The sequence below is a fragment of the Paenibacillus hunanensis genome (assembly GCF_034055775.1).
Lineage (GTDB): Bacteria > Bacillota > Bacilli > Paenibacillales > Paenibacillaceae > Saccharibacillus > Saccharibacillus hunanensis.
Genome location: NZ_CP139194.1, coordinates 1,916,200 through 2,838,945 on the forward strand (window position 1 = coordinate 1,916,200; position 922,746 = coordinate 2,838,945).

At 46.1% G+C, this 922,746-nt stretch carries 744 protein-coding genes, 4 tRNA genes, 7 pseudogenes, 2 riboswitches and 7 other annotated features (2 of these 764 cut by a window edge); of the genes and pseudogenes, 599 read left to right on the plus strand and 156 right to left on the minus strand.

Going from position 1 to position 922,746, the window contains the following annotated elements; translation table 11 throughout:
- Positions 1 to 1,112 carry the 3' portion of a PhoH family protein gene (locus SK066_RS07750; RefSeq protein ID WP_188776375.1) on the plus strand. The gene continues 226 nt to the left of window position 1, outside the view, so only the last 1,112 of its 1,338 coding nucleotides appear in the window; its start codon lies off the left edge, out of view; it ends in the stop codon at positions 1,110 to 1,112.
- Between the two features lie 376 nt (positions 1,113 to 1,488).
- Here the strand turns inward: SK066_RS07750 and SK066_RS07755 are convergent, their stop codons facing one another.
- Entirely contained in the window at positions 1,489 to 2,625 is a 1,137-nt protein-coding gene (locus SK066_RS07755) for a hypothetical protein (protein ID WP_320544254.1), read from the minus strand.
- 128 nt (positions 2,626 to 2,753) lie between these two features.
- On the opposite strand from SK066_RS07755, the gene SK066_RS07760 reads away from it, so the two are divergent.
- The 39 genes from SK066_RS07760 (at position 2,754) to SK066_RS07950 (ending at position 51,247) form a co-directional block, all read left to right on the plus strand.
- The gene (locus SK066_RS07760) at positions 2,754 to 3,803 is read left to right on the plus strand and encodes a 2-dehydropantoate 2-reductase (protein ID WP_320544255.1); all 1,050 of its coding nucleotides are present in this window, start codon (positions 2,754 to 2,756) and stop codon (positions 3,801 to 3,803) included.
- On the plus strand, positions 3,803 to 4,195 hold the full coding sequence (locus SK066_RS07765) for a DUF3397 domain-containing protein (protein WP_250343617.1): 393 nt from the start codon (positions 3,803 to 3,805) through the stop codon (positions 4,193 to 4,195). Before SK066_RS07760 ends, SK066_RS07765 begins: the two co-directional genes overlap by 1 nt.
- A 199-nt stretch (positions 4,196 to 4,394) precedes the next feature.
- Positions 4,395 to 6,062, plus strand: coding sequence for a peptide ABC transporter substrate-binding protein (locus SK066_RS07770; RefSeq protein ID WP_320544256.1), 1,668 nt, complete (start codon positions 4,395 to 4,397; stop codon positions 6,060 to 6,062).
- A 366-nt stretch (positions 6,063 to 6,428) separates the two neighbouring features.
- A complete protein-coding gene (locus tag SK066_RS07775) occupies positions 6,429 to 7,361 on the plus strand; it encodes an ABC transporter permease (RefSeq protein WP_250343615.1) in 933 nt (310 codons plus the stop codon).
- A 48-nt stretch (positions 7,362 to 7,409) separates the two neighbouring features.
- On the plus strand, positions 7,410 to 8,282 hold the full coding sequence (locus tag SK066_RS07780) for an ABC transporter permease (protein ID WP_320544826.1): 873 nt from the start codon (positions 7,410 to 7,412) through the stop codon (positions 8,280 to 8,282).
- A gap of 21 nt (positions 8,283 to 8,303) precedes the next feature.
- On the plus strand, positions 8,304 to 10,073 hold the full coding sequence (locus SK066_RS07785) for an ABC transporter ATP-binding protein (RefSeq protein ID WP_320544257.1): 1,770 nt from the start codon (positions 8,304 to 8,306) through the stop codon (positions 10,071 to 10,073).
- A 246-nt stretch (positions 10,074 to 10,319) separates the two neighbouring features.
- On the plus strand, positions 10,320 to 11,966 hold the full coding sequence (gene bshC, locus SK066_RS07790; protein WP_320544258.1) for a bacillithiol biosynthesis cysteine-adding enzyme BshC: 1,647 nt from the start codon (positions 10,320 to 10,322) through the stop codon (positions 11,964 to 11,966).
- 196 nt (positions 11,967 to 12,162) lie between these two features.
- Positions 12,163 to 13,425 carry an adenosylhomocysteinase gene (locus SK066_RS07795; protein ID WP_188776384.1) on the plus strand — a complete coding sequence of 421 codons (1,263 nt, stop codon included), beginning with the start codon at positions 12,163 to 12,165 and terminating at the stop codon, positions 13,423 to 13,425.
- Between the two features lie 284 nt (positions 13,426 to 13,709).
- Positions 13,710 to 14,534: a DUF2785 domain-containing protein gene (locus SK066_RS07800; protein WP_320544259.1), complete on the plus strand. Its 825-nt coding sequence runs from the start codon at positions 13,710 to 13,712 to the stop codon at positions 14,532 to 14,534.
- Between the two features lie 352 nt (positions 14,535 to 14,886).
- The gene (mraZ, locus tag SK066_RS07805) at positions 14,887 to 15,324 is read left to right on the plus strand and encodes a division/cell wall cluster transcriptional repressor MraZ (protein WP_188776386.1); all 438 of its coding nucleotides are present in this window, start codon (positions 14,887 to 14,889) and stop codon (positions 15,322 to 15,324) included.
- A 21-nt stretch (positions 15,325 to 15,345) separates the two neighbouring features.
- On the plus strand, positions 15,346 to 16,311 hold the full coding sequence (rsmH, locus tag SK066_RS07810; protein ID WP_320544260.1) for a 16S rRNA (cytosine(1402)-N(4))-methyltransferase RsmH: 966 nt from the start codon (positions 15,346 to 15,348) through the stop codon (positions 16,309 to 16,311).
- A gap of 19 nt (positions 16,312 to 16,330) precedes the next feature.
- The gene (locus tag SK066_RS07815) at positions 16,331 to 16,741 is read left to right on the plus strand and encodes a hypothetical protein (protein WP_188776388.1); all 411 of its coding nucleotides are present in this window, start codon (positions 16,331 to 16,333) and stop codon (positions 16,739 to 16,741) included.
- A gap of 17 nt (positions 16,742 to 16,758) precedes the next feature.
- Entirely contained in the window at positions 16,759 to 19,203 is a 2,445-nt protein-coding gene (locus SK066_RS07820; protein ID WP_407673761.1) for a penicillin-binding transpeptidase domain-containing protein, read from the plus strand.
- Positions 19,204 to 19,372: 169 nt separating this feature from the next.
- Positions 19,373 to 20,857, plus strand: coding sequence for a UDP-N-acetylmuramoyl-L-alanyl-D-glutamate--2,6-diaminopimelate ligase (locus tag SK066_RS07825; RefSeq protein WP_320544262.1), 1,485 nt, complete (start codon positions 19,373 to 19,375; stop codon positions 20,855 to 20,857).
- Positions 20,857 to 22,266, plus strand: a complete 1,410-nt coding sequence (locus SK066_RS07830) for a UDP-N-acetylmuramoyl-tripeptide--D-alanyl-D-alanine ligase (protein WP_320544827.1) — start codon at positions 20,857 to 20,859, stop codon at positions 22,264 to 22,266. Before SK066_RS07825 ends, SK066_RS07830 begins: the two co-directional genes overlap by 1 nt.
- A 4-nt stretch (positions 22,267 to 22,270) precedes the next feature.
- Positions 22,271 to 23,242 (plus strand): phospho-N-acetylmuramoyl-pentapeptide-transferase, encoded by a 972-nt coding sequence (gene mraY / locus SK066_RS07835; RefSeq protein ID WP_250343609.1) that lies wholly within the window; start codon positions 22,271 to 22,273, stop codon positions 23,240 to 23,242.
- Positions 23,242 to 24,714, plus strand: a complete 1,473-nt coding sequence (gene murD / locus SK066_RS07840) for a UDP-N-acetylmuramoyl-L-alanine--D-glutamate ligase (RefSeq protein ID WP_320544263.1) — start codon at positions 23,242 to 23,244, stop codon at positions 24,712 to 24,714. Before mraY ends, murD begins: the two co-directional genes overlap by 1 nt.
- Positions 24,715 to 24,860: 146 nt before the next feature.
- Positions 24,861 to 25,988, plus strand: coding sequence for an undecaprenyldiphospho-muramoylpentapeptide beta-N-acetylglucosaminyltransferase (gene murG, locus SK066_RS07845; RefSeq protein ID WP_320544264.1), 1,128 nt, complete (start codon positions 24,861 to 24,863; stop codon positions 25,986 to 25,988).
- Positions 25,989 to 26,088: 100 nt separating this feature from the next.
- A complete protein-coding gene (locus SK066_RS07850) occupies positions 26,089 to 26,889 on the plus strand; it encodes a cell division protein FtsQ/DivIB (RefSeq protein ID WP_320544265.1) in 801 nt (266 codons plus the stop codon).
- Between the two features lie 412 nt (positions 26,890 to 27,301).
- Positions 27,302 to 28,558 (plus strand): cell division protein FtsA, encoded by a 1,257-nt coding sequence (gene ftsA, locus SK066_RS07855; protein ID WP_188776396.1) that lies wholly within the window; start codon positions 27,302 to 27,304, stop codon positions 28,556 to 28,558.
- 59 nt (positions 28,559 to 28,617) lie between these two features.
- Complete coding sequence (gene ftsZ / locus SK066_RS07860; RefSeq protein ID WP_188776397.1) at positions 28,618 to 29,757, plus strand: cell division protein FtsZ; 1,140 nt, start codon at positions 28,618 to 28,620, stop codon at positions 29,755 to 29,757.
- A 259-nt stretch (positions 29,758 to 30,016) separates the two neighbouring features.
- The gene (gene pgeF / locus SK066_RS07865) at positions 30,017 to 30,874 is read left to right on the plus strand and encodes a peptidoglycan editing factor PgeF (RefSeq protein WP_320544266.1); all 858 of its coding nucleotides are present in this window, start codon (positions 30,017 to 30,019) and stop codon (positions 30,872 to 30,874) included.
- A 7-nt stretch (positions 30,875 to 30,881) separates the two neighbouring features.
- Positions 30,882 to 31,571 (plus strand): YggS family pyridoxal phosphate-dependent enzyme, encoded by a 690-nt coding sequence (locus SK066_RS07870; RefSeq protein ID WP_320544267.1) that lies wholly within the window; start codon positions 30,882 to 30,884, stop codon positions 31,569 to 31,571.
- Positions 31,572 to 31,573: 2 nt separating this feature from the next.
- Positions 31,574 to 32,023, plus strand: a complete 450-nt coding sequence (locus SK066_RS07875) for a cell division protein SepF (protein WP_188776400.1) — start codon at positions 31,574 to 31,576, stop codon at positions 32,021 to 32,023.
- Between the two features lie 52 nt (positions 32,024 to 32,075).
- Entirely contained in the window at positions 32,076 to 32,300 is a 225-nt protein-coding gene (locus SK066_RS07880; protein WP_188776454.1) for a YggT family protein, read from the plus strand.
- 369 nt (positions 32,301 to 32,669) lie between these two features.
- Positions 32,670 to 33,452: a YlmH family RNA-binding protein gene (locus tag SK066_RS07885; protein ID WP_320544268.1), complete on the plus strand. Its 783-nt coding sequence runs from the start codon at positions 32,670 to 32,672 to the stop codon at positions 33,450 to 33,452.
- A gap of 317 nt (positions 33,453 to 33,769) precedes the next feature.
- Positions 33,770 to 34,363 (plus strand): DivIVA domain-containing protein, encoded by a 594-nt coding sequence (locus SK066_RS07890; RefSeq protein WP_188776402.1) that lies wholly within the window; start codon positions 33,770 to 33,772, stop codon positions 34,361 to 34,363.
- A 230-nt stretch (positions 34,364 to 34,593) separates the two neighbouring features.
- Positions 34,594 to 34,874: a binding site (T-box leader), on the plus strand.
- A 132-nt stretch (positions 34,875 to 35,006) separates the two neighbouring features.
- The gene (gene ileS / locus SK066_RS07895) at positions 35,007 to 38,102 is read left to right on the plus strand and encodes an isoleucine--tRNA ligase (RefSeq protein WP_320544269.1); all 3,096 of its coding nucleotides are present in this window, start codon (positions 35,007 to 35,009) and stop codon (positions 38,100 to 38,102) included.
- Between the two features lie 420 nt (positions 38,103 to 38,522).
- On the plus strand, positions 38,523 to 39,086 hold the full coding sequence (locus SK066_RS07900; protein WP_320544270.1) for a pentapeptide repeat-containing protein: 564 nt from the start codon (positions 38,523 to 38,525) through the stop codon (positions 39,084 to 39,086).
- Positions 39,087 to 39,270: 184 nt separating this feature from the next.
- The gene (gene lspA / locus SK066_RS07905) at positions 39,271 to 39,732 is read left to right on the plus strand and encodes a signal peptidase II (protein ID WP_188776404.1); all 462 of its coding nucleotides are present in this window, start codon (positions 39,271 to 39,273) and stop codon (positions 39,730 to 39,732) included.
- 89 nt (positions 39,733 to 39,821) lie between these two features.
- Entirely contained in the window at positions 39,822 to 40,793 is a 972-nt protein-coding gene (locus SK066_RS07910) for an RluA family pseudouridine synthase (RefSeq protein ID WP_407673812.1), read from the plus strand.
- Between the two features lie 804 nt (positions 40,794 to 41,597).
- Complete coding sequence (gene pyrR / locus SK066_RS07915) at positions 41,598 to 42,161, plus strand: bifunctional pyr operon transcriptional regulator/uracil phosphoribosyltransferase PyrR (RefSeq protein ID WP_407673813.1); 564 nt, start codon at positions 41,598 to 41,600, stop codon at positions 42,159 to 42,161.
- Positions 42,158 to 43,069, plus strand: a complete 912-nt coding sequence (locus SK066_RS07920; RefSeq protein ID WP_320544271.1) for an aspartate carbamoyltransferase catalytic subunit — start codon at positions 42,158 to 42,160, stop codon at positions 43,067 to 43,069. The genes pyrR and SK066_RS07920 overlap by 4 nt, the downstream gene beginning before the upstream one ends.
- Before the next feature lie 126 nt (positions 43,070 to 43,195).
- Entirely contained in the window at positions 43,196 to 44,521 is a 1,326-nt protein-coding gene (locus SK066_RS07925) for a dihydroorotase (RefSeq protein WP_320544272.1), read from the plus strand.
- A 105-nt stretch (positions 44,522 to 44,626) separates the two neighbouring features.
- Positions 44,627 to 45,757, plus strand: a complete 1,131-nt coding sequence (gene carA, locus SK066_RS07930; protein WP_320544273.1) for a glutamine-hydrolyzing carbamoyl-phosphate synthase small subunit — start codon at positions 44,627 to 44,629, stop codon at positions 45,755 to 45,757.
- Positions 45,758 to 45,759: 2 nt separating this feature from the next.
- A complete protein-coding gene (carB, locus tag SK066_RS07935; protein WP_320544274.1) occupies positions 45,760 to 49,056 on the plus strand; it encodes a carbamoyl-phosphate synthase large subunit in 3,297 nt (1,098 codons plus the stop codon).
- A 194-nt stretch (positions 49,057 to 49,250) separates the two neighbouring features.
- Entirely contained in the window at positions 49,251 to 50,000 is a 750-nt protein-coding gene (gene pyrF, locus SK066_RS07940) for an orotidine-5'-phosphate decarboxylase (RefSeq protein WP_320544275.1), read from the plus strand.
- On the plus strand, positions 49,987 to 50,628 hold the full coding sequence (gene pyrE / locus SK066_RS07945) for an orotate phosphoribosyltransferase (protein ID WP_320544276.1): 642 nt from the start codon (positions 49,987 to 49,989) through the stop codon (positions 50,626 to 50,628). The genes pyrF and pyrE overlap by 14 nt, the downstream gene beginning before the upstream one ends.
- A 545-nt stretch (positions 50,629 to 51,173) precedes the next feature.
- Positions 51,174 to 51,247 (plus strand) — tRNA-Ile (locus SK066_RS07950).
- A gap of 135 nt (positions 51,248 to 51,382) precedes the next feature.
- Here the strand turns inward: SK066_RS07950 and SK066_RS07955 are convergent.
- Positions 51,383 to 51,598, minus strand: coding sequence for a hypothetical protein (locus SK066_RS07955; protein ID WP_188776412.1), 216 nt, complete (start codon positions 51,596 to 51,598; stop codon positions 51,383 to 51,385).
- Between the two features lie 364 nt (positions 51,599 to 51,962).
- Entirely contained in the window at positions 51,963 to 52,712 is a 750-nt protein-coding gene (gene deoC, locus SK066_RS07960; protein WP_320544277.1) for a deoxyribose-phosphate aldolase, read from the minus strand.
- Between the two features lie 336 nt (positions 52,713 to 53,048).
- Here deoC and SK066_RS07965 point away from each other — a divergent pair, with 336 nt between their 5' ends.
- Together SK066_RS07965 and SK066_RS07970 are read left to right on the plus strand one after the other, a co-directional pair.
- A complete protein-coding gene (locus SK066_RS07965; RefSeq protein ID WP_320544278.1) occupies positions 53,049 to 54,611 on the plus strand; it encodes a xylulokinase in 1,563 nt (520 codons plus the stop codon).
- Positions 54,612 to 54,613: 2 nt separating this feature from the next.
- Positions 54,614 to 55,378: a GolD/DthD family dehydrogenase gene (locus SK066_RS07970; protein WP_320544279.1), complete on the plus strand. Its 765-nt coding sequence runs from the start codon at positions 54,614 to 54,616 to the stop codon at positions 55,376 to 55,378.
- 204 nt (positions 55,379 to 55,582) lie between these two features.
- Here the strand turns inward: SK066_RS07970 and SK066_RS07975 are convergent, their stop codons facing one another.
- Positions 55,583 to 56,299, minus strand: coding sequence for a GntR family transcriptional regulator (locus SK066_RS07975; RefSeq protein WP_188776416.1), 717 nt, complete (start codon positions 56,297 to 56,299; stop codon positions 55,583 to 55,585).
- 493 nt (positions 56,300 to 56,792) lie between these two features.
- Positions 56,793 to 58,325 (minus strand): glycoside hydrolase family 30 protein, encoded by a 1,533-nt coding sequence (locus SK066_RS07980; protein ID WP_320544280.1) that lies wholly within the window; start codon positions 58,323 to 58,325, stop codon positions 56,793 to 56,795.
- Positions 58,326 to 58,628: 303 nt separating this feature from the next.
- On the opposite strand from SK066_RS07980, the gene SK066_RS07985 reads away from it, so the two are divergent.
- The 7 genes from SK066_RS07985 (at position 58,629) to SK066_RS08015 (ending at position 67,496) form a co-directional block, all read left to right on the plus strand.
- Entirely contained in the window at positions 58,629 to 59,621 is a 993-nt protein-coding gene (locus SK066_RS07985) for a LacI family DNA-binding transcriptional regulator (protein ID WP_320544281.1), read from the plus strand.
- Positions 59,622 to 60,331: 710 nt separating this feature from the next.
- Positions 60,332 to 61,636 carry an ABC transporter substrate-binding protein gene (locus SK066_RS07990; RefSeq protein ID WP_320544282.1) on the plus strand — a complete coding sequence of 435 codons (1,305 nt, stop codon included), beginning with the start codon at positions 60,332 to 60,334 and terminating at the stop codon, positions 61,634 to 61,636.
- Positions 61,637 to 61,720: 84 nt separating this feature from the next.
- Positions 61,721 to 62,605: a carbohydrate ABC transporter permease gene (locus SK066_RS07995; protein WP_320544829.1), complete on the plus strand. Its 885-nt coding sequence runs from the start codon at positions 61,721 to 61,723 to the stop codon at positions 62,603 to 62,605.
- A complete protein-coding gene (locus SK066_RS08000) occupies positions 62,605 to 63,441 on the plus strand; it encodes a carbohydrate ABC transporter permease (RefSeq protein WP_320544283.1) in 837 nt (278 codons plus the stop codon). Before SK066_RS07995 ends, SK066_RS08000 begins: the two co-directional genes overlap by 1 nt.
- Positions 63,442 to 63,835: 394 nt before the next feature.
- A complete protein-coding gene (locus SK066_RS08005) occupies positions 63,836 to 65,500 on the plus strand; it encodes a glycoside hydrolase family 13 protein (RefSeq protein ID WP_407673814.1) in 1,665 nt (554 codons plus the stop codon).
- A 61-nt stretch (positions 65,501 to 65,561) separates the two neighbouring features.
- Positions 65,562 to 67,004, plus strand: coding sequence for a sucrose phosphorylase (gene gtfA, locus SK066_RS08010; RefSeq protein ID WP_188776457.1), 1,443 nt, complete (start codon positions 65,562 to 65,564; stop codon positions 67,002 to 67,004).
- A gap of 406 nt (positions 67,005 to 67,410) precedes the next feature.
- Positions 67,411 to 67,496 (plus strand) — tRNA-Leu (locus SK066_RS08015).
- Positions 67,497 to 67,627: 131 nt separating this feature from the next.
- Here SK066_RS08015 and SK066_RS08020 read toward each other — a convergent pair.
- Positions 67,628 to 67,756, minus strand: a complete 129-nt coding sequence (locus SK066_RS08020) for a hypothetical protein (RefSeq protein ID WP_284446249.1) — start codon at positions 67,754 to 67,756, stop codon at positions 67,628 to 67,630.
- A 215-nt stretch (positions 67,757 to 67,971) separates the two neighbouring features.
- Between SK066_RS08020 and SK066_RS08025 the strand changes: the two genes are divergently transcribed.
- Both SK066_RS08025 and SK066_RS08030 read left to right on the plus strand, forming a co-directional pair.
- Entirely contained in the window at positions 67,972 to 70,359 is a 2,388-nt protein-coding gene (locus tag SK066_RS08025; RefSeq protein ID WP_320544285.1) for an alpha-glucuronidase family glycosyl hydrolase, read from the plus strand.
- A gap of 180 nt (positions 70,360 to 70,539) precedes the next feature.
- Complete coding sequence (locus tag SK066_RS08030) at positions 70,540 to 71,397, plus strand: Nif3-like dinuclear metal center hexameric protein (protein ID WP_320544286.1); 858 nt, start codon at positions 70,540 to 70,542, stop codon at positions 71,395 to 71,397.
- A 141-nt stretch (positions 71,398 to 71,538) separates the two neighbouring features.
- Here the strand turns inward: SK066_RS08030 and SK066_RS08035 are convergent, their stop codons facing one another.
- Entirely contained in the window at positions 71,539 to 72,384 is an 846-nt protein-coding gene (locus SK066_RS08035) for a helix-turn-helix transcriptional regulator (RefSeq protein WP_320544287.1), read from the minus strand.
- Positions 72,385 to 72,600: 216 nt separating this feature from the next.
- Between SK066_RS08035 and SK066_RS08040 the strand changes: the two genes are divergently transcribed.
- From SK066_RS08040 to SK066_RS08070, 7 genes are all read left to right on the plus strand, one after another.
- Positions 72,601 to 73,260, plus strand: coding sequence for a ThuA domain-containing protein (locus tag SK066_RS08040; protein ID WP_320544288.1), 660 nt, complete (start codon positions 72,601 to 72,603; stop codon positions 73,258 to 73,260).
- 198 nt (positions 73,261 to 73,458) lie between these two features.
- Positions 73,459 to 74,562 carry a Gfo/Idh/MocA family protein gene (locus SK066_RS08045; protein WP_320544289.1) on the plus strand — a complete coding sequence of 368 codons (1,104 nt, stop codon included), beginning with the start codon at positions 73,459 to 73,461 and terminating at the stop codon, positions 74,560 to 74,562.
- 853 nt (positions 74,563 to 75,415) lie between these two features.
- Positions 75,416 to 76,096: a uracil-DNA glycosylase gene (locus SK066_RS08050; protein WP_320544290.1), complete on the plus strand. Its 681-nt coding sequence runs from the start codon at positions 75,416 to 75,418 to the stop codon at positions 76,094 to 76,096.
- A gap of 23 nt (positions 76,097 to 76,119) precedes the next feature.
- Positions 76,120 to 76,536 carry a hypothetical protein gene (locus SK066_RS08055; RefSeq protein WP_320544291.1) on the plus strand — a complete coding sequence of 139 codons (417 nt, stop codon included), beginning with the start codon at positions 76,120 to 76,122 and terminating at the stop codon, positions 76,534 to 76,536.
- 218 nt (positions 76,537 to 76,754) lie between these two features.
- Positions 76,755 to 78,635 carry an Ig-like domain-containing protein gene (locus tag SK066_RS08060; protein WP_320544292.1) on the plus strand — a complete coding sequence of 627 codons (1,881 nt, stop codon included), beginning with the start codon at positions 76,755 to 76,757 and terminating at the stop codon, positions 78,633 to 78,635.
- A gap of 397 nt (positions 78,636 to 79,032) precedes the next feature.
- Entirely contained in the window at positions 79,033 to 79,320 is a 288-nt protein-coding gene (locus tag SK066_RS08065; RefSeq protein ID WP_320544293.1) for a hypothetical protein, read from the plus strand.
- 283 nt (positions 79,321 to 79,603) lie between these two features.
- Positions 79,604 to 80,368 (plus strand): stalk domain-containing protein, encoded by a 765-nt coding sequence (locus SK066_RS08070; protein ID WP_320544294.1) that lies wholly within the window; start codon positions 79,604 to 79,606, stop codon positions 80,366 to 80,368.
- Between the two features lie 90 nt (positions 80,369 to 80,458).
- On the opposite strand, the gene SK066_RS08075 is transcribed toward SK066_RS08070, so the two are convergent.
- The gene (locus tag SK066_RS08075; RefSeq protein WP_320544295.1) at positions 80,459 to 80,998 is read right to left on the minus strand and encodes a VanZ family protein; all 540 of its coding nucleotides are present in this window, start codon (positions 80,996 to 80,998) and stop codon (positions 80,459 to 80,461) included.
- A 261-nt stretch (positions 80,999 to 81,259) separates the two neighbouring features.
- On the opposite strand from SK066_RS08075, the gene SK066_RS08080 reads away from it, so the two are divergent.
- From SK066_RS08080 to SK066_RS08115, 8 genes are all read left to right on the plus strand, one after another.
- Positions 81,260 to 81,331, plus strand: a tRNA-Val gene (locus SK066_RS08080).
- A gap of 349 nt (positions 81,332 to 81,680) precedes the next feature.
- Complete coding sequence (locus tag SK066_RS08085; RefSeq protein ID WP_320544296.1) at positions 81,681 to 81,887, plus strand: hypothetical protein; 207 nt, start codon at positions 81,681 to 81,683, stop codon at positions 81,885 to 81,887.
- A gap of 117 nt (positions 81,888 to 82,004) precedes the next feature.
- On the plus strand, positions 82,005 to 82,247 hold the full coding sequence (locus SK066_RS08090) for a hypothetical protein (RefSeq protein ID WP_320544297.1): 243 nt from the start codon (positions 82,005 to 82,007) through the stop codon (positions 82,245 to 82,247).
- Between the two features lie 223 nt (positions 82,248 to 82,470).
- Positions 82,471 to 82,779 carry a hypothetical protein gene (locus tag SK066_RS08095; RefSeq protein WP_320544830.1) on the plus strand — a complete coding sequence of 103 codons (309 nt, stop codon included), beginning with the start codon at positions 82,471 to 82,473 and terminating at the stop codon, positions 82,777 to 82,779.
- 233 nt (positions 82,780 to 83,012) lie between these two features.
- The gene (locus SK066_RS08100; protein WP_320544298.1) at positions 83,013 to 83,639 is read left to right on the plus strand and encodes a hypothetical protein; all 627 of its coding nucleotides are present in this window, start codon (positions 83,013 to 83,015) and stop codon (positions 83,637 to 83,639) included.
- A complete protein-coding gene (locus SK066_RS08105; RefSeq protein WP_250343573.1) occupies positions 83,632 to 84,144 on the plus strand; it encodes an accessory gene regulator ArgB-like protein in 513 nt (170 codons plus the stop codon). Before SK066_RS08100 ends, SK066_RS08105 begins: the two co-directional genes overlap by 8 nt.
- A 4-nt stretch (positions 84,145 to 84,148) precedes the next feature.
- Positions 84,149 to 84,280 carry an AgrD family cyclic lactone autoinducer peptide gene (locus tag SK066_RS08110; RefSeq protein WP_250343572.1) on the plus strand — a complete coding sequence of 44 codons (132 nt, stop codon included), beginning with the start codon at positions 84,149 to 84,151 and terminating at the stop codon, positions 84,278 to 84,280.
- A 19-nt stretch (positions 84,281 to 84,299) separates the two neighbouring features.
- Entirely contained in the window at positions 84,300 to 84,683 is a 384-nt protein-coding gene (locus SK066_RS08115; RefSeq protein ID WP_320544299.1) for a LytTR family transcriptional regulator DNA-binding domain-containing protein, read from the plus strand.
- A 38-nt stretch (positions 84,684 to 84,721) separates the two neighbouring features.
- On the opposite strand, the gene SK066_RS08120 is transcribed toward SK066_RS08115, so the two are convergent.
- Together SK066_RS08120 and SK066_RS08125 are read right to left on the minus strand one after the other, a co-directional pair.
- Positions 84,722 to 85,933: a HupE/UreJ family protein gene (locus tag SK066_RS08120; protein ID WP_320544300.1), complete on the minus strand. Its 1,212-nt coding sequence runs from the start codon at positions 85,931 to 85,933 to the stop codon at positions 84,722 to 84,724.
- Position 85,934: 1 nt separating this feature from the next.
- The gene (locus SK066_RS08125; RefSeq protein ID WP_320544301.1) at positions 85,935 to 87,284 is read right to left on the minus strand and encodes a murein hydrolase activator EnvC family protein; all 1,350 of its coding nucleotides are present in this window, start codon (positions 87,282 to 87,284) and stop codon (positions 85,935 to 85,937) included.
- Positions 87,285 to 88,148: 864 nt separating this feature from the next.
- Here SK066_RS08125 and SK066_RS08130 point away from each other — a divergent pair.
- From SK066_RS08130 to murI, 4 genes are all read left to right on the plus strand, one after another.
- Positions 88,149 to 88,307, plus strand: coding sequence for a hypothetical protein (locus SK066_RS08130; protein WP_188775080.1), 159 nt, complete (start codon positions 88,149 to 88,151; stop codon positions 88,305 to 88,307).
- A 184-nt stretch (positions 88,308 to 88,491) separates the two neighbouring features.
- Positions 88,492 to 89,058 carry a DUF3841 domain-containing protein gene (locus SK066_RS08135; protein WP_320544302.1) on the plus strand — a complete coding sequence of 189 codons (567 nt, stop codon included), beginning with the start codon at positions 88,492 to 88,494 and terminating at the stop codon, positions 89,056 to 89,058.
- A gap of 177 nt (positions 89,059 to 89,235) precedes the next feature.
- Positions 89,236 to 90,294 carry an alpha/beta fold hydrolase gene (locus SK066_RS08140; protein ID WP_320544303.1) on the plus strand — a complete coding sequence of 353 codons (1,059 nt, stop codon included), beginning with the start codon at positions 89,236 to 89,238 and terminating at the stop codon, positions 90,292 to 90,294.
- Positions 90,295 to 90,422: 128 nt separating this feature from the next.
- Positions 90,423 to 91,193 (plus strand): glutamate racemase, encoded by a 771-nt coding sequence (murI, locus tag SK066_RS08145; RefSeq protein ID WP_320544304.1) that lies wholly within the window; start codon positions 90,423 to 90,425, stop codon positions 91,191 to 91,193.
- Positions 91,194 to 91,407: 214 nt separating this feature from the next.
- Here the strand turns inward: murI and SK066_RS08150 are convergent, their stop codons facing one another.
- Positions 91,408 to 91,869, minus strand: a complete 462-nt coding sequence (locus SK066_RS08150; protein WP_320544305.1) for a hypothetical protein — start codon at positions 91,867 to 91,869, stop codon at positions 91,408 to 91,410.
- A gap of 292 nt (positions 91,870 to 92,161) precedes the next feature.
- Between SK066_RS08150 and SK066_RS08155 the strand changes: the two genes are divergently transcribed.
- On the plus strand, positions 92,162 to 94,486 hold the full coding sequence (locus tag SK066_RS08155; protein WP_320544306.1) for a glycoside hydrolase family 3 C-terminal domain-containing protein: 2,325 nt from the start codon (positions 92,162 to 92,164) through the stop codon (positions 94,484 to 94,486).
- 347 nt (positions 94,487 to 94,833) lie between these two features.
- Here SK066_RS08155 and SK066_RS08160 read toward each other — a convergent pair whose 3' ends face one another.
- From SK066_RS08160 to SK066_RS08170, 3 genes are all read right to left on the minus strand, one after another.
- Positions 94,834 to 95,907 (minus strand): leucine-rich repeat domain-containing protein, encoded by a 1,074-nt coding sequence (locus SK066_RS08160; protein WP_320544307.1) that lies wholly within the window; start codon positions 95,905 to 95,907, stop codon positions 94,834 to 94,836.
- 198 nt (positions 95,908 to 96,105) lie between these two features.
- Entirely contained in the window at positions 96,106 to 96,846 is a 741-nt protein-coding gene (locus tag SK066_RS08165; RefSeq protein ID WP_320544308.1) for an MBL fold metallo-hydrolase, read from the minus strand.
- A 73-nt stretch (positions 96,847 to 96,919) separates the two neighbouring features.
- Positions 96,920 to 97,744: a copper amine oxidase N-terminal domain-containing protein gene (locus tag SK066_RS08170; RefSeq protein WP_320544309.1), complete on the minus strand. Its 825-nt coding sequence runs from the start codon at positions 97,742 to 97,744 to the stop codon at positions 96,920 to 96,922.
- A 318-nt stretch (positions 97,745 to 98,062) separates the two neighbouring features.
- On the opposite strand from SK066_RS08170, the gene SK066_RS08175 reads away from it, so the two are divergent.
- Together SK066_RS08175 and SK066_RS08180 are read left to right on the plus strand one after the other, a co-directional pair.
- Positions 98,063 to 98,614, plus strand: a complete 552-nt coding sequence (locus SK066_RS08175; RefSeq protein WP_188775592.1) for a stalk domain-containing protein — start codon at positions 98,063 to 98,065, stop codon at positions 98,612 to 98,614.
- A 443-nt stretch (positions 98,615 to 99,057) separates the two neighbouring features.
- The gene (locus SK066_RS08180; RefSeq protein ID WP_188775087.1) at positions 99,058 to 99,363 is read left to right on the plus strand and encodes a DUF1292 domain-containing protein; all 306 of its coding nucleotides are present in this window, start codon (positions 99,058 to 99,060) and stop codon (positions 99,361 to 99,363) included.
- A 200-nt stretch (positions 99,364 to 99,563) separates the two neighbouring features.
- Here SK066_RS08180 and SK066_RS08185 read toward each other — a convergent pair whose 3' ends face one another.
- Positions 99,564 to 101,042, minus strand: coding sequence for an aminotransferase class I/II-fold pyridoxal phosphate-dependent enzyme (locus SK066_RS08185; protein ID WP_188775088.1), 1,479 nt, complete (start codon positions 101,040 to 101,042; stop codon positions 99,564 to 99,566).
- A 351-nt stretch (positions 101,043 to 101,393) separates the two neighbouring features.
- On the opposite strand from SK066_RS08185, the gene SK066_RS08190 reads away from it, so the two are divergent.
- Positions 101,394 to 102,596 (plus strand): MFS transporter, encoded by a 1,203-nt coding sequence (locus SK066_RS08190; protein WP_320544310.1) that lies wholly within the window; start codon positions 101,394 to 101,396, stop codon positions 102,594 to 102,596.
- A 184-nt stretch (positions 102,597 to 102,780) separates the two neighbouring features.
- Here the strand turns inward: SK066_RS08190 and SK066_RS08195 are convergent, their stop codons facing one another.
- Positions 102,781 to 103,425: a YktB family protein gene (locus tag SK066_RS08195; RefSeq protein WP_320544831.1), complete on the minus strand. Its 645-nt coding sequence runs from the start codon at positions 103,423 to 103,425 to the stop codon at positions 102,781 to 102,783.
- 360 nt (positions 103,426 to 103,785) lie between these two features.
- Here SK066_RS08195 and SK066_RS08200 point away from each other — a divergent pair, with 360 nt between their 5' ends.
- The 5 genes from SK066_RS08200 to SK066_RS08220 all read left to right on the plus strand — a co-directional run bounded on the left by SK066_RS08200 (position 103,786) and on the right by SK066_RS08220 (position 108,727).
- Positions 103,786 to 104,382, plus strand: coding sequence for a hypothetical protein (locus tag SK066_RS08200; protein WP_188775090.1), 597 nt, complete (start codon positions 103,786 to 103,788; stop codon positions 104,380 to 104,382).
- Between the two features lie 200 nt (positions 104,383 to 104,582).
- The gene (gene gndA / locus SK066_RS08205; RefSeq protein WP_320544311.1) at positions 104,583 to 105,992 is read left to right on the plus strand and encodes an NADP-dependent phosphogluconate dehydrogenase; all 1,410 of its coding nucleotides are present in this window, start codon (positions 104,583 to 104,585) and stop codon (positions 105,990 to 105,992) included.
- Positions 105,993 to 106,316: 324 nt separating this feature from the next.
- A complete protein-coding gene (locus SK066_RS08210; RefSeq protein ID WP_320544312.1) occupies positions 106,317 to 107,018 on the plus strand; it encodes a DUF2262 domain-containing protein in 702 nt (233 codons plus the stop codon).
- Positions 107,019 to 107,349: 331 nt separating this feature from the next.
- Positions 107,350 to 107,883 (plus strand): shikimate kinase, encoded by a 534-nt coding sequence (locus SK066_RS08215; RefSeq protein WP_320544313.1) that lies wholly within the window; start codon positions 107,350 to 107,352, stop codon positions 107,881 to 107,883.
- Between the two features lie 31 nt (positions 107,884 to 107,914).
- Positions 107,915 to 108,727 carry a DUF2262 domain-containing protein gene (locus SK066_RS08220; RefSeq protein WP_320544314.1) on the plus strand — a complete coding sequence of 271 codons (813 nt, stop codon included), beginning with the start codon at positions 107,915 to 107,917 and terminating at the stop codon, positions 108,725 to 108,727.
- Between the two features lie 121 nt (positions 108,728 to 108,848).
- Here SK066_RS08220 and SK066_RS08225 read toward each other — a convergent pair whose 3' ends face one another.
- The gene (locus SK066_RS08225) at positions 108,849 to 109,154 is read right to left on the minus strand and encodes a rhodanese-like domain-containing protein (RefSeq protein WP_320544315.1); all 306 of its coding nucleotides are present in this window, start codon (positions 109,152 to 109,154) and stop codon (positions 108,849 to 108,851) included.
- A 101-nt stretch (positions 109,155 to 109,255) separates the two neighbouring features.
- Here SK066_RS08225 and aroA point away from each other — a divergent pair, with 101 nt between their 5' ends.
- The 4 genes from aroA to ptsP all read left to right on the plus strand — a co-directional run bounded on the left by aroA (position 109,256) and on the right by ptsP (position 115,012).
- Positions 109,256 to 110,545 (plus strand): 3-phosphoshikimate 1-carboxyvinyltransferase, encoded by a 1,290-nt coding sequence (gene aroA / locus SK066_RS08230; RefSeq protein WP_188775096.1) that lies wholly within the window; start codon positions 109,256 to 109,258, stop codon positions 110,543 to 110,545.
- A gap of 80 nt (positions 110,546 to 110,625) precedes the next feature.
- The gene (locus SK066_RS08235; protein WP_188775097.1) at positions 110,626 to 111,057 is read left to right on the plus strand and encodes a CoA-binding protein; all 432 of its coding nucleotides are present in this window, start codon (positions 110,626 to 110,628) and stop codon (positions 111,055 to 111,057) included.
- 299 nt (positions 111,058 to 111,356) lie between these two features.
- Entirely contained in the window at positions 111,357 to 113,237 is a 1,881-nt protein-coding gene (locus SK066_RS08240) for a glucose PTS transporter subunit IIA (protein ID WP_188775098.1), read from the plus strand.
- Positions 113,234 to 115,012, plus strand: coding sequence for a phosphoenolpyruvate--protein phosphotransferase (gene ptsP / locus SK066_RS08245; protein ID WP_320544316.1), 1,779 nt, complete (start codon positions 113,234 to 113,236; stop codon positions 115,010 to 115,012). The genes SK066_RS08240 and ptsP overlap by 4 nt, the downstream gene beginning before the upstream one ends.
- A 128-nt stretch (positions 115,013 to 115,140) precedes the next feature.
- On the opposite strand, the gene SK066_RS08250 is transcribed toward ptsP, so the two are convergent.
- Positions 115,141 to 115,668, minus strand: a complete 528-nt coding sequence (locus SK066_RS08250; RefSeq protein WP_320544317.1) for a type 1 glutamine amidotransferase domain-containing protein — start codon at positions 115,666 to 115,668, stop codon at positions 115,141 to 115,143.
- A gap of 299 nt (positions 115,669 to 115,967) precedes the next feature.
- Between SK066_RS08250 and ytxJ the strand changes: the two genes are divergently transcribed.
- Complete coding sequence (gene ytxJ / locus SK066_RS08255) at positions 115,968 to 116,309, plus strand: bacillithiol system redox-active protein YtxJ (protein ID WP_188775101.1); 342 nt, start codon at positions 115,968 to 115,970, stop codon at positions 116,307 to 116,309.
- A gap of 116 nt (positions 116,310 to 116,425) precedes the next feature.
- Positions 116,426 to 117,430 (plus strand): catabolite control protein A, encoded by a 1,005-nt coding sequence (gene ccpA / locus SK066_RS08260; protein ID WP_188775102.1) that lies wholly within the window; start codon positions 116,426 to 116,428, stop codon positions 117,428 to 117,430.
- A 232-nt stretch (positions 117,431 to 117,662) separates the two neighbouring features.
- Here ccpA and SK066_RS08265 read toward each other — a convergent pair whose 3' ends face one another.
- Entirely contained in the window at positions 117,663 to 120,758 is a 3,096-nt protein-coding gene (locus SK066_RS08265) for a transglycosylase domain-containing protein (RefSeq protein ID WP_320544318.1), read from the minus strand.
- A gap of 663 nt (positions 120,759 to 121,421) precedes the next feature.
- On the opposite strand from SK066_RS08265, the gene tyrS reads away from it, so the two are divergent.
- The 3 genes from tyrS to SK066_RS08280 all read left to right on the plus strand — a co-directional run bounded on the left by tyrS (position 121,422) and on the right by SK066_RS08280 (position 127,743).
- Complete coding sequence (gene tyrS, locus SK066_RS08270) at positions 121,422 to 122,678, plus strand: tyrosine--tRNA ligase (RefSeq protein WP_320544319.1); 1,257 nt, start codon at positions 121,422 to 121,424, stop codon at positions 122,676 to 122,678.
- Positions 122,679 to 122,837: 159 nt separating this feature from the next.
- A complete protein-coding gene (locus tag SK066_RS08275) occupies positions 122,838 to 124,892 on the plus strand; it encodes a methyl-accepting chemotaxis protein (protein ID WP_320544320.1) in 2,055 nt (684 codons plus the stop codon).
- Positions 124,893 to 125,499: 607 nt separating this feature from the next.
- Positions 125,500 to 127,743: a methyl-accepting chemotaxis protein gene (locus SK066_RS08280; protein ID WP_320544321.1), complete on the plus strand. Its 2,244-nt coding sequence runs from the start codon at positions 125,500 to 125,502 to the stop codon at positions 127,741 to 127,743.
- A 948-nt stretch (positions 127,744 to 128,691) separates the two neighbouring features.
- Here SK066_RS08280 and rpsD read toward each other — a convergent pair.
- Positions 128,692 to 129,291, minus strand: coding sequence for a 30S ribosomal protein S4 (rpsD, locus tag SK066_RS08285; RefSeq protein WP_188775107.1), 600 nt, complete (start codon positions 129,289 to 129,291; stop codon positions 128,692 to 128,694).
- A gap of 524 nt (positions 129,292 to 129,815) precedes the next feature.
- On the opposite strand from rpsD, the gene SK066_RS08290 reads away from it, so the two are divergent.
- The 4 genes from SK066_RS08290 (at position 129,816) to SK066_RS08305 (ending at position 134,151) form a co-directional block, all read left to right on the plus strand.
- Complete coding sequence (locus tag SK066_RS08290; protein WP_320544322.1) at positions 129,816 to 131,804, plus strand: sensor domain-containing diguanylate cyclase; 1,989 nt, start codon at positions 129,816 to 129,818, stop codon at positions 131,802 to 131,804.
- Between the two features lie 254 nt (positions 131,805 to 132,058).
- Positions 132,059 to 133,174, plus strand: coding sequence for an aminopeptidase (locus tag SK066_RS08295; RefSeq protein ID WP_320544323.1), 1,116 nt, complete (start codon positions 132,059 to 132,061; stop codon positions 133,172 to 133,174).
- Between the two features lie 213 nt (positions 133,175 to 133,387).
- Positions 133,388 to 133,645 carry an HPr family phosphocarrier protein gene (locus SK066_RS08300; protein ID WP_188775110.1) on the plus strand — a complete coding sequence of 86 codons (258 nt, stop codon included), beginning with the start codon at positions 133,388 to 133,390 and terminating at the stop codon, positions 133,643 to 133,645.
- 206 nt (positions 133,646 to 133,851) lie between these two features.
- On the plus strand, positions 133,852 to 134,151 hold the full coding sequence (locus SK066_RS08305; protein ID WP_188775111.1) for an Fpa/YlaN family protein: 300 nt from the start codon (positions 133,852 to 133,854) through the stop codon (positions 134,149 to 134,151).
- Positions 134,152 to 134,318: 167 nt separating this feature from the next.
- Here SK066_RS08305 and SK066_RS08310 read toward each other — a convergent pair whose 3' ends face one another.
- On the minus strand, positions 134,319 to 135,500 hold the full coding sequence (locus SK066_RS08310; RefSeq protein WP_320544324.1) for a calcium:cation antiporter: 1,182 nt from the start codon (positions 135,498 to 135,500) through the stop codon (positions 134,319 to 134,321).
- Between the two features lie 199 nt (positions 135,501 to 135,699).
- On the opposite strand from SK066_RS08310, the gene SK066_RS08315 reads away from it, so the two are divergent.
- Positions 135,700 to 136,107 (plus strand): Asp23/Gls24 family envelope stress response protein, encoded by a 408-nt coding sequence (locus tag SK066_RS08315; RefSeq protein ID WP_188775113.1) that lies wholly within the window; start codon positions 135,700 to 135,702, stop codon positions 136,105 to 136,107.
- Between the two features lie 176 nt (positions 136,108 to 136,283).
- On the opposite strand, the gene ftsW is transcribed toward SK066_RS08315, so the two are convergent.
- Positions 136,284 to 137,627, minus strand: a complete 1,344-nt coding sequence (gene ftsW, locus SK066_RS08320) for a putative lipid II flippase FtsW (protein WP_320544325.1) — start codon at positions 137,625 to 137,627, stop codon at positions 136,284 to 136,286.
- A 593-nt stretch (positions 137,628 to 138,220) separates the two neighbouring features.
- On the opposite strand from ftsW, the gene SK066_RS08325 reads away from it, so the two are divergent.
- The 7 genes from SK066_RS08325 to SK066_RS08355 all read left to right on the plus strand — a co-directional run bounded on the left by SK066_RS08325 (position 138,221) and on the right by SK066_RS08355 (position 144,220).
- The gene (locus SK066_RS08325) at positions 138,221 to 139,420 is read left to right on the plus strand and encodes a M20 metallopeptidase family protein (protein ID WP_320544326.1); all 1,200 of its coding nucleotides are present in this window, start codon (positions 138,221 to 138,223) and stop codon (positions 139,418 to 139,420) included.
- Between the two features lie 178 nt (positions 139,421 to 139,598).
- Entirely contained in the window at positions 139,599 to 140,039 is a 441-nt protein-coding gene (locus tag SK066_RS08330; RefSeq protein WP_188775116.1) for a YlbF/YmcA family competence regulator, read from the plus strand.
- Complete coding sequence (locus SK066_RS08335; RefSeq protein ID WP_229685727.1) at positions 140,014 to 140,340, plus strand: YlbG family protein; 327 nt, start codon at positions 140,014 to 140,016, stop codon at positions 140,338 to 140,340. Before SK066_RS08330 ends, SK066_RS08335 begins: the two co-directional genes overlap by 26 nt.
- A 525-nt stretch (positions 140,341 to 140,865) precedes the next feature.
- On the plus strand, positions 140,866 to 141,303 hold the full coding sequence (locus SK066_RS08340; protein WP_188775118.1) for a hypothetical protein: 438 nt from the start codon (positions 140,866 to 140,868) through the stop codon (positions 141,301 to 141,303).
- Between the two features lie 257 nt (positions 141,304 to 141,560).
- Positions 141,561 to 142,463, plus strand: coding sequence for a selenium metabolism-associated LysR family transcriptional regulator (locus tag SK066_RS08345; protein WP_250343547.1), 903 nt, complete (start codon positions 141,561 to 141,563; stop codon positions 142,461 to 142,463).
- A 96-nt stretch (positions 142,464 to 142,559) separates the two neighbouring features.
- On the plus strand, positions 142,560 to 143,429 hold the full coding sequence (locus SK066_RS08350) for a PHP domain-containing protein (RefSeq protein WP_320544327.1): 870 nt from the start codon (positions 142,560 to 142,562) through the stop codon (positions 143,427 to 143,429).
- 344 nt (positions 143,430 to 143,773) lie between these two features.
- The gene (locus SK066_RS08355; RefSeq protein WP_320544328.1) at positions 143,774 to 144,220 is read left to right on the plus strand and encodes an acetyltransferase; all 447 of its coding nucleotides are present in this window, start codon (positions 143,774 to 143,776) and stop codon (positions 144,218 to 144,220) included.
- 895 nt (positions 144,221 to 145,115) lie between these two features.
- On the opposite strand, the gene SK066_RS08360 is transcribed toward SK066_RS08355, so the two are convergent.
- Positions 145,116 to 146,915: an Rqc2 family fibronectin-binding protein gene (locus SK066_RS08360; RefSeq protein ID WP_320544329.1), complete on the minus strand. Its 1,800-nt coding sequence runs from the start codon at positions 146,913 to 146,915 to the stop codon at positions 145,116 to 145,118.
- A 165-nt stretch (positions 146,916 to 147,080) separates the two neighbouring features.
- Between SK066_RS08360 and dapF the strand changes: the two genes are divergently transcribed.
- The 16 genes from dapF (at position 147,081) to rpe (ending at position 166,198) form a co-directional block, all read left to right on the plus strand.
- On the plus strand, positions 147,081 to 147,917 hold the full coding sequence (gene dapF, locus SK066_RS08365) for a diaminopimelate epimerase (protein ID WP_320544330.1): 837 nt from the start codon (positions 147,081 to 147,083) through the stop codon (positions 147,915 to 147,917).
- Between the two features lie 721 nt (positions 147,918 to 148,638).
- Complete coding sequence (locus tag SK066_RS08370) at positions 148,639 to 150,531, plus strand: bifunctional homocysteine S-methyltransferase/methylenetetrahydrofolate reductase (RefSeq protein ID WP_188775124.1); 1,893 nt, start codon at positions 148,639 to 148,641, stop codon at positions 150,529 to 150,531.
- A 32-nt stretch (positions 150,532 to 150,563) separates the two neighbouring features.
- Positions 150,564 to 151,454: a YicC/YloC family endoribonuclease gene (locus tag SK066_RS08375; protein ID WP_320544331.1), complete on the plus strand. Its 891-nt coding sequence runs from the start codon at positions 150,564 to 150,566 to the stop codon at positions 151,452 to 151,454.
- Between the two features lie 63 nt (positions 151,455 to 151,517).
- Entirely contained in the window at positions 151,518 to 151,778 is a 261-nt protein-coding gene (gene remA / locus SK066_RS08380; protein ID WP_017814687.1) for an extracellular matrix/biofilm regulator RemA, read from the plus strand.
- A 60-nt stretch (positions 151,779 to 151,838) separates the two neighbouring features.
- Positions 151,839 to 152,411 (plus strand): guanylate kinase, encoded by a 573-nt coding sequence (gene gmk / locus SK066_RS08385; RefSeq protein WP_250343541.1) that lies wholly within the window; start codon positions 151,839 to 151,841, stop codon positions 152,409 to 152,411.
- Between the two features lie 44 nt (positions 152,412 to 152,455).
- Positions 152,456 to 152,686 (plus strand): DNA-directed RNA polymerase subunit omega, encoded by a 231-nt coding sequence (gene rpoZ / locus SK066_RS08390; RefSeq protein ID WP_188775127.1) that lies wholly within the window; start codon positions 152,456 to 152,458, stop codon positions 152,684 to 152,686.
- Positions 152,687 to 153,302: 616 nt separating this feature from the next.
- Entirely contained in the window at positions 153,303 to 154,532 is a 1,230-nt protein-coding gene (gene coaBC / locus SK066_RS08395) for a bifunctional phosphopantothenoylcysteine decarboxylase/phosphopantothenate--cysteine ligase CoaBC (RefSeq protein WP_320544332.1), read from the plus strand.
- The gene (priA, locus tag SK066_RS08400) at positions 154,529 to 157,081 is read left to right on the plus strand and encodes a primosomal protein N' (RefSeq protein WP_320544333.1); all 2,553 of its coding nucleotides are present in this window, start codon (positions 154,529 to 154,531) and stop codon (positions 157,079 to 157,081) included. The genes coaBC and priA overlap by 4 nt, the downstream gene beginning before the upstream one ends.
- Before the next feature lie 162 nt (positions 157,082 to 157,243).
- Positions 157,244 to 157,723 (plus strand): peptide deformylase, encoded by a 480-nt coding sequence (gene def, locus SK066_RS08405; protein WP_250343538.1) that lies wholly within the window; start codon positions 157,244 to 157,246, stop codon positions 157,721 to 157,723.
- Positions 157,724 to 157,744: 21 nt separating this feature from the next.
- On the plus strand, positions 157,745 to 158,680 hold the full coding sequence (fmt, locus tag SK066_RS08410) for a methionyl-tRNA formyltransferase (RefSeq protein ID WP_320544832.1): 936 nt from the start codon (positions 157,745 to 157,747) through the stop codon (positions 158,678 to 158,680).
- The gene (gene rsmB / locus SK066_RS08415; RefSeq protein WP_320544334.1) at positions 158,677 to 160,173 is read left to right on the plus strand and encodes a 16S rRNA (cytosine(967)-C(5))-methyltransferase RsmB; all 1,497 of its coding nucleotides are present in this window, start codon (positions 158,677 to 158,679) and stop codon (positions 160,171 to 160,173) included. The genes fmt and rsmB overlap by 4 nt, the downstream gene beginning before the upstream one ends.
- Before the next feature lie 249 nt (positions 160,174 to 160,422).
- Positions 160,423 to 161,469: a dual-specificity RNA methyltransferase RlmN gene (gene rlmN / locus SK066_RS08420; RefSeq protein ID WP_188775132.1), complete on the plus strand. Its 1,047-nt coding sequence runs from the start codon at positions 160,423 to 160,425 to the stop codon at positions 161,467 to 161,469.
- 6 nt (positions 161,470 to 161,475) lie between these two features.
- Complete coding sequence (locus SK066_RS08425; protein ID WP_320544335.1) at positions 161,476 to 162,249, plus strand: Stp1/IreP family PP2C-type Ser/Thr phosphatase; 774 nt, start codon at positions 161,476 to 161,478, stop codon at positions 162,247 to 162,249.
- Positions 162,246 to 164,459: a Stk1 family PASTA domain-containing Ser/Thr kinase gene (pknB, locus tag SK066_RS08430; protein WP_320544336.1), complete on the plus strand. Its 2,214-nt coding sequence runs from the start codon at positions 162,246 to 162,248 to the stop codon at positions 164,457 to 164,459. The genes SK066_RS08425 and pknB overlap by 4 nt, the downstream gene beginning before the upstream one ends.
- A 150-nt stretch (positions 164,460 to 164,609) precedes the next feature.
- Positions 164,610 to 165,533 (plus strand): ribosome small subunit-dependent GTPase A, encoded by a 924-nt coding sequence (gene rsgA / locus SK066_RS08435; RefSeq protein ID WP_320544337.1) that lies wholly within the window; start codon positions 164,610 to 164,612, stop codon positions 165,531 to 165,533.
- A 2-nt stretch (positions 165,534 to 165,535) separates the two neighbouring features.
- On the plus strand, positions 165,536 to 166,198 hold the full coding sequence (gene rpe / locus SK066_RS08440) for a ribulose-phosphate 3-epimerase (RefSeq protein WP_320544338.1): 663 nt from the start codon (positions 165,536 to 165,538) through the stop codon (positions 166,196 to 166,198).
- 882 nt (positions 166,199 to 167,080) lie between these two features.
- On the opposite strand, the gene rpmB is transcribed toward rpe, so the two are convergent.
- The gene (gene rpmB / locus SK066_RS08445) at positions 167,081 to 167,269 is read right to left on the minus strand and encodes a 50S ribosomal protein L28 (RefSeq protein WP_082472268.1); all 189 of its coding nucleotides are present in this window, start codon (positions 167,267 to 167,269) and stop codon (positions 167,081 to 167,083) included.
- A gap of 553 nt (positions 167,270 to 167,822) precedes the next feature.
- On the opposite strand from rpmB, the gene SK066_RS08450 reads away from it, so the two are divergent.
- From SK066_RS08450 to recG, 3 genes are read left to right on the plus strand one after another with little or no spacing between them, the layout of a single operon-like run.
- The gene (locus SK066_RS08450; protein WP_320544339.1) at positions 167,823 to 169,592 is read left to right on the plus strand and encodes a DAK2 domain-containing protein; all 1,770 of its coding nucleotides are present in this window, start codon (positions 167,823 to 167,825) and stop codon (positions 169,590 to 169,592) included.
- Positions 169,593 to 169,646: 54 nt separating this feature from the next.
- Complete coding sequence (locus SK066_RS08455) at positions 169,647 to 170,507, plus strand: DegV family protein (RefSeq protein ID WP_320544340.1); 861 nt, start codon at positions 169,647 to 169,649, stop codon at positions 170,505 to 170,507.
- A 14-nt stretch (positions 170,508 to 170,521) separates the two neighbouring features.
- On the plus strand, positions 170,522 to 172,573 hold the full coding sequence (gene recG, locus SK066_RS08460; RefSeq protein ID WP_320544341.1) for an ATP-dependent DNA helicase RecG: 2,052 nt from the start codon (positions 170,522 to 170,524) through the stop codon (positions 172,571 to 172,573).
- 114 nt (positions 172,574 to 172,687) lie between these two features.
- On the opposite strand, the gene SK066_RS08465 is transcribed toward recG, so the two are convergent.
- Positions 172,688 to 173,263: a hypothetical protein gene (locus tag SK066_RS08465; RefSeq protein WP_320544342.1), complete on the minus strand. Its 576-nt coding sequence runs from the start codon at positions 173,261 to 173,263 to the stop codon at positions 172,688 to 172,690.
- 255 nt (positions 173,264 to 173,518) lie between these two features.
- Here SK066_RS08465 and SK066_RS08470 point away from each other — a divergent pair, with 255 nt between their 5' ends.
- The 30 genes and pseudogenes from SK066_RS08470 to SK066_RS08615 all read left to right on the plus strand — a co-directional run bounded on the left by SK066_RS08470 (position 173,519) and on the right by SK066_RS08615 (position 207,904).
- Positions 173,519 to 175,192: a sensor histidine kinase gene (locus SK066_RS08470; protein ID WP_320544343.1), complete on the plus strand. Its 1,674-nt coding sequence runs from the start codon at positions 173,519 to 173,521 to the stop codon at positions 175,190 to 175,192.
- On the plus strand, positions 175,189 to 176,028 hold the full coding sequence (locus SK066_RS08475; protein WP_320544344.1) for a LytR/AlgR family response regulator transcription factor: 840 nt from the start codon (positions 175,189 to 175,191) through the stop codon (positions 176,026 to 176,028). Before SK066_RS08470 ends, SK066_RS08475 begins: the two co-directional genes overlap by 4 nt.
- Positions 176,029 to 176,263: 235 nt before the next feature.
- A complete protein-coding gene (locus tag SK066_RS08480; protein ID WP_320544833.1) occupies positions 176,264 to 177,505 on the plus strand; it encodes an L-lactate MFS transporter in 1,242 nt (413 codons plus the stop codon).
- Between the two features lie 451 nt (positions 177,506 to 177,956).
- Complete coding sequence (locus SK066_RS08485; RefSeq protein WP_320544345.1) at positions 177,957 to 178,559, plus strand: HEAT repeat domain-containing protein; 603 nt, start codon at positions 177,957 to 177,959, stop codon at positions 178,557 to 178,559.
- A 263-nt stretch (positions 178,560 to 178,822) separates the two neighbouring features.
- Positions 178,823 to 179,845 carry a serine/threonine protein kinase gene (locus tag SK066_RS08490; RefSeq protein WP_320544346.1) on the plus strand — a complete coding sequence of 341 codons (1,023 nt, stop codon included), beginning with the start codon at positions 178,823 to 178,825 and terminating at the stop codon, positions 179,843 to 179,845.
- A gap of 797 nt (positions 179,846 to 180,642) precedes the next feature.
- Positions 180,643 to 182,838, plus strand: coding sequence for a transcriptional regulator (locus tag SK066_RS08495; RefSeq protein ID WP_229685700.1), 2,196 nt, complete (start codon positions 180,643 to 180,645; stop codon positions 182,836 to 182,838).
- A gap of 396 nt (positions 182,839 to 183,234) precedes the next feature.
- Positions 183,235 to 183,660: a membrane-associated protease 1 gene (locus tag SK066_RS08500; protein ID WP_188775146.1), complete on the plus strand. Its 426-nt coding sequence runs from the start codon at positions 183,235 to 183,237 to the stop codon at positions 183,658 to 183,660.
- Between the two features lie 70 nt (positions 183,661 to 183,730).
- The gene (locus tag SK066_RS08505) at positions 183,731 to 184,165 is read left to right on the plus strand and encodes a J domain-containing protein (protein WP_188775147.1); all 435 of its coding nucleotides are present in this window, start codon (positions 183,731 to 183,733) and stop codon (positions 184,163 to 184,165) included.
- Positions 184,166 to 184,196: 31 nt separating this feature from the next.
- Complete coding sequence (locus SK066_RS08510; RefSeq protein WP_188775148.1) at positions 184,197 to 184,733, plus strand: FHA domain-containing protein; 537 nt, start codon at positions 184,197 to 184,199, stop codon at positions 184,731 to 184,733.
- Positions 184,734 to 184,751: 18 nt separating this feature from the next.
- Positions 184,752 to 185,288: an FHA domain-containing protein gene (locus SK066_RS08515; RefSeq protein WP_188775149.1), complete on the plus strand. Its 537-nt coding sequence runs from the start codon at positions 184,752 to 184,754 to the stop codon at positions 185,286 to 185,288.
- A gap of 12 nt (positions 185,289 to 185,300) precedes the next feature.
- Entirely contained in the window at positions 185,301 to 186,185 is an 885-nt protein-coding gene (locus SK066_RS08520) for a PP2C family protein-serine/threonine phosphatase (RefSeq protein ID WP_250343525.1), read from the plus strand.
- Between the two features lie 3 nt (positions 186,186 to 186,188).
- A complete protein-coding gene (locus SK066_RS08525) occupies positions 186,189 to 187,943 on the plus strand; it encodes a serine/threonine protein phosphatase (protein ID WP_320544347.1) in 1,755 nt (584 codons plus the stop codon).
- Between the two features lie 339 nt (positions 187,944 to 188,282).
- Positions 188,283 to 189,623, plus strand: a complete 1,341-nt coding sequence (locus SK066_RS08530) for a hypothetical protein (RefSeq protein WP_320544348.1) — start codon at positions 188,283 to 188,285, stop codon at positions 189,621 to 189,623.
- Positions 189,620 to 190,309: an iron-dependent peroxidase gene (locus tag SK066_RS08535; protein WP_320544349.1), complete on the plus strand. Its 690-nt coding sequence runs from the start codon at positions 189,620 to 189,622 to the stop codon at positions 190,307 to 190,309. Before SK066_RS08530 ends, SK066_RS08535 begins: the two co-directional genes overlap by 4 nt.
- 62 nt (positions 190,310 to 190,371) lie before the next feature.
- A complete protein-coding gene (locus SK066_RS08540) occupies positions 190,372 to 193,059 on the plus strand; it encodes a molecular chaperone (protein WP_188775153.1) in 2,688 nt (895 codons plus the stop codon).
- 169 nt (positions 193,060 to 193,228) lie between these two features.
- Positions 193,229 to 194,005 (plus strand): DNA and RNA helicase, encoded by a 777-nt coding sequence (locus tag SK066_RS08545; protein WP_320544350.1) that lies wholly within the window; start codon positions 193,229 to 193,231, stop codon positions 194,003 to 194,005.
- Positions 194,006 to 194,046: 41 nt separating this feature from the next.
- Positions 194,047 to 194,643 (plus strand): hypothetical protein, encoded by a 597-nt coding sequence (locus SK066_RS08550; RefSeq protein WP_320544351.1) that lies wholly within the window; start codon positions 194,047 to 194,049, stop codon positions 194,641 to 194,643.
- A complete protein-coding gene (locus SK066_RS08555; protein WP_320544352.1) occupies positions 194,640 to 196,136 on the plus strand; it encodes a phage baseplate assembly protein V in 1,497 nt (498 codons plus the stop codon). Before SK066_RS08550 ends, SK066_RS08555 begins: the two co-directional genes overlap by 4 nt.
- Positions 196,133 to 196,756: a hypothetical protein gene (locus SK066_RS08560; RefSeq protein ID WP_320544353.1), complete on the plus strand. Its 624-nt coding sequence runs from the start codon at positions 196,133 to 196,135 to the stop codon at positions 196,754 to 196,756. The genes SK066_RS08555 and SK066_RS08560 overlap by 4 nt, the downstream gene beginning before the upstream one ends.
- Before the next feature lie 130 nt (positions 196,757 to 196,886).
- Positions 196,887 to 197,453 carry a hypothetical protein gene (locus SK066_RS08565; RefSeq protein WP_320544354.1) on the plus strand — a complete coding sequence of 189 codons (567 nt, stop codon included), beginning with the start codon at positions 196,887 to 196,889 and terminating at the stop codon, positions 197,451 to 197,453.
- Between the two features lie 224 nt (positions 197,454 to 197,677).
- Entirely contained in the window at positions 197,678 to 198,061 is a 384-nt protein-coding gene (locus SK066_RS08570) for a DUF4280 domain-containing protein (RefSeq protein WP_188775158.1), read from the plus strand.
- Positions 198,062 to 198,148: 87 nt separating this feature from the next.
- On the plus strand, positions 198,149 to 200,779 hold the full coding sequence (locus tag SK066_RS08575) for a hypothetical protein (RefSeq protein ID WP_320544355.1): 2,631 nt from the start codon (positions 198,149 to 198,151) through the stop codon (positions 200,777 to 200,779).
- Between the two features lie 15 nt (positions 200,780 to 200,794).
- Positions 200,795 to 201,700: an ankyrin repeat domain-containing protein gene (locus SK066_RS08580; RefSeq protein WP_320544356.1), complete on the plus strand. Its 906-nt coding sequence runs from the start codon at positions 200,795 to 200,797 to the stop codon at positions 201,698 to 201,700.
- Positions 201,701 to 202,282: 582 nt separating this feature from the next.
- The gene (locus SK066_RS08585; RefSeq protein ID WP_320544357.1) at positions 202,283 to 202,756 is read left to right on the plus strand and encodes an Imm30 family immunity protein; all 474 of its coding nucleotides are present in this window, start codon (positions 202,283 to 202,285) and stop codon (positions 202,754 to 202,756) included.
- Between the two features lie 252 nt (positions 202,757 to 203,008).
- Positions 203,009 to 203,782, plus strand: a complete 774-nt coding sequence (locus SK066_RS08590) for a hypothetical protein (RefSeq protein WP_320544358.1) — start codon at positions 203,009 to 203,011, stop codon at positions 203,780 to 203,782.
- A gap of 29 nt (positions 203,783 to 203,811) precedes the next feature.
- A complete protein-coding gene (locus tag SK066_RS08595) occupies positions 203,812 to 204,525 on the plus strand; it encodes a pentapeptide repeat-containing protein (protein ID WP_320544359.1) in 714 nt (237 codons plus the stop codon).
- Positions 204,526 to 204,766: 241 nt separating this feature from the next.
- Positions 204,767 to 206,047, plus strand: a complete 1,281-nt coding sequence (locus SK066_RS08600) for a suppressor of fused domain protein (RefSeq protein ID WP_320544360.1) — start codon at positions 204,767 to 204,769, stop codon at positions 206,045 to 206,047.
- 83 nt (positions 206,048 to 206,130) lie between these two features.
- Positions 206,131 to 206,598: pseudogene (locus SK066_RS08605) on the plus strand (DUF6985 domain-containing protein).
- A 47-nt stretch (positions 206,599 to 206,645) separates the two neighbouring features.
- On the plus strand, positions 206,646 to 207,134 hold the full coding sequence (locus tag SK066_RS08610; RefSeq protein WP_320544361.1) for a hypothetical protein: 489 nt from the start codon (positions 206,646 to 206,648) through the stop codon (positions 207,132 to 207,134).
- A gap of 302 nt (positions 207,135 to 207,436) precedes the next feature.
- On the plus strand, positions 207,437 to 207,904 hold the full coding sequence (locus tag SK066_RS08615; protein ID WP_188775164.1) for a toxin-antitoxin system YwqK family antitoxin: 468 nt from the start codon (positions 207,437 to 207,439) through the stop codon (positions 207,902 to 207,904).
- A 159-nt stretch (positions 207,905 to 208,063) separates the two neighbouring features.
- On the opposite strand, the gene nfi is transcribed toward SK066_RS08615, so the two are convergent.
- Positions 208,064 to 208,735: a deoxyribonuclease V gene (gene nfi / locus SK066_RS08620; protein WP_188775165.1), complete on the minus strand. Its 672-nt coding sequence runs from the start codon at positions 208,733 to 208,735 to the stop codon at positions 208,064 to 208,066.
- A 145-nt stretch (positions 208,736 to 208,880) separates the two neighbouring features.
- Between nfi and SK066_RS08625 the strand changes: the two genes are divergently transcribed.
- From SK066_RS08625 to SK066_RS08645, 5 genes are all read left to right on the plus strand, one after another.
- Entirely contained in the window at positions 208,881 to 209,537 is a 657-nt protein-coding gene (locus tag SK066_RS08625) for a hypothetical protein (protein ID WP_320544362.1), read from the plus strand.
- 299 nt (positions 209,538 to 209,836) lie between these two features.
- Entirely contained in the window at positions 209,837 to 211,117 is a 1,281-nt protein-coding gene (locus SK066_RS08630; protein WP_320544363.1) for a suppressor of fused domain protein, read from the plus strand.
- Positions 211,118 to 211,253: 136 nt separating this feature from the next.
- Positions 211,254 to 211,469, plus strand: a complete 216-nt coding sequence (locus SK066_RS08635; protein ID WP_320544364.1) for a DUF6985 domain-containing protein — start codon at positions 211,254 to 211,256, stop codon at positions 211,467 to 211,469.
- Between the two features lie 359 nt (positions 211,470 to 211,828).
- Positions 211,829 to 214,135: a putative bifunctional diguanylate cyclase/phosphodiesterase gene (locus SK066_RS08640; RefSeq protein WP_320544365.1), complete on the plus strand. Its 2,307-nt coding sequence runs from the start codon at positions 211,829 to 211,831 to the stop codon at positions 214,133 to 214,135.
- A 608-nt stretch (positions 214,136 to 214,743) separates the two neighbouring features.
- Complete coding sequence (locus SK066_RS08645; protein ID WP_320544366.1) at positions 214,744 to 215,439, plus strand: YitT family protein; 696 nt, start codon at positions 214,744 to 214,746, stop codon at positions 215,437 to 215,439.
- 393 nt (positions 215,440 to 215,832) lie between these two features.
- Here the strand turns inward: SK066_RS08645 and SK066_RS08650 are convergent, their stop codons facing one another.
- Entirely contained in the window at positions 215,833 to 217,038 is a 1,206-nt protein-coding gene (locus SK066_RS08650; protein WP_320544367.1) for an MFS transporter, read from the minus strand.
- 152 nt (positions 217,039 to 217,190) lie between these two features.
- Here SK066_RS08650 and SK066_RS08655 point away from each other — a divergent pair, with 152 nt between their 5' ends.
- Complete coding sequence (locus SK066_RS08655; RefSeq protein WP_320544368.1) at positions 217,191 to 217,748, plus strand: RNA 2'-phosphotransferase; 558 nt, start codon at positions 217,191 to 217,193, stop codon at positions 217,746 to 217,748.
- A gap of 180 nt (positions 217,749 to 217,928) precedes the next feature.
- On the opposite strand, the gene SK066_RS08660 is transcribed toward SK066_RS08655, so the two are convergent.
- The 3 genes from SK066_RS08660 to hxlA form a co-directional block, all read right to left on the minus strand.
- Positions 217,929 to 218,963 (minus strand): LLM class flavin-dependent oxidoreductase, encoded by a 1,035-nt coding sequence (locus SK066_RS08660; protein WP_188775174.1) that lies wholly within the window; start codon positions 218,961 to 218,963, stop codon positions 217,929 to 217,931.
- A 290-nt stretch (positions 218,964 to 219,253) separates the two neighbouring features.
- On the minus strand, positions 219,254 to 219,838 hold the full coding sequence (gene hxlB, locus SK066_RS08665; protein ID WP_320544834.1) for a 6-phospho-3-hexuloisomerase: 585 nt from the start codon (positions 219,836 to 219,838) through the stop codon (positions 219,254 to 219,256).
- Positions 219,839 to 219,842: 4 nt separating this feature from the next.
- Positions 219,843 to 220,475 (minus strand): 3-hexulose-6-phosphate synthase, encoded by a 633-nt coding sequence (hxlA, locus tag SK066_RS08670; protein ID WP_188775175.1) that lies wholly within the window; start codon positions 220,473 to 220,475, stop codon positions 219,843 to 219,845.
- Between the two features lie 252 nt (positions 220,476 to 220,727).
- Between hxlA and SK066_RS08675 the strand changes: the two genes are divergently transcribed.
- From SK066_RS08675 to SK066_RS08685, 3 genes are all read left to right on the plus strand, one after another.
- Positions 220,728 to 221,087 (plus strand): transcriptional activator HxlR, encoded by a 360-nt coding sequence (locus SK066_RS08675; RefSeq protein ID WP_188775176.1) that lies wholly within the window; start codon positions 220,728 to 220,730, stop codon positions 221,085 to 221,087.
- Between the two features lie 138 nt (positions 221,088 to 221,225).
- Positions 221,226 to 221,873: an SDR family oxidoreductase gene (locus SK066_RS08680; protein ID WP_320544835.1), complete on the plus strand. Its 648-nt coding sequence runs from the start codon at positions 221,226 to 221,228 to the stop codon at positions 221,871 to 221,873.
- Between the two features lie 272 nt (positions 221,874 to 222,145).
- A complete protein-coding gene (locus tag SK066_RS08685) occupies positions 222,146 to 224,368 on the plus strand; it encodes a septation ring formation regulator EzrA (RefSeq protein ID WP_320544369.1) in 2,223 nt (740 codons plus the stop codon).
- 124 nt (positions 224,369 to 224,492) lie between these two features.
- Here the strand turns inward: SK066_RS08685 and SK066_RS08690 are convergent, their stop codons facing one another.
- On the minus strand, positions 224,493 to 224,681 hold the full coding sequence (locus SK066_RS08690; RefSeq protein ID WP_188775178.1) for a DUF2188 domain-containing protein: 189 nt from the start codon (positions 224,679 to 224,681) through the stop codon (positions 224,493 to 224,495).
- Between the two features lie 219 nt (positions 224,682 to 224,900).
- Entirely contained in the window at positions 224,901 to 225,860 is a 960-nt protein-coding gene (msrA, locus tag SK066_RS08695; RefSeq protein ID WP_320544370.1) for a peptide-methionine (S)-S-oxide reductase MsrA, read from the minus strand.
- 559 nt (positions 225,861 to 226,419) lie between these two features.
- Between msrA and SK066_RS08700 the strand changes: the two genes are divergently transcribed.
- The 5 genes from SK066_RS08700 to SK066_RS08720 all read left to right on the plus strand — a co-directional run bounded on the left by SK066_RS08700 (position 226,420) and on the right by SK066_RS08720 (position 230,485).
- On the plus strand, positions 226,420 to 227,112 hold the full coding sequence (locus SK066_RS08700; RefSeq protein ID WP_320544371.1) for a TerC family protein: 693 nt from the start codon (positions 226,420 to 226,422) through the stop codon (positions 227,110 to 227,112).
- 282 nt (positions 227,113 to 227,394) lie between these two features.
- Positions 227,395 to 228,348 (plus strand): Gfo/Idh/MocA family protein, encoded by a 954-nt coding sequence (locus SK066_RS08705; protein WP_320544372.1) that lies wholly within the window; start codon positions 227,395 to 227,397, stop codon positions 228,346 to 228,348.
- Positions 228,349 to 228,384: 36 nt separating this feature from the next.
- A complete protein-coding gene (locus SK066_RS08710) occupies positions 228,385 to 228,750 on the plus strand; it encodes a hypothetical protein (RefSeq protein WP_229685704.1) in 366 nt (121 codons plus the stop codon).
- Positions 228,751 to 228,949: 199 nt separating this feature from the next.
- Entirely contained in the window at positions 228,950 to 229,627 is a 678-nt protein-coding gene (locus SK066_RS08715; protein WP_250343506.1) for a TIGR00266 family protein, read from the plus strand.
- Positions 229,628 to 230,224: 597 nt separating this feature from the next.
- Entirely contained in the window at positions 230,225 to 230,485 is a 261-nt protein-coding gene (locus SK066_RS08720) for an AbrB/MazE/SpoVT family DNA-binding domain-containing protein (protein WP_308422638.1), read from the plus strand.
- A 228-nt stretch (positions 230,486 to 230,713) separates the two neighbouring features.
- Here SK066_RS08720 and SK066_RS08725 read toward each other — a convergent pair whose 3' ends face one another.
- Complete coding sequence (locus SK066_RS08725; protein ID WP_320544373.1) at positions 230,714 to 231,544, minus strand: AraC family transcriptional regulator; 831 nt, start codon at positions 231,542 to 231,544, stop codon at positions 230,714 to 230,716.
- Positions 231,545 to 231,810: 266 nt separating this feature from the next.
- Between SK066_RS08725 and SK066_RS08730 the strand changes: the two genes are divergently transcribed.
- The 7 genes from SK066_RS08730 to SK066_RS08760 all read left to right on the plus strand — a co-directional run bounded on the left by SK066_RS08730 (position 231,811) and on the right by SK066_RS08760 (position 238,665).
- Positions 231,811 to 232,893 (plus strand): Gfo/Idh/MocA family protein, encoded by a 1,083-nt coding sequence (locus SK066_RS08730; protein ID WP_188775184.1) that lies wholly within the window; start codon positions 231,811 to 231,813, stop codon positions 232,891 to 232,893.
- A 153-nt stretch (positions 232,894 to 233,046) separates the two neighbouring features.
- The gene (locus SK066_RS08735; protein ID WP_188775185.1) at positions 233,047 to 233,814 is read left to right on the plus strand and encodes a sugar phosphate isomerase/epimerase family protein; all 768 of its coding nucleotides are present in this window, start codon (positions 233,047 to 233,049) and stop codon (positions 233,812 to 233,814) included.
- A complete protein-coding gene (locus SK066_RS08740) occupies positions 233,807 to 234,910 on the plus strand; it encodes a Gfo/Idh/MocA family protein (RefSeq protein ID WP_188775186.1) in 1,104 nt (367 codons plus the stop codon). The genes SK066_RS08735 and SK066_RS08740 overlap by 8 nt, the downstream gene beginning before the upstream one ends.
- A 333-nt stretch (positions 234,911 to 235,243) precedes the next feature.
- Entirely contained in the window at positions 235,244 to 236,212 is a 969-nt protein-coding gene (locus SK066_RS08745; protein ID WP_320544374.1) for a sugar phosphate isomerase/epimerase family protein, read from the plus strand.
- A gap of 21 nt (positions 236,213 to 236,233) precedes the next feature.
- Entirely contained in the window at positions 236,234 to 236,965 is a 732-nt protein-coding gene (locus SK066_RS08750; protein WP_320544375.1) for a ThuA domain-containing protein, read from the plus strand.
- Between the two features lie 358 nt (positions 236,966 to 237,323).
- Complete coding sequence (locus SK066_RS08755; protein ID WP_320544376.1) at positions 237,324 to 238,073, plus strand: uracil-DNA glycosylase; 750 nt, start codon at positions 237,324 to 237,326, stop codon at positions 238,071 to 238,073.
- 274 nt (positions 238,074 to 238,347) lie between these two features.
- Positions 238,348 to 238,665: a winged helix-turn-helix transcriptional regulator gene (locus SK066_RS08760; RefSeq protein ID WP_188775603.1), complete on the plus strand. Its 318-nt coding sequence runs from the start codon at positions 238,348 to 238,350 to the stop codon at positions 238,663 to 238,665.
- A gap of 141 nt (positions 238,666 to 238,806) precedes the next feature.
- Here SK066_RS08760 and SK066_RS08765 read toward each other — a convergent pair whose 3' ends face one another.
- Positions 238,807 to 239,535 (minus strand): Crp/Fnr family transcriptional regulator, encoded by a 729-nt coding sequence (locus SK066_RS08765; RefSeq protein ID WP_407673815.1) that lies wholly within the window; start codon positions 239,533 to 239,535, stop codon positions 238,807 to 238,809.
- 331 nt (positions 239,536 to 239,866) lie between these two features.
- Between SK066_RS08765 and adhE the strand changes: the two genes are divergently transcribed.
- Positions 239,867 to 242,479, plus strand: a complete 2,613-nt coding sequence (gene adhE, locus SK066_RS08770) for a bifunctional acetaldehyde-CoA/alcohol dehydrogenase (RefSeq protein ID WP_320544377.1) — start codon at positions 239,867 to 239,869, stop codon at positions 242,477 to 242,479.
- Positions 242,480 to 244,044: 1,565 nt separating this feature from the next.
- Here adhE and SK066_RS08775 read toward each other — a convergent pair.
- On the minus strand, positions 244,045 to 244,287 hold the full coding sequence (locus tag SK066_RS08775) for a hypothetical protein (protein WP_320544378.1): 243 nt from the start codon (positions 244,285 to 244,287) through the stop codon (positions 244,045 to 244,047).
- A 155-nt stretch (positions 244,288 to 244,442) separates the two neighbouring features.
- On the opposite strand from SK066_RS08775, the gene pflB reads away from it, so the two are divergent.
- From pflB to SK066_RS08820, 9 genes are all read left to right on the plus strand, one after another.
- Positions 244,443 to 246,707, plus strand: a complete 2,265-nt coding sequence (gene pflB, locus SK066_RS08780; protein ID WP_188775191.1) for a formate C-acetyltransferase — start codon at positions 244,443 to 244,445, stop codon at positions 246,705 to 246,707.
- 311 nt (positions 246,708 to 247,018) lie between these two features.
- Complete coding sequence (gene pflA / locus SK066_RS08785; protein WP_320544379.1) at positions 247,019 to 247,759, plus strand: pyruvate formate-lyase-activating protein; 741 nt, start codon at positions 247,019 to 247,021, stop codon at positions 247,757 to 247,759.
- A 300-nt stretch (positions 247,760 to 248,059) separates the two neighbouring features.
- Complete coding sequence (nagZ, locus tag SK066_RS08790) at positions 248,060 to 249,688, plus strand: beta-N-acetylhexosaminidase (protein WP_320544380.1); 1,629 nt, start codon at positions 248,060 to 248,062, stop codon at positions 249,686 to 249,688.
- Between the two features lie 354 nt (positions 249,689 to 250,042).
- Complete coding sequence (locus SK066_RS08795) at positions 250,043 to 252,244, plus strand: stalk domain-containing protein (RefSeq protein ID WP_320544381.1); 2,202 nt, start codon at positions 250,043 to 250,045, stop codon at positions 252,242 to 252,244.
- Positions 252,245 to 252,586: 342 nt separating this feature from the next.
- Positions 252,587 to 253,132, plus strand: coding sequence for a Fur family transcriptional regulator (locus SK066_RS08800; protein ID WP_320544382.1), 546 nt, complete (start codon positions 252,587 to 252,589; stop codon positions 253,130 to 253,132).
- Positions 253,129 to 253,407 (plus strand): membrane protein insertion efficiency factor YidD, encoded by a 279-nt coding sequence (yidD, locus tag SK066_RS08805; RefSeq protein WP_320544383.1) that lies wholly within the window; start codon positions 253,129 to 253,131, stop codon positions 253,405 to 253,407. The genes SK066_RS08800 and yidD overlap by 4 nt, the downstream gene beginning before the upstream one ends.
- A 27-nt stretch (positions 253,408 to 253,434) precedes the next feature.
- Positions 253,435 to 253,686: a binding site (T-box leader), on the plus strand.
- A 70-nt stretch (positions 253,687 to 253,756) separates the two neighbouring features.
- The gene (metG, locus tag SK066_RS08810; protein ID WP_320544384.1) at positions 253,757 to 255,778 is read left to right on the plus strand and encodes a methionine--tRNA ligase; all 2,022 of its coding nucleotides are present in this window, start codon (positions 253,757 to 253,759) and stop codon (positions 255,776 to 255,778) included.
- 324 nt (positions 255,779 to 256,102) lie between these two features.
- Positions 256,103 to 256,528: a transcriptional regulator MntR gene (gene mntR, locus SK066_RS08815; RefSeq protein ID WP_250343496.1), complete on the plus strand. Its 426-nt coding sequence runs from the start codon at positions 256,103 to 256,105 to the stop codon at positions 256,526 to 256,528.
- A gap of 179 nt (positions 256,529 to 256,707) precedes the next feature.
- Positions 256,708 to 258,354 (plus strand): family 10 glycosylhydrolase, encoded by a 1,647-nt coding sequence (locus tag SK066_RS08820; RefSeq protein WP_320544385.1) that lies wholly within the window; start codon positions 256,708 to 256,710, stop codon positions 258,352 to 258,354.
- Positions 258,355 to 258,693: 339 nt separating this feature from the next.
- On the opposite strand, the gene SK066_RS08825 is transcribed toward SK066_RS08820, so the two are convergent.
- From SK066_RS08825 to SK066_RS08835, 3 genes are all read right to left on the minus strand, one after another.
- On the minus strand, positions 258,694 to 259,614 hold the full coding sequence (locus SK066_RS08825; protein WP_320544386.1) for a hypothetical protein: 921 nt from the start codon (positions 259,612 to 259,614) through the stop codon (positions 258,694 to 258,696).
- Between the two features lie 160 nt (positions 259,615 to 259,774).
- Positions 259,775 to 260,194, minus strand: coding sequence for a hypothetical protein (locus tag SK066_RS08830; protein WP_320544387.1), 420 nt, complete (start codon positions 260,192 to 260,194; stop codon positions 259,775 to 259,777).
- A gap of 3 nt (positions 260,195 to 260,197) precedes the next feature.
- On the minus strand, positions 260,198 to 261,190 hold the full coding sequence (locus SK066_RS08835) for a DUF1385 domain-containing protein (protein WP_188775201.1): 993 nt from the start codon (positions 261,188 to 261,190) through the stop codon (positions 260,198 to 260,200).
- A gap of 257 nt (positions 261,191 to 261,447) precedes the next feature.
- On the opposite strand from SK066_RS08835, the gene SK066_RS08840 reads away from it, so the two are divergent.
- From SK066_RS08840 to SK066_RS08940, 21 genes are all read left to right on the plus strand, one after another.
- Positions 261,448 to 262,524 carry a M24 family metallopeptidase gene (locus SK066_RS08840; RefSeq protein WP_320544388.1) on the plus strand — a complete coding sequence of 359 codons (1,077 nt, stop codon included), beginning with the start codon at positions 261,448 to 261,450 and terminating at the stop codon, positions 262,522 to 262,524.
- A gap of 292 nt (positions 262,525 to 262,816) precedes the next feature.
- On the plus strand, positions 262,817 to 263,374 hold the full coding sequence (gene efp, locus SK066_RS08845; protein ID WP_188775203.1) for an elongation factor P: 558 nt from the start codon (positions 262,817 to 262,819) through the stop codon (positions 263,372 to 263,374).
- Between the two features lie 359 nt (positions 263,375 to 263,733).
- Entirely contained in the window at positions 263,734 to 264,987 is a 1,254-nt protein-coding gene (locus tag SK066_RS08850) for an aspartate kinase (protein ID WP_250343493.1), read from the plus strand.
- 124 nt (positions 264,988 to 265,111) lie between these two features.
- Positions 265,112 to 265,462: a VOC family protein gene (locus SK066_RS08855; protein ID WP_320544389.1), complete on the plus strand. Its 351-nt coding sequence runs from the start codon at positions 265,112 to 265,114 to the stop codon at positions 265,460 to 265,462.
- A gap of 622 nt (positions 265,463 to 266,084) precedes the next feature.
- Positions 266,085 to 266,570 carry an acetyl-CoA carboxylase biotin carboxyl carrier protein gene (gene accB / locus SK066_RS08860; RefSeq protein WP_320544390.1) on the plus strand — a complete coding sequence of 162 codons (486 nt, stop codon included), beginning with the start codon at positions 266,085 to 266,087 and terminating at the stop codon, positions 266,568 to 266,570.
- 40 nt (positions 266,571 to 266,610) lie between these two features.
- On the plus strand, positions 266,611 to 267,954 hold the full coding sequence (accC, locus tag SK066_RS08865) for an acetyl-CoA carboxylase biotin carboxylase subunit (RefSeq protein ID WP_320544391.1): 1,344 nt from the start codon (positions 266,611 to 266,613) through the stop codon (positions 267,952 to 267,954).
- Positions 267,955 to 268,029: 75 nt separating this feature from the next.
- The gene (locus SK066_RS08870; RefSeq protein WP_188775208.1) at positions 268,030 to 268,437 is read left to right on the plus strand and encodes an Asp23/Gls24 family envelope stress response protein; all 408 of its coding nucleotides are present in this window, start codon (positions 268,030 to 268,032) and stop codon (positions 268,435 to 268,437) included.
- 185 nt (positions 268,438 to 268,622) lie between these two features.
- Complete coding sequence (gene amaP, locus SK066_RS08875; RefSeq protein ID WP_250343491.1) at positions 268,623 to 269,162, plus strand: alkaline shock response membrane anchor protein AmaP; 540 nt, start codon at positions 268,623 to 268,625, stop codon at positions 269,160 to 269,162.
- 15 nt (positions 269,163 to 269,177) lie between these two features.
- Positions 269,178 to 269,411, plus strand: a complete 234-nt coding sequence (locus SK066_RS08880) for a DUF2273 domain-containing protein (RefSeq protein ID WP_188775210.1) — start codon at positions 269,178 to 269,180, stop codon at positions 269,409 to 269,411.
- A gap of 365 nt (positions 269,412 to 269,776) precedes the next feature.
- Positions 269,777 to 270,226, plus strand: a complete 450-nt coding sequence (nusB, locus tag SK066_RS08885; RefSeq protein WP_188775211.1) for a transcription antitermination factor NusB — start codon at positions 269,777 to 269,779, stop codon at positions 270,224 to 270,226.
- A 117-nt stretch (positions 270,227 to 270,343) separates the two neighbouring features.
- On the plus strand, positions 270,344 to 271,201 hold the full coding sequence (gene folD, locus SK066_RS08890) for a bifunctional methylenetetrahydrofolate dehydrogenase/methenyltetrahydrofolate cyclohydrolase FolD (RefSeq protein ID WP_188775212.1): 858 nt from the start codon (positions 270,344 to 270,346) through the stop codon (positions 271,199 to 271,201).
- A 14-nt stretch (positions 271,202 to 271,215) separates the two neighbouring features.
- Positions 271,216 to 272,601, plus strand: a complete 1,386-nt coding sequence (gene xseA, locus SK066_RS08895) for an exodeoxyribonuclease VII large subunit (RefSeq protein ID WP_320544392.1) — start codon at positions 271,216 to 271,218, stop codon at positions 272,599 to 272,601.
- Positions 272,570 to 272,830, plus strand: coding sequence for an exodeoxyribonuclease VII small subunit (xseB, locus tag SK066_RS08900; RefSeq protein ID WP_188775214.1), 261 nt, complete (start codon positions 272,570 to 272,572; stop codon positions 272,828 to 272,830). Before xseA ends, xseB begins: the two co-directional genes overlap by 32 nt.
- The gene (locus SK066_RS08905; RefSeq protein ID WP_373289120.1) at positions 272,805 to 273,725 is read left to right on the plus strand and encodes a polyprenyl synthetase family protein; all 921 of its coding nucleotides are present in this window, start codon (positions 272,805 to 272,807) and stop codon (positions 273,723 to 273,725) included. The genes xseB and SK066_RS08905 overlap by 26 nt, the downstream gene beginning before the upstream one ends.
- A 406-nt stretch (positions 273,726 to 274,131) precedes the next feature.
- Positions 274,132 to 276,033, plus strand: coding sequence for a 1-deoxy-D-xylulose-5-phosphate synthase (gene dxs / locus SK066_RS08910; RefSeq protein WP_320544393.1), 1,902 nt, complete (start codon positions 274,132 to 274,134; stop codon positions 276,031 to 276,033).
- 155 nt (positions 276,034 to 276,188) lie between these two features.
- A complete protein-coding gene (locus SK066_RS08915) occupies positions 276,189 to 277,040 on the plus strand; it encodes a TlyA family RNA methyltransferase (RefSeq protein ID WP_320544394.1) in 852 nt (283 codons plus the stop codon).
- Positions 277,041 to 277,643: 603 nt separating this feature from the next.
- The gene (ahrC, locus tag SK066_RS08920) at positions 277,644 to 278,093 is read left to right on the plus strand and encodes a transcriptional regulator AhrC/ArgR (protein ID WP_188775217.1); all 450 of its coding nucleotides are present in this window, start codon (positions 277,644 to 277,646) and stop codon (positions 278,091 to 278,093) included.
- A 142-nt stretch (positions 278,094 to 278,235) separates the two neighbouring features.
- On the plus strand, positions 278,236 to 279,978 hold the full coding sequence (gene recN, locus SK066_RS08925; protein ID WP_320544395.1) for a DNA repair protein RecN: 1,743 nt from the start codon (positions 278,236 to 278,238) through the stop codon (positions 279,976 to 279,978).
- 671 nt (positions 279,979 to 280,649) lie between these two features.
- Complete coding sequence (gene spo0A, locus SK066_RS08930) at positions 280,650 to 281,474, plus strand: sporulation transcription factor Spo0A (protein ID WP_320544396.1); 825 nt, start codon at positions 280,650 to 280,652, stop codon at positions 281,472 to 281,474.
- A 411-nt stretch (positions 281,475 to 281,885) separates the two neighbouring features.
- Positions 281,886 to 282,497, plus strand: a complete 612-nt coding sequence (locus tag SK066_RS08935) for a hypothetical protein (RefSeq protein WP_320544397.1) — start codon at positions 281,886 to 281,888, stop codon at positions 282,495 to 282,497.
- 133 nt (positions 282,498 to 282,630) lie between these two features.
- Positions 282,631 to 283,845, plus strand: a complete 1,215-nt coding sequence (locus SK066_RS08940) for a DUF2167 domain-containing protein (RefSeq protein ID WP_320544398.1) — start codon at positions 282,631 to 282,633, stop codon at positions 283,843 to 283,845.
- Positions 283,846 to 284,625: 780 nt separating this feature from the next.
- Here the strand turns inward: SK066_RS08940 and SK066_RS08945 are convergent.
- Positions 284,626 to 285,492, minus strand: a complete 867-nt coding sequence (locus tag SK066_RS08945; protein WP_250343484.1) for an AraC family transcriptional regulator — start codon at positions 285,490 to 285,492, stop codon at positions 284,626 to 284,628.
- A gap of 962 nt (positions 285,493 to 286,454) precedes the next feature.
- On the opposite strand from SK066_RS08945, the gene SK066_RS08950 reads away from it, so the two are divergent.
- From SK066_RS08950 to lipB, 15 genes are all read left to right on the plus strand, one after another.
- Complete coding sequence (locus SK066_RS08950; RefSeq protein WP_320544399.1) at positions 286,455 to 286,808, plus strand: hypothetical protein; 354 nt, start codon at positions 286,455 to 286,457, stop codon at positions 286,806 to 286,808.
- 369 nt (positions 286,809 to 287,177) lie between these two features.
- Complete coding sequence (locus tag SK066_RS08955) at positions 287,178 to 287,666, plus strand: hypothetical protein (protein WP_188775224.1); 489 nt, start codon at positions 287,178 to 287,180, stop codon at positions 287,664 to 287,666.
- A gap of 385 nt (positions 287,667 to 288,051) precedes the next feature.
- Positions 288,052 to 288,582 (plus strand): VanZ family protein, encoded by a 531-nt coding sequence (locus SK066_RS08960; protein ID WP_320544400.1) that lies wholly within the window; start codon positions 288,052 to 288,054, stop codon positions 288,580 to 288,582.
- Positions 288,583 to 289,248: 666 nt separating this feature from the next.
- Positions 289,249 to 291,312: a heparinase II/III family protein gene (locus tag SK066_RS08965; RefSeq protein WP_320544401.1), complete on the plus strand. Its 2,064-nt coding sequence runs from the start codon at positions 289,249 to 289,251 to the stop codon at positions 291,310 to 291,312.
- Positions 291,313 to 291,351: 39 nt separating this feature from the next.
- Entirely contained in the window at positions 291,352 to 293,331 is a 1,980-nt protein-coding gene (locus SK066_RS08970; protein ID WP_320544402.1) for a glycosyl hydrolase, read from the plus strand.
- 453 nt (positions 293,332 to 293,784) lie between these two features.
- On the plus strand, positions 293,785 to 294,237 hold the full coding sequence (locus SK066_RS08975) for a MarR family winged helix-turn-helix transcriptional regulator (protein ID WP_229685706.1): 453 nt from the start codon (positions 293,785 to 293,787) through the stop codon (positions 294,235 to 294,237).
- On the plus strand, positions 294,224 to 295,285 hold the full coding sequence (locus SK066_RS08980) for a threonine aldolase family protein (RefSeq protein WP_320544403.1): 1,062 nt from the start codon (positions 294,224 to 294,226) through the stop codon (positions 295,283 to 295,285). Before SK066_RS08975 ends, SK066_RS08980 begins: the two co-directional genes overlap by 14 nt.
- A gap of 74 nt (positions 295,286 to 295,359) precedes the next feature.
- Positions 295,360 to 295,869 carry a GNAT family N-acetyltransferase gene (locus tag SK066_RS08985; protein WP_320544404.1) on the plus strand — a complete coding sequence of 170 codons (510 nt, stop codon included), beginning with the start codon at positions 295,360 to 295,362 and terminating at the stop codon, positions 295,867 to 295,869.
- Between the two features lie 365 nt (positions 295,870 to 296,234).
- The gene (locus SK066_RS08990) at positions 296,235 to 297,410 is read left to right on the plus strand and encodes a glycoside hydrolase family 88 protein (RefSeq protein ID WP_320544405.1); all 1,176 of its coding nucleotides are present in this window, start codon (positions 296,235 to 296,237) and stop codon (positions 297,408 to 297,410) included.
- 556 nt (positions 297,411 to 297,966) lie between these two features.
- Positions 297,967 to 298,179, plus strand: a complete 213-nt coding sequence (locus SK066_RS08995) for a hypothetical protein (RefSeq protein ID WP_320544406.1) — start codon at positions 297,967 to 297,969, stop codon at positions 298,177 to 298,179.
- Between the two features lie 313 nt (positions 298,180 to 298,492).
- A complete protein-coding gene (lpdA, locus tag SK066_RS09000) occupies positions 298,493 to 299,911 on the plus strand; it encodes a dihydrolipoyl dehydrogenase (RefSeq protein ID WP_320544836.1) in 1,419 nt (472 codons plus the stop codon).
- Positions 299,912 to 300,384: 473 nt separating this feature from the next.
- Positions 300,385 to 301,413, plus strand: coding sequence for a thiamine pyrophosphate-dependent dehydrogenase E1 component subunit alpha (locus SK066_RS09005; RefSeq protein ID WP_250343476.1), 1,029 nt, complete (start codon positions 300,385 to 300,387; stop codon positions 301,411 to 301,413).
- Positions 301,413 to 302,396, plus strand: coding sequence for an alpha-ketoacid dehydrogenase subunit beta (locus SK066_RS09010; RefSeq protein ID WP_188775233.1), 984 nt, complete (start codon positions 301,413 to 301,415; stop codon positions 302,394 to 302,396). Before SK066_RS09005 ends, SK066_RS09010 begins: the two co-directional genes overlap by 1 nt.
- 114 nt (positions 302,397 to 302,510) lie before the next feature.
- The gene (locus tag SK066_RS09015) at positions 302,511 to 303,923 is read left to right on the plus strand and encodes a dihydrolipoamide acetyltransferase family protein (RefSeq protein ID WP_320544407.1); all 1,413 of its coding nucleotides are present in this window, start codon (positions 302,511 to 302,513) and stop codon (positions 303,921 to 303,923) included.
- A 197-nt stretch (positions 303,924 to 304,120) separates the two neighbouring features.
- The gene (gene lipB, locus SK066_RS09020) at positions 304,121 to 304,834 is read left to right on the plus strand and encodes a lipoyl(octanoyl) transferase LipB (RefSeq protein ID WP_320544408.1); all 714 of its coding nucleotides are present in this window, start codon (positions 304,121 to 304,123) and stop codon (positions 304,832 to 304,834) included.
- Here lipB and prli42 read toward each other — a convergent pair.
- Positions 304,809 to 304,904 carry a stressosome-associated protein Prli42 gene (gene prli42, locus SK066_RS09025; RefSeq protein WP_188775236.1) on the minus strand — a complete coding sequence of 32 codons (96 nt, stop codon included), beginning with the start codon at positions 304,902 to 304,904 and terminating at the stop codon, positions 304,809 to 304,811. The two genes, lipB and prli42, sit on opposite strands and share 26 nt — an antisense overlap.
- A gap of 207 nt (positions 304,905 to 305,111) precedes the next feature.
- On the opposite strand from prli42, the gene SK066_RS09030 reads away from it, so the two are divergent.
- From SK066_RS09030 to SK066_RS09060, 7 genes are all read left to right on the plus strand, one after another.
- Positions 305,112 to 306,245 carry a M20/M25/M40 family metallo-hydrolase gene (locus SK066_RS09030; RefSeq protein WP_320544409.1) on the plus strand — a complete coding sequence of 378 codons (1,134 nt, stop codon included), beginning with the start codon at positions 305,112 to 305,114 and terminating at the stop codon, positions 306,243 to 306,245.
- 120 nt (positions 306,246 to 306,365) lie between these two features.
- Entirely contained in the window at positions 306,366 to 306,959 is a 594-nt protein-coding gene (locus SK066_RS09035) for an NUDIX hydrolase (protein WP_320544410.1), read from the plus strand.
- 11 nt (positions 306,960 to 306,970) lie between these two features.
- On the plus strand, positions 306,971 to 308,203 hold the full coding sequence (locus SK066_RS09040; RefSeq protein WP_407673816.1) for an endonuclease Q family protein: 1,233 nt from the start codon (positions 306,971 to 306,973) through the stop codon (positions 308,201 to 308,203).
- 216 nt (positions 308,204 to 308,419) lie between these two features.
- Positions 308,420 to 308,890, plus strand: coding sequence for a ferric iron uptake transcriptional regulator (gene fur, locus SK066_RS09045; protein ID WP_188775239.1), 471 nt, complete (start codon positions 308,420 to 308,422; stop codon positions 308,888 to 308,890).
- A gap of 382 nt (positions 308,891 to 309,272) precedes the next feature.
- Complete coding sequence (gene xerD, locus SK066_RS09050; RefSeq protein WP_188775240.1) at positions 309,273 to 310,172, plus strand: site-specific tyrosine recombinase XerD; 900 nt, start codon at positions 309,273 to 309,275, stop codon at positions 310,170 to 310,172.
- A gap of 59 nt (positions 310,173 to 310,231) precedes the next feature.
- Complete coding sequence (locus SK066_RS09055) at positions 310,232 to 310,666, plus strand: Imm26 family immunity protein (RefSeq protein ID WP_320544412.1); 435 nt, start codon at positions 310,232 to 310,234, stop codon at positions 310,664 to 310,666.
- A gap of 178 nt (positions 310,667 to 310,844) precedes the next feature.
- Positions 310,845 to 311,669, plus strand: a complete 825-nt coding sequence (locus SK066_RS09060) for a purine-nucleoside phosphorylase (RefSeq protein WP_320544413.1) — start codon at positions 310,845 to 310,847, stop codon at positions 311,667 to 311,669.
- A gap of 597 nt (positions 311,670 to 312,266) precedes the next feature.
- Here SK066_RS09060 and SK066_RS09065 read toward each other — a convergent pair.
- A complete protein-coding gene (locus SK066_RS09065) occupies positions 312,267 to 313,625 on the minus strand; it encodes a PFL family protein (RefSeq protein ID WP_320544414.1) in 1,359 nt (452 codons plus the stop codon).
- A 233-nt stretch (positions 313,626 to 313,858) separates the two neighbouring features.
- Positions 313,859 to 314,128 (minus strand): ACT domain-containing protein, encoded by a 270-nt coding sequence (locus tag SK066_RS09070; RefSeq protein WP_188775244.1) that lies wholly within the window; start codon positions 314,126 to 314,128, stop codon positions 313,859 to 313,861.
- A gap of 329 nt (positions 314,129 to 314,457) precedes the next feature.
- Between SK066_RS09070 and SK066_RS09075 the strand changes: the two genes are divergently transcribed.
- Entirely contained in the window at positions 314,458 to 314,970 is a 513-nt protein-coding gene (locus SK066_RS09075; protein WP_320544415.1) for a YbaK/EbsC family protein, read from the plus strand.
- Between the two features lie 110 nt (positions 314,971 to 315,080).
- Here the strand turns inward: SK066_RS09075 and SK066_RS09080 are convergent, their stop codons facing one another.
- A complete protein-coding gene (locus SK066_RS09080; protein WP_320544416.1) occupies positions 315,081 to 316,592 on the minus strand; it encodes a M14 family zinc carboxypeptidase in 1,512 nt (503 codons plus the stop codon).
- 256 nt (positions 316,593 to 316,848) lie between these two features.
- Here SK066_RS09080 and SK066_RS09085 point away from each other — a divergent pair, with 256 nt between their 5' ends.
- The 5 genes from SK066_RS09085 (at position 316,849) to SK066_RS09105 (ending at position 321,135) form a co-directional block, all read left to right on the plus strand.
- Positions 316,849 to 317,163, plus strand: a complete 315-nt coding sequence (locus SK066_RS09085; protein ID WP_188775247.1) for an ArsR/SmtB family transcription factor — start codon at positions 316,849 to 316,851, stop codon at positions 317,161 to 317,163.
- Between the two features lie 70 nt (positions 317,164 to 317,233).
- Positions 317,234 to 317,665, plus strand: coding sequence for a DMT family transporter (locus tag SK066_RS09090; RefSeq protein ID WP_320544417.1), 432 nt, complete (start codon positions 317,234 to 317,236; stop codon positions 317,663 to 317,665).
- A gap of 20 nt (positions 317,666 to 317,685) precedes the next feature.
- Positions 317,686 to 318,159: a DMT family transporter gene (locus tag SK066_RS09095; protein ID WP_320544418.1), complete on the plus strand. Its 474-nt coding sequence runs from the start codon at positions 317,686 to 317,688 to the stop codon at positions 318,157 to 318,159.
- A gap of 240 nt (positions 318,160 to 318,399) precedes the next feature.
- Positions 318,400 to 319,788 (plus strand): TldD/PmbA family protein, encoded by a 1,389-nt coding sequence (locus SK066_RS09100; RefSeq protein ID WP_320544419.1) that lies wholly within the window; start codon positions 318,400 to 318,402, stop codon positions 319,786 to 319,788.
- 3 nt (positions 319,789 to 319,791) lie between these two features.
- On the plus strand, positions 319,792 to 321,135 hold the full coding sequence (locus SK066_RS09105) for a TldD/PmbA family protein (RefSeq protein ID WP_320544420.1): 1,344 nt from the start codon (positions 319,792 to 319,794) through the stop codon (positions 321,133 to 321,135).
- A 219-nt stretch (positions 321,136 to 321,354) separates the two neighbouring features.
- On the opposite strand, the gene SK066_RS09110 is transcribed toward SK066_RS09105, so the two are convergent.
- On the minus strand, positions 321,355 to 323,319 hold the full coding sequence (locus SK066_RS09110) for an ABC1 kinase family protein (RefSeq protein WP_320544421.1): 1,965 nt from the start codon (positions 323,317 to 323,319) through the stop codon (positions 321,355 to 321,357).
- Positions 323,320 to 324,317: 998 nt separating this feature from the next.
- Here SK066_RS09110 and lysA point away from each other — a divergent pair.
- The 3 genes from lysA (at position 324,318) to SK066_RS09125 (ending at position 328,389) form a co-directional block, all read left to right on the plus strand.
- Positions 324,318 to 325,652 (plus strand): diaminopimelate decarboxylase, encoded by a 1,335-nt coding sequence (gene lysA / locus SK066_RS09115; RefSeq protein WP_320544422.1) that lies wholly within the window; start codon positions 324,318 to 324,320, stop codon positions 325,650 to 325,652.
- Between the two features lie 270 nt (positions 325,653 to 325,922).
- Complete coding sequence (locus tag SK066_RS09120; protein ID WP_320544423.1) at positions 325,923 to 326,354, plus strand: peptidylprolyl isomerase; 432 nt, start codon at positions 325,923 to 325,925, stop codon at positions 326,352 to 326,354.
- Positions 326,355 to 326,784: 430 nt separating this feature from the next.
- A complete protein-coding gene (locus SK066_RS09125; protein WP_320544424.1) occupies positions 326,785 to 328,389 on the plus strand; it encodes an amidohydrolase in 1,605 nt (534 codons plus the stop codon).
- 315 nt (positions 328,390 to 328,704) lie between these two features.
- On the opposite strand, the gene SK066_RS09130 is transcribed toward SK066_RS09125, so the two are convergent.
- The 3 genes from SK066_RS09130 to SK066_RS09140 all read right to left on the minus strand — a co-directional run bounded on the left by SK066_RS09130 (position 328,705) and on the right by SK066_RS09140 (position 333,546).
- Positions 328,705 to 329,673 (minus strand): hypothetical protein, encoded by a 969-nt coding sequence (locus SK066_RS09130; protein WP_320544425.1) that lies wholly within the window; start codon positions 329,671 to 329,673, stop codon positions 328,705 to 328,707.
- 967 nt (positions 329,674 to 330,640) lie between these two features.
- Positions 330,641 to 331,867, minus strand: coding sequence for a replication initiation protein (locus SK066_RS09135; RefSeq protein ID WP_320544426.1), 1,227 nt, complete (start codon positions 331,865 to 331,867; stop codon positions 330,641 to 330,643).
- Positions 331,868 to 332,547: 680 nt separating this feature from the next.
- Positions 332,548 to 333,546: a zinc-binding dehydrogenase gene (locus SK066_RS09140; RefSeq protein WP_320544427.1), complete on the minus strand. Its 999-nt coding sequence runs from the start codon at positions 333,544 to 333,546 to the stop codon at positions 332,548 to 332,550.
- A gap of 125 nt (positions 333,547 to 333,671) precedes the next feature.
- Between SK066_RS09140 and SK066_RS09145 the strand changes: the two genes are divergently transcribed.
- From SK066_RS09145 to scpB, 7 genes and pseudogenes are all read left to right on the plus strand, one after another.
- Positions 333,672 to 334,025, plus strand: a complete 354-nt coding sequence (locus tag SK066_RS09145) for a winged helix-turn-helix transcriptional regulator (RefSeq protein WP_320544428.1) — start codon at positions 333,672 to 333,674, stop codon at positions 334,023 to 334,025.
- 90 nt (positions 334,026 to 334,115) lie between these two features.
- A riboswitch (FMN riboswitch) is annotated at positions 334,116 to 334,287 on the plus strand.
- Between the two features lie 510 nt (positions 334,288 to 334,797).
- Positions 334,798 to 335,898 (plus strand): bifunctional diaminohydroxyphosphoribosylaminopyrimidine deaminase/5-amino-6-(5-phosphoribosylamino)uracil reductase RibD, encoded by a 1,101-nt coding sequence (ribD, locus tag SK066_RS09150; protein WP_320544429.1) that lies wholly within the window; start codon positions 334,798 to 334,800, stop codon positions 335,896 to 335,898.
- Between the two features lie 25 nt (positions 335,899 to 335,923).
- Positions 335,924 to 336,595 (plus strand): riboflavin synthase, encoded by a 672-nt coding sequence (ribE, locus tag SK066_RS09155; protein ID WP_320544430.1) that lies wholly within the window; start codon positions 335,924 to 335,926, stop codon positions 336,593 to 336,595.
- A 49-nt stretch (positions 336,596 to 336,644) separates the two neighbouring features.
- Positions 336,645 to 337,277, plus strand: a pseudogene (ribB, locus tag SK066_RS09160) (3,4-dihydroxy-2-butanone-4-phosphate synthase); the annotation flags it as partial.
- A 64-nt stretch (positions 337,278 to 337,341) separates the two neighbouring features.
- Positions 337,342 to 337,812 carry a 6,7-dimethyl-8-ribityllumazine synthase gene (ribH, locus tag SK066_RS09165; protein WP_320544431.1) on the plus strand — a complete coding sequence of 157 codons (471 nt, stop codon included), beginning with the start codon at positions 337,342 to 337,344 and terminating at the stop codon, positions 337,810 to 337,812.
- Between the two features lie 193 nt (positions 337,813 to 338,005).
- A complete protein-coding gene (locus tag SK066_RS09170) occupies positions 338,006 to 338,797 on the plus strand; it encodes a segregation and condensation protein A (RefSeq protein WP_188775265.1) in 792 nt (263 codons plus the stop codon).
- Complete coding sequence (gene scpB / locus SK066_RS09175; protein ID WP_407673769.1) at positions 338,766 to 339,548, plus strand: SMC-Scp complex subunit ScpB; 783 nt, start codon at positions 338,766 to 338,768, stop codon at positions 339,546 to 339,548. The genes SK066_RS09170 and scpB overlap by 32 nt, the downstream gene beginning before the upstream one ends.
- A gap of 521 nt (positions 339,549 to 340,069) precedes the next feature.
- Here scpB and SK066_RS09180 read toward each other — a convergent pair.
- The 4 genes from SK066_RS09180 to SK066_RS09195 form a co-directional block, all read right to left on the minus strand.
- Complete coding sequence (locus SK066_RS09180; RefSeq protein WP_320544432.1) at positions 340,070 to 340,966, minus strand: AraC family transcriptional regulator; 897 nt, start codon at positions 340,964 to 340,966, stop codon at positions 340,070 to 340,072.
- 281 nt (positions 340,967 to 341,247) lie between these two features.
- Complete coding sequence (locus SK066_RS09185; protein ID WP_320544433.1) at positions 341,248 to 342,258, minus strand: FecCD family ABC transporter permease; 1,011 nt, start codon at positions 342,256 to 342,258, stop codon at positions 341,248 to 341,250.
- Entirely contained in the window at positions 342,255 to 343,271 is a 1,017-nt protein-coding gene (locus SK066_RS09190) for a FecCD family ABC transporter permease (RefSeq protein ID WP_320544434.1), read from the minus strand. Before SK066_RS09190 ends, SK066_RS09185 begins: the two co-directional genes overlap by 4 nt.
- Before the next feature lie 94 nt (positions 343,272 to 343,365).
- Positions 343,366 to 344,322 (minus strand): iron-hydroxamate ABC transporter substrate-binding protein, encoded by a 957-nt coding sequence (locus SK066_RS09195; RefSeq protein WP_320544435.1) that lies wholly within the window; start codon positions 344,320 to 344,322, stop codon positions 343,366 to 343,368.
- A gap of 165 nt (positions 344,323 to 344,487) precedes the next feature.
- Between SK066_RS09195 and SK066_RS09200 the strand changes: the two genes are divergently transcribed.
- The 5 genes from SK066_RS09200 to SK066_RS09220 all read left to right on the plus strand — a co-directional run bounded on the left by SK066_RS09200 (position 344,488) and on the right by SK066_RS09220 (position 351,421).
- Positions 344,488 to 347,103, plus strand: a complete 2,616-nt coding sequence (locus SK066_RS09200; RefSeq protein WP_320544436.1) for a beta-mannosidase — start codon at positions 344,488 to 344,490, stop codon at positions 347,101 to 347,103.
- A 359-nt stretch (positions 347,104 to 347,462) separates the two neighbouring features.
- Entirely contained in the window at positions 347,463 to 348,068 is a 606-nt protein-coding gene (locus tag SK066_RS09205) for a hypothetical protein (protein WP_320544437.1), read from the plus strand.
- A gap of 249 nt (positions 348,069 to 348,317) precedes the next feature.
- Positions 348,318 to 349,040, plus strand: a complete 723-nt coding sequence (locus tag SK066_RS09210; protein WP_188775272.1) for a pseudouridine synthase — start codon at positions 348,318 to 348,320, stop codon at positions 349,038 to 349,040.
- 226 nt (positions 349,041 to 349,266) lie between these two features.
- Entirely contained in the window at positions 349,267 to 349,983 is a 717-nt protein-coding gene (locus tag SK066_RS09215) for a response regulator transcription factor (protein WP_188775273.1), read from the plus strand.
- Between the two features lies 1 nt (position 349,984).
- Complete coding sequence (locus tag SK066_RS09220; RefSeq protein WP_320544438.1) at positions 349,985 to 351,421, plus strand: HAMP domain-containing sensor histidine kinase; 1,437 nt, start codon at positions 349,985 to 349,987, stop codon at positions 351,419 to 351,421.
- Positions 351,422 to 351,672: 251 nt separating this feature from the next.
- Here SK066_RS09220 and SK066_RS09225 read toward each other — a convergent pair whose 3' ends face one another.
- Together SK066_RS09225 and serA are read right to left on the minus strand one after the other, a co-directional pair.
- Complete coding sequence (locus SK066_RS09225) at positions 351,673 to 352,044, minus strand: DUF3592 domain-containing protein (protein ID WP_320544439.1); 372 nt, start codon at positions 352,042 to 352,044, stop codon at positions 351,673 to 351,675.
- A 369-nt stretch (positions 352,045 to 352,413) separates the two neighbouring features.
- A complete protein-coding gene (serA, locus tag SK066_RS09230; protein ID WP_320544440.1) occupies positions 352,414 to 354,006 on the minus strand; it encodes a phosphoglycerate dehydrogenase in 1,593 nt (530 codons plus the stop codon).
- 298 nt (positions 354,007 to 354,304) lie between these two features.
- Positions 354,305 to 354,540, minus strand: a binding site (T-box leader).
- 442 nt (positions 354,541 to 354,982) lie between these two features.
- On the opposite strand from serA, the gene SK066_RS09235 reads away from it, so the two are divergent.
- Together SK066_RS09235 and SK066_RS09240 are read left to right on the plus strand one after the other, a co-directional pair.
- Positions 354,983 to 355,576, plus strand: coding sequence for a CPBP family intramembrane glutamic endopeptidase (locus SK066_RS09235; protein WP_250343447.1), 594 nt, complete (start codon positions 354,983 to 354,985; stop codon positions 355,574 to 355,576).
- Positions 355,573 to 355,947, plus strand: a complete 375-nt coding sequence (locus SK066_RS09240; RefSeq protein WP_320544441.1) for a hypothetical protein — start codon at positions 355,573 to 355,575, stop codon at positions 355,945 to 355,947. Before SK066_RS09235 ends, SK066_RS09240 begins: the two co-directional genes overlap by 4 nt.
- Positions 355,948 to 356,085: 138 nt before the next feature.
- Here SK066_RS09240 and SK066_RS09245 read toward each other — a convergent pair whose 3' ends face one another.
- Positions 356,086 to 357,018 carry a polysaccharide deacetylase family protein gene (locus SK066_RS09245; protein WP_320544442.1) on the minus strand — a complete coding sequence of 311 codons (933 nt, stop codon included), beginning with the start codon at positions 357,016 to 357,018 and terminating at the stop codon, positions 356,086 to 356,088.
- Between the two features lie 358 nt (positions 357,019 to 357,376).
- Between SK066_RS09245 and SK066_RS09250 the strand changes: the two genes are divergently transcribed.
- From SK066_RS09250 to SK066_RS09455, 42 genes are all read left to right on the plus strand, one after another.
- Positions 357,377 to 357,988, plus strand: a complete 612-nt coding sequence (locus SK066_RS09250; protein WP_188775278.1) for a genetic competence negative regulator — start codon at positions 357,377 to 357,379, stop codon at positions 357,986 to 357,988.
- 124 nt (positions 357,989 to 358,112) lie between these two features.
- Positions 358,113 to 358,811 (plus strand): glutamic-type intramembrane protease PrsW, encoded by a 699-nt coding sequence (gene prsW / locus SK066_RS09255; RefSeq protein ID WP_188775279.1) that lies wholly within the window; start codon positions 358,113 to 358,115, stop codon positions 358,809 to 358,811.
- Between the two features lie 120 nt (positions 358,812 to 358,931).
- Positions 358,932 to 359,576, plus strand: a complete 645-nt coding sequence (locus SK066_RS09260; RefSeq protein ID WP_320544443.1) for a flagellar brake protein — start codon at positions 358,932 to 358,934, stop codon at positions 359,574 to 359,576.
- A gap of 109 nt (positions 359,577 to 359,685) precedes the next feature.
- Entirely contained in the window at positions 359,686 to 360,390 is a 705-nt protein-coding gene (gene cmk / locus SK066_RS09265; RefSeq protein WP_320544444.1) for a (d)CMP kinase, read from the plus strand.
- Positions 360,387 to 360,968: a lysophospholipid acyltransferase family protein gene (locus SK066_RS09270; protein ID WP_320544445.1), complete on the plus strand. Its 582-nt coding sequence runs from the start codon at positions 360,387 to 360,389 to the stop codon at positions 360,966 to 360,968. The genes cmk and SK066_RS09270 overlap by 4 nt, the downstream gene beginning before the upstream one ends.
- A gap of 95 nt (positions 360,969 to 361,063) precedes the next feature.
- The gene (gene rpsA, locus SK066_RS09275; RefSeq protein ID WP_188775283.1) at positions 361,064 to 362,293 is read left to right on the plus strand and encodes a 30S ribosomal protein S1; all 1,230 of its coding nucleotides are present in this window, start codon (positions 361,064 to 361,066) and stop codon (positions 362,291 to 362,293) included.
- 428 nt (positions 362,294 to 362,721) lie between these two features.
- Positions 362,722 to 364,044 (plus strand): ribosome biogenesis GTPase Der, encoded by a 1,323-nt coding sequence (der, locus tag SK066_RS09280; RefSeq protein WP_188775284.1) that lies wholly within the window; start codon positions 362,722 to 362,724, stop codon positions 364,042 to 364,044.
- A gap of 12 nt (positions 364,045 to 364,056) precedes the next feature.
- Positions 364,057 to 364,680, plus strand: a complete 624-nt coding sequence (gene plsY, locus SK066_RS09285; protein WP_320544446.1) for a glycerol-3-phosphate 1-O-acyltransferase PlsY — start codon at positions 364,057 to 364,059, stop codon at positions 364,678 to 364,680.
- Positions 364,673 to 365,716, plus strand: a complete 1,044-nt coding sequence (locus SK066_RS09290) for an NAD(P)H-dependent glycerol-3-phosphate dehydrogenase (RefSeq protein WP_320544447.1) — start codon at positions 364,673 to 364,675, stop codon at positions 365,714 to 365,716. Before plsY ends, SK066_RS09290 begins: the two co-directional genes overlap by 8 nt.
- 39 nt (positions 365,717 to 365,755) lie before the next feature.
- Positions 365,756 to 366,370, plus strand: coding sequence for a hypothetical protein (locus tag SK066_RS09295; RefSeq protein WP_320544448.1), 615 nt, complete (start codon positions 365,756 to 365,758; stop codon positions 366,368 to 366,370).
- A gap of 9 nt (positions 366,371 to 366,379) precedes the next feature.
- Positions 366,380 to 366,751 (plus strand): 2Fe-2S iron-sulfur cluster-binding protein, encoded by a 372-nt coding sequence (locus SK066_RS09300; protein WP_320544449.1) that lies wholly within the window; start codon positions 366,380 to 366,382, stop codon positions 366,749 to 366,751.
- A 206-nt stretch (positions 366,752 to 366,957) separates the two neighbouring features.
- Complete coding sequence (locus tag SK066_RS09305; RefSeq protein WP_188775289.1) at positions 366,958 to 367,230, plus strand: HU family DNA-binding protein; 273 nt, start codon at positions 366,958 to 366,960, stop codon at positions 367,228 to 367,230.
- A gap of 174 nt (positions 367,231 to 367,404) precedes the next feature.
- Positions 367,405 to 367,638, plus strand: coding sequence for a trp RNA-binding attenuation protein MtrB (mtrB, locus tag SK066_RS09310; protein WP_188775290.1), 234 nt, complete (start codon positions 367,405 to 367,407; stop codon positions 367,636 to 367,638).
- Positions 367,639 to 368,270: 632 nt separating this feature from the next.
- A complete protein-coding gene (locus SK066_RS09315) occupies positions 368,271 to 369,131 on the plus strand; it encodes a heptaprenyl diphosphate synthase component 1 (RefSeq protein ID WP_320544450.1) in 861 nt (286 codons plus the stop codon).
- A gap of 26 nt (positions 369,132 to 369,157) precedes the next feature.
- Positions 369,158 to 369,904, plus strand: coding sequence for a demethylmenaquinone methyltransferase (locus SK066_RS09320; RefSeq protein ID WP_188775292.1), 747 nt, complete (start codon positions 369,158 to 369,160; stop codon positions 369,902 to 369,904).
- Positions 369,897 to 370,772, plus strand: a complete 876-nt coding sequence (locus SK066_RS09325) for a UbiA-like polyprenyltransferase (RefSeq protein WP_188775293.1) — start codon at positions 369,897 to 369,899, stop codon at positions 370,770 to 370,772. The genes SK066_RS09320 and SK066_RS09325 overlap by 8 nt, the downstream gene beginning before the upstream one ends.
- Complete coding sequence (locus SK066_RS09330; RefSeq protein WP_188775294.1) at positions 370,763 to 371,446, plus strand: UbiX family flavin prenyltransferase; 684 nt, start codon at positions 370,763 to 370,765, stop codon at positions 371,444 to 371,446. The genes SK066_RS09325 and SK066_RS09330 overlap by 10 nt, the downstream gene beginning before the upstream one ends.
- Entirely contained in the window at positions 371,433 to 372,296 is an 864-nt protein-coding gene (locus tag SK066_RS09335) for a menaquinone biosynthesis protein (RefSeq protein WP_320544451.1), read from the plus strand. The genes SK066_RS09330 and SK066_RS09335 overlap by 14 nt, the downstream gene beginning before the upstream one ends.
- Positions 372,293 to 373,267: a heptaprenyl diphosphate synthase component II gene (gene hepT, locus SK066_RS09340; protein ID WP_320544452.1), complete on the plus strand. Its 975-nt coding sequence runs from the start codon at positions 372,293 to 372,295 to the stop codon at positions 373,265 to 373,267. Before SK066_RS09335 ends, hepT begins: the two co-directional genes overlap by 4 nt.
- A 415-nt stretch (positions 373,268 to 373,682) precedes the next feature.
- The gene (ndk, locus tag SK066_RS09345; protein WP_320544453.1) at positions 373,683 to 374,126 is read left to right on the plus strand and encodes a nucleoside-diphosphate kinase; all 444 of its coding nucleotides are present in this window, start codon (positions 373,683 to 373,685) and stop codon (positions 374,124 to 374,126) included.
- A 52-nt stretch (positions 374,127 to 374,178) separates the two neighbouring features.
- Positions 374,179 to 374,979 carry a CheR family methyltransferase gene (locus SK066_RS09350; protein WP_188775298.1) on the plus strand — a complete coding sequence of 267 codons (801 nt, stop codon included), beginning with the start codon at positions 374,179 to 374,181 and terminating at the stop codon, positions 374,977 to 374,979.
- Positions 374,980 to 375,258: 279 nt separating this feature from the next.
- Positions 375,259 to 376,428 carry a chorismate synthase gene (gene aroC, locus SK066_RS09355; RefSeq protein ID WP_320544454.1) on the plus strand — a complete coding sequence of 390 codons (1,170 nt, stop codon included), beginning with the start codon at positions 375,259 to 375,261 and terminating at the stop codon, positions 376,426 to 376,428.
- A gap of 8 nt (positions 376,429 to 376,436) precedes the next feature.
- A complete protein-coding gene (gene aroB, locus SK066_RS09360) occupies positions 376,437 to 377,531 on the plus strand; it encodes a 3-dehydroquinate synthase (RefSeq protein WP_320544837.1) in 1,095 nt (364 codons plus the stop codon).
- Position 377,532: 1 nt separating this feature from the next.
- Entirely contained in the window at positions 377,533 to 377,901 is a 369-nt protein-coding gene (gene aroH / locus SK066_RS09365) for a chorismate mutase (protein WP_188775300.1), read from the plus strand.
- 575 nt (positions 377,902 to 378,476) lie between these two features.
- Positions 378,477 to 380,045, plus strand: a complete 1,569-nt coding sequence (trpE, locus tag SK066_RS09370) for an anthranilate synthase component I (protein WP_320544455.1) — start codon at positions 378,477 to 378,479, stop codon at positions 380,043 to 380,045.
- 79 nt (positions 380,046 to 380,124) lie between these two features.
- The gene (gene trpD, locus SK066_RS09375; RefSeq protein ID WP_250345326.1) at positions 380,125 to 381,165 is read left to right on the plus strand and encodes an anthranilate phosphoribosyltransferase; all 1,041 of its coding nucleotides are present in this window, start codon (positions 380,125 to 380,127) and stop codon (positions 381,163 to 381,165) included.
- A complete protein-coding gene (gene trpC, locus SK066_RS09380) occupies positions 381,155 to 381,979 on the plus strand; it encodes an indole-3-glycerol phosphate synthase TrpC (protein WP_320544456.1) in 825 nt (274 codons plus the stop codon). Before trpD ends, trpC begins: the two co-directional genes overlap by 11 nt.
- A 115-nt stretch (positions 381,980 to 382,094) precedes the next feature.
- On the plus strand, positions 382,095 to 382,766 hold the full coding sequence (locus SK066_RS09385) for a phosphoribosylanthranilate isomerase (protein ID WP_320544838.1): 672 nt from the start codon (positions 382,095 to 382,097) through the stop codon (positions 382,764 to 382,766).
- Positions 382,766 to 383,962 (plus strand): tryptophan synthase subunit beta, encoded by a 1,197-nt coding sequence (gene trpB / locus SK066_RS09390; protein WP_320544457.1) that lies wholly within the window; start codon positions 382,766 to 382,768, stop codon positions 383,960 to 383,962. The genes SK066_RS09385 and trpB overlap by 1 nt, the downstream gene beginning before the upstream one ends.
- Before the next feature lie 26 nt (positions 383,963 to 383,988).
- A complete protein-coding gene (gene trpA / locus SK066_RS09395; protein ID WP_188775613.1) occupies positions 383,989 to 384,792 on the plus strand; it encodes a tryptophan synthase subunit alpha in 804 nt (267 codons plus the stop codon).
- A 276-nt stretch (positions 384,793 to 385,068) separates the two neighbouring features.
- On the plus strand, positions 385,069 to 386,166 hold the full coding sequence (gene hisC / locus SK066_RS09400; RefSeq protein ID WP_320544458.1) for a histidinol-phosphate transaminase: 1,098 nt from the start codon (positions 385,069 to 385,071) through the stop codon (positions 386,164 to 386,166).
- Between the two features lie 45 nt (positions 386,167 to 386,211).
- Positions 386,212 to 386,406, plus strand: coding sequence for a hypothetical protein (locus SK066_RS09405; RefSeq protein ID WP_320544459.1), 195 nt, complete (start codon positions 386,212 to 386,214; stop codon positions 386,404 to 386,406).
- A gap of 137 nt (positions 386,407 to 386,543) precedes the next feature.
- Positions 386,544 to 387,650, plus strand: a complete 1,107-nt coding sequence (locus tag SK066_RS09410; RefSeq protein ID WP_188775307.1) for a prephenate dehydrogenase — start codon at positions 386,544 to 386,546, stop codon at positions 387,648 to 387,650.
- Between the two features lie 572 nt (positions 387,651 to 388,222).
- The gene (locus SK066_RS09415) at positions 388,223 to 388,741 is read left to right on the plus strand and encodes a sigma-70 family RNA polymerase sigma factor (protein ID WP_320544460.1); all 519 of its coding nucleotides are present in this window, start codon (positions 388,223 to 388,225) and stop codon (positions 388,739 to 388,741) included.
- Positions 388,738 to 389,601, plus strand: a complete 864-nt coding sequence (locus SK066_RS09420) for a DUF4179 domain-containing protein (RefSeq protein ID WP_320544461.1) — start codon at positions 388,738 to 388,740, stop codon at positions 389,599 to 389,601. The genes SK066_RS09415 and SK066_RS09420 overlap by 4 nt, the downstream gene beginning before the upstream one ends.
- A gap of 864 nt (positions 389,602 to 390,465) precedes the next feature.
- Positions 390,466 to 390,594: a hypothetical protein gene (locus SK066_RS09425; protein ID WP_320544462.1), complete on the plus strand. Its 129-nt coding sequence runs from the start codon at positions 390,466 to 390,468 to the stop codon at positions 390,592 to 390,594.
- Between the two features lie 100 nt (positions 390,595 to 390,694).
- Complete coding sequence (locus tag SK066_RS09430) at positions 390,695 to 391,291, plus strand: RNA polymerase sigma factor (RefSeq protein ID WP_188775420.1); 597 nt, start codon at positions 390,695 to 390,697, stop codon at positions 391,289 to 391,291.
- Positions 391,288 to 391,914: an anti-sigma factor family protein gene (locus SK066_RS09435; protein WP_320544463.1), complete on the plus strand. Its 627-nt coding sequence runs from the start codon at positions 391,288 to 391,290 to the stop codon at positions 391,912 to 391,914. The genes SK066_RS09430 and SK066_RS09435 overlap by 4 nt, the downstream gene beginning before the upstream one ends.
- Positions 391,915 to 392,174: 260 nt before the next feature.
- Positions 392,175 to 392,750 (plus strand): histidine phosphatase family protein, encoded by a 576-nt coding sequence (locus SK066_RS09440; protein ID WP_320544464.1) that lies wholly within the window; start codon positions 392,175 to 392,177, stop codon positions 392,748 to 392,750.
- A gap of 259 nt (positions 392,751 to 393,009) precedes the next feature.
- Entirely contained in the window at positions 393,010 to 393,516 is a 507-nt protein-coding gene (locus SK066_RS09445; protein ID WP_188775426.1) for a gamma carbonic anhydrase family protein, read from the plus strand.
- Between the two features lie 22 nt (positions 393,517 to 393,538).
- The gene (locus SK066_RS09450) at positions 393,539 to 393,778 is read left to right on the plus strand and encodes an IDEAL domain-containing protein (RefSeq protein WP_188775428.1); all 240 of its coding nucleotides are present in this window, start codon (positions 393,539 to 393,541) and stop codon (positions 393,776 to 393,778) included.
- A gap of 209 nt (positions 393,779 to 393,987) precedes the next feature.
- Positions 393,988 to 394,620 carry a DUF1405 domain-containing protein gene (locus SK066_RS09455; protein WP_320544465.1) on the plus strand — a complete coding sequence of 211 codons (633 nt, stop codon included), beginning with the start codon at positions 393,988 to 393,990 and terminating at the stop codon, positions 394,618 to 394,620.
- 795 nt (positions 394,621 to 395,415) lie between these two features.
- On the opposite strand, the gene SK066_RS09460 is transcribed toward SK066_RS09455, so the two are convergent.
- Positions 395,416 to 396,291, minus strand: coding sequence for a YitT family protein (locus SK066_RS09460; RefSeq protein WP_250345336.1), 876 nt, complete (start codon positions 396,289 to 396,291; stop codon positions 395,416 to 395,418).
- 340 nt (positions 396,292 to 396,631) lie between these two features.
- On the opposite strand from SK066_RS09460, the gene SK066_RS09465 reads away from it, so the two are divergent.
- The 10 genes from SK066_RS09465 to panD all read left to right on the plus strand — a co-directional run bounded on the left by SK066_RS09465 (position 396,632) and on the right by panD (position 405,912).
- Positions 396,632 to 397,000 carry a nucleotide pyrophosphohydrolase gene (locus tag SK066_RS09465; RefSeq protein WP_320544466.1) on the plus strand — a complete coding sequence of 123 codons (369 nt, stop codon included), beginning with the start codon at positions 396,632 to 396,634 and terminating at the stop codon, positions 396,998 to 397,000.
- 1 nt (position 397,001) lies between these two features.
- Positions 397,002 to 397,805: a 4-hydroxy-tetrahydrodipicolinate reductase gene (dapB, locus tag SK066_RS09470; protein ID WP_188775438.1), complete on the plus strand. Its 804-nt coding sequence runs from the start codon at positions 397,002 to 397,004 to the stop codon at positions 397,803 to 397,805.
- A gap of 49 nt (positions 397,806 to 397,854) precedes the next feature.
- Positions 397,855 to 398,283 carry a methylglyoxal synthase gene (locus tag SK066_RS09475; protein WP_188775440.1) on the plus strand — a complete coding sequence of 143 codons (429 nt, stop codon included), beginning with the start codon at positions 397,855 to 397,857 and terminating at the stop codon, positions 398,281 to 398,283.
- Complete coding sequence (gene bshB1, locus SK066_RS09480) at positions 398,280 to 398,978, plus strand: bacillithiol biosynthesis deacetylase BshB1 (RefSeq protein ID WP_320544467.1); 699 nt, start codon at positions 398,280 to 398,282, stop codon at positions 398,976 to 398,978. Before SK066_RS09475 ends, bshB1 begins: the two co-directional genes overlap by 4 nt.
- Positions 398,979 to 399,221: 243 nt before the next feature.
- Entirely contained in the window at positions 399,222 to 400,382 is a 1,161-nt protein-coding gene (gene bshA, locus SK066_RS09485) for an N-acetyl-alpha-D-glucosaminyl L-malate synthase BshA (RefSeq protein ID WP_188775443.1), read from the plus strand.
- Between the two features lie 8 nt (positions 400,383 to 400,390).
- Positions 400,391 to 401,722, plus strand: coding sequence for a CCA tRNA nucleotidyltransferase (locus tag SK066_RS09490; protein ID WP_320544468.1), 1,332 nt, complete (start codon positions 400,391 to 400,393; stop codon positions 401,720 to 401,722).
- Positions 401,715 to 402,686: a biotin--[acetyl-CoA-carboxylase] ligase gene (locus tag SK066_RS09495; RefSeq protein WP_320544469.1), complete on the plus strand. Its 972-nt coding sequence runs from the start codon at positions 401,715 to 401,717 to the stop codon at positions 402,684 to 402,686. The genes SK066_RS09490 and SK066_RS09495 overlap by 8 nt, the downstream gene beginning before the upstream one ends.
- Before the next feature lie 862 nt (positions 402,687 to 403,548).
- A complete protein-coding gene (panB, locus tag SK066_RS09500; RefSeq protein WP_320544470.1) occupies positions 403,549 to 404,421 on the plus strand; it encodes a 3-methyl-2-oxobutanoate hydroxymethyltransferase in 873 nt (290 codons plus the stop codon).
- On the plus strand, positions 404,418 to 405,332 hold the full coding sequence (gene panC / locus SK066_RS09505) for a pantoate--beta-alanine ligase (RefSeq protein ID WP_320544471.1): 915 nt from the start codon (positions 404,418 to 404,420) through the stop codon (positions 405,330 to 405,332). Before panB ends, panC begins: the two co-directional genes overlap by 4 nt.
- 196 nt (positions 405,333 to 405,528) lie before the next feature.
- Positions 405,529 to 405,912 carry an aspartate 1-decarboxylase gene (panD, locus tag SK066_RS09510; RefSeq protein WP_188775448.1) on the plus strand — a complete coding sequence of 128 codons (384 nt, stop codon included), beginning with the start codon at positions 405,529 to 405,531 and terminating at the stop codon, positions 405,910 to 405,912.
- A 106-nt stretch (positions 405,913 to 406,018) separates the two neighbouring features.
- On the opposite strand, the gene SK066_RS09515 is transcribed toward panD, so the two are convergent.
- On the minus strand, positions 406,019 to 407,740 hold the full coding sequence (locus tag SK066_RS09515; protein ID WP_320544472.1) for a methyl-accepting chemotaxis protein: 1,722 nt from the start codon (positions 407,738 to 407,740) through the stop codon (positions 406,019 to 406,021).
- A 375-nt stretch (positions 407,741 to 408,115) separates the two neighbouring features.
- Here SK066_RS09515 and dinG point away from each other — a divergent pair, with 375 nt between their 5' ends.
- From dinG to SK066_RS09535, 4 genes are read left to right on the plus strand one after another with little or no spacing between them, the layout of a single operon-like run.
- Positions 408,116 to 411,010, plus strand: coding sequence for an ATP-dependent DNA helicase DinG (gene dinG, locus SK066_RS09520; protein WP_320544473.1), 2,895 nt, complete (start codon positions 408,116 to 408,118; stop codon positions 411,008 to 411,010).
- A complete protein-coding gene (locus SK066_RS09525) occupies positions 411,007 to 411,666 on the plus strand; it encodes a redox-sensing transcriptional repressor Rex (RefSeq protein WP_188775454.1) in 660 nt (219 codons plus the stop codon). The genes dinG and SK066_RS09525 overlap by 4 nt, the downstream gene beginning before the upstream one ends.
- Positions 411,647 to 412,954, plus strand: a complete 1,308-nt coding sequence (locus SK066_RS09530; RefSeq protein ID WP_188775455.1) for an amidohydrolase — start codon at positions 411,647 to 411,649, stop codon at positions 412,952 to 412,954. The genes SK066_RS09525 and SK066_RS09530 overlap by 20 nt, the downstream gene beginning before the upstream one ends.
- A 30-nt stretch (positions 412,955 to 412,984) precedes the next feature.
- On the plus strand, positions 412,985 to 413,518 hold the full coding sequence (locus SK066_RS09535) for a cell wall elongation regulator TseB-like domain-containing protein (RefSeq protein WP_188775456.1): 534 nt from the start codon (positions 412,985 to 412,987) through the stop codon (positions 413,516 to 413,518).
- A gap of 496 nt (positions 413,519 to 414,014) precedes the next feature.
- Here SK066_RS09535 and SK066_RS09540 read toward each other — a convergent pair whose 3' ends face one another.
- On the minus strand, positions 414,015 to 415,565 hold the full coding sequence (locus tag SK066_RS09540; protein ID WP_320544474.1) for a 2-isopropylmalate synthase: 1,551 nt from the start codon (positions 415,563 to 415,565) through the stop codon (positions 414,015 to 414,017).
- 278 nt (positions 415,566 to 415,843) lie between these two features.
- Positions 415,844 to 416,075 (minus strand) — a binding site (T-box leader).
- Positions 416,076 to 416,204: 129 nt separating this feature from the next.
- On the opposite strand from SK066_RS09540, the gene SK066_RS09545 reads away from it, so the two are divergent.
- The 4 genes from SK066_RS09545 to SK066_RS09560 all read left to right on the plus strand — a co-directional run bounded on the left by SK066_RS09545 (position 416,205) and on the right by SK066_RS09560 (position 417,984).
- Entirely contained in the window at positions 416,205 to 416,621 is a 417-nt protein-coding gene (locus SK066_RS09545) for a hypothetical protein (RefSeq protein ID WP_320544475.1), read from the plus strand.
- Positions 416,622 to 416,670: 49 nt separating this feature from the next.
- Positions 416,671 to 417,087 carry a hypothetical protein gene (locus tag SK066_RS09550; protein WP_320544476.1) on the plus strand — a complete coding sequence of 139 codons (417 nt, stop codon included), beginning with the start codon at positions 416,671 to 416,673 and terminating at the stop codon, positions 417,085 to 417,087.
- A gap of 126 nt (positions 417,088 to 417,213) precedes the next feature.
- Positions 417,214 to 417,675 carry a hypothetical protein gene (locus SK066_RS09555; RefSeq protein WP_320544477.1) on the plus strand — a complete coding sequence of 154 codons (462 nt, stop codon included), beginning with the start codon at positions 417,214 to 417,216 and terminating at the stop codon, positions 417,673 to 417,675.
- 15 nt (positions 417,676 to 417,690) lie between these two features.
- Positions 417,691 to 417,984: a hypothetical protein gene (locus tag SK066_RS09560; RefSeq protein ID WP_320544478.1), complete on the plus strand. Its 294-nt coding sequence runs from the start codon at positions 417,691 to 417,693 to the stop codon at positions 417,982 to 417,984.
- A gap of 259 nt (positions 417,985 to 418,243) precedes the next feature.
- On the opposite strand, the gene SK066_RS09565 is transcribed toward SK066_RS09560, so the two are convergent.
- Positions 418,244 to 419,935, minus strand: coding sequence for a methyl-accepting chemotaxis protein (locus tag SK066_RS09565; RefSeq protein ID WP_320544479.1), 1,692 nt, complete (start codon positions 419,933 to 419,935; stop codon positions 418,244 to 418,246).
- 36 nt (positions 419,936 to 419,971) lie between these two features.
- Complete coding sequence (locus tag SK066_RS09570; RefSeq protein WP_320544480.1) at positions 419,972 to 420,964, minus strand: substrate-binding domain-containing protein; 993 nt, start codon at positions 420,962 to 420,964, stop codon at positions 419,972 to 419,974.
- Between the two features lie 607 nt (positions 420,965 to 421,571).
- Here SK066_RS09570 and SK066_RS09575 point away from each other — a divergent pair.
- The 7 genes from SK066_RS09575 to SK066_RS09605 all read left to right on the plus strand — a co-directional run bounded on the left by SK066_RS09575 (position 421,572) and on the right by SK066_RS09605 (position 430,494).
- Positions 421,572 to 422,099, plus strand: a complete 528-nt coding sequence (locus tag SK066_RS09575) for a hypothetical protein (RefSeq protein WP_320544481.1) — start codon at positions 421,572 to 421,574, stop codon at positions 422,097 to 422,099.
- Entirely contained in the window at positions 422,099 to 423,601 is a 1,503-nt protein-coding gene (locus tag SK066_RS09580; RefSeq protein WP_320544482.1) for an AAA family ATPase, read from the plus strand. The genes SK066_RS09575 and SK066_RS09580 overlap by 1 nt, the downstream gene beginning before the upstream one ends.
- 268 nt (positions 423,602 to 423,869) lie before the next feature.
- Positions 423,870 to 424,742 (plus strand): 3-hydroxyacyl-CoA dehydrogenase family protein, encoded by an 873-nt coding sequence (locus SK066_RS09585; protein WP_188775465.1) that lies wholly within the window; start codon positions 423,870 to 423,872, stop codon positions 424,740 to 424,742.
- Entirely contained in the window at positions 424,739 to 425,938 is a 1,200-nt protein-coding gene (locus tag SK066_RS09590; protein ID WP_320544483.1) for an acetate/propionate family kinase, read from the plus strand. The genes SK066_RS09585 and SK066_RS09590 overlap by 4 nt, the downstream gene beginning before the upstream one ends.
- A 38-nt stretch (positions 425,939 to 425,976) precedes the next feature.
- Positions 425,977 to 427,269 (plus strand): asparagine--tRNA ligase, encoded by a 1,293-nt coding sequence (gene asnS / locus SK066_RS09595; RefSeq protein ID WP_188775467.1) that lies wholly within the window; start codon positions 425,977 to 425,979, stop codon positions 427,267 to 427,269.
- Positions 427,270 to 427,576: 307 nt separating this feature from the next.
- A complete protein-coding gene (locus SK066_RS09600) occupies positions 427,577 to 428,272 on the plus strand; it encodes a DnaD domain-containing protein (protein WP_320544839.1) in 696 nt (231 codons plus the stop codon).
- 1,799 nt (positions 428,273 to 430,071) lie between these two features.
- Entirely contained in the window at positions 430,072 to 430,494 is a 423-nt protein-coding gene (locus SK066_RS09605) for a LysM peptidoglycan-binding domain-containing protein (RefSeq protein ID WP_320544484.1), read from the plus strand.
- 438 nt (positions 430,495 to 430,932) lie between these two features.
- On the opposite strand, the gene mtnB is transcribed toward SK066_RS09605, so the two are convergent.
- From mtnB to SK066_RS09640, 7 genes are all read right to left on the minus strand, one after another.
- Positions 430,933 to 431,577, minus strand: a complete 645-nt coding sequence (mtnB, locus tag SK066_RS09610) for a methylthioribulose 1-phosphate dehydratase (protein ID WP_320544485.1) — start codon at positions 431,575 to 431,577, stop codon at positions 430,933 to 430,935.
- A complete protein-coding gene (locus tag SK066_RS09615) occupies positions 431,574 to 432,248 on the minus strand; it encodes a 2-hydroxy-3-keto-5-methylthiopentenyl-1-phosphate phosphatase (protein ID WP_188775470.1) in 675 nt (224 codons plus the stop codon). The genes mtnB and SK066_RS09615 overlap by 4 nt, the downstream gene beginning before the upstream one ends.
- Entirely contained in the window at positions 432,245 to 433,459 is a 1,215-nt protein-coding gene (locus tag SK066_RS09620; RefSeq protein ID WP_320544486.1) for a 2,3-diketo-5-methylthiopentyl-1-phosphate enolase, read from the minus strand. The genes SK066_RS09615 and SK066_RS09620 overlap by 4 nt, the downstream gene beginning before the upstream one ends.
- Positions 433,456 to 434,325, minus strand: a complete 870-nt coding sequence (gene proC / locus SK066_RS09625; RefSeq protein ID WP_320544487.1) for a pyrroline-5-carboxylate reductase — start codon at positions 434,323 to 434,325, stop codon at positions 433,456 to 433,458. Before proC ends, SK066_RS09620 begins: the two co-directional genes overlap by 4 nt.
- 119 nt (positions 434,326 to 434,444) lie before the next feature.
- Positions 434,445 to 435,695: a glutamate-5-semialdehyde dehydrogenase gene (locus SK066_RS09630; protein WP_320544488.1), complete on the minus strand. Its 1,251-nt coding sequence runs from the start codon at positions 435,693 to 435,695 to the stop codon at positions 434,445 to 434,447.
- A 78-nt stretch (positions 435,696 to 435,773) separates the two neighbouring features.
- Positions 435,774 to 436,883 (minus strand): glutamate 5-kinase, encoded by a 1,110-nt coding sequence (gene proB / locus SK066_RS09635; protein WP_188775474.1) that lies wholly within the window; start codon positions 436,881 to 436,883, stop codon positions 435,774 to 435,776.
- A 61-nt stretch (positions 436,884 to 436,944) separates the two neighbouring features.
- Positions 436,945 to 437,164, minus strand: a binding site (T-box leader).
- Positions 437,165 to 437,381: 217 nt separating this feature from the next.
- The gene (locus SK066_RS09640) at positions 437,382 to 438,587 is read right to left on the minus strand and encodes a pyridoxal phosphate-dependent aminotransferase (protein WP_320544489.1); all 1,206 of its coding nucleotides are present in this window, start codon (positions 438,585 to 438,587) and stop codon (positions 437,382 to 437,384) included.
- 375 nt (positions 438,588 to 438,962) lie between these two features.
- Here SK066_RS09640 and SK066_RS09645 point away from each other — a divergent pair, with 375 nt between their 5' ends.
- The 3 genes from SK066_RS09645 to SK066_RS09655 all read left to right on the plus strand — a co-directional run bounded on the left by SK066_RS09645 (position 438,963) and on the right by SK066_RS09655 (position 442,099).
- The gene (locus SK066_RS09645; RefSeq protein WP_320544490.1) at positions 438,963 to 439,772 is read left to right on the plus strand and encodes a carbon-nitrogen family hydrolase; all 810 of its coding nucleotides are present in this window, start codon (positions 438,963 to 438,965) and stop codon (positions 439,770 to 439,772) included.
- A 679-nt stretch (positions 439,773 to 440,451) separates the two neighbouring features.
- A complete protein-coding gene (locus SK066_RS09650; protein ID WP_320544840.1) occupies positions 440,452 to 441,390 on the plus strand; it encodes a ring-cleaving dioxygenase in 939 nt (312 codons plus the stop codon).
- A 103-nt stretch (positions 441,391 to 441,493) separates the two neighbouring features.
- Entirely contained in the window at positions 441,494 to 442,099 is a 606-nt protein-coding gene (locus SK066_RS09655; protein ID WP_320544841.1) for an alpha/beta hydrolase, read from the plus strand.
- Between the two features lie 259 nt (positions 442,100 to 442,358).
- On the opposite strand, the gene SK066_RS09660 is transcribed toward SK066_RS09655, so the two are convergent.
- Positions 442,359 to 443,090 carry a DsbA family oxidoreductase gene (locus SK066_RS09660; protein WP_320544491.1) on the minus strand — a complete coding sequence of 244 codons (732 nt, stop codon included), beginning with the start codon at positions 443,088 to 443,090 and terminating at the stop codon, positions 442,359 to 442,361.
- A gap of 528 nt (positions 443,091 to 443,618) precedes the next feature.
- Positions 443,619 to 444,545 (minus strand): LysR family transcriptional regulator, encoded by a 927-nt coding sequence (locus SK066_RS09665; RefSeq protein WP_188775478.1) that lies wholly within the window; start codon positions 444,543 to 444,545, stop codon positions 443,619 to 443,621.
- Positions 444,546 to 444,890: 345 nt separating this feature from the next.
- Between SK066_RS09665 and leuC the strand changes: the two genes are divergently transcribed.
- From leuC to SK066_RS09735, 14 genes and pseudogenes are all read left to right on the plus strand, one after another.
- Complete coding sequence (leuC, locus tag SK066_RS09670) at positions 444,891 to 446,315, plus strand: 3-isopropylmalate dehydratase large subunit (RefSeq protein ID WP_188775622.1); 1,425 nt, start codon at positions 444,891 to 444,893, stop codon at positions 446,313 to 446,315.
- 24 nt (positions 446,316 to 446,339) lie between these two features.
- The gene (gene leuD / locus SK066_RS09675) at positions 446,340 to 446,942 is read left to right on the plus strand and encodes a 3-isopropylmalate dehydratase small subunit (RefSeq protein WP_320544492.1); all 603 of its coding nucleotides are present in this window, start codon (positions 446,340 to 446,342) and stop codon (positions 446,940 to 446,942) included.
- A 646-nt stretch (positions 446,943 to 447,588) separates the two neighbouring features.
- Positions 447,589 to 449,016 carry an N-acetylmuramoyl-L-alanine amidase family protein gene (locus SK066_RS09680; protein WP_320544493.1) on the plus strand — a complete coding sequence of 476 codons (1,428 nt, stop codon included), beginning with the start codon at positions 447,589 to 447,591 and terminating at the stop codon, positions 449,014 to 449,016.
- Between the two features lie 1,720 nt (positions 449,017 to 450,736).
- Entirely contained in the window at positions 450,737 to 451,423 is a 687-nt protein-coding gene (gene nth / locus SK066_RS09685; RefSeq protein WP_188775481.1) for an endonuclease III, read from the plus strand.
- 63 nt (positions 451,424 to 451,486) lie between these two features.
- Positions 451,487 to 451,765, plus strand: coding sequence for an NAD/NADP transhydrogenase alpha subunit (locus SK066_RS09690; protein WP_188775482.1), 279 nt, complete (start codon positions 451,487 to 451,489; stop codon positions 451,763 to 451,765).
- Between the two features lie 452 nt (positions 451,766 to 452,217).
- Positions 452,218 to 456,168, plus strand: a complete 3,951-nt coding sequence (locus SK066_RS09695; RefSeq protein ID WP_320544494.1) for a dynamin family protein — start codon at positions 452,218 to 452,220, stop codon at positions 456,166 to 456,168.
- A gap of 392 nt (positions 456,169 to 456,560) precedes the next feature.
- Positions 456,561 to 458,291 (plus strand): annotated as a pseudogene (locus SK066_RS09700) (ABC transporter ATP-binding protein); the annotation flags it as partial.
- Between the two features lie 190 nt (positions 458,292 to 458,481).
- A complete protein-coding gene (locus SK066_RS09705; RefSeq protein ID WP_250345384.1) occupies positions 458,482 to 460,332 on the plus strand; it encodes an ABC transporter ATP-binding protein in 1,851 nt (616 codons plus the stop codon).
- 407 nt (positions 460,333 to 460,739) lie between these two features.
- Positions 460,740 to 461,927: a formate-dependent phosphoribosylglycinamide formyltransferase gene (gene purT, locus SK066_RS09710; protein ID WP_320544495.1), complete on the plus strand. Its 1,188-nt coding sequence runs from the start codon at positions 460,740 to 460,742 to the stop codon at positions 461,925 to 461,927.
- Positions 461,917 to 462,372 carry a GNAT family N-acetyltransferase gene (locus SK066_RS09715; protein ID WP_188775486.1) on the plus strand — a complete coding sequence of 152 codons (456 nt, stop codon included), beginning with the start codon at positions 461,917 to 461,919 and terminating at the stop codon, positions 462,370 to 462,372. The genes purT and SK066_RS09715 overlap by 11 nt, the downstream gene beginning before the upstream one ends.
- A gap of 205 nt (positions 462,373 to 462,577) precedes the next feature.
- Positions 462,578 to 463,189 (plus strand): CAP domain-containing protein, encoded by a 612-nt coding sequence (locus tag SK066_RS09720; RefSeq protein ID WP_320544496.1) that lies wholly within the window; start codon positions 462,578 to 462,580, stop codon positions 463,187 to 463,189.
- A 207-nt stretch (positions 463,190 to 463,396) separates the two neighbouring features.
- Complete coding sequence (locus SK066_RS09725) at positions 463,397 to 464,164, plus strand: barstar family protein (protein WP_320544497.1); 768 nt, start codon at positions 463,397 to 463,399, stop codon at positions 464,162 to 464,164.
- Positions 464,165 to 464,334: 170 nt separating this feature from the next.
- Positions 464,335 to 464,895, plus strand: coding sequence for a CAP domain-containing protein (locus SK066_RS09730; protein WP_407673773.1), 561 nt, complete (start codon positions 464,335 to 464,337; stop codon positions 464,893 to 464,895).
- Positions 464,896 to 465,244: 349 nt separating this feature from the next.
- On the plus strand, positions 465,245 to 465,934 hold the full coding sequence (locus SK066_RS09735) for a DUF1450 domain-containing protein (protein ID WP_320544498.1): 690 nt from the start codon (positions 465,245 to 465,247) through the stop codon (positions 465,932 to 465,934).
- A gap of 46 nt (positions 465,935 to 465,980) precedes the next feature.
- On the opposite strand, the gene SK066_RS09740 is transcribed toward SK066_RS09735, so the two are convergent.
- A tRNA-Lys gene (locus SK066_RS09740) sits at positions 465,981 to 466,053 on the minus strand.
- A 254-nt stretch (positions 466,054 to 466,307) separates the two neighbouring features.
- Here SK066_RS09740 and SK066_RS09745 point away from each other — a divergent pair.
- Positions 466,308 to 468,047, plus strand: a pseudogene (locus SK066_RS09745) (glycoside hydrolase family 13 protein).
- A 303-nt stretch (positions 468,048 to 468,350) separates the two neighbouring features.
- On the opposite strand, the gene SK066_RS09750 reads toward SK066_RS09745, so the two are convergent.
- Positions 468,351 to 468,755 (minus strand): MerR family transcriptional regulator, encoded by a 405-nt coding sequence (locus SK066_RS09750; protein WP_320544499.1) that lies wholly within the window; start codon positions 468,753 to 468,755, stop codon positions 468,351 to 468,353.
- A gap of 101 nt (positions 468,756 to 468,856) precedes the next feature.
- Here SK066_RS09750 and SK066_RS09755 point away from each other — a divergent pair, with 101 nt between their 5' ends.
- The 6 genes from SK066_RS09755 to gyrA all read left to right on the plus strand — a co-directional run bounded on the left by SK066_RS09755 (position 468,857) and on the right by gyrA (position 478,307).
- Positions 468,857 to 469,741 carry an SDR family oxidoreductase gene (locus tag SK066_RS09755; protein WP_320544500.1) on the plus strand — a complete coding sequence of 295 codons (885 nt, stop codon included), beginning with the start codon at positions 468,857 to 468,859 and terminating at the stop codon, positions 469,739 to 469,741.
- Positions 469,742 to 470,255: 514 nt separating this feature from the next.
- A complete protein-coding gene (locus tag SK066_RS09760; protein WP_320544501.1) occupies positions 470,256 to 471,095 on the plus strand; it encodes a GDSL-type esterase/lipase family protein in 840 nt (279 codons plus the stop codon).
- Between the two features lie 66 nt (positions 471,096 to 471,161).
- On the plus strand, positions 471,162 to 472,196 hold the full coding sequence (locus tag SK066_RS09765; RefSeq protein WP_250345372.1) for an ABC transporter ATP-binding protein: 1,035 nt from the start codon (positions 471,162 to 471,164) through the stop codon (positions 472,194 to 472,196).
- Positions 472,189 to 473,178: an ABC transporter permease gene (locus SK066_RS09770; protein WP_188775496.1), complete on the plus strand. Its 990-nt coding sequence runs from the start codon at positions 472,189 to 472,191 to the stop codon at positions 473,176 to 473,178. Before SK066_RS09765 ends, SK066_RS09770 begins: the two co-directional genes overlap by 8 nt.
- 515 nt (positions 473,179 to 473,693) lie before the next feature.
- Entirely contained in the window at positions 473,694 to 475,676 is a 1,983-nt protein-coding gene (gene parE / locus SK066_RS09775) for a DNA topoisomerase IV subunit B (protein WP_320544502.1), read from the plus strand.
- A 168-nt stretch (positions 475,677 to 475,844) separates the two neighbouring features.
- Positions 475,845 to 478,307, plus strand: a complete 2,463-nt coding sequence (gene gyrA / locus SK066_RS09780; protein WP_320544503.1) for a DNA gyrase subunit A — start codon at positions 475,845 to 475,847, stop codon at positions 478,305 to 478,307.
- Positions 478,308 to 478,784: 477 nt separating this feature from the next.
- Here the strand turns inward: gyrA and SK066_RS09785 are convergent, their stop codons facing one another.
- A complete protein-coding gene (locus tag SK066_RS09785; RefSeq protein ID WP_320544504.1) occupies positions 478,785 to 479,426 on the minus strand; it encodes a DUF4865 family protein in 642 nt (213 codons plus the stop codon).
- Between the two features lie 316 nt (positions 479,427 to 479,742).
- Between SK066_RS09785 and SK066_RS09790 the strand changes: the two genes are divergently transcribed.
- On the plus strand, positions 479,743 to 480,876 hold the full coding sequence (locus SK066_RS09790) for a LysR family transcriptional regulator (RefSeq protein ID WP_320544505.1): 1,134 nt from the start codon (positions 479,743 to 479,745) through the stop codon (positions 480,874 to 480,876).
- A 456-nt stretch (positions 480,877 to 481,332) separates the two neighbouring features.
- Here SK066_RS09790 and SK066_RS09795 read toward each other — a convergent pair whose 3' ends face one another.
- Together SK066_RS09795 and SK066_RS09800 are read right to left on the minus strand one after the other, a co-directional pair.
- The gene (locus tag SK066_RS09795; RefSeq protein WP_320544842.1) at positions 481,333 to 482,097 is read right to left on the minus strand and encodes an RluA family pseudouridine synthase; all 765 of its coding nucleotides are present in this window, start codon (positions 482,095 to 482,097) and stop codon (positions 481,333 to 481,335) included.
- A gap of 423 nt (positions 482,098 to 482,520) precedes the next feature.
- The gene (locus SK066_RS09800; RefSeq protein WP_250345095.1) at positions 482,521 to 483,384 is read right to left on the minus strand and encodes a class I SAM-dependent methyltransferase; all 864 of its coding nucleotides are present in this window, start codon (positions 483,382 to 483,384) and stop codon (positions 482,521 to 482,523) included.
- Positions 483,385 to 483,742: 358 nt separating this feature from the next.
- On the opposite strand from SK066_RS09800, the gene SK066_RS09805 reads away from it, so the two are divergent.
- The 3 genes from SK066_RS09805 to SK066_RS09815 all read left to right on the plus strand — a co-directional run bounded on the left by SK066_RS09805 (position 483,743) and on the right by SK066_RS09815 (position 485,728).
- Complete coding sequence (locus SK066_RS09805) at positions 483,743 to 484,153, plus strand: hypothetical protein (RefSeq protein WP_320544506.1); 411 nt, start codon at positions 483,743 to 483,745, stop codon at positions 484,151 to 484,153.
- 309 nt (positions 484,154 to 484,462) lie between these two features.
- Positions 484,463 to 484,915, plus strand: coding sequence for a flavodoxin (locus tag SK066_RS09810; RefSeq protein ID WP_320544507.1), 453 nt, complete (start codon positions 484,463 to 484,465; stop codon positions 484,913 to 484,915).
- A 42-nt stretch (positions 484,916 to 484,957) separates the two neighbouring features.
- Complete coding sequence (locus SK066_RS09815; RefSeq protein WP_320544508.1) at positions 484,958 to 485,728, plus strand: hypothetical protein; 771 nt, start codon at positions 484,958 to 484,960, stop codon at positions 485,726 to 485,728.
- Between the two features lie 338 nt (positions 485,729 to 486,066).
- On the opposite strand, the gene SK066_RS09820 is transcribed toward SK066_RS09815, so the two are convergent.
- The 3 genes from SK066_RS09820 to modA all read right to left on the minus strand — a co-directional run bounded on the left by SK066_RS09820 (position 486,067) and on the right by modA (position 488,718).
- Positions 486,067 to 486,921 carry a GNAT family N-acetyltransferase gene (locus tag SK066_RS09820; RefSeq protein WP_320544509.1) on the minus strand — a complete coding sequence of 285 codons (855 nt, stop codon included), beginning with the start codon at positions 486,919 to 486,921 and terminating at the stop codon, positions 486,067 to 486,069.
- Positions 486,922 to 487,162: 241 nt separating this feature from the next.
- Positions 487,163 to 487,840 carry a molybdate ABC transporter permease subunit gene (gene modB / locus SK066_RS09825; RefSeq protein ID WP_320544510.1) on the minus strand — a complete coding sequence of 226 codons (678 nt, stop codon included), beginning with the start codon at positions 487,838 to 487,840 and terminating at the stop codon, positions 487,163 to 487,165.
- Positions 487,837 to 488,718 (minus strand): molybdate ABC transporter substrate-binding protein, encoded by an 882-nt coding sequence (gene modA, locus SK066_RS09830; RefSeq protein ID WP_407673778.1) that lies wholly within the window; start codon positions 488,716 to 488,718, stop codon positions 487,837 to 487,839. The genes modB and modA overlap by 4 nt, the downstream gene beginning before the upstream one ends.
- Before the next feature lie 294 nt (positions 488,719 to 489,012).
- Here modA and SK066_RS09835 point away from each other — a divergent pair, with 294 nt between their 5' ends.
- Both SK066_RS09835 and SK066_RS09840 read left to right on the plus strand, forming a co-directional pair.
- Positions 489,013 to 490,143: a helix-turn-helix transcriptional regulator gene (locus tag SK066_RS09835; RefSeq protein WP_320544511.1), complete on the plus strand. Its 1,131-nt coding sequence runs from the start codon at positions 489,013 to 489,015 to the stop codon at positions 490,141 to 490,143.
- Between the two features lie 361 nt (positions 490,144 to 490,504).
- Entirely contained in the window at positions 490,505 to 490,831 is a 327-nt protein-coding gene (locus SK066_RS09840; RefSeq protein WP_320544512.1) for an antibiotic biosynthesis monooxygenase family protein, read from the plus strand.
- Positions 490,832 to 491,144: 313 nt separating this feature from the next.
- Here SK066_RS09840 and SK066_RS09845 read toward each other — a convergent pair whose 3' ends face one another.
- Positions 491,145 to 491,516, minus strand: a complete 372-nt coding sequence (locus tag SK066_RS09845) for a hypothetical protein (protein WP_188775508.1) — start codon at positions 491,514 to 491,516, stop codon at positions 491,145 to 491,147.
- A 468-nt stretch (positions 491,517 to 491,984) separates the two neighbouring features.
- Here SK066_RS09845 and SK066_RS09850 point away from each other — a divergent pair, with 468 nt between their 5' ends.
- From SK066_RS09850 to SK066_RS09860, 3 genes are all read left to right on the plus strand, one after another.
- On the plus strand, positions 491,985 to 492,923 hold the full coding sequence (locus SK066_RS09850; RefSeq protein WP_320544513.1) for an NUDIX hydrolase: 939 nt from the start codon (positions 491,985 to 491,987) through the stop codon (positions 492,921 to 492,923).
- 805 nt (positions 492,924 to 493,728) lie between these two features.
- Positions 493,729 to 494,811, plus strand: a complete 1,083-nt coding sequence (locus SK066_RS09855; RefSeq protein WP_320544514.1) for a TIGR02452 family protein — start codon at positions 493,729 to 493,731, stop codon at positions 494,809 to 494,811.
- Positions 494,812 to 495,136: 325 nt separating this feature from the next.
- Positions 495,137 to 495,964: an AraC family transcriptional regulator gene (locus tag SK066_RS09860; RefSeq protein ID WP_320544515.1), complete on the plus strand. Its 828-nt coding sequence runs from the start codon at positions 495,137 to 495,139 to the stop codon at positions 495,962 to 495,964.
- 156 nt (positions 495,965 to 496,120) lie between these two features.
- On the opposite strand, the gene SK066_RS09865 is transcribed toward SK066_RS09860, so the two are convergent.
- Complete coding sequence (locus SK066_RS09865; RefSeq protein WP_320544516.1) at positions 496,121 to 497,611, minus strand: APC family permease; 1,491 nt, start codon at positions 497,609 to 497,611, stop codon at positions 496,121 to 496,123.
- 269 nt (positions 497,612 to 497,880) lie between these two features.
- Here SK066_RS09865 and SK066_RS09870 point away from each other — a divergent pair, with 269 nt between their 5' ends.
- From SK066_RS09870 to SK066_RS09880, 3 genes and pseudogenes are all read left to right on the plus strand, one after another.
- On the plus strand, positions 497,881 to 499,806 hold the full coding sequence (locus SK066_RS09870) for a primary-amine oxidase (protein WP_320544517.1): 1,926 nt from the start codon (positions 497,881 to 497,883) through the stop codon (positions 499,804 to 499,806).
- 12 nt (positions 499,807 to 499,818) lie between these two features.
- Positions 499,819 to 500,283 (plus strand): hypothetical protein, encoded by a 465-nt coding sequence (locus tag SK066_RS09875; RefSeq protein ID WP_320544518.1) that lies wholly within the window; start codon positions 499,819 to 499,821, stop codon positions 500,281 to 500,283.
- A gap of 852 nt (positions 500,284 to 501,135) precedes the next feature.
- Positions 501,136 to 501,255, plus strand: a pseudogene (locus tag SK066_RS09880) (excalibur calcium-binding domain-containing protein); the annotation flags it as partial.
- A gap of 287 nt (positions 501,256 to 501,542) precedes the next feature.
- Here SK066_RS09880 and SK066_RS09885 read toward each other — a convergent pair.
- Together SK066_RS09885 and SK066_RS09890 are read right to left on the minus strand one after the other, a co-directional pair.
- Positions 501,543 to 502,943 carry a HAMP domain-containing sensor histidine kinase gene (locus SK066_RS09885; protein ID WP_320544519.1) on the minus strand — a complete coding sequence of 467 codons (1,401 nt, stop codon included), beginning with the start codon at positions 502,941 to 502,943 and terminating at the stop codon, positions 501,543 to 501,545.
- Positions 502,928 to 503,611 (minus strand): response regulator transcription factor, encoded by a 684-nt coding sequence (locus SK066_RS09890; RefSeq protein WP_320544520.1) that lies wholly within the window; start codon positions 503,609 to 503,611, stop codon positions 502,928 to 502,930. Before SK066_RS09890 ends, SK066_RS09885 begins: the two co-directional genes overlap by 16 nt.
- Before the next feature lie 395 nt (positions 503,612 to 504,006).
- On the opposite strand from SK066_RS09890, the gene SK066_RS09895 reads away from it, so the two are divergent.
- From SK066_RS09895 to SK066_RS09905, 3 genes are all read left to right on the plus strand, one after another.
- A complete protein-coding gene (locus SK066_RS09895; RefSeq protein WP_320544521.1) occupies positions 504,007 to 504,720 on the plus strand; it encodes a YceI family protein in 714 nt (237 codons plus the stop codon).
- A gap of 774 nt (positions 504,721 to 505,494) precedes the next feature.
- The gene (locus SK066_RS09900) at positions 505,495 to 507,726 is read left to right on the plus strand and encodes a bifunctional alpha,alpha-trehalose-phosphate synthase (UDP-forming)/trehalose-phosphatase (protein ID WP_250345107.1); all 2,232 of its coding nucleotides are present in this window, start codon (positions 505,495 to 505,497) and stop codon (positions 507,724 to 507,726) included.
- Positions 507,727 to 508,406: 680 nt separating this feature from the next.
- Complete coding sequence (locus SK066_RS09905; RefSeq protein ID WP_320544522.1) at positions 508,407 to 509,699, plus strand: galactokinase; 1,293 nt, start codon at positions 508,407 to 508,409, stop codon at positions 509,697 to 509,699.
- A 219-nt stretch (positions 509,700 to 509,918) separates the two neighbouring features.
- Here SK066_RS09905 and SK066_RS09910 read toward each other — a convergent pair whose 3' ends face one another.
- The 3 genes from SK066_RS09910 to SK066_RS09920 all read right to left on the minus strand — a co-directional run bounded on the left by SK066_RS09910 (position 509,919) and on the right by SK066_RS09920 (position 512,606).
- Positions 509,919 to 510,455 (minus strand): O-acetyl-ADP-ribose deacetylase, encoded by a 537-nt coding sequence (locus SK066_RS09910; RefSeq protein WP_320544844.1) that lies wholly within the window; start codon positions 510,453 to 510,455, stop codon positions 509,919 to 509,921.
- A 351-nt stretch (positions 510,456 to 510,806) separates the two neighbouring features.
- A complete protein-coding gene (locus tag SK066_RS09915) occupies positions 510,807 to 511,781 on the minus strand; it encodes an aldo/keto reductase family protein (RefSeq protein WP_320544845.1) in 975 nt (324 codons plus the stop codon).
- Between the two features lie 258 nt (positions 511,782 to 512,039).
- Positions 512,040 to 512,606: a GbsR/MarR family transcriptional regulator gene (locus SK066_RS09920; protein WP_320544523.1), complete on the minus strand. Its 567-nt coding sequence runs from the start codon at positions 512,604 to 512,606 to the stop codon at positions 512,040 to 512,042.
- A gap of 209 nt (positions 512,607 to 512,815) precedes the next feature.
- Here SK066_RS09920 and SK066_RS09925 point away from each other — a divergent pair, with 209 nt between their 5' ends.
- The 8 genes from SK066_RS09925 to SK066_RS09960 all read left to right on the plus strand — a co-directional run bounded on the left by SK066_RS09925 (position 512,816) and on the right by SK066_RS09960 (position 520,372).
- A complete protein-coding gene (locus tag SK066_RS09925) occupies positions 512,816 to 513,676 on the plus strand; it encodes a carbohydrate ABC transporter permease (protein ID WP_407673817.1) in 861 nt (286 codons plus the stop codon).
- Positions 513,677 to 513,863: 187 nt separating this feature from the next.
- Positions 513,864 to 514,688, plus strand: a complete 825-nt coding sequence (locus SK066_RS09930) for a carbohydrate ABC transporter permease (RefSeq protein WP_320544846.1) — start codon at positions 513,864 to 513,866, stop codon at positions 514,686 to 514,688.
- 212 nt (positions 514,689 to 514,900) lie between these two features.
- On the plus strand, positions 514,901 to 516,274 hold the full coding sequence (locus SK066_RS09935; protein ID WP_320544847.1) for an ABC transporter substrate-binding protein: 1,374 nt from the start codon (positions 514,901 to 514,903) through the stop codon (positions 516,272 to 516,274).
- Between the two features lie 329 nt (positions 516,275 to 516,603).
- On the plus strand, positions 516,604 to 517,569 hold the full coding sequence (locus SK066_RS09940) for an HAD family hydrolase (RefSeq protein WP_320544525.1): 966 nt from the start codon (positions 516,604 to 516,606) through the stop codon (positions 517,567 to 517,569).
- Positions 517,566 to 517,898: a DMT family transporter gene (locus tag SK066_RS09945; protein ID WP_188775522.1), complete on the plus strand. Its 333-nt coding sequence runs from the start codon at positions 517,566 to 517,568 to the stop codon at positions 517,896 to 517,898. Before SK066_RS09940 ends, SK066_RS09945 begins: the two co-directional genes overlap by 4 nt.
- The gene (locus SK066_RS09950; RefSeq protein ID WP_320544526.1) at positions 517,895 to 518,956 is read left to right on the plus strand and encodes a metallophosphoesterase family protein; all 1,062 of its coding nucleotides are present in this window, start codon (positions 517,895 to 517,897) and stop codon (positions 518,954 to 518,956) included. The genes SK066_RS09945 and SK066_RS09950 overlap by 4 nt, the downstream gene beginning before the upstream one ends.
- Positions 518,957 to 519,295: 339 nt before the next feature.
- On the plus strand, positions 519,296 to 520,042 hold the full coding sequence (locus SK066_RS09955) for an alpha/beta hydrolase (RefSeq protein WP_320544527.1): 747 nt from the start codon (positions 519,296 to 519,298) through the stop codon (positions 520,040 to 520,042).
- Between the two features lie 159 nt (positions 520,043 to 520,201).
- Positions 520,202 to 520,372: a hypothetical protein gene (locus SK066_RS09960; protein WP_320544528.1), complete on the plus strand. Its 171-nt coding sequence runs from the start codon at positions 520,202 to 520,204 to the stop codon at positions 520,370 to 520,372.
- Between the two features lie 180 nt (positions 520,373 to 520,552).
- On the opposite strand, the gene SK066_RS09965 is transcribed toward SK066_RS09960, so the two are convergent.
- The 5 genes from SK066_RS09965 to SK066_RS09985 all read right to left on the minus strand — a co-directional run bounded on the left by SK066_RS09965 (position 520,553) and on the right by SK066_RS09985 (position 525,628).
- Entirely contained in the window at positions 520,553 to 521,071 is a 519-nt protein-coding gene (locus SK066_RS09965; protein WP_320544529.1) for a DedA family protein, read from the minus strand.
- A 6-nt stretch (positions 521,072 to 521,077) separates the two neighbouring features.
- Positions 521,078 to 521,602 (minus strand): CDP-diacylglycerol--serine O-phosphatidyltransferase, encoded by a 525-nt coding sequence (pssA, locus tag SK066_RS09970; protein ID WP_407673818.1) that lies wholly within the window; start codon positions 521,600 to 521,602, stop codon positions 521,078 to 521,080.
- 47 nt (positions 521,603 to 521,649) lie between these two features.
- Positions 521,650 to 522,324 (minus strand): response regulator transcription factor, encoded by a 675-nt coding sequence (locus tag SK066_RS09975; protein WP_320544531.1) that lies wholly within the window; start codon positions 522,322 to 522,324, stop codon positions 521,650 to 521,652.
- Between the two features lie 2 nt (positions 522,325 to 522,326).
- A complete protein-coding gene (locus tag SK066_RS09980) occupies positions 522,327 to 524,141 on the minus strand; it encodes a sensor histidine kinase (RefSeq protein WP_320544532.1) in 1,815 nt (604 codons plus the stop codon).
- A gap of 461 nt (positions 524,142 to 524,602) precedes the next feature.
- Positions 524,603 to 525,628, minus strand: a complete 1,026-nt coding sequence (locus tag SK066_RS09985) for a helix-turn-helix transcriptional regulator (RefSeq protein ID WP_320544533.1) — start codon at positions 525,626 to 525,628, stop codon at positions 524,603 to 524,605.
- A gap of 679 nt (positions 525,629 to 526,307) precedes the next feature.
- Here SK066_RS09985 and SK066_RS09990 point away from each other — a divergent pair.
- The 3 genes from SK066_RS09990 to SK066_RS10000 all read left to right on the plus strand — a co-directional run bounded on the left by SK066_RS09990 (position 526,308) and on the right by SK066_RS10000 (position 529,840).
- Positions 526,308 to 527,486: a class I SAM-dependent methyltransferase gene (locus tag SK066_RS09990; RefSeq protein WP_320544534.1), complete on the plus strand. Its 1,179-nt coding sequence runs from the start codon at positions 526,308 to 526,310 to the stop codon at positions 527,484 to 527,486.
- 4 nt (positions 527,487 to 527,490) lie between these two features.
- On the plus strand, positions 527,491 to 528,660 hold the full coding sequence (locus tag SK066_RS09995; protein WP_320544535.1) for a saccharopine dehydrogenase family protein: 1,170 nt from the start codon (positions 527,491 to 527,493) through the stop codon (positions 528,658 to 528,660).
- A 118-nt stretch (positions 528,661 to 528,778) separates the two neighbouring features.
- Positions 528,779 to 529,840, plus strand: coding sequence for a M42 family metallopeptidase (locus tag SK066_RS10000; protein WP_320544848.1), 1,062 nt, complete (start codon positions 528,779 to 528,781; stop codon positions 529,838 to 529,840).
- Positions 529,841 to 530,322: 482 nt separating this feature from the next.
- Here SK066_RS10000 and SK066_RS10005 read toward each other — a convergent pair whose 3' ends face one another.
- Both SK066_RS10005 and SK066_RS10010 read right to left on the minus strand, forming a co-directional pair.
- Complete coding sequence (locus SK066_RS10005; RefSeq protein WP_188775530.1) at positions 530,323 to 531,501, minus strand: aminotransferase class I/II-fold pyridoxal phosphate-dependent enzyme; 1,179 nt, start codon at positions 531,499 to 531,501, stop codon at positions 530,323 to 530,325.
- 101 nt (positions 531,502 to 531,602) lie between these two features.
- Positions 531,603 to 531,840, minus strand: a binding site (T-box leader).
- A gap of 341 nt (positions 531,841 to 532,181) precedes the next feature.
- Complete coding sequence (locus SK066_RS10010; RefSeq protein ID WP_320544536.1) at positions 532,182 to 532,700, minus strand: HPP family protein; 519 nt, start codon at positions 532,698 to 532,700, stop codon at positions 532,182 to 532,184.
- A gap of 137 nt (positions 532,701 to 532,837) precedes the next feature.
- Here SK066_RS10010 and SK066_RS10015 point away from each other — a divergent pair, with 137 nt between their 5' ends.
- The 13 genes from SK066_RS10015 (at position 532,838) to SK066_RS10075 (ending at position 555,840) form a co-directional block, all read left to right on the plus strand.
- Positions 532,838 to 533,728, plus strand: a complete 891-nt coding sequence (locus SK066_RS10015; RefSeq protein ID WP_320544537.1) for a LysR family transcriptional regulator — start codon at positions 532,838 to 532,840, stop codon at positions 533,726 to 533,728.
- A gap of 424 nt (positions 533,729 to 534,152) precedes the next feature.
- Positions 534,153 to 537,752, plus strand: coding sequence for a chitobiase/beta-hexosaminidase C-terminal domain-containing protein (locus tag SK066_RS10020; protein WP_320544538.1), 3,600 nt, complete (start codon positions 534,153 to 534,155; stop codon positions 537,750 to 537,752).
- A gap of 165 nt (positions 537,753 to 537,917) precedes the next feature.
- Complete coding sequence (locus SK066_RS10025; protein ID WP_320544539.1) at positions 537,918 to 540,791, plus strand: glycoside hydrolase family 2 protein; 2,874 nt, start codon at positions 537,918 to 537,920, stop codon at positions 540,789 to 540,791.
- A 2-nt stretch (positions 540,792 to 540,793) separates the two neighbouring features.
- On the plus strand, positions 540,794 to 544,402 hold the full coding sequence (locus SK066_RS10030; protein ID WP_320544540.1) for a glycosyl hydrolase: 3,609 nt from the start codon (positions 540,794 to 540,796) through the stop codon (positions 544,400 to 544,402).
- A 325-nt stretch (positions 544,403 to 544,727) separates the two neighbouring features.
- The gene (locus SK066_RS10035; RefSeq protein WP_320544541.1) at positions 544,728 to 546,110 is read left to right on the plus strand and encodes a glycoside hydrolase family 140 protein; all 1,383 of its coding nucleotides are present in this window, start codon (positions 544,728 to 544,730) and stop codon (positions 546,108 to 546,110) included.
- A 45-nt stretch (positions 546,111 to 546,155) separates the two neighbouring features.
- On the plus strand, positions 546,156 to 547,808 hold the full coding sequence (locus tag SK066_RS10040; protein WP_320544542.1) for a response regulator: 1,653 nt from the start codon (positions 546,156 to 546,158) through the stop codon (positions 547,806 to 547,808).
- On the plus strand, positions 547,805 to 549,931 hold the full coding sequence (locus SK066_RS10045) for a cache domain-containing sensor histidine kinase (protein WP_320544543.1): 2,127 nt from the start codon (positions 547,805 to 547,807) through the stop codon (positions 549,929 to 549,931). Before SK066_RS10040 ends, SK066_RS10045 begins: the two co-directional genes overlap by 4 nt.
- A gap of 166 nt (positions 549,932 to 550,097) precedes the next feature.
- A complete protein-coding gene (dat, locus tag SK066_RS10050; RefSeq protein WP_320544544.1) occupies positions 550,098 to 550,961 on the plus strand; it encodes a D-amino-acid transaminase in 864 nt (287 codons plus the stop codon).
- A gap of 308 nt (positions 550,962 to 551,269) precedes the next feature.
- Positions 551,270 to 552,304, plus strand: a complete 1,035-nt coding sequence (locus tag SK066_RS10055; protein WP_320544545.1) for an ABC transporter permease — start codon at positions 551,270 to 551,272, stop codon at positions 552,302 to 552,304.
- Positions 552,305 to 552,337: 33 nt separating this feature from the next.
- Positions 552,338 to 553,258: a carbohydrate ABC transporter permease gene (locus tag SK066_RS10060; protein ID WP_320544546.1), complete on the plus strand. Its 921-nt coding sequence runs from the start codon at positions 552,338 to 552,340 to the stop codon at positions 553,256 to 553,258.
- A 213-nt stretch (positions 553,259 to 553,471) separates the two neighbouring features.
- Positions 553,472 to 555,214 carry a type 2 periplasmic-binding domain-containing protein gene (locus tag SK066_RS10065; protein ID WP_320544547.1) on the plus strand — a complete coding sequence of 581 codons (1,743 nt, stop codon included), beginning with the start codon at positions 553,472 to 553,474 and terminating at the stop codon, positions 555,212 to 555,214.
- 130 nt (positions 555,215 to 555,344) lie between these two features.
- A complete protein-coding gene (locus SK066_RS10070; RefSeq protein ID WP_320544548.1) occupies positions 555,345 to 555,593 on the plus strand; it encodes a hypothetical protein in 249 nt (82 codons plus the stop codon).
- A gap of 73 nt (positions 555,594 to 555,666) precedes the next feature.
- Positions 555,667 to 555,840, plus strand: a complete 174-nt coding sequence (locus SK066_RS10075; RefSeq protein WP_250345132.1) for a hypothetical protein — start codon at positions 555,667 to 555,669, stop codon at positions 555,838 to 555,840.
- Between the two features lie 286 nt (positions 555,841 to 556,126).
- Here the strand turns inward: SK066_RS10075 and SK066_RS10080 are convergent, their stop codons facing one another.
- The 3 genes from SK066_RS10080 to SK066_RS10090 form a co-directional block, all read right to left on the minus strand.
- The gene (locus tag SK066_RS10080; protein ID WP_320544549.1) at positions 556,127 to 556,546 is read right to left on the minus strand and encodes a hypothetical protein; all 420 of its coding nucleotides are present in this window, start codon (positions 556,544 to 556,546) and stop codon (positions 556,127 to 556,129) included.
- A 770-nt stretch (positions 556,547 to 557,316) separates the two neighbouring features.
- Positions 557,317 to 557,700: a VOC family protein gene (locus tag SK066_RS10085; protein WP_320544550.1), complete on the minus strand. Its 384-nt coding sequence runs from the start codon at positions 557,698 to 557,700 to the stop codon at positions 557,317 to 557,319.
- Positions 557,701 to 557,862: 162 nt separating this feature from the next.
- The gene (locus SK066_RS10090; protein ID WP_320544551.1) at positions 557,863 to 558,762 is read right to left on the minus strand and encodes an AraC family transcriptional regulator; all 900 of its coding nucleotides are present in this window, start codon (positions 558,760 to 558,762) and stop codon (positions 557,863 to 557,865) included.
- Between the two features lie 178 nt (positions 558,763 to 558,940).
- Here SK066_RS10090 and SK066_RS10095 point away from each other — a divergent pair, with 178 nt between their 5' ends.
- A complete protein-coding gene (locus SK066_RS10095; protein ID WP_188775544.1) occupies positions 558,941 to 559,987 on the plus strand; it encodes an SPFH domain-containing protein in 1,047 nt (348 codons plus the stop codon).
- The gene (locus SK066_RS10100; protein WP_320544552.1) at positions 559,984 to 560,931 is read left to right on the plus strand and encodes a diacylglycerol kinase catalytic domain-containing protein; all 948 of its coding nucleotides are present in this window, start codon (positions 559,984 to 559,986) and stop codon (positions 560,929 to 560,931) included. The genes SK066_RS10095 and SK066_RS10100 overlap by 4 nt, the downstream gene beginning before the upstream one ends.
- Before the next feature lie 71 nt (positions 560,932 to 561,002).
- On the opposite strand, the gene SK066_RS10105 is transcribed toward SK066_RS10100, so the two are convergent.
- Positions 561,003 to 562,115 carry a DUF4179 domain-containing protein gene (locus SK066_RS10105; protein ID WP_320544553.1) on the minus strand — a complete coding sequence of 371 codons (1,113 nt, stop codon included), beginning with the start codon at positions 562,113 to 562,115 and terminating at the stop codon, positions 561,003 to 561,005.
- A gap of 219 nt (positions 562,116 to 562,334) precedes the next feature.
- A complete protein-coding gene (locus tag SK066_RS10110; RefSeq protein ID WP_320544554.1) occupies positions 562,335 to 564,035 on the minus strand; it encodes a methyl-accepting chemotaxis protein in 1,701 nt (566 codons plus the stop codon).
- A gap of 424 nt (positions 564,036 to 564,459) precedes the next feature.
- Here SK066_RS10110 and SK066_RS10115 point away from each other — a divergent pair, with 424 nt between their 5' ends.
- Positions 564,460 to 565,779: a glycoside hydrolase family 27 protein gene (locus SK066_RS10115; protein WP_320544555.1), complete on the plus strand. Its 1,320-nt coding sequence runs from the start codon at positions 564,460 to 564,462 to the stop codon at positions 565,777 to 565,779.
- Between the two features lie 149 nt (positions 565,780 to 565,928).
- Here the strand turns inward: SK066_RS10115 and SK066_RS10120 are convergent, their stop codons facing one another.
- Positions 565,929 to 566,816 carry a DegV family protein gene (locus tag SK066_RS10120; protein ID WP_320544556.1) on the minus strand — a complete coding sequence of 296 codons (888 nt, stop codon included), beginning with the start codon at positions 566,814 to 566,816 and terminating at the stop codon, positions 565,929 to 565,931.
- A 403-nt stretch (positions 566,817 to 567,219) separates the two neighbouring features.
- On the opposite strand from SK066_RS10120, the gene SK066_RS10125 reads away from it, so the two are divergent.
- On the plus strand, positions 567,220 to 567,825 hold the full coding sequence (locus tag SK066_RS10125) for a DUF1836 domain-containing protein (RefSeq protein ID WP_320544557.1): 606 nt from the start codon (positions 567,220 to 567,222) through the stop codon (positions 567,823 to 567,825).
- A gap of 85 nt (positions 567,826 to 567,910) precedes the next feature.
- Here SK066_RS10125 and SK066_RS10130 read toward each other — a convergent pair whose 3' ends face one another.
- Positions 567,911 to 568,183, minus strand: coding sequence for a DUF6809 family protein (locus SK066_RS10130; protein WP_320544558.1), 273 nt, complete (start codon positions 568,181 to 568,183; stop codon positions 567,911 to 567,913).
- A gap of 106 nt (positions 568,184 to 568,289) precedes the next feature.
- Between SK066_RS10130 and SK066_RS10135 the strand changes: the two genes are divergently transcribed.
- Positions 568,290 to 568,505 carry a helix-turn-helix domain-containing protein gene (locus SK066_RS10135; protein WP_320544559.1) on the plus strand — a complete coding sequence of 72 codons (216 nt, stop codon included), beginning with the start codon at positions 568,290 to 568,292 and terminating at the stop codon, positions 568,503 to 568,505.
- A gap of 219 nt (positions 568,506 to 568,724) precedes the next feature.
- Here SK066_RS10135 and SK066_RS10140 read toward each other — a convergent pair whose 3' ends face one another.
- Positions 568,725 to 570,197, minus strand: coding sequence for a VWA domain-containing protein (locus SK066_RS10140; RefSeq protein WP_320544560.1), 1,473 nt, complete (start codon positions 570,195 to 570,197; stop codon positions 568,725 to 568,727).
- 218 nt (positions 570,198 to 570,415) lie between these two features.
- Here SK066_RS10140 and SK066_RS10145 point away from each other — a divergent pair, with 218 nt between their 5' ends.
- Both SK066_RS10145 and SK066_RS10150 read left to right on the plus strand, forming a co-directional pair.
- Positions 570,416 to 572,068 (plus strand): right-handed parallel beta-helix repeat-containing protein, encoded by a 1,653-nt coding sequence (locus tag SK066_RS10145; RefSeq protein WP_320544561.1) that lies wholly within the window; start codon positions 570,416 to 570,418, stop codon positions 572,066 to 572,068.
- Positions 572,069 to 572,508: 440 nt separating this feature from the next.
- Positions 572,509 to 572,889 carry a DUF3139 domain-containing protein gene (locus SK066_RS10150; RefSeq protein WP_320544562.1) on the plus strand — a complete coding sequence of 127 codons (381 nt, stop codon included), beginning with the start codon at positions 572,509 to 572,511 and terminating at the stop codon, positions 572,887 to 572,889.
- Positions 572,890 to 573,324: 435 nt separating this feature from the next.
- On the opposite strand, the gene SK066_RS10155 is transcribed toward SK066_RS10150, so the two are convergent.
- Positions 573,325 to 573,927 carry a hypothetical protein gene (locus SK066_RS10155; RefSeq protein WP_320544563.1) on the minus strand — a complete coding sequence of 201 codons (603 nt, stop codon included), beginning with the start codon at positions 573,925 to 573,927 and terminating at the stop codon, positions 573,325 to 573,327.
- A 93-nt stretch (positions 573,928 to 574,020) separates the two neighbouring features.
- Between SK066_RS10155 and SK066_RS10160 the strand changes: the two genes are divergently transcribed.
- From SK066_RS10160 to SK066_RS10205, 10 genes are all read left to right on the plus strand, one after another.
- Positions 574,021 to 574,344 (plus strand): SMI1/KNR4 family protein, encoded by a 324-nt coding sequence (locus SK066_RS10160; protein WP_320544564.1) that lies wholly within the window; start codon positions 574,021 to 574,023, stop codon positions 574,342 to 574,344.
- Positions 574,341 to 574,496 carry a hypothetical protein gene (locus tag SK066_RS10165; protein ID WP_320544565.1) on the plus strand — a complete coding sequence of 52 codons (156 nt, stop codon included), beginning with the start codon at positions 574,341 to 574,343 and terminating at the stop codon, positions 574,494 to 574,496. Before SK066_RS10160 ends, SK066_RS10165 begins: the two co-directional genes overlap by 4 nt.
- 34 nt (positions 574,497 to 574,530) lie before the next feature.
- Entirely contained in the window at positions 574,531 to 574,770 is a 240-nt protein-coding gene (locus SK066_RS10170) for a hypothetical protein (protein ID WP_320544566.1), read from the plus strand.
- A gap of 23 nt (positions 574,771 to 574,793) precedes the next feature.
- A complete protein-coding gene (locus SK066_RS10175; protein ID WP_320544567.1) occupies positions 574,794 to 575,306 on the plus strand; it encodes a GNAT family N-acetyltransferase in 513 nt (170 codons plus the stop codon).
- A gap of 386 nt (positions 575,307 to 575,692) precedes the next feature.
- Positions 575,693 to 577,663, plus strand: a complete 1,971-nt coding sequence (locus tag SK066_RS10180; protein WP_320544568.1) for a 3'-5' exonuclease — start codon at positions 575,693 to 575,695, stop codon at positions 577,661 to 577,663.
- Positions 577,656 to 580,187 carry an ATP-binding protein gene (locus SK066_RS10185; protein WP_320544569.1) on the plus strand — a complete coding sequence of 844 codons (2,532 nt, stop codon included), beginning with the start codon at positions 577,656 to 577,658 and terminating at the stop codon, positions 580,185 to 580,187. Before SK066_RS10180 ends, SK066_RS10185 begins: the two co-directional genes overlap by 8 nt.
- 435 nt (positions 580,188 to 580,622) lie before the next feature.
- Positions 580,623 to 580,946: a hypothetical protein gene (locus SK066_RS10190; protein WP_188775565.1), complete on the plus strand. Its 324-nt coding sequence runs from the start codon at positions 580,623 to 580,625 to the stop codon at positions 580,944 to 580,946.
- 438 nt (positions 580,947 to 581,384) lie between these two features.
- Positions 581,385 to 582,035: a TetR/AcrR family transcriptional regulator gene (locus tag SK066_RS10195; RefSeq protein WP_320544570.1), complete on the plus strand. Its 651-nt coding sequence runs from the start codon at positions 581,385 to 581,387 to the stop codon at positions 582,033 to 582,035.
- Positions 582,036 to 582,129: 94 nt separating this feature from the next.
- Positions 582,130 to 583,608: an efflux RND transporter periplasmic adaptor subunit gene (locus SK066_RS10200; protein ID WP_320544571.1), complete on the plus strand. Its 1,479-nt coding sequence runs from the start codon at positions 582,130 to 582,132 to the stop codon at positions 583,606 to 583,608.
- Positions 583,605 to 586,724 carry an efflux RND transporter permease subunit gene (locus SK066_RS10205; RefSeq protein ID WP_320544572.1) on the plus strand — a complete coding sequence of 1,040 codons (3,120 nt, stop codon included), beginning with the start codon at positions 583,605 to 583,607 and terminating at the stop codon, positions 586,722 to 586,724. The genes SK066_RS10200 and SK066_RS10205 overlap by 4 nt, the downstream gene beginning before the upstream one ends.
- Positions 586,725 to 587,059: 335 nt before the next feature.
- On the opposite strand, the gene SK066_RS10210 is transcribed toward SK066_RS10205, so the two are convergent.
- Positions 587,060 to 588,163 carry a WD40 repeat domain-containing protein gene (locus SK066_RS10210; protein WP_320544573.1) on the minus strand — a complete coding sequence of 368 codons (1,104 nt, stop codon included), beginning with the start codon at positions 588,161 to 588,163 and terminating at the stop codon, positions 587,060 to 587,062.
- 400 nt (positions 588,164 to 588,563) lie between these two features.
- On the opposite strand from SK066_RS10210, the gene SK066_RS10215 reads away from it, so the two are divergent.
- Complete coding sequence (locus tag SK066_RS10215; protein WP_188775569.1) at positions 588,564 to 588,848, plus strand: hypothetical protein; 285 nt, start codon at positions 588,564 to 588,566, stop codon at positions 588,846 to 588,848.
- Positions 588,849 to 589,078: 230 nt separating this feature from the next.
- Here the strand turns inward: SK066_RS10215 and SK066_RS10220 are convergent, their stop codons facing one another.
- The 3 genes from SK066_RS10220 to SK066_RS10230 are packed head-to-tail and all read right to left on the minus strand — an operon-like array spanning position 589,079 to position 591,678.
- Positions 589,079 to 590,569 carry a sensor histidine kinase gene (locus tag SK066_RS10220; RefSeq protein ID WP_320544574.1) on the minus strand — a complete coding sequence of 497 codons (1,491 nt, stop codon included), beginning with the start codon at positions 590,567 to 590,569 and terminating at the stop codon, positions 589,079 to 589,081.
- Complete coding sequence (locus tag SK066_RS10225; RefSeq protein ID WP_320544575.1) at positions 590,566 to 591,252, minus strand: response regulator transcription factor; 687 nt, start codon at positions 591,250 to 591,252, stop codon at positions 590,566 to 590,568. The genes SK066_RS10220 and SK066_RS10225 overlap by 4 nt, the downstream gene beginning before the upstream one ends.
- A 21-nt stretch (positions 591,253 to 591,273) precedes the next feature.
- Positions 591,274 to 591,678, minus strand: coding sequence for a CBS domain-containing protein (locus SK066_RS10230; RefSeq protein WP_320544576.1), 405 nt, complete (start codon positions 591,676 to 591,678; stop codon positions 591,274 to 591,276).
- A 142-nt stretch (positions 591,679 to 591,820) separates the two neighbouring features.
- Between SK066_RS10230 and SK066_RS10235 the strand changes: the two genes are divergently transcribed.
- From SK066_RS10235 to SK066_RS10280, 10 genes are all read left to right on the plus strand, one after another.
- Positions 591,821 to 592,261 carry an Imm63 family immunity protein gene (locus SK066_RS10235; protein ID WP_320544577.1) on the plus strand — a complete coding sequence of 147 codons (441 nt, stop codon included), beginning with the start codon at positions 591,821 to 591,823 and terminating at the stop codon, positions 592,259 to 592,261.
- Between the two features lie 350 nt (positions 592,262 to 592,611).
- Positions 592,612 to 593,520, plus strand: a complete 909-nt coding sequence (locus SK066_RS10240) for a methyl-accepting chemotaxis protein (RefSeq protein WP_320544578.1) — start codon at positions 592,612 to 592,614, stop codon at positions 593,518 to 593,520.
- A 394-nt stretch (positions 593,521 to 593,914) separates the two neighbouring features.
- Positions 593,915 to 595,153 carry a glycoside hydrolase family 130 protein gene (locus tag SK066_RS10245; protein ID WP_320544579.1) on the plus strand — a complete coding sequence of 413 codons (1,239 nt, stop codon included), beginning with the start codon at positions 593,915 to 593,917 and terminating at the stop codon, positions 595,151 to 595,153.
- A 133-nt stretch (positions 595,154 to 595,286) separates the two neighbouring features.
- Positions 595,287 to 596,363: a LacI family DNA-binding transcriptional regulator gene (locus tag SK066_RS10250; protein ID WP_250345154.1), complete on the plus strand. Its 1,077-nt coding sequence runs from the start codon at positions 595,287 to 595,289 to the stop codon at positions 596,361 to 596,363.
- A 500-nt stretch (positions 596,364 to 596,863) separates the two neighbouring features.
- Positions 596,864 to 597,718, plus strand: coding sequence for a carbohydrate ABC transporter permease (locus SK066_RS10255; protein WP_188775637.1), 855 nt, complete (start codon positions 596,864 to 596,866; stop codon positions 597,716 to 597,718).
- Positions 597,718 to 598,551, plus strand: a complete 834-nt coding sequence (locus SK066_RS10260) for a carbohydrate ABC transporter permease (RefSeq protein ID WP_188775577.1) — start codon at positions 597,718 to 597,720, stop codon at positions 598,549 to 598,551. The genes SK066_RS10255 and SK066_RS10260 overlap by 1 nt, the downstream gene beginning before the upstream one ends.
- Positions 598,552 to 598,601: 50 nt before the next feature.
- Positions 598,602 to 599,795, plus strand: a complete 1,194-nt coding sequence (locus tag SK066_RS10265) for a glycoside hydrolase family 130 protein (protein ID WP_320544580.1) — start codon at positions 598,602 to 598,604, stop codon at positions 599,793 to 599,795.
- 1 nt (position 599,796) lies between these two features.
- The gene (locus SK066_RS10270) at positions 599,797 to 601,071 is read left to right on the plus strand and encodes an ABC transporter substrate-binding protein (RefSeq protein WP_320544581.1); all 1,275 of its coding nucleotides are present in this window, start codon (positions 599,797 to 599,799) and stop codon (positions 601,069 to 601,071) included.
- 125 nt (positions 601,072 to 601,196) lie between these two features.
- Positions 601,197 to 602,477 (plus strand): cellulase family glycosylhydrolase, encoded by a 1,281-nt coding sequence (locus SK066_RS10275; RefSeq protein WP_320544582.1) that lies wholly within the window; start codon positions 601,197 to 601,199, stop codon positions 602,475 to 602,477.
- Between the two features lie 62 nt (positions 602,478 to 602,539).
- Positions 602,540 to 603,487 carry a GDSL-type esterase/lipase family protein gene (locus SK066_RS10280; RefSeq protein WP_320544583.1) on the plus strand — a complete coding sequence of 316 codons (948 nt, stop codon included), beginning with the start codon at positions 602,540 to 602,542 and terminating at the stop codon, positions 603,485 to 603,487.
- Positions 603,488 to 603,591: 104 nt separating this feature from the next.
- Here the strand turns inward: SK066_RS10280 and SK066_RS10285 are convergent, their stop codons facing one another.
- Positions 603,592 to 604,971, minus strand: coding sequence for a glycosyl hydrolase (locus SK066_RS10285; protein ID WP_320544584.1), 1,380 nt, complete (start codon positions 604,969 to 604,971; stop codon positions 603,592 to 603,594).
- Positions 604,972 to 605,183: 212 nt separating this feature from the next.
- Positions 605,184 to 605,765 (minus strand): DMP19 family protein, encoded by a 582-nt coding sequence (locus SK066_RS10290; RefSeq protein WP_320544585.1) that lies wholly within the window; start codon positions 605,763 to 605,765, stop codon positions 605,184 to 605,186.
- A gap of 107 nt (positions 605,766 to 605,872) precedes the next feature.
- On the opposite strand from SK066_RS10290, the gene SK066_RS10295 reads away from it, so the two are divergent.
- The 7 genes from SK066_RS10295 to SK066_RS10325 all read left to right on the plus strand — a co-directional run bounded on the left by SK066_RS10295 (position 605,873) and on the right by SK066_RS10325 (position 615,390).
- Positions 605,873 to 606,034, plus strand: coding sequence for a DUF255 domain-containing protein (locus SK066_RS10295; RefSeq protein ID WP_188775582.1), 162 nt, complete (start codon positions 605,873 to 605,875; stop codon positions 606,032 to 606,034).
- 35 nt (positions 606,035 to 606,069) lie between these two features.
- The gene (locus tag SK066_RS10300; RefSeq protein WP_320544586.1) at positions 606,070 to 607,968 is read left to right on the plus strand and encodes a thioredoxin domain-containing protein; all 1,899 of its coding nucleotides are present in this window, start codon (positions 606,070 to 606,072) and stop codon (positions 607,966 to 607,968) included.
- Positions 607,969 to 608,247: 279 nt separating this feature from the next.
- Positions 608,248 to 609,381 carry a PP2C family protein-serine/threonine phosphatase gene (locus SK066_RS10305; protein WP_320544587.1) on the plus strand — a complete coding sequence of 378 codons (1,134 nt, stop codon included), beginning with the start codon at positions 608,248 to 608,250 and terminating at the stop codon, positions 609,379 to 609,381.
- A 28-nt stretch (positions 609,382 to 609,409) separates the two neighbouring features.
- Positions 609,410 to 611,557 (plus strand): FapA family protein, encoded by a 2,148-nt coding sequence (locus SK066_RS10310; RefSeq protein ID WP_320544588.1) that lies wholly within the window; start codon positions 609,410 to 609,412, stop codon positions 611,555 to 611,557.
- Positions 611,558 to 611,562: 5 nt separating this feature from the next.
- Positions 611,563 to 611,874 carry an STAS domain-containing protein gene (locus SK066_RS10315; protein WP_250345162.1) on the plus strand — a complete coding sequence of 104 codons (312 nt, stop codon included), beginning with the start codon at positions 611,563 to 611,565 and terminating at the stop codon, positions 611,872 to 611,874.
- Positions 611,875 to 613,956 (plus strand): HD domain-containing phosphohydrolase, encoded by a 2,082-nt coding sequence (locus SK066_RS10320; protein ID WP_320544589.1) that lies wholly within the window; start codon positions 611,875 to 611,877, stop codon positions 613,954 to 613,956.
- Positions 613,957 to 614,142: 186 nt separating this feature from the next.
- Positions 614,143 to 615,390, plus strand: coding sequence for a PP2C family protein-serine/threonine phosphatase (locus SK066_RS10325; protein WP_320544590.1), 1,248 nt, complete (start codon positions 614,143 to 614,145; stop codon positions 615,388 to 615,390).
- 313 nt (positions 615,391 to 615,703) lie between these two features.
- On the opposite strand, the gene SK066_RS10330 is transcribed toward SK066_RS10325, so the two are convergent.
- The 7 genes from SK066_RS10330 to SK066_RS10360 all read right to left on the minus strand — a co-directional run bounded on the left by SK066_RS10330 (position 615,704) and on the right by SK066_RS10360 (position 624,944).
- Positions 615,704 to 617,620: a beta-glucoside-specific PTS transporter subunit IIABC gene (locus tag SK066_RS10330; RefSeq protein ID WP_320544591.1), complete on the minus strand. Its 1,917-nt coding sequence runs from the start codon at positions 617,618 to 617,620 to the stop codon at positions 615,704 to 615,706.
- Positions 617,621 to 617,917: 297 nt separating this feature from the next.
- Positions 617,918 to 618,751 carry a BglG family transcription antiterminator LicT gene (licT, locus tag SK066_RS10335; protein ID WP_188775590.1) on the minus strand — a complete coding sequence of 278 codons (834 nt, stop codon included), beginning with the start codon at positions 618,749 to 618,751 and terminating at the stop codon, positions 617,918 to 617,920.
- A 780-nt stretch (positions 618,752 to 619,531) separates the two neighbouring features.
- Positions 619,532 to 620,971 (minus strand): 6-phospho-beta-glucosidase, encoded by a 1,440-nt coding sequence (locus SK066_RS10340; protein WP_320544592.1) that lies wholly within the window; start codon positions 620,969 to 620,971, stop codon positions 619,532 to 619,534.
- A 1,117-nt stretch (positions 620,972 to 622,088) separates the two neighbouring features.
- Positions 622,089 to 622,376, minus strand: a complete 288-nt coding sequence (locus SK066_RS10345; protein WP_320544849.1) for a YxcD family protein — start codon at positions 622,374 to 622,376, stop codon at positions 622,089 to 622,091.
- A 5-nt stretch (positions 622,377 to 622,381) separates the two neighbouring features.
- On the minus strand, positions 622,382 to 622,822 hold the full coding sequence (locus SK066_RS10350; RefSeq protein WP_250345387.1) for a hypothetical protein: 441 nt from the start codon (positions 622,820 to 622,822) through the stop codon (positions 622,382 to 622,384).
- Positions 622,823 to 623,201: 379 nt separating this feature from the next.
- Positions 623,202 to 623,765 carry a PadR family transcriptional regulator gene (locus SK066_RS10355; protein WP_188777831.1) on the minus strand — a complete coding sequence of 188 codons (564 nt, stop codon included), beginning with the start codon at positions 623,763 to 623,765 and terminating at the stop codon, positions 623,202 to 623,204.
- A 600-nt stretch (positions 623,766 to 624,365) separates the two neighbouring features.
- On the minus strand, positions 624,366 to 624,944 hold the full coding sequence (locus SK066_RS10360; protein WP_188777829.1) for a beta-class carbonic anhydrase: 579 nt from the start codon (positions 624,942 to 624,944) through the stop codon (positions 624,366 to 624,368).
- A 433-nt stretch (positions 624,945 to 625,377) separates the two neighbouring features.
- Between SK066_RS10360 and SK066_RS10365 the strand changes: the two genes are divergently transcribed.
- The gene (locus SK066_RS10365; protein ID WP_320544593.1) at positions 625,378 to 626,895 is read left to right on the plus strand and encodes a carboxypeptidase M32; all 1,518 of its coding nucleotides are present in this window, start codon (positions 625,378 to 625,380) and stop codon (positions 626,893 to 626,895) included.
- A 462-nt stretch (positions 626,896 to 627,357) separates the two neighbouring features.
- On the opposite strand, the gene SK066_RS10370 is transcribed toward SK066_RS10365, so the two are convergent.
- Positions 627,358 to 628,896, minus strand: coding sequence for a hypothetical protein (locus SK066_RS10370; RefSeq protein ID WP_320544594.1), 1,539 nt, complete (start codon positions 628,894 to 628,896; stop codon positions 627,358 to 627,360).
- 581 nt (positions 628,897 to 629,477) lie between these two features.
- Here SK066_RS10370 and SK066_RS10375 point away from each other — a divergent pair.
- The 20 genes from SK066_RS10375 to SK066_RS10470 all read left to right on the plus strand — a co-directional run bounded on the left by SK066_RS10375 (position 629,478) and on the right by SK066_RS10470 (position 658,943).
- Entirely contained in the window at positions 629,478 to 630,452 is a 975-nt protein-coding gene (locus SK066_RS10375) for an aromatic acid exporter family protein (RefSeq protein ID WP_320544595.1), read from the plus strand.
- Between the two features lie 192 nt (positions 630,453 to 630,644).
- Positions 630,645 to 631,676 (plus strand): ABC transporter ATP-binding protein, encoded by a 1,032-nt coding sequence (locus SK066_RS10380; RefSeq protein ID WP_320544596.1) that lies wholly within the window; start codon positions 630,645 to 630,647, stop codon positions 631,674 to 631,676.
- Positions 631,654 to 632,580, plus strand: a complete 927-nt coding sequence (locus SK066_RS10385; protein ID WP_320544597.1) for an ABC transporter ATP-binding protein — start codon at positions 631,654 to 631,656, stop codon at positions 632,578 to 632,580. The genes SK066_RS10380 and SK066_RS10385 overlap by 23 nt, the downstream gene beginning before the upstream one ends.
- An 18-nt stretch (positions 632,581 to 632,598) precedes the next feature.
- A complete protein-coding gene (gene opp4B, locus SK066_RS10390) occupies positions 632,599 to 633,567 on the plus strand; it encodes an oligopeptide ABC transporter permease (protein ID WP_188777816.1) in 969 nt (322 codons plus the stop codon).
- Between the two features lie 75 nt (positions 633,568 to 633,642).
- Complete coding sequence (locus SK066_RS10395; RefSeq protein ID WP_188777848.1) at positions 633,643 to 634,542, plus strand: ABC transporter permease; 900 nt, start codon at positions 633,643 to 633,645, stop codon at positions 634,540 to 634,542.
- 39 nt (positions 634,543 to 634,581) lie between these two features.
- A complete protein-coding gene (gene opp4A, locus SK066_RS10400; RefSeq protein WP_320544598.1) occupies positions 634,582 to 636,390 on the plus strand; it encodes an oligopeptide ABC transporter substrate-binding protein in 1,809 nt (602 codons plus the stop codon).
- A gap of 333 nt (positions 636,391 to 636,723) precedes the next feature.
- Positions 636,724 to 637,326: a non-canonical purine NTP pyrophosphatase gene (locus SK066_RS10405; protein WP_320544599.1), complete on the plus strand. Its 603-nt coding sequence runs from the start codon at positions 636,724 to 636,726 to the stop codon at positions 637,324 to 637,326.
- 25 nt (positions 637,327 to 637,351) lie between these two features.
- The gene (locus SK066_RS10410) at positions 637,352 to 638,545 is read left to right on the plus strand and encodes an MFS transporter (protein WP_320544600.1); all 1,194 of its coding nucleotides are present in this window, start codon (positions 637,352 to 637,354) and stop codon (positions 638,543 to 638,545) included.
- A gap of 523 nt (positions 638,546 to 639,068) precedes the next feature.
- The gene (mutS, locus tag SK066_RS10415; protein WP_188777846.1) at positions 639,069 to 641,894 is read left to right on the plus strand and encodes a DNA mismatch repair protein MutS; all 2,826 of its coding nucleotides are present in this window, start codon (positions 639,069 to 639,071) and stop codon (positions 641,892 to 641,894) included.
- 168 nt (positions 641,895 to 642,062) lie between these two features.
- The gene (gene mutL / locus SK066_RS10420; protein WP_320544601.1) at positions 642,063 to 644,465 is read left to right on the plus strand and encodes a DNA mismatch repair endonuclease MutL; all 2,403 of its coding nucleotides are present in this window, start codon (positions 642,063 to 642,065) and stop codon (positions 644,463 to 644,465) included.
- Positions 644,466 to 644,583: 118 nt separating this feature from the next.
- Complete coding sequence (locus SK066_RS10425; RefSeq protein WP_320544602.1) at positions 644,584 to 645,357, plus strand: class I SAM-dependent methyltransferase; 774 nt, start codon at positions 644,584 to 644,586, stop codon at positions 645,355 to 645,357.
- A complete protein-coding gene (miaA, locus tag SK066_RS10430; protein WP_320544603.1) occupies positions 645,354 to 646,358 on the plus strand; it encodes a tRNA (adenosine(37)-N6)-dimethylallyltransferase MiaA in 1,005 nt (334 codons plus the stop codon). Before SK066_RS10425 ends, miaA begins: the two co-directional genes overlap by 4 nt.
- Before the next feature lie 229 nt (positions 646,359 to 646,587).
- Positions 646,588 to 646,827: an RNA chaperone Hfq gene (gene hfq, locus SK066_RS10435; RefSeq protein ID WP_188777805.1), complete on the plus strand. Its 240-nt coding sequence runs from the start codon at positions 646,588 to 646,590 to the stop codon at positions 646,825 to 646,827.
- Positions 646,828 to 647,038: 211 nt separating this feature from the next.
- Entirely contained in the window at positions 647,039 to 649,732 is a 2,694-nt protein-coding gene (locus SK066_RS10440) for a PBP1A family penicillin-binding protein (protein WP_320544604.1), read from the plus strand.
- 121 nt (positions 649,733 to 649,853) lie between these two features.
- Positions 649,854 to 650,402: a ribonuclease FAU-1 family protein gene (locus SK066_RS10445; RefSeq protein WP_188777801.1), complete on the plus strand. Its 549-nt coding sequence runs from the start codon at positions 649,854 to 649,856 to the stop codon at positions 650,400 to 650,402.
- 120 nt (positions 650,403 to 650,522) lie between these two features.
- Positions 650,523 to 651,812 (plus strand): GTPase HflX, encoded by a 1,290-nt coding sequence (gene hflX / locus SK066_RS10450; protein ID WP_320544605.1) that lies wholly within the window; start codon positions 650,523 to 650,525, stop codon positions 651,810 to 651,812.
- Positions 651,813 to 652,281: 469 nt separating this feature from the next.
- Positions 652,282 to 653,535: a methionine gamma-lyase family protein gene (locus SK066_RS10455; RefSeq protein WP_320544606.1), complete on the plus strand. Its 1,254-nt coding sequence runs from the start codon at positions 652,282 to 652,284 to the stop codon at positions 653,533 to 653,535.
- 1,207 nt (positions 653,536 to 654,742) lie between these two features.
- Entirely contained in the window at positions 654,743 to 655,156 is a 414-nt protein-coding gene (locus SK066_RS10460) for a MerR family transcriptional regulator (protein ID WP_188777794.1), read from the plus strand.
- A 24-nt stretch (positions 655,157 to 655,180) separates the two neighbouring features.
- Positions 655,181 to 656,509 carry a type I glutamate--ammonia ligase gene (gene glnA, locus SK066_RS10465; protein WP_188777792.1) on the plus strand — a complete coding sequence of 443 codons (1,329 nt, stop codon included), beginning with the start codon at positions 655,181 to 655,183 and terminating at the stop codon, positions 656,507 to 656,509.
- A gap of 352 nt (positions 656,510 to 656,861) precedes the next feature.
- On the plus strand, positions 656,862 to 658,943 hold the full coding sequence (locus tag SK066_RS10470) for a CBM35 domain-containing protein (protein ID WP_320544607.1): 2,082 nt from the start codon (positions 656,862 to 656,864) through the stop codon (positions 658,941 to 658,943).
- A 363-nt stretch (positions 658,944 to 659,306) separates the two neighbouring features.
- Here the strand turns inward: SK066_RS10470 and SK066_RS10475 are convergent, their stop codons facing one another.
- Entirely contained in the window at positions 659,307 to 660,254 is a 948-nt protein-coding gene (locus SK066_RS10475) for an AraC family transcriptional regulator (RefSeq protein ID WP_320544608.1), read from the minus strand.
- A 307-nt stretch (positions 660,255 to 660,561) separates the two neighbouring features.
- Here SK066_RS10475 and SK066_RS10480 point away from each other — a divergent pair, with 307 nt between their 5' ends.
- The 3 genes from SK066_RS10480 to SK066_RS10490 are packed head-to-tail and all read left to right on the plus strand — an operon-like array spanning position 660,562 to position 664,223.
- Positions 660,562 to 661,953, plus strand: coding sequence for an MFS transporter (locus tag SK066_RS10480; RefSeq protein WP_320544609.1), 1,392 nt, complete (start codon positions 660,562 to 660,564; stop codon positions 661,951 to 661,953).
- A 35-nt stretch (positions 661,954 to 661,988) separates the two neighbouring features.
- Positions 661,989 to 663,965, plus strand: a complete 1,977-nt coding sequence (locus tag SK066_RS10485) for a glycoside hydrolase family 127 protein (RefSeq protein ID WP_320544610.1) — start codon at positions 661,989 to 661,991, stop codon at positions 663,963 to 663,965.
- A 24-nt stretch (positions 663,966 to 663,989) separates the two neighbouring features.
- Entirely contained in the window at positions 663,990 to 664,223 is a 234-nt protein-coding gene (locus SK066_RS10490) for a hypothetical protein (RefSeq protein ID WP_250345433.1), read from the plus strand.
- Between the two features lie 660 nt (positions 664,224 to 664,883).
- Here SK066_RS10490 and lexA read toward each other — a convergent pair.
- A complete protein-coding gene (gene lexA / locus SK066_RS10495) occupies positions 664,884 to 665,510 on the minus strand; it encodes a transcriptional repressor LexA (protein ID WP_188777777.1) in 627 nt (208 codons plus the stop codon).
- Between the two features lie 298 nt (positions 665,511 to 665,808).
- Here lexA and SK066_RS10500 point away from each other — a divergent pair, with 298 nt between their 5' ends.
- From SK066_RS10500 to SK066_RS10515, 4 genes are all read left to right on the plus strand, one after another.
- Complete coding sequence (locus SK066_RS10500; RefSeq protein ID WP_320544611.1) at positions 665,809 to 666,426, plus strand: LysM peptidoglycan-binding domain-containing protein; 618 nt, start codon at positions 665,809 to 665,811, stop codon at positions 666,424 to 666,426.
- Between the two features lie 252 nt (positions 666,427 to 666,678).
- Entirely contained in the window at positions 666,679 to 666,879 is a 201-nt protein-coding gene (locus SK066_RS10505) for a DUF896 domain-containing protein (RefSeq protein ID WP_188777775.1), read from the plus strand.
- 159 nt (positions 666,880 to 667,038) lie between these two features.
- A complete protein-coding gene (locus SK066_RS10510) occupies positions 667,039 to 667,560 on the plus strand; it encodes a methyltransferase (protein WP_320544612.1) in 522 nt (173 codons plus the stop codon).
- 132 nt (positions 667,561 to 667,692) lie between these two features.
- Positions 667,693 to 668,487, plus strand: a complete 795-nt coding sequence (locus tag SK066_RS10515) for an HAD family hydrolase (protein ID WP_320544613.1) — start codon at positions 667,693 to 667,695, stop codon at positions 668,485 to 668,487.
- Positions 668,488 to 668,701: 214 nt separating this feature from the next.
- On the opposite strand, the gene SK066_RS10520 is transcribed toward SK066_RS10515, so the two are convergent.
- Complete coding sequence (locus tag SK066_RS10520; RefSeq protein ID WP_188777768.1) at positions 668,702 to 669,241, minus strand: cupin domain-containing protein; 540 nt, start codon at positions 669,239 to 669,241, stop codon at positions 668,702 to 668,704.
- A gap of 432 nt (positions 669,242 to 669,673) precedes the next feature.
- Between SK066_RS10520 and SK066_RS10525 the strand changes: the two genes are divergently transcribed.
- From SK066_RS10525 to SK066_RS10595, 15 genes are all read left to right on the plus strand, one after another.
- Positions 669,674 to 670,228, plus strand: a complete 555-nt coding sequence (locus SK066_RS10525; RefSeq protein ID WP_188777766.1) for a riboflavin biosynthesis intermediates N-glycosidase — start codon at positions 669,674 to 669,676, stop codon at positions 670,226 to 670,228.
- Between the two features lie 420 nt (positions 670,229 to 670,648).
- The gene (gene rnz / locus SK066_RS10530; RefSeq protein WP_320544614.1) at positions 670,649 to 671,569 is read left to right on the plus strand and encodes a ribonuclease Z; all 921 of its coding nucleotides are present in this window, start codon (positions 670,649 to 670,651) and stop codon (positions 671,567 to 671,569) included.
- Positions 671,570 to 671,687: 118 nt separating this feature from the next.
- Positions 671,688 to 672,491, plus strand: coding sequence for a TIGR01457 family HAD-type hydrolase (locus SK066_RS10535; protein WP_320544615.1), 804 nt, complete (start codon positions 671,688 to 671,690; stop codon positions 672,489 to 672,491).
- A 170-nt stretch (positions 672,492 to 672,661) separates the two neighbouring features.
- Positions 672,662 to 673,486, plus strand: a complete 825-nt coding sequence (locus SK066_RS10540) for an Fpg/Nei family DNA glycosylase (protein ID WP_250344921.1) — start codon at positions 672,662 to 672,664, stop codon at positions 673,484 to 673,486.
- Positions 673,487 to 673,507: 21 nt separating this feature from the next.
- On the plus strand, positions 673,508 to 673,849 hold the full coding sequence (locus SK066_RS10545; protein ID WP_320544616.1) for a cyclic-phosphate processing receiver domain-containing protein: 342 nt from the start codon (positions 673,508 to 673,510) through the stop codon (positions 673,847 to 673,849).
- Positions 673,850 to 673,882: 33 nt separating this feature from the next.
- Positions 673,883 to 674,206, plus strand: coding sequence for a YbbN family protein (locus SK066_RS10550; protein WP_188777756.1), 324 nt, complete (start codon positions 673,883 to 673,885; stop codon positions 674,204 to 674,206).
- Positions 674,207 to 674,231: 25 nt separating this feature from the next.
- Positions 674,232 to 675,293 (plus strand): SAM-dependent methyltransferase, encoded by a 1,062-nt coding sequence (locus tag SK066_RS10555; RefSeq protein ID WP_320544617.1) that lies wholly within the window; start codon positions 674,232 to 674,234, stop codon positions 675,291 to 675,293.
- A 38-nt stretch (positions 675,294 to 675,331) separates the two neighbouring features.
- Positions 675,332 to 675,802 carry a DinB family protein gene (locus tag SK066_RS10560; protein WP_320544618.1) on the plus strand — a complete coding sequence of 157 codons (471 nt, stop codon included), beginning with the start codon at positions 675,332 to 675,334 and terminating at the stop codon, positions 675,800 to 675,802.
- 263 nt (positions 675,803 to 676,065) lie between these two features.
- A complete protein-coding gene (locus SK066_RS10565) occupies positions 676,066 to 677,565 on the plus strand; it encodes a serine/threonine protein kinase (protein ID WP_320544619.1) in 1,500 nt (499 codons plus the stop codon).
- Between the two features lie 387 nt (positions 677,566 to 677,952).
- On the plus strand, positions 677,953 to 678,879 hold the full coding sequence (locus SK066_RS10570; RefSeq protein ID WP_320544620.1) for a MinD/ParA family ATP-binding protein: 927 nt from the start codon (positions 677,953 to 677,955) through the stop codon (positions 678,877 to 678,879).
- 156 nt (positions 678,880 to 679,035) lie between these two features.
- Positions 679,036 to 679,140: riboswitch (TPP riboswitch) on the plus strand.
- 444 nt (positions 679,141 to 679,584) lie between these two features.
- On the plus strand, positions 679,585 to 680,235 hold the full coding sequence (locus SK066_RS10575) for a thiamine phosphate synthase (protein ID WP_320544621.1): 651 nt from the start codon (positions 679,585 to 679,587) through the stop codon (positions 680,233 to 680,235).
- Entirely contained in the window at positions 680,232 to 681,428 is a 1,197-nt protein-coding gene (gene thiO, locus SK066_RS10580; protein WP_320544622.1) for a glycine oxidase ThiO, read from the plus strand. The genes SK066_RS10575 and thiO overlap by 4 nt, the downstream gene beginning before the upstream one ends.
- A 2-nt stretch (positions 681,429 to 681,430) precedes the next feature.
- A complete protein-coding gene (gene thiS, locus SK066_RS10585) occupies positions 681,431 to 681,634 on the plus strand; it encodes a sulfur carrier protein ThiS (protein WP_320544623.1) in 204 nt (67 codons plus the stop codon).
- Between the two features lie 2 nt (positions 681,635 to 681,636).
- The gene (locus SK066_RS10590; protein WP_188777742.1) at positions 681,637 to 682,404 is read left to right on the plus strand and encodes a thiazole synthase; all 768 of its coding nucleotides are present in this window, start codon (positions 681,637 to 681,639) and stop codon (positions 682,402 to 682,404) included.
- Positions 682,405 to 682,436: 32 nt separating this feature from the next.
- Positions 682,437 to 683,495: a MoeB/ThiF family adenylyltransferase gene (locus tag SK066_RS10595; RefSeq protein WP_320544850.1), complete on the plus strand. Its 1,059-nt coding sequence runs from the start codon at positions 682,437 to 682,439 to the stop codon at positions 683,493 to 683,495.
- Positions 683,496 to 683,910: 415 nt separating this feature from the next.
- Here SK066_RS10595 and SK066_RS10600 read toward each other — a convergent pair whose 3' ends face one another.
- Both SK066_RS10600 and SK066_RS10605 read right to left on the minus strand, forming a co-directional pair.
- The gene (locus SK066_RS10600; RefSeq protein ID WP_188777740.1) at positions 683,911 to 684,558 is read right to left on the minus strand and encodes a thiamine diphosphokinase; all 648 of its coding nucleotides are present in this window, start codon (positions 684,556 to 684,558) and stop codon (positions 683,911 to 683,913) included.
- Positions 684,559 to 685,105: 547 nt separating this feature from the next.
- Positions 685,106 to 685,840 (minus strand): alpha/beta hydrolase, encoded by a 735-nt coding sequence (locus tag SK066_RS10605; protein WP_320544624.1) that lies wholly within the window; start codon positions 685,838 to 685,840, stop codon positions 685,106 to 685,108.
- Positions 685,841 to 686,092: 252 nt separating this feature from the next.
- Here SK066_RS10605 and pdhA point away from each other — a divergent pair, with 252 nt between their 5' ends.
- From pdhA to SK066_RS10650, 9 genes are all read left to right on the plus strand, one after another.
- Positions 686,093 to 687,160: a pyruvate dehydrogenase (acetyl-transferring) E1 component subunit alpha gene (pdhA, locus tag SK066_RS10610; protein WP_188777737.1), complete on the plus strand. Its 1,068-nt coding sequence runs from the start codon at positions 686,093 to 686,095 to the stop codon at positions 687,158 to 687,160.
- Positions 687,161 to 687,270: 110 nt separating this feature from the next.
- Positions 687,271 to 688,248 carry an alpha-ketoacid dehydrogenase subunit beta gene (locus SK066_RS10615; RefSeq protein ID WP_320544625.1) on the plus strand — a complete coding sequence of 326 codons (978 nt, stop codon included), beginning with the start codon at positions 687,271 to 687,273 and terminating at the stop codon, positions 688,246 to 688,248.
- A gap of 273 nt (positions 688,249 to 688,521) precedes the next feature.
- Positions 688,522 to 689,877: a dihydrolipoamide acetyltransferase family protein gene (locus SK066_RS10620; protein WP_320544626.1), complete on the plus strand. Its 1,356-nt coding sequence runs from the start codon at positions 688,522 to 688,524 to the stop codon at positions 689,875 to 689,877.
- A gap of 4 nt (positions 689,878 to 689,881) precedes the next feature.
- The gene (lpdA, locus tag SK066_RS10625) at positions 689,882 to 691,315 is read left to right on the plus strand and encodes a dihydrolipoyl dehydrogenase (protein ID WP_320544627.1); all 1,434 of its coding nucleotides are present in this window, start codon (positions 689,882 to 689,884) and stop codon (positions 691,313 to 691,315) included.
- A gap of 556 nt (positions 691,316 to 691,871) precedes the next feature.
- Positions 691,872 to 692,021 (plus strand): 50S ribosomal protein L33, encoded by a 150-nt coding sequence (gene rpmG / locus SK066_RS10630; protein WP_082472246.1) that lies wholly within the window; start codon positions 691,872 to 691,874, stop codon positions 692,019 to 692,021.
- A gap of 404 nt (positions 692,022 to 692,425) precedes the next feature.
- Positions 692,426 to 693,220, plus strand: coding sequence for a thymidylate synthase (gene thyA / locus SK066_RS10635; protein WP_320544628.1), 795 nt, complete (start codon positions 692,426 to 692,428; stop codon positions 693,218 to 693,220).
- Between the two features lie 830 nt (positions 693,221 to 694,050).
- Entirely contained in the window at positions 694,051 to 694,539 is a 489-nt protein-coding gene (locus SK066_RS10640) for a dihydrofolate reductase (RefSeq protein WP_320544629.1), read from the plus strand.
- A 503-nt stretch (positions 694,540 to 695,042) separates the two neighbouring features.
- A complete protein-coding gene (locus tag SK066_RS10645) occupies positions 695,043 to 696,530 on the plus strand; it encodes a glutamate synthase subunit beta (protein ID WP_320544630.1) in 1,488 nt (495 codons plus the stop codon).
- Between the two features lie 897 nt (positions 696,531 to 697,427).
- A complete protein-coding gene (locus SK066_RS10650; protein ID WP_320544631.1) occupies positions 697,428 to 699,920 on the plus strand; it encodes a type IA DNA topoisomerase in 2,493 nt (830 codons plus the stop codon).
- A 654-nt stretch (positions 699,921 to 700,574) separates the two neighbouring features.
- On the opposite strand, the gene SK066_RS10655 is transcribed toward SK066_RS10650, so the two are convergent.
- Together SK066_RS10655 and SK066_RS10660 are read right to left on the minus strand one after the other, a co-directional pair.
- The gene (locus SK066_RS10655; protein ID WP_320544632.1) at positions 700,575 to 701,342 is read right to left on the minus strand and encodes an HAD family hydrolase; all 768 of its coding nucleotides are present in this window, start codon (positions 701,340 to 701,342) and stop codon (positions 700,575 to 700,577) included.
- A 12-nt stretch (positions 701,343 to 701,354) separates the two neighbouring features.
- Positions 701,355 to 702,275 (minus strand): winged helix-turn-helix domain-containing protein, encoded by a 921-nt coding sequence (locus SK066_RS10660; protein WP_188777720.1) that lies wholly within the window; start codon positions 702,273 to 702,275, stop codon positions 701,355 to 701,357.
- A 342-nt stretch (positions 702,276 to 702,617) separates the two neighbouring features.
- Here SK066_RS10660 and SK066_RS10665 point away from each other — a divergent pair, with 342 nt between their 5' ends.
- From SK066_RS10665 to SK066_RS10690, 6 genes are all read left to right on the plus strand, one after another.
- Complete coding sequence (locus SK066_RS10665) at positions 702,618 to 703,763, plus strand: MFS transporter (RefSeq protein ID WP_320544851.1); 1,146 nt, start codon at positions 702,618 to 702,620, stop codon at positions 703,761 to 703,763.
- A 166-nt stretch (positions 703,764 to 703,929) separates the two neighbouring features.
- Positions 703,930 to 704,658 carry a phosphonate ABC transporter ATP-binding protein gene (locus tag SK066_RS10670; protein ID WP_320544852.1) on the plus strand — a complete coding sequence of 243 codons (729 nt, stop codon included), beginning with the start codon at positions 703,930 to 703,932 and terminating at the stop codon, positions 704,656 to 704,658.
- A 151-nt stretch (positions 704,659 to 704,809) separates the two neighbouring features.
- Entirely contained in the window at positions 704,810 to 706,066 is a 1,257-nt protein-coding gene (locus tag SK066_RS10675; protein ID WP_188777718.1) for a hypothetical protein, read from the plus strand.
- Positions 706,067 to 706,132: 66 nt separating this feature from the next.
- Entirely contained in the window at positions 706,133 to 706,831 is a 699-nt protein-coding gene (locus tag SK066_RS10680; RefSeq protein WP_188777716.1) for a response regulator transcription factor, read from the plus strand.
- A complete protein-coding gene (locus SK066_RS10685) occupies positions 706,831 to 708,228 on the plus strand; it encodes a sensor histidine kinase (RefSeq protein WP_320544633.1) in 1,398 nt (465 codons plus the stop codon). The genes SK066_RS10680 and SK066_RS10685 overlap by 1 nt, the downstream gene beginning before the upstream one ends.
- Before the next feature lie 181 nt (positions 708,229 to 708,409).
- Positions 708,410 to 709,495 (plus strand): GNAT family N-acetyltransferase, encoded by a 1,086-nt coding sequence (locus SK066_RS10690; protein ID WP_320544634.1) that lies wholly within the window; start codon positions 708,410 to 708,412, stop codon positions 709,493 to 709,495.
- A gap of 241 nt (positions 709,496 to 709,736) precedes the next feature.
- On the opposite strand, the gene SK066_RS10695 is transcribed toward SK066_RS10690, so the two are convergent.
- Positions 709,737 to 710,948: a glucose-1-phosphate adenylyltransferase gene (locus SK066_RS10695; protein WP_320544635.1), complete on the minus strand. Its 1,212-nt coding sequence runs from the start codon at positions 710,946 to 710,948 to the stop codon at positions 709,737 to 709,739.
- A gap of 430 nt (positions 710,949 to 711,378) precedes the next feature.
- On the opposite strand from SK066_RS10695, the gene glgB reads away from it, so the two are divergent.
- From glgB to SK066_RS10710, 3 genes are all read left to right on the plus strand, one after another.
- Positions 711,379 to 713,301, plus strand: a complete 1,923-nt coding sequence (glgB, locus tag SK066_RS10700; RefSeq protein WP_320544636.1) for a 1,4-alpha-glucan branching protein GlgB — start codon at positions 711,379 to 711,381, stop codon at positions 713,299 to 713,301.
- Positions 713,302 to 713,394: 93 nt separating this feature from the next.
- Complete coding sequence (gene glgA, locus SK066_RS10705; protein WP_188777704.1) at positions 713,395 to 714,828, plus strand: glycogen synthase GlgA; 1,434 nt, start codon at positions 713,395 to 713,397, stop codon at positions 714,826 to 714,828.
- Between the two features lie 293 nt (positions 714,829 to 715,121).
- A complete protein-coding gene (locus tag SK066_RS10710; protein ID WP_320544637.1) occupies positions 715,122 to 716,096 on the plus strand; it encodes an ABC transporter substrate-binding protein in 975 nt (324 codons plus the stop codon).
- A 351-nt stretch (positions 716,097 to 716,447) separates the two neighbouring features.
- On the opposite strand, the gene SK066_RS10715 is transcribed toward SK066_RS10710, so the two are convergent.
- Positions 716,448 to 717,680 (minus strand): MFS transporter, encoded by a 1,233-nt coding sequence (locus SK066_RS10715; RefSeq protein WP_320544638.1) that lies wholly within the window; start codon positions 717,678 to 717,680, stop codon positions 716,448 to 716,450.
- Positions 717,681 to 718,169: 489 nt separating this feature from the next.
- On the opposite strand from SK066_RS10715, the gene SK066_RS10720 reads away from it, so the two are divergent.
- The 9 genes from SK066_RS10720 to SK066_RS10760 all read left to right on the plus strand — a co-directional run bounded on the left by SK066_RS10720 (position 718,170) and on the right by SK066_RS10760 (position 726,085).
- The gene (locus tag SK066_RS10720; RefSeq protein WP_320544639.1) at positions 718,170 to 719,054 is read left to right on the plus strand and encodes a hypothetical protein; all 885 of its coding nucleotides are present in this window, start codon (positions 718,170 to 718,172) and stop codon (positions 719,052 to 719,054) included.
- 665 nt (positions 719,055 to 719,719) lie between these two features.
- Positions 719,720 to 720,187, plus strand: a complete 468-nt coding sequence (locus tag SK066_RS10725; RefSeq protein ID WP_320544640.1) for a copper amine oxidase N-terminal domain-containing protein — start codon at positions 719,720 to 719,722, stop codon at positions 720,185 to 720,187.
- Between the two features lie 109 nt (positions 720,188 to 720,296).
- Complete coding sequence (locus SK066_RS10730) at positions 720,297 to 720,596, plus strand: DUF7677 family protein (RefSeq protein ID WP_320544641.1); 300 nt, start codon at positions 720,297 to 720,299, stop codon at positions 720,594 to 720,596.
- 119 nt (positions 720,597 to 720,715) lie between these two features.
- Complete coding sequence (locus SK066_RS10735) at positions 720,716 to 722,050, plus strand: copper amine oxidase N-terminal domain-containing protein (protein ID WP_320544642.1); 1,335 nt, start codon at positions 720,716 to 720,718, stop codon at positions 722,048 to 722,050.
- A 228-nt stretch (positions 722,051 to 722,278) separates the two neighbouring features.
- On the plus strand, positions 722,279 to 723,349 hold the full coding sequence (locus tag SK066_RS10740) for a beta propeller repeat protein (protein WP_320544643.1): 1,071 nt from the start codon (positions 722,279 to 722,281) through the stop codon (positions 723,347 to 723,349).
- 101 nt (positions 723,350 to 723,450) lie between these two features.
- A complete protein-coding gene (locus SK066_RS10745) occupies positions 723,451 to 723,879 on the plus strand; it encodes a MarR family winged helix-turn-helix transcriptional regulator (RefSeq protein ID WP_188777693.1) in 429 nt (142 codons plus the stop codon).
- A gap of 41 nt (positions 723,880 to 723,920) precedes the next feature.
- The gene (locus tag SK066_RS10750; RefSeq protein ID WP_320544644.1) at positions 723,921 to 724,667 is read left to right on the plus strand and encodes an SDR family oxidoreductase; all 747 of its coding nucleotides are present in this window, start codon (positions 723,921 to 723,923) and stop codon (positions 724,665 to 724,667) included.
- A gap of 215 nt (positions 724,668 to 724,882) precedes the next feature.
- A complete protein-coding gene (locus SK066_RS10755) occupies positions 724,883 to 725,413 on the plus strand; it encodes a GNAT family N-acetyltransferase (RefSeq protein WP_320544645.1) in 531 nt (176 codons plus the stop codon).
- 18 nt (positions 725,414 to 725,431) lie between these two features.
- A complete protein-coding gene (locus tag SK066_RS10760; RefSeq protein ID WP_320544646.1) occupies positions 725,432 to 726,085 on the plus strand; it encodes a hypothetical protein in 654 nt (217 codons plus the stop codon).
- A 116-nt stretch (positions 726,086 to 726,201) separates the two neighbouring features.
- On the opposite strand, the gene cydC (SK066_RS10765) is transcribed toward SK066_RS10760, so the two are convergent.
- The 8 genes from cydC (SK066_RS10765) to SK066_RS10800 form a co-directional block, all read right to left on the minus strand.
- Positions 726,202 to 727,914 carry a thiol reductant ABC exporter subunit CydC gene (gene cydC / locus SK066_RS10765; protein ID WP_320544647.1) on the minus strand — a complete coding sequence of 571 codons (1,713 nt, stop codon included), beginning with the start codon at positions 727,912 to 727,914 and terminating at the stop codon, positions 726,202 to 726,204.
- Complete coding sequence (gene cydD, locus SK066_RS10770) at positions 727,911 to 729,782, minus strand: thiol reductant ABC exporter subunit CydD (protein ID WP_320544648.1); 1,872 nt, start codon at positions 729,780 to 729,782, stop codon at positions 727,911 to 727,913. The genes cydC (SK066_RS10765) and cydD (SK066_RS10770) overlap by 4 nt, the downstream gene beginning before the upstream one ends.
- 12 nt (positions 729,783 to 729,794) lie before the next feature.
- Positions 729,795 to 730,808, minus strand: a complete 1,014-nt coding sequence (locus tag SK066_RS10775; RefSeq protein ID WP_188777683.1) for a cytochrome d ubiquinol oxidase subunit II — start codon at positions 730,806 to 730,808, stop codon at positions 729,795 to 729,797.
- Positions 730,805 to 732,172, minus strand: a complete 1,368-nt coding sequence (locus tag SK066_RS10780) for a cytochrome ubiquinol oxidase subunit I (RefSeq protein WP_320544649.1) — start codon at positions 732,170 to 732,172, stop codon at positions 730,805 to 730,807. The genes SK066_RS10775 and SK066_RS10780 overlap by 4 nt, the downstream gene beginning before the upstream one ends.
- A 269-nt stretch (positions 732,173 to 732,441) precedes the next feature.
- Complete coding sequence (locus SK066_RS10785; protein ID WP_320544650.1) at positions 732,442 to 732,720, minus strand: hypothetical protein; 279 nt, start codon at positions 732,718 to 732,720, stop codon at positions 732,442 to 732,444.
- 59 nt (positions 732,721 to 732,779) lie between these two features.
- Positions 732,780 to 733,088 (minus strand): hypothetical protein, encoded by a 309-nt coding sequence (locus SK066_RS10790; protein ID WP_320544651.1) that lies wholly within the window; start codon positions 733,086 to 733,088, stop codon positions 732,780 to 732,782.
- Positions 733,089 to 733,234: 146 nt separating this feature from the next.
- Complete coding sequence (locus SK066_RS10795) at positions 733,235 to 734,326, minus strand: glycine-rich domain-containing protein (protein WP_320544652.1); 1,092 nt, start codon at positions 734,324 to 734,326, stop codon at positions 733,235 to 733,237.
- 66 nt (positions 734,327 to 734,392) lie between these two features.
- The gene (locus tag SK066_RS10800; protein WP_407673819.1) at positions 734,393 to 735,571 is read right to left on the minus strand and encodes a M20 family metallopeptidase; all 1,179 of its coding nucleotides are present in this window, start codon (positions 735,569 to 735,571) and stop codon (positions 734,393 to 734,395) included.
- A 290-nt stretch (positions 735,572 to 735,861) separates the two neighbouring features.
- On the opposite strand from SK066_RS10800, the gene SK066_RS10805 reads away from it, so the two are divergent.
- The 14 genes from SK066_RS10805 (at position 735,862) to SK066_RS10870 (ending at position 752,837) form a co-directional block, all read left to right on the plus strand.
- Complete coding sequence (locus tag SK066_RS10805) at positions 735,862 to 737,286, plus strand: ABC transporter substrate-binding protein/permease (RefSeq protein WP_456094089.1); 1,425 nt, start codon at positions 735,862 to 735,864, stop codon at positions 737,284 to 737,286.
- On the plus strand, positions 737,273 to 737,995 hold the full coding sequence (locus SK066_RS10810) for an amino acid ABC transporter ATP-binding protein (protein WP_188778675.1): 723 nt from the start codon (positions 737,273 to 737,275) through the stop codon (positions 737,993 to 737,995). The genes SK066_RS10805 and SK066_RS10810 overlap by 14 nt, the downstream gene beginning before the upstream one ends.
- A 479-nt stretch (positions 737,996 to 738,474) precedes the next feature.
- Positions 738,475 to 739,503, plus strand: a complete 1,029-nt coding sequence (locus SK066_RS10815; RefSeq protein ID WP_320544654.1) for an NADH:flavin oxidoreductase/NADH oxidase — start codon at positions 738,475 to 738,477, stop codon at positions 739,501 to 739,503.
- A 626-nt stretch (positions 739,504 to 740,129) separates the two neighbouring features.
- Positions 740,130 to 741,803: a copper amine oxidase N-terminal domain-containing protein gene (locus SK066_RS10820; protein ID WP_320544655.1), complete on the plus strand. Its 1,674-nt coding sequence runs from the start codon at positions 740,130 to 740,132 to the stop codon at positions 741,801 to 741,803.
- A gap of 377 nt (positions 741,804 to 742,180) precedes the next feature.
- Positions 742,181 to 742,732 carry a hypothetical protein gene (locus tag SK066_RS10825; RefSeq protein ID WP_320544656.1) on the plus strand — a complete coding sequence of 184 codons (552 nt, stop codon included), beginning with the start codon at positions 742,181 to 742,183 and terminating at the stop codon, positions 742,730 to 742,732.
- Positions 742,733 to 743,146: 414 nt separating this feature from the next.
- Positions 743,147 to 743,818, plus strand: coding sequence for a PspA/IM30 family protein (locus SK066_RS10830; protein ID WP_320544657.1), 672 nt, complete (start codon positions 743,147 to 743,149; stop codon positions 743,816 to 743,818).
- Positions 743,819 to 744,026: 208 nt separating this feature from the next.
- On the plus strand, positions 744,027 to 744,431 hold the full coding sequence (locus SK066_RS10835) for a DUF350 domain-containing protein (RefSeq protein ID WP_188778684.1): 405 nt from the start codon (positions 744,027 to 744,029) through the stop codon (positions 744,429 to 744,431).
- Between the two features lie 59 nt (positions 744,432 to 744,490).
- On the plus strand, positions 744,491 to 745,006 hold the full coding sequence (locus tag SK066_RS10840) for a DUF4178 domain-containing protein (protein WP_320544658.1): 516 nt from the start codon (positions 744,491 to 744,493) through the stop codon (positions 745,004 to 745,006).
- Between the two features lie 12 nt (positions 745,007 to 745,018).
- A complete protein-coding gene (locus SK066_RS10845; protein ID WP_188778689.1) occupies positions 745,019 to 745,777 on the plus strand; it encodes a DUF4247 domain-containing protein in 759 nt (252 codons plus the stop codon).
- Between the two features lie 629 nt (positions 745,778 to 746,406).
- Complete coding sequence (locus SK066_RS10850) at positions 746,407 to 749,169, plus strand: beta-mannosidase (protein ID WP_320544659.1); 2,763 nt, start codon at positions 746,407 to 746,409, stop codon at positions 749,167 to 749,169.
- Positions 749,170 to 749,285: 116 nt separating this feature from the next.
- On the plus strand, positions 749,286 to 749,720 hold the full coding sequence (locus SK066_RS10855) for a hypothetical protein (protein WP_188778693.1): 435 nt from the start codon (positions 749,286 to 749,288) through the stop codon (positions 749,718 to 749,720).
- A gap of 608 nt (positions 749,721 to 750,328) precedes the next feature.
- On the plus strand, positions 750,329 to 751,633 hold the full coding sequence (locus SK066_RS10860) for a molybdopterin molybdotransferase MoeA (RefSeq protein WP_320544660.1): 1,305 nt from the start codon (positions 750,329 to 750,331) through the stop codon (positions 751,631 to 751,633).
- Positions 751,630 to 752,220: a molybdopterin-guanine dinucleotide biosynthesis protein B gene (mobB, locus tag SK066_RS10865; RefSeq protein ID WP_320544661.1), complete on the plus strand. Its 591-nt coding sequence runs from the start codon at positions 751,630 to 751,632 to the stop codon at positions 752,218 to 752,220. The genes SK066_RS10860 and mobB overlap by 4 nt, the downstream gene beginning before the upstream one ends.
- A 74-nt stretch (positions 752,221 to 752,294) precedes the next feature.
- Entirely contained in the window at positions 752,295 to 752,837 is a 543-nt protein-coding gene (locus tag SK066_RS10870; RefSeq protein WP_188778697.1) for an NADPH-dependent FMN reductase, read from the plus strand.
- A 232-nt stretch (positions 752,838 to 753,069) separates the two neighbouring features.
- On the opposite strand, the gene xerS is transcribed toward SK066_RS10870, so the two are convergent.
- Positions 753,070 to 754,149: a tyrosine recombinase XerS gene (xerS, locus tag SK066_RS10875; RefSeq protein WP_320544662.1), complete on the minus strand. Its 1,080-nt coding sequence runs from the start codon at positions 754,147 to 754,149 to the stop codon at positions 753,070 to 753,072.
- A 164-nt stretch (positions 754,150 to 754,313) separates the two neighbouring features.
- Here xerS and SK066_RS10880 point away from each other — a divergent pair, with 164 nt between their 5' ends.
- The 5 genes from SK066_RS10880 (at position 754,314) to SK066_RS10900 (ending at position 761,098) form a co-directional block, all read left to right on the plus strand.
- A complete protein-coding gene (locus tag SK066_RS10880) occupies positions 754,314 to 754,802 on the plus strand; it encodes a GNAT family N-acetyltransferase (protein WP_320544663.1) in 489 nt (162 codons plus the stop codon).
- Between the two features lie 123 nt (positions 754,803 to 754,925).
- Positions 754,926 to 755,699, plus strand: a complete 774-nt coding sequence (locus SK066_RS10885; protein WP_320544664.1) for an SDR family NAD(P)-dependent oxidoreductase — start codon at positions 754,926 to 754,928, stop codon at positions 755,697 to 755,699.
- Between the two features lie 414 nt (positions 755,700 to 756,113).
- Entirely contained in the window at positions 756,114 to 756,548 is a 435-nt protein-coding gene (locus tag SK066_RS10890; RefSeq protein ID WP_320544665.1) for a MarR family winged helix-turn-helix transcriptional regulator, read from the plus strand.
- Positions 756,549 to 757,260: 712 nt separating this feature from the next.
- Positions 757,261 to 757,926 (plus strand): hypothetical protein, encoded by a 666-nt coding sequence (locus SK066_RS10895; protein WP_320544666.1) that lies wholly within the window; start codon positions 757,261 to 757,263, stop codon positions 757,924 to 757,926.
- A 271-nt stretch (positions 757,927 to 758,197) separates the two neighbouring features.
- Complete coding sequence (locus tag SK066_RS10900) at positions 758,198 to 761,098, plus strand: transglutaminase-like domain-containing protein (protein ID WP_320544667.1); 2,901 nt, start codon at positions 758,198 to 758,200, stop codon at positions 761,096 to 761,098.
- Positions 761,099 to 761,412: 314 nt separating this feature from the next.
- Here SK066_RS10900 and SK066_RS10905 read toward each other — a convergent pair whose 3' ends face one another.
- Positions 761,413 to 761,781, minus strand: coding sequence for an iron-sulfur cluster biosynthesis family protein (locus tag SK066_RS10905; protein ID WP_188778709.1), 369 nt, complete (start codon positions 761,779 to 761,781; stop codon positions 761,413 to 761,415).
- 896 nt (positions 761,782 to 762,677) lie between these two features.
- Here SK066_RS10905 and SK066_RS10910 point away from each other — a divergent pair.
- Together SK066_RS10910 and brnQ are read left to right on the plus strand one after the other, a co-directional pair.
- Positions 762,678 to 763,139 (plus strand): hypothetical protein, encoded by a 462-nt coding sequence (locus tag SK066_RS10910; protein ID WP_320544668.1) that lies wholly within the window; start codon positions 762,678 to 762,680, stop codon positions 763,137 to 763,139.
- A 374-nt stretch (positions 763,140 to 763,513) separates the two neighbouring features.
- Positions 763,514 to 764,857 carry a branched-chain amino acid transport system II carrier protein gene (gene brnQ / locus SK066_RS10915; protein WP_320544669.1) on the plus strand — a complete coding sequence of 448 codons (1,344 nt, stop codon included), beginning with the start codon at positions 763,514 to 763,516 and terminating at the stop codon, positions 764,855 to 764,857.
- A 274-nt stretch (positions 764,858 to 765,131) separates the two neighbouring features.
- Here the strand turns inward: brnQ and SK066_RS10920 are convergent, their stop codons facing one another.
- A complete protein-coding gene (locus SK066_RS10920; protein WP_320544670.1) occupies positions 765,132 to 766,190 on the minus strand; it encodes a YeiH family protein in 1,059 nt (352 codons plus the stop codon).
- Positions 766,191 to 766,704: 514 nt separating this feature from the next.
- Between SK066_RS10920 and SK066_RS10925 the strand changes: the two genes are divergently transcribed.
- From SK066_RS10925 to SK066_RS10965, 9 genes are all read left to right on the plus strand, one after another.
- A complete protein-coding gene (locus SK066_RS10925; RefSeq protein ID WP_320544671.1) occupies positions 766,705 to 767,592 on the plus strand; it encodes a LysR family transcriptional regulator in 888 nt (295 codons plus the stop codon).
- Between the two features lie 114 nt (positions 767,593 to 767,706).
- A complete protein-coding gene (locus tag SK066_RS10930; RefSeq protein WP_320544672.1) occupies positions 767,707 to 768,603 on the plus strand; it encodes an aldo/keto reductase in 897 nt (298 codons plus the stop codon).
- Positions 768,604 to 768,974: 371 nt separating this feature from the next.
- Positions 768,975 to 769,955, plus strand: coding sequence for a LacI family DNA-binding transcriptional regulator (locus SK066_RS10935; protein ID WP_320544673.1), 981 nt, complete (start codon positions 768,975 to 768,977; stop codon positions 769,953 to 769,955).
- Between the two features lie 112 nt (positions 769,956 to 770,067).
- Positions 770,068 to 770,964, plus strand: a complete 897-nt coding sequence (gene rbsK / locus SK066_RS10940) for a ribokinase (RefSeq protein WP_320544674.1) — start codon at positions 770,068 to 770,070, stop codon at positions 770,962 to 770,964.
- On the plus strand, positions 770,961 to 771,365 hold the full coding sequence (gene rbsD / locus SK066_RS10945; protein WP_320544675.1) for a D-ribose pyranase: 405 nt from the start codon (positions 770,961 to 770,963) through the stop codon (positions 771,363 to 771,365). Before rbsK ends, rbsD begins: the two co-directional genes overlap by 4 nt.
- A 38-nt stretch (positions 771,366 to 771,403) precedes the next feature.
- Positions 771,404 to 772,885: a sugar ABC transporter ATP-binding protein gene (locus SK066_RS10950; protein WP_320544676.1), complete on the plus strand. Its 1,482-nt coding sequence runs from the start codon at positions 771,404 to 771,406 to the stop codon at positions 772,883 to 772,885.
- Between the two features lies 1 nt (position 772,886).
- The gene (gene rbsC, locus SK066_RS10955) at positions 772,887 to 773,852 is read left to right on the plus strand and encodes a ribose ABC transporter permease RbsC (protein WP_188777617.1); all 966 of its coding nucleotides are present in this window, start codon (positions 772,887 to 772,889) and stop codon (positions 773,850 to 773,852) included.
- A gap of 157 nt (positions 773,853 to 774,009) precedes the next feature.
- Positions 774,010 to 774,939: a ribose ABC transporter substrate-binding protein RbsB gene (gene rbsB, locus SK066_RS10960; RefSeq protein ID WP_188777615.1), complete on the plus strand. Its 930-nt coding sequence runs from the start codon at positions 774,010 to 774,012 to the stop codon at positions 774,937 to 774,939.
- A gap of 425 nt (positions 774,940 to 775,364) precedes the next feature.
- Complete coding sequence (locus SK066_RS10965; RefSeq protein WP_320544677.1) at positions 775,365 to 776,495, plus strand: hypothetical protein; 1,131 nt, start codon at positions 775,365 to 775,367, stop codon at positions 776,493 to 776,495.
- A 163-nt stretch (positions 776,496 to 776,658) separates the two neighbouring features.
- Here the strand turns inward: SK066_RS10965 and SK066_RS10970 are convergent, their stop codons facing one another.
- A complete protein-coding gene (locus tag SK066_RS10970) occupies positions 776,659 to 777,603 on the minus strand; it encodes an AraC family transcriptional regulator (protein WP_320544678.1) in 945 nt (314 codons plus the stop codon).
- Positions 777,604 to 777,731: 128 nt separating this feature from the next.
- On the opposite strand from SK066_RS10970, the gene SK066_RS10975 reads away from it, so the two are divergent.
- From SK066_RS10975 to SK066_RS10990, 4 genes are all read left to right on the plus strand, one after another.
- Positions 777,732 to 780,449, plus strand: coding sequence for a glycosyl hydrolase family 95 catalytic domain-containing protein (locus SK066_RS10975; RefSeq protein WP_320544679.1), 2,718 nt, complete (start codon positions 777,732 to 777,734; stop codon positions 780,447 to 780,449).
- 459 nt (positions 780,450 to 780,908) lie between these two features.
- Entirely contained in the window at positions 780,909 to 781,379 is a 471-nt protein-coding gene (locus SK066_RS10980; RefSeq protein ID WP_320544680.1) for a hypothetical protein, read from the plus strand.
- Positions 781,376 to 783,796 (plus strand): molybdopterin-dependent oxidoreductase, encoded by a 2,421-nt coding sequence (locus tag SK066_RS10985; protein ID WP_320544681.1) that lies wholly within the window; start codon positions 781,376 to 781,378, stop codon positions 783,794 to 783,796. The genes SK066_RS10980 and SK066_RS10985 overlap by 4 nt, the downstream gene beginning before the upstream one ends.
- Before the next feature lie 111 nt (positions 783,797 to 783,907).
- Positions 783,908 to 784,996 carry a TDT family transporter gene (locus SK066_RS10990; RefSeq protein ID WP_320544682.1) on the plus strand — a complete coding sequence of 363 codons (1,089 nt, stop codon included), beginning with the start codon at positions 783,908 to 783,910 and terminating at the stop codon, positions 784,994 to 784,996.
- Positions 784,997 to 785,392: 396 nt separating this feature from the next.
- On the opposite strand, the gene SK066_RS10995 is transcribed toward SK066_RS10990, so the two are convergent.
- Complete coding sequence (locus SK066_RS10995; RefSeq protein WP_320544683.1) at positions 785,393 to 786,859, minus strand: glycoside hydrolase family 1 protein; 1,467 nt, start codon at positions 786,857 to 786,859, stop codon at positions 785,393 to 785,395.
- 613 nt (positions 786,860 to 787,472) lie between these two features.
- Here SK066_RS10995 and yidC point away from each other — a divergent pair.
- The 3 genes from yidC to SK066_RS11010 all read left to right on the plus strand — a co-directional run bounded on the left by yidC (position 787,473) and on the right by SK066_RS11010 (position 789,938).
- Positions 787,473 to 788,408 (plus strand): membrane protein insertase YidC, encoded by a 936-nt coding sequence (gene yidC, locus SK066_RS11000; protein WP_320544684.1) that lies wholly within the window; start codon positions 787,473 to 787,475, stop codon positions 788,406 to 788,408.
- A 283-nt stretch (positions 788,409 to 788,691) separates the two neighbouring features.
- Positions 788,692 to 789,252, plus strand: coding sequence for a CidA/LrgA family holin-like protein (locus SK066_RS11005; protein ID WP_320544685.1), 561 nt, complete (start codon positions 788,692 to 788,694; stop codon positions 789,250 to 789,252).
- The gene (locus SK066_RS11010; protein ID WP_407673799.1) at positions 789,249 to 789,938 is read left to right on the plus strand and encodes an LrgB family protein; all 690 of its coding nucleotides are present in this window, start codon (positions 789,249 to 789,251) and stop codon (positions 789,936 to 789,938) included. The genes SK066_RS11005 and SK066_RS11010 overlap by 4 nt, the downstream gene beginning before the upstream one ends.
- A gap of 985 nt (positions 789,939 to 790,923) precedes the next feature.
- On the opposite strand, the gene SK066_RS11015 is transcribed toward SK066_RS11010, so the two are convergent.
- A complete protein-coding gene (locus SK066_RS11015) occupies positions 790,924 to 791,754 on the minus strand; it encodes a ZIP family metal transporter (RefSeq protein ID WP_320544686.1) in 831 nt (276 codons plus the stop codon).
- Positions 791,755 to 792,285: 531 nt separating this feature from the next.
- Between SK066_RS11015 and SK066_RS11020 the strand changes: the two genes are divergently transcribed.
- The 5 genes from SK066_RS11020 to SK066_RS11040 all read left to right on the plus strand — a co-directional run bounded on the left by SK066_RS11020 (position 792,286) and on the right by SK066_RS11040 (position 799,904).
- Positions 792,286 to 793,701 carry a cytochrome ubiquinol oxidase subunit I gene (locus tag SK066_RS11020; protein WP_320544687.1) on the plus strand — a complete coding sequence of 472 codons (1,416 nt, stop codon included), beginning with the start codon at positions 792,286 to 792,288 and terminating at the stop codon, positions 793,699 to 793,701.
- The gene (gene cydB, locus SK066_RS11025; RefSeq protein ID WP_320544688.1) at positions 793,688 to 794,704 is read left to right on the plus strand and encodes a cytochrome d ubiquinol oxidase subunit II; all 1,017 of its coding nucleotides are present in this window, start codon (positions 793,688 to 793,690) and stop codon (positions 794,702 to 794,704) included. The genes SK066_RS11020 and cydB overlap by 14 nt, the downstream gene beginning before the upstream one ends.
- A 250-nt stretch (positions 794,705 to 794,954) precedes the next feature.
- Positions 794,955 to 796,889, plus strand: coding sequence for a thiol reductant ABC exporter subunit CydD (gene cydD, locus SK066_RS11030; protein WP_320544689.1), 1,935 nt, complete (start codon positions 794,955 to 794,957; stop codon positions 796,887 to 796,889).
- Positions 796,886 to 798,721 (plus strand): thiol reductant ABC exporter subunit CydC, encoded by a 1,836-nt coding sequence (gene cydC / locus SK066_RS11035; RefSeq protein ID WP_320544690.1) that lies wholly within the window; start codon positions 796,886 to 796,888, stop codon positions 798,719 to 798,721. Before cydD (SK066_RS11030) ends, cydC (SK066_RS11035) begins: the two co-directional genes overlap by 4 nt.
- A 517-nt stretch (positions 798,722 to 799,238) precedes the next feature.
- Positions 799,239 to 799,904, plus strand: coding sequence for a spermidine synthase (locus SK066_RS11040; protein ID WP_320544691.1), 666 nt, complete (start codon positions 799,239 to 799,241; stop codon positions 799,902 to 799,904).
- A gap of 412 nt (positions 799,905 to 800,316) precedes the next feature.
- On the opposite strand, the gene SK066_RS11045 is transcribed toward SK066_RS11040, so the two are convergent.
- Positions 800,317 to 800,781, minus strand: coding sequence for a hypothetical protein (locus tag SK066_RS11045; protein WP_320544692.1), 465 nt, complete (start codon positions 800,779 to 800,781; stop codon positions 800,317 to 800,319).
- Between the two features lie 409 nt (positions 800,782 to 801,190).
- On the opposite strand from SK066_RS11045, the gene SK066_RS11050 reads away from it, so the two are divergent.
- Together SK066_RS11050 and SK066_RS11055 are read left to right on the plus strand one after the other, a co-directional pair.
- Positions 801,191 to 801,517 (plus strand): hypothetical protein, encoded by a 327-nt coding sequence (locus SK066_RS11050; RefSeq protein WP_320544693.1) that lies wholly within the window; start codon positions 801,191 to 801,193, stop codon positions 801,515 to 801,517.
- 225 nt (positions 801,518 to 801,742) lie between these two features.
- Positions 801,743 to 802,759 (plus strand): cation diffusion facilitator family transporter, encoded by a 1,017-nt coding sequence (locus tag SK066_RS11055; RefSeq protein WP_320544855.1) that lies wholly within the window; start codon positions 801,743 to 801,745, stop codon positions 802,757 to 802,759.
- 111 nt (positions 802,760 to 802,870) lie between these two features.
- Here the strand turns inward: SK066_RS11055 and SK066_RS11060 are convergent, their stop codons facing one another.
- Positions 802,871 to 803,230, minus strand: coding sequence for an ArsR/SmtB family transcription factor (locus SK066_RS11060; RefSeq protein ID WP_373289170.1), 360 nt, complete (start codon positions 803,228 to 803,230; stop codon positions 802,871 to 802,873).
- 518 nt (positions 803,231 to 803,748) lie between these two features.
- Here SK066_RS11060 and SK066_RS11065 point away from each other — a divergent pair.
- The 6 genes from SK066_RS11065 (at position 803,749) to SK066_RS11090 (ending at position 813,490) form a co-directional block, all read left to right on the plus strand.
- On the plus strand, positions 803,749 to 804,105 hold the full coding sequence (locus SK066_RS11065) for an ArsR/SmtB family transcription factor (protein ID WP_320544856.1): 357 nt from the start codon (positions 803,749 to 803,751) through the stop codon (positions 804,103 to 804,105).
- 427 nt (positions 804,106 to 804,532) lie between these two features.
- The gene (locus tag SK066_RS11070) at positions 804,533 to 805,831 is read left to right on the plus strand and encodes an arsenic transporter (RefSeq protein ID WP_320544694.1); all 1,299 of its coding nucleotides are present in this window, start codon (positions 804,533 to 804,535) and stop codon (positions 805,829 to 805,831) included.
- Positions 805,832 to 805,976: 145 nt separating this feature from the next.
- Positions 805,977 to 806,255 (plus strand) — a binding site (T-box leader).
- Positions 806,256 to 806,358: 103 nt separating this feature from the next.
- On the plus strand, positions 806,359 to 808,089 hold the full coding sequence (locus SK066_RS11075; RefSeq protein WP_320544695.1) for a glutamine--tRNA ligase/YqeY domain fusion protein: 1,731 nt from the start codon (positions 806,359 to 806,361) through the stop codon (positions 808,087 to 808,089).
- Positions 808,090 to 808,896: 807 nt separating this feature from the next.
- Positions 808,897 to 811,254 carry a heavy metal translocating P-type ATPase gene (locus SK066_RS11080; RefSeq protein WP_320544696.1) on the plus strand — a complete coding sequence of 786 codons (2,358 nt, stop codon included), beginning with the start codon at positions 808,897 to 808,899 and terminating at the stop codon, positions 811,252 to 811,254.
- A gap of 642 nt (positions 811,255 to 811,896) precedes the next feature.
- Positions 811,897 to 812,553 (plus strand): flagellar brake protein, encoded by a 657-nt coding sequence (locus SK066_RS11085; RefSeq protein ID WP_320544697.1) that lies wholly within the window; start codon positions 811,897 to 811,899, stop codon positions 812,551 to 812,553.
- Between the two features lie 487 nt (positions 812,554 to 813,040).
- Positions 813,041 to 813,490, plus strand: a complete 450-nt coding sequence (locus SK066_RS11090) for a C40 family peptidase (RefSeq protein ID WP_320544698.1) — start codon at positions 813,041 to 813,043, stop codon at positions 813,488 to 813,490.
- A 260-nt stretch (positions 813,491 to 813,750) separates the two neighbouring features.
- Here the strand turns inward: SK066_RS11090 and SK066_RS11095 are convergent, their stop codons facing one another.
- Both SK066_RS11095 and SK066_RS11100 read right to left on the minus strand, forming a co-directional pair.
- The gene (locus SK066_RS11095) at positions 813,751 to 816,387 is read right to left on the minus strand and encodes an FAD-dependent oxidoreductase (RefSeq protein WP_320544699.1); all 2,637 of its coding nucleotides are present in this window, start codon (positions 816,385 to 816,387) and stop codon (positions 813,751 to 813,753) included.
- Entirely contained in the window at positions 816,380 to 816,676 is a 297-nt protein-coding gene (locus SK066_RS11100) for an ArsR/SmtB family transcription factor (RefSeq protein WP_320544857.1), read from the minus strand. The genes SK066_RS11095 and SK066_RS11100 overlap by 8 nt, the downstream gene beginning before the upstream one ends.
- Positions 816,677 to 816,950: 274 nt before the next feature.
- On the opposite strand from SK066_RS11100, the gene SK066_RS11105 reads away from it, so the two are divergent.
- The 10 genes from SK066_RS11105 to SK066_RS11150 all read left to right on the plus strand — a co-directional run bounded on the left by SK066_RS11105 (position 816,951) and on the right by SK066_RS11150 (position 827,144).
- Entirely contained in the window at positions 816,951 to 817,181 is a 231-nt protein-coding gene (locus tag SK066_RS11105; protein ID WP_188777650.1) for a DUF896 domain-containing protein, read from the plus strand.
- A gap of 262 nt (positions 817,182 to 817,443) precedes the next feature.
- Positions 817,444 to 818,076: a GNAT family N-acetyltransferase gene (locus tag SK066_RS11110; protein WP_320544700.1), complete on the plus strand. Its 633-nt coding sequence runs from the start codon at positions 817,444 to 817,446 to the stop codon at positions 818,074 to 818,076.
- Between the two features lie 107 nt (positions 818,077 to 818,183).
- Positions 818,184 to 819,233 carry an LLM class flavin-dependent oxidoreductase gene (locus tag SK066_RS11115; RefSeq protein WP_320544701.1) on the plus strand — a complete coding sequence of 350 codons (1,050 nt, stop codon included), beginning with the start codon at positions 818,184 to 818,186 and terminating at the stop codon, positions 819,231 to 819,233.
- A 144-nt stretch (positions 819,234 to 819,377) separates the two neighbouring features.
- Positions 819,378 to 819,680 (plus strand): B-box zinc finger protein, encoded by a 303-nt coding sequence (locus tag SK066_RS11120; RefSeq protein ID WP_320544702.1) that lies wholly within the window; start codon positions 819,378 to 819,380, stop codon positions 819,678 to 819,680.
- 77 nt (positions 819,681 to 819,757) lie between these two features.
- Positions 819,758 to 820,690 (plus strand): prolipoprotein diacylglyceryl transferase, encoded by a 933-nt coding sequence (locus SK066_RS11125; RefSeq protein WP_320544703.1) that lies wholly within the window; start codon positions 819,758 to 819,760, stop codon positions 820,688 to 820,690.
- Positions 820,691 to 820,806: 116 nt separating this feature from the next.
- Positions 820,807 to 822,219 carry a radical SAM protein gene (locus SK066_RS11130; protein ID WP_250344848.1) on the plus strand — a complete coding sequence of 471 codons (1,413 nt, stop codon included), beginning with the start codon at positions 820,807 to 820,809 and terminating at the stop codon, positions 822,217 to 822,219.
- Between the two features lie 739 nt (positions 822,220 to 822,958).
- Positions 822,959 to 823,486: an SMI1/KNR4 family protein gene (locus SK066_RS11135; protein WP_320544704.1), complete on the plus strand. Its 528-nt coding sequence runs from the start codon at positions 822,959 to 822,961 to the stop codon at positions 823,484 to 823,486.
- A gap of 222 nt (positions 823,487 to 823,708) precedes the next feature.
- The gene (locus tag SK066_RS11140; RefSeq protein WP_320544705.1) at positions 823,709 to 824,905 is read left to right on the plus strand and encodes a GTP-binding protein; all 1,197 of its coding nucleotides are present in this window, start codon (positions 823,709 to 823,711) and stop codon (positions 824,903 to 824,905) included.
- A 135-nt stretch (positions 824,906 to 825,040) separates the two neighbouring features.
- On the plus strand, positions 825,041 to 826,240 hold the full coding sequence (locus tag SK066_RS11145) for a GTP-binding protein (protein ID WP_320544706.1): 1,200 nt from the start codon (positions 825,041 to 825,043) through the stop codon (positions 826,238 to 826,240).
- A 76-nt stretch (positions 826,241 to 826,316) separates the two neighbouring features.
- The gene (locus SK066_RS11150) at positions 826,317 to 827,144 is read left to right on the plus strand and encodes an AAA family ATPase (RefSeq protein ID WP_320544707.1); all 828 of its coding nucleotides are present in this window, start codon (positions 826,317 to 826,319) and stop codon (positions 827,142 to 827,144) included.
- Between the two features lie 194 nt (positions 827,145 to 827,338).
- On the opposite strand, the gene SK066_RS11155 is transcribed toward SK066_RS11150, so the two are convergent.
- Positions 827,339 to 827,785 (minus strand): hypothetical protein, encoded by a 447-nt coding sequence (locus tag SK066_RS11155; protein ID WP_320544708.1) that lies wholly within the window; start codon positions 827,783 to 827,785, stop codon positions 827,339 to 827,341.
- A gap of 361 nt (positions 827,786 to 828,146) precedes the next feature.
- On the opposite strand from SK066_RS11155, the gene SK066_RS11160 reads away from it, so the two are divergent.
- On the plus strand, positions 828,147 to 828,614 hold the full coding sequence (locus SK066_RS11160; protein WP_320544709.1) for a DUF6678 family protein: 468 nt from the start codon (positions 828,147 to 828,149) through the stop codon (positions 828,612 to 828,614).
- Positions 828,615 to 829,115: 501 nt separating this feature from the next.
- Here the strand turns inward: SK066_RS11160 and SK066_RS11165 are convergent.
- Positions 829,116 to 830,837 (minus strand): annotated as a pseudogene (locus SK066_RS11165) (alpha-amylase family glycosyl hydrolase); the annotation flags it as partial.
- A 732-nt stretch (positions 830,838 to 831,569) separates the two neighbouring features.
- On the opposite strand from SK066_RS11165, the gene SK066_RS11170 reads away from it, so the two are divergent.
- The 7 genes from SK066_RS11170 (at position 831,570) to SK066_RS11200 (ending at position 841,378) form a co-directional block, all read left to right on the plus strand.
- Positions 831,570 to 832,490 carry a helix-turn-helix domain-containing protein gene (locus tag SK066_RS11170; RefSeq protein ID WP_320544710.1) on the plus strand — a complete coding sequence of 307 codons (921 nt, stop codon included), beginning with the start codon at positions 831,570 to 831,572 and terminating at the stop codon, positions 832,488 to 832,490.
- A gap of 114 nt (positions 832,491 to 832,604) precedes the next feature.
- Complete coding sequence (locus SK066_RS11175) at positions 832,605 to 833,489, plus strand: carbohydrate ABC transporter permease (protein ID WP_188777546.1); 885 nt, start codon at positions 832,605 to 832,607, stop codon at positions 833,487 to 833,489.
- Between the two features lie 21 nt (positions 833,490 to 833,510).
- Positions 833,511 to 834,344 carry a carbohydrate ABC transporter permease gene (locus SK066_RS11180; protein WP_188777544.1) on the plus strand — a complete coding sequence of 278 codons (834 nt, stop codon included), beginning with the start codon at positions 833,511 to 833,513 and terminating at the stop codon, positions 834,342 to 834,344.
- Positions 834,345 to 834,350: 6 nt separating this feature from the next.
- Positions 834,351 to 836,123 (plus strand): cache domain-containing sensor histidine kinase, encoded by a 1,773-nt coding sequence (locus tag SK066_RS11185; protein ID WP_320544711.1) that lies wholly within the window; start codon positions 834,351 to 834,353, stop codon positions 836,121 to 836,123.
- 2 nt (positions 836,124 to 836,125) lie between these two features.
- Complete coding sequence (locus SK066_RS11190; protein WP_320544858.1) at positions 836,126 to 837,727, plus strand: response regulator; 1,602 nt, start codon at positions 836,126 to 836,128, stop codon at positions 837,725 to 837,727.
- Positions 837,728 to 837,846: 119 nt separating this feature from the next.
- Complete coding sequence (locus SK066_RS11195; RefSeq protein ID WP_320544712.1) at positions 837,847 to 839,241, plus strand: ABC transporter substrate-binding protein; 1,395 nt, start codon at positions 837,847 to 837,849, stop codon at positions 839,239 to 839,241.
- A 121-nt stretch (positions 839,242 to 839,362) separates the two neighbouring features.
- Positions 839,363 to 841,378: an alginate lyase family protein gene (locus SK066_RS11200; RefSeq protein WP_320544713.1), complete on the plus strand. Its 2,016-nt coding sequence runs from the start codon at positions 839,363 to 839,365 to the stop codon at positions 841,376 to 841,378.
- Between the two features lie 179 nt (positions 841,379 to 841,557).
- On the opposite strand, the gene SK066_RS11205 is transcribed toward SK066_RS11200, so the two are convergent.
- Together SK066_RS11205 and SK066_RS11210 are read right to left on the minus strand one after the other, a co-directional pair.
- Entirely contained in the window at positions 841,558 to 842,004 is a 447-nt protein-coding gene (locus SK066_RS11205; protein ID WP_320544714.1) for a hypothetical protein, read from the minus strand.
- A 71-nt stretch (positions 842,005 to 842,075) separates the two neighbouring features.
- A complete protein-coding gene (locus SK066_RS11210) occupies positions 842,076 to 842,510 on the minus strand; it encodes a hypothetical protein (protein ID WP_188777532.1) in 435 nt (144 codons plus the stop codon).
- 565 nt (positions 842,511 to 843,075) lie between these two features.
- Between SK066_RS11210 and SK066_RS11215 the strand changes: the two genes are divergently transcribed.
- From SK066_RS11215 to SK066_RS11270, 12 genes are all read left to right on the plus strand, one after another.
- Positions 843,076 to 846,750 (plus strand): nitrate reductase subunit alpha, encoded by a 3,675-nt coding sequence (locus SK066_RS11215; protein WP_320544715.1) that lies wholly within the window; start codon positions 843,076 to 843,078, stop codon positions 846,748 to 846,750.
- Positions 846,740 to 848,320, plus strand: a complete 1,581-nt coding sequence (gene narH, locus SK066_RS11220; protein ID WP_320544716.1) for a nitrate reductase subunit beta — start codon at positions 846,740 to 846,742, stop codon at positions 848,318 to 848,320. The genes SK066_RS11215 and narH overlap by 11 nt, the downstream gene beginning before the upstream one ends.
- A complete protein-coding gene (gene narJ, locus SK066_RS11225) occupies positions 848,313 to 848,888 on the plus strand; it encodes a nitrate reductase molybdenum cofactor assembly chaperone (protein WP_320544859.1) in 576 nt (191 codons plus the stop codon). The genes narH and narJ overlap by 8 nt, the downstream gene beginning before the upstream one ends.
- Positions 848,881 to 849,561: a respiratory nitrate reductase subunit gamma gene (narI, locus tag SK066_RS11230; RefSeq protein WP_188777644.1), complete on the plus strand. Its 681-nt coding sequence runs from the start codon at positions 848,881 to 848,883 to the stop codon at positions 849,559 to 849,561. Before narJ ends, narI begins: the two co-directional genes overlap by 8 nt.
- Positions 849,562 to 849,610: 49 nt before the next feature.
- A complete protein-coding gene (locus SK066_RS11235) occupies positions 849,611 to 850,069 on the plus strand; it encodes a GAF domain-containing protein (RefSeq protein WP_320544717.1) in 459 nt (152 codons plus the stop codon).
- A gap of 5 nt (positions 850,070 to 850,074) precedes the next feature.
- Positions 850,075 to 851,139, plus strand: a complete 1,065-nt coding sequence (locus SK066_RS11240) for a sensor histidine kinase (protein WP_229685983.1) — start codon at positions 850,075 to 850,077, stop codon at positions 851,137 to 851,139.
- On the plus strand, positions 851,139 to 851,786 hold the full coding sequence (locus tag SK066_RS11245; protein WP_229685981.1) for a response regulator: 648 nt from the start codon (positions 851,139 to 851,141) through the stop codon (positions 851,784 to 851,786). Before SK066_RS11240 ends, SK066_RS11245 begins: the two co-directional genes overlap by 1 nt.
- A gap of 223 nt (positions 851,787 to 852,009) precedes the next feature.
- A complete protein-coding gene (locus tag SK066_RS11250) occupies positions 852,010 to 853,512 on the plus strand; it encodes an alpha/beta hydrolase family protein (RefSeq protein WP_320544718.1) in 1,503 nt (500 codons plus the stop codon).
- A gap of 447 nt (positions 853,513 to 853,959) precedes the next feature.
- Positions 853,960 to 855,465, plus strand: a complete 1,506-nt coding sequence (locus SK066_RS11255; protein ID WP_320544719.1) for a nitrate/nitrite transporter — start codon at positions 853,960 to 853,962, stop codon at positions 855,463 to 855,465.
- Positions 855,466 to 855,616: 151 nt separating this feature from the next.
- Positions 855,617 to 856,636, plus strand: a complete 1,020-nt coding sequence (gene moaA, locus SK066_RS11260) for a GTP 3',8-cyclase MoaA (protein WP_320544720.1) — start codon at positions 855,617 to 855,619, stop codon at positions 856,634 to 856,636.
- Between the two features lies 1 nt (position 856,637).
- Positions 856,638 to 857,357, plus strand: a complete 720-nt coding sequence (locus tag SK066_RS11265; protein ID WP_320544721.1) for a YwiC-like family protein — start codon at positions 856,638 to 856,640, stop codon at positions 857,355 to 857,357.
- A gap of 387 nt (positions 857,358 to 857,744) precedes the next feature.
- Positions 857,745 to 858,593, plus strand: a complete 849-nt coding sequence (locus SK066_RS11270) for an LD-carboxypeptidase (RefSeq protein WP_320544722.1) — start codon at positions 857,745 to 857,747, stop codon at positions 858,591 to 858,593.
- A gap of 182 nt (positions 858,594 to 858,775) precedes the next feature.
- Here the strand turns inward: SK066_RS11270 and SK066_RS11275 are convergent, their stop codons facing one another.
- The 3 genes from SK066_RS11275 to SK066_RS11285 form a co-directional block, all read right to left on the minus strand.
- Complete coding sequence (locus tag SK066_RS11275) at positions 858,776 to 859,018, minus strand: hypothetical protein (protein ID WP_250345232.1); 243 nt, start codon at positions 859,016 to 859,018, stop codon at positions 858,776 to 858,778.
- A gap of 238 nt (positions 859,019 to 859,256) precedes the next feature.
- The gene (gene hcp / locus SK066_RS11280) at positions 859,257 to 860,939 is read right to left on the minus strand and encodes a hydroxylamine reductase (protein ID WP_320544723.1); all 1,683 of its coding nucleotides are present in this window, start codon (positions 860,937 to 860,939) and stop codon (positions 859,257 to 859,259) included.
- 252 nt (positions 860,940 to 861,191) lie between these two features.
- Entirely contained in the window at positions 861,192 to 862,073 is an 882-nt protein-coding gene (locus SK066_RS11285; RefSeq protein WP_188777514.1) for a LysR family transcriptional regulator, read from the minus strand.
- Positions 862,074 to 862,409: 336 nt separating this feature from the next.
- On the opposite strand from SK066_RS11285, the gene SK066_RS11290 reads away from it, so the two are divergent.
- The 14 genes from SK066_RS11290 (at position 862,410) to SK066_RS11355 (ending at position 880,531) form a co-directional block, all read left to right on the plus strand.
- Positions 862,410 to 864,125, plus strand: a complete 1,716-nt coding sequence (locus SK066_RS11290; RefSeq protein WP_320544724.1) for an NAD-dependent malic enzyme — start codon at positions 862,410 to 862,412, stop codon at positions 864,123 to 864,125.
- Between the two features lie 306 nt (positions 864,126 to 864,431).
- The gene (locus tag SK066_RS11295; protein ID WP_320544725.1) at positions 864,432 to 865,397 is read left to right on the plus strand and encodes an AEC family transporter; all 966 of its coding nucleotides are present in this window, start codon (positions 864,432 to 864,434) and stop codon (positions 865,395 to 865,397) included.
- A gap of 476 nt (positions 865,398 to 865,873) precedes the next feature.
- Positions 865,874 to 866,359, plus strand: a complete 486-nt coding sequence (locus SK066_RS11300) for a GNAT family N-acetyltransferase (protein ID WP_320544860.1) — start codon at positions 865,874 to 865,876, stop codon at positions 866,357 to 866,359.
- 306 nt (positions 866,360 to 866,665) lie between these two features.
- Positions 866,666 to 867,796: an NAD(P)/FAD-dependent oxidoreductase gene (locus SK066_RS11305; protein WP_188777511.1), complete on the plus strand. Its 1,131-nt coding sequence runs from the start codon at positions 866,666 to 866,668 to the stop codon at positions 867,794 to 867,796.
- Positions 867,790 to 869,463 (plus strand): nucleoside recognition domain-containing protein, encoded by a 1,674-nt coding sequence (locus SK066_RS11310; RefSeq protein WP_320544726.1) that lies wholly within the window; start codon positions 867,790 to 867,792, stop codon positions 869,461 to 869,463. The genes SK066_RS11305 and SK066_RS11310 overlap by 7 nt, the downstream gene beginning before the upstream one ends.
- A gap of 58 nt (positions 869,464 to 869,521) precedes the next feature.
- On the plus strand, positions 869,522 to 869,914 hold the full coding sequence (locus SK066_RS11315) for a DUF3024 domain-containing protein (protein ID WP_188777509.1): 393 nt from the start codon (positions 869,522 to 869,524) through the stop codon (positions 869,912 to 869,914).
- Between the two features lie 53 nt (positions 869,915 to 869,967).
- Positions 869,968 to 870,981, plus strand: a complete 1,014-nt coding sequence (locus SK066_RS11320; protein ID WP_320544727.1) for a CobW family GTP-binding protein — start codon at positions 869,968 to 869,970, stop codon at positions 870,979 to 870,981.
- A 53-nt stretch (positions 870,982 to 871,034) separates the two neighbouring features.
- Positions 871,035 to 871,946, plus strand: coding sequence for a GTP cyclohydrolase FolE2 (folE2, locus tag SK066_RS11325; protein WP_320544728.1), 912 nt, complete (start codon positions 871,035 to 871,037; stop codon positions 871,944 to 871,946).
- Positions 871,947 to 871,981: 35 nt separating this feature from the next.
- Positions 871,982 to 872,719, plus strand: coding sequence for an MBL fold metallo-hydrolase (locus SK066_RS11330; RefSeq protein WP_320544729.1), 738 nt, complete (start codon positions 871,982 to 871,984; stop codon positions 872,717 to 872,719).
- Positions 872,720 to 873,064: 345 nt separating this feature from the next.
- Complete coding sequence (locus SK066_RS11335; protein WP_188777503.1) at positions 873,065 to 874,240, plus strand: sensor histidine kinase; 1,176 nt, start codon at positions 873,065 to 873,067, stop codon at positions 874,238 to 874,240.
- A 9-nt stretch (positions 874,241 to 874,249) separates the two neighbouring features.
- Positions 874,250 to 874,918, plus strand: a complete 669-nt coding sequence (locus SK066_RS11340; RefSeq protein WP_320544730.1) for a response regulator transcription factor — start codon at positions 874,250 to 874,252, stop codon at positions 874,916 to 874,918.
- A gap of 175 nt (positions 874,919 to 875,093) precedes the next feature.
- Entirely contained in the window at positions 875,094 to 876,644 is a 1,551-nt protein-coding gene (locus tag SK066_RS11345; RefSeq protein ID WP_188777499.1) for an efflux RND transporter periplasmic adaptor subunit, read from the plus strand.
- Positions 876,641 to 879,766 carry an efflux RND transporter permease subunit gene (locus SK066_RS11350; protein ID WP_320544731.1) on the plus strand — a complete coding sequence of 1,042 codons (3,126 nt, stop codon included), beginning with the start codon at positions 876,641 to 876,643 and terminating at the stop codon, positions 879,764 to 879,766. Before SK066_RS11345 ends, SK066_RS11350 begins: the two co-directional genes overlap by 4 nt.
- A gap of 72 nt (positions 879,767 to 879,838) precedes the next feature.
- Positions 879,839 to 880,531: a hypothetical protein gene (locus tag SK066_RS11355; RefSeq protein WP_320544732.1), complete on the plus strand. Its 693-nt coding sequence runs from the start codon at positions 879,839 to 879,841 to the stop codon at positions 880,529 to 880,531.
- Positions 880,532 to 880,782: 251 nt separating this feature from the next.
- Here the strand turns inward: SK066_RS11355 and cyoE are convergent, their stop codons facing one another.
- Together cyoE and SK066_RS11365 are read right to left on the minus strand one after the other, a co-directional pair.
- Complete coding sequence (gene cyoE, locus SK066_RS11360; RefSeq protein WP_188777493.1) at positions 880,783 to 881,715, minus strand: heme o synthase; 933 nt, start codon at positions 881,713 to 881,715, stop codon at positions 880,783 to 880,785.
- Positions 881,716 to 883,014: 1,299 nt separating this feature from the next.
- Positions 883,015 to 884,289, minus strand: a complete 1,275-nt coding sequence (locus SK066_RS11365; RefSeq protein ID WP_407673820.1) for an MDR family MFS transporter — start codon at positions 884,287 to 884,289, stop codon at positions 883,015 to 883,017.
- A gap of 228 nt (positions 884,290 to 884,517) precedes the next feature.
- Here SK066_RS11365 and SK066_RS11370 point away from each other — a divergent pair, with 228 nt between their 5' ends.
- On the plus strand, positions 884,518 to 886,302 hold the full coding sequence (locus tag SK066_RS11370) for an ABC transporter substrate-binding protein (protein ID WP_320544734.1): 1,785 nt from the start codon (positions 884,518 to 884,520) through the stop codon (positions 886,300 to 886,302).
- Positions 886,303 to 886,654: 352 nt separating this feature from the next.
- Entirely contained in the window at positions 886,655 to 887,170 is a 516-nt protein-coding gene (locus SK066_RS11375) for a hypothetical protein (protein WP_188777484.1), read from the plus strand.
- A 397-nt stretch (positions 887,171 to 887,567) separates the two neighbouring features.
- Here SK066_RS11375 and SK066_RS11380 read toward each other — a convergent pair whose 3' ends face one another.
- Entirely contained in the window at positions 887,568 to 888,620 is a 1,053-nt protein-coding gene (locus SK066_RS11380) for an NAD(P)-dependent alcohol dehydrogenase (RefSeq protein ID WP_188777482.1), read from the minus strand.
- 330 nt (positions 888,621 to 888,950) lie between these two features.
- Between SK066_RS11380 and SK066_RS11385 the strand changes: the two genes are divergently transcribed.
- The 5 genes from SK066_RS11385 (at position 888,951) to SK066_RS11405 (ending at position 894,991) form a co-directional block, all read left to right on the plus strand.
- On the plus strand, positions 888,951 to 891,368 hold the full coding sequence (locus SK066_RS11385; RefSeq protein ID WP_320544735.1) for a TerD family protein: 2,418 nt from the start codon (positions 888,951 to 888,953) through the stop codon (positions 891,366 to 891,368).
- A gap of 657 nt (positions 891,369 to 892,025) precedes the next feature.
- On the plus strand, positions 892,026 to 892,895 hold the full coding sequence (locus SK066_RS11390; protein WP_320544736.1) for an aldo/keto reductase: 870 nt from the start codon (positions 892,026 to 892,028) through the stop codon (positions 892,893 to 892,895).
- 140 nt (positions 892,896 to 893,035) lie between these two features.
- Positions 893,036 to 893,434: a hypothetical protein gene (locus SK066_RS11395; protein WP_320544737.1), complete on the plus strand. Its 399-nt coding sequence runs from the start codon at positions 893,036 to 893,038 to the stop codon at positions 893,432 to 893,434.
- 164 nt (positions 893,435 to 893,598) lie between these two features.
- Positions 893,599 to 894,192: a LysE family translocator gene (locus SK066_RS11400; RefSeq protein ID WP_320544738.1), complete on the plus strand. Its 594-nt coding sequence runs from the start codon at positions 893,599 to 893,601 to the stop codon at positions 894,190 to 894,192.
- Between the two features lie 13 nt (positions 894,193 to 894,205).
- A complete protein-coding gene (locus SK066_RS11405; protein ID WP_320544739.1) occupies positions 894,206 to 894,991 on the plus strand; it encodes an AraC family transcriptional regulator in 786 nt (261 codons plus the stop codon).
- A 124-nt stretch (positions 894,992 to 895,115) separates the two neighbouring features.
- Here SK066_RS11405 and SK066_RS11410 read toward each other — a convergent pair whose 3' ends face one another.
- Positions 895,116 to 896,039, minus strand: a complete 924-nt coding sequence (locus SK066_RS11410) for an AraC family transcriptional regulator (protein ID WP_320544740.1) — start codon at positions 896,037 to 896,039, stop codon at positions 895,116 to 895,118.
- 572 nt (positions 896,040 to 896,611) lie between these two features.
- Between SK066_RS11410 and SK066_RS11415 the strand changes: the two genes are divergently transcribed.
- The 3 genes from SK066_RS11415 (at position 896,612) to SK066_RS11425 (ending at position 902,477) form a co-directional block, all read left to right on the plus strand.
- A complete protein-coding gene (locus tag SK066_RS11415) occupies positions 896,612 to 897,592 on the plus strand; it encodes an aldo/keto reductase (protein ID WP_320544741.1) in 981 nt (326 codons plus the stop codon).
- 662 nt (positions 897,593 to 898,254) lie between these two features.
- On the plus strand, positions 898,255 to 901,497 hold the full coding sequence (locus SK066_RS11420; RefSeq protein WP_320544742.1) for a GNAT family N-acetyltransferase: 3,243 nt from the start codon (positions 898,255 to 898,257) through the stop codon (positions 901,495 to 901,497).
- A gap of 110 nt (positions 901,498 to 901,607) precedes the next feature.
- A complete protein-coding gene (locus SK066_RS11425; protein WP_320544743.1) occupies positions 901,608 to 902,477 on the plus strand; it encodes an amidohydrolase family protein in 870 nt (289 codons plus the stop codon).
- Between the two features lie 195 nt (positions 902,478 to 902,672).
- Here the strand turns inward: SK066_RS11425 and SK066_RS11430 are convergent, their stop codons facing one another.
- From SK066_RS11430 to SK066_RS11440, 3 genes are all read right to left on the minus strand, one after another.
- On the minus strand, positions 902,673 to 903,167 hold the full coding sequence (locus SK066_RS11430; RefSeq protein WP_320544744.1) for a hypothetical protein: 495 nt from the start codon (positions 903,165 to 903,167) through the stop codon (positions 902,673 to 902,675).
- Positions 903,168 to 903,464: 297 nt separating this feature from the next.
- Complete coding sequence (locus tag SK066_RS11435; protein ID WP_320544745.1) at positions 903,465 to 905,045, minus strand: DUF4179 domain-containing protein; 1,581 nt, start codon at positions 905,043 to 905,045, stop codon at positions 903,465 to 903,467.
- Positions 905,032 to 905,565: a sigma-70 family RNA polymerase sigma factor gene (locus tag SK066_RS11440; RefSeq protein WP_320544746.1), complete on the minus strand. Its 534-nt coding sequence runs from the start codon at positions 905,563 to 905,565 to the stop codon at positions 905,032 to 905,034. Before SK066_RS11440 ends, SK066_RS11435 begins: the two co-directional genes overlap by 14 nt.
- A gap of 268 nt (positions 905,566 to 905,833) precedes the next feature.
- Here SK066_RS11440 and SK066_RS23185 point away from each other — a divergent pair, with 268 nt between their 5' ends.
- Both SK066_RS23185 and SK066_RS11445 read left to right on the plus strand, forming a co-directional pair.
- Positions 905,834 to 905,935, plus strand: a complete 102-nt coding sequence (locus SK066_RS23185; RefSeq protein WP_456094092.1) for a family 1 glycosylhydrolase — start codon at positions 905,834 to 905,836, stop codon at positions 905,933 to 905,935.
- Positions 905,907 to 906,395 (plus strand): annotated as a pseudogene (locus tag SK066_RS11445) (family 1 glycosylhydrolase); the annotation flags it as partial. The gene SK066_RS23185 and the pseudogene SK066_RS11445, both read left to right, overlap by 29 nt.
- Positions 906,396 to 906,608: 213 nt before the next feature.
- On the opposite strand, the gene SK066_RS11450 reads toward SK066_RS11445, so the two are convergent.
- A complete protein-coding gene (locus SK066_RS11450; RefSeq protein ID WP_320544747.1) occupies positions 906,609 to 907,508 on the minus strand; it encodes an AraC family transcriptional regulator in 900 nt (299 codons plus the stop codon).
- 217 nt (positions 907,509 to 907,725) lie between these two features.
- Here SK066_RS11450 and SK066_RS11455 point away from each other — a divergent pair, with 217 nt between their 5' ends.
- The 9 genes from SK066_RS11455 to SK066_RS11495 all read left to right on the plus strand — a co-directional run bounded on the left by SK066_RS11455 (position 907,726) and on the right by SK066_RS11495 (position 918,117).
- On the plus strand, positions 907,726 to 908,445 hold the full coding sequence (locus tag SK066_RS11455) for an SDR family oxidoreductase (protein WP_320544748.1): 720 nt from the start codon (positions 907,726 to 907,728) through the stop codon (positions 908,443 to 908,445).
- Positions 908,446 to 908,774: 329 nt separating this feature from the next.
- Positions 908,775 to 909,473, plus strand: a complete 699-nt coding sequence (locus SK066_RS11460) for a response regulator transcription factor (protein ID WP_188774627.1) — start codon at positions 908,775 to 908,777, stop codon at positions 909,471 to 909,473.
- A gap of 2 nt (positions 909,474 to 909,475) precedes the next feature.
- Positions 909,476 to 910,942 carry a HAMP domain-containing sensor histidine kinase gene (locus tag SK066_RS11465; RefSeq protein WP_320544861.1) on the plus strand — a complete coding sequence of 489 codons (1,467 nt, stop codon included), beginning with the start codon at positions 909,476 to 909,478 and terminating at the stop codon, positions 910,940 to 910,942.
- Positions 910,939 to 912,075, plus strand: coding sequence for a TolB-like translocation protein (locus tag SK066_RS11470; RefSeq protein WP_320544749.1), 1,137 nt, complete (start codon positions 910,939 to 910,941; stop codon positions 912,073 to 912,075). The genes SK066_RS11465 and SK066_RS11470 overlap by 4 nt, the downstream gene beginning before the upstream one ends.
- Before the next feature lie 295 nt (positions 912,076 to 912,370).
- A complete protein-coding gene (locus tag SK066_RS11475) occupies positions 912,371 to 913,111 on the plus strand; it encodes an SGNH/GDSL hydrolase family protein (protein ID WP_320544750.1) in 741 nt (246 codons plus the stop codon).
- Positions 913,112 to 914,297: 1,186 nt separating this feature from the next.
- Positions 914,298 to 914,795 (plus strand): hypothetical protein, encoded by a 498-nt coding sequence (locus tag SK066_RS11480; protein ID WP_320544751.1) that lies wholly within the window; start codon positions 914,298 to 914,300, stop codon positions 914,793 to 914,795.
- 206 nt (positions 914,796 to 915,001) lie between these two features.
- Complete coding sequence (locus SK066_RS11485; protein WP_320544752.1) at positions 915,002 to 915,682, plus strand: response regulator transcription factor; 681 nt, start codon at positions 915,002 to 915,004, stop codon at positions 915,680 to 915,682.
- Between the two features lie 22 nt (positions 915,683 to 915,704).
- Complete coding sequence (locus SK066_RS11490) at positions 915,705 to 917,495, plus strand: sensor histidine kinase (protein WP_320544753.1); 1,791 nt, start codon at positions 915,705 to 915,707, stop codon at positions 917,493 to 917,495.
- Complete coding sequence (locus SK066_RS11495; RefSeq protein WP_320544754.1) at positions 917,488 to 918,117, plus strand: hypothetical protein; 630 nt, start codon at positions 917,488 to 917,490, stop codon at positions 918,115 to 918,117. Before SK066_RS11490 ends, SK066_RS11495 begins: the two co-directional genes overlap by 8 nt.
- A gap of 569 nt (positions 918,118 to 918,686) precedes the next feature.
- Here SK066_RS11495 and SK066_RS11500 read toward each other — a convergent pair.
- On the minus strand, positions 918,687 to 919,664 hold the full coding sequence (locus tag SK066_RS11500; protein ID WP_320544755.1) for an arsenic resistance protein: 978 nt from the start codon (positions 919,662 to 919,664) through the stop codon (positions 918,687 to 918,689).
- 385 nt (positions 919,665 to 920,049) lie between these two features.
- Between SK066_RS11500 and SK066_RS11505 the strand changes: the two genes are divergently transcribed.
- The 3 genes from SK066_RS11505 to SK066_RS11515 form a co-directional block, all read left to right on the plus strand.
- Entirely contained in the window at positions 920,050 to 921,030 is a 981-nt protein-coding gene (locus tag SK066_RS11505) for an ABC transporter substrate-binding protein (RefSeq protein WP_188774634.1), read from the plus strand.
- 350 nt (positions 921,031 to 921,380) lie between these two features.
- Positions 921,381 to 922,394: a FecCD family ABC transporter permease gene (locus tag SK066_RS11510; protein WP_188775027.1), complete on the plus strand. Its 1,014-nt coding sequence runs from the start codon at positions 921,381 to 921,383 to the stop codon at positions 922,392 to 922,394.
- A protein-coding gene (locus SK066_RS11515; protein WP_320544756.1) for a FecCD family ABC transporter permease crosses the window boundary here: on the plus strand, positions 922,391 to 922,746 show its start. Its footprint extends 688 nt past the window's final position; the window shows 356 of its 1,044 coding nt (coding positions 1-356); the start codon lies at positions 922,391 to 922,393; its stop codon lies off the right edge, out of view. Before SK066_RS11510 ends, SK066_RS11515 begins: the two co-directional genes overlap by 4 nt.

Below are 922,746 nucleotides of genomic sequence, written 5' to 3' on the forward strand. Positions count from 1 at the left end.
GAGGCACACTCCGTGTGGAGCTGAATCATCGTAGCTTTGCCCGTGTTCAAGAAATGTTTGGTGAGATTACAAACGATAACCGCATTCTGGCGGTTGCGCTGAATTATAAGCTGGAAGAGGAAGAAAAGCACAGTGATCGTAGCGTTATTCTTGTAAGTAAGGATGTGCTCGTTCGAGTTAAAGCCGATGTGCTGGGCGTGCAGACAGAGGATTATTTATCAGATCGTGCAGCTGAACCGAATGAGATGTACACCGGATATACGACAATAAAGGTACATCCATCGGTCATTGATGATTTTTATAATCATCGATATTTATCTGTACAGGCATTGCAGCTTCAACAGGGCTATTCGTTTTATCCTAATGAATTCGTCATTCTCAAGGATGAAATGGGTAGCGCCAAGTCTGCTTTACTGAAGGTAAATGCAGATGCGAATCGTCTGGAGCCGCTATTTCTTAGCAATGAGCCCGTCTGGGGCATTGCCGCTCGTAATGCTCAGCAGCGGATGGCGCTGGAGTTACTACTGAATGATGATATCCCACTGGTGACGATCACAGGTAAAGCAGGTACAGGTAAAACATTACTTGCGCTTGCTGCTTCTCTATCCAAAGTAGAAGACGAACAAAAATACAAAAAACTGTTGATCGCTCGTCCTGTCGTGCCAATGGGTAAGGATATCGGCTATCTACCGGGCGAAAAGGATGAAAAGCTTCGTCCATGGATGCAGCCAATCTATGATAATTTGGAGTACCTATTTGACACGAAAAAAGCAGGCGATATCGATAAAATTCTGATGGGGATGGGTAGCATTCAGGTCGAAGCGTTAACGTATATTCGGGGACGCTCGATTCCGGGGCAATTCATCATTATCGATGAAGCGCAAAACCTGTCGCGTCATGAAGTAAAAACGATCGTTTCTCGTGTCGGTGAAGGAAGTAAAATCGTCCTTGTCGGTGACCCTGATCAGATTGACCATCCGTATCTGGATTCGATCAGTAATGGTTTAACTCATGTGGTCGAGCATTTTAAGCAAGAGGGCATCAGTGGTCACATTACACTGGAAAAAGGCGAGCGCTCCAAGTTGGCTCAACTGGCTGCTGATCTACTATAGGAGAAGTATAAGATGTATGTTTTTCTTTAAATATAATCTAGGTGGTGTCTGAAAACTCGATTCAGGCTACCTTTAAATCGCATTATCCTTTTAATTCTTGTAAAAAGAAAAAGATGGAACTTTTTTAGCAAAAAGTATAGCAAAATGAAGTATAGTGTAGAGCTTTTAGACACGCCCTAATAAAAATCCCACTGTTTCGTATGAAGCGAAACAGTGGGATTTTTTGATACATAGATTTTTTGATGCACAGACTTTTTGATAGACAGACATTATAATCTATAATCTTGATTGAAGTGTATTCAGCAATCTCATTAATCTTACCAAGCTCACTAAGCCCATCAAACCACATATCTGATCCACATGTCTGAATATCCTGCTACAAAGACAATTCTAGCTCAATCTGCATTTGTCCAGCCGACATTTGCACACTTTTCGCCTTTAAATAAGAAATAATCTGCCCTGGATAAAAGCCAAGATCGAACTGATCCTCAAGCTCCTGTGCCGTTGTATCCGGTAGCTGAAGCCCATTGAACACCAGCTTGTCTACTTGAAACCGAATAGCATTTTGTGGCTCATTCTCTACAATATATCTTCCATCGATGACTAGCTTCAAATTACCCTCCTGACCATTCACTGTAATCCCCTGATCGGTAAAATGAAACTGAAAGCTGTCCGGTAATCTACCCTGATCATGAAGGAATTGATTGAGCTGTTGTTCAGTGATTGTAATCGTATAGCTGCGTCCACGAATCTGAATAGCATCTGGTTCCGATTTGAGAAAGCTTGGAAACTCATTCATCGATTGAGCCAGACTGTTAAAATACCCACGAACCTCATACAATCCGATATTTTCCCAGTAATTATTCATCTCCTGCATCAGTTGACGTACGATCGTCGGATTAGCGGAGGAAGCGACACTGGAATCAATCTGCTGGCGGAGCTGTGCTACGCGCTGCTTTTGCTGCTTGAGATTTACACCAATCTGCTGTAGCTCGTTTGATGTTCTTGTCAGCTCCTGCTGCTTACTTAGCATCTGGTTATATTGATCCTGATAGCTGGTCATAATATCATGATCATGGTCAATAATCATGCGATAATATTCGTAAAAGGTAAGCATACCTGATAAACTGCCGGTATTTAGCAGAGCTAGCCAGAGCTGATCCCGTTCGCCTGTATAGTAGGCGATCAGCACACGATCCGACTGTGCACGAGCAGAGTTTAGCTCTTTTTGCTGTACAATGAGCTCCTGTTGTAGCTGACTATACTGCTTGCGGGCTGTTTGTTCCTTTGCTCCGACGCGTGCAATCTCATGATCCAGCTCCTGAGCAGATAGACTATTTTCAAGCAATTGACGCGTCTGTTCATCAATATGATCAATAGAAGGCGCATTGGACGAAGCTGCTTGGCTACTATTCGCTGCGCTCACATGGAGCGGCTGTACTGTTTCGGCAAACAGAACAATACACGTCAGCAGAAGGCAGCCGATGCGTAGCTGTCGTTTAAATGGTTTCATGAATCGCCGCCTCCCTGTATAATAGATGATTAACTGCACTTTTTTTGCTGACCGATTATAACTAATGATACGAATTAACATATCCAGCATTCTTATTGTAGCGTAAGATTGGCAGGGAGGGAAACAACATGCGTATAGATATTGTGGGTGGAGGCTCACTGGGGCTTCTTTTTTTTAGTAAGCTGGCATTATCGTGGCAGACGGATTCAGAATATTCAGGAGCACAGTCTCACAAGCTACATTTATGGACAAGAACAAAAGCGCAGGCTGAGCATATTCGCGAGGAAGGTATCGCATTTCAAGAGGGGAAGGATCAGTTGGTACATTCACTGGTGCCCCATTCTATTCCAGGCTGCTCGGTAGCGGCAGTAGAGGAAAGCGTACTCACAGCTAATTCAGATCATAGCATCATCACCGAGAAGGCTGACCTCATTTTATTAACGGTGAAGCAGCAGCATATCCATTCAGAATTGATCCAATGGTTATCCGAAAGAATGCATAAAGATACTCTCATTATTACGATACAAAACGGATTAAGAACCGATTCAATATGGCCAGGCGCATGGCAGGTTTATGTTGCTGTTACGACAGAGGGAGCAAAGAAACTCTCACCTGTCTCTGTAGTGCACTCAGGACATGGACAAACGTATATAGGCAATGGAGCGACATTGTATGGTTCTTCGGCAGTATGCGGGCAAGCAACGACGATGGACGGTTATGAAGAAGGAACTATTGCTTTTTTATTAAAATCATTAACAAAAGCAGGATTTATAGCGACTTTGTTGAAAGATATAGAGATAGAGGTCTATCGGAAACTGACAATTAATGCGGTCATCAACCCGCTTACAGCGCTGTGGCGTGTCTCCAATGGAGAGCTTCTCGCAAGTGAAGCACGCATAGCGATCATGCGGCAGTTATTTGACGAAGCCATAGCAGTGTATGGCAAAAACGATATAGGATGGTCAGAAGCCTGGTGGAATGATATCTTACAGGTATGCCGTGCAACAGCAAGCAATACGTCATCTATGCTAGCTGATGTATTGAACAATCGTTCCACGGAGATCGATTGGATCAATGGAGCGATCGTTGGTTTGGCGCAGCATGTCCAGATAGAGGTCCCTGCGCATGAATGGATGTGTAAATTAATTGAATCATTGACAGTAGAGGAGGCCGACTGATGGGGGGACTTTTCGGGTGGTTACTAAATGGTGCTATATTTCTAAGCCTGGTGCCATTCATCCCGTTTGTAGCCGCATACCTGATCGCGATACTACGTAAAAAAACGAAGAAGCAGGCTGTTGCCATTGCTATGGATGTGACAACACCGTTTTTGTATATCTCGGTCGCTGCGCTATTCAATACGATTTTTAATAGTACGCTCGGCTTCTATATCTTTTTACTTATTTTGTTGCTGGCGTTAGGTCTGATTGGTAGTGCGCAAAACCGTTTAAAAGGAAAAGTTGATTTTCAGCGTTTATTCCGAGCTGTATGGCGATTATCGTTTCTCTTTTTGAGCTTAGGTTACATCGTGCTGCTAATTATTGCTATTTTGCAATACATAACACGATAATCGTGTCGAAAATTGGAATATTCTTGCTTCATGTCAGGTATTCGACCGTAGCATGAAGCATAATTTGCTGTATAATGTGACAAAAATGTTGAAAAAAACGAAAAAAAACGTTTTTTTTAAGTTTAAGATATAGATTTTTTTGACCACTGGTTGTATAATCTAAAAGCATATACCACATTTTTTAGGGGGAAACTGCTAGATGAAAAAGAAAAGTTGGTTAGTACTTATGGTACTCGTACTGGCTTTCGGGTCATTGCTCGCAGCTTGCGGCAGCTCCGGAAACAGCAGTACAGGTACAAGTGGAGAATCAGGAGAAGGAACAACAGCATCGCAGGATCTGCGTATTAACATGAGTGCTGAACCACCTACTTTTGATCCAGCTCAGGCAAAAGATAGCCAGACAAACACTGCTCTGAAGCTGATGTATGAAGGTCTGACACGTATGGGCGCCGATGGTAACCCGGTTCCTGGTGTCGCTGAGAAATGGGACGTTTCCGAAGACGGTTTGAAATATACTTTCCACCTTCGTGCAAATGCAACTTGGAACAATGGCGACCCTGTAACAGCAGAAGATTTTGCTTATGCTTGGGAGCGCGTACTGAGCCCTGAAACAACTCCAGCATCTGAATATGCTTACCAGCTTTACTACCTGAAAAATGGCGAAGCGTTCAACACTGGTAAAATCAAAGATTTCTCCCAGGTTGGCGTGAAGGTTGTTGACGACAAGACACTGGAAGTAACTCTGGCAGATCCAGCTCCTTACTGGCTCGGTCTGACATCCTTCTACACTTACTATCCTGTAAACAAGAAGAACGTTGAAGCTAATGCTCAGTGGGCTGCAAAAGCAGACACTATGGTAACTAACGGACCGTTCACTCTGACTACATGGACAACAGGTCAACAACTTGCTTGGACGAAAAACGACAAGTATTGGGATAAAGATAACATCAAGCTGAACACAATCACTGCTTCCCTGGTTAACTCCGGTGCTACTGAGTACTCCAGTTACCAAAGCGGACAGCTTGACTACGCTGGTGCACCAACTGGTGAAATTCCAACGGATCAAATCCCTGCTGCAAAACAACAATTCCCTGATCAATTCCAAGCTAAGGGTATTGCAAGTACGTACTACTATGAATTCAACAACAAAGAAAAACCTTTCGATAACGCGAAAATCCGTAAGGCATTTGCAATGTCTATCGATCGTCAAGCGATCGTTGACAACGTAACACTGGGTGGACAATTGCCAGCATTTGGCTTCGTACCTCCAGGTATCAAAGGCCAAAACGAAGAATATCGTACTGAGTTTAAAGATAGCTACTTCACAGAAGACGTTGCACAAGCAAAACAACTTCTTGCTGAAGGTATGAAAGAAGAAGGTATCACAACACTGCCTTCGATTACACTGATCTACAACTCCAGTGAAGCTCACCAAAAAATCGCTCTGGCGATTGCTGATATGTGGAAGAAAAACCTGGGCGTAGATATCAAAACCGAAAACCAAGAGTGGAGCGTATTCCTGGACAACCGTCAAAGCGGTAACTACCAAATCGCTCGTGCTGGTTGGTCTGCTGACTACAATGATCCGATGACATTCATGGATATGTGGTTGACTAACGGTGGTAACAACGATGCGAAGTACAGCAACCCAACTTATGACAAGCTGATCGCTGATGCAAAAGCATCTTCCGACAATGCAAAACGTATGACGGATATGTCTCAAGCTGAGAAATTGCTGATTCAAGACGATATGGCGATCCTGCCAATCTATTACTACACAAGCGTATCTCTGACAAAACCAAATCTGAAGGGCATTGTACTTGATTTCAGTGGTGCAATCGACTTCTCCAGAGCATATTTCCAATAATTCAATAACAAATTTGGCAGTTAGATGATTGCTGCGGGATATATATGGAGATTCAGAGCCATATATATCCCGCTTTTATGTGTGTTTTGCGTTTTACCATATATTGCTTTTTCTAACGTTGAATATTGCAGGTGCTACACTTGTTTCTTTTTTATATATAGTGAGCAAGCGTTCTTTTTGCTCCGGTAAATCAGATCAGTTGAATCGGATTTACTATTTTTAAAAAGCAAGCGTCTTCTTTGTTCACATAAGCCGATCAGGCTTATGCTTGTGCAACTTATCCTGTAGATGTAGATATCTGCAGAAGGAATAGCATCATGGTATAGCGTAAAATTTAATAATGAAACAAAGGAGGGCTCCAGAAAAATGGCTAGGTACATTGCCGGCAAGTTTTTCTTCATGTTGGTATCTCTATTCGTTCTGATCTCGCTGACATTTTTTCTGATGAAAATTATTCCGGGCGATCCTTTTATGTCCGAGAAAGCGGTACAGCCGCAAATTAAAGCTCGCCTGATGGCGCAGTATGGTCTGGATCAACCGATTCCTGTACAGTATGTACGTTATCTCGGTAATATCGTTCAAGGTGATCTTGGTATCTCGATGAAATACCAGAACCAGGATGTAAGTGGCCGTATTGCCCAAACATTCAAGCCTTCCCTGCAAATCGGTATCTTTGCAATCATTATTTCGATCGTTGTCGGAATTGTACTTGGTATGATTGCAGCTTTGTATCACCGGAAATTGATTGACCACGTAGCGATGATACTCGCTATTATAGGTATAGCTGTTCCAAGCTTTGTGCTTGCGACGTTAATGCAGTATGTATTTGCACTCAAGCTCGGCTGGTTCGATGTTATGGGCTTTAGTAAGCCAAGTGACTTTGTACTGCCGGTTGCAGCATTGTCTGTTCAACCGATTGCATTTATTGCTCGTCTGACTCGTTCTAGCATGTTGGAAGTACTTAATTCCGAATATATCAAAACAGCGAAAGCTAAAGGTCTGAACGGCTTTACGATTATGACTCGCCACGTATTGCGTAACGGCGTACTGCCTGTTGTTACTTATGTAGGTCCAATGACCGCAAACGTTATTACAGGTTCCGTTGTTATCGAGCAAATTTTCGGTATCGGCGGTATTGGTAAAGTGTTCGTAGAAAGTATTACAAACCGTGATTACACAATGATTATGGGTGTAACAATTTTCTATGGTGTCATTCTGATGCTGGCTCGTTTTGTGACAGATATTCTATATGTTCTGGTTGATCCTCGTATCAAACTGACAGGCAAAAAGGGGGCTTAAACATTGGCAGCGAACGAGAAGAAAAATCCAAATCCTAACACTGCTGATGTGACGATAGATCCAACTCAGTTTCAGAAGAGTGTTTCTCTGTTTCAAGATGCTATGTATCGTCTCGTAAGAAATCCCGTAGCGATGGTTAGTCTGGGTGTATTGCTTATTATTATTTTGATGTCAATTATTGGACCAGGCATGCTTCCTTATAGTTATTATGGTAATGATCTAATGAATACGAATAAAGGTATGTCGGCTGAACACTGGTTCGGTACAGATAACCTTGGACGTGATATGTGGGTACGTACCTGGATGGGTGCTCGTATTTCCCTGATCGTTGGTTTCTCAGCAGCATTGATTGACTTGATTATCGGTGTCATTTATGGTGCAATCATGGGGTACAAGGGTGGACGTACAGACGAGATCATGAACAAAATTTCTGAAATTTTGTACTCGATTCCTTACCTGCTCGTTGTTATCCTGCTTCTGGTTGTTATGCCAAAAGGCTTGGGAACGATTATTTTCGCCCTTGCTGTAACAGGCTGGATCACGATGTCATGGATTGTACGCGGTGAGATCATTCAATTGAAAAACCGCGATTTTATTTTGGCTGCACGTTCGATGGGTGCAAGTGGTACAAGACAATTGTTCCGTCACTTGCTGCCAAACGCACTCGGCCCGATTATCGTTACAGTAACACTTTCTGTTCCAAGTGCAATCTTTGCGGAAGCATTCTTGAGCTTCCTCGGTCTGGGTGTTCAGGCACCGATCGCTTCCCTTGGTTCAATGATTAACGATGCGCTTCAAGGCTGGAACCTGTATCCTTGGCGTATGTGGTTCCCTGCTGGTCTGATCTGCTTGACTATGCTGGCGTTTAACCTGCTTGGTGATGGCTTGCGTGATGCGCTTGACCCTAAACTGAAAAAATAATATCCATAGGAGGTGGGCTTAGTGGAGAAAATCTTAACAGTAAAAAACTTGAGCGTATCCTTCAATACTCGTGCTGGTGAATTTAAAGCCGTTAAAGATGTGAATTTCGAGATTGGAAAAGGGGAAACGGTCGGTATTGTAGGGGAGTCCGGTAGTGGTAAGAGTGTAACGGCTCAAACGATTATGCGGTTGATCCCTTCTCCGCCTTCTATTATTAAAAGTGGAGAAATCACATTTTTGGGCGAAAGCCTGTTGAAGAAAACCGATAAGCAAATGGAATCGATCCGTGGTAAAGATATCGGTATGATCTTCCAGGATCCGATGACATCGCTGAACCCAACGATTAAGGTAGGTAAGCAAATTACCGAAGTTCTTCGTAAGCACCAGAAAATGAATGCGAATGAAGCGAAAGCATCGGCGCTCGAAATGCTGAAGCTGGTTGGGATCAAAAATCCTGAAATTCGTTTCAATCATTATCCGCACCAATTTTCCGGTGGTATGCGTCAGCGCGCAATGATCGCGATCGCTCTGGCTTGTCGTCCATCGCTGCTGATTGCCGATGAGCCGACTACAGCGCTTGATGTAACGATCCAGGCACAGATTCTTGATCTGATGAAGGATATGCAGCAAAAGCTGGGCACCTCGATCATTCTGATTACGCATGACCTTGGTGTTGTAGCGGGTATGTGTGATCGTGTCGTTGTTATGAAGGAAGGGGATGTTGTCGAAACTGGCACAACCTCTGAAATCTTCAAAAATCCTCAGCATCCGTACACGAAGCGCTTGCTGAATGCATTGCCTCGTCTGGATGAGCCGAAAAAGCCAAAACTGGCTTCCGGCATGGCTGGTTTGGATCCAACACGTCCACTCGTTGAAGTAACCAACCTGCGCCAGCATTTCAATCTGGGTAAAGGCAATATTTTGAAAGCTGTTAATGATATCAGCTTCAAAATCTACGAAGGCGAAACGCTGGGCGTAGTTGGTGAGTCGGGTTGCGGTAAGTCGACAACGGGTCGTACGATGCTGCGTCTGTATGAGCCCACGGGTGGTAGTGTGAAATTTAACGGAACGGATATTTTCAGCCTGTCTCCACGCAAAATGAAAGCGATGCGTAAAGATATGCAGATGATTTTCCAGGATCCGTATGCATCGCTTAACCCGCGCTTTAACGTTATGGATATTATCGGCGAATCGCTAGATATCCACGGTCTGGCTGGTAGCCGTGCTGAGCGTAAAAAGCGTGTAGAAGAGCTGCTGGATATGGTTGGTTTGAACCCGAGCCATGCACTGCGTTATCCGCATGAATTCTCCGGCGGTCAAAGACAACGTATCGGTATTGCTCGTGCACTTGCAGTTAATCCAAAATTCATTATCTGTGATGAGCCATTGTCGGCACTCGACGTTTCGATTCAGGCACAGGTTGTTAAATTGCTGGAAGAGCTGCAACAGCGTCTCGGTCTGACGTATCTGTTCATCGCGCACGATCTGTCGATGGTGAAGCATATTAGTGACCGTGTAGCTGTTATGTACATGGGTAAAATTGTGGAGCTGGCAGAAAGTGAAGAACTGTATGCTAACCCACTGCATCCATATACAAAAACATTGCTGTCTGCAATCCCGATCCCTGATCCGGATGTAGAAGTGAACAAACGCCGTATTCTGTTGCCGGATGAGCAGCAAGCACCAGTAGAATCGGCAAATCCAGGTACTCCAAAAGATCCGTTCAACCTCGACAATTCCGAGCTGATCGAAGTATCTCCAGGACACTGGGTATCTCAGCCTGTTTCTTAATTGATATTATCAGCGAACCCGTATAACTGTGGCTCTGTTCTGAACGCGTGAATTCAGAAGGAGCCGCAGTGTACAGGTGTTTAGGTCTGATATGCAAAAACCGTCATACGATATGGCGGTTTTTTTGTTTCTTCCAAATTGCAAAAAAGTAATGGGTAGGCTTTGACTAAACGGATATACTTTCGTACAATCAAATAAGGTTTAGAAAGTTACAATAAGTAACAACGATGAGGAGGCCCTTACCCCATGAATGTAGTTCCGGAGAGGCTACCTGCGAATCAACCGCTAGCAGAGCGGTATATGAATGATTTTGCATCGGTAAGCAGCTTGTACAATATGAATGTAACTGATCCGCAGACCTGGATTCAGCGTGCCGCCTGGCTGGATCAGCAAGAGCACTCCCGGATTGAACGTGGAGCGTTGGTTGACTGCCTGACGCAGTACAACCTTACACATAATGAGCATGAGGCTGTACAGCAATCGCTTGAGCTATTGCGTCAGCCAAATACACTGACAATGGTAGGTGGACAGCAAAGTGGCTTGTTCACAGGGCCTTTGCTGGTGATTTATAAGGTCGTTACATTGATTCTGTCCGCGCGTCATGCAGCAGAGCAGTTGGATCGCCCAGTTGTACCTGTATTCTGGATTGCTGGTGAGGATCATGATTGGGATGAGGTCAACCATACGTATTTGCCAGACGAGGATGGTCAGGCTGTGCGGATTCGTATGGAGCATGAACGTGGTGGACATTCGCCAGTGAGTCGCACACTGATTACAGAGGAGCATATCGCTCCAGTGCTGCGTCAATTTGAAGGCTTGCTTCCGGATACGGAGCACAAAGGCGAATGGATCGCTGAGCTGGAACGATGTATGCGGCAGTCCGACAATCTCAGCAGTGCATTTGCACGTCAGCTAGGTCGTCTGTTTGGACGCTTCGGACTCGTTCTTCTGGATTCGGATGCGCCTCAGCTGCGTGAATTGGAAAAGCCTGTATTTCGCCGCATTATTGAACAGAATGACCGTTTGACAGAAGCATATCTTGCGGCTTCTCATGAAGTGCGTGAGGCTGGTTATGATGAACAGGCAACGGTTGCAGAGGACGGAGCCAATCTGTTTTATATCCATACAGATGAAGTCTATACGGCAGAACGTTTGCTGCTGTTCAAGCGTGATGGACATTTTACCGATCGCAAAGGTCTGGTTACTTTTACAAAGGAAGAGCTGCTGGAGCTTGTAGAGCAGCATCCTGAGCGTTTTAGCAATAATGTACTGACTCGTCCATTGATGCAGGAATCCCTGTTCCCTGTGCTGGGTACGATTCTGGGTACAGGTGAGATTGCTTACTGGGCATTAACGCGTCAGGCATTCCAAACACTGGGTATGCAAATGCCACCGATTGTACCGCGGATGTCCTTTACAGTTGTGGAAGATAAAATTCAACAGCTGCTGACTCGCTTTCAGATGTCCTTTGATGATGTGCGTGAACGCTTTGCCGACATTCGGCAGGAGTGGCTGGAAGCGCAGGAAGACTATAATCTGGATCAGCGCTTTGCGGAGCTGAAACGTCAATTTGCAGCATTGTATGCTCCATTTGTAGAAGGACTGGCAGAGGTGGATGCTTCGCTGCCACATATTGCCGATACGAATCAGCATAAAATTGAAGCACAGATTGATTACTTGCATCGCAAAAGTCTCAACGCTGTAGAAAAACAGCATGAGGTTGGCCTGCGCCGACTCGATCGCATCGCACATTCGCTGTATCCGTTCGGCAAGCCACAGGAGCGGACGATTAATAGCTACTATTATATTGGCCGCTATGGTGAGCGCTGGTTGGATCAGTTGCTATCGCTGGAGCCAGACTTGAACGGTGGGCATCGACTGTTGTACATGTGATCGGTGAAGTAACATTCTCCTGCATATCGATTGCTATCCACACATACTGGGGTATCCATTTGAAAGTCAGGTATCATAAACGAATCGAGCAACCGGTATGAATTATCGGTTGCTTTTCTATGCATTAAACGATTAAATGGAAGTATTGATTAAATAAAAGATGACTGGATCATCTGAATAGTGGAGGAACGAAAAGATGACATTGCCGTCCATTGAAAAAAGTATTGTAGCCGACATGGCGTTGGCTCCAGAGGGACACCGTAAAATTGAGTGGGTTTCTGCCCATATGCCTGTATTGAACCGCATTCGCGCAGAATTCGAGCGCGATCTGCCGTTTAAAGGACTAAAAGTAACGATCTGTCTGCATCTGGAAGCGAAAACAGCTTACCTGGCAAAGGTTGTACAAGCCGGTGGTGCGGAAGTAACGATTACAGGCAGTAACCCGCTGTCCACACAGGATGATGTGTGTGCTGCACTCGTTGAAGATGGAATTACTGTATTTGCGAAATACAATCCAGATCCTGTCGAGTACAAATCACTTGTACTGCATGCGCTGGAAACAAAGCCTGACCTGATTATCGATGATGGTGGCGATCTGATCACGCTGATGCATGGAGAGCGTCCAGACCTGCTGGAAACGATTCGCGGTGGAGCCGAGGAGACGACAACAGGTATCATTCGTCTGAAAGCATTGCAGAAGGAAGGTACGCTGACACTGCCGATGGTAGCGGTCAACGATGCCTATTGTAAGCATCTGTTTGATAACCGCTATGGTACAGGTCAGTCTGTATTCGATGGTATTATCCGTACGACAAATCTGATGATCGCAGGTACAACGGTCGTTGTTGTTGGCTACGGCTGGTGTGGTAAAGGTGTAGCGATGCGTGCAAAGGGTCTCGGTGCAAATGTAATCGTAACCGAAGTCGATGCGATCAAAGCAGTTGAAGCGCATATGGACGGCTTCCACGTGATGCCGATGAGCGAAGCTGCGAAGAAGGGTGATTTCTTCATTACGGTTACAGGTAACAAAGATGTGATCACAGGTGAGCACTACGATGTAATGAAGGACGGCGCAATCGTATGTAATGCGGGTCACTTTGATGTAGAGGCTAATAAGCCAGACCTGGCTGCTCGCGCTGTATCGATCCGTACGGCACGTAAAAACATTGAGGAATATAAAATGCAAGACGGACGCCGCATCTATCTGCTGGCAGAAGGTCGCCTTGTCAATCTGGGCGCAGCGGATGGTCATCCAGCGGAGATTATGGACATGACGTTCGCGCTGCAAGCTGTCGGACTGCGTTATGTGAACGAAAATTACGAGCAGCTTGGTGCTGGCGTAATCAATGTCCCTTACGAGCTAGACGAGCAGGTTGCACGTTATCGTCTGGAAAGCCTCGGTATCGGTATCGATTCGCTGAGCGATGCGCAGAAGAAGTATCTGGATAGCTGGTCTTAAGTTTCGTATAAGTTAATATTTCTTTTTAGTTAGAGAAATGATAATCATGAAATTACTTTGAAGCTGAAAAGAACGAGGTATTACAAATGTCTGGTGACGCAGCGCAAGTCGCACGTTACCAGACATTTGTTTCATGATTACTTATGTTATTTGTATAACGTAAAAGGTGCGCATTTGATTAGATACCATAGTATGTGTTAATAGGGGGATATATCTGCTTCTACAACTGCCTTCTATAGTAATCATTTAACTACATAAAACTAATTTAAAAATCGGAGTATAACATGAATACAAAAGAAACTCTTAACAAGCTTAAGCAGGATACCACTATGATTCAGCATGCTGATATTGATTGTATGTTAGCATTGATGTTTGCTGAAATAGGTTCAACTGATGCAGAACTTCGAGATAGTATCATATATAGCTTATTTTCAGAAATGATCGTATATCAACCATTAACTATTCAACAACTACATTGGATTAGAAAAAAGGCTTTAAGTCATGAGGGGATATTTTACAAAATAGGAGAACAAAACACTGACTCTGTATTTACCCGTTCCTTTTCAGTTTTACTTCTACCTCTAGTATTAGAGCGTAATAATCGCGAGTGTTTTCTAGTAGAAGACGAGATTCAAGAAATGAAGCAGGCTATTTTACGATATTTAAATGAAGAGAAGGATTTTAGAGGGTATATTCCTGAAAAAGGATGGGCACATGCATTAGCTCATATTTCGGACGCAATCGAATCTATATCAGAGCATAGATGGACAATGTTAGAAGCTTCAAGCATATTGGATCGACTGAAGACGATCTTGCAATCGGATGATACGGTATTGACCAATCAAGAAGAGGAAAGAATATTAATCGCCATTATGCCTATGATCATACATCAGTTTATCGATAAAAGTAGATTGGAAGGCTGGATTCAGTCATTAGCTGATTTTGAATCTACAAATGACACTGCAAAAGATTATGTAATTTTGCATAACACTAAAACTTTTTTGAGTGCACTATACTTTAGATTGAAAAAACATCCTTCTTTACATACTGCTACTCATCTCATAGAAAACGCATTCGATCGATTAAATCAAAGATTTTATTTGAGTTAGGCTGAATGTCATTCTAACGATATACATAAAAAGTAAATTTACCTGAGCAGTTGGCGTTAAACACGTACAATAACCGTCCCACAACCATGGCAATACGTCTCTTTACATGTTTTAAAACGCAAACTCTAAGCAAAAAGCCTGAGCCTTCCGATATAAAGGGTTCGGGCTTTTTGCGTATTTTTTTGCAAAGCAATATGCTGCATTACATAAATGATTAAAAAAGATTGCTTTTTTTCAAAAAAAATAGCAGGATGAGAAGGATTTTGATTTTATATGAAGAATCTATTATGCTAGATAGGTGGTGGAAAGTGGTGCAAAGTGGGGAACGATGGGTAAAAGGAGTGAGCCGCCAATGTTCATGGGAGAATTTCAGCATAACATTGACGACAAAGGTCGGATTATCATCCCGGCTAAATTCCGTGATTTGCTCGGTTCATCGTTCGTAATTACCCGAGGACTGGACCACTGTCTTTTCGTCTATCCAATGGAGGAGTGGTCTCTATTGGAACAAAAGCTCAAATCGCTTCCGCTCATGAAAGCGGATGCCCGCGCGTTTACCCGATTTTTCTTTTCCGGTGCAACAGAAGGCGAATGGGATAAGCAGGGTAGGGTGAATGTGCCCGTTAACCTGCGCCAATATGCCAGTCTGGATAAAGAATGTATTATCATCGGAGTATCAAGCAGGGTAGAGATATGGAGCCGCTCCGTTTGGGAGCAATATTATAACGAATCAGAACAATCATTTAACGAAATTGCTGAGAAGCTGGTTGATTTTGATCTTGATCTGTAATCGTCTAGGAGGTTTAACAACTTGTTTCATCACATCACTGTATTAAAAGAAGAAGCGACAAATGCACTGGAAATCAAGTCTGATGGCATTTATGTCGACTGTACGCTCGGGGGAGCGGGGCACAGCTCAGTTATTGCAGCTGCCCTGGGAGCAGGCGGCAGACTAATTGCATTTGATCAGGACGATACGGCCTTACGCAATGCTGAACATGTGCTTGCGCCTTATAAGGACCGTGTGACCTTGATTAAAAGCAATTTCCGTCATCTAGAGGAGAAGCTTTTGGAAGCGGGGGTTCCGACGGAAGACGGAGTTCCGCAGGTCGATGGCATCCTGTTTGATCTTGGCGTTTCTTCACCTCAATTTGACGATGCCGAGAGGGGATTCAGTTACAATCACGATGCCAAACTGGACATGCGGATGGATCAATCCATCGAATTGACAGCACGCACGATTGTGAACACATGGCCCGAAGAAGAAATCGCCCGCATCTTATATCGATATGGGGAAGAGAAGTTCTCGAAGCGCATCGCTTCTGTCATTGGCAAGCAGCGTGCCATCGCGCCGATCGAAACGACCGGGGAGCTGGCAGAGCTAGTCAAGGAAGGCATACCAGCCGCCGCGCGTAGAACGGGCGGTCATCCAGCGAAGCGTAGCTTCCAGGCACTGCGTATTGCGGTCAATGATGAATTGGGAGCCTTTGAAGATGCATTGCATCAATCTGTACGTTGTCTTGCACCAGGCGGACGAGTGTCTGTCATTACGTTTCACTCGTTAGAGGATCGTTTGTGTAAGCAAATATTAGCCGAGTATCTGGAAAAGAATGTAGCACCACCCGGATTTCCCGTTTATGTGAGTAATGGCGGCGTGCTAAAGCTTGTGAATCGCAAGCCGTTGCTTCCGTCCGATGAAGAGGTCACAACAAACAAGCGCGCAAGATCAGCCAAATTGCGAGTCGCGGAAAAGGTGGACAAAAACCAACAAATTTAATAGGCAAGGAGACGGGATTATGGCTTATACGAGAGGAAATCTGGCCGTTCAGGAAAAACCGGCTGACAAGGTTGTCCGAAAGTATCGGCAGACGACGAAGGTTGTTGTACGTCGTGCACAGCTTCCGGTGCAGGAAAAGATGCTTTATTTAGGAACGGTGCTATTTTGCATCGTAATCGCTGGTATCGTGTTGTGGCGCTATGCTTACATCTATGAAGTCAATAAAAACATACAGAATATGGCAAGTACCACGGCCACACTACAGAAGCAGATTACGCAAAACGATCTGCGCAAGCATCTGCTTGAAAATGAAGTGGTGGAGCGCGCAACCGCGCTGGGGTACATACAGCCTGTGGACACAGATCCAATTCAGGTATCCCGTCAAAAGGGAACATCAACCTCGTCAACCGGCACTCAGGATAGCAAGTAAAGCGAGGGATAATGGCAGTGAGTAAAAGAATACGACTTCGCACTTTGTTCGTAGGAGGGTGCATCGCCCTCTTTTTTGTTGTCCTTGTGATGCGCGTCTTCTGGCTTCAGGTCGTTCAAGGCTCGGAGTGGCATGAGCGTGCAGTCGAAAATTGGACAACCGATAATGTGATCAAAGCCAAACGGGGTACGATCACAGACCGGAATGGTAATGAGCTGGCGATTGATGCGCCAGCTTATAATGTTGTGTTGAATCCGAAGGTTATCGCTGAGCTGAATGTAAAGGATGATATCGTTAGCGGTCTGCATACGATCCTTGGCACCGATGAGAGCGAGCTTCAGAAGCAGGCGACGTCTGTGGATGATAAAGGTCAGCTTCGCATCTGGCGCGAACTTAACAAAGGTGGACGTCAAATTCCGCAAAATAAAGCGGATGAAGTCAATGCATTAATTGCCAAGCTTAAAGAAAAGACAGGCAAGCGCTATGATGTAGGGTTATCGCTATCTGAGGATTCCAAGCGATATTATCCGAAAAACGAGCTTGCTTCCCATGTACTCGGTTATACCGACAAGGAAGGCAAGGCAGTCGCTGGGATCGAAGCGTATTACGATCAGCAGCTAAGAGGGGTTAATGGCAAAATCTCGTATGAGAAGGATCGTCAGGGTGATAAGCTGCCAAATTCGAATGATGTGTACACGCCTGTCAAAAATGGCGACAATTTAAAGCTTACGATTGATGAGACGATCCAGTATTATACCGAGCAAGCGATGAAAGAAGCGTACAAGCAGCTGCAACCGAAAAGTATTACGGTCATTGCGGCTGATCCGAATACGATGAATATTCTAGCGATGGCGAACTTGCCGACCTTTGATCCGAATAAATACAACGAAGTAACAACAGAGGACTATGGAGAGTTTACCAACCTGGGCATCAAGGCAATCTATGAACCAGGTTCAACCTTCAAAATTGTCACTCTATCAGGTGCAGTACAGGAAAATCTGTTCAATCCTGAAGCCACCTACCAATCCGGTACGATTCGTGTGGGCAGTACAACGCTGCATGATATTAACCGTGTGGGCTGGGGACCGATTACGTACTTGGAAGGCTTGAAGCGCTCCAGTAACGTAGCTTTTGTTAAACTCGGCTATGAGATGCTGGGAGCAGAGCGATTGCGTAAATATATTGATGCGTTTGGGTTTGGTGTGAAAACAGGAATTGATCTGCCAGGTGAAGTATCCGGTGCGATTACATTCCGTCCGAATATCAAGACCGAGGTAGCAACAGCCGCGTATGGTCATGGACGCGTGCAGGTTACGCCATTACAGCAACTTTCCGCAGTAGCAGCGGTTGCGAATGGTGGGAAACTACTAACTCCGCATGTGGTGCAATCTATCACTGACCCGAATACTGGGGTCACAACCGATACACCCGTTCATGAGATTCGTCAGGCGATTACGCCAGAAGTGTCTGCCAAGGTACGTGGTTATCTGGAGCAGGTTGTATCTGACCAGCAGATTGGTACGGGTCGCCATGCTTATATTGAGGGCTACCGTGTTGCAGGTAAAACCGGTACTGCCGTTAAGGTTAAAACGGATGGCTCTGGACAGTATGACTATACGAAGCAAGTCGTATCGTTTATCGGCTTTGCGCCAGCCAATGATCCGAAAATTGCCATGATTGTTGTTGTTGACCAGCCATCGAACTCCAAGCTTGGTGGTGGTACCGCAGCAGCGCCAATTTTCAAACAAATCGTTAGCCAGGCTCTGCCTTATATGGGTGTACCAAAGGTGAGCGAGGATGATAGTAGCAAGGCCAAAACAACTGTACAGCAGACACAGACGATCTATACAGCACCTGTACTAACAGGCAAGCCGCTGGATCAAGCCAAGAAAAATCTGCTGGCAAAAGGCATTTCGTATAAAGTGGTCGGCTCTGGCAACAAGGTCGTGAAGCAATATCCAGCAGCAGGGGCAACGATGGGAAGCGGACAAAGCATTTACTTGATGACTGAAGAGCCTACTCAAATGGCGATTCCAGATCTGAAGGGTGAGTCGCTACGTGATGCGCTTGAAATCTTGAACCTGATGAAGGTAGAAGTGACGACGACAGGCGAAGGCTATGTGGCGGCTCAGGTGGAATCCGAATCAGGAGGTCGCCGTTCCATTACATTGACGTTGAAGTCAGCAAAGGCTACCATTACGGGTGTAGACGATGAGGACGAAAGCCAGTCCACCGATCAGAAGACAGATGATGCAACCAAGGATGAGACCGATCAGAATAAGGCTAACAATTCGTCCAATGCCAAATCGACGGATACGAAAACCGATAAAGGTTCATCTGGCAGCAGTCAGAACGAATCCCAGTCGGATCCGGAAGCCACATCCGATAGCTCATCTGATACAGATTCTGGCTCCAAACCAGCTTTGAATATTCCGGAGCCGGAAGGTGCACCAACGAACTAATGTATGGGTAAGACAGGATCAGGTGATATTTTGCCCGATACAAGGGTGTGAAGGCATCATATACATTTGATTGATGATAACCCGGCAGAATCAGTCATCGGAGGAATGTCTCCTGAATGGCTTGAGTTTTGCCGGGTATCGTTATTAATTTTGGAAAAGAGGAATGAATATGCTGTTATCGGAGGCGTCCAAGCTGTTGATAACGTCCCGGATTCAAGGTGATCCGGCAACACAATTTTCCGGAATGGAGGTGGATTCACGAGAAGTTCAGCCGGGTGATTTGTTTATTTGCTTGCCCGGGTTGACAGTAGATGGTCATGATTTTGCAGCACAGGCGATTGATAAGGGGGCTTGTGCACTCGTCGTTGAACGAGAGCTGCCTGTTGAAGTGCCTCAATTGATTGTGTCTAGCTGTCGTCATGCGATGGCTGTGCTGGGAGATGCCTTTTATCAGCATCCTAGCCGTAGACTACGAATGATCGGAATTACAGGAACGAACGGTAAGACCACAACTTCTTATCTGATTGAGCGTATTATGAATGACAATGGTGTGAATACCGGTCTGATCGGTACGATCGAGATGCGCTATAACGGTCAGGCTGTGCCTATGCCGCGTACGACTCCAGAGGCATTGCTATTACAGCGTATGCTGGGGCAAATGGCTGATTCGGGCGTAGAAGCCTGCGTGATGGAGGTATCGTCACATGCGCTGGAGCAAGGACGTGTGAAGGGGACAGATTATCGCACAGCTATTTTTACGAATATTAGTCAGGATCATCTGGATTACCATAATACGATGGCAGACTATATTGCCGCTAAAGGGTTATTTTTTAGCCGACTTGGCAACAACTATGCAGAACCAGAGCAGCGCAAATATGCTGTTCTCAACATAGATGATCCAGCTTCTGATTATTATCGCCGCATTACAGCTGCTGACGTTATTACATATGGAGTCGAACAGCCGGCGGATGTACGTGCAACCCATATTCGCATTACATCAACTGGAACCAGCTTCCATCTGACCACCTTCCGTGGAGAAACGGATGTCACGCTGAAGATGGTAGGCACATTCAATGTATACAATGCGCTAGCTGCGATTACGGCAGCTCTGATCGAAAATGTACCGTTGGAGCATATCCGTCAAAGTCTGGAAAATATCCCGGGTGTAGACGGACGAGTGGAACTGGTTGATGCAGGACAGCCCTTTGCTGTCATTGTAGACTATGCACACACACCGGATGGATTGGACAATGTATTATCCACGATCAAGGAGTTTGCTGAGCAGCGCATTCTGACTGTATTTGGGTGTGGTGGCGATCGGGATCGCACGAAGCGTCCACTGATGGGCAAGGTTGCCGCGAAGTACAGTGATTATACATTTATCACATCCGATAATCCGCGCACGGAAGATCCTGAATTTATTCTCACCGAAATTGAAGCAGGACTCAAAGAAGATCGTATTGAGATTGACCGCTATGAGCTGATTGTGGATCGCCGTACCGCAATTCAAAAAGCGGTTGAAATGGCGCAGCCAGGCGATGTACTATTGATTGCGGGCAAAGGCCATGAAACGTATCAGGTCATCGGAAAAGAAACGATTGATTTTGATGATAGGCTGGTAGCCAAAGAAGCGATAAGGGGTCTTTTGAAGTGATAAAAATGACGATTGGGCGCATTGCAGAGATGTGCGGCGGAGAGCTGAACGGAGCTGCCGAAGCGGTCTGCCACGGAGTAGTGATTGATTCACGTCAGGTGTACGAGAATTGCTTATTTATACCGATTATTGGCGAACGCGTTGATGGTCATGATTTTGTAGCCGATGTGCTGTCCAAAGGAGCATCAGCTGCACTGTGGCAGCGTGACCGTGGCGAAGCGCCAGCAGGCAATATTATTATTGTAGACAATACATTAGTTGCATTACAGCAGTTAGCTAAAGTGTACTTGCAGCAATGTCATCCTCAGGTAGTCGGTATTACGGGCTCCAATGGTAAAACAACGACTAAGGACATGGTAGCAGCGTTACTGGGACAGGCATACCGGGTGCATCGGACTGCCGGTAACTTTAACAGTCATATCGGACTGCCATTAACGATATTATCTATGCCTGCCGATACGGAAATGTTGATTTTGGAAATGGGAATGAGAGCTAGAGGTGAAATTGAATTTCTGTCTCAGCTTGCCGAGCCGGATACGGTCGTGATTACGAATATCGGTGAATCTCATCTCGAACAGCTGGGCAGCCGTGAGGAAATCGCCAGAGCCAAGCTGGAAATTACAGCGGGTCTGAAGCGGAATGGATTGTTTATTTATCCGGGAGATGAACCTCTACTGCAGCAAATATTGATAGAACCTGAATTTTTGAATCTATCCGATGTGACTTTTCAAACATTTGGTTTGGAGCAAAGTAATGATCTGCATCCAATCGGCATTATGAATCAAGGGCAACATACGATATTTACTACACCACGTTATCCTGACATCGTATGGACACTGCCATTACCAGGACTTCATAATGTTAGTAATGCGATGGCAGCGATGCTGGTAGCAGAGCATTACGGTGTCACGCCATCTCAGATTCAAAATGGATTTTCAGGCCTTCGTCTCACGGGTATGCGGATTGAGATGACACTCGGACTCGACGGAACGATGCTACTGAATGATGCTTATAATGCCAGTCCTTCTTCTATGAAAGCGGCAATTGATGTGCTGGATCAGATGAAAGGTTACTCGCGCAAGTTGGCGGTATTAGGCGATATGCTGGAGCTTGGACAGGATGAGGAACATTATCATCAGCAAATCGGTGACTATATCGCTGGCAAAGTCGATTGGTTGTTCACTTATGGACAGCGTAGTCTGGCAATGGCTAAAGCGGCAAGTATGAGAATGTCACAGGAACGGATTCGTTCTTATCAGTCCAAACAGGAATTAATCGACGATCTGCTGGAAGTGAAAGCAAGCGGAGACGTGATTTTGTTCAAAGGGTCCCGGGGAATGAGACTGGAAGAAGTTTTACAGGCGCTGATGCCTGATTCAATAAGCAACGCAGAAGCGCTGGAGGAATAACAAAATGGATTTTCAATTATTACTATTAGCGGCAGCCGCCTCATTTATTTTATCCGTCATTGCGATGCCGATTCTGATTCCGGTCTTGCGTCGGATCAAGTTTGGACAGCAGGTTCGTAATGATGGGCCGCAAAGTCATTTGAAAAAAGCGGGAACGCCAACGATGGGCGGGATCGTCATCATTTTGGCGGCAACAGTTGTATTTATCAAATTTTCGGTCATAGATACGAATTTCTGGGTGCTGCTTACAGCAACGGTCGGTTTCGGATTGATCGGATTTTTAGACGATTATATCAAAATTGGACTTAAGCGTTCGCTAGGTCTGACAGCAAGACAAAAGCTAGTGGGACAATTGCTGTTCTCAGCCATTATCTGCTTCCTGTTGATTCATAAGGGGCATAGCACAGCGCTGAGCATTCCAGGTATGGATGTTACCTTTGACTGGGGGCCCTGGTTCTACTATCCATTCATCGTGGTGATGCTGCTGGCGATCAGTAATGCAGTTAACTTTACCGATGGGGTAGATGGTCTGCTATCTGGTGTGAGCGCCATCGCATTTGCAGCGTATGCCGTAATCGCGATTCAGATGTCTTCACCAGCAGCGGCGGTATGTGCGGCGGCGATGATCGGTGCTGTACTGGGCTTTCTCGTGTTCAATGCGCATCCAGCAAAGGTGTTCATGGGGGATATGGGTTCGCTTGGTATCGGCGGCGCGATTGGCGGTATCGCTATCGTAACAAAAAATGAATTGTTGTTCCTGATCATTGGTCTCGTATTTGTCATCGAGCTGCTATCCGTTGTGATACAGGTCGTATCGTACAAAACACGTAATGGAAAGCGCGTCTTCAAGATGGCGCCGATTCACCATCACTTTGAACTATCCGGCTGGTCAGAGTGGCGCGTTGTAACGACATTCTGGGCAGTAAGCCTGATTCTGGCTGTGATCGGAATTTATATTAGCAAGGGGTTGTCGTAATGAATGCTCCTGAAACATATCAAGGTCTGCCGGTCGTTGTAATCGGATTAGCACGTAGTGGTGTGGAAGCAGCGAAGGCACTTCACCGTCTGGGTGCGATTGTTACTGTAAATGATCTCAAGCCAAGAGAACAATCGCCAGAAGCGGCAGAGCTGGAAGAACTGGGGATTGAGGTCATTTGTGGTGGACATCCTGATGGATTGATTCATGCGGACGTTGCACTTCTTGTGAAAAATCCAGGTATTCCTTACACTGCCCCGCCGATCAAGCAGGCGCTGGAGCTTGGACTGGAAATCATTACTGAGGTCGAGCTTGCGTATAAGCTGTCCGACATTCCAATGATCGGTATTACCGGATCGAATGGTAAAACGACAACCACTACCTGGGTTGGCAAAATGCTAGAAGCGAGCAATCTACATCCGATTGTTGGTGGGAATATCGGTATTCCGCTCTGTCAAGCGGTTGCCGAAGCTGATCCAGCTGTAAAGCCAACGATTGTTGCAGAGCTAAGCAGCTTTCAGCTGAAAGGCACACAGGACTTTAGACCACGCATCGCCTGTCTGCTAAATGTCGCCGAGACCCATCTTGATTATCATGGCTCGATGGATGATTATGTGGAATCCAAACGCAAAATTTTTGCCAATCAGACTACTGGCGATACAGCCGTTTTAAACTGGGATGACAGCTATTGCCGTAGCATTATTCCATATATGGAAGCCGAGCATATTGTTCCGTTTTCCATTTACGAGGAGCTGGGGGCAAGCATCACTGCCGCATCGGCTAGTGCAAAAGCTCCTGCTGCTGCACTGTATGTAACGCCTTCTTTTATCGAAGGTGTCGAAGATGAGCTAGAGCGTACAATCATGTATACCGATGGACAAACGGAAATTGCGATCATCCCTGTACATGAGCTGGGCATTCCTGGACGTTATAATGTAGCGAACGCACTGGCTGCTTGTGCGATGGCAATCGCCGCTGGCTGTAAGCCGGAAGCGCTGGCTGAGCCATTACGCGCATTCCGCGGTGTTGAGCATCGACTGGAATATGTGCGTCAGCATGATGGAGTAGATTACTATAACAATTCCAAAGCGACCAACGCGAGAGCAACGATAATGGCGCTATCAGCATTTCAGGATCAGGACATCGTCCTGATTGCAGGTGGATTGGATCGTGGCTCAGATTATATGGAGCTGATGCCTACCTTCCAGAGTGGAGTTAAAGGAATCGTGCTGCTTGGACAAACGCGCCATAAGCTAGCACAGGTTGCCGAGCTCGCTGGCATTGCGGATATTGCAGTAATCGATGAAGCTGAAGACACAGTCGCCGCCATCGAAGCCGCAGTCGTGGCTGCAAGCAAGATGGCAAGTAAGGGTGATATTGTGCTATTATCTCCAGCATGTGCAAGCTGGGACATGTTCACATCGTATGAAGTACGCGGTGACCAGTTTAAAGCCGCAGTGCACAAGCTGTAAGACACATTGGCAGACCAGGATGTATCAGGGCAAATAGGCATGTAATAAACGGCTTAGCTTCTCTCCTGATCCGTCTTATCTTATATACCATAGCTTCAGAGTTGTGATGAGGGATATACCATTCCATTTCGAAAGGGGGTTCGATTATGCGAATTATTTTAACCGGAGGCGGTACAGGTGGGCATATCTATCCTGCGCTGGCGATTGCTGAGCAATGCAGAGAGCAGGGCATCAAAGCTGAATTTCTGTATATCGGCGGTAAACGGGGATTGGAAACGAAAATTGTGCCTGAGGCCAAAATTCGTTTTGAATCCATCGACATTACCGGATTCCGAAGGAGTCTGTTTTCGCTTGAAAATATTAGAACGATTAATCGCTTCATTCAGGGTGTGAAAATTTCGAAAAAGCTCATCCGCGAATTTCGCCCTGATATTGTGATCGGTACAGGTGGTTATGTATGCGGGCCTGTCGTGTATGCGGCAGCCAAGCTAGGCATTCCTACTCTAGTGCATGAGCAAAATGCGATTCCAGGCTTAACGAATTTATTTTTAAGTGGTTATGCCAATACGGTAGCGGTAAGCTTTGAGGATGCATTGCCTCGCTTCAGGCGCGCCAAGCGTGTACTATTTACCGGTAATCCGCGTGCCACGATGGTTCAGCATGCTGACCGTGAACGTGGGCTTGCCTCACTAGGACTGCCTGCTGATGCACAGATTGTGCTGATGGTTGGCGGTAGCCGCGGTGCCAGAGCGCTCGTAGAGGCGATGGTACAGGCTGCACCACTGCTAGAGCAAAAGCCGGATGTTCATTACGTATTTGTGACCGGTGAAATTTATTATGATGAGATCTATGAGCGTATTGAGGAAGCGGTTGAGACCATTCCGACGAATCTGCACGTACTTCCCTATATTCCTAATATGCCGGAGGTGCTAGCAGCGACATCGCTGTTAATCGGTCGTGCAGGTGCCTCATCACTGGCGGAGATTACGTCGCTGGGCACACCGTCCATCTTGATTCCATCTCCCAATGTAACCAACAATCATCAGGAGGCGAATGCGCTAGCTTTGAAAAAAGCCGGTGCAGCCGAGATGCTGTTGGAGCGTGATCTGAGCGGACAATCGCTCGTCACTATTGTAGATCGCATCATGAATAATGAGCAGGAGCGCAAGCGAATGTCCGAAGCTTCATCGGCGCTAGGAACGCCACAATCTGCATTCCTGTTGCTAGAGGAAATGCAGCGTCTGATCGCTGAAAAGAAAGCAGACAAGCACTGAGCAGAGCCTCTACGGAGCATGATCGTGCTTACCGATGAACGGCAGCAAGGGGCTGCACATCTGTCGAGTGAACCGAAATACGAATTACTGGAGAACTGCCATGCCTAAGCAAAAATTGATTGTATTACCGAAAAATGAACCTTCTGCCCAGACCGGACCGTCCTCCAAACGTAGACGAGGCTTTAGCCCCCGCACCAGGTGGATTGTCATCCTGAGCATTTTGTTTGTTGTTGCGCTGGGTATCGTATTCTGGTTTTCGCCGATCGGCAAAATATCGCAGATTACGTTTACCGGCAATGCTTTTACCTCCAAAGAGGATTTGTTATCCGTGACACGGCTTGCCAAAGGGGATGCCTTTTATGGAACCTCGGCAGCGACGATCAAATCCAGATTAAAAACGATTCCTGCAATTGAGGATGCGACGATCACGAAGGAATTTCCGGGCAAAATCGATATTCATATTACCGAATATCCGGTTGTTGCCTATGAACTGGCTACATCTGGCGAGCTAACGGCTATTTTGCAGAACGGTTCCTCCGTACGTGCAGATGATCGCGGCGTCGCTGTAGAGAAGCCTGTGCTTACCCAGTGGGCGGATTACCAGAAAGAAAAGGTAGCGCTGTGCAAGGTGCTGGGCACGATTCCAAATGAGCTAACATCAGACATATCAGAAATTATGCCATCGCCAACCCCATCATTTCCCGATCGTATTATGATCTATACGCGTTCTCAGTTTGAGGTCATTACGAGCATTTCACTGCTGGCAGACAAGGTCGAGTATTTGAATCAGGTCATCGAGACACAGCCGCCGGGTATTATCACGATGCTAGAGGCTGATTCATACACACCATTTGTGCCACAGGACGCGGAAAGCGAAGCAGACGGTACAGGAACACAATGATAGGCATAGCGGTTCTGTTCGTGATGTAAATGCTGCTTGTAAGCATCAATTTGCCTGTAATCGCGCTGGATATGATGTCGGCACTTTCTGTGTAGCCGGAAAAATGCTAGAATAAGTTTGGCAGATATTAAAGTTTTGTAAACTTTGAATCCCATATGGTTCAGCCGTGAATGTGTAACGGTACAATCGTTCTTTTTTCTTTAAACTTTTACAGCTTCATAGGGAATCTAAAGTTAACAACAGATATTAAAAAGTTTGCAGAAAAAAGAGGGAAAGTATGGACCATGTTGAATACTACTGTAGAGAGCAATATTAAAAAATGTTTTTCGGAAATTGAATTTCCAGTTCGATTAAATAGGTCGAAATTAAGGAAATTCGCCATTTTATGGAATTTGCAGGAGGTGCCAGGGGCTTGAGCAACAATGACATCATTGTTAGTTTGGACATCGGTACATCCAAAGTTCGTGCTATTATCGGGGAAATTAACAATGGAACCTTTAATATTATTGGAGTTGGATCTGCCGACTCGGAAGGGATTCGCAAAGGTGCAATCGTGGATATTGACCAGACTGTGCAATCCATCCGAAATGCAGTTGATCATGCTGAGCGTATGGTCGGCATTCAAATATCTGAAGTAATCGTGGGTATTTCCGGAAATCATATCGGACTTCAAACGAGCCATGGAGTTGTAGCCGTATCCAACGAAGATCGTGAAATTGGCGAAGAGGATATCGAACGGGTGCTGAAGGCGGCAGAAGTAATTGCACTTCCTCCTGAACGTGAAATTATCGATGTTGTCGCCAAGCAGTATGTTGTGGATGGACTGGAAGGAATTCAGGACCCACGCGGAATGATCGGCGTACGACTGGAAGTAGAAGCTACCATCATCACTGGCGCTAAAACCTCTATTCACAATTTACTTCGCTGTGTGGAAAAAGCAGATCTGCATATTAAGGATCTGGTGTTAATCTCTCTTGGTGCAGGTCAGCTGGCTCTATCCAAGGATGAAAAGACGATGGGTGCTGTACTTGTAGATATCGGCGCAGGCTCATCCACAATCGCGGTATTCGAGGAAGGAGCGCTTAAAGCAACATCCACGTTGCCGATTGGCGGCGAGTTCGTCACGAATGATATCGCATACGGACTTCGTACTCTGACGGAGAATGCCGAAAAGGTGAAGCTGAAATATGGCTGTGCACTCGTTGAAGAAGCAGCGGCAGATGTCGTTTTCAAGGTACAGCGTATCGGTAGTAATGTCGATAAGGAGTTTACCCAGCAAGATCTGGCTGCTATTATTGAGCCGCGTGTACAGGAAATCTTCGAGCTGATTCGTCAGGAAGTTGTACGGCTCGGTTACCATGAGCTTCCTGGTGGTTATATACTCACAGGAGGTACAGTTTCGATGCCGGGCGTGCTTGAGATCGCTCGCGAGGAGCTGGCAGCTTCTGTACGGGTAGCAGTTCCTGATTATATCGGTGTACGCGATCCTGCTTATACAAGCGGAGTAGGCATTTTGTATAATGTAATCCGTAATATTCGCGGTGGCGGCAGTACGGCTGGTGCAAGCAAAAAAGCACCTGCACGCAACAAGGCCGCATCGACCCCGGAGAGCAGCGCAAAACCGGGCTTGATTGAACGGCTCAAAAACATGTTCAGTGAATTTATCTGATGAAGTTTATTCTAGCTGGAAAAGAGCCATTCATGGACATTGAGGGGGAGATGGGATAGATGTTGGAATTCGATTTTGAAATGGAAAGCCTGGCCCAGATTAAGGTCATCGGCGTAGGTGGCGGCGGAAGCAATGCCGTGAACCGTATGATCGAAAATGGTGTACAAGGCGTGGAATTTATAACGGTAAATACAGATGCACAGGCACTGCATCTGGCGAAATCCGAGCATAAGCTGCAAATCGGTGATAAGCTGACTCGTGGACTTGGCGCTGGCGCTAATCCTGAAGTGGGTAAAAAAGCAGCTGAGGAATCTCGCGATCTGATCAGCAACACACTGAAAGGTGCAGATATGGTATTCGTTACCGCTGGTATGGGTGGCGGTACAGGTACAGGGGCTGCTCCAGTGATTGCTGAGATTGCTAGAGAATGCGGCGCGCTGACTGTGGGCGTAGTAACTCGTCCATTTACCTTTGAAGGACGCAAACGCTTCTCCCATGCAGAGCAGGGCATCGAAGCATTGAAGGAAAAAGTAGACACACTGATCGTGATTCCAAACGATCGTTTGCTCGAAATCGTCGACAAAAAGACGCCGATGCTGGAAGCATTCCGTGAAGCGGATAATGTACTGCGTCAAGCGGTTCAGGGTATTTCTGACCTGATCGCTGTACCGGGACTAATCAACCTTGACTTTGCCGATGTAAAAACAATCATGACTGAGCGTGGCTCTGCATTGATGGGTATCGGTGAAGCAACAGGGGAGAACCGTGCAGCTGAAGCAGCACGTAAAGCGATTATGAGCCCACTGCTTGAAACCTCGATTGAGGGTGCACGCGGTGTGATCATGAACATCACAGGGGGTACGAACCTGTCCCTGTACGAAGTAAATGAAGCGGCTGAGATCGTAACAAGCGCTTCCGATCCAGAAGTGAATATGATCTTCGGTGCGATTATCGACGAGAACCTGAAGGAAGAAATTAAGGTAACCGTCATCGCCACTGGATTTGAGCATAAGCCTGCACAGCCGTTGCAGCCTGCACGCCGTCCAGCAGCAAGCCAGCAGCCACAAAGCTCCAGCGAGCCTGTTGAAGAAAAAGCGCCTAATCCGCGCCAATTCAACAACAATCAGCAGCAGCCAAGCGGCGATCAATTGGACATTCCGACCTTCCTGCGTAATCGTTCCCGTCATAAAAACGACTAGAACCTTGCCTGCGCAGGGCATTACAGGTTACGATAAAAGGACTTGTTTTCTGCGGAAAACAGGTCCTTTTTGTTTTGACATATAGGTGCAAGCTGGCAGAATATGCTACAGTAATAAATACAGCTATTAAAAAAGATGCGCAGCGTCATCGCATGATGACAATGCCAGGTTTAGTTGTATTTTGATGTACTAACAAGGAATGATGAGCGGACGGGCTCATTGAACATAACGATAGATCATCAGGATAGCGAGGTGTAAGATGGAGCCGTTTCAAAGTAATTGGCAAACAGGCGTAACGGAGCAGCGTCCAGAGCTGTTTCTGCTAAGCGGTAAGGAATGGAGCGATGGAATTAGTGCTGGCTTTACCGGAAGGCGTGGAGGCATCAGCAAGGCGCCATATGACTCCTTTAACCTTGCTTATCATGTAGAGGATCAGCCAGAGGATGTACTGGAGAATCGACGCTTGCTATGTCAGCAGCTTGGCTTTGATCCCAAAGGCTGGGTGTGCGGTGAGCAGGTACATAGCAACCATATTGCCTGTGTGACGGCAGAGGATGCAGGCAAGGGCTGGGCAGATCGAGCAAGTGCCTTTCAGGATACAGATGGCTTAATTACCGATGTACCGGGCATACTGCTGACTTCCTTTTACGCAGATTGTGTGCCATTATATTTTATAGACCCTGTTCGGCGTGTTGTTGGGCTTGCTCATGCAGGCTGGAAAGGCACAGTCGCTGATATTGCAGGTGAGATGATTCGCACGATGGAGCGTCAATATGGCAGTCAAGCTGCTGATCTGCGTGCAGCGATCGGGCCATCGATCGGGATGGGGCAATATGAAGTCGATAAGCGCGTCATGGAGCATGTCGATGTTTGGACAAGCAGGCTTGAGGGTAATGGACAATTGCCTACATATGCAAAATCCGGCGCTCCGGGCAAAACGTGGCTTGATTTAAAACAATTAAACCGTGAATTGATGATTTTTGCAGGAATACAGCCTCAGCATATCGAAGTTAGTCAGTGGTGTACGCACGAACGCCATGATCTATTCTTTTCTTATCGTGCAGATGGTGGTCGTACAGGCCGCATGGCAAGCTGGGCTGGTATAGAAACGGAGTGACTACAGATTGGGATTGCAGGAACGAATCGCTCAAGTAGAGCAGCGCATCCAAGCCGCTTGTGAGCGCAGTGGACGCCAGGTAAGTGACGTACAGATGGTAGCCGTAACGAAATATGTATCGACCGAGAAAACGGGTCAGGTGCTGGATGCGGGACTGATCCATCTGGGCGAAAATCGCTGGCAAAATGCGAAGGATAAATGGGAAGCGTTGCATGAACGTGGAGTATGGCATTTTATCGGACATTTGCAGACAAACAAGGTCAAGGATGTTATCGGCAAGTTTGAATATATTCATTCGTTGGATCGATTATCGTTAGCGAAGGAGCTGGAGAAAAAAGCAGCCGAGCTGGAGCTGATCGTGAAGGTGTTTGTACAGATTAATGTATCGGGTGAGGAATCCAAGTATGGTCTTGCGCCAGAAGCGGTAGAGGACTTTTTCCAAGCCTTACAGCAGATGCCGCATCTGAAGGTGGTTGGTCTGATGACGATGGCGCCTGAGGTGGACGAGCCAGAACAGACGCGTCCGGTATTCAGAGAGTTGCGCGAGCTGAGAGATCGGCTTAATACGTTTGGATTAACGGTAGAGCCGATCAAGCATCTGTCGATGGGCATGTCGGGTGATTTTGAGATTGCTGTTGAGGAAGGGGCGACATTTGTACGCCTCGGCTCGATCCTGGTTGGCAAAGAGGAGGATTAACGATGGGTGTAATGAATCGGTTTATGAATTTTCTCGGGCTTCAGGAGGAAGAGGAAGTTGTAGAACGCGAGCAGATTATCGAAGAAGAAGTCGATTCTCGTGAAACTTCTCCTGCGGATGCACGTAGAAACAGTAGAGCCAATAATGTCGTCAGTATTCATTCACAGAAAAATGTCAAAGTCATTTTGAACGAGCCGCGCAGCTATGATGAAGCTCAGGACATTGCAGATCATCTGCGTTCGCATCGCTCGGTGATCGTCAATTTGCAGCGTGTTCGTAATGATCAGGCGCTGCGTATTATCGATTTTATGAGCGGTACAGTCTATGCACTGGGTGGTAGCATTTCCAAGATCGGCGGCAACATTTTCCTGTGTACACCGGATACAGTCGAAATCGAGGGCACAATCGCTGAGATTATGAGCGACGATTTTGATTATAACAAGATGAGGTGATCGGAAGTTGAGCGTATTTTTCGAAATTCTCGGTATTGCATACCGAATCTACATGTACATGATTATTATCTATATCCTGATGTCCTGGCTGCCTAGTGCTCGTGAGAGCTCTTTTGGTCAATTGCTGGCGCGTCTGGTTGAACCTTATCTTGCGCCTTTCCGTCGCTTTATTCCGCCAATCGGAGGCGTACTGGATATTTCGCCAATCGTCGCTCTGTTTGTATTGCAGCTGGCGTTTAGCGGATTGATTTACCTGCTGCAAACGATTTTGTTCTAATCGGGTATTCATCGTTTGCACATGTATAGAATGTGTAAGGATTCAAAGCTGAAGCACCAAGCAGACAATAGCGGGACTGTTGCTCTGCTGCATGCTTCGGCTTTTTGCTTTGGATAGGCTTTGTTTTGGGTGGGCCTTGCTTGGAATAGATGATAGCTGGGTCAACAGAAGAGGGATAGGCTAATTCGCACTCAACCCATGGGCCACCTATTCAGTCATTCAAGCTTTATATAATGATTAATTTTATCAAAGAGACAGCTGCTGAATGGAATAGATGATATAGACCAGATATCAGAGTGAAAAGTATCAGCGTAAAAGGTCATTGTACATCATCTATACAGCGGTCTGGAGGAAAGGTAGTTAGCAGGTATGAACAAAACCATTTTTAGTCATTTTCATCCAGACGAGCGAGAATTTGTGGAACGGGCAGCCGAGTGGATTGAGAATGCCGCCCATTATCATGAACAGAAGCTGACGGATTTTCTTGATCCGCGTCAGGCGTATATATTGTCCACACTGGCGGCTCGTGAGCCCGATGTGCAGATCCGACTGGAGGGTGGATCGGAGCATGCAGAGCGTAGACGTGCATTAATTGCACCGGATTATGCGGATCTATCGCAGGAAGATATGCAGCTGACGGTGCTGGAGATTACACCAGAAGGGCAACGTTTTACCGAGCTGGAGCATGGCGATTATATGGGCTCGCTGCTTGGACTGGGAATGAAGCGCGACAAGATTGGCGATATTCATGTCCTGGATGATGGCTGTCATACCGTCGTTGCTACAGAGATTGCATCGTATCTTAATTTGAATATGAATCAGGTACACAGACTACATGTGATGACCAGTCTATTACCGATTGAGCAATTACGTGCCGCTAAGCAGGAGCTGCAAACGATGGAGCTATCTGTCGCTTCGATGCGACTGGATGGTATCGCCAGCGATGTGTATCGACTAAGTCGCAGTAAAATACTCGTACCGATCAAGGCTGGGCGTTGTAAGGTCAACTGGAAGCCAGAGGAAGATCCTTCTCATGCGCTCAAAGAAGGCGATGTAGTATCGGTACAGGGAATGGGACGCTTCAAGGTGCTGGAGCTGGAAGGTATTACAAAAAAAGGCCGTTACCGCGTGAAAATCGGGAAATTCGTGTAAGCGTCGGCAGGAATATAACGAGGCGATGCTGAATATATAAAAGAGCCCGTGTTGTTTCAATGGAACCACATATCGGTGTATATACAAAAGGATCGCGGCATGCGTCCAGCTGATTCCGTATGGTCGATACGATGTCGTTCAGGCACGGTCTGGCGGTATATATAGGAATACGGGCTTCACAATAGGCGGCATGCTGCCGATATCGTTATCATGTTATTCATTTCGGTAGTAAGCTAGTGTTCAACGATGCTGAAATACAGTATGATAACAATACAAAAGGCAATTCAACGGCCTAATATCATAGGAGGTGTCTATCCATGCCATTAACCCCGCTGGATATACATAATAAGGAATTTTCGCGTCGGCTGCGTGGTTATGACGAAGATGAAGTGAATGAGTTTCTCGATCAGGTAATCAAGGATTATGAGGGACTGATTCGCGAAAACAAGGATTTGCAAAATCAGCTGCTTGCTGTGCAGGAGCGTCTGGATCATTTTGCGAATCTGGAGGAGACACTGAGTAAAACGATCATCGTTGCTCAGGAAGCAGCGGATGAGGTGAAGAACAACGCCAAGAAGGAAGCGCAGCTCATTATTAAAGAATCCGAGAAAAATGCGGATCGTATTATTAATGAGTCGCTGTCGAAGGCGCGCAAGGTGTCGATGGAAGTGGAAGAGCTTAAAAAGCAGGCTTCGATCTATCGTACTCGTTTCCGGACACTGGTTGAGGCACAGCTGGAGCTGCTCAGTCAGGACGGCTGGGACGCATTGGAAAATCAAACTCGCGAGCTGGAGCGTACAAGCAGTGAGCGTCAGGAGCGCAATGAGCGCGACCGTGAGCAGTGGAATCGTGAACGTCAGGACGAGCGCGAGCCGGAAGAAAATCGTTCGGTAAGTGGCGATCTCTACTAAGCGGCTACATGATGCAGGATCACCTCGTTCCACGGTAGCTGATCCGGTGATGCCACGTTGGAGCTGAGGGATGAAGGATAGCGAATCTATTTATACAGCCCTATGGCAAATGGTTGACATTTTGCAGAGGAAGCGATATAAATATTTTATGACCATGACGTTTTTTTGGAAGGCGTCACTTCGAAACGACTCGGTAACAGGAGCTTGCTTCTGCACCGTAGTATAGTTGCATACATTCTGTGATGGGGCCAGTACAGGCTATGATCGTTTGTAGAGAGTTGGCGGTTGGTGCAAGCCAATAAACGACGAGCTATGGAAAATCTCCCCGGAGAAGCGCGGCTGAACCTATTCAGTAAGCCAAGCCGGATTGCCTGCCGTTATCAGGGCGCCGCATGAATCGTGCGGGCATAAGTGTCATTATGATAGGAAGAATACGTCTGTGTAGCAGAACGGAATTCTTAACCTATTGTGATGAAACAAGGGTGGTAACGCGAGCAACCTCGTCCCTTTCCAGGGACGGGGTTTTTTTGACGTTTTGGCTAGTGATCAGACAGCTGATGCATAAGGGGAATCGGATGGCGAAAGCGATCCTGCTGCACGGACAGATTCATCATGGTTCGAATTGGAGAAAGGATGGGGAAACATGCAAAGAGTAGATGTGAAAGAGAAAGCACGTGCACGCGATTTGCGCATGCTGAACAAATGGAAAGAGGAGCGTACATTCCAGCGCTCCATCGAGAGCCGCGAAGGCAAACCGAACTTTGTTTTTTATGAAGGCCCGCCAACAGCGAACGGAAAGCCGCATATCGGTCACGTACTGGGTCGTGTAATCAAAGACTTTATCGGTCGTTATAACACGATGAAGGGCTATCGCGTTGTACGTAAAGCAGGCTGGGATACACACGGTCTGCCTGTTGAGCTCGGTGTACAGAAAAAGCTCGGTATCTCGCACAAATGGGAGATCGAGGATTATGGCGTTGAGAAATTCATCAACGAATGCAAAGCAAGTGTATTTGAATATGAACAGCAGTGGCGCGATCTGACAGAAGCAATCGGCTACTGGACAGATATGGATCATCCGTATATCACACTGAACAATGGCTATATTGAGAGTGTATGGAACATCCTCGCAACGATTCATGATAAAGGGCTCATGTATCGCGGTCACCGCGTAAGCCCATATTGTCCTTCCTGCCAGACGACACTGAGCTCGCACGAAGTTGCACAGGGCTACAAAGACGTGAAAGACCTGAGTGCGACTGCAAAGTTCAAGCTGCATAGTAGCGGCGAATTCGTACTGGCATGGACGACGACTCCTTGGACATTGCCGTCTCACGTTGCACTGGCGGTGAACCCGGACATGGAATACGCACGTGTACGTCAAAATGGCGAAGTGTACATCGTTGCGAAAAACCTTGTTGAAAAAGTAATGGAGCCGATCAAAGCCGAGTATGAAGTGCTCAGCACACTGCCAGGTTCTGAGCTGGTAGGTCAAACTTATGATGCTCCATTCAACTATATCCAGGCAGAGAAAACCAATATCGTGCTGGGTGCAAGCTTCGTTACCGATGCAAGTGGTACAGGTATCGTTCACATGGCACCTGCACACGGTGAAGATGACTATCGTGTATGTCGTGAGAATGGCATCAGTTTCGTCAATCTGGTTGATCTGGAAGGTAAATTCGTACCGCAGGTCACTGATTTTGCTGGACGCTTTGTCAAAGACTGCGATGTAGACATCATCAAGTATCTGTCGGAGCATGGCACACTGTTCAGCAAAGAGCGTTATGAGCACAGCTATCCATTCTGCTGGCGTTGTGATACACCGCTGCTCTACTATGCAATGGACAGCTGGTTTATCCAGACTACAGCAATCAAGGATCAGCTGATTGCCAACAACAACGATGTTACCTGGTATCCAGGTCATGTTCGTGAAGGACGCTTCGGTAAATTCCTTGAGGATCTGGTCGACTGGAATATCAGCCGTGATCGTTACTGGGGTACACCGCTTAACGTATGGGTATGCGAAGAGACGGGCGAGCAATTCGCACCGCATAGCATTGCCGAGCTGCGTGAGCGCGCAATTGGTGACGTGCCAGAGGATCTGGAGCTGCACAAGCCTTATGTAGATGAAGTCAAAGTACGTAGCTCCTGCGGACAGTACGAAATGAAACGTACACCAGAGGTCATTGACGTCTGGTTCGATAGCGGCTCGATGCCTTTCGCTCAACAGCACTATCCATTTGAAAATGAAGATGTGTTCAAGCAGCAATACCCTGCTGATATGATCTGCGAAGGGATTGACCAGACGCGTGGCTGGTTCTACAGTCTGCTTGCGGTATCTACATTGCTGACAGGACAAGCGCCGTATAAAGCAGTTATGGCAACCGGACACGTACTCGACGAAAACGGTCAAAAAATGTCCAAATCCAAAGGGAATGTTATCGATCCGTGGGAAGTCATCGAAGAGTATGGCACCGATGCATTCCGCTGGGCGCTCCTGTCTGACAGCGCCCCTTGGAACAGCAAGCGTTTCTCCAAAGGGATTGTTGGTGAAGCGAAGTCCAAGCTTGTGGATACACTCGTGAACACACATGCGTTCCTGACGCTGTATGCGACGATCGATGGCTTTGACCCGGCGGAGCATCCATTCCAGCCATCTGAGCACAAGCTGGATCGCTGGATCGTTTCCCGTCTGAACAGCTTGATCATTGTTGTTGACAAGGCACTTGCGGTAAATGATTATCTGAACTCATCCAAAGCAATCGAAGCATTTGTTGATGAGCTGAGTAACTGGTATATCCGTCGTTCCCGTGATCGCTTCTGGGGTGCAGGCTTGACGGAAGACAAGCTGGATGCGTATCGTACGCTGACCGAGGTGCTGCTCACTACAGCGAAGCTGCTGGCACCATTTACACCAATGCTGGCAGAAGATATCTATCTGAACCTGAGCAATGGTGAGAGCGTGCATATGGATGATTATCCAGTTGCCAATGAAGCATTGATCGATGCGGAGCTGGAGCGCGATATGGAAACAGCTCGCCGTATCGTTGAGCTGGCACGTAACGTACGTAATGAAACAGGAATCAAAAACCGTCAGCCGCTGTCCGAGCTGATCGTATCGCTCGATAAAGACTTTGATCTGGCAAGCTATGAAGAGATCATCAAGGACGAGATCAATGTGAAGGGCATCCGTACTGAGCATGATGATGCGGGCTTTGTTGATTTTAGCTTCAAGCTGAACCTGAAAGTAGCGGGTAAAAAGTACGGCAAAAATGTCGGTTTCCTGCAAAACTTCTTCAAAGAGATGACAGCGGAAGAGACACGCCATGTTGTACAAGCAGGCGTGCTGAACGTAACTTCGCCAGAAGGTGAAGAACTGCATGTCACAAGCGAAGAGCTGCTGGTGGAGAAAAAGGCGAAATCCGGCTTTGCATCCGCATCCGGTTACGGTCTGACTGTAGCGCTGAATACCGATATCACACCAGAGCTGGAGCAAGAGGGCTGGGTGCGTGAGGTTGTCCGTACGGTACAGGATTATCGTAAAAAGCTGGATCTGCCAATCGAGAAATACGTTCATCTGACGCTGAATGTGAGCGATGAGCTGCGCGCAGCGATCGAGGCATTTGATAGCGTTCTGCGTGAAAATGTACTCGTTACCGATGTGACCTTCGGTGAAGTAGAAGGTATGGAGCAAGTCGAGCTGGTAGGTCAAAAAGCGGGTATTCACGTTTCTTGATTGAATTGTAGTAAGTGATATGGAAAGTGATAGAGCGCAGGGATTCAAAATGAAATGATTTAAAATGAAGTAAAGCAAGCTAAACCATGAGGTGGCTAGTTATTTCTAATGTAATCCATTGGATGATTTAGAAATAAATTAGCCAGCTGCTGCTGAGCCTGTCGTTGTCCTTGTATCCATCAAGTCGTATGGATGCTGGATGACGGCAGGTTTTTTATATATCTTATTCAGCTTGTGTAGAAGTACAGGGTATAATAAGACAAAGAGGATTTGATCTATACATAATTTTGCAGAGAAAGAGAAAGAGAAAGAGAAAGAGAAAGAGAAAGAGAACTATACAGACACAGAGATAGTGGTAGATATACAAATGAAATTCACCAAATAGCGTCATTATAAATTTTCCATAAGGAGGTTATAGTCATGGCTATTACATATCGAGAGACATGGGAATTAAAGCGTAGGATCGAGGGACTGACCATCGAAAAACAGGATTTTACGCTGATCGACCTGAATGCGCCGATTTGTACAGCGGTGCATTTCATCAATTGTATTTTTGATCGGACTCGTTTTGGAGATGCCCGTTTGTATGGATGTGATTTTACGAATTGTCAGTTTAAACGGGTCGATCTGACGGAGGCTACGATTGGTGCGCATGGAGGTGTCTTCACAAGCTGTATATTTGATACATGTAATTTTCGTAAAGGATATTTTTATCGACCTGAATTTGTGGAGTGCCGATTTCAACAGTGCAAGCTGAATCAGATTGACTTTAAAGCCAGCTCGTTTGCGCATTGCCAATTTATCGGCAAATTGAAGGACGTTACATTTCATGGGAAGTATAATAGTGATTTGACAGTGGGAGCTAAGCCTAACAGGATGCACAATGTTGATTTTTCGGAAGCGATTTTGCAGGAGGTAGATTTTCGAGATTGTCAGCTGGATACGTGTACTTTGCCTGATAATACAAAGCTTCATCATACATGAGGTATAGTGTGTAAGAAATATATTTTGGGAGTGGGAGTTCATCCTTAACATGCTTCGTTCAATAGACGCACTCTGCCCCCTATGCTACAATAAGAAAAGCTGTGTTTACGATGCAATCGGACAGAATGTAGTGCGCTCCGCTGCCGCCAGCACAGGGATTGAACAAACAGGGTGGAGGATGAACGTGATCTATTATGTAATTGCGCTCGTGGCTATTATTATCGACCAGATCAGTAAATATTTCGTGGCAACGCGGATGGAGCTGAGAGAGCAAATTCCGGTGATTGGCGACTTTTTTATGATTACATCGCACCGGAATCAGGGAGCAGCTTTTGGTATTTTGCAAAATCAGCGCTGGTTTTTCATTGTTATTACGATTGCAGTTGTTGTTGCGCTCGTATGGTACATTCAAAAGGTAAAATCTCGGCCGGATAAGCTGCTGCCTGTTGCATTATCGCTTGTGCTGGGTGGAGCGATCGGTAACTTTATAGATCGTGCACGTATGGGAGAGGTCGTTGATTTCTTTCAGTTTAATTTTGGCAGCTACACCTTCCCGATCTTCAACGTTGCAGATTCATGCATCGTGGTCGGGGTGGCATTAATCATTCTGGACGCGATCATCGATATGCGTCGTGAGAAGAAGTAGTATGCCCGCAGGAAAGAGGAGAAGAACAATTGAGTAATCATGAAAAAGAACAAGAACGTGCATCGCACGTAGAGGAACAGGAAAGCCAGCTGCTGGATTCGGCACTGGTAGATGATCTGTCCGATGAAGACGATACGGAGCTAGAGACACTGGAATGGACAGTGGATGCAGAGGATGCGAAGGCGCGTATTGATAAATACATTACCGATCGTATGCCAGAGGGCATTTCCCGTTCGCAGATTCAAGGCTGGATCGCCGATCAGCATGTGATGGTCAATGGACAACCCGTAAAGGCGAATCGCAAGCTTGCTGAGGGTGAGCAGGTAGTTGTGCGTGTTCCTGGCCCTTCCGCTACAGAGCTGCAACCTGAAAATATTCCACTCGATATCGTTTATGAGGATTCCGACTTGATCGTGATCAACAAGCCGAGTGGGATGGTCGTGCATCCAGCGGCTGGTCATTATTCCGGTACAATGGTCAACGCATTGATGTACCATTGCACCGATCTGTCAGGCATTAATGGCGAGCTACGTCCAGGTATCGTTCACCGTATCGATAAGGATACGAGCGGTCTGCTGATGGCAGCCAAAAACGATAAAGCCCATGCATCGCTGTCTGCTCAGCTGAAAGATCACTCGGTTACACGTAAATATATCGCGCTGGTCCACGGTAATGTCGAGCATGATCACGGTACGATTGATGCGCCGATCGGACGTGCATCGCAAAACCGTAAAATGTTTACCGTAACAGAGAAAAACGGCAAGCATGCAGTTACTCATTTTGCTGTAAACGAACGCTTTGGCGATTTTACTGTAGTGGAGCTGCGTCTGGAGACTGGACGTACCCACCAGATTCGTGTGCATATGAAGTTTATCGATCATCCGCTTGTTGGTGATCCGATGTATGGACGTGTGCGTGCGAAGGCTTCATTTGTCAAAGGTCAGGCATTGCATGCAGCGGTGCTCGGATTTGTGCATCCAACAACAGGGGAGTATTTGGAATTCCATGCTCCATTGCCAGATGATATGGAACAGGAATTGTTCGCCCTGCGTAATCGCTGATATTAGATCAATTTAATATAGCTATAATGGGAAAGACCGACGATCTCAAATGAGAGAAGTCGGTCTTTTTTTGCTGTGTTCGCTGTGTATGAAATCATACAATATTCTCTATACGGATGTGATGCTCGTTCTATATTCATAGCTTTCTGGTTGTTACTCTATATACCCTCAGTCCTTTTTTTATATAGTTATGTATGCCGCTTAGGTAACTAATCTGACTAGCTAGAGCATGGAAGCAAATTCGTATGTATCAAAAGCGCACATAACGAAGGGAAGGAAATAAGGGAAAGGACGACTTTTGAGCACAGGAATCTACATTTGCTCCCAGTTCGTAGATTCCTGTGCGAGACGGGAGTCTGTCCCTTATTCCTTCCCGAAGTGATTGATGCGATCCCTCATCATTCAAGTTAGCTTATCCATCTTCATACAAGAACCCTATATCGTCCTCTGCATTTACAAGGTTGACAACCCTGCCCGCTTCTGTCATAATTCAGTTCAGATGAATAAGCACCTTTAATTCAGTCCCGTGAGACTGGCAAGGTAACGTGAATGATGTTCACTGCAAGTACACCCTCCGCTGGAGTGGTGATGGTGCAGTGCGTCGAAGTATGACAGTCATAACCGCTGGTAGATGACTGCACACTCCTTGCCGTTCGGGGCAGGGAGTTTTTTTATGCCCTGTTTTCGAATGGTATCGCAATAACAGCACAGGAGCATGCAGCATAACCATACGACGGTATGCCTGTTAACCACGGGGCCTTAGGTGTAAGCAACATAAACCTGAGGAGGCTATAAATCATGACGATGGATATGCATGTGAACATTATCATGGATGAGACGGCAATTCGCCGGGCACTGACCCGTATTGCACACGAGATTTTGGAAAAGAATAAAGGGATCGAGGATTGCATCATCGTCGGTATTCGCACACGCGGTGTATATCTGGCACGACGGATTGCAGCACGTATTCAGGAAATTGAAGGCACACCGGTTCCTTACGGCGAGCTAGACATTACAGGCTATCGTGATGACCGTAGTGACGAGCCGAAGGCAGCATTGGGCGAGCAGGTTCGACTCACACCGGAAAATCTGAGTATCCGCGATAAGAAGATTATCCTGTGTGATGATGTACTTTATACGGGACGCACGATCCGCGCTGCAATGGATGCGCTGATGGACTGCGGACGTCCGAATCAGATTCAGCTGGCAGTACTGGCGGATCGCGGACATCGCGAGTTGCCGATTCGACCGGACTATATCGGTAAGAACGTACCAACCTCCAAGCTGGAAGAGATCGAGGTTCGATTGAGCGAAGTAGATGGGAATGATCAGGTTAATATCCTGCAACGTCGGGAGGTCACAGTATGATCATGACAACGACGAATCTGAAACAACGCAGCTTGCTTGGACTGAAGGGAATGGACGGGACGGAGCTGACTTCGATTCTGGATCGCGCGGCTTACTGGGATGCGCATACAGAGAAACAGGTTTCAGTACTACAAGGCAAATTTGTTGCCAATATGTTTTTCGAAAATAGCACACGTACTCGCTTCTCCTTCGAAATGGCGGAAAAGCGCCTGGGCGCAGAAGTACTGAACTTCACCGCTGCGGCATCAAGCGTAGAGAAGGGCGAGTCGATCTACGATACGGTACGTACACTGGAAAGTATGGGCATTGATGCGGGTATTATTCGCCTCAAGCCTGCGGGTGTACTACAAGAGCTGGCTGAGAAAGTGAACGTGCCGCTCATTAACGCAGGAGACGGTAACAACGAGCACCCGACACAGGCACTACTGGATCTGTACACGATGCGCCGCCACTTTGGTGAGGTACGTGGACTGAATGTAACGATTGTCGGCGATATTATGCACAGCCGTGTCGCTCGCTCGAACTTCTGGGCACTGCAAGCAATGGGCGCAAATGTAAGCTTCTGCGCACCGGACAATATGCGCGCAGGCGACATTCCGCAGATGCGCTATGTCTCGATGGAAGAAGCGCTGCAATCCGATGTGGTTATGATGCTGCGCGTACAGCTGGAGCGTCATGCGAGTGGGATGATCAAGTCCGCTGAAGACTATCGATTACACTACGGATTGACCGAAGAACGGGCTGCTCGGATGAAGGAACATGCAATCATTATGCATCCGGCTCCAGTGAATCGTAACGTCGAAATTGACGATGCACTGGTCGAAAGCTCCAAATCGAAAATTTTTACACAAATGCAAAATGGCGTGCCGATCCGCATGGCAGTCATCGAACGCGCACTGCGCAATTAAGCATATAGATACGAAACAATGAATAACCATTCAGGTATCCGTATCGTATGCAGTCATCATGCAACGCTGCGGATACCGAAAATTCATAACTGCGAGTATAGCGGTTAACACTTTCGGAGGTTAATAATGACACTTTTCATAAAGAACGCGAGCGTACTGAACGGACAAGGCGAGCTTCAAATGAGCCATGTATGGGTTGAGGATGGCATCATTAAGGAGATCTATACAGCAGAGACGACAGCAGATGAGATTTTGCGTCAGCATGGAAAGGGTCACGAAGTGACCGAGATTGATGGTGAAGGGAAGCTACTTGCTCCGGGCTTGATCGATATGCACGTGCATTTGCGTGAGCCGGGCTTTGAGCATAAGGAAACAATCGCAACCGGTACAGCGGCAGCAGCGAAGGGTGGCTACACAACGATCGCTTGCATGCCCAACACAAAGCCAGTAACCGACAAGGCAGAGGTTGTGAAGCTGATTCTGGACAAAGCAGAGGAAGCAAATGGTGTAAAGGTACTGCCTTATGCAGCGATCACATACAATGAGCTAGGCCGCGAACTGACGGACTTTGCAGCACTGAAAGCAGCAGGCGCAATCGGATTTACCGACGATGGTGTAGGCGTGCAAAATGCGCAGATGATGAAAGATGCGATGAAGCTTGCGGCTTCGATGGATATGCCGATCATCGCGCACTGTGAGGATGACTCGCTCGTTGTAGGCGCTGCGGTAACGGATGGTGAATTTGCCCGCAAGCATGGGCTGAAAGGCATTCCAAACGAGTCGGAAGCGATCCACGTTGGACGGGATATTTTACTGGCGGAAGCAACAGGCGTGCACTACCATGTATGCCATGTTAGCACAGAGCAATCGATTCGCCTCATTCGTATGGCAAAATCGATTGGAATCAATGTTACCGCTGAGGTATGTCCGCACCATTTGATCTTGTCGGATGAGGATATTCCGGGTATGGATGCGAACTGGAAAATGAACCCGCCACTGCGCTCACCACGTGATGTAGAGGCATGTATCGCTGCACTGGAGGATGGCACGCTGGATATGGTCGTAACGGATCATGCACCACATAGTGCAGAGGAAAAGGCAAAAGGTATGGAGCTGGCACCGTTTGGTATTACCGGCTTTGAGACCGCATTCCCACTGCTATATACAAAGTTTGTGAAAACAGGACGCTGGTCGCTCGAATTGCTTGTACAGCGCATGACAGCTGATCCGGCAAGAGTGTTCCGTCTGGATACAGGCAGACTGGAGCAGGGCGCTATCGCTGACCTCACCCTGATCGATTTGAATGAAGAACGCATAGTCGATCCGGATACATTTTTATCCAAAGGGAAGAATACGCCATTTACAGGATGGAAGCTACAGGGATGGCCCGTACTAACAATTGTAGACGGTCAAATCGTGTGGTCAGAAAAATCTACAACCACTAGTGCATAAATATACCAACTTGTGATATAATTATTCAGACCTTAATTACGAAGGACGCAGAAGCATCATCGTCCATCATTATAACTTTCAGGAAAGACAGAGGAGTGAAACGGAATGCAGGCAAAATTGTTATTGGAAGACGGAACATTATTCACAGGCCGCAGCTTCGGCGCGGAGGGTGAAACAACGGGAGAGGTTGTATTCAACACGGGGATTACCGGTTACCAGGAAGTACTGTCTGATCCATCGTACTGCGGACAGATCGTAACGATGACCTATCCGCTGATCGGAAACTACGGGATCAACCGTGATGACTTTGAATCGGTTCGTCCGTATATCAATGGATTCGTCGTCCGACGGCATGAGCCGGTTCCAAGTAACTGGCGCGCTCAATACTCTATCGATGAGCTGCTGCGCGAATACGGCATCATTGGTATTAGTGATATCGATACACGGATGCTGACACGCCGCATCCGTCACCAAGGTACGATGCGCGGGATTTTGACTACAGCAGCACTTGCTCCTGAGGAATTGATGGAGCGTCTGCAAGCATCCACACCTGTAATTAATCAAGTGAGCCACACCTCTACCAAGCATGTGTACAGCAGCCCGGGTGCGAAGGAACGCATCGTGCTGATCGACTACGGCGCGAAGAGCGGTATCGTACGCGAGCTGACACAGCGCGGCTGTGATGTAGTGGTTGTTCCACAGGATACAACGGCTGAACAGATTCGTCGTTTGCATCCAGATGGCATTCAGCTGTCTAACGGCCCTGGGGACCCGAAAGATGTGATGCACGCAGCTAACGTAATTGGCGAGCTGCTGGGCGAATATCCAATCTTCGGCATCTGCCTCGGACACCAGCTGTTCGCACTGGCATGTGGAGCAGATACAGAGAAGCTGAAGTTCGGTCATCGCGGTGGGAACCATCCGGTTAAAGACCTGAGCACAGGCCGCTGCTACATCACTTCCCAGAATCATGGCTATACGGTAAAAGAAGAATCGATCCAGGGTACAGAACTGGAAGTTACTCATATTAATAACAACGATAAAACGATCGAAGGCTTGAAGCATAGCAAATATCCGGCGTTCTCGGTACAGTATCACCCAGAAGCAGCACCAGGCCCATTTGATAATAGCTATCTGTTCGATCAATTCCTCACGATGATTCGTGAGCATAAGCAAAGCCAGCCTCAAACAACACGTCAGGCTGAAATGTTCGCCGCTGTGAAAGGAGCACGTTAATTATGCCTATCAATAAAGACCTCAAAAAAATCCTCGTTATCGGCTCAGGCCCGATCGTTATCGGTCAGGCTGCTGAGTTCGACTACGCTGGCACCCAGGCGTGTCAGGCGCTGAAAGAAGAAGGCGTTGAGGTAGTGCTGATCAACAGCAACCCGGCAACGATTATGACGGATACGAATATGGCAGATAAGGTGTATATTGAGCCCATTACACTGGAGTTCGTCACCCAGATCATCCGTCAGGAGCGTCCGGACGGATTGCTGCCAACACTGGGCGGACAAACCGGTCTGAACATGGCGGTTGAGCTGGCACGTGCTGGCGTACTGGAATCCGAAAATGTAAAGCTGCTCGGTACACAGCTGAACTCGATCGAGAAAGCGGAAGACCGTGACCTGTTCCGCGAGCTGATGAGAGAGCTGGAGCAACCGGTACCAGAGAGCGTTATCGTTACTACGCTTGAAGAATCACTGGAATTTGCTAACGAGATTGGCTATCCGATTATCGTGCGTCCAGCGTACACACTTGGTGGTACAGGCGGCGGTATCTGTGCAAATGAAGAAGAGCTGCGCGAGACGGTAGCAGCAGGTATCCGCTATAGCCCAATCGGACAATGTCTGGTAGAGAAGAGCATCGCGGGTATGAAAGAAGTCGAGTACGAGGTTATGCGTGATGCGAATGACAACTGTATCGTCGTATGTAATATGGAAAACTTCGATCCGGTTGGCGTACACACAGGAGACAGTATCGTCGTGGCTCCAAGCCAGACGCTGTCCGATCGTGAGTACCAAATGTTGCGCTCCGCATCGCTCAAAATCATTCGCGCTCTGAATATTGAAGGTGGCTGTAACGTACAATTCGCTCTGGACCCACAGAGCTACCAATACTATGTGATCGAGGTAAACCCACGTGTCAGCCGTTCCTCGGCACTCGCATCCAAAGCAACCGGCTATCCGATTGCAAAGATGGCAGCGAAGATTGCAATGGGCTACACACTGGACGAGATCGTGAACCCGGTTACCGGACAGACCTACGCTTGCTTCGAGCCAACACTGGATTACATCGTAGCAAAAATTCCACGCTGGCCGTTTGACAAATTCACCAGCGCGAACCGTAAACTCGGTACGCAGATGAAAGCAACCGGCGAAGTTATGGCAATCGGACGTACATTTGAAGAAGCGATTCACAAAGCAGTACGCTCGCTGGAGATCGGTGTACATCGCCTGTACTTGAAAGAAGCGGTGGAGCTGACGGATGAGAAGCTGACCGAGCGACTGATCAAGGCGGACGATGAGCGTCTGTTCCTGGTAGCAGAAGCATTCCGTCGCGGCTACACCCTGGAGTACATCCATGAGCTGAGCAATATCGACTGGTGGTTCCTGGATAAAATCGAGCGTATTGTCGCTTACGAATCGGTTATCGCCTTTGAAGAGAAGCTGTCTGACGAAACGTTGTACACAGCGAAGCGTCTGGGCTTCACAGATCGCGCTATCGCTGAGCTGCGTCAGCCGAATGATCCAAACGGCACATTCAGCAATGAGCAGTCGATCCGTACGTACCGTAAAGAGCTTGGACTCGTACCGGTATACAAAATGGTCGATACCTGTGCAGCTGAGTTTGAGGCAACAACGCCTTATTACTACTCCACTTACGAGACTGAAAATGAAGTGACACAAAGTGCGAAACAAAAAATTGTCGTGCTTGGCTCCGGTCCAATCCGTATTGGTCAGGGGATCGAGTTTGACTACTCTACTGTACACGCGGTATGGGCAATTCAAGAAGCAGGCTACGAAGCGGTTATTATCAATAACAACCCAGAAACGGTATCGACGGACTTTAACACATCGGATCGTCTGTACTTTGAACCATTGTTCTTCGAGGATGTTATGAACGTGATCGAGCAGGAGCAACCAATCGGCGTTATCGTACAGTTTGGTGGACAAACAGCGATCAACCTGGCGGCTCCACTGCAAAAAGCAGGCGTGAATATCATCGGTACAAGCCTCGACAGCATTGATGAAGCAGAGGATCGTAAGAAATTCGAAGCGCTGCTGTCCCGTCTGAATATTGCTCAGCCACAGGGTAGCACTGTTCAATCGGTAGACGAAGCAGTCGAAACCGCACAAAAGCTCGGCTATCCGGTGCTCGTACGTCCATCCTACGTACTTGGTGGACGCGCGATGGAGATCGTATACTCTGACGAAGAATTGCTGCGCTACATGGCAGAAGCGGTAAAAATCAATCCAGAGCATCCGGTTCTGATTGACCGCTACATGCTGGGTAAAGAGGTTGAGGTCGATGCGATCTGTGACGGCGACACGGTTGTCGTACCAGGGATTATGGAGCATATCGAGCGTGCAGGCGTTCACTCCGGCGACTCGATCGCAGTCTATCCGCCACAGCATCTGTCCGCAGAGCTCAAGGAGAAGATCGTTAACATCACGATCAAAATTGCCAAGGAACTGAAAACAATCGGTCTGGTCAACATCCAGTTCGTTATTTTCCAAAATGAAGTGTATGTAATCGAGGTGAACCCACGTTCCTCCCGTACCGTACCGTTCCTGAGCAAAGTAACGAATATCCCGATGGCGAATATCGCGACACAGGCGATTCTCGGACGCAAGCTAGCTGATCTGGGCTACACCGAAGGTCTGTGGCCAGAAAGCGATCATGTATCGGTGAAAGTACCAGTATTCTCGTTCGCAAAACTGCGCCGCGTAGAACCAACGCTCGGTCCAGAAATGAAATCGACAGGCGAGGTTATGGGACGCGACCTGCTGTACGCAAAAGCATTGTACAAAGGTCTGATCGGTGCAGGTATGAAAATTCCATCCACAGGCGCACTGATCGCAACCGTAGCGGATAAGGATAAAGAAGACGCGGTACGCCTGCTCAAAGGCTTCTACCGTCTCGGTTACAAAATCATCGCTACTGGCGGAACAGCCGAAGCACTGAAAGCAGCGAACATTCCAGTGACGGTTGTGAACAAGCTATCCGAAGGTACACCGAATATTCTTGATCTGATTCGCAGTGGACAGGCGAACTTCGTTGTCAACACATTGACGAAGGGCAAAACACCAGAGCGTGACGGCTTCCGTATCCGTCGTGAAGCGGTAGAGAACGGCGTCGTATGTATGACATCGCTTGATACAGTAGAAGCGCTGCTGACCATGCTCGATACGATCAACTTCTCTTCCTACTCTATGCCCGTGTTGAGTAAAGAAAAGCAAGCTGATCCAGAAAGCAAAGTCGTACAAGCAGCTGTAGGTCAATTACAGGATCAAGAAACGATTCTGAGCTAAATGTAGATAGAACCACCTATGCGGCGGACCATACACGTGTCCGCCGTCATTTGTGTGCGCATTTATGATCTGGTTTTAGATTTAACAGATGCAAAGTGCTGTGCTGAGGGAAGCTGTTATGATGGAACTGTTATGACGGAATAAGTATAGTCCGATTTGACCAAAATCAGAAATAGACAAGGAGATGGCAGGCGATGACCGAATATGTACATACCGCGGCTGCACAGCGACTGATCGTGGCGCTGGACTATCCAGACGTAGCGCAGGCACGCAAGCTAATCGATACGCTTCAGGGGATTCCATGCTACATCAAGGTGGGCATGCAGCTATTTTATGCGGCAGGGCCACAATTTGTACGTGAGCTAAAGGAAAAAGGCTACTCTGTTTTTTTGGATCTGAAAATGCATGATATTCCGAACACTGTCAAAGGCGGTGCGCATAGCATCACCCGACTTGGCGTGGATATGTTCAATGTGCATGCTGCGGGTGGTCGTGAGATGATGAAGGCAGCCGTAGCAGGTATGGAGCAGGCGCTCAGTGAGGATGCCACACTCAAGCGTCCGGTGCTCATCGCGGTCACACAATTAACAAGCACCTCTCAGCAGACGATGAACGAAGATATCGGCATTCCAGGCAGTGTAGAGGAGACGGTTGTGCGTTACGCTAGTCTGGCGCATGAATGCGGACTGGATGGAGTAGTATCATCGCCGCTGGAAGGCCCAGCGATCAAGGCAGCGTGTGGACGTTCCTTCGTCACCGTAACACCAGGCGTGCGTCCAGCCGGTGCCGATGTTGCCGATCAGACACGTATTATGACACCGGGGCGCGCCATTGAAGCCGGTAACGATTATCTTGTTGTCGGACGTCCAATTACAGCCGCTGCTGATCCGAGAGCGGCAGCCGAGCAGATTATAGAGGAGATGAACGAACATGTTAACCATTGAAGAGATTCCAGCACATATCGCAGCAGCCTTGCTTAAAATCGAAGCCGTCGCGCTTCGTCCACAGGAGCCATTCACATGGACGTCCGGTATCAAGTCGCCGATCTATTGCGATAACCGTCTGACGATGTCGTATCCATTTATTCGCGATCAAATTGCAGACGGATTCGCAACGATCATTCGTAATCAATATCCAGATGCAGATGTGATTGCAGGGACAGCGACCGCAGGGATTCCACATGCGGCATGGGTAGCAGAGAAGCTAGATTTGCCAATGGCATACGTGCGCGACAAAGCCAAAGGACATGGCAAGCAAAATCAGATCGAAGGACTAATCAAGCCAGGTCAACGCGTTGTAGTCATTGAAGACCTGATCTCAACAGGTGGAAGCTCGATCAAGGCAGCAGAAGCGATCCGCGAAGCAGGCGCAGAGCCACTCGTTGTACTGGCCATTTTCAGCTATCAGCTTGATAAAGCTATGCAAGCATTCGAAGATGCTAATCTGCCACTGCAAACTCTGTCTAACTACACAGCATTGATCGAAAAAGCGGTTGAGCTGGGTACAGTCAAAGAAGAGGATCTGGAGCTACTGCATTCCTGGCGCGCAAATCCAGAAGCATTTGGGAAATAAGTATTGGATGGTATAGGCTAACGTATAGCTGTGCATAATATTAACGACGCCGATATCGTCGTGTAGGTTCAGCGTAGTCAATTGCTTACGTAGGTGGATATGTAGCCTGTGCGAAGGACGATCTGATGTGCTGAACTGTATTGATAAATGATAAGAATAGTAAAATAATAAACGCTGTATATCATCCAATTGGAGCATACAGCGTTTTATTTACATTTATGATCCAAAATCTAAAATCTAAAATCTAAAATCTAAAATCTAAAATCTATAGCCTACAACCCATAGTCTACGATCTGTAGTCGTTATTTTTAGTTGTATGGTATATCAATTGCTCCTTACATCCATCATTGAATGTCATTAGAGCAAAAACCTGCATTCCTGAGCGAGATCGTTTAAAGTAAATGATTTGTTGGTTATAGAGACGCTAACGCCTGTATACAAGCAATCCACTGCAAAAATGATTGACAAATACTCGGAAATTGCGGTATATTAATTGAGTCGCTGTTTACTTGATACACTAAAAGAAAACGTTCTTTTGGTCATGCGGGCCTATAGCTCAGTTGGTTAGAGCTACCGGCTCATAACCGGTTGGTCGGGGGTTCGAGTCCCTCTGGGCCCATACGTAAAAGACGATTCATTCGCGAAAGGTGCGGATGAATCGTCTTTTTATTTTGGAACGGTATGCTTGATTGAAGTAGTATACTTGAAGTGGTATGTTCATACGAGATCACAAAATATTGCCGTATATTGCTTATTACTTTTTGTGTTTATCCTTATCACTCGTAAAATCATCCTCAAGCTTCTCTACGGATTCATCCACTGCTTCCTCTAGCAGATCGGCAGCGCGATGCTTGGCATGGGGATCTGGCTCTGGAATCGGATCGACGCCAGCACCTGTACCCTGTTCAAAGGCTTCATCATCATGCTTATGCTTGTTATCCGGAGTGTGGTCATTGTTAGGTGTATTCATCTGGATTCATCCTTTCTGAATGCGTTATAGGATAGCCGATAGGGGATCATCGGATATGCCGCTACCATCACGGTAAGAGCCAGCAACGTCACGGCATCTATGCTATCGAATAAACCATAACGTTATCGACTGAATCAGCATTCAGAGAGGCTGTGCTTCATACTAAGTCTAAAATTACTCTTTTGCTACGCATTAGATCGTCTATTCCTATCGATTCAACATTCATACTGCATCAGTATGAATGTCGTATTAGTACCAACAATGTATTAGCATCAACATTGCATTAGTACCAGCACTGCATTAGTACCAGCACTGCATTAGTACCAACACTATATTAGTATCAACACTGCATTTATATTCAATATTAATACCGATCATGCACTGCTCCATGTGAGCTTACTCCATCCACTTCAGGGATTGTTAACCCGGCGCGCGTATACGCATCCTCCAGAATCGTCAATGCGGAACGCACACCGATACCAAAACGATCACAACCCGCGGCGCGCATCGCCAGCAGGGTCTCCAGATCACGAATACCGCCTGCGGCTTTGATCTGCGCAGCATCGCCAATCGTAGAGCGAATAAGCTTGATCGTCTCGACAGTCGTTGGCTTCGGTCCCCAGCCCGTTCCCGTCTTCACAAATGCTGCGCCTGCGGAGACGACCAGCTCGCTTCCTCTGCGAATCTCATCATCGGTTAAATAAGCAATTTCCAGAATTGCTTTCACCGGAATACCCTCAGCAGCATCAACGACCGCCTGTATATCGTGTACTACACGCTTCCTATCTCCTGATTTGAGCGCTCCCACATTAATGACCATATCTAATTCAAGGCAACCAAGCCCAAGCATTTCACGCGCTGTATGAACCTTCATCGATACCGTATCTGCACCGGAAGGAAAACCGACCACACCCGTCACCACAGTATCTGGTGTATGCTTCAGCTCGCGAATCACATAGTCCGTCATATACGGCATTGGACTAGCACAGATGCAATGATAGGCCTTTACAATTCCAATTAATAGATCGACCTCGTCATGTGTCACATCTGTCCGTACCGCACTGACATCGACCCAGCGCCCAATGTTGGCAAGCTCTAACTCTGTATGTTCCATATTGTATCTCCTTTTAATAAAGATAATTATCTTTTATGTGATCAATATAGCGGATGGAATCCTGAAATACAAGCTCTATCTTTATAACAAGCGAACTGAAAAACCTTATTAATACTTTGATTAATACTATAATTAGCACTGTGTAATAAATAATTTTTCTACTTCAATCGATATTCTATCAAAACGCTCAAGAATGAAAGCGCTTGACAAAAGATAGTTATCTTTAATATATTCAATGCAAAGACACTATGCAAAAGTACCTCATGCTTAAAGCTAACTACAATTTTTCTATATATAGCTAATGATAGATAGCCAATCATAGAAGGAGGGAGCACGATGTCGTATCTAATCTCTTACGATCTAGGCACTGGTGGAGTGAAGGCTTCGCTATACGATCGTCATATGCAAACCGTTGCACGTTCGTTTACCGAATATGCGACCTATTATCCTCAGCCGAATTATCATCAGCAGCGTCCTGCGGATTGGTGGCAGGGAATTGCACAATCGACTCATTCATTGCTATCGACCGCTGGTGTGGATGCTACACAGATTGCTTGCATTAGTTTATCTGGGCATAGTCTGGTTAGCGTGCCCATTAGCCGTACCGAGGGTGCATTGCTGGAGCAGGTGCCGATTTGGTCAGACAAGCGTGCTGAAGCTGAGGCAGCATTATTTTTCCAAAAAGTAGACGAGCAGCAATGGTACCTGCGCACAGGTAATGGCTTCCCGGCAGCCTGCTATCCGTTATTCAAGCTGATGTGGATGCAAAAGTATCAGCCGGACATTTTCGCACGAACCGATGTGCTGCTCGGCTCGAAGGACTATATCAACTACAGGCTAACTGGAGCGATCTATACCGATCCATCGTATGCATCCGGGCTAGGCGCGTATGATCTCAAGCAGGGTGTACTAGTAGAGGAATGGCTGGATGTAGCAGGCATTGCACCTCATGTATTTCCGCCGATCGTTCCGTCACATGAGCTAATCGGACATGTCACAGCGGAGGCAGCGGCCTATACCGGCTTAGCAGAAGGAACGCCGGTCGCATGTGGTGGTGTAGATAATGCGTGTATGGCGCTGGGGGCTGTTGGCAGTGAGGAGGGACGTAGCTATGTGTCTCTTGGCTCATCCAGCTGGATACCTGTGAACTCATCAGAGCCTGTGCTGGATATAGCGACAAGGCCATATGTATTTGCCCATATTGCCGAAGGGATGTATACGAGTGCCTATTCTATTTTCGCCGGTGGAAGTTCTCTGCGCTGGGTACGAGACCAGCTATGCTCGGAGCTGGCGGAGCAGCCAGGCGCTTACGATAAGATGAATGAGCTGGCAGCAGCAGCGCCGCCTGGCTCGAATGGTGTACTTTTTGATCCGAGTCTGGCAGGTGGAACTTCGCAGGATGCAAGTGTCCATATTCAGGGAAGTTATATCGGCTTACAGCTAGCGACCACACGTAATGACCTGATTCGTGCAGCAATGGAAGGAATCGCTATGAATCTCAAGCTGTCGCTCGATCTACTACGTCAGCGCACACCGATTACGGGTGAATTGTTATTTTGCGGTGGAGGAAGTCGTAGTGCGTTATGGCGACAGATGTTTGCCGATGTGTTCGATATGAACATTGTCAAAACGAATATTGATCAGGATGCGGCTTCCCTGGGAGCGGCTGCGATTGCAGCGCGTGCAGTAGGCTGGTGGAACGATTACAGCGGGATTGCGGATGTACATATCGTCGAGCATACAAGCCAGCCTGAACCGTCCAGTCGTGAAATATATCAACACATATTACCTGTATTTCAGCATATTCATGAGCAAGTGGCAGCCCTTGGGGAGTATATGCATCATCATACACGGAAGCATCAGGCACAATCACCAATCACTAGCAGAATGGAGGAATGAGCATGCAGATCAATTCGATAGATACAAGCTTTTCTCTGGCAGGGAAAACAGCCATCATTACTGGTGCTGCATCCGGTATCGGACGAGCCGTGGCGCAGCTATTTGTAGAAAAAGGAGCTTCGGTTGCGTTACTCGATCTGAATCTGGAGCAAGCACAGGAGGTGGCGAGTAGCCTGGAGCGTGCAGCGGCATTCACAGTCGATGTGGGGGATCGTGCTTCGGTTGTGCAGGCGGTTAGCGCAGCGAAGGAACATTTTGGACGTTTGGATATTCTCGTTAATAGTGCAGGGATTGGACCGGTGGAGTGGGCAGAGGATTATCCAGAGGAAGACTGGCATCGGACGATGCGTGTGAATCTGAATGGTACATTTTTCATGTCACAGCAGGTAGGACGCGAGCTTATTGCTGCCAAACAGGGCGGCAAGATCATCAGCCTTGCCTCGCAGGCAGGCATTGTAGCCATCGATCGCCATGTGGCCTATAGTGCCAGCAAGGCAGCCGTTATTTCCGTTACCAAATCGCTTGCTTACGAATGGGGCAAATACGGCATTCAGGTCAATGCCATTTCTCCAACGGCAACGTATACACCACTAATCGAAGGCTACTGGGAAGGGGAGATCAAGGACGAGGCGATTCGCAATACACCTGCTGGTCGTTTTGCTGAGCCAGGCGAGATTGCTGCTGCCGCCTTATTCCTTGCAAGCCAGGCATCCAATATGGTGACAGGCGCGAATCTCGTTGTAGATGGAGGCTATACGATCCACTAATCTGACGTTATAGCAGAGGAGCCATTGTTTTAGTAGATGGGATAATCGATAGACTGAATGAAGCATTGATATCGCACAACTTGTGGAGCTATAGCCATATCGTCATCACCCTATCGATCATGGAATGAAGATCACAGCCACTTAACGAACCCTATCAGATTCAGTAGCCTGCTATTCCAGCACGGCTTACTTTCATCTCCCTTATCAGCGTCTGCCCTCCAGGTAGACGCTATATTCGTATTTGTCTGCTACCAGCTTGGTGATGCTGTATTCAAAAGGTCCTTGTTCGATAAAGGTTAACCGTTTACTGCATAATAGCGGAGCGCCAAGCGGCACCTGTAAAATCTGCGATTCTGTAAAATCAGCAGCCACCGCTGATAATCGCTCTGACGCATGTAGCAAAATCAATTGATACGTTTGCTCCAGAAAAGCATACAGGCTGTTAAATGTATTACTATACTGCTCCAGTCCGGGCACCTTGCTAGCACGCAAATAATTATTCATCAATGCAATCGGCTGTCCATCCGCATATTGCACCCGCTGAACCCAGTAGACCTGCTGTCCTGCGGGGAGTTGGAGCTCGTGGGCAATCGATTCCGGCGGTGAGATCAATTGAATCGACATACCGCGCGTTTGCACATCATAGCCTTTGGCGATGAGCGTTTCGGTAATGGAGGTGAGATGGTTTAGTCGCTGCGTTGTAGAGGTATCGAGCACCTCGGTGCCTTTGCCCTGCGTTTTGCGAACAAAGCCTTCGCTATGTAATTGTTCAATCGCTTTCCGAATGGTCGTGCGGCTAAAATGAAATCGTTCCTCCAGCTCGGATTCAGTTGGTAATAGCGTACCGGCTGGATAGACACCTTCTTTAATATCTTGCTTGAGCAGACTGTATACTTTGCGATAAGCGGGAATATTATTCATGGACTGGACTCCTTTGGCGATCGATCAGCAGGTCATGTGAGCAGAGCTAGCGGATGTACAGGTGCGTATACTATCGCTCCTACATCACGATGCTCCTGCTCTGCATGCCTGTATAAGCTGATCTTGCCATAAAAAGAATCTTTATTCAAGAAAAGATCATGATCTTTCAAATAAGTTAAAGCGCTTAAACTTTTAGGACAAATAAAAAGTATACAAGGCGACGAATCCAATCAGAATACATGGTAGAAAGTCCATAGCTTGCCTGTTCGGTGCAACGCTCCGGCTACCATGCTTCTACAGCGTAAAATGGAACGAAAGTATACACTACAGGTGAAAGACAGCCTTGCTCATGAACATCAATCAGATATAGCGCTGTTGGTTACGCTCGCATATAGAATATAGCTTCCTATCTAGCAGCGTGTATATACGATCTAAGCCACATATGCTCATACCTGGTTTAAACGTAGCTTGTCTGTTCACTCGTTCATTCCCATCACCATTTTAATGTCACAACCGATTTGGCAGGAACTGTGTAGTTCACCGACTGGTTGTTCCAATTGACTTTAACCGTCCGTGCACTATTTTGCGAGTTGTATAGCACGACTGCTTTGGAGCCGTCCGTGTTTTTGAACGCTACACTTTGCATGTCATTAAAGGTATTGGAGTCGATTCGATAAGCACCCGGACTGACAAATTTGCTAAAGTGACCGAGCAGATAATACTGCTTCGTGTATGTTACCTTATCCTCTGGATTACTGGAGTTATTATCCGAGTTCTGGATCGTGACCATGCCTTTATTAGTGTTATTATCACCAATCACACTTGGGCCATCCTTCTGATCCAGAGCCGCATTCCACAAAATAATCGATTTCGACCAGTTGCGAGTCATCCCGATAAACTCATTGATCATATTGTCAAAGCCCTGCGTGGTACCATTTACCGGATCGTTCCAATCACCAAAGCCACCCTCGGTGAACCAGATGTCTTTGTCTGGATGAGCATTATGCATATTCGTCATCGCTGTAAAATCGCCGCCATAATGATGGAAGGCACTACCAGCGATGTACTGAGATTTGCCATTGTCCTTCAAGCCCTGTACAACAGTACGCGGGAACGTCCAGTTATCATAGTTATGATCATAAGCGATCACCTTCGTATTCAGACCCGCAGCACGCAGCGCCGGGCCAAGATAGTCGCCGATCATACCAATCTGATCCTGCTCGTTCATGAGCATACCTGGATAACGCCCTGGCTCGAATAATGGCTCATTTTGCGGTGTGACCGCATAGATCGGAATCCCCTGCGCCTGATACGCTTGAATGAATTTGACAAAATAATTAGCATACACTGGATAATTCTCAGCCTTGAGCTTGCCTGTACCATTTTTGTCATTCGTTGTGTACTTCATCCATGCCGGTGCGCTCCACGGGGAGGCGATGATTTTAATCCCGGCATTTTTAGCCAGTGCGGCTTTAACGATCGGGATGATATAGGGTTGATCGCGCGCGATACTGAACTGATTCAGCGCTGTATCTCCATTTACATCATCATAAGTATAGGTGCTCCAGGCAAAGTCACTTGCGCCCATCGGCTGGCGCAGCATACTCATTGAGATACCGGAGCCGCTGAACAGATTGCTCATCACTTCATTGCGTTTTGTACTGCTGAGCTTGTAATTGAGCAGCCAGGCGGAAGCATCGGTAAGAGAGACGCCAAATCCGTCCATCTGCTGGTATGTCGTGCCTTCATTAATGTTAAATGTGTAATCTGCATTACCTGTTGTGCTGCTGAATGTCAGATCATTCTGTCGGGTCAGGCGTCGATCTGTGCTCAGCCCTACCTTGGGCTCCGTATTCGGATCAGCGGTTGTAAGCCACACCTGAGCTTTTTCATTAGCAGCATAGGCAGAGGATGGCGCTACAGAAATGAGCGGCGTAATGACCAGACTACTTAATAAAACGACATGAAGACTCTTTTTCAATATCGACATCACATACACCTCGGTTTGCAGTTGTAAGCGTTTCACCGAACATCGCTCATGTTATCAGCAGGCAGAAGGATTTACAACCTAATTTTTACATAATTATCTAGTTTTAGATCGCTTATATGATATGGGAATGGAATAAAAAAATCTAAGTATAGACTATTGAGTAGATATAAAAGACGATAGCAAAGAGCAACTGTGCTTGCATTATAGCTGCTATGTTACAGATGGAATTCGCTATTTTTATACGATGCTGATACGTATAAGGGTTAGCGCTTTCCCATTTATGAATTATACGCTAAAATAATTGAAACTGGTTTCAATAACAATATTGGAGTGTGACATATGGTTAATATTATTGATGTAGCCCGTCAAGCGGGGGTGTCCAAGACGACGGTATCACGTGTCATTAATAATTATCCCCATATTTCACCAGATAAACGACGTCAGGTATTGGAGGCGATGGAGCAGCTTGGTTTCGTTCCCAATCCTTCGGCGCGTAAGCTACGCGGGCAGGTGACGACAACGATTGCGGTTATCGTGCCAAAGATTGTGAACCCTTTCTTTGCTTATCTTGTAGATGCGATTGAGCAGGAGGGCTATCGTCAGGGCTATCAAACGTTGATCTGTCAAACGAATGAACACAAGTCCAAGGAGCTGGCTTATCTGGATTTGCTCAAAAATAAGCAGGCAGATGGCATTATTATGGCAGCGATTGAAAATGATTGGGCTGATATTGAGCCTTATACTGCATTTGGTCCAATCGTGCTATGCAACGAATACGTCAATCAGAGTGATGTGCCTACGATTCGCGTTGATCAGCATGAAGGTACGTATGCAGCGATTCGCCATCTTATCGAGCGTGGTCACCGTAAAATCATGTACTGCACCGGTGGGCTATTTAATGATTATGGCAAGGATAAGGATCGTAACCAGGCGTATCAGCGAGCGCTGGAGGAAGCAGGGATTACGATCAATCCAAACTGGATTCTTGTGGATCGTCATACGATTGAGGATGGCAAGAAGGTTATGGAGCTAATTCTAGAAATGAGTGATCGTCCAACCGCCGTGTTTACAGGCAGTGACGAGATTGCCAGTGGGCTTATGATGGCGGCGCGTAAGGCAGGATTACATATTCCTAACGATCTTGCCATTATCGGCTTTGATGATCAGCCTATTGCGGAAGTACTCAGCCCATCGCTCACGACCATTCGTCAGCCAATCTCCTTAATGGGTAAACAGGCGGTCGATATGCTTATTCAGCTAATGGATCAGCAGCCATTATCAGCATTACTATGCAAGCTTCCTGTAGAACTGGTTATACGCGAGTCTACCTGATGTCTACAGGAAAGGCTTCGTTTTCTTATTTTTGGGAACGTTCCCAATTGGGAGTGTAAAAGTAACTAGAGCTGCAGACACTGGTTTTGTTATTTTATTGTGAAAAATATGATCATAAATGAGCTGTAGCTAATAGATATACGGAAATCTTCGCTATTTCATTTGCTACGATACAAGAAAATTAAAAAAGGTTATTGAAACCGTTACCAATCGATGATATATTTATTCCACCAAGCTAATCGATCTACTGTCAGCAGGGTTTAAGCATAAGCTTAGATGATTGCTCAAGCTTCCTGAACATGTTTTTATTAGTGATGTAGCTGATTTTCAAGGTGATTACTTTATGAATGATCGAGATCGAAAGGCGAGTGATGAGAAGAGATAGACTATATTGTAAGCGCTTGATATGATAAAGCTTTTACGTATGTATTTTTGGTATCGTTCCCAAAAAAGATGATCTACATTCGGAATTCTTTATTTTGAAAATGGGTAGTCTATTCATTCGAAAGTATACATCTTAAAACAACGAACTGTAGCTACTACTTATTTGTATCAATAGATCATTTTAATCCTGTTGCTATTCCATACTCATTATCCGGTATGTCTGCTTTGCGCTTTAGTGCTTCATTCGGTTTCAACCCAACTACGCGCATCCATCGCAATATCGAAATAGATGCTAAACAATGTATTCATATTATGGAGGGATTTCTGTGAAAAAGACCTGGAAAAAAACAATGCTCTGGACAATGACTGGCGTACTCGCCTTCACGCTTGCTGGTTGTGGCAAGGCAAGCTCTCAAACGGATGATGCAGCAACAACGGCGGATGGCAAAGTGAATATTGTCATTACGAACGGAAAGGGTGAGATTGCTACTCAATGGGCACAGGCAGCTAAAGACTTTATGGCAGAAAATCCAGACATTCACGTCGAAGCGCTCTCCGGTGCAGTTGGAGATACGGTTAATCTGCTCGATAAGCTCACCGCATCTGGCAAAACGGTCACTATGGCGATGATGTCCCCTGATTCGATTACAAACAAATACAAAGATTTTGGCATTGATCTATCTCAGGAAAAATGGAATCAAGATACACCATACGGTGTGAAGGATACAAACGGTAAAATTGCCGGCTTCCCCTTCTCGATTGAAGGCTTCGGACTTGTGTACAACAAAAACGTAGTTGATAAGGCAATCGGTGGCTCCTTCGATCCATTTTCGATTAATACACGAGATAAGCTAAAAGAGCTACTGGATCAAATTAAAGCATCTGGCATCACCTATCCGGTTGCTTATCAAACGGAAAACTGGTCGGTTGCCAATCATTACAGCACGCAATTTCTCAATCAAGCGGCTGATCCAACTACAATTGTGAATCAGCTTAAAGCAGGTACCTTCGATCTAGCAAGCAATCCGGTGTGGAATGGTTACTACGATACTTTGGATCTGCTAACCTCGCCGGAATATAACAAATATGGCGAACGTCCGCTTGGCAAGTATTACGATGATGCACATGTAAGTGTAGGCAAAGGAGAGTCTGCCATTCTGTTCAACGGGAACTGGGCGTATGACTCGCTTAAAGCAGTGTCCGGTGAATCATTCGGCTTTATGCCTGTACCCGTCGATAATGATCCGTCTAATCCGCTAAATAACAAAATTGCTGTTGGCCCAACCAATATTCTCGTCATTAACAAAAATGCAACGCCAGAGCAGCAAGCAGCAGCGAAAAAGTTTCTCGATTGGATTGTGTATAACAAAAAGGGTCAGGACTTTCTAGTAAATCAGGCACAGATTATCTCTGCTTTCAAAAATAATCCGTATAAAGTCAGCAATCCGCTTGGCGCAGCGATCAGCGACGCCATCAAGGAAGACAAAACGATGCCATTCAGCTCTAACTATGTAAAGGTGGAGGACTGGGGCAATATTCTGGCACAGGACATCCAGAAGTATATTGCCAAAAAGGAAACCCGTGCTGAGCTGGCGCAGGCGATTGAAACGTACTACAAAAACCAGAAATAGGTTGTCAACACAGCAGCATGCAAGTTTCATCTTTAATATGGGTATTTCTGAATTCAAACCGTTTATAGACAGGTGGTAGGTATGATGATGTTAGATAAGAATCCAGTCCGGCGCTGGTTGATGCAATTCTTCTTTACTGGCCCGACCATTTTCTTTTTTGCGCTGGCGGTGCTTGTGCCGTTTGCGTATGGACTGTATATGACCTTTAATACGGTATCCTCTCCAATCGATCCGTTGCAATTTGCCGGACTGAGCAATTACCGTGAAGCCTTTCAAGATGAACGCTTCTGGGATGCGTTATGGCTGACCGTGAAGTTTGTGCTCGCGACTGTGATCTTGATTAATATGCTAGGGTTCCTGCTTGCCTTTCTCGTGACTTCAGGAGTACGACTACAAAACTTTTTCCGTACTGCGCTGTTTACACCGAATCTGATCGGTGGTCTGGTGCTTGGCTATATCTGGCAGTTCATCTTCGTTCAAACCTTGCCTGCGCTGGGGGATAAACTTGGAATCGAATCGTTGCGTCTTGGCTGGCTAGGTGATGAGACAATGGCGTTTTGGGCAATCGTGCTTGTATCGATCTGGCAATCTGCCGGCTATATGATGATTATTTTCGTAGCAGGACTGGTCAATGTGCCCAAAGATGTTCTGGAGGCAGCAACGATTGATGGAGCGAACGGCTGGCAGCGTCTGCGTGCGGTAACACTTCCGCTCATGGTGCCTTCATTCGTCGTCACTGTATTCCTGACCTTGAAAAATGCATTTATGGTATATGATCTGAACTACTCGCTTACTGCGGGCGGGCCTTATGGAAGTACGACGATGGTATCGATGCAGGTCGTACAAAAGGCATTTAATGAAAACAATTATGGTGTTGGACAGGCGGAAGCGTTTGTATTGTTCGTCATTGTAGCAGTAATTACCGGCTTGCAGGTGTATTTTAGCAAAAGACTTGAGGTGTCGGCATAATGATCGTGAACAAAAAAATAGCGTTACCACTCATCTATGCGCTGCTCGTCATCTTTTTCATTCTATTTGTATTTCCATTCATGCTGATTATTATTAACTCGTTTAAAAGCAATGGCGAAATTTTGGAAAGTCCATTTGCACTGCCAACGCGGTTGAGTCTGACAAATTTTGCAGAAGTAATTGAGAAAATGAACTTTTTCTCTTCGTTTAGCAATACGGTAATCGTGACCGTCGGCTCGGTCATTTGTATCGGCCTGCTGGCAGCTATGACGGCATATTATATGGTACGGCGTGGTGGTCGATTCAACAATGGATTGTTTGCACTTATGGTCGCGTCGATGATTATTCCCTTTCAATCGATTATGATTCCCCTTATTTACATCTATGGTGCGAAGCTGCACTGGATTGATGTATCGCCGCTTGGCTTTTTGATTGTATTGTATATCGGCTTCGGTGGCGCATTATCTGTATTCATGTATCACGGTTTTGTAAAGTCAATCCCTTACGAGCTGGAGGAGGCATCGTTGCTGGACGGCTGTACGCGTCCGCAAACCTTTTTCAAAATTGTATTGCCGATGTTGTCTCCGATATCTGCAACGATCGGTATTTTGAATGTGCTCTGGATATGGAACGACTACTTGTTGCCGTCGCTCGTATTGACGGATGAGCGTTATTTTACGATGCCTATCAAAATGAAGGCATTCAATGGAACGTATATGAACAACTGGGAGCTGCTTATTCCTGCACTGCTACTGACCATTTTGCCAATTCTAATCGCGTACCTGTTCGGGCAACGTTATATTATTCGCGGTGTAAGTCAGGGTGCGATCAAGTAAAGTCTATCCAATAGTAGAAGACAAAGAAGGGCTATGGAGCCGCTGCTTGTATCGATGCTGCGAATCAGGTAGAGGGGATACGTGATCGTTATTTCCATATGCGAGCTTCATATTCACCTGAGCAGATATGACCTCAGACAGAACAATCGAAATTCTGTATATAGATAGGAGCTGGATAGCTATGAATAAGCAGAACCAACTGCATTCAACGGATCAGCAAGGAAATGCAAAGCATATTGCACACATCGAAGATAGCAGCGCAGCCGCTCAAGCTGCTCATACTATGCACGGTACAAGTGAAATGAACGAATCTATTATAAAAAATACTGGCTCGGCAACAAAGAAAATAGTATCATCCACTATCAAAACTGGAACCGATTCTGAATCAATTGCTATGGACATACGTCCCGGTTGGTGGAAGGAAAGTGTCATTTACCAGATTTATCCGCGTAGCTTTCAGGATACGAATGGCGATGGCATAGGCGATCTGCGCGGTATTATGGAGCGGCTCGATTATATTCATGCACTGGGTATCGATGTGATCTGGATCTGTCCGGTATATGATTCACCCAATGATGATAATGGCTATGATATCCGCGATTATTATCGAATTCATGAAGAATTCGGCACAATGGATGATATGCGCGAGCTGATCAAGCGTGCAGCCGCATATGGCATTCGTATTATTATGGATCTAGTAGCGAATCATACGTCAGATGAGCACGCCTGGTTCGTAGAATCGCGAAGTTCTCTCGATAATGATAAGCGTGACTGGTATATCTGGCGACCGGGCGAAGATGGACAGCCACCGAATAACTGGACATCTTTTTTTGGTGGTTCTGCATGGCAGTACGATGAGGCAACAGGCGAATACTATCTTCACTGTTTCTCTCGCAAGCAGCCAGACCTGAACTGGGAAAATCCAGACGTTCGTCACGCATTGTATGACATGATGAAATGGTGGCTTGATCTCGGAATTGCCGGATTCCGCGTTGACGCGATCACAGTTATTAAGAAGGATCAGCATCTTTTATCCTCATCGTATGATGCCGATCAGGAGACAGTTCCGGTTGGTTCAGTCTGTCTGAACCGTCCAGGCATTACTGATTTTTTGCAGGAAATGAAACGGGAGGCGTTGTTGCCTCATGGCGCATTGACTGTCGCCGAAGCACCAGGTGTACCCGTTGCCGATATGGAGCATTATGTGGATGAAGAGCATGGTGCATTCAATATGATTTTCCATTTTGATCATGTCGATCTGGATCGGTCAATGTACGAGCGTGCGACCTATACTCCATGGAAGCTCAGTCGCTTCAAGCAGGCGCTGTCTGACTGGCAGACGGCTACAGCGAAGCGAAGCTGGATGGCCCTGTATATGGAAAATCATGATCATGTGCGCTCTGTATCCAAATTTGCCAATGATACGACCTATCGTGAGCGGTCTGCCAAAATGCTTGCAGCGTATTACTTTCTTATGCGCGGCACACCGTTCATTTATCAGGGGCAGGAGCTGGGTATGACGAATCATTATTTTACATCTATTGAGGATTATCGCGATGTGGACAGTATCAATCTGTACAATGAGCAGATCGAGTGCGGACGCTCCAAGCAGGAACTGCTCGATTATCTGTACAAGCGTAGCCGTGATCAGGGGCGAATGCCGATGCAGTGGGATAGCTCTGCAAATGCAGGCTTTACGATCGGACAGCCGTGGCTACAGGTGAATCCTAACTATACCGATATTAATGTCGCATCCCAGCTAGAAGACGACAAGTCGGTATTTCATTTCTATCGTCAGCTAGTTAACCTGCGTAAGCAGCATCCTGCGCTTATTTATGGAGATTATACGGCAATTCATACCGATTCTGAACAAATTGGTGCTTATACGCGTATATACAAGCAGGAATTTTGGGCAGTGTGGTGTAACTTTACAGAGAGCACTATTTCGCTGCCTGAGATGATTGGTTGCGAACGGATGCTTGGCAATATGGATGATCATGAAAGCGGTACACTTCGTCCATTTGAAGCTGTGATCTATCGTACACTTCAAGCCAATTGACCTTATTTTGCAATGAGCGTGTAGTACCAAGACCATGAAAAAGGGGAATCCGTACATGTCGATGTCTATTCAAAACAAGGCAATGCTCATTACGTATGCCGACAGCCTGGGCAGTCATATGGGCGAGCTGGCAGATATTCTGGATCAGCATCTGGAGGGTGTAATCAGTGGTGTGCATTTGCTGCCATTCTATCCTTCCTCCGGCGATCGCGGCTTTGCACCAATGGATTATACGAAGGTGGATCCAGAGCTAGGGAGCTGGGAGGACGTTCGCCGGATCAGCCAAAAATTTTACATGATGTACGACTTCATGATTAATCATATTTCACAGCAATCGGAGTATTTTCAAGACTTTTTGGAAAAGAAGGACGAGTCCGAATATGCAGACCTGTTCATCCGTTATAAGGATTTCTGGCCGGGTGGCGAGCCAACCGATGCCGACGTTGATCTGATCTATAAGCGTAAGCCGCGCGCTCCGTATGTTGAGGTGACGTTCAAGGATGGCACAAAGGAAAAAGTGTGGTGTACCTTTGACGAGCAGCAGATTGATCTGGATGTAACGACAGAGACGACGCGTCGCTTCATTCGGGACAACTTGAATTTCCTGGCGGAGCAGGGGGCATCTGTTATTCGTCTGGACGCATTCGCCTATGCCAACAAAAAAATCGGTACGAACTGCTTCTTCGTCGAGCCAGATATCTGGGAGATGCTCAAGTACGCTGCTGATCTGACCGAAGCTAAAGGTGTTGAAGTGCTGCCAGAAATTCACGAGCACTACAGCATTCAGCTCAAAATTGCAGAGCAGGGCTATTATGTTTATGACTTTGCGCTACCAATGCTCGTCCTGCACGCGCTGTATAGTGGTCAGACGAATCGCCTTGCACACTGGTTGAATATCTGTCCACGTAAGCAGTTCACCACGTTGGATACGCATGACGGTATTGGCGTAGTTGACGTTAAAGACCTGATGACCGACGAGGAAGCTGAAATGACACGCGAAAGCCTGTACAGCAAAGGCGCGAATGTGAAGAAAATCTACAGCAGCGAAGCGTACAACAATCTGGATATTTATCAGATTAACTGTACGTACTATTCTGCACTTGGTAACAATGATCAGGCATATCTGCTAGCGCGCGCGATCCAGTGCTTCGCACCAGGGATTCCGCAAATTTACTATGTTGGTCTGTTAGCTGGTGAGAATGATATCGACCTGCTGGAGCGCACGAAGGAAGGGCGTAATATTAACCGTCATTATTATAGTAAGGAAGAAGTGGCACAGGAAGTACAACGTCCGGTAGTCCAGAAGCTGTTCGATCTGCTGCGCTTCCGTAATACGAGTGCGGCATTTGACGGAGAGATTGCGGTGGAGGAAGCTGGCGATCATCTGTTGCATATCACGTGGACGAATGGCGGTACGGCTGCACGTCTGGAAGCTAATCTGAAAACGCATGAGTTTACGATTAGTGAGACGCAGGATGGAGCAGCGTGGAGTACGGTTTTTTAAAAAGGATAGCTTGAAGCAATCTGGACATGTATTAGATTAAATGTACGAAATGAAAAAAATGAACGAAATACGCCTATAAAAGAGAACGCAGTTAGATTGGAAAGAACATCTGGTTGAGGTTCTGATTCAGCACGGAGATACGATATGCAGATAAACACAGAAAAGGAGCGCGAATTGGCGCTCCTTTTTGCTTTTCTATGGAATATAAATCAGCAGTTTATGCGGTTTATCAACAGTTAGCTGGTAATGGGTAAATAGATTAAAAAAAATTGCTTTACAAGTTGCTGAATTCGTTATATGATATATTGGTGTTCGGCAATCACAGCAGATATCATCGAATGCAAGCATACATAGTATATCGTGGTAACTAAGGCAACATCTGTGACAGCATCGCACTTTACATCATGCCGGGGTGGCGGAATTGGCAGACGCACAGGACTTAAAATCCTGCGGTAGGTGACTACCGTACGGGTTCGACCCCCGTCCTCGGCATATAGGTTAACATGGAAAAGCCCTTGTGAATACAAGGGCTTTTTTGTTTTCTCAAAATGAATACAAGCTTGAGCAGCAGGAAGGCTCATTAGGCTTATTTCTCATAGTTGGGGACGAATTGGGGACGAACTTTATAAATCCATCCAACAAAAAGCATTGGATTGACTAGAACAACCAGCAGGTTCTGCGGCTGAAGCAATTGCACCGATCGATAAAGCTAGAATAGCACTCAATCCTAGAACAGTAATGAATTTCTTCATATGTATCACCTCTTTCGATAGATTTACGATAGTATAACAAATAAATTTGTGAAAAGGAATTAAATGTAATTTAATAATAATATTTCTTTTTATTGTTAGAGGAAATAAAGTATTTCACCTAAAAAATGAGGGGTAACAACCTATAATCTATAAATTGTAAGCGCCTCCAATAATGGTACGATAAATAGACCAGACTATACCACAGGAGGACGATCATGCAAAATCAAACTAACTCTCCCTCAGATACTGTGCCGCATCCATCTCATTCATCTCAAACGATTCATACCGAACGTGACCTACAACGCTACGAAACTGGCTACGATGCCTGGCTTTCCTACATACCTCTCCAGACCTTCCCAGCTACAGCGAGTGCAGAAGACTGGGCAGCTTGCTGTCGTCACATTCATGTAGCCGCCGAGCAGCAGCATCCTGTTATACAAACTGCCGCACAGGAGCTAGCTCGCGGCATCAGCTCCATGCTAGGACAAACTGTCCAATGCACAAGTAGTGAATTCAACCACGAGCCATCCCACTCCCATAGGCAGGAGACAGGAATCTGGCTTATTCCACTACATACCATTGTCACACCAGCCGACGCTCCTAACACATACGAGCTTCCAGAGTGGTTAACTTCTATGTATCCACAAGCCTATGATGATGTACAGCAATGTATGGCACAGGGTCAGGAAAGCTATGTTCTGCGCGCATTGCCAGCTGACACTGATGGTATCACGAATAGTAATGGTATTCATCCCCATTCTATGACTGCTGCATTAACATCGAATTCAAATAGTAATAATACTAGGAGTAATGACAGTAATAGTACCTCCAGTAAATTAAGTTCCACCAGCAACACGACCAGCAATGGAACAAGGATAATCATTCTCGCACCTTCTACAGCAGGTGTGCTTTACGGTGCGTTCCATCTACTTCGTCATATGGGCACCGGACAGCCGCTAGATCAGCTTACAGCGATCAGTCGTCCAGCTAATCGTCTACGTATGATCGACCATTGGGATAATGCAGACGGTAGTATTGAACGTGGATATGCAGGACAATCTTTTTTATATGAAAATAACGCTTTTACTCGCGATTGGGATAGACTGCATGATTATGCGCGTCTGCTCGCTTCGGCTGGCTTTAATGCGTTGTCGATCAATAATGTCAATGTACATGCGACAGAGACGCTATTCATTACCGACGCCTTTTTGCCAGATGTAGCTGAGATTGCGAATATATTGCGCAAGTATGCGATTCGTTTGTATTTGAGCGTCAACTTTGCCGCTCCAATGGAGGCAGGAGGGCTATCTACAGCCGATCCGCTGGATGAAGCGGTGCAGCGCTGGTGGCAGGAAGCGGCAGCGAATGTGTATCGTTATGTGCCTGATTTTGGTGGATTTCTCGTGAAGGCGGATTCGGAGAATCGTCCGGGGCCGTTTACGTATGAACGAGATCATGCAGATGGCGCGAATATGCTGGCGGCGGCACTGGAGCCCCATGGTGGACAGGTGATCTGGCGCTGCTTTGTATATAACTGCAAGCAGGATTGGCGTGATCGGACGACAGATCGAGCGCGTGCGGCATATGATCATTTTCAGCCGCTTGACGGCAAGTTTGCCGATAATGTGATGCTACAGATCAAAAATGGGCCGCTTGATTTTCAAGTACGTGAGCCGGTATCGCCGCTATTTGGAGCGATGCAGCAGACGCATCAGCTACTAGAATTCCAGATCACGCAGGAATATACCGGACAACAGCGCCATGTATGCTATCTGGTGCCACAGTGGAAGGAGATTCTCGATTTTGATACGGCGGTAAATGATCGCTTTGCTCCAGTAAAACAGATTGCCAGCGGCTCGATCTGGCAACGTGAATGGAATGGGATCGCAGCAGTCGGGAATGTCGGTGCAGATGGAAACTGGACGGGCCATTTATTAGCGCAGGCGAACTGGTATGGATTGGGACGACTGGCATGGGAGCCAGATACCCGTGCAGAGACAATTGCGCGCGAGTGGGCGACACTTGTATTTGGAATGGATACCGAAGTGGTTGAGACGATTACGACGATGCTGCTTGATTCCCTATCTATTTATGAAAATTATACATCACCGCTTGGCATCGGCTGGATGGTGAATCCGAATCATCATTATGGGCCGAATGTGGATGGCTATGAATATTCGCCGTGGGGCACGTACCATTATGCCGATCATGCGGGGATTGGTGTCGATCGTACAATAGCGACAGGAACGGGCTATACCGCTCAATATGCGCCAGTCAATCGAGATCGTTATGATTCGCTGGAGAGCTGTCCGGATGAACTGTTACTCTTTTTCCATCATGTGCCATATATGCATGTGCTTCATTCGGGGAAGACGGTGATCCAGCATATTTATGATACCCATTTTCAGGGAGCGGAGCAGGCAGCGGAATTGATCGCACGCTGGCAGACGCTGGAGGGACGGATGGCTCCAGGCTTGTATGCTCAGGTAGCAGAACGATTAGCAGAGCAAGCGGAGCATGCAAAGGAATGGCGAGATGTGATTAATAGCTATTTCCATCGTAAAAGTGGAATTGCAGATGTGCAGGGTCGGGTCATTTATTAAGTAGAGTGAGCAATCGATCTAGAATCGTCCTGCCCTGTTAATCCGCTAATATGCATAAACTACTAAAATTTAAAATTACTAAGGCAAGCGCGTGTTCCATCATGCGCTTGTGACATAATCTTGCACCATAATAAATGAAGCTCTTGTCCGTAACCTAGTGAGAGAAAGGAGCAAACTACGATGCAGATGGAACCTTCCCGTTACAGCCATACTCTAACAACCAGCTATACGGTACAGCAGGTGATGGAATATCTATTTCATGCCGACCAGCATACGATGAGTGAACGCCAGTCAACAGGCGCAACTGTAGATTGCTTGGAAACGGGAGTAGCCGATACGATCGTAAAGGGAATAGTGACTGCCTTTTCTGCCAGTCAGCGAGTGATTCAACAAGCAGCAGCACAGGGTGCAAACGTATTGGTAGTACATGAAGGGATATTTTATAGCCATCATGATCAGCGAGAACGGCTGCATGACGATCCAGTATATCAGGCAAAGCGCACGCTGATCGAGCAAACAGGTATGCACATCATTCGTCTCCATGATGCCATTCATCTGGAACGACCGGATGGGATTATGGAAGGCTTGCTGGGTCAATTGGGATGGCGACAGCAGGTAGTAGAGGAGACGGCGGTCTGGTCTATTGTAGAGCTTGAACAACCGTTACAGCTCCAACAGCTAGCCCAGTGGCTCAAGCAGCAGCTCGCCGTTTCCTATATACGCTTGTCGGGTGAATCCGAGCAGACTTGCCAGCGTATCGCTGTACTGGTCGGCTATCGTGGAGGTGCGATGCATGGTCTGCCCTTATTAGGACGCGATGATATAGACGTACTCATCGCAGGCGAAGGCCCGGAATGGGAGCTACCCGAATATGTACGTGATGCGATCGAACAGGGACGTAGTAAAGGTCTGATTATGCTGGGACACGCGGAAAGTGAGCAGCCGGGTATGCAATGGCTGGCGACTCGACTTGCAGCGCAATATGAAGGCTTGCCTGTTGCATATATTCCAAATGAGCCTGTATTTCGCGTGATATAGTAGCGCGGAATAGCGAAGCTTCAATGTTCCGATCACGCTTTATACAAGCGACGAGGCATGCAGCTACTTTTCCCGGGAAATAACAGCTGTCTGATGTACCGATAGAATCACATACCATCTAAACTAATATCATCCCATTAACTATCGACGCTCTGACGGACTACAGCCACGTAGCTGGCGAAACACGCGGTTAAAGGTACGCACATTGCCAAATCCACAGTCCAGCGCAATATCGATCAGCTTCCGCTCGCGAATCGCCATTTGCTGCTCGGCGCGCTGAATACGTAGCTCATTGATATAGGTATTGTAGCCGATCCCGGTCACATTTTTGAAAAATCGAGAAAAGTGGAATACACTCATCCCTGCCTCATCTGCACCATCCTGCAAGGTGAGCGGCTGCGTGCAATTTTGCTCCAGCCAATCGAGCAAGCCCTGCATAACCGTAAGATGAGCAGCGCTTGCTCTGCGACGAATAGCAGGGCCGTGTACTGGCATACAGCGTAGACATAGACCGCACAGCATATGAAGCAGTCCGGTAATGACCGTCTCCGCATGAGCCTGTTGCTGCTCATGCTCCAGCAGCAACTGTTCCATAATCGCTGCAAGCTGCTGTCTGATCTGTTCATTATCTATACTAGAGCTTATCGAAGCCGCATCAGAGCGCAAAATAAAGCCAGAATGCTGCCGCTGCTCAGTAGGCCATCCCGCAGGTGCGCCGATTAGCCGTGGATTGAAAATGATCATGATTAGCTCTGAATCCGAGCCAGTATGCTCATAATAATGAATATCTCCACTACCACAAAAGGCAAATTCACCAGCCTGTAGCATCTGCACCTCGGAATTGATGCCGACACGCAGTGATCCCTGACGTACATAGATGAATTCCAGATCATGATGCCAGTGCGCCAGAAAGCTCATATTATGAACGGTACCAATTTGTACAGGCCAGCCTTTGTTATAGGAACGCGTTTCATGGAAAGCTCGCATATTCATTCACCTCATTAAGAATGCATAGAGAGAATGCTGGACGGAATAGAGCAAGAGACACTTGGAACCCATCCAACGTTCTGCATCCGATATTAGCAAAAAATGTCCACTGAGACAATGAAATTGACGCGCAAATTGTATACGCTTGCATTACAATTTGGCTATACCTGCAATGATGCAGCTAGATATCTCAAAATAAGATGGGAGCGTATTTATATGAAAAAACAAGCTTTGCTCGTCAGCGGTGGCTGGGATGGACACCAACCGAAGGAAGTGGCTGATATTTTCGCAGATGTATTGCGCCAGGAAGGCTTTAATGCAGAGATTTCGTATACACTGGATGCTTTTCTCGATGAAGAACGTCTAAACAGCCTTAATTTGATCGTGCCGATCTGGACGATGGGTGAGATTAAGGATGAACAGCTACAGCCAGTGCTGCGTGCTGTTGCAGGCGGTGTGGGCATGGCAGGCTGTCACGGCGGGATGTGTGACTCGTTCCGTAATAGTGTCGATTGGCAATTTATGACCGGATCGCAGTGGGTCGCGCATCCGTTCAATGATGGAGTGGACTATGAAGTGAATATGGTGCGCACCTCATCCAGTCCGCTGATCGAGGGCATTCCAGATTTTCAGGTAAGCTCGGAGCAATATTATTTACATGTTGATCCCGTAGTCAATGTACTGGCAACGACCACATTTCGTAAAAGTGAAGGCCCACACTCCGCGAATGGCGAGATTGTAATGCCTGTAGTGTATACGAAGCGCTGGGGCGAAGGCAAAGTGTTCTACAATTCTCTCGGACATCAGGCGAATATTTTCGATATTCCAGAGGCAAAAGAACTCATGCGTCGTGGCATGCTATGGGCAGCGCGTTAAGCCAGTCGATATTTGCGATGCAAGGATTGATCATAATTACAGCCTATTTATGCTTATGGCCAGTACGCATAACTCCCACATAACAGCTGATGTGGATACATAGGCATTTACTGAAGCCTAAACCGAACCCAATTGTAAAGCGGAATTGAATCACAGCCTCCGACATCGGATACCTATACCTGAAAGGCGGAACTCATTATGCGTAAAGTAAAAATTGGCATCATCGGCTGCGGTAATATTAGCAGCATTTATATGCAGAATCTGACGCGCACCTTTGCTAATACCGAGGTGTATGCGTGTGCAGACCTGAATCCAGAAAAGATGGAGGCAGCGGCAAGCGAATATGGCATTCCGAATCAGTGGACAGCCGAGCAGATTATCACCAGCGATGAGATCGAAATCGTTGTCAATCTGACCACACCAAAGGATCATTTTGAATTATGCCGTCAGGCGCTGGAAGCAGGCAAGCATGTATACGTGGAAAAGCCGCTTTCCCTTTCATCAGAGCAGGGGAGAGAGCTCGTACGTCTGGCAAAGGAAAAAGGAGTATTGCTAGGCGGAGCGCCGGATACGTTTCTTGGAGCAGGCTTGCAGACATGTCGCAAGCTGATGGACGACGGCTTTATCGGCGAACCTGTTGCAGCCACTGCCTTTATGGTCAATCACGGACATGAGAGCTGGCACCCTAACCCATCGTTTTATTATAAAAAGGGCGGCGGCCCAATGTACGATATGGGGCCATATTACCTCACCGCACTCGTCTCCTTGCTGGGGCCAGCACAGACTGTAGCTGGTATGACCAAAAAGTCATTTGAACAGCGTACCATTACGAGCGAACCGCGCTTTGGGGAGGTGATCGATGTCGAAGTACCGACCCATATCGCTGGTACCGTGCGTTTCCATGGGGGCGCAGTGGCTACGCTTATTACCAGCTTCGATGTGTGGAGCAGCACATTGCCATGTATTGAGATCTATGGAACACAGGGCACGCTGATCGTTCCAGACCCGAATACATTTGGCGGCCCGATTCGCCTGCGTACAGCACATGGAGATACCTTTAGCGAAATTCCGTTACTGCACCAGTATGAAGAAAATAGCCGCGGGATCGGCATTGCCGATATGGCAGACTGCATCCTGCACGGCGGCACCCCACGCGCAGGCGGTGAACTCACCAGCCACGTGCTGGAAATTATGGATGCCTTCCATAGCAGCGCCGATTCCGGCCAATACGTGACCCTGCAAACAAGCTGCGAGCAACCCCGTTCGTTGCCAACCGGACTTGTCAAAGGGCAGGTAAGGTAAAAGAATCAGCATGTAAGCTAAACAAGCATCCCAATTCGCAGATAGGAGCTTCCCAAAGCTCATTCACATGCTGGATGTGAATAAGCCCAATTCAAGCTCCCCACCTGCACACCCTCAACGTATGAAAGAGCGTAAAAAATACAGTTCCCTCTAAGTTCACGTCCTGTGGTGTGGACAGGATAACCAAACGCTTTGCCTTCTCACAGCATCCCCCTCGAGAAGACAAAGCGTTTTTTATGCAATCTCACCTATATTACTCCCCATTTCCTTCCCATACATCACTCCTCAAAGAAATAAAAAATACATATAGTCCTAGTAAATAACCAATCTATAATTCCAAACTGCTACATTGAAGACGATAAAGCCAATACACTAAAGAATAAACTACACATTATTCTCCATTTCATAAAATCCCCAAATCACAAAATAAATTCAGCCATAAACCAATCATCGACACAGTTATACATCCTGAACAACATGTGATCTCCATCACCACTTGCTGCTCCCCGTTGGAGGCAGAATTATGTTGCAAGATGCAATGATGCAAAGCGCACGGAGCGAGGGCAAGGAAATAAGGGAAAAGGACTCCTTTGGAGGGGCGGGAATCTACATTCATTCCTAATCCAGTAGATTCCCGCGGCTCCACCCGAGTCCGTTCCCTTATTCCTTGCCCGAGCGGTGTGCCTCCCCCCACCATCTGCAAAAAAAAGCTGAAACCAAACCCAATATACATTATCATAAAAAGAGGGTAATAACAGAAAGGAGCCTGATGCATCACACCACTAGCACCAGATGATACTCAGCGCATTATGCAGCTACATATATCGATCATCTGGATGGAAACGAAGAAGGGATGTTGCTTATGTTTGGAAACGATTGGGATGATATATTAAAGGAAGAGATGGAACAGCCGTATTTTCAGGAGCTGATGAGCTGGCTGGATGAGGAGTACAAGGAGCATACCGTTTATCCGCCGCGTGATCTGCTGTTTCAGGCACTTCGTCTAACGCCATATCATGAAGTAAAAGCCGTTATTTTGGGACAGGACCCATATCATGGTGCTGGACAAGCAGAAGGTCTAAGCTTTTCCGTGCAGCCCGGAGTAAAGGTGCCACCTTCCCTGCGTAATATTTACATAGAATTAAAAGAAGATATGGGCGTGCCGACTCCATCGCATGGCTCGCTTGTAAGCTGGGGCAAGCATGGCGTATTGCTGCTTAACACTGCACTTACGGTACGCGAGGGCAAGCCAGCCTCGCATCGCGGTAAGGGATGGGAGCGTTTTACCGATATGATCATTCGTCTGCTGAATGAACGCGAGCAACCGATGGTATTTCTGCTGTGGGGCAATCATGCAGCAGAGAAGGAGGTGCTGATCAATACGGAGCATCATCTCGTTATTCGCTCAGCGCATCCAAGTCCATTTGCAGCACGTAAAGGCTTTTTTGGTAGCCGTCCGTTTTCACGAACAAATGCATTTTTGCAAGAGCATGGTCAGCAGCCAGTAGACTGGACAATTCCGGAGCTGAATTAAGCATGGGGCGTGGAGGTGGGATCATGAAACAGTGGGAAGGCAAAAAGGTGGTTATTACACGGGATGATGAATATCATTCCAGGCTCTACGGCACCATTCAGCATTGGGATGTGGAGAAGAATCGGCTTGTCCTGCAACCCGGCTCCATCCATATCCTGCTGAATGATATTTTGCATATCAAAGAGCTGGACATGCTGCCACAGGATTTGAATTCTGCGGCATGGGAGCTGAATTCGGTCGGTTATGTGATGAAGCAACCTGTGCAGTTCGATAATGCGATCCTGTTCGGCTCCAAGGTGATGATCTGGAAGGAAGATCAGCTGATCGAGCCATTCGCTCGACTGATCCGTCATAATCGGGAGCGTGTCATACTGGATGATCAGCGTATATTTACGAAGGCGGATCATGTATTTGTTGTTCGCTCGCGCCGTGGCTGCTAGGCCATGAACGACATAGCCACATGTTAATAAGTACAATAAGATAGGTTGGAAGCGAGCCAAAAGGCAAAGGAGGACTATCGTCGCCAATATGGGGCGATAGTCTTATTTTGGTAAAAAAACGAGGTTTTTTACAGCAGAAGCTTCAATTTTTTGGCTTTCTCTCCGATATTATTTAAGGACTGAACACAGACGAAACTATAACTCAAGGAGAGAAATGAATGACACATACTGTGAAATTAGGAAAATGGATGTTGTCGCTTCTGCTCATGAGTACACTGCTTTTTCCAAGCGGAGTATTCGCTGCTGATACAAGTGCCGTATCGCTGAAGTTTTCAGACGATAATGCACTGACAGTATCGCTTGACGATGATACGAAGGATCTGACGTTGTATGCGGTAGATGGTAATGGCGACACGACAGATGTAACGGATGAAGCAACATGGTCTTCAAGTACACCTACTGTAGCTACAGTGGATAAAGGAAGCGTAGATCCTGTAAGTGCGGGAACAGCAACGATCACTGCCAAGTATGGCGATCTGGCTGCAACCAAAAAAGTAACGGTCACCTCTCCGTACACTAAGCTGACGCTGTCTCCAGCAGAAGCTATGAATGTAACGATTGGCACGCCTTACGAATTTACAGCGACAGCTACCAAAACAGACGGCACTACAGTAGACGTTACCGATACGGTTACATGGTCTACATATGATAGTAAGGTAGCCAAAGTAGTAGAAGGACAGGTTACAGGTCTGTCTCAAGGTAGCACAGCGCTGACTGCCAAATATGCAGGTTTAACTGCAAGTACAACCCTGTATGTACGTTCTTCGTTCCAGGGTCTAATCCTGACACCTGAAGAAGATCAGGTGATGTTTATCGGACAAGCTCCATTGCAAATTAAAGGTGAAGTCGTAGATGCAAGCTCGATCAAGGATGTCACTTCGGATGTGACGTGGACATCTTCCAATGCGATGAACGCGACAGTTACTGGCGGTCTGCTTACTCCATGGGTAGAAGGAACAGCTACAATTAAGGCACAATATCAAGATTTTGCGAAAAGCTTTAAAGTCACTGTGTACAAAACGATGAAAAAGCTGGAGCCAAGTGTAACATCGATTGAGCTTGTAACTGGTCAATCGGTAGCTGTACCTAAAGTAAAAGGTACGGCAGTAGATGGTACAACCGTAGATCTGTCCAAAGCAATCGACTGGAGCATCGATAGCTCTGTAGCAACAATTAACAATAACAAGCTGACAGCTGAAGATGCAGGCGATGTTACACTGGTCGGTAAAGTCGGCAATATGCAGGTTAGCATTCCAGTTAGTGTAAAAACAAAAGTGATCAATCTGACGGCATCTGTCACCAATCTGAGTGTTGTTGTGGGCTCTTCCGCTGTACTGCCAAACGTAACGGCAATCACTGCAGACGGTACCACTGTGAATGTAACGGATGATGTGAAATGGACAGCTAGCACAGATAAGATTCTGGTTCAAGGCAGCAATGTAAAAGCGCTGGTTAAAGGTTCTGCCACACTGAAAGGCACGTATCTTAATGATTCTGTTCGCGTAAGTGTAAAAATGGAAAGCAAAATTCAGTCTCTGGATGTATCTCCACAGACATTAGATCTGGGCATTAAGAAGAGCAAAACGATCAAAGTCGTCGGTACGTATACAGATGGCAAAAAAGTTACACTGTCCAGCAAAATGGACTGGGTATCCTCGAATCCTTCTGTAGCAACGGTGAAGGGTGCAAGTGTAAAAGCTGTAGGTCCAGGTACAGCAACGCTGACAGGTTCGTATCAAGGACTGACAGCAACGGTGAAAGTATCTGTAACCGCACAGCTCAAAAAAGTAACACTGTCTGAAAAGACGCTCAAGCTGACTACAGGCTCCACCACAGTCGTAACACTGACAGCAGAATACGACACAGGCAATATGGTGGACGTAACAAAGGATGCAGCATGGACATCCACGAAAACAACGGTTGCTACTGTATCTGCTGGTCGAGTGAACGCTGTAGCCAAAGGCAGCTCCTCCATTAAGGCTGAGTATGGTGGCAAACGTGCGACACTGAGCGTTTCGGTTAAAGATCCAGCTAAATAATCATACTCCTTTTGAATAGCTACCGGTTCAGTCTGACAAACAGTACGATCGACTGCTTGCCCGATCGACTGCTTGCCGGTAGTCAGCACATGTGTCCCATGTGACTGACAGCGATTCTCGCTATAGGTTGTATAGGTACCGCCTGCAACATCCAGATGGATGCGGCAGGCGGTTTTTTTCGTGGATGGGAATTAGAGGAAAGACCAATAAAGCAACTTTATCCAGATTATGCTATTGCCAAAAAGCAATACCTGGTATATTCTTTGTAGGAACATATGTTCCATTAGTTTAAATATTGTAATTGATATGGAGATGTACATAACAATGACTGGTATTTCTTTTCAAAATAAAACAGGTCGAATCCAAACTGTACCATCCATTAAGGAGGCAGATTGCCATGCTGGAGGATGCCGAACGGAAGCTATTGCGCGTGCTGTTTAACTTTTTTGCCAAAAATCGCCGAATGCCTGTATGGCAGGAGCTAACTGCAATAACAGGCAAGCATCGGGCAGACCTAACTCGTACGTTACTATCGCTAGAGCGCCAACAATACATTGTGTGGGCACGCAGAGAAAATCCTCATACCATTTTGCTAATCGAGGGCTGGGAGAGACGAGAACGCCTTCCAGCGCGTCATCGCGCTACGAGCGGATCAGCTGGTATCTCCTATTGGACACAGTATTAATTGAGAAGGGATGGATTAGTGAAGAAGCATACCATGCATTTGCGGAGTTGTATGGATCAGCTGACATTGCTTCATAGCGTTAGAAGTAAGGCATTTTAGGTAATGAGTAGCATGCATTTTATAGGAATGTCTTTATTTCTCGAAATGTTTACAAGTTGGATACAAGCGCGAGCCTGGAATGATACATTTGCGGTGTAATCTGTTTACAGATAAGAGAGATTCACACGGTGAGCAGATGAGCCACATCGCTTGCCGAATATGACACCGCAAAGGAGATCTAATAATGAAAACTAAAAAATGGGTAGCAGCAGCAATGACAGTAGGCATGGTAATGACAGGCTCCGCAGGCGTATATGCCGGCACACAGCTGGAAGCGATCAAAGCGTACATGAATCACGGTATCAAAATTGAAGTCGATGGCAAAGCCTATACACCAAAAGGTGCTAACGGTGCAGAACTCGCACCAATCACATACAATGGTTCCACCTATCTGCCAGTTCGCTCACTTGCCGATGCACTGGATGTTCCGGTCAACTATAATGCATCTCAGGGTAAAGTATCGATCGGTAACGGAAGCTCATCCACAGGCTCGACTTCTGGCAGTGGAAGCACATCTACAGGCAACACATCGAATAGCAGCGTAAAAGCTGTTTCTTATACAGCAGCTCAGATCCAGCAAATGAAAGAAGCGCGTAGCGGCTTCGGTGTACCAAGCTTTACAACCCCATATGCTCCGACCAAAATCGGTAGCCAAGATCAATTCGTAAAAGTAGCAGCCGCTGACGGCGCAGACAGCGTCAACCTGCTCTACAAGCATATGATCGTATCCGCAGCAGCCCGCGACAATAGCGGCGGTGACTTCGGCAACGGTGGTACCAAGGTACAGCTGGCTAACGGCGCAGCAGGTACGTATTATGCATCTACAGCAACAGAGACAGCTTCGCTAGCATTTGAGCTGGATGGCAACTACTTCACACTGCGCGCACTGGACGGTTTGCTGACAAAGGATCAGCTGGTTGCAGTGGCTGGTTCGGTGAGTAAGCTGTAAGCACGAGATCGGGTGTGCTGGTGAATAGTAGGTGTAATTGTAATAGCTGAATGAGACGCTAAAAGCGGCAGGGAACGATCCCTGCCGCTTTTAATGGTTAACTCTTTTGACGAACAGAGTTAATTCAGGCAAGAAAGGTATATCCCAATTCAGCTTGACCCGAATCAGCTGTAACATACATGCCAGCGCATATCCAATATGACAACCGATCATATTGATCATCACATCATCGAGATCAGCGATACCGAGCATCGATACGAATTGAAATGCTTCTATCCCTGTAATAATCAGCAGGCAAATGCCTATCGTTTGAACATAATTAAAATTTCTCCGCACAAAAGGTAATAAAAAGCCTAATGGAATCAATAAATAGATATTCGCAAACAGCACTCTGACAGGAGCGCCTGCATAATCACCCTCACGTATATAAAAGCGATAGGTCGTATATAAATCATCAAAAGGAGTCAAATTCACATTCCAAAACCCAGCTTGCCTGGCATAATAATGACCTTTGATCGTAGTAATCATAGCGCCTACATGTCCAAAGAATTTTAAGCAGATGATATCGAATAGGATGATAAGATATAAAATAAAAATATGCTTTAGCCGTATTTTTCTAAGTCTATACATAATCGTTCATCCTTTGGTTTTTGTAATAAAGGTTTAGATGATATAGAAGTAGCAAGCGGATATTGGCTACTGCGCTATTGTAGCATTATTTATTGAAACGCGATCCCAGCTTCTTTTCGCTAAGATTGAATAGGTACATGTGATCAGCGAAGAGGATTGCTTTATAAAAGCCGCCTATTACGTCGCTGCAATAAAAGCGAGTTATTTATTACTTGACGCACCTTACAGGATTTGATATATTAAGTTTTGTTATTATAATATGACCTGTTAGCTCAGCGGGAGAGCACTATCTTGACAGGGTAGGGGTCAGTGGTTCGATCCCACTACAGGTCATCAGAAATTATCGAAAAAAGTCCTTGAGAAATCAAGGGCTTTTTTGTTTATATACAGATGCTTATTTAATCAACATATACGTTAAGGGACATATTGGGGACAAGCTTCGATTCTAATGTATCTACAAGTATATGTTCCGTACACCATTGCTAAATAATTTAATTTATCTGCTTACATATAGAAGGAAAAGATACATAAACAGCGAATTAAACATGAATCGTATAAAATTCAACTCCAGACGCATTGGCCTGATCTTAAATACATGAATGATAACTAGCTTTAAACGTGCAGGATAATGCTGTATTTATTATCCTATCGCCGCGTATTCAAATCGAAAGGAGGCGCCTTCATGAGACGGATTCTATCGCTTATTCTGTTCCCATTGATCTTTGTATGCGTCATTTTGTTTCCGCTGATTACACTGGCACAGACCTTAATACTGGCACTTCGTGATGTACCGATGTCTGTAATTGTATTTGCGGTTTTGCTGTTTATATTGTTTAGAGTCGCTGCGCATGTATACCATACAAGCAAAATGCGTCTGACCAATCGTTAAGTCTCTATTTTCAAAAGCAACGCTACTAGCACCAAACCATCAATGGATACAGCTACAAGTATCCCGGTTTGGAGTTACTAGCGTTGTTTTTATGAGTACTTGTAAGGAGGCGAGCGTATGTCCCAACCAGCCTATGCTTATATTGATCGATCGGTGCTGCACGTATTTCATGTGCTCGCTGATTATGAAGCGGCATGTCTGCATGCTAGAGGGCGTGTAGTGGAATATAGAGGTGCGCATGAATATGGCTATCCATTGCTGGATGGCGAACCATTAATTGTTTATACGGAGACAATGAAGGAGAAGAATAAACGCAGCATTCCATCGTACATTTGTGCGGCGATTGACGCGTTGAAGTAAATCATGAGCGGAGCAAGCAGATTAGCATGAACGATGCTACCTGCAATTCAAATGATCCAAAAAATTCAGATAAGCAAAAGAATAACAGGATACAGTGCTCTGTATTCATTCTAACCCAACTTGATTTCCTTTCGCTGCTCGTACACAAGCTTGCGCTGGCAGGCGCTTTTTGCTTTGTGTATAATAAAGCTTTGGAAATGAGCAAAACAAGAGGAGGCGCATGATGGCACAACGTTATCGTATTACACGAGACAACCAGCAAATTGATAATGAGCAAAAAGCGATTACGCTTGAGGAATGCAAGGCGTATTTTGATACTCAGCCTGATATGGAATATACATCCGTATTTACAGTAAAGGGCGAAGCGACCATGTCGATCGAGGGCGACTTCTTTTTATGGCATACAGGCACAGCGGTTATTCCTTTCCGTCATTATGGCGGCGACCTGTATGTATCTGGCACCAATGAAGCCGTTATTCCGAAAATGATCGAAGTGGCGAGCGTTCTGCGCGCTGATATCGCTGAAGATTAAGATACGGATAAACAAGAGGTCTGGACGGTAATCATCGTGTGATGGTGATCGCTTCCAGGCCTTTTTTTGCTTGTTTTTTAAGCTAAAATCATGCTCTATTTACAAAAAAATCTATTTATGTATTCAATTTAGATAAGTTAGTTTAAGAATTTTTTAAAGCAACGCTTTTTTTGTTGAAAAAGGATATATTTACCGTATAATTTATATATGCTTTTGAATCGGGAGGAAGAAAATTGCTAGAAGCCATCAGATTTGTATTCTTTTCCAGCATAGAGTATTTGGCGATTTTCGCATTGATGCTGTCGATATTTCGGCTCAAGCCGTTGGAGTATATCGGCACAGTTTCATTTATTGTATTGATTATGAGTTTGATGAGCTATATGCTTCGAACGGAGCTAGATTTGTCATTTATGATGACAGCAGTAAGTACAATTTCTTATATTTTGATTAATGCTACAATCGTACGCATTTCACTGCTATGGTCGGCAATTCTGGCAGCTTGTGGGATGTTTGTATATACCGTTATCCAGGCACTCGTTATACTAACACTATTTGGTTCTTTTACTCCGGATATGCAATATTCTGGAACAGGAACCATTATCCAAATTCTATCATCTGTCATTACATTCGGAATTTGTTACGTACTCCAATTTTTCAAGTTCGGATTTATTGCTGATTTTGAAAAATTTAGTTTTAGATTTGAGCATATCGCAATTGTTTTCTTAACTGTGATTGCTCTCGTTTTAGCTTCATTACTCATGTACTACAATAATCTTTACTATATTATCTTCTTCCTGGCATTACTTGCAGCAATATTTATCTATTACTCCATTATAAAGGAGCGGGCTGCTTATGATTGAATATTTGGCGCAACGCACTGCTGAGCATATCAAGCAGGTTATTCCTGAGCATCCCGCAAGTATTGCCGTTTTAAAGTATGCCTTACAGATAGTCATCAATACGCTTGGCATTGTATTGATGACTATTTTATTTTCCTCGCTATTAGGAACATTTCAGTACGCTATGATCATTATGATTGTTTTCGCATTATTGAGACAGCTCACAGGTGGATACCATTTACAGTCCGGTGTGAGCTGTATTGTTGTGTCTTCTTCGTTGTTTGTTGCTCTCTCACTGGTGACATTTTCGGATTTGTATTGTATAATTTTTACATGTATGAGTATATTACTCATTTTGATCTTTGCTCCATCTAATATTCACAAACAATCCCGTATCCCGAAAAAGTATTATTCCTTGCTGAAAATAGCGGGTTGCTTGCTGGTAGCAACGAATTTATATGTGTTATCCGTTCCTTTTGCACTCGCCTCCTTGGCTCAATCAGTTACTCTGATTCGAAGGAGGTGATACGATGCGATTGATCAAAAACGGATATTCAGGGTTGGCAACATTGCTTTCTATTTTAAGCTTATTATTTGTCAATGTTTCCAGCGCAGCATTCATCTATTCGCCAGAAGCGCCCGAGGAGCTCTTAAAGAAATAATATAGGAGTGATCGTGTTGTTGGAGGTAATCAGAGAATTAGATAAGCATACTGTGGAGACGGTACAGCTTGCTGCTAACGCTGTCTGGTTCATGGAGTATGATCGTCGGAAAGATCGGATCGTGATCCATGCACAGGACGGTACCTATTATATGAATGGCTCGATCAAGCATTTGGAGATACATTTGCGTGACGAAGGCTATCGTTTTCTTGAGGTTGACCGGGGAACGCTGATCAATGCGGATAATATCGTGTGGATCAATCTGGTGCGCAAGGAAGCTTTTTTTGAGCCGTATCCAACTCGCAAATCCAAACGCTGTAGCATCGCCCATCATCGTTTCTTAAATACGGTGGATGAACTGCATCGTATGAATCCGAGTCTGAGCATAACCTCGCCTGCCTGAGTGGCAGGCTTTTTGTTTATGCCAGGTTTGTCCATTCGTTATGCTGTAAGTCGCTGAAATAGCCAGAATGCCGCAATACAGACTGTAATGATGCTCAGAATCGGCAATGTGCGTCCATAGGCACGTGAGCGATGCCATAGCGTAAGCAGTGGCAGAGCAATCAACAGCAGGGTGAGCTGTGTAAGCTCAATACCGAGATTAAAGCCTACCAGTGCAGGCACTAGCTGACGATTAGGCAGATTCATCTCCACAAGCAGATCGGCAAAGCCAAGCCCATGAATCAAGCCGAACAGGAAGGTGAGCCACCAGCGATTGCGTGCATTACGCTGGAAAAATAGATTTTCAAGTGCGACATACATAATACTGGCGGCGATCATCGATTCAACGAATTTGGATGGCAGTGTAACGATATGCAGCACAGATAAAGCAAGCGTCAGGCTATGCGCTACGGTAAATGACGTAATGATTTTGACGTAATCGCGGATACGCATGCGTAGTGCCAGCAATGTTAATAGAAATAAAAGATGATCCGTCCCGGTGAGAATATGCTGTGATCCCAGCCAGATAAAATTAAGCCAGCCACTCTGCTGTACTTCACTTGTTCCTTCTGCGTGATTCATTTTCACCGTAAACGTCCACGGAGCTTGAAATAGAGCAGAGGTAGATTGTATCTGTCCGTTGTTAAGCACATTGATAAAATTAGCATATTCGCTCGGAATCACACTATGGAACGTATCATGTAGTTGAAGCTGATCCATGTTCCCTGTTGCCGGAAATGTAACGGTAAGGGTAACGAGCTTGGCGTTAGGCAGCAGCAGATCGCCGTAATGCATACTGTCCTTGAAGCGAAAGCTATTTTTATCCGGTAATTCTCGGTTGAGCACCAGCTGTCCGCTGTTGAGATCGATCGGGCGATCATTGTCGGTTAGTTGTAGGTGGGCGCTAATCCACTGCATGATCCGATCATGTCCAGTCTGGATTTCCGACTCATCCAGATAATAGTCACCGTTCGCATCCACACCAGGTAATGCTTCCAGCACGGATAGATCATCCAGTGCATATTGCATCGTAATCTGACCCTTCGCATAGCTAATTCTTGTAAATGCGACACTATAAGCATGAGCGGATGCGACGGGTACAGACCAGCCACCCATCACTAATGCCAGTAAAAAGGCCAGCGCATACGTTCTCGCCGGCCATAATCCCTTCTTCGTGCCATAAGATAATCGTGCCTCAAGCATTGTATTCATATTAGAGATACCCCATTGGATCGACGGGCGTACCGTTAACCCGTACTTCAAAGTGACAGTGTGGTCCTGTGGAGTTACCTGTCGAGCCAACCTCGGCAATCTTATCGCCACGCCCTACACTTTGACCGACAGATACGACCGTTCCACCATCGCGGATATGCGCATACAGCGTCTGAATGCCATTGCCATGATCGATAATAACGACATTGCCATACCCGTTCATCCAGCTTGCGACTACTACCGTTCCGCCATCTGCGGCATAGATTGGGGTGCCCTGAGCTGCGGCGAGATCGATACCCGTGTGCATTTTATACTCGCCTGTGATCGGGTGGATGCGATAGCCAAATGGGGAAGAGATGCGTGCACCGACAACGGGCATCGTCATCATACCGGAACCACTCGGCTGGTAGTTACCACTTGAATCGCCGCCACCATCGGTGCCACTGTCACTACCGCTATTCGAATCACTTGCGCTTGTATCGGCTGGAGCGGAGGCGGCTACGCGCGCAGCTGCTGCGGCAGCCGCTGCACGGCGAGCTTCTTCGGCGGCTCTAGCACGTGCTTCAGCCTGTGCCTGTTCCTCGCGTTCACGCGCCTCGACAGCGGTTTTTTCTTTGAATAGCGTTGCGCGCTGATCGGCTAATGCCCAGAGCTGCTGTTCTTGCTCGGTACTGATATCGTCGGCATTTTCGATCTGCGCATTATATTTGGCGATAAGCACTTGCTTTTCGTTTTCCTTTGCGTTCAGCTCCTGCTTGCGCTGAGCCTTTTCAGCATACAGTGATTTGGCACGTGTATAATCGGTATTCAGCTGCTTCTGTGTGATAATAACTGCCTGCTTATCCTGCTCCTGCTGCTGCAAGATGTCCTGATCCTGCTCGACGATCATCCGCAATGAATCCGCTCGTGCGAGAAAGTCAGAGAAGTTATTCGACGACATTAGCACATCCAGATAGGATACCATGCCATCGGTATACATCATTCGTACACGTGTATCGATCATGCCCTCGCGTGCTAGAATGCGCTGCTTGGTCGCTTTTAGATCGATTTCGGCCTGTCGTAAGCCTGCCTCGGTCTGAGCAATATCATTCGATACACGGGATAGCTGACTGCTGACCTCATTGATCGCTTGAAGCACGACACCGAGATCTGCCTGTGTGCGATCCTTGAGCTTTTGGGATTGTTGCTTTTGGGCTTCTGCTTGCTTTTGCTTGACGGCAGCATCATGTGCTTGCTGATCAACGGCGTCCAGTTCCTTTTTGATATCATTTGACGATTTGGCTGCATACCCTGTCTGAGTTAAACTGCTAGCTAGCAGCAAGACGGCTGCGAAGGACATGAATGTTTTCAATAGATTGCCCATCCTTTGTATACAAATTTCGTTCCGATCTGGACGTTAAGAAGTGGTGAAGCAGGAGGTATACATAATGGATGATATCCATTATCCCTGCTGACTAACCAGGGCTTCGAAGTAAGAAGGGTACAGCAGCATGACTATTTATTATATTCATCGGCAAGCGGCGGATACGGATTGAGTCTCGTAAACCAGAATACGATTTGGATTTGTTTAAAAAGTATGTTCGACTACAGTCCGCGAGTTCCCTGCTAAAATAAAAGAATTTGCAATCATTTAATGAATAAATCGTAACATTTACTATGTAGAATATATCAGCACCGATAATAATGTCAATTGTTACATAACAACACTGTAATCGCGGTTAATCTTCTTCCTTAATAAGATGAAAACAGCATCTAGTAGACCATCCATTTATCTCTATATCGTCTGAATATGGTCTGATCCATCTCCATCCATCTCTATCGTGAGAATGGTAAAAAAAGTATGAAAAATCTGTTTAACCAGCGCCTGAAAAGGGTGATATACAATTATGAAATCTTCTATAGTGTTAGCGATCTCCTAACACGAGGTGAAACAAAAAGGATTTTTGCATAGCAAAATATCGTACTGCTATAGTGTTAGCGATCTCCTAACACGGGGTGAAATGAAAAGGATTTTTGCATAGCAAAATATCGTACTATTACAGTGTTAGCGATCTCCTAACACGAGGTGAAACAAAAAGGATTTTTGCATAGCAAAATATCATACTGCTATCGGTATTCCGACCGGATCGAGCTGGAAACCGATTCGATAAGCAAGCATAAGCCAACAAGGTACTCATGAATGAATAGCATGTAATTATGTGGAGGGAATAACATCATGGAAAACACAAACAATCAAAACACATTAGAAATGGTTACACCGGAGCTTGATCTGATGACACAGCTGCGCCAGATCGTGAGCAATCGCGAAAATTCCGATCTTGCTGTACGTGGTAAAGTGACGCAATTGCTGAATCAGTATATGGATGCTAATTAAGCGAAAAGCCTATCATATCCGTCCCTATGGACGACTATTTACACGCGTAGTACGGTATAACGATACCGGGCTGCGCGTGTTGCTGTATAAGCGATTCGTCCTGTTGTGCTGAACAGGGGTTAAACTGGGGTGTATTTTCTGATATGATACGAAGGTCAATGTCGATCAGGAGGTGAATGCAGCGATGAGCATCCGCCATGCTGTACCCAGGTATTGGACGATCCAGTCCAAAGAAGCCTGGGAAGCCGCGCAGGAGGTTGGATTTTTGCACGGTCATCCCGAGCATGCCATGTTTATCGAGCCGTACCACTGGATGATGAGCCAGATGGGGCAGCGTCTGCCCGGATACGACGGGAGCTACCCGGTATGGGTATGGACGGAAAAGCCGGATATGCTACAGCTTCATCATTATACTGGACGTGCAGGCTGTGTATGTCTGACGCTAGAACTCAAGCATGATGAGGTTCTGCTATCGGATTTTGATGAGTGGCATGCGGTGTTAAACGATACCTTTAATGCACGTACACAGCGCGAATGGCAACGTTATTGTGCAGGTCGCTCGGTTGTCACCAAGGAAGAGAGCTGGCAGCGTATTTTCGAGCTGCAATCCTCGCTTGTGGATGTGAAGAAAAGAAACGGTAACCCCACGCGTCGCTTGCAGGGTGTGACCGGAGCGGTCGCACTGGATCGTGTGATCCGTGTGGAGCATCTGGAGGAAGTGCTGAGGGAACGACGTCTGTATCATGTGTAGCAAAATGGATGGGCTGCAGCGGGACTAGCCGGCAGTCTTTTTGCTGTAGGATGGATAATTGGTAATGTAGCGTGTGGCTGGTGGGGTAATAGACAACAGCGGCACGACGGGATAGAGAATAAAAGGGTGAAAAATAAATTTGGACTACAGCCTATGGAACAGACAGGAGAGGATCGAATGAGTCGTTTTACATATACAGGCTTGATGCACCGGGTGATGGATATTTATGCGGAGCATGGCAGCGCGGCTGCTTATCATTTTATATGTGAGCATCTGGAGGAAGGGCAGGCGAATCCGGCACAAATGTATAATTTGCGCTATTCCTTATTAGCTGCGTGTGGACGAAAAGATGAAGCGCTTGCTTTACTCAAAGAAGCTGTGCTTCAGCATGGCTACTGGTACAATGCAGATGATCTGAGTGAGGACGAGGATCTGGCTGTACTGCATGATGAGCCTGACTTCCAGCAGGTATTACAATTGTGCAGACAGCGAGAGGCAGAAGCGCTTGCCGAGAGCAGCGGACGTCTGAATATTTTGTTGCCTGAAGCAGATGGAGCGCCTGAAGACTATCGTACTTTACTTGTGTTACATGGAGAACTGGAAAATAATGAAGCTGTCGAACCTACCTGGCATGCGGCTTTGAATCAGGGCTATAAGCTAGCACTGCTACAATCGTCGCAAATTCAATTTTCCGGTGCGTATGATTGGTCGGATCCTGAGCAAAATATACGGGAGCTGGAGCAGGCGCTGCTTGAGCTGGGACGTGTAGATGGACGTATTCGGCAGGAAGATTCCTCTACTCAGCTAGAATCATTAGAGCCTCAAACCGAATTATCAGAGCCTCAAGATAGGGAAGCCGTGCAAGTCGCACAGCAAGCAAGTGATACGACCAAGCCGATTATGGCTGGATTTTCCTCTGGTGCTCGTGCAGCCTTACAAGCGGCAGCAACCTATCCGGCGGCGATTGGTGGATTGATTCTAGTATCTCCCTGGTTACCTGAGCCATCCGAATGGCAGGATGCGCTGGTATACTGGCAGCAATATGGGGTGAAGCTATATCTGGTCTGTGGCGAGCATGATGAGGATTGTCTGGCAGGTACGGAAGAATTGGCTAATGAGCTACAGCGCAAGGGCATCGACCATCAGCTTCATCTGATGCCTGGACTCGGACATAATTATCCCGTGCATTTCGAACAATTGTTATCGTCAGCACTAAGCTGGATGAATGAATCGTAATCAGAAAATGAAGCCTGTATTTCCAATTGATGCGGAACAGGCTATAATCATACATGGAAAAAAGACCGGAATCGTTCCGAGGCATCGGACAAGCGGCCAATGAATGGATAGAAGGATGAGTGAACGGAGTGAAGATCGCAATATTTGATTCTGGCATCGGTGGGCTGACTGTATTGCACGAAGCGATGAAGTTGCTGCCTGACGAGGATTACTTATTTTATGCAGACACCCGGCATGTACCTTATGGTGAAAAGAGTAAGGAAGAGGTCAAGCAATATGTGCTGGATGCAGCGCAATATATGGCGGAGCAGCAGGTGAAGGCGATCGTGCTCGCCTGTAATACAGCGACAAGTATTGCAGTGAATGAGCTGCGTCAGCGGTATCCATTTCCGATTCTTGGTATTGAGCCTGCGGTGAAGCCTGCGGTACAAAACAGTACAATCAAGCATAAAAAGGTACTCGTGATGGCGACCCGCCTGACGCTAAATGAAGAGAAATTCCATAACCTTGTGAAAAGTATCGATAAATATGATATTGTGGAAAGCTTGCCTATGCCTGGCTTAGTAGAGCTAGCCGAAAAGCGTCAATTCGACGATGAGCATGTAATGCAATATCTGGATGAAGCACTGGCAGGCTATAAGCTGGATGAATACGGTACGCTGGTGCTAGGCTGCACGCATTTCCCATTTTTCCGTGATCAATTACGTCGATATTTCCCGCAGGAGGTCGATATTATTGATGGCAGTAACGGAACAGCAAGGCATCTACGCCATGTGCTGGAGGAACGTGATCAACTAGGCGGTGGTAGCGGTAAGATTCAATTTGTTCGCTCTAGCGAGCCTGTGGAGTCGGAAGCGGAGCTGGCAGATTATCATCGCTTGCTGGAGAGACTGTCCTGAGAGAACGTGAGTGGCTTCTGCGAGATGGAGAATTGCAGATATAGAATGCACAGCAGGACATGCTGCCAAAAGCACGATGGTATACACTGCCTACATTGTATATCAAGCTTCGAGCCTATACTGGCTTGTATTGATGTGGATTGATAGTAGTATAACTTTAACAGCGGCATCCTTATATCGGGTGCCGCTGTTTGGGTTGCTATCTAATATGGGATCATGAAACGTGAGAAACGTTAGCTTTAGCAGCCGATGGGCGCAGGGAAGGCTGCTTGGCTCGCGATCCTGTCGTATAGGAACGTGTCGATGTGGTAGTTGTGGTAGCAGCAGACTTGCTCGAAGGGCTTCGTTTATAGGTGTTGGATGAGCTTGAGGCACGGAATGAACGCGTTGGCTTAACCGGAGATACAGCTGTTGCTGTAGAGGAGGAAGCCTTATCCGATTCACTCGCTGTCATAGCGGCAAGCTGCTTCACTGAGATCGTTGGACGTATCGCTTTGGAAGGCTGCCACGCTAGAATATTTTCCAGCTTAAATGTCCGTGGCTCACCAGAACGCAGACAATCGGCATATACACGCCCATTACGAATATGCTTGATCTCGATGCGGCGCTGTGTCAGCTTGCCTGTCTGATCCATATATACAATTTCAAGCAATTCTCCAATATGGTTAGCTAGCATAATCATCCCTCTAATCAGAACATTTGTTCCTGTATTTAGTTCTATTATATACGAACAAATGTTCTTTTTCAACTATGTAAATGAGGCTTGTGCAAATAAATATCGTTTATGTGGACATCCTTTTGGGGTAATACATGAATAATCGCTTGCTGGGTTGTTGGTGACAAGAACACAGACAAAGCTATGTCGTATCGTTGGACGAATATACACATAGAGCATCATGTTTTCTCTGTACGAAGTATAGTTAGCTGGAGGAGCATGTTATGCCATTTGGAGAGGAGTACATCATACTATGTCAAACCATCATTCGAATGACCCATCATCTACCAACTCCACGAAAAGCACACCGGATATTAATAAGCTGATCAGTCAAATGACGCTGGAGGAGAAGGCAAGTCTCTGTTCAGGTCTGGACTTTTGGCATACACAGCCCATTGAAAGGCTCGATATTCCAGCCGTGATGGTGACAGACGGGCCGCATGGATTGCGTAAGCAAGGTGGAAGCGGAGATCATCTGGGCTTAGGTGATAGCGTTCCAGCTACTTGCTTCCCGACAGCTGCGGGTCTCGCTTCGTCATGGAATCGGGAACTACTGCATCAGGTAGGCGAAGCGATCGGTGAAGAAGCACAAGCTGAGCAGGTTGCTATTGTGCTTGGGCCAGGCACCAATATTAAGCGTTCCCCGTTATGCGGACGGAATTTTGAATATTTTTCCGAGGATCCGTATCTGTCGTCTGAGCTAGCAGCCAGCCATATACAGGGTGTGCAGAGTCAGGATGTCGGTACATCGCTCAAGCATTTTGCCGCTAACAATCAGGAAGAGCGACGTATGTCAGTTGATACGATTGTCGACGAGCGGACACTGCGCGAGATTTATCTGGCGAGCTTTGAAGGAGCGGTAAAGCAAGGCAAGCCGTGGACGGTGATGTGCTCGTATAATAAGCTAAACGGCACTTACACTGGAGAAAATGAATATTTGCTCACCGATATTTTGCGCCGTGAGTGGGGATTTGAAGGCTTTGTCGTATCAGATTGGGGCGCTGTGAATGAACGTGTGGATGCGCTCAAAGCAGGGCTAGAGCTGGAGATGCCAGCGAATGGCGGTATTGGCGATGCCAAAATTGTCGCTGCGGTAAAGGACGGCAAGCTTGATGAAAAAATACTGGATCGAGCAGTAGAGCAGCTACTGCGTTTTGTATTCAATGCAACCGAGCTGCAAAAGCCCAATGCTACATTTGACCCTGAAGAGCATCATCAGCTTGCACGTCGTGTAGCGGCTGAAAGTATGGTCTTGCTCAAAAACGACCGTAACCTGCTGCCATTATCCAAAAAAGGACGTGTTGCAGTTATCGGTGAATTTGCAGTACAGCCTCGTTATCAGGGAAGCGGCAGCTCGCATATTAATCCAACCCAGCTGGATCAAGCATTGGACGAAATTCGTAAGCTGGTTGGTAGTGAGGCTGAAGTGACCTATGCACCTGGCTATGATCTGGATAGTGATGATGTGAAAGATGAGCTGGTGCAGGAGGCTGTGAAGCTTGCTGGTGAGGCCGATGTAGTTATTTTATTTACCGGATTGCCAGATCGTTATGAATCGGAGGGCTATGATCGTACTCATCTTGAGCTTCCGCTAAATCATAAGCAGCTGATCAAGGAGCTTGCGGCTGTGCAACCAAATCTGGTCGTTGTACTGAGTAACGGTTCCCCTGTAACGATGCCGTGGCTCGATCAGACGAGCGCAGTGCTGGAAGGATATCTTGGTGGTCAGGCAGGCGGTGGCGCGGTGGCGGATCTATTGTTTGGTGAGGTGAATCCAAGCGGTAAGCTACCTGAAACGTTTCCAGTGCAGCTTAGCGATAATCCGTCGTTCCTGAATTTCCCGGGTGAAGGGGATCGGGTGGAATATCGGGAAGGTATTTTTGTCGGTTATCGGTATTATGATACGAAGCAGCTGGAGCCACTGTTCCCGTTTGGCTATGGACTGAGCTATACTTCATTTGAATATAGTGAGCTGCAGGTTGATCGTACATCGATGACCGATCAGGATACGGTGAACGTTCAGGTAACAGTACGTAATACAGGCTCACGCGGCGGACAGGAGATTGTGCAGCTATATGTGCATGACTCGGAGAGTAGCGTGATCCGTCCGGAGCAGGAGCTGAAAGGCTTTGCGAAGGTAGCGCTGGAGCCAGGTGAGAGCAAGACTGTAAGTTTCACGCTGGATAAACGAGCATTTGCTTACTATCATACTGAGCTGCATGATTGGCATGTAGAAACAGGCGAGTATGAGCTACGAATTGGCGCATCCTCGCGTGATATAAGGCTCAAACAAACGATTGAAGTAACGTCTACAGTCAAATTAAAGCAGGTCTTCCATCGCAATACGACGATTGGTGATATCGCAGCAAATCCAGCTACCAAGCCAATCGCCGAGGAGCTCACCAAACGTTCCGGCTTGAACGATATGATGGGTGATAATCCAGATATGCTGCTGGCTATGACACGCTTTATGCCGCTACGCGCAATGATTAATTTTGGACAGGGTAAATATACGGAAGACATGCTAGAGCAGGACCTACAGCGGCTGAATGAAGCGTTACAGCAGGCAGGGCATTAATTGAATGGAGGATAGCTCGATAGCTCAGGTAGCTTATTCGTCTTCTTTACAAACGAGGATCGGAGTAGGAAAACACCATTATTGCCTAGGATGGAATGCCGATAAGCGTTACAGGGGATAGTTAAGCTAACGAGAATCCGATATAGAGCAGAATAGATACATGAAGAGCCAGATGCTTCATTTAAGAGATCGATCTTACGATTCTCTGAATGGCATCTGGCTTTTTATAAATGAATATCGAAATATTCTATCATCTAGCTACTCGGATGACACAATTAATGCAGTTGTTCGTCTACCATAATCTACTATACCTGCTATCCTGCTGAGTATGCTATGCAAGCAATCGTTTATTTAAATGGAAAATCTGTGGTAAGCCAGCTATCACGCTTGGCGATTCTCTCAGCGGAAGCATCCTTTTTACCATATTGCTGTAGCAATTGCTGGAATCGAGTCGCTTTCTTCTCATTGCGAAGATGCACATAGGCACGCTGAAGCGCCGGATTTTGCAGGAGTGGAACATAGTCGTCAGCTTCCATTTCCCATGCTTCGCGTTGTACAAATTCGGTTAGGGCAGGTGCAGCTTGTAAGGGTTCCAGCTTCCGTAGACCTTTCATATTATACAGCTCGATTTTACGAAGCTCCTGTAGCTGATCGAGTGAAGGAAGCTCATGGATATGGGGCATCGCACCGATTCGGACGAATTGTAGTCCTGTCATGGAAGACAAGAAGTCAAGCCGATCTAAGCCGCGAATTTGCGAGAGCTCGATATATTTCAGTTGCTTGAGCTGGGCAAGTGCATCCAATTGGCTGGTGCCGCCCAGATAGAGTTGTAGCCACCATAGCTGCTTGAGCTCTAGCAAAAAGTCTAGATTCGGCAGTGTCATATAACGCAGACTTAGCCGCTCTATATGCTGAAGCTTCGCAAGCTCGTCCACATGCTTAACATGTCCTTCAATCGTCAACTCCTGTAGCTTGGTGAAGCGAGAGATTCCTTGCAGCGATGGCTTTTTCGATACTGTTTTACCCAGTGTAAGCGAGGTGAGTGACAGGGGAAGCTGCTGTAAGATATCAAAATGATCCAGCTTGTACATTCGTAAATGAAGCTCTTGTAGCTGATCCAATGTTGCCAGCGAATCTAAATTAGCGAATTCGCCATCACATGTAATTTCCAGCTTCTGTAGCTGTGGCAGCTGTTCGACAAAGGCCAGATCACACACCTGATTATGAAAATGGTACGCTCGTACTCGTAGCTGTGGACATGTCGGCAATACGGTATTGTTAATATACTCATAGCTGCTCCAATGCAGGGCAGAGGCAAATTGCAACGTATGTATAGAGCTCATTCGAGCAATCTCCCCAGCCTCAGTTCGGGTTAGCTTGTCTTCGATCTCGATCACACCTGTATTCAAATTACGATACATACGATCACCGTCCTGTGCCTGAGAATGTATAGTGCCAGGTAATATAGCTCATTAGCTGAATGTAGAGAATGAAGGTGCAGCAGGATATCGCAACAAAGGAGTATAAAAAGGGATCGAAGCAGCTCGACATACAAATGGGCAAGAGCTTAGCAAGCGATATCTTCTGGCAAGCTCTTGCCCATTCTTCTTCATTAAACGTTATTCAGGAAAAGTATACATCTTATGCTGCTCGATGAACTCCATCTCAGCTGTTTTACCAACAAAGTCATCCTTAGTATCGTTATAATGCATCAGCTTGACCGTACGACGTACATCGTCTGGCAGGCTCAATAGCTCTTCTAAGGTCGTATGCACAATACCTGGTGGGTAAAGCTGACAATCATGCAAAATCGTATGCACACCACGCTCGCGCACCAGATGCTCAAGCAGCTGCGGCTGGAATTTCATATCAGCACTGTAGAAAATATGGTCATTAATCAGCACGGAATAGCTATACTTTCCGTCGATATGCGGCGTTTGAATCAGTTCAATTTTCAGACCGGGTGCGAGCTCGACAGGCTGCTCCGGTACAAGCGGACGCACGTCGAAAATATCGTCGATCGAGGAAATCCCCTCCTGCGTCATTCCACCACTGAGCGTATGATCCCAGAGCGGTGAGATGAGTGTGCTGGCAATGTATAGCACGGGCTTGCGCTGGTGTACAAAATAGCCCCGAAAGCCAATTTCCTCCAGACCGCCTACATGATCACCATGAATATGCGACACCAGAATAGCGTCAATCGTATCCAGCTCGATCCCAAGCTGATGCAGCGCCAGCGGTGCTGTAATCCCGCAGTCGATCATTAACGTATAATCATCCGCATGAACAAGCGCGTTGTTGTTGTAATATTTTTTGGCAAATGCATTGCCTGTGCCTAGCATTTGAAGTTGGATGGACATAATAAACCTCCTGATGAGATGGGATATAGTTATTTTACGATATAGTAGAGTGCAGCACTTATCAAGCGAGCGATTACTTTACTGCATAGGGTTTAACGATGACATAAGCTAGATCGTTAAAGCCTATTAACGTTTTTGTTTTAGTGATCGATCCTCCGGCAGGTACTGCTTTACGTTGAGCTCGCTTGTATTTAAAGTCTTCACCATTTTGTGAAACACCGTCTACTAATAACATGGAAGCTTGTACATCTTCTTTTCCTTGTTCGATGGTATGACCGGTTATGTTTTTAGCTGTATAGGTTACAGAGCCGTCCCAAGAATGTGCTTTTTTATCTATTGCATTTAAATGAATCTGGTAGGAAGTAACAGCAAAAGCATTCTGATCCTCATCCAGCTTCACCCGATCATGTGGGATTTCAGTGATCTGTGGTGTATATTTCATATATTTCGGATCATTCAATTCAATTACCCTCGTATCGGTATGATACGTACCCTTCACGGCTAGATCATCGATCAGCACTTTGAGTGGCACGAATAAGGCGTTATATTTCTGCACAGGCATCGTATCCATTTGCTTCTCCTGCTGATCCACTAGAGCGATACTGGAATTGGCGCTTAACACCAACTGATGCTTATTCAGCTCGATGGTCGCTTGTTTACTATTCGCCTCATAATCTACTTTAGCACCTAATAGATCGCTTAATGAACGTAGCGGAACGAGTACGCGATTATGTTGATCAATGTACGGTGATGTTGGATATGTAAATAAAATATAGTACTGATTAATCTTCAAAATAGGTGGCGAAGATACTTCTAGAGCAGATTGAGCATAAGTGGAATGGGGCATACCGATCAATGCAAATACCATAATGGCTACCAACAGCTTAACATAATTCATTCGATCCTCTCCTAACGATTAAGCTAAATTATAGTGATTTTAGAACAGCAGTAAACTAGCAGGAGTACGCGTTATCCATGTTCCATCATACCGAAAACTTCACCAGAAAGCTCTAGCCGAAAATCCTCCTTCTGGATACAATAAAAGTAATCAGCTAGCTACATACCATAATACATTGTTCATGCCACCATCCCTATGCATGTATACCAAAAAGGTTACAAATTTTTTACCGCAACACAACGGCTACGTAAGAGTATACATGTATAGAAGATCAGCATGTTTTCATGCTTGGCATATAGTCGAAGGAGGAACAGTATGATAAAATGGAAAATAGTGGTATCCTTCACGCTGGCATTCTTTTTAATGGGAAGCTCGGTGCTGTTCGCGGATGCTGCTTATCAGCAGGTACGGGTGTGGATTAATGGTAGTGAGGTGGATGGTGGCTCGTACATTATCGACGGTAAAACCTATGTTCCACTGCGCGAGATTGATGGATTGGTCGATTTTGATAATGATGCGAAGACCGTTAAGCTATACAAGCCGAATGTACATATTTTCCTGTTCAAAGGAGATACCGCGTTTGGAAATGTGAACAAGGGGAAAGTGAAATTCAATGTGTTCACCCAGGTAGATAATTTAAAGACCGATATTTCCGCGGTCAAAGTGGCGATTACCGACCCTTCCGGTGATCAAAAGGAAATCCAGAGTCAGAACATTTCACAGCAAAAGGACAATTTCTGGTTCCGCACCTACGACTTTACGTATAACTTTGCTACAACTGGACAATATACCGTTGGGTTTTATATGAAGAAATCCGGTGCTAGTGATTACACACTCGTTTCACAAAAAGTAATTACAGCGCTCAATTAAGATGAAGATCAGGGGACGCATATAAGGCGTATGTATAAAACATTAAAAATGCCGTGCAGCGTTCATTGGTACGTATTGCTGAGCTTGTACATCTATCGGTGCAAAGCCGTGTGCGTACTCTAACCTGAGCAACAGCGCCTGATATCGAGCAATATGAGGCTAACGTATACGACCTGCTTATCTGTGATCTATTCATGCAGAATAGACGGTAAATATCACGCAATAATGTGCTCTCGTTCAATTGACCTATAGTAGGTAAAGTGGTACGATACACAGGTGTTATTTTTAGCTTTCGGACAGGGACGACGCTCCGAATTGAAGCGGAGCCGGGCGGCAGGAGAATAGCTCCATATCGCTCCATCGCACAACTGGATTCATGCGGGATGTGCGCAAGTGTAAAGATATCATATCCAAACTAAAACTATATGAAGGTAGGTTATATCATGAGCGACAAACACGTACACGATGAGAATTGCAACCACGATGACCACGAGCACGAAGAGCTTACACTGACGTTGACCGACGAAGATGGCAACGATGTTGAAATGGTACTCGTTGAAACATTTGATGTAGGCGAGAAACTGTACGCATTGCTGCTTGAGCGTGGCAATCCAGAAGCAGATGGCTACATCATGCGTCTGGAAGAAGAAGAAGACGGCATGGTACTGGCTAACATCGAAGACGAAGCAGAGTGGAAAGCTGTTGAGCAAGCTTACGAAGAGCTTGTTGCGCATTCCGAAGAAGGCTAATCGCTGGGAAAAGGGTTTATCTTTTCAAGCGACTTCACTCCAGCTTAACGGCTGAGTACGAGCAGTGCATCGTAATGAACAAAAGGAGCCTCATCCCTAGGGATGAGGCTCCTTTTTTGTTGATTCGTTCGTTTACGACTCGTCTCGTTGATCTCTAATCGGTCTATTACGCGTCCTACAATAGCTCCTATAGAAGCTAATTAAGAGATCGCGTCAGCCTCGACAATCACCTTCACATTACGTACAGTACGATCTTCAGGGCCTTTAACCGGCAGACCGACTTTCACGTGATCGGTAATATAGTCGATATTTTCCTGCGAAATGACTTCACCTGGCAGCAGGATCGGAATGCCGGGTGGATACACGTAAATGAACTCAGCAATGATCCGCTCGGCGGCATCAGCCAGCGGGATGATCTCAGTATCACCGTAGAATGCATCACGCGGTGTGAGTGCAAGCTGAGGAATCTCAGGAATCTTCACAACGAGTTCCTTGATCTCGCGACCGGAACCGTGGAATTCAGCGGACATTTGAGTCAGTGCAGTCACCAGTGTATTCACGCTATCTTCGGTATCACCCGGGGTGACGAGGCAAAGGATATTGTACATATCGCTCATCTCGATCTCCAGATTGAAGTGATCACGTAGCCAGTTCTCTGCATCGTAGCCTGTAATGCCCAGATGACGAATATGAATCGTCAGCTTGGTCGGATCGTAATTGAAAGTCGCTTCGCCGCCAAGTAGCTCTTCGCCAAAGCAGTACAGCCCTTCGATCTCGTTAATGCGGCGGCGTGTGTCCTGTGCCAGCGCAATTGCTCGCTCTGCGATCTCATGACCATTGATCGCTAGATTACGGCGTGAGGTGTCAAGAGATGCCAGCAGAATATATGAAGTTGACGTTGTCGTCAGCATACTGATAATCGTTTGAACGCGTTGTGGATTCACGTGTCCGTTTTTCACATTGACATTTAGCACAGAGCTTTGTGTCATGGAGCCACCCAGCTTATGTACGCTGGTCGCAGCCATATCGGCTCCGGCGGCCATTGCGGACACAGGCAGCTTTTCATGAAAATGAATCAGAACGCCGTGTGCTTCATCTACAAGCACCGGTACCCCACGGCTATGAGCCAGTTCAACAATTTCCTTTAGATCGGCGCATACACCGAAATAGGTCGGGTTGATAACCAGTACGCCTTTGGCGTCAGGATGGCGATCGAGTGCACGGCGTACAGACGCTGTCGTAATACCGTGGTCGATTCCGAGGTTTTCGTCACGCACAGGCGAGACGAAGATAGGCTTGGCACCCGCAAAAATAATAGCTGCCATAACCGATTTATGCACGTTACGCGGTACGATAATTTTATCGCCCGGCGAGCAGATTGCCATGATCATCGTCATGATGACACTGCTGGTGCCTTGTACAGAGAAGTACGTATAGTCGGAGCCGAACGCGTCGGCTGCGAGCTTCTGAGCCCTCTCTATAACCCCCATCGGCTGGTGAAGATCGTCGAGTGGCGCGATGTTGATCAGATCTATGGAAAGAGCATCGTCGCCAATAAACTCTCTGAACTCCTGATCACTGCCGAGTCCTTTTTTATGTCCCGGAATGTGAAATTGAACGGGATTGCTGGCCGCATGCTGCTTGAGAGCAGTAAAAAGCGGGGTTTGCGTATGATCCATTTTAAGCTGTCACAACCTTTCGAAATTGGAGTAAATACCTATTATTTAAAAACCAAACAAAAATGAGTATAGCAAAAAGAGTGACGAATGCAATAGTTATCTTGTGTCAGATTTTGGAGATGTGTCAAAAATAGCACGATACAGGGCAAAATTTATCCTTTCGACAGGGTGAATAACAAGTAGCAAACTTGCTGAATCCGAGTTCGTCTGTGATACAATAAAACGGGGTTACGATGAAATCCGCATCGCTGAAGGGAGTACCCAATGTCTTCAATTCGTTATGAAGCTACATCTAAGACGACAAGAAATAATCGAATCTTATTCATATATTTATGGTTGCTGATTTTTTTCGTGGAATTTGTAAAGGGAGGCTTGCTCGTTACACTGCTGCCTCTTTATATGGGGCATCGGCTCGGATTGCCTGCATTTGCAATCGGTGTAGCATTCGCCTCCCAGTATATTGGTGATAACGCATTGCGCAGTCCAGCAGGCTGGATGGCTGAACGGCTGGGCTTTCGCCTGACGATGACGCTCGGCATGCTGCTCATTTTGGCAGCGGTCATTGTCATGTCAACCGTCCAGCATCCGGGCTGGCTGATCGTTGCCTGTGCGACGATGGGCATCGGCAGCGCTCCACTCTGGCCTTGCGTCATGTCCAAAATAACCGATATTTCCAGCGAAACCGGTAATTATGGTACACATATGGGAATTATCGAAATTGCCTCACTTGGTGGAGCCGGTCTGGGGCCAGTCGTGATGAACTGGCTCAGTAGCGATTCCTATACCTTTTCATTTGGCATGTTATTGCTCTGTATGATCGTTGTCGTTGTGGTGGCTTTATTTTTACCAGGGCGAACCAAGCAGCGTCCATCGACGTTAAGCCAGGTAGCGAATATAGAAGCAGACCAGACTGATGAGGATACATCCATCGATCCTGCTTATGTCCGTAAACCAGGCGAAAGCAGATTACATTATTATGTCCAGCTTATGCGTTCGCTGAATATTCATCCATTGCTATATCCAGCCTTATTTATGCAGTCCTTTGCGCTCGGTGTACTAACACCGATTATTACATTATATGTAGTGAGTGAACTCGGGCTTACGCCGGCTTATTTTAATGCATTACTAATTGGCGGTGGTGCGGTGACAGTGCTGGGACTCATTCCTGCGGGACGTTTGATTGACCGGGTGGGCAGCAAGCTGTTTTTACGTACAGGCTTTTTGCTGGCAGCTACCGCGCTGCTGGGGCTAGCCTCAACACATGCATTGCCATGGATCTGGGTATTTGTATTATGTGCAGGCTTTAGCTATGCGATGATTCTGCCAGCATGGAATTCACTGCTAGCGAATCTCGTGCCTGCCAAGGAGAAAGGTGCCGTATGGGGACTATTTCTCACTTTACAAGGCTCAGGGCTGGTGCTGGGACCGATTGTGTCCGGCAAGCTGTGGGACGATATTAGTCCACAGGCGCCATTTTATGTGAGCGCAGCGGCGATGCTGTTGCTCTTTATCATTCACTGGGTGATGATTCGGCAGCGTCCCAATATCCGTTAACATCAAAAGCCGTACCTTTTCGCCGTCAGTATGCTGACGCTTGAAAGGGTACGGCTTTTATTATGCTATGTGATAGCTATTCATATATTTCAGTGTACCTATAACTAGGCTAGCTGTATAACGATCCGAACGAACAATAAAAAATAGGTCTATAGCCCATAAATTGAGACTTGCTTCCGAAGCGTTAGACCGTTGCCATCCGGTATAATGGAAGCAGTTGCTGGAAGGTGTCTTCAACCTGACGTACAAAGGCATCACCATCACGTAGCAATGGATCATTTTTATCAAAACGTAGTCCGCAGATAATCTCTGACTTTTTCACGTTTTGCAGACGGTTTGCCATCTCCAGCAGCTGCTCATCCGATAACTCGGCTTGTGGCGTTCCCTGCGGAGACATATGGTCTGGCGACCAGTAGTAATGGGCTGGTACGATCTGTTTCACCTTATCCAGCTTCGCTGCCATCGCACGACCAAAATCCACCTTCCGTGGACTCTCGTAAATAATGGCAAATACGACAAACACGTGAGTACCGAACATGCCCACTTCAAAATGAGGCAGTGCTTTATAGCCACGCTTATTTGCAGCCCAGGCTACCCATGTATCCTTGGGCGGATTCACTGTCCGACGTGCATGCTTGGCAACATGAACGTACATTTCCTCACCACAGAGCGTTGCCAGATGTGGCTGAATCAGCTCTCCAAGTGCAGTCAGCTTGGGACGAACACGAGCGATCAGAGCCTCCATACGCGGCTCCAGCCCATCAATCGCAAATACTTCAAAATCTTCGGCAGTAAAGCCGGAGAATGTTGCTTCCTTAGTTGAATTCATCATCCTGTTGTACCTCTCTTTCCGATCCGTAGGGTTCCATGTCAATCACAGCTATAATAGCATATTTGGTCGTTATATTTTCATGAAGATTACATGTGAGTAGGCGGTTTGCTGCTTAGACAAACAGGCAAACGGGTAAAAATAATCAAGCTACCGCTGTATATTGCAGTCTATTTTGTAGCTTATGGAATAATGATGTTTTTGCATATGAAGGACTGTTCCTATTTTGTAAAAACAGAAGCTATACCGATTGAATTAGATACAAACAGATGGCCGCAATTATATACCACTACAACACAACGCATAATGATAATCATACACGCATGAGTATAAATGATAAGGGACAAAGGAGGGAATACCATGAACAAGAGCTATGAAGTGGAATATTGCAATGTAGAGCTTCGTTTTGCACGCCGCGATATCCAGAATCTGATCCGCGATCTGATCAAGGAAGGGTACTCTCTATACTGGCGTGAAACCGATGATTCTTTTATCGTATCGATACGTACGGATAACCACATGACCAAGCTACGCTTCCAGCAAAGTCAGGAAGGATACAAGCTGATTGGCGATTACCGTATTCATGATGCGCGACTGGCAGAGTGGATGGAAAAGCTGATCGGTGACACAAAGGGTCATGCAATCGTCAAGCGTTTTCGCGATCAGCAGATTCTCGTCGAGAATATTCTATTCGGTGAAGTGATTCGAATGGTAGAGATTTCCGGCTTTGAGCAGCGAATTTTGTACCAGAAGGAATCGACACCGAATCGGGAATCGCTGCAAAATCTGTATATGTCAATGGAGGGCGAGCAGCGCATCGCATCCACAGAGGATAAGATTGACGAACTGCTGGATCGCTTGAACGAAGCGTTAAAGGCAGGCGATCAAGAGCAGGTGGATGTATGTAAGAAAATGTTGGAAAATCTGCGTTTTGAGCTTATTCGTTTGGAAAAGTAAACTATAGGGCGTGATATACATGCGAATCGTAAAAATAGTTAGAATTTTACACAAAAATTCAACGTTTTTATGAATTTTCATGGGATCACGCCTTTGGACTTTCTTTATAAGAATAAAACATGTAAAATGTTGAAAGGCTCACATGAAAGATTCAAAATGAGGAAATACAAATACTTAATGTAAAGGATGGAGAACCGGAAATGTCTAAACAACAAATTGGTGTAGTTGGTCTTGCCGTTATGGGTAAGAACCTGGCTCTTAACATCGAAAGCAAAGGGTTCAGCGTATCTGTATTTAACCGTTCCCCTCAAAAAACACATGATCTGCTGGAAGAAGCACAGGGTAAAAACCTGGTAGGTACATTCTCAATCGAAGAATTCGTACAATCCCTGGAAGTACCTCGCAAAATCCTGATCATGGTTCAAGCAGGTCCGGCAACTGACGCTACCATTGAGCAGCTGGTTCCGCATCTGGATCAAGGCGATATTATTATTGATGGCGGTAACGCCCATTTCCCTGATACACAGCGTCGTAACAAAGAGCTGGAGGAAAAAGGCTTCCGCTTTATCGGAGCAGGCGTATCCGGCGGTGAAGAAGGCGCCCTGAAAGGCCCAGCAATCATGCCAGGCGGACAGGAAAGTGCCTACAAGCTCGTTGAGCCTATCCTGACTTCCATCTCTGCACATGTGAACGGCGATCCTTGCTGTACATATATCGGACCGGACGGTGCAGGTCACTATGTGAAAATGGTTCACAACGGTATCGAGTATGGCGACATGCAGCTGATCGGTGAAGCTTATAACCTGCTCACATCCGTACTGGGTGCAGACACCAAAGAACTGCATTCCATTTTCGATGAGTGGAATAAAGGCGAGCTGGATAGCTACCTGATCGAAATTACGACCGATATCTTTACGAAATATGACGAAGAAACAGGCAAGCCAATGGTCGATGTAATCCTTGATGCTGCTGGTCAAAAAGGTACAGGTAAATGGACAAGCCAGAGCGCGCTCGATCTGGGCGTACCACTGTCCATGATTACGGAATCTGTATTCGCACGCTTCCTGTCTGCAATCAAGGAAGAGCGCGTAGCTGCAAGCAAAATTCTGAGCGGTCCAAAAACCGAAGCGTTCTCTGGCGACAGAGCAGAATTTATCGAAGCGATCCGCAAAGCGCTGTACGCTTCCAAAATCGTTTCCTATGCTCAGGGCTTCGCACAAATGCGCGCTGCATCGGACGAGCATAGTTGGGATCTGAAATACGGCAACATCGCGATGATCTTCCGTGGTGGTTGCATTATTCGTTCCCGCTTCCTGCAAAACATCAAAGATGCATACGACAAAGACGGCGGCCTGAAAAATCTGCTACTGGACGACTACTTCAAAAACATCGTTGAGAGCTATCAAGATGCATGGCGTGAAGTCGTTGCAACAGCTGTAAAATACGGTATCCCAGTTCCTGGTTTCTCCAGCGCACTGGCTTACTTCGACAGCTACCGCACAGAGCGCCTGCCAGCTAACCTGCTGCAAGCACAACGCGACTACTTCGGCGCTCACACGTTCAAGCGTGTGGACAAAGAAGGAACATTCCACTACGAGTGGATGAAGTAATTTTATCTATTTGTACCAGAAGCTGAGTGGACAAAGTTACTTCATCATCTAGTATGATCATTTAACTTTGCATAAGCTTCATTGGTAGTTTTATTGGTAGTTTTAAATGAAAGGAGCGGATCATTTCCGCTCCTTTTTATATGAAGCTCTGCGACTGAATAGATCATAATATAGACCCAGGCAAGTATATTAAAAGAAGTAGATTAAAAAGAGTTGAACTAGAAGTGGACTGAAAAAGATGAATGAATTAAATAAATTAGTTGGAAATCTTACGCACTAACAAATGGATCGTTATACATACAACACATCCAAAGGAGAAGCAAAATGACAGACATCAACCTTCATCCTAAATGGTCACACCGAGATCAGTGGATCGGTAATCTAAACTGGATAAAATATACTATTCGAGTACGCATTCATCTGTCGAACCAGCAATCGATAAACAGCCAACAGCAACAGCTTCTATCCACCTTGCAGACAAACACTTCTTATTGGGATAACCACTTTCGTCAATATGCCGCAAAACAATACATAGAAAATCCAGACAATCTACACCTTAACAACATACAAAGCATCTTAGAAAAACAGACCATTTCCCAGCTCGCAAGCGACCTAACCGTCCGCGAAATTGAAATTACACATACCGGCTTTACTATTTCATTAGACGACCAACACCTATTGCCAGCACATTCCCTTCAAGTTAGTGGAACGCTTGACCAGGAATTAATAACAGCTCATCTACTAGACATACGCCAACAATACAACAAGATTATCGATACAATCGAAACCAATCCCACCAAGCAAACTGAAACATTAGAACACCTTATCAACCTGTACCCGGATGCCATCAACAGCTACGAACACGACATCGCAGATTCCATCCCCCTATTCGTAGTGGATATAGGCGACAATAACACATGCCAATACCTCAACATCTTAAAAGAAACCACATCCGACACCACTCTCCAAAACGAATTCACCTACTGGATCAAAGCCATCGAAGCCAAAAATGAAAAGACAAAATGAGTACATGACAATACAGAGTTGTTGAATCAGGATAAACTTATCACTTCCTGCCTACACCCCCCAAGAGATGAATCTCAATTGATGGATGAGCACGGAACGAAGGGAAGGAAATAACGGGAAAGGACTCCTTTGGAGGGGCGGGAATCTTCATTTCTTCCTAATCCCAAAGATTCCCGCGGCTCCACCTGAGTCCGTCCCGTTATTCCTTCCCGGAGTGGACTGCCCCTTCCATCCCCATTAGAGTTCACATCCGCCCACAGAGCATTGTCCAACCTCCCCCCCATATGGTATGATGTGTGCAACAAAAAAGATGCTGAAAGAGGTGTGCACATTGCATCAGGAAAGTGAGTTTCAGCATTCCAATATCATTCTCGTTGGTATGATGGGAACCGGCAAAACGACGGTCGGCACGCTGCTGGCACAGCAGCTATCGTATCCGCTCGTGGATATGGATACGATTATTGCTGAGAGAGAGGGAATGTCGGTACAGGAGATTTTCCGTACGAAAGGCGAAGCCTATTTCCGCGACCTGGAAAGTCAGGTGCTGGAGCAAATGCTACAGTCGACTGGTCAGGTAATTTCTACTGGAGGCGGCTGCGTACTGCGTGAGCTGAACCGTGCAGTGATGCTTGATAAAGGTATGGTGGTGGCATTGACCGCAGATGTCGATCATATTGTCGGTCGTGTAGCTGGCGATACGAATCGTCCTCTACTGGCAGGTGATACGAGAGAACGAGTACAGACTATCATGGAAGAGCGCAAAGATGCGTATCGGTTTGCTCATGTTACCGTAGATACATCGCTCTTGACGCCGGATGAAGTCGTTACGCATATTTTAACACGTTACCGCGTTCAAGCTTCTTAGGTTTTAGGCGAAAAAGTAGAGGTGTAATCATATGAGTAATAATGAAGCATTGATCATGCAAGAGGTTCAGCAATTTCAGCAGTCATTTCCAGCGGGTGCTGAGCTGGACATTATCGCATTAACCGGCGCAGATAGTGCTTCTTACAGTAGAATGGGCAACGAACAGGCATGGATGGCTACCATCTCTGTGACAGCATGGCATGTACAGGATCATGCGGACATTCAACAGGGTGCATTCATTTTAGTGAATAAAGATGAAGAGAAGAAGCTAGAACAGCTATTCGACCCCATGGAAGCCAACCAGATCTGGAAAATGAAAGTTCGCCGCGATCAGAATCGCTTGCTGCTCTTGAAGCTTGATCAGCTCGTAGACCCGGCTCAGGAGCCCCAGCTTGCTCCTATACTGAAGGAACAGACAAGTGAGGTCACGATCGAGCATGAACGTCTTGGTACGTTCGTACTGGATCGGAGAATCAACACATTTAATCGTAACATCGAATGGCTTGGTGTGAAGGTTAGAGTCAGTTTAGAGTACGGTGAGCAGGTGCATACACAGCTAGATAACTTAGCTCACCTGCTGGATCATGCTGCGCAGTGGGATGAGAGTATCCGTGTGTTTGCTGCGCAGGAGCTGATTGAGCTGAAAAACGATAGCTGGCTGGAAGAAGACGAGGAAGAATGGAGCGAAGCGAATTTTGCTAAGCAATTATCACTAGTATCCATCACCTTCAGCGAAGAGGACTTTACTTTCTGGTTCGATGATGGTGATTTGTTCTGGGGGCACGCTATATATGTAAGCAATACGATAGAGGATGGACCATATGATGCGAACATAGGTGGCTGATTCGCAGACAGGAATGCTTTAAATGTATGATTAAATTCCTAATCGTATTGTCTATTTTGCCCTTCCATTGCCTACAATATATCGGCAAGTTCATAAGAACAAGCACAAAAAAAGGCGGAGGCTATTCGCCCTCCACCCAGTCAATCATACCGCCTTCCATGTTCAGGCAGTTGTCATAGCCATGCTGGCTCAAGTATTCGCGTACACGCTCGCTACGGTAGCCGCTGCGGCAGATGAGCACCGTCGGTGCGTCCGGATCAATTTCGTCCAAACGACCTGGAATTTCACCCATTGGAATATGACGCGCGCCATCGATCATGCCTTGAATGACTTCCTCATGCTCGCGTACATCGATCAGCTGTAGCTTTTCGCCAGCGTTCATACGCTCACGTAGCTCGTCTGTCGTAATCTGAGTTTGCTTGGACATCGTTATCCCTCTATTCATTAAAATAGTTCACACCTATGCCAATTTGTTATACATCAGGCAATCTGTGTTCATCATACCAAACCCCGAAGGAGAATAAAACCATGGATGTTATTGTTACCCCTACTCCAGAGCTGAAAGGAGAGATCGGAGCCCTTTCTTCCAAAAACTATACAACGCGTTATTTGCTCGTCGCTGCACTGGCAGATGGAACGAGTACGATTCATTTTCCGGCACATAGTGAGGATAGTGATGCGATGCGTCGCTGTATTCGTGATCTAGGAGCTGTGCTTGAGGAAGATGATGAGAAGATCGTGATCAAAGGGTTTGGCAGCAAGCCGGTTGATGTAAAGGAGCTGAATGTGGGGAATGCGGGTGCCGTATTGCGTTTCTTAATGGCGATCGCAGCGCTTTGCCCGGAAGTAACCTTTGTGAATACATACCCGGATTCGCTGGGCAAGCGTCCGCATGACGATCTGATCGAATCGCTCGGTCAGCTTGGTGTCGAGGTGGAGCATCAGCAAGGACGTCTGCCAATCACCATTCGTGGCGGCAAGCCAAAAGGTGGCAAAATTACCGTTTCGGGTAGCGTGAGCTCGCAGTATTTGAGCGCATTGCTGTTCCTGACTCCATTGCTGGAGGAAGATAGCGAAATTACAGTGCTGCACGATCTGAAATCCAAAGTCGTGGTAGGTCAGACGCTGGAAGTGCTGGAGCAGGCGGGCATCGTGATCGAAGCGAGCGAAGACCTGATGCATTACCGTGTGCCTGGACGTCAGCAGTATAAAGCACAGGAATATACCGTTCAAGGTGACTATCCGGGTTCAGCTGCTGTGCTGGCAGCTGCCGCGGTTACGGTATCCGATGTGACGATTCACCGATTGCCTGTTCAGAGTAAGCAGGGCGAGAAGGCAGTAGTCGATGTACTGCAAATGATGGACGTTCCGCTTACACACGAAAATGATATCGTGCATGTACAGGGCAATGGACGCCTCAAGGCAATAGAGTTTGACGGCGATGCGGCGACAGATGCCGTGCTGGCAATGGTCGCAGCAGCTGTATTTGCTGAAGGCACATCCCGTTTCTATAATGTAGAGAACCTTCGTTACAAGGAATGTGATCGGATTACGGACTACCTGAACGAGCTACGCAAAGCAGGCGCAAATGTAGAAGAGCGTCAGGCAGAGATTATCGTACACGGTCGTCCAGAAGGGGTAGAAGGCGGCGTAACGATCGATGCGCATTATGATCACCGCGTAATTATGGCGCTATCTATCGTCGGTCTGCGTGCTAAGGCACCGATTCGTATCCAGGACGCGCATCATGTTGCCAAATCGTATCCGCAATACTTTGATCATATCCGTTCGCTTGGTGCTAAGGTAGAATGGGTATAAGAGCATAGTACACTTCGCTGGCATTAGCAGCTTTATGCGAAGAATGATAATGCTCTAAGATGATAAAGGAGGCGTCAGCAATGGCTTTTGAAAATCCTTCACGGGAAGAAATTAAGACCATTCTGGAGCAAACTGGTAATATTGCGGTGGTCGGACTATCGGACAAAACGGATCGTACCTCTTATATGGTGGCAGCGGCGATGCAGGATCGTGGATATCGTATCATTCCAGTGAATCCGATGGCAGCAGGTGCAACGATTCTGGGTGAGACCTGTTATGCTTCACTCGCCGATGTGCCTGATCCGATCGATATGGTCAATGTGTTCCGTCGTAGCGAGTACTGCACCGAGGTTGCTCATGAGGCGGTACAGGCAGGTGCTCGTATCCTATGGATGCAGCTGGGTGTCGTAAATATGGAAGCCGCAGCAATTGCAGCTGATGCTGGACTCACCGTTATTATGGATCGCTGTATTAAAGTAGAAGATGCCATCGTACGACCTGTACGCAGCTAAAATAAAGCTGTACAGGGCCATTACACTTGTTCAGATTCAGGTGGGGACGAGGAACAGCATCGACTCTCAAAGTTGATGTAGTATGTGGAATAAACAGAGTAATTGAGCGGTGTAGCTGCTCCAGTAATCGCAATGAGGTTACTGGAGCAGCTTTTATTTTCAATGATCGGCAAGCGCTTGCATGCTTGTACATAACGCTTGAAAAGAGCTTGTTCAGACATCCTCGATAATCGTAGCAAAGTGCTTTGACAAAAGATGGCTGACAGCGTACCATCAGGTATAGGAAGGGGGAAGGCGCGTTGAATTGGCTAGGTTCCCTGCAACAGTTCGGTAGAGCCATTATGCTTCCCACAATGGTGCTTCCGGCTGCAGCCATACTGCTTAGCGTTGGCGGCTTACCCTGGGGGACATGGGGCTTGCCCATGGTTTCGGAGGTCGCTACGATTGCAGGACAAAGTATATTTCACTATTTACCCTTTATATTTGCGATCGGTGTAGCGCTTGGCCTTGCCAATCAGGAAGGACCCGCTGGACTCGCTGCATTTGCGGGTATGGCTTTATATGATTATGTGGTCAAGCATTTTAGTGATGCTTTACTACAGCCATCCACACTGATTGGGATTATCATCGGTGTGATTGCCGGAGCGGCATATCGTAGATTCAAAAATGTCCGTTTGCCCGAAGCGATTCAGTTTTTTGGCGGTTCAAGGTTCGTGTTATTGTTCATGGGCCTATTTTCGTCCGTTTTTGCGTGTCTGATGCTATGGCTCGCTCCGATTCTACAGGAGCTGCTCAATGGATTAACCTGGGTGCTGTCCACAATGGGCGGCTTTGGTTTGTTTCTATACGGGGCATTGTACCGAATATTGTCTGCATTTGGCTTGCATCATTTGCTTAACAATATCGTCTGGTTCCAGATTGGATCGTTTGAGGCGCACGGAGATATTGTACAGGGCGATTTGCCGCGCTTTTTCAGCGGAGATCCGACAGCAGGCATTTATATGGCAGGCTTATATCCAGTCATGATGTTTGCGCTGCCTGCGGCTGCACTGGCGATTATTCAAGAGGCGAGGGAAGACCTGAAGCCCAAAGTCCGCAAAACCTTTATGCGGGCGGCGCTGGTCTGCTTTTTAACCGGTGTATCCGAGCAGATTGAGTTCGCCTTTTTATTTGCATCACCAGGACTATTCATTTTGCATATTATTCTGTCCGGTCTGGCGATGTGGATCACGTATGCACTCGATATTCATCATGGCTTTTCATACTCTGCGGGTGTGATCGATTACGTACTCAACTATCATTTATCAACAAATGCCTGGTTGCTTATTCCAATTGGGCTCGTTTATGCCGTTATTTATTATAATGTGTTTCGCTACGCGATTCGCACCTTCCGTATTCCGACACCTGGTCGGGAGGAAGCGTCGACACTTGGAGACTGGGTGGGTAATATTCCGTATCAGGCTCCACTTATTTTGCAGGCGCTTGGTGGTAAGGAGAATGTGGTACAGGTAGAAGCATGTATTACACGTCTTCGTTTGACGGTGGTGAATGACCGTCTGCTGGATGGTAAAGCATTGAAGGAGCTAGGCTCTGCGGGGCTGATCAAGCTCGGTGGAGGAAATGTGCAGATCGTGTTTGGCACCTATTCGGAGCTAATTCGCGAGGAGATTCGCAAGTTGATGGATCGCGATCTGTCGCATGTGAAGTTCTGTGCGCCGGTACAAGGGAAAATGATTCCATTGTCCGAGGTGCCAGATCAGATTTTCGCAGGCAAGCTAGTTGGTGAAGGGGTAGCCTTTGTACCGGACAGTGGCGAGCTGGTATCGCCTGTCGCAGGTACGATTATCCACCTGTATCCAACGATGCACGCACTCGGTATACGAACAGTGGATGGATTGGAGATTTTGCTGCATATCGGCATTGATACATCTCAGCAAAAGGGCTGTTTTGAAGCCCATGTAGCTGCTGGTGATGTGGTGGAAGCCGGGCAGCTGTTGATCAAGTTCGACCTGGATACTTTGCAAAAAAACGCACCGTCACTTGCGACACCAATGGTTATTACCAATCCAGACCGTGTGAAGTCATGGAGCTATGCTCCCTTTAAACAGGTGAAAAAGGGGCAAGGAACGGTAATGTCGGTGGTTATGTATGACAAGAACGGTGGGGAGGAAAAAGCATGATTCAAGGAGTTGCGGCTGCTGCTGGAGTAGCCATTGGCAAAGCATTTGTGCTGCCAACATGGGAATGGGATGTACCGGATCAGAAGCTGGATGCGGTCGATCTGACCCGTGAATTTGAACGCTTGTACGAGGGTATTCGCACGTCCAAGCATGAGATTGAATCGATGAAAACGGAGTTTTCGGAAATTGCGGGGCCGGAGGAATCCAGCATCTTTGATGCGCATATCGCTATTTTGGAAGACCCTGAATTTATGAATGAGATTCGTGGAATTATTGAACGTCAGTATAAGGCAGCCGAGGTGGCGGTGCAGGAAGCAACAGATCACTTTGTTACGATGTTTGATCTGCTGGATGATGAGTATATGAAGGAGCGTGCTGCCGATATTAAGGATGTGGGCAATCGTCTGCTCAAGCATCTGCTTGGTGCGCCTGAAGTCAAGCTGCCTAGCGATAATGAGCCGTATGTACTCGTAGCGAAGGAGCTTCCACCTTCTCAGCTAGTGCATTTGAATCCACAGCATGTACTTGGCATCATTACATTGATGGGTGGGAAAACGTCGCATTCCGCTATTATGGCGCGTGCGCTCGGTATTCCGCTCGTATCCGGTCTGGAAGTCGAGCTGGACACACTCGTCCAAACAGGAGAAACGGTAGTCGTTGATGGTGATAACGGGCTGATTTATGTGAGCCCTGATCGAGATACCGTATCACATTACCGTAAGCTGCGTACGGAGCAGCAGCAGCGCAAGCAACAGCTGGAGCTACTGAGCAAGGTCGATTCGGTTACACGCGATGGTGTGCGTGTACGATTGTCCGCTAATATCAGTTCGGTGAAAGAGCTGGAAATCGCACTCAAAAATGGTGCCGAGGGTGTAGGCTTATTCCGTACCGAATTCATGTACATGGATCGTCACGCACTGCCAACCGAGCAGGAGCAGTTTGATATTTATCGTCTTGTCGCAGAAAAGGCAGGCGGCGAGTCGGTCGTCATTCGTACACTCGATATTGGTGGCGATAAGGAGCTGGACTATTTTGAATTGCCAGAGGAAGAAAATCCATTCCTCGGCTATCGTGCAATTCGTATCTGTCTCGACCATCGCGATATGTTCAAAACACAGCTACGTGCGATCCTGCGTGCTAGTGCTCATGGCAAAGTGAAGATTATGTATCCGATGATCTCATCGCTAGAGGAGCTACGTGCCGCTGGCGATGTATTGGATGAAGCCAAGCGTGAGCTGGATGGAGAAGGCATTGCATATGATCGTAGTATTGAGGTTGGCATTATGATTGAGGTGCCTGCTGCGGTGGCGATTGCTGATCTACTCGCAGGTGAATGTGACTTCTTTAGTATTGGTAGCAATGATCTCGTTCAATATGTACTTGCAGTTGACCGGATGAATGAGCATATTGCTCATATGTACAACCCGTATCATCCTGCTGTGCTACGTATGCTACGTGCCACGATCAATGCAGCCCATGATGCAGGCATTCCGGTTAGCGTCTGTGGCGAAATGGCAGGTGACGAGCGCTCCTTGCCGTTCTGGTTACATCTCGGCGTGCACCGTCTGAGCATGTCGCCGCAATCGCTCTTACGTATTAAGCAGTCGGTGCTGCATACTACTGCACGTGATGCTGCTGCTATGGCAGCTGATTGGATGAAGCTTCGTACATCCAACGAGATTGAGCGGGAACTGGACATTTATATTAAGGCATTTCATGCGCTCGTGAACCAGGATCAGAAGCTAGCTTCTCTCGCGTCTTGTAAAGCGAATTAAACGAATGAGATAACTAAAATTGAACGAAATGAATAAAATCGAATGCGATGAATAAAATAAAAAAAGGCTTTCTCTCACGAGAAAGCCTTTTTTGCATCTAAATAGATCAGCTGTATCATGAATATCATTTAAGCCTTATCAGCCAGCGCATCACAAAATGCCAGTCCATACGGCGGCAAATCTGGCGGGCGGCGAGCCGATATGATGTGTCCATCGACAACAACGGCTTCATCCTTCCAGATCGCGCCTGCATTTTCCATATCATCACGAATACCCGGCGTAGACGTAACTGTCACTCCATCCAGAATCTTAGCGGAAATGAGCACCCAGCCAGCATGGCAGATCTGACCGATCGGCTTGTGTGCTTCGTGCATTTCACGTACCAGCTCCAATACCTTTGGATAGCGGCGCAGCTTATCTGGCGCCCAGCCACCGGGAACAAGAATCCCATCATAATCGCTACTGCTCAGTTCATCAAAGCTGTACTCCGCTTGAGCAGGCACGCCATATTTACCGATATAGGTTTTGTCTTTCTCGGCGCCAGCCAGATGTACCTCGGCACCTTCCTCGCGTACACGATAGACTGGATACCATAGCTCCAGATCCTCAAATTCTTCATCGACCAGCGCAATAACCTTTTTACCAGCTAATCTCATTTTACACTTCCTCCTATTCTATCGTTCTTCATCAAAATCAGTATACCCATCTATTGTAACAATAACCGCTTGACGGAGCCATCCATACAGCAAATGAAGCAAAAAAACCGCATTATTAGTGGATTTGTGAAATGGAAATGATAACTACCATGAAAGTTACATTACGCAGGAATGGCTAAAAAAGCGTTAACATTGACAAAAAAATAGATTTTTCAGCCCTTTTTTGATAAGATACTTATGATAGTTGATTATGAAAACGTTCTTACATTACAATATAACAAAAAAGGGATGTGTGGGTAATGGCAAACGTAACGGAATTGACAACGATCGACCAGCTAAATGAGGCTATTGATCATACCGCACAGAAGCCGCTTCTCGTTTTTAAACACAGTACGCGTTGTCCAATCAGTGCAGGAGCGTACCAACAATTTCAGTCTTATCTGGGCAGTGAGCCTAATGAAGATGTCGATTATAGTCTGATTTATGTCGTGGAAAATCGTGATGTTTCGCTTGCTGCTGCGGATGCGCTGGATGTACAGCATCAGTCACCACAGGTGCTTTTGATCAAGGACGGCAAGTCGGTATGGGATACATCTCATTCCAACATTACAGCTAACGCATTGCGTGAAGCGCTCTCTTGAAGAATTGTTAACATGATTGCATCAACCTGCAATTTATCGTATTATGAATGTAAATGAAAAATTAAGAAAATCGTTGAAAACAAGACGAAAATTTACCTGTAATGGAGAGAATGAACGTGACAGTAACTATTTACGATGTAGCACGCGAAGCCGGCGTCTCTATGGCTACCGTATCTCGTGTAGTCAACAACAATCCGAACGTCAAACCGCAAACCCGTAAAAAGGTGTACGAAGCGATCGAGCGTCTGGGCTACCGTCCAAATGCCGTTGCACGTGGTCTGGCAAGCAAAAAGACAACGACCGTAGGTGTCGTTATTCCTGATATCTCGAACTCTATCTTTGCGGAAATCGCGCGTGGGATCGAGGATATCGCCAACATGTATCATTACAACATCATTCTGTGTAATGCCGATAAGAAAAAAGAAAAAGAAATTCGCGTTGTGAATACGCTGCTGGAAAAGCAGGTAGACGGTCTATTGTTCATGGGTGGTACCGTAACCGAGGATCATCTGCAAGCGTTTCAAACGGCAGCAGTGCCAATCGTGCTCTGCGCAACACGCGATGAAGAGGGAATCATTCCTTCCGTGGATATCGATCATGAGCAGGCGGCATTTGACGCTGTAAACACATTGATCCGCCACGGTCACCGTGAGATTGCTATGATCAGCGGTACATTGCAAGATCCTGCGAATGGCTACGCTCGTTTCCAGGGCTACAAGAAAGCGCTTGAAGCTGCTAATATCGAGTACAAGGAAGATTGGGTGCGTATCGGTAACTACCGTTATGAATCTGGCGTGGAAGCGATGAAATACTTCATCGGTCTGAAAAAGCGTCCAACGGCGATCTTCGCTGCAACAGATGAAATGGCGATTGGTGCGATTCATAGCATTCAGGATGAAGGCTTGAAAGTTCCAGATGACTTCTCTGTCATCTCTGTAGATAATATCCGCCTTGCTTCGATGGTTCGTCCGCAGCTGACAACAGTAGCTCAACCGATGTACGATCTCGGTGCAGTAGCAATGCGTCTGCTGACCAAGCTGATGAAAAAGGAAAACGTGGACAACTCACGCGTTATTTTGCCGCATGAAACAATCCTGCGTCTGTCTGTCAATCAGCGTTAATGCATAACAAATAGGCAACATGATAGTTGTCTGTAGTAGCCTGCCTGTGGAGAAGCATCTCTGCAAGCAGGCTATATTTGTTTATCAGAAGCATCATACTTTAAGAATGGTGTGAGATATCGTTCAATTCCATAGTTGGATTCCATTGTATATAAAAAGCGCCTCTCATGTATAACATGAAGGGCGCTTTTTATGTGTACTGCATCGTATTCAAGCTACAATCAACACATCGTCATCTTGCCTGTGCAGGCGCAGATGGAGCAGACGATTGATCGCCATTTACAGCGACAACGTAGAACCAGCCGCCATTAGCGGAGCCTGCATTGTACTGGAATGCGGTATCCCGTACCGTTCCGACCAGACTGAATGGCCCGCCATTGTTCTGGCTAAAATACACCTTATACGCGGTCGTAGGCTCTGCCGAGGAGGCCCAGCTTACATCGACTACACCGGAGCCGCTACTTTGCGCACTAACGGAGGTAGGCGCCGCTGGAGCCGTAGCACCAGCAGGGTCTGTTCCGTTATCCGATCCCGTTCCCATTTCACTACCACCAGGAACACCCTCGCCATCTACTGGCGGTGGTGGCGTTGGAATTGGGCTGTAGCTAACCGAACCACTAGGTGCAGATTCATGTCCGCCCACATCGACTGCGGTAACGTAGAAGGCAGTATTGCCATTACCAGCTACTGTAGAGCTGAAGCTTCCTGTACCCAACTTGCCGGATTTTTGATATTGATAAGAGCCATCGCCATTAGAGCGATACAGACGATAACCGACTACATCTCCAGAGCCGCTACCATTAAAGGTAATGCTTGCACTCGTGCCATTGACCGAGATGCGTACATTGTTTGGTGAGCTTGGCGCACTACCATCATCACGACGTGGATCGACCTGAGTCGGTGCGTCAGCGCCAGCATCCTCAGGCAGATAGTGACTGAGCGAGTAGCGATTGCCTCTCATTTTGGATAGAGCGCTTTGCAGATCCTTGATCAATTGCGAGATCGGCATTTCACGCTTCACGACCGTACGCTGGCTAACCATATCGTCCGGTGTGCTATCCTGCGGAATATAGTTGACTCCGTTATACGTAATGTATTTTGCATACGATACGCCATCATCGAAGTCCTTCGGTACATATTTGGAATTGAAAATATCAGTGACCAGCTTACCGGATGCGCGTGTAGCGCTCGTTGGTAGCTTACCGCTAAAGCCGGATACGGTTTGCGTAACAATACCATCTGGTTTGCTAAACGAATCCGTTTGGAACAGCTCTGGATCACGATCGGTAACCTTATTCATAATCGTTGCCCAGATTGTTCGAGCGCGTTTTTTTCCATCGTTAGACAGTGTATTCACTGGCTCACGATAACCTGCCCATACGCCAAGCGTCACATCTGGCGTGAAGCCCATAAACCAGACATCCGCATAGTTTTGCGTCGTGCCTGTTTTACCAGCAATCGGAATTTTGCCGTATTTGTTAAATAGACTTTGCAGAGAGCGTGCCGTACCATCGGAACCGGACACTACGGTGCGTAGCATGTCTGTCATCAAATATGCCGTTTGCTTGGAATAGACACGCTGTGGATTAGCCTCATGTTTGTAAACTGTTTTGCCATAAGGATCATCCATTTGCTTGATCATATATGCATCATTGAAAACACCCTGATTCGGGATGGAGCCGTATGCATTCGTCAGTTCTTCAACCGTTACGCCGTATTTCAGACCACCCAGAACACCAGTCTGTGCGGAATAATCGGCATCCTGAATCGTTGTAATACCGAGCTTTTTAGCAAAAGCCCATGCCTTGTCGATACCGACCTTATCGAGGAACACCTTCAGTGCTGGAAGGTTCAACGATTCATTTAGTGCAGTACGTGCAGTAACAAGTCCCTGATAACGACCATTCGCATTACCCGGAATGTGGAAGCCCTTGCTACCATCCTTCAGAACGATCGGTGCATCATCCAGAATGCTTGCCGGTTGTACAGCACCACTATCAAGAGCTGGTAAATACGCTGCGATCGGCTTCATCGCTGAACCTGGCTGACGCGTCATTTGCGTCGCATAGTTCATCTGCTCTTCCTGGAAGCTGCGTCCTTCGATCATACCGAGAATGGCACCTGTTTTGTGATTGATCATCATGGCAGCCGTTTGTTCTTTTCCCTTGGTCTTGCTATCCGGGGAGAAGTTGCTGCTGTCTTCCGCTACTTCGTGCATCGTATTGTAGACCGTTTTATTGATGGTCGTATACACACGATACCCACCGGTCAGTAGCTTTTGACGCGATTCTTCAAATAACTGGTTGTACTCTTCCGTGGAGAGCTTGGAGAGGTCAGTTTTTGGATTTTCCTGCTTCATGATCAGCAGCGCACCCTGACGCTCAATCTCCATCATCAGATACGGATAGGTAGAGTATGCCTTGGAAGTTGATTTCGCCAGTGCACCTTTAATATCAAAGGCAAGCGCATCGCTATACTCGCTGTTCGTGATTTTACCGAGTTCCTTCATCCGCTTGAGCACCAGCTGTTGACGCTGGACGGCACGGTTGAAGCCAGCTTCGTTAAATTTACCACCACTGCTGAACGCAGAATAAGCGCTCGGCAATTGCGGAAGACCTGCTATATAGGCAGCTTCTGCAATATTAAGCTTCTCCAGGTCATTCACACCAAAAATACCCTTGGCAGCTGCCTTAATTCCGAAAATATTGTAGCCATTCGAGCCTTTACCAAACGGCATTTTATTCAGATAGGCAGTTAAAATTTCGTCTTTGGTCAAAAAGCGCTCGATTCGCATTGATAGCAGCATTTCTTTAATTTTGCGATCTGCCGTTTTATCCGCACTCAGGAATACCCGTCTTGCGAGCTGCTGGGTGAGTGTACTGCCGCCTGTTTGCACAGATTCGTTCAGTACCTTTTGCTTGACGGCACGAAGTGTACCATTCATATCCACACCCATATGTTCATAAAAACGGTTATCTTCTATGGATATAATCGCATTGATAACGGATTTCGGAATTTGATCAAACGTTACCAGGCGTCTGTCTTCTTCCGTTCGTAGCTGTCCAATTGGAGAGCCATCGCTAAAATAAGCAAAGCCAGTTACAGCATTCTCATTAATAGCCTTAACAATCTCCTCACGCGAACGTACTGGCTCGTCCTTAACAATCGAAGAAACGTAGCCCAGCATAATTCCCCCACCAAATAATGCAACCGTAACGCAGAAAATCACAGTCCACTTCAAGGTGAGCCAGATTCTATGCCCCCAAGTACGGCCACGGGAAGAGTTGGCAGGTTTTTTAGATGGACGATTGTCCTTCTTTTCAGCCATTAGTTTTCCCCCTTTTACCAGCCACTATTATAGCATAAAATACTAGCCAGCAATCAGTTTCTTATGTAGGATACTTCGTGAATAGTTCAAAAGTCTGAACATACTCGCATTGACTTGTTGGGAGCAATCATGTTATAAAGGTAGGTATATTTAAGTCGAGTAGCAATTTCATAGGTGAAAAGCGTGGAAAGACGCCCAGTAGAAGCGGAGAGCACTCTTGTCAGAGAGCCGGTGGTTGGTGCAAATCGGTAGAGACTTCCTTCGAATTACACGTCCTGAGCTGTCGGACAGCGGCATGCGTATGGGAGTCGATTCTAACATTGGAATCGATACATCGCAGCACTGCTCGATCGGAATATCCATTCCGTTATGTTAATGAAGTGGGAATAAGCCTGTACAAGCTGGCTGATGATTCTTCACTCGTATGGGAGCGCCTTGTATGACAAGGTACAGCTGTCCTATTCGAGAGCGATCATCATGCTACAAGCTAGACGGCAATTCCAATTAGGGTGGTAACGCGAGATCTGCTCGTCCCTTGTCGGGGCGGCAGGTCTTTTTTGTATGTGCTGCCCCTAAGGAAATGACATCTATCGGTCTGTCATCCGTGCTTAACCTGCGTCATTTGTGAATGATTGTTAACATAATGAAAAGAGGGATTTATTCATGGCAAAATGGGAAGAATTATCGCCACAGCAGCAAGCTGAGGTTGAACGTCAACTTAGCGTGATCAAACGTGGTACGGTGGAAATCGTACCTGAGGATGAACTGCGTAACAAAATTATCAAATCACTTCTAACGGGTAAACCGTTAACGGTCAAGCTGGGTCTGGATCCATCCGCGCCGGATATTCACGTTGGCCATACAGTGGTACTGCAAAAGCTGCGTCAGTTCCAGGAGCTCGGTCATGTTGTGCAATTGATTATCGGTGACTTCACTGGACGGATCGGTGACCCAACAGGTAAATCCGAAACGCGTAAGCAGCTGACCGAGGAACAGGTGAAGCATAATGCGGAGACATACCAGAAGCAAATTGGCAAAATTCTCGATCCAGAGAAGACGACCGTATACTTTAACTCCGAATGGCTAAGCCCGATGAACTTTGCAGATGTAGTGAATCTCGCAGCCAAAGTAACGGTAGCTCGTATGATGGAGCGTGATGATTTCACTAAGCGCTTCCAAGGTGGATTGCCGATCAGTATCCACGAATTTTTCTACCCACTGATGCAGGGGATGGACTCGGTTGCACTGGAAAGTGATATCGAGCTGGGCGGTACAGACCAGAAGTTCAACCTGCTGATGGGTCGCACACTGCAAAAGGAATATGGTAAAGAGCAGCAGGTGGCGATCATGCTGCCACTGATCGAAGGTCTGGACGGTGTGCAAAAAATGAGTAAGAGTCTCGGTAACTACATCGGTATCGATGAGCAGCCAAATGAAATCTACGGTAAAGCGATGAGCATTCCGGATGAGTTGATGGCGAAATACTACGAGCTGGCAACTGACATCAATAACGATGAGCTGGCTACGCTCAAGCAAGGGCTTGAAAACGGAAGCGTTCATCCACGTGATGCGAAAATGAATCTGGCGTACACATTTGTACGTATGTACCACGGTGTGGAAGCAGCTGAAGCGGCAAAAAACCATTTTGTCACTGTCTTCCAGCAACGTGCATTACCAGATGATATTCAAGAATTTGTTGTTGAGCCAGCACATCTGGAGAACGGTACAATCGGTGTGATTGATCTTGTAAGTCTACTGGGCTTCGCTGCATCGAAAAGTGAAGCAAGACGCAGCATTCAGCAGGGCGCTCTCAAAGTAAACGAGCAGAAGTTGGATGATGTGAATGCAAGCATTGAGCCAAAAGACGGCGATATCGTACAGGTCGGTAAACGTAAGTTTGCAAAGCTAAAATTGTCCTGATGTCATCACGAATAATAGAAGATTGATCTGAAAAAGCGCCTCTATATCAGGAGGCGCTTTTTTTGTCGAATAAATGAAGTTATTTAGTTAATCATTTGATGTGAGCTTGTCGATATGTACGGTAGAGAGAAGAAAGCTTTTTATATAGGAGGAGAACATATGTTGAGATATCGATTCCGCAGTATTAAGACGAGAACTATCGCTACACTTATACCAATCGTGCTCATTACTTTGATTTTAATCAGTCTCGTATCGTATTTGTTCTCACGTAGTGCATTGAGTGAGCAGATCGATGGAAGTAGCATCAAATCGCTTCAACTGATTACTAATGATATTGACGCTCAACTGATGAATCATGCGGCCTTTGTATCTGCAATGACAAGTGCAGCAGAGACGTTGCAAGGCAATACATCAATTGAAAGCTATGGTCAGATTGGTACCCGTAATCTGAAAGCTGCACCATTCACCTATGGAACGGGCGTCTTTTTCGCAGATGGAGCTTTTGCACAAGGGGTAAAATATCGCTCGATCTATGCATATCGCGAAGGTGATCAGATTAAAACAACAGAAACCTACGATGATCCGACATATAATTATTTAGGGCAAGCCTGGTATACCGATAGCACAGCCGCTAATGGCAAAGTCGTCTATACCGAGCCTTATTATGACAAGACGCTAAATTTAACATTAATTACTGCTGGACAAGCTTTCTACCAAGCCAATGGTGGTCAAATTGCCGGTGTAGCTACGGCGGATCTGGATTTGAGCAATATTGAAAATACGGTTCGCAAGCTGAACGTAGGCAATAACGGTAGTGCTGTCCTGTTTGATAAAAATGGTGTGGTACTGGCAAGCGGAAATAAGCTTACCAAGCAAGGAGATCAAGCTGCTGCTGTTTTAGGAGCAAGCCTATCGACAGACATGCTCAAAAACAGCTCAGGCGAAGGCACATTAAATGCTACGGAGCGCTACAAAGTCGTATACGGCACGATTCAGCAGACTGGCTGGAAGATTGCTGTACTGCTTCCAGCAGCAGAAGTAGAACGTCCGATGAACAATTTGCTCATGCTGCTCAGTATAGTGGGTGCGATTGGATTGCTCATTATTCTCGCTTCACTCTGGTGGAACAATCGCGATCTGATTCGCGAGATTCGTTCGATTCGTGAGCTAAGTGGACATATGGCACAGGGCGATTATTCACAGCATTTGCATAGCACACGCCGGGATGAATTTGGGCAGATGTCAGATGAGTTCAATCGTATTATGGAAGGCACATCGGGCATTGTAGGGACACTGCGTGAAGAAGCAAATGTCATTCATGATTCTGCGGATCGTCTGTCAAGTGGTATGCAGCAGGCAGCCGATGAAGCACGCTTTAATGTGGAGCAGATGGAGCAGCTGCGTCAGGGAGCAGAGGTACAGCTCGTGTCCACTTCGGAAAGCACAACCGCGATGGAGGAAATGGCGATCGGTATCCAGCGTATTGCCGAATCCGTGCAGCAGGTATCGGAAGCAACGCATGGGATTGATGCTAAAACCAAACAGGGTAACGAACGAATCGGTGATGTGAATCGTCAGATTCATGTAGCCAAAGGAGCGCTGGATAGTGTTGGTAACGTCATTCGTTCCTTGAATGAACGTTCGGAGCAGATTGGCGAGGTGATCCATTTTATCCATGAAATTAGTGGTCAGACGAAGCTGCTTGCCCTTAATGCTTCGATTGAAGCTGCACGTGCAGGAGAGCATGGACGAGGCTTTGCTGTAGTAGCTGCTGAGATTGGAAAGCTAGCGGAAAGTGTAGGGACTTCTGCGAATCGCATTACCACTCAAATTGGTGAGATGCAAGATGAGACACGCGTCGCCTTACAGGGCATGCAGGAGGGCAGCTTACAGGTAGGACAGGGCTTGCAATTATTGGACGAGATCAAGGAACGCTTCACCCTGATTCGCGACGATATTGCACGAGTGGCAGATGAGGTACAGGAAGTATCATCTGCATCTGAAGAAATGTCAGCAGGTTCCGAACAGATCAGCGCTTCACTCACACAGCTTGCTAATATCGCCCGTGCCTCTTCCGGTTATTCGATCGAAGCGCTGGAGCGCTCACGTCATCAGCTCCATTCGCTGGACAACCTGAATACGTCTACCGATTCGCTACAGGAAGTGACAGTGAAGCTGAACGAGGTAATCGGCAAGTTCCGCATCCGTGAGTAGAACTTTTGTGAATAAAGCTTTTTAGATGCAAATAAAGTCTTATGCAAAAGTTTGATACCAATAGTGGGAAATTCTTCGTATGAGAACTTTAGTCTGACACAAGGGAACGAGAGACACGTTAAAGTCTCACTACGATTCCAGATGATTGTGCAGCTAGTCTTAGAGCTTTGATATGGAATTGGATGTTGTAAAGGATCGTTCAAATCATAGATAAGCAGCAAAACCTTCGTCATGCTAGGCGGAGGTTTTTTGCTACGTACCGGAGCTGAATTGGAGGTGATCGGGAACAGCTTTTGAATGGCTGTTGAATTGCTTTAAAGCTAATTCATAAGTGATTTATAAGTAGTTTAGAAGTGAATTGTATCATCAATGCTGATTATAGCCATTAAATGTGAACATTCATTCTATCTTCTTTACAGTGCTTGGACGACTTTTAACTTACGATCAAGGAGCGTTTACCCTGTATACAAGCATAATAGAAACAAATACGGGCAAGCTTTATCTGCACATTTGCCTATAAAAAGCTAAAAAGATAGGTGTTTTGACCGATATATATAGATTGTGGCGTGTAGACCGCATCATTACATACAACAGAGGAGACAAAACAATGCTGCAAAGATTGCAATTTAAAAGTATTCAGGCGCGCACATTAAGCACATTGCTACCAATCGTGTTTATTGTCATCGTGCTAATTAGCTTGCTCGCTTATCAATTTTCCAAGCAAAAGCTGAATGAAGAAATGGGACGAACCGCGACCAGTACGCTAGCGGGCGTAACCTCCAATATTAACGAGCAGGTGTCGCGTAACTCGATTATCGCAACTTCACTTGCAGACGCGGTTGGACAGATTGGCCCATCGATGAATATGGATCAATATGCTCAGCTTAGCGAACGCTGGACAATGCTGAACCCGATGACATATGGCACCGGGATATATCTAGCTTCGGATGTGTACACCGACGGCAAGCCATATCATTCGGTATATGCTTCCCGGGATGGAGATCGGATCAGCACGACGTTTCAATATGATGCAGCAGACTATGATTATCTCAATCAGCCATGGTATACAGGTACATTAGGCAATTTTGATAAAATTTATTACACCGAGCCTGTACTGGATACGAAAAGTAAAGTTCGCATGATCACCGCAGGCAAAACCATTCGTAATGGTGATGGACAGGCGATTGGTGTGGCGACAGCTGATTTTAATATTAATAGCATTCAGGATTATGTAGGTAATATGAATATCGGAAACGTAGGTCATGCTGTGCTGCTGGATCGTACAGGATTAGTTCTGGCAAGTAGTCAAACAGACTTGAAGCCGGATCAGCCCTTTAGCGGAGCAGAGGGGATTAACAAGCAAGCACTGGCGTTGGTCAAGGGTCAACCGAAAGGTCAGACAACCGTATCGCTCAACGGTAATGCCTATACGCTTTATTTTGATACTCTGAGCGATACAGGCTGGAAAACAGCAGTGCTTTTATCAGAAGCAGAGATTCAACGCCCTGCACGCGAAATGCTGAATACCCTGCTCATTATTGGTATCGTCAGCCTTATTTTACTGACAGCAGCCATTCTGTGGAACAATCTGGGTATGATCCGCCAAATTCGCGGTATGATGCAAATGAGCCGCCGAATGGCAGAAGGCGATTACTCCGGTCGTTTACAGGTGAATCGTAAGGATGAGTTTGGTCAGATGGCGACTGAATTTAACCGAATTTTAGAAGCGACAGCACAGATCGTGCGTAGACTTAGCCAGCAATCCCATGCTATCCGGGATACATCCGCTCAAGTCGCTCATCGTTCTGCTGAAAATGCAGCCGCTGCTCGCGACAATGCCGAGGAGCTACAGCAGGTGGAGCTGGATTCCAGCACGCAGCTTCAGGCGACAGCTGAGAGTACCGTGGCAATGGGAGAGATGGCTACAGGCGTACAGCGAATCGCCGAATCTGTACAGGAAGTTGCTGAAGCCGCTCAACAAATGGAACAGCAGACACGCGAGGGTAGCGATCAGCTACGCAAAGCAGTAAAACAAATGGACTCCGCTAAGCTCGTCATGGACGAATCTGGAAAAATGGCAGAAATGCTGCATGATCGTGCCTTGCAGATCAATGGCATCATCGATATTATCCACGGCATCAATAAACAGACTACCTTGCTGGCGCTTAATGCATCGATCGAGGCTGCACGCGCAGGTGAAGCAGGACGTGGCTTTGGCGTTGTCGCAACCGAAATTAGCAATCTATCCGGTCATGTCGCAGAGTCCACACGTATGATCACCGAACAGATCAAAGCGATGCAAGAAGAAACTGCCGTCGTACTTGCTGGCATGGACAACGGAGCAATTCGCGTAACAAAAGGCATGACTTCACTCCAAGAAACAAGCCGCCTGTTCGAACAAATCCAACAAGGCGTCGAACGCATGTCGGCAGAGATTCAAGAAGTCTCCTCCGCATCCGAAGAAATGTCCGCTGGCTCCGAGCAAATCAATGCATCGCTGGAAAACCTAGCTGATATCGCCAAAAATACATCCCAGCGCGCATCCATAGCTACAGGACGTTCCCAGGGTCAACTCCAATCACTGGAAAACCTGGAAACCTCCGCACACTCCCTACAACAGGTAGCAGATGTGCTGAACGAACTCGTGTCTCAATTCAAAACAGAAGAAGAGACCACGGAGACAATAGACCCGGTACAACCAGATGAAGCAGATGCCCATGAAACCAATATGAATGATGATACTGCCAATGATATTGCTACAGCTGACGAAGAGGGCGAACAACTAGCAAATCAACAATCCGAAGACCAACAACCCGACGAGCATTCAAAAAACACTCGCCGAGGAGCATAACGTTCCAATGATCACATTAAAGTAAATAGCTTATCGACTTCACTTTTCAGATAAACGAATTACAGAAAGCTAATCTATACCCTGCAACAGATAGAAGAACGATAGTGGATATTACGGTATGGTATTGAGTTATGATATTACGTTATATTAATGATCTATTTCATATTGAACTTCATTATATCGATCTTCTCTACGTTGATCCTCGTATCTCATTAGATAGAGTAGAGGCTTAAAATAACAAATGATTCAGAGTCCATAGCTTTAATTCGTTGAACCGTTAACAGTAAGCCAATCCAAATTCATACCAAACAATAGCCTGAGTAATATAGCCTGCCTACGCATGGATATACGAATCAGGTTCTTTTTTATATGTATGCGATCCAAGATAAAAGATACATTCAATCGAAAATTCGTATTGACCCCATCCAAGCCCCCCATTTAAAATCACCGAGGTTTGAGGTTTGAGGTTTGAGGTTTGAGGTTTGAGGTTTGAGGTTTGAGGTTTGAGGTTTGAGGTTTGAGGTTTGAGGTTTGAGGTTTGAGGTTTGAGGTTTGAGGTTTGAGGTTTGAGGTTTGAGGTTTGAGGTTTGAGGTTTGAGGTTTGAGGTTTGAGGTTTGAGGTTTGAGGTTTGAGGTTTGAGATTTGAGGTTTGAATTAATCAGTCTGCGATCCGCACAGAACGAAGGGAAGGAAATAAGGGGAAAGGACGATTTTGGAGGGGCGGGAATCTACATTCACTCCTAATCGGTAGATTCCCGCGGCTCCACTGAGTCCGTCCCCTTATTCCTTCCCGAAGTGGAGCCATCTCTCCAGCACCAAACATTACTCTCACACCCATAGCTTTGCTTTTAATCCAACTCCAAAACTAACTCTATACAAACTGAAAACCTTAATAAAAACCAAACAAAAAAGCGCCGGAATCATCCGGCGCTTCGTTTTCGTTAAGATTAACGGTTGTACCACTCAACGATTTGTCTTTCGTCGATGTCTTGAGTCAGCTCAGAGCGCTCAGGCAGACGAATGTATTTTGCTTCAACTGCTGCTTCGTTGAATTCAACGTAAGCTACCAGATGAGTGCGGTTTTCCAGAGCTTCTTTAACGGAGCTCAGACCACGACTTCTTTCACGCAGACCAATAACATCACCTGGTTTTACGGAGTAAGAAGCGATGTCTACTTTTTTACCGTTTACTGTCACGTGACCGTGAGCTACCAGCTGACGTGCACCTGGACGGCTGTTAGCGAAACCAGCGCGGTAAACGAGGTTGTCCAGACGGCTTTCCAGCAGGAACATGAAGTTCTCACCAGCGATACCGGACATTTTTTGTGCTTTTGCAAACAGAGTTGCGAATTGTTTTTCACCCAGACCGTACATGAAACGCAGTTTTTGTTTTTCTTGCAACTGCATACCATAGTTACTCATTTTTCTACGTTGGTTAGCACCATGTTGTCCCGGAGGGAAAGGGCGTTTCAATTCTTTACCAGTGCCGCTCAGGGAAATACCTACGCGACGGCTTAATTTAAATTTTGGACCAGTGTAACGTGCCATTTATAGCAAGCTCCTTTTTAAATAAATATAGTTGGTTAACATCGGGGCTTTGGGTCTTTGATTCATGTTGCCGCGTTTTGTCTGTCGTGGGTCGGATAGAAAACCACACTACTGATAGGAGAGTTCAGCCGCTGTCCTATTAGCGACAAAAAGCGCGAGGGTGAAACAACGTTACGCCCAAATTCAGAATCTATCCATTCTTCATCAAGAATAAATTATATCGCATGAAAAATAGCAAAGTCAATCATTTTCGGGTAAATAATTATTGATATTTTTTTCGAACTGACCGATATAAATAATACAACGACTTAGCTCCATAAATGCTGAAACTTTCTTTACGTTTTCGGTATAGTATAAATAATGACAGGGTTGGAGATAAGTATATGGTTCATTGTTCATCATATTGTTTCTTTTTAAAGAAAGCATCATGCTAAAATAGCACAATAAGTATGTAACTGTATATATTACAGCGGCTGTGAAGCGTGCCTTGTGGAATATACAGCGTCGAAATTGGGGAGGCTTTTATGTCAAACAATTCGTGGAACTCGCCTGCACAGAACTGGCGTACTGAAGATCAACAGACCTCATATCCAGTCGTGCCTGTGGCAGACGAGTCATTCTGGCTGCAAAACGTCGATATCACAGCCTCCGATTTCCCGCACATCGAACCACTGCTGGAGGAGAGCCTGTCCGACTGGCTACAGCAAAATCGCGCGCTGGATCGAGTCATCAAGGCGAGCTGGTTTTTGTTCAATGATGAACTCAAGCCGCTTGTGCTTCCAAACCAGCCCCACGATCATCTGTGTGAGCAGATGCAAGCTCTAGCAGGAGAAGCACTGCGTTTGCATGGTGCGGTTGAGGGGCGAATAGAACTGGGAGCAGCCGCGATTACACCCGCATATGCGCTGGCAGTGCCTCTTTATACACGTAAGCATCAGCAGTGCTTTGCTCTGCTTGCCTGTATCGTAGCGCCAGAGCATCCATTATTACCGGGTGAATTGGAAATTTTGAGCAAGTATTATGAAGCGATATTTTATAAGCGCTTTGAATATACGTATGTGGCAGATATGCTTTATTCGGCTACCGTGGTTGAACGTGAAGCGCAGCGGCGTTCCGTACTATTTCAGGTCATCCAGCGTATGTATGATAAGTTTGAGATCGATGCGCTGATTCATGAAATGTTTGATATCGTCGATCAAATGTACCCACAGGTACGTTTCGAGCTGCTGGTAGCACAGGATTATGAGAGTAGCATTCCACGGGTTAAGTTGCTTCAGTTGCAAAATCCGCTGGAGGATATGTGTGTCCGCTCCTTTACGACAGGTGAAGTGGCGATCGAGGTGCATTCTCGCTCCGAAGGGCATTCAGACCAGATGGAGACAGCTATTCCGCTTATGGGCAAGCAGGGTGTATACGGTGTGTTCCATCTGTTGTCCGAGGTACCGCTGGAAGAGGAAGATCTGGAATTGCTTGTTGTAATCGCAGATGCTGCGGGTCGCACTTTTGAAAATGCAAAGCTGTATGAGCAATCCAAGCTAATGAATGAAGATTTGCGTCTTATTAATGATATCTCGCAGCGTATGAATCAAAGTCTGCATCTACAGCAAATTTTTAAATTTGCAGCAGATGAGTTGCTTCAAGTGTTTGGAGCTGACTTTGTTGTGGCGATGTATCTGGATCAGGAGACGGGTGTATTTGAAGTTATTGATGGGAATGTAGAGCATCTGATTGGCGTGACCGTAGATAAGGAAGAAGGGCTCAGCGGGATTTTATACCGTGACAAGGAGCCTATTATCCTGTCTGACTATTGTAGCAATCCAAGTGTGGAGTCGATCTTTATGCGTGAAACGGGCGCGTGCTCCATGATTGCTTCGCCGATGATGAGTGGTGGCGAGGTGAATGGAGCAATTTTCCTCGGACATAAAGATCGTCATTATTTCTCATACGATAATTTCAAATTGCTACAGGTCATTACGACGCATATCGGATTAGCGGTATCGAATGCCAGTCTACATGCAGAGCTGAGTCGAATGGCAAGCAAGGATGCGTTAACCGGTCTGTACCAGCGTCGCTATCTGGATGAATCGATCAAAAATTATCAAAATGCGACCTACAGTGGCTCATTGCTAATGGTCGACATTGATAAATTCAAAGCGGTAAACGACACCTATGGTCATCAGGTAGGTGACGAGGTGCTGAAGCAGGTAAGCCGCGTGATCCAGCGTCTCATTCGCGAGGGAGACATCGCTGCTCGCTGGGGAGGCGAAGAGCTGGCCGTCTATTTCCCTCAGGTAGATAAGAGCCGTGCACAGACGATTGCGGAGGAGATACGAATTGCCGTGTCCGAAGAAACTGATCCGATGGTCACCGTATCGTGCGGTATTGCCGATTGGAACTGGAAGGATCAGGACGTGAGTGTAGAATCGTTATTTTACCGAGCGGATCGGGCATTGTATCAAGCGAAGCATAGTGGACGGAATCAGGTATGCTTGGATGCTAGCGTGCGTCCTTAAATGTATAATTGGTCATTATGCGCATTATACAATGAGACATCATAAGCTATTCGTTATATTACAAGCATCTAATATGCCCGTCAGTGTATCCAATCTATTGGAATGCTGGCGGGTTTTGAAATATGTAGCAACAGTGTAACCATAGAATAGTTGTAGAGAATATGGCTTGAATTAAAGACAATTGGTATCCAGCGTGGTACACTAATCGTTGAATAATTAACCGTTGTTCAAAAATCAGGAGAGGATGAATGTAAATGCAGGACCCAAGAGTGAAAACATTAGCCAGAAATCTGGTACAATATTCGATCGATGTACAACCTGGTGAAAACGTACTGGTTGAGATGATTGGAACCGAGCGTGATCTGCTGAACGCTGTCATCCATGAAGTTGGAGCGCGTGGAGGGAATGTATTCGTCCAATTGACGGATCGTAAAGTACAGCGCGCTATGCTGATGAATGCAACGGAAGAGAGCCTGAAAACATGGGCAGCGCTTGATCTGGAGCGTATGAAGCAAATGCAGGGCTACATCGGTATTCGTGCAGGCGAGAATATTAACGACCTGGCTGATGTACCGGATGACAAGCAGAGAATGTATAACCGCTTCTATCAGCATGTTGTACATAGCGAGCAGCGTGTGAAGCATACCAAATGGGTTGTACTTCGTTATCCAAATGCAAGCATGGCACAGCTGGCAGGCATGAGCACCGAGGCATTTGAGGATTTCTACTTTAACGTATGTAATCTGGATTATGCGAAAATGGACAAAGCTCAGGATGCACTCAAAGCATTGATGGATCGCACAGACAAGGTTCGCCTTGTAGGTCAAAACACCGATTTGTCCTTCTCCATTAAAGATATCGGTGCGAAAAAATGCTCCGGTCATCGCAATATTCCAGATGGCGAGGTATTCAGCGCGCCAGTACGCGACTCGGTTAACGGTACGATTACGTACAACACACCAACCGTATACAATGGCACAAGCTTTGAAAATGTAAGCTTCCGCTTTGAAAATGGTAAAATCGTTGAAGCGACTAGCAATGATACTGAGAAGCTGAACAACATTCTCGATTCTGATGAGGGTGCGCGTTATATCGGTGAATTTGCGATTGGCTTCAACCCACATATTTTGCATCCGATGAAGGATATCCTGTTTGATGAGAAGATCGCAGGTAGCTTCCATTTCACACCGGGACAAGCGTATGAAGAAACTGATAACGGTAACCGCTCCTCGATTCACTGGGATCTGGTGTTCATTCAGCGTCCAGAATACAGTGGCGGCGAAATTTATTTTGATGATGTATTGATACGTAAGGATGGACATTTTGTACTGCCTGAGCTGGAGCCGCTCAATCCAGAAAACCTGAAATAAGAAGCTTCGCAATATAATACGATTAAAGGGTTAAATAAAGTAGCAAAAGGGGTTATAAGATAGATAGGGCGCCGTATTTGGGGGGCTTATCGCTTATAGCCTCTTTTTCATATCGAGGCGCAAGAAAGCAGTTGCATAAGAAAGCGTATTCATTTATGATGGTAGGGAAAACTGTGTTAATGAACACTAAAGTGAAGGGTAGGAGGGGTTTCAATGGCAACTAGCAACACGAACAATGCAGCAGTGGTAGAAATCGCACAAACTGCAGGTCAGTTCACATCGTCCATCGTACTGCAATATGAAACCAAATTCATCGACGTTAAAAGTATTCTCGGGTTGTTCACTACGCTGGTAACGAATCACCAGTATGAGCTTCATGTTCATGGCCCGGACGAAGAAGCAGCAAAGGAAGCGGTTGTTGCCGTTTTCGAAAAGCACGGTCTGCACGTTAAGCTTGCTGATAACGATTGATTGCAAAATGCTGTCCTTCCTTGGAGGGACAGCATTTTTAATTTGAATATAAGCAAGAACAGGGATGGGAATCATACAGCAAGTTATTATTTTAAATATAAGATAATTCACTCTGATTTGACCGCAGGTTCTTGTATTGCCTTTCAATTTCGTCTAATATTAGGAGTAGTAATGGCCGAGAGTTCTCGAACATAGGGGGGAAAAACATGACTTCATCTGATCTGCAAGAACAGTTGAATATAAAAGCATTAAATCTCCTGCAAGGAGATGCAGATAAAATTGAGAAATTGATTGAAATCCAGATGGAGAATTTGGACACACGCTATTGTCCGCTCTATGAAGAAGTTCTGGATACACAGGTTTACGGTTTTTCCAAGGAAGTTGACTTTGCAATTCGTGCCGGTCTGGTGTCCGAGCCGGTAGGGAAGCAGCTCATTAGCAATCTGGAGCGTAATCTGTCTGTATTGTATGAAGCGATGAATAATAAGACGCAGGCTGCTGAATAGCAGACCGGATCACATAGAGATGCCTGTACTCTCCTGGGAGGGTACAGGCATTTTTTGTGTTCATTTCACTCTGTTAAAGGGATGATTGTTGAAGTGACAAGTGATTATGCCACAGACCATTCCTATTTATGGAGTGACGCAGTATGAATACATAAGCATTCTGTTCGTTATACGAGATAGAAGGACACGCCTAGAATGATATACACTACGATCAATAACAAGCCTTCATACCAGTTGGTAGAGCCATCCTGAATGATCGACTTGGCGATAAAGACGGATACCATAATAGCGACCAGCTCCAGAGTTGTGAATACAATATCCATCGTATTGCCGAGGAAGAAGCTGACGAATACGAGCACAGGTGCAACGAATAGTGCAATCTGTAGACTACTTCCGACAGCAATTTCAACCGAGGCACCGATCTTATTTTTCATCGCCAGTAAAATTGCTGCGCTATGCTCCGCAGCATTCCCGATAATCGCGACGACAAATGCACCGACAAACAGTTCGCTAAAGCCAAAGCTGGACGTGAACGTTTCCAGTGTGCCAACCAGCCACTCACTGACAAATGCCGTCATTACCGTAGCAATAAGCAGATACAGAATCGAGCGCTTTTTCGACCAGTCCGGTTGCTCTTCTTCATGGACATCCGCTGTAGCTGAGCTCGTCATAGGAGACGCTGTACCAGCATTAGCTGCTGTAGCACTGTCCATGCTTATCTGGGCTACCGCTGCCCCTGATCCATGACCGCCTGTCTGAACAGCAGCAGGGGTCGTTTTCACATCAGCCAGATAATGCTTGTGTGTGACCATGGAGAAGATCAACCAGGCGATATAGGCAAGAATGAGTAATCCTGCAACGATCAGACTCAGTGTGTTCACCTGTGGATGTGTGATCGAATGCGTGTTCAAGAACAATGCCGGTACGAACAAAGCGATTACCGCCACGATCATCAATGATCCGTTCATGTTCGCCAGAGCGACATTGAAGTTCTGTACCTTATGCTTGAGTCCACCTGCGAAAATGCTCAGACCGAGCACGAGCAGCAGGTTCCCGATAATCGAACCAGTTAGACTCGCTTTGACCATATCGTACAGGCCTTCTCGTAGCAGCATGATCGCAATGATCAACTCCGCAGCATTACCAAAGGTAGCATTCAAAAAGCCACCCAGACGCTGTCCAGCATAATGCGCAACACTCTCTGTTGCTCTTCCCAAAAAGCCAGCGACAAGTACAACAGCGATGGCGGAGAAGATGAACTGTAGCACCGGATTGAAGCCCGCATAATGCGCTACAGCACTAAGTACGAAAAAGATTGCAAGTAGAATGGTAGATATGTGCTTTTTCATAAAGCCACCTCACTATGTAAATTCTTAAACAATATACCCAATATACCTATGAAAGTAAACGCAAGTGAGCAAGTAGTGCGAGATGACAAAATATTAATTTTGAATATCCGCGTCAGATGCAATAAAATAGAGTTGTACGAATTATGTGATTTGAACCAGTATTCTTGCTTAAAGGGTTCAAGTCCAAAGGAGGATGGACATGACCGAGTCATTACAATTGGATATGGGCACAATCAAGATTGCCGATGACGTCGTAGCAAAGGTGGCGGGCATGGCCGCACTGGAAACACCGGGAATCGCTGCAATGTCAGGCGGTTTGTCGGAAGGTTTTGCCAAGCGTCTTAGCGGAAAAAATGTACAAAAGGGTGTTACCGTAGAGGTTGGACAGCTGGAAGCAGCGATTGACCTGCGCATTATCGTGCTGTACGAAACACCGATTCACGAGGTATGCCGCATGCTTCAGCAAAATGTTCGTGAGGCAGTAGAAACGCTAACGGGCTTGAAAGTTGTTGAAGTGAACGTGAAGGTGGAAGGTGTTGCCTTCAAGGATGAGCTGATCGAGACAGACAAGAACCGAAGCTCCAACCATCCGTTTAAAGTAATGTGATCAACCGATCATGCATGCACATACATGGACAGACAACAAAAAGGAACGACAGGAGCAGAGCCTGTCGTTCCTTTTTATATACCGATTCATATACCGTGAACAATGGTGTTCAATGCTATTAGCTTGAGCCGATCGTCTACTAAGCAATGCTAATTCGTCATAATTTTACGCTAGCATCACTTCATGCGCATAGAGATCGATTGTCTGCGCGTACCACTATCGCTACCTGTCGCTTGCTGTTCGGCGAGTGCACGATGCGTTTCACGTGAGATACTAAGCATAATGCCCATACTGAGCATCATCACGACGAGTGACGTACCCCCGTAACTAATAAAGGGTAAAGGTACACCGGTCAGCGGAATCGTATTCGTCACCCCACCGATATTAATAAATGCCTGAATTGCGAACATCCCCATAATACCGACGCCGACAAGCGTTCCGAAAATGTCTGGACAGCGGAGCGATATCCATATGCCCCTGACGATAAAGTAAGCATAGGCGAGCAGGAATAGCGTCGTTCCGACAAAGCCAAATTCCTCACCGATTACGGAGAAGATAAAGTCATTGTACGGGTTAGGCAGATAATGCAGCTTTTGAATACTTTGTCCAAAGCCAGAGCCGCTGAAGCCACCCTGTCCGATTGCAGTTAATGATTGAATCATATTGTAGCCAGCGCCCTTTTCATCGGCAAATGGATCAAGAAAGGTCTCGATCCGTCCCATGCGATAGTTAGAATCACCTTTCTCGCCACTATCATGACTGAAAAGAGAGTTCACACCGAACACGAGCGCGGCACCTAGAAGAAGTAAGGCGACAGAAGCGAAAATATGCTTCACACTGGCACCGCCAGCATAAATGATCAATCCTGCGGTTGCTACCAGAATCATACAGGAGCCCAGATCGGGCTGAAGCATGATCAGACCAGCGACAAGGCCAACGATGAGCATAACTGGAATATAGCCGGTGCGCAGATCGCGCAATCGTTCGCCCTTTTTGGCAATGAGTGCAGATAAGTACAAAATAACAGCTAGCTTGGCAAATTCGGCTGGCTGGATCGATGCACCAGCTGGAAGCTGAATCCAGCTTCGAGCACCGTTAATTTTACCGCCGATAATCAGTACAGCTACAAGTAATAGGAGTGTCACCATAAAGAAGGGAGCAAACCATTTTTTGTACTTACTGTAATGCGCCTTCATTGCAAAAAACATCGCGATGAGTCCAACTACTGCAAAAACAATATGTCGCTTCGTGAAATACATCGAATCATAATTGAATCGTTCACTGGTAAAGGTAAGGCTTGAGCTGGCACTAAATACCATCAATATGCCAAAGCCTACCAGCACGAACGTTAATACGAGCAATTGAAAATCGGGTGCGCCCTGCTTGAGAATCTTGCGATTTGGCTCTGCTGGCTTTGGAATATTGCGCACATTGCTGGTACGTTTATTGCCGCCGCTACGATACCGATTAGCAAGACTTTGTGTGCTTGATCCGGGTGCGGGTTGTCTAATTTTGTTCATGATGTATCTCCAATAACGGAACGGATATGTACAAAAGTGACAGGACACGATGACCGTATGAAGGTGTATAGGCCATGTACAGATCCTCCTTGTTTTAAGATGCCTGCAAAATTATGTTAAGTTCATTTTTTCATGATAGTACGTTTTGAGCATAGGTGCAAGCTCTGACAGGGTTTTTCGCCATTCCGCTTCGCTTTGTACGGTAGAGCTGTCTCACATGTCTGTGATCTCATCTTTAATGATACGTGGTAACAGATGATTGGGTTATAGTCAGTTGCCTTACTTCATAATAAAAGCCATACTAGAAATAGAACACTACTGGAAAATAACAAATTAGAAAAGTGATAATTTAGAATGGATACAATCCTGTTTGTTCACTGCGATCCCGTAGAGACTATGGTTAATGTTCAATATCTACTACATAGTGGGCTGTATTGAACAAAGAAAACGGGGAATGTAAAAGATGATTTTACAAACTACTGCTTTTCCGTCAGAATAATGCCTAAAGAGTTATTTAACCCGATCCTGAGCGATGAATCAGTACAGGGCACAAAGAAACATATAAACCGGAATATATAGGGAGGAATAGTGCGATGGGGAACTATGATTGGAACGCCCTGTTTCCGGAAATGGTACAGTGGAGGCGGCATTTACATATGCATCCTGAACTGTCCTATGAGGAGCATGGGACGATGAGCTTTATTGCGCAGCGGCTGCGTTCATTTGGCGTAGAAACGCGTGAACGAGTTGGGGATACGGGCGTCATCGGAATCATTCGTGGCGCCAAGCCTGGCAAAACAGTGGCGTTGCGCGCAGATATGGACGCATTACCGATTCAGGATGAAAAGCAATGCGATTACGCATCACAGGTCCCAGGTGTGATGCATGCGTGCGGACATGACGGTCATACTGCTGGCTTGCTGGCGGTAGCTCGTTACTTTAGCGAGCATCGTGAGCAGCTTCAAGGCGAGATTCGGTTGATTTTTCAGCCTGCTGAGGAGGTATGCCCAGGCGGCGCACTGAAAATGATCGAGGCAGGTGCGCTTGAAGGTGTAGACGTGATCTATGGTGTACATCTGTGGACACCGATTCCGTACGGTCAGCTTGCCAGTGCACCGGGGCCATTGATGGCTTCAACGGATGAGTTTTTCATTGATATCACCGGTAAAGGTGGACATGGTGGTATGCCGCATGCGGCGGTCGATAGCCTGCTCATCGGCGCTCAGCTAGTAGTGCAGCTACAGTCGATTGTAAGCCGTAATGTGAATCCACTTCAGCCAGCTGTGTTGACCGTAGGTACATTTAATAGTGGTAGTGCACAGAATATCATTGCAGAGACGAGCCGGATTACCGGAACGGTACGCGCTTTTGATGAAGATACACGTATGCTGATCAAGCGCCGGATCTACGAGGTGAGCGAGCAGCTATGCGCGCTGAATGGTGCGAAGGCTTCTATTGAATATATGATGGGCTACCCAACCCTTGTGAATCATGAAGGAGAGACGGAGCGCTTTTTCCGTGTAGGACGTTCGGTATTTGGTGAATCGCAGGTTGTGCAGACGCCACCGATGATGCCAGCAGAGGATTTTGCTTATTATGTTAAACAAGTGCCTGGCTGCTTTATCTTTGTAGGAGCAGGGAATGAAGCGACAGGCGCGACCTATCCGCATCATCATGCACGCTTTGATATTGACGAGTCGTCGATGCTGAATGCGGCTCGTATTCTGGTCGCAATGGCAGAGGATTATCTAGCGGAAGCAGTTCGGCAAACAGAAGCGATCAGCGGTTCATAGGGCAGGTCATGAACAGCTAACGTCGGGGATGCTGGCTAACCTGCTGATGGCAGAATCAATCACATGAGTAACCCGTTTTTTGGAAAAGGGCTTCTAATCTGTTCTTTTCTTATGCTATGATGATAAGGACAGTTGGAACATACGCTGTCTATTATTATAGAGGAATGGGATGAACTTCATGAGCGCTACCGAGACGAGAACGGTTGATATGGCCGAAGTTTTATTGTGCGCCTATGATCTAGGCGATATGATCAACAATTCTATCGAAGTCGCTAATTATTTATATTGGAAAGAACGGATGCAGCAGCATCCGGACGTCCAGCGTTTGATCATCAAGCTGAACAGCAAGAAGGAGCTGTTCGAGGAAACCCAGCGTTTTGGGCATTTCCACCCGAACTATCATGCTGCACGTGAAGAAGTGGAAGCTGTTCAGGAGGAGATGCAGCAGATCGAGGCGGTACGCCGTTTTACTGAAGCGGAGAGTAGCCTGGATCGGATGCTGTACGAGATGTCGGAGACGATTGCGCATTCCGTTTCCCAGACGATCAAGGTTCCAAGCAATGATCCTTTACCAAAAGGAGGCGGATGTGGCAGTGGAGGCTCATGTGGATGCGGATAATCATCCGCTACAAGAAGAAGTAACAAAAGAAGAAGCAACGTTTCCAGAACGCATCGGTTATATTATCTGGGTCAGCGATATTAAGGCTGCCCGCAATCTGGAAAAATACGGCTGTGTGCATTACATCTCACGCCGTATGCACTACGTCGTGATGTATGTCAATGCAGATCGAGAACAAGATATCGTGAAAAATATGTCCCGTCTCTCTTATGTACGTAAAGTCGAGCGTTCGTATCGTAACGAGATCAAAACCGAGTACAGCAAAAAGGTACCCGACCCAACTCAGTTTTTTGGTATATAAGCAAGCAACTGGCAGTATGCCAGCTTTATAGCATGGCAGGACGTTTCATTTTGAAGGGTCCTTTCGTTTAGCAATGAAGGATTCTCCCGAAGATGCAGGCAGCACTCGGACACACAAGATTGCAGCCTGCCGCTCTGGAGAAGGTTAACAAGTCAGCGGCCACCCGGCCGCTTTTTTGTATATAAAGGGGAAAAGGTTTCATTTTCTGCCGAACTTTTTAATTAAAAGGAATTATATGTAATTAATTTGAAAAATATATAAGTGATATTTTTAACTTTTTGTAGATATGGGTTAAAAGATAGTAGGCAAGTGTCGATATAATGCTTAATGGGACTCAAGTACTGATTAAGTAGTCAATTGAGTTAATAAATAACTTTACTATGAGGATGTTAAGCTCGGTTGCAAAGTCGGTAGACTATACAGCGTAATATTGCCCCTCTGTGTAGGTCTTTAGATGGATATGAAATAGGAATAAGGGGAAAATACTTACATGAAAGACCTGTGAAGATGGGGAGTGAATAATTAATGAGAGACAAAATCATGGAGCGCTGGAGTACGTATGAACCTTTCCATGTTGTACTTGGAGAAAAGAAAGTAGCAGACATCGTCATTACTAATCATGCCATCAGCCGTTACAATGATCGCATCGCTAAGGGTCAAACTCCGATTGAGGATATTGCCGGATTCATGTGGGAGAGCTTAAAGCAAAATCGAATCGTATCGTACTACCGCAAGGAAGAGGACGTATACTTGATTGACGAGGACATCGTTGTCGTCGCTGAATTTGCTGAGCTGCCTGGTGAATTTGATCTAACTGGCAATCCACTCCACAAAATGATCATCGTGACCTTCCTCGGAAAAATGTCCGAGACGATCGAGCTGCGTGATCTGAAGTCTTATTATTCCTGGTTGAGACACTCCCGTCGCATGACACTGATCAAAAATAGCCGTAAACGCAAATAAGTACTTCAAATAACACGGGTATTAAACAACGATTAACATATAAGCAAAAAAATGGTTCTTGTTGCAACATGAAATGTTTCAGTAAATAACCTCTATGCAGGTCGACACATGTATAGGGGATATAAGATTCAATACGAAAATAGGTTTAAAAAAGGAGTCTGCGGAAGCAGGCTCTTTTTGTTATGTTCGGCTTCAACGTTTTGCTCGTTTCTGTAAATCGGTTACAATAAAAGGGAGGGTCAAGGAGGGAAGCGGAAGTGGCGTTTAATTTTCATCAATTGCATATTTTTTATACCGTAGCAGAGCGCGGTAGCTTCTCAGCAGCAGCGCAGGCTCTACATATGACACAGCCAGCGGTGACGATGCAGGTGCAGTCGCTGGAGGAACATTTTGGCACGCGTTTGTTCAACCGGACGACCAAGCGCATTCAGCTTTCTGAGGCAGGGCATGCACTTATGCCCTTTGCACGTCGTGGTATCGATCTGATGCGAGAGACCGATGCGGCGATGTCGCGTTTTACCGACGATCTAGCTGGGCGATTACTGCTAGGCGCGAGTAATACGATTGGAGAATACGTACTGCCGCGTCTGCTGGTGCCGTTAGGTCAGCGCTATCCAGAGATGAAGGTTGTCTTGAAAATTATGAATACAACGCAAATTTTGGACGAGATTAGTCGTAATCAGCTCGATTTTGGCTTGATTGAGGCGCCTGTAGAGCATCCGGATATGACGATTACACCAGTGATGCAGGATGAATTGAAGCTGATCGTACCGGCACAGCATCCGCTGGCAGCGCAAGAGCAGGTGACGCTTGAGGATGTGCTGGAGCATTCATTTGTACTCCGTGAAAAGGGCTCGGGTACCCGTCAGGTGATGGAGGAAGAGCTGATTCGTCATCATGTGGATCTGTCACGTATTCGTACGGTCATGGAGCTGGGCAGTACAGGAGCGGTAAAATCGGCGGTAGAAGCCGGATTGGGCATTACCGTGCTATCGCCATCCTCGGTGAAGCATGAGGTTGCACTCGGTCTGCTCAAGGTGCTCACCATCGAAGGCATGTCATTTCCGCGTCAATTTTATTCGATTCAGCTAAAATCGACATTGCTACGAATGCCAGCTACGGCGTTTTTACAATTTTTACAGGAGCATTCGCTTGACTAGGTGAGTTGACGTATAAGCGCAGCGGACTGGAAATGGTACGGAAATGAGCAGAGGCGTGAATATAGCCTTTAGATTAATGAAAGAGGAGTGAGGAAAATGAACAATCCGAATCACGTACAGCTGGCATTTGCTGATCTGCATACCCATACACAGGCTTCAGACGGCATGAATACGCCAGCCGAAAATGTAAGATTGGCTGCGGAAGCTGGTCTTGGCGCACTGGCAATTACAGATCACGATACTATTGCAGGTGTAGCCGAAGCGCTGGCCGCAGCAGAGCAGCATGGTATTATGGTCGTTCCCGGTGTGGAGATTAGCACGATGGAGGACGGAAAGGATATCCATATTCTTGGCTATTATTTTGATATTACAGATACGATGCTGTTACAGCGCTTGGAAGGCTTGCGCCGTATTCGTGATGAACGCAATGAAATGATTTTGAGTAAGCTGCGTGAGCTCGGCTTGCAGATTACGATGGACGATGTGTTCGCTCAGCTGGGACGTGAGCTTTTACCAGATGAGAGCATTGGACGTCCACATATGGCAGATACGCTGGTCGCTAAAGGCTACGTTAGCGATATGAACGAAGCATTTGATAAATATCTCGCGCAGGGAGCTGCTGCCTACGTATCCCCGCCACGCATTACACCTATGGAAGCGACCGAATGGATTCTGGAAGCAGGAGGCGTACCTGTAATGGCGCATCCCGGTTTGTACGGAGATGACGATCTAGTCGCACGCATTTTCGATAAAAGTCGACTCGCTGGTATTGAGGTGTATCATTCCGATCACACACCAGACGACGAGCAAAGCTACCTCAAGCTAGCCGAACAGCGCAGCCTGATCGTAACGGGCGGCTCCGACTACCACGGCGAACGCCAGGGCAAAGTATTCCACGGGCCTCTAGGCGGACGCAAGGTTCCAATTACGGTAGTACAGCAGCTTCGCGATGCAGCAAGCAAGTAAAATAGGCACAAAATTAATAGTGAGGGCGGCGTACGCCCTCTACATAAGCTATATAAGCTGTATCGGATCAAGCTGATGTGAGACACTAATGCCCCATGCCTTCTCAATGAGTATTTGCATAACATAGACGAATATCGAGCTGCCCAAAATATAAAGTATGAAATGAGAAGTCACCAAACTATACTTTTGCAACCAACAACCAACAACCAACAACCAACAACCAACAACCAACAACCAACAACCAACAACCAACAACCAACAACCAACAACCAACAACCAACAACCAACAACCAACAACCAACAACCAACAACCAACAACCAACACAGCAAAGGAGTAGACTACTATGCGCATACGCAATTCCAATACAACCGATACGGAGCGTGCAATCGACATCTGGCGCGATGCGGTCGATGCAACACATCATTTCCTCACACCCGAACACCGTAGCGAAATAGAACACGAAGTCCAAAGCTTCCTGCCCAATGTCCCACTTTGGTTAGCCGTTGACGAATCCGATCAAGCACTCGGTTTCATGTTACTTGATGGCCACCATATCGAAGCCCTATTTATCGACCCCGCCCATCACGGAAAAGGCATCGGAAAAGCCTTAATCGCCCATGCCGTCCATTTACAGGGCGATATCTCGACAGACGTCAACGAACAAAACACACAAGCCGTCGGCTTCTACCAACGCCTCGGCTTCAAAGTAACAGGCACGTCTCCCCAAGATAGCCAGGGACGCCCATACCCACTCATCCACCTGCATCGCGCCAAAGACGTACCGCTATAAACAGGTAGCCTAAGCTATCCGATGTAAAACTGATTTGATTAACATCAATCTATACAAATAGACAACCAGGGTGGACGTATGATAGCGTGCACATGAAAATATCTAAAATCGATATAGCAAAATAGCAAAGTAAAACTATCGCAGAGCTAGAAAGGAAGGTGAAGCTACACACAGTGCTTTTTAACTTCTTTACTTGCTTCCCTCACATTCAATGGACGATAGTAATAGTAGCTCATTCATCTATACTAGTTTGTAAATTTAGAACTTATATATCCTAATACGAATCATATAATCACGAAAAATCCAACCCTATCATGGGCATATTTATTAAAAAAAACGAGCATACTTATTAAAAAAGCTTCTTCGTTGGCAGCATTATTGTGCTCAACGAAGAAGCTTTTGTTGTTAATTGAATAGCTGACTGAGACATGAATATTTTGCTGTACGCGAGCATTTGAAAGAAAAGATGGTTTCAATCGAATATAAAATGAATAGCTATAGTTCAGGTAGTACATAGATAGTAGCATAAACAACAGGTATTGGTAGTTTGAATTTAGATATTAAAAAAGAGGGAACATCTAAGCACAGAACGGAGGGAAGGAAATAAGGGGAAAGGACTCCTTTGGAGGGGCGGGAATCTACAATTCACTCCTAATCCAGTAGATTCTCGCGGCTCCACCTGAGTCCGTCCCCTTATTCCTTCCCGGAGTGGTCAAGCCCATTACAAGTAATCAAGTAATCCAACTCTTTAATCGACATTCACAGTGATAAGGCTATACAGTGACATAGTTATAAAGATTTTAAATACCTAGCCACATCTACACTTTCCCCATACCACTCATACCATAAACTTCACACCCGAGCACCCAATCAAAAGCACCCATCATCCCCACGATTAAACTTTAATCGTACTATCCAGCCCTTTAACCACCCTTTCATCAGGCGTAATAAACAACGTCGTCTGATGATCATAAATAACAAACCCCGGCTTCGCTCCATTCGGCTTATGCACATGACGAATCAGGGTATAATCCACAGGCACGCTGCTCGATTCCTTCGCCTGACTGAAATAAGCCGCCAGCTGTGCTGCTTCTGCCAGCGTCGCATCGCCAAACTCCGTGCTACGAATGACGACGTGAGAACCGGGAATATCCTTCGTATGCAGCCATGTGTCATTATTGCTTGCCATACGGTTGGTGATGTATTCATTTTGCAGATTGTTTTTACCTACATACATCTCGATCCCTTCACTTGATGTATACACATGCAAGGTTGGGCGATTGTCCTTTTTCTTCTTTTTCGCCTTTTTATTACGGTTACGTACATAGCCTTGCTCTGCCAGTTCCTCACGAATTTCATCAATATCCTGCAAGGCAGCGCTTTGCAGCTGCTGGAGCAAGGAATCCAGATACGCGATTTCCTCATGTGTTTTGATCAGCTGCTCATCAATAACAGCAAGGCTGTTTTTGTATTTGTTGTATCGTTTGAAATACCGCTGTGCATTATCCGAAGGGGAGAGCTGCGGATCTAGCTGAATTTTAATTGGACGCTGCTCTTCATCGTAAAAGTTGATTAGCTCAATCTCACGATCACCTTTGTTGATCTGATGCAAGGAGGCAAATAACAGCTCGCCTTGAATACGGTATTTCTCCGCGTCGCCGGCTTCTAACTGATCCTGATGCAGCTTATCCAGCTTTTTAATATTTTTACTGCGCTCATTTTGTAGAAAACGGAGCAGGTCACTTGTTTTTTGCTTGACCGTATCGCGTTGTGCTTTTTCGCCATAATAAGCTTCCATACATTCGCTGATCGTATCGTATGACGTTTGCTCTTCGATAAGACTGGTGAGGGGAACAGCGGAAAATACGATTTTACCTTTAGCATTTACTCCGCTCATGGGGGCAAACGAGCCACTACGCACCTGCTCCATCAGCTCAGAAAAGGCTGGCCAGAGCGTTGTAGCAGTTAATTCATCGTCATGTTCGTTTGCTTCCGTAGGCTGTTCCTTTTCGGCAGAGTTGTTCTGACCAACCTCATGATCCGCCTGAGCATTTGCACGATACACAATCTCATCAGCAATCAGCGGACTGATACCGGTAAAAGTCTGTACGATCCAGCGCGATGCAGTGTCCTCATTGGTAGCAAAGGCTTCGCCAAATGGCTCAGCAGTCGTTTCCAGTGGGTTCAGCTTATTTTGCTGTGGAGGCTCTTGATACTGGAAGCCTGGCATGATCACGCGATAGCTACTAATCGCTGGTGTCACATGATGAATACCATCCAAAATATTACCGCTCGATGGATCAACAATCACGATATTACTATGACGACCCATCAGCTCAATCACGATACGCTTGAGCGATACATCGCCCAGCTCGTCACGCTGGCGTACATTCATATGGATGATACGCTCCATGCCGACCTGCTCGATCGATTCGAGAATGCCACTTTCACAATGCTTACGCATCAGCATGCAGAACATCGGTGCTTCCTGCGGATTCATAAACGATTGCTCTGTAAACTGCACCCGTGGATAAGTCGGGTTCGCGCTCAGAAGTAATTTGCGATTATCACGCTGTGCGCGTATTTGAAATACGATATCGTTCTCAGTAGGTTGATGAATTTTATTAATACGCGATCCTACAAGAACCTGAAGCTCCTGTACAATCGCACGGGTTACAATACCATCCAGTGCCATGTGTATAATTCTCCTATTCCTCTATTTATCGGAAAGTGGGCGTATGCGTTGCTTGCCCACCCTTTCTATGATGCCACAAACCATTCGCAATTGACAGCTATCTCATGCTATGCTTACCCCATAGATTGCATTTTGACCAGTATACAGAGCAGGGAGAGAGCCAACATGGAATTTACAAAAATGAACGGACTTGGTAACGACTTTATCGTCGTTTATGGCGAGCCCTCGTTGCCTGCTAACGCAGGTGAGCTAGCGATTCGCCACTGCAACCGCTACTTCGGGATCGGTGCAGATGGACTGGTATACATATTACCATCAGCGCGCGCAGATGTGATGATGCGCATTATTAATTCAGATGGATCAGAAGCAGAGCAATGCGGCAATGCCGTACGCTGTGTTGCCAAATACGTGTACGATCGTCAGATCGTTGCACATACCGATATCCGTATTGAAACGATCGGTGCAGGCGTGCAAACGGTAACGATCCAAGCCGAGAACGGTAAAGCCCAAACCGTACGTGTCGACATGGGCGAGCCGATTCTTGAAGGCGAGCGTATCCCCGTAGCCATAGCGAGCAATCCTGTGCTAAATGCACCGATCGAAGCTGGTGGAGAAACGTTCGAATTTACCGCCGTATCGATGGGCAATCCACACTGCATCATCTATGTCGATAATGCTGTCGACTTCGATCTGCACAAATGGGGCCCTCTACTCGAAAAGCATGAACTGTTCCCACGTAAAACCAATGTAGAATTCACCACAGTCCGCAGTCGCGACCGAATCGACATGCGCGTCTGGGAACGCGGAGCAGGCCCCACCCTCGCGTGCGGTACAGGCGCATGCGCGACACTCGTCGCATCCGTCCTCAACGGCTATACCGACCGTAACGCCTACGTATCCCTTAAAGGCGGAGACCTGTACATCGAATGGGACGAAGCAACAAACCGCGTATACATGACCGGCCCTGCTGAAATGGTGTATACTGGGCAGACGATAGACTGATGTACGATGGATGAGACTTAAATAGGGCTATTTTAAAACTGCAATAATGCAATAATTAGAAACGTATGAAACGGAATGAGTTTGAAAGGTTGAGTGAATTCCAAAAGCTTGAGGAAAAGGATTAGACTGAAATCATTCTTACAAGCTGAATCTAATTCAGCTATATAAATTATGCAGTAATTGCGAATTACTATCATGCTATTGTTTTAAAAGTGATTTATGCATGTTTAGAAGAATAATGTATGGAATAAAATACACTTGTGTATGTGTATGTGTATGTGTATGTGTATGTTTTGAATAAGAAATGGATTTGCAAGAAATATCGTCTCTTGTTAGCAACCAGCAGAGAACGGAGGGAAGGAAATAAGGGAAAAGGACGATTTTGGAGGGGCGGGAATCTTCATTTTGACCTAATCCAAAAGATTCCCGCGGCTCCACCTGAGTCCGTTCCCTTATTCCTTACCGGAGTGGATGATGCTCTAACAAAACAAGTCTGCGAGTCCGTTTTTTCTGCTAACGAACAAGGCAGTACACTCAATAAAAACTGTTCACTATTTGATACACTGTAAGCTACTCTGCATTCCATATGCCCACATTTCAGCTCCAACAAACGCAGACACCCCAGCAGTTATACCTTTTAGCTATATCAGTCGATTTTGCCTTTAATTGCCTGCAATTTATGTTACATTAAGCGTACATTATGACAGCGAGGTGTAGCTTTATGAAGCCTGATTTGCGGACAAGATGGACAGAAGGCGTCATCGTAGGCGATGGTGCGATGGGAACTTATTTATACCAGCTCGGTTTTCCGGTTGGCATTTCAAATGAAGAACTGAATCTGCTTAATCCGCAGATCATTGAAGATATTCACCGTCAGTATGTGAACGCCGGTGCAGAATTAATTGAAACGAATACATTCTCTGCCAACTATGAGCGGCTTGCCAAGTTTGGTCTGGAGCACAAGGTAGAAGAGATTAACCGTGCGGGTGTGCGGATTGCACGTCAGGCGGCAGCGGATAAAGCCTATGTCGTCGGCTCGGTCGGTGCGATTCGAGAAGGCAAACGCTCGAATACGCCGCTACAGGAGCTACGTAAGTATTTCAAGCAGCAGCTTCATGCGATCCTAGATGAAGGCGTGGATGGCATTTTGCTGGAAACGTTTTTTGAACTGGAGGAATTGGCGCTTGCTTTGCGTCAGGTTCGTAAAATGACCGATATTCCGGTTATGTGTCAGCTCACAGTCGAGGATTCAGTGCGTACGCAGGATGGGTACGATCTGCCAGACGCATTTGCGATTCTTGCTGAAGCTGGTGCAGATATGGTCGGCTTGAATTGCCGTGTCGGCCCGAATGGAACGATGCGTGCACTGGAATATATTCGTGGTAAGGTTGCGTTGCCATTGTCCGTATACCCGGATGCGGGGGTGGCGAGCTATATTGATGGAGAGTATCGCTACAAGGCGAAGCCATCGTATTTTGGCCAAAGCTCGGTACGGCTGGCTGAGCTGGGTGCACGGGTCGTAGGCGGATGCTGCGGCACCACACCGAAGCATATCGCTGCGATTGCACGGGCGCTGGAGGATTATAGTGCGCCTGCGCTTGATTTTTCGAATGTGAAGGTGCCTTCACCGAAGGTAAGCATCACGATGGAAAAGGATATTTTACACGGCTGGGATTCGATTGGTGAGGAAGCACCGCCAACGCTCGTGGATCTGGCGCGCGAGCGCCCGACGGTTATTGTTGAGCTCGATCCGCCGCGCGATCTGGACATTAGCAACTTTATGACTGGAGCGGAGGCGTTGAAAAAAGCAGGCGCCGATGCGGTAACGATGGCGGATAACTCGCTGGCGGTGACGCGGATGAGCAATATGGCGCTTGCCCATCTGGTGCAGCGAGAATACGGCTTGCGTGCACTGGTGCATATCACGTGCCGGGATCGCAATATGATCGGCAGTCAGTCGCATATGATGGGATTGAATGCGCTCGGAATCGACCATGTGCTTGCCATTACAGGCGATCCTTCCAAATTCGGCGATCTTCCTGGTGCAAGCTCAGTATATGATATGACCTCATTCGATATGATTCGCATGATCAAGCAGCTCAACGAAGGTGTAGCATTTTCAGGTAAAACGCTCAAGCACCGCGCGCGCTTCGTCGTCGGCTCAGCGTTTAATCCGAATGTGAAGCATCTGGATAAGGCTGTACAGCGTCTGGAAAAGAAAATTGCTGCTGGAGCCGATTATGTGATGACACAACCGGTCTATGATGCAAAGCTAATTGCCGATATTCGGGCAGCAACGAGTCATCTAACAGTGCCTGTGTTTATTGGTATTATGCCGCTTGCAAGCGGACGCAATGCGGAATATCTGCACAATGAGGTGCCAGGTATCCAGTTACCGGATCATATTCGCGGACGGATGTCTGGACTTGAAGGTGAAGAAGGACGCCAGATGGGGGTAGCGATCGCTGAGGAATTGATCGACGTGGCGCTGGAGCATTTTAACGGAATCTACATTATGACACCGTTCATGCTGTACGAGATGAGTGCTCGCCTGACCGAATACGTATGGGCAAAAGCAAAGCAACGTCCAAACCCCTTGTTTCAAGGCAAATAATCAATTACAATAGTATAACGGATGTGATGCCGATGTCATTCAGTATGACCGGATACGGTCAGTCCACCGTTCAACACGGTGGCTACAAAATCCAGATTGAAGTAAAATCCGTCAACCATCGCTATTGCGAGATCATGCTTCGTATGCCGCGCGAATGGGCAAGTATGGAAGACAGCTTGCGCAAGCTCGTGCAGAGTAAGGTGAAGCGTGGACGGATTGATGTATTTGTAAATAAAGAGCAGGATGACGGGCAACCGTCATCGCTCCAGCTTGATCATGATACGGCAGCAGCCTATATTACGGCAGCCGCAGAGCTAAGGCAACGATATGAGGTGGCAGGCACATTAGAGGTCAGTCATCTGCTTGCGTTGCCTGGCGTCATGAAGATGCAGGAGCGTAGCAACGAGCAAGATGATCCTGAGCAATTGCAGGAGCTGCTGAAGCAGGGATTGGACGAGGCGCTGAACGGCCTGGTGGAAATGCGGGTGCGTGAGGGTCGGCATCTGGTCCTCGACCTGACGAGCAGACTTGCTCATTTAGAACAGCTTTATCAAGAGATGCGAGAGCTTGCGCCTACTGTGGTGGAGGAGCACCGTATTCGGATGAAGCAGCGACTAAGTGAGCTTCAGGATGGTAGCTTTCACTGGGATGAATCAAGAATTGGAATGGAAGTGGCAATTTTTGCCGATCGTTCCAATATCGATGAGGAATTGACCAGGCTATCGAGTCATTTTGGACAGTTCCGGCAATTGCTGGAGCAGGATGATTCGATCGGCCGTAAGCTCGATTTCCTACTTCAGGAAATGAACCGGGAAGTCAATACGATTGGTTCCAAAGCTAATCATCTGGCTCTAGTTAACCATGTCGTCGAGATGAAAGCGGAACTGGAAAAAATCCGTGAACAAGCCGCGAATTTGGAATAAGACCAAGAAGCGACGTTAGTTTCGGCGCAATTGAGTCAAATGCATAGGGGGAAAAACCTGAACATGGCAATCAAACTTATCAACATTGGCTTTGGTAATATTGTATCCGCAAACCGGATCATTTCTATCGTAAGCCCGGAATCCGCACCAATCAAACGGATTATTCAGGAGGCACGCGATCGCCATATGCTGATTGATGCAACCTATGGTCGACGTACACGTGCGGTAATTATTACCGATAGTGATCACGTCATTTTATCGGCGGTTCAGCCGGAAACCGTAGCCCATCGTTTGTCCCTCAAAGACGACGATAACGACGAATAAACAAAATCAGACTGCCGGTGCTTGGAATCAGGCTACCGGCAGTCTACATTGGAGTGTATCATGTCTAAAGGATTATTATTTGTACTGTCCGGCCCGTCCGGTGTCGGCAAAGGAACCGTCAGCGCAGAGCTACGCACACGCAAGCCCGAGCTGATCTATTCGGTATCCGCGACCACTCGTCAGCCGCGCGAGGGTGAAGTTGATGGGGTCAACTATTTCTTCAAAACACACGAGGAGTTTCAGCAAATGATCGCTGGCGATATGCTGCTGGAATATGCAGAATACGTAGGCAATCATTACGGCACACCACGTGATTTTGTAGAGAGCACACTGGAAGCAGGCAACGATATTTTTCTGGAAATCGAAGTGCAGGGCGCACTGAAGGTGATGGAAAAGTTCCCTGAGGGTGTGTTCATTTTCCTGACGCCTCCTTCGTTTGAAGAACTGCAAAATCGTCTGACCAACCGTGGTACGGAAACAGTTGATACGATCAACAATCGCATGACGGTTGCAGCAGATGAGCTGGAAATGATGAAGCATTACGACTACTCTGTGGTGAATGATGAGATCGAGCTGGCTTGTCAGCGCATCGAAAGCATCATTATCGCTGAGCATTGCAAGATTCGTAAATAAGTTGCAGAGCAGAAATGTTCTGACAGAATATGAGGTGCAAAACTATGTTATATCCATCCATTGATGAAATGATGAACAAAGTAGACAGTAAATACTCGCTCGTTGTTGCGGCATCCCGCCGTGCAAGACAACTGCGTGATGGCAGCAAAAGCGAACTGCACCATCCAAAAGCTCACAAATTTGTCGGCGTAGCACTGGAAGAAATCTACAACGACAACATCAAGATCGAGCGCCGTACTGAAGCAGAATTGGAACAAAGCGACCGCGAAAACTAATTCCTTCATTTGCTTATAGCATACCAATGCTATAGCGTAACCAACGGGCAATGATAACAACCGAAAGGTTGTTATTTTTTGTGTAAACGAACGTACGATAACGCACAGGATGTACGAATACCTGTACCCTTTTCGTACATTTAGAGGTATAATAAAGGGATTGAGAAGATAATTTCTCAATCCCTTTTTTTATTTGATAATCGGGGTTTTCGATAGGAGCCAATGGTGAATTTTCAGTTGAAAAACTAGTAACTTTTTGTTTATTGCACCCTGATTATATTCCACACAACAATAATAAATGCTCTAAGATATTTATTGGAATGTTGGTGCTTCAATCGTACTTGTACCAATGCTCCACACCATAAAAGATATTTTATCCTGGCTGTGGAAAGACTTGTGTTGCATATGCGACGGAACGAAGATAAGGAAATAAGGGAAAGGACGACTTTGGAACGCGGGAATCTACAATTTTTCTTGCTTCGTAGATTCCTGCGTTCCACCGGAGGACGTCTCTTATTCCTTGTCGTAGTGAAGCATGCGTTACAACAAAAGTCTATACACGCACCAGGTAAAATCACTTTCCCACCACCAATTTATAAAGAAAGCAGGGAATATCATGCTAAAAGGCAAAAAGATCGTGCTTGGCATCACCGGCGGTATAGCGGCTTACAAAGCAGCCTCGCTCTGTAGTGGGCTGGTCAAGCAGGGAGCCGATGTGCATGTGGTCATGACTGAATCGGCTGCCAAGTTTATTACCGAGCTTACCTTGCAGACGCTATCACGTAACCCTGTGCATATTGATACATTTGACGAACGCAATCCAGAGGTAGTAACGCATATTCATCTAGCTGATCTAGCCGACCTCGTATTGATTGCCCCAGCAACAGCGAATACGATTTCCCAAATGGCGCTGGGTCTAGCAGATAATATGCTTACCTCCATGCTGCTAGCAACGACAGCACCGATTATGGTCGCTCCAGCAATGAATGTGCATATGTACCAGCATCCGGCGATCATCGGTCATATGAACACACTTGTTGATCGCGGTGTCATGATGGTGGAGCCAGGCGAAGGTATGCTGGCATGTGGCTATGTGGGCAAAGGACGCTTAGAAGAGCCCGAGACGATCATCGCGGTAGTACAGCAGTATTTTGCTACACAGGAACGTGAACGCCAGCTTGCAGGGCTATTAGCTGGACGCACGGTGACAGTGACAGCAGGTGGAACGATTGAACGAATTGATCCAGTTCGCTATATTACGAATGATTCCTCTGGCAAAATGGGCGTTGCTGTGGCACGTATGGCACATCGAATGGGTGCAGAGGTAAAGCTTATCGCCGCCTCGGTTCAGGTGCCTTTGCCGACAGACATCGAGACGATTCGCGTCCAATCTGCACAGGATATGTATGAAGCGGTGCTGGCAGAATGGAACGATACTGATATTATGGTGCAAACGGCTGCGGTTGCTGATTACCGTCCAAAAACGGTACATGCCACCAAAATGAAAAAGAAGGATGCTGACCTGACGCTAGAGCTTGAAAAAACCGTCGACATTTTGCAGAGTCTGGGTGAGCGTAAGGTCGATCAATTTTTGATTGGCTTTGCCGCAGAGACAGGCAATGTGGCCGAATATGCGATGGACAAGCTTCGACGCAAGCGCTGTGATCTGATTGTCGCAAATGATGTGACAGCAGCGGGCGCTGGCTTTGGCACAGATACGAATCGTGTACAGATTTTTGATGAAAATGGACTTGCTGATGACGTACCGCTGATGAGCAAGGACGAAGTCGCATCACGCCTGCTACAGCTTGCAGCGAAGCGAATGAGCGGGGTGTCTGCCTCATGAGCCGGATTGCCAGGGTGATCGTTGATGTTCCGAGCCGTGGCACTGACCGACCGTTTGATTACTTGATCCCGGATTCGATGCAGGGTTGGCTGGAGATTGGCAGTCGGGTCGGTGTACCTTTTGGTCCACGTACCTTACAGGGCTTTGTCATTGGACTTGCTGAACAGTCGGAAACGCCAGATATAAAGCTGAAGCCGATTAAGGAGCTGCTCGATCTCGTTCCACCTTTATCTGAGGATCTGATCGAGCTTTCAGCGTGGATGAGTGCGCGTTATGCGTGTCACCGGATTACCGCGCTGCAAGCGATGCTGCCATCGGCGCTAAAGGGTAAAGCAGAGCGATATATTCGAGTTGCTGATCCATCCGAGTGGGGTGAGCGTGAACAGGGGACAGCTACTACTGCTGATGAGCCTGTCCTATTTGAAACGGTAGATGAGCTGGATGAAGCAGAAGCAGCGATCGTTGCTCATATTCGCAAGCAGCAGGAAGTACGGATGGAGCATCTCAGCCGCAAGTTTGCTGGACAGGCAGATACAATCAAGCGTCTGCTCCAGCGTGGTGTATTGTCGGAAACACGCAGTATTCGTGATAAGGTGCAGAAGAAGACGGTACGGACGGTATCGCTTCGACTCCCAGAGGATGAGATTCGCACGATTATCGATGAGTTTCCTGCGCGAGCGAGTCGGCAAAAGGAAGTGCTCGCTTTTATCGCGGATATTGGCGGTGAGGTGACGATGAAGCAGATTCTGAGTGTGCTTGGTGTTACAGCTAGCACGGTCAAGTCGCTTGCAGATAAAGGCTATATTGCGATTCAGGATACCGAGGTATTCCGTGATCCGTATAAGGATCGTCATTTTAAGCCGAGTCAGCCCTTCGTACTGACGGATGAACAGCAGATGGTGTACGACTCCATCGTACAGCGTATCGATAGCCGTACCGAGGGTGAATTTCTAGTGCACGGTATTACAGGGAGCGGTAAGACCGAGGTCTATCTGCAATCGATTCAGCGGGTGATTGAGCAGGGACGACAAGCGATTATGCTCGTGCCAGAAATCTCACTCACCCCACAAATGGTGGAGCGTTTTAAAAGCCGCTTCGGTGATCATGTGGCGGTGCTGCATAGCCGTTTGTCCAGCGGTGAGCGTTATGATGAATGGCGCAAAATTCGTGAAGGTCAGGCGCTGGTGGCAATTGGAGCACGCTCGGCGATTTTTGCCCCATTTGCCCATCTCGGTCTGATCATTATGGATGAGGAGCATGAGACCTCTTACAAGCAGGAGGAAAGCCCCAAATATCATGCTCGTGATGTGGCGGTGCATCGTGCGCATCAGCATCAGGCGGTGGTCATTCTGGGTTCGGCTACCCCTTCGCTGGAGAGCTATCATGCTTCTCGTTCACAAAGTAATGATGAATTCAAACCGACGCTACTAGAAATTCACGGACGTGCGCTTGGCAGCGAACTGCCTGCGGTACACATCGTGGATATGCGTGAGGAGCTGAAGGAAGGGAACCGCTCCATGTTCAGCCGTCCACTATATGAGGCAATCGCCGATCGGCTGGAGAAAAAGCAGCAGACCGTGCTCTTGCTGAATCGGCGTGGACACTCGACATTCGTGATGTGTCGCACCTGTGGCTATGTCGCTGAATGCCCGAACTGCGATATCTCGCTTACCTTCCACCAGCGCTCGAACAATCTGCGTTGCCATTATTGTGGTCATGCGGAGCCAGCGCCAGAGGTGTGTCCAGAGTGCGGAAGTGAGCATATTCGCTATTTTGGTACAGGAACACAGCGGGTAGAGGAAGAACTGGCGAAGCTGTTCCCGGGTATTCGGGTAGTACGCATGGATGTGGATACGACTACGCAGAAGGGTTCACACGAAAAGCTATTGAACACATTCCGTGATCGGCAGGCAGATTTACTACTTGGTACACAGATGGTCGCCAAAGGTCTGGATTTCCCGGATGTAACGCTTGTCGGCGTTATTGCTGCTGATTCGGCGCTGCATCTGCCTGATTTTCGTGCAGGAGAGAAGACATTTCAGCTATTGACTCAGGTAGCTGGACGTGCAGGTCGGCACCATTTGCCAGGTGAGGTTATCGTACAGACGTACAATCCGGATCACTATTCGGTGGTGCATGCGAGCCGACATGATTATGCTTCTTTTGTACGTGAAGAGCTGAAGCATCGTCAAGGGCTTGGCTATCCACCTTACTGCCGCCTGGCACTGATCACCTTTTCGCATGAAAAGCTGCCATTACTTGTACGAATCGCTGAAAATTATGTGCAAATGGTCAAGGATCAGGCACAGCGATTGGGCTGGCTAGGCAGTCTGGAGCGCTTTTCCACTGAGGCGCTGGATGTGCTTGGACCAGTCGCTTCACCGATTCCACGGCTAAAAAATAGATACCGATTCCAATGTATGATAAAATGGCGTGGAGATATGGACGTTGCGAAGCTGGCGGAATTTGTATCCCAGCAGCTACAGGACAGCACGCGCGATAAAGAACTTTTGATCAGCATTGATGTTGATCCACAGGTAATGATGTAGCACCAACTGCCCCGATTGCTCCTACAGCTGCCTATAGTCAGGCGCTGCTTGGAGTAGCGGGGCTGCTGTTTGCGGATGATCAACAATAGAGTCTGCGTAATTGATGCTGCATCAAGTAAACAAAACAACTGAACTGATATGACGTAAAGGATGGATGAGACGATGGCAATTCGTATTATTGTAAAAGAACCAGATGAAGTGCTTCACAAAAAAGCAAAGGAAATCACAAAAATTACCCCTAATGTGCAAAAGCTGCTGACCGATATGGCAGAAACGATGTATGACGCAGATGGCGTAGGACTGGCTGCACCACAGGTCGGTATTCTTAAACGTGCAATTGTAGTTGATGTAGGAGATGAGCATGGCTTGATCGAGCTGATTAACCCTGAGATTGTCGCAAGTAGCGGCGAGCAGCTCGGTTCGGAAGGCTGCCTGAGCATTCCAGCATTGAATGGTGAAGTACGCCGTGCAATGGAAGTGACGGTAAAAGGTCTGGATCGCGATGGTAACGAGATTACGATAACTGGACGCGAGCTGCTGGCACGTGCGCTACAGCATGAGATCGATCATCTGAACGGTGTATTGTTCACCGATATCGCCGAGCGTGTCTATGACCGCAGACTGGACGAGGAAGGGGAATAAACATTGACCAGAATCGCTTTTATGGGAACGCCTGACTTTGCAGTAGCTAGCCTCAAGCTGCTACTGGAGCAGGGGATGAATGTTGTGTGCGTGGTTACCCAGCCAGACAAGCCACAAGGACGCAAGAAAATTCTAACACCATCGCCAGTCAAATCAGCAGCATTGGAGCATGGTCTGCCTGTACTACAGCCGCAGCGTATGCGCAATCCGGAAGCAGTAGCAGAGCTGGCGGCGTATGAGCCTGATCTGATCGTAACGGCGGCGTATGGACAAATTTTACCGAAGGCTGTGCTGGATCTGCCACGTCTGGGCTGTGTTAATATCCATGGCTCGCTGCTGCCTAAATACCGCGGCGGTGCACCGATTCAGCGCTGCATTATTAACGGTGAGACAGTGACAGGAATTACGCTTATGTATATGGCGGAAGGTCTGGACACCGGTGATATGATCGCACGTCTGGAAGTGCCGATTACGGACGAAGACACGTCAGGAACGTTATTTGAAAAAATGAGCGTTGCTGGTGCAGAATTGCTGAAGCAGGAGCTCCCACGTCTGCTGGAAGGCAAGCTGGATGCGGAGCCGCAAAATGACGACGAAGCGACCTATGCACCGAACTTGACGCGTGAAGACGAGAAAATCGACTGGAGCAAGGATAGCCGGGCGATTTATAATCAGATTCGCGGTCTCGTACCCTTTGCAGGGGGCTTTACGCTATGGAATGGCGATGTGTTCAAGGTATGGAAAACACTCAAGCCCGAGGCAAATGAATCGTTGCCGAGTGGCGTTGCGGATGCCGTGCCAGGTACGGTAGTCGAGTTTAACAAAAACGGAATCGTGGTTCGTACAGGTGATGGTGTACTGACGCTGACCGAAGTACAGCCTGCGGGTAAAAAAGCGCTGCGTGCAGCTGACTTTGCACGTGGGAATGTAATGATCACAGGAACGGTGCTGTCGTGAGTTCATCCGATAAGCGCCCACGCCGTCCAGCGCAGTCATCAGGAAACGGCTCCTCGAATGGGCAAGGTAAACGATCGTCCTCATCTGCGAATCGTAATGGCTCCAGTAAACCGCAGTCAGCACCAAAGGTAGGAGCGCGCAAACTGTCTGCTCGTGATGTGGCGCTAAATGTATTGACCGATGTGGAAGCAAGCGGCTCGTATAGCAACCTGCAATTGAATCAGGCGCTGGTACAGGCAGGTCTGGAGCGAGCGGATGCTGGATTGACGACAGAGATCGTCTACGGCACCATTTCCCATTTGAATACGATTGATTATTTTCTCGGACGCTTTGTAGCGAAGGGAATGCATAAATTACAGCCATGGGTACGAAGCTTGTTACGGCTGAGCTTTTACCAGATTTATTATCTTGATCGCATTCCTCCGCATGCAGCAGTGAATGAAGCGGTCAATATCGCCAAACGCCGTGGACATCAAGGAATCTCCGGTATGGTAAATGGAGTGCTGCGTAATGTACTACGTCAGCTCGATGAGCTGGTGATTCCAGACAATCTGTCTGCGGTACAGCGTATTTCTCTCCAATATTCACATCCTGAATGGCTGGTAGAGCGCTGGGTGCAGCAATTCGGTGAAAGTGTTACCGAGCAGATTTGCATGTCTAACAATGAACCACCTGCTGTTAGTGTGCGTGTGAACACCAACAAGACGACACGCGAGCAGATGCTGAAAACGCTGAATGATGCTGGCTATTATGCGCAGCCATCTACCATTGCACCAGATGGTATTCTGGTAGGCGGTAGTGGCAATATGGCATTAACGGACTGGTATCGTGATGGTATGCTGTCGATTCAGGATGAAAGTTCAATGCTTGTGGCTGAGGCGGTTCAGCCAGAGCCGGGTATGAGCGTACTCGATTGCTGCGCAGCGCCCGGTGGTAAAACTGCTCATATCGCAGAGAAAATGCACAATCAAGGTCATATTATCGCCAACGATATTCATGAACATAAGCGTAAGCTGATCGACGATCAAGCGCAGCGTCTGCATCTGTCTGTGATCGATACTGCTGTCGGCGATGCGGTGGCTTTGCCTGAGCGGTATGAGGCAGCTTCGTTTGATCGTATTTTGCTGGATGCACCTTGCTCAGGTCTGGGTGTCATTCGTCGTAAGCCAGATTTGAAATGGAACAAGTCCGCTTCGGATATTAAAGAGATTGCGGCTTTACAGCGCCGATTGTTGGAGCGAGTTGCTTCATTACTCAAGCCTGGTGGGATACTGGTGTATAGCACCTGTACGATTGAGCAGAGTGAAAATGAAGATGTGGTGCGTAGCTTTGTCGATACCCATCCGCAGTTCGAACCGGTCATAGTTCCGTTATTTGCCGATAAGCTGGCACATGCGAAAGCGTCGGAGCAAGCCGCGCTTGGCGTGCAAATTTTGCCACAGGATTATCATTCGGATGGATTTTATATCGCTGCGCTGCGTTTAAAAGCTTAAATGCATGTATTAACTTTATTTTTAACGGATCAAATCAATAGCAAAGATACACCGTTATAGCCTGAAAAGCTGGTGCGGTATAGCCTACAGCGGGCCCGACAGAAGATGCTCCAAGCAGATTGTAGCAACGAATGGCGGCGCGCCCCTTTAGGCTTTCTTTGTTTTGTGCTAAAATAGTAAAGATGTGAACCCGATAGTAATGTTCAGTTAAACAAATTTAAGATATGAAGAATAGGTGTGATAAATCTAATGAAACCCTTTATATATGACTTTTCCCTGGAGGATCTTCAGGACTGGGTGAAAGAAAATAATGAGCCTGCATTCCGGGCATCGCAAATTTTTGACTGGCTGTATGTGAAGCGCGTAACTTCGTTTGAAGAAATGACGAACTTGTCCAAGGGGCTGCGTGCCAAGCTGAACGACCAGTTTTCTTTTGTCATGCTTGATGAGATTACCAAGCTGCAATCCAAAGATGGCACGGTGAAATTCCTGTTCGGTCTGCATGATAACCATGCGATTGAGACGGTTATTATGCGTCACAACTATGGTAACAGCATCTGTGTGACTACACAGGTCGGTTGCCGTATCGGTTGTACGTTCTGTGCATCCACACTGGGCGGTCTGAAGCGTAACCTGACAGCTGGTGAGATCGTGGCTCAGGTTGTTCAAGCGCAAAAGATTCTGGACGAAACGAATGAGCGCGTAAGCAGTATCGTTATTATGGGCTCCGGTGAGCCGTTTGAGAATTATGATGCAACGATGAAATTCCTGCGCATTATGATTCACGAAAAAGGGCTTAACATCGGACAACGCCACATTACCGTATCCACAAGTGGCATCGTACCAAGCATCTACAAATTTACTGACGAAAATACACAGATCAATCTGGCGATCTCGATTCACGCACCAAATGACAAGCTGCGTTCCAAGCTGATGCCGGTTAACCGCCGCTTCCCATTTGATGATGTGATGGAATCCCTGCGTCATTATATGGCTAAAACAGGTCGCCGTATTACATTTGAATACGCATTGATCGGTGGCGTAAATGATCGTCCTGAGCATGCAGAGGAGCTGGCTAACGTGCTGAAGGACATGATGTGTCACGTGAACCTGATTCCGGTCAACTATGTACCGGAGCGCGATTATGTGCGTACTCCGCGTAAGGATATTTTTGAATTTCAACGTATTCTGGCAGACAAAGGTGTGAACGTAACGATCCGTCGCGAGCAGGGGCATGATATCGCTGCTGCCTGCGGACAGTTGCGTGCGAAGCACATGGAGTCGACTGCGAGGTGATCGGTGTTGATTAAAACAGCACAGTTGAGTGATAAGGGACGCGTCAGACAGGTAAATGAGGATTCCGTATGGGTTGGCAATATACAGGGCGAGTATGTACTCGGTATTGTAGCGGACGGCATGGGTGGGCATCGCGCAGGCGATACCGCCAGCCGTTTGGCTGTGCAGACGGTCATTTCAGATTTGCAGGGTCTTGAAGCGGGGCTATCGGCAGAAGCATGCCGTGCCGCGCTGCATGATGCGATTTTACATGCGAATGATGTTGTTTTTCATACGGCCCAGACAAGCGATGATTATCATAATATGGGAACGACCGTGGTTGCCGTATTGCTGAAAGGGAGTCAGGGGATTATCGGTCATATTGGCGATAGTCGGGCCTATCTGATCAGTGAGGAAGGACTGCGTCTGATCACTCAGGATCACAGTCTGGTGAACGAGCTGCTAAAAACCGGGCAAATTAGCCAGGAGGAGGCGGCTGCTCATCCGCGTCGTAATGTATTGACGCGTGCGCTTGGCACCGATTCCGAGGTGAGCGTAGAACTGGATGATATTGAACTGTCTTCAGGCGAAGTATTGCTGTTATGCAGCGATGGACTTAGTAATATGATCACACGTGATCAGATCGAGACGGTAGCGCTGGCTGGCATTGCGCTGGACGAGCGTGCACGTCATCTGGTTGCACTCGCGCTGGAAGCTGGTGGCGAGGACAATATTACCGTAGCCCTGTTTGAATATGATAAAACAGCACAGGGTGCACATAGTGAGGGGTGGACGCCATGATTGGACGTATTCTAGGCGGCCGCTATGAAATTATGGAAGAGATCGGCGGAGGCGGTATGGCGCTTGTATACAAAGCGCTGGATGTACTGCTGAACCGCCATGTCGCTATTAAAGTATTAAGACAGCAGTTTGTGCATGATGAGGAGTTCATTCGTCGTTTCCGCCGCGAAGCGCAGTCAGCAGCTTCGCTGTCCCATCCGAATGTAGTGAGCATCTATGACGTAGGGCAGGAGGACGATGTTCATTTTATCGTGATGGAATACGTGAATGGACAGAATCTGAATGAGATCATCAAGGCACGCGCACCGTTGCCAGTAGAAGAAGCGGTTCGTATTGCGACCCAGATCTGTGATGCACTGGAGCATGCGCATCATAATCAGATTATTCACCGTGATATTAAGCCGCATAACATTTTGATTGGCTTGAATGGTCGCGTGAAGGTGACTGACTTTGGTATCGCACGGGCGGTTACATCTACCACGATTACACAGACTGGCTCTGTTGTAGGCTCGGTGCACTATTTTTCACCGGAGCATGCAAAGGGCGTAACGACAGGCGAAAAGTCTGACCTGTATTCGCTCGGTATCGTGATGTATCAGATGCTAACGGGCAGACTGCCGTTTCAGGGCGAAAGTCCGATCAGCGTTGCGCTCAAGCATTTGCAGGATGAATTTGAAGATCCGCGCGTGATCAATCCATTGATTCCGCAAAGTGTAGAAAATATCATCCTCAAATCAATGCGCAAAAATCCAGCCGAGCGTTATCATTCGGCACAGGATATGCTGCTCGATCTGGATACATGTCTGATGCCAGAACGCAGCACCGAAACAAAGGTGTATTTCCCAACTAATGACGATGATGAGCAGACCAAGGTCGTATCGGCAATCCGTCCGAACTCGATTCCGATACCGCCGCCTGAAAAGGAGGACGTTCGCCATATGGAACGTGACCGCGGAAGAACAAGCCCTGCTACCAAGCCGAAAAGCTTCTGGAAAAAGCCAGCGGTATGGGTATCGATCGTTGTCGTGGTGCTCTTGATCATGACGGCCATCGTAATGTATGTCAGCTCTACACTGGAAACAAAGGATGTTATCGTACCAAGCGTGCTGAATCAAAAGGAGCAAAGCGCAGTACAGCAGCTGGAGGCAATGGGTCTTACCGTTTCGGATAAGATTAATTATGAATATCAGGAAGGTAAAGAGGCAGGGATTGTTTTCGCTCAGGATCCTGAGCCGAATGCAACGGTCAAGTCAGGCGCACAGGTTACACTCAGCGTGACGGTAGACAAGGACCCGATCAAAATGCCGGACTTCAAGGATGGACAGACGACGTACGAGGATGCTCGCAAGCAGCTACTCGCGCTTGGATTCAAGGATAATCAGATTACTCGTGAAGACCAAACAAGCGACAGTGTAGATAGCGGCATCGTGCTCGATCAGAATCCAGGTGCAAATGAGGATGTGAAGCCAGAGACGCAGGCAGTCACACTCGTTGTGAGTAAGGGCGTATCTACGGCAACCGTACCGGATGTGACCAATTCCGGACAATCCTCAGCACAATCGAAATTATCCAGTGCAGGCTTTTCAATGGGTAATGTACAGCAGGAATCAAGCTATACGGTAGAAGCAGGCAAGGTCACACGTCAAAATCCACAGGCTGGCTCATCTGCAACTAAAGGCAGCAAAGTGGATGTGTGGATCAGTAGCGGATATCCACCGGAAGCACTCGACTTTACGTACTCCGTTTCCGTACCACCAAAAACGGCAGGTCAGTCGAGCAAGATCAATATCATCTATACTGATGCACGTGGCGCAGATCGTAACTGGGGTACCAAAACGATCAATTCTCGTCAATCGCTACAGGTGAATATGATTTTGGACCCAAGCCAAAATGGTGTGGTCAAAGTATATCGTGATGGTCAGTTCCTGGATACATTTGCGATTAGCTATAATGATGCGAAGCAGGGAACTGTGCAGGAAGGTATTATCGAGCCAGACAATACAGGTCAGGTAACGCCTCCGCCAGATGGTGGTACAACCTCGCCAACAACACCTCCAGCTGACAATGGTGGTACCGATCCAGCTACAGGTAGTACGGGAACAGATAATGGAAATGGTAATGGAAATGGTAGCGATAATCAGGGACCGGGTAATAACAATGGTAACGGCAACGGGACATCAGATCCTGCGGCAGGCACCAACGGGCCTTGAGTTGTAGCTAGAGCTTGATCTTAACAAGCCTCATTTACAAACAATCATGGGCTATTCAAGCCAGCCTTTGTGCGAATGAGTAGGCACAACAACGATAAATAACAGGCTATTGCAACATAGCCAAGCTCAAGAAATGAAAGGACGGATGGCATGCCTGAAGGCTTAATTGTCAAAGCGCTAAGCGGATATTATTACGTTAAACCGGATACGGAGAGCGGAGATTACGCTCTCTCCGAAACGGGCACCATCCAGTGCCGCGCCAGAGGCATCTTTAAGAAAAAAGGCATTTCGCCGCTTGTTGGCGATGGGGTCATCTATTCATTGACTGAGAACGGAGAAGGCACCGTTGATGAAATATTGCCACGGAGGACGGAACTGATCCGTCCTCCTGTGGCGAATATTCGTCAAGCGGTGCTACTCTTTTCCGTCAAGGAACCAGACCTTAGCCTGATTCTACTGGATAAATTTCTGGTACATATTGAACATGCCGGACTGGAGCCGCTGATCTGCTTTACAAAAATGGATCTGATCGACCCGCAGGATACAGCGACACGGAACGAGGTGGAGCAGGCGAAGCAGCTATACGAACGTATCGGCTATCAGGTTATTCTGACCAGTGCGGAAAATGAACTGGGCACGGATCAGATTCGTGAAGAGCTGAATGGTAAAATTAGCATGTTCGCCGGACAATCCGGGGTAGGCAAATCGTCGCTACTGAACAAGGTAATTCCAGGTAGCGATCTGAATACGAGCGAGATCAGTATGCGACTTGGTCGCGGACGTCATACGACACGTCATGTAGAGCTTATCGAGCTTCAAGGCGGCGGGTATGTCGCAGATACGCCAGGTTTCAGCCAGCTCAATTTTACGCAGCTGGGGGTAGATGATCTCGGTTCGTGTTTCCGTGAGTTTAACGAGTATGCAGACGGCTGCAAATTCCGTGGCTGTACCCATTTGCATGAGCCGGGCTGTAAAGTAATCGAAGCACTGGAGACAGGCGAGATTGCCGATACGCGCTACAAACATTATCAGCAGTTCTATCAGGAAATGAAAGACGAGAAACGGAGGTACTAACCATGCATAATATCAAAATTGCTCCTTCTATTCTGTCCGCAGATTTTGGACATTTACTGGATGAAATAAAAGAAGTGGAGCGCAGTGGTGCAGACTGGCTGCATGTCGACGTGATGGACGGACATTTTGTACCGAATATTACGTTTGGCGCACCTGTACTACAAGCAGTATCCTCTCACACCGGATTGTTCATCGATGTCCATCTGATGATCGAAAATCCAGAACTATACGTAGCTGACTTCGTGAAAGCTGGCGCACAGATGATCACCGTTCATGCGGAAGCTTGTACGCACCTTCATCGTGTGATCCACCTGATCAAAGAGCACGGCGCCAAAGCAGGCGTAGCTCTTAACCCAGCAACCCCAGCCAGCGCGATTCGCGAGGTGTTGGAAGATATCGATATGGTGCTCGTCATGACCGTTAACCCGGGCTTCGGCGGACAATCCTTCATCCCACGCACCGTACACAAAATCCGCGAAATCCGCCAATGGGCAAACGAAATGGGACACACCGCCCTACACATCGAAGTAGACGGCGGCATCGCTGCCTCCACCGCCCGCCAGGTCGTCGAAGCAGGAGCAGACGTCCTCGTAGCCGGCAGCGCCGTCTTCGGCGCCCCAGACCGCGCAGCCGCGATTCGTAGTATCCGTGATAGTTTGGTATAAAACCGGATACGAATAGGGTGCAGGTCATAAAGCGATTTAGCAAAATAAGCTTAATCATCAAGACGTAATCTAATGTCGTAAGACAAAATAAAAGCGTGTCGAAGTTACTCCTAACTTTGACACGCTTTTTTATATGTAGATACGTAATTGAAATGATAACGAAAAGATGAAAAATGATAGCTGTAGAGTAACGAGCCAATAATACAAATCGAAAGTTTGTGATGATAAGCGATACGAGGTGATTAACTCCAATTTTTTTCAGAGCTACAACAAAAATGTACGGCAAGCTTGAAAGTAGTACGGATTGAGATTAAAAGTAGTAAGTAGGGAACTCAAAATAAAATTGATAGAAAAACTAGATAGGGATTCTCAATTATATATGACTTAAAATACATGATTAAGAGAATATGATTAATGCATACTAACATGCTAAAGTGATAAAGTGCTTATGAACAAAAGAGTGCACATTGTTGTAAATGCAATTCATACAATAACGTAGTATTTTACATGATTAACTCACTGGATACAATGAATTCAATCGAAATATCGCATTAAGGAGAGTTCGTTTGCTGTATAAAATGTTTAGGCTACTCGAAGCATTTATAAGTAATTGAAGTATTTATAAGTAATAAATAAAAAGCACATATGTATAACCCAGCTCAGAGCGGAGGCAAGGGAATAAGGGGTAAGGACGACTTTGGAGGGGCGGGAATCTACAATTAACTCCTAATCCAGTAGATTCCCGCGGCTCCACCTGAGTCCGTCCTCTTATCCCTTGCCGAAGCGTTGTACCTTACAACCAGTCTACTCAGCAACCATCAACCTCAAAACCCACAGCAAAAAAGCACCCTCAGCGAGAGTGCTTTCTTCATCGACATATCATTATACGCGAGTAACTTTACCGGATTTCAGAGCACGAGTACTTACATAAACGCGCTTTGGTTTACCGTCAACGAGGATGCGAACTTTTTGAACGTTCACGCCCCAAGTGCGGCGATTACGGTTGTTTGCGTGAGATACGTGGTTACCGCTACCAGCAGTTTTACCAGTTACATAACATTTACGAGCCATAGTTACACCTCCTATTTCCAAAAAAGTGCATGAAAACAACACTCATAACATACTATCATAATCAAGAAAGCAACGTCAACACTTCTAAATACTTTATTTATTTCTGAACACGATTATAGTACAATGTAACATAGTTCAGTGTGATATTTTGGCAATAAAGCAAGCCTATTGGCGGACAAATGTAAAAGCGTTTTATTTCCGGTACATCGGAAGTGAAGGGTATATTTCGCCGCTATTTATGCTTGTTGTGTGGGCGAATGCCTGTTCTTGGTACTTGGTACGAATACATGGTGCTAAAATAGGTGGAACGACCGCATGACTATTGCGTATTGTATGTCAGAACATTGGGTATTGATATAGAGAGCACGGCACGCATGAATGCTGAGGTATCGATCAATACGGGCAAGCTGGATATACATTTACAATTCAAGCTCACGTATAAAATGAAAATAACGACAATAACAGAATGTTGAATCAGACGCGGTCAATAGGCTTAACGCATAGCGAGAGCCAGATCATACGAGTGATGATAGATGAGGAAGGGGATTTTTCATTGAGCAAGCGTTCTTTAAACGGGGTTGATTTTACCGCGATGGTATTAGCTGGCGCGGAGAAACTGCATAATCATGCCGAGCATGTCAATTCCTTGAATGTATTTCCTGTACCGGATGGTGACACAGGAACCAATATGAATTTGACGATGACAGCAGGGGTAGCGGAGCTGAAAGTGAACTCTTCGGCTGTCATTGGACAGGCGGCAACCGTGTTGTCCAAAGGACTACTGATGGGAGCACGCGGCAATTCCGGTGTGATTCTGTCCCAGCTTTTCCGTGGGTTCAGTCGTTCTGCGGCATCGCGTGATGAGCTGAATGCAGCTCAGTTTGCGGCAGCGTTGCAGCAAGGTGTAGAAACAGCCTACAAGGCGGTAGTCAAGCCGGTAGAGGGAACGATTCTGACCGTAGCACGTGAAGCAGCTAAGCATGCTGTATATTACGCACGTCGTACGACAGACATTACCGAGCTGATGGGCGAAGTATTGAAGCAAGCTCAGGCAACGCTAGCACAGACGCAGGAAATGCTGCCTGTGCTCAAGCAGGTCGGTGTCGTCGATTCTGGCGGTCAGGGACTTGTATATATTTATGAAGGCTTTTACGATTACTTACAGCATGGTGAATCATCCACCAGCCATAGCAGCACAGTAGCTTCTAATTCAACAGGGCAAGTAGCTGCGCCTTCGATGAACAAGGTGGCGGTTGATGTGCCATTATCTGCACAGGCGAAGCTGGAGACAGAAGATATCGAATTCCTGTATGATATGGAATTTTTCATTAATCGTACACTTGGCGGTTCTGCTGGTGCGCGTTTTGATGAAGAAAAGTTCCGCGCTGCGCTGGCTGTAAACGGTGATTCGATCATTGTGATTTCGGATGATGAGATTATTAAAGTCCATGTGCATTCCAGAGCGCCAGGAGAAGTGCTGAATCTAGCCCTACAATATGGCGAAATTACACAAATTCATATTTTAAATATGCGTGAGCAGCATCGTGATTTGCTGTCCGCAGGGCTCGATATTGCGCCGCCGCCAGAGTTATTTGCCGACATTCCACAGGAGCCGATCAATCCGCAAACGGAAGCTTCCGTACCTGCGGAAGAAGTAGCTGCCTATGGCATGATCGCTGTTTCGTCCGGTGATGGGATTGCTGAGATTTTCCGCAGTCTGGGTGTAGATGTGATTTTGGCTGGTGGGCAGACGATGAATCCGAGCACAGAGGATTTTGTGAAAGCAGTGGAAAGTCTGTCTGCGCGTCATATTTATATTTTACCGAATAACTCTAATATCGTACTGGCAGCACAGCAGGCACGTGATCTGCTGGAGGATCAGCGCCAGATTACCGTTATTCCAAGTAAAAGTATTCCACAAGGCATCGCAGCTGCATTCGCATTCCAGGAGGATGAAGATGCGGATGTGAATACGGCTAATCTGAATGAGGCGCTAACGCATGTGAAATCCGGTCAGGTGACGCTGGCTGTACGTGATACAACGATGGATGAGATGTCGATCCGTCAAGGCCATTATATCGGTATTCATAATTCGAAGATCGTTGCGACAGCGTCCGAACTGGTAGAGACATGCCAGCAGCTGCTCGGCGCGATGGTTGAGGATGGTCAGGAAGTGATTACGATTCTGACTGGTAGTGAGGCTTCTGAAGAGGAGACAAGCCAGCTTGCAGACTGGATTGAGGCGACTTATCCTGATGCTGAGCTGGAAATTCACAATGGCGGACAGCCTGTGTATCACTATCTGTTCTCTGTTGAATCCTAAGGTACTGCTGGTGGCTGGTTGTAGTCACCTCAGTCGTATAGAGGAGGAACCGGGATGACCCATCCGATTATTGTAACGGAGAGTACCGCAGATATTCCAGCGGAGCTAATTAAGGAATATAATATTCAGATTATTCCGCTACGACTGTTTTTTGGACAGGATTCGTATGCTGATGGTGTGGATATGACGCCAGCGACCTTTTATGAGCGATTGGCGACCGTTTCACAGCTACCTACGACATCTCAGCCGTCACCTGCTGACTATGAGGCGATGTATACACGATTGCTCCATGAATATCCAGATCGAGAAATTGTATCGATCCATCTGTCCTCGGGTCTGAGTGGCACGTATCAGTCGGCTACGATTGGACGCTCGATGGTAGAGCAGGAGGATCGTATTACCGTGATCGATTCGCTGTCTGCATCGTATGGATATGGAATGGCGGTTGTGCATGCGGCACGTCTTGCTCAGGCAGGCGCATCCGTAGCTGAGATTCAGGCAGGTGTGAAGCATATCCTGTCCCAGCGTGAGCTTTATTTTCTAGTAGATGATCTGGAGTATTTGCGTAAAGGTGGACGGATCGGGCGTGCATCGGCTGCGCTAGGTACGCTGCTGAATGTGAAGCCGATCCTATCGATAGATGAACAGGGTGTTATTTATCCGGTTGAAAAAATACGCGGACAGAAAAAGGCAATGGCGCGCATCGTAGAGATGATGCGTCAGAAGCTAACAGCACGCAAAATCCATCTGGCGCTGGGACATACGGCTAATCGTGAATCGTGCGAACCGATGCTACAGATGCTGCGTGAGCATTATGAGATCGTGGACGTGGTCTATTCGGAGATCGGTCCCGTGATCGGTACGCATACGGGAGCAGGTACGATTGCCGTATATGCTTGGCCGGATGAGGAATAGATGAGGGATGAACAATGAATATCAGTCTGGATCAGATTGGCGTTCGGCAGGTCAACGGCGTGAGTGCTTCCAAGGAAGGGGAGCTTCACGCCTTTGGCATCTCTACCGTACTTGATTTGCTGGAGTATTTTCCGTTCCGGTATGAAGATTACCGTTTGCGGGCGCTTCAGGATGTGGAGGACGGCGACAAAATTACCGTTGAAGGCAAGATTGTCGGTCTGCCGGTGTTACAGCGCTATGGCAAGAAATCGCGTTTGACATGTAATGTTATGGTAGATAACTGGATGGTCAAAGCGACCTGGTTTAATCGTCATTTTCTGAAGGATCAATTGACGACAGGGCGCGATATTATTTTGACCGGTAAATGGGATCAGCGTCGTGCGCAGATGACCGTTACCGATTCGGAGTTTCCTGATAAGGGCACTCAGCGTAGTGGTAGCTTGCAGCCTGTCTATTCGATCGGTGGTAAGATCACGCAGGGCTGGATTCGGAAAATGATCCATCAGGCGCTGGAGCAATACGGTGAGATGATTCCAGAGGTACTGCCGCAGGAGCTGATACAGCGCTACAAATTAATGTCGCGTAAGCAAGCGATTCGGCAAATCCACCAGCCCGAGGATGTAGGCGAGGGCAAGCAAGCAAGGCGACGTATGGTATATGAGGAGCTATTTCTATTTCAGCTTAAGCTGCAAGCCTACCGTAGTATGAATCGTAAACGCAAAACAGGAATCGTGCATACGGTAGATAATGCAACCATCCGTGAATTTGTACGCAGTTTGCCCTTTGAGCTAACCGATGCGCAAAAGCAGGTGGAGCTGGATATTCTCAAGGATATGCGCTCTCCTTATAGTATGAATCGTCTGCTGCAAGGGGATGTAGGCTCTGGTAAAACGGTAGTCGCTGCGATTGGACTGTATGCTACAGTGAAGTCGGGTCATCAGGGCGCACTCATGGTGCCAACCGAGATTCTGGCAGAGCAGCATGTACGCTCGCTGAAAAAGCTGTTTGAGCCATTTGATATTACAGTGGAAATGCTGACCAGCAGTGTAACCGGGCGTAAGCGGAAAGACCTGCTAGCTTCCTTGCAAATGGGCATGACTGACATCATTGTCGGTACGCATGCGCTCATTCAGGAGGATGTATTTTTCCGCAGCCTTGGCTTTGTCGTGACGGATGAGCAGCATCGCTTTGGGGTGAATCAGCGCAGTATCCTGCGGCGTAAAGGCTTCGATCCGGATGTGCTCACCATGACAGCGACACCGATTCCACGTACGCTGGCCATTACAGCCTTTGGCGATATGGATGTGTCCACGATTGCCGAGCGTCCGAAGGGACGCAAGCCGATTACGACGTATTGGGTGAAGCATAATATGATGGATCGCGTAATGGGCTTTATTTCGCGTGAAATTAAGCAAGGTAGACAGGCATATGTCATCTGTCCATTGATCGAAGAGTCGGATAAGCTGGATGTGCAAAATGCGATCGATCTGTATGTGCAGATGGATCAAGCGTTACCGGATATTCATGTCGGTCTGCTGCATGGTCGTATGAATGCTGCGGAAAAGGAAGAAACGATGCGTGCATTTTATACAAATGAAATTCAGCTGCTCGTCTCTACGACTGTCGTTGAGGTAGGGGTCGATGTCCCGAACGCTACACTGATGATCCTAATGGACGCGGATCGCTTCGGGCTATCCCAGCTGCACCAGCTGCGTGGACGGGTTGGACGGGGTGAGCATGAGTCGTTCTGTATTCTCGTGGCCGATCCGAAGTCTGAGATGGGGCAGGAGCGTATGCGCGCGATGACCGAGACAGACGATGGCTTTGAGGTGTCTCGCCGTGATCTGGAGCTACGTGGGCCGGGTGAATTTTTCGGTACGCGTCAGAGTGGATTGCCTGAATTCAAAATTGCGGATATGGTGAGCGATTTTGAAGTGCTGGAGGTTGCTCGTGACGATGCCGCCAAGCTAGTGAATCATGAGTTTTTCTGGACTTCACCTGAATATGAAGCGCTACGTGAGTTCCTGGCGAGACAACAGGTGTTTCAAGGTGAGCTGATCGATTGATCGGACAGTTTGACTATACAGTCTTTACAAAATAAAATCCCCATGATCTGAACAGATAGCATAGTGCTGTTCAGGACATGGGGATTTTTATTGATTCAATTATAAAAATAAAAGTCATAGCGCAATAATCAATTGCAGCTGTTCGTCCAGCATGTCGATGTACTGATCATATTGCCACTGTGTAATTTTCCCGGAGGAATGCTCCTCTTTCAGGGTCAAGCTTATGTTATGGCATAGCAGCTCACGGAATTGCTCAGCGGCGATGCCCTGGTGTTCGGCAATATGAATAATGTGATCGCCATCTTGTAAATATTGCTTAAGCTCCAGTAAGGTAAGTCCCAGTAAGCTTGCAGCATGATCGAGCAGGCGGTTCAGCATGAACGTCGCCTCAGGCTCTGCAATCAGTTCAGCGTCAGCTGATCCGGTATAGACAGAAGTCGAATCAGCGCCAGATAATAAGCTTGATGCTGATGCTGATGCTGATGCTGATGCTGATGCTGATGCTGATGCTGATGCTGATGCTGATTCATCATGGTATATATAGTGAAGCTTGTATACGCAACTAATCGTTGGATGTACCGTGTCGTCTGCCCAATGAATCATAGGGGAGGCCGCCGGGTTAATAGCAGGGACGGTTGCTTCGGCATAGGCGTTGTTCCATACAAGCTGTCTGGGTACGAATCGTGGCATGAGGTTCATTCGGCTTCCTGCCTCTCTGGATGTGTCATAGATATGAGTTTGATTGTAGAGCAGTCATATGAACGATTCGTTAAATGAATCTTAAAGCAGGATAAAAAGCACCATTCCGTTACTGTTGTTCACATGATAGTCACGTCTGGATGAAGCGATCCAGCTGTTTTATTGAATTTCTGAATGATTATGGGATTCTGATTGTTTATAATAGAGGGATGGAGATTGGAATGAACTCGCTGGAGGATTATAAATGTGACTAGCTATGTGACACCGATTATTTTATTGCAGCTGCTCGAACGGGCGGCGTTGCTGTTAATTTGTTTATTTTTACTGAGTAAGCTTCCACATTTTCGGCAGATTTTTCAGAAGGAAGTGCTGGATACGAAGGATCGGATTATTTTATCGGTCATATTCAGTGGTTTTGCCATTTTAGGCACGTATACAGGTATTAATGTCGAAGGCTCGCTCGTGAATGTGCGTATTATTGCCATTGTATCTGGTGGGATTTTATTTGGTTGGCCGGTTGGCTTGATTACAGGCATTGTATCGGGAGCGCATCGTTATCTGATCGATATTGGCGGGGTTACCTCGGTTCCATGTCTGATAACGAGCATTACGGCTGGTATCGTGTCAGGTTATATTCACAACCGGGTCAGTAGCCGTCGGCGCTGGATAGTCGGTATTGCTGCTGGCATGGCGTGTGAAGCACTCACGATGGTGCTAATTTTACTTATGTCGCATCCGTATGAGCTAGGACGAGAGATTGTATCGATCATTGCACTGCCGATGATTTTAGGACAGGTGGGCGTTGGTCTGATCGTATTATTCGTACAAGGGGTAGAGGGAGAACGCGAAAATATCGCCGCCCGGCAAGCCAAGCTAGCGCTCGACATCGCGAATAAGACATTACCGTATTTTCGCTCGATTAATAGTGATTCATTACGCAAAATATGTACGATTATTCGGCAGGATATTCATGCAGATGCGGTGGCGATTACGGATAAACGCTATATTCTCGCCTATGTTGGACTTGGTGAGGAGCGCTACAATATTGGGCATGAGATTATTACCGATGCGACCAAGCAGGCGATCTCGAGCGGTGAGATTGTATTGATCAATGATGATGCTGAGGGGAAGGTACCGAATATCCAATCGTTGATCATTATTCCGCTTCAGGAAAAGGGCATCGTCACCGGTACGCTGAAGATCTACTATCGTAACGCGCATAAAATCACCTATTCCCTGCAAACATTAGCTGTGGGTCTATCACAGATTATCTCTACTCTGATGGAAGTATCACGGATCGAGCAGATGAAGGAGATGGCGAACAAAGCAGAGATCAAAGCACTGCAAACGAGCATCAATCCGCATTTCCTATTCAATGCACTGAATGCGATCGCCTCATCGATTCGTATTAATCCAGACAATGCACGAGAGATGATCATTAATCTGTCTGGCTATTTACGTCATAGTCTGGAGTGGAGCGACGAGCTGATCGATATTAATAAGGAGCTTGGACAGGTCGTGAATTATGTTGAGATTGAAAAGGCGCGCTTTGGCAGTAAGCTTCAGGTCGTTTATGATATCGATGAGGTCGAGGTGAAAATGCCGAGCTTAATCATCCAGCCGCTGGTGGAGAATGCGATCGTGCATGGTATTTTAAAAGGACGTGGCTCCGGTACCGTCACATTAGCGGTGAAGGATGGAATCGACTTCGTAGAGATTAGTGTTGAGGATACAGGAACAGGTATCGATCCCGATATTATTAACAAAGTCTATGATGGCAGCATGCCAGAGAATCGAATCGGTCTGTCCAATGTGCATCAGCGGGTGAAGCTGATCTATGGGGAAGGTTTACAGATTGAACGATTGGAAAAGGGAACACGAATCCGGTTTCATATTAAAAAGGAGCGTTCGGCATCATGAAAGCGATCGTTGTAGAGGATGAGTTCCTGGCGAGACAGGAGCTTGAATATTATATTCAGACATACAGTAATATTGAGATTACAGGTAGCTTTGAGGATGGTCTCGATGTGCTTCGTTATGTGCAGGATCATGAGATCGATGCGATCTTTCTCGATATTAATATTCCTTCATTGGATGGGGTACTGCTAGCACACAATATTAGCAAGTTTTCGCGCAAGCCGTACATTATTTTCATCACAGCGTACAAGGAGCATGCAGCAGAGGCGTTTGAGATTGAAGCCTTTGATTATATACTCAAGCCGTACAGTGAATCGCGGATTACCTCTATGCTGCATAAGCTGGAGGCAACATATGCACGCGATTATATGCAAGCTGATCCCGGTACAGCTTCTGCCTCGCCATCAGCTTCAATACCAGCAACAACACTACCTCAGGATGGGAATGACTCGGTTGGCAGCAGCCGTGCATTCGTGCGACCTTCCGCAGGTACAGCTACACCTGCGCTACAGGGCAAGCTCAGTCTGTGGAAAAACGATAATATTCATGTAATTTCCGTCGATGATGTCTATTATGCGTCAGCCAGCGAAAAGATCACCGAGGTGTTCACACGGCGAGATCGCTATACAGTACATGCTAGCATTAGTGATTTTCAGGCGCTGCTACCGGATGATTACTTTTTCCGGTGTCATCGCTCTTATGTTGTGAATATGAGCAAAATTCGTGAGATCGTGCCGTGGTTTAACAGCACGTATTTGCTGCGATTACATGATCTGAACGATGAAGTGCCTGTCAGTCGTAGTAAAGTAAAAGAATTTCGGCAACTCATGCACATATAAATGCATTTCATTCCAGCATAAAGCATCTCATTCCATTTCCGTTATGCAGTGAAGGCTACAGGGGTATACTCGACCTATAGAGAATTCTCCTCACCTCCATTACACATTGCAGTTATGACGGAAAGGAACGTCCATTATGAAAACATTATCTGCTCACACATCCACTACACGCTCGGGAGCCGATGCACCAGCTGTGAAGCGCTGGCTGATCGTTCTCGGTACGATTATTGTACAGATGGGACTCGGAACGATTTACACCTGGAGCCTGTTTAACCAGCCGCTCGTTGATAAGTTTGGCTGGCAGCTCAGCTCGGTTGCTATTACATTTTCGATTACGAGCTTTGCGCTCGCTTTTGCTACTTTATTTTCAGGTAAGCTACAGGAAAAATGGGGCATTCGTCGCTTGATCGGCACCGCAGGTATTGTGCTTGGACTGGGCTTGATGCTTAGCTCGCAGGTGTCCTCGCTTCCACTGCTGTACTTGCTGGCTGGTGTGGTGGTCGGATTTGCCGATGGTACAGCTTATATGACATCGCTATCTAACCTGATCAAATGGTTCCCGGAGCGTAAAGGTCTGATCTCCGGTATTTCCGTGGGTGCCTATGGTACAGGCAGTCTGTTGTTCAAATACATTAATGGTTCGTTAATCGGTTCGGTCGGTGTCTCGATGGCATTCCTATACTGGGGTGTGATCGTACTGCTCATGATCGTGATCGGCTCGCGCATGATCAAGGAAGCTGTCGTAAGTGAAGCACCAGTGAGTGCATCCGCTAATCAAGTGGCACAGGCAGGCAATGGTCAGCTAGAGCCAAAGGGTGCAGTACCTGCTATAGCCCATAACTATAGCGTGAAGGAAATGCTGAAAACAAAGCAAGCGTATCTGCTCTTCATCATGTTTTTTACCGCTTGTATGAGCGGACTGTATCTGATCGGTATTGTAAAAGACATCGGTGTACAGCTTGCTGGTCTGGATCTAGCAACAGCAGCCAATGCCGTGGCGATGATCGCCATCTTCAATACAGTCGGTCGTATTATTCTGGGTGCGCTATCGGATAAAGTAGGGCGTCTCAAAGTATTGTGCGGTACATTCCTGGTCACAGCGATAGCTGTGGCGGTATTGAGCTTTGTTCCATTAACGTTCGGAATCTTCTTTGCAGCCGTTGCTGCGATTGCATTTTGCTTCGGTGGGAATATTACCGTATTCCCCGCGATTGTCAGTGACTTTTTCGGTCTGAAAAATCATGGGAAGAACTATGGTGTGATCTATCAGGGCTTCGGAATCGGTGCGCTGTCCGGTGCATTTATCGCTGCCTGGATGGGTGGCTTCAAGCCAACCTTTATTGTTATCGGTATTCTATGTCTGATCTCGTTCTTGATCGCAGTGATGATCAAGCCGCCAGTATATGGTGAGCGTGAGCAGCAGGCAACAGATGCTAAAGCGGCAAAATGGAAAGTCAATCCGCATACCGTACGCTAAGGTAGGTTGATTGAGCCAAACAAGCTAAACAAGCTAAACAAGCTAAACAAGCTAAACACTACCTTACAACCTTCTTATCATGAAATCACATCGATTCACAGTGATATCGTCACACTGCAATCAACATCAAACAATACAATCTATGATCCCTGTCCATGCTAGCTATGGCAGGGATTTTGTTTAAACAGAATATTTTCCAATTCTAAATTTCCAATATACTGGTATAGGTATAGAGAGGAAGGGTATAATGGCATTGAGTATAAGGTTACAAATATTGGTTATTTAGCAGCTGTTCAAGCCTCCGTTTGTACTATTGCTTGTACTATGCAGGCATGAATAGGTAGGAACAGAGAAGCCTGCAAATACCATCGTTAGCACCTTATCCATATGCTGGAGCGTTCAGATCATGCATGTATACCGATTCCACGCTAGTGAGGGAGGAATACGCAGTATGAACCCGATTCGATTATGTATACGTCGACCGTTAAATGCACACGATGTAGTGGAACGATTGTCTAGAGAAGGTAGCCTTTCGCTGGTGCCTTCAGGTGATCAGCAGAACAAGCAGGACGCAGAAGAATATTATTCGTTTGTGATGAATGATGGCATGACGATGATCTATGTCGTAGTAGATCGTGCGACTAGTCTACCTTATGTACTATTAAATGGGCCGTTATCCTCGCAGAGTGCATGGCTGCTCCATATGCTTGGCGTGACAGAGGATATGCAGGCGATTATGCAATACTGTCAGGAAGCTACACATGCAGAGGACAAGATTGATGCGATTTGTCGTCTTGGTATTGCAGCCTATTTTGACGAGGCTCAGCCGGAGATTATCGATATGTTCAAGCAGTATATACGCGATGCGGACGCACGTGTGCGTCAATCTGCGATTTTTGCGACGAGCTTTATCGGTTGGCCAGAGTTTGAGCCGCTTTTACAAATAGCGATGGAGCGTGACCCGGATGCACGAGTATCTACCATTGCTGCGAGTGCGATTCGTATTATGCGTGAGAGTGATTGGAATGATACAGAGGAATCGTCAACCCATTGAGCATTAACGATTTTTCCCTAAAAAGGATAGGAGTAGCGCATCCCTATGACATACTGCCTAATTATTTTGACAAATGGCGATTGTTTGTGCCTGAGACACTTACAAGCGTCACATTTTGTGCTAGAATGTCTGTAACAACGGCCGTACATTTCTTTGTAAGCCTCCGGTATTGCTACCGACTGCTTCCTGCATGTACGGCTAATTGATTTAATCTGGCTGGTCCGCAGTACCTAATGCTGTAAACCGCGATAAGTGAGGTGGAAATGATGAGCAAACCGATGAACAGTCCGACCCTTCCTCGCAACCAGAAGCTTGCCAGTACATATCAGATCCGCCGGACGTTATCGGTCAGCGAGCTGTCGATCATTTATGTGGCAAGACATATGGAGCAGGGAACATTGCATGTGATTAAGGAATTTTTCCCAGCCGCGCTAGCAAGGCGTAGTCGGGATCGTTGCACGGTAGAGTGTAGCGGCAGTCATTTGCAAGCCAAGTTTGCCGATATGATGAAGACCTTCCGACAGGAAGGGGAGATATTGAGTAAGATCGATCATCCTGGAATTGTTCGCTATGAATCGGAATTTGAGCAGCATGGTACATGTTATCTGGTGCTGCAATATTATCGCGGAATGACATTGGATCGTTATATTCGCGAGCATCCCGAGGAGCTGGATGCACAATTTTTGCAGCGACGATTATTTCCGGTCATTGATGCGCTGGAGTACATACATAATCTTGGCTATATTCACCGTGATGTGAAGCCAAGCAATATTATGCTCACGGAGGACGGTCGTACATTATTGCTCGATTTTGGCTCAGCAGTTCGATACGAGCAGCGTACGCATCCTATTTTGACGACAGCTGGATATTCGCCGATCGAGTTCTATTCCGGTCGTTCGGTACAGGGGCCTGTGTCGGATATTTACAGTCTGGCGGCAACCTTTTACTTCTGCTGTCGTGGCAAGGCACCAATCGATGTACCCAAACGCTTATTCAACGATACGCTGGAGAAGCTGGGAACGAATGAGGTAGCCTCGCCTATTATGGCAAGGATGATCCACTGGGGACTCGCCGTATCCGCAGATAAGCGCTGCGCCTCGTTAAAATGGTTCAAAATTGCGATGCAGGCAGAACGCTTCTGGAACCGTAATCTGGTGCTGACACGAGGGAAAAAGGGCAAGCGAACGAGTGCGGCTGTGCAGCCATCGTCATCTGAATTACCTGGAGCTGACGAAGCCAAGCATAAGGCGAATGAAGCGGAAGCAGCTGAATATTCACTCAAATAAATCGTTTTATCTTACATCCGGTCGCTGTAAATAAGCGATCTAAACAAGTAAACCACATCGTGATGATGTGGTTTTTTTGTATTCGTATTCCATTATCGTGCGTAAACAGGACATCTATTTGAATTTCTGGTCTTCAGAATAATGCAAATTAGCCAACATCGGTGTCGAATTTCTTGTAAAAAGATGTTGATAAATGAGATGGAAAAACTGACATATGCGATCCTTTACTAAAACAGAGAACTATTTTTGCAATTCTGGTAAAGGTGTTCAAAATAGTACAAAAGTTTCGGTGAAATTTTGTAAGAAAGTGATGGGATGAAAGTGGAATGAAAACGATACCCAAAAGTAATATGAATTATTTTTGTTATCACCGCATGGTATAACGCCTTAATGCCTTAAAGAAGTAAATGAGATGTCAAATCAAAATGCGAACATACTTTCCCGAATTAGGTCTATAGTCTTTTCATCTACATATGACAATAATTTTACATTTTCAGGTTGAAAATTTAAGACATAGAACTAATATTACAGAATTTCGACAGAAATACGATTAAAAAAGGGATAATTGAAACATTTCGACAAAAATTCAGCAAAATTCGTAGTCCCAGATTCCTATAAAAAAGCCCGATTTCAAAAAATTGACAAGTAACCCTGTGGATAATGTATGATGTGTTTTGTAACTCGGAGATCAGCAAGCACAAGCGATCACAGGTGGTAATTGAGCTGCCTATACAGCACATTACTCAAACATCACAATTTACTTTTGCAACTCCGTGTATGACCGTTTATACATAAGCATGCAGGTGAGAATGGGAGGAATAACGGTGGATATTATTAAGCAAACCAACCGTACGATGCTCTTTGAGGAGATTAACCCGGAAAAGCTTGATCTAATCACGCTAGTTGGAGACGTACGCGGAATCGATAGCTTGAGCGATGATAAAATTAGAGAAATTAATCAGCACCTACTGGTACGTAGCTTTGATGAATTTTTGAATCGTTTCACCCCGACGGTGTATTCGTTTTTTAATGCTGCGAACCAGAAGGTTGTGTACACACTGAAAAAGCCGGAAGGCATCGCCGACGATTGCATTTCCGAGATTCGGATCGACCAGAATAATGATTTTCTGAAAATGCTGTTTACACTGATCGATACGAAACGCAGTCAGGGCATTACGAATGTAGATTTTAAGTTTGAAAATCTACTCGACATGATCTCGCCGAAAAAGGTGATGGATGATATTCGCCAGGTGCGTAAAGAAATCCATTACATGTATGGTCAGTATGATCAACTGGACGAAGGCGATCCGAAAAAGCTGGAAATGGGTGATAAGCTCAATCAGATGTTCGAGGAAGCGAGCCTGAACTATAACAATGTGATGGCTATGCTGCCGCTGGCGATTGAGGATATCAAAACACGCTTGTTGCTCGGCGGTTCGCAGGATGACCAGCAGGCAGAGGAATTCCGAATCGGTATGCTGAAGATCGGCGACGGTGGCGAGCTGCAAATCGTAGAAGCGCCTAAAGCAGACACAACCGAGCTGATGCTATTGGATGACAATAGCACGAACGAGCTGATCGCTGTATTTGAGGAAGATTATGAAAGTGTGAGCGAGACGCCATCGATGTACGTGAAGGATCTGGTCGTGCGTACATTCTGTCCGTTACCTGCGGTCAATACAGAAGTGGATACGGAGCTCGAAGTACAGAACTACAACACGTATCTGGAATTTTACAAAACGGCGAAGGATGAATTTGTAAAAGCGGTGAAGCCACTGGTGGAGAAGCTGCTCGGTGTGAAAATGTTCTTCGATCAGTATGCAACGAAAAATCGAGGCATGGCACCAAGCCTGCTCGTAACTAACACCAAGCTTGATCTGCTTGTGAAGAGCACGAACGCACCGCGTCTGGAAACGTATCTGAATACAGTCAACTCGAAAAATGATTTTACCGATACGGTCTGGTTTGGTATTGTGCCATCGATCGAGCTGGAAGCCTCCAACAATGTACGTGTGAGCCGTGCCCGTTTCAAAGGCACTGAGAAATCGCTGCGTCAGGATGGCAACACGCTGGAATCTTTATCCATGCTGCTGCAAATCGTCAAAAACTACAAAGTGCAGCTATTCTTTAACTTTGAATCCGGTGAGGAAACGACATTTAACCATGTCGCTACTTCTGGCATTGATAACTTTATCGACAAATGCACACCGCTACTGCGTCAGGACTATAGTGAATTTGCGATTCCATGTCTGCCGAACTTTACGATCATTCCGAAGGACAAATCGGGTGTCATTATCGATAGTCGGATGATGCGTACGGAAGCGGGTGTAGAGCTGTCCCGTGAGAAAGAGGATATTTTGAAGCTGTGGATCGAGGGTGTGTATGTAGGAGCCGCTTATGTGGCTGCTGGATTAACCGCTGCGTACCAGTGCCCGGAATATTTGAAGGAGCATTTCAAGCAAGTACAGCGTGATGCACCAGGTGTACGCTTTGATATTGAGTCTGGCGATAATAGCCTGCGCTTTGTGACAACGATGGCCAAAGAAATTACAGGCTTCACCAACAGCATTAAAGATTCGATCAACCGCAGAAACTTCGGCTTTGTCTTTTCCTCGGAAAATGCACAGCTGCTCGGCAAGGACATTCGCCGCATTACTGTATACAAGGCAAGAAGTCTGGCGATGTCGGAAGATGGCTTTGATTCTATTTACAAAACGCTGGTCAGCACGTATGTGGAGCGCATTTTACGCTTCCAGACGAGCGATTTCAAATACGAGAATATCGTGAAGTTTTTCAGCAACAACCCAAGCAGTCAAAAAAGCCTCTGGCTTGGCGCGAAAGGCTCGGTCAATTCGATCGTGCAGGATGGCGACGATCTGAATTATCTAATCGACGAAAAGAACAATCTGTGCAATATCGATCTGATGTTCAATGGCAATGTGAAGAATCTCGAAGTAACGATTACCAAAGCAACCAGCGCTGCCCGCGCATAAAGCGGCAGCTGGTCGGCAGTTAGGAAGTACGGGCAGGTATGCTGTAACGTGAGGATGAATCATCATCCGGCATTCCTGCCCACCTTCCGGGCTTTCTTTTCGATTAACGACTGAAAAGGAGGTGCCGACCGTCCTGTACATACTTCATCATAATCAAAATGATGATAACAACGAATTGACGATGATCTAATTGGTGCACAATTGTAGCATGGAGGCAGCTTGGGGAATATGTTTGAGAGCAATCTCATCCGCAGTCTGTCTCATTTCCTACACTATTCTCGAACTAGTCGTCATGAGGCGTTATGTACAGTAGCAAGGTATGTTAGGAGCGGCTCCATAGGCTCCGTTCCTTTACATAAAAAATAAAAAAAGTACTTATTCCAAGGAGGAACACAAATGGGTTTCACACTCAAAGTAGAAGGCGCAGAAACAATCGAGCTCGGTCTGGACAACATTCAAACAGTCGTATACGACACGGATACACCGGATGATTCCAACGCACGCTCGACCGATGTGGGCTCCACACTGCGTATCACAGGCAAAATTCTTACAGCTACGGATGGCGACAAAGCAGATGATACTATGAAGCTGGCAACCTGGTCGCTCGTTCCTGCTGAAAAGGCAGACTGCTATCGTAAAGTGACGCTGGAAGTTATTTCCGCCGATCAAGTAGTACGCAAAATTTATTTCCCGAACGCATTTGTTGTTGACTATAACGAGCGTTTTGGTGATGTAGAAGGCGTTGGTCAATTCAGCCTGTTCATTAAGCAAAAGAAAGACAAAACCGAGCTTGCCAAAATCGAGGGCGGTTACGCTAACTAAGAAGCGATCTACCAGAGCCGTGCAGCCGCGCGGCTCTACCCTCTACTCCAGCGCAAAGAAGGGACGTCCCATGAGCAATTGGTATCAGGTACTCGGTGTAGCTCCCGAAGCCGATGCAGCACAGATCAAGCAGGCCTATCGCAAGCTAGCCAAGCAGCACCATCCTGATCGTAATCAGGGAAGCGCTGATGCAGCGCAACGCTTCAAGCAGATTCAGCAAGCCTATGAAACACTGGGTGATGAACAGAATCGCACTCGATATGATGAATCACTAAAACGAACCACTTCCGAACAACGTCAGTCCAGAGCAACCGCTGCTAATGGAGAGCGTACTCGCACGACTGCACGTCCAGACTTCGATCCGCGTGATGTACAGACGCAGTTTGAACGCTTTTTTGGCTTTACGACCAATGGAGAGAAAAAGGAAGACACCGGTAATAAAACAAGCAAAAATCCGCTGGACACCTCACAGCTTTTTGATCGATATTTTGGGAAACGTCAATGAAGCTCAGTCTGGCAATGGAGGTTGTACATATATGAAATCCGAGAGAACCGCAGCATTATGGAGTGTCGATATCAGTATTGCCGTCCTGTCACTGGCAACGATCATCTATGTGTTTATGACACCTTCAATTGTACTTCGAATACTCGTTGTTCTGATGATCATAGCGGCTATAGGCTGGTTGATCTATGATCGCTGGGTTAAGGACAAGCACGAGGTAGCCGTGTACGAACCGATTCGTGAAATCATTCTGATTGATGAATTTGGAGAACGGATTAAGGGCTGGGATATTGTTGGTGAAACGAGCATGCTGATCGGCAAAAATACACGTCATAACCGTGTGGATATCGATCTATCAGGCAGTGATTATGCCTCGCTGGTGAGTAGCCAGCATGCGGTATTGAATTGTGTGAATGGTCTCTGGTATGTAGAGGATGCTGATTCCAGCAACGGAACGGGGATTCGTCCAGCGACAGAGAACAAATCCAATAAAATCGAAATTGGACGTCCCTATCCGATTGGACCCGGGGATGTTTTATATATTGCCAATACGAGATTGCTCGTAAATTGATACTGGGAGATGACAACGATGAGTTTAACAAGATGCCCCAATGGACATATGTTCAGCACAAGAAGACACGGCAGCACCTGCCCTTATTGCAATACAGTAGTCGCTATGGAAACGGGAACAGGCGGGGCGCGTCCGGTCGTTCGCATTCATGAGGAAGAAGAGAAGACAATGCCTTATCTCGGCGAAACGGTGGGCATCCATCCCGTTACAGGTTGGCTCGTCTGCATTGAAGGGCCGCAGCTGGGTCAGGATTATCGCATTATGGCAGAGAAGAATTTTATCGGTCGTGCGGAAGAAATGCATATCCGTATTATCGGCGATAATGCCATTTCCCGTCGCAATCATGCGGTGATCGTATACGATCCGAAAAAGCGCAATTTCTATCTGCTTCCGGGTGATGCTTCCGGTCTGGCTTACCATAACAACGAGGCGGTCTATTCGCCAGTTGAGCTGAATCCATATGATGTACTTCAGCTTGGTCACAGTAAGTTTATTTTCATTCCGCTGTGTGGTGCCCATTTTGAATGGGAAAATAACGCTCTCGTCGCTGAATAGGAGGGTGAGCTTATGAGCGCAATGGCAACGCCTTATATTGTATTCGTCTGTGCCTGTGCCATTCTAGGTGGACTGCTGGTGCTACGTCATCGGCTGGCATTACAAACGAATGGCATATCGCTATATGTGAATGATACCGGATTACCGATGGACAGCGTACAGATCGGCAACGGTCAGACGATTGGAACACGTCCAGAGCAGGATGATTATTTTGCCAGTCAGACGACATCCGTGGGAACGCTGGCTGTGCTTGCAGATGGCATTAGTGGTTTGGATCATGGTCGGATGGCAAGCACACTGGCAGTTACGACCTTTATGAAGGATTACGAGCAGGTGCAGGAATATCGTCAGATTCCAGATTATATGGAGGAAGCGGCATTTGCGAGTAATCGAGAGATTGTACAGCAGCTCAAAGGCAATCATGGCGGTACAACGCTCGCAGCCGTTGTCCTAACTGGACGACATTTATACTGGGGCGCAGTCGGCGATAGCATTATTACGATCTTCCGCAACAGTAGCTTTATTCCGGTCAATTCGATGCATACGTTCGGCGCAGCCGTTTTACAGCAAAAGGTATTGTCTGGTGAGATGACACGTCAGCAGGCAGATAGCAGCCCGCAGCGCAAGCAGCTGGTGAATTATCTTGGCTATGAAGGCTTTGATCATATGGAGATTTGCGATACACCATTTGTACTGCGTCCGGGGGACAAGGTACTGCTGTGTAGCGATGGCATTTATGATGCCTTAACCGAGGTAGAGCTGGAAGCGATTTTGAAGGCGGAATTGACACCACAGGATGCCGCCGATCGGATTATCGAAAGTATTCAACAAAAACAACTGAAGCATCAGGATAATGCGACAGTCATTATTATGGAGCATGGTGTGAGCGGGAGGTAGCCTATGAGAAGAGAAAACAGTGATGTAAAGACAGCTTTCGTCTCGGAGGCAGGCTCTTTGCTCGATAATCGGGATTATTTTGCTTATACCGAGCTGGATGATCGCGCCTGTTATGTAATCGCTGACGGGCTAGATGAGGACGATCAGCAGCGTAGCGCCGAGATGGCGGCGAAGATCATTTTAGAGAATTTTATGGAAAAACCGAGCCTGTCGCGCTGGCGCATTCGTCGCTGGCTCAAAGAAGCACATGAAACGCTCAAATTCGAAAGTCGGCGTATGCGTCTCAAGGCAAGTCTGCTCGTGATCGTGACCGATTATACCAAGTATGTGTGTGCATCGAGTGGTAACGCACGCTTACTGCATTTACGCAATGGACGTCTGCTGGTGAAAAGTCATGATCAGAGTCTGGCGCAGCTGATGGCAGACCGCGGCAAGCTAGCACCGGATAAAGTGTATCATCACGAGGAAAGCAGTAATTTGATGGAATATATCGGTAAGCCAGAGCAATTCGGCATGTCCTTTATTCGCAAAACTCGGATGATGGACGGAGATGTGCTACTGCTGACAACTGCCGGGCTATGGAAAGGCCTGGATCAGACCGAGATTGCTGATGCGCTGGCAGAATCGCAGGACCCGCAGACATTCGCCGATACACTGGAGGATGTGCTGCTGAGCAAGCAGGCATACCATTATGACAACTATACCGCCGCAGCTCTTTACATAAATAAGGTCTATCAGGACGACCCGAAAAAGAAAATGCGCATCATTCGCCGTATTCTGATTGCGGCACTTGTCTTTTGTGTTCTCGGCGGAGGGGTATGGTGGGCAACATATCGCAGCATCGAGCGCAAAGCTGAGGCTGCCGCCAATCTGGTTGAATATCAGCAAACAGGTGATCAGTACACCCAGCAGGGCGATTATGAAAAAGCGCTCAAATCGTACAGCGAGGCACGCAACGCTGCAATCAAAATCCGTGACCGACTGCACCGGGCTACACTGGGTGACAAAATGAAGATCGCCCAATCGCTCGTTGATGGCGATGGCTATCTCAAGCAAAAGGAATATGATCAGGCGATTACCAGCTACAAAGCCGCTCGCCAGCAAGCCGAGAATTACCCTATTTTCAGCCAGACGGATATTCAAAAGCGACTCGATCAGACGGAAGCCTTTGAAAATGTAAACGAAACCGTACAGCAGGCAGACCTCAAATTCCAATCCGGTGAATATAGCGCTGCTAAAAAGCTATACGAGCAAGCCAACAAGGAAGCGACTCAGGTCGCTTATACCGACGCTCAGAAGGATGTCACCACCAAGCTAAATGACACCCAGGCCAAGCTCGACGAAATTCAACAGCAAACTCAGGAGCTGCGTGCCGAAAAACAGGAAAAACGAGGCGACAAAGCACTCGACGCGGGTAACTACGAGCTCGCCGTTACCGCTTACGATGATGCACAGGGCATCTATCAAGACATCGACAAGCTGGAAAAAGTCCTATCCATCGAACGCAAAATTAGCAAAGTCGAGGAACAACAAGACAAACGCGCCGAAGCCGCTATCGCTGCCCAAAACCAGGCAGCCCAGCAAAACGCCGCTATGAACAACATGCTACCACCAGCATCCAGCAACAACGAAACAACCGGCACCCTAAATGGCACAGGCACAACCGCAGCCAGCCAGGGAACAAGCAAGCCTGCTCAAGAGTCCAACTCAACCGACTCCACAGGCATCACCGACAGCGGCGTAGCTAACGGCTCATAAAAGTAACGTAAACAAGCTTAATCATCTACACCATCACATTCTAAAGTTATCTATTCATAAAACCAGTAATCCAAAGTCTTTTCCAACAGTTCAGCTTTCCAAAGCCCTTGCCCTTAAACTGCTGCCCCACCCAAGCCTTTGGAAACTGAACATGGCGCATATGCACGGAGCGTAGGGAAGAGAATAGGGGATAAGGACGACTTTGGAGGTGCGAGAATCTACATTTCATCCTACTCCGTAGATTCTCGTACCTCCACCCGAGTCCGTTCCCCTATCTCTTCCCGAAGCGGCTCCCTGCATATGAAAGCCAAACCATGTCATTCCCAAAGGAGCCCCCAAATGAAACGCCAGCTGCAATCCATCATGCATGACCGCATTCAACGCTTGACCCAACTGGATGATCGCCGATTGATGCGCCAGCTGGTCAATGACTTTTTAATCGATATGGTTGACTATCAGGAGCAAATGCTGAACCGCTTGGAGCAGCGCGTTCTGGATGAGAGCCGTACCGTCAGCGATCGATACGACATCTATGGCACTATTTGCCGCCAGGAGGACTGGGATAGCGCGCGTACGTTTCTATATCCGGTGTTGCCAGAGGATGTAGAGCAGCAGCATTTGAATATTCGTGATTTGCTAGCAGTCGGTACGGTAGAAGGAGAGACGACCGAAACATCTGCTCAGCGACTTTGCCGATTATTTCTCGAAATGGATACGGCACAGGTACAGCAGCTGGCACATAGTGGACGTACATTTCGTGCTGTAGTGACAACCGATATCGGGCAATATGAGGTGCATACGATGCTGCGTCCCTCTTGGGAGTATACGTCTCGTCTGGAGCATCTGTATGCAAGCTTCCAATTAAGCGGATTAAGCTGGAAAACGGTCTATCATCCATATCTGTACAAATTCGTTGATGTGCTGTTGCAGCGCTGGAAAGTACAGCCAACGCCTGAGGAGCAGATTCTATCGATCACCGTAGATATGGAAGAATTCCAGGCATATCAGCGACCTGGCTGGATTCCTGTGTGGAATGTACAGCAGCTACGCATCAAGAGTACAGGCTTTCCGACTCCTGCACTGGATCGCATTCATTATGAGCATTTGATTCATTTGCAACGATACGGTACAGAGCATGGCTATATTGTGGATGCGTCTGCCGAGGATGTTCGCTATATTAAGCGCGGTGTACAGGATATGACGATCGTATCGACCGAGGAACGATCTGGCTTCTGGCAGATCTTGCAAATTCACCGTCCAGATCAAGGACATGAGGTGTATCGTCCTTATCCGCTACTCAATAACGCGTATGCCGATCGATTTGCCCACCATCATGGCGAGCGTCCGTCCTTACCGATACGCACGCGTGGAGAAATGGAACGACTTATTCATATGCTAGCGGATGATCGTGGTGTGGAGCTAATCGATGTACAGATAGGCGATAGTAGGCATACGCATACAACCGTGCCGCCTCATCCAGAATATAATGCATTGGATCTGAACGAGTTTCTTGGCGACAATATCCGTCCAGATGCTCACCGTCCACTGTTGACTCTATCCTTTCAACAGCAGCCAGCTAGAGCATTACCGTCCTTTTTACAGGAGGATCAGTTGCAATATCTTATCGCTGAGCTACAACGACGCTTGCCTGAATATCGATGCAAAGGGGTGTGGGCATGAATTATATTTGGGATTTGCTCATCCATGCGGAGGAGCAGGGTATTCCAGCGTCGTCGATTACGTTTGTTCCAGCGCAGAGCTATTCGCCTTATATGGAGCTAAGTCTCAATGAATTGAATGCGACCGAGGTTGGACAGCAGGTAGAGCTGAATCCGTATTATCGGTTTGAGACGTTGTTCAAAAATTGGTTTCATCCTGATTTGCAAGAAGATGAAGAGATGCGTACCGTGCTGTTTGATATGATCATCCATTTTCTGGCACAGATCGATCGATATGAAGGCATGACAAGGCGAGAGTATGAAATTCGCTTTGTGCTACGCGATCTGGAACAGGGCGTATTCGGAGATGAAGCTGCACAGTATATAGGCATGCTGAATCGGGATGAACAGGAACAGCTAGGTGAGCAATTGCTGCGGCTATATGAAACAGGTGAACCGATTGCACTGCTGCGACAGCTACTGCGGCGCTGGTTTCCACGCTCGCTTATTTATGTCAATCGAGATGAGCGACAGGAAATGCTGGTCTATCTCGGTCAACCGGATCATGAGAGCAATCGTGCCAAGGTGAATATACTGCTGTTGCTGTTTGTACCGATTCCGTTTGAAGTACGTATGTACTGGGCTCATCACTTTGGGCTGGTAGGTACAGACGAGACGATGAAGATCGATAATATTGCTCTGTATTAACATCACATCACGATGCCGCTGCAAGGGTAGAGGCATACAGACAACGAAAGGATGATCGCACAATGAGCAAAATGTATTCATATCGGCTGCACAATCATCCATTGGAGCGTCAGAGTAGCAAAGGGCAAGCCCGTTTCACCCGAGACGAGCTAGAGGAAATGACCACCTTTGAGCTGCGTAATATTTGTTATAAGGAGCGTCTGGTTGAAGGGATTGCCGGTACGCTGGATCGGGAAGAATTAATTCGTACTATTCTCAAATTCCGTGGCATGCAGCATACGCTACGTATTGAGCATTATCGCAAAGGCGGCTTTGAACGTATCGTATCAGTGTTAGGACGTTATCTAAATGCGCAAAAGCCCGATCATGGCAGCATTCGCGTACCCGCACGGATTGTGCTGTATCAGGGCATTCGACTTGGCTTGCTCGACAACTATGTGATTGAAGCTGGGCCGGGTCTGGGTGAGAATGTGCTGCTCGTGAACGATAACGGGGAGCTGTGCGGTATTTTAAATGTAAAAGGGCAGGAAGATGAGCCAGGCAAATATTTGCTCACTGCACCGAGTCACTGGGAATATCGGATGACAGCGAACCAGAACTATAGCCTGTATTTTACTCGCAGACAGGATTCGGATTATCTGTACCATGCGTATTACAGCGATCGTCCGCTTATTCCGGCTAATTTGCATTATTATCGTGTACCTGTGGCCGAACTGGAAATCCGTATACCTGAGCCAACGGATACCGTGCTGGCAATCGACTTTGGCACATCCAATACGACAGCAGGCGCTTATCTGGGTAGCGGCTATGGACAGGCATTACAGCCAGAAGACCATGGGCTACGCAATCAGGATCGATTATTTGGACAAAATACTCCGTATCGCAAACGTGACGAGATTAACTATGTCGTATTTCCAAATGTGACCGATAAGCAGGAGCAATGGCTGGAGCTACTGCCTACACTTGCTGCGGCAGCAGATTGTGCAGATGCCGACAATGTACGCATGGTGTACGGCTATGATGCACTTGCTTATATTCAGCGCAACGGACATAACAGCCGGGCGACGGTATTTCGTGGTATGAAGCGCTGGGTGAACGATTACGAGCGTACCGAAGAGCTGATGGATGCGGCGGGTAATACAGCTTATTTGAGCCGTGGTGATATTTTGAAGGGATACATGTCGTATGTGGTAGAAACGGCAGAGCAGCAGTTCAAATGCCGATTTACCCATCTGCATATTTCCAGTCCGGTTAAGCTGAAAACTCAGTTTCTGGATATGTTCACTCGTATGCTGCCCGAGTACAAGATTGAAACCGAGGATGCGCTGGATGAAGGCATGTCGGTGCTATACAACACGATTGCCGATCAGATCGATAAAGGAACGTATGTAGACGGCGAGGAATATCAAGCACTCGTAATCGACTGCGGCGGCGGTACAACCGATCTTAGCTCCTGTCGCTTCAGCATTCATGAGGGTCGTATTTCATACGGTTTGGATATTCACACCAGCTATGAAAATGGTGATACCAACTTTGGCGGTAACAATATTACATATCGCATTATGCAATGGATGAAGATCGTATTTGCCGAATGGTACAGTGGTCAGCAGCGCCGGATTGATATGGATGCACTGATCGATATTCCGGGTGCAGAGCTGTTCCGTTATGTGGATGAGTACGGGATTCGCGCAGTGTATGAAGGAATGGAAGCACGCTATCTGGAAGCGGAAAAGATTATCCCGACCAAGTACCGTGATTATGAGCAGCGCAGCCGGGACGAATACCAGCGTGTGCGTGGCAATTTCTATTTCCTATGGGCGATGGCAGATCAGATGAAGCAGGAGTTTTTCCGTAAAACAGGGATTTTGCGTAGTCGATTCCATGATGATAGTGAGATGACGATGGATAGCGATATCAAGATTACACGGGTGGATCGCTGGTTCCTATCTGTAGCAGAGCCAGATGGACGCTTGCGTAATGAATATCGTCCACCCGATGTGGTGTTCAACATCCGTGAGATCAATCAACTGATCAAAGCGGATATTTATGAGATTGTACGCAAGTTTCTGGATGAATTTTATCAGGATGGACGCTTGCAGGACTTCTCTATTATTAAATTAACCGGACAATCCTGCCGAATTGACGTGTTCCGTGAAGCGTTGAAGGAGTTCGTACCAGGTCGTAGCATCGAATTCCGCCAGAAAACAAAGGAAAACAGTCAGGTGCCCGATCTGAAGCTTGCCTGTCTGCGTGGTGCAATTCGTTATTTGAACGCCAAAAAGATCGGTATGATCAAGCCTGTTCTGACTAACGAAACACCAGCAATCCCGTATTCAGTCACCGCCTATACACATACCCGTCAGGAGATGACGCTCATTCGCAGTTTGGAGCGCGGTCAGACCTTTGGTAATGTATCCAGACCCCAGCATACGACCGAGATTGAGTTTCTCGTCTGGGCAGATGATGGCAGCCTGCGCCACCGCTATGTGTATAAAGGCTGGGCAGATAGCTTCCGTCCGGTTGTATATGAAGAGATTGAAGAGATGTATGGAGCGTACATCATTCAGGATGAGACGGATAGTATTAGCAATGGAGAAACGAAGTTTTTTGTATTTGCCGGTGAACAGCGCTGGGGCTTCAACATCGTACCCGTTATGCGCGATAACGAGCAATTGTACGTAGCGGATCGTCAATTTTTCGCTTTTGAAAATGATCTGTCCGAGCTTGATTTCTTCGATGGTACGAAGTAAAGGGAATTTGATAGAGCCAGGACGTGTAAGCAAACGAGTTTGCTTACATGCTCTGTCTGGTACTTTGACCAGGAACAGTTTTAATACTAAATCGATTTCAAGTTCTGAATCATATCCATTCCAACCCATATGTTAGATGATTAGGATCGTAACGAAAGGAGGTGGTGCAGTGTTTACGTATATTCAACCTCGCTTTGAAAAGGGACGTGTGCTCAAAACCGAGATGCTAGAGCAGGTGCGTGACTACCCGCGTGTACTGGCGAATATCGAATATGACGAATACAGTGATGGCATTCTGAGCGGTGCCCATGTGACCGTTGATCCGGCAGAGCTGATTGTCGCTCCAGGTCTGGTTAAGTTCCGTGGTCACCTGTATATGCTGGAGCAGTCGCAAAGGTTGTTTTATGAAGCGACTGAGAACGAGCAGATTTTGCGTATTCGCTTTGAAGATAATGGATCGGATCGTGATTTTGAACGATTGGCAGGTATGCTTATTCTGGATGAGCAGCAGCCCTCAGCAGATGAGTTGGAATTGGGACGATTTAAATTAAAGCAGGGTGCCGTACTACGTTCAGATTATATTGATTTTGCCGATATGGTGACCGAATTTAATACGTGGAATCCCGTATCTGCCTGTTATGCAGGCATTGGGCAGTGCACACTACGACCGGAAGTGATACATCGCTTTGCACGCGAGCTATTGCAGACGGGTACACAGGAGGCTGCGGATTATGCCTTTGCTTTTATGGCGTTAAATACACAGCGTGTGGAACGTACTGTGCTGGAGCACTATATCGCTGCTCGCAATCAGACTGAACTGGTTAGTGGTAGCAATATGAAGCTGCACCGCCAGTTGACCGTTATTTTGCAGGACGCTGCGCGCGGTAAAAGAAGCTCGTCACGCTGGGGGAATCGCAGCCCGGGTGGGCGTATGATTGTCGATTGATCACAATGCAGCCTGGCTGACAAGATAAGGAGGAATCACCGATGCCATTTGAAGATGAGAAGATCGCTGCTGTGTTAAATGAATGGGAAGAGCAACAGCGGAATCATAATATTCTGAACGGACCGGTTGAAGCGGAGGGAAGGGAGTACACGTTTGCTCTGCGTTCCTTTTTTGATAACCGACTGCATATGTATGTGCCGGAATCGTTTCAGCTTATGTCCAAATCGATGCAAAAAGCTAAATACCCGTATGAGGATCGTCCAGCCGTTATCCTGACCAATGGACGCTGCGAGGTGGATCTTACATTCCAGCATGTCGATCAGCCGCTACAGGATGACTGGATTCCTGAGCTGGTGGACGGCATGAAGCAGATGGTCCGTAATATACAGCCGACGAATGTATTTTACGAGCAAAAGATCGAGCAGGTGAATGGTAAACGCATCGGCTACTTTGACTTTAAAAGCCCGGCACTCGATCAGCCTGCGTATCGACTGATGTTTTATCTAGAGCTGGATGGCGAAACGATCATCGGCGGCTTTAGCTGTCCATACAAAAGTTATGCGGAATGGCGACCACTTATCCTGCAAATGCTGCAAACCATCTATACGACCACACCGGAAGGGGGAGCATCGCAATGAGCTTTATGCCAACTTCTTCATCTAGATCGAAATGGCCTGACCTGTCCAATGGCGAACTGCCGATGCTGTTTCCGGATATTTTCAGTATTGGTGATCTGGATGTGCAGCCGTATCAGTTTGAGCGTATTCTCGATCTCAAGATCGTGAAAAATCTGAATGAGCATGTGACCTTTACGCTTAGCGGTATCGTACCGGAGGAATTAATGGATCAGTATGTGGAGCATGCTGATGAGAATGAGCAGATTGAGGTGTTTATTACGAATCTGCTGGAGGATGTATATAGCGAGCGAGAGCGCTTATTTCAAGGAACAGTCACCAATATATCGATCAAGGCTGTGCATGGAGTACGTGAGCTGCACATCGAAGCACAGAGTCTGACCTCCAAAATGGATATCGAGAAAAAACAGCGTTCTTTTCAAAAAACCGAAGATACATATCGCGATCTATTCAACCATATCGCCTCTGGCTATACCGAAGCCAAAGTGCTGGACGAGGCGTCCAATGGTCAGTATCTGGGCGAGCTATTCGTACAGAATAAAGAAACGGACTGGGAATTTCTCAAGCGCCTTGCCTCACGACTACATGCACCACTGATCCCGATGTCCACGCAACCGGGATTGAAGCTGATGATTGGTGTGCCAGAAGGCGATACGCCCATTACCCTGAATGAATACAATTACACGGTCAAAAAAGACTTGATGGAGCATAAGCTCAAAGCGAATAACGATATTCCAGATGATTTGGAAGAATCGAGCATTAGTTACGAGGTGAGCAGCTACGAATTGTTAGAGCTCGGTACACCCGTTCAGTTTCTAAACAAAGTGCTATATATTGCCTCTGCTGAGATTGGGATTGACGATGAGGTGCTGATGGGACGTTATATTTTAAGGGATCGCCCAAGCTTCCGCAACCGAATCATCTGGCCATACGATCTATCCGGTTCGTCGCTGTTCGGCAAAGTGATCGACATCATGAAGGATCAGGTCAAGATCAAGCTGGATATCGATCAGGGCTCCGAAGACAGCGGCGCGATGTGGTTTCCGTATTCGACTGTGTATTCCTCACCGGATGGCAGTGGCTGGTATGCAATGCCAGAGGTGAACGATCAGATACGACTCTATTTCCCGAATGAACGAGAGCAGCATGCTTTTGTGGCCAGCTCCGTCGATCTCAAATCGTCCGATCCAGCCAAGCGTAGCGATCCCGCAGTGAAAAGTATCAGTACCAAATACGGCAAACAGATTGTGTTCCGTCCAGGTGCTGTGGAGATTATCGCGAACGGCGAATTGCTGATGCGTATGACCGATGACGGCGGCGTAGAGATTAACAGCAACAAAAAGATCATTATGACCGCGGATGAAGACATCGAGATCACGGGCAAAACGAAAATTATGATCGAGGGCAAGGAAGGCGTCGACTTTGTGCAGGGCGGAGCCACTGTCAATATCAAGGATGATGTGCGTCTGACCGGAGGCAAGGTGAATATCGAATGAGATTGCCGACTCGAGATGAAGCGATGCAGGAGTTTCTAGAGCAGCATGTATTAAGTGGCTGGCTGGATGATGTGCCACTCATTGAAAATAATTGCATCCAGCACGAGCAGCAGTTAATCGATACACTGATATCCGCACTGGAGCAGTCCTGTAATGAAGCGAGCCGTTTACAGACGATTGGTGAAAAAGGGCCTGTGCGTCATATTTATATTTCTCTGCTACGCACATCGTTGTTACACAATCGGGCGCAGTACCGAATCGACTGTCATGATCAACGCTGGTTTTTGGATGACACCGATAGCGCCGCTTATTGGGATGCCGGGTTGATATTCGATCCGCTTTTCCAGCGGATGCAGCAGCTCAAGGAGCAACGCAAATCATACGGTCGCCGCATCGCGGTAATGGATATCGAGAAAATCATGCAGCTAGAAGCAATCAAATATCATACGCTCACCATGCATATCGTGCAGGCACTGCTACCCTATTGGCTGGAGCATCCGACATGGCTTGCATTGAACAAAACGTCCGACTGCTCCATCTACGCTGGAGAGTTTCATGACGAGTGCGAGCTGCTGCATCAGGAGGGCGTAGAGCAATCGGAAGTAAGCCAGCTCGATTGAGCTTTGTGGTAAGCAAAGCGTAGCTAGATGGCTGATAGATATTATTTTGAGTGCTGCTCAGATCAAAGGGATCAACAATACTTCTGCGTCAGCTCATAGGTTATAGACGTGAGAAAGGTGAGAAGCTACGATGGACTATTTTCTGCTTACACAGGATTGGCGCTATACAGATATTCCACAGCTAGAACCGCTTAGCCGCCAGTTACCTGCTCTCAAGCCTGAGTTTATACAGCCTGGCGATTTGCAGCAGCCGCTTGGTTTGTATATGCAAAGCCATGAGGATAGTGAATATCTCGATTATCTAGATGAAGCTTTGCCATTAGTCTCCGCTCGTATGATGAAGCTGTGGAGTATGTATGAGCCGCATATGAGCTTTCATCCAGTCGTACTGATGAATCTAGAGCTGTCGCTGCAAATGACGTATCATCTAGCATTTCCTGCTGCGGTCAACATCCTGCACGAGGATAGCGAATGGAATGCCGATCGCACCCTGCTCCAGCATATTGTACTGGATCGTAGCCGCTTGCCACGACGTAAAATTTTCAAAATCGGCGAAAGTGCCAAACCGCAGATCGTTATTCGTCTTGATGTTGCTGAAAGCATACTTCGACGCGACATGACTGGCATTACACTACAAAAGCTCGAAGTTGCAGCACCTCGAACGGTATACCGAGCTGTACAGCCATTTGTAGAATAAACTCGTCAAATCATCTAATTTCAATTCAACATTTCCATAATGGCGTTGGTCATCTTTTTACTCAGTAGTCGATAGGTAAGCACTCAACGAGCTACATCCAAATATGGATTAGAGCCAAGCCTGTGTATCACATCATTGCCTGCCTGTACAGATAAGCACATGAATCGATCCAGGCTCTTCATCAGCCGATCAACCCGATGCTACACACAAAGGAGGAACAGTAGATGTCGGATGAATACTATGTCGTACGCGGCGCATCTATGCGATGCAGCTGCGGTTCCCATAAGCGTAAAATCAATCTGCCCGCCAGTCATGGTGCGTTTGTCAAAACAAAGCCGATGATGAACGAGGACGATTACAAGTCCGTTAATGTACCTAGCTTTGGCGTATGCAGCAGTTCAGCCAATCCCAGCTCAGCCAAGGTGTATTTAGTAGGGGAGAACGGCGGGCAGGTAGAGGGCAAGCCATGTAAGCCTATGCTCATGCAGCCGTGGATGAATACGATGAAGAAGACGCGTGTGGAAAACAAGCCTGCCTTGACCACATCGTCCTGTCATATGTGCATGTATAAAGGAAGCATTACGTTTGAATCGAGCGGACAGGAGTAATCCGATCAAGACGGCATCAGCCAGAAAACCAATATCAAAAAAGCAGCAACACACATTACAGCTACATCGGAATCGGAGGTCGACAAGGTGATTGGTTACGATCAAATCAGGGTCAAATGCCCGTATCCACTCCTGCATATTCATGAGCTGCAAATCGACTGGCAGCCCGGCGAGCATGCCAAGCTAGTGCTTACCGGTTGGATGGATGAGCAATTGCAGATGGAGATGCCACTGACGGCCTCCGTTCAGGACGAAATTGAAGTGTTTTACAATACCCCAATCTGGATGGGACTCGGCATCGAAACCCCTTTATTTCGTGGTGTTGTGAATAAAGTGGAAGCCCATCGTCAAAATAGCGTACATAAAATTAGCATTGAAGGTATTAGCGCATCCTCACTCTGGGATGTGAAAAAGCGCAAGCGTACTTTTCCCGAGCCGACACAGACCTACGAGCAATTGCTCACCAAGGTCATCGAGGATTATCCTGGCAGTGAGGTTGAATTTCATACGGGTGCGGATAAAGAGATTGGCGATGCGACCTTGCAATATGAGGAGACGGATTGGGAGCTGAGTAAACGGCTAGCCAGCACATTACAGTCGGTTATCGTTTGTGATATGCTAAAATCCGTAAAGCCGTATCTGCATTTTGGTCTGCCTGAGGGTAAGGAAGTTATGGTACCGGACACTACACCATATACTGCGCATAAGGATCTAGCGGCATATCAGCGAGCTGTGGCGACCGGAGCAGAGCTGCACGATACGGACTTTTTTCGGTATGAATTGCAATATAATGAGCCATTAGCGATTGGCGATCGCGTCCGTTTCCGAGATAAGCAGCTAGTCGTCAAAGAGCTACACGCTCATATGGAAAAGGGCGAGCTATTATTCAATTATGTGCTCGCTCGCGAATCAGGTGTGCGGCATCCCGTCATTTTGAATGCAAAAGCCGTTGGCGTATCCCTTGAAGGAACCGTACTGGAGGTACGCGGCGAAGAAGTGAAGCTCAAGCTGGATGTCGATCAGGACGATGGCAAAGCCGATCCACACTGGTATCCATTTGCTCCACCGACTGGAAGTCCCATGTACAGCATGCCACAGGTCGGTACAAAAGCAAGTCTGTATCATCCAGATGGTAGCGGCTTACATGCTCAAGTGTTAGGCTCCGTACGTACGAACGGCGCAACTGCGCCAAAAACGAGAGATCCGAATACGCGTTACTATGGTAGTGAGCATGGTAGCGAATTGAAGATCGCACCAGATCATGTTCACTTTTACGGTAATCCAGAGGGTACGCTGTCGATTAGCCTGCAAGACGGCGTCGGTGTGGTCATCCGTAGCCCCAAAAAGCTTACCATTACCGGTAAGGAAGATATCGTACTCAAAAGTAAAAAGAAGGTCATCCTAAACGCTGCCGAGATGATCATGGCGTACAAAACAGAAGCATCCTCCGGTATCGCTGTGGAGGGCGAATACCACGTGCTCGGTCAAAATGTATGGGCAGATGGTAGAGATCGTACGGCATACGCTGCCTATGATGATGCACCCAAGGAAGGCACGCCACCACCACCGCCCGATCCACCTAAGCCATTCGATTGGGGCAAGCTCGGCCGCAACGTGCTGGGCGGACTCGCTATCGTTGTCGGCGTAGCCGCACTGGCAGCCTTCACCGTTGCCACGCTAGGTGCCGGCCCGCTCATCGTCGGCGCTGTCGCCGTTGGCGCAGTAGCCGCAGGCGGAATCGCCGTCGGCGTCCAAGCCGCATCCGACATCGCCCGAGGGGAAGTGAGCGACTTCGGGGAATACGCGACGACCGCATTGCGGGAGTCGTTTATCGGAGCCGTGACGGGAGCGATCTTTGGACCGCTGGGAGCTGGTGGAGCGATTGCGACTAAAATGGCGCTGGGGGCTGCCGAGAACGGTTTATCGGATATCGCCAGCCAAATGATGCAAGGCAAAAGCTTTTCCGAATTGGACTGGAAATCTGTCGGTATAAGTGCTGGTATCGGTGCAGCTACTGTTGGCGTTGTGAATTCCAAAGCTGGTAAAGCTGTTAGTGAAATGATTGGTAACGGTGTCAAAAAAGTCACTCCAAAAGTGATTCAGAATGGAGCACAAGCCGCAAGTGAAGGCTTTGGTAAAGCAGTAAACCAGATTAGTGAGTCAGGAAGTAAGTTTGGACAAAAAATAAAAAATAGTAGTTCATCAAAATCATTATCAAATTTCGATGGCAACTACAGTTCTGAAGCACATTTATTATCTGAAAAAGTAGTAAATGAGCGCGGCGGTTTTGGTACCCATGGTCAAGAAGTACCGTATGTATCTGATTTTTTTGAAGGTGCAGATGATGGGATTTTAAGAGGGATGGGAGAACCTTCTTTTTATTCAGTTAAAAATGCCAATGGCGGAGAAGTGCACGTTTCAACTGATAGAATTAAACAACGACATTTTTCTAAAATTGTTGATGAGGCACAGGGAAAGGTTACCGTTCTTACAGGTACTCATGGAACAGTAGACGGAGGACTTGAGGTAGAAAAAGACTTTTTTAAAGATGATTTGGCTAAATGGGGAAGTAAAGAGCATGTAGATGTTCTGGATGTTAACGATCTTTCCGAAGAACAAATGAAAAAAATAGTTAATTCGAATCAAACGATTGTTTGTGCTTGGTGTTATAGTGAGCGGTCGCAATTATTATTAAAATCTATGGGGCTTACAGAATAAAGGAGGAACATCGGTTTGACTTTTTACGAAGACTTAACGTACTACTCAGAAGATCATTTCGAAAATTCACAAAATATTGGGTGGCTGGATGCAAATAAAGAATTTCCACGTGCTAAACCTTCTTCTGAGTTTATCGAGGCTTTATATGAATATATAAAATGTCCATTTAACAAGCAGCGTCATTCTCATCCCACTTCTTTCGAGTATAGAGGAAATGAAATGAAATTGGGATATTCTGAAATTAGAGTACTCAGCAAAAAAAATGACCAAAAATTTGCTGCACCCGATACGATATTGAAATCTATTTTGGAGCAGGAATATAGTCCTCCACAAGCTTTTCAAAAGGCTGTCATGGAAGGACCTAAACCGGGTTCTAAGGAATATGATCAATTTATAGAGCGCTACAACGAAAATTGCTTGTGGGGAGAATCTACCGATTATGTGGAGCAATGTCATAAACTGAATAAAGCAATTTCAGATCATCAAAATACACAAGTTCAGAAATGGATTCAGAATAAAGAAATTTCAATCGACATGACAATGATAGATGGCAGCATATTAAACAGTGCTCTGCTAAATAACAATGTAGAAGTAGCGCTTTTTGTTATTGATCATGGCATAGATCTTAATAAATTTTCAGGAATAGAATTAAATACAGCTATTGCTCAAGGTCATAACAACATTGTGAAGTTGCTGATTCATAAACACATGAAACTCAACATGTATTCACCTAAATTAAACCCTCTTTTTACAGCAATTAGAACAAAGAATATAGAAGCGGTAAGAATTATGATTGATTCAGGAATCAATCTCAATATAAAATACTCCAATGAGTTTATGCAGGATATGGATGCTTTAAAATTAGCCCAGCAACTCAAGTTTCATCCTGCTATTGAATTATTGCAAGACAAGTATAATTGAATACTGCTAAAGCGATTAATTATTATAAAAATTGGAATTAAATCAAATAAATATTTAGTCATTATTTGTTCTATACTATGATGTCAATTTATTTGTTTCGAAAATGTAGAGATGTATAGATTATTAGATGATCATAATATGTATAAGTTTGGAAAAAATATTTATAAAGCACTTGATTAATTGATGCAGAATCCAGATATTAAAAGATTGTATAAACTTAATCTATGGATTTTGATCCGCAATAATAACGTGCAACCATTTGTATGATTTTCAGAAGTTTGAGGGAATATGAAAGTAGTTGAGTAGAAGTACAACTTTTGCAACTACTCAACTATTTTTCTTATTTTGCCAAATAATTTTGTGATTGAATAGCTTCTTGTTCATTTAGATCCTAAGAATGTTCACAGCTAGGTTTGATCATTAGTACCTCTTATCGATATGAATAATATGTATATAGTCATTTTAACCTTCTTTACATATAAAGGTATAATATCTTTATAAAAGATATAAATGCAGAGTATACAGCTTTTTATCAAATATAAAAAAGATACTACCAGCACATATACAGACAAGGAGAAATCCATGAATAATAAAGAAAAAATAGATAGATTATATAAGATGAGATTTTTAGAAAACGAATGTGACAGTATTGAACAATTCGAAGAACTTCTGAATGATTTATCTGAACGTGGAACAATTGAGGATTTGCCCGGTTTATGCAAAGTTTTTGAAGATCAAGTAGCTGAAGCCTCAACAGATGATTACTTACTCGAAACGATATTTCATATCATACATAAACAAAATACGAGTGATGGAATGAAAAGCTTAGTGTATGGTATCAGCCATATGTTGCCTCAAGCAGAATTTTGGGCAGAGCAAATACAAAAAGCAATATTGAATTCCCCTAAATTATTACAAGTATATAAAGAGGTTTTGCTCGATGCCGAAAAGAAAAACTTAGATCAAATAAGAGAATTATTACTTTCTATTAGGGAAAGTGAACCAGATAAATATTCTTTACAAATAGATAGTATTTTAGATGGGTTTAAAGGATAGAATCTAATCTTAAAATAACTCAAAAGTGTGTTTTATTTGATGAAGAGGAGCCTTTCTACAATCCTTATGAACTGTGGCAAGTGTCACTAATCCATATCCCGAAATAAAAGAATTGATTAGTTAATTTTGATGTATAGAGATAACGAACAGACTTTTACATAATAAGCTTTTTCATTATCTTTATCATTAACGTGTTTTTAGAATAGGTATTAAAGTTAGACATATAATGAAATCACCAAACGGAGATACATAATGAAACCAGACTTTTTTTCAATAAGCATGTTTCCAACCACGTATTTAGAAGAAACTGAAACTCTTCAAAAATTCTTAGATATTTTTAAAGAAAATGACAAATATATACCTACCTACTGGGGCAATGATGAACGTGTCAAACTGAATTATAATGCCGAAGAGATCATTCAAGCTGTTCGCGAAAAGAAAGTTTCCGAGCTTTATCTTGGACGTGATAAGGGGAATAAATTTAATTTGATGATTGATGTATATTCTAACCCACGAGCATTTCTTAGATTAAAATGTAAAAATTTGTCCTCCAAGCAGTACGATAGCTTTTTAGATCTTTCAGATCAGCTTGCAAGTATTCTAAAACCTTCTTTTGGTATAACCCATCTATTTTGGCCTGTCTCTTATCCATGGACGAATGATGATGAGCGAACACATATATGGATGGATACTTGTGCATTACCGACTCCAGTAGAATATTTCAAAAATGGTCCACTTGGTGTTGGAGCTAGAACGTATATATCCGGTTTGTGTTTGGAAATGTTTGGTCAAGATTTTATTTTGAATAGTCCAGGTAAAGCGGAGTTGCTGGATTGGGGAGGAGTACATTTGGACATAGTCGAATCTCCATTCCATACGAATAGCGAACAATTGCTTAACGCATGGGTGAAGATGATGACTTATTTACAACCTTCTGGGTGTATTGCAGAACATCACTTTGATGATGATCAAATGGGCGTGAGTTTTTCACCAGGCAAACAATGGGAACAAAAGCTTCGTCATTGACTATTTAAGGCTGAAATGGTGGGAGAAACATGACAAAAGTAATTAATAACAGAAAAGAATTCAATACCATTATTGATCAAGCAAAAATAAATGATGAACTTATTGATAATATTAGCATTCAAGTAGCGGATCTTTCTCTTTGCGATCTCTCTTACATTACAGCAGATCGTTTGTTTGCAGAAAATATTAATTTTAAAGGTTCAATATTTACAGGGATTTCATTGCGGGATTGTAGCTTTCTTTCTTGTGATTTTATAAGTGCAAATTTTGAGAATGTAGATTTAGCTGATTGTGTATATAGTGAATGTATTTTCATGAAAGCGAATATGAATAAGATGGAATTTAAAATAAGTACTGCTATAGAAGCAAACTTCACAGAAGCTGATCTTTCATCTGCTGATTTATCTGGAAGTACATTGCTTCGTTCAAACCTCAGATCTTCGATTTTGATTAATGTTACGGCAGTAGAAGTGAATTTTGATGAAGTTAATATGGATTCGGCCACCTTAACAGAAAGTAATTTTCAAGGATCCAGCTTTATTAAAGCAAAGTTAAATAATGTGAACGCGCAGAAAACAAACTTTACTGAAGCAGATTGTCGAGACTGTGATTTCTCAAATGCAGATTTAAGAGGAGCGAATTTCACCAATGCTAATCTTCAAAATACCATATGGAAAGATGCACAAATTGAAGGTGCGATTTTTGATAAAGGCATTCTTCCTATGATCGAAAAACATCTTTAGTAATAAGGCTTTTCATAAGTATTGCAAATGAAGCGCAAATATATAGCTTATTCAAAATAGAAGATGGGTGATTAACAGTATCTACTCATCTTCTATTTTTAAATAAGAAAGCTAAAACTCTGGATTATTAACAGAACGAATCTACATATAAAAGGTACAGCAAAGAAGCATGCTCTCGTATTATCAAAAGCAAGTATTATCTTATGGTCATGGATAATCATTTACGAAAAGAGTGATCGAATTGAAAATATGGACAATACATGTAAGTGATGATTACGAAAAAGTAAATACCAAAAATCCTTCTGACTTGGAAAGTATCAAAAAAGCTGGTAGAGGTCATTCCTTATTAAAAGATTGGCAACCAATTGAGCTGAGTCTCTACCAGGAAGGTGATTCCGGAGATGTACTAATTTTTCAAGGCGGCTCCCTCGCTCTAATTGTGAATCGTTTCGTAAAAGAAACTATACAACCGCTGGTCGCTAATGAAGCAGAGTTTTTAGAAGTTGGTTATCACAACCAAGCTTATTATCTGATCAATGTTACCAATGTATTAGAGTGTATCGATTATGAGCAATCTGTTCCTAATAATTATGGTAGCTTCGACGAAGAAGTTTTTTTACCTGATAAAGTTCAGAATCAACCGATATTCAAAACAGTCAATACGAAGCACAATCTGGGTGATTTCCCTATTGTCTCGGTAACCACATATGTATCCGATGAGTTAAAACAAGTTATCGAACAAGCAGGAATAAAAGGCATCTATTTTAGACTTGCCTGGACAGACAGTACCGAGCCGATTGTCGAACATAACCCACGCATTCGTGCTACGTCCCGTAAAGATGTGGAAGCACATATCGAACAACACTACGGTCGCATTACGGGCTGTATTGCTGGTGCTAGCAATGATGCAGGCGATGCAGAAATTTATCTGGCTGCACCAGGAAGTCATCTGCCCTTTCAAACACTCGTTACCTATGGCAATAGCTTCTGGCGCGGCATGATCCCTGCCGGACATGATACCGGGTATGCTGAACTAGTTGTGCATCTCCCACCAGACGCCCAGTTGACTGAGCACAACTGGGAACACTCACCGTATGCCTGGGTCGTGCGCATGCTACGCCATTTCGGCAGCGAGATTATGCAACGGGGATACTGGATCGGACAATGGCTCGTGTATCCTCACCAAAACGAAGACGATCTATCGGATAGCTATCGGGAAATGTTCTCGTTAAATGGACTGCCTGCGCATACCACATTGGTTCCTTACGACACCAATACAGATTACTGCGGTGTGATGGTCGTTCCTCCATATCCAGGCAGTGCGGAAGCATTTAAAATGACGTACCGAGATGAAGGCATAGCTAATCCAGAGGAATGGCCGATTTATTTCCAAACGTTATTACCGCTGTATGCTGAAGAAATCCAATATTATTTCTCCAATGGACAAGAGAAAACGGTAGAGAAGCTACTGAGCGGAGGCATCGATGCACTCTTTGATCTGCGCCGTAAGCGTCTAATCTAAGCGAAATCAGGTGTCTACAACCAAATGGTGTAGGCACCTTATTTAAATAGGTTGCGCCAGCCAAAATAAAAGGAGACCTATAGATGAAAATCGATGATCCTATATTTGGAGAGCTAACCTATAAATATGGTTGGACTCGCGAAGTAGAGCTAGATTTCTTTAAAAAAAGAAACACAATTACTTTAATAGTCGATGGAGACGAAGATGGTAGATTTGATCAGCGTCAATATGTCGCATATCGAACATATTTAGAAAATTGGCACCAATTACAAAACCATGTATTATAGTCGCTGCTACAGTATTACCAGCAAAAAAGACAGGAATTAGGATGCGATATAGCTATCAATGCTGACTATCCCGCAATTGAAGGGATCGAACAAATAAGAAGCATGGTTACTTTAGAGGCCATAGCTGTTCCATATGGTGATATTTATGAAGAACGAGATATTGGACTATTATTTACCTGTACATGGGATCTAGAAAATGGTGTAGGTGTCCGGCTGTTAAATGAAAGAGTAGCAGAGGTTGGATATCAGGATATTATAATTTGACATCATTAAACATTTGAAAATAATCAAAGATAGGTGGCTTGGATCGTATGAGCTCTAGAGAAAATCAAGTAATCATCAAAGAAATTATAGAAATTGCTAGAACTTTAAATAACCCCATTCCTAAGGAAAAGCCATCAGATATTATAACGATAAGCAATGCTGAACGTATACCGCACTATGCTTTTGATGAAGTGTACGGTGAAGATGAATACACATGGTCAGATATTAGACAATTGGAAACTTCCGAACTCAAAAGAAAACTCTATGACATAACGACTCCTTCTAAGCTAGAAGGTTTAGAAGATTTGACAGAACATATAGCTAATCATCTCAGGGAAAGTATTTCAGAACAATACAGCGATTTTTTTGAGGGTATCGTTGTCGATTTGAAAAACTGTGCGATCAATCGTATTGTTAATGGTAAGACAAATAATTTTTATGAGATCATATTACATATATATAAATCAGGTGGGTTACCCTGTGGCTGGCAAGGAAATTATCCTGATGAAGGAAAAATTATTGCCTACTATAATTGACGTGAAGTTTAAACATCAATTAAATCAAGCACTTCAAAATGGACAATCGCTGTACGATACTTCGATTAATCGGCAAAAAGAAGTTCTAACAGCCTTAAATAAAAATAAAGAGCAAATCGTAAAATTATGCCAGGAAATGCACCTTACTGTAATGACAGAAATTAATTTATAATGTATCTGCCAATCAACTCAAAGCGGACTAACGGTATGGTCTAATCTATTCAAATGATCCTGTAAAAGATGCAGACGATGTTGCAGAAGAATGGTTTGAAGCGTTGCGAGTCAAATGAAAGGATGATTATATGATGGCTCAACCTAACATTCTAACTAAAGATGAGGTCATGACTCAAGGAACAGAGTTTACAGATAATGTATGTTACTCTGGTCTGTCAGGACAGGAACTATATAATCGACCTGTAGAAGAAGGTGGAGAGCCAATATCAGGATTGGTATATGAAAAAAATAGAGATGGAAATATAGCATATTATGCTCATTATATTAATGGAATCGAAGAAGGAGAATATGTAGAGTTTTTTGATAATGGATTACCAGTCTTATATCGCCAAATGATCAAAGGTACTGTTTATGGGATGTACATTTCATGGCATGAAAATAAACGAGTCAAAATCATTGCACAATACAGACATGGCTTCAAAACGAGTTATAAAGAGTGGGATAAATCTGGGATCATCATAAAGGAAAAGGTAGAGCTAAGCTCATTTGAAAAAGAAATGATTGAAAAGTACGATAACTGGTCTAGGCAAAATTAATTGCGCATATGTGACTAATAAAGCTTTGGGAAAATATATTACAGAAACCCATTTTATAAAGACGAAGCTGTACTATCAAGAAGTGCTGAAGAAACGAGGTTCGTTTGAACTACTCTATATACTCAAAAAAGATAGTAAACCATAAAATGAGTTCACCCCTCATCTTTTCAATCTCGCATTCACTAGCTGATCAGCCTGTCTTGTCGTTTCAGGCAGTCGATATTTCGTCGCTAGTTGCAATACGATTTGATTGGCAGTTGGGAGTGATATTTTATGCCCAACGGAGACAAAGATAGGTTTCACGTTCGTCTGGGTGCGCAACACATTTCCGATGATTTCAGTTTGATCTATGAGCGGACTGGAACTACCACGTTCTGGTGAAGGCTCTATATATTCGCCACATAGTCTCGTTTTCCCACAGCCAATCGTAGGAATATCATATAGAACTCCAAGATGGCAGGCAAGCCCAAAACGACGAGGATGGGCTACGCCTTGCCCATCACAAACGACGAGTTGGGGAACCGTTTTGATTTGCGAAAATGCTTTGGCAACTGGAGGCAATTCGCGAAAAGAGAACAGTCCAGGTATATACGGAAATGAAGCATCATCTTCTACAACAACGGATTCGGTGACATCCAATGAACGCATATCCAAAATAACGATACCTGCAATCAAGGTATTATTGTATTTGCTGTAAGCGACATCGACCCCTGCGACATAGTCGATAGTAAGAAATTCATCGGACGAAATGACTTTTTTAGCTAGATGAGTTTGTAACTGAATAGCTTCCTGCTCAGTTAAATTCCAGACATGTTCAAAGCTAGGTTTCATCGTGAATAGCTCCTATCGATATGAATAATATGTGTATAGTCATTTTAGCAAAAATAACAATCTTCTTTACATATAGATGTATAGTCTCTTTATAAATGACACGGAGTTTAATAAATCCTAGATTAACTAACTTTGAGGTGGGAATATGAAACCAAATGAAATGTTTGATCATGTATGCAGTTCCATATCAGTCCCATATAGAAATTACGATTGGAGGTATTCCAAGACAAGTCATTGGATGACAAAAAAAGATAAGAACTTCATGTACAAAGTATTCTTTTATACTAGCTTAAATAATGTTTCTGATAAAAATGTGGTCTTTTATGGCGAGTTTGCAATAATTTCATTAAAAACTAAAAATAAAATATTTAACATTAATTCTCGTCAATGTAATATGCCTAATGGCAAATTACATTGGAATATAGCGAATAAAGAAGATTCACATCAAGCAGTTATTGAATTTACAGATTGGCTAGATCGGGTATGCGTGCCTATTATAGAAAAGTGTACTAATGATTTAGATAATTTTGTAGACGAAGTTACTACAAATGGGTTTTATCCACCTAAAGGTTATATAGTCGATATCGCATTCATTTTATGCTATGGTTCACGGGAATTAGCAGAAAAAGCTAGTAATAAATACTACAGAAGCCTAGAAGAAAAAATCCAAAAGGAATTTAGAGATAATTATAATAGTTTAAATTTAGGAAATGAAGCTGCCAGTTCCTATGGTAAAAATATGATGCGGAATTATTCGAATTTTAGAACAATAATAGAAAACAAAATAAAGGTGGATTTTTAATATACAAGATTATTTTTTATAGTTGTAAATAATTGATTACAAGTTATGACTTACAATAACTCACGGTAGCTTGATTTTTAAAACAGCAACTTAATATCGGCGTAATTAAGTTGCTGTTTTCAATACAAAGTATACATAAATGGAGCATATTGATTTCAATCATTATAACAACAACATTAACGTTTAAATATTTACTAATTTCCGAAAATAATTTCATGTTCAGTTCACTCAATGTTTAACAAAACGATTATTAATAGGAAAATAGACTTTTTATATAGTGATTAAGAGGAGTGATTAGATTGAAAATATGGACAATATATGTAAGTCCAGATTGTGTAAAAGTAGATACTAAGAATCCTGTGGATTTAGAAAATATCGAAGAAAAAGAAATAGGGAAGCCTTTATTACAAGATTGGCAACCGATTGAGTTGATTACCTATGAAGAAGGTGAACATAGAGATGTATTGACTTTCCGCGGTGGATCTTTCGCCATAATTGTGCATCATTCTGTAAAAGAAAAAATCCAAACGCTGATTGCTAATGAAGCGGAATTTCTAGAATTACATTATCAAAATCAAGATTATTATCTGATCAATGTCACAAATGTATTAGACTGTATCGATTATGAACAGTCTGTTCCTGATAATTATGGTGGCTTCGATGAAGAAGTTCTTTTACCCGATAAAGTTCATAATCAACCGATATTCAAAACGGTAAATACTAAGCACAATCTGGGTGATTTCCCTATTGTCTCGGTAACCACATATGTATCCGATGAGTTAAAGGAAGCTATCGAACAAGCAGAAATAAAAGGCATCTATTTTAGACTCGCTTGGACAGATAGTACCGAGCCGATTGTCGAACATAACCCACGCATTCGTGCTACGTCCCGTAAAGACTTAGAAGCACATATCGAACAGCATTACGGTCGTATCACTGGCTGTATCCCCGGTGCCAGTAATGATGCAGGTGATGCAGAAATTTATCTAGCTGCACCGGGAAGCCATCTCCCTTTTCAAACACTCGTCACCTATGGCAATAGCTTTTGGCGTGGTATGATTCCTGCTGGCCATGACACCGGTTATGTCGAATTGGTCGTGCATCTCCCACCAGACGCCCAGTTGACCGAGCAAAACTGGGAACAATCACCATATGCCTGGGTCGTGCGCATGCTACGCCATTTCGGCAGCGAGATTATGCAACGCGGATACTGGATTGGTCAATGGCTCGTGTATCCTCACCAAAACGAAGACGATCTGTCGGATAGCTATCGAGAAATGTTCTCGTTGAATGGACTGCCTGCGCATACCACATTGATTCCTTACGATACCACTACGGATTACTGCGGTGTGATGGTCGTTCCTCCATATCCGGGCAGTGCGGAAGCATTTAAAATGACGTACCGAGATGAAGGCGTAGCCGATCCAGAGGAATGGCCGATTTATTTCCAGACGTTATTGCCGCTGTATGCTGAAGAAATCCAATATTATTTCTCCAATGGACAAGAGAAAACGGTAGAGAAGCTACTGAGCGGAGGCATCGATGCACTCTTTGATCTCCGTCGCCAGCGTCTAGTCTAAGCGAAATAAGGTGTCTACAACCAAATTTGGTGTAGGCGCCTTATTTAATGACTAATAAAGCAATATCAACATTAGTTAATACTTACTGATGGAGCTAAAATACTACCAACAGACAAGACATGAATTAGGATACGATATGGCAAGTCAAACGAATTATCCTGCAATCGATAAAGTCGAAGACATCACAACTATGGTTAGTTTAGAAGCCGTAGTTATTCCATATGGCGATATTCATAAAGAACGCGATATTGGACTATTATTTACCTGTACATGGGATCCAGAAAATGGTGTGGGTGTCCGTCTATTAAATGAAAGAGTAACAGAGGTTGAATATCAGGATGCTGTCATTTGAATTTATTTTACTCAACGCATGGACAGCAGCAGAAATCCAAAATGCCATATTTGATCCAGACGTAGCAGCTCTTATTTTAGAAAACAAAAATATGTAATTCAAAAACAGTACCTTCATCATCCCCATGAAAGTACTGTTTTTATTATAAATGCTGCATCGTAATTATTAAAACGATATCCGACTAAAAATAGGAATACCTAATTTCTAAATTTAAAGTTAAAAAATTCCATATTAATACCGATATAATTACCAATGGAAATAGAGCAATTAGGTTGCTCATGTTTTGATTGTTTGATGTAAGGGGGGACGTTATGCATCGTTATCGCCAATTTGCTTATATAGCAGCAATAGGGATACTTATGAATTACCTACTACTAATCATCTTTCGACATAATGACAATGTGCTCACATGGCTGACACCAATTCTAAATATGATTGCGCCATTACTCACAACAGCCATTCTGTCTATGGTCACCTATCGTTGCCGGGGAGAAAGTCGAATATTTTGGGGTCTGCTAACGGCCAGTCATCTGTGCTATAGCTTTTCCATTGTAGCTTCTTTCATCCTTCACATGAATCCATCGCTTGTATCCTCGATATTCAGCTTCTCTGACTTTTTATGGATGCTCCATAATCTTTTTATTTTTGTAGCCTTATTACTACTCGGACAACGTAGCCTGCGAGGACTAGGTAAAATTCAATTTTTGCTGGATACCTCCATCTTCATGCTAACCGTGGTGGCAATCAGCTGGGCGCTTATCGTGGAGCCGATCATGTGGCGAAGCATCAATGAAAATGGTGGCAACTGGGCTTATTTGCTTGTGAATTTGAGTTATCCGCTAGTCGAGCTGGTGCTAATCTTTATGCTCGTACTCCTATTATTCGTACGGGTGGATCGACAGCATAATCGAGTAGGCTGGTTGCTTATGTGGTCATTACTCGTTTTTGCAGCAGCGGATATGAGCTACTTTTATATGCTAGAGCACAATATGTATCGTATGGGCAGCCTAATTGATCCATTGTGGAGTGCTTCTTTGCTATTGTCTGCACTAGCAGGGCTTGAATTTTTAAAGCAGCCGCCTTCCCAGGAGGTATTACCTGTAGCCTATGCTTCTCATGCCAGAGGATGGGTCAAACGTGTTCTACCCTATGTTAGCGTAACCGTACTATTATTTTTCGTCATTCCACGGCAATTTTCATCCTTCGATATGCTACTACTCAGCTGTATGCTCGGCATCTTATTACTTTCGATCCGTCAGTTATTATCTCTCTCTGAAAATGATACACTACTACTTCGTCTGCGGCAGCTGCTACGGTTAAGCGACCATGCTGCACGGCATGATGAGCTTACCGGACTGCCTAACCGTCGTCAATTTTATGAGCAATTGCAACGACGAATAGAAGCAGCAGAGGATAAGCATGAGCTGGCTGTGCTATTCTTCGATTTTGATCGCTTCAAGTACATTAATGATAGTCTGGGACATGCGGCTGGAGATCGCGTATTGCAAATGGCAGCGGAGCGCTTTCGCAGTCATTTATCGGATGAGATTATGCTTGCCCGTCTGGGTGGAGATGAGTTTATTCTGTTGCTTGATCCGATGCGAGATCATGCGCATGTAGAGCGTGTGGTAGATAAGATTGGTCATTGCTTGCAGGAGCCACTCGATATGAATGGTCATCCGTTATACATTTCGGTTAGCATCGGGATTGCGATCTATCCGCAGGATGGTGTAACACTCGATGAGCTGGTGAAAAATGCAGATGCAGCGATGTATGAAGCCAAGAAGAACGCAAGGCAGGAAGCGGTCTATTTTACCAATGCGATCGGTGCGCATTATGAGAATCGCTTAGGTCTGGAAAGCTCTCTGCGTGGTGTATTATGTCGCCAGGAACTGGAGCTTTATTACCAGTATCAGGTAAGATTGGATAACGGACAGATTGAAGGGATGGAGGCGTTATTACGCTGGAAGCATCCTGAGCTTGGATTCATTTCACCTCTTGATTTTATTCCGATTGCCGAAGAAACCGGTCTGATCATTCCGATTGGCGAATGGGTATTACGCTCAGCATGCGAGCAGCAACGCATCTGGAAAGAGCAGGGCTATGGTGATTTTCGTATGAGTGTGAATGTATCGCCTTATCAGTTCCACGATGAGCATCTGGCAGAGCGTTTTCTGGAGATTATCGCAGAGACAGGTATTGAGCCTAAGCAGATTGTGCTGGAAATAACGGAATCACTGGCGATCCATAATGTGGAGCGTGTTATTGTGCAATTGGATAAGCTACGCGAACGCGGAGTACAGCTAGCGATTGACGACTTCGGCAGTGGTTATGCATCGCTTGCTTATGTGAAGCAGCTACGTCCATCGATTTTGAAAATTGATCGTAGCTTTGTCAGCTGTATTGATGATATGGATGAGGATTGTCGTATGGCAGGAGCAATTGTTGCACTTGGTAAAGCGCTGCATATTCATGTACTCGCCGAAGGTGTAGAGACTGAAGCGCAGCTGCAATTTTTGAAAGAAACCGGCTGCGATGAAATTCAGGGCTACTATGTGAATCGTCCAATGCCAGCATCCGAGATCAGTCAGCAGCTTGAATCCGCAGGCAATTCATTTTATATCGTTAAAAGCTTGCTGGATAACCTTGACCGCGCCAAGTCGTAACTGCAAGTTGTAATTAAATGGTTTCATTATGTTCTTCGTTATATGTCTCCATATTGGATCACTTCATTTGCATAATTTTTATGAGAATAGATTAAAGACAGGGCTGAATTGTAAACGTCATGTTAGCCCTATTTTAACGCAACATTATCGCGAAAAACGGCGTATTTTCGCGGCTCATCCGCTTTTCCATTAAGATCGATGAGAAACGGTGCATACGGAAGGAAAAGCGGTAGGATAGTGAACCTATACATGAATAGAGCGGGATAATGACAGTTTATTGCAAACCATTGCGACTTATTGCAGAATACGACGATTCGGCAAGTTGTTTAGCAACAAGCCGTCCGTGGTATAATAGATACAGATTTAAATTCTAACACCAGAAAGGATCAGGATACCATGTGTCCCCGAAGGATGATTTCCCAAAGGACGATTTGGAAACGTTATGATCTCTCCTATACTTAGCTCCTCCGTAGTGTAGTGCCCAACCTATTGGCCTATATCTTACGGAAAAGGAGCAGCACGTATGCGAAGGATGAAGTCCTCCAGGTGCACCTCCCGTAAGAACAGGTCATTAAAGACCACACTTACGAGAAAAAGAGGGAACCTGTATGAGGAAGAGAACAAATGACAATTGGAAGGTTGCAGCAAAGCAAGTAGCTGCAATATTGATCGGTACGTTTATTCTTGCGTTTGCTTATTATCACATTAATTTTCATAACAATCTGTCGGAAGGCGGATTTGTTGGTCTGGCATTGCTGGGCAAATATTTATTTGGCTGGTCGCCAGCATGGAGTACGCTTGTACTCGATATTCCAGTAATTGTGATTGCCTGGTGGCTAAAAGGACATCGCTTTATGATCATGACTATGATCGGTGCGGGTGCGTTTTCGCTGTTCTATGCAGGGTTTGAGCAATTATCGCCGTTTGTCGTGGACTTGCACGGAAGCCTGTTAGCAGCCGCTGTAGTGTCGGGTATTTTAACTGGACTTGGCGCTGGAATTGTTCTCCGTTATGGAGGGGCCACGGGAGGCGACGATGTATTATCCCGCTTGATCAGTGACTGGAAAGGCTGGAAGATCGGTAATGTCTTTATTGTTGGAGATGCGATCGTTCTTGGTCTTTGCCTCATCTTCCTGCCATTTAAGGAAACAATGTTTACGATGCTAGCCGTATGGTTGGCAGGTAAAATGATCACCTGGACAGTAACGGTAGAGCTGAGAATGCCATTTACCGTTCGTAAGGTAAAAGATGCAGCTACAGCTGTAAAAGTACCAGCAGCGTCAACGCTGCCACGTTCGTCCTGATATGCTGCTAGCGGTTCAGGATACTAAAATTGTAAATGGATGTGTTGAACATTTGATTGATGTGACCAGATGGACAAGATTCTCATCAGCTCAAGCGCATGAGCGATGTATCGAATACACTGAATTACCAATAAGGGCGTGCTGTATCGGATTCCTCCGTACAGCGCGCCTTTATTGTATTTGCGATGGAATCAGCGGCTGTAGCAAGCTTCGAAATACAAAATAGACCATGAATAGATAGGAGCGTACTTGTATCAAGCCACTCGCTATACATTCATAGTCTATTGAATGAGTCAGAATTTATTTGCCAAAATGATTGGAAGTAAGATACCATTTGCTAGGCAACTAGGCAACTAGGCAACTAGGCAACTAGGCAACTAGGCAACTAGGCAACTAGGCAATCTGCTTTTTACGCTTCTCCACCATATAATAGCTGAGTACAGCGCCACCTGTACCGATCGCAGCCAGTACGCCGCCTACGAGTGGTACATACACAAGTCCAGCGTGAGTAATGACTACACCACCGATAAAGGCACCTGCTGCATTGCCAAGATTGAGCGCAGAGTGGCTGGAGGTTGCAGCAAGTCGTGGTGCCTCGTGTGCCAGATTCATAATGCGTAGCTGGATTCCCGGCATAATACCAAATGCCGCCATCCCCCATAAGAAAATAACGATCAGTGTAAGAATAGGCCAATGCAATACACCAGGCAGAATGAATAGCAGCACCGATAATAAGCCAAAGATCGTAATGACAGACGGCATCAGCTTCCAGTCAGCCAGACGCCCGCCAATTAGATTTCCCAGCGTTACACCAATCCCATACATAACGAGAATCCAAGTGACATTGCTTTCTTGAAATCCTGTCACATCCGTTAGCATCGGGGTAATGTACGTAAATACGGTAAACAGACTACAGCAACCAAAGGCACCGGTTGCAAGAATCAGCAGTACCTGCGGATGGAACAGACTGCGAACCTCTTTGCCCAGACTGGGTTGCTCGGTTTGATGAATTTTAGGAATAAGCCAGATAATACCAATTAGCGAGATTACACCCATGATCGTGATCGCACCAAATGATGAACGCCAGCCCAGCTGCTGTCCAATCAATGTGCCAAAAGGAACACCGATAATATTAGCGATAGTCAAGCCAGCAAGCACGAGGGAGACGGCACCTGCACGTTTGTCAGGACGAACCAGTCGTGCGGCGATGAGGGAGCCTGTGCCCAGGAATGTACCATGAGCAAGAGCAGTCACCAATCGCGAAATCATCAGTACATTGTAGTTAGGCGCAATCGCAGCTACCAGATTACCGATAATAAAGATCGCCATCAACAGGCAGAGCAATTGCTTTTGTGCTACCCGATTGGTAGCGATTGTGAGCAGCGGCGCACCAACAGCAACGCCAAGTGCATAGCCAGTAATCAGCTGTCCAGCCTGCGGAATCGTGACCTTTAGATCGCTTGCTACATTGGGCAATAGTCCCATAATAACGAACTCAGTCATGCCAATCGCAAAGGCACCTGCGGTCAGGCAGAACAGAGCCACTGGAAAGCGACCATTAGGAGCTGCTCCTGCTGCGGATATTTCTTTGTTTTGCATCGTTTCTCTCCATTTCTTATTATTTCTCTAGGTATGATATATTCATACTAACATTTCAAATTGCAAATGAACATCATTTCAAGCTCGCAATTCCGTAGGGAGTATCACGTAAAAGTGGTTGCTCTCTGTTATCGGAGGAAAGGAATATAAACATGATACATGCTAAACGTGAAAAACAGCTTAGCAAGCAAATGAGCTTTGTCCTCAGACATCGTCCTGAAGCTTATGGTATTGTGCTTGATCCAGAGGATGGTTCATGCTTACTACAAGAGCTTGTCCAAGCTTTATTGGTTCATGGCGATGTTGGTGAAGTGACTGAACATGAAGTGCGTGACGTTGTGGCACATTCAGACAAGCAGCGCTTTGAAATCAATGGAGAACGCATTCGGGCGCGGTACGGTCATAGTAGCCCGGAAGTGCAGTATGCTGCTGCTACTCCGCCTGCTGTGTTATATCATGGAACAGCGGAAGCGTTCTGGGATATGATTCATGTCGAAGGCTTAAAGCCTATGGGCAGACAATATGTACATCTGTCAGCAAGCACGGAATTTGCTGCACTCGCAGGACGACGTAAGGGCAAGCTACTCATGCTGCGAATTGATGCCGTAGCTGCTGCACAGGACGGTGTTCTATTTTATAATGCAGGTCATAATGTATGGCTGGCACATCATATACCAGCAGATTATATTCAGCGAGAGGAGTCATTGTAAGGAAGCGATACTTCTTCGCATTCGGCATATGACTAGCATTTAAAATTGTAATATAAGCAATACGCGATACTTATAGCATGTGCAGAGAGACTTATCAGATCAACATATAATATAAATATACAGATAAAAAGCAGCGGCAGGATATCCTAACCGCTGCTTTTATTTATTATCTATACATACTCAAGCGTGTGCAGGTGCAGCATCGTTCAGCTTGAATGCTTCTGCAAGCAACTCGTAGGAACGAATACGTGCCTGATTATCATGAATCGCTGACACGATCAGCAGCTCATCTGTCTGATAATCTGCTGCGAATTGCAGAAGGCGTTCCTTAACCTGATCTGGTGTACCGACAACGCGGAAGCGGCGGCTATCGCGAATGTTGGCCAGCTCCATGTCATTGTAGTGGTACTCGGCAGCTGTCTTTGCCGATGGTAAATAAGGCAATGGACGATTCTGGCGTAATGTCAGGAAATACAGATCATTACTGCGCATCAGATATTCCGCTTCTTCCTCGGTTTCTGCGCAAGCTACTGTAATCGCTGCTAACGACTTCGGTGTAGGGGATAGTACAGATGGTCTGAAGTTTTCTTTGTAATGTGCCACTGCATCCTCGCCACCTGTTGTTCCGAAAAATTGAGCAAAGGCATAAGATGCGCCAGTCATCGCCGCCAGCTCTGCTGTACCGCCACTGGAGCCGAGCAGCCATAGCTCAGGCATCGTATCAATGCTTGGCTGAGCAGTCAGACCCGCATAGCGATGATCCGCAGGTGTAGCTTCATTAAGATAGCCGATCAAATCAACAATCTGCTGTGGATAACGATCTGCGGCATGCATGGATGGGAATTTGCCCTCCTGCATCGCGCGATTGACCAGCGGTGTACCACCTGGTGCACGTCCTACACCGAGATCGATTCGGTTAGGATGTAAAGCTTCCAGCAATCGGAAGGTTTCGGCCACTTTATAAGCGCTGTAGTGCGGAAGCATAATACCGCCTGAGCCAACACGAATACGTGATGTGTGGGCGGCGACATGCGAGATCATAATTTCCGGGCTGGAATGGGCAAGGCTTGGAAAGTCATGATGCTCTGACATCCAATAACGTGAATAACCAAGACGATCGGCTGCTTTTGCAAGCTCTAATGTGTTGTTTAACGCGTCAATCGCGTTCTGTCCTTCGTTAATATGCGACTGGTCAAGAATCCCCAGCTTTAACATGATCATCACCTCAAATAAAATGGATAGCAGCGTGCAGCAGCTATCCGATAGATTATAGCAATTGTTACTTTTAGATACTATGTTACTTGTATGACGTTACTAATATTATATTACAAAACGTTCCAAATGACAAAGGGAATCGCATATTGTTACATCTGGTTATATATCCACACAGCTTTACATAGTACTACATCAGCTTTTATCCAATGATTCACAACATGATCTATAAAATAAGCGACCCTGCTATGTCATCTACAGACATAGCAGGGTCGCTCGGATATCAATATGAACTACTCCAAATTAGCATGATTGCTAAACATCGCTTCGGTATCGCCACCACGCAGCTCCATGAGATGCAGCATCAGACCATCGAACAGTAACAGCACAGACTGCTCAAACAGTGAGCCCATCGGTTGCACAGTGCTTGTATTGCCCTTCTGCGCAGGATCTTTTGGAGCGCCAGGGACTCGCACGATTAGATTCGCCTTACGCCCAATCGACGATTCAGGGAAGATCGTTACAGCGGCAAGCTCGACCTCGGCTTGAAGCGCCTTATCTGCCATAATATCGAGCCCTTTGGTTTCTCCTGAGCCTGAGACAATAATGAGCAGATCGCCCTTGCCTGCTTTGGGAGTGACCGTCTCGCCAACAACATAAGCATTCAGCCCTAGCTGCATTAAGCGCATAGCGAGTGCACGCGACATAAGCCCGGAACGTCCTGCGCCAGCGGTAAAAATATGACGCGCCTGCAAGATGCGTTCAGCAAGCTGTTCTACCTGTTCACCTGCAATGCCAGACAGTGTGCCTTGTAGCTCCTGTAAAATGCGTTCAAAATGCACTGAAACCGAAACCTTCGAAGAAGGAAGCTGGCTCATCATATTACGCCTGTGCAATCAGCTCGCGGAATTGCGATGCTGTTGTTGCTTTGTCATCCTGGCTTGTGATGCCGCCGCCAACGATAACCAGATCCGGGTTCGCTTGAATGACTTCTGGCATTGTTGCGAGCTTGATGCCACCGGCAACAGCTGTTTTCGCGTTTTTCACTACACTTTTGATCGTTGCGAGATCAGCAAATGGGCTTTGACCTGCTGCTTGACCGTCGTAGCCTGTATGCACGCAAATGTAATCCACGCCAAGCTCATCCAATTCTTTTGCACGAGTGGCGATATCCTGTACGTTGATCATATCAACCAGCACTTTGCGACCTTGCTTTTTCGCTTCGTCTACACAGCCTTTGATCGTCAGGTCGTTACTTGCGCCCAGTACTGTAATGATATCTGCGCCAGCTTCAGAAGCCTTCATAATCTCATAACCGCCTGCATCCATAATTTTCAGATCGGCAAGCACCTTCAGATTTGGAAAAGCTTCCTTCATTGCTTTGACAGCATGTAGTCCTTCGTTGATCACGATCGGTGTACCAATTTCTACAATATCAATAAATGGCTCCACTTCTTTGACAAGTGCGATGCCTTCCGGAATATTCACCAGATCAAGTGCGAGTTGTAGTTCCATATTCGTAATTCCTCCTGTAGTAGCCACATCCGGCATATAATATAGTAAATCCATGCGAACAATAGGTTTAATGGTGACAATATGTTATAGACAGCACCATCACGGTTGCGTTCGCTGTAGTGCTAGTATAAAGTAGAGACGTTGCTTTAAGTAAGTACGCACTTTTTTTTTACCTAGTGCCCAAAAGTATACTATGGGTCATATCAAGGGTTTTGAGTGGTATCGGATATGAAATAATGGAGGAATGTATAGATGCGTGAACGTGTATTTAACTGTGAAAAGGAATTAACGCTATCCGTCATTGGAGGCAAGTGGAAGATGCTGATCCTGTGGCATCTGGGCAAAACCGGTACCAAACGCTTTGGTGAGCTAAAGTCACTTATTCCGGGTATTACGCAGCGTATGCTGGTCAGTCAGCTGCGTGAGCTAGAGGAGGATCTGATCGTGCATCGTGAGGTGTACCCGGTCGTTCCGCCCAAGGTTGAATATTCGCTTACAGAGATCGGAGAAAGCTTGATGCCGATTTTGGATGCGATGTACAGCTGGGGACAAAATTATATGAAAGTCGCTGAAATCGAGCCAGTTGAGATTAAGCCAGCGATGTGGAATTAATATTCAGTCCGCTAACAAGCGATAAGTGGTAGTCAGCAGTCGTTTCCGGGTATACATGTAAGGGAGCCTGCAACGACAGGCCAGTACACGGTAGATGAGATACCATCTGCTTAATCGTTTGCTTAGGAGGAATGGATGATGAATATTACAGTTATTGGCGCCAATGGCCAAATTGGCAAGCTACTCACACAATATCTAGCACAGGAAACAGAGCATGAGGTAACCGCTGTGATTCGCAAGCCAGAGCAAGCAGAAGCATTGGAGCAGCTGGGTGCGAAGACAGCGCTGGCTGATCTGGAAGGTACAGTGGAAGACCTGACTAAGGTGGTGACTGGATCAGATGCTATCGTATTCGCAGCCGGTTCCGGCGGTAGTACAGGCGATGATAAAACGCTGCTCATCGATCTGGATGGCGCAGTGAAATGTATGGAGGCAGCCGAGCAGGCAGGCGTATCTCGTTTTGTACTGGTCAGTGCATTGTTCGCCTATGATCGTGCCAAATGGTCTCAGGAGATCAAGCCTTATTATGTAGCGAAGCATTATGCTGACCGTCTGCTGGAAGCCAGCTCGCTTGATTATACAATCGTTCGCCCGGGCGGATTGAAAAACGATCCAGGCACAGGCAGCATCCAAATTGCCGAAAAGCTATCCGATAGCGGAAGCATCCCACGCGCCGATGTCGCAAAAGTAATCGCCCATCTGATCGATAACAAAAACACGTACCGCAAAGGCTACGACGTGATTTCTGGCGAACAGCCGATAGAGGAAGCATTGAAGGGATTGTAAGTTCTAGAAGATCAGGGTTAATCGGATTGTACGGATATAATTATGAATATACTCATGCATCTAAAAATTTAAATGATGCATATTTGTATAAATACCTTTTTAGCGGTAAGTCATCCGTAGTTATGCAGCTGCACTGCATGGCTACGGATTTATTTGTTGGCGCTTTTTCATGATAATATACGTATGAAGGTGAGCAGGCTAGGCACAATGTGAATGCTATATAGACAATTGATAGATAACCATAGGTCTGATGATAGCTGAGGGGGAGTTGGATGAAACGATGGATATGTATATTACCCATCTTGCTAATGAGCTGCTTGTGTACAAGTTATATCAGCGAGGCTGCGCAGGAACAAATAAATCAAAAAGCTTCACTTACTTCGACTAATTCAATAATGAATATCATAAAATATCAACCGGATTCATATATACATATAACAGTGAGTGATAATAAAAATACTACTCTCGCGGAGTCATCTTATTCAGCTAAGCTAGTATATTCACATTCAATGTATAGCGCTGTACCGAAACAACCAAGCTACAACCAGTTGATCCTTGCAACAAAATTAGGCGAGGTAGTAAATAATTCAGAATCGATTTCTATAGCGGCTCAAGAGGATTGGACAGGAAAGACATTGGCATGGATTGTCTATATGATCGCATTGATCGTTTTACTTTATTTTTTGTACTGGCTCAGTAAACAGATCCATCGATTGATACAGCCGAGTTTTGTTGAGATACCAGCTATTCGTCAAAGAATAAGTAGTCTAAAGAGTAAGGCTTTACAATATCAGGAGCAAGCTTTTCCCTTTTTAAAATCAACGCAAGGTGAAAGTAATTCCATTGCTCGTCAAGCATATGATGAATTGCAACGCTTGATTCAACAAATAGACGATATCACACTATCTGTAGCTTTAACGAAATACTCTGTGTTTCAACGCGAGCAGGTGAAGCGAATAGTGAGAGAGACGACAGCCACATTAGATCAGATTGAGCAGGATATACTTTTGTATACCTCGCATATTCAAAAAATTAACGAAGCCAAGATCTACGTGTCAGATCAGCTTCACGATCTAAAGGATAGCTTGCAACGGGCTAGGCGTCGGCTACAGCAGCTACAAGCCCAAACAGGCTTTTCTCTTCAACAGGTAGATACTGCATTATTCCAAGTCCATGAACACATGGAAACGATTAAAGCCTTACAACGTTACGAGCCTTTGCAAGCAGCAGCATCTATGAAACAGGTAATGACTACTATGCAAGGATTAGCGTTGGACTTGAGCTACGTTCAGCAATATAGTGAAAAATGCAATCAATTTGCAGCTCATGCACAGCATAGCAAGCAGCTTGCAGAGAGCTTAATCGAACAACATCAGCTTCGGATATCATATAATGTCGCTGATCGGATTGCAGAAAGTACTAATCATATTCCTGAATTGCAGCAGGCAATAGAGCGTGGTGATATGATAGCAGCAAAATCGTTATACAAACAGATGGAGCAACGAATAGAGCAGATAGTTTTGCACATCCAGCAATTAATTGAGAAAAAGCAACAAATTCAATACGAGCTACCCTTACTTGACGATAAAATATCTTTTCTGGCAAAAGCGATAGATCAGCGTGAGCAACAGTGGAACGCTATAAAAGAACGTTATCCTATGGATATATGGAATGAGCAATATCAAAAGTTCATACACACCCAACAGGAGCTACAGCAAAGTACGCAACACATCAATAAAATGAAACAGCTTATTCATCCCGACCGCCAAGCGTATGAGGAAGCAGATCACCTGTTAACTACAATGAAAAGGATGATAAAGCAAGCTGAGAATGTCCTCCGTGCAAATGATGATGATTTTCATCGATGGAAGGAAGCAGAGAAACCTGTATATGAAACGTTCAATGAATGTGTATACCAGTATGAGCGTATAAACAAAATTATAAAGCAAAGCGAGATGGAATGGGGAAATCATGCTGCCTTATATCGAAAATATGAACAAATAACGAAGCAACAACAGCTATTAAAAAATACATTTCAGCAAAGCGTACTGCATATCTATCGATTGCAGGAGCAACTTGCAACGCATAAAAATTCATTGAAAGCATTCTACTCTGATATACAGCGTTTAATAGAGCAAAGAGGTCGTATGCGTGCCTATGCAGGTTCACTGGCTTCAGAGCATAAACAAGCGATGTATGCTGCCCGTACATTTATGAAAAGTAGTCAAATCAAATCGTATGAGCAAGAATATCAGCTCTATATTGAACGTTATGTAGAGCTTATGCAGAGAGGTAACTATGATATAGCAGATGAGCCACTACAAAATATCCGACAAATAAATGAGCGATTACATTCTATTGTCCAAACAGGCAAAATAGCGCAACAGCAAAGAAAGGATCACGCTCGACAGGTTCGTTTGATTGAACAGGCTCATCGCAGATCAGGTTCAACCTCGCAATCGAAAAAATCTTCTTTAATTGATGATGACGATTAATAGCAAAAAGCCCGTTTGCATCATACGACTATGCTTCCAGCATAACAGTATGTCATCCAAACGGGCTTTTCTCATTCTAAGCTCATATCTACTATCTCAATCACATATTCAACCTCAATCCAACTCAATCCTTACCTTTACCCTCTGGATGATTCTCATCCCATTCCTCTGCTTTGGAGGTGGCGATGGCAATCGCTCGACCTTCCTCATAGCCTTCATCCAGCAGGGCATTGGCAATCTCCACCGCTTTATTACGCACGCGTTCATCCAGATTTTTCATTGAATCAGGGTAATCCTTTTTAGTCCACGGCATCGCAATCGCTCCTTTGTTACAGATATCGTCTACACGAAAAATACTTTGAACTAACGACAGCTGTTGATCGAATATATTCCTTATAGGGATGTCTTACCCGATATGACAGCACCGAAACGTCTGAGCGTGTGTACCTGCTGTTATACGTTCCATAACAATAAAAGATCGCTGAACATAAAAAAGGGAACAGATCGGAATCTGTTCCCTAGCATTCAGCAATTATTGAAACAATACTTTGTACTCGCTATAGCCTTCTTCATCCAGCTGCTCCTTTGGTACAAAACGCAGGGCAGCGGAGTTGATGCAATAACGCAAGCCGTTTGGACCCGGACCATCGTCGAATACATGTCCAAGATGGGAGTCGGCTTCGCGGCTACGAACCTCGGTACGTACCATAAAGTGGCTCAAATCCATATTTTCCTTCACATGGTAGTCACGGATCGGGCGGGTAAAGCTAGGCCAGCCGCAGCCAGAATCGTATTTATCCGTAGAGCTGAATAGCGGCTCCCCCGATACGATGTCTACATAGATGCCGTCGCCATGATGATCCCAGAATTCATTGTGGAATGCAGGCTCCGTGCCATTTTGCTGGGTAACTTTGAACTGCATTTCGCTCAGACGCTGCTTGAGCTCCTGTTTGTCGACTGGCTTCGACCAGTGCTTTTCGATAAAGGCATCGCGACCAGAGCCTTTACGATAGCGTTTATAATGACCTGGATTCTTTTTATGATAATCCTGATGGTACGTTTCTGCTTCATAAAATGTTTGGGCAGGCTCAATTGTCGTTGCGATCGGTTTATCAAAGCGTCCGCTTGCTTGCAGTTCTTGCTTGGTTTGCTCAGCTAGCTCACGTTGCTGTTCGTTGTGATAGAAGATCGCTGTACGATAGGATGATCCACGGTCATAAAATTGTCCACCTGCATCGGTTGGATCAATCTGCTGCCAGAACAGCTCAAGCAGCTTACTATATGGGAAAATCGCTGGATCGTATACGATCTGTACGGCTTCTGCATGTCCGGTAGTCTCGGTACATACTTCTTCGTACGTTGGATTTTCCGTATGTCCGCCCGTATAACCGGAACGAATACTAATGATACCTGGGAGTTCCTCAAAAGGTGTTACCATACACCAGAAACATCCTCCGGCAAACGTTGCTTTTTCATAATGAGCTTCAGTCATGTATAAGTCACTCCATTTCATCAGAGTCGTTAAATTTGAAATGCTGGATAAGCCAGTCATCTTAATATACCCGTAGCTGTGCTTCTATATTCAGTCCAGCCTTGCAGCATTTATCATAACATAATGAACAACCTAGAGCACCCATGTATCTATATATGCAAGATACTGGAACACTATTATATTACATACAATGTAAAAAAGATAGGGTTTTTGGAAATGATTTGAAAATATAATCGCTTGTATTCACTATCAATATAGATATTGATATAGATATTATGGAAAAAATAGTGTATAATTGTGTTATTGCTTAAATATAGCTTCCAAAGGGGAGTAGCTTCTACAGTAAAGTCGTCATTACGGGATGTCATCCCCGGCTTTATTGGCAACGCATGTTGACTACGTTGTTAGCGAGACCTTTGCCTGATTTGTGAATTGGGTGAGGTCTCTTTTATTTTTAAAGATCACCATTATCCGATTCCGGTTAATGGTGATTTTTTTATGTCTGGAAGCTATAGCGTTACATTTCTGGCTGAAGCCAAACAAGTAAAGGAGTCGTCGAATGGAATTATTTACAGTAGAGTTTTGGTTGGCACTTGCTTCAATTATTATGATTGACCTGGTGCTGGCAGGGGATAATGCGATTGTCATTGGTATGGCAGCGCGTAACATTCCCAAAGAGAATCAGAAGAAGGTTATTATCTGGGGTACGGTTGGTGCAGTAATTATTCGTGCTATTGCTACATTGCTCGTTGTCTACCTATTGATGCTGCCAGGTCTACATTTGATCGGTGGACTTGCACTCGTGTATATCGCTTACAAGCTGCTGATTGAGGAACAGGAAGATAATGAAGTATCCTCCAGCACCCGAATCTGGGCAGCGATTCGCACGATTATTATCGCCGATGCGATGATGGGACTGGATAATGTACTGGCTGTTGCTGGTGCGGCTCATGGTGATACACTGCTCGTTATTGTCGGTCTGGCGATTTCGATCCCGGTCATGGTATGGTGTAGTACACTAATCATGAAGCTGATGGAACGTTTCCCGTGGATCGTAGCACTGGGTTCTGCTATTCTGGCATGGACAGCAGCTCGTATGATTATGGAAGAAAGCTTCCTGTCCGGTTACTTCGTTAACTGGGCAATCAAATACGGCTTCGAATTGCTCGTAGTTATTGCTGTTGTACTGATTGGTCTGCGTCAAAAGAAAAAGAAAGCACAGGCACGTACAGCAGAAGAGCCTGCAATGTAAGAATGGTAAGACCTGAATGAAGGTAGCTTTAAAGCTATATTCAAGCAACTATCGTAAAAGAAGCTGGATTGTTAATCGTGTTTATCCACAACGGCACTTGCCTTATTATAGGCAGTGCCGTTGTTTAGTTATGGGCGATATGGCTTGCATCATGCTATAATGCAGGCTAACTATGTAGTGAAGTATGCTTCTACTGTTAATGACTACTGCTATGAATGACTACGCTAATACCCGTATACAATATTATAAAAAAGATAAATGATAGAAGAGGAGACCATAACAATGAGCGATTCAGAACGATCGTTGAAACGTAAACGTATAGCTATAGTCGGTCTTGGAGGTATCGCGCAAAAAGTATACATACCGCTGCTCTCAGGTCGTTCGGATGTAGAGCTGATAGGTGTGGTCAGCCGCACCGAAGCGACAGTACAGCAAATGATGCAGAGTTATCGTGTACCAAATGGCAGTACAACGCTTGCTGATCTGGCGAAGTGGGATGTGGATGCTGTTTTTGTACATAGCCCGACATCGACTCATTTTGACATAGTCAGCGCTTGTCTGGAGCTTGACTTGCCTGTATATGTAGATAAGCCGCTTTCTTATGATCTAGAAGAAGCGAAGCGTATGGCAGCGCTGGCGGAGGAAAAGGGACTGCTGCTCGCAGTTGGCTTTAATCGCCGTTTTGCTCCTTTATATATGAATGCCTATGCGTGGCTAGCAGAAGCAGGAGGCTTTGAGCTGTGTGAGGTGAGCAAGCATCGGACACGAATGCAAAGCTTGCCAGCGCGCGAAACGGTATATGATGATCTGATCCATATGCTCGATCTGCTATTGTGGTTGGGTAATGAAGGATATGACGTACTGGCACGCCAGCTGCAAAAGCAAGGCAATGGCCCTATGCTGCATGCGTCTGGCATGCTGTCGCTGGGTAGAGGGCGGTATGGCCAATATAGCATGGCACGTAGTGCTGGTGCGGATATAGAAAAGCTAGTTCTGCATGGTGGCGGACGATCCGCTGAGGTCGTGAACATGGAGCAGCTATATCTTTATGAAAAGGATGATCTTCCGCAGCTGCAAAGTCCGGGTAGCTGGGAAGGAATTTTACAGCGTCGCGGATTCACAGGGGTAGTTGAGCATTTTCTGGATCGTTTGGATGCACCGGAGCAATGCAGTATTCGTGCCGATCTGGTGCTGGATACGCATCGGCTGGTTGAACAGTTGATTGTGGATGTATAATGAGGAGCAGACAACCCGTATGAAGGAGAGAGCATAATGAGTGATTTTGATGATATGGAGATGACACGCGCCGAGATGATCAAGAAGCGCGAGGAACAGATTGTAGAGAGCTACCGTCAGGACGAGGATATGATGATTTTAGTTTTCACGCAGTGGTGTGTGAATCGTGGTCTGGATGCACGGGAGCTATATTATAGCGCGTATCCTGACCAACTCGACAATCCACGTCTGGAGCAGGGCATTCGTTTAACGGTGCCGAAGGAGGAGGCTGGCGAGATTCCAGATGATACACTCTTTGGCGTATTGTCGATGTATGGGAATGACGATCTGGCTTTTGCTGTAAGTGAAGCGCTGGATGCACGTCAGAAGCTGCAACAGCGTCAGCAGATGGATGAGGAATAAGCTGGAATAAGCATGAAACGACACGAAGCCGTATCCTTTTAATCGATGATGATAAGGATGCGGCTTGTTCATTTGGTATAGAGAGTGAGACGCTTGGAAAATGATCAGAAGCTTTACATAAAGCAAATGTATACAACGGTAAAAGTGAAATGTCATAATAGCAATAAGCTTCATATGCTGAAAGGATAGGTGAATACGGATGAAATATGATATTTTGTATGAAGGCGCGTTTGCGATGTTGAAGGTACATATAGAACAAGGGGAAACGATCAAGGCAGAATCGGGCGCCATGGTGTCGATGTCTCCCAATGTCGAGATTAAAGGCACACTCGACGGTGGAATAATGGGCGGTCTTGGACGGATGCTGACGGGCGAGAAGTTCTTTTTCCAGGAATTGCGCTCGACGCATGGCTCGGCTGAAATCTTACTATCCCCATCCAGTATTGGTGATGTGACGGCAGTAGAGTTAGATGGGTCGTATAGCTTGTATGTTCAAAAGGATGGTTTTCTAGCAGGTACAGATGGGATTAAGGTCGGCACACAGATGCAAAATCTGAAAAAAGGTCTATTTTCAGGAGAAGGCTTCTTTATTATTGAAATTAGCGGTAGAGGTACCGTATTCCTGTCTTCTTATGGTTCGATTCATGCGATTAATCTGGCACAGGGTGAAGAGGTCATTGTCGATAATGCTCACCTTGTCGCATGGCCGGGTTATATGAATTATCAGATTGAAAAAGCATCGAAGGGCTGGTTGTCCACAGTGACGAGTGGAGAGGGCATTGTCTGTCGTTTCCGTGGAGAAGGTGTGATTTTGATCCAGACGCGTAATCCAGCAGGCTTTGGGAACTGGATTCGGCAGTTTGTTCCGAGCAAGTAGGGGATAAGAAGCCGTACGAGATCATATTTTAACAGTAGAGCTATTTTCGTAATGTGGTTCGTATTGAAAATTTTCTGTAATGTACAGATGATCTCAAGTGTACCAATAATCTCAGCATGAATCACTTCACAGTACGCTGATTTGGTAAATGTATTCATAGACGCAGGCATGGATTCAACAAGAAGTTTTCATATAAGTATAAACAATATGAGGCTTGAGCTACGATAGATGGATAAAAGGCAGTGGGGCTATTCTTTGGAGGTAGCTACGCTGCCTTTTTATATTTTGACGAAAAATGTAGATAAAATAATAAATCGACATCCAAACAAAGGATATACAGAGAAAAATGACGAATAATGTTTGAATATTAAGTAATAGGGTTAAAAGTACATATTACTCTTGATTCACCTAAAAAATAAACAATTTCGATTCTAAGCTTCTCGTAAAGCGGATTTGTTCCTAAAATAATAGTTAAAATTTTTAATATTTCTCTAAATATTAACTTGGCATTCGCCTATTGATATGGTTTAATAATAACAATTACGATTAAAAATTTTGTAGATAAATGTAGAATTATGATATTGGAGGAGAACCAGAATGATGAAAGCAACTGGTATTGTGAGAAAAGTGGATGAGCTTGGACGTGTCGTCATTCCAATTGAGCTTCGTCGTATTATGAATATTGATGTTAAAGATGGTCTGGAGATTTTCGTAGATAGCGATCGTATCATTCTGAAAAAATACGAGCCTTCTTGCATTTTTACTGGTGACACTGAAGATTTAGTATATTTCAAAGGCAAGCTGATCAGCCGCAGTGTAATTGAAGAGCTGAATCGTCTGCATAGCGCACAGAAGTAATCATTTTATTGTTACTACACTGTATTGTCTTATTATACACATCTATTTTATGGATACACATTATGCATATAAGCAAACAGGCATATTGGTACAGCATCTGCTGCCAATATGCCTTTTCTGATTGTAGAGTGAAACATGATGTGATCTGATTGCGTGTGAGAGTGTATCGTAAAAGTATGTTGTAATAACAGAAATGTATTTTTCACACCTTCACCAGCATTCACCATATTACGTAATATGCTGCTGCTCTCGTTTCGTTAAACGGAATTCCTTTGGCGACATGCCGAAGCGCGAGCGGAACACACGGTGAAAATAAGTATAATTAGCAAATCCCGATGATTCCGCAACCTCCTCCAGGGGCATTGGACTGAACATAATTCGCTCCTGCGCCATATTCAAACGCACATCCAGCGCATATTGCATAATCGTCGTGTCGAATGCTTCTTTGAATAGATGCACGGCTCTGGAAATACTGATGCCGGTATGTAGCGCAACATCCTCTAATTTAAAGGCAGAAGAAGCATTTTCCTCGATGTAGCTTTTAATTTGATAAGCCAGATAAGTGCGAGGGCCACCAATCGGCTGCTCGGACAAATAGCGATCCACAGACAGGCATAGTATCTTCATATAATGACTGCAAATTTCTGGATACGGATTATCAATACGCCGTTTTTCCATCGCAATCTGACGCATCAGATCGGTAATATTGTCAGTCAGCGGAATTTTGATCTTAGCTGGACGCTCCTGCTCATGCCACCAGCGATCTGCCCACTCGCCACCGAAAAAGATATGATAATCGCCACTTTCTACAACCTGCTTGCCCGTAGCGCCCTGCGTATAATCGATTCGTAGCTCATAGGGCTCGTCTGGCCCGTACATATGCAGATCGCCTACTTCCACATCGACGAACTTCCCGTCAGATCGTAGCTGACAATTTCCTTCCGTTTGTAGACGAAATAAGTAGTTTTGAATTCCATCTGGCTCATGCATATAAAAAGGTTTCCTGTGAAAGGAGTAACCTGCTGTAAATACTTTACAATCTTCTCCGTGTCCTTCCATTAAACGTTCCTCATTTCAGCAACAAATTTAAATTTTGACCAAATTGTTCATGTTTTAATCATATTATTCATTTTAATTGAAACGATTTTGTAATACTATGGTTACGAGCCAAAAATAACATAAAAGGACAGCTTCTGGTTTGCATTTTAGATGCAAATGGAACTAGAACAGCAGGCTGGACCTGAAACTCGCGGACAATCGTATCGATAAGTCCATTGTACATAGGGGTTATCATGCGTTTGGTAAGCACCAAAGGAGGACTACCCGTGCAGCGAATGAAAGCCGGATTAATCGGATGTGGCAATATCAGCTCTATTTATTTTACTAATCTGAAATCAAGTCCGGTGATCGAAATTGTAGCCTGTGCCGACATGGTCAAAGAACGTGCAGAGGAACGGGCAAAAGAATTTGGTATTGAAAACGTCTTCACACCGGAAGAAATGATGAAGCAGGACGATATCGAGCTGATTATCAATCTAACGATTCCTGCCGCTCATGCTGGCATCGATCTGGCAGCTTTAGCAGCAGGTAAGCATGTATACGCTGAGAAGCCGCTAGCGGTATCGCTAGATGATGGTCGTCGTACACTGGAAAAGGCAAAAGAAACAGGTAAGCGCGTAGGTAGTGCACCGGATACATTCCTTGGTGCAGGTCTTGAAACAGCGCGTAAAGCGATCGATGATGGTCTGATTGGTCGCCCGATTGCAGCATCTGCATTTATGATGGGGGCAGGACCGGAGGGCTGGCATCCAGACCCTGAATTTTTCTACGCACCGGGTGGTGGCCCGATGTTCGATATGGGACCGTATTATTTGACTGCGCTTACAAGCTTGCTTGGCTCGATGACCCGTGTTAGCTCGTCAGCAGGCATTCAGATGCCAGATCGTAAAGTTCATAGCGGCCCTAAAGCAGGCACACCGATTCGTGTACAAACGCCGACTCATCTTGCCGGTACGATTGACTTTGAAAATGGTGTTATCGCGACAATGGTAACTAGCTTCGATATTCCAGGTGGTTCTCAGTTGCCACGTATCGAAATCTATGGTACGGAAGGTACGCTGGATTTGCCAGATCCGAACTTTTTCGATGGTACAGTACGCTTAAAACGTGCAGGCTCGGATACATTTGAAGAGCTTCCGCCCGTATTTGAACCGATTAGCAATGATCGTGGTAAAGGCGTTAGCGAAATGGTACAGGCAATTCGTGAAAATCGTCCGCATCGTGCAAGTGGCGAGCTGGCGTATCATGTGCTTGAAGTGATGCACGCATTCCAGCGTTCTTCCCTTGAAGGCAAGCATGTGATTATCGAGAGTCGTGCAGGTTATCGTCAGGGCAATGTGTATCAATAACTCTCTATCGATAGCTTACAATAAAACTTCCTTGTACAGCCAGCATGAAGACTGCACGCAGGAATCTATTTAACGATGTGTTCAAACGTATGCACCAGGTACAGGCATCATCATATCGATCCACCAATATATCATACAGGAGTGAACAAAACGATGTTAAAAGTGGGATTGCAACTGTTTACTGTTCGTGAGGATCTGGAACGTGATTTTGAAGGTACAATCGCTAAAATTGCTGAGCTTGGATATCAAGGTGTAGAGTTTGCAGGCTTTTATGGTCGCAGCGCAGAGCAGATTAATGAGCTGTTGAAAAAGCACAATCTTGAAGTAGTAGGTTCACATACGCAATACGCTGATCTTGTCAATGATGCGCAATCGCTGATCGATTACAACAAAGCGATTGGCAATAAATATATTATCGTTCCTTATCTGTCAGAGGAGCAACGCGGCAACTGGCCAGAAATCTTCGCTAATCTGCGTAAAATTGCAGAAGTATGTAATCAAAACGGCGTCACACTGCTGTATCACAACCATGACTTTGAGCTGACTGAGAAAATTGGCGAGCATACGGTACTGGATGCGCTCTATTCCGAATTGCCTGCTGACCTGATTCAGGTAGAGCTTGATACGGCATGGGTACAATACAGCGGCTATGATGCAGTGGAATATATCGAAAAATACGCAGGGCGTTTGCCGCTCGTACACTGGAAAGACTTCAAGCGTACAGATGAAGGCATCCAAATGATGGAGCTGAACGAAGGCGAAGTTGATGTTGCACGTATCGGAGATGCTGCTGCTAAAGCTGGTGTTGAATGGATCGTGGTTGAGCAAGATAACAGCCTGCAAGCACCAATGCAAAGTATCGAGCAAAGCATAAACTGGGTAAAAAGCTACGGCGCTAAGGGAGGACTTGTGAATGTCTGAGCAGGTTCTTAATATCGGCATCATCGGCTGTGGCGGCATTGCACAGGGTAAGCATTTGCCGAGTCTTGCCAAACAGCCACTCGCACGTATCGTTGCCTTTTGCGATATCGTGGAAGAACGTGCTACTGAGGCAGCCGAGCAATACGGCGCTGAAGGAGCAAAAGTATACACCGATTACAAGCAACTGCTACAAGATAGCAGTATTGATGTCATTCATGTATGCACACCGAATGATTCCCATGCGGTGATCAGCATCGATGCGCTGGAAGCGGGCAAGCATGTACTATGTGAAAAGCCAATGGCGAAGACGACAGAAGAAGCGCGTGCGATGGTTGAAGCTGCCAAGCGCACAGGCAAAAAGCTGTCGATTGCTTACCAGAATCGTTTCCGTGATGACAGTCTGTATTTGAAGCAAATGGTCGAAGAAGGCGATCTGGGTGATGTGTATTACGGCAAAGCGATTGCACTGCGTCGCCGCGCTGTACCGACATGGGGCGTATTTCTGGATGAAGAGAAGCAAGGTGGAGGCCCATTGATCGATATTGGGACTCATGCACTGGATCTGACGCTATGGCTGATGGATAACTATAAGCCAAAAACAGTACTGGGCTCTACATTCCACAAGCTCGGTCCACGTCCAAATTCCGCGAATGCCTTTGGCCCGTGGGACCCGGAGAAGTTCAAGGTAGAGGATTCTGCCTTCGGATTCATCACGATGGAAAATGGTGCGGTCATTGCGCTTGAGTCCAGCTGGGCACTGAATGTGCGTAAGTTTGGCGAAGCACAGGCACTGCTCTGTGGTACTGAAGGCGGTGCAGATATGAGCGATGGTCTGCATATCAACGGTGAGAAAAATGGCCGCCTGATCGACAGTCAGGTTGATCTAGGCTCCGGTGGAGTTGCATTCTATTCCGGCGAGGCAGAGGATGCTGGTGCTCGTGAAGCGAGAATGTGGCTGGAAGCGATCGTGAATGATACGGAGCCACTCGTGAAGCCAGAGCAGGCACTGGTCGTGACGCAGATTCTGGAAGCGATCTATGAATCCGCACGTACAGGCAAAGCGATTGAGCTGCAACCTGAAGCGATCACGGTTTAACTAGATTACGTAACGGTACGGACTTGCTTTATAGAGCTTCCGTCCATTTTACAGCAACACATGCATGTGATAACGGATAGTGTGCTCCTTATGGGTGATATCATGCAGATAGAAATAAGATGATGAATGAGCCAATTCTCGGCAACATCTTTTCCGCGCTATAGAAGCTATTGATATCAGATATAAATAAAATTTTATTCATAAATTACTGGAAATTTCAAACTTTATTGGCGCTCGGTTCGTAGTAATAAGTAGAAGACTATTCGACACAATCGGACACGACAGCGACCATTCCTTTACCTAAAAAAACGGATGAACCAGGAGGAAAAACGAATGAAATTGGGCGTATTTATGGTATTGCTGAACAACAAGAGCTTCGAGGAGGCGCTTGACTATGTAGCTGAAAAGGGAGTCAAGGCAGTAGAGATCGGCTCGGGTGGTAATCCCGGTGCTGTACACTGTAAGCCAGATGAGCTGCTAGCTGATGCAGGCAAGCTGCGTGAGTTCAAAAAAGCAGTAGAATCGCGTGGTCTGACGATCAGCGCACTGAGCTGTCACGGTAACCCGCTGCACCCGCAAAAAGCGATCGCACAGGAATCCCACGATGATTTTGTAAAATCAGTTCAATTGGCGCAAAAGCTGGATGTGCCAGTAGTCAATACATTCTCCGGTTGTCCAGGTGACAGTGATAATGCAAAATATCCAAACTGGCCTGTAGCACCGTGGCCAAACGATTACAGCGAGCTGCTCGACTGGCAATGGAATCAGAAAATTATTCCTTACTGGACAGAGAACGGAAAATTCGCTGCGGATCATAATGTGAAGGTAGGTATTGAGCTGCACGGTGGCTTCTCCGTTCATACACCAGGTACGATGCTGCGTCTGCGTGAAGCGGCTGGTGAGGCGATTGGGGCGAACCTTGACCCGAGTCATATGTGGTGGCAAGGCATCGATCCTGTCGCTGCGATAAAAATTTTGGGGAAAAATGGCGCAATTCATCATTTTCATGCTAAAGATACGCTTACAGACACCGATAATATGAATATGAACGGCGTCACGGACATGCACTCCTACGCGGAGATGCAAGACCGCGCATGGCAGTTCCGAACTGTAGGCTATGGTCATGATCTGAAAACTTGGGCTGATATCATTAGTGCCCTTCGTCTAGTAGGTTACGATTATGTTGTCAGCATTGAACACGAAGACGGATTGATGTCCGTTAATGAAGGTTTTACTAAAGCCGTCCACAACTTACAGCAGGTAATGATCGAGGAAGAACTCGGCGAGATGTGGTGGGTTTAATAACAGGGAGGCAGTAACAGTATGATTAACGTAACAGTCTGGAATGAATTTGTACATGAGCAAATCCGTGACGACGTGAAGGCTATCTATCCAGAGGGAATCCACAAAGTGCTGGCAGATGGGCTGTCCAAGGAAGGCTTTGCCTGCCGTACAGCAACACTTGACCAGGAAGAGCACGGTCTTACCGAATCTGTTCTGAACTCGACCGATGTAATGTTGTGGTGGGGCCACACTGCCCACGATCTGGTTGATGATGACATTGCGGAAGCAGTGGTACGTCGTGTTCAGGAAGGAATGGGACTCATCGTTCTTCACTCCGGACATTTCTCGAAACCATTCAAGCAACTGATGGGCACTAGCTGCGATCTGAAATGGCGTGTAGCGGATGAGCAGGAGATTCTGTGGTGTGTGAATCCAACGCACCCAATCGCTCAAGGCGTTAACCCTTCCATCACGCTCGATAAGGAAGAAATGTACGGTGAATTCTTCGATGTTCCTGCTCCAGATGAGCTGGTATACCTGAGCAACTTTGAAGGTGGAGAAGTATTCCGCAGTGGCTGCACGTACCGTCGCGGTCATGGCAAAATCTTCTACTTCCGTCCGGGACATGAAACGTATCCAACGTATCATAACGAAGATATTATGCATATCATCGCTAACGCAGTACGCTGGGCATATCCAGCTACCAATGCGCGTCCACAATTTGGCCGCACAGAGCCGCAACGTACGCTTGCAGGTCATCTGACCATCTAATCGGTATCCGAACAAAGCCGATAGCTGATTGATGTTCCTATTTGCATCGTATGATGAAGCTTCTAATGCAAGGTGCAAGGATCGTTCAAAGTACGGCGGATTTATATCTGCATAAGAGAAGGGCTGTTACCTTGCTGCTGAACCCTATAGGAACGCAGCAAGCCCCTGTTAATCATACTGAAAGCAACCGTTGGTATTGTATCGATTGCCGGTAAGCCTGACTTTTATGTGATAGCACTAAGCTGCATAATAATTGTATGGCGTGTTCCAAATGCGTCTGCCGGGTAATATAACGGCAGGCGTATTTTTGTATGCAAAATAAATCAGTACACATCATGAAGGCAAGGGAGCGATACAGATGGCTCAACAGAATAGTTCCCCTTTTGAACACAATACACAGCAAAAAGCTACACAGTTGGATCATTCCAGTCAGCAAGCTGTTCATATCGGTCATGTGCCGCTACCACCGGAGCTGGTGGAGGCTTGTATGCGGCGTGTAGAAGGGAAGCAGCTGGAAGGCTTTTTAGCCGGATTTGGTAAATGGCCCGGCGATATTATGCTTGTGGGCGAAGCGCCTGGTGGCAATGAGATTGTACAGGGACGCCCTTTTTGTGGACAGGCAGGGAAGGTACTGGACGAATATTTACAGATTGCTGGAATTACGCGTGACGATCTGTATATGACCAGTGCTGTTCGCAGTCGTCCTTATCGAGATCGTCCGGTTAAGGGAAATCCAGAGCGTATAAGTCGCTCGAATCGTACACCGACTGCCAGTGAGATTCTTGCCCATGCGCCCATTCTCGATTATGAGCTATCCGTCGTGAAGCCGCGCCTATTGCTAACAGTTGGTAATATCGGGCTACAGCGTCTGCTCGGTGGTGGAGTACGCGTATCCGATATTCATGGTCAACCAAGGCAGAGTACGATTCGGCATGTAGATCGTGATCATCCCGAGCGTGGTTATACGGAGGGAACGGAGCAGTATTGGATTTTTCCGTTGTATCATCCAGCCGCTATCCTTTACAATCGTTCACTCGAATCCGTTATTGAGCAGGATTTGCATCGCTTACGCGATTTCTTGCAGGAGGAAGAATGGATATCTGGTTAGCGGGCTAGAAGCAGGACTTTTAAAATAGAATGGCAACAACAATAACACGTTAAAATATAAGCAAGAGCAAATAATTATTATAGTGGATGATGTTTTGTGATAAATCTTACAAAACCGCATAACAAAGCGTACAAATCGGGATGTTTTCGTTTTCTTATGTTAGGAAATATGGTAAGATATTTGTGCTAACTTATTGTAAGCTCGAGTCTGTGAGCAGTAAGCCTAATTTGTATCCATATGTGATTTGGCAATGGACCAGTAAAGAGGTGAAATGATGGAACAGCATCAATTGGGATTGTGTCCGCGCTTTGAGACAGCCTTTTCGTTCCTGGGTAAACGCTGGAACGGCCTCATCATTCAATCCTTGATGAGCGGACCGAAACGGTTCAAAGACATATCGAACCTCATTCCGATGATGAGCGATAAAATGCTCTCGGAGCGTATGAAAGATCTGGAGGCAAGTGGCATACTGGTACGACAGGTATACCCGGAGACTCCGGTACGAATTGAGTATGAATTAACAGAGAAAGGTCGCGCCCTCAAGCCAGTAATGGAACAAATTCAAAACTGGGCAGAGCACTGGGTAGACTAATGTATACAGGCTGTCTGCAAGACGGCGGTATCCGAACATAAAAAAGCTTTCCCCGGTATCGTTCCGGTGGAAAGCTTTTTTCGCATATACATTAGCAATGGGTTCACGTACATCCGGTGCAATGGGGAGGAGAGTGGTCGATCAGATCCGACAGATTTCTTTTGGACACAGCTCGCAGTGACAAACCTCCTGTAGCGCCTCCAGGTCATGAATGATAATCATACCGTGCTCGTACTCAATCGTGTCTTTTTTACGCAGATCGCTTAGCATACGGTTTACGCTCTCACGAGTAGCGCCGATCATATTCGATAGATCGGTATGCGTAATTTTTTTATTAATCAGAATCGAGCCATCTTCATTGTGTGGCTCGCCGTAAGTATTGCTCAGACGAATCAGCGTGGAGCAGAGCGCTCCCGGTTTACCGTACAGCATCAGGTCGCGTACCTTTGTTTGAGTTAGACGATGGTGTGTACCCATCCATTTCATAAAATCAATAGCAAAGTCGCAATGTTGGCAAATGATCAGTTCCAGGTCCTTATGATCGATAACAGCAACCTCAGTATCTTCTAATGCTTCTGCTGTGAAGCCGAGGCGTGTACCGGAGAACAGATCAGCCTGACCGATGATATCACCAGCCTGATACATGTACAGGATGAGCTCTTTACCTTCATCGGTCGATTTGGTTAGTTTTACGCGTCCGTTTTTAATGTAAAACAGCTTGTCCGACACATCGCCTTCCCAGAATAGATGCGATCCAGCTGCTACACTGCGATCTGTCGCATAAGCAAGCATGCGCTCCAGATTAGCAGGCGAGAAGCTGCTAGTGTTACTATTTTCAAGCTGCTTCGTCAATTCCATTGGTTTGTTCATCATTGTTCCTCTCCTTTATGTCCCCATTATACGTGAAAATAACCAAATTGCATTAAATTAAAGGAAAAATTAGTAAAATTAATTGATATATGTCACTTTACCTCTATATGTTATCGGTAAGAGGAAAAGAAACTTTAAATTTTAAAAGTTTGTGATTATTTTCACTTATAGTATAACGCGATATCATTCAAAATGCAAAAGCAAAAAACAAGAAAAGAAAATTTTTAAAAATCAAAATTGATTGTGAAAAATATCACATTATGATTTATGTCTCTATGCTATGATCAGTGCGTAGACAAGAGCAACACACATTCTGAGGAGGATGAGAGAAATGGCTGTTAAAAATGATGCCGCCCGCACCGCAGAGTTGACCGCACAGGAAGAGATTCAAAAGCAGATCGATAAGGCGAACAAAGCCTACGCTGCATTTATGAAAATGGATCAGGAGCAGATCGATCGCATCGTACAGGCGATGGCGCTTGCCGGACTCGACAAGCATATGCACCTTGCTAAAATGGCTGTCGAAGAAACAGGTCGTGGGGTGTATGAGGATAAGATTACAAAAAACATCTTTGCGACAGAATACATCTACCATAGCATTAAAAATGAAAAAACGGTTGGTGTGATTGAAGATAACGCGTATGACAGCTTCCAAAAAATCGCTGAGCCGGTCGGCATCATTATGGGGATTACACCAGTAACGAATCCGACCTCCACAACGATGTTCAAAGCACTGATCGCGATCAAAACACGCAATCCGATCATCTTCGGCTTCCACCCATCTGCACAACAATGTAGCTGCGAGGCCGCAAAAACATTGCTGGAAGCAGCGGTGAAGCACGGTGCACCAGCCGACTGTATTCAATGGATTGAGAACCCATCGATGGATAAAACGAATGCATTGATGAATCACCCGGATGTAGCACTTATTCTGGCTACTGGTGGCGGTGCGATGGTTAAAGCAGCGTATAGCTGTGGTAAACCAGCACTCGGTGTAGGCCCTGGTAACGTACCTGCCTTTATCGAGAAGAGTGCCGATCTGAAACAAGCGGTAACTGACCTGATTCTATCCAAATCTTTTGATAATGGTATGATCTGTGCGTCTGAGCAGGCGGTTATCATTGAAGAGCCTGTATTCGATCAAGTGAAAAAGCTGATGATCGACAACGGCTGCTATTTCCTCAATAAAGAAGAAGTTGCCAAGCTGACCGCTGGCGCTATGAATGTGGAAAAATGTGCAGTAAATCCAGCAATCGTTGGACAGCCTGCAACTAAAATTGCTGAAATGAGCGGAATTACCGTACCTGCGAATACGAAGATTCTTGTTGCTGAGCTGGAAGGCGTAGGCACCAAATATCCATTATCTGCTGAAAAGCTGAGCCCGGTACTCGCTTGCTATAAAGTAAAAAATGCCGATCAAGGGATCGAGCGTGCTGCCCAGATCGTTGAATTTGGCGGTATGGGTCACTCCTCGGCGATTCACTCGAACAATGAAGAAGTAATTCAAAAATTTGCAGATCGTCTGCAAACTGGACGGATTATTGTGAATTCGCCTTCGACACATGGCGCCATTGGTGACATTTACAATACGAACTTGCCATCGCTCACACTGGGCTGCGGATCGTATGGACGCAACTCGACTTCTTCGAACGTCACTGCTGTCAATCTGATTAATATTAAAAGGGTGGCTCGTCGTACCGTGAATATGCAATGGTTCAAAATCCCATCGAAAGTATACTTTGAAAAAGGCTCGACTCAATACCTTGCGAAAATGCCAAACATCAGCCGTGTCGCAATCGTCACTGACCCAATGATGGTACAACTGGGTTATGTCGAAAAGGTCGAACACTATCTGCGTCAGCGTCAAACACCAGTAGCTATCGAAGTATTCTCGGAAGTCGAGCCAGACCCATCGACTGCAACGGTTGAACGCGGTCGTCAAATGATGGAACGCTTCCAGCCAGACTGTATTATCGCACTCGGCGGCGGTTCGCCAATGGATGCTGCCAAAGGCATGTGGCTGTTCTATGAATACCCAGATGTAAGCTTTGACAACCTGAAGCAAAAATTCATGGATATTCGCAAACGGATCTACAAATACCCGCATCTTGGTCAAAAAGCACAATTCGTAGCGATCCCAACCACATCGGGTACAGGTTCGGAAGTGACATCGTTCGCAGTTATTACCGATAAAGAAAAAGGCAACACCAAATATCCACTGGCTGACTATGAGCTGACTCCAGACGTAGCGATTGTCGATCCTGAGTTTGTATATAGCCTGCCACGCGTAGCTGTAGCAGATACTGGTATGGACGTACTGACTCACGCGATTGAAGCCTATGTATCGAATATGGCGAATGACTACACCGATGGTCTGGCGATCAAAGCGATCCAACTTGTATTCCAATACCTGGAGCAATCGGCACTGACTGGCGACAAGCTAGCACGTGAAAAAATGCATAATGCTTCGACCATTGCTGGTATGGCATTTGCTAATGCTTTCCTGGGTATTAACCACAGTCTGGCGCACAAATGGGGCGGTCAATACCACACTGCACACGGTCGTACCAATGCGATCCTGATGCCACACGTAATCCGCTACAATGCGAAAAAACCAACCAAGTTCTCGTCGTTCCCTAAATACTCGCACTTTATCGCTGACGAGCGCTACGCTGAAATCGCCCGCATTCTGGGACTACCAGCTCGTACAACAGAAGAAGGCGTAAACAGTCTGGTCAACGCCATCCGCGATCTGAACCGCAAACTGGGTATCCCAGAGACATTCCAGGAGCTGGGCTTCGATGCCAAAGACTTCGAATCGCGTGTCGATTATCTGGCAGACCGTGCATTTGAAGATCAATGTACAACAGCGAATCCTAAAATGCCGCTGGTAACCGAGCTGGCGGATGTTTACCGCAACGCGTTCTATGGTCGGTTTGAGTAATCTAGAATCTAGCTTGCAGTGAAACGAGCATGGATGAAAAAATGTAATGATTATTTTGAAGATCATCGCTCGCTTTAACTGGCTATCGTTTGACTGAGTATATAGCCTATGTTGCTTATGAAATCTGTTTCTCCTCCCATTATTATATAGATTGCTTACTCCTGCTTGTCCCATTGGGATGGGCAGGAGTCTTTTTTGTACTGGAGAGTAGGGTGGAGCTGCGTGGATTATTCGTGGACCATGTAGTGGTATAGCTCTTTGATAGGATATATAGGATTGATTGGTGCTGATATTAACTTTATGGAAGTCTGTATCTACACCACTTCGGCAAGGAATAAGGGAACGGACTCCGGTGGAGCCGCGGGAATCTACTGGATTAGGAGTAAAGGTAGATTCCCGCCCCTCCAAAGTCGTCCTTTTCCCTTATTTCCTTGCCTCCGTTCTGTAGCGTGCGCATACGTATGAGTTCACTAAGATCAATGAAAATACAGCGCTATAGTCTCCATACTTTATTATTAGAATCAGAGTTATTTTATAAAAGCTGTATTCGTTCTAATAACAAAAGCAATCTAAGCATATTCCAGCCCATCTGTATATGCAGCATATTCGCCATCAGCCCAGAGCTAGTAGTAAAACATTTACGTACCTATATGATCTAAATAATTATGATCCAAATAATAATTAAAAATAGCCTCTGCAAGCGCGAACCCTAAGCTCACATAAAATCCCTGGGAGGTTCGCGCTCCTTGCTACATAAGGGATTTGAGGTTTTTTGTTGTCTTTTTCACCAGTTTCCAGTAGGCTAAAAAGGAGGTTCGCGATTTTGAACTGTTTTTCCCTTGCTACGAAAGGGTTAGAAAGGCATGCAGTCACTCTCCGTGCGAGAGTGTGGATTGAAAGGTTCCCTGCTGGATACAGCGATGCTGGTACTGTAGTCACTCTCCGTGCGAGAGTGTGGATTGAAAGTAAGATCCACCAGCGCAAGTAATCGACCAGTTTAGTCACTCTCCGTGCGAGAGTGTGGATTGAAAGTTTTATATCGATGAAAGTATCCCCATATGCTCCCCGTCGCTCTCCGTGCGAGAGTGTGGATTGAAAGATCTGGGAAGTTGCCGAGGAAGTAAGACGGAAACGGTCACTCTCCGTGCGAGAGTGTGGATTGAAAGATCGAGCTTCCAGCGCCGTACCAGGTGAGCGCACTGTCACTCTCCGTGCGAGAGTGTGGATTGAAAGCATCAATTCGACAGCTGTTGCATGATGTGGATGCAAGTCACTCTCCGTGCGAGAGTGACTTTAAACATCTAAGTTTGTACTTTCGGTTTTAATGTATTACCTATGCTTTCCAGATGCGAGCATTGCAGAACGAAGGCAAGGAAATAAGGGGAAAGGACGACTTATAGTGTTAGTGATTTCCTAACACGGGGTTCAATGGAAAAGTGATTTTTGCGAAGCAAAATATCGTACTGCTTTGGAGGGGCGGGAATCTTCATGTATTCCCCATTCCAAAAGATTCCCGCGGCTCCACCCGAGTCCGTCCCCTTATTCCTTGACGGAGTGGTGTAATCTCACCCATCACACCACTCCATACCCAACAAGTTTAATTCAAATTCCAACCACCACATTTGCACTATTCCAAATCCCCACCAACTGTATCCAAATTCCCAACCACCTGTATGACAAAAAGACATACCCTTCAGCAGCATTAACCTCATTTCAAGCCAGCCCATCAGCACAATATCTGCAATTCCAACCAACTGTACTACAATTAATTCCCATCTGTATCCACTACAGAAAGTGATAAAAATCATAATAAGCACCTCAAATTGTGATTTTTATCACATATTTATACCCTTCTATCCTTCATAATAAAGACATAGCCAGAGCACAACCCACTGGCGCAAGGTTACAAGTCAGCGCACAACAAAATTTGTGATTTAATTCACAAATCATGGAGGGATTATCAATGTCCGTAATCGAACGTAACGTACAGGAAAACATCCAGCAAGCCTGGAGAGGATTCAAGCAAGGTAAATGGACAAACCACGTAGACACCAAAAACTTCATTGATGAAAATATCAATCCTTATGTTGGTAACGAAGCTTTTCTGGCTGGCCCTACTCAAAATACAAATGATCTGTGGGAGATCGTATCTCGGTTATCCCGTGAAGAACGCGAGCGCGGTGGCGTATGGGATGTGGATGTTAATACACCAGCATCCATCGTATCCCACGGCCCAGGTTACCTGGACAAAGCAAAAGAACAGGTAGTCGGCGTACAAACAGACGAGCCATTCAAACGTGCTATTCAGCCTTACGGTGGTATTCGGATGGTTATCGATGCTTGTAAAGCTTACGGCTTCGAAGTTCCACAGTCTGTAATCGACATTTTCACTAATATTCGTAAAACGCATAACCAGGGTGTATTTGATGCTTATACTGCTGAGATTCGTGCAGCCCGCAAATCCGGTATCGTAACAGGTTTGCCAGATGCTTACGGTCGCGGTCGTATCATCGGTGACTATCGCCGGGTTGCATTGTACGGTGTAGATTTCCTGATGCAGCAAAAGCAGCAGGAGCATGATGAGACACTGGGCGAGTATATGGATGAAACTACAATTCGCCAGCGTGAAGAGATCAGCGAGCAATACAGAGCGCTGAACGAGCTGAAGCAGATGGCTGCGGATCATGGATTTGACATTTCCAAGCCAGCACAAAATGCAAAAGAAGCCTTCCAATGGCTGTACTTCGGTTACCTGGCAGCTGTAAAAGAACAAAACGGTGCGGCCATGTCCCTCGGACGTGTATCTTCCTTCCTTGATATTTATATCGAACGCGATATGAAAGAAGGCACATTAACCGAAGAACAAGCACAGGAGCTGGTTGACCATTTCGTAATGAAGCTGCGGATTGTCAAATTCCTGCGCACACCAGATTATAACGAGCTGTTCAGTGGCGACCCTACATGGGTAACCGAATCCATCGGTGGTATGGCAGTAGACGGTACGACTCGTGTTACAAAAAACAGCTTCCGCTTCCTGCATACACTGTACAATCTTGGTCCAGCACCAGAGCCTAACCTGACTGTACTGTGGTCGGAGCAGCTTCCAGAGGGCTTCAAAAAATATTGTGCGAAAGTATCGATCGAAACGAGCTCGATTCAGTACGAAAATGATGATCTGATGCGTCCGATCTATGGTGATGACTACGGTATCGCTTGCTGTGTATCCGCAATGCGCATCGGTAAACAAATGCAATTCTTCGGCGCACGTGCGAATCTGGCTAAAACATTGCTGTATGCGATCAACGGCGGTAAAGATGAGAAATCCGGCGCGCAGGTTGGCCCTGAATATCCAGCGATCACATCAGAATATCTGGAATACGATGAAGTCATGAAACGCTACAAACCAATGATGCAATGGCTGTCCAAAGTGTATATGGATGCACTGAACATCATTCACTATATGCACGACAAATATAGCTACGAGCGTATTGAGATGGCGCTGCATGACCGTGACATTTTACGTACGATGGCGTGTGGTATCGCCGGTCTGTCGGTAGCTGCCGATTCACTGAGTGCGATCAAATACGCAAAAGTCAAACCAATTCGTAACGAACAGGGCATTGCAATCGATTTTGAAATCGAAGGCGAATATCCTTGCTACGGTAACAATGATGATCGTGTTGATGCGATTGCCGTTGAGCTGGTTGAAAGCTTTATGAGCATGATTCGTCAGCACAAAACGTATCGTGAAGCGGTTCCTACTCAATCCGTACTGACAATCACCTCGAACGTTGTCTATGGTAAGAAAACAGGTACAACACCAGATGGACGTAAAGCAGGCGAGCCATTCGCACCAGGTGCTAACCCAATGCATGGACGTGATAAAAAAGGCGCTCTTGCATCGCTCAGCTCGGTAGCGAAGCTGCCATACGAGCACAGTCTGGATGGTATCTCCAACACCTTCTCGATCGTACCAAAAGCACTTGGTAAAGAAGAAGAAACTCGCAAATCGAATCTGGTCGCAATGCTGGATGGCTACTTTGGCAGTGATGCGCATCACCTGAATGTGAACGTATTTGACCGCGAGCAGCTGATGGATGCAATGGAACACCCAGAGAACTATCCACAGCTGACCATCCGTGTATCCGGTTATGCAGTTAACTTTATTAAACTGACTCGCGAGCAACAGCTTGATGTGATCAACCGTACGTTCCACAGCGCGATGTAATTCTCGCTTCGCTGTAAGTGCCCGGTGAGTGCATCAACAGTAGCAGAATATGCTACTACGGATGCCTGATAGGAAGGCTCCACACAACCAATGGCTGCCGGACAGAAGGCTACAGCTAGCAGACAAGGATCGGTTCGCTTCATTATCGATATATTGCAAGTGGGATGCTCTTTTCTTCATCTCGTTGTTGATCAGGGTTCCCACCATTATCATCGATATATTGCGAGCCGATCGGCTGCTACCATCGCTATTGGATACAATCATCCGAATCTGTTCGGTTATACTACTTATGAGAAAGGGGCTGAATGATCATGGTAACAGGCCGTGTTCACTCGCTGGAGACATTTGGTACCGTTGATGGTCCAGGTATTCGTTTCGTATTATTTATGCAGGGGTGTCTGATGAAGTGCCAGTATTGTCACAATCCCGATACCTGGAATCTGGACGGAGGTAAGGTGATGCAGCTGGACGAAGTGCTGGCTGAGATTGAGCCTTATCTGAACTACTATCGAAGCTCTGGCGGTGGACTTACCGTTTCGGGCGGTGAACCTACGTTGCAAGCCCCTTTTGTCAGAGCATTATTCCGTGAGGTGAAAGAACGCTGGAATCTTCATACAACGCTCGATAGCAATGGATATAATGATGGTGAAAAGATTCACGAACTACTTGAAGTAACTGATCTGGTCATGCTCGATCTGAAGCATATCAATGATGAAAAGCACAAAAAGCTGACAGGTGTATCCAATGAGCGCACACTGAAGCTGGCACGGTGGTTATCGGATCATGGCCGCAAAATGTGGATACGACATGTATTTGTCCCTGGCATTCATGATGCAGAGGAAGACCTGATCGCACTGGGTGAATTCATCGGCACACTGGATGGGGTAGAGAAGTTTGAGATTTTACCCTATCACCAGATGGGCATTTATAAATGGCAGTCGCTGGGCCGCATCTATCCGCTGGATGGCGTGCCTTCGCCGACAGAAGCCGAGGTGGAACGAGCATATCGTCTGATTGAACAGGGACGACGTCAAACTGCCTGTGTTCGTTAAGGGGTAAGGGCAAGCATTCCAGACGCGCTGACATTATGAAACGGAATGATTGATGAAGCCTTATATTCTATAGCTATAACATTCATTTTCTCATTATGTATGTTGCTGAACGCTTGATCTGTGTGAGCTTATCCTTATTATGCACCTTATAGCGCTATGTATCCTGCCTGGCAGGAAGATCACATGACGCTGTAAGGTGCTTTTTTGTATATCGCCAAACTTGTTTATCTATAGCAGAGCTTCGTATAATAGTTGCAAATAGAGCTAGTAGTCTATGGAGGATAAGGGAGGACGAGTAGCATGAATACAGAGATAGCGCACTGGACATTGGAGCAAAAGATTGGACAGCTCTTTGTATGCGGATTTCACGATATTGTACCTGATGAGCAGATTCAACAATTAATCCAGCAATATCATATTGGTGGTGTGATTTATTTTCGGCGCAATATCGGTACAGCTACTCAAATCCATCATTTATCGGCCAGCTTGCAGGATATGGCACGTGAGCAGGGTTTACCCCCGTTACTGATTGCGATTGATCAGGAGGGCGGGATGGTCAGTCGTATTGATCAGGAGGAGCTAAGTCTCATTCCAGGCAATATGTCGCTCGGTGCCGCAGATGATCTGGAGCTTACGGCTGCGGCGGCTACGATCAGTGCGCGCGAGCTGCATGCACTTGGGATCAATGTGAATTTTGCTCCCTGTGTCGATGTGAATAATAATCCGCGTAACCCGGTGATCGGCGTGCGCTCCTATTCGGAAAAGCCAGAGACCGTCGGGTTGCACGGTGCGGCGGCGATTCGAGCGATGCAGGCGCAGAATGTAGCGGCGACTGCAAAGCATTTTCCCGGGCATGGTGATACCGATGTAGATTCGCACTATGGTCTGGCTTCGGTGCCTCATGATCGGCAGCGTCTAGAGCAAGTCGAGTTGCTTCCATTTCGCCATGCGATTGATGCTGGAGCCGATCTGATTATGACGGCACATGTAATATTTCCCGCGTTCGAGTCAGAGCCTATACCAGCTACGTTATCTCGCTCGGTGCTGACTGGATTGCTGCGTGAGCAGATGGGCTATGAGGGTGTGATCGTCACCGATTGTCTGGAAATGCACGCGATTGCGAAGCATTTTTCAATTCCAGAAGCAGCGGTGCGGGCTACGCAGGCAGGAGCGGATCTGTTACTTGTAAGTCATACGCTGGAGGAACAGATTGCAGCGATTGAGGCAGTTCGAGTGGCTGTTCAGGAAGGGCGTCTATCCGAGCAGCACATCGATGCAGCATTAAAACGAATATTGAAGCTGAAGGCGCAACGTCAGATGGATACATCGCCAGTAAGTGAAGCACAGCTCGCTGCATTATTAGGTGCACGCGATACGGAAATGGTGCTACGACGAATCGCAGCGCATAGCATTACGGTGGTGAAAGATGAAGGACAGCTTCCGCTGCGACGCCCTGTATCCGCTCTAGAAGGACTTGTTATCTGGCCGCAGGTGATTCGTCGAACTGAGGTGGACGAGCCAGCGCGTCATGAAGTGAGTCTAGCAGAGGCGTTGTCGCTACAGGGGCTACCGGCACGTCAGCTTGCTATCGATGTTGAGCCAGATGAAGTGGAGCGACAGCAGGTCATACAGCAAGCAATGGCGGCAGGCTTCGTCGTCATGGTTACTTATACGGCCGCAGGCGAGCTACCAGAGGGACAGGCACTGCTGACAAGACAACTACACGAACAGCTACAGGTTCCTTTTATCGTAGCATCGATGCGCAATCCCTATGACTTGAACGCATTACCTGATGTGAAAACATACATTTGCGCCTATGAGAATCGCAAGTATGCAGCTGAGGCACTGGCAGCTGTGCTTGCAGGAGCGGCTACAGCGACCGGGCGCTTGCCTGTTACGTTGAATGAGCAATACGGCGTGCAGATTTGACTTGATATGCAGTGAAGCCTATGATGAAGAATGCAGCACTCCTTCAGATGTGGGGCTGCAACTCCGTCATCGACATCATATTAAAGTTTGAATCGATGATCGCCATGATTGATACAGGAATGGTAAGCCTGTCCATCTGCGGAGGACAGGCTTTTTCGTGCGCATGTACATACTTATGCATATCATGTCATTTAATTGTGGCTGAAATGTGAACAACGATATTTTAACGTGGCTTTTACGAATCAGACAGAAACTTTTCAGCAATTCGAGCGTCTTATATAACGTGTCATTTCAGGGGAGTTTTATTTTGACATCTGAATGTATAGAAAAAAAGACATAAGAAGGAGTCGAACAATGAAATTCAAGAAAAGCATGCTAATAGCTGTGCTTGCCTTTACCCAGGTAGTTGCGGCATTCCCTGCAAGTCAGGCGTTCGCAGCAGAAGGCGATACAGCAACCGGAATTGTAAAGGATGTGTATGGTGATCAATCATTAAATGATAATGGACTGTCCACAGATTCCGGTACAATGGGCACAGACCCAGCAAGTGTCGATGGCACAGGGACTGGAACAAGCGGCACGAATGTTCCAACAACACCTCCTGTAACCACTACACCACCAACTACAACGGTTCCACCAGTAACAAGTTCACCTTCTGTCGTAACCGATGTGTATTCGGCAGGACCTAACAAACTGATCTTTATCATGAATTCCAATCAGATCTATCGTGACGGCAAGCTGTATTTCTCCAATCAGCCGATGACTGTCAAAAATGGTGTCTCTTACGTATCTGTACGTGCACTGGTGGAACGTGTTGGCCTTACGCTTACATATGATTCCAGTACGAAAGAAACAGTAATGTCCAAGGATGGCAAAGAGCTTCGTTTTAAAACAGATAGCAAATTTTACACGGTAAATGGCGTGCAATCGATGATGAAGGGTGCTTCGTTCCAACAAAAAGGAACGTTTATGGTACCGCTCACTTCAATCACGGCTGCGCTGAATATTCCATATACCGTTCAAGGTAAAATGGTCATTATGGATCTGCAAGTGAAGCCAACCGCTTCCTTCACCGTATCGCCAAAGGATATCTATGCTACACAAACAGCAGTAACTTACACTACAAAATCTAGCACATCTGACGGTACACCTATCGTTGATGAACGCTGGACTGGACGCGAGGATGTATTCGCGGAAGCAGGCTCACATGTTGTGACGTATCAGGTAATGGATGCGAATGGACAGTGGAGCGATCCGTACAGCGTGACGCTTAATGTACTGCCACCGAACCAGCCGCCGGTAGCGATGTTCACAACGAATAGCGATTCGTATCGTATGGGTGAATTGATCACGTATACAGATATGAGTACAGATGATGAAAATGCGATTACAAAAACAGATTGGTCCAACAATCAGCTTGCTTTCTTCACACCAGGACCACAAACGATCACATTGACTGTAACCGATAAGCATGGTGCAACAGGCACATACAGCAAAACGATCAATATTACAAATGATACACTGTACACAGCAGATGAATTTTATCCGCTGTTCACACCAATCGGTGATTCGTTCGACTTTAATGGCAGCGAAGTACCAGGACTTCAAGTGACTCCGTTCGAGGCTTCTTCTGAGCCTGTACGCTTGATTCGTAGTAACAGTCCAGAACGCGTACTGTCTGAAGGTATCGTGTACCAGGAGTTCGCTAATGGTCCAACTCGCTTTATGGTTCACCATTTGAACGAAACAGGTAAGCGTGTGAAAATGTATGTGATTGCTACGAACCCGAATGCTACACCAGCCAACATTAACCAGCTGGCAATCGGCTTTGGCGGACCAAACCAATATGCTACGGCTGTAGGTAAAGTATCGGTTGATCGTTACTATCAATCGCTGCAAAGCGGTAAAGATGCAATGAACATGACATTGCAGCCTGGACAAAGTCAGGTCATCTTCAATCAGTTGAATGCATCCACGATGCCTAATGATACCGTTATCTCACTGTTTGCTGATCTGGTGAGTGATTCCAACATTCAGTACACTGTATTGATGGTGGACGAAAATGCGGATCCATTGCAGGCGATGAACACATTGCCAAAGCTGGATCGCGACGGTATTCACAACCGTGGTACGTATGATAATTCGACTCGTCTGATTCATATCCCAAGCCTGATCGGAAACACAAGAGTTCGTTTGCCGATGGGTGATAACAATAGTGACCCTAACTTGATCGGTACAGATCCATTGTCCGGTACAGATGCATCGAATGCTGGTAACTTTGGTGTATTGTACAGAATCAAGCTCGATATGGTTGCACCAAATACGCTCATTTCCTTTAATGCTCGTGGCGGTCGCTACACTGGCTACATTTTTGTAAATGGTGTAAGTACGCCGGTTAAGCGTAATTCGGCAGTAACAACAGCGAACGAAAATGTTGTTCTCTACCGTACAGGCGCATTGGATACAGAAGCAGTCGAAATCTGGTTCACAGCTGCACCGGGTAGTAACCTGCCGGTTAACCTGCTGTTCAACCAGTTGCCTGCGAAAAAGCAATAATACCCGTACAACAATATAGAGCAGAGATAAAGACAGGTTAGCACCGAATACGCTATCTGAGTATCTCGCACTGATCGATGGTCAATAGGTGATACTTATCGATACTTTTGCTCAACATCAACGGAGTCGCTCAGGCGGCTCCGTTTTTTATATACTTTCTTTTAAAATTCGATACGATTCCACTATAAATATTCGGCACAGCGATTATTTTGGTGTATAATAGTTATGATTACGAATAGTGAATATGAGGTGTACAGAAGCGCTGTATACGGTTATTTACTTGAATTGAGCATCCGGCAGTTATTGTAACCTGTACCGGAATAATGACAGGAGGAGACACTCATGCTGTCTACAGAACAGATTATTGACATCATGTCCAAGCAAGGGCTACGCATTACCGATCAGCGTCGTACGCTGGCACGGCTTTTTGCTGAGGCGCCGGGGTATCTGACGGCGAAGGACGTTTATGAATATATGGAGCGTAAATATAGTGGACTCAGCTTTGATACGGTGTATCGGAATTTACGTGTCATGCAGGAGCTTGGTGTACTGGAGCAGATTGTATTTGAGGATGGCGTGAAGTTTAAAAGTCATTGCAGTCAGGATCATCATCACCATCATATGATCTGCTTGCAATGCGAAAAAACGTATCCGATCGCTTTTTGTCCGATGGATATGACGGATATGCCAGAGCAATTTGAAGTGATTCGCCACAAGTTCGAGGTATTCGGCTACTGCAAGGATTGTCGTGCGCAGCTTGGCAGTCTGCCAGGGGAGTCGGGTCATGCAACAGGTGGCGACGGCAAGGAAGGCCCAGCCCTGCATATGAAGAAAAGCGCGCTCGCAACCGCTGCTGCCGGTGAATCTGTGGCAGGAAAAAGTCAGTGAATAAGCCGCAGAAATGGAGCCGGCGTGCGGTGCAGGTGCCCATCCATTTTTATCGTAAATGTATTTCACCGCTCAAGCCGCCGAGCTGTCGTTTTTACCCGACCTGCTCTCAGTATGCGCTGGAAGCGATCGAGGTACATGGTGTGCTAAAGGGAAGCTGGCTTGCAGCGGTACGTATTAGTAAATGTCATCCGTTTCATCCGGGTGGTATTGACCTGGTGCCACCTGTACGTGAACGGAAGCGCACATCGCTTGACAGTGCTGACATCGATTAGGTATATTGAAGAGCATAGGAAGATCATAGACATCCAGTGAACGGATAAGTATACAGAATAGGCACAGTGCAGAGAGCCGGAGTTGCTGCGAACCGGTCTGGGAGCCGCTGTAGAAGATGGTCCGGGAGGAACTGAAGTCGAGCGAAGCGGGATGACCGTGCGTAAGGCTACAGCGTGAGCCAGCGTTAATGGCTAGCCTGAACAGGCTAACGAGCCTGCTTTTCGTAAGAAAGCGGGGAAGTTGGGTGGTAACACGTGAGCACAGCTCTCGTCCCATAGGGGCGAGGGCTTTTTTGTGTCTGTATAGCCTGCTGTAGCTGTTGATCCATTTTATCAAGGAGGGGTATTTATGCCAGAAGAGAACAAGACATTTTATATTACAACACCGATCTATTATCCGAGTGATAAGCTTCATATCGGTCATGCCTACACAACGGTTGCAGGCGATGCGATGGCACGCTACAAGCGATTGAGAGGCTATGACGTCCGTTATTTGACCGGTACAGATGAGCATGGTCAGAAGATTGAACGTAAGGCTGCCGAGAAAGGACAGACACCACAGCAATTCGTGGATGGCATTGTTGAGGGGATCAAGAGTCTGTGGGATAAGCTGGACATCTCGTATGATGACTTTATCCGTACAACCGAGCAACGTCACAAGGATGTCGTACAAAACATCTTTGACCGTCTGTTAGAGCAAGGCGATATTTATAAAGGGGAATACGAGGGCTGGTATAGTATTCCGGATGAAACCTTTTACACGGAGACACAGCTTGTTGATATCGAGCGTAATGATAAAGGCGAAGTGATCGGCGGTAAAAGCCCGGATAGCGGTCATCCAGTAGAGCTGGTAAAAGAAGCATCCTACTTCTTCCGTATGAGCAAATATGCGGATCGTCTGCTGCAATACTATCAGGATCATCCTGATTTTATTCAGCCGGAATCACGCAAAAACGAAATGATTAATAACTTTATCAAACCAGGTCTGGAAGATCTGGCTGTGTCCCGTACAACATTTGACTGGGGCGTTAAGGTTAAAAATGATCCTAAGCATGTCGTCTACGTATGGATCGATGCGTTGTCCAACTATATTACAGCGCTTGGCTATGGTAGCGACAATGAAGAGCTGTTCAACAAGTTCTGGCCAGCAGATATTCATCTGGTCGGTAAAGAAATCGTACGTTTCCATACGATCTATTGGCCGATTATGCTGATGGCACTTGATCTGCCATTGCCGAAAAAAGTATTTGGTCATGGTTGGCTGCTAATGAAGGACGGTAAAATGTCCAAGTCCAAAGGCAATGTAGTTGACCCAGTTACACTGATCGACCGTTACGGTCTGGATTCCCTGCGTTACTATTTGCTGCGTGAGGTGCCATTCGGCTCTGACGGTACATTTACACCGGAAAGCTTCGTCGATCGCGTGAACTCCGATCTGGCAAACGACCTGGGTAACCTGCTGAATCGTTCAGTAGCGATGATCGATAAATATTGTAGCGGCATTGTGCCTGCTTATGGTGGTGCAGTCAACGAAGTTGATGGTACATTGCAGGAGTTTGTCGGACAGACGATTGATAAGATTGAGACCGCTATGGAGAAGCTGGAATTCTCAGTGGCACTCACAGCAATCAGTCAATTGATCAGCCGTACGAACAAATATATCGACGAAACTCAGCCATGGGTGCTGGCGAAGGATGAAGCGAACCGTCCGCAACTGGATTCAGTTATGTATCATCTTGCCGAATCGCTACGCATTATCTCTATCGTATTGCAGCCATTCCTGACTCGCGCACCACAGCAGATTCGTGAGCAGATCGGTGTTACAGATGGAGAGCTGACAACATGGGATAGCACTCGTCAATTTGGTCTTGTGCCTGCTGGAACGAAGGTAGCGAAGGGCGATCCGATCTTCCCACGTCTGGATGCGAAGGAAGAGGTTGCCTATATCGTGGAAGCGATGGGTGGCGTGCTCAAAGCAGCGGATGAGTCTGCACCTGCACCAAAGGCAGAAGCAAGCAAGCCTGCTGCTGAGCCAGAAGAAGGCAAAACAGAGATTAGCATTGATGATTTTGCCAAAGTCGAGCTACGTGTAGCACAGGTTATCGCAGCCGAGCCGGTGAAAAAAGCAGACAAGCTATTGAAGCTACAACTGGATCTTGGGTTTGAGCAGCGTCAGGTTGTATCGGGTATTGCGAAGTTCTACACACCGGAGGAGCTGGTAGGTCGTAAGGTTATTTGTGTAACGAACCTCAAGCCAGTGAAGCTGCGTGGTGAGGAATCGCGCGGTATGATTCTGGCAGCTTCGCAGGGCGATCAGCTTACACTGGCTACCGTACCAGACAGCATGCCGAATGGCGCGCTGGTAAAATAATAACGGTAACCGTCATATAACGAAAAAGTCATACCACGTATTAGGCAATAACGGAATTGAGCGAATTTTTAAAAGAAATAACGGCTATGTTGCCGCTTCAAACGGACGCTTGAAGCGTGTAGCCGGGCTGTCTAAATCGAACCTTTTGCAGGCTGGAGAGCCTAATCTCACCGTCTGTAAAAGGTTCTTTATCTGGCAAAAAAAGCACGCGAAAACTTGCCAATCACGCGACATTCCATGTATGATTATTGAATGAACGATAATTCATGACGTCATGTGATTGTCGGCACATTAACGAGAACGTGCATTCAAAGGGGGAGCAAGATGCCAACGCCCAGTATGGAAGACTATTTGGAGCGCATCTATCAATTGATCGAGCAAAAGGGATATGCGCGTGTATCGGATATTGCCGAAGGACTGGAAGTACACCCTTCGTCCGTTACCAAAATGATCCAAAAGCTGGATAAGGATGAATACCTTATTTATGAAAAATATCGCGGTCTTGTATTGACTAGCAAAGGTAAGAAAATGGGTAAACGGCTTGTAGACCGTCACCAGCTGCTGGAGGATTTTCTGGATATTATCGGTGTAAATCCGGATTATATATACAAGGACGTTGAAGGCATCGAGCATCATCTGAGCTGGGATTCAATTACTCAGATCGAGACGCTGGTGGAATATTTCCGTCGTGATCCAGAACGGGTAGAAGAACTCAAAAGACTACAAAGCGAGCTTGTTAGCGACTCATAAGGCAGGCATCTGTCGATTACATGACAGATGTCTTTTATTTTGGGCGCAACTTTTGAAACAGGATGCGGTCTAATTACATAGACAACTCATCATGCGAAAAAGAAAGCATCGAAGTAAACAGGCAAGACAGCAACGTCGGCTAGTCGGATACGAAAAGATTTACTGGAGGTACTGAAACGATGAAATGGATGCGTTACATGTCGTTATTTCTGGCACTGATTATTCTAGTTCCGGCGGTAAGCGGAGCGCCAGCCTCAGCAGCATCAAATATTGCGATTGTGCTGGATGGTAAGCCGATTCAAGGAGATGCGGCTCCATACATTACAAGCGATAGCAATGTGACGATGGTGCCATTGCGTCTCATCAGTGAGAATCTGGGCGCAACGATCAATTGGGATCAACAGACAAGTACGGTAACGATTACGAGCGACAGTAAAAAGCTAGTGCTCACTGCCGGACAACAAACGGCTATGGTAGACAATCAGTCGGTATCGCTGGATACCTCCGTACAGATTCGCGGTGGTCGGGTAATGGTGCCGCTGCGTTTTATCGGTGAAGGACTGGGCCTGACTGTAAACTGGAATCAGGCGAACCAGACGGTAACCCTGCGTACAAGCGGTTATACGGGTGATGATGGAGCAACGACAGGCAGCACAACGGGAAGCGGTAGCACACTTGGTACGCCAGCTAATACGACAAAGCCAGTTACACCTTCGGCAAAGAAAGAAATGCGTGGGGCATGGATTTCGACCGTATTCAATCTGGATTGGCCAAGCACAGGCTCCTCTGGTAATGCAGCTAAGCAAAAGCAGGAATTTTCCGCACTGCTGGATCAGCTGCAAGGTATGGGCATGAATGCGGTATTTGTGCAGGTGCGCCCATCGGGTGATGCGCTGTATAAGTCTTCTACAATGCCATGGTCGAAGTACCTGACAGGTACACAGGGCAAAAATCCAGGCTACGATCCGCTGGAGTATATGGTAGCAGAAGCACATAAGCGCGGTATGGAGCTGCATGCGTGGTTCAACCCATTCCGTGCAACGACGGATGCTAATACAGGCTCACTTGATCCAAGCAATGTTGTACTCAAGCATCCTGACTGGGTGATCAAATTTGGCGGCAAATACTATATCAATCCAGGTATTCCAGCAGCACGCCAATCGATCATTGATACAGTGATGGAAGTCGTAAACAACTACGATGTAGATGGTGTACACTTGGATGATTATTTCTATCCGTCATCCGAAACGTCCAGCAACAAGTTCAATGATGATGCGACCTATACGCAGTACAAGGGTGCATCCTCTAACAAAGCAGAGTGGAGACGCAATAACATCAACAGCTTTATTCAGCAAATGGATCAGTCGATTCATGCGGCTAAGCCTTCTGTACGCTTCGGTGTGAGTCCGTTCGGTGTATGGCGTAATAAGTCCAGCGATGTGACTGGATCGGATACGAAGGCTGGTGTGACCGCGTATGATAGCATGTCTGCGGATACACGCACATGGATCAAAAACGGCTGGATTGACTATATTGCACCTCAAGTATACTGGAGCTTGTCCCTTCCAGTCGCTCGCTACGATAAAGTCGTAGACTGGTGGGTAAATGAGACGAAGAATACGGGTGTCGATCTGTACATCGGTCAGGCAATTTACAAGCTGAACACGCCAGAGGTTGGCTGGAACACCTCTGACGAAATCATTAATCAGCTCAAGTACAATGCCAAGTACAGTACAGTGAAAGGAAGCATTTTCTTCAGTGCCAAGGACTTGAAGAAAAATCCACTTGATGTGCTGAGTAAGCTGCGTTCGTACTGGGGATTATAATCCATCCCATTTTTAAAAATTAGAGATCATTATAAAGAGAGCAATTCGAGATATGAAAAGGTTCTAGCAGAGCGAGCGACTGCTCTGTTATAGCAAAAATCCCCCATCGTGTGATGCGATGGGGGATTTTTGTATAGATCGAACTGTTACACAAAAAATGTGTAGAGGGAGAAGGAGAGGATAGTTTTGCTTAAATGAAGGTTGGATAAGATCTACATACACATAGAAATAAAAATAGATATAGATGGATATACGTGTGCGCACACAAACAGCAGGTATCTGTATATTTAAGCCGCTACTCTAGCCTGATTGGTCTCACACGACTACTACCATTCCAATTCAAGAAAATTCAATATCTAACGTATCATACGCCTGCTCGTGAAAGAGCGACTTGAACTTTTTGAGTGGCTTGCCACAATCGATAAGTGTCAGATGATCCAGTGTGAGTTCAGCCAGACGTTCAGGATGATGCCACTTTTTCGAGTTTATAATGAACAGATCACGAAGCTGCTTCATTTGAGCAAATATATCTACATCAATGATGCCTTTCATTCCGTTCAGACGTAGACTTTCCAGTTGCTGTAACGCTACTAATGGACGTAAATCAAAATCTCGAGTCGCCCCTATAATGGCCAGAGCACGCAGATGAACAGGCAGCAGCTGTATATCGTATTCTCCACCGACACCTTCGACTACGAGGATATTCAGATGGGATAACGCTTCAGGGGCACGAGCAATCAGATTACTATTTTTTCGCACATCGTAGCTTAAATAACGTAATCGAGGAAAAAGAACCTCGATCCCTTCAAGCAGGGAAGCACAATCGGGCGAACCAAAATCGTTATGTATAACAACACTTTGCAAGTTCGTCATATCACGTAATAGCTCCCAGTCAACCTTAGTTGCGGGATAGTCCATATCCATATTGACGATTTGTAAATACTGTAAGCTGCTAGGTAAGTCATTCTTGTGTAGCTGGGACAGCATAGCGAGCGGAATATACAGAAAGGTAAGCTGACTACATGCTTGTAATGCGGCTGGTATAGTGTAATGACAAGCCTGCATTTGCTTAGTGGTTGGCATCAACCATAATGCTTCGATCGTAGGTGAAAGCTGCGGCTTGGAGCTCCAGCGTGTATGTAGCGCTCCATAATGATCGATCAGAACCTCGCATTCCGCTAGATTCCCCACACAGCTACACTCCATCGATTTGGAAGGGAAATAGGGCTGCATCATCGTATCGAATAATAGCGTAGTCATAGATTCCTCCATCATATAAAAATAAAAACTCCAGCAATCATCAGCATGAGCTGATTAAACCATGATTGTTGGAGTTTTATACATCAAAGCTATCATTCACGTTCAATAATGCATTGTCATATCCATGTGTTCATATCACAGATAAGTGGCATCGCTTCGATTAATGAAATTTTGGTATTTCTTCATCATCTTTGCCCTTGTTGCCCTGAATAACCTGGAATGGATAATTCTTTTTGGGCTTACTTCCAGTTGAAGTGGCGTTGCTTCTGCCAGATGGATTAGTTTTAGCGAAAGGAGATGATTTGGAGACGTTTTTGTAATTGCCTTGCTGTGCCTTCACTTTAGCCATCGTACGTGCAGACGGCTTAATCTTCGGTTGCTTGCGACCGCCCTGGAATGCTGGTGAGGAACGAAGTGCATATAGCACCACACCCAGCAATACGAGCGTTACGATAATACCGCTCCAATCAAAGGTCGAAGGCATAAAAATCATACGATATACGCCCCATGCCAGCCCGACCAGTGCGAGCAATGCCATAACGGCAACAAAAATGGCTTGAAGAGGTGACTTTTTCATCATTCATCATCCTTTCACAGGGTCAGGAGAAGCATCCGGCAAGGTAGCTGTTGCAGTTTGTCGTTCCAGCTGAGCATCTAGCTCACGCATCCGGTTAAAGGAGGCGATCGATACCTCAATTTGATCGAGCGTAGGCTCCTTAGTTGTGAGTAGCTGGAGCCACAGACCCGGATAACCAAGATAACGAAGCACTGGAATATCCCGCAAACTATTCGTAAACTTCAAAACCTCAAATGAAACGCCGATAACGACCGGTAACAGCACAATACGTTGAATAATGCGCTCGGTCATTCCGTCCCAGTGAAAGAGGGAGTAAATGAATACACCGATAATGACGGTTAAAATAATAAAGCTACTGCCGCAGCGATAATGAAGACGGCTGAATTGCTGTACTTTTTCTGGAGTGAGCTCGGAGCCATTCTCGTACGCAGTAATGACCTTATGCTCCGCTCCATGATATTGAAATAGACGCTTGATCATCGGTGTTTGCGAAATTCCCCACAGGTAGGCAAGTAGCAAAATAATTTTGATCAAGCCCTCAAGCAGTGTGTGTAAAAACTGGCTCTGAAACAGACGTCCAAATAAAAATCCTTCTATTGCAGCAGGTACAACGGTGAAGATGAGCTTACCGACAATAAGAGATAATATGCCGACAGCCGCAACACCGAGAATCATGCTCAGGTTTGTTTTCGATTGTTCTTTTTCCTTTTCCTTCGCATATTCCTCCGGGTCCATCTGATCCTCAGAATACGCATCGGTTGCATAGTTTAAATGACGTGAGCCTTTTGCGCTTGAATCGATCAGGCTGACAATACCGCGTAAAAGCGGAATGCGGCGCAGACTGCGCACCCAGGGCTTATCGGTACGTGGAACTTCCAGATAGGTGATCTCGCCGGATTTGCGTCGTACAGCGGTTACGTTTACATTTTTCCCGCCGAACATTACGCCTTCAATGACGGCCTGGCCCCCATAGTTGACTGGAGTAGATTGTTTTGGCAAATACAGTCACCCTTCCATGATGAATCGTCCACTCGGAACGATTGTTAAAATAGCGACTTGCCCCCTGTACCTTAGGCATGGGGATGCAAAGTGTTGATACCCTATATTGTAGCGGATTTCCCTTTCCATTGCCACAACCTGTAAGTACAAGGTAGCTGGAAGACGAATGTTACAACTGGCTATTCTCAAAATTGCTTGCGCTATGGTAAAATAATCTTTGGCTATTTGAAGACAGAACGGAGCGAAGGAGAGAGTTCATGACTACAGCACGTTTACAGCAATTGCGTAAAGCGATGAAAGAGCGTCAGCTTGAAGCGCTTCTCATTACAAGCAGCGTTAACCGCCGTTATATTACAGGGTTCACAGGTTCTGCGGGCTATGTACTCGTTACAGCAGAGCAAGCGTATCTGCTTACCGATTTCCGTTACATGACTCAGGCACCGGAGCAGGCTACAGCCTTTACTGTTGCCGAGCACGCACCGAATGTGGCAGATACGATCAAAGGACTGCTTGCTGATTGGGGTGTAGGCTCCATCGGATTTGAGCAGGATCAGATGCCGTATAGCCGGTATGCAGCGTATAAGGAAAAGCTGGCACCGGTTCAGCTCGTTCCGGTATCAGGTCTGCTGGAAGGTATTCGTAACTTCAAGGATGCTGAGGAGATCGCTACGATCGAAAAAGCTACGGAGATTGCGGATAAAACGTATGAGCATATTCTTGGTTACATCAAGCCCGGCGTAACGGAAAAGGAACTGGAGATCGAAATGGAATTCTTCATGCGCCGTCTTGGTGCTTCCGGTCCATCATTCGAGACGATCGTCGCTTCCGGTGTTCGTTCTGCATTGCCACACGGCGTTGCCAGCGACAAGCCGATCGGCGTGGATGAATTTATTACGTTTGACTTTGGTGCCATCTACAATGGCTATGTATCTGACCTTACCCGTACTGTCTTTGTCGGAACCCCTTCTGACAAGCACCGCGAAATTTACGATATCGTCCTCAAATCGCAGCTTCATACGCTGGAGAATCTGAAGCCAGGTATGGGTGGACGCGAGGCGGATGCGCTGTCTCGTGACATCATCGCAGCCCATGGATACGGTGATGCGTATGGACATAGTGCAGGACATGGAATCGGGCTTGAGGTTCACGAAGAGCCACGTCTGTCCAAGCTGAGCGATACCGTGCTGCAACCAGGCATGGTCGTTACTGTAGAGCCGGGCATTTACATACCGGGCTTTGGCGGTGTTCGAATTGAGGATGATGTGTTGATTACCGAGAATGGTATTCGCGTATTGACTCATTCCAGCAAACAATTCACGATTTTACCGGCATAACATTTTTTGACAATCGGAAGGTTGACAGAACATGAATGCCGAATAAAATATTACAGATGACGTGAACCGCTCATTCGTAGCGTTATGCGCCGCTGTCTTCATCTTATACGGAAGACAGCGATGCATAGCAGCTACGGATGATCGTGCTTCGTCCTGTGACATGCTCCTTTACCGGAGTATGCTTTCCCTAACATTAGGGTATAGTACAATATATAAGTACTGAGGCTGGTTGTAACCGGTTTAGTGTATATTGTATGACAACTGGCTTTACCATACATGAGGAGGCGTTATTTTGATTTCAGTAAACGATTTTAAAACAGGCTTGACCGTAGAAGTGGACGGTAACATCTATTCCGTTCTTGAATTCCAACACGTAAAACCAGGTAAAGGTGCAGCATTCGTGCGCTCCAAGCTGAAAAACCTGCGTAATGGTAACGTGGTAGAGCGTACATTCCGTGCAGGTGAAACGATTGCTCGTGCACAGATCGAAAACCGTGGCGTACAATACCTGTATGCAAATGGTGACGACCACACATTCATGGATAACGAAACATACGATCAGTTCGAGCTGAACACTAGCCAGCTGGAATGGGAACTGAAATTCATGAAAGAAAACATGACCGTTAACATCGTTAGCTATCAAGGCGAAATTATCGGTATTAATCTGCCAACTTCGGTTGAGCTGGAAGTTGTTGAAACAGAGCCAGGTATCAAAGGTAATACGGCTACTGGTGCAACGAAGAGCGCGAAGCTGGAAACAGGTCATTCCGTTCAAGTTCCACTGTTCATCAACCAGGGTGATGTACTGATCATTGATACACGCGAAGGTAAATACGTTTCCCGCGCGTAATTCATCATTACGTGTATAGGGCGTTTTGCCTGAACAAAAAAGACTGTCCGTATCCGAATGACTGCGATGCGGGACAGTCTTTTTTATAAGATTTCATGTATATTTATACTTTTTTAATGATGAATTTGCATCAAATGATGAAACATTTGTAGTGGAATACACCCCATACATAGCGTTATTATGCGAATATTGCTACAGTAGGAGCATGCATAAAATTTGCAGTAGTGATTAATGCGTTGTCGTATTATACTGTTAAAGAGTAATCGTTTCATACGATGTCATATCTGCATACTGGATATGCTTTCAATCCGGGCAATGGCGCAGGTCACAGCCTGTATCAAGTAGGGAGTGAAGAGGTCTTGGCTTTATACGTAATGAAGTTCGGCGGGAGCTCCGTCGGCGATGTAGAGCGCATGCAGCGCGTAGCAAAACGTATTATTGAAAAGCAGGATGAAGGGCATCAATGTGTAGTCGTCGTATCTGCGATGGGCGACACGACCGATGATCTGATCGATCAGGCGCTGATGCTGAATCCGAATCCATCCGCACGTGAGATGGATATGCTGATGACAACAGGGGAACAGATTTCCGTGGCGATGCTATCGATTGCGATCCAGTACCAAGGACGCGAATCGGTATCGTTTACAGGCTGGCAAGCAGGCTTTGAGACCGAAGCGGAGCATGGGCGCGCCCGTATTCGTAAGATTCGTCCAGAGCGCGTGCTCAAGGCACTTGGGGCAGGACAGATTGTAGTTGTAGCCGGATTCCAGGGGATTACCGCAGATGGTGAGATTACCACATTTGGACGTGGTGGTTCCGATACGACTGCTGTTGCACTGGCAGCTGCAATCCAAGCTGATGTATGTGAAATTTATACCGATGTGGATGGAATCTATTCCACAGACCCGCGTATCGTTAAGTGCGCGCGCAAGCTGAAAGAAATCTCTTATGACGAAATGCTGGAGCTGGCTAACCTCGGTGCAGCAGTATTGCATCCGCGTGCCGTAGAATACGCCAAGCATAACAATGTAAAACTCGTTGTACGCTCCAGCTTTACCTATAATGAAGGAACGTTAGTGAAGGAGGAAGCAACCATGGAACAAGGAGCGGTAGTCAGCGGCATCGCTTACGATAAAAATGTGGCACGCATCACGATCAGAGGAGTAAACGATATACCGGGCGTACTCGCGAAAATGTTCAGCGAGCTGGCAACGGCGAAGATCGACGTCGATATTATCGTACAAAGCGGTGTAATGGACGGCAAAGCAGACTTCTCCTTCACAGTGAATCTGGAGGAACGCGAGCGTGCACTGCAAGTGATTGCAGCGATCCGTGGCGAGCTTCCTTACGAAGAAGTTACCTCCGAAACCGATCTGGTTAAAGTATCCATCGTGGGCGCTGGTATGGTCAGCCACCCGGGTGTAGCTGCTCAAATGTTCGAAGCGATCTCTTCCCAGGGCGTGAGCATCAAAATGGTTAGTACCTCCGAAATCAAAGTATCCTGCGTGATCGAAGCAGGTCGCTTGAACGATGTGGTGACAGCATTGCATACCGCATATGGTCTGGATACCGAAGAGCAAGCCTTCGTAGGCGGCCCGCAGGATCGTCGTTAATTAGAATTTTCATTTAAAAGTAAGTATAGTGGAGATAGCAGATCTATTCTGCTCATCTCCATTTTTTATGTAAACAAACTACAATCCCACATTTTCAATACACGAAAATAAGGAGGCAATTTCAATGAACCATCATGTCGTCGCTATTATTCCATGTAATGATCTAGATGCAAGTGAAGCGTTCTATCAACGGCTTGGCTTCAAGGTTGTTAGTGATTACGGTGAATATCGTATCCTGGAAGATGGTCGTGGCTGGCATTTACATTTGAATTACTCCCCTGGCTGGCCGCCAACGATTGAAAGCAATCCATTTGGTCTCTATTTGTATGTCGATGATGTGGATGCAGTCGCCGAGCAGGTAAGGGAATTAATTATTGAAGAGGGCTCACCGAATATCAAACCGTGGAAAACATATGAGTTTGCCGTCAGTGATCCAAGCGGTGTATTAGTACGCATTGGACGAATGGTTGATTGATAACGTCAGTAATGGAAAATAAGTATGGTGAAATGATAGAACAAGACAGACAAGTTGCCTATGTATCTATCGAAGCTAAAAGAATGTAGTTTGCTTTCACCGCCAAGCTTGATTACCATTTGATGTGTATGTGTATGTGTATGTGTATGTGTATGTGTATGTGCGCTTTTGCAATTTGCATACGCACAGAACGAAGGCAAGGAAATAAGGGGAAAGGACGATTTTGGAGGGGCGAGAATCTTCATTTTCTCCTAATCTAAAAGATTCTCGCCCCTCCACTAATTCCGTCCTCTTATTCCTTACTGGAGTGGATAATCATAAGCCGCAAAAAGCCCCGGATACGTCCCAATGCAAAATATATCCTAATTATAATACTATACACACTGTAAATATTATTACCTTCAAAACACTACAACGATCAAAGCTAACAACGCTCATTCCCCCTCACTTATTAACGCGCATTTAGTCCGTTTTATCCGTTTTCCATCAGCCCCAAACAAAGATATTCACGACTTTTTCAGTAATGTGCTATAATACATAGCGTTATGTGCAATTTTCCGAAATGAGCGTGTCCCATTGCGCTCAGTTGCTAGGCGAAGAAGCCAAAGGAGTGAATGAATAGATGTTTAAATTAAACGAAATTAAAGAACTGATTCAACTGGTGGATGAAACTTCCGTTCAGGAAGTGGAGATTGAAAACGAAGGCTCGCGCCTTGTTATTCGTAAACCAGGCAAATCCGAAACGGTATATGTGCAAGCTCAGGCTCCTGCTGTAACTGCACCACAAGTAAGTCAGCCGGCTGCTGCTCCACAGGCATCCGCACCAGCAGCAACACCTGCTGCAACTACACCTGAAGCCGATCCGACACTACATAAGATTGTGTCCCCAATGGTCGGAACATTCTACCGTTCTCCGTCTCCGGAAAAGGGTCCATTTGTCAATGCTGGCGATAAAGTCAATGGCAAATCGGTCGTTTGTATCATCGAAGCGATGAAGCTGATGAACGAGCTGGAAGCTGAAGTAAATGGTACAATCGTTGAGGTTCTTGCTGAAAACGGACAACTGGTTGAATACGGCCAGCCCCTGTTCCTGGTGAAACCAGAGTAAGACCGCGCCTACGTACACAGGCTGGAGGAGGACATACACAATGAAATTTCAAAAAATTCTAATTGCGAATCGTGGCGAAATTGCGGTTCGTATTATTCGCGCCTGCCGTGAAATGGGCATTTCTACGGTAGCGGTTTATTCTGAGGCAGATCGTGACTCACTGCATGTTCGTCTGGCAGACGAAGCGTATTGCGTAGGGCCTACACTGTCCAAGGATAGCTATCTTAACCTGACGAACCTGATGAGCGTAGCAACGCTGACCGAATGCGATGCGGTGCATCCAGGTTATGGCTTCCTGGCTGAAAATGCGGACTTCGCTGAGATCTGCGAATCATGCAATATTACATTTATCGGACCGTCTCCTGATGCAATCAACCGCATGGGCGACAAATCCGAAGCAAAGCGCACGATGCTGCAAGCGGGCGTACCGGTAATTCCAGGCTCCGACGGTATCGTGGATGATCTGGACGAAGCGGTGAAAATCGCGCGTGAGATCGGCTATCCAATCATCATCAAAGCAACGGCTGGCGGTGGTGGTAAAGGGATTCGTCTCGCCGAGGATGAGGAATCGCTCGTAAAACAGATGACTAACGCGCAGCAGGAAGCGGAAAAAGCTTTCGGTAACGGCGGTGTGTATCTGGAGAAATTCCTGACCGGCATGAAGCACGTTGAGGTTCAAATTATCGCCGACCGTCATGGTAATGCCGTGCATCTGGGCGAGCGTGATTGCTCTGTTCAGCGTCGTCGTCAGAAGCTCGTAGAGGAAGCTCCTTGTCCGGTGCTGTCGCCTAAGCTTCGTGCTGAGATGGGTGCTGCTGCTGTACGTGCAGCCAAAGCAGTAAACTACTCCGGTGCAGGTACGCTGGAATTCCTGCTTGGACAGGATGGCAAGTTCTACTTTATGGAAATGAATACACGTATTCAGGTAGAGCATCCAGTTACTGAGATGGTAACCGGTGTCGATCTGATTCAGGAAATGATTCGCGTAGCAGAAGGCAATCCGCTTTCGTTCACTCAAGAAGAAGTGGAAATTAACGGCTGGTCGATCGAGTGTCGTATCAATGCCGAGGACCCGCAGCGTAACTTTATGCCAAGTCCAGGTAAAATTAACTTCTATCTCGCACCAGGTGGACCAGGTGTGCGTGTCGACAGTGGCGCGTATCCGGGCTATACGATCTCTCCGTATTATGATTCCATGATCGCGAAGCTGATCGTCTGGGCACCAACACGTGAGGAAGCTATTGCCAAAATGAAGCGTGCGCTGGATGAATTCGCAATCGATGGTATTCATACTACGATTCCGTTCCATCTGCGTTTGCTCAATCATGAGACATTTGTACGCGGGGACTTTGACATCAAATTCCTGGAAGAAAACGAAGTATAATGGCGATGTGATCTGGTTTGTCAACGAACCGGGTCCATGTTATATTAAGTTTACTTGGCAGGAGGTGTATAAATTATGAGTACATTCCCGACTGAATTTGAACGGACAGATATCGGTGAAATTCAGATTGCCCCTGAAGTAATCGAGGTGATCGCAGGTCTTGCTACAATCGAAGTAGACGGGGTAGCAGGTATGAGTGGCGGCTTTGCCGGTGGTATTGCCGAGCTGCTCGGACGCAAAAACCTGTCCCGTGGCGTGAAGGTTGAGGTCGGTCAGCGCGAGGCAGCAGTCGATGTGTCCGTTATTGTAAAATACGGTCATCGCTTGCCCGAGGTGGCTGCACAGATTCAACGTAACGTAAAACGCTCGATTGAAACGATGACCGGTCTGACTGTAATCGAAGTGAACGTACAAATTCACGATGTGCATCTGGAAACGGTGGACAAGCAGGAAGAAAGTGAATTTACCCACCGCGTGAAATAATACAGCTTGATGTATGATTCGCAAGCATTACCACTTTTCATGAAACAAGTATCCATCTGGAAGGCTTGAATGGATACGAGCAGCGGGTCGCGCTCCGTGTCGTTGGATCATACACGGAGCCGCCCATCATAAACCCCCGACGAGGTAGTCTGGGGTTTAGTATAATGTAAAGGGGCTGCAAGGTTTTGGCTAAAATCATCGATCGGCTGCTCTTATTTGTGTACAGTTTGAGCATTGGCATATTGTCGGTGCTGGTCATTTTGCTGCTAAGCGGACAGGTTCCTTTTACGATGGACTACCGCAATGAGCAAAATGTGTATATTACTATCGTTATTATTGCGGTCGTGCTGTTTTTGCTAAGTATCCGTTTTTTCTACGTATCGATTCGAACAGAGCGTGGGTCGATGCATTCTGTGCATCAACGTACAGAATTTGGAGACGTGCAAATTTCACTGGATACGATTGAAAATATGACGCTGAAAGTGGCTGAGCGCACAAAAGGTGTGCGTGATCTTAAAACGCGCGTTCGTGTCGTGGAGTCAGGACTTGAGATTGTCATTCGCGCTGTTGTTGATGGCGAGACGCCGATTCCAGGTCTATCCGAAAGCATGCAAAAAAGTATTCATACTGAGGTGGAGGAAATTACAGGTATCCCTGTATCATCCGTTTCGGTCTATATTGCGAATATCGTTCATTCGCCTGCATTCAAGAGCAGAGTGCAGTAGAAAGGGGCTTCGCTCATGATATGGCAACAGATCTGGGAGAACTTCGGCGGACGAATTCTCGGCGTGCTGGCAGGCATCGGCTGCGGCATTTTGTATTTGACAGTTGGTTTTTGGGATATGTTGTTCTTTGCATTGTTAGTGTTCATAGGTTATACCGTCGGTCGTAACCGGGATCTCCGGTTAGGCTCGTTCATTCCATGGCAACGTGTCAGTGAATGGATAGCCGATCGCTGGCGTCCGTTTCGATGAACCCTGTCAACCATCATTCCCGGCATGAAGTGAGCAATCCCCCGCTTTTCCGGAAATGATGGTGGGCAGGTTTTTTTGTTTATAGTGTTAGCGATTTTCTAACACGAGGTGAAATAAAAAGTGATTTTTGCGAAGCAAAATATCTTACTGCTTCAGTGTTAGCGATTTTCTAGCACGGGATCAGATAAAAAGTGACGTTTGCAGAGCAAAATATCCATTCCACTCTGCTACCAACTTGCAGAGGGTAACCGTTTTTCAATAAAATATATAGGCAACACGTTAGGAATGTAGGATACGAATCAGAGCAGCTTGCGACGAATGAGGATTCTGCAACCAGCACAGGTTGCCGAAAGGATATGAATGATATGAAAAGAAGATTAGCGCGGGAAATTACCGTACAAAGTCTTTATCAAATGGAAATGAATGAAGTAAAAGCAGAAGAAGCAGTCGAAATGCTGCTGGAAGAAGCGGCGGCGGATAACGAATCCGAAGTGGAAGTACGTAATGAAGCACAGCTCAAAACGTATGTACTGGATGTTGTTGCTGGTGTGAGTAGTAACCGCGAAGCGATTGATGGACTGCTCGTAGATTATTTGCAAAATTGGCAGGTGAGTCGTCTATCTCGCGTAGACCGTCAAATTCTGCGTCTTGCTGTATATGAGATGATTTTCACCGAGGATGTACCGGCAAAGGTAGCGGTCAACGAGGCAATTGAGCTGTCCAAGCATTTTGGTACAGAAGAATCCGGTAAGTTTGTTAACGGTGTACTTGGTAAAATGATTCAGGATCTGGATAAGCTAAAGGGTTCCAAATAATCCAATCCCTTAGGGATAAAAGGCATCACGAATACACACAAACGATTCAAGCTCAGTGATACAAGGGCATCTGCCCTCATTCATATTCATTTTTTAATGGTAAAGGAGCGATTTGTCATGGCAGCAACAATTATTAGCGGTACACAGATTTCGCAGGAGATTCGTCAGGATATCAAGCAGGAAGTGGAAGCGATGAAGGCGCAGGGCTTTCAACCAGGTCTAGCGGTTGTGCTCGTGGGCGATGACCCGGCTTCCCATGTTTATGTACGCAATAAAGAGAAGGCTTGCCATGATCTGGGCTACTATTCGGAGGTTCACCGTCTGTCTGCGGACACGTCACAGGAAGAACTACTGGCACTGGTCGATAAGCTGAACAAGCAGGATAATATTCATGGTATTCTCGTCCAGTTGCCATTGCCGAAGCAAATCGAAGAGAAGGCAGTCATCGACGCCATCTCTCCGCAAAAGGATGTGGACGGCTTCCATCCGATCAACGTCGGTAACTTGATGATCGGTGACGAAAGTCTGCTGCCATGTACACCAGCAGGTGTGATTGAAATGATCAAGCGTACCGGTATTGAAATGTCCGGCAAGCATGCAGTCGTGATCGGTCGCAGTAATATCGTAGGTAAACCGGTATCGATGCTGCTGCAACGTGAAAATGCCACAGTTACAATGTGTCATTCGCGTACAGCGAACATGAAGGAGCTGACCCAGCAGGCGGATATTCTTGTTGTGGCAATCGGTCGCGCTAACTTTGTCGATGCTAGCTTTATCAAGCCAGGTGCTGTAGTCATTGACGTAGGGATGAACCGTCTGGACAACGGCAAATTGGCTGGCGATGTTGATTTTGAAAGTGCGAAGGAAGTGTCCGGTCCGATCACCCCGGTTCCGGGTGGCGTAGGCCCGATGACAATCACGATGCTGATGAAAAACACGCTCGTTGCCGCGCGCCGTGCACACGGACTCAAGTAAGAAAGGAGACCGTTATGTCGCAACAGCAGCGTATATACTCCATCAAGGAGATTAACAAATACATCCGGATGAAAATGGAGTCCGATTCGCTGCTCTCCGAAGTATGGCTGAGAGGCGAAATCTCCAACTTCACTCACCATTCAAGCGGGCATATGTATTTTACATTAAAGGATGAAGGCAGTCGCATGAAGTCGATTATGTTTGCTTCGTACAATCAGCGGCTTCCTTTTATTCCAAAGGAAGGCACACGGGTCGTTGCTCGTGGCTATATTTCCGTTTATGAACGGGATGGACAGTATCAGTTTTATGCCACGCAGATGCAGCCGGACGGAATCGGCAGTCTGTATCTCGCTTACGAGCAGCTCAAGCAGAGGCTGGAGCACGAAGGGTTATTCGACTCTTCGCGCAAGCGTGCGATTCCGCAGTATCCAAAAGTGATCGGTGTAGTCACCTCGCCAACCGGCGCGGCTGTACGCGATGTAGTGATCACACTGCGTCGCCGCTACCCTGCCGTGAAAATTGTCGTATATCCTGTATTGGTACAGGGTAAGAGCGCAGCTCCTTCGGTTGTGAAGGCGATTCGCGATCTGAACCGAATGGGTGAAGCGGATGTACTCATCGTTGGACGCGGTGGCGGTTCACTTGAAGAGCTGTGGGCATTTAACGAGGAAATGGTCGCTCGTGCGATTGCTGGCTCGCGTATTCCGATCATCTCGGCGGTCGGTCATGAAACGGACTTCACGATTGCTGACTTTGCCGCAGATTTGCGTGCAGCGACGCCAACAGCAGCAGCTGAGCTGGCAGTGCCGAATGTGAATGAGCTACGCGCACAGCTTGTGCAGGTGCGCAGACAGCTCAAGCAAGGATTGCTGCGTCTGTCGCAGCGTCAGCGCGAGCGCTTAATCCGTTTGCGTCGTTCGCCTGCTTTGCTGCATCCGAAGCGTCAGCTTGTGCAGCATATGACACGTCTGGATATGCTGGAACGTCGATTGACGACAAGCTTACAGCGACGCAGCCATATTCAGCGTGAGCGTCTTGGACGCATGAGTCAGCGTTTGGCTCGCCATAATCCACAGGAGCAGCTGATCTATGCTAAACGACGCACAGACTCTGCACGTCGTCAGCTAGAGCTGCGCATGCAGCAGATTTTAAGACAAAAGCAGCAAAAGCTTGGTTTTGGCTTGAAGCAGCTGGATGCACTCAGCCCGCTCAAGGTGATGGCACGCGGATATAGTCTCGTTTATGACGAACCGGAACAACAACTGATCAAGTCGGTGAAGCAGGTTGAGCCGGGAGAAATGATCAAAGTAAATCTACAGGATGGACAACTGCAATGTAATATATGGAGTATTAAGGAGGCGGACAACGATGGCGAAGGCAGCAAAGGAACAAGAGCTTAATTTTGAACAGGCGATGGACCGGCTGGAGGAGATCGTCTCCGAATTGGAACATGGCGATGTGCCGCTGGAAAAAGCAATTGATCTTTTTCAGCAGGGCATGCAGCTATCCCAGGTATGTGGCTCAAAGCTGGAAGAGGTAGAACGCAAAATCGAAATGATCGTTGAAGAGGATGGAGAGCTACGCAAAAAGCCATTCCAATCTGCTGAAAGCGGTGAAGAGATTGAGTGAGCGTCCGGAGCTAAAGCCATATATCCATGATATTTCGGTTCAAATGGAGCAGCAGCTACAAAGCTTCCTACCTGCTGGATGGGATGTACCTAAGACGCTGACTGATTCGATGCTGTATTCACTTATGGCAGGCGGCAAGCGTCTACGTCCGGTATTTGTCATTGCTGCGGCAGAAGCGCTGGGTGGTAGCCGCGAAGCGGCTCTGCCTGTAGCTTGCGCTATAGAGATGGTACATACGTACTCACTCGTTCATGATGATTTGCCAGCGATGGATGATGATGATTATCGTCGTGGTAAGCTGACCAATCATAAGGTATATGGAGAGGCAATGGCGATTCTAGCAGGAGATGCACTGCTCACACATGCCTTTTATGCAGCAACGGGCTGTACTGCCTTTGGTGTTGCACCGGAAGCCGCACTGGCGATTGTGCGTGATCTGGCAGAATATGCAGGCCCACGTGGGATGGTTGGTGGTCAGGTAGCCGATATGGAAGGCGAGCAGGGGATGACCGAGCTGGAGCAGCTGCGTTATATTCACCTGCATAAAACCGCCGATCTGTTTATGTTTTCCCTGACAGCAGGAGCGAGAACGGCAGGAGCGACGGAGCAGCAACTGGATGCGCTACGACGCTTTGGCTCGGATATCGGACTTGCTTTCCAAATTCAGGATGACATTCTCGATGTGATCGGCGATGAAGCGAAGCTGGGCAAAAAAACGCAAAGCGATAGCAAGCTGCAAAAGGTAACCTATCCGTACTTTATCGGTCTGGAGGCTTCCAAGCAGGAAGTCGAGCGTCTGACCGCAAGTGCGAAGGCAGCTTTGCAGGAGGCGAATCTGAAGGATTCACGCCGTCTGGAAGAAATCGCAGATTATCTGGTGCAACGTGACCATTAATGGTTACGTATAGCCATCAGGATTTATTTTAGCAATTCATGATATCGGGCATGCGTCAGTACGCAGATTGAAGAAACGGATAACGCATAGTAAGATAGCAGAAGCTTTGTAGTGATACGAGAACCTGCTATCTATGGGCGTTTATCCGTTATCTGTGCTGGAATGACCTTTATGCTACATGTGATGTGTACTTGATATATACCTGTGATCGTGTAGGCTGTACATGAGCTGTTATCGTTGTAAAATGGCTCTTGAGTTAGTCCTATAATAGAGCGGATTTCGTAAACGAACCTGCTTGTGGTATAGTGGATAGTAATATAAAACGTAGAATCATGAATTGTATTATTTTGGCATGTAAACAACATTTGAGCGCCGGGGGGCGTTCAAAGGAAAGCGGGGAAATGGTGTGCTGCTTCCACAGATTCATCAACCAAGTGATCTCAAAGATTTGACAACAGAACAGTTAACCGTGCTGGCAGGAGAGATTCGCCAGTTTCTGATCGAGAAATTATCAGCAACCGGCGGTCACCTGGCTTCCAATCTGGGCGTAGTGGAGCTTACGCTTGCTCTGCATTATCTGTATGACAGTCCGAAGGACAAATTTATTTTTGATGTTGGTCATCAGGCATATGTACACAAAATTTTGACCGGACGCATGGATCGCTTTGATACCTTGCGTAAATACAAGGGCCTGTGCGGCTTTGTAAAACGCAATGAGAGCGAGCATGATGTGTGGGAAGCCGGACATAGCAGTACATCACTATCGGCAGCGATGGGGATGGCGCTTGCACGTGACTTCAAAAAAGAAGATAACAAGGTCGTTGCAGTAATCGGTGACGGCGCCCTTACTGGCGGTATGGCATTTGAAGCGCTTAACCATATCGGACATGAGCAGCGCAAGCTGACCGTTGTACTGAACGATAATGAAATGTCGATTGCGCCTAACGTTGGCGCCATGCATAAATATCTGGGTAAAATTCGCTCGGATAAAGGCTATCTGCGTGCGAAGGATGAAGTAGAGCAACTGCTCAAAAAAATTCCAGCTATCGGCGGCAAGATTGCCAAAACAGCAGAAAAGCTCAAGGATTCGCTTAAATACGCTATGGTATCTGGCATTCTGTTTGAGGAGCTGGGCTTCACGTATTTCGGGCCGATCGACGGTCATGATCTACCTAAGCTACTGGAAACGTTCCATCAAGCAGACAATGTAGACGGTCCGGTGCTGATCCATGTGGTCACTATCAAAGGTAAAGGCTACTTGCCTGCCGAAGCTGATTCATACAAATGGCATGGCATTACGCCATACAAAATCGAATCCGGTCAGGTGGTAAAAGCCGCTGGTAATCCAATGTATACCGAAGTATTCGGCAAAACATTGATCGAGCTTGCAGAGCAGGACGAGCGTATCGTTGCGGTTACGCCTGCGATGCCAGGGGGCTCAGGATTATTCCCGTTTGCGGATCGATTCCCTGAGCGTATGATTGATGTCGGTATTGCAGAGCAGCATGCGGCAACACTGTGCGCAGCAATGGCGATGGAAGGCATGAAGCCCGTCTATGCGGTCTATTCTACATTTATGCAGCGTGCGTATGATCAGATCGTGCATGACATCTGTCGTCACAATGCAAATGTGATGTTTGCGATTGACCGTGCAGGCTTTGTAGGTGCCGATGGTGAAACGCATCAGGGTGTATACGATGTTGCCTTTATGCGTCATATCCCGAATATAGTGATTATGATGCCGAAGGATGAAAACGAATTGCGCCATATGATGAAGACGGCGCTGGAATACAATGATGGACCAATCGCTTATCGTTATCCACGAATTAACGGTCTGGGTGTACCGCTGGATCAACAGCTCACACCGATCCCGATCGGACAATGGGAAAAGGTACGCGAAGGCGATAACTATGCGATTCTTGCTTCTGGCCCGATGGTACAGATGGGAATCGAGGTTGCCGAGGAACTCAAGCGTGATGGCATGAATGTAGCGGTAGTCAATGCGCGCTTTATGAAGCCGCTTGACGAAGAAATGCTGCTCGATCTGGCAGCACGTGGTACACGTATGCTGGTCGTCGAGGAAGTTTCCCAGGCAGGCAGTATGGGTAGCGCTGTGCTAGAATTCTATGCAGCACGTGGTCTTCACGATGTTACAGTGGGCTTGATGGGTATTCCAGATGAATTCATTGAACATGGTAGCATCAAGGATCAGCAGCGTGAAGCAGGGCTGACACCGGAAAATATTGCCGAATCGCTCAAGGCGCTTGCCCCAGGACAAGCGTGGACATTTCAGAAAAATTCGGTGTAATGATTAAATGAACCAGGCAGCGAAGCGGGAAGTTTCATTTTCCGCTTCGTTTGCTGTTTACACACCTGCTTACAACTCTTATGATCGCTATAAGATGGCATGATAAGTAACTAAAGCATTGCATAAAAATATGGAATCCGTACAGGAGATAACCTATGGCAAGTGATAAAGAACGTCTTGACGTCCTGCTCGTCGAGCAAGGCTATTATGAAAGCAGGGAAAAAGCAAAAGCGGCTGTGATGGCAGGCCTTGTCTATGGCGGCACAGAGCGTCTGGAAAAGCCAGGTATGAAAATTCCACGCGATACAGCGCTAAATGTAAAAGGCTCTGTGCATCCGTATGTAAGTCGCGGCGGCTTGAAGCTGGAAAAGGCGCTTCAGCATTTTGGAATTGAAATGGAAGGACGTACGATGCTGGATATTGGCTCCTCTACGGGCGGATTCACGGATTGTGCGCTTCAGCATGGTGCCTCCTACGTGTATGCAATTGATGTGGGCTATAATCAGCTAGATTGGTCGCTACGCAATCATCCGCAGGTGCATGTGATGGAGCGAACGAATTTCCGCTATATGACTCCAGATCAATTGGAAGGTGCCACGCCTAACTTTGCCAGCATCGATGTGTCTTTTATTTCACTGCGTCTGATGCTGCCACCGCTGAAGGAGCTGTTATCTCGTCCTGCGGATGTAGCGGCACTAATCAAGCCACAATTCGAAGCTGGACGTGAAAAGGTAGGGAAAACAGGCGTCGTACGCGATCCAAAGGTTCACCAGGAAGTATTGGAGCATGTGCTTGGCTTTGCGAAGGAGATCGGATATGAGCTGCGAGGACTTACCTTTTCACCAATTACAGGCGGAGAAGGCAATATCGAGTTCCTGGCGCACTGGCATTTACCTGCCGAGGGTGAAATGCTGGAGCCGATCCCTGAACTATCTGATCTGAGCGAGCTGGCTGCACGAACCGCGGCTGAAGCGTCGCATCGTTTTCGTGGTGGTACAGCTAAGTAGTGATGAAGGCTACAGCATATAATAAAACTTATGATGTAATATTGTATCAGGTCGATATGACGTACGGTTAGACGTGGTATAAAGCGACGTAGAATAGTACATCGTACAATACGCCGTCTAAAGTAATGATGTTGATATCCATTACAATGATAATGAAAGCATGTGCAAGCGATACGAGAAAAGACCTGCACTGGCAGCGTTGCAGCCTGCCGCAGGTCTTTTGGCTTGTATAGAGCTGAATGTATAGCTGGCAATGATGTAGTACACCCGATCGCAATGAATTTTCGATCAAAACTCAATTTGGCTATTGATTTACGAACAGATATTCCTATATAATGAGAACGAACGTTCCTCCCGTCTGACTTATCCAGTCAGCGTTTGGACTCTTCCGTTCTTGGTGTTACAATAGGGTAATGTGCGATGCCACGTTGATGATCGATAGCAAAGCAGGTTATTTTCCAATTTTCAAGGTGAAAAAGGAATATACCTGCATAATAACGAATAATTATAGAGTCTGTTCTATACGAACAGCTGATATTATCTATTCATCACAGCGATCATTTGCATGATTATGATAGAGCATACTACCAAGCGGAGGTCTTTATGAAGGGACAGCGACATATTAAAATTCGAGAAATTATTACACATCAGGATATTGAAACCCAGGACGATCTGGTTGAAGCATTGCGTCAAGCAGGCTTCCAGGTAACGCAGGCAACGGTATCCCGGGATATCAAAGAACTTTTACTGATTAAGATTCCGACAGATGACGGAAGATATAAATATTCCTTGCCAACCGATCAACGCTACAATCCAGTGCAAAAGCTGAAGCGCGCACTGGTGGACAATTTTCTACAGATCGATTTTACAAACAATCTGGTTGTGATGAAGTGCCTTCCGGGTACAGCCAATTCCATCGCTTCCCTCGTGGATAGTATGGAATGGCCGCAAATTATGGGTACGATATCGGGTGACGATACGATGCTGATCATTTGCCGCACGGAGAGCGATAGCCAGAAAGTAATCGAACAGATTATGGGCTTTATTTCCTGAGATAGAGGGTAAGCTCCTTCTGTTGTGATCGTAACGTCGATACAGCCAAGACTTATTCTGGTGTTAGCTGACTGTAGAGCTTGTGTCCGGTTTCGTTTGAAGCGGGGTCATACAGTCTTTTATACGAGAAGGAGTGAGCTCCATGCTAGTTATGCTGAGCATCAAAAACCTGGCTGTTATTGAAGAAATCGACGTTTACTTTCACAAAGGATTCCATGTACTGAGCGGTGAAACCGGTGCGGGTAAATCCATCATCATAGATGCGCTCGGTCTGATTGCAGGCGGAAGAAGCTCAGCGGAGATTGTCCGCTACGGTTGTGACAAATCGGAGATGGAAGCTCTGTTCGAGTTGCGTTCCACTCACCCAGTCTGGTCAACACTTGCACGATTGGGGATTCAGGGCACAGCGGAGGAGCATCTGGTTATTCGCCGCGAGGTAACGAGCAGCGGTAAAAGCACGGCGCGCATCAACGGCCAGCTGGTGAATCTGTCTATGCTGCGTGAAGTAGGCGAGCAGCTCGTCAACATTCATGGTCAGCACGAGCACCAATCATTGATGAAGCCAGAGCGCCATCTAGGCTTGCTGGATACGTTTGCCGATGTAAAAATCGGTCCGATTAAGCTGAAATACAATGAGCAATATAGCAGCTACATCAAGATCGAGCGTGAGCTGCGTGAATTACAAGAAAATAGCCAGAAGACGTATCAGATGATGGATTTGTATCGTTTTCAGCTGGAAGAGATTGCGGCTGCTAACCTACAACCAGGTGAAGATGAGGCGCTGGAAGAAGAACGTCTACGGCTATCACATAGTGAAAAAATGATGGAAGCGGTAGCTGGTGGCTATCACAACCTGAATGGTGAAGGCACGATGGGTGCAATCAGTGTGGCCATGTCCCGTCTGAGCGATATCTCTCGCTATGATTCCAAAAATCTCGATCCATTAGTCGAACAATTGCAATCGGCTTATTATCAGCTGGAGGATGTCGTCTATCAGTTGCGTAGTTATCAGGAAAACATCGAATTCAATCCAGGTCGACTGGAAGAAGTAGAATCCCGTCTTAACATGATCTCTGGCTTACGCCGTAAATATGGAGAAAATGTAGAGCAGATTATCGCGTATTATGAGAAAATCCAGCGCGAGACGGATCTGCTGGAAAACAAAGATGAGCATTTGCTCAAGCTGGAAGCGAAGCGGGATAAGCTTCGTGATCAGCTACTGGAAACAGGAGAACGACTGAGCAAGCTGCGTCGTGAAGCAGCCGGTGAGTTGTCCAAGCAAGTTGAAGCTGAACTCAAGGACTTGCAAATGCAGCGTACATCGCTGCAAGTCAAGATTGATTATATTGCTGATCCGAATGGTATTGAGTGGAATGATCGCCGCATTCGGATTACCCGTCAAGGGATTGATACGGCGGAGTTCCTGATCTCGCCTAACCCGGGTGAGCCGCTGCGTCCAATGGGCAAAATCGCCTCCGGTGGTGAGCTGTCACGTATTATGCTTGCACTGAAAAGCATCTTTGCTCGTCATGAGCAGGTACCTGTACTTGTATTTGACGAGGTGGATACGGGTGTCAGCGGACGAGCAGCTCAATCGATCGCAGAGAAGCTGTTCAAGCTGTCTTCGGAATGTCAGGTGTTCTCTATCACTCACTTGCCGCAAGTCGCATGTATGGCAGATCATCAGTATTTGATCGAAAAGCAGATCGTTGGCGACCGTACAGCCACTCGTGTTGTATCTCTACATGAGGATGGTCGTGTGGACGAGCTGGCGCGTATGCTGGGCGGCGTTGAGATTACTGAGAAAACGAATCACCATGCGCTGGAAATGCTCAAGCTAGCAGAAGCACGTAAGGATGGCGGCTCCGCCTATGCGGTGCACTAGACTTATAAGCTTGAGCTAGATAATAGTAACAGAGCATAGCGATCTGGTTATGATTCGTTGAACCAGCCATAATTAAGTTGATCTATGATGGATCGTATAGAGAAGAACTCTTTGGGAAGCCTGCCTCTAATGGCAGAGCTTCCCATTTTAATTAGAACTACATAAAGTCATAATTGGCACGGACACGGACACGGACACGGACACGGACACGGACACGGACACGGACACGGACATGGACACGAACATACACACGCACGCACACACACAGACATGATTATAGGTATGAGTATCGAATTGAGTATACACTCAGCGATAGCCGTACTTACGCATATACACTACCAAAGCATATGCTGGCTTTTTATCGCACATAGGATAGAAAAATTGGGAAATTTATGAGATTTTTGTTTTCGACAGCAGGGTTTAGGTCTTTTATGTCGAATGATATTATAATGTGAAGAGTATGCCCCAAAATGGATACACGATCGATTGATAAGACGTCTGGCTTTAGACAAACGGTATGCAATAGCTATAGCGTCACTCACAGCTTCGAATGCATGCACAACGCTATATCATAGCCAATTGATCGTACAATCCTAGAAATGCAGAACCATTGTAGCAAAATGGATGCGACACAGCAGGAGAGCTTGACCAAAATGAAGGAGGAATATCCATTGTCAACTATTCAAGTATTGCTAGCAGATGATAATCGTGAGTTTACGAATATGCTGGCTGATTATATTTCCAATCAGCAGGACATGGAAGTGGTAGGGATTGCATTTAATGGTGAGGAAGTATTGAAAACGATGGAAAGCTTACCAGAGCTTCCAGATGTACTCATTCTGGACATTATCATGCCTCATCTGGACGGTCTGGGTGTACTGGAGCGTCTGCGTGATATGAATCTGACACCATCACCGAAGATCATTATGCTAACGGCATTTGGTCAGGAAAATATTACACAGCGTGCGGTACAGCTTGGAGCTTCGTACTATATTTTGAAGCCATTTGATATGGAAGTGCTCGTTAATCGTGTTCGCCAGCTCGTAGGTACGAATGCAGCGATCAGCAGCAATGGCGGTGGTTCTATCAATATGAGCAATGCGATGAGCAAGCCAGCAGCTGCGATGCCGACAAAAGGTCGCAATCTGGATGCAAGCATTACGGCGATCATTCATGAGATTGGTGTACCCGCTCATATTAAAGGATATCAATATTTGCGTGAAGCGATCACAATGGTGTATAACAATATCGAAATTTTGGGATCGATTACAAAAACGCTGTATCCAGCGATCGCAGAAAAGTTCAAAACGACACCTTCGCGTGTAGAGCGTGCGATTCGTCACGCCATTGAGGTTGCCTGGACGCGTGGGAATATCGATTCCATTAGCCATCTGTTTGGATATACGATCAATATTAGTAAGTCCAAGCCAACCAATAGTGAATTTATCGCGATGGTAGCAGATAAGCTGCGTATTGAGCACAAGGTTTCGAACTAATACAGCGCTTATTCGTTATGATGTCTATTTACGAATGGAGCAAATTGCTTAAAATAGCATACTCTACTGCATCATGCGCGTAGTATACCAAGCACAAGCGTTATAGAAGAATAGCGGATGGAGCCATAATACAGACATAGCTCAGTATTGTGCATGGAATGAGTAGCAGCTAAATTAAGCAGATATAAGTACTGTGTACTATGATCTAAGTTCATCTCCTTTAATTAATGGTGTCTAACTTGCCGCCAATCTAATCTACATTTACCTAAAGAAATGAAGAGCAGCTTACACTCGATATGAAGAGGAAGGCTGCTCTTTTTTCCTCTAGTTGAATAGAGGTGCAATATAGTAATATAGACATAGATTCTAATCTATTCATTAAAAATCATATTTTGCTAAGGAGAGGAAAGTATGGAAGGCTTTCAGGGATATTCACCACCAGAACCGCCAAAGCCAGCACCGACTAAAATGAGCGTAATGGCTTTGGTGGCACTTATTTTAGCTGGTCTCGGTATACTCGGATGTATGGTACTCACGGTCTGGAACATCGCACTCAATGTACAGGTTTCTGACCTGCAACAGGCAAATGCGGCATTACAACGTAAAACGAGCGATCTGGCAGATCAGCATACCAACGTTGAGCATGAGCAATCTATTATTAAGCAGGTAGCCGTGTTCAATTATTTGTCCCATAGCATAGAGGAAGCGGTAGTAACCGATGACTTTATCGTGGATAAGATCACATTCACACCGACGGGTGATGGAGAGCTGAAGAGCGTACTGATCGATGTAGAAAATCAACCGGATATCGATCTGGATTACAATGGAGATGGCACCTACAATGTGTCCAAAACTCAGCTTCGTGCTAAGGCAGAGAAGCTTATTCAAGCCGCAGAGGATTATTATGGCTCGGACAATGAAGCACCCGAATGGACAGCATCAACATTAGTCACTTTAACGGTCAAAAATTATGATATTGGTGATTATGCAGATGGTAAGTTTTTATTTGTAGACGAGTATTGATCATGATGCTTGATCGCTTGATGGTGAATAGTAAATCGATGTTTAATGGTTGATGGATGATAAAGCGGCATATGATCACTGCATGTCTCATCAGGACAAGGCACTGTAAGTATATTTTGAAGGAGGCACGTTTTTGAAAAAATCGCTTGTCTATGCAGCGTTGCTGGTCGTTAGTAGTAGTATGATAGGGTGGATCGCATATCCAGTTGTAGCTCATGCGATGGTAGCCCAGGCTGGTGTGGCAGTAGAGAATGGTAGGGCTCCGATCCTCAATCAAATAGCTGTATCTTCTGATCACAATCATGATTCCAATCAGATCGTGTCCGCCGAATATTCAGCATATACAGACTTACATAATTCACAGATTTCATTACGGACAGACACCAAGCTATCATCTGTAAAACAAACGAGCACGCCTGACGTGGTTCTGGCATCGGCGTTAACTCCAACGATGAATTCGTTATCAGCTAATCACGATAAAAGCTCAGCAGTCGAGGTGACTGATCAGATCGATCTAGGCGATGTTGCCAGCTTTCATTTTCCAAGTGATCATCAAATGAGCTTTGTTGAGCCAAAAGCGACACAGGAGCTACTCCAGAAGCAATATACTGGAGATTTGATTACTGGACAGATTCTCGGAAGCTTGCTTGATCGTCAGGACAATGCATGGATCATTCTGATGTATACTGAGGACGGTCATATTCTCGATTATGATCATGATCAGATCGATGCACAGCGTATATTGGCTAACTATCAAAATAACCTGCAACAGCAAAATGCGAATAACAAGGAAGCTCTTAACCTTCAAGTGTTAGGCTGGGGCGAGGAGCCGAGCTATAATGCCACCACACATACGTTGACCTGGTATCTAAAATTAAAAGAGTCGACGAAGGATGATCTAGTCAATTATAATGCCCGTATTTTGACCAGAACGGGATATCTCTCAGCGATTCTCGTAAGTAGCGATGCGACTTTCCAGCAGGATCGCACTGCATTCCAGCAGGATGTATTACCTAATATCGATATTCATCAGCAGTTGGCGTATAGCGCTTATGATGAGCAGACAGATAAGGATTCCAAATTGACTTTAGAAGGCTTAATTTTGACAGGAGCAGGTACACAAGCTGCAAAGCAATATGGTACGTTTTCTATCGTAAATAAGCTGTGGTTTATCGTCGTACCGATTGCGGGCTTGATTTACTGGAATCATCGTAATCGTTCTCGGCGCGAGCAAGAGCATGCTAAGGAACTGGAAGCGATTATGTATGCGGATCATCAAAGTAATGAGCTACCGATGCGTAGACGTCCTGTGGTGCCTCCTGACCAGACCGATTCGGATTCCAAATAATCAAACACCATCAGTCGAACAACAGTCATATAGTGTATACAAATGTAATCTATTCCGTAATGAAAGTAATCACATCATCACCCTTATACTACTATCATCATATGCCTTTACATCGTCAATAAGCCATCCATTTGGTTCCTTGTATGCATCAATATCCTAAAAACAGTATAATGAAAATGGTATGTCAAAAGTCTATCATCGGGATCAATAGCCAGAATGTACACCGATGCGATTCAGAGGAAATAGCTTGTGAATGATATCTACAATGACGTTGATGAATGCAATAGGCTTATGACCGCAAAGTATAGTAAAATGAATCGTAATCACATCATACTGGAATCAGGGAGGGATCACAGATGGAGAAAACAAATGCATGGGTATTCGTGCTGGTTACATACGTTGTAGCAGTGGCACTCTTCCTCGTAATGTGGAAAGTAAGCGATCTGCTATTTTTCCGTTAAATATTATTAGCAATTCTGCTCTAAGCTGGCTGCTCTAACATGGCGGTTGAAGCAGCATGGAATGCATCAACAACGCTACCTGTGTAAGAGTCGCATCTTCCTATTGCAGATGAGGCAGGGAAGTACAATCGTGATCACGAGTGCGATGCTGCGGAGCATAACGGTGCTGCTGGTGGGATCAAGCTAATCGCAATACAAAGCCGAGTACACAGCAAAAAGGCTGGAACGCCATGTTCTAGCCTTTTGCTATTTCGATCGCTATATAGCAGTATGCACAATGACTGCATAAACTTAGATAAGACGAAATGCCGCTATCCGATTATGTCCATTCTTTACGATATGCAAGTGGCGTGCATTCCACCCGTGCCTTGAACAGATTAATAAAATGAGACACATTGTAAATGCCGACCTCACTTGCAATTTGCTGGATACTTTTATCTGAATAACGAAGCATGTGCTTGGCGGTGTTGATCCGAATATTGATCAAATATTCAATAGGCGGCAATCCGATATGCTGCTTAAAATCGCGACTCAGCTGAAACTTGTTAACAGCATACTTTTTCGCCAGATCGTCGAGTGTGATCGGCTCGGTATAATGCTCCTCCAAATATTGCTGCAAATCCAGCACCGGAGCTGGAATACGTCCATGCTTATCGCCTGCATACACCGATTGTAATAAAATATCGGTTAACAGCTGTACGATTAGCTGAGAGCTGATCAGCTCGGTTTTATTGCTGCGCGGCGTTTGAATATTCAATAGTCGTTGCATCAGCCCAGGAATGGCAGAATACTCATTTACATGGCAAACAGGCAACTGGCGCTGACTGAACGGTGCATAATAGCCCTCCATCGCTTCCCCGCGAATATGAAGCCACAGAAATTCCCATTCTTCCTCACGTACGGCTTCATACCGATGATAATCCATGCAATGGATGAAGAATAGATCGCCGCGTCCGAGTGCATAATCCGTATCGCCATAACGTAGCTTTCCACGACCGGATTGTGTATACAAAATGAGATACGAATTCAAATGCTCGTGCTCTGTAGCATAAGGAAAGGCAGTTTTGAAATGGCCGATCTCCTGTACAAAAAAATAAAAAGCCTGTGCAGTAGAAGATGGCGTTAAAATGAGGCGAATTGAATCTTCGGTTTGTATATGCGAAGCTTTCTCCCAGTAGCTCGTCATGTAGCTCTTCCTCCTGCATAGGTAGCGTTAAATTGCATTTCATTCCGGTTCACTACGCGGTAGATATGGCATGAATCAGGGATGAAGTTTAAATTGCAGGTCATATCAGAATAATTGCGAATACTGGAAAACAGATTAAAGATCGATGTGGAATCCCAGATCAGGGATGATACGTATCTGACGGTATGCGGAATGATAATTAAATTGTAAGCGTTATCTTTCAATTAATCAATACAAGACAAAGTAAAAAGGCCACCCGCAGGTGACCTTTCTAACCCAAATGGCGCTATTTAAATCTGACCGCATCCCGCGCCACCGGAAAGTTCTGGTGATTAAGCCAGAACCTCGGCTTGGGTAAAGGACGCGTTCAACATGTGATTATTGATGTTGACGCACCTCCTTTCTGTATGGGGATAGTTTAGCATAGGTTTACATAAACATCTAGCCCTATTTACAAAAAAATCAAAAAATATTTATTTGTTCGTATCCATTATTAGATGATAATTTTAAAATATGAACAAATATACAGTTTGTGTACTTTATTTTCGGATAATGAAGCAGTATGAGCAAATAATTAGTGAAATTTTGTCGATTTGATGTATAATCGCTATTAAATATAGCAAAATAATTATAAGTATATAATGGCAATAATGTGCAATAATAGGTGAGCGGACGAACAGGGTGGTGTTTGTTCGGCACCTAATGGTAGAATGATTACTCCATTGCTATAACGATGAGCACAGATTACAATGGCTGAATGCAGCCGCCGCTTGGATCGGATAGCACAATCATGTGAGCACGCGCAGCTTGTACAATACAGTAAGACATCCACCTGTACAACAAGAACACGACAAGAAGTAATGGAGAGCATGATGAAGCTAGCTATTGAATTAATTCCTATTCCTACAATGAATGTCAATGTACGAAGTCATATCAGCTCTTATCGCTGGAGACAGCTTAGCTTGAACGTTCAACGCCGTGATGGCTATGCCTGTGTCATTTGTGGACGGCGAAAGGGTCATGAGGTACATAAACTGCATTGTCATGAGCAATGGGAGTTTGATGAAGAGCTTGGAATCCAACGTCTGGTCGATATGATCTCGCTGTGCTTTCAATGTCATATGATCAAGCATATCGGATTTGCAGATATGCAGGGCTGGATCGAGCAATATGCATTGATTGAGCATTTTTGTAAGGTGAACGAGGTGGAGCGAGAGCAGTTTGCGATTCATCTGGATGAGTCTGTACAGCAATGGATCATACGCAACCGTATCGATTGGACGGTCGATATGAGCATCTATAGCCAGTATGGATAAAATAAAGCAGGTAGTGAAGCGATAGCAGGCAATGACGGTCTACTCGTTAATAAGCTATTACAGCGCGCATTTGCAACCAGTGATACAATAGACTAGCAAGTCCTAAACAATCTACTATGCATGTATTTGTACCTTTACTGCAATTTAAATGTTTTCACATCAACCAGGAGTTAATGACGATATGGCAGCAACTAGCCGAGAAGATTCCCTTTTGAATCAAGGGCTAGCAGGAACGTCTTGCTACGGAATATCTTGAATTCTGTCAAAGCTGATTACGAATTCTATAACATGGAATTTTAGTTAAATTCACGCTTTGATTAAAACGATATTTTGTAGTACATTAGCTTTTGAAGAAAGAGGAGGTTTCTAATGTACTCAAGCAAACAGAGTGACGCTTTACACATCATGACTTACACCCTGAACAGTGGAATTAAGGGTACTGTACCCCTGTCTAACCAACAGATCGAAGAATGGCTTGAAAGCTACAGAACCAATACACGCTTTGTGACGAGTATAGGCAAGGAATTTTTTGGTCTGAACCCGGAACTCGTTGCCGATTTTAAAGTACAGAATCAATTCTCTGATTATCAGCGTGTGATTGTGCCTAATCAGCAGCCAGATGAAGCAGAAGAGCATCTGAGCAGCGCTTATAAGCAAAATGGAGTACTGATCAAGGTGGATTGCAAATGTGGTACAGCTTACACAACCGATTCACCGATGATGCGCACCAAATGGTATTGTACAAAGTGTAAGGAAATCGTATTTTTAGACCCGAAAAAGGGCAAGGTCGAAACATCTCGTGGTGAAGCGTATTATATGACCAATAAATATTTCGTGGAGCGTGCTCCCATCGAATAGCAAGCCAGAAAAGCAGTCTACAAGTTCATCATTGAATCGGTAAGCAGGAAAATAGGAACCTGTGAGAGTGGAAGCGCTCGTTGCCGTGAAGCTGGATTGTATGACTGCTTTTGCTGTTGTCGTTGGCATTGTTCAAATGTAAATAATGATGAATTATCTGTGCTATATACGAGCACATATAATGGAAAACAGCTATAAGTAAGCGATAGGAAAAGTACAGGCTGATAAAGGATAGAGCTACTGGCTTTGCTGGGTAACTAAGAGCGCGATCGCGAATCATCAATAACATTCACTTGAAAGAAGTCATTTGAATCAAAGTGGATGTTACTGGTATAATACACGGCATATGTGCAAGAACGGAGTCGTTTGGAAAGGGGAATACACTATGCGCTCAGACTTGCCCTTCTATGCTTCGCGATCATCGCGGCGTGTTCGTCCGATTCCACTGCTCATCTGGTCGCTACTGACGATCGGCTGGATGGTGTTCATTTTTATGATGTCCAATCAGCCCTATCAGGAGCAGGATGTGAAGCCACTGCTGGCTAGCTGGATTGCCGAGCCTTCGCTTGCAGCGATCACGCCGATGATCGAATTTAGCTATGGTGGTTATACGGTGAGTGGAAGTGAGCCGTATGCGTTCTGGGAATTTTTCATCCGTAAGGGTGGTCATGTATCTGAATTTGCGCTACTGACATTTTTGCTCGTGCGTGTAGGTTCTTCGCTAACGCGTTCTACGTATATGCCACTGATATGGGCAGCTATTATTGCGTATGCATATGCGGCTACAGATGAATGGCATCAGACATGGATTGCAGGTCGTACAGGTCATTTTAGCGATACATTGATTGATGCGATCGGGATTGTACTGGTTATGATCGTGTATGCGTTTGTTCGTTATCGGAGACAGAGAAAGTAAGTCATGATGGATAAAAGGGTGAGCTGTAATGGCTTGCCCTTTTATTGTTGGTTGTGTCTGTAGTGTGTTTGTGCAGGTGACGTAATTATAAATAGCTCATACTGGGGTTCGGTTGGTCTAAAGAAGAAAAAGAAGATACTTACTATAGTGAGTGACTAGAAAAATAGAAGTGAGTGAATAAACAGAACAGAGAAAAGAGAAGAGAAAAAAGAAGAGAAAAAAGACACACAGAAGATAGATCAGAGAAATGAGCAAATAAAATAATACATACTAGATCAAATAAAGGGATAAGAGCTTTTAAAAGAAATCCAACTGAATTGTGCATACATATAGCAGGATGATGGCTATACTTTTATTTTTGAAAGCGTTATTTTATTAAGCGATGGGAATTAGCTGGTTTTTGCAGCAGTGCAGCAGATTAATGAATACAGGTTAAAATCGAAGCTTTCCAGGATACTTTCTAAGCTAGAGGGATATGGTGTAGCGGAGGATGAGGTGGCTCTATCTCTATAGTATGAAGTGGAGTAAGAAGTAGGGGTACTGGTACGTTATAGTACGCCTGGAGCAATAGGCATAACTATAGGTTCGTCATAGTACACATGGAGTAATAATTAGAGGAATCTATGCATCATAGCATGAAATCTAGCTTGAGTAAGGAGTGTTGAAATGAATAGCGATTTGCTACATTCTATACAGCCTGCGTCGCTTTGGCGGATAGAGGATATCCGTACACGTCTGCTGATCACGATGCAGCATCCAGCCTATACGGACTGGTGGCAGGATATCGAGCAGTATGCTCGGCGTGCGCTGGTTGAAGGATTACCTGCGCTGCGATTTGAGCTATTTCGACAGTTTGCAGATGAAGGGCAGCGTATTCCGTATGAGCAGGTGTATTTTGATCGTCGGGGGAAAGTGGGAAGTCTTGCGATTATGCTACTGCGGCTCCAAGCGAAGTGTCAGCAGCAAGAGCGTGTAGATACGGATAGCACCAGACAGGTCGTGGAGCAGGGGCTACAAGAACGGCATATACAGCAACAACAGAAAAAACAACAGCAACGACAACAACAGCAGAATCATATATTAGAATTAGACATAAATGAAATACGATTCGCGCTAGAGGAGGCGCTCTGGGATCTATGCGGTGAATACACATGGTGCTTGCCAGCACATCTGCCAGCAGAGGCGAATACACCAGCATGGCAGGAGATTGACCTGTTTACAGCCGAAACAACGGGGATGCTTGCAGAGCTTTGCATATTACTAGATGGCAGCATTGATCCGAGAATAATCCAGCGGATGCAGCTGGAAATTCGGCGACGTGTGCTGGATGTGCTGGTGGATGGCGAGCGGCATTTTGGCTGGGAGACGGCAGAGCATAACTGGGCGGCAGTATGTGCGAGTGGCTGCGGTATAGCCGCGCTACTTGTCGAGCAGCATGCTGGACGCCGGCAGCGGATATTGAAGCGTGTGCTTCAAGCAGTGGATTATTTTCTAAAGGGCTATGGTGAAGATGGAGGTTGCGGAGAAGGGATCGGTTACTGGGTATACGGGTTTGGTTATTTTACATATTTGATCGATATGTTGGAAGCGGCAGGCCATCCGGTTCAGCTGAGCGAGGCGCAGCAACGTAAAATACAGGCAATTGCTGCGTTTCCGCAGGCGGCACATCTGTCTGGCGGTGTGTTTGTTAACTTTTCAGACAGCGAGGAGCGGCAAACATTGCCAGCTGGACTACTGAGTCGTCTGGCAGAACGGCAGGGCGTGAGCATCTCGTTACCGTTTGAAATGCCGTTATTTAGCCAGGATCACTGTCATCGCTGGGCGCATATGCTGCGTGATCTGTTATGGTCGAAGCCTGAGCGCTGGGGTGTGAATGATACCAATCCAGCTGATCAAGTTGAAAGCCGCGTTAGTAGCCATTATTGGCGTGATCTGGAATGGCTGGTTGTGCCGGGCAAGGTAGGCTTTGCTGCTAAAGGTGGGCATAATGACGAGCCGCATAATCATAATGATCTGGGTAGCTTCATTATTCATGGCGGTGGGCAGAATCTGCTCTGCGATCCTGGCGCTGGGATGTACACACAGGCCTATTTTGCACCGGGTCGAGAAGCGATTTTGCATATTTCCTCTGCTGGGCATTCGGTGCCTCGTATTAATGGGATGGAGCAGCAATCAGGACGTGAACAGGCAGCGGTCGTGCTAGAGGTAGAGCAGAAGGCACAGGAAACGGTATTCATGCTGGAGCTAGCTGCTGCTTATCCAACAGCAGTGGGGCTGACCAGCTTTACACGTCGTTTTCACTGGCAGTCGCTGGCTACAGCAGAAGCGGCAACTAGGATGGCTAAGCTGGAAGTACAGGATCGGTTTATTTTCAAGCAAGACGAGGCGATAAGTGGGGATAAGCTTGAGATTAACGAGCGCTTTATGAGCCGGATCAAGCCGCATATCGGTGAGCAGGGCATTCTCTGGCAGGGAGAACAGGCACTGGTACGGCTGGATATCGTCAAAGGACAGTATGATATTTATACCGAGGAACTCGCCAGCTATGATCATGAAGGGCAGCCGATCACATTGTATCGAACGAATGTGGTACTGATACAGAGTAGGCAAGCGTTAGCCGCCAGGCAGGAGCTGGGTGCTATGCACCACATTGCTGATGAGAATCAGGAGCGATGTATTCACTGTCTGTTCACGTTTACAGTGATTGCGCACGAGCCGTTGAACGACTAGGAGACAGATGATCGAAAATATCGAAAGGGAGCAATTTACATGGAGCAGCAGACAAGGGTGAATCTTGGATATCAGCAGCCTTATCGCTGGCAAGATAACTTTCAAGCGTATGAGAGTAAGCTGGAGCAGTGTGAGCCGCTGGAATCGTCATGGAATCTGGCACGCCGATTGCGATTGTTAACAAGGTTGGTGGAGCATTATCGAGCCTACCAGCAGCCCCACGGTGCGATTCATGATCCCTATTCTGAGCAGGAACGTTATTATTCGACCCCTTCCTATGCCATGGCAGCGGCTGTACTCGTATCCAAAGGACGCACCGACCTGCTCGAATCAGCAGCCTCAGCGCTAACCTGTAGCATACAGGCCCTGGTGGAGCAGCGCGCACCGGATGGGCATCCAGACTTTTTCCCAATTATGATCATGGGGGCGTATCGCATGCTCAAGCCACTTTTGCCCCAGCAGGCACTTCACTGGCAGCAGCAATTGCAGCAGATTGAGCCAGAGGCTACATATGTATTTACGATGAGTAAAATGAACAATCCGAACCGTATGATCAACTGGAATGCGATTATGCTATCCGGTGAATATATGCGTTATGCCGAAGGATTAGGCGGTGAAGATACACGCTGGATGGATACGTATCTACAGCGATACCATGTGCCGCGCTTTACCTCGCTGGGCTTGTATCAGGATGGGCCACTGAATATGCCGAATTGCCCCTTTGCTTATGATATTGTGACCCGCTACCACCTGACCCTGATGCTGCTGGCAGGCTATGAAGGAGAGACAGCAGATGTAGTGCAGGAGCTACTATGGCGCGGTGCTCGCAGCTCGCTACTCATGCTGTCTCCACTTGGCGAATGGCCCACTCGTGGACGCAGTTCTCAGCATCAATGGAATGAAGCGACTGCGGCGCTAATTTTCACCGTGCAGGCCATTCGTGAAGCGAAGCAGGGGCAGAGCAAGCTGGCAGGAGCCTTTCGTCAGGCAACCGATCTGACATGGGAAGCAATAGAGCGCTGGCAGACGGAAGCAGGTGATCTGCACATTGTACGCAATTATTACACACCTGAGCAGCGGCATGGGTATGAAATTTATACGAATCATACGTGCTACAATCTATGGACAGCTGCCGCGCTCGCCTATGCCATTGATTATGGTGAGGAGCTGGAAAGTATAACTCCTTATCCAACTCCTGCCTTATGTACGAGCTATACACTGGAAACGGATGGCTGGTTTCAAACGATATTGAGCGGTGTTGCTGGACAGCAGCTTGTCTGGCATACCGCGCTCAATGATCCGTATAATATTCCCGGTCTGTCTCGCATCCATCGCGCTGGCATATCCGGCTTGATCGGTCCTTCGTCAGCAGGATATCGGGATCAGGGCTTTACCCGTTTTGCTGAGGGAGAGGTGTTTCCGTTGATTCATGAACCTGCATGGCAAACAGAGGATGGAGCATGGCATCAGCTGGCAGATGGGATTCATACGAGCGTGCCATTTGATTGCGATGCGGGTGTCGATCCAGCTGATGGTGGCGGTGGTTATCGCATCGTGGAAGCCAGGCATGAGGAGCAGATGGCACGGCTCGTCATGGAATGGAGTGGCCCTTTGCCTGGTGGTGTAAGGCAGATTCAAGCGATTTATGAGCAGCGACCGGGCATCGTTCAGGTGAGTTATCGAATGATGGATGCAGATCAGTCTTCTATTCGTAGACTGGGAGCCTGGATTCCGTTATTTATGTATGATGGCAAGGAGGCTGCTGTATTGGAAGTGTCGGAAACATCAGAGTCGACCCTTGGAGTAGACACCGCTGTAGAGAGTCTTCATTTACGCTATAGCAATGGGCGGTTGTCGCTACGCTGTCTGACCCCTGGAAGTACAATGAATTTTCCACCGGAAGCGAGTCATGTAGCGAGTCGCAACGGACTATTAAAAGGTGTTCGACTGGAGGGTGCACAGTATAGCTCCTATATCTCCTATGAGCTAAGGCTGGAAAAGGATGATCTGTCACTGTAATGTACAATTCAAAAGGATAACTACAAGCAAGAATCTAGAAGCAAGAATGATATATAAAGAAATAAATGTATTCATGATGCTTAACGAATCAATACTACAATTCGTGTCTACTGGCCAGGTGTAGGAATAACTGAACGTCTTTTATTTTAAAGCGAATCAAATACGATGTGGCGATAGCCCTTCATCCTTGCTGTAGGCTGTACATAGCAAGGAAAAGGGCTATTTCTCATTATATATGTATATATTTACATATTATGAGTATTTATACGATTCGAAGCACAAAATTTAGTTGACATTGTCCACAATAGACACTATATTTAATTTTAATCAAAAGTGGACTTTGTCCACTAAATAATAGAGATCATACTCTATCGCCGCTGCTATACATAGGATATCAAGATACAGCATGAGTCTGATGAAAAGCACAGCATGAATCTGGGAGTGAATACGAAGATGGATAAGGCGATGATCGCTGATATTCGGCATTTTAATCGAAGATATACGAATATGATTGGGGTGCTCAATGGGCATGTGCTGGATAGCGGATACTCGTTTACCGAAGCGCGTGTGATCATCGAGATCGGCATGAATGAGCCATGTATCGCCAATATGCTGGTCGATTCGCTGAATATTGATCGTAGCTATATGAGCCGAATCATTCGTCGTCTGGTGAAGCTGGGACTGCTGTACAAGCAATCCTCGGCTGACGATCAGCGTGTGAGTCTCTTACGACTAACCGATGAGGGGAAGGCAGTATATAAGGAGCTGGATGATCGATCCAATGAGCTGATTATTCGTCTCTTCCGTGCTCTGCCATCTGATGAGCTGGAAGAGATGCATGCTGCGATGCAAAAGATTCAACAAAAATTAGATCAATTGGAGCGAAGAGACGATGATACGATTTGAGAGTGATTATACAGAAGGTGCGCATGAGCGCATTATGAACAAAATGGTAGCCACCAATATGGTGCAGACCAGCGGCTACGGCGTTGATGAATATTGTGAACGCGCACGTCAGTATATCCGTACAGCCTGTGGCAATGAAGCGGCTGATGTTCATTTTCTCGTGGGCGGTACGCAGACGAATATGACGGTCATCTCTAGTATTTTACGTCCGCATCAGGGAGTTATCGCAGCGGTTACCGGTCATATTGCTGTACATGAGACCGGGGCAATCGAAGCGACAGGGCATAAGATTCTCACACTACCAAGTGATGATGGTAAAATTACTGCCGCTCAAGTACAGCAGCTGTATGAGCAGCACTGGAACGATGCGACCCATGAGCATATTACGCAGCCAGGCATGGTCTACATTTCCCAGCCGACTGAAAATGGCACGATTTACAGCCACGCGGAGCTGGAAGCCTTATATGAAATCTGTCAGCAGCACCAGCTACCCCTGTATATCGATGGCGCACGTCTTGGTTATGCGCTCGCTTCACCTGAAAATGATCTGACGCTGGAGCGTATCGCAGAGCTATGCGATGTATTTTACATCGGTGGAACTAAGGTCGGAGCGCTAATGGGTGAAGCGGTCGTATTTGTGAATGATCGCTTGAAAAAGGATTTCCGTTATCTGATCAAGCAGCGTGGTGGAATGCTGGCAAAGGGACGCATTCTCGGCATTCAGTTTGAAACGCTATTTGAGGATGGCTTGTACATGGAGGTATCGCAGCATGCTGTTCAGCAGGCACTACGTATTCGTGGTGCCTTTGCCGCGCAGGGCTTTACATTCCGCTATGACTCTTCAACGAATCAGCAATTCCCGATCGTCTCGAATGAGGTGCTGGACAAGCTACGCAATAAGTATTCCTTTTCTCTATGGGAAAAAGTCGATGAGCAGCACAGTGCGATTCGCTTTTGCACTAGCTGGGCAACGCAGGTGGAGCAGGTCGATGAGCTGGTAAACGATATTGCCCAATTAGAGCCTGTATCCTCGCTTATAGGACGATAAATCAGAACCACGGACAGACAGGAAACAATCTGGCTAGCTATTTACAATAAGCATATGTATAAGGGGGACTGAGTATGAACATTAGACCGATCGAGCCGAAGGATAACGCAGCGATTGAACGTATTATTAAAGAGTCACTGGAGTCATTCGGGCTGAACCTGCCGGGGACTGCTTACTTTGACCCGCAGCTTCGCCAGCTGGCTGAATATTATAATAGTGATCCACGTATGGCTTACTGGGTCGCTGTTACAGATGATGATACGGTAGTCGGCGGGGCAGGAATAGGCACTTTTGGCAAAGAAACTGAAGTGTGTGAGCTACAGAAGCTGTATATTATACCAGAAGCACAGGGCAAAGGGCTGTCTCGTCTGTTGGTGCAAAAGGCGCTTGATTTTGCCGCTCAGCATTATAAGTATTGCTATCTGGAAACCTTTGATCGGTTGGAAGTGGCGAATACGCTGTATCTCAAGTTCGGCTTCCGTCAGCTGGAGCGACCACTGGATGGCACCGAGCATAATGCATGCGATGCCTGGTATATAAAGGATCTGGCCCCAGCGAATGAAGCATCTGCAGTGAATGAATAATAGTTGAAAACAGGTCGGTTGCACAGGGGATAGCGTGTAGCCGACCTGTTTTATGTGCAGGTTTGACTTTGAAGCTGTTGGGAACTAGATAGAGATCCGTATTCACAAGCTGATAGCCAGTAGCAATCTATACTGGCTACATTACAGGTTGTTTTTAGGATTTCCATACCTGATTGTAGTTTCCATCATCGTAATATCGTAAATTCCATAGTTTCCATAACGAAAATTCCTTTGACGCTTCTTTTTGTAAACGTTATCATTTCGGTAGAAGAATGTTGTTGATCATGGTTAGAAATTGCATAATTTTCTCACGTTATACATATCGTAAGCAGGCACACGCCTGTCATCAGCAAAGGAGAGAGTATATGAGCAGCGTGTCATCTAACGAATGGGTACATGAAGCATGGAAGTGGGCAACGGATAAGACGATAACACAGGCGAGCATTACCAGAGATCATTTTCCACATGTGGCGGAGCATGGAGTGTATGATCGCTGTGATCCGCAGTGGTGGACAGCAGGCTTTTGGCCGGGGCTTCTCTGGCTCGTGCATAAGTACAATCCAGCGTTTACGGCTGAAACGGACACAAAGCAGCTGGCATCTCAGCAGCTAGCTCAATGGGCGCAAAGCTGTGAACGCCAGCTAGAGCCATGTCTGCATGATACAGAACAGGTTGATCATGATCTCGGATTTATCTGGCTGCTCAGCGGTGTAGCGCATTATAAGCAGACTGGAAATGCCGAAGCGAGACGGCGTAGTCTATTAGCAGCCAACCTGCTTGCTGCGCGGTTCAATGTCAAAGGCCATTATATTCGAGCATGGAATTTTGAATCTGCGCATATGGATACACGCGGGGTGGCGATCATCGATAGTATGATGAATTTGCCCCTGCTTTACTGGGCTTCACTGGAAACGGGCGATCCTCGTTACTATGAACTGGCTACGCTTCATGCGAATACGGTCGCTCGTGAATTCGTGCGAGCGGATCATTCGATCTGTCATGTGATTGAGTTCGATCCCCTTACAGGTCACAAGCGCCACGAGCATGGGGGTCAAGGCTACGCTCCCGGCTCTGCATGGGCACGTGGTACGGCGTGGGCATTACATGGATTCGCTCTATCCTATGCCTACACCAAAGATGCCAGATATTTAGAAATTAGCCGTCAGACCGCTGGCTTCTTCCTCCAGCAAATGGGTGATGATATCGTGCCTTACTGGGACTTTCGCGCCCCGGAAGCGAATCGCAATGCCTATGATTCGTCTGCAACCGCCATCGCTGCCAGCGGTATGCTAGAGCTCGCCAAATACGTCGACGAGTCTGAAAGCGAATCTCTGCAACAAGCAGCTTCTCGCCTGATATCAGGGCTATACGCTCGCTACTCTACACGTCATAGCAACGATGAAGGAATGATCACCTACGGCACCGTACATTATCCTGAAAATCGTCAGCTGAATGTGCCGATTATTTATGGAGATTATTTCTTCGTTGAAGCACTCGCTAAGCTCCGTGGTGAGCAGGGATTGTTTACACCAGGGCTGTAAGGTAACGGAATGAATGTCTAGGAGCAACATTGCATAATGATAAGGATTTCTGCATGATTGTACGCCATCATTTATTGTTTGCAACAGGGATATCTCTGTTTTATGAAGCCACATCTTATAGGATGCAGGCCATACAGGGGAGGAATAAGCGAACTGTGCAGGTTCTTATTCCTTCCTTCAATTATTGCCATTCGCTATACACTATATGTATTGCAAGCTATACCTCAGCAACATAGTAGAAGCTATACACCAGCGACATAGTAACGGAATCTATTAGATCGATCTCTCTATTTCCCCGTTCAGCATAACATTTAGCTCTGTTTATCCCACTAAAAATCTCATTCTGCCGATCTTATCTCAAACCCAACTACCCATCCAGCCTAACATCAACCTCCGTTGCCCCTTGACGACATTTCATCCATGTGAAAGGATAGACCTCAGAGGGATCATGCAACACCTGTACGGACAAGATACATGTAATCGACAACAAGCCGTGCTGACGATGCCCGGTTTTTTTGCCATGATAGGAATGGATATATGAAAAAGGAGGATCAGCATGAGCGATACGATACAGCCAGCTCTAGTTCACATCGAGCAGCTGCTGCAAAAGCAACAGCTTAGTACAGAGGATCATAATGCGCTCCAGCAGCTGCTCGATACTGTACAGCAGCTACAAGCAGATAACAAAAGACTACGCACCGCATTGGTCAAAGCCAACAGCAAAAAGCCGAAAATGTCCAGTCGACTCAAAGATGCTCTATACGAGTAAACAAAGTCCAGCAGGTCGAGCGAAGCTGGCTTGTACAGCGATAAGCCAAGCCCGACTTTACATAGCGTAGCCCTGCATCAATCGATTCTGCTATTATTTTGCTCCTTGAACTAAGATGCAATTCAGTATTAAGATGATGTGGTGTCTGCATGATAGGATGGATGCAAATAGATGCACCTGATGATGGACGCCTTGGCACTAACGTTGATCCTGGATTTACAATGACAGGATCGGAACGCAAAAGGAACATTAAGCCTAACGACCATGTAGTAGATTAATCTATTCAAACTAGCGAAAAGAGAGTGACTCATTGATGACGATACAGTGTGATATTGCCGTTCTTGGTGGCGGTACTGGAGGATATGTGGCAGCAATTCGTGCAGCCCAGTTAGGAAAGGAAGTTGTCATTATCGAGCAGGATAAGCTTGGCGGAACCTGCTTGCATCGTGGCTGTATTCCAAGTAAAAGTCTGCTGCGCAGCGCTGAAGTATTCGCGATGATGCAGGATAGCGAGCAATATGGAATCGCAGCAGATGGTGTGCGTTTACAATTTGAACAGGTGCAGTCGCGTAAGCAAGGAATCGTAGATCAGCTGCATCGCGGTGTACAGTATTTGATGAAAAAGAATAAAATCACGATCGTACGCGGTCAGGGTCGCGTGATCGGGCCATCGATCTTTTCCCCACAGAGCGGCGCGGTGGCAGTAGAGCTGGAAGATGGCGAGATGGAAACGGTAGTATCTAAAAATCTCATTATCGCTACCGGCTCACGCCCACGTGATCTGCCGGGTCTGGAAGCAGACGGCAAGCTGATCCTGAATAGTGATCACGCGTTACAGCTGGAGCAATTGCCAGCCTCGATTCTGATCGTGGGTGGCGGTGTGATCGGGATGGAATGGGCATCGATGCTGAATGATTTTGGTGTAGAGGTAACGGTTGTCGAAGCAGCACCGCATATTTTGCCGCAGGAGGATGAGGAAGTAGCGCGTGAGCTGCACCGTCTGCTGGAAAAGCGTGGCGTGAAAATTTATACAAGTGCTTCACTTCAGCTTGATTCGTATGCACCGCAGGATGATCGGCTTAGCATCTCGTTAGTTCATAATGAACAGACGATTGAGTTATCTGCTGCTAAAATGCTCGTTTCGGTCGGACGTCGCGCGAATGTGGAGACGATTGGACTGGCGAATACGGATATTGCGATTGAGAATGGCTTTATTAAAGTTAATGACGTGATGCAAACAAGCGAATCGCATATTTATGCGATCGGTGATGTGATCGGCGGCTTGCAGCTTGCTCATGCTGCCAGTCATGAAGGTATCACAGCGGTCAATCACATTTGCGGTGAGCCTGTACATTACGAGCCATCTCAGGTGTCTCGTTGTGTATACACCCGTCCAGAGGTAGCTAGCGTAGGTATTAGCGCGGCACAGGCGAAGGAGCAGGGACGTGAGATTAAGATCGGTAAGTTCCCGTTCAAAGCGATTGGTAAGGCGCTGGTGCATGGCGACAGTGAAGGTTTCGTCAAAGTCATTGCGGATGCGAATTCCGATGATCTACTGGGCGTCCAAATTATCGGCCCACAGGCAACCGATCTGATCAGCGAAGCCGCACTGGCGCAATTCCTTGATGCTACGCCGTGGGAGATCGGGCAAACGGTTCATGCCCATCCTACACTGGCAGAGATTCTTGGCGAAGCGATGCTGGCTGTCGACGGCAAAGCGATCGGAATGTAATATAGCAGTGACCAGAGCGTGCGGAAGAGAATTCGGCACAGCAATTGCTCGTTTTACAGCACTCTGTAGAACTATACGTCCTATATAAAAAAGTGAACAAAATGGAAAAGATGGACTGTCCTGCGAGATCAGGGACAAATCCATCTTTTCTTTTCGCTGTAAGTATGTTTATAATAGGATTGTACTCAAGTCTTAGTACCAGGTTTTAAGACAAGAGCTAATAACGCTTTGACGGGCTGTGATGAGGATGCGCGAATCGCGATATCACACAGCAGGAGAGAGGTATATTTGCGAAATAGGGCATGAGAAGTGTACCCTTACAAGTAGAAGCCTGATGAACTAATAAGACAGCGATTCTTGAGCTAACGCATGTTGACGGCTTTGTACCGACTCGGCGGATGATACACTCAGGACGCGTAAGTGAGCACGAAGTGGACTTGATCGCTTCGTTATTTATGAAGGAGGTACCTGCAATGAAGGCAAAAGGTACTATTGACCAGCAAACCCGGCATGAGCAGCTTGGGCTGACCGATGACCAGGCGATTGAATTGTATCGATATATGATGATGGCGCGTAAGTTCGACGAGCGTTGCTTGCTGCTACAGCGCGCCGGTAAAATTAACTTTCACGTATCCGGTGTAGGACAGGAGGCGGCTCAGGTTGGCGCTGCGTTCGCACTGGATCGTCAAGAGGATTATTTCCTGCCTTATTATCGTGATTATGGTTTTGTATTATCGGTTGGAATGACGGCACGTGAGCTGATGCTGTCTGCCTTTGCGAAGGCTGAGGATCCGAACAGCGGCGGTCGTCAGATGCCCGGACACTTTGGTAGTAAACGTCTGCGCATTGTAACAGGCTCCAGCCCGGTAACGACACAGGTTCCACACGCTGTAGGTGTGGCACTGGCAGCGAAGATGAAGCGTCAGAAGCTCGTCTCGTTCGTTACCTTTGGTGAAGGCTCCAGTAACCAGGGCGATTTCCATGAAGGCTGTAATTTTGCCGGTGTACATAAACTGCCGGTAATCATTATGTGTGAAAATAACCAGTATGCAATCTCCGTGCCGATTCACAAGCAGCTTAGCGGCAAGATCAGCGATCGTGCGCTTGGCTACGGGTTCCCAGGACTGCGCGTCGATGGTAACGATGTGCTGGAAGTATACGCGGCGGTGAAGGAAGCGCGTGAGCGTGCAATTAACGGCGAAGGCCCAACACTGATCGAGGCGATGGTGTATCGTCTTGCTCCACACTCCACATCGGATAACGATCTGGCCTATCGCACAAAGGAAGAAGTCGATGCAAACTGGGAAAAAGACGGTTTGCCACGCTACAAGCAATATTTGCTTGATTGCGGTATCTGGAGTGAGCAGCAGGATGAAGAGCTGCAAAAGGAATGCACGCAGATTATGAAGGAAGCGACCGAGTACGCTGACAATGCTCCTTATCCGCGTGCAGAGGACACACTGCTGCATGTATTCGCAGGTGACGGGGAGGATGCACAGTAATGGCAATGATGGAATATATTGATGCGATTCGTCTGGCGATGAAGGAAGAGATGGCGCTGGACGAGAACGTATTTGTACTGGGTGAGGATGTTGGTGTGAAGGGCGGCGTGTTCACAACGACAAAAGGCTTGCAGGAGCTTTACGGCGAAGATCGTGTAATGGATACACCGTTGTCCGAATCAGCGATTGCCGGTGTAGCGATCGGTGCAGCGATGTATGGCATGAAGCCGATCGCGGAAATGCAATACTCCGACTTTATGCTGCCAGCGACGAATCAGATTATTAGTGAAGCGGCAAAAATTCGCTATCGCTCTAACAATGACTGGAGCTGTCCACTCGTCGTACGCGCACCAATCGGCGGCGGTATTTTCGGTGGATTGTATCACTCGCAATGTATGGAGTCGGTATTTTTCGGTACAGCGGGCTTAAAGATCGTTGCACCGTATTCTGCATATGATGCCAAAGGCTTGCTCAAAGCCGCGGTACGCGATCCAGATCCAGTCCTCTTTTTTGAAAATAAAAAATGCTATAAGCTGATCAAGGGCGATGTGCCTGAGGATGATTATGTTGTACCGATCGGTAAAGCCAATGTGCTACGTGAGGGCGATGATATTACGGTAATCAGCTATAGCTTGCCACTGCATTTTATTATGCAGGCAGCCGAGGAGCTTGAGCAGGAAGGCATTACGAGCCATGTGCTCGATCTGCGCACCATTCAGCCGATCGATCGTGAAGGCATCGTTGAAGCAGCACGACGTACAGGTAAAGTGCTGATCGTACATGAGGATAATCTTACTGGCGGTGTAGGCGGCGAAGTGGCTGCGATCATCGCAGAGGAATGTTTATTCGATCTGGATGCACCGATTCGCCGTCTGGCAGGACCGGATGCACCAGCGATGCCGATCAACCCACCACAGGAAAAAGCTTATATGCTGAATAAAGATAAAGTCAAAACGGCAATGCGCGAGCTAGCACTGTTCTAAACTGGAGCAATGTCTAAATGCTGACTTCGGTCATGCAGCTTGCCTCTGTAGAATGACCAAAATAAATTGCCGGTTCATCAACAGGATGGCCGGCAATTTTCAGGAGTGAATATAATGTCTCAACATGGAAACCCGACCGATATCGCAATGCCACAGCTGGCAGAATCGCTCGTATCTGCAACAATTGCCAAATGGCTCAAAAAGCCCGGTGACCCGGTCGATCAATACGAGCCAATCTGTGAAGTGATTACCGATAAAGTTAATGCCGAGATTCCATCCGTTATGGAAGGAACAATGGGCGAATTGCTCGCAGCGGAAGGACAGGAGGTCGCTGTAGGCGAAATTATCTGTCGTATTTACGGTGAAGGCGCTGCTCAGTCATCAGCACCAGCCTCCGCACCGAGTGAACCAGCCGCTCCAGTGAATACGCCAGCGACATCGGCTCCAGCATCACAACCGACTGCCACTCCAGCACGTCCAGCGGCGAGTGCAGGAAATCAAGGTATGGCAGGACGCTATTCTCCAGCCGTACAATCGCTGGCAGCTGAGCACGGACTTGATCTATCCCTAATCACAGGTACAGGTGCAGGCGGACGCGTCACTCGTCGTGATGTACTGAAGGCACTGGAAAATGGAACAGCAACGCCAGCGGCAGCTCCTGCGGTAACGCAAGCTCCGGCCGCTGTAGCCACACCTGCTGCATCTGCTGCTTTCGGTGCGGCTCAGCCGTCTGCTGCGGATTATGCTGTACGTAATTCTGGTATCCACCTGAGTGAAACGCCAGCGATTCCAAAGATTGAGCTGGAGCAAAGTGATAATGCAAGCGGACGCGGAGAGCATATGATCGATGTAACGCCGCTGCGTAACGCGATTGCTCGTAATATGCGTCAGAGCGTATCGGAAATTCCGCACGCGTGGACAATGATTGAAGTTGACGTTACAAATCTCGTAATGCTGCGCAATAAGCTAAAAGATGAATTCAAGCGTAGTGAAGGCATTACACTCACGTATCTGCCGTTCTTGATCAAAGCCGTTGTAAATGCAATCAAGGATTACCCGATTATGAACTCGGTCTGGGCAGTTGATAAAATTATCGTCAAACGCGATATTAATGTGTCTCTTGCCGTCGGAACTGAGGATTCGGTAATGACACCGGTCATTCAACGTGCTGATCAGAAAAATATCGCTGGACTGGCACACGAGATCGATGATCTAGCACGTCGTACACGCGAAGGTAAGCTCAAGCTGGACGATATGCAGGGCGGTACATTTACAGTCAACAATACCGGCTCATTCGGTTCGGTACTGTCTTACCCGATCATTAACTATCCGCAAGCGGCGATTCTAACATTTGAATCGATTGTGAAGCGTCCAGTTGTGATCAATGATATGATCGGTGTACGTTCCATGGTTAACCTGTGTATGTCGCTGGATCACCGTATTCTGGACGGCGTCATTTGCGGACGCTTCCTGCAACGCGTGAAGGATAATCTGGAAGGCTACGGTATGGATACGAAGCTGTATTAAGGTGAAGTTGTATTCGCCTTGCAGGTGAGTTACATTTAGTAGAGTGTAGAATATTACGATGTAGGCATCGTGCAAATGCATCATCATAGCGGAATAGACATGCAAAAGGTTGACAGCCCCGCGGCTTTGTCGACCTTTTGCTTATCCATCCGACATTCAATGAATTTGTGCATAACCGGGAAAAGGAGTGCTTCATCATGAGTTCGATTATTCACGTATCCTATACCCCTCTGATGGAATACGCAGCGGCATGGGACAAGCAAAAGGAGCTGGTGCAAGCTGTCGATACAGGCGATGGAGGCGAGCAGCTATTATTACTCCAGCATCCGCCAACATATACGATTGGCTCACAGCGCCATCCAGAGCATCTGCTGTGGAGTGAAGAAGAGCTGAAGGAGCGCGGTATCGCTCTGTTTCAGATCGATCGCGGAGGGGACATTACATATCATGGGCCAGGACAATTGGTCGGTTATCCGATCTTGCTGCTGGATACATCGAGAGGCATGGACCCGCACCGCTACCTGCGCACGCTGGAGCAGGTTATTATTGACTATCTGGCAGAGCAGGGCATTGAAGCTGGACGCAAAGAAGCCTACACCGGTGTATGGGTAGGCGATCTGAAAATTGCTGCGATTGGCATCAAGTTCAATAAATGCCGCAGTCGACGCGGATTTATTACAAGCCATGGTTTTGCCTTCAATATCGCCTCTGGCATTGAGCAGCAAGGTTTTTCCGGTATTGTTCCGTGCGGGATTGAAGAGTATGGGGTTACATCATTAGAGGATATAACCGGCCGTGCGTATGACATTCGCCAGGTTGCGAACGAGATCGTTCCGCATTTTGCACGTCATTTTGGCTACGAACAGCCGGAATGGGGCACAACCTTTACAGAAAAGGCTGAGCAAGAGTGAAAATGACCGAGCCGATCATGGCGATCAGCATCACATAAATGAAGACTTTAAACCATTTTTTCTGTTGCATAAGCTGAACTCCTTTGCATCTCAATCTTATTCATGCATGTACAGGGGCAATCCGCACGATGCACATCAATCCTTATCATAACGTGTCTATGCCTTGTTTGCAAAACGATAGCTGCGTCTATCATGTGAACAAACGGTAGCGATACCGACATATCGGTTATATACGTTGTAGCGAGGCATTTGTTTTCAAAAAAAGGAGCGTATTATCGTGGTTAATCAAAGCAGATTAGTTGAACAATTTTTGGAGCTTGTACAAATCGATAGCGAAACGAAAAATGAACGCCTCATTGCGGATCATTTGACCGAGAAATTACTGGCGCTGGGCTTTACCGTTGTAGAGGACGAATCTGCTGCGAAAACCGGACATGGCGCAGGTAACCTGATCGCAACGCTTGCACCAAATACGGATCAGCCGATCCCTAAAATCTTTTTCACTACTCATATGGATACCGTAAAACCAGGTATCGGCATTCAGCCCGTCATTGACGAGCAGGGCTGGATTACCAGTGCTGGCGATACGATTCTGGGTGCAGACGATAAAGCAGGCGTTGCTGCACTGTTCGAGCTGGTGCATGTATTGAAAGAACAGCAGATTCCGCACGGACAGATTCAGTTTGTCATTACCGCAGGTGAAGAATCCGGCTTGATGGGTGCGCGTGCGATGGAGCGCTCACTGCTGGATGCTGAATTTGGCTATGCGATTGATTCGAATGGAGCAGTGGGCACGATTGCGGTAGCTGCACCAACACAGGCGCGTATTATTATGGAGATTTTCGGCAAATCTGCTCATGCAGGTGTGAATCCAGAAGATGGAATCAGTGCCATTCAGGTCGCAGGTAAAGCGATCTCGCGTATGAAGCTGGGACGTATCGATCACGAAACGACAGCGAACATCGGCAGCTTTGAAGGTGGCGGCGCGACCAATGTCGTATGCGATTATGCAAAGCTGCAAGCAGAGGCACGCAGTCTTGTCCATGAGAAGGTAGAAGTACAGATTGCAGCGATGAAGGAATCGCTGGAAGCAACCTGTGCTGATTTTGGTGCGACCTGCAAATTCCAGAGCATTATCGTGTATCCGGGCTTTAAGTTTACTAAGGAGGATGCGGTCGTACAGCTGGCGCAGCGTGCTTCAGCGAATCTGGGACTGCCGAATGACATTTTCCATACAGGTGGCGGTAGTGACGCGAATATTTTCAACGGAATGGGTGTACCAACGGCGAATCTGGCAGTAGGCTATGAGAATATCCATACAACAAGTGAGCGTATTCATCGGGACGAATTGATTAACGCGGCGCGTCTTGTTATTGAAATTGTACGCGAAACTGGCAAGCTGAACGGTTGAACAAAGACGAATAGAATGAAGGTATATACGATTATGTATGGCGTATGTATCACAATCACATGATGAATAGTATGAACATAAATTCCCGTTAACAGCGGACACTTACTCAGGAGGGATAGTATGAGCGATTCAACCAGGTCTAATAATCAGTCGAAGCATCAGCCCAATCCAGCGCTGGATGAGGTAACGTTGTCAACGGAACCGATTTTTGATGGAAAAGTGATTCGAGTGCAGGTGGATACCGTGCGTCTACCAAATGGAGAGACTAGCAAACGTGAGATTGTACGCCATAATGGCGCGGTTGCGGTGCTTGCGATTCACAATGATCGCATGATCGTAGTTGACCAATATCGACAGCCGCTAGGACGGACGCAGATAGAGATTCCAGCTGGCAAGCTGGAGCCAGGTGAAGACCCGGCAGACGCGATTGCACGTGAGCTCAAGGAAGAGACAGGCTATACAGCGAAGGAATTGAAGCTGCTTTATTCGTTCTACACATCGCCGGGCTTTGCCGATGAGCTGATTCATCTGTATCTGGCGGATGAGCTGGAGCAGGGAGAGGCACAGCTGGATGAGGATGAGTTTTTGGAAATGAGCGCTATTACGTTGGAAGAAGCATACGAGCAGATCCGCGCCGGACGGATCAGCGATGCGAAGACGATCATGGCTGTGCAGGCATGGCATTTGATCAAGCAGGGTGTAGAGCCGAAGTAATGAAGGATTCCATGCCATCGGCAGAGCTGCTGTCCGGTCTAGACACACACAGTGAACATACTGCGCAGCTACAGCAGGTGTATGCCGATCTGCATATTCATATTGGTCGTAGTGAGGATGGACAGCCGGTTAAGATTAGCGGTAGTCGCAATCTGACCTTTGCTAATATCGCCAAGGAAGCTTCTGAGCGTAAGGGGATTGGATTGATCGGCATTATCGATTGTCATTCTCCCTGCGTACGTGCGGATATTCGCGCCTTAATCGCTACTGGAGAAATGAGTGAGCTGCCTGGTGGCGGTATTCGCTATCGAGATACGACCATTCTGCTCGGGTCGGAGATTGAGATTCGTGAGCCAGGCCAGCAGGAATGCCATGTGCTAGTGTATTTCCGTGATCTGGAGCAGATGGATGATTTTGCAGAGTGGATGCGTACACGGATGAAAAATATCCAGCTTAGCTCGCAGCGTCTGCATACGACGTATCGCGAGCTACAGCAGCAGACGAAGCAGCGTGGCGGTCTCTTTATGCCTGCGCATATGTTCACACCACACAAAGGCATTTATGGTAGTGTAACTGCGCATATGAGTGATGTGCTTGATCTGGAGCTGGTGGATGGCGGAGAGCTAGGATTGAGTGCGGATACGACAATGGCGGGCTATATTAGCGAGCTGGATCGTTATCCGCTATTCACGAATTCGGATGCCCATTCACTTGGCAAAATTGGACGCGAGTACAATGTGCTTCGAATGAAGGAGGCAAGCTTTGACGGCTTGCTTGGCGTGCTACGTGGGGATGAAGGAGCGCATATTGAAGCCAATTATGGACTCGACCCGCGACTTGGAAAATATCATCGAACCTATTGCCGAAACTGTGAGCATATTATTCACGAATCTGGCGCTGTGCTAGAACGCTGTCCATACTGCGGTAGTACGCAGCTGACGATTGGTGTACTGGATCGGGTGCTGCATATCGCTGATCGGGCGCAGCCCGAGCCGCCTGCGGATCGCCCGCCGTATCGTTATCAGGTGCCGCTGTCCTTTATCCCAGGACTTGGCCCTGCGAAAATGAATCGGTTGCTGGAAGTGTTCGGCACAGAGATGGCAATATTACATCGTTCGTCCGCAGCAGAGCTAGAAGCAGTAGTTGGTAAGGATATCGCCAACTATATCGTACTGGCACGTGAAGGGCGCCTGACGCTCAGTGCAGGTGGTGGCGGCGCGTATGGCAAGGTTGTCACCGGCTAGTCGATCAATTCAGATATTACTGGTATTTCAGGTTCTTTTCCAAGGATGAGGATGGTCGGAGGCTCAATGTTATATGGCATAGGTTGATGTTTTGCCTTCAGGCAACAACAGTTTGTATCAGTTGCTAAAACGTTTGACTTTAACTTCATAATCCCCCTATAATAATTGGAGTGAGCATTTCAGCGATGCAGTGATTTCCACAGGGGGAGGGCAAAAATGGAAGCACGGATCGATAAAATTAAACATCAGCTACAATCCAAAGGTTACAAATTAACACCCCAGCGGGAAGCTACCGTGCGAGTGCTCCTTGAGAACGAAGAAGATCATCTGAGTGCCGAGGACGTATTCATGCTCGTGAAGCAAAAAGCTCCCGAAATCGGTCTGGCTACCGTGTACCGTACCCTTGAGCTTTTGAGTGAACTGCATGTCGTGGAGAAGATTAACTTTGGCGACGGCGTAGCGCGTTACGATCTGCGTACCGATACGAGCAAGCACCACCATCATCATCTAATCTGCGTACAATGTGGCAGCATGGATGAAATTCGTGAGGATTGGCTTGGACCGCTTGAAGAACGGCTGGATAAGGAATTTGACTTTGCTGTTCTTGACCATCGTCTGGACTTTTACGGCATCTGTCACCGCTGCAAGGACAAGGAAAACGGCGAGAACGGTGCAACAGACAAGTAAGCTTCGTATAGCCACATGAATGATTATGCTGCTAGGCTCCTTGATTACAAAGCCATATGGCAGCAGCATCATGAGGCGATATAACTGAATAGATCATTTGGATACCAGAGACTCTCGCCCGATAATATGGCTGTTCGGGAGAGGGTCTTTTTTGACGCAGTAGGTGTATGCTGGAAGCCTGATGGTGATGCGGCATACATTGCTTTTACATAATCCGATGAAATTGCATCGTGTCCGCAGGTTGGGCATGGTGCGCTAACGATATAATATGTAACGGTCTGAAGGTGACAGCCAGCCGACAGCCCATTGCCAGAACGGATTTGCCCTATGCTGGCAAATTCGATCGTGTCTGTAGCCCAGACGCAGAGGAGGCTGATTGATAATGAAAGAATACTTAGAGCAGTTTATTCGTTACCTGACAGAAGAGAAAGGGCTTTCACGAAATACGCTGGAATCGTATCATCGTGATTTGAGCCAGTTTATCGAGTTTGCGCATCAGCGTGACATTATGATGCCAGACCAAATTCGCAAAACCCATATTGCGTTGTTTCTAGGCGAAATGCGCTTGATCGGTAGAGCGTCGTCTACGATTACACGTATGACGGTATCTCTACGTTCGTTTTGCCAATACCTTGTGCGTGAGGGGATCATCCAGCAGGACCCATCGATCCATATGGAAGCACCGAAGGCGGAAAAGCGTCTGCCACAGGTGATGAGCGTAGGCGAGGTGGAGCAGCTGCTAGATGCACCGGATAAGCATACGGCACAGGGTCGTCGTGACCGTGCGATGCTGGAGCTACTATATGCAACAGGCATTCGCGTATCCGAGCTGATCTCGGTCAATGTAGACGATGTACGTCTGGATTTGAAATTTTTGCGCTGTGCTAGCAATTCTGGCAAGGAGCGCATTATTCCGATCACAGGCGTAACCGTGAAGCGTATTGCTGAATATGTGCAGGATGGACGTGCTCAGCTGGTACGGGAGCGTACAGATGAAATCGCGTTATTCGTCAATCAGCTCGGTACAAGACTGACACGTCAGGGCTTCTGGAAAATCATTAAAAAATACGCACGTGAAGCCGGTATTGAAGCGGATATTACGCCACATACACTACGTCATTCCTTTGCCGCGCATCTGCTGGAAAACGGCGCTGATCTGCGTTCGGTACAGGAAATGCTCGGTCATGCCGACATTTCAACAACACAGATCTATACACGCATTTCCAAAAAGAATATGAAGGACGTGTATGAAGCGCATCATCCACGTGCGAACGCGACCTGATCATCTTTCCAATCTGGCTCGTTGCTGAGTAAGTAGCAGCTAACATGCAGGAGGTAGCGATGAAAAAGTACAAGGCTGGTGATCTGTTCACCATCCCGATGAAGGACGGCAGATGGGCAATCGGACAGGTAATATGCGCACTACAGGACAGGTTTGATCGGGTATTTTCATTTGGTGTGCTGAGCATAGGAGAAGAACCGAAGCTGCCTGAAGAGGATCGCGAATATATTACCTTTAAGGATAACGGTAGACATGGTCATATCTTATTCGCATCGGCAACGAATATGCGTCGTAACTGGAAAGTAGTCGGTCATCTGCCACTGACAGAGCAAAAGCTGGCGATGCAGTGGTTTCATGTTGCTGGTGATCTGTATCATAATGATGAGTGGATTCGAAAGCTAGCGATTGAGGAGTACCCGAATTATCCCGTGATGAGTGTAGCTGGGAATGAGCGAGTGCAGATTGTGCTTGCTGGATACGAAGCAACGTCGTAATCCATATTCATCATGTAGCCCATCCAGATCAATCTTAAATATTCCGTGCCGCTCTGCTTGGAGATGAACAGAGAATTTCATAATCACATGTATTACCTTATGTACTACACATAATTATAGCTACGTTGATTGCCCATCTTCATGTACAGTCAACAGAGGCTATTCAGGAGGAATCGTAATGACAACAATTACTCAGGCAACTATTCAGGAAGCAGCATCCTACATCCGTAGCAAAAGTGACATTACACCCGAGGTAGGTCTGATTCTCGGCTCAGGACTGGGCGTACTGGCTGAATTAATCGAGGATGGCGTAGCGATTGCTTACAGCGATATTCCGCATTTCCCTGTTTCGACAGTAGAAGGTCATGATGGTGAATTGCTGCTCGGTAACATTCAAGGTCGTCCAGTCGTTATGATGAAGGGTCGCTTCCATATGTATGAAGGCTATGGCCCAGAAGTAACCGCGTTCCCTGTACGTGTTATGAAGGAGCTTGGTGTATCAAGCTTGCTCGTAACGAATGCTGCGGGTGGTGTAAACACATCGTACCAGCCAGGCGATCTGATGGTGCTGAGCGATCACCTGAACCTGACTGGACGCAACCCATTGATTGGGCCAAACGATCCTGCACTTGGCGTACGTTTCCCGGATCTGTCCGAAGCGTACAGCCGCCGTCTGCGTCAAGTATTTAACGACACAGCTGCGAGTCAAGGGCTGAAGGTACAGGAAGGCGTATATGCAGGTCTGCTTGGACCTACGTACGAGACACCAGCAGAGATTCGCATGCTGCGTACACTCGGTGCGGATGCCGTAGGAATGTCTACAGTATCGGAGACGATCGTAGCGCGTCATGCAGGTATTGAAGTACTGGGTATCTCCTGTATTACGAATATGGCAGCAGGTATTCTGGATCAGCCATTGTCTCATGATGAGGTTATGGAAACAGCAGATCGTGTACGTGATCAGTTCTTGAAGCTGGTATTGGCGATTATTCCGAAGATGTAAGAGTTTATGTGATAAAGAAGGAGCCTGAACTGTCTTAGAGTTCAGGCTCCTTTTTTTATATTTCTAAAGATATGTAGGTACACTTAGGAGACGGGCATCAACCACTCCAGAAAGGAATAAGGGGACGGACTCCGGTCTCGCACAGGAATCTACGGAGTAGGAGAGAATTGTAGATTCCCATGCTCAAAAGTCGTCCTTTCCCCTTATTTCCTTTCCTACGTTCTGAGTGATTCTCACCAATACGTTTTTTTTAAATAAATTAATAGTTAATAAATAAAAGAGGTGATAATTTGCATAAAAATTTAGTATACATAACCGAGAATATAACTTTTAAAGATATTAAAACGGAACATATGAAAGAAAAGAAGTTTATTGTACACAAATGAATTTTTTAAGCCTGCTCAATTGTTGTGAAAAAGTAGTAAATCAAAGGGTACTTATGAATATAAGCTAGCGATCATCATGTTAAAGAAAATTTTGAAAGAATGTTTAATGAATTTTATTCAAAAAAACAACAAATACGTATAGCTATTTACTCATTTGATATAAAGAAACCAGAGTCTCTCAATTTGGAGACTCTGGCTTTTTTGTTATTCCTTAGTTTTTAAAACTATGAATCGGTGCTGGAATGCGTCCGCCGCGGTTGATGAAGCTCTGGCAGCTAAAGCCGTTTACTGGCATGACAGGTGCGTAGCCGAGCAGTCCGCCAAATTCGGCGATTTCGCCTACCTGCTTGCCGATAACAGGGATCAGGCGAACGGCGGTTGTTTTGTTGTTGACCATACCGATCGCTGCTTCATCGGCGATAATACCGGAAATAGTGGATTCTTTGGTATCGCCTGGGATGGCAACCATGTCCAGTCCAACAGAGCATACGCATGTCATCGCTTCTAGTTTTTCCAGCGTCAACGCGCCTTTTTGTACCGCTTCGATCATGCCGTGGTCTTCGCTGACTGGAATAAACGCGCCGCTCAAGCCACCCACATACGAAGATGCCATCACGCCGCCTTTTTTCACATTATCGTTCAGAATGGCAAGTGCAGCCGTGGTACCTGGTGCGCCAGCTTCCTCCAGACCCATCACCTGGAAAATCTCTGCGATGGAATCGCCAATCTCTGGAGTAGGGGCAAGGGACAGATCAACGATACCGAATGGGATACCTAGACGCTTGGACGTTTCCTGTGCTACGAGCTGTCCGACACGTGTAACCTTGAAGGCAGTACGCTTGATCGTTTCGCATAACGTTTCAAAGTCGCTATCCTTCGCTTCCTCCAGTGCACGCTTCACTACGCCTGGGCCACTCACGCCGACATTGATAACACATTCGGCTTCACCAACACCGTGGAAAGCACCTGCCATGAATGGGTTATCTTCAACAGAGTTACAGAATACAACCAGCTTGGAGCAGCCCGCCGAATCGCGATCGGCTGTCAGCTCTGCCGTTTGCTTAATGATGCTTCCCATCCATTTGACTGCATCCATATTGATTCCGCTACGTGAGGAGCCAATATTCACAGAGGAGCAGACGCGTTCTGTCGTTGCCAGTGCCTCAGGAATGCTAGCGATCAGACGACGATCACTCGTTGTAAAGCCTTTGTGCACCAGAGCGGAAAAGCCACCGATAAAGTTCACGCCTACTTCACGAGCAGCGCGATCCAGTGTCTCTGCGATCGATACATACGATTCGCTGTCCACACCACCCGCTGCGATGGCGATCGGTGTAACCGAGATGCGTTTGTTAATGATTGGAATCCCGAATTGGCGCTCCAGATCCTCACCTGTTTTGACCAGATTTTCAGCTAAACTGGTGATTTTGTCATACATATTGCGGTTAAATGTATCGATGTTGCTGTGCGCGCAATCAAGCAGGCTAATGCCCATCGTGATGGTGCGAACATCCAGATTCATTTCACGGATCATTTTATTCGTTTCCTGTGCTTCTACAATTGAGATCATGCTTGTTCCTCCTCGTTCGTTAAACCGATCTGTTCATGTACGTGCTTCCGCATTTCGTTGTATTTATTGGGTAGCTGCGATGAGCTATGCTGGTCTGTCAATGCTATCTATACCGCCATCCTCTTATGTATGCTCATAGCATGATTATAAGAAGCAGTTAGATGCTTGTAGCTGGAAGGATATAAGCCATTCCAGCGACCGCTTCAGTCGCTCATAGGCTAATCAGATAACGATTAAATTCGGTGCATCGTACTGAAAATATCCTCGTGCTGTAGCTTGATCTCTACACCAATCTCTGTACCGAGCTGCTGTAGATCCTCTACAAGTCCTTCAAATGCCTTACCTGCATTCGATGCATCCACAATCATCATCATATTGAAGTAATCCTGAACAATCGTTTGCGAAATATCCAGAATGTTGACGTTTTGCCCGGCTAGATATGTACATACTCCAGCGATAATGCCAACCTTGTCTTTTCCAAGTACAGTAATGATTCCTTTCATAACCAACAACCTCTCCCTATCACATAATGAGCAGCACAAATAGATGATGCAAATAACTATTCTCTGTTCTCCGTCACCGCGTTGTCGCATCTATTCGGCGGGCTATCGTTATTATGTCAGACGTTTCATTTTGGTTCAAGCGTATTTGACGATCAGAACGGATTGTTTTAGTATATGTTGCTAAGATAGACAAACATTTAGCATATTCTATGTCGTGGTTGTTGGGAATGGAGTTCCAGCGAGTGGATGGGGTGCTGAATGACCATTTTAAACGAACAGATGTCTTTCACACATGTACATACGAGTGATGGAAAGGGTGAATGAATTAGATGGCAATTGAACAGGTGAAGGAGCATTTTCGCAAATGGGAACGGGAGCAGGATATATTGGAGTTTACAACCTCCAGTGCAACCGTGCAGGAGGCAGCAGATACGATTGGCGTGATTCCAGCCCGGATTGCGAAAACACTATCATTTCGTAGTGAAAAAGAAAATGAACAGGCGGTGCTCATTGTTGCCGCAGGTGATGCCCGGATTGATAACAAAAAGTTTCGTACCGTATTTTCATTTAAACCGCGTATGCTCAGTCCTGAAGAAGTGCTGGAACATACTGGACATGCGATTGGTGGGGTATGTCCATTTGGACTGGCGACTCCACTGGCTATTTATCTGGATGAATCGCTGAAACGGTTTGATACGGTATTTCCAGCCTGCGGCAGTAGTAATTCTGCGATTGAGCTGACGCTGCCAGAGTTAGAGCGTTATGCGGAAGCGAAGGGCTGGGTAGATGTGTGTAAGGATTGGGGAGCGGACACCGCCTCAGCAGAGAGTAATGCCATTTAAAAAGCATGTAAAAATACAACATACCGAAGAACCGCTCATCCATGGGAATGAACGGTTCTTTTTGTAGTGTGATTACACTTGCCGGATAAACGTACAGCATTATATTGACTTTACTGCCCATACGTCGAATTCTCAACCGTCGATGGCACGCTACTCTCCGTTGCAGTCGGATCAACTGGCGGGGCTGTCGCTTCCGGTGGTTGCGGGGATTCAGTCGATGGCACGACAGGGGCTACTGGTTCGGGACTGGTGAACTGTAGCTGACCGGTCTGACTATCGACACGTAGTGCTGCACCTGTTGCCTGGCTGATCAGACGAGCTGGTACATAGATCATTCCATCGACCATCATAGGCTTACCAGATAGTGTCACCGCTGCACCATTGACCTGTGCATACAGACTATTCAGCGTAAAGCTGACCGTTCCAGATGCGCTGGAGGTGGCAGTTACGGTACGTGTGCTCTGATCCCAGAAAGCAGTGAAGCCATATTGCTCAAGCAAAGGTTTATAAGCGACGTAATTGACGCCCTTTTGGTTAAAGGCTTTCGTTGCCTGTGCAGGCGGCTGTCCATCTACCTGAACCGTAATATAGCGTGTCGGGTTAGGATTACGCTTGCTCCACAGGTTGTAGCCCTCCTGCGCTAGCCAGAGACCAATCTTCTTGTTCCGTCGCCATTCCTCTGGAAACGCAGATACAGGCAGATTCGTTTCCCCAGACTTGATGCCGATCTCCGGGGTGAAGGCTGGACGATTAAAGGTAGTGATAAACCAATCGGTATAGCCGCCACCGGATGAATCGCTGCGTTGTGGCATCAGACGATAGCCTGTGATTTGACTGAATAGATTTGCTAGACGCTTATCGCGTGGCAGATTAGCAGGCAAGGTGTGAAAGCTCCAGTAAATGATGCGCCCAGCCGAATGGTACGATACGGTGATCTCTGGATCGATCTCATAGGTGAAGCGAACGATCGCTTTATTTTCAGGTGTTTGCACAGGCGCGGTTCCTTTATGATTACGCCAGAACGGATAGGCGATATTAGCCTCCAGTGTTGCCCAGTAGGAGTCATATTGTCGATTCGGATCGATGCCCTGTGGATTTGCTTTCCAGCGTTTAAAATTGGTGCTGCCACCATTCATACGAATGAGGGCGCTATGTACAGAAGCGGGGAATGCACTAAGTCCAAGTTGCTGCAAGGTCACGCCATCTGGATTGACCATCGGCACGAACCAGATCGTCGTTTTATCCAAAATGGCACGTGCATTATAGCCTTCATATGGACGATTCGCTGTATAGGCAGCCGCGTACTGCTCGATCATCGTCATATTCAGCGTGGTGGTCAGCCATTCTCTAGCATGATGTGAGCCATTGATGAAGATGGTTGCGGTGCCTTTGCCAAGACCGACAGCCCAGATGTCACGACCGTATTTGGTTTTGCCGATGGAGCGGTATTCAATGAGATCGGGATACGTTTGGGCGAGTGTTTGGATATCGCGCGTCATGCGATCATATGTATAGGTGGCGGTAGCATCAACGATCGAGCGACTGGCAGCAGAAATGGGATATAGCGGAATAGCGCTCAGTAGCAGAAGCATACCAAGCAGAGCGAGCATGGTCTTTTTCAAGTGAACCCTCCTGTACAACATAGTGGTGACCGCGAATCTAAATCAGACCTGGTAACAGTATAGCAATGGTTCCGATCCGTTTGGTATCGGAATTTGTCGGTGATCTGATTTATTTAGCCATATCTTGAACAAATGATTCAATTAGAATATAGATTTATATCCAGAGCATACACAGCTTATGAATGTAATAGCATACTCTGGATGATGGGTATATCCGATTTGACATATCGATCTTTTTCGATATACACTGTGAAGCATGACGGAAATCGATATGTTTAAAGCATTATCCAATCGCACGCGTCTGCAAATTTTGCAATGGTTGAAGGAACCTGAGCAGCATTTTCCAAAGCAGCAAGCACATTTGCCCAAGGAGGTTAGCATTAAAGGGGGCGTCTGTGTAGGGGATATTCAGGATAAGGTGAATCTGTCTCAATCAACCGTTTCGCATTATTTATCGATGATGCAAAAGGCTGGATTGCTAGAAGCTGTACGCTATGGGCAATGGACGTATTATCGGCGCAATGAAGATAACATTAAAAGATTGGCCCGGTTTCTCGACCAGGAAATCTGACCGGGTCAGGTTCTTTTTCGTTTGTTCATATCGAATATTCTCGATATATAAATATAAAGGAGTGTAGTAGATGACAAAGCTATTCATTTATGCGGTTGCTATCATTGCAGGCATGTCACTGAGTATTGAAGCTGCGATCGGTGGTGCGCTCGGCGAGCGAATTGGTGAGCTGGAAAGCACGTATTATATTTTTATTATCGGAGCGATGGCGACCTTTCTGGTGACGCTATTTTTTGGTAAAGGGAATCTGAAGCAGATTTTCACTGTGCCACGCTGGAATCTGACAGGCGGCTTGCTTGGTGTGGTGTATCTAGGTCTGCTGGTCATTAGTGTGACCTTGATTGGCGTGGGAGTGTCGGTAACTGCGGTGATTGTCGGTCAGATTGTGATGAGTATTATTATTGAGCATTTTGGCTTGCTGGGAGCACAGCGGATACGATTGAATGCGAATCGATTGATTGCAGTGGGCTTGCTGGCCGTATCGTTTATATTGATTTTGTAAAAGTATAGGAGGCGATAGTTATGAGCTTGATTATGATGATTTTACCGCTGCTGGCTGGTATTGGACTCAGTGTGCAGTCTGCGGTGAATGGTACACTTGGTCGCCAGATTGGGACGATTGAGAGTGCATTTTTTACTTTTTTCACTGGAGCGATTGTATTGACGATTGTGGTGAACTTTTTCGGGCAGGGCAATCTATTGAGTCTGCATGAAGTTCCGCGCTGGCAGCTGCTATGTGCGATTTTCGGTGTCATTTATCTATCCTTGATGGTGCTGGCTGTACCGAAAATCGGTGTGACATCGGCGGTAATCTCTGTCATTGTGGGACAACTGCTTGCAAGTATGGCGATTGATCATTTTGGCTGGTTTGAAAGTGCGGTTGTACCATTTGGCTGGAAGCGTCTGATTGGTGTTGTACTGATGCTTGCGGCATTGTACTTTATCTTCCGCGAAAATCGCTCGGTAGGGGAGAAGGCAGACTCTAAGGTGGCATGAGTGAAGTATCATAGCTGTGGTGAAGCATCATCCTTCGTTTAAATGATATCGTCTGATAGAATGCAGACTCCTATCATACAGATGAACTGCCATATAGCAGATGTGAGAAGATGCTCATTCGTCGCTGATTAGGATGCGACCTCGTTAAATGTTACAATATAAGGAAACGCAAGCATTTTACATGCAGAGGTTATGACTGCATAAGCTCAAGCTTGAGCAACAACGACTGGAGGGAACCCGATGCTTCAACCTATCGTAGTGGAAAGAATATTGCAGGCTGCGCTGGAGACAGGCGGCGATTTTGCAGAGATTTTCGTAGAGGATCGTACCGACCGTGATCTGGGCATGATCGGTGGTGTACTGGAGCGTGCCTTATCCGGGCGCGACTATGGCATTGGGATTCGCATTTTGAAAGGTGTATTTTCCGTCTATGCGTACACAAGTGATCTGAGTGAGGACAATCTGCTTCGTACAGCGCGCAAAGCAGCAGGCGCACTGGATGGCTCTAAGCTGGATACGGTAATTAACTTTGATCGCTTGCAGGTAGAAAATCGCCATCCGGTGCTACAGCAGCCATCGGCAGCACAGCATACCCGTAAGCTGGACATTATGCGTACGGCGCACGAGGTGCTCAAGCAGGGACATCCGCTTATTGAGCAGACCTCGGTCGGTTTATTAAGCTGGCAGCAGAAGGTGCTGATCGCCAACTCGGAAGGGTTATGGGCAGAGGATACACGCACCTATACACGTCTTCGTCTGAGTGCTGTAGCAGTAGATGGCTCCAATCGTCAATCCGGTATGCGTGCTCCTGGCGCACTGGCTGGCATGGAATTTGTCGAGGGACTGGATATTGCAGCCGAAGCGGCAGAGGCAGCTCGCATTGCAGCTACGATGGTGAAGGCAGGCTATGCGCCAAGTGGTAAGCTACCTGTCGTCATCGAAAATGGCTTTGGCGGCGTGTTGTTCCACGAGGCTTGTGGTCACGGTTTGGAAGCGACTGCGGTCGGTGTGAACGCATCGGTATTCGCAGGAAAGCTAGGCGAGCAGATTGCCTCGCCACTGGTTACCGCTATCGATGATGGTACAATTCCGAATGCATGGGGCTCGCTCAATATTGATGATGAAGGCATGAAGACCCAGCGTAATGTGTTGATCGAAAATGGAATATTAAAAGGCTATCTGATCGACCGTGTGGGCTCGCGTCGTATGAATATGGCACCTACCGGCTCGGGTAGACGTCAATCGTACCGTTTTGCACCTACCTCGCGTATGAATAATACCTTTATTAGCGAAGGGGATTCAACGCGTGAGCAGATGATCTCAAATACCGAATATGGCATTTATGCACGTTCACTTGGCGGGGGCTCGGTGAATACAGCGACGAGTGATTTTAACTTTGCTATCAATGAAGCATATATGATTCGTAACGGGAAAATTGCCGAGCCGATCAAGGGTGCGACATTGATCGGTAAAGGGATTGATACGCTGCAAAAGATCGATATGGTCGGCGGTAATCTGGATCATGGACAGGGCATGTGCGGCTCGGTTAGCGGTAGTCTACCGGTTAACTGTGGTCAGCCAACGCTACGTGTATCCGAGATGACCGTTGGCGGTAGAAAGGGGGAGTAAGCGATGAAGATTACACAATTTCAGGAGCGATTGTTCCAGCAGGGACGTGAGTATGGATACACCGATATGGAAATCTATTACTCGGCCAGTCGCTCGGTAGCCGTGACCGTACGCGCTGGAGAAGTGGATAGCTATCGTGTGGCGGAAACGAGTGGTCTTTCCTTTCGCGGATTAATTCGTGGACGGATGGGCTATGCATCGACCGAGCAGTTGGAGACAGACAGCATTAGCTTTTTGCTAGAGGAAGCAGCAGGCAATGCCGCCGTGCTCGATACCGACGATGATAGCGATCTATTCGGTGGCTCGGATCAATACCCACAGCTTCAGACGTATACAGCTGGACTGCTGGATACAACGCCGGATAAGCTGATCGCCGCAGCGAAGCAACTTGAACAGCTTGTGCTGGATGCTGATGAGCGCATTACGATGGTACGTCAGAGCTCAGCCAGTGTACGGGAGCATGAAGTACTGATCGCCAATACGCGCGGACTACATTGCCACCAGCAGGATAGCGTCGGCAGTATGAGTGTATACGTGCTGGCAGGAACCGAGAGCGAGACGGTAAGCGGCGGCTGGTTTGACTATGATCTGAGCAATTTTGAAGCGATTGATCCACAGCAGATTGCTGAACGGGCTGCGTATGAAGTGGTATCCAAGCTGGGCGCTTCCTCCATGCCGTCGGGTATGGTTCCAGTCATCCTACGCGAGGATGCAGCATCTTCATTGCTGGCTGCTCACGCATCGATCTTCTCAGCAGAGCAGGTAGAAAAGGGCTTCTCCAGTCTGGTTGGCAAGCTAGGTGAGACCATCGCAGGCAGCAATATCACACTGGTGGACGATCCGCTGATGGAGCGTGTGCCTGGCACGACGATCTTTGATGCGGAGGGAGTAGCAGCGAGCCGCAATGTGCTGATCGAGCAGGGCAAGCTGAATACCTTCCTCCACAATCGCAAAACAGCTGCCAAAGCCGGTACAACCACGACCGGTAATGCAGCTAGAGGCGGCTATAAAGGCAAGCTGGGCGTATCGTATCATAATCTGTATATCGAGCCAGGCACACGTAGTCTGGAGAAGCTAATCGCAGATATAGACTATGGCGTGCTCATTACCGAGCTGCACGGATTACATGCAGGTACAAACCCAACAAGTGGGAACTTCTCACTCAGCTGCATTGGCTATTTGATCGAAAATGGAGCCATTGCCCGTCCGGTGAATCAGATCACCGTGTCTGGTAATTTCCATGAGCTGTTAAATGATGTGGTGGAACTCGGCAATGATGCGCGCTTTACCGGTAGCTGTACATCACCGTCATTGCGTGTGCGGGAGCTGTCGATTTCGGGTTCGTAGTGGTGAATTCGTAGTTTAAAAGCTCTAAAAGCTCTAAAAGCTCTAAAAGCTCTAAAAGCTCTAAAAGCTCTAAAAGCTCTAAAAGCTCTAAAAGCTCTAAAAGCTCTAAAAGCTTCATACTATCCACTTAAAAAAACTCAAAAGCCCTGCAAGGTGCTATAACATACTCTCAGTGAAGAGCATGTTATAACGACTTTGCAGGGCTTTTCCAATACAAGATCACGCTTTTAGCCGAAGCTGCCGAATCACTGCGGTAATTAACACGATCATGCCTACGCCAAAGCCAGCTATCGATAAAGGAGCCAGTACAAACCGCATCAGCTCCCCTTGAACGAAAAAGCTAGTCAGCATCACGATCATACAGATCACGGTAAACATACTCACGCTCACCATACTCACCACATCCTGCAAGCTATGCTGATCTTCACGTGCAATCGTAATTCGATTGTCTTTAAGTAGCGGTAGCTCCAGCAATTTGGGCACATAATCCTCTAGCTGTTCTTTTACCTTGCTAATCCGCTCCTTAATCAACTGTCCCTTATTGATCTGACCGCTATACGATTGACTTGCAGCAGATAAAGAAAAGGTCGGATCAACAGACGAGAGTGTGCCATCCAGTGTAATTATCGCACGAAATGCTCCAGCGACAGTTGGCTTTAATGACATTCCAATATCAGTAACCATCGCCATTAGTCGCTTCATCATCACACTGGTAGGATCGGAGGAGAAGGATGCTTCCATCAATAAGCGACTGAGCCGCTGCTCCATCTGTCGTTCATCTAGCAAATGTGATTCCTCACAAACCTTCATCAAGCCCTGCGCCATCTGCTCCGTATCCCGATTGCCATAGCCGATCAAAAAGCTCAACATCCCATCGCGTTCTTCGTCAGACAAATACCCGACCGAGCCAAAGTCGATCAATGCTACTTCGCCCTCTGACGTTAGCATCAGATTACCCGGATGCGGATCCGCGTGAAAGATACCGATAATTAGAATCTGATTCAAAAAAGCATGCATGATCATTTCCGATACTTCCGGGCTTACAGCATGAGTGAAGCTACTTCCTTTGATATATTCCATCGTTAGCACTTGTTTGCTGGAATAGTCCGAATAGATGGTTGGAATCCGAATCGGAATATGATGCTCCTGAAAAGCCTGGCGCAATAGATTCGTATTAAGTGCTTCGATATCAAAGTCCGTTTCCTCGATCAAATTTTGCTTAAAGCCTTCGGCAAGCTGAATCAAGCCGAGCTTTTTAATTTTATCCGAGCGTTCAGAGAGCCAGCTTACAAATTGAATCAACAAATCCAGATCAACCGCCATCTTTTGCTTTACCTGAGGACGCAAAATTTTGACCACGACCTGCTCTCCAGTCGATTTGAGCTGCGCCAGATGGACCTGCCCGATCGATGCAGCGGCAATCGGCTTCATATCAAATGCGGTATACGTATCATTCAGATTGCCAATTTTGCTATCGATAATGGCTTTCAGCTCATCCTGCTGGAGCGGCTGCACCTGATCATGTAGATTTGAAAAGGCTTCAATATAAAGGGGCGGCAGCATATCCTTTTTCGTCGATAGCACCTGTGCAAATTTTACAAAAACACCGCCCATCTGATCCAGCACCTCAGCAATCGCAAAAGGCAATCTGGCATGATCCTGCTGGATCAGATGATCGAGCCCTTTACGCGAAATCATCCAGAATAGACGTAGCATGCGCCGCACACCACGTATCCTGCCCATCACATAGCGAAAGGGATGATCTGTTTGCAATAATTTGAAGTTAAATACACATAACAACATATACACATAACAAGCGCTAAATATGATCAACACCGGATAATAAACAAACATCACCCGCAAAACTTCAGCATCTGACGGCACCGTTGCCTGATTAAAATATGTAAAAGATAATATCCCTGTTACCGCCGACACGCTAAGTAGTACCGATAAACTAAGCTTAATATGCGCCTGCCGAAACGTACTCATATTGCCAATAATAAAATAGAAAATAAACGCAACGACCAGAATACTGCTTAAATAAAACTGCTCCAGCACCTGCCAGATCATACTAACGACAAGCGAACTCAATAACGAAACCATCACCTTATGCCGCGCCCGAAAAAACGAAGCCATCACCCAGAACACGACAAAAAAGATAAGCCAAGTCACAAAAAAGAACACGCTACATCCCACCTGTCCTATAATGACCTTCACTACCAGTGATCCTAATCCACCACAAGCAACAAAAGTGAATCTTTTCCCAAACTCAATCAAACCAATCGCAGCCCCATCAATATCTCCTCCTACCATAGCACATTCCCAACTCAATCGGAAATAAAGTCAAACCACGTCTAACTCACTATTGTCTATATGTATAGAATACCCCTCCATGATTCAGAAGCTACCTTACGTAAGACAAAAATAGGGCGATTGATCAAATAACGCCGAATATCTAATCACTATTTAGAAAGTGCAAAACTGCAATTTAACTGCAATTCAAAAAGGTCATAAAATACAAATCTAAATTTGCATTAGATTAAAAATCCAAGATAATTTGTCAGTAGCAGTAGCAGTAGCAGTAGCAGTAGCAGTAGCAGTAGCAGTAGCAGTAGCAGTAGCAGTAGCAGTAGCAGTAGCAGTAGCAGTAGCAGTAGCAGTAGCAGTAGCAGTAGCAGTAATAAAGAAAATTTAGGAGTATATGAAATCAGTTCTGCACTTAGATAATGATGCATCAGGCACGGAACGAAGGGAAGGAAATAAGGGAAAAGGACTCCTTTGGAGGGGCGGGAATCTACATTCTATCCTAATCCGTAGATTCCCGCGGCTCCACCCGAGTCCGTTCCCTTATTCCTTACCGGAGTAGTTGCCTGCCCTATACTCAAGTCAAGTTTCCATACTCAGCTCATCCTCCAAATCTTGATTTTTCATGCCTGCAACGCATCCCTCTAAACCTTCAACAAAATGTCCTCACAACTTTATTACAAATTAACACTCCCCCCATCATTTGATGCTACAATATGACAAACTACCAATGACCACCCTGACAAACCGTGCAAAATACAAATGTTCAGCACAATAATCCATTCTGAACACCAGCTAACAATTCTATACTGACGATACATTGCACGATACGTAGCGATATCGCTACACTCAGTTGACAGAACGAACGGAGGACAACAATGTACTTACATGGAACGAGCACAATCAATAACGAAGGCCATCTAGAAATCGGTGGCTGTGATACAGTAGAGCTGAAAGAGCAATATGGCACTCCTCTATACATTATGGACGAGCAGCTGATTCGTCAGCGTTGTCGTGAATATATGGATGCTTTTCGCGCGACAGGCATGGAGTTTCAGGTAGCCTATGCGAGTAAGGCATTTTGTACGATGGCGATGTGCCGCATCGTGGAGGAAGAAGGACTATCGCTGGATGTCGTTTCCGAGGGCGAGCTGCACACCGCGCTACAAGCAGGCTTCCCATCTGCACGTATTCATTTCCACGGTAATAACAAAACACCGGATGAATTGGAAATGGCACTGGATGCAGAGATTGGCTGTTTTGTCGTCGATAACTTTATCGAGATGCAGATGCTGGATGCGATTGCAGCGGAAAAAGGCTTGAAGCCGGGTATTCTGCTCCGCGTCACTCCGGGTGTAGAAGCCCATACGCATGAATTCATTTCTACCGGACAGGAAGATTCTAAATTCGGATTTGATATCGGAAATGGTTCAGCAGAGGAAGCTGTAAAACTGGCTCACAAGCTGGAGCATGTCGAGCTACTTGGACTGCATTCGCATATCGGATCGCAGATTTTTGAGGTGGATGGCTTTCAGGTTGCTGCGCAGCGTGTAGCTGATTTTGCTCGTCAGTTGCAGCAGGAGGTTGGTGTTACGTTTAAAGTGATCAATCTGGGCGGCGGCTTTGGTATTCGTTATACCGAGGAAGATAGCCCACTGGATGCGGCGGAGTATGTACAGGCAATTGCCGATGCGGTGAAGCAGCAATTTTCTGGTCTGGAAGGACAGTTACCGCAGATCTGGATTGAGCCGGGACGTAGCATCGTAGGGGATGCAGGTACGACATTATACACGATTGGCACGAGCAAGGATATTCCGAATGTGCGCAAATATGTCGCTGTAGATGGCGGCATGACGGACAATCCACGCCCTGCGCTCTATGATGCGGTCTACGAGGCTGTACTGGCGAATCGAGCAAATGATGAAGCGACCGAGCTTGTGTCTGTAGCAGGTAAATGCTGTGAGAGCGGCGATATGCTCATCTGGGATATCGAGCTGGCAGAGCCGATTGCAGGTGATCTACTTGCCGTTGCGTGCACGGGTGCATACAATTATTCGATGGCTAGCAACTACAATCGAATTCGTCGTCCAGCAGTCGTGCTGGTACGCGATGGAGAGAGCGATCTGATCGTCGAGCGTGAAAGCTTTGAGGATATTACGCGTAATGATGTGGTGCCTGCGCGTTTGCGTAGTAGCGTTTCTGCTCAGCGCTAAGCGGTAGAATTGGCTTTACCCTTTACGCGTACAGACATTTCATAGTAAACTGATAGGGTGCTGTGCCACGGCTGTACTGCTGCGGGCATGGCATCCTGTATTTATGATGCGGGCCTATAACCGAAGGGTGAGGGAGCAGGAACTGCATACGGCGTACAAGCAAGCTTGCATGTAGGTAGTAGCAGTGAGCGCTGCGTTAACCTTTTCGTCGCAGTTTTATCCATCCGGCATGAACATCATGCCCAATGCTGAGAGGAGATAGATGTAATTATGACAAAACAGGCTAAAATCAAACTGGCAAACGGTGGCGAGGTTGTCATCGATCTGTTCGATCAAGATGCTCCAAATACGGTAGCAAACTTTGAAAAGCTGGCTAATGATGGCTTCTATAACGGTCTGAGTTTCCACCGCGTTATTCCAGGCTTCGTAGCACAGGGCGGTTGCCCGAACGGTACAGGTACAGGTGGCCCGGGTTACACAATCAAATGTGAAATTAACCCGAACAAGCACGAGCGCGGTTCACTGGCTATGGCTCACGCAGGTCGTGACACAGGCGGTAGCCAATTCTACATCTGCTACCAACCACAACCACACCTGGACGGTCAACATACCGTTTTCGGTAAAGTCGTAAAAGGTATGGAATATGTGGATGCATTCCAGGGCCGCGACAAAATGGAAACTGTTGAAATTATAGAAGCTTAATTCTACGTATTCGATACTATAGGATAAAACAAAAGCGAGGGCTGTGTTAAGCAGCCTTCGCTTTTTTGTGTATATGGGTATCGGTTCGTTTATTTGATTATGCCGTGCTACAGGATGATATGCTGTAAATTAGAAGGGAGCACATGAACGGTAGTTCAACAAATCCTGCTTATGCTACACTAGATAGTGAGCTTTTGATCATGATTGCCAAAATAAATGATTGACTTCAGATGAACAGGCTGCATACTTATTGTGCTTTGTGCTTTGTGCTTTGTGCTTTGTGCTTTGTGCTTTGTGCTTTGTGCTTTGTGCTTTGTGCTTTGTGCTTTGTGCTTTAAGATAAATGCCAATATACCTGCATTCTAAAGTGTATGTTCATCCAGTGAGATCGAATTGAAATTTATTAATGACCAGGCGAAGGAGAATAGATATGACAGCAACTTTATACATAAATGGACATTTTCATCCTGAAATAGGCGTACCGAATGGAACAGAAGCGATCTACGCCGAAAATGGAATCATTCGCGCACTGGGTAGTCTTGACGAGCTACAGCTACAACTGAGCGGACGAAGCTACACGACGGTGGACTGGGAGGGCGGTTATGTATTGCCGGGGCTGGTCGATTCGCATATGCACCTATCCATGCATGGTATGAAGCTGTCGATGCTCGACTTTACGGATGTACGCTCCAAGCACGAGATGCTGGAGCTAATCCGTCAGCGCGCTGCGACAACGCCACCTGGAGAATGGATTGTCGGACTGAACTGGAATGAAAATGCGTTCACGCCAGCTGTACCACCACTGCGTAACGAGCTGGATGAGATCACAACCGAGCATCCAATTTATTTGACTCGTACATGCTTTCACGCTTTTCTTGCGAATAGTGAAGCTTTCCGCAGAGCTGGAGTGCGCAGCGACACACCTGATCCGCCATCTGGTTCATTTGGGCGAGATTCCTCGGGTGAGCTGAACGGCTGGGTATATGAAGAAGCAAATCAAGCCTTTGTCGCAGTACAGCCAGAGCCGGATTATGCGACCAAAAAGGACGCGATTCGCCGTGCCTGTGAGGATGCGTTGCGCTTAGGGTTGACCGGAGCACATACCGAGGATTTACGCTTTCTCGGTAGCATCGACACGATGCTGCGTATTCACCGCGAGCTGCGCGAGGAAGGATTGCGTTTTCGTAGTCATCAGTTGATTTATTATACGCATCTGGATGAAGCAGAGTCACTCGGAATGAGTGCAGGGGATGGAGACGAATGGCTGCGGATTGGGGCTGCCAAGATTTTCTCCGATGGAGCAATTGGTGGACGAACAGCATTACTTCGCCAGCCGTATGCCGATGATCCGTCGACTTCGGGCATGGCGATCCATGACCAGCAGCGTCTGAATGAGCTGACTGCACGCGCACGAAGTCTTGGTTTCCCAATCGCGGTTCATGCGATTGGTGACGGTGCTGCGGATATGACACTACAGGCGATGGAGGCGTATCCGCTAACCGGAATCAGCCATCTGCCAGACCGCTTTATCCATGCACAGGTGCTGGATCGGGAGCTAGTGGAACGCATGCTTCGACTGCCGCTCATTGCAGATATTCAGCCGCGCTTTGTAGCAAGTGATTTTCCATGGGTGCTGGATCGTGTAGGCGAGCAGCGTACCGAATATTTGTATGCATGGAAAAAGCTAATTCAAGCGGGTGTAATCTGTGCTGGCGGAAGTGATGCGCCGATCGAGCCACTTGATCCGCTGCTTGGTATTCATGCAGCCGTTACTCGCCGTGACCCTCAGCAACTGGAGCCAGCCGAGGGCTATCTGCCACAGGAAAGACTCAGCATCGCACAAGGCGTGAAGCTATTTACAGAGGGAAGCGCTGCAGCTGTTAGTGAGCAAGCACAGCGCGGGACGATCGCTGTAGGGAAGGCTGCTGATTTTACCGTGCTGGATCGGAATATTTATGAGCACTCACAGCAATTGCTCGAAGCTAAGGTACGCATGACGATTGTGAATGGTGAGGTTGGGTATCGGGCAGATTGATAAAGGTCAATCTCGATGAGCTGCCGTAAGGATAGGCGCGCCGACCTGAGCTATCATTTTGCGTAGACCGATAAGAATGATGTGCCACTTTACTATGTTTATATAGTAACAACACATATACCTACTACTTATGGTCGGCTAGCAATCGATTAGCCAGGTAGCCAAACGGTTAGTATAGAGATCGATTACTCTTAGTTAAAATAAGCCGCTGACTTTATGAATAGTCAGCGGCTTATTTTTAATATGACTGAAAATAGGGCATAATGAATGATCTTTTTCAAATTCGAATATACGTGTTCGTTAGCAGCTACTGGTCTACAACTCATACCGTGCCTTGATACCAGCGATAATCTCGTGAAGCAGTGGGAACACATAGCCATTCGTGAAGATGGATGCCTTCGCTGCGGCTCGAACCTCCAGGATTGCTTGATCGGCTGTATGGATCAGCTCGGTATCCTCAGTTGTTTTGATTTTGGCGAGCCATGCTCTGGCGATACCTGCTTTCTGGCTGGCTTCTTTGTTCAAAAAGGACTGATTATACAACAGATCAAGCTGCTGCTTCAAAAATCCCATTTGTGCCGCAAAGGTTTCGCGAGCACGCCGCATACGAGCATTCTGGATTAATTCCTCATCCTCTGCACTGAGTGTAAAGTTGCTGGCTTTTACATTGCTAAAGTTAATACTAGGATAGATTGCTTCAGCCACGTAGGCATAGTTCGCCAGATTAAAGTCCTTTTGCAGGACATGTCCGGCTTCTTTGGAGCTTGTAATATCGACAACGCCAGCGCGAATCACACCCAGCTGATCCTGTACACGCAGTACAAAGTCAGGGCGCGCATTGCCATGTGTCTCCTGTGCAGAATATCCAGCTGCACCAGAAACGCCCTGCGTGACCATATCCTCGATCACATAGCCGGTAGTCATCGCATTCGGATTATTCAGCCAATTCGTATAGTGCCCGGTCGTTACGCCCTCATCCTTTACCAGACCTGGATTGTCCGTTTGTAGCGCTTGAAGGGTGAGTGTATGTGCGGCGGTAGTTAAGCTATCCAGTTTATCTGCCATCTGCTCAAAGGTCGCAAGGTTCGCATGATCCTCTTTCGGGCGGAAACGCTTTTTCTGACGCTGCATGATCGCACCTGTAGCCTGATTACCAAGCACCTTTTGCAATTGAGCAATCGGATGAGCATTAGCTAGCGCAGTAACAGGTGAATTTTGTCGTGTCGAACGAACGGGTGCAGGCACAGGCAGTTTATGTGGACGAAGGGTAGGAAGCTCTCTCAATAGGTTCACCTCATCAAATTGGAGTAGACAGATGATCGGTTGATTGGTGGAGCGTCGCTGCTAGAGCATGATCGTGAGGTAGGCATTACGCATGAAGTTAGCCCTATCATACAGTGAAATGAACTGTACTGCATCTATAATTTTGCGAATGTATAGCGTGTATGGATTGTACTAGTAGCGATGTTGTCTGAAGCTTCGTTTATTGGGACATTAAAATTGTTGGAGTCGGAGCATATAGAGGATTAACATGGACAAAAATAGGGTAATACTAAAGTCTGTTTAATGCTATATGCCCTATTTTTGTCATAGTTGTCTCCTTTAAGCTCAAACAATAACAAAAGAATATCATAATATAAGTTGAATATATAAATTACATGATCGGATATCGATGTATGGAGTCTTGTCTTTATAGGTAGGGTCGGTTTTCTATTCGGTTCCAATAGAATAGAGTATCGATGAAGGTTTATACAACTTGTGAATAGATCAAAGCGATCTGTATGTTTAGTATGTTTATCTACATAAAAAGTATATCTACGATAGAGCACCCTATTTTTGTCCATCTTACATGCAATATACGCCTGCATGTGAATTCACAACATGAATTTAAAAAACGAGTCTCGGATTACTTGCATTACAGATACGATTAATATGGACAAAAATGGGGTAATGATATGGTTCACTTGACACCATCCACCCTATTTTTGTCATAGTTAACGTGAAATCGAATAAGAATCTGCTTGCATACAGCGATTCTACTTATTTTTATAGCGATCTATGCACGGTACGTAGTTAGAAAAGCGATTTTTCTAACTATGCTTTATTTCCACCCTATTTTTGTCCATTAAAAAAGCCAGCATCCATCAAGGATACTGGCTTTTCATTATTTCGCTACGATCTTTCTCATAGGTATCAATATATCAATACAGATACATGATCAAAAGTGAAATTTCTTTTCATTCTGTAGTACTCAATCCAGATCCGTCTGCTGTTCACAATACAGCTCAAACGTATAATCTTTAAAATACTTCTTCTGAATATACTGGATAAAATAGCTACCACTCTCACTAAAAGGGTCTAATATCTCATCATCTACAATCTCGATGCCCAGTGTGCGTACGCTGTATTTCATCCCTTCCAGTTCCTGCTCCAGCTGCTGGGGCGATAAGCTAATAATATGATGCTGAACCTGTTGCGATAGCTCCTGAATGTAGGATTCCATCAGATCAATACCGATTTGCTTCGCCTGCTGTGTAGCGAGCTGTTCCTCTTCCAGACCAGAGCGTTTTTTGCGATAGTCGGTTTTTAATGCTGACATCGTATAGGCAGGAATATCCTTGATTCTGCCACGCTTGGCATCACTGCGAACGACCTCTAGATTCTCTGCGATATAATTCTTATCGTATTGCGCCAGCACCTGATCAATCGCTTTTGCTTGCAAGCCGAACTCTTCCTTGAGCTGCTGACGAAGTCTGGAGGAAGTATGATGGCGAGCGCCAGCAGGCTTGTCTGGATGGTTCAATACACTTGATTTGGCATCAGCCGATTTGCTGGTCAGAAGGAATTTGATCTCTGTAATCTTGCGTCCGGTTTTCATTTCCTCGAATGAAAATGAAATATCGGTATGCTTGTTGATTTCCTGCTGTGCTTTGACGAGAACACGCTTTTTAAAATCAGCATAGACCGGATATTGATCCTCAATGCCAAGCAGCTCCTTGAGCCGCTGTACGGTAAAGGTACGACTGCCGATTCGCTCATATTGCTTGAGCAATTCGTAGATCCTCATCGCATACGCGCTTTTTAGCTTGATAATATCGATCAGGCGATAGGTGGTGAATTTCTCCTTCAATTGCAGTAGATAAGGCTTGAGCTTGGGCGAAAATTCCACCTCTACTACACCTTCACCGGGAAAATATTCCGCAGATGCGAGCCACGTTACCTGCAAATTATCATGCAAATAAAACGGCTGCGACATCAGGCTATATGTATAATCTTTAATTTGCTGATGAATATTTTTGTTTTTCACGCCGATCATCTTAGCAAATTCAGAAATTTTGAAGCGATATGGCTTGAAGTCATCGTCATTGGGAGAAAGCGTACTGATTAATACAATAATAATCCGCATTTCAACGACCCCTAATTTCAATGGTGTCTCGATCAGGTTGTTTGATTTCGTAACGAGGTTGTTGCCGCGCATTTCAATTCCTCCACAACAGATAATAAAGCCCATTATATAGTATAAATGAGGAGAAAAATAGGGTAGAAGCAACAACTTGTACCTTGTGATGTTTTACTCCTGTTTTACAATTCTTGTTTATCCTGTTTTAAAGTATTTACTTGTTTTATAGAGCTAGAAAGTCAGTATTATCAAGGTGTTTTCGTTGTTGATTAGGACAACTTTAGGGCGAAGCAGGACATTTTTAGGGTGTTTAATGGACGTTTTTAGGATCAACTGTAGACAAATGTAGGTTGAAAGCATGGACAGAAATAGGACAAAGACAGACCATTTTAGGGTCAAAGAGGACAGATTAAGGGTCACCATGGTCAAAAATAGGGCGAAAATGTAGCATACACGGTAGATACCCTATTTTTGTCATAGTTCGAATACAAGTGTAGCTGAAACTGCTAAAATGCAATTGATGAGACAGATTCGTATGGATTACACCCTAAATATGTCCATAGTACAATCGAGACTTGACCACCCACTTTGCAAACCAGATGATACATATTAAATGGTTCGTATCAAATGCTACAAACCGGACAAGTCTTATGCCAGAAAAGTCTTATGCAATGAAGAAGGACAGCTCCGATAGCGCTCAGCTATATTCGTGGCTGCCCTTCATACCTCTAATTTGATACTAGTCCTTCAATCGCCGCTTAGTCGCGCTCATCAATACGTATCACAATATTCCCGAACTGCTGACTCTGCTCCATACGTTCAAAGGCCAGGCCGATCTCAGACAATGGATAGACGCTATCTATAACTGGGCGAATGCTGTGCTGCTCCAGTAATGCCATCATTGCGGCGAATTCTTCATGACTTCCCATCGACGTACCTTTAATATTCACCTGTGGGAAAAATAACGATCGCATCGGAATAGTAATATCATCCCCAGAGCTAGCTCCGAATACGACAATCGTTCCATTAGGCTTAATGACTTCAAAATATTGTGAAAAGGTTGCCGGGCCGATGCTATCTAGAATGAGATCGACCGCATTCACCCCAATAGCCTGTACCCAGTCGGCATGACTATCAAGCGCAGATGTAATCGGCAAGTCCAAAGCTTTTTGTCGCTTAATTTCACTTCTGGACGTGACGGTGACATGCGCGCCAATTGCAGCTGCCATCAATGCGGCAAATGTCGCAACACCGCCGCTAATTCCAGGAATCAGTACATGCTGTCTCGGCTGCAATTGCCCCTTTGTAAATAGAGCACGATAAGCGGTAAGAGCAGCAAGCGATAATCCACCCGCTTCTTCCCAGGATAGATACAGGGGCTTGCGAATAATATTTTCTTCTGGCACAATGACATATTCAGCTAATGTTCCCGCAGTCGGGCCACCAAGTATATTAGGAACGGTGGGCACCTGTTCGGTTTTAGCCCAATCCAGACAGGGATTAATAATTACTTCGGAGCCAATAAGCAGCTCGTCTACGCCTTCACCGACTGCTTCGATAATGCCTGCACCATCTGAGCCAAGGATCAATGGAGAGTCCGCGTCTGTTCGCTCTGCCATTAAAAATAAATCTCGATGATTTAATCCGGCAGCCTTCAGTCGTATTTTGACTTCGCCTGCGCCGGGCAGCCCTTCGGGTAGCTCTGTCTGCTGTAGGGAATGTATACCTGAACCGCCTGCATGTATGATTGCTCTCATCTCAAGCCTCCTGTTAGCATAATGTTAGATTGTTAGATTTCAAGTATATAGGCTACGCCTACATAGCATAAGTATGCACATTGAGGTTATAGACTAACCTTTATGTTAGTAATAGGAGGATCGATATGGACTTTGACGTGAAGTTTGGAAGCTGTCCCATCTACTACACCATTTCGAAAATTGAAGGCAAGTGGAAGTGGGTAATTTTGTATAAGCTGCATAAATCGAAGGTGATTCGGTATAATCGACTATGGGATGAACTCAAGCCAATCGCCCATCGTACACTCAGCCGACAGCTTAAAGAACTGGAAGCAGATGGACTTGTTCACCGGGAGCAATATAATGAAATTCCGCCAAAAGTGGAATATTCATTAACTCCAGTTGGAGAGACGCTGGCACCGATTCTGGAGCTGATGTCCGAATGGGGAGCAGAGCAGCTGAATCATTGTAATTCCAACAGTGTGGATAAGCTTTCTTGATTTTCGATCATCAAGGTGATATGATTTCACCATTACGCTGCATGTATATCAGCAGCAGGTAATGTGTAAGTGACACCACAACTTCATAAGTTTTGTCCTCGGGGCGGGGTGTAATTCCCCACCGGCGGTGTTGAGATGATAGATGGTGGATTGCCGTCTGCAAGCTCTAAGTCCGTGACCCGGTGAGCATGATGTCATGCTTGGCGGTGGATCTGGTGAGAATCCGGAGCCGACAGTATAGTCTGGATGGGAGAGGAAAAGGACAGGTCTGACGTATGTGCAGGCGCTGTTCGTATGGAGATTCATGCACGCTTGTTCAGGCATGGATACAGGATTGCCGACTGGAAATGGCTTGTTTGCTATATTCCTTTATTCGGGCACATCCGTATATCATTGTCATTGGTCTGAATAGCGAAATGGGCTGTCGTATGCCTATTTGCATGATCATGTCTGCCGAATCAAAGGTATTACTTGTGAATACCGTTGTTTGCGTATGAACTGAATCCATATTTCTGTCTATTTATGATGCCCCGTAGTACCGGTATGTTGCCGGTCTGCGGGGCTTTTCGCGTTTTCGGATTGTTCATGAAGTATAATTTTGTTACTATGTTATAAATGGTAACTTAATAAACTGTAGGATCTGATCTTTCACCTCCCGCTTGCATCATTTCACAGAGATCCTTTTCACAAAGGGCGAATGAAGCGTGAACGATGCGGTATGGATGAGACAATAGATCAGATCACATTTGTACAATACGAAGGAGCCCTGAAGATGAACTTATTAAACGATGAATTTTATATGTCACTTGCACTAGATATGGCGGAGCGCGCCCAGGGACAGACGGAGATTAACCCGGTCGTCGGCTGTGTAGTTGTGAAGGATGGGCGAGTCGTTGGTATGGGTGCTCATTTGAAGCGTGGCACTGGACATGCGGAGGTGCATGCTCTCAATATGGCGGGCGCTGAAGCGAAGGGAGCTACAGCTTATGTCACGCTGGAGCCTTGCAGTCATTATGGCAAGACACCACCATGCAGTGATCGACTGATTGCCGAAGGGGTTAAGCGTGTCGTGGTCGCCGCGGTCGATCCGAATCCGCAGGTAGCCGGTTCAGGCATTGAACGTCTGCGTAGTCATGGTATTGAAGTCGTAACAGGCGTGCTGGCGAAGCGTTCGGAGCGTCTAAACGAGACGTTTAACAAGTATATTACGACCAAGCTGCCATTCGTTACACTCAAGACAGCAAGTACGCTCGACGGACGTCTTGCTTCCCGTACAGGTGACAGCAAATGGATCTCCAATGCAGCCGCTCGTGAACGTGTACACGCGATGCGTCATCGTCATCAGGCGATCATGGTTGGCATCGGCACAGCGCTCGCAGACGATCCAGAACTGATCACTCGTACCGAGGTGCCGGGCTTGAATCCAATTCGTATCGTGATCGACTCGAAGCTGCGCATCGATAATGAAGCACGGCTACTTGATACGACACTGGCACCGACCATTGTTGTGACGACTGCACAGGCAGATCGCGCACGTATAGCAGAGCTGGAAAGTCGTCATGTACAGGTGCTCATCTGCGGTGAAGGCGAGCATGTCGATCTGCATCTAGCGATGCGTCGTCTTGGTGAGCTTGAGATTTCTTCCATTTTGCTGGAGGGTGGCGGCAAGCTGAATGGAGCAATGCTTGAAGCCGGCTTGGTGGATCGAATTACGCTCTTCTTGGCACCAAAGCTGATCGGCGGCAACCTGTCTACATTCGTATTTGATGGCTTTGAGAAGATGAATCAAGCCGTGACACTCGATGAGGTTGAGGTCGAAACGCTGGATGACAATGTCTGCATCAGCGGACGTGCATTATATCATCATTTGTAAAATTGGCAAAGGCAGGTGATCCTCCATGTTCACCGGATTAATTGAGGAAATCGGTACATTGAAAAAAATAGATCGTCGCGGCGAAGCGATGGTGCTTGGTATTCAGGCATCCCATATTATGCATGGGCTAGCATTGGGCGATAGCGTTGCCTGCAATGGCGTCTGCCTGACTGTAACGACGATTGCAGGCTCGATCTTTACGGTAGATGTGATGCCAGAAACGTATCGTCTGTCCAGTCTCAAGGAGCTGCGTTCAGGAAGTCCGATCAATCTGGAGCGTGCGATGGCAGCGAATGGACGCTTTGGCGGTCATATCGTGCAGGGTCATGTGGATGGCGTGGCGACGATTGAAGGGATTGAGAGCAACCAGAATGCGGTAATTTTCCATATCAAGCCTCAGCATAGCGAGCTATTTCGCTATATTATTCCCAAAGGCTCAATTGCCGTCGATGGCATCAGTCTTACCGTTGTATCCGTTGATAACGGGAGCTTTACCATCTCGATCATTCCACATACGCTCAAGGAAACGGTGCTCGCGCATCGTAAGCCGGGCGATACAGTCAATATTGAATGCGATGTGCTGGGTAAATATATCGAGCATATGATGAATTATCGTCAGTCGACACCGAATGATGCACAGTCTTCACGTGGTGGCGGCTTGACGGCGGATTTTTTACAGCAAAACGGGTATATGTAAACACGTACAAATAGTAGTGCATCCTGATAGACAGAAGGAGGCGGAGCACATGAGTGACGAACTTACCGGTTTAAGCCGGATTGAGGATGCCGTGCATGATTTGCAGCAGGGAAAGGTCGTTATTGTAGTAGATGATGAGGATCGGGAAAACGAAGGCGATTTTATCGCGCTGGCCGATCATGCAACACCAGCGATCATTAATTTTATGGTGACCGAAGGACGTGGCTTGGTTTGCTTACCGATCACAGCCGAGCGCGCACAGGAACTGAAGCTGGAGCCGATGGTGCAGCAAAATACGGACTATCACGGTACAGCCTTTACCGTTTCGATTGATCATGTGGATACGACAACTGGCATTTCCGCTTATGAGCGCTCGCTCACAGCGATGGCGATTACGAATCCAGAAGCAGGCTCAGAGCATTTTCGCCGTCCAGGGCATATGTTTCCACTCATTGCGAATCCGGGCGGTGTGCTGGCACGACCAGGACATACTGAAGCGGCTGTCGATCTGGCACGTCTAAGTGGTGCGTATCCAGCAGGAGTCATCTGCGAAATTATGAATGAGGACGGCACGATGGCACGTCTGGATCAATTACGTATGCTGGCACGCAAGCATGATCTCAAGCTGATTAGCATTCAAGAACTGATCCATTATTTGCAAAAGCTTGAGAGCGAGCTACAAAGCAATTAATTTTAGGTGAATTAGTATTTTATCCCATACACTAACCAAAGCGAGGAATCCAACCATGGCGAATATTTTTGAAGGACATTTAGTTTCTCAGGGGTTAAAATTTGGTATTGTTGTCGGTCGTTTTAATGAGTTTATTACCAACAAGCTGCTCAGCGGCGCATTGGACGCACTGCACCGTCATGGTACAGCACAGGAGGATATCGATATTGCCTGGGTACCCGGTGCATTCGAAATTCCATTGATCGCCCAAAAGATGGCGGAATCAGGCAAATACGATGCAGTCATCACACTGGGCACAGTGATTCGCGGTTCAACAACGCACTATGATTATGTGTGCAATGAAGTAGCCAAAGGCGTTGCAGCGATCAATCTGAAAACAGGCGTACCGGTCATTTTCGGCATTGTAACGACAGAGAGCATTGAGCAAGCGATCGAGCGCGCAGGTACCAAAGCCGGCAACAAAGGCTGGGATTCGGCGAATGCGGCGATCGAAATGGCAAATCTGTCCAGCCAATTCAAGAACTAATCCGCATAAACGCATATCAAAGTTCACAAAAAGAGGCCATCCAAAGAGGATTAGGCCTCTTTTTGCTGAATATGTATAGTCATGCCTTCACATTAAGGATAAAATAAGGTTGGTGTGATATGTTAGTTATGCGTATGCTTTATACGATAACCAAGCATGATACCGACCGATATTGAATCAAGGGAGTGTGCCTGTGACTGTACTATACAAACTCGCTACGTTCGAAGGGCCGCTCGATCTGCTGCTTCACTTAATTGACGAATCGGAAATTGACATCCAGAACATCCCGATTAGTGAAATCACGGAACAGTATCTGGATTATCTTCATAGTATGAAGGAGCTTGAGCTTGAAGTTACCAGTGAGTTTCTGGTGATGGCGGCGACTCTGCTCTCCATCAAGAGCAAAATGCTGCTTCCTAAGCCACCGGTAATGGAGATCGACGATTTTGATTATATTGAAGATGACGATATGGACCCTCGTGCGGAGCTTGTGCGCAAGCTGGAGGAATACCGGAAGTATAAAGGCATCGCGGGTCATTTGCGTGAGCGCGAAGAGGAGCGTAGCCTGATCTTTACAAAGGAACCGGAGGATATGACGCCCTTTGTCGCTCGAGTGAATTACAATCCGGTCGAAGGCTTACATACGATGGATCTGGTGGAAGCCTTTCAGAAGGCGCTTCGCCGGGCGACAAGACGTGTGCGCGTGACCCGGATACAGCGTGATGAGATTTCCGTAAAGGATCGCATTCGGCAGGTCGTGGATCGTTTCCAACGGCTAGAGCGAGGGGAGCAATTGCTCTTTTCCAAACTGCTTGAAAGTGAGACCGTGCGCCAAGAGATCGTAGTGACCTTTCTTGCAGTGCTTGAAATGATGAAAATGCGGCAGATTTGCTGTTACCAGAGTCGTCTGTTTGACGACATTGTGATGGAGTGGAGAGGAGAAGTAAGCCTTAATGAAGTCCCAGAAGTTGAAAGCAGTTATTGAAGGCATGTTATTTCTCGCAGGAGAGGAAGGGCTGAATGTACGACAGATCGCCGAAGTGACCGAGCAGCCTGTCGATGTGGTGCAGATTGCTATCGACGAGCTACAGGCAGATTTGAAAAAGGCACGTCGCGGCATTCAGATCATTCATATCGCTGGCTGCTATCAGCTATCGACCTTACCTGCGCATGCAGTATATTATAAGCGGCTGGCAGACTCGCCAAGCCGCTCCTCCTTGTCTCAGGCAGCATTGGAGACCTTGTCGATCATCGCCTATCGCCAGCCGATTACACGCGTGGAGATTGAGGAGATTCGTGGTGTCAAAAGTGACCGTGCCCTTTACACACTCGTGAACAAGGATCTGATTCAGGAGGTTGGACGTGCGGAAGCGATTGGACGTCCGATTTTGTACGGTACGACCAAGTCATTCCTGAATTATTTCGGCTTGAGCGGTTTACGTGAGCTGCCCGATGCGTCCCAGTTCGAGACAGAGGGTGATCTGGAAGAAGAGACCCAGCTTCTGTTCAACCGTCTGGAGGAACAGACATATGGAGAGGATTTACCCGAGCTTGCCGAGCTGGGCGAGGAATTGCTCGAAGCGGTGGAGGAAGCGGGTGTGCAGGGTTTCGAGCTGCCGGAATCGCTTCGTGAGGTAGCAGAGCATGAGCATAGTGATGAAGGTGCAGCTCGTGAAGAGGATATCGCTGACCATGCCTCAAATGAGAATCGTAGAGATGATAAAGGATCGGAGTAAGATCGATTCGCTGCGAAATATGGGCCTGTGAAAGATAAATTGCATGAGTGGTGTTCATTTCGATGATTTTGCATAATCAACTTGTGACTGTGTGACTGTGTGACTGTGTGACTGTGTGACTGTGTGACTGTGTGACTGTGTAAAGCATCGACATCCAATGTAATGCTAAGGCAACAGGCTCGAACTGTATATACTAAGCTAAATTAAAAACAGGTCCATTCACGAGAAGGTGAGGGGCCTGTTTTTGTTATGTTCATTATGAATTGGAGTGAATGGAGCCATCCCAGATAATAGATAGAGCTAGACAATAGATATAGCTACTGGTAAACATACGTATCATCGCAGATTATATCGTAATCCGTATTGCTAATGAACATCCACGCTAGTTCATTGAGATCAAGCATGAATACGATCTGTGCATATTACATAGAGCCGTTTAAAATAACGATGCAGATCGTTGGTATACAGGCAAAGCATGCATCCGATACCCACGATTCGTTTATCGCCCGCTTAGTCCGTCACTACTCCTTTTTTTCCACCGGAATATAAATGTCCATCACCAGATTCTCGTTGCCGTAGCAGCGCTGATCGTATACCTCAAAGTCTACCCCACCCTGTGCATAGGCATAACCAGAGCTAGGGAACCATTCATTGAAAATATAACTCGTCGTACCCTGAATCGCACGTACAAAGCCGCCATCTGCACGATGAGCAGGTGGAGTAGTAAAAACAGCATAAGTAGAGGCAGGAACGGTCGTCGTAAACAAGCCATCTGGTACACGATCAAAATTCTCTACCTCCACCCCAATCACATAGCGAAAATGCTCTGAATGCTCTTCATTCATAATACATGCACCATATTCAGTATGACTGATAGGCTGAATCACCTCGTGCAGCGTGTGCTCCCAATTTTCAGCCATATAGCGTTGCCAGAAAGCGGGGATATCGGTCATATTTTCACCATTCACACGTGTTTCGAGAGCATAGCCTGCCAGCTTAAATTCTGGTTTGATTACAAAAGTAGGTCGCATCATCATTCCTCCGATTAGTTGATAGTTGGCGAGCTTCGCAAGGTCTACCTTTTCGGGAACATAGCCAGTAGCATGCATACGATATTGCTCCGGAGACAAGCCGTATGTCTTGCGAAATGCCTTGGTGAAGCCTGCATGCGTTTCAAAGCCATAATCGAGCGCGATATCCAGCAATGTACGTGTGCTTGCCATATCTGCTGCGGCATACGCTAGCCGTCTGCGCCGAATATACTCCATAACGGGTAAGCCCGTCTGTGACTGAAATACTTTGTAAAAATGATATAGCGAGAAGCCTGCCTGACCAGCAAGCTCTTCGGCTCGCATCGGTTCTTTAAGATGCTGCTCGATATAATCGATAGTCGATTGAATGCATTCCATATGATTCATAGATTCGTTCCCTCCCGATCGGTAAGGCTATTGTAGCAAAATGAATTCGGATGGGCTTGTCCATTTTTGCGAATGATTTTGATTATAGATGCGATCGAGATTGTATTCGTAGAGAACGGTGCGATGACAGCAAAAAGGCTCTGTCTATGAAGGTGCTATAGACAAAGCCTTTTAAGGATTTTATTCGATTTATTGACAGTTTAAAGAACCGGAGAATAGAGTACAGCCTGCGCGCCCATCTTTGTGGTTGAGTAACATTTATGCCTTACTTTCTCATCTGCCTATTTTTTCAATAGCAAATACAAAAAGTACGGCGCACCGATAAAAGCAACCACAACACCGGCAGGTAAGCCGTCCGGTTCCGTTAGATTACGACCGATCGTGTCAGCGAGTAAAAGAAGCCAACCACCGATCAGGATCGAAACGGGAACGAATAGCTGATGCTTCGGTCCAACCAGCGCGCGTGCGATATGCGGTGCCATCAGTCCGACAAAGGCGATGCCGCCTGTGACAGATACTGCGGATGCAGCGAGCGCTACAGCAGCTAACATGAGTAATAGACGATCCCGCTGAATCGGTACGCCTGCACCCACCGCAGTTTCCTCATTGAGTGCGAGCAGATTAAGTGAGCGGCATTTATAAAGGACAAACGGAATCAGGATGATGAGCCATGGTAATAATGCGATAATAAACGGCCAATCCGTACCCCATACATTACCAGCAAGCCAGCGAGCGATAAAGTCGACTTTGACCTGATCGACGGAGGCGATGAGTACAACCATCACACCGGATAGGGCGAGTGAGAAGCCTACACCAGTAATAATCAGCTTCATCGGCTGCAAGCCTTCGGCACGACTGTAAGAGAAGAAATAAATGATAATCGCAGTCACCAGCGCCGACAGGAACGCAACGATCGGAATCATATAAGCAAAGCTTCCAACCTCCAGTGGAGCGAACAGAAAGAAGATCGTAATCCCCACACCAGCGCCCGAGTTGATGCCCACAATACCGGGATCAGCGAGTTCATTACGTGTAATCCCTTGTAGCACGGCCCCAGATAGGGCAAGCGCCATCCCTGCCAGCAGTGTGATCAGCATACGAGGCAGACGGATAGAGAAAATAACGAATTGATCCATAAAGCTCCCCTGTCCAAGCAACGTTGGAATGATCCGATCAAAAGATACGGATGAAGAGCCCAGACCAAGTGATATGATGAGTGTTGCGATGGTGAGTAGAGTTAGAGCCAGCATAACTATTTGCTGACGGCGAAAGGTTTGTACAGCTTTGATCATAACGATTGCACTCCTTTGCGTACGATGAGCAGGAAGAACGGTAAGCCCATAATCGAAAGGATCGCCGCAACCGGTGTCTCAAAGGGAGCATGAATCGTCCGGGCAAGCATATCTGCGAATACCATAAAGGCAGCTCCAATAATAGCGGATAACGGTAAAATCGTACGGTAATCGGTTCCAGCGAACATCCGCACAATATGCGGCACCATCAGCCCGACAAATGCTAGATTGCCCACAAGCGCAACGCCTGAGCCTGCAAGCAGGGTAATTAGCACGAACAGTGCAATTTTGATCGGCATCGTTTTCAATCCAAGCCCCACAGCCGTACTTTCGCTCAGGCTCAAAATCGTAAGCTGTCTGGACAGCATAACTGCGATGATCAGACAAATGATGATGATCGGTGCCAGTGCTTGAACCTGTGTCCATGTTGTGCCAGCCAGACCCCCGGATGTCCACATTGATACACTTTTGGCAACCTTGAATTTCAGGCTGATGCCATCTGCAATTGCACTGAGTAGCGCGGACACCGCAGCACCTGCCAGCACCATCCGTAGTGGCGACATATTGCGTTTACGCAGTGCGGCAATGCCGAAGACTAGCAGAACACCAAGCGTTGCACCGATAAAGCAAGCAATCATCGTACCGATATAGCCTGCTGCCGGGAAGATCGCAAATACAAACGCAAGCGCTGCACTGGCACCAGCCGTTAATCCGAGTAACCCGGGATCAGCGAGTGGATTGCGAGTGAGTCCTTGCATAATCGCACCCGCTACGGCCAATGCAGAACCAACCAACACACCAGCTACTTCACGTGGTAAGCGAATTTCACGAATAATCGAAATGTCGCCACCGCTCAAATGAGGGCTAAAGATCGCATCCCGAATATCTGCAAGGGAGATGCTTTTCGCGCCTAGCAGGATCGCTACTACAAAAACAATCACAAACAGCACCAGACTGAGCAAGAGCTGCAATGGAAAATACCGCAAACGCTTATTTAACGCAGGAGTTTTCATCGATCCATCATTTCCTTCACTAAATTTGGAAAAAAGGAACGCATCGCCGCGTTCCTTTTTGTGTGTTGCAATGTGCAGTTTACTACTCGTACGATCAGGATTGACCGAGCAGGTCTTTTTTGATCAGCTCCAGCTGCAAGTCCAGCGTCGTTGCATCATTAAATGTAAACCCACGTCCATCCACTTCATACAGATGATTATTTTTCACAGCTGGAATATTTTTGAATGTATCGGTGCTTTCAAATGATGTATCTGAATCTGGATATTTACTGAAGAATACATAATCCCCCATATAATCCGGCAACACTTCAGCAGATAGGGTGTAGTACCCATCTTTCTTCGTCATTTCTTTTACTTTTTCCGGCATGTTCAGACCCATTGCCTGATAAAGGATCTCAGTACCGCGTCCCCATGCATCTCCGAAGGTGTACATTTCTTTACCATACACTTCAAATACGGATACAGTAGCATCAGCGCCGATTTTGGCTTTAATTTCTTCGCCAGCTTTAGTAGCACGTGCTTTGAAGTCCTTCACCCAGGCAGCGCCTTCTTCGGCTTTGTTTACCACTTTAGCCGTTTCCTCAATCTGAGTCAGATAGTCGACCTTGTTGTACGTAAACGAAACGAGTGGAGCCAGTTGTTTCAATTTGTCGATATTTTTAGTCGTGCTGCTGGTAATAATCAGATCCGGTTTTAGTTCAATAATTTGTTCCAGATTGTCAGCCGATACTTCTTTGGCATTGCCAAGATAAGGCTTCATATTCGGATTGGACATCGTCCATGTGTCTGCACCTACGATAGGTACGCCTAACTTAGCGAGCGTACCCGCGGAGCCGTCCAGCACCACTACACGTTGTGGATTGGCAGGCACTTCAACCGGACCATTTTCAGATTGATATGTAATCGTCGAGGCTTCAGTCGTTGTCGCTTCACCAGACTGGCTGCCTGAACCGTTCGTTTCCGTTCCTGTTGTTGCATTGCTCTGTGCATTACCACATGCTGCGAGCATCAATACGAGTACAACCATCAAAGGCAAAAACCATTTTCTCATTTCCTAATCCCCTTTTATTTGTTGAAATTGATAATCATTATCAAACACAATAATAAAACTTTACGTTCCGAGCTATAATTTGTCAACCCTTCATTTGCTTCTTGCGTGCAGTCGTAGTAAGGTGTATGCATAACATTTTAGCCAATTGGAAAGGATGATCTCACCATGACCGATTTGCAATTGACGCCCTACCGACAAGCCCTTACTGACTGGAGTTTTAAAGCAGCGAACGACAAAGAGTGGTTACCCGCAACCGTACCTGGAACAGTACATACGGATCTACTTGCGCACGGTAAAATTCCCGACCCATTTTATGGAACTAACGAGAAGGATGTGCAGTGGATCGATAAGCAGGATTGGGAATACATAACGACGGTAACGATTGAGCAAGCTGTGCTTCGTCATTCCCATGTGGAGCTGGTGTTTCACGGATTGGATACGTACGCAGATGTATACTTAAATGGTCAACTGGTGCTCTCCGCAGACAATATGTTTCGTACATGGCGCGCAGATGTGAAAGCGTATGCGAAGTCAGGTGAGAACACGCTTCGCATCGTATTCCGCTCACCGATTCAGGAGGATCTGCCGAAGCTGGAGGCGCTCGGTTATCCGTTGCCTGCCAGCAATGATCAGTCTGACGTTGGAGAGCTGGGCGATAAGCGCGTGAGCATCTTTGCCCGCAAAGCGCCATATCATTATGGCTGGGACTGGGGTCCGCGCTTTGTGACGAGTGGAATCTGGCGTGAGGCAGAGCTGGTGGCATGGTCAGATGTACGGATTGAAAGTGTATTTATCCGTCAGGATCAAATAACAGCCGAAACAGCAGAGCTAACTGCGGTCATCCAGGTATATTCGGAGCGTGAACGTGAGGCGAATATACATATTCAGACGGATGGAGACAATTGGGAGCGTAAGGTGACGCTACAGGAAGGCACAGATGTGATTGAGCTGCCGCTCACTGTGGATCAGCCGCGTCTGTGGTGGTCACGAGGTCTGGGTGAAGCGCATTTGTATACCTTCACAACCGAGGTATTAGATGAAGGAAGTCGTCAGCCGCTGGCTACACACGAGGTGCGTACCGGACTGCGCTCGGTTCGACTTGTACGTGAGCAGCATGAGGATATGCCAGGCACATCGTTTTATTTTGAGCTAAATGGTGTACCTGTATTTGCTAAAGGTGCCAATCATATTCCGAATGATAGCTTCTTGACGCGTGTAACACGTGAGCGTTATTTGCATGAGATTGTCTCGGCAGCTGATGCGAATATGAATATGCTACGCGTATGGGGCGGCGGCATTTATGAAAATGATGAGTTCTACGAGTTATGTGATGAGTACGGGATTCTCGTATGGCAGGACTTTATGTTTGCATGCAGTATGTATCCGGGGGATGAGGAGTTCCTCGATAGCGTACAGGCAGAAGCAGAGGATAATATTCGTCGTCTGCGCAATCACCCATCGATCGTGCTCTGGTGCGGAAACAATGAGATCGATTCCGCATGGGCGCATTATATTGAAAATGGCGGTTGGGGCTGGAAAAAGGATTACACCGAGGAGCAGCGCAACAAAATCTGGGCAGATTATGAAGCTATTTTCCATGAGCTATTGCCCGAGGTTGTCGAAGCAGAGGCCCCAGGCGCAGAATACTGGCCGTCCTCACCACTTGTTGATCTGACAGGTGATGCTGATCAGCATACACGCTCCTTAACCGATACCGGAGATATTCACTATTGGGGCGTATGGCATGGCAGTGAGCCATTTGAAAATTATAACTCGTATGTCGGTCGCTTTATGAGCGAATATGGCTTCCAGTCCTTCCCGGAATATCGCTCGGTACGTACGTATGCGGAGGAATCCGATCTGGAGCTAGAATCCGAAGTCATGCTGCGCCACCAGAAAAATGGGGCGGGTAACCGTCTGATCAAGGAATACATGGATAAATATCTGCCACAGCCAAAGGACTTTCCGTCCTTCCTGTATATGAGCCAGGTGCTGCAAGCCGAAGCGATGCAAATGGCAATCGAAGCTCATCGTCGCAACAAGCCATATTGCATGGGAACACTATACTGGCAAATGAACGATTGCTGGCCGGTCGCTTCATGGGCAGGCATGGACTACTATGGTCGTTGGAAGGCCCTTCATTATTATGCGAAACGTAGCTTCCGTGATATCGCCGTTTCGGTCGATGGTACAGACGGCGAGAACTTCCATATTTATACGATCTCGGATGTGCTATCACCTGCTGCCTTGACCTTGCGTGTGAAGGTGCTTGGTCTGGACGGCGAATTGTACAAAGAAATCCCGCAATCATTCCATCTAGCAGGGAATGATTGTGTGAAGCAGATGTCCCTGTCCAAGCAGCATTTGCTGGATGGTGTTGATCCACATCAAGCAGTATTGCTGGTCGAGCTGGAGCATGAAGGCGAGGTCATCGATAGCAAGCTGAACTACTTCGTTCCTGCAAAAGAAGTTGCACTGAGCCAGCCTCAGCTTACCGTAACAGAAACGACGGAAAATGGAGTTAGCGTGATCAAGCTGACAACTGACAAGCTGGCACGTCAAGTATGGCTCTCCGCAGACAATACAGGCGAATTCAGCGATAACTATTTCGACCTGCTGCCAGGACAGACGCATACCGTTTATTTCAATCAGCTGGCTGCTGTACCACAGAAGGATGCTAATGCTACACAACTACAGCATGGCTTGAGCACTGCACGTTTCACGCCAGCTGTCGTCGAAGGCTTAAAGGTGACCTCGATGGCGGATTATATTGAGCTTTAATGGTATAGATAGTACCTGTGCTGTAAGATGCAATAGCTCTCTGTTCATACTGTTTTCTACTATATAGTAGGAAAATATGCGTTTGCAGTTATGTAGCAGACGTCGATAACAGCAAAATTCCGCTCTCTATATATAAAGGGAGCGGAATTTGCTAATTTTAAAAGATAGATTGAAACAATCTTCTGATCGAAATAACCTCAATACTCTCCATAACGATAAGCTACCGAATGACCGGTAAAATGATCCAAGCTACATATTGTATCGAATTCCTAGTGTTATATAATGACAGGAAGAAATGAAATACATACAGAACGCCCAAAGCATGATCCATCGCAACAAAACATGCTAGAAAGGAAGCTATGTATACTACAATAACTAAAATCATTCCTGCTATCCTTTTATTCATTACGTGGTCGCTATTATCTGGCTGCGTGCATTCACAGTCTACAGCAGTTTCAACAACGATTTCTGCTCAAGCAATGAACAATAACCATAAAGAAGATAGATCTGACAAGCAATTTCAAGCTTCTGAGCAAGCCAACTTTTTAACAGGCGACCAATTTAAGCAGAACTCCGACTTGATCATCAAAAATTTTGAGCTTGCATATGACAAACAAAAACAAGCCATGACGTATCATATAGAGTACAAGTTAGGGTTAGATGCAATAACATTTATCCAAAGCGGACAGCATCCTTATTATTTTCGTTTGGAAGCACCTGAAAAATGGCGTTCTTTGTTCACTTCAGCTCAATCTGTGGAGACACCTGGTGCTAAGCTAATTGGCGATTCTGAAAATATCTATACGGTAGATATGAGTATTCCATTACAGCACCAAGCGACGGATCAGACGATTCAAAAGATTGTAAACGATCCTTACGACTATGTATTGTATCTTTACGAGAATCCCGCGTTCCCTGCACGTATCGTAGGCAATGTATATGGCTCGATCAACAACCCTTCCTAATCGATAAACATTTGTACTAGCACGTAATAAAAATAGCCTGTAAGCTGTCTTTTCACCCTGTAGATTCTCTTTTAACTTGGAGAAAAATCTACAGGTTGTTTTTATAGCCATATCCTCATTCTCTCTACAAAAAACAATCGAAACGGTACTTTTATGTAAACGATTGGAAAGACATTGCAGCTAATTTACATCCTGTCTTGTGATTTTGTTCGCGTATGAGTATCATTAGTGTGAGGTGAATTAACTATTATGGAACGATTGCAAAAAATATTGGCTCAGGCTGGGATTGCTTCACGCCGTAAAAGTGAGGAGTTAATCCTTGCTGGTAAAGTAACCGTTAATGGTGAAGTGGTGACCGAGCTTGGAACAAAGGCTGATCCGACAGTGGATGAGATCACAGTGAACGGCAGATCCATCGCAGCTGAGAAAAAAGTATATTATATGCTAAATAAGCCAAAAGGTGTCATTACGAGTGCTTCCGATCCAGAAGGTCGTAAAATAGTACAGGATTACATGAAGGGCGTCAAAGAACGTGTATATCCAGTCGGACGTCTTGATTATGACTCTGAAGGATTACTCATTTTGACCAATGATGGTGAACTGGCGAATAAGCTGACGCACCCAAGGCACCACGTACCGAAGACGTATCTCGTTACAGTCGAAGGTGTACCACATGGTGAAGCGCTGGAGAAATTCCGCCGTGGGATTCAGCTTGAAGATGGTATGACCAAGCCAGCAGAAGCGGACTATTATGACGTGGATACCGATAAGAAGCAGGCGACCATTCGTGTAACGATCTACGAGGGTAAGAACCGTCAGATTCGCCGGATGTTTGACGCACTATCACATAAGGTTATTAGACTGAAACGTATTTCCTTTGGTGAGCTGCTTATTGGCAATTTGAAGCGTGGTATTTATCGCCCGCTAACAAAGGAAGAAATCGATCAGCTGCACAAAGGAATTAAGCAATAACCTGCAATAAGGCAGTAGAGTAAGCCAACTTGTATCATCATTCTGCTCCAAGTTGGCTTACTTCTTGTTTTACGTATAATAGAACGGCTACATAGCGATGTGGATCTATACTTTTGGAGTGAGGATCGCATAGCATTCTGCTTCTGTTATACGACTTACATTGACTAAAGACAATCCATCCGGTATCGACCGGATATTTCGTCGCACAGCTAGGAGGCCTCAGGTAATGAGTGAACCAATGAATCGTATTCTCGTAGTAGATGACGAAGAGCGTATTCGCCGTCTGCTGCGCATGTATCTTGAAAAAGAAGGCTATGAAATTGAAGAGGCTGAGGATGGCGAAACGGCGCTACGTAAAGCGCTTGCCGACGACTACGGTCTAATTATGCTGGATCTGATGCTACCAGGCATCGATGGCATTGAAGTATGTAATCGTCTGCGCCAGTCCAAATCGACACCTGTGCTGATGCTGACTGCGAAAGGCGAGGAGGTCAACCGCGTACAGGGCTTTGAAGTCGGTGCGGATGACTATGTAGTCAAACCATTCAGTCCGCGCGAAGTCATTTACCGGGTGAAGGCGATTATGCGCCGTTCATCAGCGACTGCGTATCTGTCTCAGGACAGCAATTCGAGCAATAACATCGTATTCCCGAATCTAATCATCGAGCATGATGCACACCGCGTTATGGCAAGTGGGCATGAGATTAGCTTAACGCCGAAGGAATATGAGCTGCTGCACTTCCTGGCAACCTCGCCGGATAAAGTATTTTCGCGTGAGGAATTGCTCAAGGATGTATGGAACTATGAGTTCTTTGGCGACCTGCGTACAGTCGATACGCACGTCAAGCGTTTGCGTGAAAAATTAAATAAAGTCTCTCCTGAGTCAGCCGCGATGATTACTACTGTCTGGGGTGTAGGCTACAAGCTAGAGGTACCGAAGTAACGTGGATTTCTGGAGAACACTTGTCGGTAAGCTATGGCTGACGATTAGCGGGCTCGTTGCCTGTGTGCTGCTGACACTGGGGCTATTTTTGCTGCCATATATCGATACGAATTTTACAAATTCGGATGCGATTAAGCGGTTGTTTACGTATGTGTCGATTATCGGCTTTACGATGACGACATTTTTTGCCCTATTTTTGCTGACTAAGATTACACAGCCGATGCAACAGCTTATTCAGGCAACCGATGCGATCCGTAAAGGAAAGTACAATACGCGCGTCGCCCTGCACACGAGTGATGAGATCGGTCAGCTGGCAAGTGCCTTTAATCATATGGCAGAGGAACTGGAGCGCAATATTCAGAGCCTACAGCTGGAAAAGGAGCAAATGGCGAGTGTACTGCGTAGTATGGGCGACGCTGTTATTACCTTTGACAAGCAGGGCAATATGATTTTGCATAATCCGCTGGGCGAGATGATTATGGATAGCTGGCATAAAACAGGCTGGGAACATGGTGGGCAGGAGGACGATGATACCCATACAGCCACAGCGGTATCACGTGTACCGGAGCCGCTCTATCCGCTGTTTGAGCGTGTCATTCGCGAACGTCAGGAGGAAAGCTCCAATATTCATGTGAAGCAGCAGGTTTGGGCAGTCAATATGACCCCGCTCTATTCAGCTAATGATGTGCACGGTACAGTATCTGTATTGCGTAACGTAACCGAAGAGGTGCGTACCGAGAAGATGCTGCGTGACTTTGTAGCGAATGCATCGCATGAGATTCGCACACCACTGCAAATGATTCAGGGCTACAGTGAGGCATTGCTCGATGGCATGGCTTCCTCGAAGGAAGAGAGCGATGAGCTGGTACAGGTGATCTACGAGGAATCGCTGCGAATGAGCCGTCTCGTACAGGATTTGCTCGATCTATCGCGTATGGAAGCCGGGCATATGGATATGAGCTTCGGCGAAATGAAGCTGAATGAGCTCATTGAACGTATGGATCGTAAATTTTCTGTGCGTGCGAAGGAACGCGATCTGAAGCTGGAGGCAGGCTGCCAGCCAACGCCCCTACTCATTGAAGCGGATACAGATCGCTTAGAGCAGGTATTTACGAATCTGCTCGACAATGCATTCCGTCATACACCAGCAGGTGGACAGGTAACCGTACAGGCAGTGCTCAAGGATGAGCAGGTGAAGGTAACGTTTACGGATACTGGAGCCGGTATTCCACAGGAGGATCTGCCGCATATATTTGAACGCTTTTATAAAGCGGATAAAGCACGTGTGCGCGGTGAATCTGGTGGTACAGGACTGGGGCTTGCCATTGTACGCAACATTGTCGAAGCACATCATGGGACAATTCATGCGGATAGCGAGGTAGGGAAGGGAACAACCTTTACGTTATTGCTACCGGTGCGTCATACGAATCGTGTATAGTAATATGATGCTCATCGAGTTTAACCGGATAGATAGTGCCCATATTAAGACCATTTAATCTATTTAAAAGTTGAAGTATAGGATGTAACGATAGTAACGATATTAAAAAGCCTCTGTCACGCGTTGATGTGCCTTTTTAAAATGGACATTAGAAACCCTTACGGGTTGGCAAATGAACATGTAGAGAGCCACATTAACGCTATGACAGAGGCTTTTTGTTATGGTATTCGGTTTCGTTCAGTTGGTTACTTCTATAACATTATGCCCAGAATACCACCTGCTATAAATGCCAGACCCATCAAAATAATCGCGGTAATCATACAGCCAGCACCATTCACGCCGCTTGCAATGATGGCTTGCTGTGGACGCTGTGGATTGTATATAATATTGATTCGCTTGCCAAGACGCTGGAAGGAAACGCTGGTGCTGTACGGATTCCAAAATTGAATGCGTTGACCGGAAGCGGTATAAAATTCGATCTTCAATTCGCGTGTATACCGAGTGTCCACAGGATCTTCACGATCAAACGGCGTAATATCCACATCGATATCCAGATTGGCATCGATGACTGTACCTGTCGTACGTATCCAATGTCTTTTGCGATATCGGTGCTTTTTCAGCATTAAAAGGCGAGATACAGCATCAGCAATCCGACCAGAGCAAATAGAGGTGCCAGTAAAGGCGAACTAAAATGAAACCAGTACACATTAAAATCAATCGACATCGTTTAAAAACTCCTAGTATGTAATATGGATGTGAAATAGTAGTAAGGAATTGCAATGACCTACTTCTTATATATATCGTTCACTGGCTCATAAAATAATAGCCTGCTATCGATACTAACCTGAAATGATCCTCGTCCCGTGCGATAGAGGACGATACAACCATGTTCCGATTTGCGCGATAGCAGGCTTTAATCTAGCTATAGTTGCAATCTCAATGATCTATTTAATACATACACTCACATAACGGTAAGAATACGAATCCTTCTATTATACGAGTACAACAACCTGTGCCGTATTCAGATTCGGCAGCTCAACCAATCCAACCAGCACATCTTTCGGTACATCCTTATCGACGGTCAGAATCATAATCGCTTCGCCGCCCTCGATTTTACGTCCCACTTGCATGGACGCGATGTTGACGTTCTTTTGACCGAGCAGGGAACCGACATTACCGATGATACCTGGTTTATCCGTGTGCGATACGAGAATCTGGTGACCGGCTGGCAATACGTCAACCGAGTAGTCGTTAATGCGTACGATACGCTCGCCATAGCCACTCAGCAGTGTACCGGCTACTTGCTGTGTGCTGCCATCCTGTGCAGTTAGTGTCACCGTGATCAGGTTCGTAAAGCCGCGAGTGGATGGAGCGCTCGTCACGATCACATTCAGATCGCGCACCTTTGCCAGATGAAGCGAGTTCACGATGTTCGCTTCCGAGCCCAGATGACGGGACAAAATGCCTTTCAAAATATAGCGTGTCAGCGGCTGTGTATCCACCTCGGACAGCTCACCTGCATAGTCGATACGGATTTCCTGAATCGCCTGTGCGGAGATTTGAGCAGCAAAGCTACCCAGCTTTTCACCCAGACCGAAGTATGGCTGTAGCTTGTTCATGACGCTAGCTGCCACGGGAGGCATGTTGACTGCATTTTTGAACGGCTCATCACGCAAAATATGCAGCACCTGCTCGGACACGTCGATCGCTACGTTTTCCTGTGCTTCTACAGTCGAAGCACCCAGGTGAGGCGTTACGATAATGTTCGGATTGTGCAGGAATGGGTGATCTGCCTGTGGTGGCTCACTTTCAAATACGTCGAACGCTGCGCCGGCTACAATGCCTGCATTGATCGCTTCAACAAGTGCCAGCTCATCCACAACACCGCCGCGTGCACAGTTCACGATGCGCATGCCTTTTTTCATGATGGCAAATTGTGGAGTGGAGATCATATGCTTCGTCTCCGGTGTTAGTGGTGTATGCACCGTCATAAAGTCTGCATGTTGCAAAATATCATCTACGCTCGCCAGCTTCACGCCCATTTTCTCCGCACGCTCCTGCGTAAGGAATGGATCATAACCGAGAATGTCCATACCGAATGCTTTTGCACGCTTGGCTACCTCGCTACCGATGCGTCCCATACCGAGTACGCCCAGTGTTTTGTTACGCAGCTCGACACCGAGGAATGATTTACGATCCCATGTACCACCGATGGTTTTGGCATACGCCTGTGGAATATGACGCGCTAGCGCCATCATCATAGCAAAGGTATGCTCACACGTTGTAATCGTATTACCATCTGGAGCGTTGATAACGATAATCCCACTCTGTGTAGCAGCTTCCAGATCGATATTGTCAACACCAACACCTGCGCGTCCAACAACCTTCAGCTTCGTTGCAGCTTGCATAATACGAGCGGTAACGGTTGTTTGACTGCGTACGAGCAGTGCATCATATTCACCAATAATCGCAACGAGCTCATCTTCACTGAGGCCTGTCTTTTTGTCTACCTCAATATCGTTTGCATCCACCAGCTGTTGAATTCCCAGATCGCTGATCGGATCGGATACCAGTACCTTAAACATGTTATTGTTCCTCCTCCAAAATGGTCATTCCTTCGTCATTGTACGTATGATGGGTCATTGTAACTTGTAAAGTACAGCAAAATTTATATGAACATCTGTTACTGTCGCCAGCGCTGACACGCAGTAGCAAATGTTAATATTAAATAGGGTCTGTCTGAAGCATGGAAGATCATTGTTTGGGGCGCATATGCCCTGTTCGAGGTTTTGATTAACTATGACTGATTAGTGGATGAACGCAGTAACGCATCGAAGCAAAATTCATACAAAAAAAGCACTCATCCGCATACTACGATCGTAGCAAAGGGACGAGAGCTATCGTGGTACCACCCTAATTCGCTGCTCTCTCACAAGAGCAAGCCTTATGGTCAAGCTGGAACTTGACCGGATCGTTAACGGGATCATCCGACTGTACCTACTAATATGTTCAATACAGTGACTCCGGAGCGCTCAAAGCGACGACAGGCTTACCGGTTTGCACCAACCACCGGCTCTCTGAAAACCTGAACTGAAGCTTTTCTCCTTCATTGGCGTTCGTGTTGATTTAATTGTTTCATAATGTATCATGGGTTACATAGCATGTCAATAACGATTTTAAATTAAAAACACGAATATTAAAGTGACTCACTCGTCATAACATACGTATTCGCTGTATCTGGCTTTTATTGTAACGCAGGAATGTGAGATAATACAATCATAACTGTGCTGGACGACAAAAATAGGCGTATTGGTACCTGTGATCGATCGCTTCTATGGGCACAGCGAACGATTTGTACAAAGGGGCTTCGACAGCTCTAATGAACATGCTATAATACATGCTCGGAATGCTGTATTGCTGACTGGCGAGGAATTGTTTTGCCATATATTCAGTATTACATAAGGGTGCGACTTCTTGCCATCCGGAGCGTATGTAGGAATAGTTATCTCCAGACTAAACGGTCACCTCACCGTGTGCTCCGTCATCCAAAGGATCGTGATTATGAAAAAGAAGAAGTTCCGTTCATTCAAATTACAACGGGTACAACCCGGACAACTTACAGATCGTCTGTTGCTTGCTAATTTGTATTTAACACAGGGCATCACGCTGATTGCTGGTCTGATCTGGATCTGGCTGCAAGGACGTAATCCGTTCTCGCTGCTCGTTTTACCGCCAGGCTTCGAGTTTATCTGGTGGGGGCTAGGGCTTGCAGCAGCCATGTTGCTGGTTGATCTATTTATCTCACGTATTGTGCCGGAGAGCAGTATGGACGATGGCGGCATCAACGAGATGATTTTTAAAAATCGTCCGTTATGGCATATTATCATCATTACCCTCATGGTCGGCATCTGTGAGGAATTGTTGTTCCGTGGTGCGATTCAATATGCGTTTGGACCGTACTGGACGAGCATTTTGTTTGCGGCGATTCACTTTCGCTATCTACGTCATTGGATTCCTACAGGCTGGGTGTTTGTCAGTAGCTATGCGCTTGGGTATATTTATATTGAATCCGGTACATTATGGGCACCTATCTTATGTCATTTTATGATTGACCTGATATCCGGTCTGATTATTTCGTTGCGGAGGGAAAAATGAGCGAACGTCTAAGCAGGTTGGAACGCTATGGAACTCATCGGGATGAAGGTTTACTTACGAGCGGGCGAATTAAGGTGCCTGGAGGTCGTAGTAATCGGTCATCACGAACGGTAAGGAAAGCGTCATATCAACCATTACAACCAAACGGAGAAGCCGCAGAGCATGAGCTTGGTGAAGAGGAAGAAGAAGAGGATAAGGAGTACGCGCCTCGCAGCACGATCTATCCATCTCGTAAAATCAAGCTAGCAAAATTTTTCTACGGTTACCTGATCTTTATGTTTGTTGTGCTTACAGGGATGCTGCTCTGGTGGGGCTTTAAGCTGTCAGGCTTCACGCTCACATGGAGCTGGTTCAAGCAGCTGATGATGTGAGTTAGCAGGAGAGTAAGTGCCGCTTCTATGGTAGCTCGCTTCAGCGAACGATAAACATAGCAAAAAACGCAGAGTGCGGATGATGATCCGGCTCTGCGTTTTTTGGCTTCTTTATCAGTTACTGGTTGGAAGCTGCCTTTATTGCACCTTATTATCAATCACATTCGGATCAACAAAGGTATAGCCTTTGGCTTCCAGCTTGGTCAGCAGGCGATCCAGAGCCTCAACCGTCCACGGCAGCTCATGCATCAAGATAATGCTGCCGGAATGAAGCTGATCCATAACGTTCGTAATTACCGCATCCGGGTCTTTCTGATTGACCCAGTCCAGTGAGCCGACCGACCAGTTCATGTAGAGCATGTCATGCTTTTTCGCAAGCTCATGCACCGTATCGTTGGTAGCGCCATTTGGTGCGCGCAGGAAGCGTGGAGAGACATTAATCGTTTTCTCAATCAATGTCTGGGTGTCCTCGATCTGCTGAGTCACCTTTGCTTTCGATTCCTTTTTCAGCACGATATGATCATATGTATGATTACCGATAACACCGCCGCGATCATGAATCAGCTTCAGCAGCTCTGGATGGCTTTTAATCCGATAGCCATTCACGAAGAAAATCGCCTTCGCATTGTGCTTATCCAGCGTGTCCATCATACTGTTAATCATTTTTTCGTCCTTGGGACCATCGTCAAATGTGAGCAAAACGACTTTTTTCGGAGTGGCTTCGGATTCTTCATTCGGTACGATGTTATAGCTTTTGTTCATATGGTACGTGTAGGCTACCTCTGCCTTGTCGCCAGTAGCAGCGGTACCCTCATTGTTGCCAGTCGCTGCTCCTCCAGTAGTGGATGAAGCTGTAGTATCGGTCGAGCCTGCTGCCGTCGTATCGCCGCTGCCATTGGAGCTCGCTTCATCGTTTGCCGCGCCTTCATTGCCAGTAGAAGCAGCTGGAGCGTTCTCACTTTGCTGACTGGTGTTCTCTGCTGGAGCACTCTGGTTGGTTGCGGGACTGCTGCACGCGGATAATATCAGAAGCGAGAGAAGCATGCAGGCTGCTGTTTTGCTTTTCATCATATTCAGCTCTTTTCCATTATGTATTGGGGTGCGTGTTGATCACATGTACGCATCGCTATGTAAATTAAACCCATAAAAGGAACAGAAAATCAACCGTTCCTCTAATTTTACATCTCGTAAACGCACGGCATCCTATTAACCTTAACATTCGTTTGATGAATCATAAATGGTTGATTTATGCCGGAATTCCGCACCAAATCGAGGAATTATGTCCGAAGCGTTTTATTACGTGCATTTGCGGATAATAAATGGTAACATAGTGAATATAGCATCGCTATATTTATCATCAAATGAATAGGGAATAAATGACCGGTCATTCACCGTTGTCATAACCTATGTTTTTAAGGGGGATCCTATCATGAAAATAGAAAGATTGAGCTCAGACAAAATACGGATTTTCCTTACGTTTGACGATCTGACTGAGCGCGGGATTCAAAAGGAAGATATGTGGCAGGAGATTCCCAAGGTGCATGACCTGTTCACTGAAATGATGGATCAGGCCTATACAGAGCTTGGATTTGATGCTACTGGTCCTCTGGCTGTTGAAGTATTTGCACTTCCAGCGCAGGGCATGGTAGTGATCGTTACTCGCGGTAAATATGATCAGCATCTCGGTACGATGAACGAAGATGATCTGGCAGATGAGATATACGAAATGGAAGTCACACTGGAGGAAACCGATTTTATCGCGTATTCCTTTAAGGATTTTGAGACGTTAATCGAAGCAGCACATACATTATCGCAAAATGTAACCGAAGCTGGTCGACTGTATCATTACAGAGACCAATGGGTATTCACGCTTGATCCCGCGGATGTGGACATGTCCAAGCATGCCGCGTTGATCGCCGTACTGGCTGAGTTTGGTGATGCAACATCACTGACTGAAGCCGTGCTGGACGAATATGGAAAAGTCGTTATGTCTGAGAACGCGATTCAGACCATTTGCGAACATTTCAAACGCAATGACTGATTGAAAACAAGGCATCCGGGTAGTCCTTCATTCTGAATAGTCCTAGCTGACCGGAAGGAGTTCCTGTTCGCATGCTACGGTGATGTTGCCGGTCGCAGGGCTATATTAATGAGGGGGTATACGGGTGTCTTTATTTTCAGTTCTCATGGCTGCAATCGCTCCGGGCATTGCGCTATTGATTTATTTTTACCTGAAGGATAAGTATGACACCGAGCCGCTGCATTTGGTCGCCCGCTTTTTTGTGTTTGGTATTGCTATCGTCTTTCCGATCATGATTATTCAGCGGGCGCTCATTTTGGGGCTTGGCGATAATCCATATGTGGATTCGTTTATTATTTCCTCCGGTGTAGAGGAAACGATCAAATGGTTCATACTGTATCATATTTTGTACAACCATACCGAGTTTGACGAGCCGTATGACAGTATTGTGTATGCGGTAGCGATCGGTCTAGGCTTCGCTACATTGGAAAATGTACTGTATGCCCTGTATAACTCGATGTCGATCATGTCCTTGCTTGGACGCGGGCTGCTGCCGGTATCCGGACATGCATTGTTCGGTGTGATTATGGGCTATTATATGGGCAAAGCCAAATTCAACACGAATTCGCGCAAGCGACGCTGGGTCATCCTGCTGTCGCTGATCCTGCCGATTTTCTGGCATGGCGTGTATGATTTCATTTTGAACACGTTCACCCAGAACTGGCTTTGGTACATCGTACCGCTTATGCTGTTCCTATGGTACGGTGGTATGCTCAAGATCGCTCGTGCGAATAGCCGTTCACCACTACGGTTTGTGAAGCGCGAGGAAGAAATCAATACGTAATCGATAGAAGACGGATTTTGCAGCCGGTAACGGTATTGTGAAATCCGTCTTTTCATATTATGTTAAGAAGTAAGCAGGCAATACGCTTGGTTCAAATTGACGGGTCGGGGAGTGCTTACGATGGATTGGAGACAATCAGAGCGTTTATATCTGGATTTTGGAACAGGAGATGCAGGCGAGCCATCAGAGCTTTATGCTGCTGATATGACCCTCGTTGATCAGCAGTACATACATATCGGGCAGCTTACTAACACCCAGCAGCAGAAGCGAGCAGTCGAGCAGGGGCAGTTAGTAAGCGGCTTTATTACATTAACCGATGGAACGAAGCACTATTTTGATAGTGAGATTACACACTATGATGCTGGGACAGAGACAGCTATTTTGCGGCGTCCGCTAGATAATGAGCTGACGGTTACACCAAGACGTCAGTATTTGCGTGTAAAGGCATCGATCGAGGTGGCAGTTAAGCAAGGAGACCACCGTTTTACAGCGATGACTTCTGAGGTGAGCGCAGGTAATCTGGTGTTGCTGCTTGAAAAAGGGCATCAGCTACGTAGTGGAGATGAGCTGGAATGCTGGCTATTGATCCATATGAAAAATGGAGCTATTGAGCATGTGCCACTCGAAGCTGTCGTGCTGCATGCAGGAGACGGGAAGCAGGAATCGCCGCGCTGCAGAATCGAATATACATTCCTTGCAGAGCCGGATCGGCAAAAGCTCATCCGCTATTGCTTTGAACGACAGTTTGATTTTCGGAATCCATAAGTAACTGGCGCTTTTGCATGTTAGTATCGACTGTGTTATAATTTGCTTGACGCAGGCTTCGCCTGTTTTTTTATTGAAATGGAGTATAAGGTTGAGGGGGAGTTCCCGCTTGGAACGCCAGGATTTGCAAAACAACGGGAAGATCAACATTGCAATTGATGGACCCGCCGGCGCGGGGAAAAGTACAATTGCCCGTAGAGTCGCTACGCGACTTGGCTACATTTATGTAGATACAGGAGCAATGTATCGCGCTGTAACATGGCATATGCTTCAATTAAATATTGAGCCTGAAAATGCCGAAAACGTGCTTCAAGAAGCACAAAAACTGGTGATTGAATTAATACCCGATGAAAATGGGCAAAAAGTTCTGGTTAATGAGATCGATGTTACATCCGAGATCCGCACGCTTGCGGTGAATCGTAGTGTATCGCGATATGCACAAATTGAAGGCGTTCGCTTGCAGCTATCCACCATTCAACGTCATATGGCTTCACGCAAAGGTGTTGTAATGGATGGCCGCGATATCGGCTCTCATGTGCTTCCGGATGCCGAACTAAAAATATTTATGACGGCAACCGTTCAGGAGCGTGCAAGACGTCGTTTTGCCGAAATGGACGCTTCCGAGAGTATTACACTGGAGCAGCTGGAACAGGAGATTGCACAGCGTGATCAGCTCGACGAGCAGCGTGAATTCTCGCCGCTTGTATGTGCAGATGATGCGATCGTTCTAGATACAACAACGATGGGCATTGATGAGGTAGCAACGCGCATTTTGGAGCTTGCTCATACCGCAATGGCAGGGCAGACCCGATGACATTTTACCGATTCGCTCGTGCCGTGCTTCGTATTGTCTACAGGGTATTATTCAGAATAAAAATCATTGGAACCGAACACATTCCTGCTGAGGGTGGAGTACTTTTGTGCTCAAACCATATCAGCTACCTGGACCCGCCGATTGTCGGCATTTTTATCAAGCGTCCAGTTCGCTTTATGGCGAAGGAGGAGCTATTCAAGGTGCCAGTGCTAGGGCCAATCATTAACAAGCTGGGTGCCTTTCCAGTCAAGCGCGGAGGGATTAGTAAAGATTCGATCCGTACAGCGCTAACTGTACTTCGTGAAGGAGGTATCATGGGGATATTCCCTGAAGGTACTCGTAATTCACAAAGTGTAGCTGCGAAGAAGGGTGCAGCAGTATTCGCTCTACGGAGTGATGCAGCAGTGGTACCGGTCGCTATTATCGGACAGTACAAGCTGTTCAGCAAAATCAAGGTTGTCTACGGACCGCCTGTTGATCTGACTGCTTATAAAGGCAAGGAAGCAACAGGAACTGCCGAGGAAGCAACCGACAAAATTATGGCTGAGATTCGTCAGCTCATGAAGCAAAATCAATAATAAGTGTTTTGAACTCGGCAAATGAAGCATGATTAAGATTGCTAGCATTTGTACAAGTTTAAATAAATGGGATTTGAATTGAGGAGGGTATTGACATGTCGGAAGAAAACAATAACCAAGAAACTACCGAAGTTACTAACCAGGAGGCACTGGAGCAAGTGGTGTCTGTAAACAAAGGTGACACGGTTACCGGAACAATCGTCAAAATCGAAGATAATCAAGCTTATGTAAGTATTGGATATAAATATGACGGTATTATTCCAGTTCGTGAACTTTCATCAGTACACGTAGACAGCGCTGCTGATGCGGTACAGGTTGGACAAGAAGTAGAATGCAAGGTTGTCAGCATCAACGACGATAAAGAGAGCCTCGTTCTGTCCAAACGTGCAATCGATAGCGAAAACGCTTGGGAAACACTGGAACAGCGTTTTGAAGCTGGTGAAGTATTCGAAGTTACTGTGTCTGACGTTGTAAAAGGCGGACTGGTAGCTGACGTTGGTGCTCGTGGATTCATTCCTGCATCGATGGTAGAGCGTCATTTTGTAGAAGATTTCAGCGATTACAAAGGCCGCACACTGCGCGTTAAAGTAAAAGAGCTGGATCGCGAAAACAACAAAGTGATTCTGTCCCAAAAAGACGTGCTGGAAGCTGAATACGAAGCGAACAAGCAATCCATCATGGAAAACCTGAAAGAAGGTCAAGAGCTGACAGGTACTGTACAGCGTCTGACTCAATTCGGTGCTTTCGTTGATGTAGGCGGCGTAGACGGTCTGGTACACGTATCCGAGATCGCTTGGACACATGTAGACAAACCAGCTGACGTACTGTCCGAAGGCGACGAAGTAAAAGTAAAAGTACTTCGCGTTGATCCAGAAAAAGGCAAAATCAGTCTGAGCATCAAAGCAGCTCAACCAGGTCCTTGGGAATCCGCTGCTGACAAGTTCCACACAGGCGATGTTGTTACTGGCGAAGTAAAACGTCTGGTAACCTTCGGTGCGTTCGTTGAGATCGCTCCAGGTGTAGAAGGTCTGGTTCACATTTCCCAGATCTCCCACAAACACATCGGTACTCCGCAAGAAGTACTGGAAGAAGGACAAACCGTTACTGTAAAAGTACTGGATGTAAATCCTTCCGAAAAACGTGTTAGCCTGAGCATCAAAGAAACAGAAGAAGCACCAGCAGAAGAGCCAAAAGCACCACGCGAAAACAAATCTAAGGCTCCGAAGCAAGAAGAAATCAACAACCCTAACGTTTCACTGAGCAATCAGGGCATGAACGTAACACTGGGCGACCTGTTCGGTGACAAACTAAGCAAATTTAAGTGATCAAGAGCAAGCGCACTCCTTGCTCGCCATGAACCGGAACGCTTCAATCCGGTTCACCTTCTTTTAAAAGTGAGTAAGAGCAAGCTTTTTTCTTGCTCTCTGTAAACCGCAACACTTCAGCCGGTTTACCAATCTTTGAAGATTGATTCCTCTTTTAATACGCACGAGCAAGGAACCAAACGCATCTTAGCTCTAACATCACAACCATACAGCCTGCATCCCGTCCATGCTCACCCGAGCACAGACAACCGATGCAGGTGATCAGCATAATCGGCGAATCCGAAAATGGGTTCGCCGATTATGTGTTTATATGCATAAATTTCCTTTCAATATACGAAAATCGTAGTAAAACAGCATATTTGTTAGCCAACACAGGCGTTTTTTGCTATGATGGTTAACGGAAAGAACGAACAGGAGGAATTATACCTATGGCAAGACCCGTAGTGGCAATCGTTGGCCGTCCCAATGTAGGGAAATCAACGATCTTTAACCGGATGATCGGTGACCGGTTGGCAATTGTAGAAGACCGACCGGGAGTGACCCGTGACCGGATATATGGTACATCGGAATGGAATGGTAAGGCATTCAGCGTTATTGATACCGGTGGTATTGAGGTAGACGGAGAAGATACGATGCTCAAGTCGATTCGCGTACAGGCAGAGCTGGCGATTGAAGAAGCAGATGTTATCGTATTTATGTGTGATGTAAAATCTGGACTGACGCAGTCGGATGAAGAAGTAGCGCAGATTTTGTACCGTTCAGGTAAACCGGTTATTGTTGCCGTTAACAAAGTAGACAATATGAACCGTATGAACGATATTTATGAGTTTTACAATGTAGGCTTTGGGGATCCGATTGGCGTTTCCGGTAGCCATGGTAGCGGTATGGGCGATCTGATGGATGAGATCGTAAACAAGCTGCCTGAGCTGGAAGACGATGAATACGATGATGATGTGATCAAAGTGGCTTTGATCGGTCGTCCAAATGTCGGCAAATCCTCGCTTGTGAATGCGATTCTCGGTGAAGAACGCGTTATCGTTAGTAATGTAGCAGGTACAACGCGTGATGCGATCGATACACCGTTTGAAAAAGACGGTCAGCGTTATGTTCTGATCGATACCGCAGGTATGCGTAAACGTGGTAAAGTTTATGAAAATACCGAAAAATACAGCGTAATGCGTGCGATGAAAGCGATCGAGCGAGCTGACGTTGTACTGATGGTTATCAACGGTGAAGAAGGAATTATCGACCAGGATAAACACGTGGCTGGTTATGCACATGAAGCAGGTAAAGCAGCGATCTTTGTCGTGAATAAATGGGATGTTGTTGAAAAAGATGATAAAACGATGCAGCGCTTTGAAACCACCATCCGTGATCACTTCCTCTTTATGTCGTATGCACCAATCGTCTTCCTGTCTGCATTGACCAAACAGCGTATTCATAAGCTGTTACCGGTTGTGAAGCAGGTAGCTGAGCAGCATGCGATGCGTATTCCTACGCATTTGCTGAATGATGTCGTATCGGATGCTATTGCGATCAACCCACCACCAACGGATAAAGGGAAGCGTCTGCGTATTAACTATGTGACCCAGGTTGCGGTGAAGCCGCCAACGATTATCGTATTTGTGAATGAGCCGGAAATGATGCACTTTTCCTATGAGCGATATCTGGATAACAAAATCCGTGCAGCCTTTGACTTCACAGGTACGCCGATTCGCCTCTTTACTCGACGCAAATCCTCAGAGGAATAAGGAGAGAAGCTCGTGATCTTATCTGTGTTGGCTATCATCATCAGTTATTTGCTAGGCTCCATCAGCTTTAGTCTTTTGATTGCCAAGGGCATCAAAGGTATCGATATTCGCGATCATGGTAGCGGCAATGCTGGCGCTACCAATACATTGCGCGTGCTGGGTAAAGGGCCTGCTATTTTTGTACTGCTGCTGGATGCACTGAAGGGTGTAGCAGCAGTATGGATTGGCGTTGCGTTTAATGCATCGCCGGATTACTGGGTACCAGCGCTGTGTGGTCTGGCAGCGATTTTGGGGCATAACTGGCCGATTTACTTTAATTTCCGTGGGGGTAAAGGAATTGCAACGACAATCGGAGTACTGGCTACGCTATGTATCGTGCCGGCTCTGCTTGCTGGTGTGATTGCGATTGTATCGATCGTTATTACTCGTTATGTCTCCCTCGGTTCATTGATCTTCGTTATATTAACTCCAATTGCACTGTTAATTATGGGCTATTCGGCACCGATTGTTGTCGTTAGTATCGTAATCTGTGCACTTGGAATATGGCGTCATCGCGCCAATATTGGACGCATTATGAAAGGCACAGAAAGTAAACTCGGCTCCAAGGGGAGCAAGGGAGGAACTGGCGTTGTCTGATAAGGTGACTGTTCTGGTAGCCGGAAGCTGGGGAACCGCACTTGCCTGTGTGCTAGCGGATAACGGATTTCAGGTATCGCTATGGACACGTACATCCGAACAGGCGGCAGAGATCAATACGAACCATCGTAATGATCGTTATTTGCCGGATGCGGAATTGCCTGCTAATATTACTGCAACCTCCGATCTGGAGGAAGCAATGAAGGGAACAGCTGCTGTCATTATCGTCGCCCCATCCAAAGCGATGCGCGACGTATGTAAGCAGTTGAAGCCTTACTATGAGCATGACATGTTATGCGTGCATGCGACCAAAGGCTTTGAAGTCGGTACACTCAAGCGGATGTCCACTGTCATTAGCGAGGAACTGGAAATGCCCGAGCAGGATGTGGTGGTATTATCCGGTCCAAGTCATGCGGAGGAAGTCGTCAAGCGTATGCTAACGACTGTTGTTGTCGCTGCTGCGAATGAAAAAGCTGCCGCAGCTGCACAAACGCTATTTATGAATGAAGAATATTTTCGCGTTTATACCAATCGGGATACAACCGGAGTCGAGCTTGCAGGTGCACTGAAAAATATCATTGCACTCGGAGCTGGCTTATCGGATGGTCTTGGATTTGGCGATAATGCCAAGGCAGCGCTATTAACGCGCGGTCTTGCTGAGATGGTGCGTGTAGGTACTGTACTCGGTGCGAATCCGTTAACTTTTTCTGGATTGGCAGGTATTGGGGATCTGGTCGTGACCGGTACAAGTAAACACAGCCGTAACTGGCGTGCTGGCTATATGCTCGGTCAGGGAAAGTCACTCGATGAAGTGATGGACTCGATGAATATGGTTGTAGAGGGTGTACGCAGTACACAGGCTGCACATGATATGTCGCGTCATCACGAGGTGCAAATGCCGATTGCTGAGCAACTGTATCGTGTACTATTCGAACAGGCTGACCCGCGTACAGCTGTCGAGGCATTGATGGGACGCGATCCGAAAAATGAAATGGAATCGATGAAGCTTGAAACCTGGAAGCAGTGGCATGCTTAATACAATGCACTGCTAACGGCTGCGGAAGGAGAGAGTACAATGACAAAGCCTGGTCATTCGCTGGCATTGCCATCATCGTTACAACAGGCACTTGAGGAACTGACATCTGCGCTGCGTCAGTCTACTCCGCAGACAGACTGGTTACTCGGCGGTAGCTGTAGCTTGTTGCTGCAAGGAATTGAGCTGGAGCAATCACCACGTGATATTGATCTGTATGCCGATGGTGCTGCCATCACATCGTTGCATCATGCTTTGCAGCAGACGTTGACTGTGCTGGATGCTCCTGAGCTGAATGAAACACGGATGTATCGCTCCACACTCGGTCATTATGAAGCGAATGGATGTACAGTCGAGCTGGTTGGTGACTTTGAAGTGAGAGCACGTGAATCATACTACCGTGTACATGTGGACAAGCTACTATATCCTGCTTCGGTAATCGTACAGGTAGGTTCAGTATCGATCCGGCTTATGCCACTTGCACATGAGCTTGTGTTTAATTTACTACGTGATCGCCCGGATCGTTATGAAGCGATTGCAAGGCATATTCAGCAGCAGCCGGAGGCGCATGAAGCGCTTATTCGGCAGTTGATTGCTCATAACGGCTTCCACCCCAATATGACTCAGCGCATTTTGCGTTTGACGGGTCTGGAGTGAGGAGGCAGCATGAATCCTACATCTAAGGAAAAGGTAGTTTTTTTACCTGCCAACAAAACGATTCAGATTACACGTGGAACAACTGTGCTGCAAGCGGTTCGTCAGGCAGGCTTATCCTTGCCTGTGCGCTGTGATGGTCGTGCAGCCTGCCTGATGTGTAAAGTGCAGGTGGAACAGCCGCAGGAGGGACAACAGGACGGTTTATCCGACCCTGGCGAAGTAGAGCGTCGTAAGCTTGGAATCGATGGAGAACGCGCGTTGCGACTTGGCTGTCAGGCGCGCATCGTTGGCCCGGCGGTGATCCATTTGCCAGAAGATCGTTTAAAACAGGCGATCCGTCGCCAAATGCAGCAGCAGGACGATGATTTGAGCGATTGGTAGCGGAAAATACGGCAAAATGCTTGAAATTACAAGGTGGCTGTATTACTATAGTTTTGTTCTGTTTGCCGCAGTCTGTGGCGGCTGAACTCCAATCGTACAATCCGCAACGTTTACGTATATTTCGTATTCAACGAACCATTTTCGTGCTCACGAAAATTAGAATCGTACGTGGCATTCATTAACTTTAATTCAGGAGGTGACAAGACATGAACAAAACGGATCTGATCACACAGGTTGTTGAAAAAACTGACCTGCAAAAGAAGGATGCAACAAAAGCAGTTGAAGCTGTTTTTGAAGCAATCGCTGACGCGTTGCAAAGCGGTGATAAAGTACAACTGGTAGGCTTCGGTAACTTTGAAGTTCGTGAGCGTTCCGCCCGTAAAGGACGTAACCCACAAACAGGTGAAGAAATCGAAATCCCAGCAAGCAAAATCCCGGCTTTCAAGCCTGGTAAAGCCTTGAAGGATGGAATTAAATAAGTTGTACATATTCCATGTTCAGGAAAGGGACCGTGATCATATTGTTCACGGTCCTTTTGTATGTATTCTTTTATCGATCATGCCTTGTATTTGCCGGAAGCGGAAGCCGGCTGTATGATAGAGAGGAAGCACGAGACGACTATCAATCCCGCTACACGCGGAAGGAGGAACATCATGGATTCGACCAATAACTACACCAACAGCGAATATGTTGTGATCAAAGCCAAAGATAACGGCGTACAAGTGATAGGCCTAACACGCGGACGCGACACACGCTTTCACCATACCGAAAAGCTGGATAAAGGCGAAATTCTAATCGTACAATTTACCGAAAACACATCCGCGATCAAAATCCGCGGCGACGCCGAAGTCCAGACGAAGCATGGCATCGTTAAAACAGAAGACTGAGTTCACATAAAGTAAAGCAAGTGATTTAAAATACACAATATTCTAAATCGATTGATGAAAAAACTGTGGACTTGCCGATTAAGTCTACTTATGTATGATAAGAAGACCTATAATACTGAAGGCTGGCTCCTATTCTTCGCTGTATGATACAGTTAAAGATTGGGGAGCTAGTCTTTTGTTTGTGATAAAGATGAAGATTCTAGCATGGTCTAAACTAACATTTAGATTCAAAATACAGTGCTAAAGTTGCATACCAAAAACTGAGAAATAAAACAAGTATGAATACCGCTGCTGAATATTATTCATAATGTGACTGTACGTAATATGAAACAAGCACAGAACGGAGGCAAGGAAATAAGGGAAAAGGACGATTTTGGAGGGGCGGGAATCTACCTTCACTCCTAATCCAGTAGATTCTCGCGGCTCCACCTGAGTCCGTTCCCTTATTCCTTGCTGGAGTGGTGTTAGCTTCAAATAAACCAGAATGTTACTCCACCCCGCCATTTACCATAGTGCCCTGTCTTGTGTCGACAACATATGATATAATGAACCGAAGTGGTTTAAATCTAAAGTATTTGCTAGATTAAGTTTGTGAAAATAAAGACTTGCCTGGATAAGGCACGGAGGCTGAAATGAAACCGTATCGCTTGCTGGAAACATCCAAAAAATACACCGAATACGATATGATTCAAAAGCATACAGAAGTTGCTCCGTTCCCGGATGTACGTGCTCGTCTGCTATTTCTATTTTTAAGCAAAGCAGGCGACAGCCGATTGCAGGAAAATCGGGAGGAATTGTTCCCGCTCGTTACGGGTCTTGTGCAGATGGCACTTGATACGCATGATCGCATCGATACATCATCGGAATATCAGCGGGAAGAGCAAATGCGCTCACGTCAATTGAACGTACTTGCTGGTGACTACTTTAGTAGCCGATTTTACGAGCTGCTGGCACGTGCTGGAGAGATCGGCATGGTCGCACGTCTGAGTGAAGCAATCTGTGAAAATAATCGTCTGAAAATGGATTTGTATGAGCAGGCTAACGATTCTAGCTTAACGGCAGATCATTATATGGAAGCAAGTATACAGCTGAAGATGCAGCTGTTTCTTTCGTTTACATCCTATATTGATAATTCCGCTCGTCAGCTATGGGAGCAGATGCTGTATCTGTTCAGTCGTTGTGAATGGCTGGCAGCAGAGCTAAAGGCTGGTTCAAACGTACAGCCTTTCGGTGAATACGGTCTGTACTATGTACTCCAGCAATCCACTCCAGCGGATCAAAGCCGTTTGAAAATGGAAGCCAATGCGGACGACAGCGCACGCTATCGTCAGGAATGGGAAGCACGCTACGGCATCAATGCCCATCTGGAGCAATTGCTTCAGCATTCGCTTGCTGCCATTGGCGAACGCTTGCAACAGGAGGATAATACCGAGCTTGCTGCGGCAGTATCGGAGTTGACTGGCAGCTATGCTGCGCTTGTACATCAGGTGTAAGATCATCAGAAGAGGTGAAGTTGCTTATGAGCAAACCGGAAATCGTAAAACCGGAAAGTACAAAACCGAAGGAACAATTCGTGCAATCCGTCTTTGAATCGATTGCACCCAAATACGATATGATGAACGATCTGCTCAGCTTTCGTATGCACAAAACATGGCGTAAATTCACGATGCAAAAGATGAACGTACAACAGGGCGATTCCGCGCTGGACGTATGCTGCGGCACCTGTGACTGGACGATCAGCATTGCCGAAGCGAGCAAAACAGGATCGGTGTACGGTCTTGATTTTAGCCCGAATATGCTAAGTGTCGGTCAGACGAAGATCGATCGTGATGGCTGGCAGGATAATATTACACTCAAGCAGGGCAATGCGATGGATCTGCCTTTTGAAGATAATACGTTCGATTATGCGACGATTGGCTTCGGACTGCGCAATGTGCCTGATCTGGAAAAAACGCTACGCGAAATGCAGCGCGTTGTAAAGCCGGGCGGTATGGTCGTTTGTTTGGAGCTATCCAAGCCGACATGGCAGCCGTTTAAAGGCATCTATTATTTCTATTTCCAAAACCTGCTTCCACTAATGGGCAGAGTTGTAGCCAAAAGCTACGAACAGTATAAATGGCTGCCAGATTCGTTGATCGCTTTCCCGGGTCGGGAAGAGCTTGCCGGTATTTTCCGGAACATCGGTCTACAGCAGGTGCAGGCGTATCCGCTAACAGGTGGAATTGCCGCACTTCATATTGGAATCAAGGAGAAGCAGCATGTTTAAGAAAATCAAAATTTTTCTCGAAATGATCAAGGTCGAGCATACGCTCTTTGCCTTACCTTTTGCTTTTATGGGAGCGATGCTCGGCTCTTATGTTATATTTGGGCATTTGCCAACGTGGCAACAGATCGTATGGATTCTGGTTGCTATGGTCGGTGCGCGTAGTGCGGCAATGGGACTGAATCGCCTGATTGACCGGACATTTGATGGTAAAAATCCACGTACGATGATGCGTGCTATTCCGGCGGGTCTGCTTCGTTCTGGCGAAGTGGTCATCTTTATTATTATCTCGCTGATCGTCTTTTTCTGGGCGGTGCTGGAGCTGTCTCCACTGGCGCTGCGTTTGTTGCCGGTTGCGGTATTTATGCTTATTTTCTATTCGTTTACGAAGCGCTTTACTTGGCTGTGTCATGTGGTGCTTGGTATGACGATTGCTCTTGCTCCACTTGGTGGCTGGGTAGCAGTGACTGGCACGGTAACCTGGACGGCTATCGTGTTCTTTGTGGCGATTACGTTCTGGACCGCAGGCTTTGATGTGATCTATGCCTGTGACGATGCGGAGTTTGATCGTAAGGAAGGGCTGCATTCGATTCCAAGTCGCTTCGGTGTGCCACGTGCGCTGAAAATTGCGCAGGGCTTCCATGTGATTACAGCGATCGGATTGATCAGTTTGTTCTTTATCGCAGACCTGGGCTGGTGGTATGCCGCTGGTGTGGTCATTGCGATTGCAATTTTGTTCTACGAGCATTACATTGTGACACCAAAGGATTTGAGCCGTTTGCAAACTGCCTTTTTCACCATGAATGGGGCACTCAGTATTATTATGTTTGCGTTCACGCTGGTTGATCTGGCGGTGAAACAATGGTGGTAAACAATCAAGCTACAGATCCGCTGAACACTCCGGCAACAGCCGAGGTGTTCGGCTTCCATCCTAATCATGCGTCCAAGCGTTATGTGATCGGTATTACAGGCGCGAGTGGCTCAATATATGGGATACGACTGGCTGAGGTGCTGCTGTCTTATGGTTATACGGTGCATCTGGTCATTTCTAATGCAGGCTGGCGTGTGCTCAAGGAGGAGCTGGACTGGTCAGCATCGGGGCGTGAAGAGATGCTACATGCGCAGTTCGGCTCGTTACCAGGTAAATATATTTATCATTCGTTCTCCGATATTGGTGCCTCGATTGCAAGTGGCTCGTTTCGCGTAGAGGCGATGATTATTATTCCATGTTCAATGGGGACGCTTGCTAATATTGCTGGCGGCATCTCAGCGAATCTGATGACACGGGCAGCAGATGTTATGCTCAAGGAGCAGCGTAAGCTGATCATCGTACCACGGGAGACACCACTGCATGCGATCCATTTGGAGAACATGCTCAAGCTAGCTCGAATGGGAGTTAGCATTATTCCGGCGATGCCGGCTTTTTATTATCGTCCGCAAACGCTACAGGATGCGATTGATTTTATGGTAGGTAAGGTGCTGGATATTCTCGGAATTGAGCACGATTTATTTGAACGCTGGGGGAGTAACGATGACAACATTTGAATTGCCGATTCAAATTGGTAAAATTGAATATACGAACGACTGGCCCATCTATCAGCATTTTGATCCACAGGAGCTGTCCCAGCCGGCTGTGATCCATAGTGATTTGCCGGCTAATTTGAATCGTGCGCTACTGGAGGATCGGCTGTATATTACGCCCGTATCCTCTTTTGCTTATGCGACACGTTCGGATGACTTCTGGCTATTGCCAGGCCTGTCGGTAAGTGCGAAAAATGCGGTCGGATCAATTCTTCTGTTTTCCAGAAAGCCCATCGCTGAGCTGGGAGATGGAACGATTGCGCTGACAAATACCTCAGCGACCTCGGTCAATCTGTTGAAAATTATTTTACAGAAGCGATATGGCTTCAAACCAGAATATGTATCGATGAATCCGAATTTGGATGAAATGATGGAGCGTTGTGATGCAGCACTGCTGATCGGTGATCATGCGATTGAGGCAGCGCGCAGAGATAGTGGCTATATCGTAACTGATCTTGGTCAAGCGTGGAAGGAATGGACAGGCTATGGCATGACATTTGCCGTGTTTGCCGTGAACCGCAAATTTGCCGAAGTGCATGCCGAGCTGGTGAGTGAAGTGGCTGAGCAGTTGCGTGCGAGCAAGATGCGTAGTCTGAAGGATCTGACGCCGGTTATTGCGGATGCCCAGCACAAAATGGGTGGCGATTCCTCGTACTGGGAGCATTACTTCCGTCAATTATGGTATGATTTTGGAGAGCAGGAGCAGCAGGGGCTAGGGCTGTACTTTCAGTATGCTCATGAGCTTGGCCTGCTGGATCATGAAGTGCACATGCAATTATGGACTGACAATACGATGACACGGGTGAACGAATGAAACTACTGGATATTTTTGGGACACTAAGAAAAGACATGAACGTAATTGAACGTGAGCTCAGCCGTAGCATCGATACCGACCATGCACTGCTGAACGAAGCGTCCTTGCATTTGCTCAAAGCGGGAGGGAAAAGGCTTCGTCCCGCTTTTGTGTTGCTTGGTGGCAAGTATGGTAATTATGATCTGGAGCGTCTCAGTCATGTCGCTGTACCGCTGGAGCTGATTCATATGGCTTCACTGGTGCATGATGATGTGATCGATAATGCCGATACGAGACGTGGACAGCTTACCGTGAAGTCCAAATGGGATAATCGTATCGCGATGTATACGGGCGATTATATTTATGCCAAGGCGCTTGTGATCGTAGCACGCTTGCAAAATCCAGAGATCCATCGTGTACTTGCGAAAGCGATGGTACAGATGTCGATCGGTGAAATGGAGCAAATCCGCGACTTTTTCAATACCGAGCAGACGGTTCGTCGCTATCTGCTGCGTATTCGCCGCAAAACGGCATTGCTGATTGCGATTAGCTGTCAACTGGGTGGTCTGGCTGCCGATGCGCCAGCGGCGTATACACGCCAGCTCTATCGTTATGGCTACAATGTCGGCATGGCGTTTCAGATTCGTGACGATGTGCTTGATCTGTGTGGTACAGAGAAGCAGATCGGTAAGCCACCAGGCAGTGATCTGCGCCAGGGGAATATTACGCTGCCTGTGCTATACGCGTTACAGGAGCAGGACATGCAGCGTACGCTGTTGCCAGAAATCCAGCGTATCCACGAAGCCGATGGTGCTACAGATGTCACGCGTGCAGTCGAGATGGTGAAGCAGAGCCGAGGCATTGAGCGTGCCGAGCAGCTAGCCGACCGTTATATTCAAAAGGCGATGGATGCCCTACAGCAATTGCCAGAAGGTAAGACACGTAAGCATCTACAGGAAATCGCTCATTTTGTAGCGAAGCGTTCTCACTAAGCTACATAGCGCTACATTAGCGATTGTACGACGTATCTATGAATAACAGTGAAGGTGAAAATGCTAGAATCATGCCTTCATAAAAAGAAGCCCGGTGCGGGAAAAGCACCGGGTTTATTTAATTTACTTGAACATTTATAAAATAGGACTAAACGACCAGCCATCCTCTGTCGATATATACATTACAGTACATGCGTATCCTTCAAAAAACCGGATATAACAGCCGATTTACGAGCGAAAGAGCGCATAACCAGTAATTTACTCCACACAGCCGCGATATTATATCAAAAATCTCCTTATGTTGATATAATCACATTTCTTTCTGTACCTCGAGGTTTCTGTTAGAATACACAAGTGGGCATACATATATTGCTCCGATAGCAGATTACTTTGTAGATAACAGGAGAGTGAGTCAATGGAACGGACATTTTTGATGATTAAGCCTGACGGAGTACAGCGGGGGCTAATCGGACGCATTATCAGTCGCTTGGAAGACAAAGGATTCAAATTGATCGGAGGCAAGTTCCTCATCCCTACAAAGGAACAGGCCGAGCGCCATTACGCTGAGCATGTCGGCAAAGCATTTTATGGTGAGCTCATTGACTTTATTACATCGGGTCCTGTATTCGCAATGGTATGGGAAGGCGATGATGTGATTACACTGTCCCGTATGGTGATGGGGAAAACACAGGTCAAGGAAGCGCTACCTGGCACAATTCGTGGTGACTTTGCCGCTCATACACCGTTCAACCTGATTCACGGCTCCGATTCGCCGGAAAGTGCAGAACGGGAGATCGCGAATTTCTTTGCCCTAGACGAGTTAAGCGTTTACGAAAAGAACATTTCTGCCTGGCTTTAACAACTGCCCCCGCATGGACTGAACTCATAATGATGATCAAGGAAGTGATGCCATGCTTACGAATGATGCCATTCAACCAGACTCGGACTATACAGGCTTCATCAAAAAAGTGAAGGATAGTACGGGCATTGACTTAGCACAGTATAAGGAAGCACAAATGAAACGTCGTCTGACTACACTGCGTACGAAAAACGGCTATTCGACCTTTGCTTCATTTTTCGATGCAATGCAAAAGGATAAAGCCCTGTTTTATGAGTTTCTCGATCGTATGACGATCAACGTCTCCGAATTTTGGCGCAACCCGAATCGCTGGGAGGTGCTGCGGGATACGATCCTGCCTGCTTTGAATCGTCAGAGCAAGAATCTGAAGATCTGGAGTGCAGCTTGCTCAACAGGCGAGGAGCCTTATACAATTGCAACTATTCTAGCCGACAAAAATCTGTTGTCATCAACGACTCTGCATGCGACGGATATTGATGATGGGGCATTAGAAAAAGCGAAAAAAGGTGCTTATCTGGAGCGTTCGCTCAAGGACGTACCACCCGATGTCGTCAAGCGTCATTTTACTGCAGACGGAATGATGTACAGCGTTAACGATACGCTGAAAAAAGCGGTACAATTCCGTAAAGGTAATCTGCTGACAGACAAGTTTGATACTGGCTATGACCTGATCGTGTGCCGTAATGTTATGATCTACTTTACTGAAGAAGCCAAGCACATGTTGTATCATAAGTTTGCAGCAAGTTTGCGCCCTGGCGGTGTATTATTTGTAGGCAGCACGGAGCAGATTTTCTCTCCGGCACAATATGGCTTTGATTCATCTGAGACGTTCTTTTATCACAAAAAGGGCTGAGTCTCATGCGGGAGCAGCGTAGCAAAAGCAATGATAAAATGAAATCGATATAATCCTGGAGCATACCGGAGCGCGTATTTGTACGTGTGCTGGTATGCTCTTTGTGCTGTTATGTATTGTTCCAGCAACGATAAAGCGCGACCGGAAAGGCGAATCTATATGGATAAATGTGAAGCTCGGCATTCCTTGTCAAATGGTTAAACCATGTACTATAATAAGCGAAGGTAAATACGGATTTTAGCGATGCACAGTTTAACAGTTTAAAGGGGGAACGCAAAGATGAGTATACGTTACTTAACAGCAGGGGAAACGCACGGTCCCCAGTTGACTGCGATTATTGAGGGATTACCGAGTGGATTGGAGCTTGATTTTGAAGCATTGAACTTCCAGCTTGCGCGTCGTCAAAAAGGCTACGGACGTGGGCGCCGGATGCAAATTGAGAAGGATACGGCTGATATCGTCGGCGGCGTACGTCATGGTTATACAACAGGAGCACCAGTAGCGATGGTCGTTGCTAACAACGACTGGAAGCACTGGACTAAAATTATGAATATTGAGCCGATGGAAGGCACTGACGAAGAAAAGCGTCGTGTACACCGTCCTCGTCCAGGTCATGCTGATCTGAATGGCGGCTTGAAATATAATCACAAAGATCTACGCAATGTGCTGGAGCGCTCCAGTGCGCGTGAGACAGCGATTCGTGTAGGTGTAGGTGCCATTGCACGCCAGTTCCTGGCTCAGTTTGGTATTAAGATCGGTGGTCAGGTAATTCGTATCGGTGAGATCGAAGCGCCAGCCAATGATCTGCCACTGGATGAGCTGATCGCTCGCACAGAGGAATCCTCGGTACGTGTCGTTGACAAGGAAACCGAGCAAAAGATGGAAGCGTACATCGATCAGATCAAAAAAGAAGGCGACTCGATCGGCGGTATCGTGGAATGTATCGTTGAAGGCGTACCGGTTGGTCTGGGAACCTTTGTTCAATATGATCGCAAGCTGGATGCACGTATTGCACAGGCGGTTATGTCGATCAATGCGTTCAAGGGTGTAGAGATCGGTATCGGCTTTGAAGCGGGTCATATTCGTGGCTCTCAGGTTCATGACGAGATTCTGTACACACCAGAGCGCGGCTATCATCGTGCAACGAATCGTCTGGGTGGATTTGAAGGTGGCATGACCAATGGTATGCCAATCGTCGTACGCGGCGTAATGAAGCCGATTCCTACGTTATACAAACCGCTGCAAAGCGTTGATATTGATACCAAAGAGCCATTCACTGCACAGGTGGAGCGCTCCGATGCTTGTGCTGTTCCAGCAGCAAGCGTTGTGATGGAGAGTGTGGTTGCATGGGAAGTAGCCAAGGCTTTTCTTGAAAAATTCGGCGGTGACTCGATGGCAGAGATCCGCAAAAACTATGAAAATTACCAAGCACAGCTGGAGGCTTATTAATGTCTGATGTGCGTGTAGTGGACGTTCAACTTGGCGATCGTTCCTACCCGATCTATATCGGTGAGCAGCTGCTTCAGCAGGCAGGGAGCTATCTGGAGCAGCACGGATTATCCAAGCAAAGCCCGCTATTAATCGTTACCGATGAGCAGGTTGCACCGCTGCATCTGGACAAGCTGGAGCAATCACTCCAGGCAGCTGGATTTCGTTTTGTCACTGCGGTTGTCGGTTCTGGTGAGACATCCAAGTCGATTGTAGTATTTGAGGAGGTGATGACCCGTGCCATCGAGGGCGGGCTTGACCGTAAATCTGCTGTTATTGCGCTGGGCGGCGGTGTAGTCGGTGATCTGGCGGGTTTTGTGGCAGGAACGTATATGCGCGGAATTCGTTTTATCCAGATGCCGACGACTGTACTTGCTCATGATAGTAGCGTAGGCGGCAAGGTAGCGATCAACCACCGACTCGCCAAAAATATGATCGGTGTATTTCATCAGCCAGAGCTTGTATTGTACGATCTGTCTACACTCCAGAGCCTTCCAGCACGCGAGGTTAGCGCAGGCTTAGCCGAAATGGTCAAGCATGGACTGATCTGGGATGCTGAATTTGCTTACTGGTGTCTGGACAATGCAGAGCGACTGCAAGCACTCGACATGGAAGCGATGGGTTATGGTCTTGAAAAGGGCTGCTCCATCAAAGCGATTGTCGTGTCTCGTGACGAGCGTGAAAATGATCTGCGTGCCATCCTCAATCTGGGGCACACGATCGGTCATGCGATCGAAGCCGTTGCAGGCTATGGAGAGATTATTCACGGTGAGGCGATCTCGATCGGTATGGTCGGATCAGCGATCATCGGTGAGGCGCTTGGTGCGAAGCCGGGCCTGACGGATACGACACGCCAGATGCTGAAGGCGCTAGGCTTGCCAACTGTGCTTCCAGCTCATCTGGATACCGACCGTATTATGGGGGCTATGATGCATGATAAGAAATTCCAGGAAGGCCGGATGACGTTTATTGTCCCATCAGCGATAGGTGTTGTAGCGATTGATCACAATGTCGATTATGATCTGGTGCGCCAGACGGTTGAGCAGTTAAAGAAGGAGGCGTAACATGTATACACGAGGTATTCGCGGGGCTACTACGGTTACCCGCAATGATCGTCAGGAGATTCTGGGTGAAACATTGGTATTGCTCAGAGAGATTGTAGAGCGTAATCAATTCGATCCTGAGGATGTGAGCAGCATCTGGATTACGATGACTGCTGATCTTGATGCGGCATTTCCAGCGCTGGCTATTCGTGAAATGGATGGCTGGAGTATGGTGCCATTGATGTGTGCAGTGGAAGCATCGGTGCAGAATAGCTTGCCCCAGTGCATCCGACTGATGATCCATATCAATACCACCAAAACACAGCAGGAAATTAAGCATGTGTATTTGAACGAGGCAACACGCCTTCGTCCTGATCTGGCAACTTCCTGATTGTGAATCGTAGCGTAAGGGTTGCGTCAGCCATACGTTATAGGGTATAGTATAGAACAAGATCAACAGGCAAACAGAGCCGTGTATTGAGATGAGATGCAGGTAGCAGAGTTTAGTATAGATGAGAAGGAAGTGTAGGTCTTGTCGGCGGACAGGGCGGAAGGTGCGAATGGATAGCCATTAATAGCCTTCCGGGTCGTGTGTGCGCAGGAAGACAAGAGCCGTGTCACTTCAGAGCATAGCCTTTTGAAGAGAAGTACCCATACAGCAAGAGACGAGTAATGGGCGTACAGACATACTATATCGATATAGTACAGGTCGAGGTATAGCTGCTTTACCGCACAAGCTGGTATCCATGTGATCATGGGAGGGAGCTTACGTTTTCATTTGGCGAAGCCGGCAGCAGATGAGCTTGCTGTCTACATTTGTACAATTAATTATGCAGCCTTCATGCGTCCATACGCATGGAGGCTTTTTGTTTACCTTTAGGATCGACTGGTGACGAAGGTCACAGCTTGCCGATTCCTGCGAATAAGGAAGAGCCAATGAATTGATCAGCCAAAGGAGCGAGTATAATGATCCAACCTCATGTAGAACAAGTGATTGCCATGTCTGGCCAGTATAATTTGATTCCGATCGTAAAGCGACTGCTGGGTGATATGGAGACACCGATTCGTATTTTCCAGCGTTATGCACAGCGGCGACATGCCTTTCTGCTGGAAAGTGTAGAGGGAGGTAGTAAATGGGCGCGGTACTCGTTTATCGGTAGTGATCCATTCCTCTTGATTTCCGGTAAGCAGGGCAAGATTGAGGTCGATCTAGATGGCGAGATCAGTGAGCTATCCGGTAAGCCGATAGAGCAGCTAAAAGCATTGCTGCGACGCTATCGCAGCCCTAAGGTAGATGGACTGCCGCCTTTTACAGGTGGAGCGATCGGATTCTTTGGTTACGATCTGCTGCAATATTACGAGAAGCTGCCCGCTCATCGCATCGATGATATGAACATGGATGATATTCGCTTTATGTTCTGCGATCAGATCGTCGTCTTCGATCATGTGAAGCAGCATATTTTACTGGTAAGTAATGTGCATGTGCCAGAAGGTGCGAGTGATGACGATATCCGCGAGGCATATGGCGAAGCGGCTGCTAAGCTGGATAGCATGGAAGAACTGCTGCATACACAGCCACCAGTGAGCAGTGCAGGGCGCGCTACAGTATCTGACAATATTGAGATGGGCGAGATTCAGTCCAATATGACGAAGGAGCAATATCTGGATGGCGTCAATCGGGCGAAAGAGTATATTCGCGCAGGTGACATTTTCCAGGTCGTGCTGTCCCAGCGCTTCCATATCGAAACAGAGGTTGCACCGCTGGAGGTATATCGGGTGCTACGCACGATGAATCCATCACCATATATGTATTATTTGAAGCTGGATGATGAGATTATCGTCGGTACATCACCAGAGGCACTGGTCAAGGTGGAGGGCGATCGCTTGCAGACACGTCCAATTGCAGGAACACGTCCACGAGGACAGAATGAAGCCGAGGATCAGGCGCTGGCAGAAGAGCTTCTTCAGGATGAGAAGGAGCGCGCTGAACACCTGATGCTGGTCGATCTGGGACGTAATGATATCGGACGTGTGGCGGAATACGGCACCGTCAAAACCGATTCCTTTATGCAGATTGAGCGATATTCGCATGTGATGCATATCGTATCCAACGTATCTGGTAAGCTGCGCAAGGATCGTGATTTCTTCGATGCATTCCTGTCCTGTCTACCAGCAGGTACAGTATCCGGCGCACCTAAGCTGAGAGCGATGGAAATTATCGCTGAGATTGAAAATGAAGCACGTGGCGCCTATGCCGGTGCGATTGGTTATCTGGGCTTCTCCGGTAATATGGATGCGTGTATTACGATTCGTACGATTATTTTCAAGCATGGCAAAGCGTACGTACAGGCTGGAGCAGGAATCGTATGGGATTCGGTACCGGAGAAGGAATACGAAGAGACCGTGAACAAAGCCAAAGGCATGCTGAAATCAATCCGTGTCGCCGAAGCGATGTTCCCTCGCAAAGGGGAAGAGGCACAAATCGCCAATCCAGATTATCTGTATGGCTATGAACCAGTGAAGCTGGGTGAGTGAGCGGAAGAATAGCATGAACGTATAGATCAATAACGGAAACTTACACACAGTATATTTTACAGTTCGGGAGGAAACGGGTATGCACACAGCGGAAACGATACAACAGGCGATTATGAATGTGATCGAGGGTAAACATCTGACGCGGGAGCAGTCTTATGAGGTGATGAGCGCGATTATGAATGGTGAAGCTACACCATCGCAAATCGGCGGTCTGCTCACATCCCTGCGCATGAAGGGAGAGACGGTGGAGGAAATCACTGGTTTTGCGGAAGCGATGCGCAGCAGTGGTGGACGTGTTCCGGTGATGTCAGCAGGCTTGCTGGATACATGCGGAACAGGTGGATCGGGTATTCACAAATTCAATATTTCCACCGTGTCAGCGATCATTGCAGCCTCTGTATCGGTTCGTGTCGCAAAGCATGGCAATCGTTCCGCTTCTGGTAAAGCAGGTAGCGCGGATGTATTGGAGGCGCTGGGTGTGAATATCGGACTGAATGCCGTACAGGCAGCAAGCTGTCTGAACGAGATCGGCATCTGCTTCCTGTTCGCTCAGGTGTTCCATCCTTCGATGAAGCATGCGGCGGCTACCCGTCGTGAGCTGGGTGTACGCACTGTATTTAATATGCTAGGCCCACTGACTAATCCAGCTGGTGCAGACCGACAATTGATTGGGCTGTATGATGGCAGTAAAATTGAAACTGTAGCACATACTTTAAAGCTGCTTGGTCTGGAGCGCGCTATGGTGGTAGCCAGTCAGGATGGATTGGATGAGATTAGCATCGCTGCACCAACACGCATCGCCGAGCTGCGAGATGGCGAGGTGCATACGTATGAAGTGACGCCGCAGGATTTTGGTTTGAGCAGTCATCCATTGGAGCATATGCTGGGCGGCAACGCAGAGGAAAATGCATCGATCATCCGTCGTGTGCTTCAAGGCGAAAGGGGAGCATATCGTGATGTAGTGCTTGCCAATAGTGCAGCGTGCATTTATCTGGCAGGCAAAGCAAATAGTCTGGCGGAAGGTGCTGCGATTGCGGCACAGGCGATTGATTCGGGAGCAGCAGCGAATAAGCTGCAACAATTAATTCAAACTACGGAGGCATTCAGCTATGTATCTTGATCGTATTGTAGTTACCAAGAAGCAGGAAGTTGAACAGTTGACCCAGAGCTTGTCTATCGCTGAGGCAGAGCGTACCATCGCAACCATGCCGGCAACACGCGGTTTCCGCGATGCGCTAACCAAGCGTGCTAATCGACGTGTTGGTCTGATCGCCGAGGTGAAAAAGGCATCTCCATCCAAAGGTCTGATTCGTCCAGATTTCCATCCCGTGACGATTGCCCAGGCATATGAACAGGCAGGAGCGGACTGTATTTCCATCCTGACAGATGTACAATATTTCCAGGGCAATAATTCGTATTTGACTGATATTCGAGCAGCTGTGAATTTGCCGCTATTACGTAAAGACTTCATTATCGATGAGCACCAGATTTATGAAGCACGTCTGATCGGTGCGGATGCGATTTTGCTGATTGCAGCGATCCTCACACCAGAGCAAATTGATCGTTATATCAAGACGGCCGTATCGCTTGGACTGGATATTCTGATCGAGGTGCATGATCAGGCGGAGCTGGAAACCGTGCTTTCTATCGAAGGCAGTGTGGAGCATGGCTTGATCGGTGTAAACAACCGTGATCTGAAAACATTCGAAACTTCGCTGTCAACAACAGCCGAACTGATTCGTCTATTGCCAGCTGGTGTACCATTAATCAGTGAAAGTGGGATTATGTCACCGGATGATATTCGCTATGTGTCTGATGCAGGTGCAGCAGGCGTGCTTGTAGGCGAATACTTTATGCGACAGCCTGATATTGCGTCAGCCGTACACACATTGATGGCTCCTGCCAACCGTGAAGCAGGCGCTTCTCATGAATGAAAATGGAACCTCTCTCAACGAACAGCACGTAACAGGGGGCTCTGGCATTACGCCAGAGCCGTCTGCTCTAAAGATAAAAATCTGTGGACTTCAAGACGTTGAAGTGCTAAAATCTATGATACCATTACCGATTGATTACATCGGATTTGTATTTGCACGAAGCAAGCGACAGATTGATCGTCAGCGTGCAGCAGAGCTACTGGATGTACTGAAGCAATGGCACGGACAGGCACCTCAAAGTGTCGGTGTATTCGTGAATCCAACGCTGGAGGAGTTACTGCATATTATCGAAGCAGCACCGCTGGATGTGATTCAGCTGCATGGTAACGAGACCCCTGCATTTTGCCAGGAGGTACGTGAGAAGCTACAGGTTAAAGTAATCAAAGTCATCTCTATTCAAGCTAAAGATAATCCTAAGGCAGCACAATCTACATCAACTGCTAAAATAACACAAGTAAACAATGAGCCTGATGTGTATGAGATTGCAGCTGCAAAGCTAGCGCCATATGAAGGTACCGTAGATGCCTTTTTACTGGACACACATGATCCGCTCTATGGCGGCGGCTCAGGTAAAACCTTTGCCTGGGATGGCATTGCACCGTATCACCGCTGGACAGCAGCGCATGGTATTCCATTACTTGTTGCAGGCGGTTTATCACCTGATAATGTAAATGAGCTAGTCGAAGGCTATCCGCTGGAAGGCATTGATGTATCCAGTGGTGTCGAAACTGACGGAGTGAAGGATATCGATAAAATCAAACGGTTTGTGGAAAGGGCGAGAGCATAATGAAAATACTACCTGATGCAAAAGGAAGATTTGGCGATTTTGGTGGACGTTATGTACCGGAAACGCTGATGAATGCACTGATCGAGCTTGAGGATGCCTATCGCCAGTATGCTGAGGATCCGGAATTTCAAGAAGAACTGAATTATCTACTAAAAGAATACTCTGGCCGCGAGACACCGCTCTACTATGCAGAGCGACTCACCGAACAGCTTGGCGGTCCTAAAATATATTTAAAACGTGAAGACCTGAACCATACAGGTGCACACAAAATTAACAATGCCATCGGTCAGGGACTGCTTGCCAAGCGTACTGGCAAGCAAAAGGTCATTGCCGAAACGGGTGCAGGTCAGCACGGCGTTGCGACTGCAACCGTAGCTGCACTGCTTGGGCTTGAATGTAAAGTATTCATGGGAGAAGAGGATATCAAGCGTCAGCAGCTGAACGTATTCCGCATGAATATGCTGGGTGCTGAGGTTGTGCCTGTTACATCCGGTACACGTACACTCAAGGATGCGGGTAATGAAGCGCTTCGCTACTGGGTGAGTAATGTGGATGACACATTCTACATTCTCGGTTCAGCTGTAGGGCCGCATCCATATCCGATGATGGTGCGTAACTTCCAGCGTATTATCGGTGACGAGACACGACGCCAGATTTTAGAAAAGGAAAATCGTCTGCCGCATACGGTTGTGGCTGCGATTGGTGGCGGTAGTAATGCGATCGGTATGTTCTATCCATTTATCGGTGACGAAGCCGTTCGTCTGATCGGTGTCGAGGCAGCTGGACGCGGTATTGATACACCGCTACATGCGGCAACGATGAGTCTCGGTACAAAGGGTGTATTCCAGGGCTCGATGAGTTATCTGCTACAGGATGAATTTGGTCAGGTGCAGGAGGCGCATTCGATCTCCGCAGGTCTGGATTATCCGGGCGTTGGACCAGAGCATTCGTATCTCAAAGATATCGAGCGTGCCCAGTACGTACCGATTACAGATCAGGAGGCGATCGACGCGCTCAAGCTGCTCTGTCGCACCGAAGGCATCATTCCAGCACTGGAATCCGCTCATGCGATTGCGCATACGGTGAAGCTAGCAAAAGAAATGACACCGGATCAACTGCTCATCGTTTGCCTTTCCGGTCGTGGTGATAAGGATGTCGAATCGATCATGAGATATGAACAGGAGGGATCGCTGTGAGCGTAACCGGACAAAGTCAAAACCGCATGGATGTTACCTTCGCAACGTTGAAGGAAAAAGGCGAAACTGCACTGATTCCATTCCTGACCGTTGGCGATCCTGATCCACAAACGACCGTTGATGTGATTATGGAGCTTGAAGCGGCTGGAGCGAATATTTTGGAGCTTGGTGTACCGTATTCTGATCCGCTAGCTGATGGGCCTGTGATCCAGCGCGCTTCTCAGCGTGCATTGACGCATCGTGTGACGATTGATACTTGTCTCCATGTAGCCAAGCAGGCGCGTGAGCGTGGCTCACAGATGCCGTTTGTACTGTTCACGTATTACAATCCGATTTTGCAATATGGGCTGGATCGCTTTTTTGAAGAGCTACAGCGTAATGATATTAGCGGTATGATCATTCCCGATCTGCCGATTGAGGAATCTGAAGAGATGCGTGCACGCTCACGTGCAGCAGGTGTGAGTCTGGTACCGCTGGTCGCGCCAACGTCTCATGAACGCATCGCTTCTATTTTGAATGGAGCGCAGGGCTTTGTATACTGTGTGTCCTCGCTTGGTGTAACGGGTGAGCGCACGTCCTTCCACTCTAATGTAGAGCAATTTATTAAAAGCGTACAGGCGAGCACCGATCTTCCAGTTGCCGTTGGCTTCGGTATTTCCAGCCATGAGCAGGTGAAGCAGTTCTCTGCATTTTGCGATGGAGTAGTAGTAGGTAGCGCAATTGTGCGCCAGATTGAATCGCAAATTCCACTGCTGACCGATCCAGCGCGCAAGGCAGACGGCTTACAGCAGATTCATCAATTTGTTGCTGATCTAAAAGGAACACGTTGATCGAGGCTACTCACTGGGCGGTGCGATGAACCGTTATTGCTGCCAAAAGTACGATTTGTTAGCCGTGAGATGTATTAGAGCGGCAAATGATATAAACTAAAGCATATACGCTCATCTACATACTTACTCCGTAGCGAGCGGCTGGATTGGATCGACAGGTGCCTTTTACATAAAAGGCGCCTTCCTTACATCCAGAGAATCTGGAGCATAACACATCATCAGGCAAAGTGTTGTTCGTGAAGTTCTGTTCATTAAGTCGATAAGGAGTTGTTCCGATTGAAACCAAAATCACGTATTGTTAATATTCCTGTCTATCAGCCTGGCAAGCCGATTGAAGAAGTGAAACGAGAGTTAGGACTGGAAGACGTCATCAAGCTTGCTTCCAATGAAAATCCATACGGCTCGGCACCATCCGTGCAGCAGGCGATCATGAATGAGCTGTCTCAGCTGTACCTGTATCCAGACGGCGCTGCGGTGGAGCTGACGGCTCAGCTTGCCGACCATATCGGTGTACAGCCGAATCAGATCGTGTTTGGCTGCGGCTCGGATGAGGTCATTGCGCTGATCTCCCGTTCGTTTCTGGAGCCAGGTGATGAGACGATTATGGCAGATCAGACGTTCTCTGTGTATAAAAGCAATGCGGATATTGAAGGAGCAACGGTGGTGGAAGTGCCGCTTCAAGCGGGTAAGCACGATCTACCCGCTATGCTAGCTGCGGTAACGGACAAAACAAAGATTATCTGGGTATGTAATCCGAACAATCCGACGGGAACGATTGTGACCGAAGACGAACTGGTCGCGTTCCTCGATGCTGTTCCATCCGATGTCATGGTCGTACTGGATGAAGCATATTACGAGTATGTGATTGCTGGCGAATATCCACGCAGTGTGGAGCTGTTAGATCGTTATGCGAATATCGTCATTTTGCGTACATTTTCCAAAATTTACGGTCTGGCTGCACTGCGGATTGGCTATGGTGTAGGTAATGCAGACACGATTCGTCTAATCAATCAGGTGCGTGAGCCGTTCAACACATCGCGTATTGCTCAGGCAGCAGCGCGTCAGGCGATTATCGATCAAGACTTCGTGAACGATTGCCGTATCAAAAACCGCGAAGGTATGGATTACCTGATCGCTGCCTTTGATCGCCTTGGTCTGACCCATTTCCCAAGCGAAACGAACTTTATTATGGTGGATACCGGGCATCCGGGTAAGGAGATTTTCGATGCGTTGCTCCAGCGTGGAATTATTATTCGCGCAGGTCATAGCAAATATCCAACCTGGATTCGCGTATCGATCGGTAAGCCAGAGCAAAATGAAGCATTCGTCCAGGCGTTGGAAGAAACATTGCAGGCACGCAAAGCGACCGTATAAAAGAATAACAATAGCAAAAGAAGTGAGGGCGAATCTGAATCATTTTTGGCAAATGGTCTAAAAGTGATTCAGATCGTCGAACTGTACGATACAATTAAGCAGCAAGCAGCAAGCAGCAAGCAGCAAGCAGCAAGCAGCAAGCAGCAAGCAGCAAGCAGCAAGCAGCAAGCAGCAACTGACGATGCATTTTGCGTAATCGAAAATTTCAAGGTACAATACATGGATGGCAGTATAGCGTGATAACGGAAAGCAGGCGGCATCATATCCAGACGCAACAGGGTTGCTGGAAGGAGTGAAGCGTCTGTTTGTCAGTTATTCGCGTTGTGCCGCTTTAACGCAGCAGGAAAGACAATCGATAAAGAATGAGTGGGATACTAATGACGACAAAAATTGCGATTTTCGGCGTAGGGCTTATTGGCGGTTCGCTAGCTCTATGCTTTAAAGGAAAACCGGGACTGCATGTTACCGGATATACGCATCTGCCGGAATTGATACATACCTTTCAGGAAAGGCAGGTCGTTGACCATGCAACCCTGTCGGTAGAAGAGGCTGCGCTGGATGCAGACTTTATTTTTCTCTGTGTACCGGTGAGCTTGCTGAATACGTATTTGGAGCAGCTTAGCCGTTTGCCGCTGAAAAGAGGCTGTGTCATTAGCGATGTGGGTAGCACAAAGGCATCGATCATTGCTTGCGCCGAGCAGCTTCATTTTCAGACGGATGTACATTTTATCGGCGGTCATCCGATGGCTGGCTCCGAGCGCTCAGGTGTAGGTGCAGCATCGGCACTATTATTTGAAAATGCGTACTATGTGCTCACGCCACCAGCGGGCGTGCCAGATCATGCATATGATCGTCTTGCCACACTACTATCTCAGCATACACGAGCGCAAATGGTACGTGTGGAGCCTGTGCTGCACGATGAGATCGTGGGCGCGATCAGTCATCTGCCGCATGTGATCGCTGTAGCACTGGTGAACCAGATTCGTGAATATAATGAGCATAATCCGCTTTACCGTATGCTCGCCGCAGGCGGATTCCGCGATATTACACGGATTGCCTCCAGCGACCCGATTGTATGGCGTGATATTCTGCTCAGTAATCGTCATGTGGTATTGAATTTGCTGAACGATTGGAACAAGGGTGTACAGCAGTTTATCGAGCTATTACAAACGCAGGACGCTCGCGGGATCGAGCAGCAGTTTGAATATGCAGGTGCGTTCCGTGACGAGCTGCCCGAACGCCGTAAAGGCATGATCACCACATTGTATGATCTATATCTCGATGTGCCTGACCATCCTGGTATTATCGGTAAAATTACAACCGAGATCGGTAATCGCGGTATTAACATTAGCAATGTGCAAATTATTGAGAGCCGTGAGGATGTACCAGGCGTGATGCGTTTATCGTTCCGTAATGAGAAGGATATGGAGCAGGCAAAGGCGATGCTGCTGGATAGCGAGTATAGTGTGTTTGCACGGGTATAGGAAGCGAGTAGGTTACGCTGAACCGGTTGCTTGATTATTCTATGTTATGAAAAGATAGCTGGGCTGCAAATATGAGCGATTTGCTCTGTGCGAGGTATACCAGCTAGTTGCAATGATATGCTATAAGATAGCAGCAATCATCTAATGGATGGAAGGGTGCTATCTTTTTCTAGCTACACTTCTCTGCAATTCATCTATATCTAGCGTTCTCAATGTAATCTTGTATGGATAATCAGTTATAGCTCAAAATGCACCTTATTCCTAAAAGCGGACAGGATAATCAGAATCCGCTCTTATGAACAGGTGCATTTTTCTTATACCAGAGGAAGGTACTTTGCTCACGATTCGATCTCGTTTCTTTATAATCGAGGAGTATCACCCAGCTACATATCATTATTTAGCCATCTATGCATCCTCAATCGGATTCAGCTCTACATAAAAAAATGAAAATCCAAGAACTATTTTCTACACAAAACAGTCTAACGATTAGTAACACACTCAAGCGCTTGAGAATGAAGCTTTCATACACCATGTAACGAGGTACTTTTATCCATAAGGGGTGTTCATCGGCAGTGATAGGACGGAAAAAAAGTAAAGCAAAGGAAACGCAATTCACCGAGCAAATGACCAGTATACGTGGCAAGCTATATCGACTCGCCTACTGTTATGTCAAAAATGAACAGGAAGCGCTGGATATCGTATCAGACGCTACGTATAAGGGCTATCTTGCCTTTATGAAGGCAGATACCGTAACCTATTTTGATTCATGGATGTCGCGTATTGTTATCAATACAGCCATCGATTATATGTATCGCAGTAAGCCGATGCTAGTTTTAGAAGATTTTACTCAGGGGCTGGAGGCTCCAGTAGAGAATGTATCGATTGAAGCGAAGATGGATTTATACAATGCACTGGATCGGCTGCGACCGGAGGAGAAGACGTATATTATTTTAAAATATTTTGTCAGTCTGTCTTTTAGAGAAATGGCAGAGGTATTAGCTGTACCTGAAAATACAGTCAAATCCCGATTTTACCGCATTATGCAGCAGCTCAAAGCGTATTTGATCGAAGGGGAGGTGGATTCGATATGATCGGAAAAAAGCATTACGATGATATTCAGATTCCACAGCAGTTAGCTGAGGTGATGGAACAGGCGCAGCAACGAGCAGCACAAGCGCATCAGCAGCGTAAACGCCGCATTCGCTATGTTTCCGTGATTGCCGCTTGTATCGCATTGCTATTCGTCAGTGCCAATATACCGAGCGTTGCGAGAGCGATGTATCCGATTCCTGTACTTGGAAGCATCGTAAAGGTGCTGCAATGGGGAGAAGGTGGAGCGATAACCGATGGAGCTCAAGTTCAAACACAGGTAACCGACGAGGAGCTGCGCATTCAGTTTAGCAATGAGGGTAAAGAGCTGAGTCGTGTACCTGCTTATACAGTAGAGCAGAAGGAAGCACCCCATCGTCTAATTTTTACAATTCAGGGGGCACGCTATCTCGACTTTGGTACAATTCAGCAAGACTTGCAGCAGCTACCTCTCGTGAAAGAGGTCTATCCGGTCATGATTCTGGATGATTCGGCCATTCGCTTTGTCGTAGAGCTGCAAAATGGAGTAGAGCATATGATTACAGAGTACCAGCAGCCCGCATCGCTGCAATTAACGTTGCGAGCCTCGGATACACAGTTACAGCCGCATGAAGTATTCGCTTTGCGCACGGCAGCAATGCCTATGAGTGAAGAAATGGCGATGCTGGAGGAAATGTATCCTCAGGAGGATGTATCTTTTATTAAAATATCTCCAGATGCATTCGTGGCTGTCATTGGCAACTACACAACAGCAGCAGAGGCAGAGCAAAAGCTAGAGCAATTAACAGCGGACGCGACGCATGAGCCAACCTTTTATGTAGATCACTGGATGAGCGATGCCAAGCCAGCAGCGGTAAAATAATCGAATAGATGTAAAGTTTCATCGGGTGGTTGCTGAATCTGTATACTTATCCCATGGAGAACTAAAATACGGATATACGATTTTAATACATTTGGAAGTGGAATCATACGATAGCTTCAAGAAGCCTATTTGCACCTTATCTGTATCTTATCTATACCTAGCTATATCCAAACCCCCATCTGTATAGAAATGGGGGTTTTTGCTCAATCGAAATAACCAAATTGATAAAATAGTAAAAAACTTCAAAAATATTACCTAAAGGGGTTGACGAAATGAAAGCGCATACAGTATACTTTAACTACAGTATGGTTTCTCTCCACTCCTATCCAATAACTAGAGCACCTGAAATAGGGTACTCAGCCGCTAACAAATGTTAGCGGTTTCTTTTTTTGTCTGCAACTTTTTGTAAGGCTTCGTTGTGTTCAGTTAGTGGAGAGATGTAGAGGCTCGTGAAAGATAGGTCATATCGATTTTGTGCTCCGTATTGTTTTATGGTATAAAGGAAAAGTGGCGCAAACTGCTATCTGGCTAAATACGCTACAACACATAGGTGCAATCGTTTTGTACGGTGCTTGTTATACATAATGTTAGGGCGCGCATCTTGTTCTACGTCTACGATTTATGCCGATGAACGATACGGCTGGTGACGTGAATTTGGCAAGATGGTGGGATGAAATGGAAGAATACGGCAACCTTTTGACTTTGCTTTGCGTCTAGAAGTCAGGTATGATGATAAGGTTGTGCGTGAATGCTGACTTGAAACGAAAGCAGCAGATGAGACGGTATCGATGACGTAGGGTACGATTTGAGGCTACTTTACACGGATATGAATACATTTTGACATAGATGAGGGAAGTGAGCTGGATGAGCTCGCTTTCGGTTAGAAGGCGCCTGGGGGAAGGCATCGTTTTGGCTGAATTGAGCATTCGTGCTCGGCTAAAAGGCTGGTGCTCCATTCGCGATGATCTGCTTGAATGGCTGTATATCGCGTAATTTCAATGATTAACCGCAACTTTTGCCGTCCTGTTCAGTATTAATGAATACATAAGGAACGGGAAGATGCGGCGGCAACAACGAGGAGGGTCGCATTTCAATGACAGATTCCCTGATTATTCAGGAAATAAAAAATGGCGATGTAGAGCTATATTCAGAGCTTATGCGTCGTTATCAACGCAAAATTCTGGCATTCATTTATCATATGCTGAAAAGTGCCAATCTGGAAATGATGGCAGAGGATCTTTGTTCGGAAACCTTTTATAAGGCGTACAAAAGCCTGCACTCATTTCGCGAGGTGGATGCATCGTTTTCCACCTGGCTTTACACAATCGCACGTAATACCGTACTAAGCGAGCTTCGTAAGCAAAAAGCCGGTCATGTACCGCTGGAGGAAAGTGGGTATACGCCGGTCGCTCCAAGTACGATGGTGCCAGAGCACGCGGTGCTACGTGGCGAACGTGTACAGATGGTACGTGATGCTATCGATCAGCTGCCGGAAAAGCAGCGTTCTGCTTTGATCCTCCGCGAATATGATCAGCTGGATTATCAGGAAATTGCTGATATCCTCTGTCAGAGTGTAAGCTCCGTCAAATCTCTTTTGTTCCGGGCGAGGGCGAGTGTGAAAACACGGTTAGAGCCGTATTTTCATGATTCGGTCTACGATGAGCCTATTGAAGGGATGAAGGGAAAATGAATTGCAGAGAGGCCGAGTTATTATTCGGAATCTATTGGGATATGAAGCCGGACGACCCGCGTCGTCAGGAACTCCATCAGCATCTCAGCGAGTGCGAGGACTGCGCAGCGGAATTTGCCATCTGGCAGGAAAGTCATGAGCTAATGAAAGCTGAAGCAGCTGCTCTATCGATAGATCCAGAGCTGGAGCTGCGAGCAGAGCAAATGAATCGTAATGTGATGGAGCGTATCTATGCGGAAACACCGTGGGTGTTGCAAAACGGTGCCAAGCGTGGCCCAATCTCTCGCATGTTCCGCCGCCGGATGTCCTTCTGGATTGCGGCAGTAATCGGTATCTTCTTATGCAGTTTTGTTTATTTGACGCTTGATGTATCGAATAGCTTTCATTATGAAGCGGTACAGGAGCCTGTCTCCGGCATTGTGCCGACGGGTGTGGCAACAAGTGATGCAACGACAGTTATACACTCGTCACTGCATTTTGCAGGCTCTCAGCGAGGCTTAATTGATCCGCTCGTCATTCAGATGGACCCGACTCATCCGCAATACTGGATGATCCTATCTGTCGTAGGGATGCTGCTGGCATTGGTGTCACTGCGCTTTCTGGCGCGACCACGGCATCAATAGAGGGTTATTGTGGGCTAATGTGATGGGATATAAATGAGAATATAGATGAATTAATGAATACAATGAAGGAATACAACGGGCAAAAGGATATGCCTGTACGCATCAACCTGATCTGCTGCCTTGCTGCGATAGATCAGGTTGATTTTTTGCATTGTGCTCCTTTATACTGTGGGCTATATGTAGGGAGGGGTCATGCAGGTAATCCATTCCTTTAAATACAATACCCGATTATACATAAAGAAAGGATGACAATACATAAGATGCGAATTGGATTAATCCGACATGGTCTGACCGATTGGAATGCGCTGGGACGCATTCAGGGACATAGCGATATTCCGTTAAATGAAGAAGGAAGACAACAGGCGAGCAAGCTGGCTGAGCGGCTAGCGATCGAGCATATCGAGTGGGATCATATCGTGTCGAGCAGCTTGGAGCGTGCTCACGAGACAGCTCGTGTTATTGCAGAGCGATTGCATATTCCGCTGCTTGAGCCAGATGAGCGACTCAAGGAGCGCGGCTTCGGACAGATTGAGGGCATGACCTGGGAAGAACGTGAAGCAAAATGGGGTGCTGATTGGGAAACTGTAGAGCTTGGACAGGAGCCGCTGGATGTATTACAAGGCCGAGCGATGGATTTTTTGGAAGCGTCCTGGCAGCAGTTTCCGAATCATAATATACTGGTAGTGAGTCACGGTGGCTTGCTGTCCCAGCTGTTCAAGCTACTGATGCAGGAGCGTCATACCGAGCGAGTGGGCAATCTATCACTGACGGTATTAGAGCGTGAAGCTGATGCATGGAATACAGTGCTCTATAACAATAGCGACCATCTACGATAAATACTTTGAAAGATAGCCTAGCTTATGCTAGGCTATTTGGTTATAATTGGAATAAATAGCCCGTTAGTGCCTGCAAATAAGCACCATTGGCTGTTTATCGCTTTATATGTCGTTTCTGACGTTTTTGCTACCTGGTTGGAGAAAGGTCACTCTGTCGTGAAAGATGACAATACTTTTATCGAATCCGCCGCCTTTTTTTACAAAATTGTTGATACGCTTACATGGATTTTGGTTAAAATGCAGATAAGGAGCGGATGACATGTTAATTCCCTACAAAAATCGGATGCCTAGCGTGGAGGAACTGACCTTTATCGCAGAAGGCGCAAAGCTGATCGGTGATGTCAGTATCGGAGCATACAGCAGTGTATGGTTCAATGCCGTACTTCGCGGCGATCTAGCTCCCGTCCAAATCGGACAGCGCTGCAATATTCAGGATCTGGCTGTAGGGCATGTGCATGAGATTCATCCATTACTTATCGAAGATGACGTTTCTGTCGGACACTCGGCTATCGTTCACGGCTGCCGGATCGGCAAGGGTTCGCTGATCGGCATGGGTGCAATCGTGCTGAACGGTGCGAATATCGGAGAATATTCGCTCATCGGTGCAGGCTCCATTGTGACGGAGAACAAAACGATTCCCCCTTATACTCTGGCTCTAGGCTCACCTGCACGTGTCATTCGTGAACTCACGGAGGAAGATTTGCAGCGTATGGCCAAAACAACGCAAAGCTATGTGGATAAAGGAGCAGAGTTCAGAAATCCCTGAATAGCATATGGAGGTGCGCCCTATGTACAAGATGAAGGTAACCTACGAAGTTATGTTGGGTCTGGCTGCAGAAATGGTATGGGATCAAATCCTACGCGAACATCGAATTGAAGAACTACACACACTCATTGACCGGGCGCTTGCCGATCGGGATGAACAGGCCTTTCAGCAATGGACGGACGAATTACGCTCACTAACACCGGCGATCGATACAACATTGCCAGAAGTGGAGCGTTATGAACGCAAATCGCTGTCACACTGATCATCAGCTAAGCATAGCACGGCACATACACATTACATTTTGCATACACAATACATTTCGATAAAAGTCCACCTGTATCCAGGGTGGACTTTTTGCTTGTTTACAGGTGCAGCTTGTACTTTTACAATGGAAAAGATTATTGATTCCAATCCAGCTCACTTTTATTGGAAGAAGAGCTGGATACCCACTAGAGATAAAGGAGACTGGGAATGCCGATTTCTTATTTTTGGAGCAGAGCCTTTCTAACGAACCGCAGGCTGCTATGGCTGCTGCTCATTTGTAATGTGCTAGGTACGATTTATGGATATTACTGGTATGCGCTACAACTGGAATATACACTGCTGCACTGGCCCTCCTGGATGATCGTGTTCGTACCGGATAGCCCAACAGCCAGTCTATTTTTCAGTATAGCGATCGCCTTCCTGTTATTCCCACCACGTAGTCGCTGGCTAAAAGGAATTCGTGCCCTATTCGAAGCACTGGCTGTCGTCACATCCGTCAAATATGGAGTATGGGCAGTAACGATGATCTTCTGGGGAGCAGCACTTGGCGATACGCTCGTATGGCAGGACTGGATGCTAACCGCGTCCCACCTCACGATGGCGATCGAAGCGCTGATCTATGTACGCTTCTTCATCTTCCGACACACGACATTGGTGCTCGCATTAGGCTGGACGCTTCTGAACGACTATATGGATTACAGTCAGGGCATCTACCCATGGCTGACTGAACAACTAGTCATCCGCTTAAACCAGGTACGCAACTTCACCGTATCCTTGACGCTGGCATCCGCACTTGCAGGGGCATGGGCGCTGTGGCAAGCGCGCGATGAGCGCAAGTGAAATAGCTAATGGTGAGCGTTAGTAAAATGAATATGTAGTAATGGATAGCGATATTAAGTGATAAGAACAAAGTATTTCATATTTAAAATGAAGCAGATAAATAGGTTATTCGCGTACGATGTTATAGTATTTCTACAGAATAAATTGTGAAGGAATCATGTTCTGATGTACTCACAAAATTTGCTTCGATTCCACTTGAGGCAAACTGTATTGGATTTTAGTGGATAAAATATATTTTTGAATGGTTTTGATCTGAATTTTGCTTGAGATAAATGTGAACAAGTGTAGATCGGATAAGTTAGCAATAAGTGTGGAAGCATATAGTAATAGATGATATATCTACGAAGTGATTGATATAACATGAATAAATGAATGAAGTGGAGTACAAAGTGTATCTTGAAAGTTCCTGTCACTGATATGTTCAATGGGAAAACTGATACAAACGCACAATATTAGTGCATAAACGAAACAAAATTATGAAGTCACAAGCAGTGAACGTAGACAAGGAAATAAGGGAAAAGGACGACTTTGGAGGGGCGGGAATCTACATTATCTCCCTAATCCATAGATTCCCACCCCTCCACCGGAGTCCGTTCCCTTATTCCTTGTCGGAGTGGATTGAAGCACCTGCATCAATTCAGCATAACCGCTCGAATCAAACACTAATTCATTCCACAAAACCATCTACAAAACCATCTACAAAACTATTAAAAGCCGCTTACAACCAAGCGGCTTTTATCATTCCTCATCCTATACCGAAGTCGCATGCTATGCGCACCTTGACCATTCCGCCCGTCAGTGCGGCTGCTCCTCCCGAAACCCTTCACCATGCACATCATTCACTTCATTAATAATCACAAACGCCCGCGCATCAATCGCCTTCACAATCATATGTACACGGCGAATCTCCTGCCGGGACACTACACAGTAGGCCATCTGCTTCGCCTGCCCTGAATAGGCACCAATCGCCGGAATAAGCGTTACCCCGCGATCCATCTCTTTCATAATCTGTGCCGCGATGATATCCGCATGATCACTAATAATCGTAAAGGCCTTACCTGAATATGCGCCCTCCTGAATAAAATCGATAATCTTCGTCGCAATAAATACCGTCACCAGCGTATACAGCACCAGCTCCTTAGAAATGAAGAAGAGCGATGAGCCAATGATCACAATATCCAATCCCAGCATCACCTGCCCGATGCTCCAGCCAAAGCTACGGTTCAAAATAGTCGCAATAATATCCGAGCCTCCGGTCGTTCCACCGAATCGGAACACGATCCCCAGTCCAAGCCCCAGCGTCACACCAGCATACAGCACAGCCAGAATATAATCATGCTCCGTTTGAAAAGGAGCAATCCAGCCCTGCTTGATCAGCCATTCAAATAGCCACAGGAAGAACGATAACGAGCCGATGCCGACACCTGTATAGATCATTCTGCGCCAGCCGAGCATTTTTAGCCCGATTAAAAATAGCGGAATATTCAATAGCAGTGTCGATAGGGCAGGAGCCAGCCCAAATCCATAATTCAGCAAAATGGTAATCCCGGTTACGCCGCCTTCCATCAGCTTGTTCGGAATAATAAAGTATAGTAAACCAAATGCATAGATAGCGGCACCACATATAATCGGTAAAATAACGCGAAGCTGCTTCCAGAAACGTTGTACCATAAACGAAGACCTCCATAAATGTGATAGCCAGGAATGAGTATGTCATTATGAACAAAAAAGCATTTGTTTTCAAAATCGCTTTAGGATAACATGGTAATGATAACTTGCACGAATGGAAGGATACCGAACAACGCGGGTGCACTTGAATACGCTCAAGTGATCGTATCCATTAGTAGCATGATGACCGCTCCATCCTAACTATAGGAGGAAGTCACGCATTCGGCAATAGGGCAGGAAAAGCCTGCCAGGACAGGGCTGCATATGTATACAGCAATCGCTTTTTTTATGCTGTATAGCGCCCCGAGTCATAGGATGAATTTGGTTGATGGAGGGAATACAGATGACAGAAAAAACGCTGGCAACGATGCAAAAGGAAGTCGATGCGTACATTTCACAATTCAAGGAAGGCTACTTCTCGCCGCTGGCGATGCTGGCACGGATGTCTGAAGAAGTAGGCGAGCTGGCGCGTGAAGTGAATCATTCGTATGGCGAGAAGCCAAAAAAGAATGATGAAGCAGACAATTCGATCGAGCTGGAGCTTGGCGATATTTTGTTTATTACGATCTGTTTTGCGAATTCGCTCGGGATCGATCTGACCGAAGCGCATAACAAGGTTATGCATAAATTTAATACACGAGATAAAGATCGCTGGACGCGGATCGAAGACGATAATACCGATGAATCTGAACAAGCGGGTAAAGGAGAATAACATGAGCGAGCAAATCAAAGTAATTGTAGCAGGGGCTGGCGGACGTATGGGCCGTGAGGTCGTCAAGCTCGTACTTGGCGATGAACAGCTAGAACTAGCAGCAGCGATTGGTCGCTCGGATGCTGGACGTGATGCAGGCGAGCTGGTGGGCATGAAGAATGCAGGCGTTGCGCTTGTGCCGAGTCTGGAGGAAGCGCTCACGTCGGTCAAAGCCGATGTGCTGGTTGACTTTACAACGCCTGAATTTGCCTATGAACACGCGCGTCTTGCTATTCAGCATGGGGTGCGTCCAGTAATGGGAACGACAGGGTATACACCGGAACAGATTGATGAGCTTGATCGTCTATGCAAGGATGCAGGCATCGGTGGCTTGATCGCGCCGAACTTCTCGATTGGTGTAATTCTGATGATGCGCTTTGCCGCTCAGGCTGCCAAGCACTTCCCGCATCTGGAAATTATCGAAACGCACGGTGATCACAAGCTGGATGCCCCTTCTGGTACAGCAGTGAAGACGGCTGAAATGGTACGCGAGGTTCGTGAATCATTTAAACAGGGTAATCCGAATGAAAAAGAAACGATTGCTGGCTCGCGCGGTGGCGAATTTGATGGCTTCCGCATTCACAGTGTTCGTTTACCCGGTGTATTTGCTCAGCAGGAGGTTATTTTCGGTGCCTTTGGACAATCGCTCAAAATTCGCCATGATTCGTATGAGCGTGCAGGCTACATGCCTGGCGTGAAGATCGGTGTACAAAAGGTGATGGAGTACACAGGTATGGTGTACGGCTTCGAGCGCTTTGTAGATTAATATTGGATAGGTGTAAACGATACAGACTATATGATTAGGGGAGATTGCCATGTTCCAGATAGCTTTTGTCGCGCACGACCGCAAAAAAGATGAAATGGTTAATTTTGTGACCGCCTATGAGCATGTATTTCACGGTCATAAATTATATTCGACCGGAACGACCGGACAACGCATTATGGCGCAAACAAAGCTGGATATTCATCGCTTTATGTCTGGCCCGCTCGGTGGTGACCAGCAGATCGGTGCACTTGTAGCGCAAAATGAGCTGGATTTAATCATTTTCCTGCGTGATCCGCTGATGGCACAGCCACACGAGCCGGATATTACTGCATTGCTGCGTATTTGCGATGTGCAGGGGATTCCGGTTGCGACGAACATTGCGACCGCGGAGATTCTCGTCAAAGCACTGGATCGTGGTGATTTTGCCTGGCGTGAGCTTGCACATAAGTACAAGCCAGCCGGAGAGGAATTGAAATGAACGAGAAGCTAGATATCCTCGTCTTCGGTGCTCATGCCGATGATGCGGAGATTGGTATGGCGGGAACGATTATCAAACATACCACTGCCGGCCTTCGGGTCGGCATCTGTGATCTAACCTATGCAGAAATGTCGTCAAATGGCACGGTTGAGCTGCGTAAACAAGAAGCTGCCGCTGCTGCCGATGTGCTCGGTCTGTCCTATCGTAGTAATCTCGGTTTACCCGATCGCGGTCTGGAGCGCAATCCCCAACAGCTGGCAGCGATTACTGCCGAAATTCGCCGCTGTGCGCCACGAATTGTATTTGCGCCTTACTGGGAAGATCGTCATCCTGACCATACATGGTGTAGCCGACTGGTCGAAGAAGCCGTATTCAATGCGAAGCTTCGTCGCTACATGCCAGAGCTGCCACCTGTACAGGTAGAGCAGATCTATTACTATTTTATCAACGACACCGCGCCTGCAAGTGTGCTTGTCGATGTCACTGCTCAATATGAGCGCAAGGTCGATGCCCTATCCTGCTACGCTTCCCAATTCGGTCTGGCACCTGGCAATGACGCTGTGGCTACGCCATTAACGCAGGGCTACGTCGACCGTGTTCGCTACCGCGATGCCATCGCCGGTCAACGCAGCCTGATTCCCTACGCCGAAGGCTTTGTCATCAAAACGCCTTTTGTAGCGGATATGCTGTTATAGGAACGGATAAGCAGCCCCTGCATCCAAATGCAGGATATAAAAAGGCATAGCGGTACCGAGCTGAATAGAGCACACCAGGATACACAGCTTTACTTGCTTCGCTTACTATGTACTCCACACTGATCAAGTATGCGATTATGCTCTACACCAGAATGGTCTAATCACACATAGATGAATTATGAATCACCACAATCTTGAAAAGAATATACCCCATATTTTAAAACTGGAAGGGAGATTGCCCTTATGGACACGATGCTTAAAATAGGCATCACTTGTTATCCTTCACTTGGCGGATCGGGCGTCGTGGCTACCGAACTTGGCAAGCTGCTTGCTGAAAAAGGGCATGAAGTTCACTTTATTTCGCATAGCGTACCTTTTCGCCTGGGAACTTTTCATAAAAATATTTTTTACCACGAAGTTGAAGTCAATGACTATTATGTCTTCAAATATCCGCCGTACGACCTGACCCTTGCGAATAAAATGGCGCAGGTTGCCAAAATGCAGCAGCTGGACGTTCTGCATGTGCACTACGCAGTGCCACACGCCGTTTGTGCATTTCTGGCAAAGCAGATGGTCGGTGAGCATCTGAAAGTAGTTACCACATTGCATGGCACCGATATTACTGTGCTCGCTCAGGATGAATCGCTCAAGGATCTGATTCGACTGGCGATCAATGAAAGTGATGCGGTTACCGCAGTATCACGCGATCTGATTCGTGAGACACGCGAACTGCTTGATATTACACGCGATATTGATCTGACGTATAATTTTGTAGATAAACGGGTCTATTATCCGCGCGAGATTCAGCAGCTTTGCGATGATTTTGGCTTTGGCGATGATCGGATTATTATGCATATTTCCAACTTCCGTCCGGTTAAGCGCGTGGGTGATGTGGTGGAAGCCTTTGCTCGCATTAATAGCGAAGTGCCATCCCGCCTTGTACTGGTTGGAGAAGGCCCGGATTTGCCAAAAATTCAGTGGCGCATTCAAGAGCTTGGCTTGACAGAGCGTGTTCATTTTCTTGGCAAACAGGATGATATTCCGCAGGTAATCTCGATGGCAGATATCTTGATGCTTCCATCAGAAAAGGAAAGCTTCGGTCTGGTTGCGCTGGAAGCGATGGCGTGCGGAGTACCTACGATTGGCTCACGTGCTGGAGGGATTCCAGAGCTGATCGTGCACGGGGAAACCGGCTATCTATCATCGATTGGCGATACCGAGGATATGGCGCAGCATGCGATTCAGCTGCTGACTAATCCAGCGCTGATGGAGCAAATGCGTCAAAATTGTATCACTCGTGCAACAGAGCAATTTAGCAATGATGCGATGATGGAAAAGTATGAACAAATTTACTATCGTGTACTGGGACGGCAAATGCCAACACCCTCCACGGTTCGGGGTTGATCAATGATATGATGCAATGGAATTGGGTGGACGCGCACACGGCGGAACGGGGAATGTCCCTGCTCCGCCGTCTCGCTGACCACGGATATGAAGGTTATTTTGTCGGTGGCTGTGTCCGCGATGAGCTGATGGGTAGACCGATTAATGATATGGATATCGCGACCAATGCAACGCCAGAGCAGGTGCTGGAGCTATTCGAGCATACTGTACCTACGGGTATTGCACACGGTACGATTACCGTTATTGTAGATGGTGAGCATTTTGAAATAACGACTTATCGAACGGAAGGGCAATATGTGGATCATCGTCGCCCGGAGCAAGTTGAGTTTGTTAGCGATCTGTATGAAGATTTGCGCCGCCGTGATTTTACGATGAATGCGATTGCGCGTGGATTGGATGGAGAGTACGTAGATCCATTTCATGGACGTGAAGATTTGCAAAAAGGCATCATTCGCTGTGTCGGTGTACCGGGTGAGCGTTTTGATGAGGATGCGCTACGAATGGTGCGTGGTCTTCGCTTTGCGTCGGTGTTTGATTTTGAGCTGGAATCGGAGACATGGACAGCGCTACTGGAACGACGCGAGCTCATTCGTTATATTGCGACCGAGCGTATTCGCGTGGAAATGGAGAAGATGATCGCTGGGCCACATCCGGTCAAAGGGATTCGTTTGCTACAGCAGAGCGGTCTGGTCGGCTACATGAAGGTTAACGTACCCTGTCCTGCGGCAAGGCCAGAGCTGCTGGAACGCCTGGAGGTTGTAGCAGGCGAACCGTGGTTACTGCGCTGGACGCTGATCATGCTAGCGCTTGGCTGTAATGATGAACAAGCAAGGCAGGCGTTGAAGCAATGGACATTTTCTAATGCGGCAGTAGATCTTGTTGTACGGTTATTGCGTCTGCATCAGCAGCTGTTGACTGTCGATATGCCAACCGCTCAGGATACGAATGACAAGCATGACGTTGTTGCTAGTCAAGAGAAAAGTAACCCTGCACGTCTCACGCTTATCGCTGGTGTGCTGCAATATGGACAGGATACGGCAGAACTGTGGCAACAGCTATACACCGCTTTGCCTGAGCAGGATCATACGCCGACACTGCGTATACTATATGAGCAGGCTCCAGCATGGATAGAAAGTATGCAGGCATACAGTCTGGCTGATCTATGTGTGAATGGTCAGGATGTACTGTCTGCACTGGATACACGCGGTGGCCCGTGGCTCGGTAAGCTCATGCAGCAGATATTGCTAGCTGTAGCGAGTGGTGAGCTGGGCAATGACCGCGATACCATACTGGATTATGCGCGCACGCATGCAGAGACAGGAGGGAAGGCCAATGCGTGATGAACAATTGCTGGAGCTATTAACCGAGCGACCAGGCGAGTACATTTCTGGTGAGGAAATTAGCCGCCGTCTGTCTGTAAGTCGTACCGCTGTCTGGAAGGGCATCAATCGGCTAAAGGAGCAGGGCTATGAGTTCGATTCCGTTACGCGTCGTGGCTATCGCATCGTGCGCTTACCTGATCGGTTTGACGAGGTTTCGTTACGATTACAGCTGGGGAAGCTCACCTCCTGGGGACAGCCACTGCATCTGCTGGATACCATTGGTTCGACACAGGATCTAGCGCGTGAGCTGGCCGAGAAGGGTGCGCCTGAAGGAACACTGGTCATTGCCGAGCAGCAAACGGCTGGACGTGGTCGTCAGGGTCGAGTATTCCATTCGCCTGCTGGACGCGGTGTGTGGATGACACTTGTGCTTCGTCCACAGCAGCCGCTACAGTATACTTCCCAGCTCACATTGCTTGCCGCTGTAGCCATTTGCCGTGCACTGCGGGATGTGAGTGGTCTGGATATCGGCATCAAGTGGCCCAACGATCTGCTGATCGGCAACCGCAAGGTATGTGGTATTCTGGTTGAATCTGCGGCTGAGGATGGTCATGTGCGTTATGCACTGGGTGGATTCGGGATTGATGTGAATGTGGCGCTGGAGGATTTGCCGGAGGAGGTTCGTCCGCTCGCGACCTCACTGCGTATTGAGCGCGGAGAACCCGTCGATCGTACAGCCGTAGTGGTGGCGATACTAAGTGAGCTGGAGACACTATATCATCTATACAATCGCGAAGGCTTTGCTCCAATTGCGGCGCTCTGGGAAGCTTCGGCGCTGGCGATTGGAAAGGTAGTCACGGTCAAAACGCTACAGCATACGATGACCGGTATTGCTCGGGGACTGGGAGAAAACGGTGAATTGCTGTTAGAGCAACCGGACGGCAGTATCACTCCTGTATATTCGGGTGAAGTCGGCTTCTAGGTATAAGTCATGGTATAGCTCTCTAAACATAAACATATTACGTAGGTCGTGTGAAGATGACTAATCGTTAAAAGCAAAGGGCTGCTGTGTAAGTGGGGAGATTGTATTAGACCGCCACGAGCATAGTAGCTTTTTGCGTATTTTGTTTGTGCTTTTTTAGAAGAATTCGGGCATGATTCTAACCAATAGACCATATAAATATTCTACAATTCCGGGCGATTAAATCGGATATGTATACCATTCGTAAATAGCTATATTTTTTATGGCAAAATGAGTGTAATTGCTAGCGTACTCTGTTATACTATGCAGGAAGACGGTATCGGAATGACCGAGCCGTACTTTATCATGTTATATTGGTGTGAGCTGGCAGGTAAGCACCGTTAGACGGAATGCTATATTGCGCCTGGCAGATGACGGAACAGACCACAATTGTGGCTGGCATCAGTAATCTGACCGCAAATGGCACTAGCCCCGATACAGCATACATGCAGCGAAGAGAACGGTATCTTATAGAGCCGGATCATCGATAGCTGCTATGGATGAGTAGAGGTAGAAGGAAGGGTCTGTGACTTTTCTGGCTGAACGGTAGACTTCATCCAATTATGCTGGACAGGCTGGAGTGTGAACTCCATACATCTGGCAAACCTGCTGTATCCCATTATGATTCGTATCCACAACAAGATACGCTGAAGAAGCGAGGTGTTGGCACCATTCAATTCTGCTCTGAGCCGTTACGGGACCGAGACAGGAGAGATGATCGCAAAGTGACTCTTTTTTGGACTCAGGACCTTTTTCGTACGAGACGAAAAGGTTTTTTATTTTGTCCAAAAACAATATTGAATACAAAGGAGCTTGATGTCACATGGCAGCCAAAACGCCGCTGAATATTGTCAAAATGAAGAAAATGAAATCCGAGCGCAATCCGCTCACAATGGTAACCGCATATGATTATCCAACCGCACGTCTGGCTGAAGAGGCTGGAGTGGATATGTTGTTGATTGGAGATTCGCTTGGCAATGTTGTGCTGGGCTATGATTCCACCATTCCGGTTACGGTTGATGATATTGTGTACCATTCCCGTGCTGTGGCACGCGGTGCCCAATCGACCTTTATTGTAGCGGATTTGCCTTTTATGACCTATCACGGAAGTATAGACGAGACACTGCGCACCGTTAAGCGCATTATGCAGGAAGGCCATGCCCATGCCGTGAAGCTGGAGGGTGGCGCTGAGATTGCCGACACCGTTGCTGCGATTACCCGTGCAGGTGTACCTGTACTGGCACATATCGGTCTGACCCCACAATCGGTGCATCAGATTGGTGGCTATCGTATTCAGGGCAAGGATGAGCAGGATGCACAGCGTCTGCTGGACGATGCGAAGGCATTGGAAGCGGCTGGCGCATTTGGCGTCGTGCTGGAGCTAGTGACTGAGGACACCGCTGCACGCATTACGGGCGAGCTATCCATTCCAACGATCGGCATCGGTGCAGGTCGCGGCTGCGACGGTCAGGTACTCGTATTCCATGATGTGGTTCAATATACCGATAATTATCGTGAAAAACGATTTGTAAAAACATACGCCGACATTGGTGCAACCATTCGGACGGCGCTCGAGCAATATGTGAATGAAGTGAAGACACGCGCATTTCCAGCGGAGCAGCATGTGTTTAACCCGGATGAAAAAGCACTGGATTCGCTGTATGGACAACAACGGAAGGTGGAGAATTTATCGTGAAGGTCGTACGTAGCATTGCTGAAGTCAGACAGCAAGTCAAACAGCTTCGCCAGCAACGCAGTCAAGGTGGAGGGGATGCGGTTGTAGGTCTGGTACCAACGATGGGCTTTTTGCATGATGGTCATGCAAGCCTGATGCGCCGTGCTAAGCAAACGAGTGATATTGTCGTGATCAGTATTTTTGTGAACCCAATTCAATTTGGGCCTAATGAAGATTTTGAACGTTATCCGCGTGATGAACAGCGTGATCTGGCGCTGGCAGAGCGTGAAGGTGTAGATATCGTGTTCATGCCAACGGTAGAGGATATGTATCCTGCTCCAACCAAGACCCATGTTACAGTAGCAGAGCTGACCGATACATTATGTGGCGCTTCGCGTCCGGGTCACTTTGACGGTGTATCGACTGTCGTAACCAAGCTGTTCAATATCGTAAAGCCAGATGAAGCCTTTTTCGGAGCGAAGGATGCACAGCAGGTGGCAGTTATTAAGCAAATGGTCATCGACCTGAATATGGATATTAACGTTATAGCTTGTCCGATTGTCCGCGAAGTAGACGGATTGGCACTAAGCTCGCGTAATGTATACCTTTCAGCAGAGGAACGTGAGCAAGCACTCGTGCTATCTCGTTCACTGGAAATGATCAAGCAGCGTGTAATCGAGCAACCGGATCTTACTGCTGGTGACATTCGCAGCATGCTACGCAGTGAGATCGGTACTTCATCGATTGCTGTTATTGATTATGCTGAAATTATGACCTTCCCACAGCTTGAAGCGATGGAGGATCGTACGGTTGTGCGTGATGTAGCAGGGGAAGTAATTGTGGCGCTGGCTGTGAAATTTGGCAAAACACGTCTGATCGATAATGCGATCTTCTCGCCATCCGAGCTGCCTCAAACGGTAGTACATGCCTGAGCGTGATCGATATACAGCATAAATATACTTGCAGTGATCTGATTTAATTAACTCGATTAACTCGTCTTATCGATGGATTTACCCCTACACGCTGGTATAGCTGAGTGGATAAACGAATAGATAGGATAACAGGTGAGTCATAAACGAACAAAAAGTACAACGAATAGATACTATATTGAGAAAGGGGTTGCCCTGCATGTTTAGAACGATGATGAAATCGAAAATTCACCGCGCGACGGTAACCGAAGCTAACCTGAACTACGTAGGCAGTATCACCATCGACGAGGATCTGATGGATGCCGCAGACCTACTGGAAAATGAAAAGGTTCAGATCGTCAACAATAACAATGGCGCTCGTCTGGAAACGTACGTGATTACAGGTCCACGCGGTAGCGGTGTAATTTGCCTGAATGGAGCGGCGGCTCGCCTTGTACAGCCTGGCGATAATGTGATCATTATTTCTTATGCGGTATTGGATAATGCGGAAGCGAAGGAGCATCGTCCTACAGTTGTATTTGTAGACGATGCGAACAAAGCCGTTATGGAAGCACACAAGGAAGTTCACGCAACGATCGTGTAAGATATAGAAGAAAAAGGGAGTGCCAGTTCACCTAACTGGCACTCCCTTTTTTATTTGTTGCCAGCATGGAATAGCGAGCAGCGAATATTTTCCTGTATTTATATGGTCAAACCTTAAATCGCCCAATCAACCCATTCAAGCGCTCTGACAACTCCGCTAGATGATTCGCAGAGCTATTCACATGCTCCATGGCGGCTTGTTGCTCCTCAGCGCCTTCGGTCACCTGCTCGAAGCGGTGCGCCGACTGGCGGGTGATGCCTTCCATTTCATCGACAGAGGCAAGCATTTGCTGAGAAATCGCCGAGATTTCGGCAGATGATTCGGACACCTGATGAAGCTGCGTGGCGACTTCGCTCAGACGATCATGAATACGTTCAAATGACTGTCCGGCGTGCTGTACGACATCTTTACCCGTATGAGCCTCGGTTCGATTCGTCTCCATATGATGGTGTAGCTCGCTAATCTCGCGCTGCATCGCGGTTACAATCTCCGCAACGACCGACGCGGAGGACTGCGATTGTCCAGCCAGCTTTTGCACCTCGCCCGCGACGACGGAGAAGCCGCGTCCATGCTCACCCGCACGAGCTGCTTCAATCGAAGCATTCAGTGCAAGCAGGTGAGTCTGTCCAGCAATATCATTAATAAGTCGTAAAATATCCTCAATTCGATCAGAATGCTGCTGTAGCTGTCCGGTTGCTACAGCCATGCGATCGGAAGACTGCGTGATTGCTTCCATCTGCGCTACTGCCTGTCCGATCGATTGTTTTCCTTGAACGCTCTGTTCCAGCGTATCGCCTGAACGATCCGAGACGATGCTTACTGCTTCTGCAATGCGCTGCATGCCTGCGCTCACTTCGTTCATGCCATGCTGCATTTCGATCGCGTGAGCTGCCTGTGTCTGCGTATCGGCGGCTGTTTCGTTCACATGTCCAGCAATCGTACGACTTGTCGCTGCTGTCGTCTGTGATTGCTCGGAAAGTCCAAGCGCTGCCTGCTGTAGCTCCTGCGCGCTATCTCGAATACCTACGATTACGCGATTCGTATCGGTTACGAGTCTGCCAAAGGCTGTGGACAATTGCCCAATCTCATCCTTGCTCGTACTGTTAATGTGAATGGTCAGATCGCCTTCATTGACCCGATGGATGTCTTGCATTAGTCGCTTGAGTGGACGGATCAGATAACGAGCGAGCAGGTACACCAGCACAATACTCACCAGCAAAATAATAATTGAGACGATGATCGTCATCTGCTTGGACTTTTGCATCAGCTGGTAAATATCTGTCGCATCCAGATCAGCACCGAGCACACCGATCGTCTGTCCATCTGCATTTTTAATAGGAACAAAGGAAGTAATGATCGCGCCATATTGATCCTGACTCAGATCACCAACAGCAGGCTTGCCTGTATCCATTACCTGCTTCATTGCAGGATAAACAGTATCTTCAATTGTACCCAGCGGGGAAAAATCATCCTCAGCCACATCCTGCGGCGCACCATCTACAATATAGACGTATTGTTCTTTGCCATCCTGCTGAACCCGATTCAATGTGTAAATGTAGCGAAAGCCATTATCCTCTCGCAGTTTATTCAGTTGCTGCCGTAGCTCTGTATAATAGGAAGTCTCGCCACCTTCTCTGGCAGGAATCGCCGCATACTGCACCGGATCGATCAGCGCGCTAGCACGTAAGGCAACCTGCTCCGCTTGCTTGCCGATCGATTGAATAACAAGAGAATTAGAGGATTGATACACGGTCATTCCAACAATAGCAATTCCGATCACAATCAGGCTGGAGAAAAATAAAATCATTCTTGCGAGTAGACTATTCAATAGATTATCCCCTTCATGATGTACGCGCTTGATTAGGGTGTTATGTAGAGTGGTATAGTTCTTATTAATCAATGCATATAGGTATTTATACTTACTATAATCGAGACGGCTAAGCCTGTAAATCATTGCTTAGTTGCTTCGCATAATTTGATGAATATCGCATGGGGTTTACACAAAGCTACTGGAACAACCGTTCGATTTAAGGTATACTACAATTATTATAACGCCGAAGCAGGGTGATACTGTGCGAGCCGATTCGCGCCCGGTATCACCTTTTGTTATGGTTGATTTTCAAAACTGCTGTCTTCTGGTATGCTGATAGTTGACGATTTTACATCAGTGCAGAAGGGCTGCTGGGAAAGGATTTAGACATCCATGAAATTTGCTGTACTGGATTTTGAAACAACAGGGACCCAGGCTACGGATGATATCATTCAGGTGGGCCTTGCTATTATAGATCATGATATGACGGTGAGCGAAGTATATAGCTCAATGGTCAAGCCAAACGGAAAGATTCCGACATTCATTACCGGACTTACAGGCATTAGCAACGCAGATGTAGCGGATGCTCCTGAGCTTGATGATGTGATGCTGGACATGATTCCGCTGCTGGAGGATGCTGTGCTGGTCGGACATAATGTCGGCTTTGATCTCGGCTTTCTGCAACGCGCGCTGGATCGTACCGGCTATTTGCCGTTTACGGGCAGAGTGCTGGATACGATGGACTTGTTGCGTATTTTCTTCCCGAATTTGCCAAGCTACCAGCTCAGTATGGTGAGCAGCTCGCTTGGTTTTCAGCATGACCGTCCACACCAGGCAGATAGCGACGCGCTGGCAACAGCACATGTATTTTTAAAATGTCTGGAAGAGCTGGACGGATTGCCTTTAATTACGGTGCAGCGACTATCCGAGCTATTTGATAATCAGGATAGCGATCTGGGCTGGTATTTTGACGGGGTACGGATGCAGCGTGAGGCACAGCCTGCGCAGGATCTGGACAGTCATCGCTTTTATCGTCAGCTGGCGCTGAAGGTAGGCGACTGGATCGATATTCCGTCCGCAGCGGATGAGCGCGGCACTATGCCGCTTGAGGATACATCATTTGAGCAATTTATCGAGCAGGTGAAGGATAATCTGCGTAATCTGCTGCCAGACTATGAAGAGCGTACCGCGCAAAATCATATGTTTGACGAGGTCATTCAGGCGCTGACCGATGAGAAGCATTTGCTGATCGAGGCAGGAACAGGTACCGGCAAATCGCTTGGTTATTTATTACCTTCCATTTATCATAGTGTCAAAACGAATGAACGCGTGATGCTCAGCACGCATACGATCAATTTGCAGGAGCAGCTACGTGAGCGAGATGTACCGCTGTTAACAAAGGTGATTCCATTCGCTTTTCGAGCAGCGGTATTTAAAGGAAGACAGCATTATTTGTGTCTACGCAAATTTGAGCATAAAATAAATACAAAGGAATTTCAGAGTCCTAAAGAAGATGTGCTAATTGCAGCACAGATGATCGTCTGGCTGACCGCTACAGAAACCGGTGATGATGAGGAACTGAACATGGGTAACCGTGGTGGCGACTTCTGGGAAACGGTAGCAAGTGATACCGACTCCTGTCTGGGACGTGCGTGTCCGTGGTTCAAGCAGTGCTATTATCATCGTGCCAAGCATGAAGCAGGTGCAGCAGATGTGGTCATTACGAATCATTCCAAGCTGTTTACCGATATTAAGGCAGGGCATCAGCTGCTGCCAGGCTATGAACGACTAGTAATCGACGAGGCCCATCATCTGGAGGATGTGGCTGGTAAGCATCTGGGGATGCACATGAAATATTTCACATTGGTTCATCCACTGCTGCGTCTGTTCAAGGATAGCAAAAATGGACAGCTCGCTGTATTGCGTCAGCAGCTTGGCTCGTCGGGTAGTGAACGAGCGATGGAATGGGCGATTGCGATCGATAATCTGTATCCTGAGCTGGCAGATGTGAAGGAAGACTGGGACAAGCTGAACGAGCTGCTGTTTGCGCTTTTGCCGCAGCGCAGCGATGCTGGACCAGGGGAAGCCGCTCAGTTTACCTTACGATTGCTACCGGATAAAAAGCCGGAAGAATGGGCACAGATTACCGAGCTAGAGAATCGTATTCATATTGCGCTTAGCCAGATCATCCGTCAGGGTGAGCATATTATGGGTAAGATCAAGGATTCTGACGATATTGTGGATACCGATGGTCTGGTGACGGATGTAACAGGTCTATTTAAGGATCTGGGCGGTGTGCGCGACGATCTGCGTCATTTTGTGAAGCTGGACAGCACGGATACGGTATACTGGTATGAAGCGAATGCAAGCTATCGCAGCAAATCGCTACAGATGTACGCTGTACCGGTAGATGTGAGTGAGCAGCTCAAGGAGCACTTTTTCGATAAAAAGAAAAGTATTATTCTGACCTCAGCCACATTATCGATCGATAAAAACTTCCAGTATATGATCGAGCAGCTAGGACTTAAGGAAGCCGAGCAGCAGGGCAAGCTGAATACGGTCATGCTGGAATCGCCATTTAATTATCGTGAGCAATCGCTCGTGCTCATTCCGCGCGACTTTCCAACCTTGAAGGGAAGCGTCGGTGATGAGCATTTTGTATCAATGCTGGTGGAGTCACTGGCAGAGTCTGCACAGGCGACACGCGGACGAATGCTGGTGCTATTTACATCCTATCGGATGCTCAGGCAGGTGTATGAGCCGCTGAAGGAGAAATTATCTACTAGCGAGATTGCAGTTTTCGGTCAGGGAGTAGATGGTGGCAGTCGTACGAAGCTGACCCGCCGCTTTCAGGAGCATCCGGCATCGGTATTGCTCGGAACGAGTAGCTTCTGGGAAGGCGTCGATATTCCAGGTGAAGCATTGACCTGTCTTGCGATCGTAAGACTACCTTTCCAGCCGCCGAACCATCCGCTCGTTGAAGCGAAAAGCGAACGGCTCAAAAGGGAAAAGAAAAATCCATTCATGAAATTATCTGTGCCACAGGCAGTTATCCGATTCAAACAGGGCTTTGGGCGACTTGTCCGGACGGCAAATGATCGAGGGATCGTGCTTATTTATGATACGCGGGTAATTGAGGCCTATTACGGCAGACACTTCCTGTATTCTCTGCCAGGCCCCAAAATGGAGCATATGTACACCCGTCAAATGATTCCCCGTATTGCCGAATGGTTGAGTGACCGGCCACAGGAGACGGAAGCTGCAAATCAAGAGGGGGAGCAAGCATGAAATCCGAAAAAATATCTGAAGCCGTCGTGCGAAGATTACCTGTCTATCTAAGATATCTGAATGAGCTTCATGCCCGTGAGGTGCCGACAGTATCCTCTCAGGAGCTGGGACAAAAGCTGGATCTGAATCCAGCGCAAATCCGCAAGGATCTAGCCTATTTTGGCGATTTTGGACGTAAAGGTATCGGTTATGATGTATCGTATCTGATCGAGAAGATTCGTCATATTCTCAAGCTGGATCAGCAGATTAATGTGGCGCTGATCGGAGCAGGTAATCTGGGGCATGCCTTATCAAACTACAATGCCTATTTACAGGAGACGATGAAGATTGTCGCTGTATTCGATTCCTATGAGCCGAAGGTGGGCACGAAGATCAACACACTGACCGTCAAGCCGATGAGCGATCTGGCAGAGACGATTCAAGCGAAAGGTATCCGTGTCGGCATCATTACCGTACCGAATACAGAAGCACAGCATGTGGCGGATCAGCTGGTTGAAGCAGGTATTGAAGCGATTTTGAATTTTGCACCGATTATTTTGAGAACACCACCGCATGTGCGTGTGCATACAGCAGATTTTACAACCGATTTGCTCAGTCTGGCTTACTATCTTGAAGACGGAAAGGAATTAGAAGTCAATGAACAACTCTCCGAGTAAATGGATGATTAAAAACGGTATTTTTGCCGTTCTGAATGGACCGAAGCCTGTGCTGCACGGTCATATGGTGATTGAGGACGATCTGATTACTTATATTGGTGAAGAAGAGCCGCAGGTAGAAGAGGATGTAGTCGTTGTCGATGGACGTCATCAATTCTTCATTCCAGGTCTGGTCAACAGTCACGGTCATGCAGCGATGTCACTGCTGCGCGGCTATGGTGATGATCTGGCATTGCAGGTATGGCTGCAAGAGAAAATGTGGCCGATGGAAGCCAAATTCACAAGTGACGATGTATACATCGGAACAGCACTGTCTGTACTGGAAATGCTCAAAGGCGGTACAACGACATTCCTCGATATGTATGATCGTTCGGAGCGTGTCGCTGAGGTTGTTGAGCAATCCGGTATGAGAGCTGTGCTGATGCGTGGTGTTATCGGTCTGTGCTCGGAGGAAGAGCAAACCGAGAAGCTGAATCAGGCGACTCAATTCGTACGTGATTGGCATGGTAAGGCAGATGGACGTATTACGACAATGATGTCTCCACATGCGCCGTATACGTGCCCGCCACAATTTATCGAACGCTTTGTACAGGCAGCACATGATCTGGATGTGCCGCTGCATACACATATGTCCGAGACGATCGCTGAGGTGGAGCAAAATGTACGTGACTACGGTTTGCGTCCAGTTGCTCATCTGGAAAAGCTGGGCGTGTTCACACGTCCAACGCTGCTTGCGCATGCGGTTCATTTGAATGATGAGGAAATTGAAGTGCTAGCGAAGCACAAAGCGACCATTTCCCACAATCCAGGTAGTAACCTCAAGCTGGCAAGCGGTGTAGCACGAGTGCCGGATCTGCTGAAAGCAGGAATCGTTGTATCCCTCGGAACGGATGGCCCGGCAAGCAATAACAACCTGGATATGTTCGAAGAAATGCGTCTGGCTGCCCTGATTCATAAAGGTGTATCTGGTGATCCAACAGCCGTACCTGCAACAGAGGCGCTGCGTATGGGTACAGAATATGGTGCCAAATCGGTATTCCTCGATAACACAGGCAGCTTTGAAGTGGGTATGAAAGCCGATATCACATCGCTGAATATCGATCAGCCACATTTCCTGCCATTCACAGACTTTATTTCCCATACTGTGTACTCTGCAAGCGCTAAGGATGTACTGCATGTATGGGTAGATGGCAAACAGGTAATCAAGGATGGCGTATCGCTGACGCTGGACGAGGAGAAAATCCGTCGTGAAGCGCAGTCGGCCTTTGAAGGCTTGCTCACACGCTGACTTGCAACAGATTAGAAAGGATGGCGTGTCTTGCGAAATTTGGGAACAGGCAAATGGATTGCGATCATTATCACGATTCTCGGACTGATCGTGCTCGGCGTGAATCAGTTCTACGTTCATGTAATGGCCAAGCCGTGGAGCCAGGAGCAGACTGCTCTTGAGATCGCCCAGCAAAATGCCAAGTTGACATCGGTCACACATAGCTACAAGTCGGTGTGGAACGATACTTCCATTTACTGGGTCATTCAAGGTAGTAATGAGCAAAATCAAAATGTAATGGTCTGGGTGAAGTTCAACACTGACGGTACTCCAGCTACAGGCATTAATGCGGTGCATACGGAGCAGACAGCAGGTACAATCACCGAGCAACGGGCAGGAGAGCTATTGCAAAAGGATCTTCCCGGCGCTGAGGTTGTACGCTCAATCCCGGGCTCGTATAACGGCAAATATGCCTGGCAGGTATTTGCCAAGTCAGGCGATCATTACTACTATGTATTTTATAACTTCCGTGACGGTACGAAGCTAGGCGGCCCAATGCAGCTGCCAAACACGCTTACGCCGTAATACCAATCAGATACATCTAAAGTTGTGCATGAAGGTTGAGCGAAAAGGTGGCGATAAGCTTCATCTGTCAGCTGTCAAACTATAGTGTACTGCACCAAGTAAGTTAAACAGTAAAAAACAACCGACTGGAGAGACGAGTATCGTTTCTCCAGTCGGTTGTTTTTGTTGGTTAAGCAAGAGATATAAGGAGATATTCACATTCATTCATATGGCATAGTTAGCGATAAAGATAGAAGTAGTACAAGTTTAAATTGTACTAGAAATATACAATTATCAGCTACTATCAGCCACCTGTCATCTGTATATTCATCCGTGCTGAATAGGTTGGCTTGTTTTAATTGAGGTATTTCATAAGCCTACTTATGCACCGGCTTACGAATTGATATACGCACCAATCAAACTAACTCTAAAAACCATATAGGCTATAACCGAACTAAAAGCCCCATGGACTATAAACAGTTTACAAACGAATGGTCACCAGTATAAATGATGTTCCTTAAACTCTTGCAGGCTCGCCCGATTCAGCAGTAGCCAGTAAGATCGCATTAATTCCGTTCAAAAATGCCAGACCACTCGCTTTGATCACATCCGTATCCATCGCTCTGCCTGTATACAGCTGACCTTCATGCTGGAGCTGAATATGAACGCGTCCAATCGCTTCCTGACCGCTTGAAATGCTGTTGATTTTGTAATGCTTGAGTGTAGCTTCTACGCCAGTCAGCGAGAAAATTGCACTATACAACGCATCGATCGGGCCATCGCCAATCGCGCTGCCGGTATGCAGCACGCCGCCTTTTTTCAGTTGTACCGTTGCGGTTGGCTGCAAGCCACCACTAATCACCTGAAAATGATCCAGCTCGTACAATGGAGACGTAATCTGCTCCTGCTCCTCAGTATCATTCAGCAAAAAGAACAGATCATGGTCATACACTTCTTTTTTACGATCAGCCAGTTCGAGGAAGCGCGCAAACCAGACTTCCAGCTGTTCAGGATCATTGGCAGTATAGCCCAGTCGTGCCATTGCATTTTTAAAAGCGTGACGACCTGAGCGCGCGGTCAACACCAGCTCCATTTCACCAGCACCGACTTGCTCGGGCGACATGATCTCGTACACATTTTTATCCTTCAGCAAGCCGTCCTGGTGAATACCGGAGGAGTGGGCAAAGGCATTTTCGCCTGTAATCGCCTTGTTCACCTGTACATCCAGACCGGTCAAATGCGTCAGCAAGCGAGACGTATTCATAATTTCTTCTGTGCGAATGCGCGTGCTGCACTGGTAACGTTCCTCACGTACTTTTAATGCCATCACGACTTCTTCGAGCGATGTGTTACCGGCACGCTCGCCAAGTCCGTTAATCGTACATTCTACCTTTTGCGCGCCTGCACGAATCGCACTCAGCGTATTGGCAGTAGCCAGACCCAGATCATTATGACAATGGACGCTCAGCATGACTCGATCATCCAGATTTTTCAGGCGATCATTGATGCTGGAGATCAGATGACCGAATTCCTCTGGCTCTGCATAGCCTACTGTATCTGGCACATTAATAATCGTTGCCCCTGCACGAACGACCGCTTCAATCGTTTGCCACAGATATTCGAACTCCGAGCGTGATGCATCCTCTGTGGAATATTGCACATCCGGCATCAGCGTACGTGCATAGCGAACCGCATCCACACCCATTTGCATAACGGCATCACGCGAACGATTAAACTTTTTCTCGACGTGAACGTTAGAGGTTCCCAGTACAATATGGATGAACGGCTGATGAGCATCGCGAATACTCTCATATACGGCATCAATATCGGCTTTGACCGCACGCGCCAGCGCGGTGATCGACATCTGCTGACCAGCGGTGCGAGCAATTTGCTGAACCGCTTCAAAGTCACCACGCGAGGAAGCAGGGAAGCCCGCTTCGATCATATCCACCTGTAAACGCTCGAGCTGCTTGGCAAAAGCCAGCTTCTGCTGCAAATTCATTCGTGCTCCAGGTACCTGTTCACCATCACGCAACGTTGTATCCAATACAATAATATTTCGATTCATCTCATATTCCTCCCAGATTTAGATTGAATGATGCTCGCCTGCTTGCGATCTGCTTGCACTGGCTCGTCAGCCATCGCTCGCATAGTAAGAAGGGGAAAGGGACATCAAAAATAAGTCTTACGCAGGAATCGGGCCCGAATCCAATGCGATGCATTATTACTTCGTTATGTGCTTTTACATGTGGGTTCGATCTGGATGTAAGGTAGTCATGCTACCCATGTATATCAAGCGAGCCTATCCACATCCGGAATATGGACAGCAAAAAGCCCCGTCTCCATAATAGAGACGGGGCATAACCCGCGGTACCACTCTAGTTAATCGCCAGCTTGCAGCGATTCAGCTCATTCGATGGCGAACACCATCTATCCCTATAACGGGGGAACCCGGCTCACCCTACATATCAGGCGGCTGCTCATAGACCAGTTCGGAATGATTCCACTACCGCTTCTCACCAACCAGCGGCTCTCTGAAAGAATCCTCATTCGTACTTCTTCTACTCATTGCATTTGATTATGTTCCAGCTGTGTAAATTTGTTACATAATGTAGCATAATATTTTATGAGAAAGCAAGTGTTTTATTTTAAAAATACAAATTATATTTCTTGAATGAAATGGTAGAAAGGAGGTTAGGTTATACAAATGGCGGACTCTCATGGATATATGGAATATGATTTTGCGAGTTTGAAGAAGGTACAAGTATTGGGGCAAAAGGAAGCAATTGATGTATTTTTGAATTGTTTTCGTTTAAAGAGTGAATATAGCTTTAAAGGTATGCTGGAGTTTGATGATTTAGAAGAGATTTTGGTGGAGGATTCTTATTTGGTTATGAATAATGAACCGAGGCGAAAAGGAAAGCAGATTTTTTTTACAGGGAATGTCGTTGAAGCGAAAAAGGATGATCTATTGTTTTTTCTAAGTGAGCCTATACAACGGCATGATCTGATTGTTCCTTTAATGATCGTGCCTGTCATTGATGGTGGTCAGCCTAGCTATATAGTAGCGACTCAGGAAGATCCTATTTTTGAATGGTTTGCGGCAAAAGAAGGAGAACGTTGAGAAGAAAGGAGCAGATCGGTATGTATTTTACGATCGCTGAGATGAAAAGATGAACACACAAATGTCTGTATTTATAAGTTATTTCGGTGACCCTGTGGAGCCAAATGATGCTACATCAATCAGGAAAGATATTATAAATGCTTTTAGAAAGCCCTATCTCAAACAGGATATGACTACACATGGGTCGTTATGGAATCAATATTCTTTTCCTCAAGGTACAATTACGGTTGACCATATAGCGCTAGACAACGATATTTCTGGTTATATGTATGTGGAAGGTAAGGGGAAGGATGGAGTTGTTTTTTTAGCTACGTTGTCACAGTTTATAGATTATCTTAATGGTCGAGAGGATGGCTTATTCCCAGCTGTGTATTTTGTTGATCGTGAATGTACGATGTGTCTCTGTGAAAATGGGGAGCGAGGTGCAATGAAGCCTGTCTATCTTTATCAAGGTGGAACGAGGTGACCTGCTACAAATCGGAGTGACATACCAACAATAACGTTGTTGAATTTTTAATTATTTTTAGAAATGTCGGTTTAGATGATACTATGATACAAAAGAAAGACACTGCTCACATAGATGAGGTGCAATATGAACAGACTGAAACAAAGCATACGCGAAAAAATAAAAAAAGAATATCGTCTTCCGCACGATATTGAAGCTATAGCAGCAGCTATCTATACATTGAAAGTTGCTGACAAGTCCGATACGAAACTAATCATAGCAGATTTTTTAGAAAGTGTAGCTTGCTCCAAATACAGTGATATCGTTAACATTACTTATCAGTATTTAAAGCAACTAGCGCAAAATCAAGGCAAGCTAACGGATGAAGAATATCAAAAAATTGCACATTTGTTTGACTCTATACATATATTTTTGGATCTAGGTATGGGGAATGAACATAATGTTGTGGAGAAGTCGGAAAGGCTGATTTTAGATGTATTAGATAAAAGAGGAGCCACCATACTTTCGACTTCAGACACTTCAAAGCCCTGGTGGAATGAAGTACGAAGGAAGTACAAAGCGAATCGAAATGACAAATTAACCATGTAGATGGAAGGGTGACGTATGCTGGATATAATTAACGCGATTAATGAAAAAATAAAACAAATTCACTTAACTGAAGCCTCGTCTGAGGAGATTCATAAGTTAATTGTATTAAAGCAAATAGCGATGTATTTGGTAGAAAATGATGTGTCCTCCAAAGTAGACTCTATCGAGCAAATTGAAGACGAAGCAACAGGCTATTCGGAATATCGCATTATAAACGATAATGAGTCTGATGATCGATCGCTATGGGTTGAATATAAGGATGGAACGGTCAGAATGAATCCGGGTGATTTGCTGGTAAAAATGAAGTGAGATTACATAGCAAAAAGCCCCGTCTCCAGCATCGAGACGGGGCTTAGCTTCTAGGATCATCCTAATGAATCACTAACTTACCGCAATTCAGCTTGTCTGATAGCCAATATTATCTATTCCGATAACCAGCTCACTTTACATCATAGACAGTTGCTTATAAAGTCATTCGCAATAACCAACCCCACGACTGCCTTTCACTTACATTAAACTTTTCAAAAGAAGCCTTATTCACACTTCTTCTACATATTCAAAGCCTCGATCAATCCAGCTTAAATCGCGCCACTGCCTGCTGCAATTTCTCTGCCATATGATGCAAAGTAGCGGTATGCGCAGCGCTTTGCTCCAGAAATGCCAGTTGTTCCTCAGCAGCAGCGCTCACACTTTCCGTACCGGAAGCAATATTTCCTGTAGTTGTTGAAATATACTCCATCGATTGTACAACTTTACCGGAGTTGCCATTCAGATGTTGGAGCTCCTCGGTGACACTGCCAATCTGTTGCGTAGTACGATCCGTCAATTGCTTGATCGTATGGAACAGCTCATTTACAGAGCCTGCTGCCGCTGTACCCTGATGGACTTCTTCGACCATATCATGTACAGATTGTCCGGCTTTGCCTGTTTCGGATTGAATCGCCTGAACTAGGTTGCGGATGCGGACAGCTGATTCATTCGTTTCATTGGACAGCTTGCGAATCTCAGACGTAACTACGGCAAAGCCGCGTCCGTGCTCGCCTGCACGCGCTGCCTCAATCGCAGCATTCAGGGATAGCAGATTCGTTTGTGTAGCGATGGAGGAGATCGCATTATTGATTTCCTCGATTTCCTCAGAACGTTTGCCAAGTGAGCGAATAACCTGCTCAATCTGTCCCATACGCGTCTGGATCGCTTGCATCTGCACGGTAACGCGCTGGATTTCCTGTTCTCCCTTGAGCGATTCGGTCTGTGCCTGAATCGCGATATCTCGCGCCTGCTGGCTGTTTTCATCGATCTGATGGATGTTCGAGCTGATGTCATAGATCGACTTGAGCCCATTTTCGACAGTAGATACCTGACCGCCTGTATTGCTGGATAGCTCATACATAATTCCAGCTACATGCTCTGCGGCTTTGCTCGTTTCGGAGGTACCGCTAGCAACCTCGCGTGAGATCGTAATGACCTGATCTGTATTTCCGTTAATTTCCTGTACGAGCTCACGCAGATTATTTTTCATCAGGTTAAACGATTCCGCGAGCTGACCGATCTCATCACGCTGCTTCACTTGTACATCTGCGATATTCAGCTCGCCATTGGCAATTTGCTTCGCATTGCTGGAAAGTAATCGCAGTGGCTTGGAAATGATTCGAGAGACGAGTGCGCCAATCAGAATAGCAAGCGCTAGATTGAGTACGGTAACGATAATTGCAGTCAGACGCGTATTGATAATGGTTTGCTCTGTCTGCTCGCGTGCAGCTGTCATCAACGAATCCTGTTCATCGGAGAATTGCTGGGCGAATTTGACCAGCACGCCACCCATCGGGATCAGGCTTGTTTTGATATCCAGATAAGCGTTGCTCACTTCAGCAGGTGTCATTTGAATCAGACGCTCGGAGCCAGATTTGTAGTAATCATTCATTTTGAGCAGATAGTCGATCTGCTGTAAGCTTTTCGTATCCGTCACTTTGGATTTCATGCTGTTCAGCAAGTTGGACGTTTGCTGATTGGCAGCTAGCAGCTCGGAGCCGTAATAAGAATCCCGACTCAGCATATACGTTAACATATTACTATTTTGAACGGTCGCATAAAATTTAAGATTGTCCGCTTCTGACTTGAGGACAGCATATTGATCGAAAATATGATCCGTCGAATCGTGAATTTTATCTAACGAGTGAATATAAATCACACCAGCTCCACCTGCAATCAAGGCAATCAGAAGAAAAGAGGCAAGTAGCTTTTGTAAAATCGTCCATTTCATGAGCAAGGCTCCTTTGGCTAAAATCAATATTGTCGTTTATTGCCACTTTGCAATATATTTCTCCACATTATCCTTTGTAACGAGTTCGTAAGGCACCATGATCTGCTTTTCAACTGTTTTGCCAGCGGCAGCATCAAATGCAGCCTTGATCGCGGCTGCGCCTTGCTCTGGTGCATTTTGGAATACCGTTACCTGCAAACGTCCAGCCTTCATGAATTCCAGTGCATCCATCGTGGCATCGACACCGGCAAAAACGATGTCCTTGTCTTTGTTTTCAAGCTGAGCAGCTAGAATTGCACCGATGATCATCTCATCATTGTTAGCCACGACTGCCTGGATTGGAGTGCCGGAGGCGAGCCATTTGCCCATTAATGCCATTCCCTGTGCGCGATCATAGTTCGCTGTATCTTCCAGTACAACCTTGATGCCCGGGTTTTTACTAATGACCTGCTTATTACCTTCAGTTCGTTTGGCTTGTGCTTCGGTGCCCATTTCACCATTCATAATCGCTACATTGCCTTTGCCATTGAGCAGCTTGGCAACTTCTTGCATTTGCATCGTGCCTGCGGTCAAGGAGTCAGAGCCTACATAAGCAGTCGCATTATCTACAGATGGATAATAGCGATTCACAACCACGATCGGGATATTCGCCTTGTTCGCCAGTTCGATAGAGCTGGTAGCACTGGCTTCATCCGTTGGAATAAGCACAATCGCACGTACACCACTTTTGATCATCGCGGCAACCTGTTGAACCTGCTGGCTGCTATTATTGGCAGCATCGACATAGGTAGCTTTGATATTGTTTTTGGTTGCAGCTACTTTCATCCCCTGTGTGATATAGCTGACGAATTTATCGCTCATATCGAAAATAGAAACACCGATTTCACTACCAGCTCCAGTTGTCGTCGCCGCTGTGTCTGTAGCAGCGGGTGCAGTAGACGGATCGCTTGCTGGCGCGGCGGTACAAGCGCTTAATAACAGGACAAGCAGACTAGCGATAAGCATAGGGATCAAACGTTTTTTTGTCATAGAATATCCTCCATCCAATTAATAAAGCGCTTACATTAAATGTGTTCACGATGAAGCGATTAACAATACGGTTATATCTACGTGCGAATCGGTGTTGATGGTGTGCTCCCAAGGCGTATCGTCTAACGTAAACTTGCATGATCAGGAACAAAAACGTTACTATAGTATGCAAATAATTAGAGTATGCAAATATGAGTAGGAGAAGCGGTTGTTCCTGACCATGCTAGTCGGCTGAGATAAGCTCTTGAGCATAGATCGAACCACTTAATGAATACATTTATCGACTCGCTTCTGCATTTAGTTTATAGCTGTTCTTCATAAAACGACAAAAAATCCGATTCTCTTCATTATGCGTACTACAATGAAGAAGGAATCGGATGCTATGTATACAGAATGATCAAAATGCTCAACGTTCATAGAGTTGCCTTAGAATCCGTAAATATCCTGTGTTATACTAGAATTACTTGTAAATGGTAATAAAAAAATTTGAAAAACACAAAAAAACCTGTCGCTTTTTGCTTATCGAAAGGTTCTTGCCAGCCGAAATAAATGTATGGCCTTTTACTCACACATCATGTTGAATGCATAAATTTGAAGGAGGACGTTTATGAAGCTCCGGGCTTTGCCTGTTATCATTACTGCCTTAGTGTCGGTTGCAGTATTGTTTGGGGGATTTTTCGCTTATCGTCAGCTTACCTTGTATAAGCCGCTGATGAATATGGTGACTTCGTACCCTGGTGTCAATTCTGCTCAGATATCCATTAACCAAAAAGAGGTTGATTTGAAACTCGATTTAAAATCAAATGCAGATTTGGGTTCGATTATGGAGCAATTCAACAAGCAGAGCATGCCGATTGTAGGTGCTCGTAAAGTAAAATTAGAAGTCCAAGATCATTCTGATCAACAATTAAATAACATCTGGGAAAATGCGATGTTTCCTGTTTCCCAGGCCATGGCGAATCGCCAATATACGGACATCCCGAAAACGATGCAGCAAATTGCTGGCAAAAACAGTGGTATAACTGCCAAAGCACAGATGGATGACCGCAACGTCTACGTGTCAATTAGTAATGGAAAAGCGAGCAAATTTCTTATTTTGCCGCTGAGTGCTCAAGCTACAGGAGGGAATGCCTAATGCCAAAATGGACCAAAGAGATTGCTGTCGGATTCGTCCCTGTGCTCCTGATTTTTCTAGCTTTTATCGGATATAATATCGTACCGCTCGTATTGATTGGTGCGATCGTCGGTGGGTTGCTGTTATTTATGCAAATGCGTGGTGGGCTTGCCGTTGGTGCAAGTCAGGAGCGCAATCGTAAAAAGAACGGGCCAACCAAGCTAACCTTTGAACAAATTGGCGGTCAGGAAAACGCGAAGCGTGAGCTACGTGAAGCGCTGGACTTTCTTGTTCGTCATGATGAAATTAATAAATTCGGTATTCGCCCACTAAAAGGTATTTTGCTGACCGGCCCTCCGGGAACAGGGAAAACGCTCATGGCGAAGGCTGCTGCACATTATACGAATTCGGTATTTGTTAGTGCATCGGGTAGTGAATTTGTCGAGATGTATGTCGGTGTCGGTGCAGGTCGTATCCGTGATTTGTTCAAGGATGCGCGTACCCGTGCCGCTCGGGAAAATAAACAAAGCGCCATTATCTTTATCGATGAAATTGATGTAATCGGTGGTAAGCGTGAAGGCGGACAGCAGCGTGAGTACGATCAGACGCTTAACCAGCTGCTTACCGAGATGGATGGTATTTATAGCAATGAAGCGCCGCGTATTCTGATTATGGCGGCAACCAACCGTAAAGAAATGCTTGATAGCGCGCTCCTGCGTCCAGGTCGCTTTGACCGTCATATTCAGGTTGATCTGCCAGACAAAAAGGGTCGTAAGCATATTCTGGAGCTACATGCAGCGAACAAGCCGATTGCCGGGGATGCGAATCTCGACAAGCTGGCTGAGGAAGCATACGGCTTCTCCGGTGCACAGCTGGAGAGTGTGATGAACGAAGCAGCGATCTATGCGATGCGTCAAAATGAAGAAACGATCTCACAGCGTCATATGTCGATGGCGATCGATAAAGTCATGATGGGTGAGAAGACCGACCGCGAATCTAGCGCCGAAGAGAAAAAGCGCGTGGCGATTCACGAGCTGGGACATGCGATTATGGCAGAGGTGGTACGCCCTGGTAGTGTAGGGCAGGTGGCACTCAGTCCGCGTGGTCAGGCGCTCGGTTATGTACGTCATAATCCGCAGCAGGAGCAATACCTGTATACAAAGCCATTTTTAGAGCAGCAGCTTATGATTGCACTGGCAGGCTCGGTAGCAGAGGAAATGTATTATGAGGGTCGCAGTACCGGCTCACGCGGTGACTTTGATCAGGCATTGAACATCGTGCAAAATATGGTCGAAGCTGGCTTGACTGGACTGGGTATCGTTACGGTAAATATGGTTCCAAAGGAATTGCTAATGAAAGAAAGCAATGCGATTTTGGAGGAGCTGGGCGAGCGTACACGCAAGTTGCTGGAGGAACGTCGCTCCATTTTTGACTATTCACTGGATATTTTATTACGTGAAGAAGTGTTGTCTGGTGAGCAATTCCGCGAACAGTTCAAGAAAAGTTCAAATGTACCGGCTTAATTCACAAAGCCGGTACTTTTTTTTTACTTTTTGGTTGTGCTACGGTATTATTAGATGTTGGAGATTATATAGAAGCCCGGCATTATTCATTCGTTGTTTTCGCGCATCCGGTGCTCGTGCCTTCATTGCAAAATGACGTTTGTTCGAGCCGGTTTTGCTTTAATACAGCTTGAGAAGAATTAATGAAGATGTAAGGGCAGCATGGTATACGGCTGTAGCAAGTCACGTGCATGCCATACCAGAACATTGGAAGGGTGGAGTAGAAAGCATGAATTTCAAAAGAGTCGGCGTGATCGGCGGCGGTACGATGGGTCAAGGTATCGCAGAGATGCTCGCCAAAAAAGGCATTGAGGTATTGCTCGTAGAGAAAACGCCTGAGAAGCTAGATAATGCTTGGGATATGATCGAAACCAGTCTGGACAAGCAAATGGAAAAATGGGCACTGACTCAAGCAGAGAAAAAGCTCATTCTCGGTAAAATCCAGAAGGTTACTCATTTTGCTGAACTCGGCTCCTGTGAACTCGTGATCGAGACGATCAGTGAAGATTCCGAAGCGAAAAAAGAAGTATTCGCGCAGTTGGATCAAGTGTGCTCCAGTAAAGTTATTCTGGCAAGTAACACATCCACACTCAGCTTGACGGAGCTGGCTAGCTCAACCAAGTACCCTGAGCGTGTGATCGGCTTGCACTTCATTTATCCGGTATCCAAAATCGATCTGGTAGAGATCATTCGCGGTCTGCGTACATCAGACGACACGTTTGAGCAAACGAAGCAATTCGTAGAAGAAACGGTTGAAAAAAGAGGGATTACTGTCTACGAATCCCCAGGCTTCGTAACAAGCCGCATCATCTGCCTGCTGATCAATGAGGCACTGCATGTGCTTGAAGAAGGCGTAGCTTCCGCAGAGGATATCGACGACGCGATGCGTGTCGGCTACCAGTTCCAATATGGACCACTGGAAATGGCAGACCGTTTCGGTCTGGACTCGGTAAATGCAGCGCTTGAGCGTATGTTCCGTGAATATGGCGAGCTGAAATACCGCCCTGCTATCATTTTGAAAAAGATGGTTCGTGCAGGCAGTCTCGGCGTAAAAACGGGCGAAGGCTTCTTCAAGTATGACAAGGATGGTGACCGGATATGAAAGTTCTCGTAATTAACTCAGGTAGTTCCTCGCTGAAGTATCAGCTCTATGATATGACCGACGAATCCGTACTGGCAAAAGGCCTGGTCGAACGGATCGGAATGGATTCTTCCATTTTGACACACAAGCCAACAGGTAAGGATGAAGTCACCGAGGTTAGCGAAATTCTGGAGCACAACACAGCGATTCGTAAAGTTATCGACAAGCTGACAGATAGCGTACATGGCGTTGTATCCAGCGTTAGCGAGATCAATGCTGTTGGTCACCGCGTCGTACACGGCGGCGAGTTCTTTAAAGAATCCGCTATTGTGGATGAGCAAGCGAAAAAGGATATCCGTGCGCTGATCGATCTGGCACCACTGCACAATCCAGCTGCTATCATGGGTATTACTGCATCTGAGATCAATATGCCAGGCGTACCGCAGGTTGTTGTATTTGATACAGCGTTCCACCAGACGATGCCAGAGCGTTCTTATCTGTATGCTATTCCACGCGTACTGTATAACAAGTACAAAGTACGTCGTTACGGCTTCCACGGCACGTCTCATTATTATGTGAGCCAGGCTGCTGCTGAATTCCTCGGCAAGCCAATCGAAGACCTGAAGATCATTACAGCGCATATCGGTAATGGCGGCAGTCTGACTGCGATTCAGGGCGGGGTATCTGTCGATACATCGATGGGTATGACACCACTGGAAGGTCTGATGATGGGTACACGTAGTGGTGATCTTGATCCAGCGATCGTGCCTTACGTAATGAACAAGGAAGAGCTGACTGTAAGTGAAGTGAACTCCATGCTGAACAAGCATAGTGGTCTGCTCGCAATCTCCGGTATTAGCAGCGATATGCGTGAAATTACCGATGGTCTGGAAAAAGGCGATTCCCATGCAACACTGGCATTCGAAATGTACGAATATCGTTTGCGTAAATACATCGGCTCCTACGCAGCAGCGATGAACGGTGTAGACGTGCTTGTATTTACAGCAGGCGTGGGTGAAAACTCCGCTATCGTTCGTAAAGCAGTATGCGAAAACCTGAGCTATCTCGGCGTGGAGATTGATGAGGAGCTGAACAAAATCCGTTCCGGCGATGCACGTCGCATTTCCACACCAAATTCCAAAGTTGAAGTGCTCGTCGTTCCTACCAACGAAGAATTGGTGATCGCTCGTGACACCTACAAGCTCATCAACAAGTAAGAACGGCAGCAACGCATAGACAAGGGGAGAATATAGGAATGTCCACTAAAACCGTTATTAAAAAAGTCAATGAACATGTTGGCGAATCCGTAACGATTGGAGCCTGGATCAACAACAAACGCTCCAGCGGTAAAATTCAATTTTTGCAATTGCGCGATGGAACAGGCTATATCCAGGGCGTTGTTGTAAAAAGCGAAGTACCTGAAAGCGTCTGGGATGATGCAAAAAGTCTGACTCAGGAAAGCTCCCTATATGTAACTGGCGTGATTCGTGAGGAGCCACGCAGTAAATCCGGTTACGAGATGACGGTAACGGGTATTGAAGTCATTCACGTTACATCCGAATATCCAATTACTCCAAAAGAACACGGTGTTGATTTCCTGATGGATCACCGTCACCTGTGGTTGCGCTCGCCAAAGCAGCGTGCCGTGATGGTTGTCCGTGCTGAGATCATCCGTGCAGTACAGGAGTTTTTCAACACGAATGGCTTTACCAAGGTAGATCCACCAATTCTGACGCCTTCTGCGGCAGAGGATACTACAGAGCTGTTCCATATTAAATATTTTGACGAGGATGCTTATCTGACGCAAAGTGGTCAGCTATACATGGAAGCCGCAGCGATGGCACTGGGTAAAGTATATTCCTTCGGTCCAACCTTCCGCGCAGAGAAATCCAAAACTCGTCGTCACCTGATCGAGTTCTGGATGATCGAGCCGGAAATGGCGTTCGTGAACCATGAGGAAAGTCTGGAAGTACAGGAGCAATTCGTATCCCATGTTGTTCAATCTGTACTGAAAAACTGCCGTGCAGAGCTGGAAACGCTCGAACGCGATGTGACAAAGCTGGAAAACATTCAAGGTTCCTTCCCGCGCATCACGTATGATGAAGCGATTGAGTTCCTGAAGGGCAAAGGCTTTGACATTCCATGGGGCGATGACTTTGGCGCACCACATGAAACAGCGATTGCTGAAGCGTACGACAAGCCGGTATTTATTACGCACTATCCGAAGGACATCAAGGCATTCTACATGAAGCCTGATCCAAATCGTCCAGAAGTGGTGCTGTGTGCCGATATGATCGCACCAGAAGGCTATGGCGAGATCATCGGTGGTTCGCAGCGTATCGACGATCCAGAACTGATGGCAGAGCGCTTCAAAGAGCATAACCTGGGTGAAGCTTATCAATGGTACATGGATCTGCGTACGTATGGTACGGTTCCACACTCCGGCTTCGGTCTTGGTCTGGAGCGTACTGTAGCATGGATCTGTGGTCTGGATCATGTACGTGAAACGATTGCATTCCCTCGTATGCTGTATCGTTTGTATCCATAGGCTATTATTTTAAAATAGCGGATATAGATAAAAGAGGGTTGAATCGATAAATAAGCGTGGTAATATAGAAGCACGAGTTGTATAACAGCACAAGTAATCAGAGATGTACACAAAGTGAATGTGTTTCACTTTAGATACAGGCATCCTTCTGATGAGTATCGCTTCCTGGTGGGAGCGTTCAAGCTACAGGGCACAGATGGCTCGTTCATCGTGCCCTGTAATTTTTGCTCATTAGTGGTGTATAGATGGTGCTGAATGAACAGGTGGTATCGTTTCTCTGCGGAGAAGCATGGAAAGGTTGATGAATATGGGTGGAGAACAATGGCAATCATGGGCACAGGGCGCTGCCTATGCCATGGGGATGCAAACGGCGAATATTCCGCATGCATTGCTCAAGTATTATCAAGCGCTCGATCTGGACGATGCAGAAGCGATGCTGCTATTGCAGCTGATTGCGTTTCGTCAGGTGGAGCATAATGAATTCCCGACGCTGGAAGAGCTGGAATGGCGTACAGGTGCGGCACCGTCGATTATTGCCGCTCGCATTCAAAAGCTGATGAAGGCTGGTTTTATTGCAATTGAGGATGAGCAGGACCCACTGACCGGTGTGCGCTACGAACGCTACGATCTGAATGGTCTGTATGTGAAGCTCGGTACGGTGCTGGCTTCAGAGCAACAGGAGCGCACCAGAGTTGTGCGCAAAGCTGAAGAAGCAGCCAAAACACAGGCAGCCAAAGAAGAGGATCAGCAGCGTAATCTGTTTATCATTTTCGAAAAAGAATTTGCACGTCCATTATCACCAATGGAATGCGAAACGATCTCTAGCTGGATCGATCAGGATCGTTATCCTGAGGAATTGATTCTGATGGCGCTAAAAGAGTCTGTATTTGCCGGTAAGCTACATTTCCGGTATATCGATCGTATTCTGCTGGAATGGAACCGTAATCGTATTCGTACGGCAGATGATGCACGAGCGTATACGCAAAAGTTTCGCCAGCGTTAAGGCCAGGATTGATGGGGTGCTTGGCTACAAGTCTAGCTAGGCAACCGAAATGAATGCATGACTTATGATGAGTGAAGTTATGGATTGAATAATGGGATGAGTAGGCTGTATTGGATTCGCTATTGAATAACGTGCTTCGGTTTCTGCTTCGTCATAGTCTATTTGCTTATTAAGTATAACGATGTAGGTATGGGTACGATTAGCCTGATAGTGAGAATAGACACTTACTCAAGGCTCTAAACTTTCTAAGTGCTCTAAGTGCTCTAAGTGCTCTAAGTGCTCTAAGTGCTCTAAGTGCTCTAAACCCTTGAGCTTAATAACGCGGTAAATAGGGCATGATGAACTTCATAGATGACATAAGACATAAGTAACTTTGAATATGAATATAAGCTCTGAGGCGCTGTATAGGTGATCTCAGGGCTTTTTTGTGCAGGTTATTGAGAATAAGGTAAAGAATAGTTAATTAATCATACATAATAGATTATACGTAATAGATTATACGTAATAGATTGTAAGCTATAAGTCTTATACAGCGAAGAGGAGTGAGCTAAGACGAAGATGAAAGAAGAATTAGAAGAAGAGCTAGAAGAGGATTGAAGAAGCGATGCCAATTCGTAGTAAACGATGTGAAGGCAGGAGGGAAATATAGACATATGATTTGTAGAAAAAGCAAACTAACGATTATTAGCGAAACACAGTCAAATGTATACGAAGAAGGTCATACGCGCAAAACCGTTACTTTTTCAAAAGTAATTCTAACTTCATACCAAAAATAACTACCCAGCATATTGTTGGATCGAGTGCAGAGTAGACACATCGAACCAGAATAAAGCAACCAAATGATCTAAAAATAATGATTTCAAGATAGATTTTTAAAAAAATAAAAAAAATTTTTGAAGGATATTTTTAGTAATAAAACCCTTATTGCATAATAAAATGGAAATTTTTAAAGAGTGAATGATTATTCATTATAAAGTTATATTATGCATTGTGGGATGAATTGAAAACAATGAAATATTAATCCTATAATCCATACTGATTTTGATTAAAAATTTCAAAAACGTGATTTAGATCACTTTTCATGTTAGCTTTCGAGCGCTTTTACTTTAAATATAAGAATTATACATACATTTAACAAAATAAATGAACAGAAACAACAATGATCTATTTCCGGAATGTGTACCCGAAGTTAAAATCAAATTGAGTTAGATAGCAATTATATAGCTATACTACGCAATTGGTTGCTAGATCATTTGAGCAAAATGGAATGTTAGAAATACGAATACTGTCCAAATGACATAATAATCAAGGCAATCGAAAAGAAACAAAATTCTTGCTTGCTTGTTAACATACCTGACACAAACGACGTATACAATCAAAATGTGAACGATGTTTGACCAGCTTGTGAAATGTAAACGAAAAGTGAAAAATTATGCACTTTATTTCAGAATAGGATGAAGTGTATGTAAAATGTAAGCGTTATCCAAATTTGATATGTACATAATGACACCGCTATCAAAACGTCTAAATGACGCTAAAATGAATTTCGTTAGGCTTGCAATTTATTTGAAATAGGAGTAAAGTAGCTTTTGCCCTCATTAAAACAAGTACCGGCTGATTAAAAAAAGCTGCGCTCGTCTCATATTTATACATTACACATCATTAGACGAAGAACCATTACATCCGTGAATACGTCATCTGCGCAAAGTCAGCTTTTTACTTAAATCGCATTGTCATTGATCGACAGTGCAGTGAATCATTTATTATAAACAAACATAATCTAAGGAGAGATTCCACTCATGAACAACAAAATTCAAAAAGTATTGCTTTCTACTGCTCTAGTTGCAGGCTTCGGTGCTGTAGCTGTATCCGCTCCATTCAGCGCAAGTGCTGCTCCAATCGAAAAGTCTAACCATGACAAACGTCAAGACAAAGCAGATCGTATTGCTGACAACGCAGCATTCCTGGCAGCTCAAGAAGCTCAATTCCAAGCAATGTTCGGTACACCTGCTACTGAAGAAACAACAAAAGAAGAAGCAGCTGCCCCTAAAGAGACAACTGCTACTGAACAAACACAAGCTAAAAAAGAAATCACTGTTGTCGTTCCACAAGGTGCCAGCCTGACTGATCTTGCTGCTCAATATGGCGTAACTGTAGACGAGCTGGTTGCTGCCAACAACCTGCTGCCTGCTGGTTTCCAACTGACTGTTCCACAAAAATAAGAAGTAATTGATCTGATCGGCCAAGAACAGATAAATAGCATAACGCGTACTATCGAAATCCATTGCTGCCACAATGGGTTTCGTGCGTTGTCTTTACTTTTCTTTGTGCAACATAGGCAACAAGGACAGTATATGTAGAGATGACGTAATGTGATTGCGTGCTTGCTTTATACGATTGAATTCAGTATACGGGTATTTGTGATAAAGGGCAATAATAAAAATCGATTTTTATACAAAAAAAGCTGACATTAAATGAAATGTCAGCTTTTTTGTGCGTTTTCATTGCTGAAATAACGAACAATAAAATTATAATATTAATTAAAGTTCGTTTATTAATGAAATATGAATTGAAATATTCCATTTTTATACAGCGATTGATAAGTTGTAACCTACTCATGACTATTTTCGATTAGGTTAAGTTCGATCCCTTGAACAGCATCATTTACGCAGCAGCAGATCACGATAGATGTATTCAAAAATGAATTCAAAGGCTTCCAGATGGCGCTTTGCTTCAAATGCATTTTGACCCCATGCATAGATGCCATGTCCACGCAGCAGAATGCCCGGTACAGTCGGATTAAGAGCATCGGGTACTAATTCTGCAATCCGCGGGATATCCGCGTAATTCGGCAATACAGGCACCGTAATCGCAGCATTTTCCTCCCAGATATTAAACGCTTTGATCAGCTCCAGTCCTTGAATTGGAACCTGACCCTGCTCACCGAAGTACTCGCTCACCAGATTATTAAACACGGTATGCACATGGAATACAGCGCCACAGCCTGTTTTGCGATAAATTTCACAGTGAATAAGAGTCTCTGCGCTGGGACGTAGTTCAGTCGTTTCACATGCACGACCCTCTTGATCAACGAATAGAAAATCAGAGGGAGTGCTTACCGATTTGTCTTTACCACTCGCGGTGATCGCAAAGTAGAAGTTATCCGGCGTATAATCACCGATCCGCAGCGATAGATTACCACTGGTGCCTGGAAACCAGTGGCGAGCGGCAAACTGCTCTTTAATACCGCTTAGCTCTTGTAGTACGGCTTGCTTTTGCTCCAGAGGGATAGTAACAAAACTCATGAATGGATCGCTCCTGTTCTTTGTCGGAAGTCTGCAATAATATCGTGGAACGTCTCAAACGGAACATGAGGCACGCCCAGCTCCCGGCATTTCTCGGTTAAGGTAGAGCGTGAATAGACCAGATCAGCGATTTTTGCTCCTTCAAAGTCGGTTACACTATCGCCGATTAGAATACGCTCATACTGCTCCGGTGGAAATTCGCGCATCACGGTCGTTTTGCACATGCCACAATCATTGCTACAGTGTTCATCACACGGATGAGGCCATAGAATCTCGATATATTCGCCAGAAAAATCAGCGCTATTGCAGAAAATATGATCATCCGGTATGCCAAATGGCTCCAGCAACGGCTTCAAAAAGAAGTCGATCCCGCCACTGGTCACATAATAGGGAATCTGTTGCTCACGCACGAAGGCGAGAAATTCAGCAAAGCCTGCACGTATACCAGCATGCTGCATCACAAAATCGATAATATCCTGCTTTTGCGAGGAGGGCATTAAGCCAAACATCGCAGTGACTCCATCCCGAATCGAACGCTGCTGATGAAAGACTTCATTTAATATCGTTTCATAGCCAGCTGGAGCAAAGTGCTTCATAATCGCGACGATATTGTCTGAATTCGTAATCGTTCCATCAAAATCACAGAAGATCACAGGCTGTCTCGTACTCATCGCTCGCCACCCCACATCTCCAGCGCCTGCGATAGCTCGGTATGACCCTGTACGGCATAATCAGCAAGGGAGATGCCCGCCAGTGCAGCATCAATCGCTTGCTGGAATGCTCGTCCACCTGCGCTTGCGCCGCCAGGATGACCATGAATGCCGCCGCCTGCATTGATAATAACCTCTGTACCAAAATCCTTCAAAATCAGTGGCACCAGCCCTGGATGAATACCAGCAGATGGAACCGGGAAGCTATGCTTATACGGCAGTCTGCCTGTAATGAGCTGTTGCTGAATCGCCATATTCTCTTCACGCGGCATCGTGACCGAGCCGTATGGAGAAGGGAATAGCACTAGATCGGCGCCAGCAAGGCGCATTAGCTGTCCTAGAAGTACAGAGGCGGAGATGCCGTAATAGGGCGATGGATAATAAGCACCTGCAAGCGCAGGATGTGCCATAATTGGAATCGAAATCTCTGGATCAGCACTTAGCTCCGCTAGCACATCATAGCCATAGGAGAGCACATTGAACAGTAGTGCATTTGCACCTGCATCAATCGCTTTTTTCGCCTGCTCACGTAAGCGGAAGGTAGAGCCCGTCAGATTGGCGGCGTACAGCACTTTTTTGCCAGTTTCGGCTTGAGCCGCTTCGGCCGCTTTACGGCAGGCTTCCACACGCTTTTCGATGGGCGTCAGTTCATTTTCAAATAGAATCTCATCATCCTTGATCAGATCGACACCACCCAGTGCCTGTGCACTGAATTGACGGGTCAGTTCATCCAGATCATGACCGATCACCGATTTGAAAATGCTCATCAGCAGTGGACGCTTCGGTACACCGAGTAATTCACGTACACCCTGTACGCCAAACTTTGGACCCTGGAAATGGCTCAGGAAACGCTCGGACAATTCCAGATCGATCAGCTTAATGCGTCCATCCATGGAAATTTTACCGAATACCGTCACGAGCAGCGCAGGGATATCACTGCTAAAGTTCACATCTGGATAAGCGATGCGAATATCAGCATAGCGTTCACCTGTTGCGGAGCGTGCTTCATCCACGGCGATCACTTCGCCAAGATGCTTTTTCATGGAGGCTTGCTTGGCAGCAGGCAGCTCAGTCCAGCTACCTACCGTCATGCCAACCGCAATCGAGGTTGCCTTTTTGTGAAAATCCGCCTGTTCGTCGTAACAGCGGTACGTTGCGATGCAATAGCTCATGATAGTTCCTCCTTTAATGCTGCCCCCATTTCCTGGGAGCGTTCAGCACAGCGTTCAATACCACGAATAATCGTTTGCTTCATCTGATGATCATCGAATACTTTGATTGCAGCTGCGGTTGCGCCATTCGGTGAGGTGACTTTAGCGCGTAGCTCAGCAGGATCTTCTCCGGTTTGCTGTACCATATGTGCGGCACCGATCGCGGTTTGGATCGTTAGCTCGCGTGCTTGCTCATGTGTGAGACCACCCTGAACACCGGCTGCGATCATTGCTTCCATCATATAGTATATATAAGCAGGGCCACTGCCGGAAATACCGGTTAATGTTTCCATTTGATTTTCAGCAATTTCGGTTACGGTACCTACCGCTTCAAACAGGCGACGTACGGTTACTCGCTGCTCCGCCGATACTTCCTCCGAATAAACGATACCTGTTGCACCAAGTCCAATCGTGCTGGATGTGTTGGGCATCGTACGAGCGATCGGTTGCTTTTTGTCGAGCAGGTTTTGTATTGTGTTAATTTCCAGACCTGCAATAACGGATACAAGCAGCTGATCTGGCTTGAGTAGTGGACTGAGCTGTCGTAGCGCAGCCGCTGCATCGATCGGCTTCATCGCAAGCACAATAATACCTGCCTGCTGTAATGCCTGATCACGATCCGTCTCATTGCTAACGACGGTTACGCCGTAGCGTTGAATCAGATATTGCAAGCGATCTTGATTGTTGCGATTGAGCATCGTGACCTGACCGGGAATGACGACTGAGCGGTTAACCAGCCCACGTAAAATGGCTTCTGCCATCGAACCTGCTCCGTAGAAGCAGATCGATTGTTCGATTAATGCATGTTGCGTTGAAGAATGACCCATATTTATCTTTCCTTTCTATATAAAGAGAGCTTTCCTGAGGACAGCCTTAGTGATGTACATGTGTATGTGTGTGAAGCCCGGCTATAGGAGCCAGGCTTCGAGTTACAGAGACATGTGGATTAGCCGCGAATCTGGCCGTTACCATAAATTTTATATTTGGTTGAAGTGAGGGCTGGCAATCCCATTGGGCCACGAGCATGTAGCTTTTGGGTGCTGATGCCGATCTCGGCGCCGAAGCCGAATTCGAAGCCATCGGTGAAGCGAGTGGAGGCGTTATGGTAGACTGCTGCCGCATCAACCTCCTGCATGAAGCGTGCAGCATGGGCTTCATTTTCGGTTACGATGCATTCTGAATGTTTGGTGCTATAGGTGGCAATATGCTGTAACGCTTCATCCAGTGAGCCTACGATTTTGACATTTAAAATATAATCATTGTACTCGGTCGCATAGTCCTGCTCGGTTGCCAGCTTTGCCCATGGCAGACGCTCCAATGTAGCCGAGCATCCGCGAATTTCGACTTTGTATTGCTCACGTAATTGCTCTGCCAGCTGCACAAATGCAGCAGTATCGTAATCCGCATGAACGAGCAGCGTTTCCATTGAGTTGCAGACGGAGGGGCGCTGAACCTTGGCATTAATGGCAATCTCATCGACCATTGAAGTAAGCGCAGAAGTATCGACAAATGTATGGCAAATGCCTGCGCCTGTCTCAATTACAGGTACGGTAGAGTTTTGTACGACATTTTGAATGAGGGAGCTACCGCCGCGTGGAATAATCACATCGATCAGTCCATTTAGACGCATCAGTTCATTCACAGAAGCACGATCGGAATCTTCAATGAGCTGTAATGCGTCCGCCGGAATCGCGGATTGCTCCAGTGCGGAATGAAGCACCTCCACGATTTTACGATTGGAGGATAATGCGGCTGAACCACCGCGCAGTACGATAGCATTGCCTGTTTTTAGCGCAAGCCCTGCTGCATCGACTGTAACATTAGGACGTGCTTCGTAGATCATGCCAATGACACCGATCGGTACACGAATTTTCTCGATATGCAGTCCATTGGGACGCTCGATGATTTCCAACACTTCACCGATTGGATCGTTTAATTCGACAATCTGGCGCAATCCTTCTGCAATATCGCCAACACGCTTGGTGTCCAGACGCAGACGATCTAACAGTGATTCAGATGTGCCATCGGCACGTCCTCGCTCAATATCCTCACTATTGGCGGTGATGATCGCATCGGCTTGCTCGATCAATGCATCCGCCATCATTAATAGTGCTTTGTTTTTGTCTTCCGTTGTGATGCTGGCAAGTGGAGATGCTGCCTTGCTCGCCAGCGTTGCTTTTTGTACAACTTCACTCATTGTGTATACCTCCTGACGCCCTGAGGCGAAATGATAATCTTGTCTAGCTCCATGACCCTGTAGGATAGCGATTATCTTCTATAATGTAATCCATTCATCGCGATGGATTGCTTCCAGATGCTGAATATAATCCAGTCCGAGCGTCGTGGCGATACGACTGCTTGGCAGTCCAGCAATCTGCTGCAATTGATCGTGATCATAATTCACAATGCCACGTCCAAGCGTCTCGCGCTCTAGATTCTGCACCTCAACCACATCACCTGCATGGAATTGTCCTTCAATTTGACGAATGCCAACAGGGAGCAGGCTACGTCCATTATCGATCAATGCCTGCTCAGCGCCTTCATCGACGACGAGTGTACCGAGCGGAACACTGAGAAAGCCGAGCCACTGCTTTTTCATCGGTAGCGAAGCGCTATGCGTAGCAAAGTAAGAGCCTTTACCGGTACCATTTGCAGCTGCCAGCAGATCACCTGCTTCGGTCACACGTCCAACGAATACTGGAATACCACCGCGGGTGGCGATTTTGGCAGCATCCACCTTGGAGCGCATCCCACCTGTGCCTACCGCTGAGCCAGCACCGCCTGCAACTGCATAAATCTCATCCGTAATCTCATCGATTCGATCATAGCGAACAGCATTGGGGTCTTTGTTCGGGTTGGCACTGTACAATCCATCCACATCGGTCAAAATCAGTACATGCGACGCACGTGCTAAATTCGCTACGAGTGCAGATAATGTATCGTTATCGCCGAATTTGAGCTCATCGACGGAGACGGTATCATTTTCATTAATGACCGGGATGACGCCTTGCTTGAGTAGCTCTTCAATCGTCATACTCGCATTCGCAGCACGTTTACGATGTGTAAAGTCACCGCGTGTGAGCAGGATTTGCGCGCTGACCAGACCGTGCGTAGCAAATGCCTGCTGGTAATCTCGCATAAGCAGTGCTTGTCCGACTGAGGCAGCTGCCTGCTTTTCATGTAATAGCTTCGGTCTTGTTGCATATCCGATCTCGCGGAATCCGGCAGCCACCGCACCTGAGGTGACGAGTAGCACCGAATGTCCATGCTGCTGCAAAGCAGCGATTTCTGAGGCGAAAAAAGCAACGGCCTCACGATTTAATCCGCCCTGTGGGCCTGTCAGCGAGCTGCTGCCGATTTTCACGACAATACGCTGATGTTCCATGATTGTTCACTCCTTTGGCATAACAACAAAAAAGACCTCCGTCCACGTATTCGTATTGAATACAAAGGACGAAAGTCTGAACTTCCGCGGTACCACCTTTATTGACAGCCCAGAGCTGTCCGGCTTCGTGCCCGGATAACGGTGGGAAGACCGTCCGACGTTTGGCGCCGGAAGCTCGGGGGCAGGTTCGGCAGGAGCTGGCGGTGAATCCTTTCAGCCTCCGGAATTCACTCTCTATACACGCCGCTTGATTTGCTTACTATTCCCGTCATTGCATTAATTGTTGTTGCTGATTAGGATAGCACGGACTTGGACTTTTGCCAAGTACCGCGCCAGCGTTCAATAGAAATTTAATGAGGACAGTCGATGAATAGCCCCTTTATTTCAAAAAATCATACAGGCTACCAATCATACTTCATCACGAATACTGATCTGAATCAAGGGATGTCTACGCTCATAGGATGGCATTCGGCAATATGAATGCACAACACCAATCGCTCAGGCAAACAAATTCAGCTTACCAATCCGTTGTACTGCTTCGCGCAAGCGCTCCTCCGAGGTGAGCAGACCAATTCGCACATAGCCTTCGCCACCTTCGCCGAAGCCGATACCTGGTGCCACTGCGACATGTGCTTGCTCCAGCAAAATTGTCGCAAATTCACGCGATGTCATTCCTTCCGGCACAGGCAACCAGCAGAAGAAGGAGCCTTTCGGAGCCTGTGCAGACCAGCCGATCTTCTGCAATTCTTCGAAAAAGGCGTTCCGACGCGATTCATAGCGTGCTACCAGATCCTTTACGCACTGCTGATCGTCAGTGAGGGCACGTGCTGCGGCGGCTTGAATGCCACCAAACAGGCTCACATACACATGATCCTGCATCAGATTAATGAGACGGATAATCTCACGATTGCCTAGTGCAAAGGCAACACGCCAGCCCGCCATATTGTACGTTTTGGATAGGGTATAGAATTCAACGCCAACTTCTTTTGCACCCGGAGTTTGTAAGAAGCTAACTGGCTTTTGCCCATCAAATCCAATCGCACCATAGGCAAAGTCGCTCGCGACCACGATTTCATGCTCTTTTGCAAAGGCGACTGTATCCTCGTAAAACGACAACGGGGCCGTAGCAGAGGTCGGATTGTTAGGATAATTAAGGAACATCAGCTTCGCGCGTTCCAGCACATCCGGTGCGATGGCACTATAGTCTGGTAAATAAGCATTCTGCTCGGTGAGTGGCATAAAGCTCATCTCCGCACCTGCCAGCGCTACGCCAGACCAGTAATCTGGATAACCGGGATCAGGCACAAGACATACATCACCCTGCTGTAGCATAATCTGGCTGATCTCGATCAGTCCGGTTTTGCCGCCAAATAAAATAGCGACCTCTGTCTCCGGATCAAGCTCCACATCATAGTCTTCCCGATAACGCTGTACAATCGCTTCTTTCAAAAAGGCATACCCGCTAAACGGAGAATATTTATGATATTGGGGATTGCCTGCTGCCTCACGTAGTTCCTCGACAATATGTGATGGAGTAGGCTGATCAGGATTACCCTGACCGAGATTAATCACGTCATGACCTGCGGCAACGTGCCGATTCACATCCTGCACCAGCTTAGCGAAAAATTGCTCTGGTAGCTCATTCATGATCGCAGCAGGACGGATCGGAAAGGCAGACACGCCAGCTTCATTTACATTAGACATCGTATTCATCACTCCGGTTGATTCAATTTTGAATGGTTGACTTTTGATGCATCTACATAGTTATCCTAATTTATCACGGTTTTTCCGATTGGCATAGATATGTTATTGGAAAAGTTGGAGTTATACATAGGCGAGGAGACAGAAGTATTGCTTTTTCACACGTACGAGGGATATGATAATCAAAATATAATGTTCACTATGCATATCGATCTGCACGCCTATCTATAGGAGCAGATTGCGAATCGAGCGAGCGGTTATCTAATTTAAAAGGCGTTATTATGTGTTTACTATGTGCTATATCATCTATGATGATAGAAAATCTATAATAGTGCTGGATCATTCATTTATTTTATTATAAGCAAGGAGCGATGAACGATGGCTTCACAGCAATATCATATTAGTCTGCTGCAAATGGATATAAGACTTGCTGATCCTCAGTATAATCAGCAACGTGCTGGCGAATGGATCGCGGAGGCGATGAAAGTAGAGCCGAAGCCGGATGTGATCGTATTGCCGGAAATGTGGAATACGGGCTATGCGCTTGATCGGCTGGACGGTATTGCCGAACCGGAAAACGGTCCCATCTGCGACTGGTTAAGTGAAACGGCAGCTCATTATGGAATTACGATTGTAGGTGGCTCGATCTCCGAGCAGCGTAGTAGCGGATTTTATAATACATTATATGCGTATGCCCCAGATGGCAGTCAGCTAACCCGTTATGACAAAATTCATCTGTTCAAGCTGATGGACGAGGAGAAATTCATGCAGCCCGGCGAGCAGACCGCATTGTTTCCACTTGGCGATGTGACCGTAGCCGCGTCGATCTGTTATGATATTCGTTTCCCGGAACTGGCGCGTACGCTTGCATTAGCAGGAGCAAAAGTATGGTTCGTACCAGCAGAATGGCCGAATCCACGTCTGCATCACTGGCGCACATTGCTCACCGCACGCGCGATTGAAAATCAGATGTATGTGATTGCCTGCAACCGTGTCGGACGGGATGAGAAAAGCGAATTTTTCGGACATTCGATGATTATCGATCCTTGGGGTGAAGTGATCGCCGAAGGTGGAGAAGAGGAAGGTATCATAAGCGCGACGATTGATCTGGAGCTATCCGAGGATGTGCGTGGACGGATTCCAGTCTTCGCCGATCGTCGTCCAGAGCTGTATAAGCATACGGATTGAGCTGGAGGCTTGAACGTTCAGAACCAGAACCAGAACCAGAACCAGAACCAGAACCAGAACCAGAACCAGAACCAGAACCAGAACCAGAACCAGAACCATTAATGCTTGCGACAAGGAAGCCAGTGGAATCAGTAAAGCTGATGACTGGCTTTTTTAGCATGCTGTTAAAGTGTAAAGTAGACGGAAAGATAACAATATCATCCCAATAAACTTACTAAAAGTTAGTTAGTTGTGATTTCACGAGAGATTTGCTATAAAGACTTTCTTTTACAATTAAATTCGATATAATAAGAACTAACAAATATCTATAATTAAAGATATTTAAAATCAGGTGTTCCAAGTGTTAGCGATCTCCTAACACGAGTTCAAATAAAAAGTGATTTTTGCAAAGCAAAATATCTTACAGTTCAAGTGTTAGCGATCTCCTAACACGAGTTCAAATAAAAAGTGATTTTTGCAAAGCAAAATATCTTACTGCTCAAGTGTTAGCGATCTCCTAACACGAGTTCAAATAAAAAAGTGATTTTTGCAAAGCAAAATATCTTACAGTTCAAGTTTTAGCGATCTCCTAACACGGGGTTCAATAAAAAGTGATTTTTGCAAAGCAAAATATCTTACAGTTCAAGTGTTAGCGATCTCCTAACTATAAACCATTAATTCCGAAAAGGAGCTGGAAATGATGCAACTTCGTACAGCAGGTATTCACCATATCACGTCTTTTGTTACCGATCCGCAGCGCAATGTAGACTTTTATGCGGGTATTCTAGGTTTACGAATGGTGAAGAAAACGATTAATTTTGACGCACCAGATGTGTATCATCTTTATTTTGGGAATGAGCAGGGCGCACCGGGAACGATTGTTACCTTCTTTCCACAGCCAGGAGCACGTCGCGGCGCTGTAGGTAGCGGACAGCTTGGCATTACGGTATTTGCCGTGCCCACAGGCTCGCTTCCATTTTGGGAAGAACGATTGAATCGATTAGACGTTCATGTGGAAAAGGTTAGTCGTTTTGGCGAACAACTGCTTCGCTTTGCAGATTATGATGGACTTCGGATTGAACTGGCAGAGCGTGCTGAAGGTGCAGCAAGTAGCTGGCAATGGGAGGATATTACAGAAGCTCAGGCGATCAAAGGCTTTGGCGGTGGTGTACTGTTCAGTGCAAGACCGGAGCGCACACTGCATACTGTGGAGCATGTACTCGGTCTGGAGCGCATCGCGGAAGAGGATGGCTATGTACGCTTCCGTGCCACAGGAGATATCGGGAATATTATCGATGTCAACTCGCGTGAATTGCCACGAGGCATCGGCGGCGCAGGTACTGTTCACCATATCGCATGGCGTGCGAGAGACTTTGAGCAGCATGAGCAGTGGCGCACGCAGGTGGCAGATGCAGGCTTCCAGCCAACACCGGTCATTGATCGACAATATTTTAACGCTGTCTATTTCCGTGAAGATGGTGGCATTTTGTTTGAGATTGCAACCGATCCACCGGGGTTTGCCAATGATGAAGCGGCAGATGCACTGGGTAGTAAGCTTATGCTGCCAGCATGGTATGAGCCACAGCGTGAATTGATTGAAAATAATCTACTGCCGATCGAGGTTCGCTCGCTATCCTGATCGGCGATAATGATCATATCCACCGAGTACAGGCTACATGATTGGATTCACATCCCGCAATGATGTAATCAATATGAAGGAGGCAATCACAATGACAACTACAATGAAGCATATATTCAAGCAAGGAACCGATCCGAATCAACCAGTATTGCTGCTACTGCATGGCACAGGGGGCAATGAGCGCGATCTATTACCGCTCGCTGAGCTGATCGCACCCTCTGCTTCGGTACTTGGTGTACGCGGCAATGTATCGGAAAATGGGATGCCCCGCTTTTTCCGCCGTCTGGCTGAAGGTGTATTTGATGAGCCGGATCTGATTGCACGTACACATGAGCTGAACGCATTTCTGGATGCTGCGGCAACCGAATATCAATTTGACCGTCGTAATATCGTAGCGGTGGGATACTCGAATGGCGCGAATATCGCAGCCAGCTTGTTGTTCCACGATAAAAAATCTCTGCGCGGAGCGATTTTGCATCATGCGATGGTGCCACTGCGTAGCATCGATTTGCCTGATCTGACGGGTACACCTGTCTTTATGGCATCCGGCACCAACGATCCGATCGTCCCACGTGCTGAAAGTGAAGAGCTGGGTAGCCTGCTGTCCGGCGCAGGTGCAACCGTCGAGCTGCACTGGGAAAATAATGGGCATCAGCTGACCGCATCGGAAGTACACGCAGCGGCAGCATGGTTTAAAAATAATTTTTGATACTATTGTTGATATAGACGCAAACCCACAGAACGATAGAAATACCGAAACCAAGCCATGCTAAATTACAGGAATCATTAAAAAACCAGCTCCCAACATTACGTTAGGAGCTGGTTTTTTTGTATTCGTTCAGGTTCGTATTGTGATGCATCATGCCGAGTGGATGGTGATATGAAGTCTGGCTTTATCGTCGTATCCATTTCAACAGATGAACTAGCGAATGCACAAAGAGAGCGTACATCATACTCGCGTACTCGAATTATTTTTTATCAGTATCGTTCTCCACAGCTGGTACAGCACAGGAGCCGTCTGCACATTGCTCACCTTGCGAAGGATCGCCGATCATCTGCAAAGGTTGCTCTTCTGCCCAGATATCCTTTAATGCACTGGCGAACATTTCGGTTGGCTGCGCACCGGATACTGCGTATTTATCATTAATAACAAAGAAGGGTACACCTGTAACCCCGAGCTGGCTACCCAGCTTTTCATGACGGCGCACATCTTCACCATAACGATCACTTTGCAGCACGCTCAGTGCTTCGGCACGATCTAAGCCAACCTCGCTAGCGATATCGGCAAGCGTCTCATGATCACCGATATGACGCGAATCAGTGAAAAATGCACGGAACAGGGCTTCATCCATTGCCGCACCTTTCCCTTTGGCAACGGCAAATTGCATTAGACGGTGTGCATCGAAGCTGTTCGTCAGAATCATCGAATCAAATTCAAAATGAAGACCTTCCTGTGCCGCTTGTGCACCGATATTGTTATTCATTTGACGAACCTGCTCGATCGTGGTGTTGTATTTGCTAGCAAGCATTTCATTGTTGGTCATAGGTACATCGCGCTCAGCGGATGGATCAAGCTCAAAGCTTTTATAGTTGATCTCGACTTGCTCGCCATGCGGGAATTGCTCCAGTGCTTTTTGCAGTCTAGCTTTGCCAATATAGCAGAATGGACACTGGTAATCAGACCAGATATCAATTTTCATAATCGCTACCTCCGAGGAAATGATCTTAATTTGGTTGTTATGTGTTGCTGGGGAACTAGCATCGGGTGTGCATGTGTGACAGTACAAATAGATGATTATATCGTACTATTATTACTTTTAATAATCAACTGAATAAAATAAATTTTGAATATGGGACTTGAAAGGCGATTGTGTTGAGATAGATACCACTCTGGAAAGGAATAAGGGACGGACTCAGTTGAAGTCGCGGGGATTTTTTAGATTTGGAAAGAATGAAGACTCTCGCCACTCGGACAAGGCACGATATTGTGCTTCGCCAAAAACACTTTTCATTGAATCCTTTCATTAAACTCCTTCATTGAACCCTATATTTAGGAAAGCACCGAAATGGTAAATCGTCCTTGTCCCTTATTTTCTTCCGTTCGTTCTGAGTTGATCGCTACATAGCAAAATACAAATTCATACAAAAGTGAATGCAGAACTTCAGTTCTTCAAAGGATGACATTAGCAATCCTATTTTAGCAATCTTATTATAATTACAATTACAACCTACAACTGCTCCTTCGACACCACATGCTCCATTGTATCCTTAAACGATTCGATGAATGCTTCGGCGGCTTTGGAGAGGTAGCGTCCTTTGCGGCGAGCGAGGACGAGGGTGCGGCTTGGGATCGGTTCAGCCAGCGGCAGGTAAACGGGAAGAAATTCGCCGCGGCGTGCTCTAGCGATATAGTGTGGCACAAACGTAACGCCCATGCCGGTGGCAACGAGCGATTGGATCGTTTCGATGTTGTTGCTTTCGAACACGACCTTAGGCTCGAACCCGGCTTCCTTGCATACGTCAAATACGATTTTACGGAAGCCCTGCCCTTTCTTGAGCACGATAAATGATTCGTCTCGTAGCTCGGCTATCGTGACAGGTCGGTGATCGCCCGACATGAAGCGCTGCGCGAGTGGGTGGTTTGGTGGAACAGCCAGATCGATTAATTCCTCGGCAACCGGCTCGTATGTGAGTGAAGGCTCGGTGAGTGGAAGCGCGAGCAGGCTCAGATCGGTTTGACCGCTGGCCGTTAATTTTTCCAGATTGACGGACGTATCTTCCAGTAGAACAACTTCAATCTGGGGATACTGGGTGCGGAAGTCCGGCAGTACATGTGGGAGCAGGTGGGAGCCGGTAATTTGCATGCTTCCAATAATGACGCGTCCACTTTGTAGCTGAGAAATGTCTGCCATTTCGCGGCGAAGCTGCTCGACAGAGTCGATAATCTTTTGTGCGTGCTCGACAAAGCTTGCACCTGCCTGTGTCAGCTCGACCGTGCTCGTATTACGCTGAAAGAGCAACACGCCCAGTTCTTTCTCAAGCTTGGAAAGCTGCTGGCTAAGGGAGGGCTGTGCAATATGTAGCTTTTCGGCAGCACGGGAGAAGTTACGCTCGGCAGCAATCTGTAATGCATATTGTAATTGTCGAAGTTCCATATGAATAAGGCTCCTTTATGATAGGGTAGTCAAAAAGCTTATGCTGTGGGGCTGGCTGAATGGTAAGGCAGTTCCTTTTGTAGATTAAAAATTACCATTCAGCTTATAAGTTAAACCTATAGCATCTATAGTTATAATATCTTAGACCTATCGGACACACAATGATATATTGTATGTAATATAAAGGTTAGCAGTGATTCACAGGATGAATCGGCGGCGAGGAATCGTTCAGCAAGGCAAGATGAGGCCGCTTTGTTTCCGGGTCCAAAGGTAAGACAGAGGACGATTTTCCTCTGGCGGAAACAATGATCGTGTCTGATCTCAATTTAAGATGGGGTGAATATGATGAGTAAAAAAACATTGTATGAAAAGATCTGGGACAATCACGAAATCTATAGCGAAGAAGGCAAGCCAAGCGTATTGTACATTGACCTGCACCTCGTTCACGAAGTTACATCTCCACAGGCATTTGAGGGCTTGCGTCTGAGCAATCGTCAGGTTCGTCGTCCGGAACTAACTTTTGCAACGATGGATCACAACGTACCTACATTTGACCGTTTTAATATTACAGATCCAATCTCCAAGCAGCAGATTGATACGCTGACACAGAACTGTAAGGATTTTGGCGTGAAGCTGTTTGATCTGAACACGATCGATCAAGGTGTTGTACACGTTATGGGGCCAGAGCTTGGTTTGACTCATCCAGGTAAAACGATCGTTTGTGGAGATAGCCATACATCGACACACGGTGCATTTGGCGCACTCGCATTCGGTATCGGTACAAGTGAGGTTGAGCACGTACTGGCTACTCAATGCTTGCAGCAATCCAAATCCAAAACGATGGAAATTCGTTTTAACGGTAAACGCAAAGCTGGCGTAACGGCGAAAGATATGATTCTGGGTGTTATCGCTAAATACGGCACGGACTTCGCTACAGGCTATGTTATCGAGTACACAGGTGAAGCAATCCGTGATCTGTCGATGGAAGAGCGTATGACGGTCTGCAACATGTCGATCGAGGGCGGCGCACGTGCTGGTCTGATCGCACCGGATGAGACAACCTTCTCTTACCTGCGTGGACGCGAATATGTACCGCAGGGTGCAGCATTTGACGAGGCAGTTGCTCGTTGGAAAGAGCTGACTACTGACGAAGGCGCTTATTATGATCATGTGATCGAATTCGACGTAGAAGCACTGATTCCACAGGTAACCTGGGGAACTAGCCCGGGTATGGGTACAGACATCACTTCCGCTGTACCAAACCCAGCAGACTTCACAACAGAGAATGAGCGTAAAGCGGCTGAAAAGGCGCTTGAATATATGGATCTGGCACCAGGCACTCCAATGTCTGAAATTCCGGTAGATTATGTGTTTATCGGTTCCTGCACAAACGGTCGCATCGAGGATTTGCGCGCTGCGGCAAATGTAGCGAAAGGCTACAAAGTATCCGATCGCCTGACTGCTATCGTCGTACCAGGTTCTGGTCGCGTGAAGATTCAAGCAGAAAAAGAAGGATTGGACGTTATTTTCAAAGAAGCCGGTTTTGAATGGCGTGAAGCAGGTTGCAGTATGTGTCTGGCTATGAACCCGGACGTATTGAAACCAGGACAACGCTGTGCTTCTACCTCTAACCGTAACTTTGAAGGTCGCCAGGGACGTGGCGGACGTACGCATCTCGTATCTCCAGCAATGGCAGCAGCTGCTGCGATCAAAGGACATTTTACCGATGTGCGTGATTGGGAATTCAAATCCGAGCCTGTACTGAGCTAACCGAATCGAGAGGAGTTTTTAACTATGGAAGCATTTAAAACGTTGAACGGCATTGTAGCCCCGGTAGATCGGGTGAATGTAGATACAGACGCAATCATCCCTAAGCAATTTTTGAAGCGCATTGAGCGTACTGGCTTTGGTCAGTTCCTGTTTTACGAATGGCGCTGGGATGAAGAAGGTAATGTAAACGAGAATTTTGATATGAACAAGCCGCGCTATGAGGGTGCATCGGTACTCGTATCCCGTGCGAACTTTGGCTGTGGATCTTCCCGTGAGCACGCACCGTGGGCGATTATGGACTATGGCTTCCGCTGCGTCATCGCACCTTCGTTTGCGGATATCTTCTATAATAACTGCTTCAAAAACGGCATTCTGCCGATCAAGCTGTCTGAAGAGCAAGTACAGGATCTGTTCGAGCGTACGTATGCGAACGAAGGCTACCGCCTGAATGTTGATCTGGAGAACAAAACGGTTACGGACGATCAAGGTCTGGAAATTCATTTTGACCTCGATGAGCACCGTCGTCAGTTCCTGCTGCAAGGTCTAGACGATATCGGTCTGACGCTGCAACATGAAGCTGATATTAGTGAGTACGAGCGCACGCGTGGTGCTCATCTGTTTGCTTAATTAACATGTAGGACAACGAAGCAGTAGATTGATTTTTAATATAAGAGTCTACAATAATATGGAAATCAGTCTAAGCTTCGTAACTACCGTATATATGGAGCATTTGCAAAGCCTGGAGTATGGCATGAGCCAGCAGGCTTTAGCAAATGCTTTTTATTTTGGTACCTGTATCGCTTATCTATGCAGTCATCTACCAATAAAGGACTGCTCATGTCACCGAAATGTCAATCCGATCAAAATTCATATGTGAAAAAATAAAATAGCAATAACAATTCATCCGGTAATGGTCGATATAAACATACAGATGAGTATGACCTTGCATTTGCGTATATATGCAAGCCTGATTATACAGCCTATGACATTGGTTGCATGATAAGCTAAGCAAAAAGATATCGAATTGCAAATTCGTTCGCAACTTTTAATAGGCATAAGCGTCTAATTACGATGTATGCGCAAATTGCGAATCAGACGCGGCGTAGAGTAGCGATTCACCTTTCTTTGGAACCATCCAGAGACGAGCGGGGGCTTGATTCATCTCGAATAAGTGAAGATGCTGGCTTCTACAGTATAGTGGTCTGGTAATGTTTGGGCGGTACAGCCGTGCTGGGTAGTTCGGTAATCAAAATGGGAATGGTAGGGGTGAAGAATGAAGAAATTTGGTTTTCTCGTGTTTTTGTTTGTGTTTTTGTGGTCCTTTCCCCATCTCGGTGAGGCTGCCACTAGCACAAAAGTTGTACTGAACGGCCAGGAGCTGAGCATTCCAGAGGACGTGCAGAATATGCAGGGCTCGGTCATGGTGCCGATCCGCGTAATCTCTGAAAATCTGGGATACAAGGTACAGTGGAATCAGGCTGATGGACGTGTCATGATTGACGGTGAAGGCAAATCGATTCAACTGTTTATCGGCAAAAAAGCTGCTTCGGTCGGCAACAAAACGTATGATTTGAACACCGCACCGGTCGTTCAAAACGGCACGACGCTTGTCCCAATCCGTCTTGTGAGTGAGCAGATGGGTATCGATGTGCATTGGAATAATAGCGACAAAATCGTCACGCTAACGACTCCGGACGCGAGCACCGGCGGAGGAACGAATTCGGGTTCTGGAAATGGAACTGCCGAAAATGGTCTTGCACTGGTGAATGGTATCAGCTTTAGCGAAAGCCGCTTGCTGGTCACGCTTGATAAGGGCGTAACGCCGAAAGTGTCCAAAATGGATTCACCGGATCGTATCGTGGTTGATCTGCCTAAAACGGACTTTAGCCCAGCATTTGCTGCGCAGGGGCCAGATGCAAGTGTAGGTCAAATTGCATCACTGGATGTGCCGAACAATAATAATGTATCTCAAGTTAGATACTCTCAATTCAGCACAGACCCATCATCGATTCGTATCGTCATCGATCTGAAAAACAAACAGGATTATGAAGTGTTCACAGAAGGCAGTCTGCTGATCGTCGATCTGGTTGCCGACAACGGCACATCGACTGAGCCTGACTCTACAACAGGCCCTACACAGCCAGGAACAGGTGTAGGCGACTCGGGTAAAAAGGTAGTTGTGATCGATGCCGGTCATGGCGATCAAGATCCAGGTGCGATCGGTTCCCAGACGAGCGAGAAAAAGCTGAATCTTGGACTCGCCCTCAAAGTGGAAGCACTGCTGAAAAATGATCCGAATATCGATGTCGTACTAACACGCTCGGATGATACATTCTTGCAGCTCAAAGAACGTGTTAAAATTGCTGAAAAACTTGGCGCCGATGTGTTCGTTTCGATCCATGCTAACAGCAGCGGCTCATCTGCAGCGTCGGGTACCGAAACGTACTACCAACGCGCTAGCAGCAAAAAGCTTGCTCAAACGATTCACAAGTATTTTGTAGCAGCAACAGGCTTCAAGGATCGTGGCGTTCAATACGGTAACTTCCATGTTATCCGCGAAACGACCATGCCAGCCGTACTGCTAGAAGTTGGCTTCATCAGCAACCGCACCGAAGAATCCAAAATGATGGATTCCGCCAAGCAGGATGAAATCGCCGCTTCGATCGTAAAAGGCATCAAAGAATATCTAGGTGCATCTTAATTAACTCTATAGCGTCTGCTTTCTACGTGTATAACGTATGAGGCAGGCGCTGTTTTGTTTTGAGCTGGGGTATGTTGATTGAAGTAGAGATTAAGGGAATTAGGTTGAGCGTTGTGCATCAAGCGCTCCGAAAAAGGATAAGGGAACGAACTCAGTGGAGATGCGAGAATCTACGGATTAGGAGTGAATGTAGATTCTCGCACCTCCAAAATCGTTCTTTTCCCTTATTCCTTTTTCTCCGCTGCGTGCTGCTAGCTTCATATCACTTCCCTCCAATCCAATTATCAGTACCTTTATGACTTTACTATTTGCATTACACATTCATATTCTGAGTTTTGAATACACTGCTTTAAGTACACTGCTTGGATTTCATACATAAATGATTCATATTAAGGTCACACATGCATTTATATCGAGAAGCCATCGCAGGCGGGATCATTATTTTAGATGGAATTAACTGTATTTGGAAGCAATCAGATCAATCCATAACTCTGCAAATCAAATCGCAAATTATACTCTTACATCTTCATAGTAACGATGAGACATAGCAGTCCACATGGTATTAATTTCTTGCATTACTACAGTAAACTTATAAGTCCTGAATTACATTTATTCAATCAAAAAATAATCGAATTTGCTTATGCGAACTGGTATGAGGATGGATAGCATCTATTAGCCTGTAATTTGAAGTAATAAATAGTTAGATGCATCAAATGTAGTTTGGCGTTAAACGTAGAAATAACTAATAGATACATCTACATTAAAGGGCCTCGGAAGATAACTTGCTGATTAGGAATATGATGTTCACTAGAGTAATGCATATATAAAAATATGGCAGATCGCGCAATTATTTAAGGTTCTATTTCGATGTTAATTTGAATTGAAATTTTAGTGCTCCTACATTCGCATTGTATTGTGAAGCTTGTGGTACTACATCATACGTAATTCTAAATGAAGTATATTATTATTTTAATTTTTGTTTTGTTTATAAGATATGATGCAAGCACCACACAGCGGAGGGAAGGGAATAAGGGAAAAGGACGACTTACAGTGTTAGTGGTTTTCTAACACGAGGTTCAATGAAAAGTGATTTTTGCGAAGCAAAATATCTTACCTCTTTGGAGGGGCGGGAATCTTCATGTACTCCTAATCCAAAAGATTCCCGTGGCTCCACTTGAGTCCGTTCCCTTATCCCTTCACGTAGCGTTTGATGCACAATCACCAAGTACTGTACCAAGTCCAGAATTTTATAGTTTTCTTTCCCCTATTTCATAGGAAGAACACAAAGAAGAACACAAAAGGGTAGAATTCCATTATTCAAATATGAAAACAAGAACTCAACTTTAAGTCGAACTTACCTGGTAAGCTGTATTTATTTTATGCTCAAACAAACAGCACCAGAGCCGCCCTAAGCTATTTTCCAACCATTTAAACCTCACAACACCATGAAAGCTTTACACCTCACCTACACGCGCTGAAGCGCCAGAGACATATCCAATAAATGTTTGTTTTAAGTAACAATAAAATTACTGAAATTTCATGTAAAGTTTGCGTGCAATTACAGCCGGAACATGATAAGATACCAATTGTATTGTCATTGAAGATGGAGCATCAGAGTCTGAAACATAACGGGCAATCCCATCATCAGGTCCCGTGAGACGATACCGTCTGAAGCACGATTTCCATCGTGTACAGGCGGTTTTTTGCAGGAGGAATGAAAATGAATGCCGCTACAGTAAGACATATTCTGGATACGCTCGCCGGCATGTTTCCTGATGCGCACTGCGAACTTAATCATAGTAATGCCTTTGAATTGACGATTGCGGTGCTGCTGTCCGCCCAGTGTACCGATGCAACCGTCAATAAGGTGACAGTTGATTTGTTTCAGAAGTACCGGACGCCACAAGATTACGTGAGCGTACCGCTGGAGGAGCTGGAACAGGATATACGGCGGATCGGCTTATTTCGAAGCAAAGCGAAGCATATTCAAAACCTGTGCCATATTTTAATTGAGAAATACGGTGGAGATGTGCCTAGTGAGCACGATCTGCTCGTTCAGCTACCCGGAGTGGGACGCAAAACGGCGAATGTCGTGGTGTCCAACGCTTTTGGCGTGCCTGCATTTGCAGTCGATACCCATGTAGAACGGGTATCCAAACGACTGGGTCTCGCAAATTGGAAAGACAATGTAATGGAAGTCGAGCGCAAGCTGATGAAGCGCGTGCCGCGTGACGAATGGACGCTGTCGCATCATCGCTTTATCTTCTTCGGCAGATATCACTGTAAGGCGCAAAATCCAGCCTGCCAGGTCTGTCCGCTGCTCGATCTTTGCCGTGAAGGCAAAAAACGAATGAAAACATCCCTGGTCGTCAAGAGCAAAAAGGCAACCAGGCCTAAAAGCTCCTGACATAAGGCAAACTGCCCACCAGGGAAGAGAACCAATACTACACATAAAAAGAGGTCGAACGTTATGAAATGCATTTCCGTCTACACAGACAACTTTGAACAATTCTCGGATATTTTCGAGCAAATCGTATCGGAGGAACTCGCTGAAAACGAAGAAAAAGTAGTTGAAGGCATTGCGGTAAACTATTCCGGTGATGTACCGGAGCATTATATCGAGCGTATGGCACAAAAGCGTGATGTCGTTGTCATGAAGGACAAAGGCAGAGGCATCACGATTTTGCAACACGGTAAAATGTTCGAAATTCTTGTACCTGTGGCTGAAGCTGAAGTTAGCTTGATCTAAGCCCTCGTTATCTGCTAGACGGTCTGCGCGCTGAGCGTACAGACCGTCTTTTTTATTGTATTCATTATTTTACTTATTATTTAATTATTATTTTACTCATACGATGAAGTCTATATGGACTTGCTATTCATTTTTCATGAATGGAAAAGGTTAGCGGAAAGGGGCGGATCTTCATCTATGCTCATACCTCACTATCTCTACACTGGCTCATCAATGGCAGTGCTTTTTAAATACGACGATTATGAAAAAATGAATGGTTTCCGATACAAGTTATACAGTGATACAATAGATAAAGATTGAAATATAAATGGATAAATGAATAGGGAGTAAGCGAGATGCTGGAGCCATTGAGCTACCGATAGCATGGAGCGTATTCTAGCGATAACAGAGCGGTAGCAGAAGCATATGATGCTGCCATAGAGAAGATCAAGAAAGTGCGGAGGGACATACGGATGCAAGCGATTACAACGGGAAATGAGCAATCTTTTGAACGTGTGCTAGAGCAGCTGGAAGCGGAGCTACAGCAGCAAGGAAATACGGGAGCCGCTCGTAAAGCAGGTGAGCTTCGTAACAAGTACCGCTCGCAGGAGCTGGTACTGGCTTTTTGTGGTCATTTTTCTGCGGGCAAATCAAGTCTGATGAACTGGCTCTGTGGTCATCAGGTGCTACCGACCAGTCCGGTGCCAACGACAGCTAATATCGCATCGATTCGCTCCGGTCAGCCACGTGCCATCGTGCATACTCATGATGGTGGCACACTACAGATCGGCTTGCAGGAGCTGGATGAGTATTGTAAAAATGGTGGCGATTATGAATCGGTTGAGCTATGGGACGATATTCCATTACTCGGCGAGCATGGCGTACTCCTGGATACACCGGGTGTCGATTCTACCGATGCAGCGCATGAAGCGGCAACCTATTCGGCATTGCATCGCGCTGATGTGGTCTTTTATGTGATGGATTACAATCATGTACAGTCCGAGACGAATCTGTCTTTTGCCCGCACATTGTATGAGCGTGGCAAGCCGCTTTATCTGATCGTGAATCAGATTGATAAGCATGAGGATGAGGAGCTGCCATTTGCAGAATATAGCCGTGGAGTCGAGCAGGCATTTGCCAGACGCGGCATTGAGCCTGCGGGTGTGCTGTATGTATCGCGTATGGTTCCTGATCATCGTTATGGACGACTGGAGCAGCTACGCGAGCTGATCGCTGAGCTGCTTCAGGATCATCAGCCTCTCATTCATTATAGCCTGTCACAGGCAGTGTGGGAGCTGGCTGAGGAGCATCGTAAATGGCTACGTGGGCAGGCGACTGATATCGATAATATCGATGCAGAGGCTTGGGAAGAACCAGCAGATGCGATACAAGCAGAAGGTGGCATTCAGCATCAGGAGGATGCTTCTAGCGATGATATGGACGATGAAGAGGAGCAAGAGCTTTCTTTATCCGAACAGCAGCAAAAGCTGGAGCAGCTGTATGAGCAACAGCAAGCGCTCGATAAGCATCTCGTAGCACTCAAGGATCACTGGGCATGGGAGATTGGACGTCTGGTAGAACAGGCGAATCTGACACCTGCGGAGCTACGTGATCTGGCACAGCAATATTTGGAAGGCGAGCGTCCGGGCTTTAAAAAGGGTCTATTTGCATCCCGTGATAAAACGATGCAGGAGCGTACACGTCGTAAGGAACAATTCCTTCAAGCGTTTCGTGAGCAGGTAGCAGCCAATGTGGATGTGCACGTGCGGGGCTTGTTGCGTAGCTGGAGTATGGAGCATGAGCTGTGGAATGAACAGCAGGAAGCCGAGCTGACTGCCTCACTGCCTCAGATTAGTGAAGCGGATATTGCTGCCGGTGCAGGCTCAGATGTAGCGATTTCCGGTGAGTATGTGCTCAACTATACGCGTGCGCTACGTGAGCAGACAGCCGCTCGCTATCGCCGTGCAGCGCTGGATGCAGCAGACCGTCTCATCGAGCAATTGCAGCCAGCTGTTGAAGCACAGCAGGTACATCTGCGCAAGCAGATTGCGCATGCAGAAGGAGTACAGCAGCGCTTGAAGGAGAAGCTGGAGCAGGAGGAGCAGCAAGACCGTCAGGATCAAGCGGTGCGGCAGCTACTACCAGCGCGTGAAACAGGCGTACCGGAATGGTTGCCGAAGATTGAACGTGTAGGTATCGATACAGCTGGAACGATGCATGAGGCGAGCGCAGGATTACAGGATGGTACGGCGACAACCCACCCATCTGTTCCTACGGCTACTGCCTTATCCGCTGCGGATACTGTTACTACAGATTCAACGCATATAGACGATACAGTACACGATGCTAGCTCGTCTGCACAATCGGAGACAGGAGCACCGCAAAATGCTGCGGATACTGTCACACATACCCATCGCACAGACGAAGACCGCTTAACATCGGATACAGCAATACAGTCCAGTGAATCGACGAGCGATGAAGTCGTTACAGCAGATGCTGATTCTAGCGATGTGGCAGCAGCTGTCGCTCCATCGACAGATCGCCGCTCACGCTTGCTGGCGACAGCTGAGCAATTACGTCAGGCAGCAGGCTGGATCGATGGGATTCCCGGTTTAGTTTCGCAGGGAGATGAGCTACGTCGTCGCGCTTCGGTTATGGAAAATGGCAAGTTCACTCTGGCTCTATTCGGTGCATTTAGCGCTGGGAAATCCTCCTTTGCTAATGCGCTGCTAGGCGCATCGGTGCTACCGGTATCCCCGCACCCGATGACAGCGGCGATCACACAAATTATGTCATCAGAGCCTGAACGCCCGCATGGCACAGCGGTTATTTATATGAAATCGCTGGAAGAGCTGCAAGAGGATATTAGCGGCGCGCTGCGCTTGCTCGGTCTGCCAGATCGTTCGCTCCAGCAGGATTGGAGTCGTGCGGTGCGCAATCTGTCACCAGCACGTATTCATCCCTCGGCGCGGGCGCATTATAACTTTGTCATTGCGGCAGCAGCTGGCTGGGAAGCGGCAAATAATAAGCTAGGACAGGATCTGATCGTCGATATGCAGCAGTTCCGTGGCTATGTATCCGAAGAACAGCAGTCCTGCTTTGTACGCAGCATCGATCTGTATTACGATTGCCCGCTCACGGAGCAGGGGATGGTGCTTGTCGATACACCGGGAGCGGATTCGGTCAATGCGCGTCATACAGGTGTAACCTTTGAATATATGAAAACGGCGGATGCGCTCGTATTTGTTACGTATTATAATCATGCCTTTACCGCTGGAGATCGTCAGCTACTGGAGCAATTGGGTCGGGTAAAAGGGAGTCTGGCGCTCGATAATATGTTTTTTATCGTCAATGCCTCTGATCTCGCCTCCTCGGAGGAGGAAAAGCAGCAGGTGGTTGGACGAATCGAGCAGGAGCTGAATGGCTCAGGGATTCGTGAGCCGCACATTTATGCGCTGTCCAGTCGTCGTGCGTTACAGGGACAGGATGAAGGCTTTGGAGACTTCCGACGTCACTTTATGAGTTTTGCTGATGATACGCTGGCAGGCTTGGCGATTCATGCGGCTCATGAAGAGCTGGATCGTATTCGCGATATCGTGTATTCGTGGCAGGAAGCGGCAGAGCGTGGAGAGCAATATCGTGCAGAGCGCCTTGTTCAACTGCAACAGGAGAAGCAGACAGCAAGCCGCACGATTGATGCGCTTGCTGAAGCCGATCCGGATCGCCGTGTGCAGGAGGAAAGCACAGAGCTATTATTCCATGTGAGACAGCGACTGCGGCTCAAGACACTGGACTGGATTCCAGAAATCTTCAACCCGGCACAGCTGAATCAGGAGTCGAATGATCTCAAGGCTGACTTTGCTGCCTGTGGTCGTGAGCTACAGCGAAGACTGGGGATTGAGCTGGAGCAGGAAGTGCTGGCAACCACACTGCGTATGGAAAAGGCGGCTCGCCGACTGATTGCGGATCGAATGCAGACGTATGGACGTGAAGCAGAGAAGCAGGCGCCGGGTCTGCGCTTCTCTACCTTCGAGCCAGAGGATTGGAAAACGCCAGATATTTCAGGTCTATTTTCCACACAGCCGCTCGATTGGAAGTCCTTCTGGCCGTTATTCCGTAATCCGCGCCAATTCTTTGAGCAGGGAGGACGCGATAAGCTACGCAATCAACTGACAGCAGAGCTGGATCGTATGATCGGTCAATTGCTGGATGAACAGCGGGATGGATTGGCTAGTTATTATATCGATGGTCTGAAGATTCGCCTTCAGCAGACGGCTGATGAGATGAAGCGTCAGATTGATGAATGGTCACAGGGAACTGAAGCATCGCTCCAGATGGCCGATGGCCCAGAACGCTGGGCACAGCTTGGTGAGCGCTTGTATAGTCTGCAACCTGTCATCACGTTGGAAACAGCAGAGCGTTAAACCGTACATCTCAACTGGTAGAAATACGGATACAAACCATAAAATGATAGAAGGAAGCTTCCTACACAGGATGCTTCCTTCTTTTTATATACTAATGCGTTCCGTATTGTTATATTATAATAACGCAAAAACGTTTTTAAAATTTAAAATTATAGCGCTTTTACTCTTCGTTTGTAGGAGCTAGTTTACAAAATAAATGAATCACTCATAATCGGCTGGTATCGGGAGAATTTGGCATGATTTCATTATAATCTGTTTATTACTTGTCGATTATGAAGCTACGCTGTGAGCAGGGGCTGTATATGGGGATTTATCCTCTTTGCGGCTCTAAGGCGGCGGTGGTAAGCTTCATTATGCTAATTAACCTGACAGGAGATTGAAGGAGGAGCACCATGGACGTTCTCAGGCAATTGCAGGACTTTTATCGCGACAGAAAGAGCTATCTGTATCTTTCCATTCTATGTCTTGCAACCGCTACCGCCCTCGGGCTGGTCTATCCGAATCTGCTCAGATACCTGATTGACGATATTATCAGGCTGAGGCAATTCGATCAAGTGCCAATGCTGGTTGTCGCCCTGTTTGGCGTGACCATCCTGAAGGCGCTAATGCAGTTTTTACACGGTTTTTTTGGAGGACGGCTGGGCAATTATCTCGCTTACCGTCTGCGTAATGCCTGTTATGAAAAGCTTCAGTTTTTATCCTTCCGTTACTACGACACCGCCAAGACGGGAGACCTGATGTCGCGATTGACCGGTGACCTGGAAGCGATCCGTAACTTTATCGGATTCGGCTTTGCCCAGCTTCTGAATGTGTTTTTGATGGTCATTTTCGGTGCGGCAGTGATGTTCTCGCTCAACTGGCAGCTTACCCTCGTCACTTTGATTTCCATTCCGTTTCTCGTGTATGTTGCATTACGATTTGAATCACGCATTCATCCGGCATTTCAGGAGATGCGCCTTGCGTTAAGTTCACTCACAACTGCTGTACAGGAAAATATTACTGGAGTTCGCACCGTGAAGGCATTTGCGCGTGAGCCCCATGAGGTGGATAAGTTCTCTATTCGTAATGAACGCTATCGTACGAATCAGATTTTCACTTCCACCCTCTGGAGTCGGTATTTTCCAGTGATGGAGCTGCTCGCCTCAGTCTGTATCGTGATTTTGCTGGGCTTTGGAGGAACGCTCGTTATTCGCGGCTCGATGACACTTGGTGAGCTGGTCGCCTTTTTTACACTGATCTGGTACATTATCGGCCCGATGTGGGGACTCGGCTTCCATATTAATAACTATACACAGTCCAAGGCTTCCACCGAGCGTGTATTGGAGATTTTGAATCAGCCGATCGATGTGACCGATCACGAGAATGCGCGTCCGCTCCATCCAGGCGATATGAAGGGACATGTGCAGTTTGACCATGTGACCTTCGCTTATGGTAATAAAATGGCAGCGGTCGTAGATATTAATATTGATGCACCTCCCGGCTCCGTTATCGGCTTGCTTGGTGGGACAGGCTCTGGCAAATCAACGATTATTCAGCTGATGATGCGTGCGTACAATGTGAACGAAGGCAGCATTCGCATTGATGGCACCGATATTCGTGATATTCGCATCGGTGATCTGCGTGCCAGTATTGCGTCTGTATTTCAGGAGACGTTCCTGTTCTCGTCCACGATCAAAAACAATATTGCTTACGGCATCAATGAGGTGAGCATGGAGGAAATTGTCCGTGTGGCCAAGCTTGCCAAAGCACATGAATTTATTATGGAAATGCCGAACGGCTACGATACGATCGTCGGTGAACGGGGTCTTGGTCTATCCGGTGGACAGAAGCAGCGTCTTGCCATTGCACGCGCATTGCTCAAGGACCCGAAAATTCTAATTCTCGACGATGCGACAAGTGCGGTCGATATGGAAACCGAGCATGAGATTCAGTCTGGATTCCAGGAAGTTATGCGCGGGCGCACGACCTTTATCATCGCGCACCGAATTTCTTCCCTACGTCATGCCGATGAAATTCTAGTCTTGCAGGAAGGACGAGTCATTCAGCGCGGTAAGCATGAGGATCTGATCAAGGTCGAAGGGCCGTATCAGGATACGTATCGTGTGCAGTACGCCGACCATATTCAGCGTGTGGAAGAACAGCAGCGTTTAGCAGATGCAGGGCAATCCACTGTGGATACGACATCGCAGACGAGCAACGAAGCAGATGAGCCTATGGAAGCCTCGCACGATGGCGAAAAGGACGATGTATGGGACAATCCATCCGATACAGCAGGCAGTAGAGAGCAGGTGAGACCACATGAGTAATCCATCCATGAATAACACATCGATCGATAGTCGGCAAAAGGTAGCTGATACCTCATCGGTACGGGTGGAGGATCGCTTCGTTTATCAGGATGACGAGCTGATCGATAAGGCGTTTAACTGGAAGCAGTTTAGCCGACTATTCACGTATATTAAGCCCTATGCAAGGCAGCTGCTTCCGTTTATTTTGCTCATGATGGTGCTGGGAACGATTACGAAGCTCGCGGTTCCCTTCATTACAGGGGCAGCGATTGATAATGCGATTCAGCCAGCGAATGGACAGCCCAGTCTGAAGCTACTATACGGTCTGACCGCGCTGGCGCTTGGATTGTATCTGATCCAGTGGGTAGCCAATGCGTACCGGATCAAGTACACGAATATTATCGGGCAGCGTGTGATTTATGATCTACGTGGCGATCTGTTCACACATATCCAGCGACTATCGTTTTCCTTTTTCGATAAACGACCTGCGGGCTCGGTACTGGTACGTGTAACGAATGATGTGAACTCGCTTCAGGATTTGTTCACAAATGGTGCTGTTAACGTGATGATCGACTGTGTACAGCTAGTCGGTATTATCGTCATTCTACTGCTGATTAACTGGAAGCTGGGGCTAGCGGTTATTTTAACCGTACCGATCATGTTCTTCGTATCCACCAAGCTGCGTAAGGTCATTCGCCGCTCCTGGCAGGAAGTACGGATGAAAAACTCACGTATTAACTCTCACCTGAACGAATCGATTCAAGGTATTCGCGTGACGCAGGCGTACACGCAGGAACAGCAAAACATGAAATACTTCGACAATATGAATCTGTCCAGCAAGCAGTCCTGGGACAAAGCATCGGCATTGAACCAGACCTTTGGGCCATTGATCGAGATTACTGGTGGTCTGGGCTCGATGATTTTATTTGGCTTTGGTACGATGCTGATTGCAAGTGGAGAGATTGAGATTGGGATTCTGGTTGCGTTTGCCAATTACGTGAGCAATTTCTGGGACCCGATCAATCGTCTTGGTAATATGTATAATCAGCTGCTTGTCGCGATGGCGTCCTCCGAGCGTATTTTTGAATTTATGGATGAACAGCCATCGGTAGCTGATAAGCCGGGTGCCAAGCCACTACCACGTATCCGCGGAGATATTGCCTTCCATCATGTCGTGTTTGAATACGAGGCAGGTCGTCCTGCACTCAAGGGCATCAATCTGAATGTGAAGGCAGGGCAGTCCATTGCACTGGTTGGGCATACAGGCTCCGGTAAATCAACGATTATTAACCTGATCAGTCGCTTCTATGATATTAAAAGTGGGAGTATCACCATTGATGGCTACGATATTCGTGATGTCACACTGGAAAGCTTACGTAGTCAGATTAGTATCGTGCTCCAGGATACATTCATTTTCTCTGGTACAATTCGCGATAATATTCGTTTTGGTCGTCTGAATGCGACGGATGAAGAGGTTGAAGCGGCGGCACGAGCAGTGCATGCGCATACCTTTATCGAGAAGCTACCTAAGGGCTACGATACCGAGGTAGAGGAGCGTGGTAGTGTGCTGTCGATGGGACAGCGGCAATTGCTATCCTTCGCTCGTGCACTGCTGGCTGATCCGCGTATTCTTATTCTGGATGAAGCAACCGCTAGTATTGATACCGAGACGGAGCTACGTATTCAAGAAGCACTCAAGGTACTACTGCAAGGACGTACCTCCTTCATCGTGGCACACCGACTGTCGACGATTCGTCATGCTGACCATATTGTAGTGCTGGATCACGGGGAGATTCGTGAGGAAGGTAGCCATGACGAGCTGATTCAGCATGGTGGCGTGTACAATGGACTGATTGAGGCACAATTTAGATTTTTGTAAACGGAACGTGAAGCACTACCCATTTATTCATAAAATCGCCATTTTCTTGCTACCTACAATCGACAGTATTCGTCGAATGGAGCAGGAAGGTGGCGATTTTATTTACCCAAATAAGGCAGAAATCAGAAAGATAAAATGTGAAAACGACAATTTTCGTCAATGTTAACGCTTACAGATAAAGATATACGATTTTTGTCAAAAAATTTAAGCGATTTGGGTTGCAATCTGACTTGGAAGGTAAGAAAATAAGAGTGTCATCATATTGTAAAGTTTATAAGCAATATCGTCGGAAATTTTACAATGTGTTTATGACAATGGTTCTGGATGAACAACAAAGAGAGACACCATCTGCCATCTGCAAAGAATCATGCAGTGTAAAAAAAGTGGATAAGGGAGTGCTGTTTATCATGTGGGGGGCCCCAAATTCTCGCCAGGCAAAGAAAATGATGATGCTTGGGAGCGGAGAACTTGGCAAGGAAGTCGTTATCGAAGCTCAGCGTCTCGGCGTGGAATGTATCGCCGTTGACCGCTATCCGGATGCGCCAGCCATGCAGGTTGCACATCGTTCACATGTGATCGATATGTTGGATGGAGCGCAGCTGCGCCGTGTGATTGAGAGCGAGCAGCCGGATTTGATCGTACCCGAAATTGAAGCGATTGCTACAGATGAGCTTGTTCGTCTGGAGCAGGAGGGCTACCATGTGGTGCCTACTGCAACAGCAGCACGTTTGACGATGGATCGTGAAGGCATTCGCCGCCTTGCAGCCGAGACACTGGGCTTGCCTACGGCAGCGTATCGATTCGCAGACGATCTGGAGCAGCTCAAAGCAGCAGTAGCTGAACTTGGCACACCCTGCGTCGTTAAGCCGCTGATGAGTTCCTCAGGTAAAGGCCAGAGCGTATGCCGCACACCGGAAGATGCGGATGCGTGCTGGAATGCAGCCTTAGAGGGATCCCGAGGCAAGTCGGTTCGGGTGATCGTCGAAGCATTTGTCCATTTTGAAAGTGAAATTACACTGCTCACGGTGCGTTCGGCATCCGGTACGTTGTTCTGCCCGCCAATCGGACATATCCAGCGTGATGGGGATTACGTGGAGTCCTGGCAGCCGCATCACATGACTGCGGAGCAGCTGGAACAGGCACAGCAGATTGCCGGTACGATTACCGAGCATCTGGGCGGATATGGCTTGTTCGGTGTTGAGCTGTTTTTAACGGCAGACGGCGTCGTATTTAGTGAAGTTTCACCAAGACCGCACGACACTGGCATGGTAACGATGATTACGCAGGATCTATCCGAGTTTGCGCTGCATGTGCGTGCAATTCTCGGGTTCGAGATCCCGGGCGTTCATCTGCTCACACCGGGCGCATCAGCAACACTCAAAGCAGCACAGGCTTCAACCGATTTTGTTGTAGGCGGACTGGATGAAGCATTGAAGCTGCCGCGTACACAGGTTCGTGTGTTCGGCAAACCGGAAACGAAGCCGGGACGTCGTATGGCGGTAGCGCTCAGTGCTGATGAAAGTGTGGAAATCGCGCGGAAGCGAGCCGTGCAGGCGGCCGCTCTGCTAAAAGAGGAGTATGTACATGTCGACTAATGTTTTATTGCCAGTTGCAAGTGTCCGTAAGTTTGAAAGTAAGGATGTTAGAGCACTCACTTCGTTGATGCGCGAGCTTCGTTACCCGATGACAGAAAGTGTACTGCGTGACCGGATGGAAGCGTTGGAAGGCAAATCTCAATTTTTGACGCTGGTTGCAGAGCGTGACGATCAGGTTGTAGGCATGATTGCTCTATATCGCAAAACCTCGTATGACACAGGTCAGCAAACGTCCCAGATTACCGGTCTGGTAATCGCAGAAGCTTTTCGCGGTAAAGGCATTGGTCGTGAGCTGATCCATGCAGCTGAAGAGCAGGCGCGTGCTGCGGGCGACCGCTCTGTATTCGTAACTGGCATGAATCGGGACGAGCGTCTGTCTTCATGCTCGTTCTACCAGCATATGGGCTATGAGAAGATCGGCTGTAATTTTATTAAGCAAATGTAAGACAAGTACCATCCTCAGTGTGTATGAACGCATACTTACTCAAGCGGTTGTCCGTCTCAGACGGGCAGCCGTTTTTGTTTGGTTTAACATAGTTGATGAAAGAGATAAATGTCGTGTACTCGTTGTTAGAATGATTGAATGAGCAGGCTTTATAGCGTGTCGGGTTGATGCTGCTTGTAAACGAATGGTAAAATAGAGGGCGTAGATGACACAGTTATGCATTCAGATTGAACAACAGGGGAGTGTAATCGATATGATATGGAAAACAACGATAAAACGCATAGCGATCGCGACAACAGCCGCTGCGCTGGTAGCTGGTACATTCACGTGGAGACCACTGGCTCAAGTAGCTAATGCAGCATCAACGACCAAGACAATGGCTACTTCCAGTCATTCAAGTAGCAATACGTATACAACAACCCGTCTCGGAACATCAGCTGCGACAAGCGCGGCAGCCGCAGCGAAGGTTGCCAAGCTGGTCAATGAGCAACGTGCCAAAGCAGGCTTGAAGCCTCTCACCGTAGACACGAAGCTACAAAAGATGGCACAGACCAAGGCAAACGATATGGCAAGCAAGGGTTATTTTAGCCACACTTCGCCTACGTATGGTACACCATTCAAAATGATGGACACGTTCGGCATTACCTATACGTATGCTGGTGAAAATATCGCTAAAGGCCAGTCTTCTGCGGCACAGGTAATGAAGGATTGGATGAATAGCCCGGGACATAAAGCGAATATTTTGAAAAAGCAATATACGCATATCGGTGTCGGGTTTAAAAATGGCGTATGGGTGCAGGAATTTATTCGTAAATAAACAAATAGTTTTTATCACTATGCTCTATTATGCTCTATCCAGCAGTAGCATAAAAATGATCGTAAAAAGGCATCAGGCTTAGCTTGCTGCCTTTTTTACATCGATCTGCTTGCTTCGATGGATACACATGAGATAGCTTTAAGTATGAAATAACCTTCGTAATATTATATAAGTAAGATTACATAAAAGAGAGCAGAGGAATAGAAGATGAGCGATAAATATATGCTTTATGACTGGGATGAACAACCTATAGGTTATTTTCAAGAGCTGCGGCTGGAAAATGATGAGAGCTACCGACAGCATTTAACGATCTATCGATTCCGTAAACATCCAGATTATATTCCAGACCAATCGCTGGATCGTATTTACGTTGGTATTCTGGATACTGGTGGAGCAATGATTGGTCAGTATGATTTCCCATTAAAAAGAGTGCTACAACCCGCGGAATCGATTCCTTTCTCACACGATAGAGATTGGGAACTACTTGTTCATACGTATGAACAGGTATCGCGAACCCGGCGTATGTTTGAGATGTGGGATTTGCTTCGTGATCCCGCTCAATTGCAGTGTGGTCTATGGGTCGATTTTACCCTTGAAGAACGCAAAATCTGGCAAACCGTTGCTCGAACGTATGCGCTTCAGACCAACAAGTGGAGAAATCAGGGACAGACAGGCATAACCATTCATCTGGACGGGCGCCTCATTACAGATGAATATGCTTTTTTCTTCATGCTGGGTGAACAGTTAAATGGCCCCGCAGGCTATTATGGCAGTAGTCTGGATGCACTGAGTGACTGCTTATGTGGGGATTTTGGGCCGATTCCGCCATTTACGGTGGTCTGGTCGCATTATCACTACATGGAGAACAATGAGCTGCTACAGAGAAAAAATGAGAATGGCTACACAATGCTGAAAGTAATTCAAACTGCGATTTCTATTTTGGAAGAGAGCCAGGTTACAATTATCAAAAAATGAAGAATGAAGTAACCAGACATCGGCACGATACCGATGTCTTTTTTGACGTAGAATGATTTTCTATATCAAACTGCACATATTTCGTGCAAGGTTGCCGATATATAGAAATAAATGGTAAAATTTTAGGCGGATTTGAAACTATTCATGTTAACAGGAGGATTTTACTTATTATGAACCTGACACAATGGAAACGTATTGCCGCATCGACTACAGCTGCTGGACTGATCGCAGCTAGCCTGATCGTACCAGCAAGTGCACAGGCAGCATCCAACAGTTCTCACTCCATGCACCAGACTTATAGCCAATTGTCTTCGGATTCTACGATGACCGCACAAAGCACGGTAGCAGCTACAGCAGATACAAGCGCATTTGTTACTCAGGTCGTTGAGCTGGTCAATCAGGAGCGTAGCAAAGCTGGCTTACAGGCACTAACGGTAGATACCGCTCTACAGACAATGGCAGGCGATAAAGCAACCGACATGTATACCAATAATTATTTCAGCCACACCTCACCTACGTATGGTTCGCCTTTTGATATGATGAAGACGTATAAAATTAGCTTCCGTGCCGCAGGTGAGAATATTGCCAAAGGTCAAACATCACCTGCACAGGTTATGAATTCATGGATGAACAGCGCAGGACACAAAGCCAATATACTCAGCAAAAATTATACGCACATTGGCGTAGGCTACACAAACGGTGTGTGGGTGCAGGAGTTTATCGGCAAATAAGTATACAGGTTCGGACATGACAACCTTGAATGAGGTCGTCACGAGCTAACGTTTCAATATAATGTAAGGATAATCATATCGCTTCATAGGAACACAGAGAGGAAAGCCTCTTTTCGCAGATGACTCCGCTAGTCGGGTCTGCTGAGAAGAGGCTTTCTCTTTTTAATAAAAAGGCCTACATAGCAATAATAAGCCTGGATGCAAAATAGAAGTGGAAACATAATATAGAGGTAGAGGTAGTAATAGCTCTACTTCCCATTACATACTATTGACAATCTACAGAGCACTCCCTACTATAAAGTTACATTTCAGCCGATGGATACTATCGCAGCATGGAGGAATTACAGTCATGAAGACGATTAAATATTGCAGTAAAAATGACAAGCTAGGCACCAAAGATGTATATCAGGATATTGAAAAAAACTTCCCTGCTATCCAGCAGCAGCGTAAGGGTTGCCTGAGCGAATGTAAAACCTGTCGTCGCCAGCCCTTTGTGAAGGTCGGCAAAAAAACCATCGTTGGCGATACACCGGAGCATCTGTACGAGCAGCTGGTAAGCCTGATCCGCAAGCAAGAGGGGAACGCATCCTCCACTCCAGATCATTCAGGCAAAAGCCGCCACTGGTTTGCAGGCAAAAATGAGCTTTACATTACGATGGACAAGACAAGCGCCCCGATCTGGATCAAAAAGCTACACAAGCTTCAGCAATCCGATAAGCCGAAAAAGCTGAAAACGATCCGTGTCAACGATACCTCTATCGATATGATCCCGATCGTACTCAAGCCAGCTAGTGAGGATGAAGATCGAATCAAGATGAAAAAGAACGAGCTGATCCTGAGCCTATCGCCAGATGCTATCGAATACGCGATATTCAAGCTGGAGACTTTCCTAAAGGAAGGTCACCTGTCACCAGCCGAGTACTATACGTTTGAACGTGTCGTCTCCAAGGCAAAGGGCAAGCAACCGAAAGCTAGAACGCAGGGCGTTCAAATCTATTTTGTAACGGAAGACATTCAGCCCTATGCTGAAGCTAAGTAAATAAAAAAAGCCAACCAGATCACGCCTGGTTGGCTTTTCTTTATGATGGGGCATGTAGGGGTCGAACCTACGACCTGCCGATTAAGAGTCGGATGCTCTACCAGCTGAGCTAATGCCCCAAAGTATTCTTGTGTATACTTATTATCACCATAAATGAAATATCGTAATCAATATGATGTATAACAATTAATCACAATACAAAGTATACAACTCCAATTTACAAAAATCAAATCTTTCCCTGTGAATATATTGTGAACACCTGTATGAACGTGTCAATTCTCGTCGACTGGGGAAATAATATGGAGAGTAACATGGTTCATATCTGGATTGCCCTGCTTCTGTAATAATCAGGTAAACGGAAAGGATGATGACCTTGAAGAAGACATGGTGGAAAGAAAGCGTCGTGTATCAGATATACCCACGCAGCTTTATGGACAGCAATGGAGATGGCATTGGTGATCTGCCCGGAATTAGTAGTAAGCTTGATTATTTAAAGCAACTCGGTGTGCATGTAGTCTGGCTTTGTCCAGTCTATCAGTCGCCCAATGATGATAACGGTTATGATATTAGCAATTATCAGCAGATTATGGACGAATTTGGCACGATGGAGGATTGGGAACAGCTGCTGGAAGGTCTGCATCAGCGTGGGATGAAGCTGATCATGGATTTGGTCGTTAATCATAGCTCAGACGAGCATCACTGGTTTGCGGAATCGCGTAAGTCTACAGATAATCAGTATCGCGATTACTACATATGGCGACCTGGCAAAGATGGACGTGAGCCGAATGATTGGGCATCCTTTTTCAGCGGCTCTGCATGGCAAAAGGACGAGACAACCGACGAATATTATCTGCATTTATTTTCCTCCAAGCAGCCCGATCTGAACTGGGAAAATGAAACGGTGCGTGAAGAGATTTACCGTATGATGACATGGTGGCTGGATAAAGGGATCGATGGCTTCCGCATGGATGTGATCAATCTCATTTCCAAAAATCCAGAGCTGCCTGATGCGCATACACCTGACCCGGGCATGGGCACGATGCCACCAGAGGAAGGTCATACGTATCATTTTGGTGGACAGCATTTTGTGAATGGACCGCGTGTGCATGAATATTTGCAGGAGATGAATCGGAAGGTGTTGTCACGCTATGACATTATGACCGTTGGCGAGACGGTTAATGTGACACCGGAGGATGGAGCATTATATGTAGGCGAGGATCGGAACGAGCTGAATATGGTATTTCATTTTGAATTGATGCAGGTCGATTCGGGTCCAGGTGGCAAATGGGATATTCGTCCATAGCGTCTTAGCGAGATCAAGCAGATCATTAGCAAATGGCAAACGCTACTACACAATAAAGGCTGGAATAGTAACTACTTGAATAACCATGATCAGCCGCGTATGGTATCGCGGTTTGGTAATGATTCGGTCTATCGCAAGCCGTCTGCCAAAATGCTGGCTACGCTGCTGCATACGTTGCAAGGAACACCGTACATTTATCAGGGTGAAGAAATCGGGATGACCAATATTCGCCTGTCCTCAATTGACGATTATCGTGATATTGAAACGCTAAATATGTATCATGAATACAAGCAAGCCGGAAGAGATACCGATGCGATCATGGAATCGATCTATATCAAAAGCCGGGATAATGCGCGCACACCGATGCAGTGGGATGGTACGGAGCAGGCTGGCTTTACAGAGGGACAGCCGTGGATCAGCGTTAATCCAAATTATACGGACATCAATGTACAGGAAGCACTCGCTGACCGGGATTCTATTTTCTATTATTATCAGCGCTTGATCGAGCTACGCCGACAGGAGCCGATTATCGTGTATGGCGATTATACGGTACTACAGCCGGAGGATGAGCAGCTATTTGCTTATATTCGTTCATATGAAGGGCAGAAGCTGCTGGTTGTGTTGAATTTTACCGATCAAGCCCAGTCGTTCGAGCTCGATGCGCATGTGTCTTATCATGAACCACAGCTATTGATCAGCAATTATGGCGGCGATCATGGACGCGCGCTTGCCGAGGAAGCCAGGTCGCATGATCTGCGTTCCTTATCGCTGGAGCCGTATGAAGCGAGAGTGTATCTGTGGCAGGAATAGTATAGTGGCAGGAATAGTATAGTGGCAGACAATATGCTGCTCCTAAAGAATATGCGAATCAACCCGAATTAAACTCCATCCATAATACAAATAGCAATACAAACCGCGCAAAGTTAACCAGCAGGAATGAGATCGAGCTGCCGTTAGCCTTGCGCGGTTTGCGTTGTGTTCCAGTCATTCTAAATGATGCTGATGCAAAATAATGGTTATGCAGTCTATTCTATCGCTATTCCATGTAGGCTGGCTCCTACCTACACCATATACATATACTACATATACTGTACGCTCAACCTGCCTCTTATATTATGAACGCACCACAGATGAAAATTCTGAAGCCTGCTCCTTTTTTTCTAAATTTTTGAAGAAGTCGATTTTGCGATCGACCTTTTGTAAGGTGCTCTGTAGCTCTGCTAATTGTTCGACGACCTTAACGCGATATTCCTCCATAAATTCGCGGCGTGCGGTAGCAGAGCCGGGGCTGTTTTTGGGCATGGACTGGAATGCCTGCATTTCCTTAATCGGCAGTCCCATATCGCGAAAATGACCAATAACCTGAAACCATTTGATATCCGATTCTGTGTACATGCGATAGCCATTATCATCTCGCTGAATACCTTGAATCAGACCTAGCTGTTCATAATAACGGAGTGTATGTACACTCATACCGGTTTCGGCAGCGACTTCTTTACTTGAGAAGGTAGTTTTCATAGGATCATTATAAACCTAAAAAATGGCTATTGCTATAGAGTGAACTCTATACTTTATGCTGTGCTTGTACGTAATCAGATCATTCTAGGGAGGCTATTCAAATGAAAGTATTCGTTACCGGAGCAACTGGATTTGTCGGTACAGTCGTTGTGCAGGAATTGATTAGAGCAGGGCATCAGGTGACAGGGTTGGCACGATCCGATGCAGCAGAGCAGAAATTGCGTGCGGCAGGAGTAGAAGTTCATCGTGGATCATTAGAGGATACGGATAGCTTACGCCAAGCGGCGCGTGCAGCAGACGGAATTATTCATCTTGGCTTTATTCATGACTTTACGAATTATGCAGCTTCAGCTGAAGTGGATCGTCAGGCGATTCTGGCGATGGGTAGCGAATTGGAAGGAACAGACAAGCCGATTATACTCACATCGGGCACTTTACTGCTCACACCTGGCAAATTAGGCACAGAGCAAGATCGCCCGTCTGCTCATGCAACCCGTCATTCGGAGAAGGCAGCGGATGAATTAGTCGAGCGTGGCATTCGTGCAGCAGTTGTACGTCTGGCGCCGACTGTACACGGCGAGGGCGATCACGGCTTTATCTATACACTGATCGAGCTAGCACGGGAGAAAGGCGTTTCCGCGTATGTAGGCGATGGTAGCAATCGTTGGTCGGCTGTGCATCGCTTGGATGCAGCCGTATTATTCCGCAAAGCGCTGGAGCAGGCAGAAGCTGGCTCCAGACTGCATGGAGTAGACGAAGGTAGCATTGAATTTAAAGGGATTGCTGAGGTGATTGGTCGTCATCTGAATGTGCCCGTCACAAGTATTCCGCCAGAGCAAGCCGCCGAGCATTTTGGCTGGATTCAATTTGCGGCAGCAGCAGATACGCCGATTTCTAGCGATCTGACTCGCCAATGGCTGGATTGGAAGCCATCGCATATTGGACTGCTGGAAGATTTGGAAGCAGGGCATTATTTTACGCGTTAAATGGTCATAGATGCTGGGATTACGTTTTGAGGGGTGGCTAGCTGATCGATACTTTAAGATACACACATCATCCATTATCTAGCTTCTTGATGTCACCGGATTGCAACTTTTGTGCACTTTCTTAAACTATATATTTTCATTACAGCAAGGATAAATGTTGCTAACATCAGCTTTCACTGAAAGGTGCAGGCTGTGCCCATTCCTTTTCTATCATCGAATTGAAATATATACATCAAACTAACCCTCTAACCAGCGTACTGGTAACAATATGCTTTCTTCGGGTAAAAGATAACGGCATACATCCGTTTCTTTTGCTTGAAGAAAGCATTTTTTATTGGTCATCATCACCTTTATATTCATTCTGATCAAAGTATGAAAAAGATAGCTTCTGCACATTTGGAAGTTGCAGTGATCCTTGTATATAATGAAAGGGACACACTCGGTTGCACATGCAACCAATTCGCTGTCACAAGATTACTATCATAATATTAAATGACTAGCTGGAGGTTCATTTATGAAGCCACATGCATCTTCTTCTTTAATCTGGAGGATCACAAGTATTGCCTCCATTGTTGCTACTGTGTTGCTGATTGGCGGCTTTGTGTACGCCATCAAGGACGTAGTGAACCCGGTTGGTAGCACGTATAGTGCCAGTGAATCGGACGGCGGCACACAGACAACAGGCAATTCGGCAGCAAGCACCGTTCCGCCTCTGTCAGATGGTGTACGTGTCGTTGCTCTTGGCGATTCGCTGGCAAAAGGAACGGGCGATGACGATGGGAGCGGATTTGTCCGTCGTACGGTTGATCTGTTGCAACAGAAGGGCGTTAGCGCTAAGCTCGTATCCAATCTAGGCATCAATGGGCAGAAAACAGAGCAGGTGCTGTCTTCGCTCGATCAAGCTGGCGTTAAGCATGCGCTACAGCAAGCGAATCTGATCCTGCTGTCTGTCGGTGCGAATGACCTGTTCAACGGCGGCGAAGCGCTGGGTAATTTGCAGCAGCAAACACCGGATGCCAGTCAGATGCTCAAAAATGCACCGGAAACGGCTGCACGCTTAAAGCAAATTTTGACTCGTTTACGTGAAATCAATCCAGATGCACAGATTATTTACCTCGGATTGTACAATCCATTTGGCGATCTACAGGAGCTTCGCGTGCCAGGCAATCAAGCTGTTACCTCATGGAATACATCGGTGATGGACATTATTAACAAGCAGCCACACATGATGCTTATCCCTACCTTCGATCTGTTCCAGAACAATTTGAATAAATACCTGTCCTCTGATCATTTCCATCCTAACGGTACAGGCTACGAACAGATTGCTGAGCGTGTCGTACAAAGTCTTCAATAGATAGGAGCAGCAGCTCTCATATTGATCCCACAATATCCGTTGATGAAGGTGGAAGGAGCCTTTTATATGATAAAAAAAACAACATCCGAGCAGTCCGCAACGCTCGCTCCGTCAACGGAAGCGAACGGCAGTGGAGCCGTACAGGAGCACGAGATCGTTCTGTCTGCCGAACATGTAAAAAAGAAAATCGGCAAGCGCTGGATTATTAAAGACGTAACCTTTACCGTGCGCGCAGGTGAAATCTTTGGCTTTCTCGGGCCAAACGGGGCAGGGAAGACGACAACGATTCGGATGCTCGTCGATCTGATTCGACCGACAGAAGGCAAAATTACGATTTGCGGCTATGATGTGAATCGCGAGCCAGAAAAGGCGCTCGCCTATGTTGGCTCGATCGTTGAGAATCCCGAAATGTATCCTTACCTGACTGGCTGGGAAAATCTACAGCATTTTGCCCGTATGCAGCCCGGTGTAGATGAGCGCCGGATTCAGGAAGTGACCGAGATTGTTCGGCTGGATGAACGGATTCACGATAAAGTGAGCAAGTATTCACTGGGGATGCGCCAGCGGCTAGGCATTGCGCAGGCATTGCTCGGTCGACCACGCCTGCTTATTTTAGATGAGCCGACGAATGGTCTTGACCCGAAAGGCATTCGGGATATGCGTCTGTTCATTCGTGAGCTGGCGGCGCAGGGAATGGCTGTCTTCGTATCCAGTCATTTGTTAAGTGAGATTCAGTTATTGTGTGACCGTGTTGCCATTGTTGGTAGTGGACGAGTGATGGCGGTAGGCAGTGTAGAAGAGCTGGTCGAGGATAAGGAGCATCTGGTCATCTGGGAGCTGGCTGAATCGGAGCGTGGTGCAGCATTACTCGGCTCGTTATCCGGTATTAGCGTGCTGGATCATAATGAAGCACATCTGGATAATGACACCGCTGCTTCGCTAACTGCGAATAGTATTATCACCCGTACACCGGAGGAGCAAATTCCTGTCGCGATCCGCGAGCTGGTGCAGGCTGGAATTGCTGTGCATAATGTGCGCAAACTAAATCCTACCCTGGAGCAACTGTTCCTCGGCATAACGGAGGGTGAGACGATTGAATAGCATCTGGCCGCTCGTCCAAAATGAAACGATCAAAATTATTAAAAAGAAACGCTTCTATGTTGTACTACTCGTGCTGCTTGTGCTCGTACCGATGTTCACCTATGCGTCGATGCGTGAAGCGCAGGAGAATCGCTCCAAATTCGGAGACGACTGGCGAGTGGAGCTACAGCAGGCGATTACCGATAATCAGAACTCGCTCGGCAGTGATCGTGTGCCTGAGGAATGGAAGAAGTACCGTCGTATCTTTATCCAGCAGATGCAGTATTATTTGCAAAATGATGTGAACCCGAATGAGCCAGGCGGCGTTACCTTTACGAGAGAATTTCTGGATAACTCCAGCAGCCTGTTTATTCCACTTCTTATTATGACCATCGCATCGGATCTCGTTTCCGGTGAGCGTACAGGCGGTACGATCAAAATGCTGCTGACTCGGCCTGTAAGGCGATGGAAAATTTTGCTGAGCAAGCTGATCACCTTAACGATGTTCACATCCCTGATTGTCATATCTACCTTTATTATTTGTTATGGTATATCCGGGCTTGTCTTCGGTTATTCTGGCTTTACGATGCCCGTATTCACAGGCTTCCAGCCAAGTGATGCGGGTGTGAATATGGACACCGTGCATGCGGTAGATCAGTGGCAATTTATTTTAATGCAAATGGGACTGATCTGGTTTGTCGGTCTATGTGTCGGCTTGCTTGCCTTTATGGTGTCGGTGCTGGTACGCAGTACGGCTGCCAGTATCGTTATTATGATGGCGGCGCTAATCGCGGGTACGATTTTGACGAATATGGCGTCCTCCTGGGCAAGCGCGAAGTATTTGTTTATGGTGAATCTGGGTCTGACCAACTATCTGTCTGGCAGCCCGGCTCCTATAGATGGCATGACATTGCCCTTCTCGCTCACTGTGCTCGCCATCTGGGCTGCCGTGTCGCTGGTCGTTTCGTTTGCTGTATTTACGAAGCGAGATGTGCTGAATTAACTGTTGTTCGGCAGACGAAAGTGATAGGAGAGCTGTGCTTGTAAGCGGAATGTATTAAAAGTAAAAGATAAAATAGCAGGCATATGCACATCGTAGCTAAAAGTGGCATTTCGCTACTGTGGAGCATGTGGCAATGGAAAATCACCGTTCGCGTAGATTCATTTCTTTGCGAACGGTGATTTTGTATATAGCCCCTATATTCAATAACATTTGCTTTACGAATAGCAGCATTTGAATTAGAATAGATAGAGTAAATGGAAACATGTGTTTGCATTTTTGATATCGTGCTAGTGAATATGCTAGATTTGTACCTATAAAACACATGCGAAGCCTGCCTGTTTGTGGTATGCTGAACAACGTTTAAGCGAACGACACGGGTATCAGATCGTGCAACATCGCGTGGATCGGCTTATTGTGCTGCTAGTCTAGCGTAATTGCGGAGTAACCATTATACTTACTAAAGCGTAGTACCAACAGCACGTAGCCATATTGCAATGAAAGAAGGGGGACCTTGAATGGTCGAACAGATTGATTCTTTAACCAATTCATCCCGTGGCGTGAATCCACAGCCATCCGGGTATGATGCTGACGACATTCAGGTGCTTGAAGGGCTTGTCGCCGTACGTAAACGTCCGGGGATGTATATCGGTAGTACAAGCTCGTCCGGACTGCATCATCTTGTCTGGGAGATTGTGGACAATGCAGTCGACGAGCATCTGGCAAAATACTGCAATAAGATTGAAATCAGCCTCAATAAAGACGGTTCCGTAACCGTACACGATAACGGCCGGGGTATTCCTACAGGTATGCACAAAAGTGGCATTCCGACGCCTCAGGTCGTGTTTACCATTTTGCACGCCGGCGGTAAATTTGGCGGCGGTGGATACAAGAAATCCGGCGGTCTGCACGGCGTTGGTGCATCGGTAACGAATGCATTGTCCGAGTGGCTGGAGGTCGAGATTTTCCGTGATGGTCTAATCCATCGTCAACGTTTTGAATACTGGGCGGATAAGAAGGGCAAGGAGCATGTTGGTGAGCCGGTAACCGGATTGGAAGAGGTCGGGAAGACCAAGCAAACCGGTACACGCGTCACCTTCAAACCGGATATTCGTGTATTCCAGAATGGTATTGCTCTGAACTATGATACGCTGGCAGAGCGCTTGCAGGAGATTGCTTTTCTGAACTCCGGGCTTGAGATTTTGCTGAGCGATGAGCGTAATGACAAGGCGGATCGCTTCTATTATGAAGGCGGCGCCAGTCAGTTCGTAGAATTTTTAAATGAAGGTAAAGACGTGCTGCATGATGTGATTCATTTCAGTGCAGAGCGCGATGATATCGAGGTAGAGGTGGCGTTGCAATACAATGCGGGCTATACCGAGACGATCGCTTCCTTTGTTAACTCTATTCCAACACGCGGTGGCGGTACGCACGAGACAGGCTTCAAAACAGCCTATACACGTATTTTGAACGACTATGCTCGTAAAAATGCCATGATCAAGGAAAAGGACAAAAACCTTGAAGGCGGCGATCTGCGTGAAGGCATGATGGCAGTCATCAGCGTGAAGATGGCTGAGGTCGAGTTCGTCGGTCAAACGAAAGACCAGCTTGGTAGTTCATCTGCACGCGGGATTGTAGACGCCGTTGTAGCTGAAAATATGCAGCGTTTCCTGGAAGAGAATCCACAGGTAAGCCAGAAGCTGATTAAAAAGGCGATTCAGGCTTCCCGTGCTCGTGAAGCTGCACGCAAAGCGCGCGACGATATGCGTAGCGGTCGTAAACGTAGCGAAAGCTCGAACCTGAACGGTAAGCTCAGCCCCGCCCAATCGAAGGATTTCTCCAAAAACGAACTGTTTATCGTCGAAGGTGATTCCGCTGGTGGCTCAGCCAAGCAAGGACGTGACTCCAAAATTCAGGCGATTCTTCCTCTCAAAGGGAAGCCGATGAACCCGGAAAAAGCGAAGCTTGCAGACGTGATGAAAAATGAGGAATATCGTGCTATCACCTCGGCAATCGGTGCAGGTATCGGTACTGAATTTGCAGTGGAGGATAGCAACTATTCCAAAATTATCATCATGACGGATGCCGATACCGATGGCGCGCACATTCAGGTGCTGCTGCTAACGTTCTTTTATCGGTATATGAAGCCGCTGATCGATACCGGACGTGTATATATCGCTCAGCCGCCACTGTACAAGATTACACAGCGTTCGGGTAAAAAGACCAATGAACGTTACGTATGGACAGATGAGCAGCTGGAGCAATCACTCAAGGAGTTTGGCAAAAACGTGGAATTGCAGCGTTACAAAGGATTGGGTGAGATGAATCCAGAGCAGCTGTGGGAAACGACGATGAATCCAGAATCGCGTACCTTACTTCAAGTGCAGATTGAGGATGCTGCGAAGGCAGAGCGCCGTGTCTCCACCTTGATGGGTGATAAAGTAGACCCGCGTAAACGCTGGATTGTCGAAAATGTCGATTTTACTGAATATGTAGAATAAGCAGTCAGCATGAACAATAGATCACAAAGCTAGCAATACACATCGAGCTGCTGTAATTGCAAATGGGAATGGGACGACCTCTTAGGATGGATGTGTTCATTCCTTTTTGCACGCCAGCAGCTTTTGATCACAATCCGGCATGACCGGAGGGTAAGGTAAGGTGAACGGATGGCTACTAATGAACAATATATGCCGGCGTTTCTAGAAGAAGTCGTCGGTGACCGATTCGGTCGATATTCCAAATACATTATTCAAGATCGGGCGATCCCCGATGTACGCGATGGTTTGAAGCCTGTACAGCGTCGTATTCTGTATGCGATGTACGAATCGGGTAACACGCCGGATAAGGGTTATCGCAAATCAGCAAAAACAGTCGGCGACGTGATGGGTAACTATCACCCGCACGGTGATTCGTCGATCTACGATGGTATGGTACGTATGGCACAGCCATGGAAAATGGGACATACACTCGTTGATGGACATGGGAACTGGGGTTCACCAGATGATGATCCAGCAGCAGCAATGCGTTATACCGAAGCGCGTTTATCTTCGATTGCGATGGAGATTTTGCGTGATATTGATCGCAACACCGTGCAGTTCAAGGATAACTTCGATAATACCGCACAGGAACCGATGGTACTACCTGCACGTTATCCGAACCTGCTCGTTAACGGCGTAAGTGGTATTTCCTCTGGTTTTGCAACAGAGATTCCGCCGCATAATTTGCAGGAGGTTATCGATGCGTGTATCGCCCTGATGGAAAATCCAGCGATGGAGCTGGATGAGCTGATGAACTATGTTAAAGGCCCAGACTTTCCAACAGGCGGCATCATTATGGGTGGCTCAGGCATTCGTGAAGCATACGAATCCGGTAAAGGTCGGATCTATGTACGTGCGAAGACAGAAATTGAGACACTTCGTGGAGGTAAGCAGCAGATCGTTATTACGGAGATTCCGTACCAGGTCGTTAAGGTTCGTCTTGTAACGGCGATGGAAAACCTGCGTCTGGAGAAAAAGGTAGAAGGTATTGCCGAAGTACGTGATGAGAGCGGACGCGATGGTTTGCGTATTGTCGTCGAGCTGAAAAAGGATGCCGATGCGGAAGGCATACTGGCATTTTTGCTGAAAAAGACCGATCTACAGGTGAATTACAACTTTAATATGGTGGCAATCGTGAATAAGGCGCCGCAGCAGCTGGGCTTGAAGGGCATTTTGCAAGCCTATATTGCCCATCAGCGTGAAGTCGTTACACGTCGTACACAATATGATCTGGACAAGTTAGAAGCACGTGCTCATGTGCTGGAAGGTCTGGCAAAAGCACTGAATGTACTGGATGAAGTGATTGCTGCGATCAAAGCCTCCAATAATCGTCAGGATGCACACCAGAATCTGCAATGGATGTTTGGCTTAACCGAGCGTCAATCCGATGCTATTCTAAGCCTGCAACTGTATCGTTTAACCAATCTGGAAATTAATCAGGTCGAAAAAGAACTGGCTGATATCCAGAAAAAGATCAAGACACTGCAAGCGATTTTGGATAGCGATAAAAAGCTGATCGGTGTGATCAAAAAAGAACTGATGGAGAGCCATGAGCGCTTCGGCATCAACCGTCGTTCGGAAATTCGCGATGAAGTCGAAGAGCTGAAGGTGAACCTGGAGGTTATGGTGAACTCCGAGGATGTGCTGGTAACCTTATCCAATGATGGCTACATCAAGCGTACAAGTATGCTATCCTTCACACGTTCCGGTGCAGAACGTAGCGGTTCTGGCGCGAAGGAAGACGACTTTATCCGCGAGGTGCTCGACGTGAACACGCTGGACAACCTGCTCGTCTTCACACAGCGTGGTCAATATTTTGTATTGCCTGTACACCAGATTCCAGACTTCAAATGGAAGGATAACGGGACAGCGATCGTTAACGTGATCTCGATGACACGTGAAGATCGAATCGTTGGCATTCTTCCGGTACGTAATCTGGAGCAGGAAACAGGCAGTCTGGTGTTTGTGACCAAGCGCGGTCAGGTCAAACGTACTGAGGTCAAGGATTATGCAACCAAGCGCTCTGGCGCTGTGGCTGCCTGCAAGCTCGGTGAAGGCGATGAGGTATTGTCCGTAACAAGAGGTGAGCAAGCGCGCGATCTGATGTTGATTACGAAAAACGGGATGAGCATTCGCTTCCGTGCCGAAGAAGTAAGCACGATGGGTCGTGTATCGACTGGAGTACGCGGTATCCAGCTCGTAGACGATGATGAGGTCGTCACCTCACTATGGGTTGATGGTGAAGAGGATGGACAGCTGATGGTTATGACCGATCTAGGTTATGCTAAACGTACATCGATGCTACAATATCAGACGCAAAGCCGCGGCGGAAAAGGTGTATCGACCTTTGAACTGAAGGAAGGTAAACGTGTTAAACCAAATGGCAATCGTATCATTGCCGCTTATGTATGTCGTGATCATCGTTCCTTTATCGCGATCACACCACCGAACCGCACGATTCCATTTAGCAGTAAGCAAGCTCTGCAAACCGATGAACGCCGACATGTCGGCAAGTCGATTATCACACTGGATCGTAATGATACTATTATTGCGGTGCTGGAGGATTTGTCAACGAATAGCGCTGAGTCTTAATAGATAGAAGGAATTTTCATTCCTCCTGAGCTATAAATTTCCAAGCTGAATATTACAATAGCGCTCCTCTTCGTATCGAGCTGTTGAAATGATATGGGGCAATCGAATGAGACTAAACGAATGATATTCAAAGAATCAGCTTAAATAAATGACGTTAAATAATTGATGTTAAATGAATGATGTTAAATGAATGATGTTAAATGAATGATGTTAAATGAAAAAGCCAGTTCTTCCGATACGGAATGAACTGGCTTCTTCATCTTGTAGCTTATTTATCTTAGAGCTTCTTTATCGTGTACATAGTCAAAGCTTTGTAAAGCTAGTTGTAGTGAAGCGATAGGATACCAACTGTAAAATAAAACTATAGAATACAAACGAAGTGCCTTCACTTGATCATCATTTTGATTCGTATATTTACTTCGGTTTGTATATTAACGGATAAACTGAACTTCTGCTAAAAGTCTAATCCGGAAATATTTAAGCTTCTACACCAAATGACCAGTGCAAAATCGTATATACATTACAGCAATCGGGTACACTTTCGGGCACCGTCTCTACAAAATAAAATTGATGGTAAGCCCATTTATCCGGGTTATAGATCAGCAGTTGACCCTGATGGTGTAAAGCGAGCGGTTCAAGTCCCTGTGCTTGAAGATGCCTAGCAATTGCATTGGGCACTTCTTGTAAAGAGCGTGCTGGCTGAATCGAGCCGATATATTCGATAACATAGCGCGCCTGCTGTAAACGCTCTGCTGTTAATGTCAAGTGGCGTCCCTTATTATCACGATGTGACTCGGATTGTGCTAGAATAGATGGTTGAGATAAAGGCAGCTCCATCGGAATACCAATCTGTACATGCTGCCAGCCAAATGATTGTAAAATCGAATCATACGGCCCATCAAACAAAAAGGAATGGATACCATCCTGATGATTCCATACATAAAGTGGACAATAACTATTCGATAATTGACCGTAGGAACCTTTCACACTGACCAAATAAGCTTTGAATAACAGCCCCGCATAGCCATCTGTCTTATGACCATTTTGCTGGACACGATCATAAATAATATTCATATCATAATCAGCAGGTAGTTGAATAGTATATTGCATTCCAATCATACATAAGCTCCTTTAGTGATCCATAATATTTTACCCTACAAGCTGGTCAGCGCTGTCTGACTTGTAGCCTTATTGTACAGCCACAGACAAAGAGCTGTATAATGATTAGAAATGAGTAGGGTATCATTAAAAGTGATGCCCTGATCCAATGAATGCCTCGACGAATAGAATAGCGTGATCCTCTTTCAATCATCATTTATTTAAGATGGATGAAGGCGAATTGGCTATCAGATCACACGCTGCGTATAGAAGCTAGTTACGCCTAAAACGATTACGATCGATGAAGCAATGATATAGACAGGAAGGAGCAGGCAGATTGGAATTGAATGATTTAGTCATTTTTCGCCATGTCGCTCGGCTCGGTTCGATGTCTGCTGCTGCTCATGCACTGGGCTACGTGCAGTCTAATATTACGACACGAGTGCGCAGGCTGGAGCAGGAGCTACATACGGAACTATTTATACGTACACCACGTGGTGTACAGCTATTGCCGGCGGGTGAGCGGTTATTGATGTACGCTGATCGCATGGTAGAGCTGATGGAGCAGGCACAGGCAGAATTTCGATCCATTGCTTCGTCAAAAACGATTGCGCCGCTTCGAATTGGAGCCACCTTTACGATTACATCGGGCTATTTAACCGAAGCGATCATGAATGGAGAATTGGCGCTAGAAGTATACACACGTTCCTCGCGCGAGTTAATTGTTATGCTACTCGCTGGTGAATTAGATGGAATTTTATTAAATCGTCCGTGGCAAGATCAACCGGAGCAAGCGATTTGCCAGTTTACGATACAGGAAAATATAGGATGGACGATGCCGTTAGCTTCTTTTGCCAAGCATTCAGTGACGGCAGCAGAGAAGAAGAGTTTACCCGAACAGCTACTTCATTATCCTGTACTGGTTATGCGGGATACGGATTGTCCGTATCATCAGGCTACACTCGACTATATCGATCGTTATCCTGAATATGTATGGAATATTCGTCATGTCGATTCTCTGGATACGATGCTGACATTGATCCGTCATGGTCAGGGTGTCGCTATTTTGCCCGAACGTATCGCACAGCAAGCCGATCAGACGGCTTATATGAGCTGGCAGCCTCTTTTACTGGCTGGTAAGCAGCCTGTTCATGTACAGATTGCTTATTATGAGTGTAAACATAATGATAATGACATAGAGGCTACAGCGGAGGGAGGGGCTAATGTAGTCGCAGCGAATAATCAGAACGATTCCAATCACATATCGACGAAATCAAAATCAAATACGTCTGAGAACCAGGTAGCCAGCGCAATTGCAGATCAACTGCTACAGAGCAACATCACAACTACAAAGTGTACATCTGATGCTGTGAAAATCGAACCGATCAAAGCAGTCGCCAATGAGAGCAGTATCCATGTTTTGAAAAAGCTACTGCTTCATGCGAGTAGCAATATTGAAAAGCATAAGTAGAAACGTTGTTAGAAGTAGCGAAAATAGGAATGTTAGAAGTATATAGAACACAAAAGTAAAATACTCATAAAAATCACTACAGTTCTATGAGCACTAAAATCTCTAAATGCACTAAAATCTCTAAATGCTCTAAAATCTCTAAATTCTCTAAATTCTCTAAATTCTCTAAATTCTTTAAATTCTCTAAATTCTCTAAATTCTTTAAATTCTTTAAATTCTTTAAATTCTTTAAATTCTTTAAATTCTTTAAATTCTTTAAATTCTTTATTACCCTTCTACTTGTTTCTGTACAAATAACGTTGTCCCAACTTAAAACCCTTCAAATCAAAAAGCCTTCACTAGAGAGCATGGAATGCGACATATCATAATGTCAGCCCTATTCCATAGCATCCTCTGTGAAGGCTATTTTCATTTCATTCTATTAAATATTAAAATCAACATTATATTCCAATCAGCCTAATCCAGCTCATATTCCAATCGCTTTGCAAGCTGATCATAAAGCGCTTCTGACCACTGTGTCCACGGCTTGGTACGTGGTGGCAGTGATACAATACTCACCAGCTCATCTTTAACCGGATGCGGAGCAGAGGCTAGCACGGACCATAGGGCAAGCTGTTCGCCAGGGCGATTCAGACCACCACCATAGCGCTGGTCACCAAATAGTGGATGTCCAGCATGTGCCATCTGCACACGAATCTGGTGTGAGCGTCCAGTATGCAGCTTGATGAGTACGAGTGACAGATTAGCTTGTTGATCTGTAGCCAGCACCTCGTAATCCAGCACCGCGTCTTTGCCGCCTGCTGTTCCAGAAGCTACCACCGCAGATGTGTTCGTACGCGAATTTTTCAGCAAGGTATCCTTGAGTGTCGCCTGTGAATGAGCAGGGATACCTCGCAATACAGCCACGTATCGTTTGCCAAGCTTACCGCTACGCACGGAGTCAGATAGGCGTGAAGCACCTTTGGACGTTTTGGCAAACAGCATCGCACCACCTACCGGACGATCCAGACGATGCACCAGACCGAGGAATACATTACCTTCCTTCTGGTGGCGCTGCTTCAAGTCCTGCTTGATCAGAGTCAACATATCCGCATCTCCGGTGTCATCTGCCTGCGAAGGGATGTTCACTGGCTTTACCACACCAATCACATGATTGTCCTCATATAGCACGGGAACGATTACATTGGCTACTGCATGAGTCGGTGACGAATGAGAATCCATAATATCCATATCAGTAGGCTCTGTTTCATACGGCGGCTGTGTTGCTGCGCTAGAAGCTCTGAGCTTTTTATCTACAGCTGCTCGCTTCGTCATCTGCTGACGATCGGAACGAGTACGTGCTGCTGTAGCATTGGAATCGGTTGATCGAGCAGCAGGCTGATTTCCTTTTCGTGTCTTCGGCCGCGAAGAACGCTGTTCCTGACTATTGCCAGAGCGAGCTCTAGACTGCTGATCACTATGTCTTACAGACTTAGTGGATCGGCCGCCTTGCATACGATCATCTGACGACTGCTTGCTGCGAGAGCGAGTAGTCGAGCTGGTTGGATTACTGTTTCGCGAGCTACTGCTATTATTGCTCCAGCGCTTGCCTTTGCTGCCGGCAGCTTCCCGTCCGGAGCGGGAAGAACGGGAACTCATTCTTCCTTAGCTCTCCCAGCGTCCAAGAATACCGCATGGCAGCACCATACCGGAATTGGTAATCGGCAGACCAATCTCGCCGGAAGAGATCGTACCACCGAAGCGTTGCTTGAGTGTCATATTCAAAATATTGGACAGCACCGTTGGTGCCAGCCCGGTTGTGTAGGAATTAATCAGCATGAATAGCGGTTGATCGGACATGATCGACATGCACGATTCAAGGAACGGATACAGACTTTGCTCCAGCTTCCACATTTCGCCGCCTGGGCCGCGTCCGTAAGATGGAGGGTCCATAATGATCGCATCGTATTTGTTACCACGACGCTGTTCACGCTGTACAAATTTGAATACATCGTCCGTAATAAAACGAACTGGACGATCGCCGATACCGGACAGTTGATGATTTTCTTTTGCCCATTGCACCATACCTTTAGCAGCGTCGACATGAACGACTTCAGCGCCAGCCGACGAAGCTGCTACTGTAGCGCCACCAGTGTAAGCAAACAGATTCAGTACCGAGATCGGACGGTTTGCCTGCTCGATTTTGTTCATCATCCATGCCCAGTTCGCCGCCTGCTCCGGGAATAGGCCGGTATGCTTGAAGTTGGTTGGCTTGATGTGGAATTTCAGCTTCTGGAAGCCCAGCTCCCAGCGTTCAGGAATTTTACGTTTCCATTCCCATTCGCCACCACCCGAAGAGCTGCGATGATAGTGTCCGTGCACCTGACTCCAACGTGGGTCATTGCCTGTTTTAGGCCAGATGATCTGTGGGTCTGGACGACGCAGCAAAATGTCGCCCCAGCGCTCCAGACGCTCGCCATCGCCTGTATCGATTAATTCATAGTCTTTCCATTGATCTGCAATATACATTGTCTAACCATCCTTATATTTAATTTTCACCGATTTACCGTTTGGATCACTCATCTACATATACGTAAAATCAGGGATATGTGCAGCCCGAGGCTATCTATGCTCCGTTATGGTTCACCGCATTCCATTGTACAACAACCGCATGTTCGGCGCCATACGAACCGCTCAAATCATGATGGAAACCTGCATATTTGTCCATCTATAACTGGAAAATAACCTAGCAGAGGGGTATACTTGAATTACGCATTTATGCAATGGTTATGGAAATTGTATGCCAAGGATCACACCACCTATCGGTCACCTGTACAGATCAGCATGAACATAAGTAGACTTTATTGAGATTCAGGAGGGGAAGCATATGCCTGGAGAAAGGTCGACATTAACATCATTGTTGCTTGTCGTTGGCGTGATTGTAGCTTTAGTAGTGATTTATCAATTCGTACCGGATACACTGAAAATTTTATCGGGACTTAGCTGGTTTTTCGCGCCAGCAGGTATCGGTTATGTCTTATGGCATGGAGAGAAGCAAAAGCAGAAGCGTTGGCTGGAGCGCCAGCTTGTTCGTGTAGCAGCAGGTAATCAGAATCGACTTACACCAAAGGAAGTATCGATGATGACCACCATGACGATGTTTCAAGCAGGACGATTACTGGAGGATATGCAGCGCCGTGGATTAGTGCGTCTCGTGATGACGGAATACGGAGAATATGTATATGAGTTCTGGCAATTGCCACCCTATGGCTCGGATATGGCTTCACGCTCCTTCTAAATGAGAATGGGATCATCCTCTATAGAAGCTATGGATAATGAATCGGACAATAATGGATAGAAATGGACTGCAATAGGCAGACGCTTCTATCCTTTTTTTATATGCAGATTGGCTATGTTTAAATGCTCTAATCCCTTGTCCTGTCTGGGCTAATCGTATTGGAGGAGCCAGTGCACGATCGCGATCTAACACGTATCCGTAATCGAATAAATAAAAAATTCAAATAAAATGTTGACAATGATAATCATTATCAATTATGATGTTCACAGAGAAACCGACGAGAGAAAGAAAGCACACAGGAGGATCGCTATGCCGAAATTTTTAGTAGTGTTCGCCAGCCTGACGGGGAATACCGAAGAGATGGCCGACCTGATCGTAGAAGGCATTCAATCTGCTGGCGCAGAGGTGGATGTGAAGCAATCGATGGATGTGGATGCAGATATTTTGCTAGCGTATGACGCATTCATTCTGGGAGCTTATACGTGGGGTGATGGCGAGCTGCCGGACGAATTCCTTGATTTTTATGAGGATATGGACGAGCTTGATCTAGCAGGCAAAAAGGCAGCTGTATTTGGAAGCGGCGATACTGCTTATGATCAGTTCGCAGCAGCGGTTGACCTGCTGGCGGATAAGCTTAAGGAGCGCGGTGCCGAGCTGGTACAGGAAAGCCTCAAAATTGAGCTTAATCCTTCGACAGAAGATAAGGATGTCTGCCGTAACTTCGGTAAACATTTCGCTGGCGCTGTTATCAGCGTCGTATAACGAATAGCAGCAGGTAAAGTCCGGAAGCAGGTGAATGAAGCAGTGAGTACATCGATAACAGCCCAGGAGCCATTCGTGCTTCATGATTATAAGCTGGAGGATTGGCTACGCCAGACCTATGGTGAACAGCCATCCAGAGCCACAGCAACCAGACAGCTTACCTGGAAGCAGCGTGTATTATATGCAGCCGGTCATGCGATCAATGCGTACTACACGCTCTCACCGGAGCTACGCGAGGTAAGTAATATCGCGAAGCTGGTGGATCTACGCTGGCCCAGGCGTCCAGTCGGCTTCGACAGTGAAGCTCATTACTGGCGCACGAAGGATGCGGTAGTTGCAAATCTGACCGCATTGCTACAAGATAATCAACCAGCCGTTTATCCAGTGATGTTATATGAACAGCAACAGGTCGTTGTGCCTGAACTGCGTACAGAGCTGTCGCTTATTTTCCAGATGATGTGGCAAGCACCCTGGACAACAGCGCAACCGGGTGATGAGCCATCCGGACACAAGAGCCTGATTGTCCAGAAGTTTTTCTGGGAGCGTGAGCCCCATTTGGAAGAAGCGTTTATTCATCTGAGTAATGTGTTTTGCCGGACTGCCTTTGGCTGTGTGCCGGAGCGAATCGATATGTTTTACCTATCAGATGGAACGGTGCAGCGTCATGTTCCTCATATGGAGGATGTGGCAGCATCGATCGATTATCTGGATTTGCTTCGGCATGCCGTCCCAGGCGGAAATCGTCTCTGCGCTTGTTGTAGAGCGAACGCTGGTACGGCAGTAGCCCTTGCTCCAAGCTGGAGCCTTAGTTAGGTGAAAGAGGACGGTATCAAAATCCCCCATCATTTTGATGCTAGTGCCTTTTCACATAGATGGACCACATGAACGAACATACGGCCTTCTCCTTTGCAGGAGATCAGGACTGTTGAACCGTCTGTCCCAGTCATGTACAGAATGTTCAGCAGTTCTGCAAAAAAGCGTTTATCCTACGGCGGACCGGACCTCCACCGACAGGATAAACGCTTTTTTCGTTTGGTTTTTATACATGTTATGCAGGTTGGCTGCGGATTGCTAACATCATATCCTCTGTTAACAAGCCGAGGCCATATTCCCATTCAGTTTCATTCCATTCATTTTAACTTCATGTCATTTCAAGTTTGTGGTAACTCATATTCATAATAATCCTGTATATCCTGCTGGACGAAGCCACAGGATTCATAGAGATGTAAGGCTCGCGGATTCGTCGCAGAGACATCGAGCCATACGTGATTGCCACGTGCATGCTCCTGTAATGCCACCTGACGTAGCGCACTACGTCCAATCCCATGTCCACGTAGTGCTGGATCCACAGCAAAGCCGTAGATCCAGCTATGCTCATCCTGACGATCAATTTCAATCTTGCCTACGGCTAATCCACTATGTTCAATGACGAGCATGATTTTGGTAAGCGAACGAGATGGACTGGCCAGTGCAGCAATAGTAGAAAATTCCGAAATACCAAATGCGTCCGCATCCAGGCGTGCCCACAGATCGGTATCCTCTTCCCGAAAGCGTCGTAGCTGGGCAATCTCTTTGCCTTCGAACTGTCCTAGTAAGGAATGCTCTCCATGCTCCAGCTTCATCGAATATTCCGTGCTGTCGAGTCTGGCATGGTGGCTTTGCACCCATTGCTGCCCTGTGATGGAGTTGTGCGGTGTATTGAATAAAACGCGATTCATCCGTGTGACGGCCTCGCTCCCTATGGCTTGCTGCCATAGCCTGGAAAAGTGGCCCTGACGTCGATACTCTGGATGCGTCATACCGCAGACTTCTATTTTTCTACCGAACCCGTACAAAGCTAGAAAAGATACGAGCTTGCCCTCCTCATTATAGCTAAAAAAATCCTCCTGCATACCTGGTGAACGATGCTTTAGCATATCCCAATTCAGCTTAAGGGTAATGCCATCATGCTGTTCACATGTATGTTGAAGCTCTAAAATATCGGATAACTGGCTCAGTTTTAACATGGGGATAACCTCTTTTCTAAATATAAAAGGATGGAGGCGCATGGAATATATAGTTCAGATGATCCTGTACACCTATATCATCCAAGCAAGCGCAGGCACGTATAGGATCTGCTGCACCGCCTGTCAAATCGTCATTGCATATAACATAGAGGTATACCCTGGTGTCTCTCTATCTTATCACCGTTAGATATTTTTTCAAAATAATACCAGAGCTCAGTGTATAAGCAAAAATCCGCAGCTCCTAATCGGAACCACGGATTTTACTTGTTGCTAGTAGCAATATAAATGAAATTAATATCGTAATGATTGTCATACTCCATGCGAGCTGCATATTCCCCGCATCCACCGCAAAATAGATTGCTGTAGGTAGCGTTTGAGTTTTGCCTGGGATGTTACCAGCGACCATCAGCGTAGCACCAAATTCACCAAGCGCACGCGCAAAGCCAAGCACAAACCCCGTGACAAGTGAACGCCACGCCAGTGGTAATACCATAAACCATAACACCTGTAACTCATTAGCACCCTGCGAGCGAGCCGATTCCAGCACCTCGCGATTCACAAGAGCGAAGCCTGTCTTGAGCGCTTGATATACCAGCGGAAAAGCAACAACGACCGCTGCAATCACCGCTCCTGTAACGCTAAATACAATCGGCTGATGAGTGAGCCATTCCGCAGCTTGGCCGATCCAGCTTCGTCTACCGAGAATCGTAAGCAGGATCAAGCCGACGACAGAAGGAGGCAGCACGAGCGGGAGCATGAACAGCGTTTCTACAATAATTTGACCCGGAAAATGTACACGATTCATCCATAGTGCCGCCATCGTAGCGAGTATAAATACGATCACGCTGGATAGACAGGCAATCTGGAGTGAGAGGGTGACGGGAAACCCAACGGCTTCCCATGACCAGACCATACTCATGAACCAGCGGCTGCCTTGTTAAAGCCATACTTGGCGAACACATCAAGTGCTTCTTGTGTTTGCAAATACGCGTAGAATAGGGCAGCATCCTCGCGATGCGTAGTGGATGATAGCACGCCGATTGGGTAAACGATAGGATCGTGGCTGTCTTCACTTGCTGTAAAGGCGATTTTCACACCTTGCGATTCCAAAGCATCCGTTTTATATACAAAGCCGGCATCTGCATTTCCGGTTTCTACATAAGACAGTACCTGCTTTACATCCTTCGTCTGTACAAGCTTGGGCTGGAGAGTATCCCATTCACCGGATTTTTCCAGTGCTTGCTTGGCATACATACCGGCAGGCACAGATTCGGGTGTACCGATTGCGAGACGCTTGATGCTGTCTCCTTTTAGATCGGCGATCGAGGTTATAGAGGTAGTGCTGTCTTTAGGTACGACCAGCACGAGTTCATTGGTTAGCAAATTGACCGTACGATCCGCGGAGATTAGCTTTTCATCGACAAGTGCTTTCATTTGCTTACTGCCAGCGGATAAGAACAGATCAGTAGGAGCACCCTGTTCGATTTGCTTTTGCAGGGTACCGGAAGCGCCGAAGTTAAAGGTTAATGTTACATTCGGATATTTTTTTGCATACAGCGCCTGAATTTCTTTTAGACTATCTGTCAGGCTGGCAGCAGCAGAGATAGTCAGCTCGACTGGCTGATTGTTACCGCTCGGATTGCCTGTGGAGCTGGATACACCGGACGAACCTGGATTCCCAGCAGAGCAAGCGCTGAGTAATACAGCCAGCATTAGTAGGATCAACATAGGCATAGCCAGACGGGTGAAGCGGGATACGATTCCTCTTGTACGAGAGGAGGATGAAGAGTAATTCATGATAAGCCCCCTAAGCAATATAATCGATATTTATGTAGTTCAATATAACCAAACGCTGTACTAAATCATACAGGATAATACTAATTATATCTAGTTATAATTAAGTGGTTTAAATATTTAGTTTTACGAATTGAATTAAAGGCAGGTGACGGTTAAGATAAATATACGCTGAGTAAGCTATGTTTATCGACTCGTTTCAATACAACTTCACTAGAGCTTCAATCATGATATCTATCTATTCAAAAATATATATAATCGCCAAATGGCATAGATTACAGAGGAAAGGGGTCATTTATGAGCGAACAAATATCCTATACAACCGAAGAGATCGCACGGCTATTAAAGGTATCCAAATTGACCGTGTATGATCTGATCAAAAAAGGAGAGCTGCCTGCCTATCGCGTGGGCAAACAGATGCGGATTGATCACGATGATCTGGAGATGTACAAGCAGCGTGCAAAGGACGGTATGCTGCGTGAGCAAGCAGGGCAGCTTCAGCTACGTGAGCTACAAAATGATACACTGGCTCATCCACCAGACACTGGGATGGCGCCCGATGCTGCTGATCGTTTATATCCTGCGCAGCATCCACCTCAGGAGCCCACTGCGGCTTCACCTGCATTCGTGCATGCCGCTTATGCAAGACCAGAAGAAATTTTACGCAATATCGGTACAGTGCAGCCGGTAACCGAAGAGCCGCTCATGACGCCATCCGGTATGCGTCCGCTCGTCATCACCGGTCAGGATACTAGCCTTGATTTGTTGGCGCGTTATATGGAAAAAGATGGTCGTTTTCGTGCATTGCGCTCCTTTGCCGGCAGTATGGATAGTCTCGTTTCGATGTATATGGGGCATTCGGATATTGTGAGCACGCATCTGTATGACGGAGAGACAGGCGAATATAATTTACCCTATGTGCGCAAGCTGCTCGTATCGCGTTCATTTACGGTGATTAATCTGGTATCAAGGCGAGCGGGATTGTATGTACAGCGCGGTAACCCCAAGCGTATTAATAGCTGGAAGCAGCTTGGACAGACAGGCATTCGTCTGGCGAATCGTGAGCGTGGAGCGGGGGCGCGTGTATTGCTGGATGAACAGCTTCGTTTAAATGGGATTCGTCCATCTACACTACGCGGCTATGATCGAGAGGAAACCTCGCATATCGCTGTCGCCGCACGTATTGCAGCAGGTGAAGCCGATGTGGGAGTCGGTAGTGAGAAGGCGGCTGCGATGGTGGGGATCGAGTTTATTCCACTTGCTGTTGAGCGCTATGATCTGGTGGTTTTGAATCGTCCGGAGCATGCAGAATGGATTGCGCTACTTAAACGGACACTGCAATCCGAGGAGTTTAAGCGTGAGCTGCAAGCGATTGGCGGCTACGATCTGTCGAGAACGGGAGAGATCATTTACGAAACGGAGTATTAAGGAAGTAAGCTATAAGGCTGATGTGTACCTATTGGAACGGGTACGCTTAATGCGTTTGTGCGTACGTATTAAATGCTATTAGAAATGCTATTAAGTATAATGATCTGCCTGCACAATTGAATAATGAACATTTGAATAATAAACATCCGGCGCTTGATCGATCATGCTACGTATCGGTTAAAGCGTCGGATTTTTAATATACAGTTGGAGTGGAACGGCAGGTGGATGATAGGTGAGCATTAGTTTAACGAATAGAATGTAATTAGAAAGGCTCATTTCGTTGTTTTGACAATGATAATTATTATCATTAATAATAAATAGTATCCGCCGAACGGATATCGGCATGAGGGAGGGAATAGATATGTTCGTTATTTTACGTACGATGACAGTAAGTGAGGGTCATGCGGATCAAGTCGTAGAGCGCTTTAGCAAGCCGGGCTCCATCGTTGAACAGCAGCCTGGTTTTATTGATATCCAAGTGATGGTGAAGCAGGTTCGCCGTGGAGAAGAGGAAGTTGTCATTATGTTCCGCTGGGAATCCGAAGAAGCCTGGAAAAATTGGGAGAAGAGCGACGCACATATTCAAGGTCATCGCCAAAATGCAGGTCAGCCGAAGCCAGAATATATTCTTAATGTGTCCCATGCTCGATATGACGTCAAAGCGATCAAGTCGGCAGCTACGCAATAAGTGTTGAATCGGACTAGAACTGCTATCATCTTTGGCAAGTAGCAAGTAGCAAGTAGCAAGTAGCAAGTAGCAAGTAGCAAGTAGCAAGTAAACTAGTATACATGTTGAACGGTATACCAGCGATTCAATAAAATAAGCAGCGCTTGAATCAAGTCATCAATGATTCCATAAAAAAGCCATTCCCGAAGCTGCCTGGCAGCATACTACGATGTCTATAACATACATCGAGATGCAACGGACAGAAGGAATGGCTTTTTAATGTTCATATTCGTATATCTGCAATATCTAAATTCCTGAATCCATGAATCAATTATCAGGCACGTGAATCGAATGGCTCGATCGTTACCGGGCTTTGTTCATTCATGGAGCCTTCATATGCTTTTTGCGCATAGGCGATGCGCTGATGCGTGAGTGGCGTCTGTTCATACTGGCTATGCAATACTTTAAAGTCTGCCATATTTTCATAATTAACGGTAGAAATAGCCGCTGGCTTACTAACCGTATGATGAGAAGGAACCTTCTCCATCATTTGTTCAAATTGAACATCGCTTTGTGTATTGGCAGCAGTGCGCTTTTGCTGAGCGTATTTCTCTTGTTGCTCCGCACGCTTTTCAAAAATTTGTCTTGTATAATAGGCGAGATCGGCTGTGATTTTGCGTACAGCTTCAATCGGATTGACTCTCATAATCTAATCACTCCTTTACCGCTCCTGCATATCTAATTCAGGACGGTTCGTTTCCGGTAGCCTTTACATGCCAGAGGAGAGGACGTAAAGCGTACATATGCTTTATATCGGCACAAGCATCGTTTTGTATTACCCGATCATCCCTATGCTAACGCTAATCACTAATTTTCGGCAGGATGACTCCGGTTAAGCATATCATAGTCGATTACTCAGAACCATCAAGCCGGGCTGGTTGGTGAAGTCTTTTAATGAAAATAAATGGAATAGAATGCAGTACTATAAGCCAGGCAAGCTGCTAGACTGGATTATAGATTGACGTAGATAGCGATGGTGTATATAATAACTATGTGTTAATAACAAAATGATAATATATAACTGGAATCTAATTATTATAATAGTAATGTTCACTTTATATTCAGCAACAAGCAGATGTCATTGCTGAAAGGAATATCGACAGGAGGTTTGTGTATGGGTGAAAAAGATCATGAGCAGTCTTCTTCATTTGCCGAATCAGGGGAGCGTCTGGATCAGCGAGGCTGGAATGAGCAGCAGTATTTGGAGCAGTATGATGTTAGTGCATTTGAACGTCCTTCGGTCACTGCGGATATGCTGATTTTTACGATTTTGGATGAGCAGCAGGATAATTATCGCAAGCTGCCTGAAAAGTCGCTTCATCTGATGATGGTACAGCGCGGAGAGCATCCTTACCTGGGCTGGTGGGCATTGCCGGGTGGTTTTGTCGGCATGAAGGAAAGTCTGGATGAAGCGGCGGCACGTGAGCTACGTACGGAGACTGGACTGGATGGCATTTATATGGAGCAGCTATACACATGGGGAGCGGTAGATCGTGATCCACGTACGCGAGTGATTAGCACGGCGTATATGGCACTTGCCGATTCGACCAGTCAGCAGATCCAGGCTGGTGACGATGCACAGGATGCACGCTGGTTCAAGCTTGGTTATCGGGTGCTTCAGGAGAAAAAAGTCCATATGGAAGGCGGATGCAGGCTGGAGCGCGATGTGCAGGTTGAGCTAACACATCAGGATATTCGCCTGACAGGTACGGTTCGAGTAACGCGCATATATCACGGTACACTAATCGGTGAACAATGGCAGGTGCTTAGCAGTGAAGGAATTGCATTTGATCATGTACAGATGATTGCGTATGGATTGGAGCGACTGCGCAGCAAGATCGAGTATACGGATATTGCGTTTAATCTGATGCCGCCGCTGTTTACGTTATCTGCCTTGCAGCAGGTGTATGAGATCGTGCTGGGCAAAGAATTACTAGCCCCAGCCTTCCGCCGTAAAATGGCACCGCGAGTAATCGCGACGAATGAGTATACAAAGGATGCAGGTCATCGACCGTCTCAGCTTTATCGTTATCGTCCAGAATGGGAAGTATAGAGGCGAAATATAGATTAGGTAGTAACAATAGGGCTGAATGAGCCGCATAGCAACATCTCGGGATCATAGCAGTTAATAGCTGCTATAACTAGCACGACACATGAAAGAGTATAGCTATATCCAATAATGAAAATAAATCGTCATTCGCATACTAGCAAGTGAATGAAGAATGAATAGTAAGCATAAGTAGGATAATTATAAAATTAAAATCATTGCGTGTTATAAAGATTCAATAAAGTAGAAAGTTATCGAGTGATCAAGCAATAAAGTAATAAAGCAATTTAGCATGTGCTTCAGTAATAAAATAGTAATCATATCGTTTAAGATAAGCCGTCAATAGGTGTCCCATATGAATGACGATGTAACCAAACTCGAAACAATAGCTTCATTATAATGAAGCAAGCTCGAATGTAGATTGATGTAGTCTTACTATCATAGTTTTTCTGATATAAAAAGCATGAAATAATAGCCTCCTATAGCCTAACTACAAGCAAGATCGATATCATCATTTAGTAGAAGTAGAAGTAGAAGTAGAAGTAGAAGTAGAAGTAACTCGGGTTATATCCTTCTGCTTGGTCGGCGCCATACAGTAATAGGCTAAGCAGAAGGTTTTCATGAAGAATATATGCTGATCTTTTCTATGTTAGCGTGTACGTCAAGCTGATGGATCAGTCTATTTGTAGCTTTTTTACATGCACAATAACACATATTAGAATGAACAATCTTACCTAATTGCAATTCGATGATTTGCAGTAATTTAAATCAAGTATTTTATAGCAAGCAACATGAAAGGAGCATGAACATCATGAATCATCCATTCAACACAAACTCTCGCTCTAACCGACAAGCCCAGCAGGGACAACGCGAAATTCGCTCGCGTTGGGCACAGGAAACGCTGGATATTTTGGAAAAAGGACAATATCGCACCACATCAGGCGTAGATGTCCAGATTGCACAGCAGGTGGAGCGCACCATTCGTGAAGCAGTATTATACCGCCCACAGGAACGCGCAGCAGTGCAGCAGCTGGCAGAAGAACGTATTCAACAGCTTATGCGCGCTGATGCAGATGCTACATCTATAGATACACATACCGATCATCTTGTAGATGAAGCAACTGAGACGAATCCGACTCAAACATTATCAGCCTCGAACGGGATAGCAGAAGCCAATCAACATCAACCACCTGCATCAATCGATCAACAGCAGGTAGCACCTTTTAGCTCTACTACCAAGCCGCGCAGTGCAACGATCGAATGCACAGCAGAAACGACATTACAGGCAGCCGAACGACTTGTGGTACAAGAGCAGCGGCAGCATGTGATGGCGCTGAATTTTGCTTCTGCTCGGAATCCAGGGGGCGGCTTCCTCGGCGGAAGTCAGGCGCAGGAGGAAAGTCTGGCTCGTTCCTCTTCGCTCTACCCATCTATTGTACAGATGGAAGAGATGTATCAGCATAATCGTCGTGAGAAAAGCTGTATGTATTCCGATTATATGATCTACTCGCCAGATGTAACGGTATTCCGTAATGATGATGGCTCATTGCGTAACCAGCCCTATGCGGTATCGATGCTGACCGCACCTGCTGTCAATGCGGGGATTGTGCGTGAACGCGAGCCAGAACGTGCAGAAGAGATCGAATTCGTCATGAAGCAACGTATACGTTACTTGCTGTCCGTTGCCGCTGCACATGGACAACAGACGCTGGTGCTCGGTGCATTTGGATGCGGCGTATTTCGCAATGATCCAGCGCAGGTAGCCTCATGGTTCCATGATATTTTGCAGCTGGAGCATTATGCGTGGTTGTTTGATCACATTGTATTTGCCATCCTGGATCGTTCCAAGCAAGGCGATGTGATTCGCCCATTTCATAAGTTGGCTACTGTATAAAATGAAGTAGTAGAAGTATAATGGTCTATTCTTATTGTAGTTTCCTATTTTAGTAGCGTCCTTCTGTATGAGAGAAGGGCGCTATTTGGTGTTTCAGTCATGAAGCGACCTGCTACAAGAGCTATATATTTTACATATCGTAATATAGAACTACAGGATTGTACTGAAGAGAGGCATCTATGCTAGTTCATTGTAAAAAACGGAACTTGAAGAGATTCAAATTTTAATTATAATAGACGTAAACTATGTGATAAATATCATAACCTAAAATGAACTAAAATCTAATATCAAGTAAAGAAAAGGCTGTTAAAGGGAGGTTGTGTCAATGATGTATACATCATCCGTTTCTCGTTTGCAGATGATGCCTATCCAATTTGGCTTTCAGCTGGAAACCAAATTTTATGTGGAAGGTAAAATGACACGAAAATCTAATCAGCCGGTGCTTTATTACGAATTTTACAGCAGTGCACAGACAGATCATATTCATGTGGTGCCGGACGGATGTGTGGATGTATTATTTTCGTGCGATGGTTCCGGACAATGGGCAGAAATCTGCGGGAGTGTACTCATGCCGCGAATCCTTACTTTTCAAACCAGTATGCGTTATTTTGGAGTGCGATTTTTACCGGGGCATGGAATTGGCGCGATCCCACTCAAGGATTGGGTTGAACAGCGAGTAGGCTTGCGAGAAATACTACCTGCATCGAGTGAATGGATTGAGCTGATCAGTAGTGCGGCGCATTTCGAAGAGCGGGTGCATTTATTTGATAAGCTGCTATTGCCACATTTGCTGGGTGAGCCATTGCCAGAGCTGGTCGATTATTGTCTGGAGCAGATTACGGGTAGCCGTGGCTGTATTGCGATTCATGATTTGTCTCAATATACAGGGTATTCGACTCGTTATGTGAGGAAAAAGTTTGAAGAGACGGTCGGCTTCTCACCCAAGCTATTTGCGCAGATTGTACGCTTTCAGCATGCTCTGCATATGATTATGCGAGACGAGCTGGATTTGCTGGATATTGTGCATGAACAGGGGTATTATGATCATTCGCATTTTGTGAATAATTTTAAAAAGTTCAGTCATCTGTCGCCGCAGCAATTACGCACTGAGCTGAGTCAATTGCGCCTTGCAAGAGGGATAGAGTTGTTTTAGACGGCTTCATCTAATGAGGAAGTAACTGGAAGAGCAGATCAATAACATGGGCGACCAAGATAACCTTGATGATCTAACGATAAGTATTACATTTAAAAAAAGCCCGGATGCTCACTGCGCAAAAGTGAGCATCCGGGCTTCATTATGCATGGCTATTCAGGTAATACGTTCTGCTTCTTCCATCGATTGTCCAGCATTCGCATAGGTGGAGGGACGATACCATTTGAGCCAGATACCGACTACAACACCGACAACAGCAACCAGCGCAAGTGTGAATTCCATCAATAGTGGAACGGAGGATTGACTCGTCCCGACCAATGCTGGAAAGTTAATAATCGTAATCACTGTCGCACCGAGCAAGCCGAGCGCAGATAAAGACGGGGCAATGCGGCTATGCCACCATCTACGATCTGCGCCTGTACGAAGGAAGAATATAATAATAGAGAAGCCGACGATCGTATACAGACAGAGTAAGCCGAGACTTGCCATTGCCGACAGATAAGCAAAGGTTTGCAGGAACGGGTCCCAGCCTGCGGCAATCGTTAAGCCGATGAACACTACAGATAACACACTCAGTAGAAGCCCAGCAACATAGGGAGAACGATGTGTAGCATGAAGCTTGGTCAGAGCAGCTGGTAATACCCCTGAGCGTCCCATCGAAAATAAATAACGAGCAATCACATTATGATAAGCGATTAATCCAGCAAAGGCACTTGTCACAAATAAAGAACGTAGCACCCAGACTGACCATACTCCCAGATGACTTGCGGCTAGATCGGTGAATAGACTGGTCGGATCAAGACCTTCGGTCAAAATCGCATTCACCTTCGTCATCACGCCTTGAGCGCCCCAGCCAACGATAACGCTATAGCTAATAAAGGCATATAGTACGCCAAGAATGGCAACAGCGGTGTAGGTAGCAACAGGAATCGTACGATTCGGATTTTTCGCTTCTTCTCCGTAAATGACAGTCGCTTCAAAGCCGATAAATGCGCCCATGCAATACATAATCGCAATGCCTGGTGAGCCACCAAAGATTGTGGCTGGCATGAATGGGGCTGCGGTAAAGCCTTCCGGTGTTCGAGTTAGCAGAGCAGCACCCGCGATAATTAATAAAATTACCACCTCCAGAATCATACATACCCCAAGTAACTTCGCCCCTACATCGACTCGACGATAGCCGAGAATGCCCACAATCATACAGCACAGGATGGAATAGCTCCACCATGGTAAATGAATACCAAAGTCTGTAAACAAGGAGTTAAACGCATTTCCCACCAGTCCATATAGTGCCAGTAGTAAAGCCGAGTACGCAGTGATCGCCAGTAGGCTTGCGCTAATACCCGGAATCTTGCCTATCCCATTAGCCACATAAGCGTAAAAAGCACCTGTATTCCGTACAAAGCGACTCATCGACGTATACCCTACCGCAAATAGCACCCACAAAATCAAAGCAAGCACATAAATACCAGGCGAGCCAAGCCCATTGCCTAATCCCATCGAAAAGGTCAATGTGCCCATTAACGCCATAAGCGGTGCAGCAGCTGAGATGACAAAAAAGACAAGTCCCGGCACACCCAGTGCATCGGGCATAAGTGAAGCCTGTTGCTGCTTAACTGGCGCTATATTCGGTTGTGCATTGTCCATTTCAATTCCCCCTTTATTCGTACAGACATGCGGATGCTATATAGTAGAACGTTCTGTCTCGATTGCTTGTCTTATCGTTATTATGTACAGTTTGTTACGAATTGCATTGTAAAAAGCGGATTACATGTTAACTAATATGACTTAAAAAGCGTAAAAATTCTAAAAAAGCGAATGATCCTATTTTTACAATACAGTTTATTCGTTATTTCGTTATGATAGCAACACGAAAGGTAAACAAATATAACTTGTATCGAAAGGGGACATCAACAATGTCTATTCGTATTGAAGCGATTACGCATCCATTAGAGCCACTTACTGCTACGGAGCTGGAGCAGACGATTGCCATATTAAAGCGTGAGCTGGAGCTGGATGAATATTATCGCTTTGCCAGCATTAATCTGTATGAGCCCGCAAAGGAAATTGTTCTCCAATATCAATCTGGTGATCCGCTGGAACGCGAAGCCTTTTGTGTGCTGCTTAACAACCGGGATGGGCAAACGTATGAAGCGGTCGTATCGATCAGCACAGGCAAAGTTATCTCATGGGTGCATGTGCCTGGTGTGCAGCCTTCCATTATGGTGGATGAGATGATGCTCTGTCAGGAGCTGGTCAAGCGTGATCCGGACATGATCAAGGCACTGGAACGTCGTGGCTTAACCGATATGGAACGTATTATGGTTGATCCGTGGTCAGCCGGACATTTTGGACATGAAGAGGAGGAAGGACGTCGGATTGTACGAGCGCTCAGTTATTATCGAACGTCGGAATTTGATAATTTGTATGCACGTCCGATCTCTGGACTGTACGCGCTTGTCGATCTGAATCAAATGAAGGTGCTCAAGATCGTTGATCGCGAAATTGTCCCTTTACCGCCAATGGATGGCAACTATACAGCGGATGCAGTAGGCCCCTTACGCAATGATGTGCGTCCACTGGATATTGTTCAGCCGCAGGGCCCTAGCTTTACCGTGAACGGACATGAGATCAGCTGGCAAAAGTGGAAGGTACGGTTTGGGTTTCATTCACGTGAAGGTCTGGTGCTGCATACTGTAAGCTATAGAGATCAGGAGCGTGAGCGTCCGATTCTATACCGAGCTTCCTTATCCGAAATGGTTGTGCCATATGGTGATCCCACTGAGCCAGTCAATCGCAATAATGCCTTTGACGCCGGGGAATATGGGATTGGAATGCTCGCCAATCCGTTGGAGCTGGGCTGTGATTGCTTGGGTGAGATTCAATATTTTGATGCACATTTTGCAGATAGTCAGGGCAATATTGTCCAGATTAATAACGCGATTTGTCTGCATGAAGAGGATTTTGGTATCGGGTGGAAGCATACCGACTGGCGTACCGGACATGTGGAGGTACGGCGCTCACGTCGACTTGTACTATCCAGCATTTCCACAGTTGGTAATTATGAGTATGGTTTCTTCTGGTACTTTTATCAGGATGGCTCGATTCAGTTTGAGGTGAAGCTAACCGGTATTTTGCATACCGAAGCGATTCAGCCGGATACGCGTTATCCGTATGGTAATCTGGTTGCACCGCAGCTATTTGCCGCGCATCATCAGCACTTTTTTAATATTCGTATGGATCTGATGATCGATGGTATAGATAATTCCGTATGTGAGGTTAACACGGTATCGATGGATAAAGGGCCAGATAATCCGTACAGCAATGGCTTTTATCCTGTGACGACGACCTTTACAAAGGAATCCGAAGCGATTCGTGATCTTGATCTACGTACCGCTCGATACTGGAAATTCATTAATCCTAGCTCCAGAAATGCGCTGGGTGATCCGGTTGGTTACAAGCTATTTGCTGGCGAAAATGCGTACCCATATGCGCATGATGATTCCCCATTAATGAAGCGAGCTGGATTTTTGAAGCATCATCTGTATGTAACGCCATTTGATCGGGAGGAGCGTTATGCTTCGGGGCGTTATCCGAACCAGCATGCAGGTGGAGATGGTCTGGAGCACTGGGCAAAAGCAGACCGCGATATCGAAAATACCGATGTGGTCGTCTGGTATAACATGGGGCATCATCATATTACAAGACCTGAAGATTGGCCGGTTATGCCAACTGCCTATATTAGCTTTATGCTGAAGCCTGTTGGCTTCTTCGATCGCAGCCCGGCACTGGATGTTCCACCTTCTCCACCCAAATCACATGGTCACTGTCAGCATCATTAAGGAGGGCATACAATGGAGAAAATAAGTGTGAGCTCAGCACATCATGGGTCAGCTCCTTTTGTCCGCGGACGTGGAGCATCATTGGGCTCTGTATTCTCGTCATTACTTCCTACTATTCTACTCGTACTGTTACATGCTGTGCATATGCTCGTATTGCCTGCGCTGGCATCTTCTATGTCGATGATGAGTGAGTATAGTATGGAGTTGAGTAGTATGACCATGAATGGAATGAGTGGGATGGATCATAGTATGATGCAGCATATGAGTCAGAATGCCAATGCCACTGGAATCCCGTGGATGGAGATAGTATGGGGAGCGATCTGGGTTGTTTCTATCGCGAGTATTGCACAGGCAGTCTATCAATGGTGGAAGCTTCTACGTAGTAGATCGATGTCGAAAATGAATTATGTGTGCGCTGGATTTTCAACGATTTCATTTGCTGTAGCGGTTTATAGTATCGCGATGCTGATAGGATGAAATATGCTGAATGAATGGCGTTGAGCTTGAGCGGTAAAGCAGAGGATAGTGTAGGGTGATCGTTCATTTATTCGTGCTCGTTTAGCTATGAATAGCAACTCATAAGAGAGAGCAATGATAGAGAGAGGATATGACCTTGATGGAGAAACGATATGACCTTTAAATGATGAATATGAATCGACAAATGTAACAATGAAGGAAAATTGAAAGCTATAAAAGCTGAAATGATTACGATAAAAGTTCTATTTTGCCGTTGAGAAGAGAATCATACGGTAAAATGGAGCTTTTATTTATTTCAGTGTTGTTGATCTTCTAACACGGGATACAATAAAAAGTGATTTTTGCGAAGTGAAATATCTTACTGCATCAGTGTTAGTAATCTATTAACACGAGGTTGAATAAAAAAATGATTTTTGCAGAGCAAATTATCTTACTATCTATACAACTACAAATAACATAAAAATTTCAATACATGAAAAATTCATAATAGAAAAGAACGTTCACCCTCGTTACTTCATAACTTCCTCACCATTTAGCTTCCCCTTATTCAATACGCGTAATCGCCGTTTTAACAGACGTTCTATACAAATTTATTTTGAAAAATAGGTAAAATAAAACATAATTATGTGATAAGATACATACGAATCAGTAACTAACTGATTAATCTAAACAGAAAAAGTACATCTGCTAGACCACCATTTAAAAACAAAGGGGCTAACACACATGAAGCACATGAAAAAGTTGTTCGCAGGCATCGTTACCGCAGCACTGGTAGCTGGAACAGGTATCGCTGTATCCTCTACCGCGCAAGCTCAATCGTCACAGCAGGTACAGGGCTTTACCAATGTAAAAGGGGTGTATTACAAAAACTGTACTGCGGTACGCAAAGCGGGCAAGGCTCCATTGTATAAAGGTGAACCAGGGTATCGCTTAAAGCTGGATCGTGATAAGGACGGCGTAGCCTGCGAGTAAGTGTAATGAGGTTGGATGAGTGTACGGCGCTAGTGTAAGAGTGTGCATAAATGCAAGATGTACGATTACGCCAGCAAACTACACTAGAGTAATCTACACTAGCATCCGACGAACAGCAGATATCGATCATCACGCTACGACAATCATAAGCAATAATTACGTATTTTCATAAAAACTGCTAGATGAACGACAATACAAGAAAAAGATAGCGTACTAAAATAAAAGCTCCAGCAGCGAGGAATGATTCCTTCTGCTGGAGCTTTTTGATTGTCGTTGAAGTCATACATTTATCGCGGCAATTGCAGTGCAAAGGTACTGCCAGCTGGTGAACTACGTCGTAATGATAGATCGCCGCCCTGTGCACGAGCAAGTAGCTGGCTGTAGGTCAGACCTAGACCCAGACCACGCACATTGCGCTTTTTCTTTTCCCCGCGATAGAAGCGCTCGAAAATATGGGATTGATCCTCTGGTGTTACTCCTGATCCATTATCGCTAACCTCCACATGCAGCATACCATCCTCTGCATACATCGTAATCGAGAAATGGATCGGCTGTGACTGATCGGATGCTTGCAGTCCATTGTTGAGCAGATTGACGATGATCTGCTGAATACGTAGTGAATCGCCCATTGTATACATCGGCTCCTCCGGCAGATTCAGCTCGATATTCAGCTCATTTATCTCATGGGTGAGCTGCCATTGATAAGCAACCTCGCGAATAAGCAAGCGCAGATCAAGTCGGTCACGCCGCACCTCCACACTACCCGCAGTTAGTGCATTATAATCGAGTAGATCGGATACCATACGCTCCAGTCGCCCGGATTCCTTGAGTGCGATATCGACAAACTCACGAGCTTCCTCGCCAGAAACGACATCATCCCGCACTGCCATCATTAATCCTTTGATCGAGGTGACAGGCGTTTTCAACTCATGCGTGACCCCTGCAAGAGACAGCGCACGCCATTCCTCCAGATGCTTGAGCCGCTGAGCCATTTCTTCAAAGGAAGACACCAGCTCCTGAATTTCTTTTTCCCGTGTATGAATATTGAGCTTCACATCGTAATTACCAGCACAGATCTGCTGAGCAGCTTCGGCGACACCACCAAGCGGACGCGATAGCTTGCGAGAGAGCAGATACAAGGTAAGCCAGCCGGACAGAATGAGCACAGCGAGCAGGATGAAGATGAACATGAGCTCATTAGGGCTGTAAGTAAGTGATTTTTTTGATTGTAAAATGCTCACCTGACCGATCTGCTTATTGCTACTGTTATCGATCGGCGTATTGATTGCCATAAAATTCGCATCCCGCGCGGTAGTTAGATCATCGCTAAGCTTGTTGTACATCTGCTTCTCCGTAATGGCAGGGCGTGAAAACATCAGCTTGCCCGTATGATCCGTAATGATCAGACATGTACCTTCATCAATATTGAAGAACCGCAATCGATTCTGAATAATCGCATCCAGATTCGGTGGAACGTCGATCTGACCGGAAGAGGTAGTCACACGATCGGCAACCTCCTGTCCGAGCAGTCCAGCAGTACGAATCCGACTATCCATCGTCGTATCACGTGCCCAGTAGATTGCTGCGATTGCGATCACCACAAAGCCGAGACATAAAATAATGAAATAGCGCACTGTCCAGTAGGATAGCAACGATACAGTACGTGGAGATTTTACTCGTTGATCCAAAATTGATACCCCATTCCTCGTAAAGTGCGAATCTCGCCTGCATCAGAAGACCAGTGCGATAACGATTGACGCAGTCGTTTGACCGATAGGTCTACAGCGCGATCACTGCCTTCATAATCTATTCCCCATACCTGTTCGATCAGATGATCACGGGTAAAGGTTCGATTCGGATATTCAGACAGAAATAGCAATAAGGATAGATCGCGTGGACTGAGTCCGACCTCAGCACCGTTGAGATAGACACATTTGGCTGCATCATCGATCACGAGATTGCCGAAATGTCGCTTACTACTACGATCCTGTAAAAACGGACGTCGCCGTAGTACAGCATGAACACGGGCAACGACCTCCTCTGGCATAAATGGCTTGGTCATATAATCATCTGCGCCGCTATCCAGACCATGCAGTCGATCCGTAATGCCATCGCGCGCAGTTAGCATAATGACCGGGCAGGAATGATGCTCACGAATGAGCTGTAGCACTTCCCAGCCGTCCAGCCCGGGCAGCATCACATCCAGCAGCACTAGCGCAGGTTCTCGCTCGCGAAAAAACTCCAGTGCCTGAAGTCCATCCGAAGCATGGATGACCTCAAAGCCTGCTTTTTTTAAATAAGCGGATAATACACGAGCAATGCTCGGCTCATCCTCTACAATTAAAATCAATTTCATAACAACAATAACTCCTTGTGTGTAGAATACACCGAATCTACGCAGTATTTACCAAAGTATTAAACGATATGCTTTACATGCAAAATAGCTATACGATTAGCTAGCAAGAGTAGTCATCTTACAATCAGGTGCTTAGTACATCTATTGTACATGTGTAACAAATCGAGTTGCAACTGAATTATAGATAGTGATAAATAGTGATAATGCAGGACGATTTGCCATAGCCAGCGATTCGATATGTAAAAATATACAATATCTAGCATAAAGCATAGCGTTTTATAAATTTTTTTCCAAACTTGAATGATGGACACATTGTCGACATATTGAGCTTTTATAATTAGCCCATAAAACATTGAAAGTAACATACTAAAAGAGAGAACGAAAAGGAGATATGGATGATGAATAAAAAAACGCGAAATTGGTTGATTGCAGGTGTGGTTGTCATTGCAATTGTAGGTATTGGGGGTTATACATTTATGAAGAGCTATCTTGGTAACAAGGTAGCGATCGAGAGCGTCGTGCCCGCACAAACTGCGGCTGCTGAAAGCACAGGTGCCGCAACGTCTGCACAGAGTGCAACGGGAAGCGAGCTGAACGGAAACTGGGCGATCAATGACAAGTCCAAAGTATACTTCTCGGTTACAACCTCCCAGGAAACTGTTAACTTTGTAGATAACAAAGTAAGTGGTAGCTGGAATGTGAACGTAGACGATCCTTCCAAAATGACAAGTGAAGGACAGATCGACATGAGCGCGATCGACTCCGGTACAGCTCAGCGTGATGAGCACGTTAAAAGTGCAGATTTCTTCGACGTAGCGCAGTTCCCGAACGCAACGTTTAAAGCGACTTCATTTGAAAATGTACCAAAAGAATGGGTATCCGGCGCAACCAATGATTTTAAAATGACAGGTACATTGACGGTAAAAGGCAAAGAGAAGGAAGTAACGTTTGATATGAAAGGCGTATACCAGGATGGCCAGGTATTATTGTCAGGTACAACTAAAGTGACCTTCGCTGACTTTGGTATGAAAAATCCACACTCTGTTGTATTGAGCACGCAAAATGATATTAATGTACAGCTGGAGCTGGTGCTGGATAAGAAGTCTTAATAGGATGTAAGTAATAATAAGGAAGTAACCATTATATGAATCTGCACCAATGCAGTTGAATATAGTATGTAGATATGCACTAAATAGTCTAATCACAAGCAGCCGATAATCGTAATGATTGTCGGTTGCTTGTTTATATCCATTGCCCTGCTGTTTCGAACGAACAGCATACAGCTTAATATACATAAAAAGGAAAAAAGAAGAAGGATAAAAGAAAAGGTAAAGAAAAGCGCTAACAAGGAGGATAAAACGAGGAGAATGAGTTGGCATAGGTTTGAGAGAATGGAGCGATTTATTACTCTTATAAAATGTGACGTAAAGGTTTATGTATAGTCGCAAATTATACTCCTTTATAGCATCCCATCAGCATAAAAATATATGATTTTTAATGGTGAAATAAATTCAGCGATATGATTACGCCTGCTGACTTGTTTAACGAAAAAACCTTGCTACTAAAGCATTTATACGCCTGTTACTACAAAAGCTACACCTCGAATATGTGTCGAAAAGCTCGAAACCGGGTAATTGCGTATGACCAAGCAAAGCACCGGTTGTATCAAAATCAGGCTGGTCTAGATGATCATTTCATTCAAAAAACTATACTTATACTTTAATTAGGGCATGTGCGCAAATGGGTTAGTCGTAGCGAATGGAGTTATATGCTGGCTCGGATGTGGAGCGTTCAAGCAAACGTTTGAACGGTCTATGCGATCTGCTCTATCCAATGAACGATTAATTCCAGCTCTGCGTACATACCATAGGAGAGGGGATTCCATGAGTAAAATTATTTTCGTATCCAATCGATTGCCTGTTACCGTAAAAAAACATGAGTCCGATCTTCAATACAGTAAAAGTATCGGCGGTCTCGCAACAGGATTAAAAAGCTATCACGAGCAAGGTGACACGATCTGGGCAGGCTGGCCAGGCGTTTCCAGTGATGACCTGAATGAACAGGATATGCAGACGATCGATAGTGAATTGCGCGAGCAATATAACTGTCTGCCGATCTTTTTGTCTGAGGAAGAGATTGAGCAGTATTATGAAGGCTTTTGTAATGAAACGATCTGGCCACTGTTCCACTATTTTACGAACATTGCCGAGTACAATAGTGAGACATGGGAAGCCTATAAGCGAGTAAATCAGAAGTTCTTCGATTCGATCGATCCGATCATTGAACCGAACGATACGATCTGGATTCACGATTACCAGCTGATGCTGCTGCCGCAAATGATTCGTGAAAAGTATCCAGATACGCAAATTGGATTTTTCCTGCATATTCCGTTTCCTTCCTTCGAAATCTATCGCCTGCTGATCTGGCGTGAAGAGATCCTGCGTGGATTGCTCGGTGCCAATCTGATCGGCTTCCATACGTACGATTATGTGCGCCACTTTCTGAGCAGTGTACGTCGCTTGCTCGGCAAGGAGCATAATCTGTACAAAATCAATTACGAAACGTACAGCGTTCAGGTCGAAGCGTTCCCGATGGGAATCGACTACGACTTCTTTGCTAAGTCATCTGGAACAGATAATCTGTCCAGCGAGGCACGTGACTTTATCGAAAGCACGCGTACTGTACAAAATATCATTTCCGTTGACCGTCTCGATTATACAAAGGGCTTGCCAGAACGAATCAAAGCGTTCAAGCAATTCCTGCAAAAATATCCAGAGTATCGTGAAAAGGTGCGTCTGAACCTGATCGTTGCGCCATCTCGTGTCGGTGTTGAAGCATACGATGAGCTCAAAAGCGAGATCGAAGGTCTGGTCAGCGCTGTAAACGGACAATTCGGTACAGTAAGCTGGATGCCGGTCTGGTTCTTCTTCCGCACATTTAGTCAGGAAGACCTGATCGCCTTTTACCGTAACAGCGATGTGCTGCTCGTTACACCACTGCGCGACGGGATGAACCTCGTTGCTAAAGAATACATCGCTGCACGTAGCGACTATAAAGGGATGCTCGTTATGAGTGAAACCGCAGGCGCTGCAAGTGAGCTGGGCGAAGCAGTTATCGTCAATGCGAATGATTATGGCGCTATCGCAGCCGGTATCAAAACCGCACTCGATATGCCAGATCATGAGAAAATCGAGCGTAACAAAATGCTGCACCGCCGTATCTCACGTTACAATGTGAAGTTCTGGGCAGACGAGTTCCTCGAAGCTCTGAAAAATACAGCAGAATCGCATGTAGAAACGAAGGATCTGGTCGATATCAAATCCGAGCCTTCTATGGTGGAAACTGCCTATATGAAGGGGAAAGACCGCGTCCTGTTCCTTGACTATGATGGAACGCTGGTCGGCTTCAAGCCAACACCGGATCAAGCGCGCCCAGATGAAGAGCTGCGCAGCATCTTGAGCGAGCTATGTGCTGACCCACACAACACAGTCGTTATTATTACCGGTCGTGACCGTGATGTGATGGAAAACTGGCTCGGCGACCTCGATCTGTACATTATCGCATCCCACGGTCTATGGCTGCGTCAGCCACAGGGTGAGTGGAAGATGACGATGAGTGTCGATAACGATTGGAAGGATTCCGTGCGTCATGTACTGGAAATGTACACCGACCGCACACCAGGCTCCCTGATCGAGGAAAAAGAATATTCTCTCGCATGGCATTACAGACAATGTGAGCCAGAGATTGGCATCCAAAAGCGCAATGAGCTGCGCGAAGCACTCATTTCCATCACCCAATCGATGAGCCTGGGTATTCTGGAAGGTAATAAAGTTCTGGAAATTAAAGACACACGCATGAACAAAGGCCACGGTGCCCACCAGATGCTGCAAACGAAGGATTTCGACTTCATTTTCGGCGTCGGCGACGACCACACCGACGAAGACCTGTTCATCGAGCTTCCAGACGACGCATTCTCGATCAAAGTAGGCGCAGGCAACACCAACGCCAACTACCGCCTAAAATCCTTCCGCAACATCCGCCAGCTGCTCAAACGATTCATCGAACTGAGCCGTAAAGAAGTTGGAGAAGCGAAAGAAGCAGAAGCAGGTAAGTGATCACAACAAAATCGCATAAATGCTCCATTTTATTACAATAAAATAAAAGCACATCGTATGCGTGCACAGGTACGCTCGAATAAGTAAATCGCATTGTGTACTACACTCAAAGCAGCTCATATGGTTATCCACGCCATATGAGTTGCTTTTTATTTGTTTCTAAGATGTACATTTATCAAAGTTCTTATAGCACTAATCATCCTTTTACTGTTAATCAAGCATCCGAAATAATGAGGTATTTGATGCAGCCATATAACTTATTGCAAAGTAAATAATCCGATTCTCGTGAAGATCTTCGTGAAAAGCCGATATCTATCCATTGCTACCCCTAAACTAATGATAAAAGGTTTTGATCTCTATAGATGCAACCCGTACGGAACGGAGAAAAGGAAATAAGGGGAAAGGACTCCTTTGGAGGGGCGGGAATCTACATTCATTCCTAATCCAGTAGATTCCCGCGGCTCCACCCGAGTCCGTCCCCTTATTCCTTTTCGCAGTGGTGTACATCCCAGCATCCATATACATCTCAAAACCTTATTATCATCAAACCTTCACATCCCACCCAAAATGTTAGCATTTTACCCTTTTCTAATCATGCTACTTACAGGTATGATAGAATGAAGAAATACAGCCTATTATCGAATAAAGCGTATACATAGACGCTGCCAGGAGGAATAACGATGAGTATAGTAACAACACAGGCAACAGATTATTTGCAGCGTACCGAGGTACAGCAGCTTTTGGAGCGCTTGTACGGAACCGAAGAGCTAGCCGAACAAACTGCTCGCTACGAGCGACTGATTTCACAGTTCGGCAAGCATTTCAGCGAACCAGAAGTACAGCTGTTCAGCGCATCTGGACGTGTAGAGATTGGTGGTAACCATACCGACCACAACCGGGGTAAAGTGCTCGCAGGCAGTATTCATCTGGATACGATTGCAGCTGCTTCTCCGGTAGAGGCGTCAGAGATCGTATTTTTCTCAGAAGGCTATGAAGGCGAGTTTCGTGTACAGCTGGACGACCTGTCTGCTGGCGAAAATGAAAACGCTACAGTGCTTCTTGTAAAGGGAATTGTAGCTGGCTTGCGCGAGCAGGGCTATAGCGCTGGCGGCTTCCATGCTTACATTAGCACCAATGTATTGTCCGCATCCGGACTTAGCTCATCAGCATCCTTTGAAATGCTGATCGGCTCGATTTTGAATACGTTCTATAATGAAGGTAAGCTGGATGCCGTAACGATCTCCAAAATTGGACGTTTCGCTGAAAATCGTTACTGGAATAAGCCATCTGGATTGCTGGATCAAATGTCCTGTGCCTATGGTGGTCTGGTAGCTATCGATTTTGCTGATCCACAGCAGCCAGAGATCGAAGCGGTATCATACGATTTCTATGCCAAAGGCTATTCTCTGTTAATCGTAAGCACAGGCGGTAACCACGCCGATCTGACCGACGATTATGCAAGCGTACCGAATGAAATGTTTGCAGTTGCGAAGCAGCTTGGCGGTGAGGTATGCCGTGATATTACACTGGAGCAGATCTATGCGAACCTGCCAGCATTGCGTGAACAAGCAGGCGACCGTGCCGTATTGCGTGCGATGCACTTCCTGCAAGAAAATGACCGCGTCGATCAGCAGGTAGCCGCACTGCGTGCAGATGATATGAACAGCTTCCTTGGTTTGTTGACCGCTTCGGGTAACTCATCGTGGAAATGGCTGCAAAACTGCTACCGCGATTCCGATCATCATGATCAGAGCGTAGCTGTAGCGCTGGCAATTACCGAAGTATTCCTGCAAAGCATCGGCGACGGCGCATGTCGTTTGCACGGTGGCGGCTTCGCAGGCGTAATCCTGGCAGCTGTTCCCAATCAGCACGCCGCAGCTTACGAGCAACTCATAGCCGACACACTGGGCACATCTGTATTCCGTGTCCGCATCCGTGAACACGGCGCATTTTGCCTGAGTGATCTGCTGTAAAAAGTAAAGGAGTACATGATGGGTTCGCTCCATAATAAGCGCTATTAAATACAATAAAGACCGTCAAAAAGTTAACAAAAAGAACTTCTACCTCGAGGGAATAATACCAACCTCGCTCAGGTAGAAGTTCTTTTTACATCGCTATTATCTTTCTCAAAAAAATCATACAAGCCTTCGCACAAGCTACAGGAGCATAGTAGCAAAACACTAGCAAAACACTTATGCCCCTGCTACCTGTATACGCTCCAATTGCTGCTCATACAATGCCAGATTATCCCGATCAAAACAAACAAACCGAATAAGCTCCAGTGAACCATGACCTGCTTCTGCGTATTGCCGAACTACATCCACAGCAATTGCCGCAGCCTCTGGCTTAGGATAGCCGTAAATCCCTGTACTAATATTCGGAAACGAAATACTTTTCAATCCATGCTTATCTGCCAGTTGCAGACAATGTACATAACAGCTCCGCAGCAAATCTGGCTCCTGCTGATCGCCACCATTCCACACTGGCCCCACCGTATGAATCACATGCTGTGCTGGCAAATGACCTGCGGTCGTAATAACCGCCTCGCCAGTAGGGCACCCACCCTGACGCTCGCGAATCCGATAACAATCCTCCAGAATCGCCGAACCGCCTGCACGATGAATCGCTCCATCTACACCGCCTCCGCCCAATAGACTTGAGTTGGCAGCATTAACAACAGCATCCACCTGCTCGCGCGTAATATCTGCTTGCACGGCTTCAATCTCGATGCCATGGATCACAATCTTCATGACTGACACTCCTTTTTATAGAAGTAAAGGATAGATGTATATCATAACAACTATACCCATTTCATATCACGATTCCTGTGCGATACCGAATTTTGTTACTTATTTTTGTTGAAGTTGTGTATGCCTTCAGCAAACAACTTCATCCTAACTGCCTTCATGAAGCTATTCAAAAACAATCAAGCTCCAGACAAGCATCATCTAATCCAATCTATAACCGACCATCGCAATAATTCACAGCCAGCCTATCGTTATAACTCTTACAATCAATACGTCTCAGGATGCACTAACTCTCATCACGATGTGCTAATTCTCATGAGTACGCACTAACTCTTAACGCATCGGCGCAAAGTCACTAATTTTCTCCATGATTACATCAATCTGCCCCAGTGTTGCTTCGCTCAAGCTTACATTTACCGCTTCTACATTTTCATGTATCTGCTGTGGCTTGCTCGCACCAATAATCGCTGAGCTAACTCCCGGTTGACGCAGTACCCATGCTAAGGCGAGCTGGGATAATGTCAGATCCATGCTTGCTGCCAGATCATTCAGTTCAGCGACTACACCTAGCACATCATCACGGAAATAGCTGCGAATTACCTGATTGACTGAATCATTGGCTGCGCGTGTATCGGATGCTGGCGCCTGTCCCGGCTTGTATTTCCCTGTTAATACACCTTGAGCGAGTGGAGAGAAGACAACCTGACCGAGTCCGTATTGCTGTGATACAGGCAGTACCTCCTGCTCAATATAGCGCTCAAATAGATTGTAGATCGGTTGATTGGCGGCGAGTGGACGCAGACGTAATCGTTCACCAATCGCAGCAGCCTCTGTAATTTGCGCTGCCGACCATTCGCTCACCGCAGCATACAGAATTTTACCCTGTGCAGTTAGATCATCGAGTGCACGAAGCGTTTCCTCCGTTGGCGTCTCTGCATCAAAGCGATGGCAGAAGTAAATATCGATATAATCCGTACCAAGACGTTTCAGGCTCGCTTCGCATTGCTCCATAATATGCTTGCGTGATAGACCACGATCATTTGGGCCATCGCCCATTGGGAAAAATACCTTTGTACTCAGCACATAGCTGGAACGTTCATAGCTAGCAAGTGCTGCTCCAATCGCTTTTTCACCCTCACCACGATTGTAAGCGTTTGCGGTATCAAAAAAATTAATACCTGTTTCAAATGCAGTACGAATACATAGATCGGCTGCCTGTTGCTCTGCGGCTGTTCCATAGGTCAGCCAGCTACCGAGTGAAATTTCACTAACCTTTAGACCGGTATTGCCTAGATTGCGGTATTTCATCAATATTCACACTCCTATTATGTAGATGGATAGGGCAGTTCACTGGATAGGAACCGCCTTAGCCATCATCCGCCAAAATGTTCCATTCGTCAACTACTACAGGTTTGAATGGGTTAACTATACGGAGAACCAGAAGGAGATCAAGCCATTTTAGCCTATGCCGTTCATATGAATGAATATTAGATAGCTGCCATACTAAAAGGGTATTTTCTAGCCTCATAATATTGTATGGCATCGCTCCATACTAAAGTAAATACGCTATACGTGATCATCTGCTTCCCGCTCCATTTGGAAATACGCGCCTGCCTGCAATTGATCGACAAAGTGCTGTAGCCATACATAATATTGCTGGGCATGCTGAAGCTTATGTAGATCACGCAGACAGCTTTCCCGTGTCTCAGCTGTGGTATCCTGTGCCAGAATCATCTCCGACAATTGCGGAATCACCTGCTCCAGACTGGAAGTCATCACATCAATCTCACGCTGCAAGCGACTGCCGAAGAAATTTTGAAAGGTTTTAAAATAATCGGTTTCTGCTTGATATTGATCGCGCCGATCACGCTTATCGTCCAGCTTGGTGATCATACGAGATTGAACAAGCGAACGAACCGCATAGCTCATATTACTTTTGCTCATGTTCATGCTATCCTTCATTTCCTCAAGCGTCATCGGTCGATCCTCAAAGTACATCACGCCATACAATTCGCCAAATGAATGATTCACCCCGTACAAATCCATCGTCCGTGCAATCGCATCAATGACTTCTGCACGAAGCTGCTGCTGATCCAGTCCAAGATTAGGCACATTTTTTTCCTTTTCCACCATAACACCTCGTATATGATCTGAATATGTCAGAAATTCAATGCAAAATTTACATGATTCACCGATAGTTTAACACTGTTTTGACTCAAAGTTCCACAAACGAGTGTACAATAATTTTTGTACAGAAGGACGAAATGAGTAATGATGCTGCTACAGATCAAATTATTCAATTAAATTTGAACACAGGAGTGAACGAAGTGAAATTGAGATGGATGCGGGAGGGCGAGGCGTTAGCATTTACCCTGCCAGCGGTCATTCCGCTGTTGCTGTTCTGGCTTGGGCCACTCGTCTACATATTTTATTTGAGCTTTACCGATTGGGATTTTATGAGCCCGGAAAAGGAATTTGTCGGCTGGGGCAACTATACGTATCTGCTCGGCAATCCTGACTTTTACCAGGCATTACGTGTGACACTGTTGTTCGGCATTGGGAGTGTCATTCCGATTATGATCGGTGGCTTGCTGCTCGCGCTATTGCTCAACAGCAAGCTACGCGGGTCGAGCATCTATCGTGCATTGATCTTCTCGCCGTGGATCACGCCGACTGTCGCTGTATCGATCATCTGGTCATGGATTTTCCAACCGGACGTCGGCTATGCCAATTACCTGCTCAAGCTGGTCGGCATTACCGGTATTGGCTGGCTACAGGATTCACAATGGGCACTTGTAGCTGTCCTGATCGTCACCCTATGGAAATCGATTGGCTGGGCGATGATCTTTTATCTGGTGGCACTGCGGAATTTACCTAGCGATCTGCTGGAAGCAGCTTCGATTGATGGAGCGGGCGCATGGAGCAAGTTTCGTCACATTACGATTCCGCTGATCTCACCAACGACCTTTTTCCTAGCCGTTATTTTAACGATTCAATCGCTTCAAGCCTATGATCAGATCAATGTGATGACGCAGGGTGGCCCGGCAGGTTCGACACGTACACTGTTATACATGTATTATCAGGCAGCCTTTGAAGCATTTGATGTCGGGCAAGCGTCAGCCGTTGCTGTACTGCTGATCCTCCTGTGTGTGGTGCTGTCCGCAGGTTCATTCTGGCTTGGCAGAAAGATGGTGCATTATTGAGATGAGTACAATGAATAACAAGCTGTCATCACAGCAAGGCGGTATGCAGGAGACTTCGGTGATGTCTAGCTCCGTACAGGGACAGCCTGCATCGATGACAGGTGGAAGTCGTAGAAAGGGCATGCTGTCTGCAAGGCAGCAGCTGGATAGTCGCCCCCGCAAGCGTAAGCAGCTGAGTCCCGGAGCAATGACAACGAATGTGATCCGTTATGCAGTATTAACGGTAATCGCGCTGGTAATGGCATTTCCTTTTTACTGGATGATTATGAGTGGACTCAAGACGAATGATGAGATTTTCCGTATGCCGCCAACATTGTGGCCAGAGCATATGCTGTGGAACAATTATGTGGATGCCTGGCATGCTGCGCCATTCGCCCGTTATATGCTGAACAGTATGTTTGTCGGTGCGGCGATTGCACTCCTACAGGTGATCAATTCAGCGATGATGGCTTATGCGCTGACTCATATGCAGTTTCGCCTAAAAGGATTATTTACCGGCATTGTGCTACTCGGCTATATGATCCCGAGTACAGCTGTTTATCTGCCGAGCTATCTGGTGCTGAGCAAGCTGCATTTGCTCGACTCGTATAGCGGACTCATTTTGTCTAACTGTGTGAGTGTATTCTCGATTTTCCTGATTCGACAGGCCTTTCTGCAAATTTCGCATGAGCTGGTGGAAGCGGGACAGCTTGACGGTGCATCGCATTTTCGCATTTTGTGGACAATGCTCGTACCGCTTGCCAGACCGACCTTTGCAGTGATGATACTGATTACCTTCATTGAGCAATATAACAACTATTTCTGGCCGATGCTCATTACGAAGAGTCCTGAGCTGCAACTCGTCTCCGCAGGCTTACGCAGCTTTTTTGTGGAAGGAGGAGCCTATGGTCTGAAATGGCCGCAAATTATGGCGGCTAGTGCCTTTACGATTGCCCCACTGCTCGTATTATTCCTGTTTACCCAGAAGACGATTATGCAGAGTGTGAATATGTCAGCTGGCGTGAGCAAATAAGGAAGCATGAAGAAGTCAATAAAGCGATACATGCAGAGATACATGAAGAAATAACATGCAAGTACAGCATGATCAGCTATTCGGATCATTATCATTTGGCAGGCGCAATGTCTGACCTATATCCCTTTATACAGGAGAGGATCAATCGCATGAATCTGTTCAGTATGTGGAAAAACAAAATCGTAAAACAACAGGTTAACACGCTAAATGAAATGGATGAGCAGCCAACTCCAGCACGTAGATCACGCAAATTCGGCTGGAAATCCGGACTGTCGCTCGTTATGATGTCAACCTTCCTGATCACAACAGCATGTGGCTCGCCATCGAGCGGAAGCACACCTGCAGCAGCAAGCAGCTCGACTGGAGCACAGACAACGGCATCCAGTGGCCCGGTTGAAATTGAATTCTGGTACGGTCTCGGTGGCAAGCTTGGCGATAACATGAAGAAGGTGATTGATGACTTCAACGCTTCGCAAAAGGACGTTATCGTCAAAGGCGTGGTACAGGCAGATTATGATGAAACGACACAAAAGCTACAGGCAGCCATTGCCGCAGGACAGGTTCCAGCAGCTGTGCTCAGCTCCAATGTTGAATGGGCGAAAAAAGGCTATTACGCACCGATGGATCAATTCATTAGCGCAGATCCTGATTTTAAAAAGGATGACTTTGTGCAGACCTTCCTCCAGCAGGGTCAGGTAGACGGGAAGCAATACTTCCTGCCGATGTACGGAACGACACAGGTTATGTATTACCGTAAGGATGCCTTGAAAGCAGCTGGGATCGATCCGTCCAGCCTGACTACATGGGAAGCCCTATCTGCGGCAGCAGCGAAAATGACGAAAAAGTCCGATGGCAAAACAACGTTCTACGGCTGGGAGCCAATGTGGGGCGCAGATAATATGATCGATGCGGTACTGAGCAAGGGTGGAAGCATCTTGAGCGCAGATGGCAAAACGGTAACGATCGATACACCAGAGTGGACAAGCACATGGGAATCATTCCGCAAATGGATTCACGATGATGGCATTATGACGATTCACTCCGGTGGTCAGGGCTGGGAATACTGGTACAAAACGATTGACGATGTAATGAAGAACAAAGCAGCAGGCTATACAGGCTCCAGTGGTGACCAGGGCGATCTGGACTTCAAAATCGTTGGCGCAATGGAGCAGCCGGGTTGGGAAGGTGTTGGTCAGGGTAAACCTGTAGCGAATGCCATTATGGCAGGCATTCCAGCACAGGCAAGTCCAGAGCAGCAGCAAGCAGCCTTCAAATGGCTGACGTACTTCTCCAAAGCGTCCAACACGGCACAATGGTCGATGAACACTGGTTATATCGCGGTACGTCAATCTGCACTACAGGATGAGAAATTCAAAGCCTTTAGCGCGAAAAATCCACAGATCGAAGTGCCACTGAAGCAGGCATCCCATGCTTCGCCTCCATTTCAGGACCCAACGGGTGGCAAAATTACGGATGCACTAAAGGTTGCCGCTGATCAGGTGCAGATCAACAATGTTCCAGCAGCACAGGCACTGGCGGAAGCACAGAAAAAGGCACAGCAGGAGCTTGATCGAGCGAATCGCTAAGCATTTTAGCTTTACGATAAGTCTAGTAGCAAGGCTTTACCCATACAGGTAAGTTCGTCGAATGGTAGATTGCCGATGAGCTTACCATGTGAAAAAGCGATACATTCAGAGCAAGCGATCCTCTTCATCATGTGAAGCAAGTATGAGCTAGCGCGAAGCAAAAGGCTTACAGGCATAAACGAATCGGTCACAGGCTGGATGATTCCTAACGCCAGCCTGCCGATGACATGATGATGCACAGCGCAGTAATGGCGCTGTGCATCGCTTTTTATCTGTACTTTTGATCTGTATAAGAAAGTTTGATTCGTATTGGAAAGGAAGCTAGCCAAATGACAGAGCTCATCAAAAAGACAACACATCGTCAGCATCAAGCTCAAGCTTCAAATGTTCACGCGCAAAATGATAGAAATAATATAACTGCGCATGAGCAGGCATCCAGCCAACCGTCAGTGGAGCAACTACGGGCTAGTCATGAACAACCACAGACTCACCATTTGCAAGCGTTAGATCGGATGGAATTGATTCGTTGTTTACTCCGTCAACCGAATGCGTCTAAGCGAATCGATGCCGTGTTATTTGATAAGGATGGAACTTTACTGGATTTTATCTACATGTGGGGCTACTGGGCAGATCAACTGCTACGTAGCTTTCGCGAAGCGCTGGAAGCTGATGGATTGAACTGGCAGGAGGAGAATGTCGCAGGTATCTGGGGCACCCTGCATGATTCGGACGGACATATTATCGACTATGATGTGCGTGGCCCGCTAGCTATGGGTACGATGAATGATGTATATGCGGTGTTGGCCTGGCAGGGCTATCGTGCAGGCTGGTCGTGGGGGCAGGCGAGCCAGATCGTGCGTGAGCTGGCGAAGGCTGCGGATCAGCAGCTGGAGCAGGCGCGACCGGTCAAAGAAGTAGAAGGAGTAACGGCTTTTATCGAGCAGTGTCGACAGTATGGTCTCAAGCTTGGTGTGGTTACCGCGGATGATACCACCAATGCGCATAAGCATTTATCATGGCTCGGTATAGAGCCGATGTTCGATGTGATGATCGGTAGTGATAGAGTCGAGCGTGGTAAGCCATTTCCTGATATGGTACAGCTTGCCTGTCAACAGCTTGGTGTGGAGCCAGCGCATACGATCGTGTTTGGTGATACGAATGGCGACATGATGATGGCGCACGCTGCTGGCTGTGAGATTGCAATTGGAATCGGGCAGTCGCAGGCGTTTACACTTCAAACGATGACGATCACATCGTTTACTGAACTGCTGACCGAAGAGGGGACGATGGCATGAGTATGTATGCAGGCTGGTTATTTTTAAGTGGAGCGATTCTGCTGGAGCTTAGTGGAACCGTATTGATGAAAGTATCGGATGGCTTCTCGCGTCCATTACCCTCGCTGTTGATGTTTATTTGTTATGCGGCAAGCTTCACGCTATTAAATTATGCTGTGCGCTATATGCCGATCAGTGTAGCCTATGCGATCTGGTCGGGTGTAGGCATTACGCTAATTAGCGTAGCAGGCTACTATCTATTCGGAGAACGACTGCGTATGACCTCGGTATGCTGGTTAGCTGTTATTGTAGTAGGCATTATTGGACTGAAATGGAGTGATGCACGATGACACGATCTTTTTATCAAACTATAGCTTCGAATCTTACAGCACCTGAGCCACAATGGATTCCGAATGAGCATGAACGGATCGCTTCCTTTCAAGTTATTACCGATACCCACCTGACCGCTGATTCGAAGCATCTATACAATCAGCATATGGAACTGGCATTCAATGATATTAGCAAGCTCGCTCAGGATAGCCTTGGCATTATGCATGCGGGAGATGTGACCGATCACGGGCTGCCTGCCGAGTATGCAGAGCTACAGCGTATCCAATCCTTATATGGTGAGCATCTTCCAGCGATGTACAGTACATCGGGTAATCATGATGTAGGTGATCTGAGCTGGAAGGAGGAGATGGAGGAACTGGAAGGACTCGTATCCTTGCAAGGGCAAGCCTTACCAGAATTATGGGGACAATATCGTCAGGAAGCGGCAGGTCTGTATCAGATTCCGTCAGTCGCCGAGGTTGCGGAGCCAGTTCATCAGCTGTGGTTACATCGTCTGGGCAGTTTTAATGAAGCAACAGCAACAGAAGGGGCTTATTATCAAAAGCGTCTGGGCGGCTACGTATTTATTTTCCTCGGCACAGAGCGCCCACTGGCAAAGGATTGTCATCTATCAGCGATGCAGTTAGAGTGGCTCCAGCAGCGTCTTCAAGCGGCGGTAACCGCATCGCCAGGGAAGCCGATCTTTGTTTTTTTGCATCAGCCGCTGATGAATACGGTCGCGGGCTCGTTAGAGCAGCAAGGCTGGTATGGTGTGGAGCAAGATCGTGATCTCAAGCAACTGTTACTGGAGTACCCACAGGTGATGCTATTTAGCGGACATACGCACTGGCAATTAAGCTCTCCTCATACGATGCATCAATCGGCCGCAGGAACAGTTATGTTCAACACAGCTTCGGTCGCTTATTTGTGGACGGATGAAGATGAATATTTGGAAGGCAGTCAGGGCTATTATGTCGATATTTATCCTGCACATATCGTAGTGCGTGGTCGTGATTTTGCCGCTGGACGGTGGCTAGAAGAAGCGATGTGGGCATTTGCGTATGGTGGTACAGAGTAGCATGCTGCTGCACAAGTTACATAGATGGAGGGAGATCGCTACTGCGGTCGATATTCTGTAATCGACTGACACGGATAGAGCGTTCGATACAAGAATCCAGAGCAAGCTGAGGATTGTCGCCGTGAAGCCTGACTCTCTAATGTACATATCCACATCTCTCATAGGCTGTGCGCAGATCATCCATCGAATCGATAACTAGCACCATCTTAGCATGAAATGGTCATCTGTGTGCAGAATATGGTATCCTTACTTCGGGTTCGGTACAATACCGTAAAAGACAGACTCGCTTGCAGTCACTTATAGATATATGCGAGCGAGAGAGAAGTGGAGAGATCAGAGATGAAGATGGTTGCACCGGAGTCATTTACGTACAAAGCAGGGCGACGAGCGGTATTGCTACTGCATGGTTATACAGGCAGTACGGTACATGTGCGCCGTCTGGGCAGATATTTACATGAGCAGGGTTATACCTGTCATGCACCTTTATATGCAGGCCATGGCGATGTGCCCGAACGATTACTTCGTACACGTCCAGCTGCATGGTGGCAAAGTGTAGTCGATGGCTATGATTGGCTTCAGCAGCAGGGTTATGAGGAAATTGCAGTTGCTGGTGTATCGCTCGGTGGCGTGTTCACATTACGTATGGGTACATTATTTCCGGTCAAGGCGGTCATTTCAATGAGTGCGCCTGTGCAGGAGAAGAATACAGCAGATATTTTGCAGCGTGTGCTCGATTATGCGCGCTGGTATGTATCGTTGGAAACGAAAGACCCGGCTATAATCGCCCAGCGACTGGACAGTCTGGCGAATGAACCGCTGAACGAGCTAGAGCAGCTTCGCCAGCTGATTAGCTCAACAGCTGGAAGACTGAGTCGCATTACCGCACCCGCATTGATTATGCAGGGGCAGCAGGATGATGTGCTTTATCAGGATAGTGCACGCACGATCTATGAGCAGATCGGTTCCTCGCATAAAGAGCTCAAGTGGTATCCGAATTCAGGTCATATTTTGCCTATGGATGTTGAGCAGGCTCAAGTGTTTGCAGATATTCATCAATTTTTGGACGCCTTGGACTGGCAGGTATAATAATAGTACGTTAGAGGGCTATTTTTTCACTGAAATGGTAAAGAGCCATTGTTAGATATGACAGTGTTTTAAGCTTTTTTTCATTTGTACTACATCTATTGTTCATGTTGACGGTTTATACTTAGTATATTCAAGATCATCAGGAACGGAGTGGTTCAGATGAGTGAAGAGTTTTTGCAGGAGCTTCATCGTGTCGGACGTGAGGATGAATGGCACTATAAGCTTATGATGCAGGGGATACGCCGTACACTGGCGGCGCGGAAGTCGGAAGGGGTATTCCGGCGGTATCTGCGTACGATCAAAAAAAACACAACCGGAGGCTGGTATTAATGCCAGCTCTCCGGTTGTGTTTTTTAATATCTAGCACGTTTCTTTTCATCCAACAGATCATAAAGATACGCTTATAAGTGTTGCCGAATTTTAAATTATATCATTTTATATCATATAGCTAGACTTTATACGATGAAGTGAAGCTGTAGGCATAATATTATACACGTTTACTATATATGGTTAGCCAGTTGTGTTAAGTGCAGGCAAACCAGGTAGTAGATGCACGCCAGCAAAGTAACCAAGCGAGATAAATACAACTGTCCAGATCAATGCACCTGCGGCGCAGATCGATACATAATAGCGAAACGGCATTGCGCTAATACCAGAGATATAGCCAGCAGCATGACGCACGCCGGGAATAAAATACGAAAACAGTACCGTCCAGCGACCGTAACGGTGAAACCACTGCTGAATTCGCTCATACCGGGTCACAGTTAATCCGACCCATTTGCCATAATTCACAATTAGTGTGGAGCCTAGCTGTCGACCAATCCAGTAGCTAATCGTCATTCCACCAATTGAGCCGACAAAGCTGAACAGAAATACGAGTGGCAAATGCAATACATGCTTGGAAGCGAGGTAACCGACGACGATCATCAACATCTCATCGGGAATCGGTAGCCCGATAATACCAAGGGCGAGCAAGCCCGAGATGGCGATATAACCATAGCGTCCAATATATTCAATAGCCAGATCCATGAGACATCACTTCCTGACCATTTTGTTTTTAAAAGATGGAAATGGGATACGGCTGATCATCAAGAACGATAATAGCGCGATCAAGGCAATCAACAGCGTTGGCTGTAGCGAATGTGTAATCAGTGACAGCAGTGCGAGCACCGTACCAGCAGCCGTAATCGGCATTCCAGTAAAGCCTGCGCTTGTTCCCGTGACATTAAATCGTGCCAGTCGTAGTGCACCGCAAATAACAAACAGCACCGCAGCCACCGAACCAGAGCCACTTCTTGGATCAAGCTGATCAAACAGCACCAGAAATACAGGTGCCGCGCCAAAGGAAATCAGATCAGCTAGTGAATCGAGCTGCTTACCAAATTCACTAGTGCAATGCAGCAGTCGTGCCAGCAAGCCATCAAACACATCAAATAATGCAGCAAATAAAATCATTAACGCTGCCAAAGGATAATGCTCATGAATCGTCAGTAGTAGCGACACGGTTCCAGCCGCCAGATTAAGTACCGTACATAATGAGGGGATAAAGCTCCATTTCATCATTGTTCATTCCTTCCAGGCATCCTTATGCCGTGTGTTACAGCGATTTACGGTTCAAATTGGTAGCCGACACCGATCACAGTACGGATGTGCCCCGATTCGGGACCTAGCTTGGCGCGTAGCTTTTTAATATGAGAATCAACTACACGCGATTCCCCTTCAAACTCAATTCCCCAGATACGACTCAGCAGGGTGTCTCGCGGAATCACGCGATTTTTATTCCGAACGAGCACTAGCAAGAGCTCATACTCCTTCGGTGTTAACTCCACAGGCTTACCGTCCAGCTCCAGTCGACGGGTTAATGTGTTCAGCACCGCAGTACCGAAGCTCAGACGATGACCCTGTGGTTCGTAATTTTCCGTTACTCGCTTCATCAGCGAATTCGCTCGTGCGAGCAGTACGCGCGGGCTGAATGGCTTGGTCACATAATCATCTGCACCAAGCTCGAAGCCGAGTACCTTGTCACTATCCGCAGACTTGGCAGTGAGCAGAATAATCGGCACCCCGGAGTGCTTGCGAATATGGCGACATACCTCAAAGCCATCCATATGCGGCATCATAATATCCAGGATGATCAGATCTGGATAATGCAGATCGAACTGCTCCAGTGCCTGCTCGCCATCCTCAGCTTCAACAATTACCCAGCCATCACTTTGAAAATAATCAGCGATGACCTCGCGAATGCGTTGTTCATCTTCGACTAGCAAAATCTTTCCAGCCATACCTATACTCCTTCCCGAATCACGTCAGGGCGTACACGATCATCAAAGATAATAGAAAAGCGTACCCCATCTGCTAAATTGCGTACCGAATAGCTACAGCCATGTAAGTCCAGAATCTGGCTGGCAATCGGTAAACCAAGTCCAGTACCGCCAGTCTGTCGACTACGGGAAGGCTCTGCACGGTAAAATCGTTCCCAAATATGCTCTATATGCTCCTCAGCAATCGGTTTACCGGTATTATCCACATGGAGTGTGGTCGTCAATGTCGTGCTCTCAATCACCACGCGAATATCGCTGCCTGTCTCCGCATGACGAATCGCATTGATAATCAGATTGCGAAGCACCTGCTCAATCCAGTCGGGATCGGCGAGCACCGGATTTTCATTGATCGGTGAGATGACAATTTGTAGCTGTCTTGGCTGGAGGGAGTAGATAAGCTTATCCGCTACCTTTTCAGATAGCTCACTCAGCATGAACGGACGAGGCTGTAAATGAATCGTACCGGATTCGAGGCGGGCGAGATCCAGCATATCCTTGATCAGCATTTCCATCTTATCCGCTTCCTCAATAATCACACTGACATAATGACCGCTTTTATCGACATTCACGCCATCCTGTAAGCCTTCAGCGAAGCTTTTCACGATGCTAAGTGGCGTCTTCAGCTCATGCGAAGCATTGGTGAAAAAGCTCTGCTGAATCTGCTCCATGCGTTGCTTTTGTTCCATATCCTGCTGTAGCTGTGTGTTCGCTTCCTGTAGCTCGCGTAGAGCAGTATCCAGCTTACGTGCCAGTGTATCCATACTGCGTGCCAGACCTCCCAGCTCATCCTGCTGACGCAGGGGTGGGGCACTGCTGCTAAAATCAAGCCGTACCATCCGCTTGGCCATTCGATTCAGTGCAATGAGTGGCTTCGTGACCATACGTGAGAAGAACAGGGATAGAATCAGAATAAGAGCAAAGCCACCAATTCCGAGATATAGATAAAACCAGCGTAGCGCTGCATTGGTATCACTAATCTCCTGAATAGACGTGATGACAAACAATAATTGCTGCTGTCCGTTCTTTTGTATCGGATACAGAGTGATCAGATTGTTGGCACCACTCCAGGAGTCGTTCCAGCCATACTGGATTGGATTCATGTTTTTCAGATCGGTTTGCTGCTCTGCACTCAGTGGGAATTGCTCGTACAATGCTTGTAGCAGTAAGCCCTGACTGATTTTCCAGTTCGATAGATCAGGCAAAACCAGTTCACTGACTGTGCCTGTCAATTTGGTCGTATTCGGTTCGTAGCTATCGCCTACGGTTTTGATACCATTTTTACTAATTTGCTGCGGATCGAGTACCGTATAAGGCTGCTTGCTGCTCGGTGCTCTCATACTGCCGTAGATCGTCAGTGTGTCCCCCAGCTTAATATGAGCTTTGCGAAATGGATCACCATATTCACTTAGCATCAGCGCCAGTGGTACGAAGATCTGCTTCCCATCGGGCTGCTTCAATAATAAATGATACGTTTCGTTCAGGCTCAGCTGGTACATATCGTTCAGCATCACTTCACCCTGCGGATTAATGACAGCGAGCTGACTTTTATTCGTTTCCATAAAGCGTATGGCTTGTCGGGATAATGTATTACTATCCTCGGATTCCGTCACATAGCTGTGCGCCAGCTGCTCCAGATTGTGCTCGACCTGACGCATTTTATACGTTTCATAAAATTGATTAAAGAAAAGCAATTGGGATAAGATGACCATCGCATAAAAACAGGCAAACACGATGACCGTAATAATAAACAGCTTAAAGGTAATACTGCGGTTTTTCATAGGCGCTCCTTTTGAACAACTGACCGAAATATACGGTATACCTATTGCATCATAACATACTCGTTATAGAGAAGGATTGCCGCTTACTCGCTTTATCGACAAACCGACAGATTATTGTATATATTCGGTACATTTAGTATACGGAAACGATTTGTCCTCTATGTGTCCATATCGGAACTTGAATTGATAAAGGATATGTAGAAAAGAGTGAGTTGATCATGCTGTCGATGGGGAGGGAGAAATGATGAAGGGGAAATGTGGATGGATAATAACAGAATCATATGGGAAAGATAAGAGGTGAAAATGTACATGGTGTCATAGATACGAGAGGTGCAATCCAGGATATGAAATAAACAGAGCTATGAAATAAACAAAATGGCTTTATGCTCAAGCTATTAAAATGGTCAAAACGACGATAGCGAAATCCGTTTTTTCTCTATCGTCGTTGGCTTAGCTTCGATCTAACGTTTACGCAGCATAGCGATCAATTCGCGACGGCTGGATGTGTCCGTTTTAGTGAAAATCGATTTAAAATGATCCTGTACGGTAAATGTGGAAATGTGCAGAGCGGCTGCGATCTGGCGTGTGGATAGACCTTTTATTACGTGCTGAACAAGCTGCTGTTCACGCGTCGTTAGCGCAAATTGCTCACATTGCAAACGAAATAACTGCTCAGGTGGAGCTGATTCCAGCTCAATCATCACCTGTCGATGTTCATCGTTTGTATATACCAGATTCGCACGCATCCAGACATAGTAGCCACAAGCAGGAATATAGCTTTGCAGGCTTTCTGTATAGCCCGCTGTATCGGCAGGCTGCTGCAATAGCTTGAGAGCGGCAGTATGAATAGGACGAGGCCATGCAGAATTGGATTCATTTTCATGTTGTCGTAATCTGTCCAGCCATGATGTGGCGGCACGATTAGCAGATAATAGCTCTAGTTGCTCGGATAGCAGTACAATGCCCTTTTCTATTGGCTTGGATAAATTGGGCGCGGAATCTATGGAGTGGCTTGTAGCTCTCTCTTGCTCGCTGCTTTTCTGCTGCATTTGGTGCAGGGAATTCAGACTAAATACACGTAATTGTGCAGCAATTGCAGGCGATAGCTGTGCGATCCATTCCTTTTCGTATGTGCTGAATAGCGGTTGATTATACAAACGATATAAAGTTAGAAATCCCCAGCAGCGATTGTTATAGATCATGGCAGCGCGAAGCTCGTCGCCAAAGCCAGCAGGGCGTAGCACCTTATCATATCGTGGATGCTCCAATAGAAGATGAGGCTGGTGTTGACTTAACACCGCGATTGGTGGGTCACAATGCACGAGATTGCAATACGCATCCTTTGCCTCAGCATAAGCATATTCATAAGCAAGCAGTTCCGCATGAATATCTTCTAGCTGTTGTTCCACTACTGCCCCTATCGACAATAGACTTTCTGGATCAACGAGTGTACAGCATGCTGCACCGAATGGAACATACTGATTCAACCACTGGAGTAGCTGAGAGCGATATTGGACAGAAGAAATAGGATGAGAAGCAGCAGAATAAGAAGGATATGTAGCATAATTAGAACTTACGCTTGCTTCTGGTAGACGAGGGAGCTTGTTGGGGAATGAATGTGTTGGAGGTGCTGATTTATTGAAATTTTGATGCTGGCTAGGATGCATGATAGAAACCCTCTTTTCTTCATTCAATCTATAACATGAACATAATAAATTAGTAAGCAATGATAAATCCCAGCTTTGTGGGATAGGCGAAATGTAGTGTCTATTACATAATGAGAAACAGTAAGAATGTGAGGATGATCCAGGCATAGACAACGCATGATAGCTTGAGCATAAATAGAGCACGATACAACATACACATGCAAGATAGGGCTGTTGGCTGTATTCATTTATGTATACTGAAGCTTCGATCTGTATATGCAGTTAGCAAGGATCATAATCCAGTTAATTGAGAATCATTCTTAATTGAATCACAGTATATCAAAGCATGCTCTATTGCACAATCGATACGATGCATGCAGTAGCTTTATTGTAGTCGTTCTATACACAAGAAGGCTCGCGAGCGCTTCATGCTTAGAAAATCAAAGAAAGCGCTCCGTGTTCAGTTTGTAGCGTCATGCGTATTCAGTAACCAGTAGCTCTAGACAGGGAGGTTCAATCTATGCAACAACCAGATGAAAAAACAGATCATAAGCAGTCCTTTTCCAAGGATATGATTCCAGCATCAAACACCATATCCAATTCAAGATCAGATTCTACATCCAATTGTATGGAATCATCGTACTCGGCAGATGAACCATCTAATCCTGCTACCCAGCTACCTATGAGCTGGCATAGTGAGGCAGCCGCTGCCTATCCTCAGACTATCGGTCACAAAATTCCTGCTTATTCCGTGCTATATGAGCTAAGTGGCATGATTTTGGAAACAGGTATGAATCGCCAACATTGTCATGTAGCTCGCGCATTAACCGAACGTGAGACCAGCGAGTTAGCCAGTGGGAATACGAATACTTCAATCGACAATTCCACAAACCAGCCCATCCATAACAGCTCACTCCAGCATTCAATAACTAAAGCTTGTTCGCTCTCAGCTCATCAGCCAGCCGGATCATCAACGTCATATGAATCATTGCGACATATTGCAATCATTGGCGCTGGTGGTGGACAGGAATTAGTAGCGTGGCTGCCGAGCTATCCCCACTGGCTGGTGACGGGTGTTGATCCATCTCTACAGATGCTTGATACAGCAAGGCAGCGTGCAGAGCAAGCAGGTATTACTGCACGCTGTCGTCTACATATCGGAATGATCGATCAGTTGCCAGAGCGAGTGGATGGTGAAATGAATCATATTATGGAAGAAGATTCACTGTCATATACATCCACTTCTACGGTATCCATGAATAAGTCAGATGTAAAGTCCACTTCCACGCCCGATTCAACGTCTCATCAGAAAGCTTCATCGTTACGATATGACGCGGCTTCTTGTTTGTTAGTATTGCATTTTCTTCCACATGAACAGCAACAAGAGATGCTAAACAAGCTCGTTGCAACGGTGAAACCTGGCGCGCCTGTTATTATTGCCTGCCTATCCATTCCGTCTCAGACTTCGGTCAACGATTGGCAGATGGAGGCATGGCATATGCATATGCAGCAAAATGGGATTACCGAGACAGAGTGGCAGCGCTTTGCCCATTCGATCAGTGTCACGTCCTATCCGCCACACGCAGATAAGATGGAAGCGATGTTAGCTCAAGCTGGATTGGTAGAGATTAGTACTTATTTTCAAACATTATCGATTCGTGCATGGTGCGGAAGACGAGCGCTTGAAGGGGAGGGGTGAATCCATGCGTGATCAGATTATTATTGTTGGTGGTTATGGAACAGTAGGACAGCGTATTTGTCGTCGCTTGCTGCGATCTGATCTAGCCAGATCGTACAATATAGTTGTAGCTGGTCGTAATGAAGAGTCTGCCAAAGCATGCAGCGCATCAATGGACGGTGAAGTGGAGCCACTTCAATGGGATGTCAGGATGTCTTCCGAACGATGGCCTGATCTATCCGCTGCTCGTCTCATCATCATGTGTCTTGATCTGACAGAAACAACGCTTGTAGCTTATTGTCTGGAGCAAGGCATTGACTATATCGATATCACAGCGAACGGCGAATTTTTACAGCGGATTGAGCAGTTGAGCAGGGATTCGGTTGCTTCGTCTTCACATGCACAGCGTTCTCCCATCATATTACTCAGCGTTGGGTTAGCACCGGGTCTAACCAACCTGCTCGCAGCTGAGCTACATCGACGGTTGGATGTTACAGAGCAACTGGATATTTCCATTATGCTTGGTCTGGGTGAACGACATGGACAGGCCGCGATTCGTTGGACAGTGGATCAGCTTGCAACCCGGTTTACAATTATGGAAGACGGCACGCCTGTATATGTGAAGAGTCTGACCGATGGACGAGTGGTATCGATGCTGTGTGATGATGACGATGATCCAACCGCTGAATTGAAAGGAAATGATAGCAAAAGATCCCGTAACCGGGCACACAAATACGTATATCGCTTCCCTTTTTCAGATCAACAGACATTGGCACATACGCTTGCTGTACCGTCCGTATCGACTCGTCTTGGTTTCGATTCGGTCGCACTGACAAGGTGGCTTGCGGTGATGCAACGAATTGGCATATTTCGCCTGATGTCTATTCCATTTGTGAAAAAGGTGATCACTGCGTTACTTAGCAGTATTCATGTTGGAAGTGATCAGTATGCAATCCGTGTCGACGCAACAGGAATACGTCGTGGTAAGCCTGTTCGACTGTCCTGTGTGCTCAATGGACATAATCAATCCGCTGCCACAGCTGAGATTGCCGCTTTATCAGCAGAGCGGTTGTTACAACGTTCATCTGATTCTTCCTATGGAATTTTGCACATAGAAGAATTGTTGGACTGGTTGACTGTTAAAACCGATCTACAGCAAAGATTAGCGTTGCGAATGAACGGACTGGATGAATAAAAATACGTATCGTTTTATATATACAATTGCTAATACTCTCAATCTAGCTTACAATCACTATAATATTTAATTAACCTATGGTCAGTAGTAGAGCAGAGGAGAGATTATTGTGGATGATATGACATTAATGATGAAAGAGCTTACCGAAAGCGATGGCGTGTCTGGCTTCGAGCGTTCGGTACGCGATAAAATGGCCGAGTATTTAAACCCATTATCCGACGAATTGATGAAGGATCGTCTCGGCAGCATTATCGGTAAAAAGGTCGGTAATGAGCAGGGACCGCGCGTATTGATCGCGGGTCATCTGGATGAAATCGGCTTTCTCGTGACAAGCATTACACCGAAGGGCTTTCTTCGTTTTGAACAACTAGGCGGCTGGTGGCCACATTCGGTCATGTCCCAGCGTGTACGTGTCAAAACGCGCAAGGGTGATTATGTCGGTATCGTTGGCTCCAAGCCACCACATGGTATGGAAGCAGCAGAGCGTGAGAAGGTCGTGAAGCTCAAGCAGATGTATATCGACATCGGCGCACGCGATGCAGATGATGCCAAAGCGATGGGTGTACGCCCGGGCGACTGGATCGTACCGATCTCAGAATTCACAACGATGCGCGATGACGAGCTGTGGGTAGGTAAAGCACTCGACAACCGCGCTGGCTGCGCATTGGCAGTAGAGGTGCTCAAGCGTCTGCAAGAAGAACAGCATCCAAACGTGCTATATGCTGGTGCAACCGTGCAGGAGGAAGTCGGTCTGCGTGGTGCGACCACTGTTGCGAACCTGGTACAGCCCGATATCGCTTTTGCTCTGGATGTAGGTATTGCTAACGATATCCCAGGCGTCGAAGCCGAAAGCCCATCCAACGTAGGCGGCGGCCCACTCATACTGCTGCTCGATGCAACGATGATCCCACACAGCGGACTACGTGATCTCGTCATGGATACAGCAGAAGAGCTAGGTATGGACATTCAGGTTGCTACCGTCACGGGCGGCGGCACAGACGCAGGTAAATTCCATTTACATGGTACAGGCTGCCCAACCCTATCGATGGGATTCGCTACGCGCTATATCCATACGCATAACGCAATTATGGCGAAAAAAGATTTTGACGAAGCCGCTACCTTATTAGTAAATGTCATCAAAAAGCTGGATCAAGACAAGATGAATGAACTGTTTGGTTGATGAAGGCTGAAAATAGCTACAAAAGGTAACGATATAACAGATACACTATTTAATAGGAAGTAAAAAATAAGCCCTCTCGATCCTCGTAATTGCCACGTTCAGCTATAGTACGCTGGAGTTGATCACGAAGATACGGAAGGGCTTATTTGCTATAGTTATCGAAAATTAAAAATCGAAACAAAATAAAAGTGTACATTAGAATACTGCTTATGACATAGAGAGAGTATTGTTTTATTGTTATTACGGTTCTCCCCCAAGGCATGATATAAGCAGCACTTCACTGCGGGAAGGAAATAAGGGGAAAGGGCGACTTGCAGTGTTAGTGATTTCCTAACACGTAGTTCAATAGAAAGTGATTTTTGCTAAGCAAAATATCTTACCCTTCGTAGGCGCGGGAATCTACATTGACTCTTCTTTCGTAGATTCCTGCGCGATACCGGAGCCCGTCCCCTTATTCCTTCCCGGAGTGAATTACTCCTATCTCAGCCGAATTGTTTCATAAAACCAGCCATCCGCTCCAGCGCCACTTCCAGCTTTGCCGGAGACGTTGCATAAGAGCACCGAATAAACCCTTCGCCCCCTTTACCAAAAGCAGTACCCGGCACCGTCAAAACACTCGTTTCCTCTAGCAGCCGCTCAGCGAACTGCTCCGACGTTAACCCCGTATGTGCGATAGAAGGGAATGCGTAAAATGCACCCTTCGGCTCGTGACAGGGGAAACCTGCCTGACATAAGCCGCTCACAAACATTTGTCTGCGTGAGTTGTACGAGTCCATCATCATATCCTTCGCTTCGATCCCATGAGGCTTGAGCGATTCCAGTGCAGCGATTTGTCCGAGAATCGGTGCGCACATGATCGTATATTGATGGATTTTGAGCATCGGTGCGATGACCTCTTCTGGCCCACATGCATAGCCAATGCGCCAGCCCGTCATAGCGAAGGCTTTGGAGAATCCGCTGATTAGCAAGGTGCGATCCTTCATACCCGGCATTGCAGCAAAGCTTACATGCTTGCTGCCGTAGGTCAGCTCACCGTAGATTTCATCGGATAAAACAAATAGATTATACTTTTCTACGATTTTAGCGATAGGGAGCCAGTCCTCATACGTCATCACTGCACCTGTCGGATTGCTCGGATAGTTCAAGATCAATAGCTTGGAGCGTGGTGTAATGCTAGCTTCGAGCTGCTCAGCCGTTAGCTTGAAGCTGTTCGCAGCTGTCGTTTCCACTTCAACCGTCTTGCCGCTGCATAGTCCGGTAATCGGTGAATAGGATACATAACAGGGAGCAGGGACGAGAATTTCATCGCCTTCCTCAATCAGAACACGTAGAGCCAGATCAAGTGCTTCACTGCTACCGATTGTGACCATCATCTCATGCACAGGATCATAATTGACGCGGAAATTGTCTTCCAGATAAGTGGAGATGCTTTCGCGCAGCTCCAGTAAACCAGCGTTAGGTGTATACTCGGTGCGACCCTGCTCCAGTGCGCGGATACAAGCCTCGCGCACAGCCCGTGGTGTGGTAAAGTCTGGTTCTCCGATACCGAGTGAGATCACATCCTCACGTCCAGAAATATAATCAAAAAATTTGCGAATACCCGATTGTGGCATGTCCTGTGCAAGTGGTGTAACCAGACTGCGCTTTGTCATTGAACTCATCATTGCTCCTCCTTAGTGTAGAACGCTCTGTTATATTCTGATTGTGGTTCATTTCATCGTATGCCGACCGCTTTTAGATACAAAAAAAGACCCGTCCCTGTAAAAGGGACGAGCCTCTGCCCGTGTTACCACCCTGGTTCCGCCTCAAATACAAGCGGCACTCTGCAACGTATCTAGCAATACGTGTTCCCGTTAACGCTGGAAATGCGGCAGCACCTACTGTTAGTTCAGCCTGCTTCTCGGGGATGGCTTCGGTTATGTTCTGAACGTTGGCTTTCACCTGACCCAACTCTCTGGAGAACAGAATCGTAACGTACTCTTTCCCGTCATCGAATATATTTATCGTAGCCGTCATTACGGCTTGCTTTGCTTGATGATTACACATGTCATAGCTGAATGAATCAGCTGGAGGTGTGTGGTTTAATTTGAATTGTCATGACGATTCGTTTGACCGGTCAAATCGTAGGCTCATTGTAATACAGGAATTTGGGGATTGCAAGAGGGAGTTTTAAAAAAGAAAATGAGTAGCTCTTGCACGGGACTCCCGCGATTGAAATGTAGATGACAGGTAATCAAGCATTTGAGCTTAATTTTTAATGTGACGTATATAAGTTATATTTGGCAATACATAATGCTCTTGATAAGCTTCAAGAATAGTATGATTGTACGTCAATTCCTATTCATACCCAGAACGTAGGATATTTCTTATGAGCAAATAAATTGTTGTACAGCAAAGTAATACATACAATCACAATAGCACCGGCAAGTACCGGAGTGAAAAGGAATGACCAGGAGCTTGACGCAGTAATGACGATGATTGGATTTGCGCCAGCAGGTGGGTGAGTCGTTTTGGTGAGGATCATAGCAGCAATACCGAGACCCACACCCAGTGCCAGCGACCAGATCGTATAACCGAATAGATGCGAGATGAGCAGACCACATAATGTCGTAATAACGTGACCGCCAATGATATTTCTCGGTTGTGATAGAGGTGCCTCCGGCAGAGCGAATGCCAGAACGCAGCTCGCTCCAAAAGGTGCCATGAGTAGTACCGCATCCATGCTAGCTGATAAAGCTCCCAGTGCTAAAATAGCAATCGCTCCACCCACGAATGCCCACCATGCTTGCCACACATTAATAAGCAATGGAGAGCGAGAAGTCGAACCAAATTTACGAAAATAATGTTTTAGATATGTCATGATACTGCACAACCTTTCCATCCATGTCCTATATTTTATACATATGCTGCTATGGATTAGTGTACAAGCGACTTATCTATCTGTAAAATTGATAATACTAATAAATATATCTAAAAAACTGATGGAGTGATCTATAGATGCTTAGTCAAATCGAAGGAAAGTATATCTATACATTTTTGAAGGTGTACGAATATCGCAATATTAGTAAAGCCTCATCTGTTCTCGGATTCTCGCAATCGTCGGTCACCAATCATATTCAGCTAGTTGAGCAAATGGCTGGAGCCAAACTATTTGAGCGCATGATTCATGGTGTCGTTCCGACGGAACAGGGTGAGATTTTTGCTAAGTATGCTTATCGCTTCATGAAGCTGGCTCAGGAGATGAAGGATGAAATTCAGGGGATTCGTAGTACGATCAAAGTCAAAGCGCTGGAGTCCTTTTGCGTAACTCAATTCTCGGAGCCGCTGGTCGGATTTCTGGAGCAGCACCCACGCTTGGAGATCGAGCTTACCACGGCTTTTCAGCAGCATATTGTAGATGAGGTGCTTCAGCAAAAGGTGGATGTAGGCATTGTGCCTTTTCATCCACATATTGCGAAGCTAAAGTATACGCCGATTGTGCAGGAGAAGTTCGTATTCGTATGCTCAAGTGCAATCGCATTAGAGGAAATGATGAACAATGAGCTTCGTATGATCGGCTTTGGCAACCATTGTATGTATCAATCGTTAACGGACAAACGACTCACTGAGCTTGGCAAAACTCATTATCGCAATATCACCTACACGAGTCTGGAAATGATCAAGCAGACTGTACTAGGTGGTGCAGGCATTGCCCTGATGCCTGAAAGTGCTATCAAACAGGAGCTGGATACCGGGCGATTACAGACGATCGAGCTAGGAGAACCCATCTGGATTGAGCATGGTGTGATCGAGCATGCATCCGCAAAGCGTAATGCGAATACGGCGTTGTTCAAGCAGTATATCGTGGATTATTTTGAGAAAGAAGGAGGGTATGTATCGGTTTATTGATAACAGAAACGTACTATTTTTACAGCTATACTCAGTTGGATTGACATGTGTCTGGCTTGTTATTTTTACATGTATAAAGACATTATTTTCAAGTGTATGCAGCATACTCTGCTCTCGCATCATACTCTGCACAGGCAGGTTATGCGGTGAGGGGAGTATGCTTATTGGTCTATCATTCCATCGAAACTGCCGAAACGAAACCTCGATCCTGCCGAACAATCGAATAATTCAAGTGAATCCTCATATTGTTCAACTCCAACTAGTTTCAACCACCAAGCTAGCTCCACATCTTCTGTATAAATTTCAATTAATTCTGTGATTTCTTCAATTTGTAAGCGCTATCTTTAACCTATGATGGAAAGGCATCAACGGCTTTGCAGTCTATGCAGTTCCACCAATTTGCCTGTGAAAAGGAGAGGAAGCGATGAACAGACAAGCCAGAACGATGTGGCGCACATTGGGCGTTCAGGTAATGACGCTTGCGCTTATGCTACCCGCGTTTACCTGGGGCAGTGCGGACACGAATCGTGCTGAAGCGGCAACGGTATCACGTACGATCTCGGTTGATACAAGTCAGGTAGTACAATCCGATTTTCTTGGTGTCGGTGTTAACATTATTCCGACCAATCTGATGGAGCTCGGTACACGATATGGATACAACGATGCGTACTGGGCGATGGATGCGAACCGAATCGAGAAAATTCAACCGAAGGTTGCTCGCGTCTGGTTCCAGATTGACTGGATGGAGCCACAGAAAGGCACCTATACATTCAATAGTGACAAGATGAAAGCATTTTATAAATACATGGATGCTCTGAAAACAGCAGGCACTGAGGTGGAGCTGAACTTTGGCTGGAAGGTGGGCAGCACGGTACAGAGCTGGTTTAACATTCCTGGCTTAAAAGATCCCTATGTAAGTGCCCCGGCTGATCTGGATGCATATGCTGTATCGGCATCGGCTGCACTGAATGAACTACTGAACCAGCGCGGATACAACAATATCAAATACTTAACGTTCTACAACGAGCCGAACGGAAGCTGGGATTTTGAAGGCCCGGCTGACCAGAAGGCTTACTATGCGCAAATGGTACAGAAGGTGCATAACCGTCTCACAGCAGATGGGTTACGCGATCGCATTGAAATCTGGGGCCCTGAGGAAACAGGCGCTCTCGACTGGATGCAATATATGAAAAATAATGCGGACAGTGCATTTGATGCCTATACCTTCCACGTGTATGGCACTAGCTACGATGGTCTGGGCAATGTGATCTCCGATCGTCATGCCGCAGCAGGCTCCAAGCCTGTCGTGATGACGGAATTTGGCTGGGCAGATGATGATGCTAGCAACTGGAATGCCGGCTTTGCCAACTCGGTCATTCGTGCCGCGAATGATGGCTTGCGCGGTGCGCTCATGTGGCAGATGAATGGCGCATGGTCAAGCGATCCAGATGGAGATACGAATGGTACGTATACGATGTGGCATTCCTTGCCGCTGGATCGTGATCCACGTAAAACGTATTATTCCGCTGGCTTCCTGAATCGCTACATTCCGGAGCACAGTCAGGTACTGAAAGTGAACACAGGTGGGGCAAGCGATGTGCGTGCTTCCGCGTTCCGTGGAGCGGATGGCAACTACACCGTACTGGTGGAGTCGAAGGGTGATAGCGCACAGCAGCTCACGATTGACTTCGGTAACACCAGTATCAACAAAACCTTTTACAAAATGACGTATCGGGATAGCGTACAGCCGAATGCACAGGCAACCCTGCCGGTAGTAGAAAACACATTCGCTGCACAAAAATCATTTATCGATAATAGCACCGATACAGGCTACCACTTCTCCATTTATACAAGCGCTAAGCCACAAACACAGGTTGAAGTGACACCGATCGAAAAAACAGTAACAGGGGGTCAAACGTTGCAGCTACAAGCGAATACGATTGACGCCACCTATGGAAACACAAGCGTAGCTGCGGTAACTGAGGATACGTATGGTACAGAGACTGATTCGGATTCCACATCTAGTGAAACGATGAAATCATCGACAGCTGAAGGCACTAGAAGCAATGCAGATGAGCAGGCGGTGGCCGCTTTATCGGCAAGCGAACAGGTGACAAGTACTGTCACAGCGTCGTCAGTCAGCAAGTCGGGTGATTCCACTGCGAACGCAGTCGCCGCTTCAAGTGAGGCAACAGCTACAGAGCAGGCAACGACTGATCAAGCGACAGCGAACACGCAAGCACCAGACGAATCGACTACTTCGTCTGATGCTAAAGTGGATACCGATAAGGAAAAAGGCACCGCGGTTGCAGATCAAACATCGGCTACAGAGCAATCCGCTCCAAGCAGCGAGGAAGCATCTGCGACCGAAGCAGAGAGCGTCACCGAATCCACGTATACACTGGCTGCAACGAATGTGACATGGACGGTGCTGGGCAGTAATAACGGCACGATCACAAGCAATGGCCTGTATACTGCACCGGATGTGTCGACAGAGCGAATGGTCGCGATTCGTGCGACAAGCAGCACAGCTCCAGGTGCATATGGAATCGCGCTGATTAAAGTCATTCCACGTCATGTAGACACTCGCGTGGATGCACCAACGTTTAGCCTGACACCAGGCATTTATAATTCCGCAGAAGCGGTATTTATCGAAAGTGCAACTGCGGGTGCGCAGATTCGCTACACGCTGGATGGCACAACACCAACGGCGTCGTCTACCCTGTACAGCAATTCGGTCATTTTACCTAATGGCGGTACACGGATGCTGAAGGCGATTGCAATCAAGTCGGGGCTTACTAATTCTGGCGTAACCTCGGGCTTGTACAAAACGCTGGATCAATCGATTGGGCCAGATGGCTACCAGTTCTGTGCGTATGAGAGCAAGACCTGCTCCTTTAACGGACAGGCGATGGTTGCCTACGGTGCAGACGGCATTTTCAAATACAAAAAGCTGACCGACGGTGCGCTCTGTACGGATGAAGTATTCGGCGGCGATCCAGCGCCAAATGCAGCGAAGCGTTGCTTCTATACAACGACGATTCCGAACGAAGTACCGGTAGTGACGATCTTTAACACTGATTTTGAAAAGCCAGAAACAAGCTCGATCAAGCCAGGGCCGTTTACAAATGGCTGGGTGTTTGACTCTCGTTCCGGTGTGCAGCGCAATGGTAGTGCGTTTGGAGCGGCTACTGCGCCTTCGGGACAGCAGACAGCCTATTTGAAAACAGACGGTGGTATTAACGGCACTATGTCTCAGCAGCTGAACTTCCCGGCAGGCACATACAAGCTAAGCTTCCAGGGAGCTACACGTAGCGGCTATGGTATTCAAACCTTTGACGTGTATGTAGATAGCCAGAAGGTAGGCAGCTTTGCTCCACAGTCCAGCTCATATACAACGCTGACGACCAACGCCTTTACGGTCACTGCGGGCAAGCATAACGTCAAATTCGTAGCGACCTCGAATACAGGTGATCATACTGCATTTTTGGATAGCATGATCATTCGCGAGGCATCCAGCACGCCTGATCCAGAGCCTCCAGTGACAGGTGAGCTGAAAAACGGTGGCTTTGAAACACCAGCGATCGCCTCCAGCAGCTCAACGAAAACAAGAGTCGGCCCATTCACCAGCGACTGGGTATTCGACAGTCGTGCCGGTATTCAGGGCAATGGTAGCGTATTTGCTCCAGCAGCCAATGCACCTGAAGGAACACAGACCGCTTATTTGAAAACCGACAATGGTGTCAATGGTTCGATTCAACAGCAGCTCACGATGGCAGCAGGCACGTATAAGCTGAGCTTTAAGGGTGCGAAACGTACCAATCTAGGCGGTACGCAAACCTTTGATGTGTATGTGGACAGTAATAAGGTCGGTACGTTTGCACCTAACTCCGGCATCTATACCAGCTATACAACGAGTGCGTTTACCGTAACCGCTGGTCAGCATACGATCCGCTTTGCAGCGACATCAACGACAGGTGATAATACTGCATTTATCGATGATGTGAAGCTGACGGCTCAATAAGAGCGTCTTATTCTAGCCTGAACGATAGGAACACGTACAAATGATGCGTACATGAATGATGACATGTATAGCATCAACAGGGATGGGCCAGGAGCAGACCAATACGGCGATTGTCGTGTAAGGTCATTCTGCTTCTGGCCTTCACCCATGAGAGAGGGGAACGAGATGAAACAATATACAGCGAATCATATATTCAGCAAGGATGATCAGGATCGTCAAGATTTTGCGCCACAGTTTACACCATGGGAGCTTCCTATTACGTCGGTATCAACAACGATTATAGGCGGCGATGAAGTAAAACGGCATCAAGCAACACAGATTGGCGAACAGGATTCAGCATTACGAATGAACCTGGATGGTACATGGCAGCTTGCCGAGGAGGGGGCTGATGCAGATCGTCTGCATGGTGAATGGCATGATGCGATAGCTGCACAGGTGCCAGGCAGCATTCATCAGGCACTGGTCGCTGTTGGACAATTAGCAGATCCGTCCTTTGGTACCCATGCTGCATTAGCTAAGGAATATAGTCACCGTACGTGGTGGCATAAATATACATTTACTCTGGATGACCCTGAGGCATGGAAGCGTGGTCGACTTATTTTTGACGGTGTGTCTCCAAGCTGTGAGGTGTGGCTGAACGGGCATAAGCTGGGAACCCATGAGGGCTCATTTGGCGGCCCTGAATATGAGGTGGCAGCACAATTACAGCAGCAGAATACGATAATCGTGAAGGTTCATCCTGCGCCACTCGGTAATGAGTGGAATGTATGGCATTCAGCGATTGTGTTCAACTGCAACTATGGCTGGCATTATGTGAATCTGCCTGCGGTCGGCATCTGGCAAAGTGTACGATTGGAAGCTTTACCTCAGCAGCATGTACTTCATCCATTTATCGCTGTGCATAGCGTCGACGATGCTCATGCAGGACGAGTGGAGCTGACCTTTGAATTAGCTGAAATGCCGCTAGCTGGCGATCGTGTGTATGGCTGGATTGAGCTAGAGCAGGGAAAGGGGAAGATTGCACAAGCTCCAAGCCAACATTCAAACGCATCCAAAGCGCTTTTTTTCGAATGGCAATCATCTGATGCTAATTCCCTCACCTCCACGGATAGCGGAAAATATACGGTACGGATGGAGCTGACTATCCCCGAGCCTCAGCTGTGGTGGCCGCTGGATATGGGTGAGCAGGCGCTCTATCGTCTAACGCTTGCATGTGTGCGAGCTGAACAAGCTATATCCTCCGTTGCCGTGCAACAGACAACCTCTATGGTCAGTCGCATCGAAACGACATTTGGCATTCGACATATCGAGATGCAGCCTTTTGCCGAAGGGGTGAAATCGGATGAGTATAAATGGACGTTTGCTGTCAACGGCGTGCCTGTATTTGCGAAAGGAACAGGCTGGTGCACACTGGATGCATTGATGGATTTTCGGCGTGAGCGGTATGCCCATTTCCTCGGGCTGGCTGCTGAGCAGCATGTAAATTTTATGCGTGCATGGGGTGGCGGTATTCCAGAAACTGATGATTTCTATGATTGGTGTGATCGACTGGGCATTATGATTATGCAGGAATGGCCGACCTGCTGGGGCAGTCATGCGAATCAGCCACGTGCAGCGCTGGAGGAAACGGTGCGGCGTAATACACTTCGTCTGCGTAACCGTCCCTCACTTGTCATGTGGTGTGGCGGTAACGAGACGAGCAGTGAGCTCGATCATGAAGCCATGCGAATGATGGGCAGACTGGCGATTGAGATGGATGACACACGTCCATTTCACCGTACCGATCCGCTGGGTGGTAGCACGCATGATCACATCGTATGGAATGGCTGGACACCTGCGTATAGCTTTGACTATTATGCAGGGCTAGAGGATCGACTACTAAGTGAATTTGGTCTCGCATCTGCGCCAACGATGGAATCGATGCAGCGATATATGCCGATTGAGGAGCAACAGATATGGCCGCCACCTGTAGGTGAAAGCTTTTATGCGCATTTACCTGCGTTTGATACACGAGATGAGATGCGTATTCTGTCGGAGTTCGCAGGTTCATTTATACCGTGCGATTCGTTAGAGAGCTTTGCTATTGGCACACAGCTGGCGCAGATTGTATCGCTACGACATAAGATGGAAAGCGCTCGTTGTCACTGGCCGCAGCAGACGGGAGTTGTGACCTATAAGCTAAATGATGTGTATCCCGGTGTATCATGGTCAACAATTGATTGGTATGGCGTCCCTAAGCCATCGCATTATTTTACAGCAGACGCTTATGCTCCACTGGCAGTATATGTATTGTTCAAGCAGCTGAATAGCCCTGAGCAGGCGCAGCACCTACCTGTATATCTGGTCGATGAGCAGGGTGTATGCAATGGGCAAGCTTGGAAGGCAAATGTACGTGTATACGATGCCAGTCTACGGGAGATGATGCATCACACCTGGGAAGGAGCGTCTGACGGAACTACGGGTGAAGTTGAAGCATCGCAAGCAGCTCCACAATCCCGTAAGCTGGGTGAGCTGGAACTGCAAGGCTATGCGCTGGAAGATTCCCCTGTATTGATCGTATCGGAGCTGTATAACGGAGAGGACTTAGCTTATCGCACCTTTTACTGGCTGAATTTTGACGCTCGTCCAGGGGTATTGTTCGATTTGCCACGTACAGAGCTACAATGGACACCGTTGACCGATGCTCATTCGCGCGCTAATAAGCAGGAGTATCCAGATCCAGTGTCCGAAGCTGAGAGTGAGCGTTATCCATACGCTGTCCGTGTAGCCAACCGTGGCGATCAGCCTGCTGTAGCTGTTGAGCTATATCATACTGGTAGTACACCACAGAACTACGCACTGGCTAAACAGCAATTTTACTGGCTCGATGCAGGCGAAGAGCGAATCGTTCAGGTGCGTTCGCTTGATGATCTGCAAGTAAGGGCATGGAATGCAGGAGCATCGCTCGGCAACTATACGAACAATCCGGTTACTGCTCACGAGCCTGTTATAGCTTCAAAAGCGAATGCACATCCGCTTCATCACCAGAAGGAGGAATAAGTATGGAACACCGAACGACAACAGGTCATACTCATACAGAGCCATCACAGGAGCAGACACGTAGCCATGATCGCCCTGTATTCCAAATTCATTCATCGGTCTCCTCTGCTCATGTTGAGCAGCGAGATCGTAATCCGCGTAGGATGGATACAGATCGCTTATATGCGGCAGAGCTGTATGATCGCTTACTTGATCCACTAGCAGAATATCGCGCCATTCCATTCTGGTCGTGGAATGATCGGATGGAGCCGGAGGAGATTCGGCGACAGGTACGAGAGATGAAGCAGGCAGGTCTGGGCGGCTACATTATGCACGCTCGCGCTGGTCTGGAAACGCCGTACATGGGCGATGAATGGATGGACTGCATTGCCGCGGGTATTGATGAGGGTCATAAGCTAGGCATGCGAGTATGGTGCTATGACGAAAATGGCTGGCCGAGCGGCTTCGCAGATGGTGTGGTGCCTGCACTTGGATTGGATTATCAGCAAAAATGGCTCAAGCTGGAGCGGTTGCAGACAAAAGAAGTGAATTCTGGAGTAAATCCCAGCGCTGACGAAGACTTCAGCACGATCGCATGGTATCGCTGGCAGGACGGACATTATGTACAGCTCCCTTCCGAGCAGCGACATGTAGCGGAGCTGCGTCTTTACTATGATATTAATCCATATTATATCGATACATTGGATGCGAACGTGGTGCGCGCTTTTATCGAATCGACGTATGAGCGTTATGCGGATCGGTTTGCCGAGCATTTTGGACAGGCGGTTGCAGGTATCTTCACAGATGAGCCGCAATATGGACGTAATCAGGTGCCGTGGTCATTTACCTTACAGCAGCGTTATCAGGAAGCATACGGTATGGATCTGTTGCAGGATTTGCCGCTATTGTTTTTGGAAGGAACCGGTCATGAGGAGATTCGCTATCGGTTCTGGCAGCTGGCGACGCAGCTATTTTCACAATCATTTATGCAGCAGATCGGGGACTGGTGTCAGGAGAAGAATATTCGTCTGACCGGGCATGTCGTATGTGAGGATCATCTGACTGCACAGACGGGTGCAGTTGGGGATGCGATGGCTTCATATGAGTATATGCAGGTGCCAGGTATCGATTGGCTGGGACGATTTATCGATAATCCGATCACACCGAAGCAGGTAAGCTCGGTCGCACATCAGCTGGGACAGAAGTTTGTATTATCCGAAACCTTCGGCTGTAGCGGCTGGAATGTATCGTTTGCCGATCTGAAATGGATTGCCGAATGGCAATATGTGCATGGGATTAATCTCATGTGTCAGCATCTACAAGGGTATAGCCTGCGTGGGATTCGTAAGCGGGATTACCCACCTTCACTGTATTATCAGCAGCCGTGGTGGAGTCAGTATCATCAGTTTAATGATTATTTTGGACGGTTATCGATGCTGATGGCGGAGAGTACGGTCGAAGCGGATATTTTACTGCTGCATCCGATTCGTTCATCCTGGCTGGTGTATACGCATCCTGTAGAAGGGGCAGATGAAGCGATCGCAAGGGGAACGCAGCTTGGTGTAGAGCGTGGTGAGCGGATTAATCAGGATTTTGTACAGATTAGCGAATGGCTGGGCGCTCTGCATTATGGACATGATTATGGCTCAGAAAGTATTATCGAGCATCATGGACGTATCGAAGGTAAGCAGCTTGTAATCGGACAGGCAGCCTATGGAACAGTCATTTTGCCGCCAATGCTCACGATCGGCTCGACTACACTAGAATTACTCCTGCGTTTTAGCGAGCAAGGAGGGCGGATTCTTGCGCTGGGCGCCTTACCAGAAATGGTAGATGGCAAACCGGATGAGCGACTGAGCGAGCTAGAGCTGCGCACGCCATGTCTGCCTTTGGAGCTATCTGCGGTACAGCAATATGTGCGGGAGCATGTGCCCGCCTCTATTATACTGCATCAGATCGAATACAGTTCGGAACGTTCAAAAGCAATAGCGAATTTGACAGAGCCGACAGCGCTAATAGAGCTTAATCCTGTCACGCAATCCCCGTTACTCAGCCGTATTCATACGGTTCAAGTCGCTTCCGCTGAGCAAGCCGATCAGCGTCATCCTGCTTCACTGGAAAATGAAAATATAGTAGCAGAAGTGGGAGTAAGCTCAGACACACTAAACATGCAGCCTGATCGACTGGTCTATATTGTGAATACAGACCGAGAGCAGGGATATCATGCAATATTCGAGCTTAGCTCGTTCGGAGATGGCAATCAAGCTCAAGTCGATTATATTAATCTAGAAAATGGAACGATCCAGCCGCTTAATATTCTTTTGAATGCGCAAGAACAGCTACACATCGAGCTGGACTTTGCACCTGCGCAATCGTACATGCTACGTGTCAGTGAAGCGACTTCTCCAGCAGAACATAGATCCATCGATTCAACAGAAGTACGCGAGGCTCAACATGAATCGCAATCGACTTCATGGAGTGAACATGAATCTAATTCGCCAATTCAGCAGCATGTACAAGCGAATCGTTCCACAGACGACCAAGCAACCGGTATCGTGAGCGGCTTGCATGGCTCCACTACTTCTGCCGCGCCGTCATCAGCGGTGATGATGCCTGCACAGGATTGGGCGGTTAAACTCAGTGATCCGAACAGTATCACACTGGATCGTTGTCGCTGGCGGATTGCAGATGGCGAGTGGTCTGCACCGGAGCCGATTATTTTCGTACAGCAGCATTTGATCAAAATAGGGCATCCGGTAGATGTGGAGCTGGAGTTTACCGTAGAAGCAGCAGCTGGCGATTATTTGCAAAGGGAGATGTTTCTAGCTCTGGAGGAACCGCAGCGCTATAAGATATCGATCAATGATCAGCCGCTGGAGCAGCAGGAGCTAGGCTGGTGGCGTGATATCGCCTTCCGTAAGCTGGACATTCGTGGTTTATTGCATGAAGGACAGAACCGAATCGTGCTTGCAGGGCATTTTGCTAATTCGGAAGCGACGTATGAGGCAGCAGCGAGAGCGGCGGCATTCGAGTCCGAAGGAAACAAGCTATTTTATGATACCGAGTTGGAAAGCATCTATATTCTTGGTCATTTCGCTGTTCAAAGTATGACGGAATATACGTACGAAGGAGTGGATGCGATCTATACAGAGGGGCCTTTCCAATTGCTAGAGCCTCAGGACACCGCGCGTACGGGCGATTTGACTACAGAGGGATTACTATTTTATGCAGGCAATGTACAGTTAACACGCCCTTTGCTCGTTACGGAGCTACAGCCCCATGAGCGTGTATGGCTAGTATGCGAGCGTCCGCATGCGGTACTATCGCGTGTATTCATGAATGGTCAGGAATGCTCAACCTGGATGTGGGCGCCTTATGAAGCGGATATTACCGATTGGCTCCAACAAGGCGAAAATGAGCTTACGATTGAGCTATTATCCAGCTGCCGTAATCTGCTCGGGCCGCATCATCATGTGCGTGGAGAACTGACGATGGTGGGCCCGGATAGCTTCACCGACCAGCCGAGCTGGACAGATGGTAACTTTGATGGCGATTCGATCTATGTGGATCGATATTGCATGGTACGATTCGGTCTGGCAAGCGAGCCGCAGCTTGTTATTCGCTCTAGTTAGCCGTTCTAGAGTGAGGTTTAGCATCATGGAGATGAGGAAGATCATTAAAATGCAAGAACTCAAGAATACTAAAACATCAAAACACCAGAACTCAAGAACACCAGACACCAGAACACCAAAATGTAGCAGATCAGAAGCGGAAGATTCGAGGACATTTAGGTGATAAAACAATCAGAGGATAAAACGGTCAAACCGTATATCGATGACTACTTTTATACAGCATGAACGTTAAACGCTGACGCCAATTTGATATCGATCTAGCTACAGGCCGAACACCGAACACTGGTGTTCGGCTAATATTCAATATGGAAAGGAATGATCGCTTATGTTCACACAATCGGCAAGTACAAGCTTGCAGCCACTACATATTCATTCCAGTGGTAGACATCTGGCAACAGCAGATGGACAGCCCTTTTTCTGGTTGGCTGATACAGCATGGGAACTATTACATCGGCTGGATATGAAAGAAACGGAGCATTATTTACGTAAGCGTGCAGAGCAAGGCTTTAATGTGATTCAGACGGTGCTGCTCGCTGAGCGAGATGGACTGTTCACACCTGCTGCCAATGGACGTGTACCGTTGCTGTTAGACCAAAACGTACAGCCTGATCCTTTGCAGCCTGATCTAGCTGGCGACAATTCGTATTGGCATCATGTGGATGCGGTGCTGGAGCTGTCGCAATCGCTGGGATTGTATATTGCCTTACTTCCAGCATGGGGAGATAAGTTCAATCTGTCTGGTGGGATTGGCCCGGAAATATTAGAACCGAACAATGCGTATGGCTATGGAAAATGGGTGGCAGAGCGATACAGTCATCATCCACATCTGATCTGGGTGCTTGGTGGCGATCGTGCGCTGGAAACCGAGCGACATTATGATATTATCCGTCAGATGGCGCGAGGGATTGAAGAGGGCAGCACGGAGCAACGCTTGATGACCTTTCATCCGAAGGGAGGCGTCTCGTCATCTCGATATGTGCATACCGAATCCTGGCTTGATTTGCACATGATTCAGTCCAGTCATGGTGCAGGAGTGCGCGATAATTATCGTCTGGTCGAGCATGATTATACGCTAGAGCCTGTACGTCCAACACTGGACGCTGAGCCATGTTATGAGGATATTCCGATTGATTTTAATCCGGTAAATGGATATTTTGATGAAGCGGATGTGCGTCAGGCTGCCTATTATGCAGTATGTAGCGGAGCCTGCGGACATACGTATGGGCATCATTCGGTATGGTCAATGTATCGCGGGAGAGACGATGCAGCATGGGCAGATAGCAGTGCTGGATTTTTCATTATGACCTGGCAGCAAGCGCTTGAACGTCCAGGTGCCCGGCAAATGCAGCATTTGCGCGCGTTAATGGAACGGGTTGATTTTACCGAAGCGAAGCCAGCACGTCATCTGCTAGAGCAAGCACTGGGTGGGGCGAATACACCGGTTGCATGCTGTGGGAAAAGCTTCATGTTTATCTATTGTCCAACAGGACTGTATGTTAAAGTAAGATTAGGACAAATCGAAGGAGCTTCTGTGGAGGCGGTATGGTACTGCCCGCGTACAGGAACATATGATTATGCGGGCACGTTCAGTAATACCGGCAGTCACATATGGGAAGCGCCTTCAAGTGGTAGAGGGCAGGATTGGGTATTATGCCTGTTCAGCGATGAAGAGTATTCGCAGGCAGCGTATCGTTCTTCCCGAGCGTAAGCTTCTGCAAGCCCTGCACTGAACCTGAATCGAGGAGTGAGCGGAATGTACAATGTGATGATTGTCGAGGATGAGATGCTTGTGCGCATCGGCTTGAAAAACTCGGTCGATTGGAGTCGATTTGGCATGCAGGTCATTGCCGATATGCCAGATGGTCAGAGCGCACTGGAAACCTATAATAAGGATAAGCCGGATGTGGTGATCACCGATATTCGTATGCCACGTATGGACGGCATGGAGCTGATCTCCCGTATTCGTGAACAGGATCGGCAGACGCGCATTGTCGTGCTGTCCTGTCTGGAGGAATTCGAGCTTGCCCGGCGTGCAATGTCGCTCGGCGTATCTGGCTACATTCTCAAGCTCACGATGACCGAGGATGAGATTGCAACGACACTGAACAGTGTGCGTCATGAACTGGATGAACAGCGTCAGGATCGTCCAGCTCAGGCTACCGCTGATACGGCTACGGTTCCATCAGCAGGATTGGAGCTAGTTAAGGAAAAGGTACTCAAGGACTTCTTGCTGTATGGCATCTATTCGGCAGGCGAATTTGAGCAATTTGTTCGTCAGAGTGGGATGCGGCTTGCCCCGGCTAGATTAGCTGTCTGCGTCGTAGAGCTGGATCAGTATGCACGGTTGCGTGACAAATTCCGCGATGAGCATGGGCATTTGATCAAGATGACCATTCTTAATATGCTGGATGAGATTACAACGACCTTCGAGCGTGGAGAAGGCTTTTATATTGATCGAACGCATTATTTATTGCTACTCAGCTTTGAGGATATGCATTCCGAGCAACAGATTCGTCAGCAGCTTCGTCTAATTGCACAGCAGGTGCAGGAAGCTGTATACGGCTGCTTTGGCAGTACCGTATCTGTAGGAATTAGCAAAATTGATAGCGCATACAAAAATCTATCCTCGCTATACCATGAGGCACAGCACACGCTCCGTAATAAGCTGCTCACAGGTGGTGGGCTACTGCACGAGCCAGATGAACGACTCGATATGGCACCGCTGGAACAGATGTTAGAGCAGCTTCGCGATCATTCGCCTGTGAAGGGGTTGCTATCCCCACTCAAGCAGGAACGTTATGGAGATTATATTCGCTTGTTAACCGAGCGCTTGCACGAAGATCCAGCGACAATGCAGCCGTTATTGTTCCAATTTGTACAATGGATCAGCACGAGTCTATATGAGCAGCATCAGAATGAGAAGCTGCTGCTGCTTGATATTACAGCAGAGCTGGAGCAATGCGATACATTGCCTGATATGCTGGAGCAGGTTCGTGAGTACTTTGTCCATGTAGCAGAATATGCGCATAGTCTGCTGCATATGAGTCATGAGATTGCTCGTGCGATCCAGTATATTAAGCAAAACTATGCGCAGAACATCAGCCTTCAGCAGGTCGCTGAGCATGTATCACTAAGTTTTGGTTATTTGAGCAATCTGTTCAAAAAGGAGCTGCAAATTACATTCGTCGATTATCTCAATCGCTATCGCATCGAGCGTGCGAAGGAGCTACTCATCGGTACGAATATGAAATCCTACGATATCGCTGTACAGGTCGGCTTTTCGCCTGAATATACGTATTTTAGTAAAGTATTCAAAAAAGTAACCGGACTCAATCCGAATGAATATCGCCGACAATCGCTCAAGGGTGGCAATGCCGTTGATATTACGGGGGCGAAGCGCGAATGAAGCGATGGAGACGATCCGGTAAAACAGGTAATATTCAGCATCTTGGTACGCAGCTGATCGTCTACTTTATGGCGGTCAGCATTATTGTATTCTCACTGGCTACGTATTTTCTATATACATTTATGCTGGGACTGATCAAGGAGCAAAATGAAAAGCTACTCTACCAGCAATTCCAGCAAAATGATCACAATATTCATAGCCTGATCAGCGATGTAGATCGCTTGTCCAAGCTATTTTTACTGGATAGTAATGTACAGAGCTACCTGCAAAATAATGATTACCGCACCCAGCTTGAAAATATCGAACTGAAAAAAGAGGTCTATGCACGGATCGCCAACTTTATTAGCAATTATAACTATATCCACTCCATCTATATGATCACTGACGATAATGGTGCACTGGGCGGAGACGCTACACGCACACTGGTGCATGAGGAAGCCGCATGGACGGCCAACTTTTTCCGGTCAAAGGGCTATGAGCAGGCAAAACAAGCCTTTCCCGGTCTGACGGTGACGGGTGGTATGACCGAGTCGTATTATAATCCCTATGTTAGCGGCGACAAGGACGATCGACTGATTAGTCTGATTCGCGGTGTACGGGCGCTATATGAGCCGAATACGAATGCGACCGTAATTTTCAATCTGGATGAGCAATATCTGGCATCGACGTATTCCGCATCCCTCGATATGGCAGAAGGCAATGCGTATATTATCAATGGGCAGGGGACAATTATCTCTGGTAGCAGTGCCGACGAAGTGGGCAAGCAGAGTCCTTACCTGCCGCCAACCGGCGATCATTCGACCTTTGGCAGCTATGATACGGTGAAAAATGGCGATCCGATTCAGATCGTCTATTATAAGCTACAGGATGGAGACTGGTATATGCTGCGTGAAGTGCCGCTCGGGCTCTTTTCACAGCAGATCTTCTCGGTGCAGCGCATTATGGTGATTGTTTTCTGCGTGAGTATTTTGCTGATCTTCGGCATATCCTATTTTTTCCTGAAACGAATGATCCGGCCACTCAAGCTACTGGCACATAAGCTACGTGATATGAGTCAGGGCGAGCTGGGAGTGACCTTTAACGATATTCCGAACAACGAGTTCGGCACAGTGATGAGGCGATTCAACGAAATGTCACTTAGCATCGTCCAGCTGCTGCGGCGTAATAACGAGATTCAGGAGCAACGGCGAGAGCTGGAGATCGAAGCGCTACAATATCAGATCAATCCCCATTTTCTATACAATACACTCAATATGATTCGCTGGATGGCAACGATGATCAAGGCCGAGCAGATTGTAACGAGTGTAGTAGCGCTCGGAAATATGCTGCGTCCAATCTTCGCCAGCAAGGATAGCATGTGTACCCTGCGCGATGAACTGAGCTATCTGGAAAACTATATCAAAATTATCAATTTGCGCTTTAACAGTACAATCGAGTTCACGTTTGACATCGAGCCAGAGCTACTGGATTGCCGAATACCGCGCTTTATTTTACAGCCACTCGTTGAGAATTCGATTCAATCCGGTCGTCAGGATGGAGAAGGGATCGAGATTAGTATTGAAGCGTATGAGGATGGGCGAGACTTATGGTTATCGGTCGTCGATTCTGGCAGTGGGTTTGATAATGAACTGCGTGAGCAGCTGAATCGGCAGCTTGCAGCAGGAGGGAGAACGGACAGTCAGAGTATTGGGCACGGAAGCGGGGCGGATCGATATCAGAATGAAGCTAGCCTTGATGCAGATGAAGTAGACGCTGCCCAACGCTCAGTATCCTTCGGGCAAAATGGTGTCCGCAATCCTGCCAGCAGCTCTAATTACTCTACTGGAAGTACAGAATATACAAGCAATCCGAGTAACGCAGGCACCTCAGTTCACTCAAGCAACCCAAGCAACCCAAGCAACCCAAGCAACCCAAGTACGTCTAATCCCACTATGAGCACCAGCGGAGGTAGCGGAGTGGGGCTGTATAATATCAATAAACGCATTCAGCTTTATTTTGGAGAGCCGTATGGAGTGACGATTCCACAGGTGCCGCATGGTGCAGAGGTCACGATTCGTTTGCCACGATTGGTGGATGAAGCATCGACTCCACTGCGTAAGACGGATGGCATGAGCGGCGTATAGTAGTAGTTCATTGTTTTTCACAATTCATGCTATTGCTCTGGCAGAAGCTATCCGCGCATTCATTTGCGTATGCGTACCAGCGTGGTACAATGCAAGCATACCATGTGCTGGACGGATTGCCTGTAACGAATCTGTCTGCCGATTACGACAAATGGGGGTCATTGTGATGCTACTCTGGAACGGAAAGCTGGTCGAAGAAGAACAGGTACGTGTATCTTATCGAGATCGTGGATATTATTTTGGTGATGGCATCTATGAAGTATTCCGCTTGTACAACGGCATACTGTTTGAAAAGGAAGCCCATCTGGATCGCCTGTATAACAGCTTGCGCGAGATCAAGATCGAGCTTCCATGGAGCCGCGAGCAGCTGAGCGGTATGGTGGATGAGCTGGCTGCTACACTCGGTCAGCAGGATGGTATTCTGTATATTCAGTTTACCCGTGGTGAGGCAAAGCGTGCCCACATTTTCCCTGAAGTATGCGAAGCGGTGATGCTGGGCTATTGCGAGCCGCTGGTACGTCCAGCTGATTCGATCGAAAATGGGATTGAAGCGATCACACTGGAGGATATCCGCTGGCTACGTTGTCACATCAAATCACTGAATCTGTTAGCGAATACGCTTGCCAAGCAGGAGGCAGTGGAAGCAGGTGCGAAGGAAGCGATTCTGATTCGTAGCAATGATACGGTTACAGAATGCACCGCATCCAATCTACTGATCGTGAAGGATGGTGTCATCTATACACATCCGAATGGCAATCTGATTCTAGATGGAATTACCAAGCAGGTGGTGAAGCGTCTTGCTCACCAGCTAGATATTCCTTATGTAGAGCAGGCTTTTGGCAAGCAGCAGCTACTGGACGCAGATGAGGTCTTTTTAACGAGTACGACGATGGAAGCAACACCGATTATTAGCATTGATGGTCGCCCGGTAGGTACAGGTACACCGGGTGCAGTGACGCGGCGCTTGCAGGTCGCTTATGTGGAACTGGTGGAGCAACTGGTGCGGCAGGGAAGCTCATCGGTGAGTTGAAGGTTGAAATTTAATAAATTAGCACAGAATCGAAGGATCATTCATTGATGAGTGATCCTTTTTATTATGCAGTTCCAACAGATTGTTCAACCTCATCTGTAGATCGTTCAACTCCACGCCACGTTTTTTCGTCGCTTGCACAGCATCTGTAGATTGTTCAGTTTTTTTGGAAGATCGTTCATTCAGTACCAATCGACCGCATATTACACTAAATACAAGCTCAAGCAACAAGCTATATCATGCAGCATCGCTTCATTCATACCAGTGCAGCTAGCTCCTGTACTCAACAGCAAGCAGGAGAGCGCTGCATGAAAAGAAGCATCAACACATCGTTGCTCGATTATAGCTTGGTTGCCCGACATCAACAGGTTCAAGCATCCTGTATATTCAAAGGAGGTTCCGCTGTGGAGATCACGTACAAGAAAGGGGAAGTTGCCCGAACCCGTAAGCGCAGGGTGAATGCAGACGGAATCAAGCTACTGCTGATGACGTTACCTTTTATCATTTTTGTAATCGCTTTCAGTTATGTGCCGCTATTCGGCTGGGTATATGCTTTCTTTGATTATCGCCCTGGTATCCCACTTAGTCAGACGACATTTGTAGGGATGGAGCATTTCCGAGAGATGCTACATGACCGCGATATGCTTCGTGTCATAATCAACACACTGGCACTTAGCTTACTCTCCATTGTGGCAGCACCATTACCTTTGCTGCTAGCGATCATGATCTCAGAAGTACGCAGTGGCTTTTTCAAACGCCTGATCCAGACGACAACGACATTGCCGAACTATATTAGCTGGATCATCGTATTCTCACTCGCATTCAGCATGTTCAGCTCCGAAGGCGCGATTAATACGATCATTGCTCGTCTTGGGCTCAGTGATACACCGCTTAATGTGCTTGGCAATGCTGATCATGTATGGATGGTACAGACGCTCTTATTAATCTGGAAAACGATCGGCTGGAACGCGATCATTTATCTGGCAGCTATCGTCGGAATCGATGGTGAACAATATGATGCGGCAAAAATTGACGGTGCAGGTCGTATTCGCAGCATTCTGTATATTACGATTCCGAACATCATGCCTACCTTTATCGTGTTGCTACTACTTGCGGTAAGTAATCTGCTGTCCGCAGGCTTTGAGCAATATCTGGTGTTCAATAATATTATGGTCGCAGATAAGATCGAAGTGCTCGATCTGTATGTATATCGTCTCGGTCTGGTCACGAATGACTATCCATATTCAACAGCGGTCGGTATGTTCAAGTCAGTGATCAGTATCATTCTGTTGTTCATGATCAATAGCCTATCCAAGAAAGTACGCGGCGAGAGCATCATCTAAGCGATGCTCTGCCGGATAAGGAGGAAGTAAGCTATGGGCAAAGCACTAAGCATGCAAGGAGAGCGTACACGCAAACCGATTCAATGGTCAGACCTGCTATTTAACATCGTAAACTATACATTGCTATCCTTACTGCTAGTCGTGACGATCTATCCGTTTTACTACATTTTCATCTATTCAATTAGTGATTCATTTCAAGCGCAAAGTGGCGTATTTCTATGGCCTGCTGGCTTTTCTTTAGAAAGCTATAAGGCAACGCTACAGCTGAATGGCTTGCAGGACGCCGCGATTGTATCCGTGCTACGGACGATCGTCGGTACACTGTTAACTGTACTATGCTGTTCGTTCTTCGCTTATTTGATCACGAAAAAGGAAATGCCGATGCGGCGCCTTATTTATCGCTTTGTGCTCGTTACGATGTACTTCAATGCCGGATTTATCCCATGGTATTTGACGATGAAGGCATACGGGCTGCAAAATAATTTTCTGCTGTATGTATTGCCAACCGCGCTCAGTGGCTTTAACATCATTTTGATTAAGACCTTTATTGAGCAGCTTCCACCAGCGCTGGAGGAATCGGCGCGTATCGATGGCGCAGGCTACTGGACGACCTTTACACGCATTATTTTCCCATTGTCCACACCGATTATTGCGACGATTGCGGTCTTCTCGGCAGTCGGACAATGGAATACCTGGTTCGATAACTTCTTTCTCGTCGAGAATCCGAATCTACAAACGTTACAGCTCGTACTGTATAACTTCCTCAATCAGTCCAACAGTATATCCAGTATGAGCGCTGCAGAGATGACGAATTCTGCTGAGGTACGAACGATGACACCGCAATCGATCCAAATGACGATCACCATGCTGGTAACACTACCGATCGTTGTCGTTTATCCAATGCTGCAACGCTTCTTTGTTAAAGGTATTATGATGGGTGCAGTCAAAGGATAACGAACGCTGGAAAGAGTACTCATCGCTCGGTAGGATCATCTTAGCTTAATCCTCATTCCCCTCTGTTCATCCTGATGCTTGCTTGAACAGAGGAGAAGAGGGCCAGCGATAGTGAGGCTGGAAGATTACAACTATACCTACAACTTGCCAATACGTCTCATGCGCTACGAATACTTATATTACATGAACCCCCACATTAAAGGAGGCCATTCCATGCAAAAACGAAGCAAAGCCCGTGCCGTAGCCGGACTCATGCTCTCATTTATGATAACGCTTACAGCTTGTTCTGGTGGAGCAACAGGTACAGATAGTGGTGCAAGTCAGGCAGGCACGAAAGATGCGAATGGTATCGTTACACTGCGTGTACTGGTGAATGAAACCGGAACGAGCTGGAACACCTACCCAGATAGCAAAATTGCCAAAGCCATCGAAGACAAGATTGGCGTAAAGATCGAATACGTGGAAGCCGATGCAAATAAAATGAACGTCTTACTCGCCGGTGGCGATCTGCCGGATATCGTTCGCGCCGACCCTACCCAGTACGGTAAGCAGCTGATCGATGGTAATCTGATTATCCCGATGGACGACTTGATGGATAAATACGGTAAAGATGTAGAGAAGACGATCCCAACCGTAGTCGATTATAGCCGTAAAAATTGGAGCGAAGGACAGAACAAGCTCTATTTCCTACCACCACAGGTACAGGCTGACCCAAGTCCAGTCTATCCGAATCTGACGATCGGTCCAACGATCCGCTGGGACTACTACAAAGAAATCGGTACACCACCGATTGAAAATCCAGATGATCTGTTAAATGTATTACAGCAGATTAGTGCCAAGCATCCAACAACCGATGAAGGCAAAAAAGTATACGGCGTATCGATGTGGCAGGACTGGGGCTTATGGCCGTATATCATTCCATTCACATGGGCAACAGGCCAGCAAGCAAGCGGAAGCTCCGACTTATTTGCCAAGCCACTCGGGGAGCATCGTCTGATCAATGTACTGACTGACGAGAATTCCAACTACTGGGTAGCGATGAATTTCTACAACAAAGCGTATCGTATGGGACTGCTTGACCCGGATGCATTAACGATGAAAAATAACGACTACATGGCAAAAGCAACAGCCGGTCAATTCATTCTTGGCCCAGCAACATGGGCAATGGGTGATTTTAATGCCAAGTATGCAAAGGATGGCAAAGGCTTTATGGTCATCCCGGCAGGTAAACAGGCATGGAGTGGCGGCGTGCGTCCTGTAGGCTGGTCAGATAAGAGCTATGCGATCTCCAAAAGCTCCAAATATCCAGAAAAGGCAATGGAATTCCTGAACTATATTCACTCCTATGAAGGTGCGCGTACGATGTACAGCGGCATTGAGGGTGAGAACTGGAAGGTAGAGAATGGCAAGCCACAGCTGACCAAAGAAACGATTGATATGAAGGTAAATGGTGGCGATGCATGGGAGCGTAGTGGTATCGCGCTGGATCAGAACCTGATTGGTCTGGGTGGTAGTGTCATCGATCCGAACAACGACACACCAGTCAATCTGTTCTCCACCGAGGAAGCGATGGCTGCTAGCTCAACCACACTGGAGAAGGATTTCAGTAAGCACTATAACGCGACATATCCAGGCGAAGTGTTCTCCAAGCTCGTACAGGAGGGCAAGCTACAGGATGATAATACCCCACTGAAAAAGCTGTCTCCTGAGCAGATTATTAAGGAAAACACAGTCGTACTGCCGGTATTGCCAGACGATCTGCTCAAGCAAGAAACACAGCTAAAAGAGTTGGCCGCACGTACCGCAGCAACGATGATTCTGTCCAAGTCAGATGAAGACTTTGCTGCTGCCAAAGCCAAAGCTATTGATTCATTCAAGCAAGCCGGCGCAGACAAGCTGACCGAGTATATGACAACTGCCTATGCAAAGTCGTTGCAGGATGCGGGTTTGCAGTAAAAGTAACTAGCCAGTCTTGTGGATTAGCAAAATAAGTAGCGTAAGACTCAGACACTCCATTGTCTGAGTCTTACTTTATTTTCCACATACAGTATAAGTCTGTTAATATTGTAATATGGAGGTGTTTTAAATGATGGTAGGAGCTATATTTGGCGTACTTATAACGTCAATTATTGTAAGCGTACTAGCCTATTTAATAGGGATTTCACTGAAAAGAAGTAAATTGTCTTATTTGATTGCGTTAGTTTTGACTTTGAAGATTGCGCTAATAAATGGCGAACTATTCTTATTTTTAAGTGTACCCATTAGCCTGATTTTTATATTTGCAATAGATAGAGTATTCGGCAATAAAAAAAGCATTCCGATATTTTATATTTAATTTATTATTATGTATAATTTGTAATGAAAGGATGCAAAAGTAAAAATAGGAGTGAGAGGAGGAGAATCTCATTTTGAAAAAAATATTGCTTCTGTTGGTGGCGGTACTAGCTTTTTCTCAAGTATTTAACGGCGAAGCTTACCTGCATATTAACTCAAAGCTCGTTGCTATGATCATGATTGTACTCATGGCTATCATTTTAATCTTAGAATTTAAACAAAATAAGAGCATGCAAAATAAAAACTGACCCTGTAGAGTACAGTCACTTTACGATATGAAAATGCACTATAACTGGGAAAGCAGATACATCCCTAACGAAGTAAGATCAATCGAAACACCAAAATACTTAGCTTTCAGATAGACATGTAGATGAATTGAATCGTTATCTTTATAAGTAAAAACAAAATGCACCCACAATATGAACATTAGAAACCTGTTGCGGTAAGCTAATGATCATTTGTGGGTGCATTTTATATGATTATATTCCTGTATTGTAGATGCTGTTGTATACCATAAACACCATTTCCAAACCGTTAACGCCGACTACCTGGACGCGATGTATACAACACCTTGTGACTCGTTTTCCCACCATTTGTGCGTGGGGCGGGTTGAGCCGCTGCTACCGGAGTAGGGAATGCTTCGCGGAAGGTACCCAGGCAGCCATCGCATAATCTACCCTGACGAATTGGCTTTTGACAGCATTCGCATGGGAACGTCAGATTCACATAGTTATGCGAGAATTTGCCTGCTTGTATGAAACGATACAGCTCCTGCATGCCGATCCCAGAAGCCTTACTCAGCTCTTCCGTTGTGCTTTTTGGATAACGCCACAGGTGATCGAGACAGCGATTCATCGCACCATCCAGCTCATCCCGGCATCCATTACACATATTACGCAGATTTTTTTGATATACAGAACCGCAACGCGGACAATAATCGACCATCAAACTCATCAGGATCACCTCTTTCATCTATAGTACAGATCAATTGTATTTATAAAAGCCAAGTATACAGAGCGAAATACTAGAATTAATACAAGCAACAATGTGATGCCGTGAAGACAGTTTAATCACAAATAATTAAAGTCATCTTATAGGGCAACCAACGATATAAAGTATCGTTAGGAAGAATATTACTTCTAAGTCATAACTACTTTGTGGGTATATAATACTACTTTAGGACTAATGACGCAAGTCATATTACACGTGATATTCATATTATTTATAAAATTTTAGCTTTATCAACGTTATAGCTAATATTCGACAATTAGTAGCAGGTAAAATAGTACTATTAACTAGATTAGCTAATAGAAGAGTAGGCTTGTAGACATGATTCTTAATCTACCGTTACAGTGATATTTCAACATTTTCTGTATCATTCTGGCCTGGTGAGTCACATACTAGTGTATTATCTATATAAAGTTTGCATGTATTTCGGACATTTCCAATGAATATAAGCTTGCTCTATAAATGAGAAACTTCCTTGCCATTATATAAACAGCTGGTTCATAATTAATCACCCTTTTATTTCCAATTGTCAATACATTAAAAACGTCACCTGTTTCATTTTTAAACGAGCAACAAATCAAGCAATATCAACTAATCTCCATATGATCTAAAAATAAACATACAAAAAGATCGCAAACCCGTTATATCCAATGCGATAACGGGTCGCGATCTTATTTATCATTTTCAGCTCTTCCGCTTCTGAATCGATGTACTTCTTAACCGATAGCCGTACAGATTTCTACAAAATGACCATCCGGATCGGTCACATAGGCAACTGTTTGTCCCCATGGTTTGGTCTCTGGCTCGCGAACGACGCGTACACCCTGCTGGCGAAGCTGATCCAGCGTGCCGGGCACATCCTCCGTTACAAAACCGATCTCAAACGTACTAGCTGAAGGTACATCTGCCGTCAATCCGAGATCCAGTAACTCATTCACTGACTTCCGTGTATTCACCGCGAGTGTGGTAGCACCCGTCTCAAATTCAACATACGTATCCACCTGCATCTTAATCGGTAATCCGAGCAGATCGCGATAAAAGTGTAGCGAAGCCTCCAGATCATTCACATACAAAATCAAATATTTCATATTCAAGTTCATACTTATCCACTCCTAATTAATGTGTTTTCGTTGCCTTCTGCATCGTTTCCTACTCTATAGCTAGACAAAGACGTTGTACAAGCAATACGTTACAAGGCTCTCTTACTATACGATATCCTTACGCACGGTATCTTGGAAAAATCGGACAACTCCAAGCACTCTCTAACGTTGGAGCAGTTGCCCCGGTGGTAAGCCATAATACCGATTAAAGGCAAGATTCAGATGCGATTGATCATAATAACCAAAACGAACAGCCAGCTCACTAAGCGTCAGTGACTGCGGAATGACCTCTGCTGTAGCAGTGCTTGATGAATGAGAAGTAAAGGCACTAGAAGGGGATGATGTATCCATCGCTATAGAATACGCATCATTCATTTGCAAATGCCGTAACACCGCTTGAAATCGCATCATATCCGACCATTCCTTCGGCGATACACCCAGCTCCTGCTGGAACAGCCGCCGTAATGTACGATCACTATAATGGCTCTGCTGGGCCAGATCACGAACGGTCAGGCGACCTTGTTCAGCGTGAATATAATGAACAAGCTGACGCAACCGAGCCGTGTCGTTATCCTCTTGCTCCTGTACTAGCATCCATAACCAGCGCTCCGTGCGCTCAATGCGCTCCTGCATATGAGCTGCGGTAACGACATCCTCCGTCATCGGCGCTGCCTGCGCCCCCAGCCATTGCTCCAGCGTTACATGCGTGCCAGCCAGCGATGAGCCTGCATAACCGAGCAATCCTCTTACCTCACTTGCATACAGACGAATACCGAAAAATGCCATCGATTCCGTCAGCTCCATCACTTCATAGGAGCGCATCAGCGAAGCTAGAAACGCACTGCGATGATCAACAGCATATAGATCAAAAATGATATCAATACAGCCATCCGGTACAATGCGATGCCACTGAGACTTCTCCCCAGGCTTCATCATGGAGCTCCAATAGCAGCATACGATATGCTGTAAACGCAGAGCAGGCGCATATTCTACATATTGATAATGCTCATACAATAGTCCTCGCTCCAGCATCGGCGGCTGCACCGGTTGAAATCGACGCATACACATCGCTCTCCTTATATGTATCTATTTCTTCTTTCCAACATATCATAATCCTCCATTATTGATCATATGAATAATTTGTTAATATCATATTGATTATATCATGAGATGGTGCTATGATAATGCCAATCAAAGATATTATCAAAATGTTATTAACATATGAAGGAGTTGACAGATAATGTTCGGATTGCGCTTCGCCAAATTCCAGCCAAGTGATTATGTCATGAAGATCAAGAACGGAAAAATTGTAAAAGAGGGCGTCGGACTTTCGTTTTACTATTATGAGCCAACGACTTCGGTCGTGGTCGTGCCAGTATCCTCGATCGATGTACCGTTCATGTTCGAAGAGATTACAAGTGATTATCAGACCGTGACCGTACAGGGGCAGGTCACGTACCGAATTATCGACTATCGCCAGACGACAAGTATTCTGAATTACACGTACAATTTGAAGAAAAATCGCTATCTATCTGACGACCCGGAAAAGCTATCGCAGCGCGTCATTCATATTGTGCAGGTGTTAATGAAGCAACGCATTGAGCAGCTACCGTTACGTGAAGCGATCCAATCGGGTGAATCGCTCGTACGCCAGATCAGCGCACAGATTCAGAGCAATCCGGAGCTGCAAAAGCTAGGGATCGAGATCATGGGCTTATCGATCCTTGCCATCTTACCCAACAAAGAAACGATGAGAGCATTAGAAGCGCAGGCACGCGAGCAGATTCTGCGTAGCGCAGACGAAGCATTATATGAACGTCGCAACGCTTCGATTGAGCAGGAGCGTAAAGTACGTGAAAACGAACTGAACACCGAGATCGCCGTCGAAACGAAAAAGCGTCAAATCCGCGAAACTCAGCTTGAAGCCGAGCGCTCGGTCAAAATCAAGCAAAATGAGATGGAGGAAGAGCAATTGCGCTTTGACACGGAGCTGGAGGAGCGCAAAAGCCAGCTGATCGAGCTGACCGTTGCGAACGACAAGGCGCAGGCAGATGCACGCGCGTACGAAATGTCGGCTGTAATGCAATCGCTTGAAGGTGTACAGCCACATGTACTGCAAGCGATGGCGAGCATGGGCATGAAGCCAGATCAATTGATCGCGATGGCATTCCAGGGCATTGCTGAAAATGCGGGTCGTATCGGTCAGCTCAATATTTCGCCTGATCTGTTGCAAGGACTGCTGCATGAGCAAAATGGTCAGGCTGGACGAGGAGGCAGAGAGCGATGAGCCGCAGACTGACGGAAAACAAGCTCATTCTTGTGAAGCGCCGAACACGTCTACAGGAGCTGGTAGTGCGATATAATACGGTGCAGCAGGCACAATTTTATATCGAGCGTATGGGTGCTGATTTTAGCGACTATGTGCAGGAGGATCAGCAGTATCAACAAGCGCTGGAGCTGACATTGTTTCAGCTTCAGCAGCTTGGACGCGTACAGCTGCTCGACCGAGAGCATGTACCCAGCTTTATTTTCGGTCCTGACGATGTGGTAGTCGTGCTGGGACAGGATGGGCTCGTTGCCAATACGATGAAATATGCGACTGGATTGCCGCTTATCGGTGTTAATCCAGACCCGCGAAGATGGGATGGTGTATTGCTGCCGTTTGAAGTGAAGGATCTAAGTCTGCTCGTGCCGGATGTGTTTGCACGTAAACGGCAGATGCGCGATGTGCGTCTGGCATGTGCTACGCTTAATGATGGTCAGGTGCTATACGGGGTCAATGATCTGTTTATCGGGCGAAAAACGCATGTCTCTGCTCGTTATGAGCTTAGCTACAGCGGAAGAAGTGAACAGCAATCCTCCAGTGGCATTATCGTCTCGACCGGCATGGGTGCGACAGGCTGGCTCAAAAGTGTACTGACCGGAGCTGCGGGGATTGTGAGTCTGGCTGGAGGCAGTGAAGCAAGACAGTCGCTCCCTGATCTGAGCGCTTCCTTTGACTGGAACGCACCGTATTTGTATTACAGTGTGCGTGAACCATTTCCAAGCCGTATGACATCGACGGAGTTGGTGTTTGGCAAGATCGATGGCGAGCCGCTGCGAATTGTATCGCAAATGCCTGAAGAAGGGGTTATTTTCAGCGATGGGGTAGAGAGTGACTATGTCGAGTTTAATTCTGGTATTAGCGCCACGATTGGCATTGCACAGCAAAGAGCGCATCTGGTCATCTGATGCGCTCTTTGTCATCTGTTCTAGGATAAAGCCCTGGTTAAGGCTGTTTATAAATGAGATTATGGATGGGATTATTTGATCCGAATGATTCGCACATCCTCATAGGCTGCGGCATCACGTGGCTTGACGACCAGCTGGAGTGAATCGGGATTATCGAGCAGATTGCTATAAAATACATGCTCAAATGTATACGGATTCTCGCTAATAAGTCGGCTACCGATTGGGCGCAGCGTAACCGATTCTTCTCCCTTTTCGGAAATGATGCCCTGCGGAATGAGCCAGAGCTGCTTGGCAAGGCCACCGGATACCTTCTCATCGGCAGTGAAGCGCACGCGCATCTCCAATGGAGAAATCTCTACACGAGATAACGTGATCGTATGGGCGCTCCAGGTTATCGTTCGATTCGGATAAATAATTTCAGTTTGTTGACGCTGAAAATGAGGTGCCAGCGAAATGTGCAATAGCAGTGTAGGTGAATAATGCACCTGGCTGGCATTGGCCGCAGCGACGCCGCTTGCTGTGCGATCATTGGACGACATGATCTGGAACTGAGCTGCAATTTCACGTGGAAAGGGCTGCTTTTGATTCAATCGGACGGTTGCTGTGCCATAGTATTGCTTCGGATTCTGATCATCTGGAGAACCATTCAGACGAGCAGGAGAGTTGCTAAGCAGCTTGCCTGTGGCGACATTACGTAGCTTTACACTGCTAAGTCCGGGGATAGTGGAATCACGATCCGTGTGTGCTGTGTAGAGTAGGATCAACCGATTTTCGTCTGCGGTGACAGCATTGATGGTTAATCGATAACCATTTTGCTCAGCGCTTTTGTTGATCTTTTGAATATAATTATGCTCGATGGCGGAGGTTAGGCTTTGATTGCCAATCTGCTCGCTCTGGTAGACGCGAAACGGCTCTAGCTCGCCCCAGCTTGCTTCGGTAGAATGCGTGCCGATCAATGGCTTTAGCCAGGTCGTTGTCACTAAAATACAAATAACAATAAAAGTTGATACTGCTACGACGAGCAGTCGTGTATCGAATAGGTGACGCAAGCCTGCCCAGAAGGAGCGATGATTGGCAGGAACAGCCGAGTTCTCGACTGCGACAGGAAGGGCAGGCGGGGAAGACTGTGTAAGATGCATCGGCTTGGCATCTGGCGTTGTCGGCTGCTTGTCATGCTCGTTCATCTTCAGTCCTCCTTTCGGATGGTTGATCAAGTCCTATAACAAGAACAATGATTTACCTCCATTGTACCTTGTTTTAGATCATAAATTCCAGCCAATCGTGACAAATGTATAGAATTGTTCTTAGACTGCAAAAGGCGTTCACCTGCGTAACTGGAATACGCAAATGAACGCCTTATCGGATCATTTATTGAAGTAGTTATTGAATCATGGAAAGTATGCTTAGACTTTAAATTGACTTACCTGTGCTTGAAGCTGCTCTGCTGTCTTCGCTAGTGAAGTAGAGGAGGTCGTGATCTCTTCCATCGAAGCCAGTTGCTCCTCTGTTGCAGCCGATACATTCATCGTGCCTGCTGATGTTTCTTCGGTAATGCGAGCGATTTCGTTAGCAAAGCGCATCAGCTCTTCTGTGCTTGCAGACATTTGCTCTGCGCCCGCAGACACTTCCTCGATATCGCCAGCCACCTGATTAACAGCAGACAGAATGCCTTCAAAAGCAGTACCTGCTACCGATACAGATTCAATTCCTTTGCTAACCTCTTGCGTGTTCACGTCTACCGCTTGGATCGCGCGGTATGTTTCCTTTTGAATCGTTGTGACCAGATCGGTGATTTGACGGGCAGAATCAGCCGATTGCTCAGCCAGCTTACGGACTTCATCCGCAACGACGGCGAAGCCGCGTCCTGCATCTCCAGCACGTGCTGCTTCGATTGCTGCATTCAGTGCCAGCAGATTCGTTTGCGAGGAGATACCTGTAATTACATCGGTAATGTTACCAATCGTCTGGGAACGCTCACCCAGCTCCTGTACGATTTGCGACAGGGAAGACATGGAGCCTTGAATCGAATCCATCTGTGCTACCGCAGTGCGAATCGCCTGATTACCATCAGCTGACTTGGAAGCAGCTTCTGCGGCAGAACCGGATACCGTTTGTGCACGAACCGCGATCTGCTCGACGCCGATGGACATTTCCTTCATTGCTTGAGAAGAACGACTTGTCAGTTCGACCTGACGATTTGTTCCTTCGGCAACCTCCTGAATGGTTTCTGCAATCTGACGGGAAGCGTCTGTATTCTGCTCACTACTGGCTGTCAATTCCTCAGAGGAAGCAGCGATTGTCTCGGACGTTGTAGCTACCGATTCGATCAGGCTACGCAGATTACTAGTCATTGTGTTAAATGCATTCGCCAGCATACCAACCTCATCACGATTTTTGATCTGGATCATTTCACCTGTCAGATCGCCACCAGCAATGCGTTCAGCCGATGCTTGCAAACGTTTAACGGGTCTGGAGATCAGTGCCGAGATGAAGAAAGCAATAGCAAGACCTGCCAGAATAGCGATGATGGAGATCACAATGACATTAAAGATTGTTTTCTCGCTAAGTTCAGTTGCAGATGCTGTAGAAGCAGCAGCATTTTTATTTTCGAGATCGATTAATTGAGAGAGAGTTGTGTTAGCTGTATACCATGATGGATAGGCTTTGCTATGAAGTGTACTCAGCTCAATCAGCTGATTTTCTTGGCCAGCAGTAATCATAGCTGGAATTAGAGGAAGATACGCACTATAGCTTTTATCGAATCTGTCGTATAATTCCATTTCCTCTTGTGTTTGCATTAATTGCTTGAGTTTTGGACGCTCGCCTTCGATTTTTTGGAGTAATGCATCCAAGCTTTCCTGAAAGCTTTTTACTTGAGAAGGATTACGCTCTACGCCAACACTTAGCATCAACCGCTCGACATCGGATACATCGCCGTTCATGATTCCGAGCAGTGTTACACTAGGCATTGCCTTTTTATCAATGACATCGATTTGCTTGCCCATCCCGTTAATACCGTAAATACTAAGCGCCGAAATCGCGATCAGCAAAAGGATAACAGATGCAAATCCAGAGATTAATTTCATCTGAATAGTAAGTTTCATAGTTTCACTCTCCACCAGTCAATTAGTTACTTGTTGCGTCATATATATATATCGTCCAAGTTAACAAAAATTTTACAGCGAAAATTACAATTTGTTGGTTCTAAATGCCTATATAAAAATCATTGGTAAACATAATTCGATATTAAATGTAGATTTAATTTTATATATTCGTTGTTATAAGAATTTTTAAAGAAGGTGTGACTTCGCTATATATATAGAAAAATGCAGAAAAAATAAATTTATATCGAAATTTGTCGTTTTTGTTAGTTATTTTTGCACAGTTAAATCTGGATATAGTCACTTTGCTGTGGAAATGCTGGAATCTTGCTTACACCATAAAGGATCATTGAATTGCTTGTCGACAAACGGTATGATCGAGAAAGAAGCGTACTAACTATGGCTTGAGAGATGAGGAGTGTATACGATGCGGCATCATCAATGGGCATACGTACCGCCAATGGGCTGGAATAGCTGGGACTGCTATGGGGCTGCGGTACGTGAAGAAGAGATTAGAGCAAATGCAGAATATATGGCAAATCATCTCAGGGAGTATGGATGGGAGTACATTGTCGTGGATATTCAGTGGTATGAGCCGGATGCGGTGTCATCCGCATACCGTCCATTTGTTTCTCTTGATATGGACGAGTACTCCAGACTAATTCCAGCAACGAACCGTTTTCCGTCAGCAGCCGAGGGTAAAGGCTTTAAGCCGCTTGCGGATTACGTGCATTCGCTCGGACTGAGCTTTGGCATTCATATTATGCGTGGGATTCCGCGTCAGGCGGTACATGCCGATACGCCAATCAAAGGAACTTCAGTAACGGCGCGTCAGATTGCGCATACGAACTCGATTTGTCCATGGAATACCGATATGTACGGAGTGGATGCGTCAAAAGAGGGCGCAGAGGAATATTATAATTCTCTATTTGATCTGTATGCAGAATGGGGAGTTGACTTTGTCAAAGTCGATGATATTGCGGCTTCACGTTTATATGATACGCATCTAGCGGAGATCGAGCTGATTCGCAATGCGATCGATCAGTGTGGTCGTGCGATGGTACTCAGCCTGTCACCAGGACCTGCACCGCTTGCATATAATGAAGCTTTTCGTACGAATGCGAATATGTGGCGCATTACAGATGACTTCTGGGATCAATGGGAGCTGCTGTACGAGATGTTCGAGCGCTGTGAGCAATGGGCGCAGTTTGTCGAAGTGGGTAGCTGGCCAGACTGTGATATGTTGCCGCTCGGTCATATCGGTATTCGTTCCGTTGATGGTGGTGGAAGCGATCGCTGGACACGCTTTACCGAGGATGAACAGACGACGATGATGACGCTATGGTCAATCTTCCGTTCTCCGCTTATGTTTGGTGGCGAGCTGCGTGATAATGATGCATGGACAATGTCGCTATTGACGAACGATGAGGTGCTGGAGGCGAATCGCTCCGGTCATTATGCGCGTCAGGTGTACCGGGATGAGTATGATCGAATCGTCTGGACATCAGAAAATAGCAGAACCGGAGACCATTATGTTGCGCTGTTCAATGCGAGCGATGATCCAGCGCTGGTGCGTGTTAGTCTGGAGCAGCTGGGCTTGTCCGGTACATTCCGCTTGCGCAATTTATGGGAACGCGCAGAGGCAGGTATGGTGAATTATGATATCGATGTGAAGGTTCCAGCACATGGCGCTCGGTTTTATAAGCTGAGTCGGATGGATTATGAGGATGTTATTGTGCGTATGTAGATGTCTGGAGATTCTATAATATAGAAACTATACAAAATAAAAGCATGACAAATAAAAGAGTAGAGCGCATTACGCATTCTACTCTTTTATTTATAGCTTTATATAGTATGTTTAATCTATTCACTATCAAGCGATCATGTCATATTCAATCAAGCCATAGTCGGCACAGATGCAGGCGCACCCAGGCGTCCTAACGCACTATAATGATTTTTAATCCAAGCCAGCGCCAGCGTACCCTCACCAGCATGAATACCAGCCACCGGAATAAATGAAGCGATCTCGATCCGAAGCAACGGAGCCATATGCAGAATCTCTTCCTTCAGCTTGAATGCGCCTTCCATATTGTTCGCATGCATAATACATACATCGCGTACATGCTCCATATCTTTTTTTAGCACATCCAGTAGCTTCAGTCGTGCCTTCTTCATCGTACGAATCTTATCCTCGACAATGACCTTACCCTCCTGAAAGCGAAGCAGCAAATGAATCGACAAGAGATTACTAATCACAAGCTGAGTACCGGACACACGCCCACTGCGATGCAGCTGGGACAGACTTGCTGGAATCATGTAAAAGCTCATATCGTTGATCATGCCTTGAATCCGGTCGCGAATCTCTAACGCGCTCAACCCCTCGCGGTAGTACAGAATCCCTTGCAGAATCATCTCGCGTAGTGGGAATGCACCAATCTTCGAATCAATGCCGATAATCGGCGTTTCTGCGATCTCGGCTGCTTGCAGGGAAGAGTTATACGTTCCGCTCAGCTCAGACGAGCAGTGGATCACAATAATATCATCATAATGCCCTTTTAGGCTCTCATATAAACGAATAAATTCGCCAATCGGCGGCTGCGAGCTGCTTACCTTCTCATGCACACGCATCTTCTCATAAAATTGCTCGGATGTAATATCGACATTCTCACGATAAACCTCGTCTCCAGCAATCAGGCAAAGTGGCACAACATATACATCGTGCTCACGAGCAAACTCGGCATCTAACATGGCAGTGCTATCTGTTACCCAGGCGATTGTTCTCATTCAGATCACTACTTTCATTCAAAGGTTTCAGCAATGCCTTGAAATATGCAGTGTAGCGCGCCATCTCAAACATTGTGAGCATATGGTATTTTGCAAATGTGTACAGGCGAAGATGATAAGGCAAAATAGACATATGTACTTCATAACTTTATCATATAGTTATTATAACTAGATGTGATGTTGATTACAAACTTTAAATGTTGTTACGAAAACGAAATGATTTTCGTTTCAGCTTCTTTTCGGTATAATGGTAAAATAGTCATTTATAGTAGCAGAGCGTTCACCGTTTCGACATACATCTAGATAAATGCTCAATATAACGTTCAGGTTACATACTCCCTATTCTAATTAGTAGTATGACAGGCAATAACCAATATGATAGCAATGGAAGGAGATACAAGCGATGGAACCGCAATATCCGCTGCTCGACCAGCTTAAAGAATGGGGCGAGAGAAAGGTCGCTTATCGTTTTCCGCGCTGGGAACAGCTTCCGATGATCGGCATTTATATGGATCAGCTCGTCGCCTGGCTGGAGTACCAGTTCAATCAGTTTCCCGGCGAAACTGCAGGGAAGCTGATCACCCCGTCAATGATTAACAACTACGTGAAGCAGAAGATTATCCCACCTACCGTCAAGAAAAAATATTCCCGCGAGCATATCGCGTATCTGATTATGATCTGCAATCTAAAGCCCGTGTTACCGATCGGCACCATTCAAGCGATGATCGCCACGCAGCTTAAAACGATGACGCTGGATGAAATTTATAATCATTTTTGTGAGGAACAGGAAGCCGCTTCACGGTATACGATGGAGATGGCGAAGCAGGAAGGTCGCCAGCTGCGTGATAATGCAGAGGGTTCGCAAGAGGAGATGTTAGCTGGATTCTCGCTTAAGATGGCGACGCTGGCGAATGCGGGGAAGATTCTGGCGGAGAAGATTACAGGGTTGGAAGGGGAATCGGAGCAGGAGCAGCCAGAAGATGACTTGGCTCAGGCATATGAAGGGTAGCTTGTACAGCATGATCGAATATGCAAAAGGAACGTGTCCATGGCGGATACGTTCCTTTTTTAGCATGAGGTTAAAAACCATTCAATTACATATCTTTATGGAGTAAAACTGCATTTCCGAGCTTGATCCCTTCTTTGAAGCCATAAATGAAAGAATCAACTTGTTCTATACTTTGCATTATGTAGACATCATCTATCAGATCTTCGACCATTTGTAATTGTGAGTCATTGAGTGTGCTTTGAAGAAGCGCAAGATTTACACTTATTTTTCCCTGAATGGAATGCATTTCAGAGGATATTATATTTTTTCGTTGTTGACTGAAATAAGCATAATACATATTTTCAATTAATCCACTCATATATTCACCTCATCATTTCAGATTATGATTAAGATTTTATGCGAAAAACGCATAAAAATCAATATGCAGTTTTCGCATAAAATATGATGAATTATGGTGATGTGAAATGTATAAACGTATACGTGATTTGAGAGAAGATAAGGATCTGACTCAGCAAGAAATGGCGAATATGCTGCATACTACGCAGACAACATATTCTCGCTATGAGCGCGGCGATCTTGATATTCCGACGGCAGTATTAATCAAGCTTGCAAGATTTCACAAGGTTAGTATTGACTATCTGTTGAATGAAACTGATCATCCGCAAAGATACGATTCCTAAGAGACGGATCGCCACACTGCAATCAGATGATCTACAGGAGCATGAAGAGATCAGGCAAGTTACTACCCGAAAAGCAGCTCGGAAAGCCAAAAGATGAACACGCTCTAGGCGATGTTCATCTTTTTTGCGAAATCCTGTTGTTTAACGATTTATACTAGAACTGCTCTATTTTGTTCTCTTAACAGATCAGACTATTTCCACATCTATTACAAAGTCACATCAAGTCAAAATATTCTTCCGTCTCGCTTCCTCAATCCACCCCGGAAACTCATTCAACAACCGATCATACAATTCCTCATCGCTTACCTTCGAAATATCATCCAGCTCGAAAAAGTCTGCATTATCGATAAACCGTCCCTGTAAATCATCCAGCTCGCGTAGCACCCCGTAATTCGCATTGCCCAATCCGACAAATTGCCAGAACAGATTATGATGCGAGCTGTCCGTGATCAGGCGAGCGATCTTGCTCTTGCTACTCACGCCGCCATCGCTGAAGAAAATAATATATGTCGGCAGATGAATATTCGGCTCTTCTACGGTATATTTGCGAATCACATCTGCCATCACCGGAGGTTCATTATTCGTACCACCCTTGCTTCCCAGCTTATACGCACGCGCCACATAGTCTTCATAATCCTGCGCGGTCACACTTGGCGCACGCAGAAAGTCCTTCGCGAAAAACCACACATCCAGCTCACCATCATCGTCAAAAGCAGCCGCAATCGCCAGTACACGTTCAAAGGCTTCCTGCACGATCCCTTTTTTGTAGAGCGAGTACATCGAACCGGACGCATCGAATACGACTGCCACGCGAGCACGGATCGGAGCGATTTGTTTCTTTTCGAGCGATAACGTTACTTTTTTCTTGAGCAGATCAATTTTGGTTAACGGTACGGTTAACTTGGGCGATTCTGATGGTGCTGGTTGCGAGATGGATGAGGATTGCGTAGGAGTAGCTGATTCAGACGGTGCAGATGAAGTAGCTTCAGCTTGTACAGCTTCTACAGAATTGAAACCGAAGGAAGTCGGCTGAGTAGTTCGCAAATTGGTAGGAGCTGGCTGAGCAACGTCATGGTTTGAAGAAGGCGGTGGAGTCGTATCAGCAGATCCAGTAGTATCTGTATCTAACCCGTTACTAGCCGGAGGTTGTGCATGATCTGCTGCACTATCGCCTTCGATCTCCACGCCAAATGACTCTGCCAGCGGCTGTAGTCCACCGAAGAAGCCACGTCCAATCGCGCGTACCTTAAACGTCTCTTTATATTTATACACTTCGATCAGAATGATCGCTGTCTCAGAAGTGACCTCCGATAACTCATATGTAATCTGTTGTCCATTCATATGAAGCACTGCCTGACAGTTACGCACCTGTGCGAATGTGCCAGCGCCTTCCAGTGTAGCAGTAAATACACATTTACTAACTGGCGCCTGTTGCAATCGATTCAGATTGAGCAAGAAGCGTGAGCTGTACTCATCGGCTTGCATCAGCTGCACGGATTGATGAGGATCAACGTTCTGATTGTAAAAGATAAAATAGTCGTCGGAAGGGACTTTACCTTCATCATTGACCATAAAACAGCTAATATCCAGTGCAGAGGGAGCAGCACTACATTGAATCATAACTTCCAATGAATCGCCCGGTGGTAGGTTCGTATTTTGCCCTTGATTCAGATTCGTTGATTGTCCAGCCATACCATATTCCTCCCGTATGTAAATAAAGTAAGTAGCTACAATAGAACGTATATGCTTTACCATAAGTTCTCTAATCTTCCACGTCAAACTAAAAATATATAGACGCACTACTATTTTTCTCCTATACGTTCCATTCAGATTGCTTTCTCCTAATCAAGGTTAATAAAGGAAGTTAGTATATTAATATCCAAAATACAATCGTACAAGGAGGTATTGATTTGAAAAAAATCACAGGGTGGACAACTTGGAGTCTTGCAGCAGTATTAACGGTGAGCGGTATCGGAATAACGGGTGAGGTACAGGCAGCCAATTCGGTGTCCTACACAGCATCCACCGGATATAGCTCCACACAGGGCAGTAACAACTGGCATTACCAGCAAAAAAGCGGAACTACCTATACCGATCTTACATATCAATCCGCTTCGAGTCGCTGGGATGCGAACGGAACCTATCCATGGGTCTCATCCAACGCACAGCATCCTGGTAATCAGGCAGATGCTGTACGTACATGGGTGGCACCAGCCAGTGGCAAGGTGACGATTACAGGTACTTTGCAAAAAGGCAGTGCGGAGGGCGACGGCATTACCGCTACAATTATGAAGGATACGACCTCCCTATGGACACAAACGATTCAAACGACAACCGCAGTACAGCCTACTGGCGTAACGAATATTCCAGTACAGCAGGGTACAGCGATTCATTTTATTGTGAATCGAGTGGGATCGATCAGCTTTGATCATACTTTGTGGAATCCGACGATTGTATTTACACCGGGCGCTTATGTACCGGACGATCATAGTTTGTCGATTCTGGATTTTGGTGCTGTCGCAGGGGATAGTCAACCAGATGATGTTGCGATTAAGGCAGCGATCCAGCAGGCGAAGGTGGAAGGTAAGGATGTCTACGTGCCAGCCGGGAATTTTGAACTGAGCAATATTCTGATCGTCGATGGGGTGACATTGAAAGGGGAAAATAAAGCCCAAACCATTCTGACTTCGACCAATCCAGATCAGGGTTCGATCGATCTGATCGGCAGTAGCCCGGCAATTCGCAATCTAACACATGTATACAGTAGCGTAAGCGAGCGAGATGGTAATAACGAGAAGAATAGCATCAGCGTCAAAAATGCAACGAATTTTGTCGTCGATAACATCAATGTCCAAAAAGCCAGCACAGCCGGTATCTATGTGACCGATTCGATCGGTGGAACGATCACGAACAATACCGTACAAAATACGCAGGCAGACGGTATTCATATGACTGGGGATAGCAGTGATATTACCGTGCAATACAATACCGTAAAGCAAGTTGGCGATGATACAATTGCTGTCGTTAGTTACGGTAAGAGTGACAAGTCAGATGGCGACAAAGGTCAAACGAACAACATTCGTATTTTAAATAATGATGTAGGTTACGACTCCAATGCACGCGGTATCTCTGTCGTTGGTGGACGAGATGTGCGGATTGAAGGGAATCATATTGAACGAACACAAATGGCTGGCATCTATATTGCGACTGAAACAGGCCCCGACGGTGATTACAATACACAGCCAGTGGATTCGGTTACAATCAATAACAACGTAGTTGATCGCACAGCCCTGAAGCCAGATGGAGGTCATGCAGATATGCTCGTATATGCAGGCTATACAGCGATCAACAATGTTACGTTTAACGATAATACAAGCTCCAATGCAACCAAATACAGCGCAGGCGTATGGGGACGCTCCACGCCACAAATCGGTACTGTGAGATTTAATAATACAACCATTATCAATCCTAAAGACCCAAACCAGGTCTATAATTTCACTAAAGGTACAGTGTACTGGAATGGCGTTCAAGTATATCCAACGAGTGTAACTAACCAACAATAAAGCGAGAACATAATGAAACGAGTAAAGCCAGCAGAAGCGGAGTATTCAGCAACTGCTGGCTTTTCGTTACATGTAGAGCTGCAATCGGACAGCTAGCTGTGTAGCGATATGCAACTGGATAGCGCTGGATTCCATATAAGGCAGCAGCTATATAGGCTTTGATTCCATAAAGAATTGGAAAATCTGAAGATTGCCCATGTACAACATTACATATGTATTTAATCAAAATGAACTTATTTCGCCTCATATCGTCTAAAATAACGAAATTTGAGCAAAAATATGAAACGTTATATCTGTCTATCCGTATGAACAGTTAAGGAACAATCTGTACATCATCATATGCCGCATCTGTAGAATAGCGATTATTATTCAAGTGACATATGCTCCATTCCAGCATCGCTGTGATGCAGATGCCCATTCTGAAACGGAGGGGTAGAGAGATGGGAACGTTTGATAAGCGCAATTTGGTATTTAGTACACTGTTATTAGTTGCTGCCGTGATCTGGATCAGTGCCTTTGCAAGCGAAGCCAGACTGGAACGACAGGTCGAAGCCTATCTGGTGAATGAACGACAGTATAGTGTGGAGGATATCGATTATATGAAAGCCAGCTTTGGAATGAGTCCGATGATCGGGGTAGAGGTTCATTTTAAGGATGATCCGGATGCGCGTTATTTCTATACACGAAATGATGGCATGATCACCCAGTATAATGCCGGCCCACGTGACGGTATCGATCTGCACCATAGCTATGCGTATAAGCACAAGGAAGAAGAGATCGAAGCGCGAGAGCATATTCCTGTGCAATTGGCTATGAAATAAGTAGTCATTGTATGGTAATGTGCCGCATATCGCAGAGCTAGCAATAGTAGTACCTCCAGCAACGAGCCGCCTTGTCAAAGGGTGGGATACGGGGCTGGAGGTGCTTTTTCTTTTTTGGAAGATGCAAGGTTTTTTATTATGATGGTGATTTTATAAAATGATTTCGACGTGCCCGTATTCATATTATCCAAAAAGTGGATAAGCTCTATCTGAATTATTCACCGATTGTCTATTGTATTTATTATTCGGAATGGCATCCTTTATTCGAGCAGAGCAGAGCAGAGCAGAGCAGAGCAGAGCAGAGCAGAGCAGAGCAGAGCAGAGCAGAGCAGAGCAGAGCAGAGCAGAGCAGAGCAGAGCAGAGCAGAGCAGAGCAGAGCAGAGCAGAGCAGAGCAGAATAAAGTCGAGTGAAGCGAAGCTTAGCCCACTGTAAATCAAAATACAAACGAGGTCTGACCGTTAGAATACTTACCATCCTCACTCATCCAGCTCGCCCCAAACTCATAATAATAATCGCCTGCCTTCTGAGGCGCTTGAAATGCTCCATCATGTATTGTAATGGAAATAGGCTGATCAGCCGTACTTTGAACATATGAATTACTCGTCTCCTCAGATTGACGAAGGGGATATTGAATCAGCTCGATCGCCGCAGGTTCAGGTGTGTAAGGGAAGTGTAGCTTTACACTCGTTCCAGCCTGAATCGTAGGTAGTGACTGTCCTTTCAACATTGCTGCGCCACCTACAAAATCAGCACAGCCCTTCGTGCCCCAGCAATAAGAGCCCTGCACAGCCGGAATCGTAGTAGTACCTGCGGTAACTTGTAATACAGGCAACACATCATCAGATAAGGGTTGTAGGGATGTCGTCTCATGTTTTGGTGTCATGGTTGTTGTCGTTTCTACTATTGGAGATGCAGGTGCAGCTTGATCAGGTGGAACACTGCCTGTAACTGCTGCTGGTGTATGCTGGGTACAGCCTATAATGGCGATCACCAGCACACATATCATAAAAAGCTTACTATTTATCCTTCTATTCATGTCGTCCACCTCCTATAATAGAAGACGTAAAGAAAATCCATTTTGTTCCTAAATTTCTTGTACATAGAAATAAAGCAGAACGGAGATGAATCGATGTATCGTTCATTGCAGGCACGTCTGGAGCAATACCCTTACAGTCATACCCAAAATGCAGCTTCATCTGAATGGATTGCAGAGGCAGAGCAGGAGCTTGGCTATCGTTTACCGGACTCGTATGTATGGTGGCTGACGCATTATGGATCATTATTTTTTAATCGACAGGATGGGGTATACAGTCTAGCACCGCCAGAGTTTCGCGAGGATGTGATCGATGATCTGCTGTATAACTATCGTCTGATGCAGAGGCAGATTGGATACCAGGGGGCAGATTATACATCTACCGCCCAGATGAGGAGGAAAGCTATTATTGGGATGTGAGGACGCCTGTCTATGAGCCTGGTATAGCGGTAGAGTACCCGATTATGCGTGTAGATATGCTGGACGGATCAGAAGACGTATATGCGAGAAGCTTTGCCGAATTTGTAGAGCAGATGCTGACAGCGCGTGGATATCAAGTGAAAAATGAATAGCGCGTAGCAGCTTATATGCAGTTAGGAGGGTTATATGAGTACATTTGAAAAGCTATTAATCAAGTACATGATCTATGGATTTGTAGCGGGTTTGTTTTATTCCTTTTTAGCGAACCGAGTCGTAGCCGTATCAACAACAGATCCAAGTGCTGTAATGCGTTCACCACTAAGCGAATACATTATGGATGCTCTGTTTAATGGGACATTGGTAAGTATCATTGCGGGTGCCTTTTTTGCCATTTGCTATTGGGCGAATCGACCGCTAAAGCGTTGAAGATGAGGGGAGAGCTGACTCAGATGAAGAATACAGAGCAAGCGAGTACGAGCGCCGATGCAACAATCTATGAATACCGCAAATTGCAGGGACTGCCCGAAGCCGAGTTGCTACAGCGCATTGCCAAGCTGCACGAGTCGATATTCGCAGATCCAGAGGACGATGGACTGATTCAGAAAATACATAACAATGTCACGATACAGGATTTGGATCAGCTGCTCATGATCGTGGCGCTGGATGGAGATCAAGTGGTTGGCTATAAAATTGGCTATCCATTGATGGAGGATGAGCATACCTTTTACAGCTGGCTCGGCGGTGTGAATCCTGCCTATCGTCAGCAAGGCATCGCATCACGACTTATGGACGAGCAGCATGAGCACCTGCGAGAGCAAGGATATCGCAAAGTCCAGACGAAGACGATGAATCGCTGGCGCAATATGCTGCTGATCAATATTCAATATGGATTCGATATAGTGGATACCTTTACCGATGCACGGGGGATGTTCAAGATTGTGCTGGAGAAGGAGCTCATGTAGTGAGAGTAGGGAGTAGTATCAGAGCTGAACGTCACAGCTCCTTGGAGTGATAGATTCGTTATAAAAGGTATACATCATACGAAAAGGCAGATCAGTCTACACTGGTCTGTCTTTTGCTATATATACGCATAACATAGACGAATAGACAATAAGGAATCAATTGAAAAACAATAAAATAAATATAATTCATACATAATCTAGCAAAATAGGTATTTCCATAATAGTGCAAAAGATGTATTATGAAGAAGATTAAGCAATATATTCACCTCTTATGACACCTGTCCATATACCTATACATCTAAAATATATTCTCCGTTAGTATTCCAGAAGCACTGGAACCAGAGCAGAAGCAGCGCGGAATCGGCGGCAACAAGGAGATAGCACATATGGCATACATGATTCCAGAAACAATTCCTGGTTCAGCCACCCAGGGAGAACGCATTCTATTCAACACCTTCCGCAAACATCTTCCCGACAACTATATTGTCTACTATGAACCCCATATCAATAACGGTCAGCATCGCAGACCAGACTATGTGATCATCGGCCCCGATCTTGGTCTGCTCGTACTGGAGGTAAAGGATTATACCGAGAATACGCTGCATATGCTAAGCCCGGATGAATGGCAATTACATACACAAAAAGGCACCGGAAGTCTGGAAACCGTGAAAAACCCCATCACCCAAGCGCGTAACTACGCCTTCCATATTCATAATAAATTGAAAAAAGACCGTAACCTACTCCAGCAGGAAGGCGCTTATGCCAATAGTCTCAAATTCCGTTATGGCTATGGCGTCGTCTTCACACGGATGAAAGAAGTGCACATGATTCGCAGTGAAATTCATCGCTGTATCGATCTTAATCTGGTACTCACTCGTGAGCAGATTGATCCAGATGACGAGCAATTCGATACAGATCATCTGCTTGAACGAATGAGTAATATGTTCCCGATTCCTTTTCATCAACGCCAGTGGCTCAGTGATGAGGATATGACAGCCATTCGGTATCACCTATTCCCTGAAGTTCGTATCCGTGCAGATATTAAAAATCACAGCTATTACCAGGATGATGTATTGCTATCGTTACATAATATTCAGGCGATGGATCTGCATCAGGAGTCACTTGCCCGTCAGCTTGGCGATCGGCATCGACTCATTCGTGGCGTTGCAGGAAGTGGCAAGACACTTGTACTCGCTACGCGAGCACGTACACTTTTGCGTGAGCATCCCGATTGGCGCATTCTCGTACTCTGTTATGGTAGTCCATTATCCTGTAACATTCGCAGCATGATTATGCACAAGCTGCGGGAACCAGAGGATCTATTCGAATGGTCAGCAATGGAAGCACAGAGCGAAGATCAACAGACCAATGATATAGGGCAGGAGCAACTAGAGATTGGTACGTTCCATGATTGGATGTATAAGCACTTTCCATTGAAGTTCTCTATGAGTGAAAAGGAGAACGAACGTCAAATTCAGGAGCTGCTGGATCAGCTGGAAAATGGAACTATTACTGCACCACAGTACGATGCGATTCTAATCGACGAAGGTCAAGACCTGGAGCCCCAATGGCTGGAACTCATCACAAAGTCACTGAATCCAGACACTCAATCCCTGCTGATCGTTGAGGACAAAGCACAAAAGATATTCCGCCGCAAAGTCAGTCTCTCTCGTAACACCGGACTCGATTTCCGTGGACGTTCCAAAATATTAAACATCAACTACCGCAACACATCCCAGATCGTTCATTTTGCATGGGAATTCTATCGTTCCCACTCCAAGCTCAAAGACAAATTCCAGGATACGATCACCGCAAGTGATGTCGCCGAGATCATCCCACCTCAGGGCACCAAGCGTAAAGGCCCCGAGCCACAGATGCGCCACTGCTCGTCGATCGAAGACGAGATGAAGTGGGTGACCGAGCAAATCCAGTATTTGCATCGAGAAAAGAAGGTTGCATATACCGATATGGCGATTCTGTATCGGGTGAAGGGAGGCTATAAAAACGCCTATATTGTCGATGCGATCCGTGAGGGCTTGCAACAAAGCGAGATTCCATTCAACTGGTTCGCAGAGAATAAACGAACGAAGGATCGCTTTGATCGGTATGAAGCGACTGTGAAGATTTCGACAATTGATAGTGCGAAGGGAATGGACTTCCGAGCAGTGTTCATCGTGAATGTGGATGGCATGCCGAGGGAGAAAGCGAAGGATGAGGAATGGGATGAAGAGGTGTCGCGATTTTATATTGGCATGACCCGGGCGATGGAGTATTTATATTTGAGTTATAGCCGGGTGGAAGGGTTTGCGAAGTGGGTGGATGAAAAGCAAATAAAAATTGGAGGGAATTATGAATAATTCAAATGTGAATGGATACAAGATGATTTATTATCTGGAAAAATTGTTGAGAGAATATATTGTGTATTATTTAGAAGACTTTGAATCATTAGATAGCCATTATTATAATAAATGGAAAGATAATGCTTATTTAAATTTAAACAAGGATGCTGAAAGTCTCGAAGTAGTAGTCAAATTTGCGCATTTAGGAGAACTTATAGATTGTATTGGTTCTAAAAAATTTAATGAGATAAAAAGAAATGAAGTGAAGAATTTAAATATAAAAATTTTAACTGCGCATCGTAATAATATTATGCATTCTAGAGAGCTAAATACTGAACAAGAAAGTAGTGTTAGTGATTTATGTGAAAAAGTCATATATTCTTTAAAAGATTCTAATTTTGAAACTAAATGGAGTCAATTTATTCAAAATGATATAGATCAATTTACTATTCCTACTTTATACTTGGAGTATCCAGTAGGAAAAAATTTCAATAATTTAATCGGAAGACAAGATGAACTTAAGGATTTTAAAGAGTATATTAAGGCTCCTACACCTGTTACAGTAATTGGTCATGGGGGTGTAGGTAAAACAGCGCTAGTTTTGCAGTTGATAGAAGATTTAATGAGTTCGCCCGATAAAGAATTTGAATATATTTATTTTATGAGTTTTAAGAATTCTGTGTTCGATAAAGGAGAGGTAAGGCGTTTTGAGAAAGTAATCAATGATCATAAGGGTTTGATTACTAAATTAGCTTTTTTAATGGAAATAAATTCTAGTTGCTCTTTTGAAGATTTAGAAGAAAAAGTATGGGAGAAGGTTTTCTCGCAAAAAACACTTTTAGTATTGGATAATCTCGAAACAGAGATTGTTAAGACTAATTTATTTGAATTTAGTAATATTGCTCAAAAGTTTATAAAAAACTTTAATAAGCCATCTAGATTAATTATGACCAGTAGATATGGATTAGGAGATAGAGAGAATAAGTTTCCTCTCCATCAATTTAAATTAAACAAAACTCAAGAATTGACAAAAAGATATATGAATGGAATAGCATTGAAAAATAGGGAATTGGTAAAAGATGATTGGGAATGGATACAGGCATATACACAAGGAAATCCTGGTTTAATAATAGCGCTGTGTCATACATTAAGTTCAACCAATAAAAAAACTTTAGATTTAAGATTGGAGTATGAGTCAGAATATACGAAAGAGTCTACTGAGCTTCATAGTCAGCTAGATGAGTTTTTAGGTTTCTGTTTTGAGAATACTATCGAGAGTATGGAAGTTGAATCTCAAAAGTTCTTATCTTGCTTATGTTATATTTGTTCAGAAACTCATATTACAGAAATAAATGAAGAACTCCTATCTTTTTTGCGAGAAGAGTTAAAAAATCAAAAGTTTAGCGAGAGATACACAAAAGCATCCAATTTTATCAATATCGGATTTTTACAACCTGTTCCCAATTCAAATAGATATCTAGCAAATGAACTTGTAATTGACTACATGAATGGTAACTATTCTAATACAGATGCTGTCTTCAATGTTTTTAAGCTTCGAGCAGTACAGTGGTTCAAGGATATTAAAGGAATTACAACTTTAATGAATGAAATAAAATTTGAAGAGGAAGTTGGATTAGAGCAATTAACTTCCCAACTTTATTTATCAAAATATAAAAATACAAATAACATCGAATTTTTATTAAGATCATTTCATTGCTACTCTACGCTTGATTCATTATATGAATTTTATAGTAAAGCTGATGATATTAAGGTTATAAATCATTTTAATTTACTTGATAAAGTCAGCTCAAACCTGAAAAATCAGTTATATTTTAAAAAACAAAACTTAATAGTAGGCACTATAATATCTGCTTTATTAGAAATAAATAAAAAAATTCTTAGAAGAGAGATTACGCATCTAAGACAACAGGAACTTTATGATTATTTTATACAGCTTAGTAGTAAAGTTGCCGTTTTACAATACAAAAAAATAGATGGACGTACAAGAAGGCAAATATGTATTTTATTAATTAATTTAAAAAGATTGAATTTGGCTGAAGAATATTTATTAGAAAATGATGAAATGATTACTATAAAATTTGATATATATTCAAAACAAGTTATGGAGCTTGTACATCAAAATCCTAATAAATGCGAAGAGTATATCTTAAAATGTGATGATATACTTTCTAGATTTTCACGTTCAATAGGAAATAAAAAAATAAAGCAATATCTTATATATTCTGCACGGTTCTATATAAAAGCTAACCCGCAAAAAGTTTTAACTCTTTTAAAAAATTTTGAATATGAAGTGGGCGATATTCAAAATTATATTTTTCATTTAGAATCTCTTTTATTACGAGCAAAAGCAACTCTATTTATTAAAGGTGATTTAGTATTGGGAAAAGAGTTTTTAGATGAATTCATAAGACTCAAAAACACCAAAGAGTATAGCGAACTTTTTCCAGGTAAAAAAGAAAAATTGAATAAAGATTTTGAAATAATTCAAAATAAATTCAAGCGTGAAAAAAGAAATTTATAAAATTATTTAAAAAAGTAATAGACTTAAATAATCCAATTTTTGAGATTTTCTCTTTATTTTATATATAGAGAGAAAATTACATATCTGAATTCATAATTAATAAAATATTGTATTGCATTTTCATTATATCAAAATTATCGAATATTTTAATTTTTTACGCTATAAACATCAGTATAAGATTTGTTTATGCTAATGTTTATAGTATAAAAAGAATGGCACGAGTTTAATTTATTAGATTCCAACATAGACAAATAAATATTCTCGGAATTGTAAAGCATACAATTTTGAGAATATCTATAATAAGCAAAATTTGACTTCCTCCAACCCACCCAACTATAATACGTACTCATGAGAGCCGTTGCAGACACTACATCACTACAATACAATCTGCAAACAGCTCCACTACCTTGATTTCTACAAACGGAGGGTTAACCAATGAATGAGATAATCAAGCTATTTGATGATTATGAGTATATTGTCGATCGGTATACGATCGTAGGCGAATGGGAGGTCTGGGTGCAGCATGCGAAGCTGGGGAAGACGCGCATTGCTGTGCGGATCAAGCAGGGACGGGATGAACAGTATTACCATGATGTCAGCCACTTTTACCAGCCAGGTAGTGAGGCAGCGCCTTACATTTTAGAACAGGCAGGGCAGCATACGCCAGAAGCGGCGATTCGTCATGCGATGAATCAGGTGTTTACGCATTTCCGACCGGATGATGCGAAGGCAGAATGGATTTTGAATGAGAATTTTTAGTTTGTAGATAAAATAGATGATGAATGAGCCTTGTAAAAAGGCGTAGCCTATCTTGGAGCAAGACGGTATGACGCCATTTCATAACGAGAATAATTCCAATTAAGAGAACATTAACCAGCCGGATGCGCTACATGCATCCGGCTGGTTTTGTTTTTAGGTGTTAATGTTATGCCCCAATTTTCATCTGTTTTACAATATTATCTATTCCTGATCACCCTACCAAACCACCTCCACGCAAAAGTTGCATTCAGTCAGAAAGCATGCTATATTCTGACTACAGAACTGAAATGGTTTTTTGGTCACGAAAAACTTTTGCTACACAACCACTCATCTGCACGCTTATTGGATAGGTCTAGAACGCTGTCTACTGCCTGATTACGCCTGTTCTGAATGGTACGGGATGAATCCAGACAGTAAGGCGATACAGGAGGGAACGCGATGAACAAGCTATTGTGGGATGATGAACCAATCAAATTATCTTTTATGCTAGATTACTTGTTGTTAGAGGAGGAGCGTACGATGAGTCATTCACAGGACGAGCGCTATATGAAGATTATTGAATCTGCACGCGATGTATTTTCCAAGTTTGGATTTAAAGGAACGACGGTTGACCGTATTGCAAAGAATGCAGGTATTGGCAAAGGGACGATCTATCTCTTTTTCGAGACAAAGGAAGAGATTCTCAACGCGATTCTGGATGTATCGTTGACAGAGATGGTGCGTCAGGCAGAGGAGATTATCAACAGCGAAGGGGATAGCAAGGATCGGATGTATCGCGCGATCTATACATGCATTAGCTTCCGTGGTTACCATACGATCGCTGATCGTCTAGCTGAGGAGCTACAGGAATTTGGGACGACTGCATCCCATAATGCGCTGTGTCATATCGATTCGGTCGTTAATACCGCAGTGAGCCAGTTGCTGGAACAGGCAGCTGCCCAGAAGCTGATTCGTCCGATCGAGAATGTGAAGCTAACCTCACTCGTCCTCATTCATATGTATGATGCGATGACAACGCACTGGGAGAAGGACAACGAACCGCTGAGCAATGACGAAGTGTTCGAGATGCTGCATCGATTCCTTACTTGAAGTTGAACACATCATATATACAGTCACCACCTAGAGAGAAAAGTTATGACGCGATTCACGTAAAGCTGGGATATGGAAATGGAGGAGCAAGACGATGGTGAAGAAAATACAACCCCTGTGGGTTGCAGGACTGGCATTGACCATACTAGTAGCAGGCTGCTCAAGCAAGCAGGCTGAACCTGTATCCGCGAATGCAAGCACGGTGACAGTAGCTAAGGTTCAATCTGTACCGCTGAATGCAGTCTATGATCTATCCGGTACACTGGCTGCGGTGCAGCAGTCGCCGGTTGCTTTTGAACTTGGTGGTACGGTCGATAGCATCCGTGTAGATGTTGGAGATTCGGTTAACAAGGGACAGTCGATTGCAGCGCTGGATAGTGCGGATCTACAGCTCAAGGTAAGTGAGGCACAGGAAGCGGTACAACAAGCGAATGCAGGCTTAACGGCTGCCAATGCTTCACTAAGCAATGCAACAGCGGTTCGATCGGCAGCACAAGCGGGCGTATCTGCCGCTGAAGCGCAGGTGGAAGGTGCGAAGGCGAAGCAGCAGGGCGTACTGGATGGTGCGCGTGAGCAGGAGAAGCAGCAAGCGCGTAATGCCGTGAGCAAGGCGCAAGCGGCGTATAATCAGGCGAAGTCAGCCGCAGAGCGAGCAGAGACATTGTTCCAGAACGGACTATTAACCAAGCAGGAGAATGAGCAGGCACAGACTTCATTTGCTACCGCGAAGGATGCACTGGACGATGCGAACCAGCAGCTTTCCTTAACGCTGGCAGGTGCGAGTAATTCGGATCGGGCTAGTGCAGCGTCTGCGGTGAAGCAGGCGCAGGTAGGCGTACAATCCGCTCAGGCACAGGTATCGCAAGCAAGTGCAGGTATCGAGCAAGCACAGGCAAGCGTACAGCAGGCTCAGGCTTCCTATGACCAGGCGAATGTATCGCTCGCACAGGCGAAGCTGGCATTATCCAAATCTCAGCTCAAGTCTCAGGTGAGCGGTGTCGTACTGGAGAAGGACATTTCGGTTGGACAGACGGTCGCAGCAGGTACAACGGCATTTACAATCGGTCAGATCAATCAATTGAAGGTATTACTGCCTGTACCGGACGAACAGATTGCACAGTGGAAGACAGGTCAGCAGGTGAGTCTGAGTCTATATGATGAACAGCGCACCGGACGTGTAACGAACATTTATCCGAAGACGAATGACAATACGGGTACGATAAGCGTTGAAGTACAGCTGAGCAATCCGAAGCAGGATTGGAAGCCAGGTCAGGTCGTGAAGGCATCGCGTGATGTACAGTCCAAAAAGGGCATTATGGTGCCTGTCGAGGCGGTGGTCAGCATGGACGATTCACCGTATGTATATCGAAGCGTCAATGGTAAAGCTGTACGCACCCCTGTGAAGACAGGTGATCTGATGGACAACAAGCTTGTCATTACCGACGGCTTAAAGGTAGGCGATACGATTGTAACCTCGGGTGCCGATCGATTGATGGATGGTGACAGTATTACAGCGCAGGCTACGGGAAGTACGAATGCCACCAGTGGATCGCAGGAAGGCAGTGCACAATGATTCCATATCTCGTTAAGAAAAGCAAGATTACACTGCTGTTTTTCGCACTGCTGATTGGGATCGGGGCATTTAGCGGATTTGGCTTACCGAAGCAACTCATGCCGGATATCGTCGTGAAGCAAGCGACCGTTACGACTGTGTATGCAGGAGCTACACCAGAGCTGATCGAGACCACGGTGACGAGGGTGCTAGAGTCAAAGATCAAGGAAGTATCCAATCTCAAGACGGTCAGCTCGGTATCGATGTCGGGTGTATCTGTCATCACGCTGGAGACACAGCCAACCGCTGATGCCCCAACCGTGTGGAGCGAGCTGCGTAAGAAGGTTGAAGACGCGAAAGCGGATTTGCCAGATGGTGCGGACGCGCCAGTCATTAATGATAATTTGACCAAAGCCTTCGTCCAGTCATTCGCTATCTATGGTGATAGCGCGCAGAATCTGTGGAAGTTACAGGACTTGATGACCGATTGGCGCGATCAGCTACGTTCGGTTCCGGGTGTGACGGATGTAGCGATTACAGGCTTGCCGAAGCAGCAGGTACGGATTGAAGCGAATATGTCCAAGCTCCAGCAATATGGCATTCCATGGGAATCAATTCTGAATGCTGTCCAGAAGGAAAATAACCGCGTACCGACAGGTACACTCGATTATGAGAAGCGTAGCTACCAGCTCACCGTGCCGGTCGATCATGATGCGTCCAGTTTGGAAAAGGTAGTTGTATTCAAGTCGGAGAATGGCACTCCTGTCTATTTGAAGGATGTGGCTAGCGTCCAGATGGCGAATGAAAAGGTAGAGTATAACAGCTACTATAACGGACAGCCATCGATCTCGATTCAGATCAATAGTGAGGTCGGCTCGGATGTACCATCCATGTATGAGCGTGTGAATGCGAAGATGGATGAGCTCAAGACGACACTGCCAGCTAATTTGAAAATTGAGTCTTTATTTGCTCAAAAGAACGAAACGGATCGTATTTTCCACAATCTATTCGTAGAGATGATGATTGCGATTGCTGTCGTGATCGTGGTCTGTATGATGGGCTTGAATCTGCTCACATCTTCCTTTGTCGCACTGGCGATTCCGATCTCGATTGCGATAGCGATGATGTTCCTGCCGGGAATGGATATTACGCTGAATCAGATTACGGTTGTTGGTCTGATTATCGTACTCGGTATACTCGTCGATGATGCGGTTGTCGTTAACGACAATATTGAACGCAGGCTTTTCGTGCTACGAGAGCGCCCTTATGAGGCGGCGATCAACGGGACGAAGGAGGTTGCGATCTCGATTTTGACGGCGACACTGGCGACGATTGCGGCTTTTGCACCGCTGATGTTCTTAACGGGCGATGTGGGTGCATTTATTAAGCCGATTCCCGTCGTGATTTCCCTTGCCATGCTCGCATCGATGGCAATGTCGCTCACGGTCATTCCGATCTTCCGTATCTGGTATGAGAAACGCAATATTTTAAAAGGTAAAAAGCGTGCGAACAACAAGCCAGCGGGCTTGCTCGGCAAGCAGATTCAGAGTGTATCGGATAGCTATGCACATCGCTTGATGCCAAAGGTGTTGAAGCGTCCGATGCTAGTGGCGCTGGTGGGCTTGATTGTGAGCACATGTATTTATGGATTGGCAATGTTCACGCCAGTTCAGCTGTTCCCGCGCTCCAGTAATCCAGAGCTGACGATCAAGATCACGATGCCAACGGGTACGTCGATTGAGGATACTGACAGCACTGTGCGTCAGATTGCCAAATGGGCGCAAAAGCAGCCTGGTGTAGAAGCGGTATCCTCTGCTTCTGGTGGTACAGCATCACCACTCTTTTACAATATTACAAATATCGCTTCCTTCTCGACCAATCAGGGCGAGGTGCTGCTCAAGGGCGAGCTTGGACAGCTCGATAGTACCGCTGCTGTAGCGAATTGGCCGCAGCAATTGAAGCAGATGTTCCCGCAGGTGACCACATCGGTAACGCAGACGGAGTTGGGTATTCCAGTAGGGAAGCCTGTTTCCATCCGTATTCTTGGTACCGATCTGAAGGAGCTTCGTAAGCTGACCGATCAGGTGAAAAATGTAGTAGCTTCAACGAATGGAACGAGCAATATTAGCGATACGATGGGCGTGCAGGATTATACGCTGGACTTTGAAGTGAATCGTGCGGCAATGGATCGCTACAATGTAACATATGAAAATCTTACGCGTACGCTGCTCATGACAGGTACGGGTGTGAAGGTGGGCGAGTTCGATAATGGACGCGATCTGGTAGATATCAAAATCTTCATGAAGGATGCGCCATCGACCGACCCAGCCGTTCTGTTCCAGCAGGTGAATGTGACGAACTCAGATAATGTACAGGTGCCGTTGACCCAGCTAGTGAACATTCATCCAGCGTTCTCGATCAAGCAGATTAACCATTATAATCTGTCACGCTCCAATACGATTGAGGCAGATGTGAATGGACGTACGGCAACTGAGGTTATGCAGGATATTAATGTTGGCATGGCGAAGATCAATTTCCCACCAGGCTATTCATGGGAAGTCGGCGGTGAGACATCGAAGCAAAGTGATATTTTCATCGATCTGGCGAAGCTGTTTGCGATTGTTGTTGTATTGATCTTTATTTTGATTGCGATGCAATTTTACTCGATGTGGATTCCGTTGATCGTCATGACGACCGTGTATCTGGCGGCTGCCGGAGGGGTGTTAGGTCTATTTATTAGTCAGACGCCGATAGGCTTTATGTCGATTATGGGTGTGATCGCACTCGCAGGGATTGTCGTGCGAAACGGGATTGTATTGATTGAATTTATCGAGGATGCACGTCATGAAGGACTCGAAATGAAAGAAGCTGTGATTCAAGCAGCCTCCGCTCGTTTCCGACCGATTCTGCTCACCTCGCTGGCAGCGATTGTTGCACTATTGCCAATGGCAACGGTGGGTGAACAGTTATTCCGTCCGCTGGCGATTGCGATTGTATTCGGATTGGTATTTTCGACATTGCTTACCTTGTTTGTCGTGCCATCACTGTATATGGTACTAGCGCGTTATAACGATAAGCGGAAAGCACGCAAAGCAGAGCAGGAGGCACAATTAGAGCAAAAGCTGAAGGAGTGGTAATTCATTTCTTTTACGCGAATGGTGTAAAATAATTCATGATACTTGCTAATGCATGGTTATTTGCGTGTTGTTTAGGTACAACGGGCAGCTACACCGCATACAGGATATTAGAATGCAATAATGATCAAGCATTCATTCGCCTTTAGTGAATAGCCTTTCTTCCATGCTTAAATGATCAATAGATAAGATAGCCCTGATGAGATAACAGGTCATAAATGAAGCAGCTCCTGCGGTTCCAGTGCCAGTAAAGGCAGGAATAGCAGGAGCTGCTTTTTTATAAAGACATGCGGAACCTTAGCTTATCGAAATGAGGTAGAAAAGTAATAGTGAAACTATTATTTCACATCAATACCGATCAATGCAGTCACTACACCATTATCCTCTGCATACAGTGATATCCGGCGATTATCCGGGCTCCAGCGAATCGAGGTGTTATACGCCTGAAATTCAGTCGTAACCGGAGTCGTCGTTCCGGTACTACGATTGAAAATGTACAGCCCTTTCATGCCTTGCTGGCTTTCCTGATAAATGGAGAAGGCGAGCATGCTGCCATCGGGTGACCATGCGGGTCGACCGAGTAGCGTGCCTTCGGCGACTTTCCCCAGTACCTTGCCGTTACTATCGATCACCGTTAGCTTGCCCGGCTCCGATTCCTTATGACCGACCTGCTGAATGACGATCGATTGGCCATCAGGTGCAACGTCAAAGTTCCATACATCGCTCGCAATCGACTTGGACTGTAGGTTACCTTCCTGTACACGATTCAGCGCAGAACCACCTACAAAATAGATCGTTCCATTGACCTGCTGTACCTGCATGATCGTATCTTTGATGTTATCGCCTTGAAGCTTGAGCGTCGTTTTATGACCTTGCAGGTCAATGATCTGTAAGCCGGTATCGGGTGTACCGCTGATCAGATGGGAATTATCTGCCCATTTGAACTCATTGACCATGTCGATTGTGCCAATCGTTACGATATGACCGGATTCGATGTTAAGAATATAGCCCTTGATCGTATAGCGGTCATTCTCTACGCCCTCTGTGAAAAATACATGCTTCCCGTCAGGTGAAGCCTCGGCAAGCAGCTGAATGCCTTTACGATGTGGTGTGAGTGGATGCTCCTTGCCCGTAGCAGCATTATGCACAATCAGTCGATTGTCTCGATCAATAATAATCTCATCCGCAGATAGCCAGGTGCGACCATAGGCATCGTCCAGCTTGTCCAGTGAAGAGAGGCTGATCGTAGGCTCTACAGGTCTGCTTGCCGCTTGATCGACGACGGTTAGATTCTGATCATTACCGCAACCAGCTAATAGTAATAGGCTTAGTACAGCACAGCTTACCAGTAGCTTGCCATAGCGTTTATGCCGATATGTTCCTTTGGATAGGTGTGGTGTAGGGGCAGAATAGGCTGAGCGCAGCCCGCGGGGGTACATCATAACAATTCAACTCCTGTATCTAAATAATGATCCGACCAGATGATACACGATCCATTTCAGCATTTCTATCATCTGCGGTCTTTCGTGTGCATCTAGCGTATCATCTGCACATCTCAGCGATATGTACAATTGTATCGAACTTGTAAACAGCTATCGATTTGAATCTTTCGTTATTGAATCGTGCAAATGTATTGTTCATGGTATGATGAACAGGAAGCTCAGTCATTACACCTATCGTCTGCTTGTAGGAGCTTGGAGTATCCGGTGAAGCAAGCTTCTTGCTCGCGCTAGGATCGTAGCGAATCGCTGATATCATTGCAATTATGATGAGCCTGGGAAATGCCGTACGACCTGCAATCAGGAGTGGACGCCATGCCGATATCATGTGGAGGTGAATAGCATGAACGATAACATTAGAGACAGACAACGGCTGCGTATACAGCTTTTGCAGGATTTATATGAGTATCATTTTGGACCGGAAGAACGTTCGTTTCACTTGCCTGGACCGAAGAAAAATGTAGGGCCATTAACAGACAAAGAAACGCGTCTCGCTTATGATTATTTACACAAAAAAGGCTTGATCGATATCAAGGACGTGGTGGGCTATATGCACTTCTCCATCACACCGCAGGGTATTGACCTGATTGAAGAGCGTATACTGGGTGAGCGTGCAGAACAGATATAGCTCATTGCTTATGCCCATGACAACAGGTGACTGATGAAGTCATCGTTTGAACGAAATAGGGATAACGAGTGTTGCGCACATAGGGAATAATAAGCGAATCATGATGAAAGGAACCCCATTGCATGTATGAACAGCAATGGGGTTCCTTTTTGCATTATAGCAGGATATAACATAGGGCATAATAAGCGACAGGCTATAGAGAATGTATGGCTTCATAGGTAGATCGCAGCTTACTGAAGCGGCATTTCCAGTACGAACACATTGCCATGCTCATCGGATGAGGCGATATACAGATTGCCCTCCATTCGCTGGGCAAGACGTCGTGCGAGTGGCAAGCCGAGCCCTGTACCGCTACTCGTGCGCGAGCGATTCTGGCTCAGCGTAGTATACGGCTCAAATACGAGTTCCTGCTGATCAGCTGGAATCATCGGGCCAGAGCTACGAATACGAATTTGTACGATTTCATCGCGAAGCTGACTTTCGACTACAATCCAGCCTTGCTCAGGTAGATTGTATTTAACTGCATTGTCGAGCAGATTGAGCAAAATATGCATCAGATGCTTCGGATCAGCGAGCAGCTGCACCGACTGATCGAGCTTCACATCAAGCTGAATGCCTGCGCTAGTCGCTTTGCCGCGTGTTCGAGCGGCGGCGTCCTCGATGAGCTCATTCAGCTGTACCTGCTCAGGATGCAGCTCGAAGTCGTATTTATCCAGTAGCGATAAGCGGATCGAATCCTCAATGAGCTCAATCAACCGGCGAATCTCGGATGAAATGCTGGCGCTTGCTTCACGCACCAGCTCAGGATCATCTCCGTACATCCCTAGCAGATCGGCATACGATTGGATGGAGGTGGCAGGCGTTTTTAGCTCATGGCTAATATTGCCGATAAATGCCTTTTGCAGCTGCTCCAGCGCAGAGAGCTTGGTCACCGCTTGCTGTAGCTGTAGCTTCTCCTGCTCTAATAAATTCATACTGCGCTCGATCATGCCACCCATCTCGGTAATACTGTCACCGAGCTCACCGAGCTCATCTGAGCGCTTGAGCAGGGCATGTTGCTCGTCCGGATAACGACCGCGAGCAATGGCTCGTGCTTCGGTCATTAAGGTATGAATATCACGGGTCTGCCGATGAATGTACAGCCAGCCGATCAGGAAGCTACTGGCAAGTACAGCGGCGCCTGTCCATAGACAGAGTAGGAGCATATTATGGTAAAACTCCTGCTGCTCTGCAATCGACAGGTGTAGCTGAATTACACCAAGCAGCTGATCGGCACCATAGACAGGTGCCAAATACAGCACATTCGAGCCCTCCGTAATATACGCGGTCTGTCCTTGCAGTGCATATCGCATCGCTGCGCTCACATCACTACGGCGAGCCAGCGGCAAAGAATCACCACGTAGCTCGCCGTTTTGATCATATACAATCACTCGCATGTTACTGGCTGCACCCAGATCAACCGCCAGCTCCGCTGCTCGCCTTTGCATAAATAATAGCGGAGATAATCGCTCGCCACTCAAATACGCCTGCTGAATACGCAGCTGCATCAGATCGCTCTGACGTAGAAGAAGCTGCTCTGTCTGCTGCTGCTGATTACTGCGAATACCGGATAGGACAAGCAGACTAAGCACGGTAACGGTAAATAACAGCAGGGCACCGAGCAGCAACGGGAATTTCCAGCGTAAGCCGAGCCGAGGGTGAAGCAGTGAACGTGCTCTCATGCCTGCGGCTCCGAGCGATAGCCGATCCCGTAAACCGTTTGCAATAGTGACTGGTGCGGATCAAGCTTCTTGCGCAGTCGCTGAATATGAATATCCACGGTACGTGTCTCGCCTAAATAATCCATTCCCCAGACCAGCTCCAGTAGCTCATCTCGTGTATACACACGTCCGGGATGTGTAGCTAGCAGCAGTAACAGATCGAATTCCTTGGGCGTGAGCTCCAACGACTGACCATCGATTCGCGCTTCACGACTGGCAGGCTGTACGGTGAGTGGGCCGAGTGTTCGCGGCTCATCGAGTGGTGGGGGTGCATTTTCCCGATCCACACGACGAGCGAGCGCCTTGATCCGTGCGATCAATTCACGAATATCAAAGGGCTTGGCAACATAGTCATCCGCACCAAGCTCCAGACCAAGCACACGGTCAATTACATCATCGCGTGCCGTTAGCAGGACAATGCCTAAGCCGCGGCGCTGCTCCAGCCTGCGGCATACTTCATAGCCATCCATTTCGGGCATCATCACATCAAGCACGAGCACATCCGGACGGAACTGTTCTACACGCGCTAGCGCGTCTCTGCCATCGGTTGCCGTCTCTACTGTAAAATGCTCCCGTTTGAGCGCGTAGGCAATCGAGTTGCGAATGGCAGCTTCATCATCCGCAATCAGCACACGTGTAGACATGGACAGGCTCCTTTCCCATCATTAATCGGTAATGGTATCATTGTAATATTCGATAATGTCTTTACGACGGATAATGCCAAGGAACATGCCTTCATTATCAATGACCGGAACAAAGTTCTGATCAGCAGCGCGATTCAGCATATCTTCCATGTTCGCAGTGATGACGACACTCTCATTATGTACACGGCGCTGAATATCCGTAAGCGGTACATGACGCATCGCTTCAAAGTCAAGATTGAACGCATTTTTGAGCTTCCATAGTAGATCACCCTCGGATAATGTGCCTACATATTTTCCCTGCTCATCAATAATAGGGATAGCTGAATACGGATGACGCTCTAGCTGCTCCAGCGCTTCCAGCATGGAGGCTTTCGACGATACATAAGTAACCTGCTCTTTAGGCAGGAGGAAATGTGAGATTTGCACAAATGTCACTCCTTTACATCATATGTTATCAATAATATTTCCATTAAAACACATTTTGAATCTCATGTGTAAAGGTTTACAGCATTGTAGCCACAAAGCAGGCAATGCATAACGCCATATTTTCGACCAGGGAGTGATAAGAATGAAGACCAAGCAACAGCTAATCGATGCGATTGTAACGCAGTTTCAAAAGACCGAGCTATACAGAGATGACCGTATTCAGTGGGTCGAAGCCGCCTTTGACGATTCATGGCATGGTGATCTGGAACCGCAGATTGCGATTGATCCAGATGGATATAGACTACTACTATATGAGCGTGGAGTTCAAATAATGAACAAAAAAATTAGTCCAGAGCGTGAACACGATATCATTTACTGGATACTGGATAGCTGTATTCAGACGGCGGCTTATCTGGAGCTGCTGGATCGGCACGGGATTGAACCGGGTAAAGGTCGTTTACAGATGACAGCTACCGTGCAGGCAGATTGGTCGACGTTAATTCGGCACGCATTTGCAGCGACGGATGATATATACGAGGAGATGTATCGTAGTGGGAAAAGAGGAGAGCTAGAGCAGATGTAATGATGCAGCTACATCAGGCTCTGCTCTACTACCAGTAAAGCTGTAAAGGCTGGATAAATGTAGATAGAGGCTATTATGCTGGATGTGTAGCGTCTCTCCTATCGATGAAGACATTATTCCTAGGAATAATGTCTTTTTTGCAATGATTTTAATTGTAAAAGTATTGATTTTGAGCAATAAAATGCCGATATAGGAATCAATCCTTATACACCAAATATAGGAAATATATCTCTTTTACCTACTTATTTTAAATTATATTCTTATATTGGAAAAATATTATTTGATTCATGAAGTGGACGTGATCAATTGAAACAAAACATATACAAATCGCCACAGGAGGATATGCTGTTATGGAAAAATTGAGTGAGCAAGTTACAGACGAATTGGTCGTACGCGCCTTACAAGAAAATTTGGCTATTATTCGATTTGATACGGAGCATCGTGTAGCTTATGTGAATGATATTTTTGCGCATGTGGTCGGTTATTCTCCGGGCGAGATGATTGGCATGCATCACCGTAATTTATGCTTCCCAGACTTTGCGAATAGCTCAGCATATGAAGCATTCTGGAATAATCTGTTTACAGGGATTACCTTTCACGATAGAATTTTGCGCCGTAACGCGAATAATGATGAGGTATGGCTAGAAGCGACCTATATGCCTGTATGGGATCAAGCACGCCGTCATGTCATCGGTGTAACCAAGGTCGCAACCGATATTACCGAGCGTCATCACCATCTGAGCCATGTTGTAGATGATCTGCAAAACACAGCAAAAATGCTCCATCAGCGCTCATCTGACGGTATGCTGCACAGTGAGGAGCTGCTCGTCAGTATGGAGCAGATCGCACAGGTGACCTCAGCCAATGGAGATACGATTCATCGACTGCAAGAGCAAGCTTACGAAATTCAGGATGTCGTACAAACGATTCGTAAAATCGCCTCGCAAACGCAAATGCTCGCCCTGAACGCAGCGATTGAAGCCGCACGAGCTGGTGACTTTGGACGTGGCTTTAATGTAGTTGCACAGGAGGTCGGCAAGCTATCGAATATGGTGCAGGAATCGATCACTCAGGTGAAGCGTAGCGTCGACGCAATGGACTTAGAGGTACGCAAAATCTCCAATACAACGGTAGAGGTAGAACAGAGTGTCAAGCGTGGACAGGAGCGTATGCAGACGGCAATGGAATCGTTTACTGCGATCTTTACATCAGCCAATGAGTTGAACATTCAGGCGGATCGAGTGACGCATGAGATTTGAGGATTAGTTATAGAGTGGGAAGCTTGGGGGCAGGTTATTTTAAAAGAGCCTTCTATGCTACAGAAGAGAATCGCTCCAGCATCATAACACGAAGCCGAGTCTATACAATGAATAGCCAAACCAATAGAGCCAGAGTCAACAGAGGATCATCACATCCTCCGACTCTGGCTTTTTGCACAGCGTTTTACCGTGTTGGGATATCCAAGCGACATGCTTCTGCACTGATAACATACATTTATGTATCTATACATCATATTCAATAGAATTTGTTTAAATAAATTTAATGAAACAATTAAATATGTTGAAAGAAAAATATAGATATGATAGAGTGAACTCGTCAGATGACATTGTCAGATTCAACTACCAGTGTTTTACACATAAAAAGGAGGAGCTTATGAAGCCCCAATTTCGTTATTTAGATCAACCGGTATTAGAGCCGATGCCTGGATGTGCCTGGGCAGATAAAATGGTGCTAAATCCAGCTATCGTAAAAGATCCAGAATCCGATACTATTCATATGCTGTTTAGAGCGACAGGCCCGTGGTCAGAAAAGAAGAGAGAGGGATGCCACGATCCATATCCTATCTTTTTGGGCTATGCCAAAAGTAATGATCGAGGGCTGACCTGGGATGCTGATTTCTCCAGACCTGCACTGGCACCAGCGCTTGGATACGAAGAGGATGAGCTGTACATTACCGATATTCATGGAAATCGTGTTCGCAATTATGCGAATGGCTGTATTGAAGATCCGCGCATTTTCCCGGTTGAGGGTGAGCTGTACATGTCAGTCGCCTGTCGAATTTTCCCACCGGGGCCTTACTGGCTGAGTGATCAGGAGCCACCTGTGGAGACACGATTTGAATATGTACCTGATTGGATTTTCCATATGAGCGATGCGGATGCCTTTGTGCAAACGGCTCGTGCCAATGATACGGTCACTGTACTATATAAGCTGAATCTGGAGCAGCTGAAATGCGGTAATTATGAACAGGCATTTGCTTATATCGGCCCGCTCACAGAAGGACAAATTAGCGATAATCGAGATGTCTTTTTATTTCCAGACAAAATGCATATTGGTAATCAGGAGCGCTATGTGATGCTTCATCGCCCGATGAATGTAAAGCCCTTTCCAGAAGGGGAGTGTGTACAAAAGCCATCAATCTATCTAGCCAGTGCGAATACGATAGAGGAATTCGCTTCGTCGCAGGCAGAGCATCGATTGCTCGCAGCCCCGATATTTGATTGGGAGGAGAATCGTATCGGTGCTAGCTGGCCGCCGCTAAAAATTAACGAGCGAGAATGGCTTATTCCGTATCATGGCAAGAAAAATGTGCAATTTGGCTATACACAATCCTTTATGATTGTGGAAGAGCAGGAACATGATTATCCTATATTAACGCACCGCTGCCCGGATCGACTGATGTATGCAGAACGTGAATGGGAGATGCCTTCGGACTATCCAACGCCATGCTTATTTACAACCGGAGGCGTAATTATAGATGGTGAATTGATCATGGCTTATGGTGCGGCAGATCAGAAGGTTGGCATCTCCTGGGTGAATCTGGAGCAGCTGATCCAGCATATTCGCCAATATGATGCAGAAGGTAAGCAGCTGCACACGACTTCGGTATAACTACGAATAGATGACACCATACCCTTGAAATGAGCAAGTATAGATCAACTATGCTGCTTATTCAAGGGTATTTGAGTTGAAAAAAGTTTAAAAACGAATTATGATTAATAAAAAATCGTAAGGAGCTAGATAAGTGAAAAAGGTTACCTTACAGATGATTGCAGAGCAGGTTGGCGTGTCGAAGGCACTCGTATCGAAAGCGCTCTCTAATGATCCTGCTGTCAATAACAGTACTCGCGAGCAGATCTGGAAGACTGCTCAGGACATGGGATACCGTTTTGATAAGCTACGCAAATCATCTCAATTTACGAAGACCGGAAATATTGCTGTGCTGATGCCTGAAGCGTATTTGGATGATATGGAATACTGGGGTAAAATTATTCGTGGCATTGATAAAGAGCTGTCAGGCTATGATTTTAGTATGATGCTGTCGGGTATCGATATTTCGCTGGAACCGAAGGAAGGAATGCCGTCTAGCATTAGTGAATCCAAGGTGGATGGTGCGCTCCTGCTTGGGCATGTTCCCGAAGATTACATAAAAGCGATTGAAGCGGCAGAGATTCCTTTTGTGCTGGTTGATTCCAATATTCAAAACGTGGAATATGACCATGTGCTCGCTAACAACTATATTGGAGCCTACAATGCTACGATGAAATTGCTTCAAAGTGGGCATCGTACACTCGCTTTTGTCGGAGACATGGAGACAGCATTGAGCTTTAAAGAACGAGATCGTGGTTTTGAAGAAGCGGCAAAGGATCATAATAGTAACGCAAGTGCTGATGATCAGGCTCGCATTACCTGGGTGCGCGGCTTAGGCGTTAGTGGTCGCGGTAACTATACGAATTCAGAATTTATGGATAAGCTACGCTCCTCTATTGTAGATGAACAGGTTACAGGCTTCTTTTGTGCTAATGATATGCTTGCGATTGAAGCGCTACGTTATTTGACCGAATGGGGCTACCGTTGTCCAGAGGATGTCTCAATCATTGGCTTCGATGATTTAACACTGGCAGAGTTCGTCATTCCAAGGCTTACGACGGTGCAAGTACCTAAGGAGCATATGGGCTCCAGAGCGGTTAAAACAATTCTTGATCGTATTAAGCATCATGAGACGGTAGCAGAGCAGATTTTACTATCAACCAGATTGATTGAACGAGATTCTGTGAAGGTTCTGCATACCGCAGAGACGGTAGAGCCACAAACAGAGTAGGAGAAGGCTAGAGAAGAAGTAGACTAGAAAAGAAATAGAGTAGAAAAGAAATAGAGTAGAAAAGAGACATTTGCTGATCCAAGCAAATGTCTCTTTTTGTTTTGATGAGGAGTTCATGCAACGGCCTGTCCGATAAACTCAGCTTCAACAACAGTGTATGTTTAATTAAACAAATATTATTGTTGAAGAAACTATATAATTATGTTAAAGTTTATTCAGTAGAAAGAGATCATGATCATAGGAGGCTGTAGATAGATAATGAGTCGAATATAAGATTTAAAAGTGCAAAAACAGCTCTTTAATTAGAAAAAAGCTTTTTTTCTGAAACATAAGTGTAATTAGGAGTTTTATTTAGTAAAAGTTTAATGAATATAAGCTATATTGTAAGCGATATCATAATAATTTATTTAAAAGGAAGTATAGCTTTGAAGCTTTAAGTTGGAGATTTGATATTGAAGGCGGTGTAGCAGTTGGGAACGTCTTATGCTAGACAACGAACGATGATACTTATTACTTTTCTATTTATTCCACTTGTACTGCTGGGTTTGTTCACGTACTATCCAGCCGTACGCCTGTTGTATCTGAGCTTTACCAGTTGGGATGGGATTAGCGATACGGTTCAATTTCTAGGTCTGGACAATTATAAAGAGATTTTCACGAATCCGGATTTGTTTGGTGTATTTCTGCATCAGATTCCTTATGTGCTTGGTGGAATTTTGCAAAATATAATCGCGATCCTATTTGCGGTCATTTTAAATTCAAAGATTAAAGGGCGCAATCTATTCCGTGTACTTTTATTTGTCCCTTACATTATGAACGGTGTAGCGGTAGCCTTCATGTTTCAATATGTATTTGATACGGAAAATGGCTCGCTGAATGCACTGCTCGGTATGCTCGGACTTCAATCGCTACAGCATAGCTGGCTGGGAGATACTTCACTTGTGAATTTCTCGCTCGCTTCGGTAAGCTTCTGGCGATATATGGGTTACACGATGATCATTTATCTGGGGGCCTTACAATCGATTCCGGGCGATATGTATGAAGCGGCAACAATTGATGGTGCGAATCGCTTTCAATCGTTATGGCATTTGACCCTGCCTAATCTGACACAGGTCATTCAGTTAAATATGTTTCTGACACTAAGCGGAGCGCTGGCGGTATTCGATCTACCGTTCGTGCTTACCAAGGGTGGGCCCGTAGGCTCCAGTGAAACATTCCTGCTCAAGACGACTGAAACTGCATTTACATTTAACAACTATGGATTAGCGTCCGCGATGAGCATTGTGCTGTTGATCTTCACCATTGTCATTCTAGTTGTACAAAATATGGCGATCAAGCGCAAAGGAGATGCCTGATGACTACCAAGCGAATTCGGGACCCGATCGAGTGGCTCAAATATATTTTGCTGGGCATTGCCAGTCTGGTCGTACTTTTCCCACCTTATGTTGTAGTGCTGAATGCCTTTAAAGGGCCGGATGAAAGCTCCAGCCCGTTTGCATTACCAGCCAGTTTTTTGAATGTTGAGAATTTTCGAATTGTATTTGATCGGGCAGATATCTTACAGGCATTTAGCAATACATTTATCGTCATTGCCGTATCGCTAGTAGGGAATATCGTGTTTGGAACGATGGTGTCGTATGCACTGGCTCGTATTTCCTTTAAAGGAAAACGGCTTATTTTAGGCTTGTTCCTGTTCGCTAGCATCATTCCAACGATTACAACGCAGGTGGTAATCTTTTCACTTATTCAATCACTCGGTGTATTTAACACCTTATTCGCACCGATTTTGCTGTTCATTGGGGCGGATGTATTGCAGATTACGATCTACCTGCAATTTATTCGTAATATTCCAGAGGAGCTCGATGAGAGTGCGATGATTGATGGGGCCAGTCTGTTTCGGATTTATGCTTCGATTATCTTTCCGTTGCTAAGTCCAGCGACCGTTACACTGGTGATTTTGAAAACGATCAATATTTATAACGAGCTGTACATTCCATTTTTGTATATGCCCAAGCAAAAGCTTGTAATGGTCTCTACCTCGATCATGCGCTTTGCGAGTAACAATCAGGCGCAATGGAGTTATATTTGTGCCACTATTTTGATCATCATGGTACCTACGGTATTGCTGTACCTGTTTTTACAGCGTTATATCTTTGCCGGTGTCACGAATGGAGCAGTTAAGGGATAAGGATCACATAGGATGTGGAAGGTTTGGACTAATGGAAGGAGCAATGAACGATGTCAAATGAGTATTTTGATCAACGATATGAGCAGGTAAGAGCGAGGCATCAGACGATTATTGAACGCAAAAATGAACCGCTATTTTCAGAGCATGGTATTTATGAACGGTATACGCATCCCATTCTGACAAATCAGCATATTCCGCTGTCATGGCGATATGATCTGAATCCAGATACGAATCCCTATTTTATGGAGCGGCTCGGTGTAAATTGTGTGTTTAATCCGGGTGCACTTTACTTGAATGGCAAGTTTTATCTGGTGGCACGAATAGAGGGAAATGATCGCAAATCCTTTTTTGCGATTGCAGAAAGCGATAATGGTGTAGACGGCTTTACCTTTTGGGATTATCCGATTCACTTGCCTGAAACGGACGAGCCGGATGTGAATGTGTATGATATGCGTCTTGTACAGCATGAGGATGGCTATATTTATGGATTATTTTGTACAGAGCGCAAAGATCCCTCTGCACCCTCAGGTGACTTATCCAGTGCGATTGCACAGTGCGGCATTGTACGAACACTCGATCTGACAAGCTGGGAACGACTGCCTGATCTACAGACTCGCTCTGCTCAGCAGCGTAATGTGGTGCTTCATCCGAAGTTCATCGATGGCCAGTATGCCTTTTACACTCGTCCGCAGGATGGATTTATCGATACAGGCTCCGGTGGTGGCATCGGCTGGGGATTATCCAATTCGATGAAGCCTGCCATTATTCAGGAGGAGCAGATCATAGATGAACGTGCGTATCATACGATCAAGGAAGTGAAAAATGGTCAGGGCCCTGCGCCGATCGCAACAGCAGAGGGCTGGCTGCACATCGCTCACGGTGTGCGTAATACAGCCGCCGGCTTGCGGTATGTGCTATATGCCTTTTTGACTGAGCTAGAGCGTCCGTGGATTCAGACGCATTGTCCGGGTGGACATCTGCTGGCTCCAGAAGGTGATGAGCGTATTGGCGATGTATCCAATGTGGTGTTCAGTAATGGCATGGTCGCCACGGAGAAGGGCGAGTTATTCCTATACTATGCTTCCTCCGATACACGTTGCCATGTAGCGACGACAACAGTGGATAAGCTACTCGATTATGTAAAGCATACACCTGCGGATGCGATGCGCTCCTATGCCTGTGTGCAGCAACGTGCTGATCTGATCCGAGGCAATATGAGTTATGGCGAACAGAGGGGGAAATAATATGAAAAAAGTAATCACAGTATTAGCCAGCGTGCTTGTCACTTCAGTCATTCTGTCTGCTTGCGGTAGTGGTAGCACCTCGAATACGGCGGGCAATGGAGAAGGCGCTACAGGTGATGGGGCTATTAGTGGGACAGTAACCTTTTTAACGAATCGTACGGATATGATTGGTACCCAGTTTGACGATTATGCCAAACGCTTCCATGAGAAATATCCGAATGCACAAGTGGAATTCGAAGCGATCACAGATCTGGATAAAACAACGAAAATTCGTATGTCATCTGGCGATTACCCGGATGTGGTGCTCATTCCAACGATTCCGAATTCCGATCTACCGAAATATTTTACACCGCTCGATGATCTCGGCTTGAACGATAACATTTATTTTAAAGATTATAAGTCCTACGAAGGAAAAGTATATGGCATATCGGTCGGTGCCACAACTACAGGGATCGTGTATAACAAAAAAGCATTCGCTGATGCTGGAATTACCGAAATTCCTAAGACGCTGGACGAATTTTACGCAGCAAGTGAAAAGCTGAAGGCGAAAGGTATCGTGCCGCTGGCTTCTAATTTTAAAGATCAGTGGCCGCTGTACCCGTGGATTTCGGAAGTACCAACAAGTATGGCTGGTGATGCAAAGCTAAATAATGATCGTATGAATAGCGATACCCCGTATCAGATGAACAATCCCTATGGTAAGAGCATGAGTATCATTCGCACGATGTATGAGAAGGGCTATTTGGAGAAGGACGTCAACTCTACCAATTGGGAGCAATCGAAAAAAGACGTGGCTAGCGGTAAGTTTGCTATGGTCATGCTGGGCAACTGGGTCATTCCGCAGATTATTTCCAGTGGAACAACATCAGATAACATCGGGTTTTTCCCATTGCCTTATGATAATTCCGGCAAGGTTAATGTAAGTCTAGCACCGGACTGGGCGTACGGTGTGAATAAAAATAGTGAGAATCTTGCTACAGCGAAGGCATTTGTAAAGTGGATGATTGAGGATTCTGGCTTTGATCAATACGCAGGATTTATTCCTGTACTGAAAGACAAGAAAGCGACCATTCCACAATTACAGCAATTTGATAGCTTCAAGCCAGTGACGATCGAAGCAGTTGCTGATGATCCAAAGGTTACTGATATTGTGAACCATGCTCAGATCACAAAGGAAGCTTTAGTACAGGAGTTCATTTTAGCCCAGAATCCGCAAAGTGTATTGGATAAATATAATGCAGCCTGGGCAAAAGCAAGAAAAGATATTTTGAAATAAGACGATTCCGATCATACAAGTGAATATACAGGGCTGCGAACAGTCGTAATCGATGTTCGCAGCCCTGTATGACTTACAACAATATAGAGCAATGGAGTAGCAATAGCGAGAAGAGGAGCGAGACGATGTTAAGACGTGAATTTGTGAAAAGAAAAGGAACCAGACTGGTTGCAGGTGAGATCCCTTATCGTTTTGCAGGGCCGAATATATACTGGCTCGGGTTGGATGAAAATGTTGAGGGTATAGATTGGCCGACTCCATTCCGAGTACAGAATGTGCTGGACACCGCAGTTATGATGGGTGGGAATGCGTTGCGCTCACATACGCTCGCTGCATCTGTAGGTCATCCCAAGTCGCTGATGCCCACATTACGGCAAATGAATGAGGAAGCCTTGGTGAAGGTTGATTTTGCCCTAGATGAGATTGCCAAACGAGGATTGCGTGTCGTAATTCCATTGGTTTGCAATTGGAGCTATTACCATGGAGGTCGGTCAACGTTTACGAACTGGCGTGGTATTGAGGATGCAGAGGCTTTTTATTATGATCGTCAGGTGATTGAAGATTTCCAATGGTATATCGGGCAGATTTTGAATCGTACGAATACGATCAATGGACTGATGTACAAGGATGATCCATCGATTCTAGCGTGGGAGCTAGGTAATGAACTGAACGATGTGCCGGCTGATTGGGTGAAGGAAATGTGTACTTATATGAAAGGAATAGACTCTAACCATCTGATCAGTCATGGGAAGCAATTCGAGGTTGACGAGGATAAGCTAGACATTCCTGAACTGGATATAATCGATGTTCATTATTATCCACCCTCCGCTGAACAATTGCGTGTGGATGTGGATAGGGTAACCTCTGCTGGCAAGGTGTATATGGCTGGAGAATACGATTGGTCTTCCTATCAAACTAGCTCATTCCTGCAAGCAGCGGAGCGTAATGAGAGAGTATCCGGTACATTCTTCTGGTCTTTATTTGGTCATCATGATCAAGGCGGGTATGTTCAGCATTATGATGGTTTTTCCGTTCATTATCCTGGTCATGGCTACAGCACCATTCGGCTTGGTCGGATTCAAGCGCTACGTCAGCATGCGTATCAGCTACGTCATGCACATATTCCAGAAATTCTGATTACCGAAGCACCGCTCATATTAAGTACACATGAAGGTCGAATTATATTCCGTGGTGTTGCGGGTAGCGCAACTTATACGCTGGAGCGATCCAGTAAAAGTCCGTCTGGCCCGTGGCAGCCTGTAATTGAGCGACAAGCGTATCATAATGGTGAATGGCAGGACGCCTTACGAGTAAAAGGAGAAAAGGTATATTATCGAATCAAGGCAGTGACCTTGAATGGTGTTGAGGGCCCATGCTCACAGCCAGTAGAGTCACATGCCTTTTAATTTGAATTTCTAGTAAAAGATAAAGGGATATAAGGTGAAACGGTTCGTAGAGGAGGCATCATATGTACAAGGTAGAGCCAGATGACGAGAGCATTTATTATGTAGGTCGATGGGATAAGCGTCAGCCGGGAGCCTATTCGACGTCATGGGGCGGTACGTATTTTAAAGTTAACTTTAGCAATGCGACGATCATCAGGCTTCACATCGGAGCTAGTGTCCATTTATATGTGAGTATCGATGGTGTGACACGTTATTATCCTGCGGTAACGGGAGTTGTCGATATTACGCCCGTATTGTTACATAAGGGAACACATACGTTAATGGTTGCTACTCCATATACCGATCAATGTCTCGTATTTCAAGGGATAAGTCTGGATGATCAGGCCACAATATCGTTGCCGCCTATAGGGAAGCGAATGATCGAATATATCGGCGCCTCGATTATTGCAGGTCATTTACTGCCTCGTTATGCCCTTTCCGATTATGCCTGGCTTGCAGCAGAGAGACTTGGGTATGAACATATTCAGATTGCACAGTCAGGAATGGGACTGGTCGATCACTGGCCGGGTGGGGGCTATATTGCGAACGGAGCAGGCATGAGTCAGCAATATTTCAAGCTCAAGCATGCAGATCATGACGATGATACATTGTATGACTTTTCCGGTCAGTCGCCCGATATTGTCATTATTCATATCGGGACAAATGATGCCGTATTTGGCGTTCCAGCAGATCGGTTCCAGCATGAATATACTCGGTTTCTAGGCTTAATTCGGCAGCAGTATCCAGTGGCGAAGTTGTATGCCCAGCGTTTATTTGACGGAACATATGCTCAAGAGATTCAGCAGTCTGTACGCAGTCTTCAGGCTGCTGGCGATCAGAAGGTGCATTATATCGATACGAGTGGATGGCTACAGGAACTAGATTACATCGATGGGGTTCATCCTAACGAATCGGCTCATATTAAATTAAGTAAGCGATTGGTGGCTGTGTTAGAAGCAAAGAATCGGTAGACGTATACCTCAATCGATCGATTCACAATATGTAAAAGAAGCCCATTCGGCTTAATCGAATGGGCTTCTTTCATCCAATCATAGCTGGATATAGAGGATGACGATTATTTTAATGAAGGTAATAGATCACGAGTTACCGTGTTAGAGGAATTATATAATGCTTTAATCTGATCATTTGTGTTACTACTGAAGGTTAGCTCTGCCCAGCTCATTGCGAATGCCCAGCGAGGCTGTTCTGCCAATTGAGTGGGAGTTGGTAGTTTATCGCATTCGCCGATGGCGATGGGCTTACCGTTTGCGACGCTCAATGCCGTGTTATATTTTACCGTTGTAAAGCCGTCTGGATTATATATATCCAGTGCAAATACATCAAAGTAATTGCTACCTGGATTGTAGGCACTCCAGTTCAGGTCAAGATCCTGCATATCCCATACCCAGACAAGATTAGTCAAGCCTTTCGTATTGACCATGTAATCATGGGTTAAACGATACAATGCTGCTGTTCCACTTGGTCCCGGTCTGCCACCCCACCAGAATACGCCTTGATTCATTTCATGAAACGGACGGAATAATACCGTTACATTGTTGTCCTTCAAATATTGCAAATACTGGGCATAGGTATCGAGGCGAGCTTTCCATGCTCGATTCAATGTGCCACCATCTGTAATTAGATCGTTCCATTGCGCATCCGACAGCTTGCTCACCACACCGCCATCCCAGTTGCCTGGTTCAGACTGTGTTGGTGGAACGACATGCAGCATAATGTTAACGATCGCGCCGTTATCCCATTGCTTCTTCGCTTCATTAATCATCGTCCATCGGTTAGAGACATCACTGGAGGAAAATAAGAAATCGCCACTCCACAGGGCAGGGTATCTGCCAGTAATACTATGTAGCTGGTTGGTTTGAACGGCAGGATTGGCATTGGGTTCACGATTATGAATACCCAGCACAGTGCTTTTGCCAGAAATACTTTTCAGGTAATCGAGTACGCCGACTTTTTCAGCGCTTCCGTAGATTTCGAATTCATAGAGGGAGTAGCCGCCTGCGGTTGCCCGACTGAAGGCATACATTTTCACATAACGCGCTTTGGTGGGAGCAAAGCTGATGCTGGAGGTGCCGCCTGTACTATTATAATTGGAATAGACGGTCAGCCATTTGGAGTTATCGTTCGATACTTGAATCTGATAGCTTTTGGCGTATGCCGCTGCCCATTTCAAAATCACATTAGAAATTTGCTGCGAACTACCCAGATCAACAATCATATATTGCTGATCCGAAGCTACAGATGACCAGCGTGTGTTGCCATTAGCATCAACTGCACTACTTCCCGGATAGCTGGCACTTTCGGTAGAAGAAACGGTTACCGGACGTCCATATGCCAGATTGGGAGCCGCGTTAGCAGAGGGAGGTGCATACGATATCCCTCCGATCAGTAATGCCATAATCACGAGCATAATGCAATATTTCTTTGTATTGACCATTCATTAACACTCCTTTTGTAATCGTTTTCATTTCAATTTGATTATATTTCCAGTGCTGATTTTAGTCAACAAAAATAAACAAAATAATAAACAATTTATATTTATTTTCTTAAACTTATTGAAACAATTAGAATTTACCGTAGCGATGAGCAGAGGGAAGTATATAACATTGTTATTACTGAATACTAGTTGTCTATGAACAACAACGAAAATTATTCCTGCTGCGTCATAAACTCTACAAGTGCGCCTTTATGTATCTCTACATACGCAATCAAATCATCAAAAATATTTCGTTCCGAGTCGTACACATATAGATTTTGCGCTAGCTCTTGAATTTCTCCTGCTATGGTTTCAATACGAGGCTTCATATGAACTTCATCCGCTGTTTTTAAACGGGATACTTCATACAAGCTGCTTGCCTGGGTACGATCACGTAGCTGCTGAGGTGACAGCTCATGACGGGACAAGACACCACTAATAGCATTCAAAATTGCATAATCCTCCAGCGCTCCAATACGATATAACGTATCAATCATATCCTCCAGCAGTAACCCAGCTGAATTATGCAAAAAACCCCATATCCCATTTATGCTTAACTCGGTATCCAGTTCAATGACGAGGATAATATCCTGAACGAGCTGCGGTAACTGATGAAGATAATCCGGTTTCAATAATGCTTGATTAGCTTCGGTATATAGATTCTCGCTGATCGCTTCTACCATCCCTTCCGCAGTCATCGCTGCGATGGCTTTCGAACCAATCAGATGTGCGATACAATCGTATACAGTGCGCATAAGCGTCTCACTCCTTCTTCATTTCGTTCAAACAATAATTTGATGGTTAATAAAAATAATACTTTATCATTACAATAGAATAAACGTGGAAAGGAAGTGATGCCCCTATGTCAACGAATAAACAAGCCAATAGACTGCTTCATGAGAAATCGCCTTATTTGCTACAGCATGCCTATAATCCTGTGCAATGGTTCCCATGGAGTGATGAAGCTTTTGCAAAAGCGGAGTCGGAAGACAAGCCTGTCTTTCTGTCTGTTGGCTATTCGTAGTGAGGCTTTTACCGACATGCCATTGGTGTCATGTGATGGAGCGCGAAAGCTTTGAGGATGAGGAAGTAGCTGCCTTATTAAATGAATATTTTGTTCCGATCAAGGTGGATCGGGAGGAACGACCGGATATTGATAATCTGTACATGGCGTACTGTCAGGCACTTACCGGGCAAGGGGGCTGGCCGCTAACGGTTCTGCTCACACCGGAGCAGAAGCCCTTTTATGCAGGTACGTATTTTCCGAAGCAGACGAAGTATGGACGCATCGGCATGATCGATATGCTGACGCAGATTCGTGAGAAATGGAAGCATGAACGCGAACGCATTGTTGAAGCTGGTGATGCGATTGTGCAGCGTATGAATGAATTCAAGGCAGAATCAGAGCCGGGTAGCTTTGATGAAGAAATCCTGCATCGTGCCTACCAGACACTGGCTAGCTCGTTTGATGAGCAATATGGAGGCTTTGGTGGAGCACCGAAGTTTCCGACACCGCATCATCTGATGTTTTTGTCTGCTTATGCGCATACGTATGATCAGCCGCAGGCGCTGGATATGGTACGCACGACATTAGAGCGTATGCATCGTGGTGGTATATACGATCATGTGGGTTTTGGCTTTGCGCGCTACTCGACAGATCAGCAGTGGCTCGTGCCGCATTTTGAGAAGATGCTGTATGATAACGCGTTACTGGCGATTGCGTATACCGATGCGTACAGTCTCACGAGTGATGAGCAGTATGCACGGGTTGCCGAAGAGATCTTCACGTATGTACTACGCGATATGACGTCACCGGAAGGTGCCTTCTATTCAGCAGAGGATGCCGATTCAGAAGGCGTAGAAGGCAAGTTCTATGTGTTTGATCGCGATGAGATCGAGGAGGTTCTCGGTCTGGAAGCGATGCATACGTATTGTAATGTGTATGATATCTCACCCGAAGGCAATTTTGAGGGAGCGAATATACCGAATCTGATTGCCCATACCATTGCAGACATTGCAGAAGAGCGTGACTTGAACGAACTGGCACTGCGTACAGATCTCGAAGAATATCGTCAGAAGCTATTCGATTACCGCGAACAGCGTATTCACCCGTTCAAGGATGATAAGGTGCTCGTCTCGTGGAATGGCATGATGATTGCGGCACTCGCACGCGCGAGTAAGCGACTGCAAAAGCCAGAATATGCGCAAGCAGCTACGCGCGCAGTGGATTTTATCTGGCAAACGATGTTTCGTAAGGATGGACGATTGATGGCGCGTTATCGCGAAGGACATGTGGCATTCCCAGCCTATGTGGATGATTATGCCTATCTGATCTGGGGCTTGCTCGAGCTCTATGAAGCAACGGGTGATTCCAGATATATTGCCTATGCAACGACGCTCAAATCGCAATTAATCAGCTTGTTCTGGGACGAAGAGCAGGGTGGATTTTACTTTAGCGGCGCCGAGGGCGATCCATTGATTAGCCGCACCAAGGAAATCTATGACGGCGCGATGCCATCCGGCAACTCGGTAGCGGCATGGGTACTGGCAAGACTGGCTGCTATGACGAATGATGATGAGCTACGTGCTTATGCGGAGCGTATATTGGATGCATTTGCTGGTTCGGTAAAGCAGTACCCGGCAGGCTATACGATGCTAATGCTGGCTGGCATGCAGATCATGAAGGGAACCGAAGAGATTGTTGTTTCTGGAAAGGTCGAAGATATGCAATACCAGCAAATGCTCGCTGAGGTACAGAAGGCATACCGCCCATTTGCAACGCTTTTATTCAATGAGAGCGGAGCAGCAGGGGAGGCTGCCCGCGAGCTGTTACCACATTTGCAGGATAAGCAGTCTACTTCCGAGGCGATGACGTATATATGCGAAGGCTTTGTCTGTCACGCACCAGTGACAACGCTGGAAGCATTAACAGAGGCGCTACAGCCAAAGCGTTCATGAATGTATACGGAGGATGAGATTCAGTATTCTCTATAATATGCTGCAACATAATGAGCTTTAAAATAATGAGCCACAACCTATATCGGCAAAGAAACTTGCTATATCCATATTATCTAATCCTTAATTTTAAGGCGAAAAGTTAGAAGACGAGCTGCATCATAAGCTCGTCTTCTTCTCATTTTGGAAGCGCACTCATTTCCAAATTTATCCGATCCTACTATTACATAATGAGCTTCACAGGTCGAAAAATATAGTATAACGATTGCGGAGGAGATTCTAATGAGCAGCATACTGATCGTTGATGATTCCCGACTGAATGTTGCCTATCTGCAAAATATTTTGCATACTGCCGGCTATGAAGATATTCGTCTAGCGTATTCAGCAGTAGAAGCATTTCGCGAGCTGGGTATAGAAGCGGAGCAGCATCCCAAAAAACGCTGTGATATTGATCTGGTGTTACTGGACATTGTTATGCCCGATATGGATGGAATTGAAGCCTGTCGTACGATTAAGAATACGGAGATGTATCAGGATTTGCCGATTATTTTTCTGACCGCCGATCGTGCTCATTTTGAAGAAGCCTTTGGCGCAGGTGGAATGGACTTTATCGAAAAGGGTGGCCCGGATTACGAGCTGCTAGCACGCGTGCAATCTGCACTCCGACTAAAAAAGGAAATGGATACACGGAAAAACTGGGAAGAAAAAGTACAAAAGGATCTACAGCTTGCCAAGCATTTACAGCGAAGTGTGCTGCATGCTCCGCTGGATGAGCCGGGTATTCGCATCCATAGCCGGTATATGCAATCTGCTGAAGTATCTGGAGATATGTTTTACTGGAAAATGTTCCCGAACCGCAAATGCGGTGTGTTACTGATCGATGTCTCTGGACACGGAATATCGGCGGCACTGATTAGCATGTCGATCCGTTCCTTGCTAGATAGTATTGTCGGCTTGTATCGCAAGCCTGCCGAGGTGTGTGCAGAGCTCAATCGGCAAATGCGATTATTGTTCGGTAAGACGAGACGTTCTGCTTATTTTACAGCCATTTATTTATTAATCGATCTGGAGCAGCGTGAGCTGGAATATGTGAATGCAGGTCATCCGCCAGGCTTATTATTGAAGCAACATGCCACACCTGTAAAGCTAAAGGGTACGACTGTTCCGATCGGCATCAAGCCGGATATGAAGCTGGACACCGTCAAGCTATCCTATGATGCGCCATGCCGAATCGTATTGTATACCGATGGGTTAGTAGAGCGACCCGGGCTGTCGATTCAATTTGGCATTGATCGCCTGGAGGAATATGCAGACAGTCTGCATTATGTGAGTAATGAGTCGTTTGTTGATAAGCTGGAGCGTTTGAATCGTAATCGAGAAGATGATATTTGCATCGTATCAATAGAACTGGATTGATGCTCGATCGGGAATGGGGGAGAGATCGATGGAACGAAGTATAGTTTCCAGAGGCAAAACAGTTGAGCAGGCGATTGATCGTGCTTTGACACTGCTGGAAGCGAGCAAGCAGCAGGTCAGTATTGAGATTATCGATGAGGAAAATAAAGGTCTACTTGGCTTTAATGTAAGGCCAGCTGTCGTTAAGGTTACTTTAATGCAAGAGTCGCCTGATCATGCAGCTACCGATGAGGCTGGACGAGCTTCATCGTCCGTACATCCAGCTTCCCTGTCCAATGCTTCGGAGCAAGAGTCTGCGGGCTTGACCTCCTCTCGTCAGCAACTATCTGTACTGGATGCTGGACAATCGTCCGCATTTGCCGCGAATACGAATCCCTCATCGTCCAAGCAAAAAGCGGCTAGCCCTGTACAGGATGGACAAATCTGGATCGAAGGTGGAGAGGTGCGTGTACGTATCTTTCCCGGTGGTAGCCTGCCCAAGCTCGATGCGTTCAAAAGCGGAGATGTGCTGATTAATGGGCAGCCGCTTCTGGCAGGACAGACAGCAGAGATTGGCGAGTTTGATCATGTGGAGATTGCACTAACCGAGGAGCTACGCGAGCCGCTCTGGCAAATACAGGTGGAGCCAAAAGCAATGCAGGCGAGCGTACATGTCGAGCCAGGCAGTCATATACGCCGCTATTTGCTAGATACGGAGCCTGAGTCCAGATTGATGCTGCGTGTAGGTCAGCGCCGGGAGATTTTGCCTATTGAGCCTGCGCGTATAGTCGAGCAGCTTACTATGCTGGGCGTCGTGTATGGTATCGATCAAGAAGCGATTGCACGGGCATGTCGTGCATCAGAGCCAGGCGAATATATCGTTGCCCGTGGTACAGAGCCGATTCCGGGAGTAGATGGAATGTTCGAGCTACGAGCAGATACCGAAGCGAAAAAGGTACAGCCTAAGCTGCGTCAGGACGGTACGATTGATTACCGGGAGACACGCGAATTCCCGTCGGTAGGGGAGGGTGATCTGATTGGAGTAGTACGCCCGGCGGAACCCGGACAGGATGGCATCGATGTATTTGGACGTTCGGTAGCAGCGCCTCCAGTGCGCCAGGTGCAAATTTTGGCAGGTAAGGATGTCACCCTATCTGATGATGGCTTACAAGCGATCGCTCAGCGTGCTGGTATGCCAACACAGGTGAAGCAGGGCTATCATATTAAGCTGTCGATTGTGCCCAAGCTGATGCAGAGTGGAGATATTAATCTATCGACAGGCAATATTCATTTTCTTGGCGATGTGGAGATTAGCGGAGCGGTGCAGGACACGATGCAGGTAGAGGCGGAGGGCAATATTCATATTCGCGGTAATATTAATATGGCGAATATTATAGCTGGTCAATCGCTAATCGTGAATGCTAATGTGATCAGCAGTCAGGTTGTCGTTGGACAGATGTATCTATTTTACGGTCAGATCGCCCCGCTACTCCAATCGATTGCAGAGCAATGCGAGCTGCTCAAGGCTGCGATTCGTCAGGTGAGTAGCGCATCTGCCTTTAAGCTGGATGATATGGATGAGCATGGCCTCGCTCCACTATTCAAAGTATTGTTTCAGGGTCGATTCCGCGGTATGCGCGAAGTGCTCCAGCGTATGGTGAAGCTCAAGGAGCAATATGCGCAATTGCCAGGAGACGACTGGAAACGTTACTATGACGAGCTCCAGCATGGATTTTTGACAGGCGAATCGAGCCACTTCCGCACCGCGGATGATCTGGAAAGCTTTATTCGGCGTACACGCTATTTGTATTCAGTCGTCGTTGTGCCTGCGATGGAGCAGATTTTTGCCCGTTTGCACCATGTGCAGAACAGTCATGTTCGCTGCGGGGGGAATCTGATTATTGAAAAGGGCTGCTACAATGCCCATCTATTCTGCGAGGGACATCTACAAGCGGATGGAACACTACGAGGTGGAACGTATCATGCTGTAGGTGGAATGACGATTCAAGAGGCAGGCTCACCGGGAACGGGCAGCACCTCGCTGCATGTGGGCGCCAAGTCTGTCATTCGTGCAAAGAAGATTTTAGCCGGAACAACGATTCATGTTGGCGAACGGATACACCAGTTTACGAAAGATATGGAGCATGTGGTAGCTCGCATTAATAGTGATAACGAATTCGTGTGGCATGGGGAGTGATAAGGATGTTTTCGTACCGATTGCAGGAGCAGGATGGACGAATGATCGTCTATTGTGAAGGTGATATCGATATTGATGCTGGTGATTTGATTGAGGAACAGCTTGAGCCCGCTTTACAGGAACAGCAGCATGTTGTATTGAATCTGGAGCAGGTGCATTTTGTAGATTCATCGGGTATTGGGTTATTGATTGGGCTAGTTCAGGGCTTAAAGGAGCAGGAGCGGATCGTATCGCTGGAGCATGTCCAGCCGGAAGTGATGGAAGTATTCGAATTACTACAGCTTGACGAAATATTAGGTAAGGACGTTTTTAGCTAGGTGAACGAGAAGAATCTATATACGATTCCGCTCGGTATGATAGGCCTGGCCAGCCTGGTGTATATGTTCTGGCATCTGAATAGCCTGATCTGGGTTGGGCTGCCGATGCTGCTGTTTATTGTAGTGTTGGATTTATTTCCTGTGCGGCTGTTAAGCGGCGAAGAATATAGTGCGAGCGTGGCAGGATTTCTGATTTTGCTATTGGCGTATGGGCCTACACATGCGCTGATCGGCGCTACACTGAGCAATATCGTTACTCATTTGAGAGCAGCGGACTTTCAATGGCGACGAGTTCACGGCTTTCGAATACTATCTAAGCAGGGGAAGTATGCTATTTGTCTGTATATCGCTGACAAAGCGATGCAGCAGATCGATGGGCTTGTACAGTCCTCTCTTAATGTGTATGCACAGGCGGCGGTAGGTGCTCTATTATTTAGCGGCTTGTATGTGATCATGTCGGTAGTCGTATCAAATAGTATCGGTCATGTGCCTTTGCTATCTAGCTTACGTCTCCGGTTAAAAGAGCTGATCGTGCCTGTGCTGTTATGTACCGTTATCGTGCCGCATTTTTTAAAATATTTATCGCTTGGCTATATCGTGTATGAGACTTTGTATACAGCGTTATTTTTACTGCTTATTATTTTCTTTTCCCATGGTTATATTGAACAGGTGCGTTTGCGCAGACAGGGTGTAGAGGAATTCATTCGCATCGGTGAGCTCCGCCTATCGAATCGGGAGGGGCATGGACGCAATGTAGGTATTATTTGTGAGCATGTATTGGAGCTGCTGAATTATCCAAAGAAGCAGCGACCTGAGCTGATCAACATTGCCACCCTTCATGATATCGGGAAAATGCTATTACCGCTCGAGGTGTTGACCAAGCGTGGGGCGCTATCGCTCAGCGAGCAGCACGAATATGAATCCCATACGATCAAAGGAGCACAGATTGTCGGCAACATCACCGGTGATCGTCGCGCGGCAGCATGGATTAAGCATCATCATGAGCGATTTGATGGCAAGGGCTTTCCCGATCGACTCAAAGGGAATGCGATTCCGTATGAGTCCAGAATTATTTATTTATGCAACCAACTGGAGTATCTGATTCGTCAGTATTCACAAAATGAAGACGTGATGAGTCATTTACAGCGTATGGCAGGCAAGGAGCTTGATCCACAGCTTATCTGGCGTATTCATGCAGGTACTATCGCATGGCTGCGTCAGTATGTGATTCACGATGATCCACCTGCACCCACCGAGCTGGCATCCGTTGTACGTCATGATCCTGATAAGCCACCACAGCAGTTAGCTAGTATTACAGGCGGCACCAGACTGCTACGCTATGGAGCAGATGGTAAGCTATACGGCATAGGCTTATCCGATGTACCTGCTGGTATTGTCAGTGATGCAGAGGTGCTAGCTGAGCGAGCTTTACTTGTTGCTGAAAGCTTCTATGAAGTGCTCGCTGGTGAAGGGAAGACATATGAGGCTTACTTTTATCCTGAACCGGATCGGATTAATGTGGTACTCACGGATATTACACCCGCTCTGCAATACAGAGAGGATCTGCATTACAATACACTCAGCTCGTATCGTGATGTGATCCGTACACTCTCCCATAGCAAAATCGATATCTGTCTACAGCCACAGGAGATCGAGCGCGAATTGGGCGAACGTCTGGATGGCATGGAGGTGCGTACGCGTGGAGATGTATCCTCCAGCCGCAATCTGGTGATGGAGCATGTGCCTGAATGGTATCGTCAGCAATATCCGAAAAAGCTGATGAGCATTAAGCTGGCTGTGTCCGAAGGTGTGACGAATCTGATCAAGCACGCCGAGCAGGGACAGATCGGTATTTATCAGCAGGCGAATCGTCTGCAAATCTATATCACAGATCATGGCTCAGGTATTCCGTTACATGAACTGCCCAAAACGATTCTAGTATCTGGCTATAGTAGTAAGAGCTCGCTCGGTAAAGGCTTTGCAGTGATGTACATGTCTGCTGATCGGATCATGCTGCATACGAGCCCGGATGGGACAGCCATTTTACTTGAGTTTATGATGGTAGCTAAAGAGACCGGCTAAACGCTTCCTGTATCGGGAAACGAATAGTCGGTCTTTATTAGCTTAGGTGACCCGCAGCGTGTACTTTTTCTAGCTGTATACAATTAAAATGAAATCTACATAGTACAGTAACTTAATTGCTATTACATATTGCCCCCTTTTGGACGAAAAATAAGTATACCCTTTATCCTCAGGAGGCACACGAATATGAGCAGCATACTAATTGTTGATGATTCCAGATTGAATCTGGCGTTTATGGAAAATACATTAAAATCCGCAGGCTATGAGGATGTATGGACAGCCAACTCCGCTCAGGAAGCATATGAGCGACTGGGTATTCAAGACGAGCAAGCCCCTCGCAAGCCCGTAGCGGTTGATCTTATCCTACTAGATATCGTAATGCCCGAAGTAGACGGGATCGAAGCCTGTCGCCGCATCAAAAGTATACCAGCCTATCAGGATTTGCCGATTATCTTTTTAACTGCCGATCGAGCGCATTTTAAGGAAGCGTTTAATGTGGGTGGAATGGATTTTATTGAAAAAGGTGGGCCAGATTACGAGCTGTTAGCGCGTGTCCAATCTGCACTGCGTCTAAAAAAGGAAATGGATGCACGGAAGGAATGGGAAAGCCGTGTAAGCAAAGATCTTCAACTGGCGCGTCACCTGCAAAACAGCGTGCTCACTCCGCCGCTGACCGAGCAAGGCATTAGCATTCGCAGTAGCTTTATGCAATCATCCGATGTATCCGGTGATATGTTTTACTGGAAGCAATTCAATGAGCACCAATATGGAATTTTGCTGATCGATGTATCGCTAAGCGGCATTCCCGCTGCGCTGATCAGTATGTCGATTCGATCCTTGCTGGATGGCATTGTCGGTATCTATCGCAGACCGAAGGAAGTATGCGCAGAGCTGAATCGCCAAATGCGCACATTGTTCGGTAAAATGCGTCGTGCCGTTTATTTTACAGCAATCTATGTGATGGTCGATACGAATAAACAACAGCTCGAATATTTCAATGCAGGTCATACTCAGGGACTGCTGCTGACTGAAGGCGCGCCAGCCGAGCGACTGGTTGTAACCACTGAACCGATCGGAATGAAGCACGATATGAACACTGATATCAAAGTGATCGATTATACAGGCGATGCGCGAATCGTATTATATACAAATGGGCTGATCACACGCCCAGGTACGAATCCAAAAACCGTTATTCAAGAGCTGGAGCAATATGCACAAAGTCTGCTCTATCTGGATAATGATGCTTTTCTAAGTAAGCTGGCACGTCTGAATCGCCAGCATGACGATGTATGTATTATTTCGATCGACCTCACTAGCCCGGTAGCGGAAGAAGCAGAATCTGAGGCGAAGACAGAGGTTGAGGCGAAGACAGAGGTTGAAGCGGAGACAGTGGTAGAAGCAGATGCCAAGCCAGAATCTGAGCCGCAAGCATAGTCATTATCCGAGCCGGAGTATTGGAGTGCAGTCTATGTTCGAGTTATGTCTGAGTGATTAGCATGTCGCGCATAGACATGTAACCTATTGTTTTCCATAAAAAAGAGCGTACTGCACGATGAAATTCATTGTGCAGCACGCTCTTTTTTTGTTGTACATCATTAGATCCTATTTTAAAATTGCTGATACACGATACACGATACACGATACACGATACACGATACACGATACACGATACACGATACATACTAAGCTAGATACATGTATAGTGATAAATCAACACGCTATCCGCATAATCATACTATCATCCCAATTAAGCGAGTACTTCCTTACCTGGAGCTGTTGTCGCAGCAGCGCTCTCATCACGCACAGCCGCCTTGATGCCAAGCAACTCTTGCTGCTCCCCAACATTGCCTTTCATCAGCGGAAGCACATCTTCATATTCGAACGTATTCGTCACGATGATCGGTGTTACCGTTGCACAGCCTGCATCGCGAATCTGCTGTAGATCCATTTCCAGCAACAGTTGACCTGCAACGACACGATCGCCTTCCTTCACATGCAATGTAAATGGCTTGCCTTCCAGCTTCACTGTATCAATCCCAACATGAACGAGAATCTCTGCTCCATGATCCGATACGATCGCCAGTGCATGTTTTTTCTTAAAAGCAACGGTAATCGTACCGTCGAAAGGAGCCACGACACGTCCGGCAGCCGGCTCAATCGCTACACCTTTACCCATTGCTTCCGAAGCGAAGGCAGGATCAGGAACCTCAGTCAGCAGTACAATATGACCCGCAACCGGGCTAAGAACCTTCTCATCCATCTGACCAGCATTGCCTTTCACTGGAGTAGCAGGTGCCTCCGATGGTGCTTCTTCAACTGGGTCTTTGAAGCCTAGTACATAAGCAAGTGTGGCCGAGATCAGGAAGGATGCTGTAATACCGATGATCAATCCTGGGAAGCCCTGACCACCTGGACCATAGAAAATAGGCAATGTCAGCAGACCAGGCGCACCGGATGCAAATGCCTGCGTACCTGCTTGACCGATAATCGCACCACCGACCGCACCGCCGATAATACCAGCGATAAATGGACGCTTGAGTGGTAAAGTCACACCATATACCGCCGGCTCGGTAATACCGAACAAAGCGGACAGTGTAGCCGAACCAGCGAGTGTTTTGAGCTTTTTATTTTTCGTACGAAGCATAACGCCGAATGCAGCACCGGTCTGAGCGAATACCGAAGCCGCCGCAGCTGGTTTAATTCCATCACGTCCATGTACCGCGATGTTGTTGATGAATACAGGCACCAGACCCCAGTGTACACCGAAAATAACGAACAGCTGCCAGCACGCACCCATAACCGCACCAGCAATCAATGGGCTAAAGCCAAATGCAGCCACCAGACCCGTTGCAATCGCATTACCTACATACACACCAAATGGGCCAAATACGATCAATGTCAGCGGCACCATCACGACAAGCGAGATTAGCGGCGTAACAAAGTTTTTTACACTTTCATGAATGAAGCGGTTGCACAGCTTCTCCAGCTTACTCATCACGATAACAGCAATGATGATCGGAATAACGGTGGAGGAATAGCTCATCATAATCACAGGAATACCGAAGAAGAGCGTTTCCGTACCAGCTGTCTTCAATTCAACGATGGATGGATAGACGAGCGCTCCGGCAATCGTTAACGCCGTAAAGGTATTACCGCCAAATTTGCGCGCTGTTGTTACAGCGAGTAGTAAGGGCAGGAAGTAGAACAGACTGTCCGCAGTTGCCATCAGAATCGTATACGTCGTTTCTTTTGTACTCAGCCAGCCGACATTCGTTGCAATCAGCAGCAAGCCTTTCAAAATACCCGCACCTGCCATAACACCAAGCAGTGGAGCGAAAATACTGGAGATGACATCGATGATGGCACCAAAGCCTTTTTTACCTGAAGCGGAAGCGCTATCTTTTTTGTCATCATTAAGGATGTTAGATACCTCACCGATCGCAGCGTACACTTCAGGAACAGTATTACCGATAACGACCTGAAATTGACCGCCACTTTCCTTAACGGTGATAATACCATCTGTTTTCTCCAGCTTCGCTTTATCCGCTTTGGACTGATCCTTTAACGTAAAACGAAGTCGTGTTGCACAGTGGACGAGAGAGGATACATTCTGTTCTCCACCAACGCCCTGAACGATCTCTTTTGCCAGTTTTTCATAACTCATGGGGGACACCTCCAAATTTTGGCAAACAAAAAACCTGAGCCATGACAAACGGAGGACAAAAAGAACACAGTGGTCCTTGCCGTTTCTCATGACTCAGGTTTTGCCTGCATAACCAGTAACAATCCGAGTCCGGTTATATGCTGTTGTTACACTAACAATATAACGCTTTCATTCATTTGTCAATGCATATATTTGCAGCAAAATGAACATGATTATTATGAAAAAGAATAAGCCATGCAAACGGATCAGGACAGTGATGAAGGAGTGCATAACGATAAAACAAAGAAGAAAGCTACATCATCTGCGGCTGACGATACGTTCAATATGTACAGTCAAATACAGCATTTCCTCGTTCGTCAACTCATGCCCATGCTCTTTTTTGACAAATATGCGTATCTTCTCGGTACATGCAGCGGCATCCTGATGCTGCTCCTTAATCATCGTATACAAATGATCATAATTGCTGTCATAATGCGTGCCATGAATAATGCGTTGTGCGAAAAATTTAAGATGAGTAATAAAGCGGAAATAGCTGAGCGAATCCTCTTCAAATTCCGTTTTAAAATGATACTTCACAATATTGATGATGCTATGCATAAACTTGGTAATGTTCATCGTGGTGCCGACTTCCTCGTTAATCTCCGCATTAACGATATGAATCGCAATAAAGGCAGCTTCATCTTCAGGCAGCTCAATGCCCATATGCTCGCGAATCTGCTCTAGCGTACGTAGCCCAATCGCAAATTCCTCACGATACAGCTGCTTGATCTCCCATAGCAGCGCATTTTTGATTTCAAGCCCTTTTTGATAACGCTCAATTGCAAAGTTCACGTGATCGGTTAACGAGACATAAATATTTTCGTTCAGCGTTTTGCCAAGCGTTTGGCGGCTATAGGCAATAATCTCTTCAACGATCACGATCAGATCAATCGGAACCTCGCGCAGTAGCATTTTGAAGTTATCGGATGCTTTTTTATTTTTGAGTGCGAACACCTTTTGAATTTTATGCTGTTCTACATCCTCGCCCGGCTTTTTCTTAAAGGCGATGCCGCGTCCCATCACGACCAGCTCTGTGCCGTCTGCCTGATAGACGCTAACTACATTGTTATTGATGACCTTGGCAATTTTCATAGGAACCCCCGATTTCTATACCTTCACTCTAGTATAACTTTATGCAATAGCGCGAGCATCGTTTATAAAAAAACATAAGCTAACGATAAGGCGTTTACTTTGAGCAGTATGAATTACTATGGTAAATAACACAAAACAAGCTGTAGATCACTGCGATGATCCCGTGAAATTATGACTTTAATTGCAATTGTAATGGAGTGCACTAATCTGTATAGGCACGCATAAAGTGGTGTGTGGAACAGATACCGTCCTATATGTACTGACGCTATATACAAGCATACTATCCATACATAACAAAAAAACCGTAAGCACGACAAAACAGAAGGAGCTAGATCAGCTTTCCTTGATTTGGCGGCTTAGGTTTTGCCTGTGACCAGTAACAATCCTAATCCCATATAAATGCCGTTAATACGGCTTATCACTTACTCAAGTGTAGCCTGAACCTAACATGCTGTCAACGCTTTCACTATGCAAAAGAGGGATACACATATAAAAAAAAGCACAAACGAGACAGAAGAGGTTCTGTCTACGTTTATGCTCAGGTTCATACGCTTCATACTGGATACTTTTTCACAAAAAGGGAAGCTGCAAGCTTATATTAACTACATCCGAGTACTAATAAGACACTTATAGAAGTAGGCATGTCTACATTTAACTCGTATCGTGCATGCAGCTCTGACTAGTTACATTTTAATACAAAGTTTAGTTAATAATTAGGACATGTACTGCACTCAAGTCTACCAGTAGGAATAGAATCATAAGTAATATAAGCTTCTATACTTACAGCCCCAGATCAGTCCCACGGCTAGCGATAACCTTTTTGTACCAGTCAAAGCTTTTCTTTTTCTCGCGTTTCAATGTGCCTTTACCCTCATTATCGCGATCAACATAAATATAGCCGTAGCGCTTACGCATTTCGCCAGAGGATGCACTCACGATATCAATTGGCCCCCAGCTTGTGTAACCGATAATATTAACGCCATCCTGAATCGCTTCACCCATCTCAGCAATATGACGTTGCAAATAGTCGATGCGATAATCATCATCTACTGTGCCATCGGCTGCTGGCTCGTCATTCGCACCCAGGCCATTCTCCACGACAAACAAAGGCTTTTGATAGCGATCATGCAGTTGGTTTGCGGTGATACGGAAGCCCTTCGGATCGATCGTCCAGCCCCATTCGGATTTATCCAGATATGGGTTAGCTACCGAGCCAAATACGTTACCAGAGGTCATGTTTTTGATCACTTCTGGATCGGTACTCGTGGTGCGACTGGAGTAGTAGCTGAAGCCGATATAATCTACCGTATGCTCTCTCAGAATCTGATCGTCACCTGGCTCCATCTCAATATTCAAGCCATGATCACGGAAGAAGCGCTTCGCATAGCCCGGATATTCACCACGGGATTGTACATCGATGAAGAAGTACGATTCGCGATCCTTTTCCATCCCTTGATACACATCTTCTGGATTACAGGTGTACGGATAGAAGCTACCTGCCGCCAGCATACAGCCGATCATCGCATCTGGAATCAGCTCATGACAAGCCTTCACTGCGAGTGCGCTTGCGACGAGCTGGTGGTGAGCCGCCTGATATTGAATCTGCTTCACATTGTCGCCTTCCTTGAACGTCAGACCTGCACCCAGAAATGGAAGATGCAGCAGCATATTGATCTCGTTAAACGTCATCCAATACTTTACTTTATCCTTATAGCGAGCAAGCACGGTGCGTGAATACGTTTCAAACAGTTCCACCAGCTTGCGGCTACGCCAGCTTCCGTATTTCTCAATCAGCGCAACCGGCACATCAAAATGCGCCAGTGTCACTACCGGCTCAATGCCATGCTTGATCATTTCGTCAAACAGATTATCGTAAAATTGCAAGCCTTCCTCATTCGGCTGTGCATCCTCGCCTGTAGGATAGATACGTGCCCATGAGATCGAGATACGCAGCGATTTGAAGCCCATCTCCGCAAACAGTGCGATATCCTCAGGATAGCGATGATAGAAGTCAATCGCTTCATGTGAAGGATAAAACTCATTTTCCAGCGGTGTCAGGGAAGGAACGTAACCCTTCATAATATCGCGGCGACTCTCACCTGTTGGCAGCAGATCGACAAGTGTTAGCCCTTTACCACCTTCAAGGTAAGCACCTTCTGCCTGGTTAGCAGCAATAGCGCCACCCCATAAAAAGTTCTCTGGAAACATAAAATTGGACATGGTAAAACTCCTTCCACAGCGTAATAGAGAATATGGACAAAACAGGGAAGGGACGCAGAAAAAAAGAAAACCCGAACGAAGCCTGACATATGCACGCATATCGCCAGGTTCGTTCAGGTTATGCCCCGCGGGTAACATCCCTGAAATGAATGTAGTTGTTACTACAACTGTAGCAAGCGATGAAGGCGCTGTCAACTGCTGGCTGTTTAAATGCTGTTTGGGGGGTGATGATTGGTAATTAGAGGGGAGCGGGGAATAGTGGCTTAGTAGGCAGTTTTGCTGTGATTTAAATGAATGGGTGGTTGAAGTGAAAATGTTTTGCTTAGAGGGGGACCACTCCGGGAAGGAATAAGGGGACGGACTCGGGTGGAGCCGCGAGAATCTACGGATTAGGAGTGGATTGTAGATTCCCGCCCCTCCAAAGGAGTCCTTTCCCCTTATTTCCTTCCCTCCGTTCTGTGCTCATCGCAGCATATGTAGGTATTTACAAAATAAAATATAAAGACATAAGGAACCTAAAAACAACTATTTATATTCAGTGAGAATTTAGTAAACATCCTGCTATTTAGTGAAGTCAGTTTAGTAAGCGATAGGCTCGTCATAAGCTCATTCATTATATTTTCTCGAGTACAATATTCTAATTCCTTATTTGATCGTAAAAATAAATATGTTCCTAGCGTAATTACGTAGCAATTTATTCAGTCATTATAGCAAGTGAGTTAAAGGATTTAATCAGTATGTAGTTGATGTTGAGTCATTGTAAGTTGTTCGTTTATATAGTGAGGTATAGGTTGATTTTTTAAGGGGAGAGAAGTTTATAATTTTTGAGCAAGGAGCAAGGAGCAAGGAGCAAGGAGCAAGGAGCAAGGAGCAAGGAGCAAGGAGCAAGGAGCAAGGAGCAAGGAGCAAGGAGCAAGGAGCAAGGAGCAAGGAGCAAGGAGCAAGTGGAGAGTTCGGGAATATAGCTTAGTAGTGTAAAGTATGGGAAGGGGCGTGGAATGAGCATCTATGCCCATATATTAAATACAGCATACAGTAATTATATAAAGCATGTTCTAAACAAAAAAATCCCCATCCGATATGACAATCGAATGGGGAAGGTTAGTTACATGTGGCATTAATCTCGGATGATGGCTTGAATCTCTTCTTCGTCATCATTCACAATAAGCTCTACTTGATCACGGAATACTCTCGCGTTGTATTCGGAAAACATGTAACGCAGAATGGCTTCGTATAGATTACTTTCGATGAGGTACTGGCTGCGTCCCAGTGACCACACTTCAGCAGTAAAGCCGGTATCTTCCTCCCAGGCTAGCTGAACCGTAACGTCAGTAGGCTTGATGCCTTTGCGTTCCGCAATGTTCAGACATACTGCATTAATAATCTCGTCCATGCTTAGCCGCATAGCCATTATCGTCTGTCGTAAGGGTCAGCTGGTTTTTTACGCTGACGAATCATACGATAAATGCCGCGAGCTGCAATAAAGAGTACATAAATAGCGAGCAGGTTGACGATCAGACCAAGGAAGTCACCGAAGCCGCCCATATTAGCGAACATACCGCCAAACAGCATACCTGCCAGACCGCCGATCATCAGACCTGTGAAAAGGCTACCGCCGCTGAAAAAGCCGCGTTTGCCAGTTGTTGCGTTAGCGCCAGTACCCGTATTTGAACGGTTCGTGCTGTTTACGCTACCGCTTGTATTATCAGAACGCTTTGGTGTCGTTGTGTACGATTTAGGTGTGGATTTAAAGCCACCGCCACCACGTCGTGCATCTGCATCACTTGCAAACGCGCCGAGCGAAGCAAAGAATACAGTAAATGCCATGAAGACCATAAGCACTTTTTTCATGATGTGTAAGTTCCCCCTGATAGGTTGGATTTTATTTGTATAGCAATTCTATAAAGGTAATACGGACAGTCAGCCTCTTCGTTTCACAAATTTTTAATAAAATATCGTGAGGGCTATAATGATGCTCTGCTTGATCAGAATAACAGCAAACGTTAGATCACAATAAAGCAGTCTACAACGATAGATATAGATGATTATAATTATGAATATCTATAATCATGGATATCGTAAAGAGGCTATAAGCATTACACCATCTACATTCTTCTCGTTACAAGAACAGGAACAATGTAGATGCAACTTCTGTCTGGTTCACTTGTGTATTCGCAAAGGGTGCCGGATGCTGTATTCGTATCCGGGTATAGCAAGAACAATAATCGGATTAATGGTGCTGTGGTTCAGATGGGACCTCAGGAATCGCTGCATTTTTCAGCATATCAATAACCCAGGTTGTCCATTCCATATTGGAACGAGCTGTACCAAGCGCTTTGTGACGCAAAATGTACAATCCAAAGTCAGGCGAACCAAAATGATGACTCTCATCAGACATTTTATGAATCGCTTGCTCAAAATAATGAATCTGCTCCTGATAGAAAATAGAGCGCTTGCGGAACAGGGCAATTGCGGTATCACGATCTGTGATCCACAGGCAGAACGCTTTCAAAACAAGTTCGTCGCGAGATACAGGCTCGCCAGCTGGGAGCTGCATCCATTCTTGAAGTTTTTGCTCACCAAGTGGAGTAATAGCATAAATCTTTTTATCCGGCTTGTCAGTTTGTTTCACCCATTCAGCAGTAAGCAGCTGTTGCTCCTCCATGCGGGATAACAATGGGTAAATTTGACTATGCTTCGCTTGCCAGAACGGTTGAATTCTGAGCATAAGGTCATAGCCTGAAGAACGATTACGGGCAAGTAATGCGAGTAAACCATAAGATAATGTATTCATAAGGCAGTCTCTCCTATCTTCGAGCAGCAAATCGGCCGATTTAAAATAAAGTGTACACTACAACTGTATGCTTTCGCAACAAACCATCACGTAAAAATGATAAAACCATACAGTAAAGAGATACATTTAGACAAACAATAGTCATAAATTAGACAAAGTTAAAGCACAGATAACAATGACTAAAAAAGCTTGAGATGCCAATAAAATGGAGACATATCGCAACATCAGAGGCTAAGCGAGACTCGTGCCACCAGTAAGGGATCGGCCAATCCGCTGCATGGTATGGTGGAACAGTGTGCTTGTTGTACTATTATGCAAATTTTAGCAAAAATACTGTCATCTGTGTTATGAGCAGTAAATCACTTATGTACCCGTACGTTTGAAAAACAAAAAGGATTCAAAAAAGTTATTATTTTTTGAGATATTTTTTATGTATGTTTTGATAATGGACGGAAGACCCATGTTCAATCTATTGATTTGCTTGAATGCGAAATTAAACGGAGAATGACAAAATAAAAAGGACACAAACATCGTTTGTGTCCTGGCGGCATATCGATCGCATTGCTGGCATATCGAATGCCAAACCTGCAGCCTGTTCCGCTAAATGGAAGATTTTTGTTGTTCGTAGCCGTTAACGAGCAATTCCAATTGACCTGTCGAGGGATCAATGATCATGCCGTGCACGGGTACATGGGGGGGAAGTAATGGATGATTCTTAATCATATCCACGCTTTTCATTACCCCGTTCTTTTCATCGCCAAACCCTTGCAACCAAGTTTTCAAATCTATTCCAGAATGCTCTAAAGTTGTTAGGATTTCCGGAGAAATACCGCGCTCTTTAATTTCATTAATCATATGATCTGCATTCAGTGCAGCCATGCCGCAGCCATAGTGACCGCACACAATAACTTCTTCTGCCTGCAATTCATACAGCGCTACAAGCACACTGCGCATAACACTACCATAAGGGTGAGAAATAACTGCACCTGCATTTTTAATGATTTTTGCATCGCCATTACGCAGGTTCATTGCACGTGGCAGTAGCTCCGTTAATCGCGTGTCCATACAGGTGACGACAACCAGCTTTTTATTAGGTATTCCGCTGGAAAGGTATGATTCGTAGGACTTGGACGAAACAAATTGTTCATTGTGCTCAAGAATGGAATGAATGGAATCCACAGTATCTCCTCCTGATTGATGCCTGATGGCATAATGAATTTTAATTCTCTAACATGAATAAATATTCACGCTAGTTGCAAGAAGCATTGTGTCTGACAGACACAATTTTCAGATATTAAAATAATATACTTTTGGCTAAATTGCAAACCAAATGCTGGAATCTAAGCAAGACTTGAGATACGTCTATAATGTATTAGTACATCTGACTCTTCATGCAGCAACAGGTTGTCATGCGCTGGAAAGTGAATATCACGTGATGTCACATTGATTATAAGGCTTGAAAAACGTATCATCAAGCAGTAACATACTTTACCGTATCCGCTCTTTGTTGCGCTGGCAATGACATCATTATGAAGTCATGGCAGGCAAGCTACAACGTTCAGGGACATGGATCAGATTGACCAACATTATAAGGGCCGAAGGAGATCATAAGATGGAACAAAACGTACAGCAAGTAGTGAACTCATTCAAGCAGCTCGTACATAAGATTACGAGTTATTATGAAGCGCTCGGTCTGCTCGGCTGGGATCTGCGTACAGGAGCACCACGTAAAGGGGCTGAGCTTCGTGCAGAAACGATCGGTATTCTGGCTACAGAAGCGTTTAAGCTGTCTATTTCAGAAGAAATGGGTGGTTATGTAGAATTTTTGTCCCGTCCAGAGATCGCAGAGCAATTAAGTGAGGTGGATCGTCGTTCTGTCAAAGAATGCAAGGCTGAATATGATCGCAGTCTCAAAATTCCACCCGAGCGTTTTCAAAAGTATTCCAGCCTGACGACTCATGCACAGACGGTGTGGGAGGAAGCAAAGCACAATAATGACTTTGTTGGCTTTGAGCCGCTGCTACGTGAGATTGTAGATATGAAGCGTGAATTTATCGATTACTGGGGTGTGAAGGATACTCGTTACGATACTCTGCTCGATATGTATGAGCCAGATATGACCGTAGCGAAGCTGGATGCTGTATTTGATCGACTCAAATCACGTCTTGTGCCATTACTGCAAAAGATTCAGCAGTCTGGCTATACGCCAGAGCATGATTTTCTCAAGCAAAATTATGATCTGCAAAAGCAAGAGGAGATTGGCCTGTTCCTGCTGAAGCAAATGGGCTATGACTTTGAAGCTGGACGTCTCGACGAAAGTGAGCATCCATTCGCAACAGGCTTAAATCCAGGCGATGTACGGATTACAACGCACTATTATCCAGATGATCTGCTCAGTGCGATCTTTAGCTCGCTGCACGAAGGTGGACATGCACTGTATGAGCAAAATATCTCGACTGATCTGGTGGGTACAGGTCTGGCTACAGGTACATCAATGGGAATTCACGAATCCCAATCTCGTTTCTGGGAAAATGTAGTGGGTCGCAGCCGTGTATTCTGGGATCAATACTATGATCGCCTACAGCAACTGTTCCCTGAGCAGCTTGGCACAGTAAATAAGGAACAGTTCTATCAGGCAGCGAATCGGGTGGAGAATTCACTGATTCGTATTGAAGCGGATGAGCTGACTTATAATTTGCATATTATTATTCGTTATGAAATTGAAAAAATGCTGTTCAATGAGAATCTTGCGGTTGCGGATCTGCCGAAGGTGTGGAATGCGAAGTACAAGGAATATCTCGGTATTGAGCCACCAACCGATGCGCTGGGTGTATTGCAGGATGTGCACTGGTCGGGTGGAGACTTTGGCTATTTTGCCTCGTATTCACTGGGGAATATGTATGCTGCACAAATGACGCATACGATGCGTAAGGAACTACCACAATTCGAAGAATGGATTGCTGCGGGTAATCTGCTGCCGATCAAAGAATGGCTGACCGACAAAATTTATCGTTTTGGTAAGAGCAAAACGCCTTCCGAGCTGATTATGGATATTACGGGCGAAGAGCTGAATCCGGATTATCTGGCGAATTATTTGGAAGAGAAATACGCGGATATTTATAAGCTGTAATGGATTGAAGTAAGTGTTTGTTCGCCTTGGAAATAGCTGATTATGAACTAAACAGAACGTCTTGGCATTTGACGTAAATGGTTTGGAGAAATGAGTAGCAAAGGACGAGAGCACGAGATATCCTTGAGCAAGAGCAAGAGCAAGAGCAAGAGCAAGAGCAAGAGCAAGAGCAAGAGCAAGAGCAAGAGCAAGAGCAAGAGCAAGAGCAAGAGCAAGAGTGGGGTCATGAAGACAAAAAAGCTCGTATTTAACTACAATAAGTGTAGTTAGATGCGAGCTTTTTGCTATCTGAATTTGAATAGAAACATACGATTGATGCTATGATATAGTTTGATGCAATATAAAATGCTTTTTTTGAAATTAGTGCCTATCACATTTATATGCAGATCATCCAAGTGGTGGCTAACTCATAAAAATCTACACGAATAATGCGAAGATCAAATTTCAATACTGTAGTATCATTTAAAACTCTCGCGTACGTTCAAACACCTGTTCCAGCGCTTGCCTATCGATTTCCAGAGTAAAAGCGTGCTGGTCATCTAACTGCTGCTGTAGCGCATCAAGCAACTCATTGAGAGAAGCAGCGATTTCTTCACGCTCGATCGTGTCGATACAGTCTGATTGGGCATCCAGCGTATTAAATGCTTCCGTGTACATCTCGATCATCGCGGTCAGCTGTGACATCAGACTTGTGCTATCATGCGTATGCTGCGCCCAATCGCGAATGTTTTTCAGGCATTGCTTATATAGGGTAGCTGCTTTTTTAGCATCTGCGGGCTTGATATGCTCTCTTCCGTCCCAGTCGCGGAAGGGATTATTCAAGTTTTCGGCGAGCCATTCGGGCTTGCGTGGCTTGGTAATCTCTAGATCAAGCGTCGTTGCTGCCAGCTTTTTATAGCGAGCCTTAATTGATTTGGCAGCGTCAGCGGGGAGGCTGGTGAGCCAGAGCGTCTGTAGCTGTGGTAATTGCGATGGATCAGGGAACTCGTCACCAGCGAATCCGAATAGATCGAAGGTGCTGAAAAATTGCAGAGCTTCCAGACGCGCAATAGAAGATACGCCTGACAGTGTACCTGGCTTGCCCCATAATCTTAATTCGCTTAGTGCTGGATAGGTTGCAGTCACCTCTTGCAGATCTAGCTGTTCGATACCGTGAATAAGCAGTGCTTGAAGCCGATTCAGTCCAGTTAATACGGGTGGCGTTGATGTCACACTGAGTGTGAGCGCATGACCTTCTCCATACGCATCGATATGTAATCCACCTGCCTGCTCGCCAACAAGGCTGAGAAATTCTATCTCCTTATTGAGAGTGAGCTTCTGTAAAGAGCCTTGCCGTATAATCAAACGATTTAGATGAGTATCACTAAAATCCAGCTCAGTCATATCATGCTGGTCAATATGCAATTCGAGAATAAATGGATTGTGCTGTAAAAAAGGGATGATCGCAGTTGTAAAATGGTTTATTTCAATATGTGTCAGGCAATAAAGCTGTTCTAATGCAGCAATATCTGCATCGGAGGTGGTTGAAAAATTACGTAGGGTAGACGTATTCTTTTTGACCGTCATGCCTGCAATGGTGATGGTACTCTCATCGCTACGTGCCTGTTTAAATCGCTGTCTGCGTTCCTTGTCGATCGCTTCCCATTTACGTTGCTCATATAGACTGTTGCCGATATCCCAATGGGTATCATAGGAGCGGCAGAGCTCTGTAATAAGTGGGGGAATATTACCTGTAAGTATGTAATCTGCTGGAATCTCTGCTTCAACAAAGCGATGATCCCAATCATCATTCCAAAAATAAAAGCTACGGATCATCGGCTGGAGCTGATCCAGTTGGTCATGCTGAAGCGGCGTATCGCCTGACCAATCCAGCTGCACAATCGCAGCCAGAGTTTGCGAGCTTTTGCCATCAGACTCTTTAAGCTCTGTTACCTGACAGGCGGTATACTGTCCAAGCAGACTGGAATAAGCGCAATAAATATCTCCTACCGTCGGAATCATAATGATCTCCTTTCATTCCTACATACATAGCATTATAGAGAGCTTGAGCATGGCATACAAGAAAGGATACGCACATCCGAAAATCTTCCTTACTATATAATAGAAAGAATAATAGAAAAGGGTGGAAAGTAATCGCTATAAGCTAAAAAATGACTGAGAAATTATGACAATAATTCCTGCGCGATGAAGAAGGTCATAGGTGATACTTATACATTAGAATCATAGCGCAACATATAATTATTGTTACATATCGCGGAGTTAGGACAATAAATACTCTATAAATGAAGAGTGTGATATCTATTGTATTGCTTCTATTGAATAGGATAATTGGAAATAATAAAGCTAATATTTGAATAAATTAAAATGGGCATATCGGGCAGTAATGCAGATTTTGGCAATGGATAAGCTTGTTATCGGTGTGTTTTTGCGCTTATTTTCACATTGTCGAATAGTTGAAAATAAAGTAGGATGAAAATGACATATCATTTGATTCGGAAAACGTATGTAGGATGCGAACGCAGATTCAAATGAATTAAACAAATAGACAAATGGATAGAAGACAGGTAAGGAGAGAAAAACAAATGGGTTTCCGTGTGATCAAGACCGCTATTGCCGCTCTGCTGGCTGTCGTTGTAGCCAGTACGTTAGGGGTTCCGAGTGCAATGTCGGCGGCACTACTTGCTATTCTGGGGGTAGATGTGACACGCAAGCGTAGCTTGATGACGATCTCGGCGCGTTTTTTTGCATCGTTGATCGGAATGATCTGTGCGTTTGTGTTATTTTCGGTATTCGGGTTTCAGCACTGGGTATTTGCACTTTACATTTTGATTGCATTTCCGATCATTACGCGTGCAGGCTTTAGCGGAGGAATTGTGACCAGCTCGGTTGTTGTTGTCCATATTTACAACGGTGGCTTGTTAACGATGCATGCGATGCTTGTGGAGGTTGCACTGCTGCTAATCGGTCTTGGTTCGGCAGCTGTTGTCAATCTGGCGTATATGCCGAATCCACATGCGAAGCTCCATGCGATCAGGCTGGAGATCAATGATCTGTTATCTCGCATGTTCGCTCAGATTGCACGTACGCTGGAGGACCCGAGTTACGTATGGGATGGCAAGGAAGTGATCGAAGCTGGTAAAAAGGTAGAGCAGGGACTCGCCGCTGCCAAGCGTGAGCAGGAAAATCAGTTTCTACATCCCGATGAATCCTGGATCGTGTACTTCTATATGCGTAAGCAGCATCTGGATTCGATTCAAAATATGATGCAGCTTGTATCTCAGCTTTATCGTAAAATGCCTCAGGCTGCGCGAGCAGGAGGAATTTTCGAGCAGCTTGCCGAAGATGTAAAGACACCGCATTATACAGGCAAAACAGAAGCGTTACTCGTTCGTTTTCAAGAGGAATTTAGTAAAATGGATCTTCCGGTAACACGAGAGGAATTTGAAGTGCATTCAGCGATCTTGCAGCTTTGTCGTGAGCTGGAGCAATATTTGAAAATTTCAAAGCGAGATAAAGCAAGAAACCCCTTGCTAAGTCAGGATAATAAGGTAAAATAAGGATAAGCCTATAGGCAGTAGCTATCACCGTTATAACAAACGGTGATAGCTTTTTTGTTAAAATCTTTTGACCAAATTGAAAAAAAGATAAATTTTATTGACCTGTGGAAGATTATGAATATAAAATGATAACAATCTTATGAAGTAAGTTTACATGGCGTTAAAGTTTGAGATGAGGGGGCAACCAGAATTTTGAACACAGAACCGGTATTGCAAATCAAGGGTCTGACGGTGTCTTTTCGGATCAGGGAGCAACATTATCCCGCTGTAGACCAGCTTGATTTAACGATCAACAAGAATGAGGTTTTGGCTATCGTCGGGGAATCCGGCTGCGGTAAAAGTGCACTGGCACTTTCTCTTACACGGCTGCATGATAGCAAGAACACACGTATTGAAGGAGAGCTGCTCTTCAAGGGACAGGATCTGAACAAGCTGTCTCCCGGACAAATGAACAAAATTCGGGGCTCCGAGATCGGTATGATCTTTCAGGACCCGCTCACTGCGCTTAATCCGCTGATGACGATCGGCAGACAGATTGAAGAGAATCTGGATTATCATACATCGTTATCGAAAAAGGAAAAGACCAAGCTTATTTACGAATTACTCGAACATGTTAACATTGTTAACCCGCAACGTGTGTATGAGCAATATCCACACGAGTTATCTGGTGGTATGAGGCAGCGTGTAATGATTGCAATCGCGATCGCTTGCCGCCCATCCCTGATTATTGCGGATGAACCGACAACAGCATTGGATGTTACGATTCAATCGCAAATTCTCGACCTGCTCAAGCAGCTCCAGGCTGAAACCGAAGCAGGTATCGTACTGATCACACATGATCTTGGTGTTGTTGCCGAAATGGCGGATCGTGTTGTCGTAATGTACGCAGGAGAAGTCGTCGAGATCGCCAGTGTATATGAACTATTTAACAATCCGCTCCATCCGTATACCCGCTCATTACTTGCTTCGATGCCGGCAGCCAATGCCGAGCAGGATCAGCTTCATGTGATTCAGGGACGTGTCCCTTCCTTGCAAAATATCCCGCGTGGTACATGCCGCTTTTCTGAGCGTATCCCGTGGATTCCGCAAACGGCCCATGCTGAGCAGCCAACATTAAATGAGGTTGGTACCGAGCACTGGGTACGCTGCACTTGTTATCAGCATTTTCATTTTGAAGATGAAGGAAAGGAGCACGTACTGGATGGCATTGCTGGAGCTAAATAACCTCAAGGTGCATTACCCGATTCGTGGCGGCTTTTTCCAGCGTGTAATCGATCATGTCAAGGCAGTAGATGGATTGTCCATCAGCATTGAGCCAGGTAAGACATACGGTTTGGTTGGTGAGTCTGGCTGTGGTAAAACGACTACAGGACGGGCCATTATCGGCTTGAACAAAATTACAGATGGAAAAGTAACCTTTGAAGGTCAGGATTTGACCCGTATGGCGCATAAAAATCAACATCCGCTGCGCCGTGATATACAGATGATCTTTCAGGATCCGTATTCTTCGCTTAATGCGAGAAAACGTGTTATTGACATTATTGCTGAGCCACTGCGTAACTTTGAAAAGCTCAGTCCAGATGAAGAACGTCGTCGCATTCAGGATTTGCTGGAGCGTGTCGGTCTGAACCCGGAAGCGGCTTTCAAATATCCGCATGAGTTCTCTGGCGGTCAGCGTCAACGGATCGGTATTGCGCGTGCACTGACGCTCAATCCGAAGCTGATCATTGCCGATGAGCCGGTATCCGCATTGGATGTATCCGTACAGGCTCAAGTATTGAATTTTATGAAAGAAATTCAAAAGGAATTTAATCTTACGTATCTGTTCATCAGTCACGATCTCGGTATTGTTCGCCATATGTGCGATCAGATCGGTATTATGTATCGTGGACGACTGGTAGAGCAGGGTAACACAGAGGATATTTATGACAATCCTCAGCATGTGTATACACGTCGCCTGATATCGGCGATTCCGAATATTGATCCAGGTCAGCGCCAGGAGAGCGCGAAGCTGCGCCGAGAGATTATGTCTTCCTATCAGGATGACCTCAAACAACTACTTGACGCAGAGGGGAAACCGCTTGCACTGAAAAGTATCAGTTCATCACATCAGGTAGCACTACCGTAACGTAAGGGGGAACTAATAATGTGGAAATTTACGCTTCGCCGTATTCTGATCATGATTCCCCAGCTGTTCGTGCTCAGTGTACTGGTATTTTTCGTAGCCAAAGCAATGCCCGGTGATGCGCTGACCGGTTTGATTCAAAATAATCCTAATTTGAGCCCGCAAATGATCGCTGAACAGCGTGAGCGCATGGGCTTGAATGATCCGGCGATGGTGCAATATGCACGTTGGGTCGGTAATTTGTTCCATGGAGATCTGGGCATCTCGTATGTTCACAAAGTGGACGTAACGTATCTGATCGGTAGTCGTCTTGCCAACACTTTTTATCTTGGCGTAGCTATTCTTATTCTTACTTATATCATTTCGATTCCACTTGGTATTCTTAGTGGACGTTATCAGAACAGTTTGCTCGATAAGACTATTACGGGTTATACGTACTTAAGCTTTGCTACACCATTATTTATTTTTGCACTTGTTGTCGTGTTTGTGTTTGGGTTCCAGTTAGGCTGGTTTCCAACGAGTGGTAGTGTAGATGCCGGCGTACAGCCAGGCACATGGGATTATTTTATGAATCGGCTTCATCACTTGTTGTTGCCTGCGTTTGCTGGGGCTTTTGTAAGTACAACAGCGACCATTCAGTATTTACGCAATGAGGTTATTGATACTCGTTTGAAGGACTTTGTTAAAACAGCTCGTTCTAAAGGTGTACCAGAATCGAAAGTATATTCTCGTCACATCCTGCGCAATTCGCTGTTACCAATCGCTGCTTTTCTGGGCTATGACCTGACTGCGGTACTGGCAGGTAACTTGTTTATCGAATCGATCTTTGGTTATCCAGGACTGGGTCAACTGTTCCTACAATCCATTACACAGCGTGACTTCTCTGTTGTTACAGCACTCGTTATGATCTCAGGTCTGCTTGCCCTTATAGGTACATTGCTGTCCGATATCATTTTGAGCTGGGTCGATCCGCGTATTCGGATTAGCTAACACGCGAAGATTACCATAACGGGATAGATCATCCCGGTATCTGAACATGAACGGAGGAAGAGACTGAGTATGGGAATGCGTGCAGAAACATTTGCTCCTGCTGAAACGATTCAAAAGTCACCATCCAGTTGGTCGATTCTAGGCAGGGAATTAATTAAAGATAAGCTGGCAATGAGTTCACTGGTGTTTTTAATTATATTTTTGATTGCAATTTACGGTTCTACCTTCTTTATTGATCAAGCAGCTGTTACCAAGGTCGATCTGATGTCGATTAAGGCGCCACCAAGTAGCGATCACTGGCTCGGTACAGACCTTGCTGGTCGAGATATTTTCGGTCAGGTCGTATTGGGGGCACGTAACTCCTTTACAATTGGCTTTATGATTACCATATTGGCCGCAGCAATTGGCTTGACGATTGGTTTGATCGCTGGATTTTTCGGTGGAATAATCGATAATGTGATCATGCGTTTTATTGATTTCGTGCTTGTATTGCCATTTCTAATGCTCGTTATCGTCTTTGTTACGATTGTGCCAAAGTATGATATATGGGCATTCATATGGATTATGACCGCCTTCCTCTGGGTCGGCAAAGCAAGGCTAATTCGCGCTAAAGTGCTTGCTGAGCGAGAACTGGACTATGTACAGGCTTCCAAAACGCTAGGTACGCCAAACTGGAAAATTATTGCGTTTGGTATTTTGCCTAACCTTAGCTCCATTGTCATCGTTAACATGACGCTCAACCTGGCTGGTAATATCGGTATTGAGACAGGCTTGTCCTACCTCGGTTTCGGTCTTCCGGACGGTACACCAAGTTTGGGTACAATTGTCAGTAACGCAACTGACCCGAACATTTTACAGAACTACTGGTGGATGTGGTTACCAGCATCGCTGCTGATTTTGGTTCTTATTCTGGCAATTAACTTTATCGGTCAAGCTTTGAAACGTGCGACAGATGCCAGACAGCGGTTGGGATAATAAATGTAAGGCATGTTTATCAAAAAAGGAGGAAGGTTTATGTTGGGAAGTAAAAAGAGAAGTCTTAAAACATTATCCATTCTAATGATCGCGCTAGTATTGGTGCTATCTGCGTGCACTAAGAGCACGCCTGCAACGGATACATCTTCAACAACTCCGCAAACAAATGAGGCAACAAAGGACACAGGTAAGTTCCCAAAAGCAGCAACAAATCAAAATCCAGCTATTCAAGGTGGTACGATGACATACGGTCTCGTATCGGATACACCATTTGAAGGTATTTTGAACCCTGTATTCTACAGTGGTAATCCTGACTTTGAGGTTATCCAATTCTTCTATCCTTCTTTGTTTAACAATGATGCAAGCTTTAACATTAAAGACGGTGGTGCCGCTACACTGAGTTTCTCTCAAGATAACAAAACGGCAACTGTAAAAATTGATGACAAGCTAAACTGGACTGATGGTAATCCAGTAACAGCCGAAGATTATGCATTTGCATTTGAAGTCATCGGTAACCCAGACTATGATGGTGTGCGTTACGACTCCACCTTTACAAATATCGTGGGCATGGAAGACTACCATGCTAAAAAAGCAAAAACAATCTCTGGTATTAAAGTTGTAAACGATAAAGAACTGCAAATCTCCTTCATTAGCCCAGATCCAAGTATTAAGGCTGGTCTGTGGTCTTACCCACTGGAGAAAAAGGTATTTGGCGACATTCCAGTAGCTAAAATGTCTTCTTCTGATCCAGTTCGTAAAAACCCAATTGGTTATGGACCATTCAAAATCAAATCGATGGTTACAGGTGAGTCTGTACAATTCGAAGCAAACAAAGACTACTTCCATGGTGCACCGAAGCTCGATGGTGTAAACCTGAAAGTGGTTAATCCAAGCGTTATTGTTGAATCTCTTCGTTCCGGTGATATCGACATGGCTAGCTTCCCAACAAGCGCCTACGATGAAAAAACACTGCCTACGAACATCGAAATGCTCGGTGTACAGGATCTGGCATACTCCTACCTTGGCTTCAAGCTCGGTAAATGGGACAAATCCAAGGGTGAAAATGTAATGAACCCGGATGCAAAAATGGCAAACAAATCATTGCGTCAAGCAATGGGCTATGCGATGAACAATGCACAGGTTGGTGAACAGCTGTATCATGGTCTGCGTACAGCAGCATCCTCGCTGATCATCCCTGCATTCTCTGATTACTATGATCCAAGCATCAAAGGTTATACGTATGATCCGGAAAAAGCAAAACAATTGCTGGATCAAGCCGGTTATGTAGATAAAGATGGCGACGGCTTCCGTGAAGATCCTAAGGGTAATAAACTAGTAATTAACTTTGCTTCTATGAGTGGTGATAGCGTTGCTGAGCCACTGGCACAATTCTACATCCAGAACTGGAAAGATGTTGGTCTGAATGTACAATTGCTGGATGGTCGTCTGCAAGAATTCAACTCCTTCTACGATCGTATTGAAAAAGATGATCCAGACGTAGACATCTATTCTGCAGCATGGGGAACAGGTACAGACGTTAATCCAGCAGGTCTGTATGGACGTACAGCACAGTTTGACTACTCCCGTTATACAAGCGAAGAGAATGACAAACTGTTGAAAGAAGGCGTGTCTGAGAAAGCATTTGACAATGCTTACCGTAAAGATGTGTACAAGCAATGGCAAGAGCTGATGATCGAAGACGCACCAGTTATCCCAACACTGTATCGTTATGGTCTGACTGCAATCAACAAACGTATCAAAAACTTCGATATCTCCTATGGTAGCGGCTATGGCGGTGACGCATTGGCTGGTATTGAATTGACTGCAGACAAACCTGTTACACAATAATTCAATACACGTATATGCTTCCTACTTGTGTAATGCTAGGATGGAGCGATAAATGGAATCGGGAAGCTATAGCTTCCCGATTTTTTTGTATGCAAAAGTAAGGATGAGAGAGTAAAGTATAATTAAATATACATATCAAAAATGGGAAAATAACATTTATTTTACATGATTTATCAATAGAATTTAAATCAGTAGATTATATTAAGTGCTCTACAAAATAATTTCATTGAGAAATGGATGGTATGAGATACGAAAGAGTAGCAAACTAATATTTTATTAAGCTGTTTTGAACCTACATAATGCATTAACTTTATAAAGAAAAGGAGACGCAAAATGAAAATTGTGCTAGCTACATGGAATAAATCCAAGCAAAAGTGGCTGAAGGAAGGGCTGCGCTCACTACCTTTCCCAATTCTGACACTGGAGCATGATCAGTATAAGCATATTAGCGATGTCGAAGAAACAGGAGATACCTGTGAAGCTAACGCATTGCTAAAAGCTCGAACGATTCCTAACGATGGTCAATCTATTATCATCGGTGAGGATTCAGGATTGTTTATACAAGCACTGGGTCATTTTCCTGGTGTAAAAACAGCCAGATGGATGGACGGCACAGATGATGATCGAGCAGCCAAGATTTTAGAGGACATGGCCGATATATCCGAACGGGATGCCTATTTTCAAAGTGCCCTAGCAGCTGTTTTCCCAGATGGCGATTCGATCGTAGTCGAAGCCAAATTACCGGGCAAGATTGCAAGGAATTCTCGTGGTGATCAAGATACTGGATATTCACAAATCTTTGAACTTGCTCATGGACAAACAATTGCGGAGATGGAACCTAAAGCATTTGAGCGAAATGATCATCGCCGTATGGCAATTGCGAAGCTAAAGACTAGTATTGAAGAGAAGATGCATGAGCATACAAATGAGTATTAAAAACAGAGTAAGAGGTATTGCTCTAATGACAGGCGTAGCAGTACTAGGGGATGCGATGCTCTTTGTCGTTCTTCCTATTTACTGGCAAACGTTTGGCTTGGATGCTGTCTGGCAGATTGGTCTGTTGTTGTCGGTCAATCGGCTGATTCGTCTTCCTGTTAATCCATTGGTAGGCCTATTTTATAAGCATTTTCAGTTAAGAACAGGAGTAATTCTGGCTCTGGTTATTGCAATTATTACCACTGCCTCCTACGGATTATTGCATGACTTCTGGGGATTGTTAATTATGCGAGCCTGCTGGGGAATCGGCTGGTCGTTGCTTCGGTTAGGTGGATTTTTGAGCATTGTCAATATAACAGATGATAGCAATCGAGGAAAGTATATTGGATTATACAACGGATTATGGGGATTAGGCTCGCTATGTGGGATGTTGAGTGGCGGGATTCTGGTAGACCAGACGTCGGTTATGTTTGTAACCACTTTATTTTCTATCATTGGGCTGTGTTTTCTACCATTGGTATGGCGGATTATTCCTAAGCATACTAACGATACGGAGCAGGCTAAAGCTTCATTGCCGGGTACATATATAAGGTCTCCGTACTTCTCCTTGGTTTTGATGACGGGTGGGAGTGTTGGCCTGGTTATTTTTGGATTATTCTCTTCAACGCTTAGTCCATTAATCGGCCGTATCTATGCAGGTGAATGGAACTTTCTTACGTTAGCTATAGGAGCGGCAACGCTGACAGGATTAATTCAAGCTGTTCGATGGGGCTGGGAACCATGGGTTGCTCCTTTTTATGGAAAGAAAATTGATGCTAGTCGCTCGCTTTATCCGATGCTGCTTGTTCCTTTATTGATTGCTGGCGTTTTATTTGTTGTACTTGGAAGCTTGAGCTCGATTGCTGTGCTTCTAATCTGTTTGTTTATTTTCCAAATGAGCTCTACCTTGCTAGTCACTGCGACAGATACATTTGCTGCGAATGCCGCCGCAAAGACAGATCGTGTTAAAGCGATGACGTTGTATACTATTTTCGTTGATGTTGGAGCAGCGTTAGGTCCTTTGTTATCGTATTTAATTATGAGTATATATGAAGTGAATGTTGTCTACTTTTTAGCTGGTAGCTTCTTATTGATGCTGGCAATGGTTTGGATCATTTTTGCTAAGTATTCACCTTATGCGTATCGATCTGCTTCACCAGCGCCTGGGCATCAAGATTAACATGTAGAGATAGCTTGTTTTGATGATACAACGTTATAAATAGAGAGTATGTCTTTGTACTTAGACAATAAATAACCGCTCGTAGCTATGTGCTTCGGATGCTTAGTCGTATGCTGATTCTCAGTTGAATCATATTATGCTAATGACCAATCGAATAAAGCCGCTTGTGATCCGTGCGATCATAGGCGGCTTTTGATTTTTAGCTTAAGTTGAAGACGAGTAATTTTTATGAGAGCATTACCCCGTGACTAATCAATTATGGTGAACTACTGGCTATAGTGAGCATAACGACTGGTTGGGAGAAGCGTAGAACTTTTCAGGTTCTTTCGTTATAATAGAAAGACGAACACGCATTTGCATATGGTTGCTTCTTCAGAGAAAAGAATCCGTTATTGTTATGACGGGATAGTAGTAGCAGGAAGTGATCATTTAAATGATGCAGATGAGTTATAGCTATAGTACGCTATGAAGTCTGATCGTTATGATCTGAATATAGAAATACACGTTTGTCTGGAGGGGCATGATGAATCAATATACACCGATGATGCAGCAGTATCTTAATATAAAAGAGCAAGCACAGGATGCGTTCCTGTTTTTCCGGCTGGGGGATTTTTACGAGCTGTTTTTTGATGATGCGATCCTGGCTGCTAAGGAGCTAGAAATCACACTAACAGGTAAAAATGGCGGTCCGCCGGAGCGGATTCCGATGTGCGGTGTACCCTATCATTCGGCAGAGGGCTATATTCATCGTCTGATTGAAAAAGGCTACAAAGTCGCAATCTGTGAACAGGTCGAGGACCCGGCAACAGCCAAAGGCATCGTCAAGCGCGAAATCATTCGTGTTGTGACACCCGGCACGATGATGGAGAGCAAGGCGCTAAGCGACAAAGCGAACAATTATATGATCTGTGTAACCGAGCTGGACGGTAAGATGGCACTGGCGGCATGTGATCTATCGACAGGAGAGCTACATGTCACCTCTTCGCCAGCTTCACAGGAATGGCTGCGAGACGAGCTTGGATTATATGAGCCATCCGAAATTATTGGTCAGGTAGAGCTAGTGGATGATGCCTATCGTCAAGCCGCTCAGCTTGGACGCAAAATTTTGTATACACCCTGGGAGAAGCAACGCGAGGAGCTGGCACGTCAGCAGTTTGGCGAAGCGGCATGGGCGCGACTGGATGAAGAGCGTCAAGCCTGTGTAGCGCTGTTAATCGCCTATTTAAGCGAAACCCAAAAGCGTTCACTCGGACAGCTCACCCATATTAATGCGTATGAGCCCGAAAATTATATGATTTTGGATCCGTTCACTCGCCGCAATCTGGAGCTGGTAGAGACTGTACGAGAGCGTTCTCGCAAAGGGACTTTATTATGGCTACTGGATCGCACCGAAACACCAATGGGTGGACGGATGCTACGCCGTTGGATCGATAAGCCGCTATTGTCCAAACGACTGGTTGAGGAGCGTCTGGAAGCGGTAGAGAAGCTACATCAGGGACTCATACTGCGTGAGGACTTGAAGGGACAGCTTAAAGGCATCTACGATCTGGAGCGTTTAGTTGGACGGATGGCATTTGGTACGGCTAATGGCCGCGATATGCTTGCTCTGCGTGATTCGCTTATGCGTATTCCAGAGCTACGCATGATGTGCGAGGATTCGCCATCGTCTACGCTACAGCAGATTGCGGCGCATCTGGATGAATGTGCTGATCTGGCAGAAGCGATTGGTCATGCTATCGTGGATGATCCACCGATCTCTGTACGTGAAGGCGGCTTGATCCGCAAAGGCTATCATGAGCATCTGGATGAGCTACGCGAAGCAAGTGTGAACGGTAAGCGCTGGATTGCTGAGCTAGAGGCAGCAGAGCGTGAAGCGACAGGTATTCGCTCGCTCAAAATTGGGTATAACAAAGTGTTTGGCTATTATATTGAAGTAACACGTTCTAATCTGGCGCAATTGCCAGAGGGACGTTATGAGCGTAAGCAGACGCTGGCGAATGCAGAGCGATTCGTTACGCCGGAGCTGAAGGAGAAGGAAGCACTCATTCTGGAAGCACAGGAAAAAATGGTCGATATTGAGTATGATCTGTTTGCAGAGCTGCGTAATCGTATCTCGACACAGGTTGCACGTCTCAAGCTGCTGGCAGAAAAGGTAGCTGAGATCGATGTGTACCAATCTTTTGCTACAGTGAGTGCAGAACGTGGCTTTGTGAAACCTGTTCTAACCGAGCAATATGATCTGCGTATTGCGGATGGGCGTCATCCAGTCGTTGAGGCTGTGATGAATAATACGAATTTTATTTCCAATAGTACGGATATTACAGAGGCAGGCGCGAACATACTGCTTATTACAGGCCCGAATATGGCGGGTAAGAGTACGTATATGCGTCAGGTTGCATTGCTGTCGATTATGGCGCAGGTCGGATGCTTTGTGCCAGCAGGTGAAGCGGAGATTCCTATGGTGGATCGCATCTTTACACGGATCGGGGCAGCCGATGATCTGATTGGCGGACAAAGTACATTTATGGTGGAAATGGCAGATATTCAGGTCATGACTGAGCGTGCGACTCGTCGTAGCTTAATCATTATTGATGAATTGGGACGCGGAACGTCCACCAGTGAAGGAATGGCAATCGCTCAGGCTGTTATTGAATATGTGCATCATGAGATTGGCTGTAAAGCGCTGGTATCGACGCACTTTCATGAGCTAGCACATCTGGAAGAAACGCTAGAGCATTTGAGCAATTTCTCTATGGCAGTACGCGAGAGTGGAGATAAGGTACACTTTTTGCGTAAGCTTGTGCCGGGTGCGGCGAGCAGCAGCTATGGCATCTACTGTGCTCAGCTGGCAGGCTTACCAGGTAGCATTATCAGTCGTGCCAATGTGCTATTAGAGCGAATGGAGCAGGCGGCAACGACGACTGTGGTCGCAGGGGATGATACGAACGACTTCACAACCTCCTCCGTAACGACACGCAAGGCGAATGAGGCAACAGGTCTGCGTGAAGAACCAGCCGCTTATGCCGCTGTGTCAGCTAGAGAGCAGATTGCTGTACTGGATGCCGCCGAGCCGGAACCAGCGGCAGACCGCACGATAGCCCGTCAAACAGCAGACAATCAGCAATTATCGCCTACAGCAACAGAACAGTCTGTGACACCGCAACAGGATCAGGAGATTGTCCAGCTGTCTATTTTCGGTGAAGAGGAAGTGAAGCCTACTCGAATCAAAGAAGATCCGCTGACCAAGCAGATCATTAGCCAGATTCAAGGGGCAGATCTGATGAATATGACACCGCTGCAAGCGATGCAGCTATTAAACGAACTAAAAATGAAAACGATGCGTGCGTAAATGAAGGTTATGGCTGCTGCACAGCTTTATATAGTTAATGAAGCATTGGAGTCGTATATCGAATATACGTACTCCACGCAACTGTAATGAGTAGAGTGTAAATGATCTGAAATAGATATCTTGAGATAGCTATACGATCTATTGCTTTGTCAGAAAGGAGGAAAAAGAATGGGGAAAATTCGTGTTTTGGATGAGCATGTTGCCAACCAGATTGCGGCGGGGGAAGTAGTAGAGCGTCCGGCTTCTGTCGTGAAGGAGCTAGTGGAAAATGCGATTGATGCGAAGGCGACCCGGATTGATGTGTATATTGGCGAAGGTGGGCTGGAGTCGATCCGTGTACAGGATAATGGACTTGGCATCGCCGCAGAGGATTGTGAGACGGCCTTTTATCGTCATGCGACCAGTAAGCTGGCAGATGATCGTGATCTGTACCAGATTACAAGCCTGGGCTTTCGTGGAGAAGCATTACCAAGTATTGCCGCAGTATCCAAGGTTGAGCTACTCACAAGCGCTACAGACGATGGAGCAGGTCGACGTTTGATCATTGAAGGTGGTACGCTCAAAAGTAACGAGGATGATGCTGCTCCTCGCGGCACCGATTTCCGTGTGAATGCACTCTTTTACAATACGCCAGCACGGCTAAAATATATGAAAACAGTCCAGACTGAGCTTGGACATATTTCCGATATGATGTATCGTATCTCGCTTGCGCATCCTGAGATTGCCTTTACGCTGCGACATAATAATAATCTGCTGCTCCAGACGCCTGGCAGTGGCGATATGCTACAGGTCATTGCAGCCGTCTATGGCACTTCCGCAGCCAAGATGGTGCTGCCGATCAATAGCGATAGTCTGGATTACCGAATCGATGGCTTTATTGGACGCCCCGAGATTGCGCGCGCGAATCGTAATGCGATGTCCGTGATCGTAAATGGACGCTATGTTAAAAATTATGCGGTGAATCAGGCGATTTTACGCGCCTATCATACATTGTTGCCAATTAATCGTTATCCACTCACTGTACTGCGTCTGGAGATGCATCCGTCACTTGTCGATGTGAATGTGCATCCTGCTAAGATGGAGGTGCGCTTCAGTAAAGAGCCAGAGCTAATGCAATTTGTTGAGGAAGCGGTACGGCAGGCTTTACGTCGAGAAATTCTCATTCCGCATGTGACCAAGCAAACGGTCAAGCGTGGTAATAGCGAGTCTGTCATTCAGGAGCAGTTTAATTTTACACGTCCGCAACCGCAGGTTGATGGTTATGCGGGCAATGATTTATTTTCACCAGCAGGAGAGATGCATTCAGCGGCGGATGTGGGTACCGGAGCCAGAAACGGTGAAGATATCGGCGAACTGGATGCACCTTATGTACCGCCGCTCACTGATCAGGACATTCCACCCCATCATCCGACTCAGCAGGGGATAGTAACAGATGGATCTAATCTGCATGGAGCATCCCCAGAGACTGATGTCAATGGAAATCACATTACCAGCCAGTCCGATACTGGAGCTACTAATCCGCAGCCTGCTAAAGATCCAACGGGGATTCAGCATAGAGAGCTGGCTTCAAACGCTGTATCACAGCAATCGTCGGCCTCGTCTACAAATGATGGGCAACCATCATATAAGCATAGTGAAAATGGTGGGGCTAATCAGCAACAAGCTCAGACAGGTGACGACCAACAACCATTCGCCAACCGTATGCCTGAGACATCGTCTGTAGGGGATTCGGCGGTATCCGCTCCAACCCATAGCCCTTTATCTAATGGGCAATCGTCAACGATACCGCCTATATCACCCGCTGCTACGTCCGTACAAGGCAATCCAGCCGCTACGACTGCTTCATCCGGCGTTCGCGAGCGTCCTGCAAGCTATACACCGGATAAGCGCGCATCTGCTCCTCATTCGCGTCCACAGCAACGTCATGGAGCGAGTCGGACGATTCCAGCTGAACTGCTTTATGGTACAGCGGAAGAGCCGGATGTGCCGGAATTTCCAGAGATGACGCTCATCGGTCAGCATCATGGAACCTACCTGATTGCGCAAAATGATGAAGGCTTGTTCCTGATTGATCAGCATGCCGCGCATGAGCGAGTGAATTATGAGTTTTATTATGAAAAATTTGGTCAGCCGGAATCGGCTTCACAGGAGCTATTGCTACCGATTACACTGGAATTTACACGCGCCGAGGCGGATAAATTGAAGGATTGTTTACACTGGTTTGAACGTGTTGGTGTCTATTTGGAGCACTTTGGCGGTCAGACGTTCCGAGTATGCGCTTATCCGTACTGGTTTCCTAAAGGGGAAGAGCAGCGTGTCATTGAAGAAATGGCAGAGTGGGTGCTGAGCGAACGTAAAATTGATCTTGCCAAGCTGCGTGAGCAGGCGTCTACGCTCTGTTCGTGTAAGGCATCGATCAAAGCGAATCAGCGCCTGACCGATATGGAAGCACAGACGCTGATCAAGCGATTGTCTGCATGTCGACAGCCGTACACATGTCCGCATGGACGTCCAATTGTTGTATCCTTCTCCAGCTATGATCTGGAAAAATTGTTTAAACGGGTAATGTAAGGGGAAACAGTCTCGTCAGAGGTGATGTACGATCCTAATTCGTTTAAGACAGGGATCGCTTATACTTTTATGTGTGAGACTGCTACTGGTTACCGCAAGAAGAATGGAGAATGAAGCTATGTTAATAACCACAGGCGATGAGCCTTCGGTAGCCACGCTAGAGCGTGCCCAAAAGCTGGCGGAGGAGTTCGCTGTACGCTATGTCCCGCGCAGAGGACGATCGGTGACACGACTGGCAAGCGATAATGGCAATGTGCCTGTCATGGTACTGGTTGAAAATGAAGTACGACTCGTGCAGCCTGGTGAAAAAGCGATGTTCTTCCATCCGAGTATGGCATTTGTCCGTGCTAAGCGTCTGCTCAAGGGTGAGGAGGATGTGATGGTCAGTACAGCAATGCTCCAGCCAGGAGATCAGATACTGGACTGCACCGCAGGCCTTGGTGCTGATTCGCTCGTATTTGCGCTGGCAACTGGGCCTACTGGCTCAGTAACTTCACTCGAAAGCTCGTTGCCCTTATCGATGCTGTTAACCGAAGGGCTTCGCAGTCATAAAACAGGTCTTTTGCCTTTTGATGAAGCGATGAAGCGCATCGAAGTAGTCAATCAGAATCATCTATCGTATCTAAGCCAATTGCCGGATAAAAGTATGGATATCGTCTATTTTGATCCGATGTTTCGAGAGGCAGTGCATGAGTCGGCTGCTATTGCGCCACTCCGTGGCTTTGCGAATGATCATGCACTTCATCCCGATGCGATTGCCCATGCCATACGTGTTGCACGAAAAGCGGTGCTGCTCAAGGAGAAATGGGACAGTCCTGAATATGAACGTCTTGGATTCAAGCGAATCCGACGTAAAAAGTCGAAAATAGAATATGGAGTGATTTACCCATGAATACGCCGTTTGGGCCAACGGGTCACACAACAGACAAGCCCAAGCTGCTTGTATTGATCGGACCGACTGCGGTCGGAAAAACCGCAATAAGTATTGAAATTGCCAAGCGATTTGGCGCAGAAATTATCTCTGGTGATTCTATGCAGGTGTACCGTGGTATGGATATCGGTACAGCTAAAATCAAGCCAGAAGAAATGCAAGGCATTCCCCACCATCTGATCGACATTTACGATCCGAGCGAAGCGTTCTCGGTAGCCGAGTTTCAGCAACGCTGTCGGGAGCTAATTCCGGATATTAGTAGCCGCGGTAAATTACCATTTATCGTTGGTGGTACAGGACTGTATGTGGAATCGGTCAGCTATGAATTTCAATTTAGCGAGAGCGGAGCAGATGAGGAATTTCGCCGTGAACAGACGGAATATGCAGAGCAGCATGGGGCACAGGCGCTTCATGATCGCCTTGCTGCTGTTGATCCGCAAACGGCTAATCGACTGCATCCGAATGATCAACGACGCATTATCCGCGCGCTGGAGGTACATCATTTGACTGGAGTAAAGCTGTCTGACCAGCTTGCGGGCCAGACTCGCACCTCGCCATATGAATTGTGTATCGTCGGTTTGACAATGGATAGGGAAATGCTATATAAACGTATTGAAGCACGGATTGATCAGATGCTGGATGAAGGCTTGCTGGATGAGGTGCAGCATCTGCTGAATCAGGGATATACCCCCGGAATGGTGGCGATGCAGGGGCTGGGCTACAAAGAGATTGCTACCTATCTGACTGGTGGCACAAGCCTGAAAGAAGCGGTTGTTTTGCTCAAGCGCGATACGCGGCGCTTTGCCAAACGACAGCTATCCTGGTTCCGCCATATGCATGATATTCACTGGGTGGATGTGACTGATGTGGAAAATAAAGAACAGCACATCGATAAAGTATATGACATTGTAGCAGGAACTTTATACCGCGATAGGGAATATACTTCAACAACTCCAGTGTGAGTGATCTGCTCACACGGTGTAAAATGAAAAAGGGATTTTTGCGAAGCATAAAATCCATACTGCTCCAGTGTGAGTGATCTGCTCACACGGTGTGAAATGAAAAAGGGATTTTTACGAAGCATAAAATCCACACTACCTAAATCGCATCCAGCACCAACAGGTATCACATTTTTTATCCAATTGAGCATTGAGCCAATGCTGAATTAATAATCACTTGGGGGTACGGTCAATGAACAAATCTATTAACATTCAGGATACTTTTTTAAATCAATTGCGCAAGGAAAATATTCCAGTGACAGTATACCTCGTAAATGGATTCCAGATTCGTGGCACAATTAAGGCATTTGATAACTTCACCATCATGGTAGATAGCGATGGTCGTCAGCAAATGATTTACAAGCATGCCGTATCTACGTTTACTCCGTCACGCAACGTATCCCTCATGCAGGATAATCAAAGCGAGACCTGATCCGCATTGCGATGCGGTATACTGTGCAACTTATCTGCTATGTGATTTGTTGTACATTTGAATTGAAACTTTTGTGCTTTGTATATCGTTTAATGAAGAGAAAGAATTGGACAACCCCTTCTCAGGGTTGTTCTTTTCTTTCCAATACCTGTCCAGCATGTTAGCAATGAAATGCACTACATGGTTTACCGAAAGGGAGTCAGAATAAACAATGCCAAGACAGCAACTATCCCGCAGTGACAGAAGCCAGCCAAGTCGTCCAACAACAACGCGTCCAGCGCGTCCGAATCGTAGCAGTACATCGGGCTCCGGTGGCGGCGGTAATGGTGGTGGCAATGGCGGTAAAAAGAAAAAGAAGCGGATAACGGGTAAAAAAGTCTTTTGGACGTTATTCGGTGTAACTGCACTGGGAATATTTTGTGCGCTTGCCGCTTACCTGTTCATTATGGTTAGTGGAGAAAAGATCTATGAGGAAAACATCAACAAACTCGCTGTAAGCGAGCCAACCAAGGTCTATGATCGCAACGGAACGCTCATTTTGCAGCGTAGTGTACGTACAGGTGATCCAGTTAAATACGAGGATATACCGAAGGAAGTTGTCGAAGCGTTTGTCGCTACAGAGGACAGACGGTTTTTCGATCATCAGGGCGTAGACCTGTGGTCGATCGGACGGGCTGCCGTGCGTGACGTGATCGCTCGCTCTGCGGTTGAGGGCGGAAGTACGATTACCCAGCAGCTTGCGAAAAACGTATTTTTGAATACAGATAAGACCTTCTTCCGTAAAGCAACCGAAGTATCGATCGCTCTGGCGATTGAACGTAAAATGACCAAAGAAGCGATTATTACGACGTATTTGAATCGGATTTACTTTGGCTCTGGCGCATACGGTATTAAGGAAGCCGCAGAGACTTACTTTGGCGTGAGTGATCTTAGCAAGCTGAAGCTGTGGCAGATTGCTACGCTAGCAGGCTTGCCAAAAGCACCTTCGCGTTATAGCCCGTTAAGTAACCCGGATCTGTCGCAGCAACGACGTGCCGTTGTCCTACAGCTTATGCAGCAGCAGGGCTACATTACAGCGGCGCAGGAGAAAGAAGCAGAGAGCGTTGTATATGATTATCAGCCACCGAAAAAGGAATCTCAATATGATGCTTTTATCGAATATGCAATGCAGGAAGCAGAAGATGCGACAGGTCTGAGCGCGGATGATCTGAACCGTGGCGGATACAATATCTACACGACGATGGATGCCAAAGCGCAAAAGACACTTGAAGATGCATTCAACAATGATGAATTGTTTGAAAAGAGCTCGGATGATGTGAAGGTACAGGGTTCGATGGTTATCGTTAACAACGATACAGGCGGCATTGTCGCCCTGCTCGGTGGACGCGATTACAAGGCAGGTAACTTTAGCCGTGTAACAAGTCATCGTCAGCCAGGTTCAGCGTTCAAGCCGATCATCTCCTATGCACCAGCACTACAAAGTGGCAATTATAATTCCAACTCAATGCTCAACAATGAAAAGCAATGTTTTGGTAGCTATTGTCCGAACAACTTGCATGGCGGCTATTCTAGCTCCATCTCGATGACCGCAGCGCTTGAGGATTCCGTCAATATTCCAGCGGTATGGCTGCTGAATCAGATCGGGATTGATGCAGGTATTAACTATGCGAAGTCTGTAGGCTTCAACCTGACAGCGGATGATCGCAACCTGGCGATTGCGCTGGGCGGTCTGAGCAAAGGTACGAATACCCTGGAGATGGCGCAAGCCTATCGTGTATTCGCCGATGGTGGAACGTACATGCCAGCGTATGCGGTCAAGAGTATTAGTGATAGCACCGGTGCCGAAGTGTACAAAAATGACATGAAATCAACACAAGTGCTGAATAAGCAGGCCACAGACGAAATGACTCAGATGCTGCAAAATGTCGTACAAAACGGTACAGGTAAACGGGCGCAAATCAATCGTCCAGTAGCCGGCAAAACAGGTACGACGCAGCACGGCATTTCCGGTTTGCGTAGCAGTGCCAACCGTGATATCTGGTTTGCTGGATATACGAAGGAATGGACAGCAGCCATCTGGATGGGCTATGACCAGCCAGATCGCAATCATCTGCTCAAAGACGGTAGTGGTCGTGCCGCAGCGATGTTTGCAGCTGTAATGGGACCTGCACTGGAAGGTTATCCGGTGCAAAACTTTGATGCTCCAGATGAGGTCGCTCCACCACCGGTAGAGGAAACACCGGAAGAGCAGCCACAGCAACCACCAGCTGCTGTAACCGGGCTGAGTGCTTCATTTGATCAGAACAGTCAGGCAGTTGCTCTATCATGGAAAGCAGTAGATGGCGCGACTAGCTACACGGTATATCGTAAGGAAAGCACGGCAACTGAGTTTAATGCGATTGCCAATGGAGTATCTGGCAATTCTGCAACAGATGCCGCGGTAACGCCAGGTGCAACCTACGAATATTATGTGACTGCTGTAACGGCGGATGGCGCTCAATCAGATGCCTCCAACACCGCTCGAATTACGATTGAACAGGCAAGCCCTGAACAAACAGATAATCCAGACGGTGTTGTTCCACCGGGAGGAGAGCCTTCCACTCCGCCTACAGGCGAAGAGAATGGCCCGGGTTCTGGAAATGGTCCAGGCAATGGAAATGGCAATCAGGGTAACGGCAATGGTAATGGAGGTCCAGCGCCTGGTCCAGGTAGCGGTTCAACCGATACTGGAACCGGAACGACGGATGGCGGACAAACGGGTACAGATAGTGGTGGACAAACAGATAGCGGTGGTGCAGCTCCGGGTACGACAACACCGGGGACAACGGCCCCTTCATCTGATGGAACAGATAGTACAACCACATCGCCAGATGGTACAACGACAGCACCGCCATCTACGCCATAAGCCTTCTTGTATCTTCAAAAGCCTCCAATCCACGCGATTGGAGGCTTTTTTGCAGGATTTTTTTGAGCCTGTGCTGTAAATATGCTATTCTGAAGTTACTTTGTAGGAAAGGGACGCTTCCATGAAACGTAAATTTGCAGACCGAGCGAACTGGCGGCGTGTCATTCAACGCAGCTATACTCGCCGCTACGTCAACAACAATATTTTTACAGGATATGTGACACTGTACCATATGAACCGACTACGCGAGCCACTGTACAAAATTTACGGAGGTCGAAGATTCTGCATTGCTGCTGCTGAGTATTCATGGATGCAGTATTACCCCGAAAATGCGAACTATGTAGTCACAGCCATGTTTGATGATCGGCAGGAGATTATCGAATGGTATATTGATATTTGCAAAACACAGGGAATCACGGATCAGGGAGTGCCGTGGTTCGACGATTTGTATCTCGACATCGTCGTGATGAAGGATGGACAGATTTTTCTGCTGGATGAAGATGAGCTGGATGATGCATTGCGTCGTCGTGTCATTACGCAGCAGGATTATCAACTGGCGCATGCAACGGCACGCCGACTGCTGAAGCAGATCGATGCGCATGCCTTTCCGCTGTTTCCGCTTTCACTCAAGCATCGTCGCAGCTTGTTTGGTCGGGAGCATCATTCATAAGCACAGGAAAAGGTAGCGGTAAACAAAGCATCGTTATGATGGAAAGGCAGCATCCTGTTTACGAGGCGATCACTCTTCTGATACAACCCTGAACAACTTCGATTACTAAGGAGAATGCCCATGAAACAGGTAACACATGATACAGGGACAGAGCAGCAGGCACGAGCTGTGCTGGTCAGTCTGATCACACAAATGGACAAACGCAATGGAACCAACACTGAAGGCTCCATTCAAGAGCTGGTTAGCCTTGCTGAGACGGCTGGGGTTGAAGTGCTGGAGCAGATGACACAGAACCGTGAGACACCGGATACACGCTGGTTTATCGGTAAAGGTAAGGTGGAGGAGCTTCGCATCCTGCTGGAAGCACTGGGAGCGAACACCGTTATTTTCGATCAGGAGCTATCTGGCGCGCAGGTACGTAATCTGGAGGAGCATCTGGATGCGAAAATTATCGACCGTACGCAGCTGATTCTGGATATTTTCGCCCAGCGCGCCAAAACGCGCGAGGGTATTTTGCAGGTAGAGCTAGCACAGTACAGCTATTTGCTGCCACGTTTATCTGGACAGGGGAAAAACCTGTCTCGTCTCGGTGGTGGTATCGGTACACGTGGACCGGGTGAAACGAAGCTTGAAACCGATCGCCGCCATATCCGCACTCGGATTACCGATCTGAAAAGACAGCTAGAAGAGGTGATGCGTCACCGTACCCTGTACCGTGAACGCCGTAAGAAGTCTGGCGTTGTGCAGGTTGCACTGGTGGGCTATACGAATGCTGGTAAATCAACCCTGCTCAAGCAGCTCACTGACGCGGATGTATATATCCAAAATCAGCTATTCGCAACCCTTGATCCGACCTCGCGCACACTGGAGCTTCCGGGTGGTAAGGAAATTGTGCTTACCGATACGGTAGGTTTTATTCAAAATCTGCCGCATGATCTGGTCGCTGCCTTCCGTGCCACACTGGAGGAAGTGAATGAAGCGGATCTGATCCTGCATGTTGTAGATGCATCGTCTGAACGTCGTGACGAGCAGATGGCAGTGGTGGATGAGATTTTGCAGGAGCTTGGTGCTGGCAGTAAGGATCAGATTGTACTGTATAACAAAATCGATCTGTGCTCGCCTGCCCAGCTAGAGATGCTGCCATCGGATCGCCATCATCTGCGCGTTAGCGCCTACACAGAGTCAGATCTGGAGCAGATCAAGCAGCTTATTCAAGAGCAGCTTGGCGGCGGTCAGCGCATCTATCGTATTCCAGCAGATCGTGGTGATCTGATTGCCCAGCTATATAGCTTTAGCAGTGTGATCGAGCAGGACTATGAAGAGAATGACGCCATTTTTAAAGTTGAGCTGAATAAGGTGGATTACGAGAAGTTTGGTTATCGTCTGCAAGAGTATGAAGTGCGCAGCTAGGTTGAAGTAGCGTGCTCCTTATCGCTGTATGGAGCTACTAAGCTTCAGCAGCATGATATAGCAGGACGATGAAGAGAACGACGCCATTTTTAAAGTGTGGTTAAATAAACTGGATATCTTTTATTCGAAAATCATATAGGCGGACATTCGTACACGTTATGTTGACGTTCATGTTCAGGCATAAAACGTATCAAATATAACGCACAAAGTGACAAAATTACGACAATTCGTGATAACGCTTTTCTTAACCTATCGCACCATGTAAAATATGAAGCGCGATCAAGAGAGTTATCGACCTGTTTTTTGTGTAATGGCAACTTAGACGTATTAGGCTTATCTACGTCTGGGAGCCATTATAACGTCAGTTTAGAAAATGTAGCCGATCCATGGTGATCAATCAGGAACGGACATATAAAACGAGCCCGCCCGAGCTGTTTGGGGCGGGTTATCATTGTGGGGAGAGACAAGCATGCCTGTTTTTGATGAACGAATTACAGCGTGGTCTGCGCAGGCAGACGAGCTAATCGATAAAGCCGTTCGTAATCTGGACGGAATTGTAGACAAAAATCAATGGAAGGTGATCGAGGCCTTCCAAAAGCATAAAGTGAGCGATTATCATTTTGCTGGCTCCACTGGCTATGCGTACAACGATCGTGGACGCGAAGTGCTGGAGGATGTGTATGCAGAGGTGTTTGGTGCCGAAGCTGCACTCGTGCGTCCGCATTTTGCTTCCGGTACGCATACGATTGCGACGGCATTATTTGGTGTATTACGTCCTGGAGACGAGCTATTGTACATTACCGGTCGTCCTTACGACACCTTGCATAAGGTGATTGGTAAGCCTGGCGATGGTAAAGGCTCATTAGCCGACTTTGGTATTGGTTATGAGGAAGCTGCCCTTAATGAGCAAGGACAGGTGGACTGGCCGGAGGTTGAGCGTCTAATGAATGAGCATACACGCGTGATTGGTATTCAGCGCTCGCGTGGCTATGATTGGCGTTCTTCATTTACAATTGCCGATATTGAAGCAATGGTGCAGCGCATTCGTTCCTATAACAAGGATGTTGTTATTTTTGTAGATAACTGTTATGGCGAATTCACCGAAACGCTGGAGCCGACTCAGGTCGGCGTGGATCTGATGGCAGGCTCCTTGATCAAAAATCCAGGTGGCGGTATAGCGGAAACAGGCGGCTATATTTGTGGTAAACGCAGCTATGTGGAGCTAGCTTCGTACCGTTTAACTGCACCGGGCATTGGCGGCGAGGTTGGGGCGATGCTGGGAACGACACGCGGCATTTATCAGGGCTTATATATGGCGCCGACGATTGTCGGACAAGCGCTGAAGGGGAGTATTTATGCGGCTGCCATGTTCGAGCTGGCAGGCTTCAACAGCAAGCCGGGCTGGGCAGAGCCGCGTACCGATCTGATTCAAGCGGTATCCTTCCAGCAGGAGCAGCAGCTCATTTCCTTTGTACAGGGGATTCAGCGTGCCGCAGCTGTAGATAGCCATGTAGTGCCAGAGCCGTGGGATATGCCTGGTTACGAGCATCCGGTTATTATGGCGGCAGGTACATTTATTCAGGGTGGAAGTCTGGAGCTATCTGCCGATGCACCGATTCGTGAGCCATACATTGGCTATATGCAGGGCGGACTTACGTATTCTCATGTGAAGCTGGGAGTATTGATGGCTTTGCAGACGATGCTAGAGCGTAATCTGCTATAAGGTAAAGGGTAGACGTATACTACTAGAGTCATGTTTCTGCTAAGTGATGATTATTATAAACAAATCTTTAAACTAATCAGGTCATGCTCATGCAGAACATCTAGTCATGCGCATACGGAATAGAGTAGCAAGTGTCGGAATCATAATCCGTCAGGCAGTCCATACAATAAAGTACAATATCCGGATAACAGAGGAATTGTTTTCCGGATATTGATATGACTGCATACGCTAATATAGCTAATTACACGCTCAGCTTCTGTGGCAATGATTCCTGCATATACTGTAATCACGGAATTTAATCGAATGATCAAAAATTATATTTAAAGTTAAATATATACTTTGGCATTGTTTATAGAATCGCTATTCGATTGTTTTGCTATATGTCTGACTAATTGTTAATAAGGGTAAATCATGTAGGATTCCAGCTCGCTTATAGGTATTCGATATAAGTTTATTGATTGTGTCTATAAGTGAATTTCAGGATACATTTATCATGTGAAAAGTGAGTCATATTCTACTATATATTCTTTTAAAAAGCCTTCATGTATCTATTCTAGGCGCTGTTATTGCTCACCAACAGAACATGTCAAGTACAGGCGGATCAAGTTAAATGATCAATGCAGCAAGCATGTTCAGTTTATTATCATGATGATAGATGAATGATCCAAGTTAGCCGTTAGAGGAAATCTGTAATTTGTCCTCTCGCCGACAACTCATGCAATTCTCACATAGATAAACAGTCATTGCGAGTGTTCGTTACGCATTCATGTAAACTGTAACGACGAAACCAATGCTAGCTCTGTTACGTTTAATACAATAATGCAAGCGATGTGACATCGATAGACACAATTGCAACAAAATTGGATTTATAAATCGATTATTTGATATGTATAAGAAAACGGATTACCCAATGGATGATACCTTCATAACAAACCTTGCAATCTTTCAGAAGCGTTGTAACATAATTAGAGAGATTCGCTGTCCCAGCGTGCATTTATAGGGCATCTAATGTTATAATAAATCTGCGAAAAAGAGAGCTTGCGGAATTAAAATGAAAATTCAGCCCCGGCATTGTTAAGCACATGTTAACGCAATATAAAATTATTGTGAGTTAAGTTAACATGTTATTGACGCCTTATATCAGGATATGTACAATAGTAGCAAGAGAATCGAATGCTAAAATGCTAATTGGAAGGTTGATGAATACATGGGTGATGAAATTCGGAGAAATATGGCGCTATTCCCTATCGGAATCGTGATGAAGCTTACGGATCTATCTGCACGTCAGATTCGTTACTATGAGCAGCACAATCTGATCGTTCCGGCACGTACTTCGGGCAATCAGCGTTTGTTTTCGTTTAATGATGTAGAGCGCTTATTGGAAATTAAGGCGCTTATCGAGAAAGGGGTAAATATCGCTGGCATCAAGCAAGTGATGAACCCTGTATCGAAGGAATCTGAGGAAGCGACTGTGATTACACCAGACACGGAAGAGCGTCGCAGGGAATTGTCAGATTCGCAACTTCATCGTATGCTTAAACAGCAGCTGGTTACAGGCAAGCGTCCAGGCCAGGTGTCTCTTATTCAAGGGGAGTTATCCCGATTCTTCAACAAAAAATAATCAGACCACAGAGGAGAGGGTAGCGTGAGTTATACGAAGGAAGATATTCTGCGAATTGCGGAAGAGGAAAATGTACGTTTTATCCGTCTGCAATTTACCGATTTGCTCGGTGCGATCAAAAACGTTGAAATCCCGGTTAGTCAGCTGGGTAAAGCACTGGACAATAAAATGATGTTCGATGGTTCCTCCATCGAAGGCTATGTACGTATCGAGGAATCTGATATGTACCTGTATCCAGATCTGGACACATGGGTTATTTTCCCATGGGTAACGGACATTCGCGTGGCACGTCTGATTTGTGATGTGTACATGCCGGATGGTACGCCATTTGCTGGCGATCCACGCGGCATTTTGAAGCGTAACCTGAAAGAAGCTGAAGCAATGGGCTTTACTGAAATGATGGTCGGACCAGAACCGGAATTTTTCCTGTTCCGTACCGATGCTAATGGTAACCCAACTGAAGAACTGAACGATCAAGGTGGATACTTCGATCTAGCTCCAACCGATCTGGGTGAGAACTGCCGCCGTGATATCGTTATTACGCTGGAAGAAATGGGCTTTGAGATCGAAGCGTCTCACCACGAGGTAGCACCAGGCCAGCATGAGATCGACTTTAAATATGCTAACGCTCTGCAAGCAGCAGATCAGATCCAGACGTTCAAGCTCGTGGTACGCACGATTGCTCGTCAGCATGGTCTGCATGCCACATTTATGCCGAAGCCGCTGTTTGGTATGAACGGTTCTGGTATGCACTGTCACCAATCGTTGTTCAGAGAAGGCACGAATGCGTTCTACGATGAGAGCGATGACATTGGCTTGAGCGAAATTGCACGTCATTATATGGCAGGTATTCTGAAGCATGCACGTTCGATGGCAGCTGTAACGAATCCTACCGTAAACTCCTACAAGCGTCTGGTTCCAGGCTATGAAGCACCTGTATACGTAGCATGGTCTGCAAGTAATCGTAGCCCGATGGTACGTATTCCGGCTTCCCGTGGACTGAGCACACGTATTGAGCTGCGTAACCCTGACCCAACAGCGAACCCTTACCTGGCACTGGCTGTTATGCTGAGAGCAGGTCTGGACGGTATTGATCGTCAACTGAACCTGCCAAAACCGATCGACCGCAACATCTACATAATGACTGAAGATGAGCGTATCGATGAAGGTATCCCAAGTCTTCCAGGCGATCTGAAAGAAGCTCTGCACGAGTTGCTGCGCGACGATATTATGATCACTGCACTTGGTGAGCATGCAACTGCACACTTTTATGAGCTGAAAGAGATTGAATGGGACATGTACCGTACTCAGGTACACCAATGGGAAAGAGATCAGTACATGACGCTGTATTAATTTTGAGTGTATAAATAGAGCCCGAGTAAGACTGCTGATGCAGTTCTGCTCGGGCTTTTTATGATTTAAAATGTCAGTGCTAGCCATTCATCAGTACGATCAATGCATGTAATTAGCCTTTCCATCGTCACGATAGACAATGAACAACCATAGGGTTACAAGTCGGTAATCTGCACCCAACCTACGATTTTTGGAGTTTACCCACCTGTGGAAAATCAATAACCTAAGAGTACAAGGTTATCAAGCACGTACGCTGGAAGCCTTGAGGGTGTTGGCCAACATCTTTTGAAAGCGTTATCTTTAATTGCTTTCCTCCTTACTATGACTCCTCAAACGTGAAAGGTGATGAACGATGAAAAAAATGGCAGTTTTATTAAGTGGAGCTTTGTTACTTGGTATGGTACCTGCTCTATTCGTTCCCGCTCCAGTTTCAGCAGCAACGCCAGCCCCATTTACAGTGGACGTATCAAATCTATATCGACCTGTCACCCATGTGGCGTCTGGTTCGTTGTATGGATTGGCAGAGGAAGGACGACCAGCAGATGATCTGATCGCACCAACACATCCGAAGATGTTTACCCAGATGGCACCGGATGGTCAGCAGCTTCCAAATGGTGAAACAAAGCCGATTGGTGATGCGCTCAAAGTGGCGCCTATTGCGAAACGTAATGGTGCAGAGGTGACGATTCGGCTACCTGACATTTATCCCGATTTTCCGTACCAATGGGTGAGCTGGGATGACTGGTATGGAAAAGTAGATAAAATGGTGCAGGCGCGTCTGGATTCAGGTGCAGATAACATTTATGGTTATGAGCTATGGAATGAGCCGGATTGGACATGGAATACCAATAAGGCTGGCCCATTTAACGACGGTTGGACTAAAACGTATAATCGCATTCATGCACTTGATCCAAATACCAAAACGATTGGACCAAGTATTTCAAAATACGATTCTAATTTTATCAAAAGCTTTTTAACCAATGCTCGAGATACGAATACACTGCCAGACATCATATCCTGGCACGAGCTGGATGGTCCAAAGCCGATTACTGATCATGTGGCCGATTATCGGGCAATTGAAAAGGAGCTAGGCATCAGTCCAAGGCCGATCAGTATTAATGAGTATAGCACACCAGCTGAAGAGGCGGTGCCCGGAGATCTGTCACAATATATCGCTCAATTCGAGCGTTCAGGCGTGGACACAGCTACGATTGCATTCTGGTTCCGTCCGGGTCGTCTGAGTAATCTGATTACAGCAAACGGTGAGAAAAATGGCGGCTGGTGGCTGTATAAATGGTATGGCGATATGAATGGTCAGATGGCGCTAACTACACCAGGCAATTCCAGTAATCTGGATGGAGCGGCAAGTGTAAGTAATGATAAGAAGGAAATCGATGTGCTATTTGGTGGTGGCTCAGGTAATCAAAATGTAGTCATCAAAGGATTGGGTGGACTGTCTACCTTCTCTGGTACAGCAAGTGTGAAGCTGGAAAGTACCCCATGGTACGGAGTAGATACACCGGTGAGTGAGCCAACGACCGTATTTACAGGCAATGTAGCTATCCAAAACGGTCAGATTACGATTCCAGTTACCGATATGAAGTCATCATCGGGCTATCATGTCACCATTACACCGGGTGCACAAAGCGATATTACTCGCTATGAAGCCGAGAAAGCAAACGTACAGGGTGCCAGTGTATTAAGTAGCAATCATGCTTCCAGTAGCAGTTATGTAGGTCGGATCGATCATCCAGATAGCTATGTGGAGTTTACAGTGAATGCTCCAGCCGCTGGCAATTATAATCTGACAGTTGGCTATGCGAACGGCGGTTCAAGCACCTCCCAGCAGTCGCTAAGTGTCAATGGAACAGAGGCAACTACGCTGAATTATTCAGCCACAGGGGGCTGGCTTGATGCCGCAGATGGTGCTGCCGTTCAACAACAGATTGCTTTAAAAGAGGGCAGCAATACGATTCGTCTGACCAAAGCTGGATCGGGCTATGCGGAGCTGGACTATATCCAGCTACAACAGCTAGGAAGCTTCAAGCAAAGAGTCGAAGCAGAAGATGCCCAGGTGAGCGGTGCTCGTATTGTGAATGGTTCGTATGCTTCTAACGGTCAATTCGTTGGAAACATCGATAATAGCAATAGCTCGGTGACGTTCACTGTGAATGCACCAGCAGCAGGTACGTATAAAATGGATATTGGTTATGCCAATGGTACAAACAGTACCTCAACACACACATTGACCATTAACGGTCAAGCTCAAGATGCAGTGTCGTATCCTACAACTGGGGGATGGACAGCGAATGTGCCGAACTTTGGTACCCGCCAGATTGTGACTGTATCGGTTAATCTAAAGCAGGGCGATAATACCATCGTATTAGGCAAAGGGAACGGTTATGCGGAGCTGGATTATATTGAGGTCTATTGATCAGGAGAAGTAGAGTTGTAAGATGAATCAAATCGATGAGTTTATACATGCATTATAAATGCAGTATGATCTATAAGCACGATTCTAAGATTGCTTTATGCTGTATAATTGCCTGATTTTCAGCCTGGTGAGGATAAGTCTATGAAAAATAGCCCGAAGTGCACGTCAACAGAACGTGATGCTTCGGGCTATTTGTTTACCATTTTTGCCTAATAGCTAGGTTACGTATAATCTAACCAACCACACTCAATTACACTATAAAATCAAACTGATCTATATTATAGAACCAAACTGCACTAAAAATTAAACTAACTACACCAGCAAAGCACCCATTGTATTACATAGCCTAACAGTACATGCGCTTTACGGCTCCTGCAAATGCTCAGGCAATGGAATATCTGGATCTACAGTCATACTATTCAAATACGTATTGGTATATGTGTCTCGAAACTGGGTCGGTGTCATGCCAATATAGCTTTTAAATAGCTTCATCAAATACTTTTCATCCCGAAAATGAAGTTCATACGCGATCTCCTTGATCGACTGATTGGTCGTACATAATCTTTCTTTCACGAGGCTTAATTTGAGCGTGTTAATATAACGAATCGTACTCATGCCCAGATTCTTTTTAAATAAGCGGGTCAAATGGTCAGCGTTAAAGCAAAACGTATCTGCAATCTTTTGCACAGTCAGATCATGATAGATATTCACTCTAATCCACTCCACGATCTGCATAAACTTCTGGTTATGCTCCTTATTAAGCCATTGTTGCTGGAGAAGCTGCTGTATATATTTATCGGTTAATTCGAGCATGAGCTCGGTTACGAGGTAGTCGACAGCATAGGTGCTGTAATACGACGTGTGGGAGATATCGAGAATTTGCTTCATCAGCACGACGGGTTTATCCAAATAAGGCATTGAGAAAAAGGATGGCAGGCAGACGTAGGCACCTAGCTCTTTTCGCTGTTGTAGCTCAGCACTGGCAAGCAGCAGACTCATAAAGGTATCGTTAGAATCGATAATCACATCCTGACGAGGAATGAAATGTAGCCAGAAAAAGCTAACCTCGTCGTTGGAGGGAGCATAGCCTACGTACTTTACTCCAGGAGCGATCAGCATAATATCGCCATGCTTGATCTCATAGTGCTCGTTGCCAACCTGTAGATAGACCGTCTCCTTGAGTCCGATGATTAGCTCGTAATCCTTTTCCAGCTTCATCGGCTTATGCTTCCAGCCCTGATTTCCTACAAATTGACCGCATTTGTAATACGCGAGCGGACGCTCAATATTGATTCTCGTTACCGGCTTCATCCGTCAATCACCGTCACTCTCTGCTGTAATATCAGTTTTCACTACGAAAAGTCGTTTTTGTACACCTTTGATTAGCAAATACATAACTAAACACGCTATTCACACGTATTATAACATGAATTTAAATGGATTTAAGTCATTAAAATAATTGGTAAAGATCGGAAATATACACTTAAACTACGAAAACTTAAGTTTATTCCACTTCAGAAAGCGCTTACGATAAATGTAACGGCACGGTGCACCCCTATTGCCGATCAGATGGATTCGTTTTCGCTAACTGCTTATTTATAGATTGGAGGTTATAACTATGGAGCATTCATCATCGTCTTCTTCACCCCAGCAACATCCATCTTTACAGACAGACAAGGTGCCATTTCATCGCAGAATTAGTTATGCGCTTACAGATACGGGTGGCAACCTGTTATATAGCATCATCGGTGCTTACTTACTCTACTTTTATACGGATGTGTTCGGGCTATCGGTAGCTGCAGCAGGTACATTATTGCTCGTGACAAGATTGATCGATGCAGTGGATGCCCCGATGTGGGGGATCATCGTCGATCATACCAAGTCCAAATATGGACAGAGTCGTCCTTACTTTTTATGGCTATGTGTACCGTTTGCCGCATTTATGGTACTAACCTTTACTACACCGAATCTGGATGGAACGTGGAAAATTGTATACGCGAGTGTGACCTACATTCTGGCGGGAATCGCCTACACCGGTATTTCCACACCAATCACCTCGATTCTGCCCAACCTGAGTCGTAACACGAATGAACGGGTTGTGTTGAACTCCTTCCGTATGGTAGGTGGGAATATTGGTAACTTTGTGGCAGTTACATTCACGCTGCCGCTCGTCGCTCTGCTTGGTGGAGGTAACGATCAGCGAGGCTTTTTCTGGACATTGTGCTTGTTTGGTATCCTTTCCATCGCGATGTTCCTGATCGCATTTGCGGATCTCAAAGAGATCAATATCGAAAAGATTAAAACTATTCCACTTCGCCATAGTATGAAAGCGATCGCAGGCAATTGGCCCTGGCTCTTACTTGTCATAGCTAATTTGCTGTTCTGGATCGCACTCACCATTCGTACCTCAACACTGGTCTATTATTTTGAATATGATCTAGGAAAAAAGGATCTCGTTCCGCTCATTAATGGGATTTCGATTATCCAGGTGCTCGGTATGATGTCGATTCCTTGGATTGTCAAATATACAAGCAAGCAGCTGACGATGATTCTTGGATTTGTACTGGCAGCGATCGGTCAGTTCATTTTGTTCAGTGCAGGTATGCATATGCCCCTATTGATCGTAGGCTGGAGCATCGGCTGTATCGGCTCTGGTATTGCCTGCTCAATGCCATTTGCGATGCTGTCCGATACGGTTGATTACGGCGAATGGAAATCTGGCTTACGAGCAAGTGGCATGCTAACGGCAATCGGCAGTGCATTTTGTATTAAAGCAGGCTCCGGTCTAGGTGGGTTCATTCCAACGCAATTTATGGCGGCATTTGGATATGTACCGAATGCAGTGCAAAGTGCACAATCGATTGATGGCATCCGACTGGTATTTATCTGGCTACCTGCCATCATATTTTTACTGGGCATTATTCCGATGTTATTTTATCGCCGGTTTGAGAAGAAGGAAGGTTATATTCGCAAGCAGTTGCTGCAAAAGGAAGCGAATGCTGAAGTATAAATCTATTTACTTATTTATGAGGAGGAGTCATTCTTATGCCATTTCAGCTTCAATCATCCCATATTACTGATTCATTCTGGTCTCACTATCGCGAGCTTGTACGTACAGAGATGATTCCCTATCAATGGGACGTACTGAATGACAACGCCGATATTGTGATTGAAAAGGAGCGCAATGACGACAATATTCCCTCTGAGAAAAGCCATGCAATCGAAAATTTTAAAATTGCTGCTGGCTTGAAGGAAGGTCACCACTATGGCTGGGTATTTCAGGACAGTGATGTGTACAAGTGGCTGGAGGCGGTAGCCTACTCGCTATCGATTCATCCTGATGCACAATTACAGGAGCTAGCTGACGGTGTAATTGATTTGATCGGGCTGGCACAGGAGCAGGATGGCTATATCAATACGTACTTTTCTATCGAAGAACCAGAGCGTCGCTTCAAAAAGCTAGCAGAAAGTCATGAGCTGTACTGTGCAGGTCATTTTATTGAAGCAGCTATCGCTTATTACGAAGCAACGGGTAATGAGAAGGCACGCACGATTGCCTGCCGACTTGCAGATTGTATTGATGCTCATTTTGGAAAAGAAGCTGGCAAAATTCAAGGCTACGACGGGCATGAGGAAATTGAGCTTGCTTTGACCAAGCTGTATACACTGACAGGAGAGCAGCGTTATTTGGATTTGAGTCTCTATTTTCTATATGAACGTGGTACAGATCCGACTTTTTTCGCAAGACAGCGTGCCGAGGATAAAGGGACTACCGCTGTGATCGAGGGCATGAGCCATCGACAATTAAAATATTATCAGGCACATCAGCCTGTATTGGAGCAGGAGACTGCCGAAGGACATGCGGTTCGTCTTGTCTATCTGTGTGCAGGGATGGCAGATGCAGCCTACCTGGCTAATGATAGGAAGATGTTAGAAGCGTGTCGTCGACTGTGGAGTAATATGGTGAGTAAACGAATGTATATTACAGGCGGCATTGGCTCGACTGTGGATGGAGAAGCATTCACCACCGATTATGATCTTCCCAACGATACGATGTACTGCGAAACCTGCGCTTCGATCGGACTTATCTTTTTTGCCTTTAATATGCTGAAAAATGAAGCAAAATCACAATATGCAGATGTGCTGGAGCGAGCGCTGTATAATACGGCTATTGGTGGAATGGCGCTGGATGGCAAGCACTTCTTTTACGTGAATCCACTGGAGGTGCGCCCGGATAGCAGCCTGCATGATCCGGGAAAAAGCCATGTAAAGGTTACACGTCCTGCTTGGTTCGGTTGTGCATGCTGTCCACCGAATCTGGCACGGCTACTCACTTCGTTGCATCAATATGTGTACACCATCCATCCGCAGCAGCGTGCAGTGTATACGAATCTGTATGTGACCGGTACAGCAGAACTCAAGCTAGACGATCAGACTATTCAGCTTGAGCAGACGAGTGAGTTGCCATGGGAAGGAAATGTAGCGTTTCAAGTGCATACTGATCAGCCGATCAATTTCACATTAGCGTTACGCATTCCTTATTGGTCAGGCAAGCCTGTGCTAACTGTGAATGGTGAGTCGGTGTCTTTGAATATAGAGGATGGTTTTGTTAGCTTGAATCGTACGTGGCAAAGGGGTGATCAGCTCAAGCTGACCCTGCCGATGGAGATCAGGCAATATAGCGCGCATCCACTAGTACGAAGCGATTGGGGCAAGCTGGCGATTGGACGAGGACCACTTATTTATTGCGCAGAGCAAGAGGACAATGGAGCCAATCTGCATCTGATTCGAGTTCATAGTAATCAGCAGGCGACCTATCGATTTGATCCAGAGTTGTTAGGTGGTGTCGGAACGATCGAATGGCAGGCAGAGCGTCAGCAGGTAGGGACAGAATGGGAACAGTTGCTGTACAGCTCTGTAGCAGAGCCAACGTATGCACCGCATACCTTAAAGCTGATTCCATATTATAGCTGGGCCAATCGCACACCTGGAGAAATGCAGGTCTGGCTAAATAAAGCATAAGGCGGTAGCAAAGGAGAATGAAGGATGAAAAATAAAGTCAACATCAATCCCGAAGCTTTTGCTCATAGTGTGATCGCAGGCTATACCTCCAATAAGGAACATCTTGAAGCGATTGCTAAGGATCATCTGGTGCTATATTTAAATGCGTATTTTCTGGCAGAAAAGTTTAATGCAATGGAGGAGCGGTTAGCAGAGAAGGCGGATAGTAAGGATTTTAAGGAATTGATGGCAAAGGTACTGGAAACGAAGCTGTTCTAAACATGATTACGAAACGGTTAGCCAACAAAATCATAGAGTACGCACATGCACAGCAAATTGCAAATAATATCAATAAAACAAAGAATAAAAATGTGAAAAATGATATAAAATACTCACAATAACAGCTATATTACTAAAATATTTTCCGTATACTTCCAAAAGATGCGACAATAATCTCCTGTCTGTATAATAAGACAGGAGATTATTGTGGAGGTGGTAAAATGATAAAATTGCTGTTAGGTTGTACATCTATTGTATGTGCGACTATTATACTTTGTACCGGATTCATACTTGCTGGTCTAAGAGGAGCAGCGTACTCTTCACAGATCAACGGTGGAGCTTTTCAATATCAATTATTTGATATCGGAATCATTTGGTTCATTATACCATTGTTCCTACTCGTAGTAGGAGGCATACTTATCTATACTTCAAGGTATGATTTTAATGAAGCTTAGTCATGTGAATGTCTGTTTATGTAATATTAGCGTTTCAAATGGCTAAGCAATCTGATGTGTATCAGCTGGCTAGTCTACATATGAGTAAAGTCGTATTACAGAAGTTTTACCATTTTTAAAAATGAATAGTCCATTAAAAAAGACTCTCACATTATGCGAGAGTCTTTTTTAATGGACTATGACCAGGCTCATCATCAGCAAGCCCTTAGTGCAGATTACGGAACAGACCAACTACTTTACCGAGAATCGTTACACGAGTAAGGCGCAATGGCTCATAACGTGGATTCTCTGGCTGCAAGCGGATATGATCCTTTTCCTTATAGAACGTTTTCACAGTAGCTTCGTCGTCCTCAGTCATCGCTACAACGATATCGCCATTGTTGGCTGTCTGTTGCTGACGAACGATAACGAAGTCGCCATTGTGAATGCCTGCTTCAACCATACTGTCACCGACAACGGAGAGCATAAACACTTGATTGTCACCGGTAAACTGCTGTGGCAATGGGAAGTAGTCCTCAATATGCTCAGTAGCAGTGATCGGTACACCAGCAGTAACCTTACCGATGATCGGTACGCGGGATACTGTCTGTGCAAACATCAGATTGTTTTCCGATTCCTCTTGACCGAGCAGCTCAATAGCGCGCGGCTTCGTAGGGTCACGGCGAATCAATCCTTTTTTCTCAAGGCGGTCCAGGTGTCCGTGAACCGTCGAGCTGGAAGCGAGGCCAACAGCTTCACCGATCTCACGAACGGATGGCGGATAGCCTTTCAATTTTACTTCATTCCGGATAAATTCCAGAATCGCCTGCTGGCGGTTAGAAATCTTGGACATACTGTATCAACCCCAATACTGTAACGTTTGGCAAAATTATAACATAGAACTTCCGTTCGTACAAACATAAGTTCTAAAAGTAAGTTAGAATTTACAGCGAACAAAGTAGCATGTATCGCGTAGCACTTCTATAAAGTTGGATTCACGATTTTCTATATACAATCAGCCTTCTCCAATGCACTCTAAAACACTCCTGAAAAAAAGCGAACAAAAGTTCGAAAAACCTATTGATCAAAACATATGTTCGTGCTATATTCTTTTCAGGAAAACAAGAACAAACGTTTGGAGTGTGAAGCACATGCTTAAATATACTACATACAAAAGTATCCACGACACGAACTCAACTCAGGATGACGCTGCTTCGTCGGTAGCAAGCACATCTACTCATACATCGACTGGATCTACACCATTATCTGCATCCAAGATGCAAGCATCGACGAAGAAGGCAACATCCAGTGAGCCTTCGGTGAGCGAATGGGTATACGTGGATGGAGATACAGCAGGCACAGGACGTCACAAGCCATTAGCTAAACGCGCTGGACGCTCTTTCCGTCGCAAGACACTGGATCTGATCCAGATGACAGCTCGCAAAACGATGGGCAAGAGTAAGAAGTCGGCACGTCCATCCAAGAAGCGCAAATCCGGATGGAACTCTACAGGTCGCTTAATGGTAAGTATCTTGTTTGCAGGTGTACTGTTATATGGAGGATTTCAGCATTTTGTTACTGCGGATGAATCCCCTGCAATGAAGCAGCATGTGATCGTGACTGAAGGAGATAGTCTCTGGGCGATCGCTTCTCAATACAAAGCACCGGATACAGACATTCGTGATTATATTGCCGAAATACGAGATGAGAACAATCTGAATACTAGCGATATTCGCAGTGGCGATGTGCTCGTTATTCCACATAACTGAATCTTTTATAAATATGGCGTTTCATATGTGGCAGGTCGCTAACCTATACAAAAGTTCATGATGATGGATTGGACTATACAATATCTCATAAACATCTATCGTTGTATTTTGTTATTTTATTATCGTTATGATCTAACCGGATCTCCTCCGGATTTATATATTGTTCTATCGTTTGCTTGTCAGGTGCGAATAGCCTTGACAAGCTTTTTTTTACATGTCAAAGTTAGAAAAGATAGATTTGGGAGGGTAGTTATGGACATCGACGTAATCATTGCAAGAATTAATGAATTAGCACGCAAGAAAAAGGAAGTTGGACTTACTGCGGAAGAAGTAGTAGAGCGCGACGAGCTACGCCAGGTTTACCTGGGCAATATCCGCCGCAATTTCCGTCAGCAGCTCGAAACGATCGAATGGGTCGAGGACGCTGAGAACGAACAAAAAGGCAACGCATAAATAGCTGTGCTGTATTCACAGCTTTTTGTTATGTACAGTCTCATCTGATGATCATCGACGCAATAACCATACAGGGATGTCGCTACTGATCAACGATCAGGACACGGCATCCTGTTTTGTTATAACAGACTTACATTACAGATTATAGGGGGAAAAGCGATGTCCCGTTCCTGGGAAAGGCAAGTCAAGCGCAATACGAAGCAGTTAAATGATCGCCGTAAAAAGGCAGGTCAAGATCGTCTGGGCACAACAAAAGCCAGCTCTGAATTCATGGTGTACAAAGGACGCAACATTGTGTTCCCGGCAACACTTGTACTGCTCGGTCTTGTATACGGTACCATGGGGATTATGTATCCGGCTGCATCGACAAGCGTTATCCTGTTTGTCGTAACGGTACTGTTGTATGTGTTCCTTGGGGTGATTTTGTTCCTGCGTCGTCCATATCTAAAAGTAGGCAAGGATTCCTTAATTACAACAAAGTTTAATCGTGATCGTATTTTGACAGCTGCTAATGTGAAAAAGATTCGTTTACAAAAAGGTTATGTAGTTATCGAGCATAGCACAAAAGGCGGTGCATGGCTGTTCGCTCGTACACTCAACCGTTATGATACCGATGCAATGGCTGAACACCTGCGCAAATTTGCAGCAACTCACAATATCACAGTTGAAGATAAGCTGTAAGGATCGCTTGTCGTTAGCTAGTTGAGTAGCGCAGTATGATATACGTTATAGCTGTAAAAGGGCATGAGCTTCTCTTTAGCGATCATGCCCTTTTCACCAATATACTTGAACAATAACCGGGAGGGTTTGGACTTGAGTATTGAAGCCGTTTTGTTTGATCTGGATGATACATTGCTGTGGGATGAGAGAAGTATTGAGGAAGCGTTCCATTATACCTGCCTGACAGCAGCGAACCGCGAAGGCATTGATGCTGTCGAGCTGGAAAAGGCGGTACGCAAGGAAGCGCGCGCATTGTATGAATCGTATGAGACGTTCCCCTTTACACAGATGATCGGAATTAATCCATTTGAAGGCTTGTGGGCACAGTTCACGGCTGGAGAGCAGCCTGAATTCCGCAAGCTGGAGCAGATTGCGCCAGTTTATCGCAAGGAAGCCTGGAACAGAGGGCTACGTGCACTAGGAATCAACAATGAGGAGCTGGGCAACGAGCTGGCAGAGCAGTTTGTTCGTGAGCGTCGTAATCGCCCGCATTTCTATGAAGAAACCTTACAAATTCTTGGCGAGCTCAAGGGTAAAGTGAAGCTACTGCTATTAACGAATGGTTGTCCAGCACTGCAACAGGAAAAGCTGGATGGTGTGCCTGAGCTGGCACCTTTCTTCGATCAGATCGTCATCTCGGGTGCATTTGGTCGCGGAAAGCCAGACCCATCGATTTTCCGTCATGCGCTGGAGCTGCTGAATGTGCAACCAGAGCAAGCCTTGATGGTTGGCGATAAGCTGACTACAGATATTAAGGGCGCGCTGGCTACGGGCATCACTTCAGTCTGGCTGAATCGTAATGGAAAAACAAACGATAGCGAGATTAAGCCAGATCATGAGATCAAGCATTTGAGCGAAATTCATGAAATTGCTGCGCAAGTTGTCTAAAAGTAGCAGTCAAGCTGACTAAACGTGTACTAGCCGTACGTTCGACATAGCGTTGTATACAACGTCAAGCAAGCCAACATGATATCAGCTTTAAAGTTTATAAAAAAACAAGCCCGCCTTATTCCTGTAGTAGGAGTAAAGCTGGCTTGTTTTTTATATTTATGCAATTCAATACGGAAATCAAAAACCGTATTATTTAATAAAATTCAATCGCTTAAGCTTTCTGGAAAGAAGAATCCTCAAATGGATGAGCAACCCAGCCATCAGTTTCTACAAACAGGCGTACCGCAACAATTTTACGATTGTCGACCAGTGTGAAGAAGTGAGGTGTATTTTCAGGTACAGAGATGACATCGCCTGGCTCAAGCTCAACATCGAAGTAGCCGTGTTCAGGACTTTTAATAATGAAGATACCATTACCGGAAACAATGGCGCGAATCTCGTCTTCTGTATGAGTATGGATTTCCTCGAATTTTGCCAGCTTCGCTTCCAGATCAGGAGTTGCTTCAGACAGGGTAATCACATCCCAGGTGCGATAGCCACGGCGTGCAGCCAGATCTTGAATCTCAGGCTCAAACGTATCAAGCACCGCTTGCTTTTGCTCATCTGTCAAAGTGAAGTTCTCGCTCAGCTCATCGGAGAGCTTGGATACATCCCACTTTTCGTATACAACCTCATGCTTGTTCAGAAACTCCAAAACCTGATCGTCACCGGAAATGCGCTCGTTTGTATTTCTAATTCTGATTTCAGCCATCGGATTACCCTTCTTTCCATGTTTTTAGAAGTATTATAAAAGATATGTCTACTATTGTCGATACTTTCACCAAAAACTCATTGAATGGAATCGCCAAATCATAGCTTCACAACATGTAGGATTGATATTGAATATTTATGCGGAATTATAACATGAATATGTGATCTAGTTCCATATGATTCTATGATCACTGTAGCAGGTGTGTATGTTTTAAATAGGATATGGACTTGAGCAAACGGTACATCATAGTGCAAGTTGTTCAAGCTCGGTTAAATGAGAGTCTTACACTAGAGCCGTAAATGAGCATCGAAAATCTAATTAGCAATAATGTATCTTAATAGATTAATCTTATTAATATATTGATAATAACTAAATATTAATATAAAATAAATACTATAGATATTGCTAAATACATACAAAGGAGTCATTCCCATGATCTATACATTACAAGCATTACAGCAGGACTATAATGCAGGCAAAAAGATAAAATATCTCTTCTTCTGGGGACATACACCAAAAGCTGTCGATCGAGTGGATCAGAGCTGCTTTAGTCAGTGGTGGCAAAGTGAGTTTACGATCGACGGCATAACGTATTCCTGTACAGAACAGTATATGATGGCAGAGAAGGCAAGATTATTTAACGATACCGAGATGCTGACGAAGATTATGGAAGCCAAGCATCCTAAGCAGATGAAGATGTTTGGACGCTCGGTACAGCATTTTGACAATGACATCTGGCAGGCACATAGCTATGAGATTGTGAAGCAAGGGAATATTGCCAAGTTCCAGCAGAATGAGGAGCTGGGGCAGTTTTTATGTAATACAGGTAAACGCGTGCTTGTTGAAGCAAGTCCGTATGATAAAATATGGGGAATTGGAATATCGAAGGATCATCCTGATATAGAGCGGCCTATCCACTGGAAAGGAACGAACTGGCTGGGGTTTGCATTAATGGAGGTTCGTGATGAATTGAATGCTCAGGTATGATTATCATTTACTCGTTCATAAAGCTATAAAAGCTACAAATAAAAGCCATAGGAATCGATGAGTCTACTACACTCTATCATCGCTCCCTATGGCTTTATTTGTATAGTGTTCGAGAAAAGGGAGAAGATATGCAGTATCTGTATCGTTTCATGCACAGACTTCTATCTGCATCCTGATGCGGATATCAAGGAATCCCTTTTGACAACGGCGTTTACGTGATATGATAAAGGATATTATCATTTTGCATAATCCTGCATGACAGGAAGCGGTCTGAGCGATGGAATAGGAAGAGATGCGTTTCAGATCTGCGCTCATATCTTTATTTATATAGTATGTTTATTTTGCTATAGAAGGTCATGCACAGCACGGGATACTGTAGATTAACCGGACTGTGATGCATAGAGAGAAGGTTGTTGAAGGATGGAATTATATTTTCTTGGAACGAATGCCGGTGTGCCTACATTGCAGCGCAATGTGACCTCGATCGGCTTACGATTGTATGAAGAACGCAAAGCGCTCTGGCTGTTCGACTGTGGCGAAGGTACACAGCATCAGATTTTGCGCTCCCAGCTCAAGCTAAGCAAGCTGGAAAAGATTTTTATTACACATCTACATGGTGATCATCTGTTTGGCTTACCTGGTCTGCTTTCCAGTCGCTCGAATCAAGGTGGATTGTCGCCACTGACCGTATACGGCCCTCCGGGATTAAAGCAATTTGTGGACATGGCGCTGGAGCTGAGTCAATCGCGTGTAGAATATGAGCTGAATGTAGTGGAGCATGAAGGGGGCGTCATTTTTGACGATGATACCTTCCGTGTGGAAGCCGCATTGTTAGAGCATCGTATCGACAGCTATGGCTATCGGATTATCGAAAAGGATCGTCCAGGGCAACTTAATTTTGAATTGTTAAAGCAGCATGGTATTAAACCAGGCCCTATTTACGGACAATTGAAAAATGGTGGTAGCGTTCAGCTCGACAGTGGCGAAATGCTACATTCGCATCAAGTCGTAGGCGAACCGAAAAAAGGTAAAATCGTGACCATTTTAGGGGATACACGACCATGCGATAATGTGCTCGTGCTAGCACAGGACGCTGATCTGCTGGTGCATGAAGCGACATTTTTGCATGATATGCAGGATACGGCACGTAAGTACTATCACAGTACAGCGTATCAGGCTGCCGTCGCTGCACGGGATGCTGGTGTGAAGGAGCTCATTTTAACTCATTTTAGCTCGCGTTATAAGGATGACCAGCAGCTAGAGCAGCTATTAGATGAGGCGAAAACGGTATTTGCACATACCGAGCTGGCGCTGGAGCATCATCTATTTCCAGTGCAATGAGCATATAATGGCAGATGAAAAACGTTCAGGGTTGCGGTAAGGTAAGCAAATCGTTTGCCTTATGCCGCAACTTTTTTTACAATGAGGATTGTGAGTAATAGAGAGGATGGCAAATGCAATGGCAAATGGAAAAGGATTACTGATTGATCTGGACGGCACATTGTATCATGGTAACCGGGTAATCCCTGGTGCGGCTGACTGGATCGCGCGTCTCAAGCAGGCGGGCATACCGTATCTGTTTGTGACGAACAATTCTTCACGTACTCCTGAGGGTGTGGCTGCGCATATGCAGGAGCTCGGTATTGAAGCCGAAGCAGATCAGGTGTGTACCTCAGCATTGGCTGCTGCTGCCTATATTGCTGGTGAACAACCAGGTGCCTCCGTATATGTGATTGGTGAGCCTGGACTTGTAGCTGCTGTACAGGCTGCTGGATTAAAGGTGAGCGAGGAACAGCCGGATTATGTGCTGCAAGGGATTGATCGTTCCTTTACATATGACAAGCTGACGATAGCGCTTCGTCTGATTAGTGGGGGAGCGCGCTTTGTGCTGACCAATCCAGACTTGCAGCTTCCATCGCATGATGGTCTGTTACCTGGTGCAGGTACACTGGGCGCAGCGATCATAGCCGCAACGACTGTAGAGCCTGTCATAATCGGTAAGCCTTCCTCAATCCTGATGGAATATGCATTGCAGCGAATCGGTCTGTCCGCTGAGGATGCCATTGTCGTTGGTGATAATATGCTGACGGATATTGCTGCTGGTGCAGCCGCTGGCTGTCCAACCATTCTGGTGATGACCGGTGTGACGACCGAACAGAATCTATCCCAGCATGAGGCACAGACAGGTGTACGTGCTGATCAAGTATGTCAGTCCTTGAGTGAGATCGATCCTGCACGGTTAGATCAGCTGTCTCGTTTATAATCGTAAATAAAGAGGATAGGCGGCTACAGGACTAAGACGCTCAGATAATGATGAGGAATGAAATGCTTATCAGAAATGCCTGTCATTGGTATAAAATGATCAAAGTGAATACATGAACGATAGAACAGTTAATGCTGTTTTTTTATTAATAGAGAGAGAGGGACAACATTATGCCTGAATTGCCGGAAATTGAAAATTATAAAGTACAACTGACTCATTATATTTTGAACACATCGATTGAGAAGCTGGTGATCCATCGTGCGCGTGTAGCGAATGTAGAGGCAGATCCAGTAAACCTGATGCTTAGCGGTAATCGTATTGCCTTTATTGAACGTCGTGGGAAATATCTGAATTTGCACCTGCATAGTGGACATCGTTTGCTGATTAGCATCGTGGCAGGTAGCTCGCTGTATTATGGTCTGCGTGAGCAAAATGAAGATCGCAAATGTGATGTAGAGCTGCAATTCGAAGATGGTAGCTCCCTGTATTACACAGCCGGGCGTCAGGGCGTATTCCACTATTGCTCTGCGCGAGAGTCGCAGGAATACTTTGCCGGTCTCGGTCTGGAAGCAACGGATCGTAAGCTGACACGCGAGCAATTTATCAAGCTGTTAAAAGGACGCCGCAGTGCATTGAAAACAGCGCTGATGAATCAGTCGCTGATCGCAGGGATTGGCAGCTATTATGCAGACGAGATTGCCTTTACCGCAGGTATCCTGCCTTCGGCAAAGGTGCAGGAACTGGATGAGGAAGCACTAGGCAAGCTATATGAAGCCATGCGTAATGTGCTACAGGAAGCGATTGATGCAGGTGGGCATATGGAAGGGCAACCGCTGACAGCGAATGATTCGTTAACAGGTGGCTTCCATGCGCTGCGCCGTGTATATGAGCGTGAAGGTGAGCCATCTGTGCGTTCGTCAGATGATAAGGTGACCAAAATGGAAGTGGCAGGTAAAAAAGCGTACTACTGTCCAGCTTCCCAATTTGAAAACTAAGCGTGGATGGAGGAATCCGCTATGATCCATCTGTATTTAGATGATTATCGTCCCTGTCCGGCAGGCTTTGCACTTGCTCGAGATGGCGAGGAATGTCTGATGATGCTGCGTGAATGTGAAGTGGATATTTTATCGCTGGATCATGAGCTTGGATGGGGACAGATGGATGGTACAGACGTGGTGAAGGCTATGATTCACGAAGGGCTGTATGCACGGGAGATTTATTTGCATACGTCCAGCATGTCTGGCAAAAAGAGCATGTATGAGCTGCTGTATCAGGCGAAGCCAGAGCATGTGATTTTGCACAATGGCCCGATTCCGGCGGAGCGTCTGGAGCAGATTGCACGTACAGCTCAGAAGTAAGCAAGATGGCTCGCTCGTACAGGAGGTAGAAATATGATACAGGAACTGAATGAACAGCAGGCGATGCAATTGGCTAAAGAGTCGGGTGAATCGGTTGTACTCTATGCCTATACGCCGCTATGTGGAACATGTAAAATGGGCAGACGTATGCTGGAAGCAGCATTGCCGTTATTGCCTGAGCAACAGGTGTATGCGCTGAATATTAATTTTGCGCCGCGCTTTGTACAGGAGCTACAGCTGACCAGTATTCCGTGCCTGATCGTATTTGAGGCATGGCGTGAACGTCAGCCACGGCTGCTGTATCGGCTTGAATCGGTACAACGTATGATCGAGCATGTACGTGGTACTGCGGTATAAATGACTGGAGGCTAAAGATTATTTCATGAACGAACAGGAAACGATTCAACCAGCGGAATCACGCTGGATTGGTACAGCCAATCATGGCTTTGCTGCTTATGCGCAGGAAGAATTGAAGCGAGCATTTGGCTCGGTAAAAAGCTCGGTGCTTGTACCGGGAGAAGTGCTATTACTAACACTGCCTGCGGAGGCAGAGCAGGTGCTTCATCGTCTGCAAGCACAGCCGCTGATGTTTTTACGACATATTCAGCCTGTACGCTATGATCTTGTGTTAGAGCAACTGACAGAGCAGGAGCAGCAACCGCTGGATTCACTGGCGGCACTGCTGCTCAAGCGTGAGGAGCTATATGGTAAAACGATTGCGTTACACGTTCGCAAAACAGGGGATGCCGAGACGGATGATAGCAATGCCTCTGAGCTTCGTCATCAGCTAGAGGAACGACTTGCTGAACTGCATGCAGAATTTACAGTGCAGCAGCCGGAGCTGATCGTGTCGGTATTATGGACAGCGGATCGACTGTATGCAGGGATTTCCAAGCCTGAGGACAATCTGTCCGATTGGAACGGTGGAGCGATTCGTTTCCAGCGTGAGGAAGGTCAGATTTCGCGTGCCAAGTTTAAGCTATTAGAAGCGGAAAAGGTATTTGGCATCGACTTTACAGCCTTTCGTCGTGCACTGGATGTTGGTGCAGCACCAGGAGGCTGGACATCGTTCCTGCTGGAGCGTGGTCTGCAGGTGACTGCCGTAGACCCTGCCAAAATGCACCCTAGCCTGCAAAATCATCCGCAGCTCAAAACGGTTCGCCGTAATGCCGCTGATGTGAAATTCAGCGCAGGTGAATTTGATCTGCTCGTATGTGATATGAGCTGGAGTCCAAAGCTCACAGCACGTCTGGTCATCGATTTGCTGGATGCAGTGCAGCCAGGCGGAACAGTTATTGTAACGGTGAAGCTAATGCACAAAAAGCCACTTGCTGTTATCCGCGAGGTCATGGAATCGTTTGAAGAAGCACGTCTGCAAATTCAGCGTGCCAAACAATTATTTCACAACCGTGATGAAATTACGTTGTATATGGTAAAATATTAATATGTAGTTGCTGTATATCTTGAAGAAGGATGTGCGTGATGCAAAATTCAATTTATCGTTATTTGCCTGATATGGAACGTTTTGTTGAGATGATTCGTGCTTTGCCAGAGGCTGAAGTTACATTCAAGCCTACGGAGACAGCCTGGAGTGTTCATGAAATTGTTGTGCATTTGGTGGATTCGGAAATTGTACTGCAGCATCGTCTGAAGGCTGTACTGTCGGAAGAGCGACCTACACTGATCGCATTCGATCAGGATGCCTGGGCGCGTAGACTAAATTATGCGTCTCTTGATCTGGAGCATCATTTGCAGGCGCTGCTTGCGCTTCGCCGTGCATTTGCACCGGTGCTGGAAACGGTAACGGAGGATGATCAGCAGCGGATCGGCGTGCATAATGAGGATGGCGAAATTACAGCACGTATGCTGATCGACAAGCTATGCATCACGCATCTGGAAGCTCATGTAAAGCAGGTACAACGTAACCGTGATGCTTTTGCGGCGCAAAAGTAAGCCAGCGTTACGGCAGGATATAGCTGTATATTTCTATGGATAGGATAGCGAGTATGGTCGATCTCTTATGCTACGATGAGAAAGGTACACACGTCCTATAACAGTCTTTACTTTGCTAGCTGTATCTTTTATAATTCGGTTAGATTCATATTAACGGACAGGGAAAGCATCCCGTCTGCACTGCAGGGCTATCGTAGCTCGATGTGCAGACGAGATGCTTTTTTTATTATATTGAAATGGCGACAAAGAAAGGGGACTATGCGATGGCATTTCCAACGACTTTACATGAAGGCATGATTCTGGATGAGCGTTATCAAATTGTGCGCAGGCTGGGGCATGGAGGCATGAGTCAGGTGTATCTGGCGCATGATCTGAAGCTGCCCGGCAAGGAATGGGCGATTAAAGAAACGATTGCAGTCTCTAATAAATATCGGGAAGCAGCAGCGGAGGCGGCAATGTTAACTACGCTCAGTCATCCGTTTTTACCGCGTATTGTTGATTTTATTAATGGCGATGAAGTGGGATATACGTATATGGTCATGGATTATATACGTGGCGAGACATTGGAGGAGAAGTTTCGCACTCATCCAGAGCAGGTAGATGTACCTTTTATTTTGCGTTGTGGTGATCAGCTACTCCGTGTACTGGAATATTTGCACCAGCATGAGCCGCCCATTGTTTTTCGGGATATGAAGCCGTCTAATGTGATGATTACACCTGATGGTGATGTACGGTTAATCGATTTTGGCATTGCACGTACGTTTAAGCCAGAGGAAAGCCAGGATACAATCAAGCTAGGAACAGTGGGCTTTGCGGCGCCAGAGCAATATGGGGGAGGACAGACGGATCATCGCTCTGATCTATATGGATTGGGTGCATTGTTGCTCTATCTGGCAACTGGCGGCATGTATAGTGAATGGCTAGCTGGGATGGAGGGGCTGATACGGACAGATATGCCTCAGCATGCTGTACAGATGCTACAGCGTTTATTGCAACCCGATCCATCGCATCGTTTTCAGTCTGCGAGTGAGGCAAGACAGGCACTTTATGTGAAGCCTCTTCAGCGCTCACGTGGTCAAGGTGGAGCATCGACCCAGATCATCCAGTGGAATAAAACAACCCAGGTGATCGCATTGCTTGGAGCCAGCTCAGGCACAGGCACAACTCATACAGCGATTATGCTAGCTCATTATCTGGCGCGAATGAATCATACTGTAGCACTGGTAGAAATGAATAGTGACCCGGGAGCCTTTGCCCGTATTCAGCAGGTCGCGGTAACAGGTATGAATGAACAGCAGCGACTGCGTGAATCGCGTCAGTTTGAGCTGGAAGGCGTGCATTACTGGCGTGAGGCTGCACGTGCAGAGGTAGTTTCCCTGCTGAGTGGGAGCTACCAGTTTATCGTGCTTGATCTAGGTCGATATAGACAAAATGATCGACTGGAGGAGTTCCTTCGTGCAGATATGCCGATTATTATTGGCTCTGGTGCAGAATGGCGCTATCAGGATGTGATCGAGATGATGACAGCATTAAAGCAATACTCACGGGAAAAATGGCATTATTGTCTGCCACTTGCACAGGATGAAGCAGTACGAAGACTGCGCAAAGAGCTGGCTACTGACCAGGTCTATGCGTTACCGTGGCAGCCCGATCCATTTGATGAGGATGAGGATATTGCTATGCAGCTAGCTGTACTGCTACAGCGTTATCTTCCGATTGTCCGTAAAAAGCGTAAATTCCGATTCGGGTTACAGTTATTTTGATTCGTTTGTACCTGTACAGGCGAAGAATGAGACGTTAGACATAGAGCAAAAAGATGAACTTTCAAATTGCGCAAATTTTTGACTAAAATTGATGCAGTTGAAGGGGCTATAGGAGCAGGTAAGACTCGTCCTTTTATCCCTTTAAAGCTGAAGTCGATATAGTATAAGCTTAATGAGTAGGCAACTTGTAGTGAAGAATACCACTACATACGATATTACAAGTAATCTAGCAATGAATGATTAGATGGTGTGTTAATCCGTTGTTATACTTTCTCATAACGTTAAGAAAGTGAATCAGATGGTAGAAAGCAAGCTGGTGTACGGACGATTGCGGAGGGCGTTATGTTCAGATCGGGAGCCTATCGATATGCCAAAGGGGGAGCAAATATGACAACGGTAATGTTTTGGAGTCCTGATGCCGGTCATGGTAAAACCTCGTCACATACGGCGATTGCAGCTATAACGACAGCCCTGCAATATAGAGCGCGTTTATTGCTTTGTCATAATGGACATCGAGGACATGGAGTGGAATCTGCCTGTGCAGAGGATCTGGCAGAGAAGGCTGCTGAAGTCTGGATGGAAGGCCCTGGTATTGATCGTCTGCATTATTTGCAGCAATCCGGTATTTTAAATGGTCATAATGTGTCGGATTACATGGTTCCGCTAATCCGTGGACGACTGGATCTATTATCCGGAACAAGGCACAGTCAGGAAGATGCTGGCTTTGGAGATAGCTTCTGGCGCTCCTTGCTTGCTTCTGCTGGTGAGGCGTACGATCTAGTTGTACTGGATGCAGGGGCAGGCGAGGATAAGCTGCCGTTACTGGAAATGGCTGATCTGGTCGTTGTGAATCTCAGCCAGCATATGGAGCAGCTTCATCATTTTTTTGCTCATCCAGCTTATGCAGATTGGGCAGCTTCTTCCTGTTGGATTCCAGTGCTGGGGGCTTACCGGGCAGAAAGCAAGATTAATCTTGCACATATTAATCATACGTTTGGATTGAAGCGTCCGCTCTATGCGATTCGCGATTGTCAGCCGTTTCATGATGCCTGGAATTCGCGCCGGTTGTTATCCTTTATGCGCTATCGGTTAATGCTGGATTGGCCGGAGGAGCAAGCTGGTGAATTTTTCCGTCAATCCTTTGAGCTGACGACAGCGATTCTAGAAGGGCTGGAACAGTTAGAGGGAGCGCCACAGCCATCGCTTCGTACCATTAGAGAATATAACAGAGTTCAGCATATTCAATATACAGATCAAGCAGCGCAGGCATTAGCCGCTCGACTTTCGCATTCGATGCATGAAAGCATGAAGTAAAGAGTATGAACTAAAGCGCATGAATTAAAGCGTAGACCGAATTGTATCTATATTAGATTAAGCGATGACTATGCGATGAAGCACTCTGTAGCAGTTGCTTTATCTGTTATGTTTTGCTAAGATGGGAATGCTTAATGAAGTGAGAGCATTATATATAATTTGCACTGGGGGAGCCTTTAAGGCTGAGATGACAGGCGATCTGTCGAACCCTTTGTACCTGATCTGGATCATACCAGCGTAGGGAAGTGGAAGAAGCATATCTCCATTTGCGTATAGTTCGTATGTTGACGTATTCGTCCGTGCCCATTCTGATCGAGAATGGTGATCATGGATAAAGTTTGTATCGTTGCAGGTTGTAATGACGGCGTTCTTGCTTATGTCGAGGAACCCAGTATGACCCGTACATACTGTCAATCATGCATATACGTAACTGAGTTTGACTTCAATCATCATTGGGGATACATACGCGTGTATGTCTGATGTCGACGATGTTTATACGTAACGATACGATAAACAGCCACTTTCCTGAACGGGGAGGTGGCTGTTTTGCGTTTCATTCGCCAGCGGAGTCGCTATCAATGCAGCTTCATGAACAGAAGTGAATGGAAGCGGTAGCCCAGTACATGACCTTTGGTACATGATCTTGAGCAGGTACATCCTATGTGAGGGTTCATACAGACGTAGTGGAGGGGGCATAGTACGCTGATGGAAATACATGTGATCACACCAGAGCAGCTGCAACGTCAGCGTCTGATCGACGTTGCCAGCTGCGTTTATCCATATGTGACCGCTATTCATATTCGTCAGAAAAACTGGTCTTCGCAGGAGATGAAGCGGTTTGTTCATCAATTGCTGGAGCAAGGAATACCAGCGTCTAAGCTGGTACTGAACGGGCATCCTCTGCTGGCGCTGGACATGCAGCTTGGTGGTATTCATTTACCAGAACGGGTACAGCTAGCTGAATCTGCTTCTGAACACGAGTGCATGAGAATCCGTTCGTCATTACGTGTGGGGCGATCGGTTCATAGCATGGATAGTGGGAAGCGGGCAGAGCGGGAAGGCTGTGATTATGTGTTTTTTGGTCATGTGTACGCGACAAGCTCCAAGCCTGGTATTCCTCCACGCGGGCTTGTAGCGGCGAAGGAGTTGTGTAACACGCTACACATCCCTGTTATTGCAATTGGAGGTATTCAGCCGCAGCATGTGCGCGAATTACATGCAATTGGTGTGGCAGGTATCGCTATGATGTCTGGTATTTTCGAGGCAGAGCAGCCCGAGCGCCAGCTTGAGCGTTATCAAAAAGAGCTTACTAAGGCGGAAGCAACTAAAATCCAAATAGGAAGTGACCCAGAATGAGAAGTAATGGTCATTACGATGTGATCGTAGTTGGCGGTGGGGCGATCGGTGCAAGCATCGCATATGAACTGGTGCAAAAGGGTGTGCGTGTAGCATTGATTGAAAAACATCAGCCTGCGTCCGGTGCATCCGGTGCAGCAGGAGGAATGCTGGCAGCCAGCTCCGAGCATTTTGCTACACCAGAGCTGTATGAGCTTGCTCTTCAAAGTCGAGCATTGTATTCACAGCTAAGCGAACAGCTGCATGAGCTGACGGGTATAAATATCGGCTTACGCACGGAAGGGTTTTTACTACCTATTCATCGGCAGCAGGATATGGATTGGGAAAGCCGTCAGCGCCGCATTGGTGAAGCCCAGGCCAAGGGGATGGAATGGTGGGATAACGAGCGTTTAGCGACAGAAGAACCGAATGTGCGCGCTGAGGATGGTATGCTGTACAATCCTGCCGAGCCACAGCTTGTTCCTTCCTTGTTGACTGAGGCTTATGTGGCGGCGTTTATTCGCTTAGGAGGTACACTTCATAGCGATCAAGAAGTGATTCGTCTGTTGCGTGAGCCTAATGGTCGCGGCCTTGTCCATGGTGTAATTACAGAGCATGGCATTCTGTATGCGGATCAGGTGGTGCTTGCTTCCGGCCTGGGCACATCACGCTTACTGGCTGCTGAAGGATTACGATTGCCCTTTTTGCCTGTAAAAGGGGAATTGATGGAGATTCGCACGCCGATACCATGGCTGCATCATACGATTTATAGCGATACCATTTATATCATTCCGAAGCATCCTCATCGCATATGGGTAGGAGCAACAAGTAAGCCCGGACAGCATAGCACGATTGTTGAGGCAGGTGCCGTTGTTGAGCTATTAATGAGGGCGCAGCGCTATATTCCAATGCTGACAAAAGGCGAGCTGGTACGCTGCTGGGCAGGCATTCGCCCGGGTACACCGGATGAGCTCCCTTATATCGGTCCTGTGCGAGAGCTACAGGGGCTTTGGATTGCAGCCGGACATTATCGCAATGGCATTTTGCTATCAGCTGGAACGGCCAAGCTCATGACAGAAGCGATCACAACAGGAAAGGATACGTTCATCCCGCATGCTTTCCGTCCTGAAAGGGCATTATATCCACTATCCTCAGCACCGAATAAGTATCAGGGTGCAGGTATAGCAACAGGTTATAACGTAAGGGAGTCCTGATAATGAAGCTAATTATTAATGGAAATGACCGCTTATTCCCTACACCCGTGCAAACCGTAGATGAATTGCTAAACGTGCTGAAGTTAGCGAATAAAATGGTCATTGTCGAGCATAACGAACACATTTTACAAAAGCATGAGCATCAGCAGACCGAGCTACAATCAGGAGATCGGTTAGAAATTGTACATTTTGTAGGAGGTGGCTGAACATGTTAACAATAGGACAACATCACATTGCATCACGACTACTACTCGGTACGGGCAAATTTACCGATCTGGATGTACAGGCACGCGCCGTGGAGGCATCAGGCACAGAGGTGTTGACCTTTGCTGTACGTCGCTTGAATCTGGATCAACCGGATGAGCCTAATTTTCTGGAACGACTTGACCTGAAAAGGTATAAGCTGCTGCCGAATACAGCTGGAGCGCATACCGCAGAGGAAGCGGTGCGTATTGCACGCCTCGCCAGAGCATCTGGATTATGTGATATGATAAAGGTCGAGGTTATTGGAAATGATCAGCTTATTTTACCTGATCCATTGGAAACGTATAAAGCATGCGAGATATTGCTAGCCGATGGCTTTACAGTGCTGCCTTACATTTCCGATGATTATATGCTGGCAAAAAGGCTACAGCAGCTGGGTGTACATGCCGTCATGCCAGGTGCCTCACCGATCGGCTCAGGGCGCGGAATTTTGAATCCATCTGCATTGGAATGGATTATTGGTGATGCAGAGGTGCCTGTCATTGTCGATGCAGGGATTCGATCTCCTGTCGATGCTGCCTACGCGATGCAGCTCGGAGCGGACGCAGTGCTGCTCAATACCGCAGTATCCGGTGCGACTGATCCGGTGCAAATGGCAACTGCAATGAAGCTCGCCGTTGAAGCTGGGCGTCTGGGCAGAGAGGCAGGCATGATTCCGATCAGGCAGTATGCGGTGGCAAGTAGCCCTACAGAAGGGATGATTACAACTTGATTCGCAACAAGGATGAACAGACGGAAGCGCGTCTGTCGAATAATACAGATCCTATAACGACCGATCCACATCGCCGATATTCGCGTCAGGAATTATTTGCACCACTCGGAACGAGCGGGCAGGAGCAGCTTGGACGCGCCTCCGTACTAATCGTTGGCGCAGGAGCACTTGGTTCCAGCTCGGCAGAAACGCTCGTACGTGCGGGAGTCGGTCATGTGACGATCGTAGATCGTGATTATGTAGAATGGAGTAATTTGCAGCGTCAGCAGCTGTTTACCGAGGAGGATGCAGCAGGACGTGTACCCAAAGCGATCGCTGCTCAGCAGCGTTTACAGCAAATTAACTCCACTGTACGTATTGATGCACATATCGCAGATGTCACCGTAGATGAGCTACAGGAGCTGATTGAAGGCATAGATCTGATTATGGATGCAACAGACAACTTTGAGACGCGATTACTCATTAACGATATGGCGCAAAAGCACAATATTCCATGGATCTACGGTGGTTGTGTAGGAAGCTACGGGATTACGTTTACCATTATTCCGGGTGTGACGCCGTGTCTGCAATGTCTGATGGAGACAGCGCCGCTTGGTGGAGATACCTGTGATACATCGGGCATCATTCCTCCAGCGGTGCAGATGGTCGTTGCTCACCAGACGACAGAAGCGATCAAGCTGCTCAGTGGCAAGCAGGAGCAGCTACGCGGTACATTGCTATCGTTTGATCTGTGGCGCAATGAGCAGGTATCGATCAAAATGAACAGCGCTCGTCGATCAGGTTGCCCGTCATGTGGGCAGGAGCCAACCTATCCGCATTTGAGCCGTGATGCGCAGAGCAAGTCCGAGGTGCTATGCGGTAGAGATACCGTGCAGATTCGTCCGGCACAGCGTCAGGCGCTTGATCTTCAGCATACAGCGAGTCGATTAAAAGGGCTGGGACAGCATGAGATTACCGTCAATCCGTTTTTGCTATCGATGACATTGGAGCAGGGAAGACGGATGGTTGTTTTTGGAGATGGTCGCGTGATGGTTCACGGTACAAAGGATATAACAGAGGCACGTACAATTTACCATCGCTATTTTGGCTAAACGTATAGATATATGGAGAGCGAAATGAATTTTATATGTTTAAAATGACTATTTCTCCTATAGAATAAAAAATTTTTGGATATAAAAATCCCCTCGTTAAAAGCCATTTTGAAAAACAGTGGAATAACCACAAAAAAACGATGTAAGCGTTATTAGGCTTACATCGTTTTTCATAGTTTTCTTGAAGTTTAAATTGAAATAAATACAAAAGGTCGATCTTCTCTTCTCTCCAGCAAATAACGAACAAAATGGAAGATGTATAAAAGATCATACGGAATTATAGTCAGATGATCTATACTGAATCATCAAGCCTGTAGAACAGACAGAGCTGATTGAAATAAGGCAATGAACCAAAATGGTCATCGTCCATCACAACACGGATACCTGTTATAACCCGAATCCAAAGCAGCTATAGCTAATCGCGACTCTGAATAATAAGCAGCAATCCGCCTTCAATAGATACCGTACCTTGCTCTGCGGCAAGCTTATTGCTAATCCCGAGCGAATGCCCCATCCGCAGCGTTGCATTTTCAAGCGGATACTGGAACCCAGTCAGGTGAATGCCAGTAACCTCCGACGTGATCGGCAGTAGCGATACATAAGGATAGCCTTGATTTTGAATAACGGAGGTGGTGGAGGTCAGAGATATGTAGTTATGCATATCCTTAATCGCGCAGCTCACCTGATGATGAAGAGCACGAATGAGCAGTTGTACATTGGCGATCGAATGATCAAATCGCGTACCCAGCGCGCCGAAAATAACAATTTCATCGATATGACGCTCCATCGCCGCTTCAAAAGCAGCCTCGGTATCGGTCAGATCCTTCTCAATCGGATCATAAACAACCAGTTCACCAGCTTGCTGACGAATCTGCTCAAGCTCTGTCTCCTGATCGTTCAAGGAATCAAAATCACCGATGGCCAGCTGTGGCTGTACACCATGCTGAATCAAAAATAAAGCACCACGATCAGCACCAATGACCAGATCATCTTCACGAATTTCCTTTAAAAAATCAGGATGTAACTGACCGCCGGAGAAAATAAGAGCGCGTTTTGCAGCCATGAAATTCCCTTCTTTCTGTATAAAATAAGTCGGATTGTGGCATTGATCGCAGGTGCCGAACAATCGGTTCTATTCGTAACTGTAAAAGGAAATTAACAGTTGCGCAACTTTTGCTCACGCCGATACAATAGAGGATGGGAGCTGCGGGTTTCTTTTCATAAAGTATAAAAAGGCATTAACCTCAGCAAATGATTCATCTATCTCGAATTGTAAGCGCAAACAAATGAAGAACACCGTTTGAATCCCTGTATTTAAATGTAATAAGTTATGAACAAACCATTACAGACACGTAGAAACGAATTCAACAATCCATGTTCTACTCGCCAGCTACGAGCAACGTGCTATGCAGAGCAGATGGGTGATCCTGTCCATACATAACGAAGCAGAAGAGACGGAAGCAGGATATCTAATTGATCCATGTGCCGTCCCATTCTGTTCGATTGTATCAACCTGATCATCCGTGCGAACTATAGCAGGTGTCAGCAGCATGCCATGGCATAGGGGAAAACGAGAAAGCGAACAGCTTACGCTTGCGCTGTAGTCTAGCTTACACTTCCTGCAAAAAATACTTGATCGCGTCAGGTAGTTCCTTTTGCCAGAAGCCCCATAGATGCTTGCCATCTTTTTCGGCATAGCGAACCGTAGCGCCGCGTTCTAGCAACAGGTCGCGTGTATCCTGGTTAAGCTTTACGAAGTCGTATACGCCGGTATCACTTTCAAAATTGGTTTCCTGCAAGCCAACGATCATGTACACATCCAGTGCAGACAGATCGGATTCGGCAGCTATGAGCTGCTGGCTTTGCTCATAATACGCACCGGACAGGCTAATAATGCGGTGGAATAGCTCTGGATAACGAAGCGCGATATGAACGGAAACACTGCCGCCAAGGGAATCGCCAGCAAGTACACGCTCATCCGCAGAACGGCGTACCGGATACTTTTCTTCAATATAAGGAATGATTTCCTCTGCGAAGCAAGCGGTATATGCCTCAAAGCGGCTGCCGAATGGCGCATACTCCTGGGTGCGAATTTTGGTATTTACCTCTACGCCAACAACGATGAACGGCTCGATGTTTTCATCTAGGATCAGTTGATTGGCGTACGTAGCAATACGACCAAAGTTAAAAAATTCTTCGCCATCCTGGCAATAAATGACCGGATAGCTGAGCAATTCGTTATAGCCGGGTGGTAGATAGATCCGAAGCGTGCGTGCTTCACCCAGATGGCGGCTTTGAATTTCCTCTTTTAAGATTGTTCGTTTCAAGTAGCGTGAATCTGTCATGGTGGTCACCTTTTTCTATCGTAATTTTTGCAATGGGTTAAACGATGCGTTAAGATGGAGTCGTGTGATTTTCACGAAATGTATTTAAATTTGATCAAACTGTTATATTATTCAATCACACCTGTTATATATACAATAATAGCTATCACATAAGAATTTCAATGTATGCTTTGACGAACCGAGTAGAACAGGTGTATAATAATTCTATAACAGCGGAACATGATATTCAAATTTTTTATTGAGGTGAATAAAATGAGCAAGGTTCCATATGAAGTTTATACGGAAGAAGTGGAAGCACTTTCCGTTCTCTCCCCAGAAGGTAAAATTGTCAACCCTGACAAAGTACCTGATCTGACTGATGATCAATTGAAAGAAATTATGTACCGTATGGTATTTACACGTACTTGGGATGACCGTGCAGTAAACCTGGGTCGTCAAGGCCGTCTTGGTTTCTACGCACCGGTATCCGGTCAAGAAGCAACAATGGTTGGTAGTGTATACGCGCTGGAAAAAGAAGATTTCGTTTGCCCAGGTTATCGCGATATGCCACAGCTGGTATGGCACGGCCTGCCACTGTATCAAGCATTCCTGTACTCCCGTGGACATCAAGAAGGCGGACGCATCCCTGAGGGTGTAAACGTTCTGATGCCTCAGATCATCATCGGTGCACAAATCCTGCACGCGATGGGTATCGCTATGGGTTACAAGCTGAAAAAACAAAAACAAGTTGTTATCGCTTATACCGGTGACGGTGGTTCCTCCGAGGGCGACTTCTACGAAGGTCTGAACTATGCAGGTGCTTACAAGCTGCCAGTAATCTTCTTCGTACAAAACAACGGCTATGCAATCACAACTCCATTTGCAAAACAAACAGCTGCACTGTCGATCGCTCACAAAGCGGTTTCCGCTGGTATCACTGGCGTACAAATCGACGGTATGGATGTTTTCGCGGTTATCACTGCGGTTCGTGAAGCAGCAGAGCGCGCACGTAATGGCGAAGGTGCTACATTGATCGAAGCGTTGACTTATCGTTTCCGTCCGCACTCCATGTCTGACGATACAAGTAAATATCGTACAAAAGACGAAGAGGGCATCTGGAGCGAGAAGGATCCTATCGCTCGTCTGGCAAAATACCTGGCTGAAAAAGGTCTGTGGACAGACGAAGATACAGAGCGCGTACGTGAAGAAGCAAAAGCAAAAGTAAACGAAGAGATCAAAAAAGCTGAGAAAACAGAGAAAATGACTGTAACTGGCTTGATCGACAGCATGTTCGAAACTACACCTCACGATCTGGAAGAGCAAAAAGCAGACTTCAAATAAGATCGACATGCGGCCCGCTTCTGGGCCATGAGGTTTTAGCATAGTACGAACCAGCACATCCTTGATGCGTGAACATGAACAGTGAAATGTTTAAGGAGGAAATGAAGCAAATGGCACAAATGAATATGAAAGAAGCGATTCGCGACGCAATCCGCGTCGAGATGAAAAATGACCCTAACGTGCTCATTTTTGGTGAAGACGTAGGTAAAGTCGGCGGCGTATTCCGCGCGACAGAAGGTTTGCAAGAGGAGTTTGGCGAAGAGCGTGTATTCGATACACCACTGGCTGAGTCCGCAATCGGCGGTCTGGCATTCGGTCTGGGTATCCAGGGCTTCCGTCCAATCGCTGAGATCCAATTCGTTGGTTTTATCTTTGAAGCATTGGATCAAATGGCAATTCAAGCAGCACGTCTGCGTTATCGCTCCGGCGGTCGCTACAATGCACCAATCGTATTCCGTACACCTTACGGTGGCGGCGTAAAAGCGGCTGAGCTGCACACGGACGATCTGTCTGGTCTGCTGGCACAAACTCCGGGTATCAAAGTTGTTATCCCTTCGAACCCTTACGATGCAAAAGGTCTGATGATCGCGGCTATCCGTGAAAACGACCCTGTATTCTTCATGGAGCATCTTAACCTGTACCATGCATTCCGTGCAGAAGTACCGGAAGAAGCTTACACAGTTGAAATCGGTAAAGCGAACGTTGTTCGCGAAGGTTCCGATGTAACGCTGATCACTTATGGTATGACTGTTCACACAGCAACCAAAGCAGCAGATCAACTGGCTGAAAAAGGCATCAATGCTGAAATTATCGATCTGCGCACTCTGAGCCCGATCGATATCGATACAATCATCACTTCCGTACAAAAAACAAACCGTGCGATCGTTGTTCAAGAAGCTCAAAAGAGCGCGGGTATCGCAGCAGAGGTTATGGCTCAAATCAACGAGAAAGCGATTCTGCATCTGGAAGCTCCGGTTCTGCGCGTTTGCCCACCGGACACAGTGTATCCATTCGCTCAAATCGAGGATGCTTGGCTGCCAACACCTCAGCGCATCATCGACGCTGTAGACAAAGTAATGAACTTCTAATGAGACTTCCGGCGATGCCGGAGCTCACGTTCATCGCTTGATGAATTAAAGGTGCAAGGAACAAAGGCGGTTTGCAAGATGGCATCCGGCTGCGACCCCTCCATCCCGGGAAGATGGTGAGCAGCGGAACTTTCTACAGGCGCCTTTTGGCTTGCCCACTGGCTGGTATATAGCCACCACACAACAAGAATTACACATATTACTTATCAACGATTGTTGAAATAAAGGCCTTTTGAGTGCTATTCAACAATTTTAATCAGGGAGGTTTTGCAAGTGGCAAGATTCGTATATAAATTTCCAGAGCTTGGTGAAGGTTTGCACGAAGGCGAAATCATCAAGATGCACATTAAACCAGGTGACAAAGTAACAGACGACAGCATTATCATGGAAGTACAAAATGATAAAGCGGTTGTTGAAGTTCCTTGTCCAGTAGAAGGTACTGTGCTTGAAGTACTGACTGCTGATGGTCAAGTGTGCCACGTAGGCGAAACAGTAGCAATCATCGATGCAACTGGCGACATTCCGGATCAAGACGAAGAGCCAGCTGAAGAGTCTGCACCAGAGCAAAAGAGCGGTCAAGAAACAGACGCAGCTAAAGGTGGAGTAGACACTACTTCTTCTCCAGCAGCTTCTAGCCCATCTGATGCCAAAGACGGTCAAGCAACTAATGCTTCGACTCCAGCAGCACCGAACAAAGATGTACTGGCTACACCAAGCGTTCGCAAATTCGCACGTGAGCAAGGTGTTGATCTGTCCCAGGTTTCTGGTACGGGCAGCAACGGCAAAATTACTCGCGAAGATGTTGAATCGTTCAAACAAGGTGGAGGTCAAGCTTCTAGCGCAACTACAGAAGTAGCAGCTGAAGAAAAAGCAGCAGCACCAGTAGCATCCGCAGCAGCACCATCTACAACAACAACTTCCGCAGCAGGCGAAGAAGAGCGCGTACCATTCAAAGGTATTCGTAAAGTTATCGCTAACGCTATGGTGAAATCCGCATACACAGCTCCACACGTAACGATCATGGACGAAGTAGACGTTACTGAGCTGGTTGCATTCCGTACACGTATGAAGCCACTGGCTGAAAAACGCGGTACAAAAGTAACTTACCTGCCATTCATCGTAAAAGCACTCGTGTCGGCTGCTCGTCAGTTCCCGGCTCTGAACGCTTCGATCGATGAAAAAACAGAAGAGATTGTATACAAAAAACACTACGACATCGGTATTGCAACAGATACGCCTAACGGCCTGATCGTACCGGTTGTTAAAGACGCTGACCGTAAGAGCATCTTCATGATCGCTGATACAATCAACGATCTGGCTGTTCGTGGACGCGATGGCAAACTGGCTGCTAACGAGATGAGAGGCAGTACAATCTCGATCTCTAACATCGGTTCTGCTGGCGGTATGTTCTTTACTCCAATCATCAACTTCCCTGAAGTTGCAATCCTGGGTACAGGCCGCATCAGCGAAAAAGCGGTTATCAAAAACGGCGAAGTGGTAGCAGCACCAGTAATGGCACTGTCCCTGAGCTTCGACCACCGTATTATTGACGGCGCAACTGCACAACACTTTATGAACCATATCAAATCACTGCTCGCTAACCCTGAGCTGTTAACTATGGAGGTGTAATTCAATGGTAGTAGGAGATGCTTCTATCGATATTGAAACGTTAGTAATTGGTGCGGGACCTGGTGGCTATGTAGCCGCTATCCGCGCTGCGCAACTGGGCCAACAAGTTCTGATCGTCGACAAGTCTGAGCTTGGTGGCGTATGTTTGAACCGTGGTTGTATTCCTTCCAAAGCACTGATCGCAGCTGCTCACCAGTTTGAAGCTGCACAGCACGGCGAACAATTCGGTATTACTGTAGGCGACGTACAAGTTGACTTCGGTAAAACGCAAGAGTTCAAAAATGGCGTAGTTAAAAAAATGACTGGCGGCGTAAGCGGTCTGCTGAAAGGCAACAGAGTGGAAGTATTCCACGGCGAGTGCATGTTCATCAACCAAAACGAAGCGCGTCTGTTCAACGACCACGAGTCCCCGCGCTACCGTTTCAAAAACTGCATCATTGCAACAGGCTCCCGTCCAATCGAGCTGAAAGCATTCCCATTCGGTGGTCGCATTCTGTCCTCGACAGAAGCTCTGAACCTGCCTGAGATTCCAAAATCGATGATCGTTATCGGTGGTGGTTACATCGGCGCCGAGCTGAGCCAAATGTATGCTAAATTCGGTACTAAAATTACAATCATTGAAGGTCTGGATACAATTCTGCCAGGCTTCGATAAAGATATGACTACACTGGTAGCGAAAAACATGAAAAAATCCGGTGCAGAAATCTTCACAAACGCTAAAGCGGAAAGTGCTACACAAACCGACAAAGACGTTACTGTGAAATTCACTGTAGACGGTAAAGAACAAGAGCTGACAGCAGACTACCTGCTCGTTACAGTTGGTCGTCGTCCTAACACAGATGGCGAACTGGGGCTTGATCTGATCGATGTTGAGCTGACTGATCGTGGTCTGGTGAAAATCGACCATCAAGGTCGCACTAACATTCCACACATCTATGCAATCGGTGATATCGTTGAAGGTCCAGCACTGGCACACAAAGCTTCTTACGAAGCAAAAGTGGTTGCAGAAGCAATCTCCGGTATGCCTTCCGTGATCGATTACAAATGTGTACCTGCTGTAGCGTTTACTGATCCTGAATGCGCAAGCGTAGGTCTGACTGAGACTGAAGCAAAAGCAAAAGGCTACAAAGTAGCCGCAGGCAAATTCCCTTACGCTGGTAACGGCCGTGCGACTTCCCTCGGTAACACTGAAGGTTTCGTAAAAATCGTTGCTGACGAAGAAACAGGTATCGTGCTGGGTAGCCAGATCGTAGGTCTGGAATCCTCCAACATGATCGCTGAAATGGGTCTGGCAATCGAAATGGGCGCTACTCTTGAAGATCTTGCACTGACTATTCACGCTCACCCAACACTGGGCGAGATCGTAATGGAAGCAGCTGAGCTGGTAATGGGTCACCCGATCCACGTTATCGCTCCACGCAAACCACTCAAAAAGTAAGACCTTTACTCGTCTGTAAAGACGAATAGGGAAGACGTACAGACGGATATGGCTATGCCCCTGTAGGTCGCGGCGATCTTCTTATCTTCTATTGTTGCATTCAGCGGTGCAGCAATGTGAAAAAGGAAGATGGTGCGCTTCCTTACAGGTATCTTTCTCCATGTCGCAGCTTATTCGTAGATTTTATCTAATTTGGCATGGTTGTATCGGCTGTACGGATTCTTCTGGTATATGAGTTGTAGACGCATGCGCAGCATCTATAGCTATGTTGGACACTGTCATCCTAGGCAGACGAACAGCATATACCTGGCCGCCAGTGAGCTCCTGGCGGCCTTTATTTTATGTATTCTCTCGGGTGAATACATGTTCGTAAAAATCTCTTGGATTTCATCAAAATCTATGATAGAATGGACAAGGTGTTTCAAGTGATATTTACGGATAATGAACGGACTATACATTGTTTCAATAGATGATGTTGAACCTTCACCTGCTTACAGGCTGAAGCGTATAGTTAAACGAACAATTCCTGATTACCAATGAAGTGAGGTGAATTCACATGCGCGTTATCGTTACTTTGGCATGCACAGAGACTGGCGATCGTAACTACACAACAACCAAGAACAAACGGAACCATCCGGAGCGTCTTGAGCTGAAAAAATATTGCCCACGTCTGAAAAAATACACGCTTCACCGCGAAACTCGTTAATTTTCGCTATAGTGTGTACGTAAACCCCGGTTGCAATTGTAGCCGGGGTTTTTCATTATGTTTCCAGAGGCAGTATCTATGTATGCATATGGCGACCCAGTAAGAGTGAGCATAGTACGTATATGAATTTTTAAAATCGAACATCATCCGGTTGTATGGAAACGTGGATATGTGTACAATGATACCAGCCTACCATTTGTACATTATGCTGCACTCATTACATATGTTTATGAGTACAAGAAAAAGCGATGATTTGTGGTCAGGTCGCTAGATTTGATCATAAGTCTGATGTCTCCATCAGATCCAATCGGTTCTACACATACATGTAACAAAGTACAAGTCATGCAGCATTCCGTGCATGACCGCACTGGATAAAGTCTACTATTTTTAATGAGGTGTATATAATGAAAGCATACCTGGAGCTGTTAGAAGATATTTTGGAAAATGGAGTAGAGAAGGGAGATCGTACAGGAACAGGCACCGTATCTGTGTTTGGTCGTCAGATGCGTATTAACCTTCAGGAAGGCTTTCCATTACTGACTACGAAGCGTCTGCATACACGTTCCATTATTCATGAACTGCTCTGGTTCCTGAGCGGAGATACGAATATCAGCTATCTGCGTGAGAATGGCGTCACGATCTGGGATGAATGGGCAGACGAAGACGGTAATCTCGGACGCGTATACGGCTCTCAGTGGCGCGACTGGCGCGGTCCAGGCGGCGAAACGATCGACCAGATTACATCGGTCATGGAGCAAATCAAGCGCAATCCAGATTCCCGCCGCCATATCGTAAATGCCTGGAATGCAGCCGAGGTTGATCATATGGCACTGCCACCATGCCACTATGCGTTTCAGTTCTATGTAGCAGATGGCAAACTGTCCTGCATGTTCCAAATGCGCTCTGTTGACACCTTCCTGGGACTGCCATTTAATCTGGCATCCTACGCTCTACTGACCCATATGGTCGCCCAGCAATGCAATCTGGAGGTGGGCGACCTCGTCTGGACAGGCGGCGACGTACACATTTACAATAACCACCTGGAACAGGTTAAGCTCCAACTGACACGCGAGCCGTATCCGCTGCCAACATTGACCATCCAGCGTAAACCGGATTCCATCTTCGATTACAAGTTCGAAGATTTCCAATTCGAAAACTACCAGCACCACCCAACGATCAAAGCACCTATTGCTATTTAATGTAAGGATAAGGTGATTGGTAATAGGGGTCTATTGTAAGCAGACTTTATCAATATGATGAATGAGCTTTAGCTTCACTAATAGATTTCAATCGTCTATCAAAATGCACGCTAATACTATTCAAACATCATTCAAACACTACTAATCAAGGACACTTCCTCAACGAAGTGTCCTTTTTAGTAAAAATATAAAATGTAAAGAATATACGGTTGCCTTAGATCAATTGCAAAATTGGTTGCTTTAGATTGATCGTAAAACCACTAAAGCTGTTATCAAAATAGACGAAATGACCTCACGCGGATTTAAAATAAACTCATTCCATTTATGATCCCATGCATATCATAAGAAGCCTATCATACATGTAATTCATAATAAACGAAAAGTATCTACACACCCTCAACTAACCAGCACTAGCCCATCACCCAGCACAGAACGGAAGACAGAGAACAATGCCAAAAGACCGACCTTTAAGCCGGGATATGCCATCTTTCTCACTATTCAAAGTATCCCGGCTTAACCGGAGGTCGTTGGCATGTTCTTTGTCTGAAGTGGTTAACCCCGAGAGCATACTCGAACTTAGACTCTCTATCCTTGATACTCCCACCTTGATATCCCCACCATCCATCGACTTAAAACAAGCTGATCAATTTTATCAATCCCCTCCTATAAAACATTTAATAACTTGCTTTTTCACGAATTATCCCTTATATACTCCACAAAAACATTCGTAAAAGATTACAAGAAGTTGATGCAGAATGATAGCTTTTAATGATATGATATAGAATAAACTTATCCGGAATATATTTCGGAAGACTGGAGGTTCAGCCACAATGACAATTACCCTCATATGGGCGCAGGGCCAGAACGGCGTGATCGGCAAGGATAATGATATGCCGTGGAAGCTGCCTGCTGATATGGCTTATTTCAAACAACAGACCCAGCACAAAACCATTGTCATGGGGCGGAAAACCTGGGAGTCCTTTGGCTCCAAACCATTACCGAATCGTCGCAATATCATATTAACGCGAGATTCCAGTTTTACTGTTGAAGGCGGCGAGGTTGTGCATACACCCGAACAAGCACTGGAGCTGGCAGGAAGCGAAGATGAGCTGATGATCATCGGGGGTTCACAAATTTATCAGCTATTTCTTGAGCATGCCGACCGTCTTCTTGTTACACAAATTGATCATTCATTCGATGGAGATACCTTTTTCCCAAAAGTGAACTGGTCTCAGTGGAAGCTAGAATCCGCTGTACCTGGTATACGAGATGAGAAGAATGCGTATGACTACCGATTCGAGCAATATGTGCGTGCCTAGCTGATAATTAGCGGGCTCCGCTATCATTTGCGATATGAATTGGAATGAGGCCGACGCACGATAGTGAATGGGGAAGCGGATCGCATCAGGTATACTACAATAAATGTATATTTATTAGCAAAAATTTATATTGACTGTATAAGCGACAAAATGATATATGAATGTATGTGTGGTTGGACGAAGGCTAATGCAGCGTGATCCATTTGCATAAATGTATAAAAAACAAATAGAGTATCCGAAATCCCTTGCTATATCTCGCTTTCAGATAGCAATACGATTGTAATGCGTGACTGGAATTATACAAAAAAGCTTGAAAATATCCAGATTGTTCTTGCAAGATCTTTCATGACGGTGTAATCTCTATGTAAAAAGTACAAATAATTATGCGCTTAATCCATTTTGCCAAAGTTGGTCCTGGTGCTACTCTTGAAAATAAACTTATCGGCAAGCTGATGGATAGAGAAGAATCGGCAGCGTATAGAACGGATGGGGGAAATATTAACATGTCTACACCTACTGGATTCATGGAATACAAAAGACAAATTCCTGCGGATCGTAATCCGCTTGAGCGTGTAAAAGACTGGGAAGAGTTCCACAAGCATTTATCCGAAGAAGAGCTGCGTACACAGGGCGCGCGTTGTATGGATTGCGGTACGCCGTATTGTCATACAGGTATGAATATGGCAGGGTCCACCTTTGGCTGTCCGGTTCATAACCTGATCCCAGAGTGGAACAATCTCGTATACCGTGGACTTTGGAAGGAAGCGCTGGAGCGTCTGCATAAAACGAATAATTTCCCTGAGTTTACTGGTCGGATCTGTCCGGCTCCGTGTGAAGGATCTTGTACAGTAGGTCTGATTGGACAACCGGTAACGATCAAAACGATTGAGGAAGCGATTATCGAACGAGGTTTTGCTGAAGGCTGGGTCGTACCTGAGCCACCAGAAAAGCGTACAGGTCGCCGTGTAGCGGTTATCGGTTCTGGCCCGGCGGGTCTGGCATGTGCAGCACAGCTGAACAAAGCTGGACACAGTGTAACCGTATACGAGCGCTCCGATCGTGTCGGTGGTTTGTTAACATACGGTATTCCAAGCATGAAGCTGGAGAAAAATATTGTTGAGCGTCGTGTGAACCTGTTGAAAGCAGAAGGCATTGAATTTATCACCAACACGGAGATCGGTAAAGACATTCCGGCACAGCAGCTGGTGGACGAATATGATGCAGTCGTGCTTTGCGGCGGTGCAACGAAGCCGCGTGAATTCAACATTGAAGGTAGCAAGTTGAACGGCGTCGTCTACGCAATGGATTACCTGAACAGCACGATTAAAAGCTATCTTGATAGCAATCTGGAAGATGGTAACTATATGTCCTCTGAAGGCAAAAATGTCATCGTCATCGGTGGCGGGGATACCGGTTCTGACTGTGTAGCCACATCTCTGCGTCATGGCTGCAAAACCGTAACCCAGTTCGGTACACACGACAAGGCTCCACTGGAACGCGATCCAATCGCTAACCCTTGGCCGCAATTCCCGAATGTGTACACACTGGACTATGCTCAGGAAGAAGCAAAAGCGATCTTCGGTAGTGATCCACGCGAGTTCTCCATCATGACGACTAAATTTGTCGGCGATGAGAACGGAAACCTGAAAGAACTGCATACGATTCAAATCCAACGTATCGTGGACGAAACAGGACGCAAAATCTATCAGCCAATTCCAGGCACCGAGCGCGTATTCCCAGCTGAGCTGGCACTGATCGCTATCGGCTTCGACGGTCCGGAGCAAACTCTTGCTCAACAGCTGGGTCTGGAAACGGACCGCTGGACAAACGTAAAAGCACGTTACGGCAAATACAATACTAACGTTGACAAAGTATTCGCCGCTGGCGACATGCGTCGTGGTCAAAGTCTGGTTGTATGGGCAATCAACGAAGGCCGCGAGGCTGCACGCGAAGTAGATAAATACCTGATGGGTGCGACGGTACTGGTATAATTTGTATCACTTGTATCCCAAACCGATCCATTTGTACCATTACTCTATTTTATAATCTTTCCTTAATACGTGGATCGACATGATAAAAGTTGCTTTCACTTCATCTCTATAAAGTGAGGCCAAAACGTATTCCAAAAGGCTCTATCCTATGCATATACGCATAGATAGAGTCTTTTTTATCTTTATTCATACAGAACCATATTTCACACAGAATCATATAGAGCTCTAAATATAGCTCTAATCATGTAGTGCTTATCCATATCTATCAGACCCCATTGCTTAATCACTTCATTCACACCATCCACCAGCTTACTTTAAGCACACATCGCGTCTATCTGTCTCTACTGTATATTTCCAATTCTACATCCTATACTATTGCACAATAAGCATCTGCCCAAACAATAGCTTAAAATAACAATCCCTTTATACGTGCAGGTATTACTCGCTTTCTCTCCATGTATATTCTATTTTCCAGCACAGATGAAGCATACCCACAGAGCGGAAGGCAAAGAACAATGCCAAAAGACCGACCTTTAAGCCGGAATACGCCTTCTTTTCCACCATTCAAGTATTCCGGCTTAACCGGAGGTCGCTGGCATGTTCTTTGCCTGGAGCGGTGTCTACCAAACACCAGCCAAAACAAAATCCAATGCAGTGCAATCCCCCCAAACATGCACATACTTTTACGCATAGCCAGCTTGTGCTATACTAAAATAGAGTTAAGTGATCGTGGAAAACAAGGGCTGCACTCCAGAGTGTAGCTTCTTTTTTTGCCAAAAATCTATAGTGCCGAGCATAGCTACTTTGTAAGAATTCATAATAAAAAGCAACGATAGCACACAAGCTCAGCATCCTAATCAATACAAACTACCACCATTCCGAGAAAGGAATGAAAGCATGAAAATTCTTGTTATTGCCGAAAAGCCGGATATGGGACGTAATATTGCGGCTGTGATCGAGCCAGGTGCGAAAAATCAGCGTACGTATATCGAAGGCGAACGCTATGTGATCACATGGGCGATCGGGCATCTAATCGGACTTGCAGAGCCAGAGGCGTATGATTCCAAATACAAGCGCTGGAACTTTGGCGATCTGCCGATTATTCCAGAGCAATTCAAAATCGTGCCCAACCCACGTACAAAGGATCAGCTTAAAGTGATCGGAGAGCTGGCAAAGCGTTGCGATCGTATCGTGAATGCCTGCGATGCCGGGCGAGAGGGTCAGCATATTTTTGCACTTATTCAGCGTCAGCTCAAGCTGCGTCAGCCGGTGAAGCGCTTGTGGATCTCAGACCTGACCGCGGAAAGTATCCGTAAGGGCTTTGATCAGCTGCGCGATGGCAGTGAGTTTGAAAATTTGACGCAGGCGGCGCGTGCACGTAGTGAAGCAGATTGGCTCATTGGTATGAATGCATCGCGTGCCTTTACGACCAAGCATAATAATCTGTTATCTGTTGGGCGTGTACAGACACCCGTACTGGCGCTGATCTATGATCGGCAAAAGGAGATCGAAAACTTTACATCTCAGACCTTTTACGAGGTGCGAGCGACCTTCAAGCAACCAAGCAAAACGTATGAAGGCGTATGGCAGGGTGAAGAGCGACTCACCGACAAAGCGAAGGGTGAGGCGATCGTAGCCAAGGTGCAGGGCAAGGAAGGCAAGATCAGCAAGTATGAGATCAAGGAAACGAAGGAATACCCATATAAGCTGTATGATCTGACCCTATTACAGCGCGATGCCAATGCGAAGTTCGGATTTTCCGCGAAAAAGACATTGGATGTCGCGCAAGCATTGTACGAGCGGCATAAGGTCATTTCGTATCCGCGTACCAACTCCAACTATGTAACCAAAGAAAATATCGATGGCATGCAAAAGGTGCTCGGTATGCTGCAAAATGGCGAATATGCAGAGCTGGCAGGTGGCGCAGAGCGTAGCCGGGTGCACACAGGGAACAAGGCAGTATGTAACCCAGCGCGAGTAGAGGATCACCATGCGATTTTGCCTACATTGAAAAAACCAGGCACACTGAGTAAGGAAGAGCAGCAGCTGTATGATCTGATCGTACGACGCTTTCTTGCACAGTTTTACCCACCTGCCGAATATAAGCAGCATATGGTATTAACTGTAGTTGAGCAGGAAACATTCCGCACCAATGTCAAGGAGTTACTCTCCCTTGGCTGGAAAGTCACACTGCCAGATAAGGATAAAGCTAAATCAGGCAGCAAAACAAAGCGCGGCACTCGTGATGGTGACAATGAAGAACCTCAGGAGGAAGTCGAAACGGACAAGCCTTTCGTGCTGGACAGTAAGTTACCTGTTCAATGTCGTAAAGCGGAAGTGAAGGAAAAGGAAACCCAGCCACCTAAGCATTATACCGAGGGGACATTGCTGAAAGCGATGGAGAGTGCGGGTAAGCAGATCGTGAATGAAGAACTGCGCGATGCGATGAAGGAATCGGGCCTGGGCACACCAGCCACGCGAGCAGCAACGATCGAGCGTCTCAAGCAGGTGGGCTATGTGCAGGCGAAAGGGAAAAAGATCGAGCTCGCCTTAAAAGGTCGTGCTGCGATCGAGCTAATTCGAGCTGCTGGTGTAGAGCTGTTAACCTCGCCCGAAATGACCGGACAATGGGAGCGTCGCCTGAATCAAATTTCGCGTGGCGAAGCCGATCCAGATCGCTTTTTAGAAAGTGTCAAAAAATTCGCTGGATTGGTCGTCGATAAAGTACGTACCCAAACACCAGCTGCCGCGGATATTTTCGGTGATGAAGGAACACGTGGCAAAGGAAAGGGTAAACGCACTGCTCGCAGCAGCAGTCGTTCCTCCAGTACTACACGCGCTTCATCAACTACAGGCTCAGGCTCCAAGCGCGGTACAAGCACACGTGGCAAATCAGGCTCTCGTTCATCCAATGCCAGCAATATGCCAGATGATCTGCCGTTGCCTGCGCCGCCACCAGACAATGAAGACGGGTACACCTCCAGTCGCTCTATGGCCGCTGAAAGCTCTACTACAACACGTAACACGTCCAGCTCATACGAAGCCAAAGCATCCATATCATCAGCGACGCGTACGCGGTCTGCTGCCTCCAATGGAGCAGCTTCATCAGCGCATGCCGCTCTCGGTGCCTGTCCGCGTAGCGGCTGTGGTGGAACGATTATCGAAGGCAAAAAGGGCTACGGTTGCTCCCATTTCCGCCAGGGCTGCGGCTTTGTGATCTGGAAAGAATTCGCAGGCAAAAGCGTATCGATCCAAATGCTCAAAGCCTTACTACTCAAAGGTGAAAGCCAGGTACTCACCTTCAAACGCGGAGGCGAAACCTTCAAGGCTCGCATCCGCCTGTTGGATCGAGAAACGGGTAAGCTGGGCGTAGAAAAAGCGGAATCATAGTGAAGCGATAATAGTAGCGATAACAATGTAATAACAATAGTAGCTTGTCATAATCACACTGCCGCAGGGTTCAATGTTATTGATTTATGTTGTGTGTGAAATTGCATAATCGCATAACCTCTAAACTCTATTCATTCAGATATTCCTTTATCGTAAACGAGCATAGAGGCGTATGATATATTTTATATGTAGTTTATAGAGGTACAGAAAAACAAAATGATTTGAATACCTGAATACCTGAATTTTAGAATGCCTAACGGCCTGAATATCTAAATATTTGAATACAATTATTGTTAGTTACTCATGAATGCCACTTTTTGCTTGTTCTTGTCTTACAACCAGCAAAAAGTCTGCTCTAGCACATAACGGAAGACCAAGAACAATGCCAAAAGACCGACCTTTAAGCCAGGATACGCCATCTTTCTCACTATTCAAAGTATCCTGGCTTAACCGGAGGTCGTTGGCATGTTCTTGGTCTGAAGTGGTGTATGCAACACATGCAACATATACATCAGACGCCATAAACTCAACAGATACGATATATGAACTAAGCGCAGTACATGCAACAAACGCGGTACAAACTAGCATAGCTCTCGACAAACTATGAGCAAGCAATACACCCACCTCAGCAAATAAATAAAAACGGACCAGGATTTAACCCCAGGTCCGTTTGTTATCGTAAATATGGAGATGCTGCTGAATCGTATGCGGCACTTCTGTCAGCTTGGCTACCGTATGGAACGATTGCTCCGTTCCAGTTTGAAGCTGAACAATATCGTATGCCCATTCATGCTCCTGCTTAATGTAGATCGTGTTCAATGCTGCCTGTAGAGCCGGTTGCACATCGGAGCGTAGTGAATTACCGATCATCCACGTATCCATACGCGGCAGAAGTTGCGTCGTAATGATCTCTTCCAGTGCACGAATATTTTTGTGCTGGCGAATGAAAATACGATCATCGAAAAATGTGCTAAGCTTCATCTGGTCAATTTTACGCTGCTGAATAGCCGTTTCGCCGCCTGTATATAGATACAGTGTATGGCCTTCCTGCTGCAAATGCTCCAGCGTATCGACCATACCAGGATAAGGCTCGACTTCTTGCTCATACACACTGCTACCAAGAAGACGAAGCTGACGTTCCTCACGCTCAGCTAGAGGACGACCATACAAGCGAGCAAAGTGTCGGTACGTTTCTACTAGCGAAGCCGGGAAATGCTCGCTAGCGAAGCCGACCTGATGCACACCGGCAACATCGATTTCGATTTGCTTTTGCCGGATCGAATCCATTTCGATTCCATATTCCTTAAACCAGCCCGATACCAGGCTAATGAATTCATCCAAAATCAAATTGAAATATTTGTTACAGTAGATCAACGTATCATCCATATCGAAGATCAGATGCTGGTGTCGAATGTCTTTCATGAAGTTCACTCCTTAAATACGGATATACGATTCAAGGAACAGCTGTAGCTCGGACGCACCGTCCTGACGCAGGCTGAACCGATCAATATCCTCTCTGCCCAGATGAATGCGTAACAGTCCAGCAACACGTAGCATCATCAGATGATGCATCAATGTCTCCTGTGGCTGTAGCAGATCATGGGCCATATCTTGCAGGGAACGGGGCTCATCGCCACCGATATAACGAAGCATTCGGAGTCGCTCCGGATCAGATAATGCACGGGTCATGCGAAGCAGCACATTAGGTGGATCTTCTTCGCCTTCCTCATGTACATCGACTGGATACTGAATAAGCAGAAAGCCCTCATAGAAACAGTACGTATTAATCGGGCGGTTATGCACGGTTGGAAACAGAATGACTGTGTTCAAGCCTTGCATTTCCGGCACAACCAGTCCGCCTGATGCGTATTCGATCAATGCTGCCGGGTCCATTTTGTCGAGCAGGCGCATTTTCTCTTCTCCATCTTCGGTGATGAGGGTCATGATCTCATCTTCAAGCTCGTTAAAATAATGCTCATACCACAGCTTGAGCAATGGAGCATAGCTTTGCTGAATACGTGCCGCTTCACTTTCAGTTAAGCCAGGCATCAGTGGGTGAATCTCATTCCACATCGCTGCAGCTGACGTGGCTTCCAAATGATGCAGGAAATCACGTACCGTGCCTTCACGCGTACGGCAGCTTGCCCATGCATACAACGCATCATAATCATCAAACGGCCATGAAGATGCTTCCAAAATAGCCGAGCGCACATCTTTACTTAACCTATTGTCAATTTCCCTGATCCATTCGGGGCCGAGATCGATATCACGAATCCATTTTTTGGTCACATAGACCATAAAACTGCCGAGCAGATCGTAGACCGGGGAAACGTCTATTTTCACCTGATAGCTCATGAAACCAAGACCTCCCAAATATAATCGGTAGCAGTCAGCTTCCTCGTATAGGAAATACTGAAAAACAGGAGCCGATTCCTAAATCCCTGTTGTGCTTATTATGGCTTGTTCACCTACGGATTGTCCACTATAATGTTCGGATGGTCTGATTTGTTTTCATACCTGTTTCCATACACGTTTACATACGGAACAACCATCATTAAATTACATCATAAAACGCACACTTTGTAAAATAAGTGACTAATCTGGAGGATCGCATCTGTGTTCAACAAGACAAAACAAGACAAGACTAACCCAAATCATGCTACATCAGCTTCATCAGAAGCGAACGGGCATCAGACGATGCACTTCGTGATTCTTGTACTCGCCATTATTAGCGCAGGATTGAGTCAGGGGATGCTATTACCTGTACTGGCCATCTTTTTGGAAAAAATGGGTGTATCGTCGACACTCAATGGCTTAAATGCCGCAGCATTGTATGTCGGCTCCTTCGCAATGACGCTAATGGCGGAAAGACTGGTAGGCAGGCTTGGCTTCAAAAAGCTACTATTGCTCGGCTTACTGATTGTGATTATCGCATTGCCGCTATTCCCGCTTGTTCCGGGAGTTGCCTTCTGGTTTGTGCTTCGTTTACTGGTCGGTATTGGAGATAGTGCCATTCACTATGTCGCTCAGCTCTGGGTATTGATGGTTACCTCGCCAGAGAATCGCGGACGCAATCTGTCGATCTACGGCATTTCCTACGGAATTGGCTTTAGCATTGGTCCACTTGGCATCTCATTACTGGATTGGGGAATGGCGGTGCCGTTCCTGCTGATGGCCGTCATGTTCATCATCGTGGTATTACTCGTCTGGTGGAAGCTTCCATCCGGTGGGCCAGGACGCGGTGAAGCGATGAAGCCGGAAAAGGGACGGTTTGTACGTAGCTATCGACTTGCCTGGTATGCGCTCATTCCAGCATTGCTGTATGGCTACATGGAAGCAGCAATGAACAGTAATTTTCCGGTCTATGGACTACGTACCGGATTATCGACGGATCAGATTGCCTACTTACTTCCTTTTATCGGCGTTGGCGGGCTTATATTACAGCTTCCGCTTGGAATTTTGAGCGATCGCTGGGGACGTAAACGCGTTCTAATGCTAGCAGGTGCGCTCGGTGGGTTACTTTTCATGCTTGTTCCATTTGCAGGTACGAAGCTGGTTGCGATTGCCATTCTATTTGCGGTAGCCGGCGGGCTGGTTGGCTCGTTTTTCTCGCTTGGTCTTGCGTATGCGGCAGACGTGCTGCCGCGAGCCTATTTACCAGCTGCCAATGTGCTTGCTTCGTTTCATTTTAATTTTGGTAGCATTGTCGGGCCAGCGATTGGTGGCAAGGGAATCGAGATGGGTTCCGCTTCGAGTCTATTCTGGTTACTCGGCGGTTGTTATGTGATCTTTGCACTATTAGGTGTAGTATTCAGGCAAAAGCAAAATAAAATGTCGTCATAGATGGCATTTATTCGCTTTTTCCCCTAAACTATAGAATAGAAGAATAGTACGATATTTTGCTCGCGCAAAAATCTTTTTTCATTTCACCTCGTGTATATGGTTCTCAAAACACTAGAATATTATCGTTTCAGCAACAGCGTAGAAGGGCGGTCTGTAGTAGATGTCGATGATTCAAATTGATAATCTGACCAAAGCGGTCGGTGAGAATAAAACCAAGGTGCTGGATCATATTAGCCTGGAAATTCAGCATGGCGAAATGATTGCACTTGTGGGACCTAGCGGTAGCGGTAAAAGCATGCTGCTCAAATGCCTGGCGATGAAAGAAAGCTGGAGCGAAGGTAGCTTTCGCGTAGGGGATACCGATATTTTGAAGGCAGGTTTTAGCGGTAAGCGCAAGCTGAGTAAGGAGTGGTCGTATCTGGAGCAAAGCCCGCAGCTTCATCCAGAGCGCACAGCTCTCAAAACCGTGCTAATTGGTCAAATGGGACAAACACCCCTCTGGCGTATGGTCACAGGGATGGTACGCTCTGATGATTATATGGGTGCGATGGATGTGCTGGAAACACTCGGACTGCTCGACAAAGCGCATCAGAAGGCAGGCACATTAAGCGGTGGTGAAAAGCAGCGTGTAGCGATCGCCCGTGCGCTCGCTCATGGTGCCAAGGTTATTCTCGCGGATGAACCGATCACCGGGCTTGATCCGCGCTCTGGGGAAGAAGTGATCAAAACGTTACGCGGCTTATGCTCAAGTGAACGACTTACAGTGATCTCGGTCATTCCGCTGGAGCTTGCGGAGCGCTATGCGACACGTATTATCGGCTTGCAGGAAGGTCGAATTATGTTTGACGTGAAGGGGCGCAGACTGACCAGTGCCGAGCGCAGCAAATTGATCTGATTCCGCAAATTATCTTGTCTACATAGACAGCTGTTACGTAGCTTGCAGGCTTGCGAGCAGAGTACAGCATGACATCTTGAGCAGTATATGATGTCTGGAATATGAAATTGAACAGGTGGCGCAGCGCTACTTGAAATGAAAGAGTGATATCATGAGTAAAAGTATCTGGATCAAGCTATTTGCGGCAGTAGGATTGCTGTTTTTGTTAAGTGCTTGTAGCTTCAATCCACTTGCCGATCCAAAGACGCTCATTCAGACACCTGAGCTACCATCAGATAAGCAGACATTGAGTAGCATTATTAGCTCCGAGCTACCTGAAGGAGCCAGTATTCAGAGTCCGAAAAACGGCAATGGCAGCAAAATTCAGACCGTCGATCTGGACGGCGATGGCACAAGTGAGACGATTGTTTTTTATCAGACGACTACAGGTAGAATTGTTGGCTTGATCTTTGAGAAGTCCGGTGATACGTGGGTGAAAAAGGATACGATCGATAGTGCTGGCTTCACACTGGAAAGTGTAGAAATTACCGACATTACCAATGATGGTCATCGCGATCTGATTGTTGGTTATTCTAATGATACGAGCAATTCAGAAAGCAGCCAGAAGCGACTTGTTATTTACAGCTACGATAAGGGCAAGATCAGCATTGTAGATGATATGCCATATTCCTACTATTCCATCATTGATATGGATGGGGACGGTATTAATGATCTGGTCATTACCAAAATTAATAATAGTGGGTATGTGAATATCGCTGCCTATCGCTACAAAGCGGGCTTCCAGCTGATAAGCTCGATGGATCTGGTCAATACAATCGGAAGTGACCATTTCTATAATGTGGTCGCAGGTAAGGTTACCGCGAATCAGAATGGAATTATCATGGATCAGACCCTTGGCGTATCTGCCTTCTCACATCTGATCGTGATGGAGGATGGACAGCTCAAGGATGTGTTTCCGCTGAGTCGACAGGCAACCTATAAGGACATTCAGATTACGAGTGAAGATGTGAACAATGATGGCATTCTGGAGATTGGTATGGCGGAGATTCCAGAAGGCTGGGAAAATATTGCACCAACGGAGATTCCAAGGTTCACCAGCTATTATCAGTGGAGCGGTGGAGCAGACCTGACCAAGCTGGTCAGCCAGCAATATCGTGATGAACAGGGACGCTTCGTGATCAAGCTAGCGCCAGAATGGATCGGTAAAGTAACGATCGATACCAAGTCGAACAAAAATCAGGACCTACGCTTCATTCTTAAAGATACAGGCGAGAAGGTGGCTGAAGTGCGCTTCTTTAGTGAAAATGAATGGAACAACCATAGCGGCGATTGGGAAATTATCGCTCAGAACCGTGGCCAGGTGATTGCACTCTGGGAAAATAGCAAAATCAACGTCATTCAAAACTAGTCCTACAACGATTATATGTCTATACCAAAACACTACTAACAGCCTGACTCTGGAGGAGGATTACACATGAGTAAAGTATTGATTATGGAGGACGAGGAGTCCATTCGCAGTTTTATTATTATTAACCTGAAGCGTAATGGCTTTGAGGTGCTGGAAACAGAAAACGGAGAGCAGGCGCTTCATATGCTGGAGACTGTACCGGATATCGACATCGCTTTGCTCGATGTGATGGTGCCAGGCATTGATGGCTTTGAGGTATGCCGCCGTATCCGTGAGAAGAATGAGCGCATCGGTATCATTTTCCTAACAGCTAAGGTGCAGGAGCAGGACAAGGTCTATGCGCTATCTGTTGGCGCGGATGATCATGTGAGCAAGCCGTTTAGCCCAACCGAGCTGATCGCACGTATTCAATCCTTGCTACGTCGTGTCAATGTACAGCGTGAATCGAATACGAAGGTATCGTTTGAATCGGGTCCATTCACATTGGATCTGATCTCCAAGCAATTTAAAAAGAGCGGTAAGCTAATCGAGCTGACACCGACCGAGTTCTCACTCGTTCAATTTTTCCTTGAAAAAGAGAACACACCACTGAGTCGTGATGTGCTACTGGATCATGTATGGGGTAAGGAATATATGGGCGATCCGAAGATCGTGGATGTGAACATTCGTCGTTTGCGTCAAAAAATTGAAAATAACCCATCCGAGCCGGAATTCCTGCAAACGGTATGGGGACATGGGTATAAATGGAGAGGCCGGGATTCATAATGATTAAAAAGGGGATGACCCGTCAGATCGTCCTGCATTATTTTATCGTTGTATTTTTGACGATCTTGCTGGTGGAGCTGGTATTTTTATTCGCGATCCGCACCTACTACTATGACGGGATATCAAACTATTTGCAGTCCTCCTTTGACAACACGCGTGCACCTGCCAATTATCGTGATATTGTGTCTAGCTACAGTCTGGATAAGGCAGAGGTGCAGGTGCTTGATCTCAAAGGAAATGTACTGCAAAACTCGACTGCATTTATCGTGGATAAGCCGGTGCAGACTGGCGATATTCCACAGGCACTTTCCGGTTCGACCGGACGCTGGATCGGCAAGCAGGCAGGGACAGGCGAGGATGTTATGGCTGTCACGCGCATGATCAAGATCAACGGGGATAAGGAATATCTTGTGCGCTATGTGACCTCGCTGGAGCTCGTTAACCAGAAGCTGTTTTATATCACCATGGTATCCGCAGGGATTGGCGTCATTATTCTAATCGTCGTCCTGATGGTTAGTATTGGACTCGCGAATTCGATCGTTAAGCCGATTAACAATATTATCGGTGTCTCTACGCTGATGGCTAAAGGGGACTTTAACGTTCGGATCAAGGGCAATTATCCCCATGAGATCGGGGAACTTGCTGCGACATTGAATTATATGGCAGACGAGATTGTACGTAGTAACCAGATTAAGGACGATTTTATCTCCTCCATCTCGCATGAGCTGCGTACACCACTAACCGGAATTAAGGGCTGGAGTGAGACACTCGTATCGGGTGGTTTTGATCCAGAGGAAACCAAGCTTGGGATGAGTATTATTTCTAAAGAAACCGAGCGCCTGATCGGGTTGGTGGAAGAAATGCTCGACTTCTCGAAGCTACAGCAAAATCAGATGAAGCTTGTGATCGGCGAAGTGAATCTGAAAGAGATTTTACAGGAAACGATGCTGAATGTATGGGCAAAGGCAGAGCAAAAGCAAATCAAGCTCGTGCTGGAGCCTGGCGATGCGAGCTATATCGTACAGGCAGATGGTAATCGTCTCAAGCAGGTATTTCTGAATCTGGTCGACAATGCGATCAAGTTCTCACCTAATGAATCCACGATTAAGCTGGTGATCAAGGAGCTGACACCAGAGCGTGTACGTATCGTGGTGAAGGATTCCGGCATCGGTATTAGTACAGAGTTTTTGGAAAAGGTAAAGGATCGCTTTTTCCAGGTCAATCCGAATCAGGGTGGTACAGGTCTTGGTCTGGCGATTACGCAGCAAATTGTTCAGCTGCATAAGGGTGAAATGCATATCGAAAGTGAGCTGGATCACGGTACATCGGTTATGGTTGATCTGCCATTATTAGAGAAGAAGCCTGCTACGCCTGATCTGACTGAAGAAGCGAACTAATAGTAGCAACAATAGCAATATAGATAGAACAGAATATATAAAAATCCCCTCAGAGCGCATAGTGAAGCTGGAGCTTATCCATCTAGCTTAGCAATGTGACTCTCTGAGGGGATTTTTGTAGTATAATAGCCAAAACCATAACGCTTTATACATAGAGCATAGTGTGAGAGGGGTATATTCAATGTCACAGGAGCACAATTTGATCGGATCCAATGAGTTACATATTCGCCGTGCTGAACGAGGAGAGGAGGCGCTAATTACTTCTTTTCTGGTCGAGGCTGCCGATTGGATGGAGGAGACGGGAACCGGACAATGGCGTCGCGCGATGTTTACACCTGAGCTAATTGAGGGCTATTTTAAAGAACGAGAGGTATACGTAGCCGAATATGATGGTGAACCGGCTGGAATGTTTACATTGCAGCTAGGTGATGAGGAATACTGGCAGGATAAAAATGATGAAGACTATTACTATCTGCATCGTCTGACCGTATCGCTCAAATTCCGTGGTATGAATATAGGGGTATCCATGCTGGATGGGGCGGTACAAATCGCAGCTGACAGCGGTAAAAAAGGACTGCGTCTTGATTGCCTGACAGAGCTGATCCCGTTAAATCGTTTTTATCAGCGACAGGATTTTCGGTATATGGGGACGCATGATGTGAAGGGTAAGCTGGCTAATTTGTATGAGAAGCTACCAGCAGCTAGGGAAAATGAGCTACGCTTAGAATATTTTGGCGACCGTGATATGGATCAGCTGCTGAAATGGACGGAACAACAGGATGCACAGATGTTAATGCAATGGAGTGGTCCCATCTGGCAGTATCCGCTTCAGCGTCATGAGCTAGAGCAATATATCGACGGAGCCAATCATCCTGCCCATTCAGAGTGGCTCATCTATGCAGTAGTGGAGCGTCTTAGCGGTAAAACGATTGGACATATGGCACTCGGACGTATCGATCGTAAAAATCGCTCTGCTCGTCTATCGCGTGTACTTGTTGGTGATCCTGCTGCACGTGGTAAAGGCTACGGCCGCCAGATGGTGATGGAAGGGTTACGAATTGGCTTTGAAGCACTGGGGATGCATCGTATTACACTGGCGGTATTTGATTATAATGAACAGGCGGCAGGTCTGTACGAATCGTGTGGCTTTCGTAAGGAAGGCTTACTACGAGATACGGCGTTAGTGGATGGTCGTTATTATAGTGTGTATGAGATGGCAATTCTGGAGCACGAATGGGAAGAGGTTAAGCATAAAATACAACAGTAGCATGTAAATAATCACTCGACTTCAAGCATGAAAAGCGTCCATTGTTTGTTGCAATACGTTGCTCTACACAATATATACATGCCAGATATAAGACAGGGCTAACAAAGAAAAGAAAGATAAAGAGAGAAGGAAAAGACAAAGACAACAAAGACCAGCATGCGTCGTCAGAATCGCATGCTGGTCTTTTGTATCATTCTATATTTATTACATTATTGTATTGTCTTATAGGATAAGGGATGAATTAAGAAGACATACCACCTGCATGAACACGACCGGATTTGTCGTATACTTCTTGCAGCAGACGAGCAGGCTGGGTGCGTACGGATGGTTTTGGATATACCGTTTCATAAGGACCCACTACTGCGATCTGTTCCGGTGTACCTTCAACAACAGCGCCATCCTTCACGATCGCGCCCTCAGCAACAATCGCATATTCGATACGCGCCTGCTTGCCAATGATTGCACCTGGCATAATGATGCTATGTGACACTTCTGCCTGTTTGCCAATCGTAGAGCCGTTAAATACAACGGAACGCTCTACATTGCCTTCCAGCGATGCCTTGCAGCTAACCATGGAGCAGTCTGGTGCATGAGCATGATCATTGTCCTGAAGCGGATTATAATCGGCTGAGAACATCGGCCACGCAGAGTTTTTCAACTCAAATTGACGGCTATGCTGTAAAATGTCCATATGAGCTTCCCACAGGCTATTGATCGTGCCGACATCTCTCCAGTAGCCAAGGAATTCATAAGCGACTACCTTTTCGCGATCTGCGAGCATTTGTGGGATAATATTTTTACCAAAGTCGTGACTAGATTGCGCATTCTTCGCATCTTGAATCAGATGCTGACGCAGGTATTGCCAGTCAAATACGTAGATTCCCATGGAAGCCAGATTGCTTTCCGGCTCAGCAGGCTTCTCGGAAAATTTGGTGATGTTCATCTCTGTATCGGTGCTCATCACACCAAAGCGGCTTGCTTCTTCCCACGGTACCTCGACGACCGCGATCGTAGCACGCGCTTTATTTTCGCTATGGTATTGCAGCATTTCATTATAGTCCATATGATAAATATGATCCCCGGACAAAATGAGCACATCCTTCGGATCAAGTGCATCGATATATTCAATGTTTTTATAGATTGCATCGGCCGTACCTGTATATTCACCAGTACGCTCAGAAGAGAGTAAAGTGATATCCATCGGATTGCCATCAGTAGACCAGGCGTCGCCCCCACCAATATGGTCGTGCAGGGATTGTGCTTCATACTGGGTCAATACCCCGACTGTATCGATCCCGGAATTAGCACAGTTACTAAGAGGGAAATCAATGATTCTGTAGTCTCCACCAAACGGAACTGCTGGTTTGGCTATAATGGAAGTCAAAGGAGCCAGCCTGCGTCCTTCACCCCCGGCCAGCAACATTGCAATGCATTCTTTGTTTGTCTTTTTCATGTTGTTTTCCCTCCCATTTTCATGACAACGCTCAGTTGACAATGTATTAGTCTTTTAAACGTTAGCAAAGCGTGTTGAAACAACAAAAATTGTAAAAAAATATAAAAAATCTTGAACATACTTTTTTTGGACGATCTGGTATTTATATTTATACGATTGACGCTGGAATTTCATTTGCTTCGCCAGTACAATAATGTAAAAGCCCGTCAGAATAAGCATTTAGCGAGCTTGCTAATTTTTCATATTCAAGGCATATTGAAAAGGGTAATAAATAAAGTTGACTAATTTTTGTAACGGAGATTGGTTTTTGTTATAATCCTTTCCAAAATAAGTGATTGCTTATATTCCAATGTAGGGGAACATGTGCAAATGAAAGGCATTATTTGGAATTCGAAAATTGGCAGTACGTAATCATTCTGGAGGTGATCATTTGAGACAACAACGTTCGCAATCAACGCTGCCTAGCTCTGAGGAAATTTATCTATTCCATGAAGGAACTAATTATCATGCATATCGTCACTTTGGTTCACATCTAGCTTCCGAAGAAGGAAAGGAAGGTGTGCGCTTTACCGTATGGGCACCACACGCGCAGCAGGTCGGTGTAGCTGGCGATTGGAATAACTGGAATGGAGATCATCATTTATTACATAGAATTGAAGACACGGGCATATGGACGGGATTTTTTGAAGAGGTTCGGCTCGGTCATCTGTATAAATATCATATTACTGGTGCAGATGGGGAACGCCTGTTGAAGGCAGACCCGTATGCGATTCATGCGGAGGTACGTCCTGCAACGGCATCCGTTGTATCGACATTGGCAGGACATAAGTGGGAGGATGCTGCATGGCGCCGTAAGCGCCGCCCTCTATACCAACGCCCGCTGAATATCTATGAAATGCATGCAGGCACATGGCGGCAAAAGGAAGATGGCAGCCTGTACAATTATCGAGAGCTAGCTGACCTGCTGGTGCCGTATTTGTCTGATATGGGCTATACGCATGTAGAGCTGATGCCGCTTACTGAGCATCCATATGATCTATCCTGGGGCTATCAAAGTACAGGCTATTTTGCACCGACAAGTCGTTATGGCACGCCACAGGATCTAATGTACTTTGTGGATCGCTGTCACCAAGCGGATATTGGTGTGCTGCTGGATTGGGTTCCGGGTCATTTTACAAAGGATGCACACGGTCTGCGCCGATTCGATGGTACAGCGCTGTACGAATACAGTGACCCGGATCGAGCGGAAAAGCATGGCTGGGGCACGCTCTCATTTGACTTTGGGAAGCCAGAGGTACGTTCCTTCCTTATTTCCAGTGCGCTCTACTGGCTGGATGTGTACCATTTTGACGGTCTTCGTGTAGATGCGGTGACCAGCATGATTCGACTTGATTTTGAACGTGAAGGTGGAGGCTGGCGTCCGAATCAATATGGCGGTGTGGAGAATCTGGAAGCTATCTCGTTTTTACGGCAGCTGAATAAGACAGTCTTTCATTACTTCCCACATGCACTAATGATGGCAGAGGAGTCCAGCGCATGGCCGGGCGTAACCAAGCCAGCGCATGAAAACGGGCTCGGCTTCAACTATAAATGGAATATGGGCTGGATGAATGACACGCTCGACTATGTAGAGACGTTTTTCGATGAGCGTCCATCCAAGCATAATTTGCTGACCTTTCCAATAGTCTATGCCTACTCTGAAAACTTCACGTTGCCGCTCTCGCATGATGAGGTTGTGCATGGCAAGCGCTCGCTATTGAATAAAATGCCGGGCAGTTATGAGCAGAAGTTTGCCGGACTGCGTCTGTTACTTGCCTACCAGATGACGCATCCTGGGAAGAAGCTGCTCTTTATGGGGAGTGAATTCGGGCAGTTTATTGAATGGAAAGATCAGGAGCAGCTCGATTGGCTACTGCTCGATTATGAGATGCATCGTAAGACTCAGCATTATACACGCGAGCTGAATCATCTGTATCTGAAATCCCCAGCGCTATGGGAACGCGATCATGATTGGGAGGGCTATGAATGGCTCAATGCGGATGATGCAAGCAATAGTGTGATCACCTATATGCGTAAAGGACGCAAGCCAGCGGACACCTTGCTGATTGCGATCAATTTTCAACCGGTTCCGCGGGTGAATTACCGGATTGGCGTACCTAAGGCAGGCACATATGCTGAGGTTTGGAATAGTGACGATCCTCGCTTTGGCGGTACAGGCGGACGGACGGAGAAGCTGATCGCCTCGGAGAAAATTCCGTGGGATCGACAGGAGCAAAGTATTCGTCTGACGATTCCTCCGCTCAGTGTATTAATTTTGAAAAAAGGAACTGCCAGTAAAAAGGCGAAAAGCTAGAATCATAGCGAATGGAATATAGCCTGCAAAAGCGATAAGCTAATATGGCAGCAGGCAGGGCAGTACCGTTTACATTCAAAGGAGGAGTTTTGCATGAACATTTTATTTGCAGCAGCAGAGGCTAACCCTTTTATTAAAACTGGCGGACTGGCAGACGTGATCGGTGCGCTTCCCGCAGCGCTCAAGAAAGAAAAGTGCGATGTACGTGTTGTCATGCCTAACTACAATAGCATTAGCGAGCCTATTCGCAATCAGGCGACACTGGTCGATGTCGTTCAGGTGCAGGTCGGCTGGCGCAGCCAGTATTGCGGCATCAAGCAATTTAAGCAGGATGGTATTACGTTCTACCTGCTGGATAATGAATATTATTTTGGCCGTGATGGTGTGTATGGCTATGGTGATGATGGGGAGAGATTCGCCTTTTTCTGCCGTGCTGTACTGGATATTTTGCCAGTGATTGATTTTCAACCAGATATTATTCATGCGCATGACTGGCATACAGGTATGATTCCACTGCTGCTGAAGGCGCAGTATCAGTCGCTGCCATTTTATTCTAATATTCGTACGGTATTTACCATTCATAATTTGCTGTATCAAGGCATTTTCCCCTATTCAACGTTGTGGTCATTATTCGGTCTGGACGACCGTTATTTCCATGCAGGCGGCGTAGAGTATTATGGGAATGTGAGTTATATGAAGGCAGGTATCGTGTTCGCTGATCGTGTAACGACCGTTAGTCCTACATATGCCGAAGAGATCAAAATGCCGTATTACGGCTATGGTCTGGACGGTCTGCTGCGTTCACTCGGTGGACGATTGCGCGGTATTGTGAACGGAATCGATACGAAAAGCTACAATCCAGCTACCGATCCGTACCTACAAACCCATTACCGCAGTGCAACGAATAAGCGTTTGGAAAATAAGGCAGCGCTACAGGAAGAGCTTGGCTTGCCGGTAAGAGCGGATGTGCCGATTGTGGCGATGGTTACCCGTCTCGTTGAATCGAAGGGTCTTGATCTCGTTACTCGTGTGCTGGATGAATTGCTCTATTATAATGATGTACAGTTCGTGCTGCTCGGTACAGGTGAAGCGATGTATGAGGACTGGTTCCGCGGAGCAGCCTATCGTCATCCGGAGCGTCTGGCAGCCGAGATTCGTTTTAGCGAGGGTGTAGCACGTCGTATTTACGCTGGAACAGATATGTTCCTGATGCCATCTCAATTCGAGCCATGTGGAATCAGCCAGCTGCTTGCACTGCGATATGGTAGCATCCCGATCGTACGCGAAACGGGTGGTCTGAATGATACGGTGCAGTCGTATAATGAAATGACGGGCGAAGGGAACGGATTCACCTTCCATTCGTATAATGCTCACGATATGCTCTATACGATTCGTCGTGCGGTATCGTTCTATCAGCAGCCAAAGCATTGGAAACAGGTGATGAAGAACGCAATGACTGGCGATTATAGCTGGCAAACCTCTGCACGCGAGTATCTGGATGTGTATCGCGAAGCGCAAATGTATTAATCGGTTGTAATCATATGGGGTTATGATCTTATATGCTAATGGTACATGTACAAGCTCGTTCTCTAGCTGATAGAGAGCGAGCTTTTTGTATAGAGCAGGCTTATTTATCAGCAGGAATACATAACAGCTCCAGCAGTATATAACTACATATAATGAAATGTAAGCTCATGGGAAAGGAACAAGCATTTGCAAATGAAAGACGGGTTTACAGAAAATAAGACATCATGTATACTATTCAAGTTGATAATAATTATCATTATCATATGAACTATGTACATAAAGGAGATCATGTTATGAAAGTTCAATCCTGGTTCAAGCATCTGATGGTAGGAGGAGTCTGTGCCGCACTATTAGCTGGCTGTGGAAATGGAGCATCATCTAACGCTACCTCTTCTGCAAACAACGCTACGTCTACAGCAGGAAGTATCGTCATTCAGCATGATATGGGGACGACAGAGCTGAAGCAGCCAGCCAGTCATGTAGTCGCACTGGAGTGGTCATTCGTGGATGATCTGCTTGCGCTTGGTATTACTCCTGTAGGGATCGCAGATGATGATAAGCCGAAAGCAATGGAGAAGCTGGCAGGCAAGCCAATTGAATATATACCGCTGGGCAAACGCGAAACACCTGACCTGGAAAAGATCGCAGGCGCAGCGCCGGATCTGATTATCGCGGATACCGATCGTCATTCGAAGGTGAAGGATCAGCTGGATCAGATCGCACCTACGATTGTTTTGAACAGCCGTAAAGGCTCTTATGATGATAGCATCAAGGATTTTGAAACGATTGCGAAGGCAGTAGGCAAGGAATCCGAAGCAAAAGCACGTCTGGCGCAGCATGATAAGATGATGGCTGCGATGAAGAAGCAGGTCGAAGCTTTGCCAGAGAAAAAGGTACTGGTCGGTGTAGCGCGTAAAGGTGACTTCAATGCGCATTCCACCACTTCCTATGCAGGGGAAGTGCTGAGCGATATCGGCTTTGAAAATGTAGTTCAGGGTAGTGAGAATGAGCCTTATAAAGAGGTGAATTTGGAGACGATCACGGCGATTGATCCCGATATCATCTTTATCGCTACCGATGATTCACAGGTGATTACTAATGAGTGGAAGAAGCTGCCGGTATGGCAAAATCTAAAAGCAGTAAAGAATCATCATGTGTATATGGTAGATCGTGATATATGGACACGTTTCCGTGGAATCACACCAGCTGAGAAGATTGGTCAAAGCGCGCTGGATTACATCAACGGCAAGCTCAAATCCGAATCGTAAGCTAATGAACGTAGCTTCATTATAAAAGCATGTAAAAAGAGAATTCCTGTTTCTCGTATACCGCACGCGTTGTGTGGATAGAGAAAGCTGGAATTCTCTTTTTAAGTTTGGTTTTACATACATTGCATGGGGCTGTATATAGCTAGTTCCGCAAAATAGTAATTTAAAATACTACTTTGAAATGTACCTTGATGCACCTGCATTCGAAGTCTGATCTGCATTATGATAAACGTACCTATATCCACCTACAAGCTCATTCTTGTTGCACATTATCTTGTTGCAGCATAACATCGCCATTTACATGCCATGCGGCTTGGTTTAGATGCTAAATTACGTTGGCACATCCAGCCTCTAAGCAGCTAGCGTCTTATGATGACGCTCATAACGAACCGTCAGCACACAGGCAAGCGCAAATGCAATAATCATCAACCAAATCGGAATACGTGGATCAAATGTATACGCCCAGCCGCCGATAATACCCGCTGGTGATGTGATCAGCAAAATAAGTACAGACAGCATGGAGAAGATCTTCGCACGCTTATTATCATCAATCGCATTGGCGACAGCCGCTTCCAGATAAGGCGAGCTAATCATCATACCGACCGCAGCAATCACCGTACTGAGTGCCACCCATGCCAGCTCAGTAATCGGTCCCACTACGAGCATAACATTGGAAATGACAGATAATCCGAAGCCAGCCATCATCGATTTATACATGGCCTGTTCTGGAATACGAGGCGTCAGTAGCCATAGCACCACTAGCATAACAATCGAAGACACCGCTGGCACCAGAGAGATCAGATCATTATCAATATGTAAGTAATCCGCCATGTATAGCGAGAGATAGGTCGTTTTCAACGTGGTCTGGAAATTGAACAATACGTATACACCGAAAATGAGCAAGAGCGAATGACTGGCTGTAATTTCACGAATCGCTCCAGCGTAATCAAGCAAGCTTTTACCGAGCCCAAGATCGCGAGTCTCCTGCATTTTACGATAACCCATCTCGGTTTCCTTCGTTGTCAGATGTCGACCGATAAATTGGAAGGTCATCGAGATTGCAGCAATCCAGTACATGATGCGTGTGCCATCGACCAGCCCATAGGAATAGACAAGCAGCCCGCCAAGTGGTGCAAACAATCCGCCAATCACGCTAATAATCTGCAATAACGTAAATACATAAGTACGATCGGATGGGCGCGTATCCTCAACAACGAGACAATAAAAAGCAGTAGAGGGAACACGCTGAAAGCCATTCAAGAGCGCTGCCAATACAAAGAACCATACATTTTGCGATACCGCCCACACAATCGTAGCCAGCGTCCAGCTGAGCAGATCAAAATAAAGCACCGCTCGCTTCCGACCGAGTCGATCGGTTAAGTAACCGCTTAAAAAAGAAGATATAACCTGAACAATCAGACTCAGTGTCGTAATCCAGCCGATTGCCGTCTCGGTTACACCAAGCTCGTACATATACAGCGTGGCGTAAGTCATTACCATGCTGTACGGGATGAGAAAAAAAGGCTCAAAGGCAAGACAGCCACGGCTGTTGCCTTGAAGTCGGGGGAACCAGGTGCGTGCCATAATGTGTGTATTATCCTCCGTTAGGTAGTGGGATGGTAGAGCGGATAGAGCGTTTAAGTAGTAGAGCACCTCCTATTGATCTTCTCTTCCATATCGTTATTATTGTAACAATCCTCTCTTGTCTTTCAAATAGGTTTATTTGGAGAAAGATAATTCCTATTCTCATTAGGATTAGAGACGACTGCTAACAGTAAATTTATTGTAGCTACTCTTCGTTGTTGTTCCATTTATTTATATAAATTAAATAATAAACGTTTCTAGCCGTTGCTATTCATTCTAGATTAAGTATAGTGTAAACCGCTTACTAAGCTTACATAAAGAAAAAAAGAATATAAAAAAGTTAAGCCATGTTTTTATTGAGTCTTGCCAATGTTTTTTAGATCATAAATGGTGTGGTATAGTCGGTTAAGAAAGTAGTAAGCAATACATAAGCAAATCATTTTTTAAAACAATAATACGGAATAAGCGTACCAGGAAAGGAACATAACGATGAGCCATTTTACTGTTGCAGTAATTACTCCCAGTTTGCATGATTTGGAGCGTTTATTAGCTCCATTTCAAGAAAATAATATGGGAGATTGCCCGCAAGAATACCTTGAGTTTTTCGATGTGGAAGAAGAGTATCAACGATCTTATGAATCGGAGTCAGCAGAGTATGTAGAAATGGAGGATGGTCGTTTGCTTTCGCCGTACCATGCCATTTTTCGTGTGCCTTCTGCACAACTGATGACGCCTAAGCATAAAGTCCCCACGCATTTAAGACGTGTGCAGATTCCGCATAGAGAGAAATACAGTACATTTGATGAATACATGATTCAAGGTGTTGTCGGTTATAGCTCCAGGGATGAAAAGACAGGGAGATGGGGCTACTGGGAAAATCCGAATGCTACATGGGACGAGTGGCAAGTTGGAGGAAGGTGGTCGAATATGTTGTTGCTTCATTCAGGCGAAAGAGCTAATGCAGCCCCAATTAAAGATATTTTCTTCATAGAACAGGAGCAATGTGAAGGTGTTACCGTCGAAATACAAGGAATAACGATCCCCGCTGCATTAGCTCCACAACTCGAGAATTGTATAGCTGAAGCTTCTCAAGAATGGGATACGGTTATGGAAGGAGAACATTCGTCCGAGATAGCCTATTACATTCGTCGGTACGTGAATAAACAAGGTTTTTTACGCGATGTATTGAGTATTAATACGTATGCAGTATTGACGCCAGATGGTGTCTGGCATGCTCCTGGAGAAATGGGGAGATTCGGCATAGGCTCGGAAAGTTCAGAACAAGCCAGAGAATTCAGCACTTCGTTCTATGCTACATTCATCCAAAATGCTGATCCAGAGCACTTTTTAGTCATAGTAGATTTCCATATCTAGATTTTAACGATCGAAAAGAATGATTGGGCTTATACTAATTATACGGATGAGAATATCATTTTTTAGCGGCACGAGTTGCAAATTGGATTAATGGAATAATTCCTAGAATGATATAAATAGCACAGAGGACATAGAACAGTGCTGTGAAGTTCGCTTTGAACGTTGGCTTAGTAACCAGCACTGATATTCCCAATACCGCCATAATCGTGTTGGTGATATGCGGTTTCGATTTGTACTTAAATGCACTATACATCATAGCTGCTAATATAAGGATGGTACATACAAAGATAATAACCAAATACATCTACACCTTTCATGATACAAGACGATAGCTTGAAATGAATTACAAAGCCATGTATCTATATCATATTTACTTTAAATGAATTTATATCCATCTATGGAGTGCCCTTAGTTAGATCAGCATCAGTATTGTGCTATGAGCTGTTTCACATAGGAGAGTGACAACAGCTAATGTCGTCACAGTGCCGCCTTTAGATATGAACGAAATTTTCCAGTATGAAGAAAATAATGCTGAATTCCAAATAAAATGCTAACATATGTATAGTATTTATGTAAATATTTTGATAACAAACTATACAATCAAGCTGAAACTTAACAGAGCTACGAATCATCTATGAATCAAAGAAAATTAAGGGAGCAATGTTATGCTGAAAAGAACCAGTTTACTATTCATTCTTATTAGTTTAGTGCTATACACCAATCAGCTTCAATCAACTCAGGCAGCTATACCTGCTATAGCACCGGGAATACATTTGAGCATCAATGGAGAAAAGGTAGAGACCGATTATGAGGCTTATATTGTTAGGGCAACTCAAACTGCTTATGTTCCGATCCGATTTGTGGCGGAAGGATTGGGAGGAACTGTAAGCTGGGACAAAGTGAAGCAGCAGGTTACCATTCATTCCAACGATCAACAAGAAATTGTTTTAACGATGGGTAGTAATGTGGCCTATGTGAATAGTAAGATGAAAGTTTTATCTAATGTTCCGCAAATAACTACTCCTAGAGCTATGGTGCCTGTTCGCTTTGTATCCGAAGTTTTAGGTGCTACAGTGGATGCTACAAAATCCAGTGATGGAATTTTAAATATAAATATTACAATGGGTAAATGAGCACTATAATCAATTTTTGTTTTCACAGATAATCTTCTTAATACAGTTAGCCACTTCATATTTCATGAAGATTATAATTATTACACATCTAATATAAAGGAGAGCAACTATGCAAAAACTAAGCCCGTCCTTCAGTGGAGCCTTACGAACATTTTCATTTTGGATCGCCAATGGTACGGTGGGAATGCCGCTACTAAAAGGAATTGATTATTCCTGCATTTTTGAAGAACCAAGCGCATTAGAACAAGCTTATGCGATCTTTGCTAATGTAATTGAGATGGATGATGAAGGTACAGTTTGCAATGCGAAGCATGCGGAAATGAGAGCGGCGCAGTTTATTCGTAGTTATGTGGATGAGAATTATACAGTGGAGCCAGAATTTGAGGGTTGGGAAGTTGCCCTCTACTAAATACTAGAGTACCAAGAGATCAACGATGTGGCTACGCAAATAGATGAACATCTAATCTTAATTACAAGCAGGTCAGCACATTATATACAACTCATTTCGGAGGCTATGGAGGCTATCTAATGAAATATACACAGTTTATATGGATCATGATATTAAGCATTATTACAGTAGCAATCTCAAGCTATGCCAGCCCTTCTTTTGCCGCCACTCCCTCCGTACAATTGGTCATTAACAGTCAGAAGATCCAGACGGATGCTCCTCCAGTGAATGTTGACGGCTCCAATATGGTATCGTTATCCTCATTAAAGGCATTAGGACTTCATTTGCAATGGGATGCGAAGGGGCGAAAAGTAACGGTGCAATCCTCAGGCAATCGTAATGCGCTATCCGTCGTAGTTGGTAATAAAGTAGCTCAATTCGGAGCACAATCCTTTCCACTACAAACGCCGCCTATTTTAAAAAATAATCGTGTACTGGTTCCAGTTCGTTTTATTAGTGAGGCATTTGGAGCGGAGGTTATTTGGAATAGTGCAGATCGGATCGTGATGATTCGCTCGGCTGAGCAGTCGCCTAATTACAAAGCTTTATATCAAGGTGCGGATCTGGTGAAGGCACGTCAGATCGCGGTAGATTTACCGAGTGCAGATCAGCCGATATACAATAGCACAGATGAGGAAATTACATACGCATATCATTTTCCAGAAGGAGAAGCGCTTCGTTACTATGATTATGAAGGTAATCATGTGAGCTATTATGAAATTGCAAATGATGTGAAATCCTTAGTCTGGGAAGCCGTTGTAGATGAGAAGGGTGGGTATGTCAAAGAACATGGTAAGCGTCCTGTATCCGATCCCTCTACCGTCTATTTTAGAAAACATCGCATTGATAATGGAGTGGACTATGGTCGAGTAGGCGATAAAAAATCGTATACGGGTGAAGCTGCGAATGGAACACTGGCTCAAATCATTATGAAGATTCCTAATGAGATTCGTACAGATCAACTGCAATCGCTACGCCAAGCAAGAGAAGCCGTACTGAGTATGAAAACTGTCTCATTAGCATCGGAATTGCCGACGATCGGCATACAGACGTTGATCCGTTATTTTCCGATCGGCAAGTCTGATGTGTATTTTGATTCTACCGATGATCTGATCACGTATTATAAAATCGAAAACAATAAGCGTTATGAGATCTGGTCAGCTAATTATAAAATGGACGTACCCGCTAAGCATAAAGAATTTCCTTTCTTCCCCTATCACATTACAAAAGAAATAGGGAAAAGACCGACGATCACTACGCCTGTAGCATATTATGTATACAGAGGAGCAATCTCAGATTTGCGCTATGGGTTGATTGATCTGCAAGGAAAGGAAACAGAGCTCGGTCATACCGATCCTGCACAAACGAAGCAATACTTTCCAGTTAGTAACGAAGAATTGGCGCTATTAAAATAAATGGTTGAGAGCCTTCTCATAACTGAACGCCAATGAACAATAATTATATTTTCTGAAGGCAGTATCCTTCACTTTCATTTCGGATAAACTGCACTAGAAAATGATAGTCTAACGCGCTTAGTGGAGTGAATCGATGGATCAAAATATCCGTGTGCATATGCCGATCTCATTTGACAACATATAGGATACAATTTAATATATGCTATAGCATATAAAAGGAGGCTCAAAATGAAAAAGCTCATCTTAGCGCTTGAACGCGAATTACTCGTCGCCGAGAAACAGGATAACACATGGAGTGTACAATCGTTTTTCAAGGGTGCTAATCCAGTATCCCTTGCTGTAGATCCGCATGATGGTAATATCATCTACTGTGCGACCTTTGATCGCGGATTGTGGAAAACGTACGATGGCGGGGCTTCATGGCAGGCTATCGATATTGCACCTTCGTTTGGTGAGTTTGCACGGCAAGATCAATCCAGTCGAGTGTATACCGTGCTTCGAATAGTTGCTAATCCTAACCATGAAGGGCAATCGATTCTGTATGCAGGAACCGAACCAAGCTCAATTGTACGGTCTATAGATGGAGGCAAGTCCTTTGAAACGCTGACTGATTTTGCTGATGCGCCTTCAAAAGCTAGCTGGTTTTTCCCACAGCGACCGTATACGCATCATGTGAAGCATATTGCGACTCATCCCCACGATCCGCATGCTCTGTATGCCACGATCGAGGTGGGTGGTCTATTTCAGAGTCCAGACGATGGTATAACCTGGGTTGAATCTCCACATGCTCCGCGTGATATTCATGAATTGTATACCCATGCGCAAGCGCCGAAACGTTTGTATGCTGCATTAGGTGATTCTTTTTTAAAGGAAGATGATCTCGGTCATGGCTATGCCGAAAGTCTGGATCATGGTGCAACCTGGCAGTATATTGCAGATGGGCTGGAGCACCATTATGTATATCATCTGGCTGTTGATCCGCATGATCCAGATATCGTGCTTCTGGCAGCTTCCTCTAGTCCTCGACATGCGCATGAGTACCAGAATGGACAATGTGACTCGATGATTTATCGCAAGGAGAAGCATCAGGCGTGGACACCCATTACAGAAGGGCTGCCTCCATCGCAAGGGACGCTGGTTTCAGTGTTAGATGTGAACGAACAAGGGGAGTTTTTCGTATTTAACAATCACGGTGTGTATGTCTCTCAGGATCATGGGTTGACATGGGGACGACTCGATATTCCGTGGAAGCCAGGCTATGTGCATCAGCACCCTTATGCAATGGCTGTGATTGACTAGCGTCAGCGTATCACGACATCCAGCCCTGTATATATTGACAGTCGATGCAACATCTCGTATGATTCAGAAAATTATGATTTGAAGAATGGCGAGGTAACGCAATGAATATATACGACTTGACTGGATTTCTTGTGCATCGTACAGATGTGAAAATGACGAATTATTTTATGAGAAAATTAAGCCCTTATCAGATTACACCAGAGCAGTGGGGAATCATTTCGGTGTTGGATACAGAGCGAGCTGTGAATCAAAAGCAGTTAGCAGAAGCAATTGATCGCGACCAGACGACAGTGGTACGAATGATTCATTCTTTGGAGCGCAAAGAGATGATCAAAAAGATCACCAATCTGGAGGATAAGCGTTCACATCATTTATATTTATCGGAGAAAGGTTCCCATATCAAAAAAGAGCTGCTTCAAACTGTACAAGAAGCGCATGATTATGTGACACGAGGATTTACGGCAGAAGAAAGGGAGCAGCTACAATCATTTCTAAATCGTTTATATGACAATGTAAAGGATGAAGGATAAGGCAGATTAATCGTTGATCCTTTAAGAAGGAGGACTTATTGATGTTAATAAATAAAGTAGCGATCGTTACAGGGGCAAGTCGAGGAATCGGGGCAGCTACAGCGCGTCTGCTGGCACAACAGCATGCTAAGGTGGTCGTTAACTATTTTAGCAATGCTGCCGCAGCGGAGCAGGTCGTTGCAGCTATTCAAGCGGAGGGCGGTAAAGCTATCGCGATTCAAGCAGATGCGAGAGACGAAGCACAAATGAACACACTTGTGCAGGAAACGCTTCACCATTTTGGCAGGATTGATATCCTTGTCAGCAATGCGTCAATCGGCTTTCCAATGGCTTCATTTATGGATGTATCGTGGAATGATTTGGAGTTAAAGGTATCTGATGAGCTGAAGGCAGCCTTTGTTCCGGCGCGAGCGGTTGCGCCAACGATGATCGAGCAGCAAAGTGGCAAGTTGATTTTTATCTCCAGTGGCTTAAGCAATTTTGCACAGGCTGGATTTATCGCTCATGGTGTGGCTAAAAGTGCATTAAATGCCTTTGCTCGCTATGTTGCGAATGAGCTAGGAACTCACCAGATTACAGCGAATATCATCTCTCCGGGTATGGTGGAAACGGATGCCACTTTATATACACCTGTTGAAATCAAGCAGCAGACCGCTCAGATTACACCACTTGGACGTATTGCACAGCCTGAGGATATTGCCCGTGCGGTTCTACTGTATGCGAGTGCTCATAGTGACTTTATTACAGGAGCTTATGTGCCGGTATCTGGTGGAATGGAAATGAACTAATCGAAAAGACCCATTATATGCTATAGCATGAAATGGGTCTTTTTTATTCAAATTTCGTTCAAATCGAGAAGCTGACAATATAGAAGTGTTCGTATATGCATTGCAAAATATACATTATAATGTATTCATCATAGTATGCCTATTTTATAGAAGGAATCTGAATAGAAACATAAATGAATGTCAATCGTATTCATTTTACCGAGGGAGACGATGCAATGAAGCAATCACGTTCAATTATGAAGCTAGAACTGAATCCAACACGGGTTGTAGAAGATACAATGGATTATGACGAGATGGTTATAGGAGCGATAAATTGGGATAATTTGAATCAATTAGCGCATTTGTTCTACAAATCGTATCATAATACAGTAGATGATGAAGGCGAGACGCCAACTGAGTGGGAGCAGGAGCTAGAACATCTAAGGGACGGAAAGTATGGGTCTGTGCTGTATGATTTATCATTTAACTTATATGCTGCTGAACAATTGATTGGTAGTATTGTATGTTCGAAGTTTAAAGGCATCCATTTAATATTGTATATCGTTATTTCTCCATCATATCGTGGGAGGAGCTTATCGAAGGTGCTGCTTCGTGAAACGATTCATAGCGCTATACGGAAGCAGCTGGATTCACTTTATCTTATGGTTACGGACAGTAACGTGGCCGCAACTCGTACTTATGATGCGATTGGTTTTAAAAAGGTAGGAACGGATTGGGCAGAGGTTCTCAAGAGGAATTTAGAATGAACTTAAGGGGAGAGAATCATGAAGAGGTGGTTTAAGTCGTTATGGTGGATTGCTATAGCTTTGAACTTTGGTTCCAATCTTTTGGTGATTGTAGCAGCAACAGCTAATTTTCAAAGGAGTATGGATTTAGAAAGTCGCTTTATGCTAGTAATTATAGGTATTCCTTCATTAATATTATTAATTATGTCGGTTGGCGGATTATTAACTCAATCGTCCAAGGATGCACTCCTAGCGAAGTACATTGCGGCTACGATCATTATCGTAATTTTAGTAGTATTGATACCTACCAATGTACGAGTAGCTCAATCTCAAGCTGAAGGCTGGCTGTATGACTATGTAAGAAGCGACCCGCTCAAGCTTACAGCAGACGGGAAATATGAATATCGGATGGATCTGTTAAATAACTCGCAACGTAATCATAAAGAGGTTTTATACATAAAAGAACGAGCAGGTACTGAAGAGAAGCACATACGACTACCTATCCATAAGGATTCATCAAATATGTACTCATTCGGATACGGAAGTGGCGATTGGGGATGGGCGCGAATGAAGGCAACAACCGAGCCAGATCAGTATGAACTGACGACTACAGGGTACTTGGATGTTCCTATTCAAACCTTTAAGATCAATGTTCGCGAAGGAACCGCTGAACTAATCTCAGTCGAACAATGAAAGATAGAAGTAGAATGTTCATTTAAAAGTGTATGTGTGGAAAGTATGGTCACAACAAAGCCCTTGAGAATACCCGCTCTCAAGGGCTTTGTTATCTTTTATTCATAGCTATACAATCAACCGACCATATCCATTTCCACCTGCTTCAGCTTATAAAAATACCCTTGTTGCCGTATTAGCTCATCATACGTACCTGTTTCCACAATCCGTCCTTGATCCATCACAACAATCTGATCCATACGCTCTAATCCAGTCAAGCGATGACTGACCATGATCAATGTATCCGTCTGGGCATGCTGGAAGAGTAGCTGCAATACACGCTGCTCTGTCACATAATCGAGCGAGGAGGTCGGCTCATCCAGTAACCATAGTGACCCGGAGCGCAGCAGGATACGGACGAGGGCGAGACGTTGCTTTTCACCATCAGATAGATTCTCCCCTTTTTCCAGAACGTGGTCATCTAGCTTTTTATCGCTTAGCTCCACCTGTTCCAGCAGCTCCAGCAAGCGAATATCCGATACAGCATCTTGCTCCAGTAGCAGATTCTCGCGCAGTGTACCGCTGAAAAAGTGATTATGTTGCAAGATTACACGAGCCTGCTTCCAGATACTTTCTTGATCCAGCTCCTGTATCGATATATTATTCAGGTGAAGCTTTCCCTGTACGTCTGTGTGCAGCTTGAGGATGAGCTCCAGCAGGCTCGTTTTACCAGAACCACTAGCACCGACAATTGCTGTTTTGGAACCAGCAGGCATATGAAGGGAGATATCCTGAAGTGTCCAGCGCCAGTCACCATCATAGCGAAACGATACTTTTTCCATATCGATATGAACAGGTTGGTGGGGCTCCAGTACACGGGAGGTAGGTGCAGGAAGCTCTGCATCTGCTAGCACAGTGTTCAGCCGCTTAGCAGCATATTCACTGTCTTTTTTATAAGCAGGCAGGGTTGCCATAGCTGCCGATTCATCGAATACGGTCATTGCGGTCATAATCAGCATCGCGAGAAACAGTCCATCCATCGAGCCTTGCAGGATCAGTAGGGCACCAACGACCAGCACTGCCCATGAAATGAAGAAAGTCATGAATGAATGAAGAGACTGCCCGCGTAACAGTCGAGTGGCATCCTGCTGTTGTGCATCCGTCAACTGGCTTGCCAGCCGCTCTGCACGCTGCTCATGCTCTGCTAGACGACCATATATTTTCAGATCGACAAATCCATACATCATCTCGGTCGAATCGGTTGCTAGCTGAGCGCGTAGCTGTTGAGCAGCGCCGGTTTGCTTCAATTGACTTCTACGCACGATCGCAGGTACACCAAAAGCGGTGATGATCATGCCAGCGACAAATACGAGCGCGATCCAGATCGAGATGAAGGAGGTGACTGCTACGGTTGTCAGAAATACTGATATGACAATAATCGGTGGATAGGCAACACGTAAAAAGTAAAATTGCAGACTCTCCACATCACCAACAATCTTAGTTAGCAGATCACCGCTACGCTGCTGATTCAACCATTGCGGCGAAACCGGAAGCAGCTTGGAGAAAAACGTCGTCCGCAGACGACTCAGCAGTGAAAAGGTGGCGCGGTGCGAGTAGAGGCGTTCTCCATAGCGGCTTGCCGCACGTACCAGACCGAGCAGCTTGACCGATGCTGCAAGTAAGATCAATGTATATAGCGGCGGTAAAAAGACCGTTTTCGAGATCAGATAGCCACTCATGGAGAATAGCGTAACGCCCGCAATGCCAGCGATAAAGCCGGTAAGAATCGAAATCAAAATATCCTTGCGCTCCTGTAGCATCGCGCGTGCAAAGATCGATAATTCACTCATGCCAGCACCTCCTGACGCTGCGTACGTACCATTGCTGCATATTGTGGAACCGTAGCTAATAGCTGATCATGCGTACCGCTGGCTACTAACTTTCCCTCTTCAACGAATATAATCAGATCAGCATCGCGAATCGTATGCAGTCGATGCGCAATCGTAATCACGGTAGCATGTTGAGAGAGCTGTTTCATCGAATCCAGCAAAATATGCTCGGTATGCAAATCAAGCCCTGTCGTCGGTTCATCAAAAAAGAGTACAGCCGGCTGTTTGAGAAAAGCTCGTGCAAGTGCCAGTCGTTGTCGCTCGCCACCTGACAAGCCACGACCACCTTCACCAACGACGGTATCGTAGCCATGCTCTAGCTCAGTGAGAAGTGTAGCGAGTCCAGCCGCTTCGGCAGCATGAACAATCTCCGCTCTAGTTACCTCACGATCTGTCGCAATAGCAATATTTTCAGCTAATGTTCCGGCAAAAATATACGGATGCTGTGTAATATAACTTATTTGATCTAACCAGCTTGCTTCTTGCTCTGGTGTTAATTGCTGATTATAGAAGTGAATTTCACCGGAAGAGGGTTTGAGCAGTCCAGCAATTAGATGCAATAAAGTTGTCTTTCCCGCTCCACTTCGTCCGACAATCGCTACTTTAGCCCCCTGCGGGATAGCTAGTGAGCCTGCATGAAGCGAGAAGTTCTCTGCATGGTCTCCATATTGAAATTGAAGATCATGCCATGCGATAACAGAAGAGGATTCAGCCTGTTTCAATTCAGATCCATGAAATGCATGAGAAATAATCGTTGAGCTTCCCGCTGCCTTCCCGTTATGCTCTTTGGCAGAAGCAGAAGCAGAAGCAGAAGCAGAAGCAGAAGCAGAAGCAGAAGCAGTTGTAGATGTCGCTACTTTTGCTGCTCCAGTTCCTTCTACCAGCAAGGCTTCAATCGTACGAATCGCCCCCAGGCTGGTTCGTCCTCCATGGAAGGCAGTTCCGACATTTTTGAGCATATTATAAAATTCCGGCACCAGCAGCAAAATGAGAAAGGCAGTATGAAAACGCATCGTTTTGAACACAACGAGCTGCAAAGCGAGCTCAAGCGCGACAATACCGATACCAAGCATCACAATTGTTTCCAGTGCAAAGGTGTTCATAAACGCTACCTTTAAAATACCCATCGTCGAATCGCGATAGGATAAGCTGCGCTGCTCAATTTGCTTCTGCTGCGCCTGAGCACGCCCGAATAGCTTGAGCGTAACTAACCCCTGTACCGAATCGAGAAATGTACCCGAAAATTGAGCCAGCTGCTGGAATTTCTCCTCTGACTTTTTCTGTGTTTGTATACCGATTAGTGCCATAAAGAGTGGGATAAATGGGGCCGAAAATAGCAAAATCAATCCAGACGGAACATGTAATATGAAGACGACAACTAGAATCATGAGCGGCACGATCGAAGCTTCAATCATTTTGGGCGTATACTGGCTGAAATAAGAATCGGCTTCATCGACAGCATCCATGGCTACGCTGACCTTGCCGCCAGTTTGCTCCTGTCTTGCGAACAGTAATGGTTGTGTAGTCAGCCAGCGCAGGCATTTGGAGCGAAAGGTTCGCTTGGCATCCGCGGCAATTCGCAGTCCAATCGAACCATTACTGTAAGCAATCCATGTGCGCAGCAGCATCACGCCCAGCAAGATAGCGACAATAGGTATCCATACACGTACGGGCGCAGACTCTACGAAAACCTGCTGCACCGCCTGTGCTAGTAGTGCCGCTTGCGCAATCGTCATGATCCCAAGCGCAAGCGAGAGTAGACGTATCCAGCCGGTACGTTTTTTCTGTGTTTGCATGAACTCATATAGAAGCCCGGCTTTCGGTTTCATCGATAAACCTCCTCAACGTTTGCCTTTGACATAATCGGCATCAAAAAGGAACAGACGGAAGACGAGTGCCAGTGATGGAATAAGCAGTAATAATCCCCCGATAAAAGCAGCAATTAGCGCAATACCCATTGCTTCTCCGGTCGCACTACCCTGCACCGTAATATACGGATCAAGAATATACGGATAATGTCCAATACCATAAGCGAAAAAGGCACAGCCAAATTGCAGCATTACACTCATAAATGCCCAGCCATAACGACGTTCCTTATACAGCAGCCACAACACGATCAGGAAGAACACCACAGACAGACCGAGTAGCCACCATAGATTCATCATATTTTGAAAATGACGTGCATTGTACTGACTCAAATACAAAAATGCGGTAAAGGCTGCAATAATCGTCGGTGTGCTCCAAAATAATGCATAGCCGCGCAATAGCTTGAGCGCTGGCTGATCATCCGCCCGATCAGCATAAAAGGTTAGGAATGAAGCACTGATAAACAGCACGGAAGTAATCGCCAGCGCTACAATACTCCAGGCAAGCGGGCTGGTGAGTAGCTTCATATACTCCAGCGTCACCACGCCATTGTTTTCCATAATAAATCCACCTTCGGACAGCACCAGTGCTACCGATAACGAGGCAGGAATAAGCAACCCTGTTGCACCATATAGAAATAAAAAGACAATATTCTTTTTCGAGCCATAATTCTCAAACGCATAAAATGAACCCCGAATCGCAATCAGCACAATCGCAATACTGCCCGGTACGAGCAAGGACGAGCCATAATAATGCGCCGCAGATGGGAAAAAGCCAATCAAGCCGATGAAAAAGAAAACGAAGAATACATTGGTAATCTCCCACACAGGAGACAGATAACGTGAGATGAGTCGATTGATCAGATGATCCTTCCCCGTAGCCCGAGCATAAAAGGCGAAGAAGCCTGCGCCAAAATCGATCGAAGCGACAATCAGATATCCGTACAGGAATATCCACAGCACCGAAATTCCGATAATTTCATAGCTCATGATTGCAGTTCACCTTCTTCCTTTACCTTGGCTGCATGAATTGCCGCGATCTTCTCCAGTTCAACTTCTGCTGGATTGTTGCGGAACAGTCGTCGCAGGACGATGATGCATAGCGTTCCGAGCACAATGTAGAGCAGTAAGAATAAGAAGAAGAGTGGCATAATACTTGGCGAAGTCGTCGCCGCTTCCTCGACACGCATGTAACCGCGAATAATCCATGGTTGTCGTCCTACCTCCGCGTAGAACCAGCCCAACTCCACCGCGAAAAAGGCAAGTGGCGCTCCCAGCACAATCGAGCGTAATAGCCAGCGATTGTATTCATTGCGCTTACGCCATAATAAAAAGACGAAAAAGATCGCCGATATCGCTAATAAAATAAAACCAATGCTAGCCATAAAATCAAACAGATAATGAATCCATAATGGTGGCTGCTCATTCGCAGGGAATTCATTTAAGCCGGTTACCTCAGCATTAAAATCGCTAAATGCCAGAAAACTGAGCGCTTTGGGAATATGCAGCGCGCCGATAACCTCGCGTTCCGCATTCAGCCAGCCGAAGAAGATCAGGTCAGCCCCTTTTTCCGTTTCAAAATGCCATTCAGCAGCAGCTAGCTTCTCTGGCTGGTGCTCTGCGAGGAACTTGGCAGCCGTATCGCCAGCAAGTGCTGTCAAAAAGCTAAATACGAGCAGTACGCTCATCATGAGCTTGAGTGCTTTTTTCGTATAATCAGTCGCACCCTTACGCAGAATCGAAAAGGCGGCAATTGCAGCGAGTAGAGCTGCTCCTGTCATATACGCCGAGGTTAGCACGTGAAATACTTTAGATGGTGTTGCTTCATTAAACATCGCCTGCAACGGATACACGGCTGTAAATTGTCCATTTACGAGTGAGAATCCTGCGGGCTGGTTCATAAATCCATTCACCGTCGTGATAAAAAAGGCAGACATCGATGCACCGAGTACAATCGGAATCGTAAGCAGCCAGTGTAAATAAGGATTGCGGAAGCGATCCCATGTATACAGGTAGATGCCGAGGAAGATCGCTTCAAAAAAGAAAGCAAATACCTCCATAAATAGTGGCAATGCGATCACATTACCAGCTAGCTGCATAAAGTTCGGCCATACGAGCGCGAGCTGTAGTGAAATAGCCGTACCTGTCACGACACCAACAGCGACAGAAATAATAAAGCCTCTCGTCCAGCGCTTCGCCATCAGCGTATAGTGGTGATCTTTTTTACGTATTCCGACCAGCTCTGCGATAGCGATCATCAGTGGGATTGCCACACCAATCGTTGCAAAAATAACGTGAAAGGATAGCGTCAATCCAGTCACAAGCCGGCTCCATAGTACAGTATCAATCATCATAATGGGAATCCTTTCTCCATGGAATAAGAGATGTTCTATATGAGAGTAGCTTAACAACTTTTCCGCGTTGTATGTGATTTTTGATACAATCTTCAAACAAAAATCAAAGATTTAAGGCGATTTAGTGAAAATATGCACAATAGCCCGTTAGGGTTATTGTGCATTGTAATGGAGCGTGCTGGTAGGTTGGTGGAATGGCTAGTTTTGACGGGTGTTGAATAGAAGGAGGGATTCTCTATAGAAGAAAAATCATCGGAGTGATGGATAATTCAGTACTCATCCGAAATAATTTCAAACATTAATCCTAAATGTGCTTTAGCTTCAATAAATGCACTGGCTTGATCCCAATTGTCTATAGACTTACCAAAATCAATACTATGCTCTAAAAAGGGCTGGGTTTTGTTCTCAGTTAGCTCGAATCCATCTATGCCATAGATTCTAGTTTGGTTTGCTTGTAGTGCAGCAATTTTACGTAATGCTAACTGGCTATCGTAAAATTGAGTGTTATTTTTTTGGATAAAGCCTGGTGTTTGATTGTATGTATCCATAGGTATGCCCTCCTGCAAAGTATGATTGAAAATGTTTTTTATGAAACAGATAATGTATATTAAACTTCAACGATATAAAGCTTTATATCCGATACTTCAGTCGCTTTAGTCGTTTTAAACTCTATGAATGCTGCAAAGCTGTATTTCGTATCGCCTATACTCACATTTCCATTAGTAGCACCAATTTTGCCATGACTAATTGCATCTATAACTTGAATCGTATCAGGTTGCTGTTGAAAAGATTCACCATACCAGTGAACAGATGTTGTCTCACCCTGTCCACATTTAGCCAGTATTTGGATCGTAAACTCCTCGACAAAAGCATTTTTGGGAGAGTTGTTGCATTTTCCGCTTTTTATGATGTTCATGAACATTCTCCTTTTCAAAAAGTCTCAATAATCTTGAATAAGACTATGATATCGATTCATGCTTTAATCGCTCTATAGGTAGAATTTATTATAACACTAAAAGGCTCTCTTCCTTCTGGAAAAGAGCCTTTAAATCTGTCAGCCCATCAATCTCCGCCGCCACCGCCACACGAGCTGCAAGAGGAGCTACAGGAAGAACTACTACACGATGAACTGCTACAGGAATGACCACCATGACTCCCCCCACTATGACCACCGCCATGATGGCTGTCATTGCTGGTGTAATTGTCACTGCTGCTAGAACCTGTGCCACAGGAGCTGCTCGTACCACCAACCGGGCGTTCCTCGCGTACATCTGCTGGTAGGAACGGATCAACACAGCTAGAGAAGTCGCCTGGTGGTAAATAGGAATAGTACACACACGCTGCACCAGCAGCGCTTAATCCAAATACAGAGCTATTATACGTATCACTAGAAGCAGCATAATTTGATGATGACTGCTGCTCTGGACGTTCTCCCCGCAGTGCTGCCTGACTTTGAACGGTAAAACGACGATAAAGGTGTAAAATAACCTCGCGTGCTTCAGGGCTACGCTCGAACATCGAGCTATTAAACAACGAATGCTGAGGCTGATATTCACTGAATGCCAGTAGCTCATTCATGATCGAGGACGGGAGCGGCTGACGGAAAAAGGTACCCCATAGATTCGTATTCGCACGCTCAAGTGGAAATAGCTCTCCATACACCCAATCGAACAGGGCACGCTGCTGGGGCTGTGATACGGTACCGCCATGTGGTGAATGATGCAGCATGTAGCCATAGAATCGGTTACACAGCTGCTCATATTCTCGGGTAAACATCAGCATTTCATGCCATACATCATCCACCCGAGAACTGAACATGGGCACCTCACGAAATAGAGCACAGATCAGCATATAGCGCTTCATCTCATGCCAGCGCCATTCAAACTCTCGATAGGTCATATCGGGATGCTCGCTCTGGATACGTTGCCACAGCTGCACGGCATAATGCTCTGGAATCGAGGCTTCCAGCTTATTGGCGAGCGCTTCAGCAGGATGTCCGGCAGGGACAAGGGAACCAGGCGGCCCCACTTTATTAAAAAGCTTTATATTTTCCTGTAAACGCCTCACCATCTGGCGCTCTGGCGTATTGGATTTGCGGAAAATCATAATGGCGATGATTATAAGGGCAATAATGATAATAACGGTCTTCATCATACATAGCCTCCTGTCGTCATGCTGGATAAAGGATTAACCTGCCAATTTACAAATTGAAAATGTAGATTATGCCCGCTGCATCTGCTGCTCGAATTCGCTACGAATTTGCTGTAGTAATGTCGGGTTGGTCATCACGTCAAATGCAGTCTCTGCCAGCACGGTTGCAGTGAATACCATCGCTTCCAGCGCCTGCGGCTCCTGCGCACGATCGCGGAAGCCGATACTATGCAGCTCGTGCTTTTCATCGGTGACTTTGACATAAGGATGGATAGCTGGACAGCGAACCGATACATTGCCCAGATCGAGTGAGCCCGCATCCTTGCCAGATTGAATCTCCTCGCGCTGCACACCGTTTGCCATTAGATTCTGGCTAAACGCTTCGGATAGGGTACGATTGGTGATCAGTTCATCGTAAGAGTATTCATAATTGGAAATCTCGATGCGGCAGCCTGTTTGAAGGGCTGCACCTTCGGCGATCCGTTTGACACGATCAACGAGTTCATTTGTATATGCGCGACTGGCAGAGCGAATATAAAACTGTGCAGAAGCATAATCGGGAATGATATTTGCCGCTACGCCGCCTTGATTAATAATACCGTGGATGCGCGTATCGCTTCGCGTCTGTTGACGCATCGCATTGATGCCATTGAACAGCTGTAATACTCCATCTAGCGCATTAATACCATGCTGTGGACTAGCCGCTGCATGCGCCGATTTACCGAAAAATTCAAATTGCAGCGCGTCCATCGCCAGCGAAATGCCCGATTCCTCATATGCATAATACGGATGAGCCATCATCGCAAAGTCACAATCATCGAACAAGCCTGCTTGTGCCATCGGTACTTTGGCGCCGCGTGTTTCTTCGGCTGGCGTACCGTATACCCGAATCGTACCTCCAATTTCATCTATTACGGATTTGAGTCCAATCGCTGCACCTGCGCTCATCATACAGATTAGATGATGACCGCACGCGTGGCCGATCTCAGGCAATGCATCATATTCACACATTAGGCCAACTGTTGCGCCTGGCTTGGCAGCAGTATACGTAGCAATAAAGGATGTTTCAATGCCGAGCACTGATGCTTGTACATCAAAGCCATGGGCGGCGAGTAATTCCTTCAAGCGTGCAGAAGCTTTATATTCCTCATTACCAAGCTCAGGGTTTTGCCCGATATATACAGATACAGATTTGAATTCCTCAGCGTTCTGCTGAATCGCTTTTTTTATATGCTGCTTGAGTTCGATGTGATTCATGTTGATAATCTCCTTTAATACAATTATGTAGAAAAATAACGTTTTCTGCTATCAGTATAGCATGTGAGTCTCAGCAAGTCGTCTAATAAGAGGTTAAATGATTGTCATGATCACTGTGACACTTCATTCACATTTTTGCATAACTAACCATTGAATAATCATACAAATTCATTTATAATAACCCGGTTGACTATAAGTCACAAGGACAAGGAAATACCCCATTATATGTATGTAAAGGAGATAGAAGGTTGAAAGCACTAAAACCATGGCTAGGATGCGTAATGAGCATACTGATGCTATTTTTCATGATTTTACCAACAATGGCCTCTGCTGAAGGCTCTGGTAAGACGATTGTTGTCGGACTGAGCGCAGACTTTGCGCCATATGAGTTTCATAAAAACATTGATGGACAGGATCAGATCGTTGGTTCTGATGTAGAGATTGCCAAACGAATTGCCGCTGATATGGGCGCGCAGCTGCAAATTCAGGATATTCCATTCGATAGCTTGCTGCCAGCACTGAGCAGTGGACGGATCGATATGATCATTTCGGGCATGACACCAACAGAAGATCGTCGTAAAAATGTCGACTTCTCAGAGTCATATTATATATCCCGTCAGGTCATCATGACCCGTGCGGAAGATAAGGATAAATACGCAAGCTTTGATAGCTTGAAAGGTATTACGATCGGTGTACAAAAGGGCTCGATTCAAGAAGGCATCGCCAAGGATATCGAAGGTGCCAAGCTAACATCGGTTGATAAAATCTCTGATGTGGTACTACAGCTTCAATCCAAGCGTGTTGATGCTGCGGTTATGGAAGGCCCGGTTGCAGAAGGCCAGGTAGCTAACCATAGTGATCTGGCAATTACCGCCGCACAAATTCCAAACAGTGATACCGAGATGGCAATCGCTGTGAAAAAGGGAAATACCGAGCTACTTGCTCAAATTAACGGTACGCTGGCTGATCTGAAAAAGACAGATGCCGTTCCTAAATTTATTCAGGAAGCAACAGCATTGAACTCGGATGAGCAGACAGAGCCAAACAGTATTTTTAGCATTTTCTGGGATTACCGTCATTATTATGCGACAGGTGTACAATATACACTGTTGCTGTCTGCATTAGGCGTATTGTTCGGTTTTGTGATTGGTCTGATCGTAGCCCTGCTACGTCTGTCCAATCTGAATGTACTGCGCTGGATTGCGATGACGTATATTGAGATTTTGCGCGGAACACCGATGCTGGTGCAATTGCTCATTATTCACTATGGGATTGCGCAAACCTTCCATATTGAATTTAGCGTACTGCAATCAGGTATTATTACACTCTCGATTAATAGCTCTGCTTATCTGGCAGAAATCTTCCGCGCTGGTATTCAAGGCGTGGATCGTGGACAGACAGAGGCGGCACGTTCACTCGGTATGTCGTATGGCATGACACTTCGCCATATTATCATTCCACAGGCGATCAAAAGCGTATTGCCAGCGATCGGTAATGAATTTGTCGTAATTATCAAAGAATCATCGATCGTTTCCTTTATCGGGGTTGCTGATCTGATGTTCCAGGCACAGGCGGTACGTAGTATTACGTATTCAGCATTGTATCCACTGCTGATCGCCGCAGCCATCTATTTTGTAATGACATTTGTATTGTCCAAACTGCTTGGTATGGTGGAAAGGAGATGGAGTGTAAGTGATAAACGTTAAAGGTCTGAAAAAGTCATTTGGTAAAAATGAAGTGCTGACAGGCATCGATATCGATATCGCGCAAGGCGAAGTTGTCGTTGTCATCGGGCCAAGTGGCTCCGGTAAAAGTACATTCCTACGCTGCCTGAATTTGCTGGAGCAGCCAACCGGCGGTGAGATTTATTTTGAGGATGAGCTGATCACTGCGCGTAAGTATGATATCGACAGTGCGCGTCGTAAAATGGGGATGGTATTCCAGCATTTCAACCTGTTCCCGCACAAAACGGTGCTGCAAAACCTGACGATCGCTCCGATCAAAGTGAAAAAGACCGATACAGCATCCGCGCAAAAAATTGCACTGGATCTGCTGCAAACGGTAGGTCTGGCTGACAAAAAGGATGCTTATCCTAACCAGCTATCCGGTGGACAAAAGCAACGTATTGCGATTGCACGTGCACTGGCAATGCAGCCGCATGTCATGTTGTTCGATGAGCCAACTTCTGCCCTTGACCCGGAAATGGTCGGCGAGGTGCTTGAGGTTATGAAAAAGCTTGCTCAGCAGGGCATGACGATGGTGATCGTAACGCACGAAATGGGCTTTGCTCGTGAAGTGGGAGATCGCATTATCTTTATGGACGGTGGACGCATTGTGGAGCAAGGCACACCAGAGCAAGTATTTGGTTCGCCATCCAATGCACGTACACAAGACTTCCTGAGTAAGGTACTGTAAGCACGCATACTAACCATGAATGAGTTATCCAGTATAGAGATAGATCCGAATATACAAATGGATCGTTGATTTTCAAAGTATAGGTATATGAGAAATACGGCAATCTATCGACCATAATATAGAGCACATTATTTTGCAGGCTAGGTCCAAGCAGAATGATGTGCTCTTTTGTTTGCTTTCGAATTTTATGATTTTATATCCTCATCCTTGTAAATAATGCAAAATGCAAAAAAAATAAAAATATGAAACATCATAATAGTTTTGTAATGATGAGAATGAACATGACACACTTGTTCAGGTAAGAGGTAAGAGGTAAGAGGTAAGAGGTAAGAGGTAAGAGGTAAGAGGTAAGAGGTAAGAGGTAAGAGGTAAGAGGTAAGAGGTAAGCTCTCTGCTCTCGTTGTTATTTTTCGTAATATAATATATAATCATTACCGAATGTGAAGTGTTACACATCTATTTCATTGGAGGGACGTATTGTGGCGAAGCTATTTACACCATATCAATTGAAAAACCTGAATCTTAAAAATCGTATCGTTATGCCGCCTATGTGCCAGTATGCTGTAGAAACTGGAGACGGGATGCCGGGCGAATGGCATAACGTTCACTATATTAGTCGTGCCGTCGGTGGAACCGGACTGATTATCGCAGAGATGACGGCTATTCATCCAGACGGACGAATTACGAATGAAGATACCGGCATCTGGGATGATCATTTTATTCCAGCATGGCGTCATATTGTTGATGAAGTACATCGCTATGGTACACAGATCGGTATTCAGCTTGGACATGCTGGTCGTAAAGCGGAAGATGCGAATCCTCCTGTTGCTCCATCTGCCGTACGTTATGATGGCGAAGGATACAAGGAGCCGCATGCCCTAACAACAGCTGAGGTTGAGCAATTGATCCAGACTTATGGTGAAGCTGCACGCCGCGCTGTAGAAGCAGGTTTCGATACTGTAGAAATTCACGGTGCACATGGATACTTAATTCACCAGTTCCATTCGCCACTCGTCAATCAACGTGAAGACGAATACGGAAAGGATCTACCTTTATTCGGTGAACGTGTGGTACAGGCTGTACGTGCAGCTGTACCAGCAGACATGGCAGTCATTATGCGTGTGTCTGCGCGTGAATATGTGGAAGGTGGCTATGAGGTTGAGGATATTATCGAGACCTGTCGCCGTTATCGCGATGCAGGCGTAGACCTGCTGCACGTATCTTCCGGTGGTGAAGGCCCGGCTCGTAAAGGTGCTATGCAGGTAGGCCCTGGTTATCAGGTGAATATGGCGTCTCAATTAAGAGACGCTTTGCAAATACCTGTGATCGCCGTAGGCTTGCTGGATGAGTTTGTGGACGCAGAGCGTGTGCTGGAAGAAGATCAGGCTGATCTGGTTGCGGTTGGTCGTGCGATGCTGCGTGACCCGTACTGGGCGATCCATGCTGCTAAAGAATTGGGCGATGAAGCTCCTGTACCTCAGCCTTATCTACGTGGCTATCACAAATAATTTGCTATAAGCGTATAGCGTGTAGGATAAAAGAGCGTGTAGGATAAAAGCGAAATAGATTGCAAATGTCACGAATATTTTGAATGAATAGAAGCAGTTCGATAGCATTTCTGTCGAGCTGCTTTTTGATGTACATATATTGAATAGAATAATAGTGTTACAGTCTGAGCTAGATTGGTTAAAGTAGAAGAGGTGCTTTATTAGTTGTGCTACCCATACAATGTATCGTTAAGCTGTTTCAAATACATACAATCCCCGTATCTTTAAAAGAACGAAAGAAAACTTGAGCAGTTTCAATACCGATCAATCAGAAAATTATATTCGAATCAAGCATACATATGTCATATAAAAGAATGGATAAAAGCCGTTATTCTGAAATAAAACAGAATAATGGCTTTTTTGCTATATCAATAATTATACGCAAAATGATGCCGCAAATAACTTTTTTGAAATGATTTTAAACCCGCTCAGTCAGCATAACAGCGCGCTTTTTCGGATACATTTATAGCTTTCGATTAAGAAATTGAAATATTTTTTTGAACAGAAGTGATCCAAAAATAAACCGTCCGCGTTGATAGGGATAGGAACAGTCAACACCAATCATTTTTAAAAAAGGAGTTAATAACATGAAAATGAAAAAAATCATTGCACCTGTATTGAGCTTATCTTTGATGGTACCAGCAGCTGGAGCATTTGCAGCAGATATGAATTCTACAACAATGGCGGCACCAACAGTAAGCACAAAAGCAGCGGATTTGCGTGCTGGACTGGACTACCTTTTATCCGAGCACTTTAAGCTGGCGGTTGAAGCGATGACCAAGGCTTACTCTGGTGCACCGGATGCAGCAGAAGCATATAAAGCACTGGATCAAAATGCGATCGATATGGGACCTGCCATCGAATCAATCTACGGCAAACAAGCAGCTACCGAGTTCGAACGTATCTTCCGTGCACACAACCAATACACAGATGAACTGGTCAAAGCGACCAAAATGAACAATCAAGCAGCTGTCAAACAAGCTGAAGCAAAGGTACAGGGCTTCGTTGATGAATTTGCCGCTTTCCTGGCAAAAGCAACAGATAACAAGCTGCCAGAAGCAGCCGCTGAAAAAGCACTGCGTTTACACGAAGATGAAGTACAAGACGTATTTGAAAAATATATCGCTGGCGATTATGCGGGAGCAGCGAAGGAATATCGTGAAGGTCTGAATACGATGTTCACCGTAAGTAAAGCGCTCTCCGGCGCGATCGTTGCACAAAATCCTTCTAAATTCGATAACGGTACAGTCGATACACCAGCAGCAGACCTGCGTTCTGCATTGAACCACCTGGCAGCTGAGCACTTTGCACTGTCCGTCATGCAAATGCAACAGCAATACGATGGTAAAACACAGGCTTCGGATGCATGGATTAATGCAGAAGCAGGCAACACCGCTGATTTTAAAGCAGCAATTGCTTCGATCTATGGTGAAGCAGGAGCGAATCAGTTTGAACAAATCTGGGTAACGAACCATATTAAAGCACAGAGCGATTATGTAGATGCCCTGAAAAAAGGTGACCAATCGGCTCTGACTGCTGTGAAAAACCGCATCGAGCAATTTACAAAAGAATTTGCTACATTCCTGGGCACAGCAACAGCGAACAACCTGCCAGCATCCGCAGCAGAGCAAGCGCTGATGACTCACGAGGGTCAAGTACAAGCGGTTATTAATGACTATGCAGCGAAAAACTATGCAGCAGCTTACACAGCTGACCGCGAAGGCTACAAAACGATGTTTGGTATCGGTGAAGCGCTGGGTGGAGCAATCGTGAAGCAATACCCTGACAAATTCAAAATGGCGTCTGCACCAGCACCATCTACACCAGCAAAACAACCAACGACATCTACGCCAGCGCCATCCAAGCCAATGAATGACAATATGATGATGGTATGGATGAAGCTGAACAGCAAAACGCTGAAAATCGATGGTAAAACGACTATGATGGATACAATACCAATGGTTGTTGGTAACACAACGTATATCCCACTGCGTTATCTGGGTGAAGGTATCGGTGCGAAGGTAGCATGGAACAAAGCATCTAATGAAGTAACAGTAATGGCAGGCTCCGATACAATGAAATTCTGGATCGGTAAAGATACAGTAGTAGTAAACGGCAAAAACATGAAGCTGTCCGCAAAAGCTATGATCAACAAAGATGGCAGAACCGTAGTACCTCTGCGCTCGATCACTGAGCTGCTGGGCTGGGATGTAAAATGGAATACAGCTGACGGTTCCATTACTCTGACCAAATCGATGTAATTTTAGCTTTAGCGAACAAGTGGATCACAATAAAGCTTAACGTTTCACCAATCAATCGAATTCTGGCCGTCCAGTTTGATTCTGCTAATCCATTCCCCAAGATCGATTGCAGATTGTACGATGCATGATCTCTGCCTTCTCCATGTCCAGAGAAGGTAGAGAGTAACGACCATCCAACTATCCAAATATATGGCTTTCCCATGAAGCCAGCCAAAAGGGAAACGGTCCCCCAGCCGTTTCCCTTTTTTTTGTGCAATATAAAGAAGTATAGATGGTGTAAGAATGGTAAGAATGATCACGCGTATAGCTAGTAATATAGCGAACTATATTGTTTTCGATATATGATGAAGAAAATGAAGAAAAAGGAAAGGTACGCTATGATCATTCAATCTATCCTTATCCAGTGGACAAAAGAAACACGCGGTGAGCCCTATGCATCGGTACGAAGTCATCATCCCAATCATTTTCCATTATCTTCAGCAATAGTACAGCAGAGTGAGAAGTTAGCCGATGGGCAGTTATTATCGCATCGGCTATCTTTTGGGCAAACGAGGCAGGGAATCGAGCTGCTACAGGAGCAATATGAATGGCTGACGATGCCAGAGCAAGGTACAGCACTAGAAGGTGAGTTACCCGGTATAAAATGGAAAGAAGTAGCGGGCAAGCTACATGTTAATGCTTGCTATCATCCTTCCTTTGGTAAGCCTGTACGAACCAACGGTCAGAGTGACTTGTTAGACGAGAAAGCTTTTGAGCTTCTGCCGCTTCAATATGGGCAGATCGTCATCAATGGACGGCATACCATAGAGGATGGAAGTATCTATGAACAGCGCATCACGAACCTATGGTACGTTACCGATTATAGCGGGATCCGTTCGCTGCGTAGTAGTCCAGACTATCAATATAAGCAGATTGCTGCGTTATGGTAAGTTAGAATGATGCAAGTAAAAGTAAAATGATTCCATTTCACTTGCGTTAATGTGCAAAAATAATGATTTTAGTATGCTTATATGGACTAAAGTCCTAATATCCTTTAAAATGAATGCAACCGGAATCAAACACATATCATATTGGGTAAATGTATAGTACTTTGAAATACGATACTGGCATATTGTATGTAAAAGGAAACCTGCGCCGTTTTGATCTGTTTTTGCTCATTTGCTTACGATACGAACCACGGACTGAATGTAGCTTGGTGAACATGTACGTAGTATACTATCTTACATGGAACCTTATGTATATCTGTCCGTATTACCCCTATAGCAAGCAACACTGCTTCTACAAGTATCCGGTAGATTGCGTTATGTTTTGCATCTTATTATTTAAGTGGAGGGAACAAATCTATGTCTATTTTCAAACGTTTGCGTGATCTTACCCTGTCCAATGTATACGCTCTTATCGAAAAGGCAGAGGACCCAATCAAGATGACGGATCAGTATATCCGCGATATGGCGGCTGATCTGGAGGATGCAGAAAAAGCAGTTGCATCGCAAATTGCGATCGAAAAACGCTTCAAGCAGCTGTACGAAGAGCAAGATGCACTGGTGAAAAAGCGTGAGGAGCAAGCACATATCGCTGCACAGGCACAAAATATCGATCTGGCTCGCCGTGCACTAGAAGAAAAGAAAAATGCAGAAGCGAAGCGCGATGAGTACAAAGCAAACTTTGATCAAAACAAAGCAGCAGCTGACAATCTTCGTTCTAAGCTGGACGAAATGCGTAAGCAGCTGAACGAGCTGAAAAATAAACGTGAAACGCTCGTAGCTCGCTACAATGCAGCGAAGGCGCAAACGGAGATCAACAAAGCGATGAATGGCTTCAGTGCCGATTCTGCAACAGCGGGCATGAAGCGTATGGAAGAGAAAATGATGCAAATGGAAGCACGCGCAGAAGCAAGCAACGAAATGAACACCAAAGGCAAATCGCTGGATGATGAAATTCAAGCGCTTGGCACAAACAAAGAAGTAGAAGACGAGCTGTCCGCTCTGATGAAGCAATACGAGAAAAAATCCTGACGATACGATAGGTAAACGTGTCAGTGATGTAAAAGGATCTTACACATACCAAGAGAACTAACTGCGTAACATAACCGACGAAGGAAGCAGAATGAGCATGTCATGAGCAGTAGCAGTCACGCGCATTCGGTTCTTCCTTCGTCTTTTTGTGGCTTTTGCCATCGAACATAATGGATGTATTTGATGAATGATGTGGAGGCGGAGACGGATGAGTTGGGATATTTTGCTGCAAATTTTGGTCTGGACGGGTGTAGGTGCAGTTTTACTAGCTGTGCTGATGTATCTGGATTCATTGTTTACGAAGTACAAGGATATCGCTGAGATCAAAGCGGGGAATACCGCAGTAGCGGTTCGATTGGTGATGAAGCTATTTGCACAGGGATATATTTTATCGGTATCCATCAATACCTCATGGAGTCTATGGGAAGCTGTACTTGTATCGATCGTTGCCTTTGTCATCCTGCTGATTCTGGAGCAGGTGGCGCGACTGCTATTCAAAGGCATCGCTGGTCTTGATCTGGATGAAGGTACACGTCAGGGATTGATTGGTCATGGACTACTAGGTGGTGGCTTACAGCTGGTAGGAGCATTTATTATTTCCGCATCGCTGTAAAGAAACACGCATACGAAGTGGATGTATAAGAAACAGATGAAGTGAAAGGAAGACTTGCTATGGGATTATGGAAACGAATTACGAATTTGATGTCCAAGCCGGAAGCGCCAAAGCCAGAGAAAAGTCCGCTTGATCTACAGGTGGGCGATATTTGTGAAGTATCGCTGGTTACGTACGAGATCGTTGGAACTGCACGTAATCGTGCTCGCAATACCGTCATGCTAACCTTGCAGGATGGATCAAGCATTAGCTATCTGCATGTCGAGATGCAGGAAAAGCTTCGTTATGCTCTGTACCAGCCGATCGATGGTGGTCTGGATAATCCGAATGAAGTACCGACTCATATCGAGATGGATGGTACAGATTATTATCTGGATGAGCAGTATAGCGGTATGGTCATGTCCACTGGACGTACACCGGTATTGCCGGGCGCTGCCAATGGAGAACAGTATGTATGGCAGCATCAATCGGATGATCGTAAGCTACTTCGAATTGAATGGCAGGGTGGACGCTTTACCTTATATGAAGGCGAATGGGTACTAAACGCAGATGTACGCGTTATTCGTGCCAGTTAGGAGCGAAGACGGATGAAAGAGCGGATGTCCAGATGGACAAAGATTATACTAGCACTCAGTCTGGTCGTTTCCTTACTGTCTGGCTGTGGCTCAGGTAGCAGCAAGATTACGTATCCGCTGGAATCGGTCAGTCGAAATGGTAATTCCACTTCCTATGTTTATCGTGCGGCAGGTCAGACGGTTCCAGCCGTTGCGGAGCAATTAGCCGATCAGCGTAGACCGGAGCAAACCTCGGTTGAAGATCCTGACCGTATGTTTCTTGTGTACAATAATGAATTGATTCAGGTGCAGCGTGACCCGGCCAAGCCTGAGGATACACTAATCGAAGTGGATTCGCAGCAATATGTACAGCAAAATTATAGCTCTAGCTTTTTACAAGGATATCTAACCGCTTCAATTTTACAAAGCCTGTTCGGAGGCGGTAGCTACGGCGGATATGGTGGCTATGGCGGTGGTACATATCGTGGCTATACATCGCAAAGCACCTACCCACCCAAAACGCAATACAATAAGCCTTCTGCGCAGGATATGAAGCAGGCTCCTCCTCTAACGGTGGATAAATCAGGCTCGATCTTCAAACGAGGCAGTTCGTCTTCTTCCAAGCGTTCCGGTTATGGTAGCGATGTAACGAATCGTGGCTCCCCATCGAGCGGAACGATCAATCGTGGAGGCAGCTCGTCTAACAAATCCGGTGGCTTCTTCTCATCCGGCAATAGCGCTCCGAAGTCGAGCTTCGGTTCGGGAAAAATACGTAAGCGTGGACGACGCTGAGGCGGTCATGAGATAAACGATACAATGAAGCGATGTAGGGCATTTTATGTTAATCTATCAAACATGCCTGGAGTCAGACCACGTTAACCAGTTTAGGAATGACTAGGAATATTGGGCATGATATGCTCACATGCCTGACAGAATGAAGTAGCCATACGAATACGAACCACTAGCTTATGATTAAATAGCTTATGATCAAAGTCTCTCTTATGCTGTAGACGAGTTCTCGTTTATAGCGATAAGAGAGACTTTTTAGTTCCTCATTCTGTCAAAGGATTGTCGCAATATTTCCTCAATGTTTTCGTGATTCTAGCTGAACTCGTAGCTCTATTATTTTCTATAGTGGGTACTATCCTAGTGCTACAGCTTATATATCTGATTTATACAATATGACTAGATATTTGGTTTTATTTTCCGTATACAAATACAGCTATAGCTATCCGTTAAAGGCAGCTCATCTGCTAACCTTGCGTACATACGAGATTTTGGAACAACCTTGATGTATGACCGTTTTGCTTGTATGAATTGCGCTTGTTTTGACCGCGATGCCTTGTTTGGATGTGGCAAGTGTTTATGCTAAGGTGTACATGTATGCGTTTTCCATTATGAATAGCATGGAGGGATTGTACATGTCAGCAGGGCGGGAAGAGTCACATTTACCGGATGTGCTTCGATTAGACGGAACATGGCGTTTGCAGCATTTTCATCCGGGGGAGGTCAGTCCACTTGAGACAGCCGCAGCTGGATTGGATGATCGGTACTGGATTACAGCTAAGGTGCCAGGGGATGTGCATGATGCGCTGATAACACATCGTTTAATTCCTGAGCCGTATTATGGACATCAGGATCAGCAGTGTCGCTGGGTCGAACAGGAGGAATGGTGGTATCGCACGACATTTGATTATGAGCTGAATGATGATCCATATGAGCGTCATGAGCTTGTGCTGCATGGACTGGATACGTTTGCGACGGTATATATAAATGGACATGAAATTGCGCGCACTGCAAATATGCATCGCCAGTATTTACTCGATGTAACGCGTGTACTGCGTAATGGCTGGAATAGTATTGCGGTTCGATTTGATCCGTTACATAACCATCATAAGGATAAAGAAAAGTTTGACTGGTCGTCGTATACGAAGGAGCGTCCGTGGCTACGTAAGGCAGCGATGAATTTTGGCTGGGATTGGGGACCACGGCTCATCACCGTTGGTATCTGGGGAAGTGTAGAGATTCGGCGTCGCCGTGTGGCACGCTTAGCGGATGTGTACACTTATACTGCTGAGGTGAATACAGAACAGGCTATTTTGCATGTGAATGTAGCTTGTCAGCGTGTAGCACCGCTTCGCTATACGGACTTTAATACACATCGTGCTGCATCGCGTGATTCATCAACAGCATCTTCGCCTGCCAATATGCCGGGTGCAGTGTCGGGAGAGATGCCGGCTCTATCGGCAAGTCGTTCGCAAGCTGAATATAAAGCTAAGCATCAGCATGAACCTTTACAGGTCGCTGCTATGCTATATGATCGTGAAGGGCAAGAGGTGGCAAGTCAACGCACCACGATGGCAGCGTCCCATCCTATGCAGGGCATGGGTGGAAACGTGGCGGAACAGGTACCTCTCGAATTATCGGTGAGTCAACCTCAGCTATGGTGGACGCATGATCTGGGTGAGCCGTATTTATATCGACTCGTTGTAACGCTGTATGCTGGAGAAAACATCTTAGATCGTTCGGAGCAACAGGTCGGGCTACGAACGATTGAGCTACAGCAGTATGATGAACAGGGGGAAGCGAGCTTTGTATTTGTACTGAATGGGGTTCAGGTCTATGCTCGCGGGGCGAATTGGATTCCAGCGGACAATCGTATTGGCGCGATTCCGAATGAGCGCTATCGGGAGCTGATTGAATTGTCCGCAGCGGCGCATATGAATATGCTGCGTGTGTGGGCAGGCGGCATCTATGAGAAGGATATCTTTTACGAGCTATGCGATGAGCTGGGCATTCTAGTATGGCAGGATTTTGCATTTGCGAATGCGTTATTTCCTGATTTTAATCATGATTATATGAACAATGTGCGGAGTGAAGTAGAGGATCAGGTGCGTCGGTTGCGTCATCATGCCTCACTTGCGCTCTGGTGCGGGAACAATGAGATTGATTGGCTGTATGATATGAAAACGGCATCGGGGGATATTCGTAGCCCATTTTATGGTGAAGCGATCTATCATGAGCTAATTCCAGATGCACTGGTGCAGCTTGATCCGCAGCGTCCATACTGGCCTTCTTCACCTTATGGGGGCAATGATGCGAACGATCCAGATGCTGGCGATCGACATAACTGGCAGGTGTGGCATGGCTCGGTATATCCGCGTAGCTATGGAGATGTGCCGCTACTGGATTATAGTATAGAGGGGGTTAGCTTTCATCATTATAAAGCTGATCTTGCGTTATTCAGCAGTGAATTTGGTATGCATGCGGCGGCGAATTATTATACGTTATCCAAATACATTCCTGAGGCGTCCTTTTACTGGGGGAACCCGGAAATGGCGTATCGTAATAAAGACACCAATCATCGCAAAGGCATTTTGCTCATGGAAGGCTATGCGGGGATTCCGCAGGATATGGAACAGTATATCAATTATTCGATGCTGACACAGGCAGAAGGGTTGAAATACGGTATTGAGCATTATCGTCGTCATAAGCATCGCAATGGAGGGAGTCTGATCTGGCAGCTCAACGATAGCTGGCCCGGTACGAGCTGGTCGATCATTGATTATGCGCTGTTGCCTAAAGCGGCGTATTACTATGCGCGTAGCTTTTATCATCCATTGCTATTATGCGCAGATCATGATCCAGGTCAGCCATTTCAGGTATGGATCGTGAGTGATCGTTTGGAAGAAATTCGCACAGAAGTTACCGTAGAGGTGATCAATTGGACGGGAACGGTAATTAGCAGTCAGCAGGCGCAAGCAACGATTGGTGCCAATGAAGCAGGAGCAGTTGCAACATGGAGTGAAGCGGAGCTGCTGCAAGGTAAAGCGGAGCCGAATGAGGTTGTGATTGTACTTAGCTGTGATCATCCAGAGATTCAGCGCAATCTGTATTACTTGCGTTCGCCACGAGGGCTTGCCTTGCCACAAGCCACATGGACAAGCGTTGTGAACGAAGAACAACAGACGGTAACGATCACGAATGGAAATGTACTGGCGCGTATGATACGTATCGATATCGCGCAGGGGCGACTGCGAATGGATGATAACTATTTTGATCTACTACCCGGTGAACAACGAACGATTCATATTGATCATGCTGGCGGTGAGGCTGTACGCTGGGATACGATGCGTATTAGTGCTTTGAATGGTTCGGGTTGTGAGTTGGAGAAGAATAGATAGGATGTATAGATTTAGTTTTTCGCTGTATGTGGTATGAACGGAATTCTTTTATTCATAGCTTCCTACAAACTGTACTGCACGAGTAGACATGAAATTTATCGAAAGGTTATTGCAAAATGACAACTATTATTAAAGTACAACCAGGCATTTCGATAGCAGATATCTATATCGGGATGCTCAGGAATGATGCAGAGCGGTGCTTATCCAATACTGCATATTCTTTTCAAATCGAGTATGAACAAGATAAGGTAAGCTTTATAGAAATAAATGCAGAGGCAGATATAAGCTGCATATACAACGGTATCGATTTGTTTAAAGTAAAAGCAACTCAACTTATCGATTTATTGGACGCCATCTCACCCTATGATCGAGCAGAATCGGATGGCTGTAGCTATCGATTTCCTCAATTGGGCCTGGTATTATGGCGAGACATCAATTTTACAGAAGAGGATATGAAACAATCGTGGTTTCAAGAGATGTCATTGGAAAATCAAGAAGATACGATGAGATCGCTATACTTTTCAACAGTTGGTGTCTTTTTACCTGAATGATTAATGTTGAATCGTGAATAATGATATACCCTCTAGCTAAAAGAGACTGGGACTCGAATATTTAATGATGTGTGAATTGAATATTTCCTATCTTAATCAGCTGGAATCTTGAGTGATCGTGCTCTCAAAAAGGTTCCAGCTGATATAATCGATCTTTTGTAAGAATTTTCGGCAAATCAGTCCGTTTTTTATTTGAAAATGGATATAACTTCGTTAAGAGAACGATATTTTTACATTTAAAGTGCATATTGTGATCGACCACAGTTAAATACTAAAAAATTTAACTATCAATAATAAAAAAACACTACATGAAAAATTCAAAATAGAAAATCCTTAGCTCTTCACCTACATACGTGCAATCAAGCAAAAGTAGTCCATCAATCTACCTGCATATCGTCACAACGCAAAATCGTTAAAACCACCAAAACCACCAAAACCACCAAAACCACCAAAACCACCAAAACCACCAAAACCACTACTCCCCTTACAACACCAACGCCATAACCCTATACACCCAGCAAAATTCCCTTACCCACCTGCAAAGCTCATTCCAATCATGTACAATGACAAAAGAACAATTGATTTACACCGGAAGGGAGTACAGGCAAATGACATCACAATCAGGTTCGGATTCCTCAGCTGCATCAAATCAAGCGCAGCAGGATCACGGTAAATTCAATCGCAGACCGATTACACCAGCAACGGCACAGCAGAAAATTGCTGCTTATGTGCAGCCTGCTGCTATAGAGGAAGTGAAGCTGCATGAAGCAGGGGGGCGCTTTCTGGCGCAGTCAGTTACAGCACCGCATCCATATCCGCATTTTCGGCGGTCAGGTATGGATGGATATGCGCTGCAAGCGGCTGATCTGGAGCAGGCTTCTAGTGATCATATCGTCTGGTTAGAGGTTATCGATAATATTCCCTGCGGCTATACGCCATCCCACGAGATTACATCGGGTTATGCCGCTCGTATTATGACGGGGGCGATGGTGCCGGATGGAGCGGATGTGGTCGTGATGCTCGAAATGACCGAGCTGCGCACTGAAAATGACCGTACATGGGTCGGTATTAAGCGTCAGGTGGAGCAGGGACGGAACATTACACCGATTGGACTGGAAGTGCAGCAGGGTGATCTACTGCTAGAGCAAGGCGCTCAGATTGGAGCGGGGGAGATCAGTGTACTTGCTACATTTGGTGTACATACGGTGCAGGTGTATCGCAAGCCGCGAGTAGCGATATTTTCAACAGGTACCGAGCTGCTGGGTGTAGAAGAACCGATTGCACCGGGTAAAATTCGTAATAGCAATTCACTGATGCTAGCGCAACAGATTGCTGCCGCAGGCGGAGAACCAATACTGCTCGGCGCGATTGAGGATAAGCTGGAGCTGGCACGCTCGATGATGATGAATGCGCTGGAGCAATATGATCTCGTTGTATCCAGTGGCGGTGTATCCGTCGGCGACTACGATATTATGGGTGATCTGGTGCGCAGCGGTGAGGTGGACATGCTATTTAACAAAATCTCCATGCGTCCTGGCAGTGTAACGACCGGAGCGGTGAAGGATGGAAAGCTATTATTCGCCCTGTCAGGCAATCCGGGTGCTTGTTTTGTTGGCTGTGAATTACTGGTACGCCCAACGATTCGTCAGATGATGCAATCCAAGCATGATTATTTACCACAGTGGCAAGCAGAGCTTGGACGCGAATATTCGAAAATTAATAGCTTTACTCGCTATGTGCGTGGACGTATCGAGGTAGAAAATGGTCGTCTGGTCGCTTACCCTGCCTTGCTGGATGAATCCAATGTGATGGTTACGATCAAAGATAGCGATTGCTTGATTATTATTCCGCCGACAAGTGAGCCGCTTCCAGCAGGCACAACTGTACAGGTCCTAAGGCTGATGGATCGATGAATGATATGCCAGTGTACCCATCTGCATTGCAGCATCGTAAGCCTCCTATCGTACAGATTGTCGGTTACAAAAATTCTGGCAAAACGACGCTGGTCACGTCCTTGCTGCGCTTATTCGTACAGCAAGGTCTGCGTGTAGCCGTAATCAAGCACGATGCTCACGCATTTCAAATGGATCATCCGGGTACAGACACCTATGCGCATACAGAGGCAGGAGCGGTGGCAATTGCGATCACGTCGCCAGTGCGCACAGCTATTATTCGCGAGCAACCCGCTTCATTAGAGCAGCTCATCGATGAGTTGCTACAGGGCAGTCGAGAAGGATATGATCTGATCCTTATCGAAGGCTTTAAGCGTGAGCAATATCCGAAGGTAGCGCTGGTGGCAGATGAACAAGGGCTGGAGCTGCTAAGTGAGCTAAAAGGTATCCACTGGATCTATAGTCGACTGGCTCCAGAGCAGGTTGCCGAGTATGTGAAGCGGGAGGATGATATCCATTCCAAAGACATACCTATTATTCCAGCCGGAAAAGATGGTATTATGGATATGTTCATTGCACTGCAAGCTTACATACAAGCCAGCACGTAATTAGCGAGCTGCACATCATAGCGGCTCACAAGTAGCAATGTCCAGTCCATTTATAGAAAAGGGAGAGAGAACAAATGAAAGTAACCTTGATCGCTGGAAGTACACGTCCTGATGCATCGACAACAAAGCTGTGCCACTATATCGCACGATTGCTGAACGAAAAAGGACATGAAACGGAAGTATTCAATTTGCAGGAGCATGTGTTACCACTCTACGGCCCAGGCGAAGCTTATGGTCATGAGGAAGTACAGAAGCTATCCGCTGCGGCGAAGAGCGCAGATGCACTCGTTCTGGCAACGCCAGAATACCATGGCTCGCTATCTGGTGTACTGAAAAATGCACTCGATTTCTTGAATAGCGACTTTTTCAATAACAAGGCAGTACTGTCTGCAAACTCTGCTGGTGGTGTAGTAGGTACCGCTTCTCTGCTGCATCTGCAAACGATCGTACGCAACCTGCACGGGATCAATTGCCCGGAATGGATCTCGATCGGCGGCGCACAGCGTGAATTTGATGCAGAGGGCGCGCCTGTAGATGAAGGTGCAGAGCTGCGTATCCGTACCGCGGTTGCTTCATTTGCCGATCTGGCTGAGAAGTTGAATAAAGTATTTGAATAAGTGACAGGATGCTTGAACCACAAGTGTACGAGTACGATTTAGTAAGATAAAGCTGAAAACCGCCCCTTCTAGCTGGAGAGGGCGGTTTTTGTTGGTTTTATAACGCGATATAGTCTCATAAGGCTATATGGTCTTATAGCGTCTTATACCATCTTATAGCGCTATATAGCGATAAAAAGAATCCATGTTCTAGCTTCTTCTTTATCGCATCTTATGTTCATCTTCTATACATCTAATCATTACGCCGCTCGATCGCTTCGGACATCGTTTTATCGGTCAGATGCGCATAGATTTCGGTCGTTTCCGTAGAAGCATGTCCAAGCTGCTCCTTCGTTTTATAAATATCATTTTGTAAATAATAGTCGGTTGCAAACGAATGTCGCAGCTTATGCACGGTCAGGTATGGCTTACCGAACGACTTTGCATATTTGATAATCATCGCTTGAATGGCGCGCTTCGTCATGCGTTTACCAGATGATTGTCCGTTAGGCTTGGCAACAAATAATGCCGATTCATTACGTGGTGTACGGTAGCGCGTATCACGGAGTTGTAAATAGACGACGAGCTCATCGCGTGCCTGCTCGCGGAAGTAGACCGGTGTTTTGAACGTTTCATCGTTATTCCCTTTGCGGGACACGTAGAGCATTTTCTGATTCAAGTCCAGATCGTTCAAGTTCAGATTGACTACTTCGGATACACGTAGTCCTGAATTGAGGATCAGGCTAGCAATGCACGCATCGCGCTCACGGTTCAGCTCATACGAGTACAGCGCCTGCTTGTTGGTAGCAATCGTTTCGCGATGCCCCTCCAGAATATAGCCGACAAACTCCAGCAGCTCCTCATCCTCTAAAATTTTACCCTTGAGCTTGGCAGCCGTATCCTTCGGCTTATGTAGCCGTTTGACCTCGATCTTCGCCATAATATTGCGCTTGAGCAGCGGATAAAAATCCTCATCCTCGGCAATCTGGCTTAGATAATGAAAAAGTGAACGCAGCGAGGATAGCTTACGCGATACGGTGACACGTGTGTTAGCACTTTCAGCGCGTGTTGTTAAATAAAGCCGATAGGCGGTCACATCCTCCATGCGCAGCGTTTCCAGCTCTAATAGCGCGATATCGCCAATCTGCTGTGCAGTCGATAGCCCTTCCGCAATCAGCCACCCAAAAAAGGATTCATAATCCCGTATGTATTCCAGCAATGTGGAGGGCGAGAGATCGGGCAGCTTATAGTTAATAAATTGCTCCACGTACCAGGGCATGGAGGGCAGCTTGTCATCCAGCTTACGTCGATCCTGTATTTTTTGTATCGTCATGTCGTTAACTCACCTCATGCTCCGATTGTATCATAAAATGGGTATATGATTTGCGTCGCTCTGGGAATAGGGTATATAGTGATAGGAAGGCAGAACATCTATTCTGGATACTGCCGTCTGCTCCATTTACAGGCAATGTAATTTTCGACATCGGAGGGACAGGGATGACGCTGGCGCTAGAGTTGGTTCCGCGAAGCAAGAAGCGGATTATTCGCGAAATGATGCAATTTTATTTATATGATTTTACATATTATCTGAATATTGAACTAACGGACAAGGGGCGTTTTCCCGACTACCCGGATCTGGATGAATTCTGGAGTCGGCCAGGGCGTAAATTCCCTTATTTGATCTATTCTGGCTTCTATATTGCGGGCTTTGCGCTGGTCGATCGGCTGGATAATGGTGAAGCGGATTATTATATGACCGAGTTTTTTATCCTGCATAAATACAGGCGTTCAGGGGTAGGCACGTGGGCAGCTTGCGAGCTGTTCCGTCGCTATCCGGGGCGCTGGAAGGTGACACAGGTGAGTAACAATCTTGCAGCACAGGCATTCTGGCGACGTATTATCGGCGAATATACGGAAGGACAGTATGTGGAAAAAATAGAGCTCGATCATGGTGGGCCGAGCCAGTATTTTACTTCCTTTCGCTAACCGATCGTATAGATCAGGAAGGTAACATGGAGTTGCCTGCTTAACATGTAGGGCTTGCTGTGTAAATAACATCATGACTGAAACTGCAATTAGGACACAACCCGCAAAGGAGACTTACACATTATGTACTTACCAACGTTTTCGTTATCCAATAAAAAAGCAATGATTACGGGTGCAGGCAAAGGAATCGGGCAAGCGCTTGCAATCGGATTAGCACAGGCAGGAGCCGATGTTGGCTTGATCTCTCGAACCGGCTCAGATCTGGAAATGACCAAGCAGCTCATCGAAAAGCATAGTAGCCGCCAGGCGATATGCCTTGTAGCAGATGTGACCGATCGACAGCAGATGAAGGAAGCATTCGAGCGCTTTGAGCTGTCATTTGGTACACCTGATATTCTGGTGAACAATGCGGGTATGAACATCCGTAGCCGCGCACTCGATGTAACTGACATGGAGTGGGATACGATCGTCAAGACGAATCTGCATTCCGCGTTGATCGCTTCACAGCTAGCAGCCGAAGGGATGAAAAATAACGGTGGCGGTCGTATTATTAATATCGCTTCGGTCGCCGGGCATCTGGCGATGCGCACTGGCGTTGCTTACGGTGCAACCAAGGCGGCATTAATCCAAATGACCAAAATTCTAGCGCTCGAATGGGCAGATTATGGTATTCAGGTGAACGGTGTCGGCCCGTGGTATTTCCGCACACCACTGACCGAATCCGTGCTTGCAGATGAGCAATATATGCAGGATATTCTGAATCGTACCCCGTTAAAACGAATTGGCGCGATGGAGGAGCTAGTCGGCCCGGTCGTCTTTCTTGCTTCGGATGCCGCAGGCTATATGACGGGTCAAACGCTGATGGTCGATGGCGGCATGTCTATTTTTGGTTTTTGATGTCATGCGGTATTGTTCTACATGACTCGATCCGATAATGGAGCTCAAGCGAAGTCTACAGAAATACGAATATCGTAAGATCGAACAACATAACAATAAAAGGACAGCTCATTTTAAAGAGAGCTGTCCTTTTTGAATAGAAGCCAAAGTTCCTCTTTAAAAAGCACGGATATACTCATCTAAAACCACCCCTATATCAACAGCCTCGGGTCAAGTTTTACAGCACCACATCTAATACAATATAAACGCACCCGTGCCTCCTTACATTATCACGCTTGCCTTCTTACATTATATAGAACATATAATAATTTATAACCAATTAATTGTTGACAATATATCTGAGTGTGATATGATAAATGCAAACAAATATTACGTATGCAAACTATGAATTGCACCAAGCAAAGGGTGAGAATAGTGGAAGAAAAGAAAACACTGGCATTAGATGAACACCTCTGTTTCTCTCTATATGCAGGCTCCCGTGCAATTACGCGCATGTACTGGCCGATGCTAGAGGAAATGGGGATTACTTATCCTCAATATCTGGCTCTGGTTGTATTGTGGGATAAAAAGGAATGCACGATCAAGGAGCTAGGTAAGGAAATTTATCTCGATTCCGGTACGATGACATCGATGCTCAAACGGATGGAGGAATCTGGATTGATCACACGCCAGCGCTCTGTTGAAGACGAACGTGTTGTCAAAATCCGTATTACCGAGCAAGGTCTCGCACTACAGGAGCAATCTGCTTGCATTCCGCAGGCGCTATTGCAATCGACTGGCTTGAGTCATGAAGAGCTGGAGCAATTGAATCGTCAAATCCGTCAAATTATCGGTAAAATTAAAAGCTAATCCAATCATACGTCTGCGATGCGTCTAACATGGAAAGTGGATAACGTTATGGATGCCTTTACAGGTCGATACAAACAGGTTATCTGAAATAGGTTACAGGAATACCTCCTGTGACCTTCCTTTCCCTCTTCAATATTGTATACAAGCTTATTCTATCATTTTTAAATGTTAGCAATTAATTGGGTGTAAAGTGACCTTATCCGTTTGAAGCTTTCTTTACACAGCCAAATACACAGCTGAAATTATCGCCATACCATCTGCAATCTCATCGTTATGTTATAGAGTCCACTTTTATGTAATGTCTGCTCTCTCCAATTCGACGTTTGTCCAGGTGGCTATGCTCTGGCAAGCAGGCTGCCTTTCATATAGATGCAATGCTGTTCCATTATAGCTGCGTCCGGTCGGAATACGAATATCTCATTTATTGTCGCCATATCCCTGATAAAAGAAGTCGTTGACGCTGTATAGATCAACACAGGTGTATCCGACCCTTAACTTTGGTTATGGTGAATCGCTTATGATTCGCCTTTCGATATAATATTTTATATGGAAAAGCGCTTATTCCACCATGGAGTAGGCGCTTTTGTATATATAGAGGATATCGATGTGTACGTGTACAGATTAATATTACGTGGTATGATATTTTACAGTTACAAGCAAGTCTAGGGAGATATGGCGAAAGTGGCGTATACATAACGGAGGAGGGATTCATATGGGTTCGCGCCTGATGCATTACTGTATTGCTGCGTTAATCGAAAGTCGACTGGGCTGGCATAGCCCAGAATTTATGCTTGGTAATCTCGCACCGGATGTTGCGGAATATGGTGTGCGTGATCAGAACAAGCGACAATCGCACTTTATACGTCTGGATTCGGCAGGCGAAGGTTTTTTTGATCTGGAGCGCTTTGCAGCACGTTATTTGCGCGAGCAGCGCTCATTATTTCATATCGGTTATTATTTTCATTTGCTATCGGATGATCTGTGGATCAAGCATATCTATATTCCTACGATTCATCATTTGCCTGCTGATGAACGTGCAGAGGCGAAGCAACGTTACCAGCGCGATCTGAGCAAGCTGGGAGGCAGGCTGATGGTGCATTACCATTTGCAATATATGGATCTGGAGCATGAGGTGATGTCGATGCCCGAAGCGGATCTGACGATGCTGCCACAGCTGGTTCAAGACTTGAAGAGTGATATTGAGTATAGTGCGCAGGAGAACAAGCCTGAGCCACTGGAAATACTGGAATGGGAAGCTGTAACGAATGCGCTCGATTATACGGTAGAGGCATGCCTTAGCCAGCTTCGCATGTGGGAGGAAGCCGACCGGATGCTGATACGGCATGGGTATCGTTTGACATTAGAAGGAAATTTGTAGCAGGTAGAATTGTAGCTTCATACCCTAGATAGAAGAGAAAGAAATGCTTTCAGCATATGAAAAAGAGGTCGCAGTCATCGGAACTGCGGCTTTTTTGATATACGGAATAGTATACTCGCTTCGGCTAAGCTTCATATTTTACATATCCAACATAGTGAATATGCCATATTTACGATGACTTCGGGCTATGCGTACAATAGCGGTACAGGTAGAAACAGCAACTGTACCGCTAGCAAAGTGTACAACGATAACGAGGCAGGGAGAGTGCAGTATGGGAAATCGTTTGACCTATGGCTTGGATCGAAGCCGTACGATGAAGCGGCTACAGTGGAAGCGTAAGCAAGCGTCACAGAGGGAGCAGCAGCTATTCACCGTACTGGATCATATATCAGATGCACAGGAGCGTGAGTTGCTGGAGTATCTGTATGCTTATATGCCACTGCATGATCTAGCAGACTATGACGGGGAATATTTTGCTGCGCATGTACGTCAGGTGCTGGAGACGCGCAAGCAGATGTCATGGGGCGCTACGATACCCGATGAGATTTTCCTCCAGTATGTGTTGCCTTACCGAGTGAATAACGAAAATATAGATAACAGTCGAGCCGTTATTTATGAGCTATTGGCTGATCGGGTACGCGCGCTATCCATGGTGGAGGCGATTATTGAAACGAATTACTGGTGTCATGAGCATGCGACCTATACAGGCACGGATATCCGTACGGTGTCTCCATTAACGATCATGCGTACCGCACTCGGTCGTTGTGGAGAACAATCTACATTTACAGTCACTGCCCTACGTAGCATCGGTATTCCAGCACGTCAGTGCTATACGCCGCGCTGGGCGCATTGCGATTCAAATCATGCCTGGGTGGAGGCATGGGCAGATGGAAAGTGGCATTATCTCGGTGCATGCGAACCGGAGCAGGTGCTTGATGAAGGCTGGTTCCGCTTGCCTGCCAAGCGTGCCATGCTGGTCAACACTCGCGTGCCTGCCGATTATGTTGGGCCCGAGGAGGTCTGCTCCACCCATGATGGGTATACGGAGATTAATCTGTTAGACCGTTATGCAGCTACCAAGCAGCTACAGATTCAGACTATCGATGAATCGGGACAGCCGTGTGTAGCCGAGGTGCAATGTCAGCAATATAATGCAGCGGAATTTTATCCACTGGCTACCCTGCTAACGGATGAACAGGGCAAAGCCAGGCTGACGACTGGTTATGGCGATCTGCTGCTTCATGCACGTACACTAGATGGAGCGCTTATGTGTGAAAGCTTTGTATATTCGGAACAGACCTCAGCGCTATTGCAACTAAAATCAACTACAACGCTGGATCAGGTGATACAGGCGGTCGGAAACGAACGATCAGATGAGCGTACATCTTTTACTCCACCATCTACATCAACACCAACATATACGGTAGATTGGATAGTACAACCGCCACCCGCGCCAGTTCCTGAGCCCGGGCCAGAAGTGAGCGAAGAAGATCGCCAATTGCAGGAGCAACGTGTACGCGAGGGAACAGCGATTCGTACAGCCTATGAGCATACATTTCTGACAGCGGAGCATATAGAGCAGTATGCGATCCACTGGTCATTGCCTGTAGAGCGTCTATCCATCGTGCTGCATACTGCACGTGGGAATGATAAGGAACTGGTCGCATTTTTCGAGCAGATCGAGCCAGCGCAGCGCGAGCTTGCTCTACAGCTACTGGAATCGATGCGTCCGAAGGATTGGCAGGACATAACATATGCCACACTCAAGGATCATTTAGATGGCGTATTGCCGTATGTACACAATCTAGCAACCGATTCAGAGCAGCAGAAGCAGCAGTTTCAGCGCTATATTCTCTGTCCGCGTATTCATATGGAAATGCTCGCCCCGTATCGACAGTATCTGTCGGGTCGCTGGGATATTGCATTACAGCAGCAATTCCGTGCCCAGCCACAGCAGCTTGCCGAGCAGCTACAACAAGAAGTAACTCTGTTAAACGATGTCGATCGGTATAGCGGTATGGCAACACCTGCGGGTGCACATCGATTAGGTGTAGTGGACTCGTTGAGTCGAGCGATTCTATTCGTTGCCGCTGCCCGTTCACTTGGTATTGCAGCAAGATTGGAGCCACTGCATTTATTGCCGCAATACGCGCAGGATGGACGCTGGTATGATGCTTATTTTACAGATGAGCCATCCCGTCATTCTAGTCGTGGTGTAGCTGAGGATGCAGCGAATGAATTACCTGTGGAGGGTGGAGCTACTGTGGAGTGGGATAGCGAGCGATTAGCAGATGGAGCAGAGCTAGAATCCATTAGTAATCGAGGCTATATTCAAATAGTAGCCGAAGTGTGGGATCGTCATAATAACAGTCATAGCAATAATAATAGTGATAGTAGTAATGACAGTAACAGCAGTAACACTTTACCTCCTGCCTATTATCAGGACTTTACCCTTGCACTGCTGAACAATGGAATGTACGAAACGTTACAGTTCCCATATGGAGATCAGAACGTAGCTGGACGTGTTCATGAAGTATTACCGGGTAGCTATCGCTTGACAGCTGGAACTCGCTTACGTGATGGTAGCGTGCTAGGAAGATTTACTTTTTTCGAGGTGAAGCCGGGGCAACGGGTACAGGTACAGCTAGAATTACGACAGGCAAATGAGAGCATACCTGTATACGCACCATCTATATCATCGTCATTAAAGATAAAATTGCTGGAAAACGGTATCGCAGAAGAAGGAAATACAGATAAAGAAAATATCAATGTAGGCACGGGTTCTGAGTTTGGAACGCTTACCCAGCCTATTGTCGTTGCATGGCTGGAGCCGGAGCGTGAGCCGACCAAGCATGTGCTACGAGAATTTGCCGAATTAGAGCAGTCATGGCGTGGACGAGATGAACCGATGCTACTTCTACTTCAAGCCCAATCCGAACGAGCGCTGCTAGAAACGAACATATTGCCTCCACAGGCGATCATAGACGATGACCCTGCTCTAAGCGTATTGCATGAGCTATCCGAAAAATTACCCCAAATACTCGGTGATCAACGACCTGTCGTACTAATTATCGATCGAAGCTTGCGCATCCGTTTTGCCGTACAGGGGTACAAGCCCGGAACCGCCAGTGATCTGCTTCAGGTGCTGGATCAGTTAAAGATAGAAGAGTAGAAGGTACAGGACGGTATAGCATCAGGATACACATGGATGATTCCAATACGATTCATTCGATTCCCAGCGTTCAATACAATCGTAATACCCAAATAAAGCGAGAGCCTATATTACAGCTCTCGCTTTGGTGTAATTGATTCTCTATAAAATAATTAGAATGGATACATAATTTAGAAATAGCAATCTATATGATAAACAGACATGATGTCTGTAATACATTATTCAGCTTGCGTGTATGGTGATCATCAACATTATATACCTCAAAATCACCAGCTAGTCTAAACATTTAACCGAGCTTCCATCTATCCACACTATTAGCGAAGCGCACAGGAGTTAGAAGCCTGACTTGCTGGAACCTCAATCCCACGCAAATCGCGGATTTTCACATTATTGCTATACGTCATCGAATCGCTACGCAGCTTGAAGGAAGTGTAATTCGCTTCTGCATCCAGCGACATCAATGCTTCAAAATAAATCTGATGCTGACGATCAATCAAGATCGGCACCGAATTTGTCTCGATGACTTCATCATTCGCATCCTGACGATCTACAATCAGCAACACCGGAATACCATCGCAACCACAACCCTCACCTGTATCATACAGCAACTTATACATGCCTTCTTTACCAGCAAGGTTGTCTCTCAATTTACGGTCTGCCAGCTCAGTCACTTGAATTCTCATCGATATCACCTGTCCTTTGCAAAATAAGTACACTTCTATATTAACCACAACCTACAGGCGTAAGAAACGAAATCACAATATCTACACTAGCTCAGCTCGTTCATTTACGTCTGTAATGATCTCATGCATTAATAATATCATAAAATTAATTCGTATGCAATATATATGTTTAAAATATAAATTGCATATCTAATTTTAATATTCGCACAATGATATTTGTCTTCAACTTTCGAAAACAGAACGATAGCAAAGCAAAAGTAGAAACGCAAAAAGCGGAAATACAAGCAATGTTGTATATGACTATGTCATGTTTAAGTATATATAGCATTTAAATTGTTTACCCTGAGATGCTAGGTTGATATTTTAGAGACAGAGACAGAGACAGAGACAGAGACAGAGAGAAAGACAGGTATAGATACTGGTGCAGGTACTTGTATAGGTACAGATATGGGTACAAATATAGATACAAACAGAGTGACACACTACAGCTAGCACTTTAAATTAAAGTTTACATCGTAAGGTTTACATCGAGCATCCAAAGCCCCTATACGCACGGAACGGAAGGCAGAGAACAATGCCAAAAGACCGACCTTTAAGCCGGGATACGCCCGCTTTCCCATATTCGGAGTATCCCGGCTTAACCGGAGGTCGCTGGCATGTTCTCTACCTGGAGTGTTGCCCATCACCAAGCCAAATGCAATCCTCGAACCCAATAAAGCAAGAAGAAATTAAAACAGACACCACAATCACCCACATGCTACAATATGCATCAGATAACACATGCACCATGATGCTGACAGAACTGACTGACTATAACCAGACGCTCACCCATACGGCAAGAGCATAGATCAGCAGGTCTGCTGATGTGTAAAAGCGGCGGCAGGAGGAAAAGAGACATGTTGACACAGGATTATATTAAAGGATATTTACATGGCATCGCGCAGATGAATATGCAGGCGAATTGCTCGCTCGATTATGATCTGGATGAAATTCGGGCTACAGGGACACTGGTAGAAAGCGTCTGTGCGTACATGCAGCTGACACCAACACAGGTGAGCCTGGATCGCTTGGCGGCATGGGAGCAGACATTGCTGGAGCTACTACCACGTTGGTTTTTTTATCGGTTATACGATGAGGGGCAAGAGGCGATAGATTATAGCGCAATCGGTTATGATCAGGAGCAGGCGAGTCGCCAATTTGTACATATATTGAAGGAATGGCTGAGTCGTGAGGGCAGTATGACGACAGCTTTTCGTGTAGATAGTAAGCCAGATTCCTTTTACGAGCTGGAATGGGATGACTTCCTGTTTTTCACGAATGGGAAGTTGTACTTTTTGCATTTTGGTCGAAGTGATTGAGAAGTATTGGAATCGTTGGATGAGTTTATCGCGTTCAGAGCAGGAGGCATACCCGGTGTATAAGGGGTGTGCCTTTTGCTTTATCGTCACAAATTATCCATCCAGTCTGCTTAGCGTACAATGTTGTCACCTGCTCGACATGTGTGTTCACAATCGTTCAAAAGATTGTTGATGATTATCATTGTGACATTGCGTAATTTAGGCTAAAATATATATCACTGTGCGTAACATATTTTGTCTGTGTCCAAGTGGAGGGAGACGGATTGGAATACTGGCTGTATTCTTGTACAGCCTGGCACGTTGCTGCGTCTTCGCGGTAAAGGATCATTTTATTATCAATCATGCAGAAGCAGGATTCATCGGAGGTTTGTTTTTTGGAGAAAAAAGTACCTTTTTCATTCATTATCGTTATTGGATTAATGCTATTTGCGCTCTTTTTTGGGGCAGGGAATCTGATCTTCCCAACACTGCTTGGACAATCATCAGGCACGAACTTCTGGGCTGCTAATATCGGCTTTCTGATTACCGGTGTCGGCCTGCCAACACTTGGCGTTATCGCGCTTGGTGTATCGGGCAAAGAAGATCTACAATCCTTATCGAACCGGGTGCATCCGGTTTTCGGCGTTGTATTCACTACGGTGCTATATCTGGCAATTGGGCCGCTGTTTGCCATTCCGAGAACAGGTAATGTATCGTTTGAAATTGGAGTTAAGCCATTTCTCGATGGTGGCTCTCATCTGTGGGTATCGATCGTGTTCTCGATTATTTTCTTCGGGATCACATGCTTCTTCTCACTTAATCCAGCACGTATTGTCGATCTAGTCGGTAAGGTTTTAACACCGATCAAGCTGACCTTTATTAGTATTCTGATTATTGCAGGTCTGCTGTATCCAATCGGTGCGCTACAGCCGCCAACAGCGAAGTATGCAAGCAATGCGCTGTTCAAGGGCTTTCAAGAAGGCTATCTGACGATGGATGCACTGGCATCCTTTGTCTTCGGGATTATTGTTATCCAGGCGATTCGCTCGCGTGGTGCTACAAGTCGCAAGCAGGTTATTACGGTATCGATCAAGGCAGCATGTATTGCAGCGATTATCCTGTCTGTATTGTATGTATCGCTCTCGTACATTAGCGCATCCAGTGTAACGGCATTTGGTTATTTGGAAAATGGCGGTCAAATTCTGGCGCGTATGTCGAGCTACTACTTTGGTACATCTGGCGGTATATTCCTCGGTCTGATGATTACGATCGCCTGTCTGACAACCAGTATCGGTCTGATCACGTCCTGTGCGAGCTATTTCCACAAGCTGCTGCCGCGTCTGGCGTACAAAAAGCTCGTTGTCGGCATGTGTATTTTCAGTGCTGTAATTGCCAATATCGGTCTGAATGAGCTGATTCAGATTTCGGTTCCTGTATTGAAAATTATTTATCCACTTGCAATTGTGCTGATGATTTTGACATTCTGTCATCATCTGTTTAAAGGCAATCGTCTGGTGTATCAAGGCAGCATGCTACTCGTATTTCTCGTTAGCATTCCAGATGGTCTGCGTGAAACGCCGCTTCATCTGAGCTGGCTGGACACATTTATGAGCGGATATATTCCAATGTATAATATCGGCATGGGCTGGGTATTGCCAGCTGTGATCGGTGCGGTTGGTGGATATGTGATCAGTATGGAGCGTAACCGTGCTGGAGCGGCTGATCAGCGTAACGGATAGAGTTCGTACTGACTACTTGAATGAATATGAACAATAGATAAGCAAAAAGACGGGTTCTATAAGGAACTCGTCTTTTTGCGTTGTGTTGTAGAATGTTCGTTTTACAGATTGATAGCGGTGCTTATACGCTTCGAAGCTTCAAAGCGTATAAGACTTTTAACCACTAGAATTGATCTTGTTTTAGGAGATTGATGTGACAGATACGTGCTAAATCCGGTTGGAAAAATACAATCCGCTCTATGGAAAAGAACACTTGTCTGCTACATCAGAATGATTAGGATGCACCGATGCCCAACCAGCACACGAGAGTATAACCCAATCCTGCCAGCAGCAGTGAACCGATCAGGCTGGCAACAAGCGGACGTGCACCTAGACGGCGGAAATGTGCCCATTGTACATTTAAACCGAGCCCTGCCATCGCCATCGCAATGAACAGATAGGCAAGCCAGACGAGATCATTGGCAATAGCGGTCGGTACGATTCCTGTCGTATGAATAGCGCTCATAAGCAGGAAGCCACCGATGAACCACGGAATAGGCAGGCTACGCCAGTTGGGCTGAGGATGGAGATGAGCGCCTGCACGTTGTCGCTGTGTACGCTGGCTCCATAACCCGATGATGATTGCGACGGGAACGAGCATAGCCACTCGGCTTAGCTTGACCATAACTGCGAGATCGACGGCTGCTTGACCACCAGGAGCTGCTGCGGCAACGACATGAGCGACTTCATGTAAGGTCGCACCTGCAAAAATACCATAGCTGCCCGGTGCCAGACCAAGTAAGGGATACAGCAGAGTATAACCAATGGTGAATAAAGTGCCGAGCAAGGCTACAATAGCTGCACTGAGTGCAATTTCTTCCTCCTTTGCCTTGAGCTGAGGAGCAATAGCGGCAACGGCTGCGGCGCCACAAATCGCTGTACCACATGCAGTTAATAGGCTGAGCGTTTCAGATGTCTTCAACCATCTGGCAAGTGTGTACACAATGATCAAGGTGAACGCCACATTGATGATCGCAATAACGAGTAGAGAAGGCCCCATACGTAGCATATCGCCTAAGTTCAATCGCATGCCGAGCAAAATAATACCCAATCGCAGCAGTCGTTTGCTAGAAAAGGAGATGCCTGCTTGCCACTGCTCCTTTACACCGACAAATGTACGACATAACATGCCGAGCAGCATCGCAATCACAAGCTGTCCGACGACAGCGAGCCAGGATAGCTCGGATAGCCATCTAGCAGCAAGCGCGATAAGTAGCGTTAATAGTAAGCCCTGAGCGACATGCCAGCGGATCGGCTTTTGTGTATGGGATAAGGGGAGAGGTAGTGATTTCATAAAGGCTGGCTCCTTTGGATGAATGTTGATATTGAATATTTAGAATGAAGTATCGTTTCTTTGGAATGAAAAATATCGTTGCTCAAGTTGAGTAGGTATAGATGTCAGAGCTGAATTTGGCAGTTAAAATGAATTAGTGCGCAGTAGTTAAAATGAATCAGTGCTGGGTAGTTAAAATGAATGAATAGATGCTTGCTAATCGTGATTTCCTGCATCATAAAATAGTGAGTAGAACGAAATAATCAATAATTATAAATATAAATGATTGAAGCTAATCTTTATTACACCAATCAAGCACAAGGTACGCTCAGTCGTGAGGATGATATCCTCATCAATACAACTAAAACTCTTCTCCAGCTTTAAGGTGATTGACTTAATTTCGATAGCTATTCACTTGAATACTGTTACTATAAGAGTTAAACATTAAAATGTGAAATACGAGTATACTATGCTTATAATAAGTAATACTTATTATTGGATGGTCTAATCGGAAGTTAATAAAGGAGGCATAGATGTGGTTGATCCATTGCGTGTATTTGTAACGGTGGCAGAGCAACGTAACTTTTCGCGAGCAGCAGAGCTGCTTCATCTTTCACAGCCTGGAGTAAGCTTGCATATTCGTAAGCTGGAAGAAGAATTCGGTACGGTATTGATGCAGCGCTCTCCAAAGCGTGTAAAGCTGACCGATGCGGGAGAACTGCTGTATAAGCGAGCGAAGGAAATGTTGATGCTGCATGAAGCAGCCCGGCAGGACATTTTGCGTTTGCATGATATGGTGAGTGGTTCGTTGCATATTGGAGCAAGCTTTACGATTGGCGAGTATATTTTACCGCATACGCTGGCGAGGTTTGCCGCTAATTATCCTCAGGTTGATCTGGAGTTAACGATTGGTAACACAGAGCGTATCGTACAGCTGATTCGCAGCAAGGAGCTGGATATCGGTCTGGTGGAAGGCGAGGTGCATGATGAACAGTTACGTATTCTGCCTTACATGAAGGATGAAATGATTCTCGTCACGGCGCCAGATCATCCGCTTGCCGCACTGGGTACGGTGCGAGTAGAAGAATTGGGCAATCAGGTCTGGAGCTTACGCGAGCCGGGTTCCGGTACGCGCGCCTTTAGCGATCGCTTTTTTGCGGATACCGGTTGTATGCCGCTGAGAATGTATATATTTAACAGCAGTCAGGGTGTAAAAGAAGCAGTGATCGCTGGACTGGGCATCTCGATTCTGTCTCGCTGGGTTGTGCGTAGAGAGCTTGCCTATGGTGAACTGGCTGAGGTGGTGGTACAGGGTGTGCAGCAGGAACGCAGCTTTTCGATCATTTTAGCAAACGATGTCATCCCGATGCGCGTGTTAGATGCATTTATGGATATGCTGCTAGCACGTAAAATAGAAAAGTAGCTTATATATCTAGAGAGAGGTGCCGCAAATGTCTGTAAAAAGGGTAATACATATACAGCGCGATAGCTCTGAGTCTCCATGCAGACTCAAATTCATCTATCCACGGAGGCATATATGGAACAGCGCAAATACGGCAATACCGACATGAAGGTAAGCATACTTGGCTTTGGCGGTTCGGAGATTGGTAGAGGCGTCTCGCAGGAGGAAGTAAACCAGCTGCTACATAGTGCACTGGATGCAGGCTTGAATGTTATTGATACCGCAGAATGCTATGGTGACAGTGAGGAGCTGATCGGTAATGCACTGGCAGATCGGCGCGACGATTATTATCTGTTTACCAAATGCGGTCATGCGGCTGGCTTTGAAGCGCCAGACTGGGATAAAACAATGCTGGAGCAAAGTATCGATCGCAGTTTACGCCGTTTACAGACCGATCATGTGGACGTGATTCATCTTCACAGCTGTTCAGAAGAGGTGCTTCGTCGCGGAGATGTGATTGAAGTATTGCAGCGTGCGAAGCAGCAGGGAAAGACACGTTACATTGGTTATAGCGGTGATAGCACAGATGCGCTGTACGCGATTGAAACGGGTGTGTTCGACAGTCTGGAAACGTCAGTGAATATTGCTGATCAGGAAGCGATCTCGCTAACGATACCTAAAGCGCGCGAGCGTGGCATGGGCATAGTAGCGAAGCGACCGCTGGCAAATGCTGCATGGACGAAGGAAGAAGTGAAGCCAGAGGATTATGAGTTTGTCTATTGGAACCGCTTACGGGATCTGAACTATCCATTTTTGGAGGAGCAGGATGTGCAGACGAGCATCAAGCAAGCCTTGCGCTTTACATTGAGCATTCCCGGTATAGATACGATGATCGTGGGTACAACACGTCCAACACGCTGGGCTGAGAATGCAGCGCTCTTGGAGGATGGCGTGTTATCAAAAGAAGAATTTGATCGCATCCGTCAGCACTGGTTCCAGATTGCGGAAGCTGGCTGGGTTGGACAGGTGTAACCTAGACGTTTAATCTTGATACTAATATGGGCAAATACGGGCAAAAAATATGGTTTTAAATAGCTGCATAAGCCTTACTAGACTTACTTGATACGGTTATTGCTTTCTACAGAGCATCCAACTGAATAAGCCGCAAGCAATGGTGGAATCGTTGCTTGTGGCTTATTTGGATAGATTAAATAGATTAATCGGATTATTACTACGAGGTACAAGGGAGCCTATCGTAGCCATTGTTAACGCATTATCGGATCAATATACTGTATCCAGTCTCCTTTTGAATCCATTATTTTACTCGCAAAAAAGTATTGCCAAAATAAAATTGATATGTTACTGTATGGCTGTAACCGGTTACACATTGAGGTGAACAATCATTGACAACGATAAAAGATGTAGCAAAGTATGCTGGCGTATCGGTTGCGACCGTATCGCGTGTAATTAATGCAACAGGGTATGTACATGAGGATACACGCCGCAAGGTAGAAGATGCGGTAAAAGAATTGAATTATACGCCTAATGAGGTAGCACGTTCCCTGTATAAGCGCAAATCGCGCTTGATCGGATTACTGCTGCCTGATATTACGAATCCTTATTTTCCACAATTGGCACGCGGTGTAGAAGACCGGATGCAGGAAAGTGGATTTCGGCTTATTTTTGGTAATAGTGATGAGAGTAAGGAAAAGGAGAAGGATTATATCCAGACCTTTATCCAGAACAATGTAGTCGGCTTGATCAGCTCGACTAATGATCCAGATAGCTCTGCCTATACGAGTCTGGACTTACCGGTTGTGTTTTTGGATCGGATCGCCAGTGATCGCCCGTCTGTGTATGCGGATGGACGAGAAGGTGGACGTCTTGCAGCGCAAGCACTGATGGAGCGTGGAAGTAAACGCATTACGATCCTGCAAGGCCCACAGCATATTCGTACAGCGCAGGATCGTTTTCGCGGAGCGGCTGAGCTTTTAGAGGATCAAGCTATCGATTACCATGTTGTACGTACGGAATCATTTGCCTTTGCGGATGCAGAGAAATGGGCACGTCAGCTATTCGATCAGCATCCAGAAACGGATGGCGTGATCGCAAGTAATGACATTGTAGCGACTGCTGTCTTGCATGAAGCCATTCGTCTCGGTAAAAAAGTACCTGATGATGTACAGGTGATCGGCTTTGATGATATTCCACTCAGCAGCTTACTATCACCTGCATTATCCACTATTCGGCAGCCAGCCTATGATATGGGACGCGCCGCCGCTGAACTATTAATCGCACTCGTTGAGGGCACACCTGTCGTCAATCGTACCATCCAGATGCCGGTTGCATTTGTCGAACGCGATACGACACATAAGAAACGGTAAATAGGACGCTCGTCTGCTACACGATATACGCTGACACATGTAGACGAGCGCTGAATATAAATAAGCATCTCTTCATAATCGATCAACACTATACAATAAGGAGCCAGATAGAATGACAAATTCAAAACAAGCTAAAGTCTGTGTAGTTGGAAGCTGCTCGATGGATCTGGTCGTGACTTCCTCCCGTCGTCCAGGTGCCGGAGAAACCGTAATGGGTGAAAGCTTTAAAACCGTCCCTGGCGGTAAAGGTGCTAATCAAGCTGTAGCCGCAGCAAGACTCGGAGCAGAGGTCGTCATGATCGGCCGCGTGGGCGATGATCATCTGGGCGAAACGATTTTGAACAATTTTAAAGAGAATCGCGTTTCTGTGGAATATGTGAAACCGGTTACAGATATGGAGAGCGGAACGGCTCATATCACGTTGGCAGAAGGCGATAATAGCATTATCGTGGTGCCGGCAGCCAACAATGAAGTGACACCAGACTATGTGCAGCAGGCAGCGGAAGCGATTCGTAGCTCGGATATTGTGCTCATTCAACAGGAGATTCCAGCCGAAACGGTTGCGGTGGTGAGCCAGATTTGTGTAGAAGCCAATGTACCGTTACTGCTCAATCCAGCTCCAGCGCGTGCCATTGATGCTGATGTACTCAAGCATGCTGCATACATTACACCTAATGAGCATGAGGCATCCGTGATCTTTGAAGATATGAGCTTGCAGGAGGCATTGCGTAACTACCCAAATCGTCTGCTAGTTACAGAAGGCAGCAATGGGGTGCGTTATTATAACGGCGAAGAAGAAGCTGTCGTTCCAACGTTCAAGGTAGAGGCAGTCGATACGACCGGAGCAGGCGATACATTCAATGCAGCACTGGCGGTGGCGCTGGCTGAAGGACAGTCGCTTGCGGATAGTATTCGTTTTGCCAATCGTGCGGCATCACTCTCAGTAACAAAGTTCGGCGCACAGGGTGGTATGCCGACACGTGCAGAAGTGGAGGCAGCATTATCATGAAAAAGCATGGGGTACTGAACAGTCATATTAGCAAGGTGCTGGCAGACCTCGGGCACACCGATTATATCGTCATTGGCGATATCGGTCTGCCCGTGCCAGATGGCATTCCGAAGATCGATCTAGCACTGACCTTTGGCGTTCCAAGCTTTGAACAGGTCGTTGATGCGATCGCTGCGGATATGGAAGTGGAAAAGGTAGTGATCGCTTCGGAGATGGTGGAGCAGAATCCAGCAGCGTTTCAATATATGAGCCAACGTTTCGCAGAGGCTGAACAGCAGCAATGCAGTCACGAGCAATTCAAGCAGCTAACAGGCGGCGCAAAAGTTGTGATTCGTACAGGTGAAGCGAAGCCGTATGCGAACTGTATTTTACAAGCAGGTGTTTATTTTGGTGAATCATAATCTGGTAACAACGGATTAATACATGAGGAGGGATAGCAATGCACATTCAAATGAATAACATCCACAAAGCATTTGGCACGAATCAGGTGCTTAGCGGTGTTGATTTTGAATTACGAGCGGGTGAAGTGCATGCGCTGATGGGTGAGAATGGAGCAGGCAAATCCACGATGATGAATATTCTCGTTGGGCTGCATCAGCGCGATGAAGGAACGATTGTGATCGATGGCAAGGAAACGTATTTTACCAGTCCGAAGCAGGCGGAAGAAGCCGGAATTGCTTTTATCCATCAGGAGCTGAATATATGGCCTGAAATGACCGTGCTGGAAAATCTATTTATCGGGAAGGAAGTTACATCATCGGTAGGCTGGTTGAATAGCCGCAAGATGAAAGCGTTAGCAAAAGAACAGTTTGCACGTCTTGCTGTCCATTTACCCTTACAGCAGGAAGCCGGGCTATGCTCGGTCGGCCAGCAGCAGATGATCGAGATTGCCAAAGCATTGATGACGAATGCGAAGGTCATCATTATGGATGAGCCAACCGCAGCGCTGACGGAGCGCGAAATTCAGAAGCTGTTTGATGTCATTCGTGCGTTGAAAAAGGAAGGCGTATCGATTGTATACATCTCGCACCGGATGGAGGAAATATTCGCTCTTTGTGATCGCATTACCGTGATGCGCGATGGACGTACCGTCGATACGAAGGACATTTCAGCGACTAGCTTTGATGAAGTCGTCCGTAAAATGGTAGGTCGCGAGCTGACCGAGCGGTATCCGTCCCGTGCATCCAAGACCGGTGACGTCGTGCTGGAGGTAAAAGGCGCTACCAAGCAGGGACAATTCAGCGATGTGAGCTTTACCGTTAGAGCAGGCGAGATTGTCGGCTTTTCCGGTCTGATGGGAGCAGGGCGTACCGAGATTATGCGTGCATTGTTCGGTCTGGAATCGCTTGATCAGGGTGAGATTCGCATTCATGGTAAGCCGGTGCGTATTCGTCGTCCAGATGATGCAGTTCGTCATGGGATTGGCTTCATTACGGAGGATCGGAAGGATGAAGGATTAATTCTCGACTTCTCTATTCGCGATAATATGGCGCTACCTAACCTGTTCAGCTTTACTTCAAAAGGCTTTATTTCTAGCAAAAAAGAGCAGGAATTTGTGGACACACTTATCAAGCGTTTACAGGTGAAAACACAATCGGCAGAGACGCCTGCTCGCAGTCTATCCGGTGGTAATCAACAGAAGGTCGTGATCGCCAAATGGATCGGTATCGGGCCGAGCCTGCTTATCTTAGACGAACCAACACGCGGCGTGGATGTAGGCGCCAAGCGGGAAATTTATCAGTTGATGAATGAGCTGACGGATCGCGGCGTAGCGATCATTATGGTATCGTCCGAGCTGCCAGAGATTCTGGGGATGAGCGATCGGATTATCGTTGTGCATGAGGGCAAGCTCAGTGGCGAGCTTCCACGTGAGCAGGCGACACAGGAACAGATTATGACTTTAGCTACAGGAGGACAATAATATGCAAACTGCAACCCAACCCAAATCCGCCGGGCGCAACATTTCCGAGGTGACACAAAAGCTTGGCCCGCTGCTCGGATTTATTATTCTTGTCATTATCGTATCGATTCTGAATCCCGCATTTTTGGAACCGCTTAATATTTTGAATCTGCTTCGTCAGGTAGCGATTAATGCATTGATCGCATTCGGTATGACCTTTGTTATTTTGACAGGCGGAATTGATCTGTCGGTAGGCTCGATTCTCGCATTATCCAGTGCATTCGTAGCTAATCTGATGCTGTCAGGTATGGATCCCGTGCTGGCTATCATTATTGGCTGTCTCGCTGGTGGCGTGATGGGGATGATTAACGGTCTGATGATTACGAAGGGGAAAATGGCACCCTTTATCGCTACACTGGCAACGATGACGGTCTTCCGTGGCTTAACGCTTGTCTATACGGGTGGTAATCCAATTACTGGACTTGGCGATAGTATGGCATTTCAGCTGTTCGGACGTGGATACTTCCTCGGTATTCCCGTTCCAGCGATTACGATGATGATCGCCTTTGCGATTCTGTGGGTGATTTTGCATAAAACTGCATTTGGACGTAAAACATATGCGATCGGTGGTAATGAGAAAGCTTCAATTGTATCCGGTATTAAAGTAACGCGCGTAAAAATTATGATCTATTCGCTTGCAGGTATGCTGGCTGCATTGTCAGGGGCGATTCTAACATCTCGTCTGAACTCTGCTCAGCCAACTGCGGGAACGTCCTATGAGCTGGATGCGATCGCAGCCGTTGTACTTGGAGGTACGAGCTTATCCGGTGGACGTGGACGTATCGTAGGTACACTCATCGGTGCACTGATCATTGCTACACTGAACAACGGCTTGAATCTGCTCGGCGTCTCGTCCTTTTACCAGATGGTCGTTAAAGGTGTCGTGATCGTAATCGCTGTACTGATCGACCGCAAGCGCTCGGCTTAATGTGAATAATTTATTTCTAGCGTGAAGCTTCTATTCGTACTGTAGACCAACGATAGATATGAGTTAGACCGTTAGATGAAAATGGCATCCTAACCGAATGGTCTACACCGTAATTCAATCCATCCGAACAAACGGCTCAAAGAAAGAAGGGAACCCGATGAAAAAGATTAACATGCTACTCGCGTTCGCGCTGACGATCCTATTACTTGCAGGCTGCTCCATGCAGCCACCGGAATGGGCGAAGCCGAAAAAAGCAGCCACAACCGGAGAAATGACCATCGGATTATCGATCTCAACGCTCAACAATCCATTTTTCGTCTCATTAAAAGATGGCGTAGCTGCTGAAGCGCAGAAGCTCGGTATTAAAGTGATCGTCGTTGATGCACAAAATGACTCTGCCAAGCAAAGCAACGATGTCGACGATCTGCTGCAACAGGGTGTCGATGCACTGCTGATCAACCCAACTGATTCCGCAGCGATCTCTGCTGCCGTTCAATCAGCAAACAATCTGGACATTCCAGTCATCACACTGGATCGCTCCGCTGATAAAGGCGAAGTCAAAACGCTTGTCGCTTCCGACAATGCCAAAGGCGGACGTATGGCAGCTGAATACCTCGTCAAACAGCTTGGCAAAGGCGCCAAAGTCATTGAGCTACAAGGCGTACCTGGCGCATCGGCAACCCGTGAACGTGGTAAAGGCTTCCACGAGGTCGCTGACAAAGAGCTTGATGTAATTGCCAGTCAGGCAGCCGATTTTGATCGTACCAAAGGCTTAACCGTCATGGAAAATCTATTGCAGGCTAATCCTGACGTAAAAGGCGTATTCGCTCATAATGACGAAATGGCACTCGGCGCCATCGAAGCGATCGAGAGTGCAGGCAAGGATATCCCGGTTGTCGGCTTCGACGGTAACGAGGACGCTATCAATTCGATCAAGCAAGGCAAGCTAACCGCTACTGTCGCTCAGCAACCAGAGCTTATCGGTCAGATGGCAGTAGACGCTGCTCGCGATGTATTACAGGGCAAATCGGTAGAATCCTCTATGCCGGCTCCACTCAAGCTGGTGACAAAGGACAGCGCGGAATAAGGATGGAGGAACGGCTAAGAAGAGCAGCAAAAACGAAAACTACTCCCAATCATAGCGTAATATTCCATCAAATAAGATGATTTTATAGCTTAGTGGCAAATCATAATCGAGCTACAGCACCTATACAGTGAAATTTATCACGCTTAAACTCATGATTTGCTTAAACTCAACAGCCAGCAATGGTATACTTGCAATAACGCAGGTATATCTATGCCTGTTGAGTTTTGCTATTTATGCCCAAAAGCAGGAAATTACTTATCATGAATGGAATATAAAGCAGGCAACAGCAGAACAGCTCGCCTTATGGTGAATGTACAATGCTGACCGGACGAACAGGCGTAGTTGCAGGATGATTCGTGAGAAATTAGCAACTACAGTATAATCAATATCCGCCTGCCGGATGCATGATTAAAGGAGAAGGAATCATGTTTATTATTTTATTGCTCTGCTGTCTGATCATCGGCTTGATTACCTTTGGCAAAAATTGGCCTGCTGCGCCAACGGCTGCGGGTAGCATGGTGATGGCACTGAGCATTTTTGTATCAGGCATATGGCCGTATATGTCGGGTCAGAGCGTGAACAGTCTGTCGTCCAGACTGCTTGTGCTTGGAACGATATTGATCTGGCTGTACTTGCTGGCGAGTTATTTGACGTCGATCCGTCGGTCTACATTTTATCGTGATCATCTGGCTGATCCAATGCGCCGTCTGGCGATTGGAAGCTGGGCAACTGGAACATCGGTGCTGTTGATTAATGTGTATTATGCGTTTGGAGCTGGCTGGATCAACGAAACGGTTCATATTATGGCCGTGCTCAATGTAGTACTGTGGTTGTTCTATTTATGGTCGGTACTGAGTGGCTGGCGTCAGCTTGCTGGTGGATCGTATCGGGGACGATGGGACGGAAGCGTATGGCTACCCGCAACAGCGACCCATTCCATCGCATGGATGATCCATGAGGTGTTCGATCTTGCCGATGGACTGTGGGTTAGTCGTATTCTGATCGCTGCGGGTATGGTGATGTACGTTATCGGGGCATGGCAGCTATGGCGACAACGGGCTAAGCGCTCGCGGACGAAGCAGTCCTATGGGCGCTGGAATACAACCTATGTTATGGTCTACGGTGCGCCTGCAATTGCTGCGGTCACCGCAAGTGCAACCCATGCGTGGAGTGCTACACATATTATGGATGCATGGTGGATTATTCTGGCGCTATTATTAGTTATCGAAGGACGCGAAGCGCTTCAGGCGACGAATCGCATTCGTAATACAGGCTGGCGAACAGGCATTGGACGCTATCATACCGCACAATGGACACGACTGTTCACACTTGGTATTTTCTATGTACTAACATGGTATACATTGCCGTTCTTGCAAGAAGGCTCGCTATCATTCGTACTTCATCGGTGGATGTTGACGGGTGGAGGATGGCTACTAAGTGTACTGTTCCTGCTGGAGCTTACCTTTTGGCTCATTGCACTGATTCGTCATTGGGGACAACCAGCACCAGAAAGCGATGCGACTAGTAATACAGGCATGAGAGTACGTCATCATTAAGAAGCCGTATCCATCCACAGCTACTTGTAAAAGAAGGATCTAACGCGACTAGCATCCTATCTAAGAAATGAATATTCTATTTATCGTATAGCCTGATCAGCGCCCGGTGCTTGAACCGGGCGCTTTTTTATATCGCAAATTGCTATGCGTTGTACAACCCTGCTTACCTTTCATTTAACTTTTCATCCTTATTTGTATCCTCGTGTTTATCCTCATCCTTGCCCTGATGCTCATTACGATAGACAGAAGGAGACATATGAAAATATTGCTTGAACGCATGACTGAATCGTTCTGCCGTCGAAAAGCCGATCGCGCTTGCGACATCGCGAATCGTCTGATCGGTTTTGAGCAGAAGCTGTGCCGCCGCTTCCATCCGGGCATGAAGCTTTTTGGCTGCAAATGACATGCCGTATTGCTTGTGTACGGTTCGCTCCGTTTGTCGTGTGCTTAATCCGATCGTTTTCGCAAGCTGGTGAAGCGTGATCGAATGATACTCATACAAAAAGCTATTTTCAATCGTCACCAGTCTGCAATCATCCAGTGTTTTGAGCGGAGCATGCGAGGACGGAAAATAATCTGTATGGTAGTAGCGGAGAGTTCGCGTAATAATCAGCTCCAGAATATTGGTAATCATGGCGTGGAATCCGATCTGCTTTAGCGAAGCCTCCCGAGCCAGCATGTCAAATAGCGACATCATCTGCTCCGTATCCTGTCCAATCCAGAAGGGTTGCTCTACAAGCCATTGGGACAGCAGCGCTTCGGCATGATTGGAGCGCTGAGTGTGAGGGGAAGAAGTCTGCCCGGATATAATTTCGAAAAAGATGCAATATTCTGCCATCGGATCATTCATATCAGGAATTTGCTCATGCTCAATAGCTGGCCCTGTCATAAAAAGCGTACCCGGCGTTAGCTGGTAATGCCGTCCATCGGCGATTAAGTGACCGCGACCACTTGGAATATAATGCAGCTCATAGCTGCCTTTACTATGGCGATGCTTCGGCATGGAATGATAAAAATAGCCGAATTTGACGTACAACACATTCAATACAAGCTCATCCAGTCTGAGCTTGATATTCATATCCTCAATATGGATAGGGGGCAAGTTCATGTTCATTTCTCCTCTGTCATAATGCGACATCTTAATCACAGCAGAGTCAGCTCCTGTCATAACGATGCTCCTCTTTTCTCATTATAATTATAGCTATGAAGAACAGATGAGGAAATGAGGGACATGGAATGAATCAATCAGCAAACCATTTCTATCAAAAGGGCAATTACGCACTGGATTATACAGAAATCACGACCGATCAGCCGGGGCACGCCTGGCGTGAAGGCATGGTCAGTGGAAATGGAACGAATGGCTATATCACTTCAGGCTCGCCCTACCGTGATAGCTTTATTTTTCAACATATGTGGTTTAACTTTCCTTCTGCCGATCCGCGGCATACTCCTGCTGAGCTAACCGGACAGCTCGAAGAAGCAAGGCACCATGTTTTTGATCAAAATGATCAATGGACAATCAAGCACGATAATGGTCAGCGACGCAGTAGAACGTTCTATTATAGCTATCATCCCGGACATCAGCTACGACTTCACCTGCATAATGAAAGCGAAGTGACGGAGTATACACGCTGGACGAATTATGAGACAGCGGAAACGGGTATAGCCTATCGCGACGCAGAAGGGCAGTGGATTCGTACATCATTTACATCACGAACGGATGATGTTTCGATTACGAGATTGCAGCATTCCGATCAGGGAAGCAAGCTTCATCTGACCCTATTGATCGACAATATCTCGCATATGAGCGGCGTACACGGGAGTATGTCTGAGGTTAAAGCGCTTCGTTATAAAAAGCTTGTCGATGCAGAAGCTCACTATATTGCGCAGATCGCTCATTATCCAGCCTATGCGGATAGCGAGCTACGTGAGGGTGGATATGCTGGTGTAACAGGAGTCGTCATTGTAAATGGCATGAAGGAGCGAGTGGTGCTGGATGATACCGATGAGCAGATGAATGTAGGAAAGGAGCAGAATCCTGCGATTCGGATTCAAGATGCGGATGCGGTATACCTGATTACGGTTTCTGGACGGACGCATACGCTTGGCGATATAGAAGCATTTGCCGATCAATCCCAGTACGACCTGCTGGATCAGTTAATTCAGCATACGAATGAGGTTATACAGAAGTACACGAGCACCGAAGGCATATTCGATTATGAAGGAGCGCTCGCTGCTCATGCTGTATGGCAACGAGCGGAGTTTAATGCTGTGGAGTTCTCGCTAGCTGGAGACGATTCGGATAAGTATGCAGACAATGCTACATTGATCGAGCGGCAAAAGGCTTCGCCTTATCGCCTGAACCATGCATTTGTAGAGCAGATTTATAATCAGGGACGATATGCGATGATTTGCTCTAGTGGTGCCAGTGCGCCGCGATTATGTGGTATGTGGACAGGTGAGTGGGACCCGGGCTGGCGAGGCATTTATACACTGGATGCTAATGTGAATCTGCAAGTAGCGGCGATGAACACCGGGCAGCTTACAGAAGCACAGCGCGGCTATATTACATTTTTTCTGCGGAATGCGCCTGATTTTCAGCTTAATGCGCAGATGGCTTACGGTATGCATGATGCGATTCAGATCAGTGTCAATTCCGATGGGGATCGTGCGATGCATGTAGAATATGATAATGATTATCCGTTTGAATACTGGAATGCTGGGGCGAGCTGGTGTCTGTTGCCGATTTTCGAATACTGGCAATGCTTTGGTGATACAGAGCTTCCGATTGTGCCAGAGATGAACATTGATCGGCTGCAAGCTTTGCTATCGGTAGAAGACGGTGGACTAGCGGACGAGGCGTTTGAAAGGCTAAAGAAGCGTGGTACGCTGAAGCTGGCAAAGGATATTTTGTTACCACTACTCACCAAACAGGCGAACTTCTGGGAGCAGATCTGCACACCGAAATATTTTAAAGATCAGACTGGCCGTGCCCGTTATGAAGCTGGCAAAACAGAGCTGCTACCGGGTGAGCGTTATATGATCCTCCCTGCCTATTCACCGGAGAATCATCCAATCGGCTACAACAGCACGATTACAGCGAATGCGACGATGGACATCTCAGCGGCGCGAGATGGATTGAATATGACGATTCAAGTAGAACAAGCGTTGCAGCGTCCAGGTTATGAAGTGGCGATTGCACGCTGGGAAGGCTTGCTCGCTCAGTTGCCTGATTATCGATATGATACCGATGGGGCATTATGTGAATGGGCGATGGATGATTATATTGAAAATAACAATCATCGCCATCTAAGCCACCTCTATGCGGCATGGCCTGCTTACGAAACGCAAACCAATCCTGCACTGGCTACCGCCTCCAGCATCGCGCTGCATAACCGGGATGTATTCAACACAGAGGATGCAACAGCCGGACACGGATGGATGCATAAAGCACTCGTGCATGCTCGTTTGAAAAATCCCGAAGGTGTTCAGCAAGCACTGCTGCCCATGACTGAGGATGGATATTACACATCACTTATGACCGATCATGATACGAATCGTAGAAATGATTGCTATTGCACGGATACCTCTTTTGGCGTGGTCGCTGCCATCCATGAGGCGTTACTGTATTCCAATACAGGGGAGATTGAGCTATTACCTGCATTGATTTCAGATTGGAAGGTAGGCAGTATCTATGGCTTGATGGCACGAACACAGGTGGAAGTGACGCAGCTATCGTGGGATATCGAGGCTGGCTGGATAAAAGTGAAGCTGTCTTCGCTTCGATCCGCTCAAGCGATTAAGTTAAGCTGCGGTATAGCGTGGACAACGGCATCTGTAGATGGAGTAGAAGCGAAGGGACAGATGGATGGGGATAGAGCATATATAATAGTAGATCTTCATAATCAGCACGAGGTTGATGCGATCTTCTATCTAAACAATGATCACTTATGAGATGAACAAGGTTAAGGAGGAACAAAGCGGGCTTTCTATTGTAGAGAGTCCGCTTTGGCTTCTTTCCTTCGCTTTTTGCCTCTTTCATCCATGATCTTCATATCCAAGCTTCATACAAATAATGTAGATTCATAATTTAGATTGATAAGTTAAATTCGTAGACATGCTGTGGATAAAGGACATCCCATTTATCTCCATACGACATCCACACAACAATGCAACGATGTTCCTGATCTATACCGCATCGATCAATCCTTTAAAATTAAACCTCATAAATATAAAGTAGTTTCTATGTTGAAGCATACATAACCATCAAACGGGGTAATGCCTTGTATACGTAATATTATGTTCATATGTATACCTATGACAACACGACCCATTCATTAGCAATGCCGATGCTAACACCCAGACCGTGTGGGTAATGCGCGGAAAATGGACATCACAAGAGGGAGGCACTTTATGAACGATTTACATCACACGTTTAGCGAGCTAGAACAGGATGTGCAGCACACATTACATGAAACTGAATCGATGAAGCACCCACTGATCGAATTGATTCGCTACAGCTTACATGAGCAACAGCAGGCACTGAGTAGACTATTACCTTTATTAAAATCGGCGGCGTTATCAACAGTAGAGGGTGATAAACCACCGCGTGATGACCTTCAATCACTGGATGCAATCAAACCGTATGTCACGCTTCTGTATCAAAATCAGGAAGTAAGTGAGCCGACGGTGCGTGCGTGGGTACGAGCGGTACAATGGATTCCTTCGTTTGAGACCGAAGCGAGCGGAGATATTCAAGCTCGTTTTAACGATATGCATCATCGTCTGGAGCTGGCAGGTACATTGCTCGTTCGTCTCTATGGACAAAAGCCATTAAAATTCGTCATTCCAGCGGCATATACCGAGACGGAGGTGAAGGCATGAGCTGGCGTAATGAGCGTATCGATATGAATGTATACAGTCAGGGTGAGGTAGATCGCTGGGTGTATAGCACCTGTAATATTTGCTCTGTTGGATGCGGATGTCATATTGCAGTGAAGGACGACAAAATCGTCGGTATCAAAGGAAATGGTGATCATTCGATCAATCGTGGTCGTTTGGGACCAAAAGGTGAAAATCAGTGGTATGCCAACAATAGCCCGGATCGTCTGCTTACGCCATTAATTCGCAATGAGCAGGGACAATTGCAGCCAGCGAGCTGGGAAGCAGCGATGGAGCTTATCGTATCCAAAGCCAAGCAATCGCTGGAGGAGCAGGGTAGCAACAGTATCGCAATCTATTCGACCGGACAGGGTTATCTGGAAGATTATTATACGATTGCGAAGATCGGACGTGCGGGCTTACGTACTCATTTGCTGGATGCGAATACACGATTATGCACAGCAACGACCGAATTTTGCCTGCTTCAATCCTTTGGCGCAGATGGTACGCCTGCATCGTATGACGATGTCGATGTGGCAGATACTTTGATGCTCTTCGGGCATAATGTAGCAGAGACGGGTACGGTGTTGCATGAACGCATTATGCAGCGCAAGCAGCGTGATGGTAAGCCATACATTATCGTTGTCGATCCGCGTCAGACGTTAACGGCACGCCATGCTGATCTGCATCTTGCTCTTCGTCCGGGTACGAACGTGGCGCTACTCAATGGACTCATTCGAGCCATGATTGAAAAGGATGCGGTAGACCATAATTTTGTTGAACAGTATACGATCGGCTACGAGGCGATGCAGTCCTCTGTGCAGGAATGGACATTAGAGCGTACAGCAGACGTGACAGGCATTTCTGTAGCGCAATTAGAGCTGGCAGTCGATGTGCTGAGTAAGACAGCTTCGCTCGTCACAACAACGCTACAAGGAACCTTCCAAAGTGCAGACGCAACGACCGCATGTGTAGCGATTAATAATATGCATTTAATGCGAGGACTGATTGGTCGCCCGGGCTGTGGACCGCTTCATATGGCAGGGCAACCAAGCTCATCTGCTAATCGTACCGCTGGTGGTGTGGGTACGTATCCAGCGCAGCGTAATCCGATGAATCCACAGCATATTCAGGAAATGGCTGACTTGTGGAATGTGGAAGCGGATGATCTACCTGTCGGGCCTGAAAAAGGAATCGAGGAGCAGATCGATCTGATCGAACAAGGAAAGGTGACTTTTTTCTGGAATATCGGTACCAATCCGATGGTTTCATTGCCGAATCGACAGCGAGCACGCAAAGCGCTAGAGCGTATTTTCGTCGTCGTTCAGGATCCATTTTTGACCGAGACGGCTACGGTAGCGGATGTGATATTGCCTGTTGCATTGTGGGGCGAAAAGGAAGGCACGATGGAAAATGCAGACCGAACGATCAATGTGCTACGTAAAGCGGTCGAGCCACCAGCCGGTGTGAAAACGGATCTAGAGGTGCTGCTCGATTTTGCCCGTCATATGGAGCTTAAAGATAAGGATGGACAGCCGCTTATCGGCTATTCGACGCCTGAGCAATGCTTTGAGGAATGGAAGACTGTGTCGCGTGGACGACCTTGTGATATGACAGGCATTACCTACGATCGGTTAGAGCAATGCAATGGATTACGCTGGCCTGTAAATGAGCAGCATCCGAATGGTACGCCGCGCCTGTATAGTGATCTGCGATTCATGACAGGCGTGGACGAAGCGCAAAGCTATACCAAGGATCAATTTAGCGGTCGTCCACTCAGTCGTGATGAATTCGCTGCCAAGCAGGCAAATGGACGTGCCTTGTTACACCCGACGCATTACTTGCCACCGACCGAGCAGCCGAATGACGATTATCCGATGTGGCTGACGACGGGTCGTCTCGTCTGGCACTGGCATACACGTACGAAAACAGCGCGTGCCCCACATCTGCAAATGGCAGCTCCTCACGGCTATGTGGAGATTCATACACAGGATGCGGCAAGGCTATCCATTGTGCAGGGAGAGGTCGTACGAATCGTATCGCCGCGCGGATGGATTGAGGTGCCAGCTAAGATAGGGGATGCTGTTCAGCAAGGATTGGTGTTCGTGCCGTTTCACTACGGAAGCTGGGAAGGTCATCAGGCAGCCAATGAGCTAACTGCCGACTTCACGGATCCGCTATCCAAGCAGCCTACGTTCAAGCAGGCAGCTTGCCGAATCGAAAAGCTCCGCAAGCAACATATTGTAGTGGGCGAGGAATCCGCAGAATATATCGCGGCACAGTATCATCTGTCTGTAGAGCATTTGCTTGAGGCGAATCGACTCATTACTCCTTACGATATTCAAATGGGACAGGAGCTGGAAATTCCGATCTCGGTCATGAATACACCGATTCCACCGTATATTCCGCAGCGGAGCTGATCAATATGATTGGCGGACAATCAGAGGCTAGCGAGTCGGCTACATGGTAGCTTGATCCTGGCATTTAGCTCTATACTTGTCGACTTGTCGGATAAAAAGGAGAGAGTCATCGTGCTCATCATTTTGTTGCTTGGCTGTATCATTATCGCCTGGATTGCACCTGGTAAAAAATGGCCTGCTGCACCGACGGCAGCAGGCAGTATGGTGATGGCGCTCGGCATTTATATGCAAGGCGTGTGGACGTATGCGTCAGGACAAGCTCCGCAAAGCTTCCTATCCAGAGTTCTTATTTTAGGGATTGTGCTGGTATGGCTTTATTTACTTGCCAGTTATGTGACCTCTATTCGCCTTGCCACCTTTTATCGAGATCATCTGGCTGATCCGGTGCAGCGGTTTGCAGTCGGAACCTGGGTGGCAGGCACAGCTACTTTATTGATCAACCTGTATAGTAGCTTTCAGATAGCATGGCTACAGGAGAGCATTCATATTATGGCGACGCTCAATATTGCACTGTGGCTATTTTATATATGTTATGCAATTATGGGGTGGTATCGGTTGATGATCGATACCTCCTCAGCCCGAGTTGATGGTACCGTATTGTTGCCTGCGGTCGCTACTCAATCGCTTGTGCTGCTCTGTCATCAAGTATTTGCACTATCGCTTGGGAAAGGGTTCACACGTAGCTTTATTATTGTAGGATTGGTATGTTATGCCATCGGTATAAGTATTATGATCTGGCGCTATTATCGTTCTACCACCTGGAATATAGAAGCGTGGAAGATTACAAACTGTATTGTGTATGGCGCGCTAGCAATCAGTGGCGCCGCGATCAGTCTGACCGAGGCATGGAGTGGACAGGTCGCCTATATGCTATGGTGGATCGTATTGCTCCTTGTGATCTTTATTGAAAGTGTTGAAGCTGCATACGCAATAAAGCGTATTCGCCAGCATGGCTGGCGTCATGGCGTAGGACGTTATCATACTGCGCAATGGACTCGATTATTTACACTGGGGATGTTTTATTTTCTGACCCTTCATACGATAGCTCCAGCGGCTAATCCATCCTTTACACAAATATTGCATCATATTGTACTGGTGGTTGGTGCATGGGGGATTACATTATTGCTAATAGTGGAGTTGGGATTATGGCTCTATACATCGATGATAGGGCATCGATTGTTGAAGGAAGATGGAGAGTAGGAAGAAGAGCATTTGGCATATGTAGACCGTAATCTTTTAAAAGCGAAGCGTAAGTAGAAGAAAAAGGCGATTTTTTGCGAATTTCAATGAGTGTTATCGTATACAAAGTGAAGCATAATTGAAACGAGCTACGAGCTACGAGCTACGAGCTACGAGCTACGAGCTACGAGCTACGAGCTACGATTAACGAGAACAGGCGACAGTACCGGATAAACCGGAGCTGTCGCCTGTTTCGGATGGTTGATGAAATATTTGAAGCTGGGCTACTCCTTCACCCCAATTCCAGAGCAGTCAGCGCCAAAGCAAAATGATGTCTAGCTAGACAATAGTGTTCATTCCTGCTGCGATCCAGTGAAACGGGACAGCGAGGACGTTCGTTGTATATCTTTATACGACTTACAGTTGTTCACCGTTAGAAGCGATAACCTGCTTATACCAGTGGAACGAGTCTTTTTTGGAGCGAGCCAGTGTACCGTTACCGTCATCGTCCTGATCTACGTAGATAAAGCCGTAGCGTTTGGACATTTCGGATGTGGACATGCTAACGAGGTCGATTGGACCCCATGCGGTATAACCCATCAGCTCAACACCGTCGCGAACTGCTTCTTTCATTTGCTCAATATGCTTACGCAGATAGTCGATACGATATGGATCATGGATCGAGCCATCCTCTTCCACCTTATCATAAGCACCCAGACCATTTTCTACAATAAATAATGGCTTTTGATAGCGATCATACATCGTGTTCAGCGTCACGCGCAGACCGATTGGATCAATCTGCCAGCCCCAGTCGGAGGATTCCAGGTATGGGTTTACTACGCTACCCTCTACCAGATTACCTACGCCTTCTTCACCTGTAGGGTTTTCAGCTACGGCGATTGTCATGTAATAGCTGAAGGAAATGTAGTCGACCGTGTACTGCTTCAGCAGCTCATCATCGCCGGCTTCTTTTTGCAGCACAATGTTATTTTCTTCAAAATAACGATCCATGAATTTCGGATATTCACCGCGTGCATGCACATCGGTGAAGAACAGGTTCATCTGGTTAGCCAGCTGTGCTTTGCGGATATCCTCTGGATTACAGCTATTCGGATATGTCTCCATACGAGCGAGCATACAACCGATCTGTGCATCTGGAATGATCTCATGGCAGAGCTTGGTTGCGATCGAGCTAGCAACGAATTGATGATGTAGCGCCTGATACATGCCTTGCAGCTTATTATCCAGACGATCTGTGATGACGCCACCGCCAGTGAACGCACTGATCGTCATAATATTGATCTCGTTAAAGGTCAGCCAGTATTTCACTTTATCTTTGTAGCGCTTGAACACCGTTTCTGCATAACGGGCAAAATGTCCAACAACCTCGCGATCGACCCAGCCATTGTATTTCTGCGTCAGACCGAGCGGTGTCTCATAGTGAGACAGTGTTACAAGTGGCTGAATGCCGTACTTGAGCAGCTCATCGAATACATTATCGTAAAATTGCAGACCTTCCTCGTTCGGCTGCTCATCGTAGCCGTTCGGGAAAATACGTGACCAGTGGATCGACATACGGAATACTTTGAAGCCCAGCTCAGCAAACAGAGCGATGTCCTCTTTATAGCGATGGTAAAAATCGATACCGTCACGTTTTGGGAAGCGTGCCTGAATTTCACCATTCAGAATACCTTCGATGCGGTCGGAGGTGATCTCCATCGCATGGGAAAGCTCCTTGCTGCGTTGATCTTTTGGAATGTAAGCGATCATGTCTGCACTGGACAAGCCTTTGCCGCCTTCATTGTAGCCACCTTCAAGCTGATTGGCGGCTGTAGCGCCACCCCATAGAAAGTCTGTAGGAAATCCTTTTGGTGCCATCTGCATAACCTCTTTCTGTATAAGATCGATTGGGGCTGTAACGGATGAAACGAAAAAAAACCTAAACCGGAACAAAAGCAGCATCTTCATGCCGGTTTCGTTGCCAATTTAGGTTTTGCCTGCATCACCAGTAACAATCCTGTGTTATGTTATTGCCTTTTCACGTTTATTGTATACGATGACAAAAGCGTTTTCAAGCTTTGTGCGCAAAATGTCGTTTGTTCACAGGATTGACGTTACTGCTGTCGAAAGTTGTCTTATACATCATGTGTAGAAAATGATATAATACGTATACATCTATTCATGCTACGGAAAAGGAGGTGAATCTCTTGCAGGATATTCAGGACTGGCTGCCTTATCTATTGTCGATCATGCTGATCATTGTGCTCACCTGTTCATTGATTTTGCGATTGTACTGTGATGTGGCACGCTTTTGGCTGATTGGCAACCGGGTAAAGGAGCATATCGTATTCCCACTCATTTTATCGATCACCAGTCATCCGGCGCCACTCCGTTTATCCCGGACCATACGTAGGAAGGAAGCGCCCGATGATGATGGCTCGGACTGCTGCCTCCCGTTGATTGCATCTAGTTATACACATCAACGAGGAGGAACAATATGGACGTATTCAAGGGATTCACTGGAGTTTCAAGTAAAAGGGGCCGCATGTACGGGCTGACGCTCGTTATGCTACTCATGGTGTTGCTAGCTGGTTGCGGAAATAATGTAACCACGATCGATTCCGGTACACCGGGCTTTTTCAATCATTATGTCGTCTATCCATTGTCATATAGCATGCAGCATATTGCAGGCTGGTTTGGCGGGAGCTATGGGATGGCGATTATCGTGCTGACCTTGATCGTGCGCTTTGCGCTATTGCCGTTCATGATGCGACAGGCGAAGTCGCAGCAGGCGATGAAGCGCGTCATGAGCCGCATGCAGCCTGAGCTGGATGCGCTGAAAAAGCGTTACGAAAATAAAAAGGAACGTGAAGAGCAGCAAAAGATGCAGCAGGAAATGATGGAGCTGTACAAAAAGCACAATTTTAATCCGCTGAATATCGGTTGTCTGCCGATCCTGATTCAATTGCCGATTCTATCCGGCATGTACACCGCGATTCGATTGACACCGGAGCTGTCTACGCATTCATTTCTCTGGTTCAAGCTAGGACATCCGGACTGGATTATGGCGATTATTGTGGCGGCTCTGTATCTTGTGCAGGCGAAGCTATCGCAAAAGACGATGACACCCGAGCAGCAAAAACAGATGGCGCTTATGGCGTATATCTCGCCGATTATGATGGCATTCTTCTCCTTCAGCGCGCCGGCAGCGATGCCGCTGTACTGGATGGTGAGCGGTACATTCCTCATTCTGCAAACGCTGTTGTTCCAGCGTATGTATCCAGTGGATGCGGCACCGGTTGTGGAAGAAGCTGCTGCGATTGAGGCAGAAGCACTGGCGGTCGTTCAAGCCGATGCGGATACAGACAAGCCAGCTCCAGCCAAGTCATCCAAAAAACGCAAAAATAACACCAAAGCATCTCCTGTAAAATAATTATCCTTTTCAAGCCACTCTGCATCCATCGGGAACAGAGTGGCTTTTGCTATGAATAAATGATAGAGATTAGATGGATTTCTAGCTATACAACCGTTGATATCACTTTCGTTTGCATCATGGAGCAGAGAACAAAACCGTCAATATTTTGTAAAAGGTAAGCGTTATCAATGAATGGAGCGTATAGGTATATGCTTCAAAATCTGGTAAGCTAGAATGATATGAATATAGGTACAGTGTGATAAAGAGAGATTAGGAAATGGATAGGAAAGGAAATGAGACAATGAAGGTTCTCAAAATCATTATCCAGATCGCGCTGCTGTATGCGTTCGCCTGGTTAGGTGGGCAGATTCAAGAGTGGCTGCATCTGGCGATTCCGGGCAGCATTATCGGACTATTGCTGCTATTTGTACTGCTGCTCTGCCGGGTTGTTCCGGTGTCGTGGATTGAGGCAGGCAGTACGACGATTTTATTTTATTTACCGCTGTTTTTCGTACCCGCGACGGTTGGGGTGATCAATCATCTGGATCTATTTGCAGGCAAAGGACTTCTGCTTGTAGCGATTGTGATCGCCAGTACGATCATTACGATTATCGCTGCGGGTCATGCAAGCCAGTGGCTAGCGATCTTAACGGAACGTAGACGTGGAGCAAATGAAACGATCAACAGGGTAGAGCAGATGCAAGCAGAGCTAGCAGAAAAGAGTAGTATTCGCATGACGTCGAAGATCGCACAGGATGAGCGAACTACGCGCAACGATAAACAGCAAGCGACTTCTGCTTCATCTCCTACGAAGGATGCTTCTCAAGCGAAGCTGTATAGAAAGAAGGGAACACAGCTATGACGCTTATTATTGCAATAAGTATGGTAGCAGGCACCGTGCTCATCTATGCGCTGATGGCGATCTTATATAAACGCTACCGTTTACCTTTTCTGATGCCTGCATTAACGGGTACCGCAGCGATTGTGATCCTTTTGCTCGCTCTGCATATTCCATATTCGACGTATATGGTCGGTGGACAATGGATTAACCAGCTACTTGGCCCTGCGGTCGTAGCACTTGCGTACCCTCTGTATAAGCAGCGGCAGCAGCTACTCAAAAACTGGATTCCCATTGTGGGCGGCTCGTTAGCTGGCGTATTTGCAGGCATGCTGAGCGGCATGCTGCTTGCGCTAATGCTGGGCTTTAGCCGCTCGTTTATTTTGTCTGTGGTGCCGAAGTCAGTAACGACACCTGTCGCAATTCAGATTGTGAATCATCTAGGTGGGGATTCGTCTTTAACCTCGGTGTTTGTAATGATTGCGGGCTTTACGGGTGCAGTTGTCGGTTTATCGGTGCTAAAGTGGTTCCGGATTCATCATGTGATCGGGAGTGGTATTGCGCTGGGTAGTGCAAGCCATGCTCTCGGAACGGCGAAGGCACTGGAGATTGGGGAGCGTGCGTCCTCACTAAGCTCGATTGCAATGACGATTAGTGCGATTGTGGCATCGGTGATTGCGCCGCTGGTCGTATGGTTAGTCTTTCATTGATAAGATACGGTCGTTGATGCAATGTGAGGCTTGATGGAAATGATTAAATATGGGAGATCCATGATTGGGATTTGTTTGGCGTTTATATGCTTGATAACATACACCACCTCTGTTAAGGAATAAGCGACTGTGATTTGATAGAATCCTAAGAATATACAGAGTAGAAGTAAGGGGAGATTCCTGGGTTTGAAAGCAGTAAGATTAGGCTTCAAAGCAACAGGATATTTTGCTGAGCTAGAATCATTTTTGATTGAATCCCATGTTAGGAAATCACCAATATCTTAAGTGATCTATTTATCTTATTTCCTCCGATTGCGTGCTTTTTGCAATAATGAGTTATATTGCACGTCTGTTCTAACTTTTAGGACATTTGCTGTAGTTTGAATTTTCTTTGTTATAGGATCTTATGCTAGAGTAGTATAAAGTAGAGCAATGAATTTACTTACGTTGCTCTTAAAATAGCTCATGATGAATTCTATACATGACTTGAGCCTCATAAACATACACAAAAAATAAATAGCCTTCGATCTCGCATATTCATTTGGCGACATCGAAGGCTATTCATCTTATCTATACGCTATTTACTAAACAGTGCATGGGTATGAGTTAAATCATATATGAGCTAAATCATGTAATACAACTCATATGTATGCGAAACGCAGGTAACGAAGGGAAGGAAATAAGGGGAAAGGGCGACTTTTGAGCACGGGAATCTACATTCCCTCCTACTCCGTAGATTCCTGTGCGATACGGGAGCCCGTCCCCTTATTCCTTCCCGTAGTGGTGCATCTCCTACAACCGATGTTTACATACACCGCCAGTAAAATATATCTTCGTACATTTAAAACAGCATACTATAGTTAATTCTGATTCACTACCGCGCTAAAACATACATAATTTGATACTGATACTGATACTGATACTGATACTGATACTGATACGTTTAAATTGTAATCAAACTAAACTACAATTCCATATACTCGTCTTATCCCAACGCCACGTCCAATACCATCATCACGGTAAATCCGATCATCAGGCTCATAGAAGCGAGGTCTTTATTACCGTTTTCCTGAGAGCCTGGAATGACTTCTTCGGCAACGACGAAGATCATAGCACCAGCGGCAAAGCAGAGGGCGTAAGGTAATAACGGGGTAACAAGTGTAACAGCGAGAACCCCGATCACGGCGGCGATCGGTTCGACCATACCGGATAGCTGACCGTAGAAAAAGGCTTTACGACGGCTCATGCCTTCGCCACGCAAAGGCATCGATACGGCGAGTCCCTCAGGGAAGTTTTGAATGCCGATACCGATAGCCAGCGCGATAGCTGCGGCTAGGGATTGACCGGAGGTGCCATTGGCGACTGCACCGAAGGCGACGCCAACTGCTAAGCCTTCCGGAATATTATGTAGTGTAATCGCAAAGACGAGCAGGGTGCTACGACGTCGGTTACGCGTCCCCATACCCTCTGGCGCATGTCCGTCAGTCGTCGGATGCAGTGTAGGATGGAGGTGGGGAATCACTTTATCCGCTGTCCACAGAAACAACCCACCCAGCATAAAGCCGATCGCTGCTGGAATCCAGCCGGGGAGCGAGCTGTTTTGCTCTGCCATTTCCAGTGCAGGCGCGATCAGCGACCAGAAGCTGGCGGCGATCATCACACCTCCGGCAAAGCCGAGCATACTATCGAATACCTTCTGATTCAGCTTTTTTGATGTGAATACTAATGCTGCTCCCACTGCTGTCATTCCCCATGTAAACAGAGTAGCAAGAAAAGCCTGAAGCATCGGCGACATGCCTGTAAAGAATTCAACCATATGTACAATCACACCCCTGTCCTTTGACTAAAAGTAATGGCTCATTGCAAATAGATTGGCTGTGTAAAAAGGCAGTCTGGCGGTCTATACCACAGCTATAATGAGCAATAGTTTTTCTGCGATAAGCAACCTCAATTTGCCGTAGCTGCTCTAGTTTACCTGTTCCATCCTATATATGTATACATTATAAAATAAAACCTCCATACCCATTACACCTCTCATTATACTCTGAAAACCTCTCGCCATCGTAGCAGAGATTTAACCATTTATTGGATGCTCGATCATGTTCGGTTTCTTAGCTAAAATACCTGCAAACGCTCTCCAACGGTAAATTTGTGACTTCAATCACTTTTTGTCACTTTTTGTTTGATTTTTAGATATATTTAGTGATAAAAATCACAATCGGCGAGTAACATTTTTGCGAAACTAGGAATAGATTTTGGAGGGCGGCAGTATACATACAGGATTCATGCTTGGGACCGCAAACCAGATAGCTTACTCAATAATTTAGGGGAGAAAGGACGTATTCGTATGGATGTTATTATGTTGTCACGCATTCAATATGCGCTTACAACGGTGTTTCACTTTTTCTTCGTTCCGGTATCGATCGGTCTTGTACTGCTCGTAGCCTTACTGGAAACGATGTATGTGATCACGAAGAATGAAGAGTACAAGGTATTGACAAAGTTTTGGGGGAAGCTGTTTTTGATTAACTTTGCCGTTGGGGTAGTAACCGGGATTTTACAAGAGTTCCAGTTTGGGATGAACTGGTCGAACTATTCACGCTTTGTCGGAGACGTGTTCGGCGCTCCGCTAGCGGTAGAAGCATTGCTTGCTTTCTTTATGGAATCGACCTTTATTGGACTATGGATTTTCGGCTGGGAACGTTTATCCAAAAAGGTACATCTGGCGTGTATATGGCTCGTCGCCCTTGGAACGATGCTGTCGGCGCTATGGATTCTAGCAGCCAATTCATTTATGCAGCATCCAGTCGGCTTCCAGATGAACAATGGACGTGCGGAAATGAATGATTTTCTGGCGCTGCTCACCAATGGACAGCTGCTGGTGGAATTCCCGCATACCGTGTTTGGTGCGTATTTGACCGGTGCATTTCTTATGGCAGGGGTGAGCGCGTATAAGTTGCTGCGCCGTAAGGATGTACAGTTGTTCCGTAAATCGTTCAAAATCAGCATCATCGTGGGAGTGATCTCATCGCTGATCGTTGCTTTTAGCGGTCACGATCAAGCGCAATATCTGGTGCAAACACAGCCGATGAAGATGGCAGCCGCTGAGGGTATCTGGCAAACGACACCGGAAAAGGCACCATGGATGTTATTTGGTGGTATCGATACGGACAGTCGGAGCAATAGCTATGAAGTGAATTTTCCACTCAACGGATTATTAAGCTATCTATCCTATGGACAATTCACCGGCTCTGTTACCGGTATGAATGAGCTACAGGCACAATATGAGCAAAAATATGGAGCTGGCGATTATATTCCTCCGGTGAAAACGACCTTTTGGAGCTTCCGCTTTATGGTTGCAGGTGGTGGATTATTGATCCTGCTATCGCTGTATGGAGCATTGATGCTGGCGCGTCGCAAAATGGACAGCATGCCACGCTGGTATCTGTGGGCGATGACGTATGCAATTGCATTGCCGTTCATCTCTAATACGACAGGCTGGTTAATGACGGAGGTTGGACGTCAGCCGTGGTCAGTATTTGGCTTGATGACCACAGCGGATAGTATATCGCCGAACGTATCGGCTGGCTCGGTATTATTTTCGATCATTACATTTACGCTCATCTATTCAGTGCTTGGTGCGGTAATGGTGTACCTATTCGTGAAGGTGATCAAAAAAGGGCCACGAGATGAGCAAACCCATCATGATCATCACGGGAATGATCCATTCGAAATGGAGGAATTGAAGCATGCTGTCTCTTAATGAGCTCTGGTTTGTATTAATCGCTGTGCTGTTTGTCGGCTTCTTCTTTTTGGAAGGCTTTGACTTTGGTGTAGGCATGTCCACGCGCCTGGTGGCACGCACAGATGGGGAGAAGCGACTGCTGATCAATTCGATTGGCCCATTCTGGGATGGTAATGAGGTGTGGTTGCTGACTGCGGGCGGTGCCATGTTTGCGGCTTTTCCAAACTGGTATGCTACGCTGTTTAGCGGATTTTACATTCCATTTGTCGTGCTACTACTGGCACTGATCGCGCGTGGGGTCGCCTTTGAATTCCGTGGTAAAGTCGGCCATCGGACATGGACAGCGGTATGGGATTGGTGCATTTTCCTCGGAAGTCTGCTGCCGCCGCTCTTATTCGGGGTTGCCTTTGCAACAATGCTCAAAGGACTACCGATTGATAGCGACATGCAGATGTACGCGGGCTTCTTCGATGTGATCAATCCGTATTCGCTCGTTGCTGGCTTAACAACGGTCGTGCTCTGTCTGCTGCATGGATTAATGTTCTCTGCATTACGCACAACGGGACAGCTGCGTGAGCGTGCTCATGCACTGGCACATAAGCTGATGATTCCGCTGGCGGTGTTATTCGTGCTAACGGCTGTACTGACAGCGGTATATACAGATGCATTCCGTGTGCGTGGAGCGGTATTAATCGCGATGGCAGCGGTAGGCGTGGTGTTATTCGTACTGGCAGGCTATTTTATTTCCAAACGTCGTGAAGGCTGGGCTTTTGGCATGACAGGTGGACTGATTGCGCTGGCGATCTCGGGTATATTTGTTGCTCTGTTCCCACGCGTGATGGTGAGTTCACTTGGAGCAGCGTACGATCTGACGGTATACAATGCTGCTTCTGGGCCATATTCACTCAAAGTCATGACGATTGTGGCGCTAACGCTATTGCCATTCGTACTTGGTTATCAGATCTGGAGTTATTTTGTATTCCACAAGCGTCTGAATGAAAAGACACATCTGGAATACTAGGCAGTTAGAGATGGGATTGTAAGTAGGTGGGCTGGCAAATTGTAACGTATCGATAACCGTTGAAGGATTGGAAAATGGGCAATTTTCATGCCAGTAGATCAATGGATGGAACCCTAACCAATGACTTGTCTATACGCAATGTAGCTATAACGACGTACCACATGAATGAAGATATATCACAAGAAATAAAGTGCTATATCAAGTGAAGATCAAACAGATAAAGTAAAAATATAAAGGGAGCTGGAGCGGTATGGGCAAGGATTTATGGAAGCTAGCGGGCATCAGACCGGTGATGGTCATAACCGCTGCGCTGACGATCGTACAGACGATTGTGATTGTGATGCAATCGGTGTGGCTGGCGCAGGCGGTAAGTGGATTGTTTTCCGGTGATACGATTCAAAGCCAGCTCGGTCATATCGGTGGTTTTGGATGTGCGCTGATTGCTCGTCAGCTCTTGTCCATGCTGCTGCAAAAGCTCGCTTATGATTTTGCCGAGCGAACGGGACAGCAGCTACGGAGGGCGCTAATTGATAAGCTATTTGCGCTTGGCCCACGATATGCGATGGGACAGGGGACAGGCAATCTGGTCACACTCGTACGTGAAGGCATTGGTAAATATCGCACGTATTTGGAGCTGATCCTTCCACGGATGCTGTCCAATGGGCTAACGCCGCTTTTAATCGGATTGTATGTGCTTCGGTTAGACTGGCTGTCGGCAATCATTTTAGGACTGGTATTTCCAATTCTTATTGCGTTTATGATCCTGCTTGGACTGGCAGCACAAAAGCAAATGGATCGGCAATGGGCAACCTATCGCGTATTATCGAATCATTTTGTTGATTCGTTACGCGGGCTGGAGACACTTCGCTTTCTCGGTCGCAGTCGCGCGCATGCAGCGACAATCGGGCGTACAAGCGAACAATATCGCAAAGCAACGATCGGTTCGATGCGTGTAGCCTTTCTGTCTTCATTTGCACTCGATTTCTTCACGATGCTCTCGGTTGCATTTGTAGCTGTAAGTCTCGGTTTGAGACTTGTACATGGTGAAATGCTGCTGGAGCCAGCATTGACGATTCTGATTCTGGCACCTGAATTTTTCGTGCCGATTCGTTCATTAGGTGCTGATTATCATGCAACGATGGATGGTAAGGAGGCAGGCGAGGAAATTCAGCGTATTATGCAGCAACCGATACCGGGGCAGTCGCTTGAGCATCCTGCCACATGCAGTGAATCGACTACTATCATAAGGGATGCGTCATCAGACGCTACCCTATGGAATGAGGCAAGCACACTAATCATTCAAGGTGTATCGATCCACTATGGACAGGACTCAGATATGAGCTTAACACGGGCTACACATCGATCAGAGCCTTCTATTTCAGCAAATAAAGCGCCTCTTCATGAACAGCATCTTCCAGAGCAAGCTGTACAAGCTACCCATCAATCAGCTAATACAATCCAATCCGGTACTTTACCTGTTTTAAAGGATCAATACACCGCATTATCAAATGTATCCTTCACCTGGCAGGGCTATGGCAAAATTGGCATTATCGGTGCAAGTGGAGCAGGCAAGTCAACACTGATCGATCTGCTGGCAGGCTTTCTTGTCCCCCATGAAGGTACAGCTAGCTGGCATCATACACAGGGATATGGAGGAGCGCTGCATTATACAAGCTGGCGTACAGGAGCAGCCTATATTCCGCAGCATCCGTATCTATTCAGCGGTACATTACGCGATAATATTGCGCTATATGAACCGCAGGCGACAGACATAGAAGTGCTTGAAGCCATGCAGCGTGCAGGTCTGGGTAAGCTGCTTCAATCGTTACCACAGGGTCTGAACGAGCAGGTCGGTGAAGGTGGACGCATGCTGAGTGGTGGACAGGAGCAACGCGTTGCTCTCGCACGAGCCTTGCTTGGGCAACGACATGTACTTTTACTGGATGAGCCAACTGCACATCTGGATATCGAAACCGAGTATGAGCTGAAGCAGACGATGTTGCCTTTATTTGCGAATAAGCTCGTCTTACTCGCTACGCATCGACTGCACTGGATGACCGATATGGATTGGATTATCGTGATGGATCAAGGACGGATCGTAGAGCAAGGCACGCATGCAGGATTATTGCAGCAGGGTGGCTTGTATTGTAGCTGGATGAATGAACAATGGGAGGGGAGCGCATGAGTCGTAGCGGCTGGATTATTCCGTATATCAAACAAAATAGCCTGCGCTTCGCTGGCATTATCGCGCTCGCAGCACTTACATTACTATGTGCATCCATGCTTACGTTCACGTCGGGATATCTGATCTCAAAAGCTTCATTACGTCCAGAAAATATACTGATGCTATATGTACCGATCGTAGGCGTGCGCACATTCGGTATTGCTCGTTCCGTACTGCGTTATGTGGAGCGTCTGCTCGCTCACAGTGCGGTATTACGTGTGCTATCTGCTATGCGTGTACGCCTGTATGATCAGTTGGAGCCGCATGCGCTGCGATTACGCGGTCAATATCGTACAGGAGACTTGCTCGGCGTTATGTCCGACGATCTGGAATCACTGCAAAATGTGTATGTACGCACCATTTTCCCAGCCATAGCGGCATTGATCGTTTATGGTGTGCTGATTGGTTTGTTAGGCTGGTTTGATCCCGTCTTTGCAGGTATGATCGCGCTCTATGTATTGGTACTGGTAGCCGTTGTTCCTTTTGGCTCCTTATACATCAGTCGTAAATGGCAACAGCAGCTCAAGCAGAAGCAAGCGAAGCTATACAGCCAGCTTACAGATAGTGTGATGGGGCTGGGTGATCTACTCATTAGCGGCCGACAGCATGAATTTGCCGAGCGCTACGCCGAACAAGAACGTGATGCAGCTCATTATGAGCGTAAGCTGAGTCGACATAAACGGTATACTGCCCTCGTACTACAAACGGTCGTTGGCCTCATCGTTGCACAAACGGCAGTCTGGGCAACCGGACAGGTGGCAAGTCGCAGCATGGAGGCAACATTGCTGGCTGCCTGCGTACTCGTGATGCTGCCGCTTACCGAAGCCTTTTTACCGATGACCGATGCGATTCAGCGTATTCCGTCATACGGTGAATCAGTAGCACGATTAGACAAGTTGAATGATGAGTGGAATGAAGGATCAGCCATGCCAGCAATGCGGAGCAATAGCGTTACGTCTCCATCTGCTATAGAGTCGATCCAGCAAGTCCAATCTATAGCTTCAATATCAGCGCGATCTCCATCATCCATTCAAATGCAACAGGTACAATACACGTATCCGGGTCAACATGAGCCTGCCCTGCGTAATCTGAATCTAACGATTGAGCAAGGGAAAAAGATTGCGATTATCGGGCCAAGTGGTGCTGGTAAATCTACATTACTCAAGCTCATTCAAGGCGCCTACGAGCCAGCAAGCGGACAGGTATTGCTTCATGGTAAGCCTGCTTCTCAGTGGGCACAGGACATTCACCGATTCATCGCGGTACTGAATCAGAAGCCGTATCTGTTCGATACAACGCTACTTAACAATGTGCGTCTCAGTCGTCCAGAAGCTACAACCGAGGAAGTTCAGCAGGCGATGCAGGCTGCCAAACTATCTGAGCTCATCGCAGCTCTGCCTCTTGGATACAACACACCGATGCAGGAAGCAGGACGCCGCTTCTCCGGTGGAGAACGCCAACGGATTGCACTTGCTCGTGTGTTGCTACAGCAGACACCTATCGTTATTCTGGATGAACCTACGGTGGGACTTGATCCGACTACAGAGCGTGAGCTGCTGGATACGATATTAGGTAGTCTGGGCGACAAAACGATGATCTGGGTAATGCATCGATTGGTACGCGCAGAACAGATGGATGAGATTGTGTTTATCGATGAGGGTGAGATCATTATGCATGGATCACATCAGCAGCTGTACGCGACATCCGAGCGGTATCGGCAGTTGTATCGTATGGATCATCCGATGATGGCAGACGGGGTGGAGCAGGAAGAGCGCTATGCGGTGCATGCTTGAGGGGACTTGAGAGTAGTGGTAATAGTAATGGAAGTCATGGATAAGTGATATTCCAGCTCTGGATATGAATCGGCTGGAAGCTAAGTAAGCATAACGTCTTCTGAACGATTATTAATTGTAGTTATAGCATGTACGATATGATTCATGCTCATGATGATCAATGGTTCTATTTCGATGCGATATTATATTATGATCAATCAGCAGTATGTGCCGCATGAATAAGACACATACTGCTGTTGCTATATAGGAATCAATCGCAGAAAATCATGCAGTATGAGTATGAGTATGAGTATGAGTATGAGTATGAGTATGAGTATGAGTATGAGTATGAGTATGAGTATGAGTATGAGTATGAGTATGAGTATGAGTATGAGTATGAGTATACTTTTAAAAATGAAATATGGTCGCCCTTTTTGAAACGTTTGTGTGGGAGCTGCTAGTAGTTGGAGAAGCAGCTGACATTTGTGCTACAATACATCCAATATATACACATTTCAAAATAAGATGAGGTGGGAATATGTTGCATCTAAATCAACCGGAAACGATCGAGCGCTGTACTACGGCGCGTGGGGAATTGAAGTTGCAGCGTCGAAATAACGATTATGAGATTATTAGCAATGGTACATTCCTTATGGCTACATACAATGGCGAGTCTGAGCGTCTGCTAGTGGACAGTGCAGTCGATGCATGTGCAAAAGAAGGCTGTCATGTACTGATTGGTGGGCTGGGTGTCGGTTACTCGCTTGGTGCGGCAGTCCGTCATCCATTCGTTGGAGCGGTGACGGTAATTGAGATCGAAGAACGAATTATCGCATGGAACCAGCGCGAGCTTGCGCCCTTTTCTGGCAACGCCCTTGCTGACCGGAAAGCATCGGTGATTCATGCTGACTTGCTGGATTGGCTGCCACAGACAACCGAGCGCTTCGATGTGATCTGTCTCGATATCGATAATGGCCCGGATTGGACGGTATTCACTTCTAATAATGGCTTGTACGAGCAAAATGGTCTGGAGCTACTGCATGACCGATTAAAGCCCGGCGGTGTAATTTCATTTTGGAGTGCAGCTCATTCGGAAGCGTTTCAGACTCGTTTAGAAACTATATTTGATCATGTACAGATGATTGGTGTGAAGCAGCCTGATCGTCTGGAAGATGATGTGGTGTATATCGCTTCGCGGCGGTGAGGGGTTTGGATTAGATGTAGTATTGGCTTGGGATCGAAATAAAGGTTGGTAAACGGAAAGGTGCTTTTGCAATATGCATGTGGGGACGCCAATTATTGGCTTTAATAGCATTGTTTTAATGCAGGCAAACAGCCAATACAGCACCATCACGCAGGTCAAAGCATCTACAATAGCAATCATGGAGGCGGTCAAGCCCTCGCTCGACGGCTTCAACCGGAGCGTAAAAGATTTGAGATTCACACATAGTATCTTGTAATCAGAAAGCTTAGTATAGTCGATCTGCATGTTGACCCCTCTTACAAAAACATTAGTTCTTGTATGGGCTTAGATTATGTATTTTGTAGCTTAGATATTTATACATCAAAAAAGCGCTTGACAGTAAGACTATCAAAGCGCTTTTTTATTTTAACTATTAGTTTGCATAAACTTGAACAGTAGCACTTGCCTTTGAAGTTCCTACAACCTTAGCATAAACAGCATAGGTTCCTTCTCCAATAGAACCAAAATATAAGCTGCCTGTTGGAGAACTGCCTCCTCTTTTACCGCTTAAAGATTGTGTGGCTACAATTCTACCACTCTTTGTCTCTCTAATTTGATAAGTCATCGTAAAAGTTTGAGTACCACTAGCAGCATTTTGATCTACTGAAAAAGAAACAGGACCGTTAAGCGCTGTGAAAATGGCATACTGTCCACCTAATTGTGTATAGCTTGTACCAACATTACTAGAAGATAATGTTGGATATGCTTTTGCCACTATATTTTGCTCAGATTCTGTTGAAGCAGCTGACATAGAAGGAATGCCAAAAGAGAAAGCTAACACAGCAGCAGATGTAAACAAAGCCACTTTTTTAAAAGCTCTTAAAGATAACGTTCTCATAAATGCCTCCTAAGTAATTAACTAATATGTACATGTACAACCCAATAATAACATATATAATCTATCTAATGCTAATTATTACAATAAAATACATATTATGTACACAATATATAAAAAAATAACCATACTAGATATATTGATATACTGCTTCAGCTTTAAATTTGTAAACTGTAATTTTATAATAGTAGATAGATTTGAGGATTAGTATTTTACTTGTCTTCAAGTTTTTCTTTTTAATCCTTCTTTTACACAATAGTGTAGGCCAGATATCCATTGCTATTTACGCCATAACAAGAAAAAAAGTAGAATAGCAAGTATAGATATACTTTCAACAGCATATATATATGGTAAATATCTATTAATTCATCATGGGACAATTTTATTCAAAAATCACTTAAAGGAGACCGTAATGGATTGGATATTGGATGTTACAACCTATGCTAAAATATATAGGGATCGAAAAGCACTTATCGAAGGTGTAATAGACACCTTGTTGTCTGAACTGATTGCACAATCTTCTGTATTTATAGATTATAATTTTAAACAAATCGAAGTTTCTCCTATGACTTGGCAAATAGAAGTAGAAGTTGATACGGTAGGTAAAATTCTTTTTGATATTTCCTATAGTGATATTAGAGACGAACAAACCGATAAATTCCCTGGATATATAAGATTACCTGATGTTCTAATTGAAGTTATTACCAATTCTATAAAGGAATCATTGAGACCATTTTAGTATTACTTCATTATGGTACTGGCTCATGGCTTAAAAGTCTGTGCTACTTACCATACAGAAGTGAATAGCCGTGCTGCTAAAAATAACCATTTTATTAAAATTAACAATTAACTCTATTTATATCTCTACATAATTCATAGTTGCAGCCCTCTAACCTATCTTTTATACTAAACACATGAATAATTGCTCATATGTTAAAAATAAAAAACACCTATAAAGGAGTTGATCCACTTGTCATCCCATACCACGAACAACCACAACCATAATCACCCACACGATCACGACCATGACCACAATCACACACACTCGGGCAAAGGTGCACATAAGCATAGCCATAGCCACGGTCATGGCGGTCACAGTCATTCCCATGCCCACACGAGCAACAAAAAGTCGCTCACCCTTGCCTTTTTCCTGATCGCTGGCTTCATGATTGTGGAGGTGATCGGTGGCTTTGTTACGAACAGTCTTGCTTTGCTTTCTGATGCCGGACATATGCTGAGCGATGCGGCGGCGCTGGGGCTTAGCTTGCTGGCGATGATCTGGGGACAGCGGAAGGCGAGTAATAGCAAAACGTACGGCTACAAGCGCTTTGAAGTGCTGGCTGCCTTTATTAACGGGATTGCTCTTGTTGTGATCTCACTGTACATTTTCTGGGAAGCTTTTCAGCGGTTTAGTCAGCCACCAGGTGTAGCCAGTACAGGGATGCTGATCATTGCGATCATCGGACTGCTTGTGAACATCGCGGCGGCTTATGTATTGATGAAGGGTGAGGGAGCGTCTAGCAATCTCAATATGCGCAGTGCGTTATTACACGTCATGGGCGATATGCTTGGCTCGGTAGGGGCCATCGCAGCAGCGCTACTCATTATGGCATTCGGCTGGAACTTGGCTGACCCGATCGCCAGTGTGATCGTTGCGGTACTCGTATTGATTAGCGCGTACCGGGTGACACGAGATTCAGTGCATATTTTGATGGAGGGTACGCCAGTCGACGTCGACACCACACAGATGACAGCCGATCTGCAAGGCATCGAGCATGTGCTCGGTGTGCACGATCTGCATGTATGGTCGCTCACCTCGGAGCTTCCGCTGCTGAGCTGCCATCTGCGCATTAGCGATATGTCGCAAGGAACCGCTATTTTACAGGCAGCACGTACACTGCTACAAGGACAATACGGCATTGGACATGTCACGATTCAGCTTGAAACACCAGAGATCGCCTGCACCACCAATGAGCATTAGATGAGTGGTCATCGACCACAAGAAAAGCTCCAAAGCATGGATGAACCGTGCTTTGGAGCTTTGTTGTGCATAACTATACTTTTTAGCGGCTATCCCTATAACATAAGCTGCTTAATTATGATTCAAATGCTGATACGTTTGCTTGAAAATCTCTTCTACATGATAATCATCCAGCGAATAAAATACCGTTTTGCCTACCTTACGTGGCTTCACGATACGCATATTGCGTAAATATCGTAGCTGATGGGAAACAGCGGATTGTGTCATATCCAGCACTTCGCATATATCGTGCACACATAGCTCCTGTTGGAGTAGCGCGTAGATCAAGCGCACCCGTGTCGGATCACCCAGTGCTTTGAACATTTCTGCCATCGACAAAGCCGTATTGTCGCTGACCAGCTCCTGCTTGATACGAGCAAGTTCCTGCTGTGAAGCTTCATTAGCATTCAGGCAGTGGCCACATTCTTCAATCAAGGCTTCCTGCTTCACGAAAATCACCTTCCTCGTATAACGTCGTAATGTAATTATACCAAAAATCGTTGTGATTACGAATAGCGGATTTTTTTAAAGTTTAATTTAAAATAAAAGAATAGGGAAGACGTTCAGCATTTCAAATGTTCACGAGCAAGGCTTACTGGATAAGCGAAGCTCGCCTGTTCTAAAAATAAAAAAGCCTTCAGCCCATCCCGTCCTAATTCTTGTTATTCATCTTGTAGCACTGATAATGATATCGGGCAAAATAACAGAAAATTAGGACATTGCTATCTTTTATCGAATTATAAGTATATTCTTATATTAAACTGTGACGATACGCCGCCAATTATGTACAATCAGATCATATTAGCCTGCGGCTGCTGTACGATATTCTTACAAATGACTGGAGTATCGACCTGGATCAGCAGTAGTAAATGGTTGATGATTGATCCTGCTCTGTAGCATCAGAGTAACTGGGAGGAAGCACAATGAAAATGGAAGTCGCCGTATCGGCAATGCATCATATAGAGGAAGTAGCCGAGCAAATGAAGCTACTCGGAGATAAAAATCGCCTGATGATGCTTGCGCTGTTACAGGAACGAGAATGGTGTGTGTGTGAGTTTGTAGAAATTTTTGATATTTCGCAGCCGGGCATCAGTCAGCATATGCGCAAGCTCAAATCCCATCGGATCGTAAAGGAAGAGCGTCGTGGTCAGTGGGTCTATTACTCGCTCAATATTGAGGATAAGCCACATATTCAAGCTGTACTTCGTCATCTGCCTGGGCGCGAGGAGTTACTAAGTAACTTTGACAAGTTTGTCAGTTGCGGTCAGAGTGAACCGTCCTCATCTGCGAATAATCCTACTTTTTAACGTATATGGCAACCGGTTAACTTTTTGCTCTATCGTTTGTACTATATATTTCCGCAGGCACAGTCATAAGCTTGGTCTGTACGACTGTGCCTACTATAATACTGGGAAATCATAATAATTTTAACATTGCTGATTCAAGGCAGTGCATTTAGGATGTAAATAATAGCATAGTGTATGAAGTGTGCCGTCTCCTTTAAACGGATAGACGCATTTCAAGCATTATGCGATATACTTGAACTTGCCTGCATGATCGTTTGGATGATCGGGTAATTTCAAGCTGGTAAAATAGAAAATAATAGCAGGTTTTGAACATGAGGATTTGAAGCAACATGTCATACTCTATGCTTGCTGGATGACTAAGCTGGATGTACACGGTACTAGCAAAAGCATATATGGAAGAGTGACAGATGGTCTGGAGGATGTCAACGTGGTAGTAACTGTACTTGCAATTGTGATTTTTGTATTGACGCTAACGCTGGTGATCTGGCAGCCGCGTCAATTGTCGATCGGCTGGTCGGCGTGTGGCGGTGCCGCTGTGGCGCTATTGACCGGTGTGGTCGGCTGGCAGGATGTGATCGATGTAACCGACATCGTCTGGAATGCAACGCTTGCCTTTGTTGCGATTATTATTATCTCGCTCGTGCTCGATCGGATCGGTTTTTTTGAATGGGCTGCCCTTCATATGGCGCGCCTGTCACATGGCAATGGAGTGCGGATGTTTATCTACATCTCGGTGCTCGGAGCGGTCGTATCGGCATTATTCGCGAATGATGGTGCCGCGCTTATTCTCACCCCAATCGTACTCGCTATGGTGAGAGCGCTAAAGCTGGAAGAAAAGTATGTGTTTCCGTTTATTATCGCAGGGGGCTTTATTGCGGATACGACCTCATTGCCACTGACGGTGAGTAATCTGGTGAATATCGTATCGGCGGATTATTTTGGCGTGACGTTTATGCAGTATGCTAGCCGGATGCTGGTGCCGAATCTATTTGCACTGGCTGCAAGTATTGGTGTGCTGTATATATACTTCCGCAAAAGTATTCCACGTACCTTTGACGAAAGTCAGCTCAAGCCTCCGGTAGCGGCGATTCGCGATCCGAAGCTGTTTCGATTATCGTGGTGGGTGCTGGGCTTGCTGCTGATCGGATACTTTGTAAGTGAATTTTTGAAAATTCCCGTGTCGGTCGTGGCGGGTGCGATTGCGATTTTCTTCCTGATTATGGCGAATCGCAGTACAGTTGTACAGGCGCGTGAAGTTATTCGTAATGCGCCGTGGGCGATTGTCTTTTTCTCAATTGGGATGTATGTCGTTGTGTACGGTCTGCGTAATGCTGGACTGACCGAGATTCTGGCAAACTGGATTCAGGCATTTTCGGCGCATGGACTATTTGCGACCACGATGGGCATGGGCTTCATGACAGCGATCCTGTCCTCGGTAATGAACAATTTGCCGACCGTGCTGATTGGGGCACTCTCGATTCACTCGTCTGGTGCACAGGGCATCATTCAGGAGGGGTTGATCTATGCGAACGTGATCGGTTCCGATCTGGGGCCGAAAATCACACCAATCGGTTCACTGGCGACACTGCTATGGCTGCATGTGCTGGGCAATAAGGGGATTCGCATTTCGTGGGGAACGTATTTCCGAATTGGCTTGATTTTGACGATACCAACGCTGTTCTTCACACTGCTAGGTCTGTATGTATGGCTACTGATAGTCGGGTAACAGTACACGGTTGATGGTATAGCCAGTGTGCGGAGCAACTTCGCAGGCATAAGATGATGCTAGCTATCAGCTGCAATCCTGAATTGCATCGTTGCGAATGAAGATATTGTCAAATGCAGGACAAGATGCTAAAATCAGTCCAATATCAAATGCGATGACGAGAAGAGTAGAGCAACACGCGTCTTTCTAACAGAGAGCTCCGGTAGCTGAAAAGGAGCAAAGACCCGTTGCTTGAAACAAGCCTCTGAGCAGCGCATCGGAACCGTATAGCGGGGATGGTGCGACAGGAGCTCCTGTTACAGAGCCAGGGTATAACCGGCATAATTGCTTGTATCAATGGCATATGACGGCGTACTTGAAAAGACGGCTATAGTGATGTAGTCGTGAACTGGGGTGGCACCGCGATCATAATCTCGTCCCCAAGACATTCGTCTTGGGGGTGGGATTTTTTTGTTGCTTTGAACAAAATGGGCGAGCTACAACACGCCTGAATGAAAGCTCAATGATGATCACAGGAGGTTACGTCTATGACGACTATACACACCAATGAAAATTTTATAAGCCGAATCATTCGGGAGGATCTGGAGCAAGGAGTATTCAGTCGCGAAATGGCGACTCGCTTCCCACCCGAGCCGAACGGATATCTGCATCTTGGCAGTGCCTTTGCCATTACAACGAATGCCGGGCTTGCTGAGCAATTCGGCGGAACCTTTCATCTGCGGATGGATGATACGAATCCGCTCAAGGAAGATCAGGAGTATGTGGATGCCATTGTACGCGACATGGAGTGGCTCGGTTATAAGCCACCGCTGCATTATGGTTCCGATTATGGCGAGCAATATTATGCGGCTGCACAACGTTTGATTGGGAATGGCAAAGCGTATGTATGCGATCTGTCGCCAGATGAGATGGTTCGATATCGAGGCACTTTAACGGAAAAAGGGACGGATAGTCCGTATCGTGAGCGTAGTGTCGAACATAATCTGCAATTATTCGAAGACATGCGTAACGGAAAATACGAAGCAGGCGAAAAGGTGCTGCGTGCGAAGATCGACATGGGATCATCGAACATGACGTTGCGCGATCCCGTATTGTACCGCATCATTCATGCTCCACATTATCGTACAGGCACGATGTGGTGCATCTATCCGATGTATGATTTTGCCCATCCGATTCAAGATGCGATCGAGGGCATCACACATTCGCTCTGCTCGATTGAATTCAAGGAGCATCGTCCGCTCTATGAATGGGTGCTTACAGAGCTGGATGTGAGTGAGCCGCCGAAGCAACGCGAATTCGGTCGTCTGAATATTACAGGAGCGGTGACGAGCAAGCGTTATTTACGTGAATTAGTTAGTGGAGGGCATGTCGATGGTTGGGATGATCCGCGGCTACCCACATTACAAGGCTTACGTCGCCGAGGCTATACACCGGAAAGTATTCGCACCTTTTTTGGTGAAATCGGTATGATCCGTACAAGTAGCACTGTCGACATCGGTATGCTGGAGCATGCTGTTCGTCAAAATCTTAAACCACGCGCGATTAGCGCTATGGTCGTACTCAAGCCACTCAAGGTAGTCATTACCAACTATCCTGAGCATCATATCGAATGGCTAACCGTCGAAAATAATGCTGAAAACGAAAGTCTCGGAGAGCGTAGCCTCCCATTTGGACGTGAAATCTGGATTGAACGAGAGGACTATATGGATGTTCCTGAACGCGGCTTTCACCGCCTTTCCCCAGGTGTGGAGGTAAGACTCAAAGGAGCCTATTTTATCCGCTGTGAGCATGCCGTCTATAACGAAAAGGGCGAGCTTATTGAGCTACACTGCACGTACGATCCCGAAACGAAAAGTGGTAGTGGCTTTAACGCTCGTAAAGTAAAATCTACCATCCACTGGGTAGAAGCGACACATGCCGCTGCTGTTGAGGTACATCTGTATGACCGTTTACTGCTAGATGAAGAAGCGGCTGATCCAACAACCGATACGAGCAACTGGGCTAACCGAATTAATCCTCATTCACGCCAAATCATCACTCAAGCCTTTGCCGAGCCAGCCCTGAGCCAACCAGCAGCCAACACCCACTACCAATTTCTGCGGCATGGCTATTTTTACGAAGATAGTCGCTACAGTCAAGCAGACCATCCAGTCTATAATCTGGTCGTTTCGCTAAAGGATTCGTGGAAGGGTGGTAAAGGTAGTAAGGATGTTAAGAGCAGTAAAGGTAGTACGAATAGTGAAGGCAGTAAAGACTAATGACCATAAACTAATAACGGTGATAAAACAGTAATGAATCATGTAGGAATGACACTATACAATGAACAACGCGAATAATGGAACTAGTAATCAAAATCGGACAAGCTGATGCTTATTGTCTATCGTGTAATGATTAATCGCAAGCACATTCCAATAGCACATAGGCGAGGTTCATTCCCAATAATTGGCTTATAAAATAGGGTTTAATAATACTATGCGATTTTGGATAGCTACTATTTTGTGTTGCATACCGCATGAAGTATAATAACTGTTTACCTATTTTAGAAACGATATTGCTCAGCTAATATTTTCATAAGCCGTTTGCAACCTATATTACTGGACTTGATACAAACAAACTAAAAAGCAAGCAAGCTTGAACCTCAAAAAGTCCTGTTCTCATTAGAACAGGACTTTTTTTAGATTCACAATGATACTTTAAGTCGTTATAAAGCACGAATTTGAAAATTTTAAAGGCTTTGAATTTGAAATACGGCAATCCACTTCTCAGAAGCGAGAATCTAGCTTCATTCCAAATCCAATAGATTCCTGCCGATTCACTTGGCTATCACTCCACTTGAATGATTCCTTTATTGCTTGCCAGAGCAGAGCGTCTCTCATACATACTTCACCCGTCACAATTTACAGAAATTCCTCACCGTATTCTTTTGACAACCAACTTCAACAAGACTATACTGGTAATAACATATGAACAATTACTCATGTATTAATTTTATAAATTACGTAATGTATAAACCTACTACATTCGTTTACTTCAATCCACCATCCAATCTAAAGGAGGTAACCACCATGAGCCAATCCACCGCATTAAGCAAGCGTGAACTTACACTAGATGGGCTTCACTGTGCCAATTGCGCTATGAAAATAGAAAACGGTGTCGGCAAAATTAAAGGCGTGTCATCGTGCTCCGTCAATTTCGTCAACAAAACGCTTACGCTTGAAGCCAACGAAACAGAGGCCGAGCATATTGCTGGTGAAGCGATGCGAACCGTGAATCGCATCGAGCCTCATATTCGTGTCCGTATCAAGCCAGTACCGGCAATCGGTAAAGTAGCCAGCACATCAACACAGGCTACTTCTGATTCAGCCCTCACAGGTCAAGCTGCCGCATCATCCGCAGCAGCTAGCGGACATACTTCAACATCGAATGCACACATAACGCATCCCTATGAACATGCAGATCACCAGCATGAAGACGCCCACGAACACGACCATGCGGGTCACACGCACAGTCATGATGGAGGACATCAACGCAAGCTGCTGTTCCGTTTACTCGGCGGCGGAGTGTTCATGGTAGCAGGCTTGCTATTGCCGATGCCACCTGTATTAGAGCTATCTGTATTTCTACTCGCATATATTATCGCAGGTGGTGATATCGTATGGCAGGCGCTGCGCAATATTGCGCGTGGTCAGGTGTTTGACGAGTATTTCCTAATGTCAGTGGCGACGATTGGTGCTTTTGCGATCGGACAGTATCCAGAGGGTGTAGCGGTTATGCTCTTTTATCAGCTGGGTGAGATGTTCCAGGGCGCGGCGGTGGAGCGTTCACGTCGCTCGATTGCGGAGCTGATGAATATTCGTCCCGATTATGCCAATGTGCAAACGGCTGAAGGGATTCGTCAGGTATCGCCAGAGCAGATTCGTATCGGTGATTGGATCGTTATTCGTCCGGGAGAAAAGGTGCCTTTGGACGGGATTGTCGTTGAAGGCAGCTCGATGCTGGATACCTCAGCATTGACGGGGGAGTCTGTACCGAGAGAAGCGAAGGAAGGCAGCGAGGTGCTGGCTGGCTTTGTTAATAAAAACGGTGTGCTCACGCTGGAGGTTGAGCGTATTTTCAGCGAGTCGTCCGTATCGAAGATTTTGGAGCTTGTCCAAAATGCAAGCAGCAAAAAGGCACAGACAGAAAAGTTCATCACCCGTTTTGCTCGTTACTACACACCAGCAGTCGTTATTATTGCGACATTGCTGGCGATCGTTCCACCACTGCTGTTAAATGGAGCGACCTTTAGTGATTGGATTTATCGTGCGCTTGTCTTCCTTGTCATTTCCTGTCCATGTGCACTGGTTGTGTCGATTCCGCTAGGCTTTTTCGGTGGTATTGGTGCGGCGTCTAAGAACGGTATTTTGATCAAGGGGAGTAACTATCTAGAAGCATTGAATCATGTAAAATACGTTGTATTTGATAAAACAGGTACGTTAACCAAAGGAACGTTTGCTGTTACGGCTATTCGTCCAGCGACAGGATTTACCGAGGAGCAGCTGCTCGACATCGCTGCACATACCGAGCTGCATTCCAGTCACCCAATTGCAGAGTCGATTCGCAACGCGTATCAGGGAACATGGAATGAGTCGCGTGTGACGGAATATAGTGAAGCAGCGGGGTATGGGATTGAAGCGAAGCTGGATGGACAACAGGTGCTAGCAGGGAATTATCGCCTGCTTCAGCGTGAAGGCATTGAGGCAGCACCGGATTCATCTGGGGGAACAGTGGTTTATGTGGCGGTGAATGGCAAGTTTGCCGGTACGATCGTCATCTCTGATGAGGTGAAGAGCGATGCAGCGTCTGCCATTCATCAGCTCAAGCAGCAGGGCATCCGCCGTGTTATTATGCTGACCGGTGATACCCGTCAGACAGGTGAAGCGGTAGGCAGACAGCTTGGTGTAGATGAAGTACATGCCGAGCTTCTCCCTCAGGATAAGGTTATGCAGCTGGAGCGCCTGGACGCACTACGGGCACGCGGTGAGAAGATTATTTTCGTAGGTGACGGTATCAATGATACACCGGTGCTAGCACGCGCGGATATCGGCGTAGCGATGGGAGGACTGGGCTCAGATGCTGCGATTGAAGCAGCCGATGTGGTCATTATGAATGATGAGCCATCACGCTTGCCTGTAGCGATTGAGATTGCTCGCCGTACACGGCGTATCGTATGGCAAAATATAATTTTCGCGCTCGGTGTGAAGGCTGTATTTCTATTGCTCGGTGCGTTCGGAATTGCGACGATGTGGGAAGCGGTATTCTCCGACGTGGGTGTGACACTGCTTGCGGTATTGAATGCAATGCGTGTATTGCGTTTTGACAGCTCGCGTATGAGTAAGCCTGTAGCGCCGCCTGAGCGTGACGAACAGACAGCAGCTATATAAGAGTAATAAAAACAATAAAATAAGCTGATCTGCATCCAACCCGTTTATATTCAATGACAATGACTGGTTTGACATACAATTCGACTTTCCAATATTCATATCTTCTATTTTAAAGAAAAGCTCCTACATCATTAATCGATGAAGGAGCTTTTTTTATGAAAATGCTCCATGAAAAATCAGTACAAGGTAACAACAGAATTGTAAACAAATACTTCCTTTAACGGCGAAACAATACCAGATAGAACTATTTTTTAGACGAATCGATTAGTCCAATAGATGGGGAAATCATCCTTTTTTAACAATATACACATATAAATAGAACGAGAAGACTATGAATGAGGAATTGTTTTTAACATTTTACAAATATATCATGTAAGATGTCCAACAAAATCGAATTTGAAACTGGTTCTTTTTAACCAAAATTCGACAATTTATATATTCGCTTATTAGGACTTTTGTGTTATTATTGGTTTAAAATATTCACTACCTTATATAAGTGATACAGAGGCGAAGCAGTAGCATGTGTTCGCAATCGGACTTCATTTGTAGACGGCAATGCAGTTAATGCGTTTTATAGATACAGTTGTCCGGGCGTATAAGATGGGGTCTTTCGGGCATGTTATAAATAGGGGGAATACATTAATGAAACTGCAAAATTATATTTTTGCTAATCAGTATCTGGATGTGCAAGATGACGAAGGCAATATGTTCGTCGGTCGCGTAGAAGCCTTCGATGAAGAGGTGATCACGTTAGCTGATATTACACGACTTGATCATATGTCCTCAGCGAACGAAAAGCTACCACTTAGTGAAATGATGAAAAAAGAAGTGTTTGCCTTTTTTATAGGCAATAATAAGATGAAATACCAGTTCCGTACGAAGATTACACGGGCGAACACCGATCAATTTCAGATTCATTTGAAAAGCCCGGCTGTAGAAGAAATTATTAAAATTCAAAACCGTGATTATTTGCGGATCAGCTCGTCACTTCGCTGTGATCTCAACGTATCTGAGATGGATGAAGAGCTAAAATTACAAATCTACACGCATGATATTAGTGGTGGTGGACTGTCCTTTTATAGCCGTCAGCCGATTGAATATAACAACTATACAGGCACACTCTATCTGTATAAAGGGGATAACGAGCTGCCATTGCCTTTCAAGGCTGATCTGGTGTATATGAACCAGGTGGATGATCAGCGTTACAAGATTGCACTTAAGTATAGCGATATCAAGGAGCAGCATCGTAACCATATTATTCGCTATGCAATTCAAGAGCAGGTTCGCTTCCGCAAATAAGCTTTTACGGCTATAAATGTGAGCCTCGTTAGCACACTCTATCCTTTAAACTTAATCTCATATTTTATTATATCATCCAGCTTTATCCTGTTATGCCTGTCGGTGTAGCAGGATTTTTTGCATTCAAAAAGGCTTCGCAAATACGTAAAGTTGCGAAAGTGTAGAATGACTGGTAGTCTAAAATAGGTCTTATGTGCACAAATACGGAAATGTACCTATATTTCATATGGGATCCATTGCGGCGATATTTGACAAACCTACCCAAAATGCTTTAAGGTGATAAAGGTTACAAAATTTTAATAAGTGTTTCATTTTCACTCAAGTCATATACCGACCATATAAATGAAACGGATCAATGTTGACGTTCTGGACATGACATTATTTTTGCAGCGGGTGGTCACATACGGGATTGGGCAATACATATTGATGTCAGTACCCTGGACTCCTTGAAATCAACTCCGCAAGCACCGAAGGGAGAAGTATTTTTTTGAAGAAAACGATATTGTCTCTGCTGGCTGCTGCTGTCATCTGCACGGCACAACCAACCGGCGCCTCAGCCAGCACAGCAACATTTAAAAGCGAAATTAAAACCCAGGCTTCCAAAGTAATGGGTACACCGTATGTAATGGGTGGAACAAGCACACGAGGCTTTGACTGCTCCGGCTTTACCCGCTATGTGTACAAAAAGATGCACAAGACATTACCGCGTACTGCTCGTCAGCAGGCTCATATCGGCAAGGCTGTATACAAAGGCAATCTGTCGATCGGCGATCTGGTCTTTTTTAACACGATGGGCTACGGCATCTCACATGTCGGCATCTATATCGGGAATAACAAATTCATTCATGCAGCAAGCAGCTCCGGTGTAACAGTGAGCAGCCTGTCTGAATCGTATTACAAAAAGCGCTATGTCACTGCACGACGTGTTGTGAATTAAAGCAATCATCAGATGAACAGGAAAATGAAAGCAATCCTTTTCTCTTCATTAAGTACAGGCATATTAACCTGCCTATTGAATTATGATTTGAAATCGTTCATTGAATTAAAATGACCAGTCGAAGGAGCATCATCGATCACCTTGAACACTATGGATTCAACCGTATAAAAGCGTGCAGAACTCTACAGGGGAGAGGCTGCACGCTTTATTTATGTTGTATTGATGATTGGGTTATATGGCATTCGTGCCAGTGAAATCATTTAAATAAACAGATTATGACCTGCACGATCGGCTTGACCAAGATAGTAGCCGACACCGGCAATTTTGATACCATCGATCAATTCCTCATGGCGAATCCCCATCACATCCATCGACATCTGGCATGCGACCATCTCTACGCCTTGCTCGGATGCACTGCGGATCAGATCCTCCAGTGAAGCGATATTTTGATTCCCCATAATGCCACGAATAAGCTTTGGTCCGATGCCCAGCATATTCATTTTCGATAAACCAAGTCGCTGACTGCCACGAGGCATCATCATCCCAAACATGCGGCTGATCATATTTTTTTGGATCGGCATCGGCTCGGATTTACGCAAAATATTCAAGCCCCAGAAGGTGAAGAACATTGTTACCTTACGACCGCTTGCAGCAGCGCCATTAGCGATGATAAAGGATGCAATGGCTTTATCCAGATCGCCGCTAAACACAACCATGGTGCTAGCTGGATCTGCGGTAGGAAGCTGAGCTGCACTACTATCCGTTTGCTCCTTGGGCGTCTTCGCCAGTGTCGCCTCGATCGTACCGCCCTTACCACGATCAAGCTGAACGAGAGTATGACCAGACATTTGCGACCATGCCTTCACATCTTCATAGAATCCAGGGTCTGAAGCAACCACATGTAACTGATCTCCATCGGTCAATCCATCCATCTTCTGCTTCACCTGAATGAGTGGACCCGGGCAGCTCAAGCCACATACATTGAGCTCATGTGTAGTGGCAGGTGTAGGTAATGAAGCTGGCTGGTTGTCTGTCATCGTGGTTGCAGAGCTAGTTGTCACGGATGATGTCGCTGTATTCGTTAGCGTTACTGAATTGCTTGCCTCATCAGCAGTTAATACAGCAACTGATGAAGGACTGCTGGTGAGCGTATGCAGAGCTGTAGCTCCTGTCATTGGAGCAGCAGACAAGGGAGTACCTGCTATAGACTTTCCTGAAGGTGTAGACGGATCAGAGTCTGAGAAAGGGCTGGCTGGTTGAAACTGTGCCTGCTTGTACGTTTTATAGCCACCACTCAGATTTTTCACCTGATAGCCATGCTGTGCCAAAATACGCGAAGCAGTATAACCACGCAGTCCTACCTGGCAGTATACCAGATATTCTTTATTGCGATCCAGCTCATGCAAGTGATCGCGAAGCTCATCGACTGGAATGGAGAGCGAGCCTGGAATATGTCCATTTTCATGCTCGATCGTACTGCGTACGTCTAATAATTGCTGGGTGGCTGGATCGTATTGTGCAACCTGATCATACGTAAATACGGACGCTCGTCCAGCCAGTACATTTTCCGCAGCATAGCCAGCAATATTCACCGGGTCCTTAGCAGAGGAATAAGGAGGGGCATAGCTTAGCTCCAGCTCGGTCAGATCTGAAACGGTGCCGCCAAAGCGAATGGCTACCGCAATATCATCAATTCGCTTATCCACACCTTCATAGCCAACAGCCTGTGCTCCTAGAATACGACCATCATTTGCAAATAGCAGCTTGAGCATCATTGAGCTTGCACCTGGATAGTAAGACGCATGAGAGCTAGGATGCACGATAATCGATTGATAGCCGATGTTATGGCGCTTGAGTGTTCGCTCATTGCTGCCTGTAGAGGCGGCAGTCAGGTCGAATACTTTAATAATCGATGTGCCTTGCGTTCCTTTATAAGTAGAAGGAATGCCTGCGATCTGATCGGCAGCGATTCGTCCTTGCTTATTGGCAGGGCCAGCTAATGGAATGGCTGCTGGCGTATTGGTGATCAGGTCGCGTACTTCAATCGCATCACCAACCGCATAAATATGAGGGATATTCGTCTGCATCGCTTCATTTACAACAATATGCCCACGTGTACCGAGTGCAATTCCTGTTCCTTGCAGGAAAGCTGTATCTGGCGTCACGCCAATCGCCAGGATGACCATATCTGCTTCTAATACACCACTTCCAAGCTGAACACCAATGCCGTTAGCAGGCGATGTGAAGCCCTGTACACGCTCAGATAGGACAAGCTTTACACCATGCTGCTCTAATTGTTGACCGAGTGCAGCCGCTAGCTCGGGGTCATACGGAGTGAGTACCTGAGGGTTGCCCTCAACGAGTGTCACACCAAGCCCGGCTTCACGCAGGTTCTCTGCCATCTCTACACCGATAAAGCCACCACCAACGACGATAGCCGAACCGCCCGCGATGCGCTGTACTTGTTCCTTCACACGATCGATATCTTTTACATTACGGACTGTATACAGTAAGGGATGATCACGACCTGGAACATCAGGAATGATCGGACGCGCACCCGGTGATAGCAGAAGTTCATCATAGGATTCGATGTATACACCGCGCTCACGACTACTCACAGTGACCGTGCGTGCATTCGGATCGATCGATACGACTTCACTTTCGGTGCGAACATCGATACGGAAGCGATCGGACATGCCCTGCGGAGTCTGTACGAGCAGACGTTCACGCTCAGCGATCGAGCCACCTACATAATAAGGTAGACCACAGTTGGCAAAGGAGATATGCGGCCCTTTTTCAAACAAAATAATCTCGGCTTGCTCATCCAGACGACGTAGACGGGCAGCAGCAGACGCTCCGCCTGCTACACCGCCAACAATAACAACCTTTTTACTCATGTTCACAATCTTCCTCTCCTAATAAAATAGTAACAATATGTGCGATACGCTCATTAGCCAGAATATAATTGACCTCAAGACCATTACGCTCGGTAGCGACAATGCCTGCGCTGCGTAGTTTTTGCAGGTGCTGAGATACGGTGGATTGCGGCATATCCAGACATTCCTGCATAAAGGATACATTGCATTTCTTCTTACGCATCAGCCCACGCACGATACAGAGTCGTACCGGATGAGATAAAGCTTTGAGTAGATTAGCAGGTTCGTCGTATTGCTTCATATCCTTCATATCAAAAATTTCAGTTTCCAATGCAAAGGCTCCTCTCTTAATCCTAATATCGTAATATTACGATATTAGGATTAAGTAGTCAAATGTTTTGTTTTTTTGCTGGGAATCGTTTACGATAGATGTCTATTATGTGTAGCAGAATGGATGAAGCAGCAACTGGTTGCATTTCCCAAAAAGTATGCTATACTAAAAATATCTTAAATTAATAATTATTTAATTCGAGATATTTACCAAGCAGTTGCCTCGGGCTCTCTGCGAAGGAGGAATAACAATGATGATCAAAAGCTTAACCCGTATTAATGAACTCGCTAAAAAACAACGTGAGCAGGGCCTGACCGATATCGAAAAAGAAGAACAGCATGTACTGCGCCAGGAATATCTGCGTGAAATCCGTGGCCAGGTGCTTCATACCTTTTCCCGTCTGACTGTAGTGGACGCGGAAGGTAATGATGTAACGCCAGAGAAGCTGAAAAACGATAAAGAGAATGGTTTTCTGATCGAATAATACAGGTTGAACCCTATAGAGTTAGTAAGAAGCACCGCTATTGCTAGGAATGGTGGCTTTTGAATGGAGATCAGTTGCTTGTACAGGGCTGGTGGACAGGGAAAGGCTATCGTTTAGGGCAGAGCGGTGCTTTTAGGTATATGTAATGATTGAATGTTTCTATTAGTTTGTATAGAAAAGTTCGATTGGTCAGTAGGAATTTCTAATGATAAATTATATACATTAAATTTGATTGAAATAGTCGGAATAAGGAGTGGGAACGATGAGTGAAATTTATCGTCTGGCTGTAACGGAGGATGCACCTGTTGTACAGCGTATTATCCATGCTGCCTATGTAACGATTCGTGAGCTTGAATTACAGTGGCCTGCTGCACATGCGGATGTAGAGCAGATTCGCGATAATATTATAGCTAATAAATGCTATGTGCTGGAGCGTGATGGTGAGATTGTGGCGACCGTTACACTCGCTAATCCAGAGCGATTGAAGCTACTAGCAGAGCAGATGGATTTGCCATTTGTGATGTGGTTTGCAGTTGATCCGGAGGCACAGGGAAGTGGATGGGGACGCAAGTTGCTCAATTGGGTCGAGCAGGAAGTAATCGACAAGGAGCTAGGAGCACCAGCGGTTACACTTGCAACGGCAGAGAAACATCCGTGGTTATTACCGATGTATGAGCGATGGGGCTATGAACGCCTGCTTGCCTTTGATAAAGGGACAGGCGATGGCGTGATGCATCTGCTACGCAAGCGTGTGAATGAAGAACGATTTGCTCGATATGAGCAGCTCAAGCAAGCATCTGTTCAGGAGGAGTCGCAATCTGCTGAGCTGGTCAAAACGGCATTTGGTAATGGGCATGCTGTTCAGCAGCCAGCGCTATCGTTTCGACGATTCTAATGTTGTACAGTTCTGAAGGAATAGCGGTTGATCGATCATCCGTGAAGCCGCTGGTACTGTATCCATTCATCCCATCCGATCGATTATGATGCATAAAGGAGCAGCCTATGAAATTTGTCGTGTTTAGCCTGATGGCTAATCTTCCACATGCGATCACAGGCGAACGATTAACGGACAGCCAAAAGATCGCCAGTGTGTTACAGCAGGCACAATGGGTGGAGCAGCTCGGCTATGATGCCTATGGCATTGGAGAGCGACACGGAGAGCCTTTTCTATCCTCATCTCCAGCTGTGATGCTTACCGCTATTGCGGCGCGGACGTCACGGATTCGTTTACTGACGACGGTGACGGTACTTAGCGTACTTGATCCGGTACGCGTAGCTGAGGATTATGCGACACTGGATCAGCTGTCCGGTGGACGACTGGAGCTAATTATTGGCAAAGGCAATGATCCACGCCATTATCCGCTATTTGGCTTAAAGGAAGAGGAGCAATGGGATTCATTACAGGAGCGCTATGAACTGTTACGTCGATTATGGCGTGAGGAGAAGGTGGATTGGACAGGCAATTATCGTCCTGCCCTACAGCAATTCACGAGTCAGCCTCGTCCATTGCAATCGACGATTCCTATCTGGCATGGTAGTGCATCCAGTGTGCGCTCAACCGAGCTTGCCGCGCGATATGGCGAGCCGATCTTTTCATCGAATACGTTCCACCGTCCAGAAAAGTATAAACAGCTGATCGACCATTATCGCCAGCGTCTCCAGCATTATGGACATGATCCAGTACGAGCGGTCGTTGGTGCTGGTGCAGGAGCTTTATATATTGCGGATACAGGTGAGGAAGCAGTACGACGCTATCGACCGTATCATGATTCCTTCCAAGGTACAGATGCAGCGAAGCATAATGCTAGCCCCTTTACAGGGTTGAACGATTATATCGCTAATGGCCCTGCTCTGGTAGGAAGTCCGGAGCAGGTCGCGGAGAAAATTTTACGGTATCAGCGGTTATTTGGGCATGAGGTGCTTGGGCTAAGTGTAGATGGTCTGACCGCGAGTGAGCAGCAGGAGCAATTGGAGCGCTTCGCTAAAGAGGTGGCACCGATTGTGAAGCGCGAGATAGCATCGAAGATTTGGGAGGAGAAGCAGCCGGTATAGGCTGCTTTTTTGTCGTACATTGAGAATGGAGTGATAACAGTATGATTTCCCATTAATTAGAAGGTAAACCCTTACATATAGCGAATATGTAAATGAAATCAATTTCTGTTTGCTCATCGGCAGAAAGGATAATAAGGAGGTGAGATGATGGAGACGTTTCATTGTGTCAATCATCCAGATCGAGCTGCGGTGTACCAGTGCAGGCAATGTGGTAAGGCTCTCTGCGAAGAATGCTATGATCCTGCGACGCTCGGTTGCCGGGATGGTATGCATGCAGTAACGCCTAGAGTCAACAATACGTTTCAAACGATCCAGCCCCCGCCGCCACCGAAGCAGGATAGTGGGGGAATGATTGCGTGGAAGATCATCGTATCCATTCTGGCAGTCATTGGTGGTGCAACGGTATTATTTCTGGCGATCTGTGGAGCAATGATCTTCTCGTACTGATGCTAGAACAGGATTAAGGTTTGGTGCTGCCTGTTCTAGAAAGCTCATTATCATACAACGGCGAAAGGAGGAACGCTGTGGAATTTCCGGTTTATATTCATGTGGGATCACTGCGGATTCACCCGCATGTACTGTTTGAGGCATTATCTTATTTTATCGGCTTTCGCATTTATCTCTGGACACGCAGGCCGAGCGGCATGTCCAAGCTGGTCAGCCTGCAAATTCTTGCCGGCACGATTCTAGGGGCGGCGATTGGCTCGAAGGTACTATTTTGGTTTGAGGATCCAGCGGCGACCTGGGCAGCGTTCAGTCAGGGACATGTGCTATGGGGCGGTAAAACGATTGTGGGCGGTCTACTCGGCGGCTTGATCGGTGTAGAGCTAGCGAAAAAGTGGGCGGGCTGGAAAAGCTCAACCGGAGACGATTTTGCCTATCCGCTCTTAATCGGCATTGCGATTGGGCGCATCGGTTGTTTCTTAACTGGATTGGATGATCATACGTATGGAACAGCGACAACGCTGTTTACGGGTGTGGACTTTGGTGACGGTATTATGCGTCATCCGACACAGCTATATGAAATGGCCTTTCTGATCGTACTGGGGATTGTCTTATATCCGCTATATCGTCAAAGTCGAGCAAGCTGGAAAAAGGAAGCTGCTGCTGTGAAAGTGACGGAATCATCAGCGAGCAGCACAGTGACCACATCACCAGCTATCGTAAACGAGGCTGCTACACAACAGCCAAAAGTATCGCCAGATCAAGCTCCATTGCAGAACGATCCAGCTGGCGGTTATGTATCTGGACGACTATTTCAATGGTTTATGTTCGGTTATCTGGGCTTCCGCTTGCTGATCGAATTCATCAAGCCTACCCTGCATCCATACTGGGGCTTGAACAATATTCAGCTTGCCTGTATCGCCGGGCTGCTCTATTATGGCTGGCTTCTGCTGAAAGGACGTGGCGATCTGCTTCGTCGTCAGACCACAAGTGCCGATATAGCGAAATCATAGCTATGTTCGACATGCATCATGTGTATAGGTAGGAGTATGCAGCCACTCGATTGTATAGACCCTGCACGAATCTACTCATTCAACATGTACAGACTTGCTTAAAGGAGGAATACATAATGCCTAAAAATCGTCCATATCTCTACCATGAATTAACGAATAGCATCTGCTCCACCTGCTATCGTAAGGTGGAAGCGAAGATTATTGAAGAAAACGGTCGGATCTATATGCAAAAGCGCTGCCTGATCCATGGCCCTGAAAAGGTACTGATCTCCACCGATGTCGATTATTATCATCGTACACGTGAGTTTATCAAGCCATCCGAAATGCCACAAATATGGAATACACCGATCAAATACGGCTGTCCATATGATTGCGGTCTATGCCCGGATCATGAGCAGCATAGCTGTCTGACCCTGCTGGAGATTACGGATCATTGTAATTTGCAATGTCCAATCTGCTTTGCTGAGTCATCGCCACATCGTACCTCGTATCGTTCGCTGGAGCAGATCGCCTTCATGCTGGATCGCATTGTAGAAAATGAAGGCGAGCCGGATATCGTACAGATTAGCGGTGGCGAGCCGACAACGCATCCTGATTTTTTTGAAATTTTGGATATGTGTAAGGCGCGTCCGATCAAGCATATTATGGTCAATACGAACGGTATTCGGATTGCAAAGGATCGGGAGTTTGTGCGCCGAATGGCAGAATATATGCCGGGGTTCGAGATTTATTTGCAATTCGATAGTATGGAGGCTTCGGTGCTAAAAGAACTACGTGGTGCTGATCTGCGCTCCATCCGCGAACAGGCGATTGCTCATTTAAATGAGTTCAATCTGTCGACTACACTCGTAGTTACGTTGAAAAAAGGTCTGAATGATCAGGAGATCGGTACGATCATTCAATATGGTTTAGAGCAGCCAGCGGTGCGAGGGGTAACGATTCAGCCAATTCAGGCGGCAGGACGACTGGAAGGCTATGACCCATCAACCGATCGTCTGACAGTGAGTGAAGTGCGCCAGATGATTATCGATCAATCGGGTGTGTTCAATTCGGACGATATTTTACCTGTACCGTGTCACCCTGATTCGCTAGCGATGGGCTATGCGCTCAAGCTGGATGGAGAAGTGCTGCCGCTCACGCGTATGATCGATCCGCAGATTTTGCTGGAAGGTGATAGCAATACGATCGTATTTGAAAATGATCCAATCATTCGCGGTAAGCTGTTCGAGCTGTTGTCGACCGGGCATTCACCCGTATCGTCTGCATTATCGCTGAAAAGTCTGCTCTGCTGCCTACCGCTTGCGGCTGTACCTGAGCACATCGTCTACGACAACGTATTCCGCGTCATTATTATGCAGTTCCTGGATGCGTATAACTTTGATGTACGCTCGGTTAAAAAGTCCTGTGTACACATCGCCCATCCCGATGGCCGCATTATTCCTTTTGACACGTACAATATGTTTTACCGTGATGATAAGGAGAAGATTCTGGAGGATCTGAAGCAGGAGATTACAACAGCTTGGCAGTAAGCAGGGCATGAGTCGATGACCAGAGGTAGATGTAGAATAATATAAAAAGAAGTCATGTAAAGTGACAGGAATAGATTAGAAGATCCGATGAAATCGTAAGGGAAATGAGCAATTGAAGGGACTTCGGCTGTATCTATGGATGCGTCGAAGTCCTTTTTTGCTTTAGATTGGGAGTTGTTGGCGAGGTGTAATTATCTTCTGTAAGATCAACACATGAAAAATTCACAATAAAGAATGCATAATGAATTAACATACCTTGACTTTATAAAAAGCCCTTTACAATTGGAGCAGAGAGCAGAGAGCAGAGAGCAGAGAGCAGAGAGCAGAGAGCAGAGAGCAGAGAGCAGAGAGCAGAGAGCAGAGAGCAGGGGAGGGTGAATTTGTAAAAGCAAGAACTTAAATGCTAGCGTAAACCGAGAAAACAGCACTATTTCGCTAGTCAGAACAAGACGAAGCTACCTATCAAGCAAATCATAAGAGGAAAGAAAATACAACCAAATAATTCTCCAAGCCTCGCAAATTAAACCCTACCTACTATTGGTAAACCTCAATCCAGATAAATGAAAATTACACTATATGAAAAATTCATAATAATAAAACCAAAACCCAGAAAAAAAGAAATTTTAAACCCCTCCGAGGTAGCTGTCAAAATCTTTTTTTACTGATATGCTTGAGAGGAACAATATGACATCCAGAGTACGGATCACGGGCAAAACAACATCAAATAAGGAGGCAAGTTATGATCAATCATCAATTTGCAGAGCATCTATGGAAGGCGGTGCAGCAGCATGCGATGAAAATGAACAAGTGCAAGCTGGAGCAGCTCTGTTTGCGAAGTGGAGCACGCAAGTATGAGCTGGATGAGCTGGAGGAACGCTTAAATATAGAGCTTCCAGATCAACTACGAGAATGGTATCGAGTGCATGACGGGCAAAATGATAGGCTGGAGACGATGCCATTGCTGCGGAACCTGACCTTTTCACCGATTCGGAAAATTATCGAGACATGGACCTTTTTGCAGGAAGAATATGACCCGGATGGGGAAGAAGCAGAAAATGATTCGGCGATCAAGCCGATGCTGTGGAATCCAGCGTGGATTCCGTTTGCGACCAACGGCTCTGGTGACTATGTGTGTATAGACATGGACCCTGCCGACGATGGGAATTACGGGCAGATTCTGTATTTCTGGCATGATTGGAATAATCGTTCGGTTGAGGCAGAGAGCCTGAATGCTTTTATCCAGATGTGTCTGCATGAGAAGGAATAAATGATAACTCTGCCTATGCTATCGTTTTAAGCATAGCTGTTCATTCGTTGAAGATAACTAGCGAAGATCGTCAATGTATTACCTACACTCAACATAGCCGATAGCAAGCGCCTAATCTACTACATATGCCTGTATGAAGCAACCGATGAGGTTGACAAAAGATTCAAACAGGCATATATTGTTACATATTAATCGTAATATTTACTATTAAGGAGAATGAATATGGCTGGGAAAAGACTACCGGTGACGGTGCTGAGCGGATACTTAGGTGCAGGTAAGACGACTGTATTGAATCATATTTTGAACAATCGGCAGGGGCTTAAAGTTGCTGTGATCGTGAATGATATGAGTGAAATTAATATTGATGCAGCGATTGTGAAGGAGCAGGGAGCGCTATCGCGTACGGAGGAAAAGCTCGTTGAGATGTCCAATGGCTGCATTTGCTGTACACTACGAGATGATCTGCTACAGGAAGTGCAGAAGCTGGCGCTTGAAGGCAGATTCGATTATATATTGATCGAATCGACAGGGATTAGCGAGCCTGTGCCTGTCGCACAGACGTTCACGTATGCGGATGAACAATCGGGGATTGATCTGACGGGACTTGCTTATCTGGATTGCATGGTAACGGTGGTGGATGCGAATCGGTTCTGGCATGATTATGAATCGGGTGAGACGTTATTACAGCGTGGTCAGGCAACAGGGACGGATGATACACGCGATGTGGTTGATCTGCTGATTGATCAGATTGAAACCTGTGATGTATTACTGCTGAACAAATGTGATCTAATCGAGCCACAGGAGCTAGAGCGCCTGGAGCAGGTGATTCGTCAGCTTCAGCCAGCGGCTAAGATCATTCGCACTACACATGGACAGATCGATCCAGCGGAAATTTTGAACACAGGCTTATTCGATTTTGAGAAGACGAGTCAGTCGGCAGGCTGGATTCGAGAGCTGGAGCTGGATGAGCATACACCGGAGACGGAAGAGTATGGAATTGGTTCTTTTGTATATCGCCGCCGTCGTCCGTTTCACCCCGAGCGTCTTGCACAGTATATGAGTGAATGGCCAGAAGAGGTTGTACGCGCGAAAGGATTAGTATGGCTGGCAGCAGAAGGCGACCTTGCAGCAAGTCTCAGTCAGGCAGGGCCGTCGATTCAATTTGGACCAGCTGGGCTGTGGGTTGCGGCATTGCCGATCGATGAACAGCAGACGATTCTGGAAGAAGAGCCTGATGTACGTGAACGCTGGGATGAGCGCTGGGGTGATCGTCTGACAGAGCTGGTTATGATCGGAATCGGGATGGAGCGAGAGCAGCTGGAAGCCGAGCTGGATGAGTGTCTATTAACAGATGGAGAGCTGGAGCAGAATTGGGCTGCATTCTCGAATCCATTACCATGGCCTGTGCATTCGGCTTGAGCTTGTTTATCTTCAGTTAATAATCGTAATAATTACGCTTTTTGTGAATATAAATGACTAGCAGGTACAACAAAACAATTAGAAGCTAGAAATGATTAGAAAATAGAACTCCTCCGAAAGGAAAGGTGGATGTACATGACAGCGATGAAGCAGGATCGTAGAATTCCCGTTACGGTATTGAGTGGTTATCTAGGAGCTGGGAAAACAACGATTATGAATCATGTGCTCAATAATCGGCAAGGACTGCGTGTTGCTGTGATCGTTAATGATCTGGGCGAGGTGAATATCGATGCGGATCTGATTCGTGATGGCGGTGGATTATCACGAACAGATGAGAAGCTCGTGGAGATGTCGAATGGATGCATCTGCTGTACGTTGCGTGAAGACCTGCTACTAGAGGTAGAGAAGCTTGCTCGTGAGGAAAAATTCGATTATATCCTGATCGAATCGACAGGTATCGGCGAGCCCGTTCCTGTCGCACAGACATTTACGTATGTAGATGAAGAAAATGGGGTCGATCTAACTCGCTTGACCCGACTCGATACGATGGTAACCGTTGTAGATGCGGCTCAATTCTGGAAGGATTATTACTCACGTGAAAGTCTAATGGATCGCGGACAGGCAGCAGGAGACGATGATACAAGGGGCATTGTGCATTTGCTTACCGATCAGGTGGAGTTTTGCGATGTGCTTATACTAAATAAAGTCGATCTGGTGACACCAGCGGAGCTGGAGCGTCTGGAAAAGGCATTACGCGCGATGCAGCCCGAAGCACGTCTCATACATGCTACACATGGACAGATTGATCCGACCGCAATTTTAAATACAGGTCTTTTCGACTTTGAAAAGGCAAGCCAATCGGCGGGTTGGATTCAGGAGCTGCTCAAGGAGGAACATACGCCAGAGACAGAGGAATACGGCATCAGTTCATTTGTATATCGTCGTAAAATTCCTTTTCACCCCGAGCGATTATTGAAATGGGTGCAGAACTATCCAAACTCCATCGTTCGCTCCAAGGGGCTGATGTGGCTGGCAACACGTAATCATATGGCTGTTTCCTTTAGCCATGCGGGAACGTCGAAGCAGCTATCGCCAGCAGGGCTATGGGTGGCGGCACTCGGTCAGGAGGAGCTGGATTATCATTTTGGCGGCGAGGTGCCGCGTACGCCGGATTGGGACGAGAAGTGGGGAGATCGCGTAACGAAGCTCGTATTTATCGGGATCGATATGGATCGGGAGCAGATTGAGAGTAGTCTGGATGAAGTCTTACTCACACGAGACGAATTAAACGGCAATTGGCGCGAGTTGAATGATCCATTGCCTTTCTTTGGGTGAGTGCGATCGTTCAGCGTCAATATAGCTATCGTATCGAAAAGTTATGGTATAGCAAAGAAAAAGGAGAACAGCATCCATGAGTAAAAATCGCCGCAATTACGGCAAGATGCCGCTAACCAAAGGGATTGAAATGGCATCGGTATATAGTGTAAAAGAATGCGGACAGCGTGCGCGGCATATTGTGCTGTCACCGGAAAATCGTATCATTACCGAAGAATTCTTGAAAATCGTGAACATGAAGGACAAATTCGCGCTGCATGATGTGCCTGTACCGAACAAAATCATGATGTTCGGGCCTCCTGGTACAGGTAAAACGCTGACTGCTTTTCATCTGGCGCATAAGCTAGAGCTACCGCTCGTAACGGTGCGATTGGATGCGTTAATTCATGCTCATCTCGGTGAGACAGGCAGTAATGTGCGCAAAATCTTTGAATATGCACGGATGGAGCCTTGTGTATTGTTTATGGATGAATTCGATGCCGTTGCCCGTACGCGAGATAACAATGATGAAGTAAAAGAAATGGCGCGTGTTGTGAATACGCTGCTGCAATGTCTGGATGAGTTTCCCGAGCACTGCATCTTTATCGCTGCAACCAATCTAGAAACGGAGCTGGATAATGCGATCTGGCGTCGATTTGATACGAAGATGATCTACGGCAATCCAGCAGCGGCTTTGCGACTGGAATACATTGCTCGTCTATGCGGCGATTTCCCACGTCAGCAAGGTTTGGATCAGTGGGCAGCCGAATGGATGGACGGATGCAGTTATGCGGATATTGAGCAGATTATTTTGAAAGCTAAACGTAAAGCGATTATCGATGATATGCCGATGTCGCAGTTGCTAATTGAAATGTCATTTCATGAATATCGTCCGTATCATTTGCTAGTGGCAGAGCGGGTATAGACGTTGGTTTTACAGCGTCGTCAAAGTTGTTTTCGTCCAGAATGTCTTGTTAAATGATCATACAGATCGTACATGTAGCAGATTGCTATTTAGCACATGGTATATAAAAGATAAGAATCCCTCTTGCTTCTGGCAATGAGGGATTTAGTAGGATCATTAGTTGCTGGTGGGGCGTTTACTGATTGAGCATTATATTATGCCAGACTAAAATTCACAGCATCGTGCTGGAGCAACTTTCCCTGTGCAGACAAATACTTTAGCAATGCACAGAATGATTGAAAATCGGCTGGAGCAATCGCTGTGATCAGCTTCTGTGCAAGCTCGCTATATGGATGGCTGGTAGCTTGTGAGATACTTTTTACAAAATTATTAAAAAAGCCAGCGTCAATCCAGCGGTAATCATAAATATGTACCTCAATTGAAATGCCCGAGCTGCTTACAAACAGGCAATGTTCACCGTGAGGAAAAATGAACCAATTCTCATTTTTATAAAAGAGATCCGGGTCGGTATCGTACTCCTGCTCATCCATCAGATCGAATAGCGGTTCAAACGAAGTGCAATCTGGTAGGTATGGCAGTTTGGCGATTGCGGATTGTTCGGGATATGATGCAGCAAGAGTGTTACAAAGCTCTTGAGCCATTTGTGTATACAGCCGAAGCAATGTGTAGGCAGCTTGAATCGTAGATTCAGTGTACGTCGAGTGAATTGTATGATGTGTGGATGGATTGACGTTTAGAGATGCAGGGGGAGCAGGTGTACTTTTTATGTGATCTTCTGTGTAGTTAGATTTGTGGGAGTTGTTGTCGTGTTCGGAATGATTGGAGTTCATAGTAAGTTCCTTTCTTTTGCTCGTAGGGAATGACTGGTATAGTAAAATTAAAATAACATAATATCGCGAGCAGTTGATCTCTAGCTATAATGTACAATCAAATCCCTAGCTTCTATATTAACATACATTCAGAGCTAAGCATCAAATGAGCAGATAGAAAGGAGCACAGCAGATGGATTACATACGTTACAAAAAGAAAGTGATACAGGAAGTTGAGCGCCGTGGATTAACGTCGGTGATGAACGATACACGCTGGGAACAGCTAAAATCCGGTGTATACAGTCGATTACCATTCCCACCCGCATTTCAGGTGAAAAAAGTATTGTCGCCAAAGCCTGAACCGGAGCGATTTGAACAGGATGTAAGCTATCTTGGTGATTGGCTCGCTATACTTGGCGATGATTCAGACGATGCACAATTTTGCGATTGGCAGCATCCGGCATTTGATGTGGAGTGGATTCGGATTAAGCCGAGACGATTGGAAGCTCGCGGGCGTCTTGTAGCAGATGAGCTGATCGATATTGAAGCTGCATTTGTCACTTTGTTGCAGGAATGCGGTATTCCTTATACGTCTGAGCAGGGGGATTACTGGATTTACGGCTATGCGACCGCTACTGAGTTTGCACAATTGCATAAATAGAGTTAGTGTGGAATAACTGTAGATTTTCAAAGTGCTTAATCTGGAAATAGCAACATATTGTGCTGTGTAAAAATCACCTTTTGTTGAAACTGGTTTTAGGAAGCCACGCACACTAGAAGCAGTAAGAGATTCTGCTTTGCAAAAATCCTTTCATATTGAACTGCGTATTAGGAGGTCGCTCACACAGGAGGTCGCTCACACAGGAGATTGCTAATACCGGAAGCGTAAGGTAATACGTAGACTTATGCTATAAGCGCAAGTTCAGTTCAAGTGAATCAAAATAACCTGCCTGTCGCTAATGCGTACAAGCAGGTTATTTTGATTAGACCATAGCGCAGATATTCCAACATTGGTAGTTCAATTAGCAATTTAAGCGGAAATCGAATGGAGACAGATCCAGCAAAACTTCTATATGAAGTCTGAGGTCTTGATGCAAAGCTTCTATACAAAGTCGCTATTATGCAGCCTCTATATTCAGCCTATACTGAACAGCTTGCTCCATTACTTGCTCAAAATTTTAACTTCTTTCGGTGCGAGTGTAATCGTGATCGAACCCCCATTTACCGTTACCGAATCGGTACCAAGTTGGTTTTTCAGTGCTGTGCCATTACCGAAGTTATCCAGATTCGGAATGGTGCGTGTCTCGCTGTTCCACGAGTTGTTGATCAGTACAACAACATCGTCAGAGCCGTTCGTACGCTGGAAGCCGTATACGGTATTGTCTGACCATTTTTCCTTTTGGGTGCCATTTTGCAGGGCTGGGTGAGCATTACGAACAGCATTTAATTTGGCAATATACTTGTACAGCTCATTGTTCGTGTCAAAGGTCATATCTTCACGGTTCGCTGGATCATCGCCACCGCTAAAGCCCTGTTCTGTACCTTGATACACAATCGGAATCCCACGCGAGGTGAGCAGGAAGCCAAGCGCTGCTTTTAGCTGAGGCCATTTGTCATATGATGCACCTGGTTTGCCGGATGCTTCATTCAAGAAACGCTTCACATCGTGGTTATCGATAAATGTACCGTTCAGATTAGCGTTTTTGTAGCGATTATCCTGTGCATAGCGATCCTTGATCAGATTCATCGAGCCATCCTTGGCAAATACGTCACGAATGGTATAGTACATTGGGAAGTCGAGTGCTGCATCCAGATAGTTGGTGTAATCGCCAACATAGGCTGGATCGCCGTTGAATATTTCACCGATGGTGAAGGTGTTCACTGCGCTATCGAAGTCCTTCAGGAACCATTTTGGTACATGCTTCGCTGTATCGACGCGCAATCCATCCACACCAGATTGCTGGATGATCCATTTACCCCAGTTCTTCAGCTCGGTCGCTACAGCTGGATTCTCTTGCTTGAGATCGTCCAGGCTCGCTACATCGCCATTTTCGATACGGGACTGATTGTTGGTGTTATAGTCATTTTGTGTAATATCGCCAGCGTTATGGTACCAATCTGCCTGATCAAATGGCGCTTTGGCTGTACCATTGTTCGGACGGAAATCGCCCGTATGGTTCACAACTACATCAAGCATAACAGCGATATTTTTGCTATGTGCAGTACGTACTAGCTCCTGGAACTTCGCCATATTGCCGAGGTGACCATCGACAGAGTAGAAGTCATAGGTGTGATAGCCGTGGTAAGCATACGTACTCTTTTGCATCGTTACTGGTGTGATCCAGATGGCAGTGAAGCCCATATTTTTGATGTAATCGAGCTTGTTAATAATGCCCTGGAAGTCGCCACCGTGCCATTGACCCGGATTGCTCTTGTTGGAATTAAAGCCGCCATAGTTATCATTACTCGTATCACCATTGCTGAAGCGATCAGTCATGATGAAATAAATGCTGCGTTTACTCCAATCGACCGGTCCAAAATTATCGGAAGGAGGAGTGGACGGATCGGTTGGTGTCGTAGAGCCAGATGGAGCACCAGCAGTAATCGTACCTGCTGCACCATTTGCACCAGGTGTGAAGGTCGATGTGCCTGTGTTGAACAGATAGTTCTTGGAGCTATTGTTATCCCATGTGCCATTGCCATTGTTGAATACAGCTTCGAGCTGAGTATAGGTGCCAATATTGATCGTTGCCTTCGTATAGCCACTTACCTCAGCATCTGCCATTTTCACGCCGGGCGCTGTCGTCCAGTTGCCATCGGCTTGCCGATAATGTATGTACGGCGAAGCAAAGCCTTTTTTATAATAGACGGTCACAGAATTATCCGCTGCATGTGTAGTCGGACCAAAGCCCCCAAACAGTACAGCCATCACCATCAATAGTGCAATCCAAGCTGCTACGGACCGCTTCATATGTTGACCCAATCTTACGTGCATCATTCGTCCTCCTCAAGTGGTATGAAATTGTGCAAACGTTTACGCAATTGATTATAAGATAGCGCTTACAAAAATAAAAGGAGGTAAATATATGAAATTATGGAACGAATCCTGTGCTGCAATATTCTGTTAAAATACGACTTTAATAAGTGAATCGATCCGACTGTCCCCATCTATGAAGTCAAGCAACCTGTAGTTGTTTGACTACTCAACTACAGGTTGTTGTACATCTTTGCCTATGGTCGCTAAAATAAAAATAAGTGATGGGCGGCTATGTACATGGCGATGCTACTAACGCAGCAAGAGGTAGGAAACGGATCTATTTTGCCTCTGGTACATGATAGATTTGTATAGGAATATAAGGTAGATGGTTAGTTTCCAAAATAGACAGTCATTTATGCTGGATAGCGATATTATTTTCAGTCGTATCTCCTACTAAATGTTCACTAACACCGTAAGCAGTAAGCCATTTTACGTTGCTCAAATGCCTGTTTATTTAACCTGTATTCAAAAATCACTCATACAATAAGTTGCCCCATTTCCTTAATCACTTCGTTTATATTGGCTTACATCCATACAAATGTTCACATATTCCAATGTAATGGAAAGGAGTTTATTATCATGCTGGATTCAATATTAATCGGTGCGACAATCGCTAACTATCGTAAGCAACAGAATCTTACTCAACTGGAGCTTGCCGACTATATGCACGTCACACCTCAGGCGGTCTCCAAATGGGAAACCGGCAAATCGCTGCCCGATATCTATACAATGATCAAACTTGCCAAATTACTACATATTGACATCGCTATGTTACTTGGCGAGAATACGGAACTTTCCGACGAATTACTACACCAATTCGCACCCGGACAAACTACCCAAATGCCTCTCCACACATCAGCAAATTCAGTGCAAATCGATGCAATTATTGCACTGGAAGATGAAAAATCATCTTTCTCTGATGACCTACAGGCGTTAACTTTAGCACAAATCATTCAATTGGCACCGTTAGTAGATCAGGAAACGCTCATCCATATCACTGGATTGCATGCTGATTCACTGGCGGAGAACGCCAAAGCTCTAACCGAACTCGCACCATTCCTAACTGAAGATGCTTTGTATGCAATCGTTTGCGGAGATGATCCACTAACTATCGATCACATCCTAACCGTCATCCGTATCGCTCCATACTATGATGAGCGATTGCATCAATATGTCAGCGAACATCAACACCAGATTACCATCCAGCAAATGTCCACCATCGCACCATTTATAGCACCTGACCAGCTCCAGTCCTTCGTCACAAAACACTGGCAACAATACACGAACCAGCAAAAACTAGCCGAAATCCTCTCGTTATTGCCCGAACCAGCAGTAGCAGAACTGCTAATGACACAAGAAATAACCTATGAACTGTTACTATTTGTCATCCCATTTATTGATCAAGCTCTAGTCAACCATTTGATTGAACATAAAATGCCCCTATTGCAACCCGAACAACTCGCCATCATCCGTGTTCTCGTCAATGTCAATTCGTTGTAATTATTCCCTCATCAAAGTCAGATTATCCTACACCATAAAGTTGATTTTCCTATCTCACTACCTTCCTACCCTCCCGTATACTTTCTTCAACAGACATAAAGGGGGAAGGTTACAGTGAATAAGAGAACGGCATATCTGTTTATTTTTCCTAGCGTATTTCTGACGCTTGTGCTGGGTGTGTATCCGCTGCTGTGGGCGCTACGGTATATGTTCTACAACTATCAGGGATATGGTGATCCGATCTTTGTCGGATTCGGTAACTTTGCCCGCTTGCTGCGTGATGCGGAGTTCTGGCAATCCGTTGTGAATACAGGCATTTATGCAGCAGGTAAGTTGATTGTAACCATTCCACTATCATTGATTCTGGCATTTATTCTGAATCGTAAGCTGAGAGGACGTACGGTGCTAAGAGCGATCTACTATTTACCGACCGTATTTAGTGCCTCGGTAATGTCGATTGTTTTCTTCATTATTTTCAACTCGTATAACGGTGTGTTAAATCAATTTCTATTAAAATTCCATATTATCGGGGCACCGATCAGCTGGCTGGGGCCAGATTATGCAATGCTCACGACAATTATGATCGCCATCTGGGGTGCTGTCGGGAACTATATGCTATTATTCCTTGCCGGGCTTCAAGGTATTCCAGAGGATCTGTATGAAGCGGCTTCACTAGATGGAGCAAGTGAGGTTCGTAAGCTATGGAGCATTACGATTCCACTGCTTGGCCCGGTGATGCAGATGATTATTATGCTTGCGATCACGATCTCGCTCAAGGGCTACGAAAGTATTATGGTATTGACCGAGGGCGGTCCGTATGGCAAGACCGAGGTCATGTATCTGTACCTGTTCAAGCTGCTTTTCCCGGTTTCACCAGAGGCACCGGTTCAGCAGCAGCTTGGCTATGGAAGTGCAGTCGGCTTTGTGACGGCAATCATCGTCGGTATCGTGACCATTCTGTACTTCTATCTGTCGCGTAAGCTGAATAAAATGTACTAAACGATCAGGAGGGGAATCGACATGGTCATCAAATATACGGGCAAAACCCTTCTGTGGGTGTTTCTGCTAATTACAGCTGCTGTAACGCTATTTCCGATTGTTATCGTCGTCTCGGGTTCGTTTATGACCAATCTAGAGCTGACGAGTGGCGCACATATTTTGCCGGATGTATGGCAGTTTAGCAATTACGTGACCGCCTGGACGAAAGCTAACTTTTCACGCTTTACCTGGAATAGCCTGTTTGTCAGTGTGATGACGACGATTGGAACACTGCTCGTATCCTCGATGGCTGCCTATGCGGTCGATCGGGCGAAGTTTCCGGGCAAAGGGATCTATACAGGTCTGATGGCGAGCACATTATTCATTTCGATTGGCGCGGTTGTCCTGCGTCCGCAGTTCGATCTGATGGTTGTGTTAGGGTTGCAAAAATCCCTATGGGGTGTCATTCTTATTCTTATTAGCGCCCATGCGGCGACGTATTTCATTATGATCGGCTTCCTGAGAAACATTCCTCGTGAACTGGATGAAGCAGCATGGATTGATGGATGTCACCCTGCATCGGTGTTCTGGCGTATTATTTTGCCACTGCTGCGTCCAGCACTGGCTGTCGCAGGACTGGGTGTGTTCCAGAACTCATGGAATGAATACATTTTGCCGCTCGTGTTCACGTTGAGTAATCCAGACCTCCAAACGCTACCGGTTGGCTTGTCCAATCTACGCTATGGCTTTGGTGCAGCGTCCGAATCACAGCTCATGCTGACCGGTGCGTGTATATCTATCCTGCCACTGCTTGTCGTGTATGTATTTGCGAACAAGTCCTTCATGCAGGTCACTCTTGGAGCAGTAAAAGGATGATGAGGAATGAGCAAGGGGTTTTACAAGCTATCGCTCAAAAGTCGCATTCATATTTTGTATATATTGCTCACCTTTTTGTGCATCAGTGCCACCGGAGGCTTTGCCTATAATTTTGCTGCCAAGGTGATCGAGCAAAATGCCTTGCAGCTCAAGCAGACGATGCTGAACAAAACGGTACAAACGCTGGATGAGAGCATGCGTCATATGATTGTAGCAAGCTACTCGCTCATGATGAGTGAAACGTATAGCCGGGTGATGACCGATGTGCGGAATAAAGACGGCTCGCGATTTTATACCGATCTGTCGCTGATGCAGACACCCTTCGCCCAGCTCAAGCAAATCGAGCCAGCAGTCGATTCCGTGCTGCTGGCTACGCCAATTGGTGACTTTTATTCCACTCAGGATGCATTAATGGGCGATTCTTCATTTCGGCAGCTGTATGGGAAGGATATGGAGGATCGTTCATGGAATGTGCGCTGGATGTCCGGGCATGAGGATGGAATATTTCAGGGGAAAAAGCAAGTCGTAACTCTACTTGTGCGTCCGCTACGGAACTCGATTACGAATAGCTATAATCTGTCCGATGTATATCTTATCGTTAACTTTAGTGAGGACTATTTTAATCATATTATTCGGGAAAATCTGCTGGATGATCAGATTCGATTATTTCTAGTGAATCAGCATGGTCAGAGTATATTGCCAGGTGTGAGTCCGGCACCGACCGATTTTAGCACCACTGCTTTTCTGGAGGATTTTGGACGCCAGCAGCAGGGTGCCTTTTCATATCATAATGATGAAGACGAGCAGCTGGTTAACCATGCTCGCCTGAATCTGGATGAGAACTGGTCACTTGTGGCTGTGCAGTCCAAAGGGAATCTGCTAGGAGAGATGCGTGAGATTCGCTGGCTCATTCTGGTGATTATGATCGTCTGTATGATCATCGCGCTTATGTTCTCCAGTCTATTGACCCGGCTATTGCTAAGTCCCTTGAATAAGCTGTATCGCATTATCCAGCGTGTGGAAAATAATGATCTGGATGCGCGCTTCACCAGTAAGTATGAGGATGAAGTGAGTGTGATCGGATATCGCTTCAACCGGATGATGGGACAGATCGAGAATCTGATCGAGGAAAATACGATCAGCGAGCAGGAGCGACTTCGGTATGAGATCAAGGCGCTACAGGCGCAGATTAACCCTCACTTTTTGTACAATACGCTCAATACGATTTTATGGAAAAGTCAGTTTGGTCAAAGTGAGCAGGTAGGGGAGATGATCGTCTCGCTGTCGCTTCTGTTCAAGCTTGGACTGAATAACGGTCAGGAAATGACATCGCTCAAGCAGGAGCTGAACCATGTCGAGCAATATATGCTGCTTCAGCAGCAGTGCTACGAGGACATGTTCACCTATACGATCCAGATGGATGAAGCGGTACAGGATGCTCTATTACCGAAAATTATGCTACAGCCACTTGTCGAAAATTCCATTCTGCACGGCTTTAAAAATCTGGAGCGGCCCTGTCATATTGATATTGAAGCGATGATAACAGGCAATGATCTTAAAATTAGCGTGTCGGATAACGGGCATGGGCTGGATGCAGATGTCATGAATCAGACGCTGGAACAGCCACTGCAAAAGCATGCGAGCTATGCGCTGTACAATATTTATAGTCGCTTGTGTCTGAATTATGGGGATGAAGCATCGATGTCTTTTGAAAGTACGCCGGATGTGCGGACAACGGTAATGATCACGATTCCATTTCACGGGGAGGAAGGTCTGTGAGTATGCTGACGATGTGTGTGATGGACGATATTAAGATGGTTGTTAACGGAATTGCTTACCAGATTCCCTGGGAGAAGCATGGTATTCAGATTGTAGGAACGGCAGAGGATGGGCAGCGCGGATTGGAGATGATCCGCGAGCTACGTCCAGATATCGTCCTGACTGACATTTGTATGCCCCATCTAGGCGGCTGTGATATGATCCGTAAAATGATAGAGGAACACCTGCCCAGCAAGGTGATTTTCATGAGCGGATTTAACGATTTTGCCTATGCGCAGGAGGCTGTACGTCTCGGCGCTTTTGATTATTTATCGAAGCCTTTTACACCAGCGCAGGTGGTTGAGAGTGTGGTGAAGGTGCGTGAAGCGATCATTGAGGAATCGGAGAAGGCAACCAAAATGCGTCTGCTAGAAATGGAGATATTGCAAAATCGTCGCCATCAGCGCGATGATTTCCTGCGTAAGTTGCTTCATCGAGCGCCTTCGGTTGACACCGAGCAGCAGTGGAACAACTGGCAGCTGCACAAAATGCTTCCGGACTATCGCACGCTTATTTTGGATGCCGAGCCAGGTGGCGACAATGAGAAATCACCTGCCAAGATTAGTGAGCATACGATCACAGCCCTACGTGAAATATTGGAGGAACGAGAGGATGGGATCGTACTGCATGATGGCAGTCAGCGCATCGTCGCGCTGTTACCCTCCTCTCGCTCGCTCGATATGGAAGCGCTATGGCAGGAAGCAGCTGCCTGCATCGAGGGCGATGGCGTGGGTTCGATCTCGCTTGGCTATAGCACTGTGCAGGAAGGCCCGGCGCAGCTAGCCTATGCGTATCAGGAGGCAGATCGCGCGCTTGGCTACCGTTTCTACAGCTCTACTGGTGGCTGTTACAGCTATGAACGTACACAGCAGACAAGCGATATCCCACGCTATGCACCGGAGAAGGAAAAGGCACTGCTCTATTCGCTGCGCTCTGGCAATACCGAGCAAACCGAATACAGGCTGGATGAGCTGTTTTTAGAATGGATGTCGCAGTCAGATTATTGCCGCCCTGAGCTGATGGTGCAGCAATTCAAAACGCTTTGTATGACCGTCTACCGGACGATGCTTGAGGTGCTGGAGGGCATGCCATGTGATGGTCTGGCAGAACGCCTGTCAGATATCCAAGGCTTGCCACTGTTGACCTTTGCCGAATGGATGAATCGTACAACTGAATTTTGCTCCTTTTGCTGTGAATGTATTCGCGGTCAGCAAAACAAAGAATATTCGCGCGTCATTCATCAGGTGAAGCAGTATATTGAGGATCATCTGGACAGTGATTTGACGGTAAATAGCTGTGCACGGGCAGTGCATTTGAGTCCAAGCTATCTGGCAAATCTGTTCAAGCGCGAGACATCGATGACGCTGGCGAACTATGTGACTACTCTGCGTATTGAGAAAGCCAAAGAGTGGCTGTTAGAAGGCATGCAGGTGCAGCTCATCTCCTCCAAGCTCGGGTATGAGGATCGGCCGTATTTTAGCGAAATGTTCAAAAAGCATTGCGGCATGACGCCATCGATGTTTCGTCAGCATTATTTTGAACAGCAGAATGCCAAGAAAAGATGAATTTCCCACCCCACTGTAGTCGATATACCATACTCACATGTGAGATTTTACCCGTTATTCTTAGTAGCAAGAGGTGAATGACTCATCTCCCAAAAAAACATAATCCGGGGGGACTGCAAATGCAGAAGAGATGGTTACAAGTCGTGGGAAGTACAATGCTCGTCGTAGCACTGGCTGCCTGTTCTTCTAATTCGGGTTCAACAGACAGTAGCACTTCTTCATCATCCGCATCAAGTGGTGGCAAAACTAAAATTGTATACTGGACTCCGGATCGTCATGATGCTGAATTCATGCAGAGCAAGGTAGATGAGTTTAACAAGACGAACAAGGATAACATCGAAGTCGATATGAATGTGATGGGTGACAACTACCCGCAGGCGGTCGATATTGCCTTTGCAAGTAAGCAAGCACCGGATGTACTGCAAATTGATGATTTTGAAACGTATGTGAAAAAAGGCTATCTGACACCGATTAATGATTACATGAGCGATGAAATGAAGCAAACGTTCAAGGACGTTATTATTGATCATAAAAATGAAATTGACGGCAAAATTTATACCCTGCCAAACACAGGGCAAACGTGGCGCCTGATCTACAATGAAGACCTGTTCAAACAGGCGGGCATCTCGGCTCCACCAAAAACACTGGATGAAATGGTTCAGGATGCGAAGAAAATTACCGACATGGGTAAAGCTCAAGGCATCTATGGCTTCGCAAGTCCTCTCAAAGGTGTAAGCGGATTCGGACGTCCAGCGAACACTGTAGGGCCTGCTGGTGTAACGACTGGCGTGGACGGATATAATTATGTGACAGGTGAATTCGACTTCAGCATGTACAAGGATATCGCGCTGGCTATGCGTCAGATGATGACGGATGGTAGCATGCTGCCAGGCGTAGAAAGTCTGGATATCGATCCGCTGCGTGCACAATTCGCACAGGGTAAGATCGGCATGTACTTCAACCACTCAGGCGAGCCTGGCGTATACAAAGATCAGTTCCCAACTCAGGTCAAATGGGCTGCGGCTCCACCGCCAACTAAGGATGGCAAAATTGTAGGTGCAGTACAGGTGATCGGTGGTTCCTATATCGGTATTAGCGCAGATTCACCGAACAAAGATGCAGCATGGAAATTCATGAACTATGTGTACAGCACAGACCTGCAAACGAAATATTATGAAAATGGGTATGGTGTATCGCTGATCCCTACGGTACTGGAGCATGCAACCAAACCGACGATTCCGGGTATTGCTGGCTTCCTGCCTCGTAAATACGATGCACTGTATCCTGCGAACCCATTGTCTGCTACCGAAAGTCAGGTCGAAGGGCCAAAATGGACAGAAGACTTTGTTAAATATGTACTGACTGGTGGCGATGTGGATGGAATTATTAATGATCTTAATACACGCTACAATGCAGCACTCAAGCAAGCTAGAGATTCGGGCTTGACTACGATTAAGGCAGACCCAAGCTTTAGCTCCGCGAAGCTAGAAGGCAAGCTGTCCAAGGACGAATAAGCTGACTCAGAAGTACGAATACGTTTATGAATGAAAATGGAATTGGACTGGCCTACAGCTTTATGCTTGGGGTCAGTCCTTTGCACGTCAATCTGGCAAATCGGAAGGGGACGACTACGCGATGAGTGCAAGAACATACTATTTGAACGCAGACGAGTTAGAACAGGCAGCTTCAGCTTATCGAACATACTATCCACAACAAGCTACGGATACGCTACAAATTGCCGATCAGGCGTGTCTTAATCTGTTTATGGTGCCCTATACTAATGATCTGACACGATGGATTCCGATGGGCGATCCGGTAGACTGGCTGTATAATCCATCACTTGATCCTGAATTTACATGGGGAATCAATCGTCACTGGCATATGCTGGATCTAGGCAAAGCATACCTGATGACAGGCGACGAAAAATATGTAGAGACGTACATTCGCCATTTTCGCAGCTGGTGTGTGCAGAATCCACCGCCTGAGCCACCGATGCCATACGAGGAAGCGACATTTTTCCAATTGCCTGGGCCGTGGCGGCTGCTGGAAACGGGCTTGCGTGTACAGTCATGGATATCAGCGTATGCGTATATGCAGCGCAGTGAGCAGATCGACGAAGCATTTACGGCTGAGTTGTTAGTCGCGCTGGAGCAGCATGCTGTATATTTGACCTCTTATCTCGGGCAAACGGAAATTAACCATGCGATGATGCATATGCAGGGATTGTTCATGATCGGTGTCTTCTATAGTGAACATCCGAGAGCACCCTACTGGCGTCAGCTGGCAACAGAGCGTTTACAGCTCTGTCAGTACCATCAGATCGGTGAGGAGGGGATTCAAAGCGAGCTGACGACGCATTACCATGATGCGAGCATCGAGATGTTTGGTACGCCGTATTTGCTAGGAAGACTGGCAGGCTTTCCTTTTCCAACCGCTTATGGACAGCAGCTGCATCGTATGACTACATTCACTCTGGCGATGATTCGTCCGGATAATCGTTCGACTGCGATCGGGGATTCGGAATGGGTGAGTAATGGTAGAGCGCGGGTCGCCATGCTGGGCGGTATCCTGGATGATGAGCATCTACTCGTGCGTGGTGAAGTGAGTCCAGATTTTTTATGGATGTTTGGTGCGGAGACCTTTGAGAAGTATAAGGCACTACAGCAGACGGAACTGGTGGACGTGGAAAGTATTGATTTTCCGAAAACGGGCTATTATATGATGAAGTCACCGGGTCAGCATTTATTTTTTGATGCGGCGCCGATGGGGGGAGCGCATGGACATGCGGATGCGCTGAACTTTGAATGGTACTGGCAGCGGCAGCTGCTTTTCGTTGATCCGGGTCGTTATACGTATGAGGAAGGCTACTGGCGACATTATTTTAAAAGCACAGCTGCACATAATACGATTATGATTGATGGTGTCGATCAGACAGCCTATATTTCTACACAAGCATGGGCAGAGCCAGCCGCTGCCTGTCAGACGTTACGACGAGAGAAGCATACGAACTATGAGCTGGTCGATGCGATTCATGATGGGTATATGCGTCTGGATGATCCGGTTCAGCATCGTCGCTGGCTGGTGATGGGCAAGCAGGTTCCACTGCTTATCGTTGTCGATTGGATGGACGCGCAGGCAGAACATGAGGTACACCAGCGCTTCCAGCTACATCCTGATGCTGTAGCTCGCGTGATGACTACGACTGATTCAAATGCTGAACGCCCATCCGACGTAAACGTAGAATTAACAGATGTCCATGAGATGAGTATCGTACCGGCAGTACAGCTCGATTATCCGCAAAATGAACTGTCAGCACGAATGTATTGGGCGCTAGCAACATCAGGTGAACAGTCATCCTTAGAGGATCCAGATCATAAGCTACACATTGTATCCGAAGAAGGCTGGGTATCCCCGATCTATGGACAAAAGCAGCCGACCTCCATTATCGATGCAGGTATTCGTAGTCATGGGGCGATTGGCATCGCTACCGTAGTTATTCCAGATGATCATCGATCTGATCCAGCCAATGTATGGGTAGTCGATAAGCTGCAATTTAATAGCGATCAAGGTCTGGAGCTTGTACTGTATAACGATACATCACAGCTACAGGTTCGAGTGAATGAGCAGCAGATCAGCTGGAATTTATCCTGAGTCTACTAGCCATTAGATAGGATCGTTGTGCGCAAAATCAGAAAGAGGAATCGAAAAGAGCAATCGCAAAGAGGGTTAGCATCGGTATCGGTGCTAGCCCTCTTTTTGTGATATATGAAACGCTGACTATGTGCTACTACAATGCTACAAGCTCAGGAATGGAATGATACGAAGCCCCATTACCATGCCATGTATTCGCCGTACAGATATACTTCTATCGGTTCCGTTACGTTGGCGGTAAAGACAAGACGATAGACGCCGAGCTGGTCATATCCAGGATCATTCGTAGTGAAAAAGTATTGTGAATAAGGACCGGTTACACTGGAGCTGTTCACCACCTGCCACGTATCAGTCTCTTCATTGTAACGCTCATACTTGTAGCTCAGACTTTCACCTGCCGCCAGCGGAAATGTAAGCCACACATTCACATAGCCAGTTGAAGCGAGTGGCCCAACGCGATGGGTCTCGTTGTTACCGATAGTAAAAGTGTCTTCGACTTCGCCAAATAACCTTGCTTGCCGATTGGTATCGGAGGAAGAGGCTGCATAGGTAGATAGGGGAGCAACGGTCAAACTAAACAACATCGCCAGTACTACCAACATCATGGGTACCGTTTTGATCTTCATCTTACATTCTCCTTTGTCATGCCAAAGTATGAAACGATGAAACCATGGATAGGACAAGACGATCGCGGCGGTTACCAGGCAACAAACTCGGCATGATAATACCCGGACGGCATATACTCATACGTCGAGCTGATAGCAATACGGAAATAGCCAAGTTCAAAATCAGATTTTAGTGTACCTTCAAATCCACCTGATGGGCCATGGATAATACGGACATCGCGCGGCTCCCAGATTCCTTTTTGATAATTGAAGCATTCATACGACAAAATAACACTCTCCCCCTCAGGAACGGGAAGATCCAGCGACAAGTTCGTATTCCCGGTCGAGCCGATGCCTGTAATATAACCAATATTATCGGGGCCTCTTAAACGGACAAATCCGTCCATTTCCCCCATGAGTGTTGGATGAACCGCATTTGTTTGCTCCTCGGCATGGATAGCAGACGGTACACAAGTCAGAACAAGCATTAAACTGCACATACAAGCAAGCAGTCGCTTAACCTTCATAAATGTAGCTCCTTTGCGATGAAGTGGCTTTGCCCTAGCCAACCAGAATCGTACGACCGATCAACCTCGCTCACCATCATTTCCTATTCGAAAGATAACGCTTACAAAACTCCCTTCCGATCCCTGTCTAAAAGCTACTACCTGCTGAGCTACATCCTTTATGAAGGTATCGTGGCTATCGATGGTAGAGATTTGGGATATCAATTATAATTTACCATTTATTGCTAGTAAAAGATATTATATTTTGGAACTTTATTATGATCATTCATCCATTTATTTGGATACCTCTGTAATGGCGGTACAGAACTCTGCAACAGATAGAAGAAGATAGAAGATCGGGTCACATTCGACATATCAGGACATTTCCCGACCGGAACAGGGAATTCCCTAATGTCCGCCAATGCACCATCGGGTCATAATGAAAACATAGAGCTTGTTCATAGCGCCAAGTGATTTGCGAACCATAGCCTTTACGGAACACATACCGGAATAGGCTTTAGACTGCCACTTTTCATTGAACTCCATGTTTGTTGATTCGAACATGGGAAAAGGAGTGTTCATTTATATGAAACGGAAATACAAATTGAATTTCTTCAAGCCGATTGAGAGCTATTCTGGCAACTGGTCGGTATTGGAGGAGAAAAATAGAGACTGGGAAAATATGTACCGCCAGCGCTGGTCACATGACAAGGTCGTGCGTACGACCCATGGTGTGAACTGCACCGGCTCTTGCAGCTGGAAAGTATTCGTCAAAAATGGCATTATCACCTGGGAAAATCAGCAGATCGATTATCCATCCTGCGGTGCGGATATGCCAGAGTTTGAACCGCGCGGTTGTCCACGCGGCGCTACCTTCTCGTGGTATGAATATAGTCCGCTACGGATCAAATATCCATATATGCGCGGCAAGTTAATACGACTATGGAAGGAAGCACTTGCCCAGCACAGCGATCCGATTGAAGCATGGGCAAGCATTGTGGAGAATCCAGACAAGGCACGTCAATACAAAAAAGCACGCGGCAAAGGCGGTCATGTGCGTGTGAACTGGGATGATGCGCTGTATCTGATCTCTGCACAGCTAATCTATACGATTCGCAAATACGGCCCTGATCGTATCGCAGGCTTTACACCGATTCCAGCGATGTCAATGGTCAGCTACGCGTCTGGAGCACGCTTTATCTCGCTACTTGGTGGACAGATGCTGAGCTTCTACGATTGGTATGCCGATCTGCCGCCAGCTTCACCGCAAATCTGGGGTGAACAAACAGATGTACCCGAATCGTCAGACTGGTACAATGCGGGCTATCTGATCATGTGGGGCTCCAATGTACCGCTGACTCGAACACCGGATGCGCACTTTATGACCGAGGTTCGTTACAAAGGAACAAAGGTCGTATCTGTCGCTCCCGATCTAGCGGAAAATGTGAAGTTTGCCGACAACTGGCTGGCACCGCATCCAGGTACAGACGCCGCGATTGCGCAGGCGATGACGCATGTGATTTTGGATGAATTTTATCATCAGCGGCAGGAACCGCTATTTATAAATTATGCGAAGCAGTATACGGATATGCCATTTGTTATTTTATTAGAGCCGCATGGCGATGGATTGAAAGGTGGACGCTTCCTACGTGCCAGCGATATTGGACAGGATAGTGAGCATGCGGAGTGGAAGCCTGTTATCTATGATGAAGCTGCTGCGGAATTGCTTGTGCCAAATGGCACAATGGGTCAACGCTGGGAAAAGGATGTAAAGTGGAATCTTATTTTAGAGCGTGAAGATGGGACAGTGATCGAGCCTGCGCTCAGTATGACAAGCCAGCAGCATGAGTGGCTGGAGATCGTATTCCCTTATTTTGATAACAGTGGTAATGGTACGTTTACACGGACGATTCCTGCACGCCGAATCACGCTGGCGGATGGCAGTGAGCGTTATATCGCCACAGTCTATGATCTGATGATGAGTCAATATGGTGTACCACGGATCGAGAGCCCACACAATGCACGAGGCTATGATGATGCTGAATCGCTATACACACCCGCCTGGCAGGAAAAAGTGACAGGCGTGAAGGCTTCGGTAGTCGTACAGGTCGCACGTGAATTTGCGCAAAATGCCCTTGATACAGGTGGGCGCTCCATGATTATTATGGGTGCAGGCATTAATCACTGGTTCAATAGTGACACGATCTACCGCTCGATTCTGAATCTGGTTGTACTGACCGCTTCACAGGGTGTAAATGGCGGCGGCTGGGCGCATTATGTTGGACAGGAAAAATGCCGTCCGATCGAAGGCTGGTCAACAGTGGCATTTGCTAAGGACTGGCAGGGTCCAGCACGGCTGCAAAATGCGACTTCATTCTTCTATTTTGCTACCGAGCAGTGGCGGTATGAGGAAAGTGGCACGGATTCACTTCAATCACCGACGAGCGATGAAGTGCATTATCGTCATCCTGCCGATTACAATGTGCTGGCTGCGCGTCTAGGCTGGCTACCATCGTATCCGCAATTTGATAAAAATAGTCTTTTATTCGCAGAGGAAGCCGCACGTACAGGCAAAACATCAAATGAAGAGATCGTAAAGCATGCGGTCGAGCAGGTGACTTCACGTCAAACGAAATTTGCTGTAGAAGACCCCGGCGCACCGGAGAACTTCCCGCGTTCCCTGTTCATCTGGCGCTCGAATCTGATCTCTAGTTCGGCAAAGGGTCAGGAATACTTTATGAAGCATCTGCTCGGTGCATCGGATGATCTGATCGCTCGTCCCAATGAAGAGCAGAAGCCAGAGGAAATCGTATGGCGTGAGGATGTAGAGGGCAAGCTTGATCTGATGGTAGCGCTCGACTTCCGTATGACAACGACACCGTTATATGCCGATATCGTCCTGCCCGCAGCCACCTGGTATGAGAAGACCGACCTGTCCTCTACGGATATGCATCCATTTGTGCATCCATTTAATCCAGCGGTCAATCCGCTCTGGGAAGCACGTTCGGATTGGGACATTTACCGGAGTCTGTCCGAAACGTTCTCGGAGATGGCGAAGACGCATCTGCCAGGCGTGTACAAAGACCTTGTAACTGCACCGCTTGGGCATGATTCGATGGGTGAGATTTCACAGCCGATGGGCATAGTGAAGGACTGGGTGAAAGGTGAGATTGAACCGAAGCCAGGTAAAACAATGCCGAACTTTAGCATCGTTGAACGCGATTATACCAAAATTCACGATAAATTCACCTCGCTCGGTCCGAACCTGCTAACAGGTAAAGCAGGCGCGCACGGTGTGAACTTCTCCGTAGCCGAGGAATACGAAGAGCTGAAGCTGCTCAACGGCGTGCATTATGATGAAACAATCAAGAACGGTCTGCCCAAGCTACAAACGGCACGTCAGGCAGCCGATACGATTCTGCATCTATCGTCAGCAACGAATGGTCGGGTATCGCAAAAGGCATACCTGCAAGCCGAAGCTGATCATGGGGTGGAGCTACGCGACATTTCTGCCGATCGTGCAGCAGAAAAGATTACATTCCAGAGTATTACGTCACAGCCGCGTGAAGTGATCCCGACACCGGTATTCAGCGGCTCCAACAAGCAGGGCAGACGGTATTCACCATTTACGACGAATATTGAGCGTCTGGTTCCATTCCGTACACTGACGGGCAGACAGCATTTTTATATTGATCATGAGATTTTTGAGCAATTTGGTGAATCGTTGCCAGTGTACAAGCCGACATTGCCACCGATGGTATTCGGCCCACGTGATCGTGAGATCAAGGGCGGTCAGGATTCGCTCGTACTGCGTTACCTAACACCGCACGGCAAATGGAATATTCACTCCACCTATCAGGATAATCAGCATATGCTCACCTTGTTCCGCGGCGGGCCTACCGTTTGGATTAATAACGAAGATGCAGCATCCAGCGATATTAACGACAACGACTGGCTGGAAGTGTACAACCGCAATGGAGTGGTAACCGCACGCGCAGTGGTCAGTCATCGGATGCCACGCGGCACGATGTTCATGTATCATGCGCAGGACAAGCATATCAACGTGCCTGGCTCGGAAATTACCGATACACGTGGTGGCAGTCATAATGCGCCGACTCGCATTCATATGAAACCGACGCAAATGGTAGGCGGCTACGCACAGCTCAGCTATGGCTTCAACTACTATGGCCCGATCGGTAACCAGCGTGACGTATACGTCGCGGTTCGCAAAATGAAGGAGGTAAACTGGCTTGAAGATTAAAGCACAAATCGCCATGGTCATGAATCTGGACAAATGTATCGGCTGTCATACCTGTAGTGTGACGTGCAAAACGACCTGGACCAACCGCAAGGGCGCCGAATATATGTGGTTTAACAATGTAGAGACCAAGCCGGGTATAGGCTATCCGAAGCGCTGGGAAGACCAGAGCATTTATAAGGGCGGCTGGCAGCTTCGTAAAGGAAAGCTAGAGCTAAAATCCGGCAATAAGCTGTCCAAAGTCGCACTCGGTAAAATTTTCTATAACCCGGATATGCCAGAAATGAAGGACTACTACGAGCCATGGACATATAACTATGAGAACTTGACGCAAGCGCCGGAGAAAAAGCATTCTCCGGTAGCACGTCCACATTCCGCTGTGACGGGCGAAAAGATGGAAGTGAACTGGGGCCCGAACTGGGAGGATGATCTGGCAGGAGCGCATATTACCGGCCCGCTTGATCCAAATATCGAGAAGATTGAGGAAGAGATCAAGTTTAACTTTGAAAAATCATTTATGGTGTACCTGCCTCGTCTGTGCGAGCATTGCCTAAATCCAAGCTGTGTCGCCTCATGCCCATCCGGTGCGATGTACAAACGCGATGAGGACGGTATCGTGCTCGTCGATCAGGAGGCTTGCCGCGGCTGGCGCTATTGCATGACCGGATGTCCGTACAAAAAGGTCTATTTTAACTGGCAGACGAACAAAGCCGAAAAATGTACATTCTGCTTCCCACGTGTCGAGGCTGGCTTACCAACAGTCTGCTCAGAAACCTGTACCGGACGTATTCGTTATCTCGGCGTGCTGCTGTATGATGCGGATCGTGTACAGGAGGTCGCATCGATTCAGGATGAGCAAGCCTTGTATGAAGCACAATGCGGGCTGTTCCTGAACCCGAATGATCCTGACATTATCGCACAGGCGAAAAAGGATGGTATCACTGCCGACTGGATTGAAGCAGCACAGAATTCGCCAGTATATAAGCTAGCGATTGAATACAAGCTGGCGTTCCCACTTCATCCGGAGTATCGCACACTGCCAATGGTCTGGTATGTACCGCCGCTGAGCCCGATTATGAATTATTTTGAAGGTAAAGATTCGATTGAACATCCCGATCTGATTTTCCCGGCGATTGAGGAGATGCGTACACCGATTCAATATCTTGCCAATATGCTGACCGCAGGAGATAGTCAATCGGTTAAAGAAGCACTGCAACGGATGGCAATGATGCGTTCATACATGCGCGCTAAGCTGACCGGAGATCGTTTTGATGAACAGCGTTTGGAGCGTGTTGGGCTTACCGCACGTCAAACCGAGCAAATGTACCGTCTACTGGCGATTGCAAAATATGATGATCGGTTCGTCATTCCGACCTCGCACAAGGAAGGGCATATGAATCCATACCGTGCTCAAGGCTCAGCTGGCTTTGGCGATATGATGGGCAATATGGGGACGGGTATGGATGGTGGCTGTAGCGGCTGTAGTGCTGTTGATTCGTTTAGCCCGGGACGCGATAAGGATGGCAAAACGATCTATGAAGAGAATTTCTACGGAGGGATCTGGCGTGATTAATCTGGAGCAGCTATATACGTATAAGCCGTCGTTTCACTTTTTTGCACGTCAGCTGATGTACCCGGAGAAGCTGGATTTTCATCCACAGTTGCTGGAAGAATCCTTTGCACCGGATCATCCGGGTGCGGAGGAGGCGAAGCGATACTGGAAGCTTATGCAGGAGCGCAGTATGGAGCAGATTCAGGAGATGTATACAGAGACGTTTGATTTTCAGAAGGACTGTGCGCTGTATATGACGTATTTCAAATTCGAAGAAGCGCGTGAGCGTGGACAGATGCTTGCCAAGCTCAAGCTATTATACGAAATGTTTGGGCTCGAAATGCCTGATGAGGAACTGCCCGATTACTTGCCGCTCATGTGCGAATTCCTGTATGCCGCTGACTGGCGTGGACATCCATCGGCTGCGCAAAATCTCCGTATGCCAATGGCAATTCTGGAAGATGGTACGTATCATCTGGTGCAGGCACTGGGCAAGTACAACAGTCCATATGTACATCTGGTGCGGGCGCTACGTCATACGTTGAAGGCATGCATCACACAGGGGGAGCCGGTGAGTGAACATGATTGAGCAGTTTTTATGGGTGATTTTCCCGTACGCATGTATGGTCGTTTTTGTGGTCGGGCATATTTTCCGATATCGTACCGATCAATTTAGCTGGACAGCCAAGTCGAGTGAGTTTATTGAAAAAAAGCAGCTGATGCTGGGTAGTATGTTGTTCCATATCGGGATCATTCCGGTCATTATGGGGCATGTGGTCGGTCTGGGCGTTCCTGCTTCATGGATGACGGCGATGGGTGTGAGCGAGCATCTGTATCATATGGGCGCGGTATATGGCGGTGGTCTGTTCGGTGTGATTACGCTGATTGGTATGCTGATCCTTACTTCACGCCGCTTTACGATTCGCAGTGTGCGTAAGCTGAGCAGTGCATCCGATCTTGTAGTTAATACGCTGCTGCTATTCATTGTGTTCATGGGTATGTATGCGACCTTATTCACCAATGCAGTACAGCCCGATTTTGATTATCGGGAAACGATTTCGATCTGGTTCCGTGGATTATTTATCCTACAGCCGGATGCGTCACTCATGCGAAATGTACCCGTTTCGTTCAAAATTCATGCGCTGACTGGATTCGCTATTTTCGCCTTCTGGCCGTTTACACGTCTTGTGCATGTGTGGAGTGTTCCATTGAATTATATCGGTAGAAGTTATATCCTTTATAGAAGACATAAATCGAGCTGAGGAAAGTGGGCGCTGCCTTCTTTCCCTCTTGTATTAGGAGCGCGAGTGAATGAACGATAAAGTGAATTACCAGCGAGAGCTGGATGAGATTCGTGCGTTGTTCGGCTATGATTTTATGGCATTAGCGCTGGCAGAGCCCGCAGAATATCATTATGTGATCAAATGGAAGTACGCTTCCGGTAATCGGAACGAGCGGTTTAAGGATATTGTGTTACAAAGCGGACGTGGTATCGCCGGTATGGTGTTCAAAACAGGCAAGCCATTCATGTTCGCTTCGGTAGAGCAGGATGTGCCACGAGATGCGATGTTTAACTATCCGATCATTCGTACCGAACGGCTAACAAGTCTCGGTGCAGTTCCCGTATGGAATGATACCCGTGTCGCCGGTGTGCTGCTAGGTGGATATCGCAATGATCAGCGTGTCACGCTCCAGATGATGCAGGAGCTGAACGAGCTGGCGCATCTTGGTATCGGAGCGCTGAATGGAAAGGAGTACACCCCGAGTTGAAGCCCATGCATGAGCAAGAACAGATCAATCGACTGATGAGCAAGCTGTACAGTCAGAGCAGGGAAGCGATTTTCTTTTTTAATACAGCTGGTCGTGTATTGTATATGAATCCAGCAGCAGAACGCATTGTAGATGATGAGGTATTACGCCAATTGTATGAAGGACATGCAGAGACAATCTGTCGTGTGTGCCGTGGCTATATGAGTGAAACAGAATTACGTACGTGTATTGCATGCTACTTTACCAATCCAGAGTCCGAGCGATTCTCATCATTTCAAGTGTATCTGGATACAGTTGGCAAAGGAGTTATTCCGTATGCAGCTTCGTACCATACGCTTGCCGATGAGGACGTACATGTATTGATGCTGCGCGATCTATCGCAGCAATTCAAGACACAGGAAAGCTTTTACCAGAATAAGATGATGAAGCATGTCATTCATGCGCAGGAAAATGAACGTCGCCGTATCTCGCGTGAGCTGCACGATAGTGTCGCACAGGAGCTAATGAGCGCGGTGATCGATCTGCGTGTGCTCAAATATATGACCGGTGAAGAAGAACTGCTCAAGAAAATGCGTCAAACCGAGGAATCGATGACACGTCTACTGGATGATATTCGGAATCTGGCAGTTGAGCTACGTCCAGCGGCGCTGGATGATTTTGGTCTGGAGGCAGCGTTTCGCTCGCATTTCAAACGAATTCAGCAAAGCTATGGGGTCACGATTGGCTTTGAGTCGAATCTGGATCAACAGCGTTATGGCAGTGAGCTGGAGACCGTAGTGTACCGGATTGGACAGGAAGCGATTCTGAATGCGCTCAAATATGCTGATGTGGATCATATTGAGCTGATGCTACGCGAGGAAAATGGACGGATATGGCTAATCATAGAGGATCACGGTAATGGCTTTGATCCAGCGGATGATCCGATCGGCACCGGGCTTGGTCTGTATGGAATGCAGGAGCGTGCTGAGCTGGTGGGCGGTAAGGTAAGTATTTATTCGGAAAAGGGTAAAGGCACACGCATTACGCTGGATATTCCGATTATTAGCAACACGCACGGGGAGGGACAATGATGAAAATCGTAATTGCCGATGATCATGCGATCGTCCGCAGTGGATTCGCGATGATCTTAAATTTTCAACCTGATATGGAGGTCGTCGGCACAGCAGCAGATGGCATCGAGGCTTATACGATGGTGGCGAAGCATGGGCCGGATATTTTGCTGATGGATCTGAGTATGCCACCAGGTGAGAGCGGATTGATCGCTACTGGCAAGATCAAGGAGGATTATCCAGATACGCGTATTCTCATTCTGACGATGCATGATGATGAAGAATATCTGTTTCACGTTCTACGCAATGGCGCGTCTGGCTATGTTTTGAAAAATGCACCGGATGAGGAGTTGCTATTGGCGATTCGTACGATTCACGAAGGAGGCACGTACATTCATCCGAAGCTCGCTACCTCGCTCGTGCGCGAATTTGTTAAGACGAATACAAGTGCGGATTCAGAGGATGTGTATGAGGTGCTGTCGCGTCGTGAGCTGGAGATTTTGCCACTGGTTGCTAAGGGCTACAGTAATAAGGATGTAGCGGAGAAGCTGTTCATTTCGGTGAAAACGGTAGAAGCGCATAAAGCCAAAATTATGGAAAAGCTCAACCTGAAAAGTCGTCCTGAGCTGGTGGAGTATGCGCTGCGCAAGAAGATTTTGGACTTTTAAGCTTGGAATGGTAAGAGCGAGAACATTACAGAGCCACTGGGCATACCAGTGGTTTTTTGTTGTTCTTTTATTGCTCGTTCAATGTAATGGATACATTTTGGATTTAAATGCTGTCTTTACATAGAGTGTAGCGGTGGTACACGTTGGTATACCATCTAGCTTTGCTGTAATTATTAAGCGAGATCATAGCAATATGAAAATGAGCATGCAAAGGAGAATGGAGATGCGGTTATTCGAGCTGTTGCTTGTTCTGTCTACTATCGTATTGTTTGTATGCATGGTTGTGTTTTATCCTAAACGTCGTAAAGCCTTGCTTGGAGCTGGTAGTATCATTGTGCTCGTTATACTCGTATTACAGTGGATCGTAGAAGGGTACCGAATACAGATGCTTTTGCTCTATGGCACTACGATCATACTGGTTATGATTAACGGATGTCGTTATTTTGTAAAAGGAGTATCATTTACTATTCCGCGCAGATTGAAGCAGTTCTTTTATCTAGTTATTGTATTGCAGTTTATTGTGACAGCAGGGTTATTGTATGTCTTCCCTGTGTTTCGCTTGCCAGCACCAACAGGTGAGTTCAAGGTCGGCACACAGACGTTTCATTTTGTAGACATGAATCGAAAAGAGCCATTTGATCCGACAGGAACTAGCAATCGAGAGCTAATCGTTCAGATTTGGTATCCAGCTCAAGCGAGTCAGGGAGCGTATAGGCCATGGATTGCCGACCCTGCGATTTTGCCTTATATAGCTCAGTATTACGGATTGCCTAAGTTTACTTTTCAGCATTTAAAATATGTGTCCAGTTATGCGTATGCAGACGTAGAAGTCGCTTCAGCACAGCAGACCTATCCGCTTATTATCGGGAATCCTGGGAATGGCTCTTCTCGATTCTTCCATACAGTGCAAGCACAGGAGCTCGCAAGTCATGGATATATAGTAGCGGTTATCGACCATACCGATAATACCATTGCCACGCAGCTTCCAGACGGGAGCATAATCACGAATAGAAGTGACGAGTTATTTTCACCGAGTCATGACTATAAGACCGAAAGCGAGCAACGTGACAAGTTGGGGCAGATACTAACCGATGATGTGACATTTGTATTGGATCAATTACAGTTGCTTCAATCTGGGCAAGTCACCAGTTCGCTCAAGGGGAGGCTTGATCTCCAGCATGTTGGCATATTCGGTCATTCCATTGGTGGAGCGACTGCATACGATGCCGCATATGATCCGCGTATTACAGCCGGTATTGATCTGGATGGAGGTCTATATCGATTGCATGACAGAGAGGCTCTACGTAAACCCTTCCTATTCATCAACTCGGCAAGTAATGAGCAAGAGATACAGAGGGTGATCGATCACCACGTCTATACAGATATAGAGCTGGAACAGAAGGGCTCCACAAGAGAGTGGGAGGATGGCATGATGAACGATAAGCAGCTGGAACTAGAGCGGATGCAACAAGCAGTCGCAGCAGGTGGAGGGGTGATCGCCATAGCGAATACAGAGCATCTTAATTTTACCGATGTACAGCTCGTCTCTCCTGGCTTTAAGCTAATTGGGGCTACGGGCAAAATGACACCTGATCGAGCGAATGAGATCACGAATGCTTATATGGTAGACTTCTTCGATCACTATTTAAAAAATCAACCGAGCATATTACTTGAAAAGTCGAATCGCCGCTTTTCCGAAGTGAAATTCATCAATGTATCGCGCTAGCTTAGCATAACGTTAGCTGGAGGCTGGAATAGAAAATGCTCATTAGACCTGTCATCATGACAGGTTTTTTTATATCCAAAATAAACGAACGATTCAGTCTGTGTATACGATCATTTCATCCCTTACTGCGGTTACGGGCATTCCCTCTGCATAGTCAGGGTACTCCCCTATATTCCAACCTGTCGTCAAAATTCTACAATGAGAGGGAAGAGTAAGCAGATAGGAATGAATAAAGTTATAGCGGTGCATGTGATCTTTCGCACAAGGTAGATGAGCTGAATAGAAGATCTATACTCCAGCAAAACGCCGAGCTTATCTGTGCGCGAGTATGTGCTTGGTCTACCCATATTTATATGCTCAAGCGCAGCAATGTTCATATGACAGCACTATCGTGTCAACATGTCTGCCTTACGAAAACAGAACAGTCGAGAGTAAAGGGTGAATCGAATGATCAAAAAGATGCAGTTATCTTTGCAGACATTGAATCTGGTACTGGGATTCATGGTCTGGGTTATCATCTCCTCACTGATGCCATTTATCAAAGAGGATATTAGCATTCCGCAGGGGAGTCTTGCGATTGTAACGGCGATTCCGGTCGTGCTTGGCTCGATTTTGCGTATTCCGCTCGGGTATTATGCCAATATTGTCGGTGCGCGAGTCGTATTTATGATTAGCTTTATTTTGCTGTTATTCCCGGTGTATTACATTAGCATCGCCTCATCTATGACCGATCTGATCATTGGTGGGCTGTTCCTCGGGATTGGTGGCGCGGTATTCTCCGTAGGCGTTACGTCATTGCCCAAATACTATCCACGCGAAAAGCATGGTCTGGTTAACGGTGTATACGGTATGGGCAATATCGGTACAGCGATCACGACCTTTTCCGCGCCTGTTGTAGCATCGCAGATCGGCTGGCAATCAGCAGTGCGTCTGTATCTAGTGCTGCTGCTCGTATTTATCGTACTAAACTTCCTATTCGGTGATCGCAAGGAAGCGCGGGTCAAAACACCAATCATCGAACAGATCAAGGGCGTATACAAAAATGAAAAGCTCTGGTATTTCTCGTTATTCTATTTTATTACCTTTGGTTCATTTGTCGCTTTTACCGTCTATCTACCGAACTTTCTCGTTGCCAATTTTCAGCTGGATAAGGTAGATGCTGGACTTCGTACTGCCGGATTTATCGCATTAGCGACATTTCTGCGTCCGGTTGGTGGCTGGCTAGCGGATCGCTTTCAAGCGTTGTTTCTACTTATGTGTACCTTTGCAGTATATACACTGGCTGCCATTTTGCTTGCCTTTTCGCCATCGATCGGTCTGTATACGGTTGGCTGTCTAACGATTGCGGTTAGTGCGGGTATCGGAAACGGAGTTATTTTCAAGCTGGTGCCGTTCTATTTTAACAAGCAGGCAGGCATTGCAAACGGGATTGTATCCATGATGGGCGGTCTGGGTGGCTTCTTCCCGCCGCTGATGCTAGCTGCAATTCACGGACTAACCGGGCAATATTCGATTGGCTTTATGCTACTGTCTCAGGTCGCACTGGCGAGTCTGATTATTGTCGTCTGGATGTATTATCAGGACAAGCTGACACTGGTATCCGATGTATTCAAGTCTACAGCACAGGGCATTCTCGTTACCGACCCTAAAGGTTATATCAAAACGGTCAACCCTGCCTTCACCCGTCTAACGGGCTATACAGAGGAGGACGTGCTGAATCAGCGTCCGAGTATATTAAAGTCGGGGCGTCAGCCGGAGAATTTTTACGAGCAAATGTGGAAGGATATTAAGCAAAAGGGCTTATGGCAGGGCGCTATCTGGAACCGCCGCAAAAATGGTGAAGAATACGTGCAATGGCTCAACATTAGTGCGGTCAAGGATGCCACTGGCAAAGATATCCGGTATGTTGGTACATTCAGCGAGTTAACCGAGCATCCGAACCGATCCTCCTAAGGATATGAACTACGCTTCATTCATTACATGCTACATGTGAAAATATAAGCAGATTATTGATGCGTTATCCAAGCTAGGCTACATCGATATATGAGAAATTACTGATACGATTATGTACTATACCGATCACAATACAAAGGAGTCCTTTATCATGAATCCGTCTACTGATCTGCTGGAGCGACCGATGCGCGATCTACGCATTTCCGTGACCGATCGCTGCAACTTCCGCTGCCGATACTGTATGCCAAAAGAGATTTTTGGCGATGATTACGCATTTATGCATGGCTCGGAGCTGCTGTCATTTGACGAAATGGAGCGGCTAGTACGCCTGTTTGTCGGTCTAGGCGTGCGCAAAGTACGGTTAACCGGTGGCGAACCACTACTTCGCCGCGGTCTGCCTGAGCTGATCAGCCGGATTGCAGCTATTGCCGAAGTAGAGGACATTGGCTTAACAACCAATGGATTGCTGCTTGGCGCACAGGCAAAGCCGCTTTATGATGCAGGCTTGCGTCGGTTGAATATCAGCCTTGATTCACTGCATCCACGACGGTTTGGCTATATGAATGGTCGTGGTATTAAGCCAGAGCAGATTCTTAAACGAATCGACTATGCCCAATCGATTGGCTACACGATTAAGATCAATATGGTCGTACAAAAAGGGCTGAATGATGTCGATATCGTGCCGATGGCAGACTACTTTCGTAAACGAGGCATTACACTGCGCTTTATTGAATTTATGGATGTAGGCAATGATAACGGCTGGCAACAACGGTACGTAGTGCCAGAGAAGACGATTTTGCAGCAGCTACGTACACGCTATACACTGGAGCCGGTTGATCCTCATCATTATGGTGAAGTCGCACGCTACTATCGTTATGCGGGTACAGCTACAGAGATTGGCTTTATTAGCTCGGTATCGGATTCGTTTTGCTCTTCCTGCACACGGGCGCGATTATCGTCGGAAGGAAAGCTATACACCTGTCTATTTGCGACAGAAGGATATGATCTGCGTTCCTTGATGCGCCGTGGCGCCGATGATGCCTTCTTGCTACAGTCAATTAAGCGTGTATGGGAGCATCGACTGGATCGATATTCCGATGAACGTAGCGAGGCTGATCCAGCGCAGCAGACACGTCAGGGAAAAATCAATATGTCTTACATCGGTGGTTAAGATGAATCGATATATTCCGAATCAACATGGAGCCTGGGCGATGCTGGTATTGCCATTTCTATGTGGGATGAGTCTATCTGGAGCGAGCTGGCTACACATTCCGCTATTTCTATGCTGGCTGACGATGTATTTATTCAGCTTCCCGTTATTGCTATGGATCAAGACAGGTCGCAGTGAACGATATCGTCAGCCGACCCTCCTGTATGGTGGATTGCTATTGCCATTGCTGGGCATTATTGTCTGGATGGAGCCTGAGTTGCTATGGTATGGCGTAGTATTGCTGTTATTTTTCATTCCAAATATGTATTTTGCACGTGCGCGTAAGGAACGGGCATTGCTCAATGATGTACTGGCGATTGTACTGTTTTGCTCGTTTATTTATCCAGTCGCTTATATGGGACAGGAGCTAAATTGGCGCATGACAAGTCAGCTATTCGTGATGCTGGTGCTGTACTTTTGCGGAACAGCAGTATATGTCAAAACGATGATTCGTGAAAAGAACAATCCCTTCTATTATCGCCTGTCTGTCGGTTATCACGTTATCATACTAGTGCTTGCAGGCTGGTGGAATCTGTGGCTGCTCGTTCCAACTACACTACTTCTATTACGAAGTATAATGTTACCACAGCGAAAGCTACGAACGAGAACGGTAGGTATGATCGAGCTAGGAGGAGCTTGCATCGTTGGTTCGGTATTCGCCTTACTACCGATAATTTTGTAATTGCATGATTTGCAAAAATAGAACTTTATACGAGGCTATGAGGCTATAATGATATAAATAACGAAGAACGAAGCTTTTCGCATAGAGTGGAGAATCGCTATAATAGCGATCAACCTCTATAGCTGAAAAGCTTCCTTTGCGTATGTTCCTTACTTGCTCCAGCTTGGTGAGCAATGATAAGATTAACCCATAATTATATCATTTCAGCCATATCAAGCTACATAGAATAATATAGCTACAGAACGTTCTCAGGTGTGCTCAAGCTTGTATAGTAGATATAGCCTCTAACCCTACAGGGTACCATCTGTACAAGCTTGCCGTACACCTGCACGATCTATCCATTTCTGATACCATTTATAACTATATTTATCGCAAAGGAGCGTTCCTATGTCACAATTACAGCTCAAAAATGGCGATACCGTCGCGCTGATCTCCTGCTCGGACGGCATTGCCTGGGGGAAACGAAATAGTGTAGATGAGCTTATTCAACATTTGAGTGGCTGGGGCTTACGCGTGGAAGAAGCGAAGACGATTATGCAGATGCAGTATGGGTGGAGTGGTAGTCCGCAAGAGCGAGCAGCCGAGCTCAATCGTTTATGTGCAGACCCGAATGTAAAAGCGATCTTTGATATTTCGGGTGGCGACTCGGCGAATGGAATCCTGCCGTATCTCGATTTTGATCAAATTGCACGTTCCCGTAAGCCGTTATTCGGTATGAGCGATCTATCTGTTGTGCTGAATGCGATCTATGCACGTACAGGTGTGGGCGGCTATCATTATCAGGTGATGAACCTGGTACGTCAGCATGGGGAGCAGCAGCGACAGAAGTTTTATGCGACCTTTTTCAGTGGTGGGAATGATCTGTACGATCTTGATTTTGAATTTCTGCGCGGTGAGGATCTGAACGGCGAGCTGATCGGTGGCAATTTGCGCTGTCTGCTCAAGCTGGCAGGCACGCCCAACTTCCCGCATGCACGCGGACGTGTGATCATGCTAGAGGGATTGAGTGGCAGATTAAAACGCATTATCTCGATGCTGGATCAGCTAGCGCAGACAGGCGCATTGGAAGAGTGTTCTGGTTTGCTGCTAGGTACATTTACCGAGCTGGAGCAATATGGTGAGCGAGATGCGTTACTTGATTATGTGTTGAAAATAACAGCAACGCGCGGGATACCAATTGTGCATACAACAGGCATTGGTCATGGTAGCGATTCGGGTTGTATGATTCTTGGCTAGCTGGTTAGTTATACAATAATCAATTGAAAAATGATTTATAAACGAATAAAAGCCCTTTTCTGCGCAATCAGAAAAGGGCTTTTTGGTTCATAACTATATAAAATATGTCGCGTTTCTATTCCTATCGTTCAGGATAATGATTGTGACTTAACACAACTTCATATCGTCTTGATTACTCTTTATTAACTATTAATCGAATTATGCTGCCCGCCTTCTTTGGCAGATTGAAAATTACCCTCGCCCACCAGACGACGAATATCATCCTCAGATAGCTTTGGAGCGACAGGCTGCGTGGGAATATCAGCTACTCCACCGGGCATTTCTTGCTTTTCAACGCGGGCAAAGCCTTCGTTAATCTGTTTACCTACCTGTTCACGTTCCTTGCGATCTGTCAGCTGCACTTCTTCTGGAAATTGTGCCATCATTGCGCCTCCTTCAGTATCGTTAATCGTATTGCTTCCTCCATTATTACCCGTGACAGAAAAGCAGCAATCAATGCTCCATAGTGAAGGAGCTGTGATTGCTGCTTAGAGAATAATATAACTTCGATAGTCGGTATTGGAATTGGAACATTGGTTCATGCTTGTGTATTACGACTAGCCCATTCCGTTACGATTATCCAGCATATCCATTGAACTACGGAACTAAGATACACATCAAGCCCTACACTTCCAGTAAAACGCGCATATCTTCCTCTACAGTCGTAATACCTGCAATGCCGAAGTTTTCCACCAGTACATTCACCACATTAGGAGAGAGGAAAGCAGGTAATGTAGGGCCAAGATGAATATTTTTAACACCGAGATAAAGTAGCGATAGCAGGACAATGACTGCCTTTTGCTCATACCAGGCGATATTGTAGGAGATCGGCAGATCGTTAATATCGTCCAGTCCAAACATCTCCTGTAGCTTCATCGCAATCACAACGAGAGAGTAGGAGTCATTGCATTGTCCGGCATCAAGCACACGCGGAATACCGCCGATATCGCCAAGTGGAAGCTTATTATATTTATACTTTGCACAGCCTGCCGTTAGAATAACTGTATCCTGCGGCAGCTCCTCGGCAAATCGGGTATAATAGCTTCGCGATTTCATGCGTCCATCGCAGCCTGCCATGACGAAGAAGCGCTTGATCGCACCACTTTGTACCGCTTCGGCAATCTGATCGGCTAATCCTATCACGGTATGATGGGCAAAGCCGCCAATAATCTCACCCTGCTCCAGCTCTGTTGGAGGCGGGCACTGCTTCGCCTGCTCGATCAATGCGGAGAAGTCCTTCGGCTGTCCATTTGTTCCAGCAGGAATATGCTGTACACCTGCATAACCTGTGTTACCCGTTGTATACAGACGGTTTACATAACTATCCTTAGGCGGCACAATACAATTGGTCGTCATGAGAATCGGGCCGTTAAACGATTCAAATTCACTCGTCTGCTTCCACCAGGCATTCCCGTAATTGCCGACAAAATGTTCATATTTACGGAAGGCAGGGTAGTAGTGAGCAGGCAGCATCTCGCTATGCGTATACACATCCACACCTGTACCCTCGGTCTGCTTGAGCAGTTCCTCCATATCATGCAGATCATGCCCGCTGATCAGAATACCTGGACGCTGACCAACCCCGATATTTACTTTTGTAATCTCCGGGTGTCCATATGTGCTCGTATTCGCTTGATCCAGCATAGCCATCGCATCCACACCGTATTTACCAGCCTCCATTGCTAAAGCGAGTAAGTCAGGCACGCCAAGTGTATCGTCCAGTGTAGCTGCCAGCGCACGGCGCATGAAACGGTCAACCTCTGCACTGCTATAATGCAGATGCTCCGCATGATACGTATAGGCTGCCATACCTTTAAGTCCATACATAATCAGCTCACGTAGCGAGCGGATGTCCTCATTCGCTGTTCGGCGTACACCGACCGTCATGGCGATTTGCTCCAAATCGGCATCCGTTTGTCCAGTCCATGTTGTAGCATGAGGTAATGTGACATTCGGCTGAGCAGCAGATGCGTACGTTTCATACACGCGCTGACGTAGCTCCAGCGCCAAACGAATATGCCGGAAAAAGAAGTCCTTGTCAAAATTAGCATTCGTAATTGTTGTGAATAGCGCATCGGTAATGAATAGATCGACTTCCTTTTCCAGTTCAGCTGACAAAGGAGCTACCGAATGCTGGGCAAGCCAGGCGATGCCTTTCAGTGAATACAATAATAAATCCTGCAAATTGGCGACATCATAGGTCTTGCCACACACGCCTTTAATCGTGCAGCCTGTTCCCTTGGCAGCTTCCTGACACTGAAAACAAAACATCGGTGTCCCATCCATAAAAGTGTCTTGAGCTTGCATTATAAACCCTCCTGATCCTGCGACTCGATGTGTGTCTAACATGACTGGTGTCATCCACAGGTACGTATCGCTCTATGCTGAATTCAGCATATCGTGGATAAGGAGGTGGGCTTGTGATTACAATCACTATAATAGAAAAAGTATTTAGAATTCTAGCAAGGTATGTTGTAGTGTAGCAATCACATCATATGAGCTTGCATACATTTGCCAATCGTACAGATCGTATCGGATCTGGTATATATTGCATCAAGACTAATCCTTTTTTAATTGTCCCTGCACCAGCTGAATAAACTGCTGCGCTGCATAGCCGAGGAACTTATCATTCCGATGCATGATCGCAATCTGGCGCAGAGGAGGGAAGTCTTCAATTTTGATCAAACGCAGGCTTGGATCATTAAGGGAATGGGAGAGAGAGTACGGCTGTAAGCAGGCTCCCACATTGGAACGAACAAACCCATACAACGATGAAGCTGTTGACGTTTCTACTATGATATTGAGATTAAGCCCATGATCCCGGCAATGCGTTTCGATTAGCTCGCGTGCCTTGAAGCCCTTCGGGTAGGCAATCAAGGGCTGATTCCCGATCGTCTCCAGCGTAACCGACTTGCGACCAGCCAGTTCATGTCGCTCTGACACTACAAGTACGAACTCCTCCGCATAGAGTGGAATAGTTGTCAGCCGCGGATCGTTCGTCTCCATTAAAGAAATGCCCACATCGACTTGATTGTTAATGACCATATCTGCAACCTCAATGGCAGAATGAATTTTCAAATGGACTTTGGGGAATTGATGATGAAAGTCGATCAGAATCGGGGTTAGCCGATAATCCAGCTCCGCAGCCATCAATCCGACGACTAGATTTCCCCCATCATACTGACGCAATCCATTGATCTCATCGTACGCATCCTGTAGCTTGAGCAAAATGCCTCGCGCCTGCTTGAGCAAAATATATCCTGCTTCGGTCGGCGTAATACGTTTACCGATTCGGTCAAATAGCTGCATCCCCAGTTCTTCTTCCATCGTACGAATCTGAATACTGAGTGTAGGCTGTGTGATGCCCAGCCGCTCAGCTGCACGTGTAAAATGCAGCTCCTCACATACCGCTACAAAATACTCCAATTGTCTGAGTTCCATACGTTTCTCCCTTCATCATTGCTTTTGACTATCATTATATTATTTTTGATTTATTTTTCCAATCTTTTGCTATAGCGCATAAACGCTGGTTTTGTCACGTTTTAGACAAATGTAAACGATTTTATGAAAATAAAAATTTGCGCAAACATGAAATAAAAATGTTGTATTTTCAAATTTATAATAGTTTTTGTCAATGATAAATGCGAAATTGATAGAAAATGTTCAAATTTATCCTTTACAATATGTCAAAATGAGACTATTATAGTAACTGTGATTGATGGTTGTTTACGAAAAGTAATTAAATATTCAAAAAAGTAAGAAAGAAGGCTGTTAACTATGAACGCTTTTTATCTTGATAATGATGGATCGCTGAGAACGGTATTGCGTGGTAAAGATGTACTCGCCAATCCAATTTTGAACAAAGGCGTAGCATTTTCAGAAGCAGAGCGTAAGGCGCTCGAATTGAACGGAATCCTGCCACCAACGATTTTAACGATTGAAGAGCAGGCGAAACGTGCTTACGAACAGTTCCAAAATGAATCGAGCAATCTGCGTAAAAACATTATGCTGGATGACCTGTCGAATCGAAATGTCGTGCTGTACTATCGCTTGCTGAGCGAGCATCTGAGTGAGATGCTGCCAATCGTGTACACACCGACTGTCGGTCAGTCGATTCAGGAATATAGCCAGCACTACCATAAGCCAGGCGGCGTCTATCTCTCGATTGACAACATGGACGGAATCGAAGAAGCGTTCCGTAATAGCGGAATTAACCCTGGCGATATTGATCTGATCGTAGCAACGGATTCGGAAAGTATCCTCGGAATCGGAGACTGGGGCGTAGGCGGTATTAATATCGCAATCGGTAAACTGGCTGTGTACACAGCAGCAGCAGGTATCAACCCTGGGCGTGTATTGCCAGTTGTACTGGATGCAGGCACGAACAATGAGAAGCTATTAAACGATCCAATGTATGTAGGTAACCGCCATGAACGGATTCGCGGTGAACGCTATGAGCAATTTATCGATCGTTATGTACAAACGGCACTCAAGCTGTTCCCGAATGTATTACTGCATTGGGAAGACTTTGGTAATGTGAATGCACGTAATATCATTAATAAATACGGTGAGCATATGCTGACATTTAATGATGATATTCAAGGTACAGGTGCTGTAACTCTCGCAGCGGTTATGTCTGGGGTACAGGTTAGTGGTACACCACTTCGTGACCACCGTGTACTGATCTTTGGACCAGGAGCTGCCGGTATCGGTAATGCTGATCAGATTCGAGATGCGATGGTTACGGAAGGTCTGACACAGGAAGAGGCAGAGCGTCGCTTCTGGGCATATGACTATCGTGGTCTGCTGACGGATGAAACCGAAGGTGTACTGGGCTTCCAGCAACCGTATCTACGTCCTGCGGCAGAGGTTCGTGATTTTGCAACTGATGCTGACGGTAAGATCAGCCTGCTCGAAGTGATCAAACAGGTGAAACCAACGATCCTGCTTGGTACATCCGGCGTTACTGGTGCATTCAGCGAAGAGGTTATCAAAGAAATGGTGAAGCATGTAGAGCGTCCAATCATCATGCCAATGTCTAATCCAACACCACTGGCTGAAGCGACACCTGCTGATCTGTTGAAATGGACAGATGGCAAAGCGCTAATCGCTACAGGTAGCCCATTTGAACCGGTTGAATATAATGGTGTCACTTATGAGATCGGTCAATCGAACAATGCATTTGTATTCCCTGGACTGGGACTCGGAGCAATTGTAACGAAGGCAAAAGTATTCACAAAAGGCATGTTCACTGCGGCAGCCGATGCGGTTGCACATGCAGTGGATTCTTCCGCACCAGGTGCATCCCTGTTGCCACACGTTCGTGATCTGCAATCCGTATCATTTGCAGTAGCGGTTGCTGTTGCGAAAGCAGCCGTAGAAGATGGTGTAGCACGCTATTCACCGGAAGATGTAGAGGATGCAGTACGTAATGCAATGTGGCATCCTGTCTATCGTGAGATCAAGCCAGAGCAATTGACTCCGGTAGGCTAAGATTAAGGTAAAAGCTTCATACGATGAACGTAACGGTTCAATAGAAGTAAAGTTTCAATAAGAAGTATTGTGAATTACCAGGATAGATCGCTACGGCTGCTTATCACGCAGCACTGAGGAGAATGAATGATAGATTCGGCTATGGACTTGGCGATCTATCTTTATATAGAAGGAACACGTTTCGATTGTAATCATGCATACGGCTTACACTAAAAGGGCTGCTCATCCATCAGGACGAGCAGCCGCCCTTTTCGGGGCACTACCTGCACGTCGTTTTGCGCAACATGAAGATGGAGGTCCTGTATCATGTCAGTTGGTCATATTTTTGTGATTTTAATTCCGATTTTCTTTGTCATTATTCTTGGATTTTTGGGTGGACATTTTAAAGTATTCAGTCCAGCTTCTTCCAAAGGCTTGAACACACTCGTTACCAAATTCGCGCTTCCAGCGCACCTATTCATCGGCATTACAACGACAAGCAAGCAAACGCTGATCGAGAAATGGCCTTTTTTTATGACGATGTTTTTGGGTATTATTGGTTTTTATGTCATTATGCTGTTGATCATGCGACTCGTATTCCGCATGGATTTGAATACATCGTCGATCTTCTCCCTGAACTCCACCCAGCCATCATTCGCCTTTATGGGGATTCCGGTACTGGGCAGTCTGTTCGGAGCAGCAGAGGTCGCTATTCCGATTGCCATTACCGGTATTGTCGTCAATGCATTGCTTGATCCAATCGCAACGATCGTCAGCTCGGTTGGTAAAAAGACACAGGCAAGCAGCCAGCAGGACGGAGAGCATCAGAATCTGTTCAAGCTAACCATTCACTCCATTTTGCACGGTTTACGTGAGCCACTTGCCTGTGTTCCATTGATCGGCGTTGTTCTGACACTGCTCGGCTTCCATGCACCACAGCTGTTGCAGGATTCACTGGATCAAATCGGTGATATCACATCCGGTGCCGCATTGTTCGCAATCGGTGTTACCATTGGTCTGAACCGTATCAAACTGAGCGGAAGTGCAATCAGCATCTCTGTACTCAAAGTTATCGGCCTGCCACTGCTGACACTTGCTTTTGCTGCTATGCTGGGACTGTCCAGTGATGATGTAACGATGGCGGTATTGCTCGTATCGTTCCCAGGCTCTGCTGTAGCTGCCATGATTGCGACACGCTTTGAAACACTGGAGGTCGAAACGGCATCTTCATTCGTACTTAGCTCCATTTTATCGTTGATTTCACTGCCAATTTTGATCTCATTATTGCTCTAATCGTTGGTAGTTGGAACGAGTATGAAGACAGCCACAGAGAGATTGCATTCTAAACAAATGGCATCCTATCGCCATATACTTTGAATTTAAACTATATAAATTGCAAGTATAACGCGCTGTATGACCGGATTAATACGATGAATAAGCTTCATTTAGATGAAAAGAATATGGATTGATATGGAACAAATATTGATGCTCTTACTTGCTGTACCTGTTCATCCATGTCAATATAATAGAAAGGCTGCTGCAACGGATCGTCATTAGGCGATAGCGAGTAGCAGTCTTTTTTGTATTATCGAAATCTGGATGGGAGCGATATTATATATCATCAGCTGCTTGTAGGATAAAAGGGCGCTCGAATTAGCTAATCGGAGCATATGGAGCATATATAGATAACTAATTCTGAAATGTCCTTATTGTACTGAAGCATAATAGATAAAAGAGGAGCGTGCTGTACATTGGAAAATACGGTTCACATGATGACATTCCCAGCAAAAGCGGCAACAGCATGGCAAGCTCGTGTTGCCGACATGATCGTACATATTCAGCAGGAGGAATACAGAATTCCGATCACACGAGAACAGCAGCCCGATCTACAGGATATTAGAGGCTTTTACCAGCATGGGAACGGTAACTTCTGGATTGCCTATATGGGGGAGCAGGTTGTAGGTACGATTGCCTTACTGGATATCGGTGAGCAGCAGGTTGCCCTCCGTAAAATGTTTGTACATCAGGATTATCGTGGTAAAGCATGGGGCGTATCTCATGCACTGCTGACACAGGCGCTCGAATGGGCACGGGAGCGAGGTGTGCAGGATATTTACCTGGGTACAACTCCACAATTCAAGGCAGCTCATCGCTTTTATGAAAAGAATGGATTCGCTGAGGTGGAGCAAGAGAGCTTACCAGAGAGTTTTCCTGTAATGCAGGTGGATAAAAAGTTTTATCGCTATGCTATTTAGGTTCGCTCTTTATTTAGAAGTGAGATAACAATAAAGCATGATTGGATATGAATATGTAGCATCAGGTATATGTAATATTAGGAAAGTTTCCATGTTGCCAACGCAGCAGGGAAACTTTTTTTTATTGTTATTTTTATCGGATCTGTTTTGTATATCATTCCAATAGCGTAATGCTCATGCTAGCGACATCCTGCATAACGTTTGTGCTTATAGATTCACCTGTAGAAATGTTGACAAACTTTTAGCAGAAGATTATATTATTAATCATTAATCGTAATTATTACGATTAATGAGGAGTGAAAAAGTATGAAGAAACGATGGGATTGTCTGATTATCGGTGCAGGTGCTGCCGGTATCGGTATAGGAACGGTACTGAAGGAGCTTGGATTACAGCATTATGCTATTTTGGAGCGACATTCGATTGGTGCATCCTTTGGTATGTGGCCTGATGAGATGCGTTTGATCACGCCTTCATTCACAAGCAATGCGTACGGCATGCTTGATCTTAATGCAGTTGCTTTAAATACTTCACCTGCCTACACACTAAATACAGAGCATCCTACAGGTCAGGAATACGCGAAATACTTGCAAGCATTAAGCGATTATCATGAATTGCCCGTACATTGCGGTATAGAGGTGACTGAGGTACAGCAGGAAGCGGATGGATTCTGTGTGACGACGAGCACAGGGGATTGGCATGCACGCTTTGTCATCTGGGCAGCAGGCGAATTCCAATATCCCCGCTTGGATGCGATTCCCGGCAGTGAGTACGCTATTCATAATAGTCAGGTTACAAGCTGGGCAGCGCTGGAGGGAGAGCAGGTGGTAGTGATTGGCGGATATGAGAGCGGAACAGACGCCGCTATCCACCTGAGCCGATCAGGGAAAAAAGTAACGATGCTGGATCGACGTTCGCGCTTGCTCGACAAAGGCAGTAGTGATCCAAGTATGGAGCTGAGTCCCTACACAAAGGATCGTCTGCGACAGGAAATTCAATATGGGCGTATCTCATTCATCGGCGGTTGCGAAGTGCAGTGGATAGAGCCAGAACCAAATGGTGGATACAACATCTATTGTGAAGATGATCATGGTAAGCAGCATGTGATCCATAGCGAAGCGACCCCGATTCTAGCGACAGGCTTCAGTGGCAGTCTGCACCTGATTGAGCATTTAATACAGCGGAGCGGGAATGGAGCAGTGAAGCTAGGGCCAGCGGACGAATCTCTGATTACACCAGGCTTATTCGTTAGCGGTCCCAGTGTCATGCATGATCAATTGATGTTTTGCTTTATTTATAAATTCCGGCAACGCTTTGCTGTTATCGCGCATCGGATCGGTACATTGCTCCAGTATGATGTGTCTCGGCTGGAGCATTATCGCCGTGAGGGCATGTTCCTTGATGATCTGTCCTGCTGTCAGGAGAACTGCACATGCTGAACGAACGACAGAACCAGCCAACTACGCCGCGTGCGGTGGTGCTGATTGGTCTGGAATCAACGGGTAAGTCTGCACTATTTCGCAGTTTAAGTGGGATGGATACAGGTGCAGAGTCGAATTTTCGAGGCTCGACGGTTACGGTACGTCGTACAGACATGATCATACCCACATCACAATCGAGTGTGGAACTGGTCGATACGCCAGGTATTCGTGTTCAGGATGATAGCCTGACAACAGAGCTGGCCTTGAATATGCTAGGTCAAAGTGACATCGTCCTACTCATCGTTCGTGCTACGCATGCTGCTCGTGAGCTACCGTTACTGTTGAAGATGCTCGACTTGATTGGAAAAAATATCGTCCTTATACTTACCTTTGCTGATCGGGCGAGTACGCTAGTAGAGGCTTACACAACCCACTATCGGCAAATGTTAGGCATTTCTGTACTCGCGGTCGATTCACGGCAACTGGATATAACGACAAGAGGTACACTTTTACAGGCGATAGATATGGCGCGTCCTATGAAACGAAAGCCAGTACTAACAGAGCCACCGGTGGAAGAGATCAAGGAGGCACAGATCACCTGGTTTGAGCATACGACATGGGGAAGAACGGTATCGGTCATTGCCTTACTGCTGCTATTTGCTGTACCGGTATTTCTCGCTTATGTATTATCCGGCTGGCTACAGCCCTTAGCCGATCATTGGTTGCTCGATCCGTTACGTAATCTCACTTTACAGCTTCCTGACTGGTTGAAAACTATGCTTCTGGGTAGCTATGGTGTACTCAGTCTCGGTATCTACTCCTTTATCTGGGCATTTCCAGTCGTACTGTTCGTTGGACTTAGCGTAGCATTGACCGAAGAAAGTGGGCTGAAAGATCGTATTACCGATTCTCTGGATGGGTGGATGAGACGGATCGGGCTGAATGGACGGGATCTTATTCCGGTACTGAGTGGGTTTGGCTGCAATGTGGTTGCTGTATTTCAAAGCCGTACATGTAGCCGCTGCACACGGCGCGCTTGCGTGTCGCTTATTGCCTTTGGCTCTGCATGCAGCTACCAGATCGGTGCCAGTCTATCGATCTTTAGCTCTGGTGGACGGCCGTGGTTATTTCTGCCTTATCTGCTGATCCTCGTGCTGGTAGGTGCGACTCATACACGGTTGTGGAACAGGCAGTCGTCTAACTTGCAGTCTGTTGTGGTTGGGCGCACATTTTTGCAGTGGCCATCACTGCGAGCGGTGCGCTGGCGTTTGCATGCGGTACTCAAGCAATTTTTAACACAGGCGATGCCGATTTTCCTCCTGATCTGTGTAGGAGCGAGCTTACTGCAATGGAGCGGCATATTGGATCGACTCACAAAGGGAATTGCACCCTTATTGTCTTTATTTGGACTTCCCCATCAGGCGACAGCCGGAATTTTGTTTTCTATACTGCGCAAGGATGGCTTGTTAGTGCTGAATCAGGACGGAGGGCAATGGCTGGTACAGCTGAGTGGAGGGCAACTGCTTGTACTTGTCTATCTCGCTTCCACTTTGACCGCATGTCTTGTTACCCTGTGGACGATCTCAAGGGAGCTTGGAGTCGGATTTGCATTAAAGCTTGCGGGTCGGCAATTACTAACTTCGTTAATAAGCACATGGCTGATTGCCGTGATTGTGATCGCATGAACAGCATAAAGCATAACAAATTAACGCAGACATAAGAGAGCAGATTGGAGGAGCTGTAATGACATTGGACACCTTTACCATTCGCCGAATTCAGCAGATTATGGATGGCTATATCGATGCCAAGGTGCCGGCTTCGATGCGAACTGCGGTACAGCTCGTGTATGAATTAGAGCTGGATGGATTGATTCTATCGGAGCTTCGTCCCTCTGAATCGTTACGTGGCTGGGAGCGAACCGAGTTTGCCTGTCTGCGTTGCCAATCGGATGGCTGCTGGCATGTGTATGCTCGTAAAAATAAGCTATCTGCGCAGGAACCCCCATTATGGAATGCAGTAACCGAAGCGGGTGGGCAGCGTGATTTCGAGCTACAGCTGCAATATGTGGAAGAAGATCCGCTGGAGCTGTTCTGGCCTGATTGGCAGGCACATGATGAGCAGGAGGATTACGTATAGCATGATCGTCATGCGTACGTGCTGAAGATTCATCTGGCAAAGGAGGTAGAACGATGAATGAAATCGATGATCCACGCATTCCGGTAACTATTGTGACTGGCTTTCTCGGTGCAGGCAAAACAACGTTGTTAAATCATCTATTAACCTCAGATCACGGGCAGAAGATCGCAGTGATCGTAAATGAGTTTGGCGAGATCGGAATTGATCATGAATTAATCGTTGGCGCTGATGATGAGATTATCGAGATGAACAATGGCTGTATTTGCTGTACAGTACGCGGTGATCTGGTGAGGATTGCCTTACAGCTATTGGATCGCAAATTCAGTATGAAAGGGCAAGCCTACAATTTTGATCGGATTGTAATTGAGACGACTGGTCTGGCTGATCCCGGCCCCGTTATTCAAACTTTTCTTGCGGAAGAGCTGCTTGCTCAATTTTTCAAAATGGATGCGGTCGTTACGCTTGTGGATGCGTGTCACGCCCATCTGCATCTGAATCAAGGACCGGAAGCGCAGGCACAGGTTGCTTTTGCTGATATTCTACTATTGAACAAGTCGGATCTGGTTACAGTAGAAGAACGAACGGCGCTCGAAGCACGTCTACGTCATATGAATGTGTCAGCGCCGATCTATCATACCTGTCAATCTACACTGGATGTTCGTTATGTGCTAGATGTGAATGCATTTGATCTGAACCATAAGCTGGAGATTCGTCCGAATCTGCTACATGCTCATCATCACCATCATGAAGATCATGTGCACTCTATCATATTGCAGGACGAGCGTCCAGTGCAATTACAGAAGATCAATCGCTTTATGGATGAGTGGCTGGTTAATCATGCGGAGGATACGTATCGCTATAAAGGTATTATCCATGTGGATCAGGTGGATCGGCGTGTCGTATTCCAGGGTGTGCATATGATGCTGGGCATCAATACCGATCTCAACTGGCGCGATGACGAGCAACGGCTAACTCGAATCGTCATTATTGGCAAAAATCTGGACGAAGCCTGGTTTCAGCAACGGTTTGCAGAATGTATCGTGGAGTCAACAGAGTCGACATTGTGAACTACGATATAACAATAATCATTTGAATTTATAACTAAAGGAGTCCTACAACGATGCAGCAAGATTGGCAGCACGAATCCCTTTGGCCGGACAAATCGGCGAGATTAAAGCTATTTGGTTCGATTCCATCTGTAGCTGGAGAAAAACCGATAGAGGCGGAAGGGATGCAAGATTTGCAAAATTCACACCATAATTTTCTGTTTGCTCTGGATCAAGTGGGGATTGGCAATCTTCGTTATCCACTTATTGTCCTCTCGACGTTGTCTCCATCCAAGATGACGACGACAGCCCGATTTCACCTTACGACTTCATTATCCCAACAATCGCGAGGAATTAATATGAGCAGGTTGACCGAGCAACTGGAGCTAGCACGTCAGCATGGATTAAGCGATCGATTCGAGGATTTGAGCACATTAACCCGAAGTCTGGCACAGCATATGCAACAAGAACAGGCGAAGCTAGTGGTCGAGTATGATTGGTATTATGAACGTCAGGCACCACGTAGTGGTCATATTGGACTCAACCATGCTGTTGCCAGATTAGAATTATCTTATTCTACAGATCATTCCTTGCATGTTAAAGCTACGCTTGAAGTGCAGATTACAACACTGTGTCCTTGCTCTCGTGATATTAGTGAATACAGTGCACATAATCAGCGTGGACGGATAACGATGGAGATTACTCCTAAACACGGCTTGCTTCCAGACAATTGGAAGGAGCGCTTGCTTGAGGTGGCAGAGAGTAATGCAAGCAGCATTCCGTATCCGGTGCTAAAGCGTCCGGATGAAAAATATATTACGGAGCAAGCTTATGAGAATGCACGCTTTGTAGAGGATATATTACGCCTTAATGCTGCCGATCTGTACGAGTCAGAGTGGATTGAGAGCTTCACGATCCACTGTCGCAATGAGGAATCGATTCATCAGCATGATGCCATAGGTAGCGTCAGCTATTGCAGAGAATAAGCCTGCGGTATGGAACGAGGAGTGTGACACCATAGATGAAAAAAATAAGTGAACAGGTAATGTTGCTGGAGCTGGAAATGGAATTTATGGGTAGAGACAGTATCATTCATCCGCTGCTTTTATTGGATAAGGGCTACACGATGCTGATTGATGCCGGATTGCCCGGACAGTATGAGCAATTAAGTGATGAGCTAAAGGCAGCAGGCACTGCTCCAGAATTGCTCGATTCGGTGCTATTCACGCATCAGGATCTGGATCATATCGGCTGCTTACCGGAATTGGATGCTACTAATCGTTATGCGACCTTCTATGCGCACGAGGAAGACGCTCCATACATACGTGGAGAGCGCCCGCTTTTAAAAAATAACGTCGTTCCCTGGCAATCGCAACTGACGCAGCTACCACATGGTCGGATTGATCGTTATCTCAGCCATAGACAGCAGTTCTATATCGCAGGTGGGATGGAGGTTATTCACACACCGGGTCATACTTCCGGGCATGTATGCCTTTTACTACGACAGGAGCGTGCTTTAATTGCAGGGGATATCGTATTTTATATCGATGATGAGCTGGTGCTACCACCTGTAGAACTGACAGAGGATTTGCCAGCAGCCATGCATTCGCTGGAGCAGCTGCTGAGCTATGACTTTGATACATTGATCTGTTATCACGGTGGTGTCTGTCATGATGCACAGGCTCGTTTGCGGCGGTTGGTAGAGCAATCACCTGTGCAACGCAGGCTGCACAATGGGTCATATCCGGCTGGTAGTTAGAATAGCGCGACTAATAAAACAATCGAATTGAAGTTCCTGTTAGATATATGAGGAATACATGGCGTATACAAAAGCTTTACAATAGACAACCCAATAGTAGGGGGATTTGGCATTATGGTCTACCTCAAAAAACAGTCGTTTTCATAAGGGACGGCTGTTTTTTGTGATGTTTTATCTTTTATACATATTCCAATATCCTTCTTCTTCTCATCCTATATCATGCAGGAGATTAAGGGTAAATTGAATGCAAGGTACAAGCACAACTGACCAAAGGGCATACCCAAAGGTACAATATGCTATTGCTCACACCTGATATAATGGAATGACAGGTGAAAGGGTGAAATTATGCAGAATAGTCATCATTTTTCGGGGATCGCCCGTGAAGCCCGAAAGATTACAACATTATGGATCTTTATTATTCAAATTGGTATTGGTATTATCTCCACTTCACTCCAGCAGAAGCCACTATACACTGCGCTACTTATGCTGCTTTTGTTACTATTTATGGGCATGAACTGGATTTTTGATCGTATCCCGCAAAAGTGGCTGTGGATTTATTTTACGGTACAAGTGTTGCTGAGTGTGTCGATTATATGCTTTTCTCATTACGGCTATGCGCTGGCACAACTTGGCTTGTATCCTCTTCTGGCAGGTCAATTTCTGTATGCTTATTATGATAAGGTCAAAATGTTTTTTTTCCTTGCGCTTGGTTATGTGCTTGTGCTCTGGTATACGTTATCAATCGACAATGGAGCCAATCTTGCAATTTCGTTATCGCTTGTGACGGTTATGAATATTATCGTAATTAGCATTGTGAATCTAATGCTACGTCAATATTATGCACGCGAACGCACACAGAACTTTTTGGATGAATTGGAAAAGGCGCACCGGCAGGTCGAGGAGTTAACCGTTACGAATGAACGACAACGGATGGCACGTGATTTGCATGATACTTTAGCACAGGGGCTGGTCGGTATTATTATGCAGCTTGAAGCGATTCATGTACATTTAGGTAAAGGCAATACAGAACGCGCGTATGAAATTGTCTCGTCTTCTATGGATAATGCACGAATCACGCTAGCTGAAGCGCGTGAAGTTATTGATAATTTGCGCTGGGAGTCAGCGAATGAGACTGATTTTGCTTATATGCTGCAAAACGAGGTAACTCGTTTTCAAACGGCTACTGGGATGGCAGTGCAGTCGGATATTACTATTCCTTACGAACTTTCGCCATTACAAATCGAACATAGTCTGCACATTGTGCGTGAATGTCTGACAAATATTGCCCGTCATGCTCAGGCTCAGCATGTAACATTGTCGCTTGGCTCTGTAGACGAGCAGCTAGTCATCCGCGTTACTGATGATGGCCGAGGATTGGATAGCGCGCAGATCGGTAAGCATTCGGGACATTACGGCTTGCTAGGGATTCGTGAACGTGTGCGAATCATGGATGGACAATTTAACATTATACCGAATAAGCCGAAAGGCACCATTATAGAGGTTAACATTCCGCTCAGATAGGAGGGTCATATGAAATATAATGTACTGATCGTCGATGATCATTTTGTTGTAAGAGAAGGACTGAAGCTCATTTTGGAAACGAGTGATGAATATCAAGTGGTCGGCGAAGCAGAGAATGGCCAGATAGCCGTGGAACTAGCACTGGAGTTACAGCCTGATGTAATTCTGATGGATCTGAATATGCCAGTTATGGATGGGTTGGAAGCGATGGAGAAGCTGCAACAGCAGCAGTGTATGATTCCAGTAGTTATCCTGACCACATACAATGAGGACGACCTGATGATCAAAGGGCTAGCGATGGGAGCGAAAGGGTATTTATTGAAGGATTCTAAACGTGAACATCTATTCCGCACACTCGATTCGGCTATCCGTGGTGAAACATTGCTACAACCCGAAATTATGCAAACTGTATTTCAAGCGCGCAGCAAAGCTGTATCGTCTACACCGACTCGAACATCCAGTCAGTCAGGCTATTCTGCTGTATTGCTATCTAATCGGGAAAAAATTGTATTACAGGCGATTGCTCATGGACACCGTAGCAAAGATATTGCCTTTGATATGGGCATTTCCGAACGAACGGTCAAAGCGCATCTAACGAATATTTATAATAAGCTTGGCGTGGATTCGCGAGCACAAGCGGTCGCTTTTGCGATTGAAAAGGGTATCGTACATTTATGATTATTATGTAATTATGATGAATTAGCTTGCATGCAAGTTCTTCATTCTGCCCTTTTGGGCAAACGGGCAAAAAAAGGGCAATTGCACGTATGGACGATTCGCCTGGTAGATGATTTTGCTAGTCTGTAGACAGGGGTACAGACGATATAAATCATTACAGGAGGATACGACACGTATGAGCAAAAAATGGCCGATGGCCTTCACATCCGCATTATGCATACTGGCACTGGCAGCATGTTCAAGTGAGCCAGCAGCAGTGCAATCGACAACAAGCACGGTACAGATCATGACGGTGAAAAAGCAACCGCTAAACACGAGTTATGATCTGTCCGGTACATTGGAAGCGTATGAGCAGACACCTGTCTCTTTTCAAACGGCAGGTACAGTCACTCAAATTAACAAAGAAATTGGAGATAACGTAAGCAAAGGTGAGGTCATCGCAAGGCTGGATACTGCGGACTTGCAATTGGCGTTACAAAATGCACAGGAAGATGTGTCTGCTGCCTCAGCATCGTTAGCGAGTGCGAGAGCATCGCTTAGCGATGCAAAGGCTGGACAGCAATCTGCCAGAGCAGGCGTTGCTTCCGCACAGGCGAAGCTGGAAAGTGCGCGTATTGGCGAACAGGATGTACAATCAGGTGCACGCTCACAGGAGCTGGCTCAAGCGCAAAATGCAGTCGCGCAAGCCCAAACGGCTTATAACCAGGCAAAAACAGAGGCGGCTCGTTCGCAAACTCTGCTGGATAACGGATTAATGACACAGCAGGATTATGAAAAAGCGCAGACCGCACTTTCCGATGCGCAGGCTACGTTAAATGATGCTCAGCAAAAATTGTCGCTCACTCGTGAAGGGGCAAGCGCAGCGGATCGTGCCAAAGCCGCTTCAGCTGTAAAAGAAGCACAGGTTGGTATCCAGAGCGCTCAGGCAAGTGTAGAACAGGCGAACGCAGGAGTAAGTAAAGCGAATGCCGGTGTACAGCAATCGCAGGCAGCCTATGATCAGAAAGTTGTCGCTGTAGAAACCGCAAGGCTGAATCTATCGCGTGCAAGTATGAAGGCACCGGCTTCAGGAACCATTTTACAAAAAAATCTATCCATTGGTCAGTCGGTCAGTGCGGGTGGAGGAGCAGGCAGTAATGGTAGCTCACCTCTATTTTTAATTGGTAACATCAATAAACTGAAGGTACAGCTACCGGTTGCCGATAGCGACATTTTGAAATGGAAAATAGGTCAGCAGGTTAGTGTGCAATTGTATGATGAAGTGCGCACAGGCAAAGTAAGTAAGCTCAGTCCGCAGACGAATGAGAAAACAGGTTCTATTAACGTGGAAGTCGTGATCGATAATCCACAACGAAGCTGGAAACCAGGTCAGGTCGTACAAGCTTCACGCCAGGTTTCTACCGCAGAGGGAATGCTCGTTCCAGTGACAGCAGTCATTAGCTCGGGTAATCAGCCCCATGTATTCAAGGCTGTAAATGGCAAGGCAGTACAAACGAACGTGAAGCTGGGTAAAGTTTACAATAACCAGTATGAGATCATCAGCGGGCTGAAGATTGGTGATAAAGTGGTCACTACCGGTGCGGATCGTCTATTTAACGGTGATCAGCTAACGGTCGAACAAGGGATAGAGCAAGGAAGTGATGTAGCCCCTACAATAGAAACCAATGCACAGCCAGACAATCCTGCAACGACTGTTAACACAGAGGATGCGGGGGCTACGCAATGATTCAATACTTTGTGAAAAAGCGTAAAATCACCATCCTGTTCTTCATCATGTTAATCGTTGTCGGTATAGCCCAGCTCAGTCAGTTACCCAAACAGCTTATGCCTGACGTTATTATCAAAACAGCTACGGTTACGACTACGTATGCCGGCGCGACACCGGAATTGATGGAAAAGACCGTTACCGAAGTACTGGAACAGAAGATCAAGGAAGTAACGAATCTGAAAAAAATCACGTCCACCTCCAGCAACGGTGTATCCAGTATCGTGGTGCAAGCTGAGGATGATGCGAATGCAACGGATACATGGAACGAATTGCGACGTAAAGTGGAGGATGCACAGGCGGAATTACCTGCTGATGCCGATACACCTGTCGTTAATGACAATCTCACGCAATCCTTTGTCAAATCGTATGTCATTTACAGCCAGGATAAGCAGAATCTATATGCGCTTAACGACCTGATGACGACATGGCAAAGTCAGTTACGTTCCGTTCCGGGTATTACAAAAGTAGCAATTGCCGGAATTCCAGAGCAGCAAGTACGTATTCAATTGAATATGTCCAAATTGCAGCAATATGGTATTACGTGGGAGCGAGTACAGCAGGCGATACAAGGTGAAAATAACCGCATTCCCACTGGTAATTTAACCTACGATGATCGCACGTATCAGATTACAGTCGACAAGTCGACTGATTACAATCAGCTCAAAACGATTGTAATCTCTCAAAATGATGATCAAATCCCTGTTTATTTGCAGGATGTTGCTACAATCGCAATGGGCAAAGAGACTGAAAGTCATGTGAGCTATTACAATGGCAGTCCAGCAATTTCCATCGATATTAGCAGTCAAACGGGCTCCGACGTACCTACAATGGAGCAACGTTTGGATGCCAAGATGACTTCATTGGAAAAAACACTGCCAGATAAGGTGAAGCTGGAGCCACTGTTTGCTCAAAATAATGAAGTGGATCGCATTTTCAAAGACTTGATCAAGGAAATGCTCATTGCCATTGCAGCTGTTATTTTGATCTGTACACTTGGGATGAACTGGTTGACTGCGGGGTTTGTCGCGCTAGCGATTCCAATCTCGATTGCACTGGGTTTGATTTTTTTACCTGGCATGGGTATTTCGCTTAACCAGATTACGATTGTTGGTTTGATTATCGTGCTTGGCATTCTGGTGGATGATGCGGTCGTCGTTAATGACAATATTGAGCGCAGGCTGTCCACGTTAGGTGAGAGTCCAACCGATGCCGCTGTGAAAGGAACGAAGGAAGTCGCTGTGTCGATTATTACAGCGACGCTTGCAACCATTTCTGCCTTTGTACCGCTCATGCTGTTGCAGGGTGACATGGGTTCGTTTATACGGCCTATTCCGACCGTCATCTCACTCTGTATGCTGGCATCCATGATTATGTCGTTAACGATCATCCCGATTTTTAGACAATGGTATGAAGAGCGACAGCTGGAAAGAGGCAATCGTCATCATGATCGTCCGGCTGGATTGTTAGGTCGGCAGATTCAAACGGTTAGCAACGGTTATGCGCATCGATTAATGCCGCGTGTTTTGCAAAAGCCACTGTTGATCGCATTGATCGGTCTTATCGTCAGCACGGGTATTTATGGGCTGGCAGCAGTCACGCCTGTTGAACTGTTCCCCACTTCAGAAGATCCGCGTATTACCGTCAATGTATCCTTGCCATCTGGAACTTCATTGCAAGCGACGGATAAAGTTACCGGACAAATTGCAGCGTGGGTACGCAAGCAGCCTGATGTTGAACGAACAGCTTATGCAGCTGGTGGTGGAGCGCCACTACTCTTTAGTGGACTTGGTGACAGTTCCGGTGGTGGAGTGAATAATGGTCAGATTCTAGTTACCGGTAAAGCAGGCATGGATATAGACACAATTACAGAGCAGTGGTCTAACCAATTAAAACAACAATTTCCGGGTATCGAAATATCGGTAAAAGGAGCCGCGCTTGGCGTATCTGTCGGTAAGCCGGTATCCATTCGTATTGCTGGCGACAATCTGGAGGAGCTGCGCAAATTGACCAATAGTGTCAAGCAGATCATTAGTGAAACGCCAGGCACGTATGGTATTACCGATACGATGGGCAATGATAATTATGCACTTGATTTTGTTGTTAATAAGCAGGCGATGGATCGCTACGGGGTGAGTTACAAGGATCTTACCCAGACGCTATTAATGATGGGGAGCGGCATTAATGTGGGTGATCTGGATAACGGTCAGCATCTGGTCGATATCAAGTTATATATGAACGATGCCCAGTCCTCCAGTCCAGCGAAGCTGTTGCAACAGGTGAATGTTACGAACGGCAATGGTACACAGGTTCCACTCTCACAACTGGTGCAGATGAAGCCCGGCTTTACGATTCAACAAATTAATCGTTACGATCTGCAACGTGTAAATACGATTGAAGCCGATGTGAATGGACGCACTGCAACTGAGGTAATGGCAGATATGAAGCCTAAGCTAGAACAGATGAATGTTCCTGAGGGCTACACCTGGACAATCGGCGGTGAAACATCCGATCAAGCCGATACATTTGGTGATCTGGGACAGCTATTTGTAGTTGCTGTATTTATGATTTTCATTCTAATCGTGATTCAATTTTATTCCCTATCGATTCCGTTTATTATTATGACTACAGTCTATCTGGCGGCGGCCGGTGCGGTATTAGGACTATTCATTACACGAACGCCTATAGGCTTTATGGCGATTATGGGCATTATTGCACTGGCGGGTATTGTCGTGCGAAATGGTATTGTATTGATCGAATTTATTGAAGATGCAAGGCATGAAGGGATGGAACTGAAAGAGGCGGTCATTCAGGCGGCTTCGGCACGTTTTCGCCCGATTCTGTTAACATCATTAACAGCTATCGTGGGCATGATTCCAATTGCTACAATTGGGGAGCTATTGTTCCGTCCGCTTGGCGTCGTTATTATTTTTGGACTGATCTTCTCTACTGTTCTAACACTGTTTGTTGTGCCATCGCTGTATATGGTTGTAGCGCAGTGGAAGGAAAAGCGACAATGGCGTAAAGAGGAACGTAAACAGCAGCGTATAGATAAGCATAAACAGCAAGGATCTGTACTTTAAAGGATCTATATTTTAATTGAAGGAGACAGAATTATTCTGTCTCCTTATTTACAAATCAGAGGGAGTGAAAGCATGAAGACATCCGATCAATCCTTCATATCATCCCCAGCAAATCAACACAAAGTAAAACAATACGAAATACCACCATCATCGATTAAAGAAATCGAGCGAATGATTTTCCATCTCTATACAGATGAATTCTACCCCACAACATCCTCTAAAATGCAGCTTTTGATCCGATCGTACATGACGCTTATGAAGCGGCAACAGATGGATCTGGTAGCAAGCAGCAGTAACAATAATGATGAAACTTGCTCCACTAAGGCGGATCACTCAATCGAACACAAAGACAGGTTCGAATACTGGCTCAGTCAATTACTGCTAGAGATGCTTCAAATCGCCATAAAGGAACAGGTAGATGTTGGAAATTACAGAGGAAAAGATGGAGAAGATGCGAGAATAAGTGTGCCCCCGTTCAGAAGGGACTCTTTAATTATCCATATTGCGAACTTCCAGTCTCTATTGTCTTCATCTACAAATCATCTGTTGGATCTTGCTTTAAAGCGCATCACTCGTTCATATGAACTAAAAAGCAGGCTCTGTAACCAGCCGCTTGCACCTATGGTTAAGTACATGCGCTGGCAGATGCTAATGAGTAGAGAAGAGATGCAGATAAGCTCTACGCAACGTGTACTGCTCGTGCAGTTATGGCTTGACTATATAGAGAAGCATCCACAGCTACTTCAAATGTGGCTATATCATTAAGCTGGTCTCTGTACAGCACATACCTATCGTGAATGCTGCTTGGCTTCCTGCTAAGTGTTCCAATAGATGTTCAAGCATTTGCTTACTAAGTTGATCAAAATTATAGGAGGCACAATTATACAAAAAAGGTTCACTGAGCGCCGCGCTCGGTGAACCTTTTTTCATTGCCCAGATGCATTATAGTATATCGTGCACATTATAGATTCCGTTCGATAATGAAGGGGATCGAATAGGCTACATTTTTAAAATGATTATCTCAACCACTGTGCGATCAGTGAGAAGGCGATGATAATCAGGAACAGCAGTGTAATATGATTCAAGGAGAAAATGAACATTTTCTTCGCCCAGCTATTCACGTCTGCTTCAGTGCCTGCTTTGCTGTAGCTACGGAAGCTGAATACGAGCCAGGACAGGCTGAGCAGGAAGGCAACGCCTGCAATGTACGGGCTAAGTGGCCAGAACATCAGACTCGATAGTACGAGCAGTACGAGATAGAAGTTCGTTTGTGCATACGTGCGTTTCAGACCTTTAACGACTGGAAGCATTGGCACGCTTGCTGCTTTGTACTCATCGAAGCGACGAATCGCAATCGCGTAAAAGTGAGGCATTTGCCACAGCAACATCGTTACAACCAGTGCCCAGATTTCCCAGTGTCCAAGATCGCTGGATACCGCTGCCCACCCGATCAATGGAGGAACTGCACCAGATAGGCTACCTACCTCAGTATTATAGATCGTTGTGCGCTTCGTCCACATAGTGTAAGGCACGACATACAGGAACAATCCAAGGAAGCCAAACAGTGCAGCCATCGGAGAACTCATGTACAGTAAAGCAATCCCGATCAGTGCCATAGTTGTACCGATTGCTAGACCGTTCGGCGCGTCCATTTTACCTGTTACCGTTGGACGTGTTTTGGTTCGTTCCATAATCGCATCGATATCACGATCATATAGATTATTGAACGCCCCAGCAGAGCCGATGACGAGCGAGGAGCCCACAAATGCTAAAATGATCGCACCGATATGCTCAAAAAAAGATAAATTAAACACATAAATAGCCATGCTCAATCCGGCAAACATCGCAATCAGGTTAGATTTGATGATCCCCGTTTTGATGGTCGCAAAGAAGATGGCAGTAAACGAATTCGCCTGCATAGGTACAGCTTGACCAGTTTGATTTTTCATCTCTATATATGTCACCCGTTTCAGTATTTGATATGTGTCCATCATACCATTTATAAGGTATAAACACGCGATGTAAATGACGTTTTTTAAAATTACGCCATGAATTTGTGAAAACTTTATAACGATTTTCACAAAGGTATAGGAATATTTGTGAAAATATGCCTAAACATTGATTCCACATCAAGATAAATATATACCTAATAGAATAGAAAATCCAGCAAATCGTGTGAAAAATAATGGATGGGTGCGAATGTTCATTGCGAAATTGAGGCTAATATGATGTTAGTAAGACATTTACTTCCCAAAAATCATTTTACTTTTGGTTGAACCACGTGCCAAGAAAGCACTAGCACAATAAGTTGTCCGTACCCTTACTTCCCTGTCTCCGTTATGGGCTTACTACATCATTCATTAATTCAAAACATTAAAAACTAACTTCTAAATCAATAATAGATGCAATATATTGTATGGTGATCATACAATGCCAAGGTAAATGGCAGACCTCTATTTAATAACTCGAAATACTACAATATAAACATAGTATCAACATATAATTAGTACATTGAGAATACATGTATGGTCGTAGATATGTGTATTATATTTTCAGCACCTTAGTATATTCGTGATCAACAAGAGGTTTGTATCGACACAAGTTATAGATTTATTATGCTAATAAGAGCACTTATCAAGTTGACCATATTCTCAATATATACTCGAAAATCAAAGAATAGACTGCTTGAAGGGATAAACTACATAATGGAAATAGACAGGCGTAGTTAGGCGAACGATGTTATTTAGAGGGAAATTAATTTTGAAAGAATAATAGTTAATAAGTGGTGAACAATGGAACATAGTTAACTTTTCCAAAATCATTTTTTATTAGATCCGGTACCAGTAGATTGCTAATCCTGTAAGTGGTCAATAGGTATACATATATCCATCTAAAATTATCGTGAAAAAATTCGCTATAAACATAATAATGGCGCTTTATTTTGTGTATAGGTTTATAGTTTTGTTCTATTCTATATGATGCGACCCGTACAGAACGAAGGGAAGGAAATAAGGGGAAAGGACTCCTTTGGAGGGGCGGGAATCTTCATTCTTTCCCCATTCCAAAAGATTCCCGCGGCTCCACCCGAGTCCGTCCCCTTATTCCTTCCCGAAGTGGTGTATATCAAAAAGCATAAGTCACTTCTCCAACGCCCAAATTCTTCTAAATTTCTGTTCTAATGCTTCCCAAGCACGACACTCAATTCACGCTAATATTCACCCAGCAACCTAGCTAAACGAAAAGCTCCATTAACCTCCAACAGCTTTTTCCACAACCATATTCCGCTCAGCCGCATCAGCTTCTGCCTGCTGATCACGAATCGTCAAGCGACGATGAGCGATTAATAGGAAGGGTAGACCCACCAGCGTAAGTAGAGCAAGCGGTGTGAATACGTGAATACCACCCTGTAATGCTACACGATCAATAAGCAAACCACCAACAACTGGAGCAACCATCGTACCAATATTGTTAAAGCCCATTGTGCCAAAATACGTACCTTTCCATCCCGCAGGAGCAATATGGTCGATCAGCATATCGGTCATCGTAAACATGAGCACTTCCCCCACGGTGAAGATGAACACACCGATCATAAATACAGCCAGGTTATGTGCCATACCGAAGATCATCAAGGACAGCGCCACAAGGATATTTCCTATGATCAATGGAACGATCGGACGGAAACGTCTTGCTGTACGCACTAGCGGATATTGAACAATAAGTACAACGACCGCATTCATCGCAAGCATATAGGAAAATATTTTACTACCATTACTGAGATCTGGTGTAATCGCTAGAAATTGGGCTAGCGTGGAATCAAAATGCGCATACCCAAGCACGCAAAAGATCATACCGATCAGTACAGGCAGGAAAATGCGGTCAGACGATGTCACCCGTAATGCTTCCCGAATATTCGGTCGGGCAACATTATCCGTAGTATGGCTTTGTAGCTTATCGATTGGATGCAAACGGAATTGCAAGACGAGTACAAAGCTATACAGCACGTACACCGCACCCGTAATGTAAAACGGAAACGTCGAAGCACCTGAGCCAAGCTGAAGTCCGATCAAGGGGCCAAATACCACGCCGATATTAATCGCAGCATACCGCATATTGAAGACGAGTAAGCGATGTTCCGGTGGTGTTGTATCGGAGAGCAGCGCGCGTGCAGCGGGCTCGAATGTGGAGCGGCATATTCCGTTCAGTATATTGACGACAAAGAACATCCATACATACTGCGCCGATGCAAAACCGAAAAAGACGAGTGACCAGCCAAATACAGATACGAGCATGACGCGCTTGCGTCCAATGCGGTCAGAGATATAGCCGCCATAAAAGCTGAACAGTACACCAGCGAGTGCACTACCTGCAATAATGAGTCCGGTCTGCGTAGCAGGAACATGCAGTGCTGAGGTCAAGTAGATGGCGAGAAATGGAATGCTCATGGAAGTGACAAGCCTGCCGAACATGGTACCGACAATGATCGTCCAGGCGAGTGGGTGGATGGTGGCTAGATTTTTGGCAATCATGTTGAACACTCCTTATATTTTACAAAACGTCAATCAAGTTGTTATCATTGTAAAAAGATAAAAGGAGAAGAAAAAGAGAAGACTTTTTTATGTGATCTTCCCCTTTTCATTTTTCTCCTATTAGATCGTTGAGATTTTGATGAACATAGGCTATAGGTGCTAGTATGATGGACTCTTTATCGGTCAAAGGAGATATAGGATAAAGCTTGCAGAAAGGATATCATTATGGAACATGATATGATTCAATATTTGCAGCTCTATGAGCGCTTGAACAAAGAGCACGAGTCAGGCTCTACATGTAGCGTCACGATTGCGGAGCTGGCAGACCTGTTATGCTGTACACCACGCAATGTCAAGCTGATTATACGCAGATTGGAAGCGCATGGATGGATCGTATGGCAACCCGGACGGGGACGAGGAAACAGTTCACGTTTGCAGTTTCTATGCTCCAATGGAGACATGCTTGAAGAACGCATTCAGCACTTACTTCATCGAGACAAGGTAAAAGAAGCGCTTGATCTGGTGAGTGCCTTTGAGGGTGATGAGCATGTGCGAGAGCGCTTGTCTCAGCGGATCAATATCTATCTCGGCTTGCATCAGGAGCGAGAAGAGAGCAGCAGACAGGATGTGCTGCGTATGGTTCGTTATCGACCACTGGGAAAGCTGGATACTGTGCTTGTGTTCAGTGCGTTTGAAATTTTTCTGATGCGGCATATTTTTGATACGCTGGTCGCTTATGATTCGAAAACAGAGCAATTTATACCGAAGCTGGCTCATCTGTGGGAATGTAGCGATGATGGGACGGCGTGGACTTTTTATTTGCGTAAAGGTATTCGGTTTCATGATGGTCGACTGCTCACTTCCCATGATGTGCTTGCAACATTAGAGCGAGTTAAGCATAGAGGGGAAAATATCAGCTGGCTGTACCGGGATATAGGGAGCATGGAGCTACATGATGATTATGCATTCACTTTCCAACTGAAACGTCCTAATACGATGTTCTTACATCTTCTTTCCAATATTAATATGGCGATTGTGCCGGCACATGAGCAGGCAGAAGAAATTACGATCAATGGCACAGGGCCATTTCGTGTATCGGAATTAAATACGAGTAAAATGTCGCTAACTGCTTTTGACGGCTATTATGGGTATCGTCCGATTCTGGATCGTGTAGATGTATGGTTTTTACCGCAACAAGGAGGATCGCCTCGTTCGTATCGTATGTTAACTGGAACGGATGAGGAGGAGACAGAGCAGAGTAATAGTCGTCAGTTAACGCAGCCTGCACTTGGCGGCCGATATTTGCTGTTTAATATGCGTCTGCCTGGTGTACAGCATGATATTCATTTTCGTCGTGCCATACGACTGCTATATGATCGTCAGACGATGCAGGAAGAACTGCAAGGGGATCGCACCTCGCCAGCAGGCAGCTTTTTACCGTGGAAAAGCGTACAGCAAACGTTCGCACGCCACAGTCTGGAGGAAGCCAGAGAGCAGCTCGCTGCAAGCAGCTATAATGGCGAGACGCTCGTACTAAGCTTTACCTACAAAAGGGAAGATCGGTTGGAAGCGGAATGGATACAGCAACGTGCAGCAGCGATTGGTCTTCATTTGGAGCTGGAGGCGCAGGAGGATCGGCTTTTAACCGGAGGGCATATTGTGCTGGCGGTTGAGGTGCTGGAGGATGACTGGGAATGGGATTTGATTAACTTTTTCTCTAATGAGGTCAATCATCTACACTGTCTGTTAGATAAAGAGCAGCTTCAGGTGCTTCATACCATGCTGTATGATGTGATGCGTCATGAACGTGCCGAGCGCGAACATATTTTAGATCAAATGGAGCGTAAGCTACAGGAGGAGCACTGGCTACTGCTTGGCAACCACATTAACCAGCGAGCGTATTTTAACCGGAGCTTGAGTGGACTACATCTGGATTCGTTCGGCTTTCCGAATCTATCAACGATGTGGATTCGAGATACATTTTCTACAACCGATAAGAATACAAAATAGAAAAAACCGTTCAACCGATGTGAAATTTAAACAAAAATCGGGTAGATATAGGAGAAATAGACGATATTAATGATAAGAGACATGGAAAGCGTTAATCTACTGAATAAATATAGCGTCATTCTTATGAATAGATGATTTACGACTTTTATTGGTTGTTAGATGAATAAAAATGAACGCTTCATATTCTAAAAACAGGAATTTACGGTTAACAGGTCGAAAATATAACTAAGAAACTTAACTTAATCGATTTAAGAATTAAATATTATGAGGGCCGAGCCTATATATTCAAAGTCTAAGTCGTAGTCGAAGGTCGTTGTGGCTGCTCAACGTAAAGATCGGAGGAAGAAGAAAGATGATCTATTTTGTACGAAAAAGCGAAGTGGAACAACTTCCATCAGACCCAACTGCGCTGCAACATCGACTGCGACAGATGGTGGATCATAACGAAGCGATTAGTATCGATCGGATGCCTGTTGAGCTACAGCTAGACAGCCTACAGATGCTTATGGGCAATCCGGTATTCACACCTGTACTTGTGCAAGGAGAGCATGTGGAGCGATTTTTGCGTTCACCGCTTCGCGGCTATGCAAGTGAGGTGTATATGGAGTCGTTAGAGGTCGTAACAAATTATTTGCACGAGCTACAGGAGGAGATTGTTCGTGTATCCGATGTGCTCACCCGTTATCGTAAGGACGATGCTTCACATACGACAGAGCGAGAAAGTATACGTCAGATGCTGATCGATCTGGGTGAACGACGTGAGGTGCTCGCACTGGTGTTACAAAAAATGCGCAGCCGCATCGACGCTCAGATGAAAGAGGAAAAGGAACGAATGGCGCGTTACGAGCTGGATGGTGGACAAGTGTGATGGATGTGGGGGAGATCATAGCAGAGCTCTATGCACTGAGCTAGTGAAGCTTATACAATAAATGATTTATTTTTAATCATGATCCGTGTATAAGTCTAATGATCATAAATGATTATTAATTGCTGGCGTTCGTGTCATGCTATACGTAATGATAAAACGATAAAAAGCAGCTTCTTCACCTCATAAATCTCAGGTGAGAAGCTGCTTTTTTGACTGTAGATACAAGCTATGCAGTCATAGGCTGTATCATTATGCAAGTAACACAACGATAGATGTCGTGCGATTCTATACGCTGGAGACAGCTTGCGAAAAGTACTGTATGCAGTCATAGCTAAGCTATACAGCATAAACATCCTTTTCAGATGAAAACGATCACTTCATATTGACAAGCCCGCGCTTAATCCAGTGTAGCGATATCAATAACGAAGCGGTAACGTACATCACTCTTCAATACACGCTCGTACGCTTCATCCACCTGGTGAGCATGGATCACTTCGATCTTCGGTGCGATGCCGTGCTCAGCAGCGAAGTCCAGCATTTCCTGTGTTTCGGCAATGCCACCAACGAGTGAGCCAGCAATACTACGGCGACCCATGATGAGCGAGAATACATGATATTGATCCGCTTCAGCCGGAGCACCTACATTGACCAGCGTACCGTCTACACGCAGCAGAGACAGATATGCATCCACATTCAGGTTTGCCGATACCGTATTCAGAATCAGGTCGAATTGACCTGCTAGTTCTTTAAACGTATCTGCTTCCTCAGTGGAATAGTAGTGGTGTGCGCCCAGCTCCAGCGCTTCATCTTTTTTGCTTGCTGAACGGCTGAGTGCTGTTACTTCTGCTCCCAGTGCACGAGCAAATTGCAGCGCCAGGTGACCCAGACCACCAACACCGATCACGGCTACCTTTTTACCCGGCCCGATATTCCAGTGCTTGAGTGGTGAGTATGTCGTGATACCCGCACATAGTAGTGGACTGGCTACATCCATTTCCAGCTTGTCGGGAATACTCACAACAAAGCGATCTGTCACGACAATCTTCTGGCTATACCCGCCATAGGTAGGGGTACCGTCATATTCACGCGAGTTATACGTTTGTACAACGCCTTTGGTGCAATACTGCTCATCTCCACGCTGACAGTATTCGCATTCCCCACAGGAATCTACGAAGCAGCCTACGCCTACACGATCGCCTACAGCGAACTTGGTTACGTCGCTACCTACAGCTTCAACAATACCTGCAATCTCATGCCCCGGTACCATTGGGAAAATGCCGCCGCCCCATTCATCATACGCGCTATGAATATCAGAATGGCAAATGCCGCTGAATTTGATATCGATCAAAATATCATGCGGACGTAGCTCTCTACGCTCAATCGTTGTCTTTTCAAAAGGTGCCTTTGCATGTGATGCACTGAGTACTCGTGTTTGTACCATATTGCCCACTCCTCGTTTTTAAAGTATGTTTTCGAACCTCTACTAACTGACAAAGTGACATTAAGTTATGAATGAACACTTACTCATTTATTATATGCAAAATTTAAATAGATGCAATTTTTGCTATTTTAAACTAATGGCTCACTTTCGATATTCGCCATACTTGTGCCCTGTTGAGAACGTCCAGCATGCTGTAATCTAAAGTCATAGAAAGCAACAACCCCATACACAGGAATAGCTGCAGGCTATTGTGAACACTTCCTTCTTACTTAGCCTTTATCCCGAATCCCTAGTGTTCCTGCTCTCCTGCAGCTGTTTTGTTATTCAGGAGGTTTTACGATGAATACACAGCATAATAATAGCTCAGTCGAGCATACTTCTAATATTTCTGCACATTCCAGAGCCGATCATCCATCTCAGCAAGAGCAGAACCCATCGATATCCGTACCCAAGCAACATACAAGCGAGCATGATCTATTCGAAAAAGATAGAAATGAGCAGTGTCCTGCACAATGGATGAATCCTATTTTGCTGCGTCGTTTAGGAAAAGTCGTGCTCCCTTATACAATGAAAAATGGCCAGGCTCAAGCATCTGAAAGCGATGAGCTGAGCGATCAAGTACATATGTCTGAGCAGATCATCGCTGTCGATCAAGCACTTGCTTCGTTGCTACAAAATATCGAGCAGCTTGGCTATACCTTTGCACCTGAATTGATTGAGCAGTGTCGCAAGCTATCTGTCGACATGATAGCAGAGCTGTATCAACAAATGGTTCCTGTGTTATCTCAGATGGTTGGAGATCATGTACAGTACGAGCCGATGTATCCTAATTTTCCAGAGCAGGTCATGGAAGCTTCTGCCGCAGAGCTATGGATCAATGCACTCCTGCATTATCGCTTCGGTATTCGTCCCGAATATGATACAATGCTGCGCCCACCTGCGGAAAGAACGGCGCATCTACAACCGATTGGTCTTGCGACAGAAGATACCTGTATTGAAATGCTGCGTAATCTAGCAGCAGCGAATGGTTCATTATCTAATCAGGATAAAGATGATCTTGCTACAGGCTTATGGATGGTTAAAAACGTAGAATGGCTGTTACCTGAACAGATTCCTTATAAAGAAAATGTGGCATTTATCGCTTCCGTGCTATTAGAAGCAGGACGTGCAGATGGACAGCGATTAAGTGTATATTTTCGTACAGCAACTGATGTGTTGCGTTTAGCCGCAGGTTTGTCCGGACTGCCGACAGACCTGGCTTGGGCGAAAAAATTGCCTCAGCTACGTAATCGCCTGACTAATGTATATAATCTCAATCAGGGCATGCATACACCTCTATCCGCAGAGCAAGCAGATCATCCGCGAAACGCTTATCATTTCCGTAAGTTTCGCCGAGTAGAGCGTCGATTAATATTAGGACTGCTGGAGCGCGTGGTGAATCCGCTTGAGGATATGGTGCTGTATCGTGAGCAGTGGAAACGGCTGGGAGAGTTGCTGCATCCAGGCGAGATGCGAGCTCGTTATCCACATGCTTTTGACGCGTTTACTGCACTGCGCCGTGAACGATCGATTCCAACAATGCGAACAGAGCTGGATCAGGGAATGAAGGAGCGTGATCCAGCTGTAATTGCTAAGCTTGGCACACGTCCGGGAGAACTGGCGCGTCGACTGGATGCACTGCTGCGTTCGCAGCCGAAGCATAGTAAGCTGATTATGGAGCAGTTCCAGCTTCATATCGAAGACATGGCTGTGCCTTTACTGCTGCAAATGCTGGCACATTTCAAGCATCGCCAGAAGCGTAGACAATATCGTGTCTTTTTTCCAAAAGGAAATACAGGCAAGGTGGTCGCAATTCCAGATCGCTTACCCGTTTTAAAAAAATCGATCACTATAGAGATTGTGAAGACGATTCAAAGAGAGCTGAAGCGTCGATTCGCTGAGCGTTCAGCGCTCGGTTCCGTATATATCGATCCACAGTTACAGCAGATTCCAGTGCCGTGGTCGCAGCGTTCTGCTAGCCGAGCATTACGCGCCTTGCCTCGTGGAAGCCGTGTACCCCTGCCAGTGGGGGACACTGTCCGTTTATTTTGCTGGTGGAAAAATATGGAGGATGAGCATCGTAGCCGTGTCGATATTGATCTGTCTGCGGTGCTGCTTGATCAGGAATGGCAGCATCTTGATACATTAGCGTTTTACAATTTACAGGGGAAATATGGCGTGCATAGTGGTGATATTGTCGATGCGCCTGAAGGTGCTTCTGAATTTATCGATCTGTACCTTTCTCAAGTAAAGAAGCATACACAGGCTCGTTATGTTCTTGTGCAGATTGCTTGTTTTACGGGACAGGCTATTGCGGAGCTGCCAGAGTGCTTTGCTGGCTTTATGATACGCCACGATGAGCGTGCAGGAGAGATTTTTGATCCAGCGACTGTACAGGCGAAGTTTGATCTGACGGTAGAGGCACAGCAAGCGGTTCCGTTTGCAGTTGATTTGCACACGCGTGAGATCATTTGGATGGATGCGATCGTACGTAATCGTAGCTTCCGCATAACAGCAGCAGATAATATGACAGGTTTACAAATGCTGGGGCATGCCTTTACCGATCTACGTCGACCGATGCTGTCAGAGCTGTTCACCTTGCACGCAGAGGCAAGAGGGAAGATTGTACATCGCATCGAAGATGCAGATACTGTATTTGCGTTAGAACAAGGTATTACACCATATCAGACGGATGTGATTTTGGCGGAGTATTTGTAAGAGGTATGGAAGAGTAGGAGTAATTATTCTGATAATTGTGCGCATAGGTAGCATACCACTAGTAGTTTTAAAGAGTTTCGTTTATCGTATTCCAAAAGTGCAGGTTTGAGATTGGAAAGTATCTGTCTCGAATCTGCACTTTTAGAATTTTACGCAAATGCGTATAGTAATTTTATAAAAAGGATGTGTGAAATAGGTGCAAAGTAAGTAAAAAGTAAACGTGCGTGAGCAGAAATAAGACAAGGGAATAAGAAGAAATAATATAAAAACGTATAAAATAAATGATAAAAGCCAGTCATTATAGCGATATAAAAAATAATACAAAAGTAATAGAACAAGTATTCTAACAACGAATATATAATAATCAATTTATCATTATTTTACATAATTATAATTATGTATATAAATAAAGATTGTTTAAAATTATATCGCGATAATGTATAAAAAGCTTCGATTACGGGTAAGTGGATAAAAGGATATACAAGTGGGATAGAATGAGCCGCATAGAACGACTATTCATCCTTGAGACTGTGCTGAATCATGCGGAAGAGACTCTCATTCCGCTCTTAGTGTGTATAGATTCAGCACAGTCCACGTATCATCGTTATTTCGCTAGGTAGCTTAAACTGACTTTCACCAACGAAGGGAGCATTTCATATGACAACCGAAAATCTGAATGCCGCAGCATCAGGTACGTTTACGATTGGCGGCGACCTAAAGGTTAATCGTCTTTGCTATGGAAGTATGCAGCTTACAGGTAAAGGCGTTTGGGGCGATCCGAAGGACCCGGATGAAGCTGTGCGTGTCTTGCAGCGTGCCGTTGAGCTAGGTGTGAATTTTATCGATACCGCAGATTCCTATGGCCCATTCGTGGCAGAACAGCTTATTCGCAAGGCATTACACCCCTATAAGGATGATCTAGTAATTGCGACAAAAGCAGGTCTAACTCGCTCCGGTCCGAACGATTGGCGTCCAGTGGGTCGTCCAGAATACTTACGTCAACAAGCTGAGCTAAGCCTGCGTCATCTGGGTCTGGAGCGTATTGATCTATTCCAGCTACACCGGATCGATCCGAAGGTGCCGTTGGAAGATCAGCTGGGTGAGCTGGAGAAGCTGCGTCAGGAAGGCAAAATTCGTCATATTGGCTTGAGCGAAGTGAGCGTAGAGGAATTACATGAAGCTAGCAAAATTACTAAAATTGCTTCTGTGCAGAATCTATACAATCTGTCCACACGCAAGGCTGAGGACTTACTAGAGGAAGCAGAGAAGCATGATATTGCGTTTATTCCATGGTTCCCATTGGCAACTGGTAAGCTCGCTCGCGAGGGCGGCCCATTGGATGAAATCTCCAAGCGCCTCGATGCGAAGCCTGCTCAGGTTGCACTGGCTTGGCTACTACGCCGCTCGCCAGTGATCCTACCAATTCCAGGTACATCTACCGTATCGCATTTGGATGAAAATATTGAGGCGGCGCATCTGCAATTGAGCGATGAGGATTTTGAAACGCTGGATAAGCTGTCGGAGTAAGAAGATAAGCTTTTAAATATAGCTAGTCGTTATGATTACAAAACCTCGGATGTGTATAAAGCACATTCGAGGTTTTTGTTATTTTATTAGAAAAAAGATGATATGCTATATATAGAATTATTTTACATAGGAGGTACAAAATGAATAGAGGAGTATATGTCGTAGTAGGTGTTGCGGCAGTATGTTTCATTATCTTGGCTGTACTGCGAATAACATCTATTGCAAGTCTAACTGGAAAATGGATGCTTTATTTTGCGATTGCCGGTACTTTATTGGTTATAGCAGATTTGATTAATTTTATTTGGGAGTGCTACGGTCAAAAAAGTAAGCGATTAATGTATTTCTTTTTCGTCATGTTGGAGTGTATGCTTATCGCTGCCGCTGTCTTTTCTATATTTGTTCTACCGCATATTAATCCAAGCATCCCAATAAAAACGGTAAATACTGCGGGTGATGCGCTAACTTTATTTGGATTAGGATGTGCATTTATTAGTATGTTATTAAAAAGTCTTAGAGCACAGAAATATACTACTAGCTGAATATCTTCTCCTTCTCTGCAATCTACTTTCTACAATATATTTTTACTTTACTATTCATCTATCAGCCGCTATCCTCGAACCCTGCAATAATATACTATAGCAATCCTCACCAGACAGTTATATTGATATACAAACAACGAGCTACACCGGAAAGGGGTTTGTATATGAGTATGCTGTCTTTTATTTTGTACTGCTGTATTGTTACATTTACACCGGGGCCGAGTAATATCCTTATTCTATCCATCACCAACAAGGAGGGCACGGCGCAGGCGCTTCGGTATACGTATGGAGCGACTGTAGCCTTTGGTTTGCTGCTGGCGGCATCGGCAACGCTTAATAGTATGCTGGCAGCTATTTTGCCTCGTATTATGCTGGGGATGCAGATTGTAGGTAGTCTGTATATGCTGTATCTGGCATATCAGATTTCTCGTAAAAGTAAGCCCGCATCTGGCAATAAAGACGCGCCTACTACAACAGGACTTGGTACGTTCCGCTCCGGCTTTATTACCCAGTTTGTGAATCCGAAGGTGATTATGTTCACGATGACCGTTATTCCAACTTTTATTATGCCGTATTATTCAGCTGTACCTGCATTATTAGCAGGTGTGTTTGGCATCACTCTGATCGGATTCCTCGCCTATACAACGTGGGTGATGTTTGGTACAATTTTCAAAACGTTTTTGCAACGGAATCAACGTATTACCAATCTGGTCATGACAGCATTTCTCGTCTATGCAGCGGTAATGATGTGGGTATAAGGAGGACGACAGCATGAATCCAACCGAACGCTTTCAATATAAAAAAGCAGCAGGCATCACAATGCTGTCTGCCAGTATTCAGGATTTTACGTACAAGCGGCATTCGCATCAGGAGTATTCATTTGGGGTGACACTACGTGGAATCCAGCGCTTTACGATGGATGGAAGTCTGCATTTATCTCATTCTAGCGGTGTCATGATGTTCAACCCGGAGCAGGCGCATGATGGTATGGCCAATGGCAGGGAAGGGCTCGATTATGTGATGCTCTATGTCGACCCGGATATGCTGACCGAAGCAGCCGGGCAAAAGGATTGGCTTCGTTTCTTATCACCGGTTGTGTATGATCCCCTGCTCAATCGACGTATTCTTGAATTATCTCAAGCGATGACGAAGAGTGGTGATGATGCACTATGTACGGAGCGCCTCGTCGCGCTAGCAGATAGCCTCGTGCATAACGATCTCACATCAAGTCCTACCCAGGACCCGGGCTTGATTCGCAAAGCGAAGGAGATGCTGCATGCGGATCTAGGCGGTGTAATGAAGCTAGATGAGATTGGTCGGGAGCTGGAGTTATCCAAATTCCAATTCATTCGCATGTTCAAGGCACAAACTGGAATTTCGCCCTATCAGTACTTTTTAAATCGTAAAATTGAACACGCCAAGCATCTTATTGAGCAAAAGAAGGATGTGTACGCAGCCGTAACCGAATGCGGGTTCACAGACCTCACGCATTTGAATAAGCATTTTAAAAGTGTGTATGGCATTACAGCGTACGAATATAGGATGTATCTTGGCTAAAATATTGATACAAAGCGATCACAGGATGTATAGCAGTTAGCCAGGCACGTATAAATAAAATAGAACTTGAAGTAAAAGCCCCTATGCTAGATACATAGGGGCTTCGTCCATTCACACGTTTATATCACGCATTCACATTCAATATATTACCGTACTTCTGCTTGAGCTGCTTAATATCTGCACGCGGTGGAGCGCCAAACATCCGCGCATATTCACGGCTGAATTGCGAAGCACTCTCATAGCCGACACGGAAAGCGACATCCGCAGCATCTGCCGACTCAGATAGCAGTATGCGGCGTGCTTCCTGCAAGCGAACCTGCTTTTGGAATTGTAGAGGACTCATCGCAGTGACTTCTTTGAAGTTGCGATGAAAGGATGAGACGCTCATACTCGCCATTTCGGCAAGCTCGTCCACACGAAGCGGCTGCTCATAATGACGTGTAATCTGCTCAATCACTTCGCGGATACGGTAGGAAGTACTACCTTCCAGCGCAATTTGTGCCAGCATCGAGCCAAAGCCACCTTGCAGTAGCTTGTACAGAATTTCCTTTACAAATAAGGGGGCTAGAAAAGAAATATCTTTTGGCTGATCGAGTAGCCTGGTCAAGCGTATAACCGCATCCAGGAGCGTAGACTCGGTCTGACCGACAAACAGTGCGCGCCGGGCAGTTTCACGCGTGGGCTGCGTTAGATCGGTTTCATTTAAGACTTCAAGAATCTGAGTTTGCGAAAATTCCAGCTTAAAGCTGAGATACGGTTCTGCTTGAGAGGCTTGTACGACCTGACCTACGACAGGAAGGTTCATCGAAGCGATCAAATAATTACTGGGTCCGTACGACAGGTGCTCATTTGCTAGAAAAATATCCTTAGCTCCACTCGCAATGCAGCAGAAGCAGGGCTTATATACCTGATACGCTTTGTCAGTCATTTCACGGTGATGAATTAAGAATAAGGAAGGAATGGCCGTTTGGAATACGCCTTCCTCCGGGCAATGGTGCAGGATGAGGGCAGCCAGCTCATGATGCTGGGTGTAGATGTGCTCAGACATAGGCATTCTCCTTTGGAATCGTTCTATTTATACGAGTACATGCTCGCTAGAAGGCAAGTAGATGTACGCGATATGGACTGTAATTGATTATACCTTGCCCATTATTACTCTGAAAATGGACATGATAGAATTAGGCAATCATTCAATATGAATGAGATACCTCCCTGATCTTGTTTACAAGCATACTATATTTATAGCTACTGCATCTGTATAGCTACGGATGCTATTACAGGATAAGGGAGGTGAAGACGGCTACGTATCGAATGATAGGATGAATGATTATTTTGTTATCGGCATTTATGTATATCAAACATAACAAGTGATCCTAAATACGGTTACGTAGCTGTGCTTATGCATCAATGGATACGTTATTTTGAGCTCGCGTTGATCCGTCGCCTGAATACCTTGATCAAGCACGAATCAGAACCAACATTCCGCGTGCTATATGAGGAATCGCTACACCGACTTATGCAAAAGCATGCGGTACAGAATTATCGCAGATCATCGTTGCATCGTGTACAAACCTATTTTCACACTTCATCTCGCTAATTATGAAGGGAGCAATCGATACGATGGAATATACAAAGCTAGGACACACAGGTCTGGACATCTCCCGTATTTGTCTGGGATGTATGGGATTTGGCGATGCTAGTCGCTGGGTACATGAATGGGTACTAAATGAAGAGGATAGCCGTAAAGTTATCAAGCATGCGCTGGAGCTAGGCATTAATTTCTTCGATACAGCTAATATCTATTCCATGGGGACAAGTGAGGAGTATGTCGGCCGTGCACTGAAGGAATATGCGAATCGTGATGAGGTTGTTATTGCTACTAAGGTATTCAGCCGCATGCACGAAGGGCCGAATGGTGCAGGCCTGTCACGCAAAACGATCATGAGTGAGATCGATAAAAGCCTCCAGCGCCTGGGCACCGACTATGTCGATCTGTATCAGATTCACCGCTGGGACTATGAGACACCGATCGAAGAAACAATGGAAGCGATGCATGATCTGGTGAAAATGGGCAAGGTGCGCTATATCGGTGCTTCTGCGATGTACGCATGGCAGTTCCAGAAGGCACTTCATGTGGCAGAGAAGAATAATTGGACACGCTTTGTCTCTATGCAAAACCATCTAAACCTGCTCTATCGTGAGGAAGAGCGCGAAATGCTGCCACTGTGCATGGATCAGAAGATCGGTGTTATTCCATACAGTCCGCTTGCTTCGGGACGCTTAACACGTGATTTGGATGCCACGACACTTCGCTCTGAAACGGACAACGTACAAAAGTCCAAATACGATGCGACTATGGATACTGATCGTACGATTATCGAACGCGTGGCCGAGCTAGCCAATCGCTATGGCGTATCCCGCGCTCAGATTGCAACAGCCTGGATTCTGCAAAAGAACCCGGTCAGTGCCCCGATCATTGGAGCTACGAAAATATCGCATTTAGAGGACGCTGCTAGAGCATTGAAGGTAAAGTTGAGTGGGGAAGATGTAGCATTTTTGGAAGAGCCATATGTGCCGCATGCGGTTGTGGGAGCGAATTAATAACCGGAGTTATGAGCAGAGATTAGGAGAAATATTCGTAGAAAAATCTACCCCATACGTGAGTAACTACAATCATCATTAGATATTTAGACCGATCCTGTGTAGCTATATGAAGCAGGATCGGTTTTTTGTGCTTTTATGCTGGCGATTCATATTGTAAAACATCATTTTACCAGTGGTATGAGAACAACATTATCGTGATAGCGCAGTAATCATTTTATCGACAATCGATAGTTATCGAAGTCAAATCCGTCGAATTAAGCACAACAAACCATCTAAAATAATTATTTCACTATCTGAAAAATTCACAATAATAAAAGAAATATACTAAGCTCATACGATATCATGCAACCTACAAGCAATATTGCTACCAACATAAGTATAAAAAGAAATACTTCAACTCTAGTAAATAAACAATAGAAAATCGAAAAATAGTACACCTCAATTATACCCACCTATCAATTAAAAGCTTCAACCCTATTCATCTTCAAGCCTCCATGATTCCCAAACGTTTTATATCACCTGGCATTCCAATTTTTCAATATTGCTCGAAACATTTGGTTTCCTATCCGATTTTTGTTAATCTGAATATACCTCACGAGTAGTACGTCATAAGCAAGGTTATACTTCTATACACTACGGAAGATGGAGGATACATAATCATGACAACGAAGCATCAAGTAGATCAATTAGAAATTGTTGAGTACGAACCACGTTATGCTGCATCAATCGCCGATATGTGGAATGCAAGCCAGGAGAGCTGGGGTGGTGAGAGTGCACTGCATACGGAGCAAATGGTTTTACAGGAGCACCATAATAGCCCGCATCTGAATATCTTTCTCGCAGTTATCGGTGAGAAGGTGATCGGGTATTGTAGCTTTTCGCATTATAAGGAAGATGTAGGAGCACTGTATATCGCGCTGCTGAATGTGCGCCCAGAATATCACGGGCAAAAGGTCGGTAAAAAGCTAGTACTTCGCGCGGTAGAAGAAACGATCAAGCTGGGGTGGCCTCGTGTCGATCTATATACATGGCCAGGCAACGTCAAAGCTGTACCTGCTTACAAAAAAGCCGGATTTTTCTGGGAGCGTCGTGAGGATGTAACCCATCTGATCAACCTGATCCCATCCGTGCTGCAAACGCCTGCTGTTCAGCCATTTTTTGAAACGATTGATTGGTACAATGACAGCATTCGTAAGATTGCTACCGAGCCGGATGGAAACGGAGAACATGGTTTTGATTATTTTACCTATGAATGGCGTAAGGATGATCTGTATCTACGAATGGAATATGAACGTACGGGACGCGGTCTGCGTCTGATTGAAACAGATGATTATCTGATCCAGGCTACGATTCCGAAGCAACATCGTTTACCGTTCGGTGCTAGCTATCCGATCGAGTATGAGCTGATCAATAAGTCAGGTAAGCCGCTTCATATAGATATCCAATCCCGCAGCCATAAAGGAATCGAATGGTCGCTGCAAGCAGCTAGAGAAGTGACTCATCAGGAGACGATTCAAGCCACCTTCGAATTAAAGCCGATCGAGGAGGAGCAAGATCCGTTTCAAACGCATCCAGTCGTTGAGGCTGAGCTACGTATTAACGGAAAGCTCGCTATATTCAAGCTCGGCGTAGAGCCTCGCTTCCCCGTTCGTGTCAAAATGCATCTTCCACAGCAAACATGGTATGCAGGCAGAGAGCAGGAGCTGGAAGTATCGCTTGAGAATGAATACGATACCGAGCAGACATACCGAATCCGCTGGCCTGAGCATCCATTGCTAGCCTTCCGCGAGCCTGAGTCCATCGTGCGTGTTCCAGCACATGGTCGTCATGCGATTAAGGTAAAAGCAACCCTACTGGATTATGGCATCTGGTATCAATCGCTGGTGATTGAGCGAGCCGCCAAAGACGTAACGGGCGCTATGGAGCAGCCTGCAACAGATCATGAAGCTTCAACTACAAGCGATAAATCTGTATATGGTGATCAGGCTTCGTCTGAAGCTTCGCTTGATACAAGCTATGTCCAGGTGTTGGAGCAACCTGTTAGTCTGGTTTTTCCTGGTGCAGGGTCTACTTTTGGCGGTCAGACAGCCGAGGGCTGGGTAGCATCGAATGGATTGTATCATGTTCATCTGAATAAGCTAACCAACGAGCTGACGATGTATAAAGGAACCGAGTCTGGCGGTATGATCAAGCATCCTCAATTTGGATTGCCTTATGATAATGCGTTCAAGCAGGATCGAGCGATTCAGGTGTCATTCCAGCATGGGGATTCATTTACGATGGAAGCCGAATATGAGCTGGAGTCGCTTCAGCTGCGCCTGATCACCAGTATCCGAATGTATCAGAACGGAATTATTACTCATCATCATCAGGTGAGCAACACCACGGAGCAGGATCGTACCGAACCGTTATTTTTAAAAACAAAATTCGAGATGTCGTTCGAAAATAGTATTCTCCCTTACCAGAATCGGTATATTGATACCGCGCAGGGGCCAGCTGCATCGTTTGGCGATTACTGGGTGCTGGAGGAAATCACTGAAAACTGGATCTTCCGCCGCCGACAGCAAAATAACTGGGGAATCACATGGCCACAGGAGCGTACCTTGCTTCGAGATCACTGGCTATATGCGTTAGAGCATCCATTAGGTACATTGCAAGCTGGAGCAACAGTCAGCACGCCGCCGTTAACGATTGCAGGTGGTACATGGAGTAGCTGGCAGGATTTCCGTGCATTTGCGCTGCAAATCGGAAATGAAGAGCCGCTACGTACCGAGCCATCGCTGGATATGCTATTAAACGAGGGGAATCCATTCCTATCTTACCAGCAGGCTGAATTGAAGATCATCGAACGTAAAAACACCACACTAAGTGGTAAGATCATCGCTTCTTCGAATCAGTGGGTGAAGCGTCAGCAGTTTGAGCTGGCACAGGCTGATCAGCTGTCAACATGGCAGGATTCACTGACATTAGAGCATACTACGACCGGCAAGCTGGATGTCCTTGAGGTCGTAATGGATATGGATACGTATGAACTGAAACAGAAACGCCTGCTAATTCCTGTATCCGATGAGCCGATGATCAGCAGCGTTATGCAGACGGATGAAGGGGACATTCATTGTGTTCGTAATGGTGTGTTGGAGTTTAAGATCAGTGAGCAGTTTGCTCCGGTCGTATTCTCCTTACAGCATGATGGTGTGGAATGGCTGGAGTCTTCTTTTCCAACACCAGGGCCCAAAGCATGGTGGAATCCATGGACAGGCGGATTAACGGTGCAGATCAAGGGCATGTCCGCTGCAAGCATGTTGAAGCAGCCGCGAACGGTATCATTTACTGATATCAAGGACTCGCATGGCAATCACTGGTATGGTGTAGCTATCGATGTCGAGATTACAGATCATGATGTCTATAAAGGATTGTCGCTACGTCAATACTATGTGACACTACCAGGTGCTCCGGTGATTGCATCCTTCGTGCATGTCCGTCAACAGACAGGCAATAGCTTTGCACCACTGGTCATTCGTCAATGGAACTATTGGAAGGCGAGCGAGCAGTTGAAGGATAGCCGAGCTTCACTGCGTAATAGAGCAGGCGAATCGATTGTCTATAAAGCAGGCAAAGCAGAGTACCAGACCGGTGCGCCAACAGGCGTTATCCGCCTTGGCTCACATGAACGAACATATCAGATGAATATGATTACAGACACCGAGCGTAATCAGAGCGGCATTCTCGTGGACGCTGCTGTCGTATTAACGGAAATGTCAGAGGATCTGCATACTCATCATGGTGACGAAGACATGACCACACCGCAATTTATAGTATTCTCCGAAAACGAATTACAGGATGAAGTATTCGCTGAGCTAAAACAGATTCGTTTCGATCAACATCTGAATTCAAGCGAATAAGTCCAAATAAGTAGGCTGTAGAGTGCGCCACATGAGCAACAGACAGCAATAATCAAATATCAAACGATACAAAACAATAACCCTGTAACCCTACTAGAGAGGAGCCAGATATGAAAATCATTGATGCGCATATCCACTTTTCCGAGATTGAAGCATTCCATGATACCGCACGTACGCTTGCATCGATTGACTATACAACAGATGGGCTACTGGCTGAATTTGCCGCTTCGAATGTTGTTGCTGCTGTCGGAATGGGCGTGACCGAAACGGTAGCAGGGGCTTTCCCGGATAAAATGGCGGCTAACCCGATGCTGCTTGATCTGAATGATCGTATGCCAGACAATGTGTTTACCTGTGTAGGCATTAATCCAGAGACACTGCACGAACCAGGACAAATCGAGGCGCTGGAGCAGTCTCTAGCTGATCCGCATGTAGTCGGCTTCAAGCTATATGCGGGTTACTATCACTACCATGTTGGCGATCCGATCTATGATCCGGTATATGAGCTTGCCCGTCGCTATCAGCTGCCTGTCGTTATTCATGGCGGTTTGACGTATGCCGATCAAGGGCTGCTACAATACTCGCATCCGCTAGCGATGGAAGAGACATTTGTGAAGCATCGTGATATCACCTTTATGCTCTGTCATCTGGGCGATCCGTGGGTACTGGATGCTTCAGCCATGCTGGAGAAAAATCCGAATCTGTACGCTGATCTGTCCGGTTGGATTGTAGGCGATGGGGCTAAGGTACAGCGCTTGATGGGCGAGCAGACGTATGTAGATCATTTTAAACGCGCAATTGTATTTTCGGAAAAGTACGATCGGCTGTTGTTCGGTACCGATTGGCCGCTTGTACCGCTGGATGCATGGATTGGCTTTATCAAGCATCTGATTCCAGAGCCGCATTGGGAGGATGTGTTTTATAGCAATGCGCTGAAGGTGTTTCCGCGATTGAGAGAGTGGATGGAGCAGCAGGGATAGTTGGTGAAACAGCTAGGATCAGGATGTAATCCTGAGATATAGTACAACTCTGAAGAGAATATCTAAACGTTCTTAAAATGATATATCAACTAAAATATACAAAAGAGCTGCGAACAGATCATTGCCATCTGCTTGCAGCTCTTTTTTTGTAAGCATTCTATTCATAAAGTTCTATTGTATAAGTCACATTCGTACTTAATGAGCCTGATTCTGCCCCCGCAACATTTCACGCATCTCCGGCCATTTGCGATACAATAACACGTTACGTGTACTGAACATAATCGCTACTCCTACCCATACGATCCATACGACAGTAAGCTTGGATCCAGCAGGAGCGAATAGCGCATAGAAGATGAACGCAATCCCATAACGCACAGCAATTAGCAAAATCCACGCAAACAACGTAATCTTATTGCCCTGCATATAGAGCTGATCCCCTGACCAATATATGCGTGTGTACTTGGCCTGAACGATACCAGCAAGAAGCGCAACGCCCGCTATGAATAGGAATTCAACGATTTGATATATTGGCAGGCTCGTTTGTGGTAGGTTTTGCGATGCGCCATACAGGGCTAGAATCGGCAGTAGGAACAACGATACTTTCTTGATTTTACGTGGACGTAGCTGGCGACTGATAACCCAGATCATAATAAGTGCAATAACGAACAGATTCATATTGTGGTCAAACATATTGGCATCTTCCTTTTTTGTTATTATTTATATGGTGTATCACGAATTGTCGATGTTGTAGCTTCTGTATTGATTATAGAAAATAGAAGGATAGCGTACCTCCACAGCGGGATTGAAGTTGATCGTTGAAATATAGCTTTATTCGCAAAGCTTCTCCATCTGGAGGTGTAGAAGACATCGAAAAAAGGAACAGCTCCAATCGGGTAGCTGTTCCTTTTTATTACAATGATTCAAAATGATGCGTTAAACCTTCATTCCGATGATGACATCATACAATCGAATACGCTAGCATCAAGCTTAATCCATTCTTTTCAGATAAAGAGGCTCTCGATACGTCACCTTATCCACTGAATAATGCAGCTCAGCCCCTGCCTTTAATTTACTCTTATCAAATTTGATAAGAAGCTGTCCTTCGTGATCCGGATCGAGAAGGAGGTCAGAGGAATACGTTCCGTACTTTTGACCAGGAGCTCCATACCAGAAGGAAGAAGCTATGGCATAGGTTTGATAAGCTTGTTCCGGCTTGATGTGTAAAATGTACTGCTCGGGTGTAGAGTCTACCGCCAGTAACGTTACTTTACCGGTTGTTCCCATATCCAGCTGTAGAGGAAGATTAGAATGTTGCCCGGAAGCAGTCTGGATTGGGCGTTGATTGCGGACAGGTTCTTCATTAAAATTCCATGGTGTGACAATCAGTTCAGCAGGCTGCCCAACAATCGGTTCAAACTCCAAAAAGGTATGTGGGTCTCGGCCTGAATGTGATGTCGTACGATACACATGATGGTTAGAATCGGTTAACGTATACGTTAAACCAAGTGGATAGTACCCATGATTCCGATAGTATTGCTCATTCCACGTTTTCCATGGTGCTGAGTAGGAAGTCGTTAAGTCCATATACGTCGCCACCGGAGTAGCATGGACAGTTGCTCCATGAAAACCAATGCCTTCCGGAGTTCGGACAGTATTAGTTAAGCTGTAATTCGGTAATGCATTTTGCTTGGCATGGATATGATAAATGAACGGTTTATCGGTCATCCCTTGCAGCGTAATGTTAATTTGCATATCTACTTGCTGTGGAAGTGCAGATGTAGGAACTTCCGATATTTGACCAAATTGGTCAGCAAGCTCCATATCCGATATCCCCATAAGCGGAGCAGCTTCAAGTTCACGCTGTAGCTTATAGATGGTAGTGCTGGCATCTTGCAGCTGATCTTTATTCACTTTATTACCTGTAGACGATACTTGTCGACCATTCACATAGATTTCAACCTGTTGTACAGGATGCTGCTTGGATGCCTGCTGCTGTAGCTCAATATTTACTTTCTTCCCGTCATATAGGAGGGAGCGAAGTGTCAGTTTGATACCATCTTGTTCAACGCTAGGCTGCGGCGGTATTTCTTTTTCATCCGCTGTTTGCCATCCCCATTGCGAGGTGAATTGATAGAACTGGCTAGCTCCAGGTAACTGCTTTAACGTGCGTGCCATATCGGAGGAGACAAAGGCAGAGCTTAGTACACTACCAACGCCGATAACGATCACTGCGGCAGCAGTAATACTATAACGGATCATTCGCTGATGACGTCGATGAGTAGAATTGGCTATCATGGTGCCTGGCGTTGTCGTCTCTGCTGGTGTTGCTACGGAGTCTGTAGCTGTTTTCTCTAATACGCCATATCCTTCGTTCACTTGCTTTAGCCGACGACGAGTAAGTTCGCTTCGAATGCGATCAGCCGGCTGGCCTTGCTCAATAGCATCATAGATGCTTTGAAGCTCCATTTGAATATCAGAAGGAACTTTCTGCTGGTCTTGTGTTACCGACTCACGTTCTCCAATCTGCTTTAATTTATGTTCTAATTGATCTATATTATTTGTTCTCATAGATGCGACCTCCTTCCTCGTTATCCTCAAGCCAGCGTGCTAATAGCTTCCTTGTTCGATGTAGCCTTGTTTTGGCAGTACCTTCGGATATGTTCATAATGTCTGCAACCTGCTTTAACGGAATGTCCTGAAAATAATGTAGGATAATGAGTTGACGCTTATCTTCTTCCAATTGATCAACAAGTTGCCGTATATCAATAGCTTCATAGGCAGGGCTGGAGGTAGAGGATGAGCGAATCTCTGCAAAAGGAATCACTCGTTTGCGTTTAAGCAAAATCGCGTTACATTCATTAATTAAGATGCGAATCATCCATGTCTCAAAAAATGCCGCTTCTCGAAGTGTGACAAGCGATTCGTACGCTTTGATGATTGTCTCCTGCATTGCATCGATAATGTCATCCTTGTTTTTCACGATTGAAGAGGCGATTCGATATAGACGTGCTTCCATATGCTTCATTAATAGAAGAAATGACTGCTGATCGCCACTCTGTGCCTGCTGTACTTTCTGTTGTATATCCAATTGTTCCTTCACCTTCTTTGTGTCGTAGAGTGAGTGCTGTTTGTGTCCGATCGCTATATTAGATACACGAAGATAGAGAAAGGTTACAGCGAATAGCAAAATTTGTTATGTAATGGAATATCCATCATATCATTACAGGCAATCAGGATTGACAAAAATGGTTCCCAGACGAATCGTAAGACACATTCAAGAAGGTGTTCATTATCCTTCTCACGAAGCCGTTGACTTCTACCATCACTACAAGGAGGATATTCGTCTATTCGCTGAAATGGGCTTTCGCTGTTACCGCATGTCTATTGCATGGTCAAGAATTGTCCCAAATGGCGACGAGATGGAGCCAAATGAAGCAGGGCTGCGTAGATTTTTATAGCTTTAGCTATTATAAATCTCATGTTGTAGGTACACGTCCGGAGGAAGATGAGACGCAGGGGAATGTGTTCGGATGCTATAAAAATCCGTATTTGAAGGCAACGGATTGGGGCTGGCAGATCGATCTGCTTGGACTGCGCTATGTACTGAACCATGTATATGACCGCTATCGCATCCCGATTATGATCGTCGAAAATGGTCTAGGGGCGGTGGATGTGGTGGAGCCGGACGGTTCGATCAATGACACGTATCGGATCGAGTTCCTACGGTCGCATATTGAGCAGATGAGAGAAGCCGTGCGTGATGGCGTGAAACTGATCGCGTATACGTCATAGGGTTGTATTGATATCGTGAGCGCTTCTACGGGAGAGATGAGCAAGCGCTATGGCTTTATCTATATGGATAAGGACAATGATGGTAAAGGAACGCTGAAGAGAAGTAAGAAGAAGAGCTTTTACTGATACAAAAAAGTGATTGAGAGCAATGGAGTGGATCTGAGCTAAAGACAAGATGAAAGAAAAGCCAAGATAAGTGAGAACGGGGAGATTTTAATTACGATTCGTCCGTTCTCATGATTTGGCTTTATACAGTTTTGGAGGAAAAGCTGCTGAAATAGCGGCTTTTTTTGCTGTTTATAGAGTAGATATAAGAAGATATTCATATCGATACTCAATTCAAAATTCCGACTGCTGCTTGATATCACTCTTGGGAGGGAGTCCAAACATACGGGCATATTCTCGGCTAAATTGTGACGGGCTCTCATAGCCAACTTGAAAACCAGCTTCGGCTGCATCTATTTTGGAAATCAGTAATAATCGACGCGCGGTTTGTAGCCTGAGAATTTTCTGATATTGAATAGGACTCATTGCTGTTGCTTGTTTAAAATATTTGTGTAGCGTGGCAGAACTCATATGAGCATCCTGTGCCAGCTGAGCGATATTGAGCGGTTGGTCATAATGCTCATTAATATAATCAACGATACCCAGTATGCGGTGGATATAACTGCCGGTAACGGCATACTGCGCAAAGATGGCTCCCTGCTCTCCTTGTAGCACGCGATATAATATTTCTTGAATAATTAACGGCGCAAGTATATCGATATCTGTAGGGTGATCCAGCAATCGAAGCAGGCGACAGGTGGCATCAAGCAGATCGCTAGTTATATTGTCCATAAATAATCCGCCATCGCGCTTCATCATCACTCGCTCTTGCTTCTGCTTAACCAGCTCCAAAATCGTATCGATTCCAAAGTCCAATTGAAGACTCAGATAAGGCTTGTCGATGGAAGCATGATCAATTCTACCCACTACGGGAAGATGAACAGGATTGACGAGGTAATGGAAAGGATCATAACGAAAGGTCTGATCGGCTAATGTTACCGTTTTAGAGCCCTGTGCGATGATATAAAGAGAGGGCGAAGCTACGGAATGGACAGGTTGCGTAATCTGAGTGGTGTGTCTTAATCGAAGTCCTGGAATAGCGGTTTCGTATACACCATCTTCCGGTGCATGACGTAGAATCGTGCAAGTTAATTCATGTAGACGCATCTCTATATCTGGATCAAACAATAACATAGCTAACTCCTTTATGTTGTGAAGTGGATGCTTGTATGATTCTAGTACAGTAGAAGGGGGATAGCAAGTCATATAAGGCTTATACATACACCAAAGAGTAATGGGCAATAATCGTTTGTGAATGTTCTACTGGGTTGTGAGTGTATTCCTGTAAGCTAGAATCACGCCATTAGATTTGAGGAAATAAACCAATCCAATTGAGAGTGAGGATGCTAACATGAATACCCATTCTAAAGTGATTATTGTGACAGGGGCTAGCAGTGGTATTGGCAAAGCGACAGCTCTTTTATTAGCTGAGAAAGGAGCGAAGCTTGTTTTGGGAGCTAGAGGAGAGGAGAAGCTTGTACAATTAACCGAGCAGATCCGTAACTCTGGTGGAGAAGCTATCTGTGCGATTACAGACGTATCCAAGCGTGAGGATGTAGCAAAGTTGGTGCAGATGGCTATCGAGCATTATGGAAGAGTGGATGTGTTAATCAATAACGCAGGAGTTATGCCTATTTCTGCACTGGATGAGCTCAAGGTAGAGGATTGGGAGGCAATGATTGATATTAATATTAAAGGTGTACTGTACGGAATTGCTGAAGCGTTACCTGTTTTCCGACGTCAGGAATCTGGTCATTTTATTAATATTGCTTCAACGTCTGCGCATCGTGTCGTGCCGAATCAATCGGTGTATGCAGGCACGAAGTTTGCGGTGCGAGCGATCTCTGAAGGCTTGAGACAGGAAGCAGGAGAAAAACTGCGGGTTACGATCATTTCTCCGGGCATGACACGTACCGAATATGTAGAGAATGCGACTGATCCTGTCGTGCGTGCTAATGTGGATATAGCGATGCCGCCGAAAGCGGTGGCGGAAGCAATTGCTTTCGCGATTGAACAAGCGGAGCAAGTGGATGTGGGTGAGATTGTGATTCGACCTACGGCTCAAGCTTAAAATGGTTAGTATTAACGGAGATCATATGCTACGGATTAAACGAATGCCTTCTCATTACATTGTCCAACTACACCAGCAAGTGATTGAAGAGAATACAATAGAAACAGGTTTAGGATCTATGAGATGATCTATGATGTAATCTATACTGTATTGTCTAAAGATGATTAAAAGCCGTTAACTCGCTTAGCGGCTTTTTTCATGCAATTATCGTTGATTACAATATAATTAGATAGCTAGAGTAGGAGAAAGGTTACAGTGCTGTATAAATTTCATGCTACATATCTTTTAATATAGATGTACACACATGATACATGAAACGAGGATAGGGAATGAATAAAGCTAAAATATTGATTATTGAGGATGATGCTCCTATTGCGGATCTTCTCTCTTATGGACTATCTATGGAGGGGTTCCAGACACGCATCGCATCCAGCGGGGCTGCTGGGATGAGTGAAGTGCAGACTTTTCAGCCTGATCTATTATTACTAGATTGGATGCTGCCGGACGGAAGTGGTCTGGATATTTGCAAAAAAGTAACCGCTCATTACAATATTCCAATTATGATGATTACCGCCAAATCCGATATTACAGATAAAATTCTCGGTCTTGAATTTGGAGCTGATGATTATATTACAAAGCCATTTGATCTGCGTGAGGTAATCGCTCGCATTCGAACCATTTTGCGCCGGATCGACCAAGCAACCAAGCTGAATATTGAGCAGATGAATGAAGAGGTTATTCAGTACCGCCACCTAAAAATTACAGAAGCCGAACGTCTTGTTACCAGTGATGATCAGCCGGTTGAATTAACACCTAAAGAATATGATCTACTACTTATGCTGATCAAAAATCAGGGTAAAACCTTCACACGTTCAGAGCTGCTTGATCTCGTATGGGGTTATCATTTTGCAGGAGATACACGCACAGTTGACACCCATATTCAGCGGCTCCGCAAAAAGCTGGATGCGAATGAATGCATAGCGACTGTATTTGGCATCGGCTATAAATTCCAGAAGACAGGTGGATAATGATGATACGCAAAATCAGTATCAAATTTCTCATCGGCTTCTTTTTAATTTTCTCGCTCTCCTTTGTCGTGCTTGATCAGACGGTAAAGGAGTTTATCCGCAGCAGTAACCAGAGCCTGGTTACCGATGAATTGGAAGGTTTGAAAAACAATAGTAACGGCTATGTATATCAAGCTTTTTTGATCAATCATTATAGCAATAACCAGCTGTATTTTGGAGAGATCGCGAAGGAGATTGCCGTTGACTTGAATCGTATGACAGATAGTCGTGTAGGTATTTATAGTCTGACAGGTAAGCTTTTATATACGCCAGACCGCTCAGCATTCCCATCTGATATGGAAAGTGATCTTCAGCAAGCCGTTGCTGGTAATACTGCTTATAGCATCACCTATAATGGTAAAAGCACAACGGTGCTATTCTCTTACCCTGTTATTATCGATGGAGCAAAAGTTGGTATTTTGCGCTTTCATAAAGATTTTAGCTCGCTATACCAGCAGACCGGGCAGATTCTTCAAATTACGCTGTACATTGCACTGGCGATTTTCGCGGCAGCCTTTTTATTTTCGTACATTTTATCCCGGCACATTACCATTCCACTCGTTCAACTTACAAAAGCATCTACTGAAGTGAAGAAGGGAAATCTTGGAATCCGTTTACATTTCAAGCGCAAAGATGAGATTGGTCGTTTGGCAGACAATTTTAACGATATGATTGGGAAGATTAGTCATCAGATCGAGATTATCGAAAAAGATCGAGATCATTTGAAGCAGCTGCATGAGCAGGAGAAGCGATTTTTTGATAACATTACACATGAATTAAAAACGCCTTTAACCTCTATTCTAGGCTATGCCGAGATCATTCGCCAAAACGGAGAAAAAGACCCCATATTTTTCACTAAAGGAATGAATCATATCATCGAAGAAAGTCGGCGGCTCCATAGCATGGTGTTGAAATTGCTGGAAGTGTCACGCAATAATCATATGACTCACGAACGGCGAATCGTAGACGCAGGAATAATTCTGCGGGATGTATGTGAATCGATGACGATTCGAGCAAATCGATATCATAAGCGTATTCAATATGATGTGACTGATGAGCTTTTGTTACTAGGTGACCGTGATGGGGTAAGGCAGTTATTTATTAATCTGATCGATAATGCAATTAAACATAGTTTGCCAGGCTCTATTGTCTCAGTAAAAGGAAAACGAGTGGAGGATCGAATCGAGTTTGTATTCAGTAATCCAAGTGATCCGCTGGATAGTGAGTATATATCGCGTTTATTTCAGCCGTTCTATTTTGTTCATTCTGTCGATACCGAGGAAGGAAGTGTAGGACTCGGTTTGAGTATAGTAAAGTCCATTATAAAGCAAATGGATGGAGCGATTCATATTGCTAATGAGCACAACTTGACCATTGTTACGGTGCAGTTGATTGCCTTATCGGAAGTAGAAATGGAGACTTCATCATGAGTTACAAATATATATTTACCGTATTGCTGATCATGCTGTTGTTATCAGCTTGTAGTAGAGAGCCTGTAACGGATACGATCATCATACCGGATGCCAACCAGACTCCTCTTGAAAATTCAAGTTCAAAGCCTGTTCAGGTCAAAACCATCTACCGTGTACCTGATTACTTCTCGAATATTGGACGTATACTGGGCTGGTCGACTCAGAATGCGATCATCGCTAGCTTTAATTCGAGTGAAAAAGTCCGTTTGGAACAACTACCTTATCCGTTCGAGAATGCTAAAGCGGTAGATTCGATTGATCGTGTCAGCTACGATTCGGTTGTATCACCAGATGGGAAATACATGTGTGAAATATCCTTTTTACCTGATGGGACGATCGTGCAGCTGCTATCTATACAGGATGGCAAAAAAACATTGATATCAAAATGGAGCGATTCTACAGCGTATATTCAAAATGTATCGTGGTCGGCCAATAGCCAATACATTAGCTATCTTGTTAATCGTTCTTCTGATCGCGAGCAAAAAGGCTTGAATAGTACGGTGCATATTTACAATATGTCTACACAAAAGGACAACAGCTATCAATTGAGCGGATTCCAACAAAAGGATACTTTAATTCGCGCAGATGTTGCGAATAATGGTACAAGTGTGCTACTGCAATCCTATCAGACGCAACATGAGCAGAAAAAAGTGGTAACGATGACTGAGGTATCTGGCAACACACTCGATATACAGTATGAGCGCGAGATCAGCGGTGATCATGTCAGCTGGATCAATAATGACCAGTTCGTCTTTCCTGGTTCGGATGGCTCGTTGTATGAGTATGATCGGCGAAATGGAGAGTTGTCTGTTATTTTAGATCATGTACTTAGCTTCGCATTTTCAAACGATTGTAAAAATATCGCGTATACCTCACTGCAAGACCCTAATATTATCTATGTCGGCAAAATTCAGGGTCGAAATATATTACATCAAGAGGCGGTGTATCGAGGTATCTCAGCATCTGCTTTGTATTGGAGTCCTAATGGCAAAAGGCTGCTTATCCAGGGTGCTAAACCGTGGGATACTGCGCAAAGCTCTTCGGCTAGCAATTACAGTGAAGAGGCGCTTATTGTTGAGTTGGAATCGTAAGCGTTTTGAGGTATATAGAACAGCTCCACACTGATATATACATGATCAACTTTGTTATGCCGCTTCCTGTTATAGTATCAGTAATCTGTATATCCATAGCTAGTAAATGGTCGCTACTATAGACAAACAAACCAGACAAACAAACCGCATTCTGGCGCGTTATGCCGAATGCGGTTTGTTGTAATTTCGCTCCGTTGTGACAACTTGTTTACAAGTTCATCAAACTTTAGCGACAACTGGACGTCATAATGAGAAATATAGAAATCATATTACACATAGAAGAGGAACGATACGAATGGATAAGAAGAATGTATGGGCGGCAAAGTTATTATGGGTGATTGTAGCGTTTATCATTTCAGGAGCGGTAATATGGTTGTTCGGAACAATGCTACAAAAGGAACGACAGCAAGCAATGGGTGATACTTCGATCGTGTATAATGCCGATGCTGCGCGTATGGACTCACCACCACCATCGGATTCATCGCCTGAGGTGGAGAAAGAGCCTTCCGCGAACGCTTCTCGGGAAAGTTCAATTGCTGATGAGGAAAGCTCGAATGTAGCGGTCTATGGGACAGGAGTTACTATGATCGGTGATTCGGTAACGGTTGGTATTGCGCCTTATCTGCAAGAGAAGTTGCCTCGTATGACAATTGATGGTAAGGTAGGTCGCCAGATGTCGCAGGCGAACGAAGAAATTAGCACACTTGCAGCTGGAGGCAATCTGGGGGATCGAGTTATTATTGAGCTAGGTACGAATGGATCTTTCAGTTCGGAGCAGCTGCGAAGCGTGTTACAATCTTTATCTCGCGCCAAGCAGGTATTACTTGTCACTGTTCGCGCTCCTGAGCCATGGGTGGATTCGGTCAATACAACGATAACTGAGATCGGCAGGGAATTCCCTAATGTGCAAATTGTAGACTGGTATGGAGCGAGTGCAGGCAAGGATCAATATTTTTATAATGATGGTGTGCATCTAAAGCCTTCTGGCAGCCGATATTTCACTTCGCTTCTGGTGGCGGCATTGGCAAAATCGTAGATTATCATATGCTAACGTTGTAGGATAGGGAGCAGGTAGAAATGAAAAAATCCAGGGGTATAAAGAAAGCTATAAAGATATACTGGATCATCGGAGTGTTGGCTACACTCATTTCAGGCCTGATCATATGGTGCTTGCAGTTTCTATTTGATGGAATTGAAGCGATGGCTCGAATAATTTGTAATGGTATATAGATCTGGATGAGGACTCGCTGATTGTATCCCGAGATTGCAACCAGTCGTGGAGTGAATGTGCGCTTTGGCTAGAGTGATGACTAAACGGTACAACCTACTTGTGTTAGTGAGGAAATGATGATTATTTCTAGGACTTGCTATGTGGTGTTGTATATCTTATATGGTGAATAAATATATTTTAGAGCTGTTCTGCAATGATACTGCTAGTATATTAATAGGCTAAAAAACATATACAATCAAAGGAAATAAACGATGAAAAACAGCGTATAATATAAATTATACGCTGTTTTTGTTTTAAAAGCCGATTATAACTCCTAATATGCACTTTCCCAGCACCTTTTTCGTAAAAATTTACTACTTTTATGAGAAGAGCTGAGTCATCACAATCTAACAAATCTAAGCTATCTGTCGATATAACTAACTTCATTACCCTGATTCGTTACAAAGTAGATCGTTGCAAAAGTAGAAGAAGACATACAAAGTTATGACATGTTCCTACACAAAACTCTTTCATTAAAACAATCTCTCAAATGGTTTTATGATATTCCTATATTCCAGAAAATATAAACGAGGTACTTCTAGTTTTGTTCTTTATATCTCATCTTTCAAATGGAAGACTTCCGAATGGAGAGGACTTATTTTTTTGTTTCCGATTCAATCATAATACTCAAAACTACTTCGATATATACAAAAAAAGACTTTGAATTCGTTATTCCCTAAGAAAATGCATCTAACAACTAAAATACAATCACCAATATATATATATATATATATAGATGATAATTATACGCTGTTTTTATTCTAAGAGATTTGTTATTAATCCAGCGACCACTTTCCCATTCGATACTCCCCTCTCGTAACCTATTTTCCTTTTCGATGTACACAAATTCTTCTAAACGAAAACACCCTCAAAACTACACCTCAAGTACACCTGATCTACACATCGTAATTTTATACTATGTACATACCAACAACACAGGAGGTCATCACTCATGAACAAAACATCTAAACTTATGATCAGCATTGCTCTGGCAGGTGCAGCATTCACCGCCTCATCCTGGACAGTCCTAACCAATGCCAATGCAGCAGCGGCTACGACATCAACCGCTCAACAATATACAACAACCAAAGCTCCAGCGAAGCAAGCAGATAACCCTTACGCAGTGGCTGGTATTAGCAGCGCCAAAGACTTCCATCAATTCTTTTTCAAATTCCAGCAAGCTGTACAGCATAACAAAAAATCAACCGTCGCTTCTATGGTCAACTATCCGCTACATGTGAACTCCAATGGCAAAACACATACGATCAAAAACAAAGCTACCTTTATTGCTAAATATGATTCAATCATGACCCCGGAGATCAAACGAACACTTGCCTATGCGATTGAAGAAGATTTATTTGTGAACTGGCAGGGTGTTATGGTGGGCAGTGGAGAGCTGTGGTTCAGTCAATCGAATGGTAAAATCGGGCTGGATGCTGTTAATTTATAAAGAACAGATGAGTAAAAGAGATACAAAGCGTTGTACAGGTGAACGCTATGATCGATTTTCACGTATCTGTCCAAGCAATACCCATGCAACGAGCGTAGCCCTAATGCATCGTATCGCACGAATAATGCAGATGACTTTGACAGTATCTTCGTCTATAGGTAGCATGGAGTGGATATTAAATCCGACCGATACGGAGTGCAGAGCGTATGAATAAAACTATTTTACTTGTAGAAGATGATATATTAATGCGTGAATTTATGACGGATTATTTTAAAAAGGACGGCTGGCATGTACTGGAGGCGAATAACGGACGCGAGGCGCTAGAGTTATTTGAGCTGCATGAGCTCGATCTGATCATTCTGGATATTATGATGCCAGAGGTGGATGGATGGTCGGTATGTCGCCGTATACGCAAGCAGTCGGCGATTCCGATCATCATTATTACTGCTCGCACCGATGATGATGATCAGGTGATGGGCTTTGAGCTGGGTGCTGATGAGTATGTCACCAAGCCGTTTAGTCCAAAGGTGCTTGTCGCACGAGCGACAGGATTGCTTAAGCGAGCGCAAGGTACGCTCGGTCGCGAGGATGATATCCTACTTTATGGAAAACTCCAGATCAATAAGCGTGCGTACACGGTGCATGTAGATGGAGAGCCGATTAGCCTAACAGCTAAAGAATATAGTCTACTGGATCTGCTTACCCGGCATGAGGGTGCGGTGCTGGATCGGGATAAAATTCTCAATGCAGTCTGGGGAATTGATCATTTTGGTGATCCGCGTGCTGTCGATACGCATATTAAGAAGCTGCGTGCAAAGCTTGGTGATCAGGGGCGGCATATCCGCACGGTGATCGGCGCAGGCTACAAATTCGAGGTAGAGCCATGAGTCAGGAGAGAGGTGAACAGCAGTGAAGAAGAGAGGGATTGTATTCAAGCTGTTCATCATTACGTCTATTGTGACCATTGGCATATTCGCTTTGATTTTAATAGGGCAAGGATTGTTTTTTGAAAAGTTCTATCGAGCGGTTAAGATACATGATCTGGAGCAGAATATGCACTCCTTTGCCAGTGAATATGCGCAGCAGGGGGATAATCTAGTGTCCGCGGCGCGCATCCTAGGTCAATTTAGCAATGAGAATCATGCTGCGTTAGCTATATATAATTCCGAGCTACAGCGGCGTAGTATGGACCCTTACTATATTACGCTACAAACGAAGAATCGACAGGTATCGTTACTATTTTCATCACTGGGAACGTCGATCGGGGATATTCCACCTGATCTAAAGGTCGGTGCGGCGTTGACAGTAGATGGCTTATATATGGATCAGGATGATACGATCATGCAGCCTACGCAATTACAACCGCAAACACCCAAGCCAGAGCAAGGATTAGATCGGATTCAAGGTCGCATTATCGATCTACTCGTACCGCAAGGCCAAGAACTGAGCATGAGCCCATTTTATACGAATACACTGGTTGATCAAGCGTTCAATGACTGGCGTAATAACGTGAATACAGGGAATCAGAGCGCTCTACACGCATTACAGGCTGGTGAAACGATCCAGAGGGAATGGGTCGATAACTGGAGTGGTGTGACCTATGCGATGATTCTGATGCCCCTGCATACGAGCGATCGTGAGATGAACTATGCACTAGCTTTATCTTCCTTGCAGCCTGTAGGAGAAGCAGCCTCTTTATTGCAGCGATATTATATATATCTCGCTCCGGTTATTATTGTTATTTTACTCCTGCTATCATTCGTCTATTCAAGACTGCTATCCCGTCCGTTATTGCAGCTGAGCCGTACATCCGCACGCATGGCAACATTGGATTTTCAATCGGTTGATCAGCAGGTATTGCATGCATCCGATGAATTTGGCGAGGTATCTCGTAATCTGGATACACTGCGTCATAATCTGGATGCTGCGCTACGCCAATTATCCGAGTCGAATGCAGCACTTCAACATGAAATGGCGGAAAAGACTCGTGCAGAAGAGCTGCGAAAGGAACTAATCGCTAATATTTCGCATGAGCTCAAAACACCGCTCGGTATTGTCAAAGGCTTTGCAGAGGGCTTACAGGATGATGTAGCAGCAGATAAACGAGAGCGTTATGTACAGTTGATTGTGACCGAAACGGATCGTATGAACGCTTTGATTATGGATATGCTCCAGTTATCACGTTTTGAAGTCAAGGCAGTGAAGCTAAAGGAACAACCGATCGATATCGTGCGTCATATTCGTGCTTTATTGCATTCGTTCATTCCACAGGTGGATGATCGTAATCTGCATATTCATACGAATGGAGAAGCAGTGCTAGAGGTCATCGCTGATCCACGACGAATCGATCAGGTGCTACTGAATTTGCTGAGTAATGCCGTTCGTCATGCGCGTGAAGATAGAGGTATAACGGTTAGCTGGCGAATGATTGATGAGAACGAAGCAGAGATTACAATCGAAAACGAAGGAGAACCCATTCCCGCACAGGATCTGGAGCGAATCTGGGATCAATTTTATCGTGCTGAGCGGTCACGTGATCGCAAAACAGGCGGTACAGGGCTGGGACTTGCCATTGTAAAGCATATTTTGGAGCTACATCATAGTCGGTATGGGGTCAATAACACAGATCGTGGCGTTGCTTTTCATTTTACATTGAAGCGAGCGATAGCCGATGAAGAAATGAGGAATGACGATGAATAAACCAACGATTCCGGTAGCATGTCTGATACTTTCAGGTATGATGCTGTTAAGTGGTTGTGGTAATCAAGCTAAAATTACAGACACAGCATCTAACGAATCATCCAGTGCGGCAAATTCTAGCACATCGAATATGACAGGGGATCAGGAGAGCAGCTCACCTTCAGCTACATCAGGTGAAGAAGCGGTAGCGACTAACACAGGCAGCGATAATGCCCCATCCTCTGCAAACCCATCAAATGAAGCTTCATCGGATCCATCTTCAGACTCCAATTCGGCAGCCAGTAGCAAGGACATTTTAATCATTATAGATCAGACTGAAAAGCCGATCGAAAATGCAGGTATGTTCAACTTTTCGATTCAGCACTTACCGGAGGGCTATCGATTGGACAAAATGAGCTGGACAGGTAAAGGCAAGGCAATCGTCAATACGTATGAACAAGCAATTGAGAATGGCGGAACGGGTGGCCCGGAAAATGGCTCCTTCTATATTAGCGGCGATGGACAATTTTCGGGATTTTCCTATCCTGAATCTCGAAAAGGAGAGCAGGGAGTTGTCGCATTTGCGTTTGTTAACGATGCTGGTCATGAATTGAAGTGGAAAAAGCAGATTGTTTTAAAATAAAATGAATTCATGAGAGAAAGCGCTCGATCCAGATTCTGAGGATGGGGCGCTTTTTGGCATCTTTAGTTAGGCGTGGACGATGATCGCCAGTAATTCGAGGAGAGGGATACTAAGTACTATAGAAAATTTCGTTGCTACTATAAATTGATTTAAATATTGTTTTTCGAGAAGCTAGATTGATCGAGATCAATAATGCTTATTAGTTTACATAATATTTATTATGTATATTTTAAGAAGGTAAGACGCTATATTTCATTTGTCCGATACTTGTAAGCAGTTTTCTACTACTAATTCGCACCACCTCACAGCATTACAAGGACATCTCTAACTAATCTATTTCCTTCTAACTTCAACGATTTAATCACGCAAAAAACGACATTCCCATAAGTTCCCATAAGAATGCCGTCTATCCAACTAAGCTGCATTACTGATTAACACTGCTCAACGCATGATCCCTGCAACAATCTGACTATCCTATCTCATCTATCATGATTACCACTTCATTACATGCAAGCATCACACTTCAACATTCATCATTTCCATTTTAAAATCCTACGCGCATCATGAACTTAACTCTCTCGATCACGTAAAATCCAAGCAGGCACCGCTCTCACATAGATCAGCTCACCAGCAAGCTCGACTATCGTCTGCGTCACAATGATCGATGCTACGATCACGCTCCATTCACCAGGCAACGCAAGAGCGAGTGGAAGCACAACGAGGGAGTTACGTGTGCCGGAGCTGAAGATGAGTGCGCGTCCAGAAACAATATCTAATCTGAACCAACTGGCAATACCACGAGCAATCCACGGCATAATCAGCATGAAGGCAATGTATACCGGAATGACCGTCAAAATCATATTCCAATGTGCCGTTAACTTACCGATCTGTGAGGATACGATCACAAACAGTGTTAATGCCATGAATGGAACCGGAAGCCACGCAGAACAGTCCAGCCAGCTCTGGAAAGGCTGATACTTTCTGGACAACCATTGCACAATAATCGCCACAAAAAGCGGAACAACAATAACGATCAAAAATGCTTCAATAAAAGGGACAGGGTCGACGATCCTCATCGCTTCTGAACCGAGAAATAACCATAAATATAATGGAAGCAACAGCATCTGCGTTACGAATAATATAGGCGTGCTCAGCAGCATTAGCTTTTCATTTCCACGCCCTAGATGGGTAAACACAATCACATAATCAATACATGGAGTCAGCAGTACCAGGTATACACCGAGCAATAATGGCGTTTCCTGCGGTAATAGGCGACTTAGCAGCCATACAACGAGTGGAACAGCGACATAATTGGCAACCAGCAGGGCTGCGATAAAACGTCGATTATGGAATGACTGCCGAATAGAAGTGAACGGAATTTGTGTAAACATCCCATACATTAACACAGCGATAATGACAGAAATAAGGGAGGAATGATCGAGTAGATGCACCGCTCGTTTAGCCAATAAGCCAGTTATCGCTGCGGCGATCAGTACGACAATATAGAATCCGATCTGGTGTTGCTCCATCTTTTCTCTAGTTAACATTTCGGTATAAACTCCTTTTTACACTGTATTCAATATTCTGGCACAATTGCATATCACGCTGATAAAAAATTCGCAAAAAAGCCATTTCATTTTTAAATGTATATCGATATGTATATAAATCCGATTTTATCATTATCTATAGCATGAATAGAAGGGGGAGAGCTTGCAGCAACAATAGTATGCAATGTCACATGGAATTCATTTTAGTTTACATAATAAAAATTATGTTATTTATAATCATTTTTTGGAATTGAGTAGCGGGTTGACAAATCTCACTATGATTCTCCAATCAAATAAAGCGCTTGAAAAAAGTTCCTGATTCTACTACAATTACAAACGATAATGAGATTCAATATCAATTATAAGTTACAGGGGGAAGAAACACATGTACAGATTTAAAAGATCATTGCTTGGAGCTTCTGCATTACTGCTCATCATTATGATGCTGGCAGGATGCGCATCGGGTAACTCCAATGAGTCTGCCAATGCTTCCGGGCAATCGGCTACCAATACAGATGCTTCTGCAAACACCCGTACCGTGAAGCATGCAATGGGTGAAACGAAGATCACAGGCACTCCAAAGCGTGTCGTTACGCTATACCAGGGAGCGAATGACGTTGTGGTTGCACTGGGTGTGAAGCCAGTTGGTGTTGTAGAATCGTGGGCACAGCAGCCAGTTTACGATTATCTGAAAAAGGATCTTGGCGATGTACAGCAGGTAGGTCAAGAATCCCAGCCGAACCTGGAGGAAATACATAAATTGAAGCCCGATCTGATCATTGCGACGAAAACTCGTCATGAGGACATCTATGATCAGCTGTCTCAGATCGCGCCAACCGTCATGACAGACAAGCTGTATGACTGGAAAGAAACTGTAAAGGTAGCTGGCGAAGCGCTGAATGAGCAGGATAAAGCGAATAAGCTGCTGTCTGACTGGGATGCTCGCGTAGCTGACTTCAAGTCGAAAATGGGCGATCGCCTTCCAATTGAAGCAACAATCACCAATTTCCGTTCGGATCAGGTTCGTATCTATTACATGGGCTATGCAGGTATGATCCTGAAGGATCTGGGCTTTACTCGTCCGGCTGGACAGGATTCGGATACATGGGGGACAGAGCTGACCTCTAAGGAGAATATCCCGGATATGAATGCAGATATGATCTTTAACTTCAATTCTGGTGATGATAAAGCAGCGATTGATAAGCTGTATAAGGATTGGACGAGCAGTCCACTATGGGCCAATCTGGATGCCGTTAAGAAAAATCAGGTGTACCAGGTCGATGAAGTGAACTGGAATATGGCTGGAGGCTATACATCCGCTAACCTGCTGCTAGATGATCTGTACAAGCAATTTAATTTGAAATAAACATCAGAGCTTTTCAGTGATTCAGTTGCAAAGGATGCACAGCAGCTAGCGTTCTACCGCTGAGCATCAGAACATTTCAGCTTCACAAGCTTGATGCTGTTGAATAGCAAGGTCTGTCTGATCGTGAGCACAATATGCTGCTAGATACGAATCAGATGGGCCTTGTTTATCCATTTATAAGTGAATGGATCATGTCATCGGTTCCATGGTTGATCACGGATCAGTAATAAAGTATCGATAATCCGTACAGCCGTCCAAACTGTTATCCAACTGGAGGCGTGTACTCCATCGATAGCAGGAACCAAATGAATGCTAGATATTCTAGATATTATGGAAGAAAGAGTGAGCCTATGTTTCCCCTGTTCAGACAAGGTAAAAGCAGATTGGCAGGCTTGCTAGTGCTGCTACTATTATTAATTCTGGCGGCGATCGCCAGTATGATCTATGGACGGACATCGATCACCTTTGCGGTAGCGATTCAAGCATTCACGCATTATGATCATCAATCCGTCGCCCATGTCGTTTTACATACGGAGCGCTTGCCCCGTACGATTATTGCGGCAGTTGTTGGTGCAGCACTCGCTGTTGCTGGCGCAATGATGCAGGCGCTGACGCGGAATCCGCTTGCTTCACCGAGCGTATTCGGCATCAACGCCGGCGCGATCTTTTGTATCGTGATTGGTGTAGTCGTATTATCTGTAGATTCATTAACAACCTTAATGTGGTTCGGCTTTGCTGGTGCAGCAATCTCGGCAGTGATCGTGTATCTGCTCGGATCGATTGGTCGTGATGGATTAACGCCGATCAAGATCGTACTTGCTGGTACAGCGATGACCGCGCTCTTTTCCTCATTTACACAGGCGGTACTTGTGCTGGACGGAACAGGACTTCAAGATGTGCTGTTCTGGATGACGGGCTCGGTAAGTGGACGCTCGCTGGAGATGCTGTATCCAGTGCTGCCTTATATGGCGATTGCTGTTATTATCGCGCTCAGCATGGGTAGAGCGATCAATCTACTGCTGACCGGTGACGATATCGCACGTGGTATGGGGCAAAATGTACTGGTGGTGAAGCTGCTAATGGGACTAGTAACGGTGCTACTCGCAGGTGGTGCGGTCTCTGTCGCTGGTTCGGTTGGACTGGTCGGGCTTGTTGTGCCGCATCTGATGCGTGCGCTGGTCGGTAACGATTATCGCTGGCTCGTTCCATACAGTCTGCTGGGCGGAGGTATTTTGCTATTATTAGCAGATGTAACGGCGCGTCTTGTTATTATGCCGTCTGAGTTGCCACTGGGTGTCGTGACTGCACTGATCGGTGGGCCTTTCTTCATCTATATCGCCCGTAAGGGGGTGACCCGTCTGTGAAACGCACGATTACTTTTCGCAGTCGTAAGGAACGGGTATCGTTTCGTTTGGAAAAGCGTTCCTTACTCGTTATTGGAATGTTGACACTGGCAAGTGTGCTGGCGCTTATTATTGGGACAGGCTTTGGTAGTGACTATATTGCACCACTGGATGTACTACGCACGGTTATGGGTTGGGGCAATGGGGATTTCGACTTTGTTGTACTCACGCTTCGCTTACCACGTGTGCTACTGGCGATGCTAGTGGGCATTGCACTGGGGATGTCAGGGGCTATTTTACAGGGGATTATTCGCAATCCGCTTGCTTCGCCTGATGTAATCGGAATTACAGGCGGTGCAGCCGTCGCAGCTGT

Coding starts and splice junctions, on each gene's coding strand:
- SK066_RS07755 (WP_320544254.1), bottom strand. CDS start 2,625: ATGAAACCATTTAAACGACAGCTACGCATCGGCTGCCTTCTGCTGACG.
- SK066_RS07760 (WP_320544255.1), top strand. CDS start 2,754: ATGCGTATAGATATTGTGGGTGGAGGCTCACTGGGGCTTCTTTTTTTT.
- SK066_RS07765 (WP_250343617.1), top strand. CDS start 3,803: ATGGGGGGACTTTTCGGGTGGTTACTAAATGGTGCTATATTTCTAAGC.
- SK066_RS07770 (WP_320544256.1), top strand. CDS start 4,395: ATGAAAAAGAAAAGTTGGTTAGTACTTATGGTACTCGTACTGGCTTTC.
- SK066_RS07775 (WP_250343615.1), top strand. CDS start 6,429: ATGGCTAGGTACATTGCCGGCAAGTTTTTCTTCATGTTGGTATCTCTA.
- bshC (WP_320544258.1), top strand. CDS start 10,320: ATGAATGTAGTTCCGGAGAGGCTACCTGCGAATCAACCGCTAGCAGAG.
- SK066_RS07795 (WP_188776384.1), top strand. CDS start 12,163: ATGACATTGCCGTCCATTGAAAAAAGTATTGTAGCCGACATGGCGTTG.
- SK066_RS07800 (WP_320544259.1), top strand. CDS start 13,710: ATGAATACAAAAGAAACTCTTAACAAGCTTAAGCAGGATACCACTATG.
- mraZ (WP_188776386.1), top strand. CDS start 14,887: ATGTTCATGGGAGAATTTCAGCATAACATTGACGACAAAGGTCGGATT.
- SK066_RS07815 (WP_188776388.1), top strand. CDS start 16,331: ATGGCTTATACGAGAGGAAATCTGGCCGTTCAGGAAAAACCGGCTGAC.
- SK066_RS07825 (WP_320544262.1), top strand. CDS start 19,373: ATGCTGTTATCGGAGGCGTCCAAGCTGTTGATAACGTCCCGGATTCAA.
- mraY (WP_250343609.1), top strand. CDS start 22,271: ATGGATTTTCAATTATTACTATTAGCGGCAGCCGCCTCATTTATTTTA.
- murD (WP_320544263.1), top strand. CDS start 23,242: ATGAATGCTCCTGAAACATATCAAGGTCTGCCGGTCGTTGTAATCGGA.
- murG (WP_320544264.1), top strand. CDS start 24,861: ATGCGAATTATTTTAACCGGAGGCGGTACAGGTGGGCATATCTATCCT.
- SK066_RS07850 (WP_320544265.1), top strand. CDS start 26,089: ATGCCTAAGCAAAAATTGATTGTATTACCGAAAAATGAACCTTCTGCC.
- ftsZ (WP_188776397.1), top strand. CDS start 28,618: ATGTTGGAATTCGATTTTGAAATGGAAAGCCTGGCCCAGATTAAGGTC.
- pgeF (WP_320544266.1), top strand. CDS start 30,017: ATGGAGCCGTTTCAAAGTAATTGGCAAACAGGCGTAACGGAGCAGCGT.
- SK066_RS07875 (WP_188776400.1), top strand. CDS start 31,574: ATGGGTGTAATGAATCGGTTTATGAATTTTCTCGGGCTTCAGGAGGAA.
- SK066_RS07880 (WP_188776454.1), top strand. CDS start 32,076: ATGTACATGATTATTATCTATATCCTGATGTCCTGGCTGCCTAGTGCT.
- SK066_RS07885 (WP_320544268.1), top strand. CDS start 32,670: ATGAACAAAACCATTTTTAGTCATTTTCATCCAGACGAGCGAGAATTT.
- SK066_RS07890 (WP_188776402.1), top strand. CDS start 33,770: ATGCCATTAACCCCGCTGGATATACATAATAAGGAATTTTCGCGTCGG.
- ileS (WP_320544269.1), top strand. CDS start 35,007: ATGCAAAGAGTAGATGTGAAAGAGAAAGCACGTGCACGCGATTTGCGC.
- SK066_RS07900 (WP_320544270.1), top strand. CDS start 38,523: ATGGCTATTACATATCGAGAGACATGGGAATTAAAGCGTAGGATCGAG.
- pyrR (WP_407673813.1), top strand. CDS start 41,598: ATGGATATGCATGTGAACATTATCATGGATGAGACGGCAATTCGCCGG.
- SK066_RS07920 (WP_320544271.1), top strand. CDS start 42,158: ATGATCATGACAACGACGAATCTGAAACAACGCAGCTTGCTTGGACTG.
- SK066_RS07925 (WP_320544272.1), top strand. CDS start 43,196: ATGACACTTTTCATAAAGAACGCGAGCGTACTGAACGGACAAGGCGAG.
- carA (WP_320544273.1), top strand. CDS start 44,627: ATGCAGGCAAAATTGTTATTGGAAGACGGAACATTATTCACAGGCCGC.
- carB (WP_320544274.1), top strand. CDS start 45,760: ATGCCTATCAATAAAGACCTCAAAAAAATCCTCGTTATCGGCTCAGGC.
- pyrF (WP_320544275.1), top strand. CDS start 49,251: ATGACCGAATATGTACATACCGCGGCTGCACAGCGACTGATCGTGGCG.
- pyrE (WP_320544276.1), top strand. CDS start 49,987: ATGTTAACCATTGAAGAGATTCCAGCACATATCGCAGCAGCCTTGCTT.
- SK066_RS07955 (WP_188776412.1), bottom strand. CDS start 51,598: ATGAATACACCTAACAATGACCACACTCCGGATAACAAGCATAAGCAT.
- deoC (WP_320544277.1), bottom strand. CDS start 52,712: ATGGAACATACAGAGTTAGAGCTTGCCAACATTGGGCGCTGGGTCGAT.
- SK066_RS07965 (WP_320544278.1), top strand. CDS start 53,049: ATGTCGTATCTAATCTCTTACGATCTAGGCACTGGTGGAGTGAAGGCT.
- SK066_RS07970 (WP_320544279.1), top strand. CDS start 54,614: ATGCAGATCAATTCGATAGATACAAGCTTTTCTCTGGCAGGGAAAACA.
- SK066_RS07975 (WP_188776416.1), bottom strand. CDS start 56,299: ATGAATAATATTCCCGCTTATCGCAAAGTATACAGTCTGCTCAAGCAA.
- SK066_RS07985 (WP_320544281.1), top strand. CDS start 58,629: ATGGTTAATATTATTGATGTAGCCCGTCAAGCGGGGGTGTCCAAGACG.
- SK066_RS07995 (WP_320544829.1), top strand. CDS start 61,721: ATGATGTTAGATAAGAATCCAGTCCGGCGCTGGTTGATGCAATTCTTC.
- SK066_RS08000 (WP_320544283.1), top strand. CDS start 62,605: ATGATCGTGAACAAAAAAATAGCGTTACCACTCATCTATGCGCTGCTC.
- SK066_RS08005 (WP_407673814.1), top strand. CDS start 63,836: ATGGACATACGTCCCGGTTGGTGGAAGGAAAGTGTCATTTACCAGATT.
- gtfA (WP_188776457.1), top strand. CDS start 65,562: ATGTCTATTCAAAACAAGGCAATGCTCATTACGTATGCCGACAGCCTG.
- SK066_RS08020 (WP_284446249.1), bottom strand. CDS start 67,756: ATGAAGAAATTCATTACTGTTCTAGGATTGAGTGCTATTCTAGCTTTA.
- SK066_RS08025 (WP_320544285.1), top strand. CDS start 67,972: ATGCAAAATCAAACTAACTCTCCCTCAGATACTGTGCCGCATCCATCT.
- SK066_RS08030 (WP_320544286.1), top strand. CDS start 70,540: ATGCAGATGGAACCTTCCCGTTACAGCCATACTCTAACAACCAGCTAT.
- SK066_RS08035 (WP_320544287.1), bottom strand. CDS start 72,384: ATGCGAGCTTTCCATGAAACGCGTTCCTATAACAAAGGCTGGCCTGTA.
- SK066_RS08040 (WP_320544288.1), top strand. CDS start 72,601: ATGAAAAAACAAGCTTTGCTCGTCAGCGGTGGCTGGGATGGACACCAA.
- SK066_RS08045 (WP_320544289.1), top strand. CDS start 73,459: ATGCGTAAAGTAAAAATTGGCATCATCGGCTGCGGTAATATTAGCAGC.
- SK066_RS08050 (WP_320544290.1), top strand. CDS start 75,416: ATGTTGCTTATGTTTGGAAACGATTGGGATGATATATTAAAGGAAGAG.
- SK066_RS08055 (WP_320544291.1), top strand. CDS start 76,120: ATGAAACAGTGGGAAGGCAAAAAGGTGGTTATTACACGGGATGATGAA.
- SK066_RS08060 (WP_320544292.1), top strand. CDS start 76,755: ATGACACATACTGTGAAATTAGGAAAATGGATGTTGTCGCTTCTGCTC.
- SK066_RS08065 (WP_320544293.1), top strand. CDS start 79,033: ATGCTGGAGGATGCCGAACGGAAGCTATTGCGCGTGCTGTTTAACTTT.
- SK066_RS08070 (WP_320544294.1), top strand. CDS start 79,604: ATGAAAACTAAAAAATGGGTAGCAGCAGCAATGACAGTAGGCATGGTA.
- SK066_RS08075 (WP_320544295.1), bottom strand. CDS start 80,998: ATGTATAGACTTAGAAAAATACGGCTAAAGCATATTTTTATTTTATAT.
- SK066_RS08085 (WP_320544296.1), top strand. CDS start 81,681: ATGAGACGGATTCTATCGCTTATTCTGTTCCCATTGATCTTTGTATGC.
- SK066_RS08090 (WP_320544297.1), top strand. CDS start 82,005: ATGTCCCAACCAGCCTATGCTTATATTGATCGATCGGTGCTGCACGTA.
- SK066_RS08095 (WP_320544830.1), top strand. CDS start 82,471: ATGGCACAACGTTATCGTATTACACGAGACAACCAGCAAATTGATAAT.
- SK066_RS08105 (WP_250343573.1), top strand. CDS start 83,632: ATGATTGAATATTTGGCGCAACGCACTGCTGAGCATATCAAGCAGGTT.
- SK066_RS08110 (WP_250343572.1), top strand. CDS start 84,149: ATGCGATTGATCAAAAACGGATATTCAGGGTTGGCAACATTGCTTTCT.
- SK066_RS08120 (WP_320544300.1), bottom strand. CDS start 85,933: ATGAATACAATGCTTGAGGCACGATTATCTTATGGCACGAAGAAGGGA.
- SK066_RS08130 (WP_188775080.1), top strand. CDS start 88,149: ATGGAAAACACAAACAATCAAAACACATTAGAAATGGTTACACCGGAG.
- SK066_RS08135 (WP_320544302.1), top strand. CDS start 88,492: ATGAGCATCCGCCATGCTGTACCCAGGTATTGGACGATCCAGTCCAAA.
- SK066_RS08140 (WP_320544303.1), top strand. CDS start 89,236: ATGAGTCGTTTTACATATACAGGCTTGATGCACCGGGTGATGGATATT.
- SK066_RS08150 (WP_320544305.1), bottom strand. CDS start 91,869: ATGCTAGCTAACCATATTGGAGAATTGCTTGAAATTGTATATATGGAT.
- SK066_RS08155 (WP_320544306.1), top strand. CDS start 92,162: ATGTCAAACCATCATTCGAATGACCCATCATCTACCAACTCCACGAAA.
- SK066_RS08160 (WP_320544307.1), bottom strand. CDS start 95,907: ATGTATCGTAATTTGAATACAGGTGTGATCGAGATCGAAGACAAGCTA.
- SK066_RS08165 (WP_320544308.1), bottom strand. CDS start 96,846: ATGTCCATCCAACTTCAAATGCTAGGCACAGGCAATGCATTTGCCAAA.
- SK066_RS08170 (WP_320544309.1), bottom strand. CDS start 97,744: ATGAATTATGTTAAGCTGTTGGTAGCCATTATGGTATTTGCATTGATC.
- SK066_RS08180 (WP_188775087.1), top strand. CDS start 99,058: ATGAGCGACAAACACGTACACGATGAGAATTGCAACCACGATGACCAC.
- SK066_RS08185 (WP_188775088.1), bottom strand. CDS start 101,042: ATGGATCATACGCAAACCCCGCTTTTTACTGCTCTCAAGCAGCATGCG.
- SK066_RS08195 (WP_320544831.1), bottom strand. CDS start 103,425: ATGAATTCAACTAAGGAAGCAACATTCTCCGGCTTTACTGCCGAAGAT.
- SK066_RS08200 (WP_188775090.1), top strand. CDS start 103,786: ATGAACAAGAGCTATGAAGTGGAATATTGCAATGTAGAGCTTCGTTTT.
- gndA (WP_320544311.1), top strand. CDS start 104,583: ATGTCTAAACAACAAATTGGTGTAGTTGGTCTTGCCGTTATGGGTAAG.
- SK066_RS08210 (WP_320544312.1), top strand. CDS start 106,317: ATGACAGACATCAACCTTCATCCTAAATGGTCACACCGAGATCAGTGG.
- SK066_RS08220 (WP_320544314.1), top strand. CDS start 107,915: ATGAGTAATAATGAAGCATTGATCATGCAAGAGGTTCAGCAATTTCAG.
- SK066_RS08225 (WP_320544315.1), bottom strand. CDS start 109,154: ATGTCCAAGCAAACTCAGATTACGACAGACGAGCTACGTGAGCGTATG.
- aroA (WP_188775096.1), top strand. CDS start 109,256: ATGGATGTTATTGTTACCCCTACTCCAGAGCTGAAAGGAGAGATCGGA.
- SK066_RS08235 (WP_188775097.1), top strand. CDS start 110,626: ATGGCTTTTGAAAATCCTTCACGGGAAGAAATTAAGACCATTCTGGAG.
- ptsP (WP_320544316.1), top strand. CDS start 113,234: ATGATTCAAGGAGTTGCGGCTGCTGCTGGAGTAGCCATTGGCAAAGCA.
- SK066_RS08250 (WP_320544317.1), bottom strand. CDS start 115,668: ATGAGATTAGCTGGTAAAAAGGTTATTGCGCTGGTCGATGAAGAATTT.
- ytxJ (WP_188775101.1), top strand. CDS start 115,968: ATGGCAAACGTAACGGAATTGACAACGATCGACCAGCTAAATGAGGCT.
- SK066_RS08265 (WP_320544318.1), bottom strand. CDS start 120,758: ATGGCTGAAAAGAAGGACAATCGTCCATCTAAAAAACCTGCCAACTCT.
- tyrS (WP_320544319.1), top strand. CDS start 121,422: ATGGCAAAATGGGAAGAATTATCGCCACAGCAGCAAGCTGAGGTTGAA.
- SK066_RS08275 (WP_320544320.1), top strand. CDS start 122,838: ATGTTGAGATATCGATTCCGCAGTATTAAGACGAGAACTATCGCTACA.
- SK066_RS08280 (WP_320544321.1), top strand. CDS start 125,500: ATGCTGCAAAGATTGCAATTTAAAAGTATTCAGGCGCGCACATTAAGC.
- rpsD (WP_188775107.1), bottom strand. CDS start 129,291: ATGGCACGTTACACTGGTCCAAAATTTAAATTAAGCCGTCGCGTAGGT.
- SK066_RS08290 (WP_320544322.1), top strand. CDS start 129,816: ATGTCAAACAATTCGTGGAACTCGCCTGCACAGAACTGGCGTACTGAA.
- SK066_RS08295 (WP_320544323.1), top strand. CDS start 132,059: ATGCAGGACCCAAGAGTGAAAACATTAGCCAGAAATCTGGTACAATAT.
- SK066_RS08300 (WP_188775110.1), top strand. CDS start 133,388: ATGGCAACTAGCAACACGAACAATGCAGCAGTGGTAGAAATCGCACAA.
- SK066_RS08305 (WP_188775111.1), top strand. CDS start 133,852: ATGACTTCATCTGATCTGCAAGAACAGTTGAATATAAAAGCATTAAAT.
- SK066_RS08310 (WP_320544324.1), bottom strand. CDS start 135,500: ATGAAAAAGCACATATCTACCATTCTACTTGCAATCTTTTTCGTACTT.
- SK066_RS08315 (WP_188775113.1), top strand. CDS start 135,700: ATGACCGAGTCATTACAATTGGATATGGGCACAATCAAGATTGCCGAT.
- ftsW (WP_320544325.1), bottom strand. CDS start 137,627: ATGAACAAAATTAGACAACCCGCACCCGGATCAAGCACACAAAGTCTT.
- SK066_RS08325 (WP_320544326.1), top strand. CDS start 138,221: ATGGGGAACTATGATTGGAACGCCCTGTTTCCGGAAATGGTACAGTGG.
- SK066_RS08330 (WP_188775116.1), top strand. CDS start 139,599: ATGAGCGCTACCGAGACGAGAACGGTTGATATGGCCGAAGTTTTATTG.
- SK066_RS08340 (WP_188775118.1), top strand. CDS start 140,866: ATGAGAGACAAAATCATGGAGCGCTGGAGTACGTATGAACCTTTCCAT.
- SK066_RS08350 (WP_320544327.1), top strand. CDS start 142,560: ATGAACAATCCGAATCACGTACAGCTGGCATTTGCTGATCTGCATACC.
- SK066_RS08355 (WP_320544328.1), top strand. CDS start 143,774: ATGCGCATACGCAATTCCAATACAACCGATACGGAGCGTGCAATCGAC.
- SK066_RS08360 (WP_320544329.1), bottom strand. CDS start 146,915: ATGGCACTGGATGGTATTGTAACCCGTGCGATTGTACAGGAGCTTCAG.
- dapF (WP_320544330.1), top strand. CDS start 147,081: ATGGAATTTACAAAAATGAACGGACTTGGTAACGACTTTATCGTCGTT.
- SK066_RS08370 (WP_188775124.1), top strand. CDS start 148,639: ATGAAGCCTGATTTGCGGACAAGATGGACAGAAGGCGTCATCGTAGGC.
- SK066_RS08375 (WP_320544331.1), top strand. CDS start 150,564: ATGTCATTCAGTATGACCGGATACGGTCAGTCCACCGTTCAACACGGT.
- remA (WP_017814687.1), top strand. CDS start 151,518: ATGGCAATCAAACTTATCAACATTGGCTTTGGTAATATTGTATCCGCA.
- gmk (WP_250343541.1), top strand. CDS start 151,839: ATGTCTAAAGGATTATTATTTGTACTGTCCGGCCCGTCCGGTGTCGGC.
- rpoZ (WP_188775127.1), top strand. CDS start 152,456: ATGTTATATCCATCCATTGATGAAATGATGAACAAAGTAGACAGTAAA.
- coaBC (WP_320544332.1), top strand. CDS start 153,303: ATGCTAAAAGGCAAAAAGATCGTGCTTGGCATCACCGGCGGTATAGCG.
- priA (WP_320544333.1), top strand. CDS start 154,529: ATGAGCCGGATTGCCAGGGTGATCGTTGATGTTCCGAGCCGTGGCACT.
- def (WP_250343538.1), top strand. CDS start 157,244: ATGGCAATTCGTATTATTGTAAAAGAACCAGATGAAGTGCTTCACAAA.
- fmt (WP_320544832.1), top strand. CDS start 157,745: ATGGGAACGCCTGACTTTGCAGTAGCTAGCCTCAAGCTGCTACTGGAG.
- rlmN (WP_188775132.1), top strand. CDS start 160,423: ATGAAACCCTTTATATATGACTTTTCCCTGGAGGATCTTCAGGACTGG.
- pknB (WP_320544336.1), top strand. CDS start 162,246: ATGATTGGACGTATTCTAGGCGGCCGCTATGAAATTATGGAAGAGATC.
- rsgA (WP_320544337.1), top strand. CDS start 164,610: ATGCCTGAAGGCTTAATTGTCAAAGCGCTAAGCGGATATTATTACGTT.
- rpe (WP_320544338.1), top strand. CDS start 165,536: ATGCATAATATCAAAATTGCTCCTTCTATTCTGTCCGCAGATTTTGGA.
- rpmB (WP_082472268.1), bottom strand. CDS start 167,269: ATGGCTCGTAAATGTTATGTAACTGGTAAAACTGCTGGTAGCGGTAAC.
- SK066_RS08455 (WP_320544340.1), top strand. CDS start 169,647: ATGACCCATCCGATTATTGTAACGGAGAGTACCGCAGATATTCCAGCG.
- recG (WP_320544341.1), top strand. CDS start 170,522: ATGAATATCAGTCTGGATCAGATTGGCGTTCGGCAGGTCAACGGCGTG.
- SK066_RS08465 (WP_320544342.1), bottom strand. CDS start 173,263: ATGCCACGATTCGTACCCAGACAGCTTGTATGGAACAACGCCTATGCC.
- SK066_RS08475 (WP_320544344.1), top strand. CDS start 175,189: ATGAAAGCGATCGTTGTAGAGGATGAGTTCCTGGCGAGACAGGAGCTT.
- SK066_RS08480 (WP_320544833.1), top strand. CDS start 176,264: ATGGGACTCGGAACGATTTACACCTGGAGCCTGTTTAACCAGCCGCTC.
- SK066_RS08485 (WP_320544345.1), top strand. CDS start 177,957: ATGAACCCGATTCGATTATGTATACGTCGACCGTTAAATGCACACGAT.
- SK066_RS08490 (WP_320544346.1), top strand. CDS start 178,823: ATGATGAGCAAACCGATGAACAGTCCGACCCTTCCTCGCAACCAGAAG.
- SK066_RS08495 (WP_229685700.1), top strand. CDS start 180,643: ATGCAGGTGAGAATGGGAGGAATAACGGTGGATATTATTAAGCAAACC.
- SK066_RS08500 (WP_188775146.1), top strand. CDS start 183,235: ATGGGTTTCACACTCAAAGTAGAAGGCGCAGAAACAATCGAGCTCGGT.
- SK066_RS08505 (WP_188775147.1), top strand. CDS start 183,731: ATGAGCAATTGGTATCAGGTACTCGGTGTAGCTCCCGAAGCCGATGCA.
- SK066_RS08510 (WP_188775148.1), top strand. CDS start 184,197: ATGAAATCCGAGAGAACCGCAGCATTATGGAGTGTCGATATCAGTATT.
- SK066_RS08515 (WP_188775149.1), top strand. CDS start 184,752: ATGAGTTTAACAAGATGCCCCAATGGACATATGTTCAGCACAAGAAGA.
- SK066_RS08520 (WP_250343525.1), top strand. CDS start 185,301: ATGAGCGCAATGGCAACGCCTTATATTGTATTCGTCTGTGCCTGTGCC.
- SK066_RS08525 (WP_320544347.1), top strand. CDS start 186,189: ATGAGAAGAGAAAACAGTGATGTAAAGACAGCTTTCGTCTCGGAGGCA.
- SK066_RS08530 (WP_320544348.1), top strand. CDS start 188,283: ATGAAACGCCAGCTGCAATCCATCATGCATGACCGCATTCAACGCTTG.
- SK066_RS08535 (WP_320544349.1), top strand. CDS start 189,620: ATGAATTATATTTGGGATTTGCTCATCCATGCGGAGGAGCAGGGTATT.
- SK066_RS08540 (WP_188775153.1), top strand. CDS start 190,372: ATGAGCAAAATGTATTCATATCGGCTGCACAATCATCCATTGGAGCGT.
- SK066_RS08550 (WP_320544351.1), top strand. CDS start 194,047: ATGCCATTTGAAGATGAGAAGATCGCTGCTGTGTTAAATGAATGGGAA.
- SK066_RS08555 (WP_320544352.1), top strand. CDS start 194,640: ATGAGCTTTATGCCAACTTCTTCATCTAGATCGAAATGGCCTGACCTG.
- SK066_RS08560 (WP_320544353.1), top strand. CDS start 196,133: ATGAGATTGCCGACTCGAGATGAAGCGATGCAGGAGTTTCTAGAGCAG.
- SK066_RS08565 (WP_320544354.1), top strand. CDS start 196,887: ATGGACTATTTTCTGCTTACACAGGATTGGCGCTATACAGATATTCCA.
- SK066_RS08570 (WP_188775158.1), top strand. CDS start 197,678: ATGTCGGATGAATACTATGTCGTACGCGGCGCATCTATGCGATGCAGC.
- SK066_RS08585 (WP_320544357.1), top strand. CDS start 202,283: ATGAATAATAAAGAAAAAATAGATAGATTATATAAGATGAGATTTTTA.
- SK066_RS08590 (WP_320544358.1), top strand. CDS start 203,009: ATGAAACCAGACTTTTTTTCAATAAGCATGTTTCCAACCACGTATTTA.
- SK066_RS08595 (WP_320544359.1), top strand. CDS start 203,812: ATGACAAAAGTAATTAATAACAGAAAAGAATTCAATACCATTATTGAT.
- SK066_RS08610 (WP_320544361.1), top strand. CDS start 206,646: ATGAGCTCTAGAGAAAATCAAGTAATCATCAAAGAAATTATAGAAATT.
- SK066_RS08615 (WP_188775164.1), top strand. CDS start 207,437: ATGATGGCTCAACCTAACATTCTAACTAAAGATGAGGTCATGACTCAA.
- nfi (WP_188775165.1), bottom strand. CDS start 208,735: ATGAAACCTAGCTTTGAACATGTCTGGAATTTAACTGAGCAGGAAGCT.
- SK066_RS08625 (WP_320544362.1), top strand. CDS start 208,881: ATGAAACCAAATGAAATGTTTGATCATGTATGCAGTTCCATATCAGTC.
- SK066_RS08635 (WP_320544364.1), top strand. CDS start 211,254: ATGGCAAGTCAAACGAATTATCCTGCAATCGATAAAGTCGAAGACATC.
- SK066_RS08640 (WP_320544365.1), top strand. CDS start 211,829: ATGAATTACCTACTACTAATCATCTTTCGACATAATGACAATGTGCTC.
- SK066_RS08645 (WP_320544366.1), top strand. CDS start 214,744: ATGAGGAAGAGAACAAATGACAATTGGAAGGTTGCAGCAAAGCAAGTA.
- SK066_RS08650 (WP_320544367.1), bottom strand. CDS start 217,038: ATGCAAAACAAAGAAATATCCGCAGCAGGAGCAGCTCCTAATGGTCGC.
- SK066_RS08655 (WP_320544368.1), top strand. CDS start 217,191: ATGATACATGCTAAACGTGAAAAACAGCTTAGCAAGCAAATGAGCTTT.
- SK066_RS08660 (WP_188775174.1), bottom strand. CDS start 218,963: ATGTTAAAGCTGGGGATTCTTGACCAGTCGCATATTAACGAAGGACAG.
- hxlB (WP_320544834.1), bottom strand. CDS start 219,838: ATGAGCCAGCTTCCTTCTTCGAAGGTTTCGGTTTCAGTGCATTTTGAA.
- hxlA (WP_188775175.1), bottom strand. CDS start 220,475: ATGGAACTACAACTCGCACTTGATCTGGTGAATATTCCGGAAGGCATC.
- SK066_RS08675 (WP_188775176.1), top strand. CDS start 220,728: ATGCGTGAACGTGTATTTAACTGTGAAAAGGAATTAACGCTATCCGTC.
- SK066_RS08680 (WP_320544835.1), top strand. CDS start 221,226: ATGAATATTACAGTTATTGGCGCCAATGGCCAAATTGGCAAGCTACTC.
- SK066_RS08685 (WP_320544369.1), top strand. CDS start 222,146: ATGAAACGATGGATATGTATATTACCCATCTTGCTAATGAGCTGCTTG.
- SK066_RS08690 (WP_188775178.1), bottom strand. CDS start 224,681: ATGCCGTGGACTAAAAAGGATTACCCTGATTCAATGAAAAATCTGGAT.
- msrA (WP_320544370.1), bottom strand. CDS start 225,860: ATGACTGAAGCTCATTATGAAAAAGCAACGTTTGCCGGAGGATGTTTC.
- SK066_RS08700 (WP_320544371.1), top strand. CDS start 226,420: ATGGAATTATTTACAGTAGAGTTTTGGTTGGCACTTGCTTCAATTATT.
- SK066_RS08705 (WP_320544372.1), top strand. CDS start 227,395: ATGAGCGATTCAGAACGATCGTTGAAACGTAAACGTATAGCTATAGTC.
- SK066_RS08710 (WP_229685704.1), top strand. CDS start 228,385: ATGAGTGATTTTGATGATATGGAGATGACACGCGCCGAGATGATCAAG.
- SK066_RS08715 (WP_250343506.1), top strand. CDS start 228,950: ATGAAATATGATATTTTGTATGAAGGCGCGTTTGCGATGTTGAAGGTA.
- SK066_RS08720 (WP_308422638.1), top strand. CDS start 230,225: ATGATGAAAGCAACTGGTATTGTGAGAAAAGTGGATGAGCTTGGACGT.
- SK066_RS08725 (WP_320544373.1), bottom strand. CDS start 231,544: ATGGAAGGACACGGAGAAGATTGTAAAGTATTTACAGCAGGTTACTCC.
- SK066_RS08735 (WP_188775185.1), top strand. CDS start 233,047: ATGTTAAAAGTGGGATTGCAACTGTTTACTGTTCGTGAGGATCTGGAA.
- SK066_RS08740 (WP_188775186.1), top strand. CDS start 233,807: ATGTCTGAGCAGGTTCTTAATATCGGCATCATCGGCTGTGGCGGCATT.
- SK066_RS08745 (WP_320544374.1), top strand. CDS start 235,244: ATGAAATTGGGCGTATTTATGGTATTGCTGAACAACAAGAGCTTCGAG.
- SK066_RS08750 (WP_320544375.1), top strand. CDS start 236,234: ATGATTAACGTAACAGTCTGGAATGAATTTGTACATGAGCAAATCCGT.
- SK066_RS08755 (WP_320544376.1), top strand. CDS start 237,324: ATGGCTCAACAGAATAGTTCCCCTTTTGAACACAATACACAGCAAAAA.
- SK066_RS08760 (WP_188775603.1), top strand. CDS start 238,348: ATGGAACAGCATCAATTGGGATTGTGTCCGCGCTTTGAGACAGCCTTT.
- SK066_RS08765 (WP_407673815.1), bottom strand. CDS start 239,535: ATGAACAAACCAATGGAATTGACGAAGCAGCTTGAAAATAGTAACACT.
- adhE (WP_320544377.1), top strand. CDS start 239,867: ATGGCTGTTAAAAATGATGCCGCCCGCACCGCAGAGTTGACCGCACAG.
- SK066_RS08775 (WP_320544378.1), bottom strand. CDS start 244,287: ATGATTTTTATCACTTTCTGTAGTGGATACAGATGGGAATTAATTGTA.
- pflB (WP_188775191.1), top strand. CDS start 244,443: ATGTCCGTAATCGAACGTAACGTACAGGAAAACATCCAGCAAGCCTGG.
- pflA (WP_320544379.1), top strand. CDS start 247,019: ATGGTAACAGGCCGTGTTCACTCGCTGGAGACATTTGGTACCGTTGAT.
- nagZ (WP_320544380.1), top strand. CDS start 248,060: ATGAATACAGAGATAGCGCACTGGACATTGGAGCAAAAGATTGGACAG.
- SK066_RS08795 (WP_320544381.1), top strand. CDS start 250,043: ATGAAATTCAAGAAAAGCATGCTAATAGCTGTGCTTGCCTTTACCCAG.
- SK066_RS08800 (WP_320544382.1), top strand. CDS start 252,587: ATGCTGTCTACAGAACAGATTATTGACATCATGTCCAAGCAAGGGCTA.
- metG (WP_320544384.1), top strand. CDS start 253,757: ATGCCAGAAGAGAACAAGACATTTTATATTACAACACCGATCTATTAT.
- mntR (WP_250343496.1), top strand. CDS start 256,103: ATGCCAACGCCCAGTATGGAAGACTATTTGGAGCGCATCTATCAATTG.
- SK066_RS08820 (WP_320544385.1), top strand. CDS start 256,708: ATGAAATGGATGCGTTACATGTCGTTATTTCTGGCACTGATTATTCTA.
- SK066_RS08825 (WP_320544386.1), bottom strand. CDS start 259,614: ATGACTACGCTATTATTCGATACGATGATGCAGCCCTATTTCCCTTCC.
- SK066_RS08830 (WP_320544387.1), bottom strand. CDS start 260,194: ATGATGAAAAAGTCACCTCTTCAAGCCATTTTTGTTGCCGTTATGGCA.
- SK066_RS08840 (WP_320544388.1), top strand. CDS start 261,448: ATGACTACAGCACGTTTACAGCAATTGCGTAAAGCGATGAAAGAGCGT.
- SK066_RS08855 (WP_320544389.1), top strand. CDS start 265,112: ATGAACCATCATGTCGTCGCTATTATTCCATGTAATGATCTAGATGCA.
- accB (WP_320544390.1), top strand. CDS start 266,085: ATGTTTAAATTAAACGAAATTAAAGAACTGATTCAACTGGTGGATGAA.
- accC (WP_320544391.1), top strand. CDS start 266,611: ATGAAATTTCAAAAAATTCTAATTGCGAATCGTGGCGAAATTGCGGTT.
- SK066_RS08870 (WP_188775208.1), top strand. CDS start 268,030: ATGAGTACATTCCCGACTGAATTTGAACGGACAGATATCGGTGAAATT.
- SK066_RS08880 (WP_188775210.1), top strand. CDS start 269,178: ATGATATGGCAACAGATCTGGGAGAACTTCGGCGGACGAATTCTCGGC.
- nusB (WP_188775211.1), top strand. CDS start 269,777: ATGAAAAGAAGATTAGCGCGGGAAATTACCGTACAAAGTCTTTATCAA.
- folD (WP_188775212.1), top strand. CDS start 270,344: ATGGCAGCAACAATTATTAGCGGTACACAGATTTCGCAGGAGATTCGT.
- xseA (WP_320544392.1), top strand. CDS start 271,216: ATGTCGCAACAGCAGCGTATATACTCCATCAAGGAGATTAACAAATAC.
- xseB (WP_188775214.1), top strand. CDS start 272,570: ATGGCGAAGGCAGCAAAGGAACAAGAGCTTAATTTTGAACAGGCGATG.
- SK066_RS08915 (WP_320544394.1), top strand. CDS start 276,189: ATGGCAAGTGATAAAGAACGTCTTGACGTCCTGCTCGTCGAGCAAGGC.
- ahrC (WP_188775217.1), top strand. CDS start 277,644: ATGAAGGGACAGCGACATATTAAAATTCGAGAAATTATTACACATCAG.
- recN (WP_320544395.1), top strand. CDS start 278,236: ATGCTAGTTATGCTGAGCATCAAAAACCTGGCTGTTATTGAAGAAATC.
- SK066_RS08935 (WP_320544397.1), top strand. CDS start 281,886: ATGGAAGGCTTTCAGGGATATTCACCACCAGAACCGCCAAAGCCAGCA.
- SK066_RS08945 (WP_250343484.1), bottom strand. CDS start 285,492: ATGACGAGCTACTGGGAGAAAGCTTCGCATATACAAACCGAAGATTCA.
- SK066_RS08955 (WP_188775224.1), top strand. CDS start 287,178: ATGTACTCAAGCAAACAGAGTGACGCTTTACACATCATGACTTACACC.
- SK066_RS08960 (WP_320544400.1), top strand. CDS start 288,052: ATGCGCTCAGACTTGCCCTTCTATGCTTCGCGATCATCGCGGCGTGTT.
- SK066_RS08965 (WP_320544401.1), top strand. CDS start 289,249: ATGAATAGCGATTTGCTACATTCTATACAGCCTGCGTCGCTTTGGCGG.
- SK066_RS08970 (WP_320544402.1), top strand. CDS start 291,352: ATGGAGCAGCAGACAAGGGTGAATCTTGGATATCAGCAGCCTTATCGC.
- SK066_RS08975 (WP_229685706.1), top strand. CDS start 293,785: ATGGATAAGGCGATGATCGCTGATATTCGGCATTTTAATCGAAGATAT.
- SK066_RS08980 (WP_320544403.1), top strand. CDS start 294,224: ATGATACGATTTGAGAGTGATTATACAGAAGGTGCGCATGAGCGCATT.
- SK066_RS08985 (WP_320544404.1), top strand. CDS start 295,360: ATGAACATTAGACCGATCGAGCCGAAGGATAACGCAGCGATTGAACGT.
- SK066_RS08990 (WP_320544405.1), top strand. CDS start 296,235: ATGAGCAGCGTGTCATCTAACGAATGGGTACATGAAGCATGGAAGTGG.
- SK066_RS08995 (WP_320544406.1), top strand. CDS start 297,967: ATGAGCGATACGATACAGCCAGCTCTAGTTCACATCGAGCAGCTGCTG.
- lpdA (WP_320544836.1), top strand. CDS start 298,493: ATGACGATACAGTGTGATATTGCCGTTCTTGGTGGCGGTACTGGAGGA.
- SK066_RS09005 (WP_250343476.1), top strand. CDS start 300,385: ATGAAGGCAAAAGGTACTATTGACCAGCAAACCCGGCATGAGCAGCTT.
- SK066_RS09010 (WP_188775233.1), top strand. CDS start 301,413: ATGGCAATGATGGAATATATTGATGCGATTCGTCTGGCGATGAAGGAA.
- SK066_RS09015 (WP_320544407.1), top strand. CDS start 302,511: ATGTCTCAACATGGAAACCCGACCGATATCGCAATGCCACAGCTGGCA.
- lipB (WP_320544408.1), top strand. CDS start 304,121: ATGAGTTCGATTATTCACGTATCCTATACCCCTCTGATGGAATACGCA.
- prli42 (WP_188775236.1), bottom strand. CDS start 304,904: ATGCAACAGAAAAAATGGTTTAAAGTCTTCATTTATGTGATGCTGATC.
- SK066_RS09035 (WP_320544410.1), top strand. CDS start 306,366: ATGAGCGATTCAACCAGGTCTAATAATCAGTCGAAGCATCAGCCCAAT.
- SK066_RS09040 (WP_407673816.1), top strand. CDS start 306,971: ATGCCATCGGCAGAGCTGCTGTCCGGTCTAGACACACACAGTGAACAT.
- fur (WP_188775239.1), top strand. CDS start 308,420: ATGGAAGCACGGATCGATAAAATTAAACATCAGCTACAATCCAAAGGT.
- xerD (WP_188775240.1), top strand. CDS start 309,273: ATGAAAGAATACTTAGAGCAGTTTATTCGTTACCTGACAGAAGAGAAA.
- SK066_RS09055 (WP_320544412.1), top strand. CDS start 310,232: ATGAAAAAGTACAAGGCTGGTGATCTGTTCACCATCCCGATGAAGGAC.
- SK066_RS09060 (WP_320544413.1), top strand. CDS start 310,845: ATGACAACAATTACTCAGGCAACTATTCAGGAAGCAGCATCCTACATC.
- SK066_RS09065 (WP_320544414.1), bottom strand. CDS start 313,625: ATGATCTCAATTGTAGAAGCACAGGAAACGAATAAAATGATCCGTGAA.
- SK066_RS09070 (WP_188775244.1), bottom strand. CDS start 314,128: ATGAAAGGAATCATTACTGTACTTGGAAAAGACAAGGTTGGCATTATC.
- SK066_RS09075 (WP_320544415.1), top strand. CDS start 314,458: ATGGCAATTGAACAGGTGAAGGAGCATTTTCGCAAATGGGAACGGGAG.
- SK066_RS09085 (WP_188775247.1), top strand. CDS start 316,849: ATGACGGAAATCGATATGTTTAAAGCATTATCCAATCGCACGCGTCTG.
- SK066_RS09090 (WP_320544417.1), top strand. CDS start 317,234: ATGACAAAGCTATTCATTTATGCGGTTGCTATCATTGCAGGCATGTCA.
- SK066_RS09095 (WP_320544418.1), top strand. CDS start 317,686: ATGAGCTTGATTATGATGATTTTACCGCTGCTGGCTGGTATTGGACTC.
- SK066_RS09100 (WP_320544419.1), top strand. CDS start 318,400: ATGCTTCAACCTATCGTAGTGGAAAGAATATTGCAGGCTGCGCTGGAG.
- SK066_RS09105 (WP_320544420.1), top strand. CDS start 319,792: ATGAAGATTACACAATTTCAGGAGCGATTGTTCCAGCAGGGACGTGAG.
- lysA (WP_320544422.1), top strand. CDS start 324,318: ATGTACTTACATGGAACGAGCACAATCAATAACGAAGGCCATCTAGAA.
- SK066_RS09120 (WP_320544423.1), top strand. CDS start 325,923: ATGACAAAACAGGCTAAAATCAAACTGGCAAACGGTGGCGAGGTTGTC.
- SK066_RS09125 (WP_320544424.1), top strand. CDS start 326,785: ATGACAGCAACTTTATACATAAATGGACATTTTCATCCTGAAATAGGC.
- SK066_RS09135 (WP_320544426.1), bottom strand. CDS start 331,867: ATGCGCGGCAACAACCTCGTTACGAAATCAAACAACCTGATCGAGACA.
- SK066_RS09140 (WP_320544427.1), bottom strand. CDS start 333,546: ATGAGAGCAATCATACATGCAGGCGGTTCAGGTATACATTCCCTACAG.
- SK066_RS09145 (WP_320544428.1), top strand. CDS start 333,672: ATGGACTTTGACGTGAAGTTTGGAAGCTGTCCCATCTACTACACCATT.
- ribD (WP_320544429.1), top strand. CDS start 334,798: ATGAACTTATTAAACGATGAATTTTATATGTCACTTGCACTAGATATG.
- ribE (WP_320544430.1), top strand. CDS start 335,924: ATGTTCACCGGATTAATTGAGGAAATCGGTACATTGAAAAAAATAGAT.
- ribH (WP_320544431.1), top strand. CDS start 337,342: ATGGCGAATATTTTTGAAGGACATTTAGTTTCTCAGGGGTTAAAATTT.
- scpB (WP_407673769.1), top strand. CDS start 338,766: ATGAAGTCCCAGAAGTTGAAAGCAGTTATTGAAGGCATGTTATTTCTC.
- SK066_RS09180 (WP_320544432.1), bottom strand. CDS start 340,966: ATGAATCATATGGAATGCATTCAATCGACTATCGATTATATCGAGCAG.
- SK066_RS09185 (WP_320544433.1), bottom strand. CDS start 342,258: ATGATCAAAGCTGTACAAACCTTTCGCCGTCAGCAAATAGTTATGCTG.
- SK066_RS09190 (WP_320544434.1), bottom strand. CDS start 343,271: ATGAAAACTCCTGCGTTAAATAAGCGTTTGCGGTATTTTCCATTGCAG.
- SK066_RS09195 (WP_320544435.1), bottom strand. CDS start 344,322: ATGAGAAAATGGTTTTTGCCTTTGATGGTTGTACTCGTATTGATGCTC.
- SK066_RS09200 (WP_320544436.1), top strand. CDS start 344,488: ATGACCGATTTGCAATTGACGCCCTACCGACAAGCCCTTACTGACTGG.
- SK066_RS09205 (WP_320544437.1), top strand. CDS start 347,463: ATGTATACTACAATAACTAAAATCATTCCTGCTATCCTTTTATTCATT.
- SK066_RS09210 (WP_188775272.1), top strand. CDS start 348,318: ATGGAACGATTGCAAAAAATATTGGCTCAGGCTGGGATTGCTTCACGC.
- SK066_RS09215 (WP_188775273.1), top strand. CDS start 349,267: ATGAGTGAACCAATGAATCGTATTCTCGTAGTAGATGACGAAGAGCGT.
- SK066_RS09225 (WP_320544439.1), bottom strand. CDS start 352,044: ATGCTGAAAAAGCACCGATATCGCAAAAGACATTGGATACGTACGACA.
- serA (WP_320544440.1), bottom strand. CDS start 354,006: ATGTTTAAGGTACTGGTATCCGATCCGATCAGCGATCTGGGAATTCAA.
- SK066_RS09235 (WP_250343447.1), top strand. CDS start 354,983: ATGAAAAAGAAGAAGTTCCGTTCATTCAAATTACAACGGGTACAACCC.
- SK066_RS09240 (WP_320544441.1), top strand. CDS start 355,573: ATGAGCGAACGTCTAAGCAGGTTGGAACGCTATGGAACTCATCGGGAT.
- SK066_RS09245 (WP_320544442.1), bottom strand. CDS start 357,018: ATGATGAAAAGCAAAACAGCAGCCTGCATGCTTCTCTCGCTTCTGATA.
- SK066_RS09250 (WP_188775278.1), top strand. CDS start 357,377: ATGAAAATAGAAAGATTGAGCTCAGACAAAATACGGATTTTCCTTACG.
- SK066_RS09260 (WP_320544443.1), top strand. CDS start 358,932: ATGGATTGGAGACAATCAGAGCGTTTATATCTGGATTTTGGAACAGGA.
- SK066_RS09270 (WP_320544445.1), top strand. CDS start 360,387: ATGACATTTTACCGATTCGCTCGTGCCGTGCTTCGTATTGTCTACAGG.
- rpsA (WP_188775283.1), top strand. CDS start 361,064: ATGTCGGAAGAAAACAATAACCAAGAAACTACCGAAGTTACTAACCAG.
- der (WP_188775284.1), top strand. CDS start 362,722: ATGGCAAGACCCGTAGTGGCAATCGTTGGCCGTCCCAATGTAGGGAAA.
- SK066_RS09295 (WP_320544448.1), top strand. CDS start 365,756: ATGACAAAGCCTGGTCATTCGCTGGCATTGCCATCATCGTTACAACAG.
- SK066_RS09300 (WP_320544449.1), top strand. CDS start 366,380: ATGAATCCTACATCTAAGGAAAAGGTAGTTTTTTTACCTGCCAACAAA.
- SK066_RS09305 (WP_188775289.1), top strand. CDS start 366,958: ATGAACAAAACGGATCTGATCACACAGGTTGTTGAAAAAACTGACCTG.
- mtrB (WP_188775290.1), top strand. CDS start 367,405: ATGGATTCGACCAATAACTACACCAACAGCGAATATGTTGTGATCAAA.
- SK066_RS09315 (WP_320544450.1), top strand. CDS start 368,271: ATGAAACCGTATCGCTTGCTGGAAACATCCAAAAAATACACCGAATAC.
- SK066_RS09320 (WP_188775292.1), top strand. CDS start 369,158: ATGAGCAAACCGGAAATCGTAAAACCGGAAAGTACAAAACCGAAGGAA.
- SK066_RS09325 (WP_188775293.1), top strand. CDS start 369,897: ATGTTTAAGAAAATCAAAATTTTTCTCGAAATGATCAAGGTCGAGCAT.
- SK066_RS09330 (WP_188775294.1), top strand. CDS start 370,763: ATGGTGGTAAACAATCAAGCTACAGATCCGCTGAACACTCCGGCAACA.
- SK066_RS09335 (WP_320544451.1), top strand. CDS start 371,433: ATGACAACATTTGAATTGCCGATTCAAATTGGTAAAATTGAATATACG.
- hepT (WP_320544452.1), top strand. CDS start 372,293: ATGAAACTACTGGATATTTTTGGGACACTAAGAAAAGACATGAACGTA.
- ndk (WP_320544453.1), top strand. CDS start 373,683: ATGGAACGGACATTTTTGATGATTAAGCCTGACGGAGTACAGCGGGGG.
- SK066_RS09350 (WP_188775298.1), top strand. CDS start 374,179: ATGCTTACGAATGATGCCATTCAACCAGACTCGGACTATACAGGCTTC.
- aroC (WP_320544454.1), top strand. CDS start 375,259: ATGAGTATACGTTACTTAACAGCAGGGGAAACGCACGGTCCCCAGTTG.
- aroH (WP_188775300.1), top strand. CDS start 377,533: ATGTATACACGAGGTATTCGCGGGGCTACTACGGTTACCCGCAATGAT.
- trpE (WP_320544455.1), top strand. CDS start 378,477: ATGATCCAACCTCATGTAGAACAAGTGATTGCCATGTCTGGCCAGTAT.
- trpD (WP_250345326.1), top strand. CDS start 380,125: ATGCACACAGCGGAAACGATACAACAGGCGATTATGAATGTGATCGAG.
- trpC (WP_320544456.1), top strand. CDS start 381,155: ATGTATCTTGATCGTATTGTAGTTACCAAGAAGCAGGAAGTTGAACAG.
- SK066_RS09385 (WP_320544838.1), top strand. CDS start 382,095: ATGATACCATTACCGATTGATTACATCGGATTTGTATTTGCACGAAGC.
- trpB (WP_320544457.1), top strand. CDS start 382,766: ATGAAAATACTACCTGATGCAAAAGGAAGATTTGGCGATTTTGGTGGA.
- trpA (WP_188775613.1), top strand. CDS start 383,989: ATGGATGTTACCTTCGCAACGTTGAAGGAAAAAGGCGAAACTGCACTG.
- SK066_RS09410 (WP_188775307.1), top strand. CDS start 386,544: ATGACGACAAAAATTGCGATTTTCGGCGTAGGGCTTATTGGCGGTTCG.
- SK066_RS09420 (WP_320544461.1), top strand. CDS start 388,738: ATGATCGGAAAAAAGCATTACGATGATATTCAGATTCCACAGCAGTTA.
- SK066_RS09425 (WP_320544462.1), top strand. CDS start 390,466: ATGAGCTCGCTTTCGGTTAGAAGGCGCCTGGGGGAAGGCATCGTTTTG.
- SK066_RS09430 (WP_188775420.1), top strand. CDS start 390,695: ATGACAGATTCCCTGATTATTCAGGAAATAAAAAATGGCGATGTAGAG.
- SK066_RS09435 (WP_320544463.1), top strand. CDS start 391,288: ATGAATTGCAGAGAGGCCGAGTTATTATTCGGAATCTATTGGGATATG.
- SK066_RS09440 (WP_320544464.1), top strand. CDS start 392,175: ATGCGAATTGGATTAATCCGACATGGTCTGACCGATTGGAATGCGCTG.
- SK066_RS09445 (WP_188775426.1), top strand. CDS start 393,010: ATGTTAATTCCCTACAAAAATCGGATGCCTAGCGTGGAGGAACTGACC.
- SK066_RS09450 (WP_188775428.1), top strand. CDS start 393,539: ATGTACAAGATGAAGGTAACCTACGAAGTTATGTTGGGTCTGGCTGCA.
- SK066_RS09455 (WP_320544465.1), top strand. CDS start 393,988: ATGCCGATTTCTTATTTTTGGAGCAGAGCCTTTCTAACGAACCGCAGG.
- SK066_RS09460 (WP_250345336.1), bottom strand. CDS start 396,291: ATGGTACAACGTTTCTGGAAGCAGCTTCGCGTTATTTTACCGATTATA.
- SK066_RS09465 (WP_320544466.1), top strand. CDS start 396,632: ATGACAGAAAAAACGCTGGCAACGATGCAAAAGGAAGTCGATGCGTAC.
- dapB (WP_188775438.1), top strand. CDS start 397,002: ATGAGCGAGCAAATCAAAGTAATTGTAGCAGGGGCTGGCGGACGTATG.
- SK066_RS09475 (WP_188775440.1), top strand. CDS start 397,855: ATGTTCCAGATAGCTTTTGTCGCGCACGACCGCAAAAAAGATGAAATG.
- bshB1 (WP_320544467.1), top strand. CDS start 398,280: ATGAACGAGAAGCTAGATATCCTCGTCTTCGGTGCTCATGCCGATGAT.
- bshA (WP_188775443.1), top strand. CDS start 399,222: ATGGACACGATGCTTAAAATAGGCATCACTTGTTATCCTTCACTTGGC.
- SK066_RS09490 (WP_320544468.1), top strand. CDS start 400,391: ATGATGCAATGGAATTGGGTGGACGCGCACACGGCGGAACGGGGAATG.
- SK066_RS09495 (WP_320544469.1), top strand. CDS start 401,715: ATGCGTGATGAACAATTGCTGGAGCTATTAACCGAGCGACCAGGCGAG.
- panB (WP_320544470.1), top strand. CDS start 403,549: ATGGCAGCCAAAACGCCGCTGAATATTGTCAAAATGAAGAAAATGAAA.
- panD (WP_188775448.1), top strand. CDS start 405,529: ATGTTTAGAACGATGATGAAATCGAAAATTCACCGCGCGACGGTAACC.
- dinG (WP_320544473.1), top strand. CDS start 408,116: ATGAAATTTGCTGTACTGGATTTTGAAACAACAGGGACCCAGGCTACG.
- SK066_RS09525 (WP_188775454.1), top strand. CDS start 411,007: ATGAAATCCGAAAAAATATCTGAAGCCGTCGTGCGAAGATTACCTGTC.
- SK066_RS09530 (WP_188775455.1), top strand. CDS start 411,647: ATGAACAACTCTCCGAGTAAATGGATGATTAAAAACGGTATTTTTGCC.
- SK066_RS09540 (WP_320544474.1), bottom strand. CDS start 415,565: ATGAATCGAAATATTATTGTATTGGATACAACGTTGCGTGATGGTGAA.
- SK066_RS09545 (WP_320544475.1), top strand. CDS start 416,205: ATGGCGGACTCTCATGGATATATGGAATATGATTTTGCGAGTTTGAAG.
- SK066_RS09550 (WP_320544476.1), top strand. CDS start 416,671: ATGAACACACAAATGTCTGTATTTATAAGTTATTTCGGTGACCCTGTG.
- SK066_RS09555 (WP_320544477.1), top strand. CDS start 417,214: ATGAACAGACTGAAACAAAGCATACGCGAAAAAATAAAAAAAGAATAT.
- SK066_RS09560 (WP_320544478.1), top strand. CDS start 417,691: ATGCTGGATATAATTAACGCGATTAATGAAAAAATAAAACAAATTCAC.
- SK066_RS09565 (WP_320544479.1), bottom strand. CDS start 419,935: ATGAAATGGACGATTTTACAAAAGCTACTTGCCTCTTTTCTTCTGATT.
- SK066_RS09570 (WP_320544480.1), bottom strand. CDS start 420,964: ATGACAAAAAAACGTTTGATCCCTATGCTTATCGCTAGTCTGCTTGTC.
- SK066_RS09575 (WP_320544481.1), top strand. CDS start 421,572: ATGAAGCTCCGGGCTTTGCCTGTTATCATTACTGCCTTAGTGTCGGTT.
- SK066_RS09580 (WP_320544482.1), top strand. CDS start 422,099: ATGCCAAAATGGACCAAAGAGATTGCTGTCGGATTCGTCCCTGTGCTC.
- SK066_RS09585 (WP_188775465.1), top strand. CDS start 423,870: ATGAATTTCAAAAGAGTCGGCGTGATCGGCGGCGGTACGATGGGTCAA.
- SK066_RS09590 (WP_320544483.1), top strand. CDS start 424,739: ATGAAAGTTCTCGTAATTAACTCAGGTAGTTCCTCGCTGAAGTATCAG.
- asnS (WP_188775467.1), top strand. CDS start 425,977: ATGTCCACTAAAACCGTTATTAAAAAAGTCAATGAACATGTTGGCGAA.
- SK066_RS09600 (WP_320544839.1), top strand. CDS start 427,577: ATGGGTGGAGAACAATGGCAATCATGGGCACAGGGCGCTGCCTATGCC.
- SK066_RS09605 (WP_320544484.1), top strand. CDS start 430,072: ATGAACAACAAAATTCAAAAAGTATTGCTTTCTACTGCTCTAGTTGCA.
- mtnB (WP_320544485.1), bottom strand. CDS start 431,577: ATGAGTTTTGTTACTATCCCTCTGGAGCAAAAGCAAGCCGTACTACAA.
- SK066_RS09615 (WP_188775470.1), bottom strand. CDS start 432,248: ATGAGTACGAGACAGCCTGTGATCTTCTGTGATTTTGATGGAACGATT.
- SK066_RS09620 (WP_320544486.1), bottom strand. CDS start 433,459: ATGAGCTATTGCATCGCAACGTACCGCTGTTACGACGAACAGGCGGAT.
- proC (WP_320544487.1), bottom strand. CDS start 434,325: ATGGGTCATTCTTCAACGCAACATGCATTAATCGAACAATCGATCTGC.
- SK066_RS09630 (WP_320544488.1), bottom strand. CDS start 435,695: ATGAGTGAAGTTGTACAAAAAGCAACGCTGGCGAGCAAGGCAGCATCT.
- proB (WP_188775474.1), bottom strand. CDS start 436,883: ATGGAACATCAGCGTATTGTCGTGAAAATCGGCAGCAGCTCGCTGACA.
- SK066_RS09640 (WP_320544489.1), bottom strand. CDS start 438,587: ATGTCTAATGTAAATGAAGCTGGCGTGTCTGCCTTTCCGATCCGTCCT.
- SK066_RS09645 (WP_320544490.1), top strand. CDS start 438,963: ATGGCTTCACAGCAATATCATATTAGTCTGCTGCAAATGGATATAAGA.
- SK066_RS09650 (WP_320544840.1), top strand. CDS start 440,452: ATGCAACTTCGTACAGCAGGTATTCACCATATCACGTCTTTTGTTACC.
- SK066_RS09655 (WP_320544841.1), top strand. CDS start 441,494: ATGAAGCATATATTCAAGCAAGGAACCGATCCGAATCAACCAGTATTG.
- SK066_RS09660 (WP_320544491.1), bottom strand. CDS start 443,090: ATGAAAATTGATATCTGGTCTGATTACCAGTGTCCATTCTGCTATATT.
- SK066_RS09665 (WP_188775478.1), bottom strand. CDS start 444,545: ATGGAACTTCGACAATTACAATATGCATTACAGATTGCTGCCGAGCGT.
- leuC (WP_188775622.1), top strand. CDS start 444,891: ATGAGTAAAAAAACATTGTATGAAAAGATCTGGGACAATCACGAAATC.
- leuD (WP_320544492.1), top strand. CDS start 446,340: ATGGAAGCATTTAAAACGTTGAACGGCATTGTAGCCCCGGTAGATCGG.
- SK066_RS09680 (WP_320544493.1), top strand. CDS start 447,589: ATGAAGAAATTTGGTTTTCTCGTGTTTTTGTTTGTGTTTTTGTGGTCC.
- nth (WP_188775481.1), top strand. CDS start 450,737: ATGAATGCCGCTACAGTAAGACATATTCTGGATACGCTCGCCGGCATG.
- SK066_RS09690 (WP_188775482.1), top strand. CDS start 451,487: ATGAAATGCATTTCCGTCTACACAGACAACTTTGAACAATTCTCGGAT.
- SK066_RS09695 (WP_320544494.1), top strand. CDS start 452,218: ATGCAAGCGATTACAACGGGAAATGAGCAATCTTTTGAACGTGTGCTA.
- SK066_RS09705 (WP_250345384.1), top strand. CDS start 458,482: ATGAATAACACATCGATCGATAGTCGGCAAAAGGTAGCTGATACCTCA.
- purT (WP_320544495.1), top strand. CDS start 460,740: ATGTGGGGGGCCCCAAATTCTCGCCAGGCAAAGAAAATGATGATGCTT.
- SK066_RS09715 (WP_188775486.1), top strand. CDS start 461,917: ATGTCGACTAATGTTTTATTGCCAGTTGCAAGTGTCCGTAAGTTTGAA.
- SK066_RS09720 (WP_320544496.1), top strand. CDS start 462,578: ATGACACAGTTATGCATTCAGATTGAACAACAGGGGAGTGTAATCGAT.
- SK066_RS09725 (WP_320544497.1), top strand. CDS start 463,397: ATGAGCGATAAATATATGCTTTATGACTGGGATGAACAACCTATAGGT.
- SK066_RS09730 (WP_407673773.1), top strand. CDS start 464,335: ATGAACCTGACACAATGGAAACGTATTGCCGCATCGACTACAGCTGCT.
- SK066_RS09735 (WP_320544498.1), top strand. CDS start 465,245: ATGAAGACGATTAAATATTGCAGTAAAAATGACAAGCTAGGCACCAAA.
- SK066_RS09750 (WP_320544499.1), bottom strand. CDS start 468,755: ATGAAAACTACCTTCTCAAGTAAAGAAGTCGCTGCCGAAACCGGTATG.
- SK066_RS09755 (WP_320544500.1), top strand. CDS start 468,857: ATGAAAGTATTCGTTACCGGAGCAACTGGATTTGTCGGTACAGTCGTT.
- SK066_RS09760 (WP_320544501.1), top strand. CDS start 470,256: ATGAAGCCACATGCATCTTCTTCTTTAATCTGGAGGATCACAAGTATT.
- SK066_RS09765 (WP_250345372.1), top strand. CDS start 471,162: ATGATAAAAAAAACAACATCCGAGCAGTCCGCAACGCTCGCTCCGTCA.
- parE (WP_320544502.1), top strand. CDS start 473,694: ATGGTCGAACAGATTGATTCTTTAACCAATTCATCCCGTGGCGTGAAT.
- gyrA (WP_320544503.1), top strand. CDS start 475,845: ATGGCTACTAATGAACAATATATGCCGGCGTTTCTAGAAGAAGTCGTC.
- SK066_RS09785 (WP_320544504.1), bottom strand. CDS start 479,426: ATGATTGGAATGCAATATACTATTCAACTACCTGCTGATTATGATATG.
- SK066_RS09795 (WP_320544842.1), bottom strand. CDS start 482,097: ATGGATTCTCATTCGTCACCGACTCATGCAGTAGCCAATGTAATCGTT.
- SK066_RS09800 (WP_250345095.1), bottom strand. CDS start 483,384: ATGTATATTGCAGATCAATGGAAAGACTATGAATTAATCGATACAGGC.
- SK066_RS09805 (WP_320544506.1), top strand. CDS start 483,743: ATGCCTGGAGAAAGGTCGACATTAACATCATTGTTGCTTGTCGTTGGC.
- SK066_RS09810 (WP_320544507.1), top strand. CDS start 484,463: ATGCCGAAATTTTTAGTAGTGTTCGCCAGCCTGACGGGGAATACCGAA.
- SK066_RS09820 (WP_320544509.1), bottom strand. CDS start 486,921: ATGTTAAAACTGAGCCAGTTATCCGATATTTTAGAGCTTCAACATACA.
- modB (WP_320544510.1), bottom strand. CDS start 487,840: ATGAGTATGGTCTGGTCATGGGAAGCCGTTGGGTTTCCCGTCACCCTC.
- modA (WP_407673778.1), bottom strand. CDS start 488,718: ATGAATTACTCTTCATCCTCCTCTCGTACAAGAGGAATCGTATCCCGC.
- SK066_RS09835 (WP_320544511.1), top strand. CDS start 489,013: ATGAGCGAACAAATATCCTATACAACCGAAGAGATCGCACGGCTATTA.
- SK066_RS09840 (WP_320544512.1), top strand. CDS start 490,505: ATGTTCGTTATTTTACGTACGATGACAGTAAGTGAGGGTCATGCGGAT.
- SK066_RS09845 (WP_188775508.1), bottom strand. CDS start 491,516: ATGAGAGTCAATCCGATTGAAGCTGTACGCAAAATCACAGCCGATCTC.
- SK066_RS09850 (WP_320544513.1), top strand. CDS start 491,985: ATGGGTGAAAAAGATCATGAGCAGTCTTCTTCATTTGCCGAATCAGGG.
- SK066_RS09855 (WP_320544514.1), top strand. CDS start 493,729: ATGAATCATCCATTCAACACAAACTCTCGCTCTAACCGACAAGCCCAG.
- SK066_RS09860 (WP_320544515.1), top strand. CDS start 495,137: ATGATGTATACATCATCCGTTTCTCGTTTGCAGATGATGCCTATCCAA.
- SK066_RS09865 (WP_320544516.1), bottom strand. CDS start 497,611: ATGGACAATGCACAACCGAATATAGCGCCAGTTAAGCAGCAACAGGCT.
- SK066_RS09870 (WP_320544517.1), top strand. CDS start 497,881: ATGTCTATTCGTATTGAAGCGATTACGCATCCATTAGAGCCACTTACT.
- SK066_RS09875 (WP_320544518.1), top strand. CDS start 499,819: ATGGAGAAAATAAGTGTGAGCTCAGCACATCATGGGTCAGCTCCTTTT.
- SK066_RS09890 (WP_320544520.1), bottom strand. CDS start 503,611: ATGAAATTGATTTTAATTGTAGAGGATGAGCCGAGCATTGCTCGTGTA.
- SK066_RS09895 (WP_320544521.1), top strand. CDS start 504,007: ATGATGAATAAAAAAACGCGAAATTGGTTGATTGCAGGTGTGGTTGTC.
- SK066_RS09900 (WP_250345107.1), top strand. CDS start 505,495: ATGAGTAAAATTATTTTCGTATCCAATCGATTGCCTGTTACCGTAAAA.
- SK066_RS09905 (WP_320544522.1), top strand. CDS start 508,407: ATGAGTATAGTAACAACACAGGCAACAGATTATTTGCAGCGTACCGAG.
- SK066_RS09915 (WP_320544845.1), bottom strand. CDS start 511,781: ATGAAATACCGCAATCTAGGCAATACCGGTCTAAAGGTTAGTGAAATT.
- SK066_RS09920 (WP_320544523.1), bottom strand. CDS start 512,606: ATGGTGGAAAAGGAAAAAAATGTGCCTAATCTTGGACTGGATCAGCAG.
- SK066_RS09925 (WP_407673817.1), top strand. CDS start 512,816: ATGCGGGAGGGCGAGGCGTTAGCATTTACCCTGCCAGCGGTCATTCCG.
- SK066_RS09930 (WP_320544846.1), top strand. CDS start 513,864: ATGACAACGAATGTGATCCGTTATGCAGTATTAACGGTAATCGCGCTG.
- SK066_RS09935 (WP_320544847.1), top strand. CDS start 514,901: ATGGATGAGCAGCCAACTCCAGCACGTAGATCACGCAAATTCGGCTGG.
- SK066_RS09940 (WP_320544525.1), top strand. CDS start 516,604: ATGACAGAGCTCATCAAAAAGACAACACATCGTCAGCATCAAGCTCAA.
- SK066_RS09945 (WP_188775522.1), top strand. CDS start 517,566: ATGAGTATGTATGCAGGCTGGTTATTTTTAAGTGGAGCGATTCTGCTG.
- SK066_RS09950 (WP_320544526.1), top strand. CDS start 517,895: ATGACACGATCTTTTTATCAAACTATAGCTTCGAATCTTACAGCACCT.
- SK066_RS09955 (WP_320544527.1), top strand. CDS start 519,296: ATGAAGATGGTTGCACCGGAGTCATTTACGTACAAAGCAGGGCGACGA.
- SK066_RS09960 (WP_320544528.1), top strand. CDS start 520,202: ATGAGTGAAGAGTTTTTGCAGGAGCTTCATCGTGTCGGACGTGAGGAT.
- SK066_RS09965 (WP_320544529.1), bottom strand. CDS start 521,071: ATGGATCTGGCTATTGAATATATTGGACGCTATGGTTATATCGCCATC.
- pssA (WP_407673818.1), bottom strand. CDS start 521,602: ATGAAATGGAGCTTTATCCCCTCATTATGTACGGTACTTAATCTGGCG.
- SK066_RS09975 (WP_320544531.1), bottom strand. CDS start 522,324: ATGGCTGGAAAGATTTTGCTAGTCGAAGATGAACAACGCATTCGCGAG.
- SK066_RS09980 (WP_320544532.1), bottom strand. CDS start 524,141: ATGAAAAACCGCAGTATTACCTTTAAGCTGTTTATTATTACGGTCATC.
- SK066_RS09990 (WP_320544534.1), top strand. CDS start 526,308: ATGCAACAACCAGATGAAAAAACAGATCATAAGCAGTCCTTTTCCAAG.
- SK066_RS09995 (WP_320544535.1), top strand. CDS start 527,491: ATGCGTGATCAGATTATTATTGTTGGTGGTTATGGAACAGTAGGACAG.
- SK066_RS10000 (WP_320544848.1), top strand. CDS start 528,779: ATGACATTAATGATGAAAGAGCTTACCGAAAGCGATGGCGTGTCTGGC.
- SK066_RS10005 (WP_188775530.1), bottom strand. CDS start 531,501: ATGAGTTCAATGACAAAGCGCAGTCTGGTTACACCACTTGCACAGGAC.
- SK066_RS10010 (WP_320544536.1), bottom strand. CDS start 532,700: ATGACATATCTAAAACATTATTTTCGTAAATTTGGTTCGACTTCTCGC.
- SK066_RS10015 (WP_320544537.1), top strand. CDS start 532,838: ATGCTTAGTCAAATCGAAGGAAAGTATATCTATACATTTTTGAAGGTG.
- SK066_RS10020 (WP_320544538.1), top strand. CDS start 534,153: ATGAACAGACAAGCCAGAACGATGTGGCGCACATTGGGCGTTCAGGTA.
- SK066_RS10025 (WP_320544539.1), top strand. CDS start 537,918: ATGAAACAATATACAGCGAATCATATATTCAGCAAGGATGATCAGGAT.
- SK066_RS10030 (WP_320544540.1), top strand. CDS start 540,794: ATGGAACACCGAACGACAACAGGTCATACTCATACAGAGCCATCACAG.
- SK066_RS10035 (WP_320544541.1), top strand. CDS start 544,728: ATGTTCACACAATCGGCAAGTACAAGCTTGCAGCCACTACATATTCAT.
- SK066_RS10040 (WP_320544542.1), top strand. CDS start 546,156: ATGTACAATGTGATGATTGTCGAGGATGAGATGCTTGTGCGCATCGGC.
- SK066_RS10045 (WP_320544543.1), top strand. CDS start 547,805: ATGAAGCGATGGAGACGATCCGGTAAAACAGGTAATATTCAGCATCTT.
- dat (WP_320544544.1), top strand. CDS start 550,098: ATGCTACTCTGGAACGGAAAGCTGGTCGAAGAAGAACAGGTACGTGTA.
- SK066_RS10055 (WP_320544545.1), top strand. CDS start 551,270: ATGAAAAGAAGCATCAACACATCGTTGCTCGATTATAGCTTGGTTGCC.
- SK066_RS10060 (WP_320544546.1), top strand. CDS start 552,338: ATGGGCAAAGCACTAAGCATGCAAGGAGAGCGTACACGCAAACCGATT.
- SK066_RS10065 (WP_320544547.1), top strand. CDS start 553,472: ATGCAAAAACGAAGCAAAGCCCGTGCCGTAGCCGGACTCATGCTCTCA.
- SK066_RS10070 (WP_320544548.1), top strand. CDS start 555,345: ATGATGGTAGGAGCTATATTTGGCGTACTTATAACGTCAATTATTGTA.
- SK066_RS10080 (WP_320544549.1), bottom strand. CDS start 556,546: ATGAGTTTGATGGTCGATTATTGTCCGCGTTGCGGTTCTGTATATCAA.
- SK066_RS10085 (WP_320544550.1), bottom strand. CDS start 557,700: ATGAACTTGAATATGAAATATTTGATTTTGTATGTGAATGATCTGGAG.
- SK066_RS10090 (WP_320544551.1), bottom strand. CDS start 558,762: ATGCGTCGATTTCAACCGGTGCAGCCGCCGATGCTGGAGCGAGGACTA.
- SK066_RS10095 (WP_188775544.1), top strand. CDS start 558,941: ATGTTCGGATTGCGCTTCGCCAAATTCCAGCCAAGTGATTATGTCATG.
- SK066_RS10100 (WP_320544552.1), top strand. CDS start 559,984: ATGAGCCGCAGACTGACGGAAAACAAGCTCATTCTTGTGAAGCGCCGA.
- SK066_RS10105 (WP_320544553.1), bottom strand. CDS start 562,115: ATGAACGAGCATGACAAGCAGCCGACAACGCCAGATGCCAAGCCGATG.
- SK066_RS10110 (WP_320544554.1), bottom strand. CDS start 564,035: ATGAAACTTACTATTCAGATGAAATTAATCTCTGGATTTGCATCTGTT.
- SK066_RS10115 (WP_320544555.1), top strand. CDS start 564,460: ATGCGGCATCATCAATGGGCATACGTACCGCCAATGGGCTGGAATAGC.
- SK066_RS10120 (WP_320544556.1), bottom strand. CDS start 566,816: ATGAGAACAATCGCCTGGGTAACAGATAGCACTGCCATGTTAGATGCC.
- SK066_RS10125 (WP_320544557.1), top strand. CDS start 567,220: ATGGAACCGCAATATCCGCTGCTCGACCAGCTTAAAGAATGGGGCGAG.
- SK066_RS10130 (WP_320544558.1), bottom strand. CDS start 568,183: ATGAGTGGATTAATTGAAAATATGTATTATGCTTATTTCAGTCAACAA.
- SK066_RS10135 (WP_320544559.1), top strand. CDS start 568,290: ATGTATAAACGTATACGTGATTTGAGAGAAGATAAGGATCTGACTCAG.
- SK066_RS10140 (WP_320544560.1), bottom strand. CDS start 570,197: ATGGCTGGACAATCAACGAATCTGAATCAAGGGCAAAATACGAACCTA.
- SK066_RS10150 (WP_320544562.1), top strand. CDS start 572,509: ATGGGAACGTTTGATAAGCGCAATTTGGTATTTAGTACACTGTTATTA.
- SK066_RS10155 (WP_320544563.1), bottom strand. CDS start 573,927: ATGAATAGAAGGATAAATAGTAAGCTTTTTATGATATGTGTGCTGGTG.
- SK066_RS10160 (WP_320544564.1), top strand. CDS start 574,021: ATGTATCGTTCATTGCAGGCACGTCTGGAGCAATACCCTTACAGTCAT.
- SK066_RS10170 (WP_320544566.1), top strand. CDS start 574,531: ATGAGTACATTTGAAAAGCTATTAATCAAGTACATGATCTATGGATTT.
- SK066_RS10175 (WP_320544567.1), top strand. CDS start 574,794: ATGAAGAATACAGAGCAAGCGAGTACGAGCGCCGATGCAACAATCTAT.
- SK066_RS10180 (WP_320544568.1), top strand. CDS start 575,693: ATGGCATACATGATTCCAGAAACAATTCCTGGTTCAGCCACCCAGGGA.
- SK066_RS10185 (WP_320544569.1), top strand. CDS start 577,656: ATGAATAATTCAAATGTGAATGGATACAAGATGATTTATTATCTGGAA.
- SK066_RS10190 (WP_188775565.1), top strand. CDS start 580,623: ATGAATGAGATAATCAAGCTATTTGATGATTATGAGTATATTGTCGAT.
- SK066_RS10195 (WP_320544570.1), top strand. CDS start 581,385: ATGAACAAGCTATTGTGGGATGATGAACCAATCAAATTATCTTTTATG.
- SK066_RS10200 (WP_320544571.1), top strand. CDS start 582,130: ATGGTGAAGAAAATACAACCCCTGTGGGTTGCAGGACTGGCATTGACC.
- SK066_RS10205 (WP_320544572.1), top strand. CDS start 583,605: ATGATTCCATATCTCGTTAAGAAAAGCAAGATTACACTGCTGTTTTTC.
- SK066_RS10210 (WP_320544573.1), bottom strand. CDS start 588,163: ATGATGTACCCCCGCGGGCTGCGCTCAGCCTATTCTGCCCCTACACCA.
- SK066_RS10215 (WP_188775569.1), top strand. CDS start 588,564: ATGAACGATAACATTAGAGACAGACAACGGCTGCGTATACAGCTTTTG.
- SK066_RS10220 (WP_320544574.1), bottom strand. CDS start 590,569: ATGAGAGCACGTTCACTGCTTCACCCTCGGCTCGGCTTACGCTGGAAA.
- SK066_RS10225 (WP_320544575.1), bottom strand. CDS start 591,252: ATGTCTACACGTGTGCTGATTGCGGATGATGAAGCTGCCATTCGCAAC.
- SK066_RS10235 (WP_320544577.1), top strand. CDS start 591,821: ATGAAGACCAAGCAACAGCTAATCGATGCGATTGTAACGCAGTTTCAA.
- SK066_RS10240 (WP_320544578.1), top strand. CDS start 592,612: ATGGAAAAATTGAGTGAGCAAGTTACAGACGAATTGGTCGTACGCGCC.
- SK066_RS10245 (WP_320544579.1), top strand. CDS start 593,915: ATGAAGCCCCAATTTCGTTATTTAGATCAACCGGTATTAGAGCCGATG.
- SK066_RS10255 (WP_188775637.1), top strand. CDS start 596,864: ATGATACTTATTACTTTTCTATTTATTCCACTTGTACTGCTGGGTTTG.
- SK066_RS10260 (WP_188775577.1), top strand. CDS start 597,718: ATGACTACCAAGCGAATTCGGGACCCGATCGAGTGGCTCAAATATATT.
- SK066_RS10265 (WP_320544580.1), top strand. CDS start 598,602: ATGTCAAATGAGTATTTTGATCAACGATATGAGCAGGTAAGAGCGAGG.
- SK066_RS10270 (WP_320544581.1), top strand. CDS start 599,797: ATGAAAAAAGTAATCACAGTATTAGCCAGCGTGCTTGTCACTTCAGTC.
- SK066_RS10275 (WP_320544582.1), top strand. CDS start 601,197: ATGTTAAGACGTGAATTTGTGAAAAGAAAAGGAACCAGACTGGTTGCA.
- SK066_RS10280 (WP_320544583.1), top strand. CDS start 602,540: ATGTACAAGGTAGAGCCAGATGACGAGAGCATTTATTATGTAGGTCGA.
- SK066_RS10285 (WP_320544584.1), bottom strand. CDS start 604,971: ATGGTCAATACAAAGAAATATTGCATTATGCTCGTGATTATGGCATTA.
- SK066_RS10290 (WP_320544585.1), bottom strand. CDS start 605,765: ATGCGCACTGTATACGATTGTATCGCACATCTGATTGGTTCGAAAGCC.
- SK066_RS10295 (WP_188775582.1), top strand. CDS start 605,873: ATGTCAACGAATAAACAAGCCAATAGACTGCTTCATGAGAAATCGCCT.
- SK066_RS10300 (WP_320544586.1), top strand. CDS start 606,070: ATGGAGCGCGAAAGCTTTGAGGATGAGGAAGTAGCTGCCTTATTAAAT.
- SK066_RS10305 (WP_320544587.1), top strand. CDS start 608,248: ATGAGCAGCATACTGATCGTTGATGATTCCCGACTGAATGTTGCCTAT.
- SK066_RS10310 (WP_320544588.1), top strand. CDS start 609,410: ATGGAACGAAGTATAGTTTCCAGAGGCAAAACAGTTGAGCAGGCGATT.
- SK066_RS10315 (WP_250345162.1), top strand. CDS start 611,563: ATGTTTTCGTACCGATTGCAGGAGCAGGATGGACGAATGATCGTCTAT.
- SK066_RS10325 (WP_320544590.1), top strand. CDS start 614,143: ATGAGCAGCATACTAATTGTTGATGATTCCAGATTGAATCTGGCGTTT.
- SK066_RS10330 (WP_320544591.1), bottom strand. CDS start 617,620: ATGAGTTATGAAAAACTGGCAAAAGAGATCGTTCAGGGCGTTGGTGGA.
- licT (WP_188775590.1), bottom strand. CDS start 618,751: ATGAAAATTGCCAAGGTCATCAATAACAATGTAGTTAGCGTCTATCAG.
- SK066_RS10340 (WP_320544592.1), bottom strand. CDS start 620,971: ATGTCCAATTTTATGTTTCCAGAGAACTTTTTATGGGGTGGCGCTATT.
- SK066_RS10345 (WP_320544849.1), bottom strand. CDS start 622,376: ATGCGGCTAAGCATGGACGAGATTATTAATGCAGTATGTCTGAACATT.
- SK066_RS10350 (WP_250345387.1), bottom strand. CDS start 622,822: ATGAAAAAAGTGCTTATGGTCTTCATGGCATTTACTGTATTCTTTGCT.
- SK066_RS10355 (WP_188777831.1), bottom strand. CDS start 623,765: ATGAATACATTATCTTATGGTTTACTCGCATTACTTGCCCGTAATCGT.
- SK066_RS10365 (WP_320544593.1), top strand. CDS start 625,378: ATGGAACAAAACGTACAGCAAGTAGTGAACTCATTCAAGCAGCTCGTA.
- SK066_RS10370 (WP_320544594.1), bottom strand. CDS start 628,896: ATGATTCCGACGGTAGGAGATATTTATTGCGCTTATTCCAGTCTGCTT.
- SK066_RS10375 (WP_320544595.1), top strand. CDS start 629,478: ATGGGTTTCCGTGTGATCAAGACCGCTATTGCCGCTCTGCTGGCTGTC.
- SK066_RS10385 (WP_320544597.1), top strand. CDS start 631,654: ATGGCATTGCTGGAGCTAAATAACCTCAAGGTGCATTACCCGATTCGT.
- opp4B (WP_188777816.1), top strand. CDS start 632,599: ATGTGGAAATTTACGCTTCGCCGTATTCTGATCATGATTCCCCAGCTG.
- SK066_RS10395 (WP_188777848.1), top strand. CDS start 633,643: ATGCGTGCAGAAACATTTGCTCCTGCTGAAACGATTCAAAAGTCACCA.
- opp4A (WP_320544598.1), top strand. CDS start 634,582: ATGTTGGGAAGTAAAAAGAGAAGTCTTAAAACATTATCCATTCTAATG.
- SK066_RS10405 (WP_320544599.1), top strand. CDS start 636,724: ATGAAAATTGTGCTAGCTACATGGAATAAATCCAAGCAAAAGTGGCTG.
- SK066_RS10410 (WP_320544600.1), top strand. CDS start 637,352: ATGACAGGCGTAGCAGTACTAGGGGATGCGATGCTCTTTGTCGTTCTT.
- mutS (WP_188777846.1), top strand. CDS start 639,069: ATGAATCAATATACACCGATGATGCAGCAGTATCTTAATATAAAAGAG.
- mutL (WP_320544601.1), top strand. CDS start 642,063: ATGGGGAAAATTCGTGTTTTGGATGAGCATGTTGCCAACCAGATTGCG.
- SK066_RS10425 (WP_320544602.1), top strand. CDS start 644,584: ATGTTAATAACCACAGGCGATGAGCCTTCGGTAGCCACGCTAGAGCGT.
- miaA (WP_320544603.1), top strand. CDS start 645,354: ATGAATACGCCGTTTGGGCCAACGGGTCACACAACAGACAAGCCCAAG.
- hfq (WP_188777805.1), top strand. CDS start 646,588: ATGAACAAATCTATTAACATTCAGGATACTTTTTTAAATCAATTGCGC.
- SK066_RS10440 (WP_320544604.1), top strand. CDS start 647,039: ATGCCAAGACAGCAACTATCCCGCAGTGACAGAAGCCAGCCAAGTCGT.
- SK066_RS10445 (WP_188777801.1), top strand. CDS start 649,854: ATGAAACGTAAATTTGCAGACCGAGCGAACTGGCGGCGTGTCATTCAA.
- hflX (WP_320544605.1), top strand. CDS start 650,523: ATGAAACAGGTAACACATGATACAGGGACAGAGCAGCAGGCACGAGCT.
- SK066_RS10455 (WP_320544606.1), top strand. CDS start 652,282: ATGCCTGTTTTTGATGAACGAATTACAGCGTGGTCTGCGCAGGCAGAC.
- SK066_RS10460 (WP_188777794.1), top strand. CDS start 654,743: ATGGGTGATGAAATTCGGAGAAATATGGCGCTATTCCCTATCGGAATC.
- SK066_RS10470 (WP_320544607.1), top strand. CDS start 656,862: ATGAAAAAAATGGCAGTTTTATTAAGTGGAGCTTTGTTACTTGGTATG.
- SK066_RS10475 (WP_320544608.1), bottom strand. CDS start 660,254: ATGAAGCCGGTAACGAGAATCAATATTGAGCGTCCGCTCGCGTATTAC.
- SK066_RS10480 (WP_320544609.1), top strand. CDS start 660,562: ATGGAGCATTCATCATCGTCTTCTTCACCCCAGCAACATCCATCTTTA.
- SK066_RS10485 (WP_320544610.1), top strand. CDS start 661,989: ATGCCATTTCAGCTTCAATCATCCCATATTACTGATTCATTCTGGTCT.
- SK066_RS10490 (WP_250345433.1), top strand. CDS start 663,990: ATGAAAAATAAAGTCAACATCAATCCCGAAGCTTTTGCTCATAGTGTG.
- lexA (WP_188777777.1), bottom strand. CDS start 665,510: ATGTCCAAGATTTCTAACCGCCAGCAGGCGATTCTGGAATTTATCCGG.
- SK066_RS10500 (WP_320544611.1), top strand. CDS start 665,809: ATGCTTAAATATACTACATACAAAAGTATCCACGACACGAACTCAACT.
- SK066_RS10505 (WP_188777775.1), top strand. CDS start 666,679: ATGGACATCGACGTAATCATTGCAAGAATTAATGAATTAGCACGCAAG.
- SK066_RS10510 (WP_320544612.1), top strand. CDS start 667,039: ATGTCCCGTTCCTGGGAAAGGCAAGTCAAGCGCAATACGAAGCAGTTA.
- SK066_RS10520 (WP_188777768.1), bottom strand. CDS start 669,241: ATGGCTGAAATCAGAATTAGAAATACAAACGAGCGCATTTCCGGTGAC.
- SK066_RS10525 (WP_188777766.1), top strand. CDS start 669,674: ATGATCTATACATTACAAGCATTACAGCAGGACTATAATGCAGGCAAA.
- rnz (WP_320544614.1), top strand. CDS start 670,649: ATGGAATTATATTTTCTTGGAACGAATGCCGGTGTGCCTACATTGCAG.
- SK066_RS10535 (WP_320544615.1), top strand. CDS start 671,688: ATGGCAAATGGAAAAGGATTACTGATTGATCTGGACGGCACATTGTAT.
- SK066_RS10540 (WP_250344921.1), top strand. CDS start 672,662: ATGCCTGAATTGCCGGAAATTGAAAATTATAAAGTACAACTGACTCAT.
- SK066_RS10545 (WP_320544616.1), top strand. CDS start 673,508: ATGATCCATCTGTATTTAGATGATTATCGTCCCTGTCCGGCAGGCTTT.
- SK066_RS10550 (WP_188777756.1), top strand. CDS start 673,883: ATGATACAGGAACTGAATGAACAGCAGGCGATGCAATTGGCTAAAGAG.
- SK066_RS10555 (WP_320544617.1), top strand. CDS start 674,232: ATGAACGAACAGGAAACGATTCAACCAGCGGAATCACGCTGGATTGGT.
- SK066_RS10560 (WP_320544618.1), top strand. CDS start 675,332: ATGCAAAATTCAATTTATCGTTATTTGCCTGATATGGAACGTTTTGTT.
- SK066_RS10565 (WP_320544619.1), top strand. CDS start 676,066: ATGGCATTTCCAACGACTTTACATGAAGGCATGATTCTGGATGAGCGT.
- SK066_RS10570 (WP_320544620.1), top strand. CDS start 677,953: ATGACAACGGTAATGTTTTGGAGTCCTGATGCCGGTCATGGTAAAACC.
- SK066_RS10575 (WP_320544621.1), top strand. CDS start 679,585: ATGGAAATACATGTGATCACACCAGAGCAGCTGCAACGTCAGCGTCTG.
- thiO (WP_320544622.1), top strand. CDS start 680,232: ATGAGAAGTAATGGTCATTACGATGTGATCGTAGTTGGCGGTGGGGCG.
- thiS (WP_320544623.1), top strand. CDS start 681,431: ATGAAGCTAATTATTAATGGAAATGACCGCTTATTCCCTACACCCGTG.
- SK066_RS10590 (WP_188777742.1), top strand. CDS start 681,637: ATGTTAACAATAGGACAACATCACATTGCATCACGACTACTACTCGGT.
- SK066_RS10600 (WP_188777740.1), bottom strand. CDS start 684,558: ATGGCTGCAAAACGCGCTCTTATTTTCTCCGGCGGTCAGTTACATCCT.
- SK066_RS10605 (WP_320544624.1), bottom strand. CDS start 685,840: ATGACAGATTCACGCTACTTGAAACGAACAATCTTAAAAGAGGAAATT.
- pdhA (WP_188777737.1), top strand. CDS start 686,093: ATGAGCAAGGTTCCATATGAAGTTTATACGGAAGAAGTGGAAGCACTT.
- SK066_RS10615 (WP_320544625.1), top strand. CDS start 687,271: ATGGCACAAATGAATATGAAAGAAGCGATTCGCGACGCAATCCGCGTC.
- lpdA (WP_320544627.1), top strand. CDS start 689,882: ATGGTAGTAGGAGATGCTTCTATCGATATTGAAACGTTAGTAATTGGT.
- rpmG (WP_082472246.1), top strand. CDS start 691,872: ATGCGCGTTATCGTTACTTTGGCATGCACAGAGACTGGCGATCGTAAC.
- thyA (WP_320544628.1), top strand. CDS start 692,426: ATGAAAGCATACCTGGAGCTGTTAGAAGATATTTTGGAAAATGGAGTA.
- SK066_RS10640 (WP_320544629.1), top strand. CDS start 694,051: ATGACAATTACCCTCATATGGGCGCAGGGCCAGAACGGCGTGATCGGC.
- SK066_RS10645 (WP_320544630.1), top strand. CDS start 695,043: ATGTCTACACCTACTGGATTCATGGAATACAAAAGACAAATTCCTGCG.
- SK066_RS10650 (WP_320544631.1), top strand. CDS start 697,428: ATGAAAATTCTTGTTATTGCCGAAAAGCCGGATATGGGACGTAATATT.
- SK066_RS10655 (WP_320544632.1), bottom strand. CDS start 701,342: ATGAAAGACATTCGACACCAGCATCTGATCTTCGATATGGATGATACG.
- SK066_RS10660 (WP_188777720.1), bottom strand. CDS start 702,275: ATGAGCTATCAGGTGAAAATAGACGTTTCCCCGGTCTACGATCTGCTC.
- SK066_RS10665 (WP_320544851.1), top strand. CDS start 702,618: ATGCACTTCGTGATTCTTGTACTCGCCATTATTAGCGCAGGATTGAGT.
- SK066_RS10670 (WP_320544852.1), top strand. CDS start 703,930: ATGATTCAAATTGATAATCTGACCAAAGCGGTCGGTGAGAATAAAACC.
- SK066_RS10675 (WP_188777718.1), top strand. CDS start 704,810: ATGAGTAAAAGTATCTGGATCAAGCTATTTGCGGCAGTAGGATTGCTG.
- SK066_RS10680 (WP_188777716.1), top strand. CDS start 706,133: ATGAGTAAAGTATTGATTATGGAGGACGAGGAGTCCATTCGCAGTTTT.
- SK066_RS10685 (WP_320544633.1), top strand. CDS start 706,831: ATGATTAAAAAGGGGATGACCCGTCAGATCGTCCTGCATTATTTTATC.
- SK066_RS10690 (WP_320544634.1), top strand. CDS start 708,410: ATGTCACAGGAGCACAATTTGATCGGATCCAATGAGTTACATATTCGC.
- SK066_RS10695 (WP_320544635.1), bottom strand. CDS start 710,948: ATGAAAAAGACAAACAAAGAATGCATTGCAATGTTGCTGGCCGGGGGT.
- glgA (WP_188777704.1), top strand. CDS start 713,395: ATGAACATTTTATTTGCAGCAGCAGAGGCTAACCCTTTTATTAAAACT.
- SK066_RS10710 (WP_320544637.1), top strand. CDS start 715,122: ATGAAAGTTCAATCCTGGTTCAAGCATCTGATGGTAGGAGGAGTCTGT.
- SK066_RS10715 (WP_320544638.1), bottom strand. CDS start 717,680: ATGGCACGCACCTGGTTCCCCCGACTTCAAGGCAACAGCCGTGGCTGT.
- SK066_RS10720 (WP_320544639.1), top strand. CDS start 718,170: ATGAGCCATTTTACTGTTGCAGTAATTACTCCCAGTTTGCATGATTTG.
- SK066_RS10725 (WP_320544640.1), top strand. CDS start 719,720: ATGCTGAAAAGAACCAGTTTACTATTCATTCTTATTAGTTTAGTGCTA.
- SK066_RS10730 (WP_320544641.1), top strand. CDS start 720,297: ATGCAAAAACTAAGCCCGTCCTTCAGTGGAGCCTTACGAACATTTTCA.
- SK066_RS10735 (WP_320544642.1), top strand. CDS start 720,716: ATGAAATATACACAGTTTATATGGATCATGATATTAAGCATTATTACA.
- SK066_RS10740 (WP_320544643.1), top strand. CDS start 722,279: ATGAAAAAGCTCATCTTAGCGCTTGAACGCGAATTACTCGTCGCCGAG.
- SK066_RS10745 (WP_188777693.1), top strand. CDS start 723,451: ATGAATATATACGACTTGACTGGATTTCTTGTGCATCGTACAGATGTG.
- SK066_RS10750 (WP_320544644.1), top strand. CDS start 723,921: ATGTTAATAAATAAAGTAGCGATCGTTACAGGGGCAAGTCGAGGAATC.
- SK066_RS10755 (WP_320544645.1), top strand. CDS start 724,883: ATGAAGCAATCACGTTCAATTATGAAGCTAGAACTGAATCCAACACGG.
- SK066_RS10760 (WP_320544646.1), top strand. CDS start 725,432: ATGAAGAGGTGGTTTAAGTCGTTATGGTGGATTGCTATAGCTTTGAAC.
- cydC (WP_320544647.1), bottom strand. CDS start 727,914: ATGAGTGAATTATCGATCTTTGCACGCGCGATGCTACAGGAGCGCAAG.
- cydD (WP_320544648.1), bottom strand. CDS start 729,782: ATGAAACCGAAAGCCGGGCTTCTATATGAGTTCATGCAAACACAGAAA.
- SK066_RS10775 (WP_188777683.1), bottom strand. CDS start 730,808: ATGAGCTATGAAATTATCGGAATTTCGGTGCTGTGGATATTCCTGTAC.
- SK066_RS10780 (WP_320544649.1), bottom strand. CDS start 732,172: ATGATGATTGATACTGTACTATGGAGCCGGCTTGTGACTGGATTGACG.
- SK066_RS10785 (WP_320544650.1), bottom strand. CDS start 732,720: ATGGATACATACAATCAAACACCAGGCTTTATCCAAAAAAATAACACT.
- SK066_RS10790 (WP_320544651.1), bottom strand. CDS start 733,088: ATGAACATCATAAAAAGCGGAAAATGCAACAACTCTCCCAAAAATGCT.
- SK066_RS10795 (WP_320544652.1), bottom strand. CDS start 734,326: ATGATGAAGACCGTTATTATCATTATTGCCCTTATAATCATCGCCATT.
- SK066_RS10805 (WP_456094089.1), top strand. CDS start 735,862: ATGAGCATACTGATGCTATTTTTCATGATTTTACCAACAATGGCCTCT.
- SK066_RS10820 (WP_320544655.1), top strand. CDS start 740,130: ATGAAAATGAAAAAAATCATTGCACCTGTATTGAGCTTATCTTTGATG.
- SK066_RS10825 (WP_320544656.1), top strand. CDS start 742,181: ATGATCATTCAATCTATCCTTATCCAGTGGACAAAAGAAACACGCGGT.
- SK066_RS10830 (WP_320544657.1), top strand. CDS start 743,147: ATGTCTATTTTCAAACGTTTGCGTGATCTTACCCTGTCCAATGTATAC.
- SK066_RS10835 (WP_188778684.1), top strand. CDS start 744,027: ATGAGTTGGGATATTTTGCTGCAAATTTTGGTCTGGACGGGTGTAGGT.
- SK066_RS10840 (WP_320544658.1), top strand. CDS start 744,491: ATGGGATTATGGAAACGAATTACGAATTTGATGTCCAAGCCGGAAGCG.
- SK066_RS10845 (WP_188778689.1), top strand. CDS start 745,019: ATGAAAGAGCGGATGTCCAGATGGACAAAGATTATACTAGCACTCAGT.
- SK066_RS10850 (WP_320544659.1), top strand. CDS start 746,407: ATGTCAGCAGGGCGGGAAGAGTCACATTTACCGGATGTGCTTCGATTA.
- SK066_RS10855 (WP_188778693.1), top strand. CDS start 749,286: ATGACAACTATTATTAAAGTACAACCAGGCATTTCGATAGCAGATATC.
- SK066_RS10860 (WP_320544660.1), top strand. CDS start 750,329: ATGACATCACAATCAGGTTCGGATTCCTCAGCTGCATCAAATCAAGCG.
- mobB (WP_320544661.1), top strand. CDS start 751,630: ATGAATGATATGCCAGTGTACCCATCTGCATTGCAGCATCGTAAGCCT.
- SK066_RS10870 (WP_188778697.1), top strand. CDS start 752,295: ATGAAAGTAACCTTGATCGCTGGAAGTACACGTCCTGATGCATCGACA.
- xerS (WP_320544662.1), bottom strand. CDS start 754,149: ATGACGATACAAAAAATACAGGATCGACGTAAGCTGGATGACAAGCTG.
- SK066_RS10880 (WP_320544663.1), top strand. CDS start 754,314: ATGACGCTGGCGCTAGAGTTGGTTCCGCGAAGCAAGAAGCGGATTATT.
- SK066_RS10885 (WP_320544664.1), top strand. CDS start 754,926: ATGTACTTACCAACGTTTTCGTTATCCAATAAAAAAGCAATGATTACG.
- SK066_RS10895 (WP_320544666.1), top strand. CDS start 757,261: ATGGGTTCGCGCCTGATGCATTACTGTATTGCTGCGTTAATCGAAAGT.
- SK066_RS10900 (WP_320544667.1), top strand. CDS start 758,198: ATGGGAAATCGTTTGACCTATGGCTTGGATCGAAGCCGTACGATGAAG.
- SK066_RS10905 (WP_188778709.1), bottom strand. CDS start 761,781: ATGAGAATTCAAGTGACTGAGCTGGCAGACCGTAAATTGAGAGACAAC.
- SK066_RS10910 (WP_320544668.1), top strand. CDS start 762,678: ATGTTGACACAGGATTATATTAAAGGATATTTACATGGCATCGCGCAG.
- SK066_RS10920 (WP_320544670.1), bottom strand. CDS start 766,190: ATGAAATCACTACCTCTCCCCTTATCCCATACACAAAAGCCGATCCGC.
- SK066_RS10930 (WP_320544672.1), top strand. CDS start 767,707: ATGGAACAGCGCAAATACGGCAATACCGACATGAAGGTAAGCATACTT.
- rbsK (WP_320544674.1), top strand. CDS start 770,068: ATGACAAATTCAAAACAAGCTAAAGTCTGTGTAGTTGGAAGCTGCTCG.
- rbsD (WP_320544675.1), top strand. CDS start 770,961: ATGAAAAAGCATGGGGTACTGAACAGTCATATTAGCAAGGTGCTGGCA.
- SK066_RS10950 (WP_320544676.1), top strand. CDS start 771,404: ATGCACATTCAAATGAATAACATCCACAAAGCATTTGGCACGAATCAG.
- rbsC (WP_188777617.1), top strand. CDS start 772,887: ATGCAAACTGCAACCCAACCCAAATCCGCCGGGCGCAACATTTCCGAG.
- rbsB (WP_188777615.1), top strand. CDS start 774,010: ATGAAAAAGATTAACATGCTACTCGCGTTCGCGCTGACGATCCTATTA.
- SK066_RS10965 (WP_320544677.1), top strand. CDS start 775,365: ATGTTTATTATTTTATTGCTCTGCTGTCTGATCATCGGCTTGATTACC.
- SK066_RS10970 (WP_320544678.1), bottom strand. CDS start 777,603: ATGAACTTGCCCCCTATCCATATTGAGGATATGAATATCAAGCTCAGA.
- SK066_RS10975 (WP_320544679.1), top strand. CDS start 777,732: ATGAATCAATCAGCAAACCATTTCTATCAAAAGGGCAATTACGCACTG.
- SK066_RS10980 (WP_320544680.1), top strand. CDS start 780,909: ATGAACGATTTACATCACACGTTTAGCGAGCTAGAACAGGATGTGCAG.
- SK066_RS10985 (WP_320544681.1), top strand. CDS start 781,376: ATGAGCTGGCGTAATGAGCGTATCGATATGAATGTATACAGTCAGGGT.
- SK066_RS10995 (WP_320544683.1), bottom strand. CDS start 786,859: ATGCAGATGGCACCAAAAGGATTTCCTACAGACTTTCTATGGGGTGGC.
- yidC (WP_320544684.1), top strand. CDS start 787,473: ATGGACGTATTCAAGGGATTCACTGGAGTTTCAAGTAAAAGGGGCCGC.
- SK066_RS11005 (WP_320544685.1), top strand. CDS start 788,692: ATGAAGGTTCTCAAAATCATTATCCAGATCGCGCTGCTGTATGCGTTC.
- SK066_RS11010 (WP_407673799.1), top strand. CDS start 789,249: ATGACGCTTATTATTGCAATAAGTATGGTAGCAGGCACCGTGCTCATC.
- SK066_RS11015 (WP_320544686.1), bottom strand. CDS start 791,754: ATGGTTGAATTCTTTACAGGCATGTCGCCGATGCTTCAGGCTTTTCTT.
- SK066_RS11020 (WP_320544687.1), top strand. CDS start 792,286: ATGGATGTTATTATGTTGTCACGCATTCAATATGCGCTTACAACGGTG.
- cydB (WP_320544688.1), top strand. CDS start 793,688: ATGCTGTCTCTTAATGAGCTCTGGTTTGTATTAATCGCTGTGCTGTTT.
- cydD (WP_320544689.1), top strand. CDS start 794,955: ATGGGCAAGGATTTATGGAAGCTAGCGGGCATCAGACCGGTGATGGTC.
- cydC (WP_320544690.1), top strand. CDS start 796,886: ATGAGTCGTAGCGGCTGGATTATTCCGTATATCAAACAAAATAGCCTG.
- SK066_RS11040 (WP_320544691.1), top strand. CDS start 799,239: ATGTTGCATCTAAATCAACCGGAAACGATCGAGCGCTGTACTACGGCG.
- SK066_RS11045 (WP_320544692.1), bottom strand. CDS start 800,781: ATGAGAACGTTATCTTTAAGAGCTTTTAAAAAAGTGGCTTTGTTTACA.
- SK066_RS11050 (WP_320544693.1), top strand. CDS start 801,191: ATGGATTGGATATTGGATGTTACAACCTATGCTAAAATATATAGGGAT.
- SK066_RS11065 (WP_320544856.1), top strand. CDS start 803,749: ATGCATCATATAGAGGAAGTAGCCGAGCAAATGAAGCTACTCGGAGAT.
- SK066_RS11075 (WP_320544695.1), top strand. CDS start 806,359: ATGACGACTATACACACCAATGAAAATTTTATAAGCCGAATCATTCGG.
- SK066_RS11080 (WP_320544696.1), top strand. CDS start 808,897: ATGAGCCAATCCACCGCATTAAGCAAGCGTGAACTTACACTAGATGGG.
- SK066_RS11085 (WP_320544697.1), top strand. CDS start 811,897: ATGAAACTGCAAAATTATATTTTTGCTAATCAGTATCTGGATGTGCAA.
- SK066_RS11095 (WP_320544699.1), bottom strand. CDS start 816,387: ATGAGTAAAAAGGTTGTTATTGTTGGCGGTGTAGCAGGCGGAGCGTCT.
- SK066_RS11100 (WP_320544857.1), bottom strand. CDS start 816,676: ATGAAGGATATGAAGCAATACGACGAACCTGCTAATCTACTCAAAGCT.
- SK066_RS11105 (WP_188777650.1), top strand. CDS start 816,951: ATGATCAAAAGCTTAACCCGTATTAATGAACTCGCTAAAAAACAACGT.
- SK066_RS11110 (WP_320544700.1), top strand. CDS start 817,444: ATGAGTGAAATTTATCGTCTGGCTGTAACGGAGGATGCACCTGTTGTA.
- SK066_RS11115 (WP_320544701.1), top strand. CDS start 818,184: ATGAAATTTGTCGTGTTTAGCCTGATGGCTAATCTTCCACATGCGATC.
- SK066_RS11120 (WP_320544702.1), top strand. CDS start 819,378: ATGATGGAGACGTTTCATTGTGTCAATCATCCAGATCGAGCTGCGGTG.
- SK066_RS11130 (WP_250344848.1), top strand. CDS start 820,807: ATGCCTAAAAATCGTCCATATCTCTACCATGAATTAACGAATAGCATC.
- SK066_RS11135 (WP_320544704.1), top strand. CDS start 822,959: ATGATCAATCATCAATTTGCAGAGCATCTATGGAAGGCGGTGCAGCAG.
- SK066_RS11140 (WP_320544705.1), top strand. CDS start 823,709: ATGGCTGGGAAAAGACTACCGGTGACGGTGCTGAGCGGATACTTAGGT.
- SK066_RS11145 (WP_320544706.1), top strand. CDS start 825,041: ATGACAGCGATGAAGCAGGATCGTAGAATTCCCGTTACGGTATTGAGT.
- SK066_RS11150 (WP_320544707.1), top strand. CDS start 826,317: ATGAGTAAAAATCGCCGCAATTACGGCAAGATGCCGCTAACCAAAGGG.
- SK066_RS11155 (WP_320544708.1), bottom strand. CDS start 827,785: ATGGCTCAAGAGCTTTGTAACACTCTTGCTGCATCATATCCCGAACAA.
- SK066_RS11160 (WP_320544709.1), top strand. CDS start 828,147: ATGGATTACATACGTTACAAAAAGAAAGTGATACAGGAAGTTGAGCGC.
- SK066_RS11170 (WP_320544710.1), top strand. CDS start 831,570: ATGCTGGATTCAATATTAATCGGTGCGACAATCGCTAACTATCGTAAG.
- SK066_RS11180 (WP_188777544.1), top strand. CDS start 833,511: ATGGTCATCAAATATACGGGCAAAACCCTTCTGTGGGTGTTTCTGCTA.
- SK066_RS11185 (WP_320544711.1), top strand. CDS start 834,351: ATGAGCAAGGGGTTTTACAAGCTATCGCTCAAAAGTCGCATTCATATT.
- SK066_RS11190 (WP_320544858.1), top strand. CDS start 836,126: ATGCTGACGATGTGTGTGATGGACGATATTAAGATGGTTGTTAACGGA.
- SK066_RS11195 (WP_320544712.1), top strand. CDS start 837,847: ATGCAGAAGAGATGGTTACAAGTCGTGGGAAGTACAATGCTCGTCGTA.
- SK066_RS11200 (WP_320544713.1), top strand. CDS start 839,363: ATGAGTGCAAGAACATACTATTTGAACGCAGACGAGTTAGAACAGGCA.
- SK066_RS11205 (WP_320544714.1), bottom strand. CDS start 842,004: ATGAAGATCAAAACGGTACCCATGATGTTGGTAGTACTGGCGATGTTG.
- SK066_RS11210 (WP_188777532.1), bottom strand. CDS start 842,510: ATGAAGGTTAAGCGACTGCTTGCTTGTATGTGCAGTTTAATGCTTGTT.
- SK066_RS11215 (WP_320544715.1), top strand. CDS start 843,076: ATGAAACGGAAATACAAATTGAATTTCTTCAAGCCGATTGAGAGCTAT.
- narI (WP_188777644.1), top strand. CDS start 848,881: ATGATTGAGCAGTTTTTATGGGTGATTTTCCCGTACGCATGTATGGTC.
- SK066_RS11235 (WP_320544717.1), top strand. CDS start 849,611: ATGAACGATAAAGTGAATTACCAGCGAGAGCTGGATGAGATTCGTGCG.
- SK066_RS11240 (WP_229685983.1), top strand. CDS start 850,075: ATGCATGAGCAAGAACAGATCAATCGACTGATGAGCAAGCTGTACAGT.
- SK066_RS11245 (WP_229685981.1), top strand. CDS start 851,139: ATGAAAATCGTAATTGCCGATGATCATGCGATCGTCCGCAGTGGATTC.
- SK066_RS11250 (WP_320544718.1), top strand. CDS start 852,010: ATGCGGTTATTCGAGCTGTTGCTTGTTCTGTCTACTATCGTATTGTTT.
- SK066_RS11255 (WP_320544719.1), top strand. CDS start 853,960: ATGATCAAAAAGATGCAGTTATCTTTGCAGACATTGAATCTGGTACTG.
- moaA (WP_320544720.1), top strand. CDS start 855,617: ATGAATCCGTCTACTGATCTGCTGGAGCGACCGATGCGCGATCTACGC.
- SK066_RS11265 (WP_320544721.1), top strand. CDS start 856,638: ATGAATCGATATATTCCGAATCAACATGGAGCCTGGGCGATGCTGGTA.
- SK066_RS11270 (WP_320544722.1), top strand. CDS start 857,745: ATGTCACAATTACAGCTCAAAAATGGCGATACCGTCGCGCTGATCTCC.
- SK066_RS11275 (WP_250345232.1), bottom strand. CDS start 859,018: ATGATGGCACAATTTCCAGAAGAAGTGCAGCTGACAGATCGCAAGGAA.
- hcp (WP_320544723.1), bottom strand. CDS start 860,939: ATGCAAGCTCAAGACACTTTTATGGATGGGACACCGATGTTTTGTTTT.
- SK066_RS11285 (WP_188777514.1), bottom strand. CDS start 862,073: ATGGAACTCAGACAATTGGAGTATTTTGTAGCGGTATGTGAGGAGCTG.
- SK066_RS11290 (WP_320544724.1), top strand. CDS start 862,410: ATGAACGCTTTTTATCTTGATAATGATGGATCGCTGAGAACGGTATTG.
- SK066_RS11295 (WP_320544725.1), top strand. CDS start 864,432: ATGTCAGTTGGTCATATTTTTGTGATTTTAATTCCGATTTTCTTTGTC.
- SK066_RS11300 (WP_320544860.1), top strand. CDS start 865,874: ATGATGACATTCCCAGCAAAAGCGGCAACAGCATGGCAAGCTCGTGTT.
- SK066_RS11305 (WP_188777511.1), top strand. CDS start 866,666: ATGAAGAAACGATGGGATTGTCTGATTATCGGTGCAGGTGCTGCCGGT.
- SK066_RS11310 (WP_320544726.1), top strand. CDS start 867,790: ATGCTGAACGAACGACAGAACCAGCCAACTACGCCGCGTGCGGTGGTG.
- SK066_RS11315 (WP_188777509.1), top strand. CDS start 869,522: ATGACATTGGACACCTTTACCATTCGCCGAATTCAGCAGATTATGGAT.
- SK066_RS11320 (WP_320544727.1), top strand. CDS start 869,968: ATGAATGAAATCGATGATCCACGCATTCCGGTAACTATTGTGACTGGC.
- folE2 (WP_320544728.1), top strand. CDS start 871,035: ATGCAGCAAGATTGGCAGCACGAATCCCTTTGGCCGGACAAATCGGCG.
- SK066_RS11330 (WP_320544729.1), top strand. CDS start 871,982: ATGAAAAAAATAAGTGAACAGGTAATGTTGCTGGAGCTGGAAATGGAA.
- SK066_RS11335 (WP_188777503.1), top strand. CDS start 873,065: ATGCAGAATAGTCATCATTTTTCGGGGATCGCCCGTGAAGCCCGAAAG.
- SK066_RS11340 (WP_320544730.1), top strand. CDS start 874,250: ATGAAATATAATGTACTGATCGTCGATGATCATTTTGTTGTAAGAGAA.
- SK066_RS11345 (WP_188777499.1), top strand. CDS start 875,094: ATGAGCAAAAAATGGCCGATGGCCTTCACATCCGCATTATGCATACTG.
- SK066_RS11350 (WP_320544731.1), top strand. CDS start 876,641: ATGATTCAATACTTTGTGAAAAAGCGTAAAATCACCATCCTGTTCTTC.
- SK066_RS11355 (WP_320544732.1), top strand. CDS start 879,839: ATGAAGACATCCGATCAATCCTTCATATCATCCCCAGCAAATCAACAC.
- cyoE (WP_188777493.1), bottom strand. CDS start 881,715: ATGAAAAATCAAACTGGTCAAGCTGTACCTATGCAGGCGAATTCGTTT.
- SK066_RS11370 (WP_320544734.1), top strand. CDS start 884,518: ATGGAACATGATATGATTCAATATTTGCAGCTCTATGAGCGCTTGAAC.
- SK066_RS11375 (WP_188777484.1), top strand. CDS start 886,655: ATGATCTATTTTGTACGAAAAAGCGAAGTGGAACAACTTCCATCAGAC.
- SK066_RS11385 (WP_320544735.1), top strand. CDS start 888,951: ATGAATACACAGCATAATAATAGCTCAGTCGAGCATACTTCTAATATT.
- SK066_RS11390 (WP_320544736.1), top strand. CDS start 892,026: ATGACAACCGAAAATCTGAATGCCGCAGCATCAGGTACGTTTACGATT.
- SK066_RS11395 (WP_320544737.1), top strand. CDS start 893,036: ATGAATAGAGGAGTATATGTCGTAGTAGGTGTTGCGGCAGTATGTTTC.
- SK066_RS11400 (WP_320544738.1), top strand. CDS start 893,599: ATGAGTATGCTGTCTTTTATTTTGTACTGCTGTATTGTTACATTTACA.
- SK066_RS11405 (WP_320544739.1), top strand. CDS start 894,206: ATGAATCCAACCGAACGCTTTCAATATAAAAAAGCAGCAGGCATCACA.
- SK066_RS11410 (WP_320544740.1), bottom strand. CDS start 896,039: ATGTCTGAGCACATCTACACCCAGCATCATGAGCTGGCTGCCCTCATC.
- SK066_RS11415 (WP_320544741.1), top strand. CDS start 896,612: ATGGAATATACAAAGCTAGGACACACAGGTCTGGACATCTCCCGTATT.
- SK066_RS11420 (WP_320544742.1), top strand. CDS start 898,255: ATGACAACGAAGCATCAAGTAGATCAATTAGAAATTGTTGAGTACGAA.
- SK066_RS11425 (WP_320544743.1), top strand. CDS start 901,608: ATGAAAATCATTGATGCGCATATCCACTTTTCCGAGATTGAAGCATTC.
- SK066_RS11430 (WP_320544744.1), bottom strand. CDS start 903,167: ATGTTTGACCACAATATGAATCTGTTCGTTATTGCACTTATTATGATC.
- SK066_RS11435 (WP_320544745.1), bottom strand. CDS start 905,045: ATGAGAACAAATAATATAGATCAATTAGAACATAAATTAAAGCAGATT.
- SK066_RS23185 (WP_456094092.1), top strand. CDS start 905,834: ATGGGCTTTCGCTGTTACCGCATGTCTATTGCATGGTCAAGAATTGTC.
- SK066_RS11450 (WP_320544747.1), bottom strand. CDS start 907,508: ATGTTATTGTTTGATCCAGATATAGAGATGCGTCTACATGAATTAACT.
- SK066_RS11455 (WP_320544748.1), top strand. CDS start 907,726: ATGAATACCCATTCTAAAGTGATTATTGTGACAGGGGCTAGCAGTGGT.
- SK066_RS11460 (WP_188774627.1), top strand. CDS start 908,775: ATGAATAAAGCTAAAATATTGATTATTGAGGATGATGCTCCTATTGCG.
- SK066_RS11465 (WP_320544861.1), top strand. CDS start 909,476: ATGATACGCAAAATCAGTATCAAATTTCTCATCGGCTTCTTTTTAATT.
- SK066_RS11470 (WP_320544749.1), top strand. CDS start 910,939: ATGAGTTACAAATATATATTTACCGTATTGCTGATCATGCTGTTGTTA.
- SK066_RS11475 (WP_320544750.1), top strand. CDS start 912,371: ATGGATAAGAAGAATGTATGGGCGGCAAAGTTATTATGGGTGATTGTA.
- SK066_RS11480 (WP_320544751.1), top strand. CDS start 914,298: ATGAACAAAACATCTAAACTTATGATCAGCATTGCTCTGGCAGGTGCA.
- SK066_RS11485 (WP_320544752.1), top strand. CDS start 915,002: ATGAATAAAACTATTTTACTTGTAGAAGATGATATATTAATGCGTGAA.
- SK066_RS11495 (WP_320544754.1), top strand. CDS start 917,488: ATGAATAAACCAACGATTCCGGTAGCATGTCTGATACTTTCAGGTATG.
- SK066_RS11500 (WP_320544755.1), bottom strand. CDS start 919,664: ATGTTAACTAGAGAAAAGATGGAGCAACACCAGATCGGATTCTATATT.
- SK066_RS11505 (WP_188774634.1), top strand. CDS start 920,050: ATGTACAGATTTAAAAGATCATTGCTTGGAGCTTCTGCATTACTGCTC.
- SK066_RS11510 (WP_188775027.1), top strand. CDS start 921,381: ATGTTTCCCCTGTTCAGACAAGGTAAAAGCAGATTGGCAGGCTTGCTA.